We start from the raw sequence: 907,161 nt of genomic DNA, 5'->3' as shown, positions 1-907,161 counted from the left end.
TGGGTCTCGAGGATCTGCGGTCGCTGCAGGGTCAAGCGGATACCGCGCAGGCCCAGATAGGGATTCTCTTCGTGGGGAATCGGCCAGTACGGCAGCGGCTTGTCCCCGCCGACATCCAGGGTCCGCGCCACCAGCGGACGTCCGTCGAGGGCGTCGAGCACCCGACGGTATTCCGCTTCCTGGGTCGCCAGGTCCGGCGCGCGGGCGTTGTTCATGAAGACGAACTCGGTGCGCAGCAGGCCAACGCCCTCGGCGCCCAGCTCCACCGCGCGCGCGGCGCCGGCGGTGTCGCCAAGGTTGGCGCAGACTTCCACCGCGTGGCCATCGCGGGTCCGCGCAGGCTCCAGCCGCTGCGCGTCGGCGCGGGCCTGGCGCTGCTGGCGGGCGTCGCGCTCGGCGGCGGCCTGCTGCAACTGTTCGGTGCTCGGCGCCACCTGCAGCCAGCCGTGCTCGCCATCCAGCAGCAGTGCCGTGCCCGGCTCCAGGCCGAGCACCGCCGCGCCGGCGCCGACCAATGCCGGAATGCCGAGGGCGCGGGCGATGATCGCGCTGTGCGAAGTGGCGCCGCCGCGCGCCGTGAGGATGCCGGCGACCCGCTGGGCGTCGAGGCGGGCGACATCGGAGGGGCCGACCTCGTCCATCACCAGGATGTACGGCTGCTCCGGCTCGCGCGGCGCCTCCACCCCGCAGAGCCTGGCCAGCACCCGCCGGCCGAGGTCGCGGAGGTCGGCGGCGCGCTCGGCGAGCAGCGCGTCGTGCAGCGCCTCCTGTTGCGCCGCGCTGTCTTCCACCACCCGACTCCAGGCCGCTTCGGCGCTTTCGCCGCGATTCAGGCGCAGTTGCACCTGCTCGGCCAGTTCCGGATCGTCGAGCATCTCCCGGTGGGTGACGAAAATCTCGCGGATCGCCTTCACCGTGCTGCGTTCGACCAGGCCGACGATCTCCTCGTCCACCGCCCGCTTGGCCCGCAGCAGGCGCTCGCGTTCATGGGCCGGCGACTCGCCGCGCGGCTGGAACTCGAAGCGCTGCGCCACCTGGACATGCGCCGGACCACTGGCGATGCCCGGCGACGCGGCGATTGCCTGCAGGCGCTCGCCGGCGCGCAGCGGCGCCGGCCGGGCATCCTCTTCCGCCTCGCCGACGGCATCGGGCAAGGCCTCCTCCGCCAGCGCTTCGACCTCCTCGCCGAGCCCCTCGCGCACCGCGGCCAGCAAGGCTGGCAGCGCGTCCTCGGCGATCGCCGGCTCGGCGCTGAACTCCAGCGTCTGGCCGCGTCGCGCGCCGAGGGCGAGCAGCTTGCTCAGGCTCTTCGCCGAGACGGGGGCCGCCTCGCTGTCGGCCAGGCGTACCCGGATCTCGCCGGCGAAGCCCTTGGCCAGCTGCGCCAGCGCCTGCGCCGGGCGGGCATGCAGGCCATGCGGGTTGGCCAGGACTGCTCGCGCGCTGGGCCAGTCCGGCGGCAGCTCGCCACCGAGCGCCGCGAGTACGCTGCGGCTGCTGGTGGCGCGCACCAGCTCGGCGCCACGCCCTTCCAGCAACAGGTCGCACAGGCGTTCGAGCAGCGCCTGGTGCGCTTCGCCCAGGCTGGCCAGGCAGAACAGCCCGGTGACCAGTTGCCCCTGGTGCTGCAACGGTTGCGCCGGAGTGACGAAGGCCAGCCCGGGGCGCTTCACCAATTGTTCGCTGTGCAACCAGCACAGCCCGTCGCCCAGCGGCAACGGTTCGGTCTGCTGGAGCACGGCGGCGAAGCCGTTCTCCACGCAGCCGGCCTTCTTCAACAGGCGCGCGCCGAGCCAGGCCAGTTCGTCGAGGTCCTCGGCGTTCTGGCCGAGGCCGACCAGTTGTGCGTCCAGCGCCAGTTCCTGCGGCGCGCCCTGCAACAGGCCGAGGACTTCCTCGGCGCTGGCGGCCGCGCTCAGCGCCGGTCCCAGGTCGGCCTCGCCGAGGGCGCGGGTGAGCAATTGCAGGAGCTGCAGGTGTTCGTCGGACTTCGCCGCGATGCCGATGGCCAGGTAGACCTGCTGGCCATCGCCCCAGTCCACTCCCTCGGGGAATTGCAGCAGGCGCACACCGGTGCTGAAGACCAGCTCGCGGGTATCCGGGGTCCCATGGGGTATGGCGATGCCCTGGCCGAGGTAGGTGGAGCCTTGTGCCTCGCGCGCCTTCAGGCCCTCGGCATAGCCGGGCGCGGCCAGGCCGTCGGCGACCAGCGCCGCGCCGAGCAGGCGCAGGGCTTCGGCCTTGTCCGCGGCGCGCTGGCCCATGCGGATCTGCCGGGTATCGAGTTCGAGCATGGAAACCTCCTCAGGAGCGAACGGCTCCCCGTCTCACGTCCGGATCGTCCCGCCGCGCCGAGGCGCGGGCGCGGGATGTGCCGGCGGTAGCGGAAAGCGGCTCGCGGGAGCCTTCCGTACAGCCTGGGGCGGTGATCCGCTTGTTGTCATTGACCTGCCATAGCGTAGGCGGCGCCGCGTTCGGGCTGCGCGAGGCAGCCTGGGGCAGGGGGCGCCGGCTTCGCCGGAATCTTTTGCTGAATCGATTCACTTAATTAAATTGGCACGTTACCCGATAATGATTGATCCTTGAAGCCCAACTTGTCGTCGCCTCCAGTAGAGATCGGTTTGAAACTCAGTGATATCGCCCGCCTGGCCGGGGTCTCGGTGACCACCGCCAGCTACGTCATCAATGGCAAGGCCGCCCAGCGGCGCATCAGCGCCGCCACCGTCGAGCGCGTGCTTGCCGTGGTCGAGGAACACGGCTACCAGCCGGACCAGCAGGCCGCCGGCCTGCGCCGCGGGCAGACCCGCACCCTCGGCTTCATCCTCCCGGACCTGGAAAACCCCAGCTACGCCCGCCTCGCCAAGCAACTCGAACAAGGCGCCCGGGCGCGCGGCTACCAGTTGCTGATCGCCTGCTCCGACGACGAGCCGGAGACCGAGCGCCAGGTGGTCAACCTGTTCCGCGCGCGCCGCTGCGACGCGCTGATCGTCGCCAGTTGCCTGCCGGCCGGGGATGATACCCATGCCCGGCTGGTCGCCGAAGGCCTGCCGGTGGTGGCCATCGACCGCCAGCTCGACCCGCAGCGCTTCGCCTCGGTGATCAGCGACGACCAGGACGCCGCGCGCCGCCTCACCGAAACCCTGTTGCAACCGGCGCCGCGCCATATCGCCCTGCTCGGCGCGCGGGCGGACCTGATCATCAGCCACGACCGCGCCGCCGGCTTCCGCCAGGCGCTGAAGGACTTCCGCGGCGAGGTCATCGTCGAGCATGCCGAGGTGTTCAGCCGCGAGTGCGGACGCCGCCTCATGGAACAGTTGCTCGAACGCCTGGGCTACCTGCCCGACGCCCTGGTGACCACTGCCTATGTACTCCTCGAAGGCGTCTTCGACGTGTTCCAGGCGCGCGCCGACGGTTGGCCCGAGAGCTTGCGGGTGGCGACCTTCGGCGACACCCAGTTGCTCGACTTCGTGCCGCTGAAGGTCAACTCGATCTACCAGCAGCATGCGTTGATCGCCGCCAACGCCCTCGAACTGGCGCTCCGCGCGGTCGAGGAGAACGATTACCGGCCGGGCCTGCACGCCGTCCCCCGGCAACTCAAGCTGCGCAACTGAGCCGCCGCCATGCGCCTGGTCGACACCCACAACCACCTCGACTTCCCGGACTTCGACGCCGACCGCGCCGCGCTGCTGCAACGCAGCCGCGCGCTGGGCGTCGAGCGCCAGGTGGTGCTCGGCGTCTACCGCGAGAACTGGCAACGGGTCTGGGACCTGGCGCAGGCCGAGGATGGCCTGTACGCGGCGCTCGGCCTGCACCCCGTCTACCTGGCACGGCACCGCCCGCAGCACCTGGACGACCTGCGCCAGTGGCTGCAACGCCTGCGCGGCGAAACCAAGCTCTGCGCGGTCGGCGAGATCGGCCTGGACTACTACCTGGAACATCTCGACCGCGACGCCCAGCAGGCGCTGTTCGAGGCCCAACTGCGGCTGGCCGCGGAATTCCGCCTGCCGGCGCTGATCCACGTGCGCCGCGCCCACGCGGCGACCATCGCCACCCTCAAGCGCATCCGCCTGGAGCGCCGTGGCATCATCCATGCCTTCGCCGGCAGCCGCGAGGAAGCCCGCGAGTACCTCAAGCTCGGCTTCCGCCTCGGCCTCGGCGGCGCGCCGACCTGGCCGCAGGCCAACCGCCTGCGCAAAGTGGCGGCGGAGCTGCCGGCCGACGCCATCGTGCTGGAAACCGATGCGCCGGACATGGCGCCATCGATGCACCCCGGCCAGCGCAACAGTCCGGAGCACCTGCCGGACATCTGCCGCGCCCTCGCCAAGCTGCGCGGGGTCGACGCCGAGGAACTGGCGGCGAGCAGCAGCCGCAACGCCGCCGAGCTGTTCGGCTGGGACTGATCAAGCGTCGCGCAGGAGTTAAACATCCCAGTTGCGCCCTTACCATTGCTGCAGCGCCAGGGCCTCGCACAGGCGCTCGTGGGGGACGATAGCTAGCAAAGACAAGATCGTACGCTAAGCGTGCAGCCTGCCAGTGAGGCCCTAGAGGTAGCAGGCGAGGCGTCAGAAAATGCATGGATAAACCCTACCCTGACATTGCCCAGCCGCTCTGACGCCCAGTTAGGGCGTAGCCCAATTTGACATCGCGAGAACTTAGGATGCGGCAGCGCCAAGCTAACTCGGTAACGATGAAAGCGAATACACGGCTACTGCGACAGCAAGAGGAGATATTGTAGTTTATTTTCGTGTATCGCTCGTGCATTAAAGCTTATTCATGGTCACTATCTTTAATGCTCCGCAGCAAACCCGAAGAATCCCAATTGCCTACCAGGCAGGTAGTAAAAGCAAGTTCTCTTTACGGGGATTCTTAAGGAAAATATCATGAGCGACGTTTTTGACCTTGGAAGCATGACCACAGTAGCAACCGCTACTGGTCAGTACTCTTTCTACACACCTCCGCCACCCACCCCTATCCCATACCTTACCTATATCGCCCGTCCCGGCATAAATAAATTTGATCTTCCTGAAGGGGCAAAAATCAAGGATCTTATCAGCGATACCAATATGAAAGGTCTCAAGTCCCCGCTGCGATCATGATTCGTGGTGTACAGGAAGAGATCAAAAAATCCACGAACACTGCCTTGGCCAATGTGGGATCGATTGTCGATGGCGAACTGGCGTATCTTGCTAGCCAGAAAAAGGAAAAATTAAATCCTACCGGGGCGACACCCTTGCAGATGGCCACTGCTGAAAAGGCCGCGGCGGTGGAACTGCTTGCGTCCAAACAGAAGGAACTGGCTGACGCACGAACCATTGCAAATGCATTCTTTGGCTATGACCCTCTCACGGTCAATTATGTCAATGTAATGAATGAAATCTACGGCCGCCGCGAAGATAAAGATTTCAGTTTCGACAACTGGTCGAAGTCTTATTCAGCCGCACAAAAGATCCGCTTGATCGAAGCGGAAATCAGCGTCCTCAATAGCCGCTCCTCCGCCCTGGATGGCAAGGTCGCCGAACTGACCCGGCTTCAGCGGCTGGAGGACGCACAGCGCGCCGCAGAGGCCGCCCGGCAGACGGAAGCGGAGCGCTTAGCGCAAGAGCAACGTCAAGCTGAAGCCCGACGGCAGGCCGAAGAGGCTCGTCGCCAGGCCGAGGCTCAGCAACAAGCCGAACTGCAACGCTTGGCCGAAGCAGAGGCCAAGCGAGTCGCAGAGGCGGAGAAAAAGCGTCAAGACGAAATCAATGCGCGGCTTCAGGCCATTGTCGTATCGGAAAGTGAGGCCAAGCGCATCGAGGAAATCTACAAGCGTCTGGAAGAACAGGACATAATCAGCAACCCCACCGTCACTACACCTCCCGCAGTCGATGCCGGCTCTCGGGTCGATGACGCACTCACCCATACCGGAACCCGTGTGACCTCTGGAGGAGAAACTGGAGCAACGGGCGGTTCCGGTCGGGATGTTGATACGGGTACTGGACAAGGAGGCATCACGGCGCGCCCGGTCGATGTCAGCAGTGTTTCAATCCCTGACCGGCGTGACCCGAAAATTCCCGACCAGCCAAGGAGGGATCTTGGCGCGTTGGTTCCTACTTTTCCCGACTTCCCCACCTTCCCTAGTTTTCCAGGCGTCGGCGTACCGGTAGCGCCCAAACCTCTGGCCCCGGCAGGGGGTGGTGCCGCCAGCGTTTCCAGGACTCTCAAGACCGCAGTGGATTTGCTTTCGGTGGCTCGCAAGCCCCCTGGTGCAATGTTGGGTCAGGTAGCCGCTGTCATCGCCACTATGGCGGTCAGTTCCTTCTGGCCGAAACTGAACAATGGTGAACGGCAGGCCTCCTTTGCCATTCCGGTTGCGGAACTGTCTCCGCCCCTGGCGGTTGACTGGCAAGCCATTGCCGCCGCCAAAGGAACGGTGGACCTACCTTACCGGCTGAAAACCCTCAATGTCGATAGGTCGATTCAAATCATCGCCGTACCCACCGAGCCGGGTAGTGCGGCGGTCCCCGTCAGGGCGCTGACTCTGGACTCCGCCTCGGGGACCTACAAATACACGACTACCGGCCCTGGCGGCGGCACCATCCTAGTCACCCCGGATACTCCACCTGGCCAGATCGATCCGTCGTCTTCGACACCCGCAGTGCCCCATGGCCCGCTGATCATGCCCGGCACACTGCTGATTCCGAAGGAACCGCAGATCGAGTCCTATCCAGAACTCGAACAACGGGAGTTCAACGACGGGATCTACGTCTACCCGGAAGACAGCGGTATTCCGCCACTCTATATTGTTTATCGGGATCCGCGGGATGAGCCCGGCGTTGCTACCGGTAATGGCCAGCCGGTCACTGGGAACTGGCTGGCCGGCGCCTCACAGGGTAACGGAGTACCGATTCCGAGCCAAATCGCCGATCAGTTGCGCGGCAAGGAATTCAAGAGTTGGCGAGACTTTCGGGAGCAGTTTTGGATGGCCGTTAGCAAAGACCCATCAGTTCTCGAAAACCTCTCCCCCAGTAATAGGTACTTTGTCAGTCAGGGCCTTGCTCCTTATGCTGTGCCAGAGGAGCATCTGGGTAGCAAAGAAAAGTTTGAGATTCACCATGTAGTCCCTCTGGAAAGCGGCGGCGCTCTTTACAATACAGACAATCTTGTTATCGTCACTCCGAAACGCCACAGCGAAATTCATAAAGAACTGAAATTTAAACGTAAGGAGAAATAATAATGGATATTAAAAATAACCTTGCCGATTATACTGAAAGTGAGTTCCTGGAGATCATTGAAGAGTTCTTCAAGAACAAATCAGGACTAAAGGGTAGTGAGCTAGAAAAGAGAATGGATAAACTGGTCAAGCACTTCGAGGAAGTTACTTCTCACCCACGAAAGAGTGGGGTAATTTTCCATCCGAAACCTGGCTTTGAAACGCCCGAAGGCATAGTGAAAGAAGTCAAAGAGTGGCGTGCCGCCAACGGCCTCCCTGGCTTCAAGGCTGGCTAATTAGCCACCAACAAGCCCCGTTCCGACGGGGCTTGTTTTTTGAGAGACTTTCCTTATTTTTCTGGACGCTACTGACTCTAGCCCTGACGAGTCCATTTAATTGGCTTGCAGAGTTTTCGGCGGTTTCGGCTTGCGCCCCAGGCTGACTCATTGAAGAGCATATTCTCAGGCTCACAGAAACCTTAGCGTAGGATTTTTCCGAATTCTGCGGTTTCCCCTCGTGCAAGCGCGCGGCGCTGTCCACGTCCGCCAGCTCGATGGCCAGGCTCGCCGCCCGGTTCAGTTCCTCGTCCATGGAGCCTCCGCCAGCAATGCGTCGCAACGCTCGCGCACGAACGCGCGCAAGAGGGTCACCGGACGGGTCAACTGGGCGCGGTGGGTACACAAGAGGTTCATCGGCGTCGCTTCGCCCTGCCACTCCGGCAGCAGCAGGCGCAGGCGCCCGGCGCGCACGTCCTCGGCCACGTCCAGCCAGGACTTGTAGACCAGCCCCTTGCCGGCCAGGGCCCAGCGCCGCACCACGTCGGCGTCGTCGCAGACCCGGTCGCCGGCGACCGTCAGGGTCAGGCTGCGGCGGCCCCGCTGGAACGCCCAGCGGTCGTGTACCCGGCCGCCGAGTTGGTAGAGCAGGCAATTGTGCTCGCGCAGGTCGTCCGGCTGGCGCGGCTCGCCGCGCTCCGCCAGGTAGCCCGGCGCGGCGCAGAGCACTCGCCGGTTGTCCGGCGCCAGCGGCAGGGCGACCAGGCTGGAGTCGGCCGGTGCGCCGTAGCGGATCGCCACGTCCACCGGTTGCCGGTAGAGATCGGTCACCCGGTCGCCGAGCAGCAGGCGCAGGCTCAGTTGCGGATAGCGCGCCTGGAACTCGTCGAGCCATGGCAGCAGCAGGTTGCGGCCGAAGTCGGAGGGCGCGGAAAGCTGCAGTACCCCGGCGATCTGGTCCTTGCCGCCCTGCAGCAACCGGCGCCCCTCCTCCAGGCTGCGCAACGAGGCGCGGGCATGCAGGAGGAACGCGTCGCCCTCGGGAGTCAGGCGCAGGCTGCGGGTGGAGCGGGCGAACAGGCGTACCTCCAGCTCGCTTTCCAGGCGCTTCAGCGCCGCGCTGGCCACCGCCGGGGAAATCTCCAACTGGCGCGCGGCGGCGGACAACGAGCCGCTGTCGCTGGTGTGGACGAACACCTGGAGGTCGTCGTAACGCAGCATTTTCAAGATTCCTTTGAAAGAGTCTTCCCTGATAGCCTGTTTTTCAGCGATTTGAAATAGCCCATCCTGACTCCGCCCCATCGAAGGAACCCACCATGAGCACACCCCTCACCCTGATCGCCACCATCACCGCCGCCCCCGGCCACGCCGAGGCCCTGGAACGCGAATTGCGCGCCCTGGTCGCCCCGTCGCGCGCCGAGGCTGGTTGCCTGCAGTACGACCTGCACCAGGACCGCCACGACTCCCACCTGTTCTACATGATCGAGCAGTGGCGCGACGACGCCGCCCTGGAGCGGCACCAGAACACCGAACACTTCCTGCGCTTCAGCCGCGGCAACGAAGCCCTGCTGCAGAACGTGAAGATCGACCAACTCTATCGCCTCGCCTGAGGCCCGTTTCCCGGAGTTCCCATGAAAGCTGTCGGTTACTACCAATCCCTGCCCATCGACCATCCCGACGCCCTGCTCGACCTCGAACTGCCCGAGCCCACGCCGGGCCCGCGCGACCTGCTGGTGGAGGTCCGCGCCATCTCGGTCAACCCGGTGGATACCAAGGTCCGCCAGCGCGCCCAGCCGGAAGCCGGCCAGGCCAAGGTGCTGGGCTGGGACGCGGCGGGCGTGGTGCGCGCGGTCGGCAGCGAGGTCAGCCTGTTCCGTCCTGGCGATCGGGTCTGGTACGCCGGGGACATCACCCGCCCCGGTAGCAACAGCGAGCTGCATCGGGTCGACGAGCGCATTGCCGGGCACCTGCCGAAAAGCCTCGACTTCGCCCAGGCCGCGGCCCTGCCGCTGACCACCATCACTGCCTGGGAACTGCTCTTCGAGCGCTTGCAGATCGCCGAAGGCAAGGCCGACCAGGGCCAGAGCCTGCTGGTGGTCGGTGCCGCCGGCGGGGTCGGTTCGATCCTGGTCCAACTGGCCCGGCAACTGACCGGCCTGAACGTGATCGGCACCGCTTCGCGCGCAGAGACCCAGGCCTGGGTCCGCGACCTCGGCGCGCACCATGTGATCGACCACGGCAAGCCGCTGGCCGAAGAGCTGAAGCGGATCGGTGTCGCCGAGGTCAGCCACGTCGCCAGCCTGACCCACACCGACCAGCACCTCGAACAGATCGTCGCCGCGCTGCGCCCGCAAGGCCGCCTGGCGCTGATCGACGACCCGGCGTCGCTGGACATCGGCAAGCTGAAGCAGAAGAGCCTGTCGCTGCACTGGGAGTTCATGTACACCCGCTCGATGTTCCAGACCGACGACATGATCGAGCAGCACCGGCTGCTGGAGCGGGTCGCCGGGCTGATCGACGAAGGCGTGTTGAAGACCACCGTCGGCGAGCATTTCGGCCGCATCGACGCGGCCAACCTGCGCCGCGCCCACGCGCTGCTGGAGAGCGGCCGGGCCAAGGGCAAGATCGTTCTCGAAGGGTTCTGAACGGCAGGACCACGGGGCGCGGCGTTTTCCACCCTACCGCCGTGCCCCTGGCCTTTGCTATCCCGCCTTGCGCACCCTCAGCGCAGCCTCGATCTCGCCAAGGATCGTCGGGTCGTCGATGGTCGATGGCGCCGCGTAGTCCTCGCCATCGGCGATCTTGCGCAGCACCGCGCGGAGGATCTTCCCGGAGCGGGTCTTCGGCAGCCGCTTGACCACCACCACCCGCTGGAAGCAGGCCAGCGCGCCGATCTGTTCGCGGACCAGCGCCACCAGCTCGCGCTGCAGTTGCTCGGCGGCGATCCCGGCATCGTCCTTGAGCACCACCAGGCCCAGCGGCACGTGGCCCTTGAGTTCGTCCCGCACGCCGATCACCGCGCACTCGGCAACCGCCTGGTGCTGCGCCACGCGTTCCTCCATCTCGCCGGTGGAGAGGCGATGCCCGGAAACGTTTATCACGTCGTCGGTGCGCCCCATGATGTAGACGAAGCCGTCCTCGTCGAGATAGCCGCCGTCGCCGGTGTGGTAGTAGCCGGGATAGTTGCCCAGGTAGGCCTGCAGGTAGCGCGGGTGGTCGCCCCAGAGGGTCTGTGCGCAGCCCGGCGGCAACGGCAGGGCGATGACGATCGCGCCCTGGCGGTTCGCTCCCAGCGGCCGGCCTTCGTCGTCCAGCACCTGCACGTGGTAGCCGGGCACCGCGCGGTTGGTCGAGCCGGCCCGCAGGTCGTGGCCGGCGATCCCGATGCAGGGCGCGGTCACCGGCCAGCCGGTCTCGGTCTGCCACCAATGGTCGTGGACCGGCCGCCCGGTGTGCTCCTCCAGCCAGTGCTGGGTGCTGCTGTCGAGCTTCTCGCCGGCCAGGAACAGGTGGCGCAGCGAACCCAGGTCGTAGCGCTTCACCCGTTCGCCATGCGGGTCTTCCTTGCGGATCGCGCGGATCGCCGTCGGCGCGCAGAACAGGCTGTTCACCCTGTGCTCTTCGATCACCCGCCAGTAGGCGCCGGCGTCCGGCGTGCGCACCGGCTTGCCTTCGTAGAACACCGTGGTACAGCCGCACATCAGCGGGCCGTAGACGATCAGCGAGTGGCCGACCACCCAGCCGACGTCGGAGATCCCCCACCAGACGTCGCCGGCCTGCATGCCGTAGATAGTGCGGACCGCGTAGCGCACCGCGACCGCGTGGCCACCGTTGTCGCGGACGATGCCCTTGGGCTTACCGGTGGTGCCCGAGGTGTACATGATGTACAGCGGATCACCGCTGGCCACCGGCAGCGGATCGGCCGGCTCGGCGGCGGCGAGGCAGTCCTGCCAGTCCAGGTCGCGGCCCGGGTGCAGGCGCGCGGGCGCCTGCGGGCGTTGCCAGACCATGACGTGGGCAGGCTGGTGGATCGCCAGTTCGAGGGCCTTGTCCACCAGCGGCTTGTATTCGATCACCCGATCGAACTCCAGCCCGCAGGAAGCGGTGAGCACCAGCTTCGGCGTGGCGTCGTCGATGCGCAGGGCCAGCTCGTAGGGAGCGAAGCCACCGAACACCACCGAATGCACCGCGCCCAGGCGCGCGCAGGCGAGCATCGCCATGGCCGCCTGCGGCACCATCGGCATGTAGATGATCACCCGGTCACCCTTGCCGACCCCGAGGGCCCGCAGGGCGCCGGCCAGGCGCGCCACTTCGTCGCGCAGCCGCAGGTAGCTGTAGCGGTCCTGGGTACCGGTCACCGGCGAGTCGTAGATCAGCGCGGTCTGTTCGCCGCGCCCCTCCTCGATCTGCCGGTCGAGGGCCAGGTAGGCGCTGTTCAGACGGCCATCGGCGAACCAGCGATGGGTGCCGTCGGGCAGGCTTTCGAGGATGTTCGCGGGCGCCTGGTACCAGGCCAGGGAACGGGCCTGTTCGGCCCAGAACGCGGCCGGCTCGGCGATCGAGCGGGCGTGCTGCTGCAGGTACGTCATGTTCCAGCCCTCTGATTGTTCTTATTAGGGATGAAGCAGTGAGTGAGCCTTGGAGTATGGGCGGGCGCCGGGCACCCGCCATCAACCTTTGGTCGTAGAGGTCAGTCCTTGCCGCGGTAGAGCTTCTGGATGCTGGAGAAGTCCAGCCCCTCGTGCTCGGCATCGGCCTGGGCGTGCAGGCTGAACAGGTTGCGCGCCAGCGCGCCGAGCGGCGTCGAGGCCTGCACCGCCTGGGCGTTGGCCAGCGCCAGGCCGAGGTCCTTGTTCATCAGGCGCACCTGGAAACCGCCGGCATAGCCGTTGCTCGCCGGCGCCTGCGGCATCACCCCGGGCCAGGGGTTGTAGAGGTTCAGCGCCCAGTTGCCACCGGAACTCTGCTTCATCACCTCGGACAGCACCGCCGGGTCGAGGCCGTTCTTCACCCCCAGCGCCAGGGCCTCGGCGGTGCCGGCCATGAGGATGCCGAGGAGCATGTTGTTGCAGATCTTCGCCACCTGGCCGGCGCCGTGATCGCCGGCGTGGAAGATGTTCCGGCCCATGTTCTCGAGGATCGGCCGGGCCCGCGCGAAGCCTTCGGCGGGGCCGCCGACGATGAAGCTCAGGGTTCCGGCGCGGGCGCCGCCGACGCCGCCGGAAACCGGCGCGTCGAGCAGGGTCAGGCCCTTCGCCGCGGCGGCCTCGGCGACCTTGCGCGCGGTCTCCGGGGCGATGGTCGAGCAGTCGATCAGCAGGGGCTTGGCGGCGACCCGCGCGAGCAGGCCGTCGTCGCCGAGATACAGGCTTTCCACGTGCTGCCCGGCCGGCAGCATGCTGATCACCACTTCGGCGCCTTCGCAGCACTGCAAGGCGCTATCGGCGCCCTGCGCGCCCTGCTCGACCAGGCTCAGCACGGCCTTGGGCTGCAAGTCGAAGACATTCACCCGGTGGCCAGCCTTGAGCAGGTTGGCGGCCATCGGCCCACCCATGTTGCCCAGGCCGAGGAATGCGATGTCGGTCATCGGTCCGTCTCCCTTTCAGCGCATCTGGATCGAGAAGTTGGTCCCGGCCACGCTGTCGCTGTCGAACCAGCGCGCGGTCACGGTCTTGGTCTCGGTGTAGAAGCGCACGCCCTGCTTGCCGTAGGCGTGCAGGTCGCCGTAGAACGAGCCCTTCCAACCGGTGAAGGAGAAGAACGGCAGCGGTACCGGAATCGGGATGTTGATGCCCACCTGGCCGACCTCGATGTGGTGCTGGAAGGTCCGCGCCGCGGCGCCGGAGCTGGTGAAGATCGAGGTGCCGTTGCCGTAGGGGCTTTCGTTGATCAGGCGGATCGCCTGCTCCAGGCTGTCGACCTCGGCCAGGCAGAGCACCGGGCCGAACACCTCTTCGCGGTAGATCGCCATGTCCGGGCGCACCCCGGCGAACAGCGTCGGGCCGACCCAGTTGCCGTCCGGGTATCCCTCGACCTTGTAGCCGCGGCCATCCAGCAGCAGTTGCGCGCCCTCCTCCACGCCCTGGCCGATCAGGCGCTCGATGCGCGCCTTGGCCTGCGGGTTGATCACCGGGCCGTAGCTGGCGCCGCTGTCGTCCCATGGGCCGGGGCGGACCTTGGCCAGCGCGTCGCGGATTTCCGGAATCCACTCGCGGGCGGCCCCCACCAGCACCGCCACCGAGATCGCCATGCAGCGCTGCCCGGCCGCGCCCACCGAGGCACCGACCAGGTTGCTGATGACCTGTGCCTTGTCCGCGTCGGGCATGATCACCATGTGGTTCTTCGCCCCGGCGAAGCTCTGCACGCGCTTATTGTGCGCGGTGCCGGTGTGGTAGACGTACTGGCCGACGGCGACCGAGCCGACGAAGGACACCGCCTTCACCTGCGGGTGCTTGAGCAACTGGTCGACCTGTTCCTTGCCGCCATGCACCACCTGCAGCACGCCCTTCGGCGCACCGGCCTCGAGGAACAGCTCGGCGAGCCGCACGCTGGTCAGCGGCACCTGCTCGGAAGGCTTGAGGATGAAGGCGTTGCCGCAGGCGATGGCCAGCGGGAACATCCACAGCGGGATCATCGCCGGGAAGTTGAACGGGGTGATGCCAACGCACACGCCCAGCGGCTGGGTGATGCTGTAGGTGTCGATGTTGCGGGCGACGTTCTCCACCGTCTCGCCCATCAGCAGCGAGGGCACGTTGCAGGCGTGCTCGACCACCTCGATACCGCGCCAGACGTCGCCCTTGGCGTCCTCGAAAGTCTTGCCCAGCTCGCTGGAGACGATCTTCGCCAGTTCGTCGTGGTGTTCCTTGAGCAACGCCTGGTAACGCAGCATCACCCGCGCGCGCTCGGAAACCGGGGTTTCCTTCCAACTGGCGAAGGTTTCGCGGGCACTGGCCACCGCCTGCTCGATCTGCTCCGCGCTGGCGCAGGCGATCTCCGCCAGGGTGCTGTTGTCGAGGGGATTGCTGACCGGGATGCGCTGGGCGCCGAGACCTTCGACGAAGGCTCCCGCGATGAGGTGGCGGACTGGGACTGACATGAACCCTCCTGCACCGGCCAGGCCGGCTTTTATTGTTGTGGCGGACTGGTACGAGGTCGATTCGGACCTCGCTTTGGCCAAGAAGCTATCACTGGGCGGAAGGTCGCGAGATCGACTAAATTGTGTTGTTCATGGACTATATTGCGGAGCCGGCTACCGACATGTCGCACACCTCCGACTGGCCCCTGCCGGCCGACAGCCTGCGCTTGCCGATCCCGGCGGCGCTGCTGGAGAAACTGGCGGTCCACCCGCTCAGCCGCGACCTCTACCCCACCTCCCTGGGCCACTACCGGCGCGCCCGCGACCACCGCATGAGCCGCGAGCGCCATGACGAGCACCTGCTGATCTATTGCAGCGAAGGCCAGGGCCTGTTGCGCGTGCGCGAGGGCGACGCCTGGCGCGAATACCGGGTCGGCAGCGGTGACCTGCTCTGGCTGCCGCCGGGCATGGCCCACGACTACGCCGCCGACGACCGCCAACCCTGGACCATCTTTTGGACCCACCTGCGCGGCGACAGCGCCACCTGGCTGCAACACAGCGCCGGCTACCGCGACACCCCGCTGCGCCATTGGGGCCTGCAACACGCCCTGCTCGGCGGCTTCGAGCAACTGCTGGAGGTGCGCCACAGCGGCTACCGCTTCCAGCACTTCCTGCTCGCCGCCAGCCGCCTGCGCAGCCTGCTCTGCCAGCTACCGCTGCTGCGCCCGCTGCGCGAGGGCAGCCTGGACCTCGACGGGCTGCACGCCTACATGCGCGAACACCTGCATGCGCGCCTCGAACTGGAACGCCTGGCGGCCTTCTGCAACCTGTCGAAGTTCCATTTCGTCAGTCGCTACAAGGCGATCACCGGCCGTACGCCTATCCAGCACTTCCTGCACCTGAAGATCGAGTACGCCTGCCAGTTGCTGGACAGCAGCGACCAGAGCGTGGCCCGGGTCGGCCAGGCGGTCGGCTACGACGACAGCTACTACTTCTCGCGCCTGTTCAGCAAGGTCATGGGTTTGTCGCCGAGCGCCTACCGGCAGCGGGTAAGGCAGGGCGAGGGAGGAGCCTGAAGCGCTCTGCGGCGGGGCTGTAAACGAAGCGGCGACCAGTTGTCGGCAAACTGATCCCGGTCAGTGTTTTCCGGGCCGACAGGACTAGACTGAAGCTCCCTTTCCAGCCCCGATGGATGAATCGCCATGAACATCCTCGTCCGCCCGTCGCAAACCCCGAAAGGCCAATGCTGGCAAGTCTGCCTCGACCAGCAGGCCGTCAACTTCCGTAGCGAAAGCGAGGCCCGGCGTTTCGTCGACCGCCTCGAGGCGCGCCTGCGCGCGCCCCATGTGCTGCCCGAACTGAAACAGCGAACGGCCTGATCCGCGCTCAGGCGGCCTGGCGCTCCAGGCGCCCGGTCTGCCAGGCGAGCAGGGTCGCGACCGCGCCGCAGACGGCGATCACCAGAGTCATGGGGATCGCCGTGCCGTCGTGGAGCACGCCGACCAGCGCCGAAGCGCCCGCCGCCACGCTGAACTGCAGGCTGCCCATCAGCGCCGAGGCGCTGCCGGCGTGCTGTCCCTGTCCGGCCATGGCGCAGGCGGAAGCGTTGGGAATGATGCAGCCGAGGCTGGCCACGCATCCGAACAGCGGAACCAGCAGCGGCCACAGCGTGGCCGGTTGCAGCGAAGCGATGCCCAGCAGGGCCAGGCCGCACGCCAGGTAGCCCCAGATGATCCGCCGCAGCCAGAACGCCGGCCCGCGATAGCGCAGCAGCCGCGCGTTGACCTGTGCCATGACGATGAAGCCCGCGGCATTGCTGCCGAACAGCCAGCCATAGTGCTCGGCGGGAATCCCGTAGAGCTGGATGAACACGTAGGGCGAACCGGCGATGTAGGCGAACATCCCGGCCATCGCCACCCCGCCGGAAAGGCCATAGGCGAGAAACAGGCGGTCGGCGAACAGCCGCCGGTACTGCCCCAGCGCGCCGGAAAGCGGCGGTCGCTCGCCGTCGGCCGGGATGGTTTCCGGCAGCCACAACGCCACGCCGAGGCCGGCCAGGGCGGCGAACAGGGTCAGGCAGACGAAGATCGATTGCCAGCCCTGCCAGTCCAGCAGCAGGCCGCCGGCCACGGGGGCGAGGATCGGCGCCAGGCCCATCACCAGCATCAACTGGGAAAACGCCTTGGCGGCGCCGATCGGATCGCACAGGTCACGCACCACTGCCCGCGAGATGACCATCCCGGCGCAGCCGCCGAGGGCCTGGACGAAGCGCGCGGCGATCAGCCACTCCAGGCTCGGCGCCAGGGCGCAGGCGGCCGAGGCCAGGGTGAAGATACTCACCCCCACCAGCAGCGGCAGGCGCCGGCCATAGCGGTCGGCCACCGGGCCGTAGAGCAACTGGCCGATGGACAGGCCGGCGAAGTAGGCGGCCAGGCTCAGCTGGACGTGCTCGACGTCGGTGGCGAAGGCCTTGGCCAGGGTCGGGAAGCTCGGCAGGTAGAAATCGATGGCCAGTGGCCCGAAGGCGCTCAGGGCTCCCAGTATCAGCAGGATGCGCAGGTTCATGGATCGCTCGGCACGGGGCGCGTCGGTGGCAGGCAAGGCACTTCCCTGCGCGGCTCCCGGCAAGCGGGACGACGACGCCTATCATTGAATCGTCTGTGAGGGCGGGCGGCTCCAGGCCTGAAGGCCGGTACTGGCGGGAAGATGCTACGGACAGCCGGGGAGTCGCCGAAAAAGCAGCGCGCAGCATAACACCGAAGACGCCCGCCGATCATGGCCGGAGACCGTGGAACCGCGGAATCCACGACTCATGAATGAGCAGCATTAGACAAAGGTGGTGTCGAAATACTTCGAGTCCGCCCGAGCGCGGCTAAAATCGGTACACTCCCCGCCCCGTTGCCGAGACCGATTCGACTACCCAGCACAGCATGCGACGCACAAAGGAAGATTCTGAAAAAACCCGTACGGCCATCCTCCTGGCCGCCGAGGAACTGTTCCTGGAAAAGGGCGTGTCCCATACCAGCCTGGAACAGATCGCCAGGGCCGCCGGGGTGACCCGTGGCGCCGTCTACTGGCACTTCCAGAACAAGGCCCACCTGTTCAACGAGATGCTCAACCAGGTACGCCTGCCGCCGGAGCAACTCACCGAGCGCCTGTCCGGCTGCGATGGCAGCGACCCGCTGCGCTCGCTCTACGACCTCTGCCTGGAGGCCGTGCAATCGTTGCTGACGCAGGAGAAGAAGCGCCGCATCCTGACCATCCTGATGCAACGTTGCGAATTCACCGAGGAACTGCGCGAGGCGCAGGAACGCAACAACGCCTTCGTGCAGATGTTCATCGAACTCTGCGAGCAGTTGTTCGCCCGCGACGAATGCCGTGTGCGGCTGCATCCGGGCATGACCCCGAGGATCGCCTCGCGCGCCTTGCACGCGCTGATCCTGGGCCTGTTCAACGACTGGTTGCGCGACCCGCGCCTGTTCGATCCGGATACGGACGCGGAACACCTGCTGGAGCCGATGTTCCGTGGCCTGGTGCGCGACTGGGGTCAGGCCAGCTCGGCGCCGTAGCCCTCCTCGCGGATCGCCTCGAGTACCTGGGTGCTGTCGAGCCGGCTGGCGACCCGGACTTCGCCGGCGCCAAGATCCACCTGGACTTCCGCCGCCGAATCCTTCGCCTGCACCGCATGGGTGATCGCCCGTACGCAGTGGCCGCAGGTCATGCCCTGAACCTTGAAGACTTGCATGGTATTGCCTCCTGTTGGTCATCGATGGGGCGATTTTCGACCTTGACATGGTGTCAAGGTCAATCCTCGAAATATCCGGTAACCGACAAAGCGTCAAGAACGGGTAAAGGCGGAGTAAAGAGGCTTAAACCCTACAAAGCACATGGTTAACATGTTCACCTTGTTCTTCACGAGGTAGAACCATGTCCATCCGCCGCTATTCCCCGTCACAGATCGCCCTGCACTGGCTCAGCGCCGTCGCGGTCCTGCTGATCATCGCCCTGCCCTACGGCGCCGACTTCTTCGCCGGCCTGCTCGGCGGCAAGGGCAACGTCTTCACCCTGCACAAGTCGCTGGGCGTGGCGGTACTCCTGCTGACCCTGACACGCCTGGCGCTGCGCCGCGTCCAGGGTGTCCCGGATACCCTGGAGGGGAACCCGGACTGGCAGCGCGCGGCCGCCAAGGCCGGGCATTTCCTGCTGTACGCGGTGCTGATCGTCATGCCGCTCTCCGGCATGCTCGCCGGCAAGCGTCCGCTGGACCTGTTCTGGCTGGTGCAGATCGGCCCGTTCGACCTGCCGGAAGCCTTCAAGGCGTTCGCCGGCGGCACCCACGTCACCGTCCAGTACCTGCTTTTCGCGCTGATCCTCGGCCACGCCGCCGCGGCCATCTGGCACCACCGCGTGCAGAAGGACGACGTACTGCGCGCCATGCTGCCGCAACGCGGCGCCTGACCCCAGCGACGGACGGGCACGCGGATGCCCGTCCCGACTTGTCCCGGGCCCCGGCTTCGGCCAAGCTTTTCCTTACGCCCCCCGCCGCCGAGGCCCGCCATGTTCCCCATCCTTCGCCCGCTGCTCCATACCGCTGCCCTGGCCTGCGCCCTCCCGGCGCTCGCCGCGGACCCGCAACCGGCCAGCGGCGGCTGGGCGCAACCCGACCCGGCGCCGATCGGCTATGCGGTGCTGAACATTTCCCGCGAGCGGGTCGAGTCCGGCACTGCCTGCGATATCGGCCTGTACGTCCACGACGAACTGGTCGGCAACCTGCAACCGGGCGCCAGCCTGGCCCTGAACCTGCAACCCGGCGCGGTGGACGTGCGTCTTGCGCCGAACGGTCCTGGCGACGCCTGCCGGAACGGCATGACCATCCTCGCCGGACAGACCCTGACCCTGCGCGCCGGGGAGATCCGCAACCTGCGCATTACCCTCGGTGCGGGCGGGCTCTACCTGGCGCCGGTGGCGGATGGGTACTGAGGGGTAGCGACTTGCCCCATGACTCAGGGCACGAAGGTGGCGTTTCGGCACAGGTGCCCGGGGACTGCCTGGAGGGCCGTGAATGCGTGCACTGGCCCCCAACTCCCGTCGCTGCCTGCACGGCAGTAAGGGGCAAGCTGCTGCTTAGCGCTTGAGCGGGCTTCATGTTTGCCGGTCAAGCTGCTTGTCCTGCTTGCCCTGGCCTCTTGTTTCGCCTTTGCAGGCGAGTTCCTTTTGCAAGCGCCCACAAGACTCGCCCTGCCACTCGGAGGGCATGCCAGGAGCCCGATCCGTAGGGCGAATAACCGCTTGCGGTTATCCGCCGGCTCTCCAGGGCATCGGCGGATACCGCCTGTGGCGGTATTCGCCCTACGGGACGTTCGAGCGGGCTTCATGTTTGCTGCTCAAGCTGCTTGTCGTGCCTGCCTTGGCCTCTTGTTTCGCCTTTCCAGGCGAGCTCCTTCTGCAAGCGTCCAAAAGACTCGCCCTGCCCCTCGGAGGGCATGCCAGGAGCCCGATCCGTAGGGCGAATGACCGCTTGCGGTTATCCGCCGGCTCTCCGGGGCATCGGCGGATACCGCCTGTGGCGGTATTCGCCCTACGGGACTATATCGCTCGCGACTTCTTAGCTACACGGCAGTGAGGGGGGACGCTGTTGCTTAGCGCTTGAGCGGGCGTCATGTTTGGTGGTCAAGCTGTTTTCTGTGCCTGCCTTGGCCTCTTGTTTCGCCTTCCCAGGCGAGTTCCTTTTGCAAGCGTCCAAAAGGAACCAAAAGACTCGCCCCGGCATCCGGCCCCAGCCGCTTCTCGGCTGGGGTGCCCTCGCTGCATCGTTGCTCCCGGCGGCACGCCGCCACGGTCCTTCGTGGACCGAGGCGGCTCTCGCGGCATCCTGCCACTCGTCCCCCTCCGCAACGATTCCGCTCGGCCTCCTGACGGGGCGGGTTTGCCGCCCCACCACTTGGAGGGCAAGCCTCACTTCGTGCATGCCAGGAACCCGATCCGTAGGGCGGATACCGCCTATGGCGGCATTCGCCCTACGGGACTACACGGCAATGAACGGCGCAGGCTGGCCGTTCTGCTCTTTCTTGAGTTTCTTAGCTGCCTATACGGCAGTGAACGACCGGCAGCAAGCCAAGGTGCAGTCGCTGCATTTCTTAGCTGCCTATACGGCAGTGAACAGATCGTCCTGGGCGGCAGGTCCGGATTGTCTTTTCTTAACTGCCTATACGGCAGTGAACTGGCCTCGCACCACTCGCATTGCTTTTCTCCATTTCTTAGCTGCCTATACGGCAGTGAACCAAGTCTTCGGACTCCTCGGGCCGCTGCTCGATTTCTTAGCTGCCTATACGGCAGTGAACATTATGCGGACCCTTGGCGGCATCCTGATGAATTTCTTAGCTGCCTATACGGCAGTGAACTGCATGTACCTCCAGTGGTTCGGGTATCTGCTTTTCTTAGCTGCCTATACGGCAGTGAACGATTCGACCGTCAGACCACGGCGACGCACAGCTTTCTTAGCTGCCTATACGGCAGTGAACGAGGACTTCGCCGATCCATATCCCGTCTACCATTTCTTAGCTGCCTATACGGCAGTGAACGACCTGGAGCCACTGAGCAGGCACGCCACCCATTTCTTAGCTGCCTATACGGCAGTGAACTAGCCCCGAAAACCTATAACCATTTGAAGGAAAAGGAAATACCGAGTTTTTCCTGCCAGAAACCCTCTTTTTTCGAGGTCTCGTAACTTGCTGATTTATAAGGGCGTAAGAAATCGTCCGAAAAAAGGGTCGGAAGTTTCGGGCAATTGGAGGCCGTTTCGCGAGGACCGGGACGGGCGGTGAGCCTCGCCGTTCGGGCGCGAAAGGTCTTGTGATGGGCGATGCCGCAAAGCCCCCGGCCAGGCCGGGGGCGTCGCGCCAGGGAGCGGCGCTACAGGCTCGGGTGGCCCGCCTCGATTTCGGACAAGGCATCGCTGAGCAGCGACAGCAACGCACCGTTGATGTAGGCCAGGGTGCCGCCGGGCTCTTCTTTCTCATCGAGCAAACGGGTCATGGCCAGGATGTTGATTGCCGACCTCAAGCGCACTTTCGCGTTGTCGAACAAGTGCGTGGGGAGTGCATGGGTGTCCACGTACAGGGTGGCGCTACGCGGACACATGTCGGCCTGGGAGGTGGGTAGCAGTGGGACGAAGCGGGGGGACGATTCTGTTACCTCGGGGTTGGACGTATCATTCGGCTTAGCCATGGGTCAGCTCCTTAGTAAGCTGGGTTGTGGTTAGCGGGTCGTAGGTGTTCCACCACCTGCGGCCCGCGTCCTTCCGCCCTCAAAAACAGAGGGCAGTGCCGTTCGTCCTGTCCCTGCGGGATGGATTTGCCGGCCCCTCCATCATCCTCCTACTGGGTTTTTATCCAATTCCCGGGCTTCTGAGAGAGCCTGCGGAAATGTCCGGGGGAGCTGTCCGGCGTTTCCAGGGCCTGTAGGGCGAATACCCCGGATAAGCGGCGGATAACCGCAAGCGGTTATTCACCCTACGGATCAGGGCTTCGGTATGTGGAGGTCTGGCATGCACGAGGCATCCCCCTCCTGAAGCGCCCCTCAGCCCAATCGAATCCTTCCGCTCGCCACCAGCACCGCATGCCCGGCGATACTCACCCGCTCGCCCTCCAACCGGCACCACAGCTCGCCGCCGCGCGCCGAGCACTGCTGGGCGGTCAGCGACAGTTTGTTCAAGCGCTGGGCCCAGTAGGGAATCAGGCTGCAATGCGCGGAGCCTGTGACCGGGTCTTCGTCGACGCCCATCGCCGGGGCGAAGAAGCGCGAGACGAAATCCTTCTGCAGACCCCGCGCGGTGACGATCACTCCACGCCAGGGCAGCCGCGCCAGGGCCGCGAAGTCGGGGCGACAGGCGCGCACCGCCTCTTCGGACTCGAGCAGCACCAGCAGCTTGTCGGTGGAGCCCAGCACGTCCACCGGCGGCAGGCCCAGGGCCTGCTCCAGCTCGACGGTGCTACCGACCTCGCTCGGATACTGCGCGGGGAAATCCAGGACCAGCCGCTCGTCCTCGCGGTTGACCCGCAGCGCACCGGAGCGCGAGATGAATTCCAGGCGCTCGCCCGGCTCGTCGTAGACCTCGAACAGTACGTGGGCCGCAGCCAGTGTGGCGTGGCCGCAGAGCGCCACCTCGACGCTCGGGGTGAACCAGCGGATCCGCCAGGCCTCTCCTTCACGAACGACGAAGGCGGTCTCGGAGAGGTTGTGCTCGGTCGCGATCATCTGCATCAGCTCGTCCGCCAGCCAGGCGTCGAGGCGATAGACCACGGCGGGATTGCCGCTGAACGGACGGGAAGAAAACGCGTCGACCTGGTGGAACTCGAGCTGCATGGCAGACCTCCTGGGAACGATCGCCACAGCATGCCGCCGCAGGCTCCGGGATGGGCGATACAGTGCGATCTTTTCCGATCGTAACAGTGGGACTTCGCCCTGCCTTCGACCCATTGCCCGAGCGGGCGTTTGCGGCGACCTGCCGGCGTTGTGAAGCCGCCGGCAAAAACGCCGCCTTTTTCCGCGAAACGCCGCTCAGGCCTCGCTGCGCACCCGTCGCACCGCGTTCTGCCAGCCGGCGTAGAGTTCGCCGCGGCGCTCCTCGGCCATGTGTGCGGCGAAGCGGCGCTGCAGGTGCCAGTGGCTGGCGATGTCGTCCAGGTCGCGATAGAAGCCGGCCTTCAGCCCGGCCATGTAGGCCACGCCGAGGGCGGTGGTCTCGGTGACTTCCGGGCGCTCCACGGTGACACCAAGGATGTCGGTGAGAAATTGCATCACCCAGTTGTTCACCACCATCCCGCCGTCCACCCGCAGCGCGCTGGGCGGCGTGCCGTCCTGGCGCATCGCTTCGAGCAGGTCGCGGGTCTGGTAGCAGACCGATTGCAGACCGGCGGTGACGATCTCCTTGATTCCGGTGTCGCGGGTCAGGCCGAAGATCGCGCCGCGCGCCTTCGGGTCCCAGTAGGGCGCGCCGAGGCCGGTAAAGGCCGGCACCAGGTAGACGCCGTTGGAGTCGCCGGCCTGGATCGCCAGGGCTTCGCTCTCGTGGGCGTGGTCGATCAGCTTGATGCCGTCGCGCAGCCATTGCACCGCGGCGCCGGCGACGAAGATGCTGCCCTCCACCGCGTAGCTGACCTTGCCGTCCAGACGGTAGCCGACCGTGGTGAGCAGGCGGTTCTTCGAGGTCACCGGCTGCTCGCCGGTGTTCTGGATCATGAAGCAGCCGGTGCCGTAGGTGCTCTTCACCATGCCCGGCTGGAAGCAGGCCTGGCCGATCAGCGCGGCCTGCTGGTCGCCGGCCATGCCCAGCACCGGGATCGCCGCGCCAAGCAGCGACGGCTCGCTGACGCCGAACTCCGCCGCGCAGTCGAGTACCTCCGGCAGCAGGCTGCGCGGGATCTCGAACAGCGCCAGCAATTCCTCGTCCCAGTCCTGGCTGTGGATGTTGAACAGCAGGGTGCGCGAAGCGTTGGTCGCGTCGGTGCGATGGGAGCGGCCGCCGGTCAGGCGCCAGAGCAGGAAGCAGTCGACGGTGCCGAAGCGCAGCTCGCCGCGTTCGGCGCGCTGGCGGGCGCCGGGCACGTTGTCGAGGATCCAGCGCAGCTTGGTGGCGGAGAAATACGGATCGATCAGCAGCCCGGTGCGCGCGCTGACGTTCGCCTCGTGGCCGGCGGCCTTGAGTTCGGCACAGTAGTCGGCGGTACGACGATCCTGCCAGACGATGGCCGGGTGGATCAGGTCGCCGCTGGCGGCGTCCCAGACCAGCGTGGTCTCGCGCTGGTTGGTGATGCCGATGGCGGCGATGTCGGCCGCGCGCAAGCCCTTGCGGGCGAGCGCGTCGCGACAGACCTGGAGGGTGGTCAGCCAGATTTCCTCGCCGTCGTGCTCCACCCAGCCGTCCTTCGGGAAGTACTGCTTGAATTCCTGCTGGCAGCTCGCCACCGGCAAGCCCTGGGCACTGAACACGATGGCGCGGGAGCTGGTGGTGCCCTGGTCGATGGCGAGGAGATAGTGGGACATGGAAAACCTGACAGATTGAAAAGTAAGACGAATGCCGACCGCTAGGCCGGCGGGATTAGCGGCTCATTCGCGGCCGATGGCGGCGAACGAACCCTGGGTCAACTGGGCCAGCACCTCGGCCGCCAGCTCCACTTCCAGCCCGCGCCGTCCTGCGCTGACATGAATGCTCGGGTACTGCCGCGCGCTTTCATCGATGAAGGTACGCAGGCGCTTCTTCTGCCCCAGCGGGCTGATCCCGCCCACCAGGTAGCCGGTAGCCCGCTGCGCCGCCTGCGGATCGGCCATGTCGGCCTTCTTCGCCCCCGCCGCATGGGCCAGGGCCTTCAGGTCGAGACTGCCGATCACCGGCACCACCGCCACCAGCAACTCGCCCTTCTCCGTGGCGGCGAGCAGCGTCTTGAACACCCGCTGCGGGTCCAGGCCGAGCTTTTCCGCGGCCTCCAGGCCATAGGAAGGTGCCTTGGGGTCGTGGCTGTAGCTGAGCACCTTGTGCTCGGCGCGGGCCTTTTTCAGCAGGTCGATGGCAGGGGTCATTGTCACTCCCGGAGAAGAACGTTGGCTGAAAACCGGCGCCTACCTTAAGCCATCGCCGCCCCTGCTGCACGGGCGCCGATGCCGCGGCCCGCGTGCCTCGGTAGCGATATTCGATTGGCCGCGAAAACGAAACCGGAGGGTCGTTTTTCGGACAAACGTTCATCTTCGCGCTTTGACAGCATTCCTTTGTGAATATATTTTTTCGAAACTGAACAATTTTCACGGCTGCCCGCCATAATTACAAGAACAGACAAGAGAGGCCCCATGACCACCGCCGCCCCGACCCCGTCCCTGTTCGGCCAATGCCTGGCCGAGTTCCTCGGCACCGCCCTCCTCATCTTCTTCGGCACCGGTTGCGTCGCGGCCCTGAAGGTCGCCGGCGCCAGCTTCGGCCTGTGGGAAATCAGCATCATCTGGGGGGTCGGCGTGAGCATGGCGATCTACCTCAGCGCCGGCGTCTCCGGCGCCCACCTGAACCCGGCGGTGAGCATCGCGCTATGGCTGTTCGCCGGCTTCGAGGGGCGCAAGCTGCCGTTCTATATCGCCGCCCAGGTGGCCGGTGCGTTCTGCGCCGCAGCGCTGGTCTACACCCTCTACAGCAGCCTGTTCATCGAGTTCGAACAGGCGCAGAACATCGTCCGCGGCAGCCAGGACAGCCTGGCCCTGGCCTCGGTGTTCTCCACCTATCCGCACCCGGCGCTGTCGGTCGGCCAGGCGTTCCTCGTCGAAGTGGTGATCACGGCCATCCTCATGGCGGTGATCATGGCCCTTACCGACGACGGCAACGGCCTGCCGCGCGGTCCGTTGGCGCCGCTGCTGATCGGCCTGCTGATCGCCGTGATCGGTAGCGCCATGGGCCCGCTGACCGGTTTCGCGATGAACCCGGCGCGCGACTTCGGCCCCAAGCTGATGACCTACCTGGCCGGCTGGGGGCCCATCGCCTTCACCGGCGGCCGCGAGATTCCCTATTTTCTGGTGCCGATCTTCGCCCCGATCCTCGGTGCCTGCCTCGGCGCCGGCGGCTATCGTGTACTGATCGCGCGCCATCTGCCGAGCGCCGCGGCGCCCGCCGAAGCCGAGCCGGAGAAGGTTCGCGCTTCCTGACCGCCCGCTCTTTCCTGCCATAGCCACAAGGCCACAGCCATGACCGACAAGCACAACAAGAAATACGTCGTCGCCCTGGACCAGGGCACCACCAGCTCCCGCGCCATCGTCTTCGACCGCGATGCCAACGTGGTCAGCCAGGCCCAGCGCGAGTTCGCCCAGTTCTATCCGCAGGCCGGCTGGGTCGAGCACGACCCGATGGAAATCTGGGCCACGCAGAGTTCGACCCTGGTCGAGGCCCTCGCCCAGGCCAGCATCGAGCACGACCAGGTGGCCGCCATCGGTATCACCAACCAGCGCGAGACCACGGTGGTCTGGGACCGTCACAGCGGTCGGCCGATCCACAACGCCATCGTCTGGCAGTGCCGGCGCAGCGCGGCGATCTGCGCGCAGCTCAAGCGCGACGGGCTGGAAGACTACATCCGCGAAACCACCGGGCTGGTCACCGATCCGTACTTCTCCGGGACCAAGCTGAAGTGGATCCTCGACAACGTCGAAGGCGCCCGCGAACGCGCGCGCAACGGCGACCTGTTGTTCGGCACCATCGACACCTGGCTGATCTGGAAGCTCACCGAAGGCAAGGTCCACGTCACCGACTACACCAATGCCTCGCGGACCATGCTGTTCAATATCCACAGCCGCGACTGGGACGCACGGATGCTCGAGGTGCTCGACATTCCCCGCTCGATGCTACCCGAGGTGCGCAACTCTTCGGAGGTCTACGGCAACGCCCGGATCGGCGGGGTCGGCGGCGGCGAGCTGCCGATCGCCGGGATCGCCGGCGACCAGCAGGCCGCCCTATTCGGCCAGATGTGCGTGGAACCGGGCCAGGCGAAGAACACCTACGGCACCGGCTGCTTCCTGCTGATGCACACCGGCGACAAGGCGGTGAAGTCCACCCATGGCCTGCTCACCACCATCGCCTGCGGTCCGCGCGGCGAGGTCGGCTACGCCCTGGAGGGCGCGGTGTTCAACGGCGGCTCCACGGTGCAGTGGTTGCGCGACGAACTGAAGGTGATCAACGACTCCTTCGATTCCGAATACTTCGCCACCAAGGTCAAGGACAGCAACGGCGTCTACCTGGTACCGGCCTTCACCGGACTCGGCGCGCCCTATTGGGACCCCTATGCGCGCGGCGCGGTGTTCGGCCTGACCCGTGGAGTCAAGGCCGACCACCTGATCCGCGCTACCCTGGAATCCATCGCCTACCAGACCCGCGACGTGCTCGACGCCATGCAGCGCGATGCCGGCGAACGCCTGCGCGCCCTGCGCGTCGACGGCGGGGCGGTGGCCAACAACTTCCTCATGCAGTTCCAGGCCGACATCCTCGGCACCCGCGTGGAACGTCCGGTGATGCGCGAGACCACCGCCCTCGGCGCCGCCTACCTGGCCGGCCTGGCTTGCGGCTTCTGGAGCAGCCTCGACGAGCTGAAGAGCAAGGCGGTGATCGAGCGGGTGTTCGAGCCGGAGTGCGACGAGCCCCGGCGCGAAAAGCTCTATGCCGGCTGGAAGAAAGCAGTGGAGCGCACTCGCGGCTGGGACGACGGCGAACTGTGACGAGCTGGCGCCATTCGTCCGCCGCGATGCGGCGAATGGCGTGTTCCCCGGCGCCGCTCTGGCATGCCCTGGGTAACGTTTGCGCGCGGCGGCCGGGTGCCGCCGCGGCGCCCTCTACGACTCATGCACGGCTGACAACGGCCCCCCGCGTGCGGCATTCTTGGCGACTTTCCAGGGTCCCGGCCCGGCAGCACGAGAACAACCCATGAACCTGCCCCCCCGACAGCAAAGCATCATCGAGGAGGTCCGCGAGCGCGGTTACCTGAGCATCGAGGAGATGGCGCAGATGTTCGCGGTCACCCCGCAGACCATCCGCCGCGACATCAACCAGCTCGCCGAACAGGGACTGCTGCGCCGCTACCACGGCGGTGCGGCCTACGATTCGAGCATCGAGAACACCGCCTACACCATGCGCGCCGACCAGATGCGCGACGAGAAGCAGCGCATCGCCGAAGCCGTGGCCAGCCTGGTGCCGGACAACGCCTCGCTGTTCATCAACATCGGCACCACCACCGAGGCCATCGCCCGCGCCCTGCTCAACCACCGCAATCTGAAGATCATCACCAACAACCTGCACGTGGCCGCCACCCTCAGCGCCAAGGAAGACTTCGAAGTGCTGGTCGCCGGCGGCACCGTACGCAGCGACGGCGGCATCGTCGGCCAGGCCGCGGTGGACTTCATCCAGCAGTTCCGCGTCGACTTCGCCCTGGTCGGCATCAGCGGCATCGACGAGGATGGTAGCCTGCTCGACTTCGACTACCAGGAAGTGCGCGTATCCCAGGCGATCATCGACAACGCGCGGCAAGTGTTCCTGGCCGCCGACTCGAGCAAGTTCGGGCGCAACGCGGTGGTCCGCCTGGGACCGATCTCGCTGGTCAACCGGGTCATCAGCGACAGCCCGCCGCCCGCCGCCATCGCCCGCCTGATGGCACAGCACAAGGTTCACCTGGACCTGGTCTGAGGCATTTCCCCTGCCACGGCGCCGTTCGGCGCCGTGAATGTTCGTTTCAGAAAAACCACCTGCCGCCCCCGTCCATGCGCCGCGATCCTCGGCGGCCGCTTTCCCGCATGCGGAAGAGGGGCTGTTCCCGCGCGGACGGGCAAACCGGTAGCGCCCGGGCAACCCTTCGAAATTGAAAAAGCCTGGTGAATCGGGCTGGTCAATAACTGCGCAATCGACTAAGCTATTTTCGAATTCGAACAAAACTACGTTCACTTTCGACTTCAGGGCCTTTCACATGAGTCAAGCGCACACCCCCTCCGCTCCACTCGCCGAAGTCTACGATGTCGCCGTGGTCGGCGGTGGCATCAACGGTGTAGGGATCGCCGCCGACGCAGCCGGGCGCGGCCTGTCCGTGTTCCTTTGCGAACAGCACGACCTGGCCCAGCACACCTCCTCGGCCAGCAGCAAGCTGATCCACGGCGGCCTGCGCTACCTCGAACACTACGAATTCCGCCTGGTCCGCGAAGCCCTGGCCGAGCGCGAGGTCCTGCTGGCCAAGGCGCCGCACATCGTCAAGCCGCTGCGCTTCGTCCTGCCGCACCGTCCGCACCTGCGCCCGGCCTGGATGATCCGCGCCGGCCTGTTCCTCTACGATCACCTCGGCAAGCGCGAGAAGCTGCCCGCCTCGCGCGGCCTGCGCTTCACCGGCAGCAGCCCGCTGAAGGCCGAGATCCGCCGTGGCTTCGAGTACTCCGACTGCGCGGTGGACGATGCGCGCCTGGTGGTGCTCAACGCGATCTCCGCCCGCGAGCACGGCGCCCACGTCCATACCCGCACCCGCTGCGTCAGCGCCCGTCGCAGCAAGGGACTCTGGCACCTGCACCTGGAGCGCAGCGACGGCAGCCTGTATTCGATCCGCGCCCGCGCCCTGGTGAACGCCGCCGGCCCCTGGGTAGCGCGCTTCATCCAGGACGACCTGAAACAGAAGTCGCCCTACGGTATCCGCCTGATCCAGGGCAGCCACATCATCGTGCCGAAGCTGTACGAAGGCGAGCACGCCTACATCCTGCAGAACGAAGACCGCCGCATCGTCTTCGCCATCCCCTATCTGGACCGTTTCACCATGATCGGCACCACCGATCGCGAGTACCAGGGCGACCCGGCCAAGGTGGCGATCAGCGAAGAGGAAACCGCCTACCTGCTGCAAGTGGTGAACGCCCATTTCAAGCAGCAACTCGCGGCCGCCGACATCCTGCACAGCTTCGCCGGCGTGCGTCCGCTGTGCGACGACGAGTCCGACGAGCCTTCGGCGATCACCCGCGACTACACCCTGTCGCTCTCCGCCGGCAACGGCGAGCCGCCGCTGCTCTCGGTGTTCGGCGGCAAGCTGACCACCTACCGCAAGCTGGCCGAATCGGCGCTGACGCAGCTCCAGCCGTTCTTCGCCAATCTCGGCCCGGCCTGGACCGCCAAGGCACCGCTGCCGGGCGGCGAGCAGATGCAGAGCGTCGAGGCGCTCACCGAGCAACTGGCCAACCGCTACGCCTGGCTCGACCGCGAACTGGCGCTGCGCTGGGCGCGCACCTACGGCACCCGGGTGTGGCGCCTGCTGGACGGGGTCAATGGCGAAGCCGATCTCGGCGAGCACCTGGGCGGCGGCCTGTATGCCCGCGAAGTGGACTACCTGTGCAAGCACGAGTGGGCCCAGGACGCCGAGGACATCCTCTGGCGCCGCAGCAAGCTCGGCCTGTTCCTCTCGCCGAGCCAGCAGGTGCGCCTCGGCCAGTACCTGCAGAGCGAGCATCCGCATCGCCCGCGGGTGCATGCGGCCTGATCGCCAGCCAGAAACGTCGAGGCCCGCTTTTGCGGGCCTCGTTCGTTATGGAAGGGTACGGGACGATCCGGGCATAATGCGCGACGCCACCAAGCCGGTGGCGCCGCCGCAGTCGAGAATCCCGTGGACCTGATGTTCAAGGCGCTGATCGGCGCCGCCGTGGTCGTGCTCCTCGCCGTCCTGTCGAAGACCCGCAACTACTACATCGCCGGCCTGGTGCCGCTGTTTCCCACCTTCGCCCTGATTGCCCACTACATCGTCGGCAAGGGCCGTTCGCTGGACGACCTGAAGACCACCATCGTCTTCGGCATGTGGTCGATCATCCCCTACTTCGTCTATCTCGCCGCGCTCTACCTGCTGGTCGAGCGCTTCCGCCTGGAGACCTCGCTGGCCCTGGCGGCGCTGGCCTGGCTGGTGGCGGCAAGCGTGCTGGTGGGCCTCTGGGTACGCCTGCACGCCTGAGACCGCGAGCGCGGCTTCAGAGCTGGACGACGCTGGCCTGCCGATGGGCCTTCAGGTAAGGCACCACCGCCGCCAGCAACGGCTCCTTGAAGGCTTCCTGGAAGCGATGGGCGAGACCGGGGATCAGCTTCAGCTCCGAGCCACGGATATGCGCCGCCACGTGCACGCCGTGCATCACCGGCAGCAGCGGATCGGCGGTGCCATGGATCACCAGGGTCGGCACCTGCAGACGGTTCAGCAGCGGCACCCGGCTGGGTTCGGCGAGGATCGCCAGCAATTGCCGCTGCACGCCTTCCGGGTTGAAGGCGCGGTCGTAGGAACGTGCGGCCTGCAACAGAAGTTGCTGGCGATCATCGCGCACTTCCGGACTGCCCAGCGCCGCCAGCAGGTCGGCCTGCTGCTCGACCGCCTGCTCGCGGCTGGCCGCCTCGCGCCGCGCCAGCAGGCGCAGCAGCGACTCGCTGGGCGCCGGCAGGCCTTCGGCGCCGGAGCTGGTCATCACCAGGGTCAGGCTGAGCAGGCGCTGCGGCGCCATGTCGGCGATGTGCTGGGCGATCATCCCGCCCATGCTGGCGCCGAGCACATGGGCCTGGGGGATATCCAGCGCGTCGAGCAGATGCAGGGCATCGCCGGCCATGTCGGTGAGGGTATAGGGCGCGCTGACCGGCAGGCCGAGGCGATAACGCACCACTTCGTAGGTCAGCCGCGAACTGGGCACCGGCACGTTCCAGGCCGACAGGCCGACGTCGCGGTTGTCGTAGCGGATCACCCGGAAGCCTTGCTCGCACAGGGCGCTGACCACCTCGTCCGGCCAGTGGATCAGTTGCCCGCCCAGGCCCATCACCAGCAGCAGGGCCGGATCGCTGTCGCGGCCGATGCTCTGGTAGGCCAGGCGCACGTCGCCCAGTTCGACCGTCTCGGTAGGTACGCGTGCGTCGCAACGCGCCGCCGCAAAGGAGGAGAGGCTGCACAACAAGGCGGCCAGGAAGATGAAAGCACGCATGAAGAAAACCCAGAACGCAAAACCCCAGTGGAGCGCGATTCTGATTAAATTTCGTCCAGCGCGCTGCCACAGTAGCGTGACAGTTTGATGAATGCCGCCAGGCGGTCGTGGCGTTGTGGCTCTGCGGCGTTGCGCCGCTGCTCCGGGCCGCCGTCCCGTGTGCCGGGCTATTCTCCCCGTCGCTCCACGATTGCGCGCTCTGCGGGATCGAGGCCATCGCTTGTCGACAGCCCCTGGCGTATGAGACAAACTCAACGAATCCGCACCGCTATCAAGTTTTGCTCATACAGAGGCCGCCATGCTCGAACTTCGCCACCTCAAGACCCTGCACGCGCTGCGCGAAGCCGACAGCCTGGTGGAAGCCGCCGAGCGCCTGCACCTTACCCAGTCGGCGCTGTCGCACCAGTTCAAGGAACTGGAAGAGCGCCTGGGCATGCAGTTGTTCGTGCGCAAGACCAAGCCGGTACGCTTCACCAGCGCCGGGCTGCGCCTGCTGCAACTGGCCGACTCGCTGCTGCCCCAGCTGCGCACCGCCGAGCGCGACCTGGCGCGGCTCGCCGGCGGTACCGCCGGACGCCTGCACATGGCCATCGAATGCCACAGTTGCTTCCAGTGGCTGATGCCGACCATCGACCAGTTCCGCGACGCCTGGCCGGAAGTCGAACTGGACCTGGCCTCGGGCTTCTCCTTCGCGCCGCTGCCGGCCCTGGCCCGCGGCGACCTCGACCTGGTGGTGACCGCCGACCCGGTCGAGTTGCCCGGCATCACCTACGTGCCACTGTTCACCTACGAAGCGCTGCTGGCGGTGGCCAACCAGCATGCCCTGGCTGGTCGGCCGTACGTCGTCCCGGAGGACCTGGAGCGGGAAACCCTGATCACCTATCCGGTGGAACGCGATCGTCTCGACGTCTTCACCCGCTTCCTCGACCCCGCCGACGTGGAGCCGGCGCAGGTGCGCATAGCCGAGCTGACCGTGATGATGATGCAGCTGGTGGCCTCCGGTCGCGGCGTCTGCTGCCTGCCGAACTGGGCCCTGCACGAGTACAGCTCGCGCGGCTACGTGACGGCCCGGCGCCTCGGTGAAAAGGGCCTGTACTGCACGCTCTTCGCCGCCATCCGCACGGACATGTTCGATGCGCCATTCATGCGCGACTTCCTGCTCACCGCCAAGGACACCTCCTTCGCCACCCTCGAAGGGGTCAGCGCCGCCAAGGGCTGAACGGCTCAGAACAGCGGCAGCTCATAGGTCAGGTACAGGCGGTTCTCGTCGATGTCGCGGCTGAAGGCCGAACGGTAGGTAGCGTTGCGCCAGACCAGCCCCAGTCCCTTCAGCGCACCGCCCTGCAACACGTAGCGCAGGTCGCTGTCGCGTTCCCACTCGCGACTGCCGTCGGCGCCCTTCGGTTTCGCGCCATGGCCGCTGAAATAGCGCGTCATCAGGCTCAGGCCGGGCACCCCGAGCGGCGCGAAGTCGCAGTCGTAGCGCAGTTGCCAGGAGGATTCGCCAGCCTCGGCGAAGTCGTTGTACTGGCCGAAATTGACCAGGTACGGATCGGTCCCCTCCAGGTAGGGGAAACCGTGGTCGCCGCTCATCCGCTGGTAGCCCAGGCCGAAGGCCTGGCCGTTGCGCAGGCGGTAGGTGAGCGACCCGCTGAAGGAACGGTTGTCGATGCGCCCGCCGCGAGCGCCGCCGGTATCCCGGCTGAGCGCCAGGCGCAAGTCGCTCTCCAGGCTGTCCGCAGCGATGCCGATGCGCCCCTTGAGACCGAGGAAATGCTGGGCGTAGACCTGCTCCAGTTCGCCATAGTGGTAGCTGCCGGTCCAGTCCGGGGCGATACGGTAGTCCAGGCCGGCCAGGTCGAAACGGTCCGCCTGCGCCGCGCCGGCGAACCGCCGGTTGCGGTTGAACAGCGCCAGGTCGCTGGTGCCCGCCTCGTTGCGCTGGCTGACCTCGGTCAGCCGTCCCAGGTTCAGGCTCAGTCCGCTCAGTTCACCGGAAGTCAGCAGCGCGCCCTGGAACACCTGGGGGAATAGCCGCCCGTAGTTGGGCTGGATGGTCGGTAGCTTCGGTACCAGGCCGCCGACCTTCAGTTCGCTGCGCGACAGGCGCAGCTTGGCGGTCGCGTCCAGCCGCGCGTAGTCGCCCGCCGCGCTGCCATCGTCGCGAAGCGGAAGCAGGCCGGTGCCGCTACGCCCCGCGCCGGAATCGAGCCGGACGCCGAGCTTGCCCAGCAGGTCGAGACCCACGCCGAGGGTGCCCTCGGTATAGCCCGAGCGGTAGTCGAAGAGAAAGCCCTGGGCCCACTCCTCGCTTTTCGCACGTCCCGCGCCATCGCGGAAGTCGCGGTTCATGTAGAAGTTGCGCAAGGCCAGGCTGGCCCGCGAGTCTTCGAGGAAGCCCTCGGCCAGGGCGGGAACGCTATCGCCGGCAAGGATCGGCAGCAGGAAAAACGCGCATTTCTTGTTGTTGTTCATACGCACTCCGAACGGGCGCCTGGGCGCCTCTTTTTCTAGGGGGAACGGTGTCTCATCGGCAGCGCTCGATCACCATCGCCACGCCCTGGCCGAGCCCGACGCACAGGCTGACCACCGCGTAGCGCCGCTCGATGCGTTGCAGCCCGCGGGCGGCGGTGAGCACCAGGCGCGCACCGGAGGCGCCGAGCGGATGGCCGAGGGCAATGGCGCCGCCATGGGGATTGACCCGCGGGTCCTCGTAGTCCAGGCCGAGCAACTTCAGGCAGGCCAGGACCTGCGGCGCGAAGGCTTCGTTGATCTCGATCAGGCCGACCTCGTCCAGGTCGATGCCGGCGCGTTGCAGCGCGCGGAGGATCGCCTGCTGCGGGCCGATGCCCATCAACCGGGGCTCGACGCCGACGCTGGCGCTGGCGAGGATCCGCGCCAACGGCCGGATGCCCTCGCGCTCGCCGATCGCGCGATCGCCCAGCAGCACTACCGCCGCCCCGTCGTTGATCCCAGACGCATTACCGGCGGTCACTACCCCACCGGCGAACAACGCCGGCAAGCGCGCCAGGGCCGCCAGGTCGGCCTGCGGTCGCGGATGCTCGTCGCGCTCCACCAGCCGCGTCTCGCCCTTGCGTCCGGCACGCACCTCCACCGGAAGGATCTCGCCGAGGAAAAAGCCCTCCTCCAGCGCAGCCTGGTAGCGCGCCTGGGAAGAAGCGGCGAAACGGTCGGCGTCTTCGCGGGCGATGCCGAAGGCGCGGGCCACGTTGTCGCCGGTCTCCGGCATGCTGTCGTTGCCATAGCGCTCGACCAGCCTGGGGTTGGCGAAGCGCGCGCCGATGGTGCTGTCGAAGACCTCCAGCGTGCGGCTGAAGGCGCTCTCCGCCTTGCCCATGACGAACGGCGCCCGGGACATGCTTTCGGCGCCGCCGGCCAGGTACAGCCGGCCCTCACCGCAACTGATCGCGCGCGCCGCGTCGATCACCGCCGACAGTCCGCTGGCACACAAGCGGTTGACCGTCTGCCCGGGCAGCCGCGCCGGCAGGCCGGCTGCGAGCAGCGCGTTGCGCGCCAGGTTGCGGCTGTCTTCGCCGGCCTGGTTGGTGCAACCGAGGATCACATCCTCCAGGTCGTCGACGGCGAACCCGGAGGTTTCCGCGAGACGCGCCAGCAGCAGGCTGGCCAGGTCGTCCGGACGCACCGTCGAGAGTGCACCGGCATGCCGGCCGAAAGGCGTACGCAGGCCAGCGTAGATATAGGCATCGAGCATGGTGTGTTTCTCCGCCAAGGGATCAGGAGGCCAACGGGCTGTCCGGCTGGCGCAGGGAAAGGCCCAGTTGGGCGCGCCGGCGCAGCCAGGGGCTGGGGCGATAGCGCGGGTCGCCGCTGAGCGCATGCAGGCGTTCGAGGATGCGCAGCACGCGCCCGGCACCCATTCGGTCGCCCCACTCCAGCGGCCCCAGCGGATAGCCGAGACCGAGGCGCACCGCCAGGTCGATGTGCTCCACCGAAGCGATACCCTGCTGGGCGATGTCGCAGGCGAGATTGACGATCGAGGCGAGGGTGCGCTGGACGATGAACCCGGCGCTGTCGCGAATCAGCGTGACGCCCACGCCGTCCCGTGCGAACAGGGTGCGAGCGGCCTGCTGCAGCTCCGCTCGGGTCGCCGGGCTGGCCATCAGGCAGCGGTGTCGCTCCAGGTCCGACAGCACGTCGATGGCCAGGCTGCGCGTCGGATCGACGGCGAACCGCCGCGCTGCGGCGCTGACGTCGGCGCCCAGTGGCGCAAGCAGGCACAACGCCGCCCCGGAAGGACGCTCGCCGCTCTCCACCTCGGCGCCCAGACGTTGTAGCAACATCAGCAATGGCGCGCGGTCATGTTCGTCGTCGACGCCCAGCCACACCGGCGGCAACGCCGCGCCTGGCGCAACCGCCGGGGCGGCGACGGGCACCTGCCCAGCGCCGTCGTAGCGGTAGAAGCCCTGGCCGCTCTTGCGCCCCAGGCGGCCGGCGGCGAGCATCTGGCGCAGCAAGGGATGCGGACGATAACGCGGCTCCTCGTAGTACTGCCGGTAGATCGACTCCATCACCGGCAGGCTGACGTCCAACCCGACCAGGTCGAACAGCTCGAACGGGCCCATGCGGAAGCCGGCGCCCTCGCGCAGGACTTCGTCGATCGCCGCCACCGGCGCCACGCCCTCGCCGAGGATACGCAGCGCCTCGGTGCCGAAGGCCCGTCCGGCATGGTTGACGATGAAGCCGGGGCTGTCCGTGGCACGCACCGCCTGGTGGCCGAAGGTCGCCACCAGGGCGCACAGTCGCTCGGCGATGCCGGTGCGGGTGGCGAGACCCTCGATCACCTCCACCAGACGCATCAGCGGCACCGGATTGAAGAAGTGCAGACCGGCGATCCGGCCGGGATCGCGACAGGCCGAGGCGATCGCGGTAACCGACAGCGAGGAGGTATTGCTGGCGAGGATCGCTTCGTCGCCGACCACCTCTTCCAATTGGCGGAACAACGCCTGCTTGGCCTCCAGGTTCTCGACGATCGCCTCGATCACCAACTGGCAGCCGCCTAGGACCCGCAAGTCCTCGACCACCCGCAGATTGCCCATCGCGCGCTCGACAGCCTCCGCCTCCAGCCGGCCCCGCTCCACCTGCCGGGCAAGGACCGTGGCGATCTGCTCGCGCGCTTGCAGCGCCACCCCCTGGCGGCTGTCGTAGAGCAGCACCGACAGTCCGGCACAGGCAGCGAGCTGGGCGATGCCCTGGCCCATGGCACCGGTACCGACGATACCGATGAGAACGATCGATGGCTCGCTCATTTTCCCAGGTACTCCGCTGTGCGTTTTTCCAGGAAGGCACGCATGCCCTCCTTCTGGTCGTGGCTGTCGAACAGCAACTGGAAGGCCTTGCGCTCCAGCGCCAGGGCCTGGTCCAGCGGCAGGTCGGCGCCGGCCAGGACCACTTCCTTGATCTGCGCCAGCGCCAGCGGCGGCAGGCCGGCGATCTGGCGAGCCAGTTCGAGGGCGCGATCCAATGCCTGGCCATCCGCCGCCACCTCGCTGACCAACCCTATGGCCAGGGCCTCCGGCGCCCGTACCGTGCAACCGGTAAACAGCATGCGCAGCGCCTGGAACTTGCCCACCGCTCGCACCAGGCGCTGGGTGCCGCCGGCGCCGGGCATCACGCCGACACGGATTTCCGGCTGGGCGAAGCGCGCCGAGGCACCGGCGACGATCAGGTCGCAGTGCATCGCCAACTCGCAGCCTCCGCCCAGGGCATGGCCCACCACGGCGGCGATCAGCGGTTTGCGGCAGGCGGCGAGGGCCTGCCAGTGGCGCTCCACCCCGCGCTGCTGGATCTCCAGCGCGGACGCCTCCGCCAGTTCGTTGAGATCGGCGCCGGCGGCGAACGCCGCGCCATTTCCGGTGAGGACGATGACCCGGGTATCGGCGCACTCGTCGAGGCGCCGTACGTGCTCCGCCAGAGCCTCGCGCAGGCGCATGTTCAGGGCGTTGAGCACTGCCGGGCGGTTCAGTCGCAACAGGGCCACGCCCTGCTCCGGCCGCTCCAGCAGCACGAGTTCGGGGCGCACCGCCCCAGGGGAGGAATCCATGGCCATCTCCAATTGCCCGGGGATTGAGTTGCACGGCGCAGGCCGTGCCGTGAGGGGTTTCAGGCGCGGACGATGCCGCGCCGGACCAGCGCGTCGATCGCCTCGGCGCTCAATCCCAGTTCCGCCAGGACTTCCCGGGTGTCTCCGCCCAGCACCGGCGGCGCGGCGCGGTAGCTGGCCGGGGTGCGCGAAAGCTTCACCGGCGAGGCGATGCCGCGATAGCCCTCGAGTTCGACGACCATCCCGCGATGGCGGGTGTGCGGGTGCTCCACCACCCGCTCCACCGTGGCGATGGCTCCGCAGGGCACGCCGAGACGGATCAGCCGCTCGGCCAGCTCGCGGCCGTCGTGGGCCGCCAGGTAGTCCTCCAGGGCGCGCTTCAGCGCCTCGCGGTTGACCGAGCGCTTGCCGTTGTCGGCGAAGCGCGGGTCCCCCGGCAGTTCATCCGCTCCCAGGTACTCGCACAGGCGGGCGAACTGGCGGTCGTTGCCGACGGCGAGGAAGATCGGCTCGGTACCGGTGCGGTAGCTGTCGTAGGGCGCGATGTTCGGGTGGGCGTTGCCGCTACGCCGGGGCGTACGTCCGGAAGCGAAGTAGTTCGGCAGGTGCGGGTGCAGCAGGGAGATACCGCAGTCGTACAGGGCGATGTCCACCGACTGCCCGCGCCCGCTGACCTGGCGCTCGTGGAGGGCGAGGAGGATGCCGGCCATGGCGTTCAGCCCGGTGACCATGTCGACGATCGGCAGGCCGATGCGCAACGCCTCGCCGCCGGCCTCGCCGTTCACGCTCATCAGTCCGGCCATCGCCTGGATCGCCGCGTCGTAGCCGGGCAGGCCGCCGAGCGGGCCGTCGGCGCCGAAGCCCGATACCGCGCAGTGGACCAGCCGCGGGAAGCGCTGGCGAAGCACCTCCTCGTAGCCGATCCCCCAGCGCGCCAGGGTGCCGGGCTTGAAGTTCTCCAGCAGTACGTCGGCGTCCTCCAGCAAGCGCAGCAGCAGCTCGATGCCCTCCGCCGTCGCCAGGTCGACGGCGATGCCCTTCTTGTTGCGGTTCACGCCCTTGAAGTAGGACGCCGTGTCGCCCTCGAAGGGCGGCCCCCAGCCACGGGTCTCGTCGCCGCCGAGGGGTTCCAGCTTGATCACCTCGGCGCCGTGGTCGGCCAGCGCCTGGGAGCAGTAGGGTCCGCCGAGGACCCGGCTGAGATCGATGATTTTCAGGCCACGCAGGGCGCCCGTCTGATTGGTCATGGCGACTCTCTGGTTGTTGTGAGCGGGAATGCGGGCAGTCAGGCCGGCAGCAATTGCATGGCTTCGGCCTGGCTCAGCGGCACCTCGCCGACCACCCTGGCCAGCAGTTCGGCCTGGTCGGTCCAGCCCTCCAGGTGCAGCGGGTCGCGCGGCAGCAGCTTGTGCCGGGCGACCAGGAAGGCCAGGGCCAGGCGGCGCTGGTCGGGTGCCTGGCGGCTGGCTTCCCAGGCCATGAAGATCGCCGTGCACAGGTGGTAGAGGGCGCTGCCGGCCTGGCGCACCTGTTCATCCTGGCGGCGCTCGGCGACGTCGGCCATGGTCGCGACCACTCGCACCAGCAGTTCGTCGAAGAGGTCGCGGGCGTCCCCTGGCAGGTCGCTGTCATCCAGCAGCCGGCGCAGGTGGCGCTGCAAGGGTTCGAGCGCCTGTTCGCGGCTCACCGCACGGGCGACGTCCAGCGCCACGATGTTGCTGGTGCCCTCCCAGATCGACCCCAGGTGGGCGTCACGCACCAGCCGCGGGTCGCTCCACTCCTCGATGTAGCCGACCCCGCCGCGCACCTCCATGGCGTCGCCGGTGACCCGTCGCGCATCGCGGCAGGCGCGGAACTTGATCAGCGGGGTGAGGATCCGCACGCATTTCTGCGCCTCGACCTCGCCGCCATCGGCGCGCGGCAGCAGCGTGGCGATCTGCATGAACATCGAGCGCGCCTGTTCGGTGGGCAGCATCATCTTCAGCAACTGCTTCTGCATCAGCGGCATGTCGATCAGGTGCTTGCCGAAGGCGCGCCGATGGCGGGCGACGAACAGCGCCTCGCTAAGCGCCCGGCGCATCAGCCCGGCGGCGCGCACGCCGTTGGACAGGCGCGACATGTTGACCATGTCGGCCATCTGCTGGAAGCCGCGGCCGATCTCGCCGATCAGGTAGGCGCTGGCGCCTTCCAGGCGGACTTCGCCGCTGGCCATGGAGCGGCTGCCCAGCTTGTCCTTCAGGCGGACGATGCGATAGGCGTTGCGCGTGCCGTCCTCGCGGACCTTCGGCAACAGGAACAGGGTCACGCCCTTCATTCCTTCCGGCGCGCCTTCGGGGCGGGCCAGGACCATCGCCAGGTCGGCGTCCGGGTTGGAGCAGAACCACTTGTCGCCGTAGAGCTTCCACTCACCGCCCTGCTCCCGCGCCACGGTACGGGTCCGCGCCACATCGGAGCCGGCGGCCTGCTCGGTCATGAACATGGCGCCCTGGAACAGCTCGTCGAAATCCCGCGAGGCGAGGGACGGCAGGTAGCGCTCGACCAGTTCTGGCGCGCCGAACCTGCGCAGGGTGCGGGTCAGCGAGTCGGTCATGCTGACCGGGCAGCAAAGGCCGAACTCGGCCTGTACGAACAGGTGGGTGAGCGCATACTTCACCAGCGGCGGCGGGCCGTCCGGGCGATGGCTCATGGAAGCCAGGCCAAGTTCGGCATAGGCCACCTGTTCGAGGGCGACGTAGTCCGGATGCTTGCGAATGCTCTGCAAATCCTCGCCGCGGCGGGTGCGCGGCGCCAGCACCGGCGGATTCTTGTCCGCCGCCAGCGCCAGCACGTCCAGCTCGCCGCCGGCACGGGCGCCGAGCCGTTCGAGGAGCGGCCGCCATTCGGCGAGCAACGCCGGCGGCAGGTATACCTCCAGCAGCCGCTCCAGGGCCGGATCGCAGGTGTAGAGATTCAGCCCACGGCTGTCGGGGATGTTCAGCGTATCTTCGCGAAGTACTTCGGGCATGGCGGTCATGGCGCGGCTCCTGCTTGTCTTGCGCCGAGACTAGGCGAGTGCTTCGATAAGCATCCAATACAAAAAAAATCATCGACGATAAGAAAAACAGATCGTAGAACCAGGTGCCTGCCATGGATCTCAGACAGCTTCGCTACTTCATCGCGGTCGCCGAGGAACTGCATTTCGGTCGCGCCGCGGCTCGCCTGTTCATCTCCCAGCCGGCGCTGAGCTTCGACATCAAGAAGCTGGAGGAACAGCTCGGAACCCAATTGCTGCTGCGCAACAACAAGTCGGTGAAGCTCACCGGCGCCGGCCAGGTCCTGCTGGTGGAAGCGCGCAACCTGCTGCTGCAGGCAGAGAAGGTGAAACGCCTGACCCAGCTATCCGCCGAGGGCGACGTCGGCCAACTGCGCGTCGGCTTCGTCAACTCCATGCTCTACCGCGGCCTGCCCAGGGCCATGTCCCGCTTCGAACGGGAGCACCCGAACATGGAGGTGGTGCTCGGCGAAATGAACAGCGCGGAGCAGGCCCAGGCGTTGCAGCGCGGGCAGATCGACCTGGGCTTCGTGCACTGGGGCAGGCTGCCGGCGGAAATCGTCTCCGAACCCTTGATCAGCGACCCGTTCCTCTGCTGCCTGCCCGCCGGGCACCGCCTGGCTGGCCAGGCGCGTCTGGACCTCGCCGAACTGCGCGACGAAGACTTCATCCTCTTCCCGCGCCATGTCTCCCCGCACTACCACGACCTGATCATCGCCCGCTGCGTGGACGCCGGCTTCAGCCCGCGCATCCGCCACGAGGCGCGCCTGTGGCAGACCGTCGCCGCCATGGTCGGTCTCGGCATGGGCGTCGCGCTGATCCCGGAGACCCTCTGCCTGGCCTGGCGGAACGAGGTGCGCTACCTGGAAATCGAGCCGGCCGGCGCGCGTTCGGAGATCCACGCGATCCTTCCGGCCAGCGAACCTTCCCGGGCGGCGCAGGCGTTCCTGGCGACGCTGAAGAGCGGCCTGGACGACGCCTGAGCGAGGGCTGACGGAAAACGTCGATATGGAATCCCTTATCGAGCCATAAGATTAAAAGACTATTGATTTGCGGGGGTGCCACCTAGACTCCGAGGCACCCGGGTCAACACCGACGCACGCTTTCCCTCCACGGAAACCAGCGTTTCCGCCCCGCCTTTCAGCGAAGGGCGGTAGGGCGCGGCGTGTCGGCGAGAACAACAATAAACAGGACTCGACCCATGCCGCGCACGCCCTCTCCCGAAGACGCCGACCTGCACAAGAAGGCCCGCAGGGCCGGTATCGCCTCCTTCATCGGCACCACCATCGAGTGGTACGACTTCTACATCTACGGCCTGGCCGCCGCCCTGGTGTTCGGCAAGGTATTCTTCCCCGCCGACATGGATCCGGGCCTGGCCACCCTGCTGTCCTTCGTCACCCTCTGGTCGGGCTTCATCGCTCGCCCGCTGGGCGGGATCATCTTCGGCCATCTCGGCGACCGCATCGGCCGCAAGACCACCCTGGTGATCACCCTGATCATGATGGGCATCGCCACGACCTGCATCGGCCTGTTGCCGGTCTATACGCAGATCGGCATCTGGGCACCGATCTCCCTGGTGGCGCTGCGTATCGTCCAGGGCATCGCGGTCGGCGGCGAGTGGGGTGGCGCGATCCTGATCGCCAGCGAAAGCGCGCCCAAGGGCAAAGGCATCCTGTACGCCGCCTTCGCCCAGCAGGGCTCGCCCACCGGCAACCTGCTGGCGACCCTGGCGTTCTTCGCCCTCAGCGCCCTGCCCGCCTCGGACTTCATTCTCTGGGGCTGGCGCGCGCCGTTCCTGCTCTCTGCGGTGCTGGTCATCGTCGGCATGGTGATCCGCCTGAAGCTGGAGGAGTCGGAAGACATGAAGCGCGTGCTGGCGCAGAAGCGCACGGTGAAGCTGCCGCTCGCCGAGGTGCTGGGCAAGCACTGGAAGATCGTCCTGCTCGGCGCCGGCGTGCTGCCGATCATCCACGTCACCTACTTCAAGAGCACCTTCGCCCTCTCCTGGGCGACCAAGACCCTCGGCTACAGCCAGGGCACCTTCCTCAGCATCATCGTGGTCGCGCTGGTGGTGCAGTTCCTCAGCCAGCCACTGGGGGCGCTGCTCACTTCGCGCATCGACATGCGCAAGGCGGCATGCCTGATGGTGCTGCCGGAGTTCATCCTGATGCCGGCGATGTTCTTCGCCGTAGAAACCAAGGTCTACTGGATCGCCGCGGTCGGCATGTGCCTGGCCACGGTGCCGCACGCGATGTTCTACGGCGCGGTGGGCGGTATCCTCGCCCGAGCCTTCCCGGCGCGGGTGCGCTACACCGGCCTGTCGCTGGCCTACCAGCTCTGCTCGCTGCTGGTCGGCGGCGGTACACCGGTACTGGCCCAGTGGATTCTCAACAGTACCGGCAGCATCGTCGGCGTGGCCCTGGCCTCGGCCTGCTACGCGCTGGTCTCGCTGGCCTGTACCCTGGCCCTGTTGCGGATCACCGGGTTCCACGCCAGCGACCTGTCGACCGCCGAGCGCGCCGACGCCGAGGACTTGCAGCGGCCCGTAGCGGTCGAGCGGGAACCGGTGTTGCGCGCCCCCGCCCGGCTACTGGGCGGCGATCCCGGCTAGCCGGCAGCGCCCATGCGCCGCTCGTGCTCCAGCAACCAGCGCTTGCGCCACAGGCCACCGCCATAACCGGTCAGGGAACCGTCCGAACCGATGACGCGGTGGCAGGGAATCACGATGGCGATCTGGTTGGCTCCGTTGGCGCGGGCCACGGCGCGCACCGACAACGGCGAGCCGATGGACCTGGCCAGCCCGGCGTAGCTCTGCGTGCTGCCGCACGGTACCTCGCGCAGCGCCTGCCAGACCGTGCGGGTGAAGGCCGAGGCGTTCAGCGCCAACGGGGTCTGGAAGCGCACTGGAGTACCGCCGAAGTAGTCGGCGAGTTCCGCCTCGATCCTGTCGATGGAGGCGAAACGGCCGAAACCGATGCTCGATCCGCTGCTCTTCTGCAGGCGTTTCAGCTCCCCGCTCAACGCCGGGCGGTCGAAGAACTCCAGCAGGTGCAGGGCCTGCGCATCGGCCACCGCGAGCATGGCGCCGAGCGGGGTCTGCAGCCAGTCCGCCTTGAGCAGCTCGCGCCCGCGCAACTGCGACGGCGGCTCGCCCAGCAGGCGCGCGAAGGCGCTACGGAAGCCGCTGTCGGAGTCGAAGCTGGCATCCAGTTGCGCGTCGATCACCCGCGCGCCCGAGGACAGCCGCTCGGCGACCTGGCCAAGACGGCGCAGGCGAGCCATTTCCAGAAAGGTCACGCCGAACTCGCGCTTGAAGGCACGGCGCACGGTGGACGGGTCATAGCCCAGCGCCGCCAGGTCGTCTTCGAACCAGCGCCGCTGCGGTTGCCGACCGAGGCGCTGGAGCAGGTCGCTGACCAGCGGCCCCTGCGTGCCGAGCCGCTCCAGCGGCCGGCAACGCAGGCAGGGTCGGAAGCCGGCCTCGACGCAGCCCTTGATCGAATCGAAGAACAGGGTGTTCTCGCGCTTCGGCTTGCGCGCCGGGCAGGTCAGGCGGCAGAACACCCCGGTGCTCTTCACCCCGACGAAGGCGAAGCCATCGTAGGCGGGGTCGCGCGCCAACAGCGCGGCATACAGGGTGTCGTCATCGGGAAGGGGAAGGAACAACGCTGCATCGGACATGGCCGGCTCCGGAACCAGGGAGGCGATGGATAGCCACTCTAGGCCAGGAGCCTGCGCCTTGCCGCCGCGAAACGGGCGTCGATTCTTTCTCAGCCCTCCTCGAAACGCATCTCCGGCGGCTGCTCGCGGAAACCGTGGGTGATCGCCGCCAGGTACACCGCGCCCAGCGCCAGCCAGCAGAGGCCGAGGATGATCGCCAGATGGTCGAGGCTGGCCATCAGCCACAGGTCGGCGACCAGGCCGATGCCAGGGAATACCAGGAACAACAGGGTTTCCCGTGGGCCGCGGCGCTCGGCGCCAAGGTAGTAGTGGAAGACCACCGACAGGTTGACCAGGCTGAAGGCGAGGAAGGCGCCGAAGTTGATGAACGAGGTGGAGGTGGTCACGTCCATCTGCAGCGCCAGCAGGGCCACCACGCCGCACAGGACGATGCTGTTCACCGGCGTCTCGAAGCGCTTGCCGAGACGCCCGAAGAACGGCCGCGGAAGGACGCCGTCGCGGCCCATGGCGAAGAGCAGGCGCGAGGCGCTGGCCTGGGCCGAGAGGCCGGAGGTGAACTGGCCGACGATCAGGCCGACCAGGAAGAAGGTCACGAACAGGTCGCCACCGATGTTGCGGGCGATCTCGTAGGCCGCCGAGTCCGCGCTGTCGAAGGCGAACGACGGGTGCGCCAGTTGCACGAAGTACGAGGTGACGATGAAGATCAACCCGCCCAGCAGGGTGATCAGCAGGATCGCCCGCGGGATGTTGCGCCGCGGGTCGCGGGTTTCCTCGGTCAGGGTACTGACCGCGTCGAAACCGAGGAACGAGTAGCAGGCGATCGCCGCACCGCTCATCACCAGCGGCACCTGCAGGTCGCCACCGAGCAACGGTTGCAGTGACCATAACGGCTTGCCCGGGTCGCCCAGCACGTAGTGCACGCAGAGTGCGACGAAGGCGCCGAGGACCAGGAACTGCACCAGCATCAGCAGGCCATTGACGTTCTTCGCCAGGCGCAGGCCGACGATGTTGATCGTCGTGGTCACGCCGATGAACGCCAGCACCCAGACCGCGTTGGGTACCGCGGGAAAGGCCGAGTGCAGGTAGGCGGCGCCGATCAGCCAGATCGCCATCGGCAGGAACAGGTAGTCGAGCAGCACCGCCCAGCCGGCGATGAAGCCGAGCCGGGAATCGATGGCCTTGCGCACGTAGGTATAGGCCGAGCCGGCCACGGGGAAGGCCGCGGCCATGCGCCCGTAGCTGAGGGCGGTGAAGAGCATCGCCAGGGAAGCGGCGATGTAGGCGGCGGGGACGTGTCCCTGGGTGGTCTCGGCGAGGATGCCGAAAGTCCCGAGGACGATGATGGGGGTCATGTAGGCGATGCCGAACAGCACCACGGAACCCAGCGACAGGGTGCGCTTGAGTCTGGCCATTACTGCTTACTCCGGAATTATCGTTTGTTATGGCAGTGGCCCGCAGCCGGCCGGGCCGCGGGGCGCAGGGGCCTCCCCTCACCCGGGAGACCGGCGGACGCTCGGGCGCCCATCGTTGTGCTACGGCTTTCCGGGCCGATCCTCGCCCGCTCGCTGGCGGACAGAGGACGACGCGACGCTCCTGTCGCGCCGCGGTGAATCAGGGAATCAGCAGCTCGCGCAGGCCGTCCGGGTGCTCGCGGCGCTCGCCGGGCAGGACCAGGCGACGCTCTTCGAGGTAACGGTAATCCCGACGCGCATCCTGCAACCGGCCGAGGTCCAGTTCGACGATCTGCCGGCATTCTTCGCGCCCGGCCTCGCAGAGCAACTGGCCGTAGGGATCGACCACAGCGCTGCCGCCGGCGAAGACCAGCCCGCCGTCGCCATGCCCGACGCGGTTGACCATCACCGCGTAGGCCTGGTTTTCCATGGCGCGGGCCATGATCGCGGTGCGATGGGTCGGGCCATAGGGGTCCATGTTGCCATTGGTCACGATGATCAGTTCCGCACCCAGTTGGCCGAGGGCCCGCGCGCTTTCCGGGAACTCGATGTCGAAGCACACCAGCAGGCCGACCCGGATGCCGTTCCACAGGGCGGTGGCGTAGCGGTCGCCAGGCGTGAAGATGCCGCGGTCGGAGGCCCACAGGTGGGTCTTGCGGTATTTCAGGGCGATGCCGTCGGGAGCGATCAGCAGGGTGGTGTTGTAATAGCGGCCGGCGTCCGCCTCGGCGATGCCGATCGCCACCGAAACGTTACGTTCACGGGCGACGCGCTGCACCGCGCTGACCGTCGGGCCGTCGAGCGGCTCGGCGAGGGCGGCGATGTTGTCTTCGCTGGGGAAGCCGGTCAGGTGGGTTTCCGGGAACACCACCAGTTCGGTGTCCGCCGCACAGTCGGCGATGGCCGCCAGGGCGCGCTCCAGGTTGTGCGCGGTGTCGCCATCGCGACCGGCGATCTGGACGAGTTCGACTTTCATCGGAATTCCTTGTTGTTCTCGGCGCTGTTCGGCACGCGCGCTGTTCGTATGCAGGAGTCGGCACAGTATGCTTGGCGTTCCCCGCGCCGATAATTACGTCCGAGGGTTAACCCAACAGGGGTAGAAGATGAGTTTCACCTTGCAGGACATCGCCTGGCACCGCTCCGTCGGGCAACTGGTCGAGGCGCTGGATGCGCCGGACTTCTGGATTCGCCTGGTACGCCTGCTCGAACAGTACGTTCCGTTCGACAGCTGGGTGGCCCTGCTGTTCAGCCAGGGCCGGCCACAGGTGTTCGCCGAATGCCCGGGCGCCGACGGCGGGCCGGACCCGCTGTTCCAGGACTACCTGCGAGGCCTCTACCTGCTCGACCCGTTCTACATCGCCAGCCGCGAGAACCCGTGCAGCGGCCTGTTCCGTCTGGCCGACGTGGCACCGGAATGCTTCGAGCAGACCGATTACTACCAGCGTTACTTCCGCCTCAACGTGGTGGCCGATGAAATCCAGATCAACGTCCAGCTCTCCGGCGAACGCACCCTCTGCCTGTCGCTCGGCTCGCGGCGCCGCTTCACCCCCGAGCAACTCGCCGTGCTCGGCCTGGTGCGGCCCTGGGTGGCCGGGCTGATGCGCCAGCGCCTAGCCTTCGAGGACGAAGTGTTGAACAGCCCCGCGGCGCCGGAGCCGGGCTGGCAGGGTTCGCTGGAGAAGGTCGCGGAGCAGATGGGCACGCCACTGACGGCGCGCGAACTGGAGGTCGGCAGGCTGATGCTCAGCGGCTGCTCGAGCAAGGAGATCGCCCGCAAGCTGGCGATCTCGGCGGAAACCGTGAAGGTCCACCGCAAGCACATGTACGGCAAGCTCGGCATCAAGTCGCAGTCCGAGCTGTTCGGCCTGTTCCTCCAGGCCCAGGGCTGACGGGACGGGCGACCGTCCCGTCGCCGCTCAGCGGCGCTTGATCTTCGGCTTCGGCCGGCCCTGCACGCACTTGAAGCGCGGATTCGACTTGCAGATCACGTAGAGCCGGCCACGGCGCTTCACCACCTGGCAATCGCGATGGCGCAGCTTGGCCTGTTTCAGCGAGGCGAGGACTTTCATCAGGCCCCCTTGCCGCCGACGAAGCCGGCGAAACGCTTGTTGAACCCGGCCACGCGGCCTTCGCTCTTGGTCTTGCGCTGTTCGCCGGTGTAGACCGGGTGCGAGGCGCTGGAAACGTCCAGCGTCACGTAGGGATAGGTCTTGCCGTCGGTATGGGTATGGGTCTTGTCGGTCTCCGCGGTGGAGCCGATCAGGAAGTACACGTCGGCCGAGGTGTCATGGAACAGGACGGGACGGTATTCGGGATGGATGCCGGGTTTCATGGGGATGCCTCCTACATAATGTTATATAGTTACATATTACTCCGATAAGAATAATTCGCAACTCCGGAAAGAGTTCCCGGCGACCATTCGGCTGCTCGACCATCCAGACACAATTATTAGCTTGCTTTCTATCCCCGTTTGTTTCCCATAATCAGCGCTTGGTTAGCGCGGGGGGAACCCGTCGTAGACGCCTCGAAGAAGGTGACTACCATTTTGAACCGAAGCCTGAAGATTGGAGACATGATGAATCTGTCGCTACTCAGTCGCTATGCGTTTTTCGCCTGTATCGCCCTGTTCACCTTGGTCAGCCTGCCGTTCCTCGGCAGCACCGAATGGCTCTGGCCGTTCACCCTACTGGGCGTGGCCCTGAGCCTGCTCGGCCTGTTCGACCTGATCCAGACGCCCCACGCGGTGCGCCGCAACTATCCGATCCTGGGCAACATCCGCTATCTGGTGGAAGGCATCCGCCCGGAGATCCGCCAGTACCTGCTGGAAGCCGACGGCGACGCCCTGCCCTTCTCCCGCGCCCAGCGCTCGCTGGTCTACTCGCGGGCGAAGAACGAAAGCTCGGAGAAGCCCTTCGGCACCCTGATCGACGTGTACACCGCCGGCTACGAATTCATCAGCCACTCGATGCGTCCGGCGCCGCTCAGCGATCCCTGCGAGTTCCGCGTCGACATCGGCGGGCCACAATGCAGCAAGCCGTACTCCGCTTCGCTGTTCAACGTCTCGGCGATGAGTTTCGGCGCCCTCAGCGCCAACGCCATTCGCTCGCTGAACCGTGGCGCGCAGATGGGCAACTTCTACCACGACACCGGCGAGGGCAGCATCAGTCCCTATCACCGCGAGAACGGCGGCGACCTGGTCTGGGAACTGGGCAGCGGCTACTTCGGGTGCCGCACCCGCGATGGCAAGTTCGACCCTGAGCGCTTCGCCGCCCAGGCCCTCGACCCGCAGGTGAAGATGATCGAGATCAAGCTCAGCCAGGGCGCCAAGCCGGGACACGGCGGTATCCTGCCCAAGCACAAGGTCACCCCCGAGATCGCCGCCACCCGTGGCGTGCCGATGGGTGAGGATTGCGTTTCGCCGTCGCGCCACAGCGCCTTCTCCACGCCGATCGAGCTGATGCAGTTCATCGCCCAGCTGCGCGAACTGTCCGGCGGCAAGCCGGTCGGCTTCAAGTTCTGCCTGGGCCATCCATGGGAGTTCATGGGCATCGCCAAGGCCATGCTGGAGACCGGCATCCTCCCCGACTTCATCGTCGTCGACGGCAAGGAAGGCGGCACCGGCGCGGCGCCGCTGGAGTTCACCGACCATATCGGCGTGCCGCTGCGCGAAGGCCTGCTGTTCGTCCACAACACCCTGGTCGGCCTCAACCTGCGCGACAAGATCAAGGTCGGCGCCAGCGGCAAGATCGTCAGCGCCTTCGATATCGCCAGCGTCCTGGCCACCGGCGCGGATTGGGCCAACTCGGCGCGCGGCTTCATGTTCGCCATCGGCTGCATCCAGTCGCAGAGCTGCCATACCAACAAGTGCCCGACCGGCGTCGCCACCCAGGACCCGCTGCGCCAGCGCGCGCTGGTGGTGCCGGACAAGGCCGAGCGGGTGCGCAACTTCCATCGCAACACCCTCAAGGGCCTGGCCGAGATGCTCGCCGCGGCGGGCCTGGAACATCCCTCGCAGCTCGAAGCCAAGCACCTGGTGCGACGCATCACCGACACCGAGATCCGCCTGTTCTCGCAGCTGCACTACTTCCTCAAGCCGGGCGAACTGCTTTCCGGCAAGATCGAGGGCGAGTTCTACGAGCGCATGTGGAACATGGCGCGGGCCGACAGCTTCGACGCGGCGGCCTGAGCCGCCGCCCTCGCACGCAAGAAAAAGCCGGAGGCATCGCTGCCTCCGGCTTTTTCATGTCCGCGTAGATCAGCCCAGCAGGATGGTCGCCCAGGTCACGGTGATCACGGTGAGGGCCACGAACTGCGCGGCGCTGCCCATGTCCTTGGCATTCTTCGACAGGGGGTGGCGTTCCAGCGAGACGCGGTCGACGGTGGCCTCGATCGCCGAGTTGAGCAGCTCGACGATCAGCGCCAGCAGGCACACCGCGATCATCAGCGCGCGTTCGCCGCGACTGACGTCGAGGAGGAAGGCCACCGGGATCAGCACCACGTTGAGCAGCACCAGTTGGCGGAAGGCGGCTTCACCGCGGAAGGCGGCGAGGAAACCTGCGAGGGAATAGCCGGTGGCGTTGAGGATACGCTTGAGGCCGGTCTGGCCTTTGAAGGGGGAAGGCGACACGTCGGGTTCTCATCGATTCGGAAGGCCGGCAGTCTAGCCGCCGGCTGGTCAAAAAAGCGTTAAGCCGTCTCTCAATGAGAAGCGGGAACCGTCTCCATTTGTTGCAGCAGCAGCGCGGCCTGGGTCCGGGTGCGCACGTTGAGCTTGCGGAAGATCGCCGTGACGTGGGCCTTCACCGTCGCCTCGGAAACGTTCAGGTCGTAGGCGATCTGCTTGTTCAGCAACCCTTCGCAGACCATGGTGAGTACCCTGAACTGTTGCGGGGTGAGGCTGGCGAGCCCGGCGCTGGCGGCCTTGGCCTCCTCGCTGAGGGCTTCGGCGGCGGCATCCTGCGGCGGCCACCAGGTGTCCCCGTCGAGCACCGCGCGCACCGCCTGCTGCAGGGTTTCCAGCGGACTGGACTTGGGTATGAAGCCGCTGGCGCCGAACTCGCGGGAGCGCTGCACCACCGCGGCCTCCTCCTGTGCCGAGATCATCACCACCGGCACCTGCGGGTATTGCCCGCGCAACAGCACCAGGCCGGAGAAGCCATAGGCCCCCGGCATGTTGAGGTCCAGCAGGACCAGATCCCAATCGGCCTTCTCGTTCAGCCGCGCTTCCAGTTCGGCGATGCTGGCGGCTTCCACCAGGCGCACGTCGGGGCCCAGCCCGAGGGTGAGGGCCTGGTGCAAAGCGCTGCGAAACAGGGGGTGATCGTCGGCGATCAGGATCTCGTAAGAAGCCATGACATGTCCTAGTTTGTTCGGCCCAGCCGAGGCGGCGCTCAGGATGCCGACCGAGGGCGGACCGGTCAAGCCGAATGAGGGATACCTCGTACACCGCGTTCGTCTTTTCAAACACCCCGGCTTGCTGGCAGAGTGGCGGACCCTCCCCGCCCCGTCGAGCGAGCCATGCGAAGCCAAGCCCTGCGTGCCGATGTCCTGATGCTGATCACCGCCATGATCTGGGGGGTGTCGTTCGTCGCCCAGCGCCTGGGGATGGACGCCATCGGGCCGTTCCTCTATACCGGCCTGCGCTTCGTCCTCGGTGCCCTGGTGCTGGTGCCACTGCTGATGCTGCGCTCGCGACGCGACGGCGCGCAACCCTTCAATCGCGGACAGTTGCTCGCCGGTGTGATCCTCGGCGTCGCCCTGACCACCGGGATCAACCTGCAGCAGGTCGGCCTGCTGTTCACCAGCGTGACCAACTCCGGCTTCATCACCGGGCTCTACGTGATCGTCGTGCCGTTGCTCGGCCTGCTGTTCGGCCAGCGCACCGGCGCGGGCACCTGGCTGGGGGCGTCGCTGGCGGTGCTCGGCATGGCCCTGCTGAGCATCGGCCCGAGCTTCCAGGTCGCCTCCGGCGACTGGCTGCAACTGGCCGGCGCGGTGGTCTGGGGCGCGCACGTCCTGCTGGTAGGCCTGTTCGCCAGCCGCTACGACCCGATCCGCCTGGCCTTCCTGCAGTTCGCCACCTGCGCGGCGGTCAGCCTGCTGCTGGCACTGGTCTTCGAGGAAATCCACTGGGACGCCATCGTCCAGGCCGGTCCCGCCCTGCTATACGGCGGCCTGCTCGGCGTCGGCACCGGCTTCACCCTGCAGGTGGTGGCGCAGAAGCACGCCATCGCTTCCCATGCGGCGATCATCCTGTCCCTGGAAGCGGTGTTCGCCGCCATCGCCGGCGCCCTGTTCCTCGCCGAGACCCTGCACCTGCGCGGCTATTTCGGTTGCGCGCTGATGCTGGCGGGCATGCTGGTGGCGCAGTTGTGGCCGCGCAAGCTCGCCGCCGAAGCGCGCCCGGCCTGACACTCAGCCACGGAACGGCGCCAGGGCACGGTGCGCCGGGCTGGCCTCGTCCAGCGGAATGTGCCGCTTGGCGCCCAGGTAGCGCTCGCTGAACACCTCCAGGTAGGCGCCGAGCGCCTCGCCCGCGGCCTCGTCGCCAGCCAGCTCCAGGCACAGCGCCGCCACTTCGGCGGTGCACAGGTGCTCGCCACGGGTCGAGCGACGCAGGCGATAGCGCGAGAGCTGCTCGGGCAGCAGGCTGAGCACCGGGAACGGCTCCAGGTAGGGACTCTTGCGGAACATCTTGCGCGCCTCGGTCCAGGTCGCGTCGAGCAGGATGAACAGCGGTCGCTTGCCTTCCACCAGCGGGGCGACCTCGTTCACCACCCGCTCCGCCGCCACATATTCGCCGGGGAACACCAGGTATGGCTGCCACTGCGGGTCGGCCAGCAACTCCAGCAAGCGCGGGTCGACCTCGGTGCGCGACCAGCCGAAGGCGAAGGTGTCGGCCACGGTATCGGCGATCAGCCAGCCGGTGTTGGTCGGTTTCAGCGCCTCGATGTCGTGCATGACCAGGCACATGCCGGCGCGCGCCTCGACCCGCGGCCGCCAGGCGCACATGCAATAGCTCGGCAGCAGCCGACAGCCTTCGCAGCGCGGCATGCGCGAACCGCGCGCGACGAAGGGTTTCAGGCTGCGCGCCAGGCGCTCCTGGCGCAAGCGGGAAACGGCATGGCTCATCGGGCAGGCTCCCGATACGGAAAGGACGGGCGAAGGAACATCGAAGACTCGAGGATACGGGCTGGAAAGCGACCGCGAAATTCTATCAGAGCCCGCGTGGCTCCTGCTTTGTCGGACAACTTCCGAGGCCGCGAAAAAAAATTCTTCACAGGGGCCTCAGACGTCTAGTTAGAGCGGGATGCGATCCCTATAATCCGCCCCCTTTTTCGACACCGGGCAGCCGGCTCCGCCCGCTGACCTTACTGCCTCTCCAGACGAGTGACGCCCCCCTTGCTCGAGATCCGCAACGTGACCCGCCGCTTCGGCGACTTCACCGCCGTCGACAATGTCAGCCTGACGATCAACACCGGCGAATTCTTCACCCTCCTCGGCCCTTCCGGGTGCGGCAAGACCACCCTCCTGCGCATGCTCGCCGGCTTCGACCAGCCGGACAGCGGCGAGATCCGCCTCAACGGCCAGGACCTCGCCGGCGTCGAGCCGGAGAAGCGCCCGGTGCATACGGTGTTCCAGAGCTACGCGCTGTTCCCGCACATGAGCGTGGCGCAGAACATCGCCTTCCCGCTGAAGATGGCCGGAGTGGCGAAGAGCGAGATCGACGCCCGCGTCGAACAGGCCCTGAAGGACGTGCGCCTGGCGGACAAGGGCGGGCGCATGCCGACACAACTTTCCGGCGGCCAGCGCCAGCGCGTGGCGATCGCCCGCGCGCTGGTCAACCGGCCGCGCCTGCTGCTGCTCGACGAACCGCTGTCGGCGCTGGACGCCAAGCTGCGCGAAGAAATGCAGATCGAACTGATCAACCTGCAGAAGGACGTCGGCATCACCTTCGTCTATGTCACCCACGATCAGGGCGAAGCCCTGGCGCTGTCGCACCGCATCGCGGTGATGAACCAGGGCCGGGTGGAGCAACTGGACGCCCCGGAAACCATCTACAGCTTCCCGCGCAGTCGTTTCGTCGCCGACTTCATCGGCCAGTGCAACCTGCTCGACGCCACGGTCGAGGCGGTCGACGGCGAACGCGTGCGCATCGACCTCAGGGGCCTGGGCGAGGTCCAGGCGCTGAAATCCTTCGACGCCCAGCCCGGCGAGGCCTGCGTGCTGACCCTGCGGCCGGAGAAGATCCGCCTGGCGCAGAGCGTCACCGCCGACAGCGACGAGGTGCACTTCCGCGGTCGCGTCGCCGAACTGCTCTACCTGGGCGACGTGACCCTGTACATCGTCGAGCTGGAGAACGGCGAGCGCCTGGAAACCCTGCTGCCCAACGCCACGCCCGGCCGAGCCAAGTTCTTCGAGGTGGGCGACGCGGTGGAAGCCGCCTGGCGCTTCGATGCCGGCCATCTGGTCAGGGCCTGAGACGATGAGAAAGAACCTCGGCAAGTGGCTGCTGGTCTGGCCGCCGCAAGCGTATCTGCTGTTCTTCTTCCTGGTTCCGGCGCTGATCATGCTGTTCGCCTCGTTCCGCTTTCCCGGCGACTACGGCGGCCTGGCGCCCTGGATGTACAGCGAGGACGGGCAGACCGTCTACGACCTCAGCGTGGAGAACTACACCCGGCTCACCGAGAGCTGGGTGTACCTGCAACTGTTCGTCAAATCCTTCGGCTACGCCCTGGTCACCACCCTGGCCTGCCTGCTGCTCGCCTACCCGGTGGCGACCACCCTCGCCCGGGCCCCGGCGAAGTGGCGCAACCTGCTGATCCTGCTGGTGATCCTGCCGTTCTGGAGCAACCTGCTGGTACGCGTCTACGCCTGGATGATCATCCTCTCGCCGTCCGGTGCCCTGACCCGCGGGATCAACGCCACGCTGGACCTGTTCGGCGCGCAGCCGATCAGCCTGATGTTCACCCCGTTCGCGGTGATCCTGTGCATGGTCTACGTGCACCTGCCGTTCATGATCCTGCCGCTCTACGCCAACCTGGAGAAACACGACCCGGCCCTGCTGGACGCCGCCCAGGACCTCGGCGCCGGTCGTTGGCAACGCTTCTGGCGGGTGACCTTCCCGCTCTCGCTGCCGGGCGTGGCCGCCGGCGCGGCACTGGTATTCATCCCGGTGCTGGGAATGTTCGCCATCCCCGACCTGGTCGGCGGTACCGACGGCATCATGATCGGCAACCTGATCAAGAGCCAGTTCCTCGACTCCCGCGACTGGCCGTTCGGCAGCGCGCTGTCGATCGCCCTGACCGGCTGCATCCTGCTGCTGGTCGCCCTCGGCATGGGCGCCGCGCGCGCCCGCAAGGGAGGCGCCCATGCGTAGGCCCTACCTGCTCTGGAGCGCCACCGCGCTGGTGTACCTGTTTCTCTACGTACCGCTGGTGATCGTGGTGCTGTACTCCTTCAACGACTCGCGGCTGAACGCCGAGTGGGTGGGCTTCACCCTGGACTGGTACCGCAAGCTGTTCGGCAACCGCGACATGCTCCAGGCCGCCGCCAACTCGCTGGTCATCGCGCTGGTTTCGGCCAGCGTGGCGACCCTGCTCGGCACCCTCGCCGGGGTCGCCCTGCATCGCTTCAAGCTGCGCGTGCTGCCCCTGCTGGTGCTGACCCCGATCGCCATTCCGGAACTCCTGATGGGGGTCTCGCTGGTGATCTTCTTCATCGGCCTGAACATGAGCCTGGGCATGCTCTCGGTGACCCTCGCGCACATCACCTTCTCGGTCGGCTTCGTCGCCCTGGTGGTGCAGGCGCGCATGTCGGGCATGGACGAAAGCCTCACCGAGGCGGCCCGCGACCTCGGTGCCACGCCCTGGCAGAGCTTCCACCTGGTGACCCTGCCGCTGATCATGCCGGGCATCGTCGCCGGCGCGCTGATGGCCTTCACCCTGTCCATCGACGACTTCGTGATCACCTTCTTCACCGCCGGCGGCGGCTTCGCCACCCTGCCGACGCAGATCTACACCATGATCAAGATCGCCGTGACGCCCGAAGTGAACGCCGTCTCCACCCTGCTGATGCTGCTCACCCTGGTGCTGATCGTGATCGCCTCGAAACTCTCCCCCAGCGCCATCAAGGGCCATTGATCCGCCGAAACCCGCGTGCCTCCCGGAGAGGCCCGCGGCCTTGCCCTGCTCCGGTTTCCGGAGCCCTGCCACCCCGTAACAAGGAACCATGATGAAAAAGCTGTTGCTCGTCGCAACCCTCATGGCAGGAGCCGCCCAGGCCACCGCCGCCGAGAAGCTGTATCTGTTCAACTGGAACGACTACATCGCCGAGGACACGCTGAAACGCTTCGAGCAGCAATGTGGCTGCGAGCTGGTGCAGGAGTTCTATTCCGGCACCGAGGAAATGATGGCCAAGCTGGCCGCCGGGGCCAGCGGCTACGACGTGATCATCCCGACCCAGAACGCGGTCGAGGCGCTGATCCGCAAGGGCGACCTGCTGGAGCTGGACAAGAGTCGCCTGGCGAACCTGAGCAACGAGGCCGCGGGCTACCTCGACAAGGATTTCGACAAGGGCAACCGCTATTCCCTGCCCTACGCCTTCACCACCACCCTGGTCGGCTACAACAAGACCGAGCTGGACAAACTGGGCATCGACCCCGCCGACTGGTCGGTGATCTTCGACCCGGCGGTCCTGGAGAAGATCAAGGGCAGGGTCACGGTGATGGACGACCCGCAGGAACTGTTCGGCGCCGCCCTGAAGTACCTCGGTCACTCCGCCAACGACACCGACCCGCAGCACTGGAAGGAAGCCCAGGCGCTGATCCTCGCGGCCAAGCCGTACTGGGCCGCGTTCAACTCGTCGAGCTATATCAAGGAGCTGACCCTGGGCAACATCTGGGTCGCCCATGGCTACTCCAGCGACATGTACCAGGCCAGGGCCGACGCGGAGGCTGCCGGCCGCGCCTTCAAGGTCGACTTCGCCCTGCCCCGCCAGGGCGCGGTGCTGGCCATCGACAACATGGTGATCCACAAGGGCTCGAAGAACCCTGACCTGGCCTACCGCTTCATCGACTTCATGCTCGACGGTCGGAACGCTTCCGAGCTGACCAACCAGATCGGTACCGGCACGCCCAACGCCGCCGCCCTGCCCTTCATCAGGCCGGAAATCAAGACGCTCGCCGCCCTGTTCCCGGACGCCACCACCCAGGCCAGGCTGGAGCCGCTGAAGGACCTGAACTCGCGCCAGCGACGCGCCCTGAACAAGCTCTGGACAGAGATCAAGCTGCGCTGATCCGCACCGCTATCGACGAAAGGGCGACCCTCGGTCGCCCTTTTGCGTTTCCGTGCCCCGCCCCGAACGCGGTAACATGGCGCCCATTCGCCACCGTCCGTCCCGGGAATGGGCCGACGGAAACAATTCGCCCCCTCCATCGGTCGAATCCGCTTATTGCCCCAGGAGATCTTCGATGTCGCGCTTCATGGCCCTTGCCCTTTGTTTCGTCCTGCCCACCGCCGCCCATGCCGCCTCGCTCAAGGATTTCGAACTGAGCAAGATGCTGGAGAAAGTGGCCAAGGAAAGCAGCGTAGGCACTCCCCGCGCCATCAACGAAGACATCCTCGACCAGGGCTACACCGTCGAAGGCAACCAGTTGATCAATCACCTCAGCGTACGCGCCAGCCACGCCGAGCGCATGCGCTCCAACCCGGACAGCGTGCGCAGCCAGCTCGGCGATAGCGTGTGCAGCAACACCGGCTATCGCCAGTTGCTCGCCCGCGGCGCGATCCTCACCTACAGCTTCACCGAGTACAAGACCAACCAGCCGGTCGCCACCGAACGCTTCGATGCCGGCAGCTGCCGCATCCAGGGCAAGAAGTAAGCGCGCCGCGCGGTCGCCATGCTGGACAAGCAGCATCTGCTGAAGATCGCCAGGACGCCGATGCCGTTCGGCAAGTACCAGGGACGGATGCTGGTCGACCTGCCGGAGGAGTACCTGCTGTGGTTCTACAAGAAAGGCTTCCCGCCTGGTGAACTCGGGCGGCTGATGCAGTTGACCCTGGAACTGAAGATCGACGGGCTGGACGGGCTGCTCAAGCCGCTTCGTCCCCCCGCTCCGTAGGCGAATGACGTCGCCGACGCTATCCGCCGATACCCTGCCCATACCCTGCCTTCACCAGACACCCGCCCCCGTTCGGCAGGGCGAATAACGCCACAGACGTTATCCGCCCTGCCGAACTCAGCGCAACAACGCCGGATCGCCCTTGCCGGCCACCGCCGCCGCTTCCTCCGGGGTCAGCAGCGCGGTGCGCGGGACCTCCATCAAGCGGGCGCAAGCCGCCAGCACGTTGCCCCAGCAGGCGCGGTTGGCGAACTGCATACCCGCCTCGTCGAGGGTGCCGCCGCGGTTGCGATAGCCGAGTACCGAGGTGCGCCGGGCATCCGGCAGGATCGGCCAAAGATGACCGCGCGCCACTTCCGCGCGCATATGGGTGAGTAGCACGCGGCGCTCATGGCTATCCGGGAACAGTCGTTCCACCAGCGCCTCGTCGGCCACCGCCTCGACCTCCCAGCGATCGCGCGGCGCGCGGAAGCGTCCCGGCTCCTGCAGGTAGACCAGCCGGTAGGCCTGCCCGGCCTCGGCCAGGCGCTGCGCGGCGCGGCGCATCTGTTCGAGCTGGTAGCTGCCGTTGGCGATCAGCAGCAGCGGATCGGAGCCGCAGCGCTCCTCGACCAGGATCGCGCCGTCGCGGGCCAGGCGCTCGGCCTGGACGGCGTCGAACACCATCGGCCGGTCGCGCTTGGGGATCACCAGGCAGGCCAGTTGCCCCCGGCTGCGGTAGATCGTCGGTAGCAGCGCCAGGGCGCTGTTGTGATCGGCCGGGAAGAGCACCCGGACCATGTCGGTCATCTCGCCAAGCAGGGCCTCGCAGAAGGTGGTGTCCTGGTGCGACTGCTGGTTCTTGCCGTTCTCCCAGGTATGCGAAGTAGCGACCAGCGGCCAGCCCAGCCAGCCGGCCGGACGCCCGACTTCCTTCTGCTGGCGGGCGAAGATCAGGGTCTGGCGCACCGCGCCGAGCATCTTCACGCAGAACGCCTCGTAGCTGGCAACCAGGTTGAGTCCGCCCTGGTTGGCCAGGCAGGCGGACACCACCGCCTCCTCGTTGAGCGCGGTGATGACCCGACCGCTCACCGATTCCAGTTCGCTCTCCGGCTCGCTGACCCGATGCTTGAGCGCCTTGAGCACGCCGCCGAGGCGGTTGCTGGCCAATTCGTCGGGATTGCCGACCCGGGCGCGCAGGTCGGGGTTGGCCTCCACCAGTTCGGTATAGAAGCGGTCCAGCGCGGCCATCGGCGAGCACGCGTCGTCGCGATAGCGAAGCGGCGGGATGATCGGTTCGATGGGATGGCGCAGGGCCAGCGGGTTGTCCCGTTCGAGGGGACGCTCGCCGCGCTGCTCGGCGAACAGCCGGCGGGCCAATTCGAGAGCCTCAGGCTCGACCCAGAGTTCATTTGCATGCTGGTTGAACAGTTGCCGGGCCTGTTCGTCGTTATGCGGATTGCCCGGCAGCGGCAGGTTGTGCGCGGCGTTGCTGCCGGCGCCATAGAAGCCGAAGCCCTTGACCGTCTCGGCGATGCCGTAGGGAATCGGCAGCGGGTAGCGGAGGATGCCGCTGTTCTTCTCCTGCACGCGCCGCTCCAGGCGCTGCTCCATCTCCCAGAGCGTACAGACGAAGGCGGCCGGGTCGCGCCCATCGAAGCTGATCGGATCGAAGCCGCAGCGGCGCAGGTGCAGCTTGAAGCCCTCCAGCCCCTCATGGGTGCCCAGTTCGGTGCGCTGCTCGATGCGCCGGCCATTGGCGATCATCACCGGCAGCGCCGCCCCGCAATCCTCGGCTCGCCACCAGCGCGGAATCCAGTCGCTGCCGCGCTGTTCCTCGGCGGCACCATCGGAGAGGAACGCCACCAGGGCCTCGCCGGGCAGCGGCATGTGCGCGTACTGCAATTCGGCGAAGCCGAGGTAGCCGCCCTCGGCGATACCGCCGGCGGTATGCGGATTCACGTGGCTGCCCAGTGGCGCCGCCGGTGCGCCGTTGGGGGCCTGGGCGTAGCCGTAGAAGTCCTGCAGCAAGCGGTTCAGCCCTTCCTCGCCGTCGGCATAGGCGCGCTCCTGCTCCGGGTGCAGGTTGCCGGTGAGGACGTTCAGCGCGTCGATGGCGGCCACGCAATGGCCCTGGCCCATCAGCCAGGCGCGAGTCTTGCCGGTCAGGACGTTGAGTGCCAGATAGCCGGCGTAGGCCGGGACCATGTTCAGGGCTCCGCCGGTGTGGCCCTCGGGCTGTGTCTTGAAATCCTCGGCCTGCAACGGCTGGCCGTCCAGGCGGATGCGCCGGGCGTAGGTCATGTGCACGACGATGCGCAGGGCGCTGGCGGTCAGCCGGTCGAGGGCGCGGAACAGCTGGTAGACGCTGGCCAGGTCCGGTTGCAGCCCGGCTTGGACCAATTGATGAGCGGTGCGGAACACGGCGGCGCGGGTCTCTGCGCTATGCTGGAGCGGACCATGGCCTTGCAGCCACGCGGCAAACGCCGGCTCGGCCGCCGCATGGGCAAGCAACTCGTCCTGACTGGGCAGAATCTGACTCATGGTGGGTAGCCTCCCTAGTGGTGCCTTGCAGTCTAGGCAGCACACGGCAAAGGGCGCTGACCTGCATCAAGCTCCCCGCCCCCGATTCGTTCACCCTGGCCCTGTACGAAGGTTCCATGGCATTCCACGATCCCCGAAAGGTATCGGGGTGTCGACAGAGCTCTGACGGAGGAGGCTCGATGGCATCACTGACGTTTCTAGGCGCCGCCCAGGAGGTCACTGGCTCCTGTTATCTGCTGGAAACCCTCGATGGCGTGAAGGTCCTGCTCGAATGCGGCATGCGCCAGGGGCGCCGCGAAGCAGACAACGGCAACCGCGCGCCCTTCCCCTTCGATCCCGCGAGCATCGACGCGGTGGTCATCTCCCACGCCCACCTGGACCACAGCGGCCTGCTGCCGCGCCTGGCGGCCGAGGGCTTCAAGGGCCCGATCTTCGCCACCGAGGCCACCTGCGAACTGCTGGAACTCATGCTGCTGGACTCCGCGCACATCCAGGAAAAGGACGCCGAGTGGGAGAACCGCTGGCGCAACCGGATCGGCAAGCCGAGCATCAAGCCGCTGTATACCCAGGCCGACACCGAACGCGCGCTCAAGCTGCGCCGGCCGATCAGCCTCGGCAGCACCGTGGCGGTCGCTCGTGGCGTGCGGGTGACCTTTCACAACGCCGGGCACATCCTCGGCTCGTCGATCGTCGAAGTGCAATTCCACGACCAGGTGCAACCGCGCCGCCTGGTGTTTTCCGGCGACCTCGGCAACACCTGCTCGCCGTTGATGCGAGCGCCCTCGCCGCTGAGCCGGGCCGACGTGGTGATGCTCGAATCCACCTACGGCGATCGCGATCACCGCGACAGCAACGACACCCTGGAGGAACTGGCGGCAATTCTCGACCAGGCGCATCGCGACGGCGGCAACGTGCTGATCCCGTCGTTCGCCGTCGGTCGCACCCAGGACCTGCTCTACTACCTCGGCCGCTTCTACCAGGAGGGCCGCCTGCCGCAACAGGCGGTATTCCTCGACAGCCCGATGGCCGCCCGTGCCAATGGCATCTACCTGCGCCACAGCAACGAGTTCGACGACCGCGACCGCGAGTACATTCGCGGCACCGGCACCACCCGCCTGGAGGAATGGCTGCCGGTGCTGCGCGTCACCCGCAGCGCCGACGAGTCGATGGCGATCAACCGGATCAAGAGCGGCGCGGTCATCATCGCCGGCAGCGGCATGTGCACCGGCGGCCGTATCGTCCATCACTTCAAGCACAACCTCTGGCGCCCGGAATGCCATGTGGTATTCCCCGGCTTCCAGGCGCGCGGCACCCTGGGCCGCAACATCGTCGACGGCGCCAGCGCGGTTCGCGTGTTCCACCAGCGCATCGCGGTCAAGGCGCAGATCCATACCCTCGGCGGCTTCTCCGCCCACGCCGGGCAATCGCAGCTGCTCGACTGGGTCGGTCACTTCGCCCACCGTCCAGCGCTATACCTGATACATGGCGAGCGGGAAAAGATGGAAGCGCTGCAGGGCGCGATCCGCGAGCGTCTCGACTGGGATGCCGAGATACCGGAGCCCGGCGAACGCATCGAGATCTGAGCCGCCGTCCGCAACTGTCACGCAGTCCGTGGCAGTATGCGGATGACCGCCTGTCCAGGGTGGTTGTAGAAGGAGTATGCGAATGCCCTACGAAGCTGATGACTATCTTTCCCGGCACTTCCAGACCAGCGGCACCGACCTGGCGCGGAAGGTCGACGAACTGGCGGCCCTTGCGGCTCCCGGCGACAGCCCCAATCTCGCGCTCTACCGCGAGATGCTCTTCACCGTGACGCGCATGGCCCAGGCCGACCGCAACCGCTGGGACGCCAAGATCATGCTGCAGACCCTGCGCGAGATGGAGCATGCCTTCAGCGTCCTCGAGCAGTTCAAGCGGCGACGCAAGGTCACCGTGTTCGGCTCGGCGCGCACGCCAGTCGAACATCCGGTCTATGCCCTGGCGCGCAAGCTGGGCGAGGAACTGGCCCGCTACGACCTGATGGTGATCACCGGCGCCGGCGGCGGCATCATGGCCGCCGCCCACGAAGGCGCCGGGCTGGAGAACAGCCTGGGCTTCAACATCACCCTGCCCTTCGAGCAGCACGCCAACCATACGGTGGACGGCAGCGGCAACCTGCTGTCGTTCCACTTTTTCTTCCTGCGCAAGCTGTTCTTCGTCAAGGAAGCCGACGCCCTGGTGCTCTGCCCCGGCGGCTTCGGCACCCTAGACGAGGCACTGGAAGTGCTGACCCTGGTACAGACCGGCAAGAGTCCGCTGGTGCCGATCGTGCTGCTCGACCAGCCGGGCGGCCGCTACTGGGAACACGCCCTGGAGTTCATGCAGGAACAGTTGCTGGAGAATCACTATATCTTGCCGGCCGACATGCGCCTGATGCGCCTGGTGCATTCGGCCGAAGACGCGGTGAAGGAAATCGCCCAGTTCTACCGCAATTTCCACTCCAGCCGCTGGCTGAAAGGCACTTTCGTGATTCGCCTGAACCACGCCCTGAACGAAGCCGCGCTGGCGCACCTGCACGAACACTTCGCCAGCCTCTGCCTGAGCGGCGGCTTCCAGCAGCAGGCCGACAGCGAGCAGGAACAGGACGAACCGGAGTTCCGCAACCTGACCCGCCTCGCCTTCGTGTTCAACGGGCGCGACCAGGGGCGGCTGCGGGAATTGCTGGACTACATCAACCTGCCGGAAAACTGGGACTGAAGCTGCCGCTCCGGCACGCGCTCAATCGTCGCTGCGGCCGTTCAACAGGCGGCTGATCGACTCCATGGAGTAACCCCGGTACGCCAGGAAGCGGCCCTGCTGGGCCTTTTCCCTGGCGTCCTGCGGCAGGCGGGCGAACTTGCGGCGCCAGACCTCACGCAATTGCGCACTCCAGTCGACCTCGCAGGCACCCAGCGCCCTTTCGATATCGGCGCGCGGCAGACCGCGTTGCGCCAGTTCCTCACGGATGCGCAACGGCCCATGGCCGCTACGGGCGCGACTGGCGATGAAGCTTTCGAGATAGCGGGATTCGTCGAGCAGACCTTCCTCGGCCAGGCGGTCGAGGGCAGGATCGATCAACTCGGCAGACGCGCCACGCTGGCGCAACTTGCGGGAAAGCTCGGCGCGCCCGTGCTCACGGCGCGCCAGCAGATCCATGGCCGCCCGCCGCACGGCGACGGGCGTATCGAGCACGATCGCCATTGGCCTCAATCGGCTTCGGCGTCAGCCACTTCTTCGGCGTCGGCCTTCACCGGGCCGCTCTTGGCCAGCAACTGGTCGCGAATGGTCTTCTCCAGTACCGAACCGATTTCCGGATTGTCTTCCAGGTACTTGGCGGCGTTCGCCTTGCCCTGGCCGATCTTGCTGCCCTGGTAGCTGTACCAGGCGCCGGACTTCTCGACCAGGCCCAATTGCACGCCCAGATCGATGATCTCGCCGGTACGGTAGATGCCCTTACCGTAGAGGATCTGGAACTCGGCCTGGCGGAACGGCGGGGAAACCTTGTTCTTCACCACCTTGACGCGGGTTTCGCTACCCACCACCTCGTCGCCTTCCTTCACCGCGCCGGTACGACGGATGTCCAGGCGGACCGAGGCGTAGAACTTCAGTGCGTTACCGCCGGTGGTGGTTTCCGGGTTGCCGAACATGACGCCGATCTTCATGCGGATCTGGTTGATGAAGATGACCAGGCAGTTGGCGTTCTTGATATTGCCGGTGATCTTGCGCAGCGCCTGGGACATCAGGCGTGCCTGCAGGCCGACGTGGGCGTCGCCCATCTCGCCTTCGATCTCGGCCTTGGGTACCAGCGCGGCCACGGAGTCGACGATGATCACGTCGACCGCGTTGGAGCGCACCAGCATGTCGGTGATTTCCAGGGCCTGCTCGCCGGTGTCCGGCTGGGAGACCAGCAGGTCGTCGACGTTGACGCCCAGCTTGCCGGCATAGTCGGGATCGAGCGCGTGCTCGGCGTCGACGAAGGCACAGGTGGCGCCCTGTTTCTGGGCCTCGGCGATCACCGAGAGGGTCAGGGTGGTCTTGCCCGAGGATTCCGGACCGTAGATCTCGACGATCCGGCCCTTGGGCAGGCCGCCGATGCCGAGGGCGATGTCCAGACCCAGGGAGCCGGTGGAGATGGCCGGGATCGCCTGGCGCTCATGGTCGCCCATGCGCATGACCGCGCCTTTGCCGAATTGGCGTTCGATCTGTCCCAGGGCCGCGGCCAGGGCGCGCTTCTTGTTCTCGTCCATTGAAGTCCTCGCGAAGTCAGGGCGGCCGGACGGCCACGAACAACTGTATAAGTAGACAGTATTATTCCACAGGGCAAGTCGCTCGCCTACCCCCGACGGGAAGAATGTTCCGAACGGTTGCCCGCAGGCGCGGCTAGCCCGGGTTCTCGCCGTTGCTCATGCGCAGCAGGCCGGTCAGCGCGGTCGCCACCGTCTGCCGGCGCACGGCGTCGCGGTCGCCGTTGAACTGGCAGCGCTCACTGACCAGCCGCTCGCCGTCGGCCCAGGCCAGCCAGACCGTGCCTACCGGCTTTTCCGGCGAGCCGCCGTCGGGCCCGGCGACACCGCTCACCGCCACCGCGAAACGCGCCCCGCTGTGCCGCTGGGCGCCGCGCACCATGGCCTCGACCACTTCCCGGCTGACCGCGCCGACTGCCGGGAACAGCGACTCGGGCACCTCCAACTGGAGGGTCTTCTGGCGGTTCGAGTAGGTCACGTAGCCAGCCTCGAACCAGCCCGAACTCCCCGGGATGCGGGTGATCGCCTCGGCGATGCCGCCACCGGTGCAGGATTCCGCCGTGCTGACCTGCTCGCCCAGGTAACGAAGGCTTTCGCCGAGGCGGGCGGCCAGTGCGGTCAGGTCGGACTCCATCAGGGTCATCACTGTTCTCCAGAGTAGAAACGGAAAGGGACTACCCTACACCATCGGCTTTTCCATTCAGAAGCAGCTTTCGGACAAGCGCAACCGCGCGAAGGCAGCGAATGCGCGAACATGCGTGTTCCATCACCGTCCAAGGAAAGGCACCCCATGAACATCGCGCCACTCAAGGTCTCTCTGCTCTCCCTCGCCCTGCTCCTCTCCCCCGTTGCCAGCCTCCCCGCCCATGCGGCCTGCACCGCCAACCTGGCCCTGCAACCCGCCAGCAGCCTGCCCGCGCTCGGCGGGCGCCTGGTCTACCACAGCTATATGGAGTACGGGGACGGCTCCTCGAACCTCTACCTGCACGATTTCAAGAGCAAGAGCACCCGCCAGCTCAACCAGCCCGGCTGGAACATCGAGGACCCGATGAATGCGCATTTCTCCCCGGACGGCCGCTACCTGACCTTCATGGGCCGCCAGAATGGCGCCTGGCACGTGTTCGCCTGGGCCATCGGCGGTACCCAGGCGCCGAGCAACCTGACCGCGGCCATCGGCGGTCGCAACGAGGATCCGAAGTTCTCCTTCGACGGCCGCCAGGTCGTGCTCAAGCACGAGGGCGACATCCGCCTCGCCACCCTGGTCTTCAATGGCGATGGCAGCGTCGGCGTGAGCGCCTGGAAAGCCGTGACCGGCGACGGCTGGAGCACCGAGGAGTCGATGCCGTTCCTCACACCCTCAGGCAAGTACGTGGTCTACGCGACAGGAGCCGGCGACAGCCTGCGGGTGGTGCGCAGGAACCTGGAGAACGGCCAGGTCAGCGCCCTCGCCACCCCGGCCGCGGGGGGCCGCGACTATTACCCGGTGGTACGCGACTACACCGCCTACTTCCTCTCGCGTACCCAGCCGGCCGGCAACGACCAGTTGGCCATGGTCGTACCCAACAGCCCGCCCGGCACCCCGGCGATCCTGCCGCTCAACCACTGCCAGGGCGACAATTCCGACGCCGCGCCGGTGAACGAGGACTACCTGATCTTCTCCAGCACTTCGTTCGACCCGACCTACAGCCTGCTCCTCGGCGACATCGCCGCGGCGCGGGTCTGGCGTCTCGACCCGGCGCAGATCAACCTGCCCGACGGTCGGCAGAAGCTCGGCGCCAGCTATACCGCGGCACGCTGAAAGCAGCCCGCACAGGCGCGGACCTGAGGGTCCGCGCCGGTTCCGAACGGACCCGACACAGGCCGGCGAATCGGGTTAACATTACCCTCTTTTGCACCGTCCAAAGCCCGCTTCCGAAGGCCCGTATGACCGACCTCTCCCAGCACACGCCGATGATGCAGCAGTACTTCAAACTGAAGCATCAGCACCCCGACCAATTGATGTTCTATCGCATGGGCGACTTCTACGAGCTGTTCTACGAGGACGCGAAGAAGGCCGCCAAACTGCTCGACATCACCCTGACCGCACGCGGCCAGTCCGGCGGCAAGGCGATCCCGATGGCAGGCATTCCCTTCCATTCCGCGGAGGGCTACCTGGCCAAGCTGGTCAAGCTCGGCGAGTCGGTGGCGATCTGCGAGCAGATCGGCGACCCGGCCACCAGCAAGGGGCCGGTGGAGCGCCAGGTGGTGCGGATCATCACCCCCGGCACGGTGAGCGACGAGGCGCTGCTCGACGAACGCCGCGACAACCTGCTGGCGGCGATCCTCGGCGACGAGCGCCTGTTCGGCCTCGCCGTGCTGGACATCACCAGCGGCCGCTTCAGCGTCCAGGAGATAAAAGGCTGGGAAACCCTGCTGGCCGAACTGGAGCGCCTCAACCCGGCCGAGCTGCTGATTCCCGACGACTGGCCACAGGGCCTGCCGGCGGAGAAGCGCCGCGGCGTACGTCGCCGCGCGCCATGGGACTTCGATCGCGACTCGGCGCACAAGAGCCTCTGCCAGCAATTCGGCACCCAGGACCTGAAAGGCTTCGGCTGCCAGAACCTGACCCTGGCCATCGGCGCCGCCGGCTGCCTGCTCGCCTACGCCAAGGAAACCCAGCGTACCGCCCTGCCGCACCTGCGCAGCCTGCGCCACGACCGCCTCGATGACACGGTGATCCTCGACGGTGCCAGCCGCCGCAACCTGGAGCTGGATATCAACCTCAGCGGTGGCCGCGAGAACACCCTGCAATCGGTGGTCGACCGCTGCCAGACCGCCATGGCCAGCCGCCTGATGAGCCGCTGGCTGAACCGTCCGTTGCGTGACCGCGCGGTACTGGAAGCCCGCCAGGAGTCCATCGCCTGCCTGCTGGAACGCTACCGCTTCGAGAACCTGCAACCGCAGCTCAAGGAAATCGGCGACCTCGAACGCATCCTCGCCCGCATCGGCCTGCGCAACGCCCGCCCTCGCGACCTGGCGCGCCTGCGCGACGCGCTGGCGGCGCTGCCGGACCTGCAGAACGCCATGACCGAACTGGAAGCGCCGCACCTGCAGGCGCTGGCCACCACCATCGGCACCTATCCCGAACTCGCCGAACTGCTGGCCAAGGCGATCATCGACAACCCGCCAGCGGTGATCCGCGACGGTGGCGTGATCAAGACCGGCTATGACGCCGAGCTGGACGAGCTGCAGGCGCTGAGCGAAAACGCCGGGCAATTCCTGATGGACCTGGAAGCGCGCGAGAAGGCCCGCACCGGCCTGCCCAACCTGAAGGTCGGCTACAACCGCATCCATGGCTACTTCATCGAGCTGCCACGGGTGCAGGCCGAACAGGCGCCGGCCGACTACATCCGCCGGCAGACCCTGAAAGGCGCCGAGCGCTTCATCACGCCGGAACTGAAGGCCTTCGAGGACAAGGCGCTGTCGGCCCAGAGCCGCGCCCTGGCCCGCGAGAAGGCGCTCTACGAAGAGCTGCTGGAACGCCTGATCGGCCACCTCGCTCCGCTCCAGGACAGCGCCTCGGCGCTGGCGGAACTGGACGTGCTGGCGAATCTCGCCGAACGCGCGCTGAACCTCGACCTGAATCGCCCGCGGTTCGTCGAACACACCTGCCTGCACATCGAGCAAGGCCGCCATCCGGTGGTCGAGCAGGTGCTGGAGACACCGTTCGTGGCCAACGACCTGGCGCTGGATGCCGACACCCGGATGCTGGTGATCACCGGTCCGAACATGGGCGGCAAATCCACCTACATGCGGCAAACCGCGCTGATCGTGCTGCTTGCGCACATCGGCAGCTTCGTTCCGGCTGCACGCTGCGAGCTGTCCCTGGTGGACCGCATCTTCACCCGCATCGGCTCGTCCGACGACCTTGCCGGCGGCCGCTCGACCTTCATGGTGGAGATGAGCGAAACCGCCAACATCCTGCACAACGCCACCGACAAGAGCCTGGTGCTGATGGATGAGGTCGGCCGCGGCACCAGCACCTTCGACGGCCTGTCGCTGGCCTGGGCAGCGGCCGAGGACCTGGCCCGGACTCGCGCCTTCACCCTGTTCGCCACCCACTATTTCGAACTGACCGTACTGCCGGAAAGCCAGCCCGCGGTAGCCAACGTGCACCTGAACGCGACCGAGCACAATGAACGCATCGTGTTCCTGCACCATGTACTGCCGGGACCGGCGAGCCAGAGCTACGGCCTCGCGGTGGCCCAGTTGGCCGGCGTGCCGGCCCCGGTAATCCAGCGCGCCCGCGAACACCTCAAGCGCCTGGAAACCACCAGCCTGCCGCACGAGATGCCGAGCCAGCAGAGCGGCAAGCCCGCCTCGCCGATGCAGAGCGACCTGTTCGCCAGCCTGCCGCACCCGGTGATCGATGAATTGTCGAGGATCAATCCCGACGATATCAGCCCGCGGCAAGCTCTCGATCTGTTATATGCATGGAAGATGCGGGTCTGACGGACTACCGCACAAGCTGCTAGAATCGCGCGCGCTTAGCCGCCCGCCTGAGGAGAGAACTAGAAAATGACCTTCGTCGTCACCGACAACTGCATCAAGTGCAAATACACCGACTGCGTGGAAGTCTGCCCGGTAGACTGCTTCTACGAAGGACCCAACTTCCTGGTCATCCATCCGGACGAGTGCATCGACTGCGCCCTGTGCGAGCCCGAATGTCCGGCCCAGGCGATTTTCTCCGAAGACGAAGTGCCGGAGAACATGCAGGAATTCATCGAGCTGAACAGCGAGCTGGCGGAAGTCTGGCCGAACATCACCGAGAAGAAGGATGCCCTGCCCGACGCCGAGGAATGGGACGGCGTCGCCGGCAAGCTCCAGCATCTGGAGCGCTGATACGCCAAGGCCCGCAATCAGCGGGCCTTTTCTTTGGCGACGAGTAAAACGGCAGGCAAAAAAAGGGGCGGGGTATTACCCCGCCCACTCTTCAGTCCCTCGTCATCATCCTGATGAATCGCCTCCCTGGCGACGTCCCTTCCCCGATCCTTCGGGGTTGCGCGTTCCCTGTACGCAGGAGTGATATTAGCGATTCCCTGTGCTCCCGCAACCTGCCAGAAAACCCAGCGAAGCTTCTTCGGCAGCCATTTTAGAAAAATATATTCCTTTAATTTCAATAAGTTACTTAAATTCACCGAGCGTTTTTGGCAAACCTCCCGGGCATTTATCTACTTAGGCTCACACGCCGTGTAAGTTAATGCTTACAAGAGCAGACACAAAAAACCCGGCGAACGCCGGGTCTTCAGTGGGTCTAAGGTTTTCCGTCACTGGAACAGCGCGTCACTCGACAGGCCATTCTTCTCCAGGATCTCCCGCAGGCGCTTCAGCGCCTCGACCTGGATCTGACGAACCCGCTCGCGGGTCAGGCCGATTTCCTGGCCGACCTCTTCCAGCGTGCTGCTTTCGTGCCCGCGCAAGCCGAAGCGGCGAATCACCACCTCACGCTGCTTGTCGGTGAGTTCCGTCAGCCACTGGTCGATGCTTTCGCTGAGATCGTCATCCTGCAGCAGCTCGCACGGGTCGGTGGGGCGATCGTCGGTGAGCGTATCCAGCAGGGTCTTGTCCGAGTCCGGACCAAGAGAGACGTCCACCGAAGTCACCCGTTCGTTCAGGCCGAGCATGCGCTTGACCTCGGCGACCGGCTTCTCCAGCAGGTTGGCGATTTCTTCGGGGGAAGGTTCGTGGTCGAGCTTGTGGGTCAGTTCCCGCGCCGCACGCAGGTAGACGTTGAGCTCCTTGACCACATGGATCGGCAAGCGAATGGTCCGGGTCTGGTTCATGATGGCCCGTTCGATGGTCTGGCGGATCCACCAGGTGGCGTAGGTCGAGAACCGGAATCCGCGCTCCGGATCGAACTTCTCCACGGCGCGGATCAGGCCTAGGTTGCCTTCCTCGATCAGGTCGAGCAGGGACAGTCCGCGATTGACATAGCGCCGGGCGATCTTCACCACCAACCGCAGGTTGCTCTCGATCATCCGCTTCCGACCAGCGGGATCGCCCTTCTGCGCCAGACGAGCGAAGTGGACTTCCTCTTCGGGCGTCAACAGGGGCGAGAAACCGATTTCGTTGAGATACAGCTGCGTTGCGTCCAACGCGCGCGTGTAGTCGATGTGCTTGTGTTGTTTGGAAGAGAAGGAAGTGGTGGCTTTTGGAGTTGCCCGGGGAGAAGGCTGCTCGTCGGCAGACGACTCGTCCAGCATGATGCCGGGCTCCAGGAGGAGCACTTCATCATCGTGGTCAAACTCCGGCCCTTCTTTTTTGAGTGCCATGTCGTTATCCCTTGCATGAGTTCGACTCAAGCCCGGGCGATTCCTTTCCCGCTGGACACGCCCGGACCCGCTCACCTACATGATGTGGGCGGGCGAACTCCCGGTCAGCGACGTGGCAAATATTGCAGTGGATCGACAGGCTTACCCTGGCGGCGAATCTCGAAGTGCAGCTTCACCCGATCGGTTCCTGTGGAGCCCATCTCGGCAATCGATTGCCCTACCTTGACCTGTTGCCCTTCCCGCACCAGCAGCCTGCGGTTGTGACCGTAGGCACTCACGTAGGTCTCGTTGTGTTTGATGATGACCAACTCGCCGTAGCCCCGCAAACCACTACCGGCGTATACAACGGTCCCACCAGACGCAGCCAGGACAGGCTGGCCCAATTGACCGGCTATATCAATCCCTTTATTCAAACTTCCGTTTGAGGCAAAACGGCCGATCAGAGTACCGCTCGCAGGCCATGCCCACCCCCCCACCGCAGGCCCCGCGACGACGGGAGTCGCGCCGCTGCTGGGTGGGGTCGTGGTCGAGGCCGGAGCCGGTGCGGGCTTGGCAGGTACCGACGTACTAACTGCGGGTGGAACCGGGGTAGGCTTGGTCGCCACGGGCGCAGCGACGACCGGCGTGTTTTTCGCGACGGACGGTTGCGTCGATGCCCGCCCACCAAATTGGATAGCTTGACCGACCTGGATGGTATAGGGCGGCGCGATGCCATTGCGCGCGGCCAGGGCTTTCCAGTCCCAGCCGAAGCGGAAGGCAATGGAATACAGGGTGTCGCCGCGGCGCACGATGTACTGCCCGCTGGTGACCGGCGTACGCCGCGCAGCGGCAGGCGCGGAACCGTTGCGATCGACGACCTTGACCCCGCCGGGAGGCGACGACGAACAGGCGGCGAGAAGGGAACAGACGACGGCCCCGAGCAACAGGTGGCAGCCACCGTAGAGCCGAGTCCATTGCCGCAGGGTCGCTGCTAGCCTCAATCCTTCCCCCTTATCCATCTTCTTCGCTTTCGTTCAATCGGGCCGGCGACGCCGGCCGCCGGCTCAGGCGATCGGGCCGTTGAGCAGCGGGACGAAACGTACCGAGTCGAGTACCTGGCGGCTGAACCCGTCCTCGGTGCGGACGATCAGCATCAGTTGCTGGACCTCGCCGCCACCGACCGGGATCACCAGACGGCCCCCCGGGGCCAACTGGTCCAGCAACGACTGCGGGACTTCCGTGGCCGCCGCGGTGACGATGATTCCATTGTAGGGAGCCAACGCCGACCAGCCCTCCCAGCCATCGCCCCAACGAAAGACAACATTACGCAGGTTTAGCTCCGCAAGACGCTCCTTGGCCTTGTCCTGCAACGCCTGGATCCGCTCGACAGAGAAGACCCGCTCGACCAGTTGCGCCAGCACCGCGGTCTGGTAGCCGGACCCGGTACCGATCTCCATGACCTTGTCCAGCGGGCCGGCCGCCAGCAGCAACTCGGTCATCCGCGCCACCATGAATGGCTGGGAAATGGTCTGGTTGTGGCCGATCGGCAGGGCGGTGTCTTCGTAGGCGCGATGCGAGAGCGCCTCGTCGACGAACAGATGACGCGGCGTGCGGCGGATCACCTCGAGCACGTGGGCGTTGGACAGGCCTTCTTCGTACAGGCGCTGGATCAGGCGCTCTCGGGTACGCTGGGAGGTCATGCCGATACCCCGGCGATGCAGGTCTTCGGACATCACGTCAGTCCTCCCAGCCACTCGTCGAGGCCGCCGAAGGCTTCGTGGAAGGTACGGTCCAGCTGCAACGGAGTGATCGACACGTAGCCTTGCATGATCGCGTGGAAATCCGTCCCCGGCCCGCCATCCTCGGCATCGCCGGCCGCGGCGATCCAGTAGCCTTCCTTGCCGCGCGGATTGACCACCTTCACCGGTGCGGCGGCACGGGCGCGGTGCCCGAGGCGGGTCAGTTGGATACCACGTACGCGATCCAGCGGCAGGTTCGGGATATTGACGTTGAGCACGGTACGCGGCGGCACGGCCAGGCGCTCGTGGGCGGAGACCAGCAGGCGGGCGAAGTGCATGGCGGTGGGCAGGTTGTCCGTCAACCGCGAGACCAGCGAGAAGGCGAAGGCCGGCCCCTTCAGGAAGCGCCCTTCGATGGCCGCCGCCACGGTACCGGAATAGAGGACGTCATCGCCGAGGTTGGCGCCCAGGTTGATACCCGAGACCACCATGTCCGGCAATTCCTCCAGCAAGCCGTTCAGGCCCAGGTGCACGCAGTCGGTCGGCGTGCCGTTGAGGCTGATGAATCCGTTGTCCAGGCGCTGCGGGTGCAGCGGGCGGTCCAGCGTCAGGGAACTGCTGGCGCCGCTCTTGTCCTGGTCGGGGGCGATCACTACGCAATCGGCATGATCCGCCAGCGCGTCGTAAAGCGCGGCGATACCGGGTGCGGTCACCCCGTCGTCGTTGGCAATCAGTATGCGCATGGGTTTTCCGTCTGCCCTGTCGGTACCAGGTCGAGGATTTCACGCACCACTACGGTGGCGAAACAACCGGCCGGCAGGACGAATTCCAGTTGCAGAACATCAGGTTCGGGATAATGCCACGCCAGCCCCTGGATGGGGAGCCGCAGGATGCGCCGTTCGTGCGCCATGCCCGCCTTCGCCAGCCAGCGGCAGAGCGCCGGCTCGCGCCCGGCCAGGGCCAGCTCGCGTTCGAGGACGCCGGCGCCGCTCGGCGGATCGCCCTCGCCCCAGAGCGGTCCGGTGGGGTGCAGGTCGAGGGCGGCCAGACGGGCATCGCGGCATTCTTCCTCGCCAGCGAGGAAAAAGCTGCGGCTGTCGGTGAAGGCCAGCAGGTCACCGACCGCTGCCCGGTTCCAGCTACCCTCCGCGACCCGCTCGGCGAGCAGGCGATTGAACAGGTAGCTGCGCCCGGCGGAAAGGAAGCGCGAACGCAGGTTGCGGTTCGCCGGCAGCAGGTCCTGTTCCGCGCAACTGCGCGCGTCGACCAGGTTGCCGCCGCCGTGGCCGAAGCGTTGCAGGCCGAAATAATTGGGCACGCCGTCCGCGGCGATACGTTCCAAGCGCGCGTCGAGAAGGGCACGCTCCGCCCGCAGCCCGGTCAGACGCAGGGTGAAGCCGTTGGCGGCATGCGCGCCTCGCTGCAACTTGCGCGAATGACGGGTGCAGCGAAGAATCCGCAGGTCCGCGCCCTCGGCTGCACCCAGGTCGGGATCGGCCTTGCCCGGCAGGTGCAGGCTGAACCATTGCCGGGTCAGGGCCTGGCGGTCCTTCAACCCGGCGTAGCTGACGTTCTTCTGCTGCACGCCGGCGGCGCGGCCGAGGCGACGGGCCGCCTCCTCGGTGTTCAATCCGCGCTTTTCCACCCACAACCAGAGGTGCTCGCCTTCACCGCTGAGGGGAATGTCCAGCACCTCGTCGACCTGGAAGTCCTCGGCCACGGCCTTGAGCACCGCCTCGCCGCAGGCTGCCCCATGGGCGCGCGGCCCGAGCAGGTCGAGTTCGCCGAGAACGCTCATCGGGCCATCAGCAAAGCGACCGCATGTACAGCAATGCCCTCTTCGCGTCCGGTGAAACCTAGCCGCTCGGTAGTGGTGGCCTTGACGTTGACCTGGTCGACCGCGACGCCGAGGTCCTCGGCGATCAACCCGCGCATGGTCTCGATGTGCGGCGCCATCTTCGGCGCCTGGGCGACGATGGTGGCGTCGACGTTGCCGACCTTCCAGCCCTTCTCGGCGACGATGGCGACCACGTGTCGCAGCAGCGCGCGACTGTCGGCGCCCTTGAACCGCGGGTCGGTGTCCGGGAAGTGCTTGCCGATGTCGCCCAGCGCCGCCGCGCCGAGCAGCGCATCGGACAAGGCGTGCAGCAGCACGTCGCCGTCGGAGTGGGCGACCAGCCCATGTTTGTGGGGAATGCGCACACCGCCGAGGGTGATGAAGTCGCCCTCGCCGAAGCGATGCACGTCGTAGCCATGGCCAATTCGCATGAAAAAACGCCCTGGTTGGAATCAGGGCGTGATTCTACCCCGGATCGGGACAGGCTTCAGGTATCGCGGATCAACCGTTGAGAACCCCGGCATGATGGCGCAGGTGATCCTCGATGAAACTGGCGATGAAGTAGTAGCTGTGGTCGTAGCCTGGTTGCAGACGCAGCTCCAGCGGGTGGCCGGCCTTGTCCGCCGCATTGCGTAGCGCTTCCGGCTTGAGCTGGACGGCGAGGAAGTCGTCGCGCTCGCCCTGGTCGACCAGGATCGGCAAGCGTTCGGACGCACCCTCGAGCAACGCACAGGCATCCCACTCGCGCCAGGCCGCCGGGTCCTCGCCCAGGTAGCGGGAGAACGCCTTCTGGCCCCAGGGACAATCGCTCGGATGGCAGATCGGCGCGAAGGCCGACAGCGACAGGTAGCGCCCCGGGTTGCGCAGCGCGCAAACCAGCGCGCCATGCCCACCCATCGAGTGCCCGCTGATGCCGCGCCGCCGGGACACCGGGAAATGCGCCTCGATCAGCGCCGGCAACTCGTGCACCACGTAGTCGTGCATGCGGTAGTGCGCGGCCCAGGGCTCCTGCGTGGCGTTCAGGTAGAAGCCTGCGCCCAGGCCGAAGTCCCAGGCGCCGTCGGGATCGCCGGGGACACCGCTGCCGCGCGGGCTGGTATCCGGCGCCACCAGTACCAATCCCAGTTCGGCGGCGACCCGCTGGGCGCCGGCCTTCTGCATGAAGTTCTCGTCGGTACAGGTCAGCCCGGACAGCCAGTACAGGGCCGGCAGCGCCGCCTCCGGCTCGGCCTGGGGCGGCAGGTAGATGGCGAAGACCATCTCGCAGTTCAGGGTCCGGGAAAAATGACGGTAACGCTGGTGCCAGCCGCCGAAGGTCTTCTGGCTGCCGATCAGTTCGAGGGAATCCTTCACGTGACCTCCGTGAAACGGTCGTGGCGAGCCGCAGGGCCCGCCGCGACGGCTTGTCAGTAATGAATGACGGTGCGGATGCTCTTGCCTTCGTGCATCAGCTCGAAGGCCTCGTTGATGTCCTCCAGCCCCATGGTGTGGGTGATGAAGGTATCCAGCGGGATCTCGCCCTTCTGCGCCTTCTCGACATAGCTCGGCAACTCGCTGCGCCCGCGCACCCCGCCGAACGCCGAACCGCGCCAGACGCGGCCGGTGACCAGTTGGAACGGCCGAGTGCTGATTTCCTGGCCGGCACCGGCGACACCGATGATCACCGACTCGCCCCAGCCCTTGTGGCAGCATTCCAGCGCGGCGCGCATCAACTGCACGTTGCCGACGCACTCGAAGGAGTAGTCGACGCCGCCATCGGTCAGTTCGACGATGACGTCCTGGATCGGCTTGTCGTAGTCCTTCGGATTGATGAAGTCGGTGGCGCCCAGTTCCCTGGCGATATCGAACTTGCCCGGGTTGATGTCGACCGCGATGATGCGCGCGGCCTTGGCCATCTTCGCCCCGATGATCGCTGCCAGGCCGATGCCGCCCAGGCCGAAGATGGCAACGGTAGCGCCCTCTTCCACCTTGGCGGTGTTCAGCACGGCGCCGATCCCGGTGGTGACGCCGCAGCCAAGCAGGCAGACCTTCTCCAGCGGGGCATCCTTGGGAATCTTCGCCAGGGAGATTTCCGGCAGCACGGTGTATTCGGAGAAGGTCGAGCAGCCCATGTAGTGGAAGACCGGCTCGCCCTTGTAGGAGAAACGGCTGGTGCCGTCGGGCATCAGGCCCTTGCCCTGGGTGGCGCGTACGGCCTGGCAGAGGTTGGTCTTGCCGGACAGGCAGAATTTGCACTTGCCGCACTCGGCGGTGTAGAGCGGGATGACATGGTCGCCCACCTGCAGGGAGGTCACGCCCTCGCCCACCGCTTCGACGATACCGCCACCTTCGTGGCCCAGGATGCACGGGAACACCCCCTCGGAATCCTGGCCGGACAGGGTGTACGCGTCGGTATGGCAGACGCCGGTGGCGACGATGCGCACCAGTACCTCGCCCTTCTGCGGCGGCGCCACATCCACCTCGACGATTTCCAACGGCTTGTTGGGGGCGAAGGCGACGGCGGCACGGGACTTGATCATCTGGGAACTCCTGAACGATGGAAGCCGGCGGGCCGCTAAGCGACCCACTGAAACGGAAAGTGTAGAAAACCGCGTTTCAAGGAATAATCAGGCAATAATCAAAACATTATTGCCATACAGGGACAATCCAGATGAATCGCTGGGAAGGACTCGACGAATTCGTCGCTGTCGCCGAAACCGGGCAGTTCACCGCGGCAGCCGAACGCATGGGCGTTTCCTCGTCGCACATCAGCCGCCAGGTCGCCCGCCTGGAGGAGCGCCTGCAGACCCGCCTGCTCTACCGCAGCACCCGGCGAGTATCGCTGAGCGAAGCCGGACAGACCTTCCTGCAACATTGCCAGCGCCTGCAGGACGCCCGCGACGAAGCCCTGCGCGCGGTCAGCGACCTCTCCGCGGAGCCCAAGGGCCTGCTGCGCATGACCTGCGCGGTAGCCTACGGCGAACGTTTCATCGTGCCGCTGGTGAATGCCTTCATGGCCGACTATCCGCAACTGCGGGTCGACATCGAGCTGTCCAACCGCCAGTTGGACCTGCTCCACGAGGGCTTCGACCTGGCCATCCGCCTCGGCCGCCTGAGCGATTCGCGATTGGTCGCCACACGGTTGGCACCACGCGTCATGTACCTCTGCGCCACCCCGGAATACCTGCGCCGCCACGGCACTCCGCAGTCGCCGGCGGAACTCGGCCAGTTCAACTGCCTGATCGGCAGCAGCGACCTGTGGAGCTTCCTCGAGGACGGCCGGGAAACCCAGCACCGGGTCCAGGGCAACTGGCGCTGCAACAGCGGCCAGGCGGTGCTCGACGCCGCCCTGCGCGGCTTCGGCCTGTGCCAGCTGCCCGACTACTATGTGATCGAGCATCTGCGCAGCGGCCGCCTGGTCTCCCTGCTGGAAGGCCACCAGCCGCCGAATACCGCGGTATGGGCGCTGTACCCGCAGCAGCGGCACCTGTCGCCGAAAGTCAGGCAACTGGTGGACTATCTCAAGGAAGGCCTGGCGCAATCCCATCCGGGACTCGCCGGGGAGAAAAACCTGCGCTGAAGCAGTAAGGCGATTCACCGCTGCGATAGACTTGGCGGTTTCCCGTTCCATCCGCTATCGATTCAAGGAAGTCGCATGTCTGCCTTCAATGCGTTTCGCCAACGCTACCTGGTGAGGTTCTGGTCGCCGCTGCCGGCGCTGGTCGCCCTCGGCGTCGCCTCCGCCTACTACTTCGCGCTCACCGGCACCTTCTGGGCGGTGACCGGCGAATTCACCCGCTGGGGCGGCCACGTGCTGTCCTGGTTCGGCTACCAGCCACAGGACTGGAGCTACTTCAGGCTGATCGGCCTTCAAGGCACGCCGCTGGACCGGATCGACGGAGTGATGATCATCGGCATGTTCCTCGGCGCCCTGTGCTGCGCCCTCTGGGCCGGCAACGTCAGCCTGCGCTGGCCGACCAGCAAACGTCGCCTGCTGCAGGGTCTGGTCGGCGGTATCGTCGCCGGCTTCGGCGCGCGCCTGGCGATGGGCTGCAACCTGGCGGCGTTCTTCACCGGTATCCCGATGTTTTCCCTGCACGCCTGGGCCTTCATGTTCGCCACCGTCGGCGGCGCCTGGATCGGCGTGAAGATCAGCCTGCTGCCGTTCCTGCGCACACCGCTGAAAGTCGGCGCCACGGCCAGCGCCCTGCCCAGCGCCGAAAGCCTGGCCCGACACGCACGCCTGCAGGCCCGCCTGGGCCTGGCGGTGCTGGCGCTCGCCGCGCTGTTCGCCGCCTGGCGCTTCGAGGTATCGCTGGTGCTGGGCATGGCCTGCCTGTTCGGCCTGCTGTTCGGCGGCCTGATCGAGCGCGCGCAGATCTGCTTCACCAGTGCCGCACGGGACCTCTGGACCACCGGCCGGACCCGCGCCGCCTTCGGCATCCTGCTCGGCATGGCGGCCGCCTGCATCGGTACCTTCGCCGCGATCCGCCTGGGCGTCGCGCCGAAGATCTTCTGGATGGGCCCGAATGCGATCATCGGCGGCATTCTCTTCGGCATCGGCATCGTCCTCGCCGGCGGTTGCGAGACCGGCTGGATGTACCGCTCGATGGAGGGCCAGGTGCACTTCTGGGTGGTCGGCATCGGCAACGTCATCGGCGGAACCCTGGTGGCGATCTTTTGGGACCAGTTGGGCACCCGCCTCGCCCTGCCCTATCCCAAGCTCAACCTGCTGGAAAGCTTCGGGCCCGGCAACGGCCTGCTATTGACCTTCGCCGGCCTGGCCCTGTGCCTGCTGCTGGTGCAACTGAACGCCTCCCGATTCACCCGACCGCGGAAACCGAACCATGAGCCAGACCGACAAACCGACCCTGTCGCTTGACCTGCGCGGCGAACATTGCCCGTACAACGCCATCGCCACCCTGGAAACCCTGGCGACCATGCAGCCGGGCGAACGCCTGGAAGTGGTCACCGACTGCTCGCAATCGGTCCACGGGATTCCCGAAGATACCCAGCGCCAGGGCTACAAATGCCTGGCGGTGGAGCAGCATGGCGCGCTGTTCCGCTTCCTCATAGAGGTGCCGCTGGAAAGCTGAACGAGCGAGCCTGCAACGACAAGAAAGCCGACCCTCGGGGCGGCTTTCTTGTGCCAGGGTTCAGTGCGGAAAACTGCGCTGCAGGCGCAGCAGGTCTTCCGGGGTGGTGATCTTCAGGTTGTCGGCGCGCCCTTCCACCAGCTTCGGCGCATAGCCGGCCCACTCCATCGCCGAAGCCTCGTCGGTGATCGCCACGCCGGCCACCAACGCATCGGCCAGCGCCCGGTGCAGGGCGCCGAGGCGGAACATCTGCGGCGTATAGGCCAGCCAGACCACCGAGCGGTCGATGGTTTCGCTGACCCGGCCGTCGCGGTCGGAGCGCTTGAGAGTGTCCCTCGCCGGCACCGCCAGCAGCCCGCCGACCGGATCTTCGGCGAGTTCTTCGAGCAGGCGGTCGAGGTCGCCGCGGGTCAGGTTCGGCCGCGCGGCGTCATGCACCAGCACCCAGTCGTCGGCCTGTGCCCCCAACTCCAGCAGGCGCAGCAAGCCGTTCAACACCGAGCCGGCGCGCTCGGCGCCCCCGGCGGCGCGCTGCACATGCCGGCTGGCGGCGCAGTCCAGCCCGGGCCAGTAGGGATCGTCCTCGGCCAGGCAGACCACCAGGCCCCTGAGCATCGGGTGTTCGAGGAAACAATCGAGGGTACGCTCGATCACGGTGCGACCGGCAAGATCGAGATATTGCTTCGGGCGGTCGGCGCGCATGCGCGAACCCACGCCGGCGGCGGGGATCACCGTCCAGAAGGCGGGAAGGTCGGAAGTCGTCATCGGGAGAAGGGTCGTCAGCTCACTTGGCGAGCTGGTAGAGGGTTTCGCCGTCCTTGACCATGCCGAGCTCGTGCCGCGCACGCTCCTCGACGGTCTCGGTGCCTTTCTTCAGCTCGGCGACTTCGGCTTCGAGAATCCGGTTGCGCTCCAGCAGGCGCTCGTTCTCGCCATGCTGGTCGGCGATCTGCTTCTGCAGGTCGCGCACCTGCGCCAGGCTGCCATCGCCGACCCACAGGCGATATTGCAGGCCCGCCAGCGCCAGGATCAGCACCACGAACAGCCAGTAGGGGCTACGTAACCTCAAGCCTCGAACTCCTTGAGAAGAAAAGGGGTGGCTCTTGCCACCCCTTCACCGTACCAGACTAGGCTCAGCCGCGGAATTCCGCGCGACCACGGTACGGCGCCTTGGCGCCCAGTTGCTCTTCGATGCGCAGCAACTGGTTGTACTTGGACACGCGGTCGGAGCGGCACAGCGAACCGGTCTTGATCTGACCGGCGGCGGTACCCACGGCCAGGTCGGCGATGGTCGAGTCCTCGGTTTCGCCGGAGCGGTGCGAGATCACCGCGGTATAGCCGGCGGCCTTGGCCATCTGGATGGCTTCCAGGGTCTCGGTGAGCGAACCGATCTGGTTGAACTTGATCAGGATCGAATTGCCGATGCCCTTCTCGATGCCTTCCTTGAGGATCTTGGTATTGGTCACGAACAGGTCGTCGCCGACCAGTTGGACCTTGGCGCCGATCTTGTCGGTCAGGCCTTTCCAGCCGGCCCAGTCGGACTCGTCCATGCCGTCCTCGATGGAGATGATCGGGTAGCGCTGGGTCAGGCCGGCCAGGTAGTCGGCGAAACCGGCGGCGTCGAATACCTTGCCTTCGCCTTCCAGGTCGTACTTGCCGTCCTTGAAGAACTCGCTGGAGGCGCAGTCCAGGGCCAGGGTCACGTCGTCGCCCAGCTTGTAGCCGGCCTTCTCGACGGCCTCGGCGATGGCGGCCAGGGCGTCTTCGTTGGACGACAGGTTCGGCGCGAAGCCGCCTTCATCACCGACGGCGGTGTTCAGGCCACGGGCCTTCAGCACGGCCTTGAGGTGATGGAAGATCTCGGCGCCCATGCGCAGCGCCTCGGCGAAGTTCTTCGCGCCGACCGGCTGGACCATGAATTCCTGGATATCGACGTTGTTGTCCGCATGCTCGCCGCCGTTGATGATGTTCATCATCGGCACCGGCATGGAGTACTGGCCGGGAGTGCCGTTGAGGTCGGCGATGTGCGCGTACAGCGGTACGCCCTTGGCCTGTGCGGCGGCCTTGGCGGCAGCCAGGGACACCGCGAGGATCGCGTTGGCGCCCAGCTTGGCCTTGTTCTCGGTGCCGTCCAGCTCGATCATCGCGTGGTCGAGGGCTTTCTGGTCGGCCGCGTCCTTGCCCAGCAGCAGGTCGCGGATCGGGCCGTTGATGTTGGCCACGGCTTTCAGCACGCCCTTGCCCAGGTAACGGCTCTTGTCGCCATCGCGCAGCTCGAGGGCCTCGCGGGAACCGGTGGAAGCACCGGAAGGCGCGCAGGCGCTGCCGACGATGCCGTTGTCCAGGATCACGTCCGCTTCAACGGTAGGGTTGCCGCGGGAGTCCAGGACCTCACGGCCCTTGATGTCGACGATCTTTGCCATTCTTGTTAACACTCCGAAGTGAATGAACGGGGCGGTCTGAGGAGACTAGGCAGTCTCGATTGCAGGAAAGCTCTTGATCAGCTCGTCCAGTTGCTTGAGCTGGGACAGGAAGGCTTCGAGTTTGTTCAGGCGCAGCGCGCACGGACCGTCGCACTTGGCGTGCTCGGGGTCCGGATGGGCCTCGAGGAACAGCCCGGCGAGCTTCTGGCTGAGCCCGGCCTTGGCCAGGTCGGTGACCTGGGCGCGCCGGCCGCCGGCGGAGTCCGCGCGACCGCCAGGCATCTGCAGGGCGTGGGTGACGTCGAAGAATACCGGGTACTCGAACTGCTTCATGATGCCGAAGCCGAGCATGTCGACCACCAGGTTGTTGTAACCGAAGGAGGAGCCGCGCTCGCAGAGGATCAGGCGGTCGTTACCGGCTTCCTCGCACTTGGTCAGGATGTGCTTCATCTCCTGGGGCGCGAGGAACTGGGCCTTCTTGATATTGATCACCGCGTTGGTCCTGGCCATCGCCACCACCAGGTCGGTCTGTCGCGAGAGGAAGGCCGGCAGCTGGATGATGTCGCAGACCTCGGCCACCGGCTGGGCCTGGAACGGCTCGTGGACATCGGTGATGACCGGTACCTTGAAGGTCTTCTTGATCTCTTCGAAGATCTTCATTCCCTCTTCCAGGCCCGGACCACGGAACGAGTGGATCGAGGAACGGTTGGCCTTGTCGAAGCTGGCCTTGAACACATAGGGGATACCGAGTTTCTCGGTAACCCGTACGTATTCTTCGCAGACCTGCATGGCCAGGTCGCGCGACTCCAGCACGTTCATGCCGCCGAACAGCACGAACGGCAGGTCGTTGCCGATCTGGATATCGCCGACGCGAACGATCTTCTGTGCCATGCTCAGGCCTTCCCGGAATATTTCAGCGCGGCGTTGACGAAACCGCTGAACAGCGGGTGGCCATCACGCGGTGTGGAGGTGAACTCCGGGTGGAACTGGCAGGCGACGAACCACGGATGCTCCGGGGCCTCGACCACTTCCACCAGGGCGCCGTCGCCGGAGCGGCCGGAAATCTTCAGGCCGGCCTGTTCCAGTTGCGGCAGCAGGTTGTTGTTCACTTCGTAGCGATGGCGATGGCGCTCGACGATCACGTCCTTGGCATAGCAGTCGTGCACCAGGGTGCCGGTCTGCAGCTGGCACTCCTGGGCGCCCAGGCGCATGGTGCCGCCCAGGTCGGAAGCTTCGGTGCGGATCTCGGTGGCGCCGGTCGCGTCCTGCCATTCGGTGATCAGGCCGACCACCGGATGGCCGCTGGACTTATCGAACTCGGTGGAGTTGGCGTCGCTCCAGCCGAGCACGTTGCGGGCGTATTCGATGACCGCGACCTGCATGCCCAGGCAGATGCCCAGGTAGGGAATCTTGTTCTCGCGGGCGTACTGCACGGTGCTGATCTTGCCTTCCACGCCGCGCAGGCCGAAGCCGCCCGGGACCAGGATGGCGTCGACGCCTTCCAGCAGGCTGGTGCCCTGCTGCTCGATGTCTTCGGAGTCGATGTAGCGCAGGTTGACCTTGGTGCGGCTCTGGATGCCGGCGTGGGTCATCGCCTCGATCAGCGACTTGTACGCGTCCAGCAGTTCCATGTACTTGCCGACCATGGCGATGGTGACTTCACGCTCGGGGTTGAGCTTGGCATCGACCACCCGGTCCCATTCGGACAGGTCGGCCTGCCCGCACTCCAGGCCGAAGCGCTCGACGACGATGTCGTCCAGGCCCTGGGCATGCAGCACCGACGGGATGCGGTAGATGGTGTCGACGTCTTCCAGGGCGATCACCGCGCGCTCCTCGACGTTGGTGAAGAGCGCGATCTTGCGCCGCGAGGAGACGTCGATCGGGTGGTCGGAACGGCAGACCAGCACGTCCGGTTGTAGGCCAATGGAGCGCAGCTCCTTGACCGAGTGCTGGGTCGGCTTGGTCTTGGTCTCGCCGGCGGTGGCGATGTACGGGACCAGGGTCAGGTGCATCAGCATCGCGCGCTTGGCGCCGATCTCGACGCGCAGTTGGCGGATCGCCTCGAGGAACGGCTGCGACTCGATGTCGCCGACGGTGCCACCGATCTCCACCAGGGCGACGTCGGCATCGCCGGCGCCCTTGATGATGCGCCGCTTGATCTCGTCGGTGATGTGCGGGATCACCTGCACGGTGGCGCCCAGGTAGTCGCCGCGGCGTTCCTTGCGCAACACGTCCATGTAGACGCGGCCGGTGGTGAAGTTGTTGTTCTGGGTCATGGTGGTACGAACGAAGCGCTCGTAATGGCCCAGGTCCAGGTCGGTCTCGGCGCCGTCCTGGGTCACGAAGACCTCACCGTGCTGGAACGGGCTCATGGTGCCCGGGTCCACGTTGATGTAAGGGTCCAGCTTGAGCATCGTGATCTTCAGGCCACGCGCTTCCAAGATCGCAGCCAGAGAAGCCGAAGCGATGCCTTTCCCCAATGAAGAAACAACACCACCCGTGACGAAGATGTAGCGCGTCATGAAAAACCCTAGAAGTCAGCGTTTAGGCGGGATCAACCGCCGGGGATTCGGAGAAGGGAGGCCAGCTCCCGCCACGGACAAATCCGTGGGCAAAGCAAACTCCTGCTGATTCCGGAGGGAATCGGCGGGAGCAGTACAAGACGGGAGCGTAGTCTACTGGAAACGGCTTACTAGCTCAAACCCGGGTCGTTCGTCGGCGGGCTCCAGGACAGTCGCCAGCCCCCCTCGCGGGGACTGTCCAGGCCAGGAATGTTGGCCACCGCGAGCAGTTCGTCGGCTCGGAAGAGCAGCGGCAAACGACCGCGCAGGAAGCTCGGTACGCCCGCTTCGTTGAGCAATCGCTTGAGGTCGCGGCGACCGCGCCCGGCCAGGGCCAGCACCTCCCCACCCCGCCGGTAGTCGACGCGCAACGGCCCCGCCGGAACCTCGCCGAGCAACGCCAGCCGACCATTGCCGGGAAGAAGCAATGGATGAGCGGGACGCTCCCAGACGAACGGTCCCGCCGCCGCCCGCCAGTCCGCCGGCAACCACCAGATCCGCCCCGCGCCGCGACGCAGCTCGCCGCTCTCCAGGCGCCAGATCGGGTCGGCATCGTCGCCGGCATCGCGCAACGACTCCCAGCCGGCCCAGTGGTCACTGTCCGGCAACCGCGTCAGCTGCCCCAGCCAGGCCCGCAGCAGGTTGCGCTGGCGCGCAGCGCTGAGGCGGCGCAGAGGCTCCAGGGCGATCCGGGGCAGATCCAGCCAGTCCGGCCAATCCAGTTCCGAGGGTTGGCGGCAGGCCCGGAGGTCGATGGCGGCCAGTTCAGCCAGCAGGTCTTCGGCCTCGCGCAGATGCGCCGCGCAGCGCGCCATGCCGGCGACGGCCTGCGGCCAGTGGGAGGCGAGACGCGGCATGATCTCCCGGCGCAGGTAGTTGCGCGAGAAGCGCGGATCCTGGTTGGAAGGATCCTCCACCCAGTCCAGCCGGTGCGTCTGCGCATAGGCTTCCAGTTCGGCGCGGGAAACCCCGAGCAAGGGTCGGCACAGGCGGCCGCCGCCCAGCGGCCGGCTCGCCGGCATCGCCGCCAGGCCGCGCAGGCCCGCTCCACGCAACAGGCGGAACAGCAGGGTCTCGGCCTGGTCGTCGAGGTGCTGCGCGGTGAGCAGCACCTGTCCCTCGCCCAGGTTCGCCTGGAATGCGCGATAGCGGGCGTCGCGCGCCGCCTGCTCGATGCTGCCGCCAACGGCGACCTGCACCCGCTCGACCCGCAGCGGGATACCCAGCGACCGGCAGACCACCTGGCAGTGCGCCGGCCAACCGTCCGCCGCAGCCTGCAAGCCATGGTGGACATGCAGCGCCGACAGCGCCGGCAAGGCTTCGCTCCGGGCCAGTTGGGCGAGCAGATGCAGCAACACCGTGGAATCCAGCCCGCCGGAAAACGCCACGCACCAGCCCCCCGCTTCGCGCCAGGGCGCCAGGGCCTGTAACAGACGGGATTCGAGCGGCACCGCCGGCATGCTTGCGCTCCTCATGCGACAAGCCCGGCGAATGCCGGGCTTGTCGATCGTACCAGTGCGCCGGATGGCTTACGGCGCGCCGTAGCTCATCAGGCGGTCGTAACGACGCTCCAGCAACTCACCCATTTCCAGGCCCTGGAGCATCTTCAGTTGCGCCAGCAGTTCGCCACGGATCGATTCGGCCATGCTCGCCGGATCGCGATGGGCGCCGCCCAGCGGTTCGTCGATGACCTTGTCGACGATGCCCAGGCCTTTCAGGCGCTCGGCGGTGATGCCCATGGCCTCGGCGGCTTCCGGCGCCTTCTCGGCGGTCTTCCAGAGGATGGAGGCGCAGCCTTCCGGCGAGATCACCGAATAGGTGGAGTATTGCAGCATGTTCAACTGGTCGCAGACACCGATGGCCAGCGCGCCGCCGGAACCGCCCTCGCCGATCACGGTGGCGATGATCGGCGTCTTCAGTCGCGCCATCACCCGCAGGTTCCAGGCGATCGCCTCGCTCTGGCCGCGTTCCTCGGCATCGATGCCCGGGTAGGCGCCGGGCGTGTCGATGAAGGTGAGGATCGGCATCTTGAAGCGTTCGGCCATTTCCATCAGGCGGCAGGCCTTGCGATAGCCTTCCGGACGCGGCATGCCGAAGTTGCGCCGGACCTTCTCACGGACTTCGCGGCCTTTCTGGTGGCCGATGACCATCACCGGGGAACCGTCGAGGCGGGCAACGCCACCGACGATCGCCGGGTCGTCGGCGAAATGCCGGTCGCCGTGCAGTTCCTCGAAATCGCTGAACAGGTAGCCGATGTAGTCGAGGGTATAGGGACGCTTGGGATGGCGCGCGAGCTGGGCGATCTGCCAACTGGACAGATTGCCGAAGATGTTTTCGGTGAGCGCCTTGCTCTTGTCCTGCAGACGCGAGATTTCGTCGCTGATGTTCAGCGCATTGTCGTTGCCCACCAGGCGCAGCTCTTCGATCTTGGCTTGCAGGTCGGCGATCGGCTGTTCGAAATCAAGAAAGTTCGGGTTCATAGGCTTCCGTCGTGCGCAGATTCTAGTGGGCCGTTTCCGTTTGGCGCCCTACCTTACGGGATCGGGCGCCAGGGGTCGAGCCGGGAGCAAGGGCGATCCGCGTTTTCCCGCCGCAGAGCGCGGAACAACGGCGTTATCGCCCATCGCGATTAACGATAATTGAGGAAGACGTTGTCGCGCCCGAACTGGTCACGCAATGCCTGGATCAGATCGTCCGCCGGATCCACCCGCCAGCTCTCGCCGAACTGCAGCAGGGCCTTGGCGTCGGCGCTGGTGTAGTCCAGGGTGATCGGGCAGGAACCGCGATGGCGGTTGAACAGCTCGCCCAGCCAGCGCAGGCGATCGCCCTTCAACAGGTCGGCGTGCAGCTTCATCCGCAGGCTCTCCGCCAGGCCGGTACGCGCCTCCTCCAGGCTCATCACGCGCTTGGCGCGCAGGCGCAGTCCGCCGGAGAAGTCGTCCTGGCTGACCTCGCCCTCGACCACCACCAGCGCGTCGGTCTGCAGCAGCGACTGGGCCGCGGCGAAGGCTTCGGAGAACAGCGAGGCCTCGATCCGTCCGGAGCGGTCGTCGAGGGTGACGAAGCCCATCTTGTCGCCCTTCTTGTTCTTCATCACCCGCAGGTTGACGATCAGCCCGGCCACCGTCTGCGTATCGCGCGCCGGCTTCAGCTCGACGATGCGCTGGCGGGCGAAGCGCCGCACCTCGCCTTCGTACTCGTCGATCGGATGGCCGGTCAGGTACAGGCCGAGGGTGTCCTTCTCGCCCTTCAGGCGTTCCTTGAGGGTCAGCTCCTTGACCTTGCGGTGGTTGGCGTAGACATCCGCCTCCGGCTCGGCGAAGACTCCGCCGAACAGGTCCATGTGCCCGCTGTCGTGGCTGCGCGCGGTCTGCTCGGCGGCCTGGATCGCTTCCTCCATCGCCGCCAGCAGCACGGCGCGGTTGAGGTCGACGGTAGCCTGGTAGGCCTTTAGCTCGTCGTGGTAGTGCGGCCCCAGGCGATCCAGCGCACCGGCGCGGATCAGCGCTTCCAGGGTGCGCTTGTTGATGCGTTTCAGGTCGACGCGGTCGCAGAAGTCGAACAGGGTGTTGAACGGCCCGCCTTCGGCGCGGCATTCGGTGATCGCCTCCACCGGCCCCTCGCCGACGCCCTTGATCGCGCCCAGGCCATAGACGATCCGGCCATCGTCGTCGACGGTGAAGCGGAACTCGGAGTTGTTCACGTCCGGCGCCACGATGCGCAGCTTCATGTGCCGGCATTCTTCGATCAGCGTCACCACCTTGTCGGTGTTCTGCATATCCGCGGTGAGTACCGCGGCCATGAACGGCGCCGGGAAGTGGGTCTTCAGCCAGGCGGTCTGGTAGGAGACCAGGCCGTAGGCTGCCGAGTGCGACTTGTTGAAGCCGTAGCCGGCGAATTTTTCCACCAGGTCGAAGATGTTGCCCGCGAGGTCGGCATCGATGCCGTTGTTCTTGCAACCCTCGATGAAACCGCCGCGCTGCTTGGCCATTTCCTCGGGCTTCTTCTTGCCCATCGCCCGGCGCAGCATGTCCGCGCCACCGAGGGTATAGCCGGCCATGACCTGGGCGATCTGCATCACCTGTTCCTGGTACAGGATGATGCCGTAGGTGGGCTTGAGCACCGGCTCCAGGCCGGCGTACTGGTAATCGGGGTGCGGATAGGACAGCTCGGCGCGACCGTGCTTGCGGTTGATGAAGTCGTCCACCATGCCCGACTGCAGAGGACCCGGGCGGAACAGCGCCACCAGTGCGATGAGGTCTTCCAGGCAGTCCGGCTTGAGCTTCTTGATCAGCTCCTTCATGCCGCGCGATTCGAGCTGGAACACCGCAGTGGTCTCGGCCTTCTGCAGCAGCGAATAGGTCGGCTTGTCGTCCAGCGGGATGAAGTCGATGTTCACCGGCTCCAGGCCCTTCTTGGCCTGCTCGCGGTTGATGATCTCCATCGCCCACTTGATGATGGTCAGGGTCCGCAGGCCGAGGAAGTCGAACTTCACCAGGCCGGCCGCCTCCACGTCGTCCTTGTCGAACTGGGTCACCAGGCCGCCGCCTTCCTCGTCGCAGGCGATCGGCGAGAAGTCGGTCAGCTTGGTCGGCGCGATCACCACGCCACCGGCGTGCTTGCCGGTACCGCGGGTGATGCCTTCCAGCTTGAGGGCCATCTCCCAGATCTCGGCGGCTTCCTCGTCGCTCTTGAGGAAGTCGCGGAGCATTTCTTCCTGCTCGTAGGCCTTATCCAGGGTCATGCCGACTTCGAACGGGATCATCTTCGACAGCCGGTCGGCGAGACCGTAGGACTTGCCCTGGACCCGCGCCACGTCGCGTACCACCGCCTTCGCCGCCATGGTGCCGAAGGTGATGATCTGGCTCACCGCGTTGCGCCCGTAGGCGTCGGCCACGTAGTCGATCACCCGGTCGCGGCCCTCCATGCAGAAGTCGACGTCGAAGTCGGGCATGGAGATCCGTTCCGGGTTGAGGAAACGTTCGAACAGCAGGTCATAGGCCAGCGGATCGAGGTCGGTGATCTTCAGCACGTAGGCCACCAGCGAGCCGGCGCCCGAGCCCCGCCCGGGGCCTACCGGTACGCCGTTGTTCTTCGCCCACTTGATGAAGTCCATCACGATGAGGAAGTAACCGGGGAAACCCATCTGGATGATGATATCGAGTTCGAAGTTCAGGCGATCGACATAGACCTGGCGCTTGGCCTCGTAGTCCGGGGTGTCCTTCGGCAACAGCACCTCCAGGCGCTCCTCGAGACCTTCGAAGGAGGCGTGCCGCAGGTAGTCGTCGATGCCCATGCCATTGGGCGTGGGGAAGTCCGGCAGGAAGTACTTGCCCAGCTGCACCTCGATGTTGCAGCGTTTGGCGATCTCGACGGTGTTTTCCAACGCTTCCGGCAGGTCGCTGAACAGCTCGGCCATTTCCGCCGGCGACTTCAGGTATTGCTGGTCCGAATAGGTACGCGGCCGCCGCGGATCGTCGAGGGTCCGCCCCTCGCCGATGCAGACGCGGGTCTCGTGGGCCTCGAAGTCGTCCTGCTTGATGAAGCGCACGTCGTTGGTCGCCACCAGCGGCGCGTTGCAGCGTGACGCCAGAGCCACCGCCGCGTGGAGGTGCTCCTCGTCGTTGACCCGGCTGGTACGTTGCACTTCGACGTAGAAGCGCTCGGGGAACACCTCCATCCACTCGCGCAACAGCGCCTCGGCCTTGGCCTCCTCGCCGTCGAGCAGCGCGTGGCCGATCTCGCCTTCCTTGGCCGCGGACAGCGCGATCAGGCCTTCCGCCGCCTCCTTGACCCAGTCGCGCTCGATGATGATCTCGCCATTGCGCTGGCCTTCGCTCCAGCCGCGGGAAATCAGCTCGGTGAGGTTGCGATAGCCCTTCGCGTTCATCGCCAGCAGGCTCAGGCGGCTGAGCGGGCCATCTTCCTCGCGGCTGGCGAGCCAGATGTCGGCCCCGCAGATCGGCTTGATGCCGGCGCCCATGGCGGTCTTGTAGAACTTCACCAGCGAGCACATGTTGCTCTGGTCGGTGACCGCCACCGCCGGCATGCCCAGCCCTGCCACTGCCTTGGCCAGGGGCTTGACCCGGACCAGGCCGTCGACCAGGGAGAATTCGGTATGCAGACGCAGGTGAACGAAGGATACGGTCATGAAGGCCCCGGAGCAGAAATAACGCAAAAACGACAAGGCCCGGATTGTACCGGGCCCGGTGGCAAAGCTACAGGTTCAAGAGCGGACGATGCGCCTCGGCTGCGCCGAGAAACGTCGCCCGCCCCGCGCTCAGGCGCGGCGGTCGTCCCAGATGCCCGGCTCGAGCTTCTGCTGGACTTCCGGGAACTGGCTGGCGTCGAAGGTCGGCAGCTTGCCGGCCTTGCGCTGGGCGTTATAGTCCTTGGCCAGCTTGATCGCGAGGTTGGACAGCAGCAGGATGGCGATCAGATTGGTGATCGCCATCAGGCCCATCGACACGTCGGCGAGGTTCCAGACGAACGGCAGCGAAGCCAGCGCGCCGAACATCACCATCGCCAGCACGATCAGGCGGAAGATCAACAGGCCCGCCAGGTGGTTGTGCTCGAGGAATACCAGGCAGTTCTCGGCATAGAAGTAGTTGGCGACGATCGAGGTGAAGGCGAAGAACAGGATGATCACCGCCAGGAAATAGCGGCCCCAATCGCCGACCTGGCTGGTCAGGGCATTCTGCACCAGCATGATGCCCTCGCCTTCCTGCGGTCCGGCCAGCAGGATGATGGCGGCGGAAGCGGTACAGATCAGCAGGGTATCGATGAACACGCCGGCCATCTGCACGTAGCCCTGGGACGCCGGGTGCGGCGGATAGGGCGTGGCCGAGGCGGCGGCGTTGGGCGCCGAGCCCATGCCTGCTTCGTTGGAGAACAGGCCGCGCTTGAAGCCGTTGAGGATCGCCGCGCCGATGCCGCCGGCGGCGGCCTCGTGCCAGCCGAAGGCACTCTTCACCACCATCGCGAGGACGCCCGGCAGTTCGCTGAGGTTGAACAGGATGATGCCCACCGCCAGCAGCAGGTAGGCCACCGCCATGAAGGGTACCGCCAGTTCGGAGAAGCGCGCGATGGAGCGCAGGCCGCCGAAGATGATCAACGCGGTGAGGATCACCACGGCGATGCCGCTGATCCAGGTCGGCACGCCGAAGGCGCCCTGCATGGCACCGGTGATGGTATTGGCCTGCACCGAGTTGAAGACGAAACCGAAGGCGATGATCAGGAAGATCGAGAACAGGATGCCCATCCAGCGCGCGCCCAGGCCCTTCTCCATGTAGTAGGCCGGGCCGCCACGGAACTGGCCCTTGTCGTCGCGAATCTTGAACAACTGGGCCAGGGTCGCCTCGACGAAGCCGGTCGCCATCCCCACCAGGGCGATCGCCCACATCCAGAACACTGCGCCGGGACCGCCGAGCGTGATCGCTACCGCCACGCCGGCGACGTTGCCGGTACCGACCCGCGCCGCCAGAGAGGTGCAGAGCGCCTGGAACGAGGAGATTCCCGAGTCGTCCGACTGGCGGCTGCCCTTGAGCACGCTGAAGGTATGACCGAAGTGGCGGAACTGGATCAGCCCCAGGCGCACGGTGAAGTACAGGCCGCAACCGACCAGCAGCCAGATGAGGATCTTGCCCCAGATAAGGCCGTTGAGCAGGTCGACGACCTGAGTGGCGAATTCTTGCATGGATAACTCCCCTGTTCCGCTTGTGGCGGATTGTTGTCAGCCGACCTCCCGGGTAGAAGGCCGCGTGTTTCGGACACACACGGAATGACGTGCGAGCCGAAGGAAATTTCGCTGTGAATGGCACTTGGCAGGAAGGGGCAGGACTTTCCGCTATTGACGTCGCTCGCCGCTTGTCACCAGGCGACAGATACGGTCAGTCACGCGACATCCGTTCAATTATTGAACAGAGACGTCCAGCAATTCGCGAACCGGCGCAAACGAGCGTCGATGGATCGGCGTCGGGCCGAGGCGGGAAAGCGCCTCGAGATGGACCGCGGTCGGATATCCCTTGTGCCCGGCCATGCCATAGCCCGGATAGACCCGGTCCAGCTCGACCATTTCTCGGTCGCGACTGACCTTGGCCAGGATCGACGCCGCAGCGATCGCCGGCACCTGGCTGTCGCCCTTGACCACCGGCGCGCAGGGCACCGCCAGTTTCGGACAACGATTGCCGTCGATCAGGGCCAGCCGCGGAGTCACGCTGAGGCCTTCGACCGCGCGCTGCATGGCGAGCATGGTGGCATGCAGAATGTTCAGCCGGTCGATCTCCTCGACCTCGGCGCGGGCGATGCACCAGGCCAGGGCCTTCTCGCGGATCTCTTCGAACAGCGCCTCGCGGCGGGCTTCGCTGAGCTTCTTCGAGTCGTTCAGGCCGAGGATCGGGCGGCTCGGGTCGAGAATCACCGCGGCGGTGACCACCGGGCCGCACAACGGACCGCGACCGACCTCGTCGACGCCCGCGACCAGATCCTCCACCAGATTGAAATCCAGACCCAGTTGCATCAGCGGCGCTCCACCAGTTGCAGGACGGCTTCCGCCGCCTGTGCCGAGGCATCCTGGCGCAAGGCCCGATGGATGGCATCGAAGAATTCCACCTGCTGTGAGCCGTCGTCCAGCAGCGGCAAGAGGGTTGCGGCCAGCGCTTGCGGAGTCGCGGCGTCCTGGATCAGCTCCGGCACCAACAGGCGTCCGGCCAACAGGTTCGGCAGGGAGATGTACGGGCTTTTCACCAGGCGCTTGAGAATCCGATACGTCAACCCGGCGACCCGATAAGCCACCACCATCGGCCGCTTGTAGAGCAGCGCCTCGAGAGTCGCGGTGCCGGAGGCGATCAGCACCGCATCGCAGGCGGCAAGCGCTTCATGGGACGCACCGTCGAGCAGCGTCAGCGGCAGAGGCTCGCGGCCCTGGAGCATCTGCTCGATCTGTTCGCGCCGTGCAGCGCTGGCGCAGGGCAGCACGAAACGCAGGCCCGGCCGTTCGACGAGCAGGCGCTGGGCGGTGTCGAGGAACAAGGCGCCGAGCTTGCCGACCTCGCCGCCGCGACTGCCCGGCATCAGCGCCAGCACCTGTCCGTCCGCCGGCAATCCGAGCCGCGCGCGGGCCGCAGCGCGATCCGCCTCCAGGGGAATGGTGTTGGCCAGGGGGTGGCCGACGAAACGCACGGGCACCCCATGCTCTTCGTAGAAACGTGCTTCGAAGGGGAACAATGCCAGCATCAGGTCGCAGGCTTCGCGAATCTTCAGCACCCGCTTCTGCCGCCAGGCCCACACCGAAGGGCTGACGTAATGCACGGTGCGCAGGCCAGCCCGGCGCAGCTTGTGTTCGACGCCGAGGGTGAAGTCGGGAGCGTCGATGCCGATCATCACATCCGGCCGGGCCTCGATGAGCGTGCGGATCAGGCGCTTGCGCCGTCGCAACAACTCCGGCAGCCTGCCCAGCACTTCGACCAGGCCCATCACCGACAGGCGCTCCATGGGGAAATAGCTGGACAGCCCTTCGGCCTCCATGCGCGGCCCACCGACGCCGATGAACTCGATATCCGGGTGCCGCGCCCGCAGCGCCTGCATCAGTCCGGACCCGAGGATGTCGCCGGAGGCCTCGCCGGCGACCAGGGCTACGCGTAATCCGTCAGCCATGGCTCAGCGGGTGATGCCGCGGGTTGCGCTCTGGATGGAATCACGGAACACCGCGACCTCGGGGAACTGGGCAGCGCTTTCGGCCAGCTCGGCCAGGGCTTCCTCGACGGTATGTCCCTGGCGATAGACCACCTTGTAGGCACGCCGCAGGGCATGGATGGCCTCGCTGCTGAAGCCGCGCCGACGCATGCCTTCGAAGTTCATGCTGCGGGCTTCGGCCGGGTTGCCGAAGACCGTCACGTAGGCCGGGACGTCCTTGCCGATGGCGCTGCCCATGCCGGAAAAGCTGTGCGCGCCGATCCGGCAGTACTGGTGCACCAGGGTGTAGCCGGACAGGATCGCCCAGTCGTCCACGTGGACATGCCCGGCCAGCGCCGTGTTGTTCACCAGGATGCAATGGTTGCCGATCACACTGTCATGGCCGATGTGCGCATAGGCCATGATCAGATTGTGGTCGCCAATGGTGGTTTCCGCGCGATCCTGGACGGTTCCGCGATGGATGGTCACGCCTTCGCGGATCACGTTGTGGTCACCGATCACCAGGCGCGTCGGCTCGCCCTTGTATTTCAGGTCGGGAGTATCCTCGCCGACGCTGGAAAACTGGTAGATGCGGTTGTGCTTGCCGATCTTCGTGGGGCCCTTGAGCACCACGTGCGGACCGATCACCGTCCCTTCACCGATCTCCACTTCCGCCCCGACGATGGACCACGGGCCCACCTGGACGTCAGCCGCCAGCCTGGCGCTCGGATCGATGATGGCGCGAGGATCGATCAAACTCATAGTTTGCGTTCCGCACAGATGATTTCAGCCGAGCATACCGGCTTGTCGTCGACGGTAGCGTGGCAGTCGAATTTCCAGATGCTGCGCTTCACGCTGATGAACTTGGCGTGCAGTTGCAGTTGGTCGCCCGGCAGGACCGGCTGGCGGAAGCGCAGCTTGTCCGAACCGACGAAGTAGTAAAGGGTGCCGTCGGCGGGCTTCACGTCGAGCATCTTGAAACCGAGGATACCGGCCGCCTGGGCCATCGCCTCGATGATCAGCACGCCCGGCATGATCGGGTGCTCGGGGAAATGTCCGTTGAAGAACGGCTCATTGATACTGACATTCTTGTAGGCGCGAATGCGCTTGCCCTCGATGTCCAGCTCTACCACCCGATCCACCAGCAGGAAAGGATAGCGATGAGGCAGGTATTCGCGAATCTCGTTGATGTCCATCATGTTAGGGGGAGCCTGTTCAGAAAAGGGTGACGCAAAAAACGTCAATTACGCATCAGATGAAGCGTCACCGCTTGAGGTCACGGCAGCCAGGCGTTTTTCCAGCTGCTGAAGTCGACGCGCCATGTCGTCCAGTTGACGAATGCGCGCGGCGCTTTTTTTCCATTCGGCCGCCGGTTGCATGGCGGTACCGGAGGAATACGATCCCGGCTCGGTGATCGAGCGGGTCACCATGGTCATGCCGGTCACGAAAACGTTGTCGCAGATCTCGATATGGCCGACCAGGCCAACGCCGCCGGCGAACATGCAATGCCTGCCGATCTTGGCGCTGCCGGAAATGCCGACGCAAGCGGCCATGGCGGTATGATCGCCGATCTGCACGTTGTGCGCGATCATGATCTGGTTGTCCAGCTTCACACCGTTGCCGATCAGCGTATCGGACAGTGCTCCACGGTCGATGGTGGTGTTCGCGCCGATCTCGACGTCGTCACCGATGGTCACCCCGCCGATCTGGGCGATCTTCTGCCAGACGCCCTTCTCGTTGGCGAAACCGAAACCTTCGCCGCCGATCACCGCGCCCGACTGGATACTCACCCGCGCGCCGATGGTGACGTCGTGGTAGAGCGTGACCCGCGGCGCCAGCCAGCCGCCTTCGCCGATCACGCTACGGGCTCCGATCACGCAGTGCGCGCCGATGCTGACGCCAGCGCCGATGCGGGCGCCACTCTCGATCACCGCATAGGCGCCGACGCTGGCGCTCGGATCGACCTCGGCGTCCGCCGCGACGATGGCGGTAGGATGGATACCGGCGGCCGCCTTCGGTTTGCGATCGAACAGGTGCGACAGGCTGGCATAGGCCAGGTAGGGGTTGGCCACCACCAGCGCGGTACCGGCGAACCCGTCGGCGTCGGCAGCCGTCAGCAGGACGGCGCCGGCACGGCTTTCGGGCAGGTACTTGCGATACTGCGGGTTGGCCAGGAAGCTCAGCTGAGCCGGTCCGGCCTCCTGCAAGGTCGCCAGGCCCTGGATCGGCAGGTCCGCGTCGCCACGGACTTCCGCGCCGACATGCGCGGCCAGCTGGCCCAGGGTGTAGGACAAGGTACTCATCATCAACGCAGCTGGTTCATCCGCTCGATCACCTGGCGGGTGATGTCGTATTGCGGCTTGACGTCGACCACGGCGCCACGTTCGATGACCATGTCGTAACCACCTTTCTTGATGGTCTCCTCGACGGCCTGGTCCAGCTTCGGCTTGAGTTTCTTCAGCATGTCGCGGTCGGCGGCGGCCTTCGACTCGTTCAATTCCTTGGACTGGAACTGGAAGTCACGGGCCTTCTGCTTGAAGTCCAGCTCGGCCTTCTCGCGGTCGCCCTGGGACATCTTGCTGCCGTTGGAAACCAGCTTGTCCTGCAGAGCCTTGGCGTCGCGCTCGAGGTTCTTCAGCTTGTTCAGCTGGGGGCCGAACTTCTTCTCGGCATCCACGGCGTATTGCTTGGCGGCATCGGACTCGAGCAGCGCCATCTGGTAGTTGAGCACCGCGATCTTCATTTCAGCGAACGCCGAAGGAGCCGCCATGATGGCTGCGGTGATCAGGACGAACTGGGTGAACTTACGCACGATGCACTCCTGCACAAAGCATGGTTTCGTTACTCGGTACTACGTACAAATCAGAAGGTCTGGCCCAGGGAGAACTGGAAGACCTGGGTTTCCGCGTTGTCCGGCTTCTTGATCGGCGTCGCCAGGCTGAAGCTCAGCGGGCCCAGCGCGGTGATCCAGGTCAGGCCGACGCCCACGGAACTGGCGAGGTTGTCGGTCTTGATGCCGTCGCAGTTGGTGGTGGTCTTGGTCGGGCAGTCGGTATCGAAGGTGCTACCCACGTCCCAGAACAGCACGGTACGCAACTGGCGCTGGTCCTTGACGAACGGCAGCGGGAACAGCAGCTCGGCGCCGCCGGTGATCAGGATGTTACCACCGAAGGCTTCGGGATCCTGGTCCGGGTCGGTGTAGCGACCTTGGCTATCAGGACCGGGAATCTGCTTACCGTTGGCATCGCGGGCAATAGACGGCGTACTGCGCGGTCCCAGCGTACTGTCCTTGAAGCCCCGCACCGAGTTGAAGCCGCCGGCGTAGTAGTTCTCGTAGAACGGCAGGCGCTCGGTGGATCCGTAGCCGTCGCCATAGCCCAGCTCGGTGTGGAAGCGCATGGTGTAGTTGTCGGTCAGCGGGGCGAAGACCTGGCCACGGTAGTCGATCTTGTAGAACGACAGGTCGCTGCCCGGCAGGGTGGTTTCCAGGGTCAGGCTCTGCGAGTGACCACGGGTGGCCAGCACGCCCTTGTTCAGGGTCGATTCGGACCAGCCGATGGAAGCCTTGAAGTTGGTGAAGTTGTCGCCTTCCTTGTCGAGGAAGTCGTAGATCTCGTCCACGGTGTAGCGGCCGGTGTCGATCTGGTCGCGCTGCACGCTCAGGCCATAGGTCAGGCGCGAGGTCTCGCTGATCGGGTAGCCGATGCTCATGCCGGCGCCCAGGCTGTTCACCGAGTAGCTGGCGACGTCGACGTCGAGTTCGTCGTAGTCGGTCTTCCGGTAGAAGGCGTTGTAGCCGAGGCTGACGCCGTCGACGGTCCAGTAGGGGTCGACGAAGCCGAAGTTGTAGCGGGTCTGGTATTCGCTGCGGGTCAGGCCGATGCTGACCTTGTTGCCGGTACCCAGGAAGTTGTTCTGGCTGATCGAGCCGCCGAGGATCAGGCCGGCGCTCTGGGCGAAGCCGACGCTGGCGGTGATCGAGCCGGACGGTTGCTCTTCGACGCTGTAGTTGACGTCGACCTGGTCGTCGGTGCCGGGAACCGCCGGGGTCTCGACGTTGACTTCCTTGAAGTAGCCGAGGCGCTCCAGACGGGCCTTGGACTGGTCGATCAGGTAGGTGGAGGCCCAGCCGCCTTCCATCTGGCGCATTTCGCGGCGCAGCACTTCGTCTTCGGTCTTGGTGTTGCCGCGGAAGTTGATGCGGTTGACGTAGGCGCGCTTGCCCGGGTCGACGACGAAGGTCACCGAGACGGTCTTGTCGTCGTCATGGGCTTCCGGCACGCCGTTGACGTTGGCGAAGGTGTAGCCCTCGTTGCCCAGGCGACGGGTGATCAGGTCGGAGGTGGTGGTCATCACCTTGCGCGAGAACACCTGGCCCTTCTGTACCAGCAGCAGGCGCTTCACTTCCTCTTCCGGCACCTTCAGGTCGCCGGTCAGCTTCACGTCGCGGATGGTGTACTTCTCACCCTCGTTGATGTTGACGGTGATGTAGACGTGCTTCTTGTCCGGGGTAATGGATACCTGGGTGGAGGCGATATCCATGTTGATGTAGCCGCGGTCCAGGTAATAGGAGCGCAGGCGCTCGAGGTCGCCGGAGAGCTTTTCGCGGGCGTACTTGTCGTCGTTCTTGAAGAACGACAGCCAGTTGGTGGTCTTCAGTTCGAACAGGTCGGTCAGGTCTTCTTCGGAGAAGACGGTGTTGCCCACCACGTTGATGTGGGAAATCGCGGCGACCGTGCCTTCGTTGATGTTGATCTTCAGCGCGACGCGGTTGCGCGGCTGCGGGATCACTTCCGCGTTGATCTCGGCCGAGTAGCGGCCCTGGGCCACGTACTGGCGTTGCAGCTCGTTGCGCACGCCTTCGAGGGTGGCGCGCTGGAAGATCTCGCCCTCGGCCAGGCCGGACTGTTTCAGGCCCTTGAGCAGGTCTTCCTTGGAAATCGCCTTGTTGCCCTCGATCTCGATGCTGGAGATCGACGGGCGCTCGACTACAGTGACCACCAGCACGTTGCCATCACGGCCGAGCTGGATGTCCTGGAAGAAGCCGGTCTTGAACAGGGAGCGGGTGGCCTGGACCAGGGCCTGGTCGTCGATGGTCTCGCCGACGTTCAGCGGCAGGGCGGCGAACACGCTACCGGCGGACACGCGCTGCAGGCCATTGACCCGGATATCGGAAACAGTGAAGGACTCGGCGTGAACCTCGGCGATCATCAGCGCTGACAGCAGCGCGGGTAGCAGAAAGCGTTTCATGGAGTCCTTTTTTTCCAACTGACAAATAGAGAATCTGCCGCAAAGGGCGGCAGATTCGAATTCAACATGACTACAGACGACTCAGATCGTTGACCAGAGCGAGCAACATCACGCCAACGACCAGACTGATGCCGATCTGCATCCCCCAAGCCTGTACCCGTTCGGATAATGGGCGCCCGCGCACCCACTCAACCAGATAGAACAGCAGATGCCCGCCATCGAGGACAGGGATCGGCAGCAGGTTGAGAACCCCCAAGCTAATGCTCAGATAGGCCAGGAAATTGAGAAAATCCCCCACGCCAGACTGGGCTGAAGCGCCCGCCACTTTAGCAATGGTTATCGGCCCGCTCAAGTTTTTTACCGAGAGCTCGCCGAGCAACATTTTCTTTATGGAGTCGAGCGTTAGCAGGCTCATGGTCCAGGTTCGGGAAAGCGCCTGACCCACCGCCTCCAGCGGTCCGTAGCTCACTTCGCGGAGCATTTCCGCCGGCCATTCGGTACCGGCGACCCCCGCCCCCATGTAGCCGCTCCGGGCCTTGCCCTCGCCGCGCACCGCCAGCTCCAGGGCAACATCCAGCACTTCGCCGTCGCGCAGCACCTTGAGCTGGACGCGCTGCCCGGGACGGGCACGGACGCTGTCCACCACCTGCTGCCAGTCGTCGACGGCGATGCCATCGATGCTCTGCAAGCGGTCGCCGAGCTTCAGTCCGGCGGCCTGCGCCGGCCCCTTGGGGTCGAGTTCGGCCAGCACCGGCGGCAAGGCCGGCCGCCAGGGCCGGATGCCCAGCGAGGCGATGGGATCGGGATTGTCCTCGCCCTTCAGCCAGCCATCCAGACGCACCTGGTGGGTGGAATCGACATTCGAGCCTTTTTCCTGCACCCGCACTTCCAGCGTACCGCTCTCGCCGAGACGGCGAACCAGCTGCAGGTTGACCCCGTTCCAGCCGGTGACGGGCTCGCCATCCACCGCCAGCAGCTCCTGCCCGGCCTCCAGGCCGGCCTGGGCGGCCAGGCTCTCCGGCGCCACGGAACCGATGACCGGGCGTACCTGCTGGCTACCGAGCAGGGCGACGACCCAGAAGAACAGAATCGCCAGTAGGAAATTGGCGATGGGACCAGCCGCGACGATGGCGATCCGCTGACGGACCGTCTTGCGATTGAAGGACTGTTCGAGCAGATGGGCCGGTACTTCCGCCTCGCGCTCGTCGAGCATCTTGACGTAGCCGCCCAGCGGAATGGCCGCCACCACGAACTCGGTGCCGTGCCGGTCGTGCCAGCGCACCAGCGGCGTGCCGAAGCCGACGGAGAAGCGCAGGACCTTCACCCCGCAGCGTCGCGCGACCCAGAAGTGGCCGAATTCGTGGAACGTCACCAGCACACCCAGGGCTACCAGGGTGCCGACGATCATGTAAAGCGCACTCATCTCCTACCTCCAGGCCGTCCGAAGACTAGCCGGCGTGCCGGGTCAACCATTGCCCGGCGACCGAACGCGCGCGGCGATCGGCAGCCAGGACCTGATCGAGCGATTCGACTGCGGTCACCGCCTCGCGGTTCAGCACGTCCTCGATGATAACCGCGATGTCGCTGAAGCGGATGTGCCGCTCGAGAAATGCGGCCACGGCCACCTCGTTCGCGGCATTCAGCATGGCCGGGGCGCTGCCGCCGGTTTCCGCGGCCTGGCTCGCCAGGCGCAGGCAGGGGAAGCGCTGCTCGTCGGGGCGCTGGAAATCCAGGCGACCGACGGCGAACATATCCAGCGGCGAAACGCCGGAATCGATTCGCTCCGGCCAGGCCATGGCATAGGAAATCGGCGTGCGCATGTCCGGATTGCCGAGCTGGGCGATCACCGAGCCGTCGACGTAGTCCACCATCGAGTGGATCACGCTCTGCGGGTGGATCACCACCTCGACCTGGCTCGGCTGGGCGTCGAACAGCCAGCACGCCTCGATCAGTTCGAGCCCCTTGTTCATCATGCTGGCGGAATCGACGGAAATCTTCCGCCCCATCGACCAGTTCGGGTGCGCACAAGCCTGCTCCGGCGTCACCGAAGCGAGTTGCTCCAGCGGCGTCTCGCGGAACGGGCCGCCGGAGGCGGTCAAGAGGATCCGGCGCACGCCGACCCGCTCCAGGCCATCGGCATAATTGCGCGGCAGCGACTGGAAGATCGCGTTGTGCTCGCTGTCGATCGGCAGGAGCACCGCGCCGCTGCGCTTGACCGCCTGCATGAACAGCGCGCCGGACATCACCAGCGCTTCCTTGTTGGCCAGCAGTACGCGCTTGCCGGCCTCGACGGCCGCCAGGGTCGACGGCAGCCCGGCGGCGCCGACGATGGCCGCCATTACCATGTCCACTTCGGGCGCGCTGGCCACTTCGCACAACGCCTGCTCGCCGAACAGCACCCGGGTGCGGATACCCGCCGCGGCGAGCGAGCCCTGCAAGGCGATCGCCGCGGCCTGCTCCGGCACCACCGCATAGACGGGGCGGTGCCTGAGGCACAGCGCCTCGAGTTCGGCCAGGCGGCTGAAGCCGGTCAGGGCGAAGGCTTCGTAACGATCGGGATGACGCTGGACGACGTCCAGGGTGCTCAGGCCGATCGAGCCGGTCGCGCCGAGCACGCTGATCCGCTGCGGTCGACTCATGGCGCACCCCAGCCGGCGGCCCAGAGCAGGGCCGCGAATACCGGGATGGCTGCCGTCAGGCTGTCGATGCGATCCAGCACGCCACCGTGGCCGGGCAGCAGGTTGCTGCTGTCCTTGATTCCGGACTGGCGCTTGAACATGCTTTCGGTGAGGTCGCCGACGATCGAGACGAACACCACCAGCGCCGCGCCGAGCAGGGCCAGGAGCAGCGCGCCGAGGGACCAGCCGCGGTAGAGGCCGACCGCCAGGGTGATCGCCAGGCTGGCCGCCAGGCCGCCGTAAACGCCTTCCCAGCTCTTGCCGGGGCTGACCCGCGGCGCCAGCTTGCGCTTGCCGAAGGCCTTGCCGGAGAAGTAGGCGCCGATATCCGCGCCCCAGACCAGCACCATCACGGCGATGATCAGACCATTGGCCAACGGCCACTGCTTGAGCAGGACCAGCCCCTGCCAGGCCGGCAACAGGATCAGCAGGCCCATGCCCAGGCGGCGCCAGCGGCCGCCCCAGTAGCCGACGCTTTCCGGGTAGGTGAGCACCAGCACGGTGGCCAGCGTCCACCAGACCAACGCCAGCAGCAGCACGGCTCCAGCAAGCTGCGGCAGGTGGTAGAGAGCGACCATCAGCACGGCGACCGTCGCCGCGTAGGCAACGCGGCCGAACTGCTGTTCATAGCCGGCCAGGCGCGCCCATTCCCAGGCCCCCAGGCTCACCACCGCGCCGATGAACAGGGCGAAGAACGCCCCTTCGAGAAGGAAAAAACCACCCAGCGCGATGGGCAAAAGCACCAGCGCCGTGATGATCCGTTGTTTCAGCATGACGGACGGGCCTCGGCCTCGACTTGCTCGCTGGTCTTGCCGAAGCGGCGCTGGCGCTTGGAGAAATCCGCCAGGGCAGCCCGCATCGCCGCGTGCTTGAAGTCGGGCCAGAACAGGTCGGAGAAATACAGCTCGGCGTAGGCCAGCTGCCAGAGAAGGAAATTGCTGATGCGATGCTCGCCGCCGGTGCGGATGCACAGGTCGGGCAGCGGCTGGTCGCCGGTCACCAGGCAGCCCTGGAGCAGCTCGGCGGAGATATCGTCCGCCGCCAGGTGCCCGCCCTGGACCTCGCGCGCCAGGCGCTGTGCGGCCTGGACGATGTCCCACTGGCCGCCGTAGTTGGCGGCGACCTGGAGGAGGAAACGGGTATTGCCGGCAGTGGCGGCTTCCGCTTCGCGCATGGCCGCCTGCAACTCCGGATGGAAACGCGTGCGATCGCCGATGATGCGCAGGCGGATGCCGTTCTCGTCGAGCTTGCGCACTTCGCGGCGCAGGGCCACGAGAAACAGCTCCATCAGCGCGCTGACTTCGTCCGCCGGACGCTGCCAGTTCTCGCTGGAGAACGCGAACAGGGTGAGGACCTCGACCCCTGCCTCGGCGCAGACCTCGATCACCGCCCTGACGGCATCGACACCGGCCTTGTGGCCGGCGACGCCGGGCAGAAGACGCTTCTTCGCCCAGCGATTGTTACCGTCCATGATAATGGCCACGTGGCGTGGCACGCACACATCCTTCCGGGTCTTTTCCATGACGTCAGCCCGGCCTCAGACAGCCATGAGGTCCGCTTCTTTGGCTTCCAGTGCCTTCTCGATCTCACCGATGAACTTGTCGGTCAGCTTCTGCACGTCGTCGCCGGCGCGGCGCTCTTCGTCCTCGCTGATTTCCTTTTCCTTCTGCAGGTCCTTCAACTGGGCCAGCGCATCGCGACGGATGTTGCGCACGGAAACCCGCGCCTGCTCGGCCTCGGCACGCGCCTGCTTGGTGTAGCCCTTGCGGGTCTCCTCGGTCAGGGCCGGCATCGGTACGCGGATGGTGGTGCCGGCGGTGGCCGGGTTGAGCCCCAGGTCGGAGGTCATGATGGCCTTCTCGACCGCCTGGATCATGCTCTTGTCGAACACGGCCAGGGCCAGGGTGCGGGAGTCTTCCACGGTGACGTTGGCGACCTGGCGCAGCGGCGTATCGGCCCCGTAATAGGAAACCATCACGCTATCCAGGATGCTCGGATGCGCGCGACCGGTGCGAATCTTCGCGAAGGCATGGCCCAGCGCTTCCAGGGTCTTGCCCATGCGCTCCTGCGCTTCCTTCTTGATCTCGTTGATCATTCTCAACCCTCCTCGATCAGGGTGCCTTCGGCACCACCAACAACAATATTCAGCAATGCGCCCGGCTTGTTCATGTTGAACACCCGCAGCGGCATGTTCTGGTCACGGCACAGGCAGATGGCGGTCAGGTCCATCACGCCGAGCTTGCGGTCGAGCACTTCATCATAGGTCAGGCGCTCGAACTTCTCGGCATTCGGGTCCTTGAACGGGTCGGCAGTGTACACGCCATCGACCTTGGTAGCCTTAAGGACCACGTCGGCGTCGATCTCGATGGCGCGCAGGCAAGCCGCCGAGTCGGTGGTGAAGAACGGGTTGCCGGTACCGGCGGAGAAGATCACCACCTCGCCACCACCGAGGTGGCGCATGGCCTTGCGGCGGTCGTAGTGGTCGGTCACGCCGACCATGGAGATCGCCGACATCACCAGCGCGGGGATGTTCGAGCGCTCCAGCGCATCGCGCATCGCCAGGCCGTTCATCACGGTGGCCAGCATCCCCATGTGGTCGCCGGTCACCCGGTCCATGCCGGCCGCGGACAGCGCCGCGCCGCGGAACAGGTTGCCGCCGCCGATGACCAGGCCGACCTGCACGCCGATCCCGACCAACTGGCCGATTTCCAGCGCCATGCGGTCCAGCACCTTGGGATCGATGCCGAACTCCTCCGAGCCCATCAGGGCTTCGCCGCTCAACTTTAGAAGAATGCGTTTATAGCGAGGTTGACGAGCGCTCAGTTGCTGAGCCATGACCTTTTCTCCTGCGGCGATAAAAATACGTGACGGCCGGGCCGTCGTGGGCGGAGACGACTTTGCGCCTGCGTTGCGTGCGAGCCCGCCGAGCGGGCCGGCAACGCGGAAGCTGCCCCGAACGCTTCCCCATTTGACGAAGAGGCCGCACGCATCAGCGGGCAGCCTCTTCCGGGGCGACAGTCGAAACCGTCTTTGTTACTGCTTGGTGGCGGCTACTTGAGCGGCAACTTCGGCAGCGAAGTCCACTTCGGCCTTCTCGATGCCTTCACCCACTTCGTAACGAACGAAGGAAACGATTTCGGCGCCGGCCTGCTTGGCCAGGTCGCCGACCTTCACTTCCGGGTTCTTCACGAAAGGCTGCTCGACCAGGCTCGCTTCGGCGAGGAACTTGCTGATGCGGCCCTTGACCATGTTCTCGACGATGTTCTCCGGCTTGCCGGCGATCTTGTCGGCGTTCAGCGCCAGGAAGATTTCCTTCTCTTTCGCGATCGCTTCTTCGGAAACTTCCGAAGCGCTCAGGAACTGCGGGTTGCTGGCAGCGACATGCATGGCGATGTCCTTGGCCAGTTCCGGGTTGCCGCCTTTCAGGTTGACCACGACACCGATGCGGTGGCCGTGCAGGTAGGCGCCGACCACGTCGCCCTCGACGCGGGTCAGGCGGCGGATGTTGACGTTCTCGCCGGTCTTGGCGACCAGGGCCAGACGAGCTTCCTCACGCGCTTCGACCAGCGGAGCGGCGTCGGTCAGCTTCTCGTTGAAGGCCTTTTCCAGGCTCTCGGCGACGAAGCCCTTGAAGTCGTCCTGGAGGGCCAGGAAGTCGGTCTGGGAGTTGACTTCGATGATCACGGCGGCCTTGTTGTCGGCAGCGATCTTGACGGCGATCGAGCCTTCGGCGGCAATGTTGCCGGCTTTCTTGGCAGCCTTGATCGCACCGGCAGCGCGCATGTCGTCGATGGCCTTCTCGATGTCGCCGCCTGCGGCGGTCAGCGCCTTCTTGCACTCCATCATGCCCAAGCCGGTACGCTCGCGCAGTTCTTTAACCATGGCTGCAGTAATTTCTGCCATTTCGAAATCCTCTTGAGTGGTAGCTCTCAAAAAACCTTTGTGCCCGGCCTGCCGGGCAGAAACTCAAAGGTGGCAAAAAGGGGGCCTAGCCCCCTTCCTGCGCACCGTCGGACGTCTGAACGTCCCGGAATCAGCCTTCGGCGGATTCGGCCGGCGCTTCCTCGACGAACTCGTCGGCGCTGGTGGCAGCGCCCTGCTTGCCGCGGATTACCGCTTCGGCCATCGAGTTCAGGTAGAGTTGCACGGCGCGGATGGCATCATCGTTACCGGGAATTACATAGTCGACGCCTTCCGGGCTGCTGTTGGTATCGACAACGCCGATGACCGGGATGCCCAGCTTGTTGGCTTCGGTGATGGCGATGCGCTCGTGGTCGACGTCGATCACGAACAGAGCGTCCGGCAGGCCGCCCATGTCCTTGATGCCGCCCAGGCTGCGCTCGAGCTTCTCGAGGTCACGGCTGCGCATCAGGGCTTCTTTCTTGGTCAGTTTGTCGAAGGTGCCGTCCTGGGACTGGGTTTCCAGGTCGCGCAGGCGCTTGATCGACTGACGGATGGTCTTGTAGTTGGTGAGCATGCCGCCCAGCCAGCGATGGTCGACGTACGGCATACCGCAACGAGCGGCTTCCTCGCGAACGATCTTGCCGGCGGAACGCTTGGTGCCGACGAACAGGATCTTGTTCTTGCCAGCGGCCAGGCGCTCAACGAAGGTCAGGGCCTCGTTGAACATCGGCAGGGTCTTTTCGAGGTTGATGATATGGATCTTGTTGCGCGCGCCGAAAATGAACTTGCCCATTTTCGGGTTCCAGTAACGGGTCTGGTGGCCGAAGTGCACACCGGCCTTCAGCATATCGCGCATGTTGACTTGGGACATGATAGTTCCTCGATAAGTCGGGTTAGGCCTCCACGCATCCCAATGACCAACCCTTGCGGGCACCCAGGCCATCGTGTCGATGCATGTGTGGGTTTGTGCTCCGGAAAAGGCCGCAGCCTCGGAGCGGGGCGCTTTATACCATAACCGTGGACGCAGTGAAACCCGCCGCGGATGGCCGGGCGGGAGTAGATCGGTCGGTCAGGTCTGCTAGAATCGCGTATTCCTTATTATTCATGCGTGCTTGCACGCCCGAAGAGAATTCGCATGACCGTCACCATCAAGACGCCCGACGATATCGAGAAGATGCGCATCGCCGGCCGCCTGGCCGCCGAAGTGCTGGAAATGATCGGCGAACACATCAAGCCCGGCGTGACCACCGAGGAGCTGGATCGCATCTGCCACGACTATATCGTCAACGAGCAGAAGGCGATTCCCGCCCCGCTGAACTACAAGGGCTTTCCCAAGTCGATCTGCACCTCGATCAACCATGTGGTCTGCCATGGCATCCCCAACGAGAAGCCGCTGAAGGAAGGCGACATCCTCAACGTCGACATCACCGTCATCAAGGACGGCTACCACGGCGACACCAGCAAGATGTTCCTGGTCGGCAAGACCCCGGAATGGGCCGACCGCCTCTGCCAGATCACCCAGGAATGCATGTACAAGGGCATTTCCGTGGTGCGTCCGGGCGCGCACCTGGGCGATATCGGCGAAATCATCCAGAAGCACGCGGAAAAGAACGGCTTCTCGGTGGTCCGCGAATACTGCGGCCATGGCATCGGCAAGGTGTTCCACGAGGAGCCGCAGGTCCTCCACTACGGTCGTGCGGGTACCGGCATCGAGCTGAAGGAAGGCATGATCTTCACCATCGAGCCGATGATCAACCAGGGCCGCCCGGAGACCCGCCTGCTCGGCGACGGCTGGACCGCGATCACCAAGGACCGCAAGCTGTCCGCGCAATGGGAGCACACCGTGCTGGTCACCGCCGATGGCTACGAGATCCTCACCCTGCGCAACGACGAAACCTTCCCGCGCACCTCGGCAGCCTGATCCGGCCCGGCTTTTGCTGCCAGCCGTGCGCCTCGACGCCCCGCCCCATTCCGGCGGGGCCGACGCCCCGATTCGGCGCAGCGCGCGCACCAATACAGCGCAAAAACGCACCAAGACGGGGCGCTCGCGTATCGAACCCAACCGCTAGCAGATAAAGGAAGGCCGCATGCCGCAGGTGGATCCCGAATTGTTCGATCGCGGGCAGTTCCAGGCGGAACTGGCCTTGAAGTCCAGCCCGATCGCCGCCTTCAAGAAGGCCATCCGGCAATTCCGCGAAGTGCTCGACAACCGTTTCAACAGCGGCCGCGACATCCGCCGCCTGATCGAAGATCGCGCCTGGTGCGTCGACCAGATCCTGCAACAGGCCTGGCAGCGCTTCGACTGGGGAGACGACGCCGACATCGCCCTGGTCGCCGTGGGCGGCTACGGCCGCGGCGAACTCCACCCCTACTCCGACGTCGACCTGCTGATCCTCCTCGACAGCGAGGACCAGGAGAGCTTCCGCGAACCGATCGAAGGCTTCCTCACCCTGCTCTGGGACATCGGCCTGGAAGTCGGCCAGAGCGTGCGCTCGGTGCAGCAGTGCGCGGAGGAAGCACGCGCCGACCTGACGGTGATCACCACCCTCATGGAGTGCCGCACCATCTGCGGCCCTGACAGCCTGCGCCAGCGCATGCTGCAGGTTACCGGCAGCGCGCACATGTGGCCGAGCAAGGAGTTCTTCCTGGCCAAACGCCACGAACAGCAGCGCCGCCACGCCAAGTACAACGACACCGAGTACAACCTCGAGCCCAACGTCAAGGGCTCCCCCGGCGGCCTGCGCGACATCCAGACCATCCTCTGGATGGCCCGCCGCCAGTTCGGCAGCCTCAACCTGCACGCCCTGGTGCGCGAAGGCTTCCTGGTGGAAAGCGAGTGCAGCATGCTGGCTTCCAGCCAGGAGTTCCTCTGGCGGGTCCGCTATGCCCTGCACATGCTCGCCGGGCGCGCCGAGGATCGCCTGCTGTTCGATCACCAGCGCAGCATCGCCCGTCTGTTCGGCTACGAAGACAACGACGTCAAGCTGGCGGTCGAACGCTTCATGCAGAAGTACTACCGGGTGGTGATGGCGATCTCCGAGCTGAACGACCTGATCATCCAGCACTTCGAGGAAGTCATCCTGCCCTGCGAGCAGCCGGTGCAGATCCAGCCGCTGAACAGTCGCTTCCAGTTGCGCGATGGCTACATCGAGGTGACGCACCCGAACGTCTTCAAGCGCACCCCGTTCGCCCTCCTGGAAATCTTCGTGCTGATGGCCCAGCACCCGGAAATCAAGGGCGTGCGCGCCGACACCATTCGCCTGCTGCGCGACAGCCGACACCTGATCGACGACGAGTTCCGCCACGACATCCGCAACACCAGCCTGTTCATCGAGCTGTTCAAGAGCAGCCAGGGTATCCACCGCAACCTGCGGCGGATGAACCGCTACGGCATCCTCGGTCGCTACCTGCCGGAGTTCGGCCATATCATCGGGCAGATGCAGCACGACCTGTTCCATATCTATACGGTGGACGCCCACACCCTCAACCTGATCAAGCACCTGCGCAAGCTGAATCGGCCGGAGATGGCCGAGAAATATCCGCTGGCGAGCAAGATCATCGATCGTCTGCCCAAGCCGGAACTGATCTACATCGCTGGCCTCTACCACGACATCGCCAAGGGCCGTGGCGGCGACCACTCGGAACTCGGTGCGGTGGACGCCGAGGCCTTCTGCCAGAGCCACCAGTTGCCGCTCTGGGACACCCAACTGGTGTCCTGGCTGGTGCAGAACCACCTGGTGATGTCGACCACCGCGCAACGCAAGGACCTCTCCGACCCGCAGGTGATCTTCGATTTCGCCCAACTGGTCGGCGACCAGACCCACCTCGACTACCTGTACGTGCTCACCGTGGCCGACATCAACGCCACCAACCCGACGCTCTGGAACTCCTGGCGCGCCAGCCTGCTCCGGCAGCTCTACACCGAGACCAAGCGCGCCCTGCGCCGCGGCCTGGAGAACCCGGTGGACCGCGAGGAGCAGATCCGCCAGACGCAGACCGCGGCCCTCGACCAACTGGTACGCAACGGCATCGACCAGGACGATGCCGAGCAGTTATGGAGCCAGCTCGGCGACGACTACTTCCTGCGCCACACCGCCGGCGACGTGGCCTGGCACACCGAGGCGATCCTCCAGCACCCGGACGACGGCACGCCGCTGGTGCTGATAAAGGAAACCACCCAGCGCGAGTTCGAGAGCGGTTCGCAGATCTTCATCTACGCCGCCGACCAGCACGATTTCTTCGCGGTCACCGTGGCCGCCATGGACCAGCTCAACCTGAGCATCCAGGACGCGCGGATCATCACCTCCACCAGCCAGTTCACCCTCGATACCTATATCGTGCTCGACGCCGACGGCGACTCCATCGGCAACAACCCGGAGCGCATCGCCGAGATCCGCGAGGGGCTTATCGACGCATTGAAGAACCCCGACGACTACCCGACCATCATCCAGCGCCGGGTGCCGCGCCAGCTCAAGCACTTCGCCTTCGCCCCGCAGGTGACCATCTCCACCGACGCGCTGCGCCAGGTCTCGGTGCTCGAAGTCATCGCCCCCGACCGCCCCGGCCTGCTGGCGCGGATCGGCGGCATCTTCCTGGATTTCGACCTGTCGGTGCAGAACGCCAAGATCGCCACCCTCGGCGAGCGCGTGGAGGACGTCTTCTACATCACCGATGCGCGCAACCAGCCGCTCGCCGACCCCGACCTGTGCAAACGCCTGCAGGCCGCCCTGGTCGAGCAGCTGTCACAAGACAACGGACGGGACACCCTGCCTACCCGGATAAACTTCTGAGAAGCCTTGCCAACGCCATGAATACCGCACTCGACAACCTGCAGCCCTACCCCTTCGAGAAGCTCCGCGCCCTGCTCGGCGGCGCCCGGCCGCCCGCGACGCTGAAGCCGATCGCACTGTCCATCGGCGAGCCCAAGCACCGCTCGCCGAGCTTCGTCGCCGAAACCCTGGCGGAGAACCTGGACCAGCTCGCGGTCTACCCGACCACCCTCGGCCTGCCGGCCCTGCGCGAAGCCATCGCGCGCTGGTGCGAGCGGCGCTTCTCGGTGCCGGCCGGCTGGCTGGATGCGGCGCGCCACGTACTGCCGGTGAACGGTACCCGCGAGGCGCTGTTCGCCTTCACCCAGACCGTGGTCCGCCGCAGCGAGCCCGGCGAGGCGCCCGGCCTGGTGGTCAGCCCGAACCCGTTCTACCAGATCTACGAAGGCGCGGCGCTGCTCGCCGGAGCCGTGCCGCATTACCTGCCCTGCCGCGAGGAAAACGGCTTCAACCCCGACTTCGACGCGGTCGACGAGGCGACCTGGCAGCGCTGCCAGATTCTCTTCCTCTGCTCGCCAGGCAACCCCACCGGGGCCCTGGTACCGCTGGAGACCCTGAAGAAGCTGATCGCCCTGGCCGACCGCTACGACTTCGTGATCGCCGCCGACGAGTGCTACAGCGAACTCTACTTCGACGAAAACGCCCCGCCGCCCGGCCTGCTCAACGCTTGCGCCGAGCTGGGCCGCACGGACTTCAGCCGCTGCGTGGTGTTCCACAGCCTGTCCAAGCGCTCCAACCTGCCCGGCCTGCGCTCGGGCTTCGTCGCCGGCGACGCGGAGATCCTGAAGAAATTCCTCCTCTACCGCACCTACCACGGCTGCGCCATGCCGGTGCAGACCCAGTTGGCGAGCATCGCCGCCTGGAACGACGAGGTCCATGTGCGCGCCAACCGCAGCCTCTACCGCGAGAAATTCGACGCCGTGCTGGCGATCCTCGACGGCGTGCTCGACGTACAGCGCCCGGACGGCAGTTTCTACCTGTGGGCACGTACCCCGGTGGACGACACCGTACTCACCCGCGAACTGTTCGAGCAGCAGCACGTGACGGTGGTGCCGGGTTCCTACCTGTCGCGCGAGGTGGACGGCGAGAACCCCGGCGCCAACCGCGTGCGCATGGCCCTGGTGGCACCACTGGCCGAGTGCGTCGAAGCCGCCGAGCGCATCCGCGACTACCTGCGGGCGCGCTGAAGCCTGCGCGGAGAAACGAAAAGGGATCGCCGCGGCGATCCCTTTTCGTTCACACCCAGCGGGCGAAGCGATTGGTCAGCCAGCTTTCCTGCTGGTCCAGCTCGCGCAGGATATCGCCCAGGGTCTCGTCGTCGATCTCGTTGTTGCGCCGCTGCCGGTACAGTTCCAGGCGCTGCGCGCGCAACGCCTTCAGGCGCAAGGCCTTGTCGGCGATCTCCAGGGCTTGGGCCTGGTCGCGGGCCTCATCGGTGGTCGGTGCGGTATCCAGCGACTGGCGGTATTCGGCCATGATCTGCGCACGCGCCTCGGCGACCCGCGAAGTATTCGCCGCATCGTTGCCTTCCACCTGCGGCAGTTCCTCGCTCTCCAGGGCCCGGATCGCCGCCTCCGCGGTCTTGCGCCAGGCCTCACGCCGCTCGCGCTCGTGGGCGCCATTGTTGCTCGCCGGCAGCCCGCGCAGCAGCAGCGGCAGGCCGATGGTCGCGCCGATCAGGGAAATCAGGATCACGCTGGTGGCGATGAAGATGATCAGGTCGCGCTGCGGGAAGGCGCTGCCATCCATCAGGCTCATCGGTACCGACAGCACCGCCGCCAGGGTCACCGCACCACGCACGCCGCTCAATGCACTGAGGGCGGAGAGACGGCGCAGGGAGATGCCGCTCAGCCCGGGCGGGCTTTTGCCGCGCCAGCGATCGATGCGCAGCGACAGCTTCCAGTAGCCATAGACCCAGCCGTAGCGGATCAGCATCAGCACGGCGGTGATCGCCGCCACGTAGGCCAGCAGCAGCGAGGAACGCCAGAGCAGGTCGCCGTGGTGGTTGGCCACCGACTTCATGATGTCCGGCAACTGCAGGCCGAGCAGCAGGAACACCACGCCGTTGAAGGCGAACTCCAGCATCGACCAGACGCTGCGGTTGAGCAGGCGCGTGGAAGTCTGCCGCGGCAGCAGGTCGACCCAGCTCTGCATCATGCCGGCCGCCACCGCCGAGAGAATCCCGGAGACGCCCAGGTGTTCCGCCACCATGTAGGAGGCGAACGGCAGCAACAGCATCAGTACCACGTGGGTCGCCGGGTCGTCCCAGCCACGGGAGATCATCCAGGCGCGGATGCGGCCCAGCGACCAGCTGAGGAACACCCCGATGGCCAGGCCGCCGACCGCGACCAGGAGGAAGTTGAGGCTGGCGTCTACCAGCGAGAACACGCCGGTCATCGCCGCGGCGATGGCGAACTTGAATGCCACCAGGCCAGAGGCATCGTTCATCAGCGCCTCGCCCTCCAGCAGGTGCATCAGGCGCTTGGGCAGCCGCCCCTGGGTGATCGCCGAGACCGCCAGGGCGTCCGTGGGCGACAGCACGGCGGCGAGGGCGAAGGAAGCCGCCAGGGGAACTTCCGGGATCAGCAGATGGATGAAATAGCCGGCGCCGACCACGGTGAAGAACACCAGGCCGAACGCCATCATCAGGATCGGCCAGCGCATCCGCCAGACTTCCCGCTTGGGAATACGCCAGCCGTCGACGAACAGCAGCGGCGGAATGAACAGGAAGAGGAACAGCTCCGGGTCGAGGGCAATGTGCAGTCCGAGGGACGGCAAGGCCAGCAGGGCCCCGGCGGCGATCTGGATCAGGGGTAGCGGCAAGGGCAGCAACTGGGCAGCCAGGCGGGTGGCGCCGACGACCAGCAGCAGGGTCAGAACGGTGTACACGGTTTGCATGAGGGCGGGGATCTCCGGCTTCGTCCCTGGACGATGCGACTGCGCCGATTGCACCATCGCGATCGGTAGGCAGCTATCCGACATTCGCACAATCCGTACGGTCTTTCCTAGCCCCGCCGCTCTACCCCGCGCGTCCGCCCCCTCCGCGGCGACGACCGGGGCGCCCGGCCAAGGTTCCCGCACTAGTACATCCGAGCTATTTCATAGCGGTGCGAGACGCTCCTACACTCCCCTTCAGTCCAGGCCCGCCGTAGCGTCGGCCAGGACGACGCCCCGAAGGAGTACGGGGTGCAGCGCCCACTCAGACAAAGGATTGCCGCCATGACAAGCAAGGGACTTATTTCCGCACTGCTGCTCGCCTCAATGTTCGTCGCCACCTCCGGCTGCCTCCAGCAGAACGCACTGACCCAGGGCTACCGCACCACCCAGCCCGGGCAACCCGGCCAGGCCCAGGTCGCCTCCGCCAACACCCCTTGCACCCCCAGCGCCACCAATGACCTGATCGCTACCGGTCGCAGCCTGCTGGACATCACCACCAACCTGATCAAGACCCGCAACCAGATGAGCGACGGCGGCAGCATCATGCGCGACGTCGACGACGTGCAGAAGGTCGGCAAGGGCCATGCCGTGCTGGACAGCGTCGAGAGCATGACCGGCGGTCCGCAGCAGCCCTGCGGCTAAGCGCACCACGACGATTCATCCCGGACAGCGAGCCCCCGCACGCTGTTCTCCCCCTGAGCCTCGCCTACCCGGCGGGGCTTTTTTTGTCCTGCGCCAAACAGCCGCCGCCCCGCATCAAGGAACTCGCCCATCACCCGGCCATGCAGACCAGGCCGCTTCGAGTCCCGTTCGTCACCTGTGCAAGGCGTCTGGAACGCGGCTATTGTCCGACGATCGAAGTGATGGCAATGTAGAATTACACCTTTGGATGTAGTCGTTTCGGGTAGGTCGCGAGATGGAACGAGCTTTTTCCCCTACCGCGGAATCGCGGAGCAGCGGCCCATGAGGCGCGCCGAGATGCTGTTGCTGAAGAGCCTGGCGGAAACACTGATGGCCGACCGGGACAACCGCCACGACGACTTGCAGGCGACCATGCGGCTGGCGCACCTGAGTTCGCCGGAGATGATCCTGTACATGGTCAACCGGGTGCTCGAGCTCGAAGAGAGCATCGAGCGGATCGCCGCGGTTCTCCAGAAACTCTCTGCGGACGAGCCGATGCCCCTAGAGGAAACGCCGCCCGAACCAGCCTTCGAACCGGCCCTGCAGTCCCGCGCCACCGAGACCGCGGAAACCTAGCGGCGGGCAGGCCGCTACACCAGCACCTGGCGAGTGCTGGCGATCAGCGCATGCACCTGTCGCTCCACCTGCTCCGCCACCGGCACTTCGGGCCCCCGCCCCTCCGGGCAGGGCAGGTTCGGCGTGGTGCCGAACAGCCGGCAGATCAGCGGACGTTCCTCATAGGCCTCGCAGCCGTTCGGTCCGAGATGGACGCAGTTCCACCCGGCCAGGGCGGCGTCGTGTTCGGCCTCGCTCTTCACCGGCAGGCGGGCCATCTCTTCCGACGAGGCGGTAACCGGCCCGCAGCAATCGTGGCAGCCGGGCTTGCAGGCGAAGCCCGGTATCTGCAGGCGTAATTGGTCTATCTGGCGACCGATGCAACTCATGGGAAATCTCCTCGGCGGGGGAAGGATTGTACAGCGCGGACCGGAGCATTCCGAAAGTACCGGTAAGGATGCTCTCCAGCGAGCCGAATCGACCTGTTCAACCTGCGCTCTCTCCGTTCCCGGCCAGGGAAACAGCCCGGCTCCCTGTCCGCCCGCCCGTCCACGGCTATCTGCCGTCACGCCGCTCCCGAGCGCGGTAGCCCCGAGACCGCACAGGGGCGGAACGACGTGGCATAATCCGGCGATCACCTTTCGGCGACCTATCGGCAGGGCCCGGGAAGACCCGGGCCTCGGGAGAAGCAATGACCTACGTTCTCTACGGCATCAAAGCCTGCGACACCATGAAGAAGGCTCGGACCTGGCTCGACGAGCACAAGGTCGCCTACGACTTCCACGACTACAAGGCCGTCGGCATCGACCGCAAACACCTGCGGCGCTGGTGCGCGGAGCACGGCTGGCAAACCGTCCTCAACCGCGCCGGCACCACCTTCCGCAAGCTCGACGAAGCGCAGAAGGCCGATCTCGACGAAGCCAAGGCGATCGAGCTGATGCTGGCCCAGCCGTCGATGATCAAGCGCCCGGTGCTGGAACTGGGCGGCAGGACGCTGGTCGGCTTCAAGCCCGACGCCTACGCCGCCGCCCTGGCCTGAGCGGGAGGCCGCATGAGTGTCGCCTGGGCCCTGTTCGTACCCGCCTGCTTCGCCCTCAACCTGGCGCCGGGGCCGAACAACCTGCTGTCGCTGAACAACGCCGCCCGGCACGGTTTCGCCACCGCCTCGCTGGCCGGCGGCGGGCGCCTGCTGGCATTCGCCGGCATGCTCGCCCTGGCCGCCTCCGGGCTGGCGCTGGTGCTGCACACCTCGGCCTGGCTGTTCCTGGCGATCAAGCTGCTCGGCGCTGCCTACCTGTTGTGGCTTGCGGTGCAATTGTGGCGGACCGATGCGCAGCCACTGGCGAACGAAGCCAGCCCGGCGCGTCCCAGCCTCTGGCGCCTGGGGCGCCAGGAGTTCCTGGTGGCGGCGGGCAACCCGAAGGCCATCCTGATTTTCACCGCCTTCCTGCCGCAGTTCGTCGATCCCGGCCAACCGCTGGGCGCCCAGTTCGCCCAGCTCGGAGCGGCATTCCTGCTGCTCGAATGGCTGGCCATCGCTCTTTATTCCTATGCCGGGCTCCACCTCGGCCGGCTGCTCGCCGGCCAGCGGGCCCGGCGTCTGTTCAACCGCGGTTGCGCCGCGCTGCTCGGCAGCGCGGGACTGGGCCTGCTGCTCAGCCGCCGTCCGGCCTGACCGTTCCACTCCGTTTCGAGGAAACCCACATGTCGCAATCCCTGTTCAGCCTGGCCTTCGGCGTCGGCACCCAGAACCGCCAGGAAGCCTGGCTGGAAGTGTTCTACGCGCTGCCGCTGCTCAAGCCTTCGAGCGAAATCGTCGCCGCCGTCGCACCGATCCTTGGCTACGCAGCCGGCAACCAGGCGCTGACCTTCACTTCGCAGCAGGCCTACCAGTTGGCCGACGCCCTGAAGGGTATCGACGCCGCTCAGTCGGCCCTGCTCTCGCGCCTGGCGGAAAGCCAGAAGCCGCTGGTCGCCACCCTGTTGGCGGAAGACGCCGCGCCGTCCTCCACCCCGGAGGCCTACCTCAAGCTGCACCTGCTCTCCCACCGCCTGGTCAAGCCGCACGCTGTGAACCTGAGCGGCATCTTCCCGCTCCTGCCGAACGTGGCCTGGACCAACATCGGCGCGGTGGACCTGGCCGAACTGGCCGAACTGCAACTGGAAGCGCGACTGAAGGGCAAGCTGCTGGAAGTCTTCTCCGTCGACAAGTTCCCGAAGATGACCGACTACGTGGTCCCGGCCGGCGTACGCATCGCCGACACCGCCCGCGTGCGCCTGGGCGCCTACATCGGTGAAGGCACCACGGTGATGCACGAAGGTTTCGTCAACTTCAACGCCGGCACCGAAGGCCCGGGCATGATCGAAGGCCGCGTATCCGCCGGCGTGTTCGTCGGCAAGGGGTCGGACCTGGGCGGCGGCTGCTCGACCATGGGCACCCTTTCCGGTGGCGGCAACATCGTCATCAGCGTCGGCGAAGGCTGCCTGATCGGCGCCAACGCCGGCATCGGCATCCCGCTGGGCGATCGCAACATCGTCGAGGCCGGCCTGTACATCACCGCCGGCACCAAGGTCGCCCTGCTCGACGAGCAGAACGCCCTGGTGAAAGTGGTCAAGGCCCGCGACCTGGCCGGTCAGCCCGACCTGCTGTTCCGCCGCAACTCGCAGAACGGTGCGGTGGAGTGCAAGACCAACAAGACCGCCATCGAGCTGAACGAAGCGCTGCACGCGCACAACTGAGCCCAGCTCGCCTCCCCGCTCGCCCGACGGTGCTCGCCAGCGCCGCCGGGTGCGCTACCCTTTCCCCTGTAACCGTCCTCGCACAGTGTCCGCCATGTCCCTGCCGTCTCCCTGGCGCGCCGACTTTCCGGCCTTTTCCGCCTTCGCCGCGGAAGGCCTGACCTACCTCGACAGCGCCGCCACCACCCAGAAGCCACAGGCCGTACTCGACGCCCTGAACAGCTACTACCTTGGCGGCGCCGCCAACGTCCACCGCGCCCAACATGTCCCCGGCGAGCGCGCCACCCGGGCCTTCGAGGCCGCGCGCAGCCGCGTCGCCCACTGGCTGCACGCCGGCAACCCGGCCGAGGTGCTGTTCACCCGCGGTACCACAGAGGCGATCAACCTGGTGGCCTATGGCCTGGAGCGGCATTTCCGGCCTGGCGACGAACTGCTGGTCAGTGCCCTGGAACACCATGCCAACCTGCTTCCCTGGCAGCAGTTGGCCCTGCGCCGCGGCCTGGTCCTGCGCGTATTGCCGCTGGACGAGCGCGGGGTGATCGACCTGGAGCAGGCCCGCCATATCATCGGCGAGCGTACCCGCCTGCTGGCGATCAGCCAGTTGTCCAACGTTCTCGGCACCTGGCAACCGGTGGTGGAGTTGATCCAGCTGGCCCGCGAGCGCGGTGCCTGGACCCTGGTCGACGGCGCCCAGGGCAGCGTCCACGGACGCCACGACCTGCCGGGCCTGGGCTGCGACTTCTACGCATTCTCCGGCCACAAGCTCTACGGCCCCGACGGCATCGGCGTGCTCTGGGGTCGCCCACAGGCCCTGGAGCAACTGGCGCACTGGCAGTTCGGCGGCGAGATGGTACGCCACACCGGCTTCCACGAAGCCAGCTTCCATGCCGCTCCGCTCGGCTTCGAGGCGGGCACCCCGGCGGTTTCCGCGGCGATCGGCCTAGGCGCGACCATCGACTGGCTGGCCACCCTGGACGAAGCCGAAGTCGCCGCCCACGAAGGCGCCCTCCACGCCCGCCTGCTCGCCGGCCTGCTGGCGCGCGACGGCGTCAGCCTGCTCGGCGAACCCCAGGCGGCGCTGGCCAGCTTCTGCGTCGACGGCGTGCACGTCGCCGATCTCGCCCACCTGCTCGGCGAACAGGGCATCGCGGTGCGCGCCGGCCACCATTGCGCGATGCCGCTGCTGCAACGCCTCGAGGTACCCGGCGCCCTGCGTGTCTCGCTGGGCTTGTACAACGATGCCGACGACCTGGAGCGCTTCTTCCTGGCCCTCGACCGCTCACTGGAGTTGCTGCGATGAACCCGGTTCTCCCCGAACAGGCCCAGGAGGCACTGGACGCCTTCGGTCACACCGCCAGTTGGGAACAGCGTGCGCGTCTGCTGCTGCAATGGGGCGAGCGCCTGGCGCCGCTCGCGGAACACGAACGCCAGGAAGAGCATCGCGTGCACGGTTGCGAAAGCCTGGTCTGGCTGCTCGGCGAGCAGCGCGACGGCCACTGGCGCTTCCGTGCCGACAGCGACGCGCGCCTGATCCGCGGCCTGCTGGCGGTGCTGCTGGCACGGGTCGACGGCATCGAGACCCGCGAACTGGCGCGCCTGGACCTCAACGACTGGTTCACCTGCCTGGGTCTTTCCCGCCAACTGTCGCCCTCGCGCAGCAACGGCCTGAACGCCGTGCTGCAACGCATGCGCGAACTGGCCGGCCAGACCGCCGGCTGAGCCCGCTCAGCGCGCCAGCAGCTCCGGCAGGTGCCGGGCCAGGGCGCGGTAGCGATCCTCTTCGATCCGATAGGCCCAGTCAGGATGGGCGGCGACCTCGCCCTCGGCGAAGCCCTCGACGCTCTTCGGCAACAACCAGTATTGCTCGCCCTGGCGCCGAATCTCGCCATCCAGGCGCGCGCCGGAAAACGTCCGCAGGCTGAACGCCAGGAGCAATGGCGCCTGTCTGAATCCCACCTGCGCCAGCGGCGCTACATCGGCGAAACGCAGGTCGGCGAACAGCGCCGCCGCGCCGTTGGCCGCTGCCTCATAGGCCAGCTTGCGCCCTGTGGGCAATTGCCGAACCTGCAGGTTCGGCTGCCCGGCGTCGTCGCGATAGAGATCCAGGCGTTCGCCCTTCGGATAGCGCAGTTGCAGTTCGCGCACCCGGGCGAAGGGCAGCGTGGCGATCCGCCGGTCGAGCCACTCCAGCTCGTTGTTCGGCAACGGCAGGCGCTTGTCGATCAGCCAGGCCTGCGGGTCGCCCAGTCGTCGTACGAAGCTACCGCCATGCTGCGCATCCTTGCCCACCAGCAGCACCAGAGGCTCGCCGGACTGCCAATGCAGGCTCAGGCGTAGCGCCTGCCCCTCGCCACGCTCCGCCAGGCCAAGCAGCGCGTGGTTCTTCGGGTTGGCGCTCTTCGCCTCGACCTTGCGCGCCTCTGCCAGTGCCTCGAGCAGCGCCGACAAGCGTAGCCGGTCGGCCGGATAGTCGGCCTTGGCCGGCAGGACCCACGCGCCCGCACGCCGCTCGACCCGGATATCCGGCGAACCGTCGGCAAACTGCATGTGCAGGCCACTCAGCGTCGCGCTGTCCAGCTCCGGCAGCCAGCGCTCTGCCGCCGGCAAGGCAGGTACCTCGGCTGCGCGCTCGCGCTGCAGCCAGGCGAAGGTTCCGGCCAGCGCCGCCACCAGCGCCAGCAGGACGATCAGCGTATTGCGCCGCATGCGTCAATGCCCTCCCCGGGCCATGCGCCGGCGCCGCCAGAGCCAGCCGAGCAGCACGCCGACCGTGAGCAACGAGGGAACCAGGGCGATATTGACCAGCTTCAGGGTGCGGCCCAGTGCGTCGATATCGGCGTTCAACTGGTACTGCACCTCGCGCAGCTCCTTGCGGATGCGCAGCTTCTCCTGCATGTACTGGCGCACCGTGGCCTGCTGTTCGGGCGTCAGTTCGACGGCCTTCTCCGGGTCGGCACCCTGCTGGAGGGCGGCGAGTTGCTGCTCGGTATCGGCGAGGCGCTGCTTGAGCTGCTCCTCCTTCTGCTGGAAGCTCGTCTCGGCCTCGCGCTGCAGGCGCTCGACCACCACGAACGGCCGGCTGAACCGGCCGCGGGAGCGCACGCTGATCAGCGCGTCGGTGCCCGACAGGTTGTCCAGCGCGTTGACCACCAGCGCGCCGTTGTCGGCCCAGGGCTGCGGCACGCGCTGGCCGAAGAAGTCCTGCACCTGGACCCACATGCGATCGCTGAGCAGGTCGGTATCGGCCACGACGATGACATTGATGTTGCGCGCCTCCTTCAGGCCTTCGCGATGCCCCTCGATGCCCTCCGCGAAGGCACTCTTCGCCGGCCCCTGGATACGGGCGGCGAGAGTATGCCGCCGGCCGCTCGGGCGCAGCTCGCGCATCAGATCGCCGGGGTCGCGCAGCAGGCCGAAGCGCGAGGCGTCGAATGGCATCGCCTGGGTCGAGCTTTGCAGCAAAGGCGTGAAGCTGGTGCTCGCTCCGGGGAGCCTTTCGAGGATGCCGGGCGTCGCCAGGGTCAGGCTTTCCAGGCCGGCAGTGGCGATGTCGTCCTGGTCCAGCGCCTCGCGCGGCAAGCTGAGCCAGGCCGGATGCCGGGCCGGACGCTGGTCCCGGCCAAGACTGATGGACATCGCATAGGCGCCGTCACCGAGCACCTTGCCCGGCAGCAGGCGCAGCCCCCAGGCCTCGAACAGCGGCGCGAGGTCGGACGACTTGTCGCCATCCAGCGTAGCGGCGAAATCGCTGCCGCTGTCGGCCTCGCTGAAGGGGTCGACGAACGCCAGCAGCTTGCCTCCGCGCAGGACGAACTGGTCGATGGCGTATAGCGTCTGCTCGGGTAACTGCTTGGGATGCACCAGCAGCAGCACCGAGACCTCCGGCGGGATTTCCGTGGCATCGCTCTTGACGCTGCGCAGGTCGAATTGCTGGCGGATTTCCTCCATGACCATCCACGGCGAGGTCGGCTGCCGGCTGGCCATGTCGAAGCCGCCATTGAGCGGCAGCGACGACATCAGGCCGACCACCGGCCGCTGCGGCTGGGCCAGGGTCTGCACCAGGCGACTGATGTCGTATTCGAGGAACTCCTCCTGATCGAGCGGGAAGAAGGGTATGACCTGGACTCCGTCCAGGGCGTTGCTGCCGGCCAGGCCGAAGTACAGGTTGTCGCCGCCCTGCTGCAGGGGAATTCCTTGCAGGCCGAACTCGGTGGCCTTGTCCTCGTTCTCGGAGAACGGCTCGGGATCGATCACCTGCAGGCGAATCCTGCCGTTCGCCTCGCGCTCGTAGGCGCGCAGCAGTTCCTCGACGCGCCTGGCGTAGTTGCGCAGCGGCACCAGTTCCCGGGCACCGCTATCCGAATAGAAGAAGTACAGGTTGATCGGCTCGTCGAGGCCGGCCAGGATCCGCTTGGTGCCGGGGCTGATGGTGTAGAGCTTCTGCTCGGTCAGGTCGAGCCGCGCGCCGCTGAACAGCAGGCCGGAGACCATGTTGAAGGCCAGGAACGCCAGCGCGATCAGCAACAGCCCGGCGCCAGAGGACAACACGCGTTTCATCGACTCCCCCTCATTCGGCTTTCTTCAGCTCGACTGCCACCGCCGTGGCGGCCAGCCAGGCGACGATCAGGCTGACGAAATACAGCAGGTCGCGCAGGTCGATGACGCCCTTGCTGACGGCATCGAAGCGGGTCAGCAGGCTCAGCGAGGCCACCGCATCGAGCAACCACTGCGGCGCCCACTGGCTGAACGCATCGAGCACCAGCGGAAAGCCGCTGAGCATGAACAGGAAGCAGGCGGCCACGGCGAGGATGAAAGCGATCACCTGGTTCTTCGCCAGGGCCGACATGCACGAACCGATGGCCAGGTAGCCGCCGGCCAGCAGCCAACTGCCCAGGTAGCCGGCGAGAATCGCACCGTTGTCCGGCTCGCCCAGGTAGTTCACCGTGAGCACCATGGGGAAGGTCAGCAGCAGTGCGATTCCGGCGAACGCCCAGGCGGCCAGGAACTTGCCGGCCACGGCTTCGAAGCGGGTCAGCGGCAGGGTCATCAGCAGCTCGATCGAGCCGGACTTGCGCTCCTCCGCCCACAGGCGCATGGCCAGCGCGGGAACCAGGAACAGGTAGAGCCAGGGATGGAAGGCGAAGAAGGAGGCCAGGTCGGCCTGGTTGCGTTCGTAGAAGTTGCCCAGGTAGAAGGTGAACACGCCCGCCAGGACCAGGAAGATCACGATGAACACATAGGCCAGCGGCGTGGCGAAATAACTCGCCAGCTCGCGCTTGAAGATCACCGGCAGTTGCTTCATGCCTCCGTCCCCCGGGTCAGGTTGCGGAATACCTCGTCGAGCCGGCCGCGCTCCACGTCCAGTTCGCGGATCCGCCAGCCGCGCTCGGCGACCAGCCCGCTGACCTGGGGGAAGATTACCGCGCCCGGCTGCGCCAGGACGGTCAGGCTGCCTTCGGCGGGGTTCTCCTCGATGCCCGCCACGCCCGGCAGCACCGCCAGCGCCACGGCATCCAGGGGCTCGTCGCTGTAGAGCGTCACCGCCTGGTGGTAGCGCGAGCGGCTGGCCAGCTCCAGCGGCGTGCTGTCCGCCAGCAGCCGCCCGCCGCCGATCACCAGGGCGCGGCTGCACAGCGCCGAGACTTCCTCGAGGATATGGGTGGAGATGATCACGATGCGCTCCTGCGCGAGGCCGCGGATCAGTTCGCGGACCTGGTGCTTCTGGTTCGGATCGAGCCCGTCGGTGGGCTCGTCGAGCACCAGCGCCCGCGGTTCGTGGAGGATCGCCTGGGCCAGGCCGACACGCCGGCGGAAGCCCTTGGAGAGGGTTTCGATGGTCTGCCGGCGCACCTCGTCCAGTTCCAGCAGCCCCAGTGCCCGGGCGACCCGCTCGCGCTTGCCGGCACCACGGTAGCCACGGATCTCGGCGATGAAATCGAGGAAGCCCTGCACGGTCATTTCCGCGTAGCAGGGCGAACCTTCCGGGAGGTAGCCGATCAGCCGCTGCGCCTGCAGCGTGCGGTTGCGGATGTCGAAGCCGAAGATGCTCGCAGTGCCGGCGCTGGGCGCCAGGAAGCCGGTGAGCATCTTCATGGTGGTGGACTTGCCGGCGCCGTTCGGACCGAGGAAGCCCAGTACCTCCCCCGTCGCCACCTGGAAGGACAGGTCGTCCACCGCCACCCGCGAGCCGAAGCGTTTGCCGAGGTTTCTTGTTTCGATCATGGTCCCCTACCTGTTCCGGCGGCCGCCGCCATGTCCGGCCAGGGCCGCGAAAAACGCGCAGGGACTATAGCCGAAGCGCCCCGCCGCCTGGCAATACGGGGCATCGGGAGAACCTTGGCAAAACGTGACAGAACCCGAACGCCTGCCGAAGGTTCTACATTCGCAACCTGTTCGCCGCCGTTCGCCGTAGGACGCGTTGCGTTCTTTTGCGGCCCTCCGGGGATTGCGGCAAACTAGCCGCGCCCGTCACGCCGGGTCCCGATCAACTGCCAGTAGACACCGTATGCCCCGCTACCCTTTCCGCCGCTTTGGTTTTGGCGCCCTGCGCCGCCTGCTGTACCTCTGGGTACGCTCGGAAACCATCAACCAATCGGCCTTCACCCTGAAGATCGACCGCAGCAAGCCGGTGCTCTACGTGCTGCAACAGCCTTCGGTCAGCGATCTCGCGGTAGTGGATACCGAATGCCGCAAGGCCGGGCTGCCGCGTCCGGTGATGCCGGTAGCGGTAGGCGACGCCATCGAGCCGGCGGCGTTCTTCTACCTGACGCCCGAACCCGACTGGCTCGGCCGCCAGGATAAGCGCGGCGCCTCGCCGACCCTGGTGCGCATGCTCGCCGCGGTCGGCCAGAACGGTCTCGACGACGCGCAGATCATTCCGGTCAGCGTGTTCTGGGGACAATCGCCGGACAGCGAATCGAGCCCCTGGAAGCTGCTGTTCGCCGACAACTGGGCGGTCACCGGGCGCCTGCGCAAGCTGGCGCGCATCCTGATCCTCGGACGCAAGACCCGTGTGCAGTTCTCCGCGCCGATCCACCTGCGCGAGCTGGTGGAACAGGGCAAGGGCCACGAGCGCACGCTGCGCATGGTCAACCGTATCCTCCGGGTGCACTTCCGCAACCTGAAGACCGCGGTGATCGGTCCCGACCTGTCGCACCGCCGCAACCTGGTCAAGGGCCTGCTGCGCGCGCCGCTGGTACGCCAGGCGATCAGCGAGGAATGCGAGAGCGAGCGGATATCCCAGGAGAAGGCCGAAGGCATCGCGCTGCGCTACGCCAATGAAATCGCCTCGGACTTCTCCTATCCGGTGATCCGCTTCCTCGAAGTCATCCTCAGCTGGTTCTGGAACAAGCTGTACGAAGGGGTCAAGGTCAACCACATCGAGCGGGTGCAGGACGTGGCCCAGGGCAACGAGATCGTCTACGTGCCCTGCCACCGCAGCCACATCGACTACCTGCTGCTCTCCTACCTGCTGTTCCGCAACGGCCTGACCCCGCCGCACATCGCCGCCGGGATCAACCTGAACATGCCGGTGATCGGCTCGATCCTGCGCCGCGGCGGGGCCTTCTTCATGCGCCGCAGCTTCAAGGGCAACCAGCTCTACACCGCGGTGTTCAACGAGTACCTGCACACCCTGTTCTCCCGCGGCTTCTCCACCGAGTACTTCGTCGAGGGCGGCCGTTCGCGCACCGGGCGCATGCTCCACCCACGCACCGGCATGCTCGCCATCACCCTGCGCAGCTTCCTCCGTGACTCGCGCCGGCCGATCGTCTTCGTGCCGGTCTACATCGGCTACGAGCGCGTGCTGGAAGGCCGCACCTACCTCGGCGAACTGCGCGGCGCGACCAAGAAGAAGGAGTCGATCTTCGACCTGTTCAAGGTGGTCGGCGCCCTGAAGCAGCGTTTTGGCCAGGTCTGGGTGAACTTCGGCGAGCCGATCCATCTCGACCAGTTCCTCGACCGCCACCAGCCCAACTGGCAGGACCAGGACCTCGGCCCGGAATACCGCCCCGACTGGCTGCCGCAGACCACCAACCTGCTGGCCAAGGACGTCGCCCGCCACCTCAACGACGCGGCGGCGATCAACCCGGTCAACCTGGTCGCCCTGGCGCTGCTCTCCACCAGCCGACAGGCCCTCGACGAAAGCGCCCTGGCGCGAATCCTCGACCTCTACCTGGCGTTGCTGCGCAAGGTGCCCTACTCGCCCAGCGCGACCCTGCCGGACGGCGACGGCCAAGCCCTGATCGAATACGTGAAGAGCATGAACCTGCTGGCCGAGCAGAAGGACGCGCTGGGCCGCATCCTCTATCTCGACGAACAGAACGCGGTGCTGGCGACCTACTACCGCAACAACGTCCTCCACGTCTTCGCCCTGCCGGCGCTGATCGCCAGCTTCTTCCAGAGCAACTCGCGGATCAGCCGCGAACAGTTGCTGCGCTTCGCCCGCGCGCTCTATCCCTACCTGCAGGCGGAACTGTTCATCCGCTGGAGCCTGGACGAACTCGACGCGGTGATCGACCAGTGGCTGGCGGCCCTGGTGGAACAGGACCTGCTGCGCCAGGAGAACGACACCTTCATCCGCCCGGCGCCAAGCTCGCGGCAATATGTGCTGCTGATCCTCCTCGCTCGTTCGGTGACCCAGACCCTGCAGCGCTTCTACATGGCCATCGCCCTACTGCTCAACGCCGGGCAGAACGCCCTGACCGCCGAGGAACTGGAGAACCTCTGCACCGTGATGGCCCAGCGCCTGTCGATCCTGCATGGCCTGAACGCCCCGGAGTTCTTCGACAAGAGCCTGTTCCGCCACTTCATCCAGACCCTTCTCGACCTGCGCGTGCTGCGCAAGGACGAGGCCGGCAAGCTGAGCTACCACGAACTGCTCGGCGAACTGGCCGAAGGCGCCGCCAAGCGCGTGCTGCCGGCGGAGATCCGTCTGTCGATCCGCCAGGTGGCGCTGGAGCGCCCCGCCGAGGAAGCCGCCGCCGAAAGCAACGACGCGGCCGCCAACTGAAGCCCGGCGCCCGCCCCGCGAGGGACGGGCGTCGCTCCGCTGAAATATCCTGCGACCTTTCCATGTTCCGGCCCGGCAACCTATGCTGGTTTCCCGGGTCAGAGGCCCGCTCGTTTTTTTGTTCCGTCTGAAAGGAGGCTCCCATGAAAAAACTGCCATTGCTGCTCGCCGCCAGCATTCTCGCCGGCTGCGGTACCCAGCAATCGACTTCGAACGCCAGCTTCGATGGTGAGGTCTTCTACCGCGAGCGTATCGCCCTGCCGCCCTCGGCGCGCCTGAGCGTGAGCCTGGAAGACGTGTCCCTGGCCGACGCCCCCTCGGTGCAACTGGCCAGCCAGACCCGCGAGATCACCAGCCAGGTGCCGCTGGCGTTCCACCTGGAGTACGACCCGAAGCAGGTCAAGCCGGGCCACAGCTATGCGGTGAGCGCGCGCATCGAGCTGAACGGCCAGTTGCTGTTCATCAACACCACCCGCCACTCGGTGAAACTCGACGGCAGCGACCCGCAGCCCTATCGCGTGCAGGTCGAATCGGCGCGCTGAAGCACACCGCGGCATGCCGCCGGTGCGAACCGGCGGTTCCCTCCAGTACACTCCACCTCCTATTCGCTACCGGTTGCCGATCCACCTCACGACGAGCGGCCGGATACCCCGTACGTTCCACATCAAGGACGCTGTCATGTTCCGACTCACTGCCCTCTGCGCCGGCCTGCTGCTCTCGGCCAACGCCCTCGCCCTGTCCCTCGCCGACCTGTCGCAGAACGACGCCTCCAGCGGCCTGAAGGACGCCCTGACCCAGGGCGCGCAGATCGCCGTGCGCCAGCTTGGCCAGCCGGGCGGCTTCAACAACAACCCGGACGTGCGCATCGAACTGCCCGGCAAGCTGGGCAAGGCGGCGAAGCTGATGAAGCAGTTCGGCATGGGCGCCCAGGTCGACCAGCTCGAGGCGAGCATGAACCGCGCCGCCGAGGCTGCCGTGCCGCAGGCCCAGGGCCTGCTGGTGGAGGCGGTGAAGAAGATGACCGTGGCCGACGCCAAGGGCATCCTCAAGGGCGGTGACGACGCCGCCACCGAATACCTGGACAAGTCCAGCCGCGAACAGCTGCGCGCGAAGTTCCTGCCGATCGTCAAGCAGGCCACCGACGAGGTCGGCCTGGTCAAGCAGTACAACGCCTTCGCCAGCCAGGCGGCGACCCTTGGGGTGGTCGATGCGAAGAGCGCCAACGTCGAGGGCTATGTCACCGAGCAGGCCCTCGACGGGCTCTTCGAGATGATCGCCAGGCAGGAGAAGAGCATCCGCCAGAACCCGGCGGCTGCCGCCACCGGCCTGGCCAAGAAGGTCTTCGGCGCGGCCAGGTGAGTCGACGGACGGGGCGCGATCGCCCCGTCCCCTTCTCCCGTCAGGCCCGCGCCTCGTCCTTCTTCACGCGGAACCAGGCGGCATAGAGCGCCGGCAGGAACAGCAGGGTGAGCACGGTGGCGACGATCAGCCCGCCCATGATCGCCACCGCCATCGGCCCGAAGAACACGCTGCGCGACAGCGGGATCATCGCCAGCACCGCCGCCAGCGCGGTCAGCACGATGGGCCGGAAACGCCGCACGGTAGCCTCGATGATGGCGTGCCAGCGATCCAGTCCATGGCTGATGTCCTGTTCGATCTGGTCCACCAGGATCACCGAGTTGCGCATGATCATGCCGGCCAGGGCGATGGTCCCGAGCATCGCCACGAAGCCGAACGGCTGGCGGAACAGCAGCAGGAACAGGGTCACGCCGATCAGGCCCAGCGGTGCGGTGAGGAATACCATCGCCATCCGCGAGAAGCTGCGCAACTGCACCATCAGCAGGCTCAACACCACCACGATGAACAGCGGCACGCCGGCGTTCACCGAACTCTGGCCCTTCGCCGCGTCCTCCACCGTGCCGCCCACCTCCAGCAGGTAGCCGTCCGGCAGCTCGGCGCGGATCGGTTCCAGGGTCGGGGCGATCTGCGCGACCAGGGTCGCCGGCAGCGAATCGTCGTAGATATCGGCGCGCACGGTGACCGTCGGCAGGCGGTTGCGGTGCCAGATGATGCCCTCTTCGAAGCCGTATTCGAGCGTAGCGATCTGCGACAGCGCCACGCTCCGGCCATTCTCGGTCGGCACCGCCAGGCTCGGCAGCAACGACAGGTCACGACGCTCCTGCTCGGTGCCGCGCAGGAGGATCTCGATCAGCTCGTTGTCTTCGCGGAAGAAGCTCACGTGCGAACCGGTCAGCGCGCTCTGCAGGAACTGCGACAGGCTGGCGGTGCTCACCCCCAGGGCACGGGCGCGCTCCTGGTCGATGCTCAGGTACACCACCTTGCTCGGCTCTTCCCAATCCAGGTGCACATTCACCACGTGCGGGTTCTCGCGCATCCTGTCGGCGACCTTGCGCGCCAGTTCGCGAACCTGCGGGATGTCCTCGCCGGAAACCCGGAACTGCACCGGATAGCCCACCGGCGGCCCGTTCTCCAGGCGACTGATGCGGCTGCGCAGGTGCGGGAAGTCCTCGTTCATCCGCTCGATCAGCCACTTGCGCAGCGCCTCGCGGCTCTCCAGGTCCTTGGCCAGCACCACCACCTGGGCGAAGCTGGCCGCCGGCAATTGCTGGTCCAGCGGCAGGTAGAAGCGGGGCGAGCCGGTGCCGACGTAGGCCACGTAGTTGTCGATGCCGTCATGGCCCTGCAGCATTTTTTCCAGGCGCTGGACTTCCTCGCCGGTAGAGCGCAGTGAGGCGCCCTCCGCCAGCTTGATGTCCAGCAGCAGCTCCAGGCGCGCCGAGGGCGGGAAGAACTGCTGCGGCACCAGGCGGAACAGCAGCAGCGCGCCGACGAAGGCGGCGAGGGTCAGGACGATCACCGTCTTGCGGTAGCGCACGCACCACTCCACCAGACGCCGGAAGCGCTGGTAGAAGGCCGTAGCATAGGGATCGTAGCCATCGGCGCTGCCGCCGTGCTTCTGCGCGTGCAACCTGGCCAGGTCCGGCAGCAGCTTGGCCCCCAGGTAGGGAACGAAGACCACCGCGGCGAACCAGGAGACCACCAGGGCGATGGTCACCACCTGGAACAGCGAGCGGGTGTATTCGCCGGTGCCGGACTGCGCGGTGGCGATCGGCAGGAAGCCGGCGGCGGTGATCAGGGTGCCGGTGAGCATCGGGAAGGCGGTACTGGTCCAGGCGAAGGCGGCCGCCTTGAGACGGTCGTAGCCCTGCTCCATCTTCACCGCCATCATCTCCACCGCGATGATCGCGTCGTCCACCAGCAATCCCAGCGCCAGCACCAGGGCGCCGAGGGAGATCTTGTGCAGGCCGATGCCGAAGTAATGCATGGCGGCGAAGGTCATCGCCAGCACCAGCGGGATCGACAGCGCCACCACCAGGCCGGTGCGCAGGCCGAGGGAGAAGAAGCTCACCAGCAGGACGATCACCAGCGCCTCGGCCAGCACCCGGATGAACTCGCCGACCCCGGTACGTACCGCCGCCGGCTGGTCGGACACCTTGCGCAGTTCCAGTCCGGCCGGCAGCGACTGCTGCAGGCGGGCGAACTCGGTTTCCAGGGCCTTGCCCAGCACCAGGATGTCGCCGCCCGGCTTCATCGCTACCGCCAGGCCGATGGCGTCCTCGCCCATGAAGCGCATGCGCGGCGCCGGCGGATCGTTGAAGCCGCGGCGAACCTCGGCCACGTCGCCGATGCGGAAGGTGCGGTCGCCGACGCGGATGGGGAAGTCGCGGATCTCCTCCACCGAATCGAAACGCCCGGAAACGCGCAACTGCACGCGGTCGCTGGCGGTCTCGAAGAACCCGGAGGAGGCCACCGCGTTCTGTTCCTCCAGCGCCTTCTGTACCGCCGCCAGGGGCAGGCCGAGGGTGGCCAGCTTGGTGTTGGACAGGTCGATCCAGATCTTCTCGTCCTGCAGGCCGATCAGCTCGACCTTGCCGACGTTCCTGATCCGCTGCAATTGCAGTTGCAGGCGGTCGGCATAGTCCTTCATCACCGCGTAGTCGAAGCCCTTGCCGGTGAGCGCATAGATGTTGCCGTAGGTGGTGCCGAACTCGTCGTTGAAGAACGGGCCCTGGATGCTTTGCGGCAAGGTGGCGCGAATGTCGCTGATCTTCTTGCGGATCTGGTACCAGAGTTCGGGGATCTCGCTGGAATGGATGTCCTCGCGGGCCATGAAGGTCACCTGCGAGACGCCGGGGCGGGAGAAGGACACGATGCGATCGTAGTCGCCGGTTTCCATCAGCTTCTTCTCGATACGCTCGGTGACCTGCCGGGCCACCTCTTCGGCGCTGGCGCCCGGCCAGTTGGTCTGCACCACCATGGCCTTGAAGGTGAACGGCGGGTCTTCGCTCTGCCCCAGCTTGCTGTAGGACAGCGCGCCGACCGCGCCAAGCAGGATCATCAGGTACAGGACGATCTGGCGATTCTGCAACGCCCAGGCGGAAAGGTTGAAGGACATGCGACTACTCCTTGGCCGCCAGTTTCACCGTGCGGTTGGCCCGGTCGATCGGACGCACCTGCTGCCCTTCGCGAAGCACCTGGACCCCGGTGGCCACCACCCAGTCGCCAGCCTTCAGGCCTTCGAGCACCGGCACCCGGTCCTCGGCATAGGGACCGGTGCGCACCGCCTGCCGGCGCAGGGTCGAGCTGCCCGGCTCGACCACCCAGACGAACGCCTGGCCGGCCTCTGCGGTCAGCGCCGACAAGGGAACCGATAACGGCACCGCCTCGGCGGCGGCGACGTAGACCCGCGCGCTCTGGCCCAGTTCGGCCGGAGTCGCGCGGTCGTCGAAGGCCACCCGGGCGGCGAAGGTACGCGATTGCGGATCGGCCGCGGGCGAGAGCTCGCGGATATGCCCGGCGAAGCGTCTGTCGCGTTGCGACCAGAGTTCGACCGACACCGGCTGGCCGATGCGGAAACGTTCGAAGCTGTGTTCCGGCAGGCCGATCAGCACCTCGCGTTCGCCGTCGGCGGCCAGGCTGAAGACCGTCTGTCCGGCCGCCACCACCTGGCCCACCTCGACGCGCCGGCTGGCGATCACGCCATCCTGGGGCGAGCGCAGCACGGCGTAGCCGGCCTGGTTGTCGGCGACGTTGAATTCGGCGCGGATCTGCTTCAGCCGCGCCTCGCCGGCGCGGTAGCTGTTCTGGATGTTCTCGAACTGGGAATGGCTGACCAGGTTGCGGTCGAGCAAGGTGCGGTAGCGCCGGTACTCGGCGCGCACGGTCTGCAAGTTGGCCTCGGCGGCACTGACCTGGGCCCGCGCCGCCTCCAGTTGCAGGCGCACGTCCTGGGGATCGAGTTCGGCCAGGGGCTGGTCCTTCTTTACCCGCTCGCCGACTTCCACCAGCCGGCGGATGACCTTGCCGCCGATGCGGAAGGCCAGCTCCGGCTCGTGGCGGGCGCGGATCTCGCCGGGAAAGGCCTGGCTCACCTCCCCCGCCGGCTGGGGCTGGACGACGATCGCCGGACGCGCCGCGGCTGGCGGCGGCGTGCCGTTGCCGCAGGCGGCGAGGAACAGGGAGGAAAACAGGGACAGGGCGACGAGCGGGATATGGCGGTACATGTGACACCTTCCGCAAACTGCGTTCGAGTTCTTATACTGGGCGGTATAGTAAAAATACAGAACCCATCAGTCCAGTATTTCAATTGTATAAGCGCATGTCAGAATCCACCTCCTCCGTCGGTCCCGGCCGGCCCAAGGACCCGGCCAAACGGGAAGCCATTCTCGAGGCGGCCAAGCGCCTGTTCCTCTGCAACGGCTACGACGGCAGCAGCATGGAAGCCATCGCCTCGGAAGCCGGCGTTTCCAAGCTCACCGTCTACAGCCACTTCACCGACAAGGAAACCCTGTTCAGCGAAGCGGTGAAGGCCAAGTGCGCCGAGCAGCTTCCCGCCCTGTACTTCCAGCTGGCCGAAGGCGCGCCACTGGAAAAGGTCCTGCTGAATATCGCCCGCGGCTTCCACCGGCTGATCAACAGCCACGAGGCGATCGCCCTGACCCGCCTGATGGCCGCGCAGGCCGGGCAGAACCCCAAGCTTTCCGAGCTGTTCTTCGAGGCCGGGCCGAAGCAGGTGATCGACGAGATGGAACGCCTCCTCGAGCAGGCCCGCCGCAGCGGCAAGCTGGCGTTCCCGGACGCGCGCCACGCCGCCGAACACTTCTTCATGCTGGTCAAGGGCTGCGCCAATTACCGTCTGTTGATCGGCTGCGCCGAACCGCTGGACGAGGCCGAAGGCGAGCGGCACGTGGAAGAAGTGGTGGCGCTGTTCCTGCGCGCCTTCGCCGCGGGCGGCTGAGGCAGCTCAGGCGCGACGGCGGAAACGCACCCGCGCTCGCTGCGGACGCAGCGAAAACCAGCCGCGCGGCGCCAGGTCGCCGTCGTGCATGATGTCCCAGTGCTCGACCCAGTAGGCCAGCGCCGCCGCCAGATCGATCATCGCCATCGCGGTGCCGGGGCAGGCGCGGTCGCCGAGGCCGAAGGGGAAGTAGGCGCCGCGCGGCCAGCGCGCCGGTTCGAGGAAGCGCTCGGGACGGAACTCCAGCGGCGCCTCGAACCAACGGGGATCGCGCTGGGTGATCCAGCTCGAGACCATGGTCACGTCGCCGCGCTTCAGCCGCTGGCCGAACACCTCGATGTCCGCCGTCACCTGCCGCGGCGCCAGGCCGTAGGCCGGCGGGTACAGGCGCAGGCACTCCTGCAGGACCGCCCTGAGCAGCGCGCAATCGCGCAGGTCGGCGACCGAGCGGATCGCCGTCCAATTCACTCGCGCCAGCTCGGCGCGTAGCCGCGCGAGCAACTCGGGACGCTGGGCCAGCAGCAACAGGCTCCAGGTCAGGGTCACGCCGGTGGACTGGTGGGACGCCATGAGCAGGGTGCAGAGTTCATCGCGCAGGTCCGCCAGCGGCCGCGGCGAGCGCTCCGCCACCTCGCCCACCGCCTCGCGCAACTGGCCCAGCGCCCAGCGCTTGCGCGGGCACAGTTTGCTCGGGAACCAGTGGCCCAGCGGCAGGCCGGTGCTCATTTCCAGCAATGCCACCCGCGACAGCAGGCGCACCGCCTTGGCGATCCGATAGGCCGACGGTTGCAGGTCGACGTCGAACAGCGCGTGACCGCTGAGGGTGACGCTGAACGCAGCCATTTCCAGGTCGAGGTCGTATTCGCGCCCCTCCTCCACCCGCTCGCCCCACTCCGCGGCCAGGCGGCGAACCTCGCTGGCCGGCGGCGGCGCCAGGTGCGGCCGTACTTCTTTGCGCCGGGCCTGGGCGGGGGCGCCCTCGCGCATCATGAAGCTGCGCCCGTTCCACTGTTTCAGCATGCACAGCGCCGGCTGCCAGCGTTGCAGGTCATCGCGGCGATCGACCATCAATTCCTGCACCGCCTGCGGATGGAACAGGCACCAGAGGCGCTGCGGGCCCATGCGGGCAACCGCGAGGTCCGGCTGCGCGACGTGCATCTTCTGCAACCAGGCCAGCGGATCGCGCTGCATCTCCAGCCAGTGGCGGACACCGGCACGCCCGTCGTTGGCCCAGGGCAGGTGCGCCAGGCGCCGGCGAATCGGACAATCGATGGTCTGCTGCATGCTCGCCGCCTCCCTGCGGTGTCGACACTCAGCCCTTGCCCAGGGCCTTCTTCGGATAGATGTCGTAGCGGCTGGACTTGCCTTCCAGGCTATAGCCGGGCTTGGGCCCTTCGATGATCGGCGCCTTGCGCGGGCGCTTCACCACCACCCGGTGGCTGGCCAGGGCCAGGGCCGCCTGCAACAGCGCCGGGGCGTCGAGATCGTCGCCCACCAGCGGCCGGAACAGACGCATTTCCTTCTTCACCAATGCGCTCTTGTCGCGATGGGGAAACATCGGGTCGAGGTAGACCACCTGCGGCGCCTCGCCATCCCAGGCGCGCATCAGGTCCGCCGAGTTGCCGCCGAGCAGACGCATCCGCGCGGCGATCGGCGCCACGTCGGGATCGCGCCGGGCGCGCTCCAGGCCATCCTCGAGCAGGGCGGCGATCAGCGGCTGGCGCTCGACCAGGGTAACCTCGCAGCCCAGGCTGGCGAGGACGAACCCATCCCGGCCCAGGCCGGCCGTGGCGTCCAGGACCCGCGGGCGGATGCCTGGCTGGACGCCGACCGCCTTGGCGATCATCTGTCCGCTGCCGCCGCCGAACTTGCGCCGGTGGGCGCTGGCGCCCTCGACGAAATCGACCCGCACCGGACCGGGGGAGTCCGCCCCCAGTTGCAAGACCTGCAAGCCCTGCTCGCCGACCTGCACGGCGAACTCCGCCTCGTCGTCCGCCGCCAGCGGCAGGCCGAGCCGCTCCGCCCAGCGCCGCGCAGCCTCGGCGCAACCGGCGGACAGGGCTTGGACATGCAGGCGAGGAGCGGCGGAATCGGTCATGGTCGGGCAATCGTCGGGGAAAGCGCGGATTTTGCCAGAGTTGGCCCGCGCGCGCTCACCGGCAGACCTTCCATAGGCCCATGTCGAGGTGGAAGTGATCCCGGTGGGCGGCGTTGTAGTCGGGCCCCAGCACCGCATTGAAACTGGCGCAGGCGCCGTCCCGCACGCGGCGCAGGAAGCGCCCGTCGGCGCTCTCGCCGGCCCAGTCCGTGGCCAGGCGGATCCGCCTCCCGTCGGCCAGGCGGAAGCCGCTGATGTCCAGGGCATTGGCCGAGGCATGCTGGCTGCGCCGACCGTCCTCGCGGTTGTAGACGTTGCGGCAGGCGAAGCTGCCGACATGCTCGACCCGCGCCAGCGGCTGGCCATAGATGTCCAGGGCTGCCGGTTGCAGCACGTGCCGCTCGAACAACGCATAGCTCACCGCCAGCGAGCAACTGGCGAGAAAGCTGCTGCTCAACTCCAGCGCCGCCCCACGCACGCGCAGGCTGTTGCTCAACGGGCAGGTAGCCGATGGCGGGTCGTCGGCTACCCGCTGGTAGCGCAGTTGCGAGGTGGCCAGGGCGGCGTCGCAGAGGCTCCGGTCGTCGGCCAGCCGCCATAGCTTGTAGCGGGTCAGCAGGTTCGGCGGTTCGCGCACGTCCAGCGGCAGCCAGGGATTCCAGCGCGCCGGCAGATCGAACCACTGGTAGCGCAGGGCGCCGACGGCCCCCGCCAGCAGCAGTAATGGCAGCAACCAGGCCAGGCGGCGCACGGGTTCAGCGGAACAGGTCGTTGATACGGTCGAAAGGCATCGCCGCACGGGTCGCTTCCAGGTCGCGCCGCGCCAGCGCCTGCGCCGCCTGATGGAAAGCGCCGAAGGCGACCCGGGCAAGATTCGAGCCCAGGCTCACGCGCTTGACGCCGAGGGCTTCCAGCTCGTCCAGCGACAGCTCCAGGCGCGGCGAACCGACCAGCACGTTGACCGGCTTCGGCGCCACCGCTTCGAGCACCGCGACGATCTGTTCGCGGCGGTTCAAACCGGGCGCGTAGAGCACATCGGCGCCGGCATCGGCGTAGGCGCGCAGACGCCGCAGGGTGTCGTCGAGATCCTCGCGACCATGCAGGAAGTTCTCCGCGCGGGCGCAGAGGGTGAACGGAAATGGCAACGCACGGGCCGCCTCGACCGCGGCAGCGACCCGCTCCAGCGCGGCGGAGAACTCATAGATGGGCTGTCCGGCGCGCCCGCTGGCATCCTCGATGGAACCACCGACCAGACCGGCCTCGGCGGCCAGGCGGATGGTCGTGGCGCAGTCTTGCGGAGCATCGCCGTAGCCGTTTTCCAGGTCGGCGGCGACCGGCAGATCGGTGGCGGCGACGATCGCTCGGGCGTTTTCCAGCGCCTCGGTCCGGCTCACCGCGCCTTCCGCATCGCGCCGGCCCAGGGAGAACGCCAGGCCTGCGCTGGTGGTGGCAAGGGCGTCGAAGCCGAGGCTGGCGAGCATCTTCGCCGAACCGGCATCCCAGGGATTGGGCAGGACCAGCATGCCGGGCCCCTGGTGCAGGTCGCGGAAACGTTCGGCGCGTTGGCGTTGGCTGGTCATGGCGGCGGGCTCCGTGGCGGGGAAAGGACTCCCTAGCCTAGGCGCAGGCCGGCGGAGCGTCGAGCGCCGCGCTCAGAGCAGGCCCAGTTGCTCCACTTCCGGGGCCGGGATCGGCTCGGGTAGCGCCGGCAAGCCTGGCAGGCGCTGGCCCAGCAGCGCATGGAAACGCTGGGCCTGCTGGGCCGCCAGGTGATTGTCGGGGGTATGCAGGAATACGTATGGAGTCAGGCCGGCCTCGATCCAGTCGGCCACCTTGTCGACCCAGGGCAAAAGGAACACCTCGTTGGCCGGCAGGTCGGGACCGCCGATGAAACGCACCTGTGGCGTATCGCTGAAGGCCGCCGGACGGATCGGCAGGCGCGGCTTCTTCGACTGGGCGTGGAGCACCGCCGGATCGTCCGAACGGCAACTGAACAGCGCCCGCGAATCCAGGCAGATGCGCTCCACGCCACGCTCGCGCAGGTGGCGGTTGAGCAGGCGCTCGTCCTCGCCTTTGTCGAAGAACGCCGGGTGGCGTACTTCCACGGCAATCCGTCGCGGACTCAGCTCATCGAGGAAATACAGCAGTTCGCCCAGGCGCTGCGGGGTGAACGCCGCCGACAGTTGCAGCCACAGCGGGCTGACCCTTTCGCCAAGCGGCGCCAGCAGTTCGAGGAAGTCGCCGGCGGCCTCGAGCCGTTCGCGCAGGTCGCCTTCGTGACTGATATCGCGGGGAAACTTGGCACAGAAGCGGAACCCCGCCGGCATCGTCTCGGCCCAGCGCCGCACGGTTTCCGCCGAAGGCCGGGCATAGAAGGTGGTATTGCCCTCGACCGCGTTGAAGATGCCGCCGTAGTGTCCGAGGTAGTCGGCGGAACGCAATTCGCGCGGATAGAAGCTGCCGCGCCAGGCCGCCTCGTTCCAGGATGGACAACCGAGGAAATAAGGAAGGGAAACCACGGGAGCGCAGGGAACCGCTCAGGCGTAGAGGTCGAGGCCGAGGACATCCTCGGCGCCGGCGTCGATGTTGAGGCTGGCGGTGGAGTTGTAGCTGGCCAGGGCCATCGCCGCATGGCTGCTTACCGGGCGCTGGAACGCCAGCAGGTCGCGGGCGCTGACCGGCAGGCTGTCGCCGCCCGCCGAACTGGCCTGGACCTTGCGCGCCTGCGGCGCCTGCTCGAAGCCCTGGCTGCCGGAAACCGGCGCCGGCTGCTCGCGCCGCGCCTCGACCTCGCGCTGCATGTCGCGATACGGCGTGACCGCGGAGCCCGGTCGGGCGCTGCGCTCCAGCGGCAACGAAGAGGAAGAAAGTCCGTCGATACGCATGATCAAAACCCGGGGAAGTCTCCACACTCTAGCCAGCCCCGAAAGGCTTGGCAATTACCGCTGCGCGGCATTTTCAGGGCGCTTTTTTCGGCGTCGCCACGTTGTCGCGCAGGTACACCGGCAGCGCCTGTTCCGCCTCCACGCCTTCGCCGCGCGCCCAGGCGAAGCCGGCCAGGCTGAGCAAGTCCTCGGCATGCGGCAGCAGGCTCGCGTCCAGCGCGGCCGGGCGCTGCGGCATGCGCTCGACGTAGCCCCAGCCGGTGCCGGCGCCGAACCAGTCCGCGGCAGCGGCGTCCCACGGTACGGCGACCCGCTCGGGCGGCAGTACCGCTTCGCTGCCGGCCAGGCGCATCTCGCCCTGTTGCAACTGGTAGCAACCCCAGTAGACCTCGTCCATCCGCGCGTCGATGGCCGCGGCGACCCGCTCCGCACCCTGCTCGCGGTAGGCCCGCTGGGCCAGGATCGCCAGGTCGGAGACCGCCAGTACCGGGCGCTGCAGGGCGAAGGCCAGGCCCTGGACCACGCCGATGGCGATGCGCACGCCGGTGAAGGCGCCCGGACCGCGCCCGAAGGCGATGGCGTCCACCGCGGACAGGGCGACGCCGGCCTCGTCGAGCAGGTCGCGGACCATCGGCAGCAGGCGCTGGGCGTGCAGGCGCGGGATCACCTCGTAGTGACTGAGCGCCCGCCCCTCGTGGAGCAGGGCGACGGAGCAGGCTTCGGTGGAGGTATCCAGGGCCAACAGAGTGGACATCGACGGTTCCGCGTGGTGAAAAAGACGCCGATTGTACCAGCCTTCGCCGCCCCGGAAACGCCGACGGCCCGCAAGCGGGCCGTCGGTGCTACAGCGCTGCGGATCAGCTCAGGGCCGAAAGCACTTTCGCGGTGATCTGCTCGACCGAGCCGACGCCGGCGATGCTGTGGTATTTCGGGGTGCCTTCGGCGGCCGACAGCTTCTGGTAGAAGTCGACCAGCGGCTTGGTCTGCGAATGATAGACCGACAGGCGGTGACGCACGGTCTCTTCCTTGTCGTCCTCGCGCTGGATCAGCTCTTCGCCGGTAACGTCGTCCTTGCCGGCGACCTTCGGCGGGTTGTGCTCGGTGTGGTACACGCGGCCGGAGGCCGGATGCACGCGACGACCAGCGATACGCGACACGATCTCCTCGTCGTCGACGGCGATCTCGACCACGTGGTCGATGGTCACACCGGCGTCCTTCAGCGCTTCGGCCTGCGGGATGGTCCGCGGGAAGCCGTCGAACAGGAAGCCCTTGGCGCAATCGGCCTCGGTGATGCGTTCCTTGATCAGGGCGATGATGATGTCGTCGGATACCAGGCCGCCGCTGTCCATCACGCCTTTCACCTGCTGGCCGAGCGGGCTGCCGGCCTTGACTGCGGCGCGCAGCATGTCGCCGGTGGAGATCTGCGGAATGCCGAACTTCTCGGTGATGAACCGTGCCTGGGTGCCTTTGCCGGCACCGGGTGCCCCGAGCAGAATCACACGCATCGATATGCTCCTTAGAATTGGTAAGCGAAAGTCTGGATCCGCCTCGTGGGGCCAATCTCGTATTTGCAGGAAACGGCACTGTATGGCGCCGAAAAGGCTGTCCAAGATACACAGCGCCCCCCCACCGCACAAGACACCGAAAGTTGCCCCCCGCCTTCCCTCATCCGGTGTTGCGCAGTCCGGCGGCGACCCCCGCGACCGTCACCAGCAGCGCCTGCTCCAGGCCGCCGCAGGCGTCGCCCCGGCAGCGCCGCGAACGGGCCAGAAGCTCAGCCTGGAGCAGGTGCAGCGGGTCTAGATAGCTGTTGCGCACGCTGATCGACTCGCGGGTCTCGCTGGCGTGGGCGAGCAGCAGCGACTGCCCGGTCAGTCCCAGCACCACGCGCACCGCCTGCGACAATAGGTCGCGTAAACGACGCCCCAGCGGACGCAGCTCGAGCGGCACTAGACGTTCGTCGTAGAGCCGCGCGATATCCGCGTCGGCCTTGGCCAGGACCATTTCCAGCATGTCGATGCGGGTGGTGAAGAACGGCCATCGCTCGCGCATCTGCCCGAGCAGCGCGCCCTCGCCACGCTCGATGGCGTTCAGCAAGGCGGTCTCCCAGCCAAGCCATGCCGGCAGCATCAGGCGCGTCTGGGTCCAGGCGAAGATCCAGGGAATCGCCCGCAGGCTCTCCACCCCGCCTTCGCGGCGCTTGGCCGGGCGGCTGCCCAGCGGCAGGCGACCCAGTTCCTGCTCGGGCGTGGCCAGGCGGAAATACTCGACGAACTGCGGATCGTCGCGCACCACCCTGCGGTAGGCCAGCAGCGCGTCCTTCGCCAGGCGGTCCATCTGCGCGCGCCAGGCCGGCTCGGGAGCCGGCGGCGGCATCAGGGTCGCTTCCAGCACCGCGGCGAGGTAGAGATTGAGGTTCTGTTCGGCGATGTCCGGCAGACCGAACTTGAAGCGGATCATCTCGCCCTGTTCGGTGACCCGGAAGCGCCCGGCCACCGAACCCGGCGGCTGCGACAGGATCGCCGCGTGGGCCGGCCCGCCGCCGCGACCGACGGTACCGCCGCGGCCGTGGAAGAGCAGCAACTCGACCTCGTGCTGGCGGCAGATCTCCACCAGTTTCTCCTGCGCCCGGTACTGCGCCCAGGCCGCCGTGAGGGTACCGGCGTCCTTGGCCGAATCGGAGTAGCCGATCATCACTTCCTGCACCCCGGACAGCCGCGAACGGTAGCCCGGCAGCGTCAGCAGGCGCTCCATGCAGGGGCCGGCGTTGTCCAGGTCGTCGAGGGTCTCGAACAGCGGCACCACGCGCATCGGCCAGTCGACGCCGCTTTCCTTTAGCAGCAGTTGCACCGCCAGCACGTCGGACGGCTGGCCGGCCATCGAGATCACGTAGGACCCCAGCGACGCCGGTGGTGCGGCGGCGATCGCCCGGCAGGTGGCGAGCACCTCGGCGGTATCCGCCGAAGGCTGGTAGTGCGCCGGCAGCAGGGGGCGGCGGCTGTTCAGTTCCTCGAGAAGGAATTCCAGGCGGGTCTTCTCGTCCCACTCGTCGTAGCTGCCCAGCTCCAGGTACTCGGTGATCTCGCTCAGCGCGGCGGCATGGCGGGCCGAGTCCTGGCGCACGTCCAGGCGTACCAGGAACAGTCCGAAGGTGGCGGCGCGGCGCAGGCAGTCGAGCAACGCGCCATCGGCGATCACGCCCATGCCGCAGGCGTGCAGCGACTCGTGGCACAGTTGCAGCGGCTCGACCAGGTCGCGGTTGTGCTCCAGGACGCCCTCCGCGGCCGGCACCTCGCCGGCCAGGGCCTGGTGGGTCCAGTTGCGGGTCACGCGCAGGCGCTCGCGCAATTGCTTGAGCAGGGCGCGATAGGGCTCGGCGCTATCGCCGACCCGCGCCAGCAGCTGCGGCGAGGCCTGCTGCATGGACAGCTCGGCGGCCAGTCGGTCGATATCGCGCAGGTACAGGTCGGCGGCCATCCAGCGCGCCAGCAGCAGGACCTCGCGGGTCACGCTGGCGGTGACGTTGGGATTGCCGTCGCGGTCGCCCCCCATCCAGGACGCGAAGCGCAGCGGCGCGGCGGTCAACGGCAGGCGTTCGCCGGTGCTGCGCAGGAGTACCTCGTCGACGTGCCGAAGGACGTTCGGCAAGGCCTGCCAGAGAGAATGTTCGATCACCGCGAAGCCCCATTTCGCCTCGTCCACCGGGGTCGGCCGGACCTTGCGGATCTCGTCGGTATGCCAGGCCTCGGCCACCAGCCGCTGCAGGCGCTGCTGGATGCGACTGCGCTCCTCCGGCAGCAGGTCGGCATGGTCCTTGGCCGCCAGCTGCGCGGTGATCGCATCGTATTTCTGGATCAGCGTGCGCCGCGCCACCTCGGTGGGATGGGCGGTCAGCACCAGTTCGATCTCCAGCCCGGCGAGCTGGCGAGCCAGTTGCCCGGGGGCATGCCCGGCGTCCTTGAGACGCCCCAGCAGCTCTTCCAGCACCAGGTTCTCGAAGGGTTCCGGCTCGTTCGGCCGGCGCCGGCGGATACGGTGGTATTGCTCGGCGATATTGGCCAGGTTGAGGAACTGGTTGAAGGCCCGCGCCACCGGCAGCAGTTCGTCTTCCTCGAGCCCGTCGAGGGTGGCGGTGAGCTGCTGGGCGCCCTCCGCGGAACCGCGGCGGGCAGCCTTGGCGCCCTTGCGGATCAGCTCGATCTTGTCGAGGAACCGCGGGCCGTACTGCTCGCGGATGGTGTCGCCGAGCAATTCGCCCAGTTGGTGGACGTCCTCGCGCAGGCGCGCATCGATCTCCGGCATGACCTGTCTCCACTGCGGGTGGGAAACCAGCTTGGCTCAGGCGCCCCCGCGCTTACAAGCCCGCAGGGTGCCAGTACGGCGCCGCCGGGCCGGAAGCGAGGCTGCCGGCGCCGATCGGGTCTAGTCTGAAGGAAGTGCCCGCACCGAGGCACGGCCCCACGAGGGCCCCCCAGCACGCCCGCCACGACCGGGCTGAAGAGGTCAGCATGAAGATCCGTGAGCTTGTCCGCCATTGGGAACACACCGCCAAGGGCCGCATGGCCCGCAACCACTACAGCATCCCGCTGGACGTCGAAAGCGCCGCGCGCCTCGCCGCGCTGCACGAGATGTATCCGCGGCGCAGCGTCGAGGAACTACTGGGCGAGCTGGTCGGCGCCGCCCTGGAAGAACTGGAGGCGAGCTTTCCCTACGTGAAGGGGAGTCAGGTGGTGGCCACCGACGAACAGGGCGATCCGCTCTATGAGGATGTCGGCCCTACCCCACGCTTCCTGTCGCTCTCGCGCAAGTACCTGCACGAACTGGTCGCGCAACAGGACACCTCCAGTCACTGAGCGCGGCTTCAGCCATGCCGGCGGTGCACGCCGGGGACGTGCATGTGCCCGGCCTCGGCGCATTCCTCGGCGATTGGCGACAGCGGCGCGGGCTGCTCCAGTTCGCGGAGGATGCCGCAGGCCTGGCTGTTGCCGGCGACCGTACAGCGTGAGCCGAGATCCCGCAGTTGCTCGCGCAATGCCTGGAGTTCGGCGATGCGCACCTCGACGTGATGCAGGTGCTCGTCGATCAACCGGTTGGCGGTGCCGCAATCCGCCTCGGGACGGTCGCGCAACGCCAGCAGGGTACGGATTTCCTCCTGGGTCATGTCCAGCGAGCGGCAGTGACGGATGAACGACAGGCGCTCGACATGCGCCAGGGTGTATTGCCGATAGTTGCCTTCGCTACGCGCGGGCTCGGGCAACAGGCCTTCGCGCTCGTAGTAGCGGATGGTCTCCACCGGGCAACCGGTTCTCTTCGCCAGCTCACCGATCTTCATGCCAACCCTCCTCCAATCGCCGACGCGGCTACCCGAATTGGCAGTACCGCTTGACTCTGTAGTTGCTACAGGGTGTGCAATCGCACCCAACACGTCAAACGGGAATTGTTTCCATGAGCCACGAACACGCCGACACTTGCTGTCACGGTCACGGACATGATCATGGGCACCGCCACGCGCCTCGCCCGGCGGTGGCCGCCATCGGAACCCTGGCCGGCAACGCCGAGTTGCGCTGGAGCGACCTGCGCATCGAAGCGATGGACTGCCCGACCGAGGAGCGCCTGATCCGCGACGCCCTCGGTCGCCAGCCGGCAGTGGAGTCGCTGGAATTCAACCTGATGCAGCGCCTGCTGCGCGTCCAGCATCGCTTCGACAGCGTCGAGCCGCTGCAGAAGCTGATCGCCGGCCTCGGCATGCAGGCGGTGCCGCTGGATGCCGGCGAAAATACCGACGGCCCCTCGCAAGCGCCGGCGAAGCCCTGGTGGCCGCTGGCCCTGGCCGGCGCGATGGCGCTGGCCTCGGAGATCGTCGAATGGTTCGGCCTGGCGCCGGACTGGGTGGTCGCCGGCCTCGCCCTGCTGGCCATCCTCGGCGCCGGCCTGCCGACCTACCGCAAGGGCTGGATCGCACTGAAGAACCGTAACCTGAACATCAACGCCCTGATGAGTATCGCCGTGACCGGCGCCGTGCTTATCGGCCAGTGGCCGGAAGCGGCGATGGTCAGCGTGCTGTTCGCCATCGCCGAGTTGATCGAGGCGAAGTCCCTGGATCGCGCGCGCAACGCCATCCGCGGCCTGCTGCAACTGGCTCCGGAACAGGCCACCGTGCTGGTCGGCGGCGAATGGAAGGAACTGCCGGCCAAGCAAGTGGAACTGGAAGCCACCGTGCGCGTGAAGCCCGGCGAACGCATCGCACTCGACGGCGAGGTGACCAGCGGCCGCTCCAGCGTCAACCAGGCGCCGATCACCGGCGAAAGCCTGCCGGTGGAGAAGGAGGTCGGCGAGCCGGTGTTCGCCGGCAGCATCAACGGCGAGGGCGCGCTGGAGTACCGCGTCACCCGCCGCGCCGACGACAGCACCCTGGCCCGGATCATCCACGCCGTGGAGGAAGCCCAGGGTTCCCGCGCACCGACCCAGCGTTTCGTCGACAGTTTCGCCCGCGTCTACACCCCGGTGGTATTCCTCATCGCCCTCGCCACCGCGGTGCTGCCGCCGCTGCTGTTCGGCGGCGCCTGGCTGGACTGGATCTACCGCGCCCTGGTGCTGCTGGTGATCGCCTGTCCCTGCGCGCTGGTGATCTCCACCCCGGTGACCATCGTCAGCGGCCTTTCCGCCGCGGCGCGCCTGGGCATCCTGATCAAGGGCGGGGTGTTCCTCGAACTCGGGCGCAAGCTGTCCTGGGTCGCCCTCGACAAGACCGGCACCATCACCCATGGCAAACCGCAACAGACCGACTACCTGCCGATCGCGGAGGCTGACGGGACGGATGCGCGCCTGCTCGCCGCCAGCCTGGCCGCGCGTTCCGACCACCCGGTATCGCGCGCCGTGGCCAACGCAGCGGAAGAGGACGGCCTTGCCCTGGGCGTGGTCGAGGACCTCGCCGCCCTGCCGGGACGAGGCGTCAGCGGACGCATCGACGGCGTCCTCTACCACCTCGGCAACCATCGCCTGGTGGAGGAACTGGGCCTCTGCTCGCCGGCCCTGGAAGAGCGCCTGGACGCCCTGGAGCGCCAGGGCAAGACGGTCATCGCGCTGTGCGATCCGCAGCGCGTGCGGGCCCTCTTCGCCGTCGCCGACGGGGTCAAGGACAGCAGCCGCGAGGCGATCCGCGAGCTGCACGCGCTGGACGTGAAGACCCTGATGCTCACCGGCGACAACCCGCACACCGCAGCCGCCATCGCTGCCCAGGTAGGCATCGACGCAGCTCGCGGCAACCTCCTGCCGGAGGACAAGCTGCGTGAAGTGGAAGCGCGCCAGGCCGACGGCTCGCGGGTCGGCATGGTCGGCGACGGGATCAACGACGCGCCGGCCCTGGCCCGCGCCGACATCGGCTTCGCCATGGGCGCGGCGGGCACCGACACGGCCATCGAGACCGCCGGCGTCGCGCTGATGGACGACGACCTGCGCAAGTTGCCGCAATTCGTCCGGCTGTCGCGCACCACCCACGCGATCCTGGTCCAGAACATCACCCTGGCCCTGGGCATCAAGGCGGTGTTCCTCGCCCTTACCCTGGCAGGCGAAGGCACCCTGTGGATGGCGGTATTCGCCGACATGGGCGCCAGCCTGCTGGTGGTGTTCAACGGTCTGCGACTGTTGCGCAAGCGTTTCTAAAAGGCCCCACTGGCCTCCTCCAGCCCCACTCAGGTGGGGCTTTTTTCTGCCCGAGTGTTCCGTCCTGGAGCGCTGCGGCAGTTGTGCGTTTCGTGGACTAGAGCCCTGTAGGACGGGCTTTAGTGAGCAGAGGTGGCGTTCTGCGACCACGCCGGAAGCCGACTGTTCAGTCAGAAAATTTCAGATTTTTTTTTGAACCCCTGAACCAGCGGGGGAGTCACTAAAAGTACATGGCCAATCGCCAAGCCCCTGAAACAGAGGCCTGGCAGAGGCTTGCTCAGTGAGCAGGAAGAAAAGACCGGAGGGCCGGAAACGCGCCCACGGTAATGGCCAGAGATGAAAGCCAAGGAATCAGCATCCCTGTCAGAGGAAATTTCCCATGGAGCAAAAAGCGATGAGCAAGCAACACACCGGTTCCCTGCGTGGCCTCAAGCTGGCCCTGCTGGCCGTAGGCAGCAGCCTGGTCCTGGCCGGCTGCGCCGGCAACCCGCCGACCGAGCAGTTCGCCGTGACCGAATCCGCGGTGAATAACGCGGTGAGCGCCGGCGGCCCGGAATATGCCCCGGTCGAGATGAAGTCCGCTCAGGACAAGCTGAGCCAGGCGCGCATCGCCATGAACGACAAGGAATACGACCAGGCCAAGCGCCTGGCGCAGCAGGCCGAGTGGGACGCCCGGGTCGCCGAGCGCAAGACCCAGGCCGCCAAGGCGCAGAAAGCCGTGAAGGATGCCCAGCAGGGCGTCATGGAACTGCGTGAGGAAGGCATGCGCGATACGCAGCACTAAGCCGGATTCCGCCCTTCTTTCGTCGATTCGTGATTAAGGATGACCCCTATGCGTAAGTACATTGCCCTCCCCGCCGTATCCCTGCTGGCCCTGGCGCTGGCCGCCTGCTCCACGCCGCCGAACGCCAACCTGGAACAGGCCCGCAGCAACTTCTCCGCGCTGCAGTCGCAGCCCGACGCGACCAAGGTCGCGGCCCTGGAAACCAAGGACGCCGGCGACTGGCTGGCCAAGGCCGACAAGGCCTACCAGGATGGCGAAGACCAGCGCGACGTGGACCAACTGGCCTACCTGACCAACCAGCGCATCGAACTGGCCAAGCAGACCATCGTCCTGCGCAATGCCGAGGCGCAGTTGCAGAACGCCTCCGCCCAGCGCGCCCAGGCCCGCCTCGACGCGCGCACCGCGCAACTGGACAAGCTGCGTAGCCAACTGAATGCCAAGCAGACCTCGCGCGGCACCATGGTGACCTTCGGCGACGTTCTGTTCGATCTCGACAAGTCCGACCTGAAGCCCGGCGCCATGCGCAACATCCAGCAACTGGCCGAGTTCCTCCAGCAGAACCCGGAGCGCCAGGTGATCGTAGAGGGCTACACCGATAGCACCGGTTCCGCCAACTACAACCAGCGCCTGTCCGAGCGTCGTGCCGACTCGGTGCGCATGGCCCTGCTCAGCCGCGGCATCAGCCCGGAACGCGTAGCCACCCGTGGCTATGGCAAGGAATATCCGGTGGCCAGCAACGGCACCAGCTCCGGCCGTGCCATGAACCGTCGGGTGGAAGTCACCATTTCCAACGACGCCAAGCCGGTCGCGCCACGCTCCTCCGTCAGCGGCTGATAAGCCCTACGGAAGCCCAAAAGCCCCGCCATCCGGCGGGGCTTTTTCATGGGCGGGGCTTGAGCTTTCCAGGTATCAGCGGGCCACAGGCCGCTCGCCGAGCAAGCGCTGGTAGCGCTCGGCCATCGAGCTATCGAAGGCAACCAGGACGATTTCCTCCAGGCTGCTGTGCGCCGGGCGTTGCCGGCAGACCTCTTCGACGGCAATGGCCGCGGCCTGCTCCAAGGGATAGCCGTAGATGCCGCAGCTGATGGCGGGGAACGCGACGCTGGCCGCCCCGGCCTGCTCGGCCAGCGCCAGGCTGCGCCGGTAGCAGCTGGCCAGCAGCTCCGCTTCGCCGTTGTCGCCGCCGCGCCAGACCGGGCCGACGGTGTGGATCACGTGGGCCGCCGGCAGACGGAACCCACGGGTGATCTTCGCCTCGCCGGTCTTGCAACCGTGCAGCAGGCGGCAGGCCGCCACCAGTTCGGCACCGGCGGCGCGGTGGATGGCGCCGTCGACACCGCCCCCACCGAGCAGCGAGGAGTTCGCCGCGTTGACGATGGCATCCACCGCAAGACGGGTGATGTCTCCCTGCCAGACGCGGACCTCGGTCATTTCACTTCCTGCGGGACTTCCTGTCCGGCGCAGCGCACGGCGTGCTTCCTGTTGTCCACCAGCACGCCGGAAAGGCCCTTCTGCTCGGTGTCGAACAGCACCAGGACGCCATCGATGCACTGCGCGACCTGCTTGGCCGGCTCTAGGGACAGCTTCACATCTTCGCCGGGCAGGCTCTTCAGCATGGTGAAGTCGGCCAGCAACAGGGCGTCCTGCGGCTTGGCGAAATGCAGGTAGCCGTAGTACCAGAGCACGCCGACGGTGACGAAGATGGTACCGATGCCGGTCAGGATGCAGGGGAGTACGTTACGGTCGCTCATGGATTGCCTTCGGGTTTCGCGGATTCGCGGTTCGGGATTTCGGCCAGCCGGCGCAGGCCGGTGAAGCCATGGGGATCGTCGAGGAAGCGCAGCATCACTTCCTGCCAGGTCGCTTCGGCGAAGGTCTGCACGTGGCCGCCTCGGGTCAGTTGCAGGACCTTCGGCGGCCGCGCCTGGCGGTACAGGGCGATGCCGTTCTCGAGGGGCACAATGGTATCGTCGATGCTGTGAAAGAACAGCATGGGTGCGCCAGAAAGCCGCGCCACCGAATGGATGGCGCTGTCGTCGTCGGGCACCAGCCAGGACAGCGGCACCTGCAGTGGCCAGGTCAGCCAGGAACCGTCCAGCATGTGCCGGGCGATGCCGCGGTAGCTCGCCGGTACCCCGTCGAACACCAGCGCCTTGAACTGGCCCTGGCGCTGCGGATGCTCGGCCAGGTAGTGGATCGCCAGCGCGCCGCCGAGACTCTGCCCCAGCAGCACGCGCTCGGTGCCCTTCACCTCCGGCGCCTGGTCGAGCCAGGCGAACGCCGCGTCGATGTCGCGGTAGACCTCCGGCAGTCCCGGCTGGCCCTCCGACTGGCCGTAGCCGCGATAGTCGAGCATCAGCACCTGGTAGCCCTCGGCGGGCAGCCACCACGTGCCGCCGAGGTGCCAGGACAGGTTGCCGCCGTTGCCGTGCAGGTAGAGCACAGTGCCTTTCACCGGCACGCCTTTCTTCGCCGGCAGCCACCAGGCGCGCAGGCGCACGCCGTCGGCGGTGGTCAGGGTGACGTCGCGGTACTCCAGCCCGGCGCGCGCCGGAGTGATCTGCACCACCGGCTCGGGATAGAACAGCAGCGAACTGCAGCCACCGAGGAACAGCGCGCCGAGTACCAGCAGCGGGATCAGCAGGCGCTTCATCCGTTGTTGGTCCTTACCTCTTCGCGGGCGCGAAAGGTGGCGTCGTAGATGCGCCCGGCCAGGCGCGAGAACGGCAGGCTCTGCAGCCAGACGGTGCCGCTGCCCTTGAGGGTGGTCAGCAGCAATCCTTCGCCGCCGAACAGCATGCTCTTCAGGCCGCCGGCCAGTTGCACGTCGTAGTCGATACCGTCGGTGAAGGCCACCAGGCAACCGGTGTCGACCCGCAGCGTCTCGCCATTCAACTGGCGGCGGATCAGCGTGCCGCCGGCGTGGACGAAGACCAGGCCATCGCCCTCGAGCTTCTGCAGGATGAAGCCCTCGCCGCCGAAGAAACCGGCGCCCAGGCGCTTGGTGAAGGCGATGCCGACCCGGGTGCCATAGGCTGCGCAGAGGAACGAGTCCTTCTGGCAGAACAGGCGCCCGCCGACATCGTCCAGGTCCACCGCCACCACGCTGCCCGGATAGGGCGCGGCAAAGGCCACGTGCTGCTTGCCCTGGCCTTCGTTGGTGAAGTGGGTCATGAACACCGACTCGCCACCGAGCTTGCGCTTGCCGGCGCTCCACAGCTTGCCCAGCAGGCTGCCGTCGGAGCCGTCGCCCATCCGCGCGGTGAAGCGGATGTCGCCGGTCATGTAGTTCATTGCCCCGGCCTCGGCGATCACGGTTTCCCCGGGGTCGAGTTCGATCTCCACGGTCTGCATGGATTCGCCGAGGATGCGGTAGTCGAGTTCGTGGCTGGCCATCGCCGTTCTCCTTGCTTGCCGGCCGACCGCCCGCGCGCACCGGGAAAGACCGGCACGGCGGGGAACGGTCAGAGGATGTTCGCGTAGTCCGCTTCGATGCGGTCCAGGCTGAGGTGGTTGAGGAAGTTCGAGAAGCACATCCAGGCCGACAGCGCGTTGAGGTCGCGGAACTGCGGCGGCAGGTACTTCGGCGGCGCCACCAGGCCCTCGTCCACCAGTTGGCGCAGGGTGCGCATGTCTTCCAGGGTGGTCTTGCCGCAGAACAGCAGGGGGATCTGTTCGAGCTTGCCCTTGCGCACGGCGAGCTGGATGTAGTTGTAGATGAGGATGAAGCCCTTCAGGTAGGACAGGTCCTTGGTGAACGGCAGGCCATCCGGGGTCGAGCCGCGGAAGACCCGGCTGGCGTTCTGGTAGCTGTCCTCCAGGCTGTAGCCCTGCTCGCGGTAGAAGTGGAACACGTCGAGGAAATCGGCGCCCTCCTCGGCCATGTGGATCGCCCGGGTGCGATTGGTCAGCTTGCGCAGGCGGGTCGGGTAGGAGGCGAAGGCGATCACCTCCATCAGGATCGCCAGGCCTTCCTGGGTCACGGTGGAGGACGGCGGTCCCTTGGCGAGGAAGGTGCAGATCGGCTGGCTCAGGCCGTTCAGGGTGGTGCCGACGTGCACCAGGCCCTCGTGGACCTCCAGCGCGCGCACGTCGCGCTCGTTGAACAGGGCGTCGGCGCGTACCTTGATGTAGTCGGCGCCGGCCGCCGCGTCGGCGACGATGCCGTCGGACTCGAACACGCGGATGGTGCCCTCCTCCTCGCCGAACACGGTGTTCAGCCGCGCCTGGAGGATCGGTACGACCTCCTTGGCGGTCAGGGTCTTGGGTTCGTCCTTGAGATCGCCGCGGTCGGCGATGTTGTTCAGGTAGTCGGAGAGCATCAGGCCGAGGTCGGCCAGGGTCGGATCGCCGGCATGGAAGGCGTCCGAGGCCGAGCCGTAGAGTTCCTGGGAGATCAGCCCGAGGTCCGGGGTGCCGCGCGCCTCGAGCATGCGAATGACCATTCGGTATTCCTTGCACATCCGCCGCATGATCTGCCCGACCGGGTTGAACTGGCCCAACTGGCGGGTGATGTCGCGCTCGATGTTCTGGAATTCCTGCTTCTTGGCGCTGGCGTCGAAGGCCAGCGGGCGGCTGTCGTAGTAGCCGCGATCGACCTTCGGCGCATGCTTGCCGCGGCCCTTGAGGAAGTCCTGGCGGATCCCGTCGTCCCATTTGATCGCATCCAGCACGCGGATCGGCGTCTGCGCCTCGACGATGCGATCGGACAGGGAGCGGATGATCTTCTGGTAGTCGTTCTGCGCCTTGCGCTGGCTCATCGGCAATCTCATTGGGTGACCCGCTGGAAGCGGGCGGCCTCGACGAACACGTCGGAATTGGCGGGATCGTTCAGGTAGGCGAAGACCTTCGCCAACGGGCTGCGCACCAGCGCGCCCTTGCCCTGATCGCTGTCGACGGTCTCGCCGTCGAGCTGGCCGGCGCCGAGGTCCTCGACGATGCGCTCGACGTCGAGGTTGTAGATCACCAGCTCGTCACCGTCGGTGATCTCGAAGCCGGCGATGATGAAGTTGCCGCCCAGGCTCTTCGGCAGGCCGGCCGACAGGTACCAGCGCTTGCCCTGGTGGGAGACGGTGAAGCCGTAGTCTTCCAGGCTCTCGGTATTGTCCTTGCTGTCCACGTAGCTGAGCGCACGGTAGACATTGCTGCCGGAACGGGTGATCTCCAGGAATTGTTCTTCCTTCCACTCGTTCTCGCGGCTCCAGGTCCCGAGCAGATGGCTCGGCGCCGCCTCGCGCGGCGGTATCGGCTCCTTGAAGGTGACCAGGCAACCGCCCAACAGCAGGAAACTCAGGACCACCAGGCAACGCCAGGCTTTCATCACACGCTCCTTAGGAACCCTCCGCAACCTGCGACCGGCTGGCCGAGGGAAGGTTCGGGTATGAAAAACCCCGCCATGGCGGGGTTGACGCTCAGGTCACAGGCCCATGACCAGATTCAGGTACCGTCTGAGTATGGCGCGCATTTCGTCCACGGCCAGTTGCTCGACTCCGTCCACGAGGCCCTGATATTCCATCTGCAGAATAATCGACGTCAACACCTTGGCGTCCTGCTCGGGCTGCCCGGAACCGAGCACCTGGAAGAAATGCACGGCGCCGAGGGAGAGAATCCGCTGGTGGGCATCGGCCAGTTCGCGCAGGCGCGGGTTGAGCAACGCCTCCTGGCGGAAGGCCTGTTCGGCCAGCAGGTGCTCGCGGCGCTCGGTGAGCTGGACCTGGACATACTGCACGGCCAGCTCGACGATCCGTTCCACCAGCGAGCCACGGGCGCCGGGGTCGTCGGCCAGCACCGCGGCCATCTCCTGGAGGTCGCCCTCCACGCTGCTCCAGAACGCCGACAGCGCCTCTGCGTTGCGCTCGACGAAGAGGGCGAAGGTGTCGGTGATGAGATCGTCGATGTCCTTGAAGTAGTAGGTGGTGGCCGACAACGGCACCTGGGCCTCGGCGGCCACCGCGCGGTGGCGCACGGCCCGTACGCCGTCGCGGACGATCAGGCGCATGGCGGCATCGAGAATCGCCTGGCGCCGCTGCTCGCTGCCCTGGCGGCTGGCCTTGCGGCCCTGGTAACGAACGCTTTCGGCTACCGCGCTGGCGGCCTGCGCGGCGCTGTCTCTGGGAGCTACTCGGGACACGGTGTTTCCTCCGCTCGCGGACGATGGGGCATTGTTCGGACTTTTTCGCGTGGAATCAATCGGCCGCTATCGGGGAAGCTCCGATCCCACCCGCACCTTCCGTGGTCAGCCGGCGGATCGGCGGTTATCGGCCCCTGGCCCGGCGGCCGGGACACCGCGCGGCCATGAAAAAACCGCCCGAAGGCGGCTTTTCCATGGACTGTTGCGGCGCTCAGGCCTGCGGGCGCATGTGCGGGAACAGGATCACGTCGCGGATCGACGGCGAGTTGGTCAGCAGCATCACCAGGCGGTCGATGCCGATGCCTTCGCCGGCGGTCGGCGGCATGCCGTATTCCAGGGCATTGATGAAGTCGGCGTCGTAGTGCATCGCCTCGTCGTCGCCGGCGTCCTTCTCCTTGACCTGCAACATGAAGCGCTCGGCCTGGTCCTCGGCGTCGTTCAGCTCGGAATAGGCATTGGCGATCTCGCGGCCGCCGATGAACAGCTCGAAGCGGTCGGTGACGCTCGGGTCTTCGTCGTTGCGGCGGGCCAGCGGCGAAACCTCGAAGGGGTAGCGGGTGATGAAGTGCGGCTGCTCCAGCTTGTGCTCCACCAGTTCCTCGAAAATCATCACCTGCAGCTTGCCCAGGCCTTCGTGGCCGAGGACCTTGGCGCCGGCCTTCTTGGCGATGGCCCGCGCCTTCTCGACGTCGTTGAGGTCGGCGGCGGTGATCTCCGGGTTGTACTTGAGGATCGAATCGAACACCGACAGGCGCACGAACGGCTCGCCGAAGTGGAAGACCTTGTCGCCGTAGGGCACGTCGGTGGTACCGAGTACCGCCTGGGCCAGTTCGCGGAACAGTTCCTCGGTCAGGTCCATGTTGTCTTCGTAGTCGGCGTAGGCCTGGTAGAACTCGAGCATGGTGAACTCGGGGTTGTGCCGGGTCGAGACGCCTTCGTTACGGAAGTTGCGGTTGATCTCGAAGACCTTCTCGAAACCGCCGACCACCAGGCGCTTGAGGTACAGCTCCGGGGCGATGCGCAGGAACATGGCCATGTCCAGCGCGTTGTGATGGGTCTCGAACGGCTTGGCCGCGGCGCCGCCGGGGATGGTCTGCAGCATCGGGGTCTCCACTTCGAGGAAACCGCGCTCGCTGAGGAAACGGCGGATGTGGGCGATGACCTGGGAACGCACGCGGAAGGTGTGGCGGGTTTCCTCGTTGACCATCAGGTCGACGTAGCGCTGGCGGTAGCGCTGCTCGGTGTCGGTCAGGCCATGGTGCTTGTCCGGCAGCGGACGCAGCGACTTGGTCAGCAGGCGCACGCTGGTCATGTCGACGTACAGGTCGCCCTTGCCCGAGCGGGCCAGCACGCCTTCGGCGCCGATGATGTCGCCCAGGTCCCAGGTCTTGATCTCGGCCAGGGTTTCTTCCGGCAGGGTCTTGCGGTTGACGTAGACCTGCAGGCGCTCGCTGCTGTCCTGGAGGACGATGAAGGAACCGCGGTTGAGCATGATCCGACCGGCCACCTTGACCGGGATCGCTGCGGCTTCCAGCTCTTCCTTGGTCTTGTCGGCGTACTGTTTCTGCAGGTCCGCGAAGTAGGCGTCGCGGCGGAAGTCGTTGGGGAAGGCGATGGCCCGGGCTTCGCGCACGGCGGCAAGTTTTTCCTTGCGCTGGGCGATCAGCTTGTTTTCTTCCTGTTGCAGTTCGTGCTGGTCGAGTTGTTGGTCGCTCATGGTCTTGGTGGTTCCTGGTTAGGCTCTCTTGCCTGTGGAAACGGATTGCGCAACAGGGGCGAAAAGCGTAGCGAACGCCGGCCAGGCAAGGCGGGAAATGGCGAGGACACGGAGTTCACGATCGTAAAAAACGAGCAGTCCGAACCATTTTCCAACGCGGCCTGGCCAGGCGCAGCAGCTTTACAGCCCCTGTTTGAGGCTGGCTTCGAGGTATTCGTCTAGATCGCCGTCGAGCACCTTGTCGCAGTCGCTGCGCTCGATACCGGTACGCAGGTCCTTGATCCGCGACTGGTCGAGCACGTAGGAGCGGATCTGGTGGCCCCAGCCGATGTCGGACTTGGAGTCCTCCAGGGCCTGGGACGCGGCGGTACGCTTCTGCATTTCCAGCTCGTACAACTTGGCCCGCAGCATCTTCATCGCGGTGTCCTTGTTGGCGTGCTGGGAGCGTTCGTTCTGGCACGCCACCACGGTATTGGTCGGCACGTGGGTGATCCGCACCGCCGAATCGGTGGTGTTCACGTGCTGACCGCCCGCGCCGGAGGAGCGGTAGGTATCGATGCGCAGGTCGGCCGGGTTGATCTCGATCTCGATGTTGTCGTCGATTTCCGGCGATACGAACACCGCGGTGAACGAGGTGTGGCGACGGTTGCCGGAGTCGAACGGACTCTTGCGCACCAGGCGGTGCACGCCGATCTCGGTGCGCAGCCAGCCGAAGGCGTACTCGCCCTTGATGTGCACGGTGGCGCCCTTGATGCCGGCGACCTCGCCCTCGGACAGCTCGATGATAGTGGCGTCGAAGCCGTGCTTGTCGGCCCAGCGCAGGTACATGCGCAGCAGCATGTTGGCCCAGTCCTGGGCCTCGGTGCCGCCGGAGCCGGCCTGGATGTCCAGGTAGGCGTTGTTCGGGTCCATCTCGCCGCTGAACATGCGGCGGAACTCCAGCTTCTCGAGGATCTCGCGCAGACGCTCGACTTCGTTGGCAACGTCGTCGACGGCGCCCTCGTCGTCTTCCTCGACCGCCATGTCCAGCAGGTCGCGGGAGTCGGCCAGGCCGCTGGTCAGGTCGTCCAGGGTTTCCACCACCTGCGCCAGCTGGGCGCGCTCGCGGCCGAGGTTCTGGGCGTATTCAGGGTTGTTCCAGACGTTGGGGTCTTCGAGCTCGCGGTTTACTTCGACCAGGCGATCATGCTTCTGATCGTAGTCAAAGATACCCCCGAATGGTCTGGGTGCGCTCGGAGAGGTCCTTGATGCTGTTGAGGATCGGGTTGATTTCCATGGCTGGCGCTCACTCGCGGGAAAACGTCGAAAAGCTGCGAAGTATACTGCACTTGCGCCCCACAGGCAGTACGCCGGCCTCTATTTAATGCCGGCCGGCGACGCATGGCCGCCGCGCGCCGCTCAGCCCGCCGGGGCCGGCGGCACCGGCTGTTCCATCAGGCCGACCTGGTTGCGGCCATTGTTCTTGGCCTGGTAGAGCGCCTGGTCGGCCATCTCGATGAGAACCCGGAAGGTTTGCCCGCCGCCGCCCGGCACCAGGGTGCTGACGCCGATGCTGACGGTCAGGTGCGAGCCCGGGCGTGGCTGGTCGTGGCTGATCTGCAGGCTCTCCACCGTGCGCCGGACCTTCTCCGCCAGCAACCGTGCGCCGCCCGGCGAGGTGCCCGGGAGGACCATGGCGAACTCCTCGCCGCCGTACCGAGCCGCCAGGTCCGAGGAGCGACTGCAGCCCTCGCGGATGGCCCCGGCGACCTGGCGCAGGGCCTCGTCGCCGGCGACGTGGCCGAAGGTGTCGTTGTAGCTCTTGAAATAGTCCACGTCGATCATCAGCAGCGACAGTTGCGACTGCTCGCGCAGCGAGCGGCGCCACTCCATCTCCAGGTATTCGTCGAAGTGACGACGGTTGGAGAGCCCGGTCAGGCCGTCGGAGTTCATCAGCCGCTGCAGCACCAGGTTGGTCTCCAGCAACTGCTGCTGGCTCTCGCGCAGCGCCCGATAGGCCTCGTCGCGTTGCTGCAGGGCGATGTACGAACGCGAGTGGTAGCGGATCCGCGCCACCAGCTCGATGGCGTCAGGCAGCTTGACCAGGTAGTCGTTGGCGCCGGCGGCGAACGCCGCGCTCTTCACCGTCGGCTCTTCCTTGGTCGACAGGACGATGATCGGGATGTCGCGGGTCGCCGGGTTGCTGCGGTAGGCAGCGAGCAGCGTGAGGCCGTCGACGCCGGGCATCACCAGGTCCTGGAGGATCACCGTCGGCTTGATCTGGTTGGCCACCGCCACCGCCTGCTGCGGATCGGAACAGAAATGGAAGTCGATGCCCGCCTCGCTCGCCAGTGAGCGACGCACAGCCTCTCCGATCATGGCCTGATCATCGACAAGCAGTACCATGACCGCGCCGTCCAGAGGGGCGCCCAGGTCGGTCTTGCTCTCATGAGGGTTGTGCATGTTTCTCTCCGGGACCGGGGCCCCTCGTATCAAATTGAATGCTGTTCCACGCACCGCCGCGGCGGGCGCCGGCGCCTACCCTGGCGCCTGGCCGGAGTCGAACCCGGCTAATCGAATACCTCCGCCAGGCGCGGGGCGATCTTTTCCAGGGAAAGGATCTGCACCGCTGCATCGATCGCCGCCGCGGCCTTCGGCATCCCGTAGACTGCGCAACTGGCCTGGTCCTGGGCGATGGTGAGGAAACCGCGCTCGCGCATCTGCTTGAGGCCCTGGGCGCCGTCGCGGCCCATGCCGGTCAGCAGCACGCCCACGGCATCGCCACGCCAATAATTCGCCACGCTCTCGAAAAACACGTCGATGGACGGCCGGTAGACGAAAGAACGCGGTTCGGCGGTGTACACCAGCGAACCGTTGCGCAGCAGGCGGATGTGATTGTTGGTCCCCGCCAGCAGGATCTGCCCCGGTATCGGCGGCTCGCCATCGCGCGCCAGGCGCACCGGCAGCTTCGATTCGCTGGCCAGCCATTCGGCCATGCCGGCGGCGAATACCTCGTCGACATGCTGCACCAGCACCACCGCGGCATTGAAACTGGCCGGCAGTTGCTTGAGCAACACCGCGAGCGACGCCGGACCGCCAGCCGAGGCGCCGATCGCCACCAGACGCTGGCGCGCCCCGCCGGCCTTCGGCGGCACCACCTGGACCTTGCCACGGTTATCGCGCTGGCCGATCAGCCAGCCGACGTTCTGAATCTTGCGCAACAACGGCGCCGCCGCCGTTTGCGGGTTGCCGATGCCCAGCGCCGGCGTGTTCACCGCATCGAGCGCCCCATATCCCATCGCTTCGAAAACCCGGTGCACATTCTGCTCGATATCGACGGTAACAATCACGATCGCGCAAGGACTTTCCGCCATGATCCGACGAGTTGCCTCGACGCCGTCCATCACCGGCATGAGCAGGTCCATCAGCACCACGTCGGGCGTATCGGCGGCGCACTGGGTCACCGCCTCGGCACCGTTGCTGGCGACCCAGACGATCTGGTGCTGCGGCTCGAAGGCCAGCGCGCGGCGCAGCGCCTCGACGGCCAACGGCATGTCATTGACGATTCCGATCCTCAACCCTGTGCTTCTCCGATCAGGACGACGACGGCATCCAGCAAGGCCTCATCGTGGAAACTGGCCTTCGCCAGATAATAGTCGGCGCCGGCGTCGAGACCGCGCCGACGGTCCTCCTCACGATCCTTGTAGGACACCACCATCACCGGCAGCGACTGCAGGCGGCTGTCGCGACGCACCAGGGTGACCAGTTCGATACCGTCCATGCGCGGCATGTCGATATCGGTGATGAGCAGGTCGAAATGCTCCGAGCGCAGGGCGTTCCAGCCGTCCATGCCATCCACCGCCACTGCCACGTCGTAGCCGCGGCCGAGCAGGAGCTTGCGTTCCAGCTCACGCACCGTGAGCGAGTCGTCGACCACCAGGATGCGCTTGCGTTGCGCCCCGCCGGCCTGCCGCCGGCTGCGATCGATGCGCTCCAGGCGGCCGCTGCTGAGCAGCTTGCCGACCGAATGCAGGAGGTCCTCGACGTCCAGGATCAGCACCGGCGAACCGTCGTCCAGCAAGGCGCCGGCGGAAACGTCGCGCACCTTGCCCAGGCGCGGATCGAGAGGCATCACCACCAGGGTACGCTCGCCGACGAAACGCTCCACGGCGACGCCGTAGACCGCATCGCGGTCGCGCACCACCACTACCGGGATGGCCCCTTCGGTGCGGCTGCTCTCGGGCCGCTGCAGCAGTTGCGCAGCCGAGACCAGGCCGACATGGCGACCCTCGTACCAGAAGTGCTGGCGACCTTCGAGCTGGACGATCTCCTCCGCTTCCAGCTCGCACATGCGCTCGATGTGCGCCAGCGGGAAGGCGTAGGCCTCCTCGCCGATCTCCACCACCAGGCTGCGCACCACGGACAGGGTCAGCGGCACCTCGACGTGAAACAGCGCTCCCTGCCCCTGGCGTTGCTCCATGCGCACGCCGCCGCGCAACTGGCGGACCATGTGCTGCACGGCATCCAGTCCGACGCCGCGACCGGACACCTCGGTGACCTGCTCGCGCATGCTGAAGCCGGGCAGGAAGAGAAACGCCAGGAGTTCCTCCTCGCTCAGTTGCGCCACGGTCTCGGCGGTGGCGAACTGGCGATTGAGCACGGTCTCGCGCAGGCGCTGCAGATCGATGCCGCCGCCGTCGTCGCTCAGTTCCAGGACCAGCATGCCGGCGTGGTGGCGGGCGCGGATGGTGATCCTGCCCTCGGCCGGCTTGCCGGCGGCGAGGCGGGTTTCCGGCGCCTCGATACCGTGATCGACGGCATTGCGCAGCAGGTGGGTGAGCGGCGCTTCGAGTTTTTCCAGGACATCCCGGTCGACCTGGGTGCTTTCGCCCTCGACCAGCAGGCGCACCTGCTTGCCCAGCGAGCGGCCCAGGTCGCGAACCATCCGCGCCTGGCCGCTAAGGACGTCGGCGAATGGCCGCATCCGCGAGGCCAGCGCCGCGTCGTAGAGCACCTGGGCACGCTGGCCGCCCTGCCAGGCGAACTCGTCGAGATCGGCGATGTGCTGCACCAGCATCTGCTGGCATTCGCCAATCAGTTGCCGCGCCTCGCCGAGCATGGCCTGGGCCTGCGGGTCGAGGGCGGTTTCCTGGACCGTCTCGCGTACCACGTCGAGCGCGCGGCTGGCGCTGGACTGCAGGCGACGCAGGCGTTGCAGGGAATCGGCCAGCGGCTTGATGCGCTGGAACTCCACCAGCGACTTGCTGGAGATATCCAGCAGCCGGTCCAGGCGTTCGGCGGTGACCCGCAGGACCCGGCTGCGGCGCTCCTCGGCCTGTTCGCCGCCCGCCTGCCCGGCGGGCTCCTCGTCGTTGTCGTCGCTGGCGGCCGCTGACGCCGCTGGCGGCGCCTCGGGGACCGCTTCCGGCAGACCGGGAGTCGTCGCCGGCAGCTCCGCGCGGGCCAGCGGCAGGCCGCTGCGCACCAGGCCTTCGAGGCGCAGCACCAGGCCGTCGATCTCTTCCCGCCCGGCGCCTTCGGCCCAGCCTGCGTCGCCGGCTGGCGGGGTGCCGATACGCAGCAACAGGTCGCAGCCCTGGAGCAACGCATCGATATGTTCCGATTGCAGGAGCAGGCGTCCGTCCTGCGCCTCCACCAGGCAATCCTCCATGACGTGCGCCACGCGCACGCCGGCGTCCAGCCCGACGATCCGCGCCGCGCCTTTCAGCGAGTGCGCGGCGCGCATGCAGGCTTCCAGTTGGTCGGCCTGGGTCGGGCTGCGCTCCAGCGCCATCAGGCCGGCGTTGAGCACCTGGGTCTGGGCCTCCGCCTCGAGCCGGAACAGCTCGAGCAGCGACGCGTCTCTCATCTGGTCCGGGGTCATGCCAGGCTCCGCGCTACGGCTTGCAGGAGAGGGCCTTCGTCGAGCAGGGTGATGCTCCGCTCGCGCCATTGCAGCACGCCGGCCACGTGCCGGCGCGAGGCCTGGCCGTCGGCGTGGTTGGGCGGCAGTATCCGCGCCAGCGGAATCGCATGGATGCCGTCGACTTCCTCCACCGGCGCCACCACCGGACCGCCGGCGGCGGAAATGATCAGCATGCGCGGAACCACCCGGCGCTCGCTGACCGGCGCGGCGCCGGGTTCGAGATCCAGCAGTTCGCCGAGGGAAAGGCAGGCGACCAGCGCGCCGCGCACGTTGGTCACCCCTTGCAGGGCGCGCGAGCGCTGGTGCGGCAGGGAATGGATAGGATTCATCGGCGCCACTTCCACCAGGCTGCCGGTGGCCAGGCCGAACCACTCTTCGCCCAGGCGGAACACCAGGATCGAACGCGTCTCGCCGAGGTCGCTCTGTTCGCGCTGGCTGTCCATCGTTTCGGCGCTGTCGAGCTGGTCCTGGCGCAGGGCGATGCGGTCCAGCAAGTAGGTCGCCGCGGCAGCGTAAACCTCGCAGTTGCGGCAATGGACATGCTCGGCCAGGCGTTCGCAGGACTTGTCGCCATGCACGCCGATGCGGTTCCAGCAGTCATCCACCTGTTGGGTATCGAGCAAGGTCAGGCTCGCCTCAACCATCTTTGTTCACTCCACGGGCCGCACGTTGCTGCAGGCGCCGGGCGCCGGCATGGTCGCCGCGAGCGGCGAGCAGCGCCGCCAGGTGCGCCAGCGCCTCGGCGTGCTGCGGCTCCAGGTACAGGGCCTTGCGGTAGAAATCCTGGGCTTCCTGCTCCTGCCCGGCGACATCGCTGAGCAGCCCGAGCCAGTAGAAGACCGTGGCCGACGGCCCACGCGCGGCCAGTTGGCGCTCGCAGGCGGCGCGCGCCTCGCGGTGCTGGCCGGCATCCGCCAGGCGGGCGATTTCGTCGAACTCGCCGACGGGACTGGCGAGGGGCTGGCCGCTGGCTGGCGGAACCAGGCTGGACAGCCGCTGGCGCGGTTTCGCCGGTGGCGGCGGCGAAGGCCGAATACTCGCACGCTCCACGGCGGCGGCAACGACCGGGCGCGCTCCGTCGCTCACCGCCTTGGGCCGCGCGCCGCGGGGCGCCTCGCTGGTCCGGCGGAACACGAAAGACAGCGGCACGCCGATCGGCTGCATGCCGTGCTGGCTGAGCAGGCTCGCCTCGGCCGGACCGATGAACATCGCGCCGTCCGACCGCAACAGGCGCTTGAGCACCTCGACCACCTCGCTCTGGGTCGGGCGGTCGAAATAGATCAGCAGATTGCGACAGAACACGAAATCGTAGGGTGCCTCGCCCGCCAGTAGCCCGGGATCGAGCAAATTGCCGCAGCGGAAGCGCACCTTGCGGCGAACCTGCTCGGCCAACTGGTAGCCCTCGGCAACCTCGCTGAAATGGCGGTCGCGAAACCCCAGTTCGTCGCCGCGAAAGGAATTCCTGCCGTACACCCCGAGGCTGGCGCGCTCGATCACCCGAGCGCTGACGTCCAGGGCGTCGACCTCGAACAGGTACTCGGAGAGCCCGGCATCGAGCAAGGCCATGACGATGGAATACGGCTCCTCGCCGGTGGAACAGGGCAGGCTGAGGATCCTTAGCGCGCGTCCGCCGCCCAGGCTCGGCAGGCGCTCGAAGGCCAGCCTGGCGAGGGTGGTGAACGACTCCGGGTAGCGGAAGAACCAGGTCTCCGGCACCACCACCGCTTCGATCAGCGCCTGCACCTCGCCCGGAGAGCCGTTCAGGCGCATCCAGTATTCGTCCTCGTCGTGCAGCGCGAGGCCGCTCATGCGCTGGCGTACCGCGCGCTCGATCACCGCGCTGCCCACCGAGCTGGCATCCAGGCCGATCCTGCTCTTGAGCAGGCGTTCGAAGCGATCGTTCATGCCGTCCCCTCGCCGCACTCCGGCGGGAACAGCAGGGCGCGCACTTCGTCGGGCAGCAATGCCTCGACCCGCACCCATTGCACCAGTCCCCGTGGTCCTTCATAGACCGGACCGAGATAGCGGGCCCCGCCGTTGTCCAGGCCATAGTCGCGGAACGCAGACGGTTCGCAGCGCAGGGTATCGGTGGCCTGTTCGAGGATCAGTCCGAGCCAGACCGGCTCCCGGTCCTGGCGGGCGCGGTATTCGACCAGCACGATGCGCGTGCTGGTGCGGGCCAGCGCCGCGCGGCCGAAGGCCATTGCGCAGAGGTCGAGCACCGGGACCAGGACGCCGCGATGGGAGAACACCCCGGCGACCCATTCCGGCGCCTCCGGAATGCGCTTCAGGCGCAGCAGCGGCAGCACTTCGACCACTTCGCGGGCATCCAGGGCATAGCGGTCGCCTTCCATGCGGAACAGCAGGAACAGCTTGCTGGTGCGTCGATGATCGCCGGTGGAGCGGGACACGGTCACAGCCTCAGACTTTGAAGCGGGATACGCCGTTGCGCAGCCCGTTCGCCACCAGGTTCAGCTCATCGATGGCGAAGCTGGCCTGGCGCAGCGACTCCACGGTCTGCCCGGTGGCCTCGCCCAGTTGCACCAGCGCCTGGTTGATCTGCTCGGCACCGGTAGCCTGGGCCTGCATACCCTCGTTGACCATCTGCACCCGCGGCGCCAGCGCCTGCACCTGCTGGATGATCTGCGACAGTTGCTCGCCGACCTGGCCGACCTCGGCGATACCGCGGCGGACCTCCTCGGAGAACTTGTCCATGCCCATCACCCCGGCCGATACCGCCGACTGGATCTCGCGCACCATCTGCTCGATGTCGTAGGTGGCGACCGCGGTCTGGTCCGCCAGCCGGCGCACCTCGGTGGCCACCACGGCGAACCCGCGGCCGTACTCGCCGGCTTTCTCCGCCTCGATGGCGGCGTTCAGCGAGAGCAGGTTGGTCTGGTCGGCGACCTTGACGATGGTGGTGACCACCTGGTTGATGTTGCCGGCCTTCTCGTTGAGGATCGCCAGCTTGGCGTTGACCAGGTCGGCCGCACCCATCACGTGGTGCATGGTTTCCTCCATGCGCGCCAGGCCCAACTGGCCGGAACCGGCCAGGGTCGACGTCTGCTCGGCGGCGCCGGAGACTTCGCTCATGGTCCGCACCAGGTCGCGCGAGGTGGCGGCGATCTCGCGAGAAGTGGCGCCGATCTCCGTGGTGGTCGCGGCGGTTTCGGTGGCGGTGGCCTGCTGCTGCTTGGAGGTCGCGGCGATCTCGGTGACTGAGGTGGTGACCTGCACCGAAGAACGCTGGGCCTGCGACACCAGGCCCTTGAGCTCTTCGGCCATGCCGTTGAAACCGGTCTCGATGGCGCCGAATTCGTCACGCCGGCCGAGGTTCAGGCGTGCGGTGAGGTCGCCACCGGCCATCAGGTCGAGGCTGCGGACGATCTTCTGGATCGGCTGGGTGATCGCCCGCAACAGCAGGAACCCGCAGATGCCGGCTACCACCACCGCCAGCAGCAGGGTCACCAGCATGCTCAGTTCGGCATCGTCCACCGCGTTTACGATGTTGTCCGAGGCGCGGTCGGCGATGTCCTTGTTCAGCTCGATCATCTCGTTGAGGTACTTGCGGCCCTCGCGCCAGTGCTCGGTCAACGGGCCGGCGACGAGCTTGCCGGCTTCCTCGAAGCGCTTCTCGCGGTAAAGCTCGAGCACCTTGTCGTGCTGCTCCAGGTAGTTCTTGCGCACGGCCTGGAAACCGGCGAGCAACTCGTGGTCGCGGGCCTCGTCCGGGTTCATGGTCTTCTGGTAGGAGGCGATCTGCTGGTCCAGGCGCTCCTCGCTGGCGAGGATACTGTCGGCCTCGGCCTTGCTCAGCTCGTGGTCGTCGGTGATGCCGAACAGTTCCTGGGTCTGCAAGTAGTTGTCGGTCCACGAACTGCGTACCAGCGTGATGAAGTACATCCCCGGCATGGCGTCGTCCTGGACACGGTAGGCGCCCTTTTCCACCGTCAACATCTTCACGTACGCAGTAGCGGCCATCAGCAGCATGATCGCGATGATCACGGCGAAACTTGCCAGGATTCGCTGGCGAACAGTCCAGTTCTTCACATTTTTCCCCAAGACTCGAGTCCGGATTCGTTCCTGCCGCCACAACGGCCCGTCAATCGCGCGGACTGTATAGGCCGTCCCCGGCACCGGCAAGCAGCGCCATAGGGTTTTCCCGCTATTGTAGGCGCTGGAAAGGCGTTTTTTGACGCCAGAAGTGTGGCAGAAAGAGAAAGAAAGAAAACTGGCATGCCAGACTTTTCTGAGAAGACAGGCTCATCACGGAGGGAATGTGCGCCCCGTCCCCATGCCGGGAACGGGGCGCGATTTCACCGGTGGATGTCGGTATGGCGGGTTTCGCGGAGGAACAGCAAGGCGCAGACCAGGCTACCGCCGGTGATCAGCACCGGATACCAGAGGCCGTAGAAGATGTCGCCGGTGTACACCACCAGGGCGAACGAGACCGTGGGCAGGAAGCCGCCGAACCAGCCATTGCCGATGTGGTACGGCAGGGACAGCGAGGAATAGCGGATGCGGGTCGGGAACAGTTCGACCATCAGCGCCGCCAGCGGGCCGTAGCAGAGGGTGGAGATCAGTACCAGGGCGAAGATGATGGCGATCACCATCGGCTTGTTCACCTGGCTGCCGTCGGCCTGCTGCGGATAGCCTGCCGTCTTCACCGCGGCCGCCATCGCTTCGGCGTCGAAGCCGGCGATCTCGGTCTCGCCGATCCGCACCCTGACGTCGCTGCCGGCGGGCGCCGCCACCGTCGAGTAGGGCAGGCCGGCCTTGACCAGGAAGGTCTTGACCTTGTCGCAGGGGCTGTCGAAGGTCGCCTTGCCTACCGGGTCGAACTGGAAAGTGCAGGTCGCCGGGTCGGCCACCACGCTGATCGGCGACTGCCGGCTGGCCTGGTCGATGGCCGGGTTGGCGTAGTGGGTCAGGCCCTTGAACAGCGGGAAGTAGAACAGCGTGGCGAGCAACAGGCCGGCCAGCAGCACCGGCTTGCGGCCGATGCGGTCGGACAGCCAGCCGGCGACGATGAAGAACGGCGCGCCAAGCACCAGGGCGACGATCAGCAGACCGTTGGCGGTGCCGCCATCGACCTTGAGCACCTGGGTAAGGAAGAACAGCACGTAGAACTGCGCCGTGTAGAAGGTCACCGCCTGGCCGGCATTGATGCTGAACAGCGCGGTCAGCACCACCTTCAGGTTGCCCCACTGGGTGAAGGACTCGCGCAGCGGCGCCTTGCTGACCTTGCCCTCGGCCTTCATCTTGAGGAACGCTGGCGACTCGCGCATGGACAGGCGGATCCAGGTGGAGATGCCCAGCAGGACGATGGACAGCAGGAATGGCAGGCGCCAGCCCCAGGTCTCGAACTCGTCGCCGGTCAACTGGCGACAGGCCAGGATCACCAGCAGCGAGAGCAACAGGCCGAGGGTCGCGGTGGACTGGATCCAACTGGTGTAGCTACCGCGCTTGTTCGCCGGGGCGTGCTCGGCGACATAGATCGCCGCGCCGCCGTACTCGCCGCCCAGGGCCAGGCCCTGGAGCATGCGCAAGGTGACCAGGATGATCGGCGCGGCGACCCCGATCGAGGCATAGGTGGGCAGCAGGCCGACAGCGAAGGTCGACAACCCCATCAACAGGATGGTCACCAGGAAGGTGTACTTGCGCCCGATCATGTCGCCCAGGCGGCCGAACACCAGCGCGCCGAAGGGCCGCACCAGGAAGCCGGCGGCGAAGGCCATCAGGGCGAAGATGAAGGCCGTGGTGTCGTTGACGCCGGCGAAGAACTGCTTGCTGATCACCGCCGCCAGGGCGCCGTAGAGGAAGAAGTCGTACCACTCGAAGACCGTGCCCAGCGAGGAGGCGAAGATCACCTTGCGCTCCTCCTGGGGCGTGGTCGCAGGCACTGTGTAGGAAGGGGTCGTTGCGTACTCGGTCATTGCGGCTCTCCCGCCCCTTGTGGGGGCTCTTATTGTTGTCTGCCATTTCCGTTTTCAGCGTCGACCGCTGCGGCGCCGGGCGCCACGCGATACGGGGTGTAGCGATCCTCAGGCCTCCACCGCCTCCTTGCCGCCGGCCGCCATGGCGCTTTCGACGACCTGCGGCGCGGCCTCGCGGCGGCGCTCGGCGAGAATCATCTGCGCCGCCTTCTCGGCGATCACCAGCACCGGCGAACAGGTGTTGCCGGAGGTCAGGCTGGGCATGATCGAGGCATCGGCGATGCGCAGGCCGGGGATTCCGTGCACCCTCAATTGCGCATCCACCACCGCTTGCGGCCCCTGGCCCATGCGGCAGGTGCCGGCAGGGTGGAAGATGGTGGTGCCGATCTCCGCCGCAGCGCGCTGCAGATCCTCTTCGCTGCGGTATTCCGGGCCGGGCTTGTATTCCTGCGGACGGAAGGCGGCCAGCGCCGGTGCGGCGGCGATGCGGCGGGTCAGGCGTATGGCGTCGGCGGCGACCTTCAGGTCGCGCGGATCGCTCAGGTAGTTGGGCTGGATCGACGGCGCCTCGCCCGGGTCGAGCGAGCGGATGCGCACCGTTCCCCGGCTGTGCGGACGCAGGTCGCAGACCGACGCGGTGAACGCAGAGAAGGCATGCAGCGGCTCGCCGAAGCGATCCAGCGAGAGCGGCTGGACGTGGTATTCGAGGTTGGCCGAGGGCTGCTGCGGATCGGAGCGGGCGAAGGCGCCCAGTTGGCTCGGCGCCATCGACAACGGCCCGCTGCGGCTCGCCAGGTAGCGCAGGCCCATGCCCAGCTTGCCCCATAGGCTGCCGGCGATCTGGTTGAGGGTGGGAACGCCGTCGACCTTGTAGATCATGCGCAGCTGCAGGTGATCCTGGAGATTGCCACCAACCCCGGGCAACTCGTGGACGACCCCGGCGCCGAGCTGCTCCAGCAGGTCCCGCGGGCCGATCCCGGAGCGTTGCAGCAGGCACGGCGAACCGATCGCGCCGGCGCTCAGGACGATCTCGCGGCGCGCCTCGAAGCGCTGCTCGCGGCCCTGCCAACGGACCGACAGGGCCCTGGCGCGGCCGTCCTCGAGGAGCACTCGCTGGACTTCGGCATGGGTCAGAACCGTCAGGTTGGCGCGCTGGGCGATGCCGCGCAGGAAGCCTTTCGAGGCATTCCAGCGCACCCCGCCGCGCTGGTTGACCTGGAAGTAGCCGCAGCCTTCGTTGTCGCCACCGTTGAAATCCTCGACGCTGGCGATGCCGGTCTGCGCCGCCGCCTGCTGGAAGGCATCGAGCAGCTTCCAGGAGAGCCGCTGGCGTTCTACCCGCCATTCGCCGCCGGCGCCGTGCATTTCGCTGGTCCCGGCGAAATGGTCCTCCATCCTGCGGAACAGCGGCAGCAGTTCTCTCCAGCTCCAGCCCGGATTGCCTTCGGCCACCCACTGGTCGTAGTCGCGGGCCTGGCCACGCATGTAGATCATGCCATTGATCGAGGAGCATCCTCCGAGCACCTTGCCGCGCGGGTACTTCAGGGAACGACCGTTGAGCCCGGGGACCTCGTCGGTGTCGAAGCACCAGTCGGTACGCGGGTTGCCGATGCAGTAGAGGTAGCCGACGGGAATGTGGATCCAGGGATAGTTGTCCGGGCCGCCGGCTTCCAGCAGCAGGACACGGTTGGCAGGGTCGGCGGAAAGCCGGTTGGCCAGCAGGCAGCCGGCAGGTCCGGCGCCAACGATGAGGTAGTCGTAGGTATCCAGTACCTCGGGCATGGCGAGCCTCGTCTTGTCGTTCTTGTGATGGGCCGTCGGACCTGCGGATGACCGGCAAGTCTCGAACGGCTTGAGGCTAGTCGTTCATTCGCGATAAAAAAACAAACGTTTCGGGGCAGCTATTGTTCGTTTTCTAACAGCCCCCCCCTCGGCCCGGCAGAAGGCGCTCCCCATGTTCGACTGGAATGACCTGCGTTTCTTCCTCGAGTTGCAGCGCAGCGGTCGCCTGCTGACCGCCGCCAAGCGTCTCGGCACCACTCACGCCACGGTGGCCCGGCACATCGAGAACATCGAGCGCGACCTCGGCACCCAACTGTTCGCCCAGCACACCGGCGGCTACCAGTTGACTCCGGCCGGCCAGGCGCTGCTCAAGCACGCCGAGGCGATGGAGAACACCGCGCTGCTCGCCCAGGAAGAAATGAGCCAGAGCATCTCGCCGCTGGGGCAGATCCGCATCGGCGTCACCGAAGGCCTCGGCAGCGTCTTCCTCGCTCCGCGCCTGGCGCAATTGATGCGCCACTACCCGGGCCTGGAGGTCGAGCTGGTCTCGGTGCCGCGCTTCGTCAGCATCACCAACCGCGAAGCGGACATCGCCATCTCCCTCGACCGGCCGAGCGCCGACCTGGTGATCACCCGCCTGCTGACCCGCTATCGCCTGGCGTTGTTCGCCAGCCCCGCCTACCTGGAACAGGCGCCGCCGCTGCGCGACCGCGACGACCTCGGCAGGCACCAGTGGATCGGCTACGTCGACGACCTGCTGTTCAGCCAGGAACTGATGTTCCACCACAGTTTCTGCCGCCACCCGCAGGTCGTGTTCCGCAGCACCAGCGTGGTCGCCCAGCAGCAGGCGGCACAGGCCGGCATCGGCCTGGCGATCCTGCCGCACTTCATGGGTAGCCGCGATCCGTTGCTGGTACCGGTGCTGCCCGAGGAAAGCATCCAGCGCGAGTACTGGATGAGCACCCGGCGGGAGCTGCACCGCTCGGTGCGCCTGCGGGTGGTCTGGGACTTCCTGCTGGAGCTGTGCCAGCGCGAGCGAGAGGTTCTGCTCGGCCCTTCGACAACGCCGCCGCCATGATGGCGGCGGTTATCCGCGGAACGACGCTCCGCCGTCTCAGGCCAGGCGTTGCAGCGCCTGTCTGGCCTGGTTCTCCAGCTCCAGCTTGAACGAGGGTTCCAGGCGCAGCTGCCGCGCCAGCTCCTCGAGGTAGGAGCGCTCCATGAAGCTTTCCTCGTCGACCATCAGCAGGCTGGCCAGGTACATCTCCGCGGCGATCTCCGGGGTGCTCGCGGCACGGGCGATCTCGGCCGGGTCCAGCGGCTTGTTCAGCTCGCGCTCCAGCCAGCCCTGCACCTCGCGGTCGCTGGTCAGCTTGGCCACCTCGCCTTCGATCATCTGCCGTTCGCGCTCGTCGATGTGGCCGTCGGCCTTGGCCGCACCGACGATGGCCTGGAGGATCGCGTGGCTATGCACTTCGGCCTGGGCTTCCGGCAGGCGGTCGACGGTCTGCGGCTGCGCCTGCGGCGCGGCGCCGTTCTGTTGCTGCTGCCAGTTGTTGTAGGCCTTGTAGGCGATCACCCCGAGCGCGGCGAGGCCGCCGTAGGTGATCGCCTTGCCGCCGAACTTGCGCGCCTTCTTGTTTCCCAGCAGCAGGCCGATGGCGCCGGCCGCCAGGGCTCCGCCGCCGGCGCCGGAAAGCAGGCTGCCGAGCTGTCCGCCGCCGCTGGCGCCGGGCTTGCCGCCGGACTTGTTCTGCAACATTTCCTGCCCGGACTTGAGCAATTGGTCGAGCAAACCACGGGTATTCATGAGGAACCTCCAGGACGTTCGGTAACAACCGGATTCGACCGACTCTAGCCCTTCGCGTCCGCGCTGCCCGCCGGGAGTTTGCTTCGAGATATTGCCGGCCTCCCCGGACACCGTGGCAAAGCGCGACACATGTCACATTTCTCCAGATAGAGGCCTAGTGCCAGCAGAAAGCCCTTCGACGCGCCGGCATGGCCCTCTAAACTCCGCGCCCGCCCGCGACTGCGGGTCGGCGTCCGACGCCAGCCGCTCCGCGCGCATTCGCAACAGCAATCTGTGAACATGGCTCCCCCGAGCCACCCACTGCCTCGCAAAGGACTTCCCATGACCATCTCCCGCCGCGACTTCCTGAACGGCGTAGCCCTGACCATCGCCGCAGGCCTGACCCCCGCCGAGATCCTCCGCGCCGCCCCCGGCGGCCGCTACTATCCGCCCGCGCTCACCGGCCTGCGCGGTAGCCATCCGGGCGCCTTCGAAGTCGCACACCAGATGGGCTGGGAGAAGAAGACCTTCGATGTCGACCACCTGCCAATCGAAGAGGAATACGACCTGGTGGTGGTCGGCGGCGGCATCAGCGGCCTCGCCGCCGCCTGGTTCTATCGCGAACGGCACCCCGCGGCGCGCATCCTGGTCATCGAGAACCACGACGACTTCGGCGGCCATGCCAAGCGCAACGAATTCCAGGCCGGCGGGCGCACTATCCTCGGCTACGGCGGCAGCGAGTCGCTGCAATCGCCGAACGCCCTCTATAGCGAAGACGCCAAACACCTGCTGAAACGCCTGGGCGTCGAGCTCAAGCGCTTCGAGACAGCCTTCGACACCGACTTCTACCCCGGCCTGGGCCTGTCCCGCGCGGTGTTCTTCGACAAGGCCAGCTTCGGCGTGGACAAGCTGGTCAGCGGCGACCCGACGCCGATGGTTGCCGACGAGGTCCCCCGCGATCGTCTCAATGCCCGCTCCTGGCGCGCCTTCATCGGCGACTTCCCGCTGAGCCGCGAAGACCGGGAGGCGCTCATCGCGCTGTACGAGTCACCTCGCGACTATCTTGCCGGCAAGAGCGTGGAAGAGAAGGAAACCTACCTGGCGAAGACCAGCTACCGCGACTACCTGCTCAAGAACGTCGGGCTCTCGGAAACCTCGGTGAAGTACTTCCAGGGCCGCAGCAACGACTTCTCTGCCCTCGGCGCCGACGCCCTGCCGGCGGCCGACGCATACGCCGCCGGCTTCCCCGGCTTCGACGCCCTCGGCCTGCCGCAACCCAGCGAGGAGGCCCAGGCGGAAATGGACGAGCCGTACATCTACCATTTCCCCGACGGCAACGCCTCGCTGGCTCGGCTCATGGTGCGCGACCTGATCCCCGCGGTGGCGCCGGGCCGAGGCATGGAGGACATCGTCATGGCCCGCTTCGACTACTCGAAGCTGGACCTCGCCGGGCACCCGGTGCGCCTGCGCCTGAACAGCACCGCCGTCAGCGTGCGCAACCGCGCCGGCGGCGTCGATGTCGGCTACAGCCGCGCCGGCCACCTGCACCGGGTACGCGGCAAGCACTGCGTGATGGCCTGCTACAACATGATGGTGCCGTACCTGCTGCGCGACCTCTCCGAGGAGCAGGCCCACGCGCTGAGCCAGAACGTCAAGTTCCCGCTGGTGTACACCAAGGTATTGCTGCGCAACTGGCAGGCCTGGAAGACCCTCGGCATCCACGAGATCTACGCGCCGACCCTGCCCTACTCGCGGATCAAGCTGGACTTCCCGGTCGACCTCGGCAGCTACCGGCATCCACGCGACCCGCGGCAGCCGATCGGCGTGCACATGGTCTACGTGCCGACCACCCCGAACGCCGGCATGGACGCCCGCACCCAGGCTCGCGTAGGCCGCAGCAAGCTCTACGCGATGAGCTTCGAGCAACTGGAAAAGGACATCCGCGACCAGCTCCAGGCCATGCTCGGCCCGGCGGGCTTCGACCACCGCCGCGACATCACCGGCATCACCGTGAACCGCTGGTCGCACGGCTACTCCTACTTCATGAATACCCTCTACGACGACGAGGCGGAAAGCGAAGCGCTGATGGAACTGGCGCGAAGCAAGGTCGGCAATGTCGCCATCGCCAACTCGGATGCGGCCTGGGATGCCTACGCCCATGCCGCCATCGACCAGGCGGTGCGGGCAGTCCGCGAACTGGGTTGAAGGACGGCGACGGCAGCGGAACCCGCGCTGCCGTCGCGCCCTTCCGATGTCCAGCAAGACTGACAGAAATGTACTGACAGCGATTTCAACCCCTACTCCACGAAAGCCGTTCAAAGACCCTATGTTTCTCGGCCTCCCCTCGAAATAACCTAGGGAAAACACATAGGAAATTTCCTACTAGCATTCAGAAAAGTCCTGATTAAACCGACAGACACCATCGCTAGAATTCGAGCCCGTCCGGAGCTGCCTCCTGGCGGATTATCCGCCTGCCGGCGTTGCCGGTAGCCGCTGCGGAAACCTCCACCTCGATCGGGTTCGATTTCATGAAAACACGCGTCATCCTCGTCGACGACCACGCCCTCACCCTGATCGGCATGCGCTATCTGCTGAGTGCGTACGACGACCTGCGGATCGTCGCCCAGGCCCAGGACGCCGATGGCTTGCTGGCGCAGCTCGAAGCGCACCCCTGCGACCTGCTGATCACCGACCTGATGATGCCCGGCAGCCAGCAGGCCGACGGCTTGCGCCTGGTGCAGAAGGTCCGGCGGCGCTATCCGGACCTGCCGATCATCGTCGTCACCATGCTCGGCAACCCGGCACTCGTTTCATCCCTGCTCAAGCTGGGCATTCACGGCCTGGTGAGCAAACGCGGCATGCTCGACGATCTGCCCAAGGCGATCCGCCACGCCGGCCGTCGACCATTCATCTCGCGCTCCATCGCACACCTGCTGGAAGTGGGCGAAGCCGAGCACGGCAAGCCGCTGGCCAGCCTCGAACAACTCACCCCGCGCGAAGTGGAAGTGCTGCGCCTGTACGGCAGCGGCCTGGCGGTCGGGGAAATCGCCATCCGACTGTGCCGCAGCAAGCAGACCATCAGCGCGCAAAAGAGCAGCGCCATGCGCAAGCTTGGCCTGGACAGCAATGCCGGACTCTTTATCTACATCCGGGAAAACGGCCTGGCCTAAGCAGCGCGGCCGCGATATGTCCGCCCCGCCAGCCCGCTTCGCAAGGTCCGCGCAGCCGCTAGAATGTCCCGCAGCGCCGGGCGTCTTCCGTGCCCGCCTCCGCCAAAGGACTCTTTTCACATGGACCGTAACCGCCGCCTCTCCGCCCGACTCTGCCTCCTGCTGCTGGGACTCGCCAGCCAGGCCGAAGCCCGCGAACCGCAGCCCTGCGCGTCGCGACTGCTTGACGCCGTAGCCAGGCAGGTCGGCCACGATGGCTGGATAGCCCCTTCGTACGAATCTTCCGGTCCGTTCCTCGCCGTGGCCTGCAAGCCCTGGCCGGACGACCCCGCGCAGACGGTGATCGCCATGGCCTACCTGGATCCGGGCGACACCGCCGTGGAAGGCGAACGCCACCCGCATCTGCTATTGGCCAAGGCCGACAGCCGCAGCGGCAGGCTGCTCGAACGCTACGACAGCGACTTCGAAGAAGACGCCTCCGTCGCCGTCGGCAGCGACAGCCTCTGGCTGGACACCGCGCGCTATCGCCTGAGCCCGACGGTGCGCGCCTTCGGCGTGGTATTCCATAGCGTGGCGCGTGGCGCCAGTTGTCCGGAAGCCGGCTTCGACAACCTGCTGACCCTGGTGGTGCCGGCCGGCGAAGGCAAGCTGCGGCCGGTGCTCAATACCTACCTGGACCAGTGGAGGACGCTGAAAGGCTCGGTCTGCTCCGCCGAGCCCGGGTTCGAACAGGAAGTCTCGCACCTGACCCTGGAACTCGGCCGCGGACGCTCCAACGGCTTTGCCGACCTGGTCATCACCTCGCGGGTCAGCGACGGCGAAACGGAGAACGGCAAACCCTTGCGCACGGTGAAGCGCACGCTGCGCTATGACGGCGAGCGCTACCCGTTAGAGGAGTATTCGGACTTCTGGCACCGCCAGTGAGGGGAGACCGTGGCCAGCAGCCACGGCGAAACAGCGGAACCGCGCGCCCGCCGCAAGGGACGGACGCGCTCGGGGAACTCAGCTCTCGCTGGTTTCCTCGCTCTCTTCGACGGGCGCCGGCTCCTGCTCCGGCTCGCCTTCGTCGTCCTGCTCGTCGTCCGACTGGCAATACGGGGTCGGGTCCTGCGGCCAGATCGCCTTGCCATTGCCGTCGAGCAACTGTTCGGCGCCGCAATCGGTGGTGGCCACGGTGAAGCGCGGCTTGCCGTTCAGGTCGTACAGTGCGCGCAAGGTTTCCGTCGCCTCGTCGCCAGTGCCGCTGACTTCGTAGCCCAGGATGTAACCCTGCTGCGGATTCACCTCCAGCTTCTGCCAGAGCGCTGGAACCAGCGTGCGTCCCTGGCGATCGAGCAACACGGTGTGGGCAGCGTTGTCCATACCGTCGAGACCTTCCAGGAAACGACCGTCATACGCAGACTGGATGCTGATCAGTTCGTCCGGCTCCAGCAGCATCTTGCCGCTGCGGTCCATCAGGCCCACCACCGGCACCTGGCTTTCCGAACCCATGAAGCTGACGGTCTTCTGCGGCCCGCCCTTCTTCGCCACGACGAACAGGTCGTTGCCCAGCGCGCCGATCTGCGCATAACCCGGCTTCACCCACTCGCTGCCTTCGTCGAGGTTGAAGATGCCGAAGTCGGCGCTGAACAGGCCGGTGCTCACGCCGACGGCAGCCAGGCCGGGCACGTCGACGGTGTAGCCAAGCGCGGTGAGGCCGGCGCTGTCGGCCGAATCGTACTGCGGCTGCACCTTCCAGGCGCCGCTGCGATCGATCAGGCCGTACTTGCCCGACGAGCCATCTTCCATGCGCTGCTGGGCCAGCCCGCCCTGCTTGCCGAAGGCGCCGCAACCGGCGAACTGGGCGGCGATCGCCACCTTGCCCTGGTAGTCGAGGTAGCCACAGGGGCTGTCGTACTTCTCGCGGAACGCGACCAGGCCGTTGGCCGGGGTGCCCAGATAATCGTAGCTCTTGCCGTCACCGACCACGTCGCCCTTGGCATCCACCAGTTGGGAGCCCTTGCCGATGACGCTGGCGCTCATCACGCCGTCGTGGAGGTCGCCCAGGCTCTCGTAGGCCACGGCCTTCTGTTCGCCGGTAGCGAGGTTGATGATCCACTTCTCCTCGCCACGCTCGGCGCTGATCAAGCCGCCGTGTTCGGCGACGCTGCCGTTGACCAGGGTGGTGTCGTAGAGCGCCTCGGTGAGCTGCTTGCCCTTGGCATCGAGGATGCCGCGCTTGCCATCGATCTCGTAGATGATGAATTCGTTGGCACTGTTGGGGTAGATGTCGTCGAAACGCGGCGCCTGGACTTCCTTGCCCTGGCCGTCGACCACGCCGTACTTGCCATCGCGGACGAAGCCATAGAGGTTGGGGGTGAGCAGCGACAGGGCTTCGCCGATATCGTCGCGCAACACCTTGCCGTCCTTCGCCTGGATCAGGTTCCAGCGCTCCTCGCGCGCCGCCATCAGGGTGCCCTGGTAGGCGCTGGCGACGATATTGTCGTAGTCGTTGTCGAACGGCACGAGCAGCTTGGCGTCCTGGTCGATCACCGCGCACTGGCCGTTGAGGCATAGCGGGATGCTCAGTGCAGCCATGCTCGGTGCGGCCGGTTGCGGCGCGACCGCCGCAGGCTTCGGCGCATCGTCGCCCTGGTTGCAGGCGCTGAGGAGCAAGGTGGAAACGGAGACGGCGAGGGTGTTGCGGCCGATACGCGACAGTCTTTGCATGCGGATATGTTCTCGTATGATCCCTGAGATATGTGTCCAGCCGCGATGCGCGCGACATCGCGGAACGCGGTAGCCTTCCCGACGGAAAGGCGCGGGCATGATGCCCGTGCCGCGGACCGCCTGGCAATGCCCTGATCCGTCGGCTCGGCGACAGGCGGCGCGCTTGCTGGCAGAATCGCGGCTTTCCGCAAACCGCGCAGGTACCGCCCCATGAACGACCGACTGCAGATCGAAGACCTCCTCCTGGGCGACGGCAAGGAGGTAGTGAAGGGTGCGCTGATCACCACCCAGTACAAGGGCACCCTGGAAGACGGCACGCTGTTCGACTCCTCCTACGAGCGCGGCCGGCCATTCCAGTGCGTGATCGGCACCGGACGAGTGATCAAGGGTTGGGACCAGGGCCTGATGGGCATGAAGGTCGGTGGCAAGCGACGGCTGTTCGTCCCTTCCCACCTGGCCTACGGCGAACGGCAGGTCGGCGCGCACATCAAGCCCCACTCCAACCTGCTGTTCGAGATCGAACTGCTGGAAGTGCTCACCCGCGACGACTGAGCCGAGGGACGGCGGCGGCCTCTGGCCGCCCGTGCCGAACCAATGCGCAGGACGAATAGTCGCTCGGCTACCCGCCCTGCACGAAGCCGGTTTCTCTTCTAATCCGCGGGGCGAGCCGCGGAACCCGTGGCAATGGCGCGAGGCAGGCCGTCCAGCGCACGCAGCAGGCAGAACCCCAGGACGGCCCCCGCCGCGCCCGCGACCAGCATCAGGCCGATCGCGCCCGACCAGTCGAAACGGCTGACGATCAGGCCGATCAGCAAGGGGCCGATCACCTGCCCCAGGTAGTTGCCCTGCATTACCCAGCCGATGGCCAGTGGCGTCAGCGAAGGCGCGGGCGAGGCCAGCGGCGCGGTCGCCAGCACGGTGGTGGGGAGCATGCCGGCGACCGCCGAGAAGACGAACCCCAGCGCAATCGCCAGGAGTCCCGGCGTCGCGGCATGGAAGAACGCCGCACCGGTGAGTCCCATCAGGATCGCGGTGGTCGCCAGCAAGGCGCCGGGACGTATGCCGCGGGAAAGGATGAAGCCCGCCGCGACATTGCCCAGGGCGTTCGCCGCGACGATGGCCGCGCCGATGAGTCCCGCAGTCTCCAGGGCGACGCCCAGGCGCTGCATGAGGAACACGGGGAGGAACGTCATCAGGGCGAAGAACTGCAGGTTGTAGGTGGTGAAGCCGAGCGCCAGCAGGGTGATCGCCGGAACCTTGAGCAACGTGCCAAGACCGGCCGGCCTCACGCCTGCCGCCCTGCACCCATCGTCGGCAGGGACGCTGAGCGGCAGCAGCAGCGCCGCGACCAGTACCAGCAGTGCGCTCAGTTGCCAGTCGGCACGCCAGTCCGCGAGCAGCGGCCCGAACAGCATCGAGAGGGCGATTCCGCCTGCCATGAAGGTGCTCCACAGACCGAACACCACGCTGCGCCGCGTCTCGCTGGTGATCCTGTGCAACACGGCGGGCGCCGCCACTACCACGATGAGGAAACCGAGCCCCTCGACGAAGCGAGTGGCAAGCAACCAGGCGAAGTCCTGCATCGACGCACCGAGGAGGCTCGCCCCGCCGAGAATCGCCAGCCCACCGGTCAGCAGCCGGCGATCTCCCCAGCGACGCACCAGGAGGCCGGCGGCGATGCCGCCGAATACGCCGACGAACGGAAAGGCGGACATGATCCAGCTCAGCGCGGCGAGGTCGCCGCCGAAGCTCCGTTGCAGCGACGGCAGGGCGATGGTCGCCTTGCCGACATGCAGGGCAGCGGCGATGCCGGCGAAGATCACATTGGCAACTGCCAGCCATCGCGGGCTGGCCTGGGGGTGCGGACGAGCGGGAGTGGACGGGCTATCCATCGTTGCCTCCGGGCATGGAGTGGCGCCCGGCAAGATCGCCAGACGCTCTGCGCGGATTCTGATAGCTCAAGTTAACTTGAGGTAAAGAGCCCAGGAATCAAACGATGTGTTCCATCGCCCGCACCAATGGCAATCCGGCACGCCCGCTCAGTAGAAGTGCTCGCCGTAGAGGTCCCAGGCATTGCGCCGGGCTGCCCGGCGCAGTTGCTCGGTGTAATCCCGCCGACCGACGGCGGATCGTCCCGAGCTGGCAGCGACAGCTTCGGTCTCGGTGCGGGACGGTTTGTTGCGCGGAGTGTTCAGGGACATGGCGGCGTCACCAGTTCATCCCCGTCGCCGGCCCGCTCAGCAGTGCCTTCGCCATGCCGCGGGCGGACGCCAGGTCCGGCGCCACGCTCACCGGCGGGCCGTAGACAGCCTGCAGCACCGGCGCCAGTTGCTGCAGGTCGGCGAGGTTGTCCGGCTGGCCGTTGGCACTGAGCAGGATGCCCCGGCAATGCTCGACGAAGCGCTGGCGTTTTTCCTTGAGCCACAACACCAGGCGCTTGCGCGCCTGCTGGTCGCCTTCAGCTGTTTCCTGCGGGAGCGGCGGATAGACCAGGGCGAAATCGCGCTCGACGGCCAGCAGCGCCTCGACCTCCTCCAACCAGCGCTCGACATCGGCCAGCTCGCGGGGCATCTCGCGGACCTGGACCAAGGGAAAGGCATCGATATCCAACAGGCTCTTAGCGGGGGCATTCATGGGGGGACTCCTGCGGGGAGGCAAGGCGGAGGAATGAGCGGAAGTGCTTGCCAAAACAGTACTGTACGATACAGTTCTTAAATGACCAGCGTCAACCCTAACGAGAAACGCTCTCAGCAAACCACCTGGAGGCTTGAACGGACCGTCCCGACGGCCCACCATGCGCACCTTCCGACCGCCACCCCGCGAGGCCCGATACCGCTCATGAACGATGCTTCTCCCCGTCTGACCGAACGCGGCAGGCAACGCCGCCGCGCCATGCTCGACGCCGCTACCCAGGCCTTTCTCGAATACGGTTTCGAAGGCACCACCCTCGACATGGTGATAGAACGGGCCGGTGGTTCACGGGGGACCCTGTACAGCTCCTTCGGCGGCAAGGAGGGCCTGTTCGCCGCGGTGATCGCCCACATGATCGAGGAAATCTTCGACGACAGCGCCGATCAGCCGCGCCCCGCCGCCACGCTGAGCGCCACCCTCGAGCATTTCGGCCGGCGCTTTCTCACCAGCCTGCTCGATCCCCGCTGCCAGAGCCTCTATCGCCTGGTGGTGGCGGAATCCCCGCGGTTTCCGGCGATCGGCAAGTCCTTCTACGAGCAGGGGCCGCAGCAGAGCTATCTGCTGCTCAGCGAGCGACTGGCCGCGGTCGCTCCTCACATGGACGAGGAAACGCTCTACGCGGTGGCCTGCCAGTTTCTCGAGATGCTCAAGGCCGACCTGTTCCTCAAGGCCCTCAGCGTGGCCGACTTCCAGCCGACCATGGCGCTGCTGGAAACCCGCCTCAAGCTGTCGGTGGACATCATCGCCTGCTACCTGGAACACCTGTCGCAGAGCCCCGCGCAGGGCTGAGCGACGCGCCGATCAGGCGGAGGGCGGCAGCGCCTGGCCCGGCAGTTCGGTGAGGTGGATCTCGGTGACCAGGGGTTCCTGGCGCGGCAGGGTACGTTCGAGCAGGGGCGAGAAACGCGACAGCGCGCCGATCAGGTCCCACTGGGTCTCCAGGGCGGCCCCCAGCTCCGAGAGTTCGTTCAGGACCCGATGACCGACCCGTTGCAGGCGTGGCTCTTCGCTCTGGCTGAGCTCCACCGAAAGGTGCGCCAGCATGGTGGTCATGTTGTTCATGTTGCGTGTCGCCAGGACCAGGATATTGGCCAGCAGGGCGACATCGCTGTCAGGCAGGGAGGCGTGGGGAGAACCGGCGTTGGCGTGCATGCGAGCATCCTTTCTCGAAGTGCGGTCCGGAGCGAACGTCGCGGGAGAATAACATCATATTGCCATTACGCAATATCTCCCACGAAACGCTCAGGTTGATTTCCTGATGCCAGGCAGACCGCCAAGGTCGGCAAAGGTTTCCATCAGGTGGGCCGCCAGCGCCTCGCCGCGCCGACGGCCCCGACGGCTCACTGCATTTCCAGGGATTTGCGCGGCGGCGTGCTGCGATGAGCGGCTCGCAGGTACTGCGGCGGCCAGGGCATCTGCTCGTTGCGCAGTTCGTCGGCGGCGTGCAACGGCCAGTACGGATCGCGCAGCAGTTCACGGGCAAGCAGGATCAGGTCGGCCTGACCGGTGCGCAGGATATGCTCGGCCTGCACCGGCTCGGTGATCATGCCCACCGTGCCGCTGGCGATGCCGGCCTCCTTCTTCACCCGTTCGGCGAACTCGGTCTGGTAGCCCGGTCCTACCGGGATTTCCGCATTTGCCGCGGTACCGCCGGAAGACACGTCGATCAGGTCCACGCCCAGGTCCTTCAGGTGCCGGGCCAGTACCACGGTCTCGTCGGGGTTCCAGCCATCTTCCACCCAGTCGGTGGCGGACAGCCGCACGAATAGCGGCAACTCTTGCGGCCAGGCCTTGCGCACCGCGGCGGTGACCTGCAGAAGCAGGCGGATGCGGTTCTCGAAGCAGCCGCCGTACTGGTCGCGACGCTGGTTCGACAGCGGCGAGAGGAACTGATGCAACAGGTAGCCGTGGGCCGCATGCACCTCCGCGACCTTGAAGCCGGCAGCCAGGGAGCGCTCGGCGGCGCGTACGAAGGCCTGCACCAGCGCCTCGATCTGCGCCTCGCTCAGGGCCTCGGGGGTCGTGTGCTGGGGATCGAACGGGATCGCCGACGGCGCCACCGGTATCCAGCCGCCGTCGCCGATCGGCACGCTGCCGTGCTTGCCCAGCCACGGCCGCCAGGTACTCGCCTTGCGCCCGGCGTGGGCCAGCTGGACCCCGGCGACCGCGCCCTGGGACTCGATGAAACGGGTGATGCGATGCAACGGCTCGACATGCGCGTCGCTCCAGATGCCGAGGTCGTCAGCGGTGATGCGCCCCTCGGGCAACACCGCGGTGGCTTCGACTATCACCAGGCCGGCGCCGCCCACCGCGCGGCTGCCCAGGTGCACGAGATGCCAGTCGTTGGCCAGGCCCTCCTGCGCCGAGTACTGGCACATGGGCGATACGGCGATGCGGTTGGGCAAGGTGATTTGACGCAGGCTAAGAGGCTCAAACAGCAGACTCATGGCAGGACTCCCGGTCGGTCTTGGAATAAGTGCTCACACCTGAACTTTAGACCGGGTTCGCGGAGGCCAACGGCCCAAGCGACATAAAGCAGCCGCCCTCCTGGCGGAAGACGGCTTGAGCGACCCCGACCGGCATTCCTTCCTGGAGTGCCGGCCGGGACCACCGAGCTTACAACGCGCTCGGGCAGGTCACGCCGACGGTGCTGAACGCCCGGGTGACGTCAGCCGCCGAGTAGTTGCGGTTCTGCGCCGAGCGAATCACCCCGCAGGCGCCGCTGTTGTAGTTGCTGGTGGCGGTCCAGTAGTAGCGGTTGGCGTCGACGAACACCTCGAAGGCCTTGCGGGTATCCCAGCCCGGCGAATTGGCCAACAGGTAGAACGCACGGTTGTACACGCCGCTGGAGTGGTGCACGTCGATGCCGTTGTAGTACTGCGACGCGTTGTCGATGGATCGCCCGTCGCGGCTGGGCTGGTCCATGTAGCGCAGCGCACCGCTGCCCTTCTTGATGTCGTAGCCGATCAGGAAGTCGTTCTTGCCGCGCATGTAGAACTCGGCTGCCTCGCCGGCCATGTCGGAGAACGCTTCGTTCATTCCGCCTGATTGCCCGCGGTAGATCAGCCCGGAGTTCTGCTCGGTAAAGCCGTGGCTGACCTCGTGGGCCGCCACGTCCAGCGACACCAGCGGATAGAACATGGTGGCGCCGTCGCCGAAGAGCATCGCCGTGCCGTCCCAGTAGGCGTTCTCCACGCTGCGCCCGTAGTGCACCTTCATGTACAGCTTGTGGGTCAGCGGGCTGGTGCCGAACCAGTCCCGGTACAGTTTGAACACCACGCCGCCGAAGAAATGCGCGTCGTTCAGCGGCGAATAGGCGCCGTTGACCTGCTTGTAGGTGTTGGTCGGGCAGGCGAAGCGGAACGGCGTCGTCTTGCTGTCGTCGGTGCTGCTGTTCATGTCGACGGTGATGACGTTGCCGTCGTCCATCTCGCAGCGGTCGTTGACGATCAGCGGACCGTAGTCGCTACCGTAGGTGTACTTGCCGATCTTCTGGTTGCCGCCGGGGCCGCCCGCCTCGGCGTGGGCCAGGCCTTCCCACTGATCGAGCACTTCGCCGGTCTTGGCGTCGATGACGAAATGCGGCCGCGACAGTCCCTCGCCGGGAATCAGGTAGGAGACGTTGTAGACCAGTTGGGCGATGTTGTTCTCGCCCAGGCGGATCACCAGTTCCACTTTGTCATTCTCGGTCTTGCGGCCCTGGGCCTTCAGGCTCTTGGCCTGGGCCAGCACCTGCTCGGCGGATACCGCCGCGGTGGTGCTGCCCGGCAGGTCGGCAGCGATGTTGGCGACGAAATGGCCGCTGCGCTGCGCCGCCACGCTCTTGCCGGGACCCTTGACTTCGGTGATGGCTTCGCCGACCACCCGTACGCCGTTGTGGAATTGCTCGTAGCGGGTGACCTGCTTGCCGTTGGGCAGGGTCGTGCTGCGGATCGCTTTCAGTTCGTCGGCACCGCCAGCGCCGACCGCGGCTTGCAAGGTGACCGGGCCGGGCGCGCCCTGGGCAGCCTTGCTGGGGAGTTTGGACACGTCGATCAGGTCGGCGGCAAAAGCGGCCGGCGAAACACCCATGATCGCAACGAACAACAGGTCAAGCGTAGAAACCTTCTTCATCTTGTTCAGTTCTCCTGGTTTTTTCAGGCCGAAGTACTCGGCCGACGCTTACCGCCGCCTTGTGGGCTGATCGGAACAGCCGTATCAGTCCTTCGGGTAGAAGGAACTGCACTCCCCTGGCTCGGTCCCGTTTTCGACGGTGCTTTCGTGTACCAAAAAGAACCCGCGGCCAAACCTGCCAGAACTGGCAGGTAGCCTTGATTTCGCCGGAAATCTGTATGTTTTCGCTGGAATAGCTAGCAGAAAAGCAGGTGGCAGCTAGGTTGCCCCCAGCTCCGGGACGCGCTCAGCGAGGGGCCATGTGGACGATCATCAGTTGCACGCTTTCCTGGCCGCGGAATTCGTTGACGTCGAGCTTGTAGGCCAGCTCGGCCCAGCGCACGGTAGGGTTGGGCCACTGCTCGCGGTCGATGTTGAAGGCAATGCCATCCAGTTGCAGCGAGCCGCATTCGCTTTTCAGCACCAGCTTCAGGTGACGCTCGCCGACGATCCGCTGCTGCACCAGCTGGAACACCCCGTGGAACATCGGCTCGGGAAAGTGCTGGCCCCAGGGACCGGCCTGGCGCAACGCGCGCGCCAGCTCCAGGTGGAACTCCTGGATGCTCAACTGGCCATCGGAGAGCAGGCGCCCGGCCAGGTCCTCCTCGGCCAGTTGGCGGCGTACTTCGGCATCGAAGGCGGCGGAGAAAGCGCCGAAGTTTTCCTGCGGCAACGATAGTCCGGCAGCCATCGCGTGGCCGCCGAACTTGCTGATCAGCCCGGGATGACGGGCGGCTACCGCGTCCAGCGCGTCGCGGATGTGGAAGCCGGGAATCGACCGTGCCGAGCCTTTCAGGCTGCCGTCGCCGGCATCGGCGAAGGCGATGGTCGGCCGGTGGTAGCGCTCCTTCAGGCGCGAGGCGAGGATTCCGATCACGCCCTGGTGCCAGTCGGCGTCGAACAGGCACAAGCCGAACGGCAGTTGCTCCAGGCTCAGCTCCTTGAGCTGCGCCAGCGCCTCGCGCTGCATACCCTGCTCGATGGCCTTGCGGTCCTGGTTCAACTGGTCGAGCTGCACCGCCATGTCGCGGGCCAGCGCTTCGTCGTCGCAGAGCAGGCATTCGATGCCGAGGGACATGTCGTCGAGCCGACCCGCCGCGTTCAGGCGCGGACCGAGGATGAAACCCAGGTCGGTGGAGGTGATCCGTACCGGAGGCCGCCCGGCCACCTCCAGCAGCGCGCGCAAGCCCGGCCGGGCGCGGCCGGCGCGGATGCGCGCGAGGCCCTGGTGGACCAGGATGCGGTTGTTGGCATCGAGCGGCACCACATCGGCGACGCTGCCCAGCGCCACCAGGTCGAGCAGCTCGGCGAGGTTCGGTTCCTTCAGCCCGCGCCGGGCGAACCAGTCCAGCTCGCGCAGGCGCGCCCGCAACGCCAGCATCACATAGAAGATCACCCCGACCCCGGCCATGGCCTTGCTGGGGAATTCGCAGCCCGGCTGGTTGGGGTTGATGATCGCATCCGCCGCCGGCAGTTCCGGGCCAGGCAGGTGGTGGTCGGTGACCAGCACCTTGAGCCCCGCGGCTTTCGCCGCCTGGACGCCGTCCACGCTGGAGATGCCGTTGTCCACCGTCACCAGCAGGTCGGGACGCTTCTCCAGGGCCACGCCGACGATCTCCGGGGTCAGGCCGTAGCCGTACTCGAAGCGGTTCGGCACCAGGTAATCGACCCAGGCCGCGCCGAGCATGCGCAGGGCCAGCACGCCGACGCTGCTGGCGGTGGCGCCGTCGGCGTCGAAGTCGCCGACGATGAGAATCCGCTGGCCGCCCTCCAGGGCGTCCACCAGCAGCGCCACGCCCTCCTCGATGCCTTTCAGCCGCTGGTAGGGAATCAGCCGCGCCAGGCCCTTGTCCAGCTCCTCGGCGCAACGCACGCCACGAGCCGCGTACAGGCGCGCCAGCAATGGCGGAAGGTCGCCGAGATCGGGCAGGGTTTCGGGCAGGGGGCGGGGTTCGATACGCATCAGGTCACTCGTTCGGCTCGACGGAAGGAAACGGCGGCGGCGATCAACGCTCGCCCTGCAGCCACTCCAGCTGCAACTCGTGCTGGCCGTTCTCGTCGGTGACGAACAGGGTGCCCTCGCTGATCATCACGGTCCAGTTGATCGAACGCGGCAGGTCGCGGGACAGGCTCTCCAGGGGTTCCTGGGGCACTGCCGCGACGTTGATGTTCTTCAGGCTGCGCACACTGTCCAGCACCTTGGTCTGCCAGACCCGCAGGTTGCCATAGGCGAGCAGGCTGAAGCGCTCGCAGCGACGCGAGCACCAAGTGATGCGCTCGGCGTCCGGCTGGCCGACTTCGATCCAGTGCAGGACCCGGCCGTCCAGGCTCTTTTCCCAGAGCGCCGGTTCGTCCACGTCCGACAGGCCACGCCCGAAGGCGATCTGCTCGCCGTACCACAGCACGTAGGCCAGCAAGCGCACGGCCAGGCGCTCCTCGGTCTCGGAGGGGTGCCGGGCCACGGTCAGGCGCAACGTCTCGTAGACCCCGCGGTCCAGGTCGGTGAGGGAAATATCGGCTTTATAGGGCGTGGATTGCAGGGCCATGGGAATACCGGCGTGGGAAGCGAAAGGGCGCAAGTCTAACCTGAAACCCGCCCGCGTGCGGTCCGCCGGCCGACCGCCTGCCCTGCCTTTCTCGCGTCGCTGCCGCTCAGCGCGGGGCGTAGCGGCCCCAGAGTTCCTCGAACTCGCGCCGATAGGCGCCGATCAGCACGGCGTCGTCGGTTACCAGCAGGTTCTCTTCGTTGTTGACGCTGGCGCTGCGGGTCCAGTTGAAACTGCCGTTGAGCAGCCAGGCGCCATCCACCAGGGCGAACTTGTGGTGCATGTGGAAGGGACTGTCGTCGATTCGCAGCGGTACGCCGGCCTCGCGCAGCGCATGGATGTCGCTGCCTTCGTCGAACTGCTTGTCATCGTCGCTGATGATCCGCACCGGAACGCCGCGCCGATGGCAGGCCAGGATTTCCGCACTGAGCTGGTCGTCGGAGATGGTGAACACGCAGATGTCCAGGCTCTGCCTGGCCTGCCGGCACAGTTCGCGGATCTTCCGCCGACACTCCTCGCCGGGACTGAAATAGGCGCTGGCGCGGCTGCGCGGCGGCGCCGCGGTAACCTCCAGGGTGCGCACCACCTGCTCCAGCCACTTCAGGGCGGCTATCCGTTCGCCCTGCTCCTCCAGGAGGACCAGCTCACGCACCAGGTCGAAGGCACGGTTGCGCAGGAAACGCACCTGGTCGGGTGCCAGCTCGCTGCCCAGTTGGCGCAGTTCGTCCCGCTCCTCGTTGCTCAGCTTCAGATCGGCCAGGCTGTCGCGCAGCTGGCGGTCCAATCCGTCGAAGTCCATTTCCCGCTCCTCGTGTCCTCAGGGTTGATCGTTCTCCAGCGGCCTCTGCTCGCCGCCCAGCAACCGGCCCAGTTCGTCGAGGCGGCTGGATATCTCGTTGATGCGGTTGTGCGTGCGCAGGTCGACGTCGATCTTGCGGTCCATCACCTTGATCAGCGGCAGGAAACTGTCCTGCAGGCAGGCGGCAAGGCTCTCCAGCACCTGCTGCACGCCCGGCTGCGCAGGCGCCGTCACCTCGACGTTCAGCGCCGGCGCACCCTGGCCGAGCTGGCGCAATCCAGCCAACAACTCGTCCCAGGGCGCCGGTTGTACCGGCTGGGGTTCGCGAGCCAGGCCACGGACGCTTTCCACAAGGTCGTTGAGCTGCGCAACCAGCCGTCCGCCGACGTCGGCGTCGCTGCCGCCCATGGACTTGTTGCGCAGGAAGTCACGCTTGATCTGCGCCCAGCGCTCGGCCTGCTCGGGGCTCTGGTTGCCGCGCAGTTCGGCGAGCTTCAGCAGGTTCTCCTCGGCTCCGGTGGTCAGCAGTTGCGACTCGCCCTGGTAGTGGTCGGCGATCAGTTGCAGCAGCTCGGCATCGTTCATCACCGCGGAGATCTTCTCCGCCATCTTGTTCATGTTGCGGTAGCTGCCCTGCAGCTTGAACGGCGGCTCGCTGCGGTACTGGTCGGCCTGGGCGGCGCTGGCGATGTACTGCTGGTTGACCTTGAGCACCACGTCGCGCACCTGCATGAGGCGTTGCAGGGTGCTGCTGATCTCGTTGATCTCGGCACCGCTGTAGCCGTGGGCCAGCTCGTTGCTGGAGAACGGCTTGCCCTCGGCCTTGGCGACGAAGCGATAGACGTCGGCCATGTCGCGGGTGGCCAGCGGCGCGAGAACCGGGTTGGAGGTCAGGGCGTTCTCGATGTAGCTGAGGGAGAACGCCTCCTGCATGCCGCTGAGGGTGTCGCCGAGGTTGTAGATGTCGGCGCGGTTGGCGAGCATGTCGGGAATGCGGAAGACCTCGCCGGACTCGGTGTAGGGGTTGCCCGCCATCACCACGCAGAACTTCCGCCCACGCATGTCGTACGTCTTGGTCCGGCCCTTCCACACCCCTTCCACCCGGCGCGTGCCGTCGCAGAGGGAGATGAACTTCTGCAGGAACTCCGGATGGGTGTGCTGGATGTCGTCGACATAGAGCATCACGTTGTTGCCCATCTCCAGCGCCAGGTTGAGCTTCTCCAGTTCCTGCCGCGAAGTCGCGTCCGGCGCCTGCCCGGGGTCGAGCGAGCGCACCTCGTGGCCGAGGGCAGGACCGTTGATCTTCATGAAGATCAGCCCCAGGCGATGCGCCACGTACTCCATCAGGGTGGTCTTGCCGTAGCCTGGCGGGGAGATCAGCATCAGCAGGCCCATCAGGTCGGTGCGCTTGTTCTCGCCCACCGTCCCCATCTGCTTGGCCAGGTTGTCGCCGATGACACCCAGGTAGACGTCATTGATCAGCTTGTTGCGAACGAACGAGGACAGCGGTCGCGGCTTGAACTCGGCCAGGCGCAATGCCTCGCGCTCGCGTTCGACGATCTCCTGGCGCAGCGCCTGGTAGCGCCGCAGCCCCGGCAGGAACTGCTGGCGATGGCGACGCAGGCGGCCGAAGAAGTCGTCCACCGCCAGCGCCAGGCCGCGTTCGACGATGCGCGGATGCTCGCCCATCAGGCCGTCGACCTGGAAGCGCAGGTCGACCTCGGTGATCCGTCGTGGCATCTCCTCGTCCAGCAACGAGAGCGCCACCGCCTCGTCCAGGTAGGCCGCCAGCGGCTGGAACTCGGCGTCGCCACATAGTCCGCGCAGCCAGTTGCCGGCCAGTTCCCACTGGGCGGCGGGCCGCTCGCCGAGACGCTCCAGGGTCTGCCGGTAGTCGTCCCATAGACGCGCGCCTTGCAGGCGCAGCTTGAGTCCTTCCTGCAATTGCCGGGCATATTTGCTGAAGGTGAATTCGGGACGCTCGGCGGACAATTCCCAGACCAGGTACTCGGCCGCCTCGTCGATATGCTGCGGGTCCAGCGCGATGGGCTGTTCGGCGAGCAGCGCACGCATCGCCGCGGCCACTTCGCCGCGAAGGGCGAGCAGGCCGTCGTCACGACCGAACATCTGCTGGATGCTGCGGCTGCTGCGTGCCCGCTCGGGCCAGCCGGCGACTTCCCGCTCCTCGCGCCGGCGGCTCCAGAACAGGCTGGCGAAGGCCCGCGCCGAGGGTGCGTAGCGTAGCAGTCCGGCGCTCTCGCGCAACGGCAGCAGGCGAACCAGGATCGCCGCCGCATCGTGGTCGTGAATGCCTTTCTCGTAGCCCTCCTTGTAGCGCGGTGCGGCGAAATCGCGGATCGCCCGCGCCAGCTCGTCCGGCTGCGCCAGCAGCGCCTGCAAGCGCTCCAGGCTGAAGCCATCGCGGCCCGCGTCGGCGGCGGCGAGCACTTCGCCGGCGAGATATTCGGCGCGGTACAGCGTCTCCGATTCGGATTCCAGGTTCACCTGCCAGAACTCGCGCAACTCATCGAGCCGCGGGTCCTGCAGCGGTTCGAGGAAATCGGTGCCGGTCAGGTGCAGGTACAGCGCGTCGCCGCGCGGCATCAGGGTCAGGTCGAGTTCCTGGGTGTTGACGCTGAAGCGGTGGCGCGGGCCCAGGCGGATGACGTCGCCGCCCTCCTCGAACAGCTCGCTCTTGTCGCGCAATGCGCGGACCGCCTGGTCGCGCGCGGCCTTCAGGCGCGCCTCGACGTCGTCGGCCTTGACGCTGTCCTTCAATTCGCGAAGACGTTCGGCCAGTTCGCGCAACTTGAGGATCAGCGGGTCGGCGGCGAAGAACGCGTTCAGTTCCTCCGCCTGGGTGAAGCGCGCGGTGCGTCGTTGCAGGCTGTCGAGAATTCGCCGGGCGGCGTCGAGCAGTCCCTGGGCCTTGCGCTGGCGCTCGTCGAGCAGGGTCTGCTTGTGCGCTTCGAAGGTTTCCAGCAGCTCCTCGCGCTTGGCCAGGATGTCGCCGAGGAACTGCTCATGGTCGCCGAACTGGCTTTCCAGTTCCTCCAGTTGCACCAGCAGGCGCGACAGTTGCTCGTCGCAGCGCTCGGGGTCCTGGGCCTGGGCCAGGGCGTTGGTGATGCCCTGGCCGAACAGTTTGAACTGGGCGCCGAACTGGGCCACGGTCTCGCTCGAACCGAGTCCCTTGCGCCGCTGCTCGGCGCGCGCCTTGGCCTGGTTCAGGCGGGCGTAGATCTCCGAGATCGACTCGATGATGCGGGTCCGCTGGGTCGCGTCGTCGATGCGCAGCGAAGCCATCAGCGAGGACAGCATGTCGAGGTCGCCGGCCATCGCCTCCAGGGCCGCCAGCGGCTCGCCGAGCTGGGCCACGGTCTCGGCTTTCTGCGCCTCGCCATCGAGGCTCTGCAGGCGCTCCAGCAAGGGCTGCAGGGCCTGTTCGCTGGCGAGGAAGGTCGCGGTGGCGGCGGCCACCCGCTCGTGGGCCGCGAGCAGTTCGGCCTCCATGGCGTCGAGTCGCGCCACGTCGATGTAGCGGTACTCGCGGATGGTCAGCAGCAACCCACGCTGGGCGGTGATGCCGTTGAGCCCGTCGACGAACTGCTGCACCCGGTCCCAGCCGTCGGGCAGCAAGCCGGAGAGGAGCGCCTTGTGCCGCTCCTCCGCGTCGACCATCGCCTGGGCCGACTGGCGGCGGATACTTTCGACCTTCTCGTACTCGTCGAGCACCAGCTCGGCGGTCGCCGCCACTTCGCGCAACAGCGGCGCCAAGCCGTCCAGTTGGTCGCTGCCGAGCCAGTGGTAGACGTCGAACAGGCGCTGGGTGTTCTGGCACAGCAGCGAGTAGCGCTGGATCGAAACCGCCGGGGTCTCGATCTCCCGGCACAAGTCGTAGAGGTCGGAGACGCCGCGCACCAGCTCGGCATTGCCGATCCGCCCGAGAAAACCGCTACGCGCCGGTTGGCGGGCCGCGTACTCCTCGGTGCAGAACGGCGTCTGCCAGACCTGCATCGGATGGATGCGGGTCGGTTCCTCGCCTTCGGCGGCGAAGATCACCATGCGCCCGTCCTCCAGGCGCGCGTAGCCGTGGCCGAACAGCGGATTCTGCAACTGGCGGTTGATCAGGTTGTAGGTGAGCAGCACGTTCCGCCCCTGCTCGGGATGGTAGAAAACGTACTGCACGTCCTCGCCGTTGGGCGAGCGTACCGAGCGCTTGAAGCGCATGCCTTCCATGGATTGCTCGAAGGTGCGGTACTCGCCGTTCTGCAGGTAGTAGCCGCCGGGGAAGATGATCCCGTGGTCCTCCGGCAACTGGATGCAGGCCAGGCCGATGGCGTCGATGCGCTCGACCTTGCCGGTCAGGCTGTTGAACACCAGGTAGCGCCACTGCTCCTCGCGATAGGGCAGGACCTTGAGCAGCAGCAGGCTGCCGAGGCGGGCGAACTCAACCTGCGCGTCGTCCAGCGACTGGGTCTTGTCCATCACCTCTTCGCGATAGATGCCCAGGCCGACCTCGGTGTTGTTCTCGACCTTGATGGTCAGGTCGCCGCCAATGGTCTCGACGAACAGGGTGTCGAGGATGTTCAGGTGCGGGAAGCGGCCCTCCACCACCATCTCGCGGGTAGCCCGCTGCCATTCGAAGTCGAACGGTGCCGGCAAGGCGATGTCGCGCTCGCCGCGGTTGTCGATGTAGCGGACCTCGCTGCCGTCGCTGGAGATCGACCAGCGGAACACGCGGATGTCGGTGATCCGCTCGCCGATCTGGAAGCTGGCCAGCAGCTTGCCGTCGCGGATCGCCAGTTGCAGCAGGCGGGTGTTCTTGTAGTAGGTGTAAAGCTCGTTGAAGTCGTTGACGAAGCCCGGCGCGGCGAGAAAGCTGTCCCCCAGTGGCACAGGCTCCGCCTCGTAGCCTTCGCTGCCCTCCACCAGGCGGTAGAGGGAGAACACGTCGGCCACGCCGGTTTCCTTGCGCAGGCCGATGAACACGTTGTAGCCGAACAGCAGGCAATCGCCGACCTGGACGATATCGCGGGCGATGCAGTTGTTCTCGGTACGGATGCGGACCCGGCCGATCACATCCATCTGGCTGTCGCCGAACTCCTCCAGGCGACTGGCGTTGAGCCTTTCGGCGGTCTGCCGCAGGCGCTGGCCCTGCTCCAGCAGGCGCTTGTGCAGCACCTCGTAGGCGCCGCCCTCGGCAACGGCCTTGTCCAATACGTCCTGCGCGGGAGTTGCGGCTTGAGTGTCCGACATCCTGGTCTTCCTGGGTCTACGGCGGTCATCGATGGAAACCGGCCCGAGCGGCCTGCCCCGGGCGCAGCCAACAGGCCACGCCAGGGGCTGCGCCGCTCAGGGCGCGGGCGGAACGCCTCCGCAGTTGGCGGAGGAGGCTGCGGGTCGACTCAGACTTCCGCCGCCGGCTCGTTCTCGTGGCCGCTCTTGCGTTCCGGCATCACCGCAGCGGCTGCGCCACGGCCGTTGAGCAGGCGGGCGAGGACGTCCTGCACCACCGGGCTCTTGCCGACCACACCTTCGATGGCCTTGCCCACCGACAGCGACTTGGCGAAGGAGTTGAAGAAGTCGCCCTCGCCGCCGACGATCTCGATGTTCGCCTTGCCCAGCGCGGTGGCGAGCACCTCGGCCTGGTCCTTGGCGATGTCCTTGTTCGCGGCGATGGCTGCCATGGCCTCCTCGAAGCTCTTCTCCAGCTGCATGCGGAACTCTTCGTGCTGGCGAGCGCTGTCGCTGAGGGCATCCAGGGCGCCGAACTTCTTGCCAAGCCCCTCGGCCTCGGCATTCAGGCGCTGCAGCAGTACTTCCGCTTCCGCGCTGCCCTGGTCCTTGGTGGCCTTGGCCTTGGCCGCGCCGAGCTGCTCCTCGCCGCGCGCCTGGGCGCCGAGCTTCTCGGCCAGCACCTTGGCTTCGGCCAGGCCGTCCTTCTCCTTGGCTGCGGCCTGCGCCTCGAGCACCCGGGCGTCGGCCAGGCCGCGCTCCTCGTCGCCCCTGGCTTCGGCGATCAGTTGTTCGGCACGTACCCGCGCCGCTGCCAAGCCATCCTTTTCCTTAGCCGCAGCGGTGACTTCCAGCACCCGCGCATCGGCCAGGCCCGGCGCTGCGCGCTCGGCCTCGATGCCCTCGGCCAGACGCTTCTTCGCCTCGGCCTGCTTCGACGCCGCTTCCAGCTCGGCCTGCGCCATGGTGTTGATTTCCACCGCCTTGTGCTTGGAGCGGGCCTCGTCGGCTTCCGCCTGCTTGACCTGGCGTACCAGCTCCTGCTCGGCTTCCGCCTGGGCCTGCAGCAGGATCACCTGCTTGACCCGCTCGGCCTCGGAAACCTCGCGCACCTCCTTGATCCGCTCCTCCTCCTGGGCCACGGTCTTTTCCACCGCGACGCGCTCGCGAATCACATTGGCGATGTTCTTGCGCTGCTCTTCCAGCGCCTTTTCCTTCTCGATCTTCTGCAGCTCCACCTCACGCTCGCGGGCGACGATCTCCAGGTCCTTGGCGCGGGTGACCTTCTCCACCTCGATGACCACCGCGCGCTGGCGGTTCTGCTGCGCCACCTCGACCTCGCGCTGGTGGTTCTCGGTGCGCACGTCGATTTCCTGCTGCGCCTGGATCCGCGCCTGCTCGGCCTTCAGCCGCTCCTCTTCCTTGACCCGCGCGGTTTCCGCTTCCTCGCGGGCACGGATGGTCTCGATCTCGCGCTTCTGCCGGGCCTCGGCGTCAGCCTGCTGGCGCTCCAGGGCCAGGGCCGCCTCGCGGGTCTCGACGTTCTTCTTCTTGATCGCCAGCTCTTCGTTGCGCTCCAGTTCGTTGGTGATGACGTTCTGGGTGGCGGTCAGCTCGGTGATCTTGCGGATGCCCTCGGCATCGAGGATGTTGCTCGGGTCCAGCGAGTTCTTCGCGGTCTGCTCCAGGTAGTCGATGGCGACGTCTTCCAGGACGTAGCCGTTCAGGTCGTTGCCGATCACCTCGATGATGCGGTCACGGAAGTCCTGGCGATTCTCGAACAGCTGGACGAAGTCGAACTGCTTGCCGACGGTCTTCAGCGCCTCGGAGAACTTGGCATTGAACAGCTCGTTCACCGCCGAACGGTCGGAAGCACGGTCGACGCCGATGGCCTTGGCCACCTTGAGCACGTCGTCCTGGGTCTCGTTGACCCGCAGGTAGAAGGCAACGGTGATGTCCGCGCGCATGTTGTCGCGGCAGATCAGGCCGTCCTTGCCGCGCCGGTCGACCTCCAGGGTGATCAGCGAGATGCGCATGAACTCCTTCAGGTGGATCACCGGATAGACCAGCGCACCGGTGAAATGCACCTTGGGCGTCGACGACATGTCGTTGACGATCAGCGCGGTGCCTTGCGGGACCTTGATGTAGAAGGCCTTGAACAGGGCCAGCAGGCCCACGACCAGCAGAACGACCAGGCCCACTCCCAGCAGGAGGGGCATCAGCGACGTCATATCCATAGCAGCAGTTCTCCTTGATTCTCACCGAGCCCGGGTCAGATACCGCGGAACTCTTCCTCGGTAACGACCCGATAGGCGTGCTCCGCCTCCAGGTACTCCAGCAGCACGACGCGATCGCCGCGCTTGAAGCCTTTGTTCTCTTCCGCACGAACTTTCAGGATCAGCCCGGCGCCGCCGTCTTCCAGCAACGCCTCGCCATGTTGCAGGGTGACCCGCCCGCTGCGCACCACCGCGACCTGGCCCAGCACCGACTTGCTGCTGGTGCTTTCCAGCTTGCGGAACAGCGGCCGCAACGGCCGGCACAGCGTGGCCGCCAGCGGCGCCGCCAGGAACAGCGCGCCCACCGCCACCACGGCGCCCAACGGGTAGCGCAGCCAGCCGAGCGGCAATGCGCTGAGCAGCCACAGCTGGACGAAGTAGCAGAGGAACCAGGCGAAGAAGGACAGCAGGGTCAGCACCAGGGTGACCGGTACGCCGTTGAGTTTCAGCTTCGCCAGCAGCGCGGCGAGGCCTTCGGCCTGGCCGGCGCCATCGACGACCGACTCGGCGTCGAGATCGAGCACATCGATCTCGACCATGCCCAGGGCGACGATGCCCCAGTAGATGATCGCTAGGATCAGAAGAAAGCTGAACAGCACGGTCGGGAACGACAGCGCCGTCTGCAGGAAACCTTCCATTGTCGCTCTATCCCTGAAAAACGGGCCCGGACGCCTTCGCCGAGCCGCGGGCCTATCAGGCCTTGCCCTTTTCCTTCAGGCGCGCCAGCACGCCATCCACGCTGTTACCCGAGGCCTTGATCCCAGCCGCGCGCAGCTTGGCGTCCAGCGCATCGTCCGGCGCCGCCGCGCTGGCCAGTTCGGCCGCGGCATCCATGGTCGCCGCGCGTTCGGCCTGGCGCTGCTTGATCCGCTCCAGGGAGTCCACCGCGGTCTGCAGCTTGCTCTTCGAGTTGCCGTAGCGCTGGGCAACGGCCATCTGCGCCTTCTGCACGCTCTCGGTGGCCTTGACCGTATCCACCTGTTGCTTGAGCTGGCGGATGTTGCCCTCGGCCTGGCTCACCGACTTGCGCAACTGGGCTACGCTGGCGGCGAATTCCGCGACCTGGGCACGCTCGCCCTCGAGCTGGTTCTCCAGGGTCGCGATCTTCTCCGCGACCTCCCGGGCCAGCTCCTCGTTGCCGGCCTCCAGTGCCTTGATCGCGTATTGCTCGTACTCGGCGACCTGGGCCGCGCCCTTCTCGACGCGCTCCTGGGCCAGGCGGTGGCGGGCCATGATCGAGGCCAGCGCTTCCCGCGACTTGCGCAGTTCGACGTCGGCGTCGCGGATCTCCTGGTCGAGGATGCGCAGCGCCTGGCTGTCGACGATCGCCTCGCCAACCTCGTTGGCTCCGCCGCGCAGGGCGCTCAGCAGCTTGCTCCATACCGTCATGATGGTGTCCTCCCTCAGGCCCGGGCTTTCAGGTAGCCGGCGTAGACTTCCGTGGCGCGGATCACGTTGCCGGCCAGGGTTTCGATTTCGTGCAGCACGCTGGCCAGCGACGAAGTCGTGCTCAACGCGCCGAACATGCTGTAGCAGCGCTCCTCGCCCGGCAGGTTGAGCAGGCCGATGCTCGACAGCGGGAACAGTTGCCGGCTGAGCAGGACCTCTTCGTTGAAGGCGGTCGCGTCGGTAACGTCGCTTTCCGGCCAGAGCAGCGCCTCGACGATGATCTGCTCGCCCTGGGGCGCGACGAACACCGGCAGGTCGCCGTATTCGCGCATGATCACATAGAGACTCGCTTCCGCCCCCTCGATCAGCTCGATCTGGGCCTCGCCGCTGCTGAACAGCTCGGTGCCGCTCAGGGCCTCGGCCAGCGAGCGAGCGTTCCATACCCGGGCTTCCGTCATGTCTTCCTCCTTCTCCAAATGAGCCGCTCCGGCAGCCGGGCGACGCAGCATCCGCTCGATGCCGGCGAGCGCCGCGGCGTTCTCCGGCAAGATCCAGACTTCCTTCTTCACCAGGCCCTGCTCGCGCAGGCGCTGGCGAAAGACACGCTGATAATGGGCTGATGATTTCCGTTGCATGGACTCACACTACGAGATCACATGTAAGATTTCAACAGATCACATGTAATAAAAACCAACGCACGCGCATATCTACGCCGGGCCGGCCGGAGCATGGAAAAGAAACACGGGGAGGAAAGAGAGAAAGAAATGGCACGAGGGGCCTCCCTGGCTCGGTGTCTGGCGCGCTACATCCTGTATCGACTCCCGCATTAAACCCTCTATGCAAAAGGAATTGAAGGACCGCCGGGCATATCGGGAAAAAACGGGAAACGTCTCACCCTACCGCGGCACCCGCCCGCACCGCCGGCAAATGCTCTAGGCTATGCGCACACTGCAGCCTGACGGACACCGCATGGAACATTCGCCCAAACCGCTGGCCGGCCTGAAGGTGGTCGAGCTCGGCACCCTGATCGCCGGCCCTTTCGCCTCGCGGATCTGCGCCGAGTTCGGCGCCGAAGTGATCAAGATCGAGTCGCCCGACGGCGGCGATCCACTGCGCAAGTGGCGCAAGCTCTACGAAGGCACCTCGCTGTGGTGGTTCGTTCAGGCACGCAACAAGAAATCCCTGACCCTCAATCTCAAGCACGCCGAAGGCCAGGCGATCCTGAAACGCCTGCTCGGCGATGCCGACATCCTGATCGAGAACTTCCGCCCCGGCGTACTGGAAAAGCTCGGCCTGGGCTGGGATGTCCTCCACGCGCTGAACCCGCGCCTGGTGATGGTGCGCCTGTCGGGCTTCGGCCAGACCGGCCCCTACAAGGACCAGCCGGGCTTCGGCGCGGTCGGCGAGTCGATGGGCGGACTGCGCTACATTACCGGCTTCGAGGACCGCCCGCCGGTTCGCACCGGGATTTCCATCGGCGACTCGATCGCCGCCCTGTGGGGCGTGATCGGCGCGCTGATGGCGCTGCGACACCGCGAGGTCAACGGCGGCGAGGGACAGATGGTCGACGTCGCCCTCTACGAGGCGATCTTCGCCATGATGGAAAGCATGGTTCCGGAATTCGACGTGTTCGGTTTCATCCGCGAGCGCACCGGCAACATCATGCCGGGCATCACCCCCTCCTCCATCCACACCAGCGCCGATGGCCGCCACGTACAGATCGGCGCCAACGGCGACGCGATCTTCCGCCGCTTCATGCAGGCCATCGGCCGCGACGACCTGGCCAGCGACCCGCAACTGGCCAGCAACGACGGGCGCGATGCGCGCCGCGACGAACTCTATGGGGTTATCGACCGCTGGGTCGCCTCGCAGTCCCTGGAGGAAGTGCTGGCAGTGCTGGCGCGAGCCGAAGTCCCGGCCAGCCGCATCTACTCCGCCGAAGACATGTTCCGCGATCCGCAATTCCTTGCCCGCGAGATGTTCCTCTCGGCACGCTTGCCGGACGGCAAGCCATTCCGCATGCCTGGCATCGTGCCCAAGCTGTCCGCCACGCCAGGCTCGGCGGATTGGGTAGGCCCGGAACTGGGCGAGCATACCGATGCCCTGCTCGCCGAGCTGGGCTACGACAGCGAGGGCATCGCCGCCCTGCGCCGGGAAGGCGCCATCTGAACGGTACGCGGAGCCCTTCATCGGTGCTCCGCGGACAGGGCGGCCCCTCTCCCCTATCCAGCCAGGGAGAGGGGGTTATCCGCACGCTTCCACGAGCATGGCGCCATCCGGCAAGAGCCGCTGCACCGGCGCGCGCCTTCGGCCTGACCGCCCGATGCGCAACGCGCCCTCGAACGAGACGGTGCTAGCGCGACGAATACAGCAGCACGTGATCCCGCTCGCGGAAGGTCGCCAGCACGTCTTCCTCCATCCGCCCGACCAGCACCTGCAATTCCCGGCGAATGGTCTGCACGGCATCCTCGAGATAGCTTTCGTCGTTCAACTGCACCTTGGCGATGACCCGCTGCAACAGGGTTTCCCCCTGCGGATCGACCAGCGTGACCACCCGTCCGCCATCGGGCCGGGGCTGGCTGAGGGTGAAGGGATGGGGAGCGAAGGCATCGGCCAGTCGTTGCTTCAGGCTGTCCAAATCAGGTCTCCTGTTTCGACGAATAAGACTCGTCAAAGACCGAAAAAACGCGAATAGGGTTCGTCGATGCAAGCATTTACCGGACTAACGGCAGCATCTGGCGAAAGGCCACGTGCCGGCGCAAATAGCCATTCGAGCCGAACCAGGCCAACGCAACGATCAGCCCGCTATAAGGGAAGCACCGGGAAAAACTCCAACCATCCCACCCTCGCGCAACGCCTTCACCTGCTTGAAATTGCAGTATCCGGCGCGTCCGTCAGGCAGTAACAACGAGACTTCCCCCTGCGCATCGAACAGCGAGGATCTCATGACTGCCTTCGCATCCCCCCGCAGCGCCTGGCGCGCCTTCATCCTCGCGCTGGCATTCGCCGCCGGCACGGCACAGGGCTCGCTGCTGTTCGGCGCCGTGGGCCTGGCCAACGACCAGTACGCGCGTCCGGTCGCCGACACCGAGATCGCCAGCACCGCCGTGCTCGCCGATTGTCGTGGCTTCGTCGGGACCATCGCCAGGATCGTCCTGCTGGACGGCTCGATCCGCTGCAACGAGGCTTTTCCCTATGGCTTCGCCAGCCCGATCAGTACCAGCGTCTACTATCCGGCGGACATCGCCGCGTCCGACGCCAAGCTTCCGGTCATCACTTTCGTCGGCGGCATACTTTCCAACGCCGGCAACTATCACGAACTGATGAAACTGTGGGCCAGCCACGGCTTCATCGTGGTGATCTCCTCCGACTTCATCAATTCCTTCCCGCTGATGCACGCCCTCGGCATCCTTGAGGTCGCGAAACTGGACAGGGACCCGGGCTCGGCCCTGCATGACCGGGCCGACTTTTCCCGGACGCTGGTCGCCGGGCACTCCGCCGGCGGCCAGGCCACACTGCAGAGCGCCAGCCTCTCTGCACAAGCCCTGCAACTCATCGAGCCACGGTTGAAGCTGGTCGGCGCCCTGCCGATCGAGCCAGGCCCCCTGGCCATCGGTTCCACGGTAAAGACCCCGACCCTGCTGCTGACCGGACTGGCCGATGTGGTCGTGCCGCCGCTCAGTTGGCCGATCCTCTGGCAGGGCCCGTTGATCCGCGACGTGCCCGCCTGGGGCGCCACGGCCACCACGGCGACCCACTTCAGCCCGCTGCGACAGATCGAGTACAACGAGTTCGCCGGCATCAGCGTCGCCTGGGTGCTGTACCAGGGAAAGAACGATGCCCAGGCCCGCGACTATTTCGTCGGGCGCTACTACAAGCTGGCCAGCGACATCCAGTTCAACGATCCACTGAGGCTGCTCCGCCCCTCGCGCAACAAACTCGCCGCTGCCCTTTGAGAAGACATGAAAAAGCCCGCCATCAAGGCGGGCTTCTTCCTTTCACGACAGGCTCAGAGCGGCTTGCCGCGATTGCCGTGCTGGCTGACGAAGGCCTGTACCTTGGCCAGCTCGTTCGGCAATACGGTGCAGCGCTCCTCGCGCTCGAACAGGTCGGCGAGGTGCGCAGGCAGCGCCGGCGCCTGGCCGATGCCGGCCTTCTCCACCGCTTCGGGGAACTTGACCGGATGCGCAGTGCCCAGGGTCACCATCGGCACGCTCAGGCTGCGCCGGCATTCGCGGGCGGCACGCACGCCAATGGCGGTGTGCGGGTCGAGCAACTCGCCACAGGAGCGGTATACCTCGGCGATGGTCTCGCAGGTCTGCTCGTCGCTGACCGCCAGGGAGTCGAACAGCTTGCGCGCCTCGGTCCAGCGCTGGTCTTCCACCGACAGCTTGCCGCTGGCCTTGAAGGCATCCAGCAGTTCGGCGACGGCCTTGCCGTTGCGGCCGTGCAGGTCGAACAGCAGGCGTTCGAAGTTGGACGAGACCATGATATCCATCGACGGCGACAGCGAGGGATGCAGGGTGTCCTTGTCGTAGCGATTACCGCTCATGAAGCGGTGCAGGATGTCGTTGCGGTTGGTCGCGACGATCAGCTGGCTGACCGGCAGGCCCATGTTGCGCGCCAGGTAGCCGGCGAAGATGTCGCCGAAGTTGCCGGTCGGCACCGAGAACGCCACCGAGCGATGCGGCGCGCCGAGCTGCAGCGCGGCATGGAAGTAGTAGACGATCTGGGCCATGATCCGCGCCCAGTTGATCGAGTTCACCGCTACCAGGCGGGTACCCTTGAGGAAGCCCTGGTCGGCGAAGCTGGCCTTGACCATCTCCTGGCAGTCATCGAAGTTGCCTTCGATGGCGATGTTGTGGATGTTGTCGCCGAGGATGGTGGTCATCTGCCGGCGCTGCACCTCGGACACGCGGTTGTGCGGGTGCATGATGAAGATGTCGACGTTGTCGCAACGGCGGCAGCCTTCGATGGCCGCGGAGCCGGTATCGCCGGAGGTGGCCCCCATGATCACCACGCGCTCGCCGCGCTTGGCCAGCACATGGTCGAGCAGGCGGCCGAGCAGTTGCAGGGCGAAGTCCTTGAAGGCCAGGGTCGGGCCGTGGAACAGCTCCAGCACCCATTCGTTGCCGTTCAACTGGCGCAGCGGCGCCACTGCGTCATGGGCGAAGACGCCATAGGTTTCCTCGAGGATCTTCTTGAAGTCGGCATCGGCGATGCTGCCGGCGACGAACGGGCGCATCACCCGGAAGGCCAGCTCGTGGTAGGGCAGGCCGACCCAGGAGGCGATCTCCTCGAGGGTGAAGCGTGGCAGGTTTTCCGGGACGTAGAGGCCGCCGTCGCTGGCCAGGCCGGCGAGGAGGACATCTTCGAAGTTCAGGGCGGGCGCTTGGCCGCGGGTGCTGATGTAACGCATGTTCAAAACCTTCGCTGTTGACGCGGGCCCGCAAGCGGCGCCCGGCGTTCGATCAATTCAGTTGTTCGACACGGATACGGACCACCGGCCCGGACACGCCTTCCAGCGCTTCCAGGGCGGCGATGGCATCGTTGATGCGTTGTTCGATGACCCGGTGGGTAACCAGGATCATCGGCACCAGGCCGTCCTGTTCCTCGGCCTCCTTCTGCATGATCGATTCGATGTTGATGCCGCGCTCGGACAGGATGGTGGCCACCTGGGCCAGTACGCCCGGGTGGTCCTTGGCCTGGATGCGCAGGTAGTAGGCGCTTTCGCAGGCTTCGATCGGCAGGATCGGGTGGTCGGACAGCGCGTCCGGCTGGAACGCCAGGTGCGGTACGCGGTTCTCCGGATCGGAGGTCATGGCGCGGACCACGTCGACGAGGTCGGCCACCACCGAGGAAGCGGTCGGCTCCATGCCGGCACCGGCGCCGTAGTAGAGGGTCGAGCCGACGGCGTCGCCGTTGACCATCACCGCGTTCATCACGCCGTTGACGTTGGCGATCAGGCGATCCGAGGGAATCAGGGTCGGGTGCACGCGCAGCTCGAAGCCGCTCTCGGTGCGACGCGCCACGCCCAGGTGCTTGATGCGATAGCCGAGGGCGTCGGCGTAGTTGACGTCGGCGCTGGTCAGTTTCGAGATGCCTTCGGTGTAGGCCTTGTCGAACTGCAGCGGAATGCCGAAGGCGATCGAGGCGAGGATGGTCAGCTTGTGGGCGGCGTCGATGCCTTCCACGTCGAAGGTCGGGTCGGCCTCGGCATAGCCCAGGGCCTGGGCCTCGGCGAGCACGTCGGGGAAGGTACGGCCCTTCTCGCGCATTTCGCTGAGGATGAAGTTGCCGGTACCGTTGATGATCCCGGCCAGCCAGTTGATGCGGTTGGCCGACAGCCCCTCGCGGATCGCCTTGATCACCGGGATGCCGCCGGCGACAGCGGCCTCGAAGGCGACGATCACGCCCTTCTCGCGGGCCTTGGCGAAGATCTCGTTGCCGTGCACGGCGATCAGCGCCTTGTTCGCGGTGACCACGTGCTTGCCGTTCTCGATGGCCTTGAGCACCAGCTCGTGGGCCAGGGTGTAGCCGCCGATCAACTCGACGACCACGTCGATCTCGGGATTGCACGCTACGTCGAAGATATCGGCGGTGATGGGGGTCGCACCGGTATCGCACTTCGGGTTCGGCCGGCGGGCGGCGATCTGCGCAACCTCGATACCGCGCCCGGCACGGCGGGCAATCTCCTCGGCGTTGCGTTCGAGTACATTGAAGGTACCGCCACCGACGGTCCCCAACCCACAGATGCCTACTTTGACCGGTTTCACGCTGGAACTCCCCATCTCACCTACGACGGCCGGACGCGCCGGCCTGCTATGGTTCCCCGAGCGAATCGAGGTTGACGCGACCACTGTACGGGCCACGACACATCCTGGCGATGGATTCCGCCAGCGGGCGGCGGAAATCGCCAATGATGAAAACAAAAGAGCCGCACATTACGAAGCGGCTCTTTATTAGTCAATTGTTCGGCAGACCCGGCGCTATTTGGCCTCCAGCGCCAGCTTGGCCAACTGCTTGGCCGGCTGGTAGCCGGGGAGCAACTGGCCGTTGGCAAGGACGATCGCCGGCGTTCCCTGCACCCCGACCATCTGGCCCATCTGGAACTGCTTGTCGACCGGGTTCTTGCACTCGGAAGACTTGATTTCCTTGCCGTTCATCATGGCGTCCATCGCCTTGGTCGGCTCCTTCGCACACCAGACCGCCTGCAGTTGCTTGTCGCCCGCCGACTGCGGCCCCTGGCGCGGGAACGCCATGTAGCGCACCTCGATCCCCTGCTCGGTCAGGTCCGGCACCTCGGCATGCAGCTTCTGGCAGTACGGGCAGGTGGTATCGGTGAACACCGTGATGTGCGCCTTGGCCTGGCCCTTGGCCGGATACACCACCATCTCGCTGGCGGGCACGCCGTTGATCGCCTTGGCGATCGCCTGGCTCTCGGCCTTCTCGGTCAGGTTGACCGGCTTGCCGTCCTTCACCTGGTAGAGGTAGCCCTGCATGACGAACTGGCCGTCGGCGCTGGCGTAGAGCACCCGGCCGCCCTTCAGCTGCACCTGGTAGAGCCCCTGCAGCGGGCTGCTGGCGATGGAGTCGATGGGCAGGTCCGGTTGCAGGGCCTGCAGGGTCTTGCGGATGTTCTGATCGGCATTGTCTGCCAGGGCCAGGGTACTCATCAGGCCGAGGGCGGCAGCAGCCAGAAAACGGGTCACGCGCATGTGTCACTCCTGTCGTGCGGTCGGCGAAGCCTACCATAGACCACTATCCCGACGGGCCCGACGCTTGTCGCAGAACGCTACGAAAGCGCCTCTTTTCGGGTAGGTACGGATTTTTCGGACAAAGCGTCAGCCTCGCGGGTGGTGGCGTGCGTGCAGATCCTGGAGGCGGGCCCGGGCGATATGGGTATAGATCTGGGTGGTCGACAGGTCGCTGTGGCCGAGCAGCATCTGCACCACCCGCAGGTCGGCGCCATGGTTGAGCAGGTGGGTGGCGAAGGCGTGGCGCAGGGTGTGCGGCGAAATCGACGTGCCGATCGCCGCCACCTGCGCGTGATGCTTGATGCGATGCCAGAAGGTCTGGCGGGTCATCTGTTCGCCGCGCAGGCTGGGGAACAGCACGTCGCTGGGCCGCCCGCCGAGCAGGTCGCCGCGAGCCTCGCGCAGGTAGCGTTCGAGCCAGCCGATGGCTTCCTCGCCGAGCGGCACCAGGCGCTCCTTGCTGCCCTTGCCGAACACCTTGACCACGCCCTGGCGCAGGTTGACCTGCTCCAGGGTCAGGCCGACCAGTTCGCTGACCCGCAGGCCGCAGGCATACAGCACTTCGAGCATGGTGCGATCGCGCAGGCCCAGCGGGTCGTCGACTTCCGGCGCCGCCAGCAATGCCTCGACGTCCGCTTCGGAGAGGGATTTCGGCAACGGCTTGCCCAGTTGCGGCAGGTCCACCTGCAAGGTGGGATCCTCGGCGATCAGGCCGTCGCGCAGGCAATAGCGATAGAAGCCACGCAGGCCGGAGAGGAAGCGCGCGGTCGAGCGGGCCTTGTAGCCCTGTTCCAGGCGCCAGGCCAGGTGATCGAGGATGGCGTCGCGGCCGATGCCCTCCAGGCGCAGCCCGCGGCCATCGAGCCAGGCGTTGAACTGCTGGAGGTCGTTGCGATAAGCCTCGCGGGTGTTGTCGGCAAGGCCTTTTTCCAGCCACAGGGCATCGAGGAAACGGTCGATCAGGGGATGTTCGAGGGTACTCATGGATGAAGGCTGCGAACCAAATGAAAGCGCGGCTAGTCTTTCATAGCCTGGGCGCTATCGCGAGCGTTGGCCGTCATCGCCACGTAATGGTTAGTCAGGCCGGTCGACAGGAGGTCGGCCGGCTTCCCGTGCCCGCGGGAAAAAGCGGAGCCATGTGGCTCGATGGTTCGCCCCGGCTCAGGACGAGCGGAGCGACGCTGACAAGGAATCCTCGATGGACCAGAACGCTATCCTGCTCGCCCTCGGCGGCATCGGTGCCGCCGCCCTGCTCAGTCAATGGCTGGCCTGGCGCCTGCGCCTGCCAGCCATTCTTTTCCTGCTGCTGTCCGGGATTGTCGCCGGCCCGCTACTCGGCTGGCTCGATCCGGACGAGATGTTCGGCCCCCTGCTGTTCCCACTGGTATCCCTGGCAGTGGCGCTGATCCTCTTCGAGGGCAGCCTGACCCTGCATTTCAGCGAATGGAAGGAAATCGGCACCGTGGTGCACCGAATGGTGACCATCGGCGCGCTCTCGACCTGGGGCGTGATCGCCCTGGCCGCCCACTACCTGCTCGACTTCAGCTGGGAAATGGCCCTGCTGTTCGGCACCCTGACCCTGGTCACCGGGCCCACGGTGATCGTTCCGATGCTGCGGGTGGTCCGGCCCAAGGCCGCGGTGGCGAACATCCTGCGCTGGGAAGGCATCGTCATCGATCCCATCGGCGCCCTGCTGGCGGTAGTGGTGTACAGCTTCATCATCTCCAGCGGCGAAGGCGATGGCTGGCTACACAGCCTGCAGACCTTCGGTGGAGTGATCCTCTGCGGCAGCCTGTTCGGCATCCTCGGCGGCTGGGCGCTGGGCATCGTCCTGCGCCGCCACTGGCTGCCGGACTACCTGCACAACCTGGCGACGCTGGCCGCGGTGCTGGGCGTATTCATCGCCTCGAACCGGGTGATGCACGAATCCGGACTGCTCGCCGTCACCCTGATGGGCATGGGCCTGGCCAACATGAAGGGCGTCGACGTACGGCAGATCCTGCACTTCAAGGAAAACCTCAGCGTCCTGCTGATTTCCGGCCTGTTCATCCTCCTGGCCGCGCGCCTGGACATCAATGCCCTGCTCGGCCTGGGCCCGGCGGCGCTGCTGGTGCTGCTGCTGATCCAGCTCGTCGCCCGGCCGCTGAACGTGGCGCTGTCGACCTGGGGTTCGCCGCTGAGCTGGCGCGAGCGCGCCCTGCTCAGCTGGATCGCCCCGCGCGGGATCGTCGCCGCGGCGGTCTCGGCGATCTTCGCCATCCGCCTGAGCGCCGAAGGCCATGCCCAGGCGGCGCTGCTGGTGCCGCTGACCTTTCTGGTGATCATCGGCACGGTGGTCCTGCAAAGCGCCACCGCCCGCCCCCTGGCGCGCCTGCTGAAGGTCGCCGAGCCCTCGCCCAGCGGCTACCTGATCGTCGGCGCCAATCCGGTCGGGCGCGCCATCGGCAAGGCCCTGAAGAGCCTCGGCAGCCGCGTGCTGCTGACTGATTCGAGCTGGGAAAACATCCGCGCCGCCCGCATGGACAACCTGCCCACCTATTTCGGCAATCCCACCTCGCAGCACGCCGAAGCCCACCTCGACCTGGTCGGCATCGGGCACTTGCTGGGGGTTTCTCCAGCCGGCGAGCTGAATACCCTGGCGGCCATGCGCTTCCGCCACGAGTTCGGCCATCGCCAGCTGTTCGGCCTGCCGACCAGCCAGGAAGCCAAGCGTACCGACAAGCACCGCTCCAGCGACGAACACCGTGGCCGCCCACTTGGCCAGCGACCGCTGACCTACGCGCAGTTCGCCAGCCTGCTGTCGCGCGGCGCCGAAATCCGCACCACCCTGCTCACCGACACCTTCGGCTGGAACGACTACCAGGCGCTGCACGGCGAGTCCGCGATCCTGCTGTTCGCCCGCGATCCGAACGGCAGGATGCACGTCGCCACGCCACAGTCCACGCTGGCGCCGGGCACCGGCTGGACGCTGCTGTCGCTGATCGACGCGGAACCGTCAGTCAGCAAGTCGCAGGCCACGGAAATCGCCGACTAGACTTCAACGAACCGACGAAAGACCGTCGTCACCCTATCCAAGGTTGGGTGACAAACGAAGCCCACGAAGAGGATGATTGCATCTAGCCATCATTCTCTTTTTTCATCAGGCCATGACCATGTCCAATCAACAACATTCCCGCCTGGGCCAGATCCTGATCAACAAGGGGCTGATTAGCGCCGCCCAACTGGACGCCGCGATCCAGGCGCAGTTGAGCAACCACAAGCGCCTGGGCGAAACCCTGATCGAGCAGGGCCTGCTGAGCGAACGGCAACTGAAGAAGGCGCTGAAGAAGCAGACCAACCTGCGCCTGGCCGCGACCCTGGTCGCCGCCCTGCTCAGTCCGTTCCAGATGGCCAGCGCCGACATCCAGCGTATGCAGCCGCCAGCGGCCATGAGCCGCCAGGAATTGCCGAAGAACCTGCGTCCGCTGACCGACGTCGAGATGAGCAACGTCAACGCCCAGGGCCTCAACGAAAGCCTCGAGGGCCTGTTCCTGAAGGCCGAGGGCGGCGACGGACTGGCCGCGGTGAAGCAACTGGCGAAGCTGGTGATGCCGATGCTCGACAGCCTGGAGGCGGAAACCTCGATGAGCGACGTTCGCTACGAAACCGGCAAGACGCAAAGCACGCTCAACCCCGACGGCTCGGTCAACCTGCGCCTGCCGAGCAGTATCGGCGAGGTGCGCTTCGACAATATTCGCATTGCCGGCGCGCCGCGCGAGCAGACGTTCGGCAGCGTCAGCCTGCAACAGATCGACCTGTCCCAGGCCTCCCTGAAGATCAGCCTGCGGCCCTGATCCCAACCCAGGGCCGGATCGTCCGGGGATATGGAAAAGGCACCCGTGGGTGCCTTCTTTCCGCCTGTCTCAAGCCGCCTGGCTGGCCGGGAACCCCGGCAGGACCGGAACCGGCCGCTTTTCGTCGTCGATGGCAACGAAGCTGAACAGGCCGTGTATGGCCTTCTCGCGACCGTCGGCGTACATGCTTTCCAGGTACACCTCGACCTCCACCTTGAGGCTGGTGTTGCCGACCTTGACCACCCGTCCGACCAGTTCGACGATCGAGCCCGCCGGGATCGGGTGGTTGAAGTCGATGCGATCGGTGGAAACGGTCACCAGCGGCAGGCGGCAGAAACGGGTCGCGGTGATGAACGAGACCTCGTCCATCCAGGCCAGCGCAGTCCCGCCGAACAGGGTGTTGTGGTGATTGGTGGTGGGCGGGAATACCGCCTTGGTCACACGGGTTTCGGAAAGCTCGGTGCGACGCAGGATTTCTTGCTCTCTGGGGGTCATGCCACGAATACCGGATGGAGTGGCTGCCTGGGTGCCGCGGATGTTGTACTGGTTATGCGCTGCCGTGGGCAGTAGGAAGCGCCGCCGGAAAGGCGAACGCCAGACATGAAAAAAGCAGCCCTCGGGCTGCTTTTCTCGGAGAAGAACCAGATTAGACCAGTTTTTCCTTGATGCGCGCGGCCTTGCCGGACAGGGCGCGGAGGTAGTACAGCTTGGCCTTGCGCACGTCGCCGCGACGCTTGACGCTCAGGCTGTCGACGATCGGGCTGTAGGTCTGGAAGGTACGTTCCACGCCCACGCCGTTGGAGATCTTGCGCACGGTGAAGGCGCTGTTCAGGCCACGGTTGCGCTTGGCGATAACGACGCCTTCGAAGGCCTGCAGACGCTGACGGTCGCCTTCCTTCACCTTGACCTGGACGATCACGGTATCGCCGGGGGCGAACGCCGGGATCTCTTTGTTCATCTGTTCAGCTTCGATCTGCTGAATGATCTTGTTGGTCATGCTGTGCTCCTAAGACCGGCAATCGGCCAGCCATCGATACGTTAACTATCGTCCCGCTGACGGATATATTCCGCCAGCAGCTTCTGCTCTTCTCCAGAAAGCGAGCGGCTATCCAGAAGATCGGCGCGTCGTTCCCAGGTCCGCCCAAGGGCCTGCTGCAAACGCCAACGCCGGATGTGTTCATGGTTGCCACTGAGCAACACTTCAGGAACACGTTTGTCCGCGTACACCTCGGGTCGGGTGTAGTGCGGGCAGTCGAGCAGGCCATCCGTGAAGGAGTCCTCCTCGGCGGAATCTGCATGACCCAATGCACCGGGCAGCAACCGCGTCACTGCATCGACCAGCACCATGGCCGGCAACTCACCGCCGGACAGGACATAATCGCCGATCGACCATTCTTCATCGACGTGCTCTTCGATGAAGCGCTCGTCGATGCCTTCGTAGCGCCCGGCGATGAGGATCAACGCTTCCTCTTCGGCCAGTTCGCGTACGCCCGCCTGCGTCAGCTGGCGGCCTTGCGGCGAAAGGTAGATCACCTTCGCCTTCCTGCCCCCGGCGGCTTGCCTGGCATCCGCCAGCGCGCCCTCCAGAGGCTTGATCTTCATCACCATGCCAGGGCCACCGCCGAAGGGCCGGTCGTCCACCGTCTGGTGGCGGTCCTCGGTGTAGTCCCGTGGATTCCAGCAGGTCAGCGTGAGCAACCCCTGCTTTACCGCACGGCTGGTGATGCCATAGTCACTGATCGCGCGGAACATCTCCGGAAAGATGCTGACGACGCCCACCCACAAACGCTTGTCCATGGATGATCAGAAGTCCGCGTCCCAGTCCACCCGCATCTCGCCAGCGGCCAGGTCGATCGACAGCACGCACTGCCCGGTGTAGGGCAACAGGCGCTCGCGGTCGTCCAGGCTGCCCGCGCAGGGCTTGACCACCATGACATCGTTGGCACCGGTTTCCAGCAGATGGTCGATCACGCCGAGCAACTGCCCGCCCTGGTCGATCACCTTCAGGCCTTCCAGCTGGTGCCAGTAGTACTCACCTTCCTCGAGAGAGGGCAACTCGCTACGCGGGATGCAGATCTCGTAACCGGTGAAGGTGCGGGCCTCTTCGCGATCGTCGAGCCCCTTGAGCTTGGCGGCCAGGACCTTGCCATGCAGGCGCCCCCTGACCAGCTCGGCCTGCCGAATCTCGCCGTCGCGCCGGAGCGTCCAGCGGCGATAGTCCAGCAGGTTGTCCAACGGGTCGGTAAAGGAATACACCTTCACCTCACCGCGGATGCCGTACACCGAAACGATCTTGCCGATCACGACCAGGTCGTCGGCGGGTGTCGGCATTTCACTCATGACGGCTTAGGCGTTTGCCTTGGCAGCGTCCTTGAGCAGCTGAGCAACGCGCTCAGACGGCTGTGCACCCTGGCCGAGCCAGTAGGTAGCACGCTCCTGGTCGACGGACAGACGCACTTCGCCACCAGTCGCAACCGGATTGAAGAAACCGATGCGCTCGACGAAGCGACCATCGCGCGCATTGCGGCTGTTGGTCACGGTCAGGTGGTAGAAGGGGCGCTTTTTGGAGCCGCCACGAGCAAGACGGATGGTTACCATGTGAACTTCGTTCCTGTAGTCGGTGCTTGCAAAATGAATGCACGCTGGGCCCACGGCCCGAAAGGCCGCATATTCTAAGGATTATCGGGGAATTTGCAAATCTCTTTTTCGGCCACCCATCGGCCGGCGCGGAGAGCGCGGGAAGCACACGGTCCGCCCGCCGGCCGACGGAGCGAAACCGCCGGCGTGGCCAGCGGCCGCGCGTCCGATCAAAGCTTGGGCATGCCCCCCGGGAACATACTGCCCATGCCTCGCATCATCTTGGCCATGCCGCCCTTGGCGGTGACCTTCTTCATCATCTTCTGCATCTGCTTGTGCTGCTTGATCAGCCGGCCGACGTCCTGCACCTGGGTACCGGAGCCAAGGGCGATGCGGCGCTTGCGCGAGCCGCTGATCATTTCCGGATCGCGCCGTTCGCCGGGCGTCATCGAGTTGATGATCGCCTCCATCTGCTTGAACTGTTTCTCCGCAGCACCCTGGGCATTGCCCATCTGCGCCAGGTTGACCCCGCCGAGCATCGGCAGCTTGTCCATGAGCCCGCCGAGGCCGCCCATGTTCTTCATCTGTTGCAACTGGTCGCGGAAGTCTTCCAGGTCGAAGCCCTTGCCCTTCTTGATCTTCTTCGCCAGCTTCTCGGCCTTGTCGCGGTCGAGGTTCTGCTCGGCCTGTTCGATCAGGCTGAGCACGTCGCCCATGCCGAGGATGCGCGAGGCCACGCGGTCGGGATGGAACGGATCGAGCGCTTCGCTCTTTTCGCCCATGCCGAGGAACTTGATCGGCTTGCCGGTGATCGCCCGCACCGAGAGCGCGGCACCACCACGCGCGTCGCCGTCGACCTTGGTCAGGACCACACCGGTCAGCGGCAAGGCGTCATTGAAGGCCTTGGCGGTGTTGGCGGCGTCCTGGCCGGTCATGGCATCGACCACGAACAGGGTTTCCGCCGGCTTGATCGCCGCGTGCACCTGCTTGATCTCGTCCATCATGTCGGCATCGATGTGCAGGCGGCCTGCGGTATCGACGATCACCACGTCGATGAACTTCAGCCTCGCCTCGCGGATCGCCGCCTCGGCGATGGCCACCGGCTTCTGGCTGACGTCGGAAGGGAAGAAGGTTACGCCGACCTCGCCCGCCAGGGTTTCCAGCTGCTTGATCGCGGCGGGACGGTAGACGTCGGCGGAAACCACCATCACCGACTTCTTCTTGCGTTCCTTAAGGAAGCGCGCCAGCTTGCCCGCGGTGGTGGTCTTGCCCGCGCCCTGCAGGCCGGCCATCAGGATCACCGCCGGCGGCGCGACGCTCAGCGCCAGGTCCTCGTTGGCCGCCCCCATCAACTCCTCGAGTTCGGCGCGGACGATCTTCACGAACGCCTGTCCCGGGGTCAGGCTCTTCGAGACCTCGGTGCCGACGGCGCGCTCCTTGACCTTGTTGACGAAGTCCTTGACCACCGGCAGGGCCACGTCGGCCTCGAGCAGGGCCATGCGCACTTCGCGCAGAGTGTCCTTGATGTTGTCCTCGGTCAGCTTGGCCTTGCCGGTGACATGGCGAAGCGTCTGCGAGAGGCGGTCTGTAAGGTTTTCGAACATGCGCGATCCTTCCACGGGGGTTGCGGCAAGCGGCGGATTATAACCAAGAGCGCGTCGCGGGACACGCGATGAAAGACGGAGTGTGTGTCCGGCGACGACCGGAGGCCAGCCTCAAGTCCTTGATTTGCCGATGCGTTCCGTCTTTGCCGAAGCGACTGCCGGGCCATGAGGTCGCGGCGCCCGCGGCAGGCGGTCCGCCAACCCGGCCACAGGTACGAGAGAACTGTTCGCAACGGCTTTCTCGCGACGCTCGATCTATGCCAAACTCCCATCCTTTCGGGCCCGCGATTACAAGGACTTATGCATCCCCTGCTGCCCAGCCTCATCGCTGCTGTTCTCTATCTCGGCACCGCCGCCTACCAGGGTGCCTGTGTGTCCAAGCGCACCGCGCCGGGCAAACCCCTGCTGCTCCTGTTCGGACTCCTGGCACTGGTCGCCCACGCCTTCAGCCTCTACCAGCAATTGCTGACCCCGGCCGGCCTGGTGCTGGACTTCTTCAACGCCGCCAGCCTGATCGCCGCCGCGGTAATTCTCCTGACCCTGCTGGCGACCTTGCGGATACCGGTGGAGAACCTGCTCCTCCTTCTATTCCCGCTGGGCGCCCTCACCACCCTGCTGGCGGTACTCATCCCCCACGGCACCGTCGAGCCGATCAACGAACAGCCGGGCATCCTGGCCCACATCCTGCTCTCGATCCTGGCCTACGGCCTGCTCACCATCGCGGTGTTCCAGGCGCTCTTGCTGCTGCTCCAGGACTACCGCCTCAAGCACAAGCATCCGTCCGGGCTGATCCGCAACTTCCCGCCCCTGCAAACCATGGAAAGCCTGCTGTTCGGCTTCCTCTGGGGCGGCTGGTCGCTGCTTTCGCTGTCGCTGCTGTCCGGATGGCTGTTCGTCGACAACCTGTTCGCCCAGCACCTGGCGCACAAGACCATCCTGTCCTGCTTCGCCTGGGTGGTCTTCGCCGTGCTCCTCTGGGGTCGCCACCAGCTCGGCTGGCGGGGCCACAAGGCGATCCGCTGGACCCTGGCCGGTTTCTGCCTGTTGATGTTGGCGTACTTCGGCAGCAAGCTGGTGCGGGAATTCATCCTGCACATCTGATGGGCCTCCTTCATGGATGAACTGCACCCCGGGTACCTGGTCGGCCTGCTGGTTCTCCTGGTCGCCTGCTCGGCGTTCTTCTCCTGCGTCGAGACCGCCCTGCTCAACCTCGACCGTTACCGCCTGCGCCTACAGGCCAAGCAAGGCCTGCGCGGGGCCCGGCGCAGCAGTTGGCTGCTGCTGCACGACGACCGCCTGCGCGGCACCCTGTTGTTCGGCCGCACCCTGGTCAACGTCAGCGCCGCCGCCCTGGCCAGTTGGGCCGCGCTGCACCACTGGGGCGTCATCGGCCTGGCCGTCGCCATCCCCGGCATGACCCTGCTCCTGCTGCTGTTCGGCGCCCTGCTGCCGCGCCGCTACGGCGCCCTTCGCTCGGAACGCGTCGCCCTGCCGCTCAGCCTGCCGCTCCTGATCCTGCAGCGCCTGTGCTGGCCCCTGCTGTGGCTACTGACCCTGCTGAGCAACGCGCTGCTGCGCCTGCTCGGCGTCGCCGCGGCGGAACAGGACGACAGCGGACGCAGCCGCGACGAAGAGGCCCTGCATCCGGCCGACAACCCCCAGGCCAGCGAGGTCAACCGGCATGACATGCTGCTCGGCCTGCTGGACCTGGAGAAGGTCACGGTCAACGACCTGATGATCCCGCGCAACGAAATCGAAGGCATCGACCTCGACGACGAACTCGAGGTCATCGTCGAGCAGTTGCGCACCACCAGCCACACCCGCCTGCCGGTCTACCGCGACGACGTCAACCAGATCGAAGGGGTCGTGCACATGCGCCAGATCGCGCGCCTGCTGACCCAGGGCCGCCTGACCAAGGAGAATCTCCGCCAGGCCTGCATGGAGCCGTATTTCGTGCCGGAAAGCACGCCGCTGTCGACCCAGTTGGTGAACTTCCAGAAGGAGAAGCGCCGTATCGGCGTGGTGGTCGACGAATATGGCGAGGTGATCGGCATCGTCACGCTGGAGGACATCCTCGAAGAGATCGTCGGCGACTTCAACGACCTCGACAGCCTCGACAACCCGGATATCCAGGCCCAGGAGGACGGCAGCTTCGTCATCGACGGCAGCGCCAACCTGCGCGAGCTGAACAAGTCGCTTGGCTGGCAATTGCCCTGCGACGGCCCGAAGACCCTCAACGGCCTGGTCACCGAAGCCCTGGAGCAGATCCCCGATTGCGCGGTGTGCCTGCGCATCGGCCCCTACTGCCTGGAAATCCAGCAGTCGGCGGAAAACCGTGTGAAAAGCGTGCGCGCCTGGCATCCCCGCGCGCTGACCCCGCTGGTCGAAAGCGACGCCAGCGTCTGATCCGGGATTGCCGAACCGGCCCCGCGGCGCTCTATAATCGACCCCAGCTTATCCAGCCCTGCCGCCGGTTCCGCCGCTACCCGCAGCCCGAGCCCCGGCCAGTCACCCGCCAGTCCCGCCTGCCCGCCCGGCCCCGATGCCGACGGTACCAGCCGGCGCACGGCGCGCAGCCCCATCCTCCCTGCGCGACCGATCTCGTCCGCCCCACCCGGGCGCCGCGCCGCCGCATCGGCGCACTGGCCATAACCATCCGGCCGCACGGAAGCACTCCGTCGTGCCCCGACTGCCAGGGACCTTCCCACCATGACCGCCGCCACCCTCGCCGCCGACGCCGCTCCGGAACCGGCCAACTCGACCACCCGGGTCGCAGTCGCCAGCTTCATCGGCACCGCCATCGAGTTCTACGATTTCTACGTCTATGCCACTGCCGCCGCCCTGGTGATCGGTCCGGTATTCTTCCCGCAGACATCCGGCACCGCGCAGATGCTCAGCGCCTTCCTCACCTTCGGCATCGCCTTCCTCGCCCGTCCGCTGGGCTCGGCGCTGTTCGGCCACTTCGGCGACCGCATCGGGCGCAAGTCAACCCTGGTCGCCTCGCTGCTGCTGATGGGGGTGTCCACCACCCTGATCGGCGTCCTCCCCGGCTACGACAGCATCGGCTACTGGGCGCCGTTGCTGCTCTGCGTGCTGCGCTTCGGCCAGGGCCTCGGCCTCGGCGGCGAGTGGGGCGGCGCCGCGCTGCTGGCCACGGAGAACGCGCCGGCCGGCAAGCGCGCCTGGTTCGGCATGTTTCCCCAGCTCGGCCCGTCGATCGGCTTCCTCGCCGCCAACGGCCTGTTCCTGGCCCTGGCGATGCTGCTCAGCGAGGAGCAGTTCCGTGAGTGGGGCTGGCGGATCCCGTTCCTGCTCAGCGCGGCGCTGGTTGTGGTCGGCCTCTACGTACGCCTGAAGCTGGCGGAAACCCCGGTGTTCGCCAAGGCCATGGCCAAGCACGAGAGGGTCCGCCTGCCGATCGCCGAGCTGTTCGCCCAGCACTGGCGGCCGACCCTGCTCGGCGCCCTGGCGATGGTGGTGTGTTATGCGCTGTTCTATATCTCCACGGTGTTCTCGCTGAGCTACGGGGTGGCCAGACTCGGCTTCAGCCGCGAGGAGTTCCTTGGTCTGCTGTGCCTCGCGGTGCTCTTCATGGCCGCCGCCACGCCGCTGTCGGCCTGGCTCAGCGACCGCTTCGGACGCAAGCCGGTACTGCTGCTCGGCAGCCTGGCGGCGATCGCCTCCGGCTTCGCCATGGAGCCGCTGCTCAGCCAGGGCTCGACGTTCAGCGTCGCCCTGTTCCTCTGCATCGAGCTGTTCCTGATGGGGGTCACCTTCGCCCCGATGGGCGCGCTGCTGCCGGAAATATTCCCCACCCACGTGCGCTACACCGGCGCGTCGGCGGCCTACAACCTGGGCGGCATTCTCGGCGCCTCGGTGGCGCCCTATATCGCCCAGAAGCTGGTCGGCATCGGCGGCCTGGGCTGGGTCGGCGGCTACGTCTCCGCAGCGGCGCTGCTCAGCCTGCTGGCGGTGCTGTGCCTGAAGGAAACCCGCGACAACGACCTCGGCGCAGTGTCCTGAGTCTCGCTCAGACTACCGCGACGCCGCCCTTCTCCCTCGCCGCCAACCAGTCGGCGAGGGCCCCGGCCCAGACCTGGTAGCCCAGCTGCGACGGATGAAAGCCGTCGATGGCCAGGTAGCCCGGAAGCAGGTCCAGCGAGATCGGGCAGTAGCCGGCGCCGGTCGCGCCAGCGAGATCGCACAGCGCCTCGTCGAGCAGCCGCCCGCGCCACCCCAGCAGGGCCCGCAGCAACCCGGGCAAGGCGGAAAAATGCTGCAGCGGCGGCACCGCGGTGCAGGTCACCTGCGCGCCGGCCGCCTGGAAGCCGTCGATCAGGGCCGCGCAGTCGGCGCGCCAGCGTTCGAGGGAGCGCAGGCTGGTGGTGTCATTGACGCCGAAGACCAGGATCACCTGGTCGAAGAAACGTCCCGCCACCTGCGGTAGCAAGCGTTCGCGCGCCTCGCCGCTGGTGATACCGTTCTCGCCCAGCGCCTGCCAGGCCACCGGGCGCCGCAGACGCTCGCCCAGCGCCGCGGCCAGGCGGCCGGCCAGGGCGTAGTCCAGGCAACTGGCGCCGACCCCGGCCACTGTCGACTCACCGAACAACAGCAAGCGCAGCGGCTCTTCGGCACCGGACCCACCGACCAGCCCTTCGCGAGGTCCCGCCGCGGGCGCCAGGCGCAAGGCTCGGCGGCGGGTGCGGATAGCCAGCGGCACCGCCAGCGGCAGCAACGGCAGAGCCGCCGCCCACCAGGCCAGCGTTGCCAGCCGGCGCATCTCAGAGTTCGACGCGAACCGCCTGGGCGGCCCGGGTCGCCTTGGCGCGGGCGGCGTCGATCGACTCGTCGCGCGCCAGGGCCACGCCCATCCGCCGCTGGCCATCCACTTCCGGCTTGCCGAACAGGCGTAGCGCCGTATCCGCCTCGCTCAGCGCGGCACCGAGGTTGGCGAAAGCGACCTGCCGGGACTTGCCTTCCACCAGGATCACCGCCGAGGCCGACGGGCCGAGCTGGCGGATCACCGGGATCGGCAGGCCGAGGATCGCCCGCGCGTGCAGCGCGAACTCGGAAAGATCCTGGGAAATCAGGGTCACCAGGCCGGTATCGTGCGGACGCGGCGACACCTCGCTGAACCACACCTGGTCGCCCTTGACGAACAGTTCGACGCCGAACAGCCCGCGTCCGCCGAGGGCCTCGGTCACTGCCCGGGCGACCCGCTCGGACTCGGCCAGGGCCTGCGCGCTCATCGCCTGCGGCTGCCAGGACTCGTGGTAGTCGCCCTTGACCTGGCGGTGACCGATCGGCGCGCAGAAAGTGGTGCCGTCGACGTGGCGCACGGTGAGCAGGGTGATTTCGTAGTCGAAATCGATGAAGCCCTCGACGATCACCCGGCCCTTGCCGGCGCGCCCGCCTTCCTGGGCATAGTCCCAGGCCGCCTGCAGGTCGTCGGGGCCTTTCAGGACGCTCTGGCCCTTGCCCGACGAACTCATGATCGGCTTCACCACGCAGGGGTAGCCGACGCGCTCGACGCCACGGCGGTAGTCCTCGAAGGTATCGGCGAAGTGATAGGGCGAGGTCGGCAAGCCGAGCTCCTCGGCAGCCAGCCGGCGGATACCCTCGCGGTTCATGGTCAGTTGCGCGGCGCGGGCGGTGGGCACCACGGTGTAGCCTTCGGCCTCCAGCTCGACCAGGGTCGCGGTGGCGATGGCCTCGATCTCCGGCACGATGTAGTGCGGCTTCTCCTGCTCGATCACCGCGCGCAGGGCGGCGCCGTCGAGCATGCTGATCACGTGGCTGCGATGTGCCACCTGCATGGCCGGCGCGTTGCCATAGCGATCGACGGCGATCACTTCGCAACCCAGGCGTTGCAGCTCGATGGCGACTTCCTTGCCCAGCTCGCCGGAGCCACAGAGAAGGACGCGGGTCGCGCTCGGCGACAGGGGGGTACCGATACGGGTCATGGAAGAACCTCGGAAATGAAAGAAAACGGAATCCGCTTCAGGCGGAACCGCTGACCAGCCCTTGCGCCTTGGCGCGCTCGAAACAGCGACCGAGCACCTCGCGGCGCTCGTCGTTGCTCATCAGGCCCCAGCGGGTGATCTCGGCCGCCGTGCGCTGGCAGCCGATACAGATGTCCTGCTCGTCCAGCGCGCAGACATGCACGCAGGGCGAAGCCACCGGTCGCTCGTTCACGCCGGGTCCTCGACGAGGTCGCGGGCGTAACGGCGGGCATTGTGCACATAGTGGGCGGCGCTGGCCTCGAGCATTTTCTTCTGCGGCTCGCTCAGCTCGCGCACTACCTTGCCCGGCGAGCCCATCACCAGCGAGCCGTCGGGAATCTCCTTGCCCTCGGGAATCAGCGCGTTGGCGCCGATGATGCAGTACTTGCCGATCTTCGCCCCATTGAGGATCACCGCGTTGATCCCCACCAGGCTGTAGTCGCCCACGCTGCAACCATGCAGCATGGCGTTGTGGCCGACGGTGACGCCCTTGCCGAGGGTCAGCGGATAGCCCATGTCGGTGTGCATCACCGAGCCGTCCTGGACGTTGCTGTGCTCGCCGATATGGATCAGCTCGTTGTCGCCGCGCAGCACCGCGCCAAACCAGACGCTGGCGCCGGCATCCAGGCGAACCTTGCCGATCACCGCTGCGCTGGGCGCGATCCAGCTGTCGGGATGGGTTTCGACGCGGGCATCGCCCAGGCGGTATTTCATCGCGATCTCCTCATGGCCGGGGTCTGCGCCCCGTCGGTCAACTCAGTTTGATGAACGAAGCCGGCGGCGTGTGCAGGTCGATGGGGTCGTCGTACAGCAGGTTGACCAGCTCCACCACCATGATGGCCGTCAGGCCCCAGATCTTGAACTCGCCGAAGCGATAGCTGGGCACGTACCAGCTGCGGCCGAAGTAGTCGATACGGTGGGTGACCTCGCGCGGGTCGTCGCGAAAGAAACTCAGCGGCACGTTGAACACCGCGGCGATCTCGCCGTCGTTGGGCTGGTACTCGACGAAGTCGGGAATGAAGGCGACATAGGGAGTGACCTCGATGCCATGCCGCGAGACCAGGGTGCTCAGCGGCCCGACCACTTCCACCAGGCCCGGCGGCAAGGCGATCTCCTCCTCCGCCTCGCGCAGGGCGGTGCGCACCAGGTCGGCATCTTCCGGGTCGCGCCGCCCGCCGGGGAAGGCGACCTCGCCGCCATGGGTGGACAAACCGGCGGCGCGCAGGGTCAGCACCAGCTCCGGATCGTCGCTGCGGGTGATGGGCACCAGCACGGCCGCTTGGGGGAAGCGCTGGTCGGTATCCAGTTGGCGGGGGCGGTGCGCCTCGATGCGTTGGCGCAGCTCGTCGAGCGTGCAGTTCATACTGCCGGGGTTTCCGAGGTCTTGTCGTTTCCCCGAGATCATGGCACGAAAGCCCCGGCCAGCCCACCCCTCCCGCACGGGGCCTTGTCGCCTCCCGGCCAGCCGAGCAAGATAGGCCTTTCCCCGAAGAAGAACCTGGCATGAAATTCTGCAGCCTGTGCGGCGCCACGGTGGTCCAGCGCATCCCGGACGGCGACAACCGCCTGCGCTACGTCTGCGACGCCTGCCACACCGTGCACTACCAGAACCCGCGTATCGTCGCCGGCAGCCTGCCGGTGTGGGACGGCCAGGTCCTGCTCTGCCGTCGCGCCATTGCGCCGCGCCTGGGCTACTGGACGCTGCCGGCCGGCTTCATGGAGAACGGCGAGACCCTCGCCCAGGCGGCGGCCCGCGAGACAGAGGAAGAAGCCAACGCGCGGATCGGTGACCTGCAGCTCTATACCCTTTTCGACCTGCCGCACATCAGCCAGGTCTACCTGTTCTTCCGCGCCGAGCTGCTCGACCTGGATTTCTCCGCCGGCGATGAAAGCCTGGAGGTGCGGCTTTTCGACGAAGCGGAGATTCCCTGGTCGGAGCTGGCTTTTCCGACCATCGGCCGTACCTTAGAATGCTACTTCAGCGACCGCCGCGAAGGCTGCTTCCCGGTGCGCAACGAAGCCATTGCACCTATGCTGGCTTCCTATAAGAAAGACTGAACGCCAAACACTCGAACACCGCCGCCGTTGCGGCTCAAGGGAACATCGGGGATTTCACTTCCATGCGCTGGTTGCTTGCTTTGCTGTGCTTGACCTTCGCCAGTCTGACCCAGGCCAATGCCGCGCCGAGCCTGGAAGGCAAGGTGGACAAGGTCCTGGTGCTCAAGTCCGAGCGAAAACTGCTGCTCCTCAACAAAGGCAACGTCCTGAAAAGCTACCGTGTCTCGCTGGGCAAGCGCCCGACCGGCCCGAAGCTGGCCGAAGGCGACAACCGCACCCCGGAAGGCTTCTACTGGATCGACTGGCGCAAGACCAGCAACAACTACAACCTCTCCATGCACATTTCCTACCCCAACGCCCGCGACGTGGCCAAGGCCCGGGAAAAGGGCCTGCCGGCCGGTGGCATGATCATGATCCACGGCACCCCGCTGGATGACGAATACCCGGAGTGGTACTTCTCCACCCTGGACTGGACCAATGGCTGTATCGCCATGAACAACACCGACATGCGCGAAGTCTGGAGCGTGGTGAAAGACGGCACGCTGATCGAGATCCGCCCCTGACAGAACCAGGCTGATACCACTCGTCAGCCGTCAGCCACGCCAGGAACGCCGCCGCGAGATTTTCCGGCGGCGTTTTCTTTTATCCGTCAAACCCTTGCATCCCTTACTCAGGCCGAGTCAATCGACGGGACGGCTGGCTGACGCGTGCGCGACGCACAACTGGCATTGACGTGGTATTCAAGTGGTATTAGCTTTCCCAGCATTACCGGGCGACAACAACACAATCCGCATCGGAACCTCTCATGAAGACAGCCCACGACCTGCTCCTGGCCCTGCGTCCCGACGAGGCGCAACCCACCCCCCTCTATCTGCAGCTGGCGCGCAATCTCGAGAGCGCGATCCATGCCGGCCAGTGGAAAGCGGAGGAAGCGCTGCCCTCCGAACGCAACCTCAGCGAAACCCTGAACATTTCCCGCGTCACCGCGCGCAAGGCCCTCGAAGTACTCTTCGAGCAGGGCCTGATCCGCCGCAACCAGGGCTCCGGCACCTTCATTACGCCGCGTCTCGAACAACCGTTGTCGCGTCTCTCCAGCTTCAGCGAGATGCTCCGCCTGAAAGGCTTCACCCCCGGCTCCACCTGGCTGGAGCGCGGCATCGCCCTGCCCACCCACGACGAACTGATCCGCCTCGGCCTCTCGCCGACCGAGAAGGTCACGCGCATGAAGCGCCTGCGCAAGGCCGACGGCACAGTGATGGCGATCGAGAACAGCACCCTGCCGGCGCGCCTGCTGCCGGACCCGACAGCGGTCGGCGATTCCCTCTACGAATACCTGGACGGCATCGGTCGCCCGGTGGTCCGCGCCCTCCAGCACGTGCGCGCGATCAACGCGTCCGCGTCCGATGCCGCGTTGGTCGGCATCGCGCCGGGCACCGCGATGCTGCTGATGACCCGGATCGGCTACCTCGAGGACAACACCCCGATCGAGCTGACCGACACCTACTGCCGCAACGACTACTACGACTTCGTCGCCGAACTGCGACGCTGACCGACACGGAGCCGCCATGCTCGAAGGCAACATTCTCACCCCGCAAGGCTGGGTCCTCGGCCGCCTACACATCCAGGACGGGCGTATCCAGCGGATCGAAGGCGAGCCCTGCGATCCGGCCGGCAACGCCGATCCGTACCTGCTGCCAGGCTTCATCGACCTGCATGTGCACGGCGGCGGCGGCCGCGACATCATGGAAGGCGGCGACGCCTTCGCCACCATCGCCCGCACCCACCGGCGCTTCGGCACGACCTCGCTGCTGGCCACCACCATGACCGCACCGCGCGAGGAGATCGCCGACATCCTCAGCCAGCTCGGCGCTTACTGCCGCCGCTCGCTGGAGGGCGGTTCACGGATACTCGGCGTGCACCTGGAAGGCCCCTACATCAACTCCGGCAAGCTCGGCGCGCAGCCCAACTTCGCCCATGCCGCGGTGCTCGAGGAAGTCGAGGACTACCTGCGCCGCGCGCCGATCCGGGTGATCACCATCGCCCCCGAGATCGCCGGACACCGGCCGCTGATCCGCGCCCTCGCCGAGCGCGGCGTACGCCTGCAGATCGGCCATACCCTGGGCAGCTACGAGGACGGCGTGGCCGCACTGGAAGCCGGCGCCAGCAGCTTCACCCACCTCTACAACGCGATGACTGGCCTGCACCACCGCGAACCGGGTATCGTCGGCGCGGCCCTGGCCCACGCACGCTACGCCGAGCTGATCCCCGACCTGCTGCATGTCCATCCCGGCGCCATCAGGGTGGCCCTGCGTTCGATCCCGTGCCTGTACTGCGTGACCGACTCCACCGCCGCCGCCGGCATGCCCGACGGCCAGTACAAGCTCGGCAGCCACACGGTGACCAAGTGCCTGGGCGGCGTGCGCCTGCCCGACGGCACCCTGGCCGGCAGCACCCTGACCATGGACCAGGCGCTGCGCAACCTGGTGAAGATCGGCCTGCCCCTGGCCGAAGCCTCGCAACGCCTTTCGCAATTCCCCGCCGATTACCTCGGCCTCGCCGAGCGCGGCCGCCTGGCGCCCGCAGCCTGGGCCGATGTGGTGCGCCTGGATCGCTCCCTGGAACTCGACGCCGTGATGGTGGAAGGAGAACTCGAATGACTTCGCTGATGCTCGAGGAAGCGCTCTCCGCCGCCGCGGTGGCGAGCCGTCAACTGGCCGTGCTCGACGCTTGCCTGCCGGCGCTTGGCCAGCGCCTGCGGGAGGTCGATCCGAACCTGGCGCTGACCGTCGCGCGCGGCAGCTCCGACCATGCCGCCAGCTACTTCGCCTACCTGGCCATGCAGCACGCCGGCTTGCCGGTGGCCTCGCTGCCCATGTCGGTAGTGACCCTGAACCGCTCGCCGCTGCGTGTCGCCGGGCAGGCCGTCTTCGCTTTCTCGCAGTCAGGACAGAGCCCCGATCTCGTGGACAGCCTGCGCATCCTGCGCGAACGCGGCGCCCTGGGCATCGCCCTGGTGAATGCCGAAGATTCGCCGCTGGAAGCCGCCAGCGAATTCGTCGTGCCGCTCTGCGCCGGCACCGAGCGCAGCGTCGCAGCGACCAAGAGCTTCATCGCCACGCTCAGCGCCAGCGCCCGCCTGCTCGCCCACTGGCAGCGCGACAATGCCCTGCTGGCCGCCGGCCAGGGCCTGGCGGCCGGGCTGGAGCAGGCCGCCAGGCTCGACTGGTCGCCGGCCATCGAGGCCCTGCGCGACTGCCAGCGGCTGATGGTGATCGGTCGCGGCGCCGGCTACGCCATCGCCCAGGAGGCCGCGCTGAAATTCAAGGAAACCTCGGCGATCCAGGCCGAGGCCTTCAGCAGCGCCGAGGTCCGCCATGGACCGATGGCGCTGGTCGAGGAGCGCTATCCGCTGCTGGTGTTCGCTCCCCGCGGCCCGGAGCAGGAAGGCCTGCTGGCGCTCGCCGAGGATATGCGCCAACGCGGTGCGCAGGTATTGCTCGCCGCCCCGGACGACATCGCCGAACGCGACCTGCCGCTGCAGCGCGCCGCGCATCCGGCGCTCGATCCGATCCTGGCGATCCAGAGCTTCTACGTCATGGCCGCCGGCCTGGCCGAAGCCCGCGGCATGGACCCGGACCAGCCACGGCACCTGAGCAAAGTCACCCGAACCCACTGAGCCTGAGCGCGCGCCCATGAACAACAAGAATCTCGCCCTCAAAGCGCCCCTGAGCGGCCCCGTGATGCCGCTCAACCGAGTACCCGACCCGGTGTTTTCCAGCGGCACCCTGGGCGAAGGCATCGCCATCGACCCACTCAACGACTGCCTGCACGCGCCCTGCGCCGGGCTGGTCAGCCACCTGGCGCGAACCCGCCACGCGCTCAGCCTGCGCGCCGACAACGGTGCCGAGCTGCTGCTGCACGTCGGCCTCGATACCGTACAGCTGCAAGGCGAAGGCTTCGAGGCGCTGGTCGAGGAAGGTGCGCGGGTGATCGAGGGCCAGCCGCTGCTGCGCTTCGACCTGGACCGCGTCGCCCGCGGCAGCCGCAGTCTGATCACGGTGATGATCCTGACCAACGGCGACGGCTTCCAGGTACGCCCGCTGACCACCAACCCGGTGGAGGTCGGCGCGCCGCTCCTGCAACTGAGTCCGGAGAAGGCCGAGCAACGTCCGGCCAATCCCGCGCCTGGCGAAGGCTCCGCGCAGCGCCAGGTCCGCGGGCGGGCGCGGGTCGCCCATCATGGCGGTCTGCACGCACGCCCGGCAGCGCTGCTACGGAAGACCGCGCAGGGCTTTTCCAGCCAGGCCGAACTGCACTTCGCCGGGCAGGTGGCCAGCGTCGACAGCCTGGTCGGCATCATGGGCCTGGGGGTCGCCGAACAGGACGAGGTAGAGGTGATCTGTCGCGGCGAAGACAGCGAGGCGGCCCTCGACGCCCTGCTCGCGGCCCTCGCCAGCGCCACCGCGGGGGCTCCGAAGGAGGCCCCGCGCGCCATCGCCCCGGGCGAGCCGGCGCGACCTGCGGCTGTCGCCGGTACCCTGGCCGGCGTCTGCGCTTCGCCCGGCCTGGCCAGCGGTCCCCTGGCGCGGCTCGGCGCCATCAGCCTGCCGGCGGATGACGGCCGGCATCGTCCCGAGGAACAGCACCTCGCCCTGGACCAGGCCCTGCAACGGGTGCGCGACGACGTACAGGGGAGCCTGCAGCAGGCCAGGCTCGGCGGCGACGAGAACGAAGCGGCGATCTTTTCCGCGCATCTCGCGCTGCTGGAAGACCCGGGTCTGCTGGACGCCGCCGACATGCTGATCGACCAGGGCGTCGGCGCCGCCCACGCCTGGCACCGGGCGATTCAGGCCCAGTGCGAGATTCTCCAGGCGCTGGGCAACCTGCTGCTGGCCGAGCGCGCCAACGACCTGCGCGACCTGGAAAAACGCGTGCTGCGGGTGCTGCTCGGCGACACCGCACCGTTGCGGGTGCCTGCTGGGGCCATCGTCGCCGCCCGGGAGATCACCCCCTCCGACCTCGCGCCGCTGGTGGATGCCGGCGCGGCTGGCCTGTGCATGGCCGAAGGCGGCGCCACCTCCCACGTGGCCATCCTCGCCCGTAGCAAGGGCCTGCCGTGCCTGGTGGCGCTCGGCGCCGGGCTGCTGGAGCTGGAGGAAGGCCGGCAGGTAGTACTGGACGCCGGCCAGGGCCGGCTGGAACTCAGCCCCGACGCTCGACGCCTGGAGCAGGTCGCCTTGCAAGTGGCGCAGCGCGAAGAACAACACCGCCGCCAGCAGGCCGATGCGCAGCGCGAGGCGCTCACCCGCGACGGCCGGCGCATCGAGATCGGCGCCAACGTCGCCTCGCCGCGCGAGGCCGCCGAAGCCTTCGCCAACGGCGCCGACGGGGTCGGCCTGCTACGCACCGAGTTTCTCTTCCTCGAGCGCCGCGCCGCGCCCGACGAAGAGGAGCAGCGCAACGCCTACCAGGAGGTCCTGGACGCCATGGGCCAGCGCAAGGTGATCATCCGCACCATCGATGTCGGCGGCGACAAGCACCTCGACTACCTGCCGCTGCCGGTGGAAGAAAACCCAGCACTGGGCCTGCGCGGCATCCGCCTCGGCCAGGCGCGCCCGGAGCTGCTCGACCAGCAGTTGCGCGCGCTGCTGAGGGTCGAACCACTGGAACGCTGCCGGATACTGCTGCCGATGGTCAGCGAGGTCGACGAACTGCGCGCCATCCGTCGCCGCCTCGGCGAGCTGGCCACGCAGTTGGGGATCGAGCGCCTGCCCGAACTCGGGGTGATGATCGAAGTGCCCTCCGCCGCCCTGCTCGCCGATCAACTGGCCGAACACGCCGACTTCCTCTCCATCGGCACCAACGACCTGTCGCAGTACGCCCTGGCCATGGACCGTTGCCACGCCGGCCTGGCCGACCGCATCGACGCCCTGCACCCGGCGCTGCTGCGGCTGATCGCCCAGACCTGCGCCGGAGCAGCCCGCCACGGCCGCTGGGTCGGCGTCTGCGGTGCGCTGGCCTCGGACCCGCTGGCGACACCGGTACTGGTCGGCCTCGGGGTCGAGGAATTGTCCGTCGGGCCGAACCTGGTCGGCGAGATCAAGACCCGGGTGCGCCAGCTCGACGCCGCTGAATGCCGCCGCCACGCCCAGGCGCTACTGGACCTGGGCAGCGCCCGGGCGGTGCGCGACGCCTGCCTGCAACACTGGCCGCTGGCCTGACAAGAACAATCGGAGACCACCGCCATGCCCCCGTTCCTGATCGAAAGCCTGCAACGCCTGGGCCGCGCCCTGATGCTGCCGATCGCGATCCTGCCGATCGCCGGCCTGCTGCTGCGCCTGGGCGACGTCGACCTGCTCGACATTCCGCTGGTCCACGACGCCGGCAAGGCGATCTTCGCCAACCTGGCGCTGATCTTCGCCATCGGCATCGCCGTCGGTTTCGCTCGCGACAACAATGGCACCGCCGGCCTCGCCGGCGCCATCGGCTACCTGGTGATGATCTCGGTGCTCAAGGTGATCGATCCGGGCATCGACATGGGCGTGCTCTCCGGCATCATCAGCGGCCTGGTGGCTGGCGCCCTGTATAACCGCTTCAAGGACGTGAAGCTGCCGGAATACCTGGCGTTCTTCGGCGGCCGCCGCTTCGTGCCGATCGCCACCGGGATCAGCGCGGTCTGCCTGGGCCTGCTGTTCGGGGTGATCTGGCCACCGCTGCAACAGGGCATCAACGGCCTCGGCCAACTCATGCTGGAAAGCGGCAGCTTCGGCGCCTTCGCCTTCGGCGTGCTGAACCGCCTGCTGATCGTCACCGGGTTGCACCACATCCTCAACAACCTGGTGTGGTTCGTCTTCGGCAGCTTCACCGACCCGGAAACCGGGCGCGTCGTCACCGGTGACCTGGCGCGCTATTTCGCCGGCGACCCGAAGGGCGGCCAGTTCATGGCCGGGATGTTCCCGGTGATGATGTTCGGCCTGCCCGCCGCCTGCCTGGCGATGTACCGCAACGCCCGTCCGGAGCGGCGCAAGCTGATCGGCGGGCTGCTCCTGTCGATGGCCTTGACCGCCTTCCTCACCGGCGTCACCGAGCCGGTGGAGTTCGCCTTCATGTTCCTCGCGCCGCTGCTCTACCTGCTGCATGCGCTGCTCACCGGCCTGTCCATGGCCCTCACCGACCTGCTCGACATCCGCCTCGGCTTCACCTTCTCCGGTGGCGCCATCGACCTCGCCCTGGGCTGGGGCCGTTCCACCCACGGCTGGATGCTCTGGCCGCTGGGCCTGCTCTATGCCGGCATCTATTACCTGGTGTTCGACTTCTGCATCCGCCGCTTCAACCTGAAGACCCCGGGCCGGGAAGACGACGCGAGCAGCGAATCGGGCGACAACGCCGAAGCCGAGCGCGCCCCGGCATTCATCCGCGCCCTGGGTGGCGCAGCCAACCTCGAAGTGGTGGACGCCTGCACCACGCGCCTGCGTCTGCGCCTGGTCGACCGCGACAAGGCCTCGGACGCCCAGCTCAAGGCCCTCGGTGCGATGGCCGTGGTACGTCCGGGCAAGGCCGGCAGCCTGCAGGTGGTGGTCGGCCCACAGGCCGACAGCATCGCCGACGAGATCCGCCGCGCCCTGCCCTTCGATACGCAACCGGGCGAAGCCGTACCGCCGCTGGGCAGTCCGCACACAGCCGAAGAGGTGGTGGCGATGCAGGCCACCGTCGACGCCGCCGAAGCCCAGGCCTGGCTCGGCGCCCTCGGCGGCGCCGGCAACCTGCGCGAGGTACGGGACGTCGCACTGACCCGCCTGCGGGTCAGCGTGGCGGACGAACGCAAGCTGGCCACCGAGCAACTGCGTCGTCTCGGCGGACAGGGCGTCAGCTCCCTCGCCGGCGGCATCTGCCATATCCTGGTGGGCCCCCGCGCCGCGGCCCTGAGCCAGGCCCTGCAACCGCTGCTGCGGCGCTGACGGCAGGAGGGCTGGACCTCGGCCAATCGGCGGATAACCGCCAAGCGGTTATTCGCCCTACGCCACAGCTCCCCCGTTCGGGTTCGATAATCGCGAAGCGGTTGTTCGCGCCACGCCACAGCCCCGGGTCGGGCTCTCCCCGTGAGGCGGATAACGAAAAGGGCGGCAACTGGCCGCCCTTCTTGCTTGTCCGAGGAAAACTCAGAAGACCATGTCGGTCAGGCGCCAGACTTCGTAGGCCGGGGTCTCATAGGGATGCGCCGCCTTCAGCGCCTTGACGCTGGCGTGGATGAGCTCGTCGGCCACCACCAGTTCCACTTTCCACTCCGCCACGTGCTCGACCTGGCCGACCTGGCCCAGGTAGGGTTGGCTACCGTCCAGGGGCCGGAACTGGCCCTGGCCAAGGGACTGCCAGCAGCAACTGTCGTACGCCCCGATGCGCCCGCCACCCGCGGCGAACACCGCTTGCTTGACGACATCCAGATGGCTCTCAGGCACATAGAAACACAGCTTGTACATCGTTTTCTCCGCACGAATCGAATGCTGCACGAGGCGGTCGGTGGTTGTGCGACTGCCGACGCCAAATAATGGCACTTTGCCTTGACATGATGAATATTTGACGCTGCCTTTACGACAGATAAGCGCAACATTTGTTCGCTCGTCACAACACCTTCGTGCGGGCGTTCACAGATTTACGTTCAGCCGCGGAAACGCCGCCACCTGGCCTTCAGCCCGGAGGCGGAAGGCGCATGGCTGCCGTCGCAATACGGCAGGTCGGCGGAGCGCCCGCAGCGGCACAACAGCAACAGGCGCTCGCGGGTCGCGTGGAGCGTCAGGCCGTTGCGGCAGTCGGCGGGACAATCGGGAAGCGAAGCCGAAGCCCCGCAGGTACAGAGCCGCAAGGTGTCGCCGGGAGAGACCCGGCGAACCTCGGGAAGAAGGTCGGGCGACGAGTTGGAGTCCGCATCGCCCGCCATGCCGGATCAGTCCACCCAGACCCGGGCGTTGCGGAACATGCGCAGCCAGCCGCCGTCTTCCTGCCAGTCGTCCGGACGCCAGGAATTCTGCACGGCGCGGAACACCCGCTCGGGGTGCGGCATCATGATGGTGACCCGGCCGTCGCGGCTGCTCAGCCCGGTGATGCCGCGCGGCGACCCGTTGGGGTTGGCCGGGTAGGCTTCGGTGACCTTGCCGTGGTTGTCGACGAAACGCAGCGACACGCAGCCGGAAAGGTCGGCCTCGAGCAACGCTTCCTCCGACTCGAACTCCGCATGGCCTTCGCCATGGGCGATGGCGATCGGCAGGCGCGAACCGGCCATGCCCTGCAGGAAGATCGACGACGACTCCTGCACCTGGACCATCGCCACCCGCGCCTCGAACTGCTCGGAACGGTTGCGCACGAAGTGCGGCCAGAACTCGGTGCCGGGAATCAGCTCGTGCAGGTTGGACATCATCTGGCAGCCGTTGCAGACGCCGAGGGCGAAGCTGTCCTTGCGCGCGAAGAACGCCTGGAAGCCGTCGCGGGCGCGGGCGTTGAAGAGGATCGACTTGGCCCAGCCCTCGCCGGCGCCGAGCACGTCGCCGTAGGAGAAGCCACCGCAGGCCACCAGGCCCTTGAAGGCGTCCAGGTCGACCCGCCCGGCGAGGATGTCGCTCATGTGCACGTCGATCGCGGCGAAGCCGGCGCGGTCGAACGCCGCGGCCATCTCCACCTGGCCGTTGACGCCCTGCTCGCGGAGGATCGCCACTTTCGGCCGCACGCCCTTCTTGATGTAGGGCGCGGCGATGTCGTCGTTGACGTCGTAGCTGAGCTTGATCGACAGCCCGGGGTTGTCTTCGTCCAGCAGCGCGTCGAACTCCTGCTCGGCGCAGTCGGCGTTGTCGCGCAGACGCTGGATCTGGTAGCTGGTCTCGCTCCAGATGCGTTGCAGGATGCGGCGCTGGGCGCTGTAGACGGTCTCGCCGTTGTAGTTCAGGTTGATCTCGTAGCCGTTGACCGGCTGGCCGATCACCGCCACGCAGTCGTCGAGACCGGCGGCGCTGAACTGCGCGAGGACTTCCGGAGTGGCGCCCTCGCGAACCTGGATCACCGCGCCCAGTTCCTCGCTGAACAACACGGCCGCCAGCTCTTCGCGGCTATCGGCCAGGGCATCGAGGTTCAGCTCGACGCCGCAGTGACCGGCGAAGGCCATCTCCAGCACGCTGGTGATCAGGCCGCCGTCGGAACGGTCGTGGTAGGCGAGGATATGGCCGTCGGCATTGAGTCCCTGGATCACCGCGAAGAAGGCTTTCAGGTCCTCGGCGTCGTCGACGTCCGGCACGGCGCGGCCGAGCTTGCCGTGGACCTGGGCCAGGATCGAGCCGCCGAGACGGTTCTTGCCGCGGCCGAGATCGATCAGGATCAGGTCGGTCTCGCCCTTGTCCAGGCGCAGTTGCGGGGTCAGGCTCTGGCGCACGTCGGCGACCGGGGCGAAGCCGGTGACGATCAGCGAGACCGGAGAAGTGACGCTCTTGTCCTCGCCATTGTCCTGCCAGCGGGTCTTCATGGACATCGAGTCCTTGCCTACCGGGATGGTGATGCCCAGTTCCGGGCACAGTTCCATGCCCACGGCCTTGACCGTGTCATACAGGCGCGCGTCCTCGCCGGGGTGGCCGGCGGCGGCCATCCAGTTGGCGGAAAGCTTGATGTCGGACAGCTTGCCGATACGCGCGGCAGCCAGGTTGGTGACCGTCTCGCCGATGGCCATGCGTCCGGAAGCCGGGGCGTCCAGCAGCGCCAGCGGGGTACGTTCGCCCATCGCCATGGCCTCGCCGGTGTAGACGTCGAAGCTGGTGGCGGTGACGGCGCAGTCGGCCACCGGCACCTGCCAGGGCCCGACCATCTGGTCGCGGGCCACCAGCCCGGTGATGGTGCGGTCGCCGATGGTGATCAGGAAGCTCTTGCTGGCCACGGCGGGATGGCGCAGGACGCGCTCGACGCTTTCCTGCAGCTCCAGCCCGGCGGCGTCGAAATCGTCGCCCAGCTCGGCCTCGCGGGTGACCGCGCGGTGCATGCGCGGCGCCTTGCCGAGCAGGACTTCCAGCGGCATGTCCACCGGCTTGTTGTCGAAATGGCTGTCGGCGACGGTCAGCTGGCGCTGCTCGATGGCCTCGCCGACCACCGCGAACGGGCAGCGCTCGCGCTCGCAGATGGCCTTGAAGGTCTCGAAGTCGGCGGCGTCCACCGACAGCACGTAGCGCTCCTGCGACTCGTTGCACCAGATTTCCAGCGGGCTCATGCCCGGCTCGTCGTTGGGCACCGCACGCAGCTCGAAGCGACCGCCGCGGCCGCCGTCGTTGATCAGTTCCGGCAGGGCGTTGGACAGGCCGCCGGCACCGACGTCATGGATGAAGCTGATCGGGTTGCGCTCGCCGAGCTGCCAGCAGCGGTCGATCACTTCCTGGCAACGTCGCTCCATTTCCGGGTTGTCGCGCTGCACTGAGGCGAAGTCGAGGTCGGCGGAGCTGGCGCCGGTGGCCATCGAAGAGGCGGCGCCGCCGCCCAGGCCGATCAGCATGGCCGGGCCGCCAAGGACGATGAGCTTGGCGCCGACGCTGATCTCGCCCTTCTGCACGTGTTCGTCGCGAATGTTGCCCATGCCGCCGGCGAGCATGATCGGCTTGTGGTAGCCGCGCACTTCCTCGCCGTGAGGGGTAGCGATCTTCTGCTCGAAGGTACGGAAGTAGCCGGTCAGCGCCGGACGGCCGAACTCGTTGTTGAACGCGGCGCCGCCCAGCGGGCCCTCGATCATGATGTCCAGCGCGGTGACGATGCGCTCGGGCTTGCCGTAGGGCACTTCCCAGGGCTGTTCGAAACCGGGGATCTGCAGGTTGGACACGGTGAAGCCGGTCAGGCCGGCCTTCGGCTTGGCGCCGCGGCCGGTGGCGCCCTCGTCGCGGATCTCGCCGCCGGAACCGGTGGAGGCACCGGGGAACGGCGCGATGGCGGTCGGGTGGTTGTGGGTCTCCACCTTCATCAGGATCTGCACCGGCTCGCGGCTGGCGGCGTATTCGCGGGTCTGCGGATCGGGGAAGAAACGCCCGGCGACATGGCCGACGATGACCGCGGCGTTGTCCTTGTATGCGGACAGCACGCCTTCGCGGTTCATCTCGTAGGTGTTCTTGATCATGCCGAACAGGCTCTTGTCCTGGGCCTGCCCGTCGATGTCCCAACTGGCATTGAAGATCTTGTGCCGGCAATGCTCGGAGTTGGCCTGGGCGAACATCATCAGCTCGACGTCGTGCGGGTTGCGCCCCAGTTCACCGAAGCTCTTCAGCAGGTAGTCGATCTCGTCCTCGGCCAGGGCCAGGCCCAACTCGACGTTGGCCTTCTCCAGCGCGGCGCGACCGCCGCCAAGCACGTCGACGGCGGTGAGCGGGCGGGGCTGCGCATGGCTGAACAGCTCGGCGGCGCCTTCCAGGCGGTCCAGCACCAGTTGGGTCATGCGGTCATGCAGGCGGGCGGCGACCTGCTGGGCGTCGCTCTCGGACAGTTCGCCCTGCACATAGTAGGCAATGCCGCGCTCCAGCCGGTCGATCTTCGCCAGGCCGCAGTTGCGGGCGATATCGGAGGCCTTGCTCGACCACGGCGAGATGGTGCCGAAGCGCGGCACCACCAGGAACAGCCGTCCGCTGGGCTCCTGCACCGGCACGCTCGGGCCGTATTTCAGCAGCCGCGCCAGCACCTGCTCCTCGTCGGCGGTGAGCGCGCCGGTGACGTCGGCGAAATGCGCGAACTCAGCGTACAGCCCGGTAACGGCAGGTACGTGCTGGGTCAGTTGCTCAAGCAGTTTGCCGTGGCGGAAAGCGGAAAGGGCGGGAGCGCCGCGCAGGATCAGCATTGTCGGAACAGCCTCTGGAGACGGGAAGGTGTGGGGGCCGGCCGGGCCGGCCCGCAGAGGCCGTGCATTCTACCGTAAAGCACCGTCCGGCGGCACCCGCGCCGATGGCTATCGCATAGCCCTCCATCGGATCCGCGGCGGCCCGCTTCGAAACACTTCGAGAACGGCGCCGCAGCGCTCTGCGACGGGGCAAGCGAAACGGCGGACGAACGGTATCCCGGCGATAGCAGAGAAGGTCCCGGCTGTCGAGATATGGCGCCGTCTCGCCTTTGCGTATACTGCGCCGATGTTTGCCCTGACCGCGTACCGCTTACGTTGCGCCGCCTGGCTGTTGGCGACCGGCATCTTTCTGCTGCTTGCGGGCTGTAGCGAGGCGAAAGCCCCTACCGCCCTGGAGCGCGTGCAGAAGGAGGGCGTACTGCGCGTGATCACCCGCAACAGCCCGGCCACCTACTTCCAGGACCGCAACGGCGAAACCGGCTTCGAATACGAACTGGCCAAGCGCTTCGCCGAGCGTCTCGGCGTCGAGCTGAAGATCGAGACCGCCGACAACCTCGACGACCTCTATGCCCAGCTTTCCCGCGAGGGCGGCCCGGCACTCGCCGCGGCCGGCCTGACCCCGGGACGCGAAGACGACGCCAGCGTGCGCTACTCGCACACCTACCTCGACGTAACCCCGCAGATCATCTACCGCAACGGCCAGCAGCGCCCGACCCGCCCGGAAGACCTGGTCGGCAAGCGCATCATGGTGCTCAAGGGCAGCAGCCACGCGGAGCAGCTCGCCGAGCTGAAGAAGCAGTATCCCGAACTGAAGTACGAAGAATCCGATGCTGTCGAAGTGGTCGACCTGTTGCGCATGGTCGACGTCGGCGACATCGACCTGACCCTGGTCGACTCCAACGAACTGGCGATGAACCAGGTGTACTTCCCCAACGTCCGCGTCGCCTTCGATTTCGGCGAAGCCCGCGGGCTGGCCTGGGCCTTGCCGGGGGGCGACGACGACAGCCTGATGAACGAGGTCAACGCGTTCCTCGACCAGGCCAAGAAGGAAGGCCTGCTGCAACGCCTGAAGGACCGTTACTACGGGCATGTCGACGTACTCGGCTACGTCGGCGCCTACACCTTCGCCCAGCACCTGCAGCAACGCCTGCCGCGCTACGAAAGCCACTTCAAGCAGAGCGGCAAGCAGCTGGATACCGACTGGCGCCTGCTCGCCGCCATCGGCTACCAGGAATCGCTGTGGCAGCCCGGCGCTACCTCCAAGACCGGCGTGCGCGGCCTGATGATGCTGACCAACCGCACCGCCCAGGCGATGGGGGTGTCCAACCGGCTCGACCCGAAGCAGAGCATCCAGGGCGGCAGCAAGTATTTCGTGCAGATCCGCAGCGAACTGCCCGAGAGCATCAAGGAACCGGACCGCAGCTGGTTCGCCCTGGCCGCCTACAACATCGGCGGCGCGCACCTGGAAGACGCGCGCAAGATGGCCGAGAAGGAAGGCCTCAACCCGAACAAGTGGCTGGACGTGAAGAAGATGCTGCCGCGCCTGGCGCAGAAGCAGTGGTACGCCAAGACCCGCTACGGCTATGCGCGCGGCGGCGAGACCGTGCACTTCGTACAGAACGTGCGGCGCTACTACGACATCCTCACCTGGGTGACCCAGCCGCAGATGGAAGGCAGCCAGATCGCCGAGAGCGGGTTGCACCTGCCCGGCGTGAACAAGACGCGCCCGGAAGAAGACAGCGGCGACGAGAAACTCTAGCCGCCCCCTCCCCTCAGGATTCTCCGTCGCTTGCCAGCCAGGCGGCGTGCTCGCGCACATCGGTCGGCCAGCCGGCGATCCGCTCGGCGAAGCCCTCGCGATCCCCGGCGAACAGCGCACGCGTCGCCTCCTCGAAGCCCGGCAGGTCGCCGGCCATCGCATTCATGAAATGGTAGGCGCGCTCCTGCGCCTGCCGCGCACGCCCGGACTGGCTGCGGCGCGCCTCCTCGACCAGCTTGCGCAGCGCCACCGAGGCGCCCCCGGGCTGCGCGGCGAGCCATTCCCAGTGGCGCGGCAACAAGGTCACCTCGCGCGCCACCACGCCCAGCTTCGGCCGCCCGCGCCCGCGCGGCGCGGCCTCCTCCGCCGGTTGCCGCTCGCCTGCGACGACCAGGCGCGCCAGCAGGTCCTCGCTGGAACCACGGATATCGAGATCGACGGAGCGCCCAGTGGCATTGTCGAATACCAGCAGCGGTCCGGCTGCACCGCCGGCGACCGCTTGCTTCAAGGCCAGCGCGACCTCCGGCAGCGCCGCCGTCAGCAGCCGGCGCGTGCCGTCGAAGCAGGTGAAGGATTGGATGTATGGATCATTGGCCATGACAGGCTCCCATGGATGGAACGCCCGAATAATACCCGGATATAAATAGAGCAACAATATTATCCGGATAAAATAAATCCCATGAAAAAGGCCGCCCTATGGCGGCCTCTTCCGGCAGCGATGACCTACCAGCCGGCCGGCAGCAGGTTCATGGCGCTACAAATGGCGTAGGCGGCGCTGGCCAGGTAGATCGTCACGATCACCGCCTGGATCGCCGGATGGGCGATCCAGCCGCATTTCCAGGCCGGCTCGAAGTCGCCGTTCCTACGCGCCGAGCGCAGCATCAGGATCGGCATGATCGAGAGAATCACCCCGCTGAAGGCCCCGGCGAAGTACAACGCGTTGACGAAGCCGACCAGCCCGCTGTAGGCCAGGACGAACGGCGGCAGCGCGACGATCGCCAGCACCAGCAGGCGGGTCTTCGGCCGGTTCTCCGGACCGAGCTTGTGGAACTTGTCGAAGATGTTGGTCAGGAAGCTACCGCCCAGGCCCCAGTAGGACGTCAGCATGGCGCACAGGGCGAAGGTGTTGGCGGTGAAGAAGGCCCATTCGCCGAGCGCCTTGCCCCAGGCCAGGGTGGCGACTTCGGACTGGTTCTCCAGGCCGGTCAGGGCGATCACCGAGAGCGGCACGATGCTGAGCAGGACGAAGGTGGTCAGCATCCCGGTGATCACCGCCTTCGGCAGGCGCTCCGGGGCGTGGCTGAAACCACGGGCCATCTCCGGGACGATGTACTGGGCGGAGAAGCAGAACACCGCGATGTTGAATACCGGCACCATGTAGATCCAGTCGCCGTCGAGCAGACGGGCGAACTCGGTATTGTCGTTGAGCAGGGTGGCCGCCACCAGGATCAGGATCATGCTGACCATGCCGATGCTGATGAACTTCTCGCCCTTGCCGATGGCGCTCAGCCCCAGGTACAGCACGCCGGCGGCCGGAATGAAGAACAGCACGCTGCCCAGGGCCGGGCTGATACCGAAGAAGGCGCTGAGGATCTTGCCGCTGCCGCTCATGTAGGCGATCAGCGCGCCGATGCTGTTGACCGCTACGGACAGGAAGATCGCCCAGGCGCCGAAGGAGCCGACATAGCGCTGGGCAAGGCCGCTCAACTGGTTGTGGGTGCGCGTGCGCAGGGCGGTTTCCGAGACGTAGAGCATGGAAATGGTGGTGAACAGGCCGGCCACCGCCAGCCAGAGCAGCAATGGCATGAAGCCGGCCTTGCGGCTGGCGTAGGCCATGGACAGCACGCCTGCGCCGATGTTGGTTCCGACGATCATCGCCACCGCCTCGAGGAACGTCAGGCGCTTGACCTCCAGTCCCGAGGAATCGACGGCTTCCGCCCCGGCGTGATCCTGATACTGCTGGACCCGGGTATCACTCATGACAACAACTCCCTGCATTTCGAATTGGCATTGTGCGGGAGGCGGCCAGGACCGCCGTACCGATGGCCTTCTTCGAGGACAATGCAGGGCCGGGAATCGCGGACGCCTCCGGACCGGCCGCGCTTTTCGGCTGCGCGGTCCGGCGGGGGTATCCGCAGGCGGGCTCGCTCTCACCTGAAGCCATTGCCTGCGGGCCGCTTGCTCAAGCGGCCGTGCAAAATATCACACAATTCGACGAAGGAAGCGCGCGGCGACTACGACTTTACGCCTATGCCGATCGTCCGAAATATCCGGATAAATAATTGATGCAGATGGCTTTTGAAGTAGAGGAAGGGGCTAGGACGTGCTTTAACGTTTCAGCCGGAGCGTTCGAAAAGAGAAACATCCGTCAGTCTTCGCGAGGCTTCTTCGCCGCTTCGCGCCGCGCGCGGAAGAACGCCGAGAGCGTCTGGCTGCATTCTTCCGCCAGCACGCCACCCTCGACCATGACCCTATGGTTGAGATGCTCCTGCTCGAAGAATCGCCCACGGCTTTCCACTGCGCCCGACTTGGGCTCGACCGTGCCGTACACCAGGCGCTGGATGCGTGCGTGCACCAGCAGTCCGGAACACATGCTGCAGGGTTCCAGGGTCACATACAGGGTGCTGCCTGGCAGCCGGTAATTGCCCGCCTCCGCCGCTGCCATGCGGATCGCCAGCATTTCGGCGTGGGCACTGGGATCGTGGCTACTGATCGGCCGGTTGAAGCCCCGCCCGATGATCTCGCCCTCGCGCACCAGGACCGCGCCCACCGGCACTTCGCCGAGGGCCGCGGCCTTTTCCGCCTCTGCCAGGGCCTCGCGCATGAAATGCGGGTCCCGGCTGCGATCGATGATCGGACGCACGCCTTTTACCGTCGGGTAGCCCTTGCCGTTGCTGATCAGCTTAGTCACCCGCACCAGGCCTCGCCGACCGCGATGGTCCCCATCAGGCCGGTCTCCATATGGTCGATGACGTGGCAGTGGAACATCCACAGGCCCGGATTGTCCGCCACCAGCGCCACGCGGGCAGTCTCGTTCTTGCCCAGCAGGTAGGTGTCGGTGAAGTACGGGATGATCTCCCGGCGATCCGAATCCAGCACCTTGAAGGCCATCCCATGCAGGTGGATCGGGTGCTGGTACTGCGCCATGTTGCGCAGCTCGAAGATGTAGCTCTGGCCTTCCTTGAGCTTGGCCAGCGGCGGCGCGTTGTGCTTGTGCTCCTCGCCGCCTTCCCAGGCCTTGCCGTTGATCTGCCAAAACGACGGATAGGGATTCTTGCCGCTGGTATCGGACATCGCCCCGACCCACTCGAAACGGAAACCGATCTTCTCGGCATTGGCCAGGTCCGGTTCGCTCACCGGATTCGCCGGCAACGGCTTCGGCCAGTCGCCGGCAGGTGCCTCGGCGCTGGCCACGCTGCGGATCGTCGCCAGGCGTACCGGCCCGTCGCGCAGGGACAGCTCGGTGCCCGCTTCCGGCACCTTCAGCGCCAGCTCCAGGCGCATCCCGGGGCCGATCCAGTACTGCCCCTCGAAGCCGCGTGGTTCCACCGGATGGCCATCGATGGCATAGATCCTCGCCTCGCCGTTGGGCAGGTTGAGACGGTAGGTGACGGTGTTGTCGACGTTCAGCAGGCGCACCCGGACAATCTGCCCGGCCGGCAGGTCGATGGTCGGCACATGCTTGCCGTTGATCGTCGAATAGCGCCCGCGGGTGCCTTCGCGCGCGGCCTGGCGCGGCACGCTGAAGGGGGTGAAGGCGCCCTGCTCGTCCACGTGCCAGGTCTTCAGGCAGAGAACCTTCTCGTGGCGGAACCCGGTGGGTTCGCGCTCCTCGATGATCAGCGGGCCGACCAGCCCGCGGCCGAGCTGCTCGCTGCTCATCAGGTGCGGGTGGTACCAGTAGCTGCCGGCGTCCTGGGTCTTGAACTGGTAGATGAAACTCTCGCCCGGCTGCACCGGCGGCTGGGAAATGTACGGCACGCCGTCCATCTCGATCGGCAGGCGGATGCCGTGCCAGTGGATGGTGGTCGGTTCGTCCAGCCTGTTGGTGAAGCGCACCCGCAGCCACTCGCCCTGCTTCGCCCGCAACTCCACGCCGGGGCACTGGCCGCCATAGGCCAGCGCCGGACTGCTGAAGCCCGGGACGATCTCCAGGTCCAGCGGCGCGGCGATCAGTTCGTAGTCGTACTCCTGCGCCACCTGCGGACGCGCCAGCCAGAAGCGCGCGCCGCCGGCGCCGAGGCCGACCACCGCCAGCCCGGCGAGGCCGCCGAGCACTTGTCTACGGGTAAATGTCATGGAGCCTTCACCTTCGCGGTACTGCGGCTGGGAAATGATAGATTTTCTCATTTCCACGCCCACAAGGCGAGTTCTCGCTCGGAACAAATACACTCCCGCTGACCTGCAGCAAGCAAAAGAGCTCCCCAGCGCCAGCGGCGGATCGCTGGTCGCGGACTACGCTCAGGCTACCTTCACGATGCGCTTGCCGAAGTTCTCGCCATTCAACAGGCCGACCAGAGCCGCCGGCAGGCTTTCCAGTCCGTAGAGCACATCCTCGTATACCTTGATCTGCCCGGAGTCGACCCATGCCTTGAGATCGGAGAGCGCCCGCTCTCTGCTCTCGAGAAAGTCGCCAAGAAGGAATCCGCGCAACGTCAGGCGCTTGATGATGAGCAGCCCGGGGATCCCGGCAGGACCGGCGGCGGGTCGGTCCAGGTCGTATTGCGAAATCGCGCCGCAACAGGCGACCCGTCCATGCTCCGCCATGTTCGGCAGACAGGCATCGAGGATTGCACCGCCGGTGTTGTCGAAATACGCGTCGATCCCGTCCGGACAGGTCCGCCGCAAGTCATCGGCCAGCGTCCCCGTCTTGTAGTCGAGTGCCGCGTCGAAACCCAGTTCACGAACCAGCCAGGCGCATTTGCTGGCGCCTCCCGCAATGCCGACAGTACGGCAGCCCCTGATCCTGGCGATCTGCCCGACGATAGAGCCGACGGCACCGGCGGCGGCTGACACCGCCAGCGTTTCGCCCTGCACCGGCCTCACGCATTCGAGAAGGCCGAAATAGGCCGTCAGGCCTGCTACGCCGTAGACGCTGAGCAGGTGCGTGAGGGGCTCCAGGCGCGGCAGCCTGATGAGCCCGGCCGCCGGCACGACCGCGAAAGTCTGCCAGCCGGTCTCGGCACAGACCAGGTCGCCGGGCTGGAACGACGCCGAGCACGATTCCACCACCTCGGCCAGTCCCAACCCCGCCATCACCTCCCCGGCCACGAGGCCGGGGCGATAGGTCGCGCCTTGCATCCAGGCCCGGCTGGCGGCGTCCAGCGGTATGTACAGGACACGAAGCAACAGCTCACCGTCGGCCGGAACCGGACAACGCACCTCCCGCCCCTGAAAATGCCGGACAGCGAGCGCAGTCCGGGGAAGCTCGCTCAGAACGATCTGACGGTTGATCATCGCTTCTCTCCCGCCGCGAGAGCGACACTGTCGCTGGCCTCACCGCCGAAAGCGGGAGGCATGTGAAACTGTCTGTCGTGCATGCTGTTCTCCGAGTCGATGGCAACCTGATGCAATCTCATTGTGAGAAAACATCTCCGGACTTAGAATGCAAAAAACTCCTATCTTCTATCGCGATCGTCCAGCATCAATGGATCCTCTCTCCGAAGTCCTTTCCCTGGTCAACAGCCAGGACTCCTCCTTCGGCGCCCTGAAGACCGGCGGCGATTGGGCACTCCGCTTTCCGGCACCGGAAGGTGTGAAGTTCAACGTGGTAGTCCGTGGCGCTTGCCTGCTGGCCACCGACGGCATGGAAGAGCCGATCCGACTGGAAGCGGGCGACTGCTTTCTGGTGTCCTGCCGCAGTCCGCTGCTGGTCGGCAGCGATCTATCCCTTCCCGCCGCCGACGCCACGCTGCTCTACCGAGATGCCCCTGACGGCGTCGCGCACTATGGGGAAAGCGAGGATTGTTTCCTGATCGGCGGTCGCTTCGCCTTTGGCGAAGAAGCCAACCTGCTGTTCGACGGGCTGCCTCCGGTGACCGTCGTGAAAAGCGATTCGGACCAGGCATCCGTACTGAGCTGGGCGCTGCACCGACTGGCCCATGAGTTTTCCTGCCCGTCACCCGGTAGCGCGCTGATCGCTCACCACCTGGGCCACATCATGCTGGCGCAGGTGCTGCGCCTCTATCTCGCCGGCAAGGGCAGCGACACGCCCAGTTGGCTGCTGGCGTTGTCCGATCCGCGCATAGGCGCGGCGATCCGGGCGATCCACGCCGAGCCGGCCAAAGTCTGGACGGTCGAGCGCCTGGCCGACGTAGCGGGTACCTCGCGCTCCACGCTGGCCCTGCGTTTCAAGCAAACCGCGGGACTGGCGCCGCTGGAATATGTATCGCACTGGCGTATGCAATTGGCGGCTCGCGCCCTGCGCGACAGCAAAGCGACGATTTCCTCGATCGCGCAAACCCTGGGCTACGGCTCGGACAGCGCCTTCAGCAACGCCTTCAAACGCATCATGAAATGCTCGCCCAGAGACTATCGCAGCCGGCAGGCCAGCAGGGCATAGCGCTCGGCGAACCGCCCATGCGGCAGGTTCCCCGAGCGGTCGAGCGCATGGTCAAACGACCGACGGAGCTTGCCACGGTATCTTTCCCGCCCGAAGGATGATCCCGATGGCCAGGACCACGCACGCGCCGAAGGCATAACGCAGGCCGAACGCTTCGGAGAGAAAGCCGATCAGCGGCGGGCCGATCAACGTGCCCAGGAATCCGATCGTCAGAACGGCTGCGATAGCCGAACTCGGCGCCATGCTCGAGGAGCGGGCGGCGGCCCCCGCCACCAGCGGAATGACGGTACAGATGCCGAGACCGACAAGGCAGAAGCCAATGATCGACGCCAGCAGGCTCGGATAGGCGATCGTCGTGACCATGCCGATCAAGGCGAGCCCCCCGCTCCACTGCAAGGTGCTGCGCGTACCGAAACGGTCGGCGACTCGGTTCAGCAGAAGCCGGCCGACAGTCATGGCGCCCATGAACACCATGAAGCCGACTCCGACCAGTTGCCGCTCGGCCGAGACCACGTCCTGGAAATAGACGACGCTCCAGTCATACATGATGCCTTCGCAGGCCATCGAGAAAAAAACGATCAGCCCGTAGTTGAAAAGCCTCCTGTCCGGCATCGTGAAGGCCCGCCCGACCCGCTCCGCGCCAGGCTGGTCGTGGAGAAAGCGCCAGCAGGCCAGGGCGGCCAGGAAGGCGATCACCGATATCACGCCGAAATGCGTGGACAAGGCAAAGTCCTGCCCGATCATCAACGCCCCGAACCCGGCGCCGACGAATCCCGCCAACCCCCATATACCGTGGAAAAACGGTAACTCGGTCTTTCCGATGAGCGCCTCCGACAGGCTTGCCTGGGTATTCGCTATAGGAGAACCCCGATACGAACAACAGAGCAGCAAGCTGGTAGACGCTAGAAGCCAAGGGAACCAACAACAGCAGAACGGCGTTCGCGAGAATCGCCGTTACTCCAACGTTTCTGCTGCCGAGCTTCGCGATCATCCAGCCGGATACCGGCAACGAGAGCACCACCCCGGCCGACATGGCGAAAAGCGCACTGCCGAACACCCCGTCGGAAAGCTGGAGTCCGTCTTTTATCGTGGCCATCCGGGAGCTGAGGCTCCCGAAACACAATCCGAGCATGAAGAACATGCCGGAGATGGCAATACCTTTCCCTACGCTGCTGGAGGTCATTCGATCGATCCCGGTGCTTGTTTGATGGACAGAAAGCGCGGTATCCGCGACGTCTTCCGTGTGCTCGACTAGGACGCGAATGCGTCGATCCCGGTGAGCGTCGCCGAAAGCCTCCAGAGGCGGCGGGCCTGCTCCGGATCGATCGCATGCTCGCGTACGCCGGCCAGGGTGCGCGAGTCGTCCGGCGCGATGCCTGCGATGTCGCAATCCTCGCAGTAGAGCCCGCCCATCCCCGCCAGCAGCGGAGAGGTCGCAGCCCACAGCTGGGTGGCAGCCCCCTGCTGCGGGGTCTTGAGTGTGTCGGGGCTGGCCGGATTGCCGGCTTCGTCCATCCAGCCCAGGGCGATCATCTCCGCCCGTGGAACATGGCGTTGCAACGGTGTGGCGATGCTGCCCGGATGCAATGCGAAGGCATGCACACCCCTCTCGCGACCCAGCGCATCCAACTGGATGGCGAACAGGGCGTTGGCAGTCTTCGACTGCGCATAAGCCAGCCACTTGTCGTAGCCCCGTTCGAACTGCACGTCGTCCCAGCGGATCGCCGAGTAGTGGTGCCCGGCGGAGGACACGGCGACCACTCGCGCGTCATCCGCGAGCGACGGCCACAAGAGGTTCACCAGGGCGTAGTGGCCAAGGTGATTGGTCGCGAACTGCGCTTCCCAGCCCGGGCCTACGCGGGTCTCGGGACAGGCCATCACACCGGCGTTGTTGATGACGATATCGGCACGACGGCGCGAGGCGGAGAAGGCCTCGGCGAACCGACGCACGCTGGCCAACTCGGCCAGGTCGAGCGCCTGCACCTCGACTTCGTCGAGCCCGAGCAGCGCCTCCCTTGCCACATCCGGTCTGCGCGCCGTAACAATGACCCGCGCGCCCGCGTCGGCCAGCGCCTTCGTGGTTTCCAGGCCAAGACCGGAGTAGCCGCCGGTCACGATGGCGGTCTTTCCGGAGAGGTCTCGCCCCGCCATCACCTCGCTGGCCTGCGTTTTCGCTCCGAATCCCGAATTGATGGGGGTTTGCCTGATAGCCATGAGAACTCTCCTCGCATGCGGAAGCGGCCAGGCGGATAGCGCTGGCTCTTGGGACGAGGGTCATTATCGAAGTGGAAAACTGGATTCCGAATGCAGCGGAATCCAGTTTCCTATCGAGATCGTCCGATCCCGTAAGCAGCTGTTTCATCACCGCTGCAAGAAAAGCACGGGACGGCGCAGAATTTGCTGTACGTTGGCGAACTCGCCAACAGCAGCTGAAGCAGGAAAAATTGATATCAACCCCAGGGCCTACTAACTAGGCAGCTGTACTAAAACTGGGGGCAGGTCACTCCACCGAACACTTCCGGGAAGGCATGGAACACAATGACGGAAAGCACCGCCACTGCGCGCAAGCCATCAATATCAGAGCGATACTTTGGTGGATAACCGTTCGACATGAGCCTGACTTGTACTTGCTTGTTGAAGCCGCTCCCTCGCTTGCTCGGGAATAGGTAAAACCACAGAAGCTTCCGCCGCCGAGCGAAGAAAATCGATGGCTAACATCACAAATTCGCCGGCCTGCCAAGACGCATACATAGAAGACGGCGACCTGTCGGCCACCCTGCCCCATGTGCGTCTCTACGACCAGTAGTCGCTCCGCCCAGTTCGTGGGTAACTTGCTGGCGACGCGGAAATGGCTCAGCCCCTGCTGAGCAGCCTGGCCACCAAACGGCGATACCCCGCCAGAAGCGAAAATCTGTCCTGGTAGAAATCGAGGATCATGGTTTGCCCATGAATGTCGATGGTATGCGGACCGCGTGCGTCCTGGAACGCCAGGTTTGCTACACGCTTCTCCGAATAATGCTCTGGATCGAGCACCTCGATTTCGTTTACGGCCAGACTGCTTCCATAACCATAGGAGTTGTTCTGACCGAACCGGTAAAGCTTTCCTCCCTCCTTGAAGATACGCCCGCCCATTCGTGCGGAGCCGGGATTCATCACCACAGGGTTACAGGGATGGGAAGTGTAGGGTCCTTCCAGGCTCTCGCCGACATAAAGATAAAGGTTGTCCGAACCTGATACCGCCTGGCCGCAGAACAGGTAGTACCTGCCCCCGTGTTCGAAAAGCGTGCCATCCAGAATCCGCTCACCCTCCATTCCCTGGAATAGCTTCTTGCTCTCCAGAGCGAAAGGAGGAGGCAGAAGACAGGGAGCGGAATGAGAGGCGACTTCCGGTATCAGATATTCGACACCAGACGCCTCGAACGAATAGGGATAGGAAAAATGATTCCCCTTCAAGATCACACGTGAAAAGTCAAGACTCTGGGCCTTCAATTCAATGATTTCACCCAGACCGTTGCTAGCATTCAAGGCTTCGAGACGTATCAGCTTACCGTCCGCACTAAAGAAAGGATCGGCGTAGAAAGTATACCCCTTCTCCACCTTCGGAATCTTTCCTGCTGAGACGGACAATTCTTGCAACGAAGGAATATCGTTGTAAGGAAGCGCAACGACATTCCATTTTTTTTCGAAAAACGCCCCGTACGATAGCCGGGCAAGCCCCCGGAAGATAGTCTTGCAGAAAAACTTGAAGACGGTGAAATTGCTGGGCAGACGGTAGTTTTTGCCCAGCTTTTCTAATACCACCTGCTCTCCCCGAGAGTAATTGACAAGCGCCTTGCGAAGCAGCACGACCGAATTCAGATAAAAGTTTCTTGAGGTTTTCTTGTAGGAGTGGTGATGAACCTTGGAGTACCCGCGCACCAAGACCTCGCCGGCGTCCAGTTTGTTGGAGAGCTTCTGGACTATGATCCCGACGCTGTCTGCATTTTCATATATCTCATAAAAGCCCGCGGGCCGCCCCCTGTAGTACTCTGGATCGCCATGGTGGTAGGAAAGAATGTCCAGCCTCTGCAATCCTCCATCGATGCGGAGCAGAGACATGCCAAACTTGATGACCAGCTTTATTCCCTTATCCAGAATTCGGGCGCAGACATCTTCCGGGATGCGCTGCCAGGCCCCTTCGTAATCAGAATCGAAATGAATGACTTCTGAGCCACGAGAGTCTAACTGCACTCGACGAGTCATATCATTCTTCAGGGAAAGAATATTGAGAAAATAATACCCGCAATGCTTGATGACACTTTTCTTGGTCGCGCTATTACGACAACTGAGAACCAATTGAATATCAAGATACTCAGAAGAGTCTTCAATCGCCCGCTTTTGCCACTCACTCAATGAAAGATCATCAACAATCAACGCGGCCTTTATTTTCATCCCGAAACTCGCCTCTAAAACAATGAAACCCCAAAAATGCTGCGAAATTTCGACAGCCCCGAGAAACCGACACTTTTCACTGAAAAGCTGCCATGACAATTAGCAAAGCATCATTAAAGCGAAGCAGTATATCTCATGATCGACGGGCCGATTCAACCGTAAAACGGCCGTTAAACAGTTGCCGGACCACCAGCCAACGCTATACAGACATCATTTGGCGGAGCCATAAAAGACAACGGCCTTACGGCCGTTGTCTTTCGGATGAATCACCAGGGAAGAAGTGGCTTCACTCCCACTCGATAGTCGCCGGCGGCTTGCTCGACACGTCGTAGGTGACCCGGGAGATACCGGCGATCTCGTTGATGATGCGGTTCGAGACCTTCTCCAGCAGTTCGTAGGGCAGGTGCGCCCAGCGCGCGGTCATGAAGTCGATGGTCTCCACCGCGCGCAGGGCGACGACCCAGGCGTAGCGACGGCCGTCGCCGACCACGCCGACCGATTTCACTGGCTGGAACACCACGAACGCCTGGCTGGTCTTGTGGTACCAGTCGAAGGCGCGCAGTTCCTCGATGAAGATGTGGTCGGCCTGGCGCAGCAGGTCGGCGTACTCCTTCTTCACCTCGCCGAGGATGCGCACGCCCAGGCCCGGGCCGGGGAACGGGTGGCGGTAGACCATGTCGTAGGGCAGGCCCAGCTCCAGGCCGATCTTGCGCACTTCGTCCTTGAACAGTTCGCGCAGCGGCTCGACCAGTTCGAACTGCATGTCCTCCGGCAGGCCGCCGACGTTGTGGTGCGACTTGATCACGTGGGCCTTGCCGGTCTTGGCGCCGGCCGACTCGATCACGTCGGGGTAGATGGTGCCCTGGGCGAGGAACTTCACGTCCTGCAGCTTGGTGGCTTCTTCGTCGAAAACTTCGATGAAGGTGCGGCCGATGATCTTGCGCTTCTCTTCCGGGTCGGCGACGCCGGCCAGGCGGCCGAGGAACTTGTCCTCGGCGTTGGCGCGGATCACCTTCACGCCCATGTTCTCGGCGAACATGGCCATCACCTGGTCGCCTTCGTGCAGGCGCAGCAGGCCGTTGTCGACGAACACGCAGGTCAGTTGGTCGCCGATGGCCTTGTGCAGCAGCGCGGCGACCACCGAGGAGTCCACGCCGCCGGAGAGGCCTAGCAGGACCTTGGAGGAACCGACCTGGGCGCGCACGGTGGCGATGGCGTCGTCGACGATGTTCGAGGGGGTCCACAGCGCGGCGCAACCGCAGATGTCGAGGACGAAGCGCGAGAGAATGCGCAGGCCCTGCTTGGTGTGGGTGACTTCCGGGTGGAATTGCACGCCGTAGTAGGCGCGGGCATCGTCGGCCATGGCGGCGATCGGGCAGCTCGGGGTGCTGGCCAGGATGTGGAAGCCGGCCGGCATCTCGGTGACCTTGTCGCCGTGGCTCATCCACACGTCGAGGCCGAGCACGCCGTCGTCGTCCACGTGGTCCTCGATGCCGTCCAGCAGGCGCGCCTTGCCGACCACGTCGACGCGGGCGTAGCCGAACTCGCGCAGGTCGGAGCCCTGCACCTTGCCGCCCATCTGCTCGGCCATGGTCTGCATGCCGTAGCAGATGCCGAACAGCGGCACCTTCAGGTCGAACACCGCCTGCGGCGCGCGCGGGCTGTCGGCTTCGTGTACCGACTCGGGACCACCGGCGAGGATGATGCCGCGCGGCGCGAAGGCGATGATCGCCTCGTTGCTCATGTCGAAGGGATGGATTTCGCAATACACGCCGATCTCGCGCACGCGGCGAGCGATCAGTTGGGTGTACTGGGAGCCGAAATCGAGGATCAGGATACGGTGGGCGTGAATGTCTTGGGACATGGCCATCTCTCGCTACGGAATTCGAAAACGACACGGGGCTGAATCGAACAGCCCCGTGCAGCACTCATTTCAATCAGCCTCAACCAACCCGGTAGTTGGGGGCTTCCTTGGTGATCTGGACGTCGTGGACATGGGACTCGGCCATGCCCGCGCCGGTGATCCGGACGAACTGCGGCTGCGTGCGCATCTGCTGGATGTCGGCGCTGCCGGTGTAGCCCATGGCGGCGCGCAGGCCGCCCATCAGCTGGTGGACGATGGCGGACAGGGCACCCTTGTACGGCACGCGACCCTCGATGCCTTCCGGCACCAGCTTCTCGGCGCCGGCGGAGGCGTCCTGGAAGTAGCGGTCGGACGAGCCCTGGGAGCCGGACATGGCGCCCAGCGAACCCATGCCGCGGTAGGACTTGTAGGAACGGCCCTGGAACAGCTCGATCTCGCCCGGCGCTTCCTCGGTACCGGCGAACATCGAGCCCATCATCACACAGTAGGCGCCGGCGACCATGGCCTTGGCCAGGTCGCCGGAGAAGCGGATGCCGCCGTCGGCGATCAGCGGTACGCCGGTGCCTTCGAGGGCGGCGGCGACGTTGGCGATGGCGGAGATCTGCGGCACGCCGACACCGGCGACGATGCGGGTGGTGCAGATCGAGCCCGGGCCGATGCCGACCTTGACCGCGTCGGCGCCAGCCTCGGCGAGGGCCTTGGCGGCCTCGGCGGTGGCGATGTTGCCGCCGATCACCTGGACGTCCGGGAAGGTCTGCTTGACCCAGCGCACACGCTCGATCACGCCCTTGGAGTGGCCGTGGGCGGTGTCCACCACCACCACGTCGACCCCGGCGGCGACCAGCGCGGCAACGCGCTCGCCGGTATCGGCGCCGGTGCCGACGGCGGCGCCGACGCGCAGGCGGCCCTGCTCGTCCTTGGACGCCAGCGGGTAGGTCTTGGCCTTCTCGATGTCACGGAAGGTCACCAGGCCACGCAGGTAGAAGTTCTCGTCGACCACCAGCATCTTCTCGATGCGGTTCTCGTAGAGCTTGGCCTTCATCTCTTCCAGCGGGGTGCCTTCGCGGGCGGTGACCAGCTTGTCCTTCGGGGTCATGATCGCGGCGACGGTATCGCCGGCGTTCGGCTTCACCCGCAGGTCGCGACCGGTGACGATACCGACCAGCTCGCCCTGCTCCACCACCGGGAAACCGGAGAAGCCGTACTCGCGGGCCATCTGCAGCAGTTCGATGATCTTGGTCGAGGGGGTCACGGTGACCGGGTCGCGGACGATGGCCGTTTCGTGCTTCTTGACCTTGCGGACTTCCGCGGCCTGCTGCTCGATGCCCATGTTCTTGTGGATGATGCCGATGCCGCCTTCCTGGGCCATGGCGATGGCCAGGCGGGCTTCGGTCACGGTATCCATCGCGGCGGATACCAGCGGGATGTTCAGTTCGATGCCGCGGGTCAGGCGAGTTTTCAAACTCACGTCCTTGGGCAGGACTTCGGAATAACCGGGGATCAGAAGGACGTCGTCGAAAGTCAGGGCTTCTTGACTGATTCGCAGCATGGCGGGCGCTCCCAGACGGGAAAAATGGAAGCGCGACATTATACCCAGCCACGGGCTTCCGCTCAACGCAGTTGATCGCCGAAAACGGCGAATGGGCAAATATCTTGCAAGGCGCCCGCCAGGCCCCGTTCCGCCTGTCCTATCCCGCATTTGCAGGATGGCAGCGCGGCGGCGGATGGCCGGATACTGCGTACGTCACCCAGCGACCGCCCAGGCGGCGGGACGCCGATTCCAAGAACTATAAAAGTGGGACGGGGGAGAGAATGAAAGGGAGCACTGACCCGCATTCGTCATCCGCAGCCTTGCTCGCGGCGTTCGGCGCCGCCGTGCTGGACATCAACCGGCTGGCGCGCGACAAGACCCTGGAGCGTTTCCATCGCACCGCGCTGGAACGTCTGCAGCAACTGGTGCCGTTCCAGCGTGCCTGGTGGGGCCGCGCGGCGCTGATCGACGGCGTGCCGGTGGAGCACAGCGCACACCTGTTCAACCTCGAAGAGCACTATGTCGAGGACTGGAAATCGATCAGCCACGACGACATCACCGTCGGACTGGTACACGCCCGCCCGGGCACCGCCGTGGCCGTCGACATGCAGGCCACCGCCGGGCTGCGCTGGCTTGGCGCACGTCACGACATCGGTGAGCTGCTCTGCGTGATCCACGTCGATCCGATCACCCGCCTCAGCGACCATGTCGCCCTCTATCGCACGCCTGGCGGCCCGCCCTTCGCGGACCAGGAGAAGCTGCTCCTCGGGCAACTCTCGGCGCACCTGGCCGCGGCCGTCTCGGCCAACCAGATCCGTACCCTGGTGGCCCTGCGCGAATCCCTCGAACGCCAGGCTCTGGCCATGGCGGTATGCGACCGCTACGGCGTGCTGCATTGCGCCGAACGCGGCTTCGTCGACCTGCTGCTCGGCGCCTGGCCGGGCTGGACCGGTCCGCAGTTGCCGGAGGAAACCAGCCCGCAGGGCTATCGCGATGCGCGTCTGGTGATCGACTCGCGGCAGGTCGGCGACCTCTACCTGCTCACCGCGCGGCAACCGAGCGCGATCGAACAGTTGAGCAATCGCGAAGGCGACGTCGCCCTGCTGTTCAGCGAAGGCAAGACCTACAAGCAGATCGCCCGCGACCTCGGCCTGGCGCCTAACACCGTGCGCCATCACATACGCACCATCTATTCCAAGCTCGGCGTCAACGACAAGGCGAGCATCGCCCACCTGCTGCACCAGTTCCCGCCTGGCTGACAGCCCTCCACCCCTGCCATCACCGCTTCGACCGCCCCGCCAAGGGCGGCATGGGCGCCCTTTCGCCTGCGAAAAGGCGCAACCACCACCGGCGCGACGAACGCCGGGCACACAACGACCGGGGAGACCGACACATGACCCACCGCACCGCCTCGATGGCCGCACCGACCGCCAGCGCCCTCGCGCTGCTCGGCATCCAGCTCCTGCTGGGCGCCGAAGCCGGCGCCGCCGACCTCAACGCCCGCGACTTCTTCGGCGCCCCGGCGGGCACCACGCTCGGCGTGCTCTACCTGCCGGCGACCCGCGCCCATGAGTTCCACGGACCGGCCGATCGCAACGGCAAGGCCGAACTGAAGACCAACGCGGTGGCCTACCGCCAGGTGTTCTTCAGCGACATCTGCGGCACTCTCTGCACGCCGCAGTTCATCATTCCCTTCGTCGACATCGATGCGCGCCTGCCCGGCAGCGCCGGGCATACCGGCGAGACCGGTTTCGGCGATCCCCAGGTCGGCGGCACCCTGTTTTTCGTCAACGACCCGGAACGGCGCCGCTACAGCGGCCTGCTGACCCTGATCACCCTGCCGCTGGGCGAGTACCACGCGAAGAACCCCGATGTCTCGCCCGGCGCCAACCGCTGGGGCGCCACCTTCGTCTACAACTACACCCAGGGCATCGGCCGCGACTGGGTGCTGGAAGCCAACCTGGAAGCGCAGTTCTACGCGAAGAACGACGACTACTTCGGCAGCGACCTGGAACAGAAACCGCTCTATCGCCTGCAGGCCTTCGCCTCCTACGACTTCAGCCAGAGCACCTACGGCGCCCTCAAACTGGTGCACGCCGATGGCGGCGAACTGAAGCTGCAGGGCCATACCCTCGACGACACCCACCAGCGCTACACCCAACTCGGCTTCGAGCTAGGCCACTGGCTGGACCGGCGCAACAGCCTGATGTTCGGTCTCTCGCGCAACGTCGCCACCGACAATGCGTTCCATGGCAGCCAGGCCCTGTTGCGCCTGGTCCATGTGTTCTGAGGGGGCGCAGCCATGAACGCTTCCGACAAGACTCTCGCCAGCGCCTCTCCGGCGTCCGGCAACCTCGCGCTGCTCGCGGCCATCGTGGTGTTCGCCGCGATCACCCCGACCATCCTGATGACCGCCCCCGCCGTCGCCGCGCAACTGGCGGCCCAGTGGCAACTGAGCCCGGCGCGGGTCGGCGACCTGTTTTCGGTGGAGCTGGGCGCCATGAGCCTGGCGACGCTGCCGGCCTTCCATTGGCTGAAACGCGTCGATTGGCGCCACGCGGCGCTGCTCGCCGGCCTGCTGTTCATCGCCGCCAACCTGGCCTCGGCGCTGGCCGGCAGCTACCCGCTGCTGCTCGCCCTGCGTTTCTGCAGCGCCCTCGCCGGCGGCTCGCTGATGATCCTCTGCCTGTCCAGCGCCGCCAGCACCGCCACCCCGAGCCGGGTCTACGGGCTCTGGGTGATGGGCCAACTGGTGGTCGGCGCCGTCGGCCTGGCACTGCTGCCGGCGCTGTTCGAACGCTTCGGCCTGGCCGCCTGCTACCTGTTGCTGGCCGGCCTGATGGGCCTCGCCCTGCCGTTGTCGCGGGCCTTCCCCAGTGGCAGCCCGCCAGCGGAAGCCCGCGCCAGTACCGGCGCGGTTCACTCGCGACTGCGGGTCGGGCTGGGTATCCTCGCCGTGCTCACCTTCTATATCAGCCTCAGCGGCGTCTGGACCTTCATCGGCGCCATCGCCGAAGGCGCGGGGATCGGTGCCGGCGCCAGCGGCGAGGTACTCGCCGTCGCCACCCTGATGGGCATCGCCGGGGCGGCCTGCGCCTCCTTCATCGGCAACCGCCTGCCGCGCGACCTGATGCTGCTCGGCGGCTACATGGCGATGGCCGCGGCGATCCTCCTGCTGATCGGCCAGCCGCCGCTGGCGCGCTTCGCCCTGGCCGCGCTGCTGTTCAAGTTCACCTGGACCTTCGCCCTGCCGTTCATCCTCGCCTGCCTCGCCGACCTGGACCGCTCCGGCCGCCTGATGAACGCCTCCAACCTGGTCATCGGCGGCGGGCTAGCCATCGGCCCGGCGCTGGCAGGACGACTCATCGAAGGCAGCGGCGGTTTCCTCCCGCTGCTGCCGATCGCCGCCGGCCTGGCCGCCCTCTCGCTGCTGCTGGCCCTGGCCTGCCGGCCACGCTGAAACCCTTTCCCGAACCACGGATACCCGCCATGACCCGACGTACCGCTTTCTTCTTCGACGAACTCTGCCTCTGGCATGCCGCCGGCCCGCACGCGCTGACCCTGCCGGTCGGCGGCTGGGTGCAACCGCCTGCCGCCGCCGGACACGCCGAATCACCGGAAACCAAGCGCCGGCTGAAAAGCCTGCTCGACGTGTCCGGCCTGACCGCCCGCCTGCAACTGCGCAGCGCACCGCCGGCGAGCGACGAGGACCTGCTGCGCGTGCATCCGGCGCACTATCTGGAACGCTTCAAGGCGTTGAGCGACGCCGGCGGCGGCAGCCTCGGCCAGGACGCGCCGATCGGCCCGGGCAGCTACGAGATCGCCCGGCTCTCCGCCGGCCTGGCCATCGCCGCGCTGGACGCGGTGCTCGCCGGCGAGGCGGACAACGCCTACTCGCTGTCGCGGCCGCCAGGTCATCACTGCCTGCCGGACCAGGCGATGGGCTTCTGTTTCTTCGCCAACATCGCCGTGGCCATCGAGGCGGCCAAGGCGCGCCACGGCGTCGAGCGGGTCGCGGTGCTGGACTGGGACGTCCACCACGGCAACGGCACCCAGGCGATCTACTACCGGCGCGACGACGTGCTGAGCATTTCCCTGCATCAGGACGGCTGCTTCCCGCCTGGCTACAGCGGCGCCGAAGACATCGGCGAGGATCGCGGTCGTGGCTTCAACCTCAACGTGCCGCTGCTTCCCGGCGGCGGTCACGACGCCTACATGCAGGCCATGCAACGCATCGTGTTGCCAGCGCTGGAGCGCTTCCGCCCGCAATTGATCGTGGTCGCCAGTGGCTTCGACGCCAACGCGGTGGACCCGCTGGCACGCATGCAACTGCACAGCGACAGCTTCCGGGCGATGACCGCGATGGTCCGCGACGCGGCCGAGCGGCATGCCGGCGGACGCCTGGTGGTGGTCCACGAAGGCGGCTACTCGGAAGCCTACGTGCCGTTCTGCGGCTTGGCTGTGATCGAAGAACTCAGCGGCGTGCGCAGCGCGGTGCGCGACCCGCTGCGCGACTTCATCGAGTTGCAGCAGCCCAACGCGGCGTTCCGCGACTTCCAGCGCCAGCGCCTCGAAGAGCTGGCCGCACAGTTCGGCCTGTGCCCGGCGCAGCCGCTTCAAGCGGCCAGGTAGCGCCCGACCAGCGCCAGGCCGCTGCACAGCACCAGCCAGGTGACCAGGCGGACGAAGGCTTCACGCGACAGACGCAGGGTCACCCGACGGCCGATCCACAGGCCCAGCGCCATGCCCGGCAGCAGGCAGGCGGCGAGCAGCCAGGGCTCGCGCGCGGCATACAGCCCGGCGAGCAGGAACAGCCCCAGGCGGACGAAGGTGCTACAACCGATCAGCGCGCTCTGGGTGGCGCGCATCTGCTCCTTGCTCGCCAGGCGTCCGTTCAGGTACAGCGAATAAAGGAAGCCGCCGCTGCCGAACAACGCGCCGAACAGCCCGCCGAAGACACCGAAGGGCAACGCCCAGGTCGCCCGCCAGCGCGGCTGGCCGCGTGGCTGGAGGAACAGCGCGTAGAGCGCATAGAGACTGACGAACACGCCGAGGGCCAGCATCAGCAGCTCCGCGCGTAGCGCCAGAAGTCCGTACGCCCCCAGCGCACAGCCCAGCAGCATGCAGGGCAGCAGACGCTTGAGCTCAGTGACGGCGATCTGCCGCCGCGCCGGCAGCCAGTTGCCGAACGACGCGCTGAAATCCAGCAGGACCAGCAGCGGAATGATCTGCGACAGCGGCAGCACCCCGGCCAGCAACGGGCCGGCGACCAGCGCGGTGCCGAAGCCGGCGATGCCGAACACCACATAGGCGAGGACGATGGCCAGTTCGACCAGCAGCCATTGCCATAGGCTGAACGGCAGGGCGGCGAACAGGACTGACGGATCGAGCGAGGACATGGCGACTCCCGGAACGACGACCTGCGCACTCTAGCGAGCGCAACGGCGCGCCAGCCAATACAATCCGAGCCCTGTAGCCATCTCGAAAAGGCATGGGTAATCTTCCGATGATCTCTTTGCGGCAACTCCATTACTTCGTCGAAATCGTCGAGTCCGGCGGCTTCAGCCGTGCCGCCGAACGCCTGTTCGTCGCCCAGTCGGCGCTCAGCCGGCAGGTGCGCGAACTGGAGGACAGCATCGGCACCCCACTGCTCCGCCGCGGTCCGCGCCAGGTCGAGCTGACGCCGGCCGGTCGCGCCTTCCTGCCACGCGCGCAGCGCCTGCTCGGCGACCTGGAGGCCGCCCGGCGCCTGGCTCGCGAGGTCGGCGAAGGCGGCCATGGCCTGCTGCGCCTGGGGCACTCCAGCTCGGTGCCGCTGGTGGGCGGCCTGCAAGCGGCGCTGCGCGGCTACCTCGCGGCGCAGAGCGGCGTCCGCCTGGAACTGACCCAGCAATCCTCCGAGCAGCAACTCGCCGATCTCGCCGAAGGACGCCTGGACCTTGGCCTGCTGCGCCTGCCGGTGCTGCGCCAGCATCCCCGGCTGCACCTGCGCGCCCTGTACCGCGAGCCGTTGCTCCTGGCTCTCGCCGCCGACCATCCGCTGGCCCGCCGTGAAGCCCCCGTGGCCCTGGCCGCCCTGGCCGGAGAAACCTTCGTCTCCATTCCCCACCTGCAACGCGGCGGCCTCAGCTATCGCGCCGCCGAACTCTGCCTCGGCGCCGGTTTCTACCCACGCCCGGCGCGCGCGCTGTCGCGCAAGACCAGCCAGTTGCAACTGATCGAGGCCGGCTTCGGCGTCGCCCTGGTGCCCGCCTCGATGCGCGCCATCGCACCGCCCGCCGTGCGCTTCATGTCTCTGGCCGAGGCCGAGGCATACAGCGAGGTGGCGCTGGCCTGGCGACGCGACGATAGTCCCCTGGTGGAAGGCTTCGTCGAATATTTCCTGGAGAATCTGCCGAACGAAGCCAAGGATTGATCGCACATCCCGGTGCGCCGCCTTATCATGCCGCCCATGCGTAACGATCCCTTCCAACGGCTCGGCCTCGATCGCGAGGTGCTGACCGTCAGCCAACTGAACCAGCGCGCCCGCCTGCTGCTGGAAGACGTGTTCCCGCAGGTATGGGTCGAGGGCGAGCTGTCCAACCTCGCCCGGCCGGCCTCCGGACATGTCTACTTCACCCTCAAGGACAGCAACGCGCAGATCCGCTGCGCGCTGTTCCGGCAGAACGCCCTGCGCGTACGCCAGGCCTTGCGCGACGGGCTGGCGGTAAAGGTGCGCGGAAAGATCTCGCTGTTCGAGGGACGCGGCGACTACCAGTTGATCGCCGATACCGTCGAGCCGGCCGGCGACGGCGCCCTGCGCCTGGCCTTCGAGGCATTGAAGGAAAAACTCGCCGGCGAAGGCCTGTTCGCCAGCGAACGCAAGCGTCCGCTGCCCGCCCATCCGCGCCGCATCGGTATCGTCAGTTCGCCCAGCGGGGCGGTGATCCGCGACATCATCAGCGTGTTTCGCCGCCGCGCACCGCAGGTCGAGCTGACCCTGGTGCCCACCGCAGTGCAGGGCCGCGAGGCCGTCGCGCAGATCGTCCGCGCGCTACAACTGGCCGACCGGCAGGGCTTCGACGCGCTGATCCTGGCCCGTGGCGGCGGTTCCCTGGAAGACCTCTGGTGCTTCAACGAAGAAGCGGTGGCGCGCGCCGTGGCGGCCTGCGCCACGCCGATCGTCAGCGCGGTCGGCCACGAGACCGACGTATCGATCAGCGACTTCGTCGCCGACGTGCGCGCGCCGACGCCTTCGGCCGCCGCCGAACTGCTGGCGCCCAACGCCGGCGACCTGCAGCAGCGTCTCGACGGCCTGCGCCGGCGCCTGGTGCTGCGCATGCGCGACCAGTTGCTGCGCGAACGCCTGCGCCTGGAAGGCGTCGCCCGCCGCCTGCGCCATCCCGGCGAACGCCTGCGTCAGCAGGCGCAGCGCCTGGACGACCTGGACATGCGCCTGCGCCGTGCCTTCGAGCGCCAGCTGGCGGTCCGCCACGAACGCCTGGTCCGCCTGGAGACACGTCTCGCCGCACAGCATCCGGGCCGCACCCTGGCGCTGCTCCGGCAGAAGCTCGACAGCCTCGCCGCGCGCCTGCCGCGCGCCGCCCGCGAGGTACTGAAGGATCGTCGTCAGCGCCTCGAAGGACTGGCGCAGACGCTCAACGTGGTCAGCCCGCTGGCGACCCTGGGCCGCGGCTACAGCATCCTCCTCGACGAGCGTGGCCGGGCGATCCGCGATGCCGGCCAGACCCAGCCGGGACAGCGCCTGAAGGCGCGCCTGGCGGAAGGCGAACTGGAGGTGCGGGTCGAGGACAACCACCGGACGCCGGTGACCCTGTCGCTGCTGGACTGAGCCGCGATGATCCGCCTCAGCCAGCGCGCCCTGGCCTACCTCAACGAGGTGATCCACCACGGTTCTCTTCGCCGCGCCGCCCAGCACCTGAACATCGACCCCTCGGCCATCAGCCGGCAGCTCGCCAGCCTGGAGGAACATCTCGGCGTGCGCCTCCTGCAACGCACCCCGCAAGGCGTGGCGCCTACCGAGGCCGGCGAGCTGCTGGTGGCGCACTACCGCCAGCAACGGGCCAACGAAGAGGGCGTGCTGTCGCGTCTGTCGGCCCTGCAGGGGCTGCGCCAGGGCAAGGTGCGCCTGGCGGTCGGCGAGGGCTTCATCGCCGACCTGATCTCCCAGCCATTGCAGAGTTTCATCCTGCGCTACCCCGGCATCGAGCTGGAGGTCCGCATGGCCGGGGCCAACGAAGGCGTGGCGCTGGTCAAGGAAGACGCCGTCGACCTGGCCCTGGTCTACGCCCCGGTCGAGGACGGCGAACTGGACGTGCACGTCGACACCCGCCAGCCCCTCGACCTGATCATCCCCGCCAACCATGCCCTCGCCGGACACCGCGGCGCGGTGCCGATGCGCGCGCTGCGCAACGAGTCGCTGGCGTTGATCCACAACAGCACCGGCATGGGCCAACTGGCGGTGATCGCCGCCCAACTGGAGCGCATCGAGCTAAGGCCGAAGCTGCGCACCAACTCGGTGGCGGTGCTGACCAATTTCGTCAAGTCCGGCATCGGCGTGGCCTTCATGCCGGAGTTGACGGTCAGCCACGAGATCGAGGCCGGGCATATCCGTTGCCTGCCGCTGGCCCACCCGGCGCTGCGCGACGCCCGCGCGCGGATCGTCAGCCACAAGGGCCGCGAGCTGACCGTGGCGGCGATCGCCTGCCTGGAACACCTGCGCCGCGGCATGCGCTTCTTCAGCGGCGACGCGCCCGGGCTCTCGCAGCGCTGAGGCGTTGCCTTTTTCGCATCACGTCCGGACTTGAATAGTCAACGAGACAACGGCTAGCGTTGCTTCGCTTTCGTGCGAGCACCCGGCCCCGCGCCCCGACAAGAAGTGCCGCCGATCCCTCGACCGTTCGGACTGCCATAAGGAAAACAACATGCACACGAATCCGCGCCGCGGCCTCGCCCGCCGCTTCGCCGCCGGACTGCTGGCCGCCGCCCTGGGCCTGGGCGGCAGCCTCGCCCAGGCCGCCACCACCCTCAACCTGAGCTATAACGGCGCCGCCGACAGCGAGAAGAACCTGGTGCACCTGTTCGCCAGCAACCTCAAGCGCCTGGCCGAGGAAAAGAGCGGCGGCGAACTGCAGTTCAAGCTCTACCCCAACAGCATGCTCGGCGAAGAGGAGCAGCGCATGGAACAGGTGATGACCGGCCCCGGCCTGAACATCGCCTCCTTCGCCGGGATCGCCCCGCTGTTCCCGGAGATCTACGTCAGCGCCACGCCCTTCATGTTCAAGGACGCCGCCGCGGCCCACGCCTTCTTCGACAGCGGCAGCTACTGGCAGGCCGCCCGCGAGGCCTTCCGCGAGCGCACCGGCACCGAGCTGCTGGCGGTGGTCGAGGAAGGCGGCTTCCTCAACTTCACCAACGGCAAGAAGCCGATCCACGGCCCGGCGGACTTCCAGGGCCTGCGCTTCCGCGCCATGGATCCCAGCCAGGTGGCGCTCTACGAAGCCTTCGGCGCCTCCGGCACGCCGATCCCCTGGACCGAGTTGTACATGGGCCTGCGCACCGGCGTCGCCGACGGCCAGATGAACCCGACCTCCTACATCATCCTCGGCAGCCTCTACCAGGTGCAGAAGTACCTGACCCTGGCCAACATCCAGTACTCCGACCAGTTCCTGGTGGCCAACGGCGATCTGCTCGCCAGCCTCCCGGCAAAGGAGCGCCAGGCCCTGCTCGACGCCGCCGCCGAAGCCACCCGGCTGAACCGCGAGGCGGTCGCTGCCCAGCAGGAGCGCGACCTGGCGTTCCTCAAGGAAAAGGGCATGCAGATCATCCAGCCGTCCGCCGATGACCTCGCCGCCTTCCGCGAGAAAGGCCAGCCGTCCTACCTGGCCTGGCTGAAGACCCAGGACATCGAGCCGCGCTGGACCGAGATGGCCTTCCGCGACGCCGGTCTCGCCACCGCCCCCTGACCTTCGCGCGTTGCCCCCCCGACGGCCGCTGCCGTCGGCCGGGCGCGCCTGTCCGACTTTCCGGAGTACCTCCCATGCCGTCATTGCTCAAGGGCATGCGCGCCGCGTTGCTGAACCTCGCCACGCTGCTGTTGCTGCTCGACCTGGTCCTGCTCATCTACGGCGTGTTCGCCCGCTACCTGCTCGGCAGCTCGCCGATCTGGATGGACGAACTGGCCCGCTACCTCATCATCGGCGCAGTAATGCTGGCGCTCGGCGCGGTATGGATGGAAGGCGGGCACATGCGCGTCAACCTGCTGGAACAACGCCTGCCGCCGCGCCTGGCGCAGGCCCTCAGGCTCTACCAGTGGCTGCTGGCGCTGGCCTTCTTCGCCTTCGCCGCCTGGGTCAGCACCCGCTACGCGCTGAACGCCGGGCGCTTCCGCAGCCTCGGCCTGGGCGTCAGCCGCACCTGGCCGTTGCTCAGCCTGCCGCTCGGCTTCGGCCTGCTGACCCTCATGCTGTTGCTCCAGGGGCCCTGGCCGCGGCAGCCGGCCAGCACCACCGTCGAGGGAGGGTCGCAGGCATGATGGCCATCGCCATGATCGCAGCCTTCGTGGTCAACCTCCTGCTCGGCCTGCCGCTGTTCCTCTGCCTGCTGCTCACCGCGCTGGTGGGGTTCCTCTTCGTCGACCCGGCGCTGTTCGCCAACACCCTGCCGCAGCGCTTCTTCGGCGGCATGGACATCTTCTCGCTGATGGCGATCCCGCTGTTCGTGCTGGCCGGCAACCTGATGAACCATTCCGGCATGACCCCGCGCCTGATGCGCCTGGCCAACGCCCTGGTCGGCCACTTCCGCGGCGGCCTCGGCCACGTCAACGTGGTCGCCGGGGTGTTCTTCGCCGGGGTCAACGGGTCCGCCGCGGCCGACGCTTCGGCACTCAGCACCCTGCTGGTGCCGGCCATGGAAAAGGAAGGCTACTCGCGGCGCTTCGCCGCCGGGCTGACCGCGGGCAGCTCGCTGATCGGTCCGATCATCCCGCCGAGCATCTTCATGATCCTCTATTCCTCGCTGACCAACACCTCGGTGGGCGAGCTGTTCCTCGCCGGGGTGATTCCCGGCCTGCTGCTGGCCGCCGCCTTCATGCTGCTGAACGCGGTGTACGCCTACCGCAACGGGCTGCAGGCGCGCCATGCGGCGCCGGCCTGGGGCGAGATCCTGGCGGCGCTGTCCGGCGCCCTGACCGCGCTGATCGCGCCGGTGATCATCGTCGCCGGAATCGTCCTGGGACTGGTCACGCCCACCGAGTCGGGCGCCTTGATCGCTCTCTACGTGGCGCTGGTCGGTCTGCTCCAGCGCCAACTGAGCCTGGTCGGGCTGTGGAACTCGCTGCGCGAGACGGTACGCCTGACCGCCAGCATCTACGTGATCATCGCCGCCGCTTCGGTGGTCAACTGGTTGCTCAACTACGCCCAGGTCGCCAGCGAGTTCGCCCAGTTGCTGGAGCCGTTCGGCCACTCGCCGACCCTGATGCTGTTCATCATCAGCGCGGTGATCTTCGTCTGCGGCATGCTCATGGAAGAAGTCTCGGTACTGATGCTGCTGACGCCGATAGTCGCTCCGGTGGCGCTGGCCGCCGGCGTGGATCCGGTGCACCTGGGGCTGATCTTCACCCTGAACATCACCATCGCCCTGATCACCCCGCCAATGGGCGCCTGCCTGTTCATCGTGGCGACCATCAGCCGCCTCGATATCCTGGAAATGTTCAAGGGTATCTGGCCGTTCATCCTCGTGGCCCTGGGGGTGCTGTCGCTGCTGATCCTGTTCCCGTCCCTGACCCTGTGGCTGCCACGCCTGCTCAATTGACGCCATGACCGACTTCACCCAAGCCATCCCCGTTCTCCCGGAGCCCGACTGGCACGCCGTGGCCGGCATCCCCATCGTCGATGCCGGCACGCCGCTGGAGGCGCTCGGGCTGAGCCGCGAGTTCAGCGTCTGGCCGGCCTACCACAAGCTCGGCATTCCTCACGCGATCCCGGAGTGCCACGCTCGCGGCGAGGTCTTCGAGCGTCTCCTGCGGGTCGCCGCCGCCCTCCCCGGCGGCGTGCGCCTGGTGGTGCTGGACGCCTGGCGGCCGTTCGCCGTGCAGCAGTATCTCTACGACAGCCTGTCCAGCGCCCTGGCCGCGCACTACCCACGGGCCGGCGAGGCCGAGCTGGAACGGCTCACCCGCCAGTTCGTCTCGCCGCCGAGCAGCAGCCGCGAGGCGCCCAGCCCGCATCTCACCGGCGGCGCGGTGGACGTCACCCTGTGCGACGCCCAGGGCCGCTGGCTGGACATGGGCAGCGCCTTCGACGAAGCTGTGCCGGCCTCCTACACCGCCTACTTCGAACGCCTGGCGGAGCCCGACACGCGCCAGCGACGCGTCCGCGATCACCGTCGTCTGCTCTATCACGCGATGCTCGACGCCGGTTTCAGCAACCTGCCCAGCGAATGGTGGCACTACGATTTCGGCGACCAGCTCTGGGCCTGGCACACCGGCGCGACGCAGGCGCTGTTCGGCCCGGTGCAGTTGCAGGCGATGGACGCGCTCTGGCGCCAGCAGTTGCAGAAGCGCCCTCCGGCGGACTAGGAGGCGAAGGCGCGCCGGTAGCCCAGCGGCGGCAGGCCGAAAGCGGCGGAGAACTGCTGGCGCAACGACACCGCCGAACCGAAGCCGGCCAGCCCGGCGATCGCCTGCACCGAATGCTCGGTGGTTTCCAGCAGGCGCTGGGCCAGGGCCAGGCGTTCGGCCTGCAGCCACTGGCTGACGGTGGTGCCGGTGAGCTGGCGGAAATGCCGGGTGAAGGTCCGCCGGCTCATCAGCACCCGCTGTGCCAGGCTGTCCAGGCTGTGCGCCTGGTCGAGGTTCTGCCGCAGCCACACCAGCAGCTCGCCGAGACGGCCGTCCTGGGCACTGTCCGGCAGCGGCTGCTCGATGAACTGGGCCTGGCCGCCCTGTCGATGCGGCGCCACCACCAGGCGCCGGGCCAGGTGATTGGTAGTCTGCGCACCGAGCCGCTGGCGGACCAGGTGCAGACAGCAGTCGATGCCGGCGACGGTGCCTGCCGAGGTCAGCAGGCCGTCGTCCTCGATGTACAGCACGTCGGGCTCCACCCGCACCGCAGGGAAGCGCCCGGCGAAATCCTCCGCCCACATCCAGTGGGTGGTGGCGCGGCGACCGTCGAGCAACCCGGCCTCGGCCAGCACGAAGGCCCCCAGGCACAAGCCCACCAGTTGCGCTCCGCGTGCACGGGCCGCGATCAACGCATCCAGCAGCGCTTGTGGCGGACGCTCGTGTGGATCGCGCCAGCTCGGCACGATCACGGTCTGCGCCTCGGCCAGCGCTTCCAGCCCGGCCTCGGCCTCGATGGTGAACCCCACCGTGGTTCGCAGCCGGCCCGGCTCGGCGGCGCAGACACGCAGGTCGAAGGCCTGCGCGCAGGGGTCGTAGCACTCCTGGCCGAACACCAGGCAGGGCACCGACAGGTGGAACGGACTGATGCGGTCGAAGGCCACCACGGCCACGGACTGGCGGGACATGCGCACCTCGGTGGGTATGAGCGGGTTGGCCCGATTCTAGCGAAAGTTGTCTCTCAGGCCACTCACTCGCTACGCCGCGCCGGGACCAGAATCTGCCTCACCCACTCAGGAGGAAACGCCATGTCCGCACGTCAACCCAAACGCGCCTTGCTGGTCATCGACGTACAGAACGAATACGTCAGCGGCAACCTGCGTATCGAATTTCCCGCCATCCAATCGTCGCTGGAACGCATCGGCGCCGCCATGGATGCCGCCCACGCGGCGGGCATCCCGATCGTCGTGGTGCAGCACCTGGCACCGGCGGACTCGCCGTTGTTCGCGCGCGGCAGCCGGCAGGCCGAGCTGCACGAGGTGGTCGCCTCGCGGCCCTACCAGCACAAGGTGGAAAAGCAACTGGCCAGTTCCTTCGTCGGTACCGGGCTGGCCGACTGGCTGCGCGAGCGCGACATCGACACCCTCGCCGTGGTCGGCTACATGACCCAGCACTGCGACGACTCGACCATCCGCCAGGCGATCCACGAAGGCTGGCAGGTGGAATACCTGCACGACGCCAGCGGCTCGGTGCCCTACCGCAACCGCGCCGGCCAGGCCAGCGCGGAAGAGATCCACCGGATCTTCGGCATCGTCCTGCAGTCCTCCTTCGCCGCCGTGCTCAGCACCGAGGAATGGCTGGAAAGCCTCGCCGGCCGGCACGTTCCGGAACGCGACAACATCTACGACTCCAACCAGCGGGCCCTGGCCAACCGCTGAAACGGCGCCGCCCCGTACGCGGGGCGGCGAGCGCTCAACCGACCAGCGAGCCGCGCGCCGGCAACGGCTTCCAGCCCGGAAACTCGCGCAGCCGCGGGTCAGGCACCGCGCAATAGGCGAATGTCCAGTTCGGCGCCGGCAGGTCCAGGCGCTCCAGCGGCACGCGCGTGCCGGCGCCGGCCTGCGGCGCCTTCCAGTCCTGGGTGATGTGCGCACCGCCCTGGCTGGCCAGGAGGATGCCGCGGTTGGCGCTGGTGTCGTCCACCGTCCAACGCGCGGCGGAGGCGTCCATCAGCACCTCCAGATGCTCGTCGGTCACCTTGGCGCCGAACGGCGACTGCAAAAGCCAGCAGTACAGGCGCAGGTGCATCGCCCAGTTCCAGGCGGCCTTCTGCTCGGCCGCCCATTGCAGGAAACCGCGGAGGATGGTCAGGCCATCCGGCGGATCGATCTTCAGCAGTTCCGGGCAAAGGTCGTAGAGATGGTGCCAGGCGCTGCTCAGGCGCTTGTTGAGCTGGTCCGGACGCAGGGTGGAGTTCTTCGGCGGCAGGCTGGGAGCCACCACCAGGCCGGTCTGCGCCGGCAAGGGATATCTGTTGCTGTTCATGCTCTGAACCTCGCACGCAAAGGCGGGGCGCCGGGCGCCCCTGCTCGACACGGCGCTCAGTGGCCGTGCTGCTCGTGCCCGCCCTGTTCGGCCGGCGCCTTGGACTCGACGACGATTTCCACCGGCACGTCGCCGGCCTTGCGGAAATGCAGCGTCAGCGGGAAGCGCTCGCCGGCCACCAGTGGCTGCTTCAGGCCCATCAGCATCAGGTGGTAGCCGCCGGGAGCGAAGCGCAGGTCCTTGCCTGGTGCGACGTCGACGCTGTCGACTTTCTGCATGCTCATCATGCCGTTCTTGTGCACATGCTCGTGCACCTCGGCGGAAGCCGCGCGCGGCGTGTCGGCGCCAAGCAGGGTGTCGTTTTCCTTGCCATGGTTCTGCACCACGAAGTAGGCCGCGCCGTTCGGCGAGGTCGGCGGCAGGGCCAGCGCCCAGGGATGCTCGATGTGCAGCTGGCCGGCGTTGTACTCGTGGGCCTGGGCGAAAGCGGAAACGGCCAGCAGGGCCGCGGCAGCAAAGAAGGATGTGCGCATGGTGACTCTCCAGTAGCGTATGACCGGTCTTTTTCCGTCGGACCGGCGATTCCAGGGGGGAAGCTAGGGTATTGCGCCGCGACCTGCCCCGACCCGAAGGTCCAGGTTGTCGAAGGCGCGGGGGAGGAGTCAGGCGACAGGAGAAGCGCGCGGATTGGCGAGGCGCCAATAGCGCAGGGGAGGCAGGTCGGTGGCGGAGAAGGCGTTACGGGCCGGGCTGGCCAGCGGCGCCAGCGGCAATGCCGGCCAGGAGGCGACCAGTCCGGGCGTGCCGGCGGCGCCGGCGCAGCAGCAGAGGTGCGGGGCCAGGCTTTCGTGGTCGTCGGGAAGATCGATGTCCTTGAGCGCGGCACCCAGCTTCAGGCGCAGCAGCGAATCGGACGAGGTGCTGCAGAAGCCGCCGAGCAGCAACGAGGCGCGCTCCTGCGTCGTCAGCGCCTGCGAAAGCGGCACCACGAACAGGTTCATCAGCACGGCCAGGCTGGCCAGCCAGGCCACGGGGCGCCGTGACAGGGGCATCGTCGGTTCTCCGGAGAATGGGCCCTTTATGCCTGAGCGCGGGGCAAAAGTAAAAACGCCGGGCGCGACAGAGTGCCGCAGGTGAAAACGTTTGCAACCCTTGCGGGCTTTCCCCCGCCGCGCTCTTCCGCCAGCATAGACGGCTTTGACGCCCGACGAGTCGAGAAGCCGATGCCCCGCACCCTAGCCTTCGTTTCCACGCTGTTGCTCGCCGCTTTCTGCGCCCTGCCCGCCCAGGCCGACAGCTTCATCATGCGCCTGCTGAACAAGCCGGTGCCCGGCGGGGTGGCGGTGGTCGACCTCGGCGAGGAAGGCCCGCCGCCGCGGGCCTTCTACCAGGGCAAGCCGGTGCTGGTGGTGCGCGAGGAGGGCCGCCGCTGGATCGCCGTGGTCGGCATCCCGCTGAGCACCAAGCCCGGCCCGCAGAAGCTGGAAGTGCGGGCGGCGACCGGCAACCACGAGGAACGCTTCAGCGTCGGCAGCAAGCACTACCGCGAGCAGCGCATCACCCTGAAGAACAAGCGCCAGGTCAATCCGCTGCCGGAAGACCTCAAGCGCATCGAACGCGAACTCGCCGAGCAGACCGCCGCCTACCGCCGCTTCAGTCCCGGCCTGCCCAGCAACCTGATGCTCGACAAGCCGGTCGACGGTCCGCTCTCCAGCCCCTTCGGCCTGCGCCGCTTCTTCAACGGCGAAGAGCGCAACCCGCATTCCGGTCTAGACTTCGCGGTACCGGCCGGTACGCCGATCAAGGCGCCGGCGGCCGGCAAGGTGATCCTCATCGGCGACTACTTCTTCAATGGCAAGACGGTGTTCGTCGACCATGGCCAGGGCTTCATCAGCATGTTCTGCCACCTGTCGAAGATCGACGTGAAGCTCGGCCAGCAGGTGCCGCGCGGCGGCGTACTCGGCAAGGTCGGCGCCACCGGCAGGGCCACCGGACCGCACATGCACTGGAACGTCAGCCTGAACGACGCGCGAGTCGACCCGGCAATCTTCATCGGTGCCTTCCAGCCCTGAGAAGTGAGCAACGCGGCACCGGCTGAGGTCAGAAGGAACAGGGGGCGCGTCGATGCGCCCCTTTCATGACCAAGGGAGACACCGCATGACTCACCCGCTTCGCCTGCTCTGGCTGTGCTCGGCACTGTTCGTGGTCCTCGGCCTGGGCTTCGTCTTCTTCCCCGGCCCGCTCGCCTCCCTGCTCACCAGCGGCGAACCGCTCACCCCCGCCGCCCTCACCGACCTGCGCGCCAGCTACGGCGGCACCAGCTTCGGCATCGGGCTGCTGCTCGGCTATGCCGCCCTGCGCCCCCGCTACCTGGTGCTCGGCCTGCTCGCCGCCCTGGCGGTGATCGCCAGCGGCGGCGCGGCGCGCCTCTACGGTGTGCTGATCGACGCCTCGCCGGCGCTAACCACCTTCCTCTGGCTCGGCGCCGAGGCGCTGCTCTGCGTGCTGTTGCTGGCGGCACTCTGGAAGACCCGCCAGCTCGACCTCGACTGAGCGCCGGGCAGCAGGTCTCAAGCCAGGACCCGGCGAACCGCCGGCAGCCGCGACAGCACCAACCAGTCCAGCGCCCAGACCAGCAGGAGCGAGGCCCCCACCAACGGGAAGGCCACGCCCAGCGCCAGCATGATGGCGATGCCACTCTTCCAGCGCGGCAGCTCGTGGCGCAGCGGCGGCACGCCAAGGCGTCCGGCCGGCTTGCGCTTCCACCAGATCCACAGGCCGCTCGCCGAGCTGAGCAGGATCGCCAGGCAGACCGCGAGCATCAGCAACTGGTTGCCGAGGCCGAAGAGCTTGCCTTCGTGCAGCACGACGCCCATCTGCACGCTCCTCGCCACCGCGTTGTAGTCCTGCCAACGCACGTCGGCGAGAACCTTGCCGCTGTACTGGTCGATGTGCAGGGTGGCGTCGTGGCGCGGATCGTCGGGGAACACGGAAATCGTGTAGACCCCCTCCATCCCGCTCGGCAGGGCGATCCCGTAGCCCGCCGCCACGCCGCGCTCGCGGGCGATATCCACCACCCTTTGCAGAGGGATGCCCGCCGGCATCGGCATGTCCATCGGCATCGCGTGCCCGGCCTGGGCGGAATGCCCGCGATGCTCGGCATGGGCGTCGGCCGCCGGCGGCTGCGAGCGCGGCAGCGGAGTGTTCTCCAGCGGCCAGGGCACCTGCTGGCGCGACGCGCTGTTGAGGCTACCGGCCTGCATGTCGGAGGTCGGCACATCGTTCCACATCGCCGCCGGGAAGCGGTTCCAGACATCGGCGAACTGCTTGCCCCAGTAGCCGGTCCAAGTCATCCCGCTGAGCAGCATGAAGAGCAACAGCAGGCTGCCCCAGAAACCGGCGAGCACATGTAGCTCGCGCCACAGCGGTCGTCCGCGCAGGTGCAGGCGCGGCCAGAACAGCGCGCTCGCCGCCCGCCCGCGCGGCCACCACAGATAGAGACCGGAGACCACCAGGACGATGCCCCAGCCGGCGGCCAGCTCGATCAGCCGGTCGCCGACGGTCCCGACCATCAGCTCGCCATGCAGTGCCCGGGCCACCGCCTGGAGATTCAGCTGCGCATCCTGGCGGCCGAGTTCGCGTCCGCTGTAGGGATCGACGAAGAGGTTCCATTGCCTGCCCTCTTCGCCAATCACGAATTGCGCGCTGCGCCCCGCCTCGCTCGGCGGCAGGTACTGGCTGACGGCGGCCTGCGGGTGCGCCTGGCGCACCCCGGCGAGCAACTGGTCGGCGCTGCGCATCTGCGCACCGGCCTCGACCCGCAGCAGTTGCGGATAGAGCAGCGCATCCAGTTGCGGCTTGAACAGGTAGACGATTCCGGTCAGCGCCAGCAGGATCATGAAGGGCGCGACGAACAGGCCAGCGTAGAAATGCCAGCGCCAGGCCAGCGCGTAGAAGTCACGGCCGTTCTTTTCGTTCGATTGCATGGATCACCTCATCGGAGCGCACACAGGCAAGGCGGGCCCCGCTGGACGGGGCCTCGTTGAAGGTTCAGAAGCTGAAGTCGACCTTGGTCCAGAAGGTCCGGCCCGGCTCTGGAACCGTTTCGTTGGCGGAGAAACCGAAGCCGGCGTCGCCGGCCTTGTTCAGGTGCTCGGTGTAATCCTTGTCGAACAGGTTATCGACACCGGCGCTCAGCTTGACGTTGCGAGTCACCCGGTAGGCGCCGTTGAGCGAGAAGACGCCGAAGCCGGCGCTCTTGTCGAAGTCCTTGCCGACCACGTTGCCCTGGTCCCTGGCGATGCGATTCTGCGGCGCGACCACCCGCCACAGGCTGCCGGCACTCCAGTCGCCTTCCTCGTAGGTCAGGCCGAAGCGCGCTTCCAGCGGCGGGATCTGCGGCAGCGCGCGGTCGTCCGAGCTGTTCTTGCCCCAGGCATAGGCCAGGCTGGCGTCGGTCTTCCAGTTGCCGGTGAGCTGGTAGGAAGCGCCCAGCTCGCCGCCCATGATCCGCGCGTCAACGTTGGTCGCCTGGGTCGAGGAACCCATCATGCCCTCGCGATAGCTGAACAGGATGAAGTCCTGGACCACCCCGACGTAGCCGGAGGCCCAGGCCTGCAGCTTGTCGCCGTTGTACTGGAGGCCGAAGTCGAGCTGGGTGGTCTTTTCCGGCTTGATCTTGTCGAAGGCGTTGACCGACCCGTTCGGCCCGCGCTTGGGCGAGAACAGCTCCCAGTAGTCGGGGAAGCGCTCGGCATGGCCGAGGCCGGCGTAGAGGGTGGTCGGCGAGTCGGCGAGGTCGTGCTCGTAGCGCACGAAGCCGCTGGGCAGGGTATCGGCGCGGGTGTCGTTGGCCGTCGGGTTGGCCATGGCGTGGCCCATGTGCCCGGACTTCAGGGTCTGCCGGTAGTCCTTGACCGAGGCGCGGTCCAGGCGCAACCCGCCGATCAGCCGGTCGCGCTCGGCGGCGAACCAGGTCAGTTCGCCGAAGGCCCCGTAGTTGTGGAACACCGCGTCCTTGTTCCAGGGGAACTGGTCGGCGTCGGTGTAGTAGTCGGTCATCATGTCGTACTTGGAGCCGCGCGCCCGGTGCTCGTTGCGCATGGCGTCGACCCCGGTGACCAGCTTGAAGTCGTCCCAGCGCCAGGTGGCCGCCAGGCGACCGCCGAGGGTGCGTCGGTCCACCTGGGACGCCATCGGCATGGGCATCATGCTGGATGGGTCGGGAGTGCGCAGGCGGAAGTTGTCCATGATGTGGTCGGCGTAGTTGTAGTAGACCTGTGCCTCGACCTTCTCCAGCACATCGCTGACGTTCGATTTGACGAAGCGCAGGCCCAGGCTCTCGCGCTTGAACTGCGAGCCGTCCATGCCGCGCCCGGCGTAGCGTGCCTCGCCGTCGCCCTTGCCGGCGGTGAGTTCGATCAGGGTGTCCTCGTCGGGGGTCCAGCCGACCGCGACGTCGCCGTTCCACTTCTTCCAGCGCGACGGCACGGTATTCCCGGCGCCGTCCTCGTAATCGTCGGACTGCGCGTGGTTGCCGGTGAAGCGCAGGTAGCCGAGCCGGTTGCCGGCGGCGGCGTCCAGCACCTTGTCGAAGCGGCCATTGGAGCCGGCCAGCAGGCTGGCGTTGACCCGCGAGCCGAGTTCGCCGAAGCGCTCCGGCTCACGCTCGAAGAGGATCGTCCCGGCCGACGCGCCCGGCCCCCAGAGCACCGTCTGCGGGCCCTTGATCACGGTGAGCTTGTCGTAGGTTTCCGGCGAGATGTAGGAGGTCGGCGCGTCCATCCGGTTCGGACAGGCACCGAGCATCATGCCGCCGTTGGTGAGGATGTTCAGGCGCGAACCGAACATCCCGCGCAGCACCGGGTCGCCGTTGCTGCCGCCGTTGCGGATCACCGCGAAGCCGGGAATGGTCTTCAGGTAGTCGGCCCCATCGCTGGCCGGCACCGGTTGGCGCGGCTCCTTGGGATTGGTGACGATGGTCAGCGGCGAACTCTGGGCGACTCCGGTGACCACGCTCGGCGCCAGCTCCACGGCGTGATCCTGGTGCTGTGAGTGTTCCTCGGCCAGGAGCGCCGAAGGAGACAGGGCCAGGCCGCACAGTGCGGCGAAGGCTCCCGCCCAGCGGCGGCGTTGTGCGAGACGGGCAGGGTCGAAGCTGAAAGCGGCGGTCGGGCAGGCGTTGCCGGCCGCTCGTTGTTGAGTAGACATACGTTTTTCCATGATCTATGTGACTTCCGCCCCGCCCCCACGGCGAGCAGGCACCCGGCCAGGCTCGCGTCACCGGCGCGGCGAAGACGCGCCGGTGCCCCCAGGAAGCGGCGGCTATCGGATTGAAAGAGGTCAGGCGATCAGGAACGGCGGAGCACGGGTACGGGCGCCGGGAAACACCGGCGAGGCGACGAACGCCTCGTTCAGGAAAGCGACGGCGGGCGCCGTCGCGAAGGGAACGGAGAACAGCGCCAGGCAGGCGTCTTCGGTGAGCGGCGGGCTGTGGAACAACAGGCTGCAATAACCGCACTTCTCCCAGAGCACGTCGCTGGCCAGGCGATTGCCTTCCTCGCCGCCCATCCCCGGCATGCCGGCATGGACGACGGAGCGCTGGGTATCGGAACAGCCGGCATGGGCCATGTCGCCATGGTCCATGTTCTCGTGGGACATGCCTTCGTGGCCCATCCCCACACCCATCGGCATCGGGTGGTCCATCGGCATCGACTGGGAGATCAGCGGCCCGACGAAGATCATCAGCATGGCGAACAGAGCCAGCCATGCACCGATGCCTTGTCGTTTCAGAGTGGTCGCCACCTGCGACTCCCGCCGTCTTGAATGAAGACCACCGCGTAGCGGGCCGGATGGCCGCTCGCGCCGGGTCATGCCGAAAAGAAGAATGCGCCTGTCGTTATACGCCCCAGGCACGGGGAACGAAATGATCGCACAAGGGCGGCTGGCTCTTCTGCGGCATGGGGCCGCAGAATTTTCCGTTGCGGAGAGCGTGCCGGCGGCGCAATCGAGGACAAGCTTTCACCGCCGAGAAAGAATAAAAACCCACAAAAGCCGCACAAATGGGAAATTCTACTAATTTTCCTTTAATGCTTGCCATTCAAATGCAGTCTCACTAGTGTGGTACGCATGAAAACACCACACACCCTCATCCTGCTCCGCCAACACGCCTGCCTGTGCCTGGTCAGCCCGCGACTGCGTGGCTGAGCGACGCTTCTCTTCATCTCGTCACTGCGTTCGCCTGGCCCCGCCGGCCCAGGAACCGACTCCAAAGGATTAGCCCCATGAGCATGTTGAAAGACCCTTCGCAGAAATACCGCCCATTCCCGGCCATCAATCTGCCCGACCGCACCTGGCCGTCGAAGACCATCACCGAGGTGCCGATCTGGTGCAGTTCCGACCTGCGCGACGGCAACCAGTCGCTGATCGAACCGATGGACGCGGCGAAGAAGATGCGATTCTTCAAGACCCTGGTGCAGGTCGGCCTGAAGCAGATCGAAGTGGCCTTCCCGTCGGCTTCCGATACCGACTTCAACTTCGTCCGCGAGTTGATCGAAGGCAACCACATCCCGGACGACGTCACCATCCAGGTGCTGACCCAGGCCCGCGAAGACCTGATCACCCGCACCTTCGAATCCCTGCGCGGGGCGAAGAAGGCCATCGTCCACGTCTACAACGCCACCGCCCCGTCGTTCCGCCGCATCGTCTTCAACCAGGACAAGCAGGGCGTCGTGGACATCGCCACCAACGCCGCGAAACTGATCAAGAAGCTGGCCGCCGAGCAACCGGATACCCAGTGGTCGTTCCAGTACTCGCCGGAAATCTTCAGCTCTACCGAGCTGGAGTTCTCGGTGGAGGTCTGCAACGCGGTGATCGACGTCTGGCAACCGACCCCGGACAACAAGATCATCCTCAACCTGCCGGCCACCGTGGAGTGCGCCACGCCGAACGTCTACGCCGACCAGATCGAATGGTTCGGCCGCCACGTCGACAAGCGTGACAGCGTGATCATCAGCCTGCACACCCACAACGACCGTGGCACCGGCGTGGCCGCCACCGAGCTGGGCCTGATGGCCGGCGCCGACCGCGTCGAAGGTTGCCTGTTCGGCAACGGCGAGCGCACCGGCAACGTCGACCTGGTGACCCTGGCCTTGAACATGTACACCCAGGGCCTGCATCCGCAACTGGACTTCTCCGACATCGACGCGGTGCGCAAGGTGGTCGAAGAGTGCAACCAGTTGCCGGTCCACCCGCGCCATCCATATGTCGGCGACCTGGTCCATACCGCTTTCTCCGGCTCGCACCAGGATGCCATTCGCAAGGGCTTCGCCCAGCAGAAGGAAGACGCGATCTGGGAAGTGCCGTACCTGCCGATCGATCCGGCCGACATCGGCCGCGACTACGAAGCGGTGATCCGGGTCAACAGCCAGTCCGGCAAGGGCGGCATCACCTTCCTGCTCGAACAGGAGTACGGCATCAGCCTGCCGCGGCGCATGCAGATCGAGTTCAGCCAGGTAGTGCAAGGCGAGACCGACCGTCTCGGCCTGGAAATGACCGCACAACAGATCTACTCGCTGCTGGAAAACGAATACCTCAAGGCGACCTCGCCCTACGTCCTCGCCAGCCATCGCCTGCAGGAAGAGAACGGCACCAGCGCCGTCGACCTGGAAGTCTCCTTCGACGGCGAGAAGCAGCACTGGCGCGGGATCGGCAAGGGACCGCTGGAAGCCTTGGTGGCCGCCCTGCCGGTCAAGGCGGAAATCATGGACTACCATGAGCACGCCATCGGCGCCGGCGCCAATGCCAAGGCCGCGGCCTATATCGAGATCCGCCTGGAGGGCCAGCGCCCGCTGCACGGCATCGGCATCGACGAGAACATTACCACCGCCAGCTTCCGCGCCCTGTTCAGCGCGCTGAACCGCGCGGTGACCCAGGCCGAGGCCAAGGCGGCCTGACCGGCACGGAAGGGAAAAAGGGAGCCAGGCGGCTCCCTTTTTTCATGGGCATCTTTCAGCTGAGTCGCTTCACTCATCCTCGCCGCTGGCGCTGACCGCTCCCAGGCAACGGAGCTGGTACGCCCCCTCCCCTGTGGTCAGGCGCCAGGACTCGCCATCGGCCTGGGGCTCGGCTTCCATCACCGCGTTGTAGGAAAAACGCCACTCGCGACGGGTGCGTCCATCCAGGCTTTCCACCGCCAGCACCCAGTCTTCGCTGGCGAACGGCTGGTCGGCTTCCGCCGCCAGGTCCGCCTGGTCCAGCAGGTTCTCGTTGAGTTCGAAGCGCCAGGCGTGCAGACCGTCGATCTCGAGCATGTCGGCGGTTTCCAGTTCATCGAGCAGGTAGCGTTGTGTAGTCATGGCCAGTCATCGCGGATAAAGAACTCATGATAAGGCAAAGCGCGGGCTGCCCCTCACACCACCAGCATCACCACCGGGATCGCTACCGACAGGACCACCAACATGAACAGCAGGCCGATCCCCGCCGCCCGCCAGTTGGAAATGAACGCTCCGCCCGCTGCCTTGTGGCTGTCCAGGGCCGGACCGAAGGCTGATTTGGCGTAGTAGACCATGCCGAATATCTGCGCCACCGTGAAGCCGATCGAGGGGATGTTCTCCGGCAATATCGCGCCCAGAACTGGCAGCAGGACAAACAGGCAGAGGCCGACCAGCCAGGTTTTCCCGACTTCCTGCGCCCGTCCCAGGCGACGGAGATTCACCGCCGCGAGGAAGGCACCGGCCAGGGGCGTGCCGATGAAGGTACCCAGACCGATCGCGGAAAGCCTGTACAGCGGCTCGCCATGGGTGGCGTCAGGCTCGTCCAGGCGGGCCTCCGGTGGGCGGAACGGATTCTCGGTGTCGCTGTTCATGCGTGTGCTCCCTGCGGATATTTACTGAAGCTTTACCAGGGCCGGCATTGGAAAATCCCGGCAACCGGCAGAGTCTATAGGACGCTGCGCGCCGGCTGAACATTCCGCGCCCGCCGGGAGTCACAGCAAGACGTGCGAACGAAAGCGCCCACACAGGACCGCACTCAGGAGGGATGACGCATGACCACACGCAAACTCGGCAACTCCGGCCTGGAGATACCGGCACTGGTATTCGGCGGCAACGTCTTCGGCTGGACTGCCGACGAAAGCACCTCCTTCAGGCTGCTGGACGCCCTGCTCGACGCCGGCCTGAACTGCATCGACACCGCCGACGTCTATTCGCGCTGGGTTCCCGGGCACCAGGGCGGCGAGTCGGAAACCCTCATCGGCAAGTGGCTGAAACGCACCGGCAAACGCGACCGCATGGTGATCGCCAGCAAGGTCGGGATGGACATGGGCAATGGCCACAAAGGTCTCTCCGCCGCCTATATCGAGCAGGCCCTGGAGCGCTCGCTACGACGCCTGCAGACCGACTACCTGGACCTCTACCAGTCGCACACCGACGATCCCCACACCGACCTGGAGGAAACCCTTTCCACCTATGGCGAACTGATCAAGAAAGGCAAGGTACGGGTCATCGGCGCCTCCAACTACGACGCCCGGCGCCTCCTCGAAGCACGCCAGGTCAGCGCCCGGCTTAACCTGCCGAGCTACCAGAGCCTGCAACCCGAATACAACCTGTACGATCGCGCCGACTACGAGACCAACCTGGAGCCGACGGTGGAAGAACTCGGTATCGGGGTGATCAGCTACTACTCGCTGGCCAGCGGCTTCCTCAGCGGCAAGTACCGCAACCAGGCCGACACCGCCGGGCGAGCCCGGGGAGAGAAGGTGAAGGGTTATCTCAACGAGCGCGGCGTGGCCATCCTCGCGGCGCTCGACGAAGTGGCCGAGCAGTACAACGCCAACCCGACCCAGGTCGCCCTGGCCTGGCTCATCGCTCGTCCGACGGTGACCGCGCCGATCGCCAGCGCCACCAGCCTGGAACAGCTCGACGACCTGATCGCCGCCACCCACCTGAAGCTCGACGAACAGGCGATCCACCGCCTGGACAGCGCCAGCGCCTATTGACCGACCTGCCGTCGAGGGCGGCCTCGCCCCGTTGAGTGGAGCGGATAACCGTATCGCGGCTATCCGCTCCGCATCGACGGGAAAGCCTTAGCTGAAGCGCGCCAGCAGCGAACCGATGTCCAGGTCGCCCTGCGGCGCCTGGCCGTCCGGCGTCAGCTTGTTGACCAGTTCCGGCAGCAGGCTGCTCAGGTGTTCGGCCGCCTCGCCCTGGCTGACTCCGGCGGAGTCAGCCAGTTGCTGCAATTGACCGTCGCCGAAGACCCGGGAAATGTCCGCCGCCGACACCGACTGGTTCGGCCCACCGCCGATCCAGGAATTCAGGGCATCGCCCAGGCCTGCGTTCTGGAGCATCTGGAACAACCCGCCGAGTCCGCCCAGTGAGCCGGCCTCCACGCCCGGCGCCGCCTGCCCGGCACCGCCCGCGGCGCCACCGAGCAGATCGCCGAGGACGCCACCCAGCCCGCCGCTCGCGGCCCCGCCGCCGGCGCCGCCAAGGATGCTGCCCAGCGAACCGAGCAGACCACCGCCATCGCCACCGCCCTGTGCCGCACCGCTTTGGCGCGACATCAGCATGGTCACCAGCCCGATCAACAGGGCCACTTTCGGATCGCGAGCACCTCCCTGTCCTTCAGAGCCACCCAGCGCCGAACCGAGAATCGAATCGAGCAGTCCCATTGGTCTTCCTCCTGATCTGATGCCCACGGCGCGGCGCCGCGGGATACGGGTAACTCCATTCCCGGCACTGCGCCATCATGCGCAGCACCGGGTCATGGCCTCGGACATCGACCGGAAGCGGACGTTCCGGCACTCAAGGATGGATTTCGAAGCGATCCGCGTCCATGTAGGCCGGGAAACGCTGGCGATAGGCCGCCAGTGCCGCCGCGTCCAGCCGGACGCGGAACACGCCGTCGGCGTCCGCCGCGTTGAACAGGCTGTCGCCCTGGAAGTCCAGGACCTGGCTATCCCCAGCGTAGCGCAAGGCGTTGCCGTCTTCGCCGATACGGTTCACCGCCACCACGTAGCAAAGGTTCTCGATCGCCCGCGCCGGCAGCAGGCGGTTCCAGTGCTGTCGACGAGGCGCGGGCCAGTTGGCGGTGTAGAGCAACAGGTCGGTGTCGTGCGGGTCGCGGCTCCACACCGGGAAACGCAGGTCGTAGCAGATCAGCGGGCGCACCCGCCAGCCCTTGAGTTCGAACAGTTCCTGGCGTTCGCCGGGACTGTAGTGCTCGTGTTCGCCGGCCATGCGGAACAGATGGCGCTTGTCGTAGTGCAGCATCTCGCCGTCCGGACGCGCCCAGAGCAGGCGGTTGCGATGGCTGCCGTCGGCGAGCTGGACGATCAGGCTGCCGGTGACCACCGCGCCAAGGCGCCGGGCCTGCTCCAGCAGCCAGGCATGGGTCGGCCCCAGTTCGGGCTCGGCCTGCTCGGCCGAAGCCATGCTGAAACCCGTGGTGAACATCTCCGGGAGGACCACCAGGTCGGCACCGGCGGCGCTCTCCAGCAGGGCGGCGAAATGCTCGCGGTTGGCCTGGGCGTCGTGCCAGACCAGGGAGGATTGGACCAGGGCGATGTCCAGGTCCGGCAGAACCGTCAGATCGCGCATAGCTTTTCCGCTGCCTGACGCAGCGTCTCCTCGCGTTTGGCGTAACAGAACCGGACCAGCCGCATGGCGTCCGGAGCCTTTTCATAAAACACCGAAACCGGGATCGCCGCCACTCCGTGTTCGCGGGTCAGCCACTCGGCCATGGCCACGTCGTCCAGGTCCGGACGGATGGCCGAATAGTCCACGCACTGGAAGTAGGTGCCCGGCGCACGGGTAAAACGGAAGCGAGAGTCCAGCAGCAGGTCGCAGAACAGGTCGCGCTTGGCCTGGTAGAAGCCGGGCAATTGCCGCAAGTGCTCCGGATGGCCGGCCATGTAGTCCGCCAATGCCCATTGCAGCGGCGTGACGCCACAGAAGTTGACGTACTGGTGAACCTTGCGCAGCTCCGCGCTGAGCGCCGGCGGCGCGACCACGTAGCCGGTCTTCCAGCCGGTGACGTGGTAGGTCTTGCCGAACGAACTGACCACGAAGGAACGCGGATACAACTCGTCGTGGGACAGCACGCTGGTATGGGCGACACCGTCGAACACCAGGTGCTCGTAGACCTCGTCGCTGATCAGATAGATATCCCGGTCGCGGATCAGCGCGGCCAGGCGGTCCAGTTCCTCGCGGCTGATCAGCGCGCCGCTGGGGTTGTGCGGGGTATTGATGATGACCAGCCGGGTACGCGGCCCGATGGCCTCGGCCATGCGCTGCCAGTCGATGGAGAAGTCCGGCAGCGCCAGCGGCACGTGCACGCAACGCCCGCCGGCGAGTTGCACGGAGGGTTCGTAGCTGTCGTAGGACGGGTCGAGCACCACCACTTCGTCGCCCGGATGGACCAGCGCCTGGATCGCGCTGAAGATCGCCTCGGTCGCCCCCGGCGTGATGGTCACCTCGCTGTCGGCGCTCACCCGGCATCCATAGAACTGCTCGATCTTCTTCGCCACCTGCTCGCGCAGGGCCGGCAAGCCGGTCATCGGCGCGTACTGGTTGTGCCCGGCGGCGATATGCCTGCCTACCGCCTCGCGCAACTCCGGCGGGCCGTCGAAATCGGGAAAGCCCTGGGAGAGGTTGATCGCGCCACACTCGGCGGCCAGTTGCGACATGCGGGTGAAGATGGTGGTGCCGACATTCGGCAGCTTGCTCTGAATCATCGGGACTTCCTGCAGAGACTCGCCGGACGACAGCCCGGCCAGACGGGTGGCAGGGCAGGATAGCCGATCCGGGAGCGACGCTGCAGGGGCACGCCTTAGAAAAAACCGTGACCGCTTCAGGTCAGAGGGGAATATGCGCCAGGCGATGGCGCAGGACGAATAACCACCTCGCGATCATTCGTCGCCACGACAGGGAATCGGCGGTCAACGCCGGCGGCCTGGTTCGTCCCGCGGGCTACAGCCGCGGCCAATGAAAAAGGCCCGACAGGGATCCCTGCCGGGCCTTTCGACGAAGGAAACGCCACCCTCAGCGGCGCTTGTCCTTCTTCTTCTTCTCGGCTTTCTTGTGGTGCGACATCAGCCGGCGCTTCTTGTTGACCTGGCGCGCGGTGAGCGAGTTCTTCTTGCCCTCGTAGGGGTTCTCGCCGCCCTTGTACTCGATGCGGATCGGCGTACCGACCAGCTTCAATACCCGCCGGTAGGTCTTCTCCAGGTAGCGGGTATAGGCCTTCGGCACCGCGTCCACCTGGTTGCCGTGGATCACGATCAGCGGCGGATTGGCGCCGCCCAGGTGGGCGTAGCGCAGCTTGATCCGGCGACCGTTGACCATCGGCGGCTGGTGCACCTGCACGGCGTCCTCGAGGATGCTGGTCAGGCGGCTGGTCGGCCAGCGGGTCACCGCCGAACGGAAGGACTCCTGGACCGACTTGTAGAGATGGCCGACGCCGGTGCCATGCAGGGCCGAAATGAAATGGATGTCGGCGAAGTCGACGAACAGCAGGCGCCGCTCCAGTTCGGTCTTCACGTAGTCACGCTCGGCCGCCTCCATGCCATCCCACTTGTTCAGGGCGATGACCAGGGCACGGCCGGTCTCGAGGACGAAGCCGAGCAGGTTGAGGTCGTGCTCGACCACCCCTTCGCGGGCGTCCATGACGAAGATCACCACGTTGGCGTCCTGGATCGCCTGGAGGGTCTTCACCACCGAGAACTTTTCCACCGCCTCGAAGATCTTGCCGCGACGCCGCACGCCAGCGGTGTCGATCAGGGTGTACTTCTCCTCGTTGCGCTCGAACGGGATGTAGATGCTGTCGCGGGTGGTGCCGGCCTGGTCGTAGACGATCACCCGCTCTTCGCCGAGCATGCGGTTGACCAGGGTCGACTTGCCCACGTTGGGCCGGCCGATGATGGCAATCTTGATCCCGTCCTTCTCGCTGGGACCGGGAATCCGGGTCGGTTCCTCGCCTTCGGCGACCTCTTCGCTCGCCGGCTCACCCTCGCCCTCTTCCTCCGCGTTGTCCTTGGGGAAGATCCCCAGGGCTTCCTGCAGCATATGGTTGATGCCGCGACCGTGGGCGGCGGCGATCGGCAGCGCATCGCCCAGGCCCAGCGGGCTGAACTCGGCGCGAGCGAGATCGGGATCGATGGTGTCGACCTTGTTGGCGATCAGGAAGCTGCGCTTGTTCCGCTTGCGCAGGTGCTCGGCGATCATCTGGTCGGCGGCGGTCATGCCGGCGCGCGAATCGACCAGGAACAGGACGGCATCCGCCTCCTCGATGGCCTGCAACGATTGCTCGGCCATTTTCGCATCAATGCCTTCCTCATCGCCGGAGATGCCTCCGGTATCGATGACGATATAGGTGCGGCCCTGCCAGCGCGCCTCGCCGTACTGGCGATCGCGAGTCAGGCCTGCGTACTCCGCCACGATGGCGTCGCGCGACTTGGTCAGGCGGTTGAACAGAGTGGACTTGCCGACGTTCGGGCGACCCACCAGGGCAATAACGGGAACCATGCGGCTCTCCACGAGAATTCAGAAAACACAAAGGCCGCTGACGTCGGACGGCAGCGGCCGGACACTTGAAACCCAGTCTAGCGGATGGTGTAGGCGACGAGCTTGCCACCGTTGCCGAACACGTACATCCAGCTCCCGACCACCAGCGGACGAACCCGCACGCCATCGCTGTCGACCCGCTCGCGACCGACGAAGCGACCGTCCACCTGGCTCAGCAGATGCACGTAGCCTTCCAGGTCGCCGACCACCACGTTGCTGGAGAACACCGCAGGAGCCGACAGTTGGCGACGCGCCAGGGCGTCGTTGTTCCACAGCGAAGAGGCACCGCGCGAGTCCAGGCCTTCCACCGAACCGCTGGCCTGGCTGACGTAGATATTGCCGAAGCCTTCGGCGACGCCGACGTAGCTCGACGCTTCGCGCTGCCAGAGCAGGCGGCCGCTGTTCACGTCCAGCGCCGCGGCACGGCCCTGGTAGCTGACCACGTAGAGGGTGTCGCCGGACAGCAGGAGGCCGCCGTCGATGTCCACCACGCGATCCAGTTCGGAACGCCCCTGGGGAATCGCTACCCGCTGCTCCCAGATCGGCAGGCCGCGCTGTACGTCGACCGCCACCACCTTGCCGCTGGCCAGGCCGGCCAGGGCCATGTTGCCGGCGATCAGCGGCGCGCCGGTGCCGCGCAGGGTCAGCACCGGCACGGTGCTTTCGTAGATCCAGCGCTGGTCGCCGCTGGCCGCATCGAGGCCGATCAGCTTGTCGTCCTGGGTCTGCACCACCACCACGTCGCCGTTGGTGGCCGGCGCCGACAGCACTTCGCTGTTGACTCGCTTGGTCCACTTCTTCTTGCCGGTGGCTTCGTCGAGGGCGATCACGTCACCGCGCAGGGTACCCACCAGCACCAGGCCGTAGCCAACGCCGACACCGCCGGAAACCGGACGCTCGAGGTCCTTCTTCCAGAGCACGTCGCCGGTCTCGCGCTGGATCGCCATCACCCGCCCTTCGGCGGACGCGGCGTAGATGGTGGAACCATCGACGGCCGGTTCGAGCAGGTTGTACAGGTCACCCTGGCCATCACCGACCGAGCGGCTCCACTGCTTGCTCAACACGACTTCCTCTTTGAAGTCGGTCAGTTCGGCGGGCGGGAGTTCCTTCTTGCTGTTGCTGCTGCAACCCACGACCGCCAGGGCCAGGGCGAGCAGCGCCGCGTGTTTCCATTGCACCATCTCAGGCCTCTCCCTTGGACAGGTCGTCGAGCTTGATCTGCAGGGCATCGCCGGCACCGTCTTCGGGCAGCGACTGCTTGGCTTTCTCGTAGGCCGCGCGCGCCTCGTCGGTGCGCTTGAGCTGCACCAGCAGGTCGCCCCTGAGCTCCTCGCGGGTCGAGACGTAGGCCTTGTCGGCATCGCCATCGAGCAGCTTCAGGCCTTCCTCGACCTTGCCCTGGGCCGCCAGGACCCGGGCCAGGCGCTGCCGCGCCAGTTCGCCGAGGGTGGCGTCGGCCGGCTTGTCCATGACCGCCTTCAGCTCGGCAACGGCGTCATCCAGCTTGCCGCTGTCGACCGCGACCTTGGCCACGAACAGGCTGCCGTACTGGGCATAATGGGTGCCGCCGAACTCGCTCTTCAGCTTGCCAGCCAGCTCCGCCACCTTCGCCGGATCCGGCTGGCCGGCCGGATTCAGCGCGGTTTCGATCAGTTGCTGGTAGACGATCGAGGCGCCCTGCGCCTGGTTGGTCTGGTACTTCTGCCAGGCCTGCCAGCCGAATACCACTGCCAGCGCGAGGATGCCGCCGGTGACCAGCGGCTTGCCGTTGCGCTGCCACCAGTCCTTGATCTGCGCCAGGTCTTCGTCTTCGGTACGCGATGTCACCCCAATCACTCCTATTCTTTATGTTCTCAAGCCTGTGCCAGACAGGCTGCCAGGTGCTCGGGCAGAGCATCCCAGGCAATGCTTTGTTGCTCGCCCTCGTCACGCAGGGGCTTGAAACCTACCACGCGATTGGCCACCTCGTCCTCCCCGAGGATCAGGGCAAAGCGCGCGCCGCTCTTGTCGGCCTTCTTGAACTGACTCTTGAAGCTGCCGGCGCCGGCGTTGACCAGCAGGCGTATGCCGGGAATGGCGCTGCGCAACTGTTCGGCCAGGGTCAGGGCGGCCAGCTCGGCCGGTTCGCCGAAGGTGCAGACATAGAGGTCGGCCGGACGGTTCAGTTCGGCGGGGATCACCCCCAAGGTTTCCAGCAGCAGCACCAGGCGTTCCACGCCCATGGCGAAACCGACGCCCGGAGTCGGCTTGCCGCCGAACTGGCTGACCAGCCCGTCGTAGCGGCCACCGCCGCAAACGGTGCCCTGGGCGCCAAGCTTGTCGGTGACCCACTCGAAAGCCGTGCGGCAGTAATAGTCCAGGCCGCGCACCAGCTTCTGGTTGATTTCGTAGCGCAGTCCGACAGCATCCAGGCGGGCCTTGAGACCCTCGAAGTGGGCGATCGATTCTTCGTCGAGATAGTCGTGCAGGGTCGGCGCGCCGACCAGCAATGCCTGGGTGCTCTCCACCTTGCTGTCGAGGATTCGCAGCGGATTGGTGGTCATGCGCCGCTGGCTGTCTTCGTCGAGTTGCTCGAAGCGCTCCTGCAGATAGGCCACCAGGGCCTCGCGATAGCGTGCGCGGGCCTCGCTGGAACCGAGGGTGTTGAGCTGCAGGGTCACCGCGTCGGCCATGCCGAGCTTCTGCCACAGGCGCCAGGTGAGGATGATCAACTCGGCGTCGATGTCCGGACCGGGCAGGTTGAAGACTTCCACGCCGATCTGGTGGAACTGCCGGTAGCGACCTTTCTGCGGTTTCTCGTAACGGAACATCGGCCCGGTGTACCAGAGCTTCTGCACTTGACCACCGCCGCTCAGGCCGTGCTCCAGCACGGCGCGCACGCAACCGGCGGTACCTTCCGGACGCATGGTCAGGGATTCGCCGTTGCGGTCGAGGAAGGTGTACATCTCCTTGTCGACCACGTCGGTGCCTTCGCCGATGCCGCGGGCGAAGAGTTCGGTGAACTCGAGGATGGGCAGGCGGATCTCGCTGTAGCCGTAGCCGTCCAGCAGGCCGGCGAAGGTGCGTTCCAGATAGCGCCAGGCCGGAGTCTGCTCCGGCAGGATGTCGTTCATGCCACGAATGGCTTGCAGGGACTTGCTCACGTAGGGTCCTTAAACGGGTCAGCCGCGGGCGATCAGGCTCGCATCGGCTTCGGCCTTCTCGGCCGCCTTCTGGCGGATCAGCCGTTCCAGCTCGTCCACCAGGTTGTCGTTGGTCAGTTTCTGCGACGGCTTGCCGTCGATATACACCAGGTTCGGAGTGCCGCCGGTGAGGCCGACATGGGCCTCCTTGGCTTCGCCCGGACCGTTGACGACGCAACCGATCACGGCCACGTCCATCGGTACCAGCAGGTCCTCCAGGCGCCCTTCCAGCTCGTTCATGGTCTTCACCACGTCGAAGTTCTGCCGCGAACAGCTCGGGCAGGCGATGAAGTTGATGCCACGGGAGCGCAGGTGCAGGGACTTGAGGATGTCGAAACCGACCTTGATCTCCTCGACCGGATCGGCAGCCAGGGAAATCCGGATGGTGTCGCCGATTCCCTCGGCCAGGAGCATGCCCAGCCCCACCGCCGACTTCACCGTGCCGGAGCGCAGGCCGCCGGCCTCGGTGATGCCCAGGTGCAGGGGCTGCTCGATCTGCCTGGCCAGCAGGCGATAGGCGGCGACGGCCATGAAGACGTCGGAGGCCTTGACGCTGACCTTGAAGTTCTGGAAGTCCAGCTTGTCGAGATGATCGACGTGGCGCATGGCCGATTCGAGCAGGGCTTCCGGGGTCGGTTCGCCGTATTTCTTCTGCAGGTCCTTTTCCAGCGAACCGGCATTGACGCCGATACGGATCGGGATGTTGCGCTCGCGCGCGGCGTCGACCACGGCCTTGACCCGGTCCTCGCGACCGATGTTGCCCGGATTGATGCGCAGGCAGTCCACTCCCAGCTCGGCGACGCGCAGGGCGATGCGATAGTCGAAGTGGATGTCGGCGACCAGCGGCACGTTGACCTGCTGCTTGATCTTGCCGAACGCCTCGGCGGCGTCCATGTCGGGGACGGAAACCCGCACGATGTCCGCACCGGCATCTTCCAGGCGGCGGATCTGCGCGACGGTGGCAGCGACGTCGCAGGTCTCGGTGTTGGTCATGCTCTGCACGGCGATCGGCGCGTCGCCGCCCACCGGGACGTTGCCGACCCAGATTTTCCGAGACTTGCGGCGAATGATCGGAGAAGCGCTATGAATGCTCATTGTCCTACCTTCAGACGGGCCGTTTCGCCGCGGACGAAGGGGGTCACGTCCACCGGCTGGCCGTTGTAGCTGACCTGGGCGCCGCGAGCGAAACCGAGGCGCAGCTCCAGCGGGGCCTTGCCGGCCAGTTCCAGGCTGTCGCCCTTGCGCTTCAGCGCGCTGACCAGGACCTTGCCGTTGGCGTCGGTGACCTGGGTCCAGCAATCGGCGACGAACTGTACCTTGACCACCCCCTGGCCCTCGCCGGCCACCACGGGCGCGGCGGCAGGTTCGCTCGGCGCTGGCGGGGCGGCCGGACTGGCCGTCGCTGGAACGGCTGGAGCAGTACCGGGAGCGGGAGCCGTGCCGGCAGGCGCGGCGGTAACGGGCTGCTGGGGTGCGGCGGGGGTGCCCTGGGCCGGAGCGGCGGGAACCTGCGCGCCCTCGCTCGCCACCGGCGGCGCTCCCTCGGCCTGGGCAGCGACTTCCGGAGAAACCTCGGCGGGCGCTTGCTCGCCTTCCTTCTGCGCTTCGATCACCGCCTGGTCTTCAGGCTCGTCCAGGGTATGGATCTCGGTGGTGCCGTCGGCGCTTTCCACTTCGACATGCTCAAGGCTCAGACCGGCGGTTTCCGGCGTGCGCGCGGAATGCTCCTGCCACCAGAAGTAGCCGAAGCCGATCAGCAGGGCGAGCAGCAACAGGCTGACGATACGCAGCACGTTGCGCGACAGGCGCACCGGCTCGGCGACCCGTCCCAGGCTCTGTACGGTGCTGCCGCTGGCATTGGTGCCGGTGAAATGGTCGAAGCTGTTGACCAGCTCGGCCTGGTCGAGGCCCATGAGCTTGGCGTAGGCGCGGATGTAACCGCGCGAGAAGGTGTGTCCCGGCAGCTTGTCGAACGCGCCGTTTTCCAGCTGACGCAGCGAATTCTCGGTCAGGTTCAGTTGCCCGGCCACCTGCGACAGCGACAGGCCCTTCTGCTCGCGCGCCTGGCGCAGGGTTTCCCCGGGGTTCTGACGGGAAGCGGTGGCTACGACTTCGGGCTGCGGCGCTTTCATCATTTTTCCGCCTGGAATTCCTGATATTCGGGAGAGCCTGGGTACAGGCGTTTCAACTGCAGGCCATAGCTGGCGGCCGTGTCGCGGTCTTCGAAGACCTTCGCGAGACGAATGCCCAGCAACAGACTGCGGGCGTTCTGCCCGCCGCCCTGGGCAAAGAGATCATAGTACTGGCGAGCCGGCACGTACTCGCGCTCCTTGTAGAGCAGGTCGGCCATCTCCAGCGCGACGCTGGGCTGGTTACGGTTCAGACGCAGGGATTTCTCGAAGTACTCCTTGGCCTGGGCCGGTTTCTTCATTTGCAGCGAAACCAGGCCGAGGTTCTCGAAGACCCGCGAGCGCTCGGGATAGAGGGTGTCCTGGCTGGCCTCCAGGAGACGCTGGTAGGCCTCCTCGTAGCGCTTCTGCTCGTAGAGGAAACCGCCGTAGTTGTTCAGTACCCGGGCATTGCGGCTATCGCTGGCGAGCGCCTTGCGGTACTCCTCGTCGGCCAGCTTGGGCTCCATCTCGGTCTGGAATACCACCGCCAGCGCGGCGTGCGCGTCGGCGCTGGAAGGGTCGATCTCGAGGGCCTTGCGCAGCGGCACCTTGGCCTGCTCGGTGTTCCCCCGCTGGAGATAGCCGAGGCCAAGCTGGATATAGGCGTCGCGCGCCTCGTCACGGCCCTTGTCGGTTTTCAGGGGATTCTGATCTCCGCTCGTCACGCAGCCTGTCAGCCCAACTGCCAACAGGAACACCAGCGCGGCGCGTACAGTCATCGGAACCCTCCTCTCACTCAATTTCGATTCGCCGCCGACTCGGACTCGGCCAGTTGGCGCACGGCAATATAACGTTCGCTCCGGCGGGTACGATCCATGACCTGACCAACCAGTTGGCCACAGGCCGCGTCGATGTCGTCGCCGCGGGTGGTACGCACGGTCACGTTGAAGCCGCCCTTGTGCAACATGTCCTGGAAACGCCGGATGGCATTGTTGCTCGGGCGCTCGTAGCCGGAGTGCGGGAATGGATTAAACGGAATCAGGTTGATCTTGCAAGGCGTGTCTTTCAGCAATGCGATCATCTGCTCAGCATGCTCGGGCTGATCGTTGACATCCTTGAGCAGGGTGTATTCGACGGTCAGCACGCGCTTCTCGCCGAGCCGGGAAATATACCGGCGGCAGGCATCCAGCAGCATGCCCAGCGGATATTTCTTGTTGATCGGCACCAGCTTGTTGCGCAACTCGTCGTTCGGTGCGTGCAGCGACAGGGCCAGGGACACGTCGATCACCTCGCCGAGCTTGTCGATCATCGGCACCACGCCGGAGGTGGACAGGGTCACCTTGCGCTTGGAAATACCGTAGCCGAGGTCGTCCATCATGATGTTCATGGCGGCGACCACGTTGTCGAAGTTCAGCAGCGGCTCGCCCATGCCCATCATCACGACATTGGTGATGGCGCGGTCGATCTTGGCCGGAACGGTACCGAACGACTTGTTGGCGATCCACACCTGGCCGATCACCTCGGCGGCGGTGAGGTCGCTGTTGAAACCCTGCTTGCCGGTGGAGCAGAAACTGCAATCCAGGGCGCAGCCCGCCTGGGAGGACACGCACAGGGTGCCGCGTCCGCCCTGGGGGATGTACACGGTCTCGACGCAACTGCCGGACGCCACCCGGACCACCCACTTGCGGGTGCCGTCGGCGGAAATATCCTGGCTGACGATCTCGGGACCGCGTATCTCGGCTGAGGCCTTGAGCTTTTCGCGCAAGGCCTTGCCGACGTTGGTCATGGCGTCGAAATCGTCGACGCCAAAGTGGTGAATCCACTTCATGACCTGGCCGGCCCGGAAACGCTTCTCGCCGATGGACTCGAAGAACTGTTCCAGCTGCGGCTGGGTCAGGCCCAGCAGGTTCACCTTGCCGGCGGTGGTCGTTGTCATGGTTTCACCCTCACCCACGCTCGATCAGCGAATGCGCTCGCAGACTTCGGTAGCCGCGAAGAAATAGGCGATCTCGCGAGCGGCGGAAGCTTCGGAATCGGAACCGTGGACGGCGTTCTCGTCGATGGAGACGGCGAAGTCGGCGCGGATGGTACCGGCGTCGGCTTTCTTCGGATCGGTGGCGCCCATCAGCTCGCGGTTCTTGGCGATGGCGTCCTCGCCTTCCAGGACCTGGACTACAACCGGACCGGAAGTCATGAAGGAAACCAGGTCCTTGAAGAACGGACGCTCTTTGTGCTCGGCATAGAAGCCACCGGCTTCACGCTCGGACAGCTGAACCATTTTAGCGGCGACGACGCGCAGGCCGGCTTTCTCGAAGCGGGTCAGGATTTCGCCGATCACGTTCTTGGAAACGGCGTCCGGCTTGATGATGGACAGGGTGCGTTGCAGTGCCATTGGTAAAACTCCGAAACAAGGTTGTCTAGCATGGGCGGCCCCGCCAGCGGGGCGGGACGCCGTGATTCGTTCAGGACGCTGACGAAAACGGCCCGAAAGGGCCGGAATCAGCGTGGCTGCGCCTGGCATCGGGCCCGGCGCGCCTAGCCTGGAATGCGCCCGCGGGCGATTTCAGGCCTTACCTAAAATAAAACCCGCGAATTATACGCGGGTTCCCGGCAAATGCGTAGGGCGGGCCTATGGCTAGTCCCGTTCCTCGATCCAGGCGGCCTGGATGGCCTCCAGGACTTTCTCCCCGCTACGCTGAGGATCGTCGGAGAACTCTGGAAGTTCCACCACCCAGCGCCGCAGATCGACGAAGTTGACGTATCGCGGATCGACCTCCGGCTTGCTTTCGTCGAGCTGGATGGCGATTTCCAGCACATCGGTCCATTTCAGGCTCATTGCACGCTCCTCTACTACCGCCGGGCTCAGTGGCCTTCCGACACCTGGTTGATGGTGTACTTGGGAATCTCGACCACCAGGTCTTCGTCGGCCACCACTGCCTGGCAGGATAGCCGCGAATCGGGCTCCAGGCCCCAGGCCTTGTCCAGCATGTCGTCTTCGAGTTCGTCGGACGGCTCCATGGAGTCGAGGCCTTCGCGGACGATTACGTGGCAGGTCGTGCAGGCGCAGGATTTCTCACAGGCATGCTCGATCTCGATGCCATTGCGCAACGCGGCATCCAGGATGGTTTCGCCGGGCTTCGCCTCGAATACCGCCCCCTCGGGGCAGTGATCGGCATGGGGCAGAATCACGATCTGCGGCATCTTCGCTTATTCCTCGATTTCGTTGAGCCGGCGGCCGGAGAGCGCGGCCTTGACGGTCGCGTCCATCCGCCGTGCGGCGAAAGCGTCGGTCACCTGGGACAGGCGCTTGATCTGGTTCTCGATGGCCGCGGTGTCGCTACCACCGGCCAGTTCACGCAAAGTGTCCATCTGCGCCGCGATGGCCAGGCGCTCCTCTTCGTCCAGGAGCCGCTCGCCGTCGACGTCCAGCGCCGACTGCACGGCCTCCAGCAGCCGCTGCGCCTCGACCTGCTGTTCGCGCAGGGCGCGGGCAGCCTTGTCGTCGCCGGCGTAGTCGAAGGAGTCCTTGAGCATCCGCGCGATCTCGCCGTCGGTCAGCCCATAGGACGGCTTGACCTGGATGCTGGCCTCGACGCCGGAACTCAGTTCGCGTGCGGACACGCCGAGCAAGCCGTCGGCGTCGACCTGGAAGGTCACCCGGATTTTCGCCGCGCCCGCCACCATCGGCGGAATGCCGCGCAGCTCGAAGCGCGCCAGCGAACGACAATCCTTCACCAGCTCGCGCTCGCCCTGCAGCACGTGGATCATCATGGCCGTCTGGCCGTCCTTGTAGGTGGTGAACTCCTGGGCGCGCGCCACCGGGATGGTGGTATTGCGCGGAATCACCTTCTCCATCAGCCCGCCCATGGTTTCCAGGCCGAGCGACAGCGGAATGACGTCCAGCAGCAGCAATTCCTCGCCGCGCTTGTTGCCGGCCAGGGCATCGGCCTGGATGGCCGCGCCGATGGCGACCACCTGGTCCGGATCGATATCGGTCAGCGGCTCGCAGCCGAACAACTCGCCAACCGCCGTGCGCACACGGGGCACGCGGGTCGAGCCGCCGACCATCACCACCGAGCGGATTTCTTCCAGATCGACACCGGAGTCGCGCACCGCTCGGCGGCAGGACTTCAGGCTGCGAGCGACGAACGGCTCGATCAACTCGTCGAGCGTCGCCCGGCTCAGCTCGCCGCTCCAGTCGCCATAGGCGACCCGGACCGACGCCTCGTCGGTAAGACGCTCCTTGGCCGCACAGGCGATTTGCAGCAACTGCCGCTGGCTGCCCGGGTCCAGATCGGCAGAAAGGCCAGCCTGCTCGATCACCCAGCCAGCGATGGCATGGTCGAAGTCGTCGCCACCCAGGGCCGTATCGCCGCCGGTGGCCAGGACTTCGAAGACACCGCGGGTCAGGCGCAGGATGGAAATGTCGAAGGTTCCGCCACCCAGGTCATAGATGGCCACCAGGCCTTCCGCGCCCTTGTCCAGGCCGTAGGCCACGGCGGCGGCGGTCGGCTCGTTGAGCAGGCGCAGGACGTTCAGTCCGGCCAGGCGCGCGGCATCCTTGGTAGCCTGGCGCTGGGCGTCGTCGAAATAGGCCGGCACAGTGATCACCGCACCCACCAGCTCGCCACCGAGGGTGGTTTCGGCGCGCTGGCGCAGCTCACGCAGGATGTCCGCCGAGACTTCCACAGGACTCTTCAACCCCTGTACGGTCTCGATGAAGGGCATGTGCGACTCGCCCTGGCGGAAGCGGTAGGGCAATTGCTCGCCCAGTTGCTTGACGTCCTCCAGGCCGCGCCCCATCAGGCGCTTGACCGAAATGACGGTATTGAAGGGATCCTCCGCGGCGGCCGCGCGGGCGCTCTCGCCCACTTCCGCCCGCTCGGCGTGATAACGCACCGCGGAAGGCAGGATCAGGCGTCCCTGCGCATCCGGCAAGGGCTCGGCGACGCCGCTACGCACCGCGGCGACCAGCGAATTGGTGGTACCCAGGTCGATCCCAACCGCCAGGCGACGCTCATGGGGCTTGGGACTCTGACCGGGCTCGGCGATCTGCAGTAGGGCCATGCTCTGTCTTAACTATGGGGTGCGGCCCGGGGGCCGCAGGGATTAATCGTCGAGTCGCTCTTCCAGCTGGCGCACTTCCTGCGCGAGCTTGTCGAGGAACTGCATGCGACGGACCAGGCGTTCGGCCTCTTCGCGGCGCTGCGCATCGTCCCAGCACGCGGCGAACTCACACTCCAGCTCGGCCTGGGCGGCCTTGAGCCGACGCTTGAAAGTCGCCACGCCGGCCAGGTCGGCGCTGTCCTGCAACTCCTCCAGTTCCTCGCGCAGCTGCATCTGCTGCAGGAGAAACTCCGGATCCTGCACCGTAGCCTCCAAGGGCAACTCGTGACCACTCAGGGTCAACAGGTACAGGGCCCGGCGCGGAGCGCTCTTCAGGGTCTGGTAGGCCTCGTTCAGTTGCGCCGCGCGTTCCAGGGCGAGACGCTGCTCGCGCTCGGGAGCGTCGGCGAAACGGTCAGGATGGACGCTGCGCACCAACTCGCGATAGCGCTGGCCGAGCTCGTCGAGATCGACCAGGAAAGCCGGTTGCAGGTCGAACTGGGCGAAATGACAGGGTTTACCCACGCCGGCCTCAGACGTTGAAGCTTTCGCCGCAGCCGCATTCGCCACGAACGTTGGGATTGTTGAACTTGAAGCCTTCGTTGAGCCCTTCGCGAGTGAAGTCCAGCTCGGTGCCATCGAGATAGACCAGGCTTTTCGGGTCGATGATGACCTTCACGCCATGGCTCTCGAAGACCAGGTCCTCGGCCGCCAGTTCATCGACGAATTCGAGGACATAGGCAAGCCCGGAACAGCCAGTGGTGCGCACGCCAAGACGGATACCCTCGCCCTTGCCGCGCCCCTCGAGGGAGCGCTGCACGTGTTTGGCGGCGGCTTCGGTCATGCTGATGGCCATTGCAACTCCTTACTCGTCACGAGCGGCTTAGAGCAAACCCTTCTTCTGCTTGTAGTCGCGAACGGCGGCCTTGATGGCGTCTTCGGCGAGAACGGAGCAGTGGATCTTCACCGGCGGCAGGGCCAGCTCTTCGGCGATGGTGGTGTTCTTGATGGTTTCCGCCTCGTCCAGGGTCTTGCCCTTCATCCACTCGGTGGCGAGGGAGCTGGAGGCGATCGCGGAACCGCAACCGTAGGTCTTGAACTTGGCGTCTTCGATCACGCCCTGCTCGTTGACCTTGATCTGCAGGCGCATCACGTCGCCGCAGGCCGGCGCGCCGACCATGCCGGTGCCGACGTTGGGATCGGCAGCGTCGAGCTTGCCGACGTTGCGCGGGTTTTCGTAGTGGTCGATGACCTTTTCGCTATATGCCATGGCTAATCCTCACGTTTTTCCGGGGCACGAGGCGCTCAGTGCGCCTGCCATTCGACCTGGGACAGGTCGACGCCCTCTTTGTACATATCCCACAGCGGCGACAGTTCGCGCAGCTTGGAAACGGCCTCGACCACCTTCTTCGCGGCATAGTCGATCTCTTCCTCGGTGGTGAAGCGACCGAAGGTGAAGCGGATAGAGCTATGCGCCAGTTCGTCGTTGCGGCCCAGGGCGCGCAATACGTAGGACGGTTCCAGGGACGCCGAGGTACAGGCCGAACCGGAGGAGACCGCGAGGTCCTTGAGCGCCATGATCAGCGACTCGCCCTCGACGTAGTTGAAGCTGACGTTGAGGTTGTGCGGGACGCGGGAGGTCATGCTGCCGTTGATGTAGAGCTCTTCCAGGCCGTCGATCTGCGCGAAGAAGCGGTCGCGGAGCGCCAGCACGCGGGCGTTCTCCTGGGCCATTTCTTCCTTGGCGATGCGGAACGCCTCGCCCATGCCGACGATCTGGTGGGTGGCCAGGGTGCCGGAACGCATGCCGCGCTCATGGCCGCCACCGTGCATCTGACCCTCGATGCGGACGCGCGGCTTGCGCCGGACGTAGAGCGCGCCAATGCCTTTCGGGCCGTAGGTCTTGTGCGCGGAGAAGGACATCAGGTCGACCTTGAGCTTGTCCAGGTCGATCTCGACCTTGCCGGTCGACTGTGCGGCGTCGACGTGGAACAGCACGCCGCGGGAGCGGGTCAGCTCGCCGATGGCGGCGATGTCGTTGACGGTGCCGATCTCGTTGTTCACGTGCATGACCGAGACCAGGATGGTGTCGTCACGCAGCGCCGCCTCGACCAGAGCAGGAGTGATCAGGCCATCTTCGCCCGGCTCCAGGTAGGTCACTTCGAAACCTTCGCGCTCCAGCTGGCGGCAGGTGTCGAGGACCGCCTTGTGCTCGATCTTCGAGGTGATGATGTGCTTGCCCTTGCCCGAGTAGAAGTGCGCGACGCCCTTGATCGCCAGGTTGTCGGACTCGGTGGCGCCGGAGGTCCAGACGATCTCGCGGGGATCGGCGTTGACCAGTTCGGCCACCTGGCGACGGGCGTTCTCCACGGCTTCTTCGGCTTTCCAGCCGAACACGTGGGAACGCGAAGCCGGGTTGCCGAAGTTGCCGTCCATCAGCAGGCATTCGCTCATTTTCTGGGCGACGCGGGGATCGACGGGAGTGGTCGCGGAGTAATCGAGGTAGATCGGCAATTTCATCAGGTAACTCCTACAGGCTGGCGCCCTGCTCAGTCGATGGCGGACGCTTCAATCTTGTCGAGACGAGGCGTCTTGCCTGAGCAACGGCGTTCGTCCTGGCGCAGCGCGACCTCCTGGACCTCCTGGCGGCTGACCAGATCGGCCAGGCTGATGCCGCTGAGGAACTCATGGATCTGCAAACTGAGGTCGCACCACAGGTGGTGGGTCAGACAGGTATCGCCGGAGTGGCAATCGCCCTGCCCCTGGCAGCGGGTCGCATCGACGGATTCGTTGACCGCGTCGATCACCTGCGCCACATGGATGCCCGACATATGGCGGGACAGCTGGTAGCCGCCGCCCGGGCCGCGCACGCTGGTCACCAGGTTGCCACGGCGCAACTTGGCGAACAGCTGTTCGAGATAGGACAGGGAAATGCCTTGGCGTTCGGAGATATCGGCCAGCGAGACCGGACCTTGCTGAGCATGCAGCGCCAGGTCGAGCATGGCGGTTACGGCGTAGCGGCCTTTGGTGGTCAGACGCATGGGCTTTTCCCATCGGGATCATTCGGGGTTGACGCGGATTATGCTCTTATCCGAGTAATTAGGTCAACTATAAGACCGATCAAATTACTCAGGATTAGGCAAATTCAGGGCGCTACATGCTAGCAGAAAGCCGCCGGCCGCGCATTACGCGGCCGGATTGCCGTCCTCGTCCTTGACTCCGGCGAAATCTTCCTCGCGCAATACCGGCAGGTCCTTCGCGCAGTAGTCGCTACCCAGGGCGGTGAGCGCCTGGCACATGCCCTCGAGCCGGCCGTCGACGGCCTGCAGGTGATCGAGCAACTGACCAATGGCACGCGCCACCGGGTCCGGCATGTCCTGGCTGACCCCATAGGCATCGAAGCCGAGCTTCTCCGCCATCGCCTGGCGCTTGGCCTGCTGCTCGGAGTCCTCGCGCATGATGATCCGCCCGGGAATGCCGACCACGGTGGCACCCGGCGGGACTTCCTTGGTCACCACGGCGTTGGAGCCGACCTTGGCGCCCTCGCCGACGGTGAACGGGCCGAGCACCTTGGCACCGGCACCGACCACTACGTTGTTGCCGAGGGTGGGGTGGCGCTTGCCCTTGTTCCAGGTGGTGCCGCCCAGGGTAACGCCCTGATAGAGGGTGACGTCGTCGCCGATCTCGGCGGTTTCGCCGATGACGATGCCCATGCCGTGGTCGATGAAGAAGCGCCGGCCGATCCTGGCCCCCGGGTGGATCTCGATGCCGGTCATCCAGCGGCCGAAATTGGACACCAGGCGCGCCAGCCACTTCCAGCCGGACGTCCACAAGCCGTGGGCCAGCCGATGCAGCCAGACGGCGTGCAGGCCCGGATAACAGGTGAGGACCTCGAGTGCGTTGCGAGCCGCCGGATCACGGTGGAATACGCTTTGGATATCTTCACGCACACGTTCGAACATCAGTCGTCACTCCGCTTGTAGGACAGGCCTCGGGCCACCTTCTGGGTTTCGGTCAGGATCCCGCGCAGGATATTCATTTCCAGCTTGCTGATCGCGCTGCGCCCATACAGGCGCCGCAACCGCGACATCAGGTGGCGCGGCTTCTCCGGATCGAGGAAGCCGATATCGATCAGCGTCCTCTCCAGATGCGCGTAATAGAGTTCCAGCTCGTCGGCCGTCACCAGCTCGGTGTTGAGCATCGAGGTGGACTCGAACTTTTCCATCTTGGTCGGCTTGCCCTGGGCCGCCAGCCACGCCATGCGCACCTCGTAGGTGAGCACCTGGACCGCGGCCGCCAGGTTCAGCGAGCCGAACTCGGGATCGGAGGGGATATGCACATGGAACTGGCAGCGCTGCAATTCTTCGTTGGTCAAACCCGCATATTCGCGCCCGAATACCAGGGCCACCTCGCCATTCGCCTCCAGGTGCTCCAGGCAGGTCGTCGCGCACTCGCGCGGATCCAGCAGCGGCCAGGGAATCCGCCGGTCGCGGGCGCTGGTGCCGAGCACCACGCTGCAGCCGCTCAGGGCCTCTTCCAGGGTGTCCACCACCCTTGCGGCGTCGAGGATGTCGGTGGCGCCGGAAGCCCGCGCCACCGCGTCGCCGTGGGGAAAGCTTTCCGGCTGCACCAGCACCAGTTGCGACAGGCCCATGTTCTTCATGGCACGGGCCGCCCCGCCGATGTTGCCGGGATGACTGGTGTTGACCAACACCACACGAATACGGTCGAGCAACGCCGATGCTCTCCAACGCCAAGTTACTGAAGGGTGTGAAATCCTACAGCAGAGGTCAGCTTTATACCATGCGGCCGACAGGTCGCCCTTCAAACGCCATCGGTTTCTGCTAGAATGGCCGGCTTTCTTTAACGACCCAGGTGACCTCTCCATGCAGCCTATGCTGAATATCGCCCTGCGCGCCGCTCGCAGCGCCGGTGAACTGATTTTCCGCTCCATCGAACGCCTGGATGTCATCTCGGTCAACGAGAAGGATGCCAAGGACTACGTCACCGAAGTCGATCGCGCCGCCGAGCAGACCATCGTCGCCGCGCTGCGCAAGGCCTATCCGACTCACGCGATCATGGGCGAGGAAGGCGGCTTCATCGAAGGCAGCGGCGAGGGCGCCGATTACCTCTGGGTGATCGATCCGCTGGACGGCACCACCAACTTCATCCATGGCGTACCGCACTTCGCCGTGAGCATCGCCTGCAAGTACAAGGGCCGCCTGGAGCACGCCGTGGTCCTCGACCCGGTACGCCAGGAAGAATTCACCGCCAGCCGCGGTCGCGGCGCCGCCCTCAACGGTCGCCGCCTGCGCGTCAGCGGCCGCAAGAGCCTGGAAGGCGCCCTGCTCGGCACCGGGTTCCCGTTCCGCGACAACCAGATCGACAATCTCGACAACTACCTGAACATGTTCCGCAGCCTGGTCGGCCAGACCGCCGGCATCCGCCGCGCCGGCGCCGCCAGTCTGGACCTGGCCTACGTCGCCGCCGGACGCTACGACGCCTTCTGGGAATTCGGCCTGTCCGAATGGGACATGGCGGCAGGCGCCCTGCTGGTACAGGAAGCCGGCGGCCTGGTGAGCGACTTCACCGGCAGCCACGAATTCCTCGAGAAGGGTCACATCGTCGCCGGCAACACCAAATGCTTCAAGGCACTGCTGACCACCATCCAGCCGCACCTGCCGCCGTCGCTGAAGCGCTGATCCGCCGCTGACGAAGAACCCGGCCTGGCGCCGGGTTTTTCATCTCCATGAAAATGCACAAGGGCGCCCGCGGGCGCCCTTGTGCATCATTGCGACAGTCAGGCTCAGCGCAGCGTTTCGCCCTGGCTGAGGATCAGCCGGCCATTCTTGTCGACCGGGATCTGGCTGCCCGGATCGCGCTCCATGCGGATCTGCCCGGCCTTGCCGTCGAGCATGTACTTCACGTCATAGCCGACGACCTTCTCGCTGCTGTCGTGCACGGTGCTGCAGCGGGTTTCGGTGGTGGTGTAGGTGTCACGCTCCTGCATGCCTTCCTGCACCTTGTTGCCGGCGTAGCCGCCGCCGACGGCGCCGGCCACGGTGGCGATCTTCTTGCCGGTACCGCCGCCGATCTGGTTGCCCAGCAAGCCGCCGACCACCGCACCAATGGCAGTACCGGCGATCTGGTGCTGGTCCTTGACCGGACGCTGGCGGGTCACGGCCACGTCCTTGCAGACCTGGCGCGGCGTCTTGATGGTTTCCTTGACCGGCTGGACAGCGACGACCTCGGCGTAGTCGGGACCGCGATCCACCAGGCTATAGGTGGCTACCGCGCCACCTGCGGTCACGCCTACGGCACCCAGAACGGCCCCGACGAGCATCGACTTGTTCACATGTACCTCCTGGCTTTCATCCAATGCGGGCTATGTTCGCCCTTTGCCTTGCCTAGGACTGGGCAAAAACCACCAAGTTCCAGGCTCCCGACAAACGTTTCGTTGGCGCAGATACGAAAACTCCCGCCAAAAGCGGGAGTCCTCGAGTGACCGGCAGGCGCCGGAGTGCCGAACCAGAGCGCCTCAGGGGCGATCGTCGACGGTGTCCTTGGCCTGCGGCGGGATCAGGTCCTCGCTGGTCAGGTTCAGCCAGATCAATACCACGTTGGCGATGTAGATCGACGAGTAGGTACCCGCCATTACACCGACGAACAGGGCGATGGAGAAACCGAACAGATTGTCGCCGCCGAAGAACAGCAGCGCGGCGATAGCCAGCAGCGTGGAAACCGAGGTGGCGATGGTACGCAACAGGGTCTGGCTGGTGGAGATGTTCAGGTTCTCGACCAGATCGGCCTTGCGCAGCACGCGGAAGTTCTCGCGCACCCGGTCGAAGATCACGATGGTGTCGTTCAGCGAGTAACCGACCACCGCCAGCACAGCGGCGAGGACGGTCAGGTCGAAGGTCACCTGGAAGAACGACAGCACGCCCATCACGATGATCGCATCGTGCACCAGCGAGAGGATCGCACCGAGGGCGAACTTCCACTGGAAGCGGAAGCCGACGTACAGCAGGATGCCGCCCAGCGCCAGGAGCATGCCGAGGCCGCCCTGGTCGCGCAGTTCTTCACCCACCTGCGGGCCGACGTACTCGACCCGCTTCAGGTTCGCCGGGTTGCCGGCATCGGCCTGCTGCAAGGCGGTAGCGACCTTCTTGCCCAGTTCCGGGTCCTCGCTGGGCATCCGCACCAGCACGTCGCGGGCGTCGCCGAAGCTCTGCACCACGGCGTCCTCATAGCCGGCGCCGACCAGTTGACCACGCACCTTGCCGAGATCGGCCGGTTGTTCGTAGGTCAGCTCGATCAGCGTACCGCCGGTGAAGTCGAGGCCGAAGTTGATGCCCTTGGTGAACCAGCTGCCCAGGGCGATGACGGTCAGGATCAGGGTGACGGCAAACGCGACGTTGCGGATGCCCATGAAGTTGATGGTACCGATCTTGATATTCATCTCAGTCCCCTTAGATCCACAGCTTCTTGAAGTCACGCCCGCCGAAGATCAGGTTGACCATTGCGCGGGTGACCATGATGGCCGTGAACATCGAGGTGATGATGCCGAGCGACATGGTCACGGCAAATCCTTTCACCGGGCCGGTGCCCATGGCGTAGAGGATGCCGCCGACCAGCAGCGAGGTCAGGTTGGCGTCGAGGATCGCGGTGAAGGCACGGTTGAAGCCTTCGTGGATCGCCCTCTGGACCGACATGCCATTGGCCAGTTCCTCGCGTATCCGCGAGAAGATCAGCACGTTGGCGTCCACCGCCATGCCCATGGTCAGCACGATACCGGCGATGCCCGGCAGGGTCAGGGTCGCGCCGAGGATCGACATCAGCGCCACCAGCATGACCATGTTGAAAGCCAGCGCAACGGTGGCGATCACGCCGAAGAAACGGTAGATGACGATGATGAACAGCGATACGAAGAGCATGCCCCAGAGCGACGCATCGATACCCTTGGCGATGTTGTCCGCCCCCAGGCTCGGGCCGATGGTGCGTTCTTCGGCGAAGTACATCGGCGCAGCCAGGCCGCCGGCACGCAGCAGCAGGGCCAGCTCGGAGGACTCGCCCGGGCCATCGAGGCCGGTGATACGGAACTGGTTGCCCAGCGGCGACTGGATGGTCGCCAGGCTGATGATCTGCTTCTCTTCCTTGAACGCCGGAACCGCGACCTCCTTCTCGACGCCATCGACCATCTGCTTGGTGTAGCGGGTCACCGGCTTCTGCTCGATGAACACCACCGCCATGCTGCGGCCGACGTTGTTGCGGGTGGCGCGGTTCATCAGCTCGCCGCCATGGCCATCCAGGCGGATGTTCACCTGCGGGCGGCCGTTCTCGTCGAAACTGGCGCTGGCGTCGGTGACCTGGTCGCCGGTGATGATCACCCCGCGCTCCAGCGGCACCGGCGGCCGGCGCGGCTCGCGGAACTCGAAGGTCTCGGTGGCGGACTTGAGGGCGTCCGGCTCGGCGGCCAGGCGGAATTCGAGGTTGGCGGTCTTGCCGAGGATTCGCTTGGCTTCCGCGGTGTCCTGCACGCCCGGCAGCTCGACCACGATGCGATTGGCGCCCTGGCGCTGCACCAGCGGCTCGGATACGCCCAGCTCGTTGACCCGGTTGCGGACGGTGGTGAGGTTCTGCTTGATGGAGTATTCGCGGATTTCCGCCAGTTTGGCCTGGGTCAGGGCGACGCGCAGGACCTGCAGGCCGTTGCGCTCTTCGGGCACGACCTCGAAATCGCGGAAGTCCTTGGCGATCAGGCTGCGCGCCTTGTCCAGGGATTCGCTGTCGGTGAAACCGAGCTGGATCGCGCGATCCTGGATCGGCAGGCTGCGGTAGCGCACGCGCTCCTTGCGCAGCAGGCTCTTCACTTCGCTTTCATAGACCTTCAGGCGGGCATCGACCGCCTTGTCCATGTCCACTTCCAGCAGGAAGTGCACACCGCCGGACAGATCCAGGCCGAGCTTCATCGGGCTGCCGCCCAGCTTGCGCAGCCACTCGGGAGTGGTCTGGGCCAGGTTCAGCGCCACCACGTAGTCGTCGCCCAGGGTCCGGCGCACCACTTCCTTGGCGGGAAGCTGGTCGTCCTGCTTGACCAGGCGGATCAGGCCGCCCTTCTTCGACAGGCTGTCGGCCTTCACCGCGATACCGGCGTCGGTCAGCGCCTTGGCAGCGCGGTCGACATCGGCCTGGGTGACCTGCAGCGCCGTGCTGGCGCCGCTGATCTGCACCGCCGGGTCGTCCGGGTAGAGGTTGGGTGCGGAATAGATGAACCCGACGGCGAGGACCGCCAGGATCAGCAGATATTTCCACAGAGGATACTTGTTGAGCATGACACCGCCCGTTATGACGCGGGGCGCCTTGCGCGCCCCGTCATGTGTTTAGGTGAAAATCAGATCGCTTTCAGGGTGCCTTTCGGCAGGGTCGCGGCAATCGCGGCCTTCTGGAACTTCAGCTCGACGTTGTCGGAAACCTCGACGACGACGAAATCGTCGGCGACCTTGGTCACCTTGCCGGCGATACCACCGGAAGTGACGACTTCGTCACCTTTTTGCAGGTTGCCCAGCAGGTTCTTGTGTTCCTTGGCGCGCTTGGCCTGGGGACGCCAGATCATCAGGTAGAAGATGACCAGGAAACCAACCAGGAAGACCCACTCGAAACCGGTGCCGGCCGGGCCAGCGGCTGCCGGAGCGGCTGCGTCGGCGTAGGCAGCGGGAATTAGAAAGCTCATGTAGCACTCCTGTCACAAAGCAATAGAGTTGGATAAAGGAAAGTCAGGCATCCAGCGGCGGCGTGGGAAGGCCGCGCTTGGCATAGAAGGCATCGACAAAGGCGGCCAATGTACCCTGTTGGATTGCCTCGCGCAAACCAGCCATAACCCGCTGATAATGCCGCAAGTTGTGGATGGTATTGAGCATGCTACCGAGCATTTCCCCGCACTTGTCCAAGTGGTGCAGATAGGCGCGGGAAAAATGTTTGCAGGTGTAACAGTCGCAGGTCGGGTCGAGCGTGGAGTCGTCGTGCTTGTGTACCGAGTTGCGGATCTTGATCACCCCGCTGTCGACGAACAGGTGGCCGTTGCGCGCATTGCGCGTCGGCATCACGCAGTCGAACATGTCCACGCCGCGGCGCACGCCTTCCACCAGGTCTTCCGGCTTGCCCACGCCCATCAGGTAGCGCGGCTTGTCGGCCGGCATCTGCGGCGGCAGGAAATCGAGCACGCGGATCATCTCTTCCTTCGGCTCGCCCACCGACAAACCACCGATGGCCAGGCCGTCGAAGCCGATCTCCTGCAAGCCATCCAGCGAGCGCAGGCGCAGGTCCTCGTGCATACCGCCCTGGACGATGCCGAACAGCGCCGACGGGCTATCGCCATGGGCGATCTTCGAGCGCTTGGCCCAGCGCAGCGACAGCTCCATGGAGCGCTTGGCGACGTCATGGTCGGCCGGGTACGGCGTGCATTCGTCGAAGATCATCACGATGTCCGAGCCCAGGGCGCGTTGCACCGCCATGGACTCCTCCGGCCCCATGAAGACCTTGGCGCCGTCCACCGGCGAGGCGAAGGTCACGCCCTCCTCCTTGATCTTGCGCATGGCTCCCAGGCTGAACACCTGGAAACCGCCGGAATCGGTGAGGATCGGGCCTTTCCACTGCATGAAGTCGTGCAGGTCGCCGTGGCGCTGGATCACCTCGGTGCCCGGGCGCAACCAGAGATGGAAGGTGTTGCCGAGGATGATCTGCGCGCCGATGTCCTCGATGTCGCGCGGCAACATGCCCTTCACCGTGCCGTAGGTGCCCACCGGCATGAAGGCCGGGGTCTCGACCACGCCGCGGGGGAAGGTCAGGCGGCCGCGACGGGCCTTGCCGTCGGTCGCCAGCAGCTCGAAGTTCATGAAGCTCATGGATCAGTCCTCGGGTCCGCGGGGCGCGGGATTGCGGGTGATGAACATGGCATCACCGTAACTGAAGAAGCGATAGCCCTGCGCCACCGCCGCGGCGTAGGCGGCCATGGTCTCCGGGTAGCCGGCGAAGGCCGAGACCAGCATCAGCAGGGTGGATTCGGGCAGGTGGAAGTTGGTGACCAGGGCATCGACCACATGGAACGGCCGGCCCGGGTAGATGAAGATGTCGGTGTCGCCGCTGAAGGGCTTCATCTCACCGTCGCGTGCCGCGCTTTCCAGCGAGCGCACGCTGGTGGTGCCGACGGCGACTACCCGGCCGCCGCGGGCCCGGCAGACTGAAACCGCGTCCACCACGTCCTGGCCGACCTCCAGCCATTCGCGGTGCATCACATGGTCCTCGATACGCTCGACACGCACCGGCTGGAAGGTACCGGCGCCGACATGCAGGGTAACGAAGGCGGTATCCACCCCCTTCGCGCGGATCGCCTCGAGCAGCGCCTCATCGAAGTGCAGGCCGGCGGTCGGGGCCGCCACCGCACCGGCGCGCTGGGCGTAGACGGTCTGGTAGCGCTCGCGGTCGGCCGCATCGTCCGGTCGGTCGATATAGGGAGGCAACGGCATGTGCCCGACCCGCTCCAGCAAAGGCAGCACGGGTTCGGCGAACGCGAGTTCGAACAGGGCGTCGTGGCGTTGCAGCATCTCCGCGCTGCCACCGCCTTCGACGAGGATCCGCGTGCCGGGCTTGGGCGCCTTGCTGGCGCGTATGTGGGCAAGCACCCGGTGCTGGTCGAGCACGCGCTCGACCAGGACTTCCAGCTTGCCGCCGGATTCCTTCTGGCCGAACAGGCGCGCCGGGATCACCCGGGTATTGTTGAACACCATCAGGTCGCCCGGACGCAGGTAGTCCAGGAGATCGGCGAATTGTCTGTGGGCGAGGGTTCCCGTCGGGCCATCCAGCGCCAACAGGCGGCTTGCGCGGCGTTCAGGCAGGGGATGACGGGCGATCAGGGCCTCGGGCAAGTCGAAATGAAAATCGGCGACACGCATGGGGAGACTCTCGAAAGGCCGCGTAGCTTACCGGAAATGTGTTTTCCCCGCCACGAACCCGATTGACCAACGGTAGGCGCCTCCCTATACTGCGCCGCCATTGCCTCGGTGGCGGAATCGGTAGACGCGGCGGATTCAAAATCCGTTTCTGGCGACAGAGTGAGAGTTCGAGTCTCTCCCGAGGCACCAAAAAAGCCCGCAAATATTTGATTTTGCGGGCTTTTTCGTTTCTGGCGGCGTAAACATGGCGTAACCAGAAAAAGAGCCGTCCGACACACAGGTTAAATCCCGTCGAACAATCCGCCGAGGGCGTCAAGCTCCCACTTCATGATTACCAGTTCGCCAGTGACCTCGGCCGCTGCTGGCCGCTAGTCGGTGTTGCTGTAGCGGATATCCAAGCGTTTCATATGGAAGGGATCAAGGCAGTGCGCCTGTGGGCCAAGGATCTGCCTGTGAAGTGAGGCGCTCGCAAGAGGGGGCCTCGATGGGAATGAAGCATCGACGTCATGCCGATATCCATTGTCCATAACACGAGAAACGGCAGGGTCACACTGTCCGAACGGTGATTTCGGAGCGTCGCACGCCATCGCTGCTCTTCGTACGCATGGCGTGAAGCGCTTCGCACCCAGGTATCCGGACATTGCCCCAAAGACTGGTCCGTTACTCTTTCCCTGAATGGGGTGGGGCATCTTTACCACCGCAAACCGCCTGGTCGGAACAGACGCGAATGGAAAACGCCTGATCACCGCCAGGGCCGGAGCACGCGGGGCCCCCTGTTGTGTAGATCCTTACGGGATTCCTCATTTCAATCGCGTTCTGAATGGTGGAAAGTAGTCGAGCCTGCGCTTGCCAAGCCTCGGGCCAGTTTCCCGGATACGTAGCGATCGTTATTACTTTTCCTGCATCGGTGCCATCTATCCAAGAGTCGAAGGAGTTCCCTGTGGGCTGGTCGAACCCCTCAGTATCCAGCTTAATTTTCGTGGTTATGGTATTCGAGGCGTAAGGTTCGTCAACCGCGTAATCGGTTATGTAACCCGCACCGCACAGCCAGAACTGAGTACTGTCCTTGGCGGATTTTTTATTCTCTGTCAATGGCAACGCCAGTGCTTGGGAGACAATTACACTAAGTAGCAGGCTGATGCTCAAGGTGCTGAGAGTCTTTTTATGTTTCTTGACGAGAGCCACCTGCTTGAGTGAATAATTTACCTGCAACTTGTGAAAGCTTTCCATAATCTGACTCCTCATCTTCAAATGGCTTGAACGCTTGGAATGCAGCGATTACTCTATATGTTGGGCAGGAGGTTGAAAGTAATTTATCGCTAGCTGCTAGATGATTTAAAGGGTCTCTATGTTGCGGACTAGATAATCATGAACGTCGGAGTGTAATCCCATCTAGCCGCATCCGAAATTTTTCCATTTTGTGGTTCTATAATCTTCAACTCTCCAGAGTAGTTGACGAAAAAGTTGACTGCATGACCATCCCCTCCCGTCTTGGATGCACCGAAAAGTATGCCGACTGCATAGGCGCGCTGGAGTTTCAAGGTCTGACTGTCTTTGTATGCCTGCAATGATGCATAGGCTTTGAAGGCAAAGCTAAAGTCATCACACTCAAAAATATCATTTTTATACGAAACAGATGTCGATGAGCGGAAATTTTTATATATTGAATTTATTTTATTCTCATCCACGAGCTCGCATTCATAATTCGCTAGCTGCACGTTCACCTGCGAAAAGCTTATGTCTGGCCAGGTAGCCTGGCCTAGTGCAAAGATGGCAGGGTTGGCAAGGAAGAAAGTATGGATCGTGAATCTTATAGGTGTGTAACTTGTTTTACTCCCTATATAGACGTCTCCATCGTCTTCGCACAGAGCCATTGTTCCGTCGCTCGTTGTAAGAGAATTATCGCTCGCTAGATAGAACCTGAGGTCTGGGGTTGAGGAGTTCGAGTATTTTTCACCGCCCCAGAATGCCCACTGCCAACTGGCGGGCAAGGTACCATTTGAATGAAGCCAGACATGATTGTATGGCCAGCCTAGTAAAATTGTCGACGGGCTTTCTTGGGTCGGAGGAGAACTGAAAGTAACGCCGAATATCCAGTTTCCATGTTCCTCCTTATCCACCATCTGCGCCCAATTCCAATCACTGGACTCTGTCTTTCCATTTTTGGCAGCGAGAATACGCCCCTGAGAATCAGCGAGTAGATATGCTCTGTTGGCATCCAACTGCTCGAGGGTCAACGGTTCGCTGAGAATTAGAGGTATGCCGAGGGACTGGAAGATGCTTGGCTCTTCCTTGGTTTCATGCTTCTCTTGAAGAGTTTCGCATGGAGCTCGCTCTGCCTGACCTGGCTCTGGCTTTTGCATATATGCCTCTTTTTGTATGGGTGTCATTTTTCTTTTTGGCCGTCGAGAATTTTTATACCTTTCCTTGATTTTCGCTTTTTTCAAGGACTGGGGAAGCCGTTAATTTTCACAGGGATATTTTCATTTTAATATATCGAATCGACTATTAATAGCATTTCGTTTGCTAGAGCAAGGGAGGTTCTCTTTGCGCCTTTGACTTGAACTCGCTATATAAGCCTTTTTGCTTTCTGAGTTTTAGTGACTCTATCCGAGCGGCACTTACTTAACCATCCTTGAACTCCCCTTTTTTGGCTTCCGTACTCTTTGCTTAGCGCACTGGGATTAGTAGTGGATAGGGTTTTAGCCTTCGCTTGAGGGCTCTCTGAATCGCCCCGGGTTTCGTAGACACCTCTTTGCCTTAAACTGAGGCCAATTAGGAGGTGCCATGAGCAACCCGCATTACCCCGAAGAATTCAAAATCTAAGCAGTCAATCAAGTGACCAAAAAGAAGCTGCCTGTCGCTGATGTAGCGGCCCGTCTCGGCGTGTCGACGCATAGCCTCTATGCCTGGATAAAGCGCTACAGCAAACCTCAAGAAGAACGGCAGCAGGACGATGATCAGCACGCTGAACTGCGTCGTCTGCGAGCCGAACTAAAGCGCGTCACTGAAGAGCGAGATATCTTAAAAAAGGCCGCCGCGTACTTTGCCAAGGAGTGCGGTTGAGGTACGCCTTTATCAAGCAGCGAGCCGGCAACTATTCCATTCGACGGCTTTGCCTGACGCTGAAGGTCCATCCCAGCGGTTATTACGCCTGGTTGTCTGAGCCGCAATCGGCACGCGCTAAAGACGACCAGCGACTGCTGGGTTTGATCAAGCATTCTTGGCTGGAGAGCGGCACCGTTTATGGCTATCGCAAAATCCATGACGATCTGCGCGAGGTCGGTGAAGTTTGCGGGCGCCATCGTGTGGCAAGGCTGATGCGTCTTGAAGGACTGCGCTCTCAGACAGGTTATCGACGCCGCCCTGGAAAGTACGGCGGTAAGCCAGCGGTCGCCTCGCCCAATTTGCTGAAGCGCCAATTCGATGTAGTGGAACCCAACAAGGTTTGGGTAACCGACATCACCTACATTCGTACGTATGAAGGCTGGTTGTATTTGGCGGTGGTGTTGGATCTTTTTTCTCGTCAGGTCGTTGGCTGGTCAATGAAGGCGCAGATGACCAGTGATTTGGCTATTAATGCGTTGTTGATGGCGGTTTGGAGGCGTAAACCGAAGCAAGAGGTGATGGTTCATTCCGACCAGGGCAGCCAGTACAGCAGCTCCGATTGGCGCAGCTTTTTGAAGGCAAACAATTTGGCTGCCAGCATGAGTCGTCGAGGCAACTGTCATGACAACGCCGTGGCCGAGAGCTTTTTCCAGCTTCTGAAACGAGAACGGATCAAGCGGAAAATTTACACCACGCGGGAAGATGCTCGTAGCGATGTGTTCGATTACATCGAAATGTTCTACAACTCAAAACGCCGACATGGTTTCAACAATCAGCTGTCACCGCTAGAGTTTGAAAAGCGTCATGCAATGAGCTTGCAATGTGTCTAGAGAATCCGGGGCGATTCAGCCAACTGCGCACTGCCGAGCGTAGCTCGCATTCCTGACCGGCATCTGACCCAACGAAGACTCTAGATCAAACACATGGTTTCTGTAAGTATGCAGGCGCGGTTCAATCTGTAGGAGTCGTAACCACTCCAGCAAAGTGAGCCTGGCTATCGAGCAACTTTCGACATGGGGGTATTGCAAAATAAAAAATAGATTTACATCTAATTTAAGTCCCTCCCGAGCACCATCCTAACTTCCCAAGCGTTTCCAGGGGGAGCACAGGACAGCAGAGAAACCGGCCTTCGCGCCGGTTTTTTGTTGTCTGCGATCTGATCCGGCCTGCAAATAAAAAAAGGCAGCGCTGGAGTCGAGACGCTGCCTTTACCCGAACTGCTGTCTTCCCAGCTCGGCGAAAAAAATCTACCACAGCCGAAGCAAAAAAATAGCCCCGCGGATGCGAGGCATTTTGTCGTGCCAGAGGCGATGCAGGGCTTGCACCTGCTCGACCTGCGGGCCTTTTGTCCCATCCGTAACGAAGAAGCTGAGTGGCTGCCCCTCGCCGATGGACTTGTAGCCGCTAGCCTCGATCTGCCGGAAGTGCGACGACGGAAGCGTCCTGCCCCTCCTGCACAGTCAGGCTGGAAAGCAAACTCTCCAGCGGCATCGGCCGGCCGATCAGGTAGCCCTGCAGGTAATCCACCCCGCGGGCGGCCAGGTAGTCACGCTGCTCGGGAGTCTCCACGCCTTCGGCGACGATATCCAGGTCGAGCTTGGCGGACAGCTCGACGATGCTGTCGAGAATATGCCCGGAAAGAGTATCGATGCCGATGCGGGCGACGAAGCTCTGGTCGATCTTCAGGCAGTCCACCTGGAACTTGCGCAGGTAGGCCAGGCTGGAATGTCCAGTGCCGAAATCATCGATGGCGATCTTCACTCCCAGGGCATGCAATTCGTCGAACAGGCGGTCGGTGACTTCGCTCGACTCGATCAGCTCGCGCTCGGTCAGTTCCAGGACCAGGGTGATGTGCCCGGGCGGAAACGCCGCCAACAGCTCGCGACAGTCGTCCACCAAGGCCAGTTCGTGGCAATGGGTGGCACTGATGTTGAAACCGATGTGGAAGCCTGGCTCCAGCTTCCCGGCATGCCCGCCCAGGTCTTCCGCGACCTGGCGCATCAGCGCGCGCGTCATCGGTACGATCAGTCCCGAGCGCTCGGCGAAAGGTATGAACAGGTCGGGCCAGATCAGTCCCTCGCGCGGATGACGCCAGCGCATGAGCACCTCGACGCCTATCCAGCGTCCGCCCTGGCCGGGACTCAGCGGCTGGTAGTAGGGAATGAACTCGTTGGCCTCCAGGGCCCGGCGCAGTTCGCTGCTGGGCGAGGCGACCCGCCTGGATAGCCAGTAGCACAGAGTGCCGGCCAGCAGTCCGAAGAACAGTAGCAGGCCGAACATCGCCGGGTTCTGCGAGCGGATCGATCGCCACTCCTCGCCCTCGGGGAAGCCCGACAGCACACGCAACGGATAACGCTGCGAAGCGAGCGATACGGCGGCGACCTCATAGGTGGGCGGCGCGTCGCGGTGAGTGCGGCCCTCGGCATCCAGCCAATTGGGACCGACCACCAGCACCTGGCGGCTACGTCGGTCGACGAGGTCCAGCACGTAGCTCAAGTAGCGCCCGTCGATCGCCGCCAATACCCCGCGCTTGCCGTCGGAGTCCCGCAGGACCAGCAGCGCGGCGTCCGGCGTGACCTGGTTGCCGGGCATCAGCAGGAGGCGTCCGTCGACATAGTTCTCGATCCGCACCGGCTCGTCGAAGCCGCCGAACAACGACGTGCAATAGATCGTATTGTCGCGCGTCAAATTGACCGAGCGCACGAACGGCATGATCGCCACTTGCTCGCGCAGCGCCAGCTCGGCCTCGGGACAAGGACGCCCCGCCACCGGCATGACCTTGCGCGCCGCCAACGCAGCGTTGTCGAGCATCCGTTCGAACTGCCGCACCGCATTCCCGGCTGCCTGCTCGGACGTCTCCTGGAGGCTTCGCTCGGCCTGCCAGTAGAGGATGAGCAGCCCCAGGACGATCGGCATCACCCCGACCAGCACGGACAACGACAGCCGGAGCGCCTTTCTCCTGGCTCGCTTCACCGGAATCGGCATAGAAAAGACTCGTAATGATTGGGGTCTGCGCAAAGACTAGAACAGCCGGGGAAAAGCGTTGCCCGGGTGGGCGGCGCAAGCTGCGGATGGACGTATAATCCCCGGCTTTGCCCCGCACGGAACACGCCGATGCCGAAACACATGCTTTCTCCCCAGGGCGACTATGCCCCTGCCGGTCTGATCCGCCGCCTGGCGGCGATGTTCTATGACTTCCTGCTCTGCGTGGCGCTGATGATGGTGGTCACCCTGGTCTACCAGCAAGGCATCCTTCGACTGATCTACGGCAGCGACCATCTGCGCGAACTGGCCGACCGCGGCGCGCTGATCGGCGACCCGCTGCTCTCGACCCTGCTGGTGTTCGCCCTGTTCGGCTTCTTCGCCAAATTCTGGACCCACAACGGCCAGACCCTGGGCATGCAGGTCTGGGGACTGCGCGTGCAGAACCGCGACGGCAGCGCCATCAGCCTGCTCCAGGCGCTGCTGCGCTTCATGATCGCCATCGCCTCCTGGCTGTGCCTCGGCCTCGGCTTCCTCTGGATGCTCTGGGACAAGGACAAGCGTACCTGGCACGACCGCTATTCGGAGAGCCAGGTGGTCAGGCTGCCGAAGAACACTCACAAGAAGTGAGCGAAACAGGTCCGCAGAACGCGCTGTTTTGGCCTTTGTCGCGCCGGCGGCCAGGCTACAGCCCGACGCGACAAGGAAGCACAAAGGCCACCCGTGGGTGGCCTTTTTTCATACCCGGCCTGCCGGGCCTGTCAGCCCGCCCGGCGTAGCAGCCAGACACCCGCCAGTGCGCAGATCAAGGCGGGGATCACCACCGCCAGCAGCGGCGGGAAGTCGAACACCAGGCTGGAGGGTCCGAGCAGATCCTGGGCGATGCGGAAGACGAAGCCCACCAGCACGCCGGTGAAGATCCGCTGGCCCAGGGTCACCGAGCGCAACGGACCGAAGATGAAGGAAATCGCCATCAGCACCAGCGCGGCGGTCACCAGCGGTTGCAGGACCTTGGTCCAGAACGCCAGCCAGTAGCGGTTGTTGTTCAGGCCCTGGTCGGCGAGATAGTGGATGTACTGCCAGAGACCGCTGATAGACAGCGCCTCGGGCTCCATCACCACAGTGTTCAGCAGTTGCGGGCTGAGCTGGGCATCCCAGCGTTCGGTCGGCAGCTTGACCACCTCGGAACGCTTTTCCCTCGGATGCAGCAAGGTGGTGGTGACCTCTTCCAGTTGCCAGTGATCGGTCTCGAAGCGCGCGCGCTTGGCGAAACTGGCCGATTCCAGGCCACGCTGCTCGTCGAAGCGGTAGCGGGTCACGCCGTACAGCACGCCATTGGGCTGCACCGCGTTGATGTGGATGTACTCGCGCCCCTGGCGATGCCACAGACCGCGCTTGGAGCTTTGCGAATCGCCGCCGCCCTGGGCCAGGGCGCGGCCGCTCTGGGCGATGTTCTCGGTCCAGGGCGCGACGTACTCGCCAACCAGGATGCCGGCCAGCATCAGCACCAGCATCGGTTTCATCACCGCCCAGACGATCCGCGACAGGGATACCCCGGCCGCGCGCATGATGGTCAGTTCGCTGTTGCTGGCCAGGGTGCCGAGGCCGACCAGGCAGCCGATCAGCGCCGCCATCGGCAGCATGTCGTAGGCGCGCCGTGGCGCGGTGAGGAAGATGAAGCGCAGGGCGTCGCCGATGCCGTAGCTGGCGCTGATGTCGTTGAGTTCGTCGATGAAGGCGAACAGCAGCGCCAGGCCGAGGATCACCCCGAGCACCGCGAGGATCGCGACGAAGACGGTGACACCGATGTAACGATCGAGCTTAACCATGCGCCACCTCGCGACCGGCACGGGAGGACGCCAGCTTCAGGCGCAAGGGTTCCCAGTAGAACAGAAGAAGACCGATCGCCAGGAATAGTCCGTGGACCCACCACAGGCCGATGGCCATGGGGATCTTGCCTTTGTCCAACTGGCCACGGACAGCGATCAGCAGGGCCAGGTAGCCCATATAAAGGAGGATCGCCGGCAGCAGCTTGAGGAAGCGCCCCTGGCGTGGGTTGACCCGCGACAGCGGCACCGCCAGCAGGGTCACCACGAATACCAGCAGCGGTGTCGACAGGCGCCACTGCAATTCGGCCTGGTAGCGTGGGTTGTCGCTGCCGAACAGGTCGGCGGTGGGCACCGCGTCGCGCTCGCTCACCTCGCTGCTGGCCTCGGGCTTGGGCAGTATCACGCCATAGGTGTCGTACTGGATCGCCCGGTAGTTGGCCTGCCCGGGATTGCCGTCGTAGCGGTAGCCATTGTGCAGGATCAGGTAACGGCTGCCATCCGCCTGGATGTTCTGGGTGCCCTTCTCCGCCACCAGGATGGAGATGCCGCGTTCCTGGTTGCTGCTATTGAGGTCCTTCTGCGAGATGAAGATGCCGGCCAGTTCGCCGCGATCCTTCGACAGTTCCTCGGTATAGGTCACCCGGGTACCGTCGCGCATTGCCTGGAAACGGCCCGGGACCAGGGTGTCGAACTCGGTCAGGGTATCCTGCTTGTTCAGCAGCAGGGCGAACTGGTTGATGCCCTGGGGCGCCAGGAACAGGCTCAGCCAGGCCACCAGGATCGCCACCAGCAGCGCCGGCGCCATGGTATAGCCGAGCAGGCGCTTCTGGCTCATGCCGGTCGCCGAGAGCACGGTCATCTCGCTTTCCAGATAGAGCCGCCCGTAGGCCAGCAGGATGCCGAGGAACAGGCCAAGCGGCAGGATCAGCTGCAGGAAGCCGGGAATCCGGAACGCCATGATCAGGAACAGCGAACCGGGGTCGAGCAACCCCTGCGCCGCTTGCGCCAGGTACTTGATGAAACGGCCACTCATGATGATCACCAGCAGCACGGCGCTGACGGCGCTCATGGTGACCAGCACTTCACGGGACAAATAACGGAAAACGATCAATCCGGACACTCCTGGGTTGCCAGGCTCTGACGGGGCCCGTCGGCCCCGTCATCACGCGTTTCCGGCCATGGCGGCATGGCGCGGAGAAAATAGCCGGCATTATCCTGCGATTCGGCGGGCCTGTCACTGCGCAGGCCGAACCAAGAGCCCGATAGACCGTCGAGGCGAACGCTCGTTCAGCGCTTGCCGATTTATTCGACGACTGTCGCTGGCTGCTCGCCGCCCTCTCCGAGATGACGGACGAACCAGTCTGCCGCAGCCTGGCTGGTGGCGTCGAAATGCTCGATGTACGGCGTGAAATGGCCGCCGGCGAGCATCAGCAGCCGCTTGGGCGGCAACGCCCGCTGGTAGGCCTCCAGGCAAAGGTCCGTGGGCGTAAGCAGGTCCCGGTCGGCGACGATCATCAGCAGCGGCGTGGGGCTGATCCGCCCAATGTGAATGCCCGGCTCGTTCTCTCGCGCCAGCTCGGCGCTACGCAGGGTCACCCGGTTGCACCAGTTCGGTGCCAGCGCCGCGCTGTCGGTGAAGAACCGGTGGGCGTCCGCGCCGGCCATCGCGCAAGGCTCGTCGGGACTCGCGGCGACCGCCGGCAACAGCGCCGGCGGCAAGCCCTCGAAGCGCCGCTGGCGGTCCGCGTCGAAGCTTGCCAGCAATGCCGGCAACTGCTCGGCGCGGGTCCGGCGCAACGCCGAGGCATGGCCGCTGACGGTCGGCACCTGCGCCACCACGCATTTCACCCGCCGATCCAGTGCGGCCACTTCCAGCACATGTCCGCCGCTGTAGCTGGTTCCCCAGATGCCGATGCGGCTCGCGTCGACCCGTGCCTGGGCGCCCAACCAGGTGATCGCGTCGCGATAGCCGCGACGCTGCATCACCGGATCGATTTCCTGGCGCGGCTCGCCGTCGCTGTCGCCGAAGTTCGGATGATCGTAGAGGAGCACGACGAAGCCGGCGGCGGCGAATACCTCGGCGTAACGGTCCAGGTACTGCTCCTTCACCCCGGAAAAACCGTGCGTCATGACGATCGCCGGCCGCTCGGCACGCGCTTCCGGCAAATACAGCCAGCCGCGCAGGGCGACACCCTCGGAGCGGAATTCCACGTTCAGTCGTTGCATGCTTGCCTCCCGGGGCGGTCGTCTGGAAACGGGCCCAGCATAGGAATCCTGCCGCGTCGGCGCCGTCCGCCAACGGACGAAGGCTACGCCGAATCGGACAAGGCGAAGTAGCGGCTCGGCGTGCTCCCGGTCAGGCGTCGGAACATGGCACTGAATGCGCTGGGCGTCTGGTAGCCGAGATCCACGGCGATCCGCGCCACCGCTTCGCCAGCCGCCAGGCGTGGCAGGGCGGCGGCCAGGCGCACCTGGTGGCGCCAATGGACGAAGGTCACTCCCAGTTCGGAGAGAAACAGCCGTGCCAGGGTCCGCGAGGACGCCCCCACGTAGCGCGCCCACTCCTCCAGCCCGCGAGGGTCGGCCGGGTTCTCCAGCAGCGCCTGGCAGATTCTTCCCAGGCGTCGGTCCGCGGGGTCGGGCAAGGCCAGGGGCTGTTCCCGCGACCACTCCAGTTCGTCCAGCAGCACCGCCATCAACCGCCCCTCCCGGCCGCGCTCGTCGTACAACAACGGCAGGCCGGCGGCGCGCACGATCAACTCGCGCAACAATGGGCTGACCATCACTCCGCGCGGCACCCGGGGGAATTCCGGCGGGCAGGACTGCGGCCGGACATAGACAGTGTGCAAGCGGACCTCGCCGCGCGCCAGCATCGCGTGCGCCATCCCCGCCGGCATCCATACCGCGCGCTGCGGCGGGACCAGCCATAGCGTGCGACCGACATGCAGTTCGATCACGCCCGACAGGGCATGGATCAACTGCGCCCGCTCGTGCCGGTGCTCGGCGACCACGAACCCCGCCGGAAAGGTCTTGGCCATGACCCCGAGCGGCCGGCCGACTCGCTGGTAATCGCGTGGGTCGGTACTCCGGGCGGGATCCGCGACTGGTTTGCTGGCGGGCACGGTGCGACTCCTGCGGAACGAAACGTTCATTATAGGGACGCGGCATGGCCGCGGGTTCCCATGCGTACACAGTCGTGCCAGACACGCCGCAGTTGTGCGACCATGTGCGGCAACGGCCGGGAGGCACCGCCAACCCGGCTCCGGCGCTGTAGAACCTCGGTTGCCATCCTCGGCATGGAACGACCCCCGCCGCAACGACTAAGCTGTCGCTGCCTGCGTCACCGCCCCGGCGGCGACCGTCAGTCCTCGGGACGAATCGTGCTCGGAACAATCGCTTACCGCTAACGGATGCCGCCCCTTGCGCCATCCCGACTGTCTGTATTGGGGACCTCTTCCATGGAATTCCTTGTTAAAAGCGTACGCCCGGAAACCCTGAAAACCGCCACCCTGGTGCTCGCCGTAGGCGAAGGCCGCAAGCTCGGCGCCAGCGCCAAGGCGGTCGACGACGCCACCGGCGGCGCCATCAGCGCAGTGCTCAAGCGTGGCGACCTGGCCGGCAAGGTCGGCCAGACCCTGCTCCTGCAGAGCCTGCCCAATCTCAAGGCCGAGCGCGTGCTGCTGGTCGGCGCCGGCAAGGAGCGCGAACTGGGCGACCGCCAGTACCGCAAGCTGGCCTCCGCCGTGCTGTCGACCCTCAAGGGCCTGGCCGGCGCCGATGCCGCGCTGGCCCTCGGCGATCTCGCGGTGAAAGGCCGCGATGCCCACGCGAAGGCGCGTCTGCTGGTGGAAACCCTGGCCGATGGCCTGTACGTGTTCGATCGCTACAAGAGCCAGAAAGCCGAGCCGCTGAAACTGAAGAAGCTGACCCTGCTCGCCGACAAGGCCGACAGCGCCGCCGTCGAGCAAGGCAGCAAGGAAGCTCAGGCCATCGCCAATGGCATGGCCCTGACCCGCGATCTCGGTAACCTGCCGCCGAACGTCTGCCATCCGACGTTCCTCGGCGAGCAGGCCAAGGGCCTGGCCAAGGAGTTCAAGGGCCTGAAGGTCGAGGTCCTCGACGAGAAGAAACTGCGCGAGCTGGGCATGGGCTCGTTCCTCGCCGTCGCCCAGGGCAGCGACCAGCCGCCGCGGCTGATCGTCCTGCAATACAACGGCGCGAAGAAGGACCAGGCCCCGCACGTGCTGGTCGGCAAGGGCATCACCTTCGACACCGGCGGCATCAGCCTCAAGCCGGGCCTGGGCATGGACGAGATGAAGTTCGACATGTGCGGCGCCGCCAGCGTCTTCGGCACCTTCCGCGCGGTGCTCGAACTGCAGTTGCCGATCAACCTGGTCGGCCTGCTGGCCTGCGCCGAGAACATGCCCAGCGGCGGAGCCACCCGTCCGGGCGACATCGTCACCACCATGAGCGGGCAGACCGTCGAGATCCTCAACACCGACGCCGAAGGGCGCCTGGTGCTGTGCGATGCACTGACCTACGCCGAGCGCTTCAAGCCGCAGTCGGTGATCGACATCGCCACCCTCACCGGCGCCTGCATCGTCGCCCTGGGCAGCAACACCTCGGGCCTTATGGGCAACAACGAAGCGCTGGTCAGGCAACTGCTCAAGGCCGGCGAGTTCGCCGACGACCGCGCCTGGCAATTGCCGCTGTTCGACGAATACCAGGAACAGCTGGACAGCCCGTTCGCCGACATCGCCAACATCGGCGGGCCGAAGGCCGGCACCATCACCGCCGGCTGCTTCCTCTCGCGCTTCGCCAAGAAATACCACTGGGCGCACCTGGACATCGCCGGCACCGCCTGGATCAGCGGCGGCAAGGACAAAGGCGCCACCGGCCGCCCGGTTCCGTTGTTGACCCAGTACCTGCTGGAACGGGCCAAGTGACCCGGGTCGATTTCTACGTGATCCCCAGCGCCGATCCGTCGGCGCGCCTGCAGGTCGCCTGCCGCCTGGCCGAGAAGGCCTGGCGGCAGGGCATGCAGGTCTACCTGCATTGCGCCGACGAGGCGCAGCGCAGCGAGTTGGACGGCCGCCTGTGGAGCTTCCGCGGCGAGGCCTTCATTCCTCACAGCCTGGCCGAGGAAGACGCCGAGGCGCCCGTCGCCCTGGGCCTGGGCGAGCCCCCGGGGAACCATCGCGACCTGCTGATCAACCTGACCCTCGAGGCCCCCGGCTTCGTCCCGAACTTTTCGCGGGTGGCCGAACTGGTGGTCGAGGAGCCGGCGATCCGCCAGGCGGCACGGGATAAATTCCGCTTCTACCGGGAGCAGGGCTATCCTCTACAGGACCATCGCCTGCCGCGTATCTGAAGTGCACGACCATGGACAGCCACAAACCGACACAACCCCCGGAGCAGTTGCTCGATGACCTGGAGTCGATCCACGACCTGCTCTACGAACGGAACGAGCCGCCCTTGCTGACCGAATCCTTCGAGCCGGACAACATTCCCCTGCTCTCCGACGTCGTCTCCCCCGGTACCGCCCCGCGCGCGCCAGAGCCGCAGACCGCGGCACCCACCACGGCAGGGCTGGCGCCCGCCGAACAGGAGCGCCTGGACGACGAGTTGCGAGCGTCCGCCGAACTGATCCTGCAGGAAGTCATCGACGACTTCGCCCCGCAGATCGAAGCCGAACTGCGCCGCCGCCTGCAAGCCCGCCTGGGTCGCCTGCTCGGCCAACGCAACGGCTGATCCGGACGCGGCGGGCGCCCGCCGCGGCCCGCGGCCTTACCCCCGGGCCGCCATCCCCGCTATACTCCCGAACTTTCTTCGCATTTTCCCCAGCCATATTCAGCTTTGGTCCCCTTTCGCATGGACAAGACTTACCAGCCGCACGCCATCGAGACTTCCTGGTACGAGACCTGGGAGTCCAACGACTACTTCGCTCCGAGCGGCGAAGGCCAGCCCTACACCATCATGATCCCGCCGCCGAACGTGACCGGCAGCCTGCACATGGGCCATGGCTTCAACAACGCGATCATGGACGCGCTGATCCGCTACCGCCGCATGCAGGGCCGCAACACCCTGTGGCAGCCGGGCACCGATCACGCCGGCATCGCCACCCAGATGGTGGTGGAGCGCCAGCTCGGCGCCCAGGGCGTGAGCCGCCACGACCTCGGCCGGGAGAAGTTCCTGGAGAAGGTCTGGGAATGGAAGGAACAGTCCGGCGGCAACATCACCCGGCAGATTCGTCGCCTGGGCTCCTCGGTGGACTGGTCGCGCGAGCGCTTCACCATGGACGACGGCCTCTCCGAAGCGGTCAAGGAAGCCTTCGTGCGCCTGCATGAAGACGGCCTGATCTACCGCGGCAAACGCCTGGTGAACTGGGACACCAAGCTGCACACCGCGATTTCCGACCTGGAAGTGGAAAACCACGACGAGAAGGGCCACCTCTGGCACCTGCGCTACCCGCTGGTGAACGGCGCGAAGACCAGCGAAGGCCTGGACTACCTGGTGGTCGCCACTACCCGTCCGGAAACCCTGCTGGGCGACGCCGCGGTCGCGGTGCACCCGGAAGACGAGCGCTACGCCAAGCTGATCGGCCAGTTCGCCGAACTGCCGATCGTCGGCCGGCGCATCCCGATCGTCGCCGACGAGTACGTCGACCGCGAATTCGGCACCGGCTGCGTGAAGATCACCCCGGCCCACGACTTCAACGACTACGAAGTGGGCAAGCGCCACGACCTGCCGCTGATCAACATCTTCGACAAGAACGCCGCGGTGCTGGCCCAGGCCCAGGTGTTCCACCTCGACGGCAGCGTCAACCCGAACCTCGACCCCAGCCTGCCGCAGAGCTACGCCGGCATGGACCGCTTCGCCGCGCGCAAGGCCATCGTCGCCGAGTTCGAGGCCATGGGCTTGCTCGAGAAGGTTGACGACCACGCACTGAAAGTACCGAAGGGCGACCGCTCCGGCACCGTCATCGAGCCCTGGCTGACCGACCAGTGGTACGTCAGCACCAAGCCGCTGGCCGAAGACGCCATCGCCGCCGTGGAAGACGGCCGTATCCAGTTCGTGCCCAAGCAGTACGAGAACATGTACTTCTCCTGGATGCGCGACATCCAGGATTGGTGCATCAGCCGCCAGCTCTGGTGGGGCCACCGCATCCCGGCCTGGTACGACGAGGCCGGCAACGTCTACGTCGGCCGCGACGAGGTCGAGGTGCGCACCAAGCAAAAGCTCGGCAACGAGGTCGAGTTGCGCCAGGACGAAGACGTTCTCGACACCTGGTTCAGCTCCGGCCTGTGGACCTTCTCCACCCTCGGCTGGCCGCAGCAGACCGAGTTCCTCAAGACCTTCCACCCCACCGACGTGCTGGTCACCGGCTTCGACATCATCTTCTTCTGGGTCGCGCGGATGATCATGCTCACCATGCACCTGGTGAAGAACCCCGACGGCACCCCGCAGATCCCGTTCAAGACCGTCTATGTTCACGGCCTGGTGCGCGACGGCCAGGGCCAGAAGATGTCCAAGTCCAAGGGCAACGTGCTCGACCCGCTGGACATCGTCGACGGCATCGACCTCGATACCCTGCTGCAAAAGCGCACCAGCGGCATGATGCAGCCGAAGCTGGCGGAGAAGATCGCCAAGCAGACCCGCGCCGAATTCCCCGAAGGCATCGCCAGCTACGGCACCGACGCCCTGCGCTTCACCTTCTGCTCGCTGGCCTCCACCGGCCGCGACATCAAGTTCGACATGGGCCGCGTCGAAGGCTTCCGCAACTTCTGCAACAAGATCTGGAACGCCGCCAACTTCGTCATCGAGAACACCGATGGCCAGGACACCGGGGTCAACGGCGAGCCGGTCGAGCTGTCCTCGGTCGACCGCTGGATCATCTCCCAGTTGCAGCGCACCGAGCAGGAAGTCACCCGCCAGCTCGACGCCTTCCGCTTCGACCTGGCCGCCCAGGCCCTCTATGAGTTCATCTGGGACGAGTACTGCGCCTGGTACCTGGAGCTGGTCAAGCCGGTGCTGTGGGACGAGAACGCCCCCATCGAGCGCCAGCGCGGCACTCGTCGCACCCTGATCCGCGTGCTGGAGACGGCCCTGCGCCTGGCGCACCCGTTCATGCCGTTCATCACCGAGGAAATCTGGCAACGCATCAAGGGCCAGGCCGGCAAGGAAGGCCCGACCCTGATGCTGCAACCCTGGCCGGTGGCCGACGAAGGCAGGATCGACGCCGCCGCCGAAGGCGACATCGAATGGGTCAAGGCGCTGATGCTCGGCGTACGGCAGATCCGCGGCGAGATGAACATCTCCATGGCCAAGCGCATCGACATCATCCTCAGGAACGCCTCGCCCAGCGACCACCGCCGCCTGGCCGACAACGAGCCGCTGCTGATGAAACTGGCCAAGCTGGAAAGCATCCGCGTGCTGGAAGCCGGCGAGGAAGCGCCGATGTCCGCCACCGCCCTGGTCGGCGACATGGAAGTATTGGTGCCGATGGCCGGCCTGATCGACAAGAGCGCCGAACTGGGGCGCCTGGACAAGGAGATCCAGCGCCTGGAAGGCGAGGTCAAGCGCGTCGGCGGCAAGCTGTCCAACGAAGGCTTCGTCGCCAAGGCCCCGGCCGACGTGATCGAGAAGGAACGCGCCAAGCTAGCCGAGGCCGAACAGGCCCTGGCCAAGCTGGCCGAGCAACGGCAGAAGATCGCTGCGCTCTAAGCACTCTCGCCAAGGTACGGGGCTGCGGCCTCGTACCTTTCTTCCCTCAGGCGCCGCTGTCTATCTGCGCCGAAGTGATCTGGCATACCGCGTTCACCGTGGCGCTGGCCGAATAGGCGATCTCCGGCAGTTTGTTCTGTGTGGCCAGGGCGCTCAGCATCAGCGACAGCATGGCCTTGCCGGCATCGGTATTCATCGGCGGCAGGCGCATCAGGCCAAAGCCGCAATCCGCCGCTCCCGGCTTGCTGACGATGAAGCCCCAGCCTCCACCCGGAGAATTTGCGTCCACCATGAAGCCCACGCGCATGATGGTGACGTTGTTGACTTTTTTATCGATGGCGTGGGCTGATATTGATGTGAATAGCAGCCATAACAAAAAACAATAACACCTTAAAAAACAAGAAACCATTAACAACACTCACTGCAAAACGTCAAAACCCCACTCTATAAACTGACTAAAGCAACCATGCCTTTAGAAAAATAAATATCCATTAGTTACCCACCTATCTTTCTCAATACTGAAAAAGCTTTATGCCTATTTTTTTGAGAGGCGCTCCGCCCCTCAACCACCCCCTCCAAGCGTGCTAGTAGTACATCACTGACTTCTACTCCTCCTTGCTCTATCCAAGAAAGTGCCAAACCAATCCAGTAGTCAGACTCACTATCCAGTCCCGCCAAAACAACATTTAAGTAACAAAATCCCCCCTCAAGCTTTTCCCTAACCTCTTCGTAAGGTTTCTCCAATAAAACCAGAACCCTCCAAAAACTCTCTTCCTCCTGGAGAAAAAAGACCTGATCCCCCATGGACAAATACCACAACCCTTCTGAATTACACCGTAGCGCCATACCAGCTTTAATATAATATTCAAAATCAGCCATCACATCCCTCTCTGGCGCTCAACCTCACACCATATTCATGAAAACTTCAACCCTTACCATGACAATTGATATATCTCAACAAGAATAAATACTTACCCACACATCCATAAACAGCAAAACAAAACCCACCCAAACCATCCTCATTCATTTAAAATTCACCGCAAATACCAACCATTTCACCCAGAAACCTATCTATAACGGCAACAGGAAAATTATTCTACCCAGCCCAGCCGTTCAAACAAACCCTCCCAGGCAAAACAAGCCCCTACAAACTTGCGAACCCTTATAAAGAAACACTCAAATAACCGCACCATTTTCAAGCTAGAGAAATTCAAAATATTTCTTTAACTACCCCCACCCCTACGACACGATCAAGCTCCCTGATTTCAAAGACATCACCAACCTTCACGTCATTACCGAAGAACTCCCAGCTAGCAAACTTTATCCTAGCCACAACAGCCTCTCCCGGATAGATGACTTTATCTCCAGGATAGGTATGGACCCCACTAGCAAGATATTCCACCTGACGAAATTTATGCTGCGGAGAGTATCCACTCGCAACACCTTTTACCTTAGGCCTAGGCACTTCCTCAGATAATTCCACCAAGGCTAAAATAACGTATCTCTTCATCAAGTCACCGAAAACTCATGATGAGTTACTTTCATTCAGTAAGTCCATGCCACCCTCCTTGGCGGCTACCACTCAAATGGATGGGCTCCTATCAACTCTCCCACCCATGCTTCTAACAGCCTTGATTAAACCGCCCGAGCACCGAGTCATAAAAGCGCCCATTCATCCCAACTCATTCTCCTTGACCTCAACTAAATCCCTCCTATAGACCTGCGCACTCTTATAAAGAAACAAAGAGACAGCGGCATAATCCCCTCTTACCCCCCGGCTGTCCCAAGCGCCAATCCACAAATGTTGGATACCCACTTTCACGAGGGGGATTAAAGGTCAAAAACGCTATACCAACATGAACATCAGGAAGCGATCCTTTATATGCCTGCACACTTACTTCCGACGATCCTTGAGCAGGCCGCCCCCATATCTCCTGACTCAACGCCCGGTACCGCTGGCTACCTGCAGTACGCCGTGCGCGGAAGGGTTGCCGCTGACGATCAGCAGCGAGTCGCTGGAATCGTTCGGCTGCAGGACCAGGTCGAGGATGCCATCGCGATTCAGGTCGCCGATGAAGCTCTGGTAGGGCGCCGCCGTCCAGGCCACGGCGTTCAGATCCGCCGCCGGTGGATCGTAGAGGGCGCTGTAGCTGGCACCATTGCGCAGCAGGACGACATTCTTCAACGGTGGCAGGAGCGGAATCGGCGTAGCCACTTCGCCCCCCACCACGACCACCGAAGTGACCGCCTTCAGGTAGAGGTCCGGCTGACCGTCGCCGTTGTAGTCGCCGCTATAGACACGGAAGTTTGCCGAACGCCAGCCAGCGGCGGTCGCGTCCCCGACCATGAGACAGATCGCCACGGCGACGATCCACGCACTCCAACGCCCCACCATGCATCCCCCAGAGCCCACCCCCATGGCAGGCACGCAGACCGGGCGCAAAGCACCGCTCCCAGGCAGGCGGTGCGGTACGCGTCCTTGCAACTCGGGAGACGTTTACCACAAGGCCATCAATTGGCCACATATCTTTGGTTGGGCTCGAAACCGATGACCTTCTGTTCGGAGGCCACGCGGGGCCTCATCGAATTTTCGCAAAGGGCAGGCACTCCCCCTTGCCCGCCCCCCCAGCGGTAATCCCGCCGCAAGAAAAAACATCAAACCTGCTGACGACTTGCGCGAAAAATGCGATGTTTCGGCCACGCTGTACCCGCACCGCCCAATCAGAACAATTCGCTACAGCGCGCCAATACAATCAGGAGATCGCCGCATGATGCAGGCCTATAAGAATAAATGGTTGCCCCTCAGTGCCCTGGCCCTTGGCATGGCCCTGTCCTTCGGCGCCAACGCCGACGAGCAGAAGTCGGTGGCCGTGACCGCCATCGTCGAGCACCCGGCGCTGGACGCCGCTCGCGACGGGGTCAAGGAGGCCCTCCAGGAGGCCGGCTACGAAGACGGCAAGAACCTCAAGTGGCAGTACCAGAGCGCCCAGGGCAACACTGGCACCGCCGCGCAGATCGCCCGCAAGTTCATCGGCGACAAGCCCGACGTGATCGTCGGCATCGCCACCCCGTCGGCCCAAGCGCTGGTGGCCGCGACCAAGAGCATCCCGATCGTCTTCAGCACCGTCACCGACCCGGTCGGCGCGCACCTGACGCCGAGCTGGGAAGCCTCCGGCACCAACGTCACCGGGGTTTCCGACATGCTCGCGCTGGACAAGCAGATCGAGCTGATCAAGAAAGTGGTGCCGGGCGCCAAGCGCATCGGCATGGTCTACAACCCGGGCGAAGCCAACTCCGTGGTGGTGGTCAAGGAGCTGAAGGAACTGCTGCCGAAGATGGGCCTGAGCCTGGTCGAAGCCTCGGCACCGCGTTCGGTGGACGTCAGCTCGGCGGCGCGCAGCCTGGTCGGCAAGGTCGACGCGATCTACACCAACACTGACAACAACGTGGTGTCCGCCTACGAGGCGCTGGTCAAGGTCGGCAACGACGCGAAGATCCCGCTGATCGCCTCCGACACCGACAGCGTCAAGCGCGGCGCCATCGCCGCCCTCGGCATCAACTACAAGGAGATGGGCAAGCAGACCGGCCGCATGGTGGTACGCATCCTCAAGGGCGAGAAGCCGGGCGAGATCAAGCCGGAGACCAGCGACAACCTGCAGCTGTTCGTCAATCCCGGGGCCGCGCAGAAGCAAGGCGTGACCCTGTCCGACGAACTGCTCAAGTCGGCCGCGGAAGTCATCAAGTAAAAAAAGCGGCCGCCGGCCGCGGGCGTCCCGCCCGTGGCCGGACGGCACGATAATCCTGCCTTCACGCACTCGGTTACGAAGTCATGTCTCTGTTTTCCCTGTTCGGTGCCCTGGAGATCGGCCTGATCTTCAGCCTCGTGGCACTCGGCGTGTTCATCTCCTTCCGCCTGCTGCGCTTCCCCGACCTCACGGTGGACGGCAGCTTCCCGCTCGGCGGCGCGGTCTGCGCGACCCTCATCGCCCTTGGCTGGGACCCGTACAGCGCGACCCTGGCGGCCACCGCCGCCGGCGCACTGGCCGGGCTGGCCACCGGCCTGCTCAACGTCAAGCTGAAGATCATGGACCTGCTCGCCAGCATCCTGATGATGATCGCGCTCTACTCGATCAACCTGCGCATCATGGGCAAGCCCAACGTACCGCTGATCGCCGAGCCGACATTGTTCACCCTGCTGCAGCCGGAATGGCTCAGCGACTACGTGTTCCGCCCGCTGCTGCTGGTGTTCATCGTGATCGCCGCGAAGCTGCTGCTGGACTGGTTCTTCACCACCCAGAAAGGCCTGGCGATCCGCGCCACCGGCTCCAACCCGCGGATGGCCCGTGCCCAGGGGGTCAACACCGGCGGCATGATCCTGCTCGGCATGGCCATCTCCAACGCGCTGGTGGCGCTGGCCGGCGCGCTGTTCGCGCAGACCCAGGGCGGCGCCGATATCTCCATGGGTATCGGCACCATCGTCATCGGCCTGGCGGCGGTGATCGTCGGCGAGAGCATCCTGCCCTCGCGCCGGCTGATCCTGGCGACCCTCGCGGTGATCCTCGGCGCCATCGTCTACCGCTTCTTCATCGCCCTGGCGCTGAACAGCGATTTCATCGGCTTGCAGGCCCAGGACCTGAACCTGGTCACCGCGGTGCTGGTCACCGTCGCCCTGGTGATTCCGATGATGAAGAAACGCCTGCTCGGCAAGAAGGGAGCCTGACCATGCTCAGCGCGAAGAACCTGAAGATCACCTTCAACCCCGGCACCCCCATCGAGACCCGCGCCCTGCGCGGCCTGTCGCTGGACATCCCGGCCGGCCAGTTCGTCACCGTGATCGGCTCCAACGGCGCCGGCAAGTCGACCTTCCTCAACGCAGTCTCCGGCGACCTGCCGATCGACAGCGGGCAGATCCTGATCGACGACGAAGACGTCACCCGCAAGCCGGTCTGGGCCCGCGCCAACCGCGTCGCGCGGGTGTTCCAGGACCCCATGGCGGGTACCTGCGAGGACCTCACCATCGAGGAGAACATGGCCCTGGCGCAGCGTCGCGGTGCCGGTCGCGGCCTCGGCAGGGCGGTGCAGGCATCGATGCGCGACGGTTTCCGGGAAAGCCTGGCGACCCTCGGCCTCGGCCTGGAGAACCGCCTCGGCGACCGCATCGGCCTGCTCTCCGGCGGCCAGCGCCAGGCCGTCAGCCTGCTGATGGCGGCGCTGCAGCCGTCGCGTATCCTGTTGCTCGACGAACACACCGCGGCGCTCGACCCGCGCACCGCCGACTTCGTCCTGCATCTCACCGCACGGATCGTCGCCGAGAAGAAACTCACCACCATGATGGTCACCCACAGCATGCGCCAGGCGCTGGACGTGGGCGAGCGCACGGTGATGCTGCACCAGGGCCAGGTGGTGCTGGACGTCTCCGGCGAGCAACGCAAGGGCCTCGACGTACCGGACCTGCTGGCGATGTTCGAGAAGGTGCGCGGCGAGAAGCTCGCCGACGACGCCCTCCTCCTCGGCTGACAGGGCCGCGGCGCCTCTCCGCGGCGAAGCGGGGAGGCGCCGTCGACCTGCAGCAGATCAAGGCGCGATCCGCGTCCGTCTGCCACACTCGCAGGCATCCTCCCGCTCAGATGCCCGCATGAACCTCGAACTGCTCTGGGTGGTCGGCCTGCTCGCCACCACCGTCGCCCTCTTCATCCACAACCGCCTGCGCCTGGACGTGATCGCCCTGCTGGTGATCATGGCCTTCAGCGTCAGCGGAACCCTTACCCTCAACGAAGCCCTGGCCGGCTTCAGCGATCCCAGCGTGATACTGATCGCCGCGCTGTTCGTGATCGGCGAAGGCCTGGTGCGTACCGGGGTGGCCTACCAGGTCGGCGACTGGCTGATCGCCCGCGCCGGCAGCAGCGAAGCGCGCCTGCTGGTACTGCTGATGCTGGCGGTGGCCGGGTTGGGCTCGGTGATGAGTTCCACCGGGGTGGTGGCGATCTTCATCCCGGTGGTCCTGAGCATCGCCGCCAAGCTGAAGATCCCTCCGGGCCGGCTGATGATGCCGCTGGCCTTCGCCGGACTGATCAGCGGCATGATGACCCTGGTCGCCACGCCACCGAACATGGTGGTCAACAGCGAGCTGGCGCGCGAGGGTCATGCCGGCTTCGGCTTCTTCGCCTTCACCCCGATAGGCCTCATGGTGCTCGCCATCGGCGTGGCCTACATGCTGCTCACGCGCAACTGGCTGAACGCCGCCAGCCCGGCGGAAGTCGGCGCGCCGAAGGCACGGCGGACCCTGCGCGACCTGATCCGCGACTATCGCCTGGCCGGCCGCGAACGGCGCCTGCAGGTCCAGCTCGGCTCGCCGTTGATCGGCAGCACCCTGGAAGAACTGCAACTGCGCACCCGCCTGGGCGCCAACGTGGTCGGCCTGGAGCGGGTGCGCAAGTTCCACAGCGAGGTGGTCAAGGTCGGCGGCAGCACCGAGCTGAAGGCGGGCGACGTGTTGCTGCTGGACGTCTTCGCCCCTCCGGAGGACATGGACCGGCGCTGCGCCGAGCTGAACCTGGTGCGCCTGCCGTTCCGCGCCAGCTACTTCATCGACCAGTCGCGGGAGGTCGGCATGGCCGAGGTGACTCTGCCGCCGGACTCCACCCTGCTCGGCAAGAGCGTCCTGGAACTGGGCTTCCGTTCGCAGTACGGGCTCAACGTGGTCGGCCTGCGTCGCGACCACGAAGCGCTCACCGACGGCATGCTGGAAGAGAAGCTGCGCCTGGGCGATACCCTGCTGGTGATCGGCGCCTGGAAGGCGATCCGCCAGTTGCAGGGACGCAACCGCGATTTCCTGGTGCTCAGCCTGCCGGCGGAGATCGACGAGGTGGCGCCGGCCCTGAGCAAGGCGCCGCACGCCCTGCTCAGCCTGGCCGTGATGGTGGCGCTGATGGTCAGCGGGGTGGTGCCCAACGTGGTCGCGGCACTGGTCGGCTGCCTGTTGATGGGCCTGTTCCGTTGCATCGACATGGACGGCGCCTACCGCGCCATCCATTGGCAAAGCCTGGTCCTGATCGTCGGCATGCTGCCCTTCGCCCTGGCCCTGCAGAAGACCGGCGGTATCGACCTGGTGGTCTCGCTGCTGGTCGACGCCCTCGGCGACGCCGGCCCGCGCGTGCTGCTGGCCAGCCTGTTCCTGCTCACCGCGGCCATCGGCCTGTTCATCTCCAACACCGCTACCGCGGTGCTGATGGCGCCGATCGCCATCGCCACCGCCAAGCAGATCGGCGCCTCGCCCTACCCCTTCGCCATGGTGGTGGCGGTGGCGGCCTCGGCAGCCTTCATGACGCCGATTTCCTCGCCGGTGAACACCCTGGTGCTGGGCCCTGGCCAATACCGCTTCGGCGACTTCGTCCGGATCGGCGTGCCATTTACCCTGCTGGTGATGTTCGTCTGCGTGCTGGTGATTCCGTGGCTGTTTCCATTGTGACCGGGCCAGGAGCGCGCCGCTCGGCAGAAACACTGGCCAGCCTCCGGCGGATGTGAATAATGCCCGCCTCGCCGTCACGGAAACCGAGAACATGCCCCGCCCGACCAGCCCGCATCCCGACGCCGAGCGCAAGAGCGCCAGCCCGCTGCACCCGCGCAATCGCCACCTGGGACGCTACGACTTTCCGCGCCTGATCGCCGGCAGCCCGGAACTGGAGCGCTTCGTCATCCTCAATCCGTACGGCAGGCAGAGCATCGACTTCGCTGATCCGGCGGCGGTGAAAGCCTTCAACCGCGCGCTGCTGCAACAGTTCTACGACGTACGCGAGTGGGATATACCCGATGGTTACCTGTGCCCGCCCATTCCCGGTCGCGCCGACTACCTGCACTACCTGGCCGACCTGCTCGGCGCCAGCCACGATGGCCTGATTCCACGCGGTCCCGGCCTGCGTGCGCTGGACGTCGGAACCGGAGCCAACTGCATCTACCCGCTGCTCGGCCACCACGAATACGGCTGGCGCTTCGTCGGCGCCGACATCGACCCGCAATCGCTGGCCTCGGCCGCTGCGATCCTCGCCGCCAACCCACGCTTCGCCGCTGCCATCGAGTTGCGCCGGCAGCCTGATCGCAGGCAGATATTCCAGGGCCTGATCGGCGTCGATGAGCGCTTCGACATGACCCTCTGCAACCCGCCCTTCCACGCCTCGCTGGACGAAGCCACGCGCGGCAGCCGGCGCAAGTGGAAGAACCTCGGCAAGCTCGACCCGACCCGTACCCTGCCGCTACTGAACTTTGGCGGCCAGGGCGCCGAGCTGTACTGCGAGGGCGGCGAAGCGGCCTTCCTGGCCGGCATGGCCGAGGAAAGCCGGGCGTTCGCCACGCAGGTGTTCTGGTTCACCACCCTGGTATCCAAGGCGAGCAACCTGCCGAACCTCCAGGAGCGCCTGAAGACGTTGGGCGCCAGCGATATCCGCGTGGTGGACATGGCCCAGGGACAGAAGCAGAGCCGCTTCGTCGCCTGGACCTACCTCGACAAGAAGCAGCGCCGGGCCTGGCGCAAGGAGCGTTGGACAGCAGCCCTCCTGGAACCACTGGGCGAATAGCCAGCACGCCTCTCCACCCGAATCCGCTGCCGAGCCAAGAATCGGACACCCCAAGGTGTCCGTTCGTGACGTCTTTCTTTTACGACCGGTCAGGCCAGATCAAGGCCACGCATCCTCAGGCGTACATCCTGTTCCTGGACCTCGCCTGAACGTTCCGGTTTGCTTGCCAGGTCGAGAGCATCGAGCAGTCCCTGGCTATGGCCACTCTGCTCCCCCAGGGCCGCCTCTTCGAGGACCCGGCGGGTAACTCCCTGCTCATCGCTGGCGCTCAGCAGCACGCGCATGTCGGTCTCTTTGTTATAGAGAATCTCTTTTTCATTCTTGTAGTTCGATATCCCGCTGACATCGATTCCGGACCTGCCGAACACGGTGGATATCGTGCCCTGCCCGAAGCTCCTCGCGACACCGGGGTTCAGGGAGGTGGAGAGATAGCCGTCGTCGTGGCCAACCTTGCCCTCTTCCACCGCGTTGAAGGCATCCCCGCCACGGGTGCCACGGAAAGTCTTCACTACCTGTTCAGCCTGTCCGCTCTTCTCGAAGGCCGCGGACATACCTTGGTCGATCAGCTTTTGTCCCGCATCCAGCTCCTGCCCCTGACGCAGAGCGCGATTCAGGTCCGCGTAGTGAATGCCGGTGTAGAGACCAAGCGCCATCACTTCGGCGTCACTGTGGATGCCACCAGGCTGTCTGCCCAGGTACTTTTCCGCATCCGCCCCGAACCGCTTCACCAGGCCATCCGCCAGCGCCTTGTCGGCCGATACTCTGCTGACCTCGCTCTCTACCGCTTGGCGCAACAGTGCGACCTCGCTCATTACCTGATGCAACTGGTCGGTGATTTCGCGCCGCAGTTCCGGGCTTGCGTCGAGCACCAGTTGACTCGCGGCACCGCCGGTGGTGCCCCACTGCTGCAGCGCGATCCCGCCGATGCTCCGTTCGAGCAGGCGGCCAGCCTGGATACGGGACTCCTCGACCTGGCTGCCGGCACGAATGCCGGCCAAGGCGGTGCTCAGCGAACGCAGCGCCCCATCTCCGCTGGCCAGGCGGGAGTGCTCCCGGGCCAGTCCTTCCGGTGTCAGGGTCGCCAGCTCGCTCGCCTTGTCGAGTCCCTTCAAGGTCATGGGCAATGCCTGCTGCAGCACCATCTGCTTGAACACGACGGCCGAGGACATGACCGCAGGCTGCGCGTCCTGACTGGGCTGCGGCCCGGTGCGGGCGTGGGAGCCCAACAGTTTGCCCAGCCAGTCCATGATCGCCACGAAGGGACGCACGAGCGCCGCGCCCAGGCGAGCGAGCAGCCCCTCACCCTTCGGCGCGTCCTGGCGCTGGGCCAACTGCTGCGCTTCACTGGGGGTGGCGACCTGGCGGGCCTCAATCTGTCCCAAACGCCCACTGGCGGCCTGGTGCAATTCGACGGCGAAAGACGGACTCTGCTGAAGCGATTGAATATGCATGATGGTTGCCTTCTCCTGATGTTTCTCCGCCAGTCTAGGAACGGGAAACCCCATCGCCTATCAGGATTGGCCGCCGTTTTTTCACTGGAATCGGCAGCGGCAAAACCTAAAAAAAGAGAACCACGATTAACAGTCTCTCCGGGCTGGCACTGCTCTAATGGCTGCCTCCAGTGACTCGGAACACGCCATGAATCCACTCTACCGCGCCGCCATCCACCAGCTTTTTCTCGCTCTCGATCTCCCGACGCCCAACGACGAGGAGAGCGTACTCAGCCTGCAGGTGGGCCCGCATCTCTGCCATCTGGCAGAACATCCGACCGATCACCTGTTGATGTTCACCCGCCTGGAAGGACAAGGAGACGCTACGGCCAACGAGCAGAACCTGTTCAGCCAGGACCCTTGCAAGCCGATCCTGGGCCGTGACCCCGAAAGCGGCGAACGGCTGCTCTGGAACCGCCAGCCCTTGCAGTTGCTGGACAGGGCCCAGATCCACCATCAACTCGAACAACTGGTCGCCGCCGCCGAAGAGCTACGCTGAGCCCAGTCGGGCGAAAGGAGCCGATGCCGCAGGTTCTGCTTTCCTCGAAGCCCCCGGGGCTTAACTCCATTGACCATGCCGAGCCAGCCGGAGCACCTGCCCTCGAGGCAGCCGGCTGCCACTGCCCGGGGGCAGTTCCAACTGCGTCATCCCATGCAACGCGTGCGAACAGAGGGGAGCCGAGGGACCGGGTGGCAGGAGCGAGATGCGACTTCGCGCCATCGACGGGCGTCCGGCTCGCTCCACTGTCGCCGTCCTCGCGCCCTGCTCCTCATACCGGCAGTCCCCATCAGTTCCAGCGGACGTTGAGCACGAAGAAGTTCGCCAGCACCCAGACCACCAGCAGCAGGTGGGTCAGTTGCAATCCCTCCTGGCGGATCCAGTAGCCGAACCAGAGCCCGCCCAGCAGCATGCCGAAGAGCAAGCCGAGGGCCGCGCTCAGGACCAGGCTGAGCCAGGGCCGGGCCGCCTCCAGGCCGGCGCCGAACAGCAGTTCGCAACAACCGGTCCGGGCCGTGACGAAGGCAGCGACCTACAGCGAACCGAGGCCGGGCGCAGGCGGAATCAAGCCGTTCGAGGGGCGCCAGCCTGGCGCCTCGCGGGCTCAGACCGGCGGCGTCTCGAGGAACACCGGCAACCCCTCCGCATAATCCGAATAGCTTGCCAGTTCCGGGTATTCGCTGGCGGCGACCCGCTCCGCGACCACCAGTTGGCTGAAGCGCCAGGCCACCGCGACGGTCACCCCGACCAGCTCGATGCCACCGTCGCGTGCCAGCGGCTCCTGGCGCAGCGCTGCCTCCAGCCAGTCGTAGGCCGCCAGCAACTGCCCCTCCACCCGCTCCAGCCAGGGGCCGTGGCGGCGTTCCTCGGGACGCAGGTTCAGTTCGTAGTAGATCTGCACGGATTTCTCGCAGGCCACCAGCGCCGCGCCGATCAGACTCAACGCCCGTGCACGGGCCTGCGGCCGTTGCGGCAGCAGACTGCGTTCGCGGCCGGCCAGGCACTCCAGGTAATCGAGGATCAGGCTGGAGTCCATCAGCACGGTGCCATCGTCCAGCACCAGCGTGGGCGCCTTGACCATCGGGTTGAACAGGCTGAACGCCTGGAAATTGCGGAACACCGACAGCGGCCGGTGCTCGTAGGGCAGGTCCAGCAGGCGCAGGGCGATGGCGACCCGGCGCACAAAAGGCGAATCCAGCATACCGATCAGTTGCATCGCGGCATCCTTTGTCGATGATTAAGCGCCGCTAAGAGGGCGACGCCTGGGAAAATCACTCTAGTCGTTGCACAACGCGAAAAATATCGAGATAAATTCAGCGAATCCTTTAGAAAAACTTACATGAGCGACCTCCCTCCCCTCACCGCCCTGCGCAGCTTCGAAGCGGTCGCCCGGCTCGGCAGCATCAGCCAGGCCGCCAGCGAGCTGCACGTCACCCACTCAGCGATCAGCCAGCAGATCAAGCTGCTGGAAAACCTCCTCGGCCTGGCCCTGTTCGTCCGCGAGGGGCGCGGCCTGCGCCTGAGCGAGAACGGCCGGTTCTACGCCCTGCAGGTACGCGCCTCTCTGGGCGAGATCGCCGACGCCACGCGGGTGGTGCGGGCGCGTCCACGGGAGGGTGAGCTGGTGGTCACGGTGATGCCGTCCTTCGGCCTGAACTGGCTGCTGCCGCGCCTGCCGCGCTTTCGCGAGCGCCATCCGCACTGTCGCGTGCGGCTGGTGGCCAGTCTTGACGTGCAGAACCTGCGCCAGGGCCTGGCCGACCTCGGCGTACGCATCGGCAAGGGCGACTGGGAAGGGGTCGGTCGGGAACGCCTGTTCGACGACGAGTTGCTGATGGTCGCCGCGCCCGACTTCAACGGCGGCCGCCTGCCGCGCACGCCGAGCGAGATCGTCGCCTGCCCTACACTGCGCTCCACCGAATCCTGGGCGCTCTGGTGCCAGCGCGCCGGCGTGGCGGAACCGCAGCACGGACTGCTGATCAATGACTCGAACCTGCTGCTGGAAGCCGTGCGCCTGGGCCAGGGCATCGCCCTGGAGCGTCGCAGCCTGGTCGCCGGCGCCCTCGCCGAGGGCCGCCTGGTGCAACTGGGCGACATCCGCGTGCCCTACCCCTATCCCTACTGGCTGGTCTGGCCGCAGCGCGAGCCGCCGAGCGACCGCCACCAGGCCTTCGCCGACTGGCTGCGCGAGGAGGCCCGGCGCTACCAGGCCGAGCAACCGCCGCTCAGCGAATGAAGTTGCGGCTGATCTCGCGGAAGCGGTCGCTGCCGGCGCGTTCCATCCATTCGAAGGCGACCATCTCCCGCGACACGATCATCGCCCCGGCCTGGCGCATCCGCTCCACGGCCAGTGCCTTGTCGCTCGACCGCCGCGAGCCGATCGCCTCCTCCACGACGAACACTTCGCGACCACGGCCAAGCAGGTCGAGCACGGTCTGCAGCACGCAGACGTGCGCCTCGCTGCCGCAAACCACGAACTGCCGGCGGTCGCCGCCGGGCGCGCGCAGCAGGGCGCCATCGGCGGCGGCCGAGAAGTCCAGCTTCTCGAGGATCTGCGTGGCGTCCAGCTCATCGCGCAGCGCCGCCACCGTCGGCCCCAGGCCCTTGCTGTACTGCTCGCTGGCCAGCACCGGCACGTCCAGTGCGCGGGCCACGCGCAACAACCACTGGCTGTACTCGACCAGCGCCGGGCCGTCGTCGATGGCCGGCAGCAGGCGTTCCTGGATATCGACCACCAGCAGGGTCGAGGTTGCGGCGCGGATTAGCATGGCGTCCTCCTTCGGTTCGACGTCTCGGTTCGTCTGGCTTAGGCTTGCACGGCACGGGCGCCATGGACAGCGCGTCCTCCCACAACCCTAGCAGGAGCCTGCGATGAATATCAGCCTGCATTTCGAATCGCGCCTGCAGGCCAGCCCCGAACAGCTCTGGCGGTGGATCACCTCGGTGGACGGGATACTCCGCGAGATACGCCCGTTGCTGAGCATGAGCGTACCGCCCGGTATCCGCAGCCTCGAAGACCTGGAGGTAGTGCCCCGGCGCCCGCTGTTCCGCAGCCACATGCGCCTGTTCGGCTTGCTGCCGCTGGGCACTTCGCAACTGACCCTGCTGGAGCTGACGCCCGGCCACGGCTTCATCGAACAGTCGCCGATGACCGGCATGCGCCTCTGGCGCCACGAGCGACGCATCCTGCCGACACCGGGCGAGGCCGGGGAATGCCTGCTGGTCGACCAGTTGACCGTGCGCCCGCTATTCGCCGCCGGACTGGTACGCTGGTTCCTCACCCGCATCTTCCGGCATCGCCACCGGGTGCTCTGCCGGCAGTTCCGCACGGACCGCCGGTGACCCTCGGCTACGCTGAGGAGTGCGCCCGCCCGCATCCGTCATACCCTTCTGGAGAGCAGCACAAGGACCGCTCATGAATCGCATCAAGCACCTGCTCAAGGACCTCGCCATCCTGATCCGCGCCAACCTCTGGCTGATCCCGGTGATCGCCGCCCTGGTCGCCGCGGTGTTCTATTTCGTCGCCCCGCCGCCGCCGATGAGCGCGACCATGGCCACCGGCGCCGAGGGCGGCGGCTACGCCGTGTTCGCCGGCAAGCTCCGGGAAAAGCTCAAGGAGCAGGGCTTCGAACTGAAGCTGGTGCCCAGCGCCGGCTCGCGCGACAACCTGGAGCGCCTGCTCGGCACCGGCGAGGTCGACATCGCCCTGGTCCAGAGCGGCCAGGAGCGCCAGCTCGAAGCCGGGCAGGCGCGCCAGTTGCAGACCCTCGGCGCGGTCTACCAGGAACCGCTCTGGCTGTTCCACCGCAGCAACGTGCACATCGACCAGCTCAGCGACCTGCTGCACCTGCGCCTGGCCATCGGCAGCGACGGCAGCGGCACCCGCGCCGCCACCGAGGCGATCCTGCAGGCCAACGACATCGCCCCGGGACACTATCCGATCACCTGGGAAGCCCGCGGCGGCAACGCGGTGGTCGACGACCTGCTGGCCGGCAAGCTGGACGCGGCGTTCATCGTCGGCCCGGCGGAGAACCCGGCGATCCAGAAATTGGCCGACAACGACCAGCTTCGCCTGGTCAACTTCCGCCGCAGCGCCGCCTACGAGGCGCGCCTGCCGTTCCTCAAGCGGGTCGAGGTCGGCGAAGGCCTGCTCAACCTGCCGCGCAACGTGCCGGAACGAAACATCAGCACCCTGTCGCCGGTGGCCACCCTGGTGATCAACGAACGCTTCCACCCGGCGCTGATCCCGCTGGTGCTGGAAGCCGCGCGCGAGGTGATGAAGGACGGCAGCCTGCTCGACAAGCCCGGCGCCTTCCCCAGCGCCGAGCCGCGCACCCTGCGCCTGCACGAGGACGCCGAGCGCTACTACAAGAGCGGCCTGCCGCTGCTGCAGCGCTACCTGCCGTTCCGCATCGCCTCCCTGGCGGACCGCTACATCATCCTGCTGATCCCGTTCATCGCCATCCTCATCCCGCTGATGAAGTCTATCGGCCCGCTGTATCGCTGGCGCATCCGCGCGCGCATCTACCGCTGGTACCGCTACATCCGCGACATCGACCGCAAGCTCGACAGCGGTACCGACGCCGAGCAACTGAGAAGCGAGATCGAGCGGCTGGAGAAACTGGAGAGCGAGCTGAACACCGTGGAGGTGCCGCTCTCCTACTACCACGAGCTGTACGAGCTGCACCTGCACCTGAACTTCGTGATCAAGCGCCTGCACGGTCTGCAGGAACGCCAGGCGACGCAGGCAGAAGCCGGCAACCTCGGGTAAACTGGCCGATCCGCGGGCGCGCCAGCGGCGTGTCCCGCAGCGTCGCGGAAACCTGCGCGGCGCCGCCGATTACCTGAAAGGTCGAACCTGACATGCCGATCCATCACGCCATCGTCCACCTGATCGAGAAGAAGCCCGACGGCACCCCGGCCGTGCTCCACGCGCGCGACGCCGAGCTGGGCGACTCCCAGGCCATCGAGAACCTGCTGGCCGACCTCAACGAAAGCTACAACGCCAAGAACAAGGCCTGGGGCTTCTTCCAGGGCGAGTCCGGGGCCTACCCGTTCAGCGGCTGGCTCGGTGAGTACCTGGAGGGCGACCGCGACTTCGTCGGCTTCAGCCGCGAAGCGGTCGAGCACCTGCAGAAGCTGATGGAGGAGTCCAATCTCTCCACCGGCGGCCACGTCCTGTTCGCCCACTACCAGCAAGGCATGACCGACTACCTGGCGATCGCCCTGCTGCACCACAGCGAAGGCGTGGCGGTGAACGAGTCGCTGGAGGTCACCCCGTCGCGCCACCTGGACCTCGGCCAGTTGCACCTGGCCGCGCGGATCAATATCTCCGAATGGCGCAACAACAAGCAGTCGAAGCAGTACATCTCGTTCATCAAGGGCAAGGGCGGGAAGAAGGTCTCCGACTATTTCCGCGACTTCATCGGCTGCCAGGAAGGGGTGGATTCGCCGAGCGAGACGCGCACCCTGCTGAAAGCCTTCAGCGATTTCGTGGAAAGCGAGGACATGGCCGAGGAACAGGCCCGCGAGAAGACCGAGACGCTGGTCGACTACGCCACCTCCCAGGCGCGCATCGGCGAGCCGATGACCCTCGACGCGCTTTCGGAACTGATGGACGACCAGCAACCGCGGGCGTTCTACAACTACATCCGTAACAAGGACTACGGCCTGTCGCCGGAAATCCCGGCGGACAAGCGCACCCTCAACCAGTTCCGCCGCTTCACCGGCCGCGCCGAAGGCCTGTCGATCAGCTTCGAGGCGCACCTGCTGGGCTCCAAGGTGGAATACGACGAAGAGCGCGACATGCTGATCATCCGCCAGTTGCCGACCCAGTTGAAGGACCAGCTCAAGCGGCGCAAGGACTGACCCGCGCCGCCCCGGAGCGCCGCCGGCGCTCCCTTTCCCTCCTCAGCCGCAGGCCCAGTCGAAGCGCATGTCGCGGAAATCGAGCTGGGCGTTGCCGCCGCCGAAGTTGTAGCCGCCCAGGTATTCCTCGAACTCTACGTAGAAGGGACTCATCTCCGGCACGCCCTGCACCGGACGCATGGTGCCGCCGATATGGTTCGGCAGGTGCCCTTCCACCCAGGGATGCTCGCGGTAGTTGTCGCGCTCGATCTTGCCGTCCAGCCAGTAGTGCGGCAGCTGGTAGCCGCCGTCGCCGTATTCGCTGGGCACCACCCCGGCGTTGGGGTCTTGCGCCCGCGCCGTCCAGCGCAGCGGGTAGCGTTGCTGGTGGCCGGCCGCCGGGCGGCCACCGAGGGCGCGCAGCAGGTAGTAGTCGTCCTCCGCCCAGTCCGGCACGAAGCTGGCCGCCGAACCAGCCTCCAGCCACTGCGGCGGCTCGGTCTGCGCCAACAGCGGGTTGCCCGCCGGCAGCGCCGGCGGCTGGCAGGGCGCGCCGCTGAATTCAGCGGCGTCGAGCAGGATCAACGCATAGGCGCCGCCGAGGATGTCCTCCATCCGATGCAGACGCGGATGGCTATTGCGCCCGGCCTCCCAGAACGGCCGCAGTTCCGCTTCGGCCGGCGGTTGCGCGGGCGGATCGATGAGCATCTCGCGAATGCCGTCGACGCTGGTCGGTCCACCGTCGTTCTGGTCCGGGGCGAGGGAGAAGAAGCTCAGCGCGACGATCTCCGGGCCATGCACCCGGTAGTCCTCCGGCAGCAGCAGGGTGAAGCCGTGCATCAGCGGATAGCCGGTGTCCGGATCCAGCGGCCACTGCTCCGGACGGATGCCCGGCGGCAGGCCGAAGCACCAGCCGTGGTTGGCTTCGCCGGCGTGCGCGGCGTCGTTGACGATTTCGATGTCGTAGGCGTTCATGGCCACTCCCTGGTCGGTTTTTCCTGTTCCCGGCCACGCCGGCCGGGTGTCGCAGTGTAAAACGGAGTCCCCGGCAGGCGAAGGACTTTCAGCCCAGGCCCACGCCGAGCGCGGTGCCCAACCCATAGGTGAAGGCCGCGGCAAGGGTACCGACCAGCACCTGGCGCAACGCCGAGAACGCCAGCGGCCGCCCGGTGAAACGGGCGGTGACCGCGCCGCTGAACAGCAGCGCAAGCAGGCTGGACAGCAGGCTTGCGACCAGCGCCGCGGCACCGTCGAGGAACAGGAACGGCGCCACCGGCACCAGGGCGCCAAGGGAAAACAGCAGGAACGACGTGCCCGCCGCGTTCCACGGGTTGCCGCCCAACTCCGTCGGATCGATGCCGAGGGCCTCGCGGGACAAGGTGTCCAGCGCGCCACGACCGTCGTTCATCAGTTGCAGGGCCACGCGCCGGGCGGACACCTCGCTCAGCCCCTTGGCGGTGAAGATATCGATCAGTTCCTGGGTCTCGGTGTTCGGGCAGAGCCTGAGCAGGCGTTCTTCCTCGGCGATGCGCTTGCTCGCCATCTCGCGGGCGTTGGTCACCGACAGCCACTCGCCGAGGGCCATCGAACAGGCCCCGGACACCAGTCCGGCCATCCCGGTGAGGACGATGGACGAATGCGCCATGCTCGCACCCGCCACGCCCATCACCAGGCACAGGTTCGACACCAGGCCATCGTTGGCACCGAGCACCGCGGCGCGCAGCTTGGTGCCGGCGTCGCGGTCCGGCCTCGCCTCGGGCAACGCGCACTGCGGCGGATCGGCGTCCGGCCGCAGCGGCGGGGTCTCCGCCGGCATGCCTCAACGCGCCTCGATGCGAAAGCCCAGGCGCGGGAAATGCACATGCACGGTACCCGCCCGCGGGTCTTCGCGGCGCAGGATGAGTTCCTCGCTGCCGGCGAAGAGCAGTTCGCCCTGTACCGCGTCGACACCGTAGTCTGTGGCGGCGATGGCGACCGCCTGGCCGGGCAGGAAACCGTTGGGGTCGCTGAAGGATTCGTCCGGCAATGCCGCGGGCTGGCTGCCGCGAGCCACCTCCAGGGCTTCCTCCGCACTCATCTCGGCTGGCGCGCCATGGCCGAAGCCGAGCACCCGTCCCAACCAGGCCTGCACCTGCGGGTAATCGTCGACCAGCGGCGCGGTGACCGGCGTGCCCTTGAGGAACCACAGGCAGTGCGCCACGGCGAAGTCGGCGACGGACGCTTCGCCGAACAGGAAATCGCCGTCCTCGCGCGACAACTGGCGCTCCAGTCGCGCCATGAATGCCGGCCACTGGTGGCGCGCCTGTTCCAGCGGCAGGCGGCCGGCGCTGCCGCCGCTGAATAGCTGGCTGCGATCGGCCATGAAGGCCTTGAGGAATTCCGGCGGCAGCTTGCCGAAACGCACGGCGATGGACTCCGGGGCGAACGCCAGGCTTACCGCGTGCTGGAACAGCACCGCGTCGGCCCACTGGGCGAAGCTCGCGGCGACCATCTCCTGGCCTTCGGGAAACAGCGCCGGAACCGCCTTTTCCTGCTCCAGGCGACGGGCGATCAACGCGGTATCGCAATACACATCGGCGCCGACCTGCAACACCGGGGTCTTCCGATAGCCGCCGGTCAGCGCTACCAGGTCCGGCTTGGGCATCACCGGCGGAATCATCACCGAACGCCAGGACAGTTGCTTGAAACCGAGCAGCAGGCGCGCCTTCTCGGCGAAGGGCGAAGTGGGATAGTGATGCAGGATCAGCTCTGACATGGGCGCCTCCGGGCGGATGTGAGGCACCAGCTTAGCGCGGCTGGGAAAACACGCCTATGACAATCCGGGACATGAAGGGCGCCCCATCGCCTGGCCCGATGGGCCTGGCGATGGGCGCGCTCAATCCAGCCGGCACCCCTGGCGGGTGATGGTCATCCGCCGGTACGCCGCACGCGGCGCCTCGCGCGCCTCCAGGGCGGCGAGGAACTCCCGGGGTCGGTCCAGCGGCAGGCCGGTGAGGAAGGCGCTATCCAGCTCCCACCAGCGTGAGGCGAGCAAGCCCTCGATGATCTCCGGCGGATGCCGGTAGCGGATCACCTGCGCCGGAGTCCCGGCGACGATGGCATAGGGCGGCACGTCGCGAGTGACCACGGCGCGCGTGGCGATGATCGCCCCAGTCCCGACCTTGACCCCTTCCATCACCATCGCGCTGTGCCCGATCCAGACGTCGTGGCCGATTTCCGCGTAGCTCAGCGCCGGCTCGTAGCGCAGCGCGGTGCCGGTGTGCTGGAAGGGGTGGCTGCTCACCCAGTCGCTGGGATGGGTGTGCTTTTCCTGGCCGATGAAACAGTCCGAGCCGATCGAGCAGAAACGCCCGATGGACGCCACCAGGGACAGGTCGGTGCCGCTGCGCACATAGCTGTAGGCGCCGATCTCCAGCCTCGGCGGGACGATGCGCAGGTGGCCGAGTTCGACCCGCTCCTCGAGCACCAGCGTGGTGCGCTTGCCGACACTGGCCGGGCCGCCGGCCAGCTTGCAGCCGCGGCGGCGGATCCAGCGTTTCCACCAATGATTCTTCAGGTAACCCACGAATACCCCATGACCGCAGATGAACGTCCTAGATTGCCGGCTCGCCGACCTCGCGCAACACCGGTACGCCGACCAACAGGCGCTCCTTGGCGCGCTTGCTCAGGGCCTTGATCGCCCGCTCGCGGCGCAGGGCGTCGCCCTTGCTGGCGCAGGCCTCGACGTAGACCAGCGCGCGGGCGGGGCTGGAATGGAAGAACCGCGCGCCCTTGCCGCTGCAATGAGTGTCGAAGCGGCGCAGCGGATCGTCGCTGATGCCGCAGTACAACGCGCCGTTTTCCGCCCTCACCAGGTAGACCGACCAACACTTCCCGATCGCCGCCGTGGCGGCCGTCGCCTCACTCACTCCAGACCCGCTCCCGCATCCGCTCGCAATACGCCACCAGGCGCGGATAGCCTCGCGCCACATGGCTGAGTGGGGTATCCAGGGTCGCCTCGATGAGGTTGGCGAGGATACCGTAAGCGGCGGCATCGGCGCTGCACGGATGTTCGCCGCCGTAGTACGGGACCTGGCCAAGCAGGCCGTCGAGGGCATCGAGGTCGTCGCGGGCGAAGGCCAGCAGTTCGTCCCTGCCGTGGACCCCGAGTCCCTGCGCCCTGAGGGTAGCGCGGACCTTGCGGCGCATGGCCCAGGCCACCGCGTCGCGCACGCCGAATGGCAGCGAGCCGAAGAACACCGGCTTGAGCACGCGCCAGCTGTCCTCGTCGAACCAGCGGAAATACAGCATCAGGTAGTACAGGTGTTCGTCGCACAGGCGCGTGATCGCCCGTGCCCAGCCCTTGCCCCGGGCGTCCAGGCCGGCGTCGAGTGTGACCCCGTAGCGCTCGCCGAGGGTACGGATGACGATCTCGCTGTCACCGATCGCCTCGCCCTCGATACGCACGTAGGGCAGCTTGCCCTTGGGCGCCTTGCGCGGGTCGCTGACGACCTTCACCTGATACTCCAGGCCGGCCAGGCGCAACCAGGTTTCCAGTTTCAGGCAGTAGGGACTGGCATTGGGTACGTTGAATGCGGCGGGGAACTGGAAGAGCGTGATCATCGCGGCGTCCTGCGGGTTGTCCGCGGCGAGCTTAGGAGATTATCCGCGCTTCGGCCACCGACAGCCTCAGCCGGCCGCCGGATGGGCAGCCTGGTAGGCGGCCAGGCCCTTGCGCGCCTGCCCGCGGATCGCCCGCTGCACCGGCGGCGCCCAGCCCAGCAGCAGGCCCTTGGCGCCAAGCGCCTGGCGGCTCCAGCGCCACAGGTCGAACTGGTCGCGATGCTCGACGATCAAACCGTCGGCGAAGCGGAAACGGGCCTCGATGCGATTCTCCACCCTGCGCCCGGTCTGGGTGAACAGGTAGTGGGCCACCCATTGCGCACGCCCCTCGTTCTGGTCGGCGCGGACGTTCGCGTAGTCCAGGCGGAAGTCCCGCGCCCGGCTGGTCAGCAGGCGCCACATATCGCCCACCTCGCGCCCACGCAGTTCGCCGAAGGCCGGGTCGTGGAAGGTCGCCTGGGGGGCGTAGCAGGCCGCCATGGCCTCGCCGTCGAGGCGCTGGAAGGCCTGGTAGAAGCGCTCGATCAGTTCGGCGTTGGGGTGGGCCATGCGGGGTTCCTTGCGATGAGAGGGACTTGCCAGGCGTCCCCAGGCGGGAACGCCGTCGCGCCGGGTCGTTTCAGCCGAACCACTCGCGGGCGCTGCGCCAGAGGCAGATACCGACGAAATAGGCCGAGGCGGCGAACCACAGGCCGAGCAGGATCGGCAGGTCGGCCGGCTGCTGGACGATCAGCAGACCGCTGCTGATCAGCCAGACGAAGGTCACCGCGATGTTCAACGGCATGAACTGGCGCACGCGGAACGGGTGGAGGAACTTCATCCGGGTCAGGGTCAGGGCGGCCAGCACCAGCACCGTGACGAGGTTGACCCAGGGGTGCAGGTCGAGCACGTAGAAGTACACCGCCACCACGTTCCAGGCGGCCGGGAAGCCAACGAAGTAGTTGTCGGTGCTCTTCATGTTGACGTTGCAGAAGCAGAACAGCGACGAAACCAGGATCACGCCCACCGCCAGCAGTTCGAAATGCTCCGGCAGGGGGATGTAGCGGTAGATGAAGATGGCCGGGATGAACACGTAGGTCAGGTAGTCGATCACCAGGTCGAGCACCGAGCCGTCGAAATGCGGCAGCATTTCCTTGACTTCGTACTTGCGCGCCAGGGTGCCGTCGAGGCCGTCCACCAGCAGGGCCAGGCCGAGCCAGAGCAGGCAGGCCTGGGGTTTGTTGTCGACCAGCGCGAGCAGGGCCAGCAAGGCCAGGATCACGCCACTGGCGGTGACGGCGTGGACGCCCCAGGCCTTGGCTTTGTTGATGGGAGTCATCGATAGGTTCACGGGCATTTCTCTTGTTCGGTGTTCGGCATGACGCGTCGCTCTATAGTGCACCGGCACCGGTGCGTCTGTCTGTTATCGGATTGTCGGTGCTGGCGAGAGTTCAGCCAGCCCCGCCGGTCAGCGAATCGGCGGCGCATAGTGCAGGCCGCCGAGATTCCATTGCGCGTTGAGGCCGCGCGGCATCTTCAGCGGGCTGCCGTCGCCGACGTTGCGGGCGAAGATCTCGCCATAGTTGCCGACCTGGCGCACCATCTGCACCACCCAGTCGCGCGGCAGTTGCAAGTCCTTGCCGGCGTCGCCCTCGCTGCCGAGCAGACGGGCGACGTCCGGGTTGCGGCTGTCCCTGGCCTGGCGCTCGACGTTGCTCGAGGTGACCCCCAGCTCCTCCGCGTTGAGCAGGCCGTACAGGGTCCAGCGGACGATGTTGAACCAGGCTTCGTCGCCCTGCCGCACGGCCGGGCCGAGCGGCTCCTTGGAGATCACTTCCGGCAGCACCACGTACTGCTCCGGCTTGGCCAGCTTCAGGCGCTGGGCGTAGAGCTGCGACTGGTCGGAGCTGAGCACGTCGCACTGCCCCGCCTCCAGGGCACGGGCGCTCTTCTCGTAGCTGTCGTCGAGCACCGCCTTGTAGCGGATGCCGTGGGCCCGGAAGTAGTCCGCCACGTTCAGCTCGTTGGTGGTGCCGGACTGGATGCACACCGTCGCGTCCTTCAGTTCGCGGGCGCTGGACACGCCGAGCTTGCGATTGACCAGGAAGCCCTGGCCGTCGAAATAGGTGACGCCGGTGAAGTGGATGCCCAGCGCGGTATCCCGCGAGCTGGTCCATGAGGTGTTGCGCGACAGCAGATCGACCGTGCCGGACTGCAACGCCGAAAACCGCTCGGTGGCGGACAGCGGGGTGAAGCGCACCTTCTCGGCATCGCCGAACAGCGCGGCGGCCAGCGCCCGGCAGATGTCGACGTCGAGCCCCTTGAAACGGCCCTTGGCGTCGGCGTAGGAGAACCCCGGCAGGCCGTCGCTGACGCCGCACTGCACGTAGCCCTTGCGCTTCACCGCATCCAGCGTCGCACCGGCCTCGGCCGTGGCGCTGGCGCCGAGGCAGACAGCGGCCAGCAGCAGCCAGGTACCTTTCATTATTGTCATCTGTTCGCCACTCCCTTCGCCGCCCCTGGGTGAACCGCCGGCCCCGCGCCGGTCGCTTCCCGGGCCGGTCGCCGCACTGTAACCGCAAGCGCCGCGGCACCGGCAGAGGCAGCCGGCGGCGCGACCGCGGCGGGCGACGAACGGCGTACCCGGCGCACTTCCCTTAGCAAAGCGCATCCGCGGGAAATTGGCGAATGCATGATCTGCGACAATCTGGCCGACTTGCGAGCGGGAAAGCGCCTGTTGTCGAATGGTCCTCCCATTCCGAACGCATATGCCCCCTGCCTGGAGCCGTCATGAGCGAACCCCTGATCCTCGATGCCCCGAATGCCGACGCCTGTATCATCTGGCTGCACGGCCTGGGCGCCGACCGTACCGACTTCAAACCGGTGGCCGAAGCCCTGCAGATGGTCCTGCCGAGCACCCGCTTCATCCTCCCCCAGGCGCCGAGCCAGGCGGTGACGGTCAATGGCGGCTGGGTCATGCCGAGCTGGTACGACATCCTTGCCTTCAGTCCGGCGCGGGCCATCGACGAAGACCAGTTGAACGCCTCCGCCGACCAGGTCATCGCTCTCATCGATGAACAGCGCGCCAAGGGCATCGCCGCCGAGCGGATCATCCTCGCCGGTTTCTCGCAGGGCGGCGCGGTGGTCCTGCATACCGCCTTCCGCCGCTACGCCCAGCCGCTAGGCGGGGTGCTGGCGCTATCCACCTACGCGCCGACCTTCGACGACCTGGCGCTGGACGAGCGCCACAAGCGGATTCCGGTCCTGCACCTGCACGGCAGCCAGGACGACGTGGTCGACCCGGCGCTTGGCCGCGCGGCCCATGACGCCTTGCAGGCGCAGGGCGTGGAGGTGGGCTGGCACGACTACCCGATGGGCCACGAGGTGTCCCTGGAGGAAATCCACGACATCGGCGCCTGGCTGCGCAAGCGCCTCTGACGCCCGGAGCTTCTCTCAGACGGCGTGCAGCCGGTAGTTCAGCGCGTAGCCGCCGAGCAGCTCTTCCAGCGCCGCCTGGCGTCTTTCGTCAAGCGCGGGAACGTGCAGGTGGGCGAGCTGGCCGTGGCGCTCGTCGGCGACCACCTCCACGCGGATATCCTCGGCGATTCTCCGGCTTTCCTCCTCCAGCACCCGGCGGATCGCGTCCAGGCGCAGCGCCGGCTTGAAGGTCTTGCCCACCGCGGTGACCGGCATGCTCTCGATCAGCCAGATATCCTTGGGCACCGCCGCGCGCTCCGGTACGTGGCGGCTGGCGTGCTCCAGCAGCTCTTCCTCGCTGGCGCTGGCGCCGGGCTTGAGCTGGATATACGCCACCGGCAGCTCGCCGGCCTTGGCGTCCGGCTTGCCCACCGCCGCCGCCAGGGCCACGGCCGGATGCCGGTGCAGCGCTTCTTCGATCATCTGTGGGTCGATGTTGTGGCCACCGCGAATGATCAGGTCCTTGCTGCGCCCGGTGAGCCAGATGTAGCCGTCCTCGTCGATACGACCGAGGTCGCCGGTATTGAACCAGCCATCGCCGATCCAGATATCGCGGTTCCGGTCCTGTTGCAGGTAGCCCTTGAACACCGTCGGGCCCTTCAGGCAGAGGTTGCCCACCTCGTTCGGCGCGGCATCGCGCAGGTAATTGCCCTCGCCGTCGAGCACCGCGACCTTCACCTGGCAGTACGGCAGGCGCAGGCCGATCGAACCCGGCCGGCGCTCGCCGCCACGCGGGTTGCAACTGGTGCCGCAGGTACCTTCGGTGAGGCCGTAGCCCTCGATCACCTTGAGCCCGGTACGCGCCTCGAACTGGCGGATCAGCTCCACCGGCATCGGCGCCGCGCCGCACAGGGCGAAACGCAGGCTGGACAGGTCGCGGCCATCGCTGGGGACCTGCAGCAACGCCGCGTAGATGGTCGGCACGCCACTGAAGCTGGTGACCCGGTAGCGTTCCACCAGCTTCCAGAAGTCCTGGATCAGGGTCGGATTGCGGTAGCCCTGGGGCCCGGCCAGGAGCACCTGGGCGCCGCGATGGAAGGGCGCCAGGCCGGTAACCATCACGCCGTTGACGTGGAACAGCGGCAGGCCGCAGAGCAGCACGTCGTCCACCCCGTAGTCGGCGTTCAGGCCCATGATCTCGGCCATCGCCACCTCGTTGAAGTGGCTGTGCGGCGCCAGCTTCGGCGTGCCGGTGGTGCCGCCGGTGTGGAAATAGGAAGCGACGTCGTCCGGATGGATCGCCCGTCCGCTCTCCAGGCGGTCTGCCGGGCAGTCGGCGATCAGCGTATCGAAGTCCAGCACGCCCTCCGGCAGCGGCCCGCGCTGGGCCTTGAGCGCCTCGCGCTGCGGCGCCGGCAACAGGTTGGCCGGATCGACCACGACGATCGCGTACAGCTCCGGCAACTGCGCGCGCAGGCCGGCGACCTTCTGCCACAGGTCGGTGCCGGGGAACGGCGCCAGGGTCACCAGCACCCGGGTGTTGGAGGCGCGGATCAGCTCGGCGATGTGCTCCGGCTCCAGCAGCGGGTTGATCGCATTGACGATCCCGGCAGCCTCGCCGCCCCAGATCACGTAGTGGGTCTGCGGCAGGTTGGGCAGCAGGAAGGACACCGCCTGGTGGCTTTCCAGGCCCAGCCGGTGCAAGGCGTTCGCGGTCTGGGTGACGCGGGCGAACAGCCCGGCATAGCTGATCCGCAACGGTTCTTCGGCGGCGCTGCCATGCAGCAGGCAGCTCAGGGCGATACGCTGGCCGTGGCGCTGGGCCGAGCGTTGCAACAGTTCGTAGGTGCTGGACGGCAGGTCGCGCTGTTCCAGCGGCACGCGTTCCAGGGCTTCGATATCGCTCAGCCCGACGATCGATGGGGACGGATTCATGGTTTTCTTGTTCTTCCGTTGGTGAGTGGGCGGACACTCGCCGGATCGCTCCGGCACCGTCCCGAAGATGCCACCCCCGTCGTCGCCCTACCGTTGTCTTTTTGTAGCGCGCCGCCGGTCGCGCGCACGAGTCCTCCCGAAGGCTGCCCCGGGCGCTTCGCGCAGCCCCCTCCAGGCCCCGTCCGGCCAGGGCTGGAGGGCGCCGGCCAAGCATGGATTTCTCCCCGCTGGCAACATGCTTTACACTGGCGCCCGTTCATTCCTTAACCACTACGAGATCGCCGTGCTCAAAGCACTCAAGAAAATCTTCGGCAAGGCCGACGGAACCCAGCCGCAGAGCGGTTCCTCCCCGGTCCCGCAAGGCCCTGCCGGCGCTACCGCGAAAGGTACCGCCCCCACCGGCGAAAAGCCGACCGAGAAACGCCCACGCAAACCGCGCCCCCCGCGCGCCGACAACGAGTCCGGCGCCCCGCGCGCCGCTGAAAAGGCCGAGAAAGGCGAAAAGCCCGCCAAACCCGCCGCCAAAGAAGGCCGGGACGCCAAGCCGCGCAGCGACAAGCCGCGCCGCGAACGCAAGCCGAAGCCGGTGGACAACTGGAAGCTGGAAGACTTCGTGGTCGAACCGCAGGAAGGCAAGACCCGCTTCCACGACTTCAACCTCGCCCCGAGCCTGATGCACGCCATCCATGACCTCGGCTTCCCCTACTGCACCCCGATCCAGGCGCAGGTACTGGGCTTCACCCTGCGCGGCCAGGACGCCATCGGCCGCGCCCAGACCGGCACCGGCAAGACCGCCGCGTTCCTCATCTCGATCATCACCCAATTGCTGCAGACCCCGCCGCCGAAAGAGCGCTACATGGGCGAGCCGCGCGCGCTGATCATCGCCCCGACCCGCGAACTGGTGGTACAGATCGCCAAGGACGCCGCGGCGCTGACCAAGTACACCGGGCTGAACGTGATGACCTTCGTCGGCGGCATGGACTTCGACAAGCAACTCAAGCAGCTGGAAGCGCGCTTCTGCGACATCCTGGTAGCCACCCCAGGCCGTCTGCTGGACTTCAACCAGCGCGGCGAGGTGCACCTGGACATGGTCGAGGTGATGGTCCTCGACGAAGCCGACCGCATGCTCGACATGGGCTTCATCCCGCAGGTCCGGCAGATCATCCGGCAGACCCCGCACAAGGGCGAACGCCAGACCCTGCTGTTCTCGGCGACCTTCACCGACGACGTGATGAACCTCGCCAAGCAGTGGACCGTCGATCCGGCGATCGTCGAGATCGAGCCGGAGAACGTCGCCAGCGACACCGTCGAGCAGCATGTCTACGCCGTGGCCGGCAGCGACAAGTACAAGCTGCTGTACAACCTGGTGGCACAGAACAACTGGGAACGGGTGATGGTCTTCGCCAACCGCAAGGACGAAGTCCGCCGCATCGAGGAACGCCTGACCAAGGACGGCATCAGCGCCGCCCAGATGTCCGGCGACGTGCCGCAGCACAAGCGCATCCGCACCCTGGAAGGCTTCCGCGAAGGCAAGATCCGCGTCCTGGTGGCAACCGACGTGGCCGGCCGCGGCATCCACATCGACGGCATCAGCCATGTGATCAACTTCACCCTGCCGGAAGACCCGGACGACTACGTGCACCGTATCGGTCGTACCGGCCGCGCCGGCGCCTCGGGCACCTCGATCAGCTTCGCCGGCGAGGACGATGCCTTCGCCCTGCCGCCGATCGAAGAACTGCTGGGCCGCAAGATCACCTGCGAGATGCCGCCGGCCGAACTGCTCAAGCCGGTACCGCGCAAGCACTGAACGCAGGCGTGGAGAAAAAAGGCGAAGCCATCCGGCTTCGCCTTTTTCGTTTCTGCGACACGCAGGTGCCGCCGTCGGTCATCGAGGCGGGTCGGCGCTTGCCCGGCAATACCTTAAAGTCCAGAATGGACAAATTGTTTACATCCATTCCGGAGATCGCATGAGCGCCGCCACTCCCCTGATCGTCCAGCAGGCCGAAGCCGAGCAACTGCTCGCCCGTATCGACGTCCTCCAGGCCATGCGCCAGCTGTTCCTCGACCTGGCCGCCGGCCAGGCGCTCCAGCCGGCCCAGCAACTGGTGGAGTTCCCCGCCGGTCGCGGCGACTTCATCAACTACCTCGGCGTGCTCGCCCAGGAACAGGTCTACGGAGTCAAGACTTCACCCTACATCGTTCGCGAACAGGGCCCGTTGGTCACCGCCTGGACCCTGCTGATGTCGATGCAGACCGGCCAGCCCTTGCTGCTCTGCGATGCCGCCCGGCTGACCACCGCGCGCACCGCCGCCACCACCGCCGTGGCGGTGGATGCCCTGGCTCCGGCCGAAGCCGGCCGCCTGGTGCTGATCGGCAGCGGACCGGTAGCCCATGCCCACCTGCAATACGTGAAGGGCCTGCGTGACTGGCAGGGCGTGCGAGTCCATTCGCCGTGCCTGGACGAGCGCCGCCTGCAAAGCCTGCGCGCCATCGACCCGCGCGCCGAAGCCGCCGGCAGCCTGGAGGAAGCGCTGGACGAAGCCGATGTGATCCTGCTCTGCACCTCCTCGGCCCGAGCAGTGATCGACCCGCGCCAACTCAAGCTCCCGGCGCTGGTCACCTCGATCAGCACCAACGCGCCCCGCGCCCATGAGGTACCGGCGGAAAGCCTGGCGGCCATGGACGTCTATTGCGACTACCGGCACACCACCCCAGGCTCCGCCGGCGAGATGCTGATCGCCGCCGAACAGCATGGCTGGAGCCCCGAGGCGATCCGCGGCGACCTCGCCGAACTGCTCAGCGGCCAGGCGCCACGTCCGGAATACCGGCGCCCGGCGTTCTTCCGCTCGATCGGCCTGGGCCTGGAAGACGTAGCCCTGGCCAACGCCCTCTACCGCCTGCGCCAGGCAGGCTGATCGCGCGATGCAGGAGAGCAGCATGATCGAAGCGGATTACCTCGTCATCGGTGCCGGCATCGCCGGCGCATCCACCGGCTACTGGCTGTCGGCCCACGGCCGGGTCGTGGTGCTGGAGCGCGAGGCGCAGCCCGGCTACCACTCCACCGGCCGCTCCGCCGCGCACTACACGGTGGCCTACGGCACACCCCAGGTGCGCGCGCTCACCGCCGCCAGCCGGGCCTTCTTCGACAACCCGCCGGCCGGCTTCTGCGAGCATCCGCTGCTCAGCCCGCGTCCGGAAATGGTGGTCGACTTCAGCGACGATCCGGAAGAACTCCGCCGTCAATACGAAAGCGGCAAGGCGCTGGTGCCGCAGATGCGCCTGCTGGACGCGGAACAGGCCTGCTCGATCGTGCCGGTGCTGCGTCGCGACAAGGTCTTCGGCGCCACCTACGACCCCACCGGCGCCGACATCGATACCGACGCCCTGCACCAGGGCTACCTGCGCGGCATCCGCCGCAACCAGGGGCAGGTCCTGTGCAACCACGAAGCGCTGGAGATTCGCCGGGTCGACGGCGCCTGGGAAGTCCGCTGCGACGCCGGCAGCTACCGCGCGGCGGTGCTGGTCAACGCCGCAGGCGCCTGGTGCGACGCCATCGCCGGGCTGGCCGGCGTCCGCCCACTGGGCCTGCAGCCCAAGCGCCGCTCGGCCTTCATCTTCGCCCCGCCGCCGGGCATCGACTGCCACGACTGGCCGATGCTGGTCAGCCTCGACGAATCCTTCTACCTGAAGCCGGACGCCGGCATGCTGCTCGGCTCGCCGGCCAACGCCGATCCGGTCGAGGCCCACGACGTGCAGCCCGAGCAACTGGACATCGCCACCGGCATGTACCTGATCGAAGAAGCCACCACCCTCACCATTCGCCGCCCGGAACACACCTGGGCAGGGCTGCGCTCGTTCGTCGCCGACGGCGACCTGGTGGCCGGCTACGCCGCCGATGCGGAAGGCTTCTTCTGGGTCGCCGCCCAGGGCGGCTACGGTATCCAGACCTCGGCGGCGATGGGCGAGGCCAGCGCCGCGCTGATCCGCCACCAGCCGCTGCCGGCGCACCTGCGCGAGCACGGCCTGGACGAGGCGATGCTGTCGCCGCGCCGCCTGTCCCCCTGATGACCCGGCGGCGGGTTTGCGGCACACTCGCCTCGCCCGTCGTCCCACGAGAGTTCCTGCGCATGAGCCCGAGCCAAGACCCCAGCCTGGAGAACTACCGGGCGATCGCCGACGGCATCGCCACCCTGTTCTTCCCCCACGCCGAAGTGGTCCTGCACGACCTGCGCAGCCAGCGGGTCGACTACATCGCCAACAACCTGTCCAAGCGCGAGGTCGGCGACGACTCGGCGCTGGAAGACATGCTCGAAGGCGATAGCGACGAGCGCAACATCGGTCCCTACGAGAAGCTCAACTGGGACGGGCAGAAGATCCGCTCGGTCAGCACCGTGCTGCGCGACTCCGCCGGCCAGCCGCTGGCGGTGCTGTGCATCAACCTGAACATCAGCCTGTTCGAGAGCGCCAAGGCGGCGCTCGACCTGTTCCTCTCGCCGAGCAAGCTGATCCCGCAACCGGACGCGCTGTTCCGCGACGACTGGCAGGAGCGCATCAACACCTTCCTGCACGGCTGGCTGCGGCAGCGCCAGCTCGGCTTGAACCTGCTGACCCGCGAGCACAAGCGCGAACTGGTCCTGGCCCTGCACGCCGAGGGCGCGTTCAAGGGCAAGAGCGCGGCCAACTATGTGGCCAACGTGCTGAACATGGGCCGGGCGACGGTCTACAAGCACCTCAAGGAGCTGAAGGAAGGCGGCGACTGACGGCAGCCGCCGCCGGCGAGCGGTCAGTCGCCGTAGATGTCGCTCTTGAAGTACTTGCCCTCGATGCGCTTGTAGGTCCCGTCGGCACGAATCGCGTCGATCGCCGCGTTGAGCTTGCCGACCAGCTCGGCGTCCCCCTTGCGCACCGCGATCCCGGCGCCCTCGCCGAAGTATTTCGGGTCCTTGAACTCCGGCCCGACGAAGGCGTAGCCCTTGCCGCGCGGGGTATCGAGGAAGCCGGTCTGCAGCGGGATGGAGTCGGCGAAGGTGGCGTCGAGGCGGCCGGCCACCAGGTCCAGGTAGATCTCGTCCTGGCTGGTGTAGCGCACCACTTCGGCACCGGCCTTGGCCAGCACCGCACTGGCGAAGCGGTCGGCGGTAGCGCCGCGCTGCACGCCGATGCGCTTGCCGGCCAACTGGCTGAAGCTGTCGTCGAGCTGGGCGCCTTCCTTCATCACCAGGCGGCCCGGCGTGAAGTAGTACTTGTGGGTGAAGTCCACCGAGCGCCGGCGTTCCTCGGTGATGGTGATGGAGGACAGCGCGGCGTCTATCTTGCGAACTTTCAGCGAGGGAATCAGGCCATCGTACTCCTGCTCGATCCACTGGCACTTCACCTGCATCTGCGCGCACAGCGCGTTGCCGATGTCGTAGTCGAAGCCGGCCAGTTCGCCTTCGGCGGTCTTGAAGGAAAACGGCGGGTAGGCGGCCTCGATGCCGATCCGCAGGTTGCCATCGGCGGCGACGGCGGATCCGCTGGCGAGCACGCCGAGCAGCAGGCCTCCCAGCAGGTTCTTGGTGTTCAGCGACTTGATCATGGACGACTCCAGGGGTGACGAAGGTGCGCCCGCGGCCCGGGCAGGAAACAGACGGTGATCCGCCTTTATACTTTTCGTCCAATCTGGACCAAAAAGTATACATCGTCAATCGCCGTCCCTCCTCCGCTACCCCTCCTTACCTCCTTCGAGGAATAGGCCCGCCGGCCCGCGGGACTTAGTCTTGAGCCATACACAGCCACCCCGCGAGGTGTTCCGCTACGCAGACATCACCCCTTGCTCCATTTCAGCTATCACGGTTAAGGCTCTATTTACGCCTGGATCCCCGCGTCACGCTCATGCCGCGGGGATTTTTTCGTTTCGTCAACGCCCTTGAGAGGCTTCGCTACCCGTCGCAAGCCGCGCTCCGCCAGCTAGCGCGCCCAGGTCGGCGCCGAGCGCGAGTACCGAAGGGTGCCTGAGCGACGTACGGGACCCGGTCGGGCTGGACATGCCCGGCCACCCGGACGCGCGGCGCAGCTAGGTGATCGCACGCAGTTCCTGCGACGGTTATGCCGTGATGTTTTCCGGGGGCGAGCTGTACAGCAGCGAGACCGGCGACGAGACCCTGCTGGCCTACCAGAAGAGCGGCCTCGCCCTGGCCGCTGGCGAAGGCCCGCTGGAGGCGCCCCGAGTCGCCTCAGCCGCCGCTCATGTTCATGAAGCGCAGCACCTGCACCTCGCCGGCGGCGCTGAATTCATGGCGCGCCGGCTTGCGCTGGAGCGCCTCGCCGATCGCTTCCAGCAACGGCCCGTCGTGCAGCGGGTGGCGGCGCAGCAGCGCGCGCAGGTCGAGCGAATGCTCGTGGCCGAGGCACAGCAGCAGGCGGCCCTCGACGGTCAGGCGCAGGCGGTTGCAGGTGGCGCAGAAGTTGTGCGAGTGCGGCGAGATGAAGCCGATGCGTGTCTGCGGATGCTCGACCAGGCGCACGTAGCGCGCCGGCCCGCCGCTCTGCTCGGCGCTGTCGAGCAAGGCGTGGCGCTGGGCGATCAGCGCGCGTACTTCGTCGCTGGAGCAGAAGCTCTCGCCACGTTCGCGGCCGACCTGGCCAAGCGGCATCTCCTCGATGAAGCTGATATCCAGGCCGCGGGCGATGGCGAAGTCCACCAGCGCCGGCACCTCATCGGCGTTGCGCCCCTTCATCACCACCGCGTTCAGCTTGATCCGGCGGAAACCGGCGGCCTGGGCGGCGTCGATGCCGGCCAGCACCTTGTCCAGCTCGCCGTTGCGGGTGATCGCCCGGAAGCGCAGCGGATCGAGGGTATCGAGGCTGATGTTGAGACGCGACAGGCCGGCGTCGTACAACGGCCGGGCGTAGCGCACCAGTTGCGAGCCGTTGCTGGTCATGCACAGTTCGCGCAACCCCGGCAGTGCCGCCAGGCGCTCGCACAGGCCGACGATGCCGGGCCGCACCAGCGGCTCGCCGCCGGTCAGGCGCAGCTTGCGCACACCGCCGGCGACGAACAGCCGGGCGACCCGCTCGATCTCCTCCAGGGTCAGCACCTGCTGGCGCGGCAGGAAGCGCATGTCCTCGGCCATGCAGTAGACACAGCGGAAGTCGCAACGGTCGGTGACCGACAGGCGCAGGTAGTCGATCTGTCGGCCTTGGCCATCGATCCAGTCGGTCATGTCCTGGGTACTCCGATTGATGTGCGGGAGGGAGAGGGAAACATCGGCACCGAAGGCTATTGCACCAGCGCCCCATCCGCGCCCTCGAAGGCGAAGCCCTCGATACAGGCGTCTCCCGCCAGCACGCCGATGTACTGCCCCACGGCCCGCTGCAACACCTGCGCTTGCAGGTGCGCGGCGATTTGCGCGCGGGCCGCGTCGAAGTCGAGCGGCTCGCCGCCTTCGCGCGCCAGCAGTTCCACCACATGCAGGCCATAGCGGCTTTCCAGCGGATGCTCGAGCAGCCCGGGCGCGCGGCGCAGCAGGCGCTTCTCGAATTCGGGGACGGTCTGCCCCGGCTCGATCCAGCCAAGGTCGCCACCCGACTCCTTCGACGGGCAGGCGGAGAAACGCCGGGCCAGGTCGACGAAGCGCTCGGGATGCCCGCGCAACTCGTCGAGCAGCTCCGCGGCCTGCTTGCGCGCCGTCTCGCGGCCTTCCAGGTCGTCCGGCGCGCAGGCCAGCAGCACATGGCGCAATTGCAGGCGCCAGGGGCCGAGCAGGCGCCCCGGATTGGCCGCGTACCAGGTCCGGCAGGCGTCTTCGTCGGCTTCCGGGACCTGCACCTCTTCCTCCAGCAATTGGCGGATGCGCGCTTCCTCCGGCGTCTCGCCGTCTTCGCAGCGGGCCTCGATGCCCAGCGCGTCGGCCCGTTGCAGGAGCAACTGGCGGACGATCAGCGCACGGCAGGCGGCCTCCAGCGCCAGCGCATAGCTGTCCGCCGGGTGGTATTGCAGTTCGCGGGCCAGCAGGTCTTCGCCGATGGCCATGCCGTTGACCTTCAGTTGCGGCAGTTCGACCTTCTCGACGCGTTCTTCGTAGTGGGAGCAACTCATGATCGATCACCTCGGTTCGGCGGGCCGGCGCCGGATGCGCCGGCCGCCCAGGGTTCAGGCAGGACGTTTCTGACGCACGATCTGGTAGCGCCGGCCCAGGTACCACACCGGCGCGCTGACGATGTGCACCAGGCGGGTGAAGGGGAACAGCACGAACAGGGTAAGGCCCAGGCCGACGTGCAGCTTGTAGACCAGGCCCACCGGCGCGATGGCCTCGGCCGCCGCCAGCGGACGCAGGGTGACGATGGCCTGGGCCCAGTCGGCGAGCATCACCATCACCGAGCCATCCATGTGATGGGTCGAGGCGACGATGGTGGAGAGGCCGAGGATCAGCTGGGCGTAGAGCACCAGCAGGATCATCAGGTCGGAGGCGTTGCCGGTGGCGCGCACCCGCGCGTCGGTCAGGCGGCGCAGGATCAGTCCGCTCAGGCCGATGAAGCAGAGCACGCCGAAGAAGCCGCCGGAGACCATCGCCATCAGTTGCTTGTTCTCGGTGCTGATCAGATGGTGGTAGACCGAGGCCGGGGTCAGCAGGCCGACGAAGTGGCCGGCGAGGATGAACAGCACGCCGACGTGGAACAGGTTGCTGTATACCCGCATGCCCTTCTTGCTGAGCATCTGGCTGGAACCGGCCTTCCAGGTGTACTGCGAGAGGTCGAAGCGCGCCCAGCTGCCGACCAGGCAGATCAGCAGCGCGACATAGGGATAGATCCCGAAGAACAGAAGATTGGTCGACATGCTCAGACTCCTTCGCGGGCCGCTCGATACTGCATCTGCGGTACCGGCTGGGCGACCCATTGCAATGGTTGTTCGGTGGACGCCGTCGGACGGCGGCCGCTGCTCGACGGGCAACCGCCGGCAGGGTCGGTGAAGCTCACCGGGGTTTCCTCCCAGGCCCGGTCGATGGCCTCCAGGCTGTCGTCGCGCTGTTCCTGGGCCTGGTCGCGACGCAACGCGCCGAGGTCCGGGCGCTCGCCGCCGAGTTCCAGCAACGCCTCGAAAATCGCCGCGTAGGCGCTGCCACGTTCCTCCAGGCGCAGCGCCAGCAGGCCGAGGATGTGCGCCACTTCGGCGAGCCCTTCGCTGGCCGCCGCGAACGGCAGCAGCGACAGGTATTCGAGGTACAGCGGCAGGTAGTCCGGCAGCTCCGGTACGTCGATCTGCAGGCCAGCCCCGGTATAGCGGTCGAGCAGGTCGACCATCGCCTGGCCACGGTCGCGGCTCTCGCCGTGGACATGCTCGAAGAGCAGCAGCGAGACCGAGCGGCCGCGCTCGAAGAGACCGTCGTAGCGCGCCTGGACGTCCAGCAGGTCGCCCTGGCAGAGCTCGTTGAGCAGCGCCGCGAGGCCGTCGCGCAGCGCTTCCGGCAGTTCGCAGGTGCGGATCAGCGCATGCAGGCCGAGGCTCTCCTCGCGCAGCTCGGCGCGCGGGTAGTCCAGTAGCAGGGCGAGCAGGCGGAACAGTTGGCTGTGATCGTTCATGGCGCTCACTCCTGGATCTGCACGACCTGGATCACGTCGCGGCGGTTGGTCGGCTTGCCGCCGAACAGGTTGACGGCGGAGTTGCTGCCGCCGGAACAGCCGTTGCCGAAGCTGAAGCCACAGCCAGAACGCTCGGCGAAGGCATCGGAAAGCGCTTCCTCGCGGTGCGCGCTGGGGATCACGAAGCGATCCTCGTAGTTGGCGATGGCCAGGTAGCGGTACATCTCCTCCACCTGCTCCACGCTCAACCCGACCTTGGCCAGCACCTCCAGGTCCTGGCGGCCTTCGACGTGCTCGGCGCGCTTGTAGGCGCGCATCGCCAGCAGGCGCTTGAGCGCCAGCAGCACCGGCGCGGTGTCGCCGGCGGTGAGCAGGTTGGCCAGGTACTGCACGGGGATGCGCAGCGACTCGACGTCCGGGATCACCCCGTCGCTGCCGATGTGCCCCTCGGCGGCGGCGTTCTGGATCGGCGACAGCGGCGGCACGTACCAGACCATCGGCAGCGTGCGGTATTCCGGGTGCAGCGGCAGGGCCAGCTTCCAGTCCATCGCCAGCTTGTACACCGGCGACTTCTGCGCCGCCTCGATGACGCTGTCGGCCACCCCATCCTTGCGCGCCTGGGCGATCACCGCCGGGTCGAACGGATCGAGGAAGATCTCCAGTTGCTTCTCGTACAGCTCGCGCTCGTTCTCGCAACTGGCCACTTCGTGGATACGGTCGGCGTCGTAGAGCAGCACGCCGAGGTAGCGGATGCGCCCGACGCAGGTCTCCGAGCAGACGGTGGGCTGGCCGGCCTCGATGCGCGGGTAGCAGAAGATGCACTTCTCGGACTTGCCGCTCTTCCAGTTGAAGTAGATCTTCTTGTACGGGCAGCCGGAGATGCACATCCGCCAGCCGCGGCACTTGTCCTGGTCGATCAGGACGATGCCGTCCTCCTCGCGCTTGTAGATCGCCCCGCTCGGGCAGGACGCCACGCACGCCGGGTTCAGGCAGTGCTCGCAGAGGCGCGGCAGGTACATCATGAAGGTGTTCTCGTACTCACCGTAGATGTCCGCCTGGACCTGGTCGAAGTTCTTGTCCTTGCGCCGCTTGGCGAACTCGGTGCCGAGGATCTCCTCCCAGTTCGGGCCCCACTCGATCTTCTCCATGCGCTGCCCGGAGACCAGCGAGCGCGGGCGCGCCACCGGCTGGTGCTCGGCCTTGGGCGCGGTATGCAGGTGCTGGTAGTCGAAGTCGAACGGTTCGTAGTAGTCGTCGATCTCGGGCAGGTCCGGGTTGGCGAAGATGTTCGCCAGCACGCGGAACTTGCCGCCGATGCGCGGGCGGATCGAACCGTCTGCCGCGCGCACCCAGCCGCCCTTCCACTTCTCCTGGTTTTCCCATTCCTTCGGGTAGCCGATCCCGGGCTTGGTCTCGACGTTGTTGAACCAGGCGTACTCCATGCCTTCGCGGCTGGTCCAGACGTTCTTGCAGGTGATCGAGCAGGTGTGGCAACCGATGCATTTGTCGAGGTTCAGCACCATGCCGACTTGCGAACGAATTTTCATGGCGTCTCTCCTCAAATGTCCTGGGGCAGCGGTTGCGGCAGGGCGTCGCCGCCGAGTCCGCCGTGGCGGGGTTCGTCCAGCCAGTCGACCTTGCTCATCTTGCGCACCACGACGAACTCGTCGCGGTTGCAGCCGACCGTGCCGTAGTAGTTGAAGCCCCAGGCCTGCTGGGCGTAGCCGCCGATCATGTGGGTCGGCTTGAGCACCACGCGGGTCACCGAGTTGTGGTGGCCGCCACGGGTGCCGGTGGTCTCGCTGCCGGGTACGTTCACGATGCGTTCCTGGGCGTGGTACATCATCACCATGCCGTCCTTGACCCGCTGGCTGACCACCGCGCGGCAGGTCGCCGCGCCGTTGGCGTTGAACACCTCGACCCAGTCGTTATCGACGATCCCGGCCTTGGCCGCGTCGTGCTCGCTGAGCCAGATGATCGGACCGCCGCGCGACAGGGTGAGCATCAGCAGGTTGTCGCTGTAGGTGGAGTGGATGCCCCATTTCTGGTGCGGGGTGATCCAGTTCAGGGTGATCTCCGGGTTGCCGTTGGGCTTCCTGTTCAACAGCTTCTCGGTGGTCCGGGTGTTGACCGGCGGCCGGTAGCTGACGAAGCCTTCGCCGAACGCCTGCATCCACGGGTGGTCCTGGTAGAACTGCTGGCGACCGGTGATGGTGCGCCACGGGATCAGCTCGTGGACGTTGGTGTAGCCGGCGTTGTAGCTGACGTGCTCGTCCTCGAGGCCGGACCAGGTCGGGCTGGAGATGATCTTGCGCGGCTGCACCTGGATGTCGCGGAAGCGGATCTTCTCGTCTTCCTTGGGCAGCGCCAGGTGGGCGTGCTCGCGGCCGGTGATCTTCGACAGCGCTTCCCAGGCCTTGACCGCGACCTGGCCGTTGGTTTCCGGAGCCAGGGCGAGGACCACCTCGGCGGCGTCGATGGCGCTGTCGATACGCGGCCGGCCCTGGCTGACGCCGCTCTCGACCACGCGATGGTTGAGGTCGCCGACCAGCTTCACTTCCTTCTCGGTGTTCCAGCCGATGCCCTTGCCGCCGTTGCCCAGCTTGTCCAGCAGCGGACCGAGCGAGGTGAACTTGCGGTAGACGTTCGGGTAGTCGCGCTCGACCAGGTGCAGCGTCGGCAGGTTGCGTCCCGGCACCGGCTCGCACTCGCCCTTCTTCCAGTCATGGCCGTCGCCACCGAACGGCTGCGCCAGCTCGGTGGGGGTGTCATGCAGCAGCGGCACCGTGACCAGGTCCTGCTCCACGCCGAGGTGGCCTTCGGCGACGGCGGAGAACTTCTTGGCGATGGCCTTGTAGATCTCCCAGTCGCTCTTGGCTTCCCAGGCCGGATCGGTGGCCGCCGACAGCGGATGGATGAAGGGGTGCATGTCGGAGGTGTTGAGGTCGTCCTTCTCGTACCAGGTAGCGGTCGGCAGGACGATGTCCGAGTACATGCAGGTGGAGGACATGCGGAAGTCCAGGGTGGTGACCAGGTCGAGCTTGCCCTCGGCACCGTCGTCGACCCAGTCGACCTCGGTGGGACGCGGACCGCCGGCCTTGCCGAGGTCATCGTTCATCACCCCGTTCTTCGCCCCGAGCAGGTACTTGAGCATGTACTCGTGCCCCTTGCCGGAGGAGCCCAGCAGGTTGGAGCGCCAGATGAACATGTTGCGCGGGAAGTTCTGCGGATCGTCCGGCGATTCGCTGGCGAAGCGCAGGCCGCCGCTCTTCAGTTCGCGCACCACATAGTCGGCGACCGGCAGGCCGGCGGCCTCGGCCTCGGCGGCGATGCGCAGCGGGTTGCGGTTCAGTTGCGGCGCCGACGGCAGCCAGCCGAGGCGTTCGGCCTGGATGTTGTAGTCCAGGGCGTGTTCGGCGAAGCGGCTGGCGTCGGCCAGCGGCGACAGCACCTCGTGCATCGACAGCTTCTCGTGGCGCCATTGCGAGCTGTGCAGGTAGAAGAAGCTGGTGCCGTTCATCTGCCGCGGCGGCCGGCTCCAGTCCAGGCCGAAGGCCAGCGGCGCCCAGCCGGTCTGCGGGCGCAGCTTCTCCTGGCCGACATAGTGCGCCCAGCCGCCGCCGCTCTGGCCGATGCAGCCGCACATCATCAGCATGTTGATGACCGCGCGGTAGTTCATGTCCATGTGGTACCAGTGGTTCATCGCCGCGCCGATGATCACCATCGCCTTGCCGCGGGTCTTGTCGGCGCTGTCGGCGAACTCGCGGGCGACCTGCGTCGCGCGCGCCGCCGGGACGCCGGTGATGCGCTCCTGCCAGGCCGGGGTATAGGGCGTGTCGGCGTCCTCGTAGGAGGTCGCCACGTTGTCGCCGCCCAGGCCGCGGTCGATGCTGTAGTTGGCCATCTGCAGGTCATAGACGGTGGCCACCCGCAGGCGCTTGCCGTCCGCCGCGACGATCTCGCGGAACGGCACCCGGCGCAGCAGTACCTCGTCGTTGGCGACGCCCTTGAAGTGCGGGTGCTCCTGCCCGGCGAAGTACGGGAAGGCCACCTCGCAGGCATGTTCCGGGCCATCGAGCAGCGACAGTTGCAGGCGCGTCTGGTCACCGCTCCTGCCGTCCAGCTCGGCGATGTTCCACTTGCCAGACTCGCCCCAGCGGTAGCCGATGGCGCCGGTGGGCGAGACCAGCCCGCCGCTGCGCTCGTCGTAGGCGATGGTCTTCCACTCGGGGTTGTTGTCCTGGCCGAGGTTGTCCGCCAGGTCGGCGGCGCGCAGGTAGCGGGTCGGCTTGAACGCGCCGCCGGCGTGTTCTTCCAGCAACACCAGCATCGGCATGTCGGTGTACTGGCGGCAGTAGTCGACGAAGTAGGCGCTCGGCCGGTCGAGGTGGAACTCCTTCAGGATCACGTGACCGAAGGCCATGCCCAGCGCGGCGTCGGTGCCCTGCTTGGGGTTGAGCCAGAGGTCGGTGAGCTTGGCCACCTCGGAATAGTCCGGGGTGATGGAGACGGTCTTGGTGCCCTTGTAGCGCACCTCGGTGAAGAAGTGCGCGTCCGGGGTCCGCGTCTGCGGCACGTTGGAGCCCCAGGCGATGATGTAGCTGGAGTTGTACCAGTCGGCCGACTCCGGCACGTCGGTCTGCTCGCCCCAGATCTGCGGGCTGGCCGGCGGCAGGTCGCAGTACCAGTCGTAGAAGCTCAGGCAGACCCCGCCGATCAGCGACAGGTAGCGGGCGCCGGCGGCGTAGCTGACCATCGACATGGCCGGGATCGGCGAGAAGCCGATCACCCGGTCCGGACCGTAGGTCTTGGCGGTGTAGACGTTGGCCGCGGCGATGATCTCGGTGACCTCGTCCCAGCTGGAACGGACGAAGCCGCCCAGGCCGCGCTGGCTCTTGTAGCTCTTCGCCTTGGCGGCGTCCTCGACGATGCTGGCCCAGGCGTTCACCGGGTCGCCGTGCTGCGCCCGCGCCTCGCGCCAGAGCTTGAGCAACGGCTTGCGCACCTTCGGGTACTTCAGGCGGTTGGCGCTGTAGATGTACCAGGAATAGCTGGCCCCGCGCGGGCAGCCGCGCGGCTCGTGGTTGGGCAGGTCCGGACGGGTGCGCGGGTAGTCGGTCTGCTGGGTTTCCCAGGTGATCAGGCCGTTCTTCACGTAGATCTTCCAGGAGCAGGAGCCGGTGCAGTTCACCCCGTGGGTGGAGCGCACGATCTTGTCGTGCTGCCAGCGCTGCCGGTAGGCACCTTCCCAGGCGCGGCTCTCGTTGCTGGTCTCGCCGTGGCCATCGGCGAATTCGCCCTGCTTCTTCTTGAAGAACTGCAGGCGGTCGAGCAGGTGACTCATCTTGATCTCCTCACCCGGTCTGTGCCGGGCGTTACAACGCTAATCAGGGGTTGCCGCGGGCTGCTGCCGACGGACTCAACAGGGACTCTCCGCACCCTTGCGCGCGTACCACCACCAGGTGGCGACGATGCAGCTCAGGTAGTAGGCGATGAACACGTAGAGGGCGCCCTCGGCGCTGCCGGTCATGTGCAGCGAGGTGCCGAACGCCTTCGGGATGAAGAACCCGCCGAAGGCGCCGATGGCGGCGGAGAAGCCGATCACCGCGGCCGACTCCATGCTCGCGTTGCGCGCCGCGCCGGCTTCGTCGGCCTGGCCGTCGCGCACCCGCCGGGCCCACTCGTTGCGGAAGATCACCGGGATCATGCGGAAGGTTGAGCCGTTGCCGATGCCGGCGAAGAAGAACAGCAGGATGAAGGCGCCAAGGAAGCCGAAGAAGTTGCCCTGGCCGCCGTCGCCCGGCAGGAAGGCGATCACCGCGAACACCCCGCCGATCATCAGCGCGTAGTTCCACAGGGTGATCCGCGCGCCGCCGAACTTGTCCGCCAGCCAGCCGCCCAGGGGCCGGCTGAGGGCGCCCACCAGCGGACCGAGGAAGGCGTATTGCAGCGGGTTGACGTCGGGGAACTGGGTCTTGCTGAGCATCGCGAAGCCGGCCGAGAAGCCGATGAACGAGCCGAAGGTGGCCACGTACAGCCAGCACATCAGCCAGTTGTGCTTGCGCTTGAAGATCACCGCCTGGTCGCGGAACGAGGCCTTGGCGTCGGCGATGTCGTTCATCCCGAACCAGGCCGCGACCGATACCACGGCGATGAACGGCACCCAGATCCAGCCGGCGTTCTGCAGCCACAGGCGACCGCCGTCGCCGAGCTGCTGCGGCTCGCCGCCGAAGGCGCCGAACAGGCCGCCGGCCACCGCCAGCGGCACGGCGAACTGCATCACCGAGACGCCGAGGTTGCCGAGCCCGGCATTCAGGCCGAGGGCGGTGCCCTGCTGGCTCTTCGGATAGAAGAAGCTGATATTGGACATGCTCGAGGCGAAGTTGCCGCCGCCGAAGCCGCAGAGCAGCGCGATCAGGGCGAACACCCAGTACGGGGTGCTCGGGTCCTGCACGGCGAAGCCCAGCCAGATGCACGGGATCAGCATCGAGGCGGTGCTCAGGGCGGTCCAGCGACGACCGCCGAAGATCGGCACCATGAACGAATAGAACACCCGCAGGGTGGCGCCGGAGATCGACGGCAGCGCCGCGAGCAGGAACAGCTGGTCGTTGCTGAAGGCGAAGCCGGCGCTGTTCAGGCGCACAGTCACCGTGCTCCAGATCATCCACACGGCGAAGGCGAGCAGCAGCGCGGGGATCGAGATCCACAGGTTGCGGCTGGCGATGCGCTTGCCGTTGCGCGCCCAGAACTCGGGGTCCTCGGGGCGCCAGTCGAGCAGCAGCGGTCCCCGTGCGGCTTTCAGTTGGGTATTGGCGATCATGCCCATGACGGCATTCCTCAGGAGTGGGTGGGAAGGGTGGGAGGAAGGTCGACGTCGGCCGAGGCGGCCTGGCCGTCGATGCGGCGTTGCTGCTTGATCGCGTAGTGCATCCAGACCATGCAGACCACGGTCAGGCCGAACAGCAACATGAAGCAGGAGGAGCGCACGCCGATGTGGTCGGCGGCGTAGCCGAACAGGATCGGCAGGCAGAAGCCGCCGAGGCCGCCGATCACCCCGACCATGCCGCCGACGGTGCCCATGTTGCTCGGGTAGTAGTCGTGGATGATCCGGTACACGCTGGCCTTGCCGAAGCCCTGGGCAATGCCGACGACGAACACCAGGAAGGTGAACAGCCAGACGTTCAGGCCGATGCCCAGGCTGAGGTCGCCCTGGATGCCGTGGATGGTCATGGTGGTCTGCGGGTAGGAGAGGAAGAACAGGCACACCAGGCAGACCCAGAACACGCCCCAGTTCACCGAGCGCGCGCCGTAGTGGTCGCTGAACCAGCCACCGAGGGCGCGGATCAGGCCGGACGGCAGGGTGAACAGCATGGTGATGAAGGACGCGGTCTTCAGGTCCAGGCCGTATTCGGCGATGTAGTACTTCGGCAGCCACAGGGCCAGGGCGACGAAGCCGCCGAAGACGAAGAAGTAGTACAGGCCGAAGCGCCAGACGCGCAGCTCGGCGAGCGGCGCCAGTTGCTTGGCCAGGGTCGGCCGCTGGCTGGCCTCGGCGGCGCCCTTGAGGTGCGCCGGATCGGTCCAGGTGAACAGCCAGAACAGCACGGCGGTGACCAGCATGGCCACCGAGTAGACCTGCGGCACCATGCGCCAGCCGAAGGCGACCACGATCATCGGCGCCACCAGGTTGGTGATCGCCGCGCCGGCATTGCCAGCACCGAAGATGCCCATCGCGGTGCCCTGGCGCTCCTTCTCGAACCAGGCCGAGGTGTAGGCGATGCCGACCGCGAAGGAGCCGCCGGCCAGGCCGACGAACAGGCCGAGCACCAGGTAGTGCCAGTACTGGCTGGCGAAGGCCAGGCCGTAGATCGGGATGGCCACCAGCAGCATGTGGATGAAGAACACGATGCGGCCGCCGAAGCGGTCGGTGATCAGGCCCAGCGGCAGGCGCACCAGGGAGCCGGTGAGGATCGGCAGGGCGACCATCAGGCCGAACTGGGATTCGCTCAGGCCGAGCTCGTCCTTGATGCGGATGCCGATGATCGAAAACATTGTCCACACGGCGAAATTCACCGCGAAGGACAAGGTACTCATGCCGAGGACGGAGTACTGTTTCTGACGTAGGGAAGCCATGGCTAAACTCTCTGCACGGACAGCGTTCAGCGAGAGCCTAGGGAAGGTGTTCCTATGCAAATTTGATAGGAATCAATGAAATACCGGCCGTTCCGTGCCTAGATGCGCGCCCCTACCTCGAAAGAGGTACGGCTGAAATTATTGCGCAACCCACTGTTTTAAAAGGTTTTTCTCATGAACAAGGCGACCGCGCCGGACGCTGACCAGCGGGACAGATTCTTTGGAGGTAGTGACAGGGCCGGAAAGCCGATCCTGCGCCGCTCCCTGGTAGTCCGCTTCGGCTGCTACCTCACCCTGCTGGTATCGCTGGCGCTGATCGGGATGTTCAGCGCCCTGCTCTTCGCCGACTACACGCACCAGGACGCCGCGGTGATCAACCACGCCGGCTCGTTGCGCATGCTCACCTACCGGGTCGCCCTGGAGCCCAGCCTGGAAGGCCGCCAGGCGCTGCTCGGGACCCTCGGCGAACGCCTCGACAGCGGCGACATCCGCCGCCTGCTGCAACGCCAGGATGCCGACGACCCGATCCGCCAGTTGCACCAGGAACTGCGCGAGGGCCTCGCGCGCCTGGACCCGCGCGCGCTGCCCGGACGCGCCGTGCTGGACGCCTACGTCGGCGACATCGACCGTTTCGTCGGCATCCTCCAGGCCAAGGCCGAGCGCCGCTCGCAACTGCTCAGCACGGTGCAGGGCCTGTGCCTGTTCCTCAGCCTGCTGGTGGTGTTCGTCACCCTCTACGACCTCAGCTATCACGTCATCGGCCCGCTGCGCGAACTCACCAGCACCGCCCGCCGCCTGGGCCGCGGCGAGCTGGACGCGCGGGTCACCTACAGCGGCGAGGACGAACTGGCGCAACTGGGCGAGCGCTTCAACCAGATGGCCGGCGAGCTGAAGAGCATCTACGGCGACCTGGAAGAGCGCGTGGAGGACAAGACCCGCGCCCTCTCGCAGAGCCACCAGCGCCTCGAACTGCTCTACGCCAGCGCCCGCCGGCTGGGCGAGAACCCCTACGACAGCCGCACCCTGCAACCGCTGCTGAACCAGTTGGAGAAAGTGCTCGACGCCGGCCGCGTGACCCTCTGCCTGAACAAGGACGGGGTCGAGCGCGCTTACAGTTCGCTGACCACCACCGAGCGCCCGGCGGACTTCTGCCTGCAGGGCGACTGCGGTAGCTGCCGCGAGCAGGCCAGCGCCTGCGACCAACCCTCGTCCCTGGCCCAGCCATTGCTGATGCAGCCCTTGTCCATCGCCGGCCACCGTTTCGGCGAACTGTTCATCGAAAGCCGCAGCGGCCGCCTGGAGAACTGGCAGCAGCAACTGATCGAGACCTTCTGCGACAACATCGCCCGCACCTTCGCCCTGTCCCTGCAACAGGAACAGGAAAGCCGCCTGGCCCTGTTCGCCGAGCGCGGCACCATCGCCCGCGAACTGCACGACTCGCTGGCACAGTCGCTGTCCTACCTGAAGATCCAGGTCAGCCGCCTGGGCACCCTGCTCAAGCGCGAGGCGCCGGCGGAGAAGATCGAGGACACCCTCGACGAACTGCGCGAAGGCCTCAACGGCGCCTACCGGCAACTGCGCGAACTGCTCACCACCTTCCGCCTCAGCCTCGACGAGCCGAGCCTGGAAGCCGCGCTGGGGAACGCCGTGGCCGAGTTCGGCGAGCGCGGCGAGGTGACGATCGAACTGGACAACCGCCTGCAACACGTGCCGCTGAGCCCCAACGAGGAAATCCACGTCCTGCAGATCGTCCGCGAGGCGCTCTCCAACGTGGTTCGCCATTCGCAGGCGCAACGGGCCTGGGTGCGCCTGAGCAGCCAGGCCGACGGCCAGGTGAGCATCGCCGTCGAGGACGATGGCGTCGGCTTTGATCCGCAGCAGAACCGTAGCGGCCATTATGGGCTTACCATCATGCAGGAGCGCGGCCAGACCCTCGGCAGCCAGTTGCGCTTCGAAGCGCGCGCACCTCACGGCACGCGAGTGCTCTTCAGCTTCGTGCCGACCGCCCTGCAACCCTCCGCCGCCAAGGAGCCGACCCCATGACGGACATGCCAGCCACCGCCGACGAACCGGTTCGCCTGCTGCTGGTGGACGACCATCCGATGATGCGCAAGGGCGTCGCCCAGTTGCTCGAACTGGAAGACGACCTCAGCGTGGTCGGCGAGGCCGGCAGCGGCGAGGAAGCCCTGCGCCTGGCCGCCGAGCTGGACCCGGACATGATCCTGCTGGACCTGAACATGAAGGGCATGAACGGCCTGGACACCCTGCGCGCGTTGCGCGAGGCCGGAGTCGACGCGCGCATCGTGGTGTTCACCGTGTCCGACGACAAGGGCGACGTGGTCAACGTCCTGCGCGCCGGCGCCGACGGCTACCTGCTCAAGGACATGGAGCCGGAGCGCCTGCTCGAGCACATCCGCCAGGCCGCCACCGGACAGATGACCCTCAGCCCGCAGTTGACCCAGATCCTCGCCCAGGCCCTGCGGGGCGACGACCGCTCGAAGAGCCTCGACGAGCTGACCGAGCGCGAACGGCAGATCCTCCGCCAGATCGCCCACGGCTACAGCAACAAGATGATCGCGCGAAAGCTGGACATCACCGAAGGCACGGTGAAGGTCCATGTCAAGCGGGTGCTGCACAAGCTCGGCATGCGTTCGCGGGTCGAGGCCGCGGTGTGGGCGGTGGAGAACGACCTGGTGTGAGCCGCGCGCGGGCTTGATTCCGGTCAAGAAATCCACCGCGGCGCTGCGTCGATACTGGCGGCTTCCTTCCACGAGGCGCCCGTCATGATGTTCGAACGCAGCCCCGACGATCCCCTTCCCCTGGTCTACGCCTGCTCCGGCTGCTCCAACGTGGCGCAACTGGCCAACGATCTCGCGCTGCGCCTGGATCGCGCCCGGCTGGCGGAGATGTCCTGCATCGCCGGAGTCGGCGGCGACGTCCCGCTGCTGGTCCGCCGGGCCCGCTCCGGGCGACCGATCCTGGCCCTCGACGGTTGCCCGCTGCATTGCGTGAAAGGCTGCCTGGCGCGCCACGAGGTAGTCCCGACCCTGCACCTGACCCTCAGCGAACACGGCCTGAAGAAGCGCTACGGCGAGGACTGCGAGGCGCAGGACGCCGAGCGCCTGTTCGTCGAACTGGAGCGTCTGCTGACGCCGGGCGGCAAGCGCCGCTGCGAATGACGGCGAGGCCGGGGGCGGCGGCTATCCCCAGCCTGCCGAAACCCGCATCCCCGCCTTTCGGCCTCCCTCGCGCATATCGCGGCGCCTCCGCCGCGTAAGCGTGCCCGTACCGCCTGCGATACGCAGCAGTGCGCTAGGATGTCCCCTCGGCTTCGAAGAAAGGACATTTCAATGCTGATCGGTGCGCTGCTGGTTCTCACCTGGGTCATCCTCCTCGTCCGATACCCGGCCAAGGCCCTGCCGGTCTCCCTGGCGGCTCTCGCCGGGCTGGGCCTGGTGGCGGCCTGGGTGATCTGGCAGGACAACGACGAAAGCCGCCACCTGCAACGCCAGGAACTGCGCCTGAGCTATGCGCCGGAACGCTGTCCGGTGGACCGGCCGCTGGCGGTCGAACTGAAGAACGGCAGCGACCGTCCGTTGCTGGAGCTACGCTGGAGGATCGCCGCCTACCGCCCCGGCGACAGCGTCAACCTGGCCGACACCAGCTTCGACAGCCCGCGCTACCGGGCGCCGAACGCCCTGCTCGGCGGCGACAGCTGGCACGATTGCCTGCCGCTGCCGCCGCTGCGTCCGGGCTATCGCGCCAGCACCCTGGAATTCCGCGCCGAACGCCTGGACGGGCGTTTCGGCAACTGACCGAGGGAGGACCCGATGGAAACCCGCCGTCTGTTCGACCAGGGCTCCGCTGCCTACGCCAGCGCCCGCCCGCGTTATCCCGATGCGCTCTACCGCCATCTCGCCGGGCTCTGCGGCCAGCGCCGGCGCGCCTGGGACTGCGCCACCGGTACCGGCCAGGCCGCGCTCGGCCTGGCGCAGTACTTCGGCGAAGTCCTCGCCAGCGACACCAGCGCGCAGCAGATCGAACACGCCGTTGTCCATCCGGGTATCCGCTACAGCGTGCAGGACGCCGAAGCCACCGACTATCCCGACGCCGCCTTCGACCTGGTCTGCGTAGCCCAGGCCTGGCACTGGTTCGACCATTCGCGCTTCAACCGCGAGCTGCTGCGCGTGCTGCGTCCCGGCGGCGTGTTCGCCGCCTGGGGCTACGGCTGGTTCAGCATCGACGCGCAGATCGATGCCGCCATCGACGAGGAATACCTGCGCCCGATCGGCCCGTACTGGGCGCAACAGAACCGCCTGCTGTGGAACGCCTACCGGGATGTCGAGCTGCCGCTGGGCGAACTCCCCGCGCCGGCCTTCGTCATCGAGCAACAATGGAGCCTGGCCCGGTTGTTCGACTACATGGCCACCTGGTCGGCCAGCCGCCTGTGCCGCGAGGCGCAGGGCAACGCTTTCGTGCGCCAGGCCCTGCAACGGGTCGCCGCGCTCTGGGGCGAGCCGACCTCGACACGCAGGGTTCGCATGCCGCTGGCGCTGCGGATCGCGCGCAAGGACGCCTGACCGAGCCTTCGGGCGGTTTTCCGCGGCCGGCGAATCCAGTACGGTAGGCCGCCCTCCTTCCAACTCCCAGCCAAGGAACGCTGCCCATGAGCCAACCCGTCGCCTTCGTCACCGGCTGCTCCAGCGGCATCGGCCGCGCCCTCGCCGACGCCTTCCAGCGCGCCGGCTACCGGGTCTGGGCCAGCGCGCGCAAGGAGGACGACGTGCGTGCCCTGGCCGAGGCCGGCTTCCAGGCGGTGCAACTGGACGTCAACGACGCCGCCGCGCTGGCCCGTCTGGCCGAGGAACTGGGAGTCGAAGCCGCCGGCCTCGACGTGCTGGTCAACAACGCCGGCTACGGCGCCATGGGTCCGCTGCTGGACGGCGGCGTCGAAGCCATGCGCCGGCAGTTCGAGACCAACGTGTTCGCCGTGGTCGGCGTGACCCGCGCGCTGTTCCCGCTACTGAGGCGCAAGTCCGGCCTGGTGGTGAACGTCGGCAGCGTCTCCGGCGTGCTGGTCACGCCCTTCGCCGGCGCCTACTGCGCCTCCAAGGCCGCGGTGCATGCGCTGAGCGATGCCCTGCGCCTGGAGCTGGCACCGTTCGGCGTCGAGGTGCTGGAAGTGCAGCCGGGCGCCATCGCCTCGAACTTCGGCGCCAGCGCCAGCCGCGAGATGGACAGCGTGGTCGACGAACGCTCGCCCTGGTGGCCGTTGCGCCGGCAGATCCAGGCGCGCGCCGCGGCATCCCAGGACAATCCCACGTCCGCCGAAGACTTCGCCCGCCAGTTGCTAGCCGCCGTGCAGCGCCGTCCGCGCCCGCCGCTGGTGCGCATCGGCAATGGCAGCCGGGCCCTGCCGGCGCTGGCCCGCTGGCTACCGCGCGGCCTGCTGGAGCGGCTGCTGAAGAAGCGCTTCGGCCTCGACACGCGCCTCTGAAACCGCCAGGAGATACCGCCATGGGCGACCGCCTTGCCGTACCCATCCGCTACTACGCCCTGGCCGGGATCGCCGCGGCGATCCTGCTCAACGTGCTGCTGCGCGGGGTGGTCCGCTTCGGCGGCCTGCCGGCCAGCCTGCTGATCGCCGCGCTGGTCGCCGGCGGCCTGGCCTGGTGGTTCGCCCGCGCGCAGCGGCGCTGGCCGACCTGGGGCGAGCGCTTGCGCCTGGTCGCCCTGTATGGCGGAGTGCTCGGGGTCCTTTACCTGCTGCTGGTCGGCCTCGCCTCGCTGAAAGGCGATCCCAGCCCGGCGGCACTGCTCATCGTGGTGCTGCACTACCTGTGCTATCCGGCGCTGTTGCTGGTGTTCTTCTCCGGCAGGGTCTATGGATTCTTCCTGCGCTGACAGGTGAGGCTGCCTCAACGAATTCTTCACATTCTCTTCAGCTCGGCTTGACCCGCCCTCGCCTAGTGTTGGCCACCCACCGCACGAGGCCGACATGCACCGTTCACCGCTCGCCTGGCTCCGCCTGCTCCTCGCCGCCGTGCTCGGCACCTTCCTGCTCGGCGGCCCGCTGCATGCCGCCGAGACTGCCGCCACGCGTTCGCCAGCCTGGGCGCAAGCGGTCGACCCGTCGATCAACCTCTACCGCATGAGCCCCACCCTCTATCGCAGCGCGCTGCCCAACGCACAGAGCGTCGCGCTGCTGCAACGCCTGCAGGTGAAGACGGTGGTCAGCTTCATCAAGGACGACGACCGCGCCTGGCTGGGCCAGGCTCCGGTGCGGGTGCTCAGCCTGCCGACCCACGCCGACCGGGTCGACGACGCCGAGGTGCTCAGCGTCCTCCGCCAGTTGCAGGCCGCCGAGCGCGAAGGCCCGGTACTGATGCACTGCAAGCACGGCAACAACCGCACCGGACTGTTCGCCGCCATGTACCGCATCGTCGTGCAGGGCTGGGACAAGCAGGCCGCGCTGGAGGAAATGCAGCACGGCGGTTTCGGCGACGAGAACGACATGCGCGACGCCAGCGCCTATGTGCGCGGCGCCGACGTCGACGGCCTGCGCCTGGCGATGGCCAACGGCGAATGCAGCCCGTCGCGCTTCGCCGTCTGCCATGTGCGCGAGTGGATGGCCCAGGCGCTCGACCGGCCGTAAACACGCGCAGGGCCGAAAGGCTTGGTCCCGTCACGCAAGTTTGGCACCCTTGGGACTCGCCGCCGCACGCGGCGGCCCACTTCGACAGCCGCGACGAGACTCCCATGAGCGATGCCCCGACCTCCCCGCGCTTCAGCGCCGCCACCAGCACCCGCCTGCTCGACCATGCGCAACTGGAGGCGCTCTGCGCCGACTATGACGGCTTCCTTCTCGATCTCTGGGGCGTAGTGATGGACGGCGCCGAGGCGTTCCCCGGCGCCCTTGCCTGGCTCGCCCGGCGGCACGCCGAAGGCCGCCCGGTCTGGTTCCTCAGCAACTCGTCCAGCAGCGTGGTGGAAATGAGCGCCGGGCTCGAGCGCCTGGGCATCCGGCGCGACTGGTTCGCCGGCATCACCACGTCCGGCCAGTTGACCATCGACGCCCTGCTGCAAACCGCCGAATACCGGCGTGGCGGTATCTACCTGGCCGGCGTCGGCCTGGCCCAGCAGAGCTGGCCGGCGGAAATCCGCGAGCGCTTCGTCGAGGACATCGCCCAGGCGGCGCTGATCGTCGGCGTCGGCAGCTTTCCCCAGGATGAACTGGAACAGCGCTTCGCGCCCCTGCGCGGCGCCACCGACCTGCCGTTCCTCTGCGCCAACCCGGACCGCGTGGTGGTTTCCGGCGGCCGCACGGTATACGGCGCGGGCATGCTCGCCGAGCTGTTCAGCGAGGAAGGCGGCCAGGTCAGCTGGTACGGCAAGCCCGACCCGGCGGCCTTCCGCATCGCCCAGCGGCAACTGGAAGCGCGCGGCGCGCGGCACATCCTGTTCGTCGGCGACTCGCTGGTGACCGACGTCCCCGGCGCCCTCGCCGCGCGCATCGATACGCTCTGGCTGGGCGCCACCGGCATCCACCGCGAAGCCCTGGGCGCCGAGTTCAACGGAGCACTCGACGAGGAGCGGGTCAGGTCGCTGCTGCACGGCTATCCGATCCGACCGCACTTTGCCGCGCCAGGGCTGGTCTGACCCTCAAAGGTCGGAAAAAGGATGCACGCATGCACTGGCTGGACTACCTGCAATGGCCCGCCATGCTGGTCACAGTGGTGGCCGCCTGGCTGGTGGCGTCGGCGCATCGGCGAAGACGCAAGGTCGGCTTCTGGGTGTTCCTCGCCAGCAACCTGCTGTGGATCGCCTGGGGCCTGTACGCCCAGGCCTATGCGCTGATCCTGCTGCAGGTCTGCCTGGCGGCGATGAACCTGCGCGGCACCCATCGCAACGAAGCGCCACAGGACAGCGCCTGATGGCCGCCAACGAAAACGCCCGCCATGACGGCGGGCGCTCGCTTTGCGAAGGCTGCGCTCAGTGCGCCCCCTCGCTTTTCTCCAGCGGCTGGCCGGCGTAGATACGACGCACCAGCGGGCCGATGGAAAGCCCCTGGAGCAGGATCGATACCAGCACCACGATGTAGGTCAGGCTGAGGATCAGGTCGCGCTCCGGCCCCAACGGCAGGGACAGCGCCAGCGCCACCGAGACGCCGCCGCGCAGCCCACCCCAGACCAGGATGCGGATGGTGCCCGCCGGTACCTGCCGGTTGGCGCCACGGAAACGGCGCAGGACCAGGATCGCCGGGCCCACCGTGAGCAGGCGCGAGACCAGCACCGCGCCGCCTAGGGCGAAGGCCGCCGCCACGTGCAGCCAGGAGAACGGCAACAGCAGCAGCTCCAGGCCGATCAGGGCGAACAGCAGGGCGTTGAGGATCTCGTCGATCAGTTCCCAGAACTTGTCCACGTAGCGCCGGGTCTCGTCCGACATCGCGTAGTGGCGTCCGTGGTTGCCGATGATCAGCCCGGCCACCACCATCGCGATCGGCGCCGATACGTGCAGGCGCGCGGCCAGCGCGGCACCGCCGATGACCAGGGCGAGGGTCAGCATGACCTCCACCTGGTACTGGTCGATGCCGCGCATCATCACGAACACCCCGTAGCCGAGCACCGCACCGAAGACCACGCCGCCGATGGCTTCCTGGACGAAGAGGATCGCCGTGGCGCTGACCGTGGGCGCCTCGCCGAGCTGGAGGATGCCGAGGATGATGGCGAACACCACCACCGCGGTGCCGTCGTTGAACAGCGACTCGCCGACGATGGTGGTCGCCAGCGGTTTCGGCGCGCCGGCGGACTTGAGGATGCCGAGCACGGCAATGGGGTCGGTCGGCGAGATCAGCGCGCCGAACAGCAGGCAGTAGATGAAATCCACCTGCCAGCCGAACAGCGGGAAGGTGTAGTAGGCCAGGCCACCGATGACGAAGGTGGCGATCAGCACCCCGGCGGTGGCCAGCAGGCCGATCGGCCACTTGTAGCTGCGCAGGTCGGAGAGGTCGACGTGCAGTGCGCCGGCGAACAGCAGCGCGGGCAGGAACCAGGTCATCAGCACTTCGGAGAAGTCGATGCGGCGGATGATTTCCTGCATCTCCACCTCGAGGATCGGATAGCCCAGTTCCGACAGCCCCTGGACGATCAGCGAGAACACCAGCGCCGTGGCCATCACGCCGATGGTCGGCGGCAGGCGGATGAAGCGGTAGTTCACGTAGGTGAGCAAGGTGGTCAAGGCAATGAATGCCGCGACGAGATCGAGCATGACGCGGGGTACTCCCTTAGCAGAAGGTAAAACACCTACCCCAAAAGGCCGATCCGTGAACCGTGGGGTGCGAATGTCTGGAAAAGCCCGAGAAAATTTCGGAACCCGCATCATAACCGCAGAAAAGCCCTGGACGTCCAGCGCACCGATACGGTGCATGGCGCGCCGCCGACGCGGCAGCGCCATTATCGACCGCTTCCCCGGGGAAAATTTCTTCGTTCGCCGCCAGCCCAGGCGAGACGGCGGCTGCGGCCGCTTGCCCAGGCCCGGCCATGGCACAAGCATGGCCGTTTCGTTGAACCTCCGCGAACGACGAACGGTCAACCCTTTCAGGGTCGGGAATTCGATGCCCATCCGAAGCCTTTGATTTCCGGCCTGTTTCCGCGCTTCGACGAAGCGCCCGACAGCGTAGCCAACGCTCATTCCGAAGGGAGTCCCGACCATGGTGAAAACCTGTGGCAAGGCCCTGCTCGGCCTCTGCGCCGCAGCCGCCGTACTGGCCTTGCTGATCCACTGGATCACCCCCGCGACCATCCTCCACTACCGCGAGGACCTGCTGTTCTACTTGCAGGCCCACCTGGTGCTGGTCTTCAGTTCGATGGCGGCCGCCCTGCTGGTCGGCGTGCCGGCCGGCATCCTGCTCAGCCGTCCCGGCATGCAGGCCCAGGCCGAACGCCTGATGCAGGTGTTCAACGTCGGCAACACCATCCCGCCGCTGGCGGTGCTGGCCATCGCCCTGGCGATCATCGGCATCGGCAACGGCCCGGCAATCCTCGCCCTGTTCCTCGCCTCGCTGCTGCCGATCGTGCGCAACACCTACGAGGGCCTGCGCAATGTCTCGCCGGCGCTGAAGGAAGCCGCCACCGGCATCGGCATGACGCCCAACCAGGTGCTGCTGCGGGTGGAACTGCCGAACGCGGTGCCGATCATCGTCGGCGGCGTGCGCGTGGCCCTGGCGCTGAACGTCGGCTCCGCGCCGCTGGCGTTCCTGATCGGCGCCAACAGCCTGGGCAGCCTGATCTTCCCCGGCATCTACCTGAACAACCACCAGCAACTGCTGCTCGGCGCCGCCTGCACGGCGCTCCTCGCCCTGCTGCTGGACGCCCTGGTGGTGCTGTTCAGCCGCATGTTCCTGGAACGCGGCCTGACCGCCAAGGAGGCCTGATGAACCGACTGATCCGCTCACTCTGCCTGGCCTGCGCCGGCCTGTTCGCCGCCGGCCTGGCGCAGGCGGAAACCCTGCGCATCGGCGGCAAGACCTTCACCGAGCAGCGCATCCTCACCGCCATCACCGCGCAGTTCCTGCAGAAGCGCGGCTACGACGTGACGGTCACCACCGGCCTGGGCAGCACCCTGGCCCGCGCCGCCCAGGAAAGCGGCCAACTGGATATCGTCTGGGAGTACACCGGCTCGTCGCTGATCGTCTACAACCACATCGACGAGAAGCTCGACGCCGCGGCTTCCTACCGCCGGGTCAAGCAACTCGACGAAGCCCAGGGCCTGGTCTGGCTGAAGCCGACCCGCTTCAACAACACCTATGCCCTGGCCATGCCCGAGGAACAGGCCGAGCGCCTGGGCATCCAGAGCGTCAGCGATCTCGCGCGGGTGCTCGCCGAACAGCAGGAGGCCGAGCCCGGGAGCACCCACCTGTTCGCCATGGACCCGGAGTTCGCCGGCCGCCCCGACGGCCTCGGCCCCATGAGCGAGCTGTACGCCCTGCACTTCACCCGCAACGACATCCGCCAGATGGACGCCGGGCTGGTCTACACCGCGCTGAAGAACCGCCAGGTGTTCCTCGGCCTCGTCTACACCACCGACGGCCGCCTGAAGGATTTCAAGCTGCGCGTGCTGAAGGACGACAAGCAGTACTTCCCCTTCTACAACGCCGCCCCGGTGGTGCGTAAGGAGGTCATGCAGCGCCATCCGGAGTTCGCCACGCTGTTCGATCCGATCATCGAGCGGCTCGACGACGCCACCATGCAGGCGCTCAACGCGCGGGTCGATATCGAGCAGCAGACGCCACAGAAGGTCGCCGCCGACTTCCTCCGCGAACACCACCTGCTCGACGACGGCCAGGCCGGCCAGGGAGGTAGCCAGTAATGGACTTCTTCAGCGTGCTTTCCCATCTCGACTGGTCCCAGGTCGGCCAGCTCACCCTCCAGCACCTGCTGCTGGTACTGGTCGCCGTAGGCCTGGCGATCCTCGTCGGCGTGCCGCTGGGCGTGCTGATGACCCGCTTCACGTGGCTGGCCGGCCCGTTGCAGGGCGCCGCCACGGTGATGCTGACCATCCCCTCGATCGCCCTGTTCGGCCTGCTGATGCCGGTCTACTCGGTATTCGGCCAGGGCCTCGGGCCGCTGCCGGCGATCACCGCGGTGTTCCTCTATTCGCTGCTGCCGATCCTGCGCAACACCTACCTCGCCCTGACCGGCGTCGAAGCGGGCATCCGCGAGGCCGGCAAGGGCATCGGCATGACCTTCTGGCAACGCCTGCGGATGGTCGACATTCCCCTCGCGGTGCCGGTGATCCTCGCCGGCGTACGCACCGCCGTGGTGATGAACATCGGCGTGATGACCATCGCCGCGGTGATCGGCGCCGGCGGCCTGGGCGTGCTGATCCTCACTTCCATCAGCCAGAGCAACATGCCGATGCTGGTGGTCGGCGCGGTACTGGTCAGCCTCCTGGCCATCGCCGCCGACCTGCTGCTGCAATGGCTGCAACGCATCCTCACCCCCAAGGGACTGCGCGCCAGCGCGCACTGACAGGAGCCGAACATGATCGAACTGGACAAGCTCAGCAAGACCTTCACCCAGAAGAACGGCAAGGCGTTCCGCGCCGTCGATTCCGTCAGCCTGACCGTGGAGAAAGGCGAGATCTGCGTCTTCCTCGGCCCCTCCGGCTGCGGCAAGACCACCACCCTGAAGATGATCAACCGGATCATCCCGCCGACCTCCGGCCGCGTGCTGATCGACGGCCAGGACACCGCGGACCTCGACGAAGTCACCCTGCGCCGCCACATCGGCTACGTGATCCAGCAGATCGGCCTGTTCCCGAACATGACCATCGAGGAAAACATCATGGTCGTGCCGCGCCTGCTCGGCTGGGACAAGGCGCGCTGCAAGGAGAAGGCCCGCGAGCTGATGAGCATGGTCAAGCTGGAGCCCAAGCAGTACCTGCAACGCTACCCGCGCGAACTCTCCGGCGGCCAGCAGCAGCGCGTCGGGGTAATCCGCGCGCTGGCGGCGGACGCGCCGCTGCTGCTGATGGACGAGCCGTTCGGCGCGGTCGATCCGATCAACCGCGAGTCGATCCAGAACGAGTTCTTCGAGATGCAGCGCAAGCTCGGCATGACCGTGATCATGGTCAGCCACGACATCGACGAAGCCATCAAGCTGGGTGACAAGGTGGCGGTGTTCAAGAGCGGCCGGCTGCTCCAGTACGACCACCCGGACACCCTGCTGGCGCACCCGGCGGACGAGTTCGTCAGCGCCTTCACCGGCCAGGACAGCACGCTCAAGCGCCTGCTCCTGGTGCGCGCCGAAGACGCCGCCGACAGCAGCCTGGTCACCGCCCGGCCGCAGACCCCGGTGGCCGAGGCGCTGGAACTGATGGACGAGAACGACCGGCGCTACCTGATCGTGGTGGATGACCAGGGCAAGGGCCTGGGCTACGTGCGACGCAAGGACCTGCGCCGCCAGGAGGGCACCTGCGCGCCGTTCGTCACCCCGTTCCGGGTCACCGCCAGCCACGACGAGCACCTGCGCATCCTGTTGTCGCGGATGTACGAGTTCAACAGCTCCTGGCTGCCGGTGCTCGACCCCGACCAGCAGTTCCTCGGCGAGGTCACCCAGGAATCCATCGCCGACTACCTCAGCTCCGGCCGCTCGCGCGGCGGCAAGGGCCTGATCGTGTCGCCGGCCGAACAGGTCGGGGCCTAGGCCGCCGGGTGGATATTCACCGCCGGCAGCCGCCAACCGCAGCGTATTCCTGGCGAGTGGCGCCCTCTTCCGCCCCGCCGAAACGAAAAAGCCCGGCATCCGCCGGGCTTCTCCCTGCCCCTTCCACTCAACCGGCCCGCCCCGGCGCCTGCGCCGCCGAGGCCTGGTCGTCGCGCCCTTGCGGCTTGACGATCACCGTGCAGGTGATCCCCGCCGAGAGCAGCACGCCGTCCGGCACTTCGTCGATGTGTACCCGCACCGGCACGCGCTGGGCCAGGCGCACCCAGTTGAAAGTGGGGTTGACGTCGGCGGTCAGCTCGCGGCTTTCCGGGTTGTCGCGGTCGTAGATGCCGCGGGCGATGCTTTCCACGTGGCCCTTGAGGTGTTCGCCGCTCATCAGCTGCATGTCCACCGGGTCGCCTTCGCGGATGTACGGCAGCTTGGTTTCCTCGAAGTAGCCGTAGACCCAGTAGGAGTTCTTGTCGATCACCGCCATCTTCGCCTCGCCGACCCGCGCGTAGTCGCCACGGTGCACGTTGAGGTTGGTGACGTAGCCGTCGACCTGCGCCACCACCCGGGTGCGCTCCAGGTTCAGGCGCGCGGCGTCGAGCTGGGCCTTGGCCTGCTCGTAGTCGGCCATCGCCGCGGCGGCGGTGTTGTGGGCGTCGTCGCGGCTTTCGCGGGAGACCACCATCTCATCCATTTCCGCGCGCCGCCGGGCGTTCAACTGGCGCATCTCCAGGGTCGCCTTGCGCGAGGCAACCAGCGACTCGGCCTGCTTCACCGCAATACGGTAGTGGTCGGGGTCGATCTGCATCAGCAGGTCGCCTTTCTTCACCAACTGGTTGTCGCGCACCGGGACGTCGACGACGATCCCGGAAACGTCGGCGGCGACATTGATCACGTCGGCGCGCACGCGACCGTCACGGGTCCAGGGGGTGTCCATGTAGTTGACCCACAGGGTCCGCCCGATGAATACGGCGACCAGCAGGATCAGCAGGGTCGCCAGCAGGCTGATTACGGATTTCAAGGTCATGGTCGGCTCACGATAACGAAGAGGTGCGCTACCGCCTCAGCGGTAGATGGTCAGGGACAGGCCGCCGTACAGGCAGGCGAACAGGCTGACCCGGAACAGCGCCGGGTGCCAGGTGAAGCGATACAGGCCAACCGAGGCGAAGATCCGGTCGAGCCCCCAGGTGAGCGCCGCGGCGATCACGAACAACAGCGTCAGGGTCGGCATGTAGACCCCATGGATGGCGATTTCACGAGGCATGGACGGTACCTTGGCCGCTCGTCCGGCCGGCCAGTTCGGTCAGTGGCGAGGTCGGCGCGAGCAGGGAAGAACGGATGAAGTGCAGGTAGCTGCGCACCCGCCGTAGCGGCGAGCTGTCGAAGTGCGGCGCGCAGGGTTCGTCGGTGTGCCTGGCCGCGTGGATGGCCTGGTCGACAGCCGCCAGGGCGCGCTCCAGGTTCTCCGCACCGGGGCGCACGAACAGCCGGATCAGGGCCCGCCCCATGGCGCGGATCGCCTGGCGCCAGGGCATGGCCTCGGCGTAGCAGGGTTCGTCCGGCAGGCGCTCCTGCTCGCGACGCAGCTCGATGATCGCGTGGCCGACCTCGAGCACCAGGAACATCCAGCGCAGCAGCCCGCGCTGCACGTCCGGGCGCCCGGCGGCGACGCCATAGGCCTGGTTCAGCAGGTCGCGGGTACCGCTTTCGAAGGCCGAGCCAAGCCCCCTGCTCCTGCCGCTGATGGCGAACACCACGCGCATCCGCAGGTCGCGCTCGAGGCGCTTCCACAGCCAGGCGCTGTTGGGCGGCAGAATGACCGCGGCGGCCGCGGCCGAGAGCAGCATCGAGAGGATCAGGGCGATGTACTCGTTGATCACGTGGGCCGGGTCGTAGACGGTCAGGTTCGCCGGCACCGAACCGAAGCAGAAGAACACCAGCAGGCCGAGACCGTAGCCGGCCCACTGCGGCCGCGAGGAGATGAACGCGCCGAGGGCGAACACCGGCGCCAGTACCAGGCATAGCAGCGGGAAACCGTCGATATGCGGGTAGACGAAGAACATCTCGCTGAAGCCGAGCAGCGCCGCCGCCATGGTGCCGATGGCCATCTGCATGGCGACCTTCTTCGGGTTCGGCGCCGCCGAGGCCAGCGCCGAGACCGCCACCGCGTTGAGGGCGAAGGTGCCGCCGCTGGGCCAGGTGCTGTAGATCCAGAAACAGCCGAACAGCAGGATCATCAACCCGGTGCGCATCCCCGCCACTGCCGCCGCCACCGCGTTGGCCTTGGCGGTGAAGGCGTCCTTCCACTGCTCGCGCTCGTGGCGGTGGGCGGCCAGCGAGGCATGGGTCAGGGCGTAGTCGTGCATTTCCTCGGCGAAACGGTAGAGCAGCTCGGCGGCGGTATTGAAGTCCAGCCGCGCCTCTTCGCCCGGCTCCCGCGCCAGCAGTTCTCCGCGCGCCTGGCGGATGCGCGCCATCAGGCGTTCGCGGCAGTCGGCGAGGCGCTGGGCGAAGCGCTCGGCGTCATGGTCGGTGACGGCGCGGCCACGGATCTCCTCGAGCAGCCCGGTGATTTCCTCCAGGCACGGTTCGAACGCTTCCAGCACCTGGGTGGAGCCCTGCGCGCGCAGGCGTTCGAGCAGTTGGTGGAGGGCGTGGAAACGGGTATTCATGGCCATGAACTCGCTGCTCAGGCGAATCAGCCGGCCATTGCGCAGGCGCATGTGCGGATCCTCGAAGGCGCTCGCCGCGCGCATCGTCTCCAGGCCCACAGCCTGGGCGGCGAAGGCCACGTTGCTGCTTTCGAAGCGCTCGCGCCCGCCGACCCCGCGCAGGCTGTCGAGGACGAACGCGGCGAACAGGCCGAAGCGCACGTACAGCGCATTGCGCATCGCCGCGCTGGTGGTCTGCGGCATGATCACCGCGCTGACCACCCCCGAGCAGAGGATCGCCAGGCTGATTTCCAGGACCCGCCAGATCGCCTGCATGAAGGCGCCTTCCGGATGGCTGGTGGCGGGGATGCCGATCAGCGTCGCGGTGTAGCCGGCGAGCACGCAGGCGTAGGAGCGGAAGTCACGGTAGCGGGCGGCCCCGGCGGTGCAGAGGCCGATCCAGATCGCCGAGCTGAGCAGGAACAGCACTCGCTCCTGGGCGAACAGGGCGATCAGGGTGACCATCACGCTGAGGCCGACCAGGGTGCCGAGGATGCGGTAGAAGCTCTTGGCGAACACCTGGCCGCTCTGCGGCTGCATGACGATGAACACGGTGATGGTCGCCGTGCTCGGCTGCGGCAATTCCAGGCGCATCGCCAGCCAGAGGGTCAGGAAGGCCGCGCAGAGCACCTTGAACACGTAGATCCAGGTCGCCCCGTCGCTGCGCGCCCACTCGGCCAGCGCGCGCCGCCACTCGTCGCGGCTGGGCAGGGCGAAACCAGCGGAGCGGCCGCTCATCGCGAAGACACCGCTCTGACCGGGACGTTCTCCGGCGCCAGCTTCCGCTGCGCCGGCGTATCGGCGCCGGCCCCGACGCCGCCGCCGAGGGCGGTGAGCAGGCTGGCATGGGCGGCCAGCCGGGCGGCCTGCACCTGCTCCTGGACCAGTTGCTGCTGGAACAGCCGGGTCTGCGCGTTGAGCACGTTGAGGTAATCGGTGAGGCCGCGCTGGTAGGCCAGGGTGGCGATATCGTAGGTCTTCTGCGCGGAAGCCACCGATTGCGCGGCGAAGTCCTTCTGGATGTCCACCGAATGCAGGCGGATCAACTGGTCGGAAATGTTCTTCAGCGCATCCACCAGGGTCTGGTTGTATTGCTCCACCGCCGCGTCGTAGCCGGCCGCCGCCTCGCCCAACTGCGAACGCAGGCGGCCGCCGTCGAAGATCGGCAGGGTCACCGCCGGGCCGGCGCTGTAGGTGTACTTGGCGCTGCGGAAGAACTCCAGCATGCCGCCGCCGACGGCACTGAAGCCGACCGAGGCCATCAGGTCGACGTTGGGGTAGAAGTCGGCGCGCGCCACGTCCACGCCCTTGGCCAGGGCGGCGACCTGCCAGCGGCGGGCGACCACATCCGGGCGGCGACCGAGCAGTTCGGCCGGCAAGGCGCTGGGCAGGCTCGGCTGCGCCGCCAGGTTCAGGCTTGGCCGGCGGATCGTGCGGCCCTCGCCCGGGCCCTTGCCGGCCAGTGCGGCGAGCAAGTTGCGGGTGAGCTGGATTTCTTCGTCGATCACCTCGATGCGGCGCTCGGTCTCGGGCAGCGGCACTTCCGCCTGGCTGACCTCGAAATGCGTGCCGATGCCGCCGCGCAGGCGACGCTGGGCCAGGGCGAGGATGTCGCGCTGCTGTTGCAGCATGGCCTTGGCGATGTCCATCTCGGCGTACTGCAACGAGAGCTGGACGTAGGCGCGGACGATGTTGCCCTCCAGCTCGAGCTGCGCCTGGCGCGCCTCGGCGGCGGCCATGTGGGCCAGGTCGACGGCGCGCTCGCTGTCGCTGCGGTCGCGCCCCCAGAGATCGAGCTTGTAGTTCAGGCCGATCTCGGTGGAGTTGTTCCAGGAAGTGGTCCGCGCCAGGTCGCCGGGGCCGTAGAAATAGTCGTCCGGCCAGCGGTGGCGGACCAGCGAGCCCTTGCCCTCGATCTGCGGCGACTCGGTGGACTCCACCAGCCCGGCCATGGACTTCGCCTGGCGTACCCGCGCATGGGCTACCGCCAGGCCTGGATTGCCGTCCAGCGCCTTCTCGATCCAGGCGTCCAGCTGCGGATCGGCATACACCTTCCACCACTGCGCCTGCGGCCAGCCGGCCTCGCGGGCGGCAGCCTGGATCGCATGGTCGGTGGCCAGGGCGTTGGCGTCGAGCGTGGCGGCCTCGGGGGCGATATCGCCTGTACTGACACAACCGGATATTGCGGAGAAAACGACGAGAAAACCGACGAAGGAGCCGACCAAGGTCAGTTCCTTCCTGAGAGCACGCGGCACGTTGTCTGATCCTGGAGGGGCGAAGCACGGAATTTGAACGGTACGGGCGCCGTTCAACCCGCTCGAGCGTTCGTGCGCTCGGGGGCCGAGGAATTTTAAGAGGCTGGCGGCTGCTGATAAGCTGGCTCAAGTGCGATTGTTTATTGCGTAATGTGAAATAATCCGCCATCGCAACAATCTGACACACTTCTGCGCGTGCCTAGGAGGCCCCGTCGATGGACACCCTGCAAAACATGCGAGCCTTCGTCTGCGTGGCGGAAACCGGAAGCTTCACCGCGGCGTCCCAGCAGCTCAACACCACCACCGCCTATGTTTCGCGGGCGGTGGCCAACCTCGAGACGCACCTGCGCACCCGCCTGCTCAACCGTACCACTCGTCGCATCGCCCTCACCGAGGCCGGCCAGCGCTACCTGCTGCGCTGCGAGCAGATCCTCGCCTACGTCGAGGAAGCCGAGGCCGAAGCCAGCGATGCCCATGCCCGTCCCGCCGGCAAGCTGAAGCTGCATTCGATGACCGGCATCGGCCAGCACTACGTGATCCGCGCCATCGCCGGCTACCGCCAGCAGTACCGCGACGTGACCTTCGACCTGACCATGGCCAACCGCGTGCCGGACCTGCTCGACGAGGGCTTCGACGTGGCCATCGTGGTGGCCTCCGAGCTGCCCGATTCCGGCTTCATTTCCCAGCGCATCGGCGAGACCTACAGCATTCTTTGCGCCTCGCCGGAGTACCTGCGCCTGAACGGCACGCCGAGCGAGCCTTCGGAGCTGGCCAGCCACGACTGCCTGCGCCTGGTCAGCCCGGTGGTGCCGCTGGATCGCTGGCTGTTCGACGGTCCCAACGGCCAGGAAATGGTCTCCATCGGCGCCTCGCCGTTCCAGGTCAATGTCGGCGACGCCATGACCGAGGCAATCCGCTCCGGGCTGGGCATCGGCATCCTGCCGGTGTATTCGGCCATCGAGGACCTGGGCAAGGGCACCCTGGTGCGGGTCCTGCCGCAACACCGCCTGCAACAGCTCAACGTCTATGCGCTGTACCCTTCGCGGCAGTATCTCGACGCGAAGATCAAGACCTGGGTGGAATACCTCAAGGAAAGCCTGCCCGGCCTGCTCCAGCGCGACGAAGCGGCGCTGGTGGAACTGGGCCTGGAACTCGGAAGACCCTCCTGAGCCGATAATCGCCCGCCCAGTGGCGGGCCCCTGCCCGCCGCTTCGATGGCGGTGGTATGGTCGGCGCTTTCGCTCCCGCTTGCAGAGTCCCGTCATGAAAAAGAACGTCTTCGTCTTCAGTCGCCTCGCCCCCGAGCATCTCGAACGCCTGCAATGCCAGTTCAACGTCCGCGTGCTCGAACCGAAACAGGGCGACATCGACGCCCAGTACGCCGCCGCCCTGCCCGATACCCACGGCATGATCGGCGTCGGCCGGCCGCTCGGCGCCAGGCAACTGGAACAGGCGAAGCAGCTGGAAGTCATCTCCAGCGTCTCGGTCGGCTACGACAACTATGACCTGGACTACCTGAACCGCCGCGGCATCGCTCTCACCAACACGCCCGACGTCCTCACCGAGACCACCGCCGACCTCGGCTTCGCCCTGCTGATCAGCGCCGCGCGACGGGTCGCCGAGCTGGACGCCTGGGTCAAGGCCGGAAACTGGAAGCGCACCGTCGACGCCCCGCAGTTCGGCACCGACGTGCATGGCAAGAAACTCGGCATCCTCGGCCTCGGCCGGATCGGCGCGGCCATCGCCCGGCGCGGCCGTTTCGGCTTCGGCATGCAGGTGCTCTACCACGGCAACAACCGCAAGCCGGAACTGGAACAGGAACTCGGCGCGCGCTTCCTCGGCTTCGACGAACTGCTCGGCGAGGCCGACTTCGTCTGCGTGGTGGTGCCGCTGGGAGCGCAGACCCGGCAGTTGATCGGTGCGCGCGAACTGGGCCTGATGAAACCCTCGGCGATCCTGGTCAACGTCGCCCGCGGCCAGGTGGTCGATGAGGCCGCGCTGGTCGCCGCCCTGCGGGAGAAGCGCATCCTCGGCGCCGGCCTGGATGTCTACGAGAAGGAACCGCTGGCCGAATCGCCGCTGTTCGCCCTGGACAACGTGGTGACCCTGCCGCACATCGGCTCGGCCACCCACGAGACCCGCCGGGCCATGGCCGAGCGGGCGCTGCAGAACTTCGAGGCGGCCCTGCGCGGCGAGCGGCCTTTGGACCTGGTCAATCCACAGGTGTGGCGACGCGGCTGAGCGCGCCTCCCTCTCCGCTAGGTCGAGCGCGCCGGCCCGGCCAGCGCCGGCGCCTTCGGCTTGCGGAACACCAAGACGTTGCCGAGCATCACCAGGACCAGCCCGGCCAGCGCCGGTGCGGTCCAGCGGTAGCCCTCGGCGAAGGCCGAGATGTTCAGCGCCACCACCGGGAACAGCACGGTGCAGTAGGCGGCGCGATCCGGGCCCATGCGCCCGACCAGGGTCAGGTAGGCGGTGAAGCCGATCACCGAGCCGGGGATCGCCAGGTACAGCAGCGAGCCGACGTAGCGCGCGCTCCAGTCGAAATTCAGCGGCACGCCCTGGAACAGGCACAGCGCCAGGAGGATCAGGGTGCCGTAGAGCATGCTCCAGGCATTGCCGGTGAGCGGGCGGATGCCGGCCTTCTGTTGCAGGCTGGAAAGCATGTTGCCGGTGGAGAAGCACAGCGTGCCTAGCAGGGCCAGGCCGAGGCCGTAGAAGGTTTCCGGGGTGGCCTGGTGACCCACCAATTCCGGCCAGAACAGCAGCCCCAGGCCGAGCAGGCCGAGACCGCCACCGGCCATCACGTTCGACGCGATGCGCTGGCCGAACCACAGGCGGGCGTTCAGCGCATTCCACAGGGTGGCGGTGGAGAACACCACGGCCACCAGGCCGCTGGGAATCCACTGGCTGGCGGTATAGAAGCAGATGAAATTCAGGCAGAACAGGCATACGCCCTGGGCCATGCACAGGCGTTGGCCCCGTGCGTCCAGCCTTTGCAGGCGGCGGCCGAGCAGCAGCACGGCGAACAGCACCAGCGCCGCCAGGGCGAAGCGGTAGGCGATCGACAGGGTGATCGCCACCGGGCCCATCTGCAGCTTGATGGCGATCCAGGTGGTGCCCCAGATGAGCACGGTGAGCAGGTACAGCGAAAGATTCATGGCGACTCCGCAACGACAGGATGCCGTCAGTCTGCGGGCGAGGCCGGGCGCGACCATTGTCCATTCTTGCGCTTTTCATCCGCCGCCTCTCGCGGCAGCGTCCGGGCGCGGGTAGCATGGCCGGCATGCACCAACCCAGTGATTTCCAGGTATTCCGCACCCTCGACCGGACCTCCAATGCGCGCCTGCTGCGCAGCAGCACGCTCAGCGACGGCCTGGCGCTCGCCCATTGGTACCGCGACGAAGCGGAGATCCTCGGCTACAGCGACCCCGGCCATCACACCCTGTCGCTCTACCTGCAGGGCGGCTGGCAGACCTTCCGCCGCGATCGTCCCGGGCTCTATGGCGGCCCCGACCGCTTCTGCGTGATGCCGGCCGAACACCACTCCGACTGGGCGGTGACACGCGGCCTGGGCTTCATGCACCTGTACATCAGCCCGGAACGCCTGGCCGGCGCGGCGGTACGCACCCTCGATTGCGAACCACGCAGCCTGCAACTGGAGGAGCGCACCTACATCCAGGACGAGCCGCTGGCCGCCCTGTGCCGGACCCTGGAACGACAGGACTGGAACGAACCCGGCGAGCGCCTGCTATGCACCAGCCTCGCCCACCAGGCGGTGGACCACCTGCTGCTCACCGGGTGCGGCAGGCGTACCGACGTACGCTGGCAGGGCGGGCTGGCCGCGCACGTGCGGCGGCGCCTGGCCGACTACATCGAAAGCCACCTGGAGCAGCCGCTGGAACTGGGGTCGCTGGCGGAGCTGGCGGCGCTCTCCGAGTACCACTTCGCGCGCATGTTCCGCGTATCCTTCGGCCTGCCGCCGCACCGCTACGTGCTGGAACGACGCCTGGCGCGGGCCCGCGACCTGCTGGCGTACTCCGCGCAGCCGCTCCAGGAGGTCTCGCTGGCCTGCGGCTTCGCCAGTCCGAGCCATTTCAACCGGCGCTTCCGCGAAGCCCATGGCGCCACCCCGGGGCAGTACCGCGCCGCCCTGAAAGCCTCCTGAAAGCCAGGCGCCGACAGCCTGCGGTTGTAGGCAGGCATTCCCGCAGCATAAAATGATAACTATTATCATTCGTTAATCCTTCTGCTCCGGGAATGTCCAGGTGTCGAGCGCCGACCTCGCCCATGCGGCCGCGTTGCATACCCTCTACAGCGACCACCACCACTGGCTCACGGGCTGGCTGCGGCGCCGCCTCGGCTGCCCGCAGAACGCCGCCGACCTGGCCCAGGACACCTTCGTCAAGGTCCTGGTTTCGCGCCAGGCCGCGCGCATCGACGAACCGCGCGCCTTCCTCACCACCATCGCCCGCCGCGTGCTGTGCAACCACTACCGCCGCCAGGACGTCGAGCGCGCCTACCTGGAAGCCCTGGCCAGCCTGCCCGAGCGGGAAGTCCCCAGCGAAGAGACCCGCGCCATCGTCCTGGAGACCCTGGTCGAGCTGGACCGTCTGCTCGACGGTCTGCCGCCACTGGCCAAGGAGACCTTCCTGCTGGCCCAACTCGACGGCCTGGGCTACGCCGAGATCGCCACGCAGCTGGGCATCTCCCTGAGCAGCGTCAAGCGCTACATGCTCAAGGCTGCGCAACGCTGCTACTTCGCCGAGCTGCCATGAGCCTGCCCGCCGCACCCAAGGTGCCGCCGCAGGTGGCTGAACAGGCCGTGCGCTGGCTGGTCGAGCTGCAGGGCGGCGCCGACGACGAACGCCTGCGCCAGGCCTGGCAGCGCTGGCGCCAGGCGGCCCCGGAACACGAGCAGGCCTGGCGCCACATCGAGGCGGTCAACCAGCGCCTGGCCGGGATAGGCACGCCACTGGCCCTGGCCGCCATCAACGCACCGCATTCGCCGCAACGCCGGCGCGCGCTGAAGACCCTGCTGCTGGTCCTGGCCGCCGGCGGCAGCGCCTGGGGCCTGCGCGAGAGCGGCAGCCTGCAGCGCTGGAGCGCCGACTATGCCACCGGCGTCGGCGAACGCCGGCGCCTGGCCCTGGCCGACGGCAGTCGCCTCGAGCTGAACAGCGACACGGCGGTGGATGTCCGCTTCGATGCCGGCGAACGGCGCCTGCTCCTGCTGCGCGGGGAAATCCAGCTCAGCACCGGCCACGACCCGCGCCCGCTGCACGTGTACAGCGCGGAAGGCCGGCTGCGACCGGTGGGCACCCGGTTCGACGTGCGCCAGTTCGCCGGACGCACCCGCGTCGCCGTCCACGAAGGCGCGGTACAGGTGGAGAACCGCGCCGGCCAGGGCCTGCTGTTGCCCAGCGGCCGGCAACTGGACTTCGACCGCGAGCGACTCGGCGCTCCGCAGCCGCTGCCGGTCGGCAGCGGCGCCTGGACCGACGGCATGCTGGTGGCCGCCGGCATGCGCCTGGACGAATTCCTCGCCGAAGTCGCGCGCTACCGCCCCGGCCGGCTGGGCTGCGACCCGCGCATCGGCGGCCTGCGGATTTCCGGCAGCTATCCGCTGGACGATAGCGAGCGGATCCTCGCCACCCTGCCGGCGGTGCTGCCCGTGGAGGTACGGCGCATCACCCGCTACTGGGTCGGCGTGCACCCGCGCGAATGAGCGGAAAGATATTTCCGCGCACCTGAGCCTTTTTCCCCACCTCGCGTGACAGAGGAGGAAAGCCAACCTCGAAAGATCCACTGGAGTGTCCCTCATGTCCCCGTCACGCGCCCTGTCGCCGCTCAGCCGCGCCCTGCTCCTCGCCTGCCTCGGCGGTCCCGTCCTGGTTTCCGCCGGCAGCGCCTGCGCCGCCGAGATCCGCACCGATGCCCGCCAGTACTACCGCCTGCCTGCCGAGCCACTGGAGCAGGCGTTGAACCACCTAGGCCGCCAGGCCGGCGTGCTGATCGCCTTCAGCCCGGAACAGACCGCCGCGCGACGCAGCCAGGCGCTGGACGGCGAGTACACCCTGGAGGAAGCCCTGGCCGCCCTGCTCGCCGGCTCCGGCCTGGAGGCGCGCGCCCGCGGCGACGGCGCCTACACCCTGGAAGCGCTGCCGGTGGAAGACCCGGCCAACCTGCAGGCGCTCACCGTGGTCGGCGACTGGCTGGCCGACGCCAGCGCCGCCGACGTCTTCGAGCATCCCGGTGCGCGCGACGTGGTCCGCCGCGAGCAGTTCCAGGCCCAAGGCGCGGCCAGCACCCGCGAAGTGCTGGAGCGCATTCCCGGGGTCAGCGCGCCGCTCAACAACGGCACCGGCAGCCACGACCTGGCATTGAACTTCGGCATTCGCGGCCTCAACCCGCGCCTGGCGTCGCGCTCGACGGTGCTGATGGACGGCATCCCGGTGCCCTTCGCCCCCTACGGCCAGCCACAGTTGTCGCTGGCGCCGGTGTCCATCGGCAACATGGACGCGGTGGACGTGGTCCGCGGCGGCGGCGCGGTGCGCTACGGGCCGCAGAACGTCGGCGGCATCGTCAACTTCGTGACCCGGGCGATCCCCGAGGACTTCGCCACCAAGCTCGACGTGCACAGCGAACTCAGCCCCAGCTCCAGCCAGGACGGCCTGAAGACCACCCACAACGTGCTGATCGGCGGCACCGGCGCCAACGGCCTCGGCGGCGCCCTGCTCTACTCCGGCACCCGCGGCGGCGATTGGCGCGAGCACAGCGATACGCGGATCGACGACCTGATCCTCAAGGGCCGCTTCCAGCCCAGCGACGAACACGCGTTTTCGGCGATGACCCAGTACTACGACGGCGAGGCCGACATGACCGGCGGCCTCGGCACCGCGGCCTACCGCGACGACCCGTACCAGTCGACCCGTCCCTACGACAAGTTCTGGGGCCGCCGTACCCTGGCCAGCGCCAGCTACGAATACACCCCCAACGCCAGCCAGAAGCTCAACGTCACCGGCTTCTTCACCAAGACCCTGCGCAGCGGCTACCTCGACCAGGGCCGCAACCTCACCCTGTCGCCGCGCGAATACTGGGTGCGAGGCCTGGAAACCCGCTTCAGCCAGGGCTTCGAGCTGGGCGAAAGTCGCCACGAAGTGGGCATCGGCCACCGCTACGTCAACGAAGCCAGCCACGAGCTGCGCTACTGGACCCGCGCCGACAGCGGCCAGCTACCCAGCACCGGCAGCCGCAACGACCGCGACACCCGCGGCAGCACCGAAGCCAACGCGTTCTACATCGACGATCGCATCGACATCGGCAACTGGACCATCACCCCCGGCATCCGCTACGAGAAGATCGATTCCGAACAGAAGAACCTGCTGAAGAACAGCAAGGACAGCGGCCGCTACAACGCCTCGCTGCCGGCGCTCAACGTGATCTACCACCTCACGCCGAGCTGGAACCTCTACGCCAACACCGAGGGCTCGTTCGGCACCGTGCAGTACAGCCAGATGGGCAAGGCGGTGCGCAGCGGCGACATCGAGCCGGAGAAGGCCCGCACCTGGGAACTCGGCAGCCGCTACGACGACGGCATCCTGCGCGCCGAACTGGGCGCCTTCCTGATCAACTTCGACAACCAGTACGAGAGCAACCAGCAGACCGACAGCGTGACCGCCCGCGGCAAGACCCGGCACAAGGGCATCGAGGCGGCGATCGCCTACGACCTGGCCGACCTCGACCCGCTGCTCTCCGGCTTCGACGTCTATGCCAGCTACGCCTACGTCGACGCGAGCATTCGCGAAGACGGGCCGAACAAGGGCAACCAGGTGCCGTTCTCCTCGAAGCACAAGGGCACCCTTGGCGCCAACTACCGCACCGGCGCCTGGAGCTACAACCTCGACGGCAGCTTCCAGACCAGCCAGTACGCCGACAACGCCAACACCGAGAGCGAAAGCGCCGACGGCAGCACCGGGCGGATCGCCGGCTGGATGGTCTGGAGCGCGCGCGGCACCTACGACTTCGGCCCGCAACTGAACGACCTCAAGCTCGGCCTGGGGGTGAAGAACCTGTTCGATCGCCGCTACTACACCCGCTCGTTCGACGACAACAACAAGGGCCTCTACGTCGGCCAGCCGCGCACCCTGTACGTACAGGCCTCGGTCGGTTTCTGAAGAAAGACCGCGGGAGCGCATGGCGCAACGGCGGACGATCGCCAGCGATCATCCGCCCTCCCCGCCGCCGGGCCTGGTTACCCTCAGGCCCGGCGTCACTTCCAGTTCGGATCGCTCTCCAACTGTTTCATCAGCAGCTCGCGGACCTGCCTGGAGGGTTCGCCGTACCAGCGATAGGTGGCGTACTTGCTCGGCGTCTGCATGACTTCGGCGGGCTCGTCCGGCAGGCTCACCTGCAGCCCGTAGGCGGCACTCTTGTCGCCGCGGAACGCCACCAGCAGGCGGTTGTTGCCGCAATCGTGGGGTTTGCAACTGTTGGCCAGGACGTAGGGCTGGCCCTCCAGGCTCAGGCTGGTGGACGGGGAACTCGGGCCGCTGGCGTCGGAAACCCATTTCGGCACGTCGCTCTCGCCCTTGAACATGGCGTGCCAGGTGGCCTTGTAGCCGGGCTGGCCGAGCAGTTCGAACAGCCGCGGCTGCTCCTCGGCCTGGGCCGGCGCCCAGTGCAGCGCCGCGCCCAGCAACGCCAGGGAGAGCAGTCTGGATACTCCGTTCATGGTGATTTCCTTCGATCGGGTGAAATGAAAGCAGTCTATCCGGCGGTGGCCGCCGCTGGCTGCTTGGAACGGCACGACTGCGACAAGTTCGCTGTCCACCGGCAATTCCATCGATCGCCGGATGACAGGCATCCCGACGCGCCGCGTTTTACCGCTATAATCCCGCGTTTTTCCGGGCCGTCCCGCGCCCACGCCAACGGATTCCAGCAGGCACGCATCCATGACCACTCAGGCCGCCGAAGTCGCGAAGCGCCGTACCTTCGCGATCATTTCCCACCCCGACGCCGGTAAGACCACCATCACCGAGAAGCTCCTGCTGATGGGCAAGGCGATCGCCGTCGCCGGTACCGTGAAGTCGCGCAAGTCCGACCGCCACGCCACGTCCGACTGGATGGAGATGGAAAAGCAGCGCGGCATCTCCATCACCACCTCGGTGATGCAGTTCCCCTACCGCGAGCACATGATCAACCTGCTCGACACCCCCGGCCACGAAGACTTCTCCGAAGACACCTACCGCACCCTGACCGCGGTGGACTCGGCGCTGATGGTGCTCGACGGCGGCAAGGGCGTCGAACCGCGGACCATCGCCCTGATGGAAGTCTGCCGGCTGCGCGACACGCCCATCGTCAGCTTCATCAACAAGCTCGACCGCGACATCCGCGACCCCATCGAGCTGCTCGACGAGATCGAGGCGGTGCTGAAGATCAAGGCCGCGCCGATCACCTGGCCGATCGGCTGCTACAAGGACTTCAAGGGCGTCTACCACCTGGCCGACGACAGGATCATCGTCTACGTCCCGGGCCACGGCCACGAGCGCATCGAGACCAAGGTCATCGAAAAGCTCGACTCCGACGAAGCCCGCGCCCACCTCGGCGATCTCTACGACAATTTCGTCGAGGAGCTGGAGCTGGTGCAAGGCGCCTGCCACGAATTCGACAAGGACGCCTTCCTCAAGGGCGAGATGACCCCGGTGTTCTTCGGCACCGCGCTGGGCAACTTCGGCGTCGACCAGGTCCTCGACTGCATCGTCGACTGGGCGCCGCAGCCGCTGTCGCGCGCCACCCACGAACGCAGCGTGGAGCCGACCGAGGAGAAGTTTTCCGGCTTCGTGTTCAAGATCCAGGCGAACATGGATCCCAAGCACCGCGACCGCATCGCCTTCATGCGCATCTGCTCGGGCAAGTACGAGAAAGGCATGAAGATGCGCCACGTGCGCCTGGGCAAGGACGTGAAGATCGCCGACGCGCTGACCTTCTTCTCCTCCGAGCGCGAGCAACTGGAAGAGGCCTATGCCGGCGACATCATCGGCCTGCACAACCACGGCACCATCCAGATCGGCGACACCTTCAGCGAAGGCGAGAACTTCGGTTTCACCGGCATCCCGCACTTCGCCCCGGAACTGTTCCGCCGCGTGCGCCTGAAAGACCCGCTGAAATCCAAGCAGTTGCGCCAGGGCCTGCAGGAACTGGCCGAGGAAGGTGCGACCCAGGTGTTCTTCCCCGAGCGCAACAACGACATCATCCTCGGTGCGGTGGGCGTGCTGCAGTTCGACGTGGTCGCCAGCCGCCTGAAGGAGGAATACAAGGTCGAGTGCGCCTACGAGGCGATCAACGTCTGGTCGGCACGCTGGATCGAGTGCGACGACGAGAAGAAGCTCAAGGAGTTCAAGGACAAGGCCTTCGAGAACCTCTCCGTGGACGGCGGCGGGCACCTCACCTACCTGGCGCCGACCCGCGTCAACCTCAGCCTGATGGAAGAACGCTGGCCGGACATCCGCTTCCGCGCGACGCGCGAGCATCACTGATCGCACGGGAGGAGCCAGGGACAGCCTCCCTGGCTCCTCCCCCGGCGGTCTCGGCGCAGGGCGGATAACCCTATCGCGGCTATCCGTCGCTCCAGCGCGATATCGGCGGACAGTCCCTGCGCAGGCAAAGCGAACGCGACGCTGCGCGAAACGCCTCCTTCCCTCCTCCCAGGCTCCCCTCCCCATCGCGCCATCGCTCCGTACGCCTGCGCCTTTCGCAGGCGGGTGACGAGACTTCCAGGTAGGAAATCCCTTCAAGCGCAACCAGGCAAGGACGCGGTTGCCCAAGCCGTTTCCGAAGGTGCCTCCTGAGCAGTTCAGATAGGTTGTCCGCCCCCGAGTGGCACGGCAGAGTGCCAGGGTTTATCTCATAGGGACTTGAGCATGAGCGGCAAACCCGCTGCGCGCCTGGGCGATCCGACCGCGTGTCCGCTGCCGGGCCACGGCAGCAACCCGATCGTCGGCGGCTCGCCCGACGTCTTCTTCGACCATCTGTCCGCTGCCCGCCAGGGCGACGCCACCGCCTGCGGCGCCACCCTCAGCGCCAACGTCATCGCCAACGTACTGATCAACGGCAAGCCCGCCACCGTGGTAGGTAGCGTCGGCACCCACGGCAACCTGGTGGTCGGCGGGGCGGGCACGGTGCTGATCGGCAACAGCGGCGGCGGCGCACCCGCTCTCGCCCTCGCCCCACCGAAGCTGTGCCTGCAATGCCTGCTGCTGGCGGCACGCCGCAACCAGGCCCTGGTGCCCCTGGAAAGCCTCGGCGGCGCACCGTGAGCCGGCTCCAGCCGGCGCTCGCGGCGCCTACGCCGGACAGCCGCCTGTTCGCCCTGGCGGACGGCGCCCGCTACCTGACCCTGGACACCCGCCTGGAAAAGGCCGCGGGGGAAATCCGCTCGCGCTGGCTGCTGGCCGGGAGCGAGCTGGACGAAATCGCCCATGCCGGGCCGGTCCTGATCGAATTCATGGACAGCGCCCCGCTTTCGTCATCGGGCGAGTTCCTCGGCTGGCTGCGCGACTGGGACCGCCGCTCGCCCATGGCCTCCTGGCTGTGGAGCCGGGCGTCCTTCGAAAACCTCGCGAAACACTTCGCCGGGCTGCTCTTCACCCGCATGCCCGACGGCCGCCGGGCGCTGTTGCGCTACTACAGCCCGGAAGTGCGCCGGGCGCTGGAACAGGTCATGACCGCGCGGCAATGGACGCAAGTGATGGCGCCGCTGGAGCGTTGGCAGGTCTGGCAGCCCCTGCAGGGCGGCTACCTCGTCTATGACCGGGAAACGGAGCGGACCGCCGATGCTTGAACTGGATGCCGGCCAACTGGATCGCCTGCAGCGGGTCCGCGACGACGAAGTCATCGAGCGGGTCCTGCTGGAGGTACGCCGGGAGGCTCCCGCCTGGCTCGAACGACGCGGCCTGCTGCCCGCCATCCGGCAACTCGGCGAGCTGCGCGCGACGGCGCTGGAACTGGGTATCGAAGAGCCCGGGACGATCGAACGCTTTCTTCTGCACGGCCTGGCCTTCCCCGCTTTCCAGGACACGCCGGCGTTTCTCGCACACATGCGCCGGCCGCTGGCGGACAGCCCGGAACAACGCTTCCAGGACTACGAACGGATCGTCGAGTTTCGCCTGGCCAGCCAGAAATGGCGCGCGTACGAAACCTCGGGGAGACCGGCATGAGCGGCATAGGCGCGCTTTTCCGACCGCTGCCCCGCATGGGTCCGCGGCTGCCCTTCGAACTACCCGCGCCGCCCCGGCCGCACTTGCCGATGCCGGCGCCGCGCCCGCTGCCGCGACCGGCCCCCGGCGCGCTGCCCAGGCCGGTACCGCGTCCGATGCCGGTTCCGCAGACCCTGCCCAGGACCGAGACCGGCACGCTGAGCCGCGACCGGACCCGGGAAGCCGAGCGCGATTGCAGCAAGAGCCAGGGCCGCGACAAGGACTGCGTGGAGTGCCCGCCGTCCCGGGGCGAAATGGCCATCGCCAATAACGGCAAGGGCCACAGCATGTCGGACCTGTCCGCGCGCTACCAGCAGTGGGTGACCAATTTCCCGTTTCCCCACGAATGGTTCTGGAGCGGCACCTGGTGGGACGGCTTCGACGAGCCGCGCTGCACCCTGCTGGAGGCGAAGGCCAACTACGCCTTCCTGTTCGTCCCGCTGCTCGGCGTGCCCAGGCCCTGGGCACGGGCCAAGGTGAGGTCGGACCTGCTGCAGAAGGCCGAGGTCCACAGCGACAAGGCCCGACCGACCCCGCCGGTGTTCGTCGAATGGCACTTCCTGCAGCGGATCGTCTACGAGTACTGCGCCGCGGAGTACCTGCGCATGGGACTGGCCAACCTGAAGGCATTCTGGAATCCGATGCCGGGAACGGACGAGCACGACGACTACCAGGAAACCCGCGCGAAGGAACAGGAAGAGATGAAAAGGTTTTGCGAAGAGAACCCGGGGTATTGCGCATGACGGACGCCAAGGCTTTCAGGCGCTACATATTCGAGCTGTACTTCGATCCGGCACGGCTCCTCGAACTGGACGACGACCAGCACCTGCAACGGATAGAACGCTTCCTCGATGCCCTCGCGCCCCTCCATCCGGTGCTGGAGAACTGGTACCTGTGCGGCGACTCCCTGCGCGATGCCCTCAGCCACAACGTCACCGAGCACCGCCAGGATCTCGCCAAGGCCCTGTCGCGTGACCGACGCACCCGGGCGGTGGAACTGGTGCTATGGAACGGCGAGGAGGATCCGCTCAAGGGCGGGTTGTCGCTGGACTACGAGGCCAGCGGCAGGGCCGTCTCGTCCAGGCTCCAGTTGGAAGATGCCGGCAGCCTGCTGCAGGTGTTCGACGCACCGGCGTCCTCCTTCGTCGCGATCTTCCTCGCGGCGCTGGAAATCTGGCCCGAAACGACCTGGGGCATGCTCGCTCCGCATGCGTACTTCATACACCAGCGGACCTTCCCGGACCGCCGCAGCATCGGCTGGATCGGCTTCTGCCCGCATCCGCTAAGGGCCACGGACTTCCCGGCGGCTACGGAGCTGGTCGACATTCCCGGCCGTGGCACCCTGCTGCTGAACGGCCGCGAACCGATGGACGAAACCCGTCGCGAACATTTCGAGTGCGTCGGCGAAGCGGACATCAAGCTGATGGAACTGGGCTACCTGCCGCCGCTGCGCGGCTGACGACGTACGAACCTGGTGGGGCCTCCGTTCCGTGGGGCGAATACGCCACCGGCGTTATCCCCGACCTCCCGCCGCAACGGCGGATAACCGCAGGCGGTTATTCGCCCTACCAGGCCCACGTGCCACGCAGCAAGGCCACCCTGGAGTGACCTCCGTTCCGTGGGACGAATACGCCACCGGCGTTATCCGCCGATATCCCGCCGCAACGGCGGATAGCCGCAAGCGGTTATTCGCCCCACCAGGCCCACGTGCCACACTGGAAGGCCACCCTGGAGGGGGCTCCGTTCCGTAGGGCGAATAACGCCACCGGCGTTATCCGCCGGCATCCCGCCGCAACGGCGGATAACCGCAAGCGGTTATTCGCCCTACCAGGCCCACGTGCCATGCAGAAGGCCACCCTGGAGGGGGCTCCGTTCCGTGGGGCGAATAACGCCACCGGCGTTATCCGCCGAGATCCCGCCACGACGGCGGATAACCGCAAGCGGTTATTCGCCCTACCAGGTCCACGTGCCACGCAGAAGGCCACCCTGGAGGGGGCTCCGTTCCGTAGGGCGAATAACGCCACCGGCGTTATCCGCCGATATCCCGCCGCAACGGCGGATAGCCGCAAGCGGTTATTCGCCCCACCAGGCCCACGTGCCACACTGGAAGGCCACCCTGGAGGGGGCTCCGTTCCGTAGGGCGAATAACGCCACCGGCGTTATCCGCCGGCATCCCGCCGCAACGGCGGATAACCGCAAGCGGTTATTCGCCCTACAGGCCCACGTGCCATGCAGAAAGGCCACCCGAGGGTGGCCTTTCTGCATGGCGACCAACGCCACGGGCGCTATCCGCTGCCTACCTGCGGTGCTTCTTCATCGCCACCCGGCGCAGGTCGATACCGATCACCACCGGGTCGTGGTCGGAGGCCCGGTACGGCTCGGCGTTGTACAGGCTGTCCTGCTGCCGAGGGGTCTTGAACTCGACGTTGTAGTCCAGCACCCGGGGCTCGTCGGCGTTGATGTGCCACTCCACCGCGCCACGTACCTGGCGCGCCAGGCTGGCGTTGGCGAGGGCGTGGTCAAGGTAGCCGGACTGCCCGGAGAACACGTAGGAATAGCCCTTTCCTGCGCCCGCCTGACGCGCCACCAGGTCGGTGTAGCCGGCGCTGCGGATGACGTTCACCGGGTCTTCCTTGGCATAGGAATTGAGGTCGCCGATGATCAGGCGATCAGGCTCCTTGGCGCCCGTCGGATCGCCCGCCAGCCAGTCCACCAGGGCCTGGGCGGCGCGCGCCCGGGTCAGGTTGCAGTTGCCCTGGCCGTCGCCGGTGTCCGGGTCGCCGTCGCAGGCCGAGCCCTTCGACTTCAGGTGGTTCACCGCGATGGTCAGGCGTTCGCCGCCATTGATCTCCTGGAAGGTCTGGGCCAGGGTCGGACGGTTGCGGGTGTCGTCGAACTCCGGGTTCACCGAACTGTCGAGCACCGCCGCGGATCGATAGGTGCGGACCTTGTCGCCGCGATAGATCAGCCCCACGGCAATTTCGTCGCTGCCCAGCTTCGCCCGGTTCGGGTTGACGAAGGCATAGCGCTGGCCCTGGGGCAGGCTGGCGTTGAGGCCGTTGACCAGGTCGGCGATGGCGCTGAACTCGCCGTAGCCGTCGTTCTCGATCTCCATCAGGCCGACAATGTCCGCCTTCGAGGCGAGGATCGCCGCGACGATCTTCGCTTTCTGCCGTTGGAACTCCTCGGCCGTGTTGGCTCCGCGCGAGGTGGGGAAACCGCCGCCCTTGCCATCGCCGTTGAAGTAGTTGAGCACGTTGAAGCTGGCCACCCGCAGGCGCCCTTCCACCGCCGGCTGGGCCGGACGCGGATTGGCCGCCTCGAAGGTCGGCGTCTGCAACGGCTGGATACGGTAGCTGCCGGCCGAGTAGTCGAGCACGCCGTCGATGGCGCTGGTACGGTCGCCGACGCGCAGGCTGTTGTAGGCGCTCAGTTCCGGTGCCGGGTAGCGGATCGGGTCGGGGTTCTGCCCGCTGCGGCCGTCGTCGAGGAGAATCCGGTCGAGGTCGTTGCGCGCCTGCATGGCCTTGGCCTGTTCGCCGGGAGCCACCACGTTGGTCGGAGTCATCTGGCGGCCGCCGGAGGACAGCAGGACCTCGCCGTAGCGGCCGAGGTTGTAGACCTCGTTGACGGTCAGCGTCTGGCGGAGCTGCACGCGCATGCCTTCGTAGCGCTCCAGCGCATCGGCGCTGGCCAGCGGCAGGCTGATGCCGGCCGGCGTCGGCAAGGCCACGCCGCTCGCCAGGACGCTGACCTGCAGCGGCCCGACCAGTTCGGTGAGGCCGTTGAACTCGCGGACCTGGCCGGTCACCCGGACGCGGTCGCCGAGCTTGACGTCGCTGCCGTTGCCGCCGTCGTAGACGAAGATGCCTTCGGAGGTCGCCGGGTCGCCGTCCACCGTGGCATCTTCCTGCTGCACGTAGAAGCCCTTCAGCTCGCTGGCGTTCTGGAAGTCGCCGACCACCACGCCCTCGATGGCGACCCGCTGGTTCACCAGCGGACTTTCGGCGCCGGCGCCCTGCACCTCGTGGATCGGTCGCAGGCCGGCCTCCTCGCCGCCGCCGGGCTCACCAGCGCCATGCTGGCCGAGGTTGGCGAAGGTGTCGCGCGGGTAGCCCAGCCATTGCGCCGCCGGGTCGAAGGCGTCGCTGGGATCGCTGTCGCCGTCGCGGATGTCGGCCTTGCGCACCAGGCTCCGGTCGAGGGTCTGCACATCGCCGCTGCCCCAGGTCGTGCCGGGGTTGAAGCCGACCTGGCCGAGGCTGTCGAGGATCTCGCCGCCGCGCCGGCGCAGCAGCACCGCATCGTTGCCATTGAACCAGCTGCCTTCCACCCGCTGGCTGGCCAGCGCCAGCAACGCCGGGTCGGCCACGCCGTTGGCGAGGACGAAGGTCTTGCCCGGCGCCAGGCTGCCGCTCAGGTCGATGCTGCGGCCCGCCGCGCTGGCGCCGTTGAAATAGAACTCGACGCGGTAGGCGGAGAGGTCGAGGACCTGGCTGCCGCTGTTGTAGAACTCCAGCGCCTTGTTGTTGCCGCTGCCTTCGACATACTCGGAGATGATCAGCTCGGCGGCGTTGGCCACCGGCAGGCCCAGCAGGGCCAGGCCGCCCAGCAGGGCGGCGTTACGCAAGGGGTGCATCGGGATACTCCTTTATCGGAATGGGGTCGCCGCGGCTCAGGCGCCGTCGGGCTGCAGTTCCTGGGAAAACACCGGCTCGCCGTCGAGGTCGCGCAGGGTGACGGTGAGCGCGCGGCTTTGCGCATCGATCTCCACCTCGCCGAAGAACTGGTAGCCGGCGAAGGGGGAACTGTTCTGGACCAGCGGGGCCTTCTGGAACATCACCTGCGGGCCGAACGTGCCATCCAGCGCGTTGGGTCCGAAACTACCGGCATTGAGAGGCCCGGCGACGAACTCCCAGAACGGCGCGAAGTCCTTGAACGCGGCACGCTCCGGGCTGTAGTGGTGGGCTGCGCAGTAATGCACGTCGGCGGTCAGCCAGACGGTGTTGCGCACCTCGGCGCGCTGGACGAAGCGCAGCAGGTCGGCGATCTCCAGCTCGCGGCCGAGGGCGGCGCCGTCGTTGCCGTTGGCGATGGCCTCCCAGCGGTCGCGACCCTGGGCGTCCTTGCCATCGGGCACGCAGAGGCCGATCGGCATGTCGGCGGCGATCACCTTCCACTGCGCACGCGAACCGCGCAACTCGCGCTTGAGCCATTGCAACTGCTCACGGCCGAGGAAATCGGTGGCGGCGCTGCGCCGCGCCTGCAGGTTGGCGCTGTTGCCGCCGCGGTAGCTGCGCATGTCGAGGACGAACACGTCGAGCAAAGGGCCGTAGGCGACCTTGCGGTAGATCCGCCCGTCGCGCCCCTGGCGCTGGAAGCGCAGCGGCGCGTATTCGAGGAACGCCTGGCGTGCACGGGCCGCCAGCACGTCGATGTCCTTCACCTGGTAGCGCTCGTCGAGCTGCTTGCTGGAGGACCAGTTGTTGGTGGTCTCGTGGTCGTCCCATTGCCAGATCTGCGGCACCTCGGCGTTGAAGCGGCGCAGGTTGTCGTCGAGCAGGTTGTAGCGGTAGTTGCCGCGGAACTCGTCGAGGGTCTCGGCGACCTTGCTCTTGGCCTCGGTCACCCGGTTGCGCCAGATGCGCCCGCTCTCGGTCTCGATGCGTTCGGGGATCGGCCCATCGGCATAGATGGTGTCGCCGCTGTGCAGGAAGAAATCCGGCTGGCGCCGGCGCATGGCTTCGTAGATACGCATGCCGCCGATATCCGGATTGATCCCGAAACCTTGCCCGCAGGTGTCGCCGCTCCAGACGAAACGGATATTGCGCGCCTCGCTCGGCGCACTGCGCAGGTGGCCGAACCAGGGCTTGCTCAGGCTGCCGTCGCGGGCATCCTCGAAGCGCACCCGGTAGAAGATCGACTGGTCGGCCGGCAGGCCACGCAGGTCGATGCGCGCGGTGTAGTCGAGGCGCTCGTCGGTGACCGGCGAGACCAGCCGACGCGGCTCGCTGAAGACGCTACGGGTGTCCCATTCGACGATCATCCGCGCCGGGCGGTCGGTGCGGCTCCAGACCAGCGCGCGGTCGCCCTGCACATCGCCGGATTGCACGCCATCGGTCAGCTTCGGCCGCGCCCTGGGCGAGGCGATCACCGCCGGCGCGCCCAGCGCCGGCAACAGCAGTCCAGCGCCCAGGCCTTGCACGACGCGACGGCGCTTGAGGTCCATCCCACTCATACCGGAGTTCTCCGCAGGCTTCACGAAGGTCCGGTTTACCGGGGCAAGTTGACAGGGGCGTTACGGGGACAGACAGGCTATCCGTTTGGTCAGGGGAAACGTCCATTCGCTCCGCGCCGCCCATGCGGCAACGAACCGGGCGTTGCCTCGCTGAAAAGAGCCTCAGTGAGTTTCAGGCTTCAGGGAATACACCCAATCGGAGGGGCGCGCCCAGCGACATTGGCGTCGCTATACGCCCCTTTCCACCGACCTCAGCCGCCCCGCGCCCCCTAGACCGGCCCCTGGAGCGCCTCGCCGCGCTCCTCCTGCACTGCCCGCCCGGCCCGTTCCACGGCGTTCCACAACCAGGGCGGCAGGTGCTCCGGGTCGAGGCTGTCGAGGAGGTTCTTGACCGCCAGGCCCAGCTCGGTGTCGCCCTCGATCACCAGGCGGCGGCGGAAGAACAGGGTATCCGGGTCCTCATGCCGGCTGGCCAGCAGCAGGAAGTCGCGCCAGTCGCCGCGGATGGTCACGCTGGCCCGTGGCCGTTCGACCAGGCGCAGGCCGCCGGGCACCCGGGTGACGCACCAGCCGACGCCGAGGTCCCTGACTTCCAGGCGCAGCCAGCGACCTTCCAGCAGGTCGAAGGCGCCCTCCTCCAGCGGCTGGGCGAACAGCCGGTTGGCGACCCGTTGCAGGACCAGGTGCTGGAGCCCGCGCGGAACCCTCGCCGCCAGCGGCAACAGGCGTCCGGCGACGCCGAGGAGCAGGCGTTGGCGGTTCAGCATAGCCCCGCCTCCTCTGCCCGCAGCATCCCCGGCCGGCCGTGCCAGTAGCCGTTGCAGCCTTCCACGGCGAGCGGCGGAGCGGCACCCTGGCGTACCCGGTCGAAGGCCGCGATCACCTCGGCCATGCCCTGCGCCCGAGGGCTCAGGCGTAGCAGGTCGGCGCCGCTATGTTCCAGCGAGCGGTAGTCGGCCAGCAGGTTGCTGACCTTGCCGGACATGGTCTGGATGCCGTTGAGGGTGAACAGCGCCTCGCCCTCCTGGCTGAGCAGCGGGATACCTTCGGGATACTGCTGGCAGCAGAACTGACAGTCGTCCTTGGGCCGGTTCTCCGCCCGAGCGGTGAAGCAGCGCGCCGAGTAGGCCAGCGGCAGGTGACCGTAGGCGAAGACCTCGGTCTGCAATTGCTCCAGGCCCAGCTGCGCAGCCTGGTCGAGCACCCCGCGCAGCAGCTTGCCGGAGACTTCCACCGGCGGAATCCAGCGGCGCATGCCCCAGGAATACAGTTCGGCCAGGGCATGACCGTTGTAGAGGTTCAGCGCCGGACCGCCGACAAAGGGCACGCCGCGCTGGCTGAGGTAATAGACGGCGGCCATGTCGTTGGCCTCGACCCGGAGTTCGCCGTTCTCGCATAGCCGGCGCAGGCTGGACAGCTCCGAAGCGGCCTCGATCAGCGCCAGCCCGGAGAGCACCAGCTCGGCACGGGTCGCCTGCGCCAGCTCGCGGGCCAGCGCCTGCCAGTCATTCAGGGACAGCGCCCGGCGCTTGGCGCAGACGGTCTCGCCGAGGTAGATGACGTCGAGCGGCTGGCTGGCCATCTCGGCGTAGAAATCGAATATCTGCCGCTTGTCCCAGTAGAACAGCAGCGGTCCCAGGCTCAGTTTCATCGCGGCGGTCCTCACTGCCAGGAACGGTGATAGGCGCCCAGGGTGGTCTGGTGCCCTTCGGAAAGTCCGGCCAGCGCGCGCTGCCATTGCGGCTGCACGCTATAGGCGCCCGGCGCGCTGGCGTAGCTGTCCAGCGCCTGGCGCCAGACCCGGGTGACCTGCTCGACGTAGGCCGGGCTGCGCTGGCGGCCTTCGATCTTCACCGCCGCCACGCCGATTTCCGCCAGTTGCGGGACCAGGTCCAGGGTGTTCAGGCTGGTCGGTTCCTCCAGCGCATGGAAGCGCTGGCCATTGACCAGGAAACGGCCCTTGCAGAGGGTCGGGTAGCCGGCCGCCTCGCCGGCGGCGTAGCGGTCGATGAGCACTTCGTTGAGGCGCGAGGTCAACCCCTCCGGTTCCTCGCTCCAGCGCACCGCCCTGGCCGGCGAACAGACGCCGCAGAGGTTCGGCGACTCGCCGGTGACGTAGGAGGACAGGTGGCAGCGGCCCTCGGCCATGATGCACAGGCTGCCGAAGGCGAACACCTCCACCGGCACCGGGCTACCGGCCGCCACCTGGCGTACCTGCGCCAGCGATAGCACGCGGGGCAGGACCGCGCGACGGATGCCGTAGCGTTCGTGATAGAGGGCCAGGGCCGCGGCATTGGTTGCCGAGCCCTGCACCGACAGATGCAGGTTGAGCCGCGGATGACGCTTCGCGGCATAGCCGAGCACCGCCACGTCGGCGGCGATCAACGCATCGACGCCGAGGTCGGCGGCCTGGTCCACCGCGCGCTGCCAGCGCTCCCAGCCCTGCGCGCTGGAATAGGTGTTGACCGCTACGTAGAGCTGCCGCCCGGCCTCGTGGACTCGCCGCAGGCCTTCCTGCAACTGGCGTTCGTCAAGGTTGAGGCCGGCGAAATGGCGGGCGTTGGTGTCGTCGCGGAAACCGACGTAGATGGCATCGGCGCCCTGTCGCAGGGCCGACTTCAAGGCGGGCAGGCTGCCCGCCGGACAGACCAGTTGCATGGGGTTGCTCCTCTGGCGAAAAACGCGCTCCGCGGCAGTGGGCAACCCCGGGGCACAGGCGCCACACTCTAGAAAGACGCTCCCGGTCGGCGCTTGACCGGGATCAAGAAGGCCTCAGGCCATCAGTGCGGAGAACGGCAGAAAGTCGATCGCATCACCCACGCCCAGGGTGGCGCCGCGCTCGATCACCGCCAGCCCGTCCGCCCAACTGGCGGCAAGCAGCATCGCCGAGCCCTGCTGCGGGTGGATTTCCACCCGCCCCCGTTCATCGAGCCGCGCCCGCAGGTACTGGCGACGCGCCCGCGGTTGCGGCCAGTCGAAGGCCGCCGGCAGCGCCAGCGGCCGCGGCACTACGTCGAACAGTCCCTGCTGGCGAAGCAGGAACGGACGCGCCACCAGCAATGCGGTGACCAGCGCCGCCGCAGGGTTGCCGGGCAGCCCCAGCCAGGGCTTGCCGGCCACGGAGCCGAAGGCGAACGGCTTGCCCGGCTGGATCGCCAGGCGCCACAGGTTGACCTCGCCAAGCTCGGCGATGGCGCGCTTGAGGTGGTCTTCCTCGCCTACCGAGACACCGCCGCTGGTGACCAGCGCGTCCCATTCGGAGGCCGCCAGGCTGAGCGCATCGCGGCTGGCCACCAGTTCGTCGGCGAGCACTTCCTCGTCGTGCACCTCGAAGCCGAGACCGCGCAGCAAGGCGCCGATGCAGTAACGGTTGGCGTTGTAGATCTGCCCGGCCAACAGTGTCTGGCCGGGCTCGCGCAATTCGTCGCCGCTGCTCAGCAGGCCGATGCGCAAGCGCCGACGCACCGAGACCGTGGCGACGCCGAGACTCGCCAGCAGGCCGAGTTCCTGCGGGCGCAAGCGCTGTCCGGCACGCAGCACCGGCGCGCCGCGACGCAACTCCTCGCCGCGCCGGCGCACATGCTGGCCGGCGCTCACCGGCGGCAACTGCACGCGCTCGCCGTCGACCACGCAGAGTTCCTGCGGCACCACGCAGTCGGCGCCGGTCGGCAGCGGCGCGCCGGTGAAGATCCGCGCCGCCTGGCCCAGCGGCAGGCTCATGCCGCGGGTGTCGCCGGCGGCGATCCGCGCGCCGACCGTCAGGCTGCCGCCGCTGCGCGGCAGGTCGGCGGAGCACAAGGCGTAGCCGTCCATCGCACTGTTGTCCCAATGCGGCAGGTCCATCGGCGCCAGCAGGTCCTCGCCGAGCACTCGTCCCAGCGCCCGCTCCAGGGCCAGGCTCTCGCAGGCTGGCGGGCGCGGCGCGCGCGCCAGCAGTTCGGCCAGCGCCTCGTCGAGCGGGCGCAGTTGGCCGCCATCGCAGGCGCAAGCGCTCACGAGCGGCACCCGCAGCCGGCCACCGGCGCCACGGCTGGCGGGGTCTTCAGGTGCGGGACGAAATTGCACGGGCGGGTGCGGCTGTCCAGTTGCGCCAGGAGAATCTCGTTCCAGGCGGTGCGACAGGCGCCCGGCGAGCCGGGCAGGCAGCACACCAGGGTACCGTTGCTGAGCCCGGCCAGCGCCCGCGACTGGATGGTGGAAGTGCCGATCTCGCGCTGCGAGACCTGGCGGAACAGTTCGCCGAAGCCCTCGACATCGCGCTCGAACAGCGGCCCGACCGCCTGCGGGGTGTTGTCCCGCGCGGTGAAGCCGGTGCCGCCGGTGATCAGGCCGACCTGTACCTCGGGGTCGGCGATCCAGGCCGAGACCACCGCGCGGATCTGGTAGATGTCATCGGACTTCAGGCTCCGCTGGTGCAGGCGATGACCGGCGGCCAGCAGCGCGTCGGCGAGGGTCTGGCCGGAAGTATCGGTTTCCAGGGTACGGGTGTCGCTGACGGTGAGGATGGCGATGTTCAGCGGCTGGAAGGTGGAGGTGGCCAGGTGGCTCATGGAAGGGAGTCCTAGGAACGGGCGATGCCTCAGCCTGAACCGCGGGCCCCCGGCTGGCTATTCCTCCGAAGAGGTAAGCCGGCGGCGCGAGGAGGTAGACGTCACTCCTCCCAGCGCTGCGCGGCGGCCTGGTCGCTGCAGCGGCCTTCGACCCAGCGCGGGCCTTCGGCGGTGTCTTCCTTCTTCCAGAACGGCGCGCGGGTCTTCAGGTAGTCCATGACGAAGTTGCAGGCGTCGAACGCCGCCTGCCGGTGGGCGCTGGCGCAACCGACGAAGACGATCGGCTCGCCCGGCTCCAGGCGGCCGATGCGGTGGAGGATCTCCAGGCGCAGCAGCGGCCAGCGCTGCCCGGCCTCGGCGGCGATCTTGCCGAGGGCCTTCTCGGTCATGCCCGGATAATGTTCGAGGAACATCCCGCCGACCTCGCGACCGTCGTTGAAGTCGCGCACGTAGCCGACGAAGCCGACCACCGCGCCGATGCCGACGTTCTGCGCATGCAGGGCGTTAAGCTCCTGCCCCGGATCGAAAGCGGCCTGCTGGACGCGGATGGCCATGGGTTCAACCTCCGGTGACGGTGGGGAAGAAGGCGACTTCGTCGCCGTCCTGCAACGGCTCGTCGAGGCCGCACAGTTCCTGATTGCGCGCACACATCAGGTTCTGCTCGCCGAGGGTACGCTCCCAGGCCCCGCCGCGCTCCACCAGGAGCTGGCGCAAGGCGCCGAGGGTCGCCAGCCCGGCGTCCCAGTTCAACTGCTCGCCGTCGATGCCTAGGGCTTCGCGGTAACGGGCGAAATACTGCACGCGGATCATGCCTGCCCTTCCTCCTCTTTGCGGTAGTGGCCGCTCTTGCCGCCGAGCTTCTCCAGCAACTGGACCTGCTCGATGACCATCCCGCGGTCCACCGCCTTGCACATGTCGTAGATGGTCAGGGCCGCGACGCTGGCGGCGGTGAGCGCCTCCATCTCCACGCCGGTCTGCCCGGCCAGCCGGCAACGCGCGCGGATGCGCACGGCGTCCGGCGCCTCGGCCTGCAGTTCGAGCTTGACGCTGGTGAGCAGCAGCGGATGGCACAGCGGGATCAGTTCGTGGGTGCGCTTGGCCGCCTGGATGCCGGCGATCCGCGCCACGGCGAAGACGTCGCCCTTGGGATGGCCGCCGTCCTGGATCAGTTGCAGGGTTTCCGGGCGCATGCGCACCACGGCCTCGGCCGTGGCTTCACGGGAGGTCACGGCCTTTTCCGTGACGTCGACCATGTTGGCGCGGCCCTGGGAATCGAGATGGGTCAGCACGTGGGTGCTCCTGGAAGAGGATACTGGCCAGTCATTGTAAGCCCTGGAGGGCATGACGCGATGCCTGGGGGAGGTTCGGAAGGGGGATGATTGTATACATAAAGAGGTAGGGCAGGCCGGCGCAAGGCGCCTCATCCCGATCGGGTAACGATGCGGGCCCGGTCCCCGGACCGGGCCTGGCAGGATGTATATCCCGCCCGGCTTTTTCAACCGGGCGGGATATCGGCCGGCGATTGCCGCCGGCTACTTCACATGTGCGCCTCGGCGTACTCCGCCAGCACCGAGCGCGGCACCCCTTGCAGGGTCACGTGCACGCCGTGGGGGAAGTCCTTGAAGCGTTCGGTGAGGTAGGTCAGGCCGGAGCTGGTGGCGGACAGGTAGGGCGTGTCGATCTGCGCCAGGTTGCCCAGGCAGATCACCTTCGAACCGCTGCCGGCGCGGGTGATGATGGTCTTCATCTGGTGCGGCGTGAGGTTCTGGCATTCGTCGATGAGGATCAGGCTCTGCTGGAAGCTGCGCCCGCGGATGTAGTTCAGCGACTTGAACTGCAACGGCACCTTGCTGAGGATGTAGTCGACGCTGCCATGGGTGCATTCGTCGTCCATGTGCAGCGCTTCGAGGTTGTCGGTGATGGCGCCGAGCCAGGGCTCCATCTTTTCCGCCTCGGTGCCGGGCAGGAAGCCGATGTCCTCGTCCAGGCCCTGCACGCTGCGGGTGGCGATGATGCGCCGGTAGCGCTTGCTGACCATGGTCTGCTCGATGGCCGCGGCGAGCGCCAGGATGGTCTTGCCGGAACCGGCGGCACCGGACAGGTTGACCAGGTGGATGTCCGGGTCGAGCAGCGCGTACAGCGCCAGCGACTGGTACACGTCGCGTGGCCGCAGGCCCCAGGCTTCCTGGTGCAGGAGCGGCTCCTGGTGCAGGTCGAGGATGGTCAGCTCGTCCTGCTGGATGCCCTTGATCCAGCCGACGAAGCCCTGTTCGTCGACGATGAACTCGTTGATGTGCACCGCCGGCAGGTTGTCGGTGAGCTGCACGCGATGCCAGGTACGGCCGTGGTCCTGGCGGGTCTCGACCTTGCTCACGCGGTCCCAGAAAGAGCCGGCGAGGGAATGGTAGCCGCGCGACAGCAGGGCCACGTCGTCGATCAACTGGTCGGTGTGGTAGTCCTCCGCGTCCACCCCGCAGGCGCGCGCCTTCAGGCGCATGTTGATGTCCTTGGTCACCAGCACCACGCGCACGCCGCTGTGGCGGCTCTTCAGCTCGACCAACTGGTTGATGATCTTGTTGTCGTTGAGGTGCTCCGGCAGCCAGGTGATGGGCTCGGCACGCTTGCTCATGAGGATCGACAGGCTGCCGCTGGGGCCGTTCTTGCCACGCTGGATCGGTACCCCTCCCTCTACCTGCTCGGGCGTGGCCTCGCCGAGTACCTGGTCGATCAGGCGGATGGCCTGGCGGCACTCGGCGGCGATGGTGTGCTTTCCGGTCTTCAGCTTGTCCAGCTCTTCGAGCACCGTCATCGGGATCGCGACGCGGTGTTCCTGGAAGTTCAACAGGGCATTCGGATCGTGGATCAGGACATTGGTATCGAGGACGTACAGGGTGGGCTGGGTGGGGCGGGAACGTCCGTGGTCATCCATACGCGATCACCTTCTGCTAAGGGCCTGGCGACGGAATGCCGGGTCGGCGCTCCGCCGGGGGGCGAGCCGCCTTCTCTCTTCCGGTGGGGAGAGCCTGACAGCAGAGGTGAGGGCCGGGGCCGCCACCTGTGCTGCAGGGTTCGGCGGTCTACGGTTCCACAAATACCGCAAAAAATATGACGGTAAAAAGTACTTTTCGTCATCAGCAGGTTTTTTTTCCGCAAGCGACGAAATACCTTGGCGCAGCCCTTCGCGAGGTCTAGTGTTATCGGTCCCACCCCTGTGAAAACCCTCCGCTTTTCCGTGCCGCAACGGTTTTCCAGCGCCATTCCCCCTCCCCCCTGCTCCTGCGACATAAAGCCGCCACTGCGCCCTGCGCCGCCTTCCTGTATGAATCCGGGGCTTGACCTTGACACGATGTCAAGGCTGAACCTGGCGACAGATCTCACCGGCGCCTCCCAGGGCGCCTGCGGTGCCACTTCTGTCCATTCCAAGGAGGACTCATGAACAGCGCCACGCTAACCGAGCTCGATCTGCCGGTCAGCGGCATGACTTGCGCGTCCTGCGCCGGCCGTGTCGAACGAGCCCTGAAGAAAGTGCCCGGGGTCGCGGCCGCCTCGGTCAACCTGGCCAGCGAGCAGGCCCGCGTACAGGCCCCGGCGGACAGCCTGCCGGCCCTGGTGGCGGCGGTCGAGCAGGCCGGCTACCAGGTTCCGGCGCGCAGCCTGGAACTGTCCATCGAGGGCATGACCTGCGCCAGTTGCGTCGGCCGGGTCGAGCGGGCGCTGAAGAAGGTGCCCGGCGTACGCGAGGTCAGCGTCAACCTGGCCAGCGAGCGCGCCCACCTCGAGCTGCTCGGCGCCGTGGACAGCCAGGCCTTGCTACAGGCGGTGGAACAGGCCGGCTACAAGGCCCGCCTGCTCGACGCGGGGCAACCACGCCAGGACGATGCCGAGCGCCGCCTGCGCCGCGAACGCTGGTGGGTGATCGCCGCGCTGTTGCTGGCGTTGCCGCTGGTGCTGCCGATGCTGGTGGAATGGGCCGGCCTGCACTGGATGCTGCCGCCGTGGGCGCAGTTCCTCCTGGCGACCCCGGTGCAGTTCGTCATCGGCGCGCGCTTCTATGTCTCCGCCTGGCGCGCGGTGAAGACCGGTGCCGGCAACATGGACCTGCTGGTCGCCCTCGGCACCAGCGCCGGCTACGGCCTCAGCGTCTACCTCTGGCTGACCGCCCCGCCCGGCCACATGCCGCACCTCTACTTCGAAGCCTCCACCGTGGTGATCGCCCTGATCCTCCTCGGCAAGTACCTGGAAAGCCGCGCCAAGCGCCAGACCGCCAGCGCCATCCGCGCCCTCGAGGCGTTGCGCCCGGAGCGCGCGGTGCGCCTGCGCGACGGTCGCGAGGAAGAGGTGGCGATCGCCGAGTTGCGCCTCGGCGACGAGGTGGTGGTGCGTCCCGGCGAACGCTTCCCGGTGGACGGCGAGGTGCTCGACGGCAGCAGCCACGCCGACGAGGCGCTGATCACCGGCGAGAGCCTGCCGGTGCCCAAGGCTCCCGGCGACAAGGTCACCGGCGGCGCGATCAACGGCGAAGGCCGCCTGCTCCTGCGCACCACTGCGCTCGGCGGGGAAACGGTGCTGGCGAAGATCATCCGCCTGGTGGAAGACGCCCAGGCCGCCAAGGCGCCGATCCAGAAGCTGGTGGACAAGGTCAGCCAGGTCTTCGTCCCGGTGGTGATCCTCATCGCGCTGGTCACCCTCGGCGCCTGGCTGGTCGACGGGGTCGGCCTGGAGCAGGCCCTGGTTAACGCCGTGGCGGTGCTGGTGATCGCCTGCCCCTGCGCCCTCGGCCTGGCCACCCCGACCGCGATCATGGCCGGCACCGGCGTGGCCGCGCGCCACGGCATCCTGATCAAGGACGCCGAGTCCCTGGAAGTCGCCCATGCGGTCACCAGCGTGGCCTTCGACAAGACCGGCACCCTGACCTCCGGGCGACCGCAGATCATCCACCTCGGCGGCGACGACCAGGAGCAACTGCTCAGGCTCGCCGGCGCCCTGCAACGCGGCAGCGAGCACCCGCTGGCCAAGGCCGTGCTCGAGCGCTGCGCCGAGCGCGACCTGGAGGTTCCGCCGGTGAACGCCAGCCAGGCCCTCAGCGGTCGCGGCATCCAGGGCGAGGTCGAGGGTCGCCGGCTGGCCCTGGGCAACCGCCGCCTGCTCGACGAGCAGGAACTCAAGCCCGGCGCGCTGGCGAGTGCCGCCGCGGACTGGGAGGCCGAGGGCCGCACCCTGTCCTGGCTGCTGGAACTGGCTCCGGAGAAACGCGTGCTCGGCCTGTTCGCCTTCGGCGACAGCCTCAAGGACGGCGCCGCCGAAGCGGTGGAGGCCCTGCGCGGACGGGATATCCACAGCCACCTGATCACCGGCGACAACCGCGGCAGCGCGGCGGTGGTGGCCAAGGCCCTGGGCATCGACGACGTACACGCGGAAGTGCTGCCGGCGGACAAGGCCGCCACGGTCGCCGAGCTGAAAGGCCGGGGCCGGGTGGTGGCGATGGTCGGCGACGGCATCAACGACGCCCCGGCGCTGGCCGCTGCCGACGTAGGCATCGCCATGGGTGGCGGCACCGACGTGGCCATGCACGCCGCCGGCATCACCCTGATGCGCGGCGACCCGCGCCTGGTGCCGGCGGCGCTGGACATCTCGCGGCGGACCTACGCGAAGATCCGCCAGAACCTGTTCTGGGCCTTCATCTACAACGTGATCGGCATCCCGCTGGCGGCCTTCGGCCTGCTCAACCCGATGGTGGCGGGCGCAGCGATGGCCTTCTCCAGCGTCAGCGTGGTCGGCAACGCCCTGCTCCTGCGACGCTGGAAGCCCTGAGCCAGCACGCCAGGCACATAGGGTGGCGCGCCTAGCGCAACAACCCCATGTGCTTGGCCCGCGCCACCGCCTGGGTGCGACGCTCGACGCCGAGCTTGTCGTTGATATGGCGGGCGTGGCTCTTCACCGTATGCAGCGAGATGAACAGCCGCTCGCTGATCTCCTGGTTGGATAACCCCTGGGCGATCAGCTCCAGCACCGCCAGTTCGCGCCCGCTGAGCACCTCGCCCGCACCGCCCGCGGGCTCGGCGGGCGGCTCCGGCAACAGCGCGCGCATGCGCTGGGCGCCGGGACAGGCAGGGAAGCGCTGCAACTGTTCGCGCAACCATTCCGGCTGCTGCACGAGCAATTCGTGGAGCGGCAGCAAGGCTCCCCCGACTGCGCCCTCCATGGCCTGTTGCAGGGTCGCCAGCGCCTCGCGCTCGCGGCCCTGCTCCAGGTGCAGCGCGGCCAGTTGGCCGAGGGCCAGGCGAGCCGGCAGCAATGCGCCGTTCTCCCGCGTCGAGCGGGCCAGCCGATCCAGACGCCGGGCGGCCTCCTCCGGGCGTCCTTCGCGGCGCTCCAGGCCGGCCTGGAGCAACTCCACATGCAGCGGCAGCAGCGGACTGCATTCCGGCGGCGTGGCCGCCTGCCCGCCGTAGGTGCCGCCCAGGCGCTGTAGCCAGACGCCGGCCAGTTCGGTCTGGCCCTGGGCCAGCCAGAGTTCGCACTTGATCAGGGTGATCGCCGCCAGGTAGTAGATCGGCGGGATATCCCAGGCATGCATCAGCCGCTCGACGTCGCCAAGCCGGGCGAACGCCGCCGCGTAGTTGCCCAGGCGCCCTTCCAGGCTGGCCAGGACGCAATAGCCGATCACCAGGCTGACATCCCGGCAACTGCGGGTTTCCTCGATTCCCTGCTTGATCCATTTGCGCGCTTCGTCCGGCTGCAGCGCCAGGCTGCGCAGGTAGCCGCGGTACAGCAGGAGCCGCCCGCGCACCGCGTAGCGGCGTTGCGCCGGCAGGTGCTGGAGGCGTTCCAGGCCCTGGCGCACCTCCTCCTCGGCGCGCGCCACCTCGCCGCGCGCCTGGAGGACGCGGGCGCGGTCGTAATGGACCAGCGCCTCGAACAGCGGGTTGCCGTAGCGCTGGGCGAACTCCAGGGCGTCGCGGTTGTAGTTGCGCGCCTGCCAGAAGTCGCCACGGGTCACCGCCAGGTTGCTCAGCGTCGACAGGCATTGCAGGCGAGTGCCGTAGCGCTCCCCGGCGAGGTCCTGCAAGGCCTCGCGGCAGTGCGCCTCGGCCTTGTCGATATCGCCGCGGCCGCGCGCGATCACCCCGCTCAGGGCCTGCCACTGGGCCAGCAGGTCGCGCTGCGCGGACTCGTCCGGCGCCGGCAGGAAACGCGCCAGTTGGCCGGCCAGTTCTTCCGCGGCATCCAGCTGGCAGGCCAGCGCCAGCGCCCAGCCGTACAGCAGGATCAGGCGCGGCGTGCTCGCCAGGAGGCTGTCCGGCAGGTCCATCTTCCAGCGCAGCAGGGTGGCGATGTTCTGCTCCGCCAGCAGTTGCTCTTCCGACAGGTTCTGCACCAGGCTCGCCGCCACGTCCGGCTGGCCGGCGCGCAGCGCCTGCTCCACCGCCTGGTCGAGCAGGCCATGGCGGCTGAACCAGCCGCAGGCGCGCAGGTGCAGGGAGCCGGCGGACGGACCGAAGTCGGGCAAGGGACGCGCCAGCAGCAGGTCGGAGAACAGGTGGTGGTAGCGGAACCACTGGCCGTTTTCGTCCAGCGGCACGAGGAAGACCTGGTGCTGCTGCAGGTGGTCGAGGATCGCCGCGCTGTCGCCGGCCTCGCGCACGGTATCGCAGAGCTCGGCGCAGAAGCGCTCGAAGCGCGCGGTCTGGGCGAGGAACGCCTGGACCTCGGGCGGCTGCCGCTCGATCACCTCCTCCAGCAGGTAGTCGCGGATCAGTTCGTCGGCGCCGTGTACCCCGGGGCTGACCTGCTCCTCTGGATCGCCGCGCGCCAGCAGCCAGAGGCGTAGCCCGGCGACCCAGCCTTCGCTGCGCTCGAGCAGCGCGTCCAGCGCGTCCTCGTCGAGTTCGAGGCCGCTGGCGGCCATCAGCGCCCCGCTCTCCTCGGCGGTCAGGCGCAGGTCCTGTTCGCTGAGTTCGAGCAATTGCCGCGACAGGCGCAGGCGCGCCAGGTGCCAGTCCGGCCGCTGCCGGCTGGTGACCAGCAGCACCAGGCCCTCGGGCAGGTGATTGAGGAGGAATTGCAGGCAACGGTCGAGCACCGCGCCCTGGGCCAGGTGGTAATCGTCCAGCACCAGTAGCAGGGGACGCTGCGGGTCCAGGCAGGGGGCGAGTTCGTCGAGCAGGTCGTCGAGCCAGGTCTCGAAGGCGAACGGCTGGTGACGCTGGCGCATCTTCAGCAGGCCGAGGGCCTCTTCGCCCAGGGTCGGGTGGTACTGTCGCAAGCCATCGAGCAGGCGTTCGAGGAAACGTCCGGGATCGCTCTCGCGGCTGCTCAGTCCCAGCCAGAGGCTCTGCCAGCGCGGATCGAGGCTTTCGCAGAACTCGATGGCCAGGGAACTCTTGCCGAATCCGGCGGGCGCGGCGATCAGCAGCAGGCGACCGTCCAGTCCGTCGCGCAGTCGACGGCAAAGACGCGGGCGCGCCACATGGGCCGACGGCAGCGGGGGGCGGAAAAAGCGGTTGGCCGTCGGCAGGACGGCGGATGGAGTGCCCGAGAAGGTGCGCGAGAAGTCAGTCATCACCCGGTTTCTTGGTTTATGTATGGGGCGTGAACGCTCCGGAGACTAACCACAAGTGATGGCTATTTGAAGCACTATCCATCGGCTCGGACGAAATAGCGCACCGGCGCTTCAGCTCGATAACCAAGGAAAGACCGGTTTCCCGGCGCGGTCCAGGCGCAGCAAACGTTTCCCGGCCACACAGGTGCCCGCCGGGAGGATGGCGACGACGGAATCCGCGGGCGAGGCGGGAAAACACTTTGTAATGAATTGACGGCCGGAGCGGCACGCCGCCCGCGAAAACGAAGAAACCGGCACAAGGCCGGTTTCTTCGTGGCTAGGAACGCCGTTTCTCAGCGTACCCCTTCCTGGCGCAGCGCCGCCGGGGTGTAGTCGCTTTCCGAAGCGCTGTAGTTGAAGTCGTAGGCCTGTTTCTCCTCGTTCTTCATGCCCAGCGCCAGGTAGCGGCCGGAGAGCAGGTCGTAGAGGGTTTCCACCGCGTACCAGGGCACCTGCTTGTCGTAGTACTGCTCGGCATGCGCCTCGGCCACGCGCCACAGGGTGCCGCGACCGTCGTAATGGTCGATCTCGGCGGCCTGCCAGGTGTCCTCGTCGATGTAGAAGTCACGCTTGGCGTAGATGTGCCGCTCGCCCGGCTTCAGGGTCGCGACCACATGCCAGACGCGGTGCAGCTCGTAGCGGGTCAGGTCCTGGTTGATGTGGCCGGCCTTGACGATTTCGCTGTACTTGATCTTCGGATCGTCGAGCTTGTAGCTGTTGTAGGGAATGTAGATTTCCTTCTTGCCTTCCAGCTTCCAGTCGTAGCGGTCCGGCGCACCGTTGTACATGTCGAAGTTGTCCGAGGTGCGCAGGCCGTCGGCGGCGGTGCCAGGACCGTCGTAGGACACCTGCGGAGCCCGCCGCACGCGGCGCTGGCCGGCGTTGTAGAGCCACGCCAGGCGCGGCTCCTTGACCTGGTTGAGGGTCTCGTGGACCAGCAGCACGTTACCGGCCAGGCGCGAGGGCGCGGTGACCCGCTGCTTGAAGTAGAACAGCACGTTGCTCGGCTTGTTCGGGTTGTAGTCCTTCAGGTTGGTACGGAAGGTGAAGGCATCCTGGAAGTAGACCAGCTGGTAGGAGCCGTTGACCTGCGGAGTGGCCTGGGTCACCAGGCGCCGGACGCTGCCGCCGCGATAGCGGGTGATGTGGTTCCAGATCACCTCCAGGCCGTTCTGCGGGATCGGGAACGGGTTGGCGGTATCGAAGTTCTCCAGGCCGTTGCCGCCTTCCACCAGCTTGGTGGTGGTGGCGTTGCGCTTGGCCGCCTCCTGCACCGCCGCCGGGACGGTGGCGCTGCGGTGGGTCTTGTATACCGGGATCTTGTAGGTATCCGGGTAGCGCTTGAACATGGCCAGTTGGCCGGGAGTCAGCTTGTCCTTGTACTGGTCGACGTTCTGCGCGGTGATGGTGAACAGCGGTTGCTCGCTGGCATAGGGGTTGGCGAGGAAGCCACGGCTGTCGACGCTGCCGGCGTTGGTCGCCAGGCCGCCGTCCCAGGCGGGGATGCTGCCGTCGGCGTTGCCGGCCTTCTCCGCCCCCAACGGAGTCAGGCTGGTGCCGAGCTTGGCCGCTTCGTCGGCGGATACCGCCGCCATCACCTGGGTGGCCAGCAGGCTCAGGGCCAGTACACCGGTATGCAGAAGAATCTTCGTTGTTTTCATTCGCTCGTCGTCCTCGTTAAGTCCTGCTCGCCGGCCCGGTTCGCACCGGGCCGGCGTACATCAGAAGTTCATGCCGAAGCTGAGCGCGACGAAGTCGCGATCGTCCACGGTGGTGTACTTGCCGTCGAAGAAGTTGGTGTAGGAGAGGCTCGCGGTGTAGGTGTTCTGGTACTCCGCGTCCACCCCCAGGCTGACCGCCTTGCGGCCTTCCTCGAAGTTGGCGCCGGGACCGGGCGAATAGCCATCGACGTCGTGCGACCAGGCCACGCTGGGCTTGAGGTTCACGCCCATGAACACGTCGTTGTAGTCCCAGATCGCACGGGCGCGATAACCCCAGGCGTCCGAGGTGGTATAGCCATCGTTCTCGCAGTAGCGGCTGACGTTGTTCGCTTCGGCGGTGCCCAGCGTGCTGACGTTCAGCGCCTGGCAGCTGGCCAGGCCGGAGATGGTCCCCGGCAGCGGCCCCGGTCCGAAGACCGGGTCACGCCCGTAGCGTGCCTTGGAGGTGCTTTCCAGGCCGCCGACGTGGGTCCAGCCGATCTCGCCCACCAGGGTCAGCCGCTCGGCGCCCATCACCTGGTCGAAGAAGTGCGTCAGGGTGGTCTGCAGTTGGGTGATCTCCTTGCGCCGATAGCCGTGCAGGTCCTGCCCGGCCTGGCCGTTCAGCACCGAGGCGTTGTCGTAGGGGCGGTTGCCCCCGATGCTCACCGGGTCGAGGCCGGCGAAGAGGATGTCGGTGGTGTTCAACTGCACCGGCGCGTTGGGCCGGTAGCTGACTTCGCCGCTCCACGCGGTGCCGTTGGGCAACGTGGTGGAGAAGCTCAGGCCGAACATGCGGATATCTTCCGGGTACTCGATGAAGTAGCTGGAGTTGCCGGCGGTGGCCGCCGCCGCAGCCTGGGCGGCCAGTGCCGGGTTGATCGCGGCGAGGCGGGTGGCGAGGTCGTTGATCGCCGCCATGGTGCTGGCCGAGGCGCCCTGGCCGCTGAAGATCGGCAGGCGGCTGTGGTAGTTCATGTAGTAGGCGCCGAACTCGGTGTTCAGTTCGTCGGCGAAGTAGCGCAGGGCGAAGCCGTACTGGCCGCTGTCGCGAGCGTCGCGGTCCGGCCCGCGGCGGACCAGGATGCCCTCGTCCCAGGGCGACGGGGTAACGCTCAGGCCAGCCCCGGCGAGCACGTTGTTGAGCAGGTTGATGGACGCCTTGTTGTTGGTCAGCACCGCCAGGTTCTGGTCGCAGCCATCGGCCACCACGTCCGGCTGGGAGAAGAAGGTGCCACAGTTGTCGACCACCGTCTGGTCCCACTCGATCTGGTAGAAGCCTTCGGCGGACAGGTTGTCGGTGAGGTTCTGCGACAGGTAGAACATGTTCACCGGGATCAGGCCTTCCTTGATCTCCGAGCCGGGCCGGCGGAAGGCGGTGACGTCGATCGGGTTGATGGCGCTGATGCCGTTCTGGATGAAGGTGCTCTCGCCCCAGTTCACCACCTGCTTGCCCAGGCGCACGCTGCCCGGCAGGTCGCCGATGGCATAGTTGTGGTAGATGAAGGCGTCGAGCAGTTCGGCGCCGGAGGACTTGGCCAGGGTCTTGCGGCCGCTGTCGTCGATGTCCTTGAACTCGCGGTGCTCGTCCTTCAGCTCGAAGTCGTACCAGTACTTGCCGCGCAGGAACACACCAGTATCGCCGTACTTCAGTTCGAGGTCATGGATGCCCTTGAAGACCTTCGAGAACGTTTCCCCACGCTTGAAGTTCAAGTGGCTGTCGTCGGAGGTCTGGGAAAGTCCCTTGCCGCCGTTGTTCACACCGATCAGGTTCTTGTTCGGCTTGGCGGTCGACCAACTGGCCCCGACCGACAACGCCGAATCGAAGGAACCTTCGATTTCCCCGATGTTGAAGGTCACCCCAAAGGCCGGAGCCGCCAGCGAGGAAGCCAGGCTGACGGCCAACGGCAACCGGGCCCGACGCGAGAACGGATTACGGGTTGTCATCGACGCTACTCCATGTGTGTTTTTTGTTATGAGTGCGTGGACTATAGCTAGCGCTGCCTGCCGCTTGATCCCTCGAAAGTGTGATTTGCGCGGCGCAACCACTCTGGCTCGCGCCTTTGCGGCGGATGGAGAATGACCGGGCGGTCGCGAAAACGCGGAGACCAAGCGTTTGCTTGGCCTCCGGGCGTTTCGGCGGTGTAGGAAAGCCCCGTCAGACGGTCGACAGGAAGGCGCTGCCGGCTTCCTGCCACTGGGCGATCTCGATACGGATGCGCTTCTTGTCCAGCTTGCCGACGCTGGTCTTGGGAATATCGGTAACAACCGCGATCTGCGAGGGGATCGCCCACTTGTTGATGTTGCCCTGCTCGACGAAAGGCTTGAGGTGCTCCTTCAGGCCACGGGCGTCCAGTTGCTGGCCCTCGCGCACCACCAGCAGGGCGAACGGGCGCTCGCCCCATTGCGGATCGGGCACCCCGACCACCGCCACTTCGCGTACCGCCGGATGGCGGCTGATCAGGTCTTCCAGCTCCAGGGAGGACAGCCACTCGCCGCCGGTCTTGATCACGTCCTTGATGCGGTCGCGGATCTCGATGAAGCCCATGCCGTCCAGGGTCGCCACGTCGCCGGTGTGCATCCAGCCGCCGCGCCACAACTCCTCGCCGCGCTCGGGTTCGCGGAAATACCCCTGGGTCAGCCATGGCGAGCGCAACACCAGCTCGCCCTGGGACTCGCCGTCGGCCGGGAGGAAGCGGCCCTGTTCGTCCATGATCGCCGCATCCACCAGCGGCACCGGCACGCCGGCCTTGATCCGGTAGGTGGTGCGCTCGTCCTCGCTTCCGGCCAGCAGTTCGTCGTTGAGGTAGGCGCAGGAAATCAGCGGACAGGTCTCCGACATGCCGTAGGCGGCGGTCAGTTGGATGCCGCGCGCCTTGGCCGCCTCGTAGAGCGAGCGGTTCAGCGCGCTCCCGCCGATGATCACCTTCCAGCCCTTGAAGTCCACGCCCTGGGCAGCCCTGGCGTTCATCACCATCTGCAGGATGGTCGGCACGCAGTGGGAGAAGGTGACCTTCTCGCGCTTCCACAGTTCGACCAGCAGTTCCGGATCGTAACGCCCGGGATAGACCTGCTTGACCCCGAGCATGGTCGCCACGTACGGAGTGCCCCAGGCGTGGACATGGAACATCGGGGTGATCGGCATGTACACGTCGCTGGTACCGAGCAGGCGGATGCTGTCCAGGCTGCCGATGGTCGAAGCCATCGCCAGGGTGTGCAGGACCAGTTGCCGGTGGCTGAAATACACACCTTTCGGATTGCCGGTGGTGCCGGTGGTGTAGAAGGTGGTGGCGATGGAGTTCTCGTCGAAATCGGGGAAGTCGTAGCGCGGGCTGGCCGCGGCCAGCAGCGACTCGTATTCGCCGACCAGGCCGGGCAGTTCCGCGCTCTTCTCCGTGCCGTCGGTGAGCAGGATGGTCCGCTCCACCGTGGCCAGCTGCCCCGCCACCGCCTGGTAGAGCGGGACGAACTCGCTGTTCACCAGCACGAAGCGATCCTCGGCGTGGTTCATGGTGTAGAGGATCTGTTCCGGGGAGAGGCGGATGTTGATGGTATGCAGCACCGCCCCGATCATCGGGATGGCGAACATGCATTCCAGGTAGCGATGGCTGTCCCAGTCCATCACCGCCACCGTGTCGCCGGCCTTCACCCCGGCCTCGCTGAGTACGTTGGCCAGGCGCGCGACGCGCTCGTTGAAGGTGGCGTAGCTGTAGCGCACCTGGTCGCGGTAGACGATTTCATGACTCTTTTCGTAACGACGGCCGGAAAGCATCAGGCTCTTGATCAGCAACGGATACTGATAAGCGCCGGCGGCGGCCGGGATGAGACGGGTCTTCAGCATGGGGCGTACACCTGGGAGCGGGTTCGTTGTCAGGATGAGGCCGACTCTAGAGCCGTCGGCGGGCTTTGTTCATCAGTCAAAAGAGTGATTTGCCCCGTGACCTTTCGGAGCCTCCCGGTCACAAGATAGAATCCGCCCACTGAATCGTTCAGACCCTATCCAGAACAAGAGGTAACGTTCCATGTCCGATATCGTCATCGTCGCCGGCGCCCGTACTCCCATGGGCGGCTTCCAGGGCAGCCTGGCCGGCGTTTCCGCGGTCGACCTGGGTGCCGTCGCGATCCGCGAAGCGGTGCAGCGCGCCGGCATCGCCGCCGAGGACGTACAGGAAGTGATCATGGGTTGCGTCCTGCCCGCCGGCCTGAAGCAGGGCCCGGCCCGCCAGGCCGCGCTGGCGGCCGGCCTGCCCGCCGCCACCGGCTGCACCACCATCAACAAGCTGTGCGGCTCGGGGATGAAGGCGGTGATGCTGGCCCACGACCTGCTCAAGGCTGGCACCAACCAGGTGATGGTCGCCGGTGGCATGGAAAGCATGTCCAACGCGCCCTATGTCCTGGAGAAAGCCCGCAGCGGCCTGCGCATGGGCCACGGCGAGATCAAGGACCACATGTTCCTCGACGGCCTGGAGGACGCCCGTACCGGCCGTTTGATGGGTTCGTTCGCCCAGGAGACCGCCGACAAGTACGGCGTGACCCGCGAGGAGATGGACGCCTATGCCATCGAATCGCTCAAGCGCGCCCAGGCCGCCATCGCCGATGGCTCGCTGGCGGCGGAAATCGTCCCGGTCACCGTCACCAGCCGCAAGGGCGAGAGCGTGGTGAAGGACGACGAGCAACCGCTGACCGCCAACCTGGAGAAGATCCCGAGCCTCAGGCCGGCGTTCCGCAAGGACGGTACCATCACCGCCGCCAATGCCAGCTCGATCTCCGACGGCGCCTCCGCGCTGGTCCTGATGACCGCCGAGGAAGCCCAGCGCCGTGGCCTGAAGCCGCTGGCGCGAATCGTCGGCCATGCCACCCAGAGCCAGGACCCGAGCGAGTTCACCCTGGCGCCGATCGGCGCGATGACCAACCTGTTCGCCAGGACCGGCTGGAGCAAGGACGACGTCGACCTGTTCGAGATCAACGAAGCCTTCGCCATGGTCACCATGCTCGCCATGCGCGAACACGGCCTCGATCATGCCAAGGTCAATGTCTATGGCGGCGCCTGCGCCCAGGGCCATCCGGTCGGTTCCACCGGCTCGCGGATCATCCTCACCCTGATCAACGCCCTGCGCCAGAAAGGCGGCAAGCGCGGCGTCGCCTCGCTGTGCATCGGCGGCGGCGAAGCCACCGCCGTGGCGCTCGAACTGCTCTGATACGGCGTTGAGCCATCGGCGCCCGGCCGGCTCGCGCTGTCCGGGCGCCCTCTTCCTCAGGTGCCCACCGCGGCGCTACGCGCCGGACGCGGAAACACCAGCGCCGCGGCGAAGGTCAGCGCGGCGAAGCCCGCCAGTACCAGGTACAACCCCAGCAGCCCCTGCCGTGGCTCCAGGTAGGCAATCATCGGGATCGCCGCCGCGCTGGCGCCGAACGACAGGAAATAGCGCAGGGCGAAGACCCGCGCCTGCCACTGCGGCGCGACGAAGTGGGCGACCATCGCATCGTTCACCGTCACCTGGCCGAACACCGCGAACATGAACAGCGCGCCGAACAGCACCACTGCGCTGCCGTGGCCGTAGGCCAGGGCCAGCAGCAGCGGCACCTGGCAGAAGGTGAGGAAGACGAACGGCAACTTCAGGTTCAGGCGATCGATCAGGCGGCCCATGATCAGTTGCGCCACCGCGCCGAAGGCATAGGCCAGGCTGACCACCACGCCGAGGGTCTGCGGCGACGCCAGCAAGTCGCTCAGGCGCTCCTGGAACAGCTTCGGGTAGGTCACGGTGCTGGCGTTGAACACCACCCCGCCGGTGGCGGTGACCAGCGCCAGCACGCCGAACACCCGGCGCATCGACAGGCCCTCGCTGTCCTCGCCACGCGCCGCGGCCTTGGCCGACAGGTGCGGCGATGGCTCCTCGCGCACGCAGAAGAAAAAGCCGATGCCGAGCAGGATGGCCACCCCGCCGGGCAGGATGAACGCCGCACGCCAACCGAAGTGCGCGGTGAGAAAGCCGGTAAGCAGCGCGGCGAAGGCGACCCCGAGGTTACCCCACATGCCGTTGATGCCGATCTCGCGGCCGCGGTTCTCCGCGTGTGCCACCAGCATCGCGGTGCCGACCGGGTGGTAGATCGCGGCGAATACCCCGATCAGGGTCAGCCCGGTCACCAGCATCGGTACGCTGCCGGCCAGCCCGGTGAGCAGTGCGGCGGCGCCGATACCGAAGAAGAACAGCAGCATCATCCGCCGCCGGCTCCAGGTATCGCCCAGCCAGCCGGCCGGCAGCGAACAGGCGCCGAAGGCGATGAAACCGCCCAGCGACAGGCCGATCAGACCGGCGTAGTCGAGGTCGAAGCTGCCGGCCATGCCGAGCACGGCGGCGGGGAAGATCAGCATGAACATGTGGTCGATGACATGCGCGGCGTTGATGAAGCGGATAACGGTTCGAGGTCGGTTCATGGCGTGCGGCCTGAATGGTCGGTGAGGAATGGGCGTCATGACCCGGGCATGATAGGTTGACCGAAAAGCGCAGACAGGACAGCGAGGTCATCGAAACGGACATGCTGATCGAGCACCGCCCGGACGGCCTGCTGGCCGCCATCTCCCTCGACTTCCCCGACGGCCATCACCTGGGGCGGCATTTCCACCCGCAGGCGCAGTTCCTCTACGCCGCTCGCGGCCTGATGCGCCTGGCCACCCACCACGGCGCCTGGGTGATCCCGCCGACCCGCGCGGTATGGATTCCGCCCCGGGTGGAGCACGAGATATTCATGTCCGGCGAGGTGCACATGCGCACCCTGTTCATCGAGCAACCCGAAACGCCGACACCGCTAAGCGACTGTTGCGTACTGGCGGTGACGCCGCTGCTGCGGGAAATGATCCTGCGCGCCATCCACCTCGAGAGCCAGCCGCGCCTGGACGACTTCCGCCAGCGCCTGCAAGGGCTGATCCTCAGCGAGATCGCCAACCTCGAACGGATGCCGCTGTACCTGCCGATGCCCCGCGACCGCCGCTTGCAGGCGATCTGCCAGGCATTGCTGAAACAGCCGGAACTGGGGCTGACCCTCGATGACTGGGGCCTGCGGGTCGGCGCCAGCTCGCGCACCCTGGCGCGGCTGTTCGCCCAGGAACTGCAGATGAGCTTCCATGAGTGGCGCCAGCAACTGCGCCTGACCGAAGCCCTGCCGCGCCTGCTGGCCGGCGACAGCGTGCAGGTGGTCGCCCGCGACCTCGGCTACGGCAGTACGCGGGCCTTCAGCAGCATGTTCCGCCGCCTGCTCGGCGAAACCCCGCGCGACTACCTGGGGCGACTGGAGCAACTGGCACGGGTCAGGGGCCGCGAGGACTGATGCCCCACGGCGCAACGCCAAGCAATGGCGAGTCGGCGGATAACGCCTGCGGCGTTATTCGCCCTACCAAGGCTTCAGTAGGGCGCATCCGCCGCTCCCGTAGGGCGCATAACCGCAGCGCGGTTATCCGCCGAACCGGCCTGGATGGTGCAAGGCGGGAACGCGAGGATTGACGCCCTACGGTGCAACACCGAGCACTGGCGGATCGGCGGACAAAAAGAAGCCCTCCAGCGGAGGGCTCTCGGAAAAAGGCGCCGGAGCGCCCGGATGGGATCGTCGATCAGTGCGGGACGCCCAGCCCCGCCGCGCTCATGAACAGGCGCATCAGCCAGGCGGCGACGCCCAGGGCCAGCACGCTGGCGGTCCAGATACCCGCCAGCCAGGCCAGGCGTCGCCAGAGCGCTGGCTTGGCCGCGCTATCTCGTTCGGGATGACTCGGCGTACGGACCATATGCGGCGCCTCCTCAGTGATAGCCATCGCCGTGCTTCACCTTGCCGCGGAACACGTAGTAGCTCCAAGCGGTGTAGCCGAGGATGAAGGGAATGATGAACAGCGCGCCGACCAGCATGAAGCCCTGGCTCTGCGGCGGCGCCGAGGCCTCCCAGATGCTCACCGCCGGCGGGATGATGTTCGGCCACAGGCTGATCCCCAGGCCGCTGTAGCCGAGGAAGATCAACACCAGGGTGAGCACGAACGGCTTCACGTGGTCGTTGTTGGCCACCGAGCGCAGCAGCGCATAGAAGGTCACCAGGACCAGGATCGGCACCGGCAGGAACCAGAACAGGTTCGGCAGGCTGAACCAGCGTGCGGCGATCTCGGCATGGGCCAGCGGCGTCCACAGGCTGACCACCCCGATGATCGCCAGCAGCACCAACGCCAGCGGGCGCGCCAGGTCGTGCATGCGCTCCTGCAGGCGGCCTTCGGTCTTCATGATCAGCCAGGTGCAGCCGAGCAGGGTGTAGGCGACGATCAGGGCCAGGCCGCAGAACAGCGGGAACGGCGCGATCCAGTCCAGCGAACCGCCGGCGAAGCTGCGGTTCTCCACCGGGATGCCTTCGATGAAGGCGCCCAGCGCCACGCCCTGGAAGAAGGTCGCCACCAGCGAACCGCCGATGAACGCCTTGTCCCAGATGTGCTGCTTGGCCGGCTTGGCCTTGAAGCGGAACTCGAAGGCGACGCCGCGGAAGATCAGCCCGACGAGCATGAAGATCAACGGCAGGTAGAGCGCCGACAGGACCACCGCGTAGGCCAGCGGGAAGGCCCCGAACAACGCCGCGCCGCCCAGCACCAGCCAGGTCTCGTTGCCGTCCCAGACTGGCGCCACGGTGTTCATCATCACATCGCGGTCGCCGCTGTCCTTGAAGAACGGATAGAGCATGCCGATGCCCAGGTCGAAGCCGTCCATCACCACGTACATCATGATGCCGAAGATGATGATGACCGCCCAGATGAGGGGAAGATCGATACCCATGTCTCAGTTCCTCTTGTCCTGGTCGCGGTCGGCCGCTTGCGCGTGGCCGTCGTGCTCTTCGTCGAAACCTTCGCCGGCGGCCGACAACGGCCGTGCCGGCGTGCGCTTCTGCCCGGCGCCTCCCGGGTTGGTCTCGCGTCCCTCATGGGTGACCGGGCCCTTGCGCACCAGGCGCATCATGTAGCCGATACCGACGCCGAACAGCGAGAAGTACACCACCACGAAGGTCAGCAGGGTCAGGCTCATCTGCGTCACGCTCTGCGCCGAGGAGGCGTCGGCGGTGCGCATCAGTCCGTAGACCACCCAGGGCTGGCGGCCCATCTCGGTGGTGAACCAGCCGGCGAGGATCGCGATCAGGCCGGACGGTCCCATCAGCAGGGTCAGGCGCAGGAAGGCCTTCGAGTTGAACAGCTTGTCCTGGCCGCGCCAGCGCAGCCACAGGCTCCAGACGCCGACCAGGATCATCAGCATGCCGAGGCCGGCCATGATCCGGAACGACCAGAACACCACGGTGGAGTTCGGCCGGTCTTCCGGCGGGAAGTCCTTCAGCGCCGGGATCGGCTCGGTCAGGCTGTGCTTGAGGATCAGGCTGCCGAGCACCGGGATCTCCACCTTGAAGCGGGTTTCCTCGCGCTGCATGTCCGGCCAGCCGAACAGGATCAGCGGGGTCGGCTCGCCGCTGCTGTTGTCCCAGTGGCCTTCCATCGCGGCGATCTTCGCCGGCTGGTGCTCCAGGGTATTGAGGCCATGGGCGTCGCCGATCAGCGCCTGTACCGGGGCGACGATCAGCGCCATCCACATGGCCATCGAGAGCATCTTGCGGATCGCCGGGTTGTCGCGCCCGCGCAGCAGGTGCCAGGCGGCCGAGGCGCCGACGAAGAAGGCGGTGGCGAGGAACGCGGCGACCGACATGTGCAGCAGGCGGTAGGGGAACGACGGGTTGAAGATCACCGCCAGCCAGTCCACCGGGATCACCCGGCCGTCGACGATCTCGAAACCCTGCGGGGTCTGCATCCAGCTGTTGGAAGCGAGGATCCAGAACGTCGAGATCAGCGTGCCGATCGCCACCATCACCGTGGCGAAGAAATGCAGGCCCGGTCCCACGCGGTTCCAGCCGAACAGCATGACCCCGAGGAAACCGGCCTCGAGGAAGAACGCGGTGAGCACCTCGTAGGTCAGCAGCGGACCGGTGATGGACCCGGCGAAGTCGGAGAAATGGCTCCAGTTGGTGCCGAACTGGTACGCCATGACCAGCCCGGACACCACGCCCATGCCGAAGTTGACCGCGAAAATCTTCGACCAGAAATGATAGAGGTCGCGGTAGACCTCTTCGTTCGTTTTCAGCCAGAGGCCTTCCAGTACGGCCAGGTAGCTGGCCAACCCGATGGTGATCGCCGGGAAGATGATGTGGAAGGACACGGTGAACGCGAACTGGATGCGGGCAAGGTCGATAGCCTCCAATCCGAACATGGCAACTCCTCTTCAGGTTCTCGGCCCTTCCGGCTTACGTGCGGATTCGGCCGTGCTTCCTCACGCGCAACGCTACGCAAGGTTTTGGAACACATCCTTCAGCTATCGTTCTTGTCATTGGAAAGCGACCGCAGCCCTGGATGGCAGGAATGCGGGAAGGGTCGCAAGCAGATTCCCGGACCGCCCGCCTTGATGCAGAGCAATTCGGTACGAAAATCTTACCCGTTAGCCTAGACCGTCCTGCTGTGGTCGGTTGTCGCGAGACAAATTGCCTCAGCTCTCTCATATTCATTAATAGAATATAAAAATAAACAAATAATATTTTTATGGAATAAAAAGAGTCGCTACTCTCCCCTTCAAGCCGCCCCTCGCGTGTTGGCGCCCCTCCTTCACCGCCCTGAACGCAGCGGCGGACATCGCCCTACAAGGATCGAAGAATGAAAAAACTGCTCCTGCTGACTGCCCTGGCCTCCGTCATCAGCGTTTCCGCCAACGCAGCGGAAAAGCTCCTCGTCGCCGCCACGCCGATCCCCCACGCGGAAATCCTCGAGCTGATCAAGCCGACCCTGGCGAAGGAAGGCGTCGACCTGCAGATCAAGGTGTTCACCGACTACGTGCAGCCCAACGTGCAGGTCGCCGAGAAGCGCCTGGACGCCAACTACTTCCAGACCCTGCCGTACCTGGAGAACTTCAACAAAGGCAAGGGCACCAACCTGGTCACCGTGGTCGGCGTACACGTCGAGCCCTTCGGTGGTTATTCGAGGAAATACAAGTCGCTGGCCGAGTTGCCCGACGGCGCCACCGTCGCCATTCCCAACGAAGGCAGCAACAGCGGGCGCGCCCTGCTGCTGTTGCAGAAGGCCGGCCTGCTCAAGTTGAAGGATCCGAACAACGCCCTGGCCACGCCCAAGGACATCGCCGAGAACCCGAAGAACCTGAAATTCAAGGAACTCGAATCGGCCCTGCTGCCGCGCGTGCTGGACCAGGTCGACCTGGACCTGATCAACACCAACTACGCGCTGGAGGCCAAGCTCAACCCGGCCAAGGACGCGCTGGTCCTGGAAGACCGCGATTCGCCCTATGTGAACTACCTGGTGGCGCGTCCTGACAACAAGGATAGCGACGCCCTGAAGAAGCTTTCCGCCGCGCTGACCAGCCCGGAAGTGAAAGCCTTCATCGAGAAGAAATATGCCGGCGCGGTGGTCCCGGCCTTCTGACCCCAGCCCGTCCCGACTCCCACGCTGGGCGCCGTTGCAGCGCCCCTTGTTCACGCCGGTGTCGCATGGCTTGCACCGGCGTTTCTTTTTCCGCAACGGCCCCCGCCCGCAGCCGTTCCGGCCGTCGTCGCGGCGCAGGCGCTGGAGGCGCCCCGTGCCGCCAAGGAGTTACCCATGAGCGAGAAACCACGCCCCGCGCCGCTGACCTTCCCCGACGCCGACCGCAGTCCGCTGAGCATCCGCGCCAAGGCCCTGGTGTTCTTCGACCCACGCTCGCACCGGGTCCGCGAAGAACTCGAGCGCCTCGCGCCACAGGGCCAGCCGGTGCTGATCGAAGGCGAGACCGGCACCGGCAAGGAGCTGCTCGCCCGGCAGATCCACCGCCACAGCGAACGCGCCGGTCTGTTCGTCGCGGTCAGTTGCAGCGCCCTCAGTCGCAACCACGCCGAAGCCGAGCTGTTCGGCTATGCCCCCGGTACCCACAACGGCCCGGTCGGCAGCCGCGCCGGCTGGTTCGGTTCGGCCAATGGCGGCACCCTGTACCTGGACGAGATCGCCGACCTGCCGCTGACGCTGCAGACCAGGCTGCTACAGACGCTGGAGGAACGCGAGGTGCTGCGGGTCGGCGCGCAGCAGCCGATTCCCCATGACGTGCGCCTGGTCACCGCCACCAGCGTCGACCTGGACCAGGCGGTGCGCGCCGGCAAGTTCCTGGCCGGCCTGCAACAATACCTGCACGACGGCCGCCTGAGCCTGCCGCCATTGCGCGAACGTCCGGGAGACATCCTGCCGCTGGCGGAATACTTCGTCGGCGTCTATGCCCAGCGCCTGGACCTGCCGGTGCCGGCCATCGGCGTGGAAACCCAGCGGATCCTCGAGAGCTATCCCTGGCCAGGCAACATCCGCGAGCTGGAAAACGTCGTCCACTTCGCCCTGCTGGTCAGCGACAAGGAAGAAATCCTGCCGCAGCATCTGAATTTTGGCGGGGCAACGCCAGACCCATCGCTGGCCGGTCTGCGGCGCCTGCTCGGCCAAGCCGGAGCGCCGTCGCTGGAGCAGATACAGGCCCTGCTCCTGCAACTGGCCACCGAGCAGGCAGGCGGCGACGAGGAGGCGGGAAGGCGGCGCTTGGGACTGGCGGCGAACTGAAGGAATCCTTCGGCGAACGTGCGGGAAAAGCGCGGCGCCGAAGGCTTCCATACGTCCGAAGGATTGGCTCCCGGGCCCTTGATCGTGTTTATATTGAACGCTTGATCAAATTAAGGACGAGGAGACCAGCCTGTTTTGACTGACGCACAATCGCCCTCCGCCACCCCCTCCACCCCCACGCCCATCCGCATGAATCCCCCGGTGTTCTACGGTGCGGCGATCCTGATCCTGCTGTTCGCCGCAGTGGTCATCGGCTTCCCCCAGCGCGCCGGCGAATGGCTGCTGGCCGCGCAGACCTGGGCCTCGCAGACCGTCGGCTGGTACTACCTGCTGGCGATGACGCTGTACCTGATCTTCGTGGTGGTCACCGCGCTTTCCGGCTACGGCAAGATCAAGCTCGGTGCCGACCACGACGAGCCGGAATTCAGCTACCTGTCCTGGGCCGGCATGCTGTTCGCCGCCGGCATCAGCATCACCCTGTTCTTCTTCTGCGTATCCGAACCGCTGACCCACTTCCTCCAGCCGCCGCAAGGCGAGGCCGGTACCCAGGAAGCCGCGCGGCAGGCCATGGAACTGCTGTTCCTGCACTGGGGCCTGCACGGCTGGGGCGTATTCGCCCTGGTGGCGATGGCGCTGGCCTACTTCGCCTACCGCCACAACCTGCCGCTGGCCCTGCGCTCGGCGCTCTACCCGTTGATCGGCAAGCGCATCAACGGGCCGATCGGCTACACGGTGGACTGCTTCGGCATCATCGCCACGGTGTTCGGCCTCGGCGCCGACATGGGCTTCGGCGTGCTCCAGCTCAACTCCGGGCTGGACTACCTGTACGCCATCCCGCATACCCACCCGGTGCAGATGGCGCTCATCGTGTTGATGATGGGCGCGGCGATCTCGGTGGCGGTCTCCGGGGTCGACAAGGGCATCCGCATCCTCTCCGACATCAACATGCTGCTGGCCTGCAGCCTGCTGCTGTTCGTGCTGTTCGCCGGTCCGACCCAGCACCTGCTCAACACCCTGGTGCAGAACGTCGGCGACTACCTCGGCCACCTGCCGGGCAAGAGCTTCGACCTCTACGCCTACGGCGGCCCCAGCGACTGGCTGGGCTCGTGGACGGTGTTCTACTGGGCCTGGTGGATCGCCTGGGCGCCCTTCGTCGGCCTGTTCATCGCGCGCATCTCGCGCGGCCGGACGATCCGCGAATTCGTCTTCGGCGTGCTGTTCATCCCGCTCGGCTTCACCCTGGCGTGGATGTCGATCTTCGGCAACAGCGCCCTGGAGCAGGCCCTCGGCGGCGCCAGCGAACTCGGCCGGGTGGCCATCGAGCAGCCGTCGATGGCCCTCTACCAGATGCTCCAGAACTACCCCTGGAGCCGCGCGGTGATCACCGTCACGGTGCTGGTGAGCTTCGTCTTCTTCGTCACCTCGGCGGACTCCGGCACCGTGGTCCTCTCCACCCTCTCCGCCCACGGCGGCAGCGCCGACGACGACGGACCGAAGTGGCTGCGGGTGTTCTGGGGCTCGGTCACCGCGCTGGTCACCGGCGGGCTGCTGTTCGCCGGCAGCATCGACGCGCTGAAGTCGGCGGTGGTGCTGACCTCCCTGCCCTTCTCGCTGATCCTGCTATTGATGATGTGGGGCCTGCACAAGGCCTTCTACATGGAGTCGCAGCGCCAGCGGGCGCGGAGCCACTCCCTGGCGCCGCTGATGAGCGGCAACGGCAAGCGCTCCGGCGGCTGGAAGCGACGCCTGTCGCAGGCCGTGCACTTCCCCTCGCGGGACGAGGTGTACCGCTTCATGAACGACGTGGTGCGCCCGGCGATCAGCGAGGTTTCCGAGGTGTTCCGCGAGAAGGGCCTGGCGGTGGACGCCCAGCTCGACCCGGGCAACGCCTCGCTGAGCCTGGAGATCGGTCATGGCGAACAGCATCGGTTCCTCTACCAGGTGCTGATGCGCGGCTACTTCACGCCGTCCTTCGCGCGTGCCGGCATGGGCGGCCTGCACCTGAAGAACCGCCGCTACTTCCGTGCCGAGGTGCATCTCGCCGAAGGTAGCCAGGACTACGATCTGATGGGCTACACCAAGGAGCAGATCATCAACGACATGCTCGACCAGTACGAGCGGCACCTGCAGTTCCTGCACCTGGTGCGTTGAGCGCAGGAAAAGGGGGCGCGCAGGGCGCCCCTTCCCTCATCCTCCGTCCCTGACCGCGGGGAATGACGCTAGCGGCAACATCCCATCCCCGTGCAGCTGCGAATCCCTCAGCGCGCCAGCACTCGCCGGTAGAACAGCACGCAGATCGCGACGAATACCACCAGTCCCAGCCACTGGGCGATGCCCGCGAAGCCGGCGCCGGCCAGCGCCAGCGGCGCGTCCTCGCCGGTGGCGCCGATCACCCCGGCGAGCAGGATGCCCATCAGGCTCTCGCCGACGATCAGCCCCGAAGCCAGCAGCACGCCGCGTCGCTTCGGCTCTTCGGCATAAGCCTCTTCGTCGACCCCGGCCGCCGCCGCACGCTTCTTCAGGGCATTTTCCAGCAGCCAGGAAATCAGCGCACCGACCACCAGGGTCATGCCGATGGTCGGCGGCAGGTAGATCCCCAGGCCCACCGCCAGCACCGGCAGGCAGGCCTTGCCGGTACGGCGCAGGAGCAGGTCGACGAGGATCAGGGCGATGCCCAGGGCGACGCCGATGAGGATCATGTTCCAGTTCAGCGCGTCGTGGAAAATCCCGCTGGCGATCGCCGTCATCAGGGTCGCCTGCGGCGCGGCCAGGGCCTGGCCGGGGTCCATTCCCTCGCGCGGCAGGGCCCCGGTGAAGCCGTAGGCGCTGTAGAGCAGTTCCAGCACCGGGGGGATCACCAGCGCGCCGACGATGCAGCCGACGATCAGCGCGACCTGCTGGCGCCAGGGCGTGGCGCCGACCAGGTAGCCGGTCTTGAGGTCCTGCAGGTTGTCGTTGGAGATCGCCGCGATGGCCAGCACCACCGAGGTGGTAAACAGCGCCAGGGCGATCGCCAGCTTGCCGTTCTGGCGGTCCAGCAGGCCGCCCTCGATGCTGCCGAAGCCGAGTATCAGCAACGACACCAGGATGACCGCGATGATTCCGATCCCCGAGATCGGACTGCTCGACGAACCGACCAGGCCGGCCATGTAGCCGCAGGCGGCGGCGATCAGGAAGCCGAAGAAGAAGGCGAACACCACGCATACCGCCACCAGACTCCAGAACTGCGGGCTGGCCATGTCCGGCGCGGCGGCACCGAGGAAGTGGCTGAAGACCACGAACAGCGAGACCAGCAGTATCCCGGCGATCAGCAGGATCCACTTGGCCGGCATGTCCAGCTCGGTGCGCAGGCTGTTCGCCTGGCTATTGCCGCGCACTGCCCCGAGGGAGGCCCAGACGCCCCGCACCATCGGCTTGAACAGGGTCGCCAGGGTCCACAGCGCGGCCACGCCGATGGTGCCGGCGCCGAGGAAGCGCACCTGCGAACTCCACAGTTGGGTGGCTAGGTCCGACAGGCTCTGGCCGTCGGCCGGCACGCTGTTGACGGTCAGCAGCGGCACCGCGACGCCCCAGGAGATCACCACGCCGATGAGGATCGCGATGCCGGCGGTGATGCCCATCAGGTAGCCGGCACCGACCAGCGCCAGGGAAAAACCGGTGGAAAGGCGGAACGCCGCCTGCCCGGCACTGAGCCAGACGCTGAAGCCTTCGGCGAGAACCTTGAAGCCGCTGCTCCAGAGGCTGAACAGCGCCGCCACCAGGCCGCCGCCGAGGATGTCGTAGAGCCCCGGCGCGTTACCGGCGGCACGCGGCGCGCGGGCGTCTTCCTCGTCCTCGGCGCCGTCGCTGCCGACCCGGAGGATTTCCGCCGCCGCCACCCCTTCCGGATACGGCAGTTCGCTCTGCACCACCATCACCCGGCGCAGCGGAATGGTATAGAGCACCCCGAGAATGCCGCCGATGGAGCAGATCGCCGCGGTCTGCCAGAACGGGAAGCCACTCCAGTAGCCGATCATCAGCAGGCCGGGAAGGATGAAGATGATCGAGGACAGAGTGCCGGCCGCCGAGGCCTGGGTCTGCACCATGTTGTTCTCGAGGATGTTGGCGCCGGAGAAGTAGCGCAGGACGGCCATCGAGATCACCGCCGCCGGGATCGACGAGGCGAAGGTCAGGCCGACCTTCAGACCGAGGTAGACGTTGGAGGCGGTGAAGACCACGGTGATCAGCGCACCGAGGATCAGGCCACGCAGGGTGAGCTCTGGCAGGGGCAGCTCATCCGGGATGCGTTCTTGCATGGATGAAAACTCTCGAAACAATTGGACCCGCCAAGCTTAGGCGAGAGCGGCACGCCGGGACACGACAGCGAATGTCGCAGAGGCGACCTTTTCGAGAGCAAAAGCTGGCGGAACGGACAGTTGCCGGCGCGGGCCGCCGGAGGAAGCCCGCGCGCGGCGTCGTCAGAAGGGCTTGTCGCCGAGGATGGTGGCGCGATGCATGACCCGCCGCTGTGGCCGGTAATCGTCCACCGCGTAGTGCTGCGTCACGCGGTTGTCCCAGAACGCCACGTCGTTTTCCTGCCAGCGCCAGCGCACGGTGAATTCAGGTCGCGTGGCATGGGCGAAGAGGAACTTCAGCAGCGCATCGCTCTCGGCCGGCTCCAGTTCGTTGATGCGGGTGGTAAAGCCATCGCTGACAAACAGGCCCTTGCGCCCGGTGACCGGATGGGTGCGCACCACCGGATGCGAGCGCGGCGGATTCTTCAGGCGGGCCTCCTCCAGGCGCGCCAGGTCGGCCTCGGTGACGCCGAAGCGTTCGCGGGGGAAGGACTTGCCGATGTCGTGGGTCGCCGTGAGGCCGTCCAGCAGACGCCGCAGCGGCGCCGACAGCGCCTCGTAGGCCGCCGTGCTGCTCGCCCAGAGGGTGTCGCCGCCGTACGGCGGCAATTGCTTGGCGGCGAGCACGGCTCCCAGCGCCGGGGTCTCGAGGAAGGTCACGTCAGTGTGCCAGATGGCATTGTCGCGCACGTCGGTGACCGCGGTGTCGAGGACGATGACCTCCGGCTGCTCCGGCACGCTGGGGTAGATAGGATGGATGTGCAGGTCGCCGAAGCGGGCGGCGAAGCGCGCCTGGCTCCTGGGTTCCAGCGACTGGTCGCGGAAGAACAGCACCTGGTGTTCGAGCAGGGCCTGCTCGATGGCCCGCTGGCCGGTGTCGTCCAGCGGCGCGCCGAGGTCGATGCCGGAAACGATGGCGCCCAGGGCCGGGCTGATGGGTTGGATGGTCAGGCTCATGTCGTGCTACTCGTCGGGCAGGTTGCGGGCGCGCCCTGCGCGCCCTCGCTCCGGCCTTCGCCGCGTGAGTGAAGGCCGGTTCGGAAATGACTCGGGACTCTCGCGCTCAACCCCAGGCGGCGAAGCGCCGCTGGACCCAGCGCAGCCCCAGTTCGAAGGCCAGGGCGATGGCGGCGATCAGCAGGATGCCGACCACCACCACGTCGGTGGCGAGGAATTGCGCGGCGGACTGGACCATGAAGCCGAGGCCTCGGTTGGCCGCGATCAGCTCGGCGGCGACCAGGGTCGACCAGCCGACGCCGAGGGCGATGCGCAGGCCGGTGAGGACCTCCGGCAAGGCACTCGGCAGGATCACGTAGCGCACCACCTGCCAGCGGCTGGCCCCCAGGCAGCGCACCGCCTGCACCCGCGATCGGTCGACGCGACGCACGCCGGCGGCGGTAGCGATCAGCAGCGGCGCGAACAGCGCCAGGTAGATCAGCAGCACCTTGCTCAGCTCGCCGATGCCGAACCAGATGACGATCAACGGCAGGTAGGCCAACGGCGGGATCGGCCGGTAGAACTCCACCAGCGGATCGAGGGCCGCTCCGGCCAAGGGGTTGAGGCCCATCAGCACGCCCAGCGGGATCGCCGTCAGCACCGCCGCGCCGAGCGCCAGGAGCACCCGCAGCAGACTGGTGCCGACGTGTTGCAGCAGGCTGGCATCGAGGTAGCCCTCCTGCCATAGCCGTTGCAGAGCTTCGAAGAGCTGTTCGGGCGCCGGCAGGAACAGCACGTCGACCCAGCCGAAACGGGTCGCCGCCCACCACAGCAGGGCCAGGGCCAGCACGCTGGCACCGGCGGCCCAGCGCCGACGGTCGCCGGGCAGACGGCGCTTGCGCGGGACAGGATTGGCAACGGCGAGTCCGAGGGTATCAGTGGGCATGTTCGGCCTCCGCGACATCGAGGAATTCGTCCAGCAACGCCTGGCGCAAACGGCCGAACTCGGGATCAGCCTTGATCGAACGCACCGTTTCGCCGGCGGCGTAACGCCGCGCGAAGTCCACCGGCAGGCGCTTGACGATGCGCGCCGGCGGGCCGTCCATCACCACCAGGTCGGTAGCCAGGAACAGGGCTTCGTCGACGCTGTGGGTGATCAGGAAGAGGCCCTTGCCGGTCTGCTTCCACAGGTCCAGCAGGAGCACCTGCATGCGCTCGCGGGTCAGCGCGTCGAGCGCGCCGAACGGCTCGTCGAGCAGCAGGAAGTCCGGCTCGACCGCCAGCGCGCGTGCCAGCCCGAGGCGTTGCCGCTGGCCGCCGGAGAGCTGAGCGACGGACTGCTCGGCGTACTCCTGGAGGCCCACCAGTTGCAGGACCTGGCGCGCCCGCGCGGTGCGCTCGGCCTTGCCCAGGCCACGGATGCGCAGGCCCAGGGCGACGTTGTCGAGGGCGTTGAGCCAGGGCATCAGGGCGTCGTCCTGGAATACCACGCCGCGCTCGCCGCCAGGCCCTTCGAGTGTCCGGCCGTCGATCTGCACGCGTCCCTGGTCCGGCTTCTGGAAACCGGCAAGGATGTTCAGCAGTGTCGACTTGCCGCAGCCCGAAGGACCCAGCACCACCAGCGACTCGCCCTTGGCCAGGCCCAGGCTGAGATCGCGGAGGATGGCGCGGCGCTGGCCGCGCTGTTCGAATGAGAGGCTGATCGCCTCGGCCGTCAGACGGCTCATGTGTTCTGCCCTCCGTAGGGTAAGAAAGCCTCCGCTCCGACAGGCCGGAGCGGAGTCGCGGAATTCAGCGCTGGCCGACCTGGACCTGCTCCGCCTGGCGCACGAAGTCGGCGCTGACGTAGGGCGAGTAGTCGCCGAGGACGGCCGGCACGCGCTTCTGTTCCTTGAGGAATTCGGCAGTGCCGGCGATAGCCTTGGCGGTGCCGCCGCCGAGCAGGTCGGCGGACAGTTGCGCCTGGCTTTCCGGGAAGGTCGAGCCGGCCAGCAGTTCGGGGACGTCCCTGGGATCGGCGCCGGTCAGCCGGGCGATCTTCTTCACCGGCTCGGAGTCGGCGGTCCATTCGGCCTTGTGCGCGTTGTAGTCGGCGAAGGAATCGAGGCTGACGCGGGCGAAGCGGGCGACGATTTCAGGATGCTTCTCGGCGAAGTCCTTGCGCGCCACCCACACCTCGAATGTCGGCGCACCCCACTGGCCGACTTCGGCGGCGTCGGTGAGGACCTTGCCGCTTTTCTTGATCTCGCCCAGCGCCGGCGACCAGACGAAGGCCCCGTCGATGTCGCCGCGACGCCAGGCGGCAGCGATCTCGGCCGGGTTGAGGTTGACGATCTTCACCTTGGACGGATCGATCTGCCAGTGCTTGAGGGCGCCGAGCAGGCTGTAGTGGGAGGTTGAAACGAACGGGGTAGCGATGGTCTTGCCGACCAGGTCCTCGGGTTTCCCGATCCCGCTTCCATTGCGCACCACCAGCGCCTCGGCGGCGTTGATCTGCGCGGAAACGATGAAGGCGACGATCGGCAGCTTCCGCGAGGTCGCCGCTGCCAGTGGGCTGGACCCGATGTTGCCGAGTTGCAGGTCTCCGGAGGCGAGCGCGGCGATCACTTCCGGACCGCTGTTGAAGCGGCGCCAGTCGATCTTCTCGCCGATGGCTTTCTCGTACAGGCCATCGGCCTGGGGCACCTTGGTCGGGTCGATGCCGGTCTGGTAGCCGACCGTGATGTCGGCGGCCTGGGCGGCGACGGAAAGGCTGGCAAAGGCCAGGGCTGCCACCAGGCGGTGCAGGGAATTCGGGCGTTTCATCGGGCGAACCTCGGAGGCAACGGTGCCGCGCTCCGGAGGAGAACGGACCAGGGACGGGCAATGGGTGGCGACAGCAAGTCCGGTGGTCCGGTGCGATGCAGATTACAGATATAAAAAACTCGATATAAATAATATTTTGGAATTAGTTTATGAGCGCGAATGCGCCCCCGGATGCCCTTCCGCCCTTGCTCCATGCCCCCGTCCCTACAGGGCCGCGCCCAGCAAACGGGCTTCCAGGGCCTGTCGGCGCAGGCAGGCGAGCAGCCCGGCGCGGGCCACCGCCTCCGCCTCGCTCGCCAGCAGCGACGCCGCCGCGCTTTCGCGGAATGTCAGCGCGCCGCCGCGGGCGAATGCCGCCTGGAAGGACTCCGCCGCCAGTTCGACAAGACGCAGCGCGAGGGCGAGGAGACGCGGCGCCTCTCCCTGCCCCGCCACGTCGCCCGGCACCCGCGCAGCCTGGCCCAGGTCGAGGTTGGCCTGGGCCAATCGGGTCAAGCCTTCGCGCAGTTGCCCGCACGGGGTCGGCGGCAGGCCGGGCGGCACCAGGATGTCCTCGGGATGCAGCCGCAGCCGCTGGTAATGCAGCCGCTGCCCGGCGGGCAAGAACAGCCCCGAGCCATCGGCGAGGCCGGAGATGTCGATGCCTGCCCGCCCCGTTTCGGCGACAGCGATCAGGTGAGCGCGGGAGGGCGCGTGCCAGGCTGAGATCAGCAAGCGATCCACGTCTTCCACGGCGAAGCAATCGCTACCCCGTCCACCCACCAGGAAACCGCCCCGCCAGTGCTCCTGCGCTTCGGGCTGGGCGCGCCGCAGATCGACCGCCTCGCTCCACAGCCAGCGGCGCTCGACGCTGGCCGGCAACAGGCGGCGCTGCTGTTCAGGACTACCCAGCAGGCGAATGGAAGCGATCTGCAGATGATGCAGGGCCAGGCGCCGTGCCAGCTCGAGTTCCTGCTCGGCCAGGTGGCGGACGCCAGCGAAGATTTCCCCCCAGTCCCGCTCCATGCCGGCGAACACGCGCGGCACTGCCAGCGCCAGCAGTCCACTGTCGCGCAGGCTTGCCGCCCAACCGGCCATGGGTCGCGGTGTCCTGGGGTCGGGCGAGTGGAGCCGGGCTTCGCTCATGCGGCACCTCGAACGGGGAGCGAGGGCCAGGCGTTGGCGCGAGGTAAGCAGGCTCCGGTGATGGAAAGGGACGGGATGTCCTGCTTATAACATTAATGGATGAAACCCTAACCTATAAATAACCAATAATCCTTAACTAAGAACCGGAGGCATGCGCCCCTGGCAGAACCATGAGGATGCGTCGGGCAACCGACGCCGGCATCATTCCGGACAGCCGCGAAAACCTCTGTAACGGCTCTGTCATGCGCGTCGTGCGAGGAAACAAATAAGCGGAGAAAAGGGAACCTTATTCGCGCCAAGCTGTTTAAAATCACGCCCGTTTCTGTGCGAGGCCCCTCGCGCAGTCTTTTACCAAGGAGCTACACCACCATGGCACTGACCAAAGACCAACTGATCCAGGACATCGCCGAAGCCATCGACGCGCAGAAGACCACCGTTCGCAGCGCGCTCGACCAGCTCGCCGAGATCGTCAAGGACGCCCTGGAGAACGATGGCGAAATCACCCTGCCGGGTATCGGCAAGCTGAAGGTCTCCGAGCGTCCCGCGCGCACCGGCCGCAACCCGCAGACCGGCAAGGCGATCGAGATCGCTGCCAAGCGTGTAGCCAAGTTCGTTCCGGCCAAGGCACTGACCGACGCGATCAACGGCTGATAACGGCCGCCGCATCCCGCACGGATGCGCAGGAAAAAAGCGCAGGAGCCTGGCCTCCTGCGCTTTTTTCGTTTTCGGGGAGCCGCTGGCGCTGCCGCCCTCGAGGTTTTCCGCCGGATATTCCTACGGCGTTTGCAGTTGCTCGAGCAACGCATGGCAATCGGCAGCGTGCCAGTCGGCCAGCTCCGGCCAGGGGTTTTCCGGCAGGTTGACCAGCACCGTGCGACTACCCGCGGCGCGTCCGCAGTCGAGGTCGAAACGGTAGTCGCCGACCATCACCAGCTCCGCCGGCGTCACGTTCCAGCGTCGGGCGATGCGCAGCAAGCCATCAGGGTCCGGCTTGGGCCGCGCCTCGCCGCGCCCGAGGATGTGCTCGGTGGGGAAGCAGCCGCCCAGGCCGATCGCTTCGAGGGTGATCAGCGCCAACTGGTGGTCGTTGCGGGTCAGGATGCCCAGGCGCACGCCGCGCCGCTGCAACTCGCGCACCAGTTCCAGTGCGCCCGGCGCCGGCCGCGCGGCCTCGGCCAGGGCGCGCTCGTGTTCGAGCAGCCAGGCGTGCTTGGCCGCCGCCTCGGCCTCGGGCAGGGCGGCGAGGTGCAGCAGGATGTCGTCCTGCTCGGGGATGTCCAGCGCTCGGCGGATCGCCGGGAAGTCGTGCACGGCCCGGGTCAGGGTGCCGTCCATGTCGAACACCCAGTGGCGGATGTCGGCCAGCCTCACGCCCAGTCCTCACGCTTGCGGATCAGGCCTTCCTGGCTCGACGAGGCGACCAGCTGGCCGCTCTGGTTGAAGATGCTGCCGCGCACGAAACCGCGTGCGTTGCCGGCCCAGGGGCTGTCGATGGCGTAGAGCAGCCACTCGTCCGCGCGCAGGTCGCGGTGGAACCACAGGGCGTGGTCGAGGCTGGCGACCTGCATGGTCTTCTGCCACACCGAAACGGCATGGGGCTGCATCGAGGTGGTAAGGAAACCGAAATCCGAGGCGTAGGCCAGCAGGTACTTGTGCAGCGCCGGGACGTCCGGCAGCTTGCCGTCGGCACGGAACCAGAGGTACTTCACCGGTTCGTCGGGCTGCGGGTCGTAGGGGGCGTGCTGGGTGACCGGACGAATCTCGATGGGCTTCGGATACAGCAGCTTGTCGCGGATGCGCTCGGGAATCCGCTCGGCGCGCTGGCGGGTCAGCTCCAGTTCCGAAGGCAGATTATCCGGGCCAACCACCTCGGGCATCTCGATCTGGTGGTGGAAACCTTCCTCGTCGTACTGGAAGGAGCTGCTCAGGGTGAAGATCGGCTGGCCTTTCTGGATCGCGGTGACCCGGCGGGTGCTGAAGCTGCCGCCGTCGCGCACCCGGTCCACCTGGTACACCACCGGCATGCTGGCGTCGCCGGGACGCAGGAAGTAGCCGTGCATGGAGTGTACGTGGCGATCGTCCTCCACCGTCTGGCTGGCCGCCGACAGCGCCTGCCCCAGGACCTGGCCGCCATAGAGCTGGCGGAAGCCGAGATCCTGGCTCATGCCCCGGAACAGGTTCTCCTCGATGGGTTCCAGGCTCAGCAAAGCCACCAGGTTGTCCAGTATCTGGGTCATGGGGTGTTTCCTCGAATTCGGGCTGTCGACGGGCTAGTCGCGGCGCATGGCCGGGTACGCGGGCATGTTGCAAAGACGAGTGTCCCACACCGCGCGGCCGAGGGTGAAATGGTAGAGACTGGCCATGGACTCATCCGTTAGTCCAAGCAGCTCATGCACCAGGGGGTCGTAGTAGCAGCCGATACCCGTCCCAGACAGCCCGGCGGCCTCCGCCTCGAGGTAGAGCAACTGGCCGACCTGCCCGCATTCCCAGTACAGCCGCGGATAGCACCAGGGACCTTCTTCGAGCGCCGCGCCGAGATGGGCGAGCATGGCGAGCGCGACGCAGCCGTCGCCGGCGATGTCCTGCTGGCAGGAGAGATACGCCGACAGCGCGCGTGCATCGCCTTCCTGCAACAGGTACAGCGGCAACTCCGGATCGACGTGCTGCCAGAGGAAGTCCTCGCGCATCGGCGGCCGCCGCAGGCCGCTGCGGTCCAGCCAGTACAACCCCGGCACCAGGCCCCGGACGCGATGGACGAACAGCAGCAGATCGACCCGCGCGGCCTCGCCGGTGACCGCGAAAGGCACCGGCGAGCGCTCCGGCAGCAGCCTGCGCAGCCAGGCCCGCAGCAGCCCGACATCGATGCCGGCGCGCCCGTCCATGCGCTGCGCGCTACGCCGCCGATGCAGCAGCGGTCGCAGCGGCAGGCCGGGGTTGTCGTTGCCGGGCTCGCCCGGTGCGACCCTCCACGGGCGTGCCGGCAGGCGCGGCGCCCGACATAGCCCATGTATCCGCTGCAACTCCGGCCAGTCCCGGTACTCCCGCGACAGCCGGTTCGGCGCGCCGGCCAACGGCAGGGCCGCCAGTCCTTCGCACAGGCGCGGCGAAAGGGAAGGCTCCTGCGTGAGCGCCGGCCCGATCCAGAACAGTGCGTCGACGCTCTCGCACTCGGCGAAGCCGTCCCGGTCAAGGCCGAACAGGCCGTCCAGTGCGCTTTCGGCGACGCCGCGCAGCAGGCGCATCTCCCAGCCCTGGATCGCCGCGGCGATCGAGAGGCAGGCCAGCGCGTGGCCGAGGTCATGCTGGCAGTAGCGATAGGCTCGCTCACCGTATTTCCAGGCCTCGCGCCAGGGCACGCTGGTCAATGCCAGGAGGCAGCCGCCGGGCGGCAAGCAGTCATCCAGCAGCGAAGCCAGCGGCGCCGGCAGTTCGCCGCGCACCTCCAGGGCATGCTTGTCGGGACGGTAGTGGGCGAGCAGCGGCGCCGGCTCCAGGGTACCGCCGGGAAGCAGCAGGTAGGCTTCGGTGGGATGCAGGTTGCCGCTCGACGGATTGACCCGCAGCGCCCAGCGAGTGCCGCCGGCCTCCTTCCAGGCCGACAGCGCCAATCCGTCGTAGAGCATCTGCGAGAGGCTGCGGCGATCGAGCCGAGAGGGCGCGGCCGCCGGCCCGGAAAACACCCCGTCGTAGGGTGGCGACTCCTCCAGCGGCCGATGCAGCAGTTCGATTTGCCGGCAGCCCCGGTACTGGCGGAACGGCGCCGGCTGGGTCGCCCAGTCCAGTCCGCCGGGACCGGGTGCGTAGCGCTCCGGGCGATGCATGCTGAGGCGATGGTAGGAGAGCACCTCGCCGCCGCCGTCGCCCATGTTCACCGCTCCGCCCAGCGGGCCGCGTCGACGCGATAGAGGATATGCCGGCGCATCGGGTGATCCGCTGCCAGGAGTGGGTGGTCGAAATCCTCGGCCGGATCGCGACGCATGCCCAGGCGCTCCATCAAGCCCCAGGAGCGGCGGTTGGGCGGCGTGGTGAAGGCCACCACCTCGGGCAGGCGCAGCCGCTCGAAGGCGAAGTCCAAGGCGGTTTCCGCCGCTTCGCGGGCGAGTCCACGCCCCCAGTAGGCGGGCGCCAGGCGCCAGCCGATCTCCACGGTCGGGGCGAAGTGCACGTCCATGGTCACGTCGAACAGGCCGGTGAATCCGATGAACGCCGCCTCGCCCGGTAGCTCCAGGGCCCAGGGCCCGTAGCCACGCTCGGCAAAATGCGCCTGGACGCGATCGACCAAGGCGTCGCTCTGCGCGCGGTCGAGCACACTGGGGAAGAATTCCATTACCTGCGGGTCGGCGCACATCTCGGCGAACGCCTCGCGGTCGCTGTCGCGCCAGGCGCGCAGCAGCAGGCGCGGGCCATGCAGTTCGGAAATAGCGGAAGGGGGAAGGTTCGCGTTCATGGGAGGCCTTTTCGGAAACGGCCGACTCATCTGCGAAGCCAGTCCTCGCGCGTCAACCGGTACAGCACATGATGCCGCAAGCGGTGGCCGGGAGGCAGGTCGGGATGCTCGAAGTCGTCGGTGGGATCGCGATGCATCCCCAGGCGCTCCATCAGCCCCAGGGAGTTCTCGTTGGCCGGTACGGTGAAAGCCACCACCTGGTCCAGGCCAAGGGTATCGAAGGCGTAGCTCAGCGCCGCCTCGGCCGCCTCGTGGGCGAAGCCCTCCGCCCAATGCTCGGCGGCGAGACGCCAGCCGATGGCCACCGCGGGTACGAAGGGCGCATCGAAGTCCACGACCTCCAGCCCCACGTAGCCGATGAAAGGATCGCCGCCCTTGACCTGCAGCGCCCACCAGCCAAAACCGTGCTCGGCGAAGTGCGCGTCGATGCGGCGCAGCAACGCGTCGCTCTGGGCACGATCCAGGCAGGACGGAAAGAACTCCATCACCAGTGGATCGGCATTCAGCTCGGCGAACCTGGCCCGGTCCTGCACCAGCCAGGGCCGCAGGATCAGACGGTGGGTATACAGCCGTGGCGAGCGAAGATGCTCGATGCTCAGGCTGGTCAGGTCGGCCATCGCTTGGTTCCTTTCGTTCAACGCACTCCAGAAGGACTATCTGACCGCAGGAATCGGCTGGGGTGCCCGCGAGGGCGGTATTCCGATCTTTGGTCAGGCTCCGCGGAAAAGGCTCCCCAACCGGAGTGTAGTCTTTTCCGCGCCTGGACATGCCCGATCCTCGGGCAAAGCGATGACGATTGGTTTACCGCCCGGGCAACGGGCGCGGGCCACGTCAATCCGTGCACTCTTCCACCAGGCTTTCGTCCAGGGCGAGGATCGCCAGTTTCACCCCAACGGCGCACTCTTCCACCCAGGCGAACGAGGCGTTCGGGCTGAGGCAGGCATCCTCGAGGCGCCGGCAGCTTTCCACCAGTTGCTCGCCACGCACCACCCTCGCCGCGCCCTTGATCCGATGCGCCAGCTCGGCCAGTTCGCCGGTCTCCTGGCGTTGCACCAGTCCCTCGAGGGTCTCCAGGTCCTTGCGGTTGCTGGTCAGCAGTTCGTCGAGCAGCCGCCTGAGCATCGTCGGCTCGCCGCCGGTCAGCGCATGCAGGGAATCCAGGTCGTAGAGACGGGGGGCCGTCGGTATGGCGACGGGTTCGGCATCGATGGTGACGGGCAGCTCGTCGGCGGCGAAGCCCAGGGCCAGCAGGCGCTCCTCGAGGACATCGAGGCCGATGGGCTTGATCAGGCACTCGTTCATTCCAGCCTGGATGCAGCGCTCGATCTCCTCCGGCTGGGCGTCCGCGGTGAGGCCGATGATGACCACCGGCTCCTCGCCATTCTCGCGCTCCTCCTGGCGGATCGAGCGGGCAAGGTCGGAGCCGCTCATCAGCGGCATGTGGCAGTCGGTGATGACCATGTCGAACGGTTGCCCATGCCACAGGTTGAGAGCGCTCAGGCCGTTCTCCGCTTCCTCCACGTCATGACCGAGGAAGCTCAGCTGTTGATGGAGGATCTGCCGGTTGACCGCATGATCGTCCACCACCAGCACCTGCAACCGCCGCGCCTGGCGACTGCCGAGCGGGATCGCCCGCACGTTCTCGACGATCGGTTCCAGCACCTGCAGGCGCAGCTCGACGTCGATCCGCGTACCCTGCCCCAGCTCGCTGCTCATCACCAGGCGCCCTCCCATCATTTCGCACAGCGAGCGCGAGATCACCAGGCCGAGCCCGGTGCCCTCGGTGTTCTGCAGGTTGCGGTTGACCTGGGCGAAAGGCCGGAACAACTGCTGCTGGTCGCCCAGGGAAATACCGATGCCGGTGTCTTCCACACAGAGATTGACCTGCAACAGCGACGGCTCCACCTGGCGGCCATCGATGCGGATGCGGATCGAGCCCTCGTCGGTGAACTTGATCGCGTTGCTGACCAGGTTGGAGAGGATCTGCTTGAAGCGCATGGCATCCAGCAGTACGTCGCCGTTGATGCTCGAATCGATCTCCAGCACCAGGCTCAGGCGCTTTTGCCGGGCCAGGCCTTCGAATACCCGTGCCACCGATTCCACCAGCTCGCGCAGGTTGGCCCGTTTCGGCGACAGGCTGAGGCGACCTGACTCGATGCGGGCGATGTCGAGAATATCGCCGATCAGCTCCAGCAGGCTCTTCGCCGAGGCATAGGCGATCTCGATGCTGGAACGGTCCACCCGACCGGTCTCGGCACGCTTGAGCGCCAGTTCGAGGATACCGATCACCGCGTTCATCGGCGTGCGGATCTCGTGGCTCATGGTCGCCAGGAAGGTGGTCTTGGCCCGGCTCGCTTCGTCGGCCAGATTCTTTGCCTCTTCCAGCTCATCGATCAACTGGCGGTGCTCGGTGATGTCCAGCCAGCCACAGATGACACCGCGGATGGTCCCGCTGGAATCGCGGAACGGCTGGATCCAGTGGTCGATCCAGCGCTCCCGACCGCCCAGCGCCACCGGGTAGACCGCCTCGATGGTCCTGCCCTCGCGCATGGCCATCAGGTAGCTGCGATGGAACTCCGGAGCGGTCTCGAAGTTTTCCATGGGCAGTTCGAGCACGGTGCGGTTCATCACCTCCTCGGAACTCAAGCCGACGCTCTGCAGGTAGCTGCGGTTGCAGGACAGCATCCGTCCGTTGACATCGCGCACATACAGCGGCGGAGGCATGCAGTCGGTCAGGGCCTCGACGAACCGCAACTGGTCGCTGAGCGCCTGTTCGACCCGCGCGCGCACCCTGATCTGCCGGCGCTGATAAGTGACCCAGCCCAGGCAGAGCAGCAGCAAGGCCGCTGCGATCGCCAGGATCTCGGTGATCACCAGGATGTAGTCGACCCAGGTCTGGCCGCTCATTCCCGGCGGCGAGCGCCAGCGATTGACGATATCGCTCAGGTCGTCCGGCGAGATGCTCAGCAAGGCCTTGTCGAGAATCGACTGGAGTTCGGCGTCGCCTCGGCGAACGGCGAAGTGGGCGGTGGCCGCACCGATGGGAACCAGGTCGGCGATCGCCAGCCTCTCGCGGAACAACCGGACGATGTAGTAGCGAGCGGTGACCAGCGGCACCACCGCCGCGTCGGCCCGTCCTTCGTAGACCAGGTTCATGGCATCCAGCGCGACGCCGACCTCCACCATCGAGGCCTGCGGATAGCGCTCGCGCACCTGTTGCATGCCCACATGGCCGGCGGGAATCGCTATGCGCTTGCCGTCGAGGCTCCCGGGGCTCTCCGCGCGTCCCTTGTCGTCCGCCCGGGTGACGAGGACGTACGAGGTGGACAGGAACGAGCGGGTGAAACGCAGCATTTCCTCGCGCTTGCTGCTGCGGCTCATGATCGCCAGGTCCGCCTCCTTCCTGGCCAATACGCCGATCTGCTCGGGGAAGCCGCCACTGCGAGGCGTGACCTGGAAATGCAGGCCGGTGCGGCGGGAAATCATGTCCAGCAGGTCGGAGGCGATGCCCGAGAAGGTCTCGTCGGAATTGAAGAAGGCCAGCGGCGCCAGGTCGTCGTTGATGACCAACCGCACCACCGGGTGGCGAGCGATCCAGCGACTCTCCTGCGGCGTCAGCGCGATACGCTGGCCCGTTGGCAGGGAACCGCTGCCGACCCAGCGCCTGGCGATGCTTTCGAGACGGTCCTGGTTGATCGCGCCGATGGCCGAGTTGACGACGCGCAACAGGTTCGTGTCGCCGCGACGAAGGAGGAAGCCGTAGCCCCCTTCCAGGCGGGCATCGGCAAACCGCTCGAACCTCACGTAGCCGTAATAGGACCGATTGATCCGGTGGTAGGCGCTGAGCACATCGTCGAGATACAGGTCGGTATGTCCGAAAGCCACCGCGGCAACGGCCTCGTCATGGCTGCCGAAGACCACGAAACGCGCCCGCGGGAAACGCTGGCGCAATTCCCCGACATGCTCCCGGGCCACCGCCACGCTGAGTCCGGCGAGATCCTCCGGCGAGTTGCGCTTTTCCCCCATCCGCTTGAACACCGCCAATCGGTCACGGGCGTAGGGTTGGCTGAGCACCAGGGAAGAATCGCCCGCCGAGCTGTAATGGCTGCCAAGCAGGTCGATCTTTCCGGCAGCGAGCGCCGCCACGGCATCCGCATGGGTATCGAAGCTCACGACCTTGATGCGCATGCCGAGCAACTGCCCGACCAGCGTGGCGACGTCCGCCGTTATGCCTTCGTAGTTCTCGTCGTCGAGCCGGACGTTGAAGGGCGAGGTCTCGTCCAGCGCCGCGCCGAGCCTCAGGTGACCCTTGTGACGCAGCCAGGCCCAGTCGTCCTCGGCGATCGCCATGTCCTCGTGCTCGATGCGCAACTGGCTGAACAGCGTCAGGGACGGATGCGCTTCGACGGCGAACAGGCGTCCGCCCGACAGCAGCAGGCAGAAGAACAGCAGGAATAGTTTTGATCGCATGAAAGGTCTGTGCGGCAGGGCCGGCAGTTGTATGGAAAGGAAACGCGTCCGGCGCGAGGCCCGGCGTTCGGCTAGAGGCAGCCGAGGCCAGGGCGGCGGCGTCAGGATCCGGAGCAATAGTCGAGAAAGTGCTGTTCCGGCATCGGCCGGGCGAACAGATAGCCCTGGGCTATGGAGCAACCGAGTTCGATCAGGCGTACCCGTTGTTCGTCGCTCTCCACCCCTTCCACCACCAGGGAAATTCCCAGCGCCTGCGCCAACGCCACGACACTGCTGATGACGGCGCAACTCCTGGGCTGGGTCTTCATCTTCTGGACGAAGGTTCTGTCCAGCTTGATCTGGCTGAAGGGAAACTCGCAGAGCCGGTCGAGGGACGAATAGCCGGCGCCGAAATCGTCCATCGCCAGGCCGCAGCCCATGATCCGCAGACGCACGAGGTTCTCCAGGCTGCTGGCAGGAGCGCTGATCAACCCGGTCTCGGTGATCTCGAACATCACCGAACTGGGCGGCAGGTGGAACTCGGTCAGCAACGCCGAGATGTTCTCGGCCAGGGCACGCGAACCCAGTTGCGAAGGATGGACGTTGAACGCCAGGTTGATCGGCTGCCCCAACTGCGCCAGCTTCCTGCGCGTCGCCAGACCCTGGCTGAACAGTTGCCAGAACAGCTTGTCGACCAGGTTGTAGGTTTCCATCACATAGAGGAAATGCGACGGCGGCAATACGCCGAGATGCGGGTGGTTCCAGCGTGCCAGGACCTCGGCGCCGATCAGGCCGCCGCCATCCAGGGCCACCTTGGGCTGGTAGTAGGCTTCGAACTCGCCGTTGTCGAGGCCGCGCACCACGTCCGCCACGGAGGGCAGCTCGGCGACTTCGATCTGTCGCGGAAGGTCCTGGCGACGAGCGTTGTAGCGGGTCAACAGGGCGGTGATCCGCTCCAGGCTGAATGGCTTGCCGAGGTCGCCGAGAAAATTGAGGCCCAGGCACTCGATCATCGAAATGGTGGCCTGGCGCAGGATGGGATCCACCTCGCTGCTGAGGATCACCGAATGGACCTTGCCGCTCAGGCTTGCGTGGCGAAGGAACGCCAGGCCGTCCATGCCGCTCATCTGCAGGTCGCAGATGGCGATGTCGACGTGTCCGCAGGACTCCAGGATCGCCACCGCCTCCTTGCCGTCCGCCGCCTCGAGGATCGATCCGGGCACCACTTTCTTCAGGGCTGTGACGGCTACCAGGCGCTGAAAAGGCTCATCCTCCAACACCAGAACATTCAAATCATTCATCACGGTCCACACAGGGTTTCCAGGAAATACCGGCGATATACTGCTGTGTTTCCCTTACTAGACCTATGGGACAAGTCCCCATGTTTTGTGGGAATTTTCCTACTGATTTGGAGGTTCGGTTGGATTAGCATGGTTCCACATGAAAAACCGAGTCGCCCCGCCTTAACAGGCTATTCTGGACGGCGATCTCGGCCTAGCGCCCAACATGGATGACCACCGGCGGCAGCGCCCGGGAAATCGAATCCCGACCCTGTCCCGGTCCCTCAAGGTAAATCGAATTTTATGCATACCGTCCTGATCGTCGACGACCACCCCGTCATCCGTCTCGCCGTGCGCGTCCTGCTGGAAAAGCATGGTCTGCAGGTGGTCGCCGAGACGGACAATGGCGTGGATGCCATCCAGTTGGTCCGGGAGCACGAACCGGACGTGGTGATTCTCGACATCGGCATTCCCAAACTCGATGGCCTGACCGTGATCTCGCGGATCAAGTCCCTGGGACTGCGTAGCCAGGTGCTGGTACTCACTTCGCAATCCGCAGAGGCGTTCTGCAAGCGCTGCATCCAGGTCGGTGCCCGTGGGTTCGTCAACAAGGAAGAAGACCTGAACAACCTGATCAACGCCCTGAACGCGGTGACCGCTGGCTACACGTTCTTTCCTTCGCTCACGTTCGATACCCTCGGCACCCCGCCGGAACGCATTTCCGAAAGCGAGCTTATCGGCCTGCTCTCCGACCGCGAGATGATCGTCCTCCAGCATCTCGCCATGGGCTATTCGAACAAGGCCATCGGCGAGAAGCTGTTCCTCAGCAACAAGACCGTCAGCACCTACAAGACCCGCCTGCTGCAGAAGCTCGGCCTGGGTTCGCTGGTCGACCTCGCAGAGTTCGCCAAGCGCAATTCGCTGATCCACTGACCTGGCGCTTGGCTGTCGAAGCCAAGGCCTAGCGCACCTTCGGGCAAGCGCGACCGGAAGCCGTTCCTGCCACGCGACGAGCGTCGGCGGATTTCCACAAAGCGTGTGGAACCGCCTGTGGATAAGGTGCGAAAAACGCTTCGCGCAGCGCATCGTGCCTGGCCTTGCGACGGTTGATCAGTTCCTGACCAGGCGCACGGCGAGCGGACCAGGTGGCATCGACAAGGCTCGGAGGCGGTCTTCGCCTCGGTTACACTGCACGCCGGTTTCCCCAGGTCTCGCTCGTCGTCCACATGCCCAGTCAAGCATCCTCCCCTTCCCCCCAGGTCGCCATCGTCGGCGGCGGTCCCGCAGGCCTGATGGCCGCGGAGGTCCTGAGCCAGGCGGGCGTACGCACGGAAGTGTTCGACGCCATGCCCTCGGTCGGCCGGAAATTCCTCCTCGCGGGCGTCGGCGGCATGAACATCACCCATGCCGAGGCCAGGGAACAATTCCTCGGCCGCTATGGCAGGCGCCAAAAGGAAATCGCCGCACTGCTCGGCGAATTCGACGCGGATGCGTTGCGCGCCTGGATCCACGGCCTGGGTATCGACACCTTCGTCGGCAGTTCCGGCCGGGTGTTCCCCTCCGACATGAAGGCCGCCCCGTTGCTCCGTGCCTGGCTCAAGCGCCTGCGCGAGCAAGGCGTGCTCATCCACACCCGCTGCCGTTGGCTGGGCTGGAACGCGGACGGTACGCTGGACATCCAGAACGCCGCCGAGCGCCTGTCGATACGCGCCGACGCCGTGATCCTGGCGCTCGGTGGCGGCAGTTGGCAGCGCCTGGGCTCCGACGGCGCCTGGGTGCCCCTGCTGCGCGCCCGTGGCATCGAGGTCGAGCCCCTGCGGCCAAGCAATTGCGGTTTCGAGATCGACGGCTGGAGCGAGCTGTTTCGCGACAAGTTCTCCGGCGCTCCGGTCAAACCGGTGGCCATGGGACTGGCGGGCGAAACGCCGCGCCAGGGCGAATTCGTCGTGACCCGCGACGGTATCGAGGGCAGCCTGGTCTATGCCCTCTCCGCCGCCATCCGCGAACGGATCGAGGCACGGGGCTCGGCCGAAGTATGGCTGGACCTGTTGCCGAACAGGCGTCGCGAGCAGATCGAGGCAGCCCTGGCTCGCCCGCGCGGTTCCAGGTCGATGGCCAATCACCTGCGCAGCCAGTTGGGCATCGATGGGGTTCGGGCCGGCCTCCTGCGTGAACTCACCCCCGCCGCCACCTATACCGAGCCGGCCCGCCTGGCGGCGGCGATCAAGCGCCTGCCGCTGACGCTGCTGCGCCCGCGTCCGCTGGACGAAGCGATCAGCAGCGCCGGCGGCGTACGCTTCGAGGCGCTCGACCGCAACCTGATGCTCGATGGCCTGCCCGGCGTGTTCTGCGCTGGGGAAATGCTCGACTGGGAGGCGCCCACCGGCGGCTACCTGTTGACCGCCTGCTTCGCCAGCGGGCGCGTGGCCGGACTCGGCGCGCTGGCCTGGTTGCGCGGCAGGCGCTAGAGACCGGTACGCCAGCGCCTCGCTATTTGCCGGACGGCCGCTTCTTCGGCTTGCCCGCCGCACCCGCGCCGAAGCCCGGTGCCTTGCGCACCGCCTTGACCGTCGGCGCGCTGCTGTCGAACCAACTGCCCAAGTGGATCTTGCCGGGCTTGCCGACGCTCTCCGCGGCCTTGGGTTTCTTCGGCTTCTTCGGTTTCTTCAGCACCACGCCGCCCGGTGCGGTCTGCGGCACCCGGTGCTCCGGCTCGAAGTCGGGCTCCTCGCGGCGTTGCAGGGTCTGCCCGATCAGTGTTTCGATCGCCGCCAGCAGCTCCACTTCGTCGGCGCAGACCAGCGACACCGCCTGGCCGGAGGCACCGGCACGGCCGGTACGGCCGATGCGATGCACGTAGTCCTCGGCGACGATCGGCAGGTCGAAGTTGACCACCAGCGGCATTTCCTCGATATCCAGGCCACGCGCGGCCACGTCGGTGGCTACCAGCAGGTCTACCTCGCCGGCCTTGAACCGCTGCAAGGCGCGCAGCCGCGCCGGCTGCGGCTTGTCGCCATGGATCGAGTCGGCGGCGATACCCTGCCGCTGCAACAGTCCGACCAGTTCCTCGACGCTCTTGCGGGTCTTGGCGAAGACCAGCGCCTGGCGCCAGCGATTGGCCTGCAACAGGTGGCAGAACAGCTCGGCCTTGCGCTTCTTGTCCACCGGCACCAGCCATTGCCTGATGCTCTTCGCCGCGGTATTGCGCGGACTGACCTCGATGGACAGCGGGTCGCGCAGCAGTTCACGGGCCAGCGTGCGGATGGCGCCGGAGAAGGTCGCGGAAAACAGCAGGGTCTGGCGCTTGCGCGGCAGCGCGGCGAACAGTTCGTCCAGCTCGCGGGCGAAACCGAGGTCGAGCATGCGATCGGCTTCGTCCAGCACCAACGCCTGGAGCTGGGCGAACTTCACCGCGTTCTGCCGATACAGGTCGAGCAGCCGCCCGGGAGTGGCGACGAGGATATCCACTCCCTTGCGCAGCTTCATCATCTGCGGGTTGATGCTGACCCCACCGTAGGCCACCGCGGTACGCAGCGGCAGGTGCTGGCCGTAGTCGCGGACGCTGGCGTGGACCTGCTCGGCCAGTTCGCGGGTCGGAACCAGGACCAGTGCACGCACCGAGTTCGCAGCGACCTGCGGCCCCTCCAGGGTCAGCCGCTGCAGCAACGGCAGGGCGAAACCGGCGGTCTTGCCGGTGCCGGTCTGTGCTGCGGCGAGCAGGTCGCGGCCCTTGAGCGCCGGGGGTATGGCTTGGGCCTGGATCGGCGTAGGCGTGCCGTGGCCGAGCCCTTCGAGGGCCTTGAGCAGGGGGTCGAGCAGACCGAGGGAAGCGAACGTCATGAGCGACTCGGAAAAAAGGAAACGGACGGCATTCTAGCGGATTCGCCGTCTCCCATCGTCCTCTGGAGCGCGGCCGGTCAGCCCTTGAGCAGCAGTCCGCCCTCGATCGGCACGTAGCGCGACGCCGCTCGGATCAGCGCGTTGGCGGTCAGGCCAGGCACCCCGTAGGCCGTAGCCACGACGCCGTGGGCGCGGATGACCTTCTCCAGCAGCAGATCGAAGTCGCCGTCACCGGACAGCAGCACCACTTCGTCCACCCGCGGCGCGGCATCCAGTACGTCGATGGTGATGCCGACATCCCAGTCACCCTTGGCCGAGCCGTCGGCACGCTGGATGTAGGGCTTCAGCTTCACCGTGAAACCGAGGTTGCGCAGAATCTGCTGGAACTGCTGCTGACGCGGGTCGCCGCGGTCGATGGCGTAGGCATAGGCCTCGACGATGCTCCCGCCGCGAGCGATGTCTGCCCACAGGGCGGCGTAGTTGAGATGGCAGCCGTAGGCCTGGCGCACGGTGTAGTAGAGGTTCTGCACATCGGCGAAGACAGCGATCTTCTTCGCCGCGGGCGACTCGGGACGACTCAAGGGGAACTCCGGAACGACGGCAGTGGGCCACCATTATCGCAGCCCACGGCCCGCAACCCTAACGGTCAGGTGAACAAATCGTCGTCGCCGAGGAAGCTGGAGTCGTCGTTGAAGTCGCTGTCGCTGAAATCGCCATCGGCGAAACCGCCGTCGGCGGGATAGTCGCTATCGGCGAAGCGCTCGGGCGCCGGCTCGGGATCGGCAAACTGGCTGGCGTCGAGGTTATCCACCGGGACGTCCTGGATCACCTCGACGATTTCCTGCGGCTGGCTGTGGCGGAACATGCCGGTGAGCAGGTCGGCCACCAGCATCCCGCCAGCGACCCCGGCGGCCGTCTGCAGCGCGCCGCCGAGAAAGCCGCTGGCCCGCGAAGGCGCGGCCGCCGCGGCGGGCGCCATACCCGGACGCATGTCGCCGGCCGCCGCCGCCGGATTGGAGAAACGCGTCTCGCCCCAGCCCACCGGGCGCCCCGATTGGCTCGGCGCCGGCTCGTCGCGCGCGCCGCCGCCGAACAGGCCGGAGAGGAAGCCGCCGCTGCTCGGACGGCTCTGCTGCAACTGGGCGACCTGCGCCTCGAGCTCCTTCACCCGTTGGTCGAGGCGCTTCAGCGCGGCTTCCTGGATCAGCACCACCTGCGCCATGTAGTACGGCGCCGCCGGCTGCCGCACCAGGTGCTGGTTGATCTGCGCCTCGGCCTCGGCGTCACGCGGAGCGGACTGCCCCTCGGCCTCGCGCAGGCGGCTGAACAGGCCGTCGATCAGGGTTTTCTCATCGGATTTCATCGCACGCCTCGACTGCATTTCGAGAAGGAAGGATGGATTGCACCAAAGGGAAATATTGGAGCACCCTGCACGATCTCAAGTTCCTCCGGTGAATTCCCGATGAATGACGATGCCCAGCGCTCCGCACGGTCCCAGGTCGCCCTGCTGATCGTCGACCTGCAACGCGGCATGCAGCGCCACGACCTGCCGCCGCGCAACAATCCCGGCGCCGAGGCGCGCATCGTCGAACTGCTTGCCGCCTGGCGCGCCGCCGGCTGGCCGGTGGTGCACGTCCGGCACGTATCCCGGCAGCCCGGCTCGCCCTTCGCGCCCGGCCAGCCTGGCGTGGAGTTCCAGCCAGCGCTGGCGCCGCGCGACGACGAGGCGGTGTTCGAGAAGAACGTTCCCGACGCCTTCATCAACAGCGGCCTGCAACGCTGGCTCCATGTCCGCGACATCCGCCAGGTGGCGCTCGTCGGGGTAGCCACGGAGAACTCGGTGGAAGCCAGCGCACGCAGCGCCGGCAACCTCGGCTTCCAGACTTGGGTAGTGGCCGACGCCTGCTTCACCTTCGCCAAGCCCGATTTCCACGGCACCCCGCGCAGCGCCGACGAGGTGCATGCGATGGCGTTGGCCAACCTGCACGGCGAGTACGCCGTGGTTCTGCGCGCCGCCGAACTGTTGCAGCGCTTGCCGGCCTGACTGTCTGCCGGGCAACAGCGGGACAACAGGGCTGTCCGGCAGAAGACAGGCCGGTTCCGTCATATCCCCCATAAGCCATTGATTCGAAAACATGAATCCGGGATGGCACGGTTCCTTCATAGACACCGGACCACGCCCCTACCCGGAGATACCCCCGATGAGCCAAGAGCAACAGCCGATCCGCTTCGCCTACTGGGTCCCCAACGTCAGCGGCGGCCTGGTGGTGAGCAAGATCGAGCAACGCACCAGCTGGGACATCGACTACAACCGCAAGCTGGCCCAGTTGGCGGAACGCAACGGCTTCGACTACGCCCTCTCGCAGATCCGCTTCACCGCCGGCTACGGCGCCGAGTACCAGCACGAGTCGGTGGCCATCAGCCACGCCCTGCTGGCGGCCACCGAGAAGCTCAAGGTGATCGCGGCGATCCTGCCTGGCCCCTGGCATCCGGCGGTGGTGGCCAAGCAACTGGCGACGATCGACCAACTGACCAATGGCCGGGTCGCGGTGAACATCGTCAGCGGCTGGTTCAAGGGAGAGTTCACCGGCATCGGCGAACCCTGGCTGGAGCACGACGAACGCTATCGGCGCTCCGAGGAGTTCATCCGCGTGCTGAAAGGCATCTGGACCGAGGAAAACTTCACCTTCAAGGGCGATTTCTATCGTTTCCACGACTACACCCTGAAACCCAAGCCGATCCAGCAGCCGCACCCGGAAATCTTCCAGGGCGGCAGCTCGCGGGCGGCGCGGGACATGGCCTCGCGCGTGTCCGACTGGTACTTCACCAACGGCAACAGCATCGACGGCATCCGCGCCCAGGTCGAGGACATCCGCGCCAAGGCGGCGGCCAACGGCCATTCGGTCAAGGTCGGAGTGAACGCCTTCATCATTGCCCGCGACACCGAGGAGGAAGCGCGGGCGGTGCTCGACGAGATCATCGCCAAGGCCGACTACGAGGCGGTGAACGCCTTCGGCGACGCGGTGAAACAGGCCGGCAAGGCCTCGCCGGAGGGCGATGGCAACTGGGCCAAATCCACCTTCGAAGACCTGGTGCAATACAACGACGGCTTCAAGACCAACCTGATCGGCACGCCACGGCAGATCGCCGAGCGCATCGTCGCGCTGAAGGCGGCCGGGGTCGACCTGGTGCTGTCGGCCTTCCTGCACTTCCACGAAGAAGTGGAGTATTTCGGCAAGCACGTGTTGCCGCTGGTCCGCGAACTGGAGCAGGCCCAGGCTCGCGAAGCGGCCTGAACGGCAACGGCGGCCGCCAGGCGTTGGCCTCGGCGGCCGGCTGGGTTAGAGTCGCGGGCTCGTATCCGATCTGCCGACCCGCGATGAATCCTCTGCTGCCGCTGCGTGACGCCTGGTTCTTCTTCACCCGCCACCTGACCACCCTGGTGCCGCTCTGCCTGCCCTGGATATTCCTCGAAAGCCTGCTCCAGCAGCAGATCGACGAAGCCGTCGGCCCCCAGCAGATGGGCGCCTGGAGCCTGGTCGCCGGACTGCTCTTCTACCCGCTCTACACCGCAGCCCTGATCCTGTTCATGGACGCGCGCGGGCGCGACGAGCGGCCTCGCGTCGGCCAGCTGTGGAGCGCCGCGCTGCGCCTGTGGCCAGCCTTCGCGCTACTCGCGGCGCTGACTTCGCTGCTGATCGTGCTCGGCCTGTCGCTGCTGATCCTGCCGGGCATCTTCGTCATGGTGAAGCTGTCCTTCGCCGAATTCTGCCTGGTGCTGCGCGGCCGTAGTCCGCTGCAGGCGCTGCGGGAAAGCTTCGAGTTCACCCGTGGGCGATTCTTCCTGATCCTCGCCTGTTCGCTGGTGATCCTGCTGCCGGTCTGGAGCCTGGAAGCCTGGCTCGCCGATTCGGCCGGCGACGCCGTCGTGCTGCGGGTCGCCCTGCATACGCTCAGCGGGTTCTTCCAGCTGCTGTTGACCATCGTCGCCTTCCGCATCTACAGCCTCGGTCCGGCGCCACGCAACGGGATGTGAACGGCGCCGCGCGCCGATTCGCCGCGCTGGCCTATGCTTGACGAGCCCTGCCTCGAGGAACGGACCATGAGCGACGAATCGGCCAACCCCAGCTGCATTTCCCACCTGTCCATCGGCACCAACGACTTTCCCCGTGCCCGAGCCTTCTACGACGCGGTGATGGCCGCCCTCGGCTGCAAGGTGATCCTCGAATACCCCGGCGCCGTAGCCTACGGCAAGCTCTATCCGGAGTTCTGGGTGCAGGCGCCGATCGACGGCCGTCCCGCCAGCGTCGGCAACGGCAGCCACGTCGGCTTCTTCGCCGACAGCAAGGCCCAGGTCGACGCCTTCCACGCCGCGGCCCTGGCCGCCGGCGCACGCGACGAGGGCGCGCCGGGCCCGCGTCCGCTGTACGGCGAGCCCTACTACGGGTGTTTCATCCGCGACCTCGACGGGCACAAGGTCGAGGCCTCCTACTGGGACATGAGCCAGGGCTTCGACGCCCACGACCACGCCCACTGAGCACCGTCAGGGTTGCGGCTTGAGTCCCGACAGGCGCGGCACCAGCAGCTTTTCGAAGAGACGCGGAAAGAAGCGCGCCAGCAGCCGCGCCCGCCAGTTGACGTTGGACAGCACCAGCAGGCGCCGGCGCCGCGCGGCGCCCTGGAAGATCGCCTCGGCGACCTCCACCGGCGATGCCACCTGGCTGCCCAGCACTTGCACCGGCTGGCGAGTCACCGAGCCATCGCCGACCAGCGCGTTCTTGCGCAGGTCGGTGGCGGTGAATCCCGGGCAGGCCAGGGTCACGCTGACGCCGGTGCCTTCCAGCTCCATCCGCAGGGTGTCGAACAGACCGTGCAAGGCATGCTTGCTGGCGTTGTAGGCGCTGCGGTAGAGCAACGGGGCGAAACCGGTCAGCGAACCGAGCACGACGATCTGTCCGCGCCGTTCGAGCAGGCTCGGCAGCGCCGCGCGGGTGCAATGCACGGCGCCGAAGAAGTTCACCGCCATGACCTTGCGGAAAACCCCCAGGCCGGTTTCGGCGAAGGTACCGCGGTGGGTGATGCCGGCGTTGTTGACCAGCACGTCGATGCCGCCGAAGCGCTCCACCGCCAGCGCCACGGCACGCTCCACCGCATCGGCGTCGGCGACGTCGCAGCGCAGGCCGAGCGCCTCGCCGCCGAGATGGTCGCGCAGGTGCTGGACCAAACTGTCCAGCGCCGCCTGGTCGAGGTCGAGGATCGCCAGTCGCGCACCGGCCCGGGCGAAACGCAGTGCCAGCGCGCGACCGATGCCGGAACAGCCGCCGCTGACCAGCACCACCTTGTGGCGGTAGGCCTGGCTGCTGAATACCTTGCGCGGCATGCGGTACCCTCCCGCTCGAAAAAACGCGAACCCTTGCGTCAATTCGACCTGCAAGGATGAAATGCGCGGCGGCAAGCTCTATGCTCTGGTCCTTTCCAGCATAGTCTCGATTGCGATGTCACTGCCCCGTCTACGCAACCTGCTGTTCGTCGGCCTGCTCCTGCTGGTCGGCGGTGCCCTGCTCGCCAGCTACCTGCTGAGCTGGCAACCCGCCGATCGCGAAGCCGCGCCCCTGCATTGCCAGGGCGCCGCGCCGGCGCTGAAGCCGGGGCAGGCCCTGAAGGTGATGACCTGGAACATCCAGTACCTGGCCGGCAAGCGCTACGTCTTCTGGGACGACCTGCCGGATGCCACCGGCCCGGACCAGCGCCCCACCGCCGAAGACCTGGCGTTCACCCTCGACGAGGTGGTCCGGGTGATCCGCGACGAGCAGCCGGACCTGGTCCTGCTCCAGGAGATCGACGATGGCTCCAGCGCCACCGACGATCAGGACCAACTGGCGCTGATCCAGGAGCGCATCAACGATCTCTACCATTGCAGCGCCCAGGCCTACGAGTGGAAGTCGGCCTTCGTGCCGACGCCGCACATCTTCGGCAGCGTCGGCCGCAAGCAGGCCACCCTGAGCCGCTATCGCATCGATAGCGCCGAGCGGCGCCAGTTGCCGCCACGCGATGGCGGGCTGTTCGACCGCCTGTTCGGGCCGCGCCCGGCGATCCTGGTCAGCCACCTGCCGATCGACGGCGGCGGCGAGCTGGCCGTGCTCAACGCCCGCTTCGACCGCCCGCAGGCGAACGACGACACCCTCGAGCGCCAGGTCGAGACCACCCGTACGCTACTCGACGAACTGCAGGCCAGGCGCACGCCCTGGCTGCTCGGCGGCGACCTCAACCTGCTGCCGCCCGGCCAGTTTCCCTACCTGCTGGCGCCGCTGCGCGCGCCCTACCGGGAAGACAGCGAACTGGCCATCCTGAGCGGGCGCTTCCCGATGGTGCCGTCGCTGGAAGAGGCCAGTGGCGTCGACCAGGTTCGCTGGTACACGCACTTCCCCAACGACCCACGGGTCCAGGGGCCGGATCGGACCCTCGACTACCTGTTCCACAGCCCCTCGCTGACCCGTCTCGATGCCCGGGTCCGGCGCAGCGATACGCTGCAGATCTCCAACCACCTGCCGCTCGCCGCGCGCTTCCTGCTACCCCATTGACCGGGCGCGCGCCGGGCTGGACAAGCGGCCCGGCGCGCCGCATGCTTCGCCCCCATTCATAACAACAAAAAACGGCAAGGCCGCACACCATGCCCCTACGCACCACAACGCCCCTGCTCGCGCTGCTGGCGTTCGCCCTGCTGGCCGCCCCGCAGCTCCATGCGCAGGACGCAAGGCCGTCGTTGAACGTCGGCTACTACGAATTCCCCCCCTACATCTATACCGCCCGGGATGGCCACGCCGCCGGTTCCGGCGCCCGCCTGGTCCGCCTGCTGCTGGAGCGGGCCGGCTATCGTCCGGCGTTCCGCGCCCTGCCCAGCGCGCGCCTGTACCTGGGGCTGCAGGATGGCAGCGTGGCGCTGTGGGCCGGCGCGGCCAAGCCGGAGCTGGCCGCCGACACCCTCCAGGCGCGGCGCGTGCTCGGCCACGTCAGCCTGAACCTGTACTACCCGGCGCACCATCCGGCACCGCGGGTTCCCCAGGACCTGGCCGGACGCCGGCTGATCCTGATCAGCGGCTACAGCTACTGGAAACCGGTCACCGACTTCATCCAGGACCCCAACCTGCACCTGCGCCTGTACCGCACCGGCACCCACCACGCCGCCTTGCGCATGCTCGAACTCGGGCGCGGCGACTACCTGCTCGACTACCAGGCGCCGGTGGAAGCGGCCAGCCGCCAGGCGTTGGCAAGCCAGGAACTGTACCGCCTGCCGCTGCGGATGATCGTCTCGCGCCACATTCCCGGCGCCGAAGCGCTGCGCGACCGCCTGGACCAGGCCTACGACCAGTTGCGGAGCGACGGCGCCGACCTGTCCCTGCTGTGAACCGACCCCGGAGGAGGAGCCCGATGCATACCGCCATCCCCTGCTGCACGATCAACGGCGAACAGCCCGCCCTGCGCGGACAGGTCTGCCAGTCGCTGCTGATCCAGGAATGGTGGTGGGAAGGCCGTCCAGCCGATCCGGTGAACGTGGTCTACCTGCAGTTCGAGCAACGCTGGTATCGCCTCTACTTCGAGGGCGAGACGGTGTTCTGGCGCAGCGGCGAAGCGCCGCGGCCCTGCGAGAACGACGAAGGCCCGGGCGAGTACCGCCTGCACGACCTCGGCCGGCAGCGCGGCCTGGTCGGTGTGCGCCTGCTGGCCCTGGAGTTCGTCCTCAACGGCCCGACCCTGGACAGCCACTTCGACTTCGCCGACGGCCAGCGCCTGAGTTTCCGGCACTTCCTCGACGACGACCTGACCCGGGTGCTCTGAGCGCCGTCGACTACTTGCGTGGCTTGGCCCGGGCAGTGGCCTCGGCCACCAGCGGGTCGTCCGGCCAATAATGCTTCGGATAGCGTCCCTTCAGGTCCTTCTTGACTTCCGCATAGGTGCTGCGCCAGAAGTTCGCCAGGTCCTGGGTCACCTGCACCGGGCGATGCGCGGGTGACAGCAGGTGCAGCTTCACTGCCAGGCGGCCCTGGGCGATGCGCGGAGTGTCGCCGAGGCCGAACAGTTCCTGCAGGCGCACCGCGAGGATCGGCGGGGTTTCGCTGTAGTCCAGGCGGATGCGCGAGCCGGAGGGGACTTCCAGGGTTTTCGGCGCCCACTCGTCGAGACGCTGCGGTAATGGCCAGGGCAACAGCCCGGCGAGGATCGAAGCCAGGTCGAGGTTGGCGAAGTGAGCCAGGCGGGTGACCTTGCCGAGATAGGCCGGCAACCATTCCTCCAACCGTTCCAGCAACGCGGCGTCGCTGACGTCCGGCCACTCGCTCTCGCCCTTGTCTTCCAGGTCCAGCCGGCGCAGCAAGCCGATGCGCGCCTGCCACTGGCGCAGTTCCGGGGTCCAGGGCAACAACTCCAGGCCCTTGCGCCGGACCAGGCCGAGCAGCGCCTGGCTGCGCGCCGCTTCGTCGAGGCCGGGTAGCGCCTCGCTGGACAGCACCAGTTCGCCGACCCGGCGCTGGCGCTCGGCGCGCAGCACGCCTTCGCGCTCGTCCCACTGCAGCTCGTCGCGCTGGCTGACCTGCTCCGCCAGGACCGTATCGAACAACCTCGGATCGAGTTCGGCGGCCAGGTAGATCCGCTCTTCGCGCTGGCCCTGGCGGCTGCCCAGATCGGCGATCACCAGCCAGGGCTGCTTCATCAGGCTGTCCGGTTCGCCGAACTGCGCAGCGCGTCCATTGGCCAGCCGGTAGTCGCCGCCACCGGCGCGGCGCTGGCGAGCGATGCGGTCGGGATAGGCGAAGGCCAGCAGGCAACCCAGCCAACGCGGATGACCGGGATCGACGACCGCCTCGCTGGCGGCGCCGCGCAGGTAACCGCGGAACTGCCGGGCCAGTTGCCGGGCGCGCTGTACCGCGCCGCGCGAGGCGCCAGTGCGGGCCTCGCCGGCGAGCAGGGCGAGACGGCTGTGCAGGTCGGCGCCGCCGCCACGCTGTATGTCACGTTCGCCGAGCAGCGCCGCTACGTCGCAAGCCAGTTCGCCAAGGCCGAGGGCCTGGCCGCGCAGCAGCAGGTGGGCAATGCGCGGATGGGTCGGCAATTCGGCCATCGCCTGGCCATGGGCACTCAACGCGCCGCTGGCGTACAGCGCCCCCAGCCGCCCGAGCAGCTCGCGGGCCTGGGCGTAGGCCGCCGCGGGCGGCGCGTCGAGCCAGGCCAGCTCCTCCGGCGCCACGCCCCAGCGCGCCAGTTGCAGGGCCAGCCCGGCCAGATCGGCCTGGAGGATTTCCGCCGTGCCGTAGGCAGGCAACTGCTCATGCTGGCTCTCCGACCACAAGCGGTAGCATACGCCCGGCTCCAGGCGCCCTGCGCGGCCGGCACGCTGAGCGGCACTGGCCTGGGATATGCGTTGTGTCGCGAGGCGGTTCATTCCGCTTGACGGGTCAAACCGTGGCACCCGCTCCAGACCGGAGTCGATCACTACGCGCACACCCTCAATGGTCAAGCTCGTCTCAGCAATGTTGGTCGCCAGCACGATCTTGCGCTTGCCCGGTGGCGCCGGTTCGATAGCCGCGCGCTGGGCACTCAGATCCAGCTCGCCATGCAGAGCACACAACAGAAGGTCATCACGCCCCGCGAGTTTGTCGCTGAGCTCCTGATGCACGTGGCGGATTTCGGCCTGGCCGGGCAGGAAGACCAGAATGCTGCCTTGTTGATCATGGACAGCATCGAGGCAGGCTCGGACAACCTTGGGCTCGATGTACTCACCGGTCTGGTAGGGCTGACCCCATACAGTGTCGACGGGGAACATCCGTCCCTCACTGGTCACGACCGGAGCATCACCCAGGAGATTTGAAAGACGAGCTCCCTCCAAGGTCGCCGACATCACTAGAAGCTTCAGTGGCTGGTCATCACGGAACAGCTCACGGCCATTCAGGCATAGCGCAAGGGCCAAATCAGAGTCCAAGCTCCGAAGGTGGAACTCATCGAATATGACGAGACCGACACCCTCCAGCGAAGGGTCATCCTGGAGCCGGCGCGCAAGGATCCCTTCAGTGACTACCTCGATCCGCGTACTCGGGCCGACCCGACTCTCCAGGCGAATACGGTAACCAACGGTCTCACCCACCTTCTCGCCCAGCTCACTGGCCATGCGCTCAGCAGCGGCACGTGCAGCCACCCGGCGAGGCTGGAGCATTAGGATGCTCTGATCGGCCAACCATGGCTCGTTCAGCAAAGCGAGGGGAACGCGTGTGGTCTTACCGGCACCTGGTGGGGCCTGTAATACGACGGAGTCGTGGTCAGCCAGGGCCTGGCGCAGAGAGGGGATTGCGGCATCGATGGGCAGCTGGATCATGGGGGCTCCTAACGAAGTCAGTCAGTATACCTTTCCTTGACTAATCACTCCGCCCCACCAAGCAGCAATCAATAGCTTTGAAAGAGCTAGCGCTAATAAGATAATCTCGGTTACATACTAATCTACCTGAAGGCGAAAACTCACGCCTACACCTACGAAAGGACGCGACCATGAGTTTTATCTTTATTAAAGCCTCATATAGAGCCAGCATAAATAGCGGCCTTCGAAATACGGCTGTCTTATTCTCAGACAACTGGGATGATTTTGGATTTAAAACCACTTTTACACTAAGACTCTATAACCAGGCTGGCACAGAACTCAATATCGGTGACCTGCCCCCGATTTCAGTACCACGTCAAACTTAGTAGAGTCCGTTTTCCGAGCAGGAGACGGCAGTGAAAAAGCGTTTTACCGAAGAGCAGATTCTCGACTTCCTCAAGCAGGCGGAGGCCGGTGTGCCGGTGAAGGAACTGTGTCGCCGACACGGCTTCAGTGATGCCTCGTTCTACACCTGGCGGGCCAAGTTTGGCGGTATGACCGTGGCGGACGCCAAACGGTTGAAGGATCTTGAACTGGAAAATAGCCGATTGAAGAAGTTGCTCGCCGAGGCCCACCTCGACATCGAGTCGCTGAAAGTGGTCGCCCGGGGAAAAGGGTAAGCCCGACAGCACGGCGGGAGGCGGTGCAGGAGATGCAGGCGCGAACCGGCATTTCCGAACGTCGTGCCTGTCAGTTGATCGGGCTGTCCCGCTCGGTGTTGCGCTACCAGCCGCGAGCCAGTATGCAAAACACCGAGCTGCAAGCCCAACTGGTGGAACTGGCCCAAGAGCGCCGGCGCTTTGGCTATCGCCGCCTGCACATCCTGCTGCGGCGTGCTGGCGTGCAGGTCAACCACAAGCGGATCTATCGCCTGTACCGCGCTGCTGGCTTGATGGTGAAACGGCGGCGCCGCCATGGCATCGCGGTGGAGCGCGAACGTCTGAGTTTGCCGAGCGCACCAAACCAGGTCTGGTCGATGGACTTCGTCTTCGATGCACTGAGCACCGGGCGGTGGATCAAATGCCTGACGGTGGTCGATGACTTCACCAAGGAGTCGGTCGGCATCCTGGTGGAGCACGGTATCAGCGGCTTTCGCGTCACACGGGCGCTGGACGAGATGGCGCGGTTTCGCGGCTACCCGAAAGCGATCCGCACCGACCAGGGGCCCGAGTTCACCGGCAAGGCACTCGATCAATGGGCCTATCAGCGCGACATCAAGCTGAAGCTGATTCAGCCTGGTAAGCCCACGCAGAATGCCTTCATCGAGTCGTTCAACGGTAAGTTCCGGGACGAATGCCTCAATGAGCACTGGTTCTGTTCGCTGGCCGAAGCGAGAATCCGCATCGCGGCCTGGCGGCGGGATTACAACGAACACCGACCGCACAGCGCGATTGGCAATCTCACCCCAGCAGAATTTGCTGCAAGTTGGCGAACTCGCCAGCAGCAGCTGAAGCAGGAAAAATTAATATCAACCCCAGGGCCTACTAACTAGGCAGCGGTACTAAAACTGGGGGCAGGTCAGTTCGAAGTTGAGCGAATCAACCTCGCCTGCGGTTTCAATGACGAGCTCCTACTCCAGCGGCTCAGTAAGCTCACTGCCCAATATGCGCAGACGGAGGCGGCAAGCACCAGGGGCATGAGGGATAAGCGCCAAAATTTCAGAGCGCCCCTGCTCACCCCGCAGGAGGGATCCAAGGCTGATCTGTCCCGGAACAGGTAGTTAAGAGCTACTGCTCGCATTTCGCTGCTCAAACTCCATCGGACTGAGATAGCCCAACGTCGAGTGGCGACGGCGGTGATTAAAAGCCGATGTAGTCGAACTGGTCGGTTTTCGCCTCTTGGTGGCTGGCGTAGCGAGTCAGGTACACCCGCTCAGCCTTCAGCGAACGGAAGAAGCTCTCCATCGCGGCGTTATCCCAGCAATTCCGCGGACGTGAATGGCTGGGCACAATTCGATATCGCCGAAGCAAGGCCTGGTAATCATACGCCCAGTATTGGCTGCCACGTTCCGAGTGCGCAGCACTGGTTCTTTCGGCTGTCAGCGTGCAACGGTCATCTCCAGAGCGGCATGCACTAGGGCCTGCTGCATACGATGTTGCGTCGCCCAGCCGACGACAGCGCGTGAATAGAGATCGAGCACGACGGCCAGATACAGCCGTCCTTGGGTCGTCTGCACGTAGGTCATGTCCGAGACACAGTGCCGATTGGCGCGATCCGAGGCGAACTGGCGATCCAGGTGGTTCGGGGCAATCGGCAGAGCATGACTGCTAGACAGGCCAGGTTGCCATGATGGCAAAGCGGCACTAGATTAAGCTTTTTTCAACAGAGCTTACATATGGATATGCCTGCCCGGAGTCCGGTCGACCTCAAGATCGCGCTTGCGATTCTCTACATCAACTTCGCCACCTATAACTCACACAAGCGGATACTGAGTTCATCGCAGTTGCTCCTGTGCTGGAGAAAGGCGCCGGCGGGTATGTTCATTGATGTCCTGCACGACAGAGTTTCAGGCAGCAGGGCAAAGATGGTCTTTACGCAGCTCCTCCAACGAGTGGATGAGCTGAAGTTACTGACAGACGTTGTGGAGGCAAAACGGCTACTGAGCGAGGGGTACGCGTCGACGTTGTCGACGATCCGGCAACCGAGCTTCAAAGCCGCAGTCAAGCTAGTGATCAGCGTCCCTGAAGATATGGTGGAGTACGAAGAACTAATCGCCCAAGACGATTACAGCATTGGAGCCTCGCTCAGCAGCGAACGGTTACCCACCCACTATAGCCGAGCTCCGGTCGATCAGAAATTTACGAAATACGCCGTCTACTTCGGAACGGATCGCCTGTTGGAATCGCCAAGGACTGTGAGGTTTGGCGGGTTCCGCAGTGATGATGTCGTGTCCTATGGCATCGCAGAGGTGTCCATCCCTCACATCCATAAGGAAGGCAAACTGGAACGGCCCGTGTTGTGGCCTTCTACCTCAAAGGGGAACCCCAACAAGCATATTGTCATCCACGAGTCTGCTCTTTTTGAGCTGGAAGAATGGTACAACAACGCCAAGACCTATCTCGCGAAGATCAGCGAAACATCCACTGGCCGTGAAGGCTTGCTATTCATCCACGGGTACAACGTGACTTTCGACGCGGCATTGTGGCGGTCTGCACAGCTGTGCCATGACCTCAAATTCCCAGGTCTAATGCTGTGCTTTTCCTGGGCGTCGCTTGGCAGTACGACTGGCTACCCTGCCGACGAGGCGACGGTAGATTGGTCAGCAGCCCATCTGAAGGAGTATCTGACGAACGTCACAGAAAACCTGGGCCTGACGTCGTTGCACATTGTCGCCCACAGCATGGGTAATCGGGCTCTTCTCGCTGTACTGGAAAACTGGGAGAACAAGCCGGGCGCTACCCCGATCAGCCAGATCATCCTTGCGGCTCCCGACGTCGACGCCAAGCGCTTCAAGCAGTTTGGGCGGGTGTTTAACCTGTACGAGCAAGTAACGCTTTATGCGTCCCGCAACGATCGAGCTATCACTGCGTCTCAGCTTGTGCACAGCAATCCAAGGGCGGGCGGCGCCAACCCACCTCTGGTCATGGATCACCTGTCGACTATCGATGTCTCCAGTGCTGGTAGGGACATGTTCGGCTTAGGCCACAGCTATGTAGCCGACGTGACGAAAGTGTTCCGGGATCTGTTCTACATCGTCCGGCATCGGCACAAACCTGACCAGCGCGCAGGAATAACAAAGAAAGATGAGGGTCACTGGGAGCTGAGCTAAGCCCATAAAATCAGACCGAACGTGGCGCAGGCCTATTCGCTCCCCCCTACCACTTGAAGCCACCGCAAGGTGGCTTTTTGTATCTACTTGCCTTAGGGGCATAAACCAACGCTGGGCAAACCAAATCTTGACTTACTCAGAGTTGAAGCTAGCTTCAACTTGCTCCATGAACCCCAGCACGTAATCACTCACTTCACCACGAAATATATCTGAGTAGTTTATTTGAGCAAACCCAGGTTTCACGCTGGCCATGAATGCCTTATACAAAAAATTAAAATCATTTTCGTATTTTTTGATAAAAGGTATAGTCATGGCGCCTTTATCAGTCTTGTAATTTATCAAGAAGCAAAGGAAATGCCCCCTAAACCTCAAGTCATCGATATCATCTTCAACCATAGTCTCTTCATAGCGTGACACAGGCGCTATCGTGAAGGTTCGGTCATTAACAGGGACATATTCATCGAACTCCTCATCAAAATGCAACTCAACGCTCCTGATTTTTAAGTCCTCACCTTTATATTCGGACTTAATCAGACATTTTGGAAAGTCGACTTGCAGCACTCCCTCAGCATCAAGTTCTGCATCCGCAAAGGCATAAACGATATTAGAAATCTTTTGAAACCGCCCATCATAAAATGCCACTACCTCGTAACCGCCTCCAAACAGACTCGCAATCGACTCCGACTTATACTTACCCTCAAATTCATTCTTTAAATGGTTTGCAAATTGATCGAGAGCCATGCAGGTACCCTGCACCACAATATCTTCTTCAAGAACATCAAACGCATGTGGCGGGTAATCCTGATAATGCGACCTTACATGACCCGCACCAGACCCACCAACCCAAAGCTCAAAGTTTTCATTGCGATGCCCGCAATCCGCATAAACATTAGATATGTGGATTTCATTCCCCTCAACACTTAGAGCGATAATTCTGATCTTTGCACTATCGATGGTATCGTCGGCAAGTACTGCATCCGAAAAACGTTTTCCCGTCAATACGGGGTGCTCATCTACTAGCCTCTCGATAAGCCGTACAATCGCCTGAATCGTTCGCACATCCCCGGCGAAAGCTACAGCGAAGTGATCGTTCACCACGAGAATTTTTTGACACAAACCAGCCACGGCGTGAGCACGCAATGCAGGGCTTCCGGCATCAGGCTTGAAGGATGGAATCTGCGATGGACGCATCCTCTTATTTGAGCTGGTAAGCAAAATGTCAGCCTGAAGGAAACCACCCACCTTCAACTTATAGCCCGAAATCATCGTCATGTGCAGATCCTTATGCATTTGTGGATGGCCAAGGTACAACGCCATCATAGTGACACCAAAGTTATTTCTGCGACTAAGAACTGCGAAATTGATCCATCACATAGGACTCCGTTTGGGTGCATACCAAAGGCCGAAGCTGTGGTGCCCGCTGATGAGTGTCTACACAGGTCAGTATGAGGCGACGTTGTTGAACTCGGGCTTTGTGAAAGACTTAATCTGGTAAACCAGATTCGAGACCTTGGCACCTACCGGCGTTAGGATTGTGGATCTCATCTGGGCTGGTCAGGGAGCGACAAGCGACTAATAAGGCTGGGGAGATGTTCTGGAGGGAGGTCAGTTGTGGCAGGAGAATGTTCTATTTTTTGACAAAAAAAGCAGGTTAATTCGGTGCAAATGGCAAAACGTGGAATTCGTCGAAGATCACCAGGCCGACACCGTCCAGCGCCGGGTCGTCTTGCAGGCGACGGGCAAGGATACCCTCGGTGACCACTTCGATGCGGGTCTTCGGGCCGACCCTGCTCTCCAGGCGGATCCGGTAGCCGACGGTCTCGCCGACCTTTTCGCCCAGCTCGGCGGCCAGCCGCTCGGCCGCGGCCCGCGCCGCCAGGCGTCGCGGTTCGAGCATGAGGATGCGTTGGCCGGCGAGCCAGGGCTCGTCGAGCAGGGCCAGCGGCACCCGGGTGGTCTTGCCGGCACCCGGCGGGGCTTCCAGGACGGCCTGGTGTTGTGCGCCAAGGGCCTGGCGCAGGGCGGGAACAACGGCGTCGATGGGTAGGGGAATCATGCTGGCTCCGGACTGACCGACGAAGTATACCGGCGAACCGGCAGGCGCTTTCGACGGTCTTATCGTCATCGTCGCGGCAGAAGATTGCCGAACGCTGGTCGATTGCTATAGTTCGCCGTCATGTTCACCCGGAGGTCATACATGCGCCTTGCCACCCGCGTTTCCTGTGCCGTTCTCAGTGCAGCCCTGCTGAGCCAGTTGTCGGCCTGCGGTACGCTGTTCTACCCCGAGCGACGCGGCCAGATCGACGGTCGCATCGATCCGGCCATCGTCGCCTTCGACGCCATCGGCCTGCTGTTCTATATCATCCCCGGCCTGATCGCCTTCGGCGTCGACTTCGCCACCGGCGCCATCTACCTGCCCGACGCCAAGTACTCGGTCGCCCCGGAAGTGCTCAAGGATGCCGTCGGCGCGGACGGCAAGGTCGACAACCGCAAGCTCAAGGCCATCCTCGAACGCGAGATCGGCCGTGAACTGCCGCTCGACGACCCGCGCCTCATCCGCCACAGCGGCAGCGTCGAGCAACTGGCGGCCTATGGCCTGAAGCCGGCCGCCTGATCCGCCCTCCGAGGGCGACCGTGCGTCAGTGCCCGGTCGCCGCCCGGTTGGTTTACAGTGGCGCCGTCCCTCCTGACAGAAGCGCCCCATGAGTCCCGATTCCCCGCACGCCCGCCTGCTGCGCCTGGCCACCCTGGCCTCGCTCGGTGTCGCCGTCACCCTGGTCATCGGCAAGGCCATTGCCTGGTGGCTGAGCGGTTCGGTGAGCCTGCTCGCCGGCCTCACCGACTCCCTGCTGGACAGTGCCGCCTCGCTGCTCAACCTGCTGGCGGTGCACTATTCGCTACGCCCGGCCGACGACGACCACCGCTACGGCCACGGCAAGGCCGAGGCCCTGGCCGGCCTGGCCCAGGCCATGTTCATCGGTGCCAGCGCGGTGCTGGTGGCTATCCAGGCGGTCGAGCAATTGCGCGACCCGCAGCCCCTCGGCGCGGCCACCTGGGGCATCGCGGTGATGCTGCTGTCGCTGCTGCTCACGGCCCTTCTCCTGGCCTTCCAGACCCACGTCATCCGCCGCACCGGTTCCACCGCGATACGCGCCGACTCGCTGCACTACCGCTCGGACCTGCTGCTCAACGCCAGCATCCTCGTGGCACTGCTCCTGGCCCGCTACGGCTGGCCACAGAGCGACGGCCTGTTCGGCCTGGGCATCGCCCTGTACATCCTCTGGAGCGCCCTGCAGATCGCTCGCGAGTCGGTGTCGATCCTGATGGACCGGGAACTGCCTACCGACATCAGCGAGCGCATGCGCGAACTCGCCTGCAGCGTGCCGGGAGTGCTCGGCGCGCACGACGTGCGCACGCGGATCTCCGGCAACCACTGGTTCGTCCAGTTGCACCTCGAGCTGCCCGGCGAGCTGAGCCTGTCGGTGGCCCACGCCCTGACCGACCGCGCAGTGCTGGCGATCAAGCGCGAATACCCGAAGGCCGAGGTGCTGATCCATGCCGACCCGCAGGAAGTGGTCGGCAAGGAAACCGTCAGTTGACGCTGTAGCCGCGCCCGCTCAGGCAGGCGGCCATGGCCCGGCGGTAGCCGTTGGCGACCTCGGCGGCCGGCGCGTAGGTCGCCCCCGCCGGGTCGAAGCCGCTCTCGCCCACCGCCCAGCGGTGGCACTCGTAGCGGTCGCGGCTCTGCTGGTCGGGCCCCTGGCCGCGCGCGGGGTAGGCCACCACGTCGTAGCCGGTGGCCGGCACGCTGACCGGATAACCGGGCCCCGCTGCCCGCGGCGGCGGGCTGACCACTTCGTACTCACGGGTGTCGGCATGCCACAGGTAGTAAGTACCGGCGGCAAGGAAGTACAGCACGCTGCCCAGCCAGACCTGCTCCGCATAGGGTGGCAGGCTGCGGACGCGCACCCCGCGGGGCGGCACGACCAGCACATAGCGCGGGCCGTCGGGTCGGTACCAGTAGCCGTCGTGGAAGAAATACTCGCCGCCGCGATAGGGCACCCGCAGGTGTCCGCGCGGCAAGGCCTCCACCACCCGGCCCGGACGCCAGTCGGGATGCGGTCCCCAACTGCCGCCGTACGCTTCGCCGCGGCCAGGTCCCGGTTGTCCGTGGGCAACACCGCGCTCGCCGCCGGGTCCGCCGCGTCCCCCTCGGCCGTCGTCGGCCTGCGCCTGGACGCACAGGCTCAGCGAGAGAGCGCCCACCCCGAGCATTCGCCACCATCCACCGTTCATCGTCTGCCTCGCCCCGGGCCTGGCCGCCCGGCCACGTTCGAATGATCCCGGGAACGACTTTCCGCCGTTTTCCGCCAAGGGTGGGTAAACGCCGGGTAAAGAATGGGTAAAAGCGCGGCACGGGCCGGATCGCGGGCAAAGAAAAAGGGAGGCCCGTCGACCTCCCTTCTGGGGTAACTGTCCTGGCTCGGCGCTGTTGGCGACGGCTCACCTCACTCCACCTTCTGGGCGGTGTGCAACCCGGAGGCCGGCGCAACCCTGTAGGGTCGGCGGCCACGGCTGGCCTGATTGGGCGAGCCGTGATGGACGAGATGTCCGGGCCGTGAATCTGGGTAAAAGAATACGTCGCCAGGCGCGACCAATGATTGCTAATATTGCTCACCAGAACCTTGATTGCGCAATAAATCACTCAAATTCACCTTGCCAATGGCAATCAACCTGAAAGAAATCCTCGCCATGAACAAACTCGATCGCTACGACCTGCGTATCCTCGAAGAACTCCAGCGCGACGCACGCATCTCCAACCAGGAACTGGCAGAACGGATAGGCCTGTCGCCATCGCCCTGTTCGCGACGGGTCAAGCAGCTCGAGGACGACGGCTACATCGTCCGCCAGGTAGCCTTGCTGGACCGCAAGAAGCTCGGCCTGAGCCTCACCGCCTTCGTCCTCATAGGCATGGACCGACACACCCCGGAACGCTTCGAACATTTTCAGGAAGTCATCGGCAAATGCCCGGAAGTGCTGGAGTGCAGCCTGGTCACCGGGATGGACGCGGACTACCAGTTGAAGGTCGTGGTGCCGGACATGGACCACTACCAGAAGCTCCTGCTGGGTACCCTGACGCGCATCGAGGGGGTCTCCAGCGTGCGCTCCAGCTTCGTCCTCAACCAGGTGCTGGCGAGTACCGAACTGCCGCTGGAGCACCTGCGCGATTGATCGTAGCGAGACCTGGGACATGACACGGAACAGGCGGCATGCCGTATAATCGGCAGCCTGTTTCAGTTGTCATGCCCGCGTGGCCCCCGCATATAAAGAGCAGCCTGCTCGTAGAACGATAAACGCCTTGCCCGCCCCCCATGGCACGCTCCGTCCGACCGCGAGCCGGACTTCGTTTGCTTGAAAATCCGGAGGTTGCCAATGGATCCCGAACTGTTCGAAGAGTGGATGATGACCGGTCTGGTGACCGTGCTTATCCTGTTCATGGCTTTCATCGTGTGGGACCTGGCGAAGAAGTCGAAAGCCGGCAAGTTCGGAACCCTGATCCTGTTCTTCGCCCTCGGCCTGGGCGTACTGGGCTTCATCATCAAGGGCCTGGTCATCGGCAGCCTCGAAGGCGCGGGCATGTAACCCCGGCGCCACGCGCGTCATCCAACCATTCGTAATCATCCGCCGGCCCCGGCCAACGGGGCCGGCTCGCCTTGCCATTGCCTAGAACAAGGGAGTCGCCATGAACGCCGCCGACCGCGTCATGCAGAGTTATGGACGCTGCTGTGCCAGCACCGGATTCTTCGATGATTTCTACCGGCATTTCCTTGCCAGTTCCCCGCAGATTCGCGCCAAGTTCGCCACCACCGACATGACTGCGCAGAAACACCTGCTGCGTGCCGGGATCATGAACCTGGTGATGTACGCCCGCGGCATGTCCGACAGCAAGCTGCGCGCCCTCGGCGCCAGCCATTCGCGCGCCGCGCTGGATATCCGCCCGGAACTCTACGACCTGTGGCTGGACGCCCTGCTGATGGCGGTCGCCGAGCACGACCGCGACTGCGACGCCGAGACCCGCGACGCCTGGCGCGACGTGATGGGTCGTGGCATCGCCGTGATCAAGTCGTACTACTGATCGTTCCGCGCCCGCTGGACGACGCCCCTCTCGTCAGTCCAGCCGCGCCGGCACTTCCCGCCATTCCCCGAGGCCCAGGCCATCCAGGCTCCAGGGGCCGATCCGCACCCGCACCAGCCGCAGCGTCGGCAAGCCCACCGCCGCCGTCATCCGCCGCACCTGGCGATTGCGCCCCTCGCGGATCACCAGTTCCAGCCAGTGGGTCGGCACCGACTTGCGAAAACGCACCGGCGGCACCCGCTCCCACAACGTCGGCTCATCCAGCAGACGCGCCTCGGCGGGCAGCGTCGGGCCGTCGTTGAGCGTCACGCCCTCGCGCAGGCGCCGCAATTGCTTCTCGTCCGGCGTACCTTCGACCTGCACCCAGTAGGTCTTCGGCAGCTTGTGCCGGGGGTCGGCGATGCGCGCCTGCAGGCGACCGTCGTTGGTCAGCAGCAACAGGCCCTCGCTGTCGCGGTCCAGGCGCCCGGCCGGATACACGCCCGGCACCGGGATGAAGTCCTTGAGGGTCGAACGCCCTTGCTCGTCGTTGAACTGGGTCAGTACGTCGAACGGCTTGTTGAACAGCAGCAGCTTCGGCTCGCTCGGCGGCGCCTTGGCCACCCGGCGTGGCGCAGGGCGGACGGGATGACGCGGGGAAGGACGCGGGGGACGGGACATGACTGGAAACGAGTTGGCTTGATCGGGGTACCGGGCGGCATGCTAGGTTGTCCGAGAGCCTGACCGCAAGAGCATCCCCTCATGCCCTCCCTGCGTCCCACCTGGCTGATCAGCCTGCTGACCCTGGCCGGCTGCGCTGGCAGCGCCTATCAGGGTCCGCCTTCGGACCATTTCGACGGCGAACGTTTCCGCAATATCCAGCCGACCGCGCACAAGAGCCTGCGCGACCTGCTCAAGTGGCAGTGGAACCGCCCGCCGCAACGCCCGTGGGTCGCCCTGCCGCCGACGGCAACGCCGCCAAGGGTGGACGAGCGTGCCCGCGGCGAAGAACTGCGGGTCACCTACATCAACCACGCCACCCTGCTGATCCAGCACCGCGGCCTGAACATCCTCACCGACCCGGTCTGGTCGCAACGGGTCAGCCCGCTCGCCTTCATCGGCCCGAAGCGCCACCATCCGCCCGGGTTGACGCTCGACCAGTTGCCACCGATCGACCTGGTGCTGGTGAGCCACAACCACTACGACCACCTCGACCTGGAAACCCTGCGCCAGCTCCACCGGCGCTGGCCGACGGCCAAGGTGGTCAGCGGCCTGGGCAACGCCGGGCTGATCCGCCAGACAGGTTTCGCCGACGTCGTGGAGATCGACTGGTGGCAGGCCGTGCCGCTGGGCGCTGGCCTGACGCTGCATGGCGTACCGGTGCAGCACTGGTCGTCGCGCACCCGCAGCGACACCAACCGCACGCTCTGGCTCGGCTTCGTCATCGACTCGCCGGATGGCCCGCTGCTGTTTCCCGGCGATACCGGGCTCGGCCCGGAGTTCGGGCTGATCAACCAGCGCTTCGGGGCGATGCGTTTCGCCGCCCTGCCGATCGGCGCCTACGAGCCGCGCTGGTTCATGCGCGACCACCACATGAATCCCGACGACGCGGTGCAGGCCCATCGCACGCTGCAGGCGCAGACCAGCATGGCCATCCACTTCGGTACCTTCAATCTCACCGACGAACAGCAGGACGACCCGCCCAAGGCGCTCCAGGCGGCACTGCGCAGCCAAGGCGTGGACCCGGCGACCTTCGGCACGCCGAAACCCGGCGAGCAGTGGCGCGTCGCACCGCGCAACGTCGCTCAGGAGGCCGAGGCCACCAGGCGGGAGCAGCAGTTGCGGTAGCGCTTGCCGCTGCCGCACGGACAAGCCTGGTCGCCACGGCCGCCCAGGGCCAGCCAGCTTTCCAGGCGCGCGGCCATCCCGGCCAGGCGCTCGCGGGCCTCGTCGTCCAGGCCGGCGCGGGCCAGTTGGCGCCGCAGGCCGAGGTAGTCTTCCAGCAGGACATCGCGGCTGAGCGCCTGGTACTGGTCGGCCAGCGGCACGCCTTCGTAGCGCCGCTGCGGGTCGGCCAGGAAAGCGATGGCGCCCGCCTGCGGCAGGACATTCCACAGGTTGCCGCGCGGATCGCGCCAGCAAGCGCTGAAACGCGCGCGCAGGGCCAAGCCACGCCATTCTTCCAGGATCCAGCCATCGACCCGCTCGCCGCCGAGGGCCTCGACCGCCCGCCCGACCGAGAACCACGGTTCGCCGGCCAGGCTTTCCGGCATCGGCAACGGCGCTGCCACTTCCGGCGCGGCATCGGGCACCAGGCGGCGGGCGAAGCGACGGAGCGGGTTGCTGAGATGAGTGGGGACGCTGAACGGCATGGGGCTCACATCGATGGCAGGCGTGGTCGTTCCGACCGGCAGAGGGCGCCGCGGTTCCACGCAGGGCGAAGGGCCATCATTGTAGGGCCTCGGCGCCGCAAGGCGTAGAAGCGCGCCGCGGTTTCCGCACGGAAACCGCGGCGCGTCCGATCAACGGAACGGCGGCTCGTCGAAACTCCGCAGCTTGCGCGAGTGCAGCGAGTTGAGCTGGCTGCGCAACAGGTCGAGGGCGGCGATGCCGATCCGCAGGTGCTGGTTCACCGCGCGCTCGTAGAAGGCGTTGGCCGAGCCGGGCAGCTTGATCTCGCTGTGCAGCGGCTTGTCCGAGACGCACAGCAACGTGCCGTAGGGCACCCGCAGGCGGTAGCCCTGGGCGGCGATGGTGCCGCTCTCCATGTCCACCGCGATGGCCCGCGCCAGGTTGATCAGTGGCCGCTCCTGGGCCCAGCGCAGCTCCCAGTTGCGGTCGTCGTAGGTGAGCACGGTGCCGGTGCGCAAGCGTCGCTTGAGCGACTCGCCGCGCTCGCCGGTGACTTCGGCGGCGGCTTCCTGCAAGGCGACCTGGACTTCGGCCAGCGCCGGGATCGGGATGTGCGGCGGCAGCGCGCGGTCGAGGATGCCGTCGCGGCGCATGTAGGCGTGCGCCAGTACGTAGTCGCCGATGGTCTGCGACTGCCGCAGGCCGCCGCAGTGGCCGATCATCAGCCAGCAATGCGGACGCAACACCGCCAGGTGGTCGGTGATGTTCTTCGCGTTGGACGGGCCGACCCCGATGTTGACCAGGGTGATGCCGTCGCCATCGGCGGCGATCAGGTGGTAGGCCGGCATCTGGTAGCGGTGCCAGACCACCCCGGCGACGATGGCGTTGGCCTCGCCTTCGTCCATCCCGCGTTCGATGATCACGTTGCCCGGCAGGACCATGCGCACGAAGCGCGGGTCCTCGCGCAGGCGGGTCAGGCCGAGGCGGATGAACTGGTCGACGTAGCGGTGGTAGTTGGTCAGCAGGATCCACGGCTGCACGTGGCGCCAGTCGCTGCCGGTGTAGTGCACCAGGCGGCGCAGGGAGAAGTCCACCCGCGCGGCGTCGAACAGCGCCAGCGGCAACTGGTCGGCGCGTTCCCATTCGTAGAGGCCGTCGGCGATGTCGTCGGAAGCGGCGGACAGGTCGGTGCTGGGGAACACCCGCGCCAGCTCGGCGGCGGTCACCCCGGAGCCGGCCAGCTCGTCGCCCTGCTCGACCACGTAGGGATAGGGGATGTCCTGTTGGCTCGGGCCGACCTGCACCTGCACGGTGAAATCGTCCATCAGCGGACGCAACTGTTCCAGCAGGTACTTGCGGAAGGCGTCGGGGTGGGTGACGGTGACGCTGTATTCGCCCGGCACCTGGACCTTGGCGTAGGCGCGGGTGGTGGACGGCACCTCGCCCTGGCAGCGGTAGCCGATGCGCAGTTGCGGGTAGTGGAAGTTCTGCCGCTCGGCCTCGCTCGGCTCGATGCGCTCCTTGATGTAGCGCTTGAGCGCCTGGCTCAGCGCCGCGGTGGCCTGGCGGTGCAGCTCGGCAAGACGGTCGACGGCCTCCTCGGCCGTGCGGGCGACGACGAACCCGTCGTCGGAATCGATACTCATGGTGGGCTTCCTGTCGGTTCGCATGGAAAACATCTTGCCTGTACCGACAGGAAAACACAGCGCTTTTCTCCCGTTACCTCATTCGGCCAGCGCCACCACCGCCATGGTCACGGTGGCCTTGCTGAACAGGCGCCGCCGACCGTCCCGCTCGGCGAACACCTCGGCCTCGACCACCGTCACCTGGCGCCCGGCCTTGAGCACCTCGGCGCGACACAACAGGCGCTGGCAAAGCGCCGGGCGCAACAGGTTGAGCTTGAACTCCAGGGTCAGCACCGTCTGCCCCTCCTCCACCAGGGTCGCGGCGGCGGCCCCGGCGGCATGGTCGGCCAGGGTCGCCTGGACCCCGGCATGGATGAAGCCGTTCTGCTGGGCGTGGCGGGGCAGGATGTCCAGCCCCGCTTCGACCCAACCCGGCCCGCAGTCCAGCGGACGGATGCCGAGGTCGCCAACGAAACTGGCCGCGGCGAAGCCCTGCTCGACCAGCTCCCGGTAGCGCGGATGCGCCTGCATCGCGACGCGCCTCAGGCCAGGTGCGGGGTGGCGCGAGCCAACAGCGCCTCGACCTCGACGCCGCGCGGCAGGGTGCCGTAGACCCGCCCGCCGTCCCCCAGGCGACTGCCGATGAAGGCGTCGGACACCGCGGAGTTGCCGGCTTCCAGCAACAGCTTGGCCTGCAGGGCGATCGCCACGTCCTCGGTGAGCTGGCGGGCGCGGTACTGGATGTCGGCGGTGTCGGCGAAGGCCGCCTTGAGGTTGCCGATGTGCGCGGCGAGACGGGCGTCGCCATGGCCGTCGCCCAGTTCGGCGAACAACGCGTCGAGCACCCCCGGCTCCTTCGACAGGGCACGCAGCACGTCCAGGCACTGCACGTTGCCGGAACCTTCCCAGATCGAGTTCACCGGGGCCTCGCGGTACAGCCGCGGCAGGATGGTTTCCTCGACGTAGCCGGCACCGCCCATGCATTCGGAGGCTTCGTTGATCATCGCCGGGGCACGCTTGCAGATCCAGTACTTGCCCACCGCGGTGACCAGGCGGGCGAACTTCTCCTCCTGCTCGTCGTGGGCACGGTCCAGGGCATGCCCCATGCGCAGGGTCAGGGCCAGCGCCGCCTCGCTTTCCAGGGCCAGGTCGGCGAGCACGTTCTGCATCAGCGGTTGCTCGGCCAGCACCCGCCCGCCGACCTTGCGGTAGGCACAGTGGTGGGCGGCCTGGGTCAACGCCTGACGCATCAGTGCGCTGGAGCCGATCATGCAGTCGAAGCGGGTCATGGCGACCATCTCGATGATGGTCGGCACGCCACGGCCCTCTTCGCCGACCATCCAGGCCAGGGCGCCGCGATACTCGATTTCGCTGGAGGCGTTCGACCAGTTGCCCAGCTTGTCCTTCAGGCGCTGGATGTAGAACTGGTTGCGGCTGCCGTCCGGCCGGTGGCGCGGCAGCAGGAAGCAGGTCAGGCCCTTGTCGGTGTAGGCCAGGGTGAGGAAGGCGTCGCACATCGGCGCCGAGCAGAACCACTTGTGCCCGACCAGTTCGTAGGCCTGCCCCGGCCCGGGAATCCCCACCGGGTAGGCCCGCGTGGTATTGGCCCGGACGTCGGTGCCGCCCTGCTTCTCGGTCATCGCCATGCCGATGGTGACGCCCGCCTTCTGCTCCATCGGCACGTTACGCGGGTCGTACTCGCGGGAGAGGATCTTCGGCAGCCATTTCTCGGCCAGGTCCGCCTGCAGGCGAATCGCCGGCACGCTGGCGTAGGTCATGGTCAACGGGCAACCGGTGCCGGCCTCCGCCTGGCTGTGCAGGTAGGACAGCCCGGCCCGCGCCACCTGGGCGCCGGGGCGCGGGTCGGTCCAGGGCAGCGAGGGCAGTTCGTGCTCGATGGCGGCGCGCATCAGCTCGTGGTAGGCGGGATGGAACTCCACCAGGTCGACGCGGTTGCCGTAGCGGTCGTGGCTATGGAACTCCGGCTTGTGCTGGTTGGCCAGGAAGCCGGCCGCCATCAGCGGGCCGCCGGCCAGCTCACCGTAGCGCTGCAGGCGCTCCTCGGCCCAGCCGCCCTGGTAGCGACGCACCCACTCCTGGAGAGGCAGATCGAGGCGGTAGAGGTTGGCGCTATCCAGCGACGGTACCTGGTTGGTCACTTCGTGGGTTTCGGCGTACTGGTGCAGGTTCATGAGGGTTCCTCGCAGACAGGCGCGCCCACCGCGCGCAGGCAGAAGTTCACCAGAGCCGTACTCACCGGCTCCAGACTCGGTTCCGGCTGGCCGCTGTCGCGAGCGGCGCGCGCCGGGGGAGACAAGGGGCCGACCAGCGCCTCGGCGATGGCCCCGACCAGGCAGGCCGCGGCAAGCGGCACCAGGGAAAGCTGGAATGCGCCACTGCGCCGGCCCTCCTCGAGCAGTTCGACGAACAGTGCGGCGTAGGCCTCGCGATAGCGCAGGCGCTGCTCGTCGACTTCAGGATCCACCGGCTCGGCGATCAGGGCGAAGGCCAGCCGCTGGCTGCTCCAGGCGCGCGCGGCAAAGCGCCGCAAGCCCTCGGCCAGGCGCCAGGCGGGCGCGCCGGGACCGCGCAGGACCACGGCCAGGGCATCGACCTCACGCTGGCTGGCGCGGCGGAAGATTTCCGCCGCCAGCTCGCCCTTGCCCCGGAAGTGGCGGTACAGGCTGCCGGTGGCAATCCCCGCGTCGTCGGCCAGGGCCTGCATGGTCAGCGCGGCGAAACCGCCCTCCGCGACACGCCGCAGGCCTAGCTGGAGGATGCGCTCGCGCAGCGCGGAATCGCGTTGCAGGCGGCGTTCGGTGACACGATAGACCATGACTGAATCCGGATTCACTTTTTCCCAGTGAATCACGCTTCAGGCTTTGCCTAAAGAGACATACAGGTCGCGCAGGCCGGCATTTCAGCCAGCCGCGGAACGGCTTCAGGCGGACTTGGTGACGATCGGCTGGCACAGCAGCCAATCGTGCAGCAGGGTCTGCAACTCTTCGAACTTGACCGGCTTGGCCATGTAGTCGCTCATGCCCGCCGCCAGGCAGCGCTCGCGATCGCCGCTGTGGCTGTGGGCGGTCAACGCCAGCACCGGCAGTTCCGCGCAGCCGGGCAGCGCGCGGATCGCCCGACAGGTGGCGAAGCCGTCCATCACCGGCATCTGGCAGTCGAGCAGTACGCCGTCCGGCCGCTCGCGCGCCAGCAACTCCAGGGCTTCGCTACCGTTGTCGGCGGTGCGCACCCGGTAGCCGAGCTTGAGCAGCATGCCGCGAGTCACCAACTGGTTGATGGCGTTGTCCTCCACCACCAGCACCGTGCACTCCTCGGGACGCCGCACCGCCTGCCCGCCGGCGCGCCGCGGCGGCGGCGCCAGGCCCTGGGCCGGCTGGGTCAGTTGCAGGCGCAGGAGGAAGCGGCTGCCCTGTCCCGGCCGGGACTCGTGGGTCAGCTCGCCGCCAAGCAGCTCCACCAGCTTGCGGCACAGAGCCAGGCCGATGCCGAGGCCTCCGTAGCCACGGGTCAACGAGCTGTCGGCCTGGACGAAACGCTGGTAGAGGTCGCTGCCGGCGGCCATGTCGAAACCGATGCCGGTGTCGATCACTTCCACCCGCAGCGCCACCCCGTCATGGGTACGCCCGGCGGCGACGCGCAGGGTCACGCTGCCCCTGGCGGTGAACTTGATCGCGTTGTCGACCAGGTAGCCCAGCGCCTGGGCCAGCTTGCCGGCATCACCTTCGAGGGTGTCCGGCAGGCTGTCGTCCAGTTGCAGGGCGAAGCGCAGGCCCTTCTCCTCGGCGCGCGGCGCGTACTGCGCGCGCAGGCTGTCGAACAGGCCGCGCAGGCTGAACGGCTCGCGGCGCGGGTAGAGCTTGCCGGCCTGCAGTTCGATGAGGGCGAGGATGTCGTTGACCATCCGCATCATGTCCCGCGCCGAACCGGCGGCGGTGCGCTGGTACTCGGCGAGTTCGACGTCCATCGGCACCGTCTGCATCAGCTCCAGCGAACCGATCACCCCGCTCATCGGGGTGCGCAGTTCGTGGGTGACGGTGGCGAGGAACTCGTCCTTCAGGCGGTTGCTGTTGGCCAGTTCCTGGTTCAGCGCTTCCAGCTTGCGGCTGGACTCCTGGAGGATTCGCGCGCGCTCCTCCTTCATTGCGTTGATCCGGTCGGCCAGTGCCAGCGACAGCAAGCCCACCTCCAGCGCCGAACCGATCTGGCTGGCATACATGGTGAGGAACATGTTCGGCAGGTAGCCGAGGACCATCAGGGTGTTGACGATGCCGCCGAGAAGGAAGGCGGTCCAGGCGATGATGAAATAGCGCGCCACGCGCATGCCGCGCAGCCAGGCGAGGATGCCGGCGGCGAAGATCAGGCCGGTGAAGGCCAGCGCCAGGTAGGTGGCCAGGCGCAGGGCCACGGCGTAGCTCATGGTCAGCGCCATCAGCATGACCAGCGCGCCGACCGCCATCAGCGCCAGCAGGCCGCGGTCGACCCACACGCTGTGGTCGCGGGTATGCAGGAAGCTGCGCGCGAACTGGCAGCCGAACAGCGCCGCCGAACCGATCAGGAATGGCGTGGCGGCGTTCGCCCACCAGGGGCTGTCGGGCCAGAAGTACTCGATGCCGGCGCCGTTCACCGAGACCTGGTAGAGCCCGAACGAAGCGATATAGAGGATGTAGTAGAGATAGCTGGTATCGCGGACGCTGAGGAAGATGAACAGGTTGTAGATCAGCATCACCAGCAGCACGCCATAGATGATGCCGAGCACATAGATGCGTTCGGGCTGCTCCTCCAGGTAGGCCTTGGGCGACCACAGGGTCAGCGGCGCCTGGATCGACCCCTGGCTTTCCAGCCGCAGGTAGACACGCTGCGGCTTGTTCGGCTCGAGGCCGAGTTCGAACAGGTAGTTGTTCTGCCGGATCGGCCGACTGGCGAACGGCAATGTGTCGCCGGTGCGCTGGGCGAGGCGGTAGCCGCCCTGGCCATCGGGCAGGTAGAGGTCGAGCTTGTCCAGCGGCGGATAGGCCAGCTCCAGCAGCCAGGTGCGCGGATCGCTGGAGGCGACCGGCCGGTAGTCCAGGTCCAGGCGCAACCAGAACACCGAGCGCGAATAGCCGGCATTGAGCACGTCCTTGTCATGGCGGCGGAAGCTGCTGTCGATGGCCCGCGAGGTGATGTCGTTGATATCGGCGCTACCGCGCACGTCCTCGAACACGTCGATGGACTGCCCCAGCGGCAGGCGCTCGACCTGCTCGTTGAAGCTCACCGCACCCGCCAGGCACGGCAACGCAAGAAGAAAGAGAATCAGCCAGTGCCGCATGATGCCCCGCAGTGCTCCTCGAACGGACCGGGAGCCCCACCTCCCTCGTCATGGTCCGCCCTTGGCGAGCGTTGTATGAATATTCGCCGAACTTTAGCACACGCCACGCCACGTCAGGCCCGGGACGTGTCACGCAGGGCCCGGGCGCGGCGCCCGAAAGGTCGTCCGCGCAGCCGCCACGAAGCGCTTTTAGTGGTAAGCTCACGCGCCATGAAAACACCGACTTCCCGCCCCGTAGTGCTCTGCCTGTCCGGTCACGACCCCAGTGGTGGCGCCGGACTGCAAGCCGACATCGAAGCCCTGCTCGCCCAGGGCTGCCACGCCGCCCCGGCGGTCACCGCGCTGACCGTGCAGGACACCGTCAACGTCAGCGACTTCCGCGTCCTCGACCGCGAGTGGGTGCTGGCCCAGGCCAACGCCGTACTCGCCGACCTGCCCGTCGCGGCGGTCAAGCTGGGTATGCTCGGTTCGCTGGAGATGGTCGACACGGTGGCCGAGATCCTCGCCGCCCACCCGCACTTGCCGGTGGTCTGCGATCCGGTGCTGCGCGCCGGCGGCGGCGGTGCGCTGGGCAAGGGCGACGTCGGCTTCGCCATGCGCGAGCGGCTGCTGCCGCGCGCCACCATCGCCACGCCGAACCTGCCGGAAGCGCGCCTGCTCGCCGACCTGCCCGAGGGCAGCGCCGACCAGTGCGCCGAGCGCCTGCTGGAACACTGCGAGCACCTGTTGATCACCGGCGGACACGGCGACGAAAGCGAAGTGCACAATCGCCTGTACAGCCGCGACGGCAGCCGCCGCACCTTCACCTGCCAGCGCCTGCCCGGCAGCTACCATGGCTCCGGCTGCACCCTGGCCAGCGCCCTGGCCGGTCGCATCGCCCTCGGCGAAGCGCTGCACGGCGCCGTGCAGAGCGCCCTCGACTACACCTGGCGGACCCTGCGCGACGCCGAGAGTCCGGGCCACGGCCAATACGTGCCGCGCCGCCTGCCCACCGACTTCTGTCACTGAGAGCCAGCCGATGAAACTGCGCGGCCTGTACGCCATCACCGATAGCCAGCTACTGGACGACGGCCGCCTGCTGCCCTACGTCGAAGCCGCGCTCCGCGGCGGCGCGCGCCTGCTGCAATACCGCGACAAATCCAGCGACCAGGCGCGGCGCCTGCGCGAGGCGGAAAGCCTGCGCGAACTCTGCGAACGCCACGGCGCGCAGTTGATCGTCAACGACGACGCCGAACTCGCCGCGCGCCTGGGCGTCGGCCTGCACCTCGGCCAGACCGACGGTTCGCTGTCGGCGGCGCGCGCCCTGCTCGGCCGCCAGGCGATCATCGGCGCCACCTGCCACGCCCAACTGGAACTGGCCGAGCAGGCGGTGGCCGAGGGCGCCAGCTACGTCGCCTTCGGCCGCTTCTTCAATTCCAGCACCAAACCCGGCGCCCCCGCCGCCAGCGTCGAACTGCTCGACCAGGCCCGGCCGCGCCTGCACCTGCCGATCACCGCCATCGGCGGCATCAGCCTCGACACCGCGCCCGGCCTGATCGCCCGCGGCGTCGATCTGGTCGCCGTGATCCATGCGCTGTTCGCCGCCGCGTCCGCCGCCGAGGTGGAACGCCGCGCCCGCGCCTTCAGCGCCCTGTTCGAACCTGCCTGACGCCTCCGCGCCTCGCCCGAGAGATAGAGAGCTAGCCATGTCCCGTTCCGAAACGCTGTTCAACAACGCCCAGAAACACATTCCCGGCGGGGTCAACTCCCCGGTGCGCGCCTTCAAGAGCGTCGGCGGCACCCCGCTGTTCTTCAAGCACGCCGAAGGCGCCTATGTACTGGACGAGGACGACAAGCGCTACGTGGACTATGTCGGCTCCTGGGGCCCGATGATCCTCGGCCACAGCCATCCGGACGTGCTCGACGCGGTGCGCCGGCAACTCGACCACGGCCTGTCCTATGGCGCGCCGACCGCGCTGGAAGTGGAAATGGCCGACCTGGTCTGCTCCATGGTGCCGTCGATGGAGATGGTGCGCATGGTCAGCTCCGGCACCGAGGCGACCATGAGCGCCATCCGTCTGGCCCGCGGCTACACCGGGCGCGACAGCATCATCAAGTTCGAAGGCTGCTACCACGGTCACTCCGACAGCCTGCTGGTGAAGGCCGGCTCCGGCGCCCTGACCTTCGGCGTGCCGAACTCCCCGGGCGTTCCGGCGGCCTTCGCCAAGCACACCCTGACCCTGCCGTTCAACGACATCGAGGCGGTGCGCAAGACCCTGGGCGAAGTCGGCAAGGAGGTCGCCTGCATCATCGTCGAGCCGGTTGCCGGCAACATGAACTGTGTGCCGCCGGCGCCGGGCTTCCTCGAAGGCCTGCGCGAAGCCTGCGACGAACACGGCGTGGTGCTGATCTTCGACGAAGTGATGACCGGCTTCCGTGTCGCCCTCGGCGGCGCCCAGGCCTACTACGGGGTCACCCCGGACCTGTCGACCTTCGGCAAGATCATCGGCGGCGGCATGCCGGTGGGCGCCTTCGGCGGCAAGCGCGAGATCATGCAGCAGATTTCCCCGCTGGGCCCGGTCTACCAGGCCGGCACGCTCTCGGGCAACCCGCTGGCGATGGCCGCCGGCCTGACCACCCTGCGCCTGATCAGCCGCCCCGGTTTCCACGACGAACTGACCGCCTACACCACGCGCATGCTCGACGGCCTGCAACAGCGCGCGGATGCCGCCGGCATCCCCTTCGTCACCACCCAGGCGGGCGGCATGTTCGGCCTGTACTTCAGCGGCGCCGACGCCATCGTAACCTTCGAGGACGTGATGGCCAGCGACGTCGAACGCTTCAAGCGCTTCTTCCACCTGATGCTCGACGGTGGCGTGTACCTTGCGCCTAGCGCCTTCGAGGCCGGCTTCACCTCCATCGCCCATGGCGACAAGGAGCTGGAAATCACGCTGAACGCCGCCGAAAAAGCCTTCGCCGCGCTGAAATGATCCTCTTCGCGGCGCCCTTCCCGGGCGCCGCCCTCCTCCCCGCCGGAACGCCTTCCTAGCCGAAATGCATAAACGCGCCGACAAAGTTCCCGAAAAGACAGTAAAGACTTTGTAAGGAGGCGTCGGCTTATTTCATAATGTGAGGGTCAGCGCATTTCGTTGGCCGGGCAGCCCTTGCCCGCCCCGATCCAGGAGGTGTCTTCCCCTCATGTTCCGTACCGGCCGCACCCTCGCCCTGGGTTGCCTGTTGATCCTCCAGCCGCTGCTCGCGCAGGCGGGAGGCAACTCGTTGCTGATTCCAGCGACCGGCCGCTGCGCGCTGAACACCGTTCCCGAAGAATTGCAACAGGCGCTCGCCGCCTGCCAGCAGGTCGCCAATGGCGGCGACGCCGAGGCGCAATACGAACTGGGCGAATTCTTCTACGACGGCGAGCGCATCCCGCGCGACCTCCAGGCCGCCCTCAACTGGTTCGAGAAAGCTTCTCTACAGGGCCATGCCCAGGCCCAGTACCACCTCGGCACCATGTTCTTCCGTGGCGAAGGGGTTCCGGCGAACAACGTACAGGCCTACATCGTGCTGAAGATGGCAGCGGTGAACGGCGCCGAGGACGCCCTGGACAGCGCCGACCTGGTAGCCGAGCAGATGAACCGCGACGAACTGGACATCGCCACCCGGGTGCTGGGGCAGATCTTCCGCAACTACCTGATCGAACTGCAGACTGCCGGCGGCGTCACGCCCTTCGCGCCGCTGCCCTGACGTCCCTTTCGCGAATCAGTCGCTCTTGCCGGGCATCGGCATGGGGAACGGCATGACGTTGCCCGCGCCCTTGGCCTCGCTGATCTTCGGCGTACCCAGGCGCTCGACCTCGTCGATGCGGACGATCGCGTGCATCGGCACGAAGCTGCGCAGAACGCCTTCGAACTGCGCCTTGAGCTTCTCCTCGCTGGGGTCCACCACCACCTGGGTGCGCTCGCCGAAGACGAACTCCTCGATTTCCAGGAAGCCCCACAGATCGCTCTGGTAGATCTGCTTGGCATACATCTCGAAGACCTGGCCCTGGTTGAGGAAAATCACCTTGTAGATGGGGTTTTCGCGCTTGTTCATGGCGGGGAAAGCAATGCCGGAAAATGAAGGGCGCGAATCATAGCACAGCCTTTCGGCCAGCAACGCTAGGAACCGGGGGCCCCGCCCTCTATAATGCGCGGTCCTTTTCGAACTGTCCGACGAAGCGCATGGCCAAGAAGCTTTTCATCGAAACCCACGGCTGCCAGATGAACGAGTACGACTCGTCGCGAATGGCGGACCTGCTCGGTGAACACCAAGCCCTCGAGGTGACCGAAAACGCCGCCGAGGCCGACGTCATCCTGCTCAATACCTGCTCGATCCGCGAGAAGGCCCAGGAAAAGGTGTTTTCCAAGCTCGGCATGTGGCGCGAGCTGAAGCAGCAGAATCCCGACCTGGTGATCGGCGTCGGCGGCTGCGTGGCCAGCCAGGAAGGCGCCGCGATCCGTGAGCGCGCGCCCTATGTCGACGTGGTCTTCGGCCCGCAGACCCTGCACCGCCTGCCGGAAATGATCGACGCCGCGCGCAGCACGCGCAAGCCGCAGGTCGACGTGTCCTTCCCGGAAATCGAGAAATTCGACCGCCTGCCGGAACCGCGGGTCGATGGCCCCACCGCCTTCGTCTCGGTGATGGAAGGCTGCAGCAAGTACTGCAGCTTCTGCGTGGTGCCCTACACCCGCGGCGAGGAAGTCAGCCGACCATTCGACGACGTGATCGCCGAAGTGATCCACCTGGCCGAGAACGGCGTCCGCGAAGTCACCCTGCTGGGACAGAACGTCAACGGCTTCCGCGGCCTGACCCACGATGGCCGCCTGGCCGACTTCGCCGAACTGCTGCGGGTGGTCGCCGCCGTCGACGGTATCGAGCGCATCCGCTATACCACCTCGCACCCACTGGAATTCTCCGACGCGCTGATCCAGGCCCACGCCGAGGTGCCGGAGCTGGTGAAATTCATCCACCTGCCGGTGCAGTCGGGCTCCGACCGCGTGCTGGCGGCGATGAAGCGCAACCATACCGTGCTGGAATACAAGTCGCGTATCCGCAAGCTGAAGGCCGCGGTACCGGACATCTGCATCAGCTCCGACTTCATCGTCGGTTTCCCCGGCGAAACCGAGAAGGACTTCGAGCAGACCATGAAGCTGGTGGAGGACGTCGGCTTCGACTTCTCCTTCTCCTTCATCTACAGCGCGCGGCCCGGCACGCCCGCCGCCGACCTCGCCGACGACCTGCCGGAAGAAGTGAAGAAACAGCGCCTGCAGATCCTCCAGAGCCGCATCCACCAGCAAGGCTACGAGATCAGCCGGCGCATGGTCGGCAGCACCCAGCGGATCCTGGTCACCGACTTCTCGAAGAAGGACCCGGGCATGCTCCAGGGGCGCACCGAGAACAACCGGATCGTCAACTTCCGCTGCGACAATCCACGCCTGATCGGCCAGTTCGCCCAGGTGCACATCGACGACGCGCTGCCGCACTCGCTGCGCGGTACCCTGATCGACAGCACCCTGCATTGAGGCCGACGACCGTACGGCGGGCTCGCTGAACCTTCCCGCCGCCACGGTGCACCAACGTTTCAGCGGGAACCGGGAAAGCGCCGCCGCGATACGGCAACTTTGCGCGACGATATCCAGCGGTTATTCTCTTCCCTATCAATCAGCCACTGGCGAGTACGACAGAACACCTTGAACGCCCCCCAGGAACTTCATCGCTTTATCCTCGAGCCGTTCGACGCCCGCAGCTTCGCGACACTTTGCGGGCAGTTCGACGAGCATCTCCACCAGATCGAGAAACGCCTCGACATCGAGATCCGCAACCGCGGCAACCAGTTCGAACTGGCCGGCGAACCGCGCCGGACCAAGGTTGCCGAACGCCTGCTGCAGCGTCTCTACCGCGAGGCGCAGAACGGCACCGATCTCACTCCCGACACCGTGCACCTGTACCTGCAGGAGTCCGGCCTGGAAGACCTCGAGGAATTGCAGAGCGCGCCGCAGGTCACCCTGAAGTCGCGCAAGGCGCACATCCGCCCGCGCGGCGCCAACCAGCAGCGCTACGTCAAGGCGATCCTCGACCACGACATCAACTTCGGCATCGGTCCGGCCGGCACCGGCAAGACCTACCTCGCCGTGGCCTGCGCCGTCGACGCCCTGGAGCGCGAGCAGATCCGCCGCATCCTGCTGGTGCGCCCGGCGGTCGAGGCCGGCGAGAAGCTCGGTTTCCTTCCCGGCGACCTGTCGCAGAAGATCGACCCCTACCTGCGCCCGCTCTACGACGCGCTCTACGAGATGCTCGGCTTCGAACACGTGGCCAAGCTGATCGAGCGCAACGTCATCGAGGTCGCGCCGCTGGCCTACATGCGCGGGCGCACGCTGAACAACAGCTTCATCATCCTCGACGAGAGCCAGAACACCACAGTCGAGCAGATGAAGATGTTCCTCACCCGGATCGGCTTCGGCTCCACCGCGGTGATCACCGGCGACGTCACCCAGGTCGACCTGCCCCGCGGCACCCGCTCCGGCCTCAAGCACGTGATCGAGGTCCTGCAGGACGTCCCCGGCATCAGCTTCACCCACTTCAAGCCCAAGGATGTGGTCCGCCACCCGCTGGTGCAGCGTATCGTCGAAGCCTACGAGCGTCACGAGAGCCGCCAGCAAGGCCAGGTGCGGCCGGTCGAGGGAACGGGCAAGGGCGGTCACGATGCCGCTTGAGCTCGACCTGCAGGTCGCTAGCGCCGCCCCGGACCTGCCCTCCGAAGCGCAGTTCCGCGCCTGGTGCGAACTGGCCCTGCGCCAGCGTCCGGAGTCGGAGCTGACCATCCGCCTGGTGGACGAGGCCGAAGGCCTGGAACTGAACAGCACCTACCGGCACAAGGACTACGCGACCAACGTGCTGTCCTTCCCCGCCGATGTCCCGGACGAGCTTCTCGATATCCCGCTGCTCGGCGACCTGGTGATCTGCGCCCCGGTGGTCGCCCGCGAAGCCCTGGAACAGCGCAAGCCGTTGCAGGCCCACTGGGCCCACCTGGTGATCCACGGCTGCCTGCACCTGCTCGGCTACGACCACATCGACGACGCCGAAGCGGAAGAAATGGAAACACTGGAACGTGAATTGCTGGCGGAACTGGGTCATCCCGATCCGTACGCCTGCGACGACGAAGAGCCACCGAGCAAGGAAAAATGAGCGAAGACCGATCGAGCAACGGGCACAAGTCCTGGCTGGACAAGATCACCCAGGCTTTTGCCCACGAGCCGAGAAACCGCCAGGAGCTCCTCGAGCTGCTGCGCGATGCCCACGACAACAAGCTGCTGGACAGCGAGGCGCTGTCCATCGTCGAGGGGGCGATCCAGGTCGCCGACCTGCAGGTGCGCGACATCATGGTGCCGCGCTCGCAGATGATGAGCATCCGCTCGACCCAGACGCCGAAGGAATTCCTTCCGGCCATCATCGAAGCCGCCCACTCGCGCTACCCGGTGGTCGGCGAAAGCCTCGACGACGTCATGGGCGTACTGCTGGCCAAGGACCTCCTGCCACTGATCCTGCACAACGACGAGCGTCCCTTCGACATCAAGGAACTGCTGCGTCCGGCTACCTTCGTCCCCGAATCCAAGCGCCTCAACGTGCTGCTCCGCGAATTCCGCGCCAACCGCAACCACATGGCCATCGTCATCGACGAATACGGCGGCGTGGCCGGCCTGGTGACCATCGAGGACGTGCTGGAACAGATCGTCGGTGATATCGAGGACGAGCACGACGTCGAGGAGGACAGCTACATCAAGCCGCTGCCCAGCGGCGATTTCATCGTCAAGGCGCTGACCCCCGTGGACGCCTTCAACGACTTCTTCGGCTCGGAATTCTCTGACGAGGAATTCGATACCGTGGGCGGCCTGGTGATGAGCGCCTTCGGCCACCTGCCCAAGCGCAACGAAGTGGTCGAGCTGGGCGAGTTCCGTTTCCGCGTACTCAACGCCGACAGCCGCCGCGTCCATCTGCTGCGCCTGTCTCCCCTGCAGAACTGAGCGCGCCCCCTCCGCCGCGGCGGAGGGGGCATCTTCCCGCGCCGTCCTTCTGGCGTCTCGCCAGCCCCTCCTTTACTCTTGCGCCTTGCGCCAGACTCCCCTGTCGCCGCGGACGTTGCCGTCCGGCAGCCGAAGGCGGCCCCGGTCTGCGCAGTCGGACATTGAACAGGCTCTAAGGACATTCGATGCGTTGGATTTCTCGTCCCGGCTGGCCCGGACACCTGCTGGCACTCGCCGCAGGCGCGCTCACACCCCTGGCCCTGGCGCCCTTCGACTACTGGCCGCTGGCGATCCTCTCGATCGCCCTGCTCTATCTCGGCTTGCGCGGCCTTCCCGGCAAGTCCGCCCTGTGGCGCGGCTGGTGGTACGGTTTCGGCGCGTTCGGCGCCGGCACCAGCTGGATCTACGTCAGTATCCATGACTACGGCGCCGCCTCGGTGCCGCTGGCAAGCCTCCTCATGCTCGGCTTCACCGCCGGCGTCGCCTTCTTCTTCGCCCTGCCGGCCTGGCTGTGGGCGCGCTGCCTGCGCCGCGACAACGCGCCGCTGGGCGACGCCCTGGCGTTCGCCGCCCTGTGGCTGGCACTGGAGCTGTTCCGCAGTTGGTTCCTTACCGGTTTCCCCTGGCTCTACGCCGGCTATAGCCAGTTGCAGGGACCGCTGGCCGGGCTGGTACCGGTGGGCGGCGTATGGCTGTCCTCCTTCGTCATCGCCCTCAGCGCGGCCCTGCTGGTGAACCTGCCGCGCCTCTTCCCGCACGGTGCCAGCCTGCTTCTGGGGCTGGTCCTGCTGCTCGGCCCGTGGGCGGCCGGCCTCTATCTCAAGGGCCACGCCTGGACCCATTCGGCCGGCGAACCGCTGAGGGTAGTGGCGATCCAGGGCAACATCGCCCAGGAGCTGAAATGGGACCCGAATCAGGTCCGCGCGCAACTCGACCTCTACCGCGACCTGAGCCTGCCGCAGCAGGACGTCGACCTGATCGTCTGGCCGGAAACCGCGGTGCCGATTCTCCAGGACATGGCCAGCGGCTACCTCGGCGCCATGGGCCAGGTCGCCGACGAGAAGAACGCCGCGCTGATCACCGGGGTCCCGGTGCGTGAACGTCTCGCCGACGGCAAGAGTCGCTACTTCAACGGCATCACCGTGGTCGGCGAAGGCGCGGGCACCTACCTCAAGCAGAAGCTGGTGCCGTTCGGCGAGTACGTGCCGCTGCAGGACCTGCTGCGCGGCCTGATCGCCTTCTTCGACCTGCCGATGTCCGACTTCGCTCGCGGTCCGGCCGACCAGCCGCTGCTCAAGGCCAAGGGCTACCAGATCGCCCCGTACATCTGCTACGAAGTGGTCTACCCGGAGTTCGCCGCCGCGCTCGCGGCGCAGAGCCAGGTGTTGCTGACAGTGAGCAACGACACCTGGTTCGGCACTTCCATAGGCCCGTTGCAGCACCTGCAGATGGCGCAGATGCGCGCCCTGGAAAGCGGTCGCTGGATGATCCGCGCGACCAACAACGGCGTCACCGGCCTGATCGATCCCTATGGCCGGATCGTCCGGCAGATCCCGCAGTTCCAGCAGGGCATCCTGCGCGGCGAGGTGATACCCATGCAGGGCCTGACGCCCTATCTGCAATACCGCGTCTGGCCGCTGGCCGGGTTGGCCGGCGTGCTGCTGCTATGGGCTCTGCTCGGCCGCCAGTTGCGTCCGCAGGAGCGACGCCTGTTCGGCTGAAACCAGCCCCTCCTGGAAAGACCGGCGCCCCTGCGGCGCCGGTTGCGTCTCAGCGGTAGAACAGGCGATAGCCGACCAGGCCGATCGCCTCGTTCAGCAGCATGCCGCTCTGCCAGAAGGCCTGCGCTTCCGGCAGCCAGCCGCCGAAGGGCCGCAGGTTGGCCCCGCCGAGGAAGCCGACCGGCGCCGGGATCACCTCGAACCCCTGGCGCTCGAAGCTCCAGCGTGCCCGCTGCATGTGCCAGGCCTGGGTCACCAGCACCACCCGGCGCACGCCGGCCTCGCGCAACTGCGGGGCGCTCAGGGTGGCGTTTTCCCAGGTGGTACGGCTGAGACCTTCCTGCCAGCGCGTCGGCACGCCGAAGTCCTGCAACAGGGCATTGGCCATCAGCGCCGCCTCGCTGGGCGGGCGTCCGTAATGCAACCCGCCGCTGATCAGTACCGGCAGCGCCGAGGTCTTGGCCAGCCGCGCGGCATAGCGCAGCCGCTCGGCCGCCAGCAGGCTCGGCGCATCGTCGCCCCAGGCCGGGTCGTTGGTCTGCCGGCCGGCACCGAGGATGACGATGGCGTCGGCGCGCTGCGCCAGGCCCGGTAGATCCTCCGCCAGCAGGGCCGGTTCGCTTTCGAGCCAGCGCGCCATCCACTCCACGCTGAGCGGCATGCTCATCAGCCACAGACCGAAGAACCCGCAGACACCGCACAGCCGCGCCAGCCTCGGTCGGCTGGTGCGCCACCAGAAAGCGAAAAACAGCAGCAGCAACAGGCCGCCCGGCGGCAGCAGAAGTTGCTTGAAGAAATAACGGATCGGCATCGCCCCCTCCCTGTCGGAAGAGGCAATCTAAAGGATTGCGCGACGCCTGGCGAAACTTCCCGGAAAGAGACCCTAGCGGCCGTTGCCCGAACGGAACAGTTGCGAGCCGCAATGGCCGCACGGCAACACGCCATGCCCCTTGCTCCACTGCACCGGCGCACCGCAGAGCGCACAGAGCAGTTGCCGCTGTTTCAACGAGACGTGGCGACGGGGCGCCGGCGGTTGCGGCCGGGGCGGCCGGGGTGTCCTGCCGGGCTGGCGCTCGAGCAGCGCCAGCTCCTCGGCGGCCGCATGCCAGCCGCGCAACCAGTGCAGGTCCTGGTCGAGATAGGCGCGTATCAGCCCCATCTCCGCTTCGCTCAAACCACGCAACTCAAGCTCCGTGGGATGCTCGTCACGCAGGCGCTCGGCCGTATCCGCTTCATCCAGAGCCAGGGCGAGACGCTGCAGCAGCCTCTCGTACAGCCCACCTCCCGTCACACTCGCGCGTTGCAGCTCAGCCATCGAACACCTCTGAAGGTACCACTGGGCAGCCAGCCATCGACGGCCCATAGGGCAAGCTTAGCGTTCCCGTTCGGCTGAACCGCCCCCGGCGACAAACGGCGCGGGCTATCGACAGGAGTGGGGGTCATGTATGCTACGAGGCTTTCGAACAGTCACGTCTAAGTAGCGCCATGCACGAGCAATATCAGCCACTCGAGATCGAAACCCAGGCCCAGAACTACTGGAAAGAACACCAGTCCTTCCTCGTCAGGGAGCTACCCGACAAGGAGAAGTTCTACTGCCTGTCGATGTTCCCGTATCCGAGCGGCAAGCTGCACATGGGCCACGTGCGCAACTACACCATCGGCGACGTGATCAGCCGCTACCACCGCATGCAGGGCCGCAACGTGCTGCAGCCGATGGGCTGGGACGCGTTCGGCATGCCGGCGGAAAACGCCGCGATGAAGAACAACGTCGCCCCGGCGGCCTGGACCTACGACAATATCGCCTACATGAAGTCGCAGCTGGACAGCCTCGGCCTGGCGATCGACTGGAGCCGCGAGGTCACCACCTGCAAGCCGGACTACTACCGCTGGGAGCAGTGGCTGTTCACCCGCCTGTTCGAAAAAGGGGTGATCTACCGCAAGAACGGCACGGTCAATTGGGATCCGGTCGACCAGACCGTACTCGCCAACGAGCAGGTGATCGACGGGCGCGGCTGGCGCTCCGGCGCGCTGATCGAGAAGCGCGAGATCCCGATGTACTACTTCAAGATCACCGCCTACGCCGAGGAACTGCTGGAGAGCCTCGACAACCTGCCCGGCTGGCCGGAGCAGGTGAAGACCATGCAGCGCAACTGGATCGGCAAGTCGCGCGGGATGGAGATCGGCTTCCCCTACGACCAGGCCTCCATCGGCCACGCCGGCCAACTGAAGGTGTTCACCACCCGTCCGGACACCCTGATGGGTGCCACCTACGTCGCCGTCGCCGCCGAACACCCGCTGGCCACCCAGGCAGCGCAGAACGACCCGCAGTTGCAGGCGTTCATCGACGAATGCAAGCGCGGCGGCGTCGCCGAGGCCGACATCGCCACCCAGGAGAAGAAAGGCATGGCCACTTCCCTGTTCGTCGAACACCCGCTGACCGGCGACAAGCTGCCGGTATGGGTCGCCAACTACGTGCTGATGAACTACGGCGAAGGCGCGGTGATGGCGGTGCCCGGCCATGACGAGCGCGACTTCGAGTTCGCCAACAAGTACGGCCTGCCGATCCGCCAGGTGATCGCCAAGGTCGAGGGCGACAACGACTTCGAGTCCAGCGTCTGGAAGGAGTGGTACGGCGCCAAGGACGAGTCCGTGCTCACCGTCAACTCCGGCAAGTACGACAACCTCGGCTACCAGGCCGCCTTCGACGCCATCGGCGCCGACCTCGAGGCCAAGGGCCTGGGCCAGGCGCGCACCCAGTTCCGCCTGCGCGACTGGGGCATCAGCCGCCAGCGCTACTGGGGCTGCCCGATCCCGATCATCCACTGCGAGGCTTGCGGCGACGTCCCGGTGCCGGCCGACCAGTTGCCGGTGGTGCTGCCGGAAGACGTGGTACCGGACGGCTCCGGTTCGCCGCTGGCGAAGATGCCGGAATTCTACGAATGCAACTGCCCGAAATGCGGCCAGCCGGCCAAGCGCGAAACCGACACCATGGACACCTTCGTCGAGTCGTCCTGGTATTTCGCCCGCTACGCCTGCCCGCAGTTCGAAGGCGGCATGCTGGACAGGAAGGCGGCCGACTACTGGCTGCCGGTCGACCAGTACATCGGCGGCATCGAGCACGCCATCCTGCACCTGCTCTATGCGCGCTTCTTCCACAAGCTGATGCGCGACGAAGGCCTGGTCGGCAGCGACGAACCGTTCAAGAACCTGCTGACCCAGGGCATGGTGGTCGCCGATACCTACTACCGGACCACCGCCAACGGCGGCAAGGACTGGTTCAACCCGGCCGACGTCGAGGTCGAGCGTGACGCCAAGGCCAAGGTCGTCGGCGCGCGCCTGAAGAGCGACGGCCAGCCGGTCGAGATCGGCGGCACCGAGAAGATGTCGAAGTCGAAGAACAACGGCGTCGACCCGCAATCGATGATCGACCAGTACGGTGCCGATACCTGCCGCCTGTTCATGATGTTCGCCTCGCCGCCGGACATGAGCCTGGAGTGGTCGGACGCCGGCGTCGAGGGCGCCAACCGCTTCCTCCGCCGCGTCTGGCGCCTGGCTCACGCCCACGTCAGCGCCGGCCTCCCCGGTGCGCTGGACGTCGCCGCCCTGAGCGACGCGCAGAAGCAGGTCCGCCGCGCCATCCACCTGGCGATCAGGCAGGCCAGCCAGGATGTCGGCCAGCACCACAAGTTCAACACCGCCATCGCCGCGGTGATGACCCTGATGAACGTGCTGGAGAAGGCGCCGAACCAGGACGCCCAGGACCGCGCCCTGATCCAGGAAGGCCTGGAAACCGTGGTCCTGCTGCTGGCGCCCATCACTCCGCACATCTGCCACGTGCTCTGGGGCCAGCTCGGCCATGCCGAAGCGGTGATCGATGCGCGCTGGCCGAGCGTCGACGAGAGCGCACTGGTGCAGGACACCCTGCAACTGGTGGTGCAGGTCAACGGCAAGCTGCGCGGACACATCGACGTGGCCGCCAGCGCCAGCCGCGAGGATGTCGAGGCCGCCGCGCGCGCCAACGAGAACGTGCTGCGTTTCACCGAAGGCCTGAGCATCCGCAAGGTCATCGTGGTACCGGGCAAACTGGTCAACATCGTCGCCAACTGATACGCGATTCCATTGGACGCCCCCGGCCATCCGGGGGCGCTGATCAACAGGAGTGAGGGAAGCTTGATGAAACGTATCCTGACCAGCGCCGCGCTGATCGGTATGACCACCCTGCTGGCCGCCTGCGGCTTCCAACTGCGCGGCCTGGGCGATGCGCAATTCGCGCTCAAGGAAATCGACGTGTCCGCGCGCAACGCCTACGGCCCGACCGTGCGCGAACTGAAGGAAACCCTGGAAAACAGCGGCGTGAAGGTCACCAGCAACGCGCCCTACCACCTGGTGCTGGTCCGCGAGGACAACCAGCAGCGCACCGTCAGCTACACCGGTTCCGCGCGCGGCGCGGAGTTCGAGCTGACCAACACGATCAACTACGAGATCGTCGGCGCCAACGACCTGGTCCTGATGAGCAACCAGGTACAGGTGCAGAAGGTCTACGTGCACGACGAAAACAACCTGATCGGTTCCGACCAGGAAGCCGCGCAGCTGCGCAGCGAGATGCGGCGCGACCTGATCCAGCAGTTGTCCATGCGCCTCCAGGCGCTGACCCCGGCGCAACTCGACGAAGCCCAGCGCCAGGCAGAAGCCAAGGCCAAGGCGGAAGCCGAAGCCCTGCGCGCCGCCGACGAGGCGGAGCGCCAGCGCCGCGCCGCCGAGCCGCAGCAGTCGCCGATCGAGTTCCCCACCCCGTGATGCCCCGGGGCCGGTTTCGCCGGCCCCGTCTTCTCCTATGAAGCTGACTCCCGCGCAACTCGCCAAGCACCTCCAGGGCCCCCTGGCGCCCGTCTATGTCGTCAGCGGCGATGAACCGCTGCTCTGCCAGGAAGCCTGCGATGCCATTCGCCAGGCCTGCCGCGAGCGCGACTTCGGCGAGCGCCAGGTATTCAATGCCGAAGCCAACTTCGATTGGGGCTTGCTGCTGGAGGCCGGCGCCAGCCTGTCGCTGTTCGCCGAGAAGCGCCTGATCGAACTGCGCCTGCCCTCCGGCAAGCCCGGCGACAAAGGCGCGGCGATTCTCCAGGAATACCTGCAACGGCCGCCGGAAGACACCGTGCTCCTGCTCAGTCTGCCCAAGCTCGATGGCAGCACGCAGAAGACCAAGTGGGCCAAGGCCCTGATCGATGGCAACGCCGCGCAGTTCATCCAGGTCTGGCCGGTCGACGTCCACCAGTTGCCGCAGTGGATTCGCCAGCGCCTGTCCCAGGCCGGCCTGTCCGCCAGCCCCGAAGCCCTGGAACTGATCGCCGCGCGCGTGGAAGGCAACCTGCTCGCCGCCGCCCAGGAAATCGAAAAGCTCAAGCTGCTCGCCGAGGGCAACCAGATCGACGCCGCCACCGTACAGGCCGCGGTCGCCGACAGCGCACGCTTCGATGTCTTCGGCCTGATCGACGCTGCCCTTGGCGGTGAAGCGGCCCACGCCCTGCGCATCCTGGAAGGACTGCGCGGCGAAGGCATCGAGCCGCCGGTGATCCTCTGGGGCCTGGCCCGCGAGATCCGCCTGCTGGCTGGCCTGTCCCAGCAATACGGCCAGGGCATCCCGCTGGAGAAAGCCTTCGCCCAGGCGCGTCCGCCGGTCTGGGACAAGCGCCGTCCGCTGCTGACCCGTGCCCTGCAACGCCACTCCAGCAGCCGCTGGAACCAGATGCTGAGGGATGCCCAGTTGATCGACGCGCAGATCAAGGGACAGGCACCCGGCAGCCCCTGGAGCGGTCTCTCGCTTCTCGCCCTGAGCCTCGCCGGCCAGCGCCTCGGCCTGCCGGCAGCCTGAAGGCGCAACCGGCACTGGACAATCCGCGGCGACAGGCAGATGATGCGCGCGCTGGCGAGCGCCAGCCCGATCACCTTCGAGGACCTCTGCCATGGCAAAGAAAAGCAAGCGGCCGAACAAGGCCAAATCCCTGGTCGCCCAGCCACTGTTCCGCAGCCGCCAGGAACAGGCGAAGAAAGGCAAAGGCAGCTACCGCCGCGAAGCCTCCCGTAACTGGGAGGCTTCTTTCGTTATGGCGGCCTGAAACAGCCGCTGGTCCATCCTCCCGCAACGCCCTCCTCACCCACGCGCCCGCCTACCCCGCCCGAAGCCCGTCGACAAGACCAACCCCACCGCCAGCCTGCCGCCCATGGGCACACTATCGTCGGCGCGCAAGCCCTGGCCCCATCGGGTTGGGCGAAAAGCCAATGGTTCCTCCATCATGATCCGCGGCCTCGACATCCCGCGCGGCCGACTGGCAACCCTCTGGCCATTACAGCGCACGAACCAGGCTCGGGCGTTCGATGCCGACGCCGAAGCGGGTAGCCATGTCGCGCAGAACGAAGGCCAGGAAGAAGAAGTCGAAGGCCTCGAGCATGCCGCGCGACCCGTCGCCGATCCCGACTCGGGTGCGCCGCGAGGCTTCGACAGGCGGCGGAGCGGTACGGACGAAACCATTGGCCGCCCGACAGTGACCGAACATATGGCGAACGATATCCACCGCGCCGATGGAACCACATTGGCGAACCCGGGGCCCCGCCGGCGCGTCCAACGACGGCAGACGCGTCCTGGCCGGCGTGCTAAGGTGGCCCGTCCCGAGGACCCTGCTGAGGAGAGCAATGCGTAACCCCGAACGATCCGCCCTGCTGAAGGTGAGCGGGCTGCTGGGCAGCACCGTCGTCGCCATGGGGCTTGGCCTCTCCAGCGCGTGCGCGCAGAAGAATCCGACAGTCGAATACAACCAGCCTGCCGCTCCCCTGCAGACCAAGGCGCCCTTCTCCGGCGCCGGCCCGGCCGCCTCGGTGCCCGCTGGCGCGCCGAACGAGGCCCAGCCTGGGCAAAGCTTCGAACAGTGGCGCGACGCCTTCCGTCAACAGGCGCTGGCCGGTGGAATCGATGCGCAGACCTTCGATCGCGCCTTCGCCGGCGTCCAGCCCGATCCCGCCGTGGTCGAAGCCGACCGCAGCCAGCCGGAATTCACCCGACCGGTATGGAAGTACCTGGAAGGCGCCCTCGATCCGCTGCGCGTTCGCCAGGGCCAGGCGCGCCTGGCGCAGCATGCGCGCATCCTCGGCGAAGTCGACGCGCGCTATGCGGTGGATGCGGATGCGGTGGTGGCGATCTGGGGCATGGAGAGCAACTACGGTTCGCACATGGGCAACAAGAACGTGATCCGCTCCCTGGCGACCCTCGCCTATGAAGGACGCCGCCCGGAATTCGCCCACGCCCAGTTGCTCGCCGCCCTGAAGATTCTCCAGCACGGCGACGTTCCGGCCTCCTTCATGATCGGCTCCTGGGCCGGCGCCATGGGCCAGACCCAGTTCATCCCGACCACCTACAACCAGTATGCCGTGGACTTCGACGGCGACGGCAAGCGTGACATCTGGGGCTCGCCCGGCGACGCCCTGGCCTCCACCGCCAACTACCTGAAAGCCTCCGGCTGGATCGCCGGACAACCCTGGGGTTTCGAAGTCCGCCTGCCGGCAGGCTTCGACTATTCCCTGGCGGAACTCACCATCCGCAAGCCCCTGGGCGAATGGCAAGGGATGGGCGTACAAGGCGTCAACGGCGGCCCCCTGCCCTCCGGACTCTCCGGCGAACAGGCCTCGCTGCTGCTGCCGGCCGGGCACCGCGGCCCGGCCTTCCTGGTGCTGCACAACTTCCGCGCCATCCTCAAGTACAACAACTCCAGCGCCTACGCCCTGGCCGTCGGCCTGCTCGCCGACAGCTTCAAGGGCGGCGGCCGGATAGTCGGCGCCTGGCCGCTGGAGGATGTTCCGCTGAGCCGCTCGCAGCGCATCGAGCTGCAACGGCAACTGGCCGCCCGCGGACACGATCCGGGCGCGGTGGATGGCATCATCGGCGCCAATACGCGCAAGGCGATCCGCGCCTGCCAGCAGGAGTTCGGCTGGCCGGCGGACGGCTATCCGACCCCGGCGCTGCTCGACCGCCTGCGGACGCCATAGGGCCGCCGGCGGAGCTTACGACCCCACGTCCGCCGCGACCGCTCGCGGCACACCGGTTCGTAGGGCGGATAACGCCATGGGCGTTATCCGCCGCTGCGGCGTCCAGGACCTAGTCATCCGCGCAGAACCGCAGGATAGCGTCCGCCACCTGGGCGGCCGCCTCGCGCTGCGGAAAATGGCCGACGCCCTCCAGCACCAGCCGCTGGTAACGCCCGCTGAAGTAGTGCTCGCGTCCGCGGGAGCCGTCGGGGTGGGTGCAGGCATCCGCGCCGCCGTGCAGCACCAGGGTCGGCAGCGCCAGGCGCGGTGCCGGGAGCAAGCGCTGTTCCGCCGCCCCGTAGCGCGGCTTCCCCGCGACGAAGCCCCAGCGATGCCGGTAATAGTGCAGCACCACGGCCACCCAGTCCGGCCCGGAGAAGGCCTGGGCGGCCTCCTGGAAATCGCGCTCGGCATACCATCCCGGCGGCGACCAGGTGTCCCACATCTGCCGGGCGAACGCCTCGCCCTCCTCGCGCAGCGCGCGCTCTCCGCGTGGCGTAGCCATGAACCACTGGTACCAGAAGCTACGGGCCTGCGGCAGGGAAAGAACTTGCTGCGGATCGTTGCTGGCGTACCCCACCGAGAGCATCACCAGGTGCGAGGCTACGCCCTCGCGCAGTCCGCAGGCACTAGCCACCGCGCGAGCCCCCCAGTCATGGCCGACCAGCAGGGGACGTTGCAATGCCAGGCTGTCGACGAATGCCAGCAGATCGCAAGCCAGAGCCGCCAGTTGCCCGCTGCGCGGAGTAGACGCATCGCGGAAGCGGGTCGGGGCGAATCCCCGGAGGGCTGGTGCCAGCACCCGATAGCCGGCGTCCGCCAGGGACTCCGCCAGGTCTTTCCAGGTATGCGGGCTGTCCGGCCAACCGTGCAACAAGACGGCGCTGCGCGCCCCCTGCGGATTCCACTCCAGGTAGGCGATATCCAGGACATCGGTGGAAACGAAGGCATAGCGGCTCATCGGACCTCTCCAAGAGAAAGAAGGGACATCCTAGGACGCTTGCCAAGCGTGATTCATGAATAGTTAGCGTCTACTATTCATGAAACGAGATGAATGGAAGACCTCATGGAGCTTGCCGTCCCCACCTCCCAATCCCTGGATATCGTGTTGTTGCGTACCTTTCTCGAAGTAGTCGACAGCGGCGGTTTCGCCCTCGCCGCGGACAATCTCGCGCTCACCCCCTCCGCAGTCAGCGGGCATATCAAGCGCCTGGAACAGACAGCCGGCGTCAGCCTGCTCAGCCGCACCACTCGCCGCCTGGAGCTGACCCAGGCGGGCGAGACGCTCTACGCCTATGCCCGCAACATCGTCGAGCTGGAGCGCGAGGCCCGCGCCAGGCTGCACGGCACGCCGATCCGCGACCGCCTGCGCATCGGCGCTTCGGAGGACTTCGCCAGCGCCTGGCTGCCACGCGTCCTGCAACGCTTTCGCCGCTGGCACCCCGAAGCATCCATCGAACTCAAGGTCGGTATCACCACCGACCTGCTCCGCCAGCAGGCCCAGGGGCGCACCGACGTGGTGTTCGGCAAGCAGTGCCGGCGGGTAGGAGACGACGGCGAACTGCTCTGGGAGGAACCGCTGGTCTGGGCCGCGGCGACCGCGATCGAGCTGCCCGCGGGCGAACCGCTGCCGCTGGCGCTGTTCCCCGAACCCTGCGTCTACCGCGAAGCGGCGATTACAGCCCTCGGCGCCGCTGCGCGTCCCTGGCGCCTGGTGTTCGAGAGCGCCAGCATGGCCGGCTGCCTGTCCGCCGCGCTGGCCGGTTTCGCCGTGACGGTGGTGGCGCGCAGCCAGATGCGCGAGGGGCTGCGCGAACTGGGCCCGGAACAGGGTTTTCCGACGCTGCCGGAGGCGCGTTTCTACGCCTTCTCGCGCCAACCCAGCCTGGCGGCCGATGCACTGATCGAGGCGGTGCGGCAGCTCGGCCAGCGCAGTCGCTTCGTTACCGCACAGGGATGAGAGCAAACGGTACCCACCTACGCGCCGGCGGATAACCGCAAGCGGTTATTCGTCCTCCGTCCGAAGAGGCTTCGTGGCTGCCCAAAGAAAAACGCCGCGTCCCTGTGCAGGGACGCGGCGTCGGAGGCATTGGCGCGGCGTCGATCAGCCGATCTTGTTGCCGTGCGCCTGCTGGTCGGCATGGTAGGACGAACGCACCAGCGGACCGGACGCGACGTTCTTGAAGCCCATCTTCTCGCCTTCCTCGGCGAACCAGGCGAAGGTGTCCGGATGCACGAAGCGCTGCACCGGCAGGTGGTTGCGCGACGGCTGCAGGTACTGGCCGAGGGTCAGCATGTCGATGTCGTGCTCGCGCATCCGCTGCATGACCTCGATGACCTCATCGTCGGTCTCGCCCAGGCCGAGCATCAGCCCGGACTTGGTCGGTACGTGCGGAACCATCTGCTTGAACTTCTGCAGCAGGTCCAGCGACCACTCGAAGTCCGAGCCCGGCCGCGAGGAGCGGTACAGGCGCGGTACCGTCTCCAGGTTATGGTTGAACACGTCCGGCGGCTCGTTGGCGGTGATCTCCAGGGCGATGTCCATGCGACCGCGATAGTCGGGCACCAGGGTTTCCAGCTGGATCCCCGGCGACAGCTTGCGGATCTCGCGCAGGCAGTCGGCGAAGTGCTGGGCGCCGCCGTCGCGCAGATCGTCGCGGTCCACCGAGGTGATCACCACGTACTTCAGCCGCAGGTCGGCGATGGCGATGGCCAGGTTGGTCGGCTCGTCGACGTCCAGCGGCTTCGGCCGGCCATGACCGACGTCGCAGAACGGGCAGCGTCGGGTGCAGATATCGCCCATGATCATGAAGGTCGCGGTGCCGCCGGAGAAGCACTCGCCCAGGTTCGGGCAGGACGCCTCTTCGCAGACGCTGTGCAGCTTGTGCTTGCGCAGCAGTTGCTTGATGCGGTCGACCTCGGGGGAAACCGGGATGCGCACGCGGATCCAGTCGGGTTTCTTCGGCAGTTCCTCGGTGGGAATGATCTTCACCGGAATCCGCGCGACCTTTTCCGCGCCGCGCAGCTTCACGCCGACTTCCACCTTGCCCGGCTTGGCTTCTCCGGACTTCTCCACAACAGTGCTCATGTCAGTTCGATCCCGCCCGTAAGGGTCTTCTGTTCAGCGTAGCCAAGGCGTGAGACGAGCTCAGCGCGCAATCGGGTACACACCTCGGCAAAATCCACCGGCCCAACCAGGTCGCGCAGTTGGGTCATGGGCATCCCGGCGTAGCCGCAGGGATTGATTCGTTGGAACGGTCGCAGGTCCATGTCCAGGTTCAGCGCCAGGCCATGGAAGGAACAGCCGTTGCGGATGCGCAGGCCGAGGGAGGCGATCTTCGCCCCGTCGACGTAGACACCCGGCGCGTCCGGCTTGGCCACGGCCTGCACGTCATAGGACGCCAGCAGGCCGATCAGGCTCTGCTCGATCCGGCTGACCAGCTCGCGCACGCCCAGTCCCAGGCGGCGGACATCGAGCAGCAGGTAGGTGACCAACTGGCCGGGGCCGTGGTAGGTCACCTGGCCGCCGCGATCTACCTGGATCACCGGGATGTCGCCGGGGAACAGCACATGCTCCGCCTTGCCGGCCTGCCCCTGGGTGAAGACCGCAGGGTGCTGCAACAGCCAGGCTTCGTCCATTACCGATTTGTCGCGTTCGGCAACGAAGCGCTGCATGGCATGCCAGGTCGGTTCGTAGGGAACCTCGCCGAGCTCACGGAAGCCCAGCTCGAGTCCCATCAGAGCACCATGTGCACGCGTCCGGTCGCGCGCAGGTCGTTATGGATGGCTTGCAGTTGGTCGACATCGGTGGCGGTGATCAGCACCTGCACCGAGAGGAATCGCCCCTTGCTGCTGTCACGGACCACCAGGGTCTCGACGTCGAGATCCGGCGCGTGGCGCTGGATGATTTCCACGACCAGGTCGGAGAAACCTTCGCCGGCGTCGCCGATCACCTTGATCGGATAACGCTCGCAGGGGAATTCGATTTTCGGGGGTTGAACGTCAGGGGTATCGGTCATGGCGGCGGCGGACCCGTGGTCCGCGGGGACGGGCGCCCGCTGGCCTCGTGAGCGGGCGGGCGCCGGTCGGTCAGTTGAACAAACCGTAGAAGAACAGGCGGATGCTATCCCACAGGCGGCGGAAGAAACCACCCTCCTCGACGGCGTTGAGGGCGACCAGGTCGGCGCTGCGGATGACCTTGTCGTCCAGCTTCACTTCCACCTTGCCGATCACCTGGCCCTGCTGGATCGGCGCCATCAGTTGCGGCTCCAGGACCATGCTGGCCTGCAGCTTCTGCATCTGGCCGCGCGGCAGGGTCATGGTCAGATCTTCGGCGAGGCCGGCTTTCACTTCATGCTCGGAACCCTTCCAGACCAGGCCCTTGGTCAGCTCGGTGCCCTTCTTGTAGAAGTTGCGGCTTTCGAAGAAGCGGAAGCCATAGGTCAGCAGCTTCTGGGTCTCGGCGGCGCGGGCCTGCTCGCTGTTGGTGCCGAACACCACGGCGATCATGCGCTGGCCGTCGCGTACCGCGGAAGCCACCAGGCAGTAGCCGGCTTCGTCGGTGTGGCCGGTCTTCAGGCCGTCGACGGTTTTGTCGCGCCACAGCAGCAGGTTGCGGTTCGGCTGCTTGATGTTGTTCCAGAGGAATTCCTTCTGCGCGTAGATCGCGTAGTGGCTCGGCTCACCGTAGATGATCGCGCGGGCCAGCACCGCCATGTCGCGGGCGGAGGAATAGTGGTCCGGGTTGGGCAGGCCGGTGGCGTCCATGAAGTGGGAGTTGGTCAGGCCCAGCTTCTGCGCGGTGGTGTTCATCATGTCGGCGAAGGCGTCTTCGCTGCCGGCGATATGCTCGGCCAGGGCGACGCTGGCGTCGTTGCCGGACTGGATGATGATGCCATGCAGCAGGTCGCTCACCGAGACCTGGCTGCCGACCTTGATGAACATCCGCGAACCGCCGGTGCGCCAGGCATGTTCGCTGACGGTGACCAGGTCGTTCTCGCCGATGCGGCCGGCCTCGATCTCCTTGGTGGCGATGTAGGCGGTCATCAGTTTGGTCAGGCTGGCCGGCGGCAGGCGCTGGTCGCCGTTGTTCTCGACCAGAACCTGGCCGCTCTCGCCGTCCATCAGGACGTACGACTTGGCGGCCAGTTGCGGCGGCGCCGGAACCATGGATTCAGCAGCCCAGCCAGCCGTAGGGGCGATGAACAGGACAAGCAGTGACAAGCGTTTCGCGATAGTGGTGATGTTCATCCGTCTCTCTGGTTCTACCAATGGTCAAACAATCCCTTGCGGGAATTCCCTGCGTGAGTAGGCGCTCAGTCGGGGCGTACCAGCGTCGGCTGGCCAAGGTTGGCCACGCGGATGCTGTCCTGGGTGCGGCTAACCTCGTCCGCCGAACCGATCGGTCCCAGCCGCACCCGGTGCAGAATCTGCTGGTTGCGCACGACCGAGCTGATAAACACCGGCGCAGCCGTCACGCCGCTCAGCTTGGCCTTCAGCAGCTCCGCCGCATCCGGGTTGGCGAAGGCGCCCACCTGGAGATACAGGCCATCGGCTGGTAATGAAGCGTTTTTTTTTGAGTCGATCTGCACCGGCAGCACGGCGGCCGCGTGCTGCGCCGGCGGCGGAGTGTAGGTCTCGATCGGCTGGGCCATCGCCACCGCCTGCGTCTGCGCCGCGGCGGGAGCGGCCTGGGCCACCGCCTGCTTGGGCTGCGCCAGGACCATCGGTGCCGGCCGGCCGCGCTGGGCCCACCACTGCACCGGGTCGATGCCTTCGACCTTGACTCGCGCGGTGCCGGTCTCGGCATAACCGAGCTTCTTCGCCGCGGCGAAGGACAGGTCGATGACCCGGTCGGAATAGAACGGGCCGCGGTCGTTGACGCGGACGATCACGCTCTTGCCGTTGTCCAGGTTGGTCACCCGCACATAGCTCGGCAACGGCAGGGTCTTGTGCGCGGCGGTCATGCCGTAGAGGTCGTAGGTCTCGCCGTTGGCGGTGGCCTGGCCGTGGAACTTGGTGCCGTACCAGGACGCGGTGCCGACCATCCGGTAGGCCCGCGCATCGTTCATCGGGTAGTAGGTCTTGCCCAGCACGGTGTAGGGGTTGGCCTTCACCGAACCGTTGTGCGGCATCGGTACCGCATCGGGGATCCGCGACACGTCGACGTCCCACCAGGGGGCGCCGTCGCGATGCGGACGGGAATAGTCGCCCGGCCCGGAAATGCCCGCCTGCCTGGCCGGCTGCTGGGGCGCCTTGCTGGAGCAACTGCTCAACAGCACGGCCGCCAGCCCGAGGCCGCAGACGGCGGGCAGGATCAGGGAGGAGCGGACACGCTTGCTCAATGGGCACCTCGCGCGCGGGCAATCTCGCCCGCCAGCTGATAAACCGCCATGGCATACATGGCGCTGCGATTATAGCGGGTGATCACGTAGAAGTTCGGCAAACCGACCCAATACTCGATGCCCTTGTCGCCGACGAAACGCATCGCCGTGACCTTCTGGTCGTCGCGCAGCGCATCGTGGGTGCGCCAGCCGCGGGCACGCAACTCACCCAGGCTCATGGTCGGGTCGACGCCCCTGGTCACCGCGCTCTCGGCGCTCTCGTCGTTGATCTCGGCCACCGAGACCACCGGCTCGCCGGTGACCCAGCCGTGCTGCTTGAAGTAGCTGGCGACGCTACCGATGGCGTCGGTCGGGTCGCTCCAGATATTGATGTGGCCATCGCCGTCGAAGTCCACCGCGTAGGCGCGGAAGCTGCTCGGCATGAATTGCGGCAGGCCCATGGCGCCGGCGTAGGAGCCGGTCAGGCTGAGCGGGTCGACCTGCTGTTCGCGGGCGAGCAGGAGGAACTCGCGCAACTCCTTGCGGAAGAAGTCGGCCCGCGGCGGGTAGTCGAAGCCGAGGGTGGACAGCGCGTCCATCACCCGGTAGCTGCCGGTGTTGCGGCCGAAGAAGGTTTCCACGCCGATGATCGAGACGATGATCTCGGCCGGCACGCCGTATTCCTTCTCTGCCCGCGCCAGGTCTTCGGCATGCTTGTTCCAGAAGTCGACACCACGACTGATGCGCGCGTCGCTGATGAAGATCGGCCGGTATTCCTTCCACTGCTTGACCCGCTCGGCCGGGCGCGAGATCGCATCGAGGATCGACTGCTTGCGGTTCACGTCGCGGAACAGCCCCATCAGCTGCTCTCCGGCGAAGCCGTAGTCGCGGGTCATTTCGCTGACGAACTCGGCCACTTGCGGCGAGCCGTCGTAGTCCCCCGCCTGGGCCGCCCCGGACAGGCCAATGACGCCGGCTACGCCGACCCATTGGACGCCCCTGGCCGCCCATGTACGCAGTACTTGCATTGCGTTCTTCACTCTTGGTCTCAAACCTGGGCGATCCACTTCCGATGGGTATGGATCGACATCAGAACCCCGAACCCTGACAACAGGGTAACCAGCGAAGTTCCGCCATAACTAATGAAAGGCAGCGGTACCCCCACCACCGGCAACAACCCGCTCACCATACCGATATTCACGAAGACATAAACGAAAAACGTCATGGTGATGCCACCGGCCAGCAGTTTGCCGTAGAGCGTCTGCGCCTGGGCGGTGATCACCAGGCCACGACTGATCAGCAGCAGGTAGAGCACCAGCAGCAGGCAGACGCCGACCAGGCCGAACTCCTCGCCGAGGACCGCAATGATAAAGTCGGTGTGGCTTTCCGGCAAAAAATCCAGGTGCGACTGGGTGCCCAGCAGCCAGCCCTTGCCGAATACCCCGCCGGAACCGATGGCCGCCTTAGACTGGATGATGTTCCAGCCGGTGCCCAGCGGGTCGCTTTCCGGGTCGAGGAAGGTCAGCACCCGCTGTTTCTGGTAGTCGTGCATGATGAAAAACCACATCGCCACGGCGATCGGCACCGCCGCCGACACCGCGCCGACGATCCAGCGCCAGCGCAGGCCGCCGACGAACAGCACGAAGCCGCCGGAAGCGAGGATCAGCATGGCGGTGCCGAGGTCGGGTTGTTTCAGGATCAGCACGAACGGGGTGATGATGATCGCCAGGCTGATCACCATGTGCTTGAGCCCCGGCGGCAGGTTGCGCTTGGACAGGTACCAGGCCACCGTCATCGGCATCAGCAGCTTCATGAACTCCGAGGGCTGGAAGCGGATCACCCCGGGGATGTTGATCCAGCGCGTCGCCCCCTTGGCGTCGTGGCCGATCACGTCGACCACCACCAGCAGCGCGACCCCCACCAGGTAGCCCAGCGGCACCCAGCGGGCCATGAAGCGCGGCTCGATCTGGGCGATGACCACCATCATGCCCAGTCCCAGGCCGAACGAGGTGGCCTGCTTCATCAGCATGTCCCAGCTCTTGCCGCTCGCCGAATAGAGGACGAACAGGCCGGTGGCGCCGAGGATCAGCAACAGCAGCAGGAGAATCCCGTCGATGTGCAGGCGCTGCAACAGGCTGGCGCGCCGGCGCATCACGTCTTCGTTGGACAGGGTGCGGTCGAAGTTACTGTTCAAGGGCGGGCGCCTCCGGCTCGGCTGCCGTGGGTTCGGGCTTGGCCACCGCCGCCGCGAGCGGCGCGACGGGTTCCGCGTATTCGGCCTTGAGCTTGCCGTGCTCGTCGAGCAGCCAGGCGTCCATCACCTGCTTGACCACCGGGGCGGCGACGCCGGAGCCGGACTCGCCGTTCTCCACCATCACCGCCACCGCGATCTGCGGGTTGTTGGCCGGCGCGAAGCCGACGAACAGGGCGTGGTCGCGGTGCCGCTCGAGCAGCTTGGAGCGGTCGTAGCGCTCGTTCTGCTTGATCGCCACCACCTGGGCGGTACCGCTCTTGCCGGCGATCAGGTAGGCCGAGGTGGCGCCGACCTTGCGCGCCGTGCCGCGGGCGCCATGCACCACCTGCTGCATGCCGTAGTCGACGCGGTCCCAGTTGGCCGGGTCGCGCAGCACGATGTCGGGCATCGGGTCGGGGTCGACCGGCGGCTGGCCGTCGATGGTCTTGGCCAGGTGCGGGCGGATCCAGTGGCCCTTGTTGGCCAGCAGCGCGGTCATCTGCGCCAGTTGGATCGGCGTCGCCTGCATGTAGCCCTGGCCGATGCCGAGGATCAGGGTCTCGCCCGGATACCAGACCTGGCGGCGGGTCTTGCGCTTCCATTCGCGCGAGGGCATCAGCCCGTCGGCTTCGCCGAACATGTCCAGGGCGACTTTCTGGCCGAAGCCGAAGCGGCTCATGAAGGCGTGCAGGCGGTCGATCCCCAGCTTGTGCGCGAGGTCGTAGAAATAGGTGTCGTTGGACCGGTAGATCGCCGACTCCAGGCTCACCCAGCCATCGCCGTAGCGGTTCCAGTTACGGTACTTGTGGTCGTAGTTGGGCAACTGGTAGTAGCCGGGGTCGAAGACCCGCGAGGTCGGCGTGACCACCCCGGCGTCGAGGCCGGCCAGCGCCACCGCCGGCTTCACCGTCGAGCCCGGCGGATAGAGCCCGCGCAGGACGCGGTTGTACAGCGGCCGGTCGATGGAGTCACGCAGCTCGGCATAGGCCTTGAAGCTGATGCCGGTGACGAACAGGTTGGGGTCGTAGCTCGGCTGGCTGACCATCGCCAGCACGTCGCCGGTGGACGGCTGGATCGCCACGATGGCGCCCCGCCGCCCGGCCAGGGCGTTCTCGGCGGCCTCCTGCAGGCGGCTGTCGATGCTCAGGACGATGTCCTTGCCGGGAATCGGGTCGGTGCGCTTGAGCACCCGCAGCACCCGCCCGCGGGCGTTGGTCTCGACTTCCTCGTAGCCAACCGTGCCGTGCAACTCGCTCTCGTAGAAGCGCTCGATGCCAGTCTTGCCGATATGGTGGGTGCCGCTGTAGTTGATCGGGTCGAGGTTCTTCAGTTCCTGCTCGTTGATCCGCCCGACGTACCCGACCGAATGGGCGAAGTGCTCCTTCAGCGGGTAGTGGCGGACGAACTGGGTCGCCACGTCGACGCCCGGCAGGCGGAACTGGTTCACCGCGATGCGGGCGATCTGTTCCTCGTTGAGTTCGAACATGATGGGAACCGGCTCGAACGGACGCCGCCCCTGCTTCATGCGCTTCTCGAAGATGGCCCGGTCGTCCTCGGTCAGGCCGAGGATCTCCACCAGCGTGTCGAGGGTCTTCTGCAGGTCCTCGGTGCGTTCGCGGGTGATGGTCAGGCTGAAGCTCGGCCGGTTGTCGGCGATGATCACGCCGTTGCGGTCGAAGATGATCCCGCGGGTCGGCGGGATCGGCTGCACATGGACCCGGTTGTTCTCCGACAGCGTCGAATGGTACTCGTACTGGGTCACCTGCAGGTGGTACATGCGCGCCACCAGCACCAGGGTCAGCAAGACCACCGCCACCGCCCCGACGATGACGCGCCGACGCACCAGGCGGGCGTCTTTCTCGTGGTCTTTCAGGTGGATCGGCTGCGGCATCGGGACTGGGGACTATTTGTGGTAGGGGTGCCCGGACAATACGGTCCAGGCCCGGTAGATCTGCTCGCCGACCAGGATCCGCACCAACGGGTGCGGCAGCGTCAACGGCGACAGCGACCAGCGCTGCTCGCTGCGCGCGCAGACCTCCGGCGCCAGCCCTTCCGGGCCGCCGACCATGAGATTCACGGTGCGTGCGTCGAGACGCCAGCGATCCAGTTCGCGAGCCAGTTGCTCGGTGCTCCAGGGCCGACCTTCGACCTCCAGGGTCACCACCCGTTCCCCCGGCTGCACGCGCGCCAGCATGGCCTCGCCTTCCTGACGGATCAGGCGCGCCACGTCGGCGTTCTTGCCGCGGGTGTTGAGCGGGATCTCCACCAGTTCAAGGGACAGCTCGGCCGGCAGGCGCTTGACGTATTCCTGCCAGCCTTCCTCGACCCAGCGAGGCATGCGCGAGCCAACCGCGATCAGGCGCAACCGCATGCCGGCGTCACTCTTCCGGCTGGTGCTGGGCGCGGCTCTGCTCGGCGCCCTGCCACAGGCGCTCCAGGTCGTAGAACTGGCGGGTCGCCGGGAGCATCACGTGGACCACCACGTCGCCCAGGTCGAGCAGCGCCCATTCGCCGGACTCCAGGCCTTCGCTGCCCAGGGGCTTGACGCCGTTTTCCTTGGCCTTGGTCAGGACGTTGTCGGCCAGCGACTTGACCTGGCGGCTGGAACTGCCGCAGGCGATCACCATGTAGTCGGTGACGCTGGTCTTGTCCCGCACATCGAGGGTCACGATGTCCTGGGCCTTGAGGTCTTCCAGGGCATCGATGGCCACTTGGACGAGTTGTTCGGTTTGCATTGAGTCGGTCTCTGTTTCTTTATCAGTGTGGCGCACGATACAGGTGGTGCGCCTCGATGTAGTTCAATACCGCGTCCGGCACCAGGAAACGCACGGAGCGCCCGGCACCCAGCAGCGCGCGGATCTGGGTGGCGGACACCGCCAGCGGCGTCTGCCAGACGAAGGTGATCTGTCCGCCCGGCCCTTTCAGGGCCTGCGGGTCGGCCACGCTCCGCGCCGCCAGCAGGTCGCGCAGCGACTCCGGCGGCTCGCTGTCGGCATCCGGACGCTGCAACACGACGATGTGGCAGTGATCCAGCAACGCCTCCCAGCGGTGCCACGTCGGCAAGCCGCAGAAGGCATCCCAGCCGATCAGCATGAACAACTGGTCGTCGGCCGCCAGCTCCGCCCGCACCGACTCCAGGGTGTCGATGGTGTAGGACGGCTTGTCGCGCTGCAGTTCGCGGGGATCGACCGTCAATCGCTCGACTCCCGCCACCGCCCGCTCGACCATCGCCAACCGCTGCGCGGCCGACACCTGCGGGGTTTCCCGGTGCGGCGGCCGCGCATTGGGCAGCAGGCGCAGTTCGTCGAGGGCGAACTGCTCGGCCATTTCCACGGCGCTGCGCATATGTCCGATATGCACGGGGTCGAAAGTGCCGCCGAACAGGCCGATACGTTTGCCCATCAGATGCGCACGTGACCGTCGCCGAAGACGACGTACTTCTCGCTGGTCAGGCCTTCCAGGCCGACCGGGCCGCGGGCGTGCAGCTTGTCGGTGGAAATCCCGATCTCGGCGCCGAGGCCGTACTCGAAGCCGTCGGCGAAGCGGGTCGAGGCGTTGACCATCACCGAAGCGGAATCCACTTCGGCGAGGAAACGCCGCGCATCGCTGAAGTTCTCGGTAATGATCGCGTCGGTGTGCTGCGAGCCGTAGGTGTTGATGTGCTCGATCGCCGCGTCCAGTCCGTCGACGATGCGGATCGACAGGATCGGCGCGTTGTACTCGGTACGCCAGTCCTCCTCGGTAGCCTCCAGCACGTCTGCGCCAAGCAGCGCGCGGGTCGCGGCGTCGCCGCGCAGTTCCACGCCCTTCTCGCGGTAGATCGTGGCCAGCGGCGGCAGCACCTGCTCGGCGATGCCGGCATGCACCAGCAGCGTCTCCATGGTGTTGCACGGTGCATAGCGCTGGGTCTTGGCGTTGTCGGCGACGCGAATCGCCTTGTCCAGGTCGGCGGCGACATCGATGTAGACGTGGCAGATGCCGTCCAGGTGCTTGATCACCGGCACCTTGGCCTCGCGGCTGATGCGCTCGATCAGGCCCTTGCCGCCGCGCGGGACGATCACGTCGACGTATTCGGGCATGCTGATCAGCGCGCCGACCGCGGCGCGGTCGGTGGTTTCCACCACCTGCACGGCGGCGGCCGGCAGGCCGGCCTCGGCCAGGCCCTGCTGGATGCAGCGGGCGATCGCCTGGTTGGAGTGGATCGCCTCGGAGCCGCCGCGCAGGATGGTCGCGTTGCCGGACTTCAGGCACAGGCTGGCGGCGTCGATGGTCACGTTCGGCCGCGACTCGTAGATGATCCCGACCACGCCCAGCGGCACGCGCATCTTGCCGATCTGGATGCCCGAGGGCACATAGCGCATGTCGCGGATCTCGCCGATCGGGTCGGGCAGCGTGGCGACCTGGCGCAGGCCCTCGATCATGTCGTCGATGCGCGCCGGGGTCAGCGCCAGGCGGTCCAGCATCGCCGGCTCCAGGCCATTGGCGCGGCCGGCGGCGAGGTCCTGCTCGTTGGCGTGGGACAACTCCGCGCGGGCGGCGTCCAACGCATCGGCCGCGGCCAGCAGGGCGCGGTTCTTCTGCGCGGTGGCGGCGCGCGCGAGCAACCGCGAGGCGGCGCGGGCATCGCGGCCAAGGCGGCTCATATAGTCGAGGACGGACTCGGTCATGGTCTCGGCATCTGGCGTCAGGGAAATGCGCGATTATAGCGAGCCAGCCCCGGCGCGCCCAGCCGCAACAGCCGGTCGGTAGACAGTGCGTTCCATCGCCCCCGGCGGTAACGCGGCAGCCCCGCTGCGCCTGGGGCTGTGCGCGAGACGGTGACACCCGGGCGCAGGCGCCGGCCGAAGGATAGGTAAACAAAATTGCTACCTCTGTTTACCTTCGAGGCGAGCCTGGCCACTGCCACCCACCGGCACCCGCTCGGCAGAACAACAATAACGACGCACACACCGCGGGGCCTCGCCATGCGCTACCGTACCGACTACAGCGCACAGTCGCTGAGCAGCGAACCGGATATCCTCTTCCTAGACGGCTGGCAACTGCGCTACCAGGCCTTCGCCGCCCGCGCCGACGACCCGCGCCCGCCGGTGCTCCTGCTGGGCGGCGCCTTCCAGAGCTTCCGCTCGTTCACCGGCGAGGTCAGCGAACTGCTCGCCGAGCACCCGGTGATCCTGCTCGACCTGCCGAGCCAGGGCGGCAACCTGCAACTGGCGGCGGAACTGAGCCTGGAAGACCTCGCCGACCTGATCGCGGCCTTCGCCGAACAGCTCGGCCTGCCGCCGTTGATGCCCATCGGCCTGTCCTACGGCTCGGCCCTGGCCGCGCTGTTCGCCGCCCGCCATCCGCGCCGCTGCGCGCGCCTGCTACTGGCCGGCATCACCGCATTCGGCCGCCCCGGTGCGCGGCTGCTGCTGGAAGAAGCCCTGGCCCGGCTCGACGAGGGCGACCAGAGCGCCTTCGCCCACGGCGTACTGACCGGCCTGATCAACCCGCTACAGCTGGAACGTACCGGCGTCTCCCCGGTATTTCGCAAGGCCATGCTGCGCCAGTTGCAACGCCTGACCGCGGCGGAGATCGAACGCTACCGGCAGAATAGCCGGCGCCTGCTGGCCTTCGGCGGCTTCGAGCGGCACCCGACCTGCCCGACCCTGGTGCTCGCCGGCGAGTACGACCATTTCACCCAGCCCTGGGAACATGCGGTGTTCGCCCATGCCTGCGGGAACGCCGAGTTCGCCCTGATCCACGACGCCGACCATCTTGCCCAGTTCGAACGACGCGAGGCCTGCGCCCGGCTCTACGGCCCGTTCCTGCGCGGCGAGGCACTGCCGGAGCGCGCCGAGGGCAGCACGCGGATCCCGCGCACGCGCCTGCTCGGCCTGGAGCGACGCTTCGAGGTCCGCCATCGGCCAGCCCAGGGGCACGCTCGGCTGGAACATCCGCAGCTCGGCGTCTATGCGGCGGAACTGGTGGAACTCGGCTATTTCGGCGGGCGGCTGCACGCCGAGCTGCCCGAATCCCGCCCGCAACGCGGCTGGCGGTTGTGCTGCGACGGCCTGGCGGACTTGGACATCCTGCCCCTGCGCTCGACCGCCGGCGGCTTCGCCTTCATCTTCCCGCACTCCGATCCGGCGGCCAGCGCCGGACTGGCCGACCTCCTCGCCGCCTGGCAGCGAGCGGAGGTCGCCTGAGAGGCGGCTATGCCGTGCGGCTTTCGATCACCCGCACCAGGCTCGGCAGGCGTCCCTGCGGCAAGCCCAGGGCGGCGCCTTCGCGCTGCGGGTCGAGCACCAGGGTGGAGGCGAAGCCGCAGCGGGCGAAGGCCGCCTCGATTTCCGCGGCATTGCGGTAATGCAACGGATAGCTTCCCCGCGTCAGCCGCCCGATGATCCCCACTCCCCAGCGGATCTGCCGGTAGCGCGGGTGCTCGCGGAGATCGGGATAGAGGTCGGTCAGGTAGGTGCCCTGGGGGAAGCGTTTAAGTTCGGTCGCCAGGCGACTCCAGAAGGCCTCGATCACCGGGCGCTGGAAATAGTTCACCAACCCCTCGGTGATCACCACCAGCGGGCGCTCGCGATCGAGCCCGGCGAACAGCGCGGCAAGGCTGCGCTCGCCGTCCTCGGCGAGGATATCCACAGCCGCCACCGCGTGCTCCGGGCCCAGCCAACCCTGCTCGCGGAGCAACGCCGCTTTGCGCGCGGCCATCGGCGGCAGGTCGGCCTCCAGGTAGCGCAACTGTGGATAGCGTTGCCGGAAGCGTCGCCCACGCGGCGAGAGCCCGCAGGCCATTTCCACCACCTGGACCACTCCCTCGCGTTCGACGGCCTGGGTCAGGCGCGCGTCGATCATGAGGTGTCTTTGTAACAGGAAATCCTCGATGTTCAGTCCGAAACCGAGCTGCGCGCCCCAGTTGATCGGCGCGACGAAGCCGTGTACCCAGCGGCCGAAGACGGTGGCGAAGGCCGGTTCGGCGAGTCGATGGCGGAACCAGACGTACCCGGTGTAATGGGCGCTGGGCGTGATGTGGGCACTGTCGACACGCTCTCGTTCAACCATGATTCAGGCTCTTGTTGTTATCATTCGCCAGCCTATGACTGCCATGGTCCCAGCGACAATCCCATGTCCCGCGATCCCATCCTTAGTTTGCCCTGGCCCGACGCCCGGCCGCTCCCCGACACCTTCTTCGACCGCGATGCGTTGCTGGTCGCCCGCGAGTTGCTGGGCAAGGTGATCCGCCATCGCCAGGGCAATCTCTGGCTGGCGGCGCGAATCATCGAGACCGAGGCCTACTACCTGGAGGAGAAAGGCAGCCATGCCTCGCTCGGCTACACCGAGAAGCGCAAGGCACTGTTCCTCGACGGCGGGCACATCTATATGTATTACGCGCGCGGCGGCGACTCGCTGAACTTCAGCGCCGGCGGGCCGGGCAATGCGGTGCTGATCAAGTCCGGCCATCCCTGGCTGGATCGCATCAGCGACCACACGGCGCTGGAGCGGATGCAGAGCCTGAACCCGGACAGCCAGGGCCGGCCCCGCGAGATCGGCCGCCTGTGCGCCGGCCAGACCCTGCTGTGCAAGGCCATGGGGCTGAAGGTGCCGGAGTGGGACGCACAGCGCTTCGACCCGCAGCGACTGTTCGTCGACGATGTCGGCGAGCGCCCCAGCCAGGTGATCCAGGCCGCTCGGCTGGGCATTCCGAAGGGGCGCGACGAACACCTGCCGTACCGTTTCGTCGATGCCACCTTCGCCGCCTTCTGCACCCGCAACCCACTGCGCCGCGGCCAGGTCGCCGGGCGCGACTATCATCTACTCGGACATCAGGACCCGCACCTGCAATGAGTCTCGACAGCTTCAACGCCTGGATGGCCGCCAACCCCGAGTGGCTGGGGCTGGCCATCTTCCTCATCGCCTTCCTCGAATGCGCGGCCATCGTCGGTATCGTCCTCCCCGGCGTGGTGCTGCTGTTCGGCGTCGCGGTGATCGCCGGCAGCGGCGCCCTCGGCCTCGGCGAAACCCTGCTGCTGGCCTACGCCGGCGGGGTGCTGGGCGACCTCAGCTCGTACTGGATCGGCCGCCGCTTCCACCAGAACATCCGCCGCCTGCCCGGCCTGCGCAGCCATCCGCAGTGGATCACCGCCGCCGAGGTGTACTTCGAACGCTACGGTATCGCCAGCCTGCTGGTCGGCCGCTTCATCGGCGCCCTGCGACCGATGCTGCCGATGGTCGCCGGCATGCTCGACATGCCGTTCGGCCGTTTTCTCGGCGTTTCGCTGATCGCCGCCGCCGGCTGGGCGGTCGCCTACCTGTTGCCCGGCTGGGCCACCGGCGCAGCCCTGCGCCTGCCGTTGCCGGAAGGCTTCTGGAGCGAAGCCGGGATCGTCGCGGCCTGCCTGGCGGTGCTGGTCGGCGTGGTAGTCCAGGCCAGCCTGCGGCGCAAACGCTGGGCAACCGCTGTGGCGGCCGCGCTGAGCCTGGTCCTGCTGCTGGCGATGACCGTCGCCTGGCCGTACCTCCAGGACCTCGACCAGGGCCTGATGACGCTGGTCCAGGAGCATCGCAACGCCGACCTGAACCCGGTGATGGTGGTGGTCACCCGGCTCGGCGATTTCCGCACCCAGTTCATCGCCGGTGCGCTGCTCGGCGGTATCCTCCTGCTGACCCGGCAATGGCGTCCGGCCATCTTCGCCATCGGCACCCTGGTGGGTACCGCGCTGGCCAACCAGACCCTGAAGACCCTGTTCGCCCGCGCCCGCCCGGAAGTGCTGGCCGAACCGCTGAGCAGCTTCAGCTTCCCCAGCGGACACAGCTCGGCGTCCTTCGCCTTCTTCCTCACCCTGGGCGTCCTCGCCAGCCGCCAGCAACCGCCGCGCTGGCGCCTGACCTGGGTACTGCTGGCGGTGATCCCGTCGCTGAGCATCGCCCTGTCGCGGGTCTACCTTGGCGTGCACTGGCCGTCGGACATCGTCGCCGGCGCCCTGCTCGCCACTACGGTCTGCGCCGCCAGCCTGTGGCTGAGCCAGCGCCGCGAGTCGCTGCCGGCGCTGCCGCAACGGGTCTGGTGGCTGCTGTTGCCGGTCTGCGTGGCGACCCTGGCGATCGCCGCCGGCTGGGCCCTGCCGGAAGCCATTGCGCGCTACCGGCCGCTGTGAGGGTTGGCGCTCAGTCGATACCCAACTCGCCCTGCAGGTGCTCCAGCAGCACCTGGATCCGCGCCAGTTGCATCTGCGCGTCGGGCAGGGCGAGCAGTTCGAGCTTGCGTTCGGTATCGAACGGCAGCAGGTAGGCCAACTGGTTGGCCAGGTCCTGCTGGCCGCCGGGCTCGCCGCCCATCTCCAGCGCGGCCACCATCGGATGCTCGGCCAGCACGCTGAGCAACGCGGCGAGATCGTTGTGTTCGTAGGTCAGGGGTTGCTCCGGCAGGTCTTCGAACCACTCGATCTCGCCAACGCTGAGCTGGTCGGCCTGGACCTCCACCGACAGCACCTGGAAACGCCGACCGCCCTCCACGCGGATGCCCAGCAGGCCGTTCGGGCGCTGCTGCCAGTCGCGGACCGAGGCCTCGCAGCCGACCATCGCCAGGCGGCTCGGCGCTTCGCCGACCTCCCGCCCTTCGCCGATGGTCACCACGCCGAAACCGGTGCCCTGCTTCATGCAGCGGCTGATCATGTCCAGGTAGCGCGCCTCGAAGATCTGCAGGTCCAGGCGGCAACCGGGGAACAGCACGGCGTTGAGGGGAAACAACGGCAACTTCATCGCGACTCCTCGGGCATCGTCAGGCAACCAGCGCTACCGCCAACGGTAGCAGCACTGCGGTGGCAACGCCCATCAGGCTCATCGCCAGGGCGGCGAAGGCACCACACTCCTCGCCTTCCTGCAAGGCCCGCGAAGTGCCCACCGCGTGGGCCGTCATGCCCAGCGCCATGCCCTGCGCGGCGGGGTGCCGGACGCCGATGGCGCGCAGCAGCTCCGGCCCGAGGATCGCCCCGAGCACCCCGGTGATCAGTACGAACACGGCGGCCAGCGCCGCCACGCCGCCGATCTGGCTGGCCACCAGCATGGCGATCGGCGAGGTCACCGACTTCGGCGCCATGCTCATCAGCATCCGCGGCTCGGCACCGAACAGCCAGCCGAATGCGATGCCCAGCACCGTCGCCAGCGTACCGGCGACCACCAGGGTCAGCAGGGTCGGCCAGAACAATTGGCGGATACGCCGCAGGTTGAGGAACAGCGGCACCGCCAGGGCCACCGTGGCGGGGCCGAGGAGAATGGTCAGGACCTTGGCGCTGGCACTGTATTCGTCGTAGTCGATGCCGCAAAGCAGCAGTACGCCGATCACCACCAGCATCGACACCAGCACCGGCTGCAGGAACACCCAGCGGGTCCGTTCATAGGCGGCCAGGGCCAACTGGTAGGCGCCCAGGGTCACGCCGACGCCGAACAGCGGATGGTGGATCACCGCCTCGAGGGCGGCCTGCCAGGCCATCAGGTCTCCTCCCGGCGACGTTGCTGGCGATCGATGAGCTTCTGCATCATCCAGCCGGCGAACAGGAACGACAGCACCAGCGACAATACCAGCGCGCCGACGATGGCCCAGAAGTCGGCGGCGATCTCCCGCGCATAGGCCATCACCCCGACCGCCGCCGGCACCAGCAGCAGCGGCAGGTAGCGCAGCAACGAGCCGGCCGCCTCGTTGACCGGCTTGCCGACCTCGCCACGCGCCAGGAAATAACCGAACAGCAGCACCAGGCCGATGATCGGACCGGGCAGCATGGGCAACAACAGAACGTTCAGACCTGTGCCGAGCAACTGGAACAGCACCAGCCAGGTCAGACCACGAAGCAACATGGGCACCTCCAGCAAGGGCCGACCATTATGCCCAGCCCGCCGGGACATTGGCACGCTCCTCGCCTATCCATCAGTCGCAGTCGCGGCACCGCATGACGCGATATTCGCCAGGCCGATGGTTTCTTGACCCGGTCGCCAACGCGTGCTGATCTTCCTGCACCATGAGAACAACAGCCATCCTCCCGGAGGACTTATGCCATTCGTACCCGTAGCAGCGCTCAAGGACTATGTCGGCAAGGATCTCGGCCATTCCGAATGGCTCACCATCGACCAGGAGCGGGTCGACCAGTTCGCCGAATGCACCGGCGACCACCAGTTCATCCACGTCGATCCGGAGAAGGCGGCGAAGACGCCCTTCGGCGGCACCATCGCCCACGGTTTCCTGTCCCTGTCGCTGATCCCGAAGCTGATGGAAGGCCTGCTGGTGCTTCCCGAAGGACTGAAGATGGCGGTCAACTACGGCCTCGATACGGTGCGCTTCATCCAGCCGGTGCGGGTCGGCTCGCGGGTCCGCCTGGGCCTGACCCTGCTCGACGTCAACGAGAAGAATCCCGGCCAGTGGCTGATCAAGGCGCGCGCCACCCTGGAGATCGAAGGCCAGGAGAAACCCGCCTACATCGCCGAGACCCTCAGCCTCTGCTTCGTCTGAGCCCGCCCCAGCGAGCGCTGCCGTTCGCTTGACGGCCAGGCGCCTTCGCGCCCCTCTCCCCCCTTCCAAAAGCCCCCGCTCGCGGGGGCGCTCTGGGCCGGCAGGGAAATACCCTACTGCCAGGCAACGATTTTTCCGCCACACTGTCTCCCCTCCACCCTCGGACCGAACCACTCATCGGGAACGCCGCATGCTTCGCCCCGCCAGGTCTCTCTCGCTCTGCTCCGCCCTGGTCATCCTGCTCGCCGCCTGTGGCGAGGGCGAACCGCTGCTCCCGGCCGATGCGCGCCTGCCTGACGGCGCGCGCTATCGCGGCGAGCTGGTGGACGGGCGCCTGGAAGGCCAGGGCCGGCTGGACTACGACAACGGCGCCTGGTACGCCGGCCGCTTCGAGCATGGCCTGCTGCACGGCCATGGCACCTGGCAGGGCGCCGACGGCAGCCGCTACAGCGGTGGCTTCGCGGCCGGCCTGTTCGACGGTCAGGGACGCCTGGCGATGGCCGATGGCAGCGTCTACCAGGGCGGTTTCCGCCAGGGCCTGTTCGATGGCGAAGGCAGCCTGGAACAACAGGGCACTCGCTACCGCGGCGGTTTCCGCAAGGGCCTGTACAGCGGCCAGGGCACGCTGGACGGCAGCGATGGCAGCCGCTACCAGGGCAGCTTCCGCCAGGGCCGCCTGGAAGGCGAAGGCAGCTTCAGCGACAGCCAGGGCAACCAGTACGCCGGTACCTTCCGCGACGGGCAACTGAACGGCAAGGGGCGCTGGAGCGGGCCCGATGGCGACCGCTACGTCGGCCAGTTCAAGGACAACCAGTTCCATGGCCAGGGGCGCTACGAAAGCGCCAGCGGCGATGTCTGGATCGGCCGCTTCAGCGAAGGCGCGCTGAACGGCCCCGGCGAGCTTCTCGGCGCCGACGGCAGCCGCTACCGCGGCGGTTTCCAGTTCTGGCGCTTCCATGGCCAGGGCCTGCTCGAACAACTGGACGGCACCCGCTACGAAGGCGGCTTCGCCGCCGGCGCCTATGCCGGCCAAGGCACCCTGGACCGCGCCGACGGCAGCCGTGAGCAGGGACTCTGGGCCGACGGCAAGCGCATCCGCGACGCCGCCGGCAAGGCCCTGCCCGACACTCTGGAAATCGGCCTGTTGGCCCAGGGTCGCCTGCTCGACGAAGAACTGCGCAAGATCCCGGCCTCGACGCCGGCCAGCGAACTCTATGCCCTGAGCCTGGGCGGCGATGGCCGCCAGGGCGTGTTCCTGCGCGAGGCCGATTACGCCGGTGACCTGCTCGGCCAGCGTTTCGCCGCTCGTGGCGTGATTCGCCTGGTCAACCACCGCGACCACTTCGGCGACCGCCCGCTGGCTACCCGGGAAAGCCTGTCCCGCGCCGTGCGCACCCTGGCCGAACGCAGCGGGCCGGAAGACCTGGTCTTCATCTACCTGACCAGCCACGGCTCCAGCGACCACCAGTTGGCCCTGGACATGCCCGGCCTGAACCTCGGCGACCTGCCGGCCGCGGAACTGGCCGAACTGCTCGCGCCGCTGCGCCAGCGCGACAAGGTGCTGGTGGTATCGGCCTGCTACAGCGGGGGCTTCATCCCGCCGCTGAAAGACGAACGTACCCTGATCCTGACCGCCGCGCGTGCCGACCGGGTCTCGTTCGGCTGTTCCGACGACGCCGACTTCACCTATTTCGGCCGCGCCTTGCTGGCCAATGCGCTGAACCGCACCGACGATCTGTCCAAAGCGTTCGAACTGGCGAAAGAGGAAGTGCGTCAAAGGGAGAAGGAGGAAGGTTTCGAAGCTTCGGAACCGCAAGCCTGGTTACCGGAACGCGTGCTCGCGCACTGGCGGACGCTGCGGGGGCAGCAAGCCGAGCGCGCGCTCGCGTTCCGGGAAGGAAAAACCGGCGAGGGCGCGGCGGGCAAATAGATACGCCGCGCACTACGCTCATTGGTGTGGAAGGGGAGAAACACACATGCACTCGACGCCCAAGCGCGTTCTGCTCGCCGGCGCGACCGGTCTTACCGGCGAGCACCTGTTGGATCGGATATTGAGCGAGCCGACCCTGGCCAAGGTCATCGCCCCTGCCCGCAAGGCGCTGGCCGAGCATCCGCGGCTGGACAACCCGGTCGGCCCGCTGGCCGAGTTGCTGCCGCAACTCGACGGCAGCATCGATACCGCCTTCTGCTGCCTCGGCACCACGATCAAGGAAGCCGGCTCGGAGGAGGCCTTCCGCGCGGTCGATTTCGACCTGCCGCTGGCGGTGGGCAAGCGCGCGCTGGAGATGGGCGCCCGGCATTACCTGGTGGTCAGCGCCCTGGGCGCCGACGCCAAGTCGTCGATCTTCTACAACCGGGTCAAGGGCGAACTGGAGCAGGCCCTGCAGGAACAGGGCTGGCCACAACTGACCATCGCCCGGCCATCGCTGCTGTTCGGCCCGCGCGAGGAATTCCGCCTGGCCGAGATCCTCGCTGCGCCGATCGCCCGCATCCTTCCCGGCAAGTACCACGGCATCGAGGCCTGCGACCTGGCCCGCGCGCTCTGGCGCCTGGCGCTGGAGGAAGGCAAGGGCGTGCGCTTCGTCGAGTCCGACGAACTGCGCAAGCTGGGGAAATGAGCCTGGGGCGGGTCTCGCCCTACATGCCGCCGCTGACGCCGAGGTTGAGGCCGATGGCGGTGGCCAGCGAGAACGGCAGCAACAGGGTGTCCAGCAGCGCGCTGCCCGGCAGGTCGAGCCCCGGATGGGCCGGCGCCTCCGCGCCGAAGCGTTCCATCGGGCAGCAGCCGCCGTGCAGGCTGTACCAATCCAGCCGGGTGCCGGCGTAGACCACCGGCGCCCCTGGCTTGGCCGCATCCAGGGTGCGCACGGTGGCGCAACCGCCCATCTGCACCGCCAGGACCAGCAGCAGCACCCTACTCGTCGCTGACAAGGTGCTGTTCCCCCCAGCGCGGCAGCATGTCCTGGGGAATCCCCAGGGTGTTGAGGATTCGCGCGACGACGAAGTCCACCAGGTCCTCCACCGATTGCGGCTGGTGGTAGAAGCCCGGCGCCGCCGGCAGGATCACCGCGCCGAGGTTGGACAGCTTGAGCATGTTTTCCAGGTGGATACTGGAGAACGGCGCCTCGCGCGGCACCAGCACCAGCGGCCGGCGCTCCTTCAGGGCGACATCGGCGGCGCGCTCGATGAGGTTGTTGCAGGCCCCCGTGGCGACCGCCGACAGGGTGCCGGTGGAACACGGGCAGATCACCATGGCATTGGGCGCGCTGGAGCCGGAGGCCGGCGGCGCCATCCAGTCGTTCTGGCCGAACACGCGGATCTGTCCGGCGGCGGCACCGCAATATTCGGTGAGGAAGGCCTGCATCGCCTGCGGCTTGGCCGGCAAGGCCACGTCGGTCTCGGTGGCCATCACCAGTTGCGCGGCCTTGGAGATCAGGAAGTGCACCTCGCGCTCTTCCTGCACCAGGCAATCGAGCAAGCGCAGGCCGTACTGGGCGCCGGAGGCGCCGGTCATCGCCAGGGTAATGCGTTCCGGACCGCTCATCGCGCCCCTCACTCGGCCAGCGCCGCGGCCAGCTTGCCGTGCAAGCCGCCGAAGCCGCCGTTGCTCATGATCACCACTTGCGCGCCGGGCCTGGCCTGCTGGCGCACCTGCTCGATGATCGCCTCCAGGGTATCGCAGACCTGCGACGGTATCGCGCATTGCGCGGCGGTGGCGGCCAGGTCCCAGCCCAGGTTCGGCGGCGCGTACCAGAGCACCTGGTCGGCCTGGCGCACGCTGTCCGGCAGGCCGTCGCGATGAGCGCCGAGCTTCATCGAGTTGGAACGCGGCTCGACGATGGCGATCACCTGGGTATCGGCGCCAACCTGCTTGCGCAGGCCGTCGAGGGTGGTGGCGATGGCGGTCGGATGGTGGGCGAAGTCGTCGTAGAGGGTCACGCCCCGGACCTCCGCGACCTTCTCCATGCGCCGCTTGACGTTGCGGAACTCGCTGAGCGCCGCCGCGCCCTGGCTGGGCATCACGCCGACATGGCGCGCCGCCGCCAGGCTGGCGAGGGCGTTGGCAACGTTGTGCAGGCCGGTCAGCGGCCAGTCCACCTCGCCCTGGACGATGCCGTCGAACAGCACCTCGAAGCGCGAGCCGTCCTCGGCGAGCAGGCGCGCCTGCCACTGGCCGCCTTCGCCGGTGGTCTGCACCGGGGTCCAGCAGCCCATCCCGAGTACGCGCTCCAGGGCTTTCTCGGCGCTCGGGCGAATGATCAGGCCCTCGCCCGGCACGGTGCGCACCAGATGGTGGAACTGCCGCTCGATGGCCGCGAGGTCGGGGAAGATATCCGCGTGGTCGAATTCCAGGTTGTTCAGGATCGCCGTGCGCGGGCGGTAATGGACGAACTTCGAGCGCTTGTCGAAGAAGGCGCTGTCGTACTCGTCGGCCTCGACCACGAAGAACGGCGTACCGCCCAGGCGCGCCGAAACCCCGAAGTTCTGCGGCACCCCGCCGATCAGGAAGCCCGGGCTCATGCCGGCGTGCTCCAGAACCCAGGCGAGCATGCTGGTGGTGGTGGTCTTGCCGTGGGTACCGGCCACCGCCAGCACCCAGCGTCCTTGCAGCACGTGGTCGGCCAGCCACTGCGGGCCGGAAACGTAGGGCAGGCCCTTGTTCAGGACATGCTCCACCGCCGGATTGCCGCGCGACAGGGCGTTGCCGATCACTACCAGGTCCGGCGCCGGCTCCAGGTGGGCCGGATCGTAGCCCTGCATCAACTCGATGCCCTGGGCTTGCAGTTGGGTGCTCATGGGGGGGTAGACGTTGGCGTCGGAACCGGTCACCCGGTGGCCCAGTTCCTTGGCCAGCACGGCCAGCGAGCCCATGAAGGTCCCGCAGATGCCGAGTACGTGGATGTGCATGCAGACTCCTGCAGATCAAGCCGTCGAAGGCGCTGTGAATGGGCGGCAGATTAGCACAGCGGAGGCGCCGGCCGCCCGGCGTCGCGGCATCAGACGACGCGGCGTCGGCGGGGTTCCCGCCGGCCTCGCGGCGGCCCGCCTGGAGCCGTCCCGCCCGTCAGGCCTGGCCGCGCACCAGGCCGTGCCGGCGCAGCTTGCGATACAGGGTGTTGCGGCTGATCCCCAGTTGCTCGGCCACCCGGCTCACGTGCCAGCGCTGGCCGTCCAGCGCCGCCAGCAACGCGGCTCGCTCGGCGTCGTCCAGGCTGTTGCCCGCGGCCGGGGCGGGCGCCGCTGCGGCGGGCGGCAGCGCCGCCAGGGCCTGGCGGATATCCGCGGGCAGGTCGCGCAGGCCGACCCGGCCGTCCTCGCAGAGTGCCACCAGGGTCCGCAGCACCGTGCGCATCTGCCGGACGTTGCCCGGCCAGCGGTAGGCCAGCAGGCCCTGGCGAACCTCGCCGTCGAGCTGGATGCGCTGGCCCCTGGCTTCCTCGGCCAGCAGGTAGTCCAGCAACTCCTCGCGGTCGCTGCGCTCGCGCAGCGGCGGCAGGCTCACGACCATGCCATTGAGGCGGTAGTAGAGATCCTCGCGGAAGCGTCCATCGGCGACCAGCCCGGCCAGGTCGCGGTGGGTAGCGCTGATCAGGCGCACGTCGACATCCTCCGGCTCGCCGCCCAGCGGTACCACCCGGCGCTCTTCCAGCACCCGCAGCAGGCGGGTCTGCAAGGCCAGTGGCATGTCGCCGATCTCGTCGAGGAACAGGGTGCCGCCGTCAGCCTGCTGCAACTTGCCGCGCATGCCCTCCTTGCGCGCGCCGGTGAAGCTGCCGCCGCGATAACCGAACAGTTCGCTCTCGATCAGGGTTTCCGGGATCGCCGCGCAGTTCAGCGCGACGAACGCCTGTTCCGCGCGCGGGCCGGCCAGGTGCACGGCCTTGGCGAAGGCCTCCTTGCCGGAACCGGTCTCGCCGTTGAGCAGCAACGGCACGTCGCGCGCGTAGACCTTCAGCGCCCGGCGGAAATCGGCGGCCAGCTCGGCGTCGCCCAGGCACAGGCCGGGCGCGGCAGGCGCCGGCTTCGCTGCCGTGGGCACCACCAGGGCCTGGGGTATCGCCCGCGGCGCGCCGCGCAGCATGGCGTACAGGGTCCGTCCCTCGCGGGTGCGCAGCGGCCAGCTGGCGCTGGGTTGCGGCGAGGCGCGACCGAGCAGGTCGTCGAGACGGCAATCGAAGAAGGTCTCCACCGGCTGGCCGAGCAGGCGCTGGCGCGGACAACCGAGCAGGTTCAGCGCGCTCTGGTTCACCGCGCGGATCCGCCCGTCTTCCTCGAAGGCCAGCAGCCCTTCGCTGAACAGGCCGACATAGTCGCCCTGGACATGGAAGCGCAGCAGCCAGGAGCCCTCGAAGCGACGGAGGAAATAGCAGCCCTCGATGATCTTCGCCGACAGGTTGACCAGCGCCATGGTGTGGAACTGGCTCTGCCGCGAGACTTCCTGGCGCGCCGAAGACACGTCGAGCACCGCCATCAGCTCGCCCTGAGGATCGAACACCGGGCTCGCCGAGCAGGTCAGGCCGGTGTGGCGGCTACGGAAGTGCTCTTCCTGCTGGATGGTCAGGGCCTGCCGCTCGACCACGCAGGTGCCGATGCCGTTGGTGCCTTCGCAGGGCTCGCTCCAGTCGGCGCCGAGCCAGAGGCCGGCGTGTTCGAAGGTCTGGCGCTGGGCGTCGGCGTTGACGCAATTGAGGATCACCCCGCGGGCATCGGTGAGCAGTACCGCGTGGTCGTTGCCGGAAAGCTGCTGGTAGAGGCTGTGCATCTCGCCATCGGCGATCTCCAGCACCTGTTGCAGGCGCTCGCGGCGTTCGAGCATGCGCGCGTGCTCCAGCACCATCGGCGCCATCGGCTGGCCGGGATCGAGATGGTGCTGTTCCAGGCAGCGCAGCCAGGAGCGGGCGATGGACGGATCGGTCGCAGGGCCGCCCGGCGGGATCTTGCCCTGGGCGACGGTCAGCACTTGCCGCGCGTGGCGGCTCATGGAACTGGCAGGCATTGTTATGGTTCTCCGCGAGGGACGGGCCGTCTCTTGCCTGGGCGCGGTGGATCGGTCCGCGACTCTCCGGACGGCTATCGGTGCAGCATCCAACAGGCCGGGGCGCAATGCAACGACGGACTGACCGATGAGTCATGCGCTGCGCCGAAAACGGTACAGAGTGTCACTCACGAGCGTCCCGCCCGCGTGACAGGGAGCGTTCGCAAGCTCCCCTGCGAAACCTCCAGGACGCTCTACTCCGGGCCTTTCGCCACTCTGGCCCGGCCCTTGCTCCAGGCTTACGACAAGCGCGACAGCGCGTCCTCCCCTAATAAGCACAAGAGCCAGGAGATACCATCATGCGTTACGCCCATCCCGGTAGCGAAGGCGCCATCGTTTCCTTCAAGGCCCGCTACGGCAACTACATCGGCGGCGAGTTCGTGCCTCCGGTCAAGGGCCAGTACTTCACCAACACCTCGCCGGTGAACGGCCAGCCGATCGCCGAGTTCCCCCGTTCCACCGCCGAGGACATCGACAAGGCCCTCGACGCCGCCCACGCCGCCGCCGACGCCTGGGGCCGCACCTCGGTGCAGGAGCGTTCGAACATCCTGCTGAAGATCGCCGACCGCATCGAGCAGAACCTGGAACTGCTCGCCGTCACCGAGACCTGGGACAACGGCAAGGCCGTGCGCGAGACCCTCAACGCCGACATCCCCCTGGCCGCCGACCACTTCCGCTACTTCGCCGGCTGCATCCGCGCCCAGGAAGGCTCCGCCGCCGAGATCAACGACAGCACCGTGGCCTACCACATCCACGAGCCCTTGGGCGTGGTCGGGCAGATCATCCCGTGGAACTTCCCGCTGCTGATGGCCGCCTGGAAGCTGGCCCCGGCGCTGGCCGCCGGCAACTGCGTGGTGCTCAAGCCGGCCGAGCAGACCCCGCTGGGCATCTGCGTGCTGCTGGAACTCATCGGCGACCTGCTGCCGCCGGGCGTGCTCAATGTCGTCCAGGGCTTCGGCAGGGAGGCCGGCGAGGCCCTGGCCACCAGCAAGCGCATCGCCAAGATCGCCTTCACCGGTTCCACCCCGGTCGGCTCGCACATCCTCAAGTGCGCGGCGGAGAACATCATTCCCTCCACCGTCGAGCTGGGCGGCAAGAGCCCGAACATCTATTTCGAAGACATCATGCAGGCCGAGCCGGCGTTCATCGAGAAGGCCGCCGAGGGCCTGGTGCTGGCTTTCTTCAACCAGGGCGAGGTGTGCACCTGCCCGTCCCGCGCGCTGGTCCAGGAGTCGATCTACCCGGCGTTCATGGAAGAGGTGCTGAAGAAGGTCAGGGCGATCAAGCGCGGCGACCCGCTGGACACCGAGACCATGGTCGGCGCCCAGGCTTCCCAGCAGCAGTACGAGAAGATCCTCTCCTACCTCGACATCGCCCAGCAGGAAGGCGCCGAAGTGCTCACCGGCGGCAGCGTCGAGAAGCTCGAAGGCAACCTGGCCAGCGGCTACTACATCCAGCCGACCCTGCTCAAGGGACACAACAAGATGCGCGTGTTCCAGGAGGAAATCTTCGGCCCGGTGGTCGGCGTCACCACCTTCAAGGACGAAGCCGAGGCCCTGGCCATCGCCAACGACACCGAGTACGGCCTCGGCGCCGGCCTCTGGACCCGCGACATCAACCGCGCCTACCGCATGGGCCGCGGGATCAAGGCCGGTCGCGTGTGGACCAACTGCTACCACCTGTACCCGGCCCACGCCGCGTTCGGCGGCTACAAGAAGTCCGGCGTCGGTCGCGAGACGCACAAGATGATGCTCGACCACTACCAGCAGACCAAGAACCTGCTGGTGAGCTACGACATCAACCCGCTGGGCTTCTTCTAGTAGGACCCCGGACCGGCCGCGACCGCTCTTTCCCGGAGCGGTCGCGCCGGCTCGTGAAACACGCCGCCGAGGCTGACGGCGGCGCCCCTTCCACCTCCTCGCCAGGCCGATTGCAGAGCGGCTGGCATAGCTATTGCCTGCGTTCACCACGTACAGCACACCACCGGGAAAACCGGGGTCGATAACAACAAGATTGAGGTGAAAAACCCATGTCCCTCGAACAAACCGGCCATGCGCCCGCAACTTCCGGGGTCGACTTCGAAAGCGTCGACGCCGACTACTTCCAACACCGTCAACTGAAGAAAGGCGCCGCCGGCTGGGTCCTGCTGGTCGGGCTCGGCGTCGCCTACGTGATCTCCGGCGACTACGCCGGCTGGAACTTCGGCCTGGCCCAGGGCGGCTGGGGCGGGATGTTCCTCGCCACCCTGCTGATGGCCACCATGTACCTGTGCATGTGCTTCTCGCTCGCCGAGCTGTCTTCGATGATCCCTACCGCCGGCGGCGGCTACGGCTTCGCCCGCAGCGCCTTCGGGCCCTGGGGCGGCTTCCTCACCGGCACCGCGATCCTCATCGAATACGCCATCGCCCCGGCGGCCATCGCCTGCTTCATCGGCGCCTACTGCGAGTCGCTGTTCGGCGTCGGCGGCTGGCTGATCTACCTGGTGTTCTACATCGTATTCATCGGCATCCACATCCTCGGCGCCGGCGAGGCGCTGAAGCTGATGTTCGTCATCACCGCGGTGGCGGCCATCGCCCTTGGCGTGTTCATTGTCGCGATGGTTCCGCACTTCGACTCGGCCAACCTGTTCAACATCCCGCAGACCGCGGCGACCGGCGCCAGCAGCTTCCTGCCGTTCGGCTATGTCGGGGTCTGGGCGGCGATCCCCTACGCGATCTGGTTCTTCCTCGCCGTCGAAGGCGTGCCGCTGGCCGCCGAGGAAACCAAGAACCCCAAGCGCGACCTGCCGCGCGGACTGATCGGCGCCATGTTGGTGCTTCTCGCCTTCGCCGCACTGATTCTGGTCGTCGGTCCCGGGGCCGCCGGAGCCAAGGAGCTGATGGGCTCGGGCAATCCCCTGGTGGAAGCGCTGGAGTCGGCCTACAAGGGTTCGACCTGGATGAGCCAGTTCGTCAACCTGGTCGGCCTGGCCGGGCTGATCGCCAGCTTCTTCTCGATCATCTATGCCTACTCGCGGCAGATCTTCGCCCTCTCCCGCGCCGGCTACCTGCCGCGCAGCCTCTCGCTGACCAACCGCAAGAAGGCGCCGGTACTGGCCCTGGTGGTGCCGGGGGTGATCGGCTTCGGCCTGTCGCTGACCGGCCAGGGCGACCTGCTGATCCTGGTCGCGGTGTTCGGCGCGACCATCTCCTACGTGCTGATGATGGCCGCGCACATCACCCTGCGCATCCGCCGCCCGGACATGCAGCGCCCCTACCGCACCCCTGGCGGCATCCTCACCTCCGGCGTAGCCCTGGCGCTGGCCTGCGTCGCGGTGGTCGCCGGCTTCCTGGTCGACCCGCGGGTCGTGGTCGGCGCGGTGGCGATCTACGCTGTACTGATCGGCTACTTCGCCCTGTACAGTCGGCATCACCTGGTGTCCGGCACCCCGGAAGAAGAGTTCGCCGCGATCCAGGCGGCGGAACAGGACCTGCGCTGAGAGCGACAACGACAAAGCCCGGCCCGCCGCATGGCGAGGCCGGGCACTGGAGACACACATGGCACGTTTCACCCATAGCGTCGGCGGCGAAACCTACCGCTTCGACAGCCTCAAGGACGTGATGGCCAAGGCCAGCCCCGCGCGCTCCGGCGATTTCCTCGCCGGCGTCGCGGCGAGCAACGACGGCGAGCGGGTCGCCGCGCAGATGGCCCTGGCCGACATCCCGCTCAAACACTTCCTCGACGAGGCGCTGATTCCCTACGAGGACGACGAGGTCACCCGCCTGATCATCGACACCCACCAGCGCGACGCCTTCGCCCCGGTGTCCCATCTCACCGTCGGCGGCTTCCGCGACTGGCTGCTCGGCGACGCCGCCGACGAGGCCAGCCTGCGCGCCCTGGCTCCGGGCCTGACGCCGGAAATGGCAGCGGCGGTATCGAAGATCATGCGTGTCCAGGACCTGGTCCTGGTGGCGCAGAAGATCCGCGTGGTCACCCGCTTCCGCAACACCCTCGGCCTTCGCGGCCGGCTCTCCACCCGCCTGCAACCGAACCACCCGACCGACGACCCGGCCGGAATCGCCGCGAGCATCCTCGACGGCCTGCTGTTCGGCAATGGCGACGCGATGCTCGGGATCAATCCTGCCACCGACAGCATGGCCTCGATCTGCGCCCTGCTGGAGATGCTCGACGCGATCATCCAGCGCTACGAGATTCCCACCCAGGCCTGCGTGCTGACCCACGTCACCAGCTCCATCGAGGCGATCAACCGCGGCGTGCCGCTGGACCTGGTGTTCCAGTCGATCGCCGGCACCGAGGCGGCCAATGCCAGCTTCGGCATCAGCCTGAAGATCCTCCAGGAAGGCTACGAGGCCGGGCTCAGCCAGAAGCGCGGCACCCTAGGCAACAACCTGATGTACTTCGAGACCGGCCAGGGCAGCGCGCTCTCGGCCAACGCCCACCACGGCGTCGACCAGCAGACCTGCGAGACCCGCGCCTATGCGGTGGCTCGTCACTTCAAGCCGTTCCTGGTGAACACCGTGGTCGGCTTCATCGGTCCCGAGTACCTGTACAACGGCAAGCAGATCATCCGCGCCGGCCTGGAAGACCACTTCTGCGGCAAGCTGCTCGGCGTGCCGATGGGTTGCGATATCTGCTACACCAACCATGCCGAGGCCGACCAGGACGACATGGACATGCTCCTGACCCTGCTGGGCGTCGCCGGGATCAACTTCATCATGGGCATTCCCGGCTCCGACGACGTGATGCTCAACTACCAGACCACCTCCTTCCACGACGCCCTCTATGCGCGCCAGACGCTGGGCCTGAAGCCGGCGCCGGAATTCGAGGACTGGTTGCAGCAGATGGGAATCTTCACCCAGGCCGACGGGCGCATCCGCTTCGGTGACGAGTTACCGCCGGCGTTCCGCCAGGCCCTGGCGCAACTGGCCTGAGGAGATGCCGATGAACGACAAGCACCTGCCCGACGCCAGCGCCGAGAACCCCTGGCTGCCGCTGCGCCAGCTGACCCCCGCGCGGATCGCCCTGGGCCGCACCGGCACCAGCCTGCCGACCCGCCCGCAACTGGACTTCCAGTACGCCCACGCCCAGGCGCGCGACGCCGTGCACCTGCCCTTCGACCATGCGGCCATCAGCGACGGCCTGCGCCAGCGCGGCCGCGACAGCCTGCTGCTGCACAGCGCCGCCGCCGACCGCCACGTCTACCTGCAACGCCCGGACCTCGGCCGGCGCCTCGACGAGGCCTCGGTGCAACGCCTGCGCGAACACGCCGCCGGCTACGACGGGCAGATCGACCTGGCCATCGTGGTCGCCGACGGCCTCTCCGCGCTGGCCGTGCAGCGTCACACCCTGCCCTTCCTCGAACGCCTGGAGGAACAGGCGCTGGCCGAAGGCTGGTCGCTGTCGCCGGTGGTCCTGGTGGAACAGGGACGGGTGGCGGTGGCCGACGAGATCGGTGAATTGCTGCGGGCGAAGATGAGCGTGATCCTGATCGGCGAGCGTCCCGGCCTCAGCTCGCCGGACAGCCTCGGCCTGTACTTCACCTGGGCCCCGCGGGTCGGCCTCACCGACGCCTATCGCAACTGCATCTCCAACGTCCGCCTGGAAGGCCTCAGCTACGGCATGGCCGCGCACCGCCTGCTCTACCTGATGCGCGAGGCCTGCCGGCGGCAGCTTTCCGGGGTCAACCTGAAGGACGAGGCGGAGGTCCAGGCGCTGGACGGCGAGGCTCCGCGCACCGGCAACTTCCTCCTGGCGAGGGACTGAGCCTCCCGGCCGAAGGATGGGCCGGCGCGCGTCGCCCCTCCTTCGGCCGATTCAAACGTTCGCTTGGATTGCGCTTTCCAGGGAGATTGGGCAGCATCGAAGCGTTGCTGGCATGCAGCCTGCATCGTCCCGGCAGCCCCTTCCCGCAATGCGAGGCCCGTCATGCGAATCGTGCAAGCCACCCTCGAATACCTCGACCTGCTGGCGCCGCTGTTCGTCAAGTACCGCGAATTCTACGGCATGCTCTCCTACCCCGAGTCCTCGCGGAAATTCCTCGAGAAACGCCTGCGCCGCAAGGAATCGGTGATCTACCTGGCGCTGGCCGACGAAGAAGACCGGCTGCTCGGTTTCTGCCAGCTCTATCCGAGCTTCTCCTCGCTGTCGCTCAAGCGCGTCTGGATCCTCAACGACATCTACGTCGCCGAGGAGGCACGCCGGCAACTGGTCGCCGACCACCTGCTGCAACACGCCAAGCAGATGGCCCGGGAAACCCATGCGGTGCGCATGCGTGTCTCCACCAGCGTCGACAACGAGGTAGCGCAGAAAGTCTACGAGTCGATCGGCTTCCGCGAAGACCAGGAGTTCAAGAACTACACCCTGCCGATCAGCGACGAACTAAGCTGAAGACAAAGGCACGGCACTTCCCAACCGATCGCTCAGAGCAGAGGCATCCATGGGTTCGCGCACCTGGCACTGGCCCGGCGTCCTGCTCGGCCTGCTCCTCGCCACGGCCGGCGCGCAGGCCGACACCCTGCGCGTGGCGACCCTCGACTGGGCGCCCTACGTCGGCCCCGACCTGCCGGGCAAGGGCCTCGCCAGCCGCATCCTCGACGAAGCCCTGGCCCTCGACGGGCACCGCGCCGAACTGGTGTTCCTGCCCTGGCAACGTGCCCTGAAGGAAGCCGCCGAGGGGCGCTTCGACGCTCTCATGCCGGCCTACCTGTCGCCCGAGCGGCGCGAACTGTTCCACGCCACCATCCCCCTGCTCGACTCGCAACTGGGCTTCTTCCGCCAGCGCGAGCGCCTGCTGCCGGTCAATCCCGCGCATCTGGAAAGCCTGCGTCCGTACCGCATCGGCGTGGTCCGCGGCTACGTCAACCGGGAGGATTTCGACGCCGACCGCAGCCTGACCAAGGACGCGGTGACCAACGACTGGCAGAACCTCGAGAAGCTCCTGCGCGGGCGTATCGACCTGGCCGTGGTCGATCGCTACACCGGCTACCACCTGCTGGCGCGCAACGTGCCGGCGCTGAAGGATCGCCTGGTGTTCATCGAACCGCCGCTGGAGGTCAAGCCGCTCTATGTACTGGTGCCGAAAAGACACGCCCGCGGCGCCGCCCTTGCCGCCAGCCTCGACCGCAACCTGCGCCTGATGCGTCGCAGCGGCCGGCTGGAACAACTGATCGCCGAAGCACACCTCGAACGCAGCGGGCAGACCCGCACGCTGGCCGTCGATCCGTTAACCGGCCAGGCCGACCAGCAGCGCAGCCCCGGCCAGGAGCAGGACCAGGGCCAGCACGCCCCGTTGCAACCGGCGTGGCGCGAAGACCCGCTGGGGATGCGCTAGCGGCTTCTGCAAGGCCAGCCAGAATTCCGACAACGCTTCGAAGCGCGCCTCCGGACGCGGCGCCAGGGCCCGCGCCAATACCCCATCCCAGCCGACCGGCAGGTCCGCCTGACGCTCGCCCAGGGGCTCGTAGCGGCATCCGCCGTCGCTCTCCGGGCAGGCGATCGACGGCCAGCGACCACAGAGCAGCCAATAGAACAGCGCCGCCAGGGCGAACTGGTCGGCCCGGCCATCGAGCGCCTCGCCGCGACGCAACTCCGGCGCCAGCGGCACGCTGTCCGCAGGCAGCGCCTGGCGCACCACCCCCGGCAGGATCGCCGCCGCCTCGGGGAGGAACAGCAGGCGCCCGCCCTCGTCCAGCAGGATCTGCCGCGGCGCCAGCCACAAGCCCTGTACGCCGCGCCGCTGCAAGGCGCGAACCGCATCGATAAGTTGCTCCAGGAGGACCAGCGCGCATTGCGGTTCCAGCGGCAGGTGCGCTGGCGCCCAATCCAGCAGGCTGCGCATCGGCCAGCGCGGCGGAGCGAACAACTGGAAGGCATGACGACGCAACCGGGGCGACGACAATACTCGCGGCAGGCTCTCCGCACGGCAGCGCCGCAATGCCCATTCGCGCTGCCAGAACGCTTCGTCGGCATCGACCGCCGCGAGCAGCAGCAACGCCTCGCGTCCTTGCTCGTCGCAGGCGCGGAATAGCCGCCCGGGCGGGCCGAACGCGCAAGCTGCCTGCAAGGTCCAGCCATCCACGCAGTCGCCGGGGCACGCCGCGCCCAGCGCTGGCCAGCCGGTATGCCGTGGCGCCGCCGGGGCGCGCTCGAGCGCCCCCGGCAAGACCAGCGCCACCGCCCCCGGCGCATGTAGCAACGGCTGCAGCACGCCCTCCAGGCGCCCCGTGGCCAGCCCCGCACAACGCTCTCCGAGGGCGCGCAGGTCGGCCACTTCGAGCAGCGGCTGGGGCGCCAGCAACAAGGGCTCGCCGGCCACCTGGGTCAGGTTGTGCTGGACCAGCGCCAGCTCCGCGCTGCTACCCAGCGGCTGGCCGCTCCCTCCCAGGCGCTGCAGGCTGCCCTGGCGATAACGCAGCAGGCCGACGGCGCCGCACTGGAGAAAGTGCACGCCTCCGGCATGGACCAGCAGCAACCCCGCCGCCAGCTCGAGCACGCCCGGCTCGCCTTCGCGGCGCCGGCGATAGAGCTGCATGTTCAGCGAAGCCAGGACCTGCCGCGCCGCCTGCGCTTCCGGCCAACCCTCGGGGGTACAGGCGTAGTCGGCGAACAGGGCGTCGAGATGGCCTTCGATGGCCTGCACCACGTTGGCGCAACCGCGTCCCCAGAGCAGCGCCAGGAGAAACGCCGGAGCCCGTCCGGGGCGAGGCGCGAGCCATTCGGCGCGAACCCGCGCGGCCTGCCCCGGCAAGTCGCGCCCGGCGCCCAGGGCGAGACTGAGCGGTGGCTGGGCAAAAGGCTGGAGTGTCATCGCACGCCCTTCCCTGCTAGAAATTTCTCCTGTTCTTGCAGACTTTATGCCGACCAATTTCGGAAAAATTACCGAAACATCCTGCAATCAGTGGTTTTGCCGGGATCGCGACAAACAGCCCCCCACCCATCCGGACGCCCCCCTATAATGGCGGCCCTCTGCCGCTCAACGCGTTGTCTCCGCAGGTTGCTCAATGGACTTCAACCCAATCGATCTGATTCTCCACCTGGATACCTACCTGGCCATGCTGGTCAGCAACTATGGCGTCTGGATCTACGCCATCCTGTTCCTGGTGATCTTCTGTGAAACCGGCCTGGTGGTGACTCCGTTCCTCCCCGGCGACTCGCTGCTGTTCATCGCCGGCGCCATCTGCGCCACCGGCGGCATGGACCCATGGCTGCTCGGCGGGCTGCTGATGGTCGCGGCGATCACCGGCGACAGCACCAACTACGTGATCGGCCGGACCCTCGGCAAGCGGCTGTTCAGCAACCCGGACTCGAAGGTATTCCGCCGCGACTACCTCGACCGCACCCATGAGTTCTACGAACGCCACGGCGGCAAGACCGTGACCCTGGCGCGCTTCCTGCCCATCGTGCGGACCTTCGCGCCCTTCGTCGCCGGCATGGCGAAGATGCACTACCCGCGCTTCGTCATGTTCAGCGTGGTGGGCACCGTGGCCTGGGTCGGCGGCCTGGTGACCCTGGGCTACTTCTTCGGCAACGTGCCGTTCATCAAGAAGAACCTGTCGCTGCTGGTGATCGGCATCATCCTGCTGTCGCTGCTGCCGATGATCCTCGGCTTCATTCGCCATCGCCTGCAGGCGAGCGCCGCCAAACAGGCCAAGGCCCAGAGCGACTGAGCATGTGGTCGTTCCGCGCCTGGCGGCGCCGGCGCCTGCTGGCACGCCACCCGGTGGCCGAAGAGCTCTGGCAGCGGGTACGCCGGCACCTGCCGATCCTCGACGGCCTGGACGCCGACGAGGACCGCCGCCTGCGCGAGCGGGCCGTGCTGTTTCTCGCCGACAAGCACCTGACCGCACTCGCCGGCGTCGATCTCGACGACTTCGGCCGCCTGCTGCTGGCGGCGCAGGCGCAACTGCCGCTGTTGCACCTGCCGGAGCTGAACTGGTACCAGGGCTTCCACGAGCTGGTGCTGTATCCCGATGATTTCGTCAGCCCGCAGAAACACCGCGACGCCAGCGGCGTAGTCCATGAGTTCGACGACGAACGCAGCGGCGAGACGTCCCTGCAAGGGCCGGTGGTCCTGGCCTGGCCCGGCGTCGTCGGCGGGGGTGGCTGGGATGCCTACAACCTGGTGATCCACGAACTGGCGCACAAGCTGGACATGCTCAACGGCGACGCCAACGGCCTGCCGCCGCTGCACGTCGGCATGCGCATCGGCGACTGGGCGAGCGCCATGCAGGCCGCCTACGACGAGATGAACGCCCTGCTCGACCGCGACCCCGACGCGCAGACCGCCATCGACCCCTATGCGGCGGAAGATCCGGCGGAGTTCTTCGCCGTTACCAGCGAGTATTTCTTCACCGCCCCGGATCTCCTCCACGAGGCCTATCCGGCGGTATACCGGCAGCTCCAGTTGTTCTACCGCCAGGACCCGCTGCAACGCCTGCGCCGCCTGCAGGCCGAGCATCCGGACTACCGCGAGGCGGCGGGCGACACGACTAACGGCTGAATGCCGGTACATGGCATCGACAACCGAATATGCCTATAATCGCGGCCTCTTTTTTGGCCAGAAACCTCTGGAGTCACCCATGAGCTACAGCAAGATCCCGGCCGGCAAGGACCTGCCGAACGACATCTACGTCGCTATCGAGATTCCGGCCAACCATGCGCCGATCAAGTACGAGATCGACAAGGACACCGACTGCCTGTTCGTCGACCGTTTCATGGCCACCCCGATGTTCTACCCGGCCAACTACGGCTTCATCCCGAACACCCTGGCCGACGACGGCGACCCGCTGGACGTGCTGGTGGTGACCCCCTATCCGGTCGCTCCCGGTTCGGTGATCCGCGCGCGCCCGGTTGGCGTCCTGCACATGACCGACGAGGCAGGCGGCGACGCCAAGCTGATCGCCGTGCCGCACGACAAGCTGAGCGTCCTGTACAAGGACGTGAAGGAATACACCGACCTGCCGGCCCTGCTGCTGGAGCAGATCAAGCACTTCTTCGAGAACTACAAGGATCTCGAGAAAGGCAAGTGGGTCAAGGTCGAAGGCTGGGGCAACGCCGACGCCGCCCGCGCCGAGATCACCAAGGCCGTGGCCGCGTTCCAGAAGTAAGCGCGCCTCGCCGAAAAGAAGCCCCGCAGCCGCGGGGCTTTTTCATTCTCCCTCGCCGACCGCCAAGGTCGGTCTCGCCATCCCGCTCCGCTCAGTCGACCGTCGCCACGCTCTCCAACCGATATCCGTAGCCGTAGATGGTCAGCAACTGCCAACCACGCTCGGCGGTCAGGCCAAGCTTGTTGCGCAGGCGATAGATGTGGGTATCCAGCGGCCGCGAGGACAACACTTCCTCGTGGGGCCAGAAGCGCTCGTAGAGATATTCCCGCGACAACGGCCGTCCCAGGTTGGCGAACAGGCAGCGGGCCAGGCGGTATTCGCGCTCGGTCAGGCTGATCGGCGCGCCGGCCCGGGTCACGGTCAGCTCGGCATCGTCGAAACTGAGGTCGTTGAAAGTCTGCACCTCATGCTGCGCGGGACGCGTTCCCCCGTGGCGACGCAACACGGCGGCTACCCGCGCCTTCAGTTCGTTGGGCCGGAACGGCTTGCTGACATAGTCGTCGGCGCCGCTGTTCAACGCCTGCACGATGTCCTGTTCGGCGTCACGGCTGGTCAGCATGATCGCCGGCGGCGGCGCATCCAGATGCTCGCGGCTCCAGCGCAGCAATTGCAGGCCGCTGAGGTCCGGCAACTGCCAGTCGAGGATCAGCAGGTCGAAGGTTTCCCGCTTGAGCTGCTTGAGCAGGTCCTCGCCACGGGCGAAACGGTGCACCGTCCAGGCCTGTTCGCCCTGCGCGGGTATCTGCTGCAAGGTCTGCTCGACCCGGTCCAGTTCGGCCGACTCGTCGTCCAGTATCGCGACACGCATAAAAGCTGGTCCTGTTCAATCGGGCTAACGCCCCTTTTTCGCTCCAGGAACGGCGAATTACGTACAAATCTGAAGAATTGTGACGAATCTCTCTGGTCGCGACCAGCCCTTGATAGCCTGATTCCAAATAGCCATTAAGCGGGACGAAGAGCCCGCGAGCCAGCGCCAGCCTGACCTATCAAGGAGTCGTAGCCATGGGTTTCCGGCCAGTTAGCCAACGTTTGCGTGACATCAACCTGCAGGCCCTCGGCAAGTTTTCCTGCCTTGCCCTGGTCCTCGGCCTGGAATCGGTGAGCCATCCGGCCGGTCCGGTCCAGGCCCCATCGTTCAGCCAGGGCACCGCCAGCCCGTCCTTCGCCACTCCGCTCGGCCTCGACGGCCCGGCCCGCGCCAGGGCCGAGATGTGGAACGTCGGCCTGTCCGGCGCCGTCAGCGTGCGTGACGAGTTGCGCTGGGTGTTTTGAACGCGACGAATCTGAAATAGCGCGGAAGAATCTGAAGAAATATGGCAAATCTCACAGCAGACAAATCGCGCTTGGTAGATTTCCAACCGCTGAGTAGGCCAAGGAGCAAATGGATTGCTCCGACACAGGGATGTGTAAACCCGCTCCGGCGGGCCGTGGGACGAGACCACTCGAACCACAGTCAGGGGTCGGTGACGGACGATCGCCCCAGGCAACCGAGCCAATCCCCCCAGGGCTGGCTTCGACACACGGATGTGTCATCTCCCCTTCCTTGTTCGAATCATCCCCTCCCGCTATCCGGACGCCTCGATCCGCGTCCCATCCTGGATCTGAAAAGGACCTCATCATGAAGCAATACGGAGCAGAGTTCTTCGGCACCTTCTGGCTGGTATTGGGCGGCTGCGGCAGCGCAGTACTCGCTGCCGGCGTACCGGAACTGGGAATCGGCTACCTCGGCGTGGCCCTGGCGTTCGGCCTCAGCGTGCTGACCATGGCCTATGCCATCGGCCCGATCTCCGGCGCCCACCTGAACCCCGCGGTATCGGTAGGCCTGTGGGTCGGCGGGCGCTTCCCGGCCAGCCAACTGCTGCCCTATGTCGTCGCCCAGGTCCTCGGTGGCCTCGCCGCCGGCGGCGTGCTGTACCTGATCGCCAGCGGCAAGGCCGGCTTCGACCTGGCCGCCGGCTTCGCCTCCAACGGCTACGGCGAACACTCGCCGGGCGGCTACTCGTTGCAAGCCGCGCTGGTCAGCGAAGTGGTACTTACCGGCATGTTCCTGCTGATCATCCTCGGCGCCACCTCCAAGCGCGCGCCGCAGGGCTTCGCGCCGATCGCCATCGGCCTGACCCTGACCCTGATCCACCTGATCAGCATCCCGGTCACCAACACCTCGGTGAACCCGGCGCGCAGCACCGCGGTCGCCCTGTACGTCGGCGACTGGGCGGTTTCCCAGCTGTGGCTGTTCTGGGTCGCGCCGATTCTCGGTGCGGTACTCGGCGCCCTGGCCTATCGCCTGATCGGCGACAAGAACGACTGAACCGAAGCGCCTGGCCCAACCGCCAGGCGCTGCGGCCGAGGAAACGACAAGGGAGCCTGCGGGCTCCCGATGTCGTTGCAAGGATTGCGAAACCGGCGCCCGATCAGGCAGATTGCAGCCTGACCGGACCGCCAGCGATACCTGACCCGCCGCCCAGTGAAGCCTATGACAGCCCTCGCCCTTACTTCCCGATCCCTCTTTCCGGCTTGCGCCGCCCTGGCGCTGGGCGGACTGTTGACGCTGCTCGCCGGCTCCGTCGCGGCCGCGCCGGCCAAGACGAAACGGCCGCCGTTCATCGAGCAGGGCGAAACGTGCCTGCCCCAGCCGCTCCCCGCCAGCGTGCTCTATCTCGCCGGCGACGCCTGGAAGCTCGACGCCAAGGGCAACCAGACGCCCCTGGAAGAAGGCATGGACATCGACGAACTGGAAGGCGTCAAGACCTCTCCGACCGCCTTCGTCAGCCTGCTGCTCGGCGACGGCAGCCGCATCGTCCTGCCCTCCAGTTCGGAAGTCACCCTGCACCTCGACGAGGACACCGGCATTCCGCAGATCGCCCTGCGCGCGGGGCAGGTCGAGTCCTATGTCCTGAAGAGAAAGAGCGATCACGACCGCTTCCAGGTGCTGACCCCGGTCGGCGTACTGGGCGTGCGCGGTACCCACTTCCGCGCCCGCACCGAAGACGGCCAGGCGCTGACCGAAGTGCTCGACGGGCGCGTCGCGGTGAACCGCGAGCTGACCAGCGACGACCTGCCGCTCAACGGCAGGCGCCCGGCCCGCAAGGCGGCGCAGGCCGAGCCGGACGAGGACGTGCTGGTCGACGCCCGCCGCGGCCTGAAGGTCAAGCCGCAGGGCAAGCTGACGCCGGTGGACCTGCTACCCGCCCCGCAATTGCGCGGCCAGGGCGGCGAGCACGGCGAGTCGCCGGTTTGGAAGCTCTATCTTGCCCCGCTGCACGGCGCCAAGCGCTACCGTGCCCAGGTAGCCAGCGATCCGGACTTCCTGCGCATCCAGCAGGAACGTTTCTCGAGCACCCCGGAAGTCAGTTTCAGCGGACTCAAGGCGGCCTTCTACCACGTCCGCCTCTCGGCCTTCGACAACGACGGACTGGAGGGCGAGACCAGCGTATACGACATTCTCTACTACCCGCGAGGCGGCAGTGCCCGATAGGGCGCCGGGGCCTCGCCGATGAAGGCGCTCGACCGCCAGGACGAGCCCAGCCAGGCGCAGCGGCTGTTCCGCGGCCTGGTGCGCGAATGGCTGCTGGTCAGCCTGCTGCTCCTTCCGCTCACCGCCCTGCTTTCGCTGAGCAGCGGCCTGCCGCTGAACAACCTGCTCTACGACCGCCTGCGCAACCTCGCCCCGCTGGCCGTCGATCCGCGCATCCTCGTCGTCGCCATCGACGACCGTAGCCTGGAAAGCCTCGGTCGCTGGCCCTGGCCGCGCAGCGTCCACGCCGAGCTGCTGGATCGCCTGGCCGCCGCCGGCGCACGCAGCGTACTGCTCGACGTGATCTTCAGCGAACCCTCCTCCAATCCGGACAGCGACCGCCAGTTGGCAAGATCGCTGTGCCGGGCCGGCAACGTCCTCCTGCCACTGCTGCGCGAAAGCGTGCCGCGCTACGGCGAACCGCCACGGGAGATACCGCCGACCGCGCCGCTGGCCGGCTGCGCCGCCGGCATCGGGCATATCAACGTCGAAGCGGACAGCGACGGCACGGTGCGCAGCGTCTACCTGCGCGAAGGACCGCTCGGCCAGCCGCGCCCGCTGCTCGCCTGGCAAGCATTCGCCGATGCCGGCGCCATGCCCATGCCCGGCCTCGACGACATGCGCAACCTGCCCGGCTGGCAGCGTGACCACGCCATCCGCATTCCCTTCATCGGTGCCGACGCGGGCTTCCCCAGCGTGCCCTACGTCAGCGTGTTGCGCGGCGAGGTGCCAGACAGCCTGCTGCGCGACCGCCTGGTCCTGGTCGGCGCCACCGCGCCGGGCCTCGGCGACCGCTATGTCACCCCGCTGTCGGCCAGCCTCGGCACCACGCCGGGGGTGGAGATCCAGGCCAACATTCTCAACGGCCTGTTGCAGCAGCGCACCGCCGTCGACCTGCAACCCTGGCTCGCCGCCCTGCTCTCCGCCGCCAGCGTAGCGCTGCTGCTCGGCCTGATGCTGTTCCGCTCGCGCCACGCCTTGCTCCTCACCCTGGCCTGCGCGGCCCTGGCCCTGGGTCTTTCCTGGGCGCTGCTGCTCAACGGCTGGTGGTGGTCGCCGCTGGCCAGCCTGGTCGGCCTGCTGCTGGCCTACCTGATCTGGAGCTGGCGCCGGCTGAACGCGGTGCTCGCCTACTTCGGCTGGGAACTGGCGCGTCTCGACCGCGAGCCCAAGGTGCTGCCCGAGCGGGCCAGCCCCCCGCGCGCCGGCAACGATCCATTGCAGAACCGCATCGCCGCCCTGGAGCAGGCGGTCAGCCGCACCCGCGACAGCCGGCGGTTCATGGCCGACGGCCTGGAAGGCCTGCCGGTGGCGACCCTGATCTGCGACCCGCAGGGGCAGATCCTGCTGGCCAACCGCAAGGCACGCGACCTGTTCGGCGGCGAGCTGCGCGGCGCCGAACTGCGCCAGCGCCTGGCCGAACTCGGCCATCCGAGCCTCGCCGGTGGCGCCCGCCCAACGCTGGAAACCCTGGAAGCCATCGAGTTCCGCGACCACCGGGAACGCGACCTGCGCCTCGACCTGGCGCGCCTGCTGCCGGTCGAAAGCGAAACCGCCATCGGCTGGCTGGTGAGCCTGATCGACCTGAGCGCCGAACGCGATGCCGAGCGCCAGCGCGCCACCCTCCTGCGCTTCCTCTCCCATGACCTGCGCGCGCCGCACTCGGCGATCCTCGCCCTGCTCGACGTCCGCCCCGCCGAGGACGAAGCCGGCCAGCAGGTCTACCGACAGATAGAGCAGCAGGTCCGTCGCGCCCTGGGCCTGACCGACGCCTTCGTGCAACTGGCCAAGGCCGAATCCGACGCCTACCGCTTCGAAGCGTGCATGTTCACCATGTTGGCGATGGACGCCGCCGACCAGCTCTGGCCCCTCGCGCAACAGAAAGACATCGACCTGCGGCGCGACTGGGACGACGAGCAGGAACCGATGGTCTGGGCCGACCCCGGCCTGCTCACGCGCGCGCTGTTCAACCTGCTGGAGAATGCGGTCAAGTACAGCCCGGCGGGGACCGTCGTCAGCCTGAGCATCCGCCTCGAAGGCGACTGGCTGAGCTGCCGGATCGTCGATCAGGGCAAAGGTATCGCGGCCGCCGAACTACCGCGCCTGTTCAGCCAGTACCAGCGCTTCGCTTCCGCCGAGGGCAGCGCCGGCCTGGGCCTGGGGCTGGCCATGGTCAAGACGGTGATCGACCGGCACGGCGGCAGGATCGGTTGCCAGAGCCAGGTTGGCCAGGGCACCACTTTCGAGATTCGCCTTCCGCTGCTGAAAGGCGAGGAATAACCGCTACTGGCGGAAGTCGGGTCTTCCTCCAACTTGCATTGGTCTCGAAGTTCGGAAGATCCAGGCGGCCGGGCTATTCCGCTTCCCGTCTATCGAAACGGCAACTGCCTTCCCTCGTGAAACTCCGCAGGGGAAATCGACGCGTCCCCAACATAGGCACCAGCGAGCGCGACATGGCCGCGTTCCCACAGCGGAACCAAGGCGCTGCGCCAGCTACAGGGCTGCCCTGGAAGTCTCGATAACTTCCATCTTTTAACGAGAGTTCGTAGGAAGTTTCCCAACAATATAAGTAACTAATCTTAAAAAGAGCCCACTGGAAAAACCAGCCAATAACTCCCGGTAATCTACCGCGCTCATGCGATCCCCTACGCATAACAGCAAACGGCTCAACTTCCAGTGAAACCATGATCGACATAGACAGACTGAGCAAACGCTTTTCCGGCCGGACGGTGGTAAACGACTTGAGCTTCCGCATCGACCGGGGAGAGATCGTCGGTCTCCTCGGCCCCAACGGAGCGGGCAAGTCGACCACCCTGAAGATGCTTTCCGGCTTCCTCGCGCCGAGCGCCGGCAGCGTACGCATCTTCGGCTTCGACATGCAGGACAAGGCGCGCCAGGCACAGAAGCTGATCGGCTACCTGCCGGAGAACGCTCCCAGCTACGGAGAAATGACGGTCGAGGGCTTTCTCGCCTTCGTCGCGTCCATCCGCGACTACAGCGGACGGGAAAAACGTCGGCGCATCGACAGCGCCATGGACTGCATGGAGCTGCGGGATGAGCGCAGGAGCATCATCGAAACCCTGTCCAAGGGCTTCAAGCGCCGCGTCGCGCTGGCCCAGGCGATCCTCCACGATCCCGAGCTGCTCCTGCTCGACGAGCCCACCGACGGCCTCGACCCGAATCAGAAGCACCAGGTCCGGCAACTGGTGAAGAACCTCTCGGAAAGCAAGATCGTGGTGATTTCCACGCACATCCTCGAGGAAGTCTCGTTCATGTGCAGCCGCGCCCTGGTGATCAACGGCGGCCGCCTGCTGGCCGACAACACCCCGGGCGAACTCAGGACCCGCAGCCGCTACCACCATGCCGTCAGCCTCAGCATCGAAGCACCGGTAGACCCGCTGGCCATCGCCATGCTCCCCGGCGTCGCCGGTATCGAAGGACGCCCCGACCGGGCCGGCACCCTGACCATTCTGGCCCGCCCCGGCGCGCAGATCCTTCCCGCGCTCAACCGCCTGATCCACGGCAGCGGCTGGCGGGTATCCGGGGTGCGTACCGAACACGGCCAACTGGAAGAAGTGTTCCGCCAACTGACCCGAGAACCCCCCGCATGACCGCCATCGGCACCATTTTCAGACGCGAGCTGGGCAGCTACTTCGCCACGCCGCTCGCCTATGTGTTCACCCTGGTATTCCTCGTCCTCTCCGGCGTGGCCACCTTCTACCTGGGCGATTTCTTCGAGCGCGGCCAGGCCGACCTGGCGCCGTTCTTTTCCAGCCTGCCCTGGCTCTACCTCCTGCTGATCCCCGCGCTGGCCATGCGCCTGTGGGCCGAGGAGCGCAAGTCCGGCTCCATCGAGATGCTGATGACCCTGCCCGTCTCCCGCGCCACCCTGGTCACCGGCAAGTTCCTCGCGGCCTGGTTCTGCGCCGGGCTGGCGTTGCTGCTGACCTTCCCGATGCCGCTGACGGTGAACTACCTCGGCTCGCCCGACAACGGCGCGATCATCGCCGGCTACCTGGCCGGCTGGCTGCTGTCCGGCGGCTACCTGGCCATCGGATCCTGCATGTCGGCGCTGGCGAAGAACCAGATCATCGCCTTTGCCCTGACCGTTCTCGTCTGCCTGCTATTCGTCGGCGCCGGCACTCCCCACGTACAACAGGCGCTCTCCGGCTGGCTTCCGCAATGGCTGCTGGACGGCATTGCCTCGCTGAGCGTGCTGGTCCGTTTCGAGGCGCTCGGCCGGGGCGTGCTCGACGTCCGCGACCTGGCCTACTTCTGCAGCCTGATCGTCGCCTGGCTGGTCGCCACCACCATCGTCATCGACCTGAAAAAGGCAGCGTAGGAAACATCCATGAAACGAACCCTGTACTCGGGCGTCGGCCTGCTGCTGGTCGGCCTGCTGTTCCTCGCTTTCAACCTGCTGTCCAGCCTGCTGCTGCGCGACCAGCAGTTCGACCTCACCCAGCAGAAGCTCTACACCTTCAGCGCCGGCACCCAGGAAGTCCTCGACAGTCTCGACGAACCGCTCAACCTCTACCTGTTCTTTTCGAAAAGCCGCGCCAGTGACCTGCCCGCCCTGCGCAACTACGCCCGCCGCGTCGAGGAAGTGCTGGACCTCTATGCACGGCGGAGCCACGGCAATGTCCGATTGTTCGTGATCGATCCCCTGCCATTCTCCGACGACGAGGACCGTGCCGCGCGCTTCGGCCTGCAGGCGCCGCCCATCGGCCCGAATGGCGAAGCCATCTACTTTGGCCTGGCGGCCACCAACCCGACCGACGGCCTCCAGGTGATCCCGTTCTTCTCGCCGGAAGAAGAGCCGCTTCTGGAATACGATCTCAGCCGCCTGGTCCAGGCACTCGCACAGCGGGAACGCACGGTAGTCGGCCTGATGAGCTCGCTGTCGATGACCGGGCAGGCGCCCACCGACGGGCAGCCGGGCAGCAGGCCCTGGGCGATGATGGACAAGCTCTACCAACAGTTCGACATCCGCACCCTGGGGCTCGCTTCGACGGAAATCCCCGCCGACGTCTCGGTGTTGATGCTGGTGCACCCCAGGCAATTGTCCGAACAGACCCAATACGCCATCGACCAGTTTGTCCTGCGCGGCGGCAAGCTGCTGGCCTTCGTCGACCCTCTGAGTCTCGCCGATGCAGACGGCGGGAAAAGCTCCGACCTGGCCCCGTTGCTGCGCTCCTGGGGCGTCCAGTTGCGGCCGGATACCCTGCTGGCGGATGCCTCGTTCGCCATGATCAAGCCCAACGCCGAACGTCGTCCGGAGCGCAATCCGACCTGGCTACACCTCCCCGGCGACACGTTCCCCCACGACAACGTGCTGACCACCGGCCTGGAAAGCCTCAACCTCGCCAGCGTCGGCCTGCTCGAACCTCTCGGCGGAGCCTCGACGCGCTTCATTCCGTTGCTGCACAGCTCGGCGCACAGCATGCCGCTGTCGCTGGAACGCTTCCGCCAATCCTCGACGGAGCAGCTCAACGCCACCCTGGTCCCGACCGGGGAACGCTACGTGCTGGCCGCCAAGGTCGAGGGGCCGGCGACGAGTGCCTTCCCTGCGGACCGCGGGAAGCAAGGCGAAGGCCTGAGCGACAGCGCGAACATCCATGTGCTGTTGGTCGCCGATACGGACCTGCTGAGCAATCCGCTCTGGCTCCAGGAACAGCCCGGCCACAACGAGCCGCAGGTATGGGCGGACAACGACCTGTTCGTCGGCAATGCCCTCGACTACCTCTCCGGTTCGGACGCGCTGATCGACCTGCGCTCGCGAGGCCATACGAAGCGCCCGTTCACCCGCGTGGAAGCGCTCCGCCGCGAGGCCGGGCTGCGCGCCCAGGAACAGCTCAACGCGCTGCAGCAAAGCCTCAACGACACCGACAGGAACCTGCGCACCTTGCAGCAATCGATGGACGCCGGCGACCAGGAGGTGACTCCGGAAATGGAAGCGACGCTGCGCCGCTTCATCGATGACAAATTGCGCATCCGCCAGCAACTGCGTCAATTGCAGTTCCAGCTGAATGCCGATGTCGAGCGCCTGGGGGAACAGGTGAAACTGGCCAATACGGTCCTGCTGCCGGCACTGCTCACCCTGTTCCTCCTGCTGCATTGGAGCTGGCGCAGCATGCGCCGGAGGAGGGGCTGACATGCGCCTGCGTAACGTAGCGGGACTCGCTCTCGCCCTGGCGCTGTTCGCCGGAATCTTGGGCTGGCTCCACGAACGGCAGCAACCGCCCGCGCAACCGCCTGCGAGCCGCGCCTGGCTGCCAGGGCTGAAACCGCACCAGGTGACCGCGCTGTGCATCGCCACCCCCGGCCAACCGACGATCCGCGCCAGGCGCGATGGCAAGGACTGGACGCTCGCCAGCAAGGACGGCTATCCCGCCTCGGGGGAAACCATCCGGCAGCTGTTGCGCAGCCTGGCCGACGCGCGCCTGCTGGAGGAAAAGAGCGCCTCGCCGGAAAACCGCGAACGCATGGGACTCTCCGACCAGGGCAAGGGCCAGGCCAGCCGGATCACCCTGGAGCGCGGCGACGCGCCGCCGCTGGTCCTGTTGCTGGGCAAGCGCACCTCGCAGGGCGGGCAGTTGGTCAGGCAGGCCGACGATGAGGGGGCCTGGCTGATCGACCGAACGGTCGGCCTGCCGGTCAACGACCTGGCCCTGCTCGACCCTCGGTTGACCGACCTGCCATTCGAACAGTTGCGCGAACTGACCCTGTCCTATGGCAACGGCGTACGGCTGAACATTTCCCGAGCCAGTGAAAAGGACGATGGCATCCGCCTGCGACAGTTCCCATCCAGGCCACAGTTGATGGGCGAGGCGGAAGCCGAGCAGGCCGCACGCCTGTTCGCTGCGCTCAGGCTGCTGGAGGTCGCGCCGGCCAAGGCCACGCGGCAAAAACCGCTGCTGACCTTCACGCTCAAGAGTTTCGCCGGCGGCACGCTGCAGGGCCAGCTTCTGGAACTGGAGCGCCAGTACTGGTTGCAACTGACCGACAGCAAGGGCTTCGCCGACGGGCAGGTCTCAGCCGTCAAGGGTTGGCGCTACCGCGTGGAGGGTCTGAGTCCGGATACCGCTCCCGCGCCCCAGCCACCCAAGGCATCGCCGGTGAAGCAAAGCAAGCCGGCCAAGCCCTCGTCGCCCAAGTGCTGAGCGCTCTCGCCAGGCGCCGCTCGCAGCCGGCGAAATAGAGCCCCGCGGGATGCTGGGCAGGACTGGCCGAGTTTGCTAGAGTAGCGCTTCCTTCACGAGCCCTCGGCTCGTCGATGCAGAATTCCTAAGGCAGGCGCGGCTTATCAGAAGTAAGCCAACCCCACCCCAGAAAAGCCGGCCACAAGCCGGCTTTTTTAATGCCTCCGCACAACCCCAGCCAATCACCGTTCTCTAGGCCTCCAGAAGCTTGCGGAACAGCCCGGCAAGTGTCGCCTGGCGCTCGAAGCCGATACCAGGCGATTGTGGCAATCCCGCCAATCCCGAGGAAAACGGCAGGGCACCGGCGAAATCGTCGAATGGCCGGAAAGCCGACGGCGTAGCCTCGGCCCAACCCAGGCGCAGGGCCGCCACCAAGTGCAGGCTGAACAGGTAGCCGGCGTGCGGGCGGAAGGCCGCGCGCGGCCAACCCCGGGCGCACAGGTGGTCGAGTATCGCCAGGTAGCCCGGCAGGCCATAGCAATGCACGGGGTCGAACACCAGCACGTCGCGCTCCCGCCGCAAGCCGCCATAGAGATCCAGCAAGCGAGCCTCGGCCAGGGAGAACAAGGCCTCGCCGGCACCGATGGGCCCCGGATAGATATCCGCCACTTCGGCCTGGGTAGGGAAATCGTGGGGGTCGCAGATGTCCTCGAACCACCACAACCCCAGCGGCGCCAGGGCTTTCGCTGCGTCGACCGCGCCCTCCGCGTCGTAGCGGTTCATCGCGTCGACCGCCAGCCGCGAAGCGTCGCCGAGAACCCGCAGCGCCCTGTCGATACGGCGCCGGTCCTGGTCCAGCCCGGCCGCGCCGATCTTGATCTTGGCGTGGGTGTAGCCGAGATCGACGAAGCGCCGCAGTTCCTCTTCCAGGCGTCCCAGGTCGTCGTGCGGATAGGGGTAGCCGCCGCCGGCGTAGACCGGTACGCGCTGCGGATAGTCTTCCGCCAGCCCCAGGCGTCGCGCCAGGAAGCGATGCAGCGGCAGGCCGGCGGCCTTGGCCGCGGCATCCCACAGCGCCATGTCCAGGGCGCCCACCGCGACGCAGCGTTCGCCGTGGCCGCCGGGCTTCTCATCGCGCATCATCAGGTCCCAGGCTCGCAACGGATCGATGCCACTGCCGTCGTCGCTCGCCAGGCTGTCCGCCGGAGCCCCCAGCAGGCGCGGGGCGAAACGCTCGCGGATCAGCCCGCCCTGGGCGTAGCGCCCTACCGAGGCGTGGCCGTAGCCGACCACACGCCGACCGTCGCGCACGGTATCGGTGAGCACCGCCACCAGGCTGGTGCTCAAACCACCGGTGGCAGCCGCCACGCCGGCGTAACGGGAAAGGGGAATACTGCGTTCCCGGACCTCCTGGATGCGCATCGCCTGTCGGCTCCTCCTCGCTGGACCTCTCTCCACCTTAGCCAATGCCGCCGCCATGGTCGTCCCGATCGGTCGTAGCGACCTTCCGCCGATTTGCCCGGCCCCCGCCCCTCTGCTAGTGTCGCGGGGTTTTGTACACCTCGCCGAGACTCCCCCGATGGCCCGCAAGAAAACCCTCGATTTCGAACAGTCCCTCACCGAGCTGCAAACCCTGGTGGAACGCCTGGAAAGCGGCGAGCTGTCGCTGGAAGAGTCGCTGGGCGCCTTCGAGCAGGGCATCCGCTTGACCCGCGAATGCCAGACGTCGCTGAGCCAGGCCGAACAGAAGGTACAGATCCTCCTCGAACGCGACGGCGAGCTCAGCGAAGCGCCGTTCGATGCGGAAGGCGACGAGGCATGATCGCGGCCTACCAGGCGCGCTGCCAGGCGCGCGTCGATGCCGCCCTGGACGCCCTGTTCGTCGCTCCCCGCGAAGAACTGCAACGCCTCTACGAGGCCATGCGCTACAGCGTGATGAACGGTGGCAAGCGGGTTCGCCCGCTGCTCGCCTACGCCGCCTGCGAGGCCCTCGGCGGTGCGCCGCAGCGCGCCGACGCCGCGGCCTGCGCAGTGGAGCTGATCCATGCCTACTCGCTGGTCCACGACGACCTGCCGGCGATGGACGACGACGACCTGCGCCGTGGCCAGCCGACCACCCACCGGGCCTTCGACGAAGCCACCGCGATCCTCGCCGCCGACGGCTTGCAGGCGCTGGCCTTCGAAGTGCTCGCCGACACCCGGCGCAATCCGCAGGAACATGCCGTCTGTCTGGAAATGCTCACCCGCCTGGCGCGCGCCGCAGGCTCCGCCGGCATGGTCGGCGGCCAGGCGATCGACCTCGGCTCGGTCGGCGTGGCCCTCGACCAGGCGGCCCTGGAAGTCATGCACCGGCACAAGACCGGCGCGCTGATCGAAGCCAGCGTGCGCCTCGGCGCCCTCGCCAGCGGTCGCGCCGAGCCCGCCGCGCTGGCCGCCCTGGAACGCTACGCCGAAGCGATCGGCCTGGCCTTCCAGGTGCAGGACGACATCCTCGACGTGGAAAGCGACACCGCCACCCTCGGCAAGACCCAGGGCAAGGACCAGGCGCACAACAAGCCGACCTATCCCGCCCTGCTCGGCCTGGAGGCCGCCAAAGGCTATGCCCTGGAGCTGCGCGACCTGGCCCTGGCCGCCCTCGACGGTTTTCCGCCGAGCGCCGACCCGCTGCGCCAACTGGCCCGCTACATCGTCGAGCGACGCAACTGACCGACGGGTCGTCGGAAGTCCCCGGCAAAGGTAGGGGCTCCCTTGCTTGGGCGCGGCCGGTGCATCAGGTAAACTGCTGGCCTCTCCGGATTGCATAACGACAGCCTGATGCCCAAGACGCTCCATGAGATTCCCCGCGAGCGCCCCGCCACGCCCCTGCTCGACCGCGCCTCTTCGCCGGCCGAACTGCGCCGGCTGGGCGAGGCGGACCTGGAAACCCTGGCCGACGAGCTGCGCCAGTACCTGCTGTATACCGTCGGCCAGACCGGCGGTCATTTCGGCGCCGGCCTCGGCGTGGTCGAGCTGACCATCGCCCTGCATTACGTCTTCGACACTCCGGACGACCGCCTGGTCTGGGACGTCGGCCACCAGGCCTATCCGCACAAGATCCTCACCGAACGCCGCGAGCTGATGGGCACCCTGCGCCAGAAGAACGGCCTGGCGGCCTTCCCGCGCCGCGCAGAGAGCGAGTACGACACCTTCGGCGTCGGCCACTCCAGCACCTCCATCAGCGCCGCCCTGGGCATGGCCATCGCCGCCCGCCTGCAAGGCAAGGAGCGTAAGTCGGTGGCCGTGATCGGCGACGGTGCGCTGACCGCCGGCATGGCCTTCGAGGCACTCAACCACGCCTCGGAAGTCGACGCCGACATGCTGGTGATCCTCAACGACAACGACATGTCGATCTCGCACAACGTCGGCGGGCTCTCCAACTACCTGGCGAAGATCCTCTCCAGCCGCACCTATAGCAGCATGCGCGAGGGCAGCAAGAAGGTGCTCTCGCGCCTGCCCGGGGCCTGGGAGATCGCCCGGCGCACCGAGGAATACGCCAAGGGCATGCTGGTCCCCGGCACCCTGTTCGAGGAGCTCGGCTGGAATTACATCGGCCCGATCGACGGCCACGACCTGCCGACCCTGGTGGCTACCCTGCGCAACATGCGCGACATGAAGGGCCCGCAGTTCCTCCATGTGGTGACCAAGAAAGGCAAGGGCTTCGCCCCGGCCGAACTGGATCCGATCGGCTACCACGCGATCACCAAGCTGGAAGCTCCCGGCAGTGCGCCGAAGAAGACCGGCGGACCCAAGTATTCCAGCGTCTTCGGCCAGTGGCTGTGCGACATGGCCGCCCAGGACGCGCGCCTGCTCGGCATCACCCCGGCGATGAAGGAAGGTTCCGACCTGGTGGCCTTCAGCGAACGTTATCCGGAACGCTACTTCGACGTCGCCATCGCCGAACAGCATGCCGTGACCCTGGCCGCCGGCATGGCCTGCGAGGGCATGAAGCCGGTGGTAGCGATCTACTCGACCTTCCTCCAGCGCGCCTACGACCAGTTGATCCATGACGTCGCCGTGCAGCACCTCGACGTGCTGTTCGCCATCGACCGCGCCGGCCTGGTCGGCGAGGACGGCCCGACCCACGCCGGTAGCTTCGACATCTCCTACCTGCGCTGCATCCCCGGCATGCTGGTGATGACCCCCAGCGACGAGGACGAGCTGCGCAAGCTGCTCACCACCGGCTACCTGTTCGATGGCCCGGCCGCGGTGCGCTATCCGCGCGGCAGCGGCCCCAACCATCCGATCGATCCGGACCTGCAACCGGTGGAGATCGGCAAGGGCGTGGTCCGTCGGCGCGGCGGCAGGGTCGCACTGCTGGTCTTCGGCGTGCAGTTGGCGGAGGCGATGAAGGTCGCCGAAAGCCTCGACGCCACGGTCGTCGACATGCGTTTCGTCAAACCCCTCGACGAAGCCCTGGTACGCGAATTGGCGGGCAGCCACGAACTGCTGGTGACCATCGAGGAAAACGCCGTGATGGGCGGCGCCGGCTCGGCGGTCGGCGAGTTCCTCGCCAGCGAGGGCCTCGAAGTCCCGCTGCTGCAACTGGGCCTGCCCGACTACTACGTCGAACACGCCAAGCCCAGCGAGATGCTCGCCGAATGCGGCCTGGATGCCGCGGGCATCGAAAAGGCAGTACGCCAGCGTCTCGACCGGCAGTAGCGCCAAACCCAGCGACAACGGCGGATAACCGCGTTGCGGTTATTCGCCCTACCCCCCAATTGCCGTAGGGCGAATAACGCCACCGGCGTTATCCGCCGATACACCACCATACCGACATGCCCCGCCGACTGGCAGCGATAACCGCGTTGCGGTTATTCGCCCTCCCCCCCAATTGCCGTAGGGCGAACAACGCCGCCGGCGTTATCCGCCGATACAGCGCGCGATACCGGCAAGCATTCAGCGCGCCCCGGCGAGCGAGCGGCAGAGTTTCTCGGTCGCCGCCAGCATGGCGAAGCTCGGCCGCTCGAGGTTCTTGTCTTCGATCCGGTACAGCTGTCCGCGCCGCGTCGCCGCCAGCGCCGGCCATTGCCGCCAGAGTTCGAGCTGGGCGTGACTGCCGGCGACGATGACCGCCGGATCGCGCGCCAGAACCGCCTCGACGCTGACCTGCGGCGCCGGCTGCGGCAGGTCGCCGAATAGGTTCTCGGCGCCGCAGACGCGCAGCGCATCGCTGATCACCTGGCGTCCGCCAATGGTGTACAGCGGCCGGTCCCAGACCTGGTAGAACACTTTCAGCGGCTTGTCCCGCCGGTAGCGCTCGGCCAGGCGCCGCATGCCTTCGCGGAACCTGGCCGACAACCGCTGGCCGGCCTCGGCCTCGCCCAATGCCTCGCCCAGCGCAGCCAGTTGCAGGGCCAGTTCGTCGAGGCTGTGCGGTTCGGCGATGAAGAGGGCGATGCCGAAGTCCCGCAGGCGCTGCAACTGCGCCTCGGGCACGCTGCCGGGCCAGACCAGGATCAGGTCGGGCTGCAGTTCCAGCAGGCGTTCGAGATTGACCTGGCCGTAGCGGCCGACGGAAGGCAGGTCGCCAATCGCCGCCGGACGCTCGCCGCCATCCAGCACGCCGACCAGGCGGCGCGCTGCGCCGAGTTCGAGGACGCTGTCGGTCAGCGAAGGCGCCAGGCTGACCACCCGCTGCGCCGCCCCGGCGGAAAGGCTGAGGAGCAGGCAGGCGAGCAGCCAGAACGAGCGCATCAACCGAGTTGACGCGGAATACGGTAGAGCCAGAACAGCACCAGGCTGGTGACCCCGAGCAGGATCAGCGCAACGCCGTTGAGCCCGGCGAACACACCCGGCACGCCGATCCAGGCCGGCAGGCTGGCGCCGAACAGGGCCTTGCGGCGCACCTGCGCCAGACGGGTCCAGGCGGCGGCTTCCTCCGCCGTATCCAGCGCTTTCTGGGTGGCGATGAGACCACGCTTGTAGGCACCGAACAGCGGCAGGTTGACGAACATCGACAGCAGCGCGGCGATGAACAGCGGCATCGCCAGGCCATGGGGAAGGGGTTGCAGTTCGCCGAGGAAGAACTCGACCAGGATCAGCGGCAACAGCGCCAACGCCAGTTGCAACCACCAGGCACGTCCCAGCGCGCCGCGGGCTTGCTGGCGACTCACGTGGTTTCCGCCTCGCCCTGGTGCAGGCTGCCGAGCATGTGCCCGAGCTTGCCGGCCTTGGTCGCCAGGTAGCGCCTGTTGTGCTTGTTCAGGCCCTTTTGCAGCGGCACGCGCTCCGCCACGGTGATGGCGTAGCTTTCCAGCGCCTTGACCTTGCGCGGATTGTTGGTCATCAGGCGCAGGGAGGAGACGCCCAGGTGCGCGAGCATCGGCTGGCACATGGCGTAGTCGCGCTGGTCGGCGCCAAAACCCAGTTGCAGGTTCGCCTCGACGGTGTCGGCACCGCCATCCTGCAATTCATAGGCACGGATCTTGTTCAGCAGGCCGATGCCGCGACCTTCCTGGCGCAGGTAGAGGAGCACGCCGCGGCCCTCCTCGGCGATGGCGGCAAGCGCGCCTTCCAGCTGGAAACCGCAATCGCAGCGCAGGCTGAACAGCGCGTCGCCGGTCAGGCATTCGGAATGCAGGCGACCAAGCACCGGCGCGCCATCGGCGATGTCGCCCATGCTCAGGGCTACATGTTCCTTGCCGCTCTCCTCGTCGAGGAAACCATGCATGGTGAATTCGCCGAAGGGAGTCGGCAGTTTGGAGGCGGCGACGAACACGACGGACACCGGGGAACTCCTAGGGAAACGGAAGTCCGCCATTGTACCAGCAGCGTCCGGCGCCCGGTCAGCTCGAAATGCCGCAAATACCTATCGAGATGGACGATGAATAGAACCCCGGGTTATGAGCGAGCGACATTCAATGCTTGGCCTCGATAAGCAGCATTCCCTGTTCCTCGCGCCAACGCACCCGGTTGAGGAAACTCATGCCGAGCAGGGCTTCGGTCGGATAGCCACCCTCGATCACCGCCGCCTCGACACCCAGCAACTCGATACCGCCGATCTTCACCCGGTCCAGGGTCACCCGCCAGCCGCGCGAGGTTCCGCTGGCAGTGGAGGCGACCATCGGCTTGCCGTCCACCCGGTAATCGATACCCAGGCGGCGCGCCTCGTTCTCGTTCATGGCGATGCTGGTGGCGCCGGTATCCACCAGGAACTGCATGTTCTGCCCGTTCACCGAGCCAGCCACCCAATAGTGCCCGCCCGTACCGCGGGCGATGCTGAAGCTTTGCCGCTGCGGCGCCGAATAGCCTGCCTCGTTGTATTCGCGGCTCAGTTCGTAGGTGCGCTCGACGCCGTCGATCCGCAGCACCGCCTTGCGGCTGTCGGCGCTGACCACCTGGACGCCCTGCGGGCCGGTCTGGCCGACCCTGACCAGCTTGCGCTGGCCATCGACGTTGAGTACCGCCGCGCCGGGGAACAGGCCGACCACGAACACCTGGGGCGCGGCCAGCGAGGACAACGCGAGAACGCTGGAAAACAGGGCGACGCACAGCCGCAGCATGATCACTCCTTGGGTGGCAGGATTGCCTTCAACGGCGCATAGGGCCAGTTCCAGCGGGCGAAGATCCGCTCCAGCTCGCCGCTGGCATGCAACTGCCGCATGCGCCGGTCGAACAGCGCCAGCAGCTCACGGCCCCTGGGGGAATCGGAGAAGCCAAGATACAGCGGCAACCGAGTGACGTCGGTGATGCGGTACTCAGCCGCCAGCGCTCCGGCCCCTGCGAGCATTTCCTCGAGTTCCGGACGCGAATCGATGAAATAGTCGACCCGGTGGTTGAGCAGCATCGGCAGCGCCGAGGTGCGGCGCTGCAACTCGCTGTGCGGGGTCAGGGTAGGGAAATAGCGGGCGAAGGCGTAGCCACGCATCCATGACAGGCGGAACCGGCTCAGGCCCTCCAGTGGCGGCGGCGGATTGTCTTTCAGGGAAAGCACGGCGATCGGATCGACGTCATAGGGCCAGCGAGGATAAAGCGCTTCGTCGATTTCCCCGCGGTAGGCGCCGACCCAGGCGTCGGCCTCGCCGCGCAGGACCAGGCCGACCGCCCGGGTATAGGGCTCGTTGGCGATCCGCAGGCGTACCCCGGCCGGCTCGTAGACGGCCCGCAACAGGTCCCAGGCCACCCCGCGACCGTCCTCCTGGGTGTAGCGCGTCCAGGTTTCGCTGACCACGCGGATCTCGCCCACGGAGGGGGCGGCGGAAGCGACGCCGGGCAGCAGCCACAGGCAGCAGAACAGGACGAGCAGACGCATGGGAGGCCTCAGACCAGCCAGTGTACCCATCCCCAGACTAGACCCTGCATGACCAGCCAGGCGAATACCCCGGCCAGGACGTCGTCGAGCATGATCCCGACGCCGCCGTGCACGTTGCGGTCCACCCAACTGATCGGCCAGGGCTTGAGAATATCCACGATGCGGAACACGACGAAGCCGATCAGCAGCCACCACCAGCCCTCCGGCACCAGCCAGAGGGTTATCCACATGCCGACCATCTCGTCCCAGACGATGCCTTCGTGGTCGTGCACGCGCAGGTCGTCGGCGACCTTGCCGCACAGCCAGAAGCCGAACAGCATGGTCACTCCCAGCATCAGCCAGTAGCCCCAGTCCGGCAGCATCTGCCACAGCGGGATGAACGGGATGGCCACCAGCGACCCCCAGGTGCCCGGCGCCTTGGGCAGGGTGCCGGAGCCGAAGCCGAAGGCGAGGAAATGCCAGGGATTGCGCCAGACCGACGGCGGCACCGGCTGCGCCGGCGCCTGATCAGGATGCTCAGTCACGTTGGGTTCCGAAATGTTGGTAACCGGCCGCGGCCGGTATGAGTTCCTTTCCGTCGGCGTCGAGCAGGTGCACCCCCTGTCCCGCCTCGACCCGGCCGATGACGGCCGTGGCCGGCCACGCGGCGCGAATCTCGCCAAGGTACTCAGGCGGCAGGGTGAAAACCAGCACGTAGTCGTCGCCGGCGGCCAGTTGCTGGCGCAAGGCTTCCTCGCCGGCGAGCAGGCCGCTCAACGCGGCGCTTGCCTGCAAGCGCTGGCATTCGACCAACAGGGCAACGCCGGAAGCGCGGGCGATATGCCCGCAGTCGGCGAGCAGCCCGTCGGAGATGTCCAGGGCGGCGCTGGCCTTGCCGCGCAGGGCGAGGCCCAGACCGAATTGCGGGGCCGGCGTCCAGTAGCGCGCCAGCAGCGGTTCGGCCACCTCGGCGGGCGCCGATCTTCGCTCCAGCACCAGTTCCAGCGCCGCTCCAGCCTCGCCGAGCGGGCCCCCGACGCAGAGCAGGTCGCCCGGGCGCGCACCGGCGCGGGTCAGCGCCTGGCCGGCCGGCACCCTGCCGAATACGGTCAGGGTCATGCTCAGCGGGCCGCGCGTGGTGTCGCCGCCGACCAGGGCCAGGCCGCACTGCCGGGCCATGGCGTCGAGGCCGCGGGCGAAGCCCTGCAACCACTCGGCGTCGGCCTGCGGCAAGGTCAGGGCCAGGGTGAAGGCCAGGGGCGCGGCGCCCATCGCCGCCAGGTCGCTGGCGGAGACCGCCAGGGCGCGCTGGGCAAGAAGGAAAGGGTCGCAACCGGCGGGAAAATGCACGCCTTCCACCAGGGTATCGGTGGAGACCGCCAGTTGTTCGCCGGCTGGCGGCGCCAGCAGGGCGCAGTCGTCGCCGATGCCGAGGGCCACGTCCGCCGCCGGCGCCGCACAGGCGGCCGCGGCGAAGAAGCGGCGGATCAGCTCGAACTCACCCATGACGCCGCCGGCGCGGGATCAGCGCTTGCCGCCGCGCAGCTCGGCGGCGCGCAGGCGCGGCGCCAGCTTGTCGAGCACGCCGTTGACGAACTTGTGGCCGTCGGTGGCGCCGAAGGTCTTGGCCAGCTCGATGCCCTCGTTGATCACTACCTTGTAGGGCACGTCGATGCGGTTGCGCAGCTCGTAGGTGGACAGCCGCAGGATGGCCAGCTCGACCGGGTCGATCTCGGCCAGCGGGCGGTCCAGGCAGGGCTCGAAGGTGGAGTCCAGCTCGCTCTTCTGTCGCGGCACGCCGTGCAGGATCTCGTGGAAGTAGGCGCCGTCGACCTCGGAGAAGTCGTTGTCGGTGCGGAACTGCGCCTCGATCTCGTGCAGGGGCTGGCCGGCGATCTGCCAGGAGTACAGGGCCTGGACGGCCAGGCTGCGGGCCTTGCGGCGAGCGGCGGTCTTGCCTTTCGGCGGCTTGGCTGCCGGGTTGCCGCTGTCTTGATTGCTCACTTGGCCTCCAACTGCGCCAGCAGGCTGACCATTTCCAGGGCCGACAACGCGGCTTCGGCGCCCTTGTTGCCGGCCTTGGTGCCGGAGCGCTCGATGGCCTGCTCGATGGAGTCGACGGTGAGGACGCCGAAGGCGACCGGGATGCCGAACTGCAGGGACACCTGGGCCAGGCCCTTGGTGCACTCGCCAGCCACGTATTCGAAGTGCGGGGTGCCGCCACGGATCACCGCGCCGAGGGCGATGATGGCGTCGAAGCCGCCTTGCTGGGCGACCTTCTGGGTCACCAGCGGGATCTCGAAGGCACCCGGGGCGCGGATGATGGTGATCTCGCTTTCAGCCACGCCGTGGCGGACCAGGGCGTCGACGGCGCCGCTGACCAGGCTTTCCACGACGAAGCTGTTGAAGCGGCCGACCACCAGAGCGTAGCGGCCTTTGGGGGCAATGAAGGTACCTTCGATGGTCTTCAGGGTCATGAGCAGGTCTCATCTGTTAAAGAGCCGGGACGCCGTTGCGCCCCGAGCGAAAAGGGTCGAAAGGTCCGTCCAGCATAGCGCCCACCGCGATCTTGCACGCGGCGGGCGGGACAGGCCTTATTCGGCGGGCAGGTATTCTACAACTTCCAGGTCGAAACCGGATATCGCATTGAAGCGCATCGGCGCACTCAGCAGGCGCATCTTGCGCACGCCGAGGTCGCGCAGGATCTGCGAACCGGCACCGACGGTGCTGTAGGTGGTGGTGGCCTTGGGCGCCGGAGCCGGCGCCGAAGCGATCTCGCGGACATGGGCGAGCAGGTCGTCGCCGCCGATCTGGTGACCGAGCAGCAGCACCACGCCGCTGCCCGCCTCGGCGACCCTGGTCATCGCCGCGCGCAGGCTCCAGCGGCCCGGCTGGTTGACCTGCAGCAGGTCGCGCAGCGGGTCCATGTTATGCACGCGGACCAGGGTCGGCTCTTCCGCGCAGACCTTGCCGAGGGTCAGCGCCAGGTGCACGTCGCCCTCCACCGAGTCGCGGTAGGTGATCAGGTTGAAGTGGCCCAGTTCGCTGTCGAGCGGCTGCTCGGCGATGCGCTCGACGGTGCGCTCGTGGATCAGCCGGTAGTGGATCAGGTCGGCGATGGTGCCGATCTTGATCCCGTGCTCGGCGGCGAACGCCTCCAGTTCGGGCCGGCGAGCCATGCTGCCGTCGTCGTTCATCACCTCGCAGATCACCCCGGACGGCTCGAACCCGGCCATCCGCGCCAGGTCGCAGGCCGCCTCGGTGTGCCCGGCGCGAGCCAGGGTACCGCCCGGCTGGGCCATCAGCGGGAAGATGTGGCCGGGGCTGACGATGTCGGCGGCCACGGCGTTCTTCGCCGCCGCAGCCTGCACGGTGCGGGCGCGGTCCGCGGCGGAGATGCCGGTGGTGACGCCCTCGGCGGCCTCGATGGAGACAGTGAACTTGGTGCCGAAGCCGGAGCCGTTGCGCTGCACCATCAGCGGCAGGCCGAGGCGCTCGCAACGCTCGCGGGTCATCGGCATGCAGACCAGGCCGCGGGCATGCTTGACCATGAAGTTGATGTCTTCGGTGCGGACGCATTCGGCGGCCATGATCAGGTCGCCTTCGTTCTCGCGGTCCTCGTCATCCATCAGGATGACCATCTTGCCTTGGCGGATGTCTTCGATCAGTTCGTCGATCGTGTTGAGTGCCATGGGCACCCCCTTATGCAATTCGTGGGTTACTTGAGAAAACCGTTCTCGGCGAGAAACGCTTCGCTGATGCCGGAGGCGCTGGGCTCGGCGGCCTTGTCGCCAAGCAGCAGGCGCTCCAGGTAACGGGCCAGCAGGTCGACCTCGAGGTTGACCCGGCGTCCGGGCTGGTACTCGGCCATGATGGTTTCGCTGAGCGTATGCGGGACGATGGTCAGCTCGAACTCCGCGCCGTTCACCGCGTTCACCGTGAGGCTGGTGCCGTCGACGGTGATCGAGCCCTTGTGCGCGATGTACCTGGCCAGTTCGCGCGGGGCACGCACGGTGAACTGGATGGCGCGGGCGTTCTCCTCGCGCTTGAGCACCTCGCCGACGCCGTCGACGTGGCCGCTCACCAGGTGTCCGCCGAGGCGGGTGGTCGGCGTCAGGGCCTTTTCCAGGTTCACCCGGCTGCCCACCTTCAGGTGCTGGAAGGCGGTGCGCGCCAGGCTCTCGCGGCTGACGTCGGCCCAGAAGCCATCGCCGGGCAGTTCCACCGCGGTCAGGCAGACGCCGTTGACCGCGATGCTGTCGCCGAGCTTGACGTCGCCCAGGTCGAGCTTGCCGGTGGCGATGTAGACCCGCAGGTCGCCGCCCTTGGGCGTCATTGCGCGGACGCTGCCGATCGACTCGATTATGCCGGTGAACATGCGACCTCCCGTTTTTCCGCCGCACAGGCGCACAGCATGGCCGGCGCGACGCCGAGCGGCCTGCGTGCCATAGCGCGGGTATTCCAAGATGAAGACATATGACGAACTCCTGTTTCGTGAAAAACAGGGCTTTTTGGATCGAAGGGGATCTTGCGGGCGCACAGGGTACGCCCAGGCAGGCAATCCCGTTCTCTCTTTATCCGGACTATGACCGTCGGCCCCGGAATCGCACCGGGTCTGCTGACCTTGTCGTCCGGCGGTGGCCGGTCCGGCAAGCGCTCGCGGGCTAGGCGCCTTGCGCGCCATTACCGCCGGTGGGGACTTTCACCCCGCCCTGAGAACGTTACGGCCACCGAGATGGCCGTGTGGCGTTTTACCACAGTTGCGCCGCTTGTGCATCGTCCGCCGCGTCGCCGCGCAGCGAAGTTCAGGCGTCCCGCGGATGGGGCCGCGCGGTGACCAGCCAGTCGTCGCCCACCGCGCGGATGTCGTCGATCCGCAACTGCGCCGCATCGGCCATCCGCGCCAGCGGCCAGTCGAGCAAAGGACGGGCGCTGGAGCCGAGGAACTTCGGCGCGACGAACAGCCGGTACTCATCCACCAGCCCCAGCCGGGCGAAGGCGCCGGCCAGACGCGGGCCGGCCTCCACCAGCACTTCGTTGGCGCCGCGCGCCGCCAGTTCCAGGAGCAGCTTGTGCAAATCGACGTGGCCCTCGGCGGAGGGCAGCGCCAGCAGTTCGTGGCCGGCGTCCTGGAAGCGTTCGCGCGCCGAGGCGGCGGCGCAGGTCGCCACCAGCGCCGGACCGGCCTGGTAGAACGCCGACTCCAGCGGCACCCGCAGGCGCCCGTCGACCAGCACCCGCAACGGCTGGCGAGCCGCGGCGAGCGCGGTAAGCTCGGCGTTCAGGCCCAGTTCGTCGGGGCGTACGTTGAGCCGCGCATCGTCCGCCAGCAGCGTATCGGCGCCGGACAACACCACGCTGGAGCGAGCGCGCAAGCGCTGCACCGCCGAACGCGCGGAGGGCCCGGTGATCCACTGGCTTTCCCCGCTGGCCATGGCGGTGCGCCCGTCCAGGCTCATCGCCAGCTTGACCCGGACGAACGGCAGGCCATGTTCCATGCGCTTGATGAAACCGATGTTGAGTTCCCGCGCCTCGGCCTCGAGGACGCCGCTCTGCACCGCGATGCCGGCCTGCATCAGACGCAGCAGGCCGCGACCGGCGACCTCGGGGTTGGGATCCTGCATCGCCGCGACCACCCGCGCCACCCCGGCGCCCACCAGCGCATCGGCGCACGGCGGGGTGCGGCCGAAGTGGCTGCAGGGCTCGAGGGTCACGTAGGCGGTGGCGCCGCGTGCATTCTCGCCGGCCTGGCGCAGGGCATGGACCTCGGCGTGCGGCTCGCCGGCGCGGACGTGCCAGCCCTCGCCGACCACCTGGCCGTCCTTGACCAGCACGCAGCCGACGCGCGGATTCGGATGGGTGGAGTACAGCCCCTGGCGCGCCAGTTCCAGGGCGCGGGCCATGTACAGCGGGTCGGCGGCGTTCATTCCTTGGCCGGCTCGCGGGCGAGGCGTTCGATCTCCTCGCGGAATTCGTTGAGGTCCTGGAAGCGCCGGTAGACCGAGGCGAAACGGATGTAGGCGACTTCGTCGAGCTTCTGCAGCTCGGCCATCACCAGTTCGCCCAGCACCCGCGACTTGATCTCGCGCTCGCCGGTGGCGCGCAACTGGTGCTTGATGTGGCCGATGGCCGCTTCCAGGCGCTCGACGCTGACCGGACGCTTCTCCAGGGCGCGCTGCATGCCGGCGCGCAGCTTGTCCTCGTCGAACGGCTGGCGGCTGCCGTCCTGCTTGATCAGGCGCGGCATGACCAGCTCGGCGGTCTCGAAGGTGGTGAAGCGTTCGCCGCAGGCCAGGCACTCGCGGCGCCGGCGCACCTGATCGCCCTCGGCGACCAGTCGCGAGTCAATCACTTTGGTGTCATGGGCACCGCAGAAGGGACAATGCATGGTGCTGATACAGGCGTAGCTGAAGGAAGCCGCATGGTAGCGCATCCGCGCCCGACCGAGCACCCGCAGAATCGACCGGCGCCGGCACGCTGGGAAAGGCGAGAGGAATCGGACGTTGCGGCCTACGCGAAGCGCGACAAGAATCACACTTTGCGCTATACAAGCGCCGCCCGGATTCCACCGCTATGGAGCAGCCCATGACCTTGCGCCCGATCGCCCTGCTGGCCGTCCTTCTCCTCGCCGCTTGTTCCAGCGACAAGCCGAAGCCTGCGCCAACGCCGCAAGCTTCGCGCAGCGTGACCATGGTCGAGCCGGTGCTACCGGCCCACCTGCGCGAGCTGAGCGGAACGCTGAGCAGCATCCAGGGCAGCCTGCCACGCGGCAGCGAGGTGCAGATGGCACTGCTGGTGATCGACGAGCGCGACCGTCCACAGCGGCTGCTGGCCAGCGAGACGGTGCTGGCCACCGGCGAACTCATGCCCTTCCGCCTGCCGTTCAACCCCGAATCCTTCCCGCCGGCCGGTGGCGCGCTGCGCGTCGAACTGCACGCGCGGGTGATCCAGTCCGGCCAGTTGGCCTGGCGCCTGCATCCGTTGCGGATCGCCCAGCCGACCACCCAGTCCCTCGGCGAACTGCGCCTGGTACGCGCGCCGTGACGGCACCGCAAGCCCTGACCCAGGCGCTGGGCGAGCTGCTCGGCGACGCCCGGCTCAGCGCCACCGCGCTGCCCGGCACCGACCTGCGCCTGTGGCTGATCGACGCGCAGAACATGGACCGCCAGTTCAGCCCGGAGGAAACCCGCCGCATCCTCGAAGAGCCGCCGTACTGGTGCTTCTGCTGGGCCAGCGGGCTGGTCCTGGCGCGCTGGCTGGCGGCGCGCCCGCAGTGGGTCCGCGACAAGCGCGTGCTGGACTTCGGCAGCGGCTCCGGGGTGGCGGCGATCGCCGCGGCCCGCGCCGGCGCCGCCGAGGTGGTGGCTTGCGACCTGGATCCCCTGGCGCTGGCAGCGAGCCGGGCGAACGCCGAACTGAACGGAGTGGAGCTGAGCTATTCGGCGGACTTCTTCGCCGAGGACGATCGCTTCGACCTGATCCTGGTGGCCGACGTGCTCTACGACCGCGCCAACCTGCCGCTGCTCGACCAGTTCCTCAGCCGCGGCCGCCAGGCGCTGGTCGCCGACTCGCGGGTCCGTGACTTCCGTCATCCGCTGTACCGACGCCTGGACGTGCTCGAAGCCTGTACCTGGCCGGACCTCGCCGAGCCCGCCGAATTCCGCCTGGTCAGCCTGTATCACGCCGAACGCGGGCAAGCCTGAGGCACGGGCTTGTTTGCGCGCGGCGCGCCCCCACTTATAGTGGTCACCACCTTGCGTTTCCGAGAATCGACATGAGCGATACGCCCTACATCTTCGACGTCACCGGCGCCAACTTCGAGCAGCTGGTCATCGAGAACTCGTTCCACAAGCCGGTCCTGGTGGACTTCTGGGCCGACTGGTGCGCCCCGTGCAAGGCGCTGATGCCACTGCTGGCGCAGATCGCCGAGTCCTACCAGGGCGAATTGCTGCTGGCCAAGGTCAACTGCGACGTCGAGCAGGACACCGTGATGCGCTTCGGCATCCGCAGCCTGCCGACCGTGGTCCTGTTCAAGGATGGCCAGCCGGTCGACGGTTTCGCCGGCGCCCAGCCCGAATCGCAGATCCGCGCCCTGCTCGAACCCCATGTGAAAGCACCGGCGCTGCCCGACGAAGACCCGCTGGAAGTGGCCCAGGCGCTGTTCGCCGAAGGCCGCATCGGCGACGCCGAAGCGACCCTGAAAGCCCTGCTGGCGGAGAACAACGAGAACGCCGCGGCGCTGATCCTCTACGCCCGCTGCCTGGCCGAGCGCGGCGAACTGGAAGAGGCGCAGGCCATCCTCGACGCGGTGAAGAGCGACGAGCACAAGCAGGCCCTGGCCGGCGCCCGCGCGCAGCTGACCTTCCTGCGCCAGGCTGCCGACCTGCCCGACAGCGCAGAGCTGAAGAGCCGCCTGGCGGCCGATGCCGGCGACGACGAGGCAGCCTACCAGTTGGCCGTCCAGCAGCTCGCCCGGCAGCAGTACGAGGCGGCCCTGGACGGACTGCTCAAGCTGTTCCTGCGCAACCGCGGCTACCAGGACGACCTGCCGCGCAAGACCCTGGTGCAGGTCTTCGACCTGCTTGGCAACGACCACCCGCTGGTCACCGCCTACCGCCGCAAGCTGTACCAGGCGCTCTACTGAGTCGCCGAGCCCCGTCCGCGGGGCTCAGTCCTCCAGCCAGACGAACACCTGGGTGCCGTCGACCACCTCGACCTTGACCCGGGCGTCGTGCCGCAGGCGCACCAGCAGTTGCTTGGCGGCGCCGGCATTGCCGCTGAACCCCTCCAACTCCGCCAGCAACTGCGGCCCCTCGATCCGCCCGCTGCCGCGCAGCAGGTCCTGGGCGGTCTGCCATAGGCGATCCACCGGCGCTGCCGGCGCCGGCGCCCTGGCCGCCGCGACCTGCGGCTCGCCCAGCGGCGGCGGGGGCACGTGTTGCGCCAGCTGGCGCCAATCCTCGGCGTCCAGTTCCAGGGTCAGGTCCACCGGCCAGTCGCCGATGCTTCCGCGAATCCGCACCATCTCGTTTCTCCACAAGCGAATCGCGCCATGCTCCCACGTCGGCGCGTAGGGGCCAAATCGGCCAGGCTAGGCAGGCGGAAAAATTCGTTATAACGTAACAAACTCTTTTCCTTCCTTGCCGGAGTCCCGTTCATGCGCCCACTGCTGTTAGCCCTCGTCTTGCTGCCGTTCGCCGCCCAGGCCCATGACGACCACGACCATGACCACGCCCATGGCAGCCTGGGCAAGCACGAGCACGGCGTCGCCCAGTTGAACGTGGCGCTGGACGGCAAGACCCTCGAACTGGAGCTGGACAGCCCGGCGATGAACCTGGTCGGTTTCGAACACGCCGCCAGCACCGACGCGGACAAGGCCGCCGTGGCCAAGGCCCGCGCGCAGCTGGAAAAACCGCTGGAGCTGTTCGCCCTGCCGGTCACCGCCGGCTGCTCGGTGGCCAGCCAGGAACTGCGGAGTCCGCTGTTCGGCGACAAGGCGCCGGCCCACGCGCACAAGGAGAAGGCAGGCCACGAACACGAACACGGTCATGCCGATATCCACGCCCATTACCAGCTCAGTTGCGAGAAGCCCGAGCTGCTCAAGCTGCTGACCCTCGCCGAGTTCTTCAAGCGCTTCCCCGCCACCCAGAAAATTCAGGTACAACTGATCGGTCCCGACGGCCAGAAAGGCGCCGACCTGGCTCCGGCCAGCGCCGAGCTGAAGCTGTAGGATCGTTCCGGAGGCGCCGCGAGGGATTCGGCGCGGCGCCCCTCCATCCATTCTCGAGGCTCCGGCGGAGCGTTCCGCCCCTACCCCCATGAGCGCACTGATCACCCTGACCAACCTCGGCTTCGCCTGGCCCGGCCAGGCGGAGTTGCTGGACATTCCCAGCTTCCATCTCGAACGCGGCGAGAGCCTGTTCCTCAAGGGGCCTTCCGGCAGCGGCAAGACCACCCTGCTCGGCCTCCTCGGCGGCGTGCAGAAGCCCGGCCGCGGCAGCATCCGCCTGCTCGGCGAGGACCTGGAAAAGCTGTCCGCCGCGCGCCGCGACCATTTCCGCGTCGACCACACCGGCTACATCTTCCAGCAGTTCAACCTGCTGCCATTCCTCTCGGTACGCGAGAACGTCGAGCTGCCCTGTCACTTTTCCGCGTTGCGCCGTCAGCGCGCCCGCGAACGCCACGGTAGCCCGGCGCAGGCCGCCAGCCATCTGCTCGGCCAGCTCGGCCTCGGCGGCGAACTGCACGAACGCCGCGCCGACAGCCTGTCCATCGGCCAGCAGCAGCGGGTCGCCGCCGCCCGCGCGCTGATCGGCCAGCCGGAGCTGGTGATCGCCGACGAGCCGACCTCGGCGCTCGACGCCGACAGCCGCGAGGCGTTTCTCCAGTTGCTCTTCGCCGAATGCCGCGAGGCCGGCGCCAGCCTGCTGTTCGTCAGCCACGACCAGAGCCTGGCCGGGCTGTTCGACCGCAGCCTGTCCCTTTCCGATCTCAACCGCGCCGCCCGGCCGGCAGGACTCTGAGCATGTATCTCTTCCGACTGGCACTGGCCAGCCTGGCCAACCGCCGCTTCACCGCCCTGCTGACGATCTTCGCCATCGCCCTCTCCGCCTGCCTGCTGCTGGCGGTGGAGCGGGTCCGCACCGAGGCCAAGGCCAGCTTCGCCAGTACCATCTCCGGAACCGACCTGATCGTCGGCGCGCGCTCCGGCTCGGTGAACCTGCTGCTCTACTCGGTATTCCGCATCGGCAACGCGACCAACAACATCCGCTGGGACAGCTACCGGCACTTCGCCGAAAACCCGCGGGTGAAGTGGGCGATCCCGATCTCCCTCGGCGACTCGCACCGCGGCTACCGGGTAATGGGTACCGATGCCGGCTATTTCGAGCACTACCGCTACGGCCGCGGCCAGGAACTGCAACTGGCCGAGGGCCGCGCCTTCGGCCAGGACCTGTTCGACGTGGTGCTCGGCGCCGAGGTGGCCGAAGCCCTGCACTACAGGCTCGGCGAGAAGATCGTGCTGGCCCATGGGGTGAGCACGGTGAGCCTGGTCAAGCACGACGACAAGCCGTTCACCGTGGTCGGCATCCTCCAGCGCACCGGTACCCCGGTGGACCGCACCCTGCACATATCCCTCGCCGGCATGGAGGCGCTGCACGTCGACTGGCGCAACGGGGTGCCGGCGATGGGCGCCGGGCGCGTCAGTGCCGAACAGGCGCGGCACATGGACCTGCAACCACAGGCGATCACCGCGTTCCTGGTCGGCCTGAAGAGCAAGGTGGCGACCTTCGCCCTGCAACGCGAGGTCAACGACTATCCCGGCGAACCGCTGATGGCGATCCTCCCCGGTGTCGCCCTGCAGGAACTGTGGGGCCTGATGGGCACCGCCGAGAAGGCACTGTTCGTGGTCTCGCTGTTCGTCGTCCTCACCGGCCTGATCGGCATGCTCACGGCGATCCTCACCAGCCTCAACGAGCGCCGCCGGGAGATGGCCATCCTGCGCTCGGTGGGCGCGCGCCCCTGGCACATCTTCGGCCTGCTGCTGGCCGAGGCCTTCAGCCTGGCGCTGTCCGGCGTCGCCCTCGGCCTGGGCCTGCTCTACCTCGGCATCGCCGCCAGCCAGGGCTACGTCCAGGCCAACTACGGCATCTACCTGCCGCTGGCCTGGCCGAGCGACTATGAGTGGAGCCTGCTCGGGGCTATCCTGGCGGCCGCCGTGCTGATCGGCTGCGTGCCGGCCTGGCGCGCCTACCGCCAGTCCCTGGCCGATGGCCTGTCGATCCGCCTATGACCCGGAGATATTCCCCGATGCTGCGCTCCCTGACCGTCCTCCTGCTGGCTTTCGCCCTGCTCCTGGGCAGTGCCGTGGCGCGCGCCGCGCCGCGCGAACTGACCTGGTCGCAACTGATCCCGGCCGGCGCCCCGCCCGCCCCGGCGCCGCTGCCGATCCACGACCTCGCCAACGCCCTCAGCGAAGCCGGTCCGGCGGCCAGCCAGCAGAGCCCCAACGCCCCGGTGGTGAAGGCACTGGACGGCATCGAGGCCAAGCTGCCGGGCTACATCGTGCCGCTGGAAATCAGCGAGGCCGGGCTGGTCACCGAGTTCCTCCTGGTCCCCTACTACGGCGCCTGCATCCACGTACCGCCGCCGCCGTCGAACCAGATCGTCTACGTGAAGACCGCCAAGGGCGTGCAGATGGACGAGTTGTATCAGCCATTCTGGGTCGAGGGCACCTTCAAGGTGGAGAACGCCAGCAGCGAGCTGGCGGCGGCCGGCTACCGCATGCAGGCGAGCAAGGTGACGCCCTACGAATACGAAGGTGGCTGAACGACATGCGACAATCCGCCGCGCCATTTACGTTGCGGCGGTCACATTTGCTCCTAGGATTGATTGAGCTGTGTCAAGGAAGGCAACTGTTAGCTGGCTGACCATTAGCAGCACCAACACTTTCTAATACAAGGAATGGAGCTCATCATGCGTAAGTCCTGGCTTACCGCTTCCCTGCTGGCCCTCACCGTCGCCTCCCCGTTCGCCGCTGCGGATATTCAAGGACACAAGGCCGGTGACTTCATCATCCGTGGCGGCTTCGCCACCGTCGATCCCGACGACAGCAGTTCCGACATCAAGCTGGACGGCGCCAAGCAGCGCGGTACCAAGGCGACTGTCGACAGCGACACCCAGCTCGGCCTGACCTTCACCTACATGTTCGCCGACAAGTGGGGCGTGGAACTGGTCGCCGCCACTCCGTTCAACCACCAGGTCGACGTCAAGGGCCTCGGCCCGGGCCTGGACGGCAAGCTGGCCGACATCAAGCAACTGCCGCCGACCCTGCTGCTCCAGTACTACCCCATGGGCGGTACCAACAGCGCCTTCCAGCCCTACGGCGGCCTGGGCGTGAACTACACCACCTTCTTCGACGAAGACCTCGCCAGCAACCGCAAGGCGCAGGGTTTCAGCAGCATGAAGCTGCAGGACTCCTGGGGCCTGGCCGGCGAACTGGGCTTCGACTACATGCTCAACGAGCACGCGCTGTTCAACATGGCCGTCTGGTACATGGACATCGATACCAAGGCCAGCATCAACGGCCCGAGCGCCCTGGGCGTGAACAAGACCAAGGTCGACGTGGACGTCGATCCGTGGGTCTACATGATCGGTTTCGGCTACAAGTTCTGAGTCGTAGACTGTCGCGGGGCTTGCGCCCCCAACGGGAAAAGGCGCCTTCGGGCGCCTTTTTTCATCCTGTGGAAACGGACCCCATGTACCTCTGGCTGAAGACCCTGCACATCACCTTCGCCCTCAGCAGCGCCGCCCTGTTCGTCTGGCGCCTGGCCTGGAACTGGTCGGGGCGCAAGGCCAGCGGCATCCGCCGCTGGGGACCGCACCTGGTGGACACCCTGCTGCTGCTCAGCGCGCTCGGCCTGGTGCACCTGGCGATGCCCTGGCCGCTGCCGCTCTGGCTGCTGGCGAAGCTGGGGCTGTTGCTGGGCTACATCGTCTGCGCGGCGTTCGCCCTGCGGATGGCGCGGGGCCCCGGCAAGGGCCTGCTCAGCGTCCTCAGCCTCACCCTGCTGGGCGGGATCTTCTACCTGGCGCTGAACAAGCCCTGGTGGTGATCAGCGGCCGAGCAGGCGCGCCAGGCCCACGCCCATCGGCGTCGGCTGGTCGAAGCAGAAACGCCGCAGCAGGCGCTCGTTGTTCGCCCGCGAATGCCTGATGTCACCGGCTCGCGCGTCGGCGTGGGTCACCGGCGGCAGGCCACCGAGCACCTGGCCGATCTCCGCCAGCAACTGCTTCAGGCTGATGCTGCGATTCAGGCCGACGTTCACCGCCCCGGGCTCCACCGCCGTCGCCTCCAGCGCCTGGACCAGGAAATCGACCAGGTCGGCGACGTAGATGAAGTCGCGGGTCTGCTCGCCGTCGCCGAACACGGTGATCGGCGTCCCCTTCAGGGCGCGCTCGGTGAATATGCTGATCACCCCGGAATAGGGCGAGGACGGGTCCTGGCGCGGCCCGTAGACGTTGAAGAAGCGGAAGATCGCCGGCTCCAGCCCATGCTGGCGGCGATAGAAATCGAGGTAGTACTCGCTGGCCAGCTTGTCCGACGCGTAGGGCGTCAGCGGCGACTTCGGGGTGTCTTCGTCGATCGCCGTGCCTTCGCCGTTCTGCCCGTAGACCGCTGCGCTGGAAGCGAACACCACGCGCTTCACGCCCTGCTCGCGCATCGCTTCGCAGAGGTTCAGGGTGGCGATGAAATTGCTCTGGTGGGTGGCGACCGGGTCGTCCACCGAGGCCTGTACCGAGGCGACCGCGGCCAGGTGGGCGACCGCCGCGCAGCCCTTCAGGGCGGCCGCCAGGGTCGCCGCGTCGGCGGCGTCGCCTTCGAGCAGCTCTACCCGTTCGTCGTCCAGGGGCAGGTTGTCGCGCTTGCCGGTGGACAGGTTGTCCAGCACACGCACGCGGTAGCCGCGCGCCAGCAGCGCGTCGGTCAGGTGGGAGCCGATGAAACCGGCGCCGCCGGTGATCAGGATGGGGCGTTCAAACATGCCTGTAGTACCTGTCCAATAGAGCCGGCAAACCTGCGCGCCAGGCGCGCGGCTTGATGCCGAAGGTGTGGAGGATCTTCTTGCAGACCATCACCGCGTGCTGCGGCTCGTCGAGCGCGTCCGGGCGCGCGGCATGGGCCTCCGCCGAAGGCTCCTGGATCAGGTTGGAGCGATAGGTACGCGCCTCGTTGAGGATCACCTGTCCCAGCGCCAGGGTGGTGGTCGCTTCCAGTCCGCCGTAGTGGTAGGTGCCCCACAGCGGCGCCTGGCAGTCGAGCTGCTTGAGCACCGAGAGCACCACCCGCGCGGCGTCGTCCACCGGCGTCGGGTTGCCGCGCCGGTCGTCGGCGAGGAACAGCGGCTGCGGTTGCTCGGCGCGGCTGAGGAAACGTCCCAGCAAGCCGTTCGGGCTTTCGTCCAGCAGCCAGCCGAAGCGGATCAGCACATGTCGCGGGCAGGCCGCGCGCACGCTCTGCTCCATGCGCCAGAGCGCCTGGCCACGCAGGCCCAGCGGAAGGGTCTCGTCCTTCTCGCTGTAGGCGGTGGCGCGGGCGCCGTCGAAGACCCGGTAGCTGGACGGCTGGACCAGCAGGATCTCGTAGTGCTGGCAGAGCTCCGCGAGGCGCTCGACGGCGCGCTCCTGGGCGCCCAGGCGCTCCGCCTCGACCTGCTCGGCCTGGAACCAGTCGTGGTAGAAGGCGAGGTTGATCACCGCGTCGGGGCGCGTTTCGTCCAGCAGGGTGGTGAGGCTGGCGGCATCCCAGCCCTGCTCGGGTGGTCTGGGCGCGAGGAAACCGATGTCTTCCTCCGCCCCTAGGCGGATCAGCGCCTGTCCAAGGGCATTACCGCCGCCCAAAAGCATCAGGCGCATTCGCATGGTGTAGGGGGGCACTCGAAATCTGATAGTGAATAGCGACGCGGCGCACGCCCCAAGGCAATGACATCCTGCGCCTCGCTGGCGACATGAAAGGTGCGGGCATCGGGTGCTGCTTGTCGCGGCAGGTACCCCGGACAGCGCCGCCGTTATTTTCATGCAACCTGACACGCCGCATTCTTGCTGTGCCTCCGGTGAAGCGTCAAGCATTCACCGGGCCAGCTCCGCCTGCGGCGCGGATCGGCGGGACGAATGGCAGCGCGCGGCGGCGTCAGGCCGGTAGCGCGCCGGCCCGATAGTCCTTGGGCGAAACCTCGAACTGCTTCTTGAACGCCCGGCTGAAATGCGCCGAGTCGCTGAAACCCCACTTGAAGGCGATGGAGGTGATCGATTCGCCGCGCAGCCGTGGGTTGCCGAGGTCGGCGGCGCTGCGGCTGAGGCGCTGGCGGAGAATGTAGCGGCAGACGCTGTCGCCCTGCTCCTCGAACAACCGGTACAACTGGCGCACCGAGATGCGCAGGCGGCCGGCGAGCATGTCCGGACTCAGGCGCGGCTTCTGCAGGGATTGCTCGATCAGACGCTCCGCGTGCCGGCGCAGACTGTAGCCATAGAGCCCGGCCAGCGGTCCCTCCAATTCCTCGCCGGCGTGCTGTAGCGCCGGCCCGAGCAGGGCGATCAGCGCCTCCTGCAACGCCCCGCCCTCGTCCGCCACCGCCCACGGCTGCAGTTCTCCGGCGCACACCTGCTGCACCAGCAGGCTCAGCAGGCGACCGCTGGCGCAGTTCGGCGAGAGTTTGCCGAAGGCCCGCTGGCTGGGTGGCAGGTGCCGGCATACCTCTTCGCGGGAGAGATGGAACGAGGTGTGTTCGATGAGTCCGTGAGGAATGATCTCGCAGCCGCCCGCGGAGTCCATCAGCGCCATTTCCCCTGGCGCCAGCTCTATGCTGTCCCCACCCTGGCGCAGTTGCGCATGGCCGCTGCGCTGGACGACCAGGAAGCAGTGGCGGTCGTCGTCATGATCGGCATGGGTGGCCTGGCGGGCGATGCGCCCTGCGTTGGTGCGGATCTGCGCCAACTCCAGACCGCCGAGGTCCTGCCGCGAGATATCGCCGATGAACAGCGTCCGGTTCAGCGCGGGTTGCGATTCGAAGCGCCCGCAGACCTGGCGCAACGCCTGGTTCCAGGCTTCGAAGCTGTTGTGTGCGGAAGACAGGGTATGCACCGGGCACCTCCTGACGGCAACGGCCATCGTTATTGTTGTATGGCGCGGCAATTACCGAGCCACGCAGCGCTGCCGTTATGATTAACATGTTATCGATATACCCACAAGCTAGCGCAAATGGACCGGCGGATACGCATCCGGGAGAGCCGGCAAGGGCCGTTCAGGCGGGAGAAAGCAGGCGCTGCAATTGGGCGAAGGCGCCCAGCAGGGCCAGGCGCTGCTCGGCGACCAGAGGGATGTAGCGGCGATAGGCGGGGAAGCGGTTGACCACCTCGCACGCCCCCAGGTGTTCCAGGCTCACGGTCCAGCCCCTGTCGTCGCGGCAGAGGCGCAAACTCCGGAAGTCCAGCGGCATGAGCTGCTCCAGCAAGACCCGGTCGCCCCCCTGCAAGGCCTCCCGCAACGGCTCGAGCCCGCTCCCGCTGCGTACCTTGCAAAGGATGCCGCGACGCCGCAAACAACCGGCGTGACGCAGCTCCAGGCTGGCCGGCGGCCCCCCGGGCGCCGCCACGAACAGGCTGAACTCGGTGCTGACGATATGCATGAACAGGTGCGCCTGGACCCGCTCGCGAACCTCGAGGCTCAGCTCTTTCGTACGCAGCAACAGCCTGCCGTCCTGCGCCTCGCCGTCGCACGCAGCCAGGTTGCGCCGCACCAGGGCCAGGGTGGCTCCGGGGCGATAGGCGGCTGGCCGCCAGTCGCGCCAGTGACGCTCATACCAGCGCGCCCAGGCGGACATGCGCCCTCTCCCGCTGCTGCTGGTCCTCTTCGGCGAATTCCTTCTCCAGCACCTCTTCCACCGCCAGCGGACGGAACGGATTCACCCGCTGTACGCACAGGGTCCAGAACAGGGCGTAGGCGGCCGCCAGGCCGAGCATCAGGGCGAACGGCAGGTAGATGTCGGCGGGGTTCATCCCCGGCGGCGTGATGTAGAACATCCCCAGCAGGATTCCGGCGCTGGAGAATAGCTGCGGCAACGGGAACAGCGGCGAGCGGTAGGCGCGCGGCAGGTCCGGGCGACGGATGCGCAGCAGCACCACGGAGAGGGTCACCAGCAGGTAGGCGGTGCCCCAGGCGCAGACCGCAGCCAGGACCAGGTGGATGATCCCTTCGCTGTCGCCGCCCAGCCACCAGGCGTGCAGGCAGGGAATCGCCGCTGCCACGGCGATGCACAGCAACGGTGTCTTGAAGCGCGGGTGCAGGTAGGTGAAGGCCTTCGGCAAGGCGCCATCCAGCGCCATCCCGTAGAGAATCCGCGGCAGGCCGGCCATCAGGGTGTTGATGGTGGCGGCCCCGGCGAACAGCAGGCCCACGCCCAGCCAGATGCGTCCGAACGGTCCCATCACCTGCTCGGCGAATCGCGGGATCGCCATCGGCGTCTCCAGCAGGTGCAGGCCGCCGCCGAGGTCGAGGTTTTCCACCTGCCGGCGCATCGCCGCGCCATAGAGGAACATGCAGCAGGCCACCCCGATCAACCCCAGGGCCATCGCCCGCGGCAGGGTCCGCGAAGCGTGGCGCACCTCCGGCGCCAGCGGCGTGACGAATTCGCAACCGACGAACATGAACATCGCCATGCCCACCAGCGACAGCAGGGTCGGCAGGTCGTCGCCGACCATCGAGGCCCCGAACCAGCCCTGCAACTCCACCGCGGGCAGGCGCAACAGGCCGGCCACGGCGAAGATCATCAGGGTGCTCCACATGCCGAAGGTGAGGATCACTTCGGCGCGACCGAAGGCGGTGATCCCCAGCGCATTCAGCAGGCCGAAGCAGAGCACCATGCCGACGCCCACCAGCCAGGCGCCGCCGCCCGGCTCGGTGAGGGTATTCAGCGACTCGAAGTTGACCAGCGCCATGGTGCCGCTGAGCATGGTCTCGGCGGTGCCGGCGAACACATGGACGATCAGGTAGGCCGACAGCGTGCCGGTGATCGCGAAGAAGCGCCCGAGGCCGCACGACAGGTAGTCGTAGACCGAGCCACGGGTCGGCAGCAGGCAGGCGGCCTCGGCGAAGGTGGTGGACTGCGCCAGCATCAGCAGCAGCGCCACCAGCATCGCCACGGCGAAGGTTCCGCCGCCCAGGCCGAAGCCGGTGGTGGCGGTGAGGATCACCGGGCTGGCCATGATCAACCCGACCGAACTGGCCAGGGCGGTGGGGAAACCAACCCGCCCGCGGAGCAGGTGCTGGGTGAGTCTGGAGTTGGACATCGACGTATCCTCGACGGCAGCGTTGCTGTTGTTGTTCTTGCGTCAGGCCCTGCGGGACGCGCCGGCGTCCCGTACGCTCCGCCGGCAGGCGAGGCGTGTCGAACAAAAGGCTGCCGCGGAGGGCAGCGAAAGAGCCGAACGAATCGGCTCCCCCCGATTCATCGATATCAGTAGGCGATGCACACCGACTTGTTCTCGGTGTACGCCTCGATCGCCGCATGGCCCATCTCGCGTCCGATGCCGGACTGCTTGAAGCCGCCGAACGGCATCGACGGGTCGAGCAGGTTGTGGGCGTTCACCCATACCGTGCCGGCCTTGATCCTGGGCACCAGGTCCATGACCTGGCGCAGGTCGTTGGACCAGATGCTCGCACCGAGCCCGTAGATGCTGTCGTTGGCCAGGCGCACCGCTTCGTCGAGATCGTCGAAGGGCGTCGCCACCAGCACCGGCCCGAAGATTTCCTCGCGCACCACCTGCATCCCCGGGGTGACGTCGGCAAGGATCGTCGGCTGCACGTAGAACCCCGTCTCGCCCTGGCGCGCCCCACCGCAGACCACGCTGGCGCCCTCGGCCACCCCGCTTTCGATCATCCCCAGCACCCGCTCCTGCTGCCTGGCCGAGACCAGCGGGTTGATCTGCGTGGTCGGATCCAGGCCGGGGCCGATGCTCAGGTCGCCGGCGATGGCCGCCAGGCGCTCCAGCACCTGGTCGAAACGCTTGCGCTGAACATAGAGGCGCGAGCCAGCGGTGCAGACCTGCCCCTGGTTGAAGAAGATCGCGCCGGCGGAACCGGCGGCAGCCATGTCCAGGCTGGTGTCATCGAGGATGATCACCGGGGATTTGCCGCCGAGTTCGAGGGAAAAACGCGTCATGTTCTCCACCGCCGCATGCCCGATCAGCTTGCCCACCGGGGTCGAGCCGGTGAACGCCAGCTTGTCGATGCCCGGGTGCGCCGCCAGTGCCGCGCCGGCCTCGGCGCCCGTGCCGGTGACGATGTTCACCACTCCTGGCGGAATCCCCGCCTCCAGGCACAACTGGCCGAGGCGCAGGGCGGTCAGCGGGGTTTCGTCGGCCGGCTTGAGGACTACGGTGCAGCCGCAGGCCAGGGCCGGGACGATCTTCCAGATCGCCATCAGCAAGGGGAAATTCCACGGCACGATGGCTCCGACCACGCCCACCGGCTCCGGCACCGTGTAGGCCCGGTAGCGCGCGCCTGGGACCGCGGCGATCGACAGGTCGAGGCTGCGGCCCTCGATCTTGGTCGCCCAGCCGGCCATGTAGCGGATGAACTCGACCGAGGCGCCGACCTCCAGGGCCCGCGACAGGTTGATCGACTTGCCGTTGTTCAGGGTTTCCAACTGCGCCAGTTGCTCGCCATGCGCCTCGACCCGTTCCGCCAGTCGCAGCAGCAGGCGCTCGCGATCGGCCGGGCGCTGGCCTGCCCAGCTGCCTTCGAACGCGCGCCGCGCGGCGGCGACCGCCCGATCGACGTCTTCGGCGCCGGCGCGGGCCACGCGCGCCAGCTCGGCGCCGGTCGCCGGGTCGTACAGCGGCATGTCGGCGCCGGAACGCGCCGGCCCGGACTCACCGTCGATCAGCAGGCCATGGGGACTGCGCAAGAAAGCGCTGACGGACGGGTCGATGGCAATACTCATGTGTGCTCCTCGGCTTGGCGACGGCGCTGCGTCATGCATGCGCCTACTACCCGGGAATACTCTGGACCCGCCGCTCCCCCGCTCGCTTGCTCCAGCCTGCCGGGTTTCTTGCCGCTGCCTGCCAAGCCAGGCAGAGAGAGACAAGACGGCGCGCCGGGGCATGGACATTCTGCCCGGCAGGCAGGACAGTGGACGTCCCGCCGCCTCGTCCCACGGGAGTCCCGCGCCATGCCTTCGACCCTGTCGCCCGACCTCGGCCCGCGCTGCATGCAGGCCTTCACCCAGGTGGTGCCGGCCAGCCTGTGCGTGTTCTATCGCATCGACGAGGACTGTCGCGCACACGACTTCCAGCTCCTGCGGATGCCGGCCGGCATGCACCGCGACTACCTGCGCCACTACCGCGACTACGATCCGCTGCAGCCGCGCCACTGCCTGGCCAGCGCTTCGCCGGTAGTGCCGCTGCGCCAGGGCATCGCCCGCCAGCCCGCGAAGGACAGCGCGCTGTACCAGGGCTTCCTGCGACGCCACGGGATCTGCGACGTGGTCGAGGTACTGGCGCATGCGCAGCAGCGTCCGGTGGCGGCCCTGTCGTTACTGCGCGACGCCCGCCTAGGGGCCTTCTCCGACCAGGAGCTGCGACAATTGCGCGCCCTGCATGGCCTGATGGAGCTGGCGGCGCAGGCATGCGCCACGCCAGCGGCCAGCGCCGAGCGCCTGCAAGGCCTGACGCCGAGGGAACGGGAGATCGCCCTGCTGCTGCGTGACGGCGTCAGCAACAAATGCCTGGCGCAGTGCCTCGGACTCGGCCTGCCGACGGTGAAGACCCACCTGCTCAACCTGTTCCGCAAGACCGGTGCGCGCAGCCGCACCGAGCTGGTGAAGCGACTCTTCCTCTAGCCGCGCGCTGCCTGGGGGTTGCGCGCCTCCAGCCAGAAGAGGAACTGCCGCACCGCCAGCGGCTCGCCGCTCTCGTGCAGGCCGCGCAGGCCCTTGCGGTGGCGCCTGAAGGAAAAACCGGGAAATACCCAGGGCAGGTTCAACAGGTACCAGGCCAGGGCGCCGACATCGGCGAAGTGCAACACCTCCCAACCTTCGCCGCCAGCCACCGGCGGCAACTCCGCGGCCTCCAGTTGGGCGCGGGCGAAACCCAGGTTCCAGTGCGGTGCCTCCGGCGGCGGCGCCATTTCGCCATTCTCCCAGAGGCCGCCCGCTACCATCCCCGAGTCTCCTCGCCAAGGCAAGCCCATGGAGAATGTAAAGCTTGCTTGACAAAGAAGAGCATCCCGGCCAATGTAAAGCCCCCTTTACATGGACGGTTCAACCATGACCCACAAACGTTTCTTCCTCGAACTGCTTCTCGCGCTGGTCGCCTATGCCGCTGCCGTTCTGATCAGCGGCCAGTTGCTGGCGGGCACGGAACCGGGCGCCGGCCGGGTCTTCCTCGCCCTGCTGCCGGTGCCACCGATGGTCGCCCTGGCGCTGGTGGTGATCCGTTACCTGCGGCGCCTCGACGAAATGGCCCGGCGCATCCATCTCGAAGCCCTCGCCCTGGCCTTCGTCGGCACCGCCCTGCTCACCTTCACCTACGGTTTCCTCGAAACCACCGGCTTTCCGAAACTCTCGATGTTCTTCGTCTGGCCCCTGATGGGCGCGTTCTGGGTCATCGGCTGCGCCCTGGGACTGAGGCGCTACGCATGAGGAACCGCGTTCGCGAGTTGCGCGCGGAGCGCGGTTGGTCACAGGCGGAGCTGGCCGGAAAGCTGGAGGTATCGCGGCAGACGGTGAACGCCATCGAAACCGGCCGCTACGATCCAAGCCTGCCCTTGGCGTTCAAGCTCGCCCGGGTGTTCGGACTGGCCATAGAAGCGATCTTCGACGACCGGGAAGGCCAGCTGGACTGAGTCCGGTCCCGCTTCCGAAAATGTCCGGGGCGCCCCTGGCGACCCCGGTGGCAAGCCCCCCTTACCCTGTACCAAATGGCAGTTGCCGCATTTCCCCTCGGGGCTAGCCTTGGACCAGGCCTATCGCCAGCCTTCCCCCTGGTCCCCGCTCGATACGCTGAAAAACCACGGATAACGTCTTTTCCACCGGCAAGACAGGAGTCTCAGCCATGTCGAAAGATTCTGTTCTTGGCTTATTCAGGCAACACGCAGATACCCATCCCGAACGCCCCGCCCTCGTCGATCGCGAGCGCTCGTTCAGCTACCGCGAACTCGACCGGCTCAGCGACCGGCTGGCCGCCCACCTGGCCAGGCGCGGCGTCGCCCGGGGCGAGCTGCTGCCCCTGCTGGCCGAACGCTCGGCCGAACTGGTCATCGCCATCCTGGCGGCCGCCAAGTGCGCAGCGGCCTACGTACCGGTGGACCGTCGGCAACCCGACAGGCGCAAGCGGGAAATCCTCCGCCAGTGCCAAGCCCCCTTGGCCCTCGCCACCCAGGCCGAGGACCTGCCGGGGCAACCGGTGGAGGCCATCGCACAGGCGCTCGCGACGAGTGCGGCGGGTGCCGCGCCGAGACCGGCGCTCGACGGCAGCGAAGCGCTGTATGTGATCTTCACCTCGGGCACCACCGGCGAACCCAAGGGCGTGGTGATCGAGAGTCGCTCCCTGGCCAACCTCGTGAGCTGGCACAACCGGCGCTTCAATATGGATCAACGGAGCCGCACCACCCTGATGGCCGGCGTCGGCTTCGACGTTTCCCAATGGGAAATCTGGTCCACCCTGTGCGCAGGCGCCTGCCTCCACCTGGTGCCCGACGAGGTGCGCCCAGACCCGGCGGCGCTGCTGGCATTCTTCGCCGAGCAGCGGATCAGCCACGCCTTCGCGCCTACCGTGATGGTGCCCGCGCTGGCGGAGCAGCCCGCCCCGCCGTCGCTGGCGCTGCGCTACCTGTTCTGCGCCGGGGAAAAACTGCCGCCGGTCGCAACCGGCGGGCTGCCCTATACCGTGGTGGATTACTACGGCCCGACCGAGGCCACGGTCTTCGCCACCTGCCGCATCGTCGGCGCCGAAGCACATCGGCGACCCGCCTCGATCGGCACGCCCATCGACGGCTGCGAGGCATTCATCCTCGACGCCGACGACCGGCCTTGCCATGGCGACCGACCCGGTGAACTGAACCTGGCGGGCGTCTGCCTGGCGCGCGAATACCTGCGCGACCCGGACATGACCGCCAGGCGCTTCCACTACTCGCAGGCACTGCGGCGTCGGCTCTACCGCACCGGCGACAAGGCCCGCTGGTTGGCCGATGGCAGCCTGCAGTTCCTCGGTCGGCTGGACGACCAGGTGAAGATCCGCGGCCACCGCGTCGAACTCGGCGACGTCGAGGCCGCGCTGTTGCGCCAGCCGGCTATCCACGGCGCGGTGGTGCTGGCGCATGCCGACCCACGCTGCGGTAGCCAGCAATTGAGCGCCTTCGTGGTCCCCCGCCAGCAGGACGGCGATGCCAGGGCCGTGCTCGCCGCCATCAAGACCGCACTGCGCCAGGAACTGCCCGACTACATGCTGCCCAGCCGCTACCTGTCGCTGGACAGCCTGCCGACCACGGTCAACGGCAAGATCGACCGCCAGGCCCTGCGTCGACACCTGGACGAACAATGCCAGGAACGACTCGACGAGCAACGCTTCGGCACCCCCGGCGAACTGCAAGTGGCCCTGTCCTGGCAGGAAGTGCTGGGGCATACCGACTTCGGCCTGGACGACAGCTTCTTCGAGGTCGGCGGCCATTCCCTGCTGGCCGCCGCCCTGGTACGCGAATTGAGCCGACGCTTCGGCAACCGTGCCTACATCCACGACATCTACCGCACCCCGAGCGTGCGCCAACTGGCGGCCAGCCTGGCGCGGCGCGCCGGCGAAGCGCCGCCGGCGCTGGACAGCGAACCGGCCCAGGAGCTGCAACGGGACGTGCGCCTGCCCGCCGACGTGGATTTCAGCCGCCCCATGGACACCGCCCAATTGCTGGCGCCACGGCACATCCTGCTCACCGGCGCCAGCGGGCTGATGGGCGCCCACCTGCTCGCCGAGCTGCTGGCCAGCCGCGAGGCCGACCTGCATTGTCCGGTCCGTGCGCAAAACGACGCCCATGCCCTCGAACGCCTGCGCCAGGCCGCCCGGCAGCACCGCATCGAACTCGCCGAGACGGACTGGCGACGGGTCAGGGCCTACGCCGCCGACCTCGCAGAACCAGGTTTCGGACTACCGGCGGAAACCTATCGCGAGCTGGCCGGCAGCGTCGACCAGGTCTTCCATTCCGCCAGCGCGGTGAACTTCATCCAGCCATACAGCTACATGAAGCGCGACAACGTCGAGGGGCTCGGCCAGGTCCTGCGCTTCTGCGCCAGCGGCCGCTGCAAGCCGCTGATGCTGCTGTCGAGCATCTCGGTGTACAGCTGGGGCCACCTGCATACCGGCAAGCGCCTGATGCGCGAGGACGACGACATCGACCAGAACCTGCCGGCGGTGGTCACCGACATGGGCTACGTGCGCAGCAAATGGGTGATGGAAAAGATCGCCGACCTCGCCGCCGAACGCGGCCTGCCGCTGATGACCTTCCGCCTCGGCTACGCCACCTGCCACAGCCGTACCGGCGCCTACGCCGACTACCAGTGGTGGAGCCGGCTGGCGCGGACCTGCCTGGAGTACCGGGCCGTGCCGCTCCTGCGCGAGCTGCGCGAGGGCCTGACCACGGTGGACTACATGGTAGAGGCGATCAGCGTCATCGCCCGCCAGCCTTCGGCGCTGGGCAAGAAATTCAACCTGGTGCCGAGCATTCCGCGCTGCCTGACCCTGGACGAGTTCTTCGGCCGTCTCGGGCGACGCGCCGGGCGTCCCCTTCGGCAGATGCCGTTCGACGACTGGGTAAGTCTCTGGGAAGACAATCGCGACGCCCCGCTCTATCCCCTGCTGAGCATGTTCCGCGACAACATGTACGCCGGCCGCAGCACCGTCGAGTTGTACCAGGACACCTATCTCTGGGACTGCACCAACGTCGAGGAACACCTGCGCGGGAGCGCCGTGCGCGAGCCGGAGTTCGACGACCGCCTGCTCGACCTGTACCTCGCCGGCCTGGGCGGCAGCGCCATGCGGTAAGGTCGAGGCCGCCGCGGCCGGTCGCCGCGGCGGTTACCGCAGCGGGACGCGCTTGGGTATCCTGTCCGCTTTATCGCCCGGAGAACCTCATGCACAACGTTCTGATCGTCGGCGCCTCGCGCGGCATCGGCCTGGGACTGGCGGATGCCTTCCTGCAACGCGGCGCACAGGTATTCGCCGTCGCCCGGCGACCGCAAGGCTCTCCCGGGCTACAGGCACTGGCGGAGCGGGCCGGGGAGCGCTTGCAAGCGGTGACCGGCGACCTCAACCAACACGATTGCGCCGAACGCATTGGCGAGATGCTGGGCGAGCGGCGGATCGATCGCCTGATCGTCAACGCCGGCATCTACGGCCCGCAGCAACAGGATGTGGCGGAAATCGACGCCGAGCAGACCGCCCAGCTATTCCTGACCAACGCCATCGCGCCGCTGCGCCTGGCCAGGGCACTGTCCGGCCGGGTTAGCCGGGGTGGCGTGGTGGCGTTCATGAGTTCGCAGATGGCCAGCCTGGCGCTGGGCCTGTCGGCCACGATGCCGCTCTACGGCGCCAGCAAGGCGGCGCTGAACAGCCTGGTACGCAGCTGGGAGGGCGAGTTCGAGGAGTTGCCGTTCAGCCTGTTGCTCCTGCATCCCGGCTGGGTGCGTACCGAAATGGGCGGCGACAGCGCGCCGCTGAGCGTCGAGGAAAGCGCCGCCGGACTGGTCGCGACGGTGGAGGATGCCGCGGGCGTGAATGCCTGTCGCTTCGTCGATTATCGGAACCAGCCGCTGCCCTGGTGAAGCGGGCCGATCCGTCAGGGCATCCGGCAATAGCCCTCGGCCGCATACCTGATGAGGTCGGCATCGCGCTTGATGCCGAGCTTCTTCATGGCACTGACCTTCTGCGTACTGATGGTCTGCACGCTGCGATGCGAGCGCTCGGCGATCTCGGTGATGGTCAGTCCGGAGCCGAACAGACGGACGATTTCCGCCTCCCGGGGCGTCAGCCGTTCGTTGTGCGAGGAAAGCACCTGGTTGACGAAGATGTCCCTGATCGACGGCGAGAAATACTGGTTTCGCGAATAGGCCGCGCTCACCGCCGCCAGCAGGTGACTGGTCGAGTCGGACTTGCTGAGGATGCAATTGATACCCTGCTTGAGAATGGCCCGGATAAGGCCCGGATTGTTCAGCATGGTAAAGACAACCAATTGCAGATGCGGATAACGTCGCCGCAGCAATGACAACAATGCCAGTCCATCGCCATATTTCCCGCCCGGCATCGTATAGTCGACGATAACGACATCGCAGTCGCCTTCGTCGAGCCGGCCGATCAACTCGGTAGAATTGGAAACTTGACCGAGCATCTCCAAAGAACCGCACTGACTCAGTTCGTAGGAAATACCCAGCGAAATGGCGGGATGATCATCCGCAACCATTACGCGAATGCGATGTAGGGACATCCTTGCGTCTCCTTAAGCGGTACACGGCAGGCGAAAGCGTTACCAGGAAACCTGTGGTCTCGGTCATGCCTGCCGCAGGCAGGCGGCCGCCGCTCGGCCGGCAAGGAGGAAAGCGCGGTCCGGAATCCGCCGACGCCACTGCCCCGGTTCAAAGTGAACATGTGTATTTTCTAGTGAAACCGACGATATTTAATATAGTAAAACTACTATTTTTTCGCCTCGTAAACTAACAACAAAGACACTTGAAACAGCCCCCGAAAAACGTCTACGTAGACACTTATGAAAAACGATGAAATACGAAACGGACAAGCCAGAGCAGCAAAAAGTTTGAAAAAAGAGTTCCGCGACAAGCTGAAACTATCGCCTGGAAAATAGCGTTCGTTTATTTGCGCGAAATCCTACCGAGGAAACTTGCATATCCCTCAGAAAGCCTTCGCCCATACGCAATATCGGTATTCCGTGTGCGGGAATGGCATGTGCGCACGAGACCCAGGACGAGCAGCGGAGCGATATGCAGAGCGCCTTCGGCGATCTGCAACCACTGGAGGTGAGGGGCCGAGCCTTCGCGAGGGCTGGCGCGAAAGCGGCCGACGGCGCTTCCCGAGGCGGGGCGGGAAACGCCGGGGAAAGAGCGGCGGCGCCGCTCAGGGGAAGGTAAACGTGAACTCGGCGGCGCCGTCGGCGACCCCGGCCTTCAATTCGCCCTCCGCGCCGATACGGATGTAGGCGGCACTCAGCGGGAGGTCGGCGCTGTCGCCGACACGCCGCATCGGGTAGGGCGTGCCGTCGAAACGTATCCGCTGCTGGTCCAGGCCGTTCTTCACGACGATGCCGAACCCCGCCGCGCCGCCGCTCTTCAAGCTGAGGATCGTCGGGTCCGCTTGCTGCGCCGAGACATACTTGTCGCGGAAAGCGATTTCCGGCTTGGCCAGCGCCGCACACTCGCTGAGAGAGATATCGAAGGAGCGCTCCGTGGAGGTGTCGTTGACCCGCGGGAAGTTCTTCAACGCGACGCTACCCAGTTTGACGTTGATTTCCCGTCCCACCTCGACCTTGCATTTCTTCGGGATCGGCGGCGGCGGGGGACCGCCGCCGATCCCGATGGAGGCCGGGCCGATCAGCGAATAGGGCTTTCGGCAAACCCCGGTGGGGTAGTTGTCCGCAGGCACCGCCAGGACGCTGCCGATGGACGCTTCGCCCTTCAGCCTGTCCACCGCCCAGAGATTCAGGGTGGCGCTGCCGGATACGCTGGTTACCTTCAGGTCGCCGGCAGGCAACTCGCCGGGGTCGACCGTCAGGACCAGTTCCTGTAGGTAGTCGCTGGTCGTGCTTCCGGAAAAGCTCGTGACTCGCTTGTCCAGCGCATGGGGCTGGTTGTCGACCGGAATCACCCGCTTGACGCCGTCCTGGGCATCCACCGAGATCCGATAGCCGATGCCTTTGACGTCGGACGCCACCGTGCCGTAAGGCCCCGGAAAGCCCACCCCGGACCAGTTCCCCCCGATGACCAGCTCATGCGCCTCCTGGGAAGCCTGGGGCTTGTAGTTCAGGAACAGGCTCACCGGCCTGGCGAACAGCACCGTGCCTTTCGCCGTGCCGCTGGTCAGCTCGTTCACCACACGCCAGGGCAAGCCTTTGCCATTGCCGAACGAGCAGTTCAGGGCGACCTCGTTCAGGGCCCAGGCCTGGCCGCCGGTCAGGCAGCAGAGGCCGAGAACGAGCGCCTGCCGAGCCTGCGCGCCAGGCCGGCGGCGCAGGGAAACGCGGCCGGGAAATAACCTCATGCTCATGGAACTCTCCAAGATTGCGCCTGCGGAAGAGGGCCACACTCCAGGCGAGAGCGGCCCCGGCCGGGAAGGGAGGTCCGCCAGGGACCTCCCCTGCCGGCCTTACCAGATGTTGCCGTAGTCGATACCGGCAGGCGGCAGGAGCGCCGCCTCGCCGATCACGTAGTTGCCGCCCAGGACCCCATGGTTCTCGCCGACCTGCGCACCGTAGATCTGGCCGTAATGGGACTGAGGCTTGAAGTCGATCTTGCCGCTGACGCCGGAGTACTCGATCGATCCCAGGTTGACGCCGGCCAGCCCGCCCATGGAGACGTAGTAGTCGCCACTGACGGTGCCTTCCGACATGGACGAAACGATGCGTCCCTGGATCTGGTTCTCGCCGACCAGGCCGCCGATGCGGCTGCGCCCGCCGCTGTTGACGGTACTGCTGCTGCGCGCCGACAGGATCGAACCGGCGTTGCTGCCGACCAGGCCGCCAACCGACGCACTCGCAGCGGCGCTGACCCTGCCGCTGGTATCCACGTTGACCAGTTCGCCGCCGTTGTGGCCGACGAGCCCGCCCACCAGGCTGTTGAACCCGCCGCTCACGTCGCCGCGCGAGATCGCATGGGCGACGGAACCGCCGAGGTTGTGTCCAATCAGCCCGCCGACGCGACTGTTGCTGCCGCCGCTGACCTTGCCCGTCGCCTCGGCGGTCTCGATGGCGCTCTGGCTATTGTTGCCGACCAGCCCGCCCAGATCCGCGCCGCCCTGGTCCGTGACGCTGCCGCTGGCTTTCAGGTTTCCGAGCATGCCGTTGCCTTCTGCCTTGCCGATCAGCCCGCCGGTCGCCAGGCCGCCCTTGCTGTACACCGACCCGCTCGCCTGCGAGCGGAATATCTCGCCGCCGGAACTCAGGCCGACCAGCCCGCCGGTATTCCCCGCGCCGCCGGCCTCCACCTGGCCGCTGGCGCTACTATCGGAGACGTGGCCGAACATGTTGTAGCCGACCAGGCCGCCGACGTTCAGGCCGGGCCGGTAGGTCTCGACCTTCCCCTGGCTGCCGGACGCCCTGATCATGCCCTTCGCATTCAGTCCGACCAGGCCGCCGACGCCGCCCAGGCTGTTGCGCTCGGTGGACTGTGCAGCCACATGGACGTTGCTGTGGGCGTTCTCGATGACCGCCTCCGGCCCCCAGGCAGTGGTGAAGTTCTCCCCCACCAGACCGCCGACCGCCGTGCTCGCCGCATAACCGGTGACGCCGCCGCTGACGGATGCGTTCGCGATCTGCCCGCTGATATTGCGCCCGACCAGGCCGCCCAGTGCGTTGGAGCGCAGTCGGCTGCCGACGACCGAGACCCCGCTGGCGCTGACGTTGGCGATGCGGCCGCTGTTGATCCCGACCAGGGCGCCGAGCGAAGACGGTCCGGAGCCGTAGGTGTTATCGGATACCCGCAGGTTGTTCAGCTTCAGGTTGCTCAGGGTGCCCGAGGAGCGGGCGAACAGCCCGACATTCGGCCCGGTGTTGCTGATCGAGAGATTGCCGATGCTGTTGCCGAGACCGTCCAGGGTGCCGCTGAAAACGCCGGCGGGCCCGCCGATGGATTGCAGCGCCGTGCAGTAATAGCTGCCGCCCAGGATATTGCCGCCGAGCACGTACAGGCCGTCCAGGTTCTTGTTGATCGCCTGCAACTGCGCCAGGTTCTGCACCACCGTGTAGTAATAGCCACCGGAGACGTAGGTCGCGTTGGCCCCGGCCAGGGAGACCGACGCCGTGCCGTTCACCCGGTGGCCTTCGCCGGCATCCATGGCCAGCGCGCTGCCAGCCCCGCCGAGAACGATCTTGTCATTGATATCGATAGCGCCTTCGGCCTTCAGCTCCAGCCCAGCCTTGGCGCCACTGGCATTCAGCCTGCCATTCAACGTCAGGTCGGCCGCGGAGCCCAGCCCCAGCCGGTTGCCCGATGCCCAGCTCACCGAGCCGTCGAGGTCCAGGTCGCCCTTGGTCGAAACCAGTTCGATATTGGTGCTCGCCAGGTTCCGCGACAGGGTGTCGGCATGAACGGTGACGCCATCCGACACCGCCGACGGGCGCACGTCGATCTTGTCGGCGGCAATCTTCCAGGTGCCGTTGAGGCCATTGCTGGCGAGCGTGTTCACCTGGGTGCCCAGGGCCACTTCCACCGCCTGCCCCCGGACCTCGACCGTGCCGCCGTGCCCCGGACCTTTCAGCGCATTGGCGGACAAGGCGCCTCCCACCATGACCTTGCCGTCCGGGCCGCCATCGAGCACGATCCGCCCGTTCTTGCCGCGCAGCGAACGGGCCTCGATGGCACCCTGGGAGTTCACCACCGTGTTGAGCAGCGCATTGGCGGTCCTGGCCGCCATCAGGACTCGCCCCCCGTCGGCCTTGAGCAGGCCGCCGTTGCTTGCCAGCGCATTGGCGACCCCGGCGTCGACGCGGATGTCGAGCAGCTTGTTGCCGTCGAAATTCAGCGTCAGGTCGCTGCCCGCGCCGAGCCCGACACCGCCCATCTGCGCCAGGACCGTCCCGCGGTTGTCGACCTGCGCGCCCAGCAGGGCGATGCTGCCGCCTTCTGCCGCGGTGATGGCGCCCCCGTGGTTGAGGACACCGTTGGTAGAGGGACCCGTGAAACGGTATCTGGAGGAGTTGCCGTTGAACTCGGCATCCGTGATGTCCAGCGTGGAAGCCACCAGGCCGCCGACATTGACCTGGGCACCGCGACCGAAGAGCACGCCGTTGGGGTTGACCAGGAAGACCTGGCCGTTGGCATCGATCCGCCCCTGGATATCGCTGGCCTTGGTGCCGATCACCCGATTCAGGGCGATCGAGCTACTGCTCGGCTGGTTGAAGATCACCCGCTCGCCGGCGGCAACGCTGAAGGAATCCCAGTTGGCGATGAGCTTGTCGACCTTCTGGTTGACCGACAGGCTGTTGCCGCCCGACAGGTGTATCTCCCCGTTCGCGCTCCCGCCGACCACCGTTCCCCCGCTTGGCAGCGCATAGGCCGGAGCCAGGGCCGTGGCGCCCAGCAGGGCCAGGGCGGAGGCGATCGCCGCCTTGGCGCCGGCGGGCTTGCCGCGCCTGCGACTGCCTTCGCTGACGACGTTCCAGCAGCCCTGGGATACGTTCCAGACCAGTGCATAGCATTTGTTCATGTGCTTCCTTCCTCCAGTGAAACCCCGCGACCTATTCGCAGGGCCGTGCTACGGCAGGAGCCCAACTCCCCGGGCCCTGCCGAACTCCTACGGGTATCTCTCTGCCGGCGCGTCGCCACGCTCGATCTGGCCGTCATCCCCCACCGCATCGAAATGGACCCGCGCCGCCTCGCCGGGCACGGCCGGCAGACTCAACGGGGTAAGGGCGAAAGGCGGCAGGGTGACGCTGCCGAGGGACATGGCGAGGTCGCCCTCGCCCAGCTCCAGGCGCACCAGGGAAACGTGATAGGGACTGCGGTTGTCCGCCTCCAGCAGCGCCCGCTGCCCCGGCCGTACCGCCGGACGCAGGCGCCAGACGACCTGGCGCGCGGCGGCTCGCGGATCGCCGGCCAGACCCTGCGGACGGAACAGGAGCTTCATCCGCAGGCGGTAGCTCACCAGCAGCAGGTTGCCGCTGCCGTCCTCCCGCCCCGGCACCTCCAGCAGGTTGACCCAGAACAGCGATTCCCGGTCGTCCGGCAGCGGCTCGCCGGTATGGCGAAGCTGGAGCGCCTGGGTCTCCTGCGGGTCCATACGCAACAGCGGCGGCGACAGGATGAACGGCACCGTGACAGCGCTCGGGTCCGCCGTCTCGTCGCCGCGATCGAGCCAGGTCTGGACCAGGGCCGGGCGCGTCCCGACGTTACCGACGCGGATCGTCAGCGCGGAAACGCCCGCCGGATAGATGAAACGGGTCCCGATCACGGACAGCGAGGCGGAGGCATCGGCCACCAGCGCCACCAGCAGGACCCAGGCCGTGCCGCATCGTCCCAGGCCGACGCCGGTCACAGCGTGCGCTCCCGGTCGGCGGCCGACGTCGGGCGACATGCCAGTTGCAGGACGGGAGGCGTCGTCTCGCGCGGGCCCAGCGCATAGTCGACCAGGCACTGCTGCTGCGGCTCGTTGCCCCAGCGCACCCGAACCGAGCCGCGATCCTGCTCGACCCGCAGCACCAGGCGGCTGCCCTGGCCGACGGCGCCCACCGACTGCCCGCTGTGGGCATCGAGCACTTCCGCGGCGAACGGCAGGGGCTCGCCGCTGGGCATCCGGCTATCCACCAGCAAGGGCCTTGCCACCCGCGTCGGATAGTCGAGGCGCACCACCGCTCCGGCGGTGGGCGCCACGTTGCGCGAACTGGACCTCAGTTCGATCTCGTCGGCCATGCCGTTGGGGTCGAGGTCGACGCTGTTCAACTGGTAGGGCAGCAGGTTGGGAATCACCGCATAGCCGTGGCGGTCGATCCGGCTTCCCGAGTAGCCGGCAGCCGCGCCCCTGGCATTTGGCGCGTGGACCAGGCCGATCGTCTCGCCCAGGGTTTGTGCCGCGGTGATCCCGCCGCTGTGCGCGACCAGGCCCCCCGCGGCCTTGACCGACAACTGCCGATAGCCCGGTCCCTGCGAGAGGCTGGAGCCGAGTTCGACCTGCGGCAGTCGATAGTCGAGGCTGGCGCTCTTCGAGGTCTGCCGGCTGTCGCGGTCATGGGAGGCCGACAGCGAGTAGGAGGCCTCGCCACGCTTGCCCAGCATGCCGGAAACTCCGCTGGTGAGCTGGGTTCCGCTGTTGCTGTCGCGGGTCAGGTAGCTGCTCAGGGTCGGCGACCCGCGTCCCGCGCCGCCCAGCGGAATGGACAGGTTCAGGCTGAACAGCGTGCTGGTCTCGCCGCGCCTGTCACCGCTGGAAAAGCCTTCGTAGTGGCTGCGCAGGCGTTGCGCGGAAATGGAGTAGCTGAGGTCGCGCCACTGGTTGCTGTAGCCGACGGAGAAGTTGACCGCCCGCCCGCCGCCGCTCCAGTAGCGCTGCGAGGAGCCGTTCAGGTACAGGTTGCCGCCGTTGCCCAGTTGCTGGCTGATGTTGGCGTCGAGACGGTTGCGCAAGCGCGAGAACGACTCCAGCGGCTCGCCTCGCTCTACCCGGTCCTGCATGAAGGCCGCGTCGCGCAGGCCGAGATAGCCACCGGTGGAGTAACGATAGGCGAGCAGCGAAAAGTTGGTGCCGGTGTTCGGCAGGTTCTTGCTGTAGGCGAGACGGTAGCTGGAGCCGCTAAGGCGGTCGTCGCCGGGAACCTCGGTACGCGCCAGCGTCACGTCACCGGAGAATCCGCCCACCGGCGTGTTCAGCGCCGCGCCCATCAATCCGGACATGTAGCTGCCGGTGAAGGCCCCGCCCGCGTATGCGGTGACGTCGTTGCCCAGGCCGCGCTGGTAGACGCCCTGCAGCATGTTCGGCCGACGCTCCAGGCTGGGATCGTTGAGCCGCCCGGCCGTCAGGCTGTAGCGCGTGGTTCCGGGGCGCAGCAGTTGCACGGTGGTGGCGAACGGCACGATGAAACTGCGGACTTCCCCGCTGGCTTCGGTCACCCGCACTTCCAGGTCCCCGCCATAGCTGGCGGTCTGCAGTTCGTCGAGAGCGAACGCCCCGGGTGCCACCGTGGTTTCGTAGATGAGGTAGCCGCGCTGGTAGACCGATACCCGCGCATTGGTACTGGCGGTCCCACGGACCACCGGAGCGTAGTAGCGCAGCGAATCCGGCAGCATCCGGTCATCGCTGGAAAGCTGCACTCCACGGAAGGACACCGCATCGAAGAACTCGCTGCTGGTGGAGTTTTCTCCCAGCAATAACTGCGCACGCCAGGCCGGCAGGTCGGTCTGCACATAGGTTGCGCTACGCTGGTAATGGCTGCCCATGCGGCGCGACCAGGTGGCCGTGCCGTTGTGGCGCAGGCGCGCCCGCCCGAAATTGAAGCCGGCGTTCATCCCGGCATAGCCGCTGGTGGCGCTCCTGCCGTGGTTTTCCCTGACGTGGAGATTGCTGTTGTAGTTGAGCAAGGCGGCGGAAATGCCGCTGTCCCAGCTCGCCGGATCGACATAGGTCTTCGAAGAATCCAGGCTCAGGTAATAGCTGGGCACCGAGACATAGACCGACTGCTCGGCGATATCGAGCTTGACCCGGGCCCCCGGCACATAGCGCTCGAGCGGGTCGCAGTGCAAACCTTCGGGCAGAGGATCGCGAGCCGAGGAACGGTCCTGGCCACGCGCGCTCTTCTCCAGGTCGATGCCCGCCCGCTCCAGCAGGCCCCGGTCGTAGCAGAAGACCGCGCTTTCCCGCCCCGGCTGGCGGCGCAGCTCGACTTCCTCGACGCCACGCCATCGGCTGTTGAGCAGCAGGTCGAGGCGATAGCGGCCTGGCTCGATGACGTCGCCGCGCTCGAAACGCGACGTATCGATCGAGCGTCCGCCCGGCCCCAGGGCCAGCATCTGCGCGTCGAAGACGATCCGCCGCGACGGTGCGTCCAACCCACCGGCCGGTGACGCAACGGCCGCCGCGGGCGCCTGCGGCTGTTTCGCCGGTGCTCCCGTCCTGGCCTCCTTCGCCTTCGCCCCGGCTACGCCGGCGGCGCCGACGGAGGACCAGGACTGGCAGGAGGACAGCGAAGGAAACAGTGCCAGCAGACAGGCGAATCGCAGGGAACGAACGGCGATCCCTCCCTGCATCGCCATTCGCAACAGGGCGACCTGCCCACCGTAAGCGGGAGCGGACAGGCACCTATGAAGAGAAACTTTGGGCATATGTAATCCCTGCAGCGATTTTAAAATCGCCACTCATATGTCGGGCCGTAAGTAGAAAGCGGGGAAACGGAGGGGTTATTTGCCGAGTGCCCTATCGAGGGTATTGCGGCCACCGTAATCGTTGATGACTTCGTATCTGACGGAAGCGGCTTCCAGGTTCTTCGGATTTCCCTGCCAGTCGAACTCCTTCGTCGAGAATGGCGCGACCATTCCCTTTCCCACGGACATGACACGGCCATCGACAATCAATTCGACGCTGGCGAACGAAACGTAGTAAGGCGTCGGATTATTTACCTGTACTACGGTCTTTTTTCCTGCTCCCCCTGACTCCAGAAACTTCCATTGAAGTTTCCCGGCAGCCGAATCGACACTCTTCAACTGGCTGGGTCGAAAGAAGAGTTTGAAGCGCGAACGAAAGGAAAACTGCAATGCATTGTTTTCGTCTTCGTCCCTGGGCGGAACTTCCAGGATATTCAGCCAGAACAGCGATTCGCGATCCGTCGGCAACGGGGCCTTCAGGTAGGCGATGCGCAATACAGCGCCGCCATTGGGGTCCACTCGCGTCACGGCCGGCGTGACACTGAAGGGAACCTGCAGTTCCTCGGGGGGAACGTCCTGCCGGCCATCGTCGATCCAGGCTTGCGCCAGCACGGGAGTGCCGGAGGTATTGCTGACCCGCAAGGTGACCTCGCGCTCGCTGGCCGGAAAGACGACGCGAGTGCCCTGTGCGATCAGCCCGGCGTGAGCCGTTCCGACGCACAGGGCGATGGCCACGGCGCTTGCCGCCACGAAAGAATGAAAACGATGCATTAGCGGCGCCATGGCCTCACCTCTTCGTCCGTCGACCGCCGCTTACTCGTACGCCAGGAGGTAGCGGATATGGGACAGGCCGGTACCCGCGATCACGGTCTTCTCGGTGGACACATAGGAGGCCTTGTACTTCAGGGTCGCCGTGTTCTTCAGGACGGTTGCCTTCTGCGGGGCGGCCTCGACCGAGCCCAGCGGGATCTTCGTGGTGTTGGCCGCCGAATTGTTGAAGATCTGGATCTGCACGCCCTTGGCTTTCGACGGCCCCATCAGCATCAGGTTGCCGCTGATACGGTCGACGTTGGTGACCGTATCGAAGGCGATGGAAACCTTCTTGTCATTGGTGCAGCCGGCACCGGAGAGGACCAGGTCGAACTCCTGGAAAGTGGAGTTGGTTCCGACGGCGGTGAAATGGGTCGGCGCCACAATACCCAGGTCGACGTTGGTGACGTTGCCCGCACCCGGCGCCTGACCGTTGATATCGCACGCGACGTCGGTGATGTTGCCCGAGAAGTTGACGATCCCATCGACCGCATGGGCCACGGGGGACATCAGCGCGAGAAGGGTGCCCGACGCAACGAGGGGCGCAAGAATTGCACGTTTGAACTTGTTCATCTGATTTCCTTTGGAGTTGTGGAACATCCTGGCTGCTCCCTGGAGAGCCGATGCAGTACGAACCGGCCAAGGTAGCCAAGCCTTTGCGCGCAACCGGGACGGCCGCCTAGAGCGCCTCCGACCATTACGCGACAGCCGAAGATTGCGCCCTGATAAACGCAGACCCAAACACTAGAAAGAAAGACAGGATTTAAAAATAATAATCATACGAAAACATATGTAGTCCATTTCCGATAACAGCCAATAGGTACATAAGAATAAATTCAGAAAATACTTATAGAAGAACAGGAACCCATTAACTAAAAAACCAAAAAAGAAGAAACGAAAACTCATCTAAGACTTCATCTTCGATAACTTTCCCTTCGCCGCTCCGTACTATTTCCGTGGCATATCGACCTATCAACCATCCGGTCGATATCGGGATACTCGAAGACAGGCCAGCATGGGTTTCCCACGACGAGGAGAACCCTATGTCCGCCCACTCGCATTCCGGATGGATCACCGTCGGCGCCCTGGCCGACGGCTTCGCCCCGGACAACCACGTCCTTCCCGCCTGCGGCGATCTCGCCGGGCTCGAACGGGTCCTGCACTTCGCCAACGGCTGGGTCATCGAACATGCCTTCGACTCGCAGCGCCTGCGCTGGCGCCTGGCCGACGGCAGTGCCAGCGGCGAGTCGGACTACCGCGCCAGTTCACTGCGGGAAAACCTTTACCTGGTGGATTTCCTCAAGCAGGAAAACGGCCGGCCGGTCTCGGTCAGCCTGGTGCTGGACTTCGACAACCAGGCGTTCACCGCGGTGCTCGGCCATCTGCCCGACCGCACGGCCTGCGAACAGGGTCTGTTCTCCCGGGCCCTGGCCGGCCGGGAACTGACCGGCGTGAAGGCCGAGTTCCTGCATGGCAGCCTCGACCGCCCGTGGCAGCCCGGCGCCTGCCCGCACGTCCCCAGCGACGAGTTGGTCGGCCTGCGCAACCGCTACGTCTACAGCGCCAGCGAGGCCTACGAACACATCTACCTCAATCCCGCCTTCTACACCTGGCAATGCCTGCGCGGCGCCGAGCGAGGGCTGGCCGATACCGACCGCTGCCACTGCTACCGACTGGCCGAACGCCTGTACCTGTTCGTCTGGCGCGAGAAGATCGTGCCGACCCTCGGCGTGCTGCTGATCGACCTGGAAGCCGGGCGCACCGACGGCAAGATCTTCGGCTACCAGGACGACGACTTCGCCACCCCGGTGAACTTCCCGGTCGGCGCCCTGGCCCAGGTGCTCAACCAGACCCGCCACGACCTGTGAGGACGCCCATGGACACCACCTTCGGCCTCGACCTGGCCCGCGTCGAAACGCTGTTCAAGCGCGAGCTGCGACGCTTCGACGAACTGCATCCGCGCTCCGCCCAGGCCTACCGGGAAAACCGCCGCCACTGGCTATACGGCGCACCGCTGCACTGGATGCAACAGTGGCCGGGCAACTGCCCGCTGCTGGTGAAGGAGGCCCAGGGCGCGCGCGTCACCGACATCGATGGCCAGCAGTACGTCGACTTCGCCCTCGGCGATAGTGGCGCCATGTTCGGCCACGCCCAACCGGCGGTGGCCGACGCCATCGCCCGCCAGGCGCGGCGCGGCTCAACCCTGATGCTGCCGACCGAGGACAGCCTGTGGGTCGGCGCCGAACTGGCGCGGCGCTTCGGCCTGCCCTATTGGCAGGTGACCACCTCGGCCACCGACGCCAACCGTTTCGTCCTGCGCCTGTGCCGGATGCTCAGCGGACGCGACAAGGTGGTGGTGTTCAACTGCAACTACCACGGCAGCGTCGACGAATCGCAGGTGGAATTCGACGCCGCCGGGCGCATGGTTCCGCGCGCGGGCGTTCACCCCAATGGCGTACGCCACGCCACCACCACCCGCCTGGTGGAGTTCAACGACCTCGACGCGCTGGAGGCCGCCCTCGCCCATGGCGACGTCGCCGCGGTGCTCACCGAACCCTTCATGACCAACGTCGGCATGGTCCCGCCGGCCGAAGGCTTCCACGCCGGCCTGCGCGAACTGACCCGCCGCCACGACGTGGCGCTGATCATCGACGAGACCCACACGATCTCCTGCGGTCCCGCCGGCTATAGCGGCGCGCATGGCCTCGAGCCGGACTTCTTCGTCCTCGGCAAATGCATCGCCGGCGGCATTCCCAGCGCCGTCTGGGGATGCAGCCAGGCGCAGGCGGAGCGGATCTGGGCGGTACTGCCGCACTTCCGACCGGGGCAGGCGATCAACCATTTCGGCTTTGGCGGCACCCTGGCCGGCAACGCGCTGCAACTGGCGGCGATGCGCGCGACCTTCGCCGAAGTGATGACGGAGGACGCCTATCGGCACATGTTCCAGCTCGCCGCGCAGCTCGAGGCGGGCGTCCGCGCGACGCTCGAGGAACTGCGCCTGCCCTGGCACGTGACGCGCATCGGCGCGCGCGTCGAGTACCTGTTCATGACCCACGCCCCGCGCAACGGCGGCGAGGCCCACCACGCACGCAACGGCCTGATCGAGGCCTGCCTGCACCTCTACCTGCTCAACCGCGGCGTGCTCTTGACGCCATTCCACAACATGGCGCTGACCTGCCCGGCGACCCGCGCAGAGGACGTCGAACTGCACGACCGCCTGCTCCGCGATTGCCTGGGCAAACTGCTGGAGCGCCCATCGTGAGGCGCTTGGAGAACCGCGTCGCACTGGTCACCGGCGCCGGCCAGGGCATCGGCCGGGCCATCGCCGAATGCTTCGCCGCCGAAGGCGCCAGGGTTCTGCTGGCGACGCGTACCGCCAGCCGCGGCCAGGCCGTCCTGGAGGCGATCCGCCTGGGCGGAGGCTCGGCCGAACTGCTGGCCGTCGACCTGAGCGAGCACGACGCCGCGAGACGAGCGGTGAGCGCGACCCTGGAGCGCTTCGGCCAGTTGGACATCCTCCTGCACAACGCCGCTGCCTTTCCCCAGTGCGCCCTCGCGGAACTGGACGAAGGCACCCTGGAACGGACCCTGGCGGTGAACCTGAAAAGCTGCTTCCGGCTGACCCAGGCCGCCCTTCCCGCCCTGCGCCGCAGCGTGGCCGGGCGCGTCCTGGTGACCTCCTCGGTGACCGGCCCGCGCACGGCGATCCCTGGGCTCTCGCACTATGCGGCGAGCAAGGCCGGGGTCAACGGTTTCATCCGCGCCGCCGCGCTGGAGCTGGCCGGCGACGGCATCACCGTCAACGGCGTCGAGCCCGGCCTGGTCGCGACTCCGGCGCTGGGCAGCCTCGGCGACGCCGCCGCGCTGGCCGCGCACATCCCCCTCGGGCGTGTCGGCCAGCCGCTGGACATCGCCCACGCCATGCTCTTCCTCGCATCCGACGAGGCGAGCTACATCACCGGGCAGACCCTGGTTGTGGATGGCGGCGCGTTGCTGCCGGAAAACGGCGGGCTGGCCTGAAGCCGCTGGCGTTCGCCCTCTCCCTCCAGAGAGAGCGCCTTCCGACGTATCCGGCAAACACTTCCGCCGGCTCCGGTAGGGCGCTCGCCCTGTCCCACGGACAAGGGCCGACCATTTGCCGGGCGATTATCGAAAGCCCCTGCAAAATGGATGAATAAGAATGACTCTCAGCAGGTTAGTATCGGAAATCCCCAACCGAGAGGATTCGCTTCATGTTCCGCTCCACCTCCCATGTCCGTACCGAATCGGCGGCACGCTACGTCAATCGCCTGTGCAAGCACTGGGGCCACAAGTTCGAAGTCGAACTCACTCCCGAGCGCGGCTTCATCGACTTCGGCGACTCCAACTGCGAGCTGCTCGCCCACCCCGACCATGTCCTGATGATTCTCAACAGCCCCGACGAGGACAGCCTCGCCCACATGCAGAACGTGGTCGCCGATCACCTGCAACGCATGGCCAACAGCGAAAGCCTGGAGATTGCCTGGCAGCCCGCCGAAAGCTGAACGCGCCGCCACCCGGCCGCCCTTCGCGGCCGGACGCCGGGCGTCACGCGGGGCCATGGAAAGTGCCATTCATTCCCCGGAAAAGCCATTCAGCTCGCTCCGCCCCCGTCCCATCATCCCCTCCAGGCGCTCTCGCGCAGATAACAACAATGACTGGAGACGATGATGAAACCCGAAGATTTCCGTGCCTCTGCCACCCGTCCGTTCACCGGCGAGGAGTACCTCGCCAGCCTGCGCGACGACCGTGAGATCTACATCTACGGCGACCGCGTCAAGGACGTCACCAGCCACCCCGCCTTCCGCAACGCGGCCGCCTCCATGGCCCGGCTCTACGACGCCCTGCACGATCCGCAGAGCAAGGAAAAGCTCTGCTGGGAGACCGATACCGGCAACGGCGGCTATACCCACAAGTTCTTCCGCTACGCGCGCAGCGCCGACGAACTGCGCCAGCAGCGCGACGCCATCGCCGAGTGGTCGCGGCTGACCTACGGCTGGATGGGCCGCACCCCGGACTACAAGGCCGCCTTCGGCAGCGCCCTCGGCGCCAACCCGGGCTTCTACGGGCGTTTCGAGGACAACGCGAAAACCTGGTACAAGCGCATCCAGGAAGCCTGCCTGTACCTCAACCATGCCATCGTCAACCCGCCGATCGACCGCGACAAGCCGGTGGACCAGGTCAAGGACGTGTTCATCTCGGTGGACGAGGAAGTCGACGGCGGCATCGTCGTCAGCGGCGCCAAGGTGGTCGCCACGAATTCCGCGCTGACCCACTACAACTTCGTCGGCCAGGGTTCGGCGCAACTGCTCGGCGACAACACCGACTTCGCCCTGATGTTCATCGCGCCGATGAACACCCCCGGCATGAAGCTGATCTGCCGCCCCTCCTACGAACTGGTGGCGGGTATCGCCGGATCGCCGTTCGACTACCCGCTGTCCAGCCGTTTCGACGAGAACGACGCGATCCTGGTGATGGACAAGGTGTTCATCCCCTGGGAGAACGTACTGATCTACCGCGACTTCGAGCGCTGCAAGCAGTGGTTCCCCCAGGGTGGCTTCGGCCGGCTGTTCCCGATGCAGGGCTGCACCCGCCTGGCGGTCAAGCTCGACTTCATCACCGGCGCCCTCTACAAGGCCCTGCAATGCACCGGCTCCCTGGAGTTCCGCGGCGTGCAGGCGCAGGTCGGCGAAGTGGTGGCCTGGCGCAACCTGTTCTGGTCGCTGACCGACGCCATGTACGGCAACGCCAGCGAATGGCACGGCGGCGCCTTCCTGCCCAGCGCCGAGGCCCTGCAGGCCTACCGCGTGCTGGCGCCGCAGGCCTACCCGGAGATCAAGAAGACCATCGAGCAGGTGGTCGCCAGCGGCCTGATCTACCTGCCCTCCGGCGTTCGCGACCTGCACAATCCGCAACTCGACAAGTACCTCTCCACCTATTGCCGTGGCTCCGGCGGCATGGGCCACCGGGAGCGGATCAAGATCCTCAAGCTGCTCTGGGACGCCATCGGCAGCGAGTTCGGCGGCCGCCACGAGCTGTACGAGATCAACTACGCCGGCAGCCAGGACGAGATCCGCATGCAGGCCCTGCGCCAGGCGATCGGCAGCGGGGCGATGAAGGGCATGCTCGGCATGGTCGAGCAGTGCATGGGCGACTACGACGAGAACGGCTGGACCGTGCCGCACCTGCACAACCCGGACGACATCAACGTGCTCGATCGCATCCGCCAATGACGCCCGCGTCGCCTCCGGAGGTTATCCCCATGTCCCAGCTCGAACCCAGGCAGCAAGCCTTCCGCAACGCCATGGCGCATCTTTCGGCGGCGGTCAACGTGATCACCAGCAACGGCCCGGCCGGACGCTGCGGGATCACCGCCACCGCGGTCTGCTCGGTCACCGACAGCCCGCCGACGCTGATGCTCTGCATCAACCGCAACAGCGAGATGAACACGGTGTTCAAGGCCAACGGTCGACTCTGCGTGAACGTCCTCAGCGGCGAACACGAAGAGGTGGCCCGCCACTTCGCCGGCATGACCGAGGTCCCGATGGAACGCCGCTTCGCCCTCCACGACTGGCGCGAGGGCCTCGCCGGGTTGCCGGTGCTGCACGGCGCCCTGGCCAACCTGCAGGGACGCATCGCCGAGGTCCAGGAGATCGGCACCCACTCGGTGCTGTTGCTGGAACTGGAGGACATCCAGGTCCTCGAACAGGGCGACGGCCTGGTCTACTTCAGCCGCAGCTTCCATCGCCTGCAATGCCCCCGGCGGGCGGCCTGAACGGCGCCTCCAGGAATCCTCCGCCAGCGTTTCGAAGCCGCCGCCGAGAACCCGGCCAGGCCCTCAGCGGCGGTGCGCCGGCGGGATCGAGTAAGTGCCGACCACATGGGCGACCGGTTCCGCGTCGCCTTCGGAGAACAGCGAGACCTCGCCCATCGCCAGGGTCTTGCCGACCTTCATCAGGCGGCACTCGCCGACCACCCGGCGGTCCGCCGCGGGACGCCGCAGGAAGTTGATGGTCAGGCTGGTGGTCACCGCCAGCGGGACGATGCCGATCTCGCCCAGTACCGCCACGTACAGCGCGACATCGGCGATGGCCATCAGGGTCGGCCCGGAGACCGTGCCGCCGGGGCGCAGGTCGCTGGCGTCGACCGCCTGCCAGACCGTGGCGCTACGCTCGCCGACGGCTTCGACCACGACCCGGGTCTGGGGAAATTCGCGCTGGATGAAACGGGCGATCTGCTCTTTCTTGTCGGTCACGGAACGGGTCCTTGGCAGTAGGAGGAGGAAAGGTACGGTAGTCGGGTCTAGCGGCCACGCGCCTCGCTCGGCGTCATCCCGTAGCGCGCCTTGAAGGCCCGGGCGAAATGCGCCTGGCTGGAGAAGCCGTGGCGATAGGCGACCTCGGCTACATCCAGGCGCCGGCCCTGGGGCGAGGCGAGCAACTGGCGGGCCCGCTCCAGGCGCCGCTCCTGCAGGTAGCGCCCGGGCGAGCTGCCTTCCTGGGCGAACAGCCGCGCCAGGTGCCGGCTGGAGACGCCAGTGGCGGCGGCCACCCGCTCGCAGCTCAGGGCGGGTTCGTCGAGGTGCTGCTGGATGTACTGCTTGGCCGCCAGCAGGTAGGACGCGCCCAGGGCGCTGGCACGGTGCTCGCCGGCATGGTCGCTGATGATGCTCGCCAGCAGGTCGTAGGCTTCCTCCTGGTAGCGCTCGGCATCCTCGCCATGGGGGCTGTCGAGGAAATCCCGGGTACGCTCGCCGAGGGTCCGCACCAGCAGGCGCTGCACCGGGCTTTCCGCGCCGATCTTCAGCGGTCCCTTGAAGTCGCGCAGGCAGCGCTCGGCGAAATCGTCCTGGGGAATGTCGAAGATGAACTGCCGCATCGGTCCGGAAAAACCGAACAGGTAGGGCTTGTCGGTCCGGTAGATAACCAGCTCGCCCGGTTGCAGGAGGTTGCAGCCGTTGTCCTGGTAGAAGAACGACTGGCTGCCCTGCACCAGGGAGACGAAGATCGACTCCTTGGGCACTGCGCGGATCATCGAGCGGTCGCGCTCCACCACGTGCTCGTTGCCGCCGATGCGGGCCAGCCGCAGGCGTTCGAGGCAGAGGTTGTCCTGGGTCGCGGCGAAGCCGGCCTGGGAATACGACGAACATTTCAGGCCAACCAGGATGGAAGCGTTGTAGTCCTCCCAGAACGCCAGCCGCTGCTCCAGGGGAATGTCCTGGGTGCTGGCCCGCCGGGTTTCGAGCAAGGCATGTGCGGGCATTTTTATTCTTCTCGTCGAACGCTGCGTGGACCTCCCGGACCTCAGGCGAGGCCTCCGGGGCCAGGCGCCGGGCCGCTCCGCCGACCTGTCGCGGTCGGTCGGCGAGGCGCCTGGCACCCCGTCATTAACATCTGAATCCTTTCCTCCGTCAATCGCCCTCCAGCCGGCTCCGACGCTGGGCAGGCCAGCTTGGCGGCGCGTCGCGGGTCGCGCCAGGCCATGTCCGAAAAGCGCAAGCTTCCTGGCCGCCAGGGTCAAACCCGGAGGCCCGCCCATGGCTAGAGTCGGCCCGACGATAACAACGACAGAGGCCGCCCCATGCCCGAACTCGCCACCCGTGAATTCTGGAAAGACCTGCAACCGATTCCCGACTGCTTCAAGCCGGACGCCAAGCCCGAGGTCTACCTGCGCAACGCGCCGACCGAGGACGAGCGCCTCTACGTGCCCTTCACCGAGACCGTGAAGTCGCGCCCGCTGTGGATCTCGCCAAGCGAAAACCGCTGGTGCGACATCCTGATGGCGACGAGCGCCGGCCTGGTCAACCGCCACTACCACCCGCACGAGGTGTTCGCCTACACCATCAGCGGCAAGTGGGGCTACCTGGAACACGACTGGACCGCCACCGCCGGCGACTTCGTCTACGAGACGCCCGGCGAGGGCCACACCCTGGTGGCCTACGAGCACGAGCAGCCGATGCGTGCATTCTTCATCGTCAAGGGACCGCTGGTCTGGCTCGACGAGAAGGGCAACGCGGACGGCATCTTCGACGTCCACGACTACATCGCGATGTGCCGTGAGCACTACGACAAGATCGGCGTCGGCGCCGCCTACATCGACTCCCTGTTCCGCTGACCCCGGGCGCGCGCCGCCCTGGCGGACGCGCGCCTCCCCGCCGGCCGGCCCGCCCGGCCTGGAGACCGACATGGCGCATAACAACAATTCCGCCAGTTACGAAAACGTCCTGCTCTGCGTGCTGTTCCTGACCTTCGGCTTCGTCTTCTTCGACCGCCTGGCGCTGTCCTTCCTGTTTCCCTTCATGGAACAGGAGCTGCAACTGAGCAACAGCCACCTGGGCATGCTCTCCTCGGTGCTGGCCCTGGCCTGGGCGGTATCCGGCGCGCTGGTCGGCGCCTGGTCCGACCGCCGCGGGCAGCGCAAGCCGCTGCTGATCGTGGCGGTGATCCTGTTCTCGCTGTGCTCGGCGCTGTCCGGGCTGGTCGGCGGCTTCCTCAGCCTGCTGCTGTTCCGCGGCATCATGGGCCTGGCCGAGGGGCCGATCCTGCCGCTCTCGCAATCGCTGATGGTCGAGGCCTCCTCGCCACATCGCCGCGGCCTCAACATGGGTCTGCTACAGGGCTCGGCGGCCGGCCTGCTCGGCGCGGTGATCGGCCCGCCGCTGCTGGTGGCCCTGGCCGAAACCCTCGGCTGGCGTCACGCCTTCATCGTCTCGTTGCTGCCGGGCCTGCTGATCGCCTGGTTGATCTGGCGCCATGTGCGTCCCGACCCGCCCCGCGCGCAGCGCCCGGCGCCGCGCGCAGAAGAAGCGAAAGGCAAGCGCCTGGCACTGCTGAAGAGCCGCAACATCCTGCTCTGCACCCTGATCAGTTGCGTATTCGTCACCTGGTTCATCGTGCTGATTTCCTTTACCCCGACCTTCCTGGTCAACGCCCGCGGCTTCAGCCCGGCGACCATGGGCAGGCTGATGAGCTGCCTGGGCGTCGCCTGGGTGGTCTGGGGCTTCGCCGTACCGGCGATATCCGATCGCATCGGCCGTCGACCGACCCTGGTGGCGTTCTCCCTGCTCGCCGCGTGTTGCCCGCTGGCGCTGCTCTATGCGCCGAACGCGACCAGCCTCGGCCTGCTGTTGCTGCTGACCTACACCGGGCTCGGCTGCTTCACCCTGTTCATGGCGACCATCCCGGCGGAGACCGTCTCGCGCGGCGTCATCGCCACCGCCCTCGGCCTGATCATGGGCCTCGGCGAACTGGTCGGCGGTTTCCTCGCGCCGACCGTGGCCGGCTTCGCCGCCGACCGCTTCGGCCTGTCCATCGTCATGTGGATGTCCTGCGGCGGCGCCCTGCTCGCCGCGTTCCTCTCGCTGTTCCTGCGCGAAACCGCGCCCGCCGTGCTGGCGCGCCAGCGCAGCGCGCCTACCTCCGTCCTGCAAGGAAACCAACCATGAAAGCACTGCGCTGGCACGCTGCCCGCGACCTCCGCCTGAGCGAACTGGAACGCCAGGCGCCGCGGCCCGGCGAAGTCGAACTGGAAGTCGCCTACTGCGGCATCTGCGGCAGCGACCTGCACGAATACCAGAGCGGCCCGCACTCGATTCCCCAGGCCGAGGCGCACCCGCTGTCCGGTTGCCGCGCGCCGCTAACCCTCGGCCATGAGTTCTGCGGCGTGGTCGCCGCGCTCGGCCCTGGCGTGGAGGGACTGCGCATCGGCGACCGCGTCGCGGTGGAGCCGGAATACCGCTGCGGCGAATGCCGCTACTGCCGGGAAGGCCGCTACAACCTCTGCGAGTCGATGGGCTTCATCGGCCTGATGGGCGACGGCGGCTTCGCCGAGCGCGCGCGGGTGCCGGCCTACATGCTGCACCGCCTGCCGGACGCGGTGGGCTTCCGCCAGGCCGCCGTGCTCGAACCGGCCGCCGTGGCCCTGCACGCGCTGCGCCGCAGCAGCCTGGCGCCGGGCCAGCGCTGCGCGGTGTTCGGGCTCGGCCCGATCGGCCTGCTGCTGGTGATGCTCGCCCGCCTGCGCGGAATCGAGGACATCGTCGCGATCGACGTCAGTCCCGAGCGCCTCGCCCTGGCCGGGGAGTTCGGCGCCAGCCGGGCGCTCGACGCCCGCGACGGCGACACGGCGGCGCGCCTGCGCGAGGGCGGCGCGCTCGACTGCGCCTTCGAGGCCGCCGGCAGCCAGGCCAGCCTCGACGCCGCCCTGGCCAGCCTGCGCAAGGGTGGCGAGCTGGTGCTGGTGAGCCTGATGGGCGAGGTCCGGCTGGACGCCTTCGACCTGGTCAACCGCGAACTGCGCCTGCTCGGCAGCGTCGGCTACCGCGACGCCTACCCGGAGCTGATCGCCCTGCTCGCCGACGGCCGCCTCGACCTGGCCCGCGCAGTGACCCGCAGCGTGCCCCTGGAGCAGGCTGTCGAGCACGGTTTCGAGGCCCTGCTGCGCGACAAGTCGCAGGTCAAGGTGCTGGTCAATCCCAACCCGGCCCTGGCCGACGCCTGAAGGAACGATCGCCGATGGTTTTCCAACACGATATCTACGCCGGCCAGCAGGTGCTGGTCACTGGCGGCAGCTCCGGCATCGGCGCGGCCATCGCCATGCAGTTCGCCGAACTCGGCGCCGAAGTCGTCGCCCTCGGCCTGGACGCCGACGGCGTGCACGCACCGCGTCATCCGCGGATTCGCCGGGAAGAACTGGACATCACCGACAGCCAGCGCCTGCAACGGCTGTTCGAAGCGCTGCCGCGCCTGGATGTGCTGGTGAACAACGCCGGCATCAGCCGCGACCGCGAGGAATACGACCTGGCTACCTTCGAACGGGTGCTGCGCCTCAACCTGAGCGCCGCCATGCTCGCCAGCCAACTGGCCCGGCCGCTGCTGGCGCAGCGCGGCGGCAGCATCCTCAACATCGCCTCGATGTACAGCACCTTCGGTTCCGCCGACCGCCCGGCCTACAGCGCCAGCAAGGGCGCCATCGTCCAGCTCACCCGTTCCCTGGCCTGCGAGTATGCCGCCGAGCGCATCCGGGTCAACGCCATCGCCCCCGGCTGGATCGACACGCCGCTGGGCGCCGGGCTCAAGGCCGACGTCGAGGCCACCCGCCGGATCATGCAGCGCACGCCGCTGGCGCGCTGGGGCGAGGCGCCCGAGGTGGCCAGCGCCGCGGCCTTCCTCTGCGGTCCCGGCGCCAGCTTCGTCACCGGCGCCGTGCTGGCGGTGGACGGCGGCTATCTCTGCGCCTGAGCCGCCTTCGCTCCGGATGCACCTGTCCGCTTGGGGCGGACAGCGATTCGCACGACAGAACAACAACAAGACGAGTGCCTTGCCATGAAAACCCTCCGCACCTTGCCGGCGCTGCTCTGCGCCGGTTTCCTCGGTCTCTCCGCGCAGGCCGCCGAAGACAGCCGCAGCGGCCCGCTGGCCGGGTTCGGCGAACGACTCCAGCGCCACGGCGTGAAGACCCACGCGCAGTTCTGGAGCCTGTCGCTGAAGAACCTCGACACCGGCCCGCGCCAGCACAGCTTCGGCAACAGCGGCGACCTGTTCCTCGGCGCCGACCTCGACCTCGCCACCCTCGCCGGCCTGGACGGCGCCTCGCTGCACATCGAGGAAACCCTGTTCATCCTCGACCGCGGCACCGGTCAGCCCACCGGGCCGAGCTGGCAGGGCGCGGTGGGCAGCTACTTCGGCGGCGCGCCGCTGCACAACGACATCGGCGCCAACCAGCTGAGCCTGCTCACCTGGCAGCAGCAGTGGCTGGGCGGACGCCTCGACAGCCATCTCGGACGGACCAATGCGCGGCGCTATTTCCTGATCTACAACTGCGAGACCGTGGTCACCTGCAACGACCCGATCATCGACGCCTCCACCGGCATCCTGCCGCCGCCCTACGGCGCCTGGGGCGGCTACTTGAAGTACCGGGCGACCCCGACCCTGTACCTGCACGCCGGGGCCTTCGAGTCCAACCCGGTGGATTACCTGAAGAAGCGCCATGGCCTCGATTTCGGCACCGACGACGCCAGCGGCACCAGCCTGCTGCTGGGGATCGGCGACAAGCGCGAGGAAAGCCTCGATCCCTACCGCTCGCACTATGAACTCAACGCCTACCTGAACACCGCCAACCAGGTCGACCCGCTCACCGGCGCCAGCGACCACGGCAGCGCCGGCGGCTTCTTCAAGTTCCAGCAGCTGTTCTGGCGCGCCGACGGCGGCCGCCTCGATTCGCCGAGGGCGCTGGGGCTGTTCGGCTCGCTGTCGGTATCGGCCGACGACAAGCAGCCGTTCCGTCATTTCGCCGAGCTGGGCCTGACCTACCATGCGCCCTTCGACCGCACGCGGGACAAGCTCAACCTCAAGGCCAGCTACCTGCGCCTGAACGATCACCAGCTGGAGTTCCAGCGCCAGGCGCGGATCGCCGCTGGCGGCGATGCGAAACTCGGCCAGCGCGACGTGTACGCCCTGGAAACCAATGCGCACATCGCACTGACCCCGCACATCGCGCTGGAGCCGTCGGTGCAGTACATCTTCAACCCGGACAACTACTACAACCCCGGCGCTCGCGAACTGAGCGGAGACGGTTTCGTCGTCGGCCTGCAACTGATGGTCGACATGGGCTCGCTGCTGGGGCTTTAGCGCGCCGCCTGGCAGCCTCGGTCAACCCCGCCGGCAGGCTGGGACAAGCGGCCGGGCGCGCTTCCCCGTCCAATGGAGTAGCGTCGCGCCCATGGGCGCGGGGCGAAAAAGAACGCCGGGCGAGGCCCGGCAGCACACCCAGAAAGGTGCCGACATGACTTCCACTGCCCGCCGTTCGTTCGACTACATCGTGGTCGGCGCCGGCTCCGCCGGTTGCGTCCTGGCCAACCGTCTTTCCGCCGATCCCGCCGTCTCGGTCTGCCTGGTCGAGGCCGGCCCCAGCGACCGCACGCCGCTCCCCGCCGCCTACATCCGCACGCCGGCCGGGATCATCCGCCTGATCGCCAACCCGAAGTGGAACTGGATGCATCGCTTCGCCGCCCAGCCCGGCACCGCCAACCAGCCGATCGCCTGCCCGCGCGGCAAGGTCTGGGGCGGCTCCAGCGCGATCAACGGGATGATCTACATCCGCGGCGACCGCCACGACTACGACCGCTGGGCATCCCTCGGCAACCGTGGCTGGAGCTACGACGAGCTGCTGCCCTACTTTCGCCGCTCGGAACATTTCGAGCCGGGCGAATCGCCCTGGCACGGGCGCGGCGGCGAATTGAACGTCGCCGCGCAGCGCAGCCCGGGCCCGATCAACCAGGTGTTCTTCCAGGCCGCCGAGGAAATGGGCTGGCCGTACAACGCCGACTTCAACGGCGAGCGCCAGGAAGGCATCGGCCCGTTCCACGTCACCCAGGTCAACGGCGAACGCTGTAGCGCGGCGCGCGCCTTCCTGCACCCGGCCCTGGCGCGGCCCAACCTCACCGTGCTCAGCTCGGCGCTGACCCTGCGCGTGCTGCTGGAAGGTACCCGCGCCACCGGCGTGGAGATCAGCCAGGCTGGCGAGGTCGTGCAATTACAGGCACGCCGCGAAGTGATCCTCAGCGCCGGCTCGATCAACTCGCCGCAGCTCCTGTTGCTCTCCGGCATCGGCCCGGCGGCGGAACTGGCGCGCCACGGCATCGTCCAGCGCCATGAGTTGCCTGGGGTCGGCGAGAACCTGCAGGACCACCAGGACATCGTGCTGATGTACCGCACCGAGGCCAAGCTCGGCTACGGCCTGGGCTTCTCGCCGAAGGGCTGGCTGCCGCTGCTGCGCTCGCCCTGGCAGTACCTGTTCGGCCGGCGCGGGGCGCTGACCTCGAACACCGTCGAGTCCGGTGGCTTCCTCCGCCTCGACCCGCAGGCAGAGACCCCGGAGCTGGGTCTGATCGTCGCCCCCGCGCTGAAGAACCAGCCGCAGCGCCTCGTCCCCTTCGGCCACGGGGTCAGCCTGCACGTCGCGGTGATGCACCCGCAGAGCCGCGGGCGGGTCCGCCTGAACTCGCCGGACCCGCACGACCGGCCGCTGATCGAAGCCAACTTCCTCAGCCACCCTGCCGACCTCGATACCCTGGTCCGGGGTTTCCAACTGGTCCGCAAACTGGCCGCCAGCCGCAGCTTCGCCCGTCACCTCAAGGGCGAGCTGGTACCGGGCCCGCAGGTTTCCAGCCGCGGCCAGATCGAGGCCTGGATCCGCGCCAACCTGGGCACCGTGTTCCATCCGGTGGGCACCTGCAAGATGGGCCACGACCAGCTCGCGGTGGTCGACGACCAGTTGCGCGTGCACGGCCTGCAAGGCCTGCGGGTGGCCGATGCGTCGATCATGCCGACGCTGATCACCGGCAATACCAACGCCCCGGCGATCATGATCGGCGAGAAGGCCGCCGACCTGATCCTCGGCAAGCCGGCGCCCCATGCACCGCCCGCGCGACAACCGGCCGTGCAGGCTCTGGCCGGCGCCTGACTAGCCGCCCTGGCTGCAGGCGCTGGCGTACTTGCGGTAGGCCAGCGAATGCAGCTTGCCGGCGGAGTCTAGGTAGTCCATCCGTGCATCGACGATCTCGCAGGTGGTCGACGCCTGTTCCTGGGTCGCCACCACCTTGTGCACATCCAGCGGCATGCCGTAGCGGTAGCTTTCGGTCGGTACCGGTGCGGCGGCCTGGGCGGCGAACGCGGGAAGCGCAAGCGCGGCGAGCAGGGTGGTGGCGAGCAGAGTGCGAGTCATGGGGGATCTCCTGGCGGCAGGACCGCGTCGGTGGAAGGCGACATGCCTTCGTCGAGGCCTATTCCAGGCCGCGGAGTTGTCCCGGATGTGTCGCTGGAATGCCCGATTCGTCAGCCGCTGTATCGCCGCTGCCGGCCGATACATGGCCGTACATTCGCCGCCCCGCTCCCGCCGGACGAATCGCGCCCGGCGCCATCCGTCGTCTCCCCCGTTCGCGACAGCGACAACCGGGCTTTTTTGCACGCCCCGGTATTCGCCCCGGCTCCGGATACAGTGCAATACAAACCCCGGCAGGCAAGCGCCGCGGGCGCGGATACACTGCTTGCAAGCACACCAACCGCCACGGGAGCCAGGCAATGGAGCATGTCGATCACATCCTGATCGTCGACGATGACCGCGAGATTCGCGAGCTGGTAGGCAACTACCTGAAGAAGAACGGCCTGCGCACCACCATCGTCGCCGATGGCCGGCAGATGCGCGCGTTCCTCGAAGCCAACACGGTGGACCTGATCGTCCTCGACATCATGATGCCCGGCGACGACGGCCTGCTGCTCTGCCGCGAGCTGCGCGTCGGCAAGCACAAGGCCACGCCGGTGCTGATGCTCACCGCGCGCAACGACGAGACCGACCGCATCATCGGCCTGGAGATGGGCGCCGACGACTACCTGACCAAGCCCTTCTCCGCCCGCGAACTGCTTGCCCGGATCAACGCCGTGCTGCGGCGTACGCGGATGCTGCCGCCGAACCTCACCGTGAGCGAGAGCAGCCGGCTGATCGGCTTCGGCCAGTGGCAACTGGACACCAGCGCCCGCCACCTGCTCGACGACGCCGGCACCGTGGTCGCCCTCAGCGGCGCCGAGTACCGCCTGCTGCGGGTGTTCCTCGATCATCCGCAACGGGTACTCAGTCGCGACCAGTTGCTCAACCTGACCCAGGGCCGCGAGGCGGACATCTTCGACCGTTCCATCGACCTGCTGGTCAGCCGCCTGCGCCAACGCCTCGGCGACGACGCCCGCGAACCGGAGTACATCAAGACCGTGCGCAGCGAGGGCTATGTGTTCTCGCTGCCGGTGCGACTGGTCGAGGCCCATCCATGAAGCTCGCCGTGCCGCGCCCGCGCAGCCTCGCCGCGCGCCTGGCGCTGATCCTCTTCGCCGGGCTGGTGCTGGCCTACGGGCTGTCCTTCGCCTCGCAGTTCTACGAGCGCTACCAGACCGCGAAGCACATGATGCTCGACAGCCTCGAACAGGACGTGGCGATCTCGGTAGCCATGCTCGACCGCCTGACGCCCGCCGAGCGCGAGGCCTGGCTGCCGCGCCTGGAACGACGCACCTACCGCTATCGCCTCGACGCCGGCGAGCCCGGCCAGCCGCTGGCGCTGGCCGACGCGCCGGTTGCCGCGCACTCCATCGAACGCGCCCTCGACGGTCAATACCCGCTGACCCTGCGCACGGTGGCCGACAGCCGTCCGCACTTCCAGGTCCTCCTGCGCCTGCGCGACGGCAGCCCGCTGACCATCGACGTCACGCCGGCCCCGGTGCCGCTGTCCGGCTGGCTGCCGCTGGTACTGCTGGTGCAGTTGCTCCTGCTGCTGCTCTGCACCGGCCTCGCGGTGCGCACCGCCATCGGCCCGCTGACCCGGCTGGTGAAGGCCGTGGAACATCTCGATCCGAATCGTCCGGCACAGCCTCTCGCGGAAACCGGCCCACGCGAAGTGGCGCATGCGGCGGCGGCCTTCAATGCCATGCAGGCGCGCATCGCCGACTACCTCAAGGAGCGCATGCAGTTGCTCGCGGCGATTTCCCACGACCTGCAGACGCCGATCACGCGGATGAAGCTGCGCGTCGAGTTCATGGACGCCTCCAGCGACAGGGACAAGCTGTGGAACGATCTCGAAGAGATGCAGCACCTGGTCCGCGAAGGCGTGGCCTATGCCCGCAGCATGCACGGCAGCACCGAAACCAGTTGCCGGGTGGACCTCGACGCCTTCCTCGACAGCCTGGTCTTCGACTACCAGGACAGCGGCAAGCAGGTACAACTCGACGGCCGTACCGGCGCGGTGATCGACACCCGTCCGCACGCCCTGCGCCGAGTGCTGGTGAACCTGGTCGACAATGCGCTGAAGTTCGCCGGCGCCGCGCGCCTGGAAGTGGAACGCCGTACCGATGGCGGCACGCGAATCCAGGTGCTGGACAATGGCCCGGGGATTCCCGCCGAGGAACTCGACGAGGTGCTCAAGCCCTTCTACCGGGTGGAAAACTCGCGCAATCGCGACACCGGCGGCACCGGCCTCGGCCTGGCCATCGCGCAGCAGCTGAGCCTGGCCCTCGGCGGCCGCCTGACCCTGGCCAACCGCGCCGGCGGCGGGCTTTGCGCGCGCATCGAGCTGGACCCCTGAGGCGCCTGTACAGAGCGATACATAACCGCCCTCGGCGGACACACTGCGGATAAACCCGCTTGCAACACTCCTGGCCACGGGAAGCGGCGGCACATCGCCGAGCCGCTCCCGGCAACCAGGAGCCCCACCATGACCGTCCCAACCTCTCAATCCGCCTGGCACGGCTGGCGACTGTTCGCCGTCCTCGCCGTCGCCGTGCTGTGCATGACCGCCCTCGTCCTGGCTCTCCAGGCGCAACCGGTGGAGGGCCTGCGCAGCGCCATCCGCGCCACCGCGCGCAGTTCCTTCGCGCTGTTCCTCGCCGCTTTCCTCGCGTCCTCGCTGGCGACCCTGGTGCCCGGCCCGGGGACCCGCGCGCTGCTCCGTGAAAGGCGCTACCTGGGCCTGGCCTTCGCCTTCTCCCACGCAGTACACGCCTTGCTGATCCTGGCCTACTGGAAGCTGTTCCCCGAGACATTCTGGAGCGGCCGCTCGGTCGCGGCGAACATCCCCGGCTCGATCGGCTACCTGTTCATCCTGCTGCTCACCCTCACCTCCTTCCGCACCCCGGCCCGACTGCTCGGCCCACGCGCCTGGAAAGCCCTGCACTCGACCGGCACCTGGGTGCTGGCGGGCATCTTCTGCCTGTCGTTCTTCAAACGCATCCCCATGGGCGGCTGGTACGTACTGGCGTTCGCCACGATCTTCTCCGCCATCGTCCTCAAGCTCACCGCCAAGCTCGCCGTGCGCTTGCGTCGTCGCGACGTACAGCCGGCCTGACCCATCCACCGCCCTCAACGAGACATCGATCATGCAAGCATCCGACCTGCGCGCCTGGCGCCGACCCTTCGCCCTGCTCGACCGCTGCGGCGGCTGGAGCGCCGACCTGTCCCTGCGACTGTTCCTGGCCTGGGAGTTCTTCGAGTCCGGTTGGGAAAAGTGGAACGGCGAGAACTGGTTCGGCGATATCCAGTCGGCTTTCCCCTTTCCCTTCGACCGCCTGCCCGCCGCCTTCAACTGGGAACTGTCGCTGTGGGCCGAACTGCTCGGCGCGCTGTTCCTCCTGCTCGGCCTCGGTACCCGCCTGACCGCCCTGGTGCTGATCGTCGTCACCCTGGTGGCGACCGCCGCCGTACACTGGCCGGCGGAGTGGTCGAGCCTGGCGGAACTGGCCCGCGGCTACTCGATCACCGACCACGGCTTCGGCAATTTCAAGCTCCCGGCGATCTACCTGGCGGCGCTGCTGCCGCTGCTGTTGGCGGGGGCGGGGAAGCTGAGCCTGGACCACTGGCTCGGGCGGCGCCTGGGCCTGTCCCGCTAGGATTCGGCCAGCCACGGAAAAACCCTGGAACGCGATCGCCTCCGGGGTTTTTCACAGCAAGCCAGAACCATCCCACCCACCGCGTAGGGCGAATAGCGCCAACGGCGCTATTCGCCGATACACCGGACCCACCCCGGCGGATAACCGCAAGCGGTTATCCGCCCTACACCAAGACCGTCCCACCCACCACGTAGGGCGGATAGCGCCAAAGGCGCTATCCGCCGATGCATCGACTCCACAAGGGCTGCGTCGTCATCCGCCCGCCCAATCGCGTTCCAGGGTTCCGAGCACGACACCCTGGGTCCGCAACGCTGCCAGCAACTCCAGCCCCGCCGCGTCGAGCGCTCCGGGTGCACTCCGCGCCTCGAGCGCCAGCGCCGCCAGGTGCTCGCGCCCGCTCAGGCGCCGTCTCGCCAGCGACTCCAGCAGGCGGTAGGCCAGCGGAGTCAGGCGCGCGGTATGCACGCGATGCGAGGAATCGCGGTGCATCAACAGCAGGGTCGGTTCCGCAGGCGCTTCGGCGAGCGCGACGTCCTCTTCGAGCCGATGCACCGGCCAGCGATAGCCCAGCGGCAGCGCCAGGCTCGACAGCAGCGGCACCCCGTCGAGCAGGTCGCCTTCACGCCGATACGGCGGATCGTCGGGCTCGGCCAGGTAGAGGCGCGTTTCGCTCCATTCGAAGTGGGCCAACTCGGCTTGCCACGCCGGCCGATACTCGCCCCGCTGCCGCAGGTAGTCGACGAAGACCCCGGCGATACGGGTGAACAGGGGGGTATGGCTTCTCTCCTCGCGATAGAACTCGCGCACCAGGCCATGCCACTGCTGCTCGCCAAGCAGCCCGCGCAAGCGCGGGAAGCCGCTGGCAAGGAGGCCTTCGATGGCGTTGTAGAACAGCTCGCGGTAGACCCGCAGGCGACGTTCTTCGATGTCCGGCGGCGGCGCATTGCCAAGCGGGTCGCGCAGGTGCCGGGCGAGGCTGAACTGCTGTTGGCGCAGGCGCTCATCCATGACGGCGTCCCTCGTCGCGTTGCCATTGGCGGATCTGCTCCACTTCCAGCAGCAGTTCGCCCAGCGGCGGATAGTTGAAGTCCCGCTCGAGCAGGGTCGGGCGCACGCCGAAGCGACGATAGGCGGCTCCGAGCAAGGCCCAGACGCCGGGCTTCACGGCGGCACCATGGGTGTCGATCTTCAGGTCCGGCGCCTCGTCGTAGTGCCCCGCCACATGGTAGGCGGCGACCCGCCCGGGCGGCAGCCGGGCGAGGAAGTCGAGGGCGTCGTAGCCGTGGTTGCAGGCGTTGACGAACAGGTTGTTGACGTCCAGCAACAGGTCGCAGTCGGCCTCGTCGAGTACCGCGTTGACGAACTCGATCTCGCTCATCTCCCGGTACGGCGCTGCATAGTAGGAAATGTTCTCCACCGCGATGCGCCGCTCCAGGCGTTCCTGCGCCTCGCGGATGCGCGCCGCGACGTGACGCACCGCGGCCTCGGTGAACGGCAGCGGCAACAGATCATAGAGATGGCCATCGTCGGAACAGTAACTGAGGTGCTCGCTGTACAACGCGACCCGGTGGCGGACGAGGAAGCGTCGGGTCTGCTCGATGAAGGCGGCATCCAGCGGTGTGGAGCCGCCGAGGGACAGCGAGAGACCGTGGCAGGTCAGTGGAAAGCGCTCCACCAGGCGCTCCAGGTCGGCACCGAAGGCACCGCCGACGCCGATCCAGTTGTCCGGCGCGCATTCGAGGAAGTCCACCGCGCCGGGCGCCATCGCCAGCAGTTGCGGAAGCAGGCCGCGCCTCAGGCCGAGGCCGGCGGCGTTGTCGATCAGGGTCATGGGATAGCTCCGGAAACGGCGACGCCCCCGCTTTCCCAGGGGAAAGAGAGGGCGCCGCCAGGGTGTGGAAAGGCTCAGTGCCGGCCTTGCTCCAGCTTGCTGAACAGCCCGGCGGGCATCGGCTTGCCGTTGGCCTCGTAGGTCTTGCGCAGGTGTTCGTAGGCCTCGGCTTCGGAAATGAAGCCGTCATGGTCGCTATCGATGCTGTCGAACTCACCGGCACGGTCCTTGGCCACCGCGAGGAACTCGGCGCGCGAGACCTTGCCATCGTGATCGGTGTCGGTTCGGGCAAAGGAGGCGTCGCCGCACTTGCCCTCCCCGCACTTGCCCTCGGCGCCGGCCTTGGCCGGGGTCTTCGCGGAGCCGCCGCTACCACACTTGCCTTCTCCGCACTTGCCTTCGCCGGCGCTCGCCGCCGCCACTTGCAGCCCCTGGCCCAGCGGCTCGACGGCGAACGCCGAACCGCCGAGCAGCATTCCCCCCACCAGTACGGCACCGAGCAGGCTAGCGGAAGTCTTTTGACGCGAATCGAAAACGGACATGCTTCTTCTCCACAGTAAACGCGGCCGGGCCGCAGGCGCGGCGCTGGTGGGCGCCGGTACGAACCGGGCGGCGGGACCTTCTGGGGTCGTCCCGGGCGCCGCGGTTCGGATGTGGCCATTTCGCCTGGGAGATGTATCGGGGGTGTATCGCCCGACACGTGGATTTGTACGCCGGAGGTATCGAAACCGCGCATGGATACAAAGCGATACGCAATCGAGCGCGGGCATGCCGACGAAGTGCCGGGCATCTCTCACTCCCGCCGGCCCATCTCGGCTACCGTTAGGAGACAGCCACCTGGCCCAGTCTCGAGGTCGAGCCCATCGTGCTGAAACGCATTCCGGTAACCCAGCTTCGCCTCGGTATGTTCGTCCAGAGCCTTTGCGGCTCGTGGCTGGACCACCCGTTCTGGAAAAGAGGTGGCTTCCTGCTCGACAGCCAGGCCGACCTGCAGCGCCTGCGCGAAAGCGCCGTGAAGGAAGTCTGGATCGATGCCAGCAAGGGCCTCGACCTCCCGGAGGAAGCGGCGGTCTCGGCCGCTGCGGTCCTGCCGGTCACCATGCCGGCCGGCCCTTCGCCGGCGCGGGTCGCCCTGGAGGAGGAAATCCGCCACGCCGCCCTGCTCTGCAGCCGTGCCAAGGCCGCCGTGGTCAGCATGTTCCGCGACGCGCGCATGGGCCAGGCCATCGACACCGCGCATGCATCGGAGCTGGTGGACGAAATCTCCGCCTCGGTGCTGCGCCATCCCAACGCGCTACTCAGCCTGGTACGGCTGAAGACCTCGGATGAATACACCTACATGCATTCGGTGGCGGTCTGTGCGCTGATGATCGCCCTCGCCCGCCAGCTCGAACTGCCCGACCCGCTGGTACGCGAGGCGGGGCTGGCCGGACTGCTGCACGACATCGGCAAGATGGCGGTGCCCGATCCGATCCTGAACAAGCCCGGCAAGCTCACCGACCAGGAGTTCGGCCTGGTTCGCCGGCATCCGCAGAACGGCGCGCGGATGCTGCTCGATTGCCGCCAGGTCAGCGCCCTGGTGGTGGATGTCTGCCTGCACCACCACGAGCGCATCGACGGCACCGGCTACCCCTTCGGCCTGGCGCAGGAGCAGATCAGCCTGCTGGCGCGAATGGGCGCGGTGTGCGACGTCTACGACGCGATCACCTCCGACCGTCCCTACAAGAAGGGCTGGAACGCCGCCGAGGCGATCCGACGCATGGCCGAATGGAACGGGCACTTCGACCCGCAGGTGTTCCGCGCCTTCGTCAAGGCGGTGGGCATCTACCCGGTCGGCGCGCTGGTCAGGCTGGAAAGCGGGCGCCTCGGCGTGGTCCTCGAACAACACGGCCGCTCGCTGCTGACGCCACGGGTCAAGGTATTCTTCTCGGCCCGCTCGAAGGTGCCGATCCCGCAGCAGGTGCTAGACCTGGGTAGGGCCGGACAGACCGACCGAATCGTCGGCTTCGAGCCGGCGGAAGCCTGGAACTTCCGCAATCTCGACGAGATGTGGACGGGACTGGCCAAGTCCACGGGCTCTTATTTCGACGCGGGAACCGGAAATCCGTAGACGCCTTCCGCCGGCAAGCCGAGCACCGCTCCCGTAGGGCGCATAACGCGAAGCGTTATCCGCCGCTTCGCCGCAATCTCCGCCTGCTCCGCGTTGCTTTAAGCGCACCATCGTCGATACTGCTGGCAATCCGCCGACAGTTTTCAAGAGGCCATATGAGTCCGCTCCTGGAGACAATCGAAGAGCACAGCAGAAATGGCTGTGCTCCATCCAAAGCGCTGCTTGCCCTGTGGTCCGCAGGCGCCGACCTGAGGGTTTCCCCGAGGAAGGCTGGCCGCCTATGCGAACTTGCCGTCGTTGCCGCAGCAGGGAAAGCAGGCATGCTCGAGAGCGAGATCGTTGCGGCACGCCGGGCCTATGCCGCCAGCCTGGGAGTGACGCTTAGCGGAGCGATCAGCAACGCCGACGAGCCGGTCCATATCCGCCACGCCGTCAGCAATTCCAATCACAACCCCAACGCCTCAAACCGTATCAACCTTGGGAGGGCCCGAGCGTATAAAAAAAGGCGCGAGGAAGGTGATTACTTCTTCATCGACACTTGAATCGCCTGCATAACCGTTATCTCCCCCGCGCCTCAACGGCAGCCATCTCCAGCAACCACCCCCGGAACGCCAGCATCGCGCTGGTCTCCCCCCGCGACTGCAAGCGCGTCAGCCAGTAGCTGCCGGTACTCACTTCGGTGGCGAACGGACGCCGGATGCTCTCGCTGGCCAGTTGCCGGGCAAACATCGCCGCCGGCGCCAGGGCCACGCCGACACCCTGGCGGGCCGCCTCGAGCATGGCCAGCGAGGTGTCGAAGACGATGCTCCGGGTCAGTGGCGCGTGCGCCGGCAGTCCGGCCGCCTGGAACCACAGCGGCCACTCGTCGGCGCGGTAGGAGCGCAGCAGGGTGTGCTGCAGCAGGTCGGCGGGACTGTGCAACTGGGCGGCGACCTCCGGGCAGCAGAGCACCGTCAGCGGCGCCTCGAACAACGCCAGCGCCTCGGTGCCGTGCCAGGCGCCGCCGCCGAAGCGGATGGCGTAGTCGAGCCCCTCGGCGGCGATGTCGACGCGGTTGTTGTGGGTGGACAGGCGCAGATCGATGAAGGGATGGCGCGCCTGGAAGTCCTCCAGCCGCGGCAGCAGCCAACCGACCGTGAAGGTTCCGACCGCGCCGACGGTGAGCACGTCCCGGTAGTGGCCACCCTCGAAACGTTCCAGCAGGCCGGCGATGCGGTCGAAGGAGTCACACAGCACCGGCAGCAGGCTCTCGCCCTCGTGGGTCAGCATGAGGCCGCGCGGCAGACGCTTGAACAGGGCCACGCCGAGACGCTCCTCGAGGCTCTTCACCTGGTGGCTGACCGCCGCCTGGGTCACGCACAGCTCGATGGCCGCGCGGGTGAAGCTCAGGTGCCGGGCCGAAGCTTCGAAGGCGCGCAGGGCGTTCAGCGGCAAATGGGGTCGAACCAATCTCTGCTCCAAATTTTTCTAATGGCTGCCGCGAGTATTCGTCGTTTGCCGCAAATCCTGCGCAAGCCTAGATTTTCCCCGCCCGCCGATCAAGGAGCGCTCCCGGGGCGGTTTCTCATGCAGCCAACGACAAAGGACGCCAATCCTCATGCGCGATACCAGATTCCCCTGCCTGTGCGGCATCGCCGCTTCCACACTGCTGTTCGCCACCACCCCGGCCATTGCCGGCGAGGCCCCGGCGGATCGCCTGAAGGCACTGGTCGACGCCGCCGTACAACCGGTGATGAAGGCCAATGACATTCCGGGCCTGGCCGTAGCCATCAGCCTGAAAGGAGAACCGCATTACTTCAGCTATGGGCTGGCCTCGAAAGAGGACGGCCGCCGGGTGACGCCGGAGACCCTGTTCGAGATCGGCTCGGTGAGCAAGACCTTCACCGCCACCCTCGCCGGCTATGCCCTGACCCAGGACAAGATGCGCCTCGACGACCGCGCCAGCCAGCACTGGCCGGCACTGCAGGGCAGCCGCTTCGACGGCATCAGCCTGCTCGACCTCGCGACCTATACCGCCGGCGGCTTGCCGCTGCAGTTCCCCGACTCGGTGCAGAAGGACCAGGCACAGATCCGCGACTACTACCGCCAGTGGCAGCCGACCTACGCGCCGGGCAGCCAGCGCCTCTATTCCAACCCGAGCATCGGCCTGTTCGGCTATCTCGCCGCGCGCAGCCTGGGCCAGCCGTTCGAACGGCTCATGGAGCAGCAAGTGTTCCCGGCACTGGGCCTCGAACAGACCCACCTCGACGTGCCCGAGGCGGCGCTGGCGCAGTACGCCCAGGGCTACGGCAAGGACGACCGCCCGCTACGGGTCGGTCCCGGCCCGCTGGATGCCGAAGGCTACGGGGTGAAGACCAGCGCGGCCGACCTGCTGCGCTTCGTCGATGCCAACCTGCATCCGGAGCGCCTGGACAGGCCCTGGGCGCAGGCGCTCGATGCCACTCATCGCGGTTACTACAAGGTCGGCGACATGACCCAGGGCCTGGGCTGGGAAGCCTACGACTGGCCGATCTCCCTGAAGCGCCTGCAGGCCGGCAACTCGACGCCGATGGCGCTGCAACCACACAGGATCGCCAGGCTGCCCGCGCCACAGGCGCTGGAGGGCCAGCGCCTGCTGAACAAGACCGGCTCCACCAACGGCTTCGGCGCCTACGTGGCGTTCGTCCCGGGCCGCGACCTGGGCCTGGTGATCCTGGCCAACCGCAACTATCCCAATGCCGAGCGGGTGAAGATCGCCTACGCCATCCTCAGCGGCCTGGAGCAGCAGGGCAAGGTGCCGCTGAAGCGCTGAAGCGCTGAAGCGCGCTCGCGAGGGCGACGGAGCGTAGCGGCGCGGGACGCCGGTCCTGGCTATGATGGTGCCATGAGCGCTTCCCCGCCCCTCCGCCAGCCCTGCCCGCCCGGCGCCTGCGTCTGCGAACGCGAGCGCCTGGAGGCGCCCGGCGCGGACCGTCGCATCCTCCTCCTGACCCGCCAGGAAGAGCAGCGCCTGGCCGCCCGCCTGGAAGCCCTGCGCAGCCTGGAAGACCTGGAACACCTGCTGCGGCGCATGGAGGAACAACTGGGCATCCGCCTGCGGATCGCCCCGGCCTTCGGCGAGGTGCGCAGCATGCGCGGCATCCGCATGCGCTTCGAGGAGCAGCCGGGGCTCTGCCGCAAGACCCGCCAGGCGATTCCCGCCGCCATCCGCCGCGGCCTGGAGAAGCGCCCGGAAGTCGCCTACGCCCTGCTCAACGCCCACGACCTGCTGCGCGACGCCTGAAGGCACTGAACGACAGGAAGAGGATGTCGCTCAAGACCTGGGCGGGCTTCAGGAGTATCGGCGGATAACGCCCATGGCGTTATTCGCCCTACAGGCCGCAGCGGATGCAGGCGAGCCCCGGGTCCGCCTGAATCCTTGGCGGGACTGGCCACCGCGCCGGGGTTCAGCTCGCCGACTCCGCCTGCACGTCGCCGAACATCGCCTGCAGGCGGAGCAGGCAGGCATCGCACAGGGTGCGCAGTTCGTCGAGGCGGATGCCGGCGAGGATTTCCATGCCGCGCAGCGGATCGGCGCGGCGCAGGGCCTGCTCCAGCTCGCTGGCACGGCCGGCCAGGGCGCTGGCGCCAACGGTGGAAGCGCTGCCCTTGATGGTATGCAGGGTCGCGGCGCTGCCCTGGACATCGCCCTCGCCGAGCTGGCGTTCGAGCTGGGCGAAGAGGTCCTGCATGTCCGGAACGAAGCGCCGCAACACCTGGACGATCAGCTCCAGGCTGCCGCCGAAACGCCCGACGATATCGCCCCGCGCCTCGACCAGTTCGCCCGCGTCCGCTGCCGTTGCCGGCGCGCCCCTGGCGCCGCTCCTGCCGAGATGACCGAGCAGGCAAAGCACCAGGCGCTCCTTGTCGATCGGCTTCGCCACATGGTCGTTCATGCCCGCCGCCAGGCAGGCTTCGCGGTCGGCCAGCGAGGCGTTGGCGGTCATGGCCAGGATCGGCAGCCCGGCGAAGCGCCCGTCGGCGCGGATTCTCCGGGTCGCCTCGAGACCATCGATATCCGGCATCTGCATGTCCATCAGCACCGCGTCGAACGGCACGCTCGCCTCCAGCACCTGCTGAACGCCCGCCAGCCCGCCGTCGGCGAGGGCCACCCGGGCGCCCTCGCTGCTCAACAGCTCGGCGGCGACCTGGCGGTTCAGCGCGTTGTCCTCCACTACCAGCAGACGCACGCCCCGCAACCGCTGGGTGCGCTCCACCGGGCGCGGCGGCGGGTTGGCCGGGGCGCCCTGTTCGCCGTGCAACGCATGCAGCACCGAGTCGGCCAGTTGCTTGGGCGTGACCGGCTTGGTGAGAAAATCGACGAAGGGCGGCGCGCTGTGGTCGCGCGCATCGGCCAGCACCTCGCGGCCATAGGCAGTGATCATGATCACCATGGGCGGCGGCAGGTCGCCCTGCAACTGGCGGATCAGTTGCGCCGCGCTGAGGCCGTCGAGATCGGGCATGCGCCAATCCATCAGCACCACGTCGTAGCGACGGCCCTCGGCCATCGCCGCCTGGACCCGCGCCACCGCCTCGCTGCCGCTGCCGACGCAGTCGGCGCGCCAGCCGAGGGCGCCGACCGTGCGTTCGAGCAGCTCGCCGGCTACCAGGTTGTCGTCCGCCACCAGCAGCCGCAGCGGTTCGCCGGCCCCGGGGCAGGCCGCACGCAGCGGTTGGTCGTGGGCGACGTCGAGGTCCAGGTCGAACCAGAACCGGCTACCGCTGCCCGGCGCGCTCTCGACCCGCAATTCACCGCCCATCAGGTCGACCAGGCGTTTGCATATGAACAGGCCGAGGCCGGTGCCGCCGAAGCGTCGCGAGGTGGACGCCTCGGCCTGGGTGAAACCTTCGAAGATGCGCTGCTGCTGTTCCGCGCTGATGCCGATGCCGGTGTCCGCCACCAGCACCCGCAGGCGCACCAGGTGGGCGTCGTGCGCCAGACGCCGCAAGCTCACCAGGACGTGCCCGCGGGCGGTGAACTTCAGTGCGTTGCCGGCCAGGTTGATGAGGATCTGCTGCAGGCGCAGGCGGTCGCCGACCACCGCGCTGGGCAGCTCGGGATCGATGTCGAAGATCACCTCGACGTCCTTGTCGCCCTGGTTGCCGGAGAGCACCACGGCCAGGTCCTGCATCAGCGGCTCCAGCTCGAAGGGGAGCATTTCCAGGACCAGTTTGCCGGCCTCGATCTTCGAGTAGTCGAGGATGTCGTTGAGCAGGCCGAGCAACGAGGTTGCCGCCGAGCTGGCCTTGTCCAGGTAGTCGCGCTGGCGTTCGTTGAGATCGGTCTGCCGGGCCAGTTGCAGCATGCCCAGCACGGCATTCATCGGCGTGCGGATCTCGTGGCTCATGTTCGCCAGGAACGACGACTTCGCCGCGCTGGCGGCGTCCGCCTGCTCCTTGGCCTCGCGCAGGCGCGCCTGCAGTTGCTGGTCGCTGGTGATATCGATATTGATCCCGGTGACCTGCAGCGGGTTGCCGTCGGCGTCGCGCTCGACCTGCGCGCCGGCCTGGATGAAGCGGATGCCGCCGTCGGGCAGCACCACGCGGAAGATCACATCGTAGTTGCCGCGCCCCTCCACCGCCGCGCGCAGGCTGGCCTCGGTGCGCTCGAGGTCTTCCGGATGCAGGCGGCTGCGCCAATGCTCGTAGACCAGGCCGCCGTCGCGCAACGCCAGCGGCTGGCCATACAGCTCGCACATGCGCTCGTTCCACTGCAGGCTGTCGTCGGCCAGGTTCCAGCGCCAGATGCCCAGGCGCGCCACGTCGGCGGCCATTTGCAACTGGTCGCGCGCCGCGGCCATCTCGCGCTCGGCGTTGCGCCATTCGGTGACATCGACGGCGATGCCCAGGTAGCCGTTGATCGCCCCAGCCTCGTCGCGCAGGACGGTAACCGAAAGCGTCACGCTGAGCGGCGAGCCGTCCTTGCGCAGATAGGTCCATTCGCGGGTCTCGGCGCCCTCCTGTTCGGCCCGCGCCACCAGCACGCGGAAACCCTCCTCGCCCAGCTCCTGGCCGCGGGCGAGCAACTCCCGCTCGCTGTGCAGCAGGGTCGGCGAGGCCTTGCCGACCACCTCGTCGGCGCGGTAGCCGAGCATCCGCTCGGCACCGAGATTGAAGCCGCTGATGATGCCGTCGCGGTCGAGGGTGATGATCGACACCTCGGACGCCGCCTGCAGCACGCTGCCGAGCAGTACGTTCAACCGACGCAGTTCGGCGGTACGCTCGGCGATCTGGTGCTCCAGGCCGGTATTGAGCTCGCGGATGCGGGCCTCGGCGGCCTTCTTCGCGGAGATGTCGCGTACGGTCTTCGAGGCGCCGACCACGCCGCCGTCCGGACCGAGGATCGGCGAGACGGTCACCGCCACGTCGAGCAGGTGGCCATCCTGGTGCCGGCGCACGGTATCGAAGCTGACCACCTGTTCTTTACGGGCGATGCGGGCGAGGATGTCGAGTTCCTCGTTCTCCTTGGATGGCGGCACCAGCAGGTCCACCACCCGCCGCCCGACCGCCTGCTCCTCGCGGTAGCCGAACAACGCCTCGGCCCCGCGATTCCAGTCGCTGATGACGCCGTCGAGGCCGACGCCGATGATGCCGTCCGCCGAATTGCCGACGATCGCCGCCAGCCGCGCCTGGGTCGCCGCCTCCCGATGCCGGCGCTGGCGGCCGAGGGCGCTGGCGTTGACCAGCGCCGCCAGCAACAGGCTGACCAGGCTGCCGGCCAGGAACAGGATGCGCGGCGAAGGCTGGTGCAGGCGCTGGACGAACAGCGGCAGTGCGCTGAACGCCATCTGCCAGTGCCGACCGTAGATCTCCCGCCGCAGCATGTGGCCGAACAGGCGTTGAGCCGGCGCCGCGGCGCCGTTGACGAAGAAGGGTACGGCAGCGCCGTCGCCGGTGACGTCGCTGAGTTCGAGGTGGATCGCCGCATTGTCGATGGGCAACCCGGCCAGCACCTCGCCGGTCAGCAGCGGCGCATAGCTCCAGCCGAAGCCTTCGAGTTCGCGCTGGGGCCCCGGCGGTGGAGTGATGCCGCTGCGGTAGATCGGCATCAGGATGAGGAACGATTGCTGGCGCAAGCCGCTGGCCTGGACCAGGGTGATCGGCCCCGTCAGGCGCACCTGCCCGGTCTCCAGGGCGGCGCGGGCGGCCTCCCGGCGATTGGCTTCCGAGGCGATGTCCAGGCCCAACGCCTGGCCGTTGCGCGCCACCGGCTCGATGTACTGGATGACGTAGCGCTCGCCATCGTGCGGAGTCAGTTGCTGGATGCGGAACTCCGGCTGGCCGTCGGCCCGCGCCTGGCGCAGGAACCCGGCCTCGTCGGCGGCCGCCACCCGGCGTATGAAGCCGAAGCCGCGGGCGCCGGGAAACTCGCGGTCGATGTCGCGGGTCAGGCTGTAGCGGCGGAACAGTTCGCGGTCGATGTGCGCCTCGCCCGCCGTCAGCAAGGCACCGCGCACCCCACGCAAGCCATACTGGTAGAGTTCCACGCGGCGGGTCACCGCCTCGGCCAGCAGTTCCGCCTCGCGTTCCAGCGCCATCCGCGCCTGTTGCTCGTTGACCAGCGCCAGCCCCCAGGCGCCCAGCCCGGACAGCAGCAGTCCGAGCGCCAGTGTCGCGCCCGCCCAGCGGCTCAGCCTGAACTTGCTCTGTTGTACGTTCACCCGATATTCCGTCCCTGCGCCGGCCCGGCGCGGGGCAATCCCGCACTCCCTGCGCCTTTTCGTCACAGAAGACTAGATCAAGCGGGCGGATTCCTCCGCCGAATCATCCGACCCCAGGTATGACCGCTCACAACGACGTGCTTTTCAGCGCCTCCGCGTAGCGCAGTGCGGCGAACAGGGCGAGCAGCAGGCCGGCCAGCGCCAGCGCGGCGCCGACGTTGCCGATCGAGGCCAGGCCCATGCGTTCGCTGACCACGCTGCCGAGCAGCGCGCCGGCGCCGATGCCGACGTTGTACAGGCCGGAGAACAGCGCCATGGCCACGTCGGTGGCGTCCGAGGCGAGGCGCAGGACGCGGGACTGCTGGGCCAGGCCGAAGCACATGATCGACATGCCCCAGAGCAGGCTGAGCGCCATCAGCCAGGTCGGCTGCGCGGACAGCGGCAACAGCAGCGCCAGGCTGCTGCCCAAGACGAGGATCGCGGCCAGCAGGAAGCCTCGCGGGAAAGCCTCGCTGTAGCGGCTGAAGAGGATCGAACCGAAGATCCCGGCGCCGCCGAACAACAGCAGCAGCAGGGTGGTCGCCTCGCCGCTCATCCGCGCCACCTGCTTGGCGAAGGGCTCGATGTAGCTGTAGGCGGTGAACTGGGCGCTGATCACCACCACGGTCAGCACGTACAGGCAGACCAGCGCCGGGCGTCGGAACAGCATCGGCAGGCTGCGCAGGGAACCGGAGTTCTGGCTTGGCAGCAGCGGCAGGGAGCGCGCCAGGTAGAGCAGGGTCAGCACCGAGAGTCCGGCGATGGCCATGAAGGTGGTACGCCAGCCCAGGGCCTCGCCGACCACCCGCCCCAGCGGGATGCCCAGGACCATCGCCAGGGTGGTGCCGGTGGCCAGCAGCCCTAGCGCCTTGGCCTGCTGTCCCGGCGGCGCCACGCGCACCGCCAGCGAAGCGGTGATGGCCCAGAACACCGCGTGGGCGAAGGCAATGCCGATCCGGCTGAGCATCAGCACCTGGAAGCTCCAGGCCAGCCCGGACAGCACGTGGCTGGCGATGAACAGCAGGAATACCCCGACCAGCAGCTTGCGCCGCTCGATATTGCGGGTCAGCAGCATCATCGGCAACGAGGCCAGCGACACCACCCAGGCATAGATGGTCAACATCAGGCCGACCTGCGAGGTGGGCATCTCGAAGCTGTGGCCGATGTCGCTGAGCAGGCCGACCGGGACGAACTCCGTGGTGTTGAAGATGAAGGCGGCCAGGGCCAGGGCGATCACGCTCAGCCAGCTGCCGCTGCGGGTTTCGGAGGTGCTGTCCATGGGGCGTTCGGTTCCGGAGCAGGGGGCGGACGGGCAGGTCCCGCGACCCTCGCCACGCACGACGGAAAACGCCCCGGACGCAAGGGTCCGGGGCGGCGATGTGCGTTGGATGGTCGTTATAGGTATTGGAGGGAACTGCCGAATCCCGCGATTCTACGCCGGGACGCCGTGCGCTGCACGCCCGCCCGGCGCTCCGGCGACCTTCCCGGAGCGATGGGACGGCTCCGGCAGCATCAGGCAGGCCATCGTCTCGCCCCAGGGCGCGAGGCCCTGTTCGACGAAGCCGGCGTCCCGATAAAGCTGGCGAGCCACGTCGTTGTCGACGGCGTAGGCGACCATCAGGCGATCGCTGCGCCGCCTCGTCCGGCGCACGCTGGCGATGATCCGTTGCAGGGCGGCGCGGCCATGCCCCTTGCCCTGGTAGCGGCGGTCGATCATCAGGCGGTAGAGCCAGTAGTGGCCGTCGTCGGCGTCGGGGCCGTAGAGGGCGAAGCCGACCATGCGCCCGCCGTGGTGGATGCCGACCGCGCGGAACCCCGGCAGGAAGCGGCTCTGGGCCAGCGAATAGAGGTTGGAAGCGACGAAGTGCGCCTGGTGGCGGGCGACCTTCAGGTCAATGCAGGTTTCCCAATCGTCGCGGGTGATGGTTCTGAGTTCGATCATGGATGACAGGCTCTTGGAAAAAGGAGGAAAGAAAGTCGCTAGGTACGCTGCTGGACTGTTCATACGACATGCTTCGTTCCTCCCTTCGACTGGCCGAGCATCCGGCGGAAACGCAACGATATCAGGAGAAGAGTCGATTATCCCAGCCGATGCCGGATCTTTTCGTCCACGGCTAGTGGCAGGATTTCCCCGGTGCCAGGCCGGCGACAGATAAATTCGAGATTTTCCTTGTCAGATCAGTCAGGTTCTCGCTATTACATTTAACCAAGACCCTGGAGCCAAGCCCCAGCGCACGGTTGCCTCGTCGCCCCACTCCGACGGCTGATCGCCCTCTCCCCCGGCACGCAACCTGCCCGGCGCTCCCTTATCCGGATGCCGCGGCTCTTCTACGCCGCCGCATCCCCTGCATGGAATCGCACATGTCTCATCGCCCTGTGATCAACGCCTCGGTCAGTCCGAAAGGCACGCTGGAAACCCTCTCCCAACGCGAAGTGCAACAACTGAGCGAAACCGCCAACGGCAAGACCTACCAACTGTTCCGCCAGTGCGCCCTGGCGATCCTCAATACCGGCGCCCACAGCGACAACGCCAAGACCATCCTCGACGCCTACAAGGACTTCGAGGTGCGTATCCACCAGCAGGACCGCGGCGTGCGCCTGGAGCTGATCAACGCGCCGGCCGACGCCTTCGTCGATGGCGAGATGATCGCCAGTACTCGCGAGATGCTGTTCAGCGCCCTGCGCGACATCGTCTATACCCAGAGCGGGCTGGACAGCCAGCACGTCGACCTGGACAGTTCCCAGGGCCTCACCGACTACGTCTTCCAGCTGCTGCGCAACGCCCGTACGCTGCGCCCCGGCGTCGAGCCGAAGATCGTCGTCTGCTGGGGCGGTCATTCGATCAGCAGCGAGGAATACAAGTACACCAAGAAGGTCGGCCATGAGCTCGGCCTGCGCAGCCTGGACGTCTGCACCGGCTGCGGACCGGGGGTGATGAAGGGACCGATGAAGGGCGCCACCATCAGCCACGCCAAGCAGCGCATCGTCGGCGGTCGCTACCTGGGCCTGACCGAACCGGGAATCATCGCCGCCGAGGCGCCGAACCCGATCGTCAACGAACTGGTGATACTCCCGGACATCGAGAAGCGCCTGGAAGCCTTCGTCCGCGTCGGCCACGGGGTCATCATCTTCCCCGGCGGCGCCGGGACCGCGGAAGAGTTCCTCTACCTGCTGGGCATCCTCATGCACCCGGACAACCAGGACCTGCCCTTCCCGGTCATCCTCACCGGTCCCCGCAGCGCCGAAGCCTACCTGCAGCAGCTCCATGAATTCGTCGGGGCGACCCTCGGCCATGCGGCGCAGCGCCACTACCGGATCGTCATCGACGACCCGGCCGAGGTGGCCAAGCAGATGGCCCAGGGCCTGAAGGAAGTGAAGCAGTTCCGCCGCGAGCGCAACGACGCCTTCCACTTCAACTGGATGCTGAAGATCGATGAAAGCTTCCAGCGCCCGTTCGAGCCGACCCACGAGAACATGGCCAGCCTCCAGCTCAGCCGCAGCCTGCCGCCCCACGAGTTGGCGGCCAACCTGCGCCGCGCGTTTTCCGGAATCGTCGCCGGCAACGTCAAGGACAACGGCATCCGCATGATCGAGCAATACGGGCCCTACGAGATCCACGGCGACCCAGCGGTGATGCTGCCGCTGGACCGCCTGCTGCAGGCCTTCGTCAAGCAGCACCGGATGAAGCTGCCCGGCGGCGCGGCCTACGTCCCCTGCTACCGGGTGGTGCAGACCGAGGCGGCCTGAGCGCGCCCGCTCCGGCATCCCTGCGCCGCGCGCGGGGATGCCCATTTATTCCGAGCCGGGCGTACGGCTTCCTGCTACTCTTTTCCGTTCATGCCTCGAATCGCTGGCCCTGACCTCATGTCCCCATCTCCATCGCCAGCCCTCGCCGCACTCCGCGACGCCACCCGTGACCTGCACGCAGAACTGGACCGCCGTTCGCCGTTGGGCGACGACGATCTCGACGACCGCGCCTACCTCGACCATGCCGGACGCATCCTTGGCTGGCTGGAGCCTCTGGAGCGCGCGCTGCGCGACAACCGCAGCGGCTGGCCGGCGGCGCTGCGGGCCGACGCGCGGCTGGTCAAGAGCACCTGGCTGGAAAGCGACCTGCTGGCCGGCGGCATGAGCCGCGCGCAGGTGGAGGCGCTACCGCGCTGCGCCGACCTGCCGAATGCGACACGGGCCGCGGAGGTCTTCGGGGTGGCCTACGTGATGGAAGGCGCGACGCTGGGCGGCGCGTATCTCTACAAACGACTAGCTCCACGCCTGCCCGGTCTGCCGCTACAGTGGTTGCGGGGCTACGGCCAGGCAACCGGGGTGCGCTGGCAGGAGTTTCTCGAACAGCTCGCCCGGCAGATCGACAGCCCCGAAGCCATCGGCCTTGCGCAGGATGCGGCACAGGCTACATTCCTTTCGTTTCGTCGATGGGTTCTCGACGAAGCCTGACTGCCTGGAGACCAGGCTGGACGATAGATGACGAGCATCACCCCGGTTACCCTGGCGAACTGCGAGGACGAACCCATCCACGTGCCTGGCGCGATCCAGCCGCACGGGGCGCTGATCGCCCTGCGCGCGGACGGCATGGTCCTCGCGGCAAGCGAGAACATCCAGGCGCTACTGGGTTTCGTCGCCTCGCCGGGTTCCTACCTGACGCAGGAGCAGGTGGGGCCGGAGGTCCTGCGCATGCTCGAAGAGGGACTGACCGGCAACGGCCCATGGTCGAACAGCGTCGAGACGCGGATCGGCGAACACCTGTTCGACGTGATCGGCCACAGCTACAAGGAAGTGTTCTACCTGGAGTTCGAGATCCGCACCGCGGACACGCTGTCGATCACCTCCTTCACCCTCAACGCCCAGCGCATCATCGCCCAGGTCCAGTTGCACAACGACACCGCCAGCCTGCTCAGCAACGTCACCGACGAACTGCGCCGGATGACCGGCTACGACCGGGTGATGGCCTACCGTTTCCGTCATGACGACTCCGGCGAGGTGGTCGCCGAGAGCCGTCGCGAAGACCTCGAAAGCTACCTGGGGCAACGCTACCCGGCCTCGGACATCCCGGCCCAGGCGCGTCGCCTGTACATCCAGAACCCGATCAGGCTGATCGCCGACGTGGCCTATACGCCGATGCGCGTGTTTCCCGCGCTGAACCCGGAGACCAACGAATCGTTCGATCTCAGCTACAGCGTGCTACGCAGCGTTTCGCCGATCCACTGCGAATACCTGACCAACATGGGCGTGCGCGCCTCGATGAGCATCTCCATCGTGGTCGGCGGCAAGCTCTGGGGACTGTTCTCCTGCCATCACATGTCGCCCAAACTGATTCCCTACCCGGTGCGCATGTCGTTCCAGATCTTCTCCCAGGTCTGCAGCGCCATCGTCGAGCGCCTGGAGCAGGGGCGTATCGCCGAACTGCTGCGCGTGTCCACCGAGCGCAGGCTGGCCCTGGCTCGCCGCGCGCGGGACGCCGACGACCTGTTCGGCGCACTGGCCCACCCGGACGATGGCATCGCCGCACTGATTCCCTGCGACGGCGCCCTGGTCATGCTCGGCGGCCGCACCCTGAGCATCCGCGGCGACTTCGAGCGCCAGGCCGGGAATGTCCTGCAACGCCTGCAGCGCGACCCGGAACGGGACATCTACCACACCGACAACTGGCCGCAGCCCAGCGAGGACTCTCCGGACGGCGGCGACTGCTGCGGTGTGCTGGCGATCCGTTTCCACCGCCAGGAATCGGGCTGGATCTTCTGGTTCCGCCACGAGGAAGTGCACCGCATCCGCTGGGGCGGCAAGCCGGAAAAGCTGTTGACCATCGGCCCCTCCGGCCCGCGGCTGACCCCGCGCGGCTCGTTCGAGGCCTGGGAGGAAGTGGTCCGCGGCCACTCCACGCCCTGGAGCGAAACCGACCTGGCGATCGCCGAAAAGCTGCGCCTGGACCTGATGGAACTGTGCCTCAACCATGCGGCCGAGGTCGACCGCATGCGCCAGCGCCTGATCGCGGTGCTCGGCCACGACCTGCGCAACCCGTTGCAGTCGATCTCCATGGCGGCGGCCCTGCTGTCCTCCAGCGACACCCGCACCACCGAACTGCGCCAACACATTTCCGCGTCCAGCAGCCGCATGGAACGGCTGGTCAGCCAGATCCTCGACATGAGCCGCCTGCAATCGGGCATCGGCCTCACCGTGAACCCGGTCGACACCGACGTCTCGCAACTGGTGCGGCAGATCGTCTGCGAAACCGACGTCGCCTATCCCGGCCTGGTGATCGAGATCGCCATCGACCCGCAGGTTCGTGCCGTGGTCGACCCGGACCGCTACGCCCAGGTCGCCGCCAACCTGCTGAGCAACGCCCGTCATCACGGCCTGCCCGGCCGGCCGGTGCTGGTCACCCTGACCCGCCAGGGCGACGAGGTGTGCCTGAGCGTGCTCAACGAAACCAGCGGCCTCTCCGAAGCGCAACTGGCCAACCTGTTCGAACCGTTCAAGCGCGAGTCGGCGGACAACCAGCGCAACCGCAACGGCCTCGGTATCGGCCTGTACATCTCCCAGGCCATCGCCCAGGCCCACCAGGGGCGTATCGACGTGGACTGCCGCGACGACGTCATCACCTTCTGCCTGCGCCTGCCGGTGCGCCAGGCGGAGACCGGCTCCTCGTCCTGACGACGAGGACCGTGCACAATGCAACGCTTGCAGGTATCTTCGGCAGCCATCGCCGTCTGACAGGATCGCCCCGTTCCATGCCCCGCCTCCGCCTCCGGACCGTCCTCGCCTGCCTCGCCGTGTTCTGCGCGACTCCCGCACTGGCCAGGGTCGAAGTGCATTCGCTGCAACACAAGAGCATAGGGCGGGTGCTGACGGTCCGCGTCTCGGAGGAGATCGCGCCGGGCGACTACGAGACGCTGCTCAAGGGTTTGCGCAACAATCCGGGAACCTACTCGCGTAAGCTGCTCCTGCTGAACAGCATCGGCGGCAGCGTGCCGGAGGCGATCCGCATGGGCCGCCTGCTGCGCGAATCCGGCTTCGACGCGCTGGTGCCGTCGAGCAGCGTCTGCCAGGGCACCTGCGTCTACCTGCTGGCGGCCGGCAAGCGCAAGACCGTACGCGGCTACGTCGGCCTGCACCGTCCCTACTACGCCCACGGCGACTCGCTGCACTCGCGCTCGGCCAACGGCATGCGCTACGACTCCGCCGCCTACTTCCGCGAAATGGATATCCCCAGCACCTTGGTACAGGCCATGCAAAGCACCGATCCCAAACGGATGCGCGTGCTTTCGGCGAAGGAACTGGCGCAGTACCGGCTGAACTGAACCGGCGACTCCGCGGAACGAGCGAGGGCGCGCGGTGGCGTTGGCGATAGTGGCCGATGCCGTTGTACCTCGTTTTCGTGCAACGGCAGGCCGAATCCAGTCCGGATCCGAACCGGCCCTACTCTAGAAGAACTCGTCCAATAGCCTGAAGTACGCCAGCCGTTCGCCGTCGATATCGCCGCCGTATTCGACGAGGAAGGCCTCGGCCCAGGCCGCGCCGAGTTCGGCCTCGATGTCCCGCGCGGCCAGGGCCAGGTCCTGGTGCCGGTCGGCGACGCCGAGCCGCCCGCAATCGATGAAGCCGCTGAAGCGCCGCCCCTCCGCCAGCAGATTTGGCAGGCAGGCGTCGCCATGGGCGACCACCAGGTCTTCGACCGCCGGACGCCGGTCGAGCAGCAGGCGGTACAGCTCCGTGGCGCTGCGACCGCGATGGTCGTCGTCGAAGTCCGCCTCGTCCACCAGCCCGGCCTCGACCCGCTGGCGCACGGTGTCCAGACGCCGCTCCAGGCGATGGTCGAAGGGACAGGCAGCCGGATCGAGATCGTGCAGCCGGCGCAGGGCGGCGGCCACCAGGCGCACCAGGCGCTCGGGCTCCAGCTCGCCGCGCTGCGCCAGCGCGGACAGCGTGTCCCCCGGCACGGCGCTCATCAGCAGCCATTGCCGGCCGTCGCTCTGGGTTTCGTTCAGCACCTGCGGGCAATCGATGCCGGCCCCGTGCAGCCAGCGCAGGCGGGCGATTTCGGCGGGCAGCTCGGCATGTGCGGACAGCACTTCCTGCTTGACGAACAGGGTCGGCCGCCGCGCAACCTCCAGGCGGTGGACAGTGGCCGCGGAACATCCTTCGCCCTGCCCTCGCCAGCGGTAGCCGGCAAGGTAGTCGGCCCAGGTGGAGGGAGCCTGCGGCGGCATGGAGGTGGCTGCATCATGCATGGAGAAACGCTTCCTGTTCGAGTGGGAGCGCGAGTATACCCGCCCACCCGCTCAGCGACGGGACTCCCCGTCGGCCTGTCGCTGGCGGTAAGCGCTGGGGGTGAGCCCCGCGTAACGCACGAAGAAACGACTGAAGTAGGCCGGGTCCTTGAAGCCGAGCTGGTAGCAGATCTCGTTCACCGAGCCGCCGGTGAACAGCAGCAGGCGCTTGGACTCCTGCATAAGCCGTTCGTACACCAGGCGCTTCGACGGCAGGTCGGCGATGCGCCGGCAGACGTCGTTGAGGCGCGCCTCGGTGACGCCGATGCGGCTGGCGTAGAGCGACAGCGGCCAGTGCTCGGCATAGCGCTCCTCGATCAGCGCGTTGAAGCGCTGGAAGATCTGCAGGTCTTCGTGGCGCATCGGCCGCGCAGCCACCGAATTGGCCGAGAGACGCAGCAGGCTGATCATGACCAGGCGGGTCAGCGCCAGCAGCATCTGCTGGCGGCCGGGACGGCTGGCCATCGACTCGCTGCGCAACTGCTCGAAGAGCAGCGCCAGGCGCGCCGCCTCCTCGGCCGCGCCGCCCTCCAGGTTGCCCAGCGCCACGCAGGCCGGCGCCACCTGCGGGCCGGGCGCCAGGCCCGGCTCGGCCTCGGTGAGGCTCCACACCAGTTGCTGGCGCACGGTCAGCACATGGCCATCGGCGTCCGCCTCGGTGACGAAGGCGTGCGGCACGGTCGGCGGGGTGAGGAAGAACATCGGCCCCGACTCCAGGTACTGGCGCTCGTCGAGATAGACCCGCACCGCGCCGTTCTTCACGTAGTGCACCTGGAAGAAACGGTCGTGCCGGTGCACCGGCATGTTGCGACCGAAGAATCCGGCCAGGTTGCCCAGCGCATCGTAGTGCACCTCGGCGTCGGCATAGCGCTGGTCGTAGACCTGCCCGATGTTGATGTTGGGGATCGGCTGGCGCTCTGGCATGGCGATCTTCTCTTTGTTGTTCTTCCCGGCTGCGCACGCAAGCCGTCGCGGGCATCCGTATACCGCAGACGGCGCCTCTTGCCACCTCCCCGGGACGAATGGCGCAGCAACCGGGGTTGACGATCATTAACATGTTAAATATAACGTTAACACATTAACGAGTTTTCGCCAGGACGGCCCCCTCGCCGTTCGCTTATCGCGCCAGGAGACACCACCACAATGAGCCGCGCACTGAATGACGTCGCCGCCGGCACCCTGTTCGGCGTCGCGCTGAACTACAAGGGCCTGCTCGACAGCCGCCTGCCGGAGTTCCAGCAGCCGCCCTACCAGAAGCCGCCAGTGAAGCCGGTGTTGTTCATCAAGACACCGAATACCCGCAACGAGCACGACGCCCCGGTGCTCTTCCCGCGCGGCGTCGAGCGCCTGCAACCGGGCCCGGCGCTGGGCGTGGTGATCGCTCGCGACGCCAGCCGGGTGAAGGAGGAAGAGGCCATGGCGCATGTCGCCGGCTACGTGATCGTCAACGAGTTCAGCCTGCCGGAAGACAGCTACTACCGTCCGGCGGTGAAAGCCAAGTGCCGCGACGGCTTCTGCCCGTTCGGTCCGCAACTGGTGCCGGCGCAAGAGATCGCCGATCCCCATGCGCTGGAGCTGAAGCTGTACGTCAACGGCGAACTGCGCCAACGCAACAACACCGCCAACCTGGTGCGCGACATCCCGCGGCTGATCGCCGAGATCAGCGAGTTCATGACCCTGCACGCCGGCGACGTGCTGATCACCGGCACCCCCGAAGGGCGCGTCGACGTGCATCCCGGCGACCGCGTCGAGGTCGAGATCGACGGCCTCGGCCGCCTCGCCAACAGCATCGTCGCGGAATGAGGAACCGACCATGAAACACGCACGCATCCGCTACCAGGGCCGGGTTCACCAGGTCACCGTGGAAGACGCCAACGCCGTCCGCCTGGCCGACGGCACCCTGCTCGCCGAGGACCGGGTGGAGTGGCTGCCGCCGGCCACCGGGAGCATGTTCGCCCTCGGCCTGAACTACGCCGACCATGCCGCCGAACTGTCGTTCAAGGCGCCCAGCGAACCGCTGGCGTTCATCAAGTCGCCGGGCACCTACACCGGCCACCGCCAGGTCAGCTGGCGTCCGGACAACGTCGACTACATGCACTACGAGTGCGAACTGGTGGCGGTGATCGGCAAGCCGGCGCGCAACGTCCGCCGCGAGGACACCCTCGGCTACCTGGCCGGCTACACGGTGTGCAACGACTACGCGATCCGCGACTACCTGGAGAACTACTACCGGCCCAACCTGCGGGTGAAGAACCGCGACGCCACCACCCCGGTGGGGCCGTGGATCGTCGACGCGGCCGAGGTTCCCGAGCCGAACCGGCTGGTCCTGCGCACCTGGGTCAACGGCGAGCTGCGCCAGGAAGGCAGCACCGCGGACATGATCTTCGACATTCCCTACCTGATCGAATACTTCTCCAGCTTCATGACCCTGCAGCCGGGCGACATGATCGCCACCGGCACCCCGGAAGGCCTGTCCGACGTGGTCCCCGGCGACGAAGTGGTGGTGGAGGTGGAAGGCGTCGGTCGCCTGGTCAACCGAATCGTCAGCGAGGCCGAATTCTTCCGCGCCCGCGCACAGGAGCACGCAGAATGATCAAACACTGGATCAATGGCCGCGAGGTCGAAAGCAAAGACGTCTTCGAGAACTACAACCCGGCCACCGGCGAGCTGATCGGCGAGGTTGCCAGCGGCGGCGCGGCGGAAATCGACGCGGCGGTGGCGGCGGCCCGCGAAGCCTTCCCGAAATGGGCCAATACCCCGGCCAAGGAGCGCGCGCGCCTGATGCGCCGGCTCGGCGAGCTGATCGACCGGAACGTGCCGCACCTGGCGGAACTTGAGACCCTCGACACCGGCCTGCCGATCCACCAGACGAAGAACGTACTGATCCCGCGCGCCTCGCACAACTTCGAGTTCTTCGCCGAAGTCTGCACGCGGATGAACGGGCACAGCTATCCGGTCGACGACCAGATGCTCAACTACACCCTGTACCAGCCGGTGGGCGTCTGCGGCCTGGTCTCGCCGTGGAACGTACCGTTCATGACCGCCACCTGGAAGACCGCGCCGTGCCTGGCGCTGGGCAACACGGCGGTGCTGAAGATGTCCGAGCTGTCGCCGCTGACCGCCAACGAGCTGGGCCGCCTGGTGCACGAGGCGGGCATTCCGCCGGGGGTGTTCAACGTGGTCCAGGGCTACGGCGCCAGCGCCGGCGACGCGCTGGTTCGCCACCGCGACGTGCGCGCGGTGTCCTTCACCGGCGGCACCGCCACCGGGCGACGGATCATGGAGGCGGCCGGGATCAAGAAATACTCGATGGAACTGGGCGGCAAGTCGCCGGTGCTGGTCTTCGAAGACGCCGACCTCGAGCGGGCGCTGGACGCCGCTCTGTTCACCATCTTCTCGCTGAACGGCGAGCGCTGCACCGCCGGCAGTCGCATCTTCGTCCAGGAAAGCGTCTACCCGCAGTTCGTCGCCGAGTTCGCCGCACGCGCCAGGCGCCTGATCGTCGGCGATCCGCAGGACCCGAAGACCCAGGTCGGCTCGATGATCACCCAGGCCCACTACGACAAGGTCACCGGCTACATCCGCATCGGCCTCGAGGAAGGCGCCACCCTGGTGGCCGGCGGCCTGGAGCGTCCGGCCGGCCTGCCGGCGCACCTGAGCAAGGGGCAGTTCATCCAGCCCACGGTGTTCGCCGACGTGGACAACCGCATGCGCATCGCCCAGGAGGAGATCTTCGGCCCGGTGGTCTGCCTGATCCCGTTCAAGGACGAAGCCGAGGCGCTGCGCCTGGCCAACGACGTGGAATACGGCCTGGCCTCCTACATCTGGACCCAGGACATCGGCAAGGCCCATCGCCTGGCACGCGGCATCGAGGCCGGGATGGTCTTCATCAACAGCCAGAACGTGCGCGACCTGCGCCAGCCGTTCGGCGGGGTGAAGGCCTCGGGCACCGGACGCGAAGGCGGGGAATACAGCTTCGAGGTATTCGCCGAGATCAAGAACGTGTGTATATCCATGGGCAGCCATCACATCCCCCGCTGGGGCGTGTAGGGCGCGCTCGTGCAGAGCGGCCGCCCGAGGCCGCCAGCAGCGCCGGCGTGCAGACACAATCAGAAGAATCCGGGCCAGCCGCCAACGGCCGCGCCCGCTGCCAGGCCCAACGGGCCACCAGGAGAATCGTCATGGGCAAAGTCGCTCTGGCTGCCAAGATCACCCACGTACCCTCGCTGTACCTGTCCGAGCTGCCCGGCCCGCGCCACGGCTGCCGCCAGCCGGCGATCGACGGGCACCGCGAGATCGGCCGGCGCTGCCGCGAACTGGGGGTCGACACCATCGTGGTGTTCGACACCCACTGGCTGGTCAACGCCGGCTACCACATCAACTGCGCGCCGCACTTCGAGGGGCTCTACACCAGCAACGAGTTGCCGCACTTCATCGCCAACATGGAGTACGGCTTCCCCGGCAACCCGGAGCTGGGCCGCATCCTCGCCGAGGGCTGCAACGCGCTCGGCGTGGAGACCCTGGCCCACGACGCCACCACCCTCGGCCCGGAGTACGGCACCCTGGTACCGATGCGCTACATGAACCAGGACCGCCACTTCAAGGTGGTCTCGGTCTCCGCCCTGTGCACCGTGCATTACCTGAACGACAGCGCGCGCCTGGGCTGGGCCATGCGCAAGGCGGTGGAAGAGCACTACGACGGCACGGTGGCGTTCCTCGCCAGCGGCTCGCTGTCCCACCGCTTCGCCCAGAACGGCCAGGCGCCGGACTTCTCCGACCGCATCTGGAGCCCGTTCCTCGAGGTTCTCGATCATGAAGTCGTGCAGATGTGGCAGGAGGGCCGCTGGGCCGAGTTCTGCGGGATGCTCCCCGAGTACGCCTCCAAGGGCCATGGCGAAGGCTTCATGCACGACACCGCGATGCTCCTCGGCGCCCTCGGCTGGTCGGCCTACGACGGCAAGGCGGAGGTCGTGACGCCCTACTTCGGCTCCTCCGGCACCGGGCAGATCAACGCGGTATTCCCGGTCACCGCCCAGGACGGCTCGGCGATCCCCGCCGCCCAGGCCGGCAACCCGGCCGGCGCCAGTTGCGCCAGCCGCCTCTGAGGACGCCACCATGCCGCACTTCATCGCCGAATACACCGACAACATCGAAGCCGAAGCCGACCTGCCCGGCCTGTTCGAGAAGGTCCACGCCTGCCTCGGCGCCAGCGGCGTTTTCCCGCTCGGCGGCATCCGCAGCCGCGGCGTGCGCCTGGACACCTGGCGCATGGCCGACGGCAGGCACGACTACGCCTTCGTCCACATGACCCTGAAAGTCGGCGCCGGTCGCGACCTGGAGACTCGCCGGCAAGTCGCCGAGGCACTTTTCGAGGTGATCACCGCGCACTTCGCCGAGCTCCAGGCGCGACGCCTGATGGCGCTGTCCTTCGAACTCACCGAACTGGACGCGGAGCTGAACTACAAGCGCAACAACGTGCATGAATTCCTGAACAACCCGGCGGACTGACCAGCCCGCCATAACGCTGCACTCACCCAGCTCGCCTCCCGGCCACCGACAGGTCGCCGGGACGTCCGGGCGCTCACAAAAAGTACAAGATCATGAGCACAGCCAGCACCCTGAACAGCACCACCCTGCCTCTCAGCGACAGCACCCACGACCGCGTCACCTGGCGGCTGATGCCGCTGCTGCTGGTGTGCTACGTCTTCGCCCATCTGGACCGCATCAACATCGGTTTCGCCAAGTTGCAGATGAGCGCCGACCTGCACTTCAGCGACACCGTCTACGGTCTCGGCGCCGGGCTATTCTTCATCGCCTATGCGCTGTTCGGCCTGCCCAGCAACCTGATGCTGGAACGGATCGGCCCGCGCCGCTGGATCGCCTGCCTGATGCTGGTCTGGGGCTGTCTCTCCACCGCCATGCTGCTGGTGGAGACCGCACGCGGCTTCTACCTGCTGCGCTTTCTCCTGGGGGTCGCCGAGGCCGGCTTCTTCCCCGGAATCCTGGTCTACCTGAACCGTTGGTTCCCGGCGCGCCGACGCGGGCAGATCACCGCTCTGTTCGCCATCGCCGTGCCCATGGCCGGGGTGATCGGCGGACCGCTTTCGGGCTGGATCCTAGAAGGCTTCCATGACGCCCTCGGACTGCGCGGCTGGCAGTGGATGTTCCTGATCGAAGGCCTGCCGGTTGTGTTGCTCGGCGTGGTGGTCTGGTGCTCGCTGCCGGAAAGCTTCGAACGGGTGGCGTGGCTCAGCGACGAGCAGAAGCACCTGCTGCGCGAGGAACTGGCCGGCGAGGAGCAGCGCAAGACCATCACCTCCTTCTCCGGCATCTTCAGCAATCCGCAGGTGTGGCTGCTGGTGGCGATCTATTTCGCGGTGATGCTGGCGGTGAACACCATCGCGTTCTGGATGCCGAGCCTGATCCACGGCGCCGGCATCGCCCAGGACAGCCGCATCGGCATGCTCAGCGCGGTGCCCTATCTCGCCGGCTGCGCCTTCATGATCTTCATCGGCCGTTCCTCCGACCGCCTGCGCGAGCGCCGCTGGCACCTGGGCATTCCGTTGCTGATGGCCGCCGCCGGGCTCAGCCTGGCGGCCCTGGCACCGACCAGCGCCTGGCTGGTGATGGGCGGCCTGGTGATCGCCGGGATGGGCGCCAGCGCCGCCCTGCCGATGTTCTGGCAACTGCCGCCGGCCTTCCTTTCCAGCGCCACCCTGGCCGCCGGAATCGCCCTGATCAGTTCCTTCGGCAGCATCGCCGCCTTCCTCGCGCCCTACCTGATCGGCTGGATGCGCGACACCACCCAGAGCGCCAGCCTGGCCCTGTACCTGCTGGCCATCCTCATCGCCCTCGGCGCCGGCCTGGTCCTGCGGACCCCCGCCGCCGTGGTCAACCCACGCTGAACCGAGAGACCCCGACCATGCTCGATCCCCGTCTGATCCAGGAAGCCGCCAACCGCCTCGACGCCGCCGAACGCTCGCGCCAGCAGGTAAGGCAGTTCTCCCTCGACTACCCGGACATCGCCATCGAGGACGCCTACGCCATCCAGCGCGCCTGGGTCGAGCGCAAGATCGCCGACGGGCGCGTGCTCAAGGGCCACAAGATCGGCCTGACCTCGCGCGCCATGCAGGTCTCGTCGAACATCAGCGAGCCGGACTACGGCGCCTTGCTCGACGACATGTTCTTCGAGGAGGGCAGCGACATCCCCTTCCAGCGCTTCATCGTGCCGCGGGTCGAGGTGGAGCTGGCGTTCATCCTCGGCAAGCCGCTGAAGGGACCGGGCTGCACCCTGTTCGACGTGCTCGAGGCCACCGAGTGGGTGATCCCGGCGCTGGAAATCATCGATGCGCGCATCCAGCAGGTCGACCCGCAAACGAAAGTCACGCGCAAGGTCTTCGACACCATCTCCGACAACGCCGCCAACGCCGGCGTGGTGATGGGCGGCCGGGCCGTGCGGCCAGGCGATATCGACCTGCGGCGGGTACCGGCGATCCTCTACCGCAATGGCGTGATCGAGGAGTCTGGCGTCTCCGCCGCGGTGCTCAACCACCCGGCCAAGGGCGTCGCCTGGCTGGCCAACAAGCTGGCGCCCTACGGCGTCTGCCTGGAGGCCGGCCAGGTGATCCTCGGCGGCTCCTTCACCCGCCCGGTGGCGGCCGCGCCGGGGGACACCTTCCACGTCGACTACGACCTGCTCGGCAGCATCTCCTGCCGTTTCGTCTGAGGAGGCATTTCCATGGACCTGCCCGTCAATCGCTTCAAGCAACGCCTGCGCAGCGGCGAGGCGCAGATCGGCCTGTGGCTCGGCCTGGCCGATCCCTACTGCGCGGAGCTGGCCGCCAACGCCGGCTTCGACTGGCTGCTGCTGGACGGCGAGCACGCGCCCAACGACCTGCGCAGCCTGCTCGGCCAGTTGCAGGCGCTGGCGCCCTACCCCGGCCAGCCGGTGATCCGCCCGGTGCAGGGCGACACTGCGCTGATCAAGCAATTGCTCGACATCGGCGCGCAGACCCTGCTGGTACCGATGGTCGACAGCGCCGCCCAGGCCGAAGGGCTGGTGCGCGCCGTGCGCTATCCGCCGGCGGGCGTACGCGGGGTCGGCAGTGCGCTGGCCCGGGCCTCGCGCTGGAACAGCGTGGCGGAGTACCTGAACCACGCCGACGAGCAGATGTGCCTGCTGGTCCAGGTGGAAAACCTGGAGGGCCTGGCCAACCTCGACGCGATCGCCGCCGTCGAGGGCGTCGACGGCGTGTTCATCGGTCCGGCCGACCTCAGCGCAGCCATGGGCCATCGCGGCAATCCAGGCCATCCCGAGGTGCAGGCGGCCATAGAGGACGCCATCCACCGCATCCGCACGGCCGGCAAGGCCGCCGGCATCCTCTCCGCCGACGAGACACTGGCGCGGCGCTACCTGGAGCTGGGCTGCGCGTTCGTCGCGGTGGGCGTGGACACCAGCCTGCTGATGCGTTCGCTGCGCGAGCTGGCGGGGCGCTTCAAGGGCGGCGCGCCGGCGCCGTCCGCCAGTTCCTCGGTCTACGGCTGAGGGGTGCGCCCCGCTCCCGCTGCGGGAGAGGGGCCAGGTCGGCGTTGCGGCAGGTATCGGCGTCGGTCCGGGGGCGTATGCCTAGCGTCGGCGGAACAACGGTCGCGGCTCGATCGCCGAGCGGCCGTAGAGCACGCTCAAGCCCGCCAGCCCCTTGAGCGCATCCTCGACGTTCTTGTCCTCGCGCACCGCGAAGGCATCGAAGCCGCACTGGCGCATATGGCTGAGCTGGTCGCGCAACACGTCGCCCACTGCGCGCAACTCGCCGCTCCACCCCAGGCGCACGCGCAGCAGGTAGGCCAGGCTGTAGCCACGACCGTCGCGGAAGCTGGGGAAGTCGACGGCGATCAGCGGCAGCTCGGCGAAGTGCGGCAGCAAGGCCTCCACCTCATCGTCCGGCGCCAGCCAGGGCGCGGCGGCTCCGGCCTCGCCGCGGCGCTCCAGCCAGGCCGCCAGAGGCAGCAGCAACGGCCCCGGCGGCAGCGCGTCGGGCAACTCGCGCAGGAGTTGCCAGGGATCGTCGCGGCAGACCTCGGCGACGCCATCGCGCAAACGGATCAGGTTGTTCATGCCGGTTCCTCCATCCTGGCGTAGACCCGGGCCTTGAACGGCTCCAGGCCGACCCGGTTGAAGGTGTCGATGAAACGTTCCGGGCCGACCCGCAGGTCGGTGAAGGTTTCGACGATCCGTTCGATCACCGCCGGCACCTCGGCAGCGCTGAACGATGGCCCGATCACCTTGCCCAGCGCGCTGTCCTTGCCCTGGGCGCCGCCGAGGGTGACCTGGTACCACTCGCTGCCGTTCTTGTCGACGCCGAGGATGCCGATGTTGCCGATGTGGTGGTGGCCGCAGGCGTTCATGCAGCCGGAGATGTTCAGGCTAAGCTCGCCGATGTCGTGCAGGTGGTCGAGGTCCTCGAAGCGCTGCTGGATACCCTGGGCGATGGGGATCGACTTGGCGTTGGCCAGCGCGCAGTAGTCGCCGCCGGGACAGGCGATGATGTCGCTGAGCAGGCCTTGGTTAGGCGTGCCGAGGCCGGCTGCGCAGGCCTCGCGCCACAGCGCGTGGAGGTTCTCCAGGCGCACGTCGGGGAGCACCAGGTTCTGTTCGTGGGCCACACGGATCTCGCCGAAACCGTAGCGCTCGGCCCAGTCGGCGACGCGTTCCATCTGCTCCGCGGTGACGTCGCCCGGCGGCGCGCTGGCGCCGGGCTTGGTCGACAGCACCACCGAGGCGTAGCCCGGCACCTTGTGCGCCTGGACGTTGCGCGAGGCCCAGCGGGCGAAGGCCGGATCGGCCGCACGGGCGCTGCCGTAGGCCAGCTCGCCGCCGGCCGGCGGCAGGTAGCGCGGCAATACGAAGCGCTCGGCGACCCGCTGGCACTCCTCGGCAGTCAGTTGCGCCGGGCCGTCGCGCAGGTGCTGCCACTCTTCCTCCACCTCGCGGGCGAAAGCCTCGATGCCCAGCGCCTTGACCAGGATCTTGATCCGCGCCTTGTACTTGTTGTCGCGCCGGCCGTAGCGGTTGTAGACCCGCAGGATCGCCTCGACGTAGGACAACAGGTGCTGCCAGGGCAGGTCGTCGCGGATCACCTGGCCGAGCATCGGCGTGCGTCCCAGGCCGCCGCCGACCAGGACCCGCAGGCGCAACTCGCCGGCGTCGGGGTGGCGGTAAAGGTACAGGCCGATGTCGTGCATCTGCACCGCGGCGCGGTCTTCCACCGCCGAACTGAGGGCGATCTTGAACTTGCGCGGGAGGAACAGGAACTCCGGGTTCACCGTCGACCACTGGCGCAGGATCTCGGCCAGCGGCCGGGGGTCGGTCCATTCGTCCGCGGCGACCCCGGCGAAGGCTTCGGTGGTGATGTTGCGCACGCAGTTGCCGGAGGTCTGGATCGCATGCATCTGCGCGCCGGCGAGGTGTTCGAGGATATCGCCGACCTGCTCCAGTTCGATCCAGTTGAACTGGATGTTCTGCCGCGTGGTGAAATGCCCGTAGCCGCGGTCGTAGTGCCGGGCGACGTGCGCCAAGGCGCGCAGTTGCGGCGACGAGAGGGTGCCGTAGGGAATCGCCACGCGCAGCATGTAGGCGTGCTTCTGCAGGTACAGGCCGTTCTGCAGGCGCAGCGGGAGGAACTCCTCCTCGCTCAGTTCGCCGTCGAGGCGGCGGGCGATCTGGTCGCGGAACTGCGCCACCCGCTCGCTCACCAGCGCCTGGTCGTATTCGTCGTACTGGTACATCGCAAAGCCCTCATCGACAGGGTTTCTCCACCGATGACGGGCAGGGTGCGTGGCGAAGAAACCGGGGACCGGCTGCGCCCCTGTTTCTGGCGACAGGATGGGCCGGTGTTCACTGGCACCCACTATCGCCCGCGTACAGACAGCGAAACAGCGGCAGATTCCGCCGAAAAAAACACATCAGATGGCCGACGGCGGCGAATTCGTGCCGCCTGCGACCGGTTGCCACGGGGCGCATATCTGTACTGCCCGAGGTCGCCCGGCAACCCGCGGCAATGCTGGGCCGCTGCTTTCCGGAGGCATCTGATACGGTTTTTCCCGCTCGATCTGCCGCTGTTTCGCCCATCAGCCGGTTCCTATAGTCGCAACCGCCTCTCCAGCCTGATGGGCCTACGAAAAATGAGCGAAAGAATTCCCGCGATCCAGGTCGAGCCCGCCGCACCGGCCGCTCCGTCGAAACAGCCGCCCGCGCCCGGCAAGCTGCCGTCGGCGGTGAACGGCCCGATCTACACCCGCAGCTTCACCGGTCTGTTCCGCAACTTCCGCCGCCTCGGCGGCGGCCTGCTGTTCCTGCTGTTCTTCGGCACCCTGTGGCTGAACTGGAACGGCCGCCAGGCGGTGCTCTGGGACCTGCCCGAACGCAAGTTCTACATTTTCGGCGCGACCTTCTGGCCGCAGGACTTCATCCTGCTCTCGGCGCTGCTGATCATCGCCGCCTTCGGCCTGTTCTTCATCACCGTGTTCGCCGGCCGCGTCTGGTGCGGCTATACCTGCCCGCAGAGCGTGTGGACCTGGGTGTTCATGTGGTGCGAGAAGGTCACCGAGGGCGACCGCAATGCGCGGATCAAGCTCGACCAGGGTCCGGCGAGCACCGCCAAGCTCTTGCGCAAAACGGCCAAGCACGCGCTGTGGCTGGGTGTGAGCCTGGTCACGGCGATCACCTTCATCGGCTACTTCACTCCGGTGCGGCCGCTGGTGGCCGACCTGTTCAGCTTCCAGCTGGACCTGGAAAGCCTGTTCTGGGTGCTGTTCTTCACCGCCGCCACCTATGTCAACGCCGGCTGGCTGCGCGAGCAGGTGTGCATCCACATGTGCCCCTACTCGCGCTTCCAGAGCGTGATGTTCGACAAGGACACCCTGATCGTGTCCTACGATGCCGCCCGCGGCGAGTCCCGCGGCGCCCGCAAGAAAGGCAGCGATCCGCGCGCCCAGGGGCTCGGCGACTGCATCGACTGCCAGCAGTGCGTGCAGGTCTGCCCCACCGGCATCGACATCCGCGACGGCCTGCAGATCGCCTGCATCGGCTGCGCCGCCTGCGTCGACGCCTGCGACTCGATCATGGACAAGATGGGCTATGAACGCGGCCTGGTGCGCTACACCTCGGAACGCGCCCTGGAAGGTGGCCAGACCCGCTTCCTGCGTCCACGCCTGGTCGGCTACGCGGCGGTGATGCTGGCGATGATCGGCGCCTTCGTCGTCGCCCTTGATGCCCGCCCGCTGGCCTCGCTGGACGTGACCCGCGACCGTGGGCTGTTCCGCGAGAACGCCGCCGGGCAGATCGAGAACATCTACACCCTCAAGGTCATCAACAAGACCCAGCAGCCGCAGCGCTATCGCCTGCAACTCGACGACGCGCCGGAGTTCCGCCTGCAGGGCGAGCACACCCTGAGCCTGAAGCCCGGCGAGATCCTCGACTTCCCGGTGTCGGTGGCCTCTACCGCCGAACGCGCCAGGGCCGGCTCGCAACCGCTGGCGTTCAGCCTGCGCGGCATCGACGACCCGAGCCTGGCGGTCGGCAGCACCAGCACCTTCGTTTCGCCGGCGCGCTGAGGAGGCCGCGATGAGGCATGACAACACGGTCCCGGCGCGCATAGAGTGGGCGCCAGCGGCCGTGCCCACGGCCAGCCAGGACAGCGGCCAGGACAAGATGAAGCGCTACGAGAAATTCGCCGACGAGATTGCCGAGCTGATCCGCACCGGCGTCCTCGCCCCCGGGCAGAAGGTGCCCTCGGTACGGCACGCCAGTCGTACCTACGGGGTCAGCGCTTCCACCGTGTTCCAGGCCTACTACCTGCTGGAAAGCCGTGGGCTGATCATGGCCCGCGCACGCTCCGGCTACTTCGTCTGCCAGCACGTGCAGCGGCCGCTGCCGGAACCGGAGATCAGCCCGCGCCAGGCCGACGCCACCGAGGTCGACGTCAGCGAGCTGGTGTTCTCCGTACTCAGTTCGATCAAGGACCCGGACACCGTGCCCTTCGGCTCGGCGTTCCCCAGCCCGCAACTGTTTCCCCTGCCGCGCCTGGCGCGCTCGATGGCCCACGCGGTGCGCGACATGGACCCGCAGTCGGTGGTCGCCGACATGACGCCGGGCAACCATGGCCTGCGCCGGCAGATCGCCCTGCGCTACATGGTCGGCGGCCTGCTGCTGCCGGTGGAAGAACTGGTCATCAGCAACGGCGCGCTGGAGGCACTCAACCTCTGCCTGCAGGTGGTCACCCGTCCCGGCGACCTGGTGGCCATCGAGGCGCCGGCGTTCTACGCCACCCTGCAGGTGCTGGAACGGTTGAAGCTGAAGGCGGTGGAAATCCCCGTGCATCCGCGCGAAGGCATCGACCTGGAAGTGCTCGCCGACAGCCTGGAGCGCCTGCCGATCAAGGCCTGCTGGTTCATGAGCAACTTCCAGAACCCGATGGGCGCGAGCATGGACGACGAGAAGAAACGCGCCCTCGCCGAGCTGCTGGCGCGCCACCAGGTGCCGATGATCGAGGATGACGTCTACGCCGAGCTGTACTTCGGCCAGCAGGCGCCGAAACCGGTCAAGGCCTACGACCAGGAAGGCCTGGTGATGCACTGCAGTTCCTTCTCCAAGAGCCTGGCGCCGGGCTACCGGGTCGGCTGGGTGGCCGGCGGACGCTACGCCGAGCAGATCGAGCGACTGAAGCTGATGACCAGCCTGTCGGCGTCGATCCCGGCCCAGGCGGCCATCGCCGACTATCTCCAGCACGGCGGCTACGACCGCCACCTGCGCAAGCTGCGCTACGCCCTGGAGACCCAGCAGAACGCCATGCTCGCGGCGGTGGCGCGTTACTTCCCCGAGCAGACCCGGGTCAGCCGTCCCAGCGGCGGCTACTTCCTCTGGCTGGAGTTGCCCGAGGCGGTCGACTCGCTGCGCCTGTTCCAACTGGCCCTGGCCCAGGGCATCAGCCTCGCCCCGGGGCCGATCTTCTCCGCCACCCGCCGCTTCGCCCATTGCGCCCGGCTCAACTACGGGCACCCGTGGAGCGCGCGGCAGGAGAAGGCGATGGAGACACTCGGGCGGATCGCCCAGTCGCTGGCGGGATGACGCCCCGCAGACGGAAAGCCACCCCGGCGTAGGGCGGATAACCGCGCGCGGTCATCCGCCATGATCGGCTCGCGTCCCCCCCGCCGCCCTGCACGAACGCCTTCCCCCGCCCCATCTGATACCCAAATTCCATATCGACCTGAAGCTGTTTTACCCCCGCCCCAGCCCTTAGATTGCAGGCTCCGGCCGGCGCCCCGTCTCCCCCCTCGACGGCGGTCGCCGGCTGTTCATTTCTTTCGGGACTGTACAGATGAACAAAGCAACGACGGAACCTGCCTACAACTACAAGGTGGTTCGCCAGTTCGCCATCATGACCGTGGTATGGGGCGTGATCGGCATGGGGTTGGGCGTACTGATCGCCTCGCAACTGGTCTGGCCCCAGATGAACTTCGACCTGCCCTGGACCAGCTTCGGCCGCCTGCGGCCGCTGCATACCAACCTGGTGATCTTCGCCTTCGGCGGCTGCGCGCTGTTCGCCACCAGCTACTACACGGTGCAGCGTACCTGCCAGGTGCGACTGTTCTCCGACACCCTGGCCGCCTTCACCTTCTGGGGCTGGCAGGCGGTGGCGGTGATCCTGCTGGTCAGCCTGCCGCTGGGCAACACCACCACCAAGGAATACGCCGAGATCGAGTTCACCGGCGCGATCTGGCTGGCGATCGTCTGGGTCGCCTACGCGGTGGTGTTCTTCGGCACCCTGATCAAGCGCAAGGTCAAGCACATCTATGTCGGCAACTGGTTCTTCGGCTCGTTCATCCTGACCACCGCGATGCTGCACATCGTCAACCACATGTCGCTGCCGGTGAGCTGGTTCAAGTCCTACTCGATGTACTCCGGCGCCACCGATGCCATGGTCCAGTGGTGGTACGGGCACAACGCCGTAGGCTTCTTCCTGACCACCGGCTTCCTCGGCATGATGTACTACTTCGTGCCCAAGCAAGCCGGGCGCCCGGTCTACTCCTACCGGCTGTCCATCGTCCACTTCTGGGCGCTGATCACCCTGTACATCTGGGCCGGCCCGCACCACCTGCACTACACCGCGCTGCCGGACTGGGCGCAGTCGCTGGGCATGGTGATGTCGCTGATCCTCCTGGCGCCGAGCTGGGGCGGCATGATCAACGGCATGATGACCCTCTCCGGGGCCTGGCATAAGCTGCGCGACGACCCGATACTGCGCTTCCTGGTGGTGTCCCTGGCGTTCTACGGCATGTCCACCTTCGAAGGCCCGATGATGGCGATCAAGACCGTCAACGCCCTCTCCCACTACACCGACTGGACCATCGGCCACGTCCACGCCGGCGCCCTCGGCTGGGTCGCGATGATCACCATCGGCTCGCTCTACCACCTGATTCCCAAGGTCTACGGGGTCGAGAAGATGCACAGCGTCGGCCTGATCAATGCGCACTTCTGGCTGGCCACCATCGGCACCGTGCTGTACATCGCCTCGCTGTGGGTCAACGGCATTACCCAGGGCCTGATGTGGCGCGCGGTCAACGAGGACGGCACGCTGACCTACTCCTTCGTCGAGTCGCTGGTGGCCAGCCATCCGGGCTTCATCGTGCGCCTGGTCGGTGGCGGGTTCTTCCTCACCGGCATGCTGCTGATGAGCTACAACACCTGGCGCACGGTACGCCAGGCGCGCCCGGAAGGAATCCTCGCGGCGGCCCGCATGGCCTGAGCCGCGACAGCGCGTCCCTTCCCTTCCCGAGCCTCGCCCGCCACGCTGCGGGCAAGGCTCGACAGCCGACGAGGAGAATCATCATGGAATTCAGCTGGAGCGAGATCCTGCTGGAGCTGCTGGCGGTCGCCGTGCTGTTCTTCGGCGTGCATTGGAGCCTGCGCCACGCCAAGACCCTGGACCAGGCGAGCATGCTGCCGTTCGCCGACGACGAGGAGGTGGCCCGCCGGGTCGAGCGGGAAACCGGCAGGAGCCGCACCGGCTGCGGCTGTCCCGGTCGCTGCCAGGGCGACTGCCGGCACTGGGACAAGAATTGGCCGGCATGACGCCGGCCAGTCGCTTCAGGGCTTTATCTTCTTCAGCTCGTTGAGCAGTTCCAGCAACTGCGCGAGCTTTTCCTCGCCGAACCGCTCCTGGATGCGCTGGTAGTTCTTCTCCATGTCGCCGCTCATGGAGACGAAGCACTGCTGGCCCTTTTCCGTCAGGTTCACGTAGACCCGCCGCTGGTCCTTGGGCGCCTTCCAGCGCCGGACGATGCCGTCGCGCTCCAGGCGCGCCAGCACGCCGGTCATGCTCGGGCGCAGGATGCAGGCCTGGTTGGCCAACTGGTAGCTCTCCATCTCGCCCTGCTGGCGCAGGATGCGGATCACCCGCCACTGCTGCTCGGTGAGGCCGTGCTGGTTGAGGGAGGGGCGGAAGAAACTCATCGCGGCTTCGCGAGCCTGCAACAGGGTCAGGGTCAGGGAGGGTCTTGGCGTTGACATAGGGTCCGAGCTTGGATGACTGGTTTCGAAAGTGCAGAAGAGTAGCGGAAAAAACACAGGCTGCATGCGGGTATGCAGAAGGAAATCAACGGTTTCCGCCGTGCAGGGCCAAGCCCAGCGCGAGCAGGCTGCCGACGCCGCAGACGGCCATCACCAGCGCCATCGGCAGCACGCCGGGCAGCGCCAGCCAGCCGACCGCCAGGCTGGCCAGGCAGCCGAGGCCGAACTGCCCGGACACCGCCACCGCCGAAGCCGCCCCGGCCTGTCCGGGATACAACGCCAGCAGGCTGGCGATGCAGTTGGCGCCGAGCAGGCCGGTGACGCTGACGAAGCACAGCAGGCCGGGCACCAGCGCCCACAACCCGCCCCGCTCGCCGAGCGCCGCATAGCCGAGGAGGAACAGCCCGGACACGCAGGCCAGCAGGCTGCCGGCCCGCAGCAGCGGCCGCGGACCGTGGCGGCGCACCAGGCGCGCGCTGCACCAGGTGGCGAGCATCACGCCGAGGATGTTCAGGCCGAAGAACCAGCCGAAGCGCTCCGCGCGCACGCCGAAATGCTCGATGAACACGAAGGGCGCGGCGCTGATGTAGGCGAACATCCCGGCGAACGCCAGCCCCATGCACAGCACGTAGCCCAGCGCGCGACGGTCGCCGAGCAGCCGCCCATAGGCGAGAAAGGCCTGGGCCAGGCTGCCGCCGCGGCGCTCCGGCGGGTGGCTTTCGGCGACCCGCCAGACCGCCAGCAGGCAGAGCCCGGCGAACAGCGCCAGGACCACGAACAACGCGCGCCAGCCGGCCCAGAGCATCAGGTAGCCGCCGAGCAGCGGCGCGGCCAGCGGTGCCAGCATGGTCACCATGTGCATCAATGCCAGCATCCGGGCGGCCTCGCCCAACGGATAGAGGTCGCGCACCATGGCCCGCGCCAGCACCGACGCGGCGCCGCCGCCGAGGGCCTGGAGCACCCTCAGCAGGACCAGTTGCCCCGCGCTGTCGGCCAGCGCGCAGGCCAGGCTGCTGAACAGGTACAAGGCGATACCGGCCAGCAGCACCGGGCGCCGGCCGAAACGGTCGGACAAGGGGCCGTAGAACAGCATGCCGACGCAGAAGCCGACCAGGAAGCCGCTGATGCTCCGCTGCACCTGGGCATCGCTGGCGCCGAGATCGGCGGCGATCGCCGGCAGGCTCGGCAGGTACATGTCGATCGACAGCGGGCCGAACGCCACCAGCGCCGACAACAGCAGCAACAGGCGTCGTTCGCCGCTTCCGACCTGAATCCTCGATGCACTCGCAGGCACGCTCGCCCTCCTCTTCTTCGCCTTTCGGTCCAGACGACACCGCCGTGCACGCGGATGCAAGTTCGCCGTCCGGGAAATCCTCGCGCCGCGACCTCGTTCACCCTGGCAGCGCGCGGGCCTGGCTCCTTTCGCGGGCCGACAACGTTAACAGATTAACCAAATGCGCAGAAGGCGAAAGATTCCAGGCTGGCTTCGCTCTCCAGCGCCTTACCGTCAATGCTCGATGAGCATGGAAAGGGGCAGAGGCTAGCGAAGCTTCCGGGAGGATCGCCAACACTTCATTAACAAGTTAACAATATGCTAAAACTCACCGTGCAATCGGCGTCACCCATACCTACAAGAACAACAACCAAGGGAAGAATCGATGATCACGGCATGCCCCCGCCCGTGCGCCTGGCGCAGCTATGCGCTTGGCCTCGGCCTCCTGCCCCTCGCCGCGCAAGCGGAATTCCTCGCGGACAGCAGCGCCCACCTCGACCTCCGCAACTTCTACCAGTTGCGCGACTACCGCCAGCACGATGCGCCCCAATCGCAGGCCGGCAACTGGTCGCAGGGCTTCGTCCTGCGCCTGCAATCCGGTTTCACCGACGGCCCGCTCGGCTTCGGCCTGGATGCTACCGGGCTGCTCGGCGTCAAGCTCGACTCGGGACGCGGGCGTAGCAACGATGGCACGCTGCCGTTCGGAGCGAATTCGAAGGAGCCGGTGGACGACTACAGTCACCTCGGCCTGACCGCCAAGCTGCGCTATTCGCAGACCCAGCTACAGGTCGGCATCCTCATGCCGCAACTGCCGGTGGCGTTCCGCGACGACGTGCGCCTGTTGCCGCAGACCTTCGACGGCGCGCTGCTGACCTCCAGCGAGATCGAGGGTCTCACCCTCACCGCGGGGCAATTGTGGAAGTCGCGCACTCGCGAGTCGGCCGGCAGCGACGACATGTACATCATGGGCCGCGACAAGGCCCACGCCAGCGACGAGTTCAATCTCGCCGGCGCGACCTACGCCTTCACCCCTCGGCTCAGCGCCAGCTATTACTACGGCCAGCTCAAGGACATCTACCGGCAGCACTATCTCGGCCTGCTGCACACCCTGCCGCTGGGCGAAGGGCTGTCGCTGCGCAGCGACCTGCGCTACTTCGACAGCGGCGAAGACGGCGCGGCGATCTCCGGGCCGGTGGACAATCGCAACCTCAACGCCATGCTCACCCTGCGCGCCGGCGCCCACGCCTTCGGCATCGGTGTCCAGAAGATGATCGGCAACGACGCCTTTCCGGTGCTCAACGGCTACACCACGCCCTACGTGGCCAACCTCATGGCCTACCAGACCTTCACCCGACCGCAGGAGAAATCCTGGCAACTGCGCTACGACTACGACTTCGCCGGCCTCGGCCTGCCCGGCCTGAACCTCATGACCCGCTATGTACAGGGCCGCGACATCGACCGCGGCGCCGGCCGTGCCGACGACAGCGAATGGGAGCGCAACACCGACCTGTCCTACGTGATCCAGAGCGGACCGCTGAAGAGCGTCGCCTTGAAATGGCGCAACATCACCTACCGCAGCCGCTACGGTGCGGACCTGGACGAGAACCGCTTCATCGTCAATTACACGCTAAAGCTCTGGTGAAGCGCGGCCCCTTGGGGCCGCAGGCACCTCAATCCTCGAGTCGCAGGTGCAAATGCTGCTTCTTGCCCAGGCTCAAGCGCAGCCCGTCGACCTCGCCCGCCAGCGGCGCGTCCGGATCGCTGACCGGCGTGCCGTCCAGGCGCAGGCCGCCGCCGGCGGCGAGGCGGCGGACCGCGCTGCGGGAGGGCTGGATCGCGTGTTCCAGCAGCAGGTCGGTCAGCGACAGTCCCTGCGCCAGGCGCGCGCGGGATAGCTTCATCACCGGCAGGCCGCTGTCCCGCGTACCGTCGGCGAACACCCCGCGCGCGGCATCGGCGGCGGATCGCGCGGCGTGCTCGCCGTGCGCCAGGGCGGTGGCGGCATTGGCCAGGACCACCTTCGCTTCGTTCAGCTCGGCGCCCTGCAAGGCGCCCAGGCGGCGCACCTCATCCATCGGCAGTTCGCTGAACAGGGCGAGGAAGCGACCGACGTCGCGATCATCGCAGTTGCGCCAGAACTGCCAGAAGTCGAACGGCGCCAGGCGCTCGGCGTTGAGCCATACCGCACCCTGCGCCGACTTGCCCATCTTGCGCCCGTCACTGGTGGCCAGCAGCGGCATGGTCAGGCCGAACAGCTGGGCGCCGCCCTGGCGTCGCGACAGCTCCACGCCGTTGATGATGTTCGCCCACTGGTCGGCGCCGCCGAGTTGCAGGGTGCAGCCGCGCCGGCGCGACAGTTCGACGAAATCGTAGGCCTGCAGCAGGGTGTAGCCGAACTCGAGGAACGACAGCGAATGCTCGCGGTCCAGGCGCTGCCTGATGGCGTCGAAGGTCAGCAGGCGGTTGATCGAGAAGTGCCGGCCGACCCGGTCGAGGAACTCCAGGTAGCCGACGCCGTCCAGCCATTCGGCGTTGTTCACCAGGCTGTCGTCGTGCAGTTCGACGTAGCGCGAGAAAACCCGGGCGATGCCGTCGATATTGGCCTGGATCTGCGCCTCGGTGAGGATCGGCCGGCTCGAATCGCGGAAGCTCGGATCGCCGATCCGGGTGGTCGCGCCACCGATCAGCAGCAACGGGCGGTGCCCGGCCTTCTGTAGCCAGCGCATCAGCATCAGGCCCTGCAGGTGGCCGACGTGCAGGCTGTCGGCGGTGGCGTCGAAGCCCAGGTAGGCGGTTGCCGGACCGGCGGCCAGGTGCGCGGCGAGGCCGTCGCGGTCGGTGCACTGGTGGACGAAGCCACGCTCTTCGAGCAGGGCGATCAGGTCTTGCTGATGGGTCGGGACGGACACGGGTATCTCCTTTGGCACGGTGGATGCCCGAGGAGACAGGTTGGGAGGGAGTTCACCGGACCGCCGCCTCGGGCGGTTCGGGAATGCAGCGACGCATCTACCGCCTCAATGAGGGAGCAGATAGGCGTAATAGCGCTTGAAGGTCAGGGCTGCACGATTCATGCGCGGCACTCTACGCGCCTGTGCCGGGCTGTCAAGACTGGAAAGCGCCTCGACACGAACCGAAGCACTTCCCCGCAACAGAAGCGCAGCCTGGGAAAGTTTGCCCGCCAGTTATCCGCACAAATTTATGGCGCCGGTTTCTCTACTTTGAAAAACAACGCAAGACCGGACATGGACTTCAATAACTCGACCGGAAGAAACCTATCAGCAAGGCAGTTGAATTTTTTCCGAAAGCAATAATTCGATACTTTTCTGGATTGGCGCATCATCTCGTAAAAATAGCGAACCGCTTCCCAGTACCCACGAATATCAATGGATCAGCAATATCCAGATGCTTATCGCGGCATTCGAAAAAACATCGACCAATTCCACTGACAGAATATCGGCGTCATTTGCCTAGCATGGATATTCCAAGTTCACCCTATCAACTTCCCAGATTGACACTCTCGCCGGCAGATCAGTAATTTTCAGCGACCAGCCGGCAAAGTACTTTTCCAGAGCGGCTGGCAACCGATAGTCACTCTATCTTCGCAAACCGATGTTTATGCGAGAGGGCCGGCTATCGCTCAAAACTTGATTGATGAAGGAATAGCGCCATGCAACTCGCCACACTTCAGGAACTGAGCTTCGATGAAATCGACCAGGTATCGGGCGCCGGACTCTTCAGCTTCGTCGGCGATGCCATCGTCGATGTGGTCAAGGTGTCCAACGACCTGCTCAACACGTCGGTCATCTCTTCGGTCGGCAAGGTGTTCAACGCCGTCGGCCTGACCCCCATCCATCAACTGGCCGACACCCTCGGCTACGGCGTGTTCAAGGGCGTCGCCGCGGTCGGCGGCCTGCTCGGCGGCGACACCAGCCGCATCGATTACCACTACGACACCGAGTGGACCTGATCCCAGGACCTCGGCCCGCTCCCGTCGCGGAGCGGGCCTCCACCGTCGCCGGAGACCCGGACGCCCCCGGCGGCGACCTAGGACCCGGCAACCGGGAAGGGGCGACCAGCGCCCCGATCAGGAGAACCGCCATGCACGACCTCATCCAGCACGCCGACGCCTTCGTCGGCGATCCCGACCAGGAATCCGGCGGCCTGTCGCGCCGCAGCTTCCTCGGCAAGAGTGCCACGCTCGGCGCGGTCGGCCTGGTGGCCGGCTGGACCCCGGCCTTCGTCATCCAGCCCGCCGAAGCCGCCGCCAGCAGTTGTCCGGCGCCGGCAGGCTTTCCGGCCGGCCTCGAACTTTATCGGCGGGCGTTCCGCAACTGGTCGGGGGAAATCGCCGCCGACGACCTCTGGAGCTGCGCCCCGCGCACCAACGAAGAGGTTCTCGCGGTGGTCAACTGGGCCTGGCAGAACGGCTTCAAGGTGCGCCCGCGCGGCATGGGTCACAACTGGTCCCCGCTGCTGCTGAAAGGCGGCGAGAACTGCGAGAGCCGCATCGTGCTGGTGGAAACCAGCCGTTACCTGACCCGCGTACGGATCGACGCCCAGGGCGAGTTCGGCCTGTTCAGCGCGCAGACCGGCGTCACCATGGAAGCCCTGCTGAAACAACTGGAGCGGGTCAAGCTCGGCTTCGTCGCCACGCCGGCGCCGGGCGACCTGACCCTCGGCGGGGTGCTCGCCATCGACGGCCACGGCACCGGCATCCCGGCGCAGGGCGAAAGCCGCCTGCCGGGGCAGAGCTACGGCTCCCTGAGCAACAGCATCGTGGCGCTGACCGCGGTGGTCTGGGACGGCGCCGCCGGAAAATACGTGCTGAAGACCTTCCGCCGCGACGATCCGGCCTGCGCGCCGTTCCTCGTCCACCTCGGACGCGCCTTCATCGTCGAGGCGACCCTCCAGGCCGGGGTCAACAAGCGCATGCGCTGCCAGAGCTACGTGAACATCCCGGCGAGCGAGATGTTCGCCGCAGCCGGCAGCGGCGGAAGGACCTTCGACAGCTTCCTGCAGAAAAGCGGACGCGCCGAGGCCATCTGGTTCCCCTTCACCGACAAGCCCTGGCTGAAGGTCTGGACGCCGACCCCGCGCTGCCCGTTCGGCGCCCGCGCGGTCAACGGCCCGTTCAACTACCCCTTCTCCGACAACATTCCCAAGGCGCTGTCCGACCTGCTGGCGGCGATCAACACCGGCCACCCGGAACTCACCCCGCTGCTCGGCAAGCTGCAGTACGACCTGGTAGTGGGCGGCATGGCGCTGACCCTGGGCTACGACCTGTGGGGCTGGAGCAAGGACCTGCTGCTGTACATCAAGCCCAGCACGCTGCGCGTCACCGCCAACGGCTACGCGGTGCTGACCCGGCGTCGCGACGTGCAGCGGGTGATCAACGAGTTCTACCTGCAGTACCAGACGATGGTCGCCGCCTACCGCGCCAACGGCCACTACCCCATGAACGGCCCGGTGGAGATTCGCGTCAGCGGGCTCGACCAGCCCGGCGAGTCGATCGTTCCCGGCGCCCAGGTGCCCAGCCTGTCGGCGATCCGTCCGCGCCCCGACCAACCGGAGTGGGACACGGCGATCTGGCTGGACATCCTCAGCCTGCCCGGTACCCCGCAGGCCAATGCCTTCTACCACGAGTTCGAGGCCTGGCTGTTCGACCACTTCAGCGGCGACTACGCCTCGCTGCGGGTGGAGTGGAGCAAGGGCTGGGGCTACAGCCCCGCCGCCGCCTGGGACGAGCCGACGGTGGTCGACCAGTTGGTGGCGCAGTCGCTACGCCAGGGCCTGGTCGCAGACAACGATTGGGACAGCGCGGTGCGCCAGTTGAACGAAGCCGATCCGCATCGGCTGTTCAGCTCGCCGCTGCTCGACCGGCTGATGCCATGAAATGCCGCTATGCGAGGCCGTACTGACTCGGACGAAGAGCGGTTGGCCGGAGCCGATATGAATGAGCCCTCGATACGGCGTTGACTTGTTCAACAGGTCTTATCGAGGTGTCGCACGAACCGGCCTTAATCATTCGCAAAGTTTACCCGGAGTGGCAAACCTTCATCCGCCGAATATTGAAACTCATTGTCAAACGAATTATCGAGCCCATGAAAAACCGCTAATCCTGGCAGTTCATCCCACTCTTTCGGATTAGTACCATCGAATGGCTTTCCAGACTCACGGGAAGCCTAAAGGAGATATATGAAATGAAAGAACTCAATGACATTGAAGTCACCTGCGTTTCGGGTGGAACTCTTTCCGGCATGATCGTAGGCGCCGTCGACGGCGCCGCGACGGGCATGGCAATCGGCGGGAAATGGGGCGGTGCCGGCGGCTTCGGCTTCGGCGCTCTTTCCCAGTTGGTCGGCCTGATCGTGCCAACCGCAATGGGCGCTATTGCCGGGGGCACGGTCGGTCTCTTCACCAACGCAGAGACGGCTGTCGGTTACTTGGGCCAATACCGGGAAAACTTCGGTCCCGGTGATGTAGGCCGCACCACCATCTAATTAGAAAAGTCGCACTCCGGCACTTCATGCGTTTGAACTTTCGCAAGGGTGTCGGAGTGTCATGCAAGTATTATTCGAATCCAGGATCCAGCCACCATGTTTCGCCAGGAAGCCCTCGACGCCCAGCATGCCGGCGGCCTGGGCGAGATCGTGCTGATCCGCCCGGTCTCCTTCACTTTTCTCACCCTGCTGGCCGCGGCGATGGCGCTGCTGGTGGTGGGCTTCTTCCTGTTCGGCAGCTACACCAAGCGCAGCACCGTCAGCGGCCAATTGGTGCCCGCCAGCGGCCAGGTCAAGGTGCATGCGCCGCAGGCCGGCATCGTGCTGCGCAAGTTCGTCCAGGAAGGCCAGGCGGTACGACGCGGCGAGCGCCTGATGGTGCTTTCCAGCGAACGCTACGGCAGCGATGCCGGCCCGGTGCAGGCCGGTATCAGCAGGCGCCTGGAACAACGCCGCGACTCCCTGCGCGACGAACTGGAAAAGCTTCGCCGCCTGCAAGACGACGAGCGCGACAGCCTGACCAGCAAGGTCGCCAGCCTGCAGCGCGAACTGACCACCCTCGCCGCCCAGACCGACAGCCAGCAACGCCTGCTGGCGCTGGCCAGCGACGCCGCCGCGCGCTACCAGGGGCTGATGGACAAGGGCTACATCTCCATGGACCAGTTGCAGCAGCGCCAGGCCGAGCTGCTCGGCCAGCGCCAGACCCTGCAAGGCCTGGAGCGCGAACGCACGTCGCTGCGGCAGCAGTTGACCGAGCGCCGCAACGAACTCGCCGGGCTTTCCGCGCGCCAGGCCAACCAGCTCGCGGAAACCCGCCGCCAGCTCAGCGCGGTGGAGCAGGACCTGGCCGAAAGCGAAGCCAAGCGCACCTTGCTGGTCACCGCGCCGGAGAGCGGCATCGCCACCGCCGTGCTCGCCGAAGCCGGGCAGACCGTCGACAGCTCGCGTCCGCTGCTGAGCATCGTTCCCGCCGACACCCCGTTGCAGGCCGAACTCTACGCGCCGAGCAAGTCCATCGGTTTCATCCGGCCGGGCGACGCGGTGCTGATCCGCTACCAGGCCTATCCGTACCAGAAGTTCGGCCAGTACCACGGCAAGGTGCAGTCGATCTCCCGCGCCAGCGTCTCCTATGCCGAGCTTTCCAGCATGGTCGGCGGCGTACCGGGGCTCGGCCAGGATGGCGAGCAGCTGTACCGGCTGCGGGTAACCCTCGACGACCAGGCGGTGACCGCCTACGGCCAGCCGCGTCCGCTGCAGAGCGGCATGCTGCTGGACGCCGACATCCTCCAGGACACCCGGCGCCTCTACGAATGGGTGCTGGAACCGCTCTACAGCCTGACCGGCAAACTCTAGGAACGACCCATGGCCTTTCTCGACGCTCTCGCCCTGCGCCTGGGCCGCCGCCTGCCGCTGGTGCTGCAGACCGAAGCCACCGAATGCGGCCTGGCCTGCCTGGCGATGATCGCCGGCTACCACGGCCACCATACCGGCCTGATGGAACTGCGCCGGCGCTTCTCCGTATCGCTCAAGGGCATCTCCCTCAAGCAACTGATCCAGACCGCCCACCGCCTCGGCCTGGGCACCCGCGCGGTGAAGCTCGACCTCGGCGACCTCGGCAAGCTCAAGCTGCCCTGCGTGCTGCACTGGAACTTCAACCACTTCGTCGTGCTCAAGGCGGTCGACGGGCGCGGCGCGGTGCTCCACGACCCCGCCCACGGCCAGCGCCGGCTGGGCCTGGAGGAAGTCTCGCGGAGCTTCACCGGGGTAGCCCTGGAACTCTGGCCGGAGAGCGGCTTCGAGAAACAGGAGGCGCCGCCGCGGATCAAGCTGCTGGGCATGCTCGGCAAGGTCACCGGGCTGTACCGCTCGCTGGCCCAGGTGCTGCTGCTCGCCGGCGCGCTGGAAGTGTTCTCGCTGATCAGTCCGTTCTTCCTGCAATGGACCATCGACAACGTCATCGTCAGCGAAGACCGTGACCTGCTCAGCACCCTGGCCATCGGCTTCGGCCTGTTGCTGCTGATGCAGCAGGCGGTCAGCGGGGTGCGCGCCTGGGTGATGATGCACATGAGCACCCTGCTCGGCGTGCAGTGGCAGGCCAACGTCTTCAGCCACCTGCTGCGGCTGCCCGCGCAGTATTTCGAGAAGCGCCACCTGGGCGACGTGGTGTCGCGCTTCGGCGCGGTGAACAGCATCCAGCAGACCCTCACCGCGGCCTTCCTCTCGGCGGTGCTGGACGGCCTGATGACCATCGCCACCCTCGGCATGATGCTGCTCTACAGTCCGCCGCTGGCGGCCATCGCCATCGCCGCCATGAGCCTCTACGCCCTCGGCCGCTGGATCTGGTACCGGCCGTTGCGCAACGCCACCGAGGAGCAGATCGTCCACGCCGCGCGCCAGCAGAGCCACTTCCTCGAGACGGTGCGCGGCATCCGCCCGCTGAAGTTGTTCCAGCGCCAGGACGAGCGCCGCTCGGTATGGCTCGGCCTGCTGGTGGAACAGATCAACGCCGGCCTGCGTACGCAGAAGCTGCAACTGTTCTACCAGCAGCTCAACGGCCTGCTGTTCGGCGTGGAGAACCTGCTGGTGATCTGGCTCGGCGCGACCATGGTGATGGACGGCCAGTTCAGCGTCGGCATCCTGATGGCCTTCAACGCCTACAAGTCGCAGTTCGACAGCCGCGTCGGCAGCCTGATCGACAAGTTCTTCGAGCTGCGCATGCTCCAGTTGCAGGGCGAGCGCCTGGCCGACATCGTGCTCCAGGCCCCGGAGGTCAGCCACGGCGACATCCTCCCGGAGAACCTCCGCGAGCGCGAGGCGAGCATCGAGATCCAGGGCCTGCGCTACCGCTACGCGGAACAGGAGCCCTGGGTCCTCGACGGCCTCGACCTGCGCATCGCCGGCGGCGAGTCGGTGGCCATCGTCGGCCCCTCGGGCTGCGGCAAGAGCACCCTGTTCAACGTCCTGCTGGGCATCCTCCCGCCAGTGGAGGGACAGATCCGCATGGCCGGCCTGGACCTTGCGCAACTGGGCCTGGACGGCCTGCGCGAACTGGTCGGCACGGTGCTGCAGGACGACGTGCTGTTCGCCGGTTCGCTCAGCGACAACATCAGTTTCTTCGACCCGCAACCGGACATGCCCTGGCTGCTGCAGTGCGCGCAGATGGCTGCCATCCACGATGACATCCAGGCCATGCCGATGGGCTACAACACCCTGGTCGGCGACATGGGCACGGTGCTCTCCGGCGGCCAGAAGCAGCGGGTGATGCTGGCCCGGGCGCTGTACAAGAAGCCGCGCATCCTGTTCCTCGACGAAGCCACCAGCCACCTCGACGTACACTGCGAACAGCGGGTCAACGCCGCCATTCGCGCGCTGCGCATCACCCGCATCATGGTCGCCCATCGGCCCGAGACCATCGCCTCGGCGGACCGCGTGATAGTCCTCGGCCAGGGCAAGGTAAGCCTCGACGAAAGCACCGCGCGCCTGGCCGAACGCCAGGCCGCCGCGGCGCGGGAGCAGGCCTGATGCGTGCCCTCGCCGGCCTGTTGTGCGGCCTGCTCGGCCTGGTTCCCGGCGCCGCCGCCTACGAGCCGGACGTGTTCGGCACCGCCGGCCAGGTCGCCGGCCAGGCGGTCTACGACCTCGGCGGCAGCGGTTTGCCCTGCCGCGGCGGGCCGCCACCGACCGAGCTGAGCCTGGAGGAAGCCATCGAGCGGATCCTCTGCCACGACCCGCAGACCCGCCTCGCCTGGGCCAATGCCAAGGCCCAGGCGGCCCAGGTCGGGATCGGCAAGTCCGCCTACCTGCCGCGCCTGGACGGCCGTCTCGACGCCAGTCGCGGCTACAGCGACATGGATTATCGCGATGCCCCCTACCTCTCCGGCGACGGCCATCGCCACCGGCGTGGCGCCAGCCTCCAATTGAGCTGGGTGCTGTTCGACTTCGGCCGCCGCAGCGCCGCCCTGCGCAACGCCCAGCAGTTGCTGCTGGCGGCCAACGCCAGCCAGGACGCGACCCTGCAGAACACCTTCGCCCTCGCCGCCCAGGCCTACTACGACGCCCTCGCCGCCCAGCGCAGCCTGGCCGCCTCGCGGCAGGTCGCGGAGCTAGCGGCGCAGAACCTGGAAGCCGCCGACGCCAAGTACCGGGCCGGCGCCGCCGCCCTTTCCGATCGCCTGCAGGCGCAGACCGCGCTGTCCCAGGCGAGCCTCGCCCAGGTCCGCGACGAAGGCGCCCTGAGCAACGCCCTCGGCGTCATCGCCCTGCGCATGGGCCTGGCGCCGGATACCCCGCTGCGCCTCTCCGGCGAGCTGGAGGCGCAACCCGACACCGGCTTCGTCAAGGCCATCGACGAGATGCTCGCCGAAGCCCGCCGCGAGCATCCGGCGCTGCTCGCCGCCCAGGCGCGGCTGAAAGCCGCCGCCGCCTCGGTGGAGGAAAGCCGCGCCGCCGGCCGGCCGAGCCTGGCGCTGAGCGCCAACCTGGCACGCAGCCATAGCGACCAGGCGATGGCGTTCAACGGCGATACCCGCGAACGCGACCGCAGCATCGGCCTGCAACTGAACATCCCGTTGTTCGAAGGCTTCGAACGCACCTACCAGGTCCGCAACGCCCTGGCCCGCCGCGAAGCCAGCGAAGCGGAGCTGGCCGACACCGAGCAGCAGGTTTCGCTGGAGGTGTGGAACAACTACCAGTCGCTCAGCGTCGAGACCCGCAGCCTGGCGCGCACCCGCGAACTGGTCGAACAGTCGCGGCAAAGCCTGGAGGTGGTGCAGGGCCGCTACCGCTCAGGGGTCGGCAGCATGATCGAGCTGCTCAACGCCCTGACCGCCTACGCCAGCGCCGAGGACCAGCACATCCGCGCCCTCGGCAACTGGCAGACCTCGCGCCTGCGACTGGCGGCGAGCCTCGGTCGCCTGGGCTTCTGGAGCCTGCGCTGAAAAGCCCGGGAAGCGCCGCCGCTCTCTACCTCTCGCGCTTGTCCGGCTGGCCGCCATCGCGCAGGATGCACCCAGCCCCTGCGACGAGAGACCGCATGATCGACGACATCCGCTACCTGATCGTATTCGCCAAGATCGCCGAGACCGGCTCCGTCTCCGGCGGCGCCGAGGCGCTGGGCCTGAGCGCCGCGACCGCCAGCCTGCACCTGTCCAGGCTGGAACGGAACCTGGGCCGTGCGCTGCTCTACCGCAACAGCCGCAAGCTGTCGCTGACCCAGGACGGCACGCAGTTGCTGGACACCGCCCGCTCCATGCTGGAACTCTACGAGAAGGGCTTCATCGAGTTCCGCCAGCGCGCCGTCTCGACCCGCAACAGCCTGCGCATCTCGATGCCCGCGGTGTTCGTCAACGGCAACTTCACCCGTCACCTGGCAGCCTTCATCGAGGAGCATCCCGACCTCGACCTCGGCATCGCCTGCGACGACAGCCGCCACGACATCATCGGCGACGGCATCGACATCGCCTTCCGCATCGGCGACCTGCCGGACAGCTCGCTGAAGGCCCGTCACCTGTTCCTGCTGCCGCGCCAGGTAGTGGCGGCACCGGCATTCCTGGCCCGGCACGCGCCGCTGGAACACCCGCGCGACCTGCAGCGGCTGGAATGGATCGGGCTCGGCATGCGCCCCGACAGCCGGCTATTCCGTCATGCGCGGGACGACGAGGAGGTACGCGTCGACTACACCCCGCGGGTGCGCGTCGACAGCGTCGAAGCCTCCTGCCGCCTGGCCCGCCTCGGCGTCGGCCTGGCCGCGCCGCCGACCTACCTGAGCGACGAGCCGATCCGCCGCGGCGAGTTGCGCGCGGTGCTGCCGGAATGGCGCCTGGAGCCGTTGAAGGTGTATGCGGTGTGGCCGCCCAACGTACCCGCCAGCAGCATCGCCTATACCCTCATCAATCGCCTCTACGAGGCCTTCAATCCGGGCTAGCGGCGAGCTGCAGGTAGAGCATGTAGCCAGCGGTCAGCACCAGGGTGCCGCCCATCGCCCGATTGAACAGGCGCACCCGCCGGGGGCTGTCGAGCAGCAGCGCCACGCGGTCACCGAGCAGTGCCCAGGCGGCCAGCGAGAGGTAGCAGACCACCAGGTAGATGGCCATGAAGACCAGCAGCGGCGCGTGCGTGCTCGGGCTGGCGAACAAGGCCACGCCGGAAGCGCAGGCGATCCAGGCCTTGGGATTGAGCCATTGCAGGAGCACGCCCTGGAAGAACCCGGGGACCCCGTTTTCCTCCAGGGCCAGGCGTGGATCCGCGGTGGCGATGCGGTAGCCCACATGAGCGATGAACGCCGCGCCGGCCATCCCCAGGTAGTCGAAGAAGCGCGGGTAGGCCTCGATCGCGCGGACGAACCAGAAGCCGACGAAGGCCAGCAGCAGGACGAAGCCGAGGGTGGCGCCGGTGACGAACGGCAGGGTCCGGCGGAAACCATGGTTGGCGCCGGAAGCGACGATGGTCAGGTTCACCGGACCGGGGGAAATCGACAGGCTCAGGGAGAACGCGCCCATGGCGAGCAGCAGGGCTAGCGGCATGGGTCGAACTCCCCGGTCGGATTGCGGGCTGGCTGGTGCGGGGCGGGCATGGGTTTCCTCCGTAGGCTCCTGGCGGGGCGCGACCGAACGGGTTGCGCCGCTGCCCGGAACGCTACAGGGAAAGCCCACCGGCATTAACGGGGCAAGGCTCAAGGCTGGTTTTGATTTTCCGCGCTTGACGACTGCGCCGGCCGCCGGCGCACCTCAGTCGTCCGCCTGGCCCGGCATGCGGATGCCATGCCGGCGCACCCGCCGATACAGGGTCGCTCGCGAGATACCCAGTTCCCGCGCCGCGGCCATGGGTTTCCAGCGATGCCGCACGAGGGCGTCGAGCAGGGCGTCGCGCTCCGGACCGCCGCCGCTCTCGCACGCACTGGCCGGTGTCCGGCCTTCGCCACGCAGCTCTGCCGGAAGGTCGGCGAGTTGCAGGGTGGCGCCGCCGCACAGCGCGCAGGCGTAGCGCAACACATGCCGCAACTGGCGGACATTGCCCGGCCAGCGATAGCCGAGCAGGCATTCCAGGGCTGCCTCGCCGAGTTCGATGCGTACGCCGCAGTGCGCGGTTTCCTCGTCGAGGATGCGCCGGATCAGCGCCAGCCGGTCGCTGCGTTCGCGTAGCGGCGGCAGTTCGAAGCGGGCGCCGCCGAGGCGGAAGTAGAGATCCTCGCGGAAGCCGCCGGCCGCCACCAGCGCCGCCAGGTCGCGGTGGGTGGCGCAGATCACCTGGATATCCACAGCCTGCCGGCGCGCAGCCCCCAGCGGCGCCACCTCGCCCTCGGCCAGCACGCGCAGCAGGCGGGTCTGCAGGCCCAGCGGCATGTCACCGATCTCGTCGAGGAACAGGGTACCGCCATCGGCCTGCTGCAGCAGGCCGCGCATCCCTTTCGCCGCCGCGCCGGTAAAGGCTCCGCCAACGTAGCCGAACAGCTCGCTCTCGATCAGGCTTTCGGGAATCGCCGCGCAGTTGAGCGCGACGAAGGGTTTGTCGCGACGGGCGCTGGCCTGGTGCAACTGGCGGGCGAAAACCTCCTTGCCGGCACCGGTCTCGCCCTGGATCAGCACCGGCAGGTTGCGGTCCTTGACCCGCACCGCCAGGCGCAGGCTTTCGGCGATGCGCGGGTCGAGCGCAGCGTCGTCGGGCACCTCGCGCTCCAGCCGCCGCGCCTTGGCCCGCGGCGCGCTGAGACGCACGTGCAGCTCGCCGGCCTGGCCGCGCAGCAGGCACGGCGCCTGGTCGGCGGCGGCGTGCAGGGCGTCGAGGTCGAACACCTCGCCGATGTGGCTCGGCACCTGCCCCAGGCGCTGCCGCAGGTAGTGCCGCGCCGCCGGGTTCAACGCCAGCAGGCGCCCATCGGCGTCCCAGGCGAACAGGTAGTCCGGCTGGCTGTCGACGTAGCCCGGCGCACGGTGCGCGCGCAGCACCCAATGGCCCTGGGCGCTGTGCATGAAGAAGGCGTTCTCGATCTCCCGCGCGCTCTGCGCCACCATCTGCCGGATCAGATGCTGGCTGCGGCGGTCGTCCGGCGATTGCACGGCGGAAACGTCGAGCACACCGAGCAACTCGCCCTGCGGATCGAAGACCGGCGCCGCGGAACAGGTCAGGTCGATGAAGGCGGCGCGGAAGTGATCGCGCTTGTGCACCGTCACCGCAGTCCTGTCGGTGAGTACGGCGGCCACCCCGCAGGTGCCCTCCTCGCCTTCCGACCAGCAGGTGCCGAGGTACAGCCCGGCCTTGCGGCAGTCGTTGCGGATGGTCGACTCGACACGGTAGTCGATGGTCCGCCCCTGGGCATCGGTGAGCAGTACGCAGTAGTCGGCATCGCGCACCCGTCCATGCAGTCGCGCCACCTCTTCGCTGGCGATGCGCAGGAACAGTTCGGAACGCTCGCGACATTCGTCGAGGAGGGTCTGCGAGAGAATCCGCGGCCCTTGCAGGGACCCCGGGTCGAGACGGTGCTGCTCCATGGAGCGGCGCCAGGAGTCGAGGATCGGCGTCGGCACCGGCGCCTGCGGCAGGCGCGCGGCGTTCCTCAGGACACGGCTGACACAGTCCACATGGTCCTTCGAGTGTGCGGAAAGCATGGGGCCTCCGTTGCTCGGCATCTTGTTGTTGTGCCGCCCATTAAGCGCCCATCGGCGACCCTCGACAAGCGCCGGGCCGCCACAGCCGACGACTGAGACGGAGCGTCTCAGCGTCTCGCCGGGAACCCGTGCGCGATGACATGGGTTGTCTCGCCGGACGTCGCCCCGGCGGTCGCCGGCCTTCCCATGCCGGCGCTCTACGACGGGCCTTCCGGCCGCCACGCCGCAACCTGGCATCGGCCTTGCTCCAGCCACGGCGACGGCAGGGCGGACTGTCCGCTCCTCCCAACGCCCTGCCGCATACACCTACAAGAACAATCAGAGGTGAAGCATGCACGCTACGTCGTCCGACGATTTCTCCCTGTCTTCCCGGGTCGCGCTGGTGACCGGCGCCGGACGCGGCATCGGCCGGGGCATCGCCCTCGCCCTGGCGCGCGCCGGCGCCGACGTGGCGGTGGCCGACCTCGATCCGCAGGTCGCCGAGGAAACCGCCGCCGCGATCCGCAGCCTCGGTCGCCGCAGCCTGGCCCTTGGGGTCGACGTCAGCGACGGCGACAGCGTCCGGGCGATGGTCGAGCGGGTCGCCACGGAGTTCGGCCGGCTCGACGTGGCGGTGAACAATGCCGGGGTGATCAGCATCCGCAAGGTCGCCGAACTCAGCCTCGCCGACTGGGACCGGGTGATGAACGTCAACGCCCGCGGCGTGTTCCTCTGCTGCCAGGCCGAACTGCCGCTGATGCAGGCGCAGCGCTGGGGGCGGATCGTCAACCTGTCATCGATCGCCGGCAAGGTCGGTCTCCCCGACCTCGCCCACTACTGTGCCTCGAAGTTTGCCGTGATCGGTTTCAGCAATGCCCTGGCCAAGGAGGTCGCGCGCGACGGGGTGACGGTCAACGCGCTCTGCCCGGGAATCGTCGGCACCGGAATGTGGCGCGGCGAGGACGGCTTGTCGGGCCGCTGGCGGCAGGCCGGCGAAAGCGAGGCGCAGTCCTGGGAACGCCACCAGGCCAGCCTGCTGCCCCAGGGCGAGGCGCAGACCGTCGAAGACATGGGCCAGCTCGTCGTCTACCTGGCCTGCGCGCCGCACGTCACCGGCCAGGCCATCGCCGTCGACGGCGGATTCTCGCTATGACCCCGCCCTCGCCGATCGTCGGCATCATCGCCAACCCGGCCTCCGGTCGCGACCTGCGTCGCCTCACCGCCCATGCCGGGCTGCACTCCAGCACCGACAAGGCATCGGTGGTGCAACGCCTGCTCGCCGCCTTCGGCGCCACCGGCATCCGCCATGCGTTGCTGCCGCCGGACATGACCGGCATCGCCGCCGCCGTGCTCCGGGCCAGCCAGACCCGCCAGGCCCGCGACGGCCACTGGCCGTTCCTGGAGTTCCTCGACATGCCGCTGCGCCAGAGCGTCGAGGATACCCGCCTGGCGGCGCGGCGCATGGTCGAGCGCGGCGTGGCGCTGATCGCCGTGCTCGGCGGCGACGGCACGCACAAGGCAGTGGCCGCCGAGGTCGGCGACGTCCCCCTGCTGGCGCTGTCCACCGGGACCAACAACGCCTTCCCGGAGCTGCGCGAAGCCACCGGCGCGGGGCTCGCCGGCGGCCTCTGCGCCAGCAACCGGGTGCCGCCGGAGATCGGCCTGCGACGCAACAAGCGCCTGCTGGTGCGCGAGCCGCGCCGCGGGCTCTGCGAGTGGGCGCTGGTGGACGTCGCGGTGTCGCCGCAGCCGTTCATCGGCGCCCGCGCCATCAGTCGCGCCGAAGACCTCGCCGAAGTCTTCGTCAGCTTCGCCGAACCCCACGCCATCGGCCTTTCGGCGCTTTGCGGACTGTGGTCGCCGGTGAGCCGCGAGGAGCCCCACGGCGCCTGGATGCGCCTGCATCCGGACGCCCGCGAGAGCCTGCTGGTGCCGCTGGCGCCGGGCCTGCTGGTGGGCTGCGGGGTCTCTGCCGCCGGCTACCTGCAACCCGGCGTGGCCCACGCACCGAGCCTGTCCAGCGGGACCCTGGCGCTGGACGGAGAGCGCGAGATCGAGTTCAGCGCCACCGACCGCCCGAGCATCACCCTCGACCCTTCCGGCCCGTTCAGCGTCGATGTGCCGGCCACCCTCGCCTACGCCGCCCGCCATCGCCTGCTGGCCGGCCAGCGAACCCCGATGACCCCGTGAAGACAACCTGGAGAACAACAAGATGTCCACTCTGAGCACCGACCAACTGCTCCATGCCTACCGCGTGATGCGCACCATCCGCGCCTTCGAGGAACGCCTGCACGTCGAGTTCGCCACGGGCGAGATACCCGGCTTCGTCCACCTCTACGCCGGCGAGGAAGCCTCCGCCGCCGGCGTGATGGCGCACCTGCGCGACGACGACTGCATCGCCTCCACCCATCGCGGCCACGGCCACTGCATCGCCAAGGGCGTAGACGTGCACGGCATGATGGCGGAAATCTATGGCAAGAAGACCGGGGTCTGTCAGGGCAAGGGCGGCTCCATGCATATCGCCGACCTGGAGAAAGGCATGCTCGGCGCCAACGGAATCGTCGGCGCCGGCGCGCCGCTGGCCGCCGGCGCTGCGCTGGCGGCCAAGCTGAAAGGCAGCGATGCGGTGGCGGTGGCCTTCTTCGGTGATGGCGGCTCCAACGAAGGCGCGGTGTTCGAGGCGATGAACCTGGCCTCGGTGTGGAACCTGCCGTGCCTGTTCGTCGCCGAGAACAACGGCTATGCCGAGGCCACCGCGGCCAACTGGTCGGTGGCCTGCGACCACATCGCCGACCGCGCCGCCGGTTTCGGCATGCCCGGGGTGACCGTCGACGGCTTCGACTTCTTCGCCGTCCACGAGGCTGCCGGCGCCGCCATCGAGCGCGCCCGCGCCGGCGAGGGGCCGTCGCTGATCGAAGTCAAGCTGACCCGCTACTACGGACACTTCGAGGGCGACGCACAGACCTACCGCGACCCCGACGAAGTAAAGCACTACCGGGAAACCCGCGACTGCCTCAAGCAGTTCCGCGAACGCACCTGCCACGCCGGCCTGCTCTCCGCCAGCGACCTGGACGCCATCGACGCCGAGGTCGAGGCACGCATCGAGGATGCCGTGCAGCGCGCGAAGAACGATCCCAAGCCGGAGCCGGACGACCTGCTGCGCGACGTCTACGTGTCCTATCCCTGAGCCGCCCGAAAACAAGAACGAGGAGAACCATCATGGCGAGAAAGATCAGCTACCAGCAGGCCATCAACGAGGCGCTGGCCCAGGAAATGCGCCGCGACCCGAGCGTCTTCATCATGGGCGAAGACAATGCCGGCGGCGCCGGCGCGCCCGGCGAGGACGACGCCTGGGGCGGCGTGCTGGGGGTCACCAAGGGCCTCTACCACCAGTTCCCCGGCCGTGTGCTGGATACCCCGTTGTCAGAGATCGGCTATGTCGGCGCCGCGGTCGGCGCCGCCACCCGCGGCATGCGCCCGGTGTGCGAACTGATGTTCGTCGACTTCGCCGGTTGCTGCCTGGACCAGATCCTCAACCAGGCCGCCAAGTTCCGCTACATGTTCGGCGGCAAGGCGGTCACCCCGCTGGTGATCCGTACCATGGTCGGCGCCGGCCTGCGCGCCGCCGCCCAGCATTCGCAGATGCTCACTTCGCTATGGACCCACATCCCCGGCCTCAAGGTGGTCTGCCCGTCGTCGCCCTACGACGCCAAGGGCCTGCTGGTCCAGGCGATCCGCGACAACGACCCGGTGATCTTCTGCGAGCACAAGCTGCTCTATTCGATGCAGGGCGAGGTACCCGAGGAGCTGTACAGCGTACCCTTCGGCGAGGCGAACTTCCTCCGCGACGGCGACGACGTCACCCTGGTGACCTACGGCCGCATGGTCCACCTGGCGCTGGACGCCGCCGCCAGCCTGGCGCGCCAGGGCATCTCCTGCGAAGTACTGGACCTGCGCAGCACCAGCCCGCTGGACGAGGACAGCATTCTCGAAAGCGTGGAAAAGACCGGCCGCCTGGTGGTGGTCGACGAAGCCAACCCACGCTGCTCGATGGCCACCGACATCGCCGCGCTGGTCGCCGAACGGGCCTTCTCCGCGCTGCGCGCGCCGATCCGCCGGGTCACCGCGCCCCATACGCCGGTGCCTTTCTCCGACGCCCTGGAAGACCTCTACATCCCCGACGCGGCGAAGATCGAGGCAGCCGTGCGCCAGGCCCTGGAAGGGAGGGACGCGGCATGAGCCGGATCCATACACTGACCATGCCCAAGTGGGGCCTGTCGATGACCGAGGGTCGGGTGGACGCCTGGCTCAAGGAAGAGGGCGCGCATATCGAGAAAGGCGACGAGGTGCTCGACGTGGAGACCGACAAGATCTCCAGCAGCGTCGAGGCGCCCTTCTCGGGCGTGCTGCGGCGCAAGGTGGCGCGCGAGGACGAGACCCTGGCGGTCGGCGCGCTGCTCGGCGTGGTGGTCGAGGGCGAGGCGAGCGACGAGGAGATCGACGCACTGGTGCAACGCTTCCAGGCCGAATTCGTACCCGCCGACGAGGACGCTGGGGATAGCGGACCGGCACCGCGGAAAGTCGAGCTGGACGGGCGCCTCCTGCGCTATTTCGACCGCGGCGAGGGCGATCCGGCGCTACTGCTGATCCACGGTTTCGGTGGCGACCTGAACAACTGGTTGTTCAACCACGAGGCGCTGGCCGCCGAGCGGCGGGTGATCGCTCTAGACCTGCCGGGCCACGGCGAGTCCGGCAAGGCCCTGGTGCGCGGCGACCTCGATGAACTCAGCGGCAGCGTGCTGGCCCTGCTCGACCACCTCGACCTGGAACAGGTACACCTGGCCGGTCACTCCATGGGGGGAGCGGTGGCGCTGAACTGCGCGCGCCTGGCGCCGCAGCGGGTGCTGTCGCTGAGCCTGATCGGCAGCGCCGGCCTCGGCGAGGAGATCAACGGCGACTACCTGCGCGGCTTCGTCGAGGCGGCCAACCGCAACGCGTTGAAGCCGCAACTGGTGCAGTTGTTCTCCGACCCCGCGCTGGTCACCCGGCAGATGCTCGAGGACATGCTCCGCTACAAGCGCCTGGAAGGCGTCGATGCGGCCCTGCGCCAGTTGCTGGACAACCTGTTCGCCGACGGTCGCCAGCGCAACGACCTGCGTGCCGTGGCGAGCGAGGGCCGCCAGCCGGTCCTGGCGATCTGGGGCAGCGATGACGCGATCATCCCGGCGCGGCATGCCGAGGGCCTGCCAGCCCAGGTGGAGATCATTCACGGACAGGCGCACATGGTGCAGATGGAAGCCGCCGAGCAGGTCAACCGCCTGCTGCTCGACTTCCTCCGCCAGCATTGAGGAGACGACCGACATGAACAGTTCCCCGCAAGCCAACGCGGCGATGCGCGCCGCCGTCTGGCACGGCCGCCACGATATCCGCGTGGAAGACGTGCCGCTCCCGGCCGAGCCGCCGCCCGGCTGGGTGCAGATCCGCGTGCACTGGTGCGGCATCTGCGGCTCCGACCTGCACGAATACCTGGCCGGCCCGGTATTCATCCCCGTGGAGGCGCCGCACCCGCTCACCGGCCTCAAGGATCAATGCATCCTCGGCCACGAGTTCAGCGGCGAAATCGTCCGCCTCGGCAACGGCGTGACCGGCTTCGCCGTCGGCCAGGCGGTCGCCGCAGACGCCTGCCAGCATTGCGGCACCTGCTACTACTGCCGGCATGGGCTGTACAACATCTGCGAGAACCTGGCCTTCACCGGGCTGATGAACAACGGCGCCTTCGCCGAATACGTCAACGTACCGGCCAACCTGCTCTACGCCCTGCCGGCCGGATTTCCCAGCGAGGCCGGCGCGCTGATCGAGCCGCTGGCGGTGGGCATGCACGCGGTGAAGAAGGCCGGCAGCCTGCTCGGGCAGAACGTGGTGGTGGTCGGCGCCGGCACCATCGGCCTGAGCACCATCATGTGCGCGCGCGCCGCCGGCGCGGCACAGGTGATCGCCCTGGAGATGTCCTCGGCGCGCAAGGCCAAGGCCCTGGAGGTCGGCGCCAGCCAGGTGCTCGACCCCTCGCGGTGCGACGCCCTAGGCGAAATCCGCGCCCTCACCGGCGGGCTTGGCGCCGACGTCAGCTTCGAATGCATCGGCAACAAGCACACCGCCAAGCTGGCCATCGATGCCATCCGCAAGGCCGGCAAGTGCGTGCTTGTGGGAATCTTCGAGGAGCCCAGTGAATTCAATTTCTTCGAGCTGGTTTCCACCGAGAAGCAGTTGCTCGGGGCCCTCGCCTACAACGGCGAGTTCGCCGACGTGATCGCCTTCATAGCCGACGGCCGCCTCGACATCGCACCGCTGGTGACCGGTCGCATCGGCCTGGAAGAAATCGTCGAGCGCGGTTTCGAAGAGTTGGTGAACAACAAGGAGCACAACGTGAAGATCATCGTCTCGCCGGGCGGCTGACGCTTCAGCCCTTGTCGCGCTTGCGACACAGCCCCGCGGCCGGCGGGGCTTGCTTTACGAAACGCAGAGACGCGGGCGGAGGCTCAGAACCACTTGTCGTTGCGCTTGCGCCGCACCCTCAGCAGCGACGGCAGGATCAGCCCGGCGAACAGGCCGGCGCCGGCGATGCTGCCGCCGTAGACCATGTAGCGCATCAGCACCTGCTTGTTCTCGTCGCCCAGTTGCGCCTGCACCGCACGCAGGTCGGAGCGGGCCTTGCCGAGCTCGGCGTCCAGGTTGCTGCGCGCCGCCTGCAATTCGTCGATCAACTTCTTGCGCGTGTCGAGGGTTTCCTGCATGCCCTGCACGCGGGTCTTCCAGGTGTCGTTGATGCCGTCCAGCTCGGCGGTCAGGGCGGCCACCTTCTGTTCCAGTTGCGGCAGGCGCTCGGCCTGGCCGGGAACCTCCTGCAAGTCGCGGCTGGGAATCCACACGGTGCTGCCGTTCTCGCCGCGCACCTGGCTGTAGTTGCCCTGGGTGCCAAGCAGCTCGACCTTCTGCCCGGAGGTGAGGGTGCCGACGATGCGATAGCCATCGGTGGGGCCGCTGCGCACGAAAGTGGCCAGGCTGTCGCTCACCCAGCGCGCGTTGCCGGTCGCCTCCTCGGCCTGCGCCGGGGCGCCGGCCGCCAGCAGGCCGCCGAGCAGGCAGGCTCCGATGACGCGGTTCTGGAACGGGGAAAGAGCGGCGGGGATGCGACGGGATAGGGACATGGCAATCTTCACATGGCGAGAGAACGAAACCCGCAAAGGGGAGCGAAAAAGCCGGCCAGTCGAATTGTTATGGACAAGCGCGCGACCGGGGCGGGGCTACCGCATGGCCAAGGGCCATGCGCCCGGCCCGGTTGGGCCGACGGCTGACAGACAGCGCTCGGGGCGATTGAGTTCACTCGTTTCCGCAGGAATGGATGGATGGTTGTAACAGCAGAATGCCAGGCCTGCCGACGGCCAGCGCTGCCCAGGCTGCGACCTGTCCGGATGATCCCCGGGGTACGACGGTATCTACGCCAAGGCAGAGGCTCCCTCGCCTGTACCACGCTCCACCGGTCGGATGGCGTGCTGCGATACAGCGGGCCCGTCAGGCGGCCAACCGCAGGCGGTCACTCGCTCGCCATCGCCGCCAGGTCGCGGCCGTCGCCGGCCCTTTCCATCATTCCTCTGCCAGGTGCCCGGCGAAGGTAGTGGCGCTGTAGCGCTCGCGGAACAGCCCCTTCTCCACCAGGCGCGGCACCACCTGTTCGAGGAACAGCCGCAGCGAGCCGACCGAGCCTCCCGGCGCGGCGATGAAACCGTCCATGGCGCCGGCGGCGGCCCAGTCGACGATCTGCTCGACGGCATCGTCCACCGTACCGATGACCTGCCAGTGCGCCGCGGAAACCACCTCGGGGCGCAGCAGCAACTGGTCCAGGCGTAGCGTCTCGCGCTCGATCAGGCGCCGCAGCAGGTCGGTGTGGGTGCGGCTGCCGGGGTTGGCCACCGGCGGCGGCAGGTCGGCCGCGGAAATCGGCCGGTCCAGCGGCCAGTCGCTGAGGTCGAGGCCGAGCATCTGCCTGATCGTGGCGAACTTGCGCGTGCGGTCCAGGCGCGCGTGGGTCTGCATGAAGATTTCCCGCGCCTCCTCGCGGCTCTCCGCCAGGTACAGGCTGAAGCCCGGCAGCAGGCGCACGTCGCGCGGCGAGCGACCGTGGCGTTCGGCGCGGCGGGAAAGGTCGCGGCGCAGTTCCAGGGCAGCCTCCTTGTCCGGGGTCGGCGCGAACACCAGGTCGGCCACCGAGGCGGCGAAGTCGCGCCCGCTCTCGGAGGCGCCGGCCTGCACCAGGGGAATCCGCGCCTCGCCGAAGGCCGGCAGGTTGAGCGGTCCCTTGACCTTGAGGAATTCGCCGTCGTGGTCGACCGGGTGCACCCGGGAAACGTCGGCGTAGCGGCCGCTCTCGCGGTCGACCAGGAGTGCCTCGCGGGGGAAGCTGTCCCACAGGTCGTGCACCAGCCGGGTGAACTCGGCGGCGCGCGCGTAGCGCTGCTCCGCATCGGGCATCGCGTCCAGGCCGAAGTTCTCGTGGCCCTGCAGCGCGGTGACGATGTTCCAGCCGGCGCGGCCGTTGCTGATCCAGTGCAGCGATTGCAGCTGCCGGGCCACCACGTAGGGCGGATAGAACGTGGTGGAGACCGTCGACACCAGGCCGATCCGCGAGGTTTCGCGGGCGACCGCGGCAAGCAGTACGGTGGGATCCAGGCTGGCGAAGCCGGAGCCGGTCTCCAGCACGTCCAGTGGCAGGCTGCTGACGTCCGGGCGAAACACGAAGTCGAGGTGGGCGGCTTCGGAGCGCCTGGCGATGTCGACGGCGAAATCGCTGCCGAAGATGCCTTCGATATTGCTGTCGGGGCGCCGCCAGGCATCGCCGCTGAGCCAGGTGGGGGCCAGCGACATGCCGATGTGCAGGCGTTTCGGGGTACTCATCGTGCCAATCTCCTGTATGGGCTCTGGGGCTGGGCCGGCCCTGCGCGGGGCCGGCTTCTCGGGGCGCCTAGAAGGTGCCCTTGATGCCGATGCCGAGGGTCCGCGGCTGCGTCATGCTCGCCTCGATGCCGCCGATCCCCCGGTTTTCCTGCATGTAGGTGGGCGAGCGGTCGTCGAACACGTTCTTCACGTAGCCATAGAGCTGCACCTGGTCGTTGAAGCGGTAGCTGGCGCGGGCGTCGGTGAGGGTGTAGGCCTTGATCGAGTAGGCCTTGGTGTTGGCGGTGTCCGAGTAGTAGCCGTCCAGGTAGCGCACCTGGGCGTTCAGGTTGAGGCGCTCGGTGACGTCCCAGCTCGGTCCGAAGCTGAGGGTATAGCCCGGCGAGCGGGCGAACTCGTTGTGCTCGTAGCCGGTATTGCCGGACATCTCGTCGATCCGGGTGCGTAGCACGCCGGCGCTGGCCTTCAGCCGCAGGTCGTCGCGCAGGCGATAGTCGAGGTCCAGCTCCATGCCGTAGGCGTGGGCCTTCTCGGCGTTGATGGTGTACGACTGCGCCACCCCCGGCGAAACCACCACCGGGATGTTGTACTGGGCGTCCTTGAAATCCATGAAGAACAGGTTGCCGTTCAGCAGCAGGCGGCCGTCGAGCAGGCTGGCGCGGGTGAACAGTTCGTAGTTCCAGATGGTTTCTTCCTTGAAGTAGGCCCAGTTGCGGGTGGTCAGGTTGAGCGACACGCCGCCGGGGTTGTAGCCGCGGCTGACCAGGCCGCCGACGGTCCAGTCCGGGGTCGCGGCGAAGGCCAGGGAGACTTTCGGCAGGAAGGCCGAGAAGGTCTTCTGGTAGTCCAGCGGACGCGGCGCCAGCACCGAGTTGCCGCTGCGCTCGATGCGATCCTCCTGGTAGCGCAGGCCGGTGGTCAGGGTCCAGCGGTCGCTCAGGCGGTAGTTCAGCTCGCCGAACACACCGAGGTTCTTCTTCGTGTCGTCGAAGGCCGACAGCCCGCGCAGGTGCAGTGTCTCGTCGGTGCGGGTGCGGGCGTAGTAGACCCCGCCCATGCCGCTGATCCGGTCCTCCTGCTCGCCGAAGCTGATCCGCGATTCGTTGGAGGCGTTCTTCTGGCGGATGTCGGCGTCGCCCTCGCCGCCCGCGCCGGTGGTGCGGTGCACCGAGGACAGCGAGTACTGCGCCTGGTTGAACAGGCGGATGCCGTTGTCGAGGTCATAGGCGACGTCGAGGATGCTGGTGTTGGTGTCCTGCTCCCAGCTGGGCATGGTGGTCGAGCGATGGTCGAGCTTGTCGAACGGGCGGGTCGCCGCTTCCTGGGTCGGGCGGTTGCTGTCGTTGTGGGAGAAGGTGAACTTGCTCTCCAGGCCCGGAATTCCGCTGGGCAGCCAGAGCAGCTTGGCGCGCGCGTTGAGGGCGCGGAAGTCCTGGTCGGTGCCGCTGTCCTGGAACTTCGGGTTGTCGTAGTCGATGAAGGTGTCGCGGCCCGCGTAGTCCACCGCCAGGCGCCCGGCGAAGTCCTGCGCCAGCGGGCCGGACACTGCGATCGAGCTGCGCCGCGAATGGTAGCTGCCGATCTCCGCCTGGTAGGCAGCCTCGGGGCTGAAGGTCGGGTCCTTGGTGTTGACGATGATCGCCCCGGCGATGGCGTTGGCGCCCTGGGAGGTGGTCTGCGGGCCGCGGAACACCTCGATGCTGTCGACGTCCCAGACCGAGGTCGCGCCGAAGAACATCTCGTTGTAGTTCAGGTAGTGGCCATCGAGGTTGATCGTCGCCCGCGGCACTGTGCCGCCCCAGAACACGTTCTGCCCGTTGTTCGGGCCCTGGGTGTCCTGGCCGCGGATGATCGGCGCGCCCACCGAGTCGGTGTAGACCACGTTGGGACTGCCATTGATCACCTCGGCGACCGAGGCGTTGCCGGTCTGCTTGCGGTCGATGTCGCGGGCGCTGGTGAGCGATACCGAGGACGCCGTGTCCTTCAGCGAGCGTTCACGTTTCTCGCCGGTCACGACCAGCGCCTCGAGGGCGGCGGGTTCGTCCTCGGCGGGCGGGTTTTCCCGGGCCAGTGCCGATGGCGAGGCGAGCAGGGTGGACAGCGTGACGACGCCGATTCCCCGGTTGAGCGTGCGGTGCGTGCGGGCGTTCAAGGATCTTCTCCAAATGGGAATGACTCTCTTTTCCATTCAGGCTATCACGCCACCAGAATATTCCTCAATGGGGAATAGATTCCTCATTGCGAAATATGAAATCTCCTACGCCCGTCCCTTCCGCGGCGCCCCACCGCCCCGGGGAATCGGTATCATGGGCGCCGCCCGCGCCACCGCAGCGCGGACCGAAGCCTATGGATCAACCGTGGTGAGGAGACCGAGCCGTTGAATACTTCGCAGCCCCCGGCGCACGAGATGCCGGACGCCCCGGGCGAAAAGCGCTCCGGCACCATCCAGTCGGTGTCCATCGCCGCGCGCTTCCTGAAGACCCTGGCCAACGCCGAAGGCGAGCTGGCCCTCGGCGAAGTGGCCCGGCGCACCGGCACCGGCGGCTCCACCGCGCACCGCTACCTGCAGAGCCTGGTGAAGGAAGGCCTGGCCCGCCAGGACCCGCTCAGCGGTCTCTACGACCTCGGGCCGGCGGCGCTGAGCATCGGCATAGGCGCGCTGAAGCGGATCGACGCGGTGGATATCGCCGCCCGCCACATGAAGGCCCTGGCCCAACGGCATGCCGCCAGCGGCGGGGTGGCGATCTGGACCGAGCGCGGCCCGACCCTGGTGCGCTGGTACCGCAGCGCCTATTTCTCGATCAACCCGCTGGCCCTGGGCGATATCCTGCCCATCGACAATACCGCTTGCGGCCTGGTGTTCCAGGCCTTCCTGCCGAAGGCCGTGGTCGACGCCGCGCGCAAGCAGCAACCGGCGCACTTCCGCGGCAGCCCGCCGAGCCGCGCGCTGCTCGACGAGGTGCGTGAGCGCTGCTGGGCCGAACTGACCAGCCACCTGCTGTCGAATGTCACCGGCCAGGCGGCGCCGGTGTTCGACGCCCAGCAGGAGATCGTCTGCGCCATGACCACGGTGACCGATCTCGGCCAGTTGCAGTCGGCGGAAGACCGCGACGCGCTGTTCCACGAGGCGCTGCAGGTCAACCAGTCCACCGGTGGCCTGGTACTCCACCCCGGCATGCGGCCGCCGCCGCGCTGAGCCACCTCAGCCCCGCGCGTCGGCGGCGATCCCGCGCGGCACCAGCAGCGGCGTGCCGCTGACCGGGTCGGCGATGATCAACGAGCGCAAGCCGAACACCTCCTCCACCAGACGCTCGGTGAAGATATGCGCCGGCGCGCCCTCGGCGAGGATCGCGCCGTCACGCATGGCGATCAGGTGCGAGGCATAGCGGCAGGCCTGGTTGAGGTCGTGCAGCACGGCGACGATGGTGCGCCCCTGGCGATTCAGCTCGGCGAGCAGTTCGAGCAATTCGATCTGGTGGACGATATCCAGGTAGGTGGTTGGCTCGTCGAGCAGCAGCAACGGGGTTTCCTGCGCCAGCACCATGGCGATCCACACGCGTTGCCGCTGGCCGCCGGAGAGCGCATCGAGCGGTCGCTCGGCCAGGCCGTCGACCCGCGTGGCGCGTAACGCCGCCGCTACCGCGCGCTCATCCGCCGGCGACCACTGGCGCAGGAACGACTGGTGCGGATAGCGCCCGCGCGCCACCAGCTCGGCCACCGTGATGCCATCCGGCGCCAGCGCGCTCTGCGGCAGCAGGCCGAGACGCCGCGCCACTTCCCGTCCCGGCAGGCTGTGGATATCCCTGCCGTCCAGCACCACCCGGCCCTCGGCCGGCGCCAACAGGCGCGACAATGCCGCCAGCAGGGTCGACTTGCCGCAGGCGTTGGGCCCGACGATCACACTGAACGAACCCTCGGGGATGGCCAGCGAGAGATTCCGCGAAACGGTTCGCGCGTCGCGGCGCAAGGTCACGGCGTCCGCGTGCAGGCGATGGGTCATGGGAGGTTCCTGGATAAGAATGGCTCGAATATGTGGAATCGATTCTACATTATGGAATAGACTGCATGAGAAGCATTATCATATGAATCCGTCCGCCCGGCTTCCCCTACAGCGAAAACAGCCTTCATGCCGACCCGCCGCCGCTCCGCCCTGCCGTTACTCGCCCTCGCCCTGAGCCTGTTCGCCACCCTCGCCGCGGCCGGGGAGCCGAAGCCGGCGCGGATCGTCTCCACCACCCCGAGCGTCACCGGCATCCTGCTGGCGATGGACGCACCGCTGGTGGCCAGCGCCGCCACCACGCCAAGTCGCCTGACCGACGCCAAGGGCTTCTTCTCGCAATGGGCGAAGGTCGCCGACCAACGTGGCGTCGAGGTGCTCTACCGCAACCTGCGCTTCGACATCGAAGCGGTGATCGCCCAGGATCCGGACCTGCTGGTCGCCTCCGCCACCGGCGCCGACAGCGCCGCGCCATACCGTGCGGAGCTGGAGGCGCAGGGCGTACCGACGCTGGTGGTCGACTACTCGAAACACAGCTGGCAGGAACTGGCTACCGAGCTGGGCCGGCACACCGGCCTGGAACGCCAGGCGCAGGCCGCCATCCAGCGCTTCGACGCCTACACCGCCGAAGTCGCCGCGGCCATCGCGCCGCCGCAGGGCCCGGTCAGCGTGGTCGGCTACAACATCGCCGGCAGCTATTCCATCGGCCGCCAGGCCAGCCCCCAGGCACGCCTGCTCGAGGCCCTCGGCTTCCAGGTGGCGGAACTGCCGGAGGCGCTGGCGGGCAAGGTGACGCGCGCCTCGGACTTCCAGTTCATCTCGCGGGAAAACCTGCCCGCCGCCATCGCCGGCGACAGCGTGTTCCTGCTCGGCGCCAGCGACGACGACGTGCAGGCGTTCCTCGCCGACCCGGTGCTGGCCAACCTGTCGGCGGTCCGCGAAAAGCGCGTGTACGCCCTGGGCCCCAGTTCCTTCCGCATCGACTATTACTCGGGACGGCAGATGATCGACAACGTCGCCCGCCATTTCCGCTGAGCCATGCGCCCGTTCGCCGGAAGTCCGCTCATGCAGGCGTCCCCGATGCGCCGCCGGCGCCTGCGCGCCTGGGGCCTGCTCGCCGGCGCGCTGCTGCTCGCGCTGGCGGCCCTGGCCAGCCTGGCGCTGGGCTCGCGGCCGGTGCCCCTGGCGGTCACCCTGGACGCCCTGCAAGCCGTCGATCCGCACGATGATCGCCACCTGGTGGTACGCGAACTGCGCCTGCCACGCACCCTGGTGGCGCTGCTGGCCGGCGCGGCGCTGGGAGTGGCCGGCGCGCTGATGCAGGCGCTGACGCGCAATCCGCTGGCCGAACCCGGCCTGCTGGGGATCAACGCCGGCGCGGCGCTGGCGGTGATCGTCGGGGTCGCGCTGTTCGACCTGGCGAGCATGGGCCAGTACCTCGGTTGCGCCTTCCTCGGCGCCGGCCTGGCCGGCATCGCCGTATTCCTTCTCGGCCAGGCCCGCGAGACCGGCACCAACCCGGTGCGCCTGGTGCTGGCGGGTGCCGGCTTGTCAGTGATGCTCGCCTCGCTGACCGGGATCATCGTGCTGAACGCCCCGCCGGAAGTCTTCGACCGCTTCCGCCACTGGGCCGCCGGCTCGCTTTCCGGCAGCGGCTTCGCCCTGCTCGGATGGCCGGGCCTGGCCATCGGCGCCGGGCTGGCCGCCGCCTTCGCCCTCGCCGCCAGGCTCAATGCCCTGGCCTTGGGCCAGGAGATCGGCCGGGCGCTCGGCGTCGACCTGCGCCTGACCTGGCTGCTCGCCTGCCTGGCGGTGATGCTGCTGGCCGGCGCGGCGACCGCCCTGGCCGGGCCGATCGCCTTCGTCGGCCTGGTCGCCCCGCACCTCGCGCGACTGCTGGCCGGACCGGACCAGCGCTGGATCCTGCCTTTCTCGGCGCTGATCGCCGCCGGCCTGCTGCTCGGCGCCGACATCCTCGGGCGGCTGCTGGCGGCGCCGGCGGAGATCGCCGCCGGAATCGTCGCTTTGCTGCTCGGCGGACCGGCCTTCATCGTCCTGGTCAGGCGCTTCCGCCTGAGCCGCCTGTGAACGGTCTCCACGCCCTGCGCCTGGGCTCCCTGTCGCTGCGTTGGCGGCCACGGGCGGCGCTGGCCTGCCTGGTCCTCGCGGGGGTCGGACTGGCGCTGGCAGCGGCGCTGCTGGGGACCGGCAGCCTGGCGCTGGGCCCGGCAGAGGTGTTCGCCAGCCTGCTCGGCCAGGGCCAGGACCCCACCGCCCAGCGCATCGTCCAGCGCGTACGCCTGCCACGGGTGCTCACCGCCTGCCTGGTCGGCGCCGCGCTGGGCATGGCCGGGGCGATCTTCCAGTCGATCTCGCGCAATCCGCTGGGCTCGCCCGACGTCATCGGTTTCACCACCGGCGCCGCCAGCGGCGCCATCGTGCAGATCATCCTGTTCGATGCCGGCCCGCTGGCCACCTCGCTGGCGGCGCTGGCCGCCGGCCTCTGCACGGCGCTGGCGGTGGTGCTGCTGGCGCGCCGGGGCGCCACCGCCGGCGGCTACCGCCTGGTGCTGGTGGGCATCGGTGTCGGCGCCAGCCTGTCGGGCCTGAACAGCCTGCTGCTGGTCACCGGCAACCTCGACCAGGCGATGTACGCCCAGCTCTGGCTGGCCGGCTCGCTGAACACCCGGACCTGGTCGCACGTCGTCCCGGCAGCGCTGGGCCTGCTCGCCAGCGTGCCGCTGGCGCTGTACCACGGTCGTCGCCTGGAAGTGCTGGAGCTGGGCGATGCCAGCGCCGCCCAGCTCGGCGTGGCGGTGGAGCGCGTGCGCTTGCAGATGGTTCTGGTCGCCGTCGGCATGACCGCCATCGCCACCGCCGCGGCCGGCCCCATCGCCTTCATCGCCCTGGCCGGCCCGCAACTGGCCCGGCGCCTGACCCGCTCGGCCGGGGTGCCGTTGCTGTCCGGCGCATTGATGGGCGCGGTCCTGCTGCTGGCCGCCGACCTGCTCGGCCAGCGCCTGGCATACGTCGCCAACCTGCCGATCGGCCTGATGACCGGCCTGCTCGGCGGTTTCTACCTGCTCTGGCTACTGCTGCGCAGCCGCCGGATCTGAAGCCCCGGCCTCAACGACCGCCCAGGCTGCCGCCGCCGTCGACACCGATCACCTGGCCGGTGACGAACGAAGCGCCCTCGCTGAGCAGGAACTCGATCAGCGCGGCCACTTCGTCCGGCCGCCCGAGCCGCTGCATGGGGATGGTCGAGAGAATCCGCCGTTCCTCCTCGCCGCCGACCGGGCGGGTCTGGCGGAACAGCTCGGTCTCGATCGGCCCGGGCGCCACCGCGTTGACCGTGATGCCCAGCGGCGCCAGCTCCAGCGCCCAGGTGCGAGTCACCCCGACCAGCGCGCTCTTCGCCGCGGCGTAGGCGGTGCGTTCGCGGGCGCCGTGGATCGCCCGGCTGCACAGGTTGACGATGCGGCCCGCCGGCGAACGCTTGAGCCCCGGCAGGCAGGCCTGGGCAAGCTGCACGGCGACCCGCACGTTGAGGTCGAAGACCTGTTGCAGAGCGGCCAGGTCGAGGTTCTCCAGGCTTTGCGGCAAGGCGATCCCGGCGTTGTTGACCAAGGCATCCACGGCGCTTTCCGAGAGCAATCCGCGCAGCGTCTCGGCGGTTTGCGCAGGATCGGCCAGGTCGCAGCACAGCAGACGTCCAGGAAAGTCGTCGCTCGCATGGCGGGCGATGCCCACTACACTCCAGCCGGAGGCCGCCAAGCGCCTGGCCAGGGCCAGGCCGATGCCACGGGTGGCGCCGGTGACCAGCGCGGTACGATGATTCGTCATGACGATTCCCCTGTGTGAAATGGTCCCCCCGACGCCGCACCTTACGCCTCGCCGGCGGCCGGCGACAGCCCGCGGACTTTCTCCGACGCCGCGCTTCGGCGGCAACCCCAGACACTGGCCAGGACCTGCGAGGCCGTTGCCGCGCCCCGCCAGGGAAGCCGCGAGCGCCGGCCAGGATGTACACTGCATCCCCTGTATCGACCCGGCCGCCTCGCGGCCCCCGTCGCAGCAAGCAGAGAACAAGAGGAACGATGATGAGCGTCGCTAACGGTCTCCCCGTCTCCATTCGCCAGGCGGTGACAGCATGATCGAGGTCACCGAGGTTTCCATCGCCGAGCTGCGTGACGCGCTCGAGTCCGGTCGTACCACGGCGGTCGAACTGGTCCAGGCCTACCTGGCGCGGATCGACGCCTACGATGCACCCGGCACGCCCACCGCGCTGAACGCGGTGGTGGTGCGCAATCCCGATGCGCTGGCCGAAGCGCAGGCCTCCGACGCCCGCCGGGCGCGTGGCGAGCCCCTCGGTCCGCTGGACGGCATTCCCTACACCGCCAAGGACAGCTACCTGGTCAAGGGCCTCACCGCGGCTTCCGGCAGCCCGGCGTTCAAGGACCTGGTGGCCCAGCGCGATGCCTTCACCGTCGAGCGCCTGCGCGCCGCCGGGGCGATCTGCCTGGGCAAGACCAACATGCCGCCCATGGCCAACGGCGGCATGCAGCGCGGCGTCTACGGCCGCGCGGAGAGCCCGTACAATGCCGCCTACCTCACCGCGCCCTTCGCCTCGGGGTCCTCCAATGGCGCCGGCACCGCCACCGCGGCCAGCTTCGCCGCCTTCGGCCTGGCCGAGGAAACCTGGTCGAGCGGGCGCGGCCCGGCGTCGAACAACGGCCTGTGCGCCTACACCCCTTCGCGCGGGGTGATCTCGGTGCGCGGCAACTGGCCGCTGACGCCGACCATGGACGTGGTGGTGCCCTATGCGCGGAGCATGGCCGACCTGCTGGAAATCCTCGACGTAGTGGTCGCCGACGATCCCGATACCCGCGGCGACCTCTGGCGCATGCAGCCCTGGGTGCCGATCCCCAAGGCCTCCGAGGTACGCCCGGCGAGCTACCCGGCCCTGGCCGCAGGCGCCGAGGCCCTGGCCGGCAAGCGCTTCGGCGTGCCGCGCATGTTCATCAACGCCGACCCCGATGCGGGCACCAGCGAGTCCCCCGGGATCGGCGGCCCGACCGGCCAGCGCATCCATACCCGGCCCTCGGTCATCGCCCTCTGGGAACAGGCGCGCAAGGCCCTGGAAGCCGCCGGCGCCGAAGTGATCGAGGTGGACTTCCCGCTGGTGTCGAACTGCGAAGGCGACCGACCCGGCGCGCCCACCGTGTTCAACCGCGGCCTGGTGTCGAAGGAATTCCTCCACGACGAGCTGTGGGAACTCTCGGCCTGGGGCTTCGACGACTTCCTGCGCGCCAATGGCGATCCGAAGCTGAACCGCCTGGCGGATGTCGACGGCCCGCAGATCTTCCCCCACGACCCCGGCACCCTGCCCAACCGCGAGGGCGACCTGGCCGCCGGCATGGACGAATACGTGCGGATGGCCGAGCGCGGCATCAAGCCCTGGGACCGGATCGCGACCCTCCCCGATGGCCTGCGCGGCCTCGAGGAAACCCGGCGGATCGACCTCGAGGAGTGGATGCGACGCCTGCGCCTGGACGCCGTGCTCTTCCCCACCGTCGCCGACGTCGGCCCGGCGGACGCCGACGTCAACCCGGCCTCGGCCGACATCGCCTGGAGCAACGGTGTCTGGGTCGCCAACGGCAACCTCGCCATCCGCCACCTCGGCGTGCCGACGGTCACCGTACCGATGGGGGTGATGGCCGACATCGGCATGCCGGTGGGCCTGACCTTCGCCGGCCGCGCCTACGACGACTCGGCGCTGCTGCGCTTCGCCGCGGCCTTCGAGTCGACCGGCTCGCGGCGTATCGTGCCGCCGCGTACTCCACCGCTGGCAAGCAAGTGAAAGGCGCGGGCGGAAGGCTTCGCGTCTTGCGCCCACGCTCTTCCGTTCAAGGGAGTTATCGATGCAGCGACTCTTCGTCTACGGCAGCCTCGGCCCCGGCCGTCCCAACGAACACCTGATGCAGAAGATCGGCGGGCAATGGCAGGCGGCCAGCCTCCGCGGTCGCCTGCTGGAAAAGGGCTGGGGTGCCGGGATGGGCTTTCCGGGCCTGGCGATCGACGCCGACGGCGAGGAAATCCACGGCCATGTGTTCGTCTCCGACCGCCTCGCCGAGCACTGGCCCGCGCTGGATGAATTCGAAGGCACCGAATACCGGCGCGTGGCGACCCGGGTAACGCTGGCCGACGGCGCCCAGGTCGATGCCTACGTCTACGCCCTGCGCGACTGAGCGCTTGCCGGCGGCCTAGGGATTCGCACGCAAACCGCGCAGGGTCTTCGCGAGGACCCCGACCGCCGCCTCCAGCTCGTCCGTGGTGTAGGCGGCAAAGCCCATCAGGAAACCCGCTCGCGGTGGCGCGGCGAGATGCAGGGCGCTGAGCCCGACCAGCTCGACACCGGCGCGGTATGCCGCCGCGACGGCGCGCGTTTCGTCGATTCCCGCGCAAAGCAGTCCGGGCATCTGTAGCCCGCCGGCCGGCACGCGCGGCTCGACCAGGCCGCCCAGACGCTTGCCCACCCGCTCCGCGAGGAATCCCAGGCGCTCGCCGTAGAGATTGCGCATGCCGCGCACATAGGCGCCGAAATGGCCGCCGGCGATGAAGCGCGCCAGGGTCAGTTGCGCCAGCGAGGCGTTGTGCCCGTCCTGCAGGGAGCGGGCGACGGTCATCGGCGCCACCAGCGCCGGCGGCAGGACCATGTAGCCGATGCGCAGGCCGGGAAACAGCGACTTGGTGAACGTGCCGATGTAGAGCGTCCGCTCGTGGGCGTCCAGGCCTTGCACGCAGGCGGTGGGCCGGCCGGCGTAGTGGAACTCGCTGTCGTAGTCGTCCTCGATGATCCATGCCTGCTGCCGCTGCGCCCATTCGATCAGCGCCAGGCGGCGCTCCAGCGACAGGGTCACGCCGGTCGGGTAATGGTGCGACGGGGTCAGGCACAGCGCCCGCGCCGCCTGCGGCTGGGCGAGGATCGGCTCGGGCCGCAGGCCCTGTTCGTCGACCGGGACCGGCAGGCACTCCAGGCCTGCGGCCTCGAAGGCCTTGCGCGCGCCGTAGTAGGCCGGGTCCTCGACGAATATCCGCTCGCCGGCGTCGAGCAGCACGCTGGCGCAAAGACCCAGCGCCTGTTGCGAACTGGTCAGCACCAGTACCCGGTCGGCCGTGGCCCGTGCGCCACGCTCCAGGTTGACGTAGTCGGCGATCGCCTGGCGCAGCGGTTCGGCACCCTGCGGGTCGCCATGGGTCAGGGCGCGCGCGCCGTATTCCTTGAGGACCTGGCGCTGCAGGCGCTCCCAGGTCGACAGGGGAAAGGTGCGGGTCTCCGGCACGCCGGGAGCGAAGGGGCGCGGGACGAGCTGCTCGCGAACCCCGCCGCCAGCCTGCATCGCCTCGCCACGCCGGCTCAGTCGCGGCGCGCCGCCGCCCCGTCGTGGAGCGCCCGCGCCGCGCCGGCCGGGGGACAGCCGGGTAGCCGCGGCGACCACGCTGCCGCTGCCGACCCGACGCTCGATGAAGCCCTCGGCATGCAGGTGCGAATAGGCCGCTTCGACGGTGTCGCGGGATACCCCCAACGACTGCGCCAGCGCCCGCGAGGCCGGCAACGGATTGCCCGGCGCCAGCGCACCGTCGAGGATCAGTTGGCGGATCGCGCGCTGGATTCGCGCATGCAGCGGCAGGGCCTGGAGCTGTGGATGGAGGAGGCGCGCCTTGACCGACTCGAGCAGTGACTGCCTGAACAAATGGTCTGCCCTCGATTATCTAATTGGCGGGGTATGGCAAGCCATTAGGCGGCTATAAAAACAGCCGGGTCAAGACCCTCGGTCCCGGCCTCCGCCGGATCGCCCCATCAAGCCAAAGAAGGAAGCACTGGATGCAATCCCTGCACACACTGGTATCGGTACGCCCCGTGGCACCCGAGGACTTCGAGCAGTGGCTCGAATACTGGAAGGCCTACCAGGCGTTCTATGAAGTCGAACTCTCGGCACAGGCCACCGAGGCCACCTGGCGGCGCTTCTTCGACGAGGGCGAACCGATGCACTGCGCCGTGGCCACCGACGGTAGCCGCCTGCATGGCATCGTCAACTTCCTCTACCACCGCTCGACCTGGGCGGCACAGGACGTCTGCTACCTGGAAGACCTCTATGTCTCGCCCGACGTGCGCGGCCAGCAGATCGGCAAGCAGTTGATCGAGTACGTCCGCCGGCAGGCCGAGGAACGTCGCTGCGCGCGGCTCTACTGGCATACCCAGGAAAGCAACCACAGGGCGCAGCGCCTGTACGACTGGGTGGCGGACAAGCCGGGGGTGATCGAATACCGCATCGAGCTCTGAACCGGCCGCGCGACCGGAGCCTCGGCGCGGCGGACCCTCGACGCGGTTCTCAGTCCCAGGCCGGCGCCAGGCCCTGCGGACTGACCTCGCGGCCGTTACGCTCGAGGCCGGCGATGCGCGCCATGTCCTCGGCGTCCAGGCGCAGGTCGCGCGCCAGCAGGTTGCTGGCGAGGTTCTCGCGGCGGGTCGAGGACGGAATCACCGCGTAGCCCAGTTGCATCGCCCAGGCCAGCGCCACCTGGGCGACCGTGGCCCGGTGCCTGGCGGCTATCCCGGCCAGCGTCGGGTCCTTCAGCACCTTGCCGTAGGCCAGGGTCATGTACGAGGTGACCGCGATGCCCTGCTCCTCGAGGTAGGCGGTTAGCGCGCGGTTCTGCAAGTAAGGGCTGAGTTCGATCTGGTTGGTGGATATCTCGCCCGCACCGACCGCGGCGATGGCCTGGCGGGTCAGTTCGATGTTGAAGTTGGAGACGCCGATCCGCCGGGTCAGGCCCAGGGACTTGGCTTCCGCCAGCGCCGCCATGTACTCCGCCAGCTCGACGCCGTTGCCGGGTGCCGGCCAATGGATCAGGACCAGGTCCAACCGGTCGGTGCGCAGTTTCTCCAGACTCCCGCGCAGGCTGGCGAGCAGCTTTTCGCGGGCGTAGTTGTCGACCCAGACCTTGGTAGTGAGGAACAGCTCGGAACGCGGTACGCCGCTCTCGGCGATCGCGCGGCCGATATCCGCCTCGTTGCCGTAGATCTGCGCGGTATCGATGGCGCGATAGCCCAGTTCGAGGGCGCTGCGCACCGAGTCGACGACGACCTGGCCGGTAAGGCGGAAGGTGCCGAGACCGAAGGACGGGAGGGGGTGGATGGTGGACGACATGGCTGCGCTCCGTGGGCGGGATGGCTCGAATGAAGCGCAGTGTGGCGGCTTACATCTCTTCGATTAAGACCCGAATCGAGCAAATTCATTTGCGCTGGAGTCACGAATCCAGACGGCCTTCACGGGAGGTATGCAGCGAGAATCCCCGTCAGCCGCTGGCAGGACGCAGTTCATCGGATTTCTGCGAATACTACTGATAACGATAATCTCTATCATTTACTCCATTTTTACATTTACATACACTTGCCCCGCCGCGAATTCCTACGCCGGTTTCCCACATAAACAAGAAACGCAGCCGGTCGCGCCAACGGCCTGCCTGCGCCGCCATCCAGGACACTGCAGATGAAACACGTCGTTTCCAGTGCGTTATTGCTCGGTCTCTCCTCGCTTTCCCTGGCCGCCCAGGCCGCTCCCATCGCCCTTGACCTTCCCGCCCAGCCCCTGGCCGCATCCCTCGAGCAATTGCAGGGCGCCAGCGGCCTGCGCATCCGTTTCGACCGCGCGGCCGTGGCCGACCGGCGCGCACCGGCCCTACGCGGCACGCTGGAGCCAAGCGAGGCACTGCAGCGTCTGCTCGCAGGTTCCGGACTGAGCGGGGAGGTACGGGGCGGCGACGCCTGGGTCGAGGCCGCGGCGACAGGTGCCGGCATCGCCCCCGGCGACAGCGTCGACCTCGGCGCGCTCAGCGTGGTCGCCACCCAGGACCCGGCCACCGCCGCCATCACCGAAGACAGCGGCTCCTACACCACGCGGGCGATGCGCACCTCGACCAAGCTGGCGATGTCGATCCGCGAGACCCCTCAGTCGGTCAGCGTGGTCACCCGCCAGCGCATGGACGACCAGGGCATGCGCGACCTCAACGACGCGGTGAAGGGCGTCACCGGCCTCACCGTGCAACAGTACGGGCCGGCCCGGGTGAAGTACGCGGCGCGCGGCTTCGACGTCGACAACATCATGTACGACGGCCTGCCGACGAGCATTTCCACCTATACCCAGGACGTCATTTCCGCCGCCGACCTGGCCATGTTCGACCGCGTCGAAGTGGTGCGCGGCGCCACCGGACTGATGCAGGGCGCAGGCAACCCGGCGGCGGCGATCAACATGGTGCGCAAGCGTCCGACCCAGGACTTCCGCGCCTCCCTGCAAGGCAGCGTCGGCACCTGGGACCGCTATCGCAGCGAGGCCGACGTTTCCGGCCCGCTGAACAGCGAAGGAACCCTGCGCGGCCGCGCGGTGGTCGCCTACCAGAAAGGCAACAGCTTCCAGGACCACGTCAGCAGCGAACGCGGCGTGTTCTACGGGATCGCCGAAGCCGACCTGAGCCCGGACACCACCTTCGCCATCGGCGCCTCGAACCAGAACGACAACCGCAACGACAACTGGGTAGGCCTGCCCAGCCCGCTGGGCGGCCGCCACCTGGACCTCAAGCGCTCGTCCTACTACGGCGCCGACTGGTCCTACTGGGATACCGACACCACCCACCTGTTCAGCGACCTGACCCACCGCTTCGCCAACGGTTGGCAGATGAAGCTGGCCGCCGACAAGCTGTGGGCGCGAATCAACATGCTCGGGCTGTACAACGACTGCTACTACTCGACCACCGGCTGCGCCAGCATGACCCAGAACCCCGGCGACTACAGCTACACCGACGACCACGACAGCTATGACGCCTATGCCAACGGTCCCTTCCAGTTGCTCGGCCGCGAGCACGAGCTGGTGGTCGGCGCCAGCTATCGCCAGGAACGCTTCGACGGCCACGGCGGCTGGGGCAGCCTGTTCAACAAGGACGGCACCCCGACCGGGCCGATGGACCCGACCCAGTGGGACCCGAGTTCGACCCTCAAGCCGAGGCTGAACACCAGCCTGTGGGGCATGAAGCTCGACCAGGAACAGAAAGGCGCCTACCTCACCACCCGGTTGAACCTCGCCGACCCGCTGAAAGTGATCCTCGGCGGGCGCCTGGACTGGTACAAGGCCGACGCCGATACCGACAGCTACAAGGTCACCCGCAACGTCACCCGCTATGCCGGGGTGATCTACGACCTGAACCAGACCTACTCGGTCTACGCCAGCTATACCGACATCTTCAAGCCGCAGAGCAACTTCGACGCCGGCGGCGGCCTGCTCGACCCGATCACCGGCAAGAACTACGAGATCGGCCTGAAGGGCGAACACTTCGGCGGCGCGCTCAATTCGCAGATCGCGCTGTTCCAGATCGACCAGGAAAACCGCGCCACCGAGGACGTCGGCGGCCCCTCGCCATGCCCCTTCAGCCCCACCTCGCGCTATTGCTCGCGCGCTTCGGGCAAGGTCCGCAGCCAGGGCGTCGACCTGGAGCTGAGCGGTGCGCTGGGCGACGACTGGCAGATGATGGCCGGCTATACCTACGTCGACGCCAAGTACAAGCACGACAGCAACAAGGCCAACGAGGGCAAGCCATTCGACGCGGCCAAGCCACGCCACCTGTTCAAGCTCGCCACCAGCTATACGCTACCCGGCGAACTGCACAAATGGCGCGTCGGCGGCGACCTGGCCACCCAGAGCAAGACCGAGGACAGCAGCACCGGTTTCCAGCAGGGCGGCTACACCGTGGTCAACGCCATGCTCGGCTACAAGGTCAACGAACGGATCGACACGCGGCTGAACTTCAACAACCTGTTCGACAAGTACTATTACAGCGGCATCGACTTCGGCAACCTCAACTACGGCGAGCCGCGCAACCTGATGTTCACGGTGAAGTACTCGCTCTGATCCCGGACCGCCGGCGTGCCTCCGCAGGCGCGGCGGCGGTGTCCGAACGGCCCTTCGAGGCGCCTCAGCAGGGCCGATAGCGGCGCTCGAACTCGCTCGCCAACTGCTCCAGCGTGACGCTCCCCAGGCGCTCCAGGAGCAACGCCTGCGCCGCCTCGAACGCCTCGCCGAGCGCTTCGTTGACCGCCTGCTCGACCAGGCATTCCGGATGATCGGTAGACAGGCCGATGGCGAAGATCGAGGACGCTCCCAGCGCCTGGTGGATATCCAGCAAGGTGATGTCCGCCAGCGGCTTGGCCAGCCGCCAACCGCCGCGATGGCCCTTCTCCGAACTCACGTAGCCTTCGTTCTTCAGCAGCGCCATGGTCCGTCGCACCACCACCGGGTTGGTGCCGAGCATCTGCCCGATGGCTTCGGACGTCGCCGGCCCTTCGTGGCGGGCCATATGGATCAGCACATGGAGCATGCGCGAGAGGCGGGTGTCGTTTCTCATGAACGGCGGGCTCGTGACGGAAAGACCATGAGTATGTCTCGCTACAGAAAAAGTTACGAGAGCGTTGACAAGCGCATCTCATGAAACTTACGTTGTTTCGTGACTATCCGAATGGGAGATACGCCATGACTTTCGACGTGATCATCGTGGGTGGCAGCTACGCCGGCATCTCCGCGGGCATGCAACTGGCGCGGGCGCGGCGCAGGGTGCTGGTGATGGATACGGGACTGCGACGCAACCGCTTCGCCCAGGCCTCCCACGGCTTTCTCGGCCAGGACGGCCGCGATCCGGCGGCCATCGCCGATGACGCCCGCGCGCAGTTGCTGGCCTATCCCAGCGTCGAGTGGCTGTCCGAAGCCGCCGTCGCGGCGAAGAAGGAGGCGGACGGTTTCGTGGTGAAGGCCGCCAACGGAGAACGCTTCACCGCGCGCCGGCTGATCCTCGCCAGCGGGGTCGCCGACGAGCTGCCGGAAATCCCCGGTCTTGCCGAGCGCTGGGGACGGCACGTGTTCCATTGCCCGTATTGCCACGGCTACGAACTGGACGGCGGGACGATTGGCGTACTGGCGGCCTCACCGCTGGCCATCCACCACGCCCTGATGTTGCCCGACTGGGGAGCGACCACCTTTTTCCTCAACGGCGTCTTCGAACCGGATGCCGAGCAAATGTCCAGGCTGGACCGGCGCGGCGTGACGATCGAGCGCGAAGCCGTGGTCGCGCTGGGCGGCGCGCGCGCCGACGTGACCCTGGCCAGTGGCCGCACGATTACGCTCGCGGGGTTGTTCACCCAGCCGCGTACGCGCATGGCCAGCCCGCTGGCGGCGTTGCTCGGCTGCGAGTTCGAGGACGGCCCGAGCGGGCCGTTCATCAGGACCGACGGCATGCGCGAAACCAGCGTTCCCGGCGTCTTCGCCTGCGGCGACGCGGCGCTGGCGGCCGGCAACGTCGCCATCGCGGTGGGCGACGGCGCGCGCACCGGTGGCGCGGCGCATCATTCGCTGCTGTTCCGCTGACGCCGGAGGCTGACAGGCCAAGGATCCGGCCCACCGCCCGGCAAATCTTTCGAACTCCCCGGCGCTCCAGCTTTCCACTCTCCTGCATGTCACGCCACGGCGCCCGCCACGGGCGCCCCAGCAGAGGAGAAAACCATGAGCGCGAAGCTGCAAGGCAAGAACGTCCTGGTCATCACCGCCAACACCGGCATCGAGCGCGACGAGCTGCTCGAACCGCTGAAGACCCTGAAGCAACAGGGCGCCACGGTCACCCACGCGACCATCGAGGGCGGCGAAGCGCAGACCTGGGTGCACGACAGCGAGAAGGACCTGATCGTCAATTCCGACGCCAGGCTGCAAGGCCTGCGCGCCGAGGACTACGACTTGCTGCTGGTCCCCGGCGGCACGGTGAATGCCGACACCCTGCGCCAGGACAGCGAGGCCCGGCGCCTGGTCAGGGAATTCAGCGACGCAGGCAAGACGGTCGCCGCCATCTGCCACGGCCCCTGGCTGCTGATCGACGCCGGTGTCGCCCGCGGCAAGACCCTGACCTCCTATTCCAGCGTGCGTATCGACCTGACCAACGCCGGCGCGGACTGGGTCGACACGCGGGTGAAAGTCTGCCCGGCGAACGGCTGGACCCTGATCACCTCGCGCAACCCGGGTGACTTGCAGGCGTTCAACGAAGCCATCGGCGAAGCCCTGCAGGCGGCCGCCTGATCGTCATTCGCGGAGGCGACCGGTGGACACCCTGAAGATCGCCACCTTCAACGTCAACGGCATCCAGACCCGGCTGGCCGCGCTGCTGGCCTGGCTGGAGCGGGAAGCGCCGGACATCGTCTGCCTGCAGGAACTGAAGACGCCCGACGCGCGCTTCCCCGCCGCGGCGCTGGAGAAGGCCGGATACGGCGCGATCTGGCAGGGCCAGTCGGCGTGGAACGGCGTCGCCATCCTCGCCCGCGACAGCCAGCCGCTGGAGGTACGCCGCGGCCTGCCGGGCAACGCCAGCGATCCCCACAGCCGCTACCTCGAAGCGGCCGTCGACGGCCTGCTGGTGGCCAGCCTGTACCTGCCCAATGGCAATCCCCAGCCGGGACCGAAGTTCGACTACAAGCTGGCCTGGTTCGAGCACCTCATCCGACACGCCGCCGAGCTGATGGAGAGCGGCCATCCGGTGGTGCTGGCCGGCGACTTCAACGTGGTGCCCAGCGACTTCGATATCTACGACACCCGCTCCTGGAAAAAGGACGCCCTGCTCCAGCCGGAGTCCCGCGAGTGCTTCGAGCGCCTCCTGCGGCAGGGCTGGGTGGACGCGCTACGCCAGCGTTTCCCCGACCGGCGCATCTATACCTTCTGGGACTACTTCCGCCAGCACTGGCAACGCGACGCCGGGCTGCGCATCGACCACCTGCTGCTCAGCGCCAGCCTGGCGGACCACCTGGAAGACGCCGGGGTGGATCGCTGGGTGCGCGGCGAGGAGCACGCCAGCGACCACGCGCCGGCCTGGGTAAGCCTGCGGCGTCCCTCAGAGCCCCGGCGCTAGCCGAGCTGGCCCCGGCACTGCGCATCGGCTCTCACCGCCCCTCCGGCAACCTCGCCACCACCTTGATCTCGAAGCTGAAGCCATACAGCCAGTTCACCCCCACCGCCGTCAGCGTGGGGTACGGCGCCTCGCCCCAGTACTCCGGGACGATCTTCCAGATGCGCTCGAAGTTGGCCTCGGCGTCGACCATGAACACGGTGACGTCGAGCACATCGTCGAACCCGCAACCGGCCGCGGCGAGCACCGCATTCAGATTGTCGAAGGCGCGGCGGACCTGGGTCTCCAGCTCGGGTTCGGGAGAGCCGTCGTCGCGGCTGCCGACCTGGCCGGAGACGAACAGCAGGCCGTCGCTGCGGACCGCCGGGGAATAGCGGTTGCGCTCGTAGAGGGCCTGGCGGCCGGCGGGGAAAACCACGTCGCGTACAGTCATGCGATACCTCCATCCTGGGGCTCCGGCCCCGTCATCGTCGATGGAAGAACGGTAAGGTCGTGCGCGCCGTGGATAAACGCGCAACCCTGGCCATGACTGTTTGTAGAATCCAAACAATCCCCGACGACCCGGAGTCCCGATGGACCGTTTCGATGCGATGCAGGCCTTTGCCCGTGTGGTGGATACCGGCAGCTTCACCAAGGCGGCGGAGACGCTGCACATGAGCCGCACCAGCGTCACCCAGTTGGTCCAGCAACTGGAAGCGCGGCTGCGGGTACGCCTGCTCAACCGCACCACGCGCAAGCTCAACCTGACCGCCGACGGCGCCGCCTACTACGAGCGGGTGGTACGTCTGCTGGCGGAACTGGACGATGCCGAGACCAGCCTCTCCAGCGCCGCCCTGGCGCCCCGCGGGCGTCTCCGGATCGACGTACCGAGCCCGCTGGCGCGGCTGCTGCTGATCCCGGCGTTGCCCGAGTTCCATGCGCGCTATCCGGAGATCCAGATCGACCTGGGCGTGAGCGATCGGCTCGTCGACCTGATCGACGAGAACGTCGATTGCGTCATCCGCGGCGGCGAACTGCGCGACCAGTCGCTGATGGCGCGGCGGGTCGGCGACCTGCAACTGGGGGTCTACGCGGCACCGGCCTACTTGCAGCGCGCCGGCGTGCCGAGCCACCCGCGCGAACTGGAGGACAGCCACCAGCGTATCGTCGGCTTCCTCTGGGCGCGCACCGGCAAGGCCCTGCCCTACGCCATGCGCAGGGGCGAGGAATGCCTGCGGGTGGCGGGCCGTCATGTGCTGGCGGTGGACGACGGCAACGCCTACCTGGCGGCCGGGCTGGCCGGCCTGGGCATCCTCTGGCTGCCGCACTACATGGCGCGCGAGCCCCTCGCCCGCGGCGAGCTGCTGCCGCTGTTCGAGGACTGGAGCCTGGAGCCGATGCCGCTGTACCTGGCGTTCCCGCCGAACCGCCACGTCAGCGGCAAGCTGCGGGTGTTCATCGAGTGGGTCGCCGAACTGATCGCGCGGCATGCGCCGCCGTTGCATCCGCCGCTCTGAAACAAGGGCGGCGGCGTATCCTGGAAAACCCTGGAGTAATGGTAAGCGGCCAGGGCTCTATATATGCCCCGCGATTATAGAGATGACTTATACGACCATAAGCCGGATATCCTGGAATTCAACCAAGCCAACATCGGAACGGTTTCCGAGCGGTGAATGGAAGATTCACCCAGCCTTATATTCGGCAGTGGTCAAACCGGATAACTTGAAAATCAGGATTTCGTTAACCCGATCACATCGACAGCTGCACCAGTAAAGCACTCATGCACTACATCCTGCACCTCTCTGAAGCAAACCGAAGGCTCTGCAGAGCCACTCCAGACCAAACTTTAGTTGGTAGAGAGAGCAATCCAACATCAATGGCAAGTGAAGGAAATAGCTATCTATTCTGCTATCCACAAACGCTTCTTCATATTTAATAGCTAGCAGAAACGAATATAAAAAATATTTGAACGACTCCGTCACACCTGCATATCTTTCGCCACGCGAACGATTGAGGAAGTTGCCCTCCCAAAAAACTGAAGGAGTCGATTCATGCATAAGAGAACGTACCTGAATGCATGCCTGGTTCTGGCGTTGGCTGCCGGCGCGAGCCAGGCCTTGGCGGCGCCCGGTGCGAGCGAGATGGCTGGCGACGTCGCCGTGCTCCAGGCCTCCCCGGCGAGCACCGGTCACGCCCGCTTCGCCAACCCCAACGCGGCGATCTCGGCGGCCGGCATCCACTTCGCCGCGCCCCCCGCCCGCCGCGTGGCCCGCGCCGCGCCGCTGGCGCCGAAACCGGGTACGCCGCTGCAAGTGGGCGTGGGCCTGAAAACGGCGACTCCGGAAATCGACCTGACAACCCTCGAATGGATCGACACTCCGGACGGGCGCCACACCGCGCGCTTCCCGATCAGCGCTGCGGGTGCCGCCAGCCTGCGCGCCGCGATTCGCCTGGAAACCCGCAGCGGCTCGCTGCCCGACGACGTGCTGCTGCACTTCGCCGGCGCCGGCAAGGAAATATTCGAGGCCAGCGGCAAGGACCTCTCGCTCAACCGTCCCTACTGGAGCCCGGTCATCGAGGGCGATACCCTGACCGTCGAACTGGTGCTGCCGGCCAACCTGCAACCGGGCGACCTGCGCCTGTCGGTACCCCAGGTATCGTATTTCGCCGACTCCCTGTACAAGGCCGGCTACCGCGACGGCTTCGGCGCCAGCGGCAGCTGCGAGGTGGATGCGGTCTGCGCGACCCAGAGCGGCACACGGGCCTACGACAACGCCACCGCAGCGGTGGCGAAGATGGTCTTCACCAGCTCGGCGGACGGCGGCAGCTACATCTGCACCGGCACCCTGCTGAACAACGGCAACTCGCCCAAGCGCCAGTTGTTCTGGTCGGCCGCGCACTGCATCGAGGACCAGGCCACCGCCGCGACGCTGCAGACCATCTGGTTCTACAACACCACCCAGTGCTACGGCGACGCCTCGACCATCAACCAGAGCGTCACCGTGCTGACCGGCGGGGCGAATATCCTGCACCGCGACGCGAAGCGCGACACCCTGCTGCTGGAACTCAAGCGCACTCCGCCGGCCGGCGTGTTCTACCAGGGCTGGAGCGCCACGCCGATCGCCAACGGCTCGCTCGGCCATGACATCCACCATCCGCGCGGCGACGCCAAGAAGTACTCGCAGGGCAACGTCTCGGCAGTGGGCGTCACCTACGACGGGCATACCGCCCTGACCCGCGTCGACTGGCCGTCGGCGGTGGTCGAAGGCGGCTCGTCCGGCTCGGGCCTGCTGACCGTCGCCGGCGACGGCTCCTACCAGCTGCGCGGTGGCCTGTACGGCGGCCCCTCGTACTGCGGCGCGCCCACCTCACAGCGCAATGACTACTTCTCCGATTTCAGCGGCGTCTATTCGCAGATCTCCCGCTACTTCGCGCCCTGAGGCCAGCCAGGCTATCGATCGCGCACCGACGGATAACCGCGCAGCGGTTATTCGCCCTACGCCCGGATTGGCGCCTGGAAGTGCGGCTTCTTTCGTCGTCCGGGACAGGTAGGGCGCATAACGCCAACGGCGTTATCCGCCGTTTATCCCGCGCAGCGGTTATCCGCCCTACGCCCGGATTGGCGCCTGGAAGTGCGGCTTCTTTCGTCGTCCGGGACAGGTAGGGCGCATAACGCCAACGGCGTTATCCGCCGTTTATCCCGCGCAATGGTTATTCGCCCCACGCCCGGATTGGCACCTGGAAGTGCGGCTTCTTTCGTCGTCCGGGACAGGTAGGGCGCATAACGCCAACGGCGTTATCCGCCGTCTATCCCGCGCAATGGTTATTCGCCCCACGCCCGGATTGGCACCTGGAAGTGCGGCTTCTTTCGTCGTCCGGGACAGGTAGGGCGCATAACGCCAACGGCGTTATCCGCCGTCTATCCCGCGCAGCGGTTATTCGCCCCACGCCTGGATCGGCGCGTGGAAGAGGGGCGTTATGCGCCGCCGTACGTTCAGTCCTGGCGGCTGGTGACTTCCAGCAGGTGGTAGCCGAACTGGGTCTTCACCGGCCCCTGGACCACGTTCAGCGGCGCGCTGAAGACCACCTGGTCGAACTCGCGGACCATCTGGCCGGGGCCGAACGAGCCCAGGTTGCCGCCGTCGCGGCCGGAGGGGCAGGAGGAATGCTCGCGGGCGACTTCGGCGAAGTCGGCACCGCCTTCGATGGCGGTCTTCAGTTCGTTGCACTTGGCTTCGCTGGAAACCAGGATGTGGCGGGCAGTGGCTCGGGCCATGGGGAAATACTCCTAGGGTGAAACGGCAGAGCCTAGCAGACATCGACGCCCGCACCGACAGCCCGCGACCGGAGGAGGCGCTCGACAAGCGTGGCGAGGGCTGCTTGACTCGCCGCCTTTGCGAATCCGGGAACGCCCTCCGATGAGCCAGACCTTCCACGGCAGTTGCCTGTGCGGCGCGCTGCACTACCGACTGTCCTCGCCCCCGCGCGCACTCTCTCACTGCCACTGCGGCCAGTGTCGCAAGGCCCATGGCGCGGCATTCGCCAGCTATGGCAGCGTCCCCGTCGCGGACCTGCACATCGACCGCGGCGCCGACCTGCTCGCCGCGTTCCGCTCCTCACCCGCCGTGCTCCGGCGCTTCTGCTCGCGCTGCGGCTCGCCGCTGTTCTGGTCGAGGAGCGAAGGCGAGTTCGCCGACTGGGTATCGGTCGCCCTCGGCAGCCTGGACACGCCCTTCCCGGCGGCGAAACAGAAGCATGTCCAGGTCGCATCGATGGCCTGCTGGTGCAGGATCGCCGACGACTGGCCGCGTTTCGACTGAAGTCCGCCCGCGATCCGCCGGCCGGTGCCTGTTTTTTCGCCGGCAAGGCCCGGGCCTGGGGTACCATGCCGCGCCCTTCGCCGCCGGTCCTTGCCGCCCATGTCCGCCACCGCGCTGTACACCGACCTGTCCCACTATTACGACCTGATGTGCGCCGACATCGACTACCAGGCGCAGAGCCACTGCGTGCGTCGCCTGCACCAGTTGTTCGGCAACCAGGGCCGGCGGCACCTGGACCTGGCCTGCGGTACCGGCCCTCACGTGCGGCACTTCCTCGATTTCGGCTATCGCAGCGCCGGCCTGGACATCAACCAGCCGATGCTCGACCTCGCCCGACAGCGCTGCCCCGAAGCGCACTTCAGCCGGCAGGACATGGCCGGCTTCCAGGTGGACGAGCCGCTGGACCTGATCACCTGTTTCCTCTATTCGATCCACTACAACGCAGGGCTGGAGCGCTTGCGCGCATGCCTGGCCAGCGTGCATGGCGCACTGGCGGATGGCGGCGTGTTCTGTTTCAACACGGTGGACAAGGGGCAGATCGACAATCGCGCGTTCGTCCGCCATTCCGTGGAGCATCGAGGCAGCCGCTTCACCTTCGGTTCCGGCTGGTACTACAGCGGCGAGGGCGAGCGCCAGGCGCTGCGCCTCGGTATCGAGAAAACCACGGACGGAACGACCCAGACCTGGGAGGACGAACACCCCATGGTCGCCCTCGGCTTCGCCGAGCTGCAGCACCTGTTGCAGACGCATTTCGAGGTGCAGGTCTTCGAACACGACTACGAACGGATCACGCCCTGGGCCGGCAGCTCCGGGAATGCCCTGTTCGTCTGCGTGAAGCGCTAGCCTCCGGATATCCTGGCGCAAACGTGACGATCAGGCTGGCACGGGCGGGGCAGCGTTTCACAGGGGGCTGCGGAGGATTCTTCGTCGCTTTCGGCACGCTGCGTCCGACCCGCTAGAGGCCTGCCTGGCCGACGATCCGTGCGCGCCTTCTCGGCTAGACCAAGGTCGCAAAGACCCCGCCGGCCAACTGTGACACCTTCGCGCGCTTTTTTACCCCCGCTGTCGAGAGTCACCGCATGTCCTCCCCGTTTTCCCCCCGTTCGCCCCGCACCCTTCGCGGCCTGGGCGCCCTCGCCCTGTGCGGCGGATTCGTCGCCCCGGCCCCTGCCGCCTTCCTCGAGGACGGCAGCGCGCGCCTGGAAGCGCGCACCGTCTACTTCAACCGCGACTTCCGCGACGGCAGCTCGGCCAACCCGCAGGGCGCCTCCAAGCGCGAGGAAGCCGCGCAGGGCTTCATCCTCGACCTGCGCTCGGGCTATACCGAGGGCGCGCTGGGCTTCGGCGTGGATACCCTGGCGATGCTCGGGATCAAGCTCGACTCCAGCCCCGCGGACAGCAACAGCGGCCTGCTGCCTTCCAGCGGCCACGATCCGCGTCGCTCGGTCGACGAGTACGCCAAGGCCGGCGTTGCCGGCAAGATGCGCTTCTCGCAGACACAGTTCAGGTACGGGGCGATGCTGCCGGACATGCCGTTGCTGAAATACAACGACGGACGCCTGCTGCCGACCCTGTTCCACGGCGCCCAGCTGACCAGCGAGGAGATCGCCGGGCTCAGGTTCTCCGCCACCCGCCTGGAGCGCTACACCGCGCGGGACTCCAGCGACGCCCAGGACATCCGCCTGCACTGCAAGAACAAACGCTACGCCTGCGACACCACCGGCAACCGCTTCGACGCCTACCAACTCGACTACCAGGTCAACGACGGCCTGCTGCTGCAATACGCCCAGGGCGGCCTGCGCAACGTCTATCGCCAGCGCTACCTCGGTGCCGTGGGCAAGCGGCAGGTCGGCGCCGGCAAGCTGAGCGCCGACCTGCGCTGGTTCGACAGCGAGGACGCCGGCGCGGCCCGCGCCGGCAAGATCGACAACCGCGCCCTCAGCCTGCTGCTCGCCTACGCCCAGGGCGGCCACACGCTCAGCGCCGGCTGGCAGCGGATGAACGGCGCCAGCTCGATGCCCTACCTCGACGGCAGCAATCCGTACCTGGCCAACTACCTGCAGGTGAACGACTTCGCCAACCCCGAGGAACGCTCCTGGCAACTGCGCTACGACTTCGACCTGCGCAGCGTCGGCGTGCCCGGCCTGAGCTTCATGACCCGCTACGTCAACGGCGACCATATCCGCCTGGCCAACGGCGACGAGGGCAAGGAATGGGAGCGCGACATCGAGCTGAAGTACATCGTGCAGAGCGGCCGCTTCAAGGACCTCAGCCTGCGCCTGCGCAACGCCACCTACCGCACCGACTTCGAGCGCTCGGCGCGCGACGTGGACGAGGTGCGCCTGATCGCCAGCTACAACCTGTCGCTGTTCTGAGCCGTCGCGCCGGAACGCACGCCGGCGCGACGCTCCGGCGGTTCAGACCGCCAGGGCGCGTTCGCGCAGCTCGACGTTGAGGATGCGGTCGTTCTCCGAGTAATCCACCGGGCAATCGATCACATGCACCCCGGGCGTGCCCAGGCAGCGCTCCAGCAGCGGCAGGAAGCCCTCGGCACTGTCGACCCGGTGGCCGTGGGCGCCGTAGGCCTCGGCGTAGTGCACGAAGTCCGGGTTGCCGTAGTCCAGCCCGAAGTCGGCGAAGCCCATGTTCGATTGCTTCCAGCGGATCATCCCGTAGCCGTTGTCGCGCAGGATGATCACCGTCAGGTTCATCTTCAGCCGCACCGCGGTTTCCAGTTCCTGGCTGTTCATCATGAAGCCGCCATCGCCGCACACCGCGACGATCGGCCGGTCCGGGTAGACCAGGTGCGCGGCCATCGCCGAGGGCAGGCCGGCGCCCATGGTGGCGAGGGCGTTGTCCAGCAGCACGGTGTTGGGCATGTGTGCCTTGTAGTTGCGGGCGAACCAGATCTTGTACATGCCGTTGTCCAGGGCGACGATGCCCTGCGACGGCAACGCCCGGCGCACGTCGGCCACCAGGCGCTGCGGATAGAGCGGGAAGCGCGGGTCGTCGGCGCCTTCGGCGACCTGCGCCTCGTTGGCCTCGCGGATCGCCAGCAGGCGGGTGAAGTCCCAGTGCGCGGTATCGTCCAGCGCCTCGCCGATCTGCCAGATGGCGTTGGCGATGTCGCCCACCACTTCGATCTGCGGGAAATACACCGGGTCCACCTCGGCGGAACGGAAGTTCACGTGGATCACCTCGGTACCGCCGCGAACCATGAAGAACGGCGGCTTCTCGATCACGTCGTGGCCGACGTTGACGATCAGGTCGGCCGCCTCCACCGCGCGATGCACGAAGTCGCCGGCGGATAGCGCTGCGTTGCCGAGGAAGCGCGGGTGACGCTCGTCGACCACGCCCTTGCCCATCTGGGTGGTGACGAAGGGAATGCCGGTCTTGTCGATCAGTTGCTTGAGGACCTTGGCGGTCATCTTGCGGTTGGCCCCGGCGCCGATCACCAGGATCGGGCTGCGCGCGGCGCGCAGCTTCTCCACCGCGGCGCAGATCGCCTTGTATTCCGCCAGCGGCCGGCGGCTCAGGCTCGGCGGGATGGGCAGGCTGTCGGTCTGCTCGGCGGCGATGTCCTCCGGCAGCTCCAGGTGCACCGCGCCGGGCTTCTCTTCCTCGGCCAGGCGGAACGCCTCGCGGACCCGCGAGGGAATGTTGTCGGCGGAGGCCAGTTGGTGGGTGTACTTGGTCAGCGGCTGCATCATGCCGACCACGTCGAGGATCTGGAAGCGGCCCTGCTTGGACTTCTTGATCGGCTTCTGCCCGGTGATCATCAGCATCGGCATGCCGCCCAGGTAGGCGTAGGCGCCGGCGGTGACCAGGTTGGTGGCGCCCGGGCCGAGGGTCGACAGGCTGACCCCGGTCTTGCCGGTGAGGCGCCCGTAGGTGGCGGCCATGAAGCCGGCCGATTGTTCGTGGCGGGTGAGCACCAGCCGGATCTGCGACTTGCGCAGGGACTCCAGCAGGTCGAGATTCTCCTCGCCGGGAATTCCGAAGACGTACTGCACGCCCTCGTTTTCCAGGCATTGCACAACCACATCGGCTGCCTTGGCCATCTGCGTTCTACCTCGGGTGGTGGCGGTTCTGACCGCTCGAACACTGCGCCCCTCGCGTCTCGCTGTCCAGCCCCTCCCGGCCGGCGGAAGGCTCTGGCGCCGGCTTCGCCGGCAAGCGAACGCCGCTCCCGCCATTAGCGCAGCTGAACCCGACCACCCGATCATCAGCACAGCTAATAATTCATTCGCTGATTTCATGGTGAGGGCGGAGCCCGGATGGTAAAAATCCACCTACCGCTTTACGCGCCGGCCAAGCCGAATGCCCCGCCCCCTCCATCTCACCGAACCCTGAAGACGACCATGCCCGAGCACGCCCCGATCCTCCCCGTCATCGCCGCCGAGGTGGCCGCCCTCGCCCCCGGTTTCCGCGCCCTGAGCCTCACCGTCGAGGCGGCGCCGATCGTTCGTCCGGAAATCGCCGACCGCGCCATGGAGCGCGCCTGCCAGGCGCTGGCGCGTGGCGAACCGGACTGGGCCGAGGCGCACCTGGCAGCCTGGGCCGAGGCGTTCCGCCGCTTCGGCGCCAAGCCGCAGCGCACCCCCTGCTCCGCCGAAGCCCTGCGCAAGCGTGCGCTGCGCGACGGTGGGCTGCCGAGCATCGACCCGGTGGTGGACCTGTACAACGCCATCAGCGTGCAATTCGCCATTCCGGTAGGCGGCGAGAACCTCGCCGCCTATGCCGGCACGCCGCGCCTGGTGGTCGCCGACGGCAGCGAGACCTTCGACACCCTGAAGAACGGCGAGGCGGTCGACGAATCCCCCGACCCCGGCGAGGTGGTCTGGCGCGACGACCTCGGCGTCACCTGCCGCCGCTGGAACTGGCGCCAGGGCGTGCGCACCCGCCTGGACGCCAGCGCCCGGCGCATGTGGTTCATCCTCGAGAGCCTGCCGGAAATGCCGCTGGCGGCCCTGCACGAAGCGGGCGGCCTGCTGCTCGACGAATTGCGCCTGATGATGCCCGGCATGCGCGCCGACTCGCACCTGCTGTGCGTGGCGACGGAACCCACCGACAGCGTATAAGGGCCGAGTCCCCGAGGAGAACAGAACATGTACCTGCCTTCGCATTTCGAAGAGTCCGACCCGCAGGCGCTGCACGCGCTGATCCGGGACTATCCGCTGGGCCTGCTGGTCAGCCACGGCGAAGCGGGCCTGGACGCCAACCACCTGCCGTTCGAGCTGAGCCCGGAGAAGGGCGCGCAAGGCACCCTGGAAGCCCATGTCGCGCGCAACAACCCGGTTTGGAGCGAGCTGCGCGACGGCGACGAGGTGCTGGTGGTGTTCCGCGCCGGCGATGCCTACATCTCGCCGCAGTGGTACCCGAGCAAGCAGGAGCACCACCGCCAGGTGCCGACCTGGAACTACCGGGTGGTCCACGCCCACGGCCGGGTGCGGATCCGCGACGACGAACGCTATGTGCGCGGACTGGTGGCGCGCCTGACCCGCACCCACGAGGCGACCCAGGAAACGCCCTGGAAAATGACCGACGGCCCCGCCGACTACATCGACGAGATGCTCCGGCTGATCGTCGGCATCGAAATCGAGATCACCCGCCTGGTCGGCAAGTTCAAGCTCAGCCAGAACAAGGAAGCCCGCGATATCCGCGGCGCCAGCGCAGCGCTGCTGGCGCGCGGCGAACAGGCGATCGGCGCGGCCATGGACGATTGCGCCGCCCGGCGCGACGGCTGAGGTTCAGGCCTCGCCCGGCTGCGGCCGGTGGTGGACGAACTCGACCACCGTGCCGTCCGGCAGCAGCGCATTGAAGCAGGCGCCGGTGGGCGCGCGCGCCGGCCCGAAGATGATCTGCGCGCCGGCAGCCAGCAACCGCCGGTGATAGGGCTCGATGTCGTCCACCAGCAGGGTGCCAGTGGTGCTGCGGAACGGCGCCAGCGCCTCGTCGCTGCCCTCCAGCAGGAGGAAGGCGCCGACCGCGGCGAGTGTCAGGCGTTTCTCGGGAAAGTCGAAGCGCATGTCGTGGGCGACGCCCTGCAGGTCTTCGTAGAAAGCGATGGCCGCATCGATGCTGCCCGGTTCCAGGTAGACACGGATGAACACCCGCGGCTCGGCGAAACCGGACGAGTCGTTGACGCGACGCCAGAGAAAAGGCTGGGACATGGCGCAGGACCTCCGCAGGCCAGGGCGAAAGGTCCGTTCTAGCATGCCGGCCGCGTCCGGCGAAACGCCCTCATTTCGTCGAGCGGACGTTGCCGTAGCGCACTTCTTTCGACGGTGGGTAGCCGTAGAAGGCGGTGTAGCACTTGCTGAAGTGGCTGGGCGAGACGAAGCCGCAGGCGACCAGGACCTCCAGCATGGTCAGGTCGGAATGTTGCAGCAGGCGCCGGCACTCGGTGATCCGCAACTCCAGGTAGTAGCGCACCGGCGTGGTTCCGAGCTGCTGCTGGAACAATCGCTCGATCTGCCGCCGCGAGCGCCCCACGTAGTGGGCGAGCTGCTCCTGGCTGAGCGGTTCCTCGATATTCGCCGCCATCAGGTTGATCACTTCGCGCAGCGGCTCGCTCATCTTCTCGTGCAGGGCGGGGCGCACCCGCCGGTAGCGCGACTCCTCGAAGGCGAGGATATCCACCACCGCCTCCACCAGGTCGCGCCCGTGGCGCCGGGCGATCCACTCCAGCGCCAGGTTGAAGGCGCCGGTGGGGCTGGCCGCGGTCAGGCGGTCGCGGTCGACCATATAGCTGTCGCTGGTCACCTGGCTGTTGCGGGCGATCTCGGCGAGGGCGGCGCGGTGCTCGGGATGGATGCAGCAGCGGTAGCCATCCAGCAGGCCGGCGTCGCCGAGGAACCAGGCACCGTTCCACAGCCCGGCCAGGGCGACGCCGCGCGACGCCACGTCCTGCAACGCTTCCCGCAGCGCGGCGGACGAGCGCAGGGGCGTGCGCAAACCGCCGCAGACCACCAGCAGGTCGAGTCCTTGCAGCGCCGCCGAGGCGAGCGCCAGGTCCGGGCAGATCAGCAACCCGAGGTCGCTGGTCACCGGCTCGCCGCTCAGGCTGAAGTTGCTCACCGCGAAGGACTCGCTGCGGATCAGGTTGGCGGTCACCAGGGTGTCCAGCGCCTGGGTGAAGGCCGGCAGGGAAAAGTGTTCGAGCAGCAGGAAGCCCACCCGCGCCCGTGCCGAGCCCCCCTCCCCGGCCCCGGTGAACCTGAGGTTCTGCCCTTGCAGGGCGGCGCTGAAACGCCTTCTTTCCATCGATTCGTGCCTCTTGTTCTTCTTGTTCCCGGCCAGCGGGCCGCGACGCCTGCCGTCACGGCGAAAACCCCGGGCGCTCCATCATATGCGCAAGCCATGTGACTTGGCGCCTCCCTGGCGCGCCGGGGGAATGTGCTCAAATACGCCCTCGGGGGGCTGCCCCTTTCACACGCCACGGCGTCAGCGGAAACAGCGCGGACGAACGGTGCGGAGACGCCCCGAAAACCTGTAGACATATTGTCTAACAGAACCCTATAGTCATTATACAAACTGTAGACAAAGCCCATGACAAGTAGAAAGGCCTCCATGAAAGCCCAACCCGACGTCGACTCGAACAGCGCCGATGCCCCCTTCGACCGCAAGGCGGTGCTGGGCGATGCGCTGCGCCGGCGGATCCTGAGCATGGAACTGGCGCCCGGCGCGGTCGTCGACGAACTCGCCCTGTGCGACGAGTTCGGCCTCTCGCGCCCGCCGGTGCGCGAACTGCTGCGGCAGATCGCCGCCGAGGGCTACATCGAACTGGAAGCCAACCGTGCGCCGCGCGTCGCGGCCATGAGCCACGACTCGCTGCACGCCTTCTTTCTCGCCGCGCCGCTGATCTACATCGCCACCACGCAACTGGCGGCCACCCATGCCAGCGAAGCGGAGATCGAGACGCTCAAGGCGATCCAGGAAGATTTCCGCAAGGCCATCGAAGAGAAGCATGTGGAAAACCGCGTCATCCACAACGACGCCTTCCACCTGGAGATCGGCAGGATGGCCCACAACGACTACCTCATGCCGAGCCTGCGCCGCTTGCTGATCGACCATGCGCGGCTGGGCAAGATCTTCTACCGCCATCCGACCACCGACGACATGCAACGCGACCTGGAACTCGCCTGCGACCAGCACGACCAGATCGTCGATGCCATCCAGCGGCGCGATCCGGATGCGGCGGCGGACATCGTCCGTGCGCATTTCGAGCTGTCGCGCCGGCGCATGGCCGAGTACGCGGCACCGGCCGGAGTGGAGGTGGCGCTGGTCTACGAGGGTTAGCGAGCCCCCGCGCCACGGCCCCGCCCGAGAAGCGGAGGCGGTCACGCAGGGGATGGTTACCGGGTTCCAATAACAAGAGTCAGGTCCCTGCGATGACGAAAGTAACCCACCTTCCGGCCGACGACCGTTCCTGCGGCTGGTATCACCTCAGCCCGCCGCGGCGGCCGAAGCCGGCCCACTACGGCAGGAGCGCCGCCCGTTGGGTGGTGGTCGGCGCCGGCTTCACCGGCCTCGCCGCCGCGCGCCAGCTGGCGCTGCATTTTCCCGACGAGGAGATCGTCCTGGTCGAGGCCCAGGAAGTCGGCTTCGGTACCGCCGGGCGCAACGCCGGCTTCGCCATCGACCTGCCCCACGACATCGGCGCCGACGACTACATCGGCGACATAGCGACCGCCCGGATCGGCCTGAAGCTCAATCTCGCCGGCCAGTCGCTGCTCCGCGAACAGGTGCAGCGCCATGCCATCGACTGCCAGATGAAGGCCTGCGGCAAGTACCAGGCGGCCGTCGAGGCGCGCGGCGTGGCTGTGCTCGACGCCTACCGGCGCGGCCTCGATCGGCTCGGCCAGGCCTACGAGGTGATCGAGGCGGACGACCTCCCGGGACACATCGGCACCGCTTTCTATCGCAAGGCCCTGTTCACCCCCGGTACCCTGCTGGTGCAGCCCTCGGCCCTGGTCAAGGGCCTGGCCGACAGCCTGCCGGGCAACGTCAGCCTCTACGAACACACACCGATCACCGCCGTGGAATATGGCGACAGGACCCTGCTGAGCCATCCCCACGGCAGCATCCTGGCCGACCGCCTGGTCCTCGCCAACAACGCCTTCGGCATGAGCTTCGGCTTCCTCCAGGGGCGGATGCTGCCGATCTTCACCTACGCCAGCCTGACCCGGCCGCTCGATGCCGAGGAGCAGGCCCGCCTCGGCGGGTGCCCCTACTGGGGCCTGATCCCGGCCGACCCTTACGGCACCACGGTGAGGCGTACCCCGGACAACCGCCTGCTGATCCGCAACAGCTTCAGCTTCAACCCTGACGGACGCAGCGCCGGGAAGTACCTTGAGCGCTTCGCCGTACGCCATCGCGCCTCGTTCCGCCAGCGCTTCCCGATGCTCCCGGAAGTCGGCTTCGACTACACCTGGGGCGGCTCGCTGGCGCTGTCGAGGAACCACATGGGGCACTTCGGCGAGCTGGCGCCCAACGTCTATGGCGCCCTGTGCTGCAACGGCCTGGGGGTAACCCGCGGGACCGTCACCGGGAAGCTGCTGGCCGACTGGCTGGCGGGCGAACGCAACGAGCTGATCGACTTCCTGCTGCGCGCGCCCGGTCCCAGCGGCAATCCACCCGAACCACTCCTTTCCCTTGGCGTGAACCTCAACCTGAGGTGGGGGCAGTATCGAGCAGGTAGAGAAAGCTAGGCATCCCTAGGAACGCGCCCGCGGGCGCCGACTTCGATTCAGACGGCCATTGAAGACCGGAGCTGGAGAGCGTTCCAGCCTCGCGGATTCGCTCGGCCCGAATTCACCGGCAGCGGTTAGAACCAGGAGACAATAATGACAAATCCTACGACCTCGATCGAAGACGTACCCCTCAACGCCTTCCACCGGCTGTTGACCCTGCGCTCCGGCGGCGGCTCCTTCGTCGACGGCTACGTGCTGAGCATCATCGGCGTGGCGATGCTGCAGATGACCGCGGCATTGCAACTGAGCAGTTTCTGGCAGGGCATGATCGCCGCCTCGGCGCTGGTCGGCATCTTCTTCGGCGGTTTCCTCGGCGGCTGGCTGACCGACCGCCTGGGCCGCCGCAGGCTGTTCTTCGTCGGCCCCAGCCTGTTCGTCCTCGCTTCCCTGGCGCAGTACGGGGTCGACTCGGCGGCGGCGCTGTTCGTCCTGCGCTTCCTGATCGGCGTGGCGGTGGGCATCGAGTACCCGGTCGCCACCGCCTTGCTGGTGGAGTTCCTGCCGAAGAAGTATCGCGGACCGCGCCTGGCCACCCTGACCATCCTCTGGTTCGCCGGCGCCGCCTTCGCCTACCTGGTCGGCGACCTGATCCTGCGCAGCGGCGGCGAGGACGCCTGGCGCCTGGTACTGGCCAGCACCGCGGCGATCGGTGCCGTGCTGTTCCTGCTACGCATCGGCACCCCCGAGTCGCCGCGCTGGCTGCTGAGCAAGGGCCGCGACGCGGACGCAGAGCGGGTCATCCGCCAGGTCTACGGAGAAGCCTTCTCGCTGGAGAACCTGCCCGAACAGGCGCTGGAACGGAAGGTCACCATCTGGCACCTGCTCTACGCCGGCTACGGCAAGCGCATGCTCTTCGTCACCCTGTTCTGGACCTGCTCGGTGATCCCCGTGTTCGCCGTCTACGCCTTCGCGCCCAAGGTGCTGCTGGCGCTGAACCTGAAGGGCGACTGGGCCTCCTACGGTTCGGTGGCGATCACCCTGCTGTTCGTCATCGGCTGCATCATCGCCACCCGCCTGATCAACCGCATCGGCCGGCGCTGCATGCTGCTGCACAGCTTCCTCTGGTCCGGCCTGGCGCTGCTCGGGCTGGGCGTCTTCCACGCCGGCTCGGAGGCGACCATCCTCGGCCTGTTCGGTGCCTACGCGCTGTTCATCGGCGGCGCCCAGGTGCTGCAACTGGTCTACCCGAACGAACTGTTCCCCACCGAGATCCGCGCCTTCGCGGTCGGCGTCGGCACCTCGTTATCGCGCGTCGGCGCCGCGGTGGGCACCTACCTGGTGCCGCTTTCCCTGGAAACCCTGGGTACCGCCCAGACCATGTACGCCGCCGCGCTGGTGACCCTGCTCGGGCTGCTCGTGACCTGGGCCCTGGCGCCGGAAACCCGTTCGCTGAACCTGCAGCAGGCGGCTTCGCTCACCTGAACCACCCGCCGCGGCAGCGTCCGCCGGGTGCGCCGCGGCCCAGCATCCCACAGGAGGAAACCCCGTGAAATTCGAAGGTATCTATACCCCCGCCATCACCCCGCTGAGCGCCGACGGCAGCATCGACACCCAGGCCTTCGCCGAGGTCCTGGAGTTTCTCGTCGAGTCGAAGGTGCACGGCATCGTGATCGGCGGCTCCACCGGCGAGTACTACGCGCACACCGCCGAGGAACGCCTGGCCCTCGCCGCCCACGCCAGCAAAGTCATCGCCGGGCGCCTGCCGCTGGTGGTGGGAACCGGCGCGATCCGCACCGAGGACTCGCTGGCCTACGCCGAAGCCGCCCGCGCCATCGGCGCCGACGCCATCCTGGTCGGCTCGCCGCCCTACGCGCTGCCGACCTCGCGGGAGATCGCCGAGCACGTGCTGGCGGTGGATCGCGCCGCCGGCCTGCCGATCATGCTCTACAACTATCCGGCGCGGATGGGCGTGGAGATGGACGAGGCGTTCTTCGCCGCCGTCGCCGGCTGCCGCAACATCGTCGCGATCAAGGAAAGCTCCGGCTCCACCGCGCAATTGCACCGCCTGGCCTGCCGCCACCCGCGGATCGCCTTGTCCTGCGGCTGGGACGACCAGGCCCTGGAGTTCTTCGCCTGGGGCGCGCGCAGTTGGGTCTGCGCCGGCTCCAACTTCATCCCTGGCGAACACCTCGCCCTGTACCAGGCCTGCGTGGTCGAGAACGACTTCGCCAAGGGCCGGCGCATCATGGCGGCGATGATGCCGCTGATGGACTTTCTCGAAAGCGGTCACTTCGTCCAGTCGATCAAGCACGGCTGCGAGCTGGCCGGCCTGCGCACCGGCGGCGTACGTGCGCCGCTGAAGGCGCTGGACGAGGCCGGCAAGGCGGCACTGGCGGAGATCGTCGCCAGGCTCAAGGGCGAGGTCGCGCGGATCGTCGAGGGTGGCCGCCATGACTGAGCTGCTGAGCCGGGAGGAATACGCGGCCATCGCCGCGACGCTGGACCTTCCCCAGCGCGCCTTCATCGACGGAGGGTTCCGCGATGCCTGCGGCGGCCGCACCTTCGCCTCGACCAACCCGGCCACCGGCGAGCTGCTGGCGCAGGTCGCCGCCTGCGACGCGGAGGACGTCGGGCACGCCGTGGCCAGCGCGCGGCGGGCGTTCGAGGACGGCCGCTGGCGCTCGCGCACGCCCGCCGAGCGCAAGGCGGCGCTGCTGCGCCTGGCCGAGCTGCTGGAAGAGCACCTGCTGGAACTGGCGGTGATGGAGAGCCTCGACAGCGGCAAGCCGATCCGCGAATGCCAGCACACCGACCTGCCGGAAACCATCAATACCCTGCGCTGGCATGCCGAACTGATCGACAAGATCTACGACAGCACCGCCCCGGTCGGTTCGGCGGCGCTGGCCATGGTGGTGCGCGAGCCGATCGGCGTGGTCGGCCTGGTGCTGCCGTGGAACTTCCCGCTGCTGATGCTCGCCTGGAAGATCGGCCCGGCGCTGGCGGCAGGCTGCTCCGTAGTGGTCAAGCCGGCCCCCGAGACCAGCCTGACCGCCCTGCGCGTCGCCGAACTGGCCAGCCAGGCGGGGATCCCCGCCGGGGTGTTCAACGTGGTCCCCGGCGGCGGCCGCGAGGCCGGCGAACCGCTGGGCCGCCACCCGGACGTGGCGATGGTCAGCTTCACCGGCTCCACCGCGACCGGCCGCCTGTTCCTCAAGTACGCCGCCGAGTCCAACCTCAAGCGGGTGGTACTGGAGTGCGGCGGCAAGAACCCGGCGGTGGTGATGAACGATGTCGAGGACCTCGACCTGGTGGCGCAACACGTGGTCAACGGCGCGTTCTGGAACATGGGCGAGAACTGCTCGGCGTCCTCGCGGCTGATCGTCCACGCCGAGGTCCGCGAGGCGCTGCTCGAACGCATCGGCGCGCAGCTCCGCGAGTGGCGCATGGGCGACCCGCTGGATCCGCGTAATCGCCTCGGCGCGCTGGTCAGCCCGGCGCACTTCGAGAAGGTCCGCGCGTACCTCGACCAGGCCAGGACGGAGCGGTTGGCGGTGCGCTTCGGCGGCGCCACCGAGGCTGGCATCTTCGTCGAGCCGACCGTGGTCGATGGCGTCTCGCCGCACAGCCGGCTGTTCCGCGAGGAAATCTTCGGCCCGCTGCTCTCGGTCACCTCTTTCGACGACATCGACGAAGCCATCGCCCTGGCCAACGACACCGTCTACGGCCTCGCCGCCTCGGCCTACACCGGCAGCCTGCGCCACGCACTGCGCCTGTCGCGGGAGATCCGCGCGGGGATCGTCACCGTCAACTGCTTCGGCGAGGGCGACGCCTCGACGCCCTTCGGCGGCTACAAGGAGTCAGGCTTCGGCGGTCGCGACAAGTCGGTCTGGGCACACGACCAGTACACAGAGTTGAAGACCATCTGGATCGACGCTTCCTGAAGCTGTCCGGCCCGCAAGGGCCGGCACTCCCGCCTGGCGGCGAGACCGGACAACCGGGCCGGACAGGCGACCAAGTGCAGACAACACCCATTCTGCATAACGTTCCGTCGCTATGCTGCTGCCTCCACCCTTCCCTTTTCCGCCAGGAACGACACGGAGACTCATCCATGACGGACAACCATATCGATGTACTGATCAACGGCTGCGGCATCGGCGGGGCGATGCTCGCCTACCTGCTCGGCCGCCAGGGCCACCGCGTAGTGGTAGTGGAGCAGGCACGGCGCGAACGCGCGATCAACGGCGCCGACCTGCTCAAGCCGGCCGGCATCCGGGTGGTCGAGGCGGCCGGGTTGTTGGCCGAGGTGACCCGTCGCGGTGGGCGGGTCCGCCATGAGCTGGAGGTCTATCACGACGGCGAGCTGCTTCGCTATTTCAACTATTCCAGCGTCGACGCGCGCGGCTATTTCATCCTCATGCCCTGCGAGTCGCTGCGCCGCCTGGTACTGGAAAAAATCGACGGCGAAGCGACCGTCGAGATGCTGTTCGAGACCCGCATCGAAGCGGTGCAGCGCGACGAGCGCCACGCGATCGACCAGGTGCGCCTGAACGACGGCCGCGTGCTGCGTCCGCGGGTGGTGGTGGGAGCCGACGGTATCGCCTCCTACGTGCGCCGCCGGCTGCTCGATATCGATGTGGAACGCCGCCCCTACCCGTCGCCGATGCTGGTCGGCACCTTCGCCCTGGCGCCCTGCGTGGCCGAGCGCAACCGCCTGTACGTGGACTCGCAGGGCGGGCTGGCCTACTTCTATCCGATCGGTTTCGACCGCGCGCGACTGGTGGTGAGCTTCCCCAGGGAGGAGGCGCGCGAGCTGATGGCCGACACCCGCGGCGAGTCGCTGCGCCGGCGCTTGCAACGCTTCGTCGGCGACGAGAGCGCCGAGGCGATCGCCGCCGTCACCGGCACTTCGCGCTTCAAGGGCATCCCCATCGGCTACCTGAACCTGGACCGCTACTGGGCGGACAACGTGGCGATGCTCGGCGACGCCATCCACAACGTGCATCCGATCACCGGCCAGGGCATGAACCTGGCCATCGAGGACGCCAGCGCCCTGGCCGACGCCCTCGACCTGGCCTTGCGCGACGCCTGCGCGCTGGAGGATGCCCTGGCCGGCTACCAGGCCGAGCGCTTCCCGGTGAACCAGGCGATCGTCTCCTATGGCCATGCGCTGGCCACCAGCCTGGAGGATCGCCAGCGCTTCGCCGGGGTCTTCGACACCGCCCTGCAGGGCAGCAGCCGTGCGCCGGAAGCCCTGGGCGGCGAGCGCTCCTACCAGCCGGTGCGGTCGCCGGCGCCGCTCGGCTGAACCCGCCAGCGCGGCCGGAGCGTAGCGTCCGGCCGCGCGCCTAGAGCAGGTCGCGGCGCAACTGCGGGAATACCTTGGCCACCTTGTTCAGCAGGTAGTCGCCGTACTCGCCGTGGAAAGCGTGGACGTTGGCCTGGTCCCAGCGACGGGCGCTGTCATCCTGTTCCGGCACCTCGGGCAGCCCTTCGATGGGCTGCACGCGGGCATGGAAGTTCGGATCGAAGAACAGCGGGAACGACAGGCGGTCGCGCCCCGAAGTGTTGCGTGCCACCCGGTGCGGCGTGCTGCGGTAGAGGCCGCCGGTCATGCGTTCGAGCATGTCTCCGAGGTTGCAGACGAACGAGCCCGGTATCGGCGGAGCCTCCAGCCAACCCTGTGGGGTGCGCACCTGCAGGCCGCCGATGGCGTCCTGGTGGAGCAGCGTGAGCAGGCCGTAGTCGGTGTGTTCGCCGACGCCCCACTGCACGTCGAGGCCCTCCGGCACTGGCTGGCTCGGGTAATTGAACAGGCGGAAGAGGATCAGCGGATCGCCGGTATAGCGCGCGGCGAAGTAGTCGGCTTCCAGTCCCAGACCGAGGGCGATGCCCTCCATCAGCCGGTGGCCGACGCGGGTGGTTGCGTCCAGGTACTCCAGCAGCGTCTCGCGCAGGCCGGGCACCTCGGGGAACAGGTTGGCGCCATGCAGCGGCGTCCCGGCGCGCACTTCGGGATGCTCAGCGTCCAGTTCGCTGCCCAGGTACAAGCCTTCCTTCCAGTCCGGGCGGTTGGAGGTCAGTTCGCCGCCAAGAGGGAAATAGCCGCGCCAGGCGCGCCCGCCAAGCTCCATGCGCCAGCGCAGCTTGCTCGTCTCGTCGAGGGCGAAGAACTGCCGCGCCAGGCGCTCCAGGCGCTCGACCAGTTGCGCCTCGACGCCGTGCCCGACCACGTAGAAGAAGCCCTGCTCGCGGCAGGCGCGGTCGATTCGCACGGCGACCGACCGTCGCGCCGCCGGGTCGCTGCCGGCAAGGGCGGCGATATCGATGATCGGCAGACTCGGAGTGCTCATGGCGTTCCTCACAGGGGTTGGGCGAAGGGGGTGCGGATGTCGGCGAGGAACTTCCGCGCACGCGGGTGCTGCGGGCGGTTGAAGAAATCGTCGGGGCTGGCGCGCTCCAGCACCCGGCCGGCGTCCATGAACAGCACGCGGTCGGCGACGTCGTGGGCGAAGCCCATCTCATGCGTTACCACCACCATGGTCATGCCGTCGCGGGCCAGGTCGCGCATCACCAGCAGCACCTCGCCGACCATCTCCGGGTCGAGGGCGCTGGTCGGTTCGTCGAACAGCATCAGCGGCGGCTCCATCGCCAGCGCGCGGGCGATCGCCACGCGCTGCTGCTGGCCGCCGGAAAGCCGCGCGGGGAACGCCGCCGCTTTGTCCGCCAGGCCGACCCGCTCCAGCAGCGCCATGGCCTGGCGGCGTGCCTCCGCGGGTTTCAGGCCGCGCAAACGGAGCGGCGCCAGGGTGCAGTTGTCCAGCACGTTCAGGTGCGGGAACAGATTGAACTGCTGGAACACGAAGCCGATGTGCGAGCGGAAGCGATTGAGGTCCAGGCCGGGAGCGTGGATGTCCTGGCCATCGATCAGGATGCGCCCGCCCTGGATCGGTTCCAGGCGGTTCAGGGTACGGATCAGGGTGGATTTTCCGGAGCCCGAGGGTCCGCAGACCACCACCACCTCACCGCGGCCGACCTGTTCGTCGACATCCGCCAGGGCGTGGTAGGCGCCGTACCATTTGTTGACCTTTTCCAGCCGGATCATCGGGCCTCCTTGGGATTGCCACGCTGCGCCTGGCGGCGTTCGAGCCAGAAGGCGAAACGCGACAGTCCGAAGCACAGGATGAAATAGGTGAGGCCGAGGATCAGGTAGACCTGGGTCGGCAGGGTGAATACCTGGGTATTGATCTGCGAGGCGATGAAGCTGACTTCGGCCAGGCCGATGATGTAGCCCAGGGAGGTCTCCTTGATCGTCGAGACGAATTGGTTGACCAACGACGGCAGCATGTTGCGCAGCGCCTGCGGGAGGATCACCAGGCGCATGCTCGCCAGGTAGCCCAGGCCGAGCGAACGCGCCGCCTCGAACTGGCCACGGTCGAGGCCCTGGATGCCGGCGCGGACGATCTCGGCCAGGTACACCGCGTCGAACAGCACAAGCGCCAGCAGCATGGTGGTGAACTGGTCGGTGCGCTGGCCGGTGAGGGTCGGCAGGAAGAAATAGGCCCAGAAGATCACCATCAGCAACGGCACCCCGCGCACCACGAAGACCAGCGCGGTGATCGGCCAGCGCAGCCAGCGCCAGGGGCTGACCCGCGCCAGGCCGAGCAGGATGCCCAGTGGCAGCGCCAGCAGCAGCGCCAGCGAGGCCAGGACCAGGGTCAGGGCCAGCCCGCCCAGCGGCCCGTTGGGGTACTGGCCGACGAGGAAGTACAGCCAGTAGCTATCGATCAGTTCCAGGGTGGTCATCGCCGTTCGACTCCCGGATAGCGCTGCTGGTACCAGGCGGCAGCGCCGGTGATCAGCAGCGATACGCTGAGATAGGCCGCGGTGGCGAAGGCAAAGGACTCGAAGCTGCGGAAGGTCGAACTCTCCACCTGGCCGGCCTGGTACATCAGCTCGGCGACGCCGATCACCGTGGCGATGCTGGTGTTCTTCCACAGGTTGAGGGTTTGCGAGATCAGCGGCGGTACGGTGATCCGCAAGGCCTGCGGGAGGATCACCAGGCGCATGCTCGCCAGGTAGCCGAAGCCCAGCGCGCGGGCGGCCTCCAGTTGCACCGTGGGCACCGCGCGGATGCCGCTGCGCATGTCCTCGCTCATGAACGCGGCGGTGTACAGGGTCAGCGCGACGATAGCGCTGGCGGCCTCGATGTTGCCGGCGTAGAGCCAGGCCTTGAGGTCCTCGGGTAGCCATTCCGGCGCGGCGAAGTACCAGAACAGCATGTGCGCCAGCAGCGGTACGTTGCGGATGCTCTCGACATAGGCGAAACCGAGCCATTGCAGGGCGCGGAACGGCGCCAGGCGCAGCAGCGCCACCAGCATCGCCAGCGGCACGGCGAAGACCAGGGTGACGGCGGCCAGCTTCAGCGACAGCAGCAGGCCGGCGACCAGCATCTCATGGTACCGGCCGCGCAGCAGCAGGGAGAAATCGAACTCGAACATGGGAAAGGCGCACGCTGTCCGCGAGGACTCACAGGGGACGGGCGGCGACGCGCATGGTCGCCGTCACGCAGAGACGTCAGGCGCTCACTCGGGGATCCGGTCGGAATCGATCTTGAAGTGGCGCTCGCTGAGGTTGGACTTGGTGCCCGGCCCGTACCACTTGAGGTACAGCTGCTCCGCCGCGCCGCTGCGCTCCAGACCGGCGAGGGTCGAGTCGACCAGTTGCTTGAGTTGCGGATTGCCCTTGCGGAAGGCGATGGCCAGGGCCTCGGTACTCAGGTTCTCCGGCAGGATGGCGTAGCCGCCGGCCGCCGCGCCGAGCTTGCCGAAATCGTTGACCAGTGCCGACTCGTCGTCGACGAAGGCCTGACCCTTGCCCTGCTGCAACGCCAGCAGCGCCTGCTGGCTGGTCTCGAAGGTGACCACCTGGGCGTTGGGCAGCGCCTTGCGGATGTTCGGCTCCTGGGTGCCGCCCTTGACCGTCAGCACCTTCTTGCCGTCGAGGTCATGCAGCGAGGCGAAGCCGGCGTTCTTCTTCACCAGGGCCTTCTGCCCGGTGACGATGATCGAATAGGAGAAATCCACCAGCGCCTCGCGCTCCTTGTTGTGGGTCAGCGAGGCGGCGAGCAGGTCCACGTGGCCCTGCTGCAACTCCGGGATACGCGCCGCCACGGAAATCTGCTTGAACACCGGCTTGACCCCGATGGCCTTGGCGATCTCGGTACCAAGATCGACCTCGTAGCCGATGATCTGACGGGTCTTCGGGTCGATGAAGCTGTTCGGCTCGTCGGTGCCAAGGGTGCCTATGACGATCTCGCCCTTTTTGCGGATGTCGGCCAGGTCGTCGGCATGGGCAGCGCTGCCGATCAGGGTGAACACAGCCGCCACGGCTGCGCCAAGCAGGCGAATCTTCATGATGGGTATCTCGCGGAGGAATGGGGTTCGACGTCGGGCGCCGGGTGGGCCGCAGTCTATTAATAACCAAACATCCGGTGAAATATGGTTTTCATATAACCATATGAGATATAAAACTATGCCACTTCCCGCCCCGCGCCAGGGCCCGCGCGCGCTCAGGTGCCCTCGCGCAAGCGCAGCGGGTCCACCAGCCCGGCGGCGATGGCCATGCCCACCAGCTCCGGCAGGGTCTGGGCCTGCATGCGCTTCATCACCCGCGCGCGGTAGAGGTCGACGGTCTTCACGCTGACTTCCAGTTGCTCGGCCACCTCGCGGCTGGTATAGCCGCGCACCAGCGGCAAGAGCACGTCGCGCTCGCGCGGGGTGAGGCTGTCCAGGCGTTCGCGCAACCCGGCGTCGAGATCGTGGTGCCGGCGCCGACGGGCGTGGCGATCGAGGGCCTGCTGCACGCTGTCGAGCAGCAATTGTTCGTTGTAGGGTTTCTCGATGAAATCCACCGCACCGGCCTTGAAGGCGCGCACCACGATGGGCACGTCGGCATGGCCGCTGACGAAGATCACCGGCAGGTCGATGCCGCGCGCCAGCAGTTCGTCCTGCACGTTCAGCCCGCCCATGCCGGGCATCCGCACGTCGAGCAGGACGCAGGCATGGCGGCCGCCCTCGCAGGCATCGAGGAAGTCCAGGCCCTGGGTGAAGGGCCGTGCCTTGAGGCCGACCGATTCCAGCAGCCAGACCGTCGATTCGAGCATGCCCTGGTCGTCGTCGACCACGTAGACCAGCGCTTCGTCAGGCATAGCCATCGTTAACCTCCCGTGGCGCCGGCGGCGAGCGGCAGCCGGCAGTTCATGAGCAACCCGCCATCCGCCGGCAGCTCGGCTTCGAGGGTGCCGCCGAAGCCCTCGACGATGCTGCGGCTCATCGACAGGCCCAGGCCCAGCCCTTCCGGCTTGCTGGTGTGGAACGGCGTGAAAATGTGTTCCAGCTGATCCGCCGGCACTCCCGGTCCCTGGTCGCGAACCCACAGGCAGAGCAGCCCGCCGGGCTCGACGCGGCTACCGATGACGACCCGCGACGGCGAGCCGGGATGCGCCTCGCGGTTGGCTTCGATGGCGTTGCGCAGCAGATTGAGGAACACCTGTTCGAGCAGCACGCGGTCGGCATACAGCGGCGGCGGATTGTCGGTCATCGCCTCTTCCACCGCCACTTGCCAGTGCCCGGCTTCCCACGCGCAGAGGCCGATGGCCTCGCGTGCCACCTGGTTGAGGTCGAGCGCCTGCAGGCGCCGCTGGCCCTTGCGCAGGAAGGCGCGCAGGCGCTTGATCACCTCCGCCGCGTGGCCGGCGTGCTCGCCGATCCGCGCCAGCCCCTCGGCCACCCGCCCGGCGGCCTCGGGCTGGCTGCCGAGGACGGCCAGGTAACGCTGGCTGGCGCTGGCGTAGTTCATCACCGCCGCCAGCGGCTGGTTGATCTCGTGGGCGATGCCCGAGGCCAGTTCGCCGAGAGTGACCAGCCGCGCAGTGTGCGCCAGTTCGTCCTGGTGACGGCGCTGCTGGGCCTCGCGCAGTTCGCGTTCGGTCATGTCGCGGGCCACCAGCGAGTAATAGCGCTCCTCGCCGCGGCCGCGATGGGCCAGCAACACCAGCGAGACTGGCAGCGACGGACGCCCGTCCTGCGGTTGCAGGCGCCCCTCGCGGCTCCAAACGCCGCCATCGCGCGCCTGTCGCCAACCCTCTTCGGCCAGCCGCGCCGGAGTGTCGCCGGCCAGCAGGCGTTCCAGCGCCGGCGCCTCCTGCCCGTCGGCGATGCCGAGGGCGGCACGTGCCGAAGGATTGAGGTAGGTGACGCGGCCGCCATGCTCGACGAACAGCACCAGGTCGGTGTTCGCCTCGACCACTTCGGCCAGGCGCCGGCGGTTCTCCTCCGCCTCGACCCGCCGGGTGACATCGCGGGACACGCTGACCACCTCCACCACCGCCCCGGTGTAGGTCTCGCGGATCGCCCGGCTGGCGGTCTCGAACCAGCGGTAGCGGCCGTCGCGGTGGCGGATACGGTAGGTGATGGTCAGGTAGCCGTCCTGCTCCAGCGCTTCGCGCGCGCGCAGCGCCACCTGGCCGCGGTCCTGGGGGTGGAACAACGCCTGCGCCGGACGCCCGCGCAGTTCCTCCGGCCAGTAGCCGAGCAGGGTCCAGGAGGCCGGCGAGGCGTCGAGGAAAATGCCGTCGAGGGTATGCCGGGAAATCAGGTCGGTGGTGTTCTCGGTGATCAGCCGGTACAGCCGGCTGGCCCGCGCCGCCTCGCGCTCGCCGCGCAGGCTGGCGGTTGCGTCGCGGCAGCGCGCCAGCACCCGGGCCTCGGCGCTGTCGGGAATGAACTGCCAGAGCAGGATGCGTCCGTCGCACTCCGCCTCCACCTCGCCGAGGGCCCGCGCCTGCCCCAGGCTGGCGCGCACCAGTTGCCCATGGTTGGCCGGGAGGTAAGCGCGCCAGGCCTCGCGCGGCCGCTCGCCAAGCAAGGCAAGGAAGGCCTGGTTGAATTCCACCGCCTGCGCCTCGCCGTCGAGCAGCAGCGCCGGCTGCGGGTCGGCCGCGAGGAACGGCGCAGCGCGGGTGACGCCACGGGCGGCGGCGAGCAACGGTGCGAGGAGCAGGCCGAGCCAGTCCAGCGCAGCGCTCTGCGGCGTATCGCTGGCCACCAGCAGCAGGCCTTCGTCGCCGGCCTGCAGGTCGAGGGCGAAGGCCATGCCATGCTCCACGCCGGCACGCCGCAAGCGCGCGCCGAGCCAGGACGCGGAACGCCGCAATTCGTCCAGAGCCAGCCGGCCGTCGCGCACCAGCCGCTCGCGCAACGCCAGGTCGCTGGCCCGGTTCGGCTCGCCGGCGCCCGGCGGCAGCGCCGGCGACGGCGGCACCGGGGTATAGGTCTGCGCCTGCGGCTGCCAGGCCAGGTACCAGGCCTGGCGCGTGCCCGGATGTTCGAGCAGCAAGCGGCGCAGCGCACCGACCCGCTCGACCAGCGGCGCGCCCTCGCGCAGCAGGCGCAGGAGGCTGTTGAGGGCAGGCGAAGCGGGAAGCGGACTCATGGGCGGAAGATGATCCTGGGAACTTATATGGTATTTATACTATAAGCTTATGGTTTAACTTCCATATATTTTTCATCGTTGCTATAAATCGCCCCAACCCAAGGAGCGCTTCGCCTGGTCCTTGGAAGCTGTTCACGATCTGCCGAGCCAGAGAAACCAGCCGTTTTCGACGCAGTCTCTCCGCGCGCGGCAGATCGTGACCCTTACCCAGAACAGAGCTAACAATCAGCCACGGGGTACTCTTCATGTCGATCTTCGAACAGGGTCTCGCGCCCGCCGCCGTCAACCACATCGCCCTGACGCCGCTGAGCTTCATCGAGCGCACCGCCAGCGTCTATCCGCACTACCCCGCGGTGATCCACGGCAACATCCGCCGCGACTGGGCGCAGACCTACCAACGCTGCCGACGCCTGGCCTCGGCCCTGGCCGGGCGCGGCATCGGCCAGGGCGACACGGTGGCGGTGATGCTGCCGAACATCCCCGAGATGCTCGAGGCGCACTATGGCGTGCCGATGATCGGCGCGGTGCTGAACACCCTCAACGTCCGCCTCGACGCCGAAGCCATCGCCTTCATGCTGCAACACGGCGAAGCCAAGGTGCTGATCACCGACTACGAATTCCACGAGGTGATCCATGCCGCCATCGGTATGCTCGACCACCCGCCGCTGGTGGTCGACGTCAACGACCCCGAGTATGGCGAAGGCCGCCCGGTTGGCGAACTGGACTACGAGGCGCTGCTCGCCGAGGGCGACCCGCAGTTCGCCTGGGAATGGCCCCGGGACGAGTGGCAGGCGATCTCGCTGAACTACACCTCGGGCACCACCGGCAACCCCAAGGGCGTGGTCTACCATCACCGCGGCGCCTACCTGAACGCGCTGGGCAACCAGATGACCTGGTCCATGGGCCAGCACCCGGTGTACCTCTGGACCCTGCCGATGTTCCACTGCAACGGCTGGTGCTATCCGTGGACGGTGACCGCGCTGGCCGGCGTCCACGTCTGCCTGCGGCGGGTCGATCCGCAAAAGGTCCTCACCCTGATCCGCGAGCACCAGGTCAGCCACCTGTGCGGCGCGCCCATCGTGCTCAACGCCCTGATCAACATGCCCGACTCGGCCAAGGCCGCCATCGACCACCCGGTGCATGCCATGGTCGCCGGCGCCGCGCCACCGGCCAAGGTGATCGGCGCGGTGGAAGAGATGGGCATCCGCGTCACCCATGTCTACGGCCTCACCGAGGTCTACGGCCCGGTCACGGTCTGCGCCTGGCACGGCGAGTGGGACGACCTGCCGCTGGAGCGACGCGCCGCGATCAAGTCGCGCCAGGGCGTGCGCTACCCGACCCTCGAAGGGGTGATGGTGGCCGACCCGAAGACCCTCGAGCCGGTGCCGCGCGACGGCCAGTCCATCGGCGAGATATTCATGCGCGGCAATACCGTGATGAAGGGCTACCTGAAGAATCCCAGCGCCACCGAGGAAGCCTTCGCCGGCGGCTGGTTCCATACCGGCGACCTGGCGGTCTGCCATCCGGACGGCTACATCGAGATCCGCGACCGGCTCAAGGACATCATCATCTCCGGCGGCGAAAACATCTCCACCATCGAACTGGAGGGCGTGCTCTACCGCCACCCGGCGGTGCTGGAGGCGGCGGTGGTGGCGCGGCCCGACGAAAAGTGGGGGGAAACGCCCTGTGCGTTCATTACCCTGAAGAGCGATCATCAGGGGCTCGCCGAGAGCGAGATCGTCGCGTTCTGTCGCGAACACCTGGCCGCGTTCAAGATTCCGCGTACCGTGGTGTTCTCGGAACTGCCGAAGACCTCCACCGGCAAGATCCAGAAATACGTGCTGCGCGAGTGGGCCGCCGCCCTCTGAGCGCCGCCAGCCGAATTGCCCGTGCAGCGGCCGTGCCACGGCGGCCGTAGGCAGGATGCGCACGGGCAACCCTGTACCTGCGGCCGTCCCGCCGGCCGTTCACCGACGAGGTGTGCAATGCCTGAATACAACGCCCCGCTGCGCGACATGCGCTTCCTGCTCAACGACGTGTTCGACGCCCCCGCCCTGTGGCAGCGCCTGCCGCGACTGGCCGAGCGGATCGACGCCGACACCGCCGACGCCATCCTCGAGGAAGCGGCCAAGGTCACCGGCGGCCTGCTCGCGCCGCTCAACCGCAGTGGCGACGAAGAAGGCGCGCAGTGGCAGGACGGCGCCGTGCGCACCCCGGCCGGCTTCCGCGAGGCCTACGCGACCTACGCCGAGGGCGGCTGGGTCGGCCTCACCGGCAATCCGGCCCATGGCGGCATGGGCATGCCGAAGATGCTGGCAGTGCAGTTCGAGGAGATGATGTACGCGGCCAACGCCAGCTTCAGCCTCTATTCGACCCTTTCCGCCGGCGCCTGCCTGGCCCTCGATGCGCACGGCAGCGAGGAGCTGAAGAACAGGTACCTGCCGAACATGTACGCCGGCACCTGGGCCGGCTCCATGTGCCTGACCGAACCGCACGCCGGCACCGACCTGGGCATCATCCGCACCAAGGCCGAGCCGCAGGCCGACGGTTCATACAGGATCAGCGGGACGAAGATCTTCATCACCGGCGGCGAGCAGGACCTCACCGAGAACATCATCCACCTGGTGCTGGCCAAGCTGCCCGACGCGCCGGCCGGTTCGCGCGGCATCTCGCTGTTCCTGGTGCCGAAGTTCCTGGTCGGCGACGACGGCGCGCTCGGCGCACGCAACGCGGTGCACTGCGGCTCCATCGAGCACAAGATGGGGATCAAGGCCTCGGCCACCTGCGTGATGAACTTCGACGGCGCCAGTGGCTGGCTGGTCGGCGAAGTCAACAAGGGCCTGGCGGCGATGTTCACCATGATGAACTACGAGCGCCTGTCCATCGGCATCCAGGGCATCGGCTGCGCCGAGATGTCCTACCAGAGCGCCGTCGCCTACGCCCGCGAGCGCCTGCAAAGCCGCGCGCCGACCGGCCCGGTGGCCAGGGACAAGGCCGCCGACCCGATCATCGTGCACCCCGACGTGCGCCGCATGCTGCTCACCATGAAGGCGCTGACCGAGGGCGGCCGCGCCTTTTCCACCTATGTCGGGCAGCAGCTCGACCTGGCCAAGTACGCCGAGGACCAGGAAGAACGCAGCCAGGCCGAAGCCCTGGTGGCCCTGTTGACCCCGGTGGCCAAGGCCTTCTTCACCGATACCGGCCTGGAGAGCTGCGTGCTCGGCCAGCAGGTGTTCGGCGGCCACGGCTACATCCGCGAATGGGGTCAGGAGCAACTGGTGCGCGACGTACGCATCGCGCAGATCTACGAAGGCACCAACGGCATCCAGGCGCTCGACCTGATGGGCCGCAAGGTGGTCGCCAACGGCGGGCTGTTCCTCTCCATCTTCAGCCGCGAGGTGCGAGCCTTCGCCGCCGGCGCCAACGCCGAACTGGCGGAGTTCGTCACCCCGCTGCTGACCGCCCTGGACCTGCTGGACAACCTCACCCAGGGCATCGTCGCCCGCGCCGGCAACGACCCGCGCGAGATCGGCGCAGCCTCGGTGGAATACCTGCATCTGTTCGGCTATACCGCCTACGCCTACCTCTGGGCGCGCATGGCCGCCGCCGCGCTGCGCCAGCGCGAGGTCGACCCGTCGTTCCACGACGGCAAGCTGGCCACCGCGCGCTTCTACTTCGCCCGCATCCTGCCCCGCGTGCACTCCCTCGCCGCCGCCGTCGAAGCCGGCAGCGAAAGCCTGTACGGCCTGGAGGCGGAACAGTTCTGAAGCTTCCGTCGAGCATTGTCGCGCGGCCCGTGGGCCGCGTGTTTTTTCCGGGACAGCATGCAACGCGCTGTCCGCCGACAGCCCGCGATAACGGCGGATAACCGCGAAGCGGTTATTCGCCCTACGACGCCCGGGAAGCCGGCCAGGCATTCTTGAAAAACGACGCAACCGCCGGTTATTCGCTAGACCAGGAACAAGGACATATCCATGCGAACCCTCACCACCCTCCTCGGCAACAGCCAGAAACTCGACGGCGGCGCCATGTTCGGCAATGCCCCGCGCGCGCTCTGGTCACGCTGGATGCAGCCCGATGCGGAGAACCGCATCGACCTCGGCTGCCGTGCCCTGCTGGTGCGCGACGGCGAGCGCAACGTACTGGTGGAGACCGGCATCGGCGCGTTCTTCCCGCCCGCCCTGCGCCAGCGCTACGGCGTCCAGGAAGAGCGCCACGTACTGCTCGACAGCCTCGCCGCGGTCGGCCTGGACGACGCCGACATCGACGTGGTGCTGCTCACCCACCTGCACTTCGACCACGCCGGCGGCCTGCTCGCCGCCTGGGAAGAAGGCCAGCCGGCGCGCCTGCTGTTCCCCAACGCGCATTTCGTCAGCGGCCGCCGCCACTGGCAGCGCGCGCGCCAGCCGCACCCGCGCGACCGAGCCTCGTTCGTGCCGGAACTGCTCGACCTGCTGCAGGCCAGCGGACGCCTGGAGCTGCTCGATGACGGCGAGCGCTCGGCGCACCTGGGCGAGGGCTGGCGTTTCCATTTCAGCGAAGGCCATACCCCGGGCCAGATGCTCCCGGAGATCGCCATGCCCGACGGCCCGGTGGTATTCAGCGGCGACCTGATCCCCGGCGCACCCTGGGTACACCTACCGCTGACCATGGGCTACGACCGCTTCCCGGAAGGCCTGATCGAGGAAAAGGAACGCCTGCTGGACAGCCTCATCGCCCGCAACGGCCGACTGGTCTTCACCCATGATCCGTGCGTCGCCATGGGCCGGGTGCGACGCGACGAACAGGAGCGCTACAGCCTCTACGACACCCTCGAGCGGGTCGAGAACCTCGAGGCCTGAGCGAAAGGCGCGGCCCGCCCCGGCGGCGGGCCGCGGGAATCAGGAACGCGCCTTGCGCGCGCCCTTGCAGCGCTCGATGCCGAGCCGGCAGATCCGCTCGCAGAGTTCGGCGAAACCGATCCCGGCCGCCGCCGCGGCCTGCGGCAGCAGGCTGGTGGCGGTCATGCCCGGCAGGGTATTGACCTCCAGGCACCAGAGCCGGCCCTGTTCGTCGAGGCGGAAGTCGGTGCGGCTGTAGCCGCTCAGCTTCAGCGCCCGGTGTACCTTCAGCGCCAGACGCTGGGCCTCGGCGGCGATCGCCGGCGGCAGGTCGGCGGGAAACACCTCGCGCACCGCGCCGGCCTGGTACTTGTGCTCGTAGTCGAAGACCTCCTGGCCGTCGAGGAGAATCTCGCCCACCGGCAGCGCCTGGTCGTCGAGCACCCCGACGGTGACCTCGCGGCCGGCGACGAAGCGCTCCAGCATCACCTCGTCGCCATAGCGCCCGGCCAGCTCGATGGCCGGCTGCAATTCGGCCTGGGAATGCACGATGGACAGCCCCACGGTGGAGCCCTGGCTGTTCGGCTTGACCACCAGGGGGAAGCCCAGTTGCTCGCGCACCGCCTCTTCCGAGGCCGGCGCCATCAGCCAACTGGCGGTCTCCACCCCGGCGGCGAGGAACAGGCGCTTGGCCACGTCCTTGTCCATCGCCATGGCGCTGGCCAGGTGGCCGCTGCCGGTATAGGCGAAACCACCGGCATCCAGCAGCGCCTGCAGGGTGCCGTCCTCGCCGGTGCCGCCGTGCAGGGCGAGGAAGAACACGTCGACCCCAGCCAGTTCGCCGGCGCTCAGCAGGCTCTGCTTGCCGCTGCGGATGATCGCCAGCGAGTCGGAGTCCGGCGGGACCTCCTTGACCTTGCTCGCCAGCAGGCGGCGCTCTTCCTCCGCGCCGAGCAGGCCGCTGGCGGTATCCACCGCCAGCACCTGGTGGCCGGCGCTGCGCAACGCCTGGATCACCTGCGCGCCGCTGGCGATGGAGACGTCCCGTTCCTCACTGCTGCCGCCGAAGAGAACGGCGACCTTCAACTTGTCCTGTCCCATGTTCCACCTGTCGTTCCAGTGCTGGAGGCAGAAAAGCACAACACAGGGGTAACTGAACAGAGACAGTCATCGTCGCGCGCAGCGAACGGCCTCCCTCAGCCGCGCAGTTCCTCGACCAGCGTGCGCAGCAGTTCGGCGGCCGGCAGCTCCCGCGCCAGCGCCGCGCCCTGGCCGGCCCACTGGGCGGCGAAATCATGGTTGCCGCGAGCCAGAGCGGCGGTCTGCAACGCTTTGGTCGCGTCGTAGACGAACGGATAGTCCGGCAAGGGCGGCACTCCAGGCGCGGCGGCATCGAAGAACATCCGGTTGGGCAGGCCGCGGGCGCTGCGCCCGGACATGGTCACGGTCAGCGCGGTGCGCGCCGCGCGCGGCCCCTTCAGCGCCTCGCGGTAGGCGGCGTTGGCCGAGGACTCCGGACAGAGGACGAAGGCGGTGCCCATCTGCACGGCGCTCGCGCCCAGCTCCAGGGCGGCGCGGATGCCCCGTCCGTCCATGATCCCGCCGGCAGCGACCACCGGTAGCGAACCGCGCGCCGCCAGCAGGCGGACCAGCGCCAGGGTGCCGATGGCGGCGTCGCCGCGCTCCGGCTCGAACACCCCGCGATGGCCACCGGCCTCGATGCCCTGGGCGACCACCGCATCGGCGCCGGCGGCCTCCACCAGGGCTGCTTCCTCCGGCGTGGTGGCACAGACCAGTACGCGGATGCCCGCCGCCTGCAACGCGCGAACCTGGTCGCGGGGCGGCGCGCCGAAATGGAAGCTGACCGCCGCCGGCCGCTCTTCCAGCAGCATCGGCAGCAGGGTCGGGTCTTCGAGGAAACTCAGGTAGATGTTCTTCAGCCGCGCCGGCGACTCGGCGCCGAACTCGGCGAACAGCGGCTTCAGGTAGTCCAGCCAGGCGCGCTCGCGGGCCGGGTCGGCCTGACCCGGGCGGTGGCAGAACAGGTTGACGTTGAACGGCTTGTCGGTCAGCCCGCGCACCTCGCGGATCAGCGCCCGGCCCTTCTCGGCGGCGCTACCGGTGATGGCGATCGAACCGAGCCCGCCGGCGTTGGATACGGCGGCGGCCAGCGCCGGCGTGGAGACGCCGAGCATGGGTGCCTGGATGATCGGCTGCTGGATACCGAGCAGGCGCGTGAAGCGGTCAGTCATGGCGATTCCCTCTCCCGGTCGGACGACACCGCGTCGGCCGACGCTTGACCAATATATCTTCATAAAAGAATATTTTTAACAATTCATTCTCATAAAGAGATAGATCGATGGACCTTTCCTCCCTCGAAATCTTCCGCGCGGTCGCCCACGAGGCCAGCGTCACCCGCGCCGCTCAGCGGTTGCAGCGAGCGCAGTCGAACGTCACCACGCGGATCCGCCAGCTCGAGGAGGACCTGGGCGTCGAACTGTTCCTGCGCGACGGCAAGCGCATGAGCCTGACCGAACGCGGCAGCGAATTCCTCGCCTACGCCGAGCAGTTGCTGGCTCTCGCCGACGAGGCGCGTCAGTCGATGCATCCCGCCGAGCCCGGCGGGCGCCTGCGCCTGGGCAGTATGGAAAGCACCGCGGCCAGCCGCCTGCCGGCGCTGCTGGCGAGCTATCACAAGGCCTGTCCGCGGGTCGCCCTGGAAGTCTCCACCGGCACCAGTCGCGCGTTGTTCGATGGGGTGCGGGCGCGGCGCCTGGACTGCGCGCTGGTGGCCGCCGGCCCGGGCTGGGCCGGCGAACTCGATGGCAGCGGCCTGCGCGGCGAGCCGCTGTTCCGCGAGGAACTGCTGATGATCCTGCCGGCCGAACACCCGCCGGTCCACGACGTCGCCGAGGTGCGCCTGCGCACCCTGGCCGGCTTCGCCCGTGGCTGCACCTACCGGCAACTGGCCGAGGACAGCCTGGGCACGCCGCTGACGGTGCAGGAAGTCGGCTCCTACCATGCGATCCTCGCCTGCGTCGCCGCCGGCGCCTGTGTCGGCGTGCTGCCGCGCTCGGTGCTGCAACTGCTCGGCACGCCGCCGCTGCGCAGCCTGCCCCTTGCCGAAGTAGACACCTGGCTGGTCTGGCGCGAAGGCTACGCGACCGCCGCCTTCGAACGCTGGCGCGGCGTGCTGGGCCAGGCCGGCGACTGAGCGGCCAGGGGCGAACCCAACGGCCTGGCTCCGGTCCAACCCCGAGCCATCAGAACAATAGCGAGCCAAGGAGTTGCCCATGAGAAGACTGCCCACCCTCTGCCTGCTGGCCCTCGCGCCGCTCACCGGCGTGGCGCCCCAGGCCCAGGCCGCCAGCCTCTACAACCTGCTGGTGGGGACCTATACCGAAGGCTCCAGCGAAGGCATCCAGGTATACCGCTTCGACGGCGCCGACGGCTCGGTGAAAGGCCCGCTGCGCGTGGCCCATACCAGCAACCCCTCGTACCTGACCTTCGCCCCGGACCAACGCACTCTGTTCGTGGTCAACGAGAACGGACGGGGCGGCAAGGGCGATACCGTCGGTCGCGCCACGTCCTACCGTTTCGATCCGATCAGCGGCCGCCTGCAACAGATCAGCCAGGTCCAGACCCTCGGCGATCATCCGACCTACAGCAGCCTCAGCCACGACGGTCGCTACCTGTTCGTCGCCAACTACTCGGTACAGCCGGAAGGCTCGGTGGCGGTACTGCCGGTGCGCGCGGACGGCTCGCTGGCGCCGGTGGTGCAGGTGGAGTCGCACCAGGCCAGCAAGGTGCATCCGCGCCAGGTTTCCGGTCATGTGCACTCGGTGGTGTCCTCGCCCGACGGCCAGTACCTGTTCGCCCCCGACCTCGGCGCCGACAAGGTATTCGTCTACCGCTACGCCCCGGAACAGGCCGAACGTCCGCTGCAGGCGGCCGATCCGGCATTCGTCCCGACCCCGCCCGGCAGCGGCCCGCGCCATCTGATCTTCAGCGCCGACGGGCGTTTCGCCTACCTGACCCTGGAACTGAGCGGCCAGGTGATGGTGTTCGCCCATGAGGGCAATGGCCGCCTGCGTCAGTTGCAGACCCACGACCTGGCGCCTGCCGGCTTCCAGGGCAAGGTCGGCGCCGGCGCCCTGCACCTGTCCGCCGACGGCCGCTTCCTCGGCGTGCTCAATCGCGGCGACGACAACCAACTGGTGACCTTCGCCGTCGACCCGGCCAGCGGCCAGTTGCGTTTCGTCGAACGGCGCTCGGTGGAAGGCACCGAGCCGCGCGAATTCGCCTTCTCGCCCGGCGGGCGCTTCGTCCTCGTGGCCAACCAGAACAGCGACCAGTTGCGGGTGTTCGCCCGCGATCCGCAGAGCGGCCAGGTGGGCAAGACGCTGCAAAGCGTCGAGGTGGGGTCGCCGAGCGATCTGCGCTTCGTGGCGGTGCCGTGACCTTGCGCTCGGCCATCCGCCGATACGCCGCTGGGCCGGCGGATCGGCGCTAAGCGGTCATCCGCACTACGGAGCCAGACCCGAAGCCCGCCCTGGCTCCAAGGCCCACAGGCATGGAGCTTCCGCCCACATACGGCAAGTCCTGTAGGGCGAATAACGCGAGGGGCGTTATCCGCCGCTGTCCCGGAGAACCGGCGGATAACCGCAAGCGGTTATTCGCCCTACGGAACCAGGATCCGCCACGTAGAGGTTTGCCATGCTTGCCCTCCAGACGATGGGGTAGCTAACTCGCCCCGGCAGGAGGTCGAATCGTCGCGCAGCGGGTCGAGCGACAGTGATGCCGCGAAGGCGTCTCGCTCCAGGGGGAACCGTCGCGACGGGTTGCCCGCAAGCTACACCCAGCCCCTCCCCCAATAGTCCCCGCGACCAATCGTCAGCCCCTCACCCCACCGTCCCGCGACACCAACGAATCCACCTGCAACCCACGCCCAGCAAGGCCTATAGCGCTAATCACAGACGCCCTTGACCTCAACTTAACTTGAGGTTTTATAGTCCCCGCTGCGGTCATACCGCCCCGTTTCCCCAGGACCACGAACCGCCCCCACGGCCGCTTCGCGGCGCCGGATGGCGACCAGCACAAGGAACGACCCATGCAGCGCTTCATCGATAACTCGCTCGAAAGCAACTGGCTCTGGCTGACCGCCCGGATCTGCCTGGCCCTGATGTTCGTCGCCTCGGGACTGGCGAAGCTGTTCGACTATCAGGCCAGCCTGGAGGAAATGCGCGCCGCCGGCCTGGAGCCGGCCTGGCTGTTCAACATCGCCACCGCCGTGACCCTGCTGGCCGGCTCCGCGCTGGTCCTGCTGGACCGCAAGCTATGGCTCGGCGCCGGGGCGCTGGCGGTGTTCCTGCTGCTGACCATCCTCATCGTCCACACCTTCTGGAGCAAGACCGGCGTCGAAGCCAAGCTGGCGATGTTCTTCGCCCTCGAGCACATCGCGGTGATCGGCGGCCTGATCGCCACGGCCATCGCCAGCGCGCAACGCCAGCGGCTGCGCCAGGACGTCTCCGTGGCCGCCACCTACCAGAAGGCCTGAGGCGATCATGCAGAAACCCGTCCTGATCGCCAGTGCCGCGCTCATCTGCGCGGCGGTTATCGGCATCGCCGTCTACGCCACCGGCTCGGCGAAGAAAGACGCCGGCGGTTTCGCCGGCTACCCGCCGGTGAAGGTCGCCCTCGCCTCGGTGGAGCGGCGGGTGGTGCCGCGCGTCTTCGATGGCGTCGGCGAGCTGGAGGCCGGTCGCCAGGTCCAGGTGGCCGCCGAAGCGGCAGGACGGATCACCCGCATCGCCTTCGAATCGGGCCAGCAGGTGCAGCAAGGGCAGTTGCTGGTGCAACTCAACGACGCGGTGGAACAGGCCGAGCTGATCCGTCTCAAGGCGCAGTTGCGCAATGCCGAGATCCTCCATGCCCGTGCGCGCAAGCTGGTAGAGCGCAACGTCGCCTCGCAGGAACAGCTGGACAACGCCGTCGCCGCCCGCGACATGGCGCTCGGCGCGGTGCGCCAGACCCAGGCGCTGATCGACCAGAAGGCGATCCGCGCGCCCTTCTCCGGCCAGCTCGGCATCCGCCGCGTGCACCTCGGCCAGTACCTCGGCGTCGCCGAGCCGGTGGCCAGCCTGGTGGATGCGCGGACCCTGAAAAGCAATTTCTCCCTGGACGAAAGCACCAGTCCCGAGCTGAAGCTCGGCCAGCCCCTCGAGGTCCTGGTCGACGCCTATCCGGGGCGCAGCTTCCCGGCGCGCATCAGCGCCATCGACCCGCTGATCGGCAAGTCGCGCACGGTGCAGGTCCAGGCCTTGCTGGACAACCCCGAAGGCCTGCTCGCCGCCGGCATGTTCGCCAGCATCCGGGTCTCGCGCAAAGCCGACGCGCCGTCGCTGAGCGTGCCGGAAACCGCGGTCACCTATACCGCCTACGGCGACACCGTGTTCGTCGCCCACCAGGACGGCGACCGGCCGCTCAGCGCCAAGCGCGTCTCGGTGCGGATCGGCGAGCGCTGGGACGGTCGCGTGGAAATCCTCCAGGGCCTCGCCGAGGGCGACCGGGTAGTGACTTCCGGACAGATCAACCTGAGCGACGGGATGGCCGTGGAACCGGTCAAGGAAGACACCCTGAGCAGTGCCGCGCCCCCCGTGCCGGTCGCCGGCCGCTGAAGGAACCCCGCGATGACCTTTACCGACCTGTTCGTCCGCCGGCCGGTGCTGGCGCTGGTGGTCAGCACGCTGATCCTGCTGCTCGGCCTGTTCTCCCTGGGCAAGCTGCCGATCCGCCAGTACCCGCTGCTGGAAAGCTCGACCATCACCGTCACCACCGAGTACCCCGGCGCCTCCGCCGATCTCATGCAAGGCTTCGTCACCCAGCCGATCGCCCAGGCGGTGTCGTCGGTGGAGGGCATCGACTACCTTTCCTCGACCTCGGTGCAGGGGCGTAGCGTGGTGACCATCCGCATGCTGCTCAACCGCGATTCGACCCAGGCGATGACCGAGACCATGGCCAAGGTCAACTCGGTGCGCTACAAGCTGCCCGAGCGTGCCTACGACTCGGTGATCGAACGCTCTTCCGGCGAGACCACCGCGGTAGCCTACGTCGGCTTTTCCAGCAAGACCCTGCCGATCCCGGCGTTGACCGACTACCTGTCGCGGGTGGTCGAGCCGATGTTCTCTTCCATCGACGGCGTGGCCAAGGTCCAGACCTTTGGCGGCCAGCGCCTGGCCATGCGCCTCTGGCTCGACGCCGACCGCCTCGCCGGGCGCGGCCTGACCGCCTCCGACGTGGCCGAGGCGATCCGCCGCAACAACTACCAGGCGGCGCCGGGGATGGTGAAGGGGCAGTACGTGCTGTCCAACGTGCGGGTCAACACCGACCTGACCAACGTCGACGACTTCCGCGAGATGGTCATCCGCAACGATGGCAACGGCCTGGTGCGCCTGCGCGACGTCGGTACCGTCGAACTGGGCGCCGCGGCCACCGAGACCAGCGCACTGATGGACGGCGATCCGGCGGTGCACCTGGGGTTGTTCCCGACGCCCACCGGCAACCCGCTGGTGATCGTCGACGGCATCCGCAAGCTGCTGCCGGAGATCCAGAAGACCCTGCCGCCGGATGTCCGCGTCGACCTCGCCTACGAGACTTCGCGCTTCATCCAGGCCTCCATCGACGAGGTGGTGCGGACCCTGGTGGAAGCGCTGCTGATCGTGGTGCTGGTGATCTACCTCTGCCTCGGCTCGCTGCGCAGCGTGCTGATCCCGGTGGCGACCATTCCCCTGTCGATGCTCGGCGCCGCCGCGCTGATGCTGGCCTTCGGCTTCAGCGTCAACCTGCTGACCCTGCTGGCGATGGTGCTGGCCATCGGGCTGGTGGTGGACGACGCCATCGTGGTGGTGGAGAACGTCCACCGCCACATCGAGGAAGGCAAGTCGCCGGTGGCGGCGGCGCTGATCGGCGCCCGCGAAGTGGCCGGCCCGGTGATCGCCATGACCATCACCCTGGCCGCCGTGTACACCCCCATCGGCCTGATGGGCGGCCTCACCGGCGCGCTGTTCCGCGAGTTCGCCCTGACCCTGGCGGGCGCGGTGATCGTGTCCGGGGTGGTGGCGCTGACCCTGTCGCCGGTGATGAGTTCGCTGCTGCTCCAGGCGCACCAGAACGAGGGGCGCATGGGCCGCGCCGCCGAGTGGTTCTTCGGCGGCCTGACGCGGCGCTACGGGCAGGTCCTGGAGTTCTCCCTGGGCCACCGCTGGCTGACCGGCGGCCTGGCATTGCTGGTGTGCATCAGCCTGCCGCTGCTGTATTCGATGCCCAAGCGCGAACTGGCGCCGACCGAGGACCAGGCCGCGGTGCTCACCGCGATCAAGGCGCCGCAGCACGCCAACCTCGACTATGTCGAACTGTTCGCGCGCAAGCTCGACCAGGTCTACACCAGCATCCCGGAAACCGTGAGCACCTGGATCATCAACGGCACCGACGGACCGGCGGCGAGCTTCGGCGGGATCAACCTGGCGGCCTGGGAAAAACGCGAGCGCGACGCCTCGGCGATCCAGTCCGAGCTGCAAGGCAAGGTCGGCGATGTCGAGGGCAGCAGCATCTTCGCCTTCCAGTTGGCCGCCCTGCCCGGCTCCACCGGCGGCCTGCCGGTGCAGATGGTGCTGCGCAGCCCGCAGGACTACCCGGTGCTCTACCGGACCATGGAAGAGATCAAGCAGAAGGCCCGGCAGAGCGGGCTGTTCGTGGTGGTCGACAGCGACCTCGACTACAACAACCCGGTGGTCCAGGTCCGCATCGACCGCGCCAAGGCCAACAGCCTGGGCATCCGCATGCAGGACATCGGCGAGTCGCTGGCGGTGCTGGTGGGCGAGAACTACGTCAACCGCTTCGGCATGGAGGGCCGCTCCTACGACGTGATCCCACAGAGCCTGCGCGACCAGCGTTTCACTCCGCAAGCGCTGGCACGACAGTTCGTGCGCACCCAGGACGGCAACCTGGTGCCGCTGTCGACGGTGGTCCGGGTGGCGCTTCAGGTCGAACCGAACAAGCTGATCCAGTTCGACCAGCAGAACGCCGCGACCCTCCAGGCGATCCCCGCGCCCGGCGTCTCCATGGGCCAGGCGGTGGCCTTCCTCGACGACGTGGCGCGCGGCCTGCCGGCCGGCTTCAGCCACGACTGGCAATCCGACTCGCGGCAATACACCCAGGAAGGCAACACCCTGGTGTTCGCCTTCCTCGCCGCCCTGGTGGTGATCTACCTGGTGCTCGCCGCGCAGTACGAGAGCCTGGCCGACCCGCTGATCATCCTGATCACCGTGCCGCTGTCGATCTGCGGCGCGCTGCTGCCGCTGGCGCTGGGCTACGCGACGATGAACATCTATACGCAGATCGGCCTGGTCACCCTGATCGGCCTGATCAGCAAGCACGGCATCCTCATGGTCGAGTTCGCCAACGAACTGCAACTCCACGAGCGCCTCGACCGCCGCGCGGCGATCCTGCGCGCCGCGCAGATCCGCCTGCGGCCGGTGCTGATGACCACCGCGGCAATGGTCTTCGGCCTGGTGCCGCTGCTCTTCGCCAGCGGCGCCGGCGCCGCCAGCCGCTTCGGCCTGGGCGTGGTGATCGTCTCCGGGATGCTGGTCGGCACCCTCTTCACCCTGTTCGTGCTGCCCACCGTCTATACCCTGCTGGCGCGCAACCACGCGGAAGTCGACAAGAGCCCGCGCAGCCGGCAACTGGCCGAGGCCGATCTGCTGGTGAACAAGGCATGAAGCGCTCCTACCCGAACCTTTCGCGCCTGGCGCTGGCCCTGGCGGTCGGCACCGGCCTGGCCGCCTGCAGCGTCGGCCCCGACTACCAGCGTCCGCAGTCGCCGCCGCCACGCGTCGCCAGCGAGCACCTCGGCGAGTTCTCCGGCGAGCGGCGGGAAGCGCCCTGGTGGAGTTTCTTCGACGATCCGCAACTGGTGCGCCTGGTCGACCAGGCGCTGGCGCGCAACCACGACATCCGCGAGGCCCGCGCCAACCTGCGCAGCGCCCGCGCGCTGTTCGACGACCGCTGGCTCGACCAGTTGCCGCAGGTCACCAGCCAGGCCGGCTACAGCCGCAGCATCGAACAACAGCTGGACTACGACGGCGAGCCGCGCCGGCGCCTGGCGGAGAGCTACCGCGCCGGCTTCGACGCGCAGTGGGAAATCGACCTGTTCGGCCGCCTCGGCCGACTTTCCGACGCCGCCCTGGCCCGCGCCGAAGCGGCCGACGCCGACCTCCGGCTGGTACGCCTGAGCATCGCCGCCGACACCGCCCGCGCCTACTTCGAGATCCAGGGCTACCAGCGCCGGCTGGACGTGGCGCGCGCCCAGGTGCGCAGTTGGCGCGACACCCTGGAGCTGACCCGCAGCAGCCTGCAACTGGGCAGCGGCCTGCCGGAGGACGTGGAGAACGCCCAGGCCAACCTGCTGCGCAGCGAAGCGGCGATTCCGCCACTGACGACCGCGCTGGAGAGCGCCCGCTATCGCCTCGACGTGCTGCGCGGCGAGGCACCCGGCAGCGGCGCGCCGATCCTCGACGGCGGCGCCGCCGCGCCATTGGCGAAGAACCTGCCGCTGGGCGACGTCGACCGCCTGATCCTCCAGCGCCCCGACGTAGTCAGCGCCGAGCGGCAACTGGCAGCGAGCACCGAAGACGTCGGCGCGGCCACCGCCGAACTCTATCCGCGCCTCGACCTGGGCGGCTTCATCGGTTTCTTCGCCCTGCGCAGCGGCGACCTCGGCAGCGCCTCGCGCGCCTTCGAACTGGCGCCCAGCGTCAGTTGGCCGGCGTTCCGCCTGGGCAACGTGCGGGCCCGCCTGCGCGCCGTCGAGGCGCAGTCCGACGCCGCGCTGGCGCGCTACCAGCGCTCCCTGCTGCTGGCCCAGGAGGACGTCGGCAACGCGCTCAACCAACTGGCCGAACACCAGCGTCGGCTGGTCGCCCTGTTCCAGTCCGCGACCCATGGCGCGAACGCCCTGGAGATCGCCAACGAACGCTACCGCGCCGGCGCCGGCAGCTACCTGGCGGTGCTGGAGAACCAGCGCGCGCTGTACCAGATCCGCGAGGAACTGGCGCAGGCGGAGACCGCCTCGTTCGTCAACGTCATCGCGCTCTACAAGGCGCTCGGCTGGGGCAGCGGCGACCTGGCGCCGGGCGCCGGCCAACTGGCCGCCGGCGAAACCGCCGGGGCCAACCGTTGAAAGTTCCGATTCAGGCCCTGGCAGCGACGATCATGCGGGTTTCCATCGGCAGGTCGACGATCCGCTCCACCGCGAAGCCGCCGCGCCCGAGCAGGTCGACCACCTCCTCGGTGGTGCGGTGACGGCCAGCGCAGGCCATGAACAGGTGCACGTCCCAGAGCACCGACATCGGCGACGGCTCGCTGGCCGAGATGGTCCGCTCGATCACCACCACCCGGCCGTCGCCGGCCATCGCCTCGCGGCAATTGCCGAGCAACCGCAGGCTGGCGGCTTCGTCCAGATCGCCGATGATCCGCGACAGCAGGTAGATATCGCCGTTGGACGGCACCTCTTGCAGCATGTCGCCGCCCACCAGGCTGACGCGCTCCCCTGCCAACAGGCTGGAGAGGTTGTCGCGGGCCACGCCGAGGGAACCCTCGCGGTCGAGCATCACGCCCCGGGCGCTGGGCTCGGCCTGCAGGATGGCCTTGGTCAATTCGCCGGAACCGCCACCGACGTCGACGAAGCTACGCCCGCGGAAATCCAGGAGCCTGGGGATCTCGTGGAAGGCCAGGTTGCTCGCCTTCATCGCCAGCAGGAAGCGCCGGCCGGCATCCGGGCAGCGCTTCAGGTAGCTGTAGAAGTCTTCGCCGAACGCCAGCTCGAAGCCTGGGGTACCGCTGAGCAGCGCCTCGCAGGCGGGCGTCCAGGCGGCGTGGAACTCCTCGCCGTAGAACAGCACCATGTCGCGGAAGGAGCCCTCGACATCCCTCAGCAGGTGGCTGGTGGGGGTATTGGCGTAGCCGTCGCGGGTATCGCCCTGGAAGATCTCGAAGGCCACCAGCAGGCGCATCAGTCGATGGATGCGCTCGGCATCGGAACCGACCGCGGCGGCCAGCGTCTCGTCGCTGTCGATCCCGCTCTCGATCAGATCGGCCAGCCCGAGGCGCGTAGCGACGTAGACGCAACGGGACTTCCATTCCCCGGTAACAACTTGTATCAAATTACGCGCAGCAGCAAGATTCGAATTATTCATCTTTTATTCTCTCTCGTTACACATTTCCGTAACCCGAGAAGTACCCAAGCGCTCTATTTCGCACTTCTTGCCCGCTCGGCGAGAAATACCGCAGAACACCCCGGTTCATTCGGAACTTTGAGAAAAAATGCGCTCATCCCCCGGATCAGCGCTCCCTGGATCTCGTTGCGGAAACAACCCTGGAACTTTCCAACTGCCTGTTCCAGAGCCTTTTCCTGCGTACCGAAAGAATAAAATTACAACTTGGCTACAACCTCCGGCATTGCAGGAAGCATCAGCTTAGCAATCCCGCATACCCTGTCTGGCACCTACCAGATCTTGTAGTTGAGCCGGTACGAGCGTTCTGTGTTTTATGCAATACACATCAGCGACCAGGGATGCTGGCTATTTGAAACACTTCACGGAATGACGCTGAAAGTCTTCGCGACCTCGTCTGTCGCACCTTAACGAAAGCATTGCGAATCCATTACCGACAGGTTTCCAAAAGAAACCCGGGATGAAACTCCTATTGCCTTTCGAAAATTGGAAACGACAGGCGAACATATGTAACGCGAAATTTCACCCTACGTATAAACAATGCGCCCAGCGAATATCGCTCCCTTACCGAGCGACGAACTCCTGCGCGCCAGCGAATAACCGATGCCGCGAGGGAAAAGTTTCTCCGGCATACCTGCAGAGCCCTCTCGGAGGCGGCGCATGAACGGTCAGCGGTACAGGGAAACACCCCTCGACATCGAGCGTCTGCGGCGCCTGAATCGCGCCACGGTGGAGCGCTACATGGCAATGAAGGGGGCCGAACGGTTACAGCGGCACAGCCTGTTCGTCGAGGACGGCTGCGCCGGCAACTGGACCACGGAAAGCGGCGAACCCCTGGTTTTCCGGGGCCATGAGAGCCTCAGGCGGCTCGCCGAGTGGCTCGAGCGCTGCTTCCCCGACTGGGAGTGGCACAACGTGCGGATCTTCGAGACCGAGGATCCGAACCACTTCTGGGTCGAGTGCGACGGGCGCGGCAAGGCGCTGGTCCCGGGGTATCCGCAGGGCTATTGCGAGAACCACTACATCCATTCCTTCGAACTCGAGAACGGCCGGATAAAACGTAATCGCGAGTTCATGAACCCGATACAGAAACTGCGTGCATTGGGAATAGCCGTTCCGCAAATAAAACGTGACGGTATTCCCACTTGAATGACATCTACCGCCAAGGAGCATTGACGATGCCTGATACGACAAATCCAATCGGTTTCACCGATGCCAACGAACTTCGCGAAAAGAATCGCGCCACCGTCGAGAAGTACATGAATACCAAAGGCCAGGATCGCCTGCGCCGCCATGAACTTTTCGTCGAGGACGGCTGTGGCGGTTTATGGACCACCGATACCGGCTCGCCCATCGTCATTCGTGGCAAAGACAAACTTGCGGAACATGCCGTCTGGTCATTGAAGTGCTTTCCCGATTGGGAGTGGTACAACATAAATATATTCGGAACCGACGACCCCAATCATTTCTGGGTCGAATGCGACGGTCACGGCAAGATTCTTTTCCCCGGATATCCCGAAGGTTATTACGAAAACCACTTCCTGCATTCCTTCGAACTTGAAGACGGCAAGATCAAGCGCAACCGCGAATTCATGAACGTCTTCCAACAATTGCGCGCCTTGAGCATTCCGGTCCCGGAAATAAAACGCGAAGGCATTCCCACTTGATCGAAACGATATCTCCTGCCGAAGGGGGACCCACCATGGACGATCTATTGCAACGCGTACGGCGCTGCGAAGCGCTGCAGCAACCCGAATGGGGCGATCCGTCGCGCCTGCGCGACGTGCAGGCGTACCTGCGCGGCAGTCCGGCGCTGATCCGCGCCGGCGACATCCTGGCCCTGCGCGCGACCCTGGCGCGGGTCGCCCGCGGCGAGGCGCTGGTGGTGCAGTGCGGCGACTGCGCCGAGGACATGGACGACCACCATGCCGAGAACGTGGCGCGCAAGGCCGCCGTGCTGGAACTGCTGGCCGGCGCCCTGCGCCTGGCCGGCCGGCGGCCGGTGATCCGCGTCGGGCGCATCGCCGGGCAGTACGCCAAGCCGCGTTCCAAGCCGCACGAGCAGGTCGGCGAGCAGACCCTGCCGGTCTATCGCGGCGACATGGTCAACGGCCGCGAGGCCCATGCCGAGCAGCGCCGGGCCGATCCGCAGCGGATCCTCAAGGGCTATGCGGCGGCGCGCAACATCATGCGCCACCTGGGCTGGGACGCCGCGTCCGGGCAGGAGGCGAATGCCTCGCCGGTCTGGACCAGCCACGAGATGCTGCTGCTCGACTACGAGCTGTCGATGCTGCGCGAGGACGAGCAGCGCCGGGTCTACCTCGGTTCGACCCACTGGCCGTGGATCGGCGAGCGCACCCGCCAGGTCGACGGTGCCCATGTGGCGCTGCTGGCCGAGGTGCTCAACCCGGTGGCCTGCAAGGTCGGCCCGGAGATCGGCCGCGACCAGTTGCTGGCGCTCTGCGAGCGCCTCGATCCGCGCCGCGAGCCGGGGCGCCTGACGCTGATCGCGCGGATGGGCGCGCAGAAGGTCGGCGAGCGCCTGCCGCCGCTGGTGGAGGCGGTGCGCGCGGCCGGGCACCCGGTGATCTGGCTGAGCGACCCGATGCACGGCAACACCATCGTCGCGCCCTGCGGCAACAAGACCCGCCTGGTGCGCAGCATCGCCGAGGAGGTGGCGGCGTTCCGCCTGGCGGTGTCCGGCTCCGGCGGCGTGGCCGCCGGGCTGCACCTGGAGACCACCCCGGACGACGTCACCGAGTGCGTCGCCGATTCCAGCGGCCTGCACCAGGTCAGCCGGCACTACACCAGCCTCTGCGATCCGCGGCTGAACCCCTGGCAGGCGCTCAGCGCGGTGATGGCCTGGTCCGGCGCAGAAGCGATCCCGAGCGCAACCTTCCCCCTGGAGACCGTGGCATGAGCGGCATTCCCGAAATCACCGCCTATCCCTTGCCGACTGCCCAGCAGTTGCCGGCCAACCTGGCGCGCTGGAGCCTGGAGCCGCGGCGCGCGGTGCTGCTGGTGCACGACATGCAGCGCTACTTCCTGCGCCCGCTGCCCGAGAGCCTGCGCGCCGGGCTGGTGGCCAACGCCGCGCGGCTGCGCCGCTGGTGCGTCGAGCAGGGCGTGCAGATCGCCTACACCGCCCAGCCGGGCAGCATGACCGAGGAGCAGCGCGGCCTGCTCAAGGACTTCTGGGGGCCGGGCATGCGCGCCAGTCCGGCCGACCGCGAGGTGGTCGAGGAGCTGGCGCCGGGGCCGGACGACTGGCTGCTGACCAAGTGGCGCTACAGCGCCTTCTTCCACTCCGACCTGCTCCAGCGGATGCGCGCCGCCGGCCGCGACCAGTTGGTGCTGTGCGGCGTATACGCCCACGTCGGGGTGCTGATCTCCACGGTCGACGCCTACTCCAACGACATCCAGCCGTTCCTGGTGGCCGACGCCATCGCCGACTTCAGCGAGGCGCACCACCGCATGGCCCTGGAATACGCCGCCAGCCGCTGCGCGATGGTGGTCACCACCGACGAGGTGCTGGAATGAACGCCCTGCCCACATCGCTGTTGCAGCGCCTGCTCGAACGGCCGGCGCCGTTCGCCTTGCTCTACCGCCCGGAAAGCAATGGCCCGGGCCTGCTCGACGTGATCCGCGGCGAGGCGCTCGAACTGCACGGCCTGGCCGACCTGCCGCTGGACGAGCCCGGCCCGGGCCTGCCGCGCCATGACCTGCTGGCGCTGATTCCCTACCGGCAGATCGCCGAGCGCGGCTTCGAGGCGCTCGACGACGGCACGCCGCTGCTGGCGCTGAAGGTCCTGGAGCAGGAACTGCTGCCGCTGGAGCAGGCCCTGGCGCTGCTGCCGAACCAGGCGCTGGAACTGAGCGAGGAAGGTTTCGACCTCGACGACGAGGCCTACGCCGAAGTGGTCGGGCGGGTCATCGCCGACGAGATCGGTCGCGGCGAAGGCGCCAACTTCGTGATCAAGCGGCGCTTCCAGGCGCGCATCGACGGCTACGCCACGGCCAGCGCGCTGAGTTTCTTCCGCCAGTTGCTGCTGCGCGAGAAGGGCGCCTACTGGACCTTCATCGTCCACACCGGCGAACGCACCCTGGTCGGCGCCTCGCCCGAGCGACACATCAGCGTGCGCGACGGCCTGGCGGTGATGAACCCGATCAGCGGTACCTACCGCTATCCGCCGGCCGGGCCGAACCTGGCCGAGGTCATGGAATTCCTCGACAACCGCAAGGAAGCCGACGAGCTGTACATGGTGGTGGACGAGGAGCTGAAGATGATGGCGCGGATCTGCGAGGACGGCGGCCGGGTGCTCGGTCCCTACCTCAAGGAGATGGCGCACCTGGCGCACACCGAGTACTTCATCGAGGGCCAGACCAACCGCGACGTGCGCGAGGTGCTGCGCGAGACGCTGTTCGCCCCGACCGTCACCGGCAGCCCGCTGGAAAGCGCCTGCCGGGTGATCCGCCGCTACGAGCCGCAGGGTCGCGGCTACTACAGCGGGGTGGCGGCGCTGATCGGCGGCGATGGTCAGGGCGGGCGCACGCTGGACTCGGCGATCCTGATCCGCACCGCCGAGATCGAGAGCGACGGCCGCCTGCGCATCGGCGTCGGCTCAACCATCGTGCGTCACTCCGATCCCCTGGGCGAGGCGGCGGAAAGCCGGGCCAAGGCTTCCGGGCTGATCGCCGCGCTGAAGAGCCAGGCGCCGCAGCGCCTGGGCTCGCACCCGCACGTGGTGGCGGCGCTGGCCAGCCGCAACGCGCCGATCGCCGACTTCTGGCTGCGCGGCGCCAGCGAGCGCCAGCAGTTGCAGGCCGACCTGTCCGGACGCGAGGTGCTGATCGTCGATGCCGAGGACACCTTCACCTCGATGATCGCCAAGCAGCTCAAGTCGCTGGGCCTGACGGTGACCGTGCGCGGCTTCCAGGAGCCGTACTCGTTCGACGGCTACGACCTGGTGATCATGGGCCCCGGCCCGGGCAACCCCACCGAGATCGGCCAGCCGAAGATCGGCCACCTGCACCTGGCCATCCGTTCGCTGCTCAGCGAGCGCCGGCCGTTCCTCGCCGTGTGCCTGAGCCACCAGGTGCTGAGCCTGTGCCTGGGCCTGGACCTGCAACGCCGGCAGGAGCCCAACCAGGGCGTGCAGAAACAGATCGACCTGTTCGGCGCCGCCGAGCGCGTCGGCTTCTACAACACCTTCGCTGCGCGCGCCCTGCAGGACCGCATCGAGATCCCCGAGGTCGGCCCGATCGAGATCAGCCGCGACCGCGAGACCGGCGAGGTCCATGCCCTGCGCGGGCCGCGCTTCGCCTCCATGCAATTCCACCCCGAATCGGTGCTGACCCGCGAGGGTCCACGCATCATCGCCGACCTGCTGCGCCACGCGCTGGTCGAGCGGCGGCCCTGAGCCAGGAGAGCCCATGCACAGATATGTCGTGATAGACGCCTTCGCCAGCGAACCGCTGCAAGGCAACCCGGTGGCGGTGTTCTTCGACTGCGACGACCTCAGCGGCGAGCGCATGCAGCGCATGGCGCGGGAGATGAACCTGTCGGAGAGCACCTTCGTGCTCCGCCCGCAACAGGACGGCGACGCGCGCATCCGCATCTTCACCCCGGTCAACGAACTGCCGTTCGCCGGCCACCCGCTGCTGGGCACCGCCATCGCCCTGGGCGCCGAGACCGACAAGGACAGGCTGTTCCTGGAGACCAGGATGGGCACCGTGCCCTTCGCCCTGGAGCGCCAGGACGGCAAGGTGGTGGCCTGCAGCATGCAGCAGCCGATCCCCACCTGGGAGCACTTCAGCCGCCCGGCCGAGCTGCTCGCCGCCCTCGGCCTGAAGGGCTCGACCTTTCCCATCGAGGTCTACCGCAACGGCCCGCGCCACGTCTTCGTCGGCCTGGAGAGCGTCGCCGCGCTGTCCGCGCTGCACCCCGACCACCGCGCGCTGTGCGACTTCCCGGACCTGGCGGTGAACTGCTTCGCCGGCGCCGGGCGGCACTGGCGCAGCCGCATGTTCTCGCCGGCCTACGGCGTGGTCGAGGACGCCGCCACCGGTTCCGCCGCCGGGCCGCTGGCGATCCACCTGGCGCGCCACCGGCAGATTCCCTACGGGCAGCAGATCGAGATCCTCCAGGGCGTCGAGATCGGCCGGCCGTCGCGCATGTACGCCCGCGCCGAGGGCGCCGGCGAGCGGGTCTCGGCGGTGGAAGTGTCGGGCAACGGCGCGGCCTTCGCCGAAGGCCGGGCCTACCTGTGAACGGGCAGAACGGAGGAACGCCGTGATGGGCGTCAACACGAACATTTCCGAGTCCCTCACCGGGACCATCGAAGCCCCTTTCCCGGAGTTCGAGGCGCCGCCGGCGAACCCCATGGAGGTGCTGCGCAACTGGCTGGAACGCGCCCGCCGCTATGGCGTGCGCGAGCCGCGGGCACTGGCCCTGGCCACGGTCGACGGGCAGGGCCGGCCGTCGACGCGGATCGTGGTGATCGCCGAGTTGGGCGAGCGCGGGGTGGTGTTCGCCACCCACGCCGATAGCCAGAAGGGCCGCGAACTGGCGCAGAACCCCTGGGCCTCGGGGGTGCTGTACTGGCGCGAGAGCAGCCAGCAGATCATCCTCAACGGCCGCGCCGAACGCCTGCCCGACGAGCGCGCCGACGCCCAGTGGCTGAGCCGCCCGTACCAGACCCACCCGATGTCGATCGCCTCGCGGCAGAGCGAAACCCTCGTCGACATCCACGCCCTGCGCGCCGAAGCCCGGCGCCTGGCGGAAACCGACGGCCCGCTGCCGCGCCCGCCGGGCTACTGCCTGTTCGAACTGTGCCTGGAGTCGGTGGAGTTCTGGGGCAACGGCACCGAGCGGCTGCACGAGCGCCTGCGCTACGACCGCGACGAAGGAGGCTGGAAGCACCGCTACCTGCAACCGTGACGACACCGCTGCGCCGACGTTTCACGGCGGATAACCGCAAGCGGTTATTCGCCCTACGCGGCCTCGAAGCCCACCCAACCGCACGCGGTCATGCGTCCCGCGGCCCCGGAGCCGGGTCGTAGGGCGAATAACGCCACCGGCGTTATCCGCCGCTGCGCCGACGTTTCATCGCGGTAAACGGTCATCCATCCCAGCCGAACCCCCATCGATTCGAACACTCGAGAAAAGGAAGCACCCATGAGCGAACCCATCGATATCCTCATCGCCGGCGCCGGCATCGGCGGCCTCAGTTGCGCCCTGGCCCTGCACCAGGCCGGCATCGGCAAGGTCACGCTGCTGGAAAGCAGCAGCGAGATACGCCCCCTTGGCGTCGGCATCAATATCCAGCCGGCGGCGGTCGAGGCCCTTGCCGAACTGGGCCTCGGCCCGGCGCTGGCGGCCACCGCCATCCCCACCCACGAGCTGCGCTACATCGACCAGAGCGGCGCCACGGTATGGTCCGAGCCGCGCGGGGTGGAAGCCGGCAACGCCTATCCGCAGTACTCGATCCATCGCGGCGAACTGCAGATGATCCTGCTCGCCGCGGTGCGCGAGCGCCTCGGCCAACAGGCGGTACGCACCGGTCTCGGCGTGGAGCGTATCGAGGAGCGCGACGGCCGCGTGCTGATCGGCGCCCGCGACGGACACGGCAAGCCCCAGGCGCTCGGTGCCGATGTGCTGGTCGGCGCCGACGGCATCCATTCGGCGGTCCGCGCGCACCTGCATCCCGACCAGGGGCCGCTGTCCCACGGTGGGATCACCATGTGGCGCGGCGTCACCGAGTTCGACCGCTTCCTCGACGGCAAGACCATGATCGTCGCCAACGACGAGCACTGGTCGCGCCTGGTCGCCTATCCGATCTCGGCGCGTCACGCGGCCGAAGGCAAGTCGCTGGTGAACTGGGTGTGCATGGTGCCAAGCGCCGCCGTCGGCCAGCTCGACAACGAGGCCGACTGGAACCGCGACGGGCGCCTGGAGGACGTGCTGCCGTTCTTCGCCGACTGGGACCTGGGCTGGTTCGACATCCGCGACCTGCTGACCCGCAACCAGTTGATCCTGCAGTACCCGATGGTAGACCGCGATCCGCTGCCGCACTGGGGCCGGGGACGCATCACCCTGCTCGGCGACGCCGCCCACCTGATGTATCCGATGGGCGCCAACGGCGCTTCGCAAGCAATCCTCGACGGCATCGAGCTGGCCGCCGCGCTGGCGCGCAACGCCGACGTGGCCGCAGCCCTGCGCGAATACGAAGAAGCGCGGCGGCCGACCGCCAACAAGATCATCCTGGCCAACCGAGAACGGGAAAAAGAGGAATGGGCCGCCGCTTCGCGACCGAAGACCGAGAAGAGCGCGGCGCTGGAAGCGATCACCGGCAGCTACCGCAACCAGGTGGAACGGCCACGCTAGCAACACCGGGCAGGCCACCGCGCCTGCCCTCTCCCGCCTCTCCCGTCCGCGGGAGAGGAGGCATCCGTGCGGGTGCCGGGCGCTGCGCGCCTATCGGCAGCGCCTCAGGCCTCTTCCGCCCGCCCCTTCCACTCCCCGCGCCCCTCGCCGGCCTGCAGGCGCAGGGCGAGCAACAGGGCCAGCACCGCCAGGGCGCTGCCGGTGAGGAAGCCGCCGGCATAGCCGATCTGCGCGGTGAGGCTGACCAGGAACGAAGACGCCAGCATCTCACCGAGGTCTCGGGTGCTCTGCACCGCGGTGACATCGGTGCCGGCCTGGCCGCCCTGGCCGGCGAAGCGCATCGCCGCGGTGAGGATCGCCACCGAGGTGATGCCGGTAGCCAGCGAGCCGATCAGCACGCAGGTCCACGCCAATCCTTCGCTCAGTGCCAACCAGCGACCGGCCTGCAGATACCAGAGCAGCGCCGAACAACCGGCGAGCACCACGCCAAGGGCGAAACCGCGCCACAGGCCGATCCGCCTGACCAGCCAGGCGCCGCCGCCGCAGCCGAGGAATACCGTGACCAGGCCACCGCTCATGCCCAGCCGGCCGATGTCCTGCAAGGCCCAGCCGGCATCGCTGAGGTACAGCTTGGACAGGCCGAAGCCGGATACCGCGGTCATCGCCGACAGCAGTGCCAGCGCCAGCAGCGAAGGCGCCAGCGGCCGACGCAGGAAGCGCAGCAGGCTGGCCTTGGCGGCCGGTGCCGGGGGGAGTTCGTGGGGGTCGCCGCGCCCCAGGGCGAGCACGCAGCACAGGCTTGCCAGCGGCACGCAGGCCATGACCAGGAACGCCGCGCGCTGGCCGAAATGCCCGGCGAGGATCAGGCTGCCGGCACCGCCGCCGAAGAAGCCGATCATCACCCCGGCGATCTGTACCGCGTTGACCTTGGCCAGCAGCTCGCCGCTGAAGTGCTCCGCCGCCATGCCGTCGGTGGCGATGTCCTGGGTCGCGCTGGCCAGCGAAGCCAGCGCCAGCAGGCCGACCGCCCAACCGGCACTGGCCACGCCGAGGCCGAGCGTCGCCAGGCCGAGCAGGCAGGCGAGGACGATGCATTGCATCGGCAGGATCCAGCTACGCCGCCGGCCGAGACGGCGCGACCAATGGTTGTCGACCCAGGGCGCCCAGAGGAACTTGACCACCCAGGGCAGCCCCACCAGGGGCAGGAAGGCCAGCGCCTGCAATGGCGCGCCATCCTGGCGCAGGAGGGTGGGCAGGGCGTCCATGGCCAGGCCGATGGGAATGCCCTGGGACAGGTAGAGCAACGCCAGGGTGATGACCAGGCGGCGGTGGCGATACAGCTCAAGCATGGTGGTCTCCGGTGACACGGGGGTGGGCGGGTGGCGCGGCGGCGCGCGCCTGCATCCAGGCGTGCCGGATGAGCAGCGCGCCGCAGAGGATCAGGGTGAGGTCGGGGCCCAGGGCCGGCAGCCGGCCGCGCATGAGCCAGGGCGCCAGGTGCGCGACGGCGGCCGCCAGGCAGGCCAGCCCGGCGACGCCGAGCAACCCGCGCGCCAGCGGCCAGTCGCCCGGCAGCAGCAACGCCGCCAGGCCAGCGGCGGCCCACAGGACAAGGAACAGCCGCCCCGGCCAGGGTCCGGCGAGTAGCTCCGAGGGCGCGAGTTGCAGCCCCAGCAGGAGCAACGCGGCCGCCGCCACCAGGCCGGCACAGAAACCCTGGCTCAGGCGCTGCAAGAGCCGTACGCGGGCGTCCGGCGCCGAGGCGCGTCGTTGCAGCCACAGGTACAGGCCGCTGGCGCAGAGCAGGCAGGCGCCGAGGCCCATCGCCAGGTGCAGGCCGCGCAACGCGGCGGACCAGCCCGGCCCGAGCCACTGGTACTGGGCGAAATGCAACGGCTGCACGGCGATGAAGGCGCGCAGCCAGAAACCGCGCTGCGCCGAGCTGCGCTCGCCGAGCAGGGTGCCGTCGGCCAGCCGATAGCGGTGCCGCTCGAAGTTCGCGGTGCTCGGCAGGCCACGCCGGATACCGGCGATCTCCACGCTGCCGGCGACATCCCCGGCATGACTGAGGCTCAAACGCTGGGCGACGAAGCCGGGCGCCCGCACGGCATCGCCGGCAAGCAGGCGGTCGAGATCGATGCGGGACGCCAATGGCCGCCCCTCGGCGGCGGGCGGCGGCGGTCCCATCAACTCGACGAATACCCGGTTCGGTTCCTGCGGGTAGGCCACCGGCGCCAGCAGCAGGGTCCCGAGAGCGCCCAGCCCGCTGAGCGCGCCGGTGAAACCGAACAACAGCAGCCAGGGCAGTCCCCAGATGCCGATCAGGCCATGCAGGTCGAACAGCGCCAGGCGCAGCCCGCGATCCCGCCGCCAACGCCGCAGGTCGCGCCAGCGGCGGCTGTGCAGCAGCACGCCGGCCAGGCACAGCAGCAACAGCGATACGCCGAACAGGCTGACCAGCACCCGCCCGGGGAAGCCGACGAACAGGCTCTTGTGCAGGTTCAGCAGGAGGTCCAGCGCCGGCATCGGTGGCAGCACCCGGCCGCTGGCCGGGTCGAGGTCCAGCCGGCAGTCCAGGCGCGCATCGCAGACGCTGAAGGCGGCATGGCCGGGAGCGGGCAGCAGCAGGGTCGCATCGCGGATGTCGACGCCTTCCTCGCCCGCCCGTTCGAGTAGGCGCTCCAGCGCAAGGGCTTCTCCTCCCGCCTGCGCCGGGGCCCGCAGCCACTCGCGCAGGTCGTCGTGGCCAAGACTCCAGGCGCCACTGAACAGCACCACGAACAGCAGCACGCCGAACAGCGCGCCGGCGCCACCGTGCAGCGAGAGCAGGAGAGGACGCGCCGCCACTTCAACCGCGCCCCGCCAGCAGCCACAACGCCAGGCCCAGTGCCAGCAGGCTACCGCCCAGGCGCCAGGCGAAGTTGCCCGGATCACGCGCCAGCAACCCGCCGACAAGCAGCAACAAGCCCACCCCGAGCGCGCCGAAGAGCCCGGCGTAGAGACGCTCGAGCGGGTCGTCCAGGGGCAGCCCGCGAGTCAACAGATAGCCGCTGGCGGTCGCCGCCGCCAGGCTGCCGGCGAGCGCCAGCGGAACCCGCCAGGCCCAGCCGAAGCCCGACTGGCGCGGCATCAGAACGCGCCCCGCAGGCTGACGTTGAAGCTGCGCGGTTCGCCGTAGCGGTTGTTCCAGTTGGGGTTGGACAGGCTCTGGTAGTAGGTCCGGTCGAACAGGTTGTTGACGTTGACCGCCGCCGTCCAGTGCTCGTCGATCTTGTAGCCCAGGCGCATGTTGACCAGTGCGTAGCCGCCCTGGCGCATGCTCACGCCGCGGTAGTCGACGCTGTAGTCGCTCTGCGCCTGGAGTCCGCCGCCGACGCTCCAGCGCCGATCCTGCCAGGGCAGGTCGTAGTTGCTCCACAGGCGCAGCAGGTGCCTCGGGGTGAAGGTGGAGTAGCGCGTCCCCGAGTCGTTCTGGCTGTCCTTGAGGTACTCGGTGCTGGTGTAGGTGTAGCCGGCCGAGAGACTCCAGTAGGGCGTCAGGTAGCCAGTGCCTTCCAGCTCGAAGCCCTGGCTGCGCACCTTGCCGCCGCTGATGTAGAACGGATTGTTGGGCGGCCCCGGATGGTCCGGGTCTTCCTGCGGATTGTTCTCCAGGTCGATGCGGAACGCCGCCAGCGACAGGTTCAGGCGGCCGTCGGCCAGTTCGCCCTTGATCCCGGTTTCGTAGGTCTTGCCTTCCACCGGGCTCAGCGGCTCGCTGTTCCAGGTCTGGCGATCCGCCTGCGGCTGGTAGACCTCGGCGTAGCTGACATACCACGACCAGTCCCTGGCGAAGTCCCAGATCAGCCCGCCGTAGGGCGTGAACTGGCGACCGGGCTTGAAGCGGGTGGCCGGGGTGTCCTGGTCCCACCAGCTTTCGCGGCCGCCGACCACCAGGGTCAGCGGCTCGGCGAGCTTGATCCGGCCCAGGGCATAGAGGCCTTTCTGGGTGGTGGTGGTGGTGCCCGGCGAAGTGTACTGGCCGATCTGCGGGCGCGGCACACCGTGCGGGTCCCAGCGGTAGACATTGACCGGGGTGTTCGGCAGGTTGAGGAAGCGTGCGGTGTCCTGGCGGGTCTCGCCCTGGGCGTAGGTGACCCCACCGAGCAGTTCGTGGGTCAGGCCGAACAGTCGCACCGGCCCATTGAGGTTGGCGTCGAGGCTGCGCTGGATGCTCTTGAACTTGTAGGCGGCGCCCGTCAGCTGGCCACCGTCGCCGGTCTGCGGGTCGATGGCGCCGAAGGAGCCGGCGTAACGCAGGCGCGAATCGGCTTCCTGGTATTCGGCGCTGACCTTGCCTTTCCAGCCGCCGCCCAGTTGCTGTTCGAGGGAGCCGAAGGCGCGGTAGGTGTCCCACTTGAAGCGGTCCCAGTCGACATCGAGGTAGGTGTCGCGGGACAGCCCGAGATTGGACCCATCCTTGGCCATCGGTACCCCGGCCATGTTGGTGATCGAGTCGATGTGCTGGTATTGCGCACCGACGGTGAGCAGGGTGTCGGGGCTCAGGTCGAACTCGGTCACCCCGTAGAGCAGGCGGGTGCCCTGGTCGGCCACGTCGTAGAAGTAGTCGCGGTCCTCGTAGGCGGCCACCGCTCGGCCGCGCACGTTGCCGCTGGCGCTCAGCGGGCCGCCGACGTCGACCTCGGCGCGGTAGCGGTCCCAGCGCCCGGCGCTGAGGGTAGTGCTGGCGGCGAATTCGCGCTGCGGCCGCTTGCGCACCAGGTTGACGGTGGCCGCCGGGTTGCCGGTGCCATGCAGCAGTCCGTTGGAGCCGCGAAGGATCTCGACCCGCTCGTAGATCGCCATGTCCTGCGGCGAACTGGCAGTATTGCCAAGCAGCGCCGGCACCCCGTCCAGCTCGAAGGAGTCGACCTTGAAGCCGCGCACGTAGTAGGCGGTGGTCAGCAGCTGGAACGGCTGCACGGTGACCCCGGTGGCCTGCTGCATGGCTTCGTCGAGGCTGAACAGATTCTGCTGTTCGAGGCGCTCATGGTCGATGACGCTGGCGGACTGCGGCAGCTCGCGCGGCTTGAGCGGCACCTTGCCCAGGGTAGTCACCCCCGGCGGCTGGGTGGCAGACGTGCTTTCTCCGCTGATCACCATGTCCGGCAGTTCCGTCTCGCCGTCCTTGCGCGCGTCGGCCACGGCCGCGGCCAGCGGACTCAGCGCCAGCAGCAGCCCCAGGCACAACGGGGTGTGCCGATTGCGGGCGATGCCCTGGCGTCCCTTGATCACCTTCGTCTCCGTTTTCATCGTTCGAACAGCCTCGGGGGATATACGATTTGATAATGCTTATCATTATGAAGAAATCGTCTCCGGGGCTTTTTCGATTGCCGGTCTTTCTCTATTGATCCACGACCGTCGCGGAACTTTCCTCGCCCGCCAGCCCGACGAAACCGGCATACCAGTCGTCCCGGACGAGCAGATCGGCGTGACGTCCGCTGAGACGCAGGCGCCCCTCCTCCAGCAGCAGTACCTGGTCGGCCTGACGCGCCAGCGCCGGGCGGTGGGTCACTACCAGCAGGGTGCGCCGGCCGCGCAACCCGAGCAGGCTGCGCAGCACCTGCGCCTCGCTGGCGGCGTCGAGGCTGGCGGTGGGCTCGTCGAGCAGCAGCAACGGCGCCGTCGAGAGCAGCCCGCGAGCCAGGCACAGGCGTTGCCGCTGGCCGCCGGACAGCAGCGCGCCGCCGGGACCGACGTCGCTGTCCCAGCCCTGCGGCCAGGCCTCGATCTCTTCCAGCAGGCCAACCGCCCGCGCCGCCTCGCGCAGCGCTTCGAGATCGGCGTCCGCTCGCGCCATGCGCAGGTTCCAGGCAACGCTGCCGCGGAACAGGCCGTTGTCCTGGAACACCAGGTTACGACTGGCGGCGAGGGTCGTTTCGCTCAACCGGCGGATATCCACGCCACCCAGCAGGACACGCCCGGCATCGACGTCGTAGAGCCGCCCGAGCAGCGCCAGCAGGCTGCTCTTGCCGGCCCCGGAGGGTCCGACGAGGACGTTCAGCGAACCCGGCTCCAGCCTCAGGGAAATGTCCTCGAGCAAGGCGCGGCCATCTTCCAGGCGCAATTCCACGGCCTCGGCCGCCAGGCTGGCGTCGTGCGGCCGCTCGCCCGGCTCGGGGCTGCGCAGCGGAGCCAGGGCGAAAACCCGCAGCAGGGTGTCCAGCGCCTGCCAGGCGCCGCGCAACGCCTGGTCGAGATGGGTGAGCTGGGCCAGCGGCTCGATGAAGCGCACCAGCAGCACCAGCACGGCCACCAGTCGCGCGCCGTCCAGCCATTGCCGCTCCACCGCCCAGGCGCCGCCGAGCAGGGCGAAGGCGAACGCCGCCTGCACCGCCAGGGCGAAGCCGAGGCCGCTGGGCAGGCTGCGCCGCAACAGTTCCAGGGTGCTGCGGTGGAGACTGCGCAAGGCCTCTTCCAGCCCCTGGCGGGCGACGCTTTCGCGCTGCGCCGCGCGCAGCAGTGGCTGGCGTTCGGCGAACGCCTGCAACTGCCGTGCGGCGTCGCGCTCGGCGGCCAGCCGGGCATCCTCCGCCGCCAGATTGCGCCGCCCGCTCCAGCGCAACAGCGCGGCGAGGAAGGCACCAGCAAGGAGCAGGCCGAGGGCGATGGACGGGTCGATCAGGAACAGCCCGAGGATCACCCCGAGCGGCGTCACCAACGCGGCGATCAGCGGCCCCAGCAGGTGCGCCGGAATGCCCATCGCCTGCATCACCGGGCCGCGCAGCAGGCCTTCGGCCGGCGCGACCCGGCGCAGCGCCGGCGGCGCCAGGCGCGGCAAGCGCGCCACCAGGCTGCGCACCAGTCCAGCCGCCAGCGAGCCGCCGGCGGCGAAACCGCGACGCAGGGCCAGGTACTGCAACAGCGCCTGCGCCAGGCTCAAGCCGAGCAACGCGGCGACCCAGCGCCAGGGCAACGCGCCTTCGGCGAACCAGGCCTCGACCAACGGCACCAGCAATACGCCGCAAGCGGCGTCCAGCAGCGCCGCCAGGACCGCCCAGGCGCTCGCCCGGCGCAACGCGGCACGGCAGTCTTCGGGCAGCGCACGCATTCGTTCGAACAGGGTCATGCCGCCACCTCCGCGCCGTTCTGTTCACGCCACAAGCGCGCATAGGCGCCGTCCGCCGCCAACAGCGCCGCGTGCTCGCCGCGTTCGACCAGACGGCCAGCGACCAGCACCAGGATCAGGTCGGCATCGCTGACTTCGGCCAGACGATGGGCGACGATCACCCGGGTCCGGCCGCCGCCACGCTCGCGCAGGTTGCGCAGGACCTGCCGGGCGGTCTGCGGATCCAGCGCCGAGGTCGGCTCGTCGAGCAGCAACAGGCGCGCCGGCGATAACAGCGCACGGGCCAGGGCCAGTCGTTGCAGTTCGCCGCCGGACAGTTGCAGGTCGCGTCCCGGCACGCTGTCGTAGCCACGCGGCAGGGCCATGATGCGCTCGTCGAGGCAGGCGTCACGGGCCGCCTGGCGAATCTCCTGGAGATCGGCATCGGGGCGGAACAGGGCGATGTTGTCGGCCAGGGATATCTCCAGCGCCGCCGCCTGCTGGCCGACCAGCGCGATATGCCGATGGCGCACGGCATCGGGCATGTCCTTCAGTGCCAGGCCGCCAATCTCCAGTTCGCCGCGCTGCGCGTCCATGTAGCGCGCCAGCAGGTGCAGCAGGGTGCTCTTGCCGGAGCCCGAGGGACCGACCAGGGCCACCAGGTTGCCATCCTTCAGCTCCAGATCGATATCGGCCAGGACCTCCACGCCCTCGTAGGCATGGCCCAGGCCGTGCAGCGCCACCGCGCCATCGACCGGCTCGCGGGTCGAGCGGCCCTCGGCCAACGGCGCCTGGTCGAATACCTGCTGCAGGCGCTCGGCGGCGGCGCGCGCGCCCAGCAGCGCGTCGCCGCCGTGGCCGAGCGCCTGCACCGGGGCGGCCAGGGCCCGCAGCAGGAGCAGGAAGGCACAGGCCTGGCCGAGCGCCAGCGGCACGCCGAGGGCATCCAGGACCAGCGCGCCGAGCAGGACCCAGGCCAGCAGCCAGGGCGTCGACAACTGCACGTAGACCAGCGCGGCGAGGTGGCCGACCCGCTTCACCCAGGCGCCGAACGCTTCGCCGAAGGCCGCCGCCGACGCCTCGGCGCCCTGTTGTATGCCGGCGCCGGGGTACTGTCGGGCCAGCAGCAGGTTGTGGGCGAATTCGCCATAGTCCGCCGAGAGCCTTTCCAGCGCGGCGTTGCGCCGCAGCACCAGGTCGCGGTAGCGCGCCGAGCGCAGCAGCAGGAAGCCGGCGGCGGCCAGCACCAGCGGCAGCAGGCAGAACAGCAGCAGCCAGGGGTGCAGCCAGGCCAGCCAGAGCAACGCGACGAGCGGCACCACCAACAGGTTGCTGAGATCGTTGGGAGCGTGCGCGATCAGTTGGTGCAGGGCCCGCACGTCCTGCTCCACGAGGCGCGCCACGCCGTCCGGGCCCTGGCGACCGAACCAGTCCAGCGGCAGCCGTTGCAGGTGCGCCAGCAGGCGCAGGCGCAGGTCGTTGCAGAGGTCCGCGTCGACCCGGTGGGCCAGGTGCGCGGCCAGCGCCTGGCAGCCCAGCCAGGCCAGCACCGCCAGCAGCACCAGGGCCAGCAGGGCCGGCTGCGCCTGGCCGCGCGCCAGCGGCTCGGCGAGCCAGGCGAGAAGCATCCAGGGCAACAGCGAGCAGAGCCCGGCCAGGGCCTGCAACCCCATGGCCGCCGCCAGCCGCCAGCGATAGGTGCGCAGCAGGCGCCACAGCACCGGGGTCACGAGGCTTGCTCCAGCACCTGTTCCAGGCTCGCCGGCGCCAGCGACGCCGGCGGCGCCTCGGGGAAGCCAAGGCGCTCGCCGATCCGCTGCCACAGGGCGGCGACCTCCAGGCTGCGCTGGTTGCGCCGGCGCACCTCGTCGCCGTCGGCGAGCAGCGCCAGCGCCTCGGCCGCCGCCGCCGGCCACAGGCGCTGGTGCACCTGGGCCCAGCTGCACGGTTCGGCATACCAGAGCTGGGCGCTGGGCAGCGGTTCGCCGGCTATCTCGTCGAACAACGCGAACAGGCCGTCGTCATCCTCTGCCGGTACCGCCACCGCAGGCGTCCACAACAACGGGCCATGGGGGCTGAGCAGGCTCAGCGTGCCGCGATCGGTGGTCAGGCTGACGCGCTGCAACAAGGTCATGCGCCCATCGTCGGCGGCCGCCAGTTCGTTGAGCACGTGCAGGCTCAACGGCACTTCCGCCAACACCAGGGATAGCCCGCGCATCGCCGACAGGTCGTTCGAGGGCGACTCCAGCGACCAGGGGCCGACGCCCTCCAGCAACGCGGCGAGGATGTCCAGGGTGGCGAAACCGACCTGCACCCCGCAGGCCGCGTCCAGGTGGCGGATGCCGCGCCGGTGGTGCAACTGGCGGCCCAGTTCGATGAAACGCGCCACCGCCGGCAACTGCGGATAGAAGGTGTTGAGCAGGCAGCGCCGGCCCAGGCGCTCGGCGCTGCGCAGCAGGTCCTGCCATTCGCGCGGCAGCAACGGATGCTCGATCAGCACGTCGATGCCACGCGCCATCAGCGCCTCGGCCAGCGCCGGGCCCTGCTCGCCGCGTGCCGCGCCGCCGACCGCGACGCAGGCCAGGCGGACATCGTCAGGCAACGCCTCGACCTCGCACCAGGTCTCCACCCCGAGGCGCTCGGCCAACGCCCGCGAACGCCGGCTGCCCTGGCCAAGGATCCCGCGCAGGACGAAGCGCGGATCGGCGGCGACGCCGGCGGCATAGAACTGGCCGAACCGGGAACCGGCGACCACCACGGAACGGACGTCGCTCATCGGCTCGCCTCCTCTGGCATGGGTTTCGACAGGGATTGCGCCAGGGCTTCGCCCAGGCAGTCGAAGTGCCCGCCGGGCACCTCGTGGATGCCGCACGCGCCGAGCGCGGCGGCCCGCCATTGGGTCTCCAGGGCCTCGGCGTAGCACGGCACCAATGGGTTGCCGGCGTCCGGCACGAACAGCCGCAGCGCGCCGACGTAGGGCTCCGGCGCCGCGGCCTGGCTGGCACGCACCGAGTGGCAGAACAGTCGGTAGAGGGTGTCGCGTTCGACGCTGGCGGCGTCGGCGCTACCGCTGGCCGCCTGTAGCACGCGGCCGCGCAGGGCGACGAGATCGGCCAGGCCCGGTAGCTCCGCCAGCGCCTCGGCGCCCAGGCGCTCCGGTGTCTGCGCGAGCGCCGCCTGCACCGCCTGGCCGAGACGTTCCGGCGCGGGGAAGCCGAGCGCCACGGTATCCAGTCCGAGGGTCGCGGCGAAGCTGAACAACAGTAGGCGCTCGTCGTCCACCCGGTAGGGAATCCGGTAGCTGGAGACGATATCCAGCTGGCGCACGCGCACCCCGCGCTGGACCAGGGACTTGGCGGTCTCCAGGGCGACCAGCCCGCCGGAGCAGTAGCCGAGCAGGTCAACCTCACGCAGCCCGGCGCCATGGAGCGCCTCAGCGTAGCGGCGGCCGAGGCAGGCGTTGAGATGCTCGGCGGGGATCGCCAGGTAGGCGTCGCTGTCATGCACGGCCAGGCCCAGCAACGGCCGCCCCTCACCCAGGGCGCGAAGCAGCGGGCGGTACGGCAGCAGCGTGCCGAGGCCTTCGTGGACCAGCACCCTCGGCACGCCCTCGCCGGGCACCAGGCGCACCAGCGGGTCGAGCGCCACCGCGCCCTCGGCGAGCGGTGCGCGCGACATGCCGGTCTGCGCCGGGGCGACGCCGCGCGCCGCGGCCAGGGCTGGCCCACGGCCCTCTTCCGGCGCGCTGCGCAGGCGTTCGGCCAGGCCGCGCGGCGTCGGCTGGCTGAGCGCCCAGCGTAGCAGGCGATCGAACGGATGCCGGCGGGCGCTTTCCAGTCGTTCGCGCAAACGGGCGATCAACTGGGCGATCAACAGCGAGTCGCCGCCAGCCCCGAAGAAGTCTTGCTCGACGCCCAGCGACGGGTTGTCCAGCACCTCCCGCCAGAGTGCCAGCAGCGCATTCTCCAGTTCGTCGGCCGGTGCCTGCGCGACGCCATGCCGAAGGTCCGCCTGGGGCTGGCGGGCAAAGCCGGTCAGGGCCTTGCGGTCGATCTTGCCGTTGCCGGTGACCGGCAGGCGTTCGAGCACGCGCAACTGCGCCGGGAGCATGTAGCGCGGCACCCGCGCTTCGACGAAGGCCAGCAGCTCGGCCGGCTCCAGGCGGGCGCGGTCGGTCTTGCAGCGAGCCAGCAGGACATCGTAGCCAAGCAGGTCGAGAGCGCTGCCCGGCGGCACCACCCCACAAGCCAGGTCGCCACCCTGTGCCGCCAGCCACTCCAGCCATTGCCCGGTGTGGACGAACAGTTGGCGGCGCTCGTCGCGGAGGTCGCACGGGTTTTCCATCATCAGGCTCTGGCTGACGCTGATCTCGTTGTGCTCGCGCGTCAGTTCCTGGATCACCAGCCAGGCGTCGGCGCTCAGCAACTCGCGCAGGCCGGCCAGCAGCGCCGGGGTGTCCAGCGCGTTGTTCAAGGCCCCGGAGCTGAGCAGGATATCCACCGAGTGCGGCGCCACGCCCTGGTCGAGAAGATCGCCGTTCATGTCGAAGCGGCCGAAGCGTACCCACGGCTGGTCGGCGAAGCGCTCGCGGGCGGCGGCGAGGAAGTAGCTGGAAACGTCGGTGAACAGGTAGTCCACCTCCGCCCCTCGCTGCACCAGCGGCGCCAACCGGGCGATCACCGCACGGCTGGCGGCGGCGGTGCCGGCGCCAAGCTCCAGCAGGCGCCAGCGCCGTTGCGGCTGGCGCTCGACGATGGCGGCGATGGCCTCGGCCATGGCCTCGTGCAGCGCCTGGGCATGCAGGCCCTGGCTGTACATGGCCTCGGCGATGCGCGCCGAGCCCTGCGGGAACATCAGCGCCGCCGGGCTGATCCGCCCGGCCAGTTGCTCGCCGAGGGATTGCGCGCTGTCACGCAGGTAGGCGACCAGCTCGGCCGGCCAGAGCGCCGCCGGCGCGCAGCCGGCGAACGCCGTCCAGGCGTCCTCCGGACTCTGCGCGGGACGCTCGGCGCAGCCCAGCCAGCCCTCGCCCTCGGCGCGCAGGTAGCCGCCCTCCTCCAGTTGGCGCAACCAGTGGCGCAGCAGGCGCTGGCGCGCCTCGGCGATACCCAGGCGCTGGCACAGGGTGGCGAAGTCCAGCGGCGTCGCACTGGCGAACAGACCGCTGCCGGCCAGCCAGGCGGCCAACGAGGCGAGGCAGGCACGGTCGAGTGCGGCCACCGCCGCGGCGATGCCCTCCTCGCTGCCCCAGTCGCGGCGCAAGGCCTGGGCCGCCCGCTGGCGCACCGCGTCGAGCGCCGTACGCGGATCCTCGCCAGCCTCCGCCAGCGCATGCAGGGTGACGAAGCTGGCCAGGCTGCGCTCGTGGGTCTCGCCGAGCACCACGGTGGCCGCCAGGTTGACCTGCGGATGGGCGCACAGCGCGGCGTCCAGCTCGGCCAGTTCGATGCGGTGGCCGCGAATCTTCACCTGGTCGTCCTCGCGACCGAGGAACTCGATGCTACCGTCGGCCAGGTAGCGGCCGAGGTCGCCGGTGCGATACAGGCGACGGCCATCGGGATGACGGACGAAGCGTTCGGCGGTGCGCTGCGGATCGCCGGCGTAGCCGAGCGCCAGGCCCACCCCGCCGATATGGATCTCGCCGCGCACGCCCGGCGGGCAGCGCCGCCCGCGGGCATCCAGGACTTCCACGCTCTGCCCACGCAGGGCACGGCCATAAGGGATGCTGGCCAACTCGGTGTGCTGCGGGCGGATCGGCTGCTCGATCGACCAGATCGCCGCCTCGGTGGCGCCGCCCAGGCTGAACAGCGCGCTGTCCGGCCAGCGCCGCCACCAGCGGGTCGGCAGGCTGACCGGAATCCAGTCACCGGACCAGAGCACGCAGCGCGGTCCCGGCAGGTGGCGTTGCGGCTCGCTCTCCAGGTAATCGATGAGCATCTGGCCCTGGGCCGGCACCGAGTTCCACAGGGTGATGGCGTGGCGTTCCAGCAGTTCCGCCCAATGCGAAGGATCGCTGCCGCGCGCCGGGTCCGGCAGGACCACCTGGGCCCCCGCCGCGGTGGCGCCGAAGAAGTCGTAGACCGAGAGGTCGAAGCTCAGCTCGGCGAGGCCGAGGACGCGGTCGTTGGCGTCGACGCCGTAGCGCTGGTTGATGTCGAGCAGCGTGTTGCTCACCGCTGCATGGCTGAGCATCACGCCCTTGGGCGTGCCGGTGGAGCCGGAGGTGTAGATCACGTAGGCGAGGTCGTCCGCCGCCACCTCCGCCGCGTGCGGTGGCGGCCAGGCGCTGTCGGCGGCCAGCCGGTCGATGGCCACGCAGGCGCAGCCGACGTCCGGGACATCGCTTTCCAGGCAGACCAGCGCGACCACTTCGGCGCTGGCGAGGATCGCCTGGCGCCGCAGCGGAGGCTGGCGGATGTCTACCGGCACATAGGCGGCGCCGGCCTGGAGGATGCCGATCACCGCGACCAATTGCGCGGCGCTTTTCGGCAGCATCACCGCGACCCGCCGGCCACGGCCCGCGCCGTGCGCTTCCAGGACGCGGCGCAGAGCGCTGGCGTGCTGGGCGACCTGGCGGTAGCTGTAGCTGCCGGCGGCATCGTGGATCACCGTGGCGTCGGGGGTCAGCAGGGCACGCTCGGCGAAACCGGCGGCGATGCTCCGGGCACTACCGGGCAACGCCTGCGGCGGCGCCTCGACGGGTTCCGTGGCATCGCCGTCGGTCCAGGCGCGCGGGCTCTGCGCCAGGCGCCGGAGCAGCCCGACGAAGTCGTCGAACATGGCTTCCGCCTGGCCCTCGGGGAACAACCCGAGGCGTACGTCCCAGCCGATCTCCAGGCCGCCGAACTGGTCGGTGACCTGGCAGTCCAGCCAGACCTGCGGGGTCTGGCTGATCATGTAGCGTGGCGCGCGCGGCGCCTCGCCATCGCCGAGCAGGCGCTGCACACTGCCGATGCCACTGGTGAACACCACCGGCATCAGATCGGCGCCGCGACCACGCCGGCGCGCCAGTTCGCGCAGCAGGTCGACGCCGCTGAAGGTCGGGTGGTCGAGGTCGTCGAACATCTGCTCGCCGATGCGTCGGGCACGCTCGACGAAACTGTCGCCGTGGCGGCTGTCCACTGCCAGCAGGCTGAGCGCGGTGAAGTCACCGAGCACCTGCGCCAGCTGCGGATGCAGCGGCGGCCGGTTGAGTACCGTCAGGTTGAGACAGAACGCCGGTGCCTGGCTCCAGCGACCGATGGTCTCGGCGAAGGCCGCCAGGGCCACGCCGGCAGCGCTCAGGCCGTGTTCGCCGGCGCGCGCGCCGAGCGCCTGCCAGGCGGCCTCGTCGAGGCGCGCGTGGAAGTGCCGGAAGCGCGTGGACCGGGTGTCCGGCTGCACCCGCAGCGGCAGGTCGGGACGCCCCGGTAGCGCGTCGAGACGCGCCAGCCACCAGTCGCGGTCGCGCTGCCAGGCTGGCGACTGGCGTCGGCGCTGCTCGACGCCGACATAGTCGCGGAAGGTCGCCTCCAGCGGTTCCGCCGTCCATTGCGGATCGAGATAGCGGCGGCGCCATTCGCCAAGCAGCAATTGCAGGCTGGCGTAGTCGACCAGGGTGAAATCCACCGAGCAGTGCAGTACGCAGGCATCCCGGCCGATACTCAGCTCGGGGCGCAGGACCGGCCACTGGTCGAGCGCCGCGCAGGCGTGGTCGAGGCGTTCGCGGACCCGCTCCAGGTGCGCCTGGAAAGCGGCCTCGTCGAGCCCCGCGCAGGCATGCACGGTCAGCCGCTGCCAGGGCACCTCGGGCAGCACGCGCTGCCAGGCGTTGTCCTCGATCACCGCGCGCAGCATCGGGTGGCGCTCGACCATGGCGTTCCAGGCCGCCTCCAGGCGCGCCGGGTCGGTGTCGACCGGCCAGTCGTACTCGGCGTACAGCTGGCAGGCGTTACCGCCGTAGTCGAAGGCCGCCTGGCGGCCCAGCACGTAGGCGGCCTGCACCGGGGTCAATGGGAAGCGCTGGTGGGCCAGGTCGGGTTCGGCGCGCCAGCCAGGGCCGCCTTCCAGGTGTTCCAGCAGGGCCTCGCGCTCGGCCCGCAGGCGCTCGGCGAGGCCGGCGTCGAGGGCGCCCTGGGGGGCGCGATAGCGCAGGCGGCCCGCCTCGCTCCAGAGTTCGATGCGCCGGCTGCGGCAGGTTTCCAGCAGTTCGCCGAGGCTCATAGCACGCCCTCTTCCAGTTGGGTTTCCTCGATTTCGACGGTCTGCGCCTGCAAGTGGCGGGCAAGACCGGCCAGGGTCGGCTGGCGATAGAAGTCGGCCATGCCCAGGCGTACGCCGAAACGCTCACGTATGCCGGCCAGCAGGCGGGTCGCCAGCAGGCTGTCGCCGCCGAGGCTGAAGAAGCTCGCCTCGCGACGACGCACCGGGCGTTTGAGAACCGCTTCCCAGCACTCGGCCAGCGCTTGCTCATGGGCTTCCAGCGGCTCCTCCGCCGAGGGCTCGTGACGACACTCGCCGAGTGCGCGGGTCATGCTCTCGGCCAGGCGGCGACGATCGACCTTGCCATTGCCGTTCAACGGCAGGCTTGGCAGGCACCACAGGCGTTCGGGCCGCATCGCCTGGGGCAGGCGTTGCTCCAGGCCGGCCTGGAGCGCGGCGGCGTCGAGCCCGAGTCCCGGCGCCAGCGCCTCGACCAGGGCGAGCCGTTCGCTGCGCCACAGGCAACGCGGCGCCAGTCCCGCAGCGGCGAGATCGGCCAACAGGCTCGGCAACTCCGCCAGGCGCAGCGGCCGGTCGTCGAGCAAGGCCGCACCGAGCAGCGCCAGTGGCGACTCGCATAGCAGGTCCACCAGCAACAGGCGGCCCTGCGGGCGCAGCAGCGCCGCCGCCAGCGCCAGGCCTTCGCGGCTGGCCTCGTAGGCGTGCAGCGCGGCGAAGCTGATCACCCGGTCGTAGCGACCGAGGTGCTCGGCAGGTAGCAGGCCGTCGTCCAGCGCCTGCACCACGATCCGTTCCGGCAAGCGGGTGGCGGCGGCGTCGAGGAGGACGCGGCTGCGTTCGAAGAGGGTCAGTTCCAGCCCCGGGCGCAACAGCGAGGCCATGCCCTGGTCGAGCCAGAGCCCGGCGCGGGTATCCAGCACCGCCACCCGCAGGCGTTCGCCGGCAGCCGGCGTCGGCAGCGCTTCGAGCAGGCGCGCCAGGGCCTCGCGGCCGTCCGGCAGGCGCGCGGCCACCGCCTGCGGCGCCAGCCAGGGATCGAGGAGCAGCGCGGCCGGCGCCTGTTCGCCGGCGAGCAGGCCGCGCAGAGCGTTGCCCATCGCGGTCAGCCCCGCGGCCTGCCAGCCGAGCCGGCGCAACGCCTCGTCGAGCGACGGCAGCGCGCTGGCGGCGGAGTCCGCTAGCCAGTCCAGCCAGCGCCGGCGCAAACCGTCGTCTAGCTCCAGCGGCGCCTCCAGCAGCGCGCCGAGGATTTCCCGGGTGAGTACCGCCTCGGCCTCTGCCAGGCCGGCGAAGGGCTGTGCGGCCGGTAGTTCCATGGAGCCTTCGGCCCGTGGCGCCAGGCGCGGTACCAGCACCGCGCCGAGGCTCGCCACGCCACCGCCGAGCACCGCCGCGCAGGCGCTCTCCACGCCAGCCTGGGCGCACAGCGCGGCCTCCACCTCGCCCAACTCGATGCGCTGGCCGCGCACTTTCACCTGCTGGTCGACCCGACCGAGGAATTCCAGGGTACCGTCGCCCCAGTAGCGACCGCGATCGCCGGTGCGATACCAGCGGCCCTGGGCATCGTGGACGAAGCGCCGGGCGCTGAGTTCGGGATCGTTGCGATAGCCGCGGGCCAGGCTGGCGCCGCCGATCCACAACTCGCCGACCACCAGGTCCGGCACGTCGCGCCCGTGGGCGTCGACCACCCGGTAGGCCTGTCCCGGCAATGGCCGGCCGTAGGGAATCGAACGCCAGTGCGGCGGCACCGTATCGACGCTCTGCAGGTTCGACCAGATGCCCGCTTCGGTAGCGCCACCCAGCACATGCAGGCGGCAGCCTTCGGCACAACGTGGGCGCAGGCGGCCGGGCAGGTCCAGGGCCACCCAGTCGCCGGACAGCAGCACCGCCCGCAGACTGCGATAGTCGGCCTGGCTCGCCGGCAGGCTGAGGGCCATCTCCAGCAAGGCCGGCGCCGAGTTCCACAGGCTCACCGCATGCCGCTGGATAGCCTCCGCCCAGGCGGCGGCATCGCGCGCCTGTTCCTGGGCCGGCAGGACCAGGCTGGCACCGGCGCCGAGGCCGCCGAACAGGTCGAAGACCGACAGATCGAAGTCCAGCGCGGAGACCGCCAGCAAGCGGTCCGCTGCGTCCACCCGCAGCAGGTCGAGCAGCGCGTCGATGGTATTGATCGCCGCCGCGTGGCTGACCTCGACGCCCTTGGGCACCCCGGTGGAGCCCGAGGTGTAGATCACATAGGCACTCGCCTGCGGCGCCAGCGGCACGGGGGCGGCCAGCGCCGGGCCGCGCAGCAGGCGCTGGACATCCAGGCGCGGCGGCAAGGCCTGCGGATCGTCCTCCTCGGTGATCGCCAGGCATACCCCGGCGGCCTCTTCGATCAGGCGCCGCCGTGCGGGCGGCTGGTCGATGTCCAGCGGCACGTAGCAGGCGCCTGCGGCGAGCACGCCGAATACCGCCGCGACCTGCTGCGGTCCGCGCGGCAGGCTGACCTCGACCGCGTCGCCAGGGCGCACCCCGGCTTCGCGCAGGCCGCCGGCGATGCGCAGCGCACGCTCGGCCAGTTCGCCGCGGGTGACACGTTGGTCGCGATAGAGCAGCGCGTCGGCATCCGGCGCCTCGGCGGCGCGAAGGAAGAAGTCGCGATGCAGGGTGCGCGCCGTGGCGCATGCCGGCTGGCCGTTGAGCAGGGCCCGGCGCGCCTGCTGCGCCCAGGGCAACGGCAGATCGGCGGGCTGCTCCCAGGCGCTGTCGCAGAGACGCTGGAGCAGCCCCACGTAGGCTTCGAACATGGTTTCCGGCAGGCCTTCGGGGAACAGGCCGACGACGCTGTCCCAGGCCAGCAGGATACCGTCGCCCACCCGGTAGAGCTGGTGGTCGAGCCAGACCTGCGGGGTCTGCGAGAGCATGTCGTGGAGATCGCCGAAAGCGTCGCGGAAGGCCGCCGGGACGAAGCCCTCCTCGCCCAGGTTGCTGGCGAACACCACCGGCGCCGAGCGCGGCTGGCCCCGCCGGCGCGCCTCGCGGAGCACCTCCAGGGCGGGGAATGCGGCGTGGTCGATGGCTCCGTGGAGGTTGCGCTGGAAGCTCTTCACCGCCTCGGCGAAGGACACCCCGGCCTGCATCCGGCACTCCAGCAGCAAGAGGGTGGTGAAGTCGGCGATCACTTCGCCGATACGCGGGTCGTCGGCATGCCGATCGAACAACGGCACGTTGAGGAGAAATTCCGCGCTTTCGCTCCAGCGCGCCAGGACCAGCGCGAAGGTGCAGCCGAACACGCTGGACAAGGTCACGCCATGCTGCGCGGCAAGACGCTCCAGGCGCCGGCTCTCGCCGGCGGAAAGCTGGAATGCCAGGCGCCGGGTGCGCGGCTGGCGGATGCTTTCCGGCGCGCAGGCCAACGGCAGGGCCGGCGCGTCCGGCAAGCGCGGCAGGCGTTCCAGCCAGTAGTCGCGGGCCCGCGCCGCGGCCTCGGCGCGTTGCGCCGCACGGCGCGCCAGGTAGTCGGCGAAATGCAGCGCCGGCGGCTCCGCCAGGCGCTCCGGCGCCAGGTAGGCAACGCCCAGTTCGGCCAGCAGCAGGCGCAGGCTTTCGACATCGGCGGCAAGCAGGTCGAGACTCAGCCAGAGGCGATCCTCGCCGCCCGGCATGCGCACCAGCCCGAGCAGGAACACCTGGCCGCGCTCCACCGCCAGGCATTCATGGGCGCGCCAATCGCGCAGCGCCTGCCAGTCGCGCTCGGCCTCGTCCACCTGCAAGGTACGCCAGTCCTGCAGGTCGAAGCAGGACAGCGGCGGCGTCGGAAGGATCTGCTGGCGACCGTCGAGGAAGCGCGCCCGCAACATCGGGTGGCGTTGACGCACGCACTCCGCCGCCGCGGCCAGGCGCTGCGGGTCGACATCCCGCGCGCGGAATTCCAGGAAGGCATGGCAGCTGACGTTGCCCAGCACCTCGCCGGCGCCACGTCCCAGCCAGTAGGCCTGCTGCACGGAAGACAGCTCGAACGGCTGATCGCGATCCTGCGCCGTCGGCAGCGCGACCGTTGCCGGGGCGGACAGCCGGTCCGCGCAGGCCAGCAGGTCGAGCCAGGCCCCCAGGCAGGGGCGCTGCGCCAACTGGGCGAAGTCCAGCGTCGAGCCACGCGCGCGCAGGCGTTCCTGCAGGTACATCAGGCGGATCGAGTCGAGGCCGCAGCCCAGCAGGTCGTCGTCGTCCGCCAGGGCGCGCACGTCGGCAAGCGGTTCACCGAGCAGGTCGGCGAGCTGCTCGGTCAGCCAGTCGCGCAGGGCGGTACGGGAATCGGGGGGCAGATCCATGGGGGCTCCCTAGGGCAAGCATCTGAGGTCGGTTGCCAGTTCCTGGCAACGATTATCAAATGCGACCTTATCTCACTTGCCTGGGAGGCCTGGCCGGCAATGCTTTAGACAGCCGGACTGTTTCGTTAGATGCAGCGTCATCCCGCAGCGGCGACACCCCTCCCGTGGCCGGGTCGGGGGTCGTCGCGGAGACTCAGCGGATCTCGCTGGGGGAGATGCCGTAGCGCTTGCGGAAAGCGATGGAGAAATGCGCCGGGCTGTAGCCCACCCGGTAGGCCACCGTGGAGACGTTCGCCTCTTCGTCGCAGAGCATCCGGTGCGCCTCGCGCAGGCGGTATTCCTGCAGGTAGCCGAATACGCTGGCGCCGAACACCTTGCGAAAGCCGGCAGTCAGCTTGCGCGGGTTCATGCCCACGCGGCTGGCCAGCGTGTCCAGCGACGGCGGCTCCTGCAAGGCGCCGACCAGCAGGTCGCGGGCGGCGTGGATGCGCTCGACCTCCGAGCAGGTGATGCGCGGCTCCTCGACGGGGCGCCCCTCGCCGGAAAGGAACTGTGCGCTGAGCGCGGCCAACTCCAGGGCCTTGCCGCCGAGGTAGAGATCGCGGGTCGGACCGAGCATCTGGCAGGTGGCGATCTGCGAGGCCAACGCCTGCATCGCCCGCGGCGCCGGGCAGCTCATGATCCGCGGATCGCCGCCGGGGCGGCGTATCAGTTGCTCGGGCAGCCAGCCGAGGCGGCTGTCCAGGGCTTCGACGCCGAGCTGGACGATAGTGTAGCGCAACGGCTTGTCGGTGCCGTAGATCTGCGCCGAGGTGAAGTCGCCATCGTTGGCGATGGTGCACAGGCTCGGCCCCTCGATGAGGTGCTCGGGCTGGCCGGGAATCCGGCAGCGCAACTGGCCGCTCTGCACGAGGATCAGGCGCAGGCCGCGCTCCAGCGGTTCCTCGAACCAGTCCTCGCTGGCCGAACAGAAGGTTCCGGTCACCAGCTTCATGTTCGGATCGATGTGCGCGACGCCGGGCCGGTTGCCCGGTGCCGGCGCGGCGGCATCGGCCTGTGGCGGAGCAATGATGGTGATGGTCATCAGGTTTTCCTGTAGCCCGGGCGCTGCCGACGCGGCGACGCCTTCCTGGATACGTGGGGGCAGGGGGACTTTTTAGCGGAGATGGACAAAGCGCCCTGCACTCCGCCCCTGCAGCGAATGAAAAAGCCCCGCAATCGAAAGGCGCGGGCTTGCGCGGTCCCTGCCGCCCGCCAATGATAATAAATCTCATTTCCCAGCAATGGCAATCGACCGCATCCACGGAGATCGCATGACTTCCTCGCCCGTCACCCCATCGGCCGTCGACGACGCCCCCGACTGGCCCGCCGCCTTCGTCCGCCGCTATCTCGACGCCGGCCACTGGCAGGACCAAAGCTTCGCCGAAGCCCTGGCCGCCAGCGCCGCGCGCCATCCGCGGCGGATCGCGCTCTGCGACGACGACCAGCGGCTCAGCTATGCCGACCTGCTCCAGCGCTGCCGCCGCCTGGCAGCCGGACTGCGCCAGGCCGGCCTCGCACATGGCGACACGGTAGTGCTGCACCTGCCCAACGGCATCGCCTTCGTCGAGACCTGCTTCGCCCTGTTCCAGCTCGGCGTACGCCCGGTGCTCGCCCTCCCCGCCCATCGCCAGCATGAGATCAGCGGTTTCTGCCGCTTCGCCGAGGCCAAGGCCTACATCGGCGCCGAACGGATCGACGGCTTCGACCCACGGCCGATGGCCCGTGAGCTGCTCGCCAGCGGCGCCTGCCGGATGGCGCTGATCCACGGCGAGGCCGAGGCGCCGCTGCAAGCGCTGGCACCGCTGTACCAGGCCGACGCGCTGGAAGACTGCGCCGCCCGCGCCGAGGATATCGCCTGCTTCCAGTTGTCCGGCGGCACCACCGGCACGCCGAAGCTGATTCCCCGGCGTCATCGCGAGTATCTCTACAACGTCCGCGCCAGCGCCGAGGTCTGCGGCTTCGACGAGCACACGGTGTACCTCACCGGCTTGCCGATGGCGCACAACTTCACTCTCTGCTGCCCCGGAGTGATCGGCACGCTGCTGGCCGGCGGCCGCGTGGTGGTCAGCCAGCGCGCCGATCCCGAGCATTGCTTCGCCCTGATCGCCCGTGAACGGGTCACCCACACCGCCCTGGTACCGCCGCTGGCGATGCTCTGGCTGGATGCCCAGGAAAGCCGCCGCGCCGATCTATCCAGCCTGCGTCTGCTCCAGGTCGGCGGCTCCAGGCTCGGCAGCAGTGCCGCGCAACGCGTCGAACCGGTGCTCGGCTGCCAGTTGCAACAGGTGCTGGGAATGGCCGAGGGGCTGATCTGCTACACCCGCCTGGACGATCCGCCCGAACGCGTGCTGCATACCCAGGGCCGGCCGCTGTCGCCGGACGACGAAGTGCGGGTGGTCGACGCCGAGGGCCGCGAGGTCGGCCCCGGCGAGGTGGGCGAACTGACCGTGCGCGGTCCCTACACCATCCGCGGCTACTACCGCCTGCCCGAACACAACGCCAAGGCCTTCAGCGCGGACGGCTTCTACCGCACCGGCGACCGGGTCAGCCGCGACAAGGACGGCTACCTGGTGGTGGAGGGCCGCGACAAGGACCAGATCAACCGCGGCGGCGAGAAGATCGCCGCGGAAGAGGTGGAGAACCTGCTGATAGCCCATCCGCAGGTGCACGACGCCACCGTCGTGGCGATGCCCGACAGCCTGCTCGGCGAGCGCACCTGCGCCTTCGTCATCCCGCGCCAGCCGGCGCCCTCGGCGCTGAAGCTGAAGCAATACCTGCACGCCTGCGGGCTGGCCGCGTTCAAGGTGCCGGACCGCATCGAGCTGGTCCCGGCCTTCCCCCAGACCGGCATCGGCAAGATCAGCAAGAAGGACCTGCGCGAGCGCCTGCGCCGCGAGCTGGAGGCCCGCGCATGAGCGCCGCCTGGGTCCGGCCGTTCCGCCTGACGCCGATGCCGCGCCTGCGCCTGGCCTGCTTCCCCCATGCAGGCGGCAGCGCCAGCTTCTTCCGTAGCTGGAGCGAACGCCTGCCGCCAGACATCGACCTGCTTGCCCTGCAGTACCCGGGTCGCGAGGACCGCTTCAACGAGGCGCCGGCCACCCGCTTGGAGGACCTCGCCGACGGCGCCGCCCTCGCCCTGCGCGATTTCGCCGACGCGCCCCTGGCGCTGTTCGGCCACAGTCTCGGCGCGGCGCTGGCCTACGAAACCGCCCTGCGCCTGGAAAGCGCCGGCGCGCCGCTGCGCCACCTGTTCGTCTCCGCCCATCCGGCACCGCACCGGCAACGCGGCGGCGCGTTGCACCGCGGCGACGAGGCGGCGCTGCTGGAGGACGTCCGCCGCCAGGGTGGCGCCAGCGAGCTACTCGAGGACGCCGACCTGCGCGCGCTGTTCCTGCCGATCCTGCGCGCCGACTACCAGGCGATCGAGACCTACCGACGGGCGCAGCCCATCGCCCTGGCCTGCGCCCTCGACGTCCTCCTCGGCGAGCACGACGAGGAAGTCAGCGCCGCCGAGGCGCAGGCCTGGAGCGACGCCAGCCGGACTCCCGCCAGGCTGCGGCACTTTCCTGGCGGCCACTTCTACCTGAGCGAGGGGCGCGACGCGGTGATCGAGCACCTGCTGCGCCGCCTCGCACATCCCGACGCCCTTTCCCGAGAGGTTGCATGATGAAAACTCCCGAAGACTGCACCGGCCTGGCGGACATCCGCGAGGCCATCGACCGGATCGACCTGGATATCGTCCAGGCCCTCGGCCGCCGCATGGACTACGTCAAGGCGGCGTCGCGCTTCAAGGCCAGCGAGGCGGCGATTCCGGCGCCCGAGCGGGTCGCCGCGATGCTCCCCGAGCGCGCCCGCTGGGCCGAGGAAAACGGACTCGACGCGCCCTTCGTCGAGGGACTGTTCGCGCAGATCATCCACTGGTACATCGCCGAGCAGATCAAGTACTGGCGCCAGACACGGGGTGCCGCATGAGCCGGCTGGCGCCCCTGAGCCAGTGCCTGCACGCCTTGCGCGGCACCTTCGAGCGCGCCATCGGCCAGGCGCAGGCGCTCGATCGTCCGGTCTTGGTGGCGGCGTCGTTCGAGATCGACCCATTGGACCCGCTGCAGGTATTCGGTGCCTGGGACGACCGGCAAACGCCCTGCCTGTACTGGGAACAGCCCGAGCTGGCGTTCTTCGCCTGGGGCTGCGCCCTGGAGCTGCAAGGCCACGGCGAACAGCGCTTCGCCCGGATCGAGGAAAACTGGCAATTGCTCTGCGCCGACGCCGTGGTCGAGGGCCCGCTGGCGCCGCGCCTGTGCGGCGGATTCCGCTTCGATCCGCGCGGCCCGCGCGAGGAACACTGGCAAGCCTTCGCCGATGCCAGCCTGATGCTCGCCGGCATCACCGTGCTGCGCGAGGGCAAACGCTACCGGGTACTCTGCCAACACCTGGCCAAGCCCGGCGAAGATGCCCTGGCCCTGGCCGCCTACCACTGCTCGGCGCTACTGCGCCTGAGGCAGCCGGCCAGACGCCGGCCCTCGGGGCCGACCGCTGGCGCGCAGGGCGACGCTTCGGCGCAGGAGCGCAGGCAATGGGAAGCCAAGGTGAGCGACGCGGTAAGCAGTGTCCGCCAGGGACGCTTCGGCAAGGTCGTGCTGGCCCGCACCCAGGCCCGGCCTCTCGGCGACATCGAGCCGTGGCAGGTCATCGAACACCTGCGTCTGCAACATGCCGACGCCCAGCTGTTCGCCTGTCGCCGCGGCAACGCCTGCTTCCTCGGCGCCTCCCCGGAACGCCTGGTCCGCATTCGCGCCGGCGAGGTACTCACCCATGCCCTGGCCGGGACCATCGCCCGCGGCGGCGATGCCCAGGAAGATGCGCGGCTCGGACAGGCCCTGCTGGACAGCGCCAAGGACAGGCACGAACACCAGTTGGTGGTGGAGGCGATCCGTACGGCCCTGGAACCCTTCAGCGAGGTGCTGGAAATCCCCGATGCGCCCGGCCTGAAACGACTGGCGCGAGTCCAGCACCTGAACACGCCGATCCGCGCCCGCCTCGCCGACGCAGGCGGCATCCTGCGGCTGCTGCAGGCGCTGCATCCGACCCCCGCGGTGGGCGGCTACCCACGCAGCGCGGCGCTGGACTACATCCGCCAGCACGAAGGGATGGACCGTGGCTGGTACGCCGCGCCGCTGGGCTGGCTCGACGGCGAAGGCAACGGCGATTTCCTGGTGGCGCTGCGCTCGGCCCTGCTCACGCCGGGCCGGGGCTACCTGTTCGCCGGCTGCGGTCTGGTAGGCGATTCGGAACCGGCCCACGAGTATCGCGAAACCTGCCTTAAGCTCAGTGCCATGCGGGAAGCTCTATCCGCCATAGGCGGCCTGGACGAAGTGCCCTTGCAGCGCGGCGTCGCCTGAAAACGAAGACCCCCTGCGGCCCGAGGGCGGCAGGGGGTCTTCGAAGGTCTGCCCGTGGCGCGGACGGGCCGCGCCGCAAGGGCGTCGCTTAGAACGGAATGTCGTCGTCGAAGCTGTCGTAGTCCTGGGCCGGTTGCGGCGCCGGTTGCTGCTGCGGGGCCGGACGCGACTGCTGCTGCGGGGCCTGCTGCGGGCGCTGCATGGGCTCGCGCGGGGCGCGCTGCGAATCGTCGCCGGAGGGGCGGCCGCCGAGCAACTGCATGTTGCCGTTGATGTCGACCACGATCTCGGTGGTGTAGCGATCCTGACCGTCCTGGCCCTGCCACTTGCGGGTGCGCAGGCTGCCTTCGACGTAGACCTGGGAACCCTTGCGCAGGTACTCGCCGGCGATCTCCGCCAGGCGGCCGAAGAACACCACGCGGTGCCATTCGGTGCGCTCCTGTTGCTGGCCGGTCTGCTTGTCCTTCCAGCTCTCGCTGGTGGCGAGGGTGATGTTGGTCACCGCATTGCCGTTGGGCATGTAGCGGGTTTCCGGGTCACCACCGACGTTACCAACCAGAATGACTTTGTTAACCCCACGGGCCATGACGTTCTCCTAAGGTTCAGCATCCGCCCGGCGCGGCCTGGGCCAGGCGCTCGAGGGCGGTGCGATCCACTTGTTGGGTATCCACTTTGACATAGGCGGCGGCCTCCTCGGCCACCACCACGGCGTCTGCCACACCGGGCAACGCCCTGAATCGCTGGACCAGCACCGCGTCCTGCAGCGCGGCGGGCGCGAGCGGCAGGCGAATGCTGGTCACATAAGGCGGTTCGCGCATGGTAACAGCAATCGCCAGCCAGAGGGCAGCGAGCACCGCGCATCCGATGAACACCATGCTCAGCCCGCCGTGCTGGAACATCCAGCCGCCGAGGATGCCGCCCAGCGCCGCGCCGAGGAACTGGCTGGTGGAATACACCCCCATCGCCGTGCCCTTGCCGCCGGCCGGCGAGACCTTGCTGACCAGCGACGGCAGCGAGGCTTCGAGCAGGTTGAAGGCAGTGAAGAACACCACCGTGCCGACCACCAGCATGGCCAGGCTGTGACCGAAGACCAGGAAGAACAGTTCGCAGGCCAGCAGGGTCGCCACCGCGCCGGTCAGCACGCGCTTCATGCGACGCTTCTTCTCGGCGTAGATGATGAACGGCACCATGCCGAAGAAACCGACCAGCAGCGCGGTCAGGTAGACCCACCAGTGCTGCTCCTTGGGCAGGCCACCCTCGTGCACCAGTGCCAGCGGCAAGGCGACGAAGCTGGCCATGAGGATGGCGTGGAGGATCAGGATGCCGGCGTCCAGGCGCAGCAGGTCGCCGTGCTTCAGGGTCGGCAGCAGGGCCTGGCGCGCCACGCTGGATTCGCGGTGCTGGGTCATGTGGTCCGGCTGTGGGACGAAGAACAGGATCAGCAGCAGGCCGACCAGCGCCATCCCGGCGGTGAACCAGAACAGCCCATGCAGGCCGAACAGATGGGTCAGCACCGGGCCGAGCACCATGGCCACGGCGAAGGAGACGCCGATGCTCATGCCGATCATCGCCATCGCCTTGGTCCGGTGTTGCTCACGGGTGAGGTCGGAGAGCAGTGCCATCACCGCCGCCGAGATCGCCCCGGCGCCCTGCAGGACGCGGCCGGCGATCACCCCCCAGATGGAGTCGGCATTGGCCGCGAGGGCCGCGCCGGCGGCAAAGATCAGCAGCCCGACGACGATCACCGGGCGCCGGCCGATGCGGTCGGAAATGGTCCCGAAGGGAATCTGCAGGATCGCCTGGGTCAGGCCATAGGCGCCGATGGCCAGGCCGATCAGCGCCGGGGTCGCGCCGGCCAGGTCCTGGCCGTAGGTGGCCAGCACCGGCAGGACCATGAACATGCCGAGCATGCGGAAGGCGAATACCAGTGACAGCCCGACGGCCGCTCGCGTTTCGGTACCGCTCATCCGCTCAGTATGTGAGTCGTGCATAACACCCTCATGGAAGAAACCGCTGCAGGGCAAGGCCTCATGCCCCTGCCGATGGCGCCGCCGCCCGCTCCTGGGCGGCCAGGGCAATGCCCGCGCCGGAAAAATGCCGCGCATTCTACCAGTCCGCCCCCTCGCGGCACAGGCGCGCCACTTTGCCGCGCGCTAGCGGCCAGCCGTATAATCAGCGGTTTTCGCCCGCCATGCGAGGCCGCTGTGGATAAGATCCTGATTCGTGGGGCGCGTACCCACAACCTGAAGAACGTCGACCTCACACTGCCACGCGACAAACTGATCGTGATCACCGGTCTTTCCGGTTCCGGCAAGTCTTCCCTGGCTTTCGACACGCTCTATGCGGAAGGCCAGCGGCGCTACGTGGAATCCCTCTCAGCCTACGCCCGGCAGTTCCTGTCGATGATGGAGAAGCCGGACGTGGACACCATCGAAGGGCTGTCGCCGGCGATTTCCATCGAACAGAAGTCCACTTCCCACAACCCACGCTCCACCGTGGGTACGATCACCGAGATCTACGACTACCTGCGCCTGCTTTATGCCCGCGTCGGTACCCCGCGCTGCCCGGACCACGACATCCCGCTGGAGGCGCAGACCGTCAGCCAGATGGTCGACCAGGTCCTGGCCCTGCCGGAAGGCAGCAAGCTGATGCTGCTGGCGCCGGTGATCCGCGAGCGCAAGGGCGAGCACCTGGCGGTGTTCGACGAGATGCGCGCGCAGGGCTTCGTCCGCGCCCGGGTCGACGGCAAGCTCTACGAACTCGACGAAGTGCCGAAGCTGGATAAGCAGAAGAAGCACAGCATCGATGTGGTGGTGGACCGCTTCAAGGTTCGCGCGGACCTCCAGCAACGCCTGGCCGAGTCGTTCGAGACCGCCCTGTCCCTGGCCGACGGTATCGCCCTGGTAGCACCGATGGACGAGGACGAGGATGTCGAGGAGATCATCTTCTCGGCGCGCTTCGCCTGCCCGGTCTGCGGCCACTCTATCAGCGAGCTGGAACCCAAGCTGTTCTCCTTCAACAACCCGGCCGGCGCCTGTCCGACCTGCGACGGCCTCGGCGTGAAGCAATTCTTCGACGCGCGCCGGGTGGTCAACGGCGAGTTGACCCTGGCCGAGGGCGCGATCCGCGGCTGGGACCGGCGCAACGTCTATTACTTCCAGATGCTCGGTTCGCTGGCCCAGCATTACGGCTTCAGCCTGGAAGACCCCTTCGACGAACTCGGCGCCGAACACCAGAAGGTGGTGCTCTACGGCTCCGGCCGGGAAAACGTCGACTTCCGCTATCTCAACGACCGCGGCGACATCGTCAAGCGCTCGCACCCCTTCGAAGGCATCCTGCCGAACCTTGAGCGGCGCTACCGCGAGACCGAGTCGGCCACGGTCCGCGAGGAGCTGGCCAAGTTCCTCAGCACCCAGCCCTGCCCGGATTGCCACGGTACCCGCCTGCGCCGCGAGGCGCGGCATGTGTGGGTCGGCGACCGGACGCTGCCGGCGATCACCGCGATGCCGGTCGGCGAAGCCTGCGAGTATGCCGCCGGACTCAGCCTGACCGGCCGCCGTGGCGAGATCGCGGCGAAGATCCTCAAGGAAATCCGCGACCGCCTGCAATTCCTGGTCAACGTCGGCCTCGACTACCTGACCCTCGACCGCAGCGCCGACACCCTGTCCGGCGGCGAAGCCCAGCGCATCCGCCTGGCCAGCCAGATCGGCGCCGGCCTGGTGGGAGTGATGTACATCCTCGACGAACCCTCGATCGGCCTGCACCAACGCGACAACGAGCGCCTGCTCGGCACCCTCACCCACCTACGCAACCTCGGCAACACGGTGATCGTGGTCGAGCACGACGAGGACGCGATCCGACTCGCCGACTACGTCGTCGACATCGGTCCGGGCGCCGGCGTGCACGGCGGCCAGGTAGTGGCGGAAGGTACGCCCGACCAGGTGATGAACCACCCCGACTCGCTGACCGGCAAGTACCTTTCCGGGCGCAAGAAAATCGCGGTTCCGGCCAAGCGCACCCCGCGCGACAAGAAGAAGCTGCTGAAGCTGAAAGGCGCCCGCGGCAACAACCTGCAGAACGTCAACCTGGAAATCCCGGTCGGCCTGTTCACCTGCATCACCGGGGTCTCGGGCTCCGGCAAGTCGACGCTGATCAACAACACCCTGTTCCCGATCACCGCCACCGCGCTGAACGGCGCGACTACCCTGGAAGTGGCGCCGTATGACTCGTTCGACGGCCTGCAGCACCTGGACAAGGTGGTCGACATCGACCAGAGCCCGATCGGTCGTACCCCGCGCTCCAACCCGGCGACCTATACCGGCCTGTTCACGCCGATCCGCGAACTGTTCTCCGGCGTGCCGGAGGCCCGCTCGCGCGGCTACGGTCCCGGCCGCTTCTCGTTCAACGTCAAGGGCGGCCGTTGCGAGGCCTGCCAGGGCGACGGCGTGATCAAGGTGGAGATGCACTTCCTGCCGGACATCTACGTTCCCTGCGATGTCTGCAAGGGCAAGCGCTACAACCGCGAGACCCTGGAGATCCGCTACAAGGGCAAGAGCATCCACGAGGTGCTGGAGATGACCATCGAGGAAGCCCGCGAGTTCTTCGACGCCGTCCCCGCCCTGGCGCGCAAGCTGCAGACGCTGATGGACGTCGGCCTGTCCTACATCAAGCTGGGCCAGAGCGCGACCACCCTCTCGGGCGGCGAGGCGCAACGGGTCAAGCTGTCCCGCGAGCTGTCCAAGCGCGATACCGGCAAGACCCTGTACATCCTCGACGAACCGACCACCGGCCTGCATTTCGCCGACATCCAGCAACTGCTCGACGTGCTCCACCGCCTGCGCGACCACGGCAACACCGTGGTGGTGATCGAGCACAACCTGGACGTGATCAAGACCGCCGACTGGCTGGTCGACCTCGGCCCCGAGGGCGGCTCCAAGGGTGGCCAGATCATCGCCAACGGTACGCCGGAGCAGGTGGCCGAGATGCCCCAGTCGCACACCGGCCACTTCCTCAAGCCGTTGCTGGAACGCGATCGCGCCTGATTGCCGGGCGCTCATGAAAAAGCCCCTGCGACCGTGAGGCGCAGGGGCTTTTTCGTATCCGCGGGGTAGGGTCAGATCTGCGATTGCAGGTAGTTCTCCAGGCCCATCCTGGCGATCAGGCCAAGCTGTTGCTCCAACCAGTAGGCGTGGTCTTGCTCGGTGTCGGCCAACTGGGCCTTGAGGATGTCGCGGCTGACGAAGTCCTTGTGCTGCTCGCAGAGGGCGATGCCCTTGGCCAGCGCGGCGCGGACATGGCGCTCGAGCTTGAGGTCGGCCTCGAGCATCTCCGGCACCGTGGTGCCCGGGTGGATATCGTCGGGACGCATGCGCGGCGTACCTTCGAGCAGGAGGATACGGCGCAGCAGGGCGTCGGCGTGCTGGGTCTCCTCCTCCATCTCGTGGTTGAGGCGCTCGTAGAGCTTGCTGAAGCCCCAGTCCTCGTACATGCGCGAGTGGATGAAGTACTGGTCGCGCGCGGCCAGCTCGCCGGTCAGCAGCGTGTTGAGGTAATCGATGACTTCCGGATGGCCTTGCATCGGGGGGCTCTCCCTGGAGAAAACTAGGAATCTAGCCGCATATGCTCCCGGCTCCGCCTGATCCGGGTCAAGCCAATGCAGATAAAAAAGCCCCCTTCCTAGGAAGGGGGCCGGGGGCCTCATCAGGCCATCAGTCCAGCTTCAGGCCGAGGGCGTCGGCGACGCCTTTGCCGTAGGCCGGGTCGACCTTGAGGAACAGGCCGATCTGGCGACGCTGGATCTGTTCCGGTACATCGCGGATGTCTTCGGCGATGTTGGCGAACAGCCGCTGCTTCTGCTCGTCGGTGAACAGATGGAACAGCGCGGCGGGCTGGCTGTAGTAGTCATCGTCCACCCGGTGGTTCCAGTGGTCCGCAGCACCCTCCAGGCTCAGCGGCGGCTCGGAGAAGTCAGGCTGCTCCTGCCACTGGTTGAAGCTGTTCGGCTCGTAGGTGACGCGCTGATGGGCGTTGTTGCCGTCCACCCGCATGCCGCCGTCGCGGTGGTAGACCTGGTGCGGGCAACGCGCGGCGTTCACCGGGATCTGGTGGTGGTTGACGCCCAGGCGATAGCGATGGGCGTCGCCGTAGGAGAACAGACGGCCCTGGAGCATCTTGTCCGGCGAGAAACCGATACCGGGCACCACGTTGGCCGGCGTGAAAGCGGCCTGCTCGACCTCGGCGAAGTAGTTGTCCGGGTTACGGTTCAGCTCGAAGAAGCCCACTTCGATCAACGGGTAGTCGCCGTGGGGCCAGACCTTGGTCAGGTCGAACGGGTTGTAGCGATAGGTGGCCGCTTCCTTCTCGGGCATGATCTGCACGTACATCTTCCAGCGGGGGAAGTCGCCTTTCTCGATGCTCTCGTACAAGTCGCGCTGCGAACTCTCGCGGTCCTGGGCGATCACTTCGGCGGCCTCGGCGTTGGTCAGGTTCTCGATGCCCTGTTGGGTCTTGAAGTGGAACTTGACCCAGAAGCGCTCGTTGTTCGCATTGATGAAGCTGAAGGTATGGCTGCCGAAACCATGGATGTGCCGATAGCTCTTCGGCAGACCGCGGTCGCTGAAGTCGATGGTCAACTGATGCAGCGACTCGGGGAGGTGAGAGAAAAAGTCCCACTTGAAGGTCGCATTGCGCAGGTTGGTGCGCGGGTCACGCTTCACCACGTGGTTGAGATCGGGGAACTTGAGCGGGTCGCGCAGATAGAACACCGGGGTGTTGTTGCCGACCAGGTCCCAGTTGCCCTGCTCGGTGTAGAAACGCATGGAGAAGCCGCGGATGTCTCGCTCGGCATCCGCCGCGCCACGCTCACCGGCGACGGTGGAGAAGCGCAGGAACATATCGGTCTTCTTGCCGACCTGGGAGAAGATCTTCGCCCGGGTGTAGGGGGTGATGTCATGGGTGACGGTGAAGGTGCCGTAGGCCGCGGAGCCTTTCGCATGCATGCGTCGCTCGGGGATCACTTCGCGATCGAAGTGGGCGAGCTTCTCGAGGAACCACACGTCCTGCAGCAACATCGGGCCACGCGGACCGGCGGTCTGCACGTTCTGGTTATCGACCACCGGTGCGCCAGCGGCAGTGGTCAGGCGGGTCTTCTCTTCCATTTACTCTCTCCTCAACGGCTAACGTGCTATGAAGCGAAGCGGCTACACGGAAATCATCAGCGTGGACCAGGGATTGGCGGAGGACAACCTGTCGGCTGAACCAAGCGCCCTTTGCATTGATCTCGCTTATCCGAACGTAGCTTTTCGTAAAAGCAGGTTAAGGATGAATGACAGCCCTCCCGCAATCCAATTTATTAAAGACAGCGAGCCGATAGATAAAAACTTTAAGGCAGGTAATAAAAAAACCGGGCCTAGGCCCGGTTTCTTGTGCAGCAGATGCCTTATTCGGCAGCTTCTACGACTTCACCGCCGACAGGACGATCAACCAGCTCGACGTACGCCATGGGGGCGTTGTCGCCAGCGCGGAAACCGCACTTCAGGATGCGCAGGTAGCCGCCCGGACGGTTGGCGTAGCGCTTGCCCAGGTCGTTGAACAGCTTGCCAACGGCAGCTTTCGAACGGGTACGGTCGAAAGCCAGGCGACGGTTGGCGACGCTGTCTTCCTTGGCCAGGGTGATCAGCGGCTCGGCAACGCGACGCAGTTCCTTGGCCTTGGGCAGGGTGGTTTTGATCAGTTCATGTTCGAACAGCGACACCGCCATGTTCTGGAACATAGCCTTGCGGTGCGCGCTGGTGCGGCTCAGGTGACGACCACTTTTACGATGGCGCATGGTTCAATTCCTTTCCAAACTTTACGTTCGGTAGTTACGACGATCAGGCAGTGGCCTTGTCGTCTTTCTTAAGACTTGCCGGCGGCCAGTTATCGAGGCGCATACCGAGGGACAGACCACGGGAAGCCAGAACGTCCTTGATTTCGGTCAGGGACTTCTTGCCCAGGTTCGGCGTTTTCAACAGCTCCACTTCGGTGCGCTGGATCAGGTCACCGATGTAGTAGATGTTTTCCGCCTTCAGGCAGTTGGCCGAACGTACGGTCAGTTCCAGGTCATCGACCGGGCGCAGGAGGATCGGATCGATCTCGTCTTCCTGCTCTTCAACGACGGGTTCGCTGTCGCCCTTGAGGTCCACGAACGCTGCCAGCTGCTGTTGCAGGATGGTAGCGGCGCGACGGATAGCCTCTTCGGGATCCAGGGTGCCGTTGGTTTCCAGGTCCAGGACCAGTTTGTCCAGGTTGGTGCGCTGCTCGACACGGGCGTTTTCCACCACGTAGGAGACACGACGGACCGGGCTGAACGATGCGTCGAGCTGCAGACGGCCGATGCTGCGGCTTTCGTCTTCATCGCTCTGACGTGCGTCGGCAGGCTCGTAGCCACGGCCACGAGCTACCTTCAGCTTCATGTTCAGCGCGCCGTTGTCTGCCAGGTTGGCGATAACGTGGTCACCGTTGATGATCTCAACATCGTGATCCAGCTGAATATCGGCAGCAGTCACAACACCCGAGCCCTTCTTAGCCAGGGTCAGCGTCACTTCATCACGACCGTGCAGCTTGATGGCCAGACCTTTCAGGTTCAGCAGGATCTCGATTACATCTTCCTGCACACCTTCGATCGCCGAGTACTCGTGGAGTACGCCGTCGATCTCGGCCTCGACCACTGCGCAGCCAGGCATGGAGGACAACAGGATGCGACGCAGCGCGTTGCCCAGGGTGTGACCAAAACCACGCTCGAGAGGCTCGAGCGTGATCTTGGCGCGGGTTTGACTGACCACCTGCACATCGATGTGGCGGGGGGTCAGGAACTCATTTACCGAACTCTGCATGGATGCACCTATTTTCTAGCCCTTACTTGGAGTAGAGCTCGACAATCAGGTTTTCGTTGATATCAGCGGACAGGTCGCTGCGAGCCGGAGCACTCTTGAAGGTACCAGCCTTCTTGTCGAGGTCGACTTCGACCCACTCGACGCGACCGCGCTGGCCACAGAGCTCCAGAGCCTGAGCGATACGCAGCTGGTTCTTCGATTTTTCGCGAACAGCTACGACGTCACCGGCCTTCACTTGGTAGGAAGGGATGTTGACGGTCTGACCGTTGACGGTGATGGCCTTGTGGGATACCAGCTGGCGGGATTCCGAACGAGTGGAACCGAAGCCCATGCGGTATACGACGTTGTCCAGGCGGCACTCGAGCAGTTGCAGCAGGTTCTCACCGGTAGAACCCTTGCGACGGGAAGCTTCCTGGTAGTAACCGCGGAACTGACGCTCCAGCACGCCGTAGATGCGACGTACTTTCTGCTTTTCACGCAGCTGCAGACCGTAGTCGGACAGACGGCCACGACGCTGGCCATGCTGGCCAGGAACGTTTTCAGCCTTGCACTTCGAGTCGAGGGCGCGGGCGCCGCTCTTCAGGAACAGGTCGGTGCCTTCACGGCGAGACAGTTTGCACTTGGGACCAATGTAACGAGCCATTTCTCACTGTCTCCTATTACACGCGACGCTTTTTCGGCGGACGGCAGCCGTTATGCGGGATCGGGGTTACGTCGGTGATGCTGGCGATCTTGTAGCCGCAAGCATTCAGAGCGCGAACGGCGGACTCGCGGCCCGGGCCCGGGCCCTTGACGTTGACGTCCAGGTTCTTCAGACCGTATTCCAGGGCAGCCTGGCCGGCACGCTCGGCCGCTACCTGGGCAGCGAACGGGGTGCTCTTACGCGAGCCGCGGAAACCGGAACCACCGGAGGTCGCCCAGGACAGTGCGTTGCCCTGACGGTCGGTGATGGTCACGATGGTGTTGTTGAAAGACGCGTGGATGTGGGCGATCCCATCGACCACTGTCTTTTTGACTTTCTTACGGGGACGAGCAGCAGGTTTTGCCATGACTAGATTCCTACGCGATTACTTGCGGATCGGCTTACGCGGGCCCTTGCGGGTACGCGCGTTGGTCTTGGTACGCTGACCGCGAACCGGCAGACCGCGACGATGACGCAGACCGCGGTAGCAACCGAGGTCCATCAGACGCTTGATGTTCATGTTGATTTCGCGACGCAGGTCACCTTCGGTGGTGATCTTCGCGACTTCGTTACGCAGCTGATCGATCTGCTCGTCGCTCAGGTCCTTGATCTTGGCAGCCGGGTTTACGCCGGTGGCTGCGCAGATGCTCTGAGCAGTAGTGCGACCAACACCATAGATGTAGGTCAGCGAGATAACAGTGTGCTTGTTATCCGGAATGTTGACGCCTGCAATACGGGCCATTCAGAAAAACTCCAATTGACAGCTACCCTGCGCCCAGGAAGCCAAGAAAGGGCGCGGATATTAGCGCTGTAATAGCAAATAATCAACCCGGCAGCACACTAGCTGCCGGGTTATCACGCGTGGATCACAATCAGCCTTGGCGCTGCTTGTGACGCGGTTCCGCGCTGCAGATCACCCGCACGATGCCATCGCGACGGATGATTTTGCAGTTACGGCACAGCTTCTTGACCGATGCACGAACTTTCATCACCAACTCCTCGAACCTTACGGGTCTATCAGCGCAGCATGCCGCTGCCGTAGCCCTTCAGGTTGGCTTTCTTCATCAGGGATTCATACTGGTGAGAAACGAGGTGAGATTGCACCTGGGCCATAAAGTCCATGACAACCACGACCACGATCAACAGCGAGGTCCCGCCAAGATAGAACGGCACGTGCGCCGCAACCACCAGGAACTGGGGCAGCAGGCAGACAGCCGTCATGTACAGAGCACCGAACATGGTCAAACGGGTCAGCACGCCATCGATGTAGCGAGCGGACTGTTCGCCCGGACGGATGCCCGGAATAAATGCACCGGACTTCTTGAGGTTCTCCGCCACGTCCTTCGGGTTGAACATCAGCGCTGTATAGAAGAAGCAGAAGAAAACGATCCCTGCAGTGAACAGCAAGATGTTCAGCGGCTGCCCCGGAGCGATCGCTTGCGCGACGTCCTGCAACCAACCCAAGCCTTCCGACTGACCGAACCAGGAGCCCAGGGACGCCGGGAACAGCAGGATACTGCTGGCGAAAATCGCGGGAATCACACCCGCCATGTTCACCTTCAACGGCAGATGGCTGGTCTGCGCTGCAAACACCTTGCGGCCTTGCTGGCGCTTGGCGTAATGCACCGCGATGCGACGCTGGCCACGCTCGATGAACACCACGAACGCGATGATCGCCACGGCCAGCAGGCCGACGCCGATCAGGGCGAAGATGTTGATGTCACCTTGACGGGCAGACTCGAAAGACTGACCGATGGCGCGCGGCAGGCCTGCAACGATACCAGCGAAGATCAACATCGAGATGCCGTTGCCGACACCGCGCTCGGTGATCTGCTCGCCCAGCCACATCATGAACATGGCACCAGCCACGAAGGTGGTGACAGCCACGAAGTAGAAGCCGAAGTCGTTGGAGAAGGCTACGCCCTGGCTGCCCAGGCCAACGGACATGCCGATGGCCTGGACCAGTGCCAGGACTACAGTACCGTAGCGGGTGTACTGGCTGATCTTGCGACGCCCAGACTCACCCTCTTTCTTCAACTGCTCCAGCTGCGGGCTGATAGCGGTCATGAGCTGCATGATGATCGAAGCCGAGATGTACGGCATGATCCCCAGTGCAAAGATACTCATGCGCTCCAGCGCGCCGCCGGAAAACATGTTGAAGAGGCTAAGAATGGTCCCCTCGTTCTGCCGGAACAGTGCCGCCAAGCGATCGGGGTTGATGCCCGGAACTGGGATGTGCGCGCCGATCCGATAGACGATGATCGCCAGGAACAGGAAACGCAGACGTGCCCAGAGCTCGGACAGACCGCCGTTGCTTAGCGCAGAGAGAGCACCTTGCTTAGCCATTTAGTCCTCGAATTTACCGCCAGCTGCTTCGATAGCCGCACGCGCACCCTTGGTGGCGGCGATACCTTTCAGGGTGACCGCACGACCAACTTCGCCGGACAGCATGACTTTGACGCGCTGTACGTGCTGGTTGATCAGGTTGGCATCCTTCAGGGTCTGCAGGCTGACGACGTCGCCTTCGACCTTGGCCAGCTCGGAGGTGCGTACTTCAGCACGATCCATGGCCTTCAGGGAAACGAAGCCGAACTTCGGCAGGCGACGGTGCAGAGGCTGTTGACCACCCTCGAAGCCCGGAGCGACCTTGCCACCGGAGCGGGAGGTCAGACCTTTGTGACCACGGCCACCGGTCTTGCCCAGACCGCTACCGATGCCACGGCCCGGACGGTGCTTTTCGCGACGGGCACCCGGCGCGGAACGCAGATCGTTCAGTTGCATGGATTAACCCTCCACACGCAGCAGGTAGTAGGCCTTGTTGATCATGCCGCGGTTCTCAGGAGTGTCCTGAACTTCGACGGTATGATTGATGCGACGCAGGCCGAGACCCTTGACGCAAGCCTTGTGGTTGGCCAGACGGCCGTTCAGGCTCTTGACCAGAGTGACTTTGACAGTTGCCATGGTTAGAGAATCTCCTCGACGCTCTTGCCACGCTTGGCCGCTACTGCTTCCGGAGCCTGCATGTTCTTCAGGCCCTTGAAGGTGGCGTAAACCACGTTCACCGGATTGGTGGAGCCATAGCACTTGGCCAGGACGTTCTGCACACCAGCCACTTCCAGAACGGCACGCATGGCGCCGCCGGCGATGATGCCGGTACCTTCCGAAGCCGGCTGCATGTACACCTTGGAGGCGCCATGGGCGGACTTGGTCGGATACTGCAGGGTGGTGCCGTTCAGATCGACTTGGATCATGTTGCGGCGAGCGGCTTCCATTGCTTTCTGGATGGCGGCCGGCACTTCACGCGCCTTGCCACGACCGAAACCAACGCGACCCTTGCCATCACCCACCACGGTCAGTGCGGTGAAAGCGAAGATACGGCCACCTTTTACGGTTTTGGCGACGCGGTTAACCTGAACCAGCTTCTCGATGTAGCCTTCGTCGCGCTTTTGCTCGTTGTTTGCCATAACTTAGAACTCCAGTCCGCCTTCACGAGCGGCATCAGCCAGCGCTTTCACACGGCCGTGGTACTTGAAGCCAGAACGATCGAACGCCACCTGGGTGACGCCGGCCGCTTTGGCGCGCTCGGCGACCAGTTGACCAACTTTCTTGGCTGCATCGATGTTGCCGGTGGCACCTTCGCGCAGGTCTTTGTCCAGGGTCGAGGCGCTGGCCAGGACCTTACCGCCGTCGGCCGCAATGACCTGGGCGTAAATGTGCTGGGAAGAGCGGTACACGCAGAGGCGTACGGTTTCCAGCTCGCGCATCTTCAGGCGTGCCTTGCGAGCGCGACGCAGACGGGTTTCTTTCTTGACGCTCATTTGCTATGCCCTACTTCTTCTTGGCTTCTTTACGACGGACGACTTCGTCGGCGTAACGCACGCCCTTGCCTTTGTAAGGCTCCGGCGGACGGAAGTCGCGAATTTCGGCAGCAACCTGACCGACCAGCTGCTTGTCGATACCCTTGATCAGGATATCGGTCTGGCTGGGGGTCTCAGCGACGATGCCGGCCGGCAGTTCGTAATCAACCGGATGGGAGAAGCCGAGGGACAGGGACAGCACTTGGCCCTTGGCCTGCGCTTTGTAACCAACGCCGACCAGCTGGAGCTTGCGCTCGAAGCCCTGGCTGACGCCGACTACCATGTTGTTCACCAGAGCACGGGTGGTACCAGCCATGGCGCGAGTCTGCTGGTCGCCGTTACGCGCAGCAAAACGCAGCTCACCGCTGTCCTGGATCACTTCGACCGAAGGATGGACCTTGAGCTCCAGAGCACCTTTGGCGCCCTTGATGGACAGTTGCTGACCAGCCAGTTTGATTTCAACGCCGGCAGGCAGCTTGACGGGGTTCTTAGCAACGCGAGACATGCTGATTCCCCTTAGAACACAGTGCAGAGCACTTCGCCGCCAACACCAGCAGCACGGGCAGCACGATCGGTCATCACACCTTTGTTGGTGGAGACGATCGACACACCGAGGCCGCCACGAACTTTCGGCAGTTGCTCAACGGATTTGTACTGACGCAGGCCAGGACGGCTGATGCGCTTGACCTCTTCGATGACAGGCTTGCCTTCGAAGTACTTCAGTTCGATGGACAGCTGGGGTTTTACTTCCGAGCTGATCTGGAAATCCGCAATATAGCCTTCGTCCTTCAGGACTTTGGCTACCGCCGCTTTCAGTTTCGAGGACGGCATGCTTACGACGGTCTTTTCAGCCATCTGGGCATTACGGATGCGAGTTAGCATGTCTGCTAACGGGTCCTGCATACTCATGGGCTTAACGCTCCTGATACAAAAGAATAAGCCTTCAACTTCAATTCGCCCATAAACGCCAGGCGAAACAAACCCAGGCTCAGGGGAGCCGGGTATTCTAGAGATCACGCCAAAACGAATCAAGCCCCATGAGGGGCTTGATTCGATGTCGCGATCAACGGTGCCGACTGGCGACACCGTTCGCTGCGATTACCAGCTGGCTTTCACCAGACCCGGTACGTCGCCGCGCATGGCGGCTTCGCGCAGCTTGTTACGGCTCAGGCCGAACTTGCGGTAGAAGCCGTGCGGACGACCGGTCAGGCGGCAACGGTTACGCAGGCGGCTGGCGCTGGCGTCACGCGGTTGCTTCTGCAGGGCGACCTGGGCATTCCAACGCTCTTCCGCAGAGGAGTTCGGATTAGCGATGATCGCTTTCAGCTCGGCACGCTTCTTGGCGTACTTGGCTACCGTCAGCTGACGCTTCAGCTCGCGGTTCTTCATGCTCTCTTTAGCCATGTTCCTACTCCAATCAGTTACGGAACGGGAATTTGAAAGCACGCAGCAGGGCGCGACCTTCGTCATCCGTACGAGCGGTGGTGGTCAGGGTGATGTCCAGGCCACGCAGCGCATCGATCTTGTCGTAATCGATTTCCGGGAAGATGATCTGCTCTTTCACGCCCATGCTGTAGTTGCCGCGACCATCGAAGGACTTGGCATTCAGGCCGCGGAAGTCACGCACGCGCGGCAGGGAGATGGACAGCAGACGATCCAGGAACTCGTACATCCGGTCGCTACGCAGGGTGACCTTGACGCCGATCGGCCAGCCTTCACGGATCTTGAAGCCTGCGATGGACTTACGAGCGTAAGTCACGACCGGCTTCTGACCAGTGATCTTTTCCAGATCGGCTACGGCGTTCTCGATGATCTTCTTGTCACCGACCGCCTCGCCAAGACCCATGTTCAGGGTGATTTTGGTAACGCGCGGAACTTCCATCACGTTCGCCAGCTGAAGCTCTTCTTTCAGCTTGGGCGCGATTTCCTTCCGATAAATTTCTTTCAATCGTGCCATGGTGATCTACCTAGCAGCCTCAAGCCTGAACCGGTTTCTGGGTCGACTTGAAGACACGAATTTTCTTACCGTCTTCTACCTTGAAGCCAACGCGGTCAGCCTTGCTGGTTTCAGTATTGAAGATGGCGACGTTGGAGACGTGCAGAGGCGCCTCCTTCTCGACGATACCGCCCTGTTGGCCGAGCATCGGATTGGGCTTGGTGTGGCGCTTGATCAGGTTCACCCCGCCGACGACCAGACGGTCGTCAGCGAGAACCTTCAGCACCTTGCCACGCTTGCCCTTGTCCTTGCCGGCAATGACGATTACTTCGTCGTCACGACGAATCTTTTGCATGACGGCTACTCCTTACAGCACTTCGGGGGCGAGCGAGACGATCTTCATGAACTTCTCGGTACGGAGTTCACGAGTCACTGGCCCAAAGATACGGGTGCCGATCGGCTCCTGCTTGTTGTTCAGCAGGACGGCGGCGTTGCCGTCGAAGCGGATGATGGAACCGTCGGTACGACGCACGCCGTGCTTGGTGCGAACGACCACGGCAGTCATGACCTGGCCCTTCTTCACTTTGCCGCGCGGAATCGCTTCCTTGACGGTGACCTTGATGATGTCGCCGATGCCGGCGTAACGGCGGTGGGAACCGCCGAGCACCTTGATGCACATCACACGACGCGCGCCGCTGTTGTCAGCGACATCGAGCATGGATTGAGTCTGAATCATATAATTTCTCCGACCCCTAGTCCTTAGACTTCCACCGCGCGTTCAACGATATCAACCAGGGTCCAGGCCTTGGTCTTGGCCAGCGGACGGGTTTCGCGAATGGTGACCAGGTCACCAATGCGGCACTGATTGGATTCGTCGTGTGCGTGCAGTTTGGTCGAACGCTTGACGTATTTGCCGTAGATCGGGTGCTTGACGCGACGCTCGATCAGTACGGTGACGGTCTTGTCCATTTTGTCGCTGACGACGCGGCCGGTCAGCGTACGGACGGTTTTCTGAGCTTCAGCCATGATCACTTACCTGCTTGCTGATTGAGCACAGTTTTAACGCGAGCGATGTCGCGCTTAACCTGCGAGAGCAGGTGAGACTGCCCCAACTGGCCAGTTGCTTTCTGCATGCGCAGATTGAACTGGTCGCGCAGCAGGCCGAGCAGTTGCTCGTTCAGCTGCTCAACGGATTTTTCACGAAGTTCATTCGCTTTCATCACATCACCGTCCGCTTAACAAAGGAGGTGGCGAGGGGCAGCTTTGCAGCAGCCAGGGCGAAAGCCTCACGCGCCAGCTCTTCGGAAACACCCTCGATCTCGTACAGGACCTTGCCCGGCTGGATCTGGGCTACCCAGTACTCGACCCCACCCTTACCTTTACCCATACGAACTTCGAGGGGCTTCTTGGTGACAGGCTTGTCAGGGAATACGCGGATCCAGATCTTGCCGCCACGCTTCACGTGACGGGTCAGCGCACGACGCGCGGACTCGATCTGACGAGCAGTAAGGCGGCCACGGCTAGTGGCCTTCAGTGCGTACTCACCGAAGCTGACCTTACTACCACGATGAGCCAGACCACGGTTGTGGCCGGTCATTTGTTTGCGGAACTTCGTACGCTTGGGTTGCAGCATTTGCGTACTCCTTACCTAGCAGCTTTTTTACGAGGAGCGGGTGCTACCGGCTTCAGCTCTTCCTGGCGGCCACCGATGACCTCGCCCTTGAAGATCCAAACCTTGACACCGATCACACCGTAAGTGGTGTGCGCTTCGTAGGTGGCATAGTCGATATCGGCGCGCAGGGTGTGCAGGGGCACACGACCTTCGCGATACCATTCGGTACGGGCGATTTCAGCCCCACCCAGACGACCGCTGACCTGAATCTTGATGCCCTTGGCACCAATGCGCATGGCGTTCTGTACGGCGCGCTTCATGGCGCGACGGAACATTACGCGACGCTCCAGCTGCTGGGCTACGCTCTGCGCAACCAGCATGGCATCGAGTTCCGGCTTGCGGATTTCCTCGATGTTGATGTGCACGGGCACACCCATTTGCTTGGTCAGGTCCTGGCGCAGTTTCTCAACATCTTCACCTTTCTTGCCGATCACGATGCCGGGACGAGCGGTGTGGATGGTGATGCGTGCGGTTTGAGCCGGACGATGAATATCGATACGGCTTACGGACGCGCTTTTTAGTTTGTCTTGGAGGTACTCACGCACCTTCAGGTCGGCAAACAGGTAATCCGCATAGTTCTTGCGGTCTGCGTACCAAACGGAGGTGTGCTCCTTGACGATACCCAGGCGAATGCCATTGGGATGTACTTTCTGACCCATCTGTCGACTCCGTTACTTGTCCGCAACCTTGACCGTGATATGGCAAGACCGCTTCACGATGCGATCAGCACGGCCTTTGGCACGCGGCATGATGCGCTTGAGCGAACGACCTTCGTTGACGAAGACGGTGGAGACCTTCAGGTCATCCACATCGGCGCCTTCGTTGTGCTCAGCGTTGGCAACGGCCGACTCCAGCACTTTCTTCATGATCTCGGCGGCTTTCTTACTGCTGAAAGCCAGGAGGTTGAGCGCTTCGCCCACCTTCTTCCCGCGGATCTGGTCGGCGACCAAGCGGGCTTTCTGGGCGGAGATACGAGCGCCCGACAGCTTAGCGGCTACTTCCATCTTCCTTACCCCTTAACGCTTGGCTTTCTTGTCCGCAGCATGCCCGCGGTAGGTGCGGGTAGCGGCGAACTCGCCCAGTTTGTGGCCGACCATGTCCTCGTTGACGAGAACCGGTACGTGTTGACGGCCGTTGTGCACGGCGATGGTCAGACCAACCATATGCGGCAGAATCATCGAACGACGCGACCAGGTCTTGATCGGCTTGCGGTCGTTCTTTTCCACCGCGACTTCGACCTTCTTCAACAGGTGAAGATCGATAAACGGACCTTTTTTCAGTGAACGTGGCACTGTGGTATCCCTCTATTTACTTGCGGCGGCGGACGATCATGTTATCGGTACGCTTGTTCGAGCGAGTCTTCTTACCCTTGGTCTGAAGACCCCACGGCGATACCGGATGACGACCAGCAGAGGTACGGCCTTCACCACCACCATGCGGGTGGTCGACCGGGTTCATCGCCACGCCGCGAACGGTCGGGCGAACACCACGCCAGCGCGTAGCACCGGCTTTACCCAGCGAACGCAGGCTGTGCTCGGAGTTCGAGACTTCGCCCAGGGTCGCACGGCACTCAGCCAGGACTTTACGCATTTCACCGGAGCGCAGACGCAGGGTTACGTACGCACCTTCACGCGCGACCAGCTGGGCGGAAGCGCCAGCGGAGCGAGCGATCTGAGCGCCTTTACCCGGCTTCAGCTCGATACCATGAACAGTGCTACCCACCGGGATGTTGCGCAGAGGCATGCTGTTGCCTGCCTTGATCGGCGCACCGATACCGGAGATCAGCTGGTCACCTGCAGCAACGCCCTTGGGGGCGATGATGTAGCGACGCTCGCCGTCTGCATACTTCAGCAGAGCGATGTGTGCAGTGCGGTTCGGATCGTATTCGACGCGCTCAACGATGGCAGGGATGCCATCCTTGTTGCGACGGAAGTCGACCAGACGGTAGTGCTGCTTGTGACCACCACCGATATGACGGGTGGTGATACGACCGTTGTTGTTACGGCCGCCAGACTTGGATTTCTTTTCCAGCAGCGGTGCGTAGGGAGCGCCTTTGTGCAGCTCCTGATTCACCACCTTGACGACAAAGCGACGACCAGCGGAAGTCGGTTTGCACTTAACGATTGCCATGATGCACCCCTTTACTCAGCGCTGGTGGCGAAATCGAGATCTTGGCCCGGCTGGAGAGCGATGTACGCTTTTTTCCAGTCGTTACGCTTGCCCAGACCGCGAGCGGTGCGCTTGGTCTTACCCTTGACGTTCAGGGTAGTGACGCGCTGTACCTTCACGCTGAACAGGCTTTCTACGGCCTTCTTGATTTCCAGCTTGGTTGCATCGGTGGCAACCTTGAAAACGAATTGGCTCTTGCCGTCCGCGAGACCCGTGGCTTTCTCGGAGATGTGCGGACCAAGCAGCACTTTGAATACGCGTTCCTGGTTCATCCCAGCAGCTCCTCGAACTTCTTCACGGCGGACACGGTGACCAGCACCTTGTCGTAGGCGATCAGGCTGACGGGGTCGGAACCTTGGACATCACGTACATCGACGTGCGCCAGGTTGCGCGCAGCGAGGTACAGGTTCTCGTCGACACCATCGGTCACGATCAGCACGTCTTTCAGACCCAGGGTGTCCAGCTTGGCAACCAGGCCCTTGGTTTTCGGTGCATCGACAGCGAAGTCGGCAACGACGACCAGACGGTCCAGACGAACGAGCTCGGCAAGGATGGAGCGCAGTGCTGCGCGGTACATCTTCTTGTTCAGCTTCTGTTCGTGGCTACGCGGTTTAGCGGCGAAAGTGGTGCCGCCCCCACGCCAGATGGGGCTACGGATGGTGCCAGCGCGAGCACGACCGGTGCCCTTCTGACGCCACGGCTTCTTGCCACCACCAGAGACTTCGGAGCGAGTCTTCTGCGCCTTGCTGCCCTGACGGCCGCCAGCCATGTAGGCCACGACTGCCTGGTGCACCAGGGTCTCGTTGAATTCGCCACCAAAGGTACGCTCGGAGACTTCGATAGCCTGAGCGCCGTTCACATTCAATTGCATCTCAGCTTCCCCCTTAACCGCGAGCCTTGGCTGCCGGACGCACGATCACATCACCGCCGGTAGCGCCGGGAACGGCACCCTTGACCAGCAGAAGATTGCGTTCAGCATCGACGCGCACGATCTCCAGGGATTGAACGGTTACCCGCTCCGCACCCAGATGACCGGACATTTTCTTGCCCTTGAACACTCGACCAGGAGTCTGGCACTGGCCGATGGAACCCGGGACGCGGTGGGAAACGGAGTTACCGTGGGTGTTATCCTGACCACGGAAGTTCCAGCGCTTGATGGTGCCCGCGAAGCCCTTACCCTTGGACTCGCCGGTAACGTCTACCATCTGGCCTGCCTGGAACAGATCGACAGTGATCTGGTCACCAGCGGCATACTGCTCTTCGCCCAGACGGAATTCCCACACGCCGCGACCGGCGGCGACATTCGCCTTGGCAAAGTGACCAGCTTGCGCTTTGGTAACGCGAGAAGCACGACGCTCGCCGGCGGTGACTTGCACTGCACGGTAGCCATCGGTTTCTTCAGTCTTGAACTGGGTGACGCGATTCGGCTCGACCTCGATGACCGTAACCGGAATAGAGACACCTTCCTCGGTGAAAATGCGGGTCATGCCGCATTTACGACCGACAACACCAATTGTCATGTTGTAAACCTCTTGAGTGTACGGGGCTTTCACCCGCTATGGCCGCCCATTTCAGAGCGTTACACGACCAATGCCGAAGGCATTAGCCGAGGCTGATCTGTACTTCAACGCCTGCAGCAAGATCGAGCTTCATCAGCGCATCGACGGTTTTATCCGTCGGCTGGACGATGTCCAGTACACGCTTATGTGTACGAATTTCGTACTGATCACGCGCATCTTTGTTGACGTGCGGAGAGATCAGCACGGTGAAACGTTCCTTGCGGGTCGGCAGAGGGATTGGACCACGCACCTGAGCACCAGTACGTTTCGCGGTTTCCACGATTTCCTGGGTTGATTGATCGATCAGGCGATGGTCAAAAGCCTTCAACCGAATCCGGATTTGTTGGTTTTGCATTTGACCTCAGACTCCAATTTACCATTCCCAACGGACGGACTACGCCCGTTAAAAGGAGGCGCAATTGTACGGATGCCCCCACAGGGTGTCAATATTTAACCAACGAACGAAAAAAGGGGCCCCGGAGGGCCCCTTTTCTGATGGCAGGATCAGCGATTACTCGATGATCTTGGCAACCACGCCGGCGCCAACGGTACGGCCGCCTTCGCGGATCGCGAAGCGCAGGCCATCTTCCATGGCGATCGGAGCGATCAGGGTGACAACCATCTTGATGTTGTCGCCCGGCATTACCATCTCTACGCCTTCCGGCAGTTCGCAGTTACCGGTCACGTCGGTGGTACGGAAGTAGAACTGCGGACGGTAGCCCTTGAAGAACGGGGTGTGACGACCACCTTCTTCCTTGGACAGCACGTACACTTCGCACTCGAACTTGGTGTGCGGCTTGATGGTGCCCGGCTTGGCCAGTACCTGGCCACGCTCTACGTCTTCACGCTTGGTGCCACGCAGCAGGATACCAACGTTCTCACCAGCACGACCTTCGTCGAGCAGCTTGCGGAACATTTCAACGCCGGTGCAGGTGGTCTTGGTGGTCGCCTTGATGCCGACGATTTCCACTTCTTCCTGGACCTTGATGATGCCGCGCTCTACACGACCGGTTACCACGGTACCGCGGCCGGAGATCGAGAACACGTCTTCGATCGGCATCAGGAACGGCTGGTCGATGGCACGAACCGGCTCCGGAATGTAGGAGTCCAGGGTCTCTACCAGCTTCTGCACGGCGCTTACGCCGATGCCGTTGTCATCCTTGCCTTCCAGCGCCATCAGCGCGGAACCGATGATGATCGGAGTGTCGTCGCCCGGGAAGTCGTAGGTGTTCAGCAGATCGCGAACTTCCATCTCGACCAGTTCCAGCAGCTCGGCGTCGTCGACCATGTCGGCCTTGTTCAGGAACACGACGATGTAGGGAACGCCTACCTGGCGGGACAGCAGGATGTGCTCGCGGGTCTGCGGCATGGGGCCGTCGGCAGCCGAGCAAACCAGGATCGCGCCGTCCATCTGGGCAGCACCGGTGATCATGTTCTTCACGTAGTCGGCGTGACCGGGGCAGTCAACGTGGGCGTAGTGACGAACAGCGGAATCGTATTCAACGTGCGAGGTGTTGATGGTGATACCGCGGGCCTTTTCTTCCGGCGCGTTGTCGATCTGATCGAAAGCACGAGCGGAACCACCCCAGGTGTCGGAGCAGACCTTGGTCAGTGCAGCGGTCAGAGTGGTCTTGCCATGGTCAACGTGACCGATGGTGCCGACGTTGACGTGCGGTTTGTTACGTTCGAATTTTTCCTTAGCCACGACAGTAAACCTCTTACTTAAAGGGCTGAATCAACCTTGTTTTTTAACCAGCGCTTCGACGATGTTCGACGGAGCTTCGGCGTATTTGGAGAATTCCATGGAGTAGCTCGCGCGACCCTGGGACATGGAACGCACGTCGGTCGCATAACCGAACATCTCACCCAGCGGAACCTCGGCACGAATAACCTTACCGGAAACCGTGTCCTCCATCCCCTGAATCAGACCACGACGACGGTTCAGGTCGCCCATCACGTCACCCATGTAGTCCTCAGGAGTCACCACCTCTACCTTCATGATCGGCTCGAGCACCTTGCCGCCGCCCTTCTGGGCCAGCTGCTTGGTCGCCATGGAAGCAGCGATCTTGAACGCCATCTCGTTGGAGTCGACGTCATGGTAGGAACCATCGAAAACGGTAGCCTTCAGGCCGATGAGCGGATAGCCGGCAACGACGCCGTTCTTCATCTGCTCTTCGATACCCTTCTGGATCGCCGGGATGTATTCCTTCGGAACCACACCGCCCACGACTTCGTTCTCGAACACCAGGCCTTCGGTGATGTTGCCCTTCTCGTCCACGTCCGCGGCCGAGAAACGGATCCAGCAATGACCGAACTGACCGCGACCACCGGACTGGCGAACGAACTTGCCTTCGATCTCCACGTTGTCCTTGGTGATGGTCTCACGGTAGGCAACCTGCGGCTTGCCGATGTTGGCCTCAACGCCGAACTCGCGCTTCATGCGGTCGACGATGATGTCCAGGTGCAGCTCGCCCATGCCGGAGATGATGGTCTGACCGGACTCTTCGTCGGTCTTGACACGGAACGACGGGTCTTCCTGGGCCAGCTTGCCGAGGGCGATACCCATCTTCTCCTGGTCAGCCTTGGTCTTCGGCTCTACAGCGACCGAGATTACCGGCTCGGGGAAGTCCATGCGCTCGAGGATGATCGGCTTCTCGATCGAGCACAGGGTGTCACCGGTGGTGACGTCCTTCATGCCGATCAGGGCAGCGATGTCGCCTGCGCGCACTTCCTTGATCTCTTCACGCTGGTTGGCGTGCATCTGCACCATCCGACCGACGCGCTCTTTCTTGCCTTTCACCGAGTTCAGGACGGAGTCGCCGGAACTCAGGACGCCGGAGTAAACGCGGGCGAAGGTCAGGGTACCGACGAACGGGTCGGTAGCGATCTTGAACGCCAGGGACGAGAACGGTTCGTTGTCGTCGGCATGACGCTCGTCTTCGACGGTCTCGTCGTCCGGGCTGACGCCCTTGATCGCAGGGATCTCGGTCGGAGCCGGGAGGTAGTCGATGACGGCATCGAGAACCAGCGGAACGCCCTTGTTCTTGAACGAGGAACCGCAGACGGCCGGAACGATCTCGCACGCCAGGGTGCGCAGACGCAGGCCTTCCTTGATCTCGGCTTCGGAGAGCTCGCCCTCTTCGAGGTACTTGTTCATCAGCTCTTCGTTGGCTTCGGCCGCAGCCTCGACCATGCTGGAACGCCACTCTTCGGCCAGGTCCTTGAGCTCCGCAGGAATTTCTTCCTCGCGGTAGGTCATGCCCTTGTCGTCATCGTTCCAGTAGATGGCCTTCATCTTGATCAGGTCGACCTGACCAACGAAGTTCTCTTCAGCGCCGATGGCGAGCTGGACCGGAACCGGGGTATGACCCAGGCGCTTCTTGATCTGCTCGACGACGCGCAGGAAGTTCGCGCCCTGGCGGTCCATCTTGTTGACGTAGACGATGCGCGGTACGCCGTACTTGTTGGCCTGACGCCATACGGTTTCCGACTGCGGCTCTACGCCGGAGGTGCCACAGAACACCACGACAGCGCCGTCCAGTACACGCAGGGAACGCTCCACCTCGATGGTGAAGTCTACGTGGCCGGGGGTGTCGATGACGTTTACGCGATAGTTGTCGTACTGACCGCGCGAGCCCTTCCAGAAGGTGGTAACGGCAGCGGAGGTAATGGTGATACCGCGCTCCTGCTCCTGCACCATCCAGTCGGTGGTCGCAGCGCCGTCATGCACTTCGCCCAGCTTGTGGTTGACGCCGGTATAGAACAGAACCCGCTCCGTGGTGGTGGTCTTGCCCGCGTCAACGTGGGCACAGATACCGATATTACGGTAGCGGTTGATGGGTGTAGTACGGGCCACAATAAGGTCCTCGGGGGTTGGGCAGCGCGATTAGAACCGGTAGTGCGAGAAGGCCTTGTTGGCCTCTGCCATACGGTGCACGTCTTCACGCTTCTTGACTGCTGCGCCCTTGCCTTCAGCGGCATCCAGCAGCTCGCCAGCCAGGCGCAGAGCCATGGACTTCTCGCCACGCTTGCGGGCGAAGTCCACCAGCCAACGCATGGCCAGGGCATTACGACGGGACGGACGGACTTCGACCGGAACCTGGTAAGTCGCACCACCTACGCGGCGGGACTTCACTTCGACCAGCGGAGCGATGGCATCGAGAGCTTTTTCGAAGGTTTCCAGGGGATCGGCCTTGCCGCGTTCCTTCACCTTGTCCAGCGCACCGTAAACGATACGCTCGGCAACGGCTTTCTTGCCGCTTTCCATCACGTGGTTCATGAACTTGGCCAGGATCTGGCTTCCGTATTTCGGATCAGCCAGCACTTCACGCTTGGCCGCTACACGACGTCTTGGCATTGATAAGCCCTCAAACGGTCTTCAGGTTAGCCCGGGACCATAACAGTCAAGTTACGCCCGACCTTACTCTTATCGACTCAGATAAATATAAAAACGCTATTACTTCGGACGCTTGGCGCCGTACTTCGAACGACCCTGCTTACGGTCTTTGACACCCGAGGTGTCCAGCGAACCGCGCACGGTGTGGTAACGCACACCCGGAAGGTCCTTTACACGACCGCCACGGATCAGCACTACGCTGTGCTCTTGCAGGTTGTGACCTTCACCACCGATGTACGAGGAAACCTCGAAACCGTTGGTCAGACGTACACGGCATACCTTACGCAGTGCCGAGTTCGGCTTTTTCGGCGTGGTGGTGTATACGCGGGTGCATACGCCACGACGTTGCGGGCAGTTCTGCAGCGCAGGCACGTCGCTCTTGTCGACCATGCGCTTGCGCGGCTTACGCACCAGCTGGTTGATAGTTGCCATCTATAGCTCCACTGATTGTCTTACGACACACAAACGAAATGACAGAGCATGCGCCCTGCCAATTTTCGGGGTACAAAATAGTAAAGAGGTTCTTGTACACCGTCAAGACAAAGCCCCGGCTATCGGGATAGCCGGGGCTTGTCGTTGATGCTTAGTTACCGCTCGAGTTCAGCGCTTCGGTCAGTGCGGCTTCCGCCTCGCTGGCACTCACACGCTGCGGCTTGCCGAGGTCGCGCTGACGCTTGCGCTCGCTGTGGTAAGCCAGACCGGTACCGGCCGGGATCAGGCGACCCACGACCACGTTCTCTTTCAGACCACGCAGGAAGTCGCGCTTGCCGGTGACCGCCGCCTCGGTGAGGACGCGGGTGGTCTCCTGGAACGACGCCGCGGAAATGAACGACTCGGTCGACAGGGAAGCCTTGGTGATACCCAGCAGAACGCGCTCGTACTTGGCCGGGAACTTGTCCTCGGTACCGAGCTGTTCGTTCTCTTCCAGCACCTGGGTGAGTTCCACCTGGTCGCCTTTGATGAAGCTGGAGTCGCCGGACTCGCTGACTTCGACCTTGCGCAGCATCTGACGCAGGATGGTCTCGATGTGCTTGTCGTTGATCTTCACGCCCTGCAGACGGTAGACGTCCTGGATCTCGTTGACGATGTACTTCGCCAGCGAGCTCACGCCCAGCAGGCGCAGGATGTCGTGCGGGTTGCTCGGACCGTCGGAGATGACTTCGCCGCGGTTCACCTGTTCGCCTTCGAACACGTTCAGGTGACGCCACTTCGGAATCAGCTCCTCGTACGGATCGCTGCCATCGTTCGGCGTGATGACCAGGCGGCGCTTGCCCTTGGTCTCCTTGCCGAAGGAGATGGTGCCGCTGATTTCCGCCAGGATCGAAGGCTCTTTCGGACGACGAGCCTCGAACAGGTCGGCAACGCGCGGCAGACCACCGGTGATGTCACGGGTCTTCGAGGTTTCCTGCGGGATACGCGCGACAACGTCACCGATGCTCACCTTGGCGCCGTCGGTCAGGTTGACCAGGGCGTTGGCCGGCAGGAAGTACTGCGCCGGTACGTCGGTACCCGGCAGCAGCAGGTCCTTGCCCGCGGCATCGATCAGCTTCACGGCCGGACGGATGTCCTTGCCGGCAGCCGGACGGTCCTTCGGATCCATCACTTCGATGTTGGTCAGGCCGGTCAGTTCGTCGGTCTGACGCTTGACGGTGATGCCCTCTTCCATGCCCACGAAGGCCACGGTACCGTCCACCTCGGTGACGATCGGGTGGGTGTGCGGGTCCCACTTGGCGACGATAGCGCCCGGGTCGACCTTGTCACCTTCCTTGACCGAGATCACCGCACCGTACGGCAGCTTGTAGCGCTCGCGCTCGCGACCGAAGTCGTCGGCAACCGCCAGTTCGCCGGAACGGGAAACCGCGACCAGCGCGCCGTCGGCACGAACCACATGCTTCAGGTTGTGCAGGCGGATGGTGCCGCCGTTCTTCACCTGGACGTTGTCGGCCGCGGAGGTCCGGCTGGCCGCACCACCGATGTGGAAGGTACGCATGGTCAGCTGGGTGCCCGGCTCACCGATGGACTGGGCAGCGATGACACCGACCGCCTCGCCGATGTTGACGCGATGGCCACGGGCCAGGTCGCGGCCGTAGCACATGGCGCAGATGCCATGACGGGTTTCGCAGGTGATCGGGGAACGCACCACCACTTCGTCGACGCTCATCACTTCGAGGAAGTCGACCCACTTCTCGTCGATCAGGGTGCCGGCCGGCACGATGACCTCGTCGCTGCCCGGCTTGAACACGTCGCGCGCGATCACACGGCCGAGCACGCGCTCGCCGAGCGGTTCGACCACGTCGCCGCCTTCGATGTGCGGCGACATCAGCAGGCCGTGCTCGGTACCGCAATCGATCTCGGTCACTACCAGATCCTGGGCCACGTCGACCAGACGACGGGTCAGGTAACCGGAGTTCGCGGTCTTCAGCGCGGTATCCGCCAGACCCTTACGAGCACCGTGGGTGGAGATGAAGTACTGGAGTACGTTCAGGCCTTCCCGGAAGTTCGCGGTGATCGGGGTCTCGATGATCGAGCCGTCCGGCTTGGCCATCAGGCCACGCATACCTGCCAGCTGACGGATCTGGGCCGCGGAGCCCCGCGCACCCGAGTCAGCCATCATGTACATGGAGTTGAAGGACTCCTGGTCGACTTCCTTGCCCTCGCGATCGACGACCTTCTCTTTCGAGAGGTTGGCCATCATCGCCTTGGACACTTCGTCGTTGGCCTTCGACCACAGGTCGATCACCTTGTTGTACTTCTCGCCCTGGGTTACCAGGCCGGAGGCGTACTGGCTCTCGATCTCCTTCACTTCGTCGGTGGCGGCGTTGATGATCCGCGCCTTCTCGTCCGGGATGACGAAGTCGTTGACGCCGATGGACACGCCGGAAATGGTCGAGTAGGCGAAACCGGTGTACATCAGCTGGTCGGCGAAGATGACGGTGTCCTTCAGACCCACCACGCGATAGCAGTGGTTGATCAGCTTGGAGATCGCCTTCTTCTTCATCGACTGGTTGACCACGTCGAACGGCAGGCCGGCCGGAACGACCTGGAACAGCAGCGCGCGACCGACGGTGGTGTCGACGATACGGGTATTGGCGGTCAGTTGGCCGTCTTCACCCTTGATCTTTTCGTTGATGCGCACTTTTACGCGAGCGTGCAGGGACGCCTGGCCGCTGCGGTAGGCGCGGTCGACTTCCTGCAGGTCGGCGAAGGCCATGCCCTCGCCCTTCGCGTTGATCGCTTCACGGGTCATGTAGTACAGACCCATTACCACGTCCTGCGACGGAACGATGATCGGCTCGCCGTTGGCGGGCGACAGGATGTTGTTGGTGGACATCATCAGCGCGCGCGCTTCCAGCTGGGCCTCGAGGGTCAGCGGAACGTGGACGGCCATCTGGTCACCGTCGAAGTCGGCGTTGTACGCGGCGCAGACCAGCGGGTGCAGCTGGATCGCCTTGCCTTCGATGAGGACCGGCTCGAACGCCTGGATGCCCAGACGGTGCAGGGTCGGCGCACGGTTCAGGAGAACCGGATGCTCGCGGATGACTTCGGCGAGAACGTCCCAGACCTCGGGCAGCTCGCGCTCGACCATTTTCTTGGCGGCCTTGATGGTGGTGGCCATACCACGACCTTCCAGCTTGCCGAAAATGAACGGCTTGAACAGCTCCAGGGCCATCTTCTTCGGCAGACCGCACTGGTGCAGGCGCAGGGTCGGGCCCACGGTGATCACGGAACGACCGGAGTAGTCCACGCGCTTGCCGAGCAGGTTCTGACGGAAGCGACCTTGCTTGCCCTTGATCATGTCGGCCAGCGACTTCAGCGGACGCTTGTTCGAGCCGGTGATGGCGCGACCGCGACGGCCGTTGTCGAGCAGGGCGTCGACGGCTTCCTGCAGCATGCGCTTTTCGTTGCGCACGATGATGTCCGGAGCAGCCAGGTCGAGCAGGCGCTTCAGACGGTTGTTACGGTTGATCACCCGACGATACAGGTCGTTCAGGTCGGAAGTCGCGAAGCGACCGCCATCCAGCGGAACCAGCGGACGCAGGTCCGGCGGCAGCACCGGCAGGACGGTCAGGACCATCCACTCAGGCTTGTTGCCGGAGCCCTGGAAGGCTTCCATCAGCTTCAGGCGCTTGGACAGCTTCTTGATCTTGGTTTCCGAGTTGGTCTGCGGAATCTCTTCGCGCAGGCGGCCGATCTCGTGCTCCAGGTCGATGGCGTTGAGCAGTTCGTGAACGGCTTCGGCGCCCATGCGAGCATCGAAATCGTCACCGAACTCTTCGAGGGCCTCGAAGTATTGCTCGTCGTTCAGCAGCTGGCCCTTTTCCAGGGTGGTCATGCCCGGATCGATCACCACGTAGCTCTCGAAATAGAGCACGCGCTCGATATCGCGCAGGGTCATGTCCAGCAGCAGGCCGATACGGGACGGCAGCGACTTCAGGAACCAGATGTGGGCAACCGGCGAAGCCAGCTCGATGTGGCCCATGCGCTCGCGGCGCACCTTGGCCAGGGCGACTTCCACGCCGCACTTCTCGCAGATCACACCGCGGTGCTTGAGGCGCTTGTACTTGCCGCACAGGCACTCGTAATCCTTCACCGGGCCGAAGATCTTGGCGCAGAACAGGCCGTCGCGCTCCGGCTTGAAGGTACGGTAGTTGATGGTTTCCGGCTTTTTAACTTCGCCGAAAGACCAGGAACGAATCATCTCGGGCGAAGCCAGGCCAATACGGATGGCATCGAACTCTTCGATTTGACCCTGGTTTTTCAACAGATTAAGCAAGTCTTTCAAGGCCTTTCCTCCTCACGGACCCGGTGCGACCGGCCTTGACCAGCCGCACCGTCTAGCGTCACGTGTTATTCGGTTTCCAGTTCGATGTCGATGCCGAGCGAACGGATCTCTTTGATCAGAACGTTGAAGGACTCGGGCATGCCCGCCTCCATGCGGTGATCGCCGTCCACGATGTTCTTGTACATCTTGGTCCGGCCGTTCACGTCGTCCGACTTGACCGTCAGCATTTCCTGCAGGGTGTACGCCGCGCCATAGGCTTCCAGCGCCCACACCTCCATCTCACCGAAGCGCTGACCACCGAACTGTGCCTTACCACCCAGCGGCTGCTGGGTAACCAGGCTGTACGAGCCGGTGGAACGGGCGTGCATCTTGTCGTCCACCAGGTGGTTCAGCTTGAGCATGTACATGTAGCCGACGGTGGTCGGACGCTCGAACTGGTTGCCGGTACGGCCGTCGAACAGACGCATCTGGCCGCTTTCCGGCAGGTCGGCCAGCTTCAGCATGGCCTTGATCTCGCGTTCCTTGGCGCCATCGAACACCGGGGTCGCCATCGGTACGCCACCGCGCAGGTTCTTGGCCAGCGCGAGGATCTCGTTGTCGCCCAGCTCGTCGAGGTTTTCCTCGCGACCGCCGATCTCGTTGTAGATCTCGTGCAGGAACTTACGCAGTTCGGCGACCTTGCGCTGCTCTTCGAGCATGCGGTTGATCTTCTCGCCCAGCCCCTTGGCCGCGAGGCCCAGGTGGGTTTCGAGGATCTGACCGACGTTCATACGCGACGGTACGCCCAGCGGGTTGAGGACGATGTCGACCGGGGTGCCGTTGGCATCGTGCGGCATGTCTTCCACCGGCATGATCACCGAGACCACACCCTTGTTACCGTGACGGCCGGCCATCTTGTCGCCCGGCTGGATGCGACGCTTGATCGCCAGGTAGACCTTGACGATCTTCAGCACGCCCGGAGCCAGGTCGTCGCCCTGCTGCAGCTTGCGCTTCTTGTCCTCGAACTTGTCGTCCAGGAGCTGGCGACGATCGCTGATGTAGGCCTGGGCCTTCTCCAGCTGTTCGTTCAGGGCGTCGTCGGCCATGCGCAGCTTGAACCACTGGCCGCGCTCGAGACCGTCGAGGTAATCGTCGGTGATCTCCGTGCCCTTCTTCAGCGCCGGGCCACCTTCAGCCTTGGCACCGACCAGGGCGGCACGCAGACGCTCGAAGGTCGCGCCTTCGACGATGCGGAACTCTTCGTTCAGGTCCTTGCGGATCTGGTCGAGTTGCATCTTCTCGATGGACAGCGCGCGGGAATCGCGCTCGACGCCGTCGCGGGTGAAGACCTGAACGTCGATGACGGTACCCTTGGTGCCGGTCGGCACACGCAGGGAGGTGTCCTTCACGTCGGACGCCTTCTCACCGAAGATCGCGCGCAGCAGCTTCTCTTCCGGAGTCAGCTGGGTCTCGCCTTTCGGAGTGACCTTGCCGACCAGGATGTCGCCGGCCTGCACTTCGGCGCCGACGTAGACGATACCGGCTTCGTCCAGCTTGTTCAGCGCGGCCTCGCCCACGTTCGGGATGTCCGCGGTGATTTCCTCTGGGCCGAGCTTGGTGTCACGAGCGACGCAGGTCAGTTCCTGGATGTGGATCGTGGTGAAACGATCTTCCTGGACCACGCGCTCGGACAGGCAGATGGAGTCTTCGAAGTTGAAGCCGTTCCAGGGCATGAACGCTACGCGCATGTTCTGGCCCAGGGCCAGTTCGCCCATGTCGGTGGACGGACCGTCGGCCAGGATGTCGCCGCGCGCGACCACGTCACCCTTGCTCACCAGCGGACGCTGGTTGATGCAGGTGTTCTGGTTGGAACGGGTGTACTTGGTCAGGTTGTAGATGTCGACACCCGCTTCGCCGGTCTCGACTTCGTCATCCGCCACGCGAACCACGACACGGCTGGCATCGACCGAGTCGATCACACCGCCACGGCGAGCCACGACGCAGACGCCGGAGTCGCGCGCCACGTTGCGCTCCATGCCGGTACCCACCAGCGGCTTGTCGGCACGCAGGGTCGGCACGGCCTGACGCTGCATGTTCGAGCCCATGAGTGCGCGGTTGGCGTCATCGTGCTCGAGGAACGGAATCAGCGAGGCAGCGACGGAAACGACCTGCTTCGGCGAAACATCCATCAGGGTCACGTCTTCCGGCGCCTTCACGGTGAATTCGTTCAGGTGACGCACGGCCACCAGCTCGTCCACCAGTTGACCCTTCTCGTTGAGGGTCGCCGAAGCCTGGGCGATGACGTGGTCGGCTTCTTCGATCGCCGACAGGAACACGATCTCGTCGGTTACCAGGCTGTCCTTGACCACGCGGTACGGGCTCTCGAGGAAGCCGTACTTGTTGGTGCGGGCGTAGGTCGCCAGGGAGTTGATCAGACCGATGTTCGGACCTTCAGGGGTTTCGATCGGGCACACGCGGCCGTAGTGGGTCGGGTGTACGTCACGAACCTCGAAGCCCGCACGCTCACGGGTCAGACCGCCCGGGCCGAGCGCGGAGACGCGGCGCTTGTGGGTGATCTCGGAAAGCGGGTTGTTCTGGTCCATGAACTGCGACAGCTGGCTCGAACCGAAGAACTCCTTGATCGCGGCAGCCACCGGCTTGGCGTTGATCAGGTCCTGCGGCATCAGGCCTTCGCTTTCGGCCATGGACAGGCGTTCCTTGACCGCGCGCTCGACACGCACCAGGCCCACGCGGAACTGGTTCTCGGCCATTTCGCCGACGCAACGGACGCGACGGTTGCCCAGGTGGTCGATGTCATCGACGATGCCCTTGCCGTTACGGATGTCGACGAGGGTCTTGAGCACATCGATGATGTCTTCCTTGCTCAGGACGCCCGGACCTTCGATCTCGGTACGACCGATACGGCGGTTGAACTTCATCCGGCCTACGGCCGACAGGTCGTAACGCTCGGCGCTGAAGAACAGATTGCCGAACAGGGTCTCGGCAGCTTCCTTGGTCGGCGGCTCGCCCGGACGCATCATCCGGTAGATCTCGACCAGGGCTTCCAGCTGGTTGCTGGTGTTGTCGATCTTCAGGGTGTCGGAGATGAACGGACCGCAGTCGATGTCGTTGGTGTACAGGGTCTCGATGCGCACGACCTGGGCCTTGGCCACCTTGGCCAGGAGGTCGAGGGTCAGCTCGGTGTTGCACTCGGCGATGATCTCGCCGGTAGCCGGATGCACGATCGCCTTGGCGATGGTACGGCCGATCAGGTAGTCGAACGGCACTTCCAGCTGGCTCACGCCAGCCTTTTCCAGCTGGTTGATGTGGCGGGCAGTGATACGACGCCCCTGCTCCACGATCACCTTGCCGCTGCCATCCTTGATGTCGATGCTCGCGACTTCACCGCGCAGGCGCTGCGGGACCAGTTCCAGGTTCAGGGTCTCGCCCTTGATGTGGAAGACGTTGGTCGCGTAGAAGGCGTTGAGGATCTCTTCCGTGCTGTAGCCGAGCGCGCGCAGCAGTACCGAGGCCGGCAGCTTGCGGCGACGGTCGATACGGACGAACACGCAGTCCTTCGGATCGAACTCGAAGTCCAGCCAGGAACCGCGGTAAGGAATGATCCGCGCGGAGTACAGCAGCTTGCCGGAGCTGTGGGTCTTGCCACGGTCGTGGTCGAAGAACACGCCCGGGGAACGGTGCAGCTGGGAGACGATGACACGCTCGGTACCGTTGATGATGAAGGTACCGTTCTCGGTCATCAGGGGGATTTCCCCCATGTAGACTTCTTGTTCCTTGATGTCCTTGATCGCCTTGTTCGACGATTCGCGGTCGAAGATGATCAGGCGAACTTTCACGCGCAGCGGTACGGCGAAGGTCACGCCGCGCAGCACGCACTCCTTGACATCGAATGCCGGCTCACCCAGACGGTAGCCGACGTATTCCAGGGCAGCATTGCCGGAATAGCTGATAATCGGGAAAACGGACTTGAAGGCCGCGTGCAGACCGATATCGCGGAACTGCTCCTTGGTTGCGCCAGCCTGCAGGAATTCGCGATAGGAATCCAGCTGGATGGCCAGCAAATACGGCACATCCATGACGTCCGGCAACTTGCTAAAGTCCTTGCGGATACGTTTTTTCTCAGTGTATGAGTAAGCCATCAGCGTTCCCCAGCTTGGTCACCTGCTTGTTTGGCGTCTCCGACGGGAGCAGCCGGAAAATCTTGCAGACCCCTTGGCCTGCATTGCCCACTCGGGGCACTTTCACGTCGTGGGTGGAACGCCCGAGGCGAGTCCACCCAGAACGGAAAAAGGCCGGTGGCAAAAGCCACCAGCCATCAGCCTTTCGCTTGACGCTCGGGCTGTAGACGCAAGGTCGTCGCTTACTTGAGCTCGACTTTGGCGCCTGCTTCTTCCAGGGCTTTCTTGGCGGCTTCGGCTTCTTCTTTCGAAGCGCCTTCCTTCACCACGCCCGGAGCGCCGTCTACGACGGCCTTGGCTTCTTTCAGACCCAGACCGGTCAGTTCGCGAACGACCTTGATCACGTTCACTTTCTTGTCGCCAGCTTCGGCCAGGACGATGGTGAACTCGGTCTGCTCTTCGGCAGCGGCAGCAGCCGGGCCAGCAGCGGCAACGGTAGCGGCAGCAGCGGTAACGCCGAACTTCTCTTCCATCGCCTTGATCAGTTCGACCACTTGCATGACGGACATTTCGGATACGGCGTTGATGATGTCTTCGTTGGTCAGAGCCATGACTCTAATTCCTGTATTGGGGGACGGCCTGCGGCCATCGTATTAAACAAATAAGATTGAAAGCGCTTGCGAGCCGACTTAGGCGGCAGCAGCTTCTTTCTGGTCGCGAATGGCCGCCAGAGTACGAGCCAGCTTGCTGGTAGCGCCCTGAATCACGCTCATCAGCTGCGATACGGCTTCGTCGTAGGTCGGCAGGCTTGCCAGTACGTCGATCTGATTGGCTGCGAGGAACTGACCCTCGAAGGCAGCCGCCTTGATCTCGAACTTGTCCTGACCCTTGGCGAACTCACGGAAGATACGAGCGGCAGCGCCCGGATGTTCGTTGGAGAAAGCGATCAGGGTCGGGCCTTTGAACACGTCGTTGAGCACGTCGAACTGGGTGCCTTCAACGGCGCGCTTGAGCAGGGTGTTACGTACGACTTTCACGTACACACCAGCTTCGCGGGCCTCTTTACGGAGTCCGGTCATGGCGCCTACGGTCACGCCACGGGCATCGGCCACGACAGCGGACAGGGCAGCTTTGGCAGCCTCGTTGACTTCAGCGACGATGGCCTTCTTGTCTTCGAGTTTAATTGCCACGGGTTTACTCCTGGATGTTACCGTTTCGTCCAGCCGGGGCCGGACGTCGTTTTGGTGTCTGATTCGGTAACCGAATCGGGAGCACCATCTGCGTAGGCTTGTGGTTTAAGGCTTGCGCCACCTACGGTCTTGGATAGCCCCCGCCAGGCAGGGACCCCAATACCTGTGCAGCGGGCAGAACCCGCTGCACGATTTCACTTAGGCTTCCAGGGAAGCCAGGTCGATCTGCAGGCCCGGACCCATGGTGGTGCTCAGGGTCACGCGCTTGACGTACACGCCTTTCGACGAGGACGGCTTCAGGCGCTTCAGGTCAGCCAGCAGCGCTTCAACGTTCTGCTGCAGCTTGGCCGGCTCGAAATCGACCTTACCGACGGAGCTGTGGATGATGCCGTTCTTGTCGGTACGGAAACGTACCTGACCAGCCTTGGCATTCTTCACGGCGGTAGCGACGTCCGGAGTCACGGTGCCGACTTTCGGGTTCGGCATCAGACCACGCGGGCCGAGGATCTGGCCCAGCTGGCCGACGACACGCATGGCATCCGGGGAAGCGATGACGACGTCGTAGTTCAGGTCGCCGCCTTTCATTTCGGCAGCCAGTTCGTCCATGCCCACCTTGTCGGCGCCGGCAGCCAGAGCGGCTTCGGCAGCCGGACCCTGGGTGAAGACGGCAACGCGGACGCTCTTGCCGGTGCCGTTCGGCAGGACGGTGGCGCCACGAACGACCTGGTCGGATTTACGCGGATCGACGCCGAGGTTCACGGCAACGTCCACGGACTCCTTGAACTTGATGGTGGACAGCTCGGCCAGCAGCTTGGCGGCCTCTTCGAAGCTGTACTGCTTGCCGGCAACTACTTTCTCGGCAATCGCCTTCTGGCGCTTGGTCAGCTTAGCCATTACACACCCTCCACGTTCAGGCCCATGCTGCGCGCGGAGCCAGCGATGGTACGTACAGCAGCGTCCAGATCAGCAGCGGTCAGGTCAGCCTGCTTGGTCTTGGCGATCTCTTCCAGCTGGGCACGGGTAACGGTGCCGACTTTCTGGGAGTTCGGACGAGCGGAGCCGCTGGTGATGCCAGCTGCTTTTTTCAGCAGGACGGCAGCCGGGGTGCTCTTGGTTTCGAAGGTGAAGCTACGGTCGCTGTAAACGGTGATGATCACAGGAGTCGGCAGGCCCGGCTCTTGGCCTTGGGTCTTGGCGTTGAACGCCTTGCAGAATTCCATGATGTTCACGCCGTGCTGACCCAGGGCAGGGCCGACCGGCGGCGACGGGTTGGCCTGACCGGCCTTTACTTGCAGCTTGATATAAGCCTGGATTTTCTTAGCCATTTGCTACTCCAAATTCGGGTACAAGCGCCTGAAGGCTCCCCGGTTGCTTTCGCGTTTATCCCAGTGACGACAAAACCCCGCAGCCTTGGGCTGCGGGGTGAGGGATGCGTTTTCAGCTAGACCTTTTCGACCTGACTGAACTCCAGCTCCACCGGGGTAGAGCGGCCAAAGATGAGCACGGCCACTTGGATCCGGCTCTTCTCGTAGTTAACTTCTTCGACGACACCATTGAAGTCGGCGAAAGGACCATCGATGACACGAACGGTCTCGCCCGGCTCGAACAGGGTCTTCGGCTTGGGCTTGTCGCCGCTATCGGCCACGCGACGCAGGATTGCATCAGCCTCACGATCGGTGATCGGAGCCGGCTTGTCGGCAGTCCCGCCGATGAAGCCCATGACACGCGGGGTATCCTTCACCAGGTGCCAGGTACCTTCGTTCATTTCCATCTGAACCAGCACATAGCCAGGGAAGAATTTGCGCTCGCTCTTGCGCTTCTGGCCGTTCCGCATCTCCACCACTTCTTCGGTGGGAACCAGAATCTCGCCGAACTCTTCTTCCATGCCAGCAAGCTTGACACGCTCGATCAGCGAGCGCATGACATGCTTCTCGTAGCCCGAGTATGCATGCACAACGTACCAACGCTTAGCCACGGCGCACCCTTAACCTACAATCATGGAAACCAACCAACCCAGCAGGGAATCGAGCCCCCACAGCAGCAGCGCCATTACCAGCACTACCGCGACCACGATCAGCGTGGTCTGAGTTGTTTCTTGACGACTCGGCCATACGACCTTGCGAATCTCGACGCGCGCTTCCTTAGCAAGACTAAAGAAGGCCTGCCCCTTGGCCGTTTGCAGAGCCAGGAAAGCAGCGATCACCGCCAGAACGAGAATACCGAGAACGCGATACAGGATTGGTTGAGCCGAAAAGTACTGATTGCCCACAACGGCAACCACAACCAGAACGGCAACCAAGAGCCATTTCAAGAGATCAAAACGTGATTCTTTGGCTTCTGCCTTGGCATTCATCTGTTAGGAATCTCGTGAAGAAAAGCCAGATTTACTTGGGAAATCTGGCAGGCCAGGAGGGAATCGAACCCCCAACCTGCGGTTTTGGAGACCGCCGCTCTGCCAATTGAGCTACTGGCCTGAAGCAAAATCAGGCCGACCATTATGCCGGCCTGAGAGGGGAAGATCAACCGATATTATTCGATGATCTTGGCAACCACGCCAGCACCAACGGTACGGCCGCCTTCGCGGATCGCGAAGCGCAGGCCATCTTCCATGGCGATCGGAGCGATCAGGGTGACAACCATCTTGATGTTGTCGCCCGGCATTACCATCTCTACGCCTTCCGGCAGCTCGCAGTTACCGGTCACGTCAGTGGTACGGAAGTAGAACTGCGGACGGTAGCCCTTGAAGAACGGGGTGTGACGACCACCTTCTTCCTTGGACAGCACGTACACTTCGCACTCGAACTTGGTGTGCGGCTTGATGGTGCCCGGCTTGGCCAGAACCTGGCCACGCTCTACGTCTTCACGCTTGGTGCCGCGCAGCAGGATACCAACGTTCTCACCAGCACGACCTTCGTCGAGCAGCTTGCGGAACATTTCAACGCCGGTGCAGGTGGTCTTGGTGGTCGCCTTGATGCCGACGATTTCCACTTCTTCCTGGACCTTGATGATGCCGCGCTCTACACGACCGGTTACCACGGTACCGCGGCCGGAGATCGAGAACACGTCTTCGATCGGCATCAGGAACGGCTGGTCGATGGCACGAACCGGCTCCGGAATGTAGGAGTCCAGGGTCTCTACCAGCTTCTGCACGGCGCTTACGCCGATGCCATTGTCATCCTTGCCTTCCAGCGCCATCAGCGCGGAACCGATGATGATCGGAGTGTCGTCGCCCGGGAAGTCGTAGGTGTTCAGCAGATCGCGAACTTCCATCTCGACCAGTTCCAGCAGCTCGGCGTCGTCGACCATGTCGGCCTTGTTCAGGAACACGACGATGTAGGGAACGCCCACCTGGCGGGACAGCAGGATGTGCTCGCGGGTCTGCGGCATGGGGCCGTCGGCAGCCGAGCAAACCAGGATCGCGCCGTCCATCTGGGCAGCACCGGTGATCATGTTCTTCACATAGTCGGCGTGACCGGGGCAGTCAACGTGGGCGTAGTGACGAACAGCGGAATCGTATTCAACGTGCGAGGTGTTGATCGTGATACCGCGGGCCTTTTCTTCCGGCGCGTTGTCGATCTGATCGAAAGCACGAGCGGAACCACCCCAGGTGTCGGAGCAGACCTTGGTCAGTGCAGCGGTCAGAGTGGTCTTGCCATGGTCAACGTGACCGATGGTGCCGACGTTGACGTGCGGCTTGTTCCGTTCAAATTTTTCTTTAGCCATGGAGACCATCCCCTTCAAGGAATTGAGCGGATCACGCTACCATTAGAACAAGGGCAGATATTTTCATATCTGCCCCTGGATAAATGGAGCTCATGAGCGGATTTGAACCGCTGACCTCACCCTTACCAAGGGTGTGCTCTACCAACTGAGCTACATGAGCGAAACACAAGCAACTTGACTGGAGCGGGTAGCGGGAATCGAACCCGCATCATCAGCTTGGAAGGCTGAGGTTCTACCACTGAACTATACCCGCGGAGCCCGAAGCTCACGCTTTTAAACTGGTGGAGGGAGAAGGATTCGAACCTTCGAAGTCTATGACGTCAGATTTACAGTCTGATCCCTTTGGCCACTCGGGAATCCCTCCAAACTGGTGGGCGGCATTCTCTACGTCTGCCACCTTGCTGTCAAGAGTTTTCTCTTAAAAAACCTGAACTTAGGTTTCAACAGCAACTTCATGGTAGGAGTCTTTCAGCCTTCCCCCTGCGAAGCGGGCGCCATTCTATGCAAACCATCAGGGGGATGCAACACCTTTGCACGACATTATTTGATGCTGCAATCCCTTGAAGTCCCGAGCCAGCTCCTGGAGCAGTTGCTCATCCACCAGACGCCGGCTGCCGGGTGCCACCCTTACCCAGAAATCACGCTGCCCGCGGGGCAATTCCTTCAGCTCCGCCTCGTAACCTGCCGTCTTGAGACGGGCCTGCGCACTTTCAGCCGAATCCCGCGCGGAAAACATCCCCAAAGAAATGCCATTGGCCAGCACTCCCTCGCCAATCAGGTAGCTGTCGATATTGCGCGCCTGAAGCTCCTTCAACTGACGAAGCGCAGCCTCCCGCGAGGCTAGCGGAGGAAGATAGACCCAGTAATCGACGCTCATCTCCCCACGGGCCTCGACCTCCGCCTCGATATCCAGGCCCAGCAGGCGCTGCTGCAACCTTCGGGCATCCGCCTCCTCACCGCCTCCGCCAAGATAGAGACAGGCCGACTCGGATGCGATCGACTCTTCGGCAGCCGGAGGCACACTCGGCGCCGGCACCTGCGATCCCGAGCGCGCCCTGGAAGCAAGGTTGCTCTCGGCCAACAGCAGAATGTTCTTCTGCCCATCCTTATAGAGTTCCAGCGGTGCGATTTCCTTGGCCCGTAGCGGGGATTGCTGCTGGTGCCAGACGTAGTAGAAGACGTTCAGGGCCAGGAGAAACAGGAAGAACCAGCGCATAGATCCTCTCACTCAATCGGGCAAGCCAGTGCCAGCCCTACGAAAACCAGGTCCGGCATGATCCGGGCGCCAGCCAGTTCGTCGCGAACCAGTTCGGCATCCCCACCCGTCAGGAATATTTCACAATCCGGACCGAGCAGCTCGCACGCCATGGCGTACTGCTCACGAACGAACCCCCTGAGCATGAGCAGACAACCCCGCTCAACCGCCTCGGCCGTGGCCTGCCCTGGCTGGAGACTGGCAAGCGCCCGACGGGCCTCTGCATCGTCGTAGCGGATACGTCGGGTATGGGTGCGCAACTGGCTTCTCATCAGGGTCATGCCCGGGCATATGTAGCCCCCCAGATGCACTCCATCCGCCGCGACCAGGTCAGAGGTGACCGCGGTCCCCAGATCGATGACCAGGCAGGCCTTCTTAGCCAGATGATGAGCCGCGACGAGGGCCAGCCAGCGGTCGAGCCCCAGGCGCTGGTAATCGAGATAGCCGTTGCGCACACCCGCCAACTGCTTGCCGGATGATGCAACCAGCGCCGAAACCGGGAACAGCTGCTCCAACCGTGCGACCAGTTGCGAGGTTTCCTGCTCGCTGCGAACGCTCACCAGGCGACAGGCTCGCACTGGCAGCGCTTGCTGCGACGTTAACTGTTCGACCAGGGCATCATCGGACTCCGCAAGGCCACCGGCGACCGACCGCGCCGCCCCCTCGATGACCCGCCACTTGATCAGCGAGTTTCCACAGTCGAGCTCAAGAATCATTGACGCAACCTCAAACTAAGCTCCCCTCCACTGAACCCCTGCTCCACGCCATCCACCTCGAGGCGCAGCGCTCCTCGACTATCGACACCCAGCACACGACCCTCGATGGAACTCAGAGCAGTCGAGAGAATGACCTGGGCACCCTGCCAGAGATTGCAGGACTCCCACTCCTCGCGACTTGCAGCAAAGCCTTCGCGCGAATGCCTATCGAGATAATCGGCCAACTGCCGATTGAGAGCAGAAAGCAGCCGCGAACGATCCACCAGTTCCCCCAGCGCTTCGCGCAGGGAGGTCCAAGGCTGGCCGATATCAGTGGCGGTCTTCATGTTGACGTTGATCCCTATGCCGATAACGACATGACACAGATCCGCGGGGTCGCCACTCAGCTCCAGGAGAATTCCGGCGATCTTCTTGCCTCCCTGCAGAAGGTCGTTCGGCCACTTCAACCCGGCGTCCCGGACGCCCAAAGACTCCAGGGCCCGGAGCACCGCGAGACCGACAACCAGGCTCAACCCTTCGAGCTCCCGAGCGCCCCCCCTGACAGTAATGGCCAGAGAATAATAGAGGTTCTCTCCATAGGGACTGACCCAGGCTCGGCCGCGACGTCCACGCCCGGCAGTCTGCTGCTCGGCGACGATAACGAAAGGCGTCGAGGCTCCAGCCGCGAGCCTACGCATGGCCTCGCTATTGGTCGAATCGACGGTGGGCATGATCTCGACAGGCCAGAGGCTGTCGATCTTCCGCGGATCCAGGAGACTGAGGGGACTCGCCAGACGGTACCCCCGGCCACGCACCTTGTGGAACTGCAGGCCATGTTCAGCCTCCAGGTGCTGCAAGCGTTTCCAGACTGCACTGCGACTGATGCCCAGTACTGCCCCCAACTCCTCACCGGAGTGGAATCGCCCGTCTTGAAGTAGTTTCAGCAAGGTCTGCATAGACGCCCCACACTAGCCAGGCACGCATCATATAGAGGCACTTGCGCTTTGCCTACGAAAAGCCCTGCCGTATAGCTGCCTTTTCCCCGGATTTTCGCAGACTTTTCCGCGCGCAAAAGCAAAACCCCTGGTCATCGCTGACCAGGGGTTTTGGGATAGGAGCTTGACGATGACCTACTCTCACATGGGGAGACCCCACACTACCATCGGCGATGCGTCGTTTCACTTCTGAGTTCGGGAAGGGATCAGGTGGTTCCAACGCTCTATGATCGTCAAGCAATTCGGTTGGATATCCGTTCGCTTGGGCTTACGTCTATCCGGATTCAGGTATGTGATTTCAAGGTGTTTGCGGTTCATGCGAACTTTCGGTTCGTCGACTTCACCTTACAACACACAATCGTCAGATTGTTTGGGTGTTATATGGTCAAGCCTCACGGGCAATTAGTACTGGTTAGCTCAACGCCTCACAACGCTTACACACCCAGCCTATCAACGTCGTAGTCTTCGACGGCCCTTCAGGGGAATCAAGTTCCCAGTGAGATCTCATCTTGAGGCAAGTTTCCCGCTTAGATGCTTTCAGCGGTTATCTTTTCCGAACATAGCTACCCGGCAATGCCACTGGCGTGACAACCGGAACACCAGAGGTTCGTCCACTCCGGTCCTCTCGTACTAGGAGCAGCCCCTCTCAAATCTCAAACGTCCACGGCAGATAGGGACCGAACTGTCTCACGACGTTCTAAACCCAGCTCGCGTACCACTTTAAATGGCGAACAGCCATACCCTTGGGACCGGCTTCAGCCCCAGGATGTGATGAGCCGACATCGAGGTGCCAAACACCGCCGTCGATATGAACTCTTGGGCGGTATCAGCCTGTTATCCCCGGAGTACCTTTTATCCGTTGAGCGATGGCCCTTCCATACAGAACCACCGGATCACTAAGACCTACTTTCGTACCTGCTCGACGTGTCTGTCTCGCAGTCAAGCGCGCTTTTGCCTTTATACTCTGCGACCGATTTCCGACCGGTCTGAGCGCACCTTCGTACTCCTCCGTTACTCTTTAGGAGGAGACCGCCCCAGTCAAACTGCCCACCATACACTGTCCTCGATCCGGATCACGGACCAGAGTTAGAACCTCAAGCATGCCAGGGTGGTATTTCAAGGATGGCTCCACGCGAACTGGCGTCCACGCTTCAAAGCCTCCCACCTATCCTACACAAGCAGGCTCAAAGTCCAGTGCAAAGCTACAGTAAAGGTTCACGGGGTCTTTCCGTCTAGCCGCGGATACACTGCATCTTCACAGCGATTTCAATTTCACTGAGTCTCGGGTGGAGACAGCGCCGCCATCGTTACGCCATTCGTGCAGGTCGGAACTTACCCGACAAGGAATTTCGCTACCTTAGGACCGTTATAGTTACGGCCGCCGTTTACCGGGGCTTCGATCAAGAGCTTCGCTTGCGCTAACCCCATCAATTAACCTTCCGGCACCGGGCAGGCGTCACACCCTATACGTCCACTTTCGTGTTTGCAGAGTGCTGTGTTTTTAATAAACAGTCGCAGCGGCCTGGTATCTTCGACCAGCCAGGGCTTACGGAGTAAATCCTTCACCCTAGCCGGCGCACCTTCTCCCGAAGTTACGGTGCCATTTTGCCTAGTTCCTTCACCCGAGTTCTCTCAAGCGCCTTGGTATTCTCTACCCGACCACCTGTGTCGGTTTGGGGTACGGTTCCTGGTTACCTGAAGCTTAGAAGCTTTTCTTGGAAGCATGGCATCAACCACTTCGTCATCTAAAAGACGACTCGTCATCAGCTCTCGGCCTTGAAACCCCGGATTTACCTAAGATTTCAGCCTACCACCTTAAACTTGGACAACCAACGCCAAGCTGGCCTAGCCTTCTCCGTCCCTCCATCGCAGTAACCAGAAGTACAGGAATATTAACCTGTTTCCCATCGACTACGCTTTTCAGCCTCGCCTTAGGAACCGACTAACCCTGCGTCGATTAACGTTGCGCAGGAACCCTTGGTCTTTCGGCGTGGGTGTTTTTCACACCCATTGTCGTTACTCATGTCAGCATTCGCACTTCTGATACCTCCAGCAAGCTTCTCAACTCACCTTCACAGGCTTACAGAACGCTCCTCTACCGCGTCACTTACGTGACACCCGCAGCTTCGGTGTGTGGTTTGAGCCCCGTTACATCTTCCGCGCAGGCCGACTCGACTAGTGAGCTATTACGCTTTCTTTAAAGGATGGCTGCTTCTAAGCCAACCTCCTAGCTGTCTAAGCCTTCCCACATCGTTTACCACTTAACCACAACTTTGGGACCTTAGCTGGCGGTCTGGGTTGTTTCCCTTTTCACGACGGACGTTAGCACCCGCCGTGTGTCTCCCATGCTCGGCACTTCTGGGTATTCGGAGTTTGCATCGGTTTGGTAAGTCGGGATGACCCCCTAGCCGAAACAGTGCTCTACCCCCCAGAGTGATACATGAGGCGCTACCTAAATAGCTTTCGAGGAGAACCAGCTATCTCCGAGCTTGATTAGCCTTTCACTCCGATCCACAAGTCATCCCCTACCTTTTCAACGGGAGTGGGTTCGGTCCTCCAGTCAGTGTTACCTAACCTTCAACCTGCTCATGGATAGATCGCCCGGTTTCGGGTCTATACCCAGCGACTAAACGCCCTATTAAGACTCGCTTTCGCTACGCCTACCCTATACGGTTAAGCTTGCCACTGAATATAAGTCGCTGACCCATTATACAAAAGGTACGCAGTCACCTAACAAGTAGGCTCCCACTGCTTGTACGCATACGGTTTCAGGTTCTATTTCACTCCCCTCTCCGGGGTTCTTTTCGCCTTTCCCTCACGGTACTGGTTCACTATCGGTCAGTCAGTAGTATTTAGCCTTGGAGGATGGTCCCCCCATGTTCAGACAAAGTTTCTCGTGCTCCGTCCTACTCGATTTCACTTCAAAGATCCTTTCGCGTACGGGGCTATCACCCACTATGGCCGCACTTTCCAGAGCGTTCCGCTAAAATCAATGAAGCTTAAGGGCTAATCCCCGTTCGCTCGCCACTACTAAGGGAATCTCGGTTGATTTCTTTTCCTCAGGGTACTTAGATGTTTCAGTTCCCCTGGTTCGCCTCTTGCACCTATGGATTCAGTACAAGATACCTAGGTTATCCTAGGTGGGTTCCCCCATTCAGAGATCTCCGGATCAAAGTCTGTTTGCCGACTCCCCGAAGCTTTTCGCAGGCTACCACGTCTTTCATCGCCTCTGACTGCCAAGGCATCCACCGTATGCGCTTCTTCACTTGACCATATAACCCCAAGCAATCTGGTTATACTGTGAAGACGACATTCGCCGAAAATTCGCGCTTGAACTCGCAAATTTTACCTTGACTTGAATGATCACCAGTGAAAGAGATCATTCAGTCTTACTTCTATCACATACCCGAATTTTTAAAGAACAGTTCTGGTGCAAAGACCAGAAATCAATGTTCATTCACGAACATTCATTTCTGAGCTTTCGACGATTGTTTTAGATGGTGGAGCCAAGGAGGATCGAACTCCTGACCTCCTGCGTGCAAAGCAGGCGCTCTCCCAGCTGAGCTATGGCCCCGTATCGGATCACGCAGCACACCAACAATTGGTGGGTCTGGGCAGATTCGAACTGCCGACCTCACCCTTATCAGGGGTGCGCTCTAACCAACTGAGCTACAGACCCAATCGTCTAACCAGTGAATCAAGCAATTCGTGTGGGAGCTTATGAAGAAGCTGAGATCTTCGATTAAGGAGGTGATCCAGCCGCAGGTTCCCCTACGGCTACCTTGTTACGACTTCACCCCAGTCATGAATCACTCCGTGGTAACCGTCCCCCTTGCGGTTAGACTAGCTACTTCTGGAGCAACCCACTCCCATGGTGTGACGGGCGGTGTGTACAAGGCCCGGGAACGTATTCACCGTGACATTCTGATTCACGATTACTAGCGATTCCGACTTCACGCAGTCGAGTTGCAGACTGCGATCCGGACTACGATCGGTTTTATGGGATTAGCTCCACCTCGCGGCTTGGCAACCCTTTGTACCGACCATTGTAGCACGTGTGTAGCCCTGGCCGTAAGGGCCATGATGACTTGACGTCATCCCCACCTTCCTCCGGTTTGTCACCGGCAGTCTCCTTAGAGTGCCCACCCGAGGTGCTGGTAACTAAGGACAAGGGTTGCGCTCGTTACGGGACTTAACCCAACATCTCACGACACGAGCTGACGACAGCCATGCAGCACCTGTGTCTGAGTTCCCGAAGGCACCAATCCATCTCTGGAAAGTTCTCAGCATGTCAAGGCCAGGTAAGGTTCTTCGCGTTGCTTCGAATTAAACCACATGCTCCACCGCTTGTGCGGGCCCCCGTCAATTCATTTGAGTTTTAACCTTGCGGCCGTACTCCCCAGGCGGTCGACTTATCGCGTTAGCTGCGCCACTAAGATCTCAAGGATCCCAACGGCTAGTCGACATCGTTTACGGCGTGGACTACCAGGGTATCTAATCCTGTTTGCTCCCCACGCTTTCGCACCTCAGTGTCAGTATCAGTCCAGGTGGTCGCCTTCGCCACTGGTGTTCCTTCCTATATCTACGCATTTCACCGCTACACAGGAAATTCCACCACCCTCTACCGTACTCTAGCTCAGTAGTTTTGGATGCAGTTCCCAGGTTGAGCCCGGGGATTTCACATCCAACTTGCTGAACCACCTACGCGCGCTTTACGCCCAGTAATTCCGATTAACGCTTGCACCCTTCGTATTACCGCGGCTGCTGGCACGAAGTTAGCCGGTGCTTATTCTGTTGGTAACGTCAAAACAGCAAGGTATTAACTTACTGCCCTTCCTCCCAACTTAAAGTGCTTTACAATCCGAAGACCTTCTTCACACACGCGGCATGGCTGGATCAGGCTTTCGCCCATTGTCCAATATTCCCCACTGCTGCCTCCCGTAGGAGTCTGGACCGTGTCTCAGTTCCAGTGTGACTGATCATCCTCTCAGACCAGTTACGGATCGTCGCCTTGGTAGGCCTTTACCCCACCAACTAGCTAATCCGACCTAGGCTCATCTGATAGCGTGAGGTCCGAAGATCCCCCACTTTCTCCCTCAGGACGTATGCGGTATTAGCGCCCGTTTCCGGACGTTATCCCCCACTACCAGGCAGATTCCTAGGCATTACTCACCCGTCCGCCGCTGAATCCAGGAGCAAGCTCCCTTCATCCGCTCGACTTGCATGTGTTAGGCCTGCCGCCAGCGTTCAATCTGAGCCATGATCAAACTCTTCAGTTCAATACTGCTTGGGTTTTGAGAAAACCCTAAACTTGGCTCAGCAATCGCATTCCCTTAAAAAGAGATAAAACTCTCGAATTCACGAGTGTTACTTGCGTTGCTGATAATCTTGCGATCACCAGTCTTACATCACAAGCACCCACACGAATTGCTTGATTCGACTTGTTAAAGAGCAGTTGGTCAAGGCTTTCGTCTCAACCGAGGCCGCGCATTCTACAGCAACCTCTCGTTCCGTCAAGCGTTATTTTCGAAAATTTTCTTTTCTACTCAACCGCTTGCACCGACCTTCAAACCATCTTCCGATCAGCGGGAGGCGCATTCTACAGCGTTCAAATTCGCTGTCAAGCACCTCGGCGAAGCTTCGTTTCGAGCCCCTTTCGGGACCGAACCGCTGCGGCGAACAACCTGCCTAAGCGCTTCACCACCCCTGGGAGAGAATCCGTAAACCCTTGATTTTCAAGCATTTACTCTTCGTCGTCGCCGGGAGTGGTGCGCATTATAGGGAGATAGAAACTGGCGTCAACACTTATTTGAAAGAATTATTCAGCCTTCAGCGTGATGCGCGCGAAAGCCTTCTTCCCTGCCTGGAACACACGGGTCTCACCCAGCGCCAGCATGAAGGTGCGGTCGACGACCTGCCCATCCACCTTGACGCTGCCGGCACCCAGGAGATCGCGAGCCGCAGCCGCATTCTTCACCAACCCCGCCTTATTAAGGACAGAGGCAACGGGCATATCCTCGGGGGACGACAGCTCGATCTCCGGCAGGTCTTCCGGCAGCTCGCCATCCTTCAGGCGATTGCCGGCCGACTTGTGTGCGCTCGCCGCCGCCTCCTCGCCATGGAAGCGGGCGACGATCTCCTCGGCCAGCTTGATCTTGATGTCACGCGGGTTGGCGCCCGCCTCGACGTCCTTGCGGAAGCTATCGATCTCATCCAGGGAACGGAAGCTGAGCAGTTCGAAGTAACGCCACATCAGCGTGTCAGGAATGGAGACCAGCTTGCTGTACATGACACCCGGCGCTTCCTGGATACCAATATAGTTGCCCAGCGACTTGGACATCTTCTTCACGCCATCCAGCCCTTCCAGCAACGGCATGGTCAGGATCACCTGGGCCTCCTGGCCATAGGCACGCTGCAGCTCGCGCCCCATCAGCAGGTTGAACTTCTGGTCGGTGCCACCCAACTCGACGTCCGCCTTCAGCGCGACGGAGTCATAGCCCTGGACCAGCGGATAGAGGAACTCATGGATAGCGATGGGCTGATTGCTGGCATAGCGCTTGCTAAAGTCATCACGCTCCAGCATCCGCGCAACGGTGTACTGAGAGGCAAGACGAATGAAGTCAGCCGGGGTCAGTTGGTCCATCCAGGTGGAATTGAAGGCTACTTCGGTCTTGGCCGGGTCGAGGATCTTGAAGACCTGGGACTTGTACGTCTCCGCATTCTCCAGAACCTGCTCGCGCGTCAGGGGAGGACGGGTAACACTTTTCCCACTGGGGTCACCGATCATCCCAGTGAAGTCGCCGATGAGGAAGATCACCTGATGCCCCAGGTCCTGGAACTGGCGCAGCTTATTAATAAGCACGGTATGGCCAAGATGCAGATCGGGAGCGGTCGGGTCGAAGCCGGCCTTGATCCGCAAGGGCTGGCCACGCTTCAGCTTGGCCACCAGTTCCGCCTCTACCAGGATCTCGTCTGCACCGCGCTGGATCAGCGCCAGCTGCTCTTCAACCGACTTCATTTACAGGTTCTGCCCAATTGCCAAAATCGAAAGGGAACCAACCATACAAGATCGCAGACTAAAAACAAATTTTGCCGACCGTCAGGGGGACGGAGCCAGGCCAGACGCGACTTTTGGCTTGATTCAAGGAGATTTTGGTTATATTTTAGGCAGTTATTTATTCACAATCCAAAAACACCAATCACGCCATGACGCAATCCGATCAGAAAGCGCCGCCGTATTACCCGAAAAGCCACTTGTTGGCCGCCAGCGGTGTTGCAGCGCTCCTCAGTTTGGCACTACTGGTGTTCCCCTCGAGCGAAGTCGAGGCCAAGAGGACCACGCTCAATCTGGAGCTTGAAAGCAACACCGATCGCCTCCTTCAGGAGAAAGACGACCTCCTGCCGCAATCGGTCACCAATTCCAGCGACGAAGGCACGCCTTTCGCTCAGGTAGAAGGCGCCTCCGACGACAACACCGCCGAGCAAGACTCGGACAAGCCGGGCGCATCTGTAGCCGATGCCGACATCAAGCCCGTCGATCCCGAGTGGAAGACCATCACCGTCGCCAGTGGCGATACGCTGTCGACCGTATTCACCAAGGCAGGCCTTTCCACCTCGGCCATGCACGACATGCTGACCAGCAGCAAGGATGCCAAGCGCTTCACCCATCTGAAGGTCGGCCAGGAGGTCAAGCTCAAGCTCGACCCCAAAGGAGAGCTGCAGGCGCTGCGAGTCAAGCAGAGCGAACTCGAGACCATCGGCCTGGACAAGACCGACAAGGGCTACTCCTTCAAACGCGAGAAGGCCCAGATAGACCTGCATACCGCCTATGCCCATGGCCGCATCACCAGCTCGCTGTTCGTTGCCGGTCGTAACGCCGGCCTGCCCTATAACCTGATCACGTCGCTGTCGAATATCTTCGGCTACGACATCGACTTCGCCCTCGATCTGCGTGAGGGCGACGAGTTCGACGTGATCTACGAACAGCACAAGGTCAACGGCAAGCAAGTGGCGACCGGCAATATCCTCGCCGCCCGCTTCGTCAACCGCGGCAAGACCTACACCGCCGTGCGTTACACCAACAAGCAGGGCAATACCAGCTACTACCGCGCCGACGGCTCCAGCATGCGCAAGGCATTCATCCGTACGCCGGTGGATTTCGCCCGCATCAGCTCGCGCTTCTCCCTGGGCCGCCGCCACCCGATCCTGAACAAGATCCGCGCGCACAAGGGCGTCGACTACGCTGCCCCCATCGGCACACCGATCAAGGCCACCGGAGACGGCAAGATCCTCGAAGCCGGACGCAAGGGGGGCTACGGCAACGCCGTGGTGATCCAGCACGGCCAGCGCTATCGGACCATCTACGGACACATGAGCCGCTTCGCCAAGGGTATCCGCGCCGGTACCAGCGTGAAGCAGGGCCAGATCATCGGTTACGTAGGCATGACGGGCCTGGCCACCGGCCCGCACCTGCACTACGAGTTCCAGATCAATGGCCGTCACGTCGATCCGCTGAGTGCCAAGCTGCCCATGGCGGACCCGCTCGGTGGCGCAGATCGCAAGCGCTTCATGGCGCAGACCCAGCCGATGATCGCGCGCATGGATCAGGAGAAGAAAACCCTCCTGGCCCTGAACAAGCAGCGCTGATCGTGCCGCGCTACCTGGGGTTGATGTCCGGAACCAGCCTGGACGGCATGGACATCGTCCTGATCGAGCAAGGTGATCGCACCACCTTGCTCGCTTCCCATTACCTACCCATGCCGGCCGGGCTGCGCGAAGACATCCTCGCCCTGTGCGTCCCCGGTCCCGATGAAATCGCCCGCGCCGCCGAAGTCGAGCAACGCTGGGTCGCCCTTGCAGCACAGGGCGTGCGCGAACTGCTGCTCCAGCAGCAGATGAGCCCCGACGAAGTCCGTGCCATCGGCAGTCACGGTCAAACCATCCGACATGAACCCGCTCGCCACTTCACGGTGCAGATCGGCAACCCCGCCCTGCTGGCGGAGCTGACCGGCATCGATGTCGTCGCCGACTTCCGCCGCCGCGACGTCGCAGCCGGCGGCCAGGGCGCCCCGCTGGTACCGGCCTTCCATCAGGCGCTGTTTGGCGATGATGACGCCTCCAGGGCGGTCCTGAACATCGGTGGCTTCAGCAACGTTTCGCTGCTCAGCCCCGGAAAGCCGGTACGCGGCTTCGACTGCGGCCCGGGCAACGTGCTGATGGACGCCTGGATTCATCACCAACGCGGCGAACATTTCGACCGGGACGGTGCGTGGGCCGCCAGCGGCCAGATGAACCACGCACTGCTGGCAAGCCTGCTGGCGGATGAGTTCTTCGCCGCGCGTGGCCCCAAGAGCACCGGGCGCGAGCGCTTCAACCTGTCCTGGCTGCAGGAGCACCTGGCTCGTCACCCTGCCTTGCCGGCAGCGGATATCCAGGCAACCCTGCTGGAACTGAGCGCGCGCAGCATCAGCGAATCGCTGCTGGACGCCCAGCCGGACTGCGAAGAGGTGCTGGTATGCGGCGGCGGCGCCTTCAATACGGCGCTGATGAAGCGCCTGGCCCTGCTGATGCCCGAAGCTCGGGTCGCCAGTACCGACGAATACGGCATTCCCCCTGCCTGGATGGAGGGCATGGCATTCGCCTGGCTAGCCCATCGGTTTCTCGAGCGCCTGCCCGGCAACTGCCCTGATGTGACCGGTGCGCTCGGTCCCAGAACTCTGGGCGCGCTGTATCCCGCCTGAAACGAAAACGCCGCGCATATAAGCGCGGCGTTTTCGTAGCGGCCCCATCGACGTCAGATCGAGAACGACTGTCCGCAACCGCAAGTCGTGGCGGCGTTCGGGTTCTTGATGACGAACCTCGAACCTTCCAGGCCTTCCTGGTAGTCGACTTCCGAGCCCGCCAGGTACTGGAAGCTCATCGGGTCCACCACCAAGCCCACACCATCGCGCTCGATCACGGTATCGTCATCGGCGATATCTTCGTCGAAGGTGAAGCCATACTGGAAGCCCGAGCAACCGCCGCCGGTGACGAATACACGCAGTTTCAGGCGAGGATTGCCCTCTTCGTCAATCAACGTCTTCACCTTGTTGGCTGCGCCTGGGGTAAAGAGCAGGGGCGTAGGGGTGAAGGTCTCGATGCTCATGTTTCCGAATCTCCCGGCTTGAGGCCGTGCGTTACAACATTACGCCCATTATCCTCTTGTCCCAGAAAAATGGTCAACTAATCCACAGTTTCCACGCTGGCAGGCAGTTCCAGCGGGCGCGGACTGGCCTCGGTCATCGGGCACAGGCGGCCCTCGATCTGGGCCCCCATGGCGGTTTCGATCAGCCCATAGTGAAGATTGCCCTTCACCCGGGCCTGGGCCCCCAGCTCCAGGCGTTCGATGGCATGGATGTCGCCATCCACCTGACCGTCGATGATCACATGGGGGGCCCGGATTTCGCCATCGACTCGACCGCCGGCGCTGACCCGCACCAGCCCTTCGTGCGCCTGCAACGCTCCGCGGACGGTGCCGTCGATCTGCACCGCGCCCTTGAGGTTCATGTCACCGACCAGTTCGGCGCCGCTGGCGATCAGGCTGGTCTGCCCGGTGAAACGCTGGACGTCGGCCCGGCCTTTGTTCTTGCTCCACATAATGCTCACTCACTGCTTCGGCCAATCGAAACGGCGCTGTAGCGGTTTGGACTGGCCATTCAGCTCCGCACGTACGTCGATCAGCTTCGGGATGAAGTTCTTCGGCAGCTCCAGCTCGGCGAAACGCCCCCCTTCTGGGATCGACTGGAAATGCCGGAGGGAAATCGACAGCCCTGTCTTGCCCAGTTCCGGCGAGAGCTGTTCGAGGTCGTAGGTAGCGTCCTTGCGCGCCAGCTTGCCGCTGATGCGGACTTTCAGCCGCCCATCCAGCTTGCGGTCGTCCCTGCCCAGGCGGCTGAGCATCACCTTATAGCGGAAGCGCTGCGGGTCGTCCGTGCCCTGCACCTCAAAGGCACGGATTTCCAGCGCATCCGCCTTGCTGGCCGGCGCGACTACCCCCTTGTAGAACGCGATGTCCTGTTGCTGCTTGAACACCTGGTCCTCAAGCAGCTTGATGGTCTGCCGGCTCTGTTCGGTGGCCTGCTGGCTGAGGCGTTCTCCGCTGCGCAACACCTCGATTTCGGTACGCAGGCGCTCCAGCTCGGCCTTCTGCTCGCCGATCAGGGTTTCCTGGCGTTGCGCATCGGCCTCGCTGCGAGCGGCGTCCGCCCCGGTCGACCAGCGACCGCCGAGAAACGCCAGCGGAACCGCCAGCAGCAGCGCACCCACCCCGAGGCGGACCAGCCAGGCCCGCCGTGGATCACGGAACTGGAGTTCCCAGCCGGACATCAGGGGAGCAGGGCCGCATGCGAGAGGCCCAGGCGCTCGTCCAGCCCGAACAGGATGTTCATGTTCTGGAGCGCCTGACCCGAGGCGCCCTTGACCAGGTTGTCGATCACCGACAGCACCACCACCAGGTCGCCGCCCTGGGGGCGATGCACGGCGATTCGGCAGACATTGGCGCCACGCACGCTGCGGGTCTCCGGATGGCTGCCGGCCGGCATCACGTCGACGAAGGGTTCGTCGGCGTAGCGCTTCTCGAACAGCGCCTGGAGGTCGACCGAGCGATCCGCGACATGGGCATAGAGGGTTGCATGGATACCGCGGATCATTGGCGTCAGGTGCGGTACGAACGTCAGCCCGACGTCGCCGCCGGAGGCCCGACGCAGGCCCTGGCTGATTTCCGGGAGATGCCGATGCCCCTTGACCGCGTAGGCCATCATGCTTTCGCCCGCCTCGCAGAACAGCGAGCCAACCTTGGCGCCCCGACCGGCGCCGCTGACCCCGGACTTGCAATCGGCGATCAGCCGCGAGGCGTCGGCCAGGCCGGCCTCCAGCAGCGGGATCAGGCCCAGTTGGGTCGCGGTCGGGTAGCAACCCGGCACGGCGATCAGGCGGGCCTGGCGGATCTTCTCGCGGTTCACTTCCGGCAGGCCGTAGACAGCCTCGTCGAGCAGCGCCGGAGCGCCATGCGGCTGGCCGTACCAGCGCGCCCACTCCTCGGCGTCCGCCAGGCGGAAGTCAGCGGACAGATCGATGACCCGGGTCCCGGCGTCCAGCAGTTCGCCAGCCAGCGCGTGCGCCACGCCGTGCGGCGTGGCGAAGAACACCACGTCGCAGGCGCCGAGGCGCTGCACGTCCGGCACGCTGAACTGCAGGTCGTCATAATGACCTCGCAGGTTCGGGTACATGTCGGCGACCTTCACCCCCGCCTCGGAACGCGAAGTGATCACTTCCACCCGGGCCTGCGGATGCTGCGCCAGCAGGCGCAGCAGTTCCACGCCCGTATAACCCGTACCGCCAACGATGCCGACCTTGATCATCTGTCCATCACTCCGCGCGCTGAGGCAAGCTAGCCAAAAGAGGCCAATGATAAGAGCCGAGCGCCGGCATGAACAGCGCTGGGCGTCCGGCTTTGCGACCGGTTCGGCCCTTCGGTCGGCAGTCTAGCCCGCGGGGTCGTCGGGCAGAAATTGCTGCGAGGCCCTATCCGAATGTTCCTACCTGTTATGCGGCCATATCTGCCGGCAAATCAGACAGCGGCAAGCCGCCAGGGTGACGCGTTCCAGCCATCCCTCTACTATCGGGGCACCGTGATCAAGAGGATGTCCTGATGTACCTGTGGCTCAAAGCCTTCCATATCATCGCCGTAGTCTGCTGGTTCGCCGGCCTGTTCTACCTGCCGCGCCTGTTCGTCTACCACGCCATGAGCGAGGACCAGACCAGCCGGGAACGCTTCTGCGTCATGGAGCGCAAGCTCTACCGGGGGATCATGATGCCCTCGATGCTCGCCACCCTGGTCCTTGGCCTCTGGATGCTCTATCTCACCCCCGGCTGGCTGAGCCAAGGCTGGCTGCACGCCAAGCTGACCCTGGTGGTCCTGCTCATCGGCTACCACCACGCCTGCGGCGCCATGCTCAAGCGCTTCGCCCGCGGCGAGGCAGGGCGTAGCCATGTGTTCTACCGCTGGTTCAACGAAGTGCCTGTACTGTTCCTGCTGCTGATCGTCCTACTGGTGGTGCTCAAACCTTTCTGACCCAGGAGTCCTGTCCATGTCCTTGCCCGCCCTGCTCGACCAACGCCTGCGACTGCCGATGGTGGCCGCGCCGATGTTCCTGGTATCCAACCCGCAGTTGGTGCTGGCCTGCTGCCGCAGCGGCATCGTCGGCAGCTTCCCGGCGCTCAACCAGCGCGAGAGCAGCGGCTTCGAGGGATGGCTGGAGGAAATCGGGGCCGGCCTGCAGGCGCTGGACAATCCCGCGCCCTATGCGGTGAACCTGATCGTCCACAACACCAATCCGCGGTTGCAGGCCGACCTGCGGATCTGCGTCGAGCACCGCGTACCGATCGTCATCACCAGCCTCGGCGCAGTGCGCGAAGTGGTAGACGCTGTGCATAGCTACGGCGGCCTGGTGTTCCACGACGTCACCACCCGCCGCCACGCCGAAAAAGCCGCCGAGGCCGGGGTCGACGGCCTGATCGCGGTGGCGGCCGGCGCGGGCGGGCACGCCGGGACCTGGAGCCCTTTCGCGCTGGTCGCGGAAATCCGCCAGTTCTTCGACAAGACCCTGCTGTTGGCCGGCTGCATCAACCACGGCCACGAGATTCTCGCCGCACAGATGCTCGGCGCCGACCTGGCCTATCTCGGCACTCGCTTCATCGCCACCCGCGAGAGCAATGCCTCCGACGCCTACAAGCAGATGATCCTGGAGGCACGCGCCGCCGACATCGTGCACACCCCGGCGGTGTCCGGCGTACCGGCCAGCTTCATGCGGCAAAGCCTGGAGGCCGCCGGCTACGATCTGAAGCGCCTGACCGACAAGGCAGACATGAACTACGGCGAGAAACTCAAGCCGGTGAACGACGAGGCCAAGGCCTGGAAGACCGTGTGGTCCGCCGGCCAGGGCGCGGGCAACATAGACGACTTGCCCGGCGTCGACGAGTTGGTCGCCCGCCTCGACCGGGAATATCGCGCCGCCCTGCGGAACATGGATCGCCTGGCCAACCGCTGGCCGCGCTGAAACCGCCGGGTCACGGCGCCCCGGCTTGTGCGGGAGTTCTCATCTCGCGCTTGTGGGCGCCAAGGCCGCCGATTAGGCTGTCGGCTGCATTTCTCTCACCCCAGCTGACAAGGATGCCTGCATGACCGACCAACGCTTCAAGATCGTCTTCTCCGGCGAGCTGATGCCCGACGCATCGCTCGAAACCGTGAAGGACAATCTCGCCCGCCTGTTCAAGAGCGAACCGGGCAAGATCGACGCCCTCTTCGGCGGTCGCCCGGTGGTGCTGAAACGCGAACTTCCAGAGGCCGAGGCGGAGCGTTACCTGACCGCCTTGCGCCAGGCCGGCGCCAATGCCTACAAGGAAGTCGACCTGGCGGCCAGCCTGAGCCTGGTGGAAACGCCCGATCACAACCCCCAGGTCGCGGAGGAAACCCCGGCGCAAGACCTGCCTCCCATGACCTGCCCGAAATGCGGCCATGAACAGCCCAGCGGAGCGGAATGTTCGGCCTGCGGCGTCATCATCGAGAAGTACCTGGCACGCCAGGCGCAGCTCGGCGAAAACGCCGCGCCTGCGGCCACCGCGGCTGCGGGCGCGTCTCCCTACACACCACCCAGCGCCCAGGTCGGCGACGCCCTCCCCGAGTTCGGCGAGCTGAACGTGTTCACCACCAACGGCCGGATCGGACGCCTGCGCTATCTCGGCTGGTCGATGGCGATGACGCTGTGCTTCCTGGTCATCATGGGCCTGGGCTTCCTGCTCGGCGAAACCGTCGGCGTGGCCGTCACCGCCCTGGCCTCGATCGCCTTCATCGTCATCGCCGTGATGATCGGCGTGCAGCGCCTGCATGACCTCGGCTGGTCGGGCTGGCTCTGGCTGCTCAACTTCGTCCCCTTCGTCGGCAGCGTGTTCGGCATCCTGATGCTGGTCCTGCCCGGCAGCACCGGCGCCAACCGCTACGGTCCGCCGCCGCCGGCGAACAGCACCGGGGTGAAAGTCCTGGCCAGTCTGATCATCCTGCTGCCGATAGTCGGTATCATCGCCGCCATCGCCCTGCCGTCCTACCAGGGTTACCTGGAGCGAGCGAACTATGACGGCGGCGCCAGCGCTCCAGCCGACCCGTACACCACCGACGAGCAGGCCGCCGCAGCGGCGGCCGAAGCCGATGAAGCCGCCACGGCGGCGGCAGAGGCCATGGAAGACGACGACCAACAGTAGCCACGCAACCCCTCGCGACGGGCGGGGTCCAATTCCCCGTCCGTTTCGGAGAAGTCTCGAATGCCCCGTTATGCCCTGATCACCGGCGCTTCCAGCGGTATCGGCCTGGCCCTAGCCGAAGCCCTGGCCCGGCGCGGTCGCGCCCTGATCCTGGTGGCGCGCCAGCGCGACGCGCTGGAGAGCATCGCCTATGAGCTGGCGCAGCGTTTCGGCGTGGAAGTGCTGTTCCGCACCTGCGATCTTTCCGAGCCGCTGCAACTGTCAGGGTTGTTGCACGAACTGGAACAGGGCGAACGACAGATCGACCTGCTGGTTAACAATGCCGGGATCGGTACCTCCGGCCCCTTCATCGACCAGGAATGGGCGCGGGAACAGGAACTGATCGAACTCAACATCCTGGCCCTGGCCCGCCTTTGCCACTCCCTCGGCGCCCGCATGGTGGCACAGGGCGGTGGCCAGATACTCAATATCGCCTCGGTGGCCGCCTTCCAGCCCGGCGCCTGGATGAGCAACTACTACGCCAGCAAGGCCTACGTCCTGCACTTCTCGGAAGGCTTGCGGGAAGAACTGAAAGAGCGCGGCGTCAAGGTCTCGGTGCTGTGCCCTGGGCCAACCCGCACGGCATTCTTCCGGGAAGCCGGGATGCGGCTCGGCAGGCTCGACCGGAGCAAGCTGATGATGACCCCGGAGGAAGTCGCGCTGCTGGCCCTGCGCGGGCTGGACAAGAACCGCGCCCTGATCGTCCCCGGTTGGCGCAATCGCCTGCTGGCGCTGAGCCCACGCCTGGCGCCACGCTGGCTGGTGCGCCGACTCGCCGCGCGGATCAACGCCTCGGCGGTACCCTCCGTCCCACGGGGTTGATCGGCCTCTCCTCGCAGGGCAACGAGGTTAGCCGTCGGCTCAGTCTGCCGGCACCGCCCGCCCCTTGGCCCAGGTCCGCAGCGCGGCGAGCTTTTCCGCCATCAGCACCGACAGCGGCGAGGTTCGCGACAGCTCCCTGAGCAACAGCTCCTGATCCACCGCCTGCTGTCGCGCCTGCCCGGCGTACAGTGCCGCCACCACCGCCTGCTCGATCTCCGCCCCGCTGAAACCCTCGCTGGCAGCCGCCAGCAGAAGGAGGTCGAACTGTGCCGGCTCCAGCTCGCGGCGTTGCAGGTGGATGCGGAAGATCTCGGCGCGAACCTCCGGCGTCGGCAGGTCGACGAAGAACAATTCGTCGAAGCGTCCCTTGCGGATCAGTTCGGGCGGCAGGCGGTCGATAGCGTTCGCGGTGGCGACCATGAAGACCGGCGCCTCGCGCTCGGCCATCCAGGTCAGCAGGGTACCCAGCACGCGCTGACTGACGCCGTTGTCCTGGTCGCCACCAGAAATGCCCTTCTCCACTTCATCCATCCACAGCACGCAGGGCGCCATCTGTTCGGCCAGGCGCAGCGCCTCGCGCAGGTTGCGCTCGGTTTCGCCGAAGTACTTGTTGTAGAGACAGGCGAAATCCAGACGCAGCAACGGCAAGCCCCAGAGGCCGGCCACCGCCTTGGCCGCCAGGCTCTTGCCGGCGCCCTGTACGCCGACCAGCATCATGCCCTTCGGCTGGTCGCCAGGCGTGCCGGCGAGGAACGCCGACTGACGCTCGCCGAGCCAGCGCTTGAGCGCGGCAAGCCCGCCGACCTCGGCGAAGCGCGCGGTGTCGTACTCGAAGCTCAGCACGCCCTCTAGGTCGAGTAGCTGGAACTTGGTGCGGTTCAGCTCGGGCAGGTCCTCCTGGGTGATCGCTCCATCGTTGCAGATCACGTTGCGCGCCAGCAGTCGCGCCTCGGCATGGCTGAGCCCGCGCAGGTTCTTCACCACCTGCTGCAGGGTCCGGTTGTCGGTGCGCACGCGGGCACCACGGTTGCGCTCGCTCCAGCGCGTCGCTTCCTCGCGGACGATGCCGAGCAGTTCGTCCTCGCTGGGCAGGGACAGCGAGAACCGCGCGGCGAAGCGCTGCACCTCGGCCGGCAGCTTCAGCGCATGGGACACCAGCACCACGGTCGGTCGATGATTGCCTTCGGCCATGGCGATTTCCTTGAGCAGGCGCACCAGGGTCGGGCTGTCGCCAAGGAAAGGATGCAGGTCGCAGAGCACGTAGAGATTCGCCTGCTGATCGTGCTTGATCAAGCGCAACGCCGCGACCGGGTCGCGGCTCTCCTCCCCGCCCAGCGGCTCGCCGCCGAAGCCCAGGCGCTGCACGCCCTCGGTCACCGACCAGGCATACAGGCCAAGGCCGCGCCTGACCGCCAGGCCGGTGAGGGTTTCCATCACCTTCGGCTCGTCCCAGGACTCGATCAGGATCAGCTTGACCCGGGAATCCAGGACCAGGCCGAGGTCGTGTATGTCGTTCTTCACTGCGGCTCCTTCACGCTTGGGCGGTCGCGACGGGCACCGCTACACTCGGGAAAGCACCCGAGGCCGGAGGAATCGCCCATGGACTGTCTGTTCTGCAAGATCGTGGCGGGGGAAGTTCCCGCGCGCAAGTTCTACGAAGACGAGGAAGTTGTCGCGTTTCACGATATCGGCCCGCAGGCGCCGGTGCACTTCCTGGTCATCCCGAAAAGGCACATTCCCACCCTCGAGCACCTGACCGAGGCCGACCGGCCGCTGGCAGGCCATATCCTCTTCACCGCCCAGCGCCTGGCCCGGGAGCAGGGCTGCGAGGAAGGCTTCCGTGTGGTGATGAACTGCAACGACCTTGGCGGGCAGACCGTGCACCACATCCACATGCACGTGCTGGGTCAACGCCAGATGCACTGGCCGCCGGGTTGAATCCCTGCTGGCGCTGCGACATCGCAGCCCGTCCGCAACATCCTGCTATCAGCGCACTTCCGGTAAACTGGTGCGATCTTTCGTTTCCGGAGGTGCGCCATGTCCGCCGACCGCCACTATTCGCCCATCGACCGTTTCCTGCTGCAGGCCGACTCCGCCCTGCGCACCCTGCTGCCGTTCAGCGGCCAGCCGGCGCGACCGTCGCCGGCCATCGTGGAACCCGATGGCGAACTGAGCGAGGAAGACACCCGCCATATCGCCGGCCTGATGCGCATCAACCACACCGGCGAGGTCTGCGCCCAGGCGCTGTACCAGGGCCAGTCGCTGACCGCCAAGCTGCCCGAGGTCCGCGAGGCGATGGAGGAAGCCGCCGAGGAGGAGATCGACCACCTGGCCTGGTGCGAGCAACGCATCCGCCAGTTGGGCAGCCGTCCCAGCGTCCTCAATCCGATCTTCTACGGCCTGTCCTTCGGCGTCGGTGCCGCCGCCGGGCTGGTCAGCGACCGGGTCAGCCTGGGCTTCGTCGCCGCCACCGAAGACCAGGTGTGCAAGCATCTGGACGAACACCTGGCGCAGATTCCCCAGGAGGATCGGAAATCCCGTGCCATCCTCGAGCAGATGCGTATCGACGAGGAACAGCATTCGAGCAACGCCCTGGCCGCCGGCGGCCTGCGCTTCCCGGCACCGGTGAAGCTGGGCATGAGCCTGCTGGCGAAGGTGATGACCAAGAGCACCTACCGCATCTGAATCGCACGCATGAAAAAGCCCGCTCGAAGCGGGCTTTTTCTTTCTCGTGTGCGATCAGCGCGGCATGTTGCGCGCGTAGAAGATCTCCAGCATTTCGTGCTTGAGCCGTTCCGTGACCTGCTCACGCTGTTCCGCCGAGAGCGTCCGGGTAGCGTCGCCGAACAGGTAGTTCTCCAGTTCGAAGTCCTTGAGCAGCATCTTGGTGTGGAACAGGTTCTCCTGGTACACGTTCACGTCGGTCATCTGGTAGGCCTCGCGCGTGTCGTCGGAGAGATAGTTCTGGATCGAGTTGATCTCGTGGTCGATGAAATGCTTGCGCCCCTCGATGTCGCGGGTGAAGCCGCGGACCCGATAGTCGACCGTGACGATGTCCGAGTCGAACTGGTGGATCAGGTAGTTCAGGGCCTTCAGCGGGGAGATCACTCCGCAGGTGGAAACGTCGATGTCCACGCGGAAGGTCGCGATGCCGTCCACCGGATGGATTTCCGGGTAGGTATGCACGGTGATGTGGCTCTTGTCCAGGTGCGCCAGGATGGTGTCCGGCAGCGGGCCCGGGGACTCTTCGATCTGGCTGTCGGTCGGAGTGACCGGCTGCTCGGAGATCAGGATGGTCACGCTGGCGCCCTGGGGGTCGTAGTCCTGACGCGCGATGTTCAGGATATTGGCGCCGATGATGTCGACAACATCGGTAAGAATCTGCGTCAGACGCTCCGCGTCATACTCTTCGTCGATGTACTGCACGTAGGCCTGGAGGTCTTCGGGCGTCTCGGCGTAGCAGATGTCGTAGATGTTGAAGCTCAAGGTCTTCGTCAGGTTGTTGAACCCGTGGAGCTTGAGTTTGCTTTTCACCGTGGGGAACTCTCTCGGTTGCTTGCGGCTCTGCCGCAGGGTTGGGGCATGCCCGTCAGATGCGAACGACGCACCTGCGTAGGACGGTTAACACCTCTTCGCGATGGCGATTGTGGTTTGTTGAGTTGCACGGGCGCCGGCTGGCGCCATTGGTCACCCGACCGGGATGGCTCGGGAAACGTCTATCAGAGCGGAAGAATCTTCCGAACTGAACGGCCGCCCGACGGAATCGCGCGGCACGAAAAAAGGGGCGCATTATGCAGAGCCAATCAAGCCTCCGCCAGAGTTTGCGCCCCTTTTATGATGACCGGATGTCGTCTCAGCCGAGTTCGACGATCTCGTAGTCGTGGGTGATCTCCACCCCGCCGCGACCGAGCATGATCGACGCCGAGCAGTATTTCTCCGCCGACAGCTCCACCGCGCGCTTGACCTGGGCCTCCTTGAGACCGCGGCCCTTGACCACGAAGTGCACGTGGATCTTCGTGAACACCTTGGGCTCCTCGTCGGCCCTTTCGGCCTCGAGGAAGGCTTCGCAGCTCTCCACCGGCTGGCGCGCCTTCTTCAGGATGCTGACCACATCGAAGTTGGTGCAGCCGCCGAGGCCGATCAGGACCATCTCCATAGGGCGCACCCCGAGGTTGCGTCCGCCATGGTCCGGCGGACCGTCCATGACCACCACGTGGCCGCTACCGGACTCGCCGAGGAACATCGCCTCGCCCGCCCACTGGATACGCGCTTTCATCGTTCAGACTCCCGCCGGCAAAGGGCGCCAGCTTAGCACAGGGCCCAAGGACAGTACGGGATCACAGTCCTGATAGCTGCGTCGCAAAATCACATCGACCTTCATGGTCCGTCTGTTAAGCTGGACGCGGTTTACTGGCACACTTCCTGATCTGCCCGGTTGGGGGGAGTTCTCCGCTGAGCTCCCGGGCCCTGGCAGGTCTCTCCATAAGAACTCAAAAAAACATCGCCTTGTACGTCAGGCATATTCTTTATTCTTTCGGGACTCGGGCATGGTAGCTATTACCCACACACCCAAACTCAAACACCTAGACAAGCTGCTCGCACACTGTCACCGCCGCCGCTACACCGCAAAGAGCACCATCATCTATGCCGGCGATCGCTGCGAAACGCTGTTCTTCATCATCAAGGGTTCGGTCACCATCCTCATCGAGGACGACGACGGCCGCGAAATGATCATCGGCTACCTCAACAGCGGTGATTTCTTCGGCGAGCTGGGATTGTTCGAAAAGGAAGGCAGCGAACAGGAACGCAGCGCCTGGGTTCGTGCCAAGGTGGAATGCGAAGTCGCCGAGATCAGCTATGCGAAGTTCCGCGAACTGTCGCAGCAGGACTCGGAGATCCTCTACACCCTCGGCAGCCAGATGGCCGACCGCCTGCGCAAGACCACCCGCAAGGTGGGCGACCTGGCCTTCCTCGACGTCACCGGACGCGTGGCCCGCACCTTGCTGGACCTGTGCCAGCAACCGGACGCCATGACCCACCCGGACGGCATGCAGATCAAGATCACCCGCCAGGAGATCGGCCGGATCGTCGGCTGCTCGCGGGAAATGGTCGGACGCGTGCTGAAGAGCCTGGAGGAGCAGGGCCTGGTGCATGTGAAAGGAAAGACCATGGTGGTCTTCGGCACCCGCTGAACAGCACCCATGAAAAAGGCCGGTCGCAACCGGCCTTTTTCATGGGGTTCGACAGCGCGGATCAGTCAGGATCGGCGCCCAGCACCACGCCGCCACGCTCCTGGAAGAACAGGCGCTTCAGTTCGAGGCCAGGATCGTCGGCCCGCATGAACGCCTCGCCAACCAGGAAGGCGTAGACCTCGCTGACTTCCATCAGCTCCACGTCGGCCCGGTTGAGAATACCGCTCTCGGTGACCACCAGGTGGTCGCGGGGAATTTCCGGCAACAGGTCGAGGGTGGTTTCCAGGCTCACCTCGAAGGTGTGCAGGTTGCGGTTGTTGATGCCCACCAACGGCGTGTCCAGGGTCTTCAGTGCACGTTCCAGCTCGGTGCCGTCATGCACTTCGACCAGTACGTCGAGACCGACCGACTTGGCAGTCGCCGCCAGTTCGGCCATCAGCACGTCGTCCAGCGCCGAGACGATCAGCAGGATGCAGTCGGCACCGATCGCCCGCGCCTCGACGATCTGGTACGGATCGATCATGAAGTCCTTGCGGATCACCGGCAGCGCACAGGCGGCCCGCGCTTCCTTCAGATAGGCATCGGCGCCCTGGAAGAAGTCCACGTCGGTGAGCACCGACAGGCACGCCGCGCCACCCGCCTCGTAGCTGCGGGCGATCTCTGCCGGGACGAAGTGTTCGCGCAGCACGCCCTTGCTCGGCGATGCCTTCTTGATCTCGGCGATCACTGCCGGCTCCTTGCGCTTGGCCCGCTCCAGCAGGGCATTGGCGAAGCCGCGCGGCGCATCGGCGCTACGCGCCAGCCGCTCGACCTCGGCCAGGTTGACGCGCGCACGGCGCTCGGCGACCTCCTCGGCCTTGCGGGCGAGGATCTTCTGCAGAACCGTCGGCACACTCACTGTGCGTTCTCCTCTCTGTAAACGGCGGTGAAGGCCACCAGTTCGTCCATCTTCTCCCGTGCCAGCCCGGTGTGCAGGGCATCGTGGGCCAGTTGAATGCCCTCGTGCAGGCTGGTCGCCAGATCGGCAGCGTACAGTGCCGGGCCGGCATTCATCACGATCAGCTCGGCGGCCTTCTGCCCAGCCTCGGTCTTGCGCCGCCCCAAAGCGTCGCGGATCAGTTCCAGCGAGGCCTGCGGACTGTCGACCTCCAGCCCCATCAGGGTCTGGCTCTTGATCCCGAAGTCCTCGGGACGCACTTCGTACTCGCGTACCTCGCCGTCCTTCAACTCGGCAATGTGGGTCGCCGCGGCCAGACTGAACTCGTCCAGCCCGTCGCGCGAATGCACCACCAGCACATGCTCGCTGCCGAGACGCTTGAGCACTTCAGCCAGCGGCTTGCACAGTTCCTGGGTGAACACCCCGACCACCTGGTGCCTGACTCCCGCCGGGTTGGTCAGTGGGCCAAGCATGTTGAACAGAGTCCGCAAGCCCAGCTCGCGGCGCGGACCGGCGGCGTACTTCATCGCCTTGTGGTGGACCTGGGCGAACATGAACCCGACGCCGACGGTGTCGATGCAACGCGCCACCTGTTCGGAGGTCAGCTCCAGGTAGATGCCGGCGGCTTCCAGCAAGTCGGCGCTGCCGCTCTTGCCGGAGACCGCGCGGTTACCGTGTTTGGCGACCTTGCCGCCAGCGGCGGCGACCACGAAGGACGCCGCCGAGGATACGTTGAAGATGTTCGCGCCATCGCCGCCGGTGCCGACCACGTCGACCACATGCTTCAGCGTAGGCAACTGCACGCCGTCGGCCAGTTCGCGCATCACCGCCACCGCGCCGACGATCTCGTCGATGGTTTCGCTCTTCATCCGCATGCCCATCAGGAAGGCGCCGATCTGCGCGTCGGTGCATTGCCCGGTCATGATCTGGCGCATGACCGCCTGCATTTCCTCGGTGGTCAGGTCGAGCTGGTTGACGATGCGATTGAGGGCTCCCTTGATATCCATCTCAGTTGCCCTCCCCACGCACACCGCCCTGCTGGCGGAGGAAGTTGGCCAGCAACTCGTGGCCCTGCTCGGTGAGGATGGACTCGGGATGGAACTGCACGCCCTCGACATTCAGGGTCTTGTGGCGTACGCCCATGATCTCGTCGAGCGATCCGTCGGCATGTTGGGTCCAGGCGGTGATCTCCAGGCATTCCGGCAGGCTCTCTCGCTTCACCACCAGCGAGTGGTAGCGCGTCACCGTCAGGGGATTGGCCAGGCCGGCGAACACGCCGAGGTCCTTGTGGTGGATCGGGCTGGTCTTGCCGTGCATCACCTGCCGCGCCCGCACCACTTCGCCGCCGAAGGCCTGGCCGATGCTCTGATGGCCAAGGCAGACACCGAGCAGCGGCAGCTTGCCGGCGAAGCGCTCGATAACGGCCAGCGAGACGCCGGCCTCGTTGGGGGTGCAGGGACCGGGGGAAAGGACGATGCGCTCGGGCGCCAGGGCCTCGATCTGTTCCACGCTCAGTTCGTCGTTGCGCACCACCTTGACCTCGGCCTTGAGTTCGCCGAAGTACTGCACCAGGTTGTAGGTGAAGGAGTCGTAGTTATCGATCATCAGCAGCATGCTGGCTGTAACCTCTTGATTTCATTCTTATGCGAATCGCATCACCCGGCTTTCGCCACACCCGTTTCCCGGCGTGCTCGCGGAGGAAGGGGGAGTGGATCGTCGGCATTATGCCTGTGGAAAACGGGGGACGCAGGGAGACGTGACCGGCCAGGCCGGCGAAGAAGAAGTCAGGCGCGCCAGCGCCAACGGGCGAATGCCTTGATGAGGGAGGTGATGATGCTGCTGAGGTGGATCACGATAGCGGTCTCACGGAGCCATGTTGGGGAACATAGCCCAGTGGGGAGGATGGGTGCAACAGCGGGATGTCGGGAAGAGCGCCGGCCGGAGCGGCCGGCGCAGGGGATGCTACTGTCAAGACAGGCTTCGGGGTGGCGCTGAAGCCTGCTTACATGACGGGCGGATTCAAGGAAGTGGGTATCGCCCCTTGATCTCTTCTACCTTGGCGATCCAGTCAGAGTAGTCCGGCTCGGTGCCGGCCTTGATCGCATCGAATTCAGCCTCGGTCTTGAGCGGGTCACTCTCCAGGCGGTAGGCATTTGCCCGCGCCGCGGCTGCGGCATCGTACTCAGCCTGCCTGCGCTCTTGCGCCTGCTGTTCTGCGGTCTTTACCTTGCTCCAATCGATCATCGCGGCAACTCCACAGGTCCATCGGCCTCGATCAGCAACGGTTCAGGGAAGCGAGCGGCGCCACTGGCATCGGCGGCAAGCGGGAACCGCAGGATCAGTTGGATGCGGCCGGCGCGTCGCACTACGGAACCAGCGAACCACTCCGATCCAATCGCCTCAGCCGGCAGTTCACCGCCCTCCGGTAGCGGTGTGAAGTCGAACGGCTGACCGTTCACGGTGAGCACATCGCCAGTCCTGCTCAGCGACAGGTGCTCGTCGCTTTCAGGGAGCGGTAAATACGGAGAAAGAGTGATGATCATCAGAACCACCTCCCCGTAGCGATAAAGCCCGGCAGCAATGCCGCAAGCGCATATGTTGTCGAAAATCCGTACCACGCACAGCTTGTCGCATCTACCGAGTACACAGCTCCCCAACCACGCCCAGAGTATCCGGTATTTCTGATCGTAGCGTCGGAGACTACGGGCGCGCTAACGAACGCGGCCGGGAACGTCAGAGTCGTGCCGCCTGGAGTTATGAACAGGCTTCCGGATTGGTTGATTACGTCTAACGCAGCAGCATACCGGCGCCAGCAGATTTGCGTACCATCCGCGAACCGGGCGTACTCTCCGTTCACGTTACTCCCGCGCTGGATGATTGCGCCGTTTGGTACTCCACTTCCGTCATTGCTCACGGTCCCGGAGAGCTGCCTATCGGTCAAGAACCGCATCCAGGTGGACCACGTACCGGCAGCCTTCCGGCGGAAATATGCGAGATCCGACGTACGCGGGATGAACATTTGCACAACGGTACTTGCATCGTAGGGTTGGTGGTAGAGCATCGAGCCAACCGGGTTCAGCGAATCAATGCCCGGCGGCAGGTTCGCCCAAGGGCCGACGCTGATGCCGTAGAACCCGCATTCGTTCGGGACATTATTGGCGTCGCTGACAGCCCGCAGATTGGACATCGACTTCGGCATGCCACCAATAAAGCTCAGGGCATTCTCAGCAGTCGCTGCGGCGTTGAGTCCCCGCCCCACCGCCGTCATTCCCATGTCCGCCTGCGCTTGCGTGCCGGTATTGGACAGGGCCCACGGCTTTATGCCCGCAAGGGTCGCCCCCCAGTCCATCGCGATCTGGTTGAAACGATCTGATAGGTCCTTGTCGTAGCCCAGGATCGGCGCCACTGCATAGGGCTGGCCGCTGGCGGTGCTGCCCTGGTAGTTGGGTTTGATCGAGATGACCGTCGAACTGGCGACGTTTGTGACCTCGTACCAACGACCATCGGGGCCACGAAATGCATCGCCGACCCGGGTATTGGACGAGAACTGTGTGCCAGTACCGGTAACGGTCGGGCTATTTGCGGTCACGGCAACGGTTCCGGCTGAGTACCACGCCATAGAGAGTCCTCCTGTTATGCAATGGCCAGAAGAGGCCATGGGAAAGGTATTCGTATTGCGTCTTGCCCAGGTCCGCCGATCTGAATATTAGTAGTCAGTTATATCGGCCAGGACAACTTGCGGCGCTACTGCACCAGGCTGTCGCACTGATGATCTTGATGAAGGAAATTTAAAAACCGCGACAAATGAAGTAGCCACTGACGATGCGCTTATCGAAAGACCTTCTCTTCTTGTAAACCAAGACCGAAAAGGCTCAGATGGGCCATCTACGATATCGGTCCTAGAGTAGGAGAGCATTGCAGCATACTGCCTCCCAGGCGGCAAGCTGAAACTTGATGTAATCCCTGAAGACGCCTGCAGAACATCTGATAGGCGCAAATACTTAGATCCGCTATCAAATCCAAGAGTTATGCCGTCAGGTTTATATATTTGAAGCCCAAACTCGCTTGACTGAGGTGGTGCATTATCAAAAACGTACACATCTGCATCAGTTCCAGAAAAAGAGTCTGCGACAAGTGTAAATCTCCAGAACCCGGAATACACTTCCTCCCTAGATGAAACCGTTACCGCTCCGCCGTACGTGTTCCCCATAAATAAAAGCGGGTCTTTTGCAAAAACTTCAAGAGCGCCAAAAGACCCAGCATCATAAGGAGCAGGCCTTCTTTGCCTAACACTAACAGTAGATTTACTTATCAATATTGGAGCATGATAATTATCGTCAAACTGTATTGTATTGTAGTCATTGAATATCTGCAGACCTGCCATAATTAGAAAATTCCATATACTATTTTTGCACTAACCCTTACTGTGTAAGAGTCTCCTCCGTAAAACCCCCAACTTAAAGCATTACCTGAAAACGTCACAGACGGCGGGATAACGTCCCCATATACGTTTGCACCTGTAAGCACGTAACAGAACGGATTTCCCAAGGAAAGATCAGGAACACTTATTGAGCCTGGCGATGTTCCAGACTCAACGCTACCAAGTATTGTTCCGATCCTCGTTGCTGTGTCAGTAATCAGGTTCCCATTTGCATCCCAAGTTTGAAGGCCAGCTGTCATATCACACCCATATTCCAAGCCTGACGCGTAATCGATTGTTGGAGTCGTAAACCTTGAAAACAGAGTTTGTTATCTCAACTCTTCCTTGCCCTGCTACTGTTCCGTTGATTTCCAAGACTCCATTTTTCCCAAGTTTCCAGCCGCTCACGCCTTGCACGTAGTTATTCGACTGAATCACGTTGCCGATCTTCGCGTTGGTGATCGAGCCGTCCTGGATCATCGCGTTGTTGATGAACATCTGGCCGCCGACGATCGAAACCGGCGCCACGGTCTGCCCGCTGGAACTGTTGAACCAGAGGAACCGATCAGCCTGGAACGCCATGGTCGTCACACTCGTACCGCTGTCGAAGCCCAGTTGCCAGCCAGCGGCGTACTTCTGCCCGTTGGCATGCGCCTGGAGCTTCACGCTGTAGAGCGCCTTGACGCTGCCATCCAGCGAGGTAACCGCTTGAGATGTGGTCTGGATGTTCGCCTCGTTGGTATCGGTGCGTGCGCTGACGGTATCCACCCGCTGTCCCAGGGCGCTGTCCGCGTTGGCGCGGACGGTCTGTTCGGTGCTGATGGCCGAGGCATTGCTCGCGACCTGGCCGGATAGCTGATCCAGGCGCTGGACGGTTACGGCATTGTTCGACGCAACGACCGACTCGACGGTGGCGATCCTGCCCTCCGCCGTCCCGGTCCACGCCTCAAGCAAGCTCGTCCGCTTCGCCTGCGCTTCGTCCTCGTTCGCCCGCACGGTGACTTCGGTGGCAGCTCGAGCAATGGTGTCCCAGCCCTTCAGCGCATCCGCCTTCTCTCCGGTCGCAGCTTCCCCGCGGGCGGCAGCTTGCAGCACATCCAGATTCGATGCCGCTGCTTCGATCCTGCCGTCGAGTTCGCTGATTTCAGCGGTATGGCTCGCCACCTGCTGCGCCAGCCCGTTGGCAGTTTCCAGCGACTGGCCGATATCGGACCAGTAGGCCGCGTTCGGCGGCGCCGTCTTCGCCGGCACAGCCTTCAGTGCCTGGTACAACCGCTGCCCCTGTCGCACCATGTCGTTCTTCGCGTAGACCTTGGCCGGGTCGTACAGCAGAACGTCGGCGAGGTCGCCGACCTGCTTCTGCAAGCCCCCGATATCCACCTGCATCCGTTCGATATCGGAGAAGAACTGCTGGCCCAGCGCCGACTCGACGTACTCCTGGGTGATCAACTGGTTGTATTCGCTGGCGTCGCTGGAGCTGGTGCCGGTGACCCAGTTCGACCAGGCGCCGACGTTGCCGCTACGGTCGATCAAGCGACCGCGGAACGCCAGCCGTTCGCCGGCCGGTATCGGCGATACCAGGTGGGTATTGCCTGGGTAGGCGAACAGGCCCAGCGCCCGTGCGGTCTCCTCGCTGCCACCGGGCGTGGCGGACTGCTGGATCTCGGTGTAGGCGGTGTCCGCTGCGCCGCTGGCCGGGAACCCCCACTCCAGGCCGATGCGCCAGGGGCCGGCCACGCAGCGCAGGTAGGCCAGCGCCGGCGGCGGCGTGGTCTTGCCCTCGAGAGCGGTTTCCACACTGCTGGCGTAGACCGAGCCGACCTCCATCACGTTCAAGGCGCGTACCCGCACCAGATAGCGACCGGCATAGATGCCCGGCACGTCGAAACCGAGCGCCGAGGTTCGCGGCACCCGCACCCAGTTGCCCGAGTCCTTGCGCCATTCGGCCTCGTAGGCCACCGCGTTCGGCGCGGCATCCCAGGAGGCCGACAGGCTGGTCACCGCCAACCCCTGGTCGACCTTGGTGAAAGCCTTGATCCGCACGTTCTGCGGCGGCGCCTGCACGCCCGGCGGAATGCTGGTGACCGGCGGCAGCTCGATGCGCGCACCGTTGTCGATGGCGTCGAACTTGCTCGCGTTGTGTTGCAGCGCGGTGATCTCGAAAAGATTGTCCTCCGGCCGGGTGATGCTCATGATGCGGAAGCGCTGGGTGGTCAGGCTGTTGCTCTGCAGCGCCCACTGCCCCTGGGGCCGAGGCGTCTCCGAATAGGCGGCGGTCACGCTCAGCACGCGGCCGACCACCGACTGGACGGTGCGCGCCTCGGCCTTGCCGTTCGGCAGGTTGACCAGCAGGCGATCGCCGGGTCGAGCCTCGACGTCGCGGTCGAGGGTCAGCGCGCGGCCATCCACCGCGCTCAGGCGTCCGCCGATCTGCTTGCCGGACTTGACCGGGTCGGCTACGGCGATGATCTTCCCCGGCGCCAGCCCACGGCCATCCATGCCGGTGCGGAAGGTCACCGCGTCCTGCTCCAGCTCCTCGGTCAGCAGCGCCCACTGGCCACGCCGCTGCGCCTCGCCCTCGGAGGTGCAACCGATCGCGGTGATCTCCAACTGGCTGATGCCGTAGCGGCGCTGCGCGCGGTCATTGTTCACCGCTACCGGTTGGCTCTGGTAACCGTTGCCCGGATTGTCGTAGTTGACCAGGGCCAGGGTGTGGCGATCGCGCTGGCGGCTGCTGCTGTAGTTGAAGTGGCTGCCGTCGTCGCCACGCACGGTGTTCGACGGTGAGAAGGTGTAGGCCTCGTCCTCCGGCATGTCGGATACCGCCACCATTTCCGCGCCGGACCAGTAGGACATGCCGCGGAAGATCGCTGCCAGGTCGCGCAGCACTGTCCAGGCTTCGGCGCGACTCTGCAGGTACAGGTTGCAGCTGAAGCGCGGCTCCTGGCCGCCCTTGCCGTCGGGCACCGACTGGTCGCAGTACTGGGCGATGCGGTACAGCGACCACTTGTCGACCATGCTCGCGTCGATCCGCCGACCGAGGCCGAAGCGCTTGTGCAACACGATGTCGTACCAGTGCCAGGCCGGGTTGCTGGTCCAGGCCGACTTGAACGAGCCGTCCCAGGTGCCGCTGTAGCTACGGGTCTGCGGATCGTAGTTGCTCGGCACCCGCACCCGCCGGCCGCGCGCTTCCACCGATATCTGCGGAATGCTCTGGAACTGGCTGGCATCGAACTCGACGAACAGCAGCGCGGTGTTCGGATAGCGCAGCTTGGCGTCGATCACCTCGGTGATCGCCTCGACCCGCATGGTGTCGGCGACGCGGTTGTTGTTCTGGTTCGGCGTCAGGCGGCGCACGCGCACCTGCCAGCCGCTCCGCGCCTCCGGCAGGTCGACACGGTGGGAGCGCTCGTAGCGGCTGGTGGACTTGTCGTCCAGCGAAGCCTTCAGCGCTTCCTGCCAGGCACCGCCGTCGACGGCGATGTCGATCGCGTAGTCGATGCGGTAGCCGACCACGTCACCGTTTTCCTGCTGGCGCTGGATGGCCGGCCAGGACAGGCGCAGGCGCACCGCCGAGAGCTGGGTGTTGTTCACCGCGCGGACCCAGGGCGCGTCACTCTTGAGTTCGACGCCGACCGCCAGTTCGTTTTCCACGGCGGGCACACCGGCAATGTGTTCCTGGTCCACCGAGCCCGGACGGAACTCCCAGGTCACTCCGGGGAAGTTCACCGAGCCGTCCGCCGCCAGCAGCGGCGTATCGTCCAGGTAGATCGAACGGCCGTCGACGCCACCGTCAAACTCGCCTTCGCCCAGTGCCAGGAGAATCTTCGCCCGCGCGATCGAGCGCACCGAGTCCGGCATCTCCACCGGCTGGCGCGGCTTCTTGCTGCCACCCTTGTGGCCCGTGATGGTCTTGTTCATGACGTTCCTTCAGGCAAAAAAACGCCCGCGCATGGCGGGCCTGTTACGGCGTTGCCGGCTACAGCCGGTCCTCGGCATAGATGCCGGCGCTGATCACCGCGCCGCCGATGCGGCGCTTGCCGTAGAGCACGCCGACCGGATGGCCCTGGGCGATGGTGTTGACCGGGCCGCCGAAGGCATAGCTGGGGGCGTTCTCGGGGGCCTCTCGGCCCTTCAGGCCCTTGGGTTGGGGGCTGAGCATCTGCATGACGCCACCGAGCATCATGCTGGCGCCGGCAGAGATCAGAAACGTGCTTGTCCCGAGCGTAAGACTCGTTGCGAAGACACCTACGGCAATGAGTGCAGCTCCTAATACCGTCTGAAACAATCCGGACTGCTTGCTCCCGATCACCAACGGCACGATGCGGATATCCTCGCGTCCGCGCATGTCCAGTTGCTCGCCGGACAGGTTGGTACGCCCACGGAACACGGCGAAGGTCAGCCCTTTCGATTCCGCCTCGCGCATGAACGTCTCGAATCCCTCCATGGTGTGCTTCAGGGCGCTCATCGCCTCGCGTACCGTGCCGCTTTCCAATAACCGGCCGTGCATGCGGCCGAAGCGCTTACCCAGAACCCCGTATAGACGGATGGTGGTTAGGCCCTGACTCAGGGTGTCATTCATGGACCTGTTCCTCTCGTAAAGAGCCGATTCCGACGGCTCGCTTGAATATGTCGTTCACTGCGGCATCCGCGTGTGCCGCAAGACCAGGCGCGTGCGTTCGATCCAGGGTCCGCCGAACACGTCGCGGGTCGACAGCCGTCCGTACAGGTGGTGCAGCAGGAACGGTCCGTCGCCGCCGAGCGCCTGGACCGGCTCGCTGTCCAGACGCCAGTCATTGCCCAGGTAGATGCCCGCGTGGTTCGGGTGCAGCGCCCTCCCGACCTGCATCACCAGCATGTCGCCGCGGCGGATTCCGGCCAGCGGCACCGGCCGGAATCCAGCCGCCGCATAGTGCTGCTCGTAGAGGCTCTCGCCGGTTTCCCACCAACCGTCGCGGCGCGGATAGTCCGGAAGCTCCAGACCTGCCTCGCGGCGGTACCAGTCGCGACAGAGGCTCCAGCAGTCGAGCACGCCGTGGGCGAACTCGCGGCCGAGCAGCGGCGCCCGATAGCCCTCCGGCGCTAGATGCGCGACATCGCCTTCCGGCCAGGACAGGATCACCCAGGGCAGACCATGCAGTTCGCAACTGACCCGATCGGCCATGCTCGGCGTGGCCGGAACGTCCGGGTGGCTGTGGACGATGGCCAGGACCTCGCCCTGGTCCTCGGCGGCGCACCAGTCCTGGTGATCGATCACGAAGTGCTCGCTGGGCGATCCGGCTGCGTTGCGACAGGCCACGTAGCGGCGTTGACGCGCACCGCGAACGATCAGCCCGCAGCATTCGCGCGGATGCTCGCGGGCGGCGTGTGCGGCGATGGCCCGCTGTAGGCTGCGGCTCAGTTCCATGCTCACATCCTGACCAGGCCGGCGCCGGCGAAGCCGCCGTGGGACAGCGGGTTGTCCGCGCCGAAGCGCAGCTTGCAATCGCTGACCCGGCCGCCGCAGCGGTCCAGCGCCGGATCGTCCACCGGATTGCCGTCGGCATCGAACATCGCCGTGCCGGTGTAGTTGCAGTCCTGCCCGCGGTACTCGTTGGTGATGCACCAGTGGCACAGCGAGGTGATCTGGCGCGCCGGGATCTGCTGGCCCTGGAAGTCCGGCGGAGCGGACAGCTCCCAGGTCACCTGGACGCTGTTCTCGGCGGTCTTCTGCTCGAGGAACCAGATGTTCAGGCGCTCCTGGGAGGGGTCGGCCTGCGGGTTGCCTTCGGTGAAGTTGGCCGCATCCAGGTAGTGCGCATAGGTCTCGCGCACGGTCAGGCGCGCGCCTACCAGGCCATCGAAGAACAGGCAGAGCGCGCTGATGCTGCCGTCGATGTTGCCCACGCTAAGGGTCGGCGAACTGGCCCGGCCGTCGCCGCGCTGCTCGAAGCCGCGCGCCTCCAGCGGCCAAGCTTGGTAGGCGTTGCCCTGCCAGTGGATCGGCCCCTGCTGCAGGTGGCCGTGGAAGCGCAGCATCTCGCCGCCGAACCCGGTGCAATCCAGGTCGAACAGGCGCACCAGCGCCCCAGGCTCGAGGGCCTGGTCATCGGCTGTGATGGTCATGCTTACCTCACGGATTGAAGACTTGCTGGAAGGTGGTGTTCAGGGTGAACACGCCGTTGCCGCGCGGCCGCAATTGCCAGCCCTGGGCGCGCACCCGTACCGGTTCGCCAGTGGGCAAGGTCCAGAGGAACGAGCGGTAGCCGCCGTGGCGCTTGAGGAAATCGCGGATCGGGCCGATCAGCGCGAGATCGCCGGTACGCGAAACCTGCCAGGTCTCGCTGAGGTTGTTCAGCCCGTCGCCGAGCGCCTGGCTGTAGCCGCCGCCGTACTGCACCTGGCGTACCAGTTGGTTCGCCTGGCCGGCGGAATCGATCGAGATGTCCCAGGTAAAGCGTTCCAGATCAGCCATTCACCATCCTCCATACCAGGCCGCCGGGGCGTAGCTCCTGCGCCACCACGTTGCGCGCGGCATCGTTGATCATTCCCGCCAGCTGCTGTCCCGTACCGTCGTCGCCGCTGGCCGTCGCCGCGCCCTCGCGGCCGCCCAGGCTGACGCTGGTGGAGAAATTGAAGACGTTGCCCCCCTCGCCGCCGCCGAGCGCGCGCACGCCGAGCACGCCATCGGAACCGCGACTCAGCGGCATGATGGCTTCCGGCCCACGCTCGCCGATCAGCGCCGGACGACCGCCGGCCATGCTGAACAGCGCCGGCGCGCTCTGGATGCCATCGTTGAAGGCACCGCCCCTGGCGAACCCAGGCATGCCTCCGGCGCGTTGCTTGCTGACCCAATTGGCCATGTCCGAGCCGGTGTAGTCGGAAATCCGCGAGCCCGCCGTTGCGCCGCTACCGAAGAACCCGCTGACCGCACCGACGATGCCGCCGATGATCTGCAGCGTCGCCTGCCGCGCGGCGATCCGCGCCATATCCTGGATCACCGAGTCGGCGAAATCCTTGAACGACAGCTTGCCCGTGGTGGCAAAGGTGAACAGGGCGTTCTCCATATTGGTGAAGGCGTTGGTAAACAGCATGTCCATCATTCCCGAGACGTCCTGCGCCTGGTCGCGCAGGCTCGCCCAGGAGGCGTCCATCTGTTCGACCCAACTGCCCACCGGCTTGCCAGCGCTCGCCGAAGCCCCTCCAGCCGATACCTTGGAACCGTCCCCGGTCTGCCCGGAAGCAGCGGCCACCATCGCGCCGACATCCATCGCCGCTGCCGGCATTGGCGCGGCACCCTGGGCCGCGGGAGCGCCCGCTGCCGCTTGTCCCGCAGCTGCGCGGGCCTTTTCCAGTAGCGAGGTATAGGGCTTCTGGCTGGCCAGTTGCGCCTCGGTGATGCCGGCCTTGCCATTCATCCAGCCGAACAATCCGTCCAGGGCGAGCATTGAAAGCTGCCGCGCGGCGATCCGGGCGACATCGTCAATCACCGTCTTGGCGAAGTTGCTCAAGGACAGCTTTCCGCTAGTGGCGAAATTGAACAGCGACTTCTCGAGCTTCTCCGACGCATTCCTGAACAGCTCGTCGGTCATCCCGGAGATATCCTGCAACGGCGCGCGGTAGGCGCCCCAGACATTGTTCATCTGCAACAGCCACTGCTTGAAGACCTGCGACTGGAGCGACGGCTGTTCCTTCTCGTCGTCGCCGGCCTTCGCCTGTCCCTTGCCCGCCTTGTCGTCGACCTTGGGCTTCTCGGTACCGACGCTGGCGACCCAGCCAAACAGCCCGTCCAGCAGCATCAGGGTCATCTGCCGCGAGGCGAGACGCGCGGCATCGGCGTAGGCGGCCTTGCCCACGTTGGCAAGCGACAGCTTGCCGGTCTCGCTGAGATTGAGCAGCGCCTTGTCGAGCTTGTCGGAAGAGTTCTTCAGTAGTGCTTCGTTGAGCTTGGACAGATCCTGGAGTGGTTCGCGATAGCTCTTCCAGGCTTCGCCCAGCTCCTTCTGCCGGGTCTTCCACTCGGCCAGTACCTTGTCCTGGGCGCTCTGCACAGGCTTCTTGGCCTGACCCGCCTCGCGACTGGTCCTGCCCAGCATGTCCAGCGCCTGGTCCAGCACGCTGCTGGCAATCAGCGCCGAACTGTCCAGGCTTTTGCCGATAGCCTTGCCAGCCTTTTCCGCGCGCGCCTCCATGGCACGCATTTTCTGATCGTTGATCCTGCCAACCTTGTCCATCCCGGCCCTGTACCCTTCGCTGCGAAGGACCAGGTCGAGCGTCAGGCTGCCGTCGGTATTCGTGGCCATGATTCATGTCTTCCAGAAAAAGACCCCGCCGCAGCGGGGTGGCCTGTCATGCCCATTGATCCATCGCCTGGTGCAGCGAAAGGGGCTGGAGAGCCATATGCGGACGGAACGCGTCGGGATCGGCGTCCGCTCCCAGCGCATGCCCGAGCAACGCAGCGATCCGAGCCAGCGCAAGCTCCAGCCGGTGTCCCGGATGGAGCGAGCCGCGCTTGTTCAGATAGGCGACCCAGGCGCGGTACTCGGCGTAGCTGAGCCGCTCCTTGGCCTCGGCAATGGTCGACCCGCCGACGCCGTTCAGCACCAGTTCGTGCCAAACCTCGTCGGCGGGGGTCAGTTTTTTTCCGCGTCCTCGACCCGGTTGACCTCACCGACCGCCTGCAGCAGCAGGAAGCCCAGCGCCGGGTCGAGGTCGTAGGCCTGTTCGTAGGTCAGGCTTTCCTCTCCCGTCTCGCCCAGGCGAATGCATTCGGCGAGGTAGCGCGCGTTGCGGCTCTGCTGGTCGCCTTCGGCGGAGAACAGGCGCTCCACCGCGCCAAAACTGTTGCGTCGGACGAACACCTGGAAGGTGTCGCTGACCGCCTTCTTCCTGCCGGCGGGAACGCGGGTCCAGGTAATCTCCTTGCGCACCAGCGCCGACTCGATGAAACCGCCCGCCGCACGAAGTTCGTTGAGATTCATCTACGCGCTCCTCAAGCCGACTTCGGCGTCCACTTGCCGGCGCCGGAACGCTGGATGGTGGCCTGGGTAGCGACCAGCGTGTTGCTGGCGAAATCGAAGGGGAAGTCGCTGACGTAGCCTTCGAAGGTGAACCAGGTGCGCGCCGGCGGCAGCACGAAATCGTCGCCTTCGGTGCTGACGGTCGGCTTTACGTCGATTCCGTCGGACCAGCCGATGGCCCACTTGACGCTCGTCTCGCCATCTTTCTCGGACAGTTGGAACAACCGAACGTGACTGGCCAGGCGTGGATCGGCGTTGATGCCGAGGGTCGCCTGGCCAGGGGTGCGCAGGCCTTTCTTGTACTTGCGCGAAGTGTCGCTCAGGCACGGGTCTTCGATCTGGTCGGCCGGATTGCCGCCCGGGTTGAACGAAGTCACGCCTTCGATCTCCAGGACGGTAGCGGCACCGGTACCGGATACCGGCGGAACCAGGGCGTAGATCTGGGTACCTTGAGTCAGGATGGACATGGAAAACTCTCCTTTATGCACATGAAAAGACCCGCACCAGGCGGGTCGTCTGGCCCCGTCCCCAGGACGGTCGGCCGTGGCGCGGTACGCGGTCGGCGAGGAGCCTCCACGTCCCGAGCCGTTGTCGGATGCAAACGAAAAAGCCCGGCACACTGGCCGGGCTCTGAGGTTGCAGGTGGCATCCCTGGGGGGACACACCTGTACAAGCATGACTACGTTGTACCGACCGATTCCCGGCTCGACAACGCTGCGGAATCAATACACGGCAATATGCGCCGGACACACGTCCATCGACGTCCATATGCGCCCAGTGTCTCAGCGGCAGGCACGCAATGCCGCCTGCAATTCGAGTTCGTAGCCCTGCCGCTGGCGGCGCTCGGCGAGCAATGCGCGAACCTTGGCCTGCAGCGAATCGCCGGCCTTCAGCGTGGCGCCGGCCCAGCTCGGCGGGCGCACGTCAGGTACACGGCAGGGCACTGCGAGGGGAACCTCGACGCGCACGGGGCGAGGTGTCGTCGGCGAGGCTGCGCAGCCCGCGAAAAGCAGACAAAGCCCCAGCAGGAGACGAGTCATAGTCCCAGCTCCCGGTCGATCGCCGCACCTGCCGCCTGGCAGTCCACACCAATGTCGGGTTCCTGGAGCAGACGCACGGCCGCGGCATACTGCTCCGCGGCCTGCGCCCTGGCCTCGCCGAGTGCCTGCTCGACGTCCTTCGCGCGCCTCTCGGCGCTCGCCCGCACCGCCGCCAGCGCTCGCTGCTGCTCATCGAGCAAAGCCTCGAGCTGGCCGCTGGCGACGCGGCTGGCAGTGAGTTGGCCCAGGGCCTCCTCCAGTTGCGGACGATAGTGGCGGGCAACCAGGCCGCCGCCGAGCAAGGCGCCGGCCAGCAGGACCAGCAACACGGCCGGCAGGAGCAGAGCGAGCCGGCTCATGACAGCACCGCCCTGGCCCGCTGCCACAACGCCAGGCGCTCCGCCTGCCCATTCAGGCCGCCGTTGATGCGGCGGGTGATGGCAGCGAACTCGCCGCGGTCGGCCAACTCGTTGAGCCCGTGACCGGCCCACCACCAGGCGGCGCTGCGGGCCGCCGGCACGGGCTGCTCCAGGCGCCAGGGCTCGGCTTCCAGCGGCTCGCCGAGGGCCTCGCCGACCAACCGGTAGTTGGCACGCCCGGTGATCTGTAGCAAGCCACGCCCACGGAAGCGCCAGCCATCGCCGGACGCTTCGTCGCCATTGCCGTTGCGCGTGGCGTAGGTGTTGTCGGCAATCGCCTGCGGATTGCGCGCCAGCCGCCAGGCCAACGCGTTGGGCTGCCCGTCGGGGCCGAGATAGCGGCTCGGCCAGGTCGCCGCCAAGCCTTGGGCACTGTAGTTGAGGTTCTCCACCAGCCGGTTCAACTGGCTGCTTTCGTGGCCGACCTGGGCGAGAAACGCGGCACGCCGCGCCGGTGTGTCGATCTCCCTCTCGTCCATGGCCCGTTGCAACGCCGCAACGAAAACGCCCGCGACGAGGCGGGCGTTGGGAAAAATGCGCAGCAATTGCTGCTCGGTCAGTTTCATCGATCCTCCTGGCGCTTATGTCCGCTCATGCGGCTCCTCCTCGGGCAGCTCGCAAACCCCCAGGCGCCGGGCGGCCCAGCGTTCGTAGAGACCGACGGCGATCTCCGCGCCGGCCGCGGCGGTCAGGCTGCCCAGCGCCGCGGCGAACAGCAGCGCGGCGCCGCAAGCCAACGCCAGCAGCATCACCGCCACGCCGCAGACGATCGACGCGCCGGAGCGCAGCGCCAGGCGCCGCAACAAGGCCCAGCCGCCGAGACCGGCCTTGTCGGCACGCCACATCTCGCCGCTGACGCCGCCCAGCGCGGCGAGCAGGATCAGTACCCAGAGCGGCATTTCCGTCAGTGTCTGCGGTTCGTTGCCCATGGGCCCCTCCTTGGCAGGCAGCGCCGGGCACGTCCGCACGAACGTTTTCCCGGGCAATAAAAAACCCGGCGCCAGGGCCGGGTTCCGGTGCTTCACGAGTGCCTCCCTGGGGACGCACCTTTACAAGAATGACTACTTTTTACCGCCCGATTCCCAGCCCGGCAATGCCTTCTCGACAATCCACTGCAATAGGAGGGAGACGCACCACGATATGAGGGTGATATACCGCCCTGGGAACCTTCGCCAGGCATCCGGGCAAGCGAATACCCACTTCCGATATGGAAAGCCCGGCATCGACTGACGAAAAGGATGGCTACGCCAGCCCGACCCCGCCTCTACCGTGCAGGGTCCGCTGCTGTGCATGGGACTCGCCGCCTCCATGGGCGACAGGCATAAAAAAACCGGCCCGAAGGCCGGTTGGAAAATTCCAGGGGGGACACGGTATCCGGTCCAGGAACTCAGGCCGCCCGCCGCAGCAGGCCGTCCTGGATACCCTGGTGCGCCACATGCAGGCGCAGATAGAAGGTGTTGCGGCTGCAACCGCAGTGGCGGTACTTCTGCTCGGGGAAGCTGTCGCGATTGAGATAGTGCTCCACCACCACGTTCTTCAGTTCCTCGGGTAGGCGATTTACCAGGCGATCGACCTCCGCCACACGGTCGAGGATCACCCGGCTGCCACGGTGGCCGCGGACCACCTCGCCCTTGCTGGCGATCAGCATGGCGATCAGGTTGCCGCCGGCGTAGCCGCCTCCGTTGCTGCCTGGCGCGTGCATTTCCTCGGCCCAGAGCTTGAGCATTTCATCGATGGCTTTGATCACGGTCGTGTCTCCTTTCACTGCCCGCGAGGGCTCGGCATGAGGTCGGTTCAACGGCGCTCGTGGCGGTCCTGGCAGTCGATGCAGCGACTGCAGCCCGGTGCCGCCCGGCGGCGCGCCTGGGGAATGGGCTCGCCGCAGTCCTCGCAGTCTTCCGCGGACTCGCGGATGGCCAGCGCCGGGCGCGCCGCCAGGAGGCCGTCGAGGCGAGCCAGGACCAGTTCGTTGGCGTGATCGGCAAGGTCAGCCATGGAAAGCCTCCCTGGCGTGCCCGACGCCCGACGGCCGAATGGATGGAACATGACAGATGCGCGGCGCCGGTTCGGCGACCTGCGTTCCTCTGCGCGGAAATGGCGAGTGCGTATCTCGCGACATGGCAATGACTCCCTGTACGACGCCGCCGTACCTGAAGCAGGTCAGCGACAGAATGAATGAGCGGGACGGAGCGTCTGCATGGACGGCGCTCCGGCCCTCCAGGTGCCGGAGCGCTTTCCCATGGCCCCGGCACCCAAGCAGTCGGCACTTGCATCGTCGGTCGCCGACAACCGGGTGCGTCCCTGCACCCATGTGAAATCTCTGAAAGGCGGGTGGGAAGTTGTGGAACTCACCCCTTCCGCTTTCTGACGGAAGAGAAATTACAACCAAAGCTATTTATCGTCAACACCTAGGCTCTTTACAGAAAATCCATCGGTCTGTAGATTGCCGAGCATGGACAAGAGCACCCAGATCCCGCCCGACAGCTTCGCCGCTCGCCTCAAGCAGGCCATGGCGATGCGCAACCTGAAGCAGGAAACCCTCGCCGAAGCGGCAGGGGTTTCGCAGAACACCATTCACAAGCTGACCTCGGGCAAGGCCCAGAGCACCCGCAAGCTGATCGAGATCGCGGCGGCCCTGGGCGTCTCGCCGGTCTGGCTGCAGACCGGCGAAGGCGCTCCAGCCGCGCGCAGTGCCGTGTCCGTGGCCGATGGCAGCCCATTGGTGCTGGAACCGCTGCATCCGTGGGACAGCGACACACCGCTGGACGAAGACGAAGTGGAACTGCCGCTGTACAAGGAAGTGGAGATGTCCGCCGGCGCCGGACGCACTGCGGTGCGCGAGATAGAGGGGCGCAAGCTGCGTTTTTCCTACGCCACGCTGCGTGCCTCGGGCGTCGATCCGTCGGCGGCGATCTGCGCCCAACTCACCGGCAACAGCATGGAACCGCTGATCATGGATGGCTCCACCATCGGCGTGGACACCGCCACCACCCATATCACCGATGGCGAGATCTACGCCCTCGAACATGACGGCATGCTGCGGGTGAAGTTCGTCTATCGCCTGCCCGGCGGCGGCATTCGCCTGCGCAGCTTCAACCGCGAGGAATATCCGGACGAGGAGTACTCGCCGGAGGACATGCGCAGCCGCCAGATCAGCATGATCGGTTGGGTCTTCTGGTGGTCCACCGTACGCCACCGGCGCGGCCCGTCCCTGGTGCGGTGAGCGCCTGGCGCTCGCCCGCTCTACAACTTCAGCTATTGAACAAGAAAACAACCTGAGCTATATTTCCCTCAACGACGTGTAGCCGCAGGAGGGAATACCATGCAGCCATCCATCGCCCCTAGCACTCCGATTCCACGCCAGGAAACCGTGGAATTGGTCTACCGCATCTTCGGCGACGTCCTGGTGCCGCTGGAGCAGGTTCGCGAACGCTGGTTTCGCAACCTGAACAAGGAAAACTTCAGCAAGGCCCTGGCATGCGGGCGAATCGCCCTGCCGGTGACAACCCTCGACGATAGTCACAAGGCCATGCAGTTCGTGGCCCTCGATCACCTCGCCGCCTACGTCGACCAGCGCGCGAACCAAGCCGGAAGCGCCCGTCGAGCACAGCCGGGCGCTGACAGCATCGCATCCTGAGCGGCCCGCCGTTGCCAGCATCGTAGGGAGCGACACCATGCTCCGCCTGGCGGATATCGCGTGGTGATGTCCCCCCTACGAAAGCGCCTTCTGCGTGGGCAAGTAATGCCGAAGGCGTCATCCGCCAACCGGACATATCGATCACTTCACCTTGAGGCGGGTTCGGCGTCCTGCCCCCTGGCGGATATCGCGCCGCGATATTCGCCCTACGAAAGCGGCTCCGCGTAGGGCGAAGCCAATGCGTGGGTCCAGCCGGGCATAAAGAAGGCGGATGACGCAAACGCCATCCGCCTTCTTTTCTTCCGCCTCGCGCCGTCTTATTCGACGCTCTGCTCGGCCAGCGCCACGGCGCGGAACATCGCCCGGCGCTTGTTGATGGTTTCTTCCCACTCCAGCGCGGGCACCGAGTCGGCAACGATACCGCCGCCGGCCTGCACGTGGAGTTCACCGTTCTTGATCACCGCGGTGCGGATGGCAATGGCAGTGTCCATGTTGCCGTTCCATGCCAGGTAGCCGACCGCGCCGCCGTAGACTCCACGCTTGACCGGCTCCAGCTCGTCGATGATCTCCATGGCGCGGATCTTCGGCGCGCCGGACAGCGTACCCGCCGGCAGAATCGCCCGCAGCGCGTCCATCGCGCTGAGCCCCTCGCGCAATTGCCCGGTGACGTTGGACACGATGTGCATGACGTTGGAGTAACGTTCGATCACCATTTTTTCGGTGACCTTCACCGCGCCGATATCGGACACCCGCCCCACGTCGTTGCGCCCCAGGTCGATCAGCATCAGGTGCTCGGCGATCTCCTTGGCGTCCGACAGCAGATCCTGCTCCAGTGCCAGGTCGGCCTCTTCGTTGATCCCGCGCGGACGGGTACCGGCGATCGGGCGCACCGTCACCAGGCCATCCTCGACCCGTACCAGCACCTCCGGCGAGCTGCCCACGACATGGAAGTCGCCGAAGTTGAAGAAGTACATGTAGGGCGTCGGATTGAAACAGCGCAGCGCGCGGTACAGGTCGATGGGCGCCGCCTTGAATTCGATGGACATGCGCTGCGACGGCACCACCTGCATGCAGTCGCCGGCCAGGATGTAGTCCTTGATCCTTCCTACCGCGTTTTCATAGTCCTCGCGGGTGAAGCTGGCACGAAACGCCGGCTCACGACCCTGGGCCGCCTCGAGGTCGAGGCCGCGACGCGGGGTGACCGGCTGGCGTAGACGCTCCAGCAGCTCCTCCAGACGTGCCTGGCCGCGCTCGTAGGCATTTTCCTCGGAGGGATCGGCGAGGACGATGGCGTGGATCTTCCCGGCCAGGTTGTCGAATACCACTACGGCATCGGACACCATCAACAGGATATCCGGGTTGCCCAGCGGGTCCGGGTTCGGACAGGTGGCCAGGCGTTTTTCCACGTAGCGCACGCAGTCGTAACCGAAGTAGCCGACCAGGCCGCCATCGAAACGTGGCAAGCCGGGCACGGTGGGCACCTGGTAGCGCGCCTTGAACTCCTCGACGAAAGCCAGCGGGTCGGCGCAATCGAAGCGCTCGGTTTCCATGCCATCGATGCTGATCCGCACTTGATGCTCGTAGACCCGCAGCACCGTGCGGCACGGCAGGCCGATGATCGAATAGCGCCCCCATTTCTCGCCGCCCTGCACCGACTCCAGCAGGTAGGAGTTCGGCGCGTCGGCCAGCTTCAGGTAGATCGACAGCGGCGTGTCGAAGTCGGCAAGGGTCTCGAAGGACAGCGGGATGCGGTTGTAGCCATCGGCGGCCAGCCGCAGGAATTCTTCGCGATTCATGATCAGCCTCATCGGAGGAGAGAACGGTCAACAGGGTGCAAACGCGCGCCGGCTATCCGGCGGAGGATGATGTCAGGCGCGCCAGCGCCAACGCGCCAGGGCCTTGATGACCTTCATCCAGAGTTTGCTGACCGCCACGGCTTGATCTCGCTGGTCGGAGGGGGAAAGGGAGTCGTCCGGCAACACTATCTCAGCGGCCTGGTCGGCGCAAGGCAGCAGGTCGCGCAGGTTGTCGATGACCAGGGTGGGCGCTTCCTCGGCGATCGGCCGGCCGTGGTTGTAGCCATAGGTCAGCGCCGCGCAGCGCACGCCGGCAGCTTTGGCGGCGAGCACGTCGTTGCGCGAGTCACCGACGAACAACGCATCTTCGGGCTCGATGCCGGCCATCTTCATCACGAACAGCAGCGCCGCCGGGTCGGGCTTCTGCTGCGGCAGGGTGTCGCCGCCGATGATCCAGCGAAAATAGCGACCCAGCTTCATCTCATCCAGCAGCGGAGCGACGAAGCGCTCCGGCTTGTTGGTGATCAGCGCCATTTCCACGCCGTTGCGCTTGAGCCACTTGAGGGTGTCGACGACGCCGGGGTAGACCTCGGTGAGCGCATGACTGTCGGCATAGGCCTCCATGAACAACGCCAGCGCGGCTTCGGTTTCCTCCTCACCGATGCCGTCGTGCTCGATGCTTCCGGCCAGGGCGCGACGCACCAGGACGCGTGCGCCGTTACCGATCCACTGGCGGACCTTCTCGATGCCCGCCGGCGGCCGCCCGAGGCTGGCGAGCATGCTGTCGACCGCGGCGGTGAGGTCGGGAACGGAATCGACCAGCGTGCCATCCAGGTCGAACATCACCAGACGCGGCAGGCGCGTGGCGAAGAACGGCTCCGCAGCGCTCATTACTGGTGCGCCTGGGCCAGTTCGGCATGCATGGCGCGGATGACCTCGGCGTAGTCCGGGGCGTTGAAGATGGCCGAGCCGGCGACGAAGGTATCGGCGCCCGCCGCGGCGATCTCACGGATGTTCTTGACGTTGACGCCGCCATCGATCTCCAGGCGGATCTCGCGACCGGAGGCATCGATCAGGGCGCGTGCCTCGCGCAACTTGTCGAGGGTACCGGGGATGAATTTCTGCCCGCCGAAGCCGGGGTTGACGCTCATCAGCAGGACCATGTCGACCTTGTCCATCACGTACTTCAGCACCTCCAGCGGAGTGGCCGGGTTGAACACCAGGCCCGCCTTGCAACCGCCGTCACGGATCAGTTGCAGGGAACGGTCGATGTGCTGTGAAGCTTCCGGATGGAAGGTGATGTAGGTGGCGCCAGCTTCGATGAAGTCGCCGATGATGCGATCCACCGGGGACACCATCAGGTGCACGTCGATCGGCGCGCTCACGCCGTACTTGCGCAGCGCCGAGCAGACCATCGGGCCGATGGTCAGGTTCGGCACGTAGTGGTTGTCCATCACGTCGAAGTGAACGATGTCGGCACCGGCGGCGAGCACCTTGTCCACGTCCTCGCCCAGGCGGGCGAAATCGGCGGAAAGGATCGACGGAGCGATGGCGAAGGGTTGCATGGCGCACCTCAAAGGGGATCACGGAAGGCGCGCATTGTAGCCGTTATCGGTTTTTGGCGGTGAAAATGACGACTTTTCGCCGCAGCAGCCGACGCCCGGACCAAGCCGGGCGCGCCCTGCGCCTCAGCCGCCGGGTTGTGCGGTACGCATCTTCTCGCTGCGCCCGCGCAGCCATTCCAGGGTCAGCAACAGCAGTACGGAGAAACCGATCAGCAAGGTCGCCGCGGCGGCAATGGTGGGGCTCAGGTTCTCGCGAATGCCGCTGAACATCTGCCGCGGCAGGGTGGCCTGCTCGGGACCGGCGAGGAAGAGGGTCACTACCACTTCGTCGAACGAGGTGGCGAAGGCGAACAGCGCGCCGGAAATCACTCCCGGAGCGATCAGCGGCAGGGTCACCCGGAAGAAGGTGGTCAGCGGCGGCGCGCCGAGGCTGGCGGCGGCGCGCACCAGGTTGTAGTTGAACCCCTGCAGGGTCGCGGAGACGGTGATGATCACGAACGGCACGCCGAGCACCGCATGCACCACGATCAGCGACAGGTAGCTGTTGCCGAGCCCCAGCGGAGCGAAGAACAGGTAGCTGGCCACGCCGATGATCACCACCGGCACCACCATCGGCGAAATCATCAGGCTCATCACCAGTGCCTTGCCGCGGAACTCGCCGCGGGTCAGGCCGATCGCGGCCAGAGTGCCGAAGACCATTGCCAGCAGGGTCGCCGCCGGAGCGACGATCATGCTGTTGGTCAACGAGCGCATCCACTCGGCGGACTGGAAGAAGTCGGCGTACCAGCGCAGGGAGAACCCTTGCAGCGGGTAGACCAGGAAGGTGCCGGAGTTGAACGACAGCGGCACGATGACCAGCACCGGCAGTACCAGGAACAGCAGTACCAGGCCGCAGAGGATGCGCAGGGAGTAGAACCACAGGCGCTCGACCGGGGACATGTAGGGACTCAGCATGACTCGCTCTCCAATGTGTTTCGTGCGGATCCCCCTCTCCCCGCCCTCCGGGCAACCTTTTTTCCGAAGGCAGAGGGGAATCGGTTGGCCTTCTCGGAAGGCCCTCTATCCCAGGCGCAGGCGGCTGGCGCCCACCAGCCAGCTGTAGACGACGTAGAGCACCAGGGTGGCGAGCAGGAGCAGGCCGCCGAGGGCGGTGGCCATGCCCCAGTTGATGGTGCTGTTGGTATAGAAGGCGACGAAGTAGCTGACCATCTGGTCGTTCGGGCTGCCCAGCAGCGCCGGGGTGATGTAGTAGCCGATGGACAGGATGAACACCAGCAGGCAACCGGCGCCGACGCCCGCGACGGTCTGTGGGAAATACACCCGCCAGAAGCTGGCGAACGGGTGGCAGCCGAGGGAAATCGCGGCGCGCATGTAGCTCGGCGAAATGCCTTTCATCACGCTGTAGATCGGCAGGATCATGAACGGCAGCATGATGTGCACCATCGCGATGTATACGCCGGTGCGGTTGAACACCAGTTGCAGCGGCTGGTCGATCAGGCCGAGCTTGAGCAGCGCGCCGTTGATCAGGCCACCCGATTGCAGCAGGACGATCCAGGCAGCGACACGTACCAGGATCGAGGTCCAGAACGGCAGCAGGACCAGGATCATCAGCAGGTTGCTCTTGCGCGTCGGCAGGTTGGCCAGCAGGTAGGCCAGCGGGTAGGCCAGCAGCAGGCAGATGACGGTGATCACCGCGCCCATCCAGAAGGTGCGGGCGAAGATGTCCAGGTAGATGGCCTGGTCCGGGGTGGCGCGCGCCACTTCGCCGAGATCGTCGATCCGGTGGTCGAGGGCTGCGAGCAGGTAATAGGGCGTATAGCTGCCGGCGTTGCGGCGGATCACCTGCCAGTAGGCGGGGTCGCCCCAGCGCTCGTCGAGCTGCTCCATGGCGTCCTTGTAGGAAGCGGGCTCCTCCTTGAACGGCAGCTTGCGCGCGGTCTTCGCCATCAGGCTGCGATAACCGGCCAGTTCCATGTTCAGGCGCTTGGAGAGATCGCCGATGGTCTGGTTGCGACGAGCCTCGGCGAGATCCTGGCTGAGCGCCTTGTAGACGGCGTCGGCCGGCAGCGACTTGCCGTCCCAGGCGGAGATGGCTTCTACCGTCAGCGGCAACGAGCGAACCACTTCCGGGTTGGACACGCTCTTGTAGAGCAGGGCGGCGATCGGCACCAGGAAGGTCAGGACCAGGAAGGCCAGCAGGGGCAGGATCAGCGCCTGGGACTTCAGGCGGTTCATCCGCTCGGCGCGCGCCAGGCGTTGCTTGAGGGTGCTGCCGGCGGCCTGGGACATGGGCACAGCTGTGGCCATAGCGAACTCCGGAAAAAAAGCGGGCCGTCGGGAGCGACCCTGGAAAGTGTGGAACGGTAGGAGGAGCCGCCGCGCGGCGGCCCCTCCGGCCCTCTCTGGAGGGTCAGGCGAGGATTACCTGGCCGCCCAGGCGTTGAAGCGCTGTTCCAGTTGTTCGCCGTAGTCGGCCCAGAAGGTCACGTCCATTGCCACCTGGTTCTGGATGTTTTCCGGAGTGGTCGGCATGTCCTTCAGCAGGGCCTTGTCCAGCAGCGGCACCGCCTGCTTGTTGGCCGGACCGTAGGCGATGTTTTCCGAGTAAGTCTTCTGCTGCTGGGGCTGCACCGAGAAGGCGATGAACTTCAGGGTCTCTTCCCGTTTCTTCGCCCCCTTCGGGATGGCCCAGGCGTCGAAATCGTAGATGCCGCCGTTCCATACCACCTTCAGGTTGCTTTCCTTCTGCACCGCGGCGATCCGACCGTTGTAGGCAGAGCTCATCACCACATCGCCGGAAGCCAGGTACTGCGGCGGCTGGGCGCCCGCCTCCCACCACTGGATGCTCGACTTGATCTCGTCGAGCTTCTTGAAGGCACGATCCTGGCCTTCCTTGGTGGCGAGCACGCCGTAGACGTCCTTCGGCGCCACGCCATCGGCCATCAGGGCGAATTCGAGGGTGTACTTGGCGCCCTTGCGCAGGCCGCGCTTGCCGGGGAATTTCTTGATGTCCCAGAAGTCCGCCCAACTGGTCGGCGCGCTTTTCAGCTTGTCGGCGTTGTAGGCGAGCACCGTGGACCAGACGAAGAAACCCACGCCGCACGGTTGGATGGCGCCGGGCACGAAGTCCTCGGTCTTACCGAACTGCGCCGGGTCGAGTTCCTCGAACAGGCCTTCGTCGCAGCCGCGCGACAGCTCCGGCGACTCCACTTCCACCAGGTCCCAGGAGACGCTGTTGGTATCGACCATGGCCTTGACCTTGGCCATCTCGCCGTTGTATTCGCCGGCGACGATCCTGTTGCCGGTGGCTTTCTGGTAGGGCTCGTAGAACGCCTTGATCTGGGCGCTCTTGTTGGCCCCGCCGAAGGACACCACGGTCAGGTCCACCGCCATGGCCTGGGCCGCGCAGGCCAGGCCGGCCGCCAGGGTGGCGAACTTCAGGCTGGCCGCTTTCAGGGATTTCGACATTATTGTTCTCTCCACAGTGCAGGGTTGCTTCGGTACGGTTCGGGACTGCCGGCGCTCACGCCGCCGGCAGAGGGTCGAGCGCCCTCACATGCTCGACCTGCCAGCCCAGCGGAACCACATCACCGACGCTCAGCGTCGGGTCCAGCTCGGCGATCGGCTGCTTGACGAAGAAGTCGTCGCGGCCGCAGACCTCCAGGCGCACACGCACGTGGTCGCCCAGGTAGACGAACTCGGCCACGCGGCCGGAGAAACGGTTGACGCAAGACTCGCTGGCACCGTTCAGGCGCACCCGCTCGGGGCGGATCGACAAGGTCACCGGCTCGCCCGGCTGGCCGACGTTGACCGCCAGCGCCTCGACCTTCTCGCCGCGCGGCAGTCCGACCACGCAGCGCTCGCCGTCGCAACTGAGAAGCTGCCCGGATAGACGGTTGTTCTCACCGATGAAGTTGGCCACGAAGGTGTTGCGCGGCTGCTCGTAGAGATTGCGCGGCGGCTCGATCTGCTGGATTTCGCCCTGGTGGAACACCGCCACCCGGTCGGACATGGTCAGCGCCTCGCCCTGGTCGTGGGTGACGTAGACCACGGTGACACCGAGGCGCTGGTGCAGATGCTTGATTTCCATCTGCATGTGCTCGCGAAGTTGCTTGTCCAGCGCTCCCAGGGGCTCGTCCATCAGCACCAGTTGCGGCTCGAAGACCAGCGCGCGGGCCAGCGCCACGCGCTGCTGCTGGCCACCGGAAAGCTGCGCCGGATAACGCCCGGCGAAGGCGTCGAGCTGGACCATCGACAACGCGCGCTTGACCCTTTCCTTCACGTCGGTCTTGCTCATGCCACGGACGCTGAGGGGAAAGGCCAGGTTCTCGGCCACGGTCATGTGCGGGAACAGCGCATAGTTCTGGAACACCATGCCGATGTCGCGCTTGTGCGGAGGGACATTGTTGATCGAGCGACCGGCCAGGAGGATTTCGCCGGCGGTGGGGGTTTCGAAACCGGCCAGCATCATCAGGCTGGTGGTCTTGCCGGACCCGGAGGGGCCGAGCAGGGTGAGGAATTCGCCCTTGCGAATGTCCAGGTTGAGATCCTTCACGATGAGGGTCTCGCCGTCGTAGCTTTTCTGCACGCCACGGAAGCTGACCAGCACATCGCCGCCTTGAGTCTCGGCCATAACCGCACCTTTGTTCGTTTTATGGATGCTGTGCGAACAGCCTAGAGAACCCGGCGCAGGACGCAAATCGGCCGGCAAGAGAGTTTTCTATCAGGGGAAAGGAAAGCTCTTTGTAGGAATCGCCCTACAAAAAAGATGCCCCCCGGAATGGGCCAGACCGCTCTGGGAAGGGGCTTTCGAGAAGGGCAAAGGTTTGCGCGCCAGCGCTCTCCGGCTGGCGCGCAACGGCCTCCTCAGCGCTTGGCCCAGTTCTGGAAACGCTGCTCCAGGGCCTCGCCGTGCTCCGCCCAGAAGGCCACGTTCATACCCACCGCGTTCTGCATGTTCTGCGGTGCGGTCGGCAGGTTGGCAGCCACTTGCGGATCGAGGAGGCCTACCGCCTTGCGGTTGGCCGGGCCGTAGGCGATGTTCTCGGCGAAAGCCTTCTGCTGCTCCGGCTGGCTGGCGAAACGGATGAACTCCTCGGCCAACTGCTTCTTCCAAACCCCGACCGGCAGCGCCCAGAAGTCGAAATCGTAGACGCCGCCGCTCCAGACCATTGCCAGGCGCTGCTTCTCGGCCTGCGCCGCGGCGATCCGCCCGTTGTAGGCCGAACTCATCACCACCGTGCCATCAGCCAGGTCGCGCACAGGGTCCTGCCCGGACTTCCACCAATGGATATAGGGCTTCAGCTCGTCGAGCTTGCGGAATGCCCGCTCGACGCCGGCGGGCGTCGCCAGCGTCTGGTAGACGTCCTTCGGCGCCACGCCATCGGCCATCAGGGCGAACTCCAGGCTGTACTTGGCGCCCCAGCGCAGGCCGCGCTTGCCGGGAAACTTCTTCACGTCCCAGAAATCCGCCCAGCCCTGCGGGCTGCCCGCAACCTTGCCGGGGTTGTAGGCAAGCAGCGTGGTCCAGACGAAGATGCCGACTCCGCAGGGCTGCACCGCGCCGGGAACGAAATCCGCGGGATCGCCGACCTTCGCCATGTCCAGCTTCTCGAACAGACCTTCCTCGCAACCGCGCGCCAGCTCCGGCGCCTCGACTTCCACCACGTCCCAGGAGACGTGGCTGATCTCCACCATGCGCTTGAGCTTGGCCAGGTCGCCATTGTAGGAGCCATGCACCACGCGATTGCCGGTGGCGCTCTTGAAGGGTTTGTAGAACGCGGTTTCCTGGGCTTCCTTGTTGGCGCCGCCGAAGGAAATCACGGTCACGTATTCCGCCCAGGCGGGCGCGGTAACTCCGAGAAGGGCGCACAACAGGCCCGTCCTCATGGCTGGCAACATCGTTTCTTCTCCTTATCGTGTTGGCCGGCAAGCATCATTCCCTGCCGCGCGGAAGCCAGGTAGACAGCAGATCGCGAAAACCGGACCTGGCGCACAAGCCGCGAGCAAAACCTGGGCGAACGCCCCTGTCAGAGCAGGCGGTGCTCCATCGCGTAGCGCACCAGGTCGGCTACCGAATGCGCGTTGAGCTTCTGCATCAGGCGTGCCTTGTGGGTACTGATGGTTTTGTTGCTGACCGCCAGTTGCTGGGCGATCTCGTTGACGTTGGCGCCCTGCACCAGCCGCTCGAACACCGAGAACTCGCGCTCGGAGAGCAGCGCATGGGGCGGACGCGAATCGGTCAGGCCAACCTCGAAGACCATCCGATCGGCAAGGTCCGGGTCGATGTAGCGTCCGCCGCCGGCGACCCTGCGGATCGCGGTGAGCAGCAATGCCGGATCGCTGTCCTTGGTGGCATAGCCGGCAGCACCTATCTTCAGGGCGCGGGCGGCCATCTGCGCCTCGTCGTGCATCGACAGCACCAGGATCGCCGGCGGCTCGTTCAGCGCGCGAATCCGCGGAATCGCCTCGAGGCCATTGACGCCGGGCATGGAGATATCCAGCAGGACCACCTCGCAAGGCGTTCCGCGCAGGGTTTCCAGCAACTGCTCGCCATTGGTGGCCTCGCCGACCACCTGCAGGTCCTTGGCCATGCCAATCAGTTGCTTGATGCCTTCCCTGACGATCGTGTGGTCTTCAGCGACCAGGACTCGGATCACCACTCTTTGCTGCCTCACGCTGTTCCGCCTTGCCGGCGGTTGTTCTTGTCACGGGCTCGCGACGCCCAGCGGAATCCTCACGCTGAGCGTGGTGCCCTCGCCGGGGGCACTGTCGATGTCCAGCGTACCGCCCATCATCAGCACCCGCTCGCGCATGCCGACCAGGCCGAAGGAACTGCCACGCCCCACCGTGGCAACATCGAACCCGCGACCGTCGTCGCTGACGCTCAGGCACAGCTCGTCGCCCTCGCGCAGCAGACGCAGTTGCACAGTATGCGCCTCGGCATGCCGCATGACATTGGTCAACGCCTCCTGGAGGATGCGGAACAGGCCGATAGCCTTGGCGTCGACCAACTGCGGCGAGTTCTCCGGCACCTCCACCAGGCAGGGAATCTGCGTGCGCGCCTCGAAGCGCCGCGCCTGCCACTCCACCGCCGAGCCGATTCCGGCGTCGAGGATCGGCGGGCGCAGTGCGGTAGCCACGTCGCGCACCAGCTGGAACAACTGGGCGATCAGCTTTTTCATGTTGCCCAGGCGTTCGCGCAGGCCCTCCTGGGCATCGGCATAGGCCAGCTCGCACATCGAGGTTTCCAGCTTCAGCACCGTCAGCACCTGGCCCAGCTCATCATGGACCTCGCGGGCGATACGCGCCTTCTCCTCCTCCCGCACCGACTCCAGGTGCGCCGACAGCTCGCGGAGCTGGGCGCGCGACTCGCCGAGTTCGAGTTCGATCTGCTTGTTCGCGGTGATGTCCCAGACCACCCCGTCCCAGACCGCGCGACCATCCTCGAAACAGCGCGCCGAAGCCTTGATGTCGGCCCAGCGCAATTCGCCCTGGCGGGTGAGGATGCGGCCCTGCCAATGCCAGTCGCGATTCTCGTCGAGGGCAGCCATCTGGCTCGACCAGTAGCGCTCGCGGTCGTCGGGATGGACCAGGCCACGAATGCCGCGGCCGCTTTCGATCAGTTCGCGAGCGCTGTAGCCGACCAGCGCCTCGCTGCCCTCGCTGATATAGGCGAAGTCGGAAAACGCGCCGGCCCGCGGGCGCTCCAGGCGGAAGACCATGCCCGGCACGTTGGAGGCGATGCCCTTCATCCGCGCCTCGCTTTCCTGCAATGCCTCGCGGGCACGGCGGCGCTCGGTGACGTCGCTGAGGAACACCACCAGATACTCGGACGTGCCGAAGCGCAGGAAGCTAAGCGAGACGTCGGCCGGCAGCCAACTGCCGTCGGCGCGCAGGCAGCGGGTCTCGAAGCTGAGCGGGCCCTCCTCGCTATTGCGCGCACGACGCCAAAGATTCAACCAGCGGTCCATGTCCAGGCCGGGCTCGAAGTCGGCCAGCGGACGGTCCACGAGTTGACCGTCGGCATGGCCGAGCATCTGTTCGGCGGCGCGGTTGGCGTAGCGTACGCGGCTGTCCCAATTGACCCAGAGGATGCCCAGGGTGCTGTTGTCGATGGAGAACTGGGTCAGGCGCAGCGCCTCCTCGGCCGCCTGGCGCAGCTCCAGGTCGCGGCGGGCGCCGTACAGCCGGGCTTCCAGCGCATGCTGCTGGCGCCGCTGGAGGAACACCGCCGCCAGCGCGCCGGCCAGCAGCAGGCCGAGGAGGATCGACAGGTTCTGCCAGAACCCCGGCGACTCGCCGAGGCGCGGATACTTGGGTTGCAACCAGCGCTCGTGCAACTGGTCCAGGGACTTGCGCGGCAGCGAGCGCAACGCCTGGTCGACCACCATCGCCAGTTCCGGCCAGTCGCGACGGGTCGCCACCCGCAGCAGCTGCGGGTAGCCGATATCGCCAACCACCGCTAGCTCGGCGAACTCCGGTTCGCGGGTCAGGCGGCTGAGTTGCGCTTCGTCGATCACCGCGTAGCGTGCCTGTCCGGCGAGCACGGCGCGCAGCACCTCGCGTTCGGAATCGGCCGACACCCACTGCAGGCCGCTATAGGTGCTGCTGAGGTAGTCGGCTACCGAACTGCCGGCCCGCACGGCAACCCGGGTATCGCGCTCCAGTTGCTCCAATTCGACGCTGCCGCTGCCATCGCGCTTCCCCACCACCAGCCGGGAAACCCGCAGGTAGGGATCGGAGAACAGCCACAAGCGCAGCCCGGCTGGGGTCTGGCTGAGGCCGGGAGCGATATCCACGCGCCCAGCGCGCAGGGCATCGTCGAGCGCCGCCTGGTCGGGATAGCCCTGCCACCGCAAGGTCACCTGCATTGCCGTGGCCAGCCAGCCCATCAGCTCCACGTTGGCCCCGGAATACTGTTGCAGGCGGCGGTCGTACTGGGCATAGGGCGCTTCGGTGACCACCCCGACGCGCAATTCCCGATGCTCCGCCAGCCAGGTCCGTAGCTCCGCCGTCAGCGGCAAGGCGACCGACTCCTCCGCTCGCACGGGCAGGCTCAACAGCAGACAGAAGAAGAGCAGACAGCAACGACGCAACATGCCGGCGACACTCCACGGAATACACCGCAACGGAAGGAAAAGCGGGCATACCTTACCGCGAGCGCGACCGGCGAACCATGCGAAGGCTCGGCCTGACAAAGAAGTGCTCTGGGTTTAGGCTGCCTTCTGGATTGTCTATCGGGAATTTCCAATGCCGGCCTTCTCTCTACTGCCGAAGCCCTCCGCCCTGCTGCCGCTGCTATTGGCCGCCGCTTTCCTGCCGCCGGCTTTCGTTCATGCCGAAGAGGAGGCCGCCAAGGACCAGCCGCAGGCCCCCGTGGAACGCCCGGCGGTCAGCGAGCGCAGCCAGGACGAGGCCAAGGGGCTGGAGCGCCAGTTGCCGGAGGACGGCCAGCAGATCCTCAAGGCCGGCGACGAAAGCTTCCTCACCCTCTGGTTGCCAGCCAACACCGCCGAGGCCGAAGGTGTGGTGATCCTGGTTCCCGGTGATGGCGAAAGTCCGGACTGGCCGCAAGCCATCGGCCCGCTAAGGCGCAAACTGCCGGATGCCGGCTGGCAGACCCTGAGCCTGGCCCTGCCCGACCCGCAGAGCACCGCGCCGGTTACCCGCCCTGCGGAATCCGCCGCCAGCGCCAGCGCCGACAAGGACGCCAGCGCCGCGGACAGCGCAAGCAAGCCTGACGTGAAAGGCGAAAGCGGCAACGCGCCGGCGCCGGAAAGCACCGCCGAAGCCGGCAGCGGCGAACCGGCGCAGAGCGAGGACCAGGCCCCTCCCCCAGCCATCGATCCGGTCGAGCAGCGCAAGGCGCACGCCGAACGGGTCATGGCGCGCCTGCAGGCGAGCATCGACCTGGCCCTGCAGCACGAACCGAAAAGCGTCGTCCTGCTCGGTCATGGCACGGGCGCCTATTGGGCGGCACGCTACCTGGCGGAGAAGGAGCCTGCGGAAATCCACAACCTGCTGCTGGTTGCCGCGGAGGTACCGCGCGATTTTCGCCCGGCGCTGGAAGATATGGTGCCGAAGCTGAAACTGGCGACCGGCGACTTCTATTACCGCGACGCCCGCGCCGACCGCGAGGCGGCCAGGCTGCGCATGCAGGCCGGCAAGCGGCAGAAACACCCGGCCTACGTACAAATCGCGATGCAGGCGCTACCGGCCGACCCCAAGGCGGAGCAGGAGCAACTGTACCGACGAATCCGCGGCTGGCTCAGCCTTCACCTGCAGGCCGATGCGCAGAAACCTGCGGAGTGATCAGCGAAACCCCTCACGCTCTCGGACCAGGGCGTAGGCCGCCTGCAATTCACGGGTTTTCTCGGTAGCCGCACGCACGCGCTCGACGCTGGCGCCGGCTCCCGCCAGTTTGTCCGGATGGTGCTGGCTGATCAGCTTGCGATAGGCGCGTTTGATCAGCGCCGGCTCGCTTCCGGCCTCCACGCCGAGCAGCAGCAGGGCCTCACGGTAGCTATCCCGGGCGACAGCGCGCGTCCGCTTCGGCATGACCCGCGCCGACAAGCGTTCCGTTCGCTCCGCCGACCAACCCAGCCAGCGCCCCCATTGCAACACCAGTTGTCGCGCCGACTGGCTGAGCACGCCGCCAGCCCAGGCCATCCGCCAGCAGGCGAGCAATACTGCCTCCGCACGTTCGCCCTTCAGACGCGCGACCTCCGCCTGCAGATGGGCGATGCCGGCCTTGCCCTTGCCGAAGGACGCGATGGCACGCCGCTGGGCTCGCCTATCGAGCTTGCGCAACGCCATCTCCTCGCGCGCCTGGCGGATATGCATCTCATCCACCCGCCCGCCGCTCTTGGCCAGATAGCCGAGCAACTGAAACAGCAGGTCGTCCTCATCGTTCACCGCCCGCCCGCGCAAGCGCGCCAGCAGGCCGCGCCAGGACTCCAGGCGCAACCTGCGGTCCAGCAGTTGCCCCAGCAGGCCGCCGAGCAGGGCGCCGGGGATGCTGGCCAGGGCCCAGCCGGCTCCGGCTCCGATCAGCGTAGCGGGCCAGAGCATCTCAGGCGTGCTCCGCCAGCAATCGCTCGACTTCCGCCAGGCGCTCGTGGGTACCGACGTCGACCCACTGCCCACGATGGTGTTCGCCGCTGACCCGCCCCGCGGCGATGGCCTTGCGCAATAGCGGCGCCAGCTTGAAGGCGCCCGGCTGGCAGCCCTCGAACAGCGCGGGATGCAGTACGGCGATCCCGCTGTAGGTAAGGTTGCCGCCCGCTTCGCGGGTCTCGCCCACCCGTCCGCCGGCATCCAGGTGGAAATCGCCGGCGGGATGGTGCGCCGGGTTGTCGACCAGCACCAGATGCGCCAGGTCGCCGTCGGCAAGATGCAGCCGAGAGTAGTCGAAGTCGCTCCAGACATCGCCGTTGAGCAACAGGAACGGCTGCTCGCCGAGCAACGGCAGGGCGCGGAAGATTCCGCCACCGGTTTCCAGCGGTTCACCCTCCGGGGAATAGGCGATCCGCCCGCCCAGGCGCGAACCGTCGCCGAGATAGGCCTCGATCTGCTCGCCAAGCCAGGCATGGTTGATCACCCAGTCGTCGACTCCGGCCTGGCGCAGCGCCAGCAACTGACGCTCGATCAATGGCACGCCGGCGGCCTCGATCAGCGGCTTGGGCGTGTGCAGGGTGGTCGGCCGCATGCGCTCGCCACGCCCGGCGGCGAGGATCATCGCCTTCATGCCTCGGCTCCCTGCGGCAGCGAGGCCAGCAGCTCGCCCAGTTCGGCCAGCTCGGGACGGCGCGCCACGGCGGTTTCCAGATAACGGAAGAAGCGCGGCACGTCACCCAGGTAGCGCGGCTTGCCGTCGCGGTGACAGATACGGGCGAAGATGCCAATCACCTTCAGGTGGCGCTGCACGCCCATCAGGTCGCTGGCACGGAGGAAGTCTTCGAAGCTTGGCGGCAGCGGGATGCCGGCCCAGGTCGCCTTCTTCCAGTAACGGTTCAGCGCGGCATGCACGCGCGGCTCCGGCCAACTGACGAAGGCGTCCTTGTACAGGCAGGTGACATCGTAGGTGACCGGGCCGTGCAGGGCGTCCTGGAAGTCGAGGACGCCCGGGTTGGGCTCGCTGAGCATCAGATTGCGCGGCATATAGTCGCGATGGACGAACACCCGCGGCTGCTCCAGCGCGCTGCGTACCAGCAGGTCGCAGATCCGTTTCCAGCGGGCCAGCGTCTCGCCCTCCAGCTCCACGCCGAGGTGGCGGGCCAGGTACCAGTCGGGGAACAGCTGCAGCTCGCGGCGCAGCACCGCTTCGTCGTAGGCAGGCAGGACACCGGCGACATCGACCTTCTGGAAGGCGATCAGCGCATCCAGGGCCGGTTCGAACAGCTCGTCGGCATTCCCGGGATGAAGCACGTCGAGGTAGGTCTGCCGGCCCAGGTCACTGAGCAGCAGGAAACCGTTCTCCAGATCCTGGGCGAGAATCCTCGGCACATGCACGCCGGCTCCGGCGAGCAGTCCGGCGACCTTGACGAACGGTCGGCAGTCTTCCTGGGGCGGCGGCGCGTCCATCACCACCAGGCTGCGGTCCCCTCCCTGCCAGCGGAAATAACGACGGAAGCTGGCGTCGCTACTGGCCGGGATCAGTTCGGCGGGGGGCACTTCCCCCCAACCTTCGGCAACGAACAACTCGGGCAAACAAGAGTCCAACCAGCGATTCAGCTGCTGGAAACGGGCATCATCAGACATTTACGGGGTTCTCCACGGCCCTAGCCGTTGCGCAGGTCATGCTTTATTATCCAGCATCTTTTTCAGCCCATCGAGAGGCGTGCGGCCCACCGGGCCGATGGCGCGCAGGAAGCCCGGATTAACAAGATGGCAGTGAAATCCCTCGTGTTTCGAAGAAAGTTTCCCCTGCTGGTCACCGGCAGCCTGCTGGCTCTGCAGCCGGTCGCAGCATTGACTGTACAGGCCGCCGATCAGTTCGACTGCAAGGTGTCGGCCACCGGCGGCTGGGATTGCTCCCCGCTGCAGAACGCCAATGCCAACCTGCCACCGCGCCCGGCGCATACCGCGACCTCGGTCAGCACCGCCGCGGCGGGCAGCAGCGTGTCCGGCAGCGGAGGCGAAACCGTCGAGGCAGAGCCGACCCAGCGCCTGGTCACCGAGTCCGGCGGTCGCGCGCTGAAATCCCGCAGTGCGGACTATTCGCACCTCGACTGGATTCCTCGGGAAAAACTGACCGCCGCCCAGTTGGCGGAAATCGGCCCCTATTGCGGCGGCTCCTACATCGAGCCGGTGCGTCCGGGCATGGATGACGGCGCGCCCAGCGACGAGAGCCCGACCTACGTATCCGCCAAGGCTTCGCGCTACGAGCAGGAAAAACAGATCGCCACCCTCGCCGGTGACGTGGTCCTGCGCCAGGGAAGCATGCAGGTGGAAGGCGACGAGGCCAACCTGCACCAGCTGGAAAACCGCGGCGAACTGGTCGGCAACGTCAAGCTGCGCGACAAGGGCATGCTGGTGGTCGGCGACCACGCCCAGGTCCAGCTGGACAACGGCGAAGCCCAGGTCGACAACGCCGAGTACGTGATCCACAAGGCCCATGCCCGCGGCAGCGCGCTCTACGCCAAGCGCAGCGAGAACGCCATCATCATGCTCAAGGATGGCACCTACACCCGCTGCGAACCGAGCAGCAACGCCTGGACCCTGAAGGGCAACAACGTCAAGCTGAACCCGGCCACCGGCTTCGGCACCGCGACCAACGCGACCCTGCGGGTCAAAGACTTCCCGGTGTTCTACACCCCGTACATCTATTTCCCGATCGACGACCGCCGCCAGTCCGGCTTCCTGCCGCCGAGCTTCAGCAGCACCAGCGACACCGGCTTCACCCTGGTCACCCCGTACTACTTCAACCTGGCGCCGAACTACGACGCCACGTTGTACCCGCGCTACATGGCCAAGCGCGGCATGATGCTGGAAGGCGAGTTCCGCTACCTGACCCACAGCAGCGAAGGCACCGTCAACGCCGCCTACCTGAACGACAAGGACGATCACCGCGAGAACTTCCCGGACTACAGCAAGGACCGCTGGCTGTACGGCCTCAAGAACACCACCGGCCTCGATTCGCGCTGGCTGGCCGAGGTCGACTACACGCGGATCAGCGATCCCTATTACTTCCAGGACCTGGATACTGACCTGGGTGTAGGCAGTACCACCTATGTCAATCAGCGCGGCAGCGTGACCTACCGGGGCGATACCTTTACCGGTCGCCTGAACCTGCAAGGTTATCAACTGGCGACCACCACCGACGTGACGCCTTACAACCGTCTGCCGCAGGTCACCTTCGACGGTTTCTTGCCATACAATCCGGGCGGCCTGAAATTCGACTACAAAACCGAATTCGTCCGCTTCGACAGAGACCTCGATGACGGATACTACATCGCGGACGAGAACGACCCTATCGGTTCCCGAGTACCCCGTGTCGACAACAACCTGAAGGGTCTGGCCCGGGCCAATGGCGACCGGGCACACCTGGAACCCGGCATGAGTCTGCCGATGACCCGGAGTTGGGGTTATCTGACCCCGACCCTGAAGTTCCTCTATACGAAGTACGATCTGGATCTGGACAGCCAGGGCAAGCAAACCCTTACTGCATATGACGAAACATTCGATAGCAGTCAGGATCGCTCGCTTCCGTTGGCCAAGGTTGACAGTGGCCTGTATTTTGACCGTGATATGACCTTTGCCGGCACGCAGTTTCGGCAAACCCTGGAACCAAGAGCGATGTATCTGTACGTTCCGTACAAGGACCAGGACAATATTCCAGTATTCGACACCAGCGAACCGTCGTTCAGCTATGACTCCCTCTGGCGAGAGAATCGGTTCTCCGGCCGTGACCGTATCGGAGACGCCAACCAATTGTCGCTCGGCGTGACTACCCGCTTCATCGAACCCAATGGATTCGAGCGCGCCAGCTTGAGTGCTGGACAGATTTACTACTTCCGTGATCGTCGTGTACAACTGCCCGGCCTGACCGAAAAAGATTTGGATCGTCTGCGTGCGACCAATCCTGATCTGAAAGATCCGGATACCGATAGCTGGCGTTCTCCATATGCACTGATGGGGCAATACCGCTTCAACCGCGACTGGAGGGTCAGCTCCGACTTCAACTGGAATCCCAACACCAGTCGTACAGAATCTGGCAGCGCCATGTTCCACTATCAGCCAGAAGACAATCCAAACAAGGTGGTCAATGCTGGCTATCGCTACCGCGAAGATGCTCGCCGCTTCAACAGCTCCACGGGACGGTTCATGTACGGCCGCGAGGACGACATCATCAAACAGCACGACTTCTCGGTCATCTGGCCGATGGTGCCGCAGTGGTCCGTGCTCGCCCGCTGGCAGTACGACTACAACAAGAACCGCACCCTCGAAGCCTTCGGTGGCTTCGAATACGACAGCTGCTGCTGGAAGCTGCGTCTGATCAACCGTTATTGGCTGGATGTGGACGACGATGCCTTCCTTACGCAGAACGCAAAGGCCGACCGCGGCGTCTTCCTGCAGATCGTCCTGAAGGGCCTCGGCGGCATCGTAGGCAACAAGACGGAAATGTTCCTCGACAAAGGCATCCAAGGTTATCGTCAACGTGAAGATCAAGCTATGTAATCGGCTGCGCCCCCTTGCATTGGGCGCAGCACTCCTTTGCTCCTTCGCGCATGCCGAAGTGGTACCACTGGACCGGGTCGTCGCCATCGTCGACAACGATGTGATCATGCAGAGCCAGCTCGACCAGCGCCTGCGTGAAGTGCACCAGACGCTGCTCAAGCGCGGCGCGCCGCTGCCGCCCGAGCACGTGCTGACCCAGCAGGTGCTGGAACGCCTGATCATCGAGAACATCCAGCAGCAGATCGGCGACCGCTCCGGCATCCGTATCTCCGACGAGGAGCTGAACCAGGCGATGGGCACCATCGCCCAGCGCAACGGCATGAGCCTGGAGCAGTTCCAGGCCGCCCTCACCCGCGACGGCCTGTCCTACGCCGACGCCCGCGAGCAAGTCCGTCGCGAGATGGTGATCAGCCGTGTGCGTCAGCGCCGGGTCGCCGAGCGCATCCAGGTCAGCGAGCAGGAGGTGAAGAACTTCCTTGCCTCGGACATGGGCAAGATCCAGCTTTCCGAAGAGTACCGCCTGGCCAATATCCTGATCCCGGTGCCGGAAGCCGCGTCCTCGGACGTGATCCAGGCCGCCGCAAGGCAGGCCCAGGAGCTCTACCAGCAGCTCAAGCAGGGCGCCGACTTCGGCCAACTGGCGATTTCCCGCTCGGCCGGCGACAACGCCCTGGAAGGCGGCGAGATCGGCTGGCGCAAGGCTGCCCAGTTGCCGCAGCCGTTCGACAGCATGATCGGCTCCCTGGCCGTCGGCGACGTCACCGAGCCTGTCCGCACCCCCGGCGGCTTCATCATCCTCAAGCTGGAAGAGAAGCGCGGCGGCAGCAAGATGGTCCGTGACGAGGTGCATGTCCGCCATATCCTGCTCAAGCCCAGCGAAATCCGCAGCGAAGCGGAGACCGAGAAGCTGGCGCAGAAGCTGTACGAGCGCATCCAGTCCGGGGAAGACTTCGGCGAACTGGCGAAGAGCTTCTCCGAAGATCCGGGTTCCGCCCTCAACGGCGGCGACCTGAACTGGATCGATCCGGAAGCCCTGGTGCCCGAGTTCCGTCAGGTGATGAACGATACCCCGCAGGGCGAGCTGTCCAAACCGTTCCGCTCGCAGTTCGGCTGGCACATCCTGCAGGTCCTCGGCCGTCGCGCCACCGACAGCAGCGAGAAGTTCCGCGAGCAGCAGGCGGTAAGCGTACTGCGCAACCGCAAGTATGACGAGGAACTGCAAGCCTGGCTGCGGCAGATCCGCGACGAGGCCTACGTGGAAATCAAGCAGTGAGCCTGCGCTTCGCGCTCACTCCCGGCGAGCCGGCAGGTATCGGACCCGATCTGTGCCTGCTGCTCACCCGCTCCGCCCAGCCCCACCCCCTGATCGCCATCGCCAGCCGCACGCTCCTGCAAGAGCGCGCCGGCCAACTGGGCCTGGCGATCGACCTCAAGGACGTTTCCCCGGCCGCCTGGCCAGAGCGACCGGCCAAGGCCGGCCAACTGTACATATGGGATACGCCCCTGGCCGCCCCGGTCCGGCCCGGGCAATTGGACCGAGCCAACGCCGCCTACGTCCTGGAAACCCTGACCCGCGCCGGCCAGGGCTGCCTCGACGGGCACTTCGCCGGGATGATCACCGCACCGGTGCACAAGGGCGTGATCAACGAAGCCGGCATCCCCTTTTCCGGCCATACCGAATTCCTCGCCGACCTCACCCACACCGCCCAGGTGGTGATGATGCTGGCCACTCGCGGCCTGCGCGTGGCCCTGGCGACCACCCACCTGCCGCTGCGCGAGGTCGCCGACGCCATTAGCGACGAGCGCCTGTCCCGGGTCGCGCGCATCCTCCACGCCGACCTGCGCGACAAGTTCGGCATCGCCCATCCGCGCATCCTGGTCTGCGGACTCAACCCGCACGCCGGCGAAGGCGGTCACCTGGGCCGGGAAGAGATCGAGGTGATCGAACCCTGCCTCGAGCGCCTGCGTGGCGAAGGCCTCGACCTGATCGGCCCGCTGCCGGCCGACACCCTGTTCACTCCCAAGCACCTGGAGCATTGCGACGCAGTGCTGGCGATGTACCACGACCAGGGTCTCCCCGTGCTCAAGTACAAGGGCTTCGGTGCCGCCGTGAACGTGACCCTCGGCCTGCCGATCATCCGCACCTCTGTCGACCACGGTACCGCGCTCGACCTGGCCGGAAGCGGCCGCATCGATAGCGGCAGCCTGCAGGTCGCCCTGGAAACCGCCTACCAGATGGCGGCCAGCCGCTGCTGACGGCGGTCGGCCATCGTTTAGCCCTGCCGGCCCGACGCTTCGCTGTTAAAATGGCGCCCTTTCGCATCCGCGCCTCCCGCCTTGGCCTGGGGCCCGCAGCCTGGAACCGTTTCCAATGTCCGAGCTTTACCAACACCGCGCGCGCAAGCGCTTCGGCCAGAACTTCCTGCACGATGCCGGGGTGATTCACCGCATCCTCCGTGCCATCCATGCCCGCGAGGGTCAGCGCCTGCTGGAGATCGGCCCGGGCCAGGGCGCCCTGACCGAGGGACTGCTGGGCAGCGGCGCACGCCTGGACGTGATCGAGCTCGACCAGGACCTGATCCCCCTGTTGAAGCTGAAATTCGGCCTCGAGTCGCGCTTCAGCCTGCACCAGGGCGACGCCCTCAAGTTCGATTTCGCCTCGCTGGTGGAGAGCGGCGAGAAGCTGCGAGTGGTCGGCAACCTGCCCTACAACATCTCCACGCCACTGATCTTCCATCTGCTGGAGTACGCGCCGGTGATCGAGGACATGCACTTCATGCTGCAGAAGGAAGTGGTCGAGCGCCTGGCGGCCACGCCGGGCGGCGGGGACTGGGGCCGGCTTTCGATCATGGTCCAGTATCACTGTCGGGTGGAGCACCTGTTCAACGTCGGCCCCGGCGCGTTCAACCCGCCGCCCAAGGTCGACTCGGCCATCGTCCGTCTCACCCCCTTCGCCGAGCCGCCCCATCCGGCACGCGATCCGAAACTGCTCGAGCGGGTGGTCCGCGAGGCCTTCAACCAGCGCCGCAAGACCCTGCGCAATACCCTCAAGCCTCTCCTGAGCGTCGAGGACATCGAGGCCGCAGAGGTCGATCCGACCCTCCGTCCCGAACAACTCGACCTGGCCGCATTCGTCCGCCTGGCCAACCGGCTGGCCGAGCTGCCAGGCAATCGTTAGTCTGGTGAGACACTCGTCAGGAATCAGGCAAGCCGTATGAGCGATACCCAGCACCAGGTCAACGTCAGGGTCGACACCCGCTACCTTCCGGAACAGTCCGCCCCGGAGCAGAACCGTTTCGCCTTCGCCTACACGGTGACCATCGAGAACCAGGGCGAGGTTCCGGCCCAACTGCTGTCGCGCCACTGGATCATCACCGACGGCGACGGCCGTACCCAGGAAGTTCGCGGCGCCGGCGTGGTCGGCGAGCAACCGCTGATCGCCCCCGGCGCGCAACACACCTACACCAGCGGCACGGTGCTGGCGACCCGGGTCGGCAGCATGCGCGGCAGCTACCAGATGCTCGGCAGCGACGGAATCGCCTTCGACGCCGCGATCCCGGTGTTTCGCCTGGCCGTACCGGGAGCGCTGCACTGATGGCGGTCTACGCGGTAGGCGACCTGCAGGGTTGCCTGGATCCCCTGAAATGCCTGCTGGAGCGCGTCGCCTTCGACCCGGCCAAGGACCGCCTGTGGCTGGTCGGCGACCTGGTCAACCGCGGCCCGCAGTCCCTGGAGACGCTGCGCTTCCTCTATGCCATGCGCGAGTCGGTGGTCAGCGTCCTGGGCAACCACGACCTGCACCTGCTGGCGGTGGCGCACAAGTCCGAGCGCCTGAAGAAGTCCGACACGCTGCGGGAAATCCTCGAGGCGCCGGACCGCGAGCCACTGCTCGACTGGCTGCGTCGCCTGCCGCTGCTGCACTACGACGAACAACGCAAGGTCGCCCTGGTGCATGCCGGCATCCCCCCGCAGTGGAGCCTGGAAAAAGCCCGCCTGCGCGCAGCCGAGGTGGAGCAAGCATTGCGCGACGACCAGCGCCTGCCGCTGTTCCTCGACGGCATGTACGGCAACGAACCGGCCAAGTGGGACAAGAAGCTGCATGGCATCGACCGCCTGAGGGTGATCACCAACTACTTCACCCGCATGCGTTTCTGCACCGAAGATGGCAAGCTCGACCTGAAGAGCAAGGAAGGCCTCGACACCGCGCCGCCCGGCTACGCCCCCTGGTTCAGCTTCCCTTCGCGCAAGACCCGCGGCGAGAAGATCATCTTCGGCCACTGGGCGGCCCTCGAAGGCCACTGCGACGAGCCCGGCCTGTTCGCCCTGGACACCGGCTGCGTCTGGGGCGCGCGGATGACCCTGCTGAACGTCGACAGCGGCGAACGCCTGAGCTGCGATTGCGCCGAACAGCGCGCGCCGGCCAGACCCGCCGCCACGCCCGCATGAATCCCCGGCGTCCGGTGGACGCCCTGTACACAGGTACCCCGACATGAGCGACACCTTCCAGCGCATCGCCCCCGAACAGGCCCGCCAGCTCCGCGAAAACGGCGCCCAGGTGGTCGACATCCGCGACCCGCAGAGCTTCGCTGTCGGCCACATCAGCGGCTCGCGGCACATCGACAACCACTCGGTGGCGGACTTCATCGCCGCCGCCGACCTCGACGCTCCGCTGGTGGTGGTCTGCTACCACGGTAACTCCAGCCAGAGCGCCGCCGCCTATTTCATCCAGCAGGGCTTCAGCGACGTCTACAGCCTCGACGGCGGCTTCGAGCTATGGCGCAGCGTCTATCCCGCGGATACCAGCAGCGGCGAAGCGGAGTAGGCCGCGCCGCTACCCCGCCAAAAAAACTGTAACTTCTCTCGCCTTTCTTCCTTTACTCCGTCCAGAACGAACTATTCTTTTCCTCAGGCCATCCAAAACAGGGGAGAGCCGGCACACCGGCTTCCGGGCCATCGGCTGTGACCGTTAGGAGCGCTGGCGGAAAGGGAAGCACCGTGCAGCGACGGAGTCTGGGGGATTCTCGCCGGCCTGGCTGGCGGCCCCCCCGCACCCGCACGACCGATCCCGCGCCGGCTCACTGCATCGAGCGAGGAGACGTCATGAGCATTTTCAGTCACTTCCAGGAACGCTTCGAAGCGACCCGCCAAGAGGAATATTCCCTCCAGGAATATCTCGACCTCTGCAAGCAAGACAAGACAGCCTATGCCTCTGCCGCCGAGCGCCTGCTGATGGCGATCGGCGAGCCGGAATTGCTGGACACCTCGGTGGACTCCAGGCTGTCGCGGATCTTCTCCAACAAGGTGATTCGCCGCTACCCGGCGTTCGCCGACTTCCACGGCATGGAGGAATGCATCGACCAGATCGTCGCGTTCTTCCGCCACGCGGCCCAGGGCCTGGAGGAGAAGAAGCAGATCCTTTACCTGCTCGGCCCGGTCGGCGGCGGTAAATCCTCCCTGGCGGAAAAACTCAAGCAACTGATGGAGAAGGTGCCCTTCTACGCGATCAAGGGCTCACCGGTCTTCGAGTCGCCGCTGGGCTTGTTCAACCCCGACGAAGACGGCGCCATCCTCGAGGAGGACTACGGCATCCCGAGGCGCTACCTGCGCTCGATCATGTCGCCCTGGGCAACCAAGCGCCTCAACGAGTTCGGCGGCGACATCAGCCAGTTCCGCGTGGTCAAGCTGTACCCCTCGATCCTCAACCAGATCGCCATCGCCAAGACCGAACCCGGCGACGAGAACAACCAGGATATATCCGCGCTGGTCGGCAAGGTCGACATCCGCAAGCTGGAGGAATACCCGCAGAACGACGCGGACGCCTACAGCTATTCGGGCGCCCTCTGCCGGGCCAACCAGGGCCTGATGGAATTCGTCGAGATGTTCAAGGCCCCGATCAAGGTCCTGCACCCGCTGCTGACCGCGACCCAGGAAGGCAACTACAACAGCACCGAAGGTCTCGGCGCCCTGCCCTACAGCGGCATCATCCTGGCTCACTCCAACGAATCGGAATGGCACAGTTTCCGCAACAACAAGAACAACGAGGCCTTCATCGACCGCATCTACATCGTCAAGGTGCCGTACTGCCTGCGCGTGGCGGACGAGATCAAGATCTACGACAAGTTGCTGGTCAACAGCTCGCTGGCGCATGCCCACTGCGCGCCGGACACCCTGAAGATGCTCTCGCAGTTCTCCGTGCTGTCGAGGCTGAAAGAGCCGGAAAACTCGAATATCTACTCGAAGATGCGGGTATATGACGGCGAAAACCTGAAAGATACCGATCCCAAGGCCAAGTCGATCCAGGAATACCGCGACTCGGCCGGGGTCGACGAAGGCATGGCCGGGCTTTCCACCCGCTTCGCCTTCAAGATCCTCTCCAAGGTATTCAACTTCGACCCGCACGAGGTAGCGGCCAACCCGGTGCACCTGCTCTACGTCCTCGAACAGCAGATCGAGCAGGAACAGTTCCAGCCGGAAACCCGCGAGCGCTACCTGCGCTTCATCAAGGAATACCTGGCGCCGCGCTACGTCGAGTTCATCGGCAAGGAAATCCAGACCGCCTACCTGGAGTCCTACAGCGAATACGGTCAGAACATCTTCGACCGCTATGTGCTGTACGCCGACTTCTGGATCCAGGACCAGGAATACCGCGACCCGGAAACCGGCGAGATCCTCAACCGCGCCGCCCTCAACGAGGAACTGGAGAAGATCGAGAAACCCGCCGGCATCAGCAACCCGAAGGACTTCCGCAACGAGATCGTCAACTTCGTGCTGCGCGCCCGCGCCGGCAACAACGGCAAGAACCCGAGCTGGCTGTCCTACGAGAAGCTGCGCGTAGTGATCGAGAAGAAGATGTTCTCCAACACCGAGGACCTGCTTCCGGTCATCAGCTTCAACGCCAAGGCCAGCAAGGAGGACCAGCAGAAGCACAACGACTTCGTCAAACGCATGGTCGAGCGCGGCTACACCGAGAAGCAGGTCCGCCTGCTGTCGGAATGGTACCTGCGGGTTCGCAAGTCGCAGTAGTCTGCCATCGGTACGGTCGCTGCGACCGTACCGGTCGCCGTCGCATTCGGACCTCGGCGCCTCCGCTCCGGCGGGGCGCCACAGGCCCTGAGGAGCATTCATGAGCTACGTCATCGACCGGCGTCTGAACGGCAAGAACAAGAGCACGGTGAACCGCCAGCGCTTCCTGAGGCGCTACCGTGAACACATCAAGAAGGCCGTCGAGGAGGCCGTCAGCCGGCGTTCCATTACCGACATGGAGCACGGCGAGCAGATCAGCATTCCCGGGCGCGATATCGACGAACCGGTGCTGCACCATGGCCGCGGCGGGCGGCAGACCGTCGTCCACCCCGGCAACAAGGAATTCACCGCCGGCGAGCACATCGCCCGCCCATCCGGCGGCGGGGGCGGCCGCGGCGGCGGCAAGGCCAGCAACAGCGGCGAAGGCATGGACGACTTCGTCTTCCAGATCACCCAGGAGGAATTCCTCGACTTCATGTTCGAGGACCTGGAGCTGCCCAACCTGGTCAAGCGCCACATCACCGGCACCGACACCTTCAAGACCGTCCGCGCCGGCATCAGCAACGACGGCAACCCGTCGCGCATCAACATCGTCCGCACCCTGCGCTCGGCCCATGCGCGGCGCATCGCGCTGTCCGGCGGCAGCCGGGCCAAGCTGCGCGCGGCGCTGAAGGAACTGGAGCGGATCAAGCGCGAAGAGCCGGACAACCTCGGCGATATCCAGGAACTCGAGCTGGAAATCGCCAAGCTCCGCGCGCGCATCGACCGGGTGCCGTTCCTCGATACCTTCGATCTCAAGTACAACCTGCTGGTCAAGCAGCCCAACCCCACCTCCAAGGCGGTGATGTTCTGCCTGATGGACGTCTCCGGCTCGATGACCCAGGCGACCAAGGACATCGCCAAGCGCTTCTTCATCCTGCTCTACCTGTTCCTCAAGCGGAACTACGAGAAGATCGAAGTGGTGTTCATCCGCCACCACACCAGCGCCCGCGAGGTCGACGAGGAGGAGTTCTTCTACTCCCGCGAGACCGGCGGCACCATCGTCTCCAGCGCGCTGAAGATGATGCAGGAGATCATGGCCGAGCGTTATCCGACCCATGAGTGGAACATCTACGCCGCCCAGGCCTCGGACGGCGACAACTGGAACGACGACTCGCCGGTGTGCCGGGACATCCTCCTCAAGCAGATCATGCCGTTCGTCCAGTACTACACCTACGTCGAGATCACCCCGCGCGAACACCAGGCCCTGTGGTTCGAGTACGAGCGCGTGCGCGAAGCCTTCGAAGACAGCTTCGCCCAGCAGCAGATCGTCTCGGCATCGGACATCTACCCGGTGTTCCGCGAGCTGTTCCAGAGGAGGCTCGTCGCATGAGCAAGCGCCAGCCCATCGCCACCGGCTCGGAATGGACCTTCGAGCTGATCCAGCAGTACGACCGGGAAATCAGCAGGATCGCCGAGCGCTATGCCCTGGATACCTATCCGAACCAGATCGAGGTGATCACCGCCGAGCAGATGATGGACGCCTACGCCTCGGTGGGCATGCCGATCGGCTATAACCACTGGTCCTACGGCAAGCACTTCCTCAGTACGGAAAAGAACTACAAGCGTGGCCAGATGGGCCTGGCCTACGAGATCGTGATCAACTCCGATCCCTGCATCGCCTACCTGATGGAGGAAAACACCCAGTGCATGCAGGCGCTGGTGATCGCCCACGCCTGCTACGGGCACAACAGTTTCTTCAAGGGCAACTACCTGTTCCGCACCTGGACCGATGCCAGTTCGATCATCGATTACCTGGTGTTCGCCAAGCAGTACATCATGCAGTGCGAGGAGCGCTACGGGATCGACGCGGTGGAAGACCTGCTCGACTCCTGCCACGCCCTGATGAACTACGGTGTCGACCGCTACAAGCGTCCCTACCCGATTTCCGCGGAAGAGGAGCGGCAGCGGCAGAAGGAGCGCGAGGAACTGATCCAGCGCCAGGTCAATGACCTCTGGCGGACCATCCCGCGCGTCGGCGGCAAGGACAAGGAACAATCCATGGCGCGCTATCCGAGCGAGCCGCAGGAGAACATCCTCTACTTCATCGAGAAGAACGCGCCGCTTCTGGAGCCCTGGCAGCGCGAGGTGATCCGCATCGTGCGCAAGATCGCCCAGTATTTCTACCCGCAACGCCAGACCCAGGTGATGAACGAAGGCTGGGCGACCTTCTGGCACTACACGCTGCTCAACGACCTCTACGACGAAGGCCTGGTCAACGACGGCTTCATGATGGAGTTCCTGCAATACCACACCAGCGTGGTCTACCAGCCGTCCTTCGACAGCCCCTATTACAGCGGCATCAACCCCTACGCCCTGGGCTTCGCCATGTACCGCGACATCCGCCGCATCTGCGAGGAACCTACCGACGAGGACCGCCGCTGGTTCCCGGATATCGCCGGCAGCGACTGGCTGGCCACGCTGAAGTTCGCCATGAAGAGCTTCAAGGACGAAAGCTTCATCCTGCAGTTCCTCTCGCCCAAGGTGATTCGCGACCTGAAGCTGTTCAGCATTCTCGACGACGACCAGAAGGACGACCTGCTGGTCGCGGCGATCCACGACGAAGCCGGCTACCGCACCATCCGCGAGACCCTGGCGGCGCAGTACAACCTCGGCAACCGCGAGCCGAACATCCAGATCTGGAACGTCGACCGTCGCGGCGACCGCTCGCTGACCCTGCGCCACCAGCAGTTCGACCGCCAGCCGCTGAGCGACTCCACCGCCGACGTGCTCAAGCACCTGCATCGCTTGTGGGGCTTCGATATCCACCTGGAGACCCTGCAGGGCGACCAGCTCGTGCAGACCCACCACATGCCGCCCAAGGGCGCCAGCGAGGGCGAGGAAGGCTACCCGCGCCTGGACCTGATCATCCCGCCCATTTGATCGGTTGACGTCCGCCCCGACCGCCGGCCAGCATGCCGGCACGGTCGGGCCGCCCACAGCAGAACAAGAAGCCGGCCGTCCACGGGAGCCGCCATGCGCCTGTTCGCCATCGTCCTGCTCTGCCTCGTCCTGGCCACCTGCGCCAGCCACATCCCCAGCGCCCGGGTGACCCATCCGGCCAGCGCCGGACTGCCCGGCCTGCAAGGTTTCCAGTTGATGCCGCCGGAACAGGCGGTCGACGCCCTGCCCTACCGCAACCGCTATCCGCTGATAAACGCAGAGCTGCGCCAGGGACTGGCGGCCCACGGCTACCACGAGAGCGCTACCCCGCAATTCCGCGTCTACTACTGGCTGGCGCTGCGCGACGCACCTCTGGAATTCCGCCCCGACCTTCCGCCCACCTCCGGCATGGGGCCTTATCTGGCGATCCACCGCCTGCGCGACGAAACCGGAACATTGCGCGTGCGCCTGGTCGACCTGGAGGAGCGCGTTCTTTGGGAAGGTATGGTAAGCACCGGCCTCAGCCCCGCCAGGGCCAATCCGGAACAGCTCGAACTGGCGGTCGGCGCCCTGCTCCGGCAGCTTCCACGCGCCCGCTAGGACACCCTGGGGTAGACTTCCGCCTATCACGCGGAGGATTCCCATGCAGATTTACAAGGTCGGCGGCGCCGTGCGCGATCGCCTTCTCGGCCGTCCGGTCACCGATATCGACTGGGTGGTGGTCGGTGCCAGCAGCGACGAGATGCTAGCCCGCGGCTACCGCCCGGTGGGCGCCGACTTCCCGGTCTTCCTTCATCCGCAGAGCGGCGAGGAATACGCCCTGGCGCGCACCGAGCGGAAGAGCGGGCGCGGCTACGGCGGCTTCACCTTCCATGCCAGCCCCGAGGTGACCCTGGAGGAAGACCTGACTCGCCGTGACCTGACCATCAACGCCATGGCCGAGGACGAACAGGGCCGTGTAATAGATCCCTACGGCGGCCAGGCAGACCTCGAGGCGCGCCTGCTGCGCCACGTTTCCCCGGCGTTCGCCGAGGATCCCCTGCGGGTCCTGCGCGTAGCGCGCTTCGCCGCCCGCTACGCCGGCCTGGGCTTCCGGATCGCCGCCGAAACCCTCGCCCTGATGCGCCAACTGGCGGAATCCGGCGAGTTGCAGGCGCTGACCCCGGAGCGCAGTTGGAAGGAAATTTCCCGAGCCCTGATGGAACCCAACCCCGAGGTCTTCATCCAGGTCCTGCACGACTGCGGCGCCCTGGCCGAACTGATCCCGGAAGTCGAGGCGCTATTCGGCGTACCGCAGCCGGCGGCCCACCATCCGGAAATCGATACCGGCGTCCATGTCCTGTCGGTATTGCAGCAATGCGCCCGCCACCGGCAGCCGCTCAGCGTACGCTGGGCCTGCCTGCTGCACGACCTGGGCAAGGGACTCACCAGCGAAGCGGACTGGCCCCGCCATATCGCCCACGAGGCTCGCGGCGTGCCGTTGATCGATGCGGTGAACCAGCGCTTCAGGGTGCCGCGCGACTGCCAGGAACTGGCGCGCCTGGTGGGCGAGTACCACACCCACGCCCATCGGGCGCTGGAGCTGCGCCCGAATACACTGCTGGAGCTGTTGCAGAGCTTCGACGTGTATCGCCGCCCGCAGCGTTTCGAGGAGTTCGTCGCCGCCAGCGAGATGGACGCGCGCGGCCGCCTCGGCCTGGAACAGCGGGACTATCCGCAGGCCGCCTACCTGCTCGGCGCGGCGCAGGCAGCGCGGGCAGTCAGCGTGAAGCCGCTGGTGGAAAAGGGCTTGAAGGGCGCGGAACTGGGCGAGGCGCTGAAGCGTGCGCGCCTCGCCGCACTCAAGGCCTACAAGGAAGAACGCGGAAAGGCCTGAAGCAGCGCTTCGGGAGTCAACGCCTGGCCACGCCATTCGAATGGCGCCGGCCAGAGCTTCTGCTGGATCCTCGCCTCGCGCCAGAGATCGCCCAGCGGCTGGCGGGCGACCGGATGCTCCAGGTTCGGCGCCAGCTCGGACAAGGGCCAGAGCACGAAAGCGTTCTTCAGCACTTCGGCGCGCGGCAGCACCAGGCCATCGAAATCGCCCACCAGGTCGCCGTAGAACAGCACGTCGATATCCAGCGGCAGCCCCTTGCGCTCTGGCGCATAGCGGCCATTGTCGGCCTCGATGTGCTTGAGTCGCAGGCTCAGTTCGGCCAGCGGCAGATCGGTGCGGGCAGACACCACCAGGTTGAAGAACGGCCCGCTCTTGATACCCACCGGCTCGCTCTCGAATACCGGCGAACAACGCAGGTCATGAAGGAAAGCGGCCAGCGCATCGAGGCCGGCATGCAGATGGCGCTCACGCTCGACATTGCTGCCGAGGCCGAGGTAGACCGGGATCAGCGACATCCGCGTTCGATCTCCACGCCAACGCCACGGGCCGCCGGCACCGCGCCGGGCTTGGTCACGCGGATGCGCAGCCAGGGAATGCCGCGCTCGCCCATCAGTACCTCGGCGAGGCGCTCGGCGAAGGTTTCCACCAACTGGAAATGCGATTCCCGGGCGAACTCCTGCACCCGCTCGGACAACGCGGCATAGTCCAGCGCCAGGGCGAGATCGTCGCCCGCGGCGGCCGGTCGGTTGTCCCAGCCCAGGGTCAGGTCCAGGCGCAGGCACTGACGGATGCCGCGCTCCCAGTCGTACACGCCGATGACGGTATCGACCTCCAAGCCTTCGATAAAAACTCTGTCCACTTCGCTACCCGCTCCAAGGGATGCCACGACAAGCGTGCGCCGCCCCGTTAGAATCGAGGACATCCTCGTCCTCGGTGGAATCCATGGTCTGGCTACTGGCGATCCTCGCCTACCTGCTCGGTTCCCTCTCCTTCGCCGTCCTGCTCAGCCGCTGGTTCGGCACCCAGGACCCGCGCGCCAGCGGTTCCGGCAACCCCGGCGCGACCAACATGCTGCGCGTCGCCGGGAAGAAACTCGCCATCCTGACCCTGCTCGGCGACGTCGGCAAAGGCCTGCTGCCGGTGCTGGTCGCCCGCTGGCTGGGGCTCGGCGTGATGGAGGAGGCCTGGGTCGGCATCGCCGCCGTGATCGGCCACCTGTACCCGCTGTACTTCAACTTCCGCGGCGGCAAGGGTGTCGCCACCGCCGCGGGCATGCTCCTCGGCCTCTATCCGCCGGCCGTACTGCTGGCCGCGGCGGCCTGGCTGCTGACCTTCAAGCTGTCGCGCACCAGCTCGCTCGCCTCGCTGGTGGCCACCCCGCTGACCCTGCCGTTGCTGGCCTGGCAGCAGCCCGGAGCGCTGCTGCCGATGACCGTGCTGACCGGCCTGATCGTCTGGCGGCACCGCGCCAACTTACGCGATCTGTTCGCCGGCCGCGAACGGCATTTCTAATCCATAAAAGGAAAAAACTTCATGCAGTCTGGCCCAGCTGCGTCATCGACACCTGCCTGACTGCGACCTGGCGGCCACTCAGACCGCCGGCAGCGACTCCATCGGCCAGCGCGGCTGGACGCTGATCGCCGGGCCGTCATGCTGGCCGGCGAGCAGGCGCTGGCAGCCGGCGTAGGCGATCATCGCGCCATTGTCGGTGCAGAAGCGCGGGCGGGCGTAGAACACCTGCCCCTTCATTTCGCCGAGCATCTTTTCCAGGCCGCTGCGCAGCGCCTGGTTGGCGCTGACGCCGCCGGCGATCACCAGGTTCTTCAGGCCGGTCTGCTTCAAGGCGCGACGGCACTTGATCAGCAGGGTCTCGACCACCGCGGTCTGGAACGCCAGGGCGATGTCACAGCGGGTCTGCTCGCTGTCGTCGCCGGCCTCGACGCAACGCTGCCAGGTGTTCAGGGTAAAGGTCTTGAGCCCGCTGAAGCTGAAGTCCAGGCCGGGGCGATCGGTCATCGGCCGCGGGAACACGAAGCGGCCAGGAGTGCCGAGCTCCGCCAGGCGGGCGATTTCCGGACCGCCGGGATAGCCCAGGCCGATCAGCTTGGCGGTCTTGTCGAAGGCTTCGCCGGCGGCGTCGTCCATCGATTCGCCAAGCAACTGGTAGCGACCGATGCCGTCCACCCGCACCAACTGGGTGTGACCGCCGGAAACCAGCAAGGCGACGAACGGGAACCGCGGCGGCTGCTCTTCCAGCATCGGCGCCAGCAGGTGCCCTTCCATGTGGTGCACGCCGACCGCCGGCACGCCCCAGGCGAAGGCCATCGCCTGGGCACAGGAAGCCCCCACCAGCAGGGCGCCGACCAGGCCGGGACCGGCGGTATAGGCGATCGCGTCGATATCCGCCGGCGTGCAGCCGGACTCGTCGAGCACCTGGCGGATCAGCGGCAGCATGCGCTTGACGTGGTCGCGCGAGGCCAGCTCGGGCACGACGCCGCCGTAGACGCGATGGAGGTCGATCTGACTGAACAGCGCGTCGGCCAGCAGGCCGCGTTCGCTGTCGTAAAGGGCGACGCCGGTTTCGTCGCAGGACGTTTCCAGTCCCAGCACGCGCATGGGCTTGAGCCTTAGAGCTTGGCAAATACGAAGCCGCGCATGATAATCGGCGGCTTTGCGCCAGACCAGTGTTTTTCGATCGGAGGCTTTGCATTCCTCCGGCCGAACCGTTAATATCCGCAACCCTTGAAAACCGACGTATCCGCGCCACCTTGCCGGAGTACGTTCAACCCCCGGTAATCAGTGAAGGTACGACCTGGATGCCAGCCGTCAAAGTAAAAGAGAACGAACCCTTCGACGTAGCCCTGCGTCGTTTCAAGCGCTCCTGCGAAAAAGCAGGTGTACTGGCTGAAGTTCGCAGCCGCGAGTTCTACGAGAAGCCCACTGCCGAGCGCAAGCGCAAGGCCGCTGCCGCAGTGAAGCGCCACGCGAAGAAAGTACAGCGCGAACAGCGCCGTCGCGAGCGCCTGTACTGATCCACTCGACGCCCACGCGTCAGTGATCGTGCCTCAGCCCGGCCCCGGCCGGGCTTTCGGCTTTCCGCCATGAGCGAAATCAAATCCCGCCTCCTCGACGCCGTCAAGGTCGCCATGCGCGCCCAGGACAAGCCGCGGCTGACCACGTTGCGCCTGGCCCTCGCGGACATCAAGCGCGTCGAAGTCGACGAACGCATCGAGGTGGATGACGCCCGAGCCCTGCTGATCCTCGACCGGATGATCAAGCAGCGCCGCGACGCCCAGCGCCAGTTCAGCGACGCCGGCCGCCAGGACCTCGCCGAGGTCGAGGCTGCCGAGATCCTCGTGCTCCAGGACTTCATGCCCAAGCCCCTGGACGACCATGAGATCGACGCCCTGATCGAGCGCAGCATCGTCGACAGCGGCGCCCAGGGTCCGCAGGACATGGGCAAGGCGATGAACCTGCTGCGACCGCAGGTCCAGGGTCGCGTCGACATGGCACAGGTCAGCCAGCGCCTGAAGGCGCGCCTCTCCTCCTGAAACACCGCGCCGGCCTGATCGGCCCGGCGATAATTGCTATGCTGCCGCTCTGCGCCCACGCGCCGTCGTTTTCGAGAACACCATGGCCGGCCTGATACCGCAAAGCTTCATCGATGACCTGCTGAACCGCACCGACATCGTCGAGGTGGTGAGTTCACGCATCCAACTGAAGAAAACCGGCAAGAACTACAGCGCCTGCTGCCCGTTCCACAAGGAAAAGACTCCCTCGTTCACCGTCAGCCCGGACAAGCAGTTCTACTACTGCTTCGGCTGCGGCGCCGGCGGCAACGCGCTCGGCTTCGTCATGGACCACGACCAGCTGGAGTTCCCCCAGGCGGTCGAGGAACTGGCCAAGCGCGCCGGCATGGACGTGCCGCGCGAGGAACGCGGCGGACGCGGGCACACGCCGCGCCAGCCGACCGACTCGCCGCTCTACCCGCTGCTCAGCGCCGCCGCCGAGTTCTACAAGCAGGCGCTGAAAAGCCACCCGGCGCGCAAAGCCGCGGTGAACTACCTGAAGGGCCGCGGCCTGACCGGCGAGATCGCCCGCGACTTCGGCCTCGGTTTCGCCCCGCCCGGCTGGGACAACCTGCTCAAGCACCTGGGTGGCGACAACCTGCAACTCAAGGCCATGCTCGACGCCGGCCTGCTGGTGGAGAACAGCGACACCGGCAAGCGCTACGACCGCTTCCGCGATCGCGTGATGTTCCCGATCCGCGACAGCCGCGGGCGGATCATCGCCTTCGGCGGCCGGGTGCTCGGCGACGACAAGCCGAAGTACCTGAACTCCCCGGAGACTCCGGTCTTCCACAAGGGCCAGGAACTCTACGGACTCTACGAGGCCCGGCAGAAGAATCGCGACCTCGACGAGATCATGGTGGTCGAGGGCTACATGGATGTCATCGCCCTGGCCCAGCAAGGCATCCGCAACGCGGTGGCGACCCTCGGCACGGCGACCAGCGAGGAACACATCAAGCGCCTGTTCCGCCTGGTGCCGAGCATCCTGTTCTGTTTCGACGGCGACCAGGCCGGGCGCAAGGCGGCCTGGCGCGCCCTGGAGTCGGTGCTGCCGAACCTGCAGGACGGCAAGCGCGTGCGCTTCCTGTTCCTCCCCGAGGGCGAGGACCCGGACAGCCTGGTACGCGCCGAGGGCGAGGATGCCTTCCGCGCACGCATCACCCAGCAGGCCCAGCCGCTGGCGGAGTACTTCTTCCAGCAACTGATGCTGGAGGCCGACCCCGCCACCCTGGAAGGCAAGGCCCACCTGGCGACCCTCGCCGCGCCGCTGCTGGAGAAGATTCCCGGGAACAACCTGCGCCTGCTGATGCGGCAACGTCTGTCGGAAATCACCGGCCTGTCCGGCGAAAACATCGGACAACTGGCGCACCACAGCCCGCCGCCGTCGTCCATGGACCACGGAGCGAGCGGCGTCTTGGACGGCGACGACTATTTCGCCGCCAGCGCCTACTACGAGAACGAGCCCTCCCATGCGCCGTTCGACGCTGCGCCAGGCTATGTCGAGGCGCAACCGCGCAAGAGCTGGAACAAGGACAAGAAGCCCTGGGACGGCAAGAAGTGGGATGGCAAGAAGAAGTGGGACAAAGGCGGCCGCGGCGACTTCAAGGCTCCGCAACGAACGCCGGTCAGCGTGGAGTCCACCACCCTCAACGCCCTGCGCACCTTGCTGCATCATCCGCAGTTGGCCTTGAAGGTCGACGATGCGGGCACCCTCGCCAAGGAGCAGGATACCTACGCCCAGTTGCTGGTGTCCCTGCTGGAAGCCCTGCAGAAGAACCCGCGGCAGAGCTCGATGCAACTCATCGCGCGCTGGCACGGCACGCCCCAGGGCCGCCTGCTGCAGGCCCTGGGCGAGAAGGAGTGGCTGATCGTCCAGGAGAACCTTGAAAAGCAGTTCTTCGACACCATTACTAAACTCTCCGAGAGCCAGCGTTTCGGCGAGCGGGAGGAGCGTTTACGCAGCGTCATGCAGAAGAGCTACAGTGAACTGACCGATGAAGAGAAAGCCTTGCTCAGAGAGCACTACAGTGTTGCCGCTTCATCGCCTTCCCAGAGCTGAACTGGCGCCTCAGCCCAGGCATCAGGTATAATCCTCTGCTTATTTTTTGCCCGCCAAGACCTTCAGTGGATAGGGTGTTATGTCCGGAAAAGCGCAACAGCAATCTCGTCTGAAAGAGTTGATCGCCCGAGGCCGTGAGCAGGGATACCTGACTTACGCGGAGGTCAACGACCACCTGCCGGAGGATATTTCCGATCCGGAACAGGTGGAAGACATCATCCGCATGATCAACGACATGGGGATCAACGTATTCGAGACAGCCCCGGATGCGGATGCCCTGTTGCTGGCCGAGGCGGATACCGACGAAGCCGCAGCGGAAGAAGCCGCAGCGGCCCTGGCCGCGGTGGAAAGCGACATCGGTCGCACCACCGACCCGGTGCGCATGTACATGCGTGAAATGGGTACCGTGGAACTGCTGACCCGCGAAGGCGAGATCGAAATCGCCAAGCGCATCGAGGAAGGCATCCGCGAAGTGATGAGCGCCATCGCCCAGTTCCCGGGCACGGTGGACAGCATCCTGGCCGACTACAATCGCATCGTCGCCGAAGGCGGTCGCCTCTCCGACGTCCTCAGCGGCTATATCGATCCCGATGACGGCAGCCTGCCCGCCGAAGAGGTGGAGCCGGTCAACCTGAAGGACGATTCCGCCGACTCGAAAGAGAAGGACGACGAGGAAGAAGAAAGCGACGACAGCAGCGACAGCGACGACGAAGGCGACGGCGGTCCGGATCCGGAAGAAGCCCGCCTGCGTTTCACCGCGGTCTCCGAGCAGCTCGACAAGGCCAAGAAGGCCCTGAAGAAGCACGGTCGCGGCAGCAAGCAGGCCACCGCCGAACTCACCGGCCTGGCCGAGCTGTTCATGCCGATCAAGCTGGTGCCCAAGCAGTTCGACGCCCTGGTCGCCCGCGTGCGCTCCGCCCTGGAAGGCGTGCGCGCCCAGGAACGCGCCATCATGCAGCTCTGCGTGCGTGACGCGCGCATGCCGCGTGCCGACTTCCTGCGCCTGTTCCCGAACCACGAGACCGACGAGAAGTGGGTCGACAGCGTCCTGAAGAGCAAGCCGAAGTACGCCGAGGCCATCGAGCGCCTGCGCGACGACATCCTGCGCAACCAGCAGAAGCTGGCGGCCCTGGAAAGCGAGGTCGAGCTGACCGTCGCCGAGATCAAGGAAATCAACCGCGCGATGTCGATCGGCGAAGCCAAGGCTCGCCGGGCGAAGAAGGAAATGGTCGAGGCCAACCTGCGCCTGGTGATTTCCATCGCCAAGAAGTACACCAACCGCGGCCTGCAATTCCTCGACCTGATCCAGGAAGGCAACATCGGCCTGATGAAGGCGGTGGACAAGTTCGAATACCGTCGTGGCTACAAGTTCTCCACCTACGCCACCTGGTGGATTCGCCAGGCGATCACCCGTTCGATCGCCGACCAGGCACGCACCATCCGCATCCCGGTGCACATGATCGAGACGATCAACAAGCTCAACCGCATCTCCCGCCAGATGCTCCAGGAAATGGGTCGCGAGCCCACCCCGGAAGAGCTTGGCGAGCGCATGGACATGCCTGAGGACAAGATCCGCAAGGTACTGAAGATCGCCAAAGAGCCGATCTCCATGGAAACCCCGATCGGTGACGACGAAGATTCGCACTTGGGCGATTTCATCGAGGACTCCACCATGCAGTCGCCGATCGAGATGGCGACCAGCGAGAGCCTCAAGGAATCCACCCGCGAAGTCCTCGCCGGCCTCACTGCCCGGGAAGCCAAGGTGCTGCGCATGCGCTTCGGCATCGACATGAACACCGACCACACCCTCGAGGAAGTCGGCAAGCAGTTCGATGTGACCCGCGAGCGGATCCGCCAGATCGAAGCCAAGGCGCTGCGCAAGCTGCGCCATCCGTCGCGAAGCGAGCACCTGCGCTCCTTCCTCGACGAGTGACGAACGAACCCCCGGCCTGAAAAACCGGGGGTTTTTCTTTGCCGCTTGCCCCGCCGCCCGGCGTCTACACTTCCGCTTATATTCCCGTCCACCGCGAGACCGCCTCATGCAGCGTCTGCAGGCCGTGCTTCTCCTGTGTCTGGCCTGCTGCTGGCCGGGGCTGGCCGGCGCCCTCACGCTCACGCCCGAGGAACGGGCCTGGCTGGCCGAGCACCCGAGCATCCGCCTGGGCGTGGATACCTCCTGGCCGCCATTCGAGTTCCGCGACGAACAGGGCCGCTACCAGGGACTCGCCGCCGGCTACGTCGGCCTGCTGCAGGAACGCCTGGGCGTCAGCCTGACGCCTGTCGAACCGAAGACATGGACGCAGGTCCTGGAGCAGGCCAAGGACGGTCGGCTAGACCTGCTGCCCGGCATCATGGCTACCCCGGAGCGCCAGGAGTACCTGAGCTTCACCCGGCCCTACCTGGACTTCCCGATCATCATCCTGGCACGCAAGAACGGCCCGATGCCGAAGCGCATCGACGAGCTCTACGGACTCAAGGTCGCGGTGGTCGACCACTATGCTCCTCACGAACTGCTGATCGCCCAGCATCCCGACCTCACCCTGCTGCCCCTGCCTTCGGTAGCGGCAGCCCTGCAGGCGCTGGCCACCGGCCAGGCCGACGCCTTCGTCGGCGACTTCGCCTCCAGCGTATGGAACCTCCGCCAGCTCAAGCTCAACGGCCTGGAGATCAGCGGCGAGACGCCATACCGCTACCAACTGGCGATGGCCGTGCCGCGCGGACAACCGATCCTCGCCGGGATCGTCGACAAGGTCCTCGCCGACCTCAGCGCCGAGGAGATCGAGCGACTCCAGGCCCCCTGGGTCGGCGGCCTGCTCGACCGACGTCCGGCCTGGCGCGAGATGGCGACCTACGGTCTTCCCATCGTCCTGCTGATCCTGGTCTCGGTCGCCATACTGCTGGCCATGAACCGCCGCCTGCGCCGCGAGGTGAATCGCCGGCGGCAATTGGAGCGCGAACTGCGCGACAGCGAACAGCACTACCGGGGACTGGTAGAAAGCCTGAATGCCATCGCCTGGGAAATGCGCCTCGAGGAGAACCGCTTCACCTACGTCTCGCCCCACGCCGAACGCCTGCTCGGCTATCCCCTTGGCGAATGGCTGCAGCCGGGCTTCTGGCAGCGGACCCTGCACCCCATGGACGCCGAGTACGCCATCCACTACTGCATGAGCGAAAGCCAGGCCGGACGCGACCACAGCTTCGACTACCGGATGCTCGCCGCCGACGGCCGGGTAGTCTGGATTCGCGATCTGGTCACCCCGATCACGCAAGGCCGGGACCTGCTCCTGCGCGGTCTGATGATCGACATCACCGAGGCCAAGCTCACCGAGCAGGCCATGCGCCTGTCCGAACAGAAGTTCGCTTCGGTGTTCCACCACTGCCCGGACATGGTGGTACTGGCCAACGGCGCCGACGGCCGCTTCCTCGCGGTGAACAGCACCTTCGAGCAGCAGATCGGCATCGCCGCCGACGACGCCATCGGCAAGACCGCCACCGAACTGGGCATCTGGGCACTCCCCGGCCTGGGCCCGCAGGTCCTGGAAAAGCTCGGCCACGGCAACCTGACCAACCTCGAGGTGCCCCTGCGGCGCCGCAATGGCAGTACCTTCAGCGCGCTGCTCAGCGCCCAGCACGTGGCCCTCGACCAGACCCCGGCGCTGGTGGTGGTGATCCGCGACATCACCCACCTGGTGGAGACCCAGGAACTGCTGCGGATCTCCGAGGAGAAGTTCGCCAACGCCTTCCATGCCTACCCCGACGGTCTGCTGATCAGCCGCCTCGAAGACGGCACGCTGATCGACGTGAACGAAGGCTTCACCCGTCTCACCGGCTACCGCCGCGACGAGGTCATCTCCCGCTCCACGCTCGAACTCGGCCTGTGGGTCGACACCGAGGACCGCAAGCGCCTGATCTCGCTGGTACGCCACCACACCCTGACCCAGGGCTTCACCGCCCCTGTACGGGACCGCAACGGTGGCATCCGCCAGTGCGAGATGTCCGCCCACCGGATCAGCATCGATGGCGAGGACTGCGTGCTGACCATCGCCCGCGATATCACCGAGCGCCAGCTCATGCAGGAGAAGCTGCAGCAGGCCGCCACCGTCTTCGAAAGCACCGCCGAAGGCGTGATGATCACCGATACCCGCCAACGCATCACCGCGGTCAACCGCGCCTTCAGCGAGATCACCGGCTACAGCGAGCAGGAGGCGCTGGGACGCTCGCCCAGCCTGCTCTCCTCCGGACAACACGACTCCAGCTTCTACCTCGCCATGTGGAACCAGCTGGAGCGCGACGGGCACTGGCAGGGCGAGATCTGGAACCGACGCAAGACCGGCGAGCTGTACCCCGAATGGCTGACCATCAGCGCGGTACACAATCCGCAGGGCGAGATCACCCACTTCGTCGGCGTCTTTGCCGATATCTCCACCCTCAAGTACGCCCAGGCCCGGCTCGACTACCAGGCCCACCACGATCCGCTCACCGGCCTGCCCAATCGCCTGCTGTTCGAGAGCCGGCTCAATCACGCCCTCGACGAGGCCCGCGAAGAGAGCCGTCCCGGCGCCGTGCTGTTCATCGACCTGGACCGCTTCAAGCACATCAACGACAGCCTCGGCCATCCCATCGGCGACCTGCTGCTCAAGGCCATCGCCGAACGCCTGCGCGACCAGTTGCGCGACGTCGATACCGTGGCCCGCCTGGGGGGCGACGAATTCATCATCCTGCTCCCCGGCCTGCACCAGGAAAGCGACGCCGAGCACGTCGCGCGCAAGCTGCTGAATGCCTTCACCGCGCCGTTCCAGGCCGACGGTCATGAATTCTTCGTCAGCGCCAGCGTCGGCATCGCCCTGTTCCCCAAGGACGGCGACGACGCCCCGACCCTGGTGAAGAACGCCGACGCCGCCATGTACCGCGCCAAGTCGCGGGGCCGCAGCCGCATCGAGTACTACACCCGCGAACTGACCTACCTGGCCACCGAGCGCATGGCGCTGGAAACCGAACTGCGCCGCGCCCTCGAGCGCGACGAGTTGCAGCTCTACTACCAACCCAAGCTGAGCCTGGAGAGCGGCTTGCTGGTCGGCGCCGAGGCACTGGTGCGCTGGTACCATCCGCTGTTCGGGGAAATTTCCCCGGAGCGCTTCATCCCCCTCGCCGAGGATTGCGGCCTGATCCTGCCCCTCGGCGACTGGGTGCTGGAACACGCCTGCCAGCAGATGGGCGAATGGCAAAAGCTGCACGCGCCGTTCGGCCCGCTGTCGGTCAACCTCGCCGGCGCCCAGCTCGGCCAGCCGCAACTGATCGAACGCCTCGAGCAACTGCTGGAGCAGTCCGGCCTGGAACCGTCGCGGCTGCAACTGGAAATCACCGAGAGCTTCATCATGAACCAGACCGAGGAGGCCCTCGCCGTCCTCCACGGCCTCAAGCGCCTCGGCGTACAGCTGGCGATCGACGACTTCGGCACCGGCTACTCCTCGCTCAGCTACCTCAAGCGCCTGCCGCTGGACATCCTGAAGATCGACAAGTCGTTCATCCGCGGCCTTCCCGACGATCCCCACGATGCCGCCATCACCCGCGCCATCATCGCCCTCGGCCGCAGCATGCAGCTCACGGTGATCGCCGAAGGCGTGGAAACCGAAGGTCAGCAGAGCTTCCTCACCCACGAAGGCTGCGAGCAGATCCAGGGCTTCGTCCTCAGTCCGCCGCTGCCCGCCGAGCTGTTCGCCAGCAAATTCCTCAAACCGCGCCAGCCGATTGGCGCTCCCCGAGAAGCGCCGGTATAATCCGCCGACCTTCTGGGGGCCTATAGCTCAGTCGGTTAGAGCAGAGGACTCATAATCCTTTGGTCCACGGTTCGAGTCCGTGTGGGCCCACCACCTTCAAAGCCGCGCACTGCGCGGCTTTGCGCTTTCTAGGGTAGTGGCCTCATAAACGACTCCATGGCCAAAAGGTACAAAGTCGGTACAGTACTGGTTAGCCAGTTTGCCTTTGGAGTCCTTATCTGATGGCAACAGTCGTCCCCCCTTCCCGTGGGCCGCAAAACGGATTGGCCGACCAACGAAAAAACCTTCCGCACCAAGCGCGACGCCGAAGACTGGGCACGCCGCACCGAAGACGAGATGGTACGCGGCGTGTACATCCAGCACTGCGGCTCCGAGCGCATGTGACCTGCCCCCATTTTGTAGCCCGAGAGCTACATGTCCCTGCATCAAATTTTATCGATGCCCAAGGGGTACGGCCGACCTCTGTCCACAAGGTTTTTGACGTGCTGAAACAGGCGCTTTAGCTGACTCAGTCACCCTGAACAGGCATGCTCATCAAGCTATCAACCCAGCTTGAGAATTAGACAGTGAGCCGAATAGTTGCCATTATCGGCTCACAAAATGAGCCGAATAGGCTCTCTAATCGGCTCATGAATATCCCTTATGAACGACCCACTCTGGATCTGGCAGCAGCCCGACTGGCCGCAGTTCAACTGGCAAGCCGAAGCGCTTGCACCACTGCTGCGCTCCTGTAGCCAGGCTCAGGGTCGTTTGTTAGGAATGCTCGGTGCCGTGGGGAGTGACACCGAAGTGCAGAGCAGCCTGGATGCCATGCTGCAGAACATCGTCACCTCTTCAGCCATTGAGGGAGAGCAACTGAATGTCGGTTCGGTGCGCTCATCACTGGCACGGCGACTGGGATTGCACGAAGAAGGTCGAACCACCTCTCGCTCCGAAGGCCTGGCGGAACTGCTGCTCGATGCCACCCACGCACATCAAGAGCCGCTAGACGAACAGCGACTGTTCACCTGGCACCGTTGGTTATTCCCCACCGATGAGCAACTGCTGACTCGACCGCTACACATCGGTGCACTGCGTGGCGAAGAGCCCATGCAGGTGGTTTCCGGTCGCATCGACCGCCCGACAGTCCATTTCGAAGCCCCTCCCCGCGCGGGGCTGGAAGCGCAACTGGCGGACTTTCTCGCCTGGTTCGAGAGCAGCCGCCGCGATGCCAGCCTCGATCCCTTTCTGCGCGCCGGCATCGCACATTTCTGGTTCGTGACCCTGCACCCCTTCGACGACGGCAACGGTCGCCTCACCCGCGCTATCACCGATCTGGCATTGGCTCAGGGTGAGCAGCAAGCCATTCGCTTCTACGCCATGTCTGCGAGCATCCTCGACGACCGCGCCGGTTACTACCGCATTCTCGAAGCAAGTCAGAAAAGCACGCTGGATATCACCAACTGGCTGCAATGGTTTCTCGCGACGTTGCTCAACAGCCTGGAGCAGGCTCTTGCTCGTATCGACCGCGTGCTGGTCAAGGCGCGCTTCTGGCAGGCACACCGCAGCCAAACCCTATCGGCGGAGCAAGTCAAAGTGCTTAACCGCCTGCTCGATGGCGGCGAAAGGGGGTTCGAGGAGGGCATCAGTGCGGCGCAATACCAAGCTGTGGCCAAGGTTTCCAAAGCCACCGCGACCCGCCACCTGAGCGACCTGCTGGAAAAGGGCTGCATCGAGCGACTGCCCGGCAGAGGGCGTAGCACCCGTTACCAGATAGCACGCTGAGCGCCTGCACCGGGCTCACCAGTCCTTGATGCGTCATCGCGCCATAGGACAATGGTCGCCTCTCCATTAAGCAGCTCGGCTCAAGGAAGAAAGTGGATTACAGCCCGATAGTCGCCCAGGTCTGGGGCATGCTGACCTGGTTTATCCCGGCAGCCCTGCTGATCGGCCTGCTCAAATCGCCTTGGGCCAAGGGGCAGATCGGTGAACTGCTGGTGCGCCTGTTCGCCCATTGGCAACTGGACAGGCACACCTACCGCCGCCTGCACAACGTCACCCTGAACACGCCGGACGGCACGACACAGATCGACCACGTATTTCTCTCACCCTACGGCATCTTCGTGCTGGAAACGGCAGGTTTCCAGCACCTGCCGATAGGTCTCTACCGTTGCATCGGCGAGCCGTGCTGCAGGTCACAGGCTTTGGCATGAATCGCCCGCCACTGCGCGATCAATCGCAGGGTGTCGGCGGCAGCAGCGCAAGTTTCGGCGAAGGCGAACTGGCGCTGGCGGAGCGGAATCCGATGGACGTGGCGGCTCTGTTCGCCGCCTGAGCGTGGGAAGGCACTTATCAGGCACTTCCGAAGGCACTACCGGACGATATCGATTCCATCGCCAACGCGGTAACTTCGAAGTACCTAAACCTTCATGAAACTGCAACTTCCAACTCCATCGACAGCTCTGGAAGTACATCCTCGGTATTTTCCAAGCCCCTAACCAAAGTCTGGATCGTTTCGTCACAGGAAACGCTGGAGCGCCTATTCCAGAGCGCTTCGAACAATCGGTAAAAATAAAATCAAAATAATCAGACGCAGTTCAAAAACAACCAGAACAGATAGTTTTTCCGCCTTTCCCAACATGCTCCTCTCGCCTTGACTCGTTCGATGCAGCGGATCGCCCATGCGTATTTCCGGCATTGTCCGAGGCCCATTCCCTGTTCGACGCGATACCCGGCGCACCCATAACAATATGCCGCCCTCCACGGGCCGATAGCGCCAGTTGTGAGCCTGTCCACCACTGCATTTCCCTCACTGCAAGGAGAGAACATGAGTCGCTCACCCATCCCTCGCCACCGAGCGTTGCTGGCCGGTTTCTGCCTGGCTGGCGCGCTGTCCGCCCAGGCTGCCACCCAGGAAGAAATCCTCGATGCGGCACTGGTCAGCGGGGATTCCTCGCAACTGACCGACAGCCACCTGGTCGCCCTGCGCCTGCAGCAGCAGGTCGAGCGCATCCGCCAGACCCGCACCCAGTTGCTCGACGGTCTCTACCAGAACCTCAGCCAAGCCTATGATCCTGGCGCCGCCAGCATGTGGGTCCTGCCGGCAAACCCGGACAATACCCTGCCCTTCCTCATTGGCGACAAGGGGCGCGTGCTCGCCAGCCTGAGCCTGGAGGCCGGCGGCCGCGGGCTGGCCTATGGCACCAACGTGCTCACCCAACTGAGCGGGGCCAATGCCGCCCACGCACCGCTGCTGAAGCGGGCGGTGCAGTGGCTGGTGAACGGCGACCCGGGCGCGGCTACTGCGAAGGACTTCAAGGTCAGCGTGGTCGGGGTGGACAAGACCGCCACTCTCAACGGCCTGAAGAGCGCCGGCCTGCAACCGGCGGACGCCGCCTGCAACGCGCTGACCGACGCCAGTTGCGCCAGCACCAGCAAATTGCTGGTACTGGGCAACGGCGCCAGCGCCGCTAGCCTGAGCGCCACGGTGCGCGCACGGCTACAGGCCGGGCTGCCGATCCTCTTCGTGCACACCAATGGCTGGAACCAGAGCAGCACCGGCCAGCAGATCCTCGCCGGCCTGGGCCTGCAGGAAGGCCCCTACGGCGGCAACTACTGGGACAAGGACAGGGTGCCATCCAGCCGCACCCGGACGCGTTCGGTCGAGCTGGGCGGCGCCTATGGCCAGGACCCGGCGCTGGTGCAGCAGATCGTCGACGGTAGCTGGCGCACGGACTACGACTGGTCGAAATGCACCTCCTACGTCGGTCGCACCACCTGCGACGACGTGCCGGGACTGAGCGACTTCAGCAAGCGCGTCGATGTATTGAAAGGCGCCCTCGACGCCTACAACCAGAAGGCGCAGAACCTCTTCGCCCTGCCCGGCACCACCTCGCTGCGGCTCTGGCTGCTGTGGGCCGACGCGGTGCGGCAGAACATCCGCTACCCGATGGACAAGGCCGCCGACACGGCGCGCTTCCAGGAAACCTTCGTCGCCGACGCCATCGTCGGCTACGTGCGCGAAGCCGGCGCGGCGCAGAAGGAACTGGGCAGCTACGCCGGCCAGCGCCAACAGTCGATGCCGGTATCGGGCTCGGAGGAAACCCTGACCCTCACCTTGCCGTCGGCCCAGGGCTTCACCGCCATCGGCCGCATGGCGGCGCCGGGCAAGCGCCTGAGCATTCGCATCGAAGACGCTGGCCAGGCCAGCCTGGCGGTCGGCCTGAACACCCAGCGCATCGGCTCGACGCGGCTGTGGAATACCCGCCAGTATGACCGCCCGCGCTTCCTCAAGAGCCCGGACATCAAGCTCCAGGCAAACCAGTCGGTGGCGCTGGTATCGCCCTACGGCGGCCTGTTGCAACTGGTCTACAGCGGCGCCACGCCGGGTCAGACGGTAACCGTCAAGGTAACCGGCGCGGCCAGCCAGCCGTTCCTCGACATCCAGCCGGGCGAGGACAGCAGCCAGGCGATTGCCGACTTCATCCAGGCGCTGGACGCCGACAAGGCCGACTGGCTGGAGATCCGCAGCGGCTCGGTGGAGGTCCACGCCAAGGTGGAGAAGGTCCGTGGCTCGATCGACAAGGACTATGGCGGCGACGTCCAGCGCTTCATCCGTGAGTTGAACGAGGTGTTCATCGACGACGCCTACACCCTGGCCGGCTTCGCCATTCCCAACCAGGCGAAGACTCCGGCAATCCAGCAGGAATGCGCGGTGCGCGGCTGGGACTGCGACAGCGAGACCCTGCACAAGCTGCCCGGCACCCAGCACATCAACGTCGACCAGTACGCCCAGTGCGGCGGCGGCTGCAGCGGCAACCCCTACGATCAGACCTGGGGCCTGAACCCGCGCGGCTGGGGCGAAAGCCACGAACTGGGGCACAACCTGCAGGTGAACCGGCTGAAGGTCTACGGCGGGCGCTCGGGCGAAATCTCCAACCAGATATTCCCGTTGCACAAGGACTGGCGCGTGCTCCGCGAGTTCGGGCAGAACCTCGACGATACGCGGGTCAACTACCGCAACGCCTACAACCTGATCGTCGCCGGACGCGCCGAGGCCGATCCGCTGGCAGGCGTATACAAGCGCCTGTGGGAAGACCCGGGCACCTACGCGCTGAATGGCGAGCGGATGGCCTTCTATACCCAGTGGGTGCACTACTGGGCCGACCTGAAGAACGATCCGCTGCAGGGTTGGGACATCTGGACCCTGCTCTACCTGCACCAGCGCCAGGTGGACAAGTCCGACTGGGACGCCAACAAGGCTGCCCTCGGCTACGGCACCTACGCCCAGCGCCCGGGAAACAGCGGCGATGCCAGCAGTACGGACGGCAACGACAACCTGTTGCTCGGCCTGTCCTGGCTGACCCAGCGCGACCAGCGGCCAACCTTCGCGCTATGGGGCATCCGTACCTCGGCAGCGGCCCAGGCACAGGTGGCGGCCTACGGTTTCGCCGAGCAGCCGGCGTTCTTCTATGCCAACAACCGGACCAACGAATACAGCACGGTGAAGCTTCTGGACATGAGCCAGGGGTCGCCGGCGTGGCCGTTTCCGTGAGTCGTAGCTGAGGGGGCTGGCGCGGGGTGATGCTTCTCGCTCCGCGCCGGTCCTCATGCCCCTCTCCCCGAAGGGAGAGAGGGTCGGCCATGCCAGCGGGCAATGCCGTGCCAGGCTGGCAAGCCAAACTGTCGTTCAAGCTGAACGATCCTGCGCAATAATGAGCCCCTTCCACCAGCAAGGACCGCTCATGACCGACCGCCTTCCCTGCCGCGCCTGCGGCCATCTCATCCTCCCGACCACGGCGGCGAGGGACGACGGACTGTGCATGCCCTGCAAGGGCGGCTACCGGCAGAACATCGAGGATGGCAAGCGCTTCCACGCGGAGCGACGGCGCTACCTGGCGAGTCCGCAGGCGCTGTACTGGAGCGCGCTGGTGAATCGCGTCTACGATGGCCGCGAGGGATTCGCCGGGCTGTCGCCGGCCGAACGGAGCTACTACGCAGTGAGCGTGCTCAGCGGCGAAGTGCACAACGGCGGCTTCGACCAGTACTTCGGCAACTCCTCCGGCGACCAGTACCAGGCGGCGCGCGCGGGTCTTCGCGAATTGGAGGCGGAGGACGCCCTGGCCCTGCTGGAGCGAGCCGCCGCCCTGCTGTTCGGCGACGGTCCGGTGCCAGTCTCCCAGGCCGAACGCCAATTGCGCATGCCGACCTGGGCCGATGAACCCGACCGCGACTGCGAAGCGGCCCTGGATGCGCTGGACACGCGCTTCTACGCCCTGGCCGACGCGCTGGGCGAACGCCTGCTGGCCCATGCCCGCCACCATGCATTGTTCGCCCTGGACGAGCCCGATGAAGCCTGAATTGGATGCCCTAGAGGCCTGGCTCGGACGACCGCTGCCGGCTGCCTTCGTCGCCGCTCTGGAGCAGCACGGCGGCCGCCTCGTCGAGCCGGGCCTGCTGCTCTACGCCGCCGACGAGTTGCTGGAACGCAACCGGGCCTTCGAAACCTCTCTCTACTGCCCCGGCTACCTGGCCATAGGCGACGACAGCGGCGGCCGCGCCGTGGTGATGGCCCTGGACGATCACCGGCAGGCGCTGTTCCTGGTCGACCATGGCGCGATGACGCCGGACTGCTTCGAACCCCTGGCACCCAGCCTGGAGGCCTGGCTGGAAGCCGGGCCCTGCCTGCCCGAATGACGGAGAAACGCCCATGATTCCTTTCGGCCTCAGCCCCGAACAATTCCGCGAGCGCTACCGCCGCGACCTGCAACGCGCCGCGCCGGGCGTGATCCAGCGCCTGCGCGAGCTGCTCCGGCAACCCCTGGAGGAAGGACTGCGCGACGGCGAGATCCAACTGTTCCTCGGCGAGGATGGACGCGACGCAGCGGAAGCGTGGTTGTACCTGAATGGCGCCAGCAACCGGGTGGACGCCAGCGACCCGCGCCTGTTTCCCGGCAAGGCGCTGGACCTGGCGCTCGGCCTGGGACATGCCCCGGATTTCGACGAAGCCTATTTCGCCGACGGCTTCGGCGGCGTCGACCTGCTCGCCGATACGCTGCAAGCCTGGTTCGCCGAGTGCTGGTGGAAGGCCGGCGGCTGGGCCTGGCCGATCCCGCTATGGCTGCACGTACACGATGGCTTCGGCGACGGCCGTGGCATCGCCCTCACCGAACGCTGCTGAACAGGGAGACCACGCATGGAACTGATCCGCAACCTGGACGATGCGAACATGGGCGAAGTGTATTGGCGCCTGTACCGGCGCTACATCAGCCTGTTCATCGAGAACGAGGCCGACGACGCCTACGCCTGGCGCTGCGCCCGAGCCCTCGACGAACTGGATGACGCCGTGGTCGAGCGGCTTTGTGCCGCCAGCCTGCGCTACCGCGCCGCGCGCCTGGAGCGGCTGGGCGAGTCTGCGGAGGAAGTCGCGCCGGCGCGCGGGGTGCTGGAACGGATCGAACCGGGCGAGCTGATCGTGCCCGACCCGGAACAGGGCGACGAAGCGGTGATCCACCTGTCGCTGAACTGCGAATGGGACCGCGAACACGGTATGGAATGGATCGTCCGGGGCGGCGAGGTGCTCTATGTCGGCCCCTTCCACGGCGAAGACCCGTGGCGGGACTTCACCGTGAAGGAACCATGGAACTACGCCTGAGCAGGGGCCTCAACGCTTGGCGATGATGTACACCGCGTGGACGATGCCCGGGATGTAGCCGAGCAGGGTGAGCAGGATGTTCAGCCAGAAGGCGCCGCCGAAGCCGACTTGCAGGAACACGCCCAGCGGCGGCAGGAGGATGGCGATGAGGATGCGGATCAGGTCCATGAACGGAACTCCTTGGTCCAGGGTCGATACGGTGTCCGGCGCGTGAGCCGGCGTTTTTTCGCGTCACCCTATGACTGACTCCCGCCATTCGCGGAGGGTTCAACCGCAACGGTACTCGCCGCCTGTCACGCGCAGCGGTACGCTTGAGCCTACGCTCATGCGAGCGGACAACCCGCAAGGAACATCCATGTCCGACCTGCCCCCGCGTCCCGCCTTCTGGCCGTACCTGCCGGGCTACGCCCTGTTGCTGCTTTCGGTGCTGCTCTGCGCCAGCGGCAGCTACCGTTTCGTCACCCCGATGGCGCTCGCCGACGGCGTCGACCTGGTCTACCTCAGCCAGGGCCTGGCGCTGCTACCGCTGGGTACCGGGCTGGTCGGCCTGCTCGCGGGCTTCCTCCTGCATGTCCGCGGGCGCTGGCTCGGCGCGCTGCTGGCGCTGCTGCCGGCGGCGCTGATCTGCGCCTGGAACCTGTACAACTATGCCGCCCACGGCGACGAGGCGTTGTCGCCGAGTTTCGCCCAGTACACCCAGGCGCTGCTCGGCCTGCTGTTGCTCGGTGGCATGCTGAGCCTGGTCGACCTGCTCCATGGCAGGCCCTCGACGCTGCTGCGCAAGGGCCTGCTGGGGCTGGGCTGGCTGGCCCTGGTGGCCTGGCTGGGGTTGCTGTTCTACCTGCAGCGCCTGTACGGCCTCACTTTTTGAACTGGTCGTAGGCTTCCAGCGCGCGCAGCGAATAGACATAGGCGGCGCCGGCATTCAGGGAGATGGCGGTAGCCAGGGTCTGGGCGATTTCCGCCTCGCTGGCGCCGGCCTTCAGCGCGGCCTCGGTGTGCACGCCGATGCAACCGTCGCAACGGGTGGTAATGGCCACGGCGATGGAGATCAGTTCGCGGGTCTTGGCATCCAGGGCGCCCTCGGCGCTGGCTTCCTCCAGCGCGCCATAGGCGGCGAGCATCTTCGGGTGTTGCTTGCCCAGGGCACCGAAGGCTTTTTTCACGGCGGGGACGAACTCGGTCCAGTTGTTCAGCATGGTGATATTCTCCGTTGCTTTCGCGCCGGGAGTGGCGCGTCGGGTTACCAGTCTCGACCAGTCTGGACCGCGCCGCCTGCCCATGCGTCTCTACTTTCGACCTGATCGGCTCATCCCATGGACCCACTCGACCGGCTCATCCAGCTCGCCAACCTGCAGGGCCGCCTCGACCAGCGCTGCCAGCTACAGGGCAGCTGGGCGCTGGAGCACCCGCAAGCGGTGCCCGGCGAGGCGACCTTCCATATCGTCATGGCCGGCACCTGCTATTGCGAATTCCTCGATGGCGGTCGCCTCGACCTGCATCCCGGCGACCTGATTCTGTTGCCACGCGGCACCCCGCACCTCCTGCGCAGCGACAGCCCGGCGCAACCCTGCGAACCCACCGTAGAGCACCGCGGCAGCATCCCGCTGTACCAGTTGAACGGCCCCGGCGAGGCCCTCGACATGCTTTGCGGCAGCTACCGCTATCACGCCGGCGCCAGCCTGTTCGGCGCGCTCCCCGAGCGCCTGCTGGTGCATATGGACGAGTCGACCCAGCAGCCCCTGCGCGCGCTGATCGGGTTGATGCGCGAGGAAGCCGAGAGCACCCGCAGCGGCGCCCGCTCGATCATCGACGCGCTGGCCACCGCGCTGTTCGCCCTGGCCCTGCGCGCCTACCTGGACCGCCAACCGCTGGGCGACGGCCTGTTCGGCCTGCTGGGCGACGCCCGCCTGGGACGAGCCCTGCGGGCCATGCTGGAACGCCCGGAGCATGCCTGGACCCTGGAACAGCTTGCCCAGCAGGCGGCGATGTCGCGGGCCAGTTTCGTCCGCGCCTTCTCCGCCCTCGGCGGGACCTCGCCGTGGAACCTGCTGACCCGCATCCGCATGGAGAAGGCTCGCGGCCTGCTGCGGCAAACGCAGAAGAGCCTGCTGGATATCGCCGCCGAGACCGGCTACCAGTCGGAGGCAGCGTTTTCCCGCAATTTCCGCCAGGCCTTCGGCGAATCGCCGGGCCGTTTCCGCCGCCAGGCCGACTCCGCTCGCTGAAAGCGCTACCGGCGCACATTTCGGCGATCCGCTGCTATGCAATGTGAATGATTTTCGCAACATCCTGTACGAATTCACTGACAGTACGGCTACACTGTGCTTTCCCGGCAAGGAGGCGCGGGGGTACTTGTCGCGGCACCCACTCTCCCGCTTTACCAGTACGCCCAGGAGGCAAACATGGAATGGTTTCTGAAATGCGTGAAGGAACACTACTTCGACTTCAACGGGCGTGCCCGTCGCAAGGAATACTGGATGTTCACCCTGGTGAACATCATCATCTCCGTCGCGCTGAGCGTCGTGCTCGGCCTGATCAGTGAAAAGCTCCTGCCGATCGCCAATCTCTACTCGCTCGCCGTGCTGCTGCCGGCCCTGGGCGTCACCGCCCGGCGTCTGCACGACATCAACAAGAGCGGCTGGTGGATGCTGATCGCGCTGATCCCGATCGTCGGCCTGTACCTGATCTACCTGCTGGCCAAGGACAGCGACGCCGGCCAGAACCAGTACGGCCAGAACCCGAAGGGCATCGCCTGATTCCTTCCCGCCGGGCCGCACGGCCCGGCGTTCTCCCTCTCCCTGTTTCCCTTCCCGCCCCTGACCGGGGTTAGAATGCCTCGCTCCCACTCCGGCGCCCTGCGCCAACGCCCGCAGCGAGGTAGCCCATGCCCCACCCCATCGACGCACTGATTTCCGACTGCGACGGCGTCCTGGTCGACAGCGAGGTCATCGCCGAGCGCGTGATGTACGAGGCGCTCAGCGCCTACGCGCCGCTGGAGGAGCTGCAGCGCCTGCTGGAAGGCACCTTCGGCCTGACCAGCCGCGACATCCTCGATCGCGTCGAGAAGCACTTCGGCCTGCGCATCCCCGACAGCTTCAACCGCGAGGTGCGCCAGCGCAGCGAGGAGATGGTCGCCCAGGTCCAACCCATTCCCGGCGCACGCGAGGCGCTGCTGGCCCTGGACCTGCCCGTCGCGGTGGCCTCCAACAGCCGCCGCCACAGCCTGGAGCGCTCGCTGGCGCGCGCCGGGCTCAGCGAACTGATCGGCGAACGCCTGGCCAGCGCCGATATGGTCGCCCTGCCCAAGCCCGCACCCGACGTCTACCTGCACGCCGCCAGCCTGCTCGGCGTCGCCCCCGAGCGTTGCCTGGTGGTGGAAGACAGCAGCACCGGCACCCGCGCCGCCCTCGCCGCGGGGATGCGGGTGATCGGCTTCGTCGGCGCCGGGCACATTCCCGCCGGGCACGCCCAGGTACTGCGCGAGCTGGGCGCCATCGCCATCGTCGAGCACATGCGCGAACTGCCGGAGACCGTGGCGCGCCTGCGCCGCGAGAGCCGAGTGGCGCTGAGAACGCCGTAACCGGGCGTCAGAGACTCTTCCAGGTCAGGTACACCCGCAGGTCGAACTCCAGCTGGTGATAGTCCGGCAGCATGTACTGGCAGAGCTGGTAGAACGCCTTGTTGTGCTCGCTTTCCTTCAGGTGGGCGAGTTCGTGGACGACGATCATCCGCAGGAACTCCGGGGCGGCGTCCTTGAACAGGGAAGCCACGCGGATTTCCTTCTTCGCCTTGAGCTTGCCGCCCTGCACCCGCGAGATCGCGGTGTGCAGGCCGAGGGCGCGCTGGACCACGTCGAGCTTGTTGTCGTAGAGCACCTTGTCCAGGCCCGGCGCGTTGCGCAGGTGTTCCTGCTTGAGGTTCATGGTGTAGGCGTACAGCGCCTTGTCGCTCTGCACATCGTGACGCCCCGGGTAGCGGCGCTCGAGGTACTCGCCCAGGCGGTTCTCGGCGATCAGCTGGCGGACCTGGTCCTGCAGCGATGCGGGATAGGCCTGGAGGTACTTGAGGGGGATCATGCACGGGTCCGGCGGTTCGCGGAAAACGCCCAGTGTACCGCGTCGGGAGCTCCGGCGGCCGACCGCCGCTTCGGGTAAGATGCGCGCCGTTTCCGATGAGCGGAGTGGGACAGTGGCAAGTACAGATGTGCTGATCGTTGGCGCCGGGGCGGCCGGGCTGATGTGTGCGATGACGGCGGCCGGACGCGGGCGCCGCGTGCGGGTGCTCGACCACGCCAACAAGGCCGGCAAGAAGATCCTCATGTCCGGCGGCGGGCGCTGCAATTTCACCAACCTGTACACCGAGCCGGCCAACTTCCTTTCGCGCAATCCGCACTTCTGCAAGTCGGCGCTGGCCCGCTACACCCAGTGGGACTTCATCGGCCTGGTGGCCAAGCACCAGGTGCCGTACCACGAGAAGAAACTCGGCCAGCTGTTCTGCGACAACAAGTCCAGCGACATCCTCGAGATGCTGCTGCGCGAATGCGCCGAGGCCGGAGCGGAAATCCTGCTGGACACCTCGATCGAAGAGATCGCCCGCGACGACGCCGGCTACCACCTGCGTACCAGCGCCGGCGAGATGCGCTGCGAGTCGCTGGTGATCGCCAGCGGCGGCCTGTCGATCCCGACCCTCGGCGCCAGCGGTTTCGGCTACCAGGTGGCGCGCCAGTTCGGCCACGAGGTGCTGCCGACCCGCGCCGGGCTGGTGCCGTTCACCATCACCGACCAGTTGAAGGAGCTGTGCGCCGAGCTTTCCGGCACCTCCGTGGATTGCCGGGTGAGCTGCAACGGCCAAGTGTTCCGCGAGAACCTGCTGTTCACCCATCGCGGCCTCAGCGGCCCGGCGATGTTGCAGATTTCCTCCTACTGGCAACCGGGCGATACCCTGGAAATCGACCTGCTGCCGGACCACGACGCCAGCGAATGGCTGGCGCAGCAACAGCGCGAGCGTCCCAACAGCGAGCTGAAGACCCTGCTCGCCGAGCTGTTCACCAAGAAGCTCGCCGGACTGCTGGCCGACCGCTGGTTCGTCTCCAAGCCGATGAAGCAGTACACCCCGACCGAACTGGCGGGTATCGCCGGGCAGCTTTCGGCCTGGCGGGTCACGCCCTCGGGCACCGAGGGCTACCGCACCGCGGAAGTGACCCTGGGCGGGGTGAGCACCGACGAAGTGTCGTCGAAGACCATGGAGTCGCAGCGCTCGCCGGGGCTGTATTTCGTCGGCGAAGTACTGGACGTCAGCGGCCACCTCGGCGGCTTCAACTTCCAGTGGGCCTGGGCCTCGGGTTATGCGGCGGGGCAGTACGCCTAGCGCGCCTCGGCCAGATAGGCCTCGGTGCGATAGGGCAGCGCTACCTGCTCCCTCCCCTTGAGCGCCGGATGGCTGGCGACCAGCTCGCGCAATTGCGCCGCCACGGCGTTCTTTTCCGTCTCCGGCAAGGCGGCGATGAAGCTCACCGAAAGGAAGCGCGAGACAATCACCTGCTCCGGCGGGCCGACATGCTCGTAGGCGAAGGTGGACAAGCGCAGCGGTCCGAAGGGCGCGCGCTCGAACGGCCGACGCCAGTCGCCCTTGTAGAAACGCGGCGCATCGCCTTCGTAGGGGGTGATGATGCGGGTGATCTCGGCGACCCAATCCAGCGACTCGTCACGCACGTTCCACACCAGCCCCAGCCTGCCTTCCGCCGTCAGCACGCGGCGCATTTCCTCCAGCGCCTCCACGGTGGCGAACCAATGGAAGGCCTGTGCGCACACCAGGGCGTCGGCGAAGCCGTTGGCCAGCGGAATCGACTGGGCGCTACCGGCCAGCGCCTGGACCTGCGGCAAGGCTTCGGCGAGCTGGGCGCGCATCGCATCCACCGGTTCCACCGCGACCACTCGCGCGCCGGTACGGGCCAGCAGGCGGGTGAACTTGCCGGTGCCGGCGCCGAGATCCACCGCGACGGTCTGCGGACGCAGGCCAAGGGCATCGCGCAGCCAGTCGGAGAGCGCTTCCGGGTACTCGGGCCGGCCCTGGGCGTAACGCTGGGCCTCGGCGCTGAAACCTTGCTGGGCGGCGCTGTGTACGGACGACATGAGGGACCTCCTGGGCGGCAGGGAAAGCCCGAGGTATAGCACAGCGGTTTTCCCACGAATTCCAGACGAACGGTTCAAAGCCTTGCGCGGCGTGGCTCGCAGCCATTGGTCAGGGGCTTCGTGGACCTCTCGGGGAAGAGGCTATTGTCGATCCGAAGGCCCACCCGACGACCAGGGTAAAAGCATCCCGGCACACGCCGGCGTCCCCCGCCACAACCAGGAGTCAGCCATGAGCAGCGAAGTCAGCGCCATCCGCCAATTGATCGAAGACTGGCGAGCCGCCGTCCGCGCCAGCGACGTTCCGCGCATCGTCTCGTACTACGCGGAGGACATCGTCGCCTTCGACGCCATCCTGCAATTGCAATTCAAGGGGCGCGACGCCTACCAGAAGCACTGGCAGGCCTGCACCGAGATGTGCAAAGGACCGATGACCTTCGATATCGCCGAACTGCAGATCCATGCCGACCCGCAGGTCGCCTTCGCCCACTACCTCTGCCACTGCGGCGGCACCGGCCCGGACGGCCAGCCGCACTCCTCGTGGATGCGGGTCAGCGCCGGCTACCGCAAGCACGGCGACGGCTGGAAGGTGATCCACGAGCATTTCTCGGCGCCGTTCGACATGGACGGCAAGGCGCTGTTCGACCTGCAGCCCTGACTCAGCGCCGCGCGGCGGTCGCCGCCGGGTCGACGCAGCGTTTCACTGCGCGAGG

The 907,161-nt window shown here is 66.4% G+C and carries 839 protein-coding genes, 8 tRNA genes, 3 rRNA genes, 4 pseudogenes, 1 CRISPR repeat array and 1 riboswitch (2 of these 856 only partly in view); of the genes and pseudogenes, 365 read left to right on the top strand and 489 right to left on the bottom strand.

Annotation, left to right across the window (positions count from 1 at the left end; translation table 11 throughout):
- Positions 1-2,294, bottom strand: partial view of a phosphoenolpyruvate--protein phosphotransferase gene (gene ptsP / locus AC1RB9_RS07115; RefSeq protein WP_003119534.1) — the 5' portion only. The gene continues 577 nt to the left of window position 1, outside the view; the window shows 2,294 of its 2,871 coding nt (coding positions 1-2,294); the start codon lies at positions 2,292-2,294; its stop codon lies beyond the left edge, outside the window.
- Positions 2,295-2,621: 327 nt separating this feature from the next.
- Between ptsP (AC1RB9_RS07115) and cra the strand changes: the two genes are divergently transcribed.
- From cra to AC1RB9_RS07090, 5 genes are all read left to right on the top strand, one after another.
- Positions 2,622-3,611 (top strand): catabolite repressor/activator, encoded by a 990-nt coding sequence (cra, locus tag AC1RB9_RS07110; RefSeq protein ID WP_003453584.1) that lies wholly within the window; start codon positions 2,622-2,624, stop codon positions 3,609-3,611.
- A gap of 9 nt (positions 3,612-3,620) precedes the next feature.
- Positions 3,621-4,400, top strand: a complete 780-nt coding sequence (locus AC1RB9_RS07105) for a TatD family hydrolase (protein WP_003453587.1) — start codon at positions 3,621-3,623, stop codon at positions 4,398-4,400.
- A gap of 480 nt (positions 4,401-4,880) precedes the next feature.
- Entirely contained in the window at positions 4,881-5,096 is a 216-nt protein-coding gene (locus AC1RB9_RS07100) for a hypothetical protein (RefSeq protein WP_124123097.1), read from the top strand.
- Complete coding sequence (locus tag AC1RB9_RS07095) at positions 5,093-7,213, top strand: S-type pyocin domain-containing protein (protein ID WP_176492254.1); 2,121 nt, start codon at positions 5,093-5,095, stop codon at positions 7,211-7,213. The genes AC1RB9_RS07100 and AC1RB9_RS07095 overlap by 4 nt, the downstream gene beginning before the upstream one ends.
- 2 nt (positions 7,214-7,215) lie before the next feature.
- Positions 7,216-7,488 carry a bacteriocin immunity protein gene (locus AC1RB9_RS07090; protein WP_003104361.1) on the top strand — a complete coding sequence of 91 codons (273 nt, stop codon included), beginning with the start codon at positions 7,216-7,218 and terminating at the stop codon, positions 7,486-7,488.
- Here AC1RB9_RS07090 and AC1RB9_RS07085 read toward each other — a convergent pair.
- On the bottom strand, positions 7,475-7,783 hold the full coding sequence (locus AC1RB9_RS07085; protein WP_020750605.1) for a hypothetical protein: 309 nt from the start codon (positions 7,781-7,783) through the stop codon (positions 7,475-7,477). The two genes, AC1RB9_RS07090 and AC1RB9_RS07085, sit on opposite strands and share 14 nt — an antisense overlap.
- Positions 7,768-8,688 carry a LysR family transcriptional regulator gene (locus tag AC1RB9_RS07080; protein WP_003092132.1) on the bottom strand — a complete coding sequence of 307 codons (921 nt, stop codon included), beginning with the start codon at positions 8,686-8,688 and terminating at the stop codon, positions 7,768-7,770. The genes AC1RB9_RS07085 and AC1RB9_RS07080 overlap by 16 nt, the downstream gene beginning before the upstream one ends.
- 95 nt (positions 8,689-8,783) lie before the next feature.
- Here AC1RB9_RS07080 and AC1RB9_RS07075 point away from each other — a divergent pair, with 95 nt between their 5' ends.
- Together AC1RB9_RS07075 and AC1RB9_RS07070 are read left to right on the top strand one after the other, a co-directional pair.
- Entirely contained in the window at positions 8,784-9,077 is a 294-nt protein-coding gene (locus AC1RB9_RS07075) for a putative quinol monooxygenase (protein WP_003104358.1), read from the top strand.
- A gap of 21 nt (positions 9,078-9,098) precedes the next feature.
- Positions 9,099-10,112 (top strand): zinc-binding alcohol dehydrogenase family protein, encoded by a 1,014-nt coding sequence (locus AC1RB9_RS07070; protein WP_003104356.1) that lies wholly within the window; start codon positions 9,099-9,101, stop codon positions 10,110-10,112.
- Positions 10,113-10,169: 57 nt separating this feature from the next.
- On the opposite strand, the gene AC1RB9_RS07065 is transcribed toward AC1RB9_RS07070, so the two are convergent.
- The 3 genes from AC1RB9_RS07065 to mmsA form a co-directional block, all read right to left on the bottom strand.
- The gene (locus AC1RB9_RS07065; RefSeq protein ID WP_003104354.1) at positions 10,170-12,056 is read right to left on the bottom strand and encodes a propionyl-CoA synthetase; all 1,887 of its coding nucleotides are present in this window, start codon (positions 12,054-12,056) and stop codon (positions 10,170-10,172) included.
- 101 nt (positions 12,057-12,157) lie between these two features.
- A complete protein-coding gene (gene mmsB / locus AC1RB9_RS07060) occupies positions 12,158-13,054 on the bottom strand; it encodes a 3-hydroxyisobutyrate dehydrogenase (RefSeq protein WP_003453595.1) in 897 nt (298 codons plus the stop codon).
- A gap of 15 nt (positions 13,055-13,069) precedes the next feature.
- A complete protein-coding gene (mmsA, locus tag AC1RB9_RS07055) occupies positions 13,070-14,563 on the bottom strand; it encodes a CoA-acylating methylmalonate-semialdehyde dehydrogenase (protein WP_003092142.1) in 1,494 nt (497 codons plus the stop codon).
- Between the two features lie 131 nt (positions 14,564-14,694).
- Between mmsA and mmsR the strand changes: the two genes are divergently transcribed.
- Both mmsR and AC1RB9_RS07045 read left to right on the top strand, forming a co-directional pair.
- Positions 14,695-15,618, top strand: coding sequence for an MmsAB operon transcriptional regulator MmsR (gene mmsR, locus AC1RB9_RS07050; protein WP_004345397.1), 924 nt, complete (start codon positions 14,695-14,697; stop codon positions 15,616-15,618).
- A gap of 126 nt (positions 15,619-15,744) precedes the next feature.
- Positions 15,745-15,921 (top strand): hypothetical protein, encoded by a 177-nt coding sequence (locus AC1RB9_RS07045; protein ID WP_003104346.1) that lies wholly within the window; start codon positions 15,745-15,747, stop codon positions 15,919-15,921.
- A 7-nt stretch (positions 15,922-15,928) separates the two neighbouring features.
- Here the strand turns inward: AC1RB9_RS07045 and AC1RB9_RS07040 are convergent, their stop codons facing one another.
- Complete coding sequence (locus tag AC1RB9_RS07040) at positions 15,929-17,107, bottom strand: multidrug effflux MFS transporter (RefSeq protein ID WP_003092150.1); 1,179 nt, start codon at positions 17,105-17,107, stop codon at positions 15,929-15,931.
- Positions 17,108-17,472: 365 nt separating this feature from the next.
- On the opposite strand from AC1RB9_RS07040, the gene nalD reads away from it, so the two are divergent.
- Entirely contained in the window at positions 17,473-18,111 is a 639-nt protein-coding gene (nalD, locus tag AC1RB9_RS07035; RefSeq protein WP_003092152.1) for an efflux system transcriptional repressor NalD, read from the top strand.
- On the opposite strand, the gene AC1RB9_RS07030 is transcribed toward nalD, so the two are convergent.
- Positions 18,090-18,287: a heavy-metal-associated domain-containing protein gene (locus AC1RB9_RS07030; RefSeq protein ID WP_003453600.1), complete on the bottom strand. Its 198-nt coding sequence runs from the start codon at positions 18,285-18,287 to the stop codon at positions 18,090-18,092. The genes nalD and AC1RB9_RS07030 overlap by 22 nt on opposite strands.
- 182 nt (positions 18,288-18,469) lie before the next feature.
- On the opposite strand from AC1RB9_RS07030, the gene AC1RB9_RS07025 reads away from it, so the two are divergent.
- Positions 18,470-19,000 (top strand): cytochrome b, encoded by a 531-nt coding sequence (locus AC1RB9_RS07025; RefSeq protein ID WP_003092155.1) that lies wholly within the window; start codon positions 18,470-18,472, stop codon positions 18,998-19,000.
- Positions 19,001-19,099: 99 nt separating this feature from the next.
- On the top strand, positions 19,100-19,522 hold the full coding sequence (locus tag AC1RB9_RS07020) for a hypothetical protein (RefSeq protein ID WP_003453603.1): 423 nt from the start codon (positions 19,100-19,102) through the stop codon (positions 19,520-19,522).
- A 1,093-nt stretch (positions 19,523-20,615) separates the two neighbouring features.
- Positions 20,616-21,183: direct repeats of the CRISPR family, unit length 28 nt; unit sequence TTTCTTAGCTGCCTATACGGCAGTGAAC.
- Between the two features lie 271 nt (positions 21,184-21,454).
- Here the strand turns inward: AC1RB9_RS07020 and AC1RB9_RS07015 are convergent.
- The 4 genes from AC1RB9_RS07015 to ybaK all read right to left on the bottom strand — a co-directional run bounded on the left by AC1RB9_RS07015 (position 21,455) and on the right by ybaK (position 25,120).
- Positions 21,455-21,769 (bottom strand): hypothetical protein, encoded by a 315-nt coding sequence (locus tag AC1RB9_RS07015; RefSeq protein WP_003113065.1) that lies wholly within the window; start codon positions 21,767-21,769, stop codon positions 21,455-21,457.
- 351 nt (positions 21,770-22,120) lie between these two features.
- A complete protein-coding gene (locus AC1RB9_RS07010; RefSeq protein ID WP_003159513.1) occupies positions 22,121-22,906 on the bottom strand; it encodes a PhzF family phenazine biosynthesis protein in 786 nt (261 codons plus the stop codon).
- Positions 22,907-23,101: 195 nt separating this feature from the next.
- On the bottom strand, positions 23,102-24,586 hold the full coding sequence (glpK, locus tag AC1RB9_RS07005) for a glycerol kinase GlpK (protein WP_003092161.1): 1,485 nt from the start codon (positions 24,584-24,586) through the stop codon (positions 23,102-23,104).
- A gap of 63 nt (positions 24,587-24,649) precedes the next feature.
- Complete coding sequence (ybaK, locus tag AC1RB9_RS07000) at positions 24,650-25,120, bottom strand: Cys-tRNA(Pro) deacylase (RefSeq protein ID WP_003092163.1); 471 nt, start codon at positions 25,118-25,120, stop codon at positions 24,650-24,652.
- 264 nt (positions 25,121-25,384) lie between these two features.
- Here ybaK and glpF point away from each other — a divergent pair, with 264 nt between their 5' ends.
- The 5 genes from glpF to AC1RB9_RS06975 all read left to right on the top strand — a co-directional run bounded on the left by glpF (position 25,385) and on the right by AC1RB9_RS06975 (position 31,020).
- Positions 25,385-26,224 carry a glycerol uptake facilitator protein GlpF gene (gene glpF, locus AC1RB9_RS06995; protein ID WP_003453608.1) on the top strand — a complete coding sequence of 280 codons (840 nt, stop codon included), beginning with the start codon at positions 25,385-25,387 and terminating at the stop codon, positions 26,222-26,224.
- 39 nt (positions 26,225-26,263) lie between these two features.
- Positions 26,264-27,781 carry a glycerol kinase GlpK gene (glpK, locus tag AC1RB9_RS06990; protein ID WP_003113886.1) on the top strand — a complete coding sequence of 506 codons (1,518 nt, stop codon included), beginning with the start codon at positions 26,264-26,266 and terminating at the stop codon, positions 27,779-27,781.
- Positions 27,782-27,986: 205 nt separating this feature from the next.
- Positions 27,987-28,742: a DeoR/GlpR family transcriptional regulator gene (locus AC1RB9_RS06985; protein WP_003092173.1), complete on the top strand. Its 756-nt coding sequence runs from the start codon at positions 27,987-27,989 to the stop codon at positions 28,740-28,742.
- Positions 28,743-29,019: 277 nt separating this feature from the next.
- Positions 29,020-30,558 (top strand): glycerol-3-phosphate dehydrogenase, encoded by a 1,539-nt coding sequence (gene glpD / locus AC1RB9_RS06980; protein WP_003098460.1) that lies wholly within the window; start codon positions 29,020-29,022, stop codon positions 30,556-30,558.
- A gap of 132 nt (positions 30,559-30,690) precedes the next feature.
- A complete protein-coding gene (locus AC1RB9_RS06975; RefSeq protein ID WP_003119370.1) occupies positions 30,691-31,020 on the top strand; it encodes a GlpM family protein in 330 nt (109 codons plus the stop codon).
- Between the two features lie 16 nt (positions 31,021-31,036).
- Here the strand turns inward: AC1RB9_RS06975 and AC1RB9_RS06970 are convergent, their stop codons facing one another.
- On the bottom strand, positions 31,037-32,023 hold the full coding sequence (locus AC1RB9_RS06970; RefSeq protein ID WP_003098462.1) for an alpha/beta fold hydrolase: 987 nt from the start codon (positions 32,021-32,023) through the stop codon (positions 31,037-31,039).
- Between the two features lie 298 nt (positions 32,024-32,321).
- Between AC1RB9_RS06970 and metR the strand changes: the two genes are divergently transcribed.
- The gene (metR, locus tag AC1RB9_RS06965) at positions 32,322-33,242 is read left to right on the top strand and encodes a transcriptional regulator MetR (protein WP_003092181.1); all 921 of its coding nucleotides are present in this window, start codon (positions 32,322-32,324) and stop codon (positions 33,240-33,242) included.
- A 5-nt stretch (positions 33,243-33,247) separates the two neighbouring features.
- On the opposite strand, the gene AC1RB9_RS06960 is transcribed toward metR, so the two are convergent.
- From AC1RB9_RS06960 to AC1RB9_RS06935, 6 genes are read right to left on the bottom strand one after another with little or no spacing between them, the layout of a single operon-like run.
- A complete protein-coding gene (locus tag AC1RB9_RS06960) occupies positions 33,248-34,498 on the bottom strand; it encodes an OprD family porin (RefSeq protein ID WP_003098463.1) in 1,251 nt (416 codons plus the stop codon).
- A gap of 52 nt (positions 34,499-34,550) precedes the next feature.
- Entirely contained in the window at positions 34,551-35,756 is a 1,206-nt protein-coding gene (locus AC1RB9_RS06955; protein WP_003453610.1) for a 3-oxoadipyl-CoA thiolase, read from the bottom strand.
- Positions 35,757-35,778: 22 nt separating this feature from the next.
- Positions 35,779-37,311 carry a 3-hydroxyacyl-CoA dehydrogenase gene (locus AC1RB9_RS06950; protein ID WP_003453612.1) on the bottom strand — a complete coding sequence of 511 codons (1,533 nt, stop codon included), beginning with the start codon at positions 37,309-37,311 and terminating at the stop codon, positions 35,779-35,781.
- Positions 37,308-38,105 carry an enoyl-CoA hydratase gene (locus tag AC1RB9_RS06945; protein WP_003453613.1) on the bottom strand — a complete coding sequence of 266 codons (798 nt, stop codon included), beginning with the start codon at positions 38,103-38,105 and terminating at the stop codon, positions 37,308-37,310. Before AC1RB9_RS06945 ends, AC1RB9_RS06950 begins: the two co-directional genes overlap by 4 nt.
- Positions 38,106-38,164: 59 nt before the next feature.
- A complete protein-coding gene (locus AC1RB9_RS06940; RefSeq protein ID WP_003143270.1) occupies positions 38,165-39,352 on the bottom strand; it encodes a CaiB/BaiF CoA transferase family protein in 1,188 nt (395 codons plus the stop codon).
- 38 nt (positions 39,353-39,390) lie between these two features.
- Positions 39,391-41,118, bottom strand: coding sequence for an acyl-CoA dehydrogenase family protein (locus AC1RB9_RS06935; protein ID WP_003453614.1), 1,728 nt, complete (start codon positions 41,116-41,118; stop codon positions 39,391-39,393).
- 113 nt (positions 41,119-41,231) lie between these two features.
- Here AC1RB9_RS06935 and AC1RB9_RS06930 point away from each other — a divergent pair, with 113 nt between their 5' ends.
- Complete coding sequence (locus AC1RB9_RS06930; RefSeq protein ID WP_003092195.1) at positions 41,232-42,119, top strand: LysR family transcriptional regulator; 888 nt, start codon at positions 41,232-41,234, stop codon at positions 42,117-42,119.
- Positions 42,120-42,337: 218 nt separating this feature from the next.
- Entirely contained in the window at positions 42,338-43,747 is a 1,410-nt protein-coding gene (locus AC1RB9_RS06925; protein ID WP_003113881.1) for an MFS transporter, read from the top strand.
- Here AC1RB9_RS06925 and AC1RB9_RS06920 read toward each other — a convergent pair.
- The 3 genes from AC1RB9_RS06920 to AC1RB9_RS06910 form a co-directional block, all read right to left on the bottom strand.
- Positions 43,744-44,817, bottom strand: a complete 1,074-nt coding sequence (locus AC1RB9_RS06920; RefSeq protein WP_023089394.1) for a bifunctional transcriptional activator/DNA repair enzyme AdaA — start codon at positions 44,815-44,817, stop codon at positions 43,744-43,746. The two genes, AC1RB9_RS06925 and AC1RB9_RS06920, sit on opposite strands and share 4 nt — an antisense overlap.
- A gap of 89 nt (positions 44,818-44,906) precedes the next feature.
- A complete protein-coding gene (locus AC1RB9_RS06915; protein ID WP_003138044.1) occupies positions 44,907-46,229 on the bottom strand; it encodes an APC family permease in 1,323 nt (440 codons plus the stop codon).
- Positions 46,230-46,428: 199 nt separating this feature from the next.
- Positions 46,429-47,244: a carbon-nitrogen hydrolase family protein gene (locus tag AC1RB9_RS06910; RefSeq protein WP_003092205.1), complete on the bottom strand. Its 816-nt coding sequence runs from the start codon at positions 47,242-47,244 to the stop codon at positions 46,429-46,431.
- A gap of 127 nt (positions 47,245-47,371) precedes the next feature.
- Here AC1RB9_RS06910 and AC1RB9_RS06905 point away from each other — a divergent pair, with 127 nt between their 5' ends.
- On the top strand, positions 47,372-48,157 hold the full coding sequence (locus tag AC1RB9_RS06905) for a helix-turn-helix transcriptional regulator (protein WP_003092207.1): 786 nt from the start codon (positions 47,372-47,374) through the stop codon (positions 48,155-48,157).
- A gap of 27 nt (positions 48,158-48,184) precedes the next feature.
- On the opposite strand, the gene ykgO is transcribed toward AC1RB9_RS06905, so the two are convergent.
- On the bottom strand, positions 48,185-48,337 hold the full coding sequence (gene ykgO, locus AC1RB9_RS06900) for a type B 50S ribosomal protein L36 (RefSeq protein ID WP_003092209.1): 153 nt from the start codon (positions 48,335-48,337) through the stop codon (positions 48,185-48,187).
- On the bottom strand, positions 48,337-48,600 hold the full coding sequence (locus tag AC1RB9_RS06895; RefSeq protein WP_003092213.1) for a type B 50S ribosomal protein L31: 264 nt from the start codon (positions 48,598-48,600) through the stop codon (positions 48,337-48,339). Before AC1RB9_RS06895 ends, ykgO begins: the two co-directional genes overlap by 1 nt.
- A gap of 243 nt (positions 48,601-48,843) precedes the next feature.
- On the opposite strand from AC1RB9_RS06895, the gene AC1RB9_RS06890 reads away from it, so the two are divergent.
- Entirely contained in the window at positions 48,844-50,454 is a 1,611-nt protein-coding gene (locus AC1RB9_RS06890) for an FMN-binding glutamate synthase family protein (protein WP_003098476.1), read from the top strand.
- Between the two features lie 69 nt (positions 50,455-50,523).
- Here AC1RB9_RS06890 and AC1RB9_RS06885 read toward each other — a convergent pair whose 3' ends face one another.
- Entirely contained in the window at positions 50,524-50,895 is a 372-nt protein-coding gene (locus tag AC1RB9_RS06885) for a diacylglycerol kinase (protein WP_003092226.1), read from the bottom strand.
- A 71-nt stretch (positions 50,896-50,966) separates the two neighbouring features.
- Entirely contained in the window at positions 50,967-51,620 is a 654-nt protein-coding gene (erdR, locus tag AC1RB9_RS06880) for a response regulator transcription factor ErdR (protein ID WP_003092229.1), read from the bottom strand.
- A 132-nt stretch (positions 51,621-51,752) separates the two neighbouring features.
- On the opposite strand from erdR, the gene AC1RB9_RS06875 reads away from it, so the two are divergent.
- Positions 51,753-52,679, top strand: a complete 927-nt coding sequence (locus tag AC1RB9_RS06875) for a DMT family transporter (RefSeq protein ID WP_079275401.1) — start codon at positions 51,753-51,755, stop codon at positions 52,677-52,679.
- Between the two features lie 3 nt (positions 52,680-52,682).
- On the opposite strand, the gene AC1RB9_RS06870 is transcribed toward AC1RB9_RS06875, so the two are convergent.
- The gene (locus AC1RB9_RS06870) at positions 52,683-53,399 is read right to left on the bottom strand and encodes a tRNA-uridine aminocarboxypropyltransferase (protein WP_003098478.1); all 717 of its coding nucleotides are present in this window, start codon (positions 53,397-53,399) and stop codon (positions 52,683-52,685) included.
- Positions 53,400-53,657: 258 nt separating this feature from the next.
- On the opposite strand from AC1RB9_RS06870, the gene AC1RB9_RS06865 reads away from it, so the two are divergent.
- The 6 genes from AC1RB9_RS06865 (at position 53,658) to AC1RB9_RS06840 (ending at position 58,389) form a co-directional block, all read left to right on the top strand.
- The gene (locus AC1RB9_RS06865) at positions 53,658-54,749 is read left to right on the top strand and encodes an ABC transporter ATP-binding protein (RefSeq protein ID WP_003119359.1); all 1,092 of its coding nucleotides are present in this window, start codon (positions 53,658-53,660) and stop codon (positions 54,747-54,749) included.
- A gap of 4 nt (positions 54,750-54,753) precedes the next feature.
- The gene (locus AC1RB9_RS06860) at positions 54,754-55,647 is read left to right on the top strand and encodes an ABC transporter permease (RefSeq protein WP_003159504.1); all 894 of its coding nucleotides are present in this window, start codon (positions 54,754-54,756) and stop codon (positions 55,645-55,647) included.
- The gene (locus AC1RB9_RS06855; RefSeq protein WP_003113878.1) at positions 55,640-56,410 is read left to right on the top strand and encodes an ABC transporter permease; all 771 of its coding nucleotides are present in this window, start codon (positions 55,640-55,642) and stop codon (positions 56,408-56,410) included. Before AC1RB9_RS06860 ends, AC1RB9_RS06855 begins: the two co-directional genes overlap by 8 nt.
- Before the next feature lie 88 nt (positions 56,411-56,498).
- Entirely contained in the window at positions 56,499-57,563 is a 1,065-nt protein-coding gene (locus AC1RB9_RS06850) for a polyamine ABC transporter substrate-binding protein (protein ID WP_023465017.1), read from the top strand.
- A gap of 175 nt (positions 57,564-57,738) precedes the next feature.
- A complete protein-coding gene (locus tag AC1RB9_RS06845; protein ID WP_003092248.1) occupies positions 57,739-58,149 on the top strand; it encodes a quorum-sensing-regulated virulence factor family protein in 411 nt (136 codons plus the stop codon).
- Positions 58,150-58,167: 18 nt separating this feature from the next.
- Entirely contained in the window at positions 58,168-58,389 is a 222-nt protein-coding gene (locus tag AC1RB9_RS06840) for a DUF3820 family protein (RefSeq protein ID WP_003092249.1), read from the top strand.
- 117 nt (positions 58,390-58,506) lie between these two features.
- Here the strand turns inward: AC1RB9_RS06840 and AC1RB9_RS06835 are convergent, their stop codons facing one another.
- A complete protein-coding gene (locus tag AC1RB9_RS06835; RefSeq protein ID WP_003453623.1) occupies positions 58,507-60,912 on the bottom strand; it encodes a phosphoketolase family protein in 2,406 nt (801 codons plus the stop codon).
- A gap of 179 nt (positions 60,913-61,091) precedes the next feature.
- On the opposite strand from AC1RB9_RS06835, the gene AC1RB9_RS06830 reads away from it, so the two are divergent.
- A complete protein-coding gene (locus AC1RB9_RS06830; RefSeq protein ID WP_003098484.1) occupies positions 61,092-62,495 on the top strand; it encodes an MBL fold metallo-hydrolase RNA specificity domain-containing protein in 1,404 nt (467 codons plus the stop codon).
- 82 nt (positions 62,496-62,577) lie between these two features.
- On the top strand, positions 62,578-63,648 hold the full coding sequence (locus tag AC1RB9_RS06825; protein ID WP_003453626.1) for an LOG family protein: 1,071 nt from the start codon (positions 62,578-62,580) through the stop codon (positions 63,646-63,648).
- Positions 63,649-63,669: 21 nt separating this feature from the next.
- Here AC1RB9_RS06825 and recX read toward each other — a convergent pair whose 3' ends face one another.
- The 3 genes from recX to AC1RB9_RS06810 form a co-directional block, all read right to left on the bottom strand.
- Complete coding sequence (gene recX, locus AC1RB9_RS06820) at positions 63,670-64,131, bottom strand: recombination regulator RecX (RefSeq protein ID WP_003098485.1); 462 nt, start codon at positions 64,129-64,131, stop codon at positions 63,670-63,672.
- A 5-nt stretch (positions 64,132-64,136) separates the two neighbouring features.
- Positions 64,137-65,177: a recombinase RecA gene (recA, locus tag AC1RB9_RS06815; protein WP_003092260.1), complete on the bottom strand. Its 1,041-nt coding sequence runs from the start codon at positions 65,175-65,177 to the stop codon at positions 64,137-64,139.
- Positions 65,178-65,310: 133 nt separating this feature from the next.
- Positions 65,311-65,817, bottom strand: coding sequence for a CinA family protein (locus tag AC1RB9_RS06810; protein WP_003092262.1), 507 nt, complete (start codon positions 65,815-65,817; stop codon positions 65,311-65,313).
- A 147-nt stretch (positions 65,818-65,964) separates the two neighbouring features.
- On the opposite strand from AC1RB9_RS06810, the gene AC1RB9_RS06805 reads away from it, so the two are divergent.
- From AC1RB9_RS06805 to fdxA, 3 genes are all read left to right on the top strand, one after another.
- Positions 65,965-66,972 carry a TolB family protein gene (locus tag AC1RB9_RS06805; RefSeq protein ID WP_003098486.1) on the top strand — a complete coding sequence of 336 codons (1,008 nt, stop codon included), beginning with the start codon at positions 65,965-65,967 and terminating at the stop codon, positions 66,970-66,972.
- Positions 66,973-67,097: 125 nt separating this feature from the next.
- Positions 67,098-69,665 carry a DNA mismatch repair protein MutS gene (gene mutS / locus AC1RB9_RS06800; protein WP_003113873.1) on the top strand — a complete coding sequence of 856 codons (2,568 nt, stop codon included), beginning with the start codon at positions 67,098-67,100 and terminating at the stop codon, positions 69,663-69,665.
- 66 nt (positions 69,666-69,731) lie between these two features.
- Positions 69,732-70,055, top strand: coding sequence for a ferredoxin FdxA (gene fdxA / locus AC1RB9_RS06795; RefSeq protein WP_003092272.1), 324 nt, complete (start codon positions 69,732-69,734; stop codon positions 70,053-70,055).
- A 425-nt stretch (positions 70,056-70,480) separates the two neighbouring features.
- Here the strand turns inward: fdxA and rpoS are convergent, their stop codons facing one another.
- The 8 genes from rpoS to AC1RB9_RS06755 all read right to left on the bottom strand — a co-directional run bounded on the left by rpoS (position 70,481) and on the right by AC1RB9_RS06755 (position 77,559).
- Complete coding sequence (rpoS, locus tag AC1RB9_RS06790) at positions 70,481-71,485, bottom strand: RNA polymerase sigma factor RpoS (RefSeq protein ID WP_003113871.1); 1,005 nt, start codon at positions 71,483-71,485, stop codon at positions 70,481-70,483.
- A 104-nt stretch (positions 71,486-71,589) separates the two neighbouring features.
- Positions 71,590-72,483: a peptidoglycan DD-metalloendopeptidase family protein gene (locus AC1RB9_RS06785; RefSeq protein ID WP_003115226.1), complete on the bottom strand. Its 894-nt coding sequence runs from the start codon at positions 72,481-72,483 to the stop codon at positions 71,590-71,592.
- 45 nt (positions 72,484-72,528) lie between these two features.
- Positions 72,529-73,164 carry a protein-L-isoaspartate(D-aspartate) O-methyltransferase gene (locus AC1RB9_RS06780; RefSeq protein ID WP_003098558.1) on the bottom strand — a complete coding sequence of 212 codons (636 nt, stop codon included), beginning with the start codon at positions 73,162-73,164 and terminating at the stop codon, positions 72,529-72,531.
- Between the two features lie 32 nt (positions 73,165-73,196).
- Complete coding sequence (surE, locus tag AC1RB9_RS06775) at positions 73,197-73,946, bottom strand: 5'/3'-nucleotidase SurE (protein ID WP_003453629.1); 750 nt, start codon at positions 73,944-73,946, stop codon at positions 73,197-73,199.
- Positions 73,934-75,001 (bottom strand): tRNA pseudouridine(13) synthase TruD, encoded by a 1,068-nt coding sequence (gene truD / locus AC1RB9_RS06770; protein ID WP_003098559.1) that lies wholly within the window; start codon positions 74,999-75,001, stop codon positions 73,934-73,936. The genes surE and truD overlap by 13 nt, the downstream gene beginning before the upstream one ends.
- The gene (gene ispF / locus AC1RB9_RS06765) at positions 74,998-75,471 is read right to left on the bottom strand and encodes a 2-C-methyl-D-erythritol 2,4-cyclodiphosphate synthase (RefSeq protein WP_003098560.1); all 474 of its coding nucleotides are present in this window, start codon (positions 75,469-75,471) and stop codon (positions 74,998-75,000) included. The genes truD and ispF overlap by 4 nt, the downstream gene beginning before the upstream one ends.
- 70 nt (positions 75,472-75,541) lie before the next feature.
- Positions 75,542-76,393, bottom strand: coding sequence for an S-formylglutathione hydrolase (gene fghA, locus AC1RB9_RS06760; protein WP_003113869.1), 852 nt, complete (start codon positions 76,391-76,393; stop codon positions 75,542-75,544).
- A gap of 53 nt (positions 76,394-76,446) precedes the next feature.
- A complete protein-coding gene (locus AC1RB9_RS06755) occupies positions 76,447-77,559 on the bottom strand; it encodes an S-(hydroxymethyl)glutathione dehydrogenase/class III alcohol dehydrogenase (protein WP_003092351.1) in 1,113 nt (370 codons plus the stop codon).
- 131 nt (positions 77,560-77,690) lie between these two features.
- Between AC1RB9_RS06755 and gfnR the strand changes: the two genes are divergently transcribed.
- The 3 genes from gfnR (at position 77,691) to yedF (ending at position 80,115) form a co-directional block, all read left to right on the top strand.
- A complete protein-coding gene (gfnR, locus tag AC1RB9_RS06750; RefSeq protein ID WP_003098564.1) occupies positions 77,691-78,599 on the top strand; it encodes a glutathione-dependent formaldehyde neutralization regulator in 909 nt (302 codons plus the stop codon).
- A 75-nt stretch (positions 78,600-78,674) separates the two neighbouring features.
- Positions 78,675-79,901, top strand: a complete 1,227-nt coding sequence (yedE, locus tag AC1RB9_RS06745) for a selenium metabolism membrane protein YedE/FdhT (RefSeq protein ID WP_003453634.1) — start codon at positions 78,675-78,677, stop codon at positions 79,899-79,901.
- Complete coding sequence (gene yedF, locus AC1RB9_RS06740; protein ID WP_003092358.1) at positions 79,867-80,115, top strand: sulfurtransferase-like selenium metabolism protein YedF; 249 nt, start codon at positions 79,867-79,869, stop codon at positions 80,113-80,115. The genes yedE and yedF overlap by 35 nt, the downstream gene beginning before the upstream one ends.
- A gap of 60 nt (positions 80,116-80,175) precedes the next feature.
- On the opposite strand, the gene ispD is transcribed toward yedF, so the two are convergent.
- The 24 genes from ispD to rpsB form a co-directional block, all read right to left on the bottom strand.
- Positions 80,176-80,880 carry a 2-C-methyl-D-erythritol 4-phosphate cytidylyltransferase gene (gene ispD, locus AC1RB9_RS06735; protein ID WP_003092359.1) on the bottom strand — a complete coding sequence of 235 codons (705 nt, stop codon included), beginning with the start codon at positions 80,878-80,880 and terminating at the stop codon, positions 80,176-80,178.
- A gap of 19 nt (positions 80,881-80,899) precedes the next feature.
- Positions 80,900-81,184, bottom strand: coding sequence for a cell division protein FtsB (ftsB, locus tag AC1RB9_RS06730; RefSeq protein ID WP_003098569.1), 285 nt, complete (start codon positions 81,182-81,184; stop codon positions 80,900-80,902).
- A 64-nt stretch (positions 81,185-81,248) separates the two neighbouring features.
- The gene (eno, locus tag AC1RB9_RS06725) at positions 81,249-82,538 is read right to left on the bottom strand and encodes a phosphopyruvate hydratase (protein WP_003092364.1); all 1,290 of its coding nucleotides are present in this window, start codon (positions 82,536-82,538) and stop codon (positions 81,249-81,251) included.
- A 45-nt stretch (positions 82,539-82,583) separates the two neighbouring features.
- Complete coding sequence (gene kdsA, locus AC1RB9_RS06720) at positions 82,584-83,429, bottom strand: 3-deoxy-8-phosphooctulonate synthase (protein ID WP_003092365.1); 846 nt, start codon at positions 83,427-83,429, stop codon at positions 82,584-82,586.
- Between the two features lie 2 nt (positions 83,430-83,431).
- The gene (locus tag AC1RB9_RS06715; protein WP_003092366.1) at positions 83,432-85,060 is read right to left on the bottom strand and encodes a CTP synthase; all 1,629 of its coding nucleotides are present in this window, start codon (positions 85,058-85,060) and stop codon (positions 83,432-83,434) included.
- A gap of 170 nt (positions 85,061-85,230) precedes the next feature.
- Positions 85,231-86,559 carry a tRNA lysidine(34) synthetase TilS gene (tilS, locus tag AC1RB9_RS06710; RefSeq protein WP_003122145.1) on the bottom strand — a complete coding sequence of 443 codons (1,329 nt, stop codon included), beginning with the start codon at positions 86,557-86,559 and terminating at the stop codon, positions 85,231-85,233.
- Between the two features lie 69 nt (positions 86,560-86,628).
- A complete protein-coding gene (accA, locus tag AC1RB9_RS06705) occupies positions 86,629-87,579 on the bottom strand; it encodes an acetyl-CoA carboxylase carboxyl transferase subunit alpha (protein ID WP_003109333.1) in 951 nt (316 codons plus the stop codon).
- A 149-nt stretch (positions 87,580-87,728) separates the two neighbouring features.
- Entirely contained in the window at positions 87,729-91,250 is a 3,522-nt protein-coding gene (gene dnaE, locus AC1RB9_RS06700) for a DNA polymerase III subunit alpha (RefSeq protein ID WP_003453637.1), read from the bottom strand.
- A 129-nt stretch (positions 91,251-91,379) separates the two neighbouring features.
- On the bottom strand, positions 91,380-92,795 hold the full coding sequence (locus AC1RB9_RS06695) for an alanine/glycine:cation symporter family protein (RefSeq protein ID WP_003092370.1): 1,416 nt from the start codon (positions 92,793-92,795) through the stop codon (positions 91,380-91,382).
- Between the two features lie 216 nt (positions 92,796-93,011).
- On the bottom strand, positions 93,012-93,617 hold the full coding sequence (gene rnhB / locus AC1RB9_RS06690) for a ribonuclease HII (protein WP_003098580.1): 606 nt from the start codon (positions 93,615-93,617) through the stop codon (positions 93,012-93,014).
- Positions 93,617-94,753 (bottom strand): lipid-A-disaccharide synthase, encoded by a 1,137-nt coding sequence (lpxB, locus tag AC1RB9_RS06685; protein WP_003453640.1) that lies wholly within the window; start codon positions 94,751-94,753, stop codon positions 93,617-93,619. Before lpxB ends, rnhB begins: the two co-directional genes overlap by 1 nt.
- A gap of 3 nt (positions 94,754-94,756) precedes the next feature.
- Positions 94,757-95,533, bottom strand: coding sequence for an acyl-ACP--UDP-N-acetylglucosamine O-acyltransferase (lpxA, locus tag AC1RB9_RS06680; RefSeq protein WP_003092373.1), 777 nt, complete (start codon positions 95,531-95,533; stop codon positions 94,757-94,759).
- Positions 95,530-95,970, bottom strand: coding sequence for a 3-hydroxyacyl-ACP dehydratase FabZ (gene fabZ / locus AC1RB9_RS06675; RefSeq protein WP_003092375.1), 441 nt, complete (start codon positions 95,968-95,970; stop codon positions 95,530-95,532). Before fabZ ends, lpxA begins: the two co-directional genes overlap by 4 nt.
- Before the next feature lie 45 nt (positions 95,971-96,015).
- Complete coding sequence (gene lpxD, locus AC1RB9_RS06670; RefSeq protein WP_003453646.1) at positions 96,016-97,077, bottom strand: UDP-3-O-(3-hydroxymyristoyl)glucosamine N-acyltransferase; 1,062 nt, start codon at positions 97,075-97,077, stop codon at positions 96,016-96,018.
- Entirely contained in the window at positions 97,077-97,583 is a 507-nt protein-coding gene (locus AC1RB9_RS06665; protein WP_003098586.1) for an OmpH/Skp family outer membrane protein, read from the bottom strand. The genes lpxD and AC1RB9_RS06665 overlap by 1 nt, the downstream gene beginning before the upstream one ends.
- A 50-nt stretch (positions 97,584-97,633) precedes the next feature.
- Entirely contained in the window at positions 97,634-100,021 is a 2,388-nt protein-coding gene (gene bamA / locus AC1RB9_RS06660; RefSeq protein WP_003117486.1) for an outer membrane protein assembly factor BamA, read from the bottom strand.
- A gap of 70 nt (positions 100,022-100,091) precedes the next feature.
- Positions 100,092-101,444, bottom strand: coding sequence for a sigma E protease regulator RseP (rseP, locus tag AC1RB9_RS06655; RefSeq protein ID WP_003098594.1), 1,353 nt, complete (start codon positions 101,442-101,444; stop codon positions 100,092-100,094).
- 25 nt (positions 101,445-101,469) lie between these two features.
- On the bottom strand, positions 101,470-102,660 hold the full coding sequence (gene ispC / locus AC1RB9_RS06650; RefSeq protein WP_003113864.1) for a 1-deoxy-D-xylulose-5-phosphate reductoisomerase: 1,191 nt from the start codon (positions 102,658-102,660) through the stop codon (positions 101,470-101,472).
- Positions 102,657-103,472, bottom strand: a complete 816-nt coding sequence (gene cdsA / locus AC1RB9_RS06645; protein WP_003092388.1) for a phosphatidate cytidylyltransferase — start codon at positions 103,470-103,472, stop codon at positions 102,657-102,659. Before cdsA ends, ispC begins: the two co-directional genes overlap by 4 nt.
- Positions 103,466-104,221 (bottom strand): polyprenyl diphosphate synthase, encoded by a 756-nt coding sequence (gene uppS, locus AC1RB9_RS06640; protein ID WP_003113863.1) that lies wholly within the window; start codon positions 104,219-104,221, stop codon positions 103,466-103,468. The genes cdsA and uppS overlap by 7 nt, the downstream gene beginning before the upstream one ends.
- A gap of 15 nt (positions 104,222-104,236) precedes the next feature.
- On the bottom strand, positions 104,237-104,794 hold the full coding sequence (frr, locus tag AC1RB9_RS06635; RefSeq protein ID WP_003092390.1) for a ribosome recycling factor: 558 nt from the start codon (positions 104,792-104,794) through the stop codon (positions 104,237-104,239).
- Between the two features lie 2 nt (positions 104,795-104,796).
- The gene (gene pyrH, locus AC1RB9_RS06630) at positions 104,797-105,534 is read right to left on the bottom strand and encodes a UMP kinase (RefSeq protein WP_003092391.1); all 738 of its coding nucleotides are present in this window, start codon (positions 105,532-105,534) and stop codon (positions 104,797-104,799) included.
- 198 nt (positions 105,535-105,732) lie between these two features.
- Positions 105,733-106,602, bottom strand: a complete 870-nt coding sequence (gene tsf / locus AC1RB9_RS06625) for a translation elongation factor Ts (RefSeq protein ID WP_003092393.1) — start codon at positions 106,600-106,602, stop codon at positions 105,733-105,735.
- Positions 106,603-106,732: 130 nt separating this feature from the next.
- A complete protein-coding gene (rpsB, locus tag AC1RB9_RS06620; RefSeq protein WP_003092394.1) occupies positions 106,733-107,473 on the bottom strand; it encodes a 30S ribosomal protein S2 in 741 nt (246 codons plus the stop codon).
- A gap of 264 nt (positions 107,474-107,737) precedes the next feature.
- On the opposite strand from rpsB, the gene map reads away from it, so the two are divergent.
- From map to dapC, 3 genes are all read left to right on the top strand, one after another.
- On the top strand, positions 107,738-108,523 hold the full coding sequence (gene map / locus AC1RB9_RS06615) for a type I methionyl aminopeptidase (RefSeq protein WP_003092395.1): 786 nt from the start codon (positions 107,738-107,740) through the stop codon (positions 108,521-108,523).
- Positions 108,524-108,689: 166 nt separating this feature from the next.
- On the top strand, positions 108,690-111,392 hold the full coding sequence (locus AC1RB9_RS06610) for a [protein-PII] uridylyltransferase (RefSeq protein WP_003113862.1): 2,703 nt from the start codon (positions 108,690-108,692) through the stop codon (positions 111,390-111,392).
- 17 nt (positions 111,393-111,409) lie between these two features.
- Positions 111,410-112,618: a succinyldiaminopimelate transaminase gene (gene dapC / locus AC1RB9_RS06605; RefSeq protein WP_003453650.1), complete on the top strand. Its 1,209-nt coding sequence runs from the start codon at positions 111,410-111,412 to the stop codon at positions 112,616-112,618.
- A gap of 49 nt (positions 112,619-112,667) precedes the next feature.
- On the opposite strand, the gene AC1RB9_RS06600 is transcribed toward dapC, so the two are convergent.
- A complete protein-coding gene (locus AC1RB9_RS06600; RefSeq protein ID WP_004345486.1) occupies positions 112,668-114,413 on the bottom strand; it encodes a Na+/H+ antiporter in 1,746 nt (581 codons plus the stop codon).
- A gap of 237 nt (positions 114,414-114,650) precedes the next feature.
- Here AC1RB9_RS06600 and AC1RB9_RS06595 point away from each other — a divergent pair, with 237 nt between their 5' ends.
- Both AC1RB9_RS06595 and AC1RB9_RS06590 read left to right on the top strand, forming a co-directional pair.
- The gene (locus tag AC1RB9_RS06595; protein WP_003453652.1) at positions 114,651-115,010 is read left to right on the top strand and encodes a hypothetical protein; all 360 of its coding nucleotides are present in this window, start codon (positions 114,651-114,653) and stop codon (positions 115,008-115,010) included.
- 321 nt (positions 115,011-115,331) lie between these two features.
- Entirely contained in the window at positions 115,332-115,625 is a 294-nt protein-coding gene (locus AC1RB9_RS06590) for a hypothetical protein (RefSeq protein ID WP_003098613.1), read from the top strand.
- Positions 115,626-115,639: 14 nt separating this feature from the next.
- Here AC1RB9_RS06590 and AC1RB9_RS06585 read toward each other — a convergent pair whose 3' ends face one another.
- Positions 115,640-115,993 (bottom strand): YkgJ family cysteine cluster protein, encoded by a 354-nt coding sequence (locus tag AC1RB9_RS06585; protein WP_003453653.1) that lies wholly within the window; start codon positions 115,991-115,993, stop codon positions 115,640-115,642.
- Positions 115,994-116,295: 302 nt separating this feature from the next.
- Between AC1RB9_RS06585 and AC1RB9_RS06580 the strand changes: the two genes are divergently transcribed.
- The 5 genes from AC1RB9_RS06580 (at position 116,296) to AC1RB9_RS06560 (ending at position 120,062) form a co-directional block, all read left to right on the top strand.
- On the top strand, positions 116,296-116,643 hold the full coding sequence (locus AC1RB9_RS06580; RefSeq protein WP_003453654.1) for an ArsC family reductase: 348 nt from the start codon (positions 116,296-116,298) through the stop codon (positions 116,641-116,643).
- Between the two features lie 12 nt (positions 116,644-116,655).
- Positions 116,656-117,279: a LysE family translocator gene (locus tag AC1RB9_RS06575; protein ID WP_003098622.1), complete on the top strand. Its 624-nt coding sequence runs from the start codon at positions 116,656-116,658 to the stop codon at positions 117,277-117,279.
- A gap of 29 nt (positions 117,280-117,308) precedes the next feature.
- The gene (gene dapD / locus AC1RB9_RS06570; protein ID WP_003092431.1) at positions 117,309-118,343 is read left to right on the top strand and encodes a 2,3,4,5-tetrahydropyridine-2,6-dicarboxylate N-succinyltransferase; all 1,035 of its coding nucleotides are present in this window, start codon (positions 117,309-117,311) and stop codon (positions 118,341-118,343) included.
- 94 nt (positions 118,344-118,437) lie between these two features.
- Positions 118,438-119,643 (top strand): cysteine desulfurase, encoded by a 1,206-nt coding sequence (locus AC1RB9_RS06565; protein WP_003453655.1) that lies wholly within the window; start codon positions 118,438-118,440, stop codon positions 119,641-119,643.
- Positions 119,640-120,062 (top strand): SufE family protein, encoded by a 423-nt coding sequence (locus AC1RB9_RS06560; protein ID WP_003092439.1) that lies wholly within the window; start codon positions 119,640-119,642, stop codon positions 120,060-120,062. The genes AC1RB9_RS06565 and AC1RB9_RS06560 overlap by 4 nt, the downstream gene beginning before the upstream one ends.
- 6 nt (positions 120,063-120,068) lie before the next feature.
- Here the strand turns inward: AC1RB9_RS06560 and AC1RB9_RS06555 are convergent, their stop codons facing one another.
- Genes AC1RB9_RS06555 through AC1RB9_RS06540 form a run of 4 tightly spaced genes read right to left on the bottom strand, consistent with a single transcriptional unit; the run spans position 120,069 to position 124,565 of the window.
- Entirely contained in the window at positions 120,069-121,049 is a 981-nt protein-coding gene (locus tag AC1RB9_RS06555; RefSeq protein ID WP_003122140.1) for a DUF4340 domain-containing protein, read from the bottom strand.
- Positions 121,050-121,052: 3 nt separating this feature from the next.
- A complete protein-coding gene (locus tag AC1RB9_RS06550) occupies positions 121,053-122,900 on the bottom strand; it encodes a GldG family protein (RefSeq protein WP_003453658.1) in 1,848 nt (615 codons plus the stop codon).
- A gap of 10 nt (positions 122,901-122,910) precedes the next feature.
- A complete protein-coding gene (locus AC1RB9_RS06545) occupies positions 122,911-123,645 on the bottom strand; it encodes an ABC transporter permease (RefSeq protein ID WP_003117479.1) in 735 nt (244 codons plus the stop codon).
- On the bottom strand, positions 123,642-124,565 hold the full coding sequence (locus AC1RB9_RS06540; protein ID WP_003119338.1) for an ABC transporter ATP-binding protein: 924 nt from the start codon (positions 124,563-124,565) through the stop codon (positions 123,642-123,644). The genes AC1RB9_RS06545 and AC1RB9_RS06540 overlap by 4 nt, the downstream gene beginning before the upstream one ends.
- 283 nt (positions 124,566-124,848) lie before the next feature.
- Here AC1RB9_RS06540 and plsB point away from each other — a divergent pair, with 283 nt between their 5' ends.
- The 3 genes from plsB (at position 124,849) to AC1RB9_RS06525 (ending at position 128,712) form a co-directional block, all read left to right on the top strand.
- Positions 124,849-127,353, top strand: coding sequence for a glycerol-3-phosphate 1-O-acyltransferase PlsB (plsB, locus tag AC1RB9_RS06535; RefSeq protein ID WP_003453659.1), 2,505 nt, complete (start codon positions 124,849-124,851; stop codon positions 127,351-127,353).
- 143 nt (positions 127,354-127,496) lie between these two features.
- A complete protein-coding gene (locus AC1RB9_RS06530; protein WP_003098642.1) occupies positions 127,497-127,895 on the top strand; it encodes a YbaY family lipoprotein in 399 nt (132 codons plus the stop codon).
- Between the two features lie 136 nt (positions 127,896-128,031).
- A complete protein-coding gene (locus AC1RB9_RS06525; protein WP_003098644.1) occupies positions 128,032-128,712 on the top strand; it encodes a DUF4197 domain-containing protein in 681 nt (226 codons plus the stop codon).
- A gap of 40 nt (positions 128,713-128,752) precedes the next feature.
- Here AC1RB9_RS06525 and mexK read toward each other — a convergent pair whose 3' ends face one another.
- Entirely contained in the window at positions 128,753-131,830 is a 3,078-nt protein-coding gene (mexK, locus tag AC1RB9_RS06520; RefSeq protein WP_003111962.1) for a multidrug efflux RND transporter permease subunit MexK, read from the bottom strand.
- Between the two features lie 4 nt (positions 131,831-131,834).
- Positions 131,835-132,938 (bottom strand): multidrug efflux RND transporter periplasmic adaptor subunit MexJ, encoded by a 1,104-nt coding sequence (gene mexJ, locus AC1RB9_RS06515; protein WP_003113855.1) that lies wholly within the window; start codon positions 132,936-132,938, stop codon positions 131,835-131,837.
- A gap of 95 nt (positions 132,939-133,033) precedes the next feature.
- Here mexJ and mexL point away from each other — a divergent pair, with 95 nt between their 5' ends.
- Positions 133,034-133,672, top strand: coding sequence for an efflux system transcriptional repressor MexL (gene mexL / locus AC1RB9_RS06510; protein WP_003092468.1), 639 nt, complete (start codon positions 133,034-133,036; stop codon positions 133,670-133,672).
- A 6-nt stretch (positions 133,673-133,678) separates the two neighbouring features.
- On the opposite strand, the gene AC1RB9_RS06505 is transcribed toward mexL, so the two are convergent.
- The 9 genes from AC1RB9_RS06505 to ppc form a co-directional block, all read right to left on the bottom strand.
- The gene (locus AC1RB9_RS06505; protein WP_003117476.1) at positions 133,679-134,956 is read right to left on the bottom strand and encodes a cytochrome P450; all 1,278 of its coding nucleotides are present in this window, start codon (positions 134,954-134,956) and stop codon (positions 133,679-133,681) included.
- 28 nt (positions 134,957-134,984) lie between these two features.
- Positions 134,985-135,770 (bottom strand): class I SAM-dependent methyltransferase, encoded by a 786-nt coding sequence (locus tag AC1RB9_RS06500; protein WP_003453660.1) that lies wholly within the window; start codon positions 135,768-135,770, stop codon positions 134,985-134,987.
- Positions 135,771-135,825: 55 nt separating this feature from the next.
- On the bottom strand, positions 135,826-136,521 hold the full coding sequence (locus AC1RB9_RS06495; RefSeq protein ID WP_003453661.1) for an extensin-like domain-containing protein: 696 nt from the start codon (positions 136,519-136,521) through the stop codon (positions 135,826-135,828).
- 4 nt (positions 136,522-136,525) lie between these two features.
- Positions 136,526-137,350 carry an isocitrate lyase/PEP mutase family protein gene (locus AC1RB9_RS06490; protein WP_003117473.1) on the bottom strand — a complete coding sequence of 275 codons (825 nt, stop codon included), beginning with the start codon at positions 137,348-137,350 and terminating at the stop codon, positions 136,526-136,528.
- A 72-nt stretch (positions 137,351-137,422) separates the two neighbouring features.
- Positions 137,423-138,289, bottom strand: a complete 867-nt coding sequence (locus AC1RB9_RS06485) for a DUF72 domain-containing protein (RefSeq protein ID WP_003098658.1) — start codon at positions 138,287-138,289, stop codon at positions 137,423-137,425.
- An 18-nt stretch (positions 138,290-138,307) separates the two neighbouring features.
- Entirely contained in the window at positions 138,308-138,655 is a 348-nt protein-coding gene (locus AC1RB9_RS06480; protein WP_003453667.1) for a hypothetical protein, read from the bottom strand.
- 73 nt (positions 138,656-138,728) lie between these two features.
- A complete protein-coding gene (gene tsaB / locus AC1RB9_RS06475) occupies positions 138,729-139,409 on the bottom strand; it encodes a tRNA (adenosine(37)-N6)-threonylcarbamoyltransferase complex dimerization subunit type 1 TsaB (protein ID WP_003092483.1) in 681 nt (226 codons plus the stop codon).
- Between the two features lie 103 nt (positions 139,410-139,512).
- Positions 139,513-140,160, bottom strand: coding sequence for an adenylate kinase (gene adk / locus AC1RB9_RS06470; protein ID WP_003092485.1), 648 nt, complete (start codon positions 140,158-140,160; stop codon positions 139,513-139,515).
- Positions 140,161-140,320: 160 nt separating this feature from the next.
- Entirely contained in the window at positions 140,321-142,957 is a 2,637-nt protein-coding gene (gene ppc / locus AC1RB9_RS06465; RefSeq protein ID WP_003103713.1) for a phosphoenolpyruvate carboxylase, read from the bottom strand.
- Positions 142,958-143,163: 206 nt separating this feature from the next.
- Here ppc and AC1RB9_RS06460 point away from each other — a divergent pair, with 206 nt between their 5' ends.
- Positions 143,164-143,508, top strand: coding sequence for a hypothetical protein (locus AC1RB9_RS06460; protein ID WP_003092488.1), 345 nt, complete (start codon positions 143,164-143,166; stop codon positions 143,506-143,508).
- Between the two features lie 8 nt (positions 143,509-143,516).
- On the opposite strand, the gene cadR is transcribed toward AC1RB9_RS06460, so the two are convergent.
- On the bottom strand, positions 143,517-143,987 hold the full coding sequence (gene cadR, locus AC1RB9_RS06455) for a Cd(II)/Pb(II)-responsive transcriptional regulator (RefSeq protein WP_003103716.1): 471 nt from the start codon (positions 143,985-143,987) through the stop codon (positions 143,517-143,519).
- A 113-nt stretch (positions 143,988-144,100) separates the two neighbouring features.
- Here cadR and AC1RB9_RS06450 point away from each other — a divergent pair, with 113 nt between their 5' ends.
- From AC1RB9_RS06450 to lptF (AC1RB9_RS06440), 3 genes are all read left to right on the top strand, one after another.
- Positions 144,101-146,317 carry a heavy metal translocating P-type ATPase gene (locus AC1RB9_RS06450; protein ID WP_003117471.1) on the top strand — a complete coding sequence of 739 codons (2,217 nt, stop codon included), beginning with the start codon at positions 144,101-144,103 and terminating at the stop codon, positions 146,315-146,317.
- 379 nt (positions 146,318-146,696) lie between these two features.
- Positions 146,697-147,101 carry a DUF4398 domain-containing protein gene (locus AC1RB9_RS06445; protein ID WP_003092495.1) on the top strand — a complete coding sequence of 135 codons (405 nt, stop codon included), beginning with the start codon at positions 146,697-146,699 and terminating at the stop codon, positions 147,099-147,101.
- 48 nt (positions 147,102-147,149) lie between these two features.
- Positions 147,150-147,935, top strand: a complete 786-nt coding sequence (lptF, locus tag AC1RB9_RS06440) for a lipotoxin F family OmpA-related lipoprotein LptF (protein ID WP_003092499.1) — start codon at positions 147,150-147,152, stop codon at positions 147,933-147,935.
- Between the two features lie 75 nt (positions 147,936-148,010).
- On the opposite strand, the gene AC1RB9_RS06435 is transcribed toward lptF (AC1RB9_RS06440), so the two are convergent.
- From AC1RB9_RS06435 to AC1RB9_RS06350, 18 genes are all read right to left on the bottom strand, one after another.
- The gene (locus tag AC1RB9_RS06435; protein WP_003092502.1) at positions 148,011-148,532 is read right to left on the bottom strand and encodes an O-acetyl-ADP-ribose deacetylase; all 522 of its coding nucleotides are present in this window, start codon (positions 148,530-148,532) and stop codon (positions 148,011-148,013) included.
- Positions 148,529-148,852 carry a PA3694 family proteiin gene (locus tag AC1RB9_RS06430; protein ID WP_003092509.1) on the bottom strand — a complete coding sequence of 108 codons (324 nt, stop codon included), beginning with the start codon at positions 148,850-148,852 and terminating at the stop codon, positions 148,529-148,531. The genes AC1RB9_RS06435 and AC1RB9_RS06430 overlap by 4 nt, the downstream gene beginning before the upstream one ends.
- On the bottom strand, positions 148,849-149,754 hold the full coding sequence (locus AC1RB9_RS06425) for an alpha/beta hydrolase (RefSeq protein WP_003103721.1): 906 nt from the start codon (positions 149,752-149,754) through the stop codon (positions 148,849-148,851). The genes AC1RB9_RS06430 and AC1RB9_RS06425 overlap by 4 nt, the downstream gene beginning before the upstream one ends.
- On the bottom strand, positions 149,751-150,497 hold the full coding sequence (locus AC1RB9_RS06420) for a TIGR00266 family protein (protein WP_003113847.1): 747 nt from the start codon (positions 150,495-150,497) through the stop codon (positions 149,751-149,753). Before AC1RB9_RS06420 ends, AC1RB9_RS06425 begins: the two co-directional genes overlap by 4 nt.
- A 68-nt stretch (positions 150,498-150,565) precedes the next feature.
- The gene (locus AC1RB9_RS06415) at positions 150,566-151,861 is read right to left on the bottom strand and encodes a flavohemoglobin expression-modulating QEGLA motif protein (protein WP_003092515.1); all 1,296 of its coding nucleotides are present in this window, start codon (positions 151,859-151,861) and stop codon (positions 150,566-150,568) included.
- An 8-nt stretch (positions 151,862-151,869) separates the two neighbouring features.
- Complete coding sequence (locus tag AC1RB9_RS06410; RefSeq protein WP_003103725.1) at positions 151,870-152,421, bottom strand: hypothetical protein; 552 nt, start codon at positions 152,419-152,421, stop codon at positions 151,870-151,872.
- Positions 152,422-152,517: 96 nt separating this feature from the next.
- Positions 152,518-153,231 carry a TetR/AcrR family transcriptional regulator gene (locus AC1RB9_RS06405; protein WP_003092520.1) on the bottom strand — a complete coding sequence of 238 codons (714 nt, stop codon included), beginning with the start codon at positions 153,229-153,231 and terminating at the stop codon, positions 152,518-152,520.
- Positions 153,232-153,442: 211 nt separating this feature from the next.
- Positions 153,443-154,948: a lysine--tRNA ligase gene (lysS, locus tag AC1RB9_RS06400; RefSeq protein WP_003103728.1), complete on the bottom strand. Its 1,506-nt coding sequence runs from the start codon at positions 154,946-154,948 to the stop codon at positions 153,443-153,445.
- Positions 154,949-155,128: 180 nt separating this feature from the next.
- A protein-coding gene (prfB, locus tag AC1RB9_RS06395; RefSeq protein ID WP_010895661.1) for a peptide chain release factor 2 occupies positions 155,129-156,224 on the bottom strand; the annotation gives its coding sequence in 2 pieces (ribosomal slippage) (positions 155,129-156,151 and positions 156,153-156,224; 1,095 coding nt in all).
- A 122-nt stretch (positions 156,225-156,346) separates the two neighbouring features.
- Positions 156,347-157,390, bottom strand: coding sequence for a Wsp signal transduction system regulator diguanylate cyclase WspR (wspR, locus tag AC1RB9_RS06390; protein WP_003453677.1), 1,044 nt, complete (start codon positions 157,388-157,390; stop codon positions 156,347-156,349).
- Between the two features lie 107 nt (positions 157,391-157,497).
- Positions 157,498-158,505 (bottom strand): Wsp signal transduction system protein-glutamate methylesterase WspF, encoded by a 1,008-nt coding sequence (gene wspF, locus AC1RB9_RS06385; RefSeq protein WP_003092534.1) that lies wholly within the window; start codon positions 158,503-158,505, stop codon positions 157,498-157,500.
- A complete protein-coding gene (gene wspE, locus AC1RB9_RS06380; protein ID WP_003103736.1) occupies positions 158,502-160,811 on the bottom strand; it encodes a Wsp signal transduction system sensor histidine kinase WspE in 2,310 nt (769 codons plus the stop codon). Before wspE ends, wspF begins: the two co-directional genes overlap by 4 nt.
- Complete coding sequence (locus AC1RB9_RS06375; protein WP_003103738.1) at positions 160,808-161,497, bottom strand: chemotaxis protein CheW; 690 nt, start codon at positions 161,495-161,497, stop codon at positions 160,808-160,810. Before AC1RB9_RS06375 ends, wspE begins: the two co-directional genes overlap by 4 nt.
- Positions 161,490-162,758: a CheR family methyltransferase gene (locus AC1RB9_RS06370; protein WP_003122132.1), complete on the bottom strand. Its 1,269-nt coding sequence runs from the start codon at positions 162,756-162,758 to the stop codon at positions 161,490-161,492. The genes AC1RB9_RS06375 and AC1RB9_RS06370 overlap by 8 nt, the downstream gene beginning before the upstream one ends.
- Positions 162,755-163,270 (bottom strand): chemotaxis protein CheW, encoded by a 516-nt coding sequence (locus AC1RB9_RS06365; protein ID WP_003106290.1) that lies wholly within the window; start codon positions 163,268-163,270, stop codon positions 162,755-162,757. The genes AC1RB9_RS06370 and AC1RB9_RS06365 overlap by 4 nt, the downstream gene beginning before the upstream one ends.
- Before the next feature lie 4 nt (positions 163,271-163,274).
- Positions 163,275-164,903 carry a Wsp signal transduction system chemoreceptor WspA gene (gene wspA / locus AC1RB9_RS06360; protein ID WP_003106291.1) on the bottom strand — a complete coding sequence of 543 codons (1,629 nt, stop codon included), beginning with the start codon at positions 164,901-164,903 and terminating at the stop codon, positions 163,275-163,277.
- Positions 164,904-165,169: 266 nt separating this feature from the next.
- Positions 165,170-166,789, bottom strand: a complete 1,620-nt coding sequence (locus tag AC1RB9_RS06355) for an MFS transporter (protein ID WP_003106293.1) — start codon at positions 166,787-166,789, stop codon at positions 165,170-165,172.
- Positions 166,790-166,897: 108 nt separating this feature from the next.
- Positions 166,898-168,571, bottom strand: a complete 1,674-nt coding sequence (locus AC1RB9_RS06350; RefSeq protein ID WP_003453683.1) for a GMC family oxidoreductase — start codon at positions 168,569-168,571, stop codon at positions 166,898-166,900.
- A gap of 172 nt (positions 168,572-168,743) precedes the next feature.
- Here AC1RB9_RS06350 and AC1RB9_RS06345 point away from each other — a divergent pair, with 172 nt between their 5' ends.
- Complete coding sequence (locus tag AC1RB9_RS06345; protein WP_003106297.1) at positions 168,744-169,649, top strand: LysR family transcriptional regulator; 906 nt, start codon at positions 168,744-168,746, stop codon at positions 169,647-169,649.
- Between the two features lie 36 nt (positions 169,650-169,685).
- Here AC1RB9_RS06345 and AC1RB9_RS06340 read toward each other — a convergent pair whose 3' ends face one another.
- Complete coding sequence (locus AC1RB9_RS06340; RefSeq protein WP_003106298.1) at positions 169,686-170,381, bottom strand: tellurite resistance TerB family protein; 696 nt, start codon at positions 170,379-170,381, stop codon at positions 169,686-169,688.
- Positions 170,382-170,702: 321 nt separating this feature from the next.
- On the opposite strand from AC1RB9_RS06340, the gene AC1RB9_RS06335 reads away from it, so the two are divergent.
- From AC1RB9_RS06335 to AC1RB9_RS06325, 3 genes are all read left to right on the top strand, one after another.
- Positions 170,703-172,565: a flavin monoamine oxidase family protein gene (locus tag AC1RB9_RS06335; protein ID WP_003159430.1), complete on the top strand. Its 1,863-nt coding sequence runs from the start codon at positions 170,703-170,705 to the stop codon at positions 172,563-172,565.
- A gap of 323 nt (positions 172,566-172,888) precedes the next feature.
- The gene (ttsR, locus tag AC1RB9_RS06330) at positions 172,889-173,530 is read left to right on the top strand and encodes a two-component system response regulator TtsR (RefSeq protein ID WP_003092560.1); all 642 of its coding nucleotides are present in this window, start codon (positions 172,889-172,891) and stop codon (positions 173,528-173,530) included.
- Between the two features lie 120 nt (positions 173,531-173,650).
- The gene (locus tag AC1RB9_RS06325) at positions 173,651-174,454 is read left to right on the top strand and encodes a PA3715 family protein (protein ID WP_003162524.1); all 804 of its coding nucleotides are present in this window, start codon (positions 173,651-173,653) and stop codon (positions 174,452-174,454) included.
- Between the two features lie 78 nt (positions 174,455-174,532).
- Here the strand turns inward: AC1RB9_RS06325 and AC1RB9_RS06320 are convergent, their stop codons facing one another.
- Positions 174,533-176,239 carry a WG repeat-containing protein gene (locus AC1RB9_RS06320; protein ID WP_003113839.1) on the bottom strand — a complete coding sequence of 569 codons (1,707 nt, stop codon included), beginning with the start codon at positions 176,237-176,239 and terminating at the stop codon, positions 174,533-174,535.
- A gap of 210 nt (positions 176,240-176,449) precedes the next feature.
- Here AC1RB9_RS06320 and AC1RB9_RS06315 point away from each other — a divergent pair, with 210 nt between their 5' ends.
- Complete coding sequence (locus AC1RB9_RS06315) at positions 176,450-176,791, top strand: FKBP-type peptidyl-prolyl cis-trans isomerase (protein WP_003092567.1); 342 nt, start codon at positions 176,450-176,452, stop codon at positions 176,789-176,791.
- Between the two features lie 98 nt (positions 176,792-176,889).
- Here the strand turns inward: AC1RB9_RS06315 and AC1RB9_RS06310 are convergent, their stop codons facing one another.
- From AC1RB9_RS06310 to AC1RB9_RS06300, 3 genes are all read right to left on the bottom strand, one after another.
- Positions 176,890-178,131, bottom strand: a complete 1,242-nt coding sequence (locus tag AC1RB9_RS06310; protein WP_023084029.1) for an MFS transporter — start codon at positions 178,129-178,131, stop codon at positions 176,890-176,892.
- Between the two features lie 147 nt (positions 178,132-178,278).
- Complete coding sequence (gene armR, locus AC1RB9_RS06305; protein WP_003100689.1) at positions 178,279-178,440, bottom strand: MexR antirepressor ArmR; 162 nt, start codon at positions 178,438-178,440, stop codon at positions 178,279-178,281.
- Positions 178,441-178,447: 7 nt separating this feature from the next.
- A complete protein-coding gene (locus AC1RB9_RS06300; RefSeq protein ID WP_003453690.1) occupies positions 178,448-178,873 on the bottom strand; it encodes a hypothetical protein in 426 nt (141 codons plus the stop codon).
- 204 nt (positions 178,874-179,077) lie between these two features.
- Between AC1RB9_RS06300 and nalC the strand changes: the two genes are divergently transcribed.
- Positions 179,078-179,719 (top strand): efflux system transcriptional repressor NalC, encoded by a 642-nt coding sequence (gene nalC, locus AC1RB9_RS06295; RefSeq protein WP_003453693.1) that lies wholly within the window; start codon positions 179,078-179,080, stop codon positions 179,717-179,719.
- Between the two features lie 12 nt (positions 179,720-179,731).
- Here the strand turns inward: nalC and AC1RB9_RS06290 are convergent, their stop codons facing one another.
- The 11 genes from AC1RB9_RS06290 to bacA form a co-directional block, all read right to left on the bottom strand.
- Positions 179,732-180,082: a hypothetical protein gene (locus AC1RB9_RS06290; protein ID WP_003453694.1), complete on the bottom strand. Its 351-nt coding sequence runs from the start codon at positions 180,080-180,082 to the stop codon at positions 179,732-179,734.
- 188 nt (positions 180,083-180,270) lie between these two features.
- Positions 180,271-181,377 (bottom strand): NADH:flavin oxidoreductase/NADH oxidase, encoded by a 1,107-nt coding sequence (locus AC1RB9_RS06285; protein ID WP_003453695.1) that lies wholly within the window; start codon positions 181,375-181,377, stop codon positions 180,271-180,273.
- 169 nt (positions 181,378-181,546) lie between these two features.
- The gene (gene lasB, locus AC1RB9_RS06280) at positions 181,547-183,043 is read right to left on the bottom strand and encodes a M4 family elastase LasB (protein WP_003113835.1); all 1,497 of its coding nucleotides are present in this window, start codon (positions 183,041-183,043) and stop codon (positions 181,547-181,549) included.
- Between the two features lie 286 nt (positions 183,044-183,329).
- A complete protein-coding gene (recJ, locus tag AC1RB9_RS06275) occupies positions 183,330-185,045 on the bottom strand; it encodes a single-stranded-DNA-specific exonuclease RecJ (RefSeq protein WP_003100681.1) in 1,716 nt (571 codons plus the stop codon).
- 43 nt (positions 185,046-185,088) lie between these two features.
- Complete coding sequence (locus AC1RB9_RS06270) at positions 185,089-185,628, bottom strand: YaeQ family protein (RefSeq protein WP_003092594.1); 540 nt, start codon at positions 185,626-185,628, stop codon at positions 185,089-185,091.
- Positions 185,629-185,734: 106 nt separating this feature from the next.
- Complete coding sequence (locus tag AC1RB9_RS06265; RefSeq protein ID WP_003100680.1) at positions 185,735-186,427, bottom strand: phospholipase D-like domain-containing protein; 693 nt, start codon at positions 186,425-186,427, stop codon at positions 185,735-185,737.
- Positions 186,428-186,445: 18 nt separating this feature from the next.
- Positions 186,446-191,686, bottom strand: a complete 5,241-nt coding sequence (locus AC1RB9_RS06260) for a DNA repair ATPase (protein ID WP_003453696.1) — start codon at positions 191,684-191,686, stop codon at positions 186,446-186,448.
- Between the two features lie 149 nt (positions 191,687-191,835).
- Positions 191,836-193,902, bottom strand: a complete 2,067-nt coding sequence (locus tag AC1RB9_RS06255; RefSeq protein ID WP_003113833.1) for a flotillin family protein — start codon at positions 193,900-193,902, stop codon at positions 191,836-191,838.
- A gap of 35 nt (positions 193,903-193,937) precedes the next feature.
- Entirely contained in the window at positions 193,938-194,579 is a 642-nt protein-coding gene (locus AC1RB9_RS06250) for a hypothetical protein (protein ID WP_003100672.1), read from the bottom strand.
- A 55-nt stretch (positions 194,580-194,634) separates the two neighbouring features.
- Positions 194,635-195,330, bottom strand: coding sequence for a PspA/IM30 family protein (locus AC1RB9_RS06245; RefSeq protein ID WP_003092609.1), 696 nt, complete (start codon positions 195,328-195,330; stop codon positions 194,635-194,637).
- A gap of 14 nt (positions 195,331-195,344) precedes the next feature.
- On the bottom strand, positions 195,345-195,965 hold the full coding sequence (gene bacA / locus AC1RB9_RS06240; protein ID WP_003092612.1) for a biofilm formation regulator BacA: 621 nt from the start codon (positions 195,963-195,965) through the stop codon (positions 195,345-195,347).
- Positions 195,966-196,269: 304 nt separating this feature from the next.
- Between bacA and AC1RB9_RS06235 the strand changes: the two genes are divergently transcribed.
- Positions 196,270-197,499: a CaiB/BaiF CoA transferase family protein gene (locus AC1RB9_RS06235; protein ID WP_004351428.1), complete on the top strand. Its 1,230-nt coding sequence runs from the start codon at positions 196,270-196,272 to the stop codon at positions 197,497-197,499.
- Between the two features lie 184 nt (positions 197,500-197,683).
- Here the strand turns inward: AC1RB9_RS06235 and AC1RB9_RS06230 are convergent, their stop codons facing one another.
- Positions 197,684-197,968, bottom strand: coding sequence for a DUF3509 domain-containing protein (locus AC1RB9_RS06230; protein ID WP_003092618.1), 285 nt, complete (start codon positions 197,966-197,968; stop codon positions 197,684-197,686).
- A 112-nt stretch (positions 197,969-198,080) separates the two neighbouring features.
- Here AC1RB9_RS06230 and AC1RB9_RS06225 point away from each other — a divergent pair, with 112 nt between their 5' ends.
- The gene (locus tag AC1RB9_RS06225; protein ID WP_030048692.1) at positions 198,081-199,286 is read left to right on the top strand and encodes a poly(ethylene terephthalate) hydrolase family protein; all 1,206 of its coding nucleotides are present in this window, start codon (positions 198,081-198,083) and stop codon (positions 199,284-199,286) included.
- Between the two features lie 53 nt (positions 199,287-199,339).
- Here the strand turns inward: AC1RB9_RS06225 and thrC are convergent, their stop codons facing one another.
- The 4 genes from thrC to xerD all read right to left on the bottom strand — a co-directional run bounded on the left by thrC (position 199,340) and on the right by xerD (position 204,071).
- Positions 199,340-200,749 (bottom strand): threonine synthase, encoded by a 1,410-nt coding sequence (thrC, locus tag AC1RB9_RS06220; RefSeq protein ID WP_003092622.1) that lies wholly within the window; start codon positions 200,747-200,749, stop codon positions 199,340-199,342.
- Between the two features lie 52 nt (positions 200,750-200,801).
- The gene (locus tag AC1RB9_RS06215) at positions 200,802-202,106 is read right to left on the bottom strand and encodes a homoserine dehydrogenase (RefSeq protein ID WP_003109642.1); all 1,305 of its coding nucleotides are present in this window, start codon (positions 202,104-202,106) and stop codon (positions 200,802-200,804) included.
- 213 nt (positions 202,107-202,319) lie between these two features.
- Positions 202,320-203,048 carry a bifunctional protein-disulfide isomerase/oxidoreductase DsbC gene (gene dsbC / locus AC1RB9_RS06210; RefSeq protein ID WP_003092626.1) on the bottom strand — a complete coding sequence of 243 codons (729 nt, stop codon included), beginning with the start codon at positions 203,046-203,048 and terminating at the stop codon, positions 202,320-202,322.
- A 126-nt stretch (positions 203,049-203,174) separates the two neighbouring features.
- Entirely contained in the window at positions 203,175-204,071 is an 897-nt protein-coding gene (gene xerD / locus AC1RB9_RS06205; RefSeq protein ID WP_003092629.1) for a site-specific tyrosine recombinase XerD, read from the bottom strand.
- Between the two features lie 214 nt (positions 204,072-204,285).
- Here xerD and AC1RB9_RS06200 point away from each other — a divergent pair, with 214 nt between their 5' ends.
- Together AC1RB9_RS06200 and AC1RB9_RS06195 are read left to right on the top strand one after the other, a co-directional pair.
- A complete protein-coding gene (locus AC1RB9_RS06200) occupies positions 204,286-206,121 on the top strand; it encodes a cation:proton antiporter (protein ID WP_003453699.1) in 1,836 nt (611 codons plus the stop codon).
- 112 nt (positions 206,122-206,233) lie between these two features.
- Entirely contained in the window at positions 206,234-206,920 is a 687-nt protein-coding gene (locus AC1RB9_RS06195; protein ID WP_003119314.1) for a cyclic di-GMP-binding domain-containing protein, MshE-related, read from the top strand.
- A 69-nt stretch (positions 206,921-206,989) separates the two neighbouring features.
- Here the strand turns inward: AC1RB9_RS06195 and AC1RB9_RS06190 are convergent, their stop codons facing one another.
- The 6 genes from AC1RB9_RS06190 to ffh all read right to left on the bottom strand — a co-directional run bounded on the left by AC1RB9_RS06190 (position 206,990) and on the right by ffh (position 211,101).
- Positions 206,990-207,415 (bottom strand): acyl-CoA thioesterase, encoded by a 426-nt coding sequence (locus tag AC1RB9_RS06190; RefSeq protein WP_003092635.1) that lies wholly within the window; start codon positions 207,413-207,415, stop codon positions 206,990-206,992.
- A 151-nt stretch (positions 207,416-207,566) separates the two neighbouring features.
- Positions 207,567-207,917 (bottom strand): 50S ribosomal protein L19, encoded by a 351-nt coding sequence (rplS, locus tag AC1RB9_RS06185; protein ID WP_003092637.1) that lies wholly within the window; start codon positions 207,915-207,917, stop codon positions 207,567-207,569.
- A gap of 41 nt (positions 207,918-207,958) precedes the next feature.
- Positions 207,959-208,717 carry a tRNA (guanosine(37)-N1)-methyltransferase TrmD gene (gene trmD / locus AC1RB9_RS06180; protein WP_003119312.1) on the bottom strand — a complete coding sequence of 253 codons (759 nt, stop codon included), beginning with the start codon at positions 208,715-208,717 and terminating at the stop codon, positions 207,959-207,961.
- 6 nt (positions 208,718-208,723) lie between these two features.
- Positions 208,724-209,251, bottom strand: a complete 528-nt coding sequence (rimM, locus tag AC1RB9_RS06175) for a ribosome maturation factor RimM (protein ID WP_003092640.1) — start codon at positions 209,249-209,251, stop codon at positions 208,724-208,726.
- A gap of 15 nt (positions 209,252-209,266) precedes the next feature.
- Complete coding sequence (gene rpsP / locus AC1RB9_RS06170) at positions 209,267-209,518, bottom strand: 30S ribosomal protein S16 (protein WP_003092643.1); 252 nt, start codon at positions 209,516-209,518, stop codon at positions 209,267-209,269.
- A gap of 209 nt (positions 209,519-209,727) precedes the next feature.
- On the bottom strand, positions 209,728-211,101 hold the full coding sequence (gene ffh / locus AC1RB9_RS06165; RefSeq protein WP_003092645.1) for a signal recognition particle protein: 1,374 nt from the start codon (positions 211,099-211,101) through the stop codon (positions 209,728-209,730).
- A 300-nt stretch (positions 211,102-211,401) separates the two neighbouring features.
- On the opposite strand from ffh, the gene AC1RB9_RS06160 reads away from it, so the two are divergent.
- From AC1RB9_RS06160 to AC1RB9_RS06150, 3 genes are all read left to right on the top strand, one after another.
- Positions 211,402-212,202 carry a cytochrome C assembly family protein gene (locus tag AC1RB9_RS06160; protein WP_003092649.1) on the top strand — a complete coding sequence of 267 codons (801 nt, stop codon included), beginning with the start codon at positions 211,402-211,404 and terminating at the stop codon, positions 212,200-212,202.
- Positions 212,203-212,214: 12 nt separating this feature from the next.
- On the top strand, positions 212,215-213,507 hold the full coding sequence (locus AC1RB9_RS06155) for an HlyC/CorC family transporter (RefSeq protein ID WP_003453700.1): 1,293 nt from the start codon (positions 212,215-212,217) through the stop codon (positions 213,505-213,507).
- A gap of 303 nt (positions 213,508-213,810) precedes the next feature.
- On the top strand, positions 213,811-215,124 hold the full coding sequence (locus tag AC1RB9_RS06150) for an MFS transporter (RefSeq protein ID WP_003453702.1): 1,314 nt from the start codon (positions 213,811-213,813) through the stop codon (positions 215,122-215,124).
- A gap of 7 nt (positions 215,125-215,131) precedes the next feature.
- Here the strand turns inward: AC1RB9_RS06150 and AC1RB9_RS06145 are convergent, their stop codons facing one another.
- The 5 genes from AC1RB9_RS06145 to AC1RB9_RS06125 are packed head-to-tail and all read right to left on the bottom strand — an operon-like array spanning position 215,132 to position 218,466.
- Complete coding sequence (locus AC1RB9_RS06145) at positions 215,132-215,881, bottom strand: SGNH/GDSL hydrolase family protein (RefSeq protein ID WP_003122122.1); 750 nt, start codon at positions 215,879-215,881, stop codon at positions 215,132-215,134.
- Between the two features lies 1 nt (position 215,882).
- Entirely contained in the window at positions 215,883-217,064 is a 1,182-nt protein-coding gene (purT, locus tag AC1RB9_RS06140) for a formate-dependent phosphoribosylglycinamide formyltransferase (protein WP_003092658.1), read from the bottom strand.
- Between the two features lie 37 nt (positions 217,065-217,101).
- On the bottom strand, positions 217,102-217,296 hold the full coding sequence (locus AC1RB9_RS06135; RefSeq protein ID WP_003092660.1) for a DUF1289 domain-containing protein: 195 nt from the start codon (positions 217,294-217,296) through the stop codon (positions 217,102-217,104).
- On the bottom strand, positions 217,293-217,817 hold the full coding sequence (locus AC1RB9_RS06130; RefSeq protein WP_003092662.1) for a gamma carbonic anhydrase family protein: 525 nt from the start codon (positions 217,815-217,817) through the stop codon (positions 217,293-217,295). Before AC1RB9_RS06130 ends, AC1RB9_RS06135 begins: the two co-directional genes overlap by 4 nt.
- A 37-nt stretch (positions 217,818-217,854) precedes the next feature.
- Positions 217,855-218,466: a CoA pyrophosphatase gene (locus AC1RB9_RS06125; protein ID WP_003092664.1), complete on the bottom strand. Its 612-nt coding sequence runs from the start codon at positions 218,464-218,466 to the stop codon at positions 217,855-217,857.
- A 140-nt stretch (positions 218,467-218,606) separates the two neighbouring features.
- Here AC1RB9_RS06125 and AC1RB9_RS06120 point away from each other — a divergent pair, with 140 nt between their 5' ends.
- The 7 genes from AC1RB9_RS06120 to nagE all read left to right on the top strand — a co-directional run bounded on the left by AC1RB9_RS06120 (position 218,607) and on the right by nagE (position 227,119).
- On the top strand, positions 218,607-219,161 hold the full coding sequence (locus tag AC1RB9_RS06120) for an NUDIX hydrolase (RefSeq protein ID WP_003092665.1): 555 nt from the start codon (positions 218,607-218,609) through the stop codon (positions 219,159-219,161).
- A gap of 62 nt (positions 219,162-219,223) precedes the next feature.
- Positions 219,224-219,724, top strand: coding sequence for a L,D-transpeptidase family protein (locus AC1RB9_RS06115; RefSeq protein ID WP_003092667.1), 501 nt, complete (start codon positions 219,224-219,226; stop codon positions 219,722-219,724).
- Between the two features lie 242 nt (positions 219,725-219,966).
- Entirely contained in the window at positions 219,967-220,710 is a 744-nt protein-coding gene (locus tag AC1RB9_RS06110) for a GntR family transcriptional regulator (protein WP_003117452.1), read from the top strand.
- A 16-nt stretch (positions 220,711-220,726) separates the two neighbouring features.
- Positions 220,727-221,818, top strand: a complete 1,092-nt coding sequence (gene nagA / locus AC1RB9_RS06105) for an N-acetylglucosamine-6-phosphate deacetylase (RefSeq protein WP_003113826.1) — start codon at positions 220,727-220,729, stop codon at positions 221,816-221,818.
- A complete protein-coding gene (locus tag AC1RB9_RS06100) occupies positions 221,815-222,837 on the top strand; it encodes an SIS domain-containing protein (RefSeq protein ID WP_003119309.1) in 1,023 nt (340 codons plus the stop codon). Before nagA ends, AC1RB9_RS06100 begins: the two co-directional genes overlap by 4 nt.
- Positions 222,838-222,853: 16 nt before the next feature.
- Positions 222,854-225,382, top strand: a complete 2,529-nt coding sequence (gene ptsP, locus AC1RB9_RS06095; protein WP_003143174.1) for a phosphoenolpyruvate--protein phosphotransferase — start codon at positions 222,854-222,856, stop codon at positions 225,380-225,382.
- 24 nt (positions 225,383-225,406) lie between these two features.
- Complete coding sequence (gene nagE / locus AC1RB9_RS06090; protein WP_003104812.1) at positions 225,407-227,119, top strand: N-acetylglucosamine-specific PTS transporter subunit IIBC; 1,713 nt, start codon at positions 225,407-225,409, stop codon at positions 227,117-227,119.
- A gap of 201 nt (positions 227,120-227,320) precedes the next feature.
- On the opposite strand, the gene AC1RB9_RS06085 is transcribed toward nagE, so the two are convergent.
- The 3 genes from AC1RB9_RS06085 to purL all read right to left on the bottom strand — a co-directional run bounded on the left by AC1RB9_RS06085 (position 227,321) and on the right by purL (position 231,999).
- Positions 227,321-227,638, bottom strand: coding sequence for a YqfO family protein (locus AC1RB9_RS06085; protein WP_003092679.1), 318 nt, complete (start codon positions 227,636-227,638; stop codon positions 227,321-227,323).
- A gap of 179 nt (positions 227,639-227,817) precedes the next feature.
- Complete coding sequence (locus tag AC1RB9_RS06080) at positions 227,818-228,096, bottom strand: CDGSH iron-sulfur domain-containing protein (protein ID WP_003113822.1); 279 nt, start codon at positions 228,094-228,096, stop codon at positions 227,818-227,820.
- A 6-nt stretch (positions 228,097-228,102) separates the two neighbouring features.
- Positions 228,103-231,999: a phosphoribosylformylglycinamidine synthase gene (purL, locus tag AC1RB9_RS06075; RefSeq protein WP_003104809.1), complete on the bottom strand. Its 3,897-nt coding sequence runs from the start codon at positions 231,997-231,999 to the stop codon at positions 228,103-228,105.
- 286 nt (positions 232,000-232,285) lie between these two features.
- Here purL and mltF point away from each other — a divergent pair, with 286 nt between their 5' ends.
- Positions 232,286-233,758 (top strand): membrane-bound lytic murein transglycosylase MltF, encoded by a 1,473-nt coding sequence (gene mltF / locus AC1RB9_RS06070; protein ID WP_003104806.1) that lies wholly within the window; start codon positions 232,286-232,288, stop codon positions 233,756-233,758.
- A 13-nt stretch (positions 233,759-233,771) separates the two neighbouring features.
- Here the strand turns inward: mltF and AC1RB9_RS06065 are convergent, their stop codons facing one another.
- Together AC1RB9_RS06065 and AC1RB9_RS06060 are read right to left on the bottom strand one after the other, a co-directional pair.
- Positions 233,772-234,356: a DUF2239 family protein gene (locus AC1RB9_RS06065; RefSeq protein WP_003113820.1), complete on the bottom strand. Its 585-nt coding sequence runs from the start codon at positions 234,354-234,356 to the stop codon at positions 233,772-233,774.
- Between the two features lie 125 nt (positions 234,357-234,481).
- Positions 234,482-235,738, bottom strand: a complete 1,257-nt coding sequence (locus tag AC1RB9_RS06060) for an aromatic amino acid transport family protein (RefSeq protein ID WP_003105913.1) — start codon at positions 235,736-235,738, stop codon at positions 234,482-234,484.
- A gap of 62 nt (positions 235,739-235,800) precedes the next feature.
- On the opposite strand from AC1RB9_RS06060, the gene AC1RB9_RS06055 reads away from it, so the two are divergent.
- The gene (locus AC1RB9_RS06055) at positions 235,801-236,040 is read left to right on the top strand and encodes a hypothetical protein (protein WP_152959661.1); all 240 of its coding nucleotides are present in this window, start codon (positions 235,801-235,803) and stop codon (positions 236,038-236,040) included.
- 86 nt (positions 236,041-236,126) lie between these two features.
- On the opposite strand, the gene tadA is transcribed toward AC1RB9_RS06055, so the two are convergent.
- From tadA to AC1RB9_RS06040, 3 genes are all read right to left on the bottom strand, one after another.
- Positions 236,127-236,675 (bottom strand): tRNA adenosine(34) deaminase TadA, encoded by a 549-nt coding sequence (tadA, locus tag AC1RB9_RS06050; RefSeq protein ID WP_003124122.1) that lies wholly within the window; start codon positions 236,673-236,675, stop codon positions 236,127-236,129.
- Positions 236,666-238,057: a multicopper oxidase family protein gene (locus tag AC1RB9_RS06045; RefSeq protein WP_003092698.1), complete on the bottom strand. Its 1,392-nt coding sequence runs from the start codon at positions 238,055-238,057 to the stop codon at positions 236,666-236,668. The genes tadA and AC1RB9_RS06045 overlap by 10 nt, the downstream gene beginning before the upstream one ends.
- A 162-nt stretch (positions 238,058-238,219) precedes the next feature.
- Positions 238,220-239,215, bottom strand: a complete 996-nt coding sequence (locus AC1RB9_RS06040; protein ID WP_003453713.1) for an NADP-dependent oxidoreductase — start codon at positions 239,213-239,215, stop codon at positions 238,220-238,222.
- A 190-nt stretch (positions 239,216-239,405) separates the two neighbouring features.
- On the opposite strand from AC1RB9_RS06040, the gene AC1RB9_RS06035 reads away from it, so the two are divergent.
- Positions 239,406-240,320 carry an AraC family transcriptional regulator gene (locus AC1RB9_RS06035; RefSeq protein ID WP_003162432.1) on the top strand — a complete coding sequence of 305 codons (915 nt, stop codon included), beginning with the start codon at positions 239,406-239,408 and terminating at the stop codon, positions 240,318-240,320.
- Between the two features lie 51 nt (positions 240,321-240,371).
- Here AC1RB9_RS06035 and AC1RB9_RS06030 read toward each other — a convergent pair whose 3' ends face one another.
- Positions 240,372-241,100, bottom strand: coding sequence for an MFS transporter (locus tag AC1RB9_RS06030; RefSeq protein ID WP_003453717.1), 729 nt, complete (start codon positions 241,098-241,100; stop codon positions 240,372-240,374).
- On the opposite strand from AC1RB9_RS06030, the gene AC1RB9_RS06025 reads away from it, so the two are divergent.
- Positions 241,036-241,575 (top strand): hypothetical protein, encoded by a 540-nt coding sequence (locus AC1RB9_RS06025; RefSeq protein WP_162404107.1) that lies wholly within the window; start codon positions 241,036-241,038, stop codon positions 241,573-241,575. The genes AC1RB9_RS06030 and AC1RB9_RS06025 overlap by 65 nt on opposite strands.
- Here AC1RB9_RS06025 and AC1RB9_RS06020 read toward each other — a convergent pair.
- The 4 genes from AC1RB9_RS06020 to guaB form a co-directional block, all read right to left on the bottom strand.
- On the bottom strand, positions 241,572-242,534 hold the full coding sequence (locus AC1RB9_RS06020) for an SDR family NAD(P)-dependent oxidoreductase (protein ID WP_003453720.1): 963 nt from the start codon (positions 242,532-242,534) through the stop codon (positions 241,572-241,574). The genes AC1RB9_RS06025 and AC1RB9_RS06020 overlap by 4 nt on opposite strands.
- A gap of 639 nt (positions 242,535-243,173) precedes the next feature.
- Positions 243,174-244,751 (bottom strand): glucosamine inositolphosphorylceramide transferase family protein, encoded by a 1,578-nt coding sequence (locus AC1RB9_RS06015; RefSeq protein ID WP_003453723.1) that lies wholly within the window; start codon positions 244,749-244,751, stop codon positions 243,174-243,176.
- A 286-nt stretch (positions 244,752-245,037) separates the two neighbouring features.
- On the bottom strand, positions 245,038-246,615 hold the full coding sequence (guaA, locus tag AC1RB9_RS06010; RefSeq protein ID WP_003105901.1) for a glutamine-hydrolyzing GMP synthase: 1,578 nt from the start codon (positions 246,613-246,615) through the stop codon (positions 245,038-245,040).
- 79 nt (positions 246,616-246,694) lie between these two features.
- On the bottom strand, positions 246,695-248,164 hold the full coding sequence (gene guaB / locus AC1RB9_RS06005) for an IMP dehydrogenase (protein WP_003092702.1): 1,470 nt from the start codon (positions 248,162-248,164) through the stop codon (positions 246,695-246,697).
- A 263-nt stretch (positions 248,165-248,427) separates the two neighbouring features.
- Here guaB and AC1RB9_RS06000 point away from each other — a divergent pair, with 263 nt between their 5' ends.
- The 4 genes from AC1RB9_RS06000 (at position 248,428) to AC1RB9_RS05985 (ending at position 252,778) form a co-directional block, all read left to right on the top strand.
- Positions 248,428-249,405, top strand: coding sequence for a helix-turn-helix transcriptional regulator (locus tag AC1RB9_RS06000; protein WP_003119304.1), 978 nt, complete (start codon positions 248,428-248,430; stop codon positions 249,403-249,405).
- A gap of 134 nt (positions 249,406-249,539) precedes the next feature.
- Positions 249,540-250,436: a transporter gene (locus AC1RB9_RS05995; protein WP_003453727.1), complete on the top strand. Its 897-nt coding sequence runs from the start codon at positions 249,540-249,542 to the stop codon at positions 250,434-250,436.
- Between the two features lie 12 nt (positions 250,437-250,448).
- A complete protein-coding gene (locus AC1RB9_RS05990; protein WP_003453730.1) occupies positions 250,449-251,606 on the top strand; it encodes an MFS transporter in 1,158 nt (385 codons plus the stop codon).
- 29 nt (positions 251,607-251,635) lie between these two features.
- On the top strand, positions 251,636-252,778 hold the full coding sequence (locus AC1RB9_RS05985; RefSeq protein ID WP_003113816.1) for a class II histone deacetylase: 1,143 nt from the start codon (positions 251,636-251,638) through the stop codon (positions 252,776-252,778).
- Here AC1RB9_RS05985 and AC1RB9_RS05980 read toward each other — a convergent pair.
- Entirely contained in the window at positions 252,763-253,545 is a 783-nt protein-coding gene (locus AC1RB9_RS05980) for a sulfite exporter TauE/SafE family protein (protein ID WP_003113815.1), read from the bottom strand. The genes AC1RB9_RS05985 and AC1RB9_RS05980 overlap by 16 nt on opposite strands.
- Positions 253,546-253,652: 107 nt before the next feature.
- Between AC1RB9_RS05980 and AC1RB9_RS05975 the strand changes: the two genes are divergently transcribed.
- The 7 genes from AC1RB9_RS05975 to AC1RB9_RS05945 all read left to right on the top strand — a co-directional run bounded on the left by AC1RB9_RS05975 (position 253,653) and on the right by AC1RB9_RS05945 (position 260,723).
- Positions 253,653-254,561: a LysR family transcriptional regulator gene (locus AC1RB9_RS05975; protein WP_003137872.1), complete on the top strand. Its 909-nt coding sequence runs from the start codon at positions 253,653-253,655 to the stop codon at positions 254,559-254,561.
- A 36-nt stretch (positions 254,562-254,597) separates the two neighbouring features.
- The gene (xseA, locus tag AC1RB9_RS05970) at positions 254,598-255,977 is read left to right on the top strand and encodes an exodeoxyribonuclease VII large subunit (protein ID WP_003113813.1); all 1,380 of its coding nucleotides are present in this window, start codon (positions 254,598-254,600) and stop codon (positions 255,975-255,977) included.
- A gap of 6 nt (positions 255,978-255,983) precedes the next feature.
- Complete coding sequence (locus AC1RB9_RS05965; protein ID WP_003092728.1) at positions 255,984-256,919, top strand: LysR family transcriptional regulator; 936 nt, start codon at positions 255,984-255,986, stop codon at positions 256,917-256,919.
- A 151-nt stretch (positions 256,920-257,070) separates the two neighbouring features.
- Entirely contained in the window at positions 257,071-258,111 is a 1,041-nt protein-coding gene (locus tag AC1RB9_RS05960) for a TRAP transporter substrate-binding protein (protein WP_003105399.1), read from the top strand.
- 74 nt (positions 258,112-258,185) lie between these two features.
- The gene (locus AC1RB9_RS05955) at positions 258,186-258,680 is read left to right on the top strand and encodes a TRAP transporter small permease (RefSeq protein WP_003105397.1); all 495 of its coding nucleotides are present in this window, start codon (positions 258,186-258,188) and stop codon (positions 258,678-258,680) included.
- Positions 258,677-259,957: a TRAP transporter large permease gene (locus tag AC1RB9_RS05950; RefSeq protein WP_003105394.1), complete on the top strand. Its 1,281-nt coding sequence runs from the start codon at positions 258,677-258,679 to the stop codon at positions 259,955-259,957. The genes AC1RB9_RS05955 and AC1RB9_RS05950 overlap by 4 nt, the downstream gene beginning before the upstream one ends.
- Before the next feature lie 4 nt (positions 259,958-259,961).
- On the top strand, positions 259,962-260,723 hold the full coding sequence (locus AC1RB9_RS05945; protein WP_003105392.1) for a M15 family metallopeptidase: 762 nt from the start codon (positions 259,962-259,964) through the stop codon (positions 260,721-260,723).
- Here AC1RB9_RS05945 and AC1RB9_RS05940 read toward each other — a convergent pair.
- Positions 260,720-261,673, bottom strand: coding sequence for a GlxA family transcriptional regulator (locus AC1RB9_RS05940; RefSeq protein ID WP_003137870.1), 954 nt, complete (start codon positions 261,671-261,673; stop codon positions 260,720-260,722). The two genes, AC1RB9_RS05945 and AC1RB9_RS05940, sit on opposite strands and share 4 nt — an antisense overlap.
- A gap of 120 nt (positions 261,674-261,793) precedes the next feature.
- Between AC1RB9_RS05940 and AC1RB9_RS05935 the strand changes: the two genes are divergently transcribed.
- Positions 261,794-262,423, top strand: coding sequence for a cysteine hydrolase family protein (locus AC1RB9_RS05935; protein WP_003105389.1), 630 nt, complete (start codon positions 261,794-261,796; stop codon positions 262,421-262,423).
- 34 nt (positions 262,424-262,457) lie between these two features.
- On the opposite strand, the gene AC1RB9_RS05930 is transcribed toward AC1RB9_RS05935, so the two are convergent.
- From AC1RB9_RS05930 to AC1RB9_RS05920, 3 genes are all read right to left on the bottom strand, one after another.
- Complete coding sequence (locus AC1RB9_RS05930; RefSeq protein WP_003122107.1) at positions 262,458-263,030, bottom strand: putative natural product biosynthesis protein; 573 nt, start codon at positions 263,028-263,030, stop codon at positions 262,458-262,460.
- A gap of 56 nt (positions 263,031-263,086) precedes the next feature.
- Positions 263,087-263,563 carry a copper chaperone PCu(A)C gene (locus AC1RB9_RS05925; RefSeq protein ID WP_003105385.1) on the bottom strand — a complete coding sequence of 159 codons (477 nt, stop codon included), beginning with the start codon at positions 263,561-263,563 and terminating at the stop codon, positions 263,087-263,089.
- Positions 263,564-263,692: 129 nt separating this feature from the next.
- On the bottom strand, positions 263,693-264,082 hold the full coding sequence (locus AC1RB9_RS05920) for a DUF2946 family protein (RefSeq protein ID WP_003105383.1): 390 nt from the start codon (positions 264,080-264,082) through the stop codon (positions 263,693-263,695).
- A 171-nt stretch (positions 264,083-264,253) separates the two neighbouring features.
- Here AC1RB9_RS05920 and AC1RB9_RS05915 point away from each other — a divergent pair, with 171 nt between their 5' ends.
- Entirely contained in the window at positions 264,254-265,102 is an 849-nt protein-coding gene (locus AC1RB9_RS05915; protein ID WP_003092745.1) for a M23 family metallopeptidase, read from the top strand.
- Between the two features lie 85 nt (positions 265,103-265,187).
- Positions 265,188-265,583, top strand: a complete 396-nt coding sequence (locus tag AC1RB9_RS05910) for a DUF4345 domain-containing protein (RefSeq protein WP_003092748.1) — start codon at positions 265,188-265,190, stop codon at positions 265,581-265,583.
- Between the two features lie 17 nt (positions 265,584-265,600).
- Here AC1RB9_RS05910 and AC1RB9_RS05905 read toward each other — a convergent pair whose 3' ends face one another.
- From AC1RB9_RS05905 to AC1RB9_RS05895, 3 genes are all read right to left on the bottom strand, one after another.
- On the bottom strand, positions 265,601-267,016 hold the full coding sequence (locus AC1RB9_RS05905; protein WP_003105378.1) for a PepSY-associated TM helix domain-containing protein: 1,416 nt from the start codon (positions 267,014-267,016) through the stop codon (positions 265,601-265,603).
- A gap of 64 nt (positions 267,017-267,080) precedes the next feature.
- The gene (locus AC1RB9_RS05900) at positions 267,081-269,252 is read right to left on the bottom strand and encodes a TonB-dependent copper receptor (RefSeq protein WP_003122105.1); all 2,172 of its coding nucleotides are present in this window, start codon (positions 269,250-269,252) and stop codon (positions 267,081-267,083) included.
- Positions 269,253-269,372: 120 nt separating this feature from the next.
- Entirely contained in the window at positions 269,373-269,834 is a 462-nt protein-coding gene (locus tag AC1RB9_RS05895; RefSeq protein WP_003158780.1) for a DUF2946 domain-containing protein, read from the bottom strand.
- A gap of 479 nt (positions 269,835-270,313) precedes the next feature.
- Between AC1RB9_RS05895 and leuA the strand changes: the two genes are divergently transcribed.
- Positions 270,314-271,984 carry a 2-isopropylmalate synthase gene (gene leuA / locus AC1RB9_RS05890; RefSeq protein WP_003092766.1) on the top strand — a complete coding sequence of 557 codons (1,671 nt, stop codon included), beginning with the start codon at positions 270,314-270,316 and terminating at the stop codon, positions 271,982-271,984.
- 69 nt (positions 271,985-272,053) lie between these two features.
- Here leuA and AC1RB9_RS05885 read toward each other — a convergent pair whose 3' ends face one another.
- Both AC1RB9_RS05885 and AC1RB9_RS05880 read right to left on the bottom strand, forming a co-directional pair.
- A complete protein-coding gene (locus tag AC1RB9_RS05885) occupies positions 272,054-272,386 on the bottom strand; it encodes a DUF5629 family protein (RefSeq protein ID WP_003092770.1) in 333 nt (110 codons plus the stop codon).
- Between the two features lie 53 nt (positions 272,387-272,439).
- Positions 272,440-272,895, bottom strand: a complete 456-nt coding sequence (locus AC1RB9_RS05880) for a hypothetical protein (RefSeq protein ID WP_003107363.1) — start codon at positions 272,893-272,895, stop codon at positions 272,440-272,442.
- A gap of 180 nt (positions 272,896-273,075) precedes the next feature.
- Here AC1RB9_RS05880 and AC1RB9_RS05875 point away from each other — a divergent pair, with 180 nt between their 5' ends.
- Entirely contained in the window at positions 273,076-274,026 is a 951-nt protein-coding gene (locus tag AC1RB9_RS05875) for an aldo/keto reductase (protein ID WP_003107361.1), read from the top strand.
- Between the two features lie 87 nt (positions 274,027-274,113).
- On the opposite strand, the gene AC1RB9_RS05870 is transcribed toward AC1RB9_RS05875, so the two are convergent.
- From AC1RB9_RS05870 to trmJ, 22 genes are all read right to left on the bottom strand, one after another.
- Positions 274,114-274,701: a YidB family protein gene (locus tag AC1RB9_RS05870; RefSeq protein WP_003162600.1), complete on the bottom strand. Its 588-nt coding sequence runs from the start codon at positions 274,699-274,701 to the stop codon at positions 274,114-274,116.
- Positions 274,702-274,834: 133 nt separating this feature from the next.
- Positions 274,835-275,629, bottom strand: a complete 795-nt coding sequence (locus AC1RB9_RS05865; RefSeq protein WP_003106646.1) for an amidohydrolase — start codon at positions 275,627-275,629, stop codon at positions 274,835-274,837.
- Positions 275,617-276,765, bottom strand: coding sequence for a pyridoxal phosphate-dependent aminotransferase (locus tag AC1RB9_RS05860; RefSeq protein ID WP_003453742.1), 1,149 nt, complete (start codon positions 276,763-276,765; stop codon positions 275,617-275,619). Before AC1RB9_RS05860 ends, AC1RB9_RS05865 begins: the two co-directional genes overlap by 13 nt.
- A gap of 307 nt (positions 276,766-277,072) precedes the next feature.
- Positions 277,073-278,554 (bottom strand): ribosome biogenesis GTPase Der, encoded by a 1,482-nt coding sequence (der, locus tag AC1RB9_RS05855; protein WP_003092786.1) that lies wholly within the window; start codon positions 278,552-278,554, stop codon positions 277,073-277,075.
- Between the two features lie 77 nt (positions 278,555-278,631).
- Positions 278,632-279,774 carry an outer membrane protein assembly factor BamB gene (gene bamB / locus AC1RB9_RS05850; protein ID WP_003092789.1) on the bottom strand — a complete coding sequence of 381 codons (1,143 nt, stop codon included), beginning with the start codon at positions 279,772-279,774 and terminating at the stop codon, positions 278,632-278,634.
- Between the two features lies 1 nt (position 279,775).
- Positions 279,776-280,420 carry a YfgM family protein gene (locus AC1RB9_RS05845; protein ID WP_003106650.1) on the bottom strand — a complete coding sequence of 215 codons (645 nt, stop codon included), beginning with the start codon at positions 280,418-280,420 and terminating at the stop codon, positions 279,776-279,778.
- A 26-nt stretch (positions 280,421-280,446) separates the two neighbouring features.
- Positions 280,447-281,736 (bottom strand): histidine--tRNA ligase, encoded by a 1,290-nt coding sequence (gene hisS / locus AC1RB9_RS05840; RefSeq protein WP_003453748.1) that lies wholly within the window; start codon positions 281,734-281,736, stop codon positions 280,447-280,449.
- A gap of 18 nt (positions 281,737-281,754) precedes the next feature.
- Positions 281,755-282,870, bottom strand: coding sequence for a flavodoxin-dependent (E)-4-hydroxy-3-methylbut-2-enyl-diphosphate synthase (gene ispG / locus AC1RB9_RS05835; protein WP_003092800.1), 1,116 nt, complete (start codon positions 282,868-282,870; stop codon positions 281,755-281,757).
- A complete protein-coding gene (locus tag AC1RB9_RS05830) occupies positions 282,867-283,910 on the bottom strand; it encodes a RodZ domain-containing protein (RefSeq protein ID WP_003115257.1) in 1,044 nt (347 codons plus the stop codon). The genes ispG and AC1RB9_RS05830 overlap by 4 nt, the downstream gene beginning before the upstream one ends.
- Entirely contained in the window at positions 283,907-284,665 is a 759-nt protein-coding gene (gene pilF / locus AC1RB9_RS05825) for a type 4a pilus biogenesis protein PilF (RefSeq protein ID WP_003092804.1), read from the bottom strand. The genes AC1RB9_RS05830 and pilF overlap by 4 nt, the downstream gene beginning before the upstream one ends.
- Positions 284,666-284,682: 17 nt before the next feature.
- Positions 284,683-285,822: a dual-specificity RNA methyltransferase RlmN gene (gene rlmN, locus AC1RB9_RS05820; protein WP_003092809.1), complete on the bottom strand. Its 1,140-nt coding sequence runs from the start codon at positions 285,820-285,822 to the stop codon at positions 284,683-284,685.
- Positions 285,823-285,846: 24 nt separating this feature from the next.
- The gene (gene ndk / locus AC1RB9_RS05815; protein ID WP_003092811.1) at positions 285,847-286,278 is read right to left on the bottom strand and encodes a nucleoside-diphosphate kinase; all 432 of its coding nucleotides are present in this window, start codon (positions 286,276-286,278) and stop codon (positions 285,847-285,849) included.
- A 243-nt stretch (positions 286,279-286,521) separates the two neighbouring features.
- Positions 286,522-286,722, bottom strand: coding sequence for a Fe-S cluster assembly protein IscX (gene iscX / locus AC1RB9_RS05810; protein WP_003092814.1), 201 nt, complete (start codon positions 286,720-286,722; stop codon positions 286,522-286,524).
- Between the two features lie 26 nt (positions 286,723-286,748).
- Complete coding sequence (gene fdx / locus AC1RB9_RS05805) at positions 286,749-287,087, bottom strand: ISC system 2Fe-2S type ferredoxin (RefSeq protein WP_003092818.1); 339 nt, start codon at positions 287,085-287,087, stop codon at positions 286,749-286,751.
- 6 nt (positions 287,088-287,093) lie between these two features.
- The gene (gene hscA, locus AC1RB9_RS05800) at positions 287,094-288,953 is read right to left on the bottom strand and encodes a Fe-S protein assembly chaperone HscA (RefSeq protein ID WP_003100622.1); all 1,860 of its coding nucleotides are present in this window, start codon (positions 288,951-288,953) and stop codon (positions 287,094-287,096) included.
- Positions 288,954-288,995: 42 nt separating this feature from the next.
- Positions 288,996-289,517, bottom strand: coding sequence for a co-chaperone HscB (gene hscB, locus AC1RB9_RS05795; protein WP_003100619.1), 522 nt, complete (start codon positions 289,515-289,517; stop codon positions 288,996-288,998).
- Between the two features lie 7 nt (positions 289,518-289,524).
- Positions 289,525-289,848 (bottom strand): iron-sulfur cluster assembly protein IscA, encoded by a 324-nt coding sequence (iscA, locus tag AC1RB9_RS05790; RefSeq protein ID WP_003100617.1) that lies wholly within the window; start codon positions 289,846-289,848, stop codon positions 289,525-289,527.
- A 27-nt stretch (positions 289,849-289,875) separates the two neighbouring features.
- Positions 289,876-290,262, bottom strand: a complete 387-nt coding sequence (gene iscU / locus AC1RB9_RS05785; RefSeq protein WP_003092829.1) for a Fe-S cluster assembly scaffold IscU — start codon at positions 290,260-290,262, stop codon at positions 289,876-289,878.
- A 35-nt stretch (positions 290,263-290,297) separates the two neighbouring features.
- A complete protein-coding gene (locus tag AC1RB9_RS05780; protein ID WP_003092832.1) occupies positions 290,298-291,512 on the bottom strand; it encodes an IscS subfamily cysteine desulfurase in 1,215 nt (404 codons plus the stop codon).
- 29 nt (positions 291,513-291,541) lie between these two features.
- On the bottom strand, positions 291,542-292,033 hold the full coding sequence (gene iscR, locus AC1RB9_RS05775) for a Fe-S cluster assembly transcriptional regulator IscR (protein WP_003092836.1): 492 nt from the start codon (positions 292,031-292,033) through the stop codon (positions 291,542-291,544).
- A gap of 144 nt (positions 292,034-292,177) precedes the next feature.
- On the bottom strand, positions 292,178-292,954 hold the full coding sequence (cysE, locus tag AC1RB9_RS05770) for a serine O-acetyltransferase (RefSeq protein ID WP_003100615.1): 777 nt from the start codon (positions 292,952-292,954) through the stop codon (positions 292,178-292,180).
- Complete coding sequence (gene trmJ, locus AC1RB9_RS05765) at positions 292,954-293,727, bottom strand: tRNA (cytosine(32)/uridine(32)-2'-O)-methyltransferase TrmJ (protein ID WP_003092842.1); 774 nt, start codon at positions 293,725-293,727, stop codon at positions 292,954-292,956. The genes cysE and trmJ overlap by 1 nt, the downstream gene beginning before the upstream one ends.
- Before the next feature lie 151 nt (positions 293,728-293,878).
- Between trmJ and suhB the strand changes: the two genes are divergently transcribed.
- Positions 293,879-294,694, top strand: a complete 816-nt coding sequence (gene suhB / locus AC1RB9_RS05760; RefSeq protein WP_003092845.1) for a type III secretion system regulator SuhB — start codon at positions 293,879-293,881, stop codon at positions 294,692-294,694.
- Between the two features lie 104 nt (positions 294,695-294,798).
- Here suhB and AC1RB9_RS05755 read toward each other — a convergent pair whose 3' ends face one another.
- From AC1RB9_RS05755 to queA, 6 genes are all read right to left on the bottom strand, one after another.
- The gene (locus AC1RB9_RS05755; RefSeq protein WP_003092848.1) at positions 294,799-295,347 is read right to left on the bottom strand and encodes a glycine zipper 2TM domain-containing protein; all 549 of its coding nucleotides are present in this window, start codon (positions 295,345-295,347) and stop codon (positions 294,799-294,801) included.
- Positions 295,348-295,530: 183 nt separating this feature from the next.
- Positions 295,531-296,451: a protein translocase subunit SecF gene (gene secF / locus AC1RB9_RS05750; RefSeq protein ID WP_003100612.1), complete on the bottom strand. Its 921-nt coding sequence runs from the start codon at positions 296,449-296,451 to the stop codon at positions 295,531-295,533.
- A gap of 10 nt (positions 296,452-296,461) precedes the next feature.
- Positions 296,462-298,324, bottom strand: a complete 1,863-nt coding sequence (secD, locus tag AC1RB9_RS05745) for a protein translocase subunit SecD (RefSeq protein WP_003100609.1) — start codon at positions 298,322-298,324, stop codon at positions 296,462-296,464.
- A gap of 59 nt (positions 298,325-298,383) precedes the next feature.
- A complete protein-coding gene (yajC, locus tag AC1RB9_RS05740; RefSeq protein ID WP_003092856.1) occupies positions 298,384-298,722 on the bottom strand; it encodes a preprotein translocase subunit YajC in 339 nt (112 codons plus the stop codon).
- A gap of 43 nt (positions 298,723-298,765) precedes the next feature.
- The gene (gene tgt / locus AC1RB9_RS05735; RefSeq protein WP_003100607.1) at positions 298,766-299,884 is read right to left on the bottom strand and encodes a tRNA guanosine(34) transglycosylase Tgt; all 1,119 of its coding nucleotides are present in this window, start codon (positions 299,882-299,884) and stop codon (positions 298,766-298,768) included.
- Positions 299,885-299,896: 12 nt separating this feature from the next.
- Positions 299,897-300,940, bottom strand: a complete 1,044-nt coding sequence (queA, locus tag AC1RB9_RS05730; protein ID WP_003162596.1) for a tRNA preQ1(34) S-adenosylmethionine ribosyltransferase-isomerase QueA — start codon at positions 300,938-300,940, stop codon at positions 299,897-299,899.
- A 102-nt stretch (positions 300,941-301,042) separates the two neighbouring features.
- Between queA and AC1RB9_RS05725 the strand changes: the two genes are divergently transcribed.
- Positions 301,043-301,129: transfer RNA gene (locus AC1RB9_RS05725), tRNA-Leu, on the top strand.
- A 471-nt stretch (positions 301,130-301,600) separates the two neighbouring features.
- Here AC1RB9_RS05725 and AC1RB9_RS05720 read toward each other — a convergent pair.
- The gene (locus tag AC1RB9_RS05720; RefSeq protein ID WP_003453764.1) at positions 301,601-302,170 is read right to left on the bottom strand and encodes a hypothetical protein; all 570 of its coding nucleotides are present in this window, start codon (positions 302,168-302,170) and stop codon (positions 301,601-301,603) included.
- Positions 302,171-302,298: 128 nt separating this feature from the next.
- Positions 302,299-303,303: a lectin MOA-related protein gene (locus AC1RB9_RS05715; RefSeq protein ID WP_023082206.1), complete on the bottom strand. Its 1,005-nt coding sequence runs from the start codon at positions 303,301-303,303 to the stop codon at positions 302,299-302,301.
- 475 nt (positions 303,304-303,778) lie between these two features.
- Here AC1RB9_RS05715 and AC1RB9_RS05710 point away from each other — a divergent pair.
- A protein-coding gene (locus AC1RB9_RS05710; protein WP_223656237.1) for an IS3 family transposase occupies positions 303,779-304,878 on the top strand; the annotation gives its coding sequence in 2 pieces (ribosomal slippage) (positions 303,779-303,962 and positions 303,962-304,878; 1,101 coding nt in all).
- 574 nt (positions 304,879-305,452) lie between these two features.
- On the opposite strand, the gene AC1RB9_RS05705 is transcribed toward AC1RB9_RS05710, so the two are convergent.
- A complete protein-coding gene (locus tag AC1RB9_RS05705; protein ID WP_316122787.1) occupies positions 305,453-307,033 on the bottom strand; it encodes an EAL domain-containing protein in 1,581 nt (526 codons plus the stop codon).
- Positions 307,034-307,162: 129 nt separating this feature from the next.
- Here AC1RB9_RS05705 and AC1RB9_RS05700 point away from each other — a divergent pair, with 129 nt between their 5' ends.
- Positions 307,163-307,660, top strand: coding sequence for an RDD family protein (locus AC1RB9_RS05700; RefSeq protein ID WP_003100603.1), 498 nt, complete (start codon positions 307,163-307,165; stop codon positions 307,658-307,660).
- A 131-nt stretch (positions 307,661-307,791) separates the two neighbouring features.
- On the opposite strand, the gene lptG is transcribed toward AC1RB9_RS05700, so the two are convergent.
- The 4 genes from lptG to AC1RB9_RS05680 form a co-directional block, all read right to left on the bottom strand.
- Positions 307,792-308,859, bottom strand: a complete 1,068-nt coding sequence (gene lptG / locus AC1RB9_RS05695; protein ID WP_003453774.1) for an LPS export ABC transporter permease LptG — start codon at positions 308,857-308,859, stop codon at positions 307,792-307,794.
- Positions 308,852-309,970: an LPS export ABC transporter permease LptF gene (gene lptF, locus AC1RB9_RS05690; RefSeq protein WP_003453776.1), complete on the bottom strand. Its 1,119-nt coding sequence runs from the start codon at positions 309,968-309,970 to the stop codon at positions 308,852-308,854. The genes lptG and lptF (AC1RB9_RS05690) overlap by 8 nt, the downstream gene beginning before the upstream one ends.
- Before the next feature lie 191 nt (positions 309,971-310,161).
- A complete protein-coding gene (locus tag AC1RB9_RS05685) occupies positions 310,162-311,085 on the bottom strand; it encodes an alpha/beta hydrolase (protein WP_003115256.1) in 924 nt (307 codons plus the stop codon).
- An 83-nt stretch (positions 311,086-311,168) separates the two neighbouring features.
- Entirely contained in the window at positions 311,169-311,981 is an 813-nt protein-coding gene (locus tag AC1RB9_RS05680) for an AraC family transcriptional regulator (RefSeq protein ID WP_003129596.1), read from the bottom strand.
- 336 nt (positions 311,982-312,317) lie between these two features.
- Here AC1RB9_RS05680 and AC1RB9_RS05675 point away from each other — a divergent pair, with 336 nt between their 5' ends.
- The 4 genes from AC1RB9_RS05675 to AC1RB9_RS05660 all read left to right on the top strand — a co-directional run bounded on the left by AC1RB9_RS05675 (position 312,318) and on the right by AC1RB9_RS05660 (position 317,583).
- Positions 312,318-313,805 carry a leucyl aminopeptidase gene (locus AC1RB9_RS05675; protein WP_003092867.1) on the top strand — a complete coding sequence of 496 codons (1,488 nt, stop codon included), beginning with the start codon at positions 312,318-312,320 and terminating at the stop codon, positions 313,803-313,805.
- Positions 313,802-314,230 (top strand): DNA polymerase III subunit chi, encoded by a 429-nt coding sequence (gene holC, locus AC1RB9_RS05670; RefSeq protein WP_003100593.1) that lies wholly within the window; start codon positions 313,802-313,804, stop codon positions 314,228-314,230. Before AC1RB9_RS05675 ends, holC begins: the two co-directional genes overlap by 4 nt.
- A gap of 11 nt (positions 314,231-314,241) precedes the next feature.
- Positions 314,242-314,610 (top strand): hypothetical protein, encoded by a 369-nt coding sequence (locus tag AC1RB9_RS05665; RefSeq protein WP_003453779.1) that lies wholly within the window; start codon positions 314,242-314,244, stop codon positions 314,608-314,610.
- 120 nt (positions 314,611-314,730) lie between these two features.
- Positions 314,731-317,583 carry a valine--tRNA ligase gene (locus AC1RB9_RS05660; RefSeq protein WP_003453781.1) on the top strand — a complete coding sequence of 951 codons (2,853 nt, stop codon included), beginning with the start codon at positions 314,731-314,733 and terminating at the stop codon, positions 317,581-317,583.
- Between the two features lie 46 nt (positions 317,584-317,629).
- Here the strand turns inward: AC1RB9_RS05660 and AC1RB9_RS05655 are convergent, their stop codons facing one another.
- The 4 genes from AC1RB9_RS05655 to AC1RB9_RS05640 form a co-directional block, all read right to left on the bottom strand.
- Complete coding sequence (locus tag AC1RB9_RS05655) at positions 317,630-317,992, bottom strand: hypothetical protein (RefSeq protein WP_048909923.1); 363 nt, start codon at positions 317,990-317,992, stop codon at positions 317,630-317,632.
- Between the two features lie 86 nt (positions 317,993-318,078).
- Positions 318,079-318,462, bottom strand: coding sequence for a hypothetical protein (locus tag AC1RB9_RS05650; protein ID WP_123903205.1), 384 nt, complete (start codon positions 318,460-318,462; stop codon positions 318,079-318,081).
- A gap of 331 nt (positions 318,463-318,793) precedes the next feature.
- Positions 318,794-319,093: a hypothetical protein gene (locus AC1RB9_RS05645; RefSeq protein ID WP_481864884.1), complete on the bottom strand. Its 300-nt coding sequence runs from the start codon at positions 319,091-319,093 to the stop codon at positions 318,794-318,796.
- Positions 319,094-319,522: 429 nt separating this feature from the next.
- Positions 319,523-319,945: a hypothetical protein gene (locus AC1RB9_RS05640; RefSeq protein WP_223720404.1), complete on the bottom strand. Its 423-nt coding sequence runs from the start codon at positions 319,943-319,945 to the stop codon at positions 319,523-319,525.
- A gap of 406 nt (positions 319,946-320,351) precedes the next feature.
- Here AC1RB9_RS05640 and AC1RB9_RS05635 point away from each other — a divergent pair, with 406 nt between their 5' ends.
- From AC1RB9_RS05635 to rlmF, 5 genes are all read left to right on the top strand, one after another.
- Positions 320,352-321,329, top strand: a complete 978-nt coding sequence (locus AC1RB9_RS05635) for an ABC transporter substrate-binding protein (RefSeq protein WP_003100588.1) — start codon at positions 320,352-320,354, stop codon at positions 321,327-321,329.
- Between the two features lie 83 nt (positions 321,330-321,412).
- Positions 321,413-322,303, top strand: a complete 891-nt coding sequence (locus tag AC1RB9_RS05630; protein WP_003092881.1) for an ABC transporter permease — start codon at positions 321,413-321,415, stop codon at positions 322,301-322,303.
- A gap of 2 nt (positions 322,304-322,305) precedes the next feature.
- On the top strand, positions 322,306-323,100 hold the full coding sequence (locus AC1RB9_RS05625) for an ABC transporter ATP-binding protein (RefSeq protein ID WP_003092883.1): 795 nt from the start codon (positions 322,306-322,308) through the stop codon (positions 323,098-323,100).
- A 118-nt stretch (positions 323,101-323,218) separates the two neighbouring features.
- Positions 323,219-325,051: an SLC13 family permease gene (locus tag AC1RB9_RS05620; protein ID WP_003100585.1), complete on the top strand. Its 1,833-nt coding sequence runs from the start codon at positions 323,219-323,221 to the stop codon at positions 325,049-325,051.
- 91 nt (positions 325,052-325,142) lie between these two features.
- Positions 325,143-326,153 (top strand): 23S rRNA (adenine(1618)-N(6))-methyltransferase RlmF, encoded by a 1,011-nt coding sequence (gene rlmF, locus AC1RB9_RS05615; RefSeq protein WP_003092887.1) that lies wholly within the window; start codon positions 325,143-325,145, stop codon positions 326,151-326,153.
- Positions 326,154-326,242: 89 nt separating this feature from the next.
- Here rlmF and exoS read toward each other — a convergent pair whose 3' ends face one another.
- Positions 326,243-327,604, bottom strand: coding sequence for a T3SS effector bifunctional cytotoxin exoenzyme S (exoS, locus tag AC1RB9_RS05610; RefSeq protein WP_003113791.1), 1,362 nt, complete (start codon positions 327,602-327,604; stop codon positions 326,243-326,245).
- 187 nt (positions 327,605-327,791) lie between these two features.
- Between exoS and AC1RB9_RS05605 the strand changes: the two genes are divergently transcribed.
- Entirely contained in the window at positions 327,792-328,142 is a 351-nt protein-coding gene (locus AC1RB9_RS05605) for a CesT family type III secretion system chaperone (protein WP_003113790.1), read from the top strand.
- A 289-nt stretch (positions 328,143-328,431) separates the two neighbouring features.
- On the opposite strand, the pseudogene AC1RB9_RS05600 reads toward AC1RB9_RS05605, so the two are convergent.
- Together AC1RB9_RS05600 and AC1RB9_RS05595 are read right to left on the bottom strand one after the other, a co-directional pair.
- Positions 328,432-328,671, bottom strand: a pseudogene (locus tag AC1RB9_RS05600) (DUF2165 family protein); the annotation flags it as partial.
- A gap of 75 nt (positions 328,672-328,746) precedes the next feature.
- Positions 328,747-329,358, bottom strand: a complete 612-nt coding sequence (locus AC1RB9_RS05595; RefSeq protein WP_003113789.1) for a glutathione S-transferase — start codon at positions 329,356-329,358, stop codon at positions 328,747-328,749.
- Positions 329,359-329,481: 123 nt separating this feature from the next.
- Between AC1RB9_RS05595 and AC1RB9_RS05590 the strand changes: the two genes are divergently transcribed.
- Positions 329,482-330,378: a LysR substrate-binding domain-containing protein gene (locus AC1RB9_RS05590; protein WP_003100573.1), complete on the top strand. Its 897-nt coding sequence runs from the start codon at positions 329,482-329,484 to the stop codon at positions 330,376-330,378.
- Here the strand turns inward: AC1RB9_RS05590 and AC1RB9_RS05585 are convergent.
- Positions 330,368-330,910 (bottom strand): hydrolase, encoded by a 543-nt coding sequence (locus tag AC1RB9_RS05585; protein ID WP_003092901.1) that lies wholly within the window; start codon positions 330,908-330,910, stop codon positions 330,368-330,370. The genes AC1RB9_RS05590 and AC1RB9_RS05585 overlap by 11 nt on opposite strands.
- A 103-nt stretch (positions 330,911-331,013) precedes the next feature.
- Here AC1RB9_RS05585 and AC1RB9_RS05580 point away from each other — a divergent pair, with 103 nt between their 5' ends.
- From AC1RB9_RS05580 to yejK, 3 genes are all read left to right on the top strand, one after another.
- Entirely contained in the window at positions 331,014-331,484 is a 471-nt protein-coding gene (locus AC1RB9_RS05580; protein WP_003100569.1) for an SRPBCC family protein, read from the top strand.
- A gap of 73 nt (positions 331,485-331,557) precedes the next feature.
- Positions 331,558-332,913 (top strand): TAXI family TRAP transporter solute-binding subunit, encoded by a 1,356-nt coding sequence (locus AC1RB9_RS05575; RefSeq protein WP_003111143.1) that lies wholly within the window; start codon positions 331,558-331,560, stop codon positions 332,911-332,913.
- A gap of 92 nt (positions 332,914-333,005) precedes the next feature.
- Positions 333,006-334,010, top strand: a complete 1,005-nt coding sequence (yejK, locus tag AC1RB9_RS05570) for a nucleoid-associated protein YejK (RefSeq protein WP_034060595.1) — start codon at positions 333,006-333,008, stop codon at positions 334,008-334,010.
- Positions 334,011-334,052: 42 nt separating this feature from the next.
- Here the strand turns inward: yejK and AC1RB9_RS05565 are convergent, their stop codons facing one another.
- The 9 genes from AC1RB9_RS05565 to AC1RB9_RS05525 all read right to left on the bottom strand — a co-directional run bounded on the left by AC1RB9_RS05565 (position 334,053) and on the right by AC1RB9_RS05525 (position 341,064).
- A complete protein-coding gene (locus AC1RB9_RS05565; RefSeq protein ID WP_003119277.1) occupies positions 334,053-334,964 on the bottom strand; it encodes a hypothetical protein in 912 nt (303 codons plus the stop codon).
- 88 nt (positions 334,965-335,052) lie between these two features.
- Positions 335,053-335,805 (bottom strand): VIT1/CCC1 transporter family protein, encoded by a 753-nt coding sequence (locus tag AC1RB9_RS05560; RefSeq protein ID WP_003105033.1) that lies wholly within the window; start codon positions 335,803-335,805, stop codon positions 335,053-335,055.
- A 3-nt stretch (positions 335,806-335,808) separates the two neighbouring features.
- Positions 335,809-336,744, bottom strand: a complete 936-nt coding sequence (locus tag AC1RB9_RS05555; RefSeq protein ID WP_003092916.1) for a glutathione S-transferase family protein — start codon at positions 336,742-336,744, stop codon at positions 335,809-335,811.
- Positions 336,745-336,864: 120 nt separating this feature from the next.
- Positions 336,865-337,554 (bottom strand): CatB-related O-acetyltransferase, encoded by a 690-nt coding sequence (locus AC1RB9_RS05550; protein WP_003105028.1) that lies wholly within the window; start codon positions 337,552-337,554, stop codon positions 336,865-336,867.
- Between the two features lie 28 nt (positions 337,555-337,582).
- Entirely contained in the window at positions 337,583-337,897 is a 315-nt protein-coding gene (locus tag AC1RB9_RS05545; protein ID WP_003119275.1) for a GIY-YIG nuclease family protein, read from the bottom strand.
- Positions 337,890-338,591 carry a glutathione S-transferase C-terminal domain-containing protein gene (locus tag AC1RB9_RS05540; RefSeq protein ID WP_003092922.1) on the bottom strand — a complete coding sequence of 234 codons (702 nt, stop codon included), beginning with the start codon at positions 338,589-338,591 and terminating at the stop codon, positions 337,890-337,892. The genes AC1RB9_RS05545 and AC1RB9_RS05540 overlap by 8 nt, the downstream gene beginning before the upstream one ends.
- Before the next feature lie 66 nt (positions 338,592-338,657).
- Positions 338,658-339,140, bottom strand: a complete 483-nt coding sequence (locus AC1RB9_RS05535) for a nuclear transport factor 2 family protein (RefSeq protein WP_003092923.1) — start codon at positions 339,138-339,140, stop codon at positions 338,658-338,660.
- 70 nt (positions 339,141-339,210) lie between these two features.
- Positions 339,211-339,927, bottom strand: a complete 717-nt coding sequence (gene pcsA, locus AC1RB9_RS05530) for a phosphatidylcholine synthase (protein WP_003129573.1) — start codon at positions 339,925-339,927, stop codon at positions 339,211-339,213.
- A gap of 111 nt (positions 339,928-340,038) precedes the next feature.
- Positions 340,039-341,064, bottom strand: coding sequence for an amino acid ABC transporter substrate-binding protein (locus AC1RB9_RS05525; RefSeq protein WP_003119272.1), 1,026 nt, complete (start codon positions 341,062-341,064; stop codon positions 340,039-340,041).
- Between the two features lie 296 nt (positions 341,065-341,360).
- Here AC1RB9_RS05525 and AC1RB9_RS05520 point away from each other — a divergent pair, with 296 nt between their 5' ends.
- Positions 341,361-342,008 (top strand): alpha/beta hydrolase, encoded by a 648-nt coding sequence (locus AC1RB9_RS05520; RefSeq protein WP_003105021.1) that lies wholly within the window; start codon positions 341,361-341,363, stop codon positions 342,006-342,008.
- 15 nt (positions 342,009-342,023) lie between these two features.
- On the opposite strand, the gene AC1RB9_RS05515 is transcribed toward AC1RB9_RS05520, so the two are convergent.
- On the bottom strand, positions 342,024-343,922 hold the full coding sequence (locus AC1RB9_RS05515; RefSeq protein WP_003453848.1) for an acyl-CoA synthetase: 1,899 nt from the start codon (positions 343,920-343,922) through the stop codon (positions 342,024-342,026).
- A 283-nt stretch (positions 343,923-344,205) separates the two neighbouring features.
- On the opposite strand from AC1RB9_RS05515, the gene rhlB reads away from it, so the two are divergent.
- The 4 genes from rhlB (at position 344,206) to dauR (ending at position 348,682) form a co-directional block, all read left to right on the top strand.
- Positions 344,206-345,729 (top strand): ATP-dependent RNA helicase RhlB, encoded by a 1,524-nt coding sequence (rhlB, locus tag AC1RB9_RS05510; RefSeq protein ID WP_003158777.1) that lies wholly within the window; start codon positions 344,206-344,208, stop codon positions 345,727-345,729.
- A 160-nt stretch (positions 345,730-345,889) separates the two neighbouring features.
- Positions 345,890-346,837 carry an NAD(P)H-dependent anabolic L-arginine dehydrogenase DauB gene (dauB, locus tag AC1RB9_RS05505; RefSeq protein ID WP_003453849.1) on the top strand — a complete coding sequence of 316 codons (948 nt, stop codon included), beginning with the start codon at positions 345,890-345,892 and terminating at the stop codon, positions 346,835-346,837.
- A gap of 22 nt (positions 346,838-346,859) precedes the next feature.
- Positions 346,860-347,987 carry an FAD-dependent catabolic D-arginine dehydrogenase DauA gene (gene dauA / locus AC1RB9_RS05500; protein ID WP_003122058.1) on the top strand — a complete coding sequence of 376 codons (1,128 nt, stop codon included), beginning with the start codon at positions 346,860-346,862 and terminating at the stop codon, positions 347,985-347,987.
- A gap of 62 nt (positions 347,988-348,049) precedes the next feature.
- Positions 348,050-348,682: a transcriptional regulator DauR gene (gene dauR / locus AC1RB9_RS05495; RefSeq protein WP_003113779.1), complete on the top strand. Its 633-nt coding sequence runs from the start codon at positions 348,050-348,052 to the stop codon at positions 348,680-348,682.
- Positions 348,683-348,705: 23 nt separating this feature from the next.
- On the opposite strand, the gene AC1RB9_RS05490 is transcribed toward dauR, so the two are convergent.
- The 9 genes from AC1RB9_RS05490 to AC1RB9_RS05450 form a co-directional block, all read right to left on the bottom strand.
- Positions 348,706-349,497: an ABC transporter substrate-binding protein gene (locus AC1RB9_RS05490; protein ID WP_003118292.1), complete on the bottom strand. Its 792-nt coding sequence runs from the start codon at positions 349,495-349,497 to the stop codon at positions 348,706-348,708.
- A 637-nt stretch (positions 349,498-350,134) separates the two neighbouring features.
- Positions 350,135-351,124 carry a GTP 3',8-cyclase MoaA gene (moaA, locus tag AC1RB9_RS05485; protein ID WP_003092949.1) on the bottom strand — a complete coding sequence of 330 codons (990 nt, stop codon included), beginning with the start codon at positions 351,122-351,124 and terminating at the stop codon, positions 350,135-350,137.
- Between the two features lie 56 nt (positions 351,125-351,180).
- On the bottom strand, positions 351,181-351,999 hold the full coding sequence (locus AC1RB9_RS05480; protein WP_003105307.1) for a peptidylprolyl isomerase: 819 nt from the start codon (positions 351,997-351,999) through the stop codon (positions 351,181-351,183).
- Between the two features lie 54 nt (positions 352,000-352,053).
- Positions 352,054-352,737, bottom strand: a complete 684-nt coding sequence (narI, locus tag AC1RB9_RS05475; RefSeq protein ID WP_003453850.1) for a respiratory nitrate reductase subunit gamma — start codon at positions 352,735-352,737, stop codon at positions 352,054-352,056.
- A 2-nt stretch (positions 352,738-352,739) separates the two neighbouring features.
- Positions 352,740-353,480 (bottom strand): nitrate reductase molybdenum cofactor assembly chaperone, encoded by a 741-nt coding sequence (gene narJ / locus AC1RB9_RS05470; protein ID WP_003092956.1) that lies wholly within the window; start codon positions 353,478-353,480, stop codon positions 352,740-352,742.
- A 5-nt stretch (positions 353,481-353,485) separates the two neighbouring features.
- Positions 353,486-355,027, bottom strand: coding sequence for a nitrate reductase subunit beta (gene narH, locus AC1RB9_RS05465; protein ID WP_003092958.1), 1,542 nt, complete (start codon positions 355,025-355,027; stop codon positions 353,486-353,488).
- 11 nt (positions 355,028-355,038) lie between these two features.
- Positions 355,039-358,824, bottom strand: a complete 3,786-nt coding sequence (locus AC1RB9_RS05460) for a nitrate reductase subunit alpha (RefSeq protein WP_003105302.1) — start codon at positions 358,822-358,824, stop codon at positions 355,039-355,041.
- A gap of 75 nt (positions 358,825-358,899) precedes the next feature.
- Positions 358,900-360,306: a nitrate/nitrite transporter NarK2 gene (narK2, locus tag AC1RB9_RS05455; protein ID WP_003105301.1), complete on the bottom strand. Its 1,407-nt coding sequence runs from the start codon at positions 360,304-360,306 to the stop codon at positions 358,900-358,902.
- A gap of 11 nt (positions 360,307-360,317) precedes the next feature.
- A complete protein-coding gene (locus AC1RB9_RS05450; protein ID WP_003105298.1) occupies positions 360,318-361,613 on the bottom strand; it encodes a nitrate/nitrite transporter in 1,296 nt (431 codons plus the stop codon).
- A 174-nt stretch (positions 361,614-361,787) separates the two neighbouring features.
- Here AC1RB9_RS05450 and narX point away from each other — a divergent pair, with 174 nt between their 5' ends.
- From narX to AC1RB9_RS05400, 10 genes are all read left to right on the top strand, one after another.
- A complete protein-coding gene (narX, locus tag AC1RB9_RS05445) occupies positions 361,788-363,656 on the top strand; it encodes a two-component system sensor histidine kinase NarX (protein ID WP_003105296.1) in 1,869 nt (622 codons plus the stop codon).
- Positions 363,653-364,312 (top strand): two-component system response regulator NarL, encoded by a 660-nt coding sequence (gene narL, locus AC1RB9_RS05440; protein ID WP_003092968.1) that lies wholly within the window; start codon positions 363,653-363,655, stop codon positions 364,310-364,312. Before narX ends, narL begins: the two co-directional genes overlap by 4 nt.
- Positions 364,313-364,396: 84 nt before the next feature.
- Positions 364,397-364,792, top strand: a complete 396-nt coding sequence (gene anvM, locus AC1RB9_RS05435; RefSeq protein ID WP_003092971.1) for an anaerobic/virulence modulator AnvM — start codon at positions 364,397-364,399, stop codon at positions 364,790-364,792.
- 171 nt (positions 364,793-364,963) lie between these two features.
- Positions 364,964-365,428 carry a hypothetical protein gene (locus tag AC1RB9_RS05430; protein ID WP_003092973.1) on the top strand — a complete coding sequence of 155 codons (465 nt, stop codon included), beginning with the start codon at positions 364,964-364,966 and terminating at the stop codon, positions 365,426-365,428.
- Between the two features lie 15 nt (positions 365,429-365,443).
- The gene (locus tag AC1RB9_RS05425; RefSeq protein WP_003111263.1) at positions 365,444-366,193 is read left to right on the top strand and encodes a class I SAM-dependent methyltransferase; all 750 of its coding nucleotides are present in this window, start codon (positions 365,444-365,446) and stop codon (positions 366,191-366,193) included.
- A gap of 86 nt (positions 366,194-366,279) precedes the next feature.
- Positions 366,280-367,110 carry an SDR family oxidoreductase gene (locus AC1RB9_RS05420; protein WP_003113772.1) on the top strand — a complete coding sequence of 277 codons (831 nt, stop codon included), beginning with the start codon at positions 366,280-366,282 and terminating at the stop codon, positions 367,108-367,110.
- A gap of 20 nt (positions 367,111-367,130) precedes the next feature.
- The gene (locus AC1RB9_RS05415) at positions 367,131-367,517 is read left to right on the top strand and encodes a hypothetical protein (protein ID WP_003113771.1); all 387 of its coding nucleotides are present in this window, start codon (positions 367,131-367,133) and stop codon (positions 367,515-367,517) included.
- A 94-nt stretch (positions 367,518-367,611) separates the two neighbouring features.
- On the top strand, positions 367,612-368,268 hold the full coding sequence (tpbA, locus tag AC1RB9_RS05410; protein WP_003453872.1) for a tyrosine phosphatase TpbA: 657 nt from the start codon (positions 367,612-367,614) through the stop codon (positions 368,266-368,268).
- Positions 368,269-368,372: 104 nt separating this feature from the next.
- Entirely contained in the window at positions 368,373-369,272 is a 900-nt protein-coding gene (locus AC1RB9_RS05405) for a TIGR01459 family HAD-type hydrolase (protein ID WP_003453877.1), read from the top strand.
- Between the two features lie 29 nt (positions 369,273-369,301).
- Positions 369,302-369,547, top strand: a complete 246-nt coding sequence (locus AC1RB9_RS05400) for a YgjV family protein (protein WP_003092978.1) — start codon at positions 369,302-369,304, stop codon at positions 369,545-369,547.
- A gap of 58 nt (positions 369,548-369,605) precedes the next feature.
- Here AC1RB9_RS05400 and AC1RB9_RS05395 read toward each other — a convergent pair whose 3' ends face one another.
- Positions 369,606-370,880: a cation:proton antiporter gene (locus AC1RB9_RS05395; RefSeq protein WP_003105667.1), complete on the bottom strand. Its 1,275-nt coding sequence runs from the start codon at positions 370,878-370,880 to the stop codon at positions 369,606-369,608.
- Between the two features lie 442 nt (positions 370,881-371,322).
- Here AC1RB9_RS05395 and AC1RB9_RS05390 point away from each other — a divergent pair, with 442 nt between their 5' ends.
- Genes AC1RB9_RS05390 through AC1RB9_RS05375 form a run of 4 tightly spaced genes read left to right on the top strand, consistent with a single transcriptional unit; the run spans position 371,323 to position 374,818 of the window.
- Positions 371,323-372,045, top strand: a complete 723-nt coding sequence (locus AC1RB9_RS05390) for an ABC transporter permease (protein WP_003092982.1) — start codon at positions 371,323-371,325, stop codon at positions 372,043-372,045.
- Entirely contained in the window at positions 372,045-372,980 is a 936-nt protein-coding gene (locus tag AC1RB9_RS05385; RefSeq protein WP_003105663.1) for a glycine betaine ABC transporter substrate-binding protein, read from the top strand. Before AC1RB9_RS05390 ends, AC1RB9_RS05385 begins: the two co-directional genes overlap by 1 nt.
- A complete protein-coding gene (locus tag AC1RB9_RS05380) occupies positions 372,980-373,642 on the top strand; it encodes an ABC transporter permease (RefSeq protein ID WP_003119254.1) in 663 nt (220 codons plus the stop codon). Before AC1RB9_RS05385 ends, AC1RB9_RS05380 begins: the two co-directional genes overlap by 1 nt.
- 12 nt (positions 373,643-373,654) lie before the next feature.
- Positions 373,655-374,818, top strand: coding sequence for an osmoprotectant ABC transporter ATP-binding protein OsmV (locus tag AC1RB9_RS05375; RefSeq protein ID WP_003453879.1), 1,164 nt, complete (start codon positions 373,655-373,657; stop codon positions 374,816-374,818).
- 127 nt (positions 374,819-374,945) lie between these two features.
- Here the strand turns inward: AC1RB9_RS05375 and AC1RB9_RS05370 are convergent, their stop codons facing one another.
- From AC1RB9_RS05370 to AC1RB9_RS05355, 4 genes are read right to left on the bottom strand one after another with little or no spacing between them, the layout of a single operon-like run.
- Positions 374,946-375,854, bottom strand: coding sequence for an efflux RND transporter periplasmic adaptor subunit (locus AC1RB9_RS05370; RefSeq protein ID WP_003113767.1), 909 nt, complete (start codon positions 375,852-375,854; stop codon positions 374,946-374,948).
- Positions 375,855-375,890: 36 nt separating this feature from the next.
- Positions 375,891-376,091 carry a DUF1656 domain-containing protein gene (locus AC1RB9_RS05365; RefSeq protein WP_003082823.1) on the bottom strand — a complete coding sequence of 67 codons (201 nt, stop codon included), beginning with the start codon at positions 376,089-376,091 and terminating at the stop codon, positions 375,891-375,893.
- On the bottom strand, positions 376,081-378,276 hold the full coding sequence (locus tag AC1RB9_RS05360) for an FUSC family protein (protein WP_003092992.1): 2,196 nt from the start codon (positions 378,274-378,276) through the stop codon (positions 376,081-376,083). Before AC1RB9_RS05360 ends, AC1RB9_RS05365 begins: the two co-directional genes overlap by 11 nt.
- A complete protein-coding gene (locus AC1RB9_RS05355; RefSeq protein ID WP_003453881.1) occupies positions 378,273-379,763 on the bottom strand; it encodes an efflux transporter outer membrane subunit in 1,491 nt (496 codons plus the stop codon). The genes AC1RB9_RS05360 and AC1RB9_RS05355 overlap by 4 nt, the downstream gene beginning before the upstream one ends.
- Before the next feature lie 245 nt (positions 379,764-380,008).
- Between AC1RB9_RS05355 and AC1RB9_RS05350 the strand changes: the two genes are divergently transcribed.
- Positions 380,009-380,962, top strand: coding sequence for a LysR family transcriptional regulator (locus AC1RB9_RS05350; RefSeq protein WP_003092994.1), 954 nt, complete (start codon positions 380,009-380,011; stop codon positions 380,960-380,962).
- Positions 380,963-381,056: 94 nt separating this feature from the next.
- Positions 381,057-382,034, top strand: coding sequence for a 2-hydroxyacid dehydrogenase (locus AC1RB9_RS05345; RefSeq protein WP_003104226.1), 978 nt, complete (start codon positions 381,057-381,059; stop codon positions 382,032-382,034).
- Positions 382,035-382,051: 17 nt separating this feature from the next.
- Here AC1RB9_RS05345 and AC1RB9_RS05340 read toward each other — a convergent pair whose 3' ends face one another.
- Complete coding sequence (locus AC1RB9_RS05340; RefSeq protein ID WP_003092997.1) at positions 382,052-382,954, bottom strand: DMT family transporter; 903 nt, start codon at positions 382,952-382,954, stop codon at positions 382,052-382,054.
- 125 nt (positions 382,955-383,079) lie between these two features.
- Between AC1RB9_RS05340 and mdrR1 the strand changes: the two genes are divergently transcribed.
- The 4 genes from mdrR1 (at position 383,080) to fecA (ending at position 387,970) form a co-directional block, all read left to right on the top strand.
- On the top strand, positions 383,080-383,961 hold the full coding sequence (mdrR1, locus tag AC1RB9_RS05335) for an efflux pump transcriptional regulator MdrR1 (protein ID WP_031634737.1): 882 nt from the start codon (positions 383,080-383,082) through the stop codon (positions 383,959-383,961).
- A gap of 100 nt (positions 383,962-384,061) precedes the next feature.
- A complete protein-coding gene (locus tag AC1RB9_RS05330) occupies positions 384,062-384,571 on the top strand; it encodes a sigma-70 family RNA polymerase sigma factor (protein WP_003092999.1) in 510 nt (169 codons plus the stop codon).
- Positions 384,568-385,521, top strand: a complete 954-nt coding sequence (locus tag AC1RB9_RS05325; protein ID WP_003453883.1) for a FecR domain-containing protein — start codon at positions 384,568-384,570, stop codon at positions 385,519-385,521. The genes AC1RB9_RS05330 and AC1RB9_RS05325 overlap by 4 nt, the downstream gene beginning before the upstream one ends.
- Before the next feature lie 94 nt (positions 385,522-385,615).
- Positions 385,616-387,970 (top strand): TonB-dependent Fe(3+) dicitrate receptor FecA, encoded by a 2,355-nt coding sequence (fecA, locus tag AC1RB9_RS05320; RefSeq protein WP_003453884.1) that lies wholly within the window; start codon positions 385,616-385,618, stop codon positions 387,968-387,970.
- 95 nt (positions 387,971-388,065) lie between these two features.
- On the opposite strand, the gene ivy is transcribed toward fecA, so the two are convergent.
- Positions 388,066-388,527: a lysozyme inhibitor Ivy gene (gene ivy / locus AC1RB9_RS05315; RefSeq protein ID WP_003093002.1), complete on the bottom strand. Its 462-nt coding sequence runs from the start codon at positions 388,525-388,527 to the stop codon at positions 388,066-388,068.
- A 220-nt stretch (positions 388,528-388,747) separates the two neighbouring features.
- Here ivy and AC1RB9_RS05310 point away from each other — a divergent pair, with 220 nt between their 5' ends.
- The 6 genes from AC1RB9_RS05310 to tsiT all read left to right on the top strand — a co-directional run bounded on the left by AC1RB9_RS05310 (position 388,748) and on the right by tsiT (position 393,509).
- Positions 388,748-390,331 carry a peptide chain release factor 3 gene (locus tag AC1RB9_RS05310; protein WP_003093004.1) on the top strand — a complete coding sequence of 528 codons (1,584 nt, stop codon included), beginning with the start codon at positions 388,748-388,750 and terminating at the stop codon, positions 390,329-390,331.
- A gap of 384 nt (positions 390,332-390,715) precedes the next feature.
- Entirely contained in the window at positions 390,716-391,111 is a 396-nt protein-coding gene (locus AC1RB9_RS05305) for a PAAR domain-containing protein (protein WP_003104235.1), read from the top strand.
- Entirely contained in the window at positions 391,108-391,635 is a 528-nt protein-coding gene (locus AC1RB9_RS05300; RefSeq protein WP_003104236.1) for a DUF4123 domain-containing protein, read from the top strand. Before AC1RB9_RS05305 ends, AC1RB9_RS05300 begins: the two co-directional genes overlap by 4 nt.
- Entirely contained in the window at positions 391,628-392,011 is a 384-nt protein-coding gene (locus AC1RB9_RS05295; protein ID WP_003104238.1) for a hypothetical protein, read from the top strand. The genes AC1RB9_RS05300 and AC1RB9_RS05295 overlap by 8 nt, the downstream gene beginning before the upstream one ends.
- On the top strand, positions 392,008-392,793 hold the full coding sequence (gene tseT, locus AC1RB9_RS05290) for a type VI secretion system effector protein TseT (RefSeq protein ID WP_003453885.1): 786 nt from the start codon (positions 392,008-392,010) through the stop codon (positions 392,791-392,793). Before AC1RB9_RS05295 ends, tseT begins: the two co-directional genes overlap by 4 nt.
- Positions 392,790-393,509 carry a type VI secretion system immunity protein TsiT gene (tsiT, locus tag AC1RB9_RS05285; RefSeq protein WP_003453896.1) on the top strand — a complete coding sequence of 240 codons (720 nt, stop codon included), beginning with the start codon at positions 392,790-392,792 and terminating at the stop codon, positions 393,507-393,509. Before tseT ends, tsiT begins: the two co-directional genes overlap by 4 nt.
- Positions 393,510-394,346: 837 nt before the next feature.
- Here the strand turns inward: tsiT and AC1RB9_RS05280 are convergent.
- From AC1RB9_RS05280 to AC1RB9_RS05230, 11 genes are all read right to left on the bottom strand, one after another.
- Positions 394,347-396,689 (bottom strand): endonuclease/exonuclease/phosphatase family protein, encoded by a 2,343-nt coding sequence (locus tag AC1RB9_RS05280; RefSeq protein ID WP_003453898.1) that lies wholly within the window; start codon positions 396,687-396,689, stop codon positions 394,347-394,349.
- A 36-nt stretch (positions 396,690-396,725) separates the two neighbouring features.
- Positions 396,726-398,288, bottom strand: coding sequence for an alkaline phosphatase D family protein (locus AC1RB9_RS05275; RefSeq protein WP_003104245.1), 1,563 nt, complete (start codon positions 398,286-398,288; stop codon positions 396,726-396,728).
- A 269-nt stretch (positions 398,289-398,557) separates the two neighbouring features.
- Positions 398,558-399,055 (bottom strand): ubiquinone anaerobic biosynthesis accessory factor UbiT, encoded by a 498-nt coding sequence (gene ubiT / locus AC1RB9_RS05270; RefSeq protein ID WP_003453900.1) that lies wholly within the window; start codon positions 399,053-399,055, stop codon positions 398,558-398,560.
- Positions 399,049-399,939, bottom strand: coding sequence for a U32 family peptidase (locus tag AC1RB9_RS05265; RefSeq protein WP_003137748.1), 891 nt, complete (start codon positions 399,937-399,939; stop codon positions 399,049-399,051). Before AC1RB9_RS05265 ends, ubiT begins: the two co-directional genes overlap by 7 nt.
- A gap of 11 nt (positions 399,940-399,950) precedes the next feature.
- A complete protein-coding gene (ubiU, locus tag AC1RB9_RS05260; RefSeq protein ID WP_003093020.1) occupies positions 399,951-400,946 on the bottom strand; it encodes a ubiquinone anaerobic biosynthesis protein UbiU in 996 nt (331 codons plus the stop codon).
- 114 nt (positions 400,947-401,060) lie between these two features.
- A complete protein-coding gene (locus tag AC1RB9_RS05255; protein WP_003114306.1) occupies positions 401,061-402,284 on the bottom strand; it encodes a molybdopterin molybdotransferase MoeA in 1,224 nt (407 codons plus the stop codon).
- Complete coding sequence (moaB, locus tag AC1RB9_RS05250; RefSeq protein ID WP_003137743.1) at positions 402,281-402,838, bottom strand: molybdenum cofactor biosynthesis protein B; 558 nt, start codon at positions 402,836-402,838, stop codon at positions 402,281-402,283. The genes AC1RB9_RS05255 and moaB overlap by 4 nt, the downstream gene beginning before the upstream one ends.
- A 101-nt stretch (positions 402,839-402,939) precedes the next feature.
- Positions 402,940-403,392: a molybdopterin synthase catalytic subunit MoaE gene (gene moaE / locus AC1RB9_RS05245; RefSeq protein WP_003093025.1), complete on the bottom strand. Its 453-nt coding sequence runs from the start codon at positions 403,390-403,392 to the stop codon at positions 402,940-402,942.
- A 4-nt stretch (positions 403,393-403,396) separates the two neighbouring features.
- On the bottom strand, positions 403,397-403,648 hold the full coding sequence (gene moaD, locus AC1RB9_RS05240) for a molybdopterin converting factor subunit 1 (protein WP_003093027.1): 252 nt from the start codon (positions 403,646-403,648) through the stop codon (positions 403,397-403,399).
- Positions 403,645-404,127 carry a cyclic pyranopterin monophosphate synthase MoaC gene (gene moaC, locus AC1RB9_RS05235; protein WP_003093030.1) on the bottom strand — a complete coding sequence of 161 codons (483 nt, stop codon included), beginning with the start codon at positions 404,125-404,127 and terminating at the stop codon, positions 403,645-403,647. Before moaC ends, moaD begins: the two co-directional genes overlap by 4 nt.
- Positions 404,128-404,375: 248 nt before the next feature.
- Entirely contained in the window at positions 404,376-405,767 is a 1,392-nt protein-coding gene (locus tag AC1RB9_RS05230; protein ID WP_003093038.1) for a PhoH family protein, read from the bottom strand.
- Positions 405,768-406,270: 503 nt separating this feature from the next.
- Between AC1RB9_RS05230 and copA1 the strand changes: the two genes are divergently transcribed.
- The gene (copA1, locus tag AC1RB9_RS05225; RefSeq protein ID WP_003453901.1) at positions 406,271-408,649 is read left to right on the top strand and encodes a copper-translocating P-type ATPase CopA1; all 2,379 of its coding nucleotides are present in this window, start codon (positions 406,271-406,273) and stop codon (positions 408,647-408,649) included.
- 31 nt (positions 408,650-408,680) lie between these two features.
- Here the strand turns inward: copA1 and AC1RB9_RS05220 are convergent, their stop codons facing one another.
- The 4 genes from AC1RB9_RS05220 to AC1RB9_RS05205 form a co-directional block, all read right to left on the bottom strand.
- Positions 408,681-411,401, bottom strand: a complete 2,721-nt coding sequence (locus AC1RB9_RS05220) for a winged helix-turn-helix domain-containing protein (RefSeq protein WP_003124089.1) — start codon at positions 411,399-411,401, stop codon at positions 408,681-408,683.
- 332 nt (positions 411,402-411,733) lie between these two features.
- Positions 411,734-413,101 carry a DUF1329 domain-containing protein gene (locus AC1RB9_RS05215; RefSeq protein ID WP_003103009.1) on the bottom strand — a complete coding sequence of 456 codons (1,368 nt, stop codon included), beginning with the start codon at positions 413,099-413,101 and terminating at the stop codon, positions 411,734-411,736.
- Between the two features lie 60 nt (positions 413,102-413,161).
- Positions 413,162-415,087 carry a DUF1302 domain-containing protein gene (locus AC1RB9_RS05210; protein WP_003093045.1) on the bottom strand — a complete coding sequence of 642 codons (1,926 nt, stop codon included), beginning with the start codon at positions 415,085-415,087 and terminating at the stop codon, positions 413,162-413,164.
- A gap of 211 nt (positions 415,088-415,298) precedes the next feature.
- Positions 415,299-416,981 (bottom strand): fatty acid--CoA ligase, encoded by a 1,683-nt coding sequence (locus tag AC1RB9_RS05205; protein ID WP_003453903.1) that lies wholly within the window; start codon positions 416,979-416,981, stop codon positions 415,299-415,301.
- 181 nt (positions 416,982-417,162) lie between these two features.
- On the opposite strand from AC1RB9_RS05205, the gene AC1RB9_RS05200 reads away from it, so the two are divergent.
- Positions 417,163-418,338 carry an acetyl-CoA C-acyltransferase gene (locus AC1RB9_RS05200; protein ID WP_003103022.1) on the top strand — a complete coding sequence of 392 codons (1,176 nt, stop codon included), beginning with the start codon at positions 417,163-417,165 and terminating at the stop codon, positions 418,336-418,338.
- A gap of 56 nt (positions 418,339-418,394) precedes the next feature.
- On the opposite strand, the gene AC1RB9_RS05195 is transcribed toward AC1RB9_RS05200, so the two are convergent.
- Positions 418,395-419,576, bottom strand: coding sequence for an MFS transporter (locus tag AC1RB9_RS05195; protein WP_003093049.1), 1,182 nt, complete (start codon positions 419,574-419,576; stop codon positions 418,395-418,397).
- A gap of 101 nt (positions 419,577-419,677) precedes the next feature.
- Here AC1RB9_RS05195 and AC1RB9_RS05190 point away from each other — a divergent pair, with 101 nt between their 5' ends.
- Positions 419,678-420,466 carry an AraC family transcriptional regulator gene (locus AC1RB9_RS05190; RefSeq protein ID WP_004345774.1) on the top strand — a complete coding sequence of 263 codons (789 nt, stop codon included), beginning with the start codon at positions 419,678-419,680 and terminating at the stop codon, positions 420,464-420,466.
- A gap of 280 nt (positions 420,467-420,746) precedes the next feature.
- Here the strand turns inward: AC1RB9_RS05190 and AC1RB9_RS05185 are convergent, their stop codons facing one another.
- From AC1RB9_RS05185 to cioA, 3 genes are read right to left on the bottom strand one after another with little or no spacing between them, the layout of a single operon-like run.
- Entirely contained in the window at positions 420,747-420,917 is a 171-nt protein-coding gene (locus tag AC1RB9_RS05185; protein WP_003103026.1) for a DUF2474 domain-containing protein, read from the bottom strand.
- Between the two features lie 13 nt (positions 420,918-420,930).
- Entirely contained in the window at positions 420,931-421,938 is a 1,008-nt protein-coding gene (gene cioB / locus AC1RB9_RS05180; RefSeq protein WP_003093053.1) for a cyanide-insensitive cytochrome bd quinol oxidase subunit II, read from the bottom strand.
- A gap of 3 nt (positions 421,939-421,941) precedes the next feature.
- A complete protein-coding gene (gene cioA, locus AC1RB9_RS05175) occupies positions 421,942-423,408 on the bottom strand; it encodes a cyanide-insensitive cytochrome bd quinol oxidase subunit I (protein WP_003103027.1) in 1,467 nt (488 codons plus the stop codon).
- A 437-nt stretch (positions 423,409-423,845) separates the two neighbouring features.
- Here cioA and AC1RB9_RS05170 point away from each other — a divergent pair, with 437 nt between their 5' ends.
- The 3 genes from AC1RB9_RS05170 (at position 423,846) to betT (ending at position 427,925) form a co-directional block, all read left to right on the top strand.
- Positions 423,846-424,625: a MetQ/NlpA family ABC transporter substrate-binding protein gene (locus AC1RB9_RS05170; RefSeq protein WP_003118275.1), complete on the top strand. Its 780-nt coding sequence runs from the start codon at positions 423,846-423,848 to the stop codon at positions 424,623-424,625.
- Positions 424,626-424,799: 174 nt separating this feature from the next.
- Positions 424,800-425,774: a sigma 54-interacting transcriptional regulator gene (locus AC1RB9_RS05165; protein ID WP_003453904.1), complete on the top strand. Its 975-nt coding sequence runs from the start codon at positions 424,800-424,802 to the stop codon at positions 425,772-425,774.
- Between the two features lie 189 nt (positions 425,775-425,963).
- A complete protein-coding gene (gene betT, locus AC1RB9_RS05160; protein ID WP_003119234.1) occupies positions 425,964-427,925 on the top strand; it encodes a choline BCCT transporter BetT in 1,962 nt (653 codons plus the stop codon).
- Between the two features lie 107 nt (positions 427,926-428,032).
- Here betT and AC1RB9_RS05155 read toward each other — a convergent pair whose 3' ends face one another.
- The 6 genes from AC1RB9_RS05155 to AC1RB9_RS05130 all read right to left on the bottom strand — a co-directional run bounded on the left by AC1RB9_RS05155 (position 428,033) and on the right by AC1RB9_RS05130 (position 434,974).
- Positions 428,033-430,069, bottom strand: a complete 2,037-nt coding sequence (locus AC1RB9_RS05155; protein ID WP_003453905.1) for an OPT family oligopeptide transporter — start codon at positions 430,067-430,069, stop codon at positions 428,033-428,035.
- Between the two features lie 162 nt (positions 430,070-430,231).
- Complete coding sequence (gene tauD, locus AC1RB9_RS05150; protein ID WP_003114311.1) at positions 430,232-431,065, bottom strand: taurine dioxygenase; 834 nt, start codon at positions 431,063-431,065, stop codon at positions 430,232-430,234.
- Between the two features lie 106 nt (positions 431,066-431,171).
- A complete protein-coding gene (locus tag AC1RB9_RS05145; RefSeq protein ID WP_003114312.1) occupies positions 431,172-431,990 on the bottom strand; it encodes an ABC transporter permease subunit in 819 nt (272 codons plus the stop codon).
- On the bottom strand, positions 431,980-432,771 hold the full coding sequence (locus tag AC1RB9_RS05140) for a taurine ABC transporter ATP-binding protein (RefSeq protein ID WP_003114313.1): 792 nt from the start codon (positions 432,769-432,771) through the stop codon (positions 431,980-431,982). Before AC1RB9_RS05140 ends, AC1RB9_RS05145 begins: the two co-directional genes overlap by 11 nt.
- 64 nt (positions 432,772-432,835) lie before the next feature.
- Positions 432,836-433,849 carry a taurine ABC transporter substrate-binding protein gene (gene tauA / locus AC1RB9_RS05135; RefSeq protein WP_003114314.1) on the bottom strand — a complete coding sequence of 338 codons (1,014 nt, stop codon included), beginning with the start codon at positions 433,847-433,849 and terminating at the stop codon, positions 432,836-432,838.
- A gap of 204 nt (positions 433,850-434,053) precedes the next feature.
- A complete protein-coding gene (locus tag AC1RB9_RS05130) occupies positions 434,054-434,974 on the bottom strand; it encodes an acyl-CoA dehydrogenase family protein (protein ID WP_003143037.1) in 921 nt (306 codons plus the stop codon).
- Between the two features lie 324 nt (positions 434,975-435,298).
- Here AC1RB9_RS05130 and AC1RB9_RS05125 point away from each other — a divergent pair, with 324 nt between their 5' ends.
- A complete protein-coding gene (locus AC1RB9_RS05125) occupies positions 435,299-435,625 on the top strand; it encodes an HU family DNA-binding protein (protein ID WP_223198316.1) in 327 nt (108 codons plus the stop codon).
- Positions 435,626-435,748: 123 nt separating this feature from the next.
- On the opposite strand, the gene AC1RB9_RS05120 is transcribed toward AC1RB9_RS05125, so the two are convergent.
- From AC1RB9_RS05120 to rocR, 7 genes are all read right to left on the bottom strand, one after another.
- Positions 435,749-436,345 carry an HAD family hydrolase gene (locus tag AC1RB9_RS05120; protein ID WP_003107576.1) on the bottom strand — a complete coding sequence of 199 codons (597 nt, stop codon included), beginning with the start codon at positions 436,343-436,345 and terminating at the stop codon, positions 435,749-435,751.
- A complete protein-coding gene (gene tesB, locus AC1RB9_RS05115; RefSeq protein ID WP_003453908.1) occupies positions 436,342-437,211 on the bottom strand; it encodes an acyl-CoA thioesterase II in 870 nt (289 codons plus the stop codon). Before tesB ends, AC1RB9_RS05120 begins: the two co-directional genes overlap by 4 nt.
- A gap of 33 nt (positions 437,212-437,244) precedes the next feature.
- The gene (locus tag AC1RB9_RS05110) at positions 437,245-438,840 is read right to left on the bottom strand and encodes a SagB/ThcOx family dehydrogenase (protein WP_003453913.1); all 1,596 of its coding nucleotides are present in this window, start codon (positions 438,838-438,840) and stop codon (positions 437,245-437,247) included.
- A 2-nt stretch (positions 438,841-438,842) separates the two neighbouring features.
- A complete protein-coding gene (locus AC1RB9_RS05105; protein WP_003106018.1) occupies positions 438,843-439,421 on the bottom strand; it encodes a GNAT family N-acetyltransferase in 579 nt (192 codons plus the stop codon).
- A gap of 26 nt (positions 439,422-439,447) precedes the next feature.
- Positions 439,448-440,038 carry a GNAT family N-acetyltransferase gene (locus tag AC1RB9_RS05100; RefSeq protein ID WP_003106016.1) on the bottom strand — a complete coding sequence of 197 codons (591 nt, stop codon included), beginning with the start codon at positions 440,036-440,038 and terminating at the stop codon, positions 439,448-439,450.
- A 214-nt stretch (positions 440,039-440,252) separates the two neighbouring features.
- On the bottom strand, positions 440,253-443,891 hold the full coding sequence (locus AC1RB9_RS05095) for a transporter substrate-binding domain-containing protein (protein WP_003106014.1): 3,639 nt from the start codon (positions 443,889-443,891) through the stop codon (positions 440,253-440,255).
- 101 nt (positions 443,892-443,992) lie between these two features.
- The gene (gene rocR, locus AC1RB9_RS05090) at positions 443,993-445,171 is read right to left on the bottom strand and encodes a two-component system response regulator cyclic di-GMP-specific phosphodiesterase RocR (protein WP_003106013.1); all 1,179 of its coding nucleotides are present in this window, start codon (positions 445,169-445,171) and stop codon (positions 443,993-443,995) included.
- A gap of 282 nt (positions 445,172-445,453) precedes the next feature.
- On the opposite strand from rocR, the gene AC1RB9_RS05085 reads away from it, so the two are divergent.
- Positions 445,454-446,083 carry a response regulator transcription factor gene (locus tag AC1RB9_RS05085; RefSeq protein ID WP_003106011.1) on the top strand — a complete coding sequence of 210 codons (630 nt, stop codon included), beginning with the start codon at positions 445,454-445,456 and terminating at the stop codon, positions 446,081-446,083.
- 293 nt (positions 446,084-446,376) lie between these two features.
- Positions 446,377-447,618, top strand: coding sequence for a TIGR03862 family flavoprotein (locus tag AC1RB9_RS05080; protein WP_003453918.1), 1,242 nt, complete (start codon positions 446,377-446,379; stop codon positions 447,616-447,618).
- 22 nt (positions 447,619-447,640) lie between these two features.
- Here AC1RB9_RS05080 and rhlE1 read toward each other — a convergent pair whose 3' ends face one another.
- From rhlE1 to AC1RB9_RS05065, 3 genes are all read right to left on the bottom strand, one after another.
- Positions 447,641-448,990 (bottom strand): RNA helicase RhlE1, encoded by a 1,350-nt coding sequence (rhlE1, locus tag AC1RB9_RS05075; RefSeq protein WP_003453920.1) that lies wholly within the window; start codon positions 448,988-448,990, stop codon positions 447,641-447,643.
- A gap of 77 nt (positions 448,991-449,067) precedes the next feature.
- Positions 449,068-449,571 carry a LabA-like NYN domain-containing protein gene (locus tag AC1RB9_RS05070; protein ID WP_003093104.1) on the bottom strand — a complete coding sequence of 168 codons (504 nt, stop codon included), beginning with the start codon at positions 449,569-449,571 and terminating at the stop codon, positions 449,068-449,070.
- A gap of 65 nt (positions 449,572-449,636) precedes the next feature.
- Positions 449,637-450,353, bottom strand: coding sequence for a DUF2076 domain-containing protein (locus AC1RB9_RS05065; RefSeq protein ID WP_003453924.1), 717 nt, complete (start codon positions 450,351-450,353; stop codon positions 449,637-449,639).
- A 99-nt stretch (positions 450,354-450,452) separates the two neighbouring features.
- Between AC1RB9_RS05065 and AC1RB9_RS05060 the strand changes: the two genes are divergently transcribed.
- The 4 genes from AC1RB9_RS05060 to AC1RB9_RS05045 all read left to right on the top strand — a co-directional run bounded on the left by AC1RB9_RS05060 (position 450,453) and on the right by AC1RB9_RS05045 (position 453,527).
- Complete coding sequence (locus AC1RB9_RS05060) at positions 450,453-451,034, top strand: cysteine hydrolase family protein (RefSeq protein ID WP_003106834.1); 582 nt, start codon at positions 450,453-450,455, stop codon at positions 451,032-451,034.
- Between the two features lie 157 nt (positions 451,035-451,191).
- On the top strand, positions 451,192-452,286 hold the full coding sequence (gene sfnG / locus AC1RB9_RS05055; protein ID WP_003093107.1) for a dimethylsulfone monooxygenase SfnG: 1,095 nt from the start codon (positions 451,192-451,194) through the stop codon (positions 452,284-452,286).
- Between the two features lie 83 nt (positions 452,287-452,369).
- Positions 452,370-453,026, top strand: a complete 657-nt coding sequence (locus AC1RB9_RS05050) for a DUF7847 domain-containing protein (protein WP_003106831.1) — start codon at positions 452,370-452,372, stop codon at positions 453,024-453,026.
- Between the two features lie 66 nt (positions 453,027-453,092).
- The gene (locus tag AC1RB9_RS05045; protein ID WP_003106829.1) at positions 453,093-453,527 is read left to right on the top strand and encodes a VOC family protein; all 435 of its coding nucleotides are present in this window, start codon (positions 453,093-453,095) and stop codon (positions 453,525-453,527) included.
- A gap of 6 nt (positions 453,528-453,533) precedes the next feature.
- On the opposite strand, the gene AC1RB9_RS05040 is transcribed toward AC1RB9_RS05045, so the two are convergent.
- Positions 453,534-454,370: an SDR family oxidoreductase gene (locus AC1RB9_RS05040; RefSeq protein ID WP_003106828.1), complete on the bottom strand. Its 837-nt coding sequence runs from the start codon at positions 454,368-454,370 to the stop codon at positions 453,534-453,536.
- A 61-nt stretch (positions 454,371-454,431) separates the two neighbouring features.
- On the opposite strand from AC1RB9_RS05040, the gene AC1RB9_RS05035 reads away from it, so the two are divergent.
- The 3 genes from AC1RB9_RS05035 (at position 454,432) to AC1RB9_RS05025 (ending at position 456,826) form a co-directional block, all read left to right on the top strand.
- Positions 454,432-455,571, top strand: coding sequence for an endonuclease/exonuclease/phosphatase family protein (locus tag AC1RB9_RS05035; protein WP_003453941.1), 1,140 nt, complete (start codon positions 454,432-454,434; stop codon positions 455,569-455,571).
- Positions 455,572-455,660: 89 nt separating this feature from the next.
- Positions 455,661-456,395: a substrate-binding periplasmic protein gene (locus AC1RB9_RS05030; RefSeq protein ID WP_003159347.1), complete on the top strand. Its 735-nt coding sequence runs from the start codon at positions 455,661-455,663 to the stop codon at positions 456,393-456,395.
- A gap of 23 nt (positions 456,396-456,418) precedes the next feature.
- Entirely contained in the window at positions 456,419-456,826 is a 408-nt protein-coding gene (locus AC1RB9_RS05025) for a hypothetical protein (protein ID WP_003093113.1), read from the top strand.
- Positions 456,827-456,836: 10 nt separating this feature from the next.
- On the opposite strand, the gene hrpB is transcribed toward AC1RB9_RS05025, so the two are convergent.
- Positions 456,837-459,353 carry an ATP-dependent helicase HrpB gene (gene hrpB / locus AC1RB9_RS05020; protein ID WP_003453942.1) on the bottom strand — a complete coding sequence of 839 codons (2,517 nt, stop codon included), beginning with the start codon at positions 459,351-459,353 and terminating at the stop codon, positions 456,837-456,839.
- A 395-nt stretch (positions 459,354-459,748) separates the two neighbouring features.
- On the opposite strand from hrpB, the gene AC1RB9_RS05015 reads away from it, so the two are divergent.
- Positions 459,749-460,884 (top strand): IS3-like element ISPa32 family transposase gene (locus tag AC1RB9_RS05015; protein WP_086005504.1). Its coding sequence is split into 2 segments (ribosomal slippage): positions 459,749-459,998 and positions 459,998-460,884, totalling 1,137 coding nucleotides; the frame shifts between segments, so codons are not numbered across the junction.
- Positions 460,885-461,191: 307 nt separating this feature from the next.
- On the opposite strand, the gene AC1RB9_RS05010 is transcribed toward AC1RB9_RS05015, so the two are convergent.
- Positions 461,192-461,296, bottom strand: coding sequence for an IS3 family transposase (locus tag AC1RB9_RS05010; RefSeq protein ID WP_003453944.1), 105 nt, complete (start codon positions 461,294-461,296; stop codon positions 461,192-461,194).
- 134 nt (positions 461,297-461,430) lie between these two features.
- Positions 461,431-461,688, bottom strand: a complete 258-nt coding sequence (locus AC1RB9_RS05005) for a DDE-type integrase/transposase/recombinase (protein ID WP_223699428.1) — start codon at positions 461,686-461,688, stop codon at positions 461,431-461,433.
- A 39-nt stretch (positions 461,689-461,727) separates the two neighbouring features.
- On the opposite strand from AC1RB9_RS05005, the gene AC1RB9_RS05000 reads away from it, so the two are divergent.
- On the top strand, positions 461,728-463,161 hold the full coding sequence (locus AC1RB9_RS05000) for an alpha/beta hydrolase (protein ID WP_003453945.1): 1,434 nt from the start codon (positions 461,728-461,730) through the stop codon (positions 463,159-463,161).
- Positions 463,162-463,293: 132 nt separating this feature from the next.
- Here AC1RB9_RS05000 and AC1RB9_RS04995 read toward each other — a convergent pair whose 3' ends face one another.
- Together AC1RB9_RS04995 and AC1RB9_RS04990 are read right to left on the bottom strand one after the other, a co-directional pair.
- Positions 463,294-464,433 carry an Ntn hydrolase family protein gene (locus AC1RB9_RS04995; RefSeq protein WP_017001313.1) on the bottom strand — a complete coding sequence of 380 codons (1,140 nt, stop codon included), beginning with the start codon at positions 464,431-464,433 and terminating at the stop codon, positions 463,294-463,296.
- Positions 464,434-464,836: 403 nt separating this feature from the next.
- Positions 464,837-465,217: pseudogene (locus tag AC1RB9_RS04990) on the bottom strand (DEAD/DEAH box helicase); the annotation flags it as partial.
- A gap of 141 nt (positions 465,218-465,358) precedes the next feature.
- On the opposite strand from AC1RB9_RS04990, the gene AC1RB9_RS04985 reads away from it, so the two are divergent.
- Both AC1RB9_RS04985 and fieF read left to right on the top strand, forming a co-directional pair.
- Positions 465,359-465,775 (top strand): hypothetical protein, encoded by a 417-nt coding sequence (locus AC1RB9_RS04985; RefSeq protein WP_003093116.1) that lies wholly within the window; start codon positions 465,359-465,361, stop codon positions 465,773-465,775.
- An 88-nt stretch (positions 465,776-465,863) separates the two neighbouring features.
- Positions 465,864-466,760 (top strand): CDF family cation-efflux transporter FieF, encoded by an 897-nt coding sequence (fieF, locus tag AC1RB9_RS04980; protein WP_003093118.1) that lies wholly within the window; start codon positions 465,864-465,866, stop codon positions 466,758-466,760.
- On the opposite strand, the gene AC1RB9_RS04975 is transcribed toward fieF, so the two are convergent.
- The gene (locus tag AC1RB9_RS04975) at positions 466,753-467,436 is read right to left on the bottom strand and encodes a DUF6515 family protein (RefSeq protein ID WP_003453952.1); all 684 of its coding nucleotides are present in this window, start codon (positions 467,434-467,436) and stop codon (positions 466,753-466,755) included. The genes fieF and AC1RB9_RS04975 overlap by 8 nt on opposite strands.
- Before the next feature lie 477 nt (positions 467,437-467,913).
- On the opposite strand from AC1RB9_RS04975, the gene AC1RB9_RS04970 reads away from it, so the two are divergent.
- From AC1RB9_RS04970 to AC1RB9_RS04960, 3 genes are all read left to right on the top strand, one after another.
- Positions 467,914-468,393, top strand: coding sequence for an Lrp/AsnC family transcriptional regulator (locus AC1RB9_RS04970; RefSeq protein ID WP_003106063.1), 480 nt, complete (start codon positions 467,914-467,916; stop codon positions 468,391-468,393).
- Positions 468,394-468,594: 201 nt separating this feature from the next.
- Entirely contained in the window at positions 468,595-468,804 is a 210-nt protein-coding gene (locus tag AC1RB9_RS04965) for a DUF2788 domain-containing protein (protein ID WP_003093125.1), read from the top strand.
- 100 nt (positions 468,805-468,904) lie between these two features.
- Complete coding sequence (locus tag AC1RB9_RS04960) at positions 468,905-469,297, top strand: globin (protein WP_003093127.1); 393 nt, start codon at positions 468,905-468,907, stop codon at positions 469,295-469,297.
- A gap of 33 nt (positions 469,298-469,330) precedes the next feature.
- On the opposite strand, the gene AC1RB9_RS04955 is transcribed toward AC1RB9_RS04960, so the two are convergent.
- The gene (locus tag AC1RB9_RS04955) at positions 469,331-469,900 is read right to left on the bottom strand and encodes a pseudouridine synthase (protein ID WP_003106061.1); all 570 of its coding nucleotides are present in this window, start codon (positions 469,898-469,900) and stop codon (positions 469,331-469,333) included.
- A 138-nt stretch (positions 469,901-470,038) separates the two neighbouring features.
- On the opposite strand from AC1RB9_RS04955, the gene AC1RB9_RS04950 reads away from it, so the two are divergent.
- Entirely contained in the window at positions 470,039-471,124 is a 1,086-nt protein-coding gene (locus tag AC1RB9_RS04950; RefSeq protein WP_003122025.1) for an MBL fold metallo-hydrolase, read from the top strand.
- Here the strand turns inward: AC1RB9_RS04950 and AC1RB9_RS04945 are convergent.
- The 6 genes from AC1RB9_RS04945 to ladS all read right to left on the bottom strand — a co-directional run bounded on the left by AC1RB9_RS04945 (position 471,082) and on the right by ladS (position 478,582).
- A complete protein-coding gene (locus AC1RB9_RS04945; protein WP_003106057.1) occupies positions 471,082-471,648 on the bottom strand; it encodes an SEC-C metal-binding domain-containing protein in 567 nt (188 codons plus the stop codon). The two genes, AC1RB9_RS04950 and AC1RB9_RS04945, sit on opposite strands and share 43 nt — an antisense overlap.
- 150 nt (positions 471,649-471,798) lie before the next feature.
- On the bottom strand, positions 471,799-473,298 hold the full coding sequence (amn, locus tag AC1RB9_RS04940; RefSeq protein ID WP_003119204.1) for an AMP nucleosidase: 1,500 nt from the start codon (positions 473,296-473,298) through the stop codon (positions 471,799-471,801).
- Between the two features lie 54 nt (positions 473,299-473,352).
- Positions 473,353-473,784 (bottom strand): PaaI family thioesterase, encoded by a 432-nt coding sequence (locus AC1RB9_RS04935; protein WP_003118262.1) that lies wholly within the window; start codon positions 473,782-473,784, stop codon positions 473,353-473,355.
- 11 nt (positions 473,785-473,795) lie between these two features.
- Positions 473,796-475,445, bottom strand: coding sequence for an acyl-CoA dehydrogenase family protein (locus AC1RB9_RS04930; RefSeq protein WP_003453957.1), 1,650 nt, complete (start codon positions 475,443-475,445; stop codon positions 473,796-473,798).
- Entirely contained in the window at positions 475,442-476,089 is a 648-nt protein-coding gene (locus AC1RB9_RS04925; protein WP_003093144.1) for a TetR/AcrR family transcriptional regulator, read from the bottom strand. Before AC1RB9_RS04925 ends, AC1RB9_RS04930 begins: the two co-directional genes overlap by 4 nt.
- Positions 476,090-476,194: 105 nt before the next feature.
- Positions 476,195-478,582 carry a hybrid sensor histidine kinase/response regulator LadS gene (gene ladS / locus AC1RB9_RS04920; RefSeq protein WP_003093145.1) on the bottom strand — a complete coding sequence of 796 codons (2,388 nt, stop codon included), beginning with the start codon at positions 478,580-478,582 and terminating at the stop codon, positions 476,195-476,197.
- A gap of 210 nt (positions 478,583-478,792) precedes the next feature.
- On the opposite strand from ladS, the gene AC1RB9_RS04915 reads away from it, so the two are divergent.
- The 4 genes from AC1RB9_RS04915 to AC1RB9_RS04900 all read left to right on the top strand — a co-directional run bounded on the left by AC1RB9_RS04915 (position 478,793) and on the right by AC1RB9_RS04900 (position 482,308).
- On the top strand, positions 478,793-479,590 hold the full coding sequence (locus AC1RB9_RS04915; RefSeq protein ID WP_003100335.1) for a hydroxymethylpyrimidine/phosphomethylpyrimidine kinase: 798 nt from the start codon (positions 478,793-478,795) through the stop codon (positions 479,588-479,590).
- Between the two features lie 10 nt (positions 479,591-479,600).
- Positions 479,601-480,230, top strand: a complete 630-nt coding sequence (gene thiE / locus AC1RB9_RS04910; protein ID WP_003093148.1) for a thiamine phosphate synthase — start codon at positions 479,601-479,603, stop codon at positions 480,228-480,230.
- 37 nt (positions 480,231-480,267) lie between these two features.
- Positions 480,268-481,551 (top strand): glutamate-1-semialdehyde 2,1-aminomutase, encoded by a 1,284-nt coding sequence (gene hemL, locus AC1RB9_RS04905; RefSeq protein WP_003093150.1) that lies wholly within the window; start codon positions 480,268-480,270, stop codon positions 481,549-481,551.
- 208 nt (positions 481,552-481,759) lie between these two features.
- Positions 481,760-482,308: a tetratricopeptide repeat protein gene (locus tag AC1RB9_RS04900; RefSeq protein WP_003093155.1), complete on the top strand. Its 549-nt coding sequence runs from the start codon at positions 481,760-481,762 to the stop codon at positions 482,306-482,308.
- A 15-nt stretch (positions 482,309-482,323) separates the two neighbouring features.
- Here the strand turns inward: AC1RB9_RS04900 and AC1RB9_RS04895 are convergent, their stop codons facing one another.
- Entirely contained in the window at positions 482,324-482,656 is a 333-nt protein-coding gene (locus tag AC1RB9_RS04895) for a DUF1820 family protein (protein WP_003093157.1), read from the bottom strand.
- 128 nt (positions 482,657-482,784) lie between these two features.
- On the opposite strand from AC1RB9_RS04895, the gene miaB reads away from it, so the two are divergent.
- From miaB to lnt, 5 genes are all read left to right on the top strand, one after another.
- Positions 482,785-484,125, top strand: coding sequence for a tRNA (N6-isopentenyl adenosine(37)-C2)-methylthiotransferase MiaB (miaB, locus tag AC1RB9_RS04890; protein WP_003093158.1), 1,341 nt, complete (start codon positions 482,785-482,787; stop codon positions 484,123-484,125).
- 168 nt (positions 484,126-484,293) lie between these two features.
- On the top strand, positions 484,294-485,316 hold the full coding sequence (locus AC1RB9_RS04885; RefSeq protein ID WP_003093159.1) for a PhoH family protein: 1,023 nt from the start codon (positions 484,294-484,296) through the stop codon (positions 485,314-485,316).
- Complete coding sequence (gene ybeY, locus AC1RB9_RS04880) at positions 485,306-485,788, top strand: rRNA maturation RNase YbeY (RefSeq protein WP_003093160.1); 483 nt, start codon at positions 485,306-485,308, stop codon at positions 485,786-485,788. Before AC1RB9_RS04885 ends, ybeY begins: the two co-directional genes overlap by 11 nt.
- Complete coding sequence (locus tag AC1RB9_RS04875; protein WP_003093161.1) at positions 485,785-486,624, top strand: HlyC/CorC family transporter; 840 nt, start codon at positions 485,785-485,787, stop codon at positions 486,622-486,624. Before ybeY ends, AC1RB9_RS04875 begins: the two co-directional genes overlap by 4 nt.
- Before the next feature lie 185 nt (positions 486,625-486,809).
- Positions 486,810-488,345, top strand: coding sequence for an apolipoprotein N-acyltransferase (gene lnt, locus AC1RB9_RS04870; RefSeq protein ID WP_003118259.1), 1,536 nt, complete (start codon positions 486,810-486,812; stop codon positions 488,343-488,345).
- A gap of 49 nt (positions 488,346-488,394) precedes the next feature.
- On the opposite strand, the gene AC1RB9_RS04865 is transcribed toward lnt, so the two are convergent.
- Positions 488,395-489,156, bottom strand: coding sequence for a YdcF family protein (locus tag AC1RB9_RS04865; protein WP_003100328.1), 762 nt, complete (start codon positions 489,154-489,156; stop codon positions 488,395-488,397).
- Between the two features lie 72 nt (positions 489,157-489,228).
- The gene (locus tag AC1RB9_RS04860; protein WP_003114329.1) at positions 489,229-489,660 is read right to left on the bottom strand and encodes a hypothetical protein; all 432 of its coding nucleotides are present in this window, start codon (positions 489,658-489,660) and stop codon (positions 489,229-489,231) included.
- Positions 489,661-489,830: 170 nt separating this feature from the next.
- On the opposite strand from AC1RB9_RS04860, the gene leuS reads away from it, so the two are divergent.
- From leuS to arfA, 4 genes are all read left to right on the top strand, one after another.
- Positions 489,831-492,452, top strand: coding sequence for a leucine--tRNA ligase (gene leuS / locus AC1RB9_RS04855; RefSeq protein ID WP_003100324.1), 2,622 nt, complete (start codon positions 489,831-489,833; stop codon positions 492,450-492,452).
- A gap of 66 nt (positions 492,453-492,518) precedes the next feature.
- Positions 492,519-493,142, top strand: coding sequence for an LPS-assembly lipoprotein LptE (locus AC1RB9_RS04850; RefSeq protein ID WP_003100322.1), 624 nt, complete (start codon positions 492,519-492,521; stop codon positions 493,140-493,142).
- 37 nt (positions 493,143-493,179) lie between these two features.
- Positions 493,180-494,217: a DNA polymerase III subunit delta gene (holA, locus tag AC1RB9_RS04845; RefSeq protein WP_003093168.1), complete on the top strand. Its 1,038-nt coding sequence runs from the start codon at positions 493,180-493,182 to the stop codon at positions 494,215-494,217.
- Positions 494,218-494,308: 91 nt separating this feature from the next.
- A complete protein-coding gene (gene arfA, locus AC1RB9_RS04840) occupies positions 494,309-494,461 on the top strand; it encodes an alternative ribosome-rescue factor A (RefSeq protein ID WP_003093169.1) in 153 nt (50 codons plus the stop codon).
- Between the two features lie 228 nt (positions 494,462-494,689).
- On the opposite strand, the gene AC1RB9_RS04835 is transcribed toward arfA, so the two are convergent.
- Entirely contained in the window at positions 494,690-494,899 is a 210-nt protein-coding gene (locus AC1RB9_RS04835; protein WP_003453967.1) for a hypothetical protein, read from the bottom strand.
- A 136-nt stretch (positions 494,900-495,035) separates the two neighbouring features.
- On the opposite strand from AC1RB9_RS04835, the gene AC1RB9_RS04830 reads away from it, so the two are divergent.
- Entirely contained in the window at positions 495,036-496,382 is a 1,347-nt protein-coding gene (locus AC1RB9_RS04830; RefSeq protein ID WP_003118255.1) for a lytic murein transglycosylase, read from the top strand.
- Positions 496,383-496,491: 109 nt separating this feature from the next.
- Here the strand turns inward: AC1RB9_RS04830 and AC1RB9_RS04825 are convergent, their stop codons facing one another.
- Complete coding sequence (locus tag AC1RB9_RS04825; protein ID WP_003453969.1) at positions 496,492-497,382, bottom strand: alpha/beta fold hydrolase; 891 nt, start codon at positions 497,380-497,382, stop codon at positions 496,492-496,494.
- Positions 497,383-497,487: 105 nt separating this feature from the next.
- Here AC1RB9_RS04825 and AC1RB9_RS04820 point away from each other — a divergent pair, with 105 nt between their 5' ends.
- Positions 497,488-498,381 (top strand): LysR family transcriptional regulator, encoded by an 894-nt coding sequence (locus AC1RB9_RS04820; protein ID WP_003119197.1) that lies wholly within the window; start codon positions 497,488-497,490, stop codon positions 498,379-498,381.
- Between the two features lie 144 nt (positions 498,382-498,525).
- Here AC1RB9_RS04820 and lipA read toward each other — a convergent pair whose 3' ends face one another.
- From lipA to AC1RB9_RS04760, 12 genes are all read right to left on the bottom strand, one after another.
- Positions 498,526-499,509 (bottom strand): lipoyl synthase, encoded by a 984-nt coding sequence (gene lipA / locus AC1RB9_RS04815; RefSeq protein ID WP_003119196.1) that lies wholly within the window; start codon positions 499,507-499,509, stop codon positions 498,526-498,528.
- Positions 499,506-500,159, bottom strand: a complete 654-nt coding sequence (gene lipB / locus AC1RB9_RS04810; protein WP_003093177.1) for a lipoyl(octanoyl) transferase LipB — start codon at positions 500,157-500,159, stop codon at positions 499,506-499,508. The genes lipA and lipB overlap by 4 nt, the downstream gene beginning before the upstream one ends.
- The gene (locus tag AC1RB9_RS04805; protein WP_003100311.1) at positions 500,159-500,440 is read right to left on the bottom strand and encodes a DUF493 domain-containing protein; all 282 of its coding nucleotides are present in this window, start codon (positions 500,438-500,440) and stop codon (positions 500,159-500,161) included. Before AC1RB9_RS04805 ends, lipB begins: the two co-directional genes overlap by 1 nt.
- 70 nt (positions 500,441-500,510) lie before the next feature.
- The gene (locus tag AC1RB9_RS04800) at positions 500,511-501,671 is read right to left on the bottom strand and encodes a D-alanyl-D-alanine carboxypeptidase family protein (RefSeq protein ID WP_003093182.1); all 1,161 of its coding nucleotides are present in this window, start codon (positions 501,669-501,671) and stop codon (positions 500,511-500,513) included.
- 65 nt (positions 501,672-501,736) lie between these two features.
- A complete protein-coding gene (rlpA, locus tag AC1RB9_RS04795) occupies positions 501,737-502,765 on the bottom strand; it encodes a septal ring lytic transglycosylase RlpA (protein WP_003100310.1) in 1,029 nt (342 codons plus the stop codon).
- On the bottom strand, positions 502,762-503,784 hold the full coding sequence (gene mltB, locus AC1RB9_RS04790) for a lytic murein transglycosylase B (RefSeq protein ID WP_003132500.1): 1,023 nt from the start codon (positions 503,782-503,784) through the stop codon (positions 502,762-502,764). The genes rlpA and mltB overlap by 4 nt, the downstream gene beginning before the upstream one ends.
- Positions 503,785-503,792: 8 nt before the next feature.
- Complete coding sequence (gene rodA / locus AC1RB9_RS04785) at positions 503,793-504,896, bottom strand: rod shape-determining protein RodA (RefSeq protein ID WP_003114090.1); 1,104 nt, start codon at positions 504,894-504,896, stop codon at positions 503,793-503,795.
- A 31-nt stretch (positions 504,897-504,927) separates the two neighbouring features.
- Positions 504,928-506,868, bottom strand: coding sequence for a penicillin-binding protein 2 (mrdA, locus tag AC1RB9_RS04780; RefSeq protein ID WP_003093191.1), 1,941 nt, complete (start codon positions 506,866-506,868; stop codon positions 504,928-504,930).
- Between the two features lie 12 nt (positions 506,869-506,880).
- Positions 506,881-507,348 (bottom strand): 23S rRNA (pseudouridine(1915)-N(3))-methyltransferase RlmH, encoded by a 468-nt coding sequence (rlmH, locus tag AC1RB9_RS04775; RefSeq protein ID WP_003093193.1) that lies wholly within the window; start codon positions 507,346-507,348, stop codon positions 506,881-506,883.
- Positions 507,349-507,355: 7 nt separating this feature from the next.
- Positions 507,356-507,712 carry a ribosome silencing factor gene (rsfS, locus tag AC1RB9_RS04770; protein WP_003100305.1) on the bottom strand — a complete coding sequence of 119 codons (357 nt, stop codon included), beginning with the start codon at positions 507,710-507,712 and terminating at the stop codon, positions 507,356-507,358.
- Between the two features lie 22 nt (positions 507,713-507,734).
- Positions 507,735-508,379, bottom strand: a complete 645-nt coding sequence (nadD, locus tag AC1RB9_RS04765; RefSeq protein WP_003093199.1) for a nicotinate-nucleotide adenylyltransferase — start codon at positions 508,377-508,379, stop codon at positions 507,735-507,737.
- Positions 508,379-509,644 carry a glutamate-5-semialdehyde dehydrogenase gene (locus AC1RB9_RS04760; RefSeq protein WP_003122015.1) on the bottom strand — a complete coding sequence of 422 codons (1,266 nt, stop codon included), beginning with the start codon at positions 509,642-509,644 and terminating at the stop codon, positions 508,379-508,381. The genes nadD and AC1RB9_RS04760 overlap by 1 nt, the downstream gene beginning before the upstream one ends.
- Before the next feature lie 297 nt (positions 509,645-509,941).
- On the opposite strand from AC1RB9_RS04760, the gene AC1RB9_RS04755 reads away from it, so the two are divergent.
- Entirely contained in the window at positions 509,942-511,165 is a 1,224-nt protein-coding gene (locus AC1RB9_RS04755; protein ID WP_003453975.1) for an alpha/beta fold hydrolase, read from the top strand.
- Positions 511,166-511,172: 7 nt separating this feature from the next.
- On the opposite strand, the gene AC1RB9_RS04750 is transcribed toward AC1RB9_RS04755, so the two are convergent.
- Complete coding sequence (locus AC1RB9_RS04750; RefSeq protein ID WP_003093206.1) at positions 511,173-512,030, bottom strand: class I SAM-dependent methyltransferase; 858 nt, start codon at positions 512,028-512,030, stop codon at positions 511,173-511,175.
- Positions 512,031-512,093: 63 nt separating this feature from the next.
- On the opposite strand from AC1RB9_RS04750, the gene AC1RB9_RS04745 reads away from it, so the two are divergent.
- Positions 512,094-512,813: a DNA-3-methyladenine glycosylase gene (locus AC1RB9_RS04745; protein ID WP_003100299.1), complete on the top strand. Its 720-nt coding sequence runs from the start codon at positions 512,094-512,096 to the stop codon at positions 512,811-512,813.
- Positions 512,810-514,123: a bifunctional DedA family/phosphatase PAP2 family protein gene (locus AC1RB9_RS04740; RefSeq protein WP_003100297.1), complete on the top strand. Its 1,314-nt coding sequence runs from the start codon at positions 512,810-512,812 to the stop codon at positions 514,121-514,123. The genes AC1RB9_RS04745 and AC1RB9_RS04740 overlap by 4 nt, the downstream gene beginning before the upstream one ends.
- Before the next feature lie 10 nt (positions 514,124-514,133).
- Here the strand turns inward: AC1RB9_RS04740 and AC1RB9_RS04735 are convergent, their stop codons facing one another.
- From AC1RB9_RS04735 to AC1RB9_RS04725, 3 genes are read right to left on the bottom strand one after another with little or no spacing between them, the layout of a single operon-like run.
- Entirely contained in the window at positions 514,134-514,727 is a 594-nt protein-coding gene (locus AC1RB9_RS04735; protein WP_003093212.1) for an LON peptidase substrate-binding domain-containing protein, read from the bottom strand.
- Positions 514,728-514,746: 19 nt separating this feature from the next.
- The gene (locus tag AC1RB9_RS04730; protein WP_003093214.1) at positions 514,747-515,457 is read right to left on the bottom strand and encodes an LrgB family protein; all 711 of its coding nucleotides are present in this window, start codon (positions 515,455-515,457) and stop codon (positions 514,747-514,749) included.
- Complete coding sequence (locus tag AC1RB9_RS04725) at positions 515,457-515,819, bottom strand: CidA/LrgA family protein (RefSeq protein ID WP_003118250.1); 363 nt, start codon at positions 515,817-515,819, stop codon at positions 515,457-515,459. The genes AC1RB9_RS04730 and AC1RB9_RS04725 overlap by 1 nt, the downstream gene beginning before the upstream one ends.
- A 193-nt stretch (positions 515,820-516,012) precedes the next feature.
- Between AC1RB9_RS04725 and AC1RB9_RS04720 the strand changes: the two genes are divergently transcribed.
- The 3 genes from AC1RB9_RS04720 (at position 516,013) to AC1RB9_RS04710 (ending at position 519,086) form a co-directional block, all read left to right on the top strand.
- The gene (locus tag AC1RB9_RS04720; RefSeq protein ID WP_003093220.1) at positions 516,013-516,468 is read left to right on the top strand and encodes a MaoC family dehydratase; all 456 of its coding nucleotides are present in this window, start codon (positions 516,013-516,015) and stop codon (positions 516,466-516,468) included.
- A 190-nt stretch (positions 516,469-516,658) separates the two neighbouring features.
- Positions 516,659-518,398 (top strand): C13 family peptidase, encoded by a 1,740-nt coding sequence (locus tag AC1RB9_RS04715; protein ID WP_003453986.1) that lies wholly within the window; start codon positions 516,659-516,661, stop codon positions 518,396-518,398.
- A gap of 46 nt (positions 518,399-518,444) precedes the next feature.
- Positions 518,445-519,086 carry an oxidoreductase gene (locus AC1RB9_RS04710; RefSeq protein WP_003100290.1) on the top strand — a complete coding sequence of 214 codons (642 nt, stop codon included), beginning with the start codon at positions 518,445-518,447 and terminating at the stop codon, positions 519,084-519,086.
- 19 nt (positions 519,087-519,105) lie between these two features.
- Here AC1RB9_RS04710 and AC1RB9_RS04705 read toward each other — a convergent pair whose 3' ends face one another.
- The 4 genes from AC1RB9_RS04705 to eatR form a co-directional block, all read right to left on the bottom strand.
- Positions 519,106-519,354, bottom strand: a complete 249-nt coding sequence (locus tag AC1RB9_RS04705) for a YceK/YidQ family lipoprotein (protein ID WP_042159398.1) — start codon at positions 519,352-519,354, stop codon at positions 519,106-519,108.
- A 28-nt stretch (positions 519,355-519,382) separates the two neighbouring features.
- Positions 519,383-520,012, bottom strand: coding sequence for a flavin prenyltransferase UbiX (ubiX, locus tag AC1RB9_RS04700; protein ID WP_003093227.1), 630 nt, complete (start codon positions 520,010-520,012; stop codon positions 519,383-519,385).
- 8 nt (positions 520,013-520,020) lie between these two features.
- Positions 520,021-521,376: a UDP-N-acetylmuramate:L-alanyl-gamma-D-glutamyl-meso-diaminopimelate ligase gene (gene mpl, locus AC1RB9_RS04695; protein ID WP_003093229.1), complete on the bottom strand. Its 1,356-nt coding sequence runs from the start codon at positions 521,374-521,376 to the stop codon at positions 520,021-520,023.
- Positions 521,377-521,533: 157 nt separating this feature from the next.
- Entirely contained in the window at positions 521,534-523,465 is a 1,932-nt protein-coding gene (eatR, locus tag AC1RB9_RS04690; protein WP_023123718.1) for a sigma-54-dependent transcriptional regulator EatR, read from the bottom strand.
- Between the two features lie 338 nt (positions 523,466-523,803).
- Between eatR and exaC the strand changes: the two genes are divergently transcribed.
- From exaC to AC1RB9_RS04660, 6 genes are all read left to right on the top strand, one after another.
- Entirely contained in the window at positions 523,804-525,324 is a 1,521-nt protein-coding gene (exaC, locus tag AC1RB9_RS04685) for an acetaldehyde dehydrogenase ExaC (protein ID WP_009313359.1), read from the top strand.
- A gap of 209 nt (positions 525,325-525,533) precedes the next feature.
- Positions 525,534-526,982: an ethanolamine permease gene (gene eat / locus AC1RB9_RS04680; protein ID WP_003093230.1), complete on the top strand. Its 1,449-nt coding sequence runs from the start codon at positions 525,534-525,536 to the stop codon at positions 526,980-526,982.
- Between the two features lie 58 nt (positions 526,983-527,040).
- A complete protein-coding gene (locus AC1RB9_RS04675) occupies positions 527,041-528,435 on the top strand; it encodes an ethanolamine ammonia-lyase subunit EutB (RefSeq protein WP_003454159.1) in 1,395 nt (464 codons plus the stop codon).
- A gap of 10 nt (positions 528,436-528,445) precedes the next feature.
- Positions 528,446-529,267, top strand: a complete 822-nt coding sequence (gene eutC, locus AC1RB9_RS04670) for an ethanolamine ammonia-lyase subunit EutC (protein WP_003114907.1) — start codon at positions 528,446-528,448, stop codon at positions 529,265-529,267.
- A gap of 162 nt (positions 529,268-529,429) precedes the next feature.
- Positions 529,430-529,891, top strand: a complete 462-nt coding sequence (locus tag AC1RB9_RS04665; protein ID WP_003454160.1) for a GNAT family N-acetyltransferase — start codon at positions 529,430-529,432, stop codon at positions 529,889-529,891.
- A gap of 49 nt (positions 529,892-529,940) precedes the next feature.
- Positions 529,941-530,834: a substrate-binding periplasmic protein gene (locus tag AC1RB9_RS04660; protein ID WP_003102782.1), complete on the top strand. Its 894-nt coding sequence runs from the start codon at positions 529,941-529,943 to the stop codon at positions 530,832-530,834.
- Here the strand turns inward: AC1RB9_RS04660 and AC1RB9_RS04655 are convergent.
- Positions 530,727-532,310 (bottom strand): protein kinase family protein, encoded by a 1,584-nt coding sequence (locus AC1RB9_RS04655; protein ID WP_003454164.1) that lies wholly within the window; start codon positions 532,308-532,310, stop codon positions 530,727-530,729. The two genes, AC1RB9_RS04660 and AC1RB9_RS04655, sit on opposite strands and share 108 nt — an antisense overlap.
- A gap of 193 nt (positions 532,311-532,503) precedes the next feature.
- Here AC1RB9_RS04655 and AC1RB9_RS04650 point away from each other — a divergent pair, with 193 nt between their 5' ends.
- The 3 genes from AC1RB9_RS04650 to ppa all read left to right on the top strand — a co-directional run bounded on the left by AC1RB9_RS04650 (position 532,504) and on the right by ppa (position 534,609).
- A complete protein-coding gene (locus AC1RB9_RS04650; RefSeq protein WP_003093241.1) occupies positions 532,504-533,169 on the top strand; it encodes a DedA family protein in 666 nt (221 codons plus the stop codon).
- A gap of 2 nt (positions 533,170-533,171) precedes the next feature.
- The gene (locus AC1RB9_RS04645; protein ID WP_003118244.1) at positions 533,172-534,002 is read left to right on the top strand and encodes a M90 family metallopeptidase; all 831 of its coding nucleotides are present in this window, start codon (positions 533,172-533,174) and stop codon (positions 534,000-534,002) included.
- A 79-nt stretch (positions 534,003-534,081) separates the two neighbouring features.
- Positions 534,082-534,609: an inorganic diphosphatase gene (ppa, locus tag AC1RB9_RS04640; RefSeq protein WP_003093248.1), complete on the top strand. Its 528-nt coding sequence runs from the start codon at positions 534,082-534,084 to the stop codon at positions 534,607-534,609.
- A gap of 91 nt (positions 534,610-534,700) precedes the next feature.
- On the opposite strand, the gene AC1RB9_RS04635 is transcribed toward ppa, so the two are convergent.
- Entirely contained in the window at positions 534,701-535,417 is a 717-nt protein-coding gene (locus tag AC1RB9_RS04635; RefSeq protein ID WP_003093250.1) for a response regulator transcription factor, read from the bottom strand.
- Between the two features lie 194 nt (positions 535,418-535,611).
- Here AC1RB9_RS04635 and mucE point away from each other — a divergent pair, with 194 nt between their 5' ends.
- The 8 genes from mucE to AC1RB9_RS04595 all read left to right on the top strand — a co-directional run bounded on the left by mucE (position 535,612) and on the right by AC1RB9_RS04595 (position 545,286).
- Positions 535,612-535,881: a mucoid induction factor MucE gene (mucE, locus tag AC1RB9_RS04630; protein WP_003093256.1), complete on the top strand. Its 270-nt coding sequence runs from the start codon at positions 535,612-535,614 to the stop codon at positions 535,879-535,881.
- Between the two features lie 346 nt (positions 535,882-536,227).
- Positions 536,228-536,917 carry an aquaporin Z gene (gene aqpZ, locus AC1RB9_RS04625; RefSeq protein ID WP_003102790.1) on the top strand — a complete coding sequence of 230 codons (690 nt, stop codon included), beginning with the start codon at positions 536,228-536,230 and terminating at the stop codon, positions 536,915-536,917.
- Positions 536,918-537,082: 165 nt separating this feature from the next.
- Positions 537,083-538,084, top strand: a complete 1,002-nt coding sequence (locus AC1RB9_RS04620) for a FecR family protein (RefSeq protein WP_003110517.1) — start codon at positions 537,083-537,085, stop codon at positions 538,082-538,084.
- Positions 538,085-538,102: 18 nt separating this feature from the next.
- Positions 538,103-540,403 (top strand): CHASE2 domain-containing protein, encoded by a 2,301-nt coding sequence (locus AC1RB9_RS04615; protein WP_003114910.1) that lies wholly within the window; start codon positions 538,103-538,105, stop codon positions 540,401-540,403.
- Between the two features lie 404 nt (positions 540,404-540,807).
- Entirely contained in the window at positions 540,808-541,734 is a 927-nt protein-coding gene (locus AC1RB9_RS04610) for an ABC transporter ATP-binding protein (protein WP_003114911.1), read from the top strand.
- Positions 541,731-542,465, top strand: coding sequence for an ABC transporter permease subunit (locus AC1RB9_RS04605; protein ID WP_003102804.1), 735 nt, complete (start codon positions 541,731-541,733; stop codon positions 542,463-542,465). Before AC1RB9_RS04610 ends, AC1RB9_RS04605 begins: the two co-directional genes overlap by 4 nt.
- A 9-nt stretch (positions 542,466-542,474) precedes the next feature.
- On the top strand, positions 542,475-544,277 hold the full coding sequence (locus tag AC1RB9_RS04600; RefSeq protein ID WP_003454172.1) for a GldG family protein: 1,803 nt from the start codon (positions 542,475-542,477) through the stop codon (positions 544,275-544,277).
- A gap of 1 nt (position 544,278) precedes the next feature.
- On the top strand, positions 544,279-545,286 hold the full coding sequence (locus AC1RB9_RS04595; protein ID WP_003454178.1) for a DUF4340 domain-containing protein: 1,008 nt from the start codon (positions 544,279-544,281) through the stop codon (positions 545,284-545,286).
- Between the two features lie 231 nt (positions 545,287-545,517).
- Here AC1RB9_RS04595 and AC1RB9_RS04590 read toward each other — a convergent pair whose 3' ends face one another.
- Positions 545,518-546,687, bottom strand: a complete 1,170-nt coding sequence (locus tag AC1RB9_RS04590) for a mandelate racemase/muconate lactonizing enzyme family protein (RefSeq protein WP_003121961.1) — start codon at positions 546,685-546,687, stop codon at positions 545,518-545,520.
- 157 nt (positions 546,688-546,844) lie between these two features.
- Between AC1RB9_RS04590 and AC1RB9_RS04585 the strand changes: the two genes are divergently transcribed.
- The 3 genes from AC1RB9_RS04585 to dxs all read left to right on the top strand — a co-directional run bounded on the left by AC1RB9_RS04585 (position 546,845) and on the right by dxs (position 549,963).
- The gene (locus AC1RB9_RS04585) at positions 546,845-547,087 is read left to right on the top strand and encodes an exodeoxyribonuclease VII small subunit (protein ID WP_003093283.1); all 243 of its coding nucleotides are present in this window, start codon (positions 546,845-546,847) and stop codon (positions 547,085-547,087) included.
- Complete coding sequence (locus AC1RB9_RS04580) at positions 547,084-547,971, top strand: polyprenyl synthetase family protein (protein ID WP_003093289.1); 888 nt, start codon at positions 547,084-547,086, stop codon at positions 547,969-547,971. Before AC1RB9_RS04585 ends, AC1RB9_RS04580 begins: the two co-directional genes overlap by 4 nt.
- A 108-nt stretch (positions 547,972-548,079) precedes the next feature.
- Entirely contained in the window at positions 548,080-549,963 is a 1,884-nt protein-coding gene (gene dxs / locus AC1RB9_RS04575) for a 1-deoxy-D-xylulose-5-phosphate synthase (RefSeq protein WP_003102816.1), read from the top strand.
- A gap of 237 nt (positions 549,964-550,200) precedes the next feature.
- On the opposite strand, the gene AC1RB9_RS04570 is transcribed toward dxs, so the two are convergent.
- The 13 genes from AC1RB9_RS04570 to nrdR form a co-directional block, all read right to left on the bottom strand.
- Positions 550,201-550,998, bottom strand: coding sequence for a cobalamin-binding protein (locus AC1RB9_RS04570; protein ID WP_003102817.1), 798 nt, complete (start codon positions 550,996-550,998; stop codon positions 550,201-550,203).
- Entirely contained in the window at positions 550,998-551,417 is a 420-nt protein-coding gene (locus AC1RB9_RS04565; RefSeq protein ID WP_003102818.1) for a hypothetical protein, read from the bottom strand. Before AC1RB9_RS04565 ends, AC1RB9_RS04570 begins: the two co-directional genes overlap by 1 nt.
- Positions 551,414-552,031 (bottom strand): GTP cyclohydrolase II, encoded by a 618-nt coding sequence (gene ribA, locus AC1RB9_RS04560; RefSeq protein ID WP_003110510.1) that lies wholly within the window; start codon positions 552,029-552,031, stop codon positions 551,414-551,416. Before ribA ends, AC1RB9_RS04565 begins: the two co-directional genes overlap by 4 nt.
- Before the next feature lie 130 nt (positions 552,032-552,161).
- Positions 552,162-552,806, bottom strand: coding sequence for a TIGR02281 family clan AA aspartic protease (locus AC1RB9_RS04555; RefSeq protein ID WP_003093301.1), 645 nt, complete (start codon positions 552,804-552,806; stop codon positions 552,162-552,164).
- A 2-nt stretch (positions 552,807-552,808) separates the two neighbouring features.
- Complete coding sequence (locus AC1RB9_RS04550) at positions 552,809-553,555, bottom strand: substrate-binding periplasmic protein (protein WP_003102821.1); 747 nt, start codon at positions 553,553-553,555, stop codon at positions 552,809-552,811.
- Between the two features lie 8 nt (positions 553,556-553,563).
- A complete protein-coding gene (locus tag AC1RB9_RS04545; RefSeq protein WP_003093304.1) occupies positions 553,564-554,079 on the bottom strand; it encodes a phosphatidylglycerophosphatase A family protein in 516 nt (171 codons plus the stop codon).
- Entirely contained in the window at positions 554,072-555,040 is a 969-nt protein-coding gene (gene thiL, locus AC1RB9_RS04540; protein WP_003454180.1) for a thiamine-phosphate kinase, read from the bottom strand. The genes AC1RB9_RS04545 and thiL overlap by 8 nt, the downstream gene beginning before the upstream one ends.
- 18 nt (positions 555,041-555,058) lie before the next feature.
- A complete protein-coding gene (gene nusB / locus AC1RB9_RS04535) occupies positions 555,059-555,538 on the bottom strand; it encodes a transcription antitermination factor NusB (protein ID WP_003093308.1) in 480 nt (159 codons plus the stop codon).
- Complete coding sequence (gene ribH, locus AC1RB9_RS04530; protein ID WP_003093311.1) at positions 555,535-556,011, bottom strand: 6,7-dimethyl-8-ribityllumazine synthase; 477 nt, start codon at positions 556,009-556,011, stop codon at positions 555,535-555,537. The genes nusB and ribH overlap by 4 nt, the downstream gene beginning before the upstream one ends.
- A 117-nt stretch (positions 556,012-556,128) precedes the next feature.
- The gene (gene ribBA, locus AC1RB9_RS04525; protein ID WP_003454181.1) at positions 556,129-557,226 is read right to left on the bottom strand and encodes a bifunctional 3,4-dihydroxy-2-butanone-4-phosphate synthase/GTP cyclohydrolase II; all 1,098 of its coding nucleotides are present in this window, start codon (positions 557,224-557,226) and stop codon (positions 556,129-556,131) included.
- A 26-nt stretch (positions 557,227-557,252) separates the two neighbouring features.
- Positions 557,253-557,912: a riboflavin synthase gene (locus AC1RB9_RS04520; RefSeq protein ID WP_003093316.1), complete on the bottom strand. Its 660-nt coding sequence runs from the start codon at positions 557,910-557,912 to the stop codon at positions 557,253-557,255.
- A 183-nt stretch (positions 557,913-558,095) separates the two neighbouring features.
- Positions 558,096-558,258, bottom strand: a riboswitch (FMN riboswitch).
- Positions 558,259-558,339: 81 nt separating this feature from the next.
- A complete protein-coding gene (gene ribD, locus AC1RB9_RS04515; RefSeq protein WP_003107179.1) occupies positions 558,340-559,461 on the bottom strand; it encodes a bifunctional diaminohydroxyphosphoribosylaminopyrimidine deaminase/5-amino-6-(5-phosphoribosylamino)uracil reductase RibD in 1,122 nt (373 codons plus the stop codon).
- Positions 559,458-559,922 (bottom strand): transcriptional regulator NrdR, encoded by a 465-nt coding sequence (gene nrdR, locus AC1RB9_RS04510; protein ID WP_003107181.1) that lies wholly within the window; start codon positions 559,920-559,922, stop codon positions 559,458-559,460. The genes ribD and nrdR overlap by 4 nt, the downstream gene beginning before the upstream one ends.
- 185 nt (positions 559,923-560,107) lie before the next feature.
- On the opposite strand from nrdR, the gene AC1RB9_RS04505 reads away from it, so the two are divergent.
- The 3 genes from AC1RB9_RS04505 to trxA all read left to right on the top strand — a co-directional run bounded on the left by AC1RB9_RS04505 (position 560,108) and on the right by trxA (position 562,178).
- Positions 560,108-560,578 (top strand): YbaY family lipoprotein, encoded by a 471-nt coding sequence (locus AC1RB9_RS04505; protein WP_003113050.1) that lies wholly within the window; start codon positions 560,108-560,110, stop codon positions 560,576-560,578.
- Entirely contained in the window at positions 560,575-561,237 is a 663-nt protein-coding gene (locus tag AC1RB9_RS04500) for a class I SAM-dependent methyltransferase (RefSeq protein WP_003113049.1), read from the top strand. Before AC1RB9_RS04505 ends, AC1RB9_RS04500 begins: the two co-directional genes overlap by 4 nt.
- Before the next feature lie 71 nt (positions 561,238-561,308).
- Positions 561,309-562,178: a thioredoxin gene (gene trxA / locus AC1RB9_RS04495; protein WP_003454182.1), complete on the top strand. Its 870-nt coding sequence runs from the start codon at positions 561,309-561,311 to the stop codon at positions 562,176-562,178.
- A gap of 24 nt (positions 562,179-562,202) precedes the next feature.
- Here trxA and AC1RB9_RS04490 read toward each other — a convergent pair whose 3' ends face one another.
- A complete protein-coding gene (locus AC1RB9_RS04490) occupies positions 562,203-562,559 on the bottom strand; it encodes a hypothetical protein (RefSeq protein ID WP_003105273.1) in 357 nt (118 codons plus the stop codon).
- 132 nt (positions 562,560-562,691) lie between these two features.
- Between AC1RB9_RS04490 and AC1RB9_RS04485 the strand changes: the two genes are divergently transcribed.
- The 6 genes from AC1RB9_RS04485 (at position 562,692) to AC1RB9_RS04460 (ending at position 567,147) form a co-directional block, all read left to right on the top strand.
- Positions 562,692-563,264 (top strand): DUF2796 domain-containing protein, encoded by a 573-nt coding sequence (locus AC1RB9_RS04485; RefSeq protein ID WP_003105271.1) that lies wholly within the window; start codon positions 562,692-562,694, stop codon positions 563,262-563,264.
- A gap of 88 nt (positions 563,265-563,352) precedes the next feature.
- Entirely contained in the window at positions 563,353-564,057 is a 705-nt protein-coding gene (locus AC1RB9_RS04480) for an ABC transporter ATP-binding protein (RefSeq protein WP_003093325.1), read from the top strand.
- A 2-nt stretch (positions 564,058-564,059) separates the two neighbouring features.
- Positions 564,060-565,325: an ABC transporter permease gene (locus AC1RB9_RS04475; protein WP_003454187.1), complete on the top strand. Its 1,266-nt coding sequence runs from the start codon at positions 564,060-564,062 to the stop codon at positions 565,323-565,325.
- A 17-nt stretch (positions 565,326-565,342) separates the two neighbouring features.
- On the top strand, positions 565,343-565,861 hold the full coding sequence (locus AC1RB9_RS04470) for a DUF3299 domain-containing protein (protein WP_003105266.1): 519 nt from the start codon (positions 565,343-565,345) through the stop codon (positions 565,859-565,861).
- A gap of 147 nt (positions 565,862-566,008) precedes the next feature.
- The gene (gene oprG, locus AC1RB9_RS04465; RefSeq protein WP_003093337.1) at positions 566,009-566,707 is read left to right on the top strand and encodes an outer membrane protein OprG; all 699 of its coding nucleotides are present in this window, start codon (positions 566,009-566,011) and stop codon (positions 566,705-566,707) included.
- A gap of 83 nt (positions 566,708-566,790) precedes the next feature.
- On the top strand, positions 566,791-567,147 hold the full coding sequence (locus AC1RB9_RS04460) for a SirB2 family protein (RefSeq protein ID WP_003093338.1): 357 nt from the start codon (positions 566,791-566,793) through the stop codon (positions 567,145-567,147).
- Here the strand turns inward: AC1RB9_RS04460 and AC1RB9_RS04455 are convergent, their stop codons facing one another.
- From AC1RB9_RS04455 to AC1RB9_RS04430, 6 genes are all read right to left on the bottom strand, one after another.
- The gene (locus AC1RB9_RS04455; RefSeq protein WP_003137626.1) at positions 567,148-568,077 is read right to left on the bottom strand and encodes an NAD-dependent epimerase/dehydratase family protein; all 930 of its coding nucleotides are present in this window, start codon (positions 568,075-568,077) and stop codon (positions 567,148-567,150) included.
- Positions 568,070-568,954, bottom strand: a complete 885-nt coding sequence (locus AC1RB9_RS04450) for a dTDP-4-dehydrorhamnose reductase (protein ID WP_003113045.1) — start codon at positions 568,952-568,954, stop codon at positions 568,070-568,072. Before AC1RB9_RS04450 ends, AC1RB9_RS04455 begins: the two co-directional genes overlap by 8 nt.
- A gap of 268 nt (positions 568,955-569,222) precedes the next feature.
- Positions 569,223-570,173 (bottom strand): transcriptional regulator FeaR, encoded by a 951-nt coding sequence (gene feaR, locus AC1RB9_RS04445; RefSeq protein ID WP_003454192.1) that lies wholly within the window; start codon positions 570,171-570,173, stop codon positions 569,223-569,225.
- A gap of 160 nt (positions 570,174-570,333) precedes the next feature.
- The gene (locus AC1RB9_RS04440) at positions 570,334-570,912 is read right to left on the bottom strand and encodes a DUF3156 family protein (protein WP_003105260.1); all 579 of its coding nucleotides are present in this window, start codon (positions 570,910-570,912) and stop codon (positions 570,334-570,336) included.
- Positions 570,887-572,377, bottom strand: a complete 1,491-nt coding sequence (locus AC1RB9_RS04435) for an APC family permease (protein WP_003119121.1) — start codon at positions 572,375-572,377, stop codon at positions 570,887-570,889. Before AC1RB9_RS04435 ends, AC1RB9_RS04440 begins: the two co-directional genes overlap by 26 nt.
- A 167-nt stretch (positions 572,378-572,544) precedes the next feature.
- Positions 572,545-574,032, bottom strand: a complete 1,488-nt coding sequence (locus tag AC1RB9_RS04430; protein ID WP_003159318.1) for an aldehyde dehydrogenase family protein — start codon at positions 574,030-574,032, stop codon at positions 572,545-572,547.
- Positions 574,033-574,260: 228 nt separating this feature from the next.
- Here AC1RB9_RS04430 and AC1RB9_RS04425 point away from each other — a divergent pair, with 228 nt between their 5' ends.
- A complete protein-coding gene (locus AC1RB9_RS04425; RefSeq protein WP_003454197.1) occupies positions 574,261-574,929 on the top strand; it encodes a helix-turn-helix transcriptional regulator in 669 nt (222 codons plus the stop codon).
- Here AC1RB9_RS04425 and AC1RB9_RS04420 read toward each other — a convergent pair.
- Positions 574,926-575,222: pseudogene (locus AC1RB9_RS04420) on the bottom strand (hypothetical protein); the annotation flags it as partial. The gene AC1RB9_RS04425 and the pseudogene AC1RB9_RS04420 overlap by 4 nt on opposite strands.
- A gap of 133 nt (positions 575,223-575,355) precedes the next feature.
- On the opposite strand from AC1RB9_RS04420, the gene AC1RB9_RS04415 reads away from it, so the two are divergent.
- The 4 genes from AC1RB9_RS04415 (at position 575,356) to AC1RB9_RS04400 (ending at position 579,897) form a co-directional block, all read left to right on the top strand.
- Positions 575,356-575,730, top strand: a complete 375-nt coding sequence (locus tag AC1RB9_RS04415) for a hypothetical protein (RefSeq protein ID WP_003454200.1) — start codon at positions 575,356-575,358, stop codon at positions 575,728-575,730.
- Positions 575,727-575,933 (top strand): helix-turn-helix transcriptional regulator, encoded by a 207-nt coding sequence (locus AC1RB9_RS04410; protein WP_003093358.1) that lies wholly within the window; start codon positions 575,727-575,729, stop codon positions 575,931-575,933. The genes AC1RB9_RS04415 and AC1RB9_RS04410 overlap by 4 nt, the downstream gene beginning before the upstream one ends.
- Before the next feature lie 209 nt (positions 575,934-576,142).
- Positions 576,143-579,118: a non-ribosomal peptide synthetase gene (locus AC1RB9_RS04405; protein ID WP_003454204.1), complete on the top strand. Its 2,976-nt coding sequence runs from the start codon at positions 576,143-576,145 to the stop codon at positions 579,116-579,118.
- Positions 579,119-579,207: 89 nt separating this feature from the next.
- Positions 579,208-579,897: an SDR family oxidoreductase gene (locus tag AC1RB9_RS04400; RefSeq protein WP_003142989.1), complete on the top strand. Its 690-nt coding sequence runs from the start codon at positions 579,208-579,210 to the stop codon at positions 579,895-579,897.
- Between the two features lie 14 nt (positions 579,898-579,911).
- On the opposite strand, the gene AC1RB9_RS04395 is transcribed toward AC1RB9_RS04400, so the two are convergent.
- From AC1RB9_RS04395 to AC1RB9_RS04365, 7 genes are all read right to left on the bottom strand, one after another.
- Positions 579,912-580,556: a response regulator gene (locus tag AC1RB9_RS04395; RefSeq protein ID WP_003093364.1), complete on the bottom strand. Its 645-nt coding sequence runs from the start codon at positions 580,554-580,556 to the stop codon at positions 579,912-579,914.
- 644 nt (positions 580,557-581,200) lie between these two features.
- Complete coding sequence (locus tag AC1RB9_RS04390) at positions 581,201-582,346, bottom strand: fimbrial protein (protein WP_003158814.1); 1,146 nt, start codon at positions 582,344-582,346, stop codon at positions 581,201-581,203.
- A gap of 99 nt (positions 582,347-582,445) precedes the next feature.
- A complete protein-coding gene (locus AC1RB9_RS04385; protein WP_003104548.1) occupies positions 582,446-585,502 on the bottom strand; it encodes a two-partner secretion domain-containing protein in 3,057 nt (1,018 codons plus the stop codon).
- 87 nt (positions 585,503-585,589) lie between these two features.
- On the bottom strand, positions 585,590-586,330 hold the full coding sequence (locus AC1RB9_RS04380; RefSeq protein WP_003104547.1) for a fimbrial biogenesis chaperone: 741 nt from the start codon (positions 586,328-586,330) through the stop codon (positions 585,590-585,592).
- On the bottom strand, positions 586,327-588,795 hold the full coding sequence (cupB3, locus tag AC1RB9_RS04375) for a fimbrial biogenesis outer membrane usher protein CupB3 (RefSeq protein WP_003454207.1): 2,469 nt from the start codon (positions 588,793-588,795) through the stop codon (positions 586,327-586,329). The genes AC1RB9_RS04380 and cupB3 overlap by 4 nt, the downstream gene beginning before the upstream one ends.
- A 387-nt stretch (positions 588,796-589,182) precedes the next feature.
- Positions 589,183-589,929: a molecular chaperone CupB2 gene (gene cupB2 / locus AC1RB9_RS04370; protein ID WP_003118217.1), complete on the bottom strand. Its 747-nt coding sequence runs from the start codon at positions 589,927-589,929 to the stop codon at positions 589,183-589,185.
- A gap of 30 nt (positions 589,930-589,959) precedes the next feature.
- Positions 589,960-590,529, bottom strand: coding sequence for a fimbrial protein (locus AC1RB9_RS04365; RefSeq protein WP_003454208.1), 570 nt, complete (start codon positions 590,527-590,529; stop codon positions 589,960-589,962).
- A 470-nt stretch (positions 590,530-590,999) separates the two neighbouring features.
- Between AC1RB9_RS04365 and AC1RB9_RS04360 the strand changes: the two genes are divergently transcribed.
- The 6 genes from AC1RB9_RS04360 (at position 591,000) to hpaC (ending at position 596,749) form a co-directional block, all read left to right on the top strand.
- Positions 591,000-591,824, top strand: a complete 825-nt coding sequence (locus AC1RB9_RS04360; protein ID WP_003454209.1) for a molybdenum cofactor biosynthesis F family protein — start codon at positions 591,000-591,002, stop codon at positions 591,822-591,824.
- An 8-nt stretch (positions 591,825-591,832) separates the two neighbouring features.
- On the top strand, positions 591,833-593,218 hold the full coding sequence (locus tag AC1RB9_RS04355) for an aspartate aminotransferase family protein (protein WP_003454222.1): 1,386 nt from the start codon (positions 591,833-591,835) through the stop codon (positions 593,216-593,218).
- Entirely contained in the window at positions 593,215-593,976 is a 762-nt protein-coding gene (locus AC1RB9_RS04350; protein WP_003454224.1) for an SDR family oxidoreductase, read from the top strand. The genes AC1RB9_RS04355 and AC1RB9_RS04350 overlap by 4 nt, the downstream gene beginning before the upstream one ends.
- A 212-nt stretch (positions 593,977-594,188) precedes the next feature.
- Positions 594,189-594,479 carry a DUF2218 domain-containing protein gene (locus tag AC1RB9_RS04345; protein ID WP_003093387.1) on the top strand — a complete coding sequence of 97 codons (291 nt, stop codon included), beginning with the start codon at positions 594,189-594,191 and terminating at the stop codon, positions 594,477-594,479.
- Between the two features lie 165 nt (positions 594,480-594,644).
- Positions 594,645-596,207 carry a 4-hydroxyphenylacetate 3-monooxygenase, oxygenase component gene (gene hpaB, locus AC1RB9_RS04340; protein ID WP_003104533.1) on the top strand — a complete coding sequence of 521 codons (1,563 nt, stop codon included), beginning with the start codon at positions 594,645-594,647 and terminating at the stop codon, positions 596,205-596,207.
- A 29-nt stretch (positions 596,208-596,236) separates the two neighbouring features.
- Positions 596,237-596,749 (top strand): 4-hydroxyphenylacetate 3-monooxygenase, reductase component, encoded by a 513-nt coding sequence (hpaC, locus tag AC1RB9_RS04335; RefSeq protein WP_003104531.1) that lies wholly within the window; start codon positions 596,237-596,239, stop codon positions 596,747-596,749.
- A 63-nt stretch (positions 596,750-596,812) separates the two neighbouring features.
- On the opposite strand, the gene AC1RB9_RS04330 is transcribed toward hpaC, so the two are convergent.
- Together AC1RB9_RS04330 and AC1RB9_RS04325 are read right to left on the bottom strand one after the other, a co-directional pair.
- The gene (locus tag AC1RB9_RS04330; protein WP_003454227.1) at positions 596,813-597,229 is read right to left on the bottom strand and encodes a PaaI family thioesterase; all 417 of its coding nucleotides are present in this window, start codon (positions 597,227-597,229) and stop codon (positions 596,813-596,815) included.
- Positions 597,230-597,276: 47 nt separating this feature from the next.
- Entirely contained in the window at positions 597,277-598,236 is a 960-nt protein-coding gene (locus tag AC1RB9_RS04325) for a helix-turn-helix domain-containing protein (RefSeq protein ID WP_003093398.1), read from the bottom strand.
- Positions 598,237-598,554: 318 nt separating this feature from the next.
- Between AC1RB9_RS04325 and AC1RB9_RS04320 the strand changes: the two genes are divergently transcribed.
- The 6 genes from AC1RB9_RS04320 (at position 598,555) to AC1RB9_RS04295 (ending at position 605,436) form a co-directional block, all read left to right on the top strand.
- Positions 598,555-599,088, top strand: coding sequence for a 2,4'-dihydroxyacetophenone dioxygenase family protein (locus AC1RB9_RS04320; protein ID WP_003113028.1), 534 nt, complete (start codon positions 598,555-598,557; stop codon positions 599,086-599,088).
- 70 nt (positions 599,089-599,158) lie between these two features.
- Positions 599,159-600,418, top strand: a complete 1,260-nt coding sequence (locus AC1RB9_RS04315) for an MFS transporter (RefSeq protein ID WP_003158816.1) — start codon at positions 599,159-599,161, stop codon at positions 600,416-600,418.
- The gene (locus tag AC1RB9_RS04310) at positions 600,415-601,473 is read left to right on the top strand and encodes a 2,3-butanediol dehydrogenase (protein WP_003118211.1); all 1,059 of its coding nucleotides are present in this window, start codon (positions 600,415-600,417) and stop codon (positions 601,471-601,473) included. Before AC1RB9_RS04315 ends, AC1RB9_RS04310 begins: the two co-directional genes overlap by 4 nt.
- 14 nt (positions 601,474-601,487) lie before the next feature.
- Entirely contained in the window at positions 601,488-602,213 is a 726-nt protein-coding gene (locus AC1RB9_RS04305) for an SDR family NAD(P)-dependent oxidoreductase (protein WP_003093405.1), read from the top strand.
- Between the two features lie 84 nt (positions 602,214-602,297).
- Positions 602,298-603,602, top strand: coding sequence for a carbohydrate porin (locus AC1RB9_RS04300; protein WP_003093407.1), 1,305 nt, complete (start codon positions 602,298-602,300; stop codon positions 603,600-603,602).
- 154 nt (positions 603,603-603,756) lie between these two features.
- Complete coding sequence (locus AC1RB9_RS04295; protein ID WP_003118209.1) at positions 603,757-605,436, top strand: GMC family oxidoreductase; 1,680 nt, start codon at positions 603,757-603,759, stop codon at positions 605,434-605,436.
- On the opposite strand, the gene AC1RB9_RS04290 is transcribed toward AC1RB9_RS04295, so the two are convergent.
- Positions 605,437-605,697, bottom strand: coding sequence for a DUF2790 domain-containing protein (locus AC1RB9_RS04290; protein ID WP_003113024.1), 261 nt, complete (start codon positions 605,695-605,697; stop codon positions 605,437-605,439).
- Between the two features lie 356 nt (positions 605,698-606,053).
- Here AC1RB9_RS04290 and bfmR point away from each other — a divergent pair, with 356 nt between their 5' ends.
- The 4 genes from bfmR to AC1RB9_RS04270 all read left to right on the top strand — a co-directional run bounded on the left by bfmR (position 606,054) and on the right by AC1RB9_RS04270 (position 609,395).
- Positions 606,054-606,794, top strand: coding sequence for a two-component system response regulator BfmR (gene bfmR / locus AC1RB9_RS04285; protein WP_003113023.1), 741 nt, complete (start codon positions 606,054-606,056; stop codon positions 606,792-606,794).
- Positions 606,791-608,095: a sensor histidine kinase gene (locus AC1RB9_RS04280; protein ID WP_003113022.1), complete on the top strand. Its 1,305-nt coding sequence runs from the start codon at positions 606,791-606,793 to the stop codon at positions 608,093-608,095. Before bfmR ends, AC1RB9_RS04280 begins: the two co-directional genes overlap by 4 nt.
- A 129-nt stretch (positions 608,096-608,224) precedes the next feature.
- A complete protein-coding gene (locus AC1RB9_RS04275) occupies positions 608,225-608,854 on the top strand; it encodes a ferric reductase-like transmembrane domain-containing protein (RefSeq protein ID WP_003113021.1) in 630 nt (209 codons plus the stop codon).
- A gap of 31 nt (positions 608,855-608,885) precedes the next feature.
- The gene (locus AC1RB9_RS04270) at positions 608,886-609,395 is read left to right on the top strand and encodes an HvfX family Cu-binding RiPP maturation protein (RefSeq protein WP_003113020.1); all 510 of its coding nucleotides are present in this window, start codon (positions 608,886-608,888) and stop codon (positions 609,393-609,395) included.
- Between the two features lie 252 nt (positions 609,396-609,647).
- Here the strand turns inward: AC1RB9_RS04270 and AC1RB9_RS04265 are convergent, their stop codons facing one another.
- From AC1RB9_RS04265 to AC1RB9_RS04255, 3 genes are all read right to left on the bottom strand, one after another.
- Positions 609,648-610,403 carry an HvfC family RiPP maturation protein gene (locus AC1RB9_RS04265; protein ID WP_003118207.1) on the bottom strand — a complete coding sequence of 252 codons (756 nt, stop codon included), beginning with the start codon at positions 610,401-610,403 and terminating at the stop codon, positions 609,648-609,650.
- The gene (locus AC1RB9_RS04260) at positions 610,396-611,226 is read right to left on the bottom strand and encodes an HvfB family MNIO-type RiPP peptide maturase (protein ID WP_003118206.1); all 831 of its coding nucleotides are present in this window, start codon (positions 611,224-611,226) and stop codon (positions 610,396-610,398) included. Before AC1RB9_RS04260 ends, AC1RB9_RS04265 begins: the two co-directional genes overlap by 8 nt.
- Positions 611,227-611,300: 74 nt before the next feature.
- Complete coding sequence (locus AC1RB9_RS04255; protein ID WP_003121936.1) at positions 611,301-611,768, bottom strand: HvfA family oxazolone/thioamide-modified RiPP metallophore; 468 nt, start codon at positions 611,766-611,768, stop codon at positions 611,301-611,303.
- Between the two features lie 323 nt (positions 611,769-612,091).
- On the opposite strand from AC1RB9_RS04255, the gene AC1RB9_RS04250 reads away from it, so the two are divergent.
- Both AC1RB9_RS04250 and AC1RB9_RS04245 read left to right on the top strand, forming a co-directional pair.
- Positions 612,092-613,336 (top strand): cyclic di-GMP phosphodiesterase, encoded by a 1,245-nt coding sequence (locus AC1RB9_RS04250; RefSeq protein WP_003121935.1) that lies wholly within the window; start codon positions 612,092-612,094, stop codon positions 613,334-613,336.
- Between the two features lie 320 nt (positions 613,337-613,656).
- Positions 613,657-613,878, top strand: a complete 222-nt coding sequence (locus AC1RB9_RS04245) for a hypothetical protein (RefSeq protein ID WP_003101293.1) — start codon at positions 613,657-613,659, stop codon at positions 613,876-613,878.
- Positions 613,879-613,894: 16 nt separating this feature from the next.
- Here AC1RB9_RS04245 and ampR read toward each other — a convergent pair whose 3' ends face one another.
- On the bottom strand, positions 613,895-614,785 hold the full coding sequence (gene ampR, locus AC1RB9_RS04240; RefSeq protein ID WP_003101291.1) for a LysR family transcriptional regulator AmpR: 891 nt from the start codon (positions 614,783-614,785) through the stop codon (positions 613,895-613,897).
- 148 nt (positions 614,786-614,933) lie between these two features.
- Here ampR and AC1RB9_RS04235 point away from each other — a divergent pair, with 148 nt between their 5' ends.
- A complete protein-coding gene (locus AC1RB9_RS04235) occupies positions 614,934-616,127 on the top strand; it encodes a cephalosporin-hydrolyzing class C beta-lactamase PDC-1 (protein ID WP_003101289.1) in 1,194 nt (397 codons plus the stop codon).
- Between the two features lie 72 nt (positions 616,128-616,199).
- A complete protein-coding gene (locus AC1RB9_RS04230) occupies positions 616,200-616,598 on the top strand; it encodes a hypothetical protein (RefSeq protein WP_003093424.1) in 399 nt (132 codons plus the stop codon).
- Between the two features lie 163 nt (positions 616,599-616,761).
- Here the strand turns inward: AC1RB9_RS04230 and AC1RB9_RS04225 are convergent, their stop codons facing one another.
- The 3 genes from AC1RB9_RS04225 to AC1RB9_RS04215 all read right to left on the bottom strand — a co-directional run bounded on the left by AC1RB9_RS04225 (position 616,762) and on the right by AC1RB9_RS04215 (position 622,996).
- On the bottom strand, positions 616,762-621,015 hold the full coding sequence (locus tag AC1RB9_RS04225; protein ID WP_003093425.1) for a PAS domain-containing hybrid sensor histidine kinase/response regulator: 4,254 nt from the start codon (positions 621,013-621,015) through the stop codon (positions 616,762-616,764).
- Positions 621,016-621,142: 127 nt separating this feature from the next.
- Entirely contained in the window at positions 621,143-622,333 is a 1,191-nt protein-coding gene (locus AC1RB9_RS04220; RefSeq protein WP_003121932.1) for a sugar transporter, read from the bottom strand.
- 153 nt (positions 622,334-622,486) lie between these two features.
- Positions 622,487-622,996, bottom strand: a complete 510-nt coding sequence (locus AC1RB9_RS04215) for a GNAT family N-acetyltransferase (protein ID WP_003101282.1) — start codon at positions 622,994-622,996, stop codon at positions 622,487-622,489.
- 419 nt (positions 622,997-623,415) lie between these two features.
- Here AC1RB9_RS04215 and ppnN point away from each other — a divergent pair, with 419 nt between their 5' ends.
- The 4 genes from ppnN to AC1RB9_RS04195 all read left to right on the top strand — a co-directional run bounded on the left by ppnN (position 623,416) and on the right by AC1RB9_RS04195 (position 628,367).
- On the top strand, positions 623,416-624,801 hold the full coding sequence (gene ppnN, locus AC1RB9_RS04210) for a nucleotide 5'-monophosphate nucleosidase PpnN (RefSeq protein WP_003121931.1): 1,386 nt from the start codon (positions 623,416-623,418) through the stop codon (positions 624,799-624,801).
- A gap of 117 nt (positions 624,802-624,918) precedes the next feature.
- Entirely contained in the window at positions 624,919-625,506 is a 588-nt protein-coding gene (locus AC1RB9_RS04205; protein ID WP_023090338.1) for a biliverdin-producing heme oxygenase, read from the top strand.
- Between the two features lie 27 nt (positions 625,507-625,533).
- Positions 625,534-627,720, top strand: a complete 2,187-nt coding sequence (gene bphP, locus AC1RB9_RS04200; RefSeq protein ID WP_003454244.1) for a bacteriophytochrome BphP — start codon at positions 625,534-625,536, stop codon at positions 627,718-627,720.
- A 77-nt stretch (positions 627,721-627,797) separates the two neighbouring features.
- Positions 627,798-628,367: a COG3904 family protein gene (locus AC1RB9_RS04195; RefSeq protein WP_124123183.1), complete on the top strand. Its 570-nt coding sequence runs from the start codon at positions 627,798-627,800 to the stop codon at positions 628,365-628,367.
- A 123-nt stretch (positions 628,368-628,490) separates the two neighbouring features.
- Here AC1RB9_RS04195 and AC1RB9_RS04190 read toward each other — a convergent pair whose 3' ends face one another.
- Together AC1RB9_RS04190 and hpaA are read right to left on the bottom strand one after the other, a co-directional pair.
- The gene (locus tag AC1RB9_RS04190) at positions 628,491-629,297 is read right to left on the bottom strand and encodes an APH(3')-II family aminoglycoside O-phosphotransferase (RefSeq protein WP_003101274.1); all 807 of its coding nucleotides are present in this window, start codon (positions 629,295-629,297) and stop codon (positions 628,491-628,493) included.
- A gap of 51 nt (positions 629,298-629,348) precedes the next feature.
- Positions 629,349-630,260 (bottom strand): 4-hydroxyphenylacetate catabolism regulatory protein HpaA, encoded by a 912-nt coding sequence (gene hpaA / locus AC1RB9_RS04185; protein WP_003119091.1) that lies wholly within the window; start codon positions 630,258-630,260, stop codon positions 629,349-629,351.
- A 219-nt stretch (positions 630,261-630,479) separates the two neighbouring features.
- Between hpaA and AC1RB9_RS04180 the strand changes: the two genes are divergently transcribed.
- From AC1RB9_RS04180 to hpaI, 8 genes are all read left to right on the top strand, one after another.
- Positions 630,480-631,139, top strand: coding sequence for a fumarylacetoacetate hydrolase family protein (locus tag AC1RB9_RS04180; protein ID WP_003093446.1), 660 nt, complete (start codon positions 630,480-630,482; stop codon positions 631,137-631,139).
- A 10-nt stretch (positions 631,140-631,149) separates the two neighbouring features.
- Positions 631,150-631,929: a fumarylacetoacetate hydrolase family protein gene (locus AC1RB9_RS04175; RefSeq protein ID WP_003454245.1), complete on the top strand. Its 780-nt coding sequence runs from the start codon at positions 631,150-631,152 to the stop codon at positions 631,927-631,929.
- Positions 631,926-633,386 (top strand): 5-carboxymethyl-2-hydroxymuconate semialdehyde dehydrogenase, encoded by a 1,461-nt coding sequence (hpaE, locus tag AC1RB9_RS04170; RefSeq protein ID WP_003110130.1) that lies wholly within the window; start codon positions 631,926-631,928, stop codon positions 633,384-633,386. Before AC1RB9_RS04175 ends, hpaE begins: the two co-directional genes overlap by 4 nt.
- Before the next feature lie 131 nt (positions 633,387-633,517).
- A complete protein-coding gene (hpaD, locus tag AC1RB9_RS04165) occupies positions 633,518-634,441 on the top strand; it encodes a 3,4-dihydroxyphenylacetate 2,3-dioxygenase (RefSeq protein ID WP_003093449.1) in 924 nt (307 codons plus the stop codon).
- 10 nt (positions 634,442-634,451) lie between these two features.
- A complete protein-coding gene (locus AC1RB9_RS04160; RefSeq protein WP_003454246.1) occupies positions 634,452-634,844 on the top strand; it encodes a 5-carboxymethyl-2-hydroxymuconate Delta-isomerase in 393 nt (130 codons plus the stop codon).
- A 92-nt stretch (positions 634,845-634,936) separates the two neighbouring features.
- On the top strand, positions 634,937-636,241 hold the full coding sequence (locus AC1RB9_RS04155) for an MFS transporter (RefSeq protein WP_003159297.1): 1,305 nt from the start codon (positions 634,937-634,939) through the stop codon (positions 636,239-636,241).
- 17 nt (positions 636,242-636,258) lie between these two features.
- Positions 636,259-637,062, top strand: coding sequence for a 2-oxo-hept-4-ene-1,7-dioate hydratase (hpaH, locus tag AC1RB9_RS04150; RefSeq protein ID WP_003101261.1), 804 nt, complete (start codon positions 636,259-636,261; stop codon positions 637,060-637,062).
- Positions 637,063-637,074: 12 nt separating this feature from the next.
- Positions 637,075-637,881 carry a 4-hydroxy-2-oxoheptanedioate aldolase gene (hpaI, locus tag AC1RB9_RS04145; protein WP_003113007.1) on the top strand — a complete coding sequence of 269 codons (807 nt, stop codon included), beginning with the start codon at positions 637,075-637,077 and terminating at the stop codon, positions 637,879-637,881.
- Positions 637,882-637,962: 81 nt separating this feature from the next.
- Here the strand turns inward: hpaI and AC1RB9_RS04140 are convergent, their stop codons facing one another.
- Together AC1RB9_RS04140 and AC1RB9_RS04135 are read right to left on the bottom strand one after the other, a co-directional pair.
- Positions 637,963-638,451 (bottom strand): DUF934 domain-containing protein, encoded by a 489-nt coding sequence (locus AC1RB9_RS04140; RefSeq protein ID WP_003093457.1) that lies wholly within the window; start codon positions 638,449-638,451, stop codon positions 637,963-637,965.
- A complete protein-coding gene (locus tag AC1RB9_RS04135) occupies positions 638,448-640,121 on the bottom strand; it encodes a nitrite/sulfite reductase (RefSeq protein ID WP_003101256.1) in 1,674 nt (557 codons plus the stop codon). Before AC1RB9_RS04135 ends, AC1RB9_RS04140 begins: the two co-directional genes overlap by 4 nt.
- Positions 640,122-640,226: 105 nt before the next feature.
- Between AC1RB9_RS04135 and ccoG the strand changes: the two genes are divergently transcribed.
- The 4 genes from ccoG (at position 640,227) to AC1RB9_RS04115 (ending at position 645,465) form a co-directional block, all read left to right on the top strand.
- Positions 640,227-641,948, top strand: coding sequence for a cytochrome c oxidase accessory protein CcoG (gene ccoG, locus AC1RB9_RS04130; RefSeq protein ID WP_481864883.1), 1,722 nt, complete (start codon positions 640,227-640,229; stop codon positions 641,946-641,948).
- Between the two features lie 97 nt (positions 641,949-642,045).
- On the top strand, positions 642,046-643,461 hold the full coding sequence (mapR, locus tag AC1RB9_RS04125) for a GntR family transcriptional regulator MpaR (protein WP_003101248.1): 1,416 nt from the start codon (positions 642,046-642,048) through the stop codon (positions 643,459-643,461).
- Between the two features lie 250 nt (positions 643,462-643,711).
- A complete protein-coding gene (gene ccoN, locus AC1RB9_RS04120; protein WP_003093467.1) occupies positions 643,712-645,139 on the top strand; it encodes a cytochrome-c oxidase, cbb3-type subunit I in 1,428 nt (475 codons plus the stop codon).
- A gap of 83 nt (positions 645,140-645,222) precedes the next feature.
- Positions 645,223-645,465 carry a hypothetical protein gene (locus AC1RB9_RS04115; protein WP_003093468.1) on the top strand — a complete coding sequence of 81 codons (243 nt, stop codon included), beginning with the start codon at positions 645,223-645,225 and terminating at the stop codon, positions 645,463-645,465.
- Between the two features lie 15 nt (positions 645,466-645,480).
- Here AC1RB9_RS04115 and hpaR read toward each other — a convergent pair whose 3' ends face one another.
- Complete coding sequence (hpaR, locus tag AC1RB9_RS04110; protein ID WP_003093470.1) at positions 645,481-645,903, bottom strand: homoprotocatechuate degradation operon regulator HpaR; 423 nt, start codon at positions 645,901-645,903, stop codon at positions 645,481-645,483.
- 85 nt (positions 645,904-645,988) lie between these two features.
- Positions 645,989-647,197 carry a Bcr/CflA family multidrug efflux MFS transporter gene (locus AC1RB9_RS04105; protein WP_003159295.1) on the bottom strand — a complete coding sequence of 403 codons (1,209 nt, stop codon included), beginning with the start codon at positions 647,195-647,197 and terminating at the stop codon, positions 645,989-645,991.
- A 364-nt stretch (positions 647,198-647,561) separates the two neighbouring features.
- Between AC1RB9_RS04105 and AC1RB9_RS04100 the strand changes: the two genes are divergently transcribed.
- Positions 647,562-648,818 carry an OprD family porin gene (locus AC1RB9_RS04100; protein ID WP_003118192.1) on the top strand — a complete coding sequence of 419 codons (1,257 nt, stop codon included), beginning with the start codon at positions 647,562-647,564 and terminating at the stop codon, positions 648,816-648,818.
- A gap of 28 nt (positions 648,819-648,846) precedes the next feature.
- On the opposite strand, the gene tyrS (AC1RB9_RS04095) is transcribed toward AC1RB9_RS04100, so the two are convergent.
- Positions 648,847-650,085, bottom strand: coding sequence for a tyrosine--tRNA ligase (gene tyrS, locus AC1RB9_RS04095; RefSeq protein WP_003105684.1), 1,239 nt, complete (start codon positions 650,083-650,085; stop codon positions 648,847-648,849).
- 758 nt (positions 650,086-650,843) lie between these two features.
- Between tyrS (AC1RB9_RS04095) and AC1RB9_RS04090 the strand changes: the two genes are divergently transcribed.
- The 7 genes from AC1RB9_RS04090 to AC1RB9_RS04060 all read left to right on the top strand — a co-directional run bounded on the left by AC1RB9_RS04090 (position 650,844) and on the right by AC1RB9_RS04060 (position 659,599).
- Positions 650,844-651,143: a hypothetical protein gene (locus AC1RB9_RS04090; protein WP_003093477.1), complete on the top strand. Its 300-nt coding sequence runs from the start codon at positions 650,844-650,846 to the stop codon at positions 651,141-651,143.
- A gap of 131 nt (positions 651,144-651,274) precedes the next feature.
- Entirely contained in the window at positions 651,275-653,068 is a 1,794-nt protein-coding gene (locus AC1RB9_RS04085; protein ID WP_003454247.1) for a cholesterol oxidase substrate-binding domain-containing protein, read from the top strand.
- A gap of 308 nt (positions 653,069-653,376) precedes the next feature.
- On the top strand, positions 653,377-653,676 hold the full coding sequence (tesG, locus tag AC1RB9_RS04080) for a type I secretion effector TesG (protein WP_003093484.1): 300 nt from the start codon (positions 653,377-653,379) through the stop codon (positions 653,674-653,676).
- Positions 653,677-653,772: 96 nt separating this feature from the next.
- The gene (locus tag AC1RB9_RS04075; protein WP_003093492.1) at positions 653,773-655,029 is read left to right on the top strand and encodes an HlyD family secretion protein; all 1,257 of its coding nucleotides are present in this window, start codon (positions 653,773-653,775) and stop codon (positions 655,027-655,029) included.
- 9 nt (positions 655,030-655,038) lie between these two features.
- Positions 655,039-657,198: a peptidase domain-containing ABC transporter gene (locus AC1RB9_RS04070; RefSeq protein ID WP_003454248.1), complete on the top strand. Its 2,160-nt coding sequence runs from the start codon at positions 655,039-655,041 to the stop codon at positions 657,196-657,198.
- Positions 657,198-658,613 carry a TolC family protein gene (locus AC1RB9_RS04065; RefSeq protein WP_003118187.1) on the top strand — a complete coding sequence of 472 codons (1,416 nt, stop codon included), beginning with the start codon at positions 657,198-657,200 and terminating at the stop codon, positions 658,611-658,613. Before AC1RB9_RS04070 ends, AC1RB9_RS04065 begins: the two co-directional genes overlap by 1 nt.
- A gap of 95 nt (positions 658,614-658,708) precedes the next feature.
- Positions 658,709-659,599: a LysR family transcriptional regulator gene (locus AC1RB9_RS04060; protein ID WP_003454249.1), complete on the top strand. Its 891-nt coding sequence runs from the start codon at positions 658,709-658,711 to the stop codon at positions 659,597-659,599.
- On the opposite strand, the gene AC1RB9_RS04055 is transcribed toward AC1RB9_RS04060, so the two are convergent.
- Together AC1RB9_RS04055 and AC1RB9_RS04050 are read right to left on the bottom strand one after the other, a co-directional pair.
- Positions 659,586-660,197, bottom strand: coding sequence for a LysE family translocator (locus AC1RB9_RS04055; RefSeq protein WP_003104796.1), 612 nt, complete (start codon positions 660,195-660,197; stop codon positions 659,586-659,588). The genes AC1RB9_RS04060 and AC1RB9_RS04055 overlap by 14 nt on opposite strands.
- Before the next feature lie 204 nt (positions 660,198-660,401).
- Entirely contained in the window at positions 660,402-662,279 is a 1,878-nt protein-coding gene (locus AC1RB9_RS04050) for a sigma-54-dependent Fis family transcriptional regulator (protein ID WP_003104795.1), read from the bottom strand.
- 331 nt (positions 662,280-662,610) lie between these two features.
- Here AC1RB9_RS04050 and AC1RB9_RS04045 point away from each other — a divergent pair, with 331 nt between their 5' ends.
- Genes AC1RB9_RS04045 through AC1RB9_RS04020 form a run of 6 tightly spaced genes read left to right on the top strand, consistent with a single transcriptional unit; the run spans position 662,611 to position 668,711 of the window.
- Positions 662,611-663,411 carry an SDR family NAD(P)-dependent oxidoreductase gene (locus AC1RB9_RS04045; RefSeq protein ID WP_003104791.1) on the top strand — a complete coding sequence of 267 codons (801 nt, stop codon included), beginning with the start codon at positions 662,611-662,613 and terminating at the stop codon, positions 663,409-663,411.
- Positions 663,408-664,448, top strand: coding sequence for an ATP-NAD kinase family protein (locus AC1RB9_RS04040; RefSeq protein WP_003112999.1), 1,041 nt, complete (start codon positions 663,408-663,410; stop codon positions 664,446-664,448). The genes AC1RB9_RS04045 and AC1RB9_RS04040 overlap by 4 nt, the downstream gene beginning before the upstream one ends.
- 22 nt (positions 664,449-664,470) lie before the next feature.
- Positions 664,471-665,445 (top strand): thiamine pyrophosphate-dependent dehydrogenase E1 component subunit alpha, encoded by a 975-nt coding sequence (locus AC1RB9_RS04035; protein ID WP_003112998.1) that lies wholly within the window; start codon positions 664,471-664,473, stop codon positions 665,443-665,445.
- Between the two features lie 32 nt (positions 665,446-665,477).
- The gene (locus AC1RB9_RS04030) at positions 665,478-666,497 is read left to right on the top strand and encodes an alpha-ketoacid dehydrogenase subunit beta (protein ID WP_003104786.1); all 1,020 of its coding nucleotides are present in this window, start codon (positions 665,478-665,480) and stop codon (positions 666,495-666,497) included.
- Positions 666,494-667,606, top strand: a complete 1,113-nt coding sequence (locus tag AC1RB9_RS04025) for an acetoin dehydrogenase dihydrolipoyllysine-residue acetyltransferase subunit (RefSeq protein ID WP_003104784.1) — start codon at positions 666,494-666,496, stop codon at positions 667,604-667,606. Before AC1RB9_RS04030 ends, AC1RB9_RS04025 begins: the two co-directional genes overlap by 4 nt.
- Positions 667,607-667,649: 43 nt before the next feature.
- Positions 667,650-668,711, top strand: a complete 1,062-nt coding sequence (locus AC1RB9_RS04020; protein WP_003104781.1) for a 2,3-butanediol dehydrogenase — start codon at positions 667,650-667,652, stop codon at positions 668,709-668,711.
- Positions 668,712-668,794: 83 nt separating this feature from the next.
- Here the strand turns inward: AC1RB9_RS04020 and AC1RB9_RS04015 are convergent, their stop codons facing one another.
- From AC1RB9_RS04015 to AC1RB9_RS04005, 3 genes are all read right to left on the bottom strand, one after another.
- A complete protein-coding gene (locus AC1RB9_RS04015) occupies positions 668,795-669,463 on the bottom strand; it encodes a TIGR04211 family SH3 domain-containing protein (protein WP_003454250.1) in 669 nt (222 codons plus the stop codon).
- Positions 669,464-669,899: 436 nt separating this feature from the next.
- The gene (locus AC1RB9_RS04010) at positions 669,900-671,207 is read right to left on the bottom strand and encodes an NtaA/DmoA family FMN-dependent monooxygenase (RefSeq protein ID WP_003118183.1); all 1,308 of its coding nucleotides are present in this window, start codon (positions 671,205-671,207) and stop codon (positions 669,900-669,902) included.
- Between the two features lie 67 nt (positions 671,208-671,274).
- Positions 671,275-673,359, bottom strand: coding sequence for a TonB-dependent receptor (locus AC1RB9_RS04005; protein ID WP_003093526.1), 2,085 nt, complete (start codon positions 673,357-673,359; stop codon positions 671,275-671,277).
- Positions 673,360-673,614: 255 nt separating this feature from the next.
- Here AC1RB9_RS04005 and AC1RB9_RS04000 point away from each other — a divergent pair, with 255 nt between their 5' ends.
- Positions 673,615-674,403 (top strand): IclR family transcriptional regulator, encoded by a 789-nt coding sequence (locus AC1RB9_RS04000; protein ID WP_003119004.1) that lies wholly within the window; start codon positions 673,615-673,617, stop codon positions 674,401-674,403.
- 6 nt (positions 674,404-674,409) lie between these two features.
- Here the strand turns inward: AC1RB9_RS04000 and AC1RB9_RS03995 are convergent, their stop codons facing one another.
- On the bottom strand, positions 674,410-675,207 hold the full coding sequence (locus AC1RB9_RS03995) for an ABC transporter ATP-binding protein (protein WP_003119003.1): 798 nt from the start codon (positions 675,205-675,207) through the stop codon (positions 674,410-674,412).
- A 126-nt stretch (positions 675,208-675,333) separates the two neighbouring features.
- Between AC1RB9_RS03995 and fepB the strand changes: the two genes are divergently transcribed.
- From fepB to AC1RB9_RS03980, 3 genes are read left to right on the top strand one after another with little or no spacing between them, the layout of a single operon-like run.
- Positions 675,334-676,239, top strand: a complete 906-nt coding sequence (fepB, locus tag AC1RB9_RS03990; protein ID WP_003093531.1) for a Fe2+-enterobactin ABC transporter substrate-binding protein — start codon at positions 675,334-675,336, stop codon at positions 676,237-676,239.
- Between the two features lie 30 nt (positions 676,240-676,269).
- Entirely contained in the window at positions 676,270-677,292 is a 1,023-nt protein-coding gene (locus AC1RB9_RS03985; RefSeq protein ID WP_003118181.1) for a FecCD family ABC transporter permease, read from the top strand.
- Positions 677,289-678,320, top strand: a complete 1,032-nt coding sequence (locus AC1RB9_RS03980) for a FecCD family ABC transporter permease (protein ID WP_003119001.1) — start codon at positions 677,289-677,291, stop codon at positions 678,318-678,320. The genes AC1RB9_RS03985 and AC1RB9_RS03980 overlap by 4 nt, the downstream gene beginning before the upstream one ends.
- A 10-nt stretch (positions 678,321-678,330) precedes the next feature.
- Here the strand turns inward: AC1RB9_RS03980 and AC1RB9_RS03975 are convergent, their stop codons facing one another.
- Complete coding sequence (locus AC1RB9_RS03975) at positions 678,331-679,047, bottom strand: SDR family oxidoreductase (RefSeq protein ID WP_003101310.1); 717 nt, start codon at positions 679,045-679,047, stop codon at positions 678,331-678,333.
- Positions 679,048-679,351: 304 nt separating this feature from the next.
- On the opposite strand from AC1RB9_RS03975, the gene AC1RB9_RS03970 reads away from it, so the two are divergent.
- Positions 679,352-681,061 carry an amidase gene (locus AC1RB9_RS03970; RefSeq protein ID WP_003101313.1) on the top strand — a complete coding sequence of 570 codons (1,710 nt, stop codon included), beginning with the start codon at positions 679,352-679,354 and terminating at the stop codon, positions 681,059-681,061.
- Between the two features lie 61 nt (positions 681,062-681,122).
- On the top strand, positions 681,123-681,449 hold the full coding sequence (locus AC1RB9_RS03965) for a gamma-glutamylcyclotransferase family protein (protein WP_003093540.1): 327 nt from the start codon (positions 681,123-681,125) through the stop codon (positions 681,447-681,449).
- Between the two features lie 15 nt (positions 681,450-681,464).
- On the opposite strand, the gene pdxR is transcribed toward AC1RB9_RS03965, so the two are convergent.
- Entirely contained in the window at positions 681,465-682,955 is a 1,491-nt protein-coding gene (gene pdxR / locus AC1RB9_RS03960; protein ID WP_003454319.1) for a MocR-like pyridoxine biosynthesis transcription factor PdxR, read from the bottom strand.
- 131 nt (positions 682,956-683,086) lie between these two features.
- Between pdxR and AC1RB9_RS03955 the strand changes: the two genes are divergently transcribed.
- On the top strand, positions 683,087-683,545 hold the full coding sequence (locus AC1RB9_RS03955) for a GNAT family N-acetyltransferase (RefSeq protein ID WP_003144557.1): 459 nt from the start codon (positions 683,087-683,089) through the stop codon (positions 683,543-683,545).
- Positions 683,546-683,594: 49 nt separating this feature from the next.
- Here AC1RB9_RS03955 and dkgB read toward each other — a convergent pair whose 3' ends face one another.
- Positions 683,595-684,413: a 2,5-didehydrogluconate reductase DkgB gene (gene dkgB / locus AC1RB9_RS03950; protein ID WP_003454321.1), complete on the bottom strand. Its 819-nt coding sequence runs from the start codon at positions 684,411-684,413 to the stop codon at positions 683,595-683,597.
- A gap of 342 nt (positions 684,414-684,755) precedes the next feature.
- Between dkgB and AC1RB9_RS03945 the strand changes: the two genes are divergently transcribed.
- Entirely contained in the window at positions 684,756-687,164 is a 2,409-nt protein-coding gene (locus AC1RB9_RS03945) for a TonB-dependent siderophore receptor (protein ID WP_023085909.1), read from the top strand.
- 64 nt (positions 687,165-687,228) lie between these two features.
- Here AC1RB9_RS03945 and AC1RB9_RS03940 read toward each other — a convergent pair whose 3' ends face one another.
- Complete coding sequence (locus AC1RB9_RS03940; RefSeq protein WP_003115857.1) at positions 687,229-687,657, bottom strand: Rrf2 family transcriptional regulator; 429 nt, start codon at positions 687,655-687,657, stop codon at positions 687,229-687,231.
- 80 nt (positions 687,658-687,737) lie between these two features.
- Here AC1RB9_RS03940 and AC1RB9_RS03935 point away from each other — a divergent pair, with 80 nt between their 5' ends.
- The 3 genes from AC1RB9_RS03935 (at position 687,738) to xth (ending at position 690,192) form a co-directional block, all read left to right on the top strand.
- Positions 687,738-688,670, top strand: coding sequence for an NAD(P)/FAD-dependent oxidoreductase (locus AC1RB9_RS03935; protein WP_079275405.1), 933 nt, complete (start codon positions 687,738-687,740; stop codon positions 688,668-688,670).
- A 135-nt stretch (positions 688,671-688,805) separates the two neighbouring features.
- The gene (locus tag AC1RB9_RS03930) at positions 688,806-689,369 is read left to right on the top strand and encodes a type 1 glutamine amidotransferase (protein WP_003118177.1); all 564 of its coding nucleotides are present in this window, start codon (positions 688,806-688,808) and stop codon (positions 689,367-689,369) included.
- A gap of 22 nt (positions 689,370-689,391) precedes the next feature.
- The gene (gene xth / locus AC1RB9_RS03925) at positions 689,392-690,192 is read left to right on the top strand and encodes an exodeoxyribonuclease III (protein WP_003093556.1); all 801 of its coding nucleotides are present in this window, start codon (positions 689,392-689,394) and stop codon (positions 690,190-690,192) included.
- A gap of 31 nt (positions 690,193-690,223) precedes the next feature.
- On the opposite strand, the gene AC1RB9_RS03920 is transcribed toward xth, so the two are convergent.
- Positions 690,224-690,622 carry a RidA family protein gene (locus tag AC1RB9_RS03920; RefSeq protein WP_003101334.1) on the bottom strand — a complete coding sequence of 133 codons (399 nt, stop codon included), beginning with the start codon at positions 690,620-690,622 and terminating at the stop codon, positions 690,224-690,226.
- A 139-nt stretch (positions 690,623-690,761) separates the two neighbouring features.
- On the opposite strand from AC1RB9_RS03920, the gene AC1RB9_RS03915 reads away from it, so the two are divergent.
- Positions 690,762-691,685, top strand: coding sequence for a LysR family transcriptional regulator (locus tag AC1RB9_RS03915; RefSeq protein ID WP_003101343.1), 924 nt, complete (start codon positions 690,762-690,764; stop codon positions 691,683-691,685).
- 534 nt (positions 691,686-692,219) lie between these two features.
- Positions 692,220-693,608 carry a protease IV gene (gene piv / locus AC1RB9_RS03910; protein WP_003454359.1) on the top strand — a complete coding sequence of 463 codons (1,389 nt, stop codon included), beginning with the start codon at positions 692,220-692,222 and terminating at the stop codon, positions 693,606-693,608.
- A gap of 554 nt (positions 693,609-694,162) precedes the next feature.
- Here the strand turns inward: piv and AC1RB9_RS03905 are convergent.
- Positions 694,163-694,444, bottom strand: a complete 282-nt coding sequence (locus AC1RB9_RS03905; protein ID WP_003101349.1) for a peptidylprolyl isomerase — start codon at positions 694,442-694,444, stop codon at positions 694,163-694,165.
- A 142-nt stretch (positions 694,445-694,586) separates the two neighbouring features.
- Here AC1RB9_RS03905 and AC1RB9_RS03900 point away from each other — a divergent pair, with 142 nt between their 5' ends.
- The 3 genes from AC1RB9_RS03900 to AC1RB9_RS03890 all read left to right on the top strand — a co-directional run bounded on the left by AC1RB9_RS03900 (position 694,587) and on the right by AC1RB9_RS03890 (position 697,363).
- Positions 694,587-694,988, top strand: coding sequence for a GFA family protein (locus AC1RB9_RS03900; RefSeq protein WP_003101352.1), 402 nt, complete (start codon positions 694,587-694,589; stop codon positions 694,986-694,988).
- Between the two features lie 99 nt (positions 694,989-695,087).
- A complete protein-coding gene (gene eftM, locus AC1RB9_RS03895; protein WP_003101353.1) occupies positions 695,088-695,831 on the top strand; it encodes a class I SAM-dependent methyltransferase EftM in 744 nt (247 codons plus the stop codon).
- 236 nt (positions 695,832-696,067) lie between these two features.
- Entirely contained in the window at positions 696,068-697,363 is a 1,296-nt protein-coding gene (locus AC1RB9_RS03890) for an OprD family porin (protein ID WP_003454365.1), read from the top strand.
- A gap of 42 nt (positions 697,364-697,405) precedes the next feature.
- On the opposite strand, the gene AC1RB9_RS03885 is transcribed toward AC1RB9_RS03890, so the two are convergent.
- Complete coding sequence (locus AC1RB9_RS03885) at positions 697,406-699,049, bottom strand: acetolactate synthase large subunit (protein WP_003101357.1); 1,644 nt, start codon at positions 699,047-699,049, stop codon at positions 697,406-697,408.
- 300 nt (positions 699,050-699,349) lie between these two features.
- On the opposite strand from AC1RB9_RS03885, the gene AC1RB9_RS03880 reads away from it, so the two are divergent.
- Together AC1RB9_RS03880 and AC1RB9_RS03875 are read left to right on the top strand one after the other, a co-directional pair.
- Positions 699,350-700,069 (top strand): B3/B4 domain-containing protein, encoded by a 720-nt coding sequence (locus AC1RB9_RS03880; RefSeq protein ID WP_003454367.1) that lies wholly within the window; start codon positions 699,350-699,352, stop codon positions 700,067-700,069.
- A gap of 27 nt (positions 700,070-700,096) precedes the next feature.
- On the top strand, positions 700,097-700,735 hold the full coding sequence (locus AC1RB9_RS03875) for an FMN-binding negative transcriptional regulator (RefSeq protein WP_003101360.1): 639 nt from the start codon (positions 700,097-700,099) through the stop codon (positions 700,733-700,735).
- A 3-nt stretch (positions 700,736-700,738) separates the two neighbouring features.
- Here AC1RB9_RS03875 and AC1RB9_RS03870 read toward each other — a convergent pair whose 3' ends face one another.
- Positions 700,739-701,206, bottom strand: coding sequence for a VOC family protein (locus AC1RB9_RS03870; RefSeq protein WP_003118992.1), 468 nt, complete (start codon positions 701,204-701,206; stop codon positions 700,739-700,741).
- A gap of 25 nt (positions 701,207-701,231) precedes the next feature.
- Positions 701,232-702,254 carry a GlxA family transcriptional regulator gene (locus AC1RB9_RS03865; protein WP_003118991.1) on the bottom strand — a complete coding sequence of 341 codons (1,023 nt, stop codon included), beginning with the start codon at positions 702,252-702,254 and terminating at the stop codon, positions 701,232-701,234.
- A gap of 306 nt (positions 702,255-702,560) precedes the next feature.
- Between AC1RB9_RS03865 and AC1RB9_RS03860 the strand changes: the two genes are divergently transcribed.
- The 6 genes from AC1RB9_RS03860 to pqsL all read left to right on the top strand — a co-directional run bounded on the left by AC1RB9_RS03860 (position 702,561) and on the right by pqsL (position 709,988).
- Positions 702,561-703,289 carry a GntR family transcriptional regulator gene (locus AC1RB9_RS03860; protein WP_003101372.1) on the top strand — a complete coding sequence of 243 codons (729 nt, stop codon included), beginning with the start codon at positions 702,561-702,563 and terminating at the stop codon, positions 703,287-703,289.
- Positions 703,290-703,381: 92 nt separating this feature from the next.
- Complete coding sequence (locus AC1RB9_RS03855) at positions 703,382-704,701, top strand: NAD(P)/FAD-dependent oxidoreductase (protein WP_003454371.1); 1,320 nt, start codon at positions 703,382-703,384, stop codon at positions 704,699-704,701.
- A gap of 135 nt (positions 704,702-704,836) precedes the next feature.
- The gene (locus AC1RB9_RS03850) at positions 704,837-706,165 is read left to right on the top strand and encodes an MFS transporter (protein WP_003101374.1); all 1,329 of its coding nucleotides are present in this window, start codon (positions 704,837-704,839) and stop codon (positions 706,163-706,165) included.
- A gap of 64 nt (positions 706,166-706,229) precedes the next feature.
- The gene (locus tag AC1RB9_RS03845) at positions 706,230-707,141 is read left to right on the top strand and encodes a dihydrodipicolinate synthase family protein (RefSeq protein ID WP_003144543.1); all 912 of its coding nucleotides are present in this window, start codon (positions 706,230-706,232) and stop codon (positions 707,139-707,141) included.
- The gene (locus tag AC1RB9_RS03840; RefSeq protein ID WP_003101377.1) at positions 707,134-708,624 is read left to right on the top strand and encodes an aldehyde dehydrogenase; all 1,491 of its coding nucleotides are present in this window, start codon (positions 707,134-707,136) and stop codon (positions 708,622-708,624) included. Before AC1RB9_RS03845 ends, AC1RB9_RS03840 begins: the two co-directional genes overlap by 8 nt.
- Positions 708,625-708,791: 167 nt before the next feature.
- Entirely contained in the window at positions 708,792-709,988 is a 1,197-nt protein-coding gene (gene pqsL, locus AC1RB9_RS03835) for an FAD-dependent monooxygenase PqsL (protein ID WP_003454375.1), read from the top strand.
- A gap of 40 nt (positions 709,989-710,028) precedes the next feature.
- On the opposite strand, the gene AC1RB9_RS03830 is transcribed toward pqsL, so the two are convergent.
- From AC1RB9_RS03830 to bfiS, 7 genes are all read right to left on the bottom strand, one after another.
- Positions 710,029-711,033 carry an isopenicillin N synthase family dioxygenase gene (locus AC1RB9_RS03830; protein WP_003101381.1) on the bottom strand — a complete coding sequence of 335 codons (1,005 nt, stop codon included), beginning with the start codon at positions 711,031-711,033 and terminating at the stop codon, positions 710,029-710,031.
- 8 nt (positions 711,034-711,041) lie between these two features.
- Positions 711,042-711,785, bottom strand: a complete 744-nt coding sequence (locus AC1RB9_RS03825) for an amino acid ABC transporter ATP-binding protein (protein WP_003144541.1) — start codon at positions 711,783-711,785, stop codon at positions 711,042-711,044.
- On the bottom strand, positions 711,782-712,486 hold the full coding sequence (locus AC1RB9_RS03820) for an amino acid ABC transporter permease (protein WP_003101386.1): 705 nt from the start codon (positions 712,484-712,486) through the stop codon (positions 711,782-711,784). The genes AC1RB9_RS03825 and AC1RB9_RS03820 overlap by 4 nt, the downstream gene beginning before the upstream one ends.
- Positions 712,483-713,181: an amino acid ABC transporter permease gene (locus AC1RB9_RS03815; RefSeq protein ID WP_003454378.1), complete on the bottom strand. Its 699-nt coding sequence runs from the start codon at positions 713,179-713,181 to the stop codon at positions 712,483-712,485. Before AC1RB9_RS03815 ends, AC1RB9_RS03820 begins: the two co-directional genes overlap by 4 nt.
- Before the next feature lie 84 nt (positions 713,182-713,265).
- Positions 713,266-714,096, bottom strand: a complete 831-nt coding sequence (locus AC1RB9_RS03810) for an ABC transporter substrate-binding protein (protein WP_003118170.1) — start codon at positions 714,094-714,096, stop codon at positions 713,266-713,268.
- A gap of 155 nt (positions 714,097-714,251) precedes the next feature.
- A complete protein-coding gene (gene bfiR, locus AC1RB9_RS03805) occupies positions 714,252-714,896 on the bottom strand; it encodes a two-component system response regulator BfiR (RefSeq protein ID WP_003144536.1) in 645 nt (214 codons plus the stop codon).
- Positions 714,897-714,898: 2 nt separating this feature from the next.
- Positions 714,899-717,175 (bottom strand): two-component system sensor histidine kinase BfiS, encoded by a 2,277-nt coding sequence (bfiS, locus tag AC1RB9_RS03800; protein ID WP_003123960.1) that lies wholly within the window; start codon positions 717,173-717,175, stop codon positions 714,899-714,901.
- 245 nt (positions 717,176-717,420) lie between these two features.
- Between bfiS and AC1RB9_RS03795 the strand changes: the two genes are divergently transcribed.
- The 3 genes from AC1RB9_RS03795 (at position 717,421) to AC1RB9_RS03785 (ending at position 722,016) form a co-directional block, all read left to right on the top strand.
- Entirely contained in the window at positions 717,421-719,043 is a 1,623-nt protein-coding gene (locus tag AC1RB9_RS03795) for an acyl-CoA synthetase (protein WP_003093598.1), read from the top strand.
- A 117-nt stretch (positions 719,044-719,160) separates the two neighbouring features.
- Positions 719,161-720,942 (top strand): acyl-CoA dehydrogenase C-terminal domain-containing protein, encoded by a 1,782-nt coding sequence (locus tag AC1RB9_RS03790; protein WP_003454382.1) that lies wholly within the window; start codon positions 719,161-719,163, stop codon positions 720,940-720,942.
- 207 nt (positions 720,943-721,149) lie between these two features.
- Positions 721,150-722,016 (top strand): MBL fold metallo-hydrolase, encoded by an 867-nt coding sequence (locus tag AC1RB9_RS03785; protein WP_003093600.1) that lies wholly within the window; start codon positions 721,150-721,152, stop codon positions 722,014-722,016.
- A 39-nt stretch (positions 722,017-722,055) separates the two neighbouring features.
- Here the strand turns inward: AC1RB9_RS03785 and AC1RB9_RS03780 are convergent, their stop codons facing one another.
- Together AC1RB9_RS03780 and nmoA are read right to left on the bottom strand one after the other, a co-directional pair.
- Positions 722,056-723,096 carry a D-alanine--D-alanine ligase gene (locus AC1RB9_RS03780; protein ID WP_003454384.1) on the bottom strand — a complete coding sequence of 347 codons (1,041 nt, stop codon included), beginning with the start codon at positions 723,094-723,096 and terminating at the stop codon, positions 722,056-722,058.
- Between the two features lie 95 nt (positions 723,097-723,191).
- Entirely contained in the window at positions 723,192-724,247 is a 1,056-nt protein-coding gene (gene nmoA / locus AC1RB9_RS03775) for a nitronate monooxygenase (RefSeq protein WP_003454387.1), read from the bottom strand.
- Positions 724,248-724,354: 107 nt separating this feature from the next.
- Between nmoA and nmoR the strand changes: the two genes are divergently transcribed.
- The 6 genes from nmoR to opmD all read left to right on the top strand — a co-directional run bounded on the left by nmoR (position 724,355) and on the right by opmD (position 733,234).
- A complete protein-coding gene (gene nmoR, locus AC1RB9_RS03770) occupies positions 724,355-725,209 on the top strand; it encodes a LysR family transcriptional regulator NmoR (RefSeq protein WP_003454398.1) in 855 nt (284 codons plus the stop codon).
- Between the two features lie 79 nt (positions 725,210-725,288).
- Complete coding sequence (ppgL, locus tag AC1RB9_RS03765) at positions 725,289-726,455, top strand: gluconolactonase PpgL (protein ID WP_003093604.1); 1,167 nt, start codon at positions 725,289-725,291, stop codon at positions 726,453-726,455.
- Positions 726,456-727,105: 650 nt separating this feature from the next.
- Positions 727,106-727,552 carry a multidrug efflux RND transporter inhibitory subunit MexG gene (gene mexG, locus AC1RB9_RS03760; protein ID WP_003093607.1) on the top strand — a complete coding sequence of 149 codons (447 nt, stop codon included), beginning with the start codon at positions 727,106-727,108 and terminating at the stop codon, positions 727,550-727,552.
- Positions 727,553-727,559: 7 nt separating this feature from the next.
- On the top strand, positions 727,560-728,672 hold the full coding sequence (mexH, locus tag AC1RB9_RS03755; RefSeq protein ID WP_003104731.1) for a multidrug efflux RND transporter periplasmic adaptor MexH: 1,113 nt from the start codon (positions 727,560-727,562) through the stop codon (positions 728,670-728,672).
- Between the two features lie 12 nt (positions 728,673-728,684).
- Positions 728,685-731,774, top strand: a complete 3,090-nt coding sequence (gene mexI / locus AC1RB9_RS03750) for a multidrug efflux RND transporter permease MexI (protein ID WP_003114727.1) — start codon at positions 728,685-728,687, stop codon at positions 731,772-731,774.
- Positions 731,771-733,234, top strand: coding sequence for a multidrug efflux transporter outer membrane subunit OpmD (gene opmD / locus AC1RB9_RS03745; protein WP_003104727.1), 1,464 nt, complete (start codon positions 731,771-731,773; stop codon positions 733,232-733,234). The genes mexI and opmD overlap by 4 nt, the downstream gene beginning before the upstream one ends.
- Positions 733,235-733,244: 10 nt before the next feature.
- Here opmD and phzM (AC1RB9_RS03740) read toward each other — a convergent pair whose 3' ends face one another.
- Complete coding sequence (phzM, locus tag AC1RB9_RS03740; RefSeq protein ID WP_003093617.1) at positions 733,245-734,249, bottom strand: phenazine-1-carboxylate N-methyltransferase PhzM; 1,005 nt, start codon at positions 734,247-734,249, stop codon at positions 733,245-733,247.
- A 696-nt stretch (positions 734,250-734,945) separates the two neighbouring features.
- Here phzM (AC1RB9_RS03740) and phzA point away from each other — a divergent pair.
- The 8 genes from phzA (at position 734,946) to phzM (AC1RB9_RS03700) (ending at position 742,671) form a co-directional block, all read left to right on the top strand.
- Positions 734,946-735,434 carry a phenazine biosynthesis protein PhzA gene (phzA, locus tag AC1RB9_RS03735; protein WP_003114729.1) on the top strand — a complete coding sequence of 163 codons (489 nt, stop codon included), beginning with the start codon at positions 734,946-734,948 and terminating at the stop codon, positions 735,432-735,434.
- 29 nt (positions 735,435-735,463) lie between these two features.
- A complete protein-coding gene (gene phzB / locus AC1RB9_RS03730; protein WP_003123955.1) occupies positions 735,464-735,952 on the top strand; it encodes a phenazine biosynthesis protein PhzB in 489 nt (162 codons plus the stop codon).
- A gap of 35 nt (positions 735,953-735,987) precedes the next feature.
- Complete coding sequence (gene phzC, locus AC1RB9_RS03725) at positions 735,988-737,205, top strand: phenazine biosynthesis protein PhzC (RefSeq protein WP_003093621.1); 1,218 nt, start codon at positions 735,988-735,990, stop codon at positions 737,203-737,205.
- Positions 737,202-737,825 carry a phenazine biosynthesis protein PhzD gene (gene phzD, locus AC1RB9_RS03720; RefSeq protein ID WP_003093625.1) on the top strand — a complete coding sequence of 208 codons (624 nt, stop codon included), beginning with the start codon at positions 737,202-737,204 and terminating at the stop codon, positions 737,823-737,825. Before phzC ends, phzD begins: the two co-directional genes overlap by 4 nt.
- The gene (phzE, locus tag AC1RB9_RS03715) at positions 737,822-739,705 is read left to right on the top strand and encodes a phenazine biosynthesis protein PhzE (RefSeq protein WP_003460078.1); all 1,884 of its coding nucleotides are present in this window, start codon (positions 737,822-737,824) and stop codon (positions 739,703-739,705) included. Before phzD ends, phzE begins: the two co-directional genes overlap by 4 nt.
- A gap of 13 nt (positions 739,706-739,718) precedes the next feature.
- Positions 739,719-740,555, top strand: a complete 837-nt coding sequence (gene phzF / locus AC1RB9_RS03710) for a phenazine biosynthesis protein PhzF (protein WP_003093628.1) — start codon at positions 739,719-739,721, stop codon at positions 740,553-740,555.
- A 25-nt stretch (positions 740,556-740,580) separates the two neighbouring features.
- The gene (phzG, locus tag AC1RB9_RS03705; protein WP_096259190.1) at positions 740,581-741,225 is read left to right on the top strand and encodes a phenazine biosynthesis FMN-dependent oxidase PhzG; all 645 of its coding nucleotides are present in this window, start codon (positions 740,581-740,583) and stop codon (positions 741,223-741,225) included.
- 237 nt (positions 741,226-741,462) lie between these two features.
- Positions 741,463-742,671: a pyocyanin biosynthetic protein PhzM gene (phzM, locus tag AC1RB9_RS03700; RefSeq protein WP_003142876.1), complete on the top strand. Its 1,209-nt coding sequence runs from the start codon at positions 741,463-741,465 to the stop codon at positions 742,669-742,671.
- 104 nt (positions 742,672-742,775) lie between these two features.
- Here phzM (AC1RB9_RS03700) and AC1RB9_RS03695 read toward each other — a convergent pair whose 3' ends face one another.
- The 10 genes from AC1RB9_RS03695 to pchR form a co-directional block, all read right to left on the bottom strand.
- Entirely contained in the window at positions 742,776-744,020 is a 1,245-nt protein-coding gene (locus tag AC1RB9_RS03695) for a RhtX/FptX family siderophore transporter (protein WP_003121872.1), read from the bottom strand.
- Entirely contained in the window at positions 744,013-745,518 is a 1,506-nt protein-coding gene (locus tag AC1RB9_RS03690; RefSeq protein WP_003115084.1) for a PepSY-associated TM helix domain-containing protein, read from the bottom strand. The genes AC1RB9_RS03695 and AC1RB9_RS03690 overlap by 8 nt, the downstream gene beginning before the upstream one ends.
- Position 745,519: 1 nt before the next feature.
- On the bottom strand, positions 745,520-745,801 hold the full coding sequence (locus AC1RB9_RS03685) for a hypothetical protein (protein ID WP_003121870.1): 282 nt from the start codon (positions 745,799-745,801) through the stop codon (positions 745,520-745,522).
- Positions 745,801-747,963, bottom strand: a complete 2,163-nt coding sequence (gene fptA / locus AC1RB9_RS03680; RefSeq protein ID WP_003118950.1) for a Fe(3+)-pyochelin receptor FptA — start codon at positions 747,961-747,963, stop codon at positions 745,801-745,803. Before fptA ends, AC1RB9_RS03685 begins: the two co-directional genes overlap by 1 nt.
- 91 nt (positions 747,964-748,054) lie before the next feature.
- Positions 748,055-749,779 carry an ABC transporter ATP-binding protein PchI gene (pchI, locus tag AC1RB9_RS03675; protein WP_003459966.1) on the bottom strand — a complete coding sequence of 575 codons (1,725 nt, stop codon included), beginning with the start codon at positions 749,777-749,779 and terminating at the stop codon, positions 748,055-748,057.
- Positions 749,776-751,488 carry an ABC transporter ATP-binding protein PchH gene (gene pchH, locus AC1RB9_RS03670; RefSeq protein WP_031685261.1) on the bottom strand — a complete coding sequence of 571 codons (1,713 nt, stop codon included), beginning with the start codon at positions 751,486-751,488 and terminating at the stop codon, positions 749,776-749,778. The genes pchI and pchH overlap by 4 nt, the downstream gene beginning before the upstream one ends.
- A complete protein-coding gene (gene pchG, locus AC1RB9_RS03665) occupies positions 751,485-752,534 on the bottom strand; it encodes a pyochelin biosynthesis thiazoline reductase PchG (RefSeq protein WP_003129320.1) in 1,050 nt (349 codons plus the stop codon). The genes pchH and pchG overlap by 4 nt, the downstream gene beginning before the upstream one ends.
- Positions 752,531-757,960: a pyochelin non-ribosomal peptide synthetase PchF gene (gene pchF, locus AC1RB9_RS03660; RefSeq protein WP_034061030.1), complete on the bottom strand. Its 5,430-nt coding sequence runs from the start codon at positions 757,958-757,960 to the stop codon at positions 752,531-752,533. The genes pchG and pchF overlap by 4 nt, the downstream gene beginning before the upstream one ends.
- Positions 757,957-762,273 (bottom strand): pyochelin non-ribosomal peptide synthetase PchE, encoded by a 4,317-nt coding sequence (pchE, locus tag AC1RB9_RS03655; protein WP_034061032.1) that lies wholly within the window; start codon positions 762,271-762,273, stop codon positions 757,957-757,959. Before pchE ends, pchF begins: the two co-directional genes overlap by 4 nt.
- A 193-nt stretch (positions 762,274-762,466) precedes the next feature.
- Positions 762,467-763,357 (bottom strand): pyochelin biosynthesis transcriptional regulator PchR, encoded by an 891-nt coding sequence (gene pchR, locus AC1RB9_RS03650; RefSeq protein WP_003106955.1) that lies wholly within the window; start codon positions 763,355-763,357, stop codon positions 762,467-762,469.
- Between the two features lie 229 nt (positions 763,358-763,586).
- Here pchR and pchD point away from each other — a divergent pair, with 229 nt between their 5' ends.
- From pchD to pchA, 4 genes are read left to right on the top strand one after another with little or no spacing between them, the layout of a single operon-like run.
- Positions 763,587-765,230 carry a pyochelin biosynthesis salicyl-AMP ligase PchD gene (gene pchD / locus AC1RB9_RS03645; protein WP_003121864.1) on the top strand — a complete coding sequence of 548 codons (1,644 nt, stop codon included), beginning with the start codon at positions 763,587-763,589 and terminating at the stop codon, positions 765,228-765,230.
- Positions 765,227-765,982: a pyochelin biosynthesis editing thioesterase PchC gene (gene pchC, locus AC1RB9_RS03640; RefSeq protein ID WP_003118944.1), complete on the top strand. Its 756-nt coding sequence runs from the start codon at positions 765,227-765,229 to the stop codon at positions 765,980-765,982. Before pchD ends, pchC begins: the two co-directional genes overlap by 4 nt.
- Entirely contained in the window at positions 765,982-766,287 is a 306-nt protein-coding gene (gene pchB, locus AC1RB9_RS03635) for an isochorismate lyase PchB (protein ID WP_003106950.1), read from the top strand. Before pchC ends, pchB begins: the two co-directional genes overlap by 1 nt.
- Positions 766,284-767,714: an isochorismate synthase PchA gene (pchA, locus tag AC1RB9_RS03630; RefSeq protein ID WP_003459555.1), complete on the top strand. Its 1,431-nt coding sequence runs from the start codon at positions 766,284-766,286 to the stop codon at positions 767,712-767,714. The genes pchB and pchA overlap by 4 nt, the downstream gene beginning before the upstream one ends.
- 88 nt (positions 767,715-767,802) lie before the next feature.
- On the opposite strand, the gene ssb is transcribed toward pchA, so the two are convergent.
- Positions 767,803-768,300, bottom strand: a complete 498-nt coding sequence (gene ssb / locus AC1RB9_RS03625) for a single-stranded DNA-binding protein (protein WP_003114685.1) — start codon at positions 768,298-768,300, stop codon at positions 767,803-767,805.
- 16 nt (positions 768,301-768,316) lie between these two features.
- Positions 768,317-769,705 (bottom strand): MFS transporter, encoded by a 1,389-nt coding sequence (locus AC1RB9_RS03620; protein WP_003103910.1) that lies wholly within the window; start codon positions 769,703-769,705, stop codon positions 768,317-768,319.
- A 213-nt stretch (positions 769,706-769,918) separates the two neighbouring features.
- Between AC1RB9_RS03620 and uvrA the strand changes: the two genes are divergently transcribed.
- Positions 769,919-772,756, top strand: coding sequence for an excinuclease ABC subunit UvrA (gene uvrA / locus AC1RB9_RS03615; RefSeq protein ID WP_003121863.1), 2,838 nt, complete (start codon positions 769,919-769,921; stop codon positions 772,754-772,756).
- A 71-nt stretch (positions 772,757-772,827) separates the two neighbouring features.
- Here uvrA and bfr read toward each other — a convergent pair whose 3' ends face one another.
- The 56 genes from bfr to tyrS (AC1RB9_RS03335) all read right to left on the bottom strand — a co-directional run bounded on the left by bfr (position 772,828) and on the right by tyrS (AC1RB9_RS03335) (position 816,635).
- Positions 772,828-773,292: a bacterioferritin gene (gene bfr / locus AC1RB9_RS03610; protein WP_003459551.1), complete on the bottom strand. Its 465-nt coding sequence runs from the start codon at positions 773,290-773,292 to the stop codon at positions 772,828-772,830.
- A gap of 130 nt (positions 773,293-773,422) precedes the next feature.
- Positions 773,423-774,871: a catalase KatA gene (gene katA, locus AC1RB9_RS03605; RefSeq protein WP_003103909.1), complete on the bottom strand. Its 1,449-nt coding sequence runs from the start codon at positions 774,869-774,871 to the stop codon at positions 773,423-773,425.
- Positions 774,872-775,152: 281 nt separating this feature from the next.
- A complete protein-coding gene (rplQ, locus tag AC1RB9_RS03600) occupies positions 775,153-775,542 on the bottom strand; it encodes a 50S ribosomal protein L17 (RefSeq protein ID WP_003093672.1) in 390 nt (129 codons plus the stop codon).
- A 43-nt stretch (positions 775,543-775,585) separates the two neighbouring features.
- Positions 775,586-776,587 (bottom strand): DNA-directed RNA polymerase subunit alpha, encoded by a 1,002-nt coding sequence (locus AC1RB9_RS03595; RefSeq protein ID WP_003093675.1) that lies wholly within the window; start codon positions 776,585-776,587, stop codon positions 775,586-775,588.
- Between the two features lie 22 nt (positions 776,588-776,609).
- Entirely contained in the window at positions 776,610-777,230 is a 621-nt protein-coding gene (rpsD, locus tag AC1RB9_RS03590) for a 30S ribosomal protein S4 (protein ID WP_003093678.1), read from the bottom strand.
- A gap of 16 nt (positions 777,231-777,246) precedes the next feature.
- Positions 777,247-777,636 (bottom strand): 30S ribosomal protein S11, encoded by a 390-nt coding sequence (rpsK, locus tag AC1RB9_RS03585; RefSeq protein WP_003093689.1) that lies wholly within the window; start codon positions 777,634-777,636, stop codon positions 777,247-777,249.
- 18 nt (positions 777,637-777,654) lie between these two features.
- A complete protein-coding gene (gene rpsM / locus AC1RB9_RS03580) occupies positions 777,655-778,011 on the bottom strand; it encodes a 30S ribosomal protein S13 (RefSeq protein ID WP_003093692.1) in 357 nt (118 codons plus the stop codon).
- Positions 778,012-778,141: 130 nt separating this feature from the next.
- Positions 778,142-778,258, bottom strand: a complete 117-nt coding sequence (rpmJ, locus tag AC1RB9_RS03575) for a 50S ribosomal protein L36 (protein WP_003093693.1) — start codon at positions 778,256-778,258, stop codon at positions 778,142-778,144.
- Between the two features lie 28 nt (positions 778,259-778,286).
- Positions 778,287-779,615, bottom strand: coding sequence for a preprotein translocase subunit SecY (gene secY, locus AC1RB9_RS03570; protein ID WP_003093694.1), 1,329 nt, complete (start codon positions 779,613-779,615; stop codon positions 778,287-778,289).
- The gene (gene rplO, locus AC1RB9_RS03565) at positions 779,616-780,050 is read right to left on the bottom strand and encodes a 50S ribosomal protein L15 (protein WP_003093695.1); all 435 of its coding nucleotides are present in this window, start codon (positions 780,048-780,050) and stop codon (positions 779,616-779,618) included.
- 3 nt (positions 780,051-780,053) lie between these two features.
- On the bottom strand, positions 780,054-780,230 hold the full coding sequence (gene rpmD / locus AC1RB9_RS03560) for a 50S ribosomal protein L30 (RefSeq protein WP_003093696.1): 177 nt from the start codon (positions 780,228-780,230) through the stop codon (positions 780,054-780,056).
- Positions 780,231-780,232: 2 nt separating this feature from the next.
- Positions 780,233-780,733: a 30S ribosomal protein S5 gene (gene rpsE / locus AC1RB9_RS03555; RefSeq protein ID WP_003093697.1), complete on the bottom strand. Its 501-nt coding sequence runs from the start codon at positions 780,731-780,733 to the stop codon at positions 780,233-780,235.
- Positions 780,734-780,736: 3 nt separating this feature from the next.
- Positions 780,737-781,087: a 50S ribosomal protein L18 gene (gene rplR / locus AC1RB9_RS03550; RefSeq protein ID WP_003093698.1), complete on the bottom strand. Its 351-nt coding sequence runs from the start codon at positions 781,085-781,087 to the stop codon at positions 780,737-780,739.
- Between the two features lie 10 nt (positions 781,088-781,097).
- Positions 781,098-781,631 carry a 50S ribosomal protein L6 gene (gene rplF, locus AC1RB9_RS03545; RefSeq protein ID WP_003093699.1) on the bottom strand — a complete coding sequence of 178 codons (534 nt, stop codon included), beginning with the start codon at positions 781,629-781,631 and terminating at the stop codon, positions 781,098-781,100.
- Between the two features lie 11 nt (positions 781,632-781,642).
- Positions 781,643-782,035, bottom strand: a complete 393-nt coding sequence (rpsH, locus tag AC1RB9_RS03540) for a 30S ribosomal protein S8 (protein ID WP_003093700.1) — start codon at positions 782,033-782,035, stop codon at positions 781,643-781,645.
- A gap of 189 nt (positions 782,036-782,224) precedes the next feature.
- On the bottom strand, positions 782,225-782,530 hold the full coding sequence (gene rpsN, locus AC1RB9_RS03535) for a 30S ribosomal protein S14 (protein ID WP_003093701.1): 306 nt from the start codon (positions 782,528-782,530) through the stop codon (positions 782,225-782,227).
- Positions 782,531-782,543: 13 nt separating this feature from the next.
- Positions 782,544-783,083 (bottom strand): 50S ribosomal protein L5, encoded by a 540-nt coding sequence (gene rplE / locus AC1RB9_RS03530; RefSeq protein WP_003093703.1) that lies wholly within the window; start codon positions 783,081-783,083, stop codon positions 782,544-782,546.
- Between the two features lie 19 nt (positions 783,084-783,102).
- Entirely contained in the window at positions 783,103-783,417 is a 315-nt protein-coding gene (gene rplX / locus AC1RB9_RS03525) for a 50S ribosomal protein L24 (protein ID WP_003093711.1), read from the bottom strand.
- 12 nt (positions 783,418-783,429) lie between these two features.
- Positions 783,430-783,798, bottom strand: a complete 369-nt coding sequence (rplN, locus tag AC1RB9_RS03520; protein ID WP_003093714.1) for a 50S ribosomal protein L14 — start codon at positions 783,796-783,798, stop codon at positions 783,430-783,432.
- A gap of 23 nt (positions 783,799-783,821) precedes the next feature.
- Complete coding sequence (gene rpsQ, locus AC1RB9_RS03515; RefSeq protein ID WP_003093717.1) at positions 783,822-784,088, bottom strand: 30S ribosomal protein S17; 267 nt, start codon at positions 784,086-784,088, stop codon at positions 783,822-783,824.
- A 2-nt stretch (positions 784,089-784,090) separates the two neighbouring features.
- On the bottom strand, positions 784,091-784,282 hold the full coding sequence (gene rpmC / locus AC1RB9_RS03510; protein WP_003093720.1) for a 50S ribosomal protein L29: 192 nt from the start codon (positions 784,280-784,282) through the stop codon (positions 784,091-784,093).
- A complete protein-coding gene (rplP, locus tag AC1RB9_RS03505) occupies positions 784,282-784,695 on the bottom strand; it encodes a 50S ribosomal protein L16 (RefSeq protein WP_003093723.1) in 414 nt (137 codons plus the stop codon). The genes rpmC and rplP overlap by 1 nt, the downstream gene beginning before the upstream one ends.
- Before the next feature lie 11 nt (positions 784,696-784,706).
- Complete coding sequence (rpsC, locus tag AC1RB9_RS03500) at positions 784,707-785,393, bottom strand: 30S ribosomal protein S3 (protein ID WP_003093727.1); 687 nt, start codon at positions 785,391-785,393, stop codon at positions 784,707-784,709.
- Between the two features lie 12 nt (positions 785,394-785,405).
- Positions 785,406-785,738 carry a 50S ribosomal protein L22 gene (rplV, locus tag AC1RB9_RS03495; RefSeq protein ID WP_003103908.1) on the bottom strand — a complete coding sequence of 111 codons (333 nt, stop codon included), beginning with the start codon at positions 785,736-785,738 and terminating at the stop codon, positions 785,406-785,408.
- A gap of 12 nt (positions 785,739-785,750) precedes the next feature.
- Positions 785,751-786,026, bottom strand: a complete 276-nt coding sequence (gene rpsS / locus AC1RB9_RS03490; protein WP_003093734.1) for a 30S ribosomal protein S19 — start codon at positions 786,024-786,026, stop codon at positions 785,751-785,753.
- 16 nt (positions 786,027-786,042) lie between these two features.
- Complete coding sequence (gene rplB, locus AC1RB9_RS03485) at positions 786,043-786,864, bottom strand: 50S ribosomal protein L2 (protein ID WP_003103878.1); 822 nt, start codon at positions 786,862-786,864, stop codon at positions 786,043-786,045.
- Between the two features lie 11 nt (positions 786,865-786,875).
- Positions 786,876-787,175 carry a 50S ribosomal protein L23 gene (rplW, locus tag AC1RB9_RS03480; RefSeq protein ID WP_003093736.1) on the bottom strand — a complete coding sequence of 100 codons (300 nt, stop codon included), beginning with the start codon at positions 787,173-787,175 and terminating at the stop codon, positions 786,876-786,878.
- Complete coding sequence (gene rplD, locus AC1RB9_RS03475) at positions 787,172-787,774, bottom strand: 50S ribosomal protein L4 (RefSeq protein WP_003093737.1); 603 nt, start codon at positions 787,772-787,774, stop codon at positions 787,172-787,174. Before rplD ends, rplW begins: the two co-directional genes overlap by 4 nt.
- A gap of 13 nt (positions 787,775-787,787) precedes the next feature.
- A complete protein-coding gene (rplC, locus tag AC1RB9_RS03470; RefSeq protein WP_003103877.1) occupies positions 787,788-788,423 on the bottom strand; it encodes a 50S ribosomal protein L3 in 636 nt (211 codons plus the stop codon).
- Between the two features lie 82 nt (positions 788,424-788,505).
- Complete coding sequence (rpsJ, locus tag AC1RB9_RS03465) at positions 788,506-788,817, bottom strand: 30S ribosomal protein S10 (protein WP_003103876.1); 312 nt, start codon at positions 788,815-788,817, stop codon at positions 788,506-788,508.
- A 156-nt stretch (positions 788,818-788,973) separates the two neighbouring features.
- Complete coding sequence (gene tuf / locus AC1RB9_RS03460; RefSeq protein WP_003115146.1) at positions 788,974-790,167, bottom strand: elongation factor Tu; 1,194 nt, start codon at positions 790,165-790,167, stop codon at positions 788,974-788,976.
- 30 nt (positions 790,168-790,197) lie between these two features.
- Positions 790,198-792,318, bottom strand: coding sequence for an elongation factor G (fusA, locus tag AC1RB9_RS03455; RefSeq protein WP_003093741.1), 2,121 nt, complete (start codon positions 792,316-792,318; stop codon positions 790,198-790,200).
- 30 nt (positions 792,319-792,348) lie between these two features.
- Entirely contained in the window at positions 792,349-792,819 is a 471-nt protein-coding gene (rpsG, locus tag AC1RB9_RS03450; protein ID WP_003093742.1) for a 30S ribosomal protein S7, read from the bottom strand.
- Positions 792,820-792,918: 99 nt separating this feature from the next.
- Positions 792,919-793,290: a 30S ribosomal protein S12 gene (gene rpsL, locus AC1RB9_RS03445; RefSeq protein WP_003093744.1), complete on the bottom strand. Its 372-nt coding sequence runs from the start codon at positions 793,288-793,290 to the stop codon at positions 792,919-792,921.
- 151 nt (positions 793,291-793,441) lie between these two features.
- Positions 793,442-797,641 carry a DNA-directed RNA polymerase subunit beta' gene (gene rpoC, locus AC1RB9_RS03440; protein WP_003093745.1) on the bottom strand — a complete coding sequence of 1,400 codons (4,200 nt, stop codon included), beginning with the start codon at positions 797,639-797,641 and terminating at the stop codon, positions 793,442-793,444.
- 65 nt (positions 797,642-797,706) lie between these two features.
- Positions 797,707-801,780: a DNA-directed RNA polymerase subunit beta gene (gene rpoB / locus AC1RB9_RS03435; protein ID WP_003093746.1), complete on the bottom strand. Its 4,074-nt coding sequence runs from the start codon at positions 801,778-801,780 to the stop codon at positions 797,707-797,709.
- 221 nt (positions 801,781-802,001) lie between these two features.
- Positions 802,002-802,370: a 50S ribosomal protein L7/L12 gene (gene rplL / locus AC1RB9_RS03430; protein WP_003093747.1), complete on the bottom strand. Its 369-nt coding sequence runs from the start codon at positions 802,368-802,370 to the stop codon at positions 802,002-802,004.
- 78 nt (positions 802,371-802,448) lie between these two features.
- A complete protein-coding gene (rplJ, locus tag AC1RB9_RS03425) occupies positions 802,449-802,949 on the bottom strand; it encodes a 50S ribosomal protein L10 (protein ID WP_003093748.1) in 501 nt (166 codons plus the stop codon).
- Between the two features lie 198 nt (positions 802,950-803,147).
- Positions 803,148-803,843 carry a 50S ribosomal protein L1 gene (gene rplA, locus AC1RB9_RS03420; RefSeq protein WP_003093749.1) on the bottom strand — a complete coding sequence of 232 codons (696 nt, stop codon included), beginning with the start codon at positions 803,841-803,843 and terminating at the stop codon, positions 803,148-803,150.
- Entirely contained in the window at positions 803,843-804,274 is a 432-nt protein-coding gene (gene rplK, locus AC1RB9_RS03415; protein ID WP_003093751.1) for a 50S ribosomal protein L11, read from the bottom strand. The genes rplA and rplK overlap by 1 nt, the downstream gene beginning before the upstream one ends.
- 116 nt (positions 804,275-804,390) lie before the next feature.
- On the bottom strand, positions 804,391-804,924 hold the full coding sequence (gene nusG, locus AC1RB9_RS03410; protein ID WP_003108028.1) for a transcription termination/antitermination protein NusG: 534 nt from the start codon (positions 804,922-804,924) through the stop codon (positions 804,391-804,393).
- A gap of 9 nt (positions 804,925-804,933) precedes the next feature.
- Positions 804,934-805,302 (bottom strand): preprotein translocase subunit SecE, encoded by a 369-nt coding sequence (gene secE, locus AC1RB9_RS03405; RefSeq protein WP_003108030.1) that lies wholly within the window; start codon positions 805,300-805,302, stop codon positions 804,934-804,936.
- Between the two features lie 45 nt (positions 805,303-805,347).
- Positions 805,348-805,423 (bottom strand) — tRNA-Trp (locus tag AC1RB9_RS03400).
- A gap of 55 nt (positions 805,424-805,478) precedes the next feature.
- A complete protein-coding gene (gene tuf, locus AC1RB9_RS03395; protein WP_003115146.1) occupies positions 805,479-806,672 on the bottom strand; it encodes an elongation factor Tu in 1,194 nt (397 codons plus the stop codon).
- Positions 806,673-806,756: 84 nt separating this feature from the next.
- A tRNA-Thr gene (locus AC1RB9_RS03390) sits at positions 806,757-806,832 on the bottom strand.
- A 19-nt stretch (positions 806,833-806,851) separates the two neighbouring features.
- Positions 806,852-806,925 (bottom strand) — tRNA-Gly (locus tag AC1RB9_RS03385).
- A gap of 26 nt (positions 806,926-806,951) precedes the next feature.
- Positions 806,952-807,036 (bottom strand) — tRNA-Tyr (locus tag AC1RB9_RS03380).
- A 147-nt stretch (positions 807,037-807,183) separates the two neighbouring features.
- Complete coding sequence (locus tag AC1RB9_RS03375; protein WP_003118935.1) at positions 807,184-807,888, bottom strand: SPOR domain-containing protein; 705 nt, start codon at positions 807,886-807,888, stop codon at positions 807,184-807,186.
- A gap of 8 nt (positions 807,889-807,896) precedes the next feature.
- Positions 807,897-808,643: a pantothenate kinase gene (locus AC1RB9_RS03370; RefSeq protein ID WP_003093768.1), complete on the bottom strand. Its 747-nt coding sequence runs from the start codon at positions 808,641-808,643 to the stop codon at positions 807,897-807,899.
- Positions 808,640-809,578, bottom strand: a complete 939-nt coding sequence (gene birA, locus AC1RB9_RS03365) for a bifunctional biotin--[acetyl-CoA-carboxylase] ligase/biotin operon repressor BirA (RefSeq protein WP_003117986.1) — start codon at positions 809,576-809,578, stop codon at positions 808,640-808,642. Before birA ends, AC1RB9_RS03370 begins: the two co-directional genes overlap by 4 nt.
- 161 nt (positions 809,579-809,739) lie before the next feature.
- A 5S ribosomal RNA gene (gene rrf, locus AC1RB9_RS03360) occupies positions 809,740-809,855 on the bottom strand.
- A gap of 143 nt (positions 809,856-809,998) precedes the next feature.
- Positions 809,999-812,889 (bottom strand): 23S ribosomal RNA (locus tag AC1RB9_RS03355).
- Positions 812,890-813,115: 226 nt separating this feature from the next.
- Positions 813,116-813,191, bottom strand: a tRNA-Ala gene (locus AC1RB9_RS03350).
- Positions 813,192-813,219: 28 nt separating this feature from the next.
- Positions 813,220-813,296 (bottom strand) — tRNA-Ile (locus tag AC1RB9_RS03345).
- Positions 813,297-813,360: 64 nt separating this feature from the next.
- Positions 813,361-814,896: ribosomal RNA gene (locus AC1RB9_RS03340) — 16S ribosomal RNA — on the bottom strand.
- The 16S, 23S and 5S rRNA genes sit together here with 2 tRNA genes alongside, the layout of an rRNA operon.
- A 539-nt stretch (positions 814,897-815,435) precedes the next feature.
- On the bottom strand, positions 815,436-816,635 hold the full coding sequence (tyrS, locus tag AC1RB9_RS03335) for a tyrosine--tRNA ligase (RefSeq protein WP_003101660.1): 1,200 nt from the start codon (positions 816,633-816,635) through the stop codon (positions 815,436-815,438).
- A 188-nt stretch (positions 816,636-816,823) separates the two neighbouring features.
- On the opposite strand from tyrS (AC1RB9_RS03335), the gene AC1RB9_RS03330 reads away from it, so the two are divergent.
- Both AC1RB9_RS03330 and AC1RB9_RS03325 read left to right on the top strand, forming a co-directional pair.
- On the top strand, positions 816,824-818,263 hold the full coding sequence (locus AC1RB9_RS03330; RefSeq protein ID WP_003459468.1) for a peptidoglycan DD-metalloendopeptidase family protein: 1,440 nt from the start codon (positions 816,824-816,826) through the stop codon (positions 818,261-818,263).
- Between the two features lie 2 nt (positions 818,264-818,265).
- A complete protein-coding gene (locus AC1RB9_RS03325; RefSeq protein WP_003085271.1) occupies positions 818,266-819,357 on the top strand; it encodes an anhydro-N-acetylmuramic acid kinase in 1,092 nt (363 codons plus the stop codon).
- 53 nt (positions 819,358-819,410) lie between these two features.
- On the opposite strand, the gene erpA is transcribed toward AC1RB9_RS03325, so the two are convergent.
- The 4 genes from erpA to argC all read right to left on the bottom strand — a co-directional run bounded on the left by erpA (position 819,411) and on the right by argC (position 822,015).
- Complete coding sequence (erpA, locus tag AC1RB9_RS03320; protein ID WP_003085254.1) at positions 819,411-819,761, bottom strand: iron-sulfur cluster insertion protein ErpA; 351 nt, start codon at positions 819,759-819,761, stop codon at positions 819,411-819,413.
- A gap of 77 nt (positions 819,762-819,838) precedes the next feature.
- On the bottom strand, positions 819,839-820,261 hold the full coding sequence (locus AC1RB9_RS03315; protein ID WP_003120826.1) for a bactofilin family protein: 423 nt from the start codon (positions 820,259-820,261) through the stop codon (positions 819,839-819,841).
- Positions 820,262-820,981, bottom strand: coding sequence for a DUF6776 family protein (locus AC1RB9_RS03310; protein ID WP_003085249.1), 720 nt, complete (start codon positions 820,979-820,981; stop codon positions 820,262-820,264).
- Entirely contained in the window at positions 820,981-822,015 is a 1,035-nt protein-coding gene (argC, locus tag AC1RB9_RS03305) for an N-acetyl-gamma-glutamyl-phosphate reductase (protein WP_003101649.1), read from the bottom strand. The genes AC1RB9_RS03310 and argC overlap by 1 nt, the downstream gene beginning before the upstream one ends.
- A gap of 290 nt (positions 822,016-822,305) precedes the next feature.
- Here argC and hemJ point away from each other — a divergent pair, with 290 nt between their 5' ends.
- The 4 genes from hemJ (at position 822,306) to AC1RB9_RS03285 (ending at position 825,772) form a co-directional block, all read left to right on the top strand.
- Entirely contained in the window at positions 822,306-822,728 is a 423-nt protein-coding gene (gene hemJ, locus AC1RB9_RS03300; protein WP_003142818.1) for a protoporphyrinogen oxidase HemJ, read from the top strand.
- A 16-nt stretch (positions 822,729-822,744) separates the two neighbouring features.
- Positions 822,745-823,713 carry an NAD(P)H-dependent flavin oxidoreductase gene (locus tag AC1RB9_RS03295; RefSeq protein ID WP_003117983.1) on the top strand — a complete coding sequence of 323 codons (969 nt, stop codon included), beginning with the start codon at positions 822,745-822,747 and terminating at the stop codon, positions 823,711-823,713.
- Positions 823,714-823,834: 121 nt separating this feature from the next.
- Positions 823,835-824,911: a DUF805 domain-containing protein gene (locus AC1RB9_RS03290; RefSeq protein WP_003459458.1), complete on the top strand. Its 1,077-nt coding sequence runs from the start codon at positions 823,835-823,837 to the stop codon at positions 824,909-824,911.
- A 60-nt stretch (positions 824,912-824,971) separates the two neighbouring features.
- Positions 824,972-825,772 (top strand): SDR family NAD(P)-dependent oxidoreductase, encoded by an 801-nt coding sequence (locus tag AC1RB9_RS03285; RefSeq protein WP_003459453.1) that lies wholly within the window; start codon positions 824,972-824,974, stop codon positions 825,770-825,772.
- A gap of 39 nt (positions 825,773-825,811) precedes the next feature.
- Here the strand turns inward: AC1RB9_RS03285 and AC1RB9_RS03280 are convergent, their stop codons facing one another.
- Positions 825,812-827,293 (bottom strand): AAA family ATPase, encoded by a 1,482-nt coding sequence (locus AC1RB9_RS03280; RefSeq protein ID WP_003101642.1) that lies wholly within the window; start codon positions 827,291-827,293, stop codon positions 825,812-825,814.
- Positions 827,294-827,371: 78 nt separating this feature from the next.
- On the opposite strand from AC1RB9_RS03280, the gene AC1RB9_RS03275 reads away from it, so the two are divergent.
- Together AC1RB9_RS03275 and coq7 are read left to right on the top strand one after the other, a co-directional pair.
- Positions 827,372-827,710 (top strand): histidine triad nucleotide-binding protein, encoded by a 339-nt coding sequence (locus AC1RB9_RS03275; protein ID WP_003085225.1) that lies wholly within the window; start codon positions 827,372-827,374, stop codon positions 827,708-827,710.
- A gap of 99 nt (positions 827,711-827,809) precedes the next feature.
- Positions 827,810-828,457, top strand: a complete 648-nt coding sequence (coq7, locus tag AC1RB9_RS03270; protein ID WP_003085224.1) for a 2-polyprenyl-3-methyl-6-methoxy-1,4-benzoquinone monooxygenase — start codon at positions 827,810-827,812, stop codon at positions 828,455-828,457.
- A 54-nt stretch (positions 828,458-828,511) separates the two neighbouring features.
- Here coq7 and speD read toward each other — a convergent pair whose 3' ends face one another.
- Positions 828,512-829,306 (bottom strand): adenosylmethionine decarboxylase, encoded by a 795-nt coding sequence (gene speD / locus AC1RB9_RS03265; RefSeq protein ID WP_003101641.1) that lies wholly within the window; start codon positions 829,304-829,306, stop codon positions 828,512-828,514.
- A gap of 319 nt (positions 829,307-829,625) precedes the next feature.
- Positions 829,626-830,048 (bottom strand): OsmC family protein, encoded by a 423-nt coding sequence (locus tag AC1RB9_RS03260; protein WP_003085219.1) that lies wholly within the window; start codon positions 830,046-830,048, stop codon positions 829,626-829,628.
- Between the two features lie 271 nt (positions 830,049-830,319).
- Here AC1RB9_RS03260 and crp point away from each other — a divergent pair, with 271 nt between their 5' ends.
- Entirely contained in the window at positions 830,320-830,964 is a 645-nt protein-coding gene (gene crp / locus AC1RB9_RS03255) for a cAMP-activated global transcriptional regulator CRP (RefSeq protein WP_003085214.1), read from the top strand.
- 61 nt (positions 830,965-831,025) lie between these two features.
- Here crp and trpC read toward each other — a convergent pair whose 3' ends face one another.
- The 22 genes from trpC to AC1RB9_RS03145 all read right to left on the bottom strand — a co-directional run bounded on the left by trpC (position 831,026) and on the right by AC1RB9_RS03145 (position 848,774).
- A complete protein-coding gene (trpC, locus tag AC1RB9_RS03250) occupies positions 831,026-831,862 on the bottom strand; it encodes an indole-3-glycerol phosphate synthase TrpC (RefSeq protein WP_003459446.1) in 837 nt (278 codons plus the stop codon).
- On the bottom strand, positions 831,859-832,908 hold the full coding sequence (gene trpD / locus AC1RB9_RS03245) for an anthranilate phosphoribosyltransferase (RefSeq protein WP_003085203.1): 1,050 nt from the start codon (positions 832,906-832,908) through the stop codon (positions 831,859-831,861). The genes trpC and trpD overlap by 4 nt, the downstream gene beginning before the upstream one ends.
- A 1-nt stretch (position 832,909) precedes the next feature.
- Entirely contained in the window at positions 832,910-833,515 is a 606-nt protein-coding gene (locus AC1RB9_RS03240; RefSeq protein ID WP_003101640.1) for an aminodeoxychorismate/anthranilate synthase component II, read from the bottom strand.
- Between the two features lie 405 nt (positions 833,516-833,920).
- Entirely contained in the window at positions 833,921-834,145 is a 225-nt protein-coding gene (locus AC1RB9_RS03235; protein WP_003459442.1) for a hypothetical protein, read from the bottom strand.
- Positions 834,142-834,444, bottom strand: coding sequence for a hypothetical protein (locus AC1RB9_RS03230; RefSeq protein WP_003459439.1), 303 nt, complete (start codon positions 834,442-834,444; stop codon positions 834,142-834,144). Before AC1RB9_RS03230 ends, AC1RB9_RS03235 begins: the two co-directional genes overlap by 4 nt.
- A complete protein-coding gene (locus AC1RB9_RS03225; RefSeq protein WP_003459436.1) occupies positions 834,444-835,520 on the bottom strand; it encodes a pyocin knob domain-containing protein in 1,077 nt (358 codons plus the stop codon). Before AC1RB9_RS03225 ends, AC1RB9_RS03230 begins: the two co-directional genes overlap by 1 nt.
- An 87-nt stretch (positions 835,521-835,607) precedes the next feature.
- Positions 835,608-836,285, bottom strand: a complete 678-nt coding sequence (locus AC1RB9_RS03220; protein WP_124123171.1) for a hypothetical protein — start codon at positions 836,283-836,285, stop codon at positions 835,608-835,610.
- 297 nt (positions 836,286-836,582) lie between these two features.
- The gene (locus AC1RB9_RS03215; protein ID WP_003459434.1) at positions 836,583-840,242 is read right to left on the bottom strand and encodes a TipJ family phage tail tip protein; all 3,660 of its coding nucleotides are present in this window, start codon (positions 840,240-840,242) and stop codon (positions 836,583-836,585) included.
- Between the two features lie 58 nt (positions 840,243-840,300).
- On the bottom strand, positions 840,301-840,903 hold the full coding sequence (locus tag AC1RB9_RS03210; RefSeq protein ID WP_003118924.1) for a tail assembly protein: 603 nt from the start codon (positions 840,901-840,903) through the stop codon (positions 840,301-840,303).
- A gap of 54 nt (positions 840,904-840,957) precedes the next feature.
- Positions 840,958-841,728, bottom strand: a complete 771-nt coding sequence (locus tag AC1RB9_RS03205) for a C40 family peptidase (protein ID WP_003129219.1) — start codon at positions 841,726-841,728, stop codon at positions 840,958-840,960.
- 2 nt (positions 841,729-841,730) lie between these two features.
- On the bottom strand, positions 841,731-842,426 hold the full coding sequence (locus AC1RB9_RS03200) for a phage minor tail protein L (RefSeq protein ID WP_003459431.1): 696 nt from the start codon (positions 842,424-842,426) through the stop codon (positions 841,731-841,733).
- 7 nt (positions 842,427-842,433) lie between these two features.
- Complete coding sequence (locus AC1RB9_RS03195; protein WP_003113186.1) at positions 842,434-842,775, bottom strand: phage tail protein; 342 nt, start codon at positions 842,773-842,775, stop codon at positions 842,434-842,436.
- On the bottom strand, positions 842,768-844,603 hold the full coding sequence (locus AC1RB9_RS03190) for a phage tail tape measure protein (RefSeq protein WP_003459429.1): 1,836 nt from the start codon (positions 844,601-844,603) through the stop codon (positions 842,768-842,770). The genes AC1RB9_RS03195 and AC1RB9_RS03190 overlap by 8 nt, the downstream gene beginning before the upstream one ends.
- Before the next feature lie 46 nt (positions 844,604-844,649).
- Positions 844,650-844,904 carry a hypothetical protein gene (locus AC1RB9_RS03185; RefSeq protein ID WP_003113188.1) on the bottom strand — a complete coding sequence of 85 codons (255 nt, stop codon included), beginning with the start codon at positions 844,902-844,904 and terminating at the stop codon, positions 844,650-844,652.
- Positions 844,905-844,933: 29 nt separating this feature from the next.
- Positions 844,934-845,281, bottom strand: coding sequence for a phage tail assembly chaperone family protein, TAC (locus AC1RB9_RS03180; RefSeq protein WP_003113189.1), 348 nt, complete (start codon positions 845,279-845,281; stop codon positions 844,934-844,936).
- Between the two features lie 11 nt (positions 845,282-845,292).
- A complete protein-coding gene (locus AC1RB9_RS03175) occupies positions 845,293-845,787 on the bottom strand; it encodes a phage tail tube protein (protein ID WP_003113190.1) in 495 nt (164 codons plus the stop codon).
- Between the two features lie 315 nt (positions 845,788-846,102).
- Positions 846,103-846,360: a hypothetical protein gene (locus AC1RB9_RS03170; protein ID WP_003118919.1), complete on the bottom strand. Its 258-nt coding sequence runs from the start codon at positions 846,358-846,360 to the stop codon at positions 846,103-846,105.
- Entirely contained in the window at positions 846,357-846,719 is a 363-nt protein-coding gene (locus AC1RB9_RS03165; protein ID WP_003121852.1) for a hypothetical protein, read from the bottom strand. The genes AC1RB9_RS03170 and AC1RB9_RS03165 overlap by 4 nt, the downstream gene beginning before the upstream one ends.
- Positions 846,716-847,345, bottom strand: coding sequence for a glycoside hydrolase family 19 protein (locus AC1RB9_RS03160; protein ID WP_003459422.1), 630 nt, complete (start codon positions 847,343-847,345; stop codon positions 846,716-846,718). The genes AC1RB9_RS03165 and AC1RB9_RS03160 overlap by 4 nt, the downstream gene beginning before the upstream one ends.
- Positions 847,346-847,360: 15 nt before the next feature.
- Positions 847,361-847,708, bottom strand: coding sequence for a phage holin family protein (locus AC1RB9_RS03155; protein WP_003117965.1), 348 nt, complete (start codon positions 847,706-847,708; stop codon positions 847,361-847,363).
- A gap of 458 nt (positions 847,709-848,166) precedes the next feature.
- A complete protein-coding gene (locus AC1RB9_RS03150; protein ID WP_003459419.1) occupies positions 848,167-848,526 on the bottom strand; it encodes a PA0613 family protein in 360 nt (119 codons plus the stop codon).
- A 47-nt stretch (positions 848,527-848,573) separates the two neighbouring features.
- Positions 848,574-848,774, bottom strand: coding sequence for a TraR/DksA C4-type zinc finger protein (locus AC1RB9_RS03145; RefSeq protein ID WP_003085132.1), 201 nt, complete (start codon positions 848,772-848,774; stop codon positions 848,574-848,576).
- A gap of 457 nt (positions 848,775-849,231) precedes the next feature.
- Here AC1RB9_RS03145 and prtR point away from each other — a divergent pair, with 457 nt between their 5' ends.
- Both prtR and prtN read left to right on the top strand, forming a co-directional pair.
- Positions 849,232-850,002 (top strand): transcriptional regulator PrtR, encoded by a 771-nt coding sequence (prtR, locus tag AC1RB9_RS03140; RefSeq protein WP_003113202.1) that lies wholly within the window; start codon positions 849,232-849,234, stop codon positions 850,000-850,002.
- A gap of 99 nt (positions 850,003-850,101) precedes the next feature.
- Positions 850,102-850,416, top strand: coding sequence for a pyocin genes transcriptional regulator PrtN (gene prtN / locus AC1RB9_RS03135; RefSeq protein ID WP_003113203.1), 315 nt, complete (start codon positions 850,102-850,104; stop codon positions 850,414-850,416).
- 317 nt (positions 850,417-850,733) lie between these two features.
- On the opposite strand, the gene trpE is transcribed toward prtN, so the two are convergent.
- From trpE to AC1RB9_RS03085, 10 genes are all read right to left on the bottom strand, one after another.
- Positions 850,734-852,212 (bottom strand): anthranilate synthase component I, encoded by a 1,479-nt coding sequence (gene trpE, locus AC1RB9_RS03130; RefSeq protein WP_015649712.1) that lies wholly within the window; start codon positions 852,210-852,212, stop codon positions 850,734-850,736.
- A gap of 72 nt (positions 852,213-852,284) precedes the next feature.
- Positions 852,285-853,103 carry a phosphoglycolate phosphatase gene (locus AC1RB9_RS03125; protein ID WP_003099532.1) on the bottom strand — a complete coding sequence of 273 codons (819 nt, stop codon included), beginning with the start codon at positions 853,101-853,103 and terminating at the stop codon, positions 852,285-852,287.
- Complete coding sequence (gene rpe / locus AC1RB9_RS03120; RefSeq protein ID WP_003085122.1) at positions 853,103-853,777, bottom strand: ribulose-phosphate 3-epimerase; 675 nt, start codon at positions 853,775-853,777, stop codon at positions 853,103-853,105. Before rpe ends, AC1RB9_RS03125 begins: the two co-directional genes overlap by 1 nt.
- 123 nt (positions 853,778-853,900) lie before the next feature.
- Positions 853,901-854,731, bottom strand: coding sequence for an ABC transporter permease (locus AC1RB9_RS03115; protein WP_003099535.1), 831 nt, complete (start codon positions 854,729-854,731; stop codon positions 853,901-853,903).
- 105 nt (positions 854,732-854,836) lie between these two features.
- Positions 854,837-856,084, bottom strand: a complete 1,248-nt coding sequence (locus tag AC1RB9_RS03110) for an ABC transporter permease (protein WP_003459412.1) — start codon at positions 856,082-856,084, stop codon at positions 854,837-854,839.
- Positions 856,085-856,198: 114 nt separating this feature from the next.
- Entirely contained in the window at positions 856,199-857,245 is a 1,047-nt protein-coding gene (locus AC1RB9_RS03105; protein ID WP_003099539.1) for an ABC transporter substrate-binding protein, read from the bottom strand.
- A 55-nt stretch (positions 857,246-857,300) separates the two neighbouring features.
- Entirely contained in the window at positions 857,301-858,410 is a 1,110-nt protein-coding gene (locus tag AC1RB9_RS03100) for an ABC transporter ATP-binding protein (RefSeq protein WP_003085109.1), read from the bottom strand.
- A 233-nt stretch (positions 858,411-858,643) separates the two neighbouring features.
- Entirely contained in the window at positions 858,644-859,678 is a 1,035-nt protein-coding gene (locus tag AC1RB9_RS03095) for a polyamine ABC transporter substrate-binding protein (RefSeq protein ID WP_003085106.1), read from the bottom strand.
- 128 nt (positions 859,679-859,806) lie between these two features.
- A complete protein-coding gene (locus AC1RB9_RS03090; RefSeq protein WP_003085103.1) occupies positions 859,807-860,439 on the bottom strand; it encodes a response regulator in 633 nt (210 codons plus the stop codon).
- 45 nt (positions 860,440-860,484) lie between these two features.
- Positions 860,485-862,878, bottom strand: coding sequence for a PAS domain-containing sensor histidine kinase (locus AC1RB9_RS03085; RefSeq protein ID WP_003459408.1), 2,394 nt, complete (start codon positions 862,876-862,878; stop codon positions 860,485-860,487).
- A 151-nt stretch (positions 862,879-863,029) separates the two neighbouring features.
- Here AC1RB9_RS03085 and AC1RB9_RS03080 point away from each other — a divergent pair, with 151 nt between their 5' ends.
- Positions 863,030-864,091 (top strand): alpha/beta hydrolase family protein, encoded by a 1,062-nt coding sequence (locus AC1RB9_RS03080; RefSeq protein ID WP_003099546.1) that lies wholly within the window; start codon positions 863,030-863,032, stop codon positions 864,089-864,091.
- On the opposite strand, the gene AC1RB9_RS03075 is transcribed toward AC1RB9_RS03080, so the two are convergent.
- The 3 genes from AC1RB9_RS03075 to AC1RB9_RS03065 are packed head-to-tail and all read right to left on the bottom strand — an operon-like array spanning position 864,092 to position 866,539.
- Positions 864,092-864,850 carry a DnaJ domain-containing protein gene (locus tag AC1RB9_RS03075; RefSeq protein ID WP_003459406.1) on the bottom strand — a complete coding sequence of 253 codons (759 nt, stop codon included), beginning with the start codon at positions 864,848-864,850 and terminating at the stop codon, positions 864,092-864,094.
- 1 nt (position 864,851) lies between these two features.
- The gene (murU, locus tag AC1RB9_RS03070) at positions 864,852-865,526 is read right to left on the bottom strand and encodes an N-acetylmuramate alpha-1-phosphate uridylyltransferase MurU (RefSeq protein WP_003099549.1); all 675 of its coding nucleotides are present in this window, start codon (positions 865,524-865,526) and stop codon (positions 864,852-864,854) included.
- Positions 865,523-866,539: an aminoglycoside phosphotransferase family protein gene (locus AC1RB9_RS03065; RefSeq protein ID WP_003099554.1), complete on the bottom strand. Its 1,017-nt coding sequence runs from the start codon at positions 866,537-866,539 to the stop codon at positions 865,523-865,525. The genes murU and AC1RB9_RS03065 overlap by 4 nt, the downstream gene beginning before the upstream one ends.
- A gap of 126 nt (positions 866,540-866,665) precedes the next feature.
- On the opposite strand from AC1RB9_RS03065, the gene lptD reads away from it, so the two are divergent.
- The 12 genes from lptD to AC1RB9_RS03005 all read left to right on the top strand — a co-directional run bounded on the left by lptD (position 866,666) and on the right by AC1RB9_RS03005 (position 881,279).
- The gene (gene lptD, locus AC1RB9_RS03060; protein WP_003459402.1) at positions 866,666-869,458 is read left to right on the top strand and encodes an LPS-assembly protein LptD; all 2,793 of its coding nucleotides are present in this window, start codon (positions 866,666-866,668) and stop codon (positions 869,456-869,458) included.
- Positions 869,439-870,731, top strand: coding sequence for a peptidylprolyl isomerase (locus AC1RB9_RS03055; RefSeq protein WP_003109024.1), 1,293 nt, complete (start codon positions 869,439-869,441; stop codon positions 870,729-870,731). The genes lptD and AC1RB9_RS03055 overlap by 20 nt, the downstream gene beginning before the upstream one ends.
- The gene (gene pdxA / locus AC1RB9_RS03050; RefSeq protein ID WP_003459378.1) at positions 870,728-871,714 is read left to right on the top strand and encodes a 4-hydroxythreonine-4-phosphate dehydrogenase PdxA; all 987 of its coding nucleotides are present in this window, start codon (positions 870,728-870,730) and stop codon (positions 871,712-871,714) included. The genes AC1RB9_RS03055 and pdxA overlap by 4 nt, the downstream gene beginning before the upstream one ends.
- Before the next feature lie 115 nt (positions 871,715-871,829).
- On the top strand, positions 871,830-872,636 hold the full coding sequence (gene rsmA, locus AC1RB9_RS03045; RefSeq protein ID WP_003161932.1) for a 16S rRNA (adenine(1518)-N(6)/adenine(1519)-N(6))-dimethyltransferase RsmA: 807 nt from the start codon (positions 871,830-871,832) through the stop codon (positions 872,634-872,636).
- A 36-nt stretch (positions 872,637-872,672) separates the two neighbouring features.
- Complete coding sequence (gene apaG, locus AC1RB9_RS03040) at positions 872,673-873,053, top strand: Co2+/Mg2+ efflux protein ApaG (protein ID WP_003085085.1); 381 nt, start codon at positions 872,673-872,675, stop codon at positions 873,051-873,053.
- A complete protein-coding gene (locus tag AC1RB9_RS03035; RefSeq protein WP_003113213.1) occupies positions 873,053-873,904 on the top strand; it encodes a symmetrical bis(5'-nucleosyl)-tetraphosphatase in 852 nt (283 codons plus the stop codon). The genes apaG and AC1RB9_RS03035 overlap by 1 nt, the downstream gene beginning before the upstream one ends.
- A 43-nt stretch (positions 873,905-873,947) precedes the next feature.
- Complete coding sequence (gene glpE, locus AC1RB9_RS03030; protein ID WP_003099577.1) at positions 873,948-874,280, top strand: thiosulfate sulfurtransferase GlpE; 333 nt, start codon at positions 873,948-873,950, stop codon at positions 874,278-874,280.
- A gap of 278 nt (positions 874,281-874,558) precedes the next feature.
- The gene (locus tag AC1RB9_RS03025; protein ID WP_003085078.1) at positions 874,559-876,481 is read left to right on the top strand and encodes a PrkA family serine protein kinase; all 1,923 of its coding nucleotides are present in this window, start codon (positions 874,559-874,561) and stop codon (positions 876,479-876,481) included.
- A gap of 100 nt (positions 876,482-876,581) precedes the next feature.
- Complete coding sequence (locus AC1RB9_RS03020; protein WP_003099579.1) at positions 876,582-877,853, top strand: YeaH/YhbH family protein; 1,272 nt, start codon at positions 876,582-876,584, stop codon at positions 877,851-877,853.
- Positions 877,850-879,403 (top strand): SpoVR family protein, encoded by a 1,554-nt coding sequence (locus AC1RB9_RS03015; protein ID WP_003099581.1) that lies wholly within the window; start codon positions 877,850-877,852, stop codon positions 879,401-879,403. The genes AC1RB9_RS03020 and AC1RB9_RS03015 overlap by 4 nt, the downstream gene beginning before the upstream one ends.
- Before the next feature lie 93 nt (positions 879,404-879,496).
- A complete protein-coding gene (locus tag AC1RB9_RS03010) occupies positions 879,497-880,003 on the top strand; it encodes a DUF4136 domain-containing protein (protein ID WP_003085071.1) in 507 nt (168 codons plus the stop codon).
- Positions 880,004-880,046: 43 nt separating this feature from the next.
- Entirely contained in the window at positions 880,047-881,279 is a 1,233-nt protein-coding gene (locus AC1RB9_RS03005; protein ID WP_003117955.1) for a multifunctional CCA addition/repair protein, read from the top strand.
- Here AC1RB9_RS03005 and folK read toward each other — a convergent pair.
- Complete coding sequence (folK, locus tag AC1RB9_RS03000) at positions 881,252-881,794, bottom strand: 2-amino-4-hydroxy-6-hydroxymethyldihydropteridine diphosphokinase (RefSeq protein WP_003142783.1); 543 nt, start codon at positions 881,792-881,794, stop codon at positions 881,252-881,254. The two genes, AC1RB9_RS03005 and folK, sit on opposite strands and share 28 nt — an antisense overlap.
- Positions 881,785-882,138 carry a dihydroneopterin aldolase gene (folB, locus tag AC1RB9_RS02995; protein WP_003099587.1) on the bottom strand — a complete coding sequence of 118 codons (354 nt, stop codon included), beginning with the start codon at positions 882,136-882,138 and terminating at the stop codon, positions 881,785-881,787. The genes folK and folB overlap by 10 nt, the downstream gene beginning before the upstream one ends.
- Before the next feature lie 83 nt (positions 882,139-882,221).
- On the opposite strand from folB, the gene plsY reads away from it, so the two are divergent.
- Positions 882,222-882,791 carry a glycerol-3-phosphate 1-O-acyltransferase PlsY gene (gene plsY, locus AC1RB9_RS02990; protein ID WP_003085061.1) on the top strand — a complete coding sequence of 190 codons (570 nt, stop codon included), beginning with the start codon at positions 882,222-882,224 and terminating at the stop codon, positions 882,789-882,791.
- Between the two features lie 78 nt (positions 882,792-882,869).
- Here plsY and tsaD read toward each other — a convergent pair whose 3' ends face one another.
- Positions 882,870-883,895: a tRNA (adenosine(37)-N6)-threonylcarbamoyltransferase complex transferase subunit TsaD gene (tsaD, locus tag AC1RB9_RS02985; RefSeq protein WP_003099590.1), complete on the bottom strand. Its 1,026-nt coding sequence runs from the start codon at positions 883,893-883,895 to the stop codon at positions 882,870-882,872.
- Between the two features lie 200 nt (positions 883,896-884,095).
- On the opposite strand from tsaD, the gene rpsU reads away from it, so the two are divergent.
- The 10 genes and pseudogenes from rpsU to AC1RB9_RS02935 all read left to right on the top strand — a co-directional run bounded on the left by rpsU (position 884,096) and on the right by AC1RB9_RS02935 (position 894,998).
- Positions 884,096-884,311 (top strand): 30S ribosomal protein S21, encoded by a 216-nt coding sequence (gene rpsU, locus AC1RB9_RS02980; protein ID WP_003085057.1) that lies wholly within the window; start codon positions 884,096-884,098, stop codon positions 884,309-884,311.
- A gap of 69 nt (positions 884,312-884,380) precedes the next feature.
- Positions 884,381-884,830: a GatB/YqeY domain-containing protein gene (locus tag AC1RB9_RS02975; protein WP_003085042.1), complete on the top strand. Its 450-nt coding sequence runs from the start codon at positions 884,381-884,383 to the stop codon at positions 884,828-884,830.
- A gap of 82 nt (positions 884,831-884,912) precedes the next feature.
- On the top strand, positions 884,913-886,907 hold the full coding sequence (gene dnaG, locus AC1RB9_RS02970; RefSeq protein ID WP_481864882.1) for a DNA primase: 1,995 nt from the start codon (positions 884,913-884,915) through the stop codon (positions 886,905-886,907).
- A gap of 79 nt (positions 886,908-886,986) precedes the next feature.
- Positions 886,987-888,840 (top strand): RNA polymerase sigma factor RpoD, encoded by a 1,854-nt coding sequence (gene rpoD / locus AC1RB9_RS02965; RefSeq protein ID WP_003085035.1) that lies wholly within the window; start codon positions 886,987-886,989, stop codon positions 888,838-888,840.
- A gap of 106 nt (positions 888,841-888,946) precedes the next feature.
- Entirely contained in the window at positions 888,947-892,684 is a 3,738-nt protein-coding gene (locus tag AC1RB9_RS02960; protein ID WP_003459376.1) for an EAL domain-containing protein, read from the top strand.
- 16 nt (positions 892,685-892,700) lie between these two features.
- A tRNA-Ile gene (locus AC1RB9_RS02955) sits at positions 892,701-892,777 on the top strand.
- A gap of 153 nt (positions 892,778-892,930) precedes the next feature.
- Positions 892,931-893,065 (top strand): annotated as a pseudogene (locus AC1RB9_RS02950) (integrase); the annotation flags it as partial.
- Between the two features lie 261 nt (positions 893,066-893,326).
- Complete coding sequence (locus tag AC1RB9_RS02945) at positions 893,327-894,448, top strand: Fic family protein (RefSeq protein WP_003113218.1); 1,122 nt, start codon at positions 893,327-893,329, stop codon at positions 894,446-894,448.
- A gap of 92 nt (positions 894,449-894,540) precedes the next feature.
- The gene (locus AC1RB9_RS02940; RefSeq protein ID WP_003115346.1) at positions 894,541-894,876 is read left to right on the top strand and encodes a nuclease-related domain-containing protein; all 336 of its coding nucleotides are present in this window, start codon (positions 894,541-894,543) and stop codon (positions 894,874-894,876) included.
- The gene (locus AC1RB9_RS02935; protein ID WP_003160853.1) at positions 894,873-894,998 is read left to right on the top strand and encodes a hypothetical protein; all 126 of its coding nucleotides are present in this window, start codon (positions 894,873-894,875) and stop codon (positions 894,996-894,998) included. Before AC1RB9_RS02940 ends, AC1RB9_RS02935 begins: the two co-directional genes overlap by 4 nt.
- A 204-nt stretch (positions 894,999-895,202) precedes the next feature.
- On the opposite strand, the gene AC1RB9_RS02930 is transcribed toward AC1RB9_RS02935, so the two are convergent.
- Positions 895,203-895,346, bottom strand: a complete 144-nt coding sequence (locus AC1RB9_RS02930; protein WP_152959728.1) for a hypothetical protein — start codon at positions 895,344-895,346, stop codon at positions 895,203-895,205.
- Between the two features lie 99 nt (positions 895,347-895,445).
- Between AC1RB9_RS02930 and impA the strand changes: the two genes are divergently transcribed.
- The 5 genes from impA to AC1RB9_RS02905 all read left to right on the top strand — a co-directional run bounded on the left by impA (position 895,446) and on the right by AC1RB9_RS02905 (position 900,317).
- On the top strand, positions 895,446-898,217 hold the full coding sequence (impA, locus tag AC1RB9_RS02925) for an ImpA family metalloprotease (RefSeq protein WP_019396123.1): 2,772 nt from the start codon (positions 895,446-895,448) through the stop codon (positions 898,215-898,217).
- A 190-nt stretch (positions 898,218-898,407) separates the two neighbouring features.
- Positions 898,408-899,022, top strand: a complete 615-nt coding sequence (locus AC1RB9_RS02920; protein ID WP_003121812.1) for a DMP19 family protein — start codon at positions 898,408-898,410, stop codon at positions 899,020-899,022.
- A complete protein-coding gene (locus tag AC1RB9_RS02915) occupies positions 899,012-899,359 on the top strand; it encodes an SMI1/KNR4 family protein (protein WP_003113222.1) in 348 nt (115 codons plus the stop codon). The genes AC1RB9_RS02920 and AC1RB9_RS02915 overlap by 11 nt, the downstream gene beginning before the upstream one ends.
- A gap of 13 nt (positions 899,360-899,372) precedes the next feature.
- The gene (locus AC1RB9_RS02910; protein ID WP_003099612.1) at positions 899,373-899,843 is read left to right on the top strand and encodes a hypothetical protein; all 471 of its coding nucleotides are present in this window, start codon (positions 899,373-899,375) and stop codon (positions 899,841-899,843) included.
- Positions 899,844-899,858: 15 nt separating this feature from the next.
- Complete coding sequence (locus tag AC1RB9_RS02905) at positions 899,859-900,317, top strand: DUF6985 domain-containing protein (protein WP_003084991.1); 459 nt, start codon at positions 899,859-899,861, stop codon at positions 900,315-900,317.
- A gap of 9 nt (positions 900,318-900,326) precedes the next feature.
- Here the strand turns inward: AC1RB9_RS02905 and AC1RB9_RS02900 are convergent, their stop codons facing one another.
- Entirely contained in the window at positions 900,327-900,485 is a 159-nt protein-coding gene (locus tag AC1RB9_RS02900; RefSeq protein ID WP_003084988.1) for a YqaE/Pmp3 family membrane protein, read from the bottom strand.
- Between the two features lie 187 nt (positions 900,486-900,672).
- Here AC1RB9_RS02900 and AC1RB9_RS02895 point away from each other — a divergent pair, with 187 nt between their 5' ends.
- Entirely contained in the window at positions 900,673-901,188 is a 516-nt protein-coding gene (locus tag AC1RB9_RS02895) for a hypothetical protein (RefSeq protein ID WP_003099616.1), read from the top strand.
- On the opposite strand, the gene AC1RB9_RS02890 is transcribed toward AC1RB9_RS02895, so the two are convergent.
- Positions 901,178-901,516 (bottom strand): carboxymuconolactone decarboxylase family protein, encoded by a 339-nt coding sequence (locus tag AC1RB9_RS02890; RefSeq protein WP_003084980.1) that lies wholly within the window; start codon positions 901,514-901,516, stop codon positions 901,178-901,180. The two genes, AC1RB9_RS02895 and AC1RB9_RS02890, sit on opposite strands and share 11 nt — an antisense overlap.
- A 117-nt stretch (positions 901,517-901,633) precedes the next feature.
- Between AC1RB9_RS02890 and AC1RB9_RS02885 the strand changes: the two genes are divergently transcribed.
- The 3 genes from AC1RB9_RS02885 to AC1RB9_RS02875 all read left to right on the top strand — a co-directional run bounded on the left by AC1RB9_RS02885 (position 901,634) and on the right by AC1RB9_RS02875 (position 903,900).
- Positions 901,634-902,545 (top strand): AraC family transcriptional regulator, encoded by a 912-nt coding sequence (locus AC1RB9_RS02885; protein WP_003113225.1) that lies wholly within the window; start codon positions 901,634-901,636, stop codon positions 902,543-902,545.
- Positions 902,546-902,722: 177 nt separating this feature from the next.
- The gene (locus AC1RB9_RS02880; protein WP_003084974.1) at positions 902,723-903,076 is read left to right on the top strand and encodes a DUF805 domain-containing protein; all 354 of its coding nucleotides are present in this window, start codon (positions 902,723-902,725) and stop codon (positions 903,074-903,076) included.
- A 128-nt stretch (positions 903,077-903,204) separates the two neighbouring features.
- Positions 903,205-903,900, top strand: coding sequence for an HAD family hydrolase (locus tag AC1RB9_RS02875; RefSeq protein WP_316122841.1), 696 nt, complete (start codon positions 903,205-903,207; stop codon positions 903,898-903,900).
- Between the two features lie 7 nt (positions 903,901-903,907).
- On the opposite strand, the gene AC1RB9_RS02870 is transcribed toward AC1RB9_RS02875, so the two are convergent.
- Entirely contained in the window at positions 903,908-904,396 is a 489-nt protein-coding gene (locus AC1RB9_RS02870) for a M48 metallopeptidase family protein (protein WP_003084971.1), read from the bottom strand.
- 112 nt (positions 904,397-904,508) lie between these two features.
- Here AC1RB9_RS02870 and AC1RB9_RS02865 point away from each other — a divergent pair, with 112 nt between their 5' ends.
- On the top strand, positions 904,509-905,687 hold the full coding sequence (locus AC1RB9_RS02865) for a BaiN/RdsA family NAD(P)/FAD-dependent oxidoreductase (RefSeq protein WP_003101608.1): 1,179 nt from the start codon (positions 904,509-904,511) through the stop codon (positions 905,685-905,687).
- On the opposite strand, the gene AC1RB9_RS02860 is transcribed toward AC1RB9_RS02865, so the two are convergent.
- Positions 905,684-906,451, bottom strand: coding sequence for a class I SAM-dependent methyltransferase (locus AC1RB9_RS02860; RefSeq protein WP_003101607.1), 768 nt, complete (start codon positions 906,449-906,451; stop codon positions 905,684-905,686). The genes AC1RB9_RS02865 and AC1RB9_RS02860 overlap by 4 nt on opposite strands.
- A 229-nt stretch (positions 906,452-906,680) precedes the next feature.
- Between AC1RB9_RS02860 and AC1RB9_RS02855 the strand changes: the two genes are divergently transcribed.
- A complete protein-coding gene (locus AC1RB9_RS02855) occupies positions 906,681-907,106 on the top strand; it encodes a YybH family protein (RefSeq protein ID WP_003101606.1) in 426 nt (141 codons plus the stop codon).
- Position 907,107: 1 nt separating this feature from the next.
- Here AC1RB9_RS02855 and AC1RB9_RS02850 read toward each other — a convergent pair whose 3' ends face one another.
- Positions 907,108-907,161, bottom strand: the final stretch of a protein-coding gene (locus AC1RB9_RS02850; RefSeq protein WP_003459357.1) for a hypothetical protein. 429 nt of this gene lie beyond the right edge of the window; 54 of the gene's 483 nt are visible here — the last part of the coding sequence; its start codon lies off the right edge, out of view; it ends in the stop codon at positions 907,108-907,110.

The sequence above is a fragment of the Pseudomonas sp. 20-5 genome (assembly GCF_056782835.1).
This window is presented reverse-complemented; position numbering and strand designations above follow the sequence as displayed.

Coding starts and splice junctions, on each gene's coding strand:
- yedE (WP_003453634.1), top strand. CDS start 78,675: ATGTCTGCCTTCAATGCGTTTCGCCAACGCTACCTGGTGAGGTTCTGG.
- AC1RB9_RS05870 (WP_003162600.1), bottom strand. CDS start 274,701: ATGGGACTGCTCGATTCGATTCTCGGTTCGGCGCTGGGTGGCTCTGAA.
- AC1RB9_RS04675 (WP_003454159.1), top strand. CDS start 527,041: ATGGCACGTTTCACCCATAGCGTCGGCGGCGAAACCTACCGCTTCGAC.
- AC1RB9_RS04135 (WP_003101256.1), bottom strand. CDS start 640,121: ATGTACCAGTACGACGAATACGACCAGGCGCTGGTGAGCGAGCGGGTG.
- AC1RB9_RS07030 (WP_003453600.1), bottom strand. CDS start 18,287: ATGCAAGTCTTCAAGGTTCAGGGCATGACCTGCGGCCACTGCGTACGG.
- AC1RB9_RS06460 (WP_003092488.1), top strand. CDS start 143,164: ATGAAGATCCGTGAGCTTGTCCGCCATTGGGAACACACCGCCAAGGGC.
- AC1RB9_RS03830 (WP_003101381.1), bottom strand. CDS start 711,033: ATGAGCACTCCGAGTCTGCCGATCATCGATATCGCCGCCCTTGCCGGC.
- AC1RB9_RS05390 (WP_003092982.1), top strand. CDS start 371,323: ATGGTGAAAACCTGTGGCAAGGCCCTGCTCGGCCTCTGCGCCGCAGCC.
- AC1RB9_RS06325 (WP_003162524.1), top strand. CDS start 173,651: ATGGACCGTAACCGCCGCCTCTCCGCCCGACTCTGCCTCCTGCTGCTG.
- AC1RB9_RS04715 (WP_003453986.1), top strand. CDS start 516,659: ATGCTTCGCCCCGCCAGGTCTCTCTCGCTCTGCTCCGCCCTGGTCATC.
- AC1RB9_RS03860 (WP_003101372.1), top strand. CDS start 702,561: ATGAAAGCCCAACCCGACGTCGACTCGAACAGCGCCGATGCCCCCTTC.
- miaB (WP_003093158.1), top strand. CDS start 482,785: ATGGCCAAGAAGCTTTTCATCGAAACCCACGGCTGCCAGATGAACGAG.
- AC1RB9_RS06960 (WP_003098463.1), bottom strand. CDS start 34,498: ATGAACAACAACAAGAAATGCGCGTTTTTCCTGCTGCCGATCCTTGCC.
- AC1RB9_RS03875 (WP_003101360.1), top strand. CDS start 700,097: ATGTACCTGCCTTCGCATTTCGAAGAGTCCGACCCGCAGGCGCTGCAC.
- yajC (WP_003092856.1), bottom strand. CDS start 298,722: ATGAGCTTTCTAATTCCCGCTGCCTACGCCGACGCAGCCGCTCCGGCA.
- erdR (WP_003092229.1), bottom strand. CDS start 51,620: ATGGCTTCTTACGAGATCCTGATCGCCGACGATCACCCCCTGTTTCGC.
- ribD (WP_003107179.1), bottom strand. CDS start 559,461: ATGAACGCCGCCGACCCGCTGTACATGGCCCGCGCCCTGGAACTGGCG.
- plsB (WP_003453659.1), top strand. CDS start 124,849: ATGCCCCGCTACCCTTTCCGCCGCTTTGGTTTTGGCGCCCTGCGCCGC.
- argC (WP_003101649.1), bottom strand. CDS start 822,015: ATGATCAAGGTCGGCATCGTTGGCGGTACGGGTTATACGGGCGTGGAA.
- ssb (WP_003114685.1), bottom strand. CDS start 768,300: ATGGCCCGTGGGGTTAACAAAGTCATTCTGGTTGGTAACGTCGGTGGT.
- mapR (WP_003101248.1), top strand. CDS start 642,046: ATGAAGCGCTACGAGAAATTCGCCGACGAGATTGCCGAGCTGATCCGC.
- AC1RB9_RS06150 (WP_003453702.1), top strand. CDS start 213,811: ATGACCGCCGCCACCCTCGCCGCCGACGCCGCTCCGGAACCGGCCAAC.
- iscR (WP_003092836.1), bottom strand. CDS start 292,033: ATGCGTCTGACCACCAAAGGCCGCTACGCCGTAACCGCCATGCTCGAC.
- ribH (WP_003093311.1), bottom strand. CDS start 556,011: ATGACCCTGAAGACCATCGAAGGTACCTTCATTGCCCCCAAAGGCCGC.
- AC1RB9_RS04270 (WP_003113020.1), top strand. CDS start 608,886: ATGCAAGCATCCGACCTGCGCGCCTGGCGCCGACCCTTCGCCCTGCTC.
- tyrS (WP_003101660.1), bottom strand. CDS start 816,635: ATGAAGTCGGTTGAAGAGCAGCTGGCGCTGATCCAGCGCGGTGCAGAC.
- AC1RB9_RS06355 (WP_003106293.1), bottom strand. CDS start 166,789: ATGACCGAGTACGCAACGACCCCTTCCTACACAGTGCCTGCGACCACG.
- gfnR (WP_003098564.1), top strand. CDS start 77,691: ATGAATCGCTGGGAAGGACTCGACGAATTCGTCGCTGTCGCCGAAACC.
- AC1RB9_RS04440 (WP_003105260.1), bottom strand. CDS start 570,912: ATGTCCGCCTGGGCGCGCTGGTATGAGCGTCACTGGCGCGACTGGCGG.
- AC1RB9_RS03015 (WP_003099581.1), top strand. CDS start 877,850: ATGAGCAAGCGCCAGCCCATCGCCACCGGCTCGGAATGGACCTTCGAG.
- hemL (WP_003093150.1), top strand. CDS start 480,268: ATGTCCCGTTCCGAAACGCTGTTCAACAACGCCCAGAAACACATTCCC.
- rplB (WP_003103878.1), bottom strand. CDS start 786,864: ATGGCAATCGTTAAGTGCAAACCGACTTCCGCTGGTCGTCGCTTTGTC.
- lasB (WP_003113835.1), bottom strand. CDS start 183,043: ATGAAGAAGGTTTCTACGCTTGACCTGTTGTTCGTTGCGATCATGGGT.
- AC1RB9_RS06200 (WP_003453699.1), top strand. CDS start 204,286: ATGGACCAGAACGCTATCCTGCTCGCCCTCGGCGGCATCGGTGCCGCC.
- AC1RB9_RS04740 (WP_003100297.1), top strand. CDS start 512,810: ATGAGTCTCGACAGCTTCAACGCCTGGATGGCCGCCAACCCCGAGTGG.
- AC1RB9_RS04015 (WP_003454250.1), bottom strand. CDS start 669,463: ATGTCCCTATCCCGTCGCATCCCCGCCGCTCTTTCCCCGTTCCAGAAC.
- mexH (WP_003104731.1), top strand. CDS start 727,560: ATGCAGAAACCCGTCCTGATCGCCAGTGCCGCGCTCATCTGCGCGGCG.
- AC1RB9_RS05540 (WP_003092922.1), bottom strand. CDS start 338,591: ATGATCACGCTCTTCCAGTTCCCCGCCGCATTCAACGTACCCAATGCC.
- AC1RB9_RS05210 (WP_003093045.1), bottom strand. CDS start 415,087: ATGACAACCCGTAATCCGTTCTCGCGTCGGGCCCGGTTGCCGTTGGCC.
- AC1RB9_RS03075 (WP_003459406.1), bottom strand. CDS start 864,850: ATGCTCTGGCCCGCTACGCTGATCGGAGCCGGAGCCGGCTGGGCCCTG.
- AC1RB9_RS06555 (WP_003122140.1), bottom strand. CDS start 121,049: ATGCGGCGCAATACGCTGATCGTCCTGCTGGCGCTGGTGGCGGCGCTG.
- AC1RB9_RS04475 (WP_003454187.1), top strand. CDS start 564,060: ATGTATCTCTTCCGACTGGCACTGGCCAGCCTGGCCAACCGCCGCTTC.
- der (WP_003092786.1), bottom strand. CDS start 278,554: ATGGTTCCCGTTATTGCCCTGGTGGGTCGCCCGAACGTCGGCAAGTCC.
- AC1RB9_RS05010 (WP_003453944.1), bottom strand. CDS start 461,296: ATGGAGAGCTTCTTCCGTTCGCTGAAGGCTGAGCGGGTGTACCTGACT.
- AC1RB9_RS04345 (WP_003093387.1), top strand. CDS start 594,189: ATGTTCCGCTCCACCTCCCATGTCCGTACCGAATCGGCGGCACGCTAC.
- narI (WP_003453850.1), bottom strand. CDS start 352,737: ATGTCGACCAATCTTCTGTTCTTCGGGATCTATCCCTATGTCGCGCTG.
- rpsB (WP_003092394.1), bottom strand. CDS start 107,473: ATGTCCCAAGTCAACATGCGCGATATGCTGAAGGCCGGTGTGCACTTC.
- AC1RB9_RS05195 (WP_003093049.1), bottom strand. CDS start 419,576: ATGAACCGACCTCGAACCGTTATCCGCTTCATCAACGCCGCGCATGTC.
- lpxB (WP_003453640.1), bottom strand. CDS start 94,753: ATGGCTGACGGATTACGCGTAGCCCTGGTCGCCGGCGAGGCCTCCGGC.
- AC1RB9_RS04115 (WP_003093468.1), top strand. CDS start 645,223: ATGGAATTCAGCTGGAGCGAGATCCTGCTGGAGCTGCTGGCGGTCGCC.
- AC1RB9_RS05925 (WP_003105385.1), bottom strand. CDS start 263,563: ATGCGCACATCCTTCTTTGCTGCCGCGGCCCTGCTGGCCGTTTCCGCT.
- AC1RB9_RS06300 (WP_003453690.1), bottom strand. CDS start 178,873: ATGAATGCCCCCGCTAAGAGCCTGTTGGATATCGATGCCTTTCCCTTG.
- narJ (WP_003092956.1), bottom strand. CDS start 353,480: ATGAACGATCACAGCCAACTGTTCCGCCTGCTCGCCCTGCTACTGGAC.
- AC1RB9_RS04450 (WP_003113045.1), bottom strand. CDS start 568,954: ATGCGAATGCGCCTGATGCTTTTGGGCGGCGGTAATGCCCTTGGACAG.
- secY (WP_003093694.1), bottom strand. CDS start 779,615: ATGGCTAAGCAAGGTGCTCTCTCTGCGCTAAGCAACGGCGGTCTGTCC.
- uppS (WP_003113863.1), bottom strand. CDS start 104,221: ATGGAAAAGACCCGGAAGGATGTGTGCGTGCCACGCCACGTGGCCATT.
- AC1RB9_RS06545 (WP_003117479.1), bottom strand. CDS start 123,645: ATGAAGCAACTGCCGGTGATCTTCAAGCGCGAGCTGGCGAGTTATTTC.
- kdsA (WP_003092365.1), bottom strand. CDS start 83,429: ATGGCACAGAAGATCGTTCGCGTCGGCGATATCCAGATCGGCAACGAC.
- AC1RB9_RS05305 (WP_003104235.1), top strand. CDS start 390,716: ATGAGCGGCAAACCCGCTGCGCGCCTGGGCGATCCGACCGCGTGTCCG.
- AC1RB9_RS06345 (WP_003106297.1), top strand. CDS start 168,744: ATGTTCGACTGGAATGACCTGCGTTTCTTCCTCGAGTTGCAGCGCAGC.
- AC1RB9_RS05130 (WP_003143037.1), bottom strand. CDS start 434,974: ATGAGCGAAGCCCGGCTCCACTCGCCCGACCCCAGGACACCGCGACCC.
- bfiS (WP_003123960.1), bottom strand. CDS start 717,175: ATGAGTCCGCTTCCCGCTTCGCCTGCCCTCAACAGCCTCCTGCGCCTG.
- AC1RB9_RS05060 (WP_003106834.1), top strand. CDS start 450,453: ATGAATGACGATGCCCAGCGCTCCGCACGGTCCCAGGTCGCCCTGCTG.
- AC1RB9_RS07020 (WP_003453603.1), top strand. CDS start 19,100: ATGTTCCCCATCCTTCGCCCGCTGCTCCATACCGCTGCCCTGGCCTGC.
- AC1RB9_RS04930 (WP_003453957.1), bottom strand. CDS start 475,445: ATGAACCTGCACCAGTACGCCGAAACCCACGAAGTGACCAACCAGGTA.
- hpaA (WP_003119091.1), bottom strand. CDS start 630,260: ATGCCAGAGCGCCAGCCGATCCCCAACATCAACATCGGGCAGGTCTAC.
- rpsU (WP_003085057.1), top strand. CDS start 884,096: ATGCCAGCCGTCAAAGTAAAAGAGAACGAACCCTTCGACGTAGCCCTG.
- ppa (WP_003093248.1), top strand. CDS start 534,082: ATGAGCTACAGCAAGATCCCGGCCGGCAAGGACCTGCCGAACGACATC.
- plsY (WP_003085061.1), top strand. CDS start 882,222: ATGGTCTGGCTACTGGCGATCCTCGCCTACCTGCTCGGTTCCCTCTCC.
- AC1RB9_RS05145 (WP_003114312.1), bottom strand. CDS start 431,990: ATGCCCACTGATACCCTCGGACTCGCCGTTGCCAATCCTGTCCCGCGC.
- AC1RB9_RS06575 (WP_003098622.1), top strand. CDS start 116,656: ATGAGTGTCGCCTGGGCCCTGTTCGTACCCGCCTGCTTCGCCCTCAAC.
- AC1RB9_RS04750 (WP_003093206.1), bottom strand. CDS start 512,030: ATGGTTGAACGAGAGCGTGTCGACAGTGCCCACATCACGCCCAGCGCC.
- AC1RB9_RS03815 (WP_003454378.1), bottom strand. CDS start 713,181: ATGTTCGAGTTCGATTTCTCCCTGCTGCTGCGCGGCCGGTACCATGAG.
- tpbA (WP_003453872.1), top strand. CDS start 367,612: ATGCACCGTTCACCGCTCGCCTGGCTCCGCCTGCTCCTCGCCGCCGTG.
- exaC (WP_009313359.1), top strand. CDS start 523,804: ATGCGTTACGCCCATCCCGGTAGCGAAGGCGCCATCGTTTCCTTCAAG.
- rplK (WP_003093751.1), bottom strand. CDS start 804,274: ATGGCTAAGAAAATCCAGGCTTATATCAAGCTGCAAGTAAAGGCCGGT.
- AC1RB9_RS03110 (WP_003459412.1), bottom strand. CDS start 856,084: ATGGCCACAGCTGTGCCCATGTCCCAGGCCGCCGGCAGCACCCTCAAG.
- narL (WP_003092968.1), top strand. CDS start 363,653: ATGACGGACATGCCAGCCACCGCCGACGAACCGGTTCGCCTGCTGCTG.
- AC1RB9_RS03260 (WP_003085219.1), bottom strand. CDS start 830,048: ATGAAAGCGCGTATCCAGTGGGCGGGCGAGGCGATGTTCCTCGGCGAG.
- AC1RB9_RS05275 (WP_003104245.1), bottom strand. CDS start 398,288: ATGAGTGGGATGGACCTCAAGCGCCGTCGCGTCGTGCAAGGCCTGGGC.
- phzM (WP_003093617.1), bottom strand. CDS start 734,249: ATGAATAATTCGAATCTTGCTGCTGCGCGTAATTTGATACAAGTTGTT.
- AC1RB9_RS04805 (WP_003100311.1), bottom strand. CDS start 500,440: ATGACCGATACCCCTGACGTTCAACCCCCGAAAATCGAATTCCCCTGC.
- pchI (WP_003459966.1), bottom strand. CDS start 749,779: ATGACCCTGTTCGAACGAATGCGTGCGCTGCCCGAAGACTGCCGTGCC.
- AC1RB9_RS04580 (WP_003093289.1), top strand. CDS start 547,084: ATGATCGCGGCCTACCAGGCGCGCTGCCAGGCGCGCGTCGATGCCGCC.
- cupB2 (WP_003118217.1), bottom strand. CDS start 589,929: ATGGCGCCGCTAATGCATCGTTTTCATTCTTTCGTGGCGGCAAGCGCC.
- tuf (WP_003115146.1), bottom strand. CDS start 806,672: ATGGCTAAAGAAAAATTTGAACGGAACAAGCCGCACGTCAACGTCGGC.
- AC1RB9_RS05170 (WP_003118275.1), top strand. CDS start 423,846: ATGAAAAAACTGCTCCTGCTGACTGCCCTGGCCTCCGTCATCAGCGTT.
- AC1RB9_RS04875 (WP_003093161.1), top strand. CDS start 485,785: ATGAGCGAAGACCGATCGAGCAACGGGCACAAGTCCTGGCTGGACAAG.
- ribBA (WP_003454181.1), bottom strand. CDS start 557,226: ATGGCACTCAACACGATCGACGAACTGATCGAAGACATCCGCCAAGGC.
- rseP (WP_003098594.1), bottom strand. CDS start 101,444: ATGAGTGCGCTTTACATGATCGTCGGCACCCTGGTAGCCCTGGGTGTG.
- AC1RB9_RS04490 (WP_003105273.1), bottom strand. CDS start 562,559: ATGGTGCGGATTCGCGGAAGCATCGGCGACTGGCCGGTGGACCTGACC.
- AC1RB9_RS04395 (WP_003093364.1), bottom strand. CDS start 580,556: ATGTCCCTACATCGCATTCGCGTAATGGTTGCGGATGATCATCCCGCC.
- AC1RB9_RS06930 (WP_003092195.1), top strand. CDS start 41,232: ATGGATCTCAGACAGCTTCGCTACTTCATCGCGGTCGCCGAGGAACTG.
- mexK (WP_003111962.1), bottom strand. CDS start 131,830: ATGTCCTTCAACCTTTCCGCCTGGGCGTTGCAGAATCGCCAGATCGTC.
- AC1RB9_RS05230 (WP_003093038.1), bottom strand. CDS start 405,767: ATGGATGACCACGGACGTTCCCGCCCCACCCAGCCCACCCTGTACGTC.
- AC1RB9_RS06585 (WP_003453653.1), bottom strand. CDS start 115,993: ATGAGTTGCATCGGTCGCCAGATAGACCAATTACGCCTGCAGATACCG.
- AC1RB9_RS05965 (WP_003092728.1), top strand. CDS start 255,984: ATGATCCGCCTCAGCCAGCGCGCCCTGGCCTACCTCAACGAGGTGATC.
- AC1RB9_RS03230 (WP_003459439.1), bottom strand. CDS start 834,444: ATGATCATCACTCTTTCTCCGTATTTACCGCTCCCTGAAAGCGACGAG.
- rplR (WP_003093698.1), bottom strand. CDS start 781,087: ATGAGCGTCAAGAAAGAAACCCGTCTGCGTCGCGCTCGCAAGGCACGC.
- anvM (WP_003092971.1), top strand. CDS start 364,397: ATGATGTTCGAACGCAGCCCCGACGATCCCCTTCCCCTGGTCTACGCC.
- AC1RB9_RS05190 (WP_004345774.1), top strand. CDS start 419,678: ATGCTGATCGAGCACCGCCCGGACGGCCTGCTGGCCGCCATCTCCCTC.
- AC1RB9_RS04820 (WP_003119197.1), top strand. CDS start 497,488: ATGGAGCTTGCCGTCCCCACCTCCCAATCCCTGGATATCGTGTTGTTG.
- recX (WP_003098485.1), bottom strand. CDS start 64,131: ATGGCGATCGTGCTCGATACGCCCGTCGCCGTGCGGCGGGCGGCCATG.
- AC1RB9_RS05370 (WP_003113767.1), bottom strand. CDS start 375,854: ATGACCTTGAAATCCGTAATCAGCCTGCTGGCGACCCTGCTGATCCTG.
- pilF (WP_003092804.1), bottom strand. CDS start 284,665: ATGACTGTACGCGCCGCGCTGGTGTTCCTGTTGGCAGTTGGGCTGACA.
- dapC (WP_003453650.1), top strand. CDS start 111,410: ATGAATACCGCACTCGACAACCTGCAGCCCTACCCCTTCGAGAAGCTC.
- pchB (WP_003106950.1), top strand. CDS start 765,982: ATGAAAACTCCCGAAGACTGCACCGGCCTGGCGGACATCCGCGAGGCC.
- AC1RB9_RS05365 (WP_003082823.1), bottom strand. CDS start 376,091: ATGCCTCGTGAAATCGCCATCCATGGGGTCTACATGCCGACCCTGACG.
- AC1RB9_RS03915 (WP_003101343.1), top strand. CDS start 690,762: ATGGACCGTTTCGATGCGATGCAGGCCTTTGCCCGTGTGGTGGATACC.
- AC1RB9_RS05880 (WP_003107363.1), bottom strand. CDS start 272,895: ATGAACAGCGACACCGAGAATCCGTTCCGCCCACCGGAGGCCCGCCTG.
- AC1RB9_RS04365 (WP_003454208.1), bottom strand. CDS start 590,529: ATGAACAAGTTCAAACGTGCAATTCTTGCGCCCCTCGTTGCGTCGGGC.
- AC1RB9_RS04280 (WP_003113022.1), top strand. CDS start 606,791: ATGAAGCTCGCCGTGCCGCGCCCGCGCAGCCTCGCCGCGCGCCTGGCG.
- AC1RB9_RS06920 (WP_023089394.1), bottom strand. CDS start 44,817: ATGTCCGATGCAGCGTTGTTCCTTCCCCTTCCCGATGACGACACCCTG.
- AC1RB9_RS04925 (WP_003093144.1), bottom strand. CDS start 476,089: ATGGTCTATCGTGTCACCGAACGCCGCCTGCAACGCGATTCCGCGCTG.
- AC1RB9_RS04480 (WP_003093325.1), top strand. CDS start 563,353: ATGAGCGCACTGATCACCCTGACCAACCTCGGCTTCGCCTGGCCCGGC.
- sfnG (WP_003093107.1), top strand. CDS start 451,192: ATGAGCCAAGAGCAACAGCCGATCCGCTTCGCCTACTGGGTCCCCAAC.
- AC1RB9_RS04000 (WP_003119004.1), top strand. CDS start 673,615: ATGCCGGACGCCCCGGGCGAAAAGCGCTCCGGCACCATCCAGTCGGTG.
- hpaB (WP_003104533.1), top strand. CDS start 594,645: ATGAAACCCGAAGATTTCCGTGCCTCTGCCACCCGTCCGTTCACCGGC.
- AC1RB9_RS03200 (WP_003459431.1), bottom strand. CDS start 842,426: ATGACCATCACAGCCGATGACCAGGCCCTCGAGCCTGGGGCGCTGGTG.
- bfmR (WP_003113023.1), top strand. CDS start 606,054: ATGGAGCATGTCGATCACATCCTGATCGTCGACGATGACCGCGAGATT.
- AC1RB9_RS06590 (WP_003098613.1), top strand. CDS start 115,332: ATGAGGCGCGCCGAGATGCTGTTGCTGAAGAGCCTGGCGGAAACACTG.
- guaB (WP_003092702.1), bottom strand. CDS start 248,164: ATGCTGCGAATCAGTCAAGAAGCCCTGACTTTCGACGACGTCCTTCTG.
- rplF (WP_003093699.1), bottom strand. CDS start 781,631: ATGTCTCGCGTTGCTAAGAACCCCGTCAAGCTGCCTGCCGGCGTTGAA.
- AC1RB9_RS05460 (WP_003105302.1), bottom strand. CDS start 358,824: ATGAGTCACCTGCTCGACCGCCTGCAGTTCTTCAAGAAGAAGCAGGGC.
- yedF (WP_003092358.1), top strand. CDS start 79,867: ATGAGCCAGACCGACAAACCGACCCTGTCGCTTGACCTGCGCGGCGAA.
- AC1RB9_RS06855 (WP_003113878.1), top strand. CDS start 55,640: ATGCGTAGGCCCTACCTGCTCTGGAGCGCCACCGCGCTGGTGTACCTG.
- AC1RB9_RS04435 (WP_003119121.1), bottom strand. CDS start 572,377: ATGTCCAACTCCAGACTCACCCAGCACCTGCTCCGCGGGCGGGTTGGT.
- secE (WP_003108030.1), bottom strand. CDS start 805,302: ATGAATGCCAAGGCAGAAGCCAAAGAATCACGTTTTGATCTCTTGAAA.
- lipA (WP_003119196.1), bottom strand. CDS start 499,509: ATGAGCACTGTTGTGGAGAAGTCCGGAGAAGCCAAGCCGGGCAAGGTG.
- AC1RB9_RS03125 (WP_003099532.1), bottom strand. CDS start 853,103: ATGAGCGCTGCGGAGCCGTTCTTCGCCACGCGCCTGCCGCGTCTGGTG.
- cysE (WP_003100615.1), bottom strand. CDS start 292,954: ATGTTCGAACGTGTGCGTGAAGATATCCAAAGCGTATTCCACCGTGAT.
- mmsB (WP_003453595.1), bottom strand. CDS start 13,054: ATGACCGACATCGCATTCCTCGGCCTGGGCAACATGGGTGGGCCGATG.
- AC1RB9_RS04550 (WP_003102821.1), bottom strand. CDS start 553,555: ATGCGTCTGCTCGTCCTGTTCTGCTGCCTGTGGCTGCTGCCCGGCGTC.
- AC1RB9_RS06905 (WP_003092207.1), top strand. CDS start 47,372: ATGAGTTTCACCTTGCAGGACATCGCCTGGCACCGCTCCGTCGGGCAA.
- AC1RB9_RS06540 (WP_003119338.1), bottom strand. CDS start 124,565: ATGATCGAAACAAGAAACCTCGGCAAACGCTTCGGCTCGCGGGTGGCG.
- fptA (WP_003118950.1), bottom strand. CDS start 747,963: ATGAAAACGGAGACGAAGGTGATCAAGGGACGCCAGGGCATCGCCCGC.
- AC1RB9_RS06445 (WP_003092495.1), top strand. CDS start 146,697: ATGGAGCAAAAAGCGATGAGCAAGCAACACACCGGTTCCCTGCGTGGC.
- AC1RB9_RS06160 (WP_003092649.1), top strand. CDS start 211,402: ATGCATCCCCTGCTGCCCAGCCTCATCGCTGCTGTTCTCTATCTCGGC.
- dnaG (WP_481864882.1), top strand. CDS start 884,913: ATGGCCGGCCTGATACCGCAAAGCTTCATCGATGACCTGCTGAACCGC.
- AC1RB9_RS04035 (WP_003112998.1), top strand. CDS start 664,471: ATGTCCACTCTGAGCACCGACCAACTGCTCCATGCCTACCGCGTGATG.
- AC1RB9_RS05025 (WP_003093113.1), top strand. CDS start 456,419: ATGCATACCGCCATCCCCTGCTGCACGATCAACGGCGAACAGCCCGCC.
- AC1RB9_RS04255 (WP_003121936.1), bottom strand. CDS start 611,768: ATGTCCGTTTTCGATTCGCGTCAAAAGACTTCCGCTAGCCTGCTCGGT.
- thiE (WP_003093148.1), top strand. CDS start 479,601: ATGAAACTGCGCGGCCTGTACGCCATCACCGATAGCCAGCTACTGGAC.
- AC1RB9_RS05995 (WP_003453727.1), top strand. CDS start 249,540: ATGACCCACCGCACCGCCTCGATGGCCGCACCGACCGCCAGCGCCCTC.
- xseA (WP_003113813.1), top strand. CDS start 254,598: ATGCGTAACGATCCCTTCCAACGGCTCGGCCTCGATCGCGAGGTGCTG.
- cioA (WP_003103027.1), bottom strand. CDS start 423,408: ATGTTCGGATTGGAGGCTATCGACCTTGCCCGCATCCAGTTCGCGTTC.
- rpoB (WP_003093746.1), bottom strand. CDS start 801,780: ATGGCTTACTCATACACTGAGAAAAAACGTATCCGCAAGGACTTTAGC.
- phzD (WP_003093625.1), top strand. CDS start 737,202: ATGAGCGGCATTCCCGAAATCACCGCCTATCCCTTGCCGACTGCCCAG.
- AC1RB9_RS05280 (WP_003453898.1), bottom strand. CDS start 396,689: ATGCACCCCTTGCGTAACGCCGCCCTGCTGGGCGGCCTGGCCCTGCTG.
- tilS (WP_003122145.1), bottom strand. CDS start 86,559: ATGCCGGCGGTGCCGCTCGAATCCCGTCTGTTACAGGCCCTGGCGCCC.
- AC1RB9_RS04030 (WP_003104786.1), top strand. CDS start 665,478: ATGGCGAGAAAGATCAGCTACCAGCAGGCCATCAACGAGGCGCTGGCC.
- AC1RB9_RS03220 (WP_124123171.1), bottom strand. CDS start 836,285: ATGGCAGGTCTGCAGATATTCAATGACTACAATACAATACAGTTTGAC.
- AC1RB9_RS05065 (WP_003453924.1), bottom strand. CDS start 450,353: ATGAAATCCGATGAGAAAACCCTGATCGACGGCCTGTTCAGCCGCCTG.
- AC1RB9_RS03840 (WP_003101377.1), top strand. CDS start 707,134: ATGACTGAGCTGCTGAGCCGGGAGGAATACGCGGCCATCGCCGCGACG.
- prtN (WP_003113203.1), top strand. CDS start 850,102: ATGCAGCCATCCATCGCCCCTAGCACTCCGATTCCACGCCAGGAAACC.
- AC1RB9_RS06310 (WP_023084029.1), bottom strand. CDS start 178,131: ATGGATAGCCCGTCCACTCCCGCTCGTCCGCACCCCCAGGCCAGCCCG.
- AC1RB9_RS03290 (WP_003459458.1), top strand. CDS start 823,835: ATGACCGACCAACGCTTCAAGATCGTCTTCTCCGGCGAGCTGATGCCC.
- AC1RB9_RS05295 (WP_003104238.1), top strand. CDS start 391,628: ATGCTTGAACTGGATGCCGGCCAACTGGATCGCCTGCAGCGGGTCCGC.
- AC1RB9_RS06925 (WP_003113881.1), top strand. CDS start 42,338: ATGCCGCGCACGCCCTCTCCCGAAGACGCCGACCTGCACAAGAAGGCC.
- AC1RB9_RS06560 (WP_003092439.1), top strand. CDS start 119,640: ATGAACCCGGTTCTCCCCGAACAGGCCCAGGAGGCACTGGACGCCTTC.
- AC1RB9_RS03275 (WP_003085225.1), top strand. CDS start 827,372: ATGGACTGTCTGTTCTGCAAGATCGTGGCGGGGGAAGTTCCCGCGCGC.
- ffh (WP_003092645.1), bottom strand. CDS start 211,101: ATGTTCGAAAACCTTACAGACCGCCTCTCGCAGACGCTTCGCCATGTC.
- nmoA (WP_003454387.1), bottom strand. CDS start 724,247: ATGACTGACCGCTTCACGCGCCTGCTCGGTATCCAGCAGCCGATCATC.
- AC1RB9_RS05045 (WP_003106829.1), top strand. CDS start 453,093: ATGAGCGACGAATCGGCCAACCCCAGCTGCATTTCCCACCTGTCCATC.
- rpe (WP_003085122.1), bottom strand. CDS start 853,777: ATGCAACCCTTCGCCATCGCTCCGTCGATCCTTTCCGCCGATTTCGCC.
- pchE (WP_034061032.1), bottom strand. CDS start 762,273: ATGGATCTGCCCCCCGATTCCCGTACCGCCCTGCGCGACTGGCTGACC.
- AC1RB9_RS06580 (WP_003453654.1), top strand. CDS start 116,296: ATGACCTACGTTCTCTACGGCATCAAAGCCTGCGACACCATGAAGAAG.
- AC1RB9_RS05650 (WP_123903205.1), bottom strand. CDS start 318,462: ATGGCTGATTTTGAATATTATATTAAAGCTGGTATGGCGCTACGGTGT.
- AC1RB9_RS02960 (WP_003459376.1), top strand. CDS start 888,947: ATGCAGCGTCTGCAGGCCGTGCTTCTCCTGTGTCTGGCCTGCTGCTGG.
- AC1RB9_RS06505 (WP_003117476.1), bottom strand. CDS start 134,956: ATGCAGCAGACCATCGATTGTCCGATTCGCCGGCGCCTGGCGCACCTG.
- wspE (WP_003103736.1), bottom strand. CDS start 160,811: ATGACCCCGGACCAGATGAGAGACGCGTCGCTGCTCGAGCTGTTCCGG.
- AC1RB9_RS07080 (WP_003092132.1), bottom strand. CDS start 8,688: ATGCTGCGTTACGACGACCTCCAGGTGTTCGTCCACACCAGCGACAGC.
- AC1RB9_RS05220 (WP_003124089.1), bottom strand. CDS start 411,401: ATGACTGACTTCTCGCGCACCTTCTCGGGCACTCCATCCGCCGTCCTG.
- AC1RB9_RS03065 (WP_003099554.1), bottom strand. CDS start 866,539: ATGTCTGATGATGCCCGTTTCCAGCAGCTGAATCGCTGGTTGGACTCT.
- AC1RB9_RS04180 (WP_003093446.1), top strand. CDS start 630,480: ATGAGCCGCGCACTGAATGACGTCGCCGCCGGCACCCTGTTCGGCGTC.
- AC1RB9_RS06715 (WP_003092366.1), bottom strand. CDS start 85,060: ATGACGCGCTACATCTTCGTCACGGGTGGTGTTGTTTCTTCATTGGGG.
- AC1RB9_RS04800 (WP_003093182.1), bottom strand. CDS start 501,671: ATGAACATCACCACTATCGCGAAACGCTTGTCACTGCTTGTCCTGTTC.
- rplS (WP_003092637.1), bottom strand. CDS start 207,917: ATGACCAACAAGATCATTCAGCAGATCGAAGCTGAACAGATGAACAAA.
- AC1RB9_RS03870 (WP_003118992.1), bottom strand. CDS start 701,206: ATGCTAGAACGGACCTTTCGCCCTGGCCTGCGGAGGTCCTGCGCCATG.
- AC1RB9_RS06350 (WP_003453683.1), bottom strand. CDS start 168,571: ATGCCCGAGGTACTGGATACCTACGACTACCTCATCGTTGGCGCCGGA.
- rplO (WP_003093695.1), bottom strand. CDS start 780,050: ATGCAACTGAACGATCTGCGTTCCGCGCCGGGTGCCCGTCGCGAAAAG.
- AC1RB9_RS05660 (WP_003453781.1), top strand. CDS start 314,731: ATGGACAAGACTTACCAGCCGCACGCCATCGAGACTTCCTGGTACGAG.
- AC1RB9_RS04430 (WP_003159318.1), bottom strand. CDS start 574,032: ATGAGTATTGCCATCGACCCGTCCGTCAGCGCTTTCTTGCGCAGTCCC.
- AC1RB9_RS05310 (WP_003093004.1), top strand. CDS start 388,748: ATGACCACTCAGGCCGCCGAAGTCGCGAAGCGCCGTACCTTCGCGATC.
- AC1RB9_RS05140 (WP_003114313.1), bottom strand. CDS start 432,771: ATGAGCCGTCTGACGGCCGAGGCGATCAGCCTCTCATTCGAACAGCGC.
- AC1RB9_RS06410 (WP_003103725.1), bottom strand. CDS start 152,421: ATGAAAGCCTGGCGTTGCCTGGTGGTCCTGAGTTTCCTGCTGTTGGGC.
- AC1RB9_RS05325 (WP_003453883.1), top strand. CDS start 384,568: ATGAGCCTGCCCGCCGCACCCAAGGTGCCGCCGCAGGTGGCTGAACAG.
- mucE (WP_003093256.1), top strand. CDS start 535,612: ATGGGTTTCCGGCCAGTTAGCCAACGTTTGCGTGACATCAACCTGCAG.
- AC1RB9_RS07025 (WP_003092155.1), top strand. CDS start 18,470: ATGTCCATCCGCCGCTATTCCCCGTCACAGATCGCCCTGCACTGGCTC.
- pchG (WP_003129320.1), bottom strand. CDS start 752,534: ATGAGCGACGTCCGTTCCGTGGTGGTCGCCGGTTCCCGGTTCGGCCAG.
- AC1RB9_RS05935 (WP_003105389.1), top strand. CDS start 261,794: ATGTCCGCACGTCAACCCAAACGCGCCTTGCTGGTCATCGACGTACAG.
- bfr (WP_003459551.1), bottom strand. CDS start 773,292: ATGCAAGGCCATCCGGAAGTCATCGATTACCTCAACACGCTGCTGACC.
- rplV (WP_003103908.1), bottom strand. CDS start 785,738: ATGGAAGTAGCCGCTAAGCTGTCGGGCGCTCGTATCTCCGCCCAGAAA.
- AC1RB9_RS05080 (WP_003453918.1), top strand. CDS start 446,377: ATGCCCAGTCAAGCATCCTCCCCTTCCCCCCAGGTCGCCATCGTCGGC.
- crp (WP_003085214.1), top strand. CDS start 830,320: ATGGTAGCTATTACCCACACACCCAAACTCAAACACCTAGACAAGCTG.
- AC1RB9_RS04960 (WP_003093127.1), top strand. CDS start 468,905: ATGAACGCCGCCGACCGCGTCATGCAGAGTTATGGACGCTGCTGTGCC.
- AC1RB9_RS03785 (WP_003093600.1), top strand. CDS start 721,150: ATGCGAACCCTCACCACCCTCCTCGGCAACAGCCAGAAACTCGACGGC.
- iscX (WP_003092814.1), bottom strand. CDS start 286,722: ATGAGCCTGAAATGGACCGATGTGCTGGAAATCGCCATCCAGCTCGAC.
- phzE (WP_003460078.1), top strand. CDS start 737,822: ATGAACGCCCTGCCCACATCGCTGTTGCAGCGCCTGCTCGAACGGCCG.
- AC1RB9_RS03105 (WP_003099539.1), bottom strand. CDS start 857,245: ATGTCGAAATCCCTGAAAGCGGCCAGCCTGAAGTTCGCCACCCTGGCG.
- AC1RB9_RS03310 (WP_003085249.1), bottom strand. CDS start 820,981: ATGTCCGGCTGGGAACTCCAGTTCCGTGATCCACGGCGGGCCTGGCTG.
- AC1RB9_RS03025 (WP_003085078.1), top strand. CDS start 874,559: ATGAGCATTTTCAGTCACTTCCAGGAACGCTTCGAAGCGACCCGCCAA.
- AC1RB9_RS04260 (WP_003118206.1), bottom strand. CDS start 611,226: ATGACCCTGATCGACAACGCCGCCGGCCTCGGCCTGAGGCGCGGCCTG.
- AC1RB9_RS06260 (WP_003453696.1), bottom strand. CDS start 191,686: ATGTCGGACACTCAAGCCGCAACTCCCGCGCAGGACGTATTGGACAAG.
- AC1RB9_RS04070 (WP_003454248.1), top strand. CDS start 655,039: ATGGCCTTTCTCGACGCTCTCGCCCTGCGCCTGGGCCGCCGCCTGCCG.
- AC1RB9_RS05105 (WP_003106018.1), bottom strand. CDS start 439,421: ATGAACGCGAACCTTCCCCCTTCCGCTATTTCCGAACTGCATGGCCCG.
- rlmF (WP_003092887.1), top strand. CDS start 325,143: ATGCCCCGCCCGACCAGCCCGCATCCCGACGCCGAGCGCAAGAGCGCC.
- AC1RB9_RS06190 (WP_003092635.1), bottom strand. CDS start 207,415: ATGACCCCCAGAGAGCAAGAAATCCTGCGTCGCACCGAGCTTTCCGAA.
- AC1RB9_RS04300 (WP_003093407.1), top strand. CDS start 602,298: ATGAAAACCCTCCGCACCTTGCCGGCGCTGCTCTGCGCCGGTTTCCTC.
- AC1RB9_RS05985 (WP_003113816.1), top strand. CDS start 251,636: ATGACCCGACGTACCGCTTTCTTCTTCGACGAACTCTGCCTCTGGCAT.
- AC1RB9_RS06945 (WP_003453613.1), bottom strand. CDS start 38,105: ATGGATTCCTCCCCTGGGGCGGTGCGCCCCGAACTCGTGCTGCTGGAG.
- AC1RB9_RS05200 (WP_003103022.1), top strand. CDS start 417,163: ATGTCCGATATCGTCATCGTCGCCGGCGCCCGTACTCCCATGGGCGGC.
- dxs (WP_003102816.1), top strand. CDS start 548,080: ATGCCCAAGACGCTCCATGAGATTCCCCGCGAGCGCCCCGCCACGCCC.
- eno (WP_003092364.1), bottom strand. CDS start 82,538: ATGGCAAAGATCGTCGACATCAAGGGCCGTGAGGTCCTGGACTCCCGC.
- ispC (WP_003113864.1), bottom strand. CDS start 102,660: ATGAGTCGACCGCAGCGGATCAGCGTGCTCGGCGCGACCGGCTCGATC.
- AC1RB9_RS05955 (WP_003105397.1), top strand. CDS start 258,186: ATGCCGTCATTGCTCAAGGGCATGCGCGCCGCGTTGCTGAACCTCGCC.
- AC1RB9_RS04425 (WP_003454197.1), top strand. CDS start 574,261: ATGCCTTCGACCCTGTCGCCCGACCTCGGCCCGCGCTGCATGCAGGCC.
- pchA (WP_003459555.1), top strand. CDS start 766,284: ATGAGCCGGCTGGCGCCCCTGAGCCAGTGCCTGCACGCCTTGCGCGGC.
- nmoR (WP_003454398.1), top strand. CDS start 724,355: ATGGACCTTTCCTCCCTCGAAATCTTCCGCGCGGTCGCCCACGAGGCC.
- AC1RB9_RS04190 (WP_003101274.1), bottom strand. CDS start 629,297: ATGCATGATGCAGCCACCTCCATGCCGCCGCAGGCTCCCTCCACCTGG.
- rpsJ (WP_003103876.1), bottom strand. CDS start 788,817: ATGCAAAACCAACAAATCCGGATTCGGTTGAAGGCTTTTGACCATCGC.
- AC1RB9_RS03810 (WP_003118170.1), bottom strand. CDS start 714,096: ATGAAGATTCGCCTGCTTGGCGCAGCCGTGGCGGCTGTGTTCACCCTG.
- AC1RB9_RS06195 (WP_003119314.1), top strand. CDS start 206,234: ATGACCATGTCCAATCAACAACATTCCCGCCTGGGCCAGATCCTGATC.
- AC1RB9_RS03180 (WP_003113189.1), bottom strand. CDS start 845,281: ATGAATCTCAACGAACTTCGTGCGGCGGGCGGTTTCATCGAGTCGGCG.
- AC1RB9_RS05095 (WP_003106014.1), bottom strand. CDS start 443,891: ATGCGATCAAAACTATTCCTGCTGTTCTTCTGCCTGCTGCTGTCGGGC.
- AC1RB9_RS06155 (WP_003453700.1), top strand. CDS start 212,215: ATGGATGAACTGCACCCCGGGTACCTGGTCGGCCTGCTGGTTCTCCTG.
- AC1RB9_RS03970 (WP_003101313.1), top strand. CDS start 679,352: ATGATCGAGGTCACCGAGGTTTCCATCGCCGAGCTGCGTGACGCGCTC.
- AC1RB9_RS04570 (WP_003102817.1), bottom strand. CDS start 550,998: ATGCGCTCGTTCTGGCTGCTCGCCTGCCTGCTCCTCAGCCTTTCCGCC.
- AC1RB9_RS05450 (WP_003105298.1), bottom strand. CDS start 361,613: ATGGCTTCCCTACGTCAGAAACAGTACTCCGTCCTCGGCATGAGTACC.
- aqpZ (WP_003102790.1), top strand. CDS start 536,228: ATGAAGCAATACGGAGCAGAGTTCTTCGGCACCTTCTGGCTGGTATTG.
- AC1RB9_RS04900 (WP_003093155.1), top strand. CDS start 481,760: ATGTTCCGTACCGGCCGCACCCTCGCCCTGGGTTGCCTGTTGATCCTC.
- AC1RB9_RS04745 (WP_003100299.1), top strand. CDS start 512,094: ATGTCCCGCGATCCCATCCTTAGTTTGCCCTGGCCCGACGCCCGGCCG.
- wspR (WP_003453677.1), bottom strand. CDS start 157,390: ATGCACAACCCTCATGAGAGCAAGACCGACCTGGGCGCCCCTCTGGAC.
- amn (WP_003119204.1), bottom strand. CDS start 473,298: ATGCGAACCGACAGGAAGCCCACCATGAGTATCGATTCCGACGACGGG.
- AC1RB9_RS04590 (WP_003121961.1), bottom strand. CDS start 546,687: ATGCGCATCCAGGAGGTCCGGGAACGCAGTATTCCCCTTTCCCGTTAC.
- narH (WP_003092958.1), bottom strand. CDS start 355,027: ATGAAAATTCGTTCGCAAGTCGGCATGGTGCTGAACCTCGACAAATGC.
- AC1RB9_RS06970 (WP_003098462.1), bottom strand. CDS start 32,023: ATGCGTGCTTTCATCTTCCTGGCCGCCTTGTTGTGCAGCCTCTCCTCC.
- AC1RB9_RS03375 (WP_003118935.1), bottom strand. CDS start 807,888: ATGCGCTGGTTCTTCCTGTTTCTCCTGGCCCTGAACGTCTTCTACTAC.
- tsaB (WP_003092483.1), bottom strand. CDS start 139,409: ATGTCCACTCTGTTGGCCCTGGATACCTCCACCGAAGCCTGCTCCGTC.
- rplD (WP_003093737.1), bottom strand. CDS start 787,774: ATGCAATTGAATGTGAACGGCGCTCAGGCTATCGAAGTCTCCGAGCGT.
- ybaK (WP_003092163.1), bottom strand. CDS start 25,120: ATGACCCCTGCCATCGACCTGCTGAAAAAGGCCCGCGCCGAGCACAAG.
- AC1RB9_RS05620 (WP_003100585.1), top strand. CDS start 323,219: ATGAACCTCGAACTGCTCTGGGTGGTCGGCCTGCTCGCCACCACCGTC.
- AC1RB9_RS05345 (WP_003104226.1), top strand. CDS start 381,057: ATGAAAAAGAACGTCTTCGTCTTCAGTCGCCTCGCCCCCGAGCATCTC.
- narK2 (WP_003105301.1), bottom strand. CDS start 360,306: ATGGGCATGATCGCCAATACCCAACTGAAAGCCGCACGGGGACCGCTG.
- exoS (WP_003113791.1), bottom strand. CDS start 327,604: ATGCATATTCAATCGCTTCAGCAGAGTCCGTCTTTCGCCGTCGAATTG.
- AC1RB9_RS05905 (WP_003105378.1), bottom strand. CDS start 267,016: ATGCAATCGAACGAAAAGAACGGCCGTGACTTCTACGCGCTGGCCTGG.
- apaG (WP_003085085.1), top strand. CDS start 872,673: ATGAGCGATACCCAGCACCAGGTCAACGTCAGGGTCGACACCCGCTAC.
- pchR (WP_003106955.1), bottom strand. CDS start 763,357: ATGACCATCACCATCATTGCTCCGCCACAGGCCGATGCCGCCGCGCCG.
- rpoS (WP_003113871.1), bottom strand. CDS start 71,485: ATGGCACTCAAAAAAGAAGGGCCGGAGTTTGACCACGATGATGAAGTG.
- AC1RB9_RS04215 (WP_003101282.1), bottom strand. CDS start 622,996: ATGATCGAACTCAGAACCATCACCCGCGACGATTGGGAAACCTGCATT.
- ppc (WP_003103713.1), bottom strand. CDS start 142,957: ATGCCGGAGATCGATGCGCGCCTGCGCGAGGACGTCCACCAACTGGGC.
- AC1RB9_RS06850 (WP_023465017.1), top strand. CDS start 56,499: ATGATGAAAAAGCTGTTGCTCGTCGCAACCCTCATGGCAGGAGCCGCC.
- AC1RB9_RS06000 (WP_003119304.1), top strand. CDS start 248,428: ATGAAAGGGAGCACTGACCCGCATTCGTCATCCGCAGCCTTGCTCGCG.
- rlmN (WP_003092809.1), bottom strand. CDS start 285,822: ATGACAACGACCACCGCCGGCAAGGTGAACCTGCTGGGCCTGACCCAG.
- AC1RB9_RS05555 (WP_003092916.1), bottom strand. CDS start 336,744: ATGTCAGAGCTGATCCTGCATCACTATCCCACTTCGCCCTTCGCCGAG.
- thrC (WP_003092622.1), bottom strand. CDS start 200,749: ATGCGTTACATCAGCACCCGCGGCCAAGCGCCCGCCCTGAACTTCGAA.
- AC1RB9_RS05400 (WP_003092978.1), top strand. CDS start 369,302: ATGCACTGGCTGGACTACCTGCAATGGCCCGCCATGCTGGTCACAGTG.
- AC1RB9_RS04835 (WP_003453967.1), bottom strand. CDS start 494,899: ATGTTCGGTCACTGTCGGGCGGCCAATGGTTTCGTCCGTACCGCTCCG.
- AC1RB9_RS06835 (WP_003453623.1), bottom strand. CDS start 60,912: ATGAGTCAGATTCTGCCCAGTCAGGACGAGTTGCTTGCCCATGCGGCG.
- AC1RB9_RS04315 (WP_003158816.1), top strand. CDS start 599,159: ATGGCGCATAACAACAATTCCGCCAGTTACGAAAACGTCCTGCTCTGC.
- AC1RB9_RS02905 (WP_003084991.1), top strand. CDS start 899,859: ATGGAACTGATCCGCAACCTGGACGATGCGAACATGGGCGAAGTGTAT.
- AC1RB9_RS05395 (WP_003105667.1), bottom strand. CDS start 370,880: ATGCTCGATCTCGTCGCGGCATTCATTGCCTTGACCACCTTGCTCACC.
- AC1RB9_RS04555 (WP_003093301.1), bottom strand. CDS start 552,806: ATGCTGCGGCTGTGCGTCGCCCTGTTTTCCAGCGTTCTCGCGTTGTCC.
- AC1RB9_RS07045 (WP_003104346.1), top strand. CDS start 15,745: ATGAACATCCTCGTCCGCCCGTCGCAAACCCCGAAAGGCCAATGCTGG.
- AC1RB9_RS06270 (WP_003092594.1), bottom strand. CDS start 185,628: ATGGCCCTGCAATCCACGCCCTATAAAGCCGATATTTCCCTCACCGAC.
- rpmD (WP_003093696.1), bottom strand. CDS start 780,230: ATGGCAACTGTCAAAGTCACTCTGGTCAAGAGCCTGAACGGCCGTCTG.
- mdrR1 (WP_031634737.1), top strand. CDS start 383,080: ATGCACCAACCCAGTGATTTCCAGGTATTCCGCACCCTCGACCGGACC.
- rocR (WP_003106013.1), bottom strand. CDS start 445,171: ATGAATGATTTGAATGTTCTGGTGTTGGAGGATGAGCCTTTTCAGCGC.
- AC1RB9_RS06610 (WP_003113862.1), top strand. CDS start 108,690: ATGCCGCAGGTGGATCCCGAATTGTTCGATCGCGGGCAGTTCCAGGCG.
- rlmH (WP_003093193.1), bottom strand. CDS start 507,348: ATGCGGTTGCGCCTGATCGCGGTTGGCTCGCGCATGCCTCGCTGGGTC.
- trxA (WP_003454182.1), top strand. CDS start 561,309: ATGAGCGATACGCCCTACATCTTCGACGTCACCGGCGCCAACTTCGAG.
- tesG (WP_003093484.1), top strand. CDS start 653,377: ATGAAAGAACTCAATGACATTGAAGTCACCTGCGTTTCGGGTGGAACT.
- phzG (WP_096259190.1), top strand. CDS start 740,581: ATGGGCGTCAACACGAACATTTCCGAGTCCCTCACCGGGACCATCGAA.
- prtR (WP_003113202.1), top strand. CDS start 849,232: ATGGACAAGAGCACCCAGATCCCGCCCGACAGCTTCGCCGCTCGCCTC.
- AC1RB9_RS06600 (WP_004345486.1), bottom strand. CDS start 114,413: ATGTCGGATAGCTGCCTACCGATCGCGATGGTGCAATCGGCGCAGTCG.
- AC1RB9_RS06830 (WP_003098484.1), top strand. CDS start 61,092: ATGGCATCACTGACGTTTCTAGGCGCCGCCCAGGAGGTCACTGGCTCC.
- AC1RB9_RS05700 (WP_003100603.1), top strand. CDS start 307,163: ATGCCGAAACACATGCTTTCTCCCCAGGGCGACTATGCCCCTGCCGGT.
- phzC (WP_003093621.1), top strand. CDS start 735,988: ATGGACGATCTATTGCAACGCGTACGGCGCTGCGAAGCGCTGCAGCAA.
- tgt (WP_003100607.1), bottom strand. CDS start 299,884: ATGAACTTCGAGCTGCTGGCGACCGACGGCAAGGCCCGTCGCGGCCGC.
- AC1RB9_RS06145 (WP_003122122.1), bottom strand. CDS start 215,881: ATGCGCCGGCTGGCAACGCTGGCCTGGTGGGCGGCGGCTCTGCCGTTG.
- mexL (WP_003092468.1), top strand. CDS start 133,034: ATGTCAGAATCCACCTCCTCCGTCGGTCCCGGCCGGCCCAAGGACCCG.
- AC1RB9_RS04950 (WP_003122025.1), top strand. CDS start 470,039: ATGCCCTCCCTGCGTCCCACCTGGCTGATCAGCCTGCTGACCCTGGCC.
- AC1RB9_RS06020 (WP_003453720.1), bottom strand. CDS start 242,534: ATGGCTATCAGGCAAACCCCCATCAATTCGGGATTCGGAGCGAAAACG.
- AC1RB9_RS07070 (WP_003104356.1), top strand. CDS start 9,099: ATGAAAGCTGTCGGTTACTACCAATCCCTGCCCATCGACCATCCCGAC.
- AC1RB9_RS06340 (WP_003106298.1), bottom strand. CDS start 170,381: ATGAATACCCGTGGTTTGCTCGACCAATTGCTCAAGTCCGGGCAGGAA.
- ptsP (WP_003143174.1), top strand. CDS start 222,854: ATGAACAACAAGAATCTCGCCCTCAAAGCGCCCCTGAGCGGCCCCGTG.
- dkgB (WP_003454321.1), bottom strand. CDS start 684,413: ATGTCGTCCACCATCCACCCCCTCCCGTCCTTCGGTCTCGGCACCTTC.
- rplP (WP_003093723.1), bottom strand. CDS start 784,695: ATGCTGCAACCCAAGCGTACGAAGTTCCGCAAACAAATGACCGGCCAC.
- folK (WP_003142783.1), bottom strand. CDS start 881,794: ATGTCGCTGATCCCGGTCTACCTCGGCCTCGGCAGCAATGTCGAGCGT.
- ubiU (WP_003093020.1), bottom strand. CDS start 400,946: ATGCAACTGGTCTGTCCGGCGGGCAGCCTGCCCGCCTTGAAGTCGGCC.
- dapD (WP_003092431.1), top strand. CDS start 117,309: ATGTCGCAATCCCTGTTCAGCCTGGCCTTCGGCGTCGGCACCCAGAAC.
- rpoD (WP_003085035.1), top strand. CDS start 886,987: ATGTCCGGAAAAGCGCAACAGCAATCTCGTCTGAAAGAGTTGATCGCC.
- AC1RB9_RS03865 (WP_003118991.1), bottom strand. CDS start 702,254: ATGGAAAGAAGGCGTTTCAGCGCCGCCCTGCAAGGGCAGAACCTCAGG.
- AC1RB9_RS04320 (WP_003113028.1), top strand. CDS start 598,555: ATGCCCGAACTCGCCACCCGTGAATTCTGGAAAGACCTGCAACCGATT.
- AC1RB9_RS06245 (WP_003092609.1), bottom strand. CDS start 195,330: ATGACGGTATGGAGCAAGCTGCTGAGCGCCCTGCGCGGCGGAGCCAAC.
- secF (WP_003100612.1), bottom strand. CDS start 296,451: ATGAATATCAAGATCGGTACCATCAACTTCATGGGCATCCGCAACGTC.
- AC1RB9_RS06060 (WP_003105913.1), bottom strand. CDS start 235,738: ATGAGTGATACCCGGGTCCAGCAGTATCAGGATCACGCCGGGGCGGAA.
- AC1RB9_RS06080 (WP_003113822.1), bottom strand. CDS start 228,096: ATGGCGGGCGATGCGGACTCCAACTCGTCGCCCGACCTTCTTCCCGAG.
- rpsE (WP_003093697.1), bottom strand. CDS start 780,733: ATGGCAAACAACGAGCAAAAGCGCGACGAAGGCTACATCGAGAAGCTG.
- AC1RB9_RS04325 (WP_003093398.1), bottom strand. CDS start 598,236: ATGCCCGCACATGCCTTGCTCGAAACCCGGCGGGCCAGCACCCAGGAC.
- AC1RB9_RS04010 (WP_003118183.1), bottom strand. CDS start 671,207: ATGAGTACCCCGAAACGCCTGCACATCGGCATGTCGCTGGCCCCCACC.
- phzM (WP_003142876.1), top strand. CDS start 741,463: ATGAGCGAACCCATCGATATCCTCATCGCCGGCGCCGGCATCGGCGGC.
- AC1RB9_RS04635 (WP_003093250.1), bottom strand. CDS start 535,417: ATGCGTGTCGCGATACTGGACGACGAGTCGGCCGAACTGGACCGGGTC.
- dauA (WP_003122058.1), top strand. CDS start 346,860: ATGATCGAAGCGGATTACCTCGTCATCGGTGCCGGCATCGCCGGCGCA.
- purT (WP_003092658.1), bottom strand. CDS start 217,064: ATGACCCGTATCGGTACCCCCCTGTCGCCGAGCGCGACCCGCGTCCTT.
- AC1RB9_RS03145 (WP_003085132.1), bottom strand. CDS start 848,774: ATGGCTGACCTTGCCGATCACGCCAACGAACTGGTCCTGGCTCGCCTC.
- AC1RB9_RS05930 (WP_003122107.1), bottom strand. CDS start 263,030: ATGAACAGCAACAGATATCCCTTGCCGGCGCAGACCGGCCTGGTGGTG.
- AC1RB9_RS06805 (WP_003098486.1), top strand. CDS start 65,965: ATGAACATCGCGCCACTCAAGGTCTCTCTGCTCTCCCTCGCCCTGCTC.
- AC1RB9_RS03850 (WP_003101374.1), top strand. CDS start 704,837: ATGACAAATCCTACGACCTCGATCGAAGACGTACCCCTCAACGCCTTC.
- AC1RB9_RS04645 (WP_003118244.1), top strand. CDS start 533,172: ATGTGGTCGTTCCGCGCCTGGCGGCGCCGGCGCCTGCTGGCACGCCAC.
- AC1RB9_RS03900 (WP_003101352.1), top strand. CDS start 694,587: ATGAGCCAGACCTTCCACGGCAGTTGCCTGTGCGGCGCGCTGCACTAC.
- AC1RB9_RS06015 (WP_003453723.1), bottom strand. CDS start 244,751: ATGAAAATAAAGGCCGCGTTGATTGTTGATGATCTTTCATTGAGTGAG.
- AC1RB9_RS03370 (WP_003093768.1), bottom strand. CDS start 808,643: ATGATTCTTGAGCTCGACTGTGGAAACTCGCTGATCAAGTGGCGGGTC.
- AC1RB9_RS04705 (WP_042159398.1), bottom strand. CDS start 519,354: ATGGGCGGTTGCGCCACCGTGCGCACCCTGGATGCGGCCAAGCCAGGG.
- AC1RB9_RS05360 (WP_003092992.1), bottom strand. CDS start 378,276: ATGAGCGGCCGCTCCGCTGGTTTCGCCCTGCCCAGCCGCGACGAGTGG.
- tauA (WP_003114314.1), bottom strand. CDS start 433,849: ATGAAACGCCCGAATTCCCTGCACCGCCTGGTGGCAGCCCTGGCCTTT.
- AC1RB9_RS03695 (WP_003121872.1), bottom strand. CDS start 744,020: ATGCTTGAGCTGTATCGCCACCGCCGCCTGGTCATCACCCTGGCGTTG.
- moaE (WP_003093025.1), bottom strand. CDS start 403,392: ATGGCCATCCGCGTCCAGCAGGCCGCTTTCGATCCGGGGCAGGAGCTT.
- glpK (WP_003113886.1), top strand. CDS start 26,264: ATGACCGACAAGCACAACAAGAAATACGTCGTCGCCCTGGACCAGGGC.
- suhB (WP_003092845.1), top strand. CDS start 293,879: ATGCAGCCTATGCTGAATATCGCCCTGCGCGCCGCTCGCAGCGCCGGT.
- AC1RB9_RS03170 (WP_003118919.1), bottom strand. CDS start 846,360: ATGACTCGTCTCCTGCTGGGGCTTTGTCTGCTTTTCGCGGGCTGCGCA.
- piv (WP_003454359.1), top strand. CDS start 692,220: ATGCATAAGAGAACGTACCTGAATGCATGCCTGGTTCTGGCGTTGGCT.
- AC1RB9_RS04650 (WP_003093241.1), top strand. CDS start 532,504: ATGGACTTCAACCCAATCGATCTGATTCTCCACCTGGATACCTACCTG.
- ispG (WP_003092800.1), bottom strand. CDS start 282,870: ATGAGCATTCATAGCGCTTCTCCGATCATTCGCCGCAAGTCTCGGAAA.
- tsaD (WP_003099590.1), bottom strand. CDS start 883,895: ATGCGCGTGCTGGGACTGGAAACGTCCTGCGACGAAACCGGCGTCGCC.
- AC1RB9_RS04040 (WP_003112999.1), top strand. CDS start 663,408: ATGACCCCGCCCTCGCCGATCGTCGGCATCATCGCCAACCCGGCCTCC.
- AC1RB9_RS05635 (WP_003100588.1), top strand. CDS start 320,352: ATGATGCAGGCCTATAAGAATAAATGGTTGCCCCTCAGTGCCCTGGCC.
- AC1RB9_RS05645 (WP_481864884.1), bottom strand. CDS start 319,093: ATGAAGAGATACGTTATTTTAGCCTTGGTGGAATTATCTGAGGAAGTG.
- pchC (WP_003118944.1), top strand. CDS start 765,227: ATGAGCGCCGCCTGGGTCCGGCCGTTCCGCCTGACGCCGATGCCGCGC.
- AC1RB9_RS05205 (WP_003453903.1), bottom strand. CDS start 416,981: ATGCTGAAGACCCGTCTCATCCCGGCCGCCGCCGGCGCTTATCAGTAT.
- AC1RB9_RS05675 (WP_003092867.1), top strand. CDS start 312,318: ATGGAATTCCTTGTTAAAAGCGTACGCCCGGAAACCCTGAAAACCGCC.
- AC1RB9_RS05595 (WP_003113789.1), bottom strand. CDS start 329,358: ATGCAACTGATCGGTATGCTGGATTCGCCTTTTGTGCGCCGGGTCGCC.
- AC1RB9_RS06695 (WP_003092370.1), bottom strand. CDS start 92,795: ATGCAAGAATTCGCCACTCAGGTCGTCGACCTGCTCAACGGCCTTATC.
- AC1RB9_RS04520 (WP_003093316.1), bottom strand. CDS start 557,912: ATGTTCACCGGCATAATCGAGTCGATCGGCAGCGTCCGCGCAATGACG.
- AC1RB9_RS06085 (WP_003092679.1), bottom strand. CDS start 227,638: ATGTACAAGCTGTGTTTCTATGTGCCTGAGAGCCATCTGGATGTCGTC.
- armR (WP_003100689.1), bottom strand. CDS start 178,440: ATGTCCCTGAACACTCCGCGCAACAAACCGTCCCGCACCGAGACCGAA.
- AC1RB9_RS03285 (WP_003459453.1), top strand. CDS start 824,972: ATGCCCCGTTATGCCCTGATCACCGGCGCTTCCAGCGGTATCGGCCTG.
- tesB (WP_003453908.1), bottom strand. CDS start 437,211: ATGACCCAGATACTGGACAACCTGGTGGCTTTGCTGAGCCTGGAACCC.
- nalC (WP_003453693.1), top strand. CDS start 179,078: ATGAACGATGCTTCTCCCCGTCTGACCGAACGCGGCAGGCAACGCCGC.
- rplL (WP_003093747.1), bottom strand. CDS start 802,370: ATGGCTCTGACCAACGAAGACATCATCAACGCCGTATCCGAAATGTCC.
- rpsQ (WP_003093717.1), bottom strand. CDS start 784,088: ATGGCTGAAGCTCAGAAAACCGTCCGTACGCTGACCGGCCGCGTCGTC.
- AC1RB9_RS06825 (WP_003453626.1), top strand. CDS start 62,578: ATGCCCTACGAAGCTGATGACTATCTTTCCCGGCACTTCCAGACCAGC.
- fepB (WP_003093531.1), top strand. CDS start 675,334: ATGCCGACCCGCCGCCGCTCCGCCCTGCCGTTACTCGCCCTCGCCCTG.
- AC1RB9_RS04460 (WP_003093338.1), top strand. CDS start 566,791: ATGTACCTCTGGCTGAAGACCCTGCACATCACCTTCGCCCTCAGCAGC.
- AC1RB9_RS02920 (WP_003121812.1), top strand. CDS start 898,408: ATGACCGACCGCCTTCCCTGCCGCGCCTGCGGCCATCTCATCCTCCCG.
- AC1RB9_RS05590 (WP_003100573.1), top strand. CDS start 329,482: ATGAGCGACCTCCCTCCCCTCACCGCCCTGCGCAGCTTCGAAGCGGTC.
- dauR (WP_003113779.1), top strand. CDS start 348,050: ATGAGCCCGAGCCAAGACCCCAGCCTGGAGAACTACCGGGCGATCGCC.
- AC1RB9_RS04830 (WP_003118255.1), top strand. CDS start 495,036: ATGCGTAACCCCGAACGATCCGCCCTGCTGAAGGTGAGCGGGCTGCTG.
- pchD (WP_003121864.1), top strand. CDS start 763,587: ATGACTTCCTCGCCCGTCACCCCATCGGCCGTCGACGACGCCCCCGAC.
- ppnN (WP_003121931.1), top strand. CDS start 623,416: ATGTCTCATCGCCCTGTGATCAACGCCTCGGTCAGTCCGAAAGGCACG.
- opmD (WP_003104727.1), top strand. CDS start 731,771: ATGAAGCGCTCCTACCCGAACCTTTCGCGCCTGGCGCTGGCCCTGGCG.
- AC1RB9_RS06055 (WP_152959661.1), top strand. CDS start 235,801: ATGGCCTTCTTCGAGGACAATGCAGGGCCGGGAATCGCGGACGCCTCC.
- AC1RB9_RS06370 (WP_003122132.1), bottom strand. CDS start 162,758: ATGAACGATCGCTTCGAACGCCTGCTCAAGAGCAGGATCGGCCTGGAT.
- yejK (WP_034060595.1), top strand. CDS start 333,006: ATGCCGATCCATCACGCCATCGTCCACCTGATCGAGAAGAAGCCCGAC.
- rpsM (WP_003093692.1), bottom strand. CDS start 778,011: ATGGCCCGTATTGCAGGCGTCAACATTCCGGATAACAAGCACACTGTT.
- AC1RB9_RS05630 (WP_003092881.1), top strand. CDS start 321,413: ATGTCTCTGTTTTCCCTGTTCGGTGCCCTGGAGATCGGCCTGATCTTC.
- AC1RB9_RS04895 (WP_003093157.1), bottom strand. CDS start 482,656: ATGAACAAGCGCGAAAACCCCATCTACAAGGTGATTTTCCTCAACCAG.
- AC1RB9_RS05425 (WP_003111263.1), top strand. CDS start 365,444: ATGGAAACCCGCCGTCTGTTCGACCAGGGCTCCGCTGCCTACGCCAGC.
- AC1RB9_RS06335 (WP_003159430.1), top strand. CDS start 170,703: ATGACCATCTCCCGCCGCGACTTCCTGAACGGCGTAGCCCTGACCATC.
- AC1RB9_RS05960 (WP_003105399.1), top strand. CDS start 257,071: ATGCACACGAATCCGCGCCGCGGCCTCGCCCGCCGCTTCGCCGCCGGA.
- AC1RB9_RS03820 (WP_003101386.1), bottom strand. CDS start 712,486: ATGACCACCCTGGAACTGATCGATAGCTACTGGCTGTACTTCCTCGTC.
- AC1RB9_RS06915 (WP_003138044.1), bottom strand. CDS start 46,229: ATGGCCAGACTCAAGCGCACCCTGTCGCTGGGTTCCGTGGTGCTGTTC.
- AC1RB9_RS06595 (WP_003453652.1), top strand. CDS start 114,651: ATGACAAGCAAGGGACTTATTTCCGCACTGCTGCTCGCCTCAATGTTC.
- AC1RB9_RS03965 (WP_003093540.1), top strand. CDS start 681,123: ATGCAGCGACTCTTCGTCTACGGCAGCCTCGGCCCCGGCCGTCCCAAC.
- adk (WP_003092485.1), bottom strand. CDS start 140,160: ATGCGTGTGATTCTGCTCGGGGCACCCGGTGCCGGCAAAGGCACCCAG.
- AC1RB9_RS03005 (WP_003117955.1), top strand. CDS start 880,047: ATGCAGATTTACAAGGTCGGCGGCGCCGTGCGCGATCGCCTTCTCGGC.
- ivy (WP_003093002.1), bottom strand. CDS start 388,527: ATGAACGGAGTATCCAGACTGCTCTCCCTGGCGTTGCTGGGCGCGGCG.
- AC1RB9_RS04175 (WP_003454245.1), top strand. CDS start 631,150: ATGAAACACGCACGCATCCGCTACCAGGGCCGGGTTCACCAGGTCACC.
- rsfS (WP_003100305.1), bottom strand. CDS start 507,712: ATGCAAACCGAACAACTCGTCCAAGTGGCCATCGATGCCCTGGAAGAC.
- nagA (WP_003113826.1), top strand. CDS start 220,727: ATGCTCGAAGGCAACATTCTCACCCCGCAAGGCTGGGTCCTCGGCCGC.
- AC1RB9_RS04290 (WP_003113024.1), bottom strand. CDS start 605,697: ATGACTCGCACTCTGCTCGCCACCACCCTGCTCGCCGCGCTTGCGCTT.
- AC1RB9_RS03940 (WP_003115857.1), bottom strand. CDS start 687,657: ATGAGAAACGACACCCGCCTCTCGCGCATGCTCCATGTGCTGATCCAT.
- AC1RB9_RS06890 (WP_003098476.1), top strand. CDS start 48,844: ATGAATCTGTCGCTACTCAGTCGCTATGCGTTTTTCGCCTGTATCGCC.
- AC1RB9_RS06255 (WP_003113833.1), bottom strand. CDS start 193,902: ATGGATATGACGTCGCTGATGCCCCTCCTGCTGGGAGTGGGCCTGGTC.
- guaA (WP_003105901.1), bottom strand. CDS start 246,615: ATGTCCCAAGACATTCACGCCCACCGTATCCTGATCCTCGATTTCGGC.
- AC1RB9_RS03190 (WP_003459429.1), bottom strand. CDS start 844,603: ATGGCCACGAATACCGACGGCAGCCTGACGCTCGACCTGGTCCTTCGC.
- rplC (WP_003103877.1), bottom strand. CDS start 788,423: ATGACAATTGGTGTTGTCGGTCGTAAATGCGGCATGACCCGCATTTTC.
- AC1RB9_RS06895 (WP_003092213.1), bottom strand. CDS start 48,600: ATGAAACCCGGCATCCATCCCGAATACCGTCCCGTCCTGTTCCATGAC.
- mmsR (WP_004345397.1), top strand. CDS start 14,695: ATGGACTATATTGCGGAGCCGGCTACCGACATGTCGCACACCTCCGAC.
- AC1RB9_RS03095 (WP_003085106.1), bottom strand. CDS start 859,678: ATGTTGCCAGCCATGAGGACGGGCCTGTTGTGCGCCCTTCTCGGAGTT.
- AC1RB9_RS04660 (WP_003102782.1), top strand. CDS start 529,941: ATGGGTTCGCGCACCTGGCACTGGCCCGGCGTCCTGCTCGGCCTGCTC.
- AC1RB9_RS04975 (WP_003453952.1), bottom strand. CDS start 467,436: ATGCTCGGGGTGGGCGCTCTCTCGCTGAGCCTGTGCGTCCAGGCGCAG.
- AC1RB9_RS06435 (WP_003092502.1), bottom strand. CDS start 148,532: ATGACCGAGGTCCGCGTCTGGCAGGGAGACATCACCCGTCTTGCGGTG.
- AC1RB9_RS07075 (WP_003104358.1), top strand. CDS start 8,784: ATGAGCACACCCCTCACCCTGATCGCCACCATCACCGCCGCCCCCGGC.
- AC1RB9_RS05860 (WP_003453742.1), bottom strand. CDS start 276,765: ATGATTCAGAGCAAGCTGCCGAATGTCGGCACCACCATCTTCACCCGC.
- xerD (WP_003092629.1), bottom strand. CDS start 204,071: ATGAGTACCCTCGAACATCCCCTGATCGACCGTTTCCTCGATGCCCTG.
- bamB (WP_003092789.1), bottom strand. CDS start 279,774: ATGGTGCAATGGAAACACGCGGCGCTGCTCGCCCTGGCCCTGGCGGTC.
- AC1RB9_RS05215 (WP_003103009.1), bottom strand. CDS start 413,101: ATGAAAACAACGAAGATTCTTCTGCATACCGGTGTACTGGCCCTGAGC.
- AC1RB9_RS06755 (WP_003092351.1), bottom strand. CDS start 77,559: ATGATCAAGTCCCGTGCCGCCGTCGCCTTCGCCCCCAACAAGCCGTTG.
- AC1RB9_RS06065 (WP_003113820.1), bottom strand. CDS start 234,356: ATGGCCAATGATCCATACATCCAATCCTTCACCTGCTTCGACGGCACG.
- AC1RB9_RS05265 (WP_003137748.1), bottom strand. CDS start 399,939: ATGAAACTGAGCCTGGGACCGCTGCTGTTCTACTGGGACAAGCGGCAG.
- mrdA (WP_003093191.1), bottom strand. CDS start 506,868: ATGCCGCAGCCGATCCACCTGAAAGACCACGAGAAAGACGCCCGCCTG.
- AC1RB9_RS06425 (WP_003103721.1), bottom strand. CDS start 149,754: ATGAAGCGCCTGCTGATCCCGCTGCTGGTACTCGGCGCGCTGTTCCTC.
- mltF (WP_003104806.1), top strand. CDS start 232,286: ATGTTTGCCCTGACCGCGTACCGCTTACGTTGCGCCGCCTGGCTGTTG.
- AC1RB9_RS05945 (WP_003105392.1), top strand. CDS start 259,962: ATGACCGACTTCACCCAAGCCATCCCCGTTCTCCCGGAGCCCGACTGG.
- AC1RB9_RS03825 (WP_003144541.1), bottom strand. CDS start 711,785: ATGATCCGGCTGGAAAAGGTCAACAAATGGTACGGCGCCTACCACGCC.
- AC1RB9_RS04655 (WP_003454164.1), bottom strand. CDS start 532,310: ATGACACTCCAGCCTTTTGCCCAGCCACCGCTCAGTCTCGCCCTGGGC.
- AC1RB9_RS05490 (WP_003118292.1), bottom strand. CDS start 349,497: ATGATCAAGTCGCTGAACACCAAGAACCTGCTGGGAGGCCTGCTGCTC.
- glpD (WP_003098460.1), top strand. CDS start 29,020: ATGAGTCAAGCGCACACCCCCTCCGCTCCACTCGCCGAAGTCTACGAT.
- AC1RB9_RS04230 (WP_003093424.1), top strand. CDS start 616,200: ATGAGCGCTTCCCCGCCCCTCCGCCAGCCCTGCCCGCCCGGCGCCTGC.
- mmsA (WP_003092142.1), bottom strand. CDS start 14,563: ATGTCAGTCCCAGTCCGCCACCTCATCGCGGGAGCCTTCGTCGAAGGT.
- AC1RB9_RS05575 (WP_003111143.1), top strand. CDS start 331,558: ATGAATCGCATCAAGCACCTGCTCAAGGACCTCGCCATCCTGATCCGC.
- trpE (WP_015649712.1), bottom strand. CDS start 852,212: ATGAATCGCGAAGAATTCCTGCGGCTGGCCGCCGATGGCTACAACCGC.
- AC1RB9_RS05165 (WP_003453904.1), top strand. CDS start 424,800: ATGAGCGAGAAACCACGCCCCGCGCCGCTGACCTTCCCCGACGCCGAC.
- AC1RB9_RS03920 (WP_003101334.1), bottom strand. CDS start 690,622: ATGACTGTACGCGACGTGGTTTTCCCCGCCGGCCGCCAGGCCCTCTAC.
- moaD (WP_003093027.1), bottom strand. CDS start 403,648: ATGATCCGCGTGCAGTATTTCGCCCGTTACCGCGAAGCCCTAGGCATC.
- eutC (WP_003114907.1), top strand. CDS start 528,446: ATGAACGACAAGCACCTGCCCGACGCCAGCGCCGAGAACCCCTGGCTG.
- AC1RB9_RS03930 (WP_003118177.1), top strand. CDS start 688,806: ATGAGCGCGAAGCTGCAAGGCAAGAACGTCCTGGTCATCACCGCCAAC.
- AC1RB9_RS02900 (WP_003084988.1), bottom strand. CDS start 900,485: ATGGACCTGATCCGCATCCTCATCGCCATCCTCCTGCCGCCGCTGGGC.
- AC1RB9_RS04275 (WP_003113021.1), top strand. CDS start 608,225: ATGACCGTCCCAACCTCTCAATCCGCCTGGCACGGCTGGCGACTGTTC.
- AC1RB9_RS06035 (WP_003162432.1), top strand. CDS start 239,406: ATGGATCCTCTCTCCGAAGTCCTTTCCCTGGTCAACAGCCAGGACTCC.
- rpmJ (WP_003093693.1), bottom strand. CDS start 778,258: ATGAAAGTTCGTGCATCGGTCAAGAAGCTGTGCCGTAACTGCAAAATC.
- AC1RB9_RS04160 (WP_003454246.1), top strand. CDS start 634,452: ATGCCGCACTTCATCGCCGAATACACCGACAACATCGAAGCCGAAGCC.
- AC1RB9_RS06780 (WP_003098558.1), bottom strand. CDS start 73,164: ATGACCTCCCAGCGTACCCGAGAGCGCCTGATCCAGCGCCTGTACGAA.
- AC1RB9_RS04710 (WP_003100290.1), top strand. CDS start 518,445: ATGCACTCGACGCCCAAGCGCGTTCTGCTCGCCGGCGCGACCGGTCTT.
- AC1RB9_RS07015 (WP_003113065.1), bottom strand. CDS start 21,769: ATGGCTAAGCCGAATGATACGTCCAACCCCGAGGTAACAGAATCGTCC.
- glpK (WP_003092161.1), bottom strand. CDS start 24,586: ATGTCCCACTATCTCCTCGCCATCGACCAGGGCACCACCAGCTCCCGC.
- recA (WP_003092260.1), bottom strand. CDS start 65,177: ATGGACGAGAACAAGAAGCGCGCCCTGGCCGCGGCCCTGGGACAGATC.
- AC1RB9_RS04760 (WP_003122015.1), bottom strand. CDS start 509,644: ATGACCGAGTCCGTCCTCGACTATATGAGCCGCCTTGGCCGCGATGCC.
- tsiT (WP_003453896.1), top strand. CDS start 392,790: ATGACGGACGCCAAGGCTTTCAGGCGCTACATATTCGAGCTGTACTTC.
- ybeY (WP_003093160.1), top strand. CDS start 485,306: ATGCCGCTTGAGCTCGACCTGCAGGTCGCTAGCGCCGCCCCGGACCTG.
- eftM (WP_003101353.1), top strand. CDS start 695,088: ATGTCCGCCACCGCGCTGTACACCGACCTGTCCCACTATTACGACCTG.
- ispF (WP_003098560.1), bottom strand. CDS start 75,471: ATGCGAATTGGCCATGGCTACGACGTGCATCGCTTCGGCGAGGGCGAC.
- AC1RB9_RS04725 (WP_003118250.1), bottom strand. CDS start 515,819: ATGTTGCTTCGTGGTCTGACCTGGCTGGTGCTGTTCCAGTTGCTCGGC.
- ladS (WP_003093145.1), bottom strand. CDS start 478,582: ATGCGGCACTGGCTGATTCTCTTTCTTCTTGCGTTGCCGTGCCTGGCG.
- katA (WP_003103909.1), bottom strand. CDS start 774,871: ATGGAAGAGAAGACCCGCCTGACCACTGCCGCTGGCGCACCGGTGGTC.
- AC1RB9_RS04615 (WP_003114910.1), top strand. CDS start 538,103: ATGAAGGCGCTCGACCGCCAGGACGAGCCCAGCCAGGCGCAGCGGCTG.
- AC1RB9_RS04995 (WP_017001313.1), bottom strand. CDS start 464,433: ATGACGATGATTTCGGGCTATAAGTTGAAGGTGGGTGGTTTCCTTCAG.
- AC1RB9_RS04485 (WP_003105271.1), top strand. CDS start 562,692: ATGCGCCCACTGCTGTTAGCCCTCGTCTTGCTGCCGTTCGCCGCCCAG.
- AC1RB9_RS05085 (WP_003106011.1), top strand. CDS start 445,454: ATGCATACCGTCCTGATCGTCGACGACCACCCCGTCATCCGTCTCGCC.
- AC1RB9_RS04585 (WP_003093283.1), top strand. CDS start 546,845: ATGGCCCGCAAGAAAACCCTCGATTTCGAACAGTCCCTCACCGAGCTG.
- pyrH (WP_003092391.1), bottom strand. CDS start 105,534: ATGGCTCAGCAACTGAGCGCTCGTCAACCTCGCTATAAACGCATTCTT.
- dsbC (WP_003092626.1), bottom strand. CDS start 203,048: ATGCGCGTGACCCGTTTTCTGGCTGCTGCCGCCCTCGGCCTGATGAGT.
- AC1RB9_RS03905 (WP_003101349.1), bottom strand. CDS start 694,444: ATGGCCCGAGCCACTGCCCGCCACATCCTGGTTTCCAGCGAAGCCAAG.
- AC1RB9_RS05375 (WP_003453879.1), top strand. CDS start 373,655: ATGATCGAACTGGACAAGCTCAGCAAGACCTTCACCCAGAAGAACGGC.
- AC1RB9_RS06250 (WP_003100672.1), bottom strand. CDS start 194,579: ATGGAAGGTTTCCTGCAGACGGCGCTGTCGTTCCCGACCGTGCTGTTC.
- ubiX (WP_003093227.1), bottom strand. CDS start 520,012: ATGAGCGGTCCGGAACGCATTACCCTGGCGATGACCGGCGCCTCCGGC.
- rpsC (WP_003093727.1), bottom strand. CDS start 785,393: ATGGGTCAGAAAGTACATCCCAATGGCATTCGCCTGGGTATCGTCAAG.
- AC1RB9_RS03175 (WP_003113190.1), bottom strand. CDS start 845,787: ATGTCCATCCTGACTCAAGGTACCCAGATCTACGCCCTGGTTCCGCCG.
- bacA (WP_003092612.1), bottom strand. CDS start 195,965: ATGCAACGGAAATCATCAGCCCATTATCAGCGTGTCTTTCGCCAGCGC.
- AC1RB9_RS06415 (WP_003092515.1), bottom strand. CDS start 151,861: ATGAGCCAGCGCAAGGCGCAGAACGACTACCAGAAGATCATCCGCTCC.
- AC1RB9_RS04100 (WP_003118192.1), top strand. CDS start 647,562: ATGATCACGGCATGCCCCCGCCCGTGCGCCTGGCGCAGCTATGCGCTT.
- AC1RB9_RS05865 (WP_003106646.1), bottom strand. CDS start 275,629: ATGCGCGATCTGACGGTTCTGCCGGACCTGGACATCGCCCTGGTCCAA.
- AC1RB9_RS05415 (WP_003113771.1), top strand. CDS start 367,131: ATGGGCGACCGCCTTGCCGTACCCATCCGCTACTACGCCCTGGCCGGG.
- phzA (WP_003114729.1), top strand. CDS start 734,946: ATGAACGGTCAGCGGTACAGGGAAACACCCCTCGACATCGAGCGTCTG.
- AC1RB9_RS03225 (WP_003459436.1), bottom strand. CDS start 835,520: ATGGCGTGGTACTCAGCCGGAACCGTTGCCGTGACCGCAAATAGCCCG.
- AC1RB9_RS02945 (WP_003113218.1), top strand. CDS start 893,327: ATGAACGACCCACTCTGGATCTGGCAGCAGCCCGACTGGCCGCAGTTC.
- mexI (WP_003114727.1), top strand. CDS start 728,685: ATGACCTTTACCGACCTGTTCGTCCGCCGGCCGGTGCTGGCGCTGGTG.
- AC1RB9_RS07065 (WP_003104354.1), bottom strand. CDS start 12,056: ATGACGTACCTGCAGCAGCACGCCCGCTCGATCGCCGAGCCGGCCGCG.
- nadD (WP_003093199.1), bottom strand. CDS start 508,379: ATGGGCAAACGTATCGGCCTGTTCGGCGGCACTTTCGACCCCGTGCAT.
- AC1RB9_RS04755 (WP_003453975.1), top strand. CDS start 509,942: ATGCGCTACCGTACCGACTACAGCGCACAGTCGCTGAGCAGCGAACCG.
- hpaH (WP_003101261.1), top strand. CDS start 636,259: ATGCTCGATCCCCGTCTGATCCAGGAAGCCGCCAACCGCCTCGACGCC.
- bfiR (WP_003144536.1), bottom strand. CDS start 714,896: ATGGCTATGCCTGACGAAGCGCTGGTCTACGTGGTCGACGACGACCAG.
- lptF (WP_003092499.1), top strand. CDS start 147,150: ATGCGTAAGTACATTGCCCTCCCCGCCGTATCCCTGCTGGCCCTGGCG.
- cdsA (WP_003092388.1), bottom strand. CDS start 103,472: ATGCTGAAACAACGGATCATCACGGCGCTGGTGCTTTTGCCCATCGCG.
- phzB (WP_003123955.1), top strand. CDS start 735,464: ATGCCTGATACGACAAATCCAATCGGTTTCACCGATGCCAACGAACTT.
- AC1RB9_RS06375 (WP_003103738.1), bottom strand. CDS start 161,497: ATGGTTGAGGCGAGCCTGACCTTGCTCGATACCCAACAGGTGGATGAC.
- AC1RB9_RS06975 (WP_003119370.1), top strand. CDS start 30,691: ATGTTCAAGGCGCTGATCGGCGCCGCCGTGGTCGTGCTCCTCGCCGTC.
- AC1RB9_RS06125 (WP_003092664.1), bottom strand. CDS start 218,466: ATGAACTGCACGCTCGACGAGCTGCGCCAACGCATCGAGGCGCACCGC.
- AC1RB9_RS03790 (WP_003454382.1), top strand. CDS start 719,161: ATGCCTGAATACAACGCCCCGCTGCGCGACATGCGCTTCCTGCTCAAC.
- rplW (WP_003093736.1), bottom strand. CDS start 787,175: ATGAACCAGGAACGCGTATTCAAAGTGCTGCTTGGTCCGCACATCTCC.
- AC1RB9_RS04305 (WP_003093405.1), top strand. CDS start 601,488: ATGGTTTTCCAACACGATATCTACGCCGGCCAGCAGGTGCTGGTCACT.
- nrdR (WP_003107181.1), bottom strand. CDS start 559,922: ATGCATTGTCCCTTCTGCGGTGCCCATGACACCAAAGTGATTGACTCG.
- AC1RB9_RS04265 (WP_003118207.1), bottom strand. CDS start 610,403: ATGGATGAGCGCCTGCGCCAACAGCAGTTCAGCCTCGCCCGGCACCTG.
- AC1RB9_RS03195 (WP_003113186.1), bottom strand. CDS start 842,775: ATGGCTGATCTGGAACGCTTTACCTGGGACATCTCGATCGATTCCGCC.
- AC1RB9_RS05580 (WP_003100569.1), top strand. CDS start 331,014: ATGAATATCAGCCTGCATTTCGAATCGCGCCTGCAGGCCAGCCCCGAA.
- AC1RB9_RS04970 (WP_003106063.1), top strand. CDS start 467,914: ATGAACAAACTCGATCGCTACGACCTGCGTATCCTCGAAGAACTCCAG.
- ykgO (WP_003092209.1), bottom strand. CDS start 48,337: ATGAAAGTCCTCGCCTCGCTGAAACAGGCCAAGCTGCGCCATCGCGAT.
- hpaE (WP_003110130.1), top strand. CDS start 631,926: ATGATCAAACACTGGATCAATGGCCGCGAGGTCGAAAGCAAAGACGTC.
- AC1RB9_RS02870 (WP_003084971.1), bottom strand. CDS start 904,396: ATGATCCCCCTCAAGTACCTCCAGGCCTATCCCGCATCGCTGCAGGAC.
- rpsP (WP_003092643.1), bottom strand. CDS start 209,518: ATGGTAACCATCCGTCTTGCTCGTGGCGGCTCCAAAAAGCGCCCCTTC.
- AC1RB9_RS06910 (WP_003092205.1), bottom strand. CDS start 47,244: ATGAAAGTCGAACTCGTCCAGATCGCCGGTCGCGATGGCGACACCGCG.
- AC1RB9_RS04470 (WP_003105266.1), top strand. CDS start 565,343: ATGCTGCGCTCCCTGACCGTCCTCCTGCTGGCTTTCGCCCTGCTCCTG.
- ccoN (WP_003093467.1), top strand. CDS start 643,712: ATGAACAAAGCAACGACGGAACCTGCCTACAACTACAAGGTGGTTCGC.
- AC1RB9_RS03165 (WP_003121852.1), bottom strand. CDS start 846,719: ATGAGCCGGCTCGCTCTGCTCCTGCCGGCCGTGTTGCTGGTCCTGCTG.
- AC1RB9_RS04220 (WP_003121932.1), bottom strand. CDS start 622,333: ATGGACAGCACCTCCGAAACCCGCAGCGGCAGCTGGCTGAGCGTGATC.
- rpsD (WP_003093678.1), bottom strand. CDS start 777,230: ATGGCTCGTTACATTGGTCCCAAGTGCAAACTGTCTCGCCGTGAAGGC.
- AC1RB9_RS06525 (WP_003098644.1), top strand. CDS start 128,032: ATGTTCCGACTCACTGCCCTCTGCGCCGGCCTGCTGCTCTCGGCCAAC.
- AC1RB9_RS03780 (WP_003454384.1), bottom strand. CDS start 723,096: ATGGGACAGGACAAGTTGAAGGTCGCCGTTCTCTTCGGCGGCAGCAGT.
- AC1RB9_RS06045 (WP_003092698.1), bottom strand. CDS start 238,057: ATGACATTTACCCGTAGACAAGTGCTCGGCGGCCTCGCCGGGCTGGCG.
- AC1RB9_RS04050 (WP_003104795.1), bottom strand. CDS start 662,279: ATGCTTTCCGCACACTCGAAGGACCATGTGGACTGTGTCAGCCGTGTC.
- queA (WP_003162596.1), bottom strand. CDS start 300,940: ATGCGTGTCGCCGATTTTCATTTCGACTTGCCCGAGGCCCTGATCGCC.
- AC1RB9_RS03010 (WP_003085071.1), top strand. CDS start 879,497: ATGCGCCTGTTCGCCATCGTCCTGCTCTGCCTCGTCCTGGCCACCTGC.
- AC1RB9_RS06100 (WP_003119309.1), top strand. CDS start 221,815: ATGACTTCGCTGATGCTCGAGGAAGCGCTCTCCGCCGCCGCGGTGGCG.
- pchF (WP_034061030.1), bottom strand. CDS start 757,960: ATGAGCCTCGGCGAACTGCTGGAAACCTGCCGCAGCCGGCGCATCGAA.
- AC1RB9_RS05915 (WP_003092745.1), top strand. CDS start 264,254: ATGCCCCGCACCCTAGCCTTCGTTTCCACGCTGTTGCTCGCCGCTTTC.
- AC1RB9_RS03115 (WP_003099535.1), bottom strand. CDS start 854,731: ATGCTGAGTCCCTACATGTCCCCGGTCGAGCGCCTGTGGTTCTACTCC.
- AC1RB9_RS05110 (WP_003453913.1), bottom strand. CDS start 438,840: ATGGGCGACGGCGGCGGCGAGGTGCTCTCCTACCATCGCCTCAGCATG.
- AC1RB9_RS05885 (WP_003092770.1), bottom strand. CDS start 272,386: ATGACTACACAACGCTACCTGCTCGATGAACTGGAAACCGCCGACATG.
- AC1RB9_RS04965 (WP_003093125.1), top strand. CDS start 468,595: ATGGATCCCGAACTGTTCGAAGAGTGGATGATGACCGGTCTGGTGACC.
- AC1RB9_RS04085 (WP_003454247.1), top strand. CDS start 651,275: ATGCACGACCTCATCCAGCACGCCGACGCCTTCGTCGGCGATCCCGAC.
- rplQ (WP_003093672.1), bottom strand. CDS start 775,542: ATGCGCCATCGTAAAAGTGGTCGTCACCTGAGCCGCACCAGCGCGCAC.
- trmD (WP_003119312.1), bottom strand. CDS start 208,717: ATGGACAAGCGTTTGTGGGTGGGCGTCGTCAGCATCTTTCCGGAGATG.
- AC1RB9_RS04020 (WP_003104781.1), top strand. CDS start 667,650: ATGCGCGCCGCCGTCTGGCACGGCCGCCACGATATCCGCGTGGAAGAC.
- AC1RB9_RS06480 (WP_003453667.1), bottom strand. CDS start 138,655: ATGCGTATCGACGGACTTTCTTCCTCTTCGTTGCCGCTGGAGCGCAGC.
- AC1RB9_RS03595 (WP_003093675.1), bottom strand. CDS start 776,587: ATGCAGAGTTCGGTAAATGAGTTCCTGACCCCCCGCCACATCGATGTG.
- AC1RB9_RS04850 (WP_003100322.1), top strand. CDS start 492,519: ATGAAACGTATCCTGACCAGCGCCGCGCTGATCGGTATGACCACCCTG.
- AC1RB9_RS05975 (WP_003137872.1), top strand. CDS start 253,653: ATGATCTCTTTGCGGCAACTCCATTACTTCGTCGAAATCGTCGAGTCC.
- rimM (WP_003092640.1), bottom strand. CDS start 209,251: ATGCCGACACCCGCCGACGACCTGGTCGTGATCGGCAAGATCGTTTCG.
- AC1RB9_RS05040 (WP_003106828.1), bottom strand. CDS start 454,370: ATGCCGCGCAAGGTATTCAGCAGCCAGGCCTACCGCCACAAGGTGGTG.
- lpxA (WP_003092373.1), bottom strand. CDS start 95,533: ATGAGTTTGATCGATCCTCGCGCCATCATCGATCCGAGCGCCAGGCTG.
- AC1RB9_RS05655 (WP_048909923.1), bottom strand. CDS start 317,992: ATGGTTTCTTGTTTTTTAAGGTGTTATTGTTTTTTGTTATGGCTGCTA.
- rpsL (WP_003093744.1), bottom strand. CDS start 793,290: ATGGCAACTATCAACCAGCTGGTGCGTAAGCCGCGCAAGCGCATGGTC.
- fabZ (WP_003092375.1), bottom strand. CDS start 95,970: ATGATGGACATCAACGAGATTCGCGAATACCTGCCTCATCGCTATCCT.
- AC1RB9_RS04600 (WP_003454172.1), top strand. CDS start 542,475: ATGAAACGAACCCTGTACTCGGGCGTCGGCCTGCTGCTGGTCGGCCTG.
- rpsN (WP_003093701.1), bottom strand. CDS start 782,530: ATGGCTAAAGAGAGCATGAAGAACCGCGAGCTGAAGCGTCAGCTGACG.
- AC1RB9_RS04825 (WP_003453969.1), bottom strand. CDS start 497,382: ATGAGCCGCTATGCCTTCGTTTCCACCGATGTCCTGGATATCGCCTAC.
- dnaE (WP_003453637.1), bottom strand. CDS start 91,250: ATGACCGTATCCTTCGTTCACCTGCGTCTGCATACCGAATTCTCCCTG.
- AC1RB9_RS04935 (WP_003118262.1), bottom strand. CDS start 473,784: ATGCAGGCGCATCCGCGCTACCGGGAGCTGGTCGAGCAGGGCTTCGCC.
- AC1RB9_RS02890 (WP_003084980.1), bottom strand. CDS start 901,516: ATGCTGAACAACTGGACCGAGTTCGTCCCCGCCGTGAAAAAAGCCTTC.
- tseT (WP_003453885.1), top strand. CDS start 392,008: ATGAGCGGCATAGGCGCGCTTTTCCGACCGCTGCCCCGCATGGGTCCG.
- pcsA (WP_003129573.1), bottom strand. CDS start 339,927: ATGCCCGTGAACCTATCGATGACTCCCATCAACAAAGCCAAGGCCTGG.
- AC1RB9_RS06315 (WP_003092567.1), top strand. CDS start 176,450: ATGAACGACCGACTGCAGATCGAAGACCTCCTCCTGGGCGACGGCAAG.
- AC1RB9_RS05535 (WP_003092923.1), bottom strand. CDS start 339,140: ATGGCCCACCCCAACGCCGAACTGATCGAGCGCTTCTACCAGGCCTTC.
- AC1RB9_RS02880 (WP_003084974.1), top strand. CDS start 902,723: ATGGAATGGTTTCTGAAATGCGTGAAGGAACACTACTTCGACTTCAAC.
- AC1RB9_RS04355 (WP_003454222.1), top strand. CDS start 591,833: ATGGACACCACCTTCGGCCTCGACCTGGCCCGCGTCGAAACGCTGTTC.
- hpaD (WP_003093449.1), top strand. CDS start 633,518: ATGGGCAAAGTCGCTCTGGCTGCCAAGATCACCCACGTACCCTCGCTG.
- bamA (WP_003117486.1), bottom strand. CDS start 100,021: ATGAAACGCTTTCTGCTACCCGCGCTGCTGTCAGCGCTGATGATCGCC.
- AC1RB9_RS06285 (WP_003453695.1), bottom strand. CDS start 181,377: ATGAGTCTGCTGTTTGAGCCTCTTAGCCTGCGTCAAATCACCTTGCCC.
- AC1RB9_RS03100 (WP_003085109.1), bottom strand. CDS start 858,410: ATGGCCGAGACTCAAGGCGGCGATGTGCTGGTCAGCTTCCGTGGCGTG.
- AC1RB9_RS06115 (WP_003092667.1), top strand. CDS start 219,224: ATGCGCTGGTTGCTTGCTTTGCTGTGCTTGACCTTCGCCAGTCTGACC.
- lpxD (WP_003453646.1), bottom strand. CDS start 97,077: ATGATGAGTACCTTGTCCTACACCCTGGGCCAGCTGGCCGCGCATGTC.
- ubiT (WP_003453900.1), bottom strand. CDS start 399,055: ATGCTGAACCGCCAACGCCTGCTCCTCGGCGTCGCCGGACGCCTGTTG.
- AC1RB9_RS04405 (WP_003454204.1), top strand. CDS start 576,143: ATGTCGAAAGATTCTGTTCTTGGCTTATTCAGGCAACACGCAGATACC.
- AC1RB9_RS05385 (WP_003105663.1), top strand. CDS start 372,045: ATGAACCGACTGATCCGCTCACTCTGCCTGGCCTGCGCCGGCCTGTTC.
- cupB3 (WP_003454207.1), bottom strand. CDS start 588,795: ATGCTGGCCCTGGGGCCGGGCGGACGCTCGATCGATACGTCGCGTTTC.
- murU (WP_003099549.1), bottom strand. CDS start 865,526: ATGAAGGCGATGATCCTCGCCGCCGGGCGTGGCGAGCGCATGCGGCCG.
- AC1RB9_RS06810 (WP_003092262.1), bottom strand. CDS start 65,817: ATGACCCTGATGGAGTCCGACCTGACCGCACTGGCCGCCCGCCTCGGC.
- AC1RB9_RS04730 (WP_003093214.1), bottom strand. CDS start 515,457: ATGGCCTGGCAGGCCGCCCTCGAGGCGGTGATCCACCATCCGCTGTTC.
- eat (WP_003093230.1), top strand. CDS start 525,534: ATGTCCCTCGAACAAACCGGCCATGCGCCCGCAACTTCCGGGGTCGAC.
- tsf (WP_003092393.1), bottom strand. CDS start 106,602: ATGGCAGAAATTACTGCAGCCATGGTTAAAGAACTGCGCGAGCGTACC.
- AC1RB9_RS04045 (WP_003104791.1), top strand. CDS start 662,611: ATGCACGCTACGTCGTCCGACGATTTCTCCCTGTCTTCCCGGGTCGCG.
- AC1RB9_RS06430 (WP_003092509.1), bottom strand. CDS start 148,852: ATGAGCGACCGTAACGTACTCCCCTGCATCCTGACCGGCATCGGTACC.
- AC1RB9_RS04410 (WP_003093358.1), top strand. CDS start 575,727: ATGAGGAACCGCGTTCGCGAGTTGCGCGCGGAGCGCGGTTGGTCACAG.
- AC1RB9_RS05990 (WP_003453730.1), top strand. CDS start 250,449: ATGAACGCTTCCGACAAGACTCTCGCCAGCGCCTCTCCGGCGTCCGGC.
- AC1RB9_RS02910 (WP_003099612.1), top strand. CDS start 899,373: ATGATTCCTTTCGGCCTCAGCCCCGAACAATTCCGCGAGCGCTACCGC.
- AC1RB9_RS04455 (WP_003137626.1), bottom strand. CDS start 568,077: ATGTTTGAACGCCCCATCCTGATCACCGGCGGCGCCGGTTTCATCGGC.
- hrpB (WP_003453942.1), bottom strand. CDS start 459,353: ATGATCCAGCTGCCCATCGATGCCGCAATCCCCTCTCTGCGCCAGGCC.
- AC1RB9_RS04235 (WP_003101289.1), top strand. CDS start 614,934: ATGCGCGATACCAGATTCCCCTGCCTGTGCGGCATCGCCGCTTCCACA.
- AC1RB9_RS06940 (WP_003143270.1), bottom strand. CDS start 39,352: ATGACCAATCAGACGGGCGCCCTGCGTGGCCTGAAAATCATCGATCTC.
- AC1RB9_RS06860 (WP_003159504.1), top strand. CDS start 54,754: ATGAGAAAGAACCTCGGCAAGTGGCTGCTGGTCTGGCCGCCGCAAGCG.
- AC1RB9_RS03155 (WP_003117965.1), bottom strand. CDS start 847,708: ATGGGCAACGAACCGCAGACACTGACGGAAATGCCGCTCTGGGTACTG.
- AC1RB9_RS05350 (WP_003092994.1), top strand. CDS start 380,009: ATGGACACCCTGCAAAACATGCGAGCCTTCGTCTGCGTGGCGGAAACC.
- AC1RB9_RS02885 (WP_003113225.1), top strand. CDS start 901,634: ATGGACCCACTCGACCGGCTCATCCAGCTCGCCAACCTGCAGGGCCGC.
- AC1RB9_RS04915 (WP_003100335.1), top strand. CDS start 478,793: ATGAAAACACCGACTTCCCGCCCCGTAGTGCTCTGCCTGTCCGGTCAC.
- AC1RB9_RS05720 (WP_003453764.1), bottom strand. CDS start 302,170: ATGGAAAGCTTTCACAAGTTGCAGGTAAATTATTCACTCAAGCAGGTG.
- AC1RB9_RS05980 (WP_003113815.1), bottom strand. CDS start 253,545: ATGTCCTCGCTCGATCCGTCAGTCCTGTTCGCCGCCCTGCCGTTCAGC.
- ndk (WP_003092811.1), bottom strand. CDS start 286,278: ATGGCACTGCAACGCACCCTGTCCATCATCAAGCCGGACGCCGTTTCC.
- AC1RB9_RS06235 (WP_004351428.1), top strand. CDS start 196,270: ATGCGCACACTGCAGCCTGACGGACACCGCATGGAACATTCGCCCAAA.
- AC1RB9_RS05705 (WP_316122787.1), bottom strand. CDS start 307,033: ATGCCGATTCCGGTGAAGCGAGCCAGGAGAAAGGCGCTCCGGCTGTCG.
- AC1RB9_RS04620 (WP_003110517.1), top strand. CDS start 537,083: ATGACAGCCCTCGCCCTTACTTCCCGATCCCTCTTTCCGGCTTGCGCC.
- hemJ (WP_003142818.1), top strand. CDS start 822,306: ATGTACCTGTGGCTCAAAGCCTTCCATATCATCGCCGTAGTCTGCTGG.
- rodA (WP_003114090.1), bottom strand. CDS start 504,896: ATGCGCCGGCGCGCCAGCCTGTTGCAGCGCCTGCACATCGACGGGATT.
- AC1RB9_RS06565 (WP_003453655.1), top strand. CDS start 118,438: ATGTCCCTGCCGTCTCCCTGGCGCGCCGACTTTCCGGCCTTTTCCGCC.
- AC1RB9_RS05035 (WP_003453941.1), top strand. CDS start 454,432: ATGCGCGGCGGCAAGCTCTATGCTCTGGTCCTTTCCAGCATAGTCTCG.
- AC1RB9_RS04865 (WP_003100328.1), bottom strand. CDS start 489,156: ATGCCGATCCGTTATTTCTTCAAGCAACTTCTGCTGCCGCCGGGCGGC.
- ttsR (WP_003092560.1), top strand. CDS start 172,889: ATGAAAACACGCGTCATCCTCGTCGACGACCACGCCCTCACCCTGATC.
- AC1RB9_RS07090 (WP_003104361.1), top strand. CDS start 7,216: ATGGATATTAAAAATAACCTTGCCGATTATACTGAAAGTGAGTTCCTG.
- narX (WP_003105296.1), top strand. CDS start 361,788: ATGAACAAGGCGACCGCGCCGGACGCTGACCAGCGGGACAGATTCTTT.
- AC1RB9_RS02875 (WP_316122841.1), top strand. CDS start 903,205: ATGCCCCACCCCATCGACGCACTGATTTCCGACTGCGACGGCGTCCTG.
- AC1RB9_RS03685 (WP_003121870.1), bottom strand. CDS start 745,801: ATGCCGCGCCAGTCGGGCTTCGGCTGGGCCTGGCGGGTTCCGCTGGCG.
- AC1RB9_RS05185 (WP_003103026.1), bottom strand. CDS start 420,917: ATGGTCCGTACGCCGAGTCATCCCGAACGAGATAGCGCGGCCAAGCCA.
- AC1RB9_RS03295 (WP_003117983.1), top strand. CDS start 822,745: ATGTCCTTGCCCGCCCTGCTCGACCAACGCCTGCGACTGCCGATGGTG.
- AC1RB9_RS04505 (WP_003113050.1), top strand. CDS start 560,108: ATGGAGCAGCCCATGACCTTGCGCCCGATCGCCCTGCTGGCCGTCCTT.
- rpsH (WP_003093700.1), bottom strand. CDS start 782,035: ATGAGTATGCAGGACCCGTTAGCAGACATGCTAACTCGCATCCGTAAT.
- AC1RB9_RS04610 (WP_003114911.1), top strand. CDS start 540,808: ATGATCGACATAGACAGACTGAGCAAACGCTTTTCCGGCCGGACGGTG.
- hpaR (WP_003093470.1), bottom strand. CDS start 645,903: ATGTCAACGCCAAGACCCTCCCTGACCCTGACCCTGTTGCAGGCTCGC.
- AC1RB9_RS04665 (WP_003454160.1), top strand. CDS start 529,430: ATGCGAATCGTGCAAGCCACCCTCGAATACCTCGACCTGCTGGCGCCG.
- AC1RB9_RS03975 (WP_003101310.1), bottom strand. CDS start 679,047: ATGACGAATCATCGTACCGCGCTGGTCACCGGCGCCACCCGTGGCATC.
- AC1RB9_RS05050 (WP_003106831.1), top strand. CDS start 452,370: ATGAATCCTCTGCTGCCGCTGCGTGACGCCTGGTTCTTCTTCACCCGC.
- mexG (WP_003093607.1), top strand. CDS start 727,106: ATGCAGCGCTTCATCGATAACTCGCTCGAAAGCAACTGGCTCTGGCTG.
- AC1RB9_RS04720 (WP_003093220.1), top strand. CDS start 516,013: ATGCCATTCGTACCCGTAGCAGCGCTCAAGGACTATGTCGGCAAGGAT.
- rplX (WP_003093711.1), bottom strand. CDS start 783,417: ATGCAAAAGATTCGTCGTGACGACGAAGTAATCGTCATTGCCGGCAAG.
- AC1RB9_RS03885 (WP_003101357.1), bottom strand. CDS start 699,049: ATGGCCAAGGCAGCCGATGTGGTTGTGCAATGCCTGGAAAACGAGGGC.
- AC1RB9_RS06110 (WP_003117452.1), top strand. CDS start 219,967: ATGAAGACAGCCCACGACCTGCTCCTGGCCCTGCGTCCCGACGAGGCG.
- AC1RB9_RS04985 (WP_003093116.1), top strand. CDS start 465,359: ATGCGCCTTGCCACCCGCGTTTCCTGTGCCGTTCTCAGTGCAGCCCTG.
- AC1RB9_RS04735 (WP_003093212.1), bottom strand. CDS start 514,727: ATGAAGTTGCCGTTGTTTCCCCTCAACGCCGTGCTGTTCCCCGGTTGC.
- AC1RB9_RS06040 (WP_003453713.1), bottom strand. CDS start 239,215: ATGATCAACCGTCAGATCGTTCTGAGCGAGCTTCCCCGGACTGCGCTC.
- moaB (WP_003137743.1), bottom strand. CDS start 402,838: ATGAGCCACCTGGCCACCTCCACCTTCCAGCCGCTGAACATCGCCATC.
- AC1RB9_RS07095 (WP_176492254.1), top strand. CDS start 5,093: ATGATTCGTGGTGTACAGGAAGAGATCAAAAAATCCACGAACACTGCC.
- AC1RB9_RS05155 (WP_003453905.1), bottom strand. CDS start 430,069: ATGCAAGAACGCATCCCGGATGAGCTGCCCCTGCCAGAGCTCACCCTG.
- hpaI (WP_003113007.1), top strand. CDS start 637,075: ATGGACCTGCCCGTCAATCGCTTCAAGCAACGCCTGCGCAGCGGCGAG.
- arfA (WP_003093169.1), top strand. CDS start 494,309: ATGGCAAAGAAAAGCAAGCGGCCGAACAAGGCCAAATCCCTGGTCGCC.
- AC1RB9_RS05520 (WP_003105021.1), top strand. CDS start 341,361: ATGAGCGAACCCCTGATCCTCGATGCCCCGAATGCCGACGCCTGTATC.
- hscA (WP_003100622.1), bottom strand. CDS start 288,953: ATGGCCCTACTGCAGATCGCCGAGCCCGGTCAGAGTCCCAAGCCCCAT.
- AC1RB9_RS05525 (WP_003119272.1), bottom strand. CDS start 341,064: ATGACAATAATGAAAGGTACCTGGCTGCTGCTGGCCGCTGTCTGCCTC.
- leuA (WP_003092766.1), top strand. CDS start 270,314: ATGAGCATGTTGAAAGACCCTTCGCAGAAATACCGCCCATTCCCGGCC.
- AC1RB9_RS06985 (WP_003092173.1), top strand. CDS start 27,987: ATGAACCTGCCCCCCCGACAGCAAAGCATCATCGAGGAGGTCCGCGAG.
- AC1RB9_RS05830 (WP_003115257.1), bottom strand. CDS start 283,910: ATGATGAAAGCGCCGCAGCCCGAAGTCGTAGCCACCGCTTCCCGTCAG.
- AC1RB9_RS05405 (WP_003453877.1), top strand. CDS start 368,373: ATGAGCGATGCCCCGACCTCCCCGCGCTTCAGCGCCGCCACCAGCACC.
- lnt (WP_003118259.1), top strand. CDS start 486,810: ATGCGTTGGATTTCTCGTCCCGGCTGGCCCGGACACCTGCTGGCACTC.
- AC1RB9_RS02935 (WP_003160853.1), top strand. CDS start 894,873: ATGAATCGCCCGCCACTGCGCGATCAATCGCAGGGTGTCGGCGGCAGC.
- secD (WP_003100609.1), bottom strand. CDS start 298,324: ATGCTCAACAAGTATCCTCTGTGGAAATATCTGCTGATCCTGGCGGTC.
- AC1RB9_RS03080 (WP_003099546.1), top strand. CDS start 863,030: ATGCCGGCCTTCTCTCTACTGCCGAAGCCCTCCGCCCTGCTGCCGCTG.
- fdxA (WP_003092272.1), top strand. CDS start 69,732: ATGACCTTCGTCGTCACCGACAACTGCATCAAGTGCAAATACACCGAC.
- AC1RB9_RS06935 (WP_003453614.1), bottom strand. CDS start 41,118: ATGACCGCCATGCCCGAAGTACTTCGCGAAGATACGCTGAACATCCCC.
- lysS (WP_003103728.1), bottom strand. CDS start 154,948: ATGAGCGACCAACAACTCGACCAGCACGAACTGCAACAGGAAGAAAAC.
- fecA (WP_003453884.1), top strand. CDS start 385,616: ATGTCCCCGTCACGCGCCCTGTCGCCGCTCAGCCGCGCCCTGCTCCTC.
- AC1RB9_RS03085 (WP_003459408.1), bottom strand. CDS start 862,878: ATGTTGCGTCGTTGCTGTCTGCTCTTCTTCTGTCTGCTGTTGAGCCTG.
- iscA (WP_003100617.1), bottom strand. CDS start 289,848: ATGGCCATCAGCATGACCGAAGCCGCCGCCAAACACGTGCAGCGCTCC.
- cadR (WP_003103716.1), bottom strand. CDS start 143,987: ATGAAGATCGGTGAGCTGGCGAAGAGAACCGGTTGCCCGGTGGAGACC.
- AC1RB9_RS04860 (WP_003114329.1), bottom strand. CDS start 489,660: ATGGCTGAGCTGCAACGCGCGAGTGTGACGGGAGGTGGGCTGTACGAG.
- AC1RB9_RS03215 (WP_003459434.1), bottom strand. CDS start 840,242: ATGAACAAGACCATCACGGGCCACAAGGGTGGCAGCAAGAAGCCGCGC.
- mpl (WP_003093229.1), bottom strand. CDS start 521,376: ATGCACATCCACGTACTCGGCATCTGCGGGACCTTCATGGGCTCGCTG.
- AC1RB9_RS05665 (WP_003453779.1), top strand. CDS start 314,242: ATGGACAGCCACAAACCGACACAACCCCCGGAGCAGTTGCTCGATGAC.
- rplE (WP_003093703.1), bottom strand. CDS start 783,083: ATGGCACGATTGAAAGAAATTTATCGGAAGGAAATCGCGCCCAAGCTG.
- copA1 (WP_003453901.1), top strand. CDS start 406,271: ATGAACAGCGCCACGCTAACCGAGCTCGATCTGCCGGTCAGCGGCATG.
- AC1RB9_RS05940 (WP_003137870.1), bottom strand. CDS start 261,673: ATGTCCCGCCAGTCCGTGGCCGTGGTGGCCTTCGACCGCATCAGTCCG.
- AC1RB9_RS05000 (WP_003453945.1), top strand. CDS start 461,728: ATGGATATGCCTGCCCGGAGTCCGGTCGACCTCAAGATCGCGCTTGCG.
- nalD (WP_003092152.1), top strand. CDS start 17,473: ATGCGACGCACAAAGGAAGATTCTGAAAAAACCCGTACGGCCATCCTC.
- map (WP_003092395.1), top strand. CDS start 107,738: ATGACCGTCACCATCAAGACGCCCGACGATATCGAGAAGATGCGCATC.
- rsmA (WP_003161932.1), top strand. CDS start 871,830: ATGTCCGAGCTTTACCAACACCGCGCGCGCAAGCGCTTCGGCCAGAAC.
- coq7 (WP_003085224.1), top strand. CDS start 827,810: ATGTCCGCCGACCGCCACTATTCGCCCATCGACCGTTTCCTGCTGCAG.
- AC1RB9_RS05605 (WP_003113790.1), top strand. CDS start 327,792: ATGAATCCACTCTACCGCGCCGCCATCCACCAGCTTTTTCTCGCTCTC.
- AC1RB9_RS04310 (WP_003118211.1), top strand. CDS start 600,415: ATGAAAGCACTGCGCTGGCACGCTGCCCGCGACCTCCGCCTGAGCGAA.
- AC1RB9_RS03035 (WP_003113213.1), top strand. CDS start 873,053: ATGGCGGTCTACGCGGTAGGCGACCTGCAGGGTTGCCTGGATCCCCTG.
- AC1RB9_RS03935 (WP_079275405.1), top strand. CDS start 687,738: ATGAAACTTACGTTGTTTCGTGACTATCCGAATGGGAGATACGCCATG.
- AC1RB9_RS05430 (WP_003092973.1), top strand. CDS start 364,964: ATGCTGATCGGTGCGCTGCTGGTTCTCACCTGGGTCATCCTCCTCGTC.
- phzF (WP_003093628.1), top strand. CDS start 739,719: ATGCACAGATATGTCGTGATAGACGCCTTCGCCAGCGAACCGCTGCAA.
- AC1RB9_RS07085 (WP_020750605.1), bottom strand. CDS start 7,783: ATGGACGAGGAACTGAACCGGGCGGCGAGCCTGGCCATCGAGCTGGCG.
- AC1RB9_RS06290 (WP_003453694.1), bottom strand. CDS start 180,082: ATGCACGCCAACGCCGGTTCTCCCCACGCCTCCCTGCCTGACAGCGAT.
- AC1RB9_RS05920 (WP_003105383.1), bottom strand. CDS start 264,082: ATGCCCCTGTCACGGCGCCCCGTGGCCTGGCTGGCCAGCCTGGCCGTG.
- rpsG (WP_003093742.1), bottom strand. CDS start 792,819: ATGCCAAGACGTCGTGTAGCGGCCAAGCGTGAAGTGCTGGCTGATCCG.
- hpaC (WP_003104531.1), top strand. CDS start 596,237: ATGTCCCAGCTCGAACCCAGGCAGCAAGCCTTCCGCAACGCCATGGCG.
- AC1RB9_RS03945 (WP_023085909.1), top strand. CDS start 684,756: ATGAAACACGTCGTTTCCAGTGCGTTATTGCTCGGTCTCTCCTCGCTT.
- ispD (WP_003092359.1), bottom strand. CDS start 80,880: ATGACGACTTCCGACCTTCCCGCCTTCTGGACGGTGATCCCCGCCGCC.
- AC1RB9_RS05340 (WP_003092997.1), bottom strand. CDS start 382,954: ATGAATCTTTCGCTGTACCTGCTCACCGTGCTCATCTGGGGCACCACC.
- rplN (WP_003093714.1), bottom strand. CDS start 783,798: ATGATTCAGACTCAATCCATGCTCGATGTCGCTGACAACAGCGGCGCG.
- AC1RB9_RS05910 (WP_003092748.1), top strand. CDS start 265,188: ATGACTCACCCGCTTCGCCTGCTCTGGCTGTGCTCGGCACTGTTCGTG.
- AC1RB9_RS04205 (WP_023090338.1), top strand. CDS start 624,919: ATGTCCCCATCTCCATCGCCAGCCCTCGCCGCACTCCGCGACGCCACC.
- AC1RB9_RS04385 (WP_003104548.1), bottom strand. CDS start 585,502: ATGAACAAATGCTATGCACTGGTCTGGAACGTATCCCAGGGCTGCTGG.
- accA (WP_003109333.1), bottom strand. CDS start 87,579: ATGAACCCGAACTTTCTTGATTTCGAACAGCCGATCGCCGACCTGCAA.
- AC1RB9_RS07040 (WP_003092150.1), bottom strand. CDS start 17,107: ATGAACCTGCGCATCCTGCTGATACTGGGAGCCCTGAGCGCCTTCGGG.
- cioB (WP_003093053.1), bottom strand. CDS start 421,938: ATGGGTATCGATCTTCCCCTCATCTGGGCGGTCATCATCATCTTCGGC.
- AC1RB9_RS03995 (WP_003119003.1), bottom strand. CDS start 675,207: ATGACCCATCGCCTGCACGCGGACGCCGTGACCTTGCGCCGCGACGCG.
- trpD (WP_003085203.1), bottom strand. CDS start 832,908: ATGGATATCAAGGGAGCCCTCAATCGCATCGTCAACCAGCTCGACCTG.
- AC1RB9_RS03880 (WP_003454367.1), top strand. CDS start 699,350: ATGCCCGAGCACGCCCCGATCCTCCCCGTCATCGCCGCCGAGGTGGCC.
- AC1RB9_RS05685 (WP_003115256.1), bottom strand. CDS start 311,085: ATGCAACGACTGAACGTGGAATTCCGCTCCGAGGGTGTCGCCCTGCGC.
- AC1RB9_RS05560 (WP_003105033.1), bottom strand. CDS start 335,805: ATGCCGGCGGAGACCCCGCCGCTGCGGCCGGACGCCGATCCGCCGCAG.
- AC1RB9_RS04400 (WP_003142989.1), top strand. CDS start 579,208: ATGCACAACGTTCTGATCGTCGGCGCCTCGCGCGGCATCGGCCTGGGA.
- AC1RB9_RS06955 (WP_003453610.1), bottom strand. CDS start 35,756: ATGCTCGATGCCTATATCTACGCTGGCCTGCGTACGCCTTTCGGCCGG.
- AC1RB9_RS05875 (WP_003107361.1), top strand. CDS start 273,076: ATGACCACACGCAAACTCGGCAACTCCGGCCTGGAGATACCGGCACTG.
- AC1RB9_RS06950 (WP_003453612.1), bottom strand. CDS start 37,311: ATGAGCGAGCCATCGATCGTTCTCATCGGTATCGTCGGTACCGGTGCC.
- rhlE1 (WP_003453920.1), bottom strand. CDS start 448,990: ATGACGTTCGCTTCCCTCGGTCTGCTCGACCCCCTGCTCAAGGCCCTC.
- surE (WP_003453629.1), bottom strand. CDS start 73,946: ATGCGCATACTGATTGCCAACGACGACGGGGTGACCGCACCCGGTATC.
- AC1RB9_RS07105 (WP_003453587.1), top strand. CDS start 3,621: ATGCGCCTGGTCGACACCCACAACCACCTCGACTTCCCGGACTTCGAC.
- betT (WP_003119234.1), top strand. CDS start 425,964: ATGAATCCCCCGGTGTTCTACGGTGCGGCGATCCTGATCCTGCTGTTC.
- lptD (WP_003459402.1), top strand. CDS start 866,666: ATGGCAGTGAAATCCCTCGTGTTTCGAAGAAAGTTTCCCCTGCTGGTC.
- AC1RB9_RS04415 (WP_003454200.1), top strand. CDS start 575,356: ATGACCCACAAACGTTTCTTCCTCGAACTGCTTCTCGCGCTGGTCGCC.
- AC1RB9_RS03890 (WP_003454365.1), top strand. CDS start 696,068: ATGTCCTCCCCGTTTTCCCCCCGTTCGCCCCGCACCCTTCGCGGCCTG.
- AC1RB9_RS03955 (WP_003144557.1), top strand. CDS start 683,087: ATGCAATCCCTGCACACACTGGTATCGGTACGCCCCGTGGCACCCGAG.
- AC1RB9_RS06870 (WP_003098478.1), bottom strand. CDS start 53,399: ATGAGCCATGCCGTTTCCCGCTTGCGCCAGGAGCGCCTGGCGCGCAGC.
- AC1RB9_RS06130 (WP_003092662.1), bottom strand. CDS start 217,817: ATGAAATACCGCCTGGGCGATGCCCGCGTCGAAACCCATCCCGACAGC.
- AC1RB9_RS06120 (WP_003092665.1), top strand. CDS start 218,607: ATGAAATTCTGCAGCCTGTGCGGCGCCACGGTGGTCCAGCGCATCCCG.
- dauB (WP_003453849.1), top strand. CDS start 345,890: ATGAGCGCCGCCACTCCCCTGATCGTCCAGCAGGCCGAAGCCGAGCAA.
- AC1RB9_RS04945 (WP_003106057.1), bottom strand. CDS start 471,648: ATGCCGTTCAGCGTCCCCACTCATCTCAGCAACCCGCTCCGTCGCTTC.
- AC1RB9_RS04245 (WP_003101293.1), top strand. CDS start 613,657: ATGCTCGAGAGCGAGATCGTTGCGGCACGCCGGGCCTATGCCGCCAGC.
- purL (WP_003104809.1), bottom strand. CDS start 231,999: ATGCTGATCCTGCGCGGCGCTCCCGCCCTTTCCGCTTTCCGCCACGGC.
- AC1RB9_RS04060 (WP_003454249.1), top strand. CDS start 658,709: ATGATCGACGACATCCGCTACCTGATCGTATTCGCCAAGATCGCCGAG.
- nagE (WP_003104812.1), top strand. CDS start 225,407: ATGCCCCCGTTCCTGATCGAAAGCCTGCAACGCCTGGGCCGCGCCCTG.
- bphP (WP_003454244.1), top strand. CDS start 625,534: ATGACGAGCATCACCCCGGTTACCCTGGCGAACTGCGAGGACGAACCC.
- rnhB (WP_003098580.1), bottom strand. CDS start 93,617: ATGCAACTGGGTCTGGATTTCAATCTGGTGGAGGATCTGGTCGCGGGC.
- glpF (WP_003453608.1), top strand. CDS start 25,385: ATGACCACCGCCGCCCCGACCCCGTCCCTGTTCGGCCAATGCCTGGCC.
- AC1RB9_RS03160 (WP_003459422.1), bottom strand. CDS start 847,345: ATGAAACTGACCGAGCAGCAATTGCTGCGCATTTTTCCCAACGCCCGC.
- AC1RB9_RS06450 (WP_003117471.1), top strand. CDS start 144,101: ATGAGCCACGAACACGCCGACACTTGCTGTCACGGTCACGGACATGAT.
- AC1RB9_RS02860 (WP_003101607.1), bottom strand. CDS start 906,451: ATGTCGTCCGTACACAGCGCCGCCCAGCAAGGTTTCAGCGCCGAGGCC.
- AC1RB9_RS03795 (WP_003093598.1), top strand. CDS start 717,421: ATGTCGATCTTCGAACAGGGTCTCGCGCCCGCCGCCGTCAACCACATC.
- AC1RB9_RS03205 (WP_003129219.1), bottom strand. CDS start 841,728: ATGGAACTGAGCCGCAGCCTACAGCGGGCCATCGCCGCACACGCCGCC.
- AC1RB9_RS02895 (WP_003099616.1), top strand. CDS start 900,673: ATGTCCGACCTGCCCCCGCGTCCCGCCTTCTGGCCGTACCTGCCGGGC.
- AC1RB9_RS06265 (WP_003100680.1), bottom strand. CDS start 186,427: ATGGACTTCGACGGATTGGACCGCCAGCTGCGCGACAGCCTGGCCGAT.
- AC1RB9_RS05625 (WP_003092883.1), top strand. CDS start 322,306: ATGCTCAGCGCGAAGAACCTGAAGATCACCTTCAACCCCGGCACCCCC.
- AC1RB9_RS06420 (WP_003113847.1), bottom strand. CDS start 150,497: ATGGCCAGCCACGAACTCGACTACCGCATCCTCGGCGAATCCATGCAG.
- AC1RB9_RS04075 (WP_003093492.1), top strand. CDS start 653,773: ATGTTTCGCCAGGAAGCCCTCGACGCCCAGCATGCCGGCGGCCTGGGC.
- erpA (WP_003085254.1), bottom strand. CDS start 819,761: ATGAGCATCGAGACCTTCACCCCTACGCCCCTGCTCTTTACCCCAGGC.
- AC1RB9_RS05100 (WP_003106016.1), bottom strand. CDS start 440,038: ATGGCCGACCTGACCAGCCTGAGCATCGAGCATCTTCGCTCGCCACGG.
- AC1RB9_RS06840 (WP_003092249.1), top strand. CDS start 58,168: ATGCTGGACAAGCAGCATCTGCTGAAGATCGCCAGGACGCCGATGCCG.
- AC1RB9_RS03855 (WP_003454371.1), top strand. CDS start 703,382: ATGACGAAAGTAACCCACCTTCCGGCCGACGACCGTTCCTGCGGCTGG.
- tauD (WP_003114311.1), bottom strand. CDS start 431,065: ATGAGCCTGACCATCCAACCCATCAGCCCGGCCCTGGGCGCCATCGTT.
- truD (WP_003098559.1), bottom strand. CDS start 75,001: ATGAGCGTTCTCGGCGAACTCGACCTGCTCGGGCCGCGCGCCCATGGG.
- AC1RB9_RS03235 (WP_003459442.1), bottom strand. CDS start 834,145: ATGATCGATTGGAGCAAGGTAAAGACCGCAGAACAGCAGGCGCAAGAG.
- AC1RB9_RS03240 (WP_003101640.1), bottom strand. CDS start 833,515: ATGCTGCTGATGATCGATAACTACGACTCCTTCACCTACAACCTGGTG.
- AC1RB9_RS06500 (WP_003453660.1), bottom strand. CDS start 135,770: ATGACCGATTCCGCCGCTCCTCGCCTGCATGTCCAAGCCCTGTCCGCC.
- AC1RB9_RS04065 (WP_003118187.1), top strand. CDS start 657,198: ATGCGTGCCCTCGCCGGCCTGTTGTGCGGCCTGCTCGGCCTGGTTCCC.
- rplA (WP_003093749.1), bottom strand. CDS start 803,843: ATGGCTAAGCTGACCAAGCGCCAGAAGGCGATTGCCGAGAAAGTAGTT.
- fdx (WP_003092818.1), bottom strand. CDS start 287,087: ATGCCGCAGATCGTGATTCTGCCCCATGCCGATCACTGCCCCGAGGGG.
- glpE (WP_003099577.1), top strand. CDS start 873,948: ATGAGCGACACCTTCCAGCGCATCGCCCCCGAACAGGCCCGCCAGCTC.
- AC1RB9_RS02855 (WP_003101606.1), top strand. CDS start 906,681: ATGAGCAGCGAAGTCAGCGCCATCCGCCAATTGATCGAAGACTGGCGA.
- AC1RB9_RS07100 (WP_124123097.1), top strand. CDS start 4,881: ATGAGCGACGTTTTTGACCTTGGAAGCATGACCACAGTAGCAACCGCT.
- lptG (WP_003453774.1), bottom strand. CDS start 308,859: ATGGTTAAGCTCGATCGTTACATCGGTGTCACCGTCTTCGTCGCGATC.
- metR (WP_003092181.1), top strand. CDS start 32,322: ATGCTCGAACTTCGCCACCTCAAGACCCTGCACGCGCTGCGCGAAGCC.
- eatR (WP_023123718.1), bottom strand. CDS start 523,465: ATGCCTGCCAGTTCCATGAGCCGCCACGCGCGGCAAGTGCTGACCGTC.
- AC1RB9_RS06550 (WP_003453658.1), bottom strand. CDS start 122,900: ATGAAACGCGTGTTGTCCTCTGGCGCCGGGCTGTTGCTGATCGCGCTG.
- AC1RB9_RS05515 (WP_003453848.1), bottom strand. CDS start 343,922: ATGAATCCGTCCCCATCGATCGTCGGGCTGAGCGATATCGAAGCCCTG.
- AC1RB9_RS03330 (WP_003459468.1), top strand. CDS start 816,824: ATGACGCAATCCGATCAGAAAGCGCCGCCGTATTACCCGAAAAGCCAC.
- AC1RB9_RS05715 (WP_023082206.1), bottom strand. CDS start 303,303: ATGCAAAAGCCAGAGCCAGGTCAGGCAGAGCGAGCTCCATGCGAAACT.
- ppgL (WP_003093604.1), top strand. CDS start 725,289: ATGAGAAGACTGCCCACCCTCTGCCTGCTGGCCCTCGCGCCGCTCACC.
- AC1RB9_RS04295 (WP_003118209.1), top strand. CDS start 603,757: ATGACTTCCACTGCCCGCCGTTCGTTCGACTACATCGTGGTCGGCGCC.
- leuS (WP_003100324.1), top strand. CDS start 489,831: ATGCACGAGCAATATCAGCCACTCGAGATCGAAACCCAGGCCCAGAAC.
- AC1RB9_RS04025 (WP_003104784.1), top strand. CDS start 666,494: ATGAGCCGGATCCATACACTGACCATGCCCAAGTGGGGCCTGTCGATG.
- AC1RB9_RS02975 (WP_003085042.1), top strand. CDS start 884,381: ATGAGCGAAATCAAATCCCGCCTCCTCGACGCCGTCAAGGTCGCCATG.
- AC1RB9_RS05565 (WP_003119277.1), bottom strand. CDS start 334,964: ATGAACGCCTACGACATCGAAATCGTCAACGACGCCGCGCACGCCGGC.
- AC1RB9_RS05585 (WP_003092901.1), bottom strand. CDS start 330,910: ATGCTAATCCGCGCCGCAACCTCGACCCTGCTGGTGGTCGATATCCAG.
- AC1RB9_RS04595 (WP_003454178.1), top strand. CDS start 544,279: ATGCGCCTGCGTAACGTAGCGGGACTCGCTCTCGCCCTGGCGCTGTTC.
- lipB (WP_003093177.1), bottom strand. CDS start 500,159: ATGGGACTCGAGCTGGGCTTCCGTGAGCTCGGCGAGGTTCCCTACGAA.
- AC1RB9_RS04360 (WP_003454209.1), top strand. CDS start 591,000: ATGTCCGCCCACTCGCATTCCGGATGGATCACCGTCGGCGCCCTGGCC.
- AC1RB9_RS07010 (WP_003159513.1), bottom strand. CDS start 22,906: ATGCAGCTCGAGTTCCACCAGGTCGACGCGTTTTCTTCCCGTCCGTTC.
- AC1RB9_RS04140 (WP_003093457.1), bottom strand. CDS start 638,451: ATGAACAACCTGATCCGTTTGCGCGATGGCGTCGCCGAGGTCTGCCGC.
- AC1RB9_RS03985 (WP_003118181.1), top strand. CDS start 676,270: ATGCAGGCGTCCCCGATGCGCCGCCGGCGCCTGCGCGCCTGGGGCCTG.
- AC1RB9_RS04195 (WP_124123183.1), top strand. CDS start 627,798: ATGCCCCGCCTCCGCCTCCGGACCGTCCTCGCCTGCCTCGCCGTGTTC.
- AC1RB9_RS04155 (WP_003159297.1), top strand. CDS start 634,937: ATGAGCACAGCCAGCACCCTGAACAGCACCACCCTGCCTCTCAGCGAC.
- iscU (WP_003092829.1), bottom strand. CDS start 290,262: ATGGCATATAGCGAAAAGGTCATCGACCACTACGAAAACCCGCGCAAC.
- AC1RB9_RS02915 (WP_003113222.1), top strand. CDS start 899,012: ATGAAGCCTGAATTGGATGCCCTAGAGGCCTGGCTCGGACGACCGCTG.
- holA (WP_003093168.1), top strand. CDS start 493,180: ATGAAGCTGACTCCCGCGCAACTCGCCAAGCACCTCCAGGGCCCCCTG.
- AC1RB9_RS05950 (WP_003105394.1), top strand. CDS start 258,677: ATGATGGCCATCGCCATGATCGCAGCCTTCGTGGTCAACCTCCTGCTC.
- AC1RB9_RS05780 (WP_003092832.1), bottom strand. CDS start 291,512: ATGAAATTGCCGATCTACCTCGATTACTCCGCGACCACTCCCGTCGAT.
- AC1RB9_RS05480 (WP_003105307.1), bottom strand. CDS start 351,999: ATGAGTTGCTCCCACTACGAAGAACGCGTCGAGAAGGTCGAACTGCCG.
- fieF (WP_003093118.1), top strand. CDS start 465,864: ATGAGTCCCGATTCCCCGCACGCCCGCCTGCTGCGCCTGGCCACCCTG.
- AC1RB9_RS03020 (WP_003099579.1), top strand. CDS start 876,582: ATGAGCTACGTCATCGACCGGCGTCTGAACGGCAAGAACAAGAGCACG.
- pqsL (WP_003454375.1), top strand. CDS start 708,792: ATGACGGACAACCATATCGATGTACTGATCAACGGCTGCGGCATCGGC.
- thiL (WP_003454180.1), bottom strand. CDS start 555,040: ATGGGTGAGTTCGAGCTGATCCGCCGCTTCTTCGCCGCGGCCGCCTGT.
- recJ (WP_003100681.1), bottom strand. CDS start 185,045: ATGCGTATCGAACCCCGCCCCCTGCCCGAAACCCTGCCCGATCTCGGC.
- mexJ (WP_003113855.1), bottom strand. CDS start 132,938: ATGTACCGCCATATCCCGCTCGTCGCCCTGTCCCTGTTTTCCTCCCTG.
- AC1RB9_RS05900 (WP_003122105.1), bottom strand. CDS start 269,252: ATGGAAAAACGTATGTCTACTCAACAACGAGCGGCCGGCAACGCCTGC.
- AC1RB9_RS04090 (WP_003093477.1), top strand. CDS start 650,844: ATGCAACTCGCCACACTTCAGGAACTGAGCTTCGATGAAATCGACCAG.
- AC1RB9_RS04390 (WP_003158814.1), bottom strand. CDS start 582,346: ATGAGCATGAGGTTATTTCCCGGCCGCGTTTCCCTGCGCCGCCGGCCT.
- rpmC (WP_003093720.1), bottom strand. CDS start 784,282: ATGAAAGCGAATGAACTTCGTGAAAAATCCGTTGAGCAGCTGAACGAG.
- mutS (WP_003113873.1), top strand. CDS start 67,098: ATGACCGACCTCTCCCAGCACACGCCGATGATGCAGCAGTACTTCAAA.
- AC1RB9_RS06530 (WP_003098642.1), top strand. CDS start 127,497: ATGAAAAAACTGCCATTGCTGCTCGCCGCCAGCATTCTCGCCGGCTGC.
- AC1RB9_RS02930 (WP_152959728.1), bottom strand. CDS start 895,346: ATGGGCGATCCGCTGCATCGAACGAGTCAAGGCGAGAGGAGCATGTTG.
- AC1RB9_RS06785 (WP_003115226.1), bottom strand. CDS start 72,483: ATGGATAAGGGGGAAGGATTGAGGCTAGCAGCGACCCTGCGGCAATGG.
- rpsK (WP_003093689.1), bottom strand. CDS start 777,636: ATGGCAAAACCTGCTGCTCGTCCCCGTAAGAAAGTCAAAAAGACAGTG.
- moaA (WP_003092949.1), bottom strand. CDS start 351,124: ATGACCGACTGGATCGATGGCCAAGGCCGACAGATCGACTACCTGCGC.
- frr (WP_003092390.1), bottom strand. CDS start 104,794: ATGATCAACGAGATCAAGAAGGAAGCGCAGGAGCGCATGGGCAAGACC.
- oprG (WP_003093337.1), top strand. CDS start 566,009: ATGCGTAAGTCCTGGCTTACCGCTTCCCTGCTGGCCCTCACCGTCGCC.
- AC1RB9_RS06320 (WP_003113839.1), bottom strand. CDS start 176,239: ATGCAAAGACTGTCGCGTATCGGCCGCAACACCCTCGCCGTCTCCGTT.
- birA (WP_003117986.1), bottom strand. CDS start 809,578: ATGCAGACCTTGCTGAAACTACTTCAAGACGGGCGATTCCACTCCGGT.
- AC1RB9_RS04055 (WP_003104796.1), bottom strand. CDS start 660,197: ATGCCGCTAGCCCTGCTGCTCGCCATGGGCGCGTTCTCCCTGAGCCTG.
- AC1RB9_RS05380 (WP_003119254.1), top strand. CDS start 372,980: ATGGACTTCTTCAGCGTGCTTTCCCATCTCGACTGGTCCCAGGTCGGC.
- AC1RB9_RS06845 (WP_003092248.1), top strand. CDS start 57,739: ATGTCGCGCTTCATGGCCCTTGCCCTTTGTTTCGTCCTGCCCACCGCC.
- AC1RB9_RS04605 (WP_003102804.1), top strand. CDS start 541,731: ATGACCGCCATCGGCACCATTTTCAGACGCGAGCTGGGCAGCTACTTC.
- AC1RB9_RS03210 (WP_003118924.1), bottom strand. CDS start 840,903: ATGAATGACACCCTGAGTCAGGGCCTAACCACCATCCGTCTATACGGG.
- AC1RB9_RS03620 (WP_003103910.1), bottom strand. CDS start 769,705: ATGCACGACTCACATACTGAGCGGATGAGCGGTACCGAAACGCGAGCG.
- AC1RB9_RS05030 (WP_003159347.1), top strand. CDS start 455,661: ATGCCCCTACGCACCACAACGCCCCTGCTCGCGCTGCTGGCGTTCGCC.
- AC1RB9_RS06490 (WP_003117473.1), bottom strand. CDS start 137,350: ATGACCAGCCAACGCCAACGCGCCGAACGTTTCCGCGACCTGCACCAG.
- AC1RB9_RS05420 (WP_003113772.1), top strand. CDS start 366,280: ATGAGCCAACCCGTCGCCTTCGTCACCGGCTGCTCCAGCGGCATCGGC.